This window comes from Terrabacter sp. LjRoot27 (assembly GCF_964254175.1).
Classification (GTDB): Bacteria; Actinomycetota; Actinomycetes; order Actinomycetales; family Dermatophilaceae; genus Terrabacter.
In genome coordinates, this window is the sequence record NZ_CAXUSS020000001.1 from 2,774,142 (window position 1) to 3,690,509 (window position 916,368).

Annotated in this window: 796 protein-coding genes, 11 tRNA genes, 3 rRNA genes, 1 other RNA gene, 2 pseudogenes and 5 riboswitches (1 of these 818 cut by a window edge); of the genes and pseudogenes, 329 read left to right on the forward strand and 484 right to left on the reverse strand. The window is 71.9% G+C overall.

The window, feature by feature from the left end; genetic code table 11:
* The 6 genes from ACSQ2D_RS12950 to ACSQ2D_RS12975 all read right to left on the reverse strand — a co-directional run.
* Positions 1–847: the 5' portion of an RNA polymerase sigma factor gene (locus ACSQ2D_RS12950; protein WP_435986348.1), read on the reverse strand. It extends 788 nt beyond the left edge of the window; the window shows 847 of its 1,635 coding nt (coding positions 1–847); its start codon is at positions 845–847; its stop codon lies off the left edge, out of view.
* A gap of 362 nt (positions 848–1,209) precedes the next feature.
* Positions 1,210–1,608: a universal stress protein gene (locus tag ACSQ2D_RS12955; RefSeq protein WP_435986349.1), complete on the reverse strand. Its 399-nt coding sequence runs from the start codon at positions 1,606–1,608 to the stop codon at positions 1,210–1,212.
* 164 nt (positions 1,609–1,772) lie between these two features.
* Positions 1,773–3,035, reverse strand: a complete 1,263-nt coding sequence (metX, locus tag ACSQ2D_RS12960; RefSeq protein ID WP_435986350.1) for a homoserine O-acetyltransferase MetX — start codon at positions 3,033–3,035, stop codon at positions 1,773–1,775.
* 15 nt (positions 3,036–3,050) lie between these two features.
* A riboswitch (SAM riboswitch) is annotated at positions 3,051–3,166 on the reverse strand.
* A 143-nt stretch (positions 3,167–3,309) separates the two neighbouring features.
* Positions 3,310–4,854: a DUF4192 domain-containing protein gene (locus ACSQ2D_RS12965; protein WP_435986351.1), complete on the reverse strand. Its 1,545-nt coding sequence runs from the start codon at positions 4,852–4,854 to the stop codon at positions 3,310–3,312.
* A 160-nt stretch (positions 4,855–5,014) separates the two neighbouring features.
* On the reverse strand, positions 5,015–5,770 hold the full coding sequence (locus tag ACSQ2D_RS12970) for a YkvA family protein (protein WP_435986352.1): 756 nt from the start codon (positions 5,768–5,770) through the stop codon (positions 5,015–5,017).
* A 116-nt stretch (positions 5,771–5,886) separates the two neighbouring features.
* Positions 5,887–6,585, reverse strand: a complete 699-nt coding sequence (locus ACSQ2D_RS12975) for an EcsC family protein (RefSeq protein ID WP_435986353.1) — start codon at positions 6,583–6,585, stop codon at positions 5,887–5,889.
* Positions 6,586–6,801: 216 nt separating this feature from the next.
* Here ACSQ2D_RS12975 and ACSQ2D_RS12980 point away from each other — a divergent pair, with 216 nt between their 5' ends.
* The gene (locus ACSQ2D_RS12980) at positions 6,802–7,968 is read left to right on the forward strand and encodes a MalY/PatB family protein (protein WP_435986354.1); all 1,167 of its coding nucleotides are present in this window, start codon (positions 6,802–6,804) and stop codon (positions 7,966–7,968) included.
* On the forward strand, positions 7,961–9,712 hold the full coding sequence (locus tag ACSQ2D_RS12985; RefSeq protein WP_435986355.1) for a DNA polymerase: 1,752 nt from the start codon (positions 7,961–7,963) through the stop codon (positions 9,710–9,712). Before ACSQ2D_RS12980 ends, ACSQ2D_RS12985 begins: the two co-directional genes overlap by 8 nt.
* An 88-nt stretch (positions 9,713–9,800) precedes the next feature.
* Here ACSQ2D_RS12985 and ACSQ2D_RS12990 read toward each other — a convergent pair whose 3' ends face one another.
* Positions 9,801–10,739 carry a proteasome assembly chaperone family protein gene (locus tag ACSQ2D_RS12990; RefSeq protein ID WP_435986356.1) on the reverse strand — a complete coding sequence of 313 codons (939 nt, stop codon included), beginning with the start codon at positions 10,737–10,739 and terminating at the stop codon, positions 9,801–9,803.
* An 83-nt stretch (positions 10,740–10,822) separates the two neighbouring features.
* On the reverse strand, positions 10,823–14,902 hold the full coding sequence (gene hrpA / locus ACSQ2D_RS12995) for an ATP-dependent RNA helicase HrpA (RefSeq protein ID WP_435986357.1): 4,080 nt from the start codon (positions 14,900–14,902) through the stop codon (positions 10,823–10,825).
* A gap of 137 nt (positions 14,903–15,039) precedes the next feature.
* On the opposite strand from hrpA, the gene ACSQ2D_RS13000 reads away from it, so the two are divergent.
* The 4 genes from ACSQ2D_RS13000 (at position 15,040) to ACSQ2D_RS13015 (ending at position 18,665) form a co-directional block, all read left to right on the forward strand.
* Complete coding sequence (locus tag ACSQ2D_RS13000; protein ID WP_435986358.1) at positions 15,040–15,735, forward strand: DUF4232 domain-containing protein; 696 nt, start codon at positions 15,040–15,042, stop codon at positions 15,733–15,735.
* 69 nt (positions 15,736–15,804) lie between these two features.
* Positions 15,805–16,689 (forward strand): hypothetical protein, encoded by an 885-nt coding sequence (locus tag ACSQ2D_RS13005; protein ID WP_435986359.1) that lies wholly within the window; start codon positions 15,805–15,807, stop codon positions 16,687–16,689.
* 320 nt (positions 16,690–17,009) lie between these two features.
* On the forward strand, positions 17,010–17,621 hold the full coding sequence (locus ACSQ2D_RS13010) for a hypothetical protein (protein ID WP_435986360.1): 612 nt from the start codon (positions 17,010–17,012) through the stop codon (positions 17,619–17,621).
* 66 nt (positions 17,622–17,687) lie between these two features.
* On the forward strand, positions 17,688–18,665 hold the full coding sequence (locus ACSQ2D_RS13015; RefSeq protein ID WP_435986361.1) for a hypothetical protein: 978 nt from the start codon (positions 17,688–17,690) through the stop codon (positions 18,663–18,665).
* A 33-nt stretch (positions 18,666–18,698) separates the two neighbouring features.
* Here the strand turns inward: ACSQ2D_RS13015 and ACSQ2D_RS13020 are convergent, their stop codons facing one another.
* Genes ACSQ2D_RS13020 through ACSQ2D_RS13030 form a run of 3 tightly spaced genes read right to left on the reverse strand, consistent with a single transcriptional unit; the run spans position 18,699 to position 20,817 of the window.
* A complete protein-coding gene (locus tag ACSQ2D_RS13020) occupies positions 18,699–19,943 on the reverse strand; it encodes a lipid II:glycine glycyltransferase FemX (protein WP_435986362.1) in 1,245 nt (414 codons plus the stop codon).
* A gap of 24 nt (positions 19,944–19,967) precedes the next feature.
* Positions 19,968–20,462, reverse strand: a complete 495-nt coding sequence (locus tag ACSQ2D_RS13025) for a hypothetical protein (RefSeq protein ID WP_435986363.1) — start codon at positions 20,460–20,462, stop codon at positions 19,968–19,970.
* Positions 20,455–20,817, reverse strand: coding sequence for a hypothetical protein (locus ACSQ2D_RS13030; protein ID WP_435986364.1), 363 nt, complete (start codon positions 20,815–20,817; stop codon positions 20,455–20,457). Before ACSQ2D_RS13030 ends, ACSQ2D_RS13025 begins: the two co-directional genes overlap by 8 nt.
* A gap of 137 nt (positions 20,818–20,954) precedes the next feature.
* Here ACSQ2D_RS13030 and ACSQ2D_RS13035 point away from each other — a divergent pair, with 137 nt between their 5' ends.
* Together ACSQ2D_RS13035 and ACSQ2D_RS13040 are read left to right on the forward strand one after the other, a co-directional pair.
* Positions 20,955–22,400 (forward strand): ADP-ribosylglycohydrolase family protein, encoded by a 1,446-nt coding sequence (locus ACSQ2D_RS13035; RefSeq protein ID WP_435986365.1) that lies wholly within the window; start codon positions 20,955–20,957, stop codon positions 22,398–22,400.
* A 49-nt stretch (positions 22,401–22,449) separates the two neighbouring features.
* Positions 22,450–22,905 carry a hypothetical protein gene (locus tag ACSQ2D_RS13040; RefSeq protein WP_435986366.1) on the forward strand — a complete coding sequence of 152 codons (456 nt, stop codon included), beginning with the start codon at positions 22,450–22,452 and terminating at the stop codon, positions 22,903–22,905.
* Positions 22,906–22,963: 58 nt separating this feature from the next.
* Here ACSQ2D_RS13040 and ACSQ2D_RS13045 read toward each other — a convergent pair whose 3' ends face one another.
* On the reverse strand, positions 22,964–26,302 hold the full coding sequence (locus tag ACSQ2D_RS13045) for a TM0106 family RecB-like putative nuclease (RefSeq protein WP_435986367.1): 3,339 nt from the start codon (positions 26,300–26,302) through the stop codon (positions 22,964–22,966).
* 243 nt (positions 26,303–26,545) lie between these two features.
* Here ACSQ2D_RS13045 and ACSQ2D_RS13050 point away from each other — a divergent pair, with 243 nt between their 5' ends.
* Together ACSQ2D_RS13050 and ACSQ2D_RS13055 are read left to right on the forward strand one after the other, a co-directional pair.
* Complete coding sequence (locus tag ACSQ2D_RS13050) at positions 26,546–30,514, forward strand: S8 family serine peptidase (RefSeq protein ID WP_435986368.1); 3,969 nt, start codon at positions 26,546–26,548, stop codon at positions 30,512–30,514.
* 122 nt (positions 30,515–30,636) lie between these two features.
* A complete protein-coding gene (locus tag ACSQ2D_RS13055; protein ID WP_435986369.1) occupies positions 30,637–31,314 on the forward strand; it encodes a VOC family protein in 678 nt (225 codons plus the stop codon).
* 103 nt (positions 31,315–31,417) lie between these two features.
* Here the strand turns inward: ACSQ2D_RS13055 and ACSQ2D_RS13060 are convergent, their stop codons facing one another.
* The 3 genes from ACSQ2D_RS13060 to ACSQ2D_RS13070 all read right to left on the reverse strand — a co-directional run bounded on the left by ACSQ2D_RS13060 (position 31,418) and on the right by ACSQ2D_RS13070 (position 36,255).
* Complete coding sequence (locus ACSQ2D_RS13060; protein ID WP_435986370.1) at positions 31,418–32,005, reverse strand: DoxX family protein; 588 nt, start codon at positions 32,003–32,005, stop codon at positions 31,418–31,420.
* 181 nt (positions 32,006–32,186) lie between these two features.
* Positions 32,187–33,419, reverse strand: a complete 1,233-nt coding sequence (locus tag ACSQ2D_RS13065; protein WP_435986371.1) for an McrC family protein — start codon at positions 33,417–33,419, stop codon at positions 32,187–32,189.
* 19 nt (positions 33,420–33,438) lie between these two features.
* A complete protein-coding gene (locus ACSQ2D_RS13070; protein WP_435986372.1) occupies positions 33,439–36,255 on the reverse strand; it encodes an McrB family protein in 2,817 nt (938 codons plus the stop codon).
* A 323-nt stretch (positions 36,256–36,578) separates the two neighbouring features.
* Here ACSQ2D_RS13070 and ACSQ2D_RS13075 point away from each other — a divergent pair, with 323 nt between their 5' ends.
* Positions 36,579–37,229 carry a DUF6318 family protein gene (locus ACSQ2D_RS13075; RefSeq protein WP_435986373.1) on the forward strand — a complete coding sequence of 217 codons (651 nt, stop codon included), beginning with the start codon at positions 36,579–36,581 and terminating at the stop codon, positions 37,227–37,229.
* 149 nt (positions 37,230–37,378) lie between these two features.
* Positions 37,379–38,143: a hypothetical protein gene (locus tag ACSQ2D_RS13080; RefSeq protein WP_435986374.1), complete on the forward strand. Its 765-nt coding sequence runs from the start codon at positions 37,379–37,381 to the stop codon at positions 38,141–38,143.
* 40 nt (positions 38,144–38,183) lie between these two features.
* On the opposite strand, the gene arfC is transcribed toward ACSQ2D_RS13080, so the two are convergent.
* From arfC to ACSQ2D_RS13135, 11 genes are all read right to left on the reverse strand, one after another.
* A complete protein-coding gene (gene arfC / locus ACSQ2D_RS13085) occupies positions 38,184–39,059 on the reverse strand; it encodes a channel accessory protein ArfC (protein ID WP_435986375.1) in 876 nt (291 codons plus the stop codon).
* Positions 39,056–39,337, reverse strand: coding sequence for a hypothetical protein (locus ACSQ2D_RS13090; RefSeq protein ID WP_435986376.1), 282 nt, complete (start codon positions 39,335–39,337; stop codon positions 39,056–39,058). The genes arfC and ACSQ2D_RS13090 overlap by 4 nt, the downstream gene beginning before the upstream one ends.
* Before the next feature lie 124 nt (positions 39,338–39,461).
* Positions 39,462–39,896 (reverse strand): hypothetical protein, encoded by a 435-nt coding sequence (locus ACSQ2D_RS13095; protein ID WP_435986377.1) that lies wholly within the window; start codon positions 39,894–39,896, stop codon positions 39,462–39,464.
* 80 nt (positions 39,897–39,976) lie between these two features.
* The gene (locus ACSQ2D_RS13100; protein WP_435986378.1) at positions 39,977–40,798 is read right to left on the reverse strand and encodes an SDR family NAD(P)-dependent oxidoreductase; all 822 of its coding nucleotides are present in this window, start codon (positions 40,796–40,798) and stop codon (positions 39,977–39,979) included.
* Positions 40,799–40,802: 4 nt separating this feature from the next.
* Positions 40,803–42,269 (reverse strand): aldehyde dehydrogenase family protein, encoded by a 1,467-nt coding sequence (locus tag ACSQ2D_RS13105; RefSeq protein WP_435986379.1) that lies wholly within the window; start codon positions 42,267–42,269, stop codon positions 40,803–40,805.
* Entirely contained in the window at positions 42,266–43,096 is an 831-nt protein-coding gene (locus ACSQ2D_RS13110; protein WP_435986380.1) for an ATP-binding cassette domain-containing protein, read from the reverse strand. Before ACSQ2D_RS13110 ends, ACSQ2D_RS13105 begins: the two co-directional genes overlap by 4 nt.
* The gene (locus tag ACSQ2D_RS13115; protein ID WP_435986381.1) at positions 43,093–44,115 is read right to left on the reverse strand and encodes an ABC transporter ATP-binding protein; all 1,023 of its coding nucleotides are present in this window, start codon (positions 44,113–44,115) and stop codon (positions 43,093–43,095) included. The genes ACSQ2D_RS13110 and ACSQ2D_RS13115 overlap by 4 nt, the downstream gene beginning before the upstream one ends.
* Positions 44,112–45,020: an ABC transporter permease gene (locus ACSQ2D_RS13120; RefSeq protein ID WP_435986382.1), complete on the reverse strand. Its 909-nt coding sequence runs from the start codon at positions 45,018–45,020 to the stop codon at positions 44,112–44,114. Before ACSQ2D_RS13120 ends, ACSQ2D_RS13115 begins: the two co-directional genes overlap by 4 nt.
* The gene (locus tag ACSQ2D_RS13125; protein WP_435986383.1) at positions 45,020–45,967 is read right to left on the reverse strand and encodes an ABC transporter permease; all 948 of its coding nucleotides are present in this window, start codon (positions 45,965–45,967) and stop codon (positions 45,020–45,022) included. The genes ACSQ2D_RS13120 and ACSQ2D_RS13125 overlap by 1 nt, the downstream gene beginning before the upstream one ends.
* A gap of 99 nt (positions 45,968–46,066) precedes the next feature.
* Positions 46,067–47,596 carry an ABC transporter substrate-binding protein gene (locus ACSQ2D_RS13130; RefSeq protein ID WP_435986384.1) on the reverse strand — a complete coding sequence of 510 codons (1,530 nt, stop codon included), beginning with the start codon at positions 47,594–47,596 and terminating at the stop codon, positions 46,067–46,069.
* On the reverse strand, positions 47,593–48,648 hold the full coding sequence (locus tag ACSQ2D_RS13135; protein WP_435986385.1) for an isocitrate/isopropylmalate dehydrogenase family protein: 1,056 nt from the start codon (positions 48,646–48,648) through the stop codon (positions 47,593–47,595). Before ACSQ2D_RS13135 ends, ACSQ2D_RS13130 begins: the two co-directional genes overlap by 4 nt.
* 192 nt (positions 48,649–48,840) lie before the next feature.
* On the opposite strand from ACSQ2D_RS13135, the gene ACSQ2D_RS13140 reads away from it, so the two are divergent.
* The 3 genes from ACSQ2D_RS13140 (at position 48,841) to ACSQ2D_RS13150 (ending at position 53,532) form a co-directional block, all read left to right on the forward strand.
* Positions 48,841–50,271, forward strand: a complete 1,431-nt coding sequence (locus ACSQ2D_RS13140; protein WP_435986386.1) for an amidase — start codon at positions 48,841–48,843, stop codon at positions 50,269–50,271.
* A complete protein-coding gene (locus tag ACSQ2D_RS13145; RefSeq protein WP_435986387.1) occupies positions 50,264–51,043 on the forward strand; it encodes a FadR/GntR family transcriptional regulator in 780 nt (259 codons plus the stop codon). The genes ACSQ2D_RS13140 and ACSQ2D_RS13145 overlap by 8 nt, the downstream gene beginning before the upstream one ends.
* 62 nt (positions 51,044–51,105) lie before the next feature.
* The gene (locus ACSQ2D_RS13150) at positions 51,106–53,532 is read left to right on the forward strand and encodes a Tex family protein (protein ID WP_435986388.1); all 2,427 of its coding nucleotides are present in this window, start codon (positions 51,106–51,108) and stop codon (positions 53,530–53,532) included.
* A gap of 92 nt (positions 53,533–53,624) precedes the next feature.
* On the opposite strand, the gene ACSQ2D_RS13155 is transcribed toward ACSQ2D_RS13150, so the two are convergent.
* The gene (locus tag ACSQ2D_RS13155) at positions 53,625–54,005 is read right to left on the reverse strand and encodes a VOC family protein (RefSeq protein ID WP_435986389.1); all 381 of its coding nucleotides are present in this window, start codon (positions 54,003–54,005) and stop codon (positions 53,625–53,627) included.
* 130 nt (positions 54,006–54,135) lie between these two features.
* On the opposite strand from ACSQ2D_RS13155, the gene ACSQ2D_RS13160 reads away from it, so the two are divergent.
* On the forward strand, positions 54,136–54,570 hold the full coding sequence (locus tag ACSQ2D_RS13160; protein ID WP_435986390.1) for an SRPBCC family protein: 435 nt from the start codon (positions 54,136–54,138) through the stop codon (positions 54,568–54,570).
* 30 nt (positions 54,571–54,600) lie between these two features.
* Here ACSQ2D_RS13160 and ACSQ2D_RS13165 read toward each other — a convergent pair whose 3' ends face one another.
* From ACSQ2D_RS13165 to ACSQ2D_RS13175, 3 genes are all read right to left on the reverse strand, one after another.
* Entirely contained in the window at positions 54,601–55,524 is a 924-nt protein-coding gene (locus ACSQ2D_RS13165) for a universal stress protein (protein WP_435986391.1), read from the reverse strand.
* Positions 55,525–55,700: 176 nt separating this feature from the next.
* On the reverse strand, positions 55,701–57,248 hold the full coding sequence (locus ACSQ2D_RS13170; RefSeq protein ID WP_435986392.1) for a S8 family serine peptidase: 1,548 nt from the start codon (positions 57,246–57,248) through the stop codon (positions 55,701–55,703).
* Positions 57,249–57,453: 205 nt separating this feature from the next.
* Positions 57,454–57,891 (reverse strand): ChaB family protein, encoded by a 438-nt coding sequence (locus ACSQ2D_RS13175; protein WP_435986393.1) that lies wholly within the window; start codon positions 57,889–57,891, stop codon positions 57,454–57,456.
* Positions 57,892–58,121: 230 nt separating this feature from the next.
* Here ACSQ2D_RS13175 and ACSQ2D_RS13180 point away from each other — a divergent pair, with 230 nt between their 5' ends.
* Positions 58,122–59,585 (forward strand): MFS transporter, encoded by a 1,464-nt coding sequence (locus ACSQ2D_RS13180; RefSeq protein WP_435986394.1) that lies wholly within the window; start codon positions 58,122–58,124, stop codon positions 59,583–59,585.
* Positions 59,582–60,136, forward strand: coding sequence for a universal stress protein (locus tag ACSQ2D_RS13185; protein ID WP_435986395.1), 555 nt, complete (start codon positions 59,582–59,584; stop codon positions 60,134–60,136). The genes ACSQ2D_RS13180 and ACSQ2D_RS13185 overlap by 4 nt, the downstream gene beginning before the upstream one ends.
* 134 nt (positions 60,137–60,270) lie before the next feature.
* Here the strand turns inward: ACSQ2D_RS13185 and ACSQ2D_RS13190 are convergent, their stop codons facing one another.
* The 3 genes from ACSQ2D_RS13190 to ACSQ2D_RS13200 all read right to left on the reverse strand — a co-directional run bounded on the left by ACSQ2D_RS13190 (position 60,271) and on the right by ACSQ2D_RS13200 (position 63,683).
* The gene (locus ACSQ2D_RS13190) at positions 60,271–61,119 is read right to left on the reverse strand and encodes a universal stress protein (protein WP_435986396.1); all 849 of its coding nucleotides are present in this window, start codon (positions 61,117–61,119) and stop codon (positions 60,271–60,273) included.
* Positions 61,120–61,195: 76 nt separating this feature from the next.
* Positions 61,196–62,137: a universal stress protein gene (locus tag ACSQ2D_RS13195; RefSeq protein WP_435986397.1), complete on the reverse strand. Its 942-nt coding sequence runs from the start codon at positions 62,135–62,137 to the stop codon at positions 61,196–61,198.
* A gap of 154 nt (positions 62,138–62,291) precedes the next feature.
* A complete protein-coding gene (locus ACSQ2D_RS13200; RefSeq protein ID WP_435986398.1) occupies positions 62,292–63,683 on the reverse strand; it encodes a pyridoxal phosphate-dependent decarboxylase family protein in 1,392 nt (463 codons plus the stop codon).
* 222 nt (positions 63,684–63,905) lie between these two features.
* Here ACSQ2D_RS13200 and ACSQ2D_RS13205 point away from each other — a divergent pair, with 222 nt between their 5' ends.
* Entirely contained in the window at positions 63,906–65,495 is a 1,590-nt protein-coding gene (locus tag ACSQ2D_RS13205; protein ID WP_435986399.1) for an HNH endonuclease signature motif containing protein, read from the forward strand.
* 31 nt (positions 65,496–65,526) lie between these two features.
* On the opposite strand, the gene ACSQ2D_RS13210 is transcribed toward ACSQ2D_RS13205, so the two are convergent.
* On the reverse strand, positions 65,527–65,955 hold the full coding sequence (locus ACSQ2D_RS13210; RefSeq protein WP_435986400.1) for a hypothetical protein: 429 nt from the start codon (positions 65,953–65,955) through the stop codon (positions 65,527–65,529).
* 284 nt (positions 65,956–66,239) lie between these two features.
* Here ACSQ2D_RS13210 and ACSQ2D_RS13215 point away from each other — a divergent pair, with 284 nt between their 5' ends.
* The gene (locus ACSQ2D_RS13215) at positions 66,240–66,803 is read left to right on the forward strand and encodes a hypothetical protein (protein WP_435986401.1); all 564 of its coding nucleotides are present in this window, start codon (positions 66,240–66,242) and stop codon (positions 66,801–66,803) included.
* A gap of 35 nt (positions 66,804–66,838) precedes the next feature.
* A complete protein-coding gene (locus tag ACSQ2D_RS13220; RefSeq protein ID WP_435986402.1) occupies positions 66,839–67,633 on the forward strand; it encodes a tetratricopeptide repeat protein in 795 nt (264 codons plus the stop codon).
* Between the two features lie 93 nt (positions 67,634–67,726).
* Here the strand turns inward: ACSQ2D_RS13220 and ACSQ2D_RS13225 are convergent, their stop codons facing one another.
* Positions 67,727–68,737, reverse strand: coding sequence for an aldo/keto reductase family protein (locus tag ACSQ2D_RS13225; protein ID WP_435986403.1), 1,011 nt, complete (start codon positions 68,735–68,737; stop codon positions 67,727–67,729).
* 226 nt (positions 68,738–68,963) lie between these two features.
* Here ACSQ2D_RS13225 and ACSQ2D_RS13230 point away from each other — a divergent pair, with 226 nt between their 5' ends.
* Positions 68,964–69,371 carry a transferase gene (locus tag ACSQ2D_RS13230; protein WP_435986404.1) on the forward strand — a complete coding sequence of 136 codons (408 nt, stop codon included), beginning with the start codon at positions 68,964–68,966 and terminating at the stop codon, positions 69,369–69,371.
* Positions 69,372–69,407: 36 nt separating this feature from the next.
* Here ACSQ2D_RS13230 and ACSQ2D_RS13235 read toward each other — a convergent pair whose 3' ends face one another.
* A complete protein-coding gene (locus ACSQ2D_RS13235; protein ID WP_435986405.1) occupies positions 69,408–70,274 on the reverse strand; it encodes an SDR family oxidoreductase in 867 nt (288 codons plus the stop codon).
* 135 nt (positions 70,275–70,409) lie between these two features.
* Positions 70,410–71,795, reverse strand: a complete 1,386-nt coding sequence (locus ACSQ2D_RS13240) for an NAD-dependent malic enzyme (RefSeq protein ID WP_435986406.1) — start codon at positions 71,793–71,795, stop codon at positions 70,410–70,412.
* A gap of 219 nt (positions 71,796–72,014) precedes the next feature.
* On the opposite strand from ACSQ2D_RS13240, the gene ACSQ2D_RS13245 reads away from it, so the two are divergent.
* Complete coding sequence (locus ACSQ2D_RS13245) at positions 72,015–73,073, forward strand: hypothetical protein (RefSeq protein ID WP_435986407.1); 1,059 nt, start codon at positions 72,015–72,017, stop codon at positions 73,071–73,073.
* Positions 73,074–73,169: 96 nt separating this feature from the next.
* Here ACSQ2D_RS13245 and ACSQ2D_RS13250 read toward each other — a convergent pair whose 3' ends face one another.
* The 5 genes from ACSQ2D_RS13250 to ACSQ2D_RS13270 form a co-directional block, all read right to left on the reverse strand.
* Positions 73,170–76,097 (reverse strand): vitamin B12-dependent ribonucleotide reductase, encoded by a 2,928-nt coding sequence (locus ACSQ2D_RS13250; RefSeq protein WP_435986408.1) that lies wholly within the window; start codon positions 76,095–76,097, stop codon positions 73,170–73,172.
* 92 nt (positions 76,098–76,189) lie between these two features.
* On the reverse strand, positions 76,190–76,687 hold the full coding sequence (gene nrdR / locus ACSQ2D_RS13255) for a transcriptional regulator NrdR (protein ID WP_435986409.1): 498 nt from the start codon (positions 76,685–76,687) through the stop codon (positions 76,190–76,192).
* A 502-nt stretch (positions 76,688–77,189) separates the two neighbouring features.
* Positions 77,190–77,618, reverse strand: a complete 429-nt coding sequence (locus tag ACSQ2D_RS13260; RefSeq protein WP_435986410.1) for a Crp/Fnr family transcriptional regulator — start codon at positions 77,616–77,618, stop codon at positions 77,190–77,192.
* A 112-nt stretch (positions 77,619–77,730) separates the two neighbouring features.
* A complete protein-coding gene (locus tag ACSQ2D_RS13265) occupies positions 77,731–79,011 on the reverse strand; it encodes an MFS transporter (protein WP_435986411.1) in 1,281 nt (426 codons plus the stop codon).
* A complete protein-coding gene (locus ACSQ2D_RS13270) occupies positions 79,008–79,658 on the reverse strand; it encodes an ArsR/SmtB family transcription factor (RefSeq protein ID WP_435986412.1) in 651 nt (216 codons plus the stop codon). The genes ACSQ2D_RS13265 and ACSQ2D_RS13270 overlap by 4 nt, the downstream gene beginning before the upstream one ends.
* A gap of 131 nt (positions 79,659–79,789) precedes the next feature.
* On the opposite strand from ACSQ2D_RS13270, the gene ACSQ2D_RS13275 reads away from it, so the two are divergent.
* Positions 79,790–81,067 (forward strand): sensor histidine kinase, encoded by a 1,278-nt coding sequence (locus ACSQ2D_RS13275; protein ID WP_435986413.1) that lies wholly within the window; start codon positions 79,790–79,792, stop codon positions 81,065–81,067.
* Here the strand turns inward: ACSQ2D_RS13275 and ACSQ2D_RS13280 are convergent.
* The 4 genes from ACSQ2D_RS13280 to ACSQ2D_RS13295 form a co-directional block, all read right to left on the reverse strand.
* Positions 80,964–81,659, reverse strand: coding sequence for a hypothetical protein (locus ACSQ2D_RS13280; RefSeq protein ID WP_435986414.1), 696 nt, complete (start codon positions 81,657–81,659; stop codon positions 80,964–80,966). The two genes, ACSQ2D_RS13275 and ACSQ2D_RS13280, sit on opposite strands and share 104 nt — an antisense overlap.
* Entirely contained in the window at positions 81,656–83,401 is a 1,746-nt protein-coding gene (locus ACSQ2D_RS13285; protein ID WP_435986415.1) for an alpha/beta hydrolase, read from the reverse strand. The genes ACSQ2D_RS13280 and ACSQ2D_RS13285 overlap by 4 nt, the downstream gene beginning before the upstream one ends.
* Before the next feature lie 53 nt (positions 83,402–83,454).
* Positions 83,455–83,754 carry a hypothetical protein gene (locus ACSQ2D_RS13290; RefSeq protein ID WP_435986416.1) on the reverse strand — a complete coding sequence of 100 codons (300 nt, stop codon included), beginning with the start codon at positions 83,752–83,754 and terminating at the stop codon, positions 83,455–83,457.
* A 327-nt stretch (positions 83,755–84,081) separates the two neighbouring features.
* Positions 84,082–84,495: a LysM peptidoglycan-binding domain-containing protein gene (locus tag ACSQ2D_RS13295; RefSeq protein ID WP_435986417.1), complete on the reverse strand. Its 414-nt coding sequence runs from the start codon at positions 84,493–84,495 to the stop codon at positions 84,082–84,084.
* 228 nt (positions 84,496–84,723) lie between these two features.
* Here ACSQ2D_RS13295 and lexA point away from each other — a divergent pair, with 228 nt between their 5' ends.
* Together lexA and ACSQ2D_RS13305 are read left to right on the forward strand one after the other, a co-directional pair.
* On the forward strand, positions 84,724–85,449 hold the full coding sequence (gene lexA, locus ACSQ2D_RS13300; RefSeq protein WP_435986418.1) for a transcriptional repressor LexA: 726 nt from the start codon (positions 84,724–84,726) through the stop codon (positions 85,447–85,449).
* A 132-nt stretch (positions 85,450–85,581) separates the two neighbouring features.
* Positions 85,582–86,493 carry a hypothetical protein gene (locus tag ACSQ2D_RS13305; RefSeq protein ID WP_435986419.1) on the forward strand — a complete coding sequence of 304 codons (912 nt, stop codon included), beginning with the start codon at positions 85,582–85,584 and terminating at the stop codon, positions 86,491–86,493.
* A 3-nt stretch (positions 86,494–86,496) separates the two neighbouring features.
* Here ACSQ2D_RS13305 and ACSQ2D_RS13310 read toward each other — a convergent pair whose 3' ends face one another.
* From ACSQ2D_RS13310 to ACSQ2D_RS13320, 3 genes are read right to left on the reverse strand one after another with little or no spacing between them, the layout of a single operon-like run.
* Complete coding sequence (locus ACSQ2D_RS13310) at positions 86,497–87,540, reverse strand: phosphotransferase (RefSeq protein WP_435986420.1); 1,044 nt, start codon at positions 87,538–87,540, stop codon at positions 86,497–86,499.
* Positions 87,524–88,486 carry a Sir2 family NAD-dependent protein deacetylase gene (locus ACSQ2D_RS13315; protein WP_435986421.1) on the reverse strand — a complete coding sequence of 321 codons (963 nt, stop codon included), beginning with the start codon at positions 88,484–88,486 and terminating at the stop codon, positions 87,524–87,526. Before ACSQ2D_RS13315 ends, ACSQ2D_RS13310 begins: the two co-directional genes overlap by 17 nt.
* Positions 88,487–88,490: 4 nt before the next feature.
* A complete protein-coding gene (locus tag ACSQ2D_RS13320) occupies positions 88,491–90,044 on the reverse strand; it encodes an AMP-binding protein (protein WP_435986422.1) in 1,554 nt (517 codons plus the stop codon).
* 118 nt (positions 90,045–90,162) lie between these two features.
* On the opposite strand from ACSQ2D_RS13320, the gene ACSQ2D_RS13325 reads away from it, so the two are divergent.
* From ACSQ2D_RS13325 to ACSQ2D_RS13350, 6 genes are all read left to right on the forward strand, one after another.
* Positions 90,163–91,356: an acetyl-CoA acetyltransferase gene (locus ACSQ2D_RS13325; protein WP_435986423.1), complete on the forward strand. Its 1,194-nt coding sequence runs from the start codon at positions 90,163–90,165 to the stop codon at positions 91,354–91,356.
* 73 nt (positions 91,357–91,429) lie between these two features.
* A complete protein-coding gene (locus tag ACSQ2D_RS13330) occupies positions 91,430–92,377 on the forward strand; it encodes a LysR family transcriptional regulator (protein ID WP_435986424.1) in 948 nt (315 codons plus the stop codon).
* 65 nt (positions 92,378–92,442) lie between these two features.
* Entirely contained in the window at positions 92,443–93,966 is a 1,524-nt protein-coding gene (locus ACSQ2D_RS13335) for a gamma-glutamyltransferase (RefSeq protein WP_435986425.1), read from the forward strand.
* 79 nt (positions 93,967–94,045) lie between these two features.
* The gene (locus ACSQ2D_RS13340) at positions 94,046–95,371 is read left to right on the forward strand and encodes a class I SAM-dependent methyltransferase (protein ID WP_435986426.1); all 1,326 of its coding nucleotides are present in this window, start codon (positions 94,046–94,048) and stop codon (positions 95,369–95,371) included.
* A 5-nt stretch (positions 95,372–95,376) separates the two neighbouring features.
* Positions 95,377–96,252: a DUF1295 domain-containing protein gene (locus ACSQ2D_RS13345; RefSeq protein ID WP_435986427.1), complete on the forward strand. Its 876-nt coding sequence runs from the start codon at positions 95,377–95,379 to the stop codon at positions 96,250–96,252.
* A gap of 54 nt (positions 96,253–96,306) precedes the next feature.
* Positions 96,307–96,873 carry a cupin domain-containing protein gene (locus tag ACSQ2D_RS13350; protein WP_435986428.1) on the forward strand — a complete coding sequence of 189 codons (567 nt, stop codon included), beginning with the start codon at positions 96,307–96,309 and terminating at the stop codon, positions 96,871–96,873.
* Positions 96,874–96,908: 35 nt separating this feature from the next.
* Here ACSQ2D_RS13350 and ACSQ2D_RS13355 read toward each other — a convergent pair whose 3' ends face one another.
* Positions 96,909–99,446 (reverse strand): ComEC/Rec2 family competence protein, encoded by a 2,538-nt coding sequence (locus ACSQ2D_RS13355; RefSeq protein ID WP_435986429.1) that lies wholly within the window; start codon positions 99,444–99,446, stop codon positions 96,909–96,911.
* Positions 99,443–100,489, reverse strand: a complete 1,047-nt coding sequence (locus ACSQ2D_RS13360; RefSeq protein ID WP_435986430.1) for a helix-hairpin-helix domain-containing protein — start codon at positions 100,487–100,489, stop codon at positions 99,443–99,445. Before ACSQ2D_RS13360 ends, ACSQ2D_RS13355 begins: the two co-directional genes overlap by 4 nt.
* Before the next feature lie 155 nt (positions 100,490–100,644).
* Here ACSQ2D_RS13360 and purU point away from each other — a divergent pair, with 155 nt between their 5' ends.
* Together purU and ACSQ2D_RS13370 are read left to right on the forward strand one after the other, a co-directional pair.
* On the forward strand, positions 100,645–101,487 hold the full coding sequence (gene purU, locus ACSQ2D_RS13365) for a formyltetrahydrofolate deformylase (protein WP_435986431.1): 843 nt from the start codon (positions 100,645–100,647) through the stop codon (positions 101,485–101,487).
* Between the two features lie 106 nt (positions 101,488–101,593).
* The gene (locus ACSQ2D_RS13370) at positions 101,594–102,154 is read left to right on the forward strand and encodes a tetratricopeptide repeat protein (protein ID WP_435986432.1); all 561 of its coding nucleotides are present in this window, start codon (positions 101,594–101,596) and stop codon (positions 102,152–102,154) included.
* A gap of 96 nt (positions 102,155–102,250) precedes the next feature.
* Here the strand turns inward: ACSQ2D_RS13370 and ACSQ2D_RS13375 are convergent, their stop codons facing one another.
* The 6 genes from ACSQ2D_RS13375 to ACSQ2D_RS13400 all read right to left on the reverse strand — a co-directional run bounded on the left by ACSQ2D_RS13375 (position 102,251) and on the right by ACSQ2D_RS13400 (position 110,588).
* A complete protein-coding gene (locus ACSQ2D_RS13375; RefSeq protein WP_435986433.1) occupies positions 102,251–103,807 on the reverse strand; it encodes an outer membrane protein assembly factor BamB family protein in 1,557 nt (518 codons plus the stop codon).
* Between the two features lie 163 nt (positions 103,808–103,970).
* Positions 103,971–104,573: a glycerol-3-phosphate 1-O-acyltransferase PlsY gene (gene plsY, locus ACSQ2D_RS13380; protein ID WP_435986434.1), complete on the reverse strand. Its 603-nt coding sequence runs from the start codon at positions 104,571–104,573 to the stop codon at positions 103,971–103,973.
* Complete coding sequence (locus ACSQ2D_RS13385; protein WP_435986435.1) at positions 104,570–105,466, reverse strand: DegV family protein; 897 nt, start codon at positions 105,464–105,466, stop codon at positions 104,570–104,572. The genes plsY and ACSQ2D_RS13385 overlap by 4 nt, the downstream gene beginning before the upstream one ends.
* A 30-nt stretch (positions 105,467–105,496) precedes the next feature.
* Positions 105,497–108,436: a leucine--tRNA ligase gene (leuS, locus tag ACSQ2D_RS13390; RefSeq protein ID WP_435986436.1), complete on the reverse strand. Its 2,940-nt coding sequence runs from the start codon at positions 108,434–108,436 to the stop codon at positions 105,497–105,499.
* A 323-nt stretch (positions 108,437–108,759) separates the two neighbouring features.
* The gene (locus ACSQ2D_RS13395; protein ID WP_435986437.1) at positions 108,760–109,662 is read right to left on the reverse strand and encodes a hypothetical protein; all 903 of its coding nucleotides are present in this window, start codon (positions 109,660–109,662) and stop codon (positions 108,760–108,762) included.
* A 278-nt stretch (positions 109,663–109,940) separates the two neighbouring features.
* Entirely contained in the window at positions 109,941–110,588 is a 648-nt protein-coding gene (locus ACSQ2D_RS13400; protein WP_435986438.1) for a lysoplasmalogenase, read from the reverse strand.
* Positions 110,589–110,698: 110 nt separating this feature from the next.
* Here ACSQ2D_RS13400 and ACSQ2D_RS13405 point away from each other — a divergent pair, with 110 nt between their 5' ends.
* The gene (locus ACSQ2D_RS13405; RefSeq protein ID WP_435986439.1) at positions 110,699–111,073 is read left to right on the forward strand and encodes a thioesterase family protein; all 375 of its coding nucleotides are present in this window, start codon (positions 110,699–110,701) and stop codon (positions 111,071–111,073) included.
* A 40-nt stretch (positions 111,074–111,113) separates the two neighbouring features.
* On the forward strand, positions 111,114–112,010 hold the full coding sequence (locus tag ACSQ2D_RS13410) for a hypothetical protein (protein WP_435986440.1): 897 nt from the start codon (positions 111,114–111,116) through the stop codon (positions 112,008–112,010).
* 7 nt (positions 112,011–112,017) lie between these two features.
* Here the strand turns inward: ACSQ2D_RS13410 and ACSQ2D_RS13415 are convergent, their stop codons facing one another.
* The 5 genes from ACSQ2D_RS13415 to ACSQ2D_RS13435 all read right to left on the reverse strand — a co-directional run bounded on the left by ACSQ2D_RS13415 (position 112,018) and on the right by ACSQ2D_RS13435 (position 115,280).
* Positions 112,018–112,347 carry a 2TM domain-containing protein gene (locus ACSQ2D_RS13415; RefSeq protein ID WP_435986441.1) on the reverse strand — a complete coding sequence of 110 codons (330 nt, stop codon included), beginning with the start codon at positions 112,345–112,347 and terminating at the stop codon, positions 112,018–112,020.
* A gap of 140 nt (positions 112,348–112,487) precedes the next feature.
* The gene (locus ACSQ2D_RS13420) at positions 112,488–113,099 is read right to left on the reverse strand and encodes a hypothetical protein (RefSeq protein WP_435986442.1); all 612 of its coding nucleotides are present in this window, start codon (positions 113,097–113,099) and stop codon (positions 112,488–112,490) included.
* Positions 113,100–113,190: 91 nt separating this feature from the next.
* Positions 113,191–114,459 (reverse strand): hypothetical protein, encoded by a 1,269-nt coding sequence (locus ACSQ2D_RS13425; RefSeq protein WP_435986443.1) that lies wholly within the window; start codon positions 114,457–114,459, stop codon positions 113,191–113,193.
* 120 nt (positions 114,460–114,579) lie between these two features.
* Positions 114,580–114,966, reverse strand: a complete 387-nt coding sequence (locus ACSQ2D_RS13430) for a DMT family transporter (protein ID WP_435986444.1) — start codon at positions 114,964–114,966, stop codon at positions 114,580–114,582.
* A complete protein-coding gene (locus tag ACSQ2D_RS13435) occupies positions 114,966–115,280 on the reverse strand; it encodes a DMT family transporter (RefSeq protein WP_435986445.1) in 315 nt (104 codons plus the stop codon). Before ACSQ2D_RS13435 ends, ACSQ2D_RS13430 begins: the two co-directional genes overlap by 1 nt.
* Positions 115,281–115,290: 10 nt before the next feature.
* Positions 115,291–115,356, reverse strand: a riboswitch (guanidine-III (ykkC-III) riboswitch).
* 104 nt (positions 115,357–115,460) lie between these two features.
* Between ACSQ2D_RS13435 and ACSQ2D_RS13440 the strand changes: the two genes are divergently transcribed.
* Both ACSQ2D_RS13440 and ACSQ2D_RS13445 read left to right on the forward strand, forming a co-directional pair.
* Positions 115,461–117,767 (forward strand): CHAT domain-containing protein, encoded by a 2,307-nt coding sequence (locus ACSQ2D_RS13440; RefSeq protein ID WP_435986446.1) that lies wholly within the window; start codon positions 115,461–115,463, stop codon positions 117,765–117,767.
* 26 nt (positions 117,768–117,793) lie between these two features.
* Positions 117,794–119,737, forward strand: coding sequence for a caspase family protein (locus ACSQ2D_RS13445; protein WP_435986447.1), 1,944 nt, complete (start codon positions 117,794–117,796; stop codon positions 119,735–119,737).
* A 79-nt stretch (positions 119,738–119,816) separates the two neighbouring features.
* On the opposite strand, the gene ACSQ2D_RS13450 is transcribed toward ACSQ2D_RS13445, so the two are convergent.
* The 6 genes from ACSQ2D_RS13450 to ACSQ2D_RS13475 form a co-directional block, all read right to left on the reverse strand.
* Positions 119,817–119,889 (reverse strand) — tRNA-Ala (locus ACSQ2D_RS13450).
* An 83-nt stretch (positions 119,890–119,972) separates the two neighbouring features.
* Positions 119,973–120,638: a histidine phosphatase family protein gene (locus ACSQ2D_RS13455; RefSeq protein ID WP_435986448.1), complete on the reverse strand. Its 666-nt coding sequence runs from the start codon at positions 120,636–120,638 to the stop codon at positions 119,973–119,975.
* A complete protein-coding gene (gene rsfS, locus ACSQ2D_RS13460; RefSeq protein ID WP_435986449.1) occupies positions 120,635–121,048 on the reverse strand; it encodes a ribosome silencing factor in 414 nt (137 codons plus the stop codon). Before rsfS ends, ACSQ2D_RS13455 begins: the two co-directional genes overlap by 4 nt.
* The gene (gene nadD / locus ACSQ2D_RS13465; protein ID WP_435987855.1) at positions 121,045–121,671 is read right to left on the reverse strand and encodes a nicotinate-nucleotide adenylyltransferase; all 627 of its coding nucleotides are present in this window, start codon (positions 121,669–121,671) and stop codon (positions 121,045–121,047) included. The genes rsfS and nadD overlap by 4 nt, the downstream gene beginning before the upstream one ends.
* 17 nt (positions 121,672–121,688) lie before the next feature.
* A complete protein-coding gene (locus tag ACSQ2D_RS13470) occupies positions 121,689–121,907 on the reverse strand; it encodes a hypothetical protein (RefSeq protein ID WP_435986450.1) in 219 nt (72 codons plus the stop codon).
* A gap of 74 nt (positions 121,908–121,981) precedes the next feature.
* Positions 121,982–122,611 (reverse strand): DUF402 domain-containing protein, encoded by a 630-nt coding sequence (locus ACSQ2D_RS13475; protein ID WP_435986451.1) that lies wholly within the window; start codon positions 122,609–122,611, stop codon positions 121,982–121,984.
* Between the two features lie 108 nt (positions 122,612–122,719).
* Between ACSQ2D_RS13475 and ACSQ2D_RS13480 the strand changes: the two genes are divergently transcribed.
* The gene (locus ACSQ2D_RS13480) at positions 122,720–123,862 is read left to right on the forward strand and encodes a glycosyltransferase family 2 protein (protein WP_435986452.1); all 1,143 of its coding nucleotides are present in this window, start codon (positions 122,720–122,722) and stop codon (positions 123,860–123,862) included.
* Here ACSQ2D_RS13480 and ACSQ2D_RS13485 read toward each other — a convergent pair.
* The gene (locus tag ACSQ2D_RS13485) at positions 123,847–124,542 is read right to left on the reverse strand and encodes a class I SAM-dependent methyltransferase (protein ID WP_435986453.1); all 696 of its coding nucleotides are present in this window, start codon (positions 124,540–124,542) and stop codon (positions 123,847–123,849) included. The genes ACSQ2D_RS13480 and ACSQ2D_RS13485 overlap by 16 nt on opposite strands.
* Positions 124,543–124,588: 46 nt before the next feature.
* Positions 124,589–125,872 (reverse strand): glutamate-5-semialdehyde dehydrogenase, encoded by a 1,284-nt coding sequence (locus tag ACSQ2D_RS13490; RefSeq protein WP_435986454.1) that lies wholly within the window; start codon positions 125,870–125,872, stop codon positions 124,589–124,591.
* A 114-nt stretch (positions 125,873–125,986) separates the two neighbouring features.
* On the opposite strand from ACSQ2D_RS13490, the gene proB reads away from it, so the two are divergent.
* The gene (gene proB / locus ACSQ2D_RS13495; RefSeq protein WP_435986455.1) at positions 125,987–127,099 is read left to right on the forward strand and encodes a glutamate 5-kinase; all 1,113 of its coding nucleotides are present in this window, start codon (positions 125,987–125,989) and stop codon (positions 127,097–127,099) included.
* 84 nt (positions 127,100–127,183) lie between these two features.
* On the opposite strand, the gene ACSQ2D_RS13500 is transcribed toward proB, so the two are convergent.
* The 12 genes from ACSQ2D_RS13500 to ACSQ2D_RS13555 all read right to left on the reverse strand — a co-directional run bounded on the left by ACSQ2D_RS13500 (position 127,184) and on the right by ACSQ2D_RS13555 (position 140,947).
* The gene (locus ACSQ2D_RS13500) at positions 127,184–128,830 is read right to left on the reverse strand and encodes a solute symporter family protein (protein ID WP_435986456.1); all 1,647 of its coding nucleotides are present in this window, start codon (positions 128,828–128,830) and stop codon (positions 127,184–127,186) included.
* Complete coding sequence (locus ACSQ2D_RS13505) at positions 128,827–129,162, reverse strand: DUF485 domain-containing protein (protein WP_435986457.1); 336 nt, start codon at positions 129,160–129,162, stop codon at positions 128,827–128,829. Before ACSQ2D_RS13505 ends, ACSQ2D_RS13500 begins: the two co-directional genes overlap by 4 nt.
* 228 nt (positions 129,163–129,390) lie before the next feature.
* Positions 129,391–131,022, reverse strand: coding sequence for a cation acetate symporter (locus ACSQ2D_RS13510; RefSeq protein WP_435986458.1), 1,632 nt, complete (start codon positions 131,020–131,022; stop codon positions 129,391–129,393).
* Between the two features lie 16 nt (positions 131,023–131,038).
* Positions 131,039–131,419, reverse strand: a complete 381-nt coding sequence (locus ACSQ2D_RS13515; protein WP_435986459.1) for a hypothetical protein — start codon at positions 131,417–131,419, stop codon at positions 131,039–131,041.
* Positions 131,416–132,189: a LytR/AlgR family response regulator transcription factor gene (locus ACSQ2D_RS13520; protein ID WP_435986460.1), complete on the reverse strand. Its 774-nt coding sequence runs from the start codon at positions 132,187–132,189 to the stop codon at positions 131,416–131,418. Before ACSQ2D_RS13520 ends, ACSQ2D_RS13515 begins: the two co-directional genes overlap by 4 nt.
* Positions 132,186–133,310, reverse strand: coding sequence for a sensor histidine kinase (locus tag ACSQ2D_RS13525; protein ID WP_435986461.1), 1,125 nt, complete (start codon positions 133,308–133,310; stop codon positions 132,186–132,188). Before ACSQ2D_RS13525 ends, ACSQ2D_RS13520 begins: the two co-directional genes overlap by 4 nt.
* A gap of 76 nt (positions 133,311–133,386) precedes the next feature.
* On the reverse strand, positions 133,387–134,916 hold the full coding sequence (obgE, locus tag ACSQ2D_RS13530; RefSeq protein WP_435986462.1) for a GTPase ObgE: 1,530 nt from the start codon (positions 134,914–134,916) through the stop codon (positions 133,387–133,389).
* 131 nt (positions 134,917–135,047) lie between these two features.
* A complete protein-coding gene (rpmA, locus tag ACSQ2D_RS13535) occupies positions 135,048–135,317 on the reverse strand; it encodes a 50S ribosomal protein L27 (protein WP_020144532.1) in 270 nt (89 codons plus the stop codon).
* Between the two features lie 39 nt (positions 135,318–135,356).
* Positions 135,357–135,665 (reverse strand): 50S ribosomal protein L21, encoded by a 309-nt coding sequence (gene rplU, locus ACSQ2D_RS13540; protein ID WP_028785644.1) that lies wholly within the window; start codon positions 135,663–135,665, stop codon positions 135,357–135,359.
* A gap of 125 nt (positions 135,666–135,790) precedes the next feature.
* On the reverse strand, positions 135,791–139,138 hold the full coding sequence (locus ACSQ2D_RS13545; protein WP_435986463.1) for an Rne/Rng family ribonuclease: 3,348 nt from the start codon (positions 139,136–139,138) through the stop codon (positions 135,791–135,793).
* Positions 139,139–139,347: 209 nt separating this feature from the next.
* Positions 139,348–140,121 carry a TIGR03936 family radical SAM-associated protein gene (locus tag ACSQ2D_RS13550; protein ID WP_435986464.1) on the reverse strand — a complete coding sequence of 258 codons (774 nt, stop codon included), beginning with the start codon at positions 140,119–140,121 and terminating at the stop codon, positions 139,348–139,350.
* A gap of 52 nt (positions 140,122–140,173) precedes the next feature.
* Positions 140,174–140,947, reverse strand: coding sequence for a lysophospholipid acyltransferase family protein (locus tag ACSQ2D_RS13555; RefSeq protein WP_435986465.1), 774 nt, complete (start codon positions 140,945–140,947; stop codon positions 140,174–140,176).
* 72 nt (positions 140,948–141,019) lie between these two features.
* On the opposite strand from ACSQ2D_RS13555, the gene ACSQ2D_RS13560 reads away from it, so the two are divergent.
* The 9 genes from ACSQ2D_RS13560 (at position 141,020) to ACSQ2D_RS13600 (ending at position 151,927) form a co-directional block, all read left to right on the forward strand.
* Positions 141,020–141,994 carry a DUF2207 family protein gene (locus ACSQ2D_RS13560; protein WP_435986466.1) on the forward strand — a complete coding sequence of 325 codons (975 nt, stop codon included), beginning with the start codon at positions 141,020–141,022 and terminating at the stop codon, positions 141,992–141,994.
* 394 nt (positions 141,995–142,388) lie between these two features.
* Positions 142,389–145,055, forward strand: a complete 2,667-nt coding sequence (gene valS, locus ACSQ2D_RS13565; protein WP_435986467.1) for a valine--tRNA ligase — start codon at positions 142,389–142,391, stop codon at positions 145,053–145,055.
* A 103-nt stretch (positions 145,056–145,158) separates the two neighbouring features.
* Positions 145,159–145,893: a DUF4129 domain-containing protein gene (locus tag ACSQ2D_RS13570; protein ID WP_435986468.1), complete on the forward strand. Its 735-nt coding sequence runs from the start codon at positions 145,159–145,161 to the stop codon at positions 145,891–145,893.
* A complete protein-coding gene (locus tag ACSQ2D_RS13575) occupies positions 145,890–146,525 on the forward strand; it encodes a hypothetical protein (protein WP_435986469.1) in 636 nt (211 codons plus the stop codon). Before ACSQ2D_RS13570 ends, ACSQ2D_RS13575 begins: the two co-directional genes overlap by 4 nt.
* Before the next feature lie 3 nt (positions 146,526–146,528).
* Positions 146,529–147,593, forward strand: coding sequence for an AAA family ATPase (locus ACSQ2D_RS13580; RefSeq protein ID WP_435986470.1), 1,065 nt, complete (start codon positions 146,529–146,531; stop codon positions 147,591–147,593).
* A gap of 6 nt (positions 147,594–147,599) precedes the next feature.
* The gene (locus tag ACSQ2D_RS13585) at positions 147,600–148,913 is read left to right on the forward strand and encodes a DUF58 domain-containing protein (protein WP_435986471.1); all 1,314 of its coding nucleotides are present in this window, start codon (positions 147,600–147,602) and stop codon (positions 148,911–148,913) included.
* A 2-nt stretch (positions 148,914–148,915) separates the two neighbouring features.
* Positions 148,916–149,521: a hypothetical protein gene (locus tag ACSQ2D_RS13590; protein WP_435986472.1), complete on the forward strand. Its 606-nt coding sequence runs from the start codon at positions 148,916–148,918 to the stop codon at positions 149,519–149,521.
* Between the two features lie 160 nt (positions 149,522–149,681).
* Positions 149,682–150,320, forward strand: coding sequence for a TetR/AcrR family transcriptional regulator (locus ACSQ2D_RS13595; RefSeq protein ID WP_435986473.1), 639 nt, complete (start codon positions 149,682–149,684; stop codon positions 150,318–150,320).
* Positions 150,321–150,379: 59 nt separating this feature from the next.
* Entirely contained in the window at positions 150,380–151,927 is a 1,548-nt protein-coding gene (locus tag ACSQ2D_RS13600) for a DHA2 family efflux MFS transporter permease subunit (RefSeq protein ID WP_435986474.1), read from the forward strand.
* 56 nt (positions 151,928–151,983) lie between these two features.
* Here the strand turns inward: ACSQ2D_RS13600 and ACSQ2D_RS13605 are convergent, their stop codons facing one another.
* The 9 genes from ACSQ2D_RS13605 to tig all read right to left on the reverse strand — a co-directional run bounded on the left by ACSQ2D_RS13605 (position 151,984) and on the right by tig (position 159,777).
* Positions 151,984–152,622, reverse strand: coding sequence for a hypothetical protein (locus tag ACSQ2D_RS13605; protein WP_435986475.1), 639 nt, complete (start codon positions 152,620–152,622; stop codon positions 151,984–151,986).
* A gap of 46 nt (positions 152,623–152,668) precedes the next feature.
* Positions 152,669–153,946 (reverse strand): ATP-dependent Clp protease ATP-binding subunit ClpX, encoded by a 1,278-nt coding sequence (gene clpX, locus ACSQ2D_RS13610; RefSeq protein WP_256795463.1) that lies wholly within the window; start codon positions 153,944–153,946, stop codon positions 152,669–152,671.
* Positions 153,947–154,095: 149 nt separating this feature from the next.
* The gene (locus tag ACSQ2D_RS13615) at positions 154,096–154,749 is read right to left on the reverse strand and encodes a hypothetical protein (protein WP_435986476.1); all 654 of its coding nucleotides are present in this window, start codon (positions 154,747–154,749) and stop codon (positions 154,096–154,098) included.
* A gap of 126 nt (positions 154,750–154,875) precedes the next feature.
* Complete coding sequence (locus ACSQ2D_RS13620; protein WP_435986477.1) at positions 154,876–155,796, reverse strand: hypothetical protein; 921 nt, start codon at positions 155,794–155,796, stop codon at positions 154,876–154,878.
* A 231-nt stretch (positions 155,797–156,027) separates the two neighbouring features.
* Positions 156,028–156,282, reverse strand: a complete 255-nt coding sequence (locus ACSQ2D_RS13625; protein WP_435986478.1) for an acyl-CoA-binding protein — start codon at positions 156,280–156,282, stop codon at positions 156,028–156,030.
* Between the two features lie 112 nt (positions 156,283–156,394).
* The gene (locus ACSQ2D_RS13630) at positions 156,395–157,048 is read right to left on the reverse strand and encodes an ATP-dependent Clp protease proteolytic subunit (protein WP_435986479.1); all 654 of its coding nucleotides are present in this window, start codon (positions 157,046–157,048) and stop codon (positions 156,395–156,397) included.
* Between the two features lie 28 nt (positions 157,049–157,076).
* Positions 157,077–157,679 (reverse strand): ATP-dependent Clp protease proteolytic subunit, encoded by a 603-nt coding sequence (locus ACSQ2D_RS13635; RefSeq protein WP_185744906.1) that lies wholly within the window; start codon positions 157,677–157,679, stop codon positions 157,077–157,079.
* Between the two features lie 276 nt (positions 157,680–157,955).
* The gene (locus tag ACSQ2D_RS13640) at positions 157,956–158,258 is read right to left on the reverse strand and encodes a hypothetical protein (RefSeq protein WP_435986480.1); all 303 of its coding nucleotides are present in this window, start codon (positions 158,256–158,258) and stop codon (positions 157,956–157,958) included.
* Positions 158,259–158,436: 178 nt separating this feature from the next.
* Positions 158,437–159,777, reverse strand: coding sequence for a trigger factor (gene tig / locus ACSQ2D_RS13645; protein WP_435986481.1), 1,341 nt, complete (start codon positions 159,775–159,777; stop codon positions 158,437–158,439).
* Positions 159,778–159,918: 141 nt separating this feature from the next.
* Between tig and ACSQ2D_RS13650 the strand changes: the two genes are divergently transcribed.
* On the forward strand, positions 159,919–160,434 hold the full coding sequence (locus ACSQ2D_RS13650; RefSeq protein ID WP_435986482.1) for a hypothetical protein: 516 nt from the start codon (positions 159,919–159,921) through the stop codon (positions 160,432–160,434).
* A 45-nt stretch (positions 160,435–160,479) separates the two neighbouring features.
* On the opposite strand, the gene ACSQ2D_RS13655 is transcribed toward ACSQ2D_RS13650, so the two are convergent.
* From ACSQ2D_RS13655 to ACSQ2D_RS13665, 3 genes are all read right to left on the reverse strand, one after another.
* On the reverse strand, positions 160,480–160,776 hold the full coding sequence (locus tag ACSQ2D_RS13655; protein ID WP_435986483.1) for a DUF2087 domain-containing protein: 297 nt from the start codon (positions 160,774–160,776) through the stop codon (positions 160,480–160,482).
* 23 nt (positions 160,777–160,799) lie between these two features.
* Positions 160,800–161,966 (reverse strand): VanZ family protein, encoded by a 1,167-nt coding sequence (locus tag ACSQ2D_RS13660; protein WP_435986484.1) that lies wholly within the window; start codon positions 161,964–161,966, stop codon positions 160,800–160,802.
* 71 nt (positions 161,967–162,037) lie between these two features.
* Positions 162,038–162,111, reverse strand: a tRNA-Gly gene (locus ACSQ2D_RS13665).
* A 133-nt stretch (positions 162,112–162,244) separates the two neighbouring features.
* On the opposite strand from ACSQ2D_RS13665, the gene ACSQ2D_RS13670 reads away from it, so the two are divergent.
* Positions 162,245–162,318 (forward strand) — tRNA-Pro (locus tag ACSQ2D_RS13670).
* A 103-nt stretch (positions 162,319–162,421) separates the two neighbouring features.
* On the opposite strand, the gene trmB is transcribed toward ACSQ2D_RS13670, so the two are convergent.
* The 4 genes from trmB to ACSQ2D_RS13690 all read right to left on the reverse strand — a co-directional run bounded on the left by trmB (position 162,422) and on the right by ACSQ2D_RS13690 (position 165,586).
* Positions 162,422–163,162 (reverse strand): tRNA (guanosine(46)-N7)-methyltransferase TrmB, encoded by a 741-nt coding sequence (gene trmB, locus ACSQ2D_RS13675; protein ID WP_435986485.1) that lies wholly within the window; start codon positions 163,160–163,162, stop codon positions 162,422–162,424.
* An 88-nt stretch (positions 163,163–163,250) separates the two neighbouring features.
* Positions 163,251–164,312 carry a PP2C family protein-serine/threonine phosphatase gene (locus tag ACSQ2D_RS13680; RefSeq protein WP_435986486.1) on the reverse strand — a complete coding sequence of 354 codons (1,062 nt, stop codon included), beginning with the start codon at positions 164,310–164,312 and terminating at the stop codon, positions 163,251–163,253.
* A gap of 99 nt (positions 164,313–164,411) precedes the next feature.
* On the reverse strand, positions 164,412–164,894 hold the full coding sequence (locus ACSQ2D_RS13685; protein ID WP_435986487.1) for a ribose-5-phosphate isomerase: 483 nt from the start codon (positions 164,892–164,894) through the stop codon (positions 164,412–164,414).
* A 56-nt stretch (positions 164,895–164,950) separates the two neighbouring features.
* Positions 164,951–165,586, reverse strand: coding sequence for a mycothiol-dependent nitroreductase Rv2466c family protein (locus ACSQ2D_RS13690; RefSeq protein ID WP_435986488.1), 636 nt, complete (start codon positions 165,584–165,586; stop codon positions 164,951–164,953).
* A 139-nt stretch (positions 165,587–165,725) separates the two neighbouring features.
* Here ACSQ2D_RS13690 and pepN (ACSQ2D_RS13695) point away from each other — a divergent pair, with 139 nt between their 5' ends.
* The 4 genes from pepN (ACSQ2D_RS13695) (at position 165,726) to ACSQ2D_RS13710 (ending at position 170,607) form a co-directional block, all read left to right on the forward strand.
* On the forward strand, positions 165,726–168,299 hold the full coding sequence (gene pepN, locus ACSQ2D_RS13695; protein WP_435986489.1) for an aminopeptidase N: 2,574 nt from the start codon (positions 165,726–165,728) through the stop codon (positions 168,297–168,299).
* Positions 168,300–168,478: 179 nt separating this feature from the next.
* Complete coding sequence (locus ACSQ2D_RS13700; RefSeq protein ID WP_435986490.1) at positions 168,479–169,402, forward strand: mechanosensitive ion channel family protein; 924 nt, start codon at positions 168,479–168,481, stop codon at positions 169,400–169,402.
* Between the two features lie 42 nt (positions 169,403–169,444).
* Positions 169,445–169,831, forward strand: coding sequence for a globin (locus tag ACSQ2D_RS13705; protein ID WP_435986491.1), 387 nt, complete (start codon positions 169,445–169,447; stop codon positions 169,829–169,831).
* 140 nt (positions 169,832–169,971) lie between these two features.
* Positions 169,972–170,607 carry a hypothetical protein gene (locus ACSQ2D_RS13710; protein ID WP_435986492.1) on the forward strand — a complete coding sequence of 212 codons (636 nt, stop codon included), beginning with the start codon at positions 169,972–169,974 and terminating at the stop codon, positions 170,605–170,607.
* A 128-nt stretch (positions 170,608–170,735) separates the two neighbouring features.
* Here ACSQ2D_RS13710 and ACSQ2D_RS13715 read toward each other — a convergent pair whose 3' ends face one another.
* Together ACSQ2D_RS13715 and ACSQ2D_RS13720 are read right to left on the reverse strand one after the other, a co-directional pair.
* Positions 170,736–171,143, reverse strand: a complete 408-nt coding sequence (locus ACSQ2D_RS13715) for an NUDIX hydrolase (protein WP_435986493.1) — start codon at positions 171,141–171,143, stop codon at positions 170,736–170,738.
* On the reverse strand, positions 171,140–172,351 hold the full coding sequence (locus ACSQ2D_RS13720) for an FAD-dependent oxidoreductase (protein ID WP_435986494.1): 1,212 nt from the start codon (positions 172,349–172,351) through the stop codon (positions 171,140–171,142). Before ACSQ2D_RS13720 ends, ACSQ2D_RS13715 begins: the two co-directional genes overlap by 4 nt.
* Positions 172,352–172,406: 55 nt before the next feature.
* Between ACSQ2D_RS13720 and ACSQ2D_RS13725 the strand changes: the two genes are divergently transcribed.
* A complete protein-coding gene (locus ACSQ2D_RS13725; protein ID WP_435986495.1) occupies positions 172,407–172,904 on the forward strand; it encodes a MarR family winged helix-turn-helix transcriptional regulator in 498 nt (165 codons plus the stop codon).
* A 55-nt stretch (positions 172,905–172,959) separates the two neighbouring features.
* On the opposite strand, the gene ACSQ2D_RS13730 is transcribed toward ACSQ2D_RS13725, so the two are convergent.
* Positions 172,960–173,814, reverse strand: coding sequence for an LLM class flavin-dependent oxidoreductase (locus tag ACSQ2D_RS13730; protein WP_435986496.1), 855 nt, complete (start codon positions 173,812–173,814; stop codon positions 172,960–172,962).
* 119 nt (positions 173,815–173,933) lie between these two features.
* Between ACSQ2D_RS13730 and ACSQ2D_RS13735 the strand changes: the two genes are divergently transcribed.
* Positions 173,934–175,742, forward strand: coding sequence for a glycoside hydrolase family 13 protein (locus tag ACSQ2D_RS13735; protein WP_435986497.1), 1,809 nt, complete (start codon positions 173,934–173,936; stop codon positions 175,740–175,742).
* Positions 175,743–175,844: 102 nt separating this feature from the next.
* Here ACSQ2D_RS13735 and ACSQ2D_RS13740 read toward each other — a convergent pair whose 3' ends face one another.
* On the reverse strand, positions 175,845–178,394 hold the full coding sequence (locus ACSQ2D_RS13740) for a glycoside hydrolase domain-containing protein (RefSeq protein WP_435986498.1): 2,550 nt from the start codon (positions 178,392–178,394) through the stop codon (positions 175,845–175,847).
* A gap of 244 nt (positions 178,395–178,638) precedes the next feature.
* On the opposite strand from ACSQ2D_RS13740, the gene ACSQ2D_RS13745 reads away from it, so the two are divergent.
* From ACSQ2D_RS13745 to ACSQ2D_RS13760, 4 genes are all read left to right on the forward strand, one after another.
* Complete coding sequence (locus ACSQ2D_RS13745) at positions 178,639–178,992, forward strand: hypothetical protein (RefSeq protein ID WP_435986499.1); 354 nt, start codon at positions 178,639–178,641, stop codon at positions 178,990–178,992.
* The gene (locus tag ACSQ2D_RS13750; protein WP_435986500.1) at positions 178,989–181,784 is read left to right on the forward strand and encodes a hypothetical protein; all 2,796 of its coding nucleotides are present in this window, start codon (positions 178,989–178,991) and stop codon (positions 181,782–181,784) included. Before ACSQ2D_RS13745 ends, ACSQ2D_RS13750 begins: the two co-directional genes overlap by 4 nt.
* Before the next feature lie 20 nt (positions 181,785–181,804).
* Complete coding sequence (locus ACSQ2D_RS13755) at positions 181,805–182,293, forward strand: DUF2247 family protein (RefSeq protein WP_435986501.1); 489 nt, start codon at positions 181,805–181,807, stop codon at positions 182,291–182,293.
* A 71-nt stretch (positions 182,294–182,364) separates the two neighbouring features.
* Complete coding sequence (locus ACSQ2D_RS13760) at positions 182,365–183,156, forward strand: glycerophosphodiester phosphodiesterase (RefSeq protein ID WP_435986502.1); 792 nt, start codon at positions 182,365–182,367, stop codon at positions 183,154–183,156.
* A gap of 69 nt (positions 183,157–183,225) precedes the next feature.
* Here ACSQ2D_RS13760 and ACSQ2D_RS13765 read toward each other — a convergent pair whose 3' ends face one another.
* Both ACSQ2D_RS13765 and ACSQ2D_RS13770 read right to left on the reverse strand, forming a co-directional pair.
* Positions 183,226–183,864, reverse strand: coding sequence for a hypothetical protein (locus ACSQ2D_RS13765; RefSeq protein WP_435986503.1), 639 nt, complete (start codon positions 183,862–183,864; stop codon positions 183,226–183,228).
* Positions 183,861–184,346: an acyl-CoA thioesterase gene (locus ACSQ2D_RS13770; RefSeq protein WP_435986504.1), complete on the reverse strand. Its 486-nt coding sequence runs from the start codon at positions 184,344–184,346 to the stop codon at positions 183,861–183,863. The genes ACSQ2D_RS13765 and ACSQ2D_RS13770 overlap by 4 nt, the downstream gene beginning before the upstream one ends.
* Before the next feature lie 124 nt (positions 184,347–184,470).
* Between ACSQ2D_RS13770 and ACSQ2D_RS13775 the strand changes: the two genes are divergently transcribed.
* Together ACSQ2D_RS13775 and ACSQ2D_RS13780 are read left to right on the forward strand one after the other, a co-directional pair.
* Positions 184,471–186,612, forward strand: coding sequence for a RecQ family ATP-dependent DNA helicase (locus ACSQ2D_RS13775; RefSeq protein WP_435986505.1), 2,142 nt, complete (start codon positions 184,471–184,473; stop codon positions 186,610–186,612).
* A 52-nt stretch (positions 186,613–186,664) separates the two neighbouring features.
* On the forward strand, positions 186,665–187,633 hold the full coding sequence (locus ACSQ2D_RS13780; RefSeq protein WP_435986506.1) for an acyl-CoA thioesterase: 969 nt from the start codon (positions 186,665–186,667) through the stop codon (positions 187,631–187,633).
* A 293-nt stretch (positions 187,634–187,926) separates the two neighbouring features.
* Here ACSQ2D_RS13780 and treZ read toward each other — a convergent pair whose 3' ends face one another.
* The 10 genes from treZ to ACSQ2D_RS13830 all read right to left on the reverse strand — a co-directional run bounded on the left by treZ (position 187,927) and on the right by ACSQ2D_RS13830 (position 201,813).
* A complete protein-coding gene (gene treZ / locus ACSQ2D_RS13785; RefSeq protein WP_435986507.1) occupies positions 187,927–189,750 on the reverse strand; it encodes a malto-oligosyltrehalose trehalohydrolase in 1,824 nt (607 codons plus the stop codon).
* Positions 189,747–192,176 (reverse strand): malto-oligosyltrehalose synthase, encoded by a 2,430-nt coding sequence (gene treY / locus ACSQ2D_RS13790; protein ID WP_435986508.1) that lies wholly within the window; start codon positions 192,174–192,176, stop codon positions 189,747–189,749. The genes treZ and treY overlap by 4 nt, the downstream gene beginning before the upstream one ends.
* A complete protein-coding gene (glgX, locus tag ACSQ2D_RS13795) occupies positions 192,173–194,344 on the reverse strand; it encodes a glycogen debranching protein GlgX (RefSeq protein WP_435986509.1) in 2,172 nt (723 codons plus the stop codon). Before glgX ends, treY begins: the two co-directional genes overlap by 4 nt.
* 181 nt (positions 194,345–194,525) lie before the next feature.
* The gene (locus ACSQ2D_RS13800; protein WP_435986510.1) at positions 194,526–195,524 is read right to left on the reverse strand and encodes a siderophore-interacting protein; all 999 of its coding nucleotides are present in this window, start codon (positions 195,522–195,524) and stop codon (positions 194,526–194,528) included.
* The gene (locus tag ACSQ2D_RS13805; protein WP_435986511.1) at positions 195,521–196,399 is read right to left on the reverse strand and encodes an ABC transporter ATP-binding protein; all 879 of its coding nucleotides are present in this window, start codon (positions 196,397–196,399) and stop codon (positions 195,521–195,523) included. The genes ACSQ2D_RS13800 and ACSQ2D_RS13805 overlap by 4 nt, the downstream gene beginning before the upstream one ends.
* A gap of 1 nt (position 196,400) precedes the next feature.
* Complete coding sequence (locus ACSQ2D_RS13810; protein WP_435986512.1) at positions 196,401–197,498, reverse strand: FecCD family ABC transporter permease; 1,098 nt, start codon at positions 197,496–197,498, stop codon at positions 196,401–196,403.
* The gene (locus ACSQ2D_RS13815) at positions 197,495–198,619 is read right to left on the reverse strand and encodes a FecCD family ABC transporter permease (RefSeq protein ID WP_435986513.1); all 1,125 of its coding nucleotides are present in this window, start codon (positions 198,617–198,619) and stop codon (positions 197,495–197,497) included. The genes ACSQ2D_RS13810 and ACSQ2D_RS13815 overlap by 4 nt, the downstream gene beginning before the upstream one ends.
* Positions 198,619–199,689, reverse strand: a complete 1,071-nt coding sequence (locus ACSQ2D_RS13820) for an iron-siderophore ABC transporter substrate-binding protein (RefSeq protein ID WP_435986514.1) — start codon at positions 199,687–199,689, stop codon at positions 198,619–198,621. The genes ACSQ2D_RS13815 and ACSQ2D_RS13820 overlap by 1 nt, the downstream gene beginning before the upstream one ends.
* Before the next feature lie 202 nt (positions 199,690–199,891).
* Positions 199,892–200,668, reverse strand: coding sequence for an SDR family oxidoreductase (locus tag ACSQ2D_RS13825; RefSeq protein ID WP_435986515.1), 777 nt, complete (start codon positions 200,666–200,668; stop codon positions 199,892–199,894).
* A complete protein-coding gene (locus ACSQ2D_RS13830) occupies positions 200,668–201,813 on the reverse strand; it encodes an acyl-CoA dehydrogenase family protein (RefSeq protein WP_435986516.1) in 1,146 nt (381 codons plus the stop codon). Before ACSQ2D_RS13830 ends, ACSQ2D_RS13825 begins: the two co-directional genes overlap by 1 nt.
* 98 nt (positions 201,814–201,911) lie before the next feature.
* On the opposite strand from ACSQ2D_RS13830, the gene ACSQ2D_RS13835 reads away from it, so the two are divergent.
* On the forward strand, positions 201,912–202,538 hold the full coding sequence (locus ACSQ2D_RS13835; protein WP_435986517.1) for a TetR/AcrR family transcriptional regulator: 627 nt from the start codon (positions 201,912–201,914) through the stop codon (positions 202,536–202,538).
* 2 nt (positions 202,539–202,540) lie between these two features.
* Positions 202,541–203,083: a 2'-5' RNA ligase family protein gene (locus ACSQ2D_RS13840; protein WP_435986518.1), complete on the forward strand. Its 543-nt coding sequence runs from the start codon at positions 202,541–202,543 to the stop codon at positions 203,081–203,083.
* Between the two features lie 4 nt (positions 203,084–203,087).
* On the opposite strand, the gene ACSQ2D_RS13845 is transcribed toward ACSQ2D_RS13840, so the two are convergent.
* Positions 203,088–203,807, reverse strand: a complete 720-nt coding sequence (locus tag ACSQ2D_RS13845) for a YczE/YyaS/YitT family protein (protein WP_435986519.1) — start codon at positions 203,805–203,807, stop codon at positions 203,088–203,090.
* Positions 203,808–203,868: 61 nt separating this feature from the next.
* On the opposite strand from ACSQ2D_RS13845, the gene ACSQ2D_RS13850 reads away from it, so the two are divergent.
* Both ACSQ2D_RS13850 and ACSQ2D_RS13855 read left to right on the forward strand, forming a co-directional pair.
* Positions 203,869–205,314 (forward strand): PLP-dependent aminotransferase family protein, encoded by a 1,446-nt coding sequence (locus tag ACSQ2D_RS13850; protein WP_435986520.1) that lies wholly within the window; start codon positions 203,869–203,871, stop codon positions 205,312–205,314.
* A gap of 54 nt (positions 205,315–205,368) precedes the next feature.
* The gene (locus ACSQ2D_RS13855) at positions 205,369–206,409 is read left to right on the forward strand and encodes a magnesium transporter CorA family protein (protein ID WP_435986521.1); all 1,041 of its coding nucleotides are present in this window, start codon (positions 205,369–205,371) and stop codon (positions 206,407–206,409) included.
* Positions 206,410–206,473: 64 nt separating this feature from the next.
* Here the strand turns inward: ACSQ2D_RS13855 and ettA are convergent, their stop codons facing one another.
* The 7 genes from ettA to ACSQ2D_RS13890 form a co-directional block, all read right to left on the reverse strand.
* Entirely contained in the window at positions 206,474–208,156 is a 1,683-nt protein-coding gene (ettA, locus tag ACSQ2D_RS13860) for an energy-dependent translational throttle protein EttA (RefSeq protein ID WP_435986522.1), read from the reverse strand.
* A gap of 69 nt (positions 208,157–208,225) precedes the next feature.
* Positions 208,226–208,834, reverse strand: coding sequence for a single-stranded DNA-binding protein (locus ACSQ2D_RS13865; RefSeq protein WP_435986523.1), 609 nt, complete (start codon positions 208,832–208,834; stop codon positions 208,226–208,228).
* A 149-nt stretch (positions 208,835–208,983) separates the two neighbouring features.
* Positions 208,984–210,672 (reverse strand): GTPase, encoded by a 1,689-nt coding sequence (locus tag ACSQ2D_RS13870; protein ID WP_435986524.1) that lies wholly within the window; start codon positions 210,670–210,672, stop codon positions 208,984–208,986.
* The gene (locus ACSQ2D_RS13875; protein ID WP_435986525.1) at positions 210,669–212,378 is read right to left on the reverse strand and encodes a dynamin family protein; all 1,710 of its coding nucleotides are present in this window, start codon (positions 212,376–212,378) and stop codon (positions 210,669–210,671) included. The genes ACSQ2D_RS13870 and ACSQ2D_RS13875 overlap by 4 nt, the downstream gene beginning before the upstream one ends.
* A 133-nt stretch (positions 212,379–212,511) precedes the next feature.
* Positions 212,512–214,221, reverse strand: coding sequence for a SulP family inorganic anion transporter (locus ACSQ2D_RS13880; RefSeq protein WP_435986526.1), 1,710 nt, complete (start codon positions 214,219–214,221; stop codon positions 212,512–212,514).
* A gap of 161 nt (positions 214,222–214,382) precedes the next feature.
* Positions 214,383–214,455 (reverse strand) — tRNA-Arg (locus tag ACSQ2D_RS13885).
* Positions 214,456–214,511: 56 nt separating this feature from the next.
* Positions 214,512–215,702 carry a PrsW family intramembrane metalloprotease gene (locus ACSQ2D_RS13890; protein ID WP_435986527.1) on the reverse strand — a complete coding sequence of 397 codons (1,191 nt, stop codon included), beginning with the start codon at positions 215,700–215,702 and terminating at the stop codon, positions 214,512–214,514.
* Between the two features lie 69 nt (positions 215,703–215,771).
* On the opposite strand from ACSQ2D_RS13890, the gene orn reads away from it, so the two are divergent.
* The 3 genes from orn to ACSQ2D_RS13905 all read left to right on the forward strand — a co-directional run bounded on the left by orn (position 215,772) and on the right by ACSQ2D_RS13905 (position 217,979).
* Positions 215,772–216,395 (forward strand): oligoribonuclease, encoded by a 624-nt coding sequence (orn, locus tag ACSQ2D_RS13895; protein WP_200959189.1) that lies wholly within the window; start codon positions 215,772–215,774, stop codon positions 216,393–216,395.
* 135 nt (positions 216,396–216,530) lie between these two features.
* Positions 216,531–216,606, forward strand: a tRNA-His gene (locus ACSQ2D_RS13900).
* A 200-nt stretch (positions 216,607–216,806) separates the two neighbouring features.
* Entirely contained in the window at positions 216,807–217,979 is a 1,173-nt protein-coding gene (locus ACSQ2D_RS13905) for a glutamate--cysteine ligase (RefSeq protein ID WP_435986528.1), read from the forward strand.
* A 10-nt stretch (positions 217,980–217,989) separates the two neighbouring features.
* Here ACSQ2D_RS13905 and ACSQ2D_RS13910 read toward each other — a convergent pair whose 3' ends face one another.
* Positions 217,990–218,418, reverse strand: coding sequence for a DUF5994 family protein (locus tag ACSQ2D_RS13910; RefSeq protein WP_435986529.1), 429 nt, complete (start codon positions 218,416–218,418; stop codon positions 217,990–217,992).
* A 431-nt stretch (positions 218,419–218,849) separates the two neighbouring features.
* Here ACSQ2D_RS13910 and ACSQ2D_RS13915 point away from each other — a divergent pair.
* Positions 218,850–218,922: transfer RNA gene (locus ACSQ2D_RS13915), tRNA-Lys, on the forward strand.
* A 153-nt stretch (positions 218,923–219,075) separates the two neighbouring features.
* Entirely contained in the window at positions 219,076–219,885 is an 810-nt protein-coding gene (locus ACSQ2D_RS13920) for a hypothetical protein (RefSeq protein ID WP_435986530.1), read from the forward strand.
* Positions 219,886–219,915: 30 nt separating this feature from the next.
* Here ACSQ2D_RS13920 and ACSQ2D_RS13925 read toward each other — a convergent pair whose 3' ends face one another.
* The 4 genes from ACSQ2D_RS13925 to ACSQ2D_RS13940 form a co-directional block, all read right to left on the reverse strand.
* Positions 219,916–220,257 carry a GroES family chaperonin gene (locus tag ACSQ2D_RS13925; RefSeq protein ID WP_435986531.1) on the reverse strand — a complete coding sequence of 114 codons (342 nt, stop codon included), beginning with the start codon at positions 220,255–220,257 and terminating at the stop codon, positions 219,916–219,918.
* A 26-nt stretch (positions 220,258–220,283) separates the two neighbouring features.
* The gene (locus tag ACSQ2D_RS13930; protein WP_435986532.1) at positions 220,284–220,535 is read right to left on the reverse strand and encodes a DUF3618 domain-containing protein; all 252 of its coding nucleotides are present in this window, start codon (positions 220,533–220,535) and stop codon (positions 220,284–220,286) included.
* A 29-nt stretch (positions 220,536–220,564) separates the two neighbouring features.
* Positions 220,565–221,038, reverse strand: coding sequence for a thioredoxin-dependent thiol peroxidase (gene bcp, locus ACSQ2D_RS13935; RefSeq protein WP_435986533.1), 474 nt, complete (start codon positions 221,036–221,038; stop codon positions 220,565–220,567).
* A 65-nt stretch (positions 221,039–221,103) separates the two neighbouring features.
* A tRNA-Leu gene (locus ACSQ2D_RS13940) sits at positions 221,104–221,187 on the reverse strand.
* A gap of 101 nt (positions 221,188–221,288) precedes the next feature.
* On the opposite strand from ACSQ2D_RS13940, the gene ACSQ2D_RS13945 reads away from it, so the two are divergent.
* Both ACSQ2D_RS13945 and ACSQ2D_RS13950 read left to right on the forward strand, forming a co-directional pair.
* Complete coding sequence (locus tag ACSQ2D_RS13945; protein WP_435986534.1) at positions 221,289–221,513, forward strand: hypothetical protein; 225 nt, start codon at positions 221,289–221,291, stop codon at positions 221,511–221,513.
* Positions 221,510–221,917, forward strand: a complete 408-nt coding sequence (locus tag ACSQ2D_RS13950) for a RidA family protein (RefSeq protein WP_435986535.1) — start codon at positions 221,510–221,512, stop codon at positions 221,915–221,917. The genes ACSQ2D_RS13945 and ACSQ2D_RS13950 overlap by 4 nt, the downstream gene beginning before the upstream one ends.
* Here ACSQ2D_RS13950 and ACSQ2D_RS13955 read toward each other — a convergent pair.
* The 7 genes from ACSQ2D_RS13955 to clpS all read right to left on the reverse strand — a co-directional run bounded on the left by ACSQ2D_RS13955 (position 221,904) and on the right by clpS (position 227,851).
* Positions 221,904–223,469: a molybdopterin-dependent oxidoreductase gene (locus tag ACSQ2D_RS13955; RefSeq protein WP_435986536.1), complete on the reverse strand. Its 1,566-nt coding sequence runs from the start codon at positions 223,467–223,469 to the stop codon at positions 221,904–221,906. The two genes, ACSQ2D_RS13950 and ACSQ2D_RS13955, sit on opposite strands and share 14 nt — an antisense overlap.
* Complete coding sequence (rdgB, locus tag ACSQ2D_RS13960) at positions 223,466–224,086, reverse strand: RdgB/HAM1 family non-canonical purine NTP pyrophosphatase (RefSeq protein WP_435986537.1); 621 nt, start codon at positions 224,084–224,086, stop codon at positions 223,466–223,468. Before rdgB ends, ACSQ2D_RS13955 begins: the two co-directional genes overlap by 4 nt.
* Positions 224,083–224,826, reverse strand: coding sequence for a ribonuclease PH (rph, locus tag ACSQ2D_RS13965; RefSeq protein ID WP_435986538.1), 744 nt, complete (start codon positions 224,824–224,826; stop codon positions 224,083–224,085). Before rph ends, rdgB begins: the two co-directional genes overlap by 4 nt.
* Before the next feature lie 115 nt (positions 224,827–224,941).
* On the reverse strand, positions 224,942–225,811 hold the full coding sequence (locus tag ACSQ2D_RS13970; protein ID WP_435986539.1) for an aldo/keto reductase: 870 nt from the start codon (positions 225,809–225,811) through the stop codon (positions 224,942–224,944).
* 173 nt (positions 225,812–225,984) lie between these two features.
* Positions 225,985–226,752 carry an MBL fold metallo-hydrolase gene (locus ACSQ2D_RS13975; protein WP_435986540.1) on the reverse strand — a complete coding sequence of 256 codons (768 nt, stop codon included), beginning with the start codon at positions 226,750–226,752 and terminating at the stop codon, positions 225,985–225,987.
* A gap of 56 nt (positions 226,753–226,808) precedes the next feature.
* A complete protein-coding gene (locus tag ACSQ2D_RS13980; RefSeq protein WP_435986541.1) occupies positions 226,809–227,546 on the reverse strand; it encodes a DUF2017 domain-containing protein in 738 nt (245 codons plus the stop codon).
* The gene (clpS, locus tag ACSQ2D_RS13985) at positions 227,546–227,851 is read right to left on the reverse strand and encodes an ATP-dependent Clp protease adapter ClpS (RefSeq protein WP_435986542.1); all 306 of its coding nucleotides are present in this window, start codon (positions 227,849–227,851) and stop codon (positions 227,546–227,548) included. Before clpS ends, ACSQ2D_RS13980 begins: the two co-directional genes overlap by 1 nt.
* A gap of 73 nt (positions 227,852–227,924) precedes the next feature.
* On the opposite strand from clpS, the gene ACSQ2D_RS13990 reads away from it, so the two are divergent.
* The gene (locus ACSQ2D_RS13990) at positions 227,925–229,238 is read left to right on the forward strand and encodes a nicotinate phosphoribosyltransferase (protein WP_435986543.1); all 1,314 of its coding nucleotides are present in this window, start codon (positions 227,925–227,927) and stop codon (positions 229,236–229,238) included.
* A gap of 3 nt (positions 229,239–229,241) precedes the next feature.
* Positions 229,242–229,853, forward strand: coding sequence for a nicotinamidase (locus ACSQ2D_RS13995; RefSeq protein ID WP_435986544.1), 612 nt, complete (start codon positions 229,242–229,244; stop codon positions 229,851–229,853).
* 177 nt (positions 229,854–230,030) lie between these two features.
* On the opposite strand, the gene ACSQ2D_RS14000 is transcribed toward ACSQ2D_RS13995, so the two are convergent.
* Positions 230,031–230,702: an IclR family transcriptional regulator gene (locus ACSQ2D_RS14000; protein WP_435986545.1), complete on the reverse strand. Its 672-nt coding sequence runs from the start codon at positions 230,700–230,702 to the stop codon at positions 230,031–230,033.
* A gap of 4 nt (positions 230,703–230,706) precedes the next feature.
* Positions 230,707–231,981, reverse strand: coding sequence for a homogentisate 1,2-dioxygenase (locus ACSQ2D_RS14005; protein ID WP_435986546.1), 1,275 nt, complete (start codon positions 231,979–231,981; stop codon positions 230,707–230,709).
* Positions 231,982–232,063: 82 nt separating this feature from the next.
* Here ACSQ2D_RS14005 and ACSQ2D_RS14010 point away from each other — a divergent pair, with 82 nt between their 5' ends.
* Complete coding sequence (locus tag ACSQ2D_RS14010; RefSeq protein ID WP_435986547.1) at positions 232,064–232,924, forward strand: hypothetical protein; 861 nt, start codon at positions 232,064–232,066, stop codon at positions 232,922–232,924.
* Positions 232,921–234,174 (forward strand): fumarylacetoacetase, encoded by a 1,254-nt coding sequence (gene fahA / locus ACSQ2D_RS14015; RefSeq protein ID WP_435986548.1) that lies wholly within the window; start codon positions 232,921–232,923, stop codon positions 234,172–234,174. Before ACSQ2D_RS14010 ends, fahA begins: the two co-directional genes overlap by 4 nt.
* 52 nt (positions 234,175–234,226) lie before the next feature.
* Here fahA and ACSQ2D_RS14020 read toward each other — a convergent pair whose 3' ends face one another.
* From ACSQ2D_RS14020 to hppD, 3 genes are all read right to left on the reverse strand, one after another.
* Entirely contained in the window at positions 234,227–235,816 is a 1,590-nt protein-coding gene (locus ACSQ2D_RS14020; protein ID WP_435987856.1) for a DHA2 family efflux MFS transporter permease subunit, read from the reverse strand.
* A gap of 142 nt (positions 235,817–235,958) precedes the next feature.
* Positions 235,959–236,804 carry an RDD family protein gene (locus tag ACSQ2D_RS14025; protein ID WP_435986549.1) on the reverse strand — a complete coding sequence of 282 codons (846 nt, stop codon included), beginning with the start codon at positions 236,802–236,804 and terminating at the stop codon, positions 235,959–235,961.
* 133 nt (positions 236,805–236,937) lie between these two features.
* A complete protein-coding gene (hppD, locus tag ACSQ2D_RS14030; protein ID WP_435986550.1) occupies positions 236,938–238,170 on the reverse strand; it encodes a 4-hydroxyphenylpyruvate dioxygenase in 1,233 nt (410 codons plus the stop codon).
* Between the two features lie 107 nt (positions 238,171–238,277).
* Here hppD and ACSQ2D_RS14035 point away from each other — a divergent pair, with 107 nt between their 5' ends.
* Positions 238,278–238,787 carry an Lrp/AsnC family transcriptional regulator gene (locus tag ACSQ2D_RS14035; protein ID WP_435986551.1) on the forward strand — a complete coding sequence of 170 codons (510 nt, stop codon included), beginning with the start codon at positions 238,278–238,280 and terminating at the stop codon, positions 238,785–238,787.
* 64 nt (positions 238,788–238,851) lie between these two features.
* Positions 238,852–240,162 (forward strand): alpha-amylase family glycosyl hydrolase, encoded by a 1,311-nt coding sequence (locus tag ACSQ2D_RS14040; RefSeq protein ID WP_435986552.1) that lies wholly within the window; start codon positions 238,852–238,854, stop codon positions 240,160–240,162.
* 293 nt (positions 240,163–240,455) lie between these two features.
* Here the strand turns inward: ACSQ2D_RS14040 and ACSQ2D_RS14045 are convergent, their stop codons facing one another.
* The 9 genes from ACSQ2D_RS14045 to ACSQ2D_RS14085 all read right to left on the reverse strand — a co-directional run bounded on the left by ACSQ2D_RS14045 (position 240,456) and on the right by ACSQ2D_RS14085 (position 251,027).
* Complete coding sequence (locus ACSQ2D_RS14045) at positions 240,456–241,211, reverse strand: class I SAM-dependent methyltransferase (protein WP_435986553.1); 756 nt, start codon at positions 241,209–241,211, stop codon at positions 240,456–240,458.
* Between the two features lie 92 nt (positions 241,212–241,303).
* Positions 241,304–243,154 carry a bifunctional metallophosphatase/5'-nucleotidase gene (locus ACSQ2D_RS14050; RefSeq protein ID WP_435986554.1) on the reverse strand — a complete coding sequence of 617 codons (1,851 nt, stop codon included), beginning with the start codon at positions 243,152–243,154 and terminating at the stop codon, positions 241,304–241,306.
* A 136-nt stretch (positions 243,155–243,290) separates the two neighbouring features.
* Entirely contained in the window at positions 243,291–245,051 is a 1,761-nt protein-coding gene (locus tag ACSQ2D_RS14055; protein ID WP_435986555.1) for a DEAD/DEAH box helicase, read from the reverse strand.
* 123 nt (positions 245,052–245,174) lie between these two features.
* A complete protein-coding gene (locus ACSQ2D_RS14060) occupies positions 245,175–246,143 on the reverse strand; it encodes a zinc metalloprotease (protein ID WP_435986556.1) in 969 nt (322 codons plus the stop codon).
* Positions 246,144–246,301: 158 nt separating this feature from the next.
* Positions 246,302–246,628: a DUF3039 domain-containing protein gene (locus tag ACSQ2D_RS14065; protein WP_056775799.1), complete on the reverse strand. Its 327-nt coding sequence runs from the start codon at positions 246,626–246,628 to the stop codon at positions 246,302–246,304.
* Positions 246,625–247,476, reverse strand: a complete 852-nt coding sequence (locus ACSQ2D_RS14070; protein ID WP_435986557.1) for a glutamate racemase — start codon at positions 247,474–247,476, stop codon at positions 246,625–246,627. Before ACSQ2D_RS14070 ends, ACSQ2D_RS14065 begins: the two co-directional genes overlap by 4 nt.
* Before the next feature lies 1 nt (position 247,477).
* Positions 247,478–248,038 (reverse strand): YqgE/AlgH family protein, encoded by a 561-nt coding sequence (locus ACSQ2D_RS14075; RefSeq protein WP_435986558.1) that lies wholly within the window; start codon positions 248,036–248,038, stop codon positions 247,478–247,480.
* 28 nt (positions 248,039–248,066) lie between these two features.
* Positions 248,067–250,367 (reverse strand): DEAD/DEAH box helicase, encoded by a 2,301-nt coding sequence (locus ACSQ2D_RS14080; RefSeq protein ID WP_435986559.1) that lies wholly within the window; start codon positions 250,365–250,367, stop codon positions 248,067–248,069.
* 291 nt (positions 250,368–250,658) lie between these two features.
* Positions 250,659–251,027, reverse strand: coding sequence for a VanZ family protein (locus tag ACSQ2D_RS14085; protein ID WP_435986560.1), 369 nt, complete (start codon positions 251,025–251,027; stop codon positions 250,659–250,661).
* A 72-nt stretch (positions 251,028–251,099) separates the two neighbouring features.
* On the opposite strand from ACSQ2D_RS14085, the gene ACSQ2D_RS14090 reads away from it, so the two are divergent.
* From ACSQ2D_RS14090 to ACSQ2D_RS14100, 3 genes are read left to right on the forward strand one after another with little or no spacing between them, the layout of a single operon-like run.
* A complete protein-coding gene (locus ACSQ2D_RS14090) occupies positions 251,100–251,720 on the forward strand; it encodes an SIMPL domain-containing protein (RefSeq protein ID WP_435986561.1) in 621 nt (206 codons plus the stop codon).
* A 39-nt stretch (positions 251,721–251,759) separates the two neighbouring features.
* Positions 251,760–252,164 carry a thioredoxin gene (gene trxA / locus ACSQ2D_RS14095; RefSeq protein WP_435986562.1) on the forward strand — a complete coding sequence of 135 codons (405 nt, stop codon included), beginning with the start codon at positions 251,760–251,762 and terminating at the stop codon, positions 252,162–252,164.
* A 4-nt stretch (positions 252,165–252,168) separates the two neighbouring features.
* Positions 252,169–252,621, forward strand: a complete 453-nt coding sequence (locus tag ACSQ2D_RS14100; protein ID WP_435986563.1) for a YccF domain-containing protein — start codon at positions 252,169–252,171, stop codon at positions 252,619–252,621.
* A 109-nt stretch (positions 252,622–252,730) separates the two neighbouring features.
* Here the strand turns inward: ACSQ2D_RS14100 and ssrA are convergent.
* Positions 252,731–253,097: a transfer-messenger RNA gene (gene ssrA / locus ACSQ2D_RS14105) on the reverse strand.
* A gap of 212 nt (positions 253,098–253,309) precedes the next feature.
* Here ssrA and ACSQ2D_RS14110 point away from each other — a divergent pair.
* Positions 253,310–256,684, forward strand: coding sequence for a pyruvate carboxylase (locus tag ACSQ2D_RS14110; protein WP_435986564.1), 3,375 nt, complete (start codon positions 253,310–253,312; stop codon positions 256,682–256,684).
* Between the two features lie 156 nt (positions 256,685–256,840).
* On the forward strand, positions 256,841–257,455 hold the full coding sequence (locus tag ACSQ2D_RS14115) for a hypothetical protein (RefSeq protein ID WP_435986565.1): 615 nt from the start codon (positions 256,841–256,843) through the stop codon (positions 257,453–257,455).
* Here ACSQ2D_RS14115 and ACSQ2D_RS14120 read toward each other — a convergent pair.
* Positions 257,448–258,314 (reverse strand): winged helix-turn-helix transcriptional regulator, encoded by an 867-nt coding sequence (locus ACSQ2D_RS14120; RefSeq protein WP_435986566.1) that lies wholly within the window; start codon positions 258,312–258,314, stop codon positions 257,448–257,450. The two genes, ACSQ2D_RS14115 and ACSQ2D_RS14120, sit on opposite strands and share 8 nt — an antisense overlap.
* Positions 258,315–258,367: 53 nt before the next feature.
* Between ACSQ2D_RS14120 and ACSQ2D_RS14125 the strand changes: the two genes are divergently transcribed.
* A complete protein-coding gene (locus ACSQ2D_RS14125) occupies positions 258,368–259,576 on the forward strand; it encodes an MFS transporter (RefSeq protein ID WP_435986567.1) in 1,209 nt (402 codons plus the stop codon).
* Positions 259,577–259,707: 131 nt separating this feature from the next.
* Positions 259,708–260,244 (forward strand): hypothetical protein, encoded by a 537-nt coding sequence (locus ACSQ2D_RS14130; protein ID WP_435986568.1) that lies wholly within the window; start codon positions 259,708–259,710, stop codon positions 260,242–260,244.
* Positions 260,245–260,253: 9 nt separating this feature from the next.
* On the opposite strand, the gene ACSQ2D_RS14135 is transcribed toward ACSQ2D_RS14130, so the two are convergent.
* Positions 260,254–261,431 (reverse strand): IS3 family transposase gene (locus ACSQ2D_RS14135; protein WP_435985665.1). Its coding sequence is split into 2 segments (ribosomal slippage): positions 260,254–261,144 and positions 261,147–261,431, totalling 1,176 coding nucleotides; the frame shifts between segments, so codons are not numbered across the junction.
* A 56-nt stretch (positions 261,432–261,487) separates the two neighbouring features.
* On the opposite strand from ACSQ2D_RS14135, the gene ACSQ2D_RS14140 reads away from it, so the two are divergent.
* Positions 261,488–261,826 (forward strand): hypothetical protein, encoded by a 339-nt coding sequence (locus tag ACSQ2D_RS14140; RefSeq protein ID WP_435986569.1) that lies wholly within the window; start codon positions 261,488–261,490, stop codon positions 261,824–261,826.
* A gap of 57 nt (positions 261,827–261,883) precedes the next feature.
* Here the strand turns inward: ACSQ2D_RS14140 and ACSQ2D_RS14145 are convergent, their stop codons facing one another.
* The 16 genes from ACSQ2D_RS14145 to ACSQ2D_RS14220 all read right to left on the reverse strand — a co-directional run bounded on the left by ACSQ2D_RS14145 (position 261,884) and on the right by ACSQ2D_RS14220 (position 276,371).
* A complete protein-coding gene (locus tag ACSQ2D_RS14145) occupies positions 261,884–263,860 on the reverse strand; it encodes a DUF2207 domain-containing protein (protein WP_435986570.1) in 1,977 nt (658 codons plus the stop codon).
* Positions 263,861–263,937: 77 nt separating this feature from the next.
* Positions 263,938–264,411, reverse strand: coding sequence for an SsrA-binding protein SmpB (gene smpB, locus ACSQ2D_RS14150; RefSeq protein ID WP_056775785.1), 474 nt, complete (start codon positions 264,409–264,411; stop codon positions 263,938–263,940).
* Between the two features lie 95 nt (positions 264,412–264,506).
* Positions 264,507–266,009: a M23 family metallopeptidase gene (locus ACSQ2D_RS14155; protein WP_435986571.1), complete on the reverse strand. Its 1,503-nt coding sequence runs from the start codon at positions 266,007–266,009 to the stop codon at positions 264,507–264,509.
* 146 nt (positions 266,010–266,155) lie between these two features.
* The gene (gene ftsX / locus ACSQ2D_RS14160) at positions 266,156–267,061 is read right to left on the reverse strand and encodes a permease-like cell division protein FtsX (RefSeq protein ID WP_435986572.1); all 906 of its coding nucleotides are present in this window, start codon (positions 267,059–267,061) and stop codon (positions 266,156–266,158) included.
* A gap of 24 nt (positions 267,062–267,085) precedes the next feature.
* The gene (gene ftsE, locus ACSQ2D_RS14165; RefSeq protein ID WP_435986573.1) at positions 267,086–267,985 is read right to left on the reverse strand and encodes a cell division ATP-binding protein FtsE; all 900 of its coding nucleotides are present in this window, start codon (positions 267,983–267,985) and stop codon (positions 267,086–267,088) included.
* A gap of 183 nt (positions 267,986–268,168) precedes the next feature.
* Positions 268,169–268,639 carry a hypothetical protein gene (locus tag ACSQ2D_RS14170; protein WP_435986574.1) on the reverse strand — a complete coding sequence of 157 codons (471 nt, stop codon included), beginning with the start codon at positions 268,637–268,639 and terminating at the stop codon, positions 268,169–268,171.
* Positions 268,640–268,741: 102 nt separating this feature from the next.
* Positions 268,742–269,854, reverse strand: a complete 1,113-nt coding sequence (gene prfB / locus ACSQ2D_RS14175) for a peptide chain release factor 2 (RefSeq protein WP_435986575.1) — start codon at positions 269,852–269,854, stop codon at positions 268,742–268,744.
* A 171-nt stretch (positions 269,855–270,025) separates the two neighbouring features.
* The gene (locus tag ACSQ2D_RS14180; protein ID WP_435986576.1) at positions 270,026–270,544 is read right to left on the reverse strand and encodes a matrixin family metalloprotease; all 519 of its coding nucleotides are present in this window, start codon (positions 270,542–270,544) and stop codon (positions 270,026–270,028) included.
* A gap of 316 nt (positions 270,545–270,860) precedes the next feature.
* Positions 270,861–271,319 (reverse strand): lamin tail domain-containing protein, encoded by a 459-nt coding sequence (locus ACSQ2D_RS14185; RefSeq protein WP_435986577.1) that lies wholly within the window; start codon positions 271,317–271,319, stop codon positions 270,861–270,863.
* Between the two features lie 246 nt (positions 271,320–271,565).
* Positions 271,566–272,075, reverse strand: a complete 510-nt coding sequence (locus tag ACSQ2D_RS14190) for a pilus assembly protein TadG-related protein (protein WP_435986578.1) — start codon at positions 272,073–272,075, stop codon at positions 271,566–271,568.
* Positions 272,072–272,503 (reverse strand): pilus assembly protein, encoded by a 432-nt coding sequence (locus ACSQ2D_RS14195; protein WP_435986579.1) that lies wholly within the window; start codon positions 272,501–272,503, stop codon positions 272,072–272,074. The genes ACSQ2D_RS14190 and ACSQ2D_RS14195 overlap by 4 nt, the downstream gene beginning before the upstream one ends.
* Positions 272,504–272,544: 41 nt before the next feature.
* Positions 272,545–273,018 (reverse strand): TadE/TadG family type IV pilus assembly protein, encoded by a 474-nt coding sequence (locus ACSQ2D_RS14200; RefSeq protein ID WP_435986580.1) that lies wholly within the window; start codon positions 273,016–273,018, stop codon positions 272,545–272,547.
* Positions 273,015–273,230, reverse strand: coding sequence for a hypothetical protein (locus ACSQ2D_RS14205; protein WP_435986581.1), 216 nt, complete (start codon positions 273,228–273,230; stop codon positions 273,015–273,017). Before ACSQ2D_RS14205 ends, ACSQ2D_RS14200 begins: the two co-directional genes overlap by 4 nt.
* A gap of 62 nt (positions 273,231–273,292) precedes the next feature.
* Complete coding sequence (locus ACSQ2D_RS14210) at positions 273,293–274,270, reverse strand: type II secretion system F family protein (RefSeq protein WP_435986582.1); 978 nt, start codon at positions 274,268–274,270, stop codon at positions 273,293–273,295.
* Positions 274,267–275,136 carry a type II secretion system F family protein gene (locus ACSQ2D_RS14215; RefSeq protein WP_435986583.1) on the reverse strand — a complete coding sequence of 290 codons (870 nt, stop codon included), beginning with the start codon at positions 275,134–275,136 and terminating at the stop codon, positions 274,267–274,269. Before ACSQ2D_RS14215 ends, ACSQ2D_RS14210 begins: the two co-directional genes overlap by 4 nt.
* Positions 275,133–276,371 carry a CpaF family protein gene (locus ACSQ2D_RS14220; protein ID WP_435986584.1) on the reverse strand — a complete coding sequence of 413 codons (1,239 nt, stop codon included), beginning with the start codon at positions 276,369–276,371 and terminating at the stop codon, positions 275,133–275,135. Before ACSQ2D_RS14220 ends, ACSQ2D_RS14215 begins: the two co-directional genes overlap by 4 nt.
* A 254-nt stretch (positions 276,372–276,625) precedes the next feature.
* Here ACSQ2D_RS14220 and ACSQ2D_RS14225 point away from each other — a divergent pair, with 254 nt between their 5' ends.
* Positions 276,626–280,966 carry an FtsK/SpoIIIE domain-containing protein gene (locus ACSQ2D_RS14225; RefSeq protein WP_435986585.1) on the forward strand — a complete coding sequence of 1,447 codons (4,341 nt, stop codon included), beginning with the start codon at positions 276,626–276,628 and terminating at the stop codon, positions 280,964–280,966.
* 28 nt (positions 280,967–280,994) lie between these two features.
* Positions 280,995–281,945 carry an acyl-CoA thioesterase gene (locus ACSQ2D_RS14230; protein WP_435986586.1) on the forward strand — a complete coding sequence of 317 codons (951 nt, stop codon included), beginning with the start codon at positions 280,995–280,997 and terminating at the stop codon, positions 281,943–281,945.
* Positions 281,946–281,983: 38 nt separating this feature from the next.
* On the opposite strand, the gene ACSQ2D_RS14235 is transcribed toward ACSQ2D_RS14230, so the two are convergent.
* Positions 281,984–283,189: a glycosyltransferase gene (locus ACSQ2D_RS14235; RefSeq protein ID WP_435986587.1), complete on the reverse strand. Its 1,206-nt coding sequence runs from the start codon at positions 283,187–283,189 to the stop codon at positions 281,984–281,986.
* Positions 283,190–283,371: 182 nt separating this feature from the next.
* Between ACSQ2D_RS14235 and ACSQ2D_RS14240 the strand changes: the two genes are divergently transcribed.
* Positions 283,372–285,432: a PhoX family protein gene (locus ACSQ2D_RS14240; RefSeq protein WP_435986588.1), complete on the forward strand. Its 2,061-nt coding sequence runs from the start codon at positions 283,372–283,374 to the stop codon at positions 285,430–285,432.
* A gap of 97 nt (positions 285,433–285,529) precedes the next feature.
* Here the strand turns inward: ACSQ2D_RS14240 and ACSQ2D_RS14245 are convergent, their stop codons facing one another.
* Both ACSQ2D_RS14245 and ACSQ2D_RS14250 read right to left on the reverse strand, forming a co-directional pair.
* Positions 285,530–287,722, reverse strand: a complete 2,193-nt coding sequence (locus tag ACSQ2D_RS14245) for an FG-GAP-like repeat-containing protein (RefSeq protein ID WP_435986589.1) — start codon at positions 287,720–287,722, stop codon at positions 285,530–285,532.
* Between the two features lie 126 nt (positions 287,723–287,848).
* Entirely contained in the window at positions 287,849–288,775 is a 927-nt protein-coding gene (locus tag ACSQ2D_RS14250; RefSeq protein WP_435986590.1) for a DNA-3-methyladenine glycosylase family protein, read from the reverse strand.
* Between the two features lie 127 nt (positions 288,776–288,902).
* Between ACSQ2D_RS14250 and ACSQ2D_RS14255 the strand changes: the two genes are divergently transcribed.
* Both ACSQ2D_RS14255 and ACSQ2D_RS14260 read left to right on the forward strand, forming a co-directional pair.
* Positions 288,903–289,646 (forward strand): DUF3105 domain-containing protein, encoded by a 744-nt coding sequence (locus ACSQ2D_RS14255; RefSeq protein WP_435986591.1) that lies wholly within the window; start codon positions 288,903–288,905, stop codon positions 289,644–289,646.
* Positions 289,647–289,738: 92 nt separating this feature from the next.
* On the forward strand, positions 289,739–290,173 hold the full coding sequence (locus ACSQ2D_RS14260; protein ID WP_435986592.1) for a nitroreductase family deazaflavin-dependent oxidoreductase: 435 nt from the start codon (positions 289,739–289,741) through the stop codon (positions 290,171–290,173).
* Between the two features lie 36 nt (positions 290,174–290,209).
* Here the strand turns inward: ACSQ2D_RS14260 and ACSQ2D_RS14265 are convergent, their stop codons facing one another.
* Complete coding sequence (locus ACSQ2D_RS14265) at positions 290,210–291,172, reverse strand: lysylphosphatidylglycerol synthase domain-containing protein (protein ID WP_435986593.1); 963 nt, start codon at positions 291,170–291,172, stop codon at positions 290,210–290,212.
* Between the two features lie 33 nt (positions 291,173–291,205).
* Positions 291,206–293,254, reverse strand: coding sequence for a glycosyltransferase (locus tag ACSQ2D_RS14270; protein ID WP_435986594.1), 2,049 nt, complete (start codon positions 293,252–293,254; stop codon positions 291,206–291,208).
* A gap of 98 nt (positions 293,255–293,352) precedes the next feature.
* Between ACSQ2D_RS14270 and ACSQ2D_RS14275 the strand changes: the two genes are divergently transcribed.
* Genes ACSQ2D_RS14275 through ACSQ2D_RS14290 form a run of 4 tightly spaced genes read left to right on the forward strand, consistent with a single transcriptional unit; the run spans position 293,353 to position 296,363 of the window.
* On the forward strand, positions 293,353–294,039 hold the full coding sequence (locus ACSQ2D_RS14275; RefSeq protein ID WP_435986595.1) for a glycosyltransferase family 2 protein: 687 nt from the start codon (positions 293,353–293,355) through the stop codon (positions 294,037–294,039).
* Positions 294,036–294,464 carry a DUF2304 domain-containing protein gene (locus ACSQ2D_RS14280; RefSeq protein ID WP_435986596.1) on the forward strand — a complete coding sequence of 143 codons (429 nt, stop codon included), beginning with the start codon at positions 294,036–294,038 and terminating at the stop codon, positions 294,462–294,464. The genes ACSQ2D_RS14275 and ACSQ2D_RS14280 overlap by 4 nt, the downstream gene beginning before the upstream one ends.
* Positions 294,454–295,635: an LCP family protein gene (locus ACSQ2D_RS14285; RefSeq protein ID WP_435986597.1), complete on the forward strand. Its 1,182-nt coding sequence runs from the start codon at positions 294,454–294,456 to the stop codon at positions 295,633–295,635. The genes ACSQ2D_RS14280 and ACSQ2D_RS14285 overlap by 11 nt, the downstream gene beginning before the upstream one ends.
* On the forward strand, positions 295,635–296,363 hold the full coding sequence (locus ACSQ2D_RS14290) for a TIGR03089 family protein (RefSeq protein WP_435986598.1): 729 nt from the start codon (positions 295,635–295,637) through the stop codon (positions 296,361–296,363). The genes ACSQ2D_RS14285 and ACSQ2D_RS14290 overlap by 1 nt, the downstream gene beginning before the upstream one ends.
* 11 nt (positions 296,364–296,374) lie before the next feature.
* On the opposite strand, the gene ACSQ2D_RS14295 is transcribed toward ACSQ2D_RS14290, so the two are convergent.
* Positions 296,375–298,210 carry a peptidoglycan-binding domain-containing protein gene (locus tag ACSQ2D_RS14295; RefSeq protein WP_435986599.1) on the reverse strand — a complete coding sequence of 612 codons (1,836 nt, stop codon included), beginning with the start codon at positions 298,208–298,210 and terminating at the stop codon, positions 296,375–296,377.
* Positions 298,211–298,477: 267 nt separating this feature from the next.
* Between ACSQ2D_RS14295 and ACSQ2D_RS14300 the strand changes: the two genes are divergently transcribed.
* From ACSQ2D_RS14300 to ACSQ2D_RS14310, 3 genes are all read left to right on the forward strand, one after another.
* Positions 298,478–299,269 carry a CoA transferase subunit A gene (locus ACSQ2D_RS14300; protein WP_435986600.1) on the forward strand — a complete coding sequence of 264 codons (792 nt, stop codon included), beginning with the start codon at positions 298,478–298,480 and terminating at the stop codon, positions 299,267–299,269.
* 1 nt (position 299,270) lies between these two features.
* Entirely contained in the window at positions 299,271–299,927 is a 657-nt protein-coding gene (locus ACSQ2D_RS14305) for a CoA transferase subunit B (protein WP_435986601.1), read from the forward strand.
* A 246-nt stretch (positions 299,928–300,173) separates the two neighbouring features.
* Positions 300,174–303,320 (forward strand): SpoIID/LytB domain-containing protein, encoded by a 3,147-nt coding sequence (locus ACSQ2D_RS14310; protein WP_435986602.1) that lies wholly within the window; start codon positions 300,174–300,176, stop codon positions 303,318–303,320.
* Positions 303,321–303,382: 62 nt separating this feature from the next.
* Here the strand turns inward: ACSQ2D_RS14310 and ACSQ2D_RS14315 are convergent, their stop codons facing one another.
* From ACSQ2D_RS14315 to ACSQ2D_RS14360, 10 genes are all read right to left on the reverse strand, one after another.
* Positions 303,383–303,784, reverse strand: a complete 402-nt coding sequence (locus tag ACSQ2D_RS14315; RefSeq protein WP_435986603.1) for an adenylyltransferase/cytidyltransferase family protein — start codon at positions 303,782–303,784, stop codon at positions 303,383–303,385.
* Between the two features lie 70 nt (positions 303,785–303,854).
* Positions 303,855–304,829: a hypothetical protein gene (locus ACSQ2D_RS14320; protein WP_435986604.1), complete on the reverse strand. Its 975-nt coding sequence runs from the start codon at positions 304,827–304,829 to the stop codon at positions 303,855–303,857.
* Positions 304,829–305,635, reverse strand: a complete 807-nt coding sequence (locus tag ACSQ2D_RS14325; RefSeq protein ID WP_435986605.1) for a CDP-alcohol phosphatidyltransferase family protein — start codon at positions 305,633–305,635, stop codon at positions 304,829–304,831. The genes ACSQ2D_RS14320 and ACSQ2D_RS14325 overlap by 1 nt, the downstream gene beginning before the upstream one ends.
* Positions 305,632–307,536, reverse strand: coding sequence for a CDP-alcohol phosphatidyltransferase family protein (locus ACSQ2D_RS14330; RefSeq protein WP_435986606.1), 1,905 nt, complete (start codon positions 307,534–307,536; stop codon positions 305,632–305,634). Before ACSQ2D_RS14330 ends, ACSQ2D_RS14325 begins: the two co-directional genes overlap by 4 nt.
* Positions 307,533–308,288 carry an ABC transporter ATP-binding protein gene (locus ACSQ2D_RS14335; RefSeq protein WP_435986607.1) on the reverse strand — a complete coding sequence of 252 codons (756 nt, stop codon included), beginning with the start codon at positions 308,286–308,288 and terminating at the stop codon, positions 307,533–307,535. Before ACSQ2D_RS14335 ends, ACSQ2D_RS14330 begins: the two co-directional genes overlap by 4 nt.
* A complete protein-coding gene (locus ACSQ2D_RS14340; protein WP_435986608.1) occupies positions 308,288–309,088 on the reverse strand; it encodes an ABC transporter permease in 801 nt (266 codons plus the stop codon). The genes ACSQ2D_RS14335 and ACSQ2D_RS14340 overlap by 1 nt, the downstream gene beginning before the upstream one ends.
* 158 nt (positions 309,089–309,246) lie before the next feature.
* Positions 309,247–310,467, reverse strand: coding sequence for a CDP-glycerol glycerophosphotransferase family protein (locus tag ACSQ2D_RS14345; RefSeq protein ID WP_435986609.1), 1,221 nt, complete (start codon positions 310,465–310,467; stop codon positions 309,247–309,249).
* A 59-nt stretch (positions 310,468–310,526) separates the two neighbouring features.
* Positions 310,527–311,519 (reverse strand): glycosyltransferase family 2 protein, encoded by a 993-nt coding sequence (locus tag ACSQ2D_RS14350; RefSeq protein WP_435986610.1) that lies wholly within the window; start codon positions 311,517–311,519, stop codon positions 310,527–310,529.
* Positions 311,520–311,587: 68 nt separating this feature from the next.
* The gene (locus ACSQ2D_RS14355) at positions 311,588–312,751 is read right to left on the reverse strand and encodes an acyl-CoA dehydrogenase family protein (protein WP_435986611.1); all 1,164 of its coding nucleotides are present in this window, start codon (positions 312,749–312,751) and stop codon (positions 311,588–311,590) included.
* A 74-nt stretch (positions 312,752–312,825) separates the two neighbouring features.
* On the reverse strand, positions 312,826–314,442 hold the full coding sequence (locus tag ACSQ2D_RS14360; RefSeq protein WP_435986612.1) for an HNH endonuclease signature motif containing protein: 1,617 nt from the start codon (positions 314,440–314,442) through the stop codon (positions 312,826–312,828).
* A 230-nt stretch (positions 314,443–314,672) separates the two neighbouring features.
* Positions 314,673–314,792, forward strand: a riboswitch (SAM riboswitch).
* 90 nt (positions 314,793–314,882) lie between these two features.
* On the opposite strand from ACSQ2D_RS14360, the gene ACSQ2D_RS14365 reads away from it, so the two are divergent.
* Genes ACSQ2D_RS14365 through recQ form a run of 3 tightly spaced genes read left to right on the forward strand, consistent with a single transcriptional unit; the run spans position 314,883 to position 319,288 of the window.
* On the forward strand, positions 314,883–316,199 hold the full coding sequence (locus ACSQ2D_RS14365; RefSeq protein ID WP_435986613.1) for a bifunctional o-acetylhomoserine/o-acetylserine sulfhydrylase: 1,317 nt from the start codon (positions 314,883–314,885) through the stop codon (positions 316,197–316,199).
* Between the two features lie 44 nt (positions 316,200–316,243).
* Positions 316,244–317,302: an LD-carboxypeptidase gene (locus ACSQ2D_RS14370; protein ID WP_435986614.1), complete on the forward strand. Its 1,059-nt coding sequence runs from the start codon at positions 316,244–316,246 to the stop codon at positions 317,300–317,302.
* A gap of 36 nt (positions 317,303–317,338) precedes the next feature.
* Positions 317,339–319,288: a DNA helicase RecQ gene (gene recQ / locus ACSQ2D_RS14375; protein ID WP_435986615.1), complete on the forward strand. Its 1,950-nt coding sequence runs from the start codon at positions 317,339–317,341 to the stop codon at positions 319,286–319,288.
* Positions 319,289–319,301: 13 nt separating this feature from the next.
* Here the strand turns inward: recQ and ACSQ2D_RS14380 are convergent, their stop codons facing one another.
* The 9 genes from ACSQ2D_RS14380 to ACSQ2D_RS14420 all read right to left on the reverse strand — a co-directional run bounded on the left by ACSQ2D_RS14380 (position 319,302) and on the right by ACSQ2D_RS14420 (position 330,481).
* Complete coding sequence (locus ACSQ2D_RS14380) at positions 319,302–321,188, reverse strand: Na+/H+ antiporter (RefSeq protein WP_435986616.1); 1,887 nt, start codon at positions 321,186–321,188, stop codon at positions 319,302–319,304.
* 47 nt (positions 321,189–321,235) lie between these two features.
* Positions 321,236–322,417, reverse strand: coding sequence for a DegT/DnrJ/EryC1/StrS family aminotransferase (locus ACSQ2D_RS14385; RefSeq protein ID WP_435986617.1), 1,182 nt, complete (start codon positions 322,415–322,417; stop codon positions 321,236–321,238).
* Positions 322,414–323,490, reverse strand: a complete 1,077-nt coding sequence (locus tag ACSQ2D_RS14390) for an SDR family NAD(P)-dependent oxidoreductase (protein WP_435986618.1) — start codon at positions 323,488–323,490, stop codon at positions 322,414–322,416. The genes ACSQ2D_RS14385 and ACSQ2D_RS14390 overlap by 4 nt, the downstream gene beginning before the upstream one ends.
* An 88-nt stretch (positions 323,491–323,578) precedes the next feature.
* Positions 323,579–324,634 carry a nucleotidyltransferase family protein gene (locus ACSQ2D_RS14395; protein WP_435986619.1) on the reverse strand — a complete coding sequence of 352 codons (1,056 nt, stop codon included), beginning with the start codon at positions 324,632–324,634 and terminating at the stop codon, positions 323,579–323,581.
* Complete coding sequence (neuC, locus tag ACSQ2D_RS14400) at positions 324,631–325,851, reverse strand: UDP-N-acetylglucosamine 2-epimerase (RefSeq protein ID WP_435986620.1); 1,221 nt, start codon at positions 325,849–325,851, stop codon at positions 324,631–324,633. The genes ACSQ2D_RS14395 and neuC overlap by 4 nt, the downstream gene beginning before the upstream one ends.
* A gap of 3 nt (positions 325,852–325,854) precedes the next feature.
* Positions 325,855–326,913 carry an N-acetylneuraminate synthase family protein gene (locus ACSQ2D_RS14405; RefSeq protein WP_435986621.1) on the reverse strand — a complete coding sequence of 353 codons (1,059 nt, stop codon included), beginning with the start codon at positions 326,911–326,913 and terminating at the stop codon, positions 325,855–325,857.
* Complete coding sequence (locus tag ACSQ2D_RS14410) at positions 326,910–327,554, reverse strand: NeuD/PglB/VioB family sugar acetyltransferase (protein ID WP_435986622.1); 645 nt, start codon at positions 327,552–327,554, stop codon at positions 326,910–326,912. Before ACSQ2D_RS14410 ends, ACSQ2D_RS14405 begins: the two co-directional genes overlap by 4 nt.
* Positions 327,551–328,969, reverse strand: coding sequence for a hypothetical protein (locus ACSQ2D_RS14415; RefSeq protein WP_435986623.1), 1,419 nt, complete (start codon positions 328,967–328,969; stop codon positions 327,551–327,553). Before ACSQ2D_RS14415 ends, ACSQ2D_RS14410 begins: the two co-directional genes overlap by 4 nt.
* A 75-nt stretch (positions 328,970–329,044) precedes the next feature.
* Positions 329,045–330,481: a lipopolysaccharide biosynthesis protein gene (locus ACSQ2D_RS14420; protein ID WP_435986624.1), complete on the reverse strand. Its 1,437-nt coding sequence runs from the start codon at positions 330,479–330,481 to the stop codon at positions 329,045–329,047.
* Between the two features lie 94 nt (positions 330,482–330,575).
* Between ACSQ2D_RS14420 and ACSQ2D_RS14425 the strand changes: the two genes are divergently transcribed.
* The 3 genes from ACSQ2D_RS14425 to ACSQ2D_RS14435 are packed head-to-tail and all read left to right on the forward strand — an operon-like array spanning position 330,576 to position 333,186.
* Positions 330,576–331,616: a Gfo/Idh/MocA family protein gene (locus tag ACSQ2D_RS14425; protein WP_435986625.1), complete on the forward strand. Its 1,041-nt coding sequence runs from the start codon at positions 330,576–330,578 to the stop codon at positions 331,614–331,616.
* Complete coding sequence (locus ACSQ2D_RS14430) at positions 331,613–332,401, forward strand: cytidylyltransferase domain-containing protein (RefSeq protein ID WP_435986626.1); 789 nt, start codon at positions 331,613–331,615, stop codon at positions 332,399–332,401. Before ACSQ2D_RS14425 ends, ACSQ2D_RS14430 begins: the two co-directional genes overlap by 4 nt.
* Positions 332,398–333,186 carry an SDR family oxidoreductase gene (locus ACSQ2D_RS14435; RefSeq protein ID WP_435986627.1) on the forward strand — a complete coding sequence of 263 codons (789 nt, stop codon included), beginning with the start codon at positions 332,398–332,400 and terminating at the stop codon, positions 333,184–333,186. The genes ACSQ2D_RS14430 and ACSQ2D_RS14435 overlap by 4 nt, the downstream gene beginning before the upstream one ends.
* Before the next feature lie 31 nt (positions 333,187–333,217).
* Here ACSQ2D_RS14435 and ACSQ2D_RS14440 read toward each other — a convergent pair whose 3' ends face one another.
* On the reverse strand, positions 333,218–334,237 hold the full coding sequence (locus ACSQ2D_RS14440; RefSeq protein WP_435986628.1) for an LLM class F420-dependent oxidoreductase: 1,020 nt from the start codon (positions 334,235–334,237) through the stop codon (positions 333,218–333,220).
* Between the two features lie 118 nt (positions 334,238–334,355).
* Between ACSQ2D_RS14440 and ACSQ2D_RS14445 the strand changes: the two genes are divergently transcribed.
* Complete coding sequence (locus ACSQ2D_RS14445; protein ID WP_435986629.1) at positions 334,356–334,823, forward strand: CoA-binding protein; 468 nt, start codon at positions 334,356–334,358, stop codon at positions 334,821–334,823.
* Between the two features lie 7 nt (positions 334,824–334,830).
* Positions 334,831–335,508, forward strand: coding sequence for an alpha/beta fold hydrolase (locus ACSQ2D_RS14450; protein WP_435986630.1), 678 nt, complete (start codon positions 334,831–334,833; stop codon positions 335,506–335,508).
* 55 nt (positions 335,509–335,563) lie between these two features.
* Here ACSQ2D_RS14450 and purE read toward each other — a convergent pair whose 3' ends face one another.
* The 8 genes from purE to ACSQ2D_RS14490 all read right to left on the reverse strand — a co-directional run bounded on the left by purE (position 335,564) and on the right by ACSQ2D_RS14490 (position 342,790).
* Positions 335,564–336,097, reverse strand: a complete 534-nt coding sequence (gene purE, locus ACSQ2D_RS14455) for a 5-(carboxyamino)imidazole ribonucleotide mutase (protein ID WP_435986631.1) — start codon at positions 336,095–336,097, stop codon at positions 335,564–335,566.
* Complete coding sequence (locus ACSQ2D_RS14460; protein ID WP_435986632.1) at positions 336,094–337,290, reverse strand: 5-(carboxyamino)imidazole ribonucleotide synthase; 1,197 nt, start codon at positions 337,288–337,290, stop codon at positions 336,094–336,096. Before ACSQ2D_RS14460 ends, purE begins: the two co-directional genes overlap by 4 nt.
* 21 nt (positions 337,291–337,311) lie before the next feature.
* Positions 337,312–337,965 carry a GtrA family protein gene (locus tag ACSQ2D_RS14465; protein WP_435986633.1) on the reverse strand — a complete coding sequence of 218 codons (654 nt, stop codon included), beginning with the start codon at positions 337,963–337,965 and terminating at the stop codon, positions 337,312–337,314.
* 41 nt (positions 337,966–338,006) lie between these two features.
* Positions 338,007–339,035, reverse strand: a complete 1,029-nt coding sequence (locus ACSQ2D_RS14470) for a sensor histidine kinase (protein WP_435986634.1) — start codon at positions 339,033–339,035, stop codon at positions 338,007–338,009.
* Between the two features lie 2 nt (positions 339,036–339,037).
* Positions 339,038–339,715: a response regulator transcription factor gene (locus tag ACSQ2D_RS14475; protein WP_020145846.1), complete on the reverse strand. Its 678-nt coding sequence runs from the start codon at positions 339,713–339,715 to the stop codon at positions 339,038–339,040.
* Positions 339,716–339,823: 108 nt separating this feature from the next.
* Positions 339,824–340,669 (reverse strand): enoyl-CoA hydratase/isomerase family protein, encoded by an 846-nt coding sequence (locus ACSQ2D_RS14480; RefSeq protein ID WP_435986635.1) that lies wholly within the window; start codon positions 340,667–340,669, stop codon positions 339,824–339,826.
* Between the two features lie 20 nt (positions 340,670–340,689).
* Entirely contained in the window at positions 340,690–341,847 is a 1,158-nt protein-coding gene (locus ACSQ2D_RS14485; RefSeq protein WP_435986636.1) for an adenylate/guanylate cyclase domain-containing protein, read from the reverse strand.
* Between the two features lie 7 nt (positions 341,848–341,854).
* A complete protein-coding gene (locus tag ACSQ2D_RS14490; protein ID WP_435986637.1) occupies positions 341,855–342,790 on the reverse strand; it encodes a biotin--[acetyl-CoA-carboxylase] ligase in 936 nt (311 codons plus the stop codon).
* A 24-nt stretch (positions 342,791–342,814) separates the two neighbouring features.
* On the opposite strand from ACSQ2D_RS14490, the gene ACSQ2D_RS14495 reads away from it, so the two are divergent.
* The 6 genes from ACSQ2D_RS14495 (at position 342,815) to ACSQ2D_RS14520 (ending at position 351,779) form a co-directional block, all read left to right on the forward strand.
* A complete protein-coding gene (locus ACSQ2D_RS14495; protein WP_435986638.1) occupies positions 342,815–344,455 on the forward strand; it encodes an acyl-CoA carboxylase subunit beta in 1,641 nt (546 codons plus the stop codon).
* Complete coding sequence (locus ACSQ2D_RS14500) at positions 344,452–344,679, forward strand: acyl-CoA carboxylase subunit epsilon (RefSeq protein WP_435986639.1); 228 nt, start codon at positions 344,452–344,454, stop codon at positions 344,677–344,679. Before ACSQ2D_RS14495 ends, ACSQ2D_RS14500 begins: the two co-directional genes overlap by 4 nt.
* A gap of 56 nt (positions 344,680–344,735) precedes the next feature.
* Positions 344,736–346,376, forward strand: a complete 1,641-nt coding sequence (gene pknB / locus ACSQ2D_RS14505) for a Stk1 family PASTA domain-containing Ser/Thr kinase (protein WP_435986640.1) — start codon at positions 344,736–344,738, stop codon at positions 346,374–346,376.
* 69 nt (positions 346,377–346,445) lie between these two features.
* Entirely contained in the window at positions 346,446–348,140 is a 1,695-nt protein-coding gene (locus ACSQ2D_RS14510; RefSeq protein WP_435986641.1) for a DUF885 domain-containing protein, read from the forward strand.
* A gap of 150 nt (positions 348,141–348,290) precedes the next feature.
* On the forward strand, positions 348,291–351,014 hold the full coding sequence (locus ACSQ2D_RS14515; protein ID WP_435986642.1) for a carboxypeptidase regulatory-like domain-containing protein: 2,724 nt from the start codon (positions 348,291–348,293) through the stop codon (positions 351,012–351,014).
* Positions 351,015–351,107: 93 nt separating this feature from the next.
* A complete protein-coding gene (locus ACSQ2D_RS14520; protein WP_435986643.1) occupies positions 351,108–351,779 on the forward strand; it encodes a Maf family protein in 672 nt (223 codons plus the stop codon).
* Positions 351,780–351,789: 10 nt separating this feature from the next.
* Here the strand turns inward: ACSQ2D_RS14520 and ACSQ2D_RS14525 are convergent, their stop codons facing one another.
* The 3 genes from ACSQ2D_RS14525 to ACSQ2D_RS14535 are packed head-to-tail and all read right to left on the reverse strand — an operon-like array spanning position 351,790 to position 355,797.
* The gene (locus ACSQ2D_RS14525) at positions 351,790–353,097 is read right to left on the reverse strand and encodes a hypothetical protein (RefSeq protein ID WP_435986644.1); all 1,308 of its coding nucleotides are present in this window, start codon (positions 353,095–353,097) and stop codon (positions 351,790–351,792) included.
* Entirely contained in the window at positions 353,051–354,622 is a 1,572-nt protein-coding gene (locus tag ACSQ2D_RS14530; RefSeq protein ID WP_435986645.1) for an acyl-CoA carboxylase subunit beta, read from the reverse strand. The genes ACSQ2D_RS14525 and ACSQ2D_RS14530 overlap by 47 nt, the downstream gene beginning before the upstream one ends.
* Positions 354,619–355,797: an acyl-CoA dehydrogenase family protein gene (locus tag ACSQ2D_RS14535; protein ID WP_435986646.1), complete on the reverse strand. Its 1,179-nt coding sequence runs from the start codon at positions 355,795–355,797 to the stop codon at positions 354,619–354,621. The genes ACSQ2D_RS14530 and ACSQ2D_RS14535 overlap by 4 nt, the downstream gene beginning before the upstream one ends.
* 87 nt (positions 355,798–355,884) lie before the next feature.
* On the opposite strand from ACSQ2D_RS14535, the gene ACSQ2D_RS14540 reads away from it, so the two are divergent.
* The 4 genes from ACSQ2D_RS14540 to ACSQ2D_RS14555 all read left to right on the forward strand — a co-directional run bounded on the left by ACSQ2D_RS14540 (position 355,885) and on the right by ACSQ2D_RS14555 (position 358,840).
* The gene (locus ACSQ2D_RS14540; protein ID WP_435986647.1) at positions 355,885–356,316 is read left to right on the forward strand and encodes a MerR family transcriptional regulator; all 432 of its coding nucleotides are present in this window, start codon (positions 355,885–355,887) and stop codon (positions 356,314–356,316) included.
* A gap of 31 nt (positions 356,317–356,347) precedes the next feature.
* On the forward strand, positions 356,348–357,226 hold the full coding sequence (locus tag ACSQ2D_RS14545; RefSeq protein ID WP_435986648.1) for a sulfurtransferase: 879 nt from the start codon (positions 356,348–356,350) through the stop codon (positions 357,224–357,226).
* A 25-nt stretch (positions 357,227–357,251) separates the two neighbouring features.
* Positions 357,252–357,707: a SufE family protein gene (locus ACSQ2D_RS14550; RefSeq protein ID WP_435986649.1), complete on the forward strand. Its 456-nt coding sequence runs from the start codon at positions 357,252–357,254 to the stop codon at positions 357,705–357,707.
* A 452-nt stretch (positions 357,708–358,159) separates the two neighbouring features.
* Positions 358,160–358,840, forward strand: coding sequence for a helix-turn-helix domain-containing protein (locus ACSQ2D_RS14555; protein ID WP_435986650.1), 681 nt, complete (start codon positions 358,160–358,162; stop codon positions 358,838–358,840).
* 6 nt (positions 358,841–358,846) lie between these two features.
* On the opposite strand, the gene ACSQ2D_RS14560 is transcribed toward ACSQ2D_RS14555, so the two are convergent.
* The 4 genes from ACSQ2D_RS14560 to ACSQ2D_RS14575 form a co-directional block, all read right to left on the reverse strand.
* Positions 358,847–360,292 (reverse strand): APC family permease, encoded by a 1,446-nt coding sequence (locus tag ACSQ2D_RS14560; protein ID WP_435986651.1) that lies wholly within the window; start codon positions 360,290–360,292, stop codon positions 358,847–358,849.
* Between the two features lie 108 nt (positions 360,293–360,400).
* On the reverse strand, positions 360,401–361,276 hold the full coding sequence (kynA, locus tag ACSQ2D_RS14565) for a tryptophan 2,3-dioxygenase (RefSeq protein ID WP_435986652.1): 876 nt from the start codon (positions 361,274–361,276) through the stop codon (positions 360,401–360,403).
* A gap of 22 nt (positions 361,277–361,298) precedes the next feature.
* Complete coding sequence (locus ACSQ2D_RS14570; RefSeq protein WP_435986653.1) at positions 361,299–361,811, reverse strand: DUF3806 domain-containing protein; 513 nt, start codon at positions 361,809–361,811, stop codon at positions 361,299–361,301.
* A gap of 39 nt (positions 361,812–361,850) precedes the next feature.
* Positions 361,851–362,693 carry an aldo/keto reductase gene (locus ACSQ2D_RS14575; RefSeq protein ID WP_435986654.1) on the reverse strand — a complete coding sequence of 281 codons (843 nt, stop codon included), beginning with the start codon at positions 362,691–362,693 and terminating at the stop codon, positions 361,851–361,853.
* A 118-nt stretch (positions 362,694–362,811) separates the two neighbouring features.
* Here ACSQ2D_RS14575 and ACSQ2D_RS14580 point away from each other — a divergent pair, with 118 nt between their 5' ends.
* The gene (locus ACSQ2D_RS14580) at positions 362,812–364,596 is read left to right on the forward strand and encodes an acetyl/propionyl/methylcrotonyl-CoA carboxylase subunit alpha (protein WP_435986655.1); all 1,785 of its coding nucleotides are present in this window, start codon (positions 362,812–362,814) and stop codon (positions 364,594–364,596) included.
* A gap of 80 nt (positions 364,597–364,676) precedes the next feature.
* Here the strand turns inward: ACSQ2D_RS14580 and ACSQ2D_RS14585 are convergent, their stop codons facing one another.
* Positions 364,677–365,207, reverse strand: coding sequence for an Rv0909 family putative TA system antitoxin (locus tag ACSQ2D_RS14585; protein WP_435986656.1), 531 nt, complete (start codon positions 365,205–365,207; stop codon positions 364,677–364,679).
* A gap of 119 nt (positions 365,208–365,326) precedes the next feature.
* Here ACSQ2D_RS14585 and ACSQ2D_RS14590 point away from each other — a divergent pair, with 119 nt between their 5' ends.
* Positions 365,327–365,548, forward strand: a complete 222-nt coding sequence (locus ACSQ2D_RS14590) for a hypothetical protein (protein ID WP_435986657.1) — start codon at positions 365,327–365,329, stop codon at positions 365,546–365,548.
* Positions 365,549–365,673: 125 nt separating this feature from the next.
* On the opposite strand, the gene ACSQ2D_RS14595 is transcribed toward ACSQ2D_RS14590, so the two are convergent.
* Positions 365,674–367,077: an NAD(P)H-quinone dehydrogenase gene (locus tag ACSQ2D_RS14595; protein ID WP_435986658.1), complete on the reverse strand. Its 1,404-nt coding sequence runs from the start codon at positions 367,075–367,077 to the stop codon at positions 365,674–365,676.
* A 99-nt stretch (positions 367,078–367,176) separates the two neighbouring features.
* Between ACSQ2D_RS14595 and ACSQ2D_RS14600 the strand changes: the two genes are divergently transcribed.
* Positions 367,177–368,010, forward strand: coding sequence for a purine-nucleoside phosphorylase (locus ACSQ2D_RS14600; RefSeq protein WP_435986659.1), 834 nt, complete (start codon positions 367,177–367,179; stop codon positions 368,008–368,010).
* The gene (locus ACSQ2D_RS14605) at positions 368,010–369,695 is read left to right on the forward strand and encodes a phospho-sugar mutase (RefSeq protein WP_435986660.1); all 1,686 of its coding nucleotides are present in this window, start codon (positions 368,010–368,012) and stop codon (positions 369,693–369,695) included. Before ACSQ2D_RS14600 ends, ACSQ2D_RS14605 begins: the two co-directional genes overlap by 1 nt.
* A gap of 60 nt (positions 369,696–369,755) precedes the next feature.
* Here the strand turns inward: ACSQ2D_RS14605 and ACSQ2D_RS14610 are convergent, their stop codons facing one another.
* Positions 369,756–370,409, reverse strand: a complete 654-nt coding sequence (locus ACSQ2D_RS14610) for a PH domain-containing protein (protein WP_435986661.1) — start codon at positions 370,407–370,409, stop codon at positions 369,756–369,758.
* Between the two features lie 55 nt (positions 370,410–370,464).
* Here ACSQ2D_RS14610 and deoC point away from each other — a divergent pair, with 55 nt between their 5' ends.
* From deoC to ACSQ2D_RS14635, 5 genes are read left to right on the forward strand one after another with little or no spacing between them, the layout of a single operon-like run.
* Positions 370,465–371,451 (forward strand): deoxyribose-phosphate aldolase, encoded by a 987-nt coding sequence (gene deoC / locus ACSQ2D_RS14615; RefSeq protein WP_435986662.1) that lies wholly within the window; start codon positions 370,465–370,467, stop codon positions 371,449–371,451.
* Positions 371,452–371,507: 56 nt separating this feature from the next.
* Positions 371,508–372,980 carry an aldehyde dehydrogenase family protein gene (locus ACSQ2D_RS14620; protein WP_435986663.1) on the forward strand — a complete coding sequence of 491 codons (1,473 nt, stop codon included), beginning with the start codon at positions 371,508–371,510 and terminating at the stop codon, positions 372,978–372,980.
* Positions 372,977–373,864: an aldehyde dehydrogenase family protein gene (locus tag ACSQ2D_RS14625; RefSeq protein ID WP_435986664.1), complete on the forward strand. Its 888-nt coding sequence runs from the start codon at positions 372,977–372,979 to the stop codon at positions 373,862–373,864. Before ACSQ2D_RS14620 ends, ACSQ2D_RS14625 begins: the two co-directional genes overlap by 4 nt.
* Positions 373,865–373,895: 31 nt before the next feature.
* Positions 373,896–374,612, forward strand: a complete 717-nt coding sequence (locus ACSQ2D_RS14630) for a uridine kinase family protein (RefSeq protein ID WP_435986665.1) — start codon at positions 373,896–373,898, stop codon at positions 374,610–374,612.
* Entirely contained in the window at positions 374,609–375,304 is a 696-nt protein-coding gene (locus ACSQ2D_RS14635) for an aspartate/glutamate racemase family protein (protein WP_435986666.1), read from the forward strand. Before ACSQ2D_RS14630 ends, ACSQ2D_RS14635 begins: the two co-directional genes overlap by 4 nt.
* Positions 375,305–375,395: 91 nt before the next feature.
* On the opposite strand, the gene ACSQ2D_RS14640 is transcribed toward ACSQ2D_RS14635, so the two are convergent.
* From ACSQ2D_RS14640 to ACSQ2D_RS14695, 12 genes are all read right to left on the reverse strand, one after another.
* Positions 375,396–376,553, reverse strand: a complete 1,158-nt coding sequence (locus ACSQ2D_RS14640; RefSeq protein WP_435986667.1) for an adenosine deaminase — start codon at positions 376,551–376,553, stop codon at positions 375,396–375,398.
* Complete coding sequence (locus ACSQ2D_RS14645; RefSeq protein ID WP_435986668.1) at positions 376,550–376,948, reverse strand: cupin domain-containing protein; 399 nt, start codon at positions 376,946–376,948, stop codon at positions 376,550–376,552. The genes ACSQ2D_RS14640 and ACSQ2D_RS14645 overlap by 4 nt, the downstream gene beginning before the upstream one ends.
* 94 nt (positions 376,949–377,042) lie before the next feature.
* Positions 377,043–377,159: ribosomal RNA gene (gene rrf, locus ACSQ2D_RS14650) — 5S ribosomal RNA — on the reverse strand.
* Positions 377,160–377,241: 82 nt separating this feature from the next.
* A 23S ribosomal RNA gene (locus tag ACSQ2D_RS14655) occupies positions 377,242–380,371 on the reverse strand.
* A gap of 381 nt (positions 380,372–380,752) precedes the next feature.
* Positions 380,753–382,274: ribosomal RNA gene (locus ACSQ2D_RS14660) — 16S ribosomal RNA — on the reverse strand.
* The 16S, 23S and 5S rRNA genes sit together here, the layout of an rRNA operon.
* Positions 382,275–382,863: 589 nt before the next feature.
* Positions 382,864–384,153: a thymidine phosphorylase gene (locus ACSQ2D_RS14665; RefSeq protein ID WP_435986669.1), complete on the reverse strand. Its 1,290-nt coding sequence runs from the start codon at positions 384,151–384,153 to the stop codon at positions 382,864–382,866.
* 56 nt (positions 384,154–384,209) lie between these two features.
* Entirely contained in the window at positions 384,210–384,656 is a 447-nt protein-coding gene (locus ACSQ2D_RS14670; protein WP_435986670.1) for a cytidine deaminase, read from the reverse strand.
* Positions 384,656–385,924, reverse strand: a complete 1,269-nt coding sequence (locus ACSQ2D_RS14675; RefSeq protein ID WP_435986671.1) for an ABC transporter permease — start codon at positions 385,922–385,924, stop codon at positions 384,656–384,658. The genes ACSQ2D_RS14670 and ACSQ2D_RS14675 overlap by 1 nt, the downstream gene beginning before the upstream one ends.
* Positions 385,921–387,039, reverse strand: coding sequence for an ABC transporter permease (locus ACSQ2D_RS14680; protein WP_435986672.1), 1,119 nt, complete (start codon positions 387,037–387,039; stop codon positions 385,921–385,923). The genes ACSQ2D_RS14675 and ACSQ2D_RS14680 overlap by 4 nt, the downstream gene beginning before the upstream one ends.
* Positions 387,036–388,679, reverse strand: coding sequence for an ABC transporter ATP-binding protein (locus ACSQ2D_RS14685; RefSeq protein ID WP_435986673.1), 1,644 nt, complete (start codon positions 388,677–388,679; stop codon positions 387,036–387,038). Before ACSQ2D_RS14685 ends, ACSQ2D_RS14680 begins: the two co-directional genes overlap by 4 nt.
* A 103-nt stretch (positions 388,680–388,782) precedes the next feature.
* Positions 388,783–389,853: a BMP family lipoprotein gene (locus ACSQ2D_RS14690; protein WP_435986674.1), complete on the reverse strand. Its 1,071-nt coding sequence runs from the start codon at positions 389,851–389,853 to the stop codon at positions 388,783–388,785.
* Between the two features lie 112 nt (positions 389,854–389,965).
* Positions 389,966–391,225 carry an amidohydrolase gene (locus tag ACSQ2D_RS14695; RefSeq protein ID WP_435986675.1) on the reverse strand — a complete coding sequence of 420 codons (1,260 nt, stop codon included), beginning with the start codon at positions 391,223–391,225 and terminating at the stop codon, positions 389,966–389,968.
* Positions 391,226–391,307: 82 nt separating this feature from the next.
* Here ACSQ2D_RS14695 and ACSQ2D_RS14700 point away from each other — a divergent pair, with 82 nt between their 5' ends.
* The 4 genes from ACSQ2D_RS14700 to ACSQ2D_RS14715 all read left to right on the forward strand — a co-directional run bounded on the left by ACSQ2D_RS14700 (position 391,308) and on the right by ACSQ2D_RS14715 (position 394,968).
* Positions 391,308–392,024, forward strand: a complete 717-nt coding sequence (locus ACSQ2D_RS14700; RefSeq protein WP_435986676.1) for a (2Fe-2S)-binding protein — start codon at positions 391,308–391,310, stop codon at positions 392,022–392,024.
* 10 nt (positions 392,025–392,034) lie between these two features.
* The gene (locus ACSQ2D_RS14705) at positions 392,035–393,006 is read left to right on the forward strand and encodes a pseudouridine-5'-phosphate glycosidase (protein WP_435986677.1); all 972 of its coding nucleotides are present in this window, start codon (positions 392,035–392,037) and stop codon (positions 393,004–393,006) included.
* The gene (locus tag ACSQ2D_RS14710) at positions 393,003–393,884 is read left to right on the forward strand and encodes a carbohydrate kinase family protein (protein ID WP_435986678.1); all 882 of its coding nucleotides are present in this window, start codon (positions 393,003–393,005) and stop codon (positions 393,882–393,884) included. The genes ACSQ2D_RS14705 and ACSQ2D_RS14710 overlap by 4 nt, the downstream gene beginning before the upstream one ends.
* A 163-nt stretch (positions 393,885–394,047) precedes the next feature.
* A complete protein-coding gene (locus ACSQ2D_RS14715; protein ID WP_435986679.1) occupies positions 394,048–394,968 on the forward strand; it encodes a type IV toxin-antitoxin system AbiEi family antitoxin domain-containing protein in 921 nt (306 codons plus the stop codon).
* Positions 394,969–395,095: 127 nt separating this feature from the next.
* On the opposite strand, the gene ACSQ2D_RS14720 is transcribed toward ACSQ2D_RS14715, so the two are convergent.
* Positions 395,096–396,688 (reverse strand): acyl-CoA mutase large subunit family protein, encoded by a 1,593-nt coding sequence (locus ACSQ2D_RS14720; RefSeq protein ID WP_435986680.1) that lies wholly within the window; start codon positions 396,686–396,688, stop codon positions 395,096–395,098.
* A gap of 190 nt (positions 396,689–396,878) precedes the next feature.
* On the reverse strand, positions 396,879–397,394 hold the full coding sequence (locus tag ACSQ2D_RS14725; RefSeq protein WP_435986681.1) for a GbsR/MarR family transcriptional regulator: 516 nt from the start codon (positions 397,392–397,394) through the stop codon (positions 396,879–396,881).
* Positions 397,395–397,477: 83 nt separating this feature from the next.
* Here ACSQ2D_RS14725 and ACSQ2D_RS14730 point away from each other — a divergent pair, with 83 nt between their 5' ends.
* The 5 genes from ACSQ2D_RS14730 (at position 397,478) to ACSQ2D_RS14750 (ending at position 403,585) form a co-directional block, all read left to right on the forward strand.
* Positions 397,478–398,383 (forward strand): ABC transporter ATP-binding protein, encoded by a 906-nt coding sequence (locus ACSQ2D_RS14730; RefSeq protein WP_435986682.1) that lies wholly within the window; start codon positions 397,478–397,480, stop codon positions 398,381–398,383.
* Complete coding sequence (locus ACSQ2D_RS14735) at positions 398,380–400,008, forward strand: ABC transporter permease (RefSeq protein WP_435986683.1); 1,629 nt, start codon at positions 398,380–398,382, stop codon at positions 400,006–400,008. The genes ACSQ2D_RS14730 and ACSQ2D_RS14735 overlap by 4 nt, the downstream gene beginning before the upstream one ends.
* 72 nt (positions 400,009–400,080) lie before the next feature.
* The gene (locus tag ACSQ2D_RS14740) at positions 400,081–401,169 is read left to right on the forward strand and encodes a mannose-1-phosphate guanylyltransferase (protein ID WP_435986684.1); all 1,089 of its coding nucleotides are present in this window, start codon (positions 400,081–400,083) and stop codon (positions 401,167–401,169) included.
* A 13-nt stretch (positions 401,170–401,182) separates the two neighbouring features.
* The gene (locus ACSQ2D_RS14745) at positions 401,183–402,724 is read left to right on the forward strand and encodes a glycosyltransferase 87 family protein (RefSeq protein ID WP_435986685.1); all 1,542 of its coding nucleotides are present in this window, start codon (positions 401,183–401,185) and stop codon (positions 402,722–402,724) included.
* A gap of 57 nt (positions 402,725–402,781) precedes the next feature.
* The gene (locus tag ACSQ2D_RS14750; protein ID WP_435986686.1) at positions 402,782–403,585 is read left to right on the forward strand and encodes a GNAT family N-acetyltransferase; all 804 of its coding nucleotides are present in this window, start codon (positions 402,782–402,784) and stop codon (positions 403,583–403,585) included.
* Between the two features lie 33 nt (positions 403,586–403,618).
* On the opposite strand, the gene ACSQ2D_RS14755 is transcribed toward ACSQ2D_RS14750, so the two are convergent.
* Positions 403,619–404,587 (reverse strand): SDR family NAD(P)-dependent oxidoreductase, encoded by a 969-nt coding sequence (locus ACSQ2D_RS14755; protein ID WP_435986687.1) that lies wholly within the window; start codon positions 404,585–404,587, stop codon positions 403,619–403,621.
* Positions 404,588–404,687: 100 nt separating this feature from the next.
* Here ACSQ2D_RS14755 and ACSQ2D_RS14760 point away from each other — a divergent pair, with 100 nt between their 5' ends.
* The 5 genes from ACSQ2D_RS14760 (at position 404,688) to ACSQ2D_RS14780 (ending at position 411,081) form a co-directional block, all read left to right on the forward strand.
* Entirely contained in the window at positions 404,688–405,866 is a 1,179-nt protein-coding gene (locus tag ACSQ2D_RS14760) for a glycosyltransferase family 4 protein (RefSeq protein WP_435986688.1), read from the forward strand.
* A gap of 174 nt (positions 405,867–406,040) precedes the next feature.
* Complete coding sequence (locus ACSQ2D_RS14765) at positions 406,041–406,700, forward strand: succinate dehydrogenase cytochrome b subunit (RefSeq protein ID WP_435987857.1); 660 nt, start codon at positions 406,041–406,043, stop codon at positions 406,698–406,700.
* A gap of 3 nt (positions 406,701–406,703) precedes the next feature.
* A complete protein-coding gene (locus ACSQ2D_RS14770; protein ID WP_435986689.1) occupies positions 406,704–408,746 on the forward strand; it encodes a fumarate reductase/succinate dehydrogenase flavoprotein subunit in 2,043 nt (680 codons plus the stop codon).
* Positions 408,747–408,757: 11 nt separating this feature from the next.
* Complete coding sequence (locus tag ACSQ2D_RS14775; protein WP_435986690.1) at positions 408,758–409,501, forward strand: succinate dehydrogenase/fumarate reductase iron-sulfur subunit; 744 nt, start codon at positions 408,758–408,760, stop codon at positions 409,499–409,501.
* 74 nt (positions 409,502–409,575) lie between these two features.
* The gene (locus ACSQ2D_RS14780; RefSeq protein ID WP_435986691.1) at positions 409,576–411,081 is read left to right on the forward strand and encodes a D-alanyl-D-alanine carboxypeptidase family protein; all 1,506 of its coding nucleotides are present in this window, start codon (positions 409,576–409,578) and stop codon (positions 411,079–411,081) included.
* A 3-nt stretch (positions 411,082–411,084) separates the two neighbouring features.
* Here ACSQ2D_RS14780 and ACSQ2D_RS14785 read toward each other — a convergent pair whose 3' ends face one another.
* Genes ACSQ2D_RS14785 through ACSQ2D_RS14795 form a run of 3 tightly spaced genes read right to left on the reverse strand, consistent with a single transcriptional unit; the run spans position 411,085 to position 413,459 of the window.
* Positions 411,085–411,777: a class I SAM-dependent methyltransferase gene (locus ACSQ2D_RS14785; protein WP_435986692.1), complete on the reverse strand. Its 693-nt coding sequence runs from the start codon at positions 411,775–411,777 to the stop codon at positions 411,085–411,087.
* A gap of 41 nt (positions 411,778–411,818) precedes the next feature.
* Entirely contained in the window at positions 411,819–412,925 is a 1,107-nt protein-coding gene (locus ACSQ2D_RS14790) for a YihY/virulence factor BrkB family protein (protein ID WP_435986693.1), read from the reverse strand.
* A 3-nt stretch (positions 412,926–412,928) separates the two neighbouring features.
* A complete protein-coding gene (locus ACSQ2D_RS14795; protein ID WP_435986694.1) occupies positions 412,929–413,459 on the reverse strand; it encodes a 2'-5' RNA ligase family protein in 531 nt (176 codons plus the stop codon).
* Between the two features lie 91 nt (positions 413,460–413,550).
* On the opposite strand from ACSQ2D_RS14795, the gene ACSQ2D_RS14800 reads away from it, so the two are divergent.
* Positions 413,551–414,612 (forward strand): glycosyltransferase family 4 protein, encoded by a 1,062-nt coding sequence (locus tag ACSQ2D_RS14800; RefSeq protein WP_435986695.1) that lies wholly within the window; start codon positions 413,551–413,553, stop codon positions 414,610–414,612.
* Between the two features lie 40 nt (positions 414,613–414,652).
* On the opposite strand, the gene trpS is transcribed toward ACSQ2D_RS14800, so the two are convergent.
* The gene (trpS, locus tag ACSQ2D_RS14805; RefSeq protein WP_435986696.1) at positions 414,653–415,702 is read right to left on the reverse strand and encodes a tryptophan--tRNA ligase; all 1,050 of its coding nucleotides are present in this window, start codon (positions 415,700–415,702) and stop codon (positions 414,653–414,655) included.
* A 53-nt stretch (positions 415,703–415,755) separates the two neighbouring features.
* The gene (locus tag ACSQ2D_RS14810; RefSeq protein ID WP_435986697.1) at positions 415,756–416,562 is read right to left on the reverse strand and encodes an exodeoxyribonuclease III; all 807 of its coding nucleotides are present in this window, start codon (positions 416,560–416,562) and stop codon (positions 415,756–415,758) included.
* Between the two features lie 99 nt (positions 416,563–416,661).
* On the opposite strand from ACSQ2D_RS14810, the gene ACSQ2D_RS14815 reads away from it, so the two are divergent.
* Positions 416,662–417,648: a MauE/DoxX family redox-associated membrane protein gene (locus ACSQ2D_RS14815; RefSeq protein ID WP_435986698.1), complete on the forward strand. Its 987-nt coding sequence runs from the start codon at positions 416,662–416,664 to the stop codon at positions 417,646–417,648.
* A 92-nt stretch (positions 417,649–417,740) separates the two neighbouring features.
* On the opposite strand, the gene ACSQ2D_RS14820 is transcribed toward ACSQ2D_RS14815, so the two are convergent.
* From ACSQ2D_RS14820 to ACSQ2D_RS14855, 8 genes are all read right to left on the reverse strand, one after another.
* Positions 417,741–418,340, reverse strand: a complete 600-nt coding sequence (locus ACSQ2D_RS14820; RefSeq protein WP_435986699.1) for a hypothetical protein — start codon at positions 418,338–418,340, stop codon at positions 417,741–417,743.
* A 138-nt stretch (positions 418,341–418,478) separates the two neighbouring features.
* Positions 418,479–418,790, reverse strand: a complete 312-nt coding sequence (locus ACSQ2D_RS14825) for a hypothetical protein (RefSeq protein WP_435986700.1) — start codon at positions 418,788–418,790, stop codon at positions 418,479–418,481.
* The gene (locus ACSQ2D_RS14830) at positions 418,787–419,566 is read right to left on the reverse strand and encodes a hypothetical protein (protein ID WP_435986701.1); all 780 of its coding nucleotides are present in this window, start codon (positions 419,564–419,566) and stop codon (positions 418,787–418,789) included. The genes ACSQ2D_RS14825 and ACSQ2D_RS14830 overlap by 4 nt, the downstream gene beginning before the upstream one ends.
* Complete coding sequence (locus ACSQ2D_RS14835; protein WP_435986702.1) at positions 419,563–420,732, reverse strand: glycosyltransferase; 1,170 nt, start codon at positions 420,730–420,732, stop codon at positions 419,563–419,565. Before ACSQ2D_RS14835 ends, ACSQ2D_RS14830 begins: the two co-directional genes overlap by 4 nt.
* Positions 420,732–421,751, reverse strand: a complete 1,020-nt coding sequence (locus ACSQ2D_RS14840) for a glycosyltransferase family 4 protein (protein ID WP_435986703.1) — start codon at positions 421,749–421,751, stop codon at positions 420,732–420,734. The genes ACSQ2D_RS14835 and ACSQ2D_RS14840 overlap by 1 nt, the downstream gene beginning before the upstream one ends.
* Entirely contained in the window at positions 421,748–422,905 is a 1,158-nt protein-coding gene (locus ACSQ2D_RS14845) for a glycosyltransferase family 4 protein (RefSeq protein WP_435986704.1), read from the reverse strand. Before ACSQ2D_RS14845 ends, ACSQ2D_RS14840 begins: the two co-directional genes overlap by 4 nt.
* Positions 422,902–424,248, reverse strand: a complete 1,347-nt coding sequence (locus ACSQ2D_RS14850; RefSeq protein ID WP_435986705.1) for an O-antigen ligase family protein — start codon at positions 424,246–424,248, stop codon at positions 422,902–422,904. Before ACSQ2D_RS14850 ends, ACSQ2D_RS14845 begins: the two co-directional genes overlap by 4 nt.
* Positions 424,245–426,242: a glycosyltransferase gene (locus ACSQ2D_RS14855; protein WP_435986706.1), complete on the reverse strand. Its 1,998-nt coding sequence runs from the start codon at positions 426,240–426,242 to the stop codon at positions 424,245–424,247. Before ACSQ2D_RS14855 ends, ACSQ2D_RS14850 begins: the two co-directional genes overlap by 4 nt.
* Before the next feature lie 130 nt (positions 426,243–426,372).
* On the opposite strand from ACSQ2D_RS14855, the gene ACSQ2D_RS14860 reads away from it, so the two are divergent.
* Positions 426,373–427,782: a polysaccharide biosynthesis tyrosine autokinase gene (locus tag ACSQ2D_RS14860; protein ID WP_435986707.1), complete on the forward strand. Its 1,410-nt coding sequence runs from the start codon at positions 426,373–426,375 to the stop codon at positions 427,780–427,782.
* Between the two features lie 20 nt (positions 427,783–427,802).
* Here the strand turns inward: ACSQ2D_RS14860 and ACSQ2D_RS14865 are convergent, their stop codons facing one another.
* A complete protein-coding gene (locus tag ACSQ2D_RS14865) occupies positions 427,803–428,111 on the reverse strand; it encodes a PqqD family protein (RefSeq protein ID WP_435986708.1) in 309 nt (102 codons plus the stop codon).
* Positions 428,108–429,001, reverse strand: coding sequence for a nucleotidyltransferase family protein (locus ACSQ2D_RS14870; RefSeq protein WP_435986709.1), 894 nt, complete (start codon positions 428,999–429,001; stop codon positions 428,108–428,110). Before ACSQ2D_RS14870 ends, ACSQ2D_RS14865 begins: the two co-directional genes overlap by 4 nt.
* Positions 429,002–429,069: 68 nt before the next feature.
* Between ACSQ2D_RS14870 and ACSQ2D_RS14875 the strand changes: the two genes are divergently transcribed.
* On the forward strand, positions 429,070–429,717 hold the full coding sequence (locus tag ACSQ2D_RS14875) for a phosphatase PAP2 family protein (protein WP_435986710.1): 648 nt from the start codon (positions 429,070–429,072) through the stop codon (positions 429,715–429,717).
* A gap of 1 nt (position 429,718) precedes the next feature.
* Here ACSQ2D_RS14875 and ACSQ2D_RS14880 read toward each other — a convergent pair whose 3' ends face one another.
* A complete protein-coding gene (locus ACSQ2D_RS14880) occupies positions 429,719–430,780 on the reverse strand; it encodes a glycosyltransferase family 4 protein (RefSeq protein ID WP_435986711.1) in 1,062 nt (353 codons plus the stop codon).
* Positions 430,781–430,883: 103 nt separating this feature from the next.
* Here ACSQ2D_RS14880 and ACSQ2D_RS14885 point away from each other — a divergent pair, with 103 nt between their 5' ends.
* A complete protein-coding gene (locus tag ACSQ2D_RS14885; protein WP_435986712.1) occupies positions 430,884–432,038 on the forward strand; it encodes a glycosyltransferase family 4 protein in 1,155 nt (384 codons plus the stop codon).
* Positions 432,039–432,054: 16 nt separating this feature from the next.
* Here the strand turns inward: ACSQ2D_RS14885 and ACSQ2D_RS14890 are convergent, their stop codons facing one another.
* Both ACSQ2D_RS14890 and ACSQ2D_RS14895 read right to left on the reverse strand, forming a co-directional pair.
* A complete protein-coding gene (locus ACSQ2D_RS14890) occupies positions 432,055–433,629 on the reverse strand; it encodes a lipopolysaccharide biosynthesis protein (RefSeq protein ID WP_435986713.1) in 1,575 nt (524 codons plus the stop codon).
* 70 nt (positions 433,630–433,699) lie between these two features.
* Entirely contained in the window at positions 433,700–434,665 is a 966-nt protein-coding gene (locus tag ACSQ2D_RS14895) for a glycosyltransferase family 2 protein (protein ID WP_435986714.1), read from the reverse strand.
* A 70-nt stretch (positions 434,666–434,735) separates the two neighbouring features.
* On the opposite strand from ACSQ2D_RS14895, the gene ACSQ2D_RS14900 reads away from it, so the two are divergent.
* Together ACSQ2D_RS14900 and ACSQ2D_RS14905 are read left to right on the forward strand one after the other, a co-directional pair.
* Positions 434,736–435,920: a glycosyltransferase gene (locus ACSQ2D_RS14900; protein ID WP_435986715.1), complete on the forward strand. Its 1,185-nt coding sequence runs from the start codon at positions 434,736–434,738 to the stop codon at positions 435,918–435,920.
* A complete protein-coding gene (locus ACSQ2D_RS14905; protein WP_435986716.1) occupies positions 435,917–437,050 on the forward strand; it encodes a glycosyltransferase in 1,134 nt (377 codons plus the stop codon). The genes ACSQ2D_RS14900 and ACSQ2D_RS14905 overlap by 4 nt, the downstream gene beginning before the upstream one ends.
* On the opposite strand, the gene ACSQ2D_RS14910 is transcribed toward ACSQ2D_RS14905, so the two are convergent.
* On the reverse strand, positions 437,043–437,636 hold the full coding sequence (locus ACSQ2D_RS14910; RefSeq protein WP_435986717.1) for a hypothetical protein: 594 nt from the start codon (positions 437,634–437,636) through the stop codon (positions 437,043–437,045). The genes ACSQ2D_RS14905 and ACSQ2D_RS14910 overlap by 8 nt on opposite strands.
* Positions 437,637–437,690: 54 nt before the next feature.
* Here ACSQ2D_RS14910 and ACSQ2D_RS14915 point away from each other — a divergent pair, with 54 nt between their 5' ends.
* The gene (locus tag ACSQ2D_RS14915) at positions 437,691–438,788 is read left to right on the forward strand and encodes an LCP family protein (RefSeq protein WP_435986718.1); all 1,098 of its coding nucleotides are present in this window, start codon (positions 437,691–437,693) and stop codon (positions 438,786–438,788) included.
* A gap of 30 nt (positions 438,789–438,818) precedes the next feature.
* On the opposite strand, the gene ACSQ2D_RS14920 is transcribed toward ACSQ2D_RS14915, so the two are convergent.
* From ACSQ2D_RS14920 to ACSQ2D_RS14940, 5 genes are all read right to left on the reverse strand, one after another.
* Positions 438,819–439,754 (reverse strand): hypothetical protein, encoded by a 936-nt coding sequence (locus tag ACSQ2D_RS14920; protein ID WP_435986719.1) that lies wholly within the window; start codon positions 439,752–439,754, stop codon positions 438,819–438,821.
* A gap of 106 nt (positions 439,755–439,860) precedes the next feature.
* Positions 439,861–440,493: a low molecular weight phosphatase family protein gene (locus ACSQ2D_RS14925; protein WP_435986720.1), complete on the reverse strand. Its 633-nt coding sequence runs from the start codon at positions 440,491–440,493 to the stop codon at positions 439,861–439,863.
* Positions 440,451–441,056, reverse strand: a complete 606-nt coding sequence (locus ACSQ2D_RS14930; RefSeq protein WP_435986721.1) for a dTDP-4-dehydrorhamnose 3,5-epimerase family protein — start codon at positions 441,054–441,056, stop codon at positions 440,451–440,453. The genes ACSQ2D_RS14925 and ACSQ2D_RS14930 overlap by 43 nt, the downstream gene beginning before the upstream one ends.
* 13 nt (positions 441,057–441,069) lie before the next feature.
* Positions 441,070–441,948, reverse strand: coding sequence for a glucose-1-phosphate thymidylyltransferase RfbA (gene rfbA / locus ACSQ2D_RS14935; RefSeq protein ID WP_435986722.1), 879 nt, complete (start codon positions 441,946–441,948; stop codon positions 441,070–441,072).
* Positions 441,949–441,994: 46 nt separating this feature from the next.
* Positions 441,995–442,918, reverse strand: coding sequence for a hypothetical protein (locus ACSQ2D_RS14940; RefSeq protein ID WP_435986723.1), 924 nt, complete (start codon positions 442,916–442,918; stop codon positions 441,995–441,997).
* Between the two features lie 148 nt (positions 442,919–443,066).
* On the opposite strand from ACSQ2D_RS14940, the gene ACSQ2D_RS14945 reads away from it, so the two are divergent.
* The gene (locus tag ACSQ2D_RS14945; protein WP_435986724.1) at positions 443,067–444,632 is read left to right on the forward strand and encodes a polysaccharide biosynthesis tyrosine autokinase; all 1,566 of its coding nucleotides are present in this window, start codon (positions 443,067–443,069) and stop codon (positions 444,630–444,632) included.
* Positions 444,633–444,763: 131 nt separating this feature from the next.
* Here ACSQ2D_RS14945 and ACSQ2D_RS14950 read toward each other — a convergent pair whose 3' ends face one another.
* On the reverse strand, positions 444,764–445,375 hold the full coding sequence (locus tag ACSQ2D_RS14950; RefSeq protein WP_435986725.1) for a low molecular weight phosphatase family protein: 612 nt from the start codon (positions 445,373–445,375) through the stop codon (positions 444,764–444,766).
* A 148-nt stretch (positions 445,376–445,523) separates the two neighbouring features.
* Positions 445,524–446,867, reverse strand: coding sequence for a UDP-glucose dehydrogenase family protein (locus tag ACSQ2D_RS14955; RefSeq protein WP_435986726.1), 1,344 nt, complete (start codon positions 446,865–446,867; stop codon positions 445,524–445,526).
* A gap of 74 nt (positions 446,868–446,941) precedes the next feature.
* Between ACSQ2D_RS14955 and rfbB the strand changes: the two genes are divergently transcribed.
* The 10 genes from rfbB (at position 446,942) to ACSQ2D_RS15005 (ending at position 459,398) form a co-directional block, all read left to right on the forward strand.
* Positions 446,942–447,955 carry a dTDP-glucose 4,6-dehydratase gene (gene rfbB, locus ACSQ2D_RS14960; RefSeq protein WP_435986727.1) on the forward strand — a complete coding sequence of 338 codons (1,014 nt, stop codon included), beginning with the start codon at positions 446,942–446,944 and terminating at the stop codon, positions 447,953–447,955.
* Complete coding sequence (gene rfbD, locus ACSQ2D_RS14965) at positions 447,952–448,821, forward strand: dTDP-4-dehydrorhamnose reductase (protein ID WP_435986728.1); 870 nt, start codon at positions 447,952–447,954, stop codon at positions 448,819–448,821. The genes rfbB and rfbD overlap by 4 nt, the downstream gene beginning before the upstream one ends.
* Positions 448,822–448,885: 64 nt before the next feature.
* Positions 448,886–449,812 (forward strand): NAD-dependent epimerase/dehydratase family protein, encoded by a 927-nt coding sequence (locus ACSQ2D_RS14970; protein WP_435986729.1) that lies wholly within the window; start codon positions 448,886–448,888, stop codon positions 449,810–449,812.
* Entirely contained in the window at positions 449,809–451,077 is a 1,269-nt protein-coding gene (locus ACSQ2D_RS14975) for a nucleotide sugar dehydrogenase (RefSeq protein ID WP_435986730.1), read from the forward strand. The genes ACSQ2D_RS14970 and ACSQ2D_RS14975 overlap by 4 nt, the downstream gene beginning before the upstream one ends.
* Positions 451,078–451,091: 14 nt before the next feature.
* Positions 451,092–452,135 (forward strand): SDR family NAD(P)-dependent oxidoreductase, encoded by a 1,044-nt coding sequence (locus ACSQ2D_RS14980; protein ID WP_435987858.1) that lies wholly within the window; start codon positions 451,092–451,094, stop codon positions 452,133–452,135.
* A complete protein-coding gene (locus tag ACSQ2D_RS14985; RefSeq protein ID WP_435986731.1) occupies positions 452,132–453,247 on the forward strand; it encodes a polysaccharide biosynthesis C-terminal domain-containing protein in 1,116 nt (371 codons plus the stop codon). The genes ACSQ2D_RS14980 and ACSQ2D_RS14985 overlap by 4 nt, the downstream gene beginning before the upstream one ends.
* Positions 453,247–454,377: a non-hydrolyzing UDP-N-acetylglucosamine 2-epimerase gene (wecB, locus tag ACSQ2D_RS14990; protein WP_435986732.1), complete on the forward strand. Its 1,131-nt coding sequence runs from the start codon at positions 453,247–453,249 to the stop codon at positions 454,375–454,377. The genes ACSQ2D_RS14985 and wecB overlap by 1 nt, the downstream gene beginning before the upstream one ends.
* Before the next feature lie 5 nt (positions 454,378–454,382).
* Positions 454,383–455,741, forward strand: a complete 1,359-nt coding sequence (locus tag ACSQ2D_RS14995) for a lipopolysaccharide biosynthesis protein (protein ID WP_435986733.1) — start codon at positions 454,383–454,385, stop codon at positions 455,739–455,741.
* A 211-nt stretch (positions 455,742–455,952) separates the two neighbouring features.
* The gene (locus ACSQ2D_RS15000) at positions 455,953–457,290 is read left to right on the forward strand and encodes a hypothetical protein (protein WP_435986734.1); all 1,338 of its coding nucleotides are present in this window, start codon (positions 455,953–455,955) and stop codon (positions 457,288–457,290) included.
* A complete protein-coding gene (locus ACSQ2D_RS15005) occupies positions 457,287–459,398 on the forward strand; it encodes an acyltransferase family protein (RefSeq protein ID WP_435986735.1) in 2,112 nt (703 codons plus the stop codon). The genes ACSQ2D_RS15000 and ACSQ2D_RS15005 overlap by 4 nt, the downstream gene beginning before the upstream one ends.
* On the opposite strand, the gene ACSQ2D_RS15010 is transcribed toward ACSQ2D_RS15005, so the two are convergent.
* Together ACSQ2D_RS15010 and ACSQ2D_RS15015 are read right to left on the reverse strand one after the other, a co-directional pair.
* Entirely contained in the window at positions 459,389–460,588 is a 1,200-nt protein-coding gene (locus ACSQ2D_RS15010; protein ID WP_435986736.1) for a glycosyltransferase, read from the reverse strand. The two genes, ACSQ2D_RS15005 and ACSQ2D_RS15010, sit on opposite strands and share 10 nt — an antisense overlap.
* Positions 460,585–461,676, reverse strand: coding sequence for a glycosyltransferase family 4 protein (locus tag ACSQ2D_RS15015; RefSeq protein ID WP_435986737.1), 1,092 nt, complete (start codon positions 461,674–461,676; stop codon positions 460,585–460,587). Before ACSQ2D_RS15015 ends, ACSQ2D_RS15010 begins: the two co-directional genes overlap by 4 nt.
* Before the next feature lie 393 nt (positions 461,677–462,069).
* On the opposite strand from ACSQ2D_RS15015, the gene ACSQ2D_RS15020 reads away from it, so the two are divergent.
* Positions 462,070–462,972, forward strand: a complete 903-nt coding sequence (locus tag ACSQ2D_RS15020) for a glycosyltransferase (RefSeq protein WP_435986738.1) — start codon at positions 462,070–462,072, stop codon at positions 462,970–462,972.
* On the opposite strand, the gene ACSQ2D_RS15025 is transcribed toward ACSQ2D_RS15020, so the two are convergent.
* The 3 genes from ACSQ2D_RS15025 to ACSQ2D_RS15035 form a co-directional block, all read right to left on the reverse strand.
* Complete coding sequence (locus ACSQ2D_RS15025; protein WP_435986739.1) at positions 462,929–463,486, reverse strand: acyltransferase; 558 nt, start codon at positions 463,484–463,486, stop codon at positions 462,929–462,931. The two genes, ACSQ2D_RS15020 and ACSQ2D_RS15025, sit on opposite strands and share 44 nt — an antisense overlap.
* A gap of 98 nt (positions 463,487–463,584) precedes the next feature.
* Complete coding sequence (locus ACSQ2D_RS15030; RefSeq protein ID WP_435986740.1) at positions 463,585–464,193, reverse strand: GNAT family N-acetyltransferase; 609 nt, start codon at positions 464,191–464,193, stop codon at positions 463,585–463,587.
* Positions 464,190–465,482 (reverse strand): glycosyltransferase family 4 protein, encoded by a 1,293-nt coding sequence (locus tag ACSQ2D_RS15035; protein ID WP_435986741.1) that lies wholly within the window; start codon positions 465,480–465,482, stop codon positions 464,190–464,192. The genes ACSQ2D_RS15030 and ACSQ2D_RS15035 overlap by 4 nt, the downstream gene beginning before the upstream one ends.
* 87 nt (positions 465,483–465,569) lie before the next feature.
* On the opposite strand from ACSQ2D_RS15035, the gene ACSQ2D_RS15040 reads away from it, so the two are divergent.
* Both ACSQ2D_RS15040 and ACSQ2D_RS15045 read left to right on the forward strand, forming a co-directional pair.
* Entirely contained in the window at positions 465,570–466,730 is a 1,161-nt protein-coding gene (locus ACSQ2D_RS15040) for a DegT/DnrJ/EryC1/StrS family aminotransferase (RefSeq protein ID WP_435986742.1), read from the forward strand.
* A 29-nt stretch (positions 466,731–466,759) separates the two neighbouring features.
* Positions 466,760–467,350 (forward strand): sugar transferase, encoded by a 591-nt coding sequence (locus tag ACSQ2D_RS15045; protein WP_435986743.1) that lies wholly within the window; start codon positions 466,760–466,762, stop codon positions 467,348–467,350.
* A 16-nt stretch (positions 467,351–467,366) separates the two neighbouring features.
* Here ACSQ2D_RS15045 and ACSQ2D_RS15050 read toward each other — a convergent pair whose 3' ends face one another.
* Positions 467,367–469,181 (reverse strand): polysaccharide biosynthesis protein, encoded by a 1,815-nt coding sequence (locus tag ACSQ2D_RS15050; protein ID WP_435986744.1) that lies wholly within the window; start codon positions 469,179–469,181, stop codon positions 467,367–467,369.
* Between the two features lie 285 nt (positions 469,182–469,466).
* Between ACSQ2D_RS15050 and ACSQ2D_RS15055 the strand changes: the two genes are divergently transcribed.
* The 5 genes from ACSQ2D_RS15055 (at position 469,467) to ACSQ2D_RS15075 (ending at position 474,830) form a co-directional block, all read left to right on the forward strand.
* Positions 469,467–471,218, forward strand: a complete 1,752-nt coding sequence (locus ACSQ2D_RS15055) for a hypothetical protein (protein ID WP_435986745.1) — start codon at positions 469,467–469,469, stop codon at positions 471,216–471,218.
* Between the two features lie 114 nt (positions 471,219–471,332).
* Positions 471,333–472,175, forward strand: coding sequence for an aquaporin Z (gene aqpZ / locus ACSQ2D_RS15060; protein WP_435986746.1), 843 nt, complete (start codon positions 471,333–471,335; stop codon positions 472,173–472,175).
* Positions 472,176–472,196: 21 nt separating this feature from the next.
* Positions 472,197–472,847, forward strand: a complete 651-nt coding sequence (locus tag ACSQ2D_RS15065) for a SatD family protein (RefSeq protein WP_435986747.1) — start codon at positions 472,197–472,199, stop codon at positions 472,845–472,847.
* A complete protein-coding gene (locus ACSQ2D_RS15070; protein ID WP_435986748.1) occupies positions 472,844–473,686 on the forward strand; it encodes a hypothetical protein in 843 nt (280 codons plus the stop codon). Before ACSQ2D_RS15065 ends, ACSQ2D_RS15070 begins: the two co-directional genes overlap by 4 nt.
* Positions 473,687–473,840: 154 nt before the next feature.
* The gene (locus tag ACSQ2D_RS15075; RefSeq protein WP_435986749.1) at positions 473,841–474,830 is read left to right on the forward strand and encodes a malate dehydrogenase; all 990 of its coding nucleotides are present in this window, start codon (positions 473,841–473,843) and stop codon (positions 474,828–474,830) included.
* 81 nt (positions 474,831–474,911) lie between these two features.
* Here the strand turns inward: ACSQ2D_RS15075 and ACSQ2D_RS15080 are convergent, their stop codons facing one another.
* The 9 genes from ACSQ2D_RS15080 to ACSQ2D_RS15120 all read right to left on the reverse strand — a co-directional run bounded on the left by ACSQ2D_RS15080 (position 474,912) and on the right by ACSQ2D_RS15120 (position 488,052).
* Positions 474,912–475,844 carry a glycosyltransferase gene (locus ACSQ2D_RS15080; protein WP_435986750.1) on the reverse strand — a complete coding sequence of 311 codons (933 nt, stop codon included), beginning with the start codon at positions 475,842–475,844 and terminating at the stop codon, positions 474,912–474,914.
* 10 nt (positions 475,845–475,854) lie between these two features.
* Positions 475,855–476,175, reverse strand: a complete 321-nt coding sequence (locus ACSQ2D_RS15085; RefSeq protein WP_435986751.1) for a DUF3017 domain-containing protein — start codon at positions 476,173–476,175, stop codon at positions 475,855–475,857.
* Between the two features lie 9 nt (positions 476,176–476,184).
* A complete protein-coding gene (locus ACSQ2D_RS15090) occupies positions 476,185–477,039 on the reverse strand; it encodes a bifunctional methylenetetrahydrofolate dehydrogenase/methenyltetrahydrofolate cyclohydrolase (protein WP_435986752.1) in 855 nt (284 codons plus the stop codon).
* A gap of 43 nt (positions 477,040–477,082) precedes the next feature.
* Complete coding sequence (locus ACSQ2D_RS15095) at positions 477,083–478,288, reverse strand: glycosyltransferase family 4 protein (protein ID WP_435986753.1); 1,206 nt, start codon at positions 478,286–478,288, stop codon at positions 477,083–477,085.
* A gap of 170 nt (positions 478,289–478,458) precedes the next feature.
* Positions 478,459–479,718, reverse strand: coding sequence for an NAD(P)/FAD-dependent oxidoreductase (locus ACSQ2D_RS15100; protein WP_435986754.1), 1,260 nt, complete (start codon positions 479,716–479,718; stop codon positions 478,459–478,461).
* Positions 479,719–480,008: 290 nt separating this feature from the next.
* The gene (locus ACSQ2D_RS15105; RefSeq protein ID WP_435986755.1) at positions 480,009–482,039 is read right to left on the reverse strand and encodes an ABC transporter ATP-binding protein; all 2,031 of its coding nucleotides are present in this window, start codon (positions 482,037–482,039) and stop codon (positions 480,009–480,011) included.
* Positions 482,036–483,934 (reverse strand): ABC transporter ATP-binding protein, encoded by a 1,899-nt coding sequence (locus ACSQ2D_RS15110; protein ID WP_435986756.1) that lies wholly within the window; start codon positions 483,932–483,934, stop codon positions 482,036–482,038. Before ACSQ2D_RS15110 ends, ACSQ2D_RS15105 begins: the two co-directional genes overlap by 4 nt.
* Positions 483,935–484,073: 139 nt before the next feature.
* Positions 484,074–487,064, reverse strand: a complete 2,991-nt coding sequence (locus ACSQ2D_RS15115; protein WP_435986757.1) for an oxamate carbamoyltransferase subunit AllG family protein — start codon at positions 487,062–487,064, stop codon at positions 484,074–484,076.
* Positions 487,057–488,052 carry an oxamate carbamoyltransferase subunit AllH family protein gene (locus ACSQ2D_RS15120; protein WP_435986758.1) on the reverse strand — a complete coding sequence of 332 codons (996 nt, stop codon included), beginning with the start codon at positions 488,050–488,052 and terminating at the stop codon, positions 487,057–487,059. Before ACSQ2D_RS15120 ends, ACSQ2D_RS15115 begins: the two co-directional genes overlap by 8 nt.
* A gap of 113 nt (positions 488,053–488,165) precedes the next feature.
* Here ACSQ2D_RS15120 and ACSQ2D_RS15125 point away from each other — a divergent pair, with 113 nt between their 5' ends.
* The 8 genes from ACSQ2D_RS15125 to ACSQ2D_RS15160 all read left to right on the forward strand — a co-directional run bounded on the left by ACSQ2D_RS15125 (position 488,166) and on the right by ACSQ2D_RS15160 (position 498,350).
* On the forward strand, positions 488,166–489,890 hold the full coding sequence (locus ACSQ2D_RS15125; RefSeq protein ID WP_435986759.1) for a PucR family transcriptional regulator: 1,725 nt from the start codon (positions 488,166–488,168) through the stop codon (positions 489,888–489,890).
* 133 nt (positions 489,891–490,023) lie between these two features.
* Positions 490,024–490,986 (forward strand): type IV toxin-antitoxin system AbiEi family antitoxin domain-containing protein, encoded by a 963-nt coding sequence (locus tag ACSQ2D_RS15130; RefSeq protein WP_435986760.1) that lies wholly within the window; start codon positions 490,024–490,026, stop codon positions 490,984–490,986.
* A gap of 200 nt (positions 490,987–491,186) precedes the next feature.
* Positions 491,187–492,674, forward strand: coding sequence for a uracil-xanthine permease family protein (locus ACSQ2D_RS15135; protein WP_435986761.1), 1,488 nt, complete (start codon positions 491,187–491,189; stop codon positions 492,672–492,674).
* A gap of 146 nt (positions 492,675–492,820) precedes the next feature.
* Entirely contained in the window at positions 492,821–493,792 is a 972-nt protein-coding gene (locus ACSQ2D_RS15140) for an FAD binding domain-containing protein (RefSeq protein WP_435986762.1), read from the forward strand.
* Positions 493,785–494,333, forward strand: coding sequence for a (2Fe-2S)-binding protein (locus ACSQ2D_RS15145; RefSeq protein WP_435986763.1), 549 nt, complete (start codon positions 493,785–493,787; stop codon positions 494,331–494,333). Before ACSQ2D_RS15140 ends, ACSQ2D_RS15145 begins: the two co-directional genes overlap by 8 nt.
* Positions 494,330–496,771 carry an aerobic carbon-monoxide dehydrogenase large subunit gene (cutA, locus tag ACSQ2D_RS15150; protein ID WP_435986764.1) on the forward strand — a complete coding sequence of 814 codons (2,442 nt, stop codon included), beginning with the start codon at positions 494,330–494,332 and terminating at the stop codon, positions 496,769–496,771. The genes ACSQ2D_RS15145 and cutA overlap by 4 nt, the downstream gene beginning before the upstream one ends.
* Positions 496,768–497,424 carry an SRPBCC family protein gene (locus ACSQ2D_RS15155; protein WP_435986765.1) on the forward strand — a complete coding sequence of 219 codons (657 nt, stop codon included), beginning with the start codon at positions 496,768–496,770 and terminating at the stop codon, positions 497,422–497,424. Before cutA ends, ACSQ2D_RS15155 begins: the two co-directional genes overlap by 4 nt.
* A 2-nt stretch (positions 497,425–497,426) precedes the next feature.
* A complete protein-coding gene (locus tag ACSQ2D_RS15160; RefSeq protein WP_435986766.1) occupies positions 497,427–498,350 on the forward strand; it encodes a carbon-nitrogen hydrolase family protein in 924 nt (307 codons plus the stop codon).
* Between the two features lie 132 nt (positions 498,351–498,482).
* Here the strand turns inward: ACSQ2D_RS15160 and ACSQ2D_RS15165 are convergent, their stop codons facing one another.
* The 4 genes from ACSQ2D_RS15165 to ACSQ2D_RS15180 all read right to left on the reverse strand — a co-directional run bounded on the left by ACSQ2D_RS15165 (position 498,483) and on the right by ACSQ2D_RS15180 (position 501,908).
* Entirely contained in the window at positions 498,483–499,040 is a 558-nt protein-coding gene (locus ACSQ2D_RS15165) for an RDD family protein (protein WP_435986767.1), read from the reverse strand.
* A gap of 13 nt (positions 499,041–499,053) precedes the next feature.
* Complete coding sequence (locus ACSQ2D_RS15170; protein ID WP_435986768.1) at positions 499,054–500,100, reverse strand: hypothetical protein; 1,047 nt, start codon at positions 500,098–500,100, stop codon at positions 499,054–499,056.
* A 150-nt stretch (positions 500,101–500,250) separates the two neighbouring features.
* The gene (locus ACSQ2D_RS15175) at positions 500,251–501,471 is read right to left on the reverse strand and encodes an RNA polymerase sigma factor (protein WP_435987859.1); all 1,221 of its coding nucleotides are present in this window, start codon (positions 501,469–501,471) and stop codon (positions 500,251–500,253) included.
* Positions 501,468–501,908, reverse strand: coding sequence for a YciI family protein (locus ACSQ2D_RS15180; RefSeq protein ID WP_435986769.1), 441 nt, complete (start codon positions 501,906–501,908; stop codon positions 501,468–501,470). Before ACSQ2D_RS15180 ends, ACSQ2D_RS15175 begins: the two co-directional genes overlap by 4 nt.
* Before the next feature lie 198 nt (positions 501,909–502,106).
* On the opposite strand from ACSQ2D_RS15180, the gene ACSQ2D_RS15185 reads away from it, so the two are divergent.
* The 3 genes from ACSQ2D_RS15185 to ACSQ2D_RS15195 are packed head-to-tail and all read left to right on the forward strand — an operon-like array spanning position 502,107 to position 507,131.
* A complete protein-coding gene (locus tag ACSQ2D_RS15185; RefSeq protein WP_435986770.1) occupies positions 502,107–504,242 on the forward strand; it encodes a hydantoinase/oxoprolinase family protein in 2,136 nt (711 codons plus the stop codon).
* Between the two features lies 1 nt (position 504,243).
* The gene (locus ACSQ2D_RS15190) at positions 504,244–506,292 is read left to right on the forward strand and encodes a hydantoinase B/oxoprolinase family protein (RefSeq protein ID WP_435986771.1); all 2,049 of its coding nucleotides are present in this window, start codon (positions 504,244–504,246) and stop codon (positions 506,290–506,292) included.
* A gap of 2 nt (positions 506,293–506,294) precedes the next feature.
* The gene (locus tag ACSQ2D_RS15195; protein ID WP_435986772.1) at positions 506,295–507,131 is read left to right on the forward strand and encodes an SDR family oxidoreductase; all 837 of its coding nucleotides are present in this window, start codon (positions 506,295–506,297) and stop codon (positions 507,129–507,131) included.
* 23 nt (positions 507,132–507,154) lie between these two features.
* Here the strand turns inward: ACSQ2D_RS15195 and ACSQ2D_RS15200 are convergent, their stop codons facing one another.
* A complete protein-coding gene (locus ACSQ2D_RS15200; RefSeq protein ID WP_020144810.1) occupies positions 507,155–507,400 on the reverse strand; it encodes a hypothetical protein in 246 nt (81 codons plus the stop codon).
* Between the two features lie 251 nt (positions 507,401–507,651).
* On the opposite strand from ACSQ2D_RS15200, the gene ACSQ2D_RS15205 reads away from it, so the two are divergent.
* The 4 genes from ACSQ2D_RS15205 to ACSQ2D_RS15220 all read left to right on the forward strand — a co-directional run bounded on the left by ACSQ2D_RS15205 (position 507,652) and on the right by ACSQ2D_RS15220 (position 510,897).
* Positions 507,652–508,599 carry a carbamate kinase gene (locus ACSQ2D_RS15205; RefSeq protein ID WP_435986773.1) on the forward strand — a complete coding sequence of 316 codons (948 nt, stop codon included), beginning with the start codon at positions 507,652–507,654 and terminating at the stop codon, positions 508,597–508,599.
* 5 nt (positions 508,600–508,604) lie between these two features.
* Positions 508,605–509,741, forward strand: coding sequence for a ring-opening amidohydrolase (locus ACSQ2D_RS15210; RefSeq protein WP_435986774.1), 1,137 nt, complete (start codon positions 508,605–508,607; stop codon positions 509,739–509,741).
* A 188-nt stretch (positions 509,742–509,929) separates the two neighbouring features.
* Positions 509,930–510,283: a PadR family transcriptional regulator gene (locus ACSQ2D_RS15215; RefSeq protein ID WP_435986775.1), complete on the forward strand. Its 354-nt coding sequence runs from the start codon at positions 509,930–509,932 to the stop codon at positions 510,281–510,283.
* Positions 510,280–510,897: an HAAS signaling domain-containing protein gene (locus tag ACSQ2D_RS15220; protein ID WP_435986776.1), complete on the forward strand. Its 618-nt coding sequence runs from the start codon at positions 510,280–510,282 to the stop codon at positions 510,895–510,897. Before ACSQ2D_RS15215 ends, ACSQ2D_RS15220 begins: the two co-directional genes overlap by 4 nt.
* Before the next feature lie 149 nt (positions 510,898–511,046).
* On the opposite strand, the gene purH is transcribed toward ACSQ2D_RS15220, so the two are convergent.
* Positions 511,047–512,681 (reverse strand): bifunctional phosphoribosylaminoimidazolecarboxamide formyltransferase/IMP cyclohydrolase, encoded by a 1,635-nt coding sequence (purH, locus tag ACSQ2D_RS15225; RefSeq protein ID WP_435986777.1) that lies wholly within the window; start codon positions 512,679–512,681, stop codon positions 511,047–511,049.
* Positions 512,682–512,752: 71 nt separating this feature from the next.
* Positions 512,753–512,829: riboswitch (ZMP/ZTP riboswitch) on the reverse strand.
* Positions 512,830–512,837: 8 nt separating this feature from the next.
* Complete coding sequence (gene purN / locus ACSQ2D_RS15230; RefSeq protein ID WP_435987860.1) at positions 512,838–513,434, reverse strand: phosphoribosylglycinamide formyltransferase; 597 nt, start codon at positions 513,432–513,434, stop codon at positions 512,838–512,840.
* A gap of 113 nt (positions 513,435–513,547) precedes the next feature.
* On the opposite strand from purN, the gene ACSQ2D_RS15235 reads away from it, so the two are divergent.
* On the forward strand, positions 513,548–513,940 hold the full coding sequence (locus tag ACSQ2D_RS15235) for a hypothetical protein (protein WP_435986778.1): 393 nt from the start codon (positions 513,548–513,550) through the stop codon (positions 513,938–513,940).
* 50 nt (positions 513,941–513,990) lie between these two features.
* On the opposite strand, the gene ACSQ2D_RS15240 is transcribed toward ACSQ2D_RS15235, so the two are convergent.
* Positions 513,991–515,307, reverse strand: coding sequence for a cell division protein PerM (locus ACSQ2D_RS15240; RefSeq protein ID WP_435986779.1), 1,317 nt, complete (start codon positions 515,305–515,307; stop codon positions 513,991–513,993).
* A 183-nt stretch (positions 515,308–515,490) separates the two neighbouring features.
* Between ACSQ2D_RS15240 and ACSQ2D_RS15245 the strand changes: the two genes are divergently transcribed.
* The gene (locus ACSQ2D_RS15245) at positions 515,491–516,198 is read left to right on the forward strand and encodes a polysaccharide deacetylase family protein (protein WP_435986780.1); all 708 of its coding nucleotides are present in this window, start codon (positions 515,491–515,493) and stop codon (positions 516,196–516,198) included.
* Between the two features lie 144 nt (positions 516,199–516,342).
* On the opposite strand, the gene sucD is transcribed toward ACSQ2D_RS15245, so the two are convergent.
* The 3 genes from sucD to ACSQ2D_RS15260 all read right to left on the reverse strand — a co-directional run bounded on the left by sucD (position 516,343) and on the right by ACSQ2D_RS15260 (position 519,305).
* On the reverse strand, positions 516,343–517,236 hold the full coding sequence (gene sucD / locus ACSQ2D_RS15250; RefSeq protein ID WP_435986781.1) for a succinate--CoA ligase subunit alpha: 894 nt from the start codon (positions 517,234–517,236) through the stop codon (positions 516,343–516,345).
* 31 nt (positions 517,237–517,267) lie between these two features.
* On the reverse strand, positions 517,268–518,455 hold the full coding sequence (gene sucC / locus ACSQ2D_RS15255) for an ADP-forming succinate--CoA ligase subunit beta (RefSeq protein ID WP_435986782.1): 1,188 nt from the start codon (positions 518,453–518,455) through the stop codon (positions 517,268–517,270).
* 373 nt (positions 518,456–518,828) lie between these two features.
* A complete protein-coding gene (locus tag ACSQ2D_RS15260) occupies positions 518,829–519,305 on the reverse strand; it encodes a cobalamin B12-binding domain-containing protein (protein WP_435986783.1) in 477 nt (158 codons plus the stop codon).
* A 79-nt stretch (positions 519,306–519,384) separates the two neighbouring features.
* Between ACSQ2D_RS15260 and ACSQ2D_RS15265 the strand changes: the two genes are divergently transcribed.
* Both ACSQ2D_RS15265 and ACSQ2D_RS15270 read left to right on the forward strand, forming a co-directional pair.
* Positions 519,385–520,377 (forward strand): lipase family alpha/beta hydrolase, encoded by a 993-nt coding sequence (locus ACSQ2D_RS15265; protein WP_435986784.1) that lies wholly within the window; start codon positions 519,385–519,387, stop codon positions 520,375–520,377.
* Between the two features lie 213 nt (positions 520,378–520,590).
* The gene (locus ACSQ2D_RS15270) at positions 520,591–521,427 is read left to right on the forward strand and encodes a M23 family metallopeptidase (protein WP_435986785.1); all 837 of its coding nucleotides are present in this window, start codon (positions 520,591–520,593) and stop codon (positions 521,425–521,427) included.
* Positions 521,428–521,653: 226 nt separating this feature from the next.
* On the opposite strand, the gene pcrA is transcribed toward ACSQ2D_RS15270, so the two are convergent.
* Positions 521,654–524,143 carry a DNA helicase PcrA gene (gene pcrA, locus ACSQ2D_RS15275; RefSeq protein ID WP_435986786.1) on the reverse strand — a complete coding sequence of 830 codons (2,490 nt, stop codon included), beginning with the start codon at positions 524,141–524,143 and terminating at the stop codon, positions 521,654–521,656.
* A 79-nt stretch (positions 524,144–524,222) separates the two neighbouring features.
* On the opposite strand from pcrA, the gene ACSQ2D_RS15280 reads away from it, so the two are divergent.
* Genes ACSQ2D_RS15280 through ACSQ2D_RS15295 form a run of 4 tightly spaced genes read left to right on the forward strand, consistent with a single transcriptional unit; the run spans position 524,223 to position 528,734 of the window.
* Entirely contained in the window at positions 524,223–524,711 is a 489-nt protein-coding gene (locus ACSQ2D_RS15280) for an N-acetyltransferase family protein (protein WP_435986787.1), read from the forward strand.
* Complete coding sequence (locus ACSQ2D_RS15285; protein ID WP_435986788.1) at positions 524,712–526,172, forward strand: WS/DGAT domain-containing protein; 1,461 nt, start codon at positions 524,712–524,714, stop codon at positions 526,170–526,172.
* A gap of 10 nt (positions 526,173–526,182) precedes the next feature.
* A complete protein-coding gene (locus ACSQ2D_RS15290; protein ID WP_435986789.1) occupies positions 526,183–527,166 on the forward strand; it encodes a quinone oxidoreductase family protein in 984 nt (327 codons plus the stop codon).
* Entirely contained in the window at positions 527,163–528,734 is a 1,572-nt protein-coding gene (locus ACSQ2D_RS15295) for an amidohydrolase (RefSeq protein ID WP_435986790.1), read from the forward strand. Before ACSQ2D_RS15290 ends, ACSQ2D_RS15295 begins: the two co-directional genes overlap by 4 nt.
* A gap of 101 nt (positions 528,735–528,835) precedes the next feature.
* On the opposite strand, the gene ACSQ2D_RS15300 is transcribed toward ACSQ2D_RS15295, so the two are convergent.
* The 5 genes from ACSQ2D_RS15300 to ACSQ2D_RS15320 form a co-directional block, all read right to left on the reverse strand.
* Positions 528,836–529,765 carry a type IV toxin-antitoxin system AbiEi family antitoxin domain-containing protein gene (locus ACSQ2D_RS15300; RefSeq protein WP_435986791.1) on the reverse strand — a complete coding sequence of 310 codons (930 nt, stop codon included), beginning with the start codon at positions 529,763–529,765 and terminating at the stop codon, positions 528,836–528,838.
* 156 nt (positions 529,766–529,921) lie between these two features.
* On the reverse strand, positions 529,922–530,131 hold the full coding sequence (locus ACSQ2D_RS15305; RefSeq protein WP_435986792.1) for a hypothetical protein: 210 nt from the start codon (positions 530,129–530,131) through the stop codon (positions 529,922–529,924).
* 30 nt (positions 530,132–530,161) lie between these two features.
* A complete protein-coding gene (locus tag ACSQ2D_RS15310; RefSeq protein ID WP_028785695.1) occupies positions 530,162–530,515 on the reverse strand; it encodes a hypothetical protein in 354 nt (117 codons plus the stop codon).
* Positions 530,516–530,567: 52 nt separating this feature from the next.
* The gene (locus ACSQ2D_RS15315; RefSeq protein WP_435986793.1) at positions 530,568–531,278 is read right to left on the reverse strand and encodes an NUDIX hydrolase; all 711 of its coding nucleotides are present in this window, start codon (positions 531,276–531,278) and stop codon (positions 530,568–530,570) included.
* Positions 531,275–532,399 (reverse strand): glycosyltransferase, encoded by a 1,125-nt coding sequence (locus ACSQ2D_RS15320; RefSeq protein WP_435986794.1) that lies wholly within the window; start codon positions 532,397–532,399, stop codon positions 531,275–531,277. Before ACSQ2D_RS15320 ends, ACSQ2D_RS15315 begins: the two co-directional genes overlap by 4 nt.
* A 35-nt stretch (positions 532,400–532,434) precedes the next feature.
* Between ACSQ2D_RS15320 and ACSQ2D_RS15325 the strand changes: the two genes are divergently transcribed.
* From ACSQ2D_RS15325 to ACSQ2D_RS15335, 3 genes are all read left to right on the forward strand, one after another.
* Positions 532,435–533,256, forward strand: a complete 822-nt coding sequence (locus ACSQ2D_RS15325; protein ID WP_435986795.1) for a PIG-L deacetylase family protein — start codon at positions 532,435–532,437, stop codon at positions 533,254–533,256.
* A gap of 208 nt (positions 533,257–533,464) precedes the next feature.
* Positions 533,465–535,804, forward strand: coding sequence for a heavy metal translocating P-type ATPase (locus tag ACSQ2D_RS15330; RefSeq protein WP_435986796.1), 2,340 nt, complete (start codon positions 533,465–533,467; stop codon positions 535,802–535,804).
* Between the two features lie 132 nt (positions 535,805–535,936).
* On the forward strand, positions 535,937–537,613 hold the full coding sequence (locus ACSQ2D_RS15335) for a long-chain-fatty-acid--CoA ligase (protein WP_435986797.1): 1,677 nt from the start codon (positions 535,937–535,939) through the stop codon (positions 537,611–537,613).
* A gap of 45 nt (positions 537,614–537,658) precedes the next feature.
* On the opposite strand, the gene ACSQ2D_RS15340 is transcribed toward ACSQ2D_RS15335, so the two are convergent.
* Complete coding sequence (locus tag ACSQ2D_RS15340) at positions 537,659–540,340, reverse strand: asparagine synthase-related protein (RefSeq protein ID WP_435986798.1); 2,682 nt, start codon at positions 540,338–540,340, stop codon at positions 537,659–537,661.
* A 188-nt stretch (positions 540,341–540,528) separates the two neighbouring features.
* On the opposite strand from ACSQ2D_RS15340, the gene ACSQ2D_RS15345 reads away from it, so the two are divergent.
* Entirely contained in the window at positions 540,529–541,005 is a 477-nt protein-coding gene (locus ACSQ2D_RS15345; RefSeq protein WP_435986799.1) for a hypothetical protein, read from the forward strand.
* 91 nt (positions 541,006–541,096) lie between these two features.
* Here ACSQ2D_RS15345 and guaA read toward each other — a convergent pair whose 3' ends face one another.
* From guaA to ACSQ2D_RS15360, 3 genes are read right to left on the reverse strand one after another with little or no spacing between them, the layout of a single operon-like run.
* Positions 541,097–542,704, reverse strand: a complete 1,608-nt coding sequence (gene guaA, locus ACSQ2D_RS15350) for a glutamine-hydrolyzing GMP synthase (protein ID WP_435986800.1) — start codon at positions 542,702–542,704, stop codon at positions 541,097–541,099.
* A 9-nt stretch (positions 542,705–542,713) separates the two neighbouring features.
* Positions 542,714–543,109 carry a DUF3817 domain-containing protein gene (locus ACSQ2D_RS15355; RefSeq protein ID WP_435986801.1) on the reverse strand — a complete coding sequence of 132 codons (396 nt, stop codon included), beginning with the start codon at positions 543,107–543,109 and terminating at the stop codon, positions 542,714–542,716.
* Complete coding sequence (locus tag ACSQ2D_RS15360) at positions 543,106–543,873, reverse strand: SURF1 family protein (RefSeq protein WP_435986802.1); 768 nt, start codon at positions 543,871–543,873, stop codon at positions 543,106–543,108. Before ACSQ2D_RS15360 ends, ACSQ2D_RS15355 begins: the two co-directional genes overlap by 4 nt.
* Positions 543,874–543,944: 71 nt before the next feature.
* Here ACSQ2D_RS15360 and ACSQ2D_RS15365 point away from each other — a divergent pair, with 71 nt between their 5' ends.
* The 10 genes from ACSQ2D_RS15365 (at position 543,945) to ACSQ2D_RS15410 (ending at position 557,511) form a co-directional block, all read left to right on the forward strand.
* Entirely contained in the window at positions 543,945–544,625 is a 681-nt protein-coding gene (locus ACSQ2D_RS15365) for a hypothetical protein (protein ID WP_435986803.1), read from the forward strand.
* A gap of 249 nt (positions 544,626–544,874) precedes the next feature.
* Positions 544,875–547,331, forward strand: a complete 2,457-nt coding sequence (locus tag ACSQ2D_RS15370) for an immune inhibitor A domain-containing protein (RefSeq protein ID WP_435986804.1) — start codon at positions 544,875–544,877, stop codon at positions 547,329–547,331.
* Positions 547,332–547,510: 179 nt separating this feature from the next.
* Positions 547,511–550,405 (forward strand): Na+/H+ antiporter subunit A, encoded by a 2,895-nt coding sequence (locus ACSQ2D_RS15375; RefSeq protein WP_435986805.1) that lies wholly within the window; start codon positions 547,511–547,513, stop codon positions 550,403–550,405.
* Complete coding sequence (locus ACSQ2D_RS15380) at positions 550,402–550,887, forward strand: Na(+)/H(+) antiporter subunit C (protein WP_435986806.1); 486 nt, start codon at positions 550,402–550,404, stop codon at positions 550,885–550,887. Before ACSQ2D_RS15375 ends, ACSQ2D_RS15380 begins: the two co-directional genes overlap by 4 nt.
* On the forward strand, positions 550,884–552,509 hold the full coding sequence (locus ACSQ2D_RS15385) for a Na+/H+ antiporter subunit D (protein ID WP_435986807.1): 1,626 nt from the start codon (positions 550,884–550,886) through the stop codon (positions 552,507–552,509). Before ACSQ2D_RS15380 ends, ACSQ2D_RS15385 begins: the two co-directional genes overlap by 4 nt.
* Positions 552,506–553,210, forward strand: a complete 705-nt coding sequence (locus ACSQ2D_RS15390; protein ID WP_435986808.1) for a Na+/H+ antiporter subunit E — start codon at positions 552,506–552,508, stop codon at positions 553,208–553,210. Before ACSQ2D_RS15385 ends, ACSQ2D_RS15390 begins: the two co-directional genes overlap by 4 nt.
* On the forward strand, positions 553,207–553,533 hold the full coding sequence (locus ACSQ2D_RS15395) for a monovalent cation/H+ antiporter complex subunit F (protein WP_435986809.1): 327 nt from the start codon (positions 553,207–553,209) through the stop codon (positions 553,531–553,533). The genes ACSQ2D_RS15390 and ACSQ2D_RS15395 overlap by 4 nt, the downstream gene beginning before the upstream one ends.
* A complete protein-coding gene (gene mnhG, locus ACSQ2D_RS15400; RefSeq protein ID WP_435986810.1) occupies positions 553,530–553,895 on the forward strand; it encodes a monovalent cation/H(+) antiporter subunit G in 366 nt (121 codons plus the stop codon). The genes ACSQ2D_RS15395 and mnhG overlap by 4 nt, the downstream gene beginning before the upstream one ends.
* Before the next feature lie 119 nt (positions 553,896–554,014).
* Positions 554,015–555,736, forward strand: coding sequence for an ABC transporter ATP-binding protein (locus ACSQ2D_RS15405; protein WP_435986811.1), 1,722 nt, complete (start codon positions 554,015–554,017; stop codon positions 555,734–555,736).
* Complete coding sequence (locus tag ACSQ2D_RS15410) at positions 555,736–557,511, forward strand: ABC transporter ATP-binding protein (protein WP_435986812.1); 1,776 nt, start codon at positions 555,736–555,738, stop codon at positions 557,509–557,511. The genes ACSQ2D_RS15405 and ACSQ2D_RS15410 overlap by 1 nt, the downstream gene beginning before the upstream one ends.
* Before the next feature lie 370 nt (positions 557,512–557,881).
* On the opposite strand, the gene ACSQ2D_RS15415 is transcribed toward ACSQ2D_RS15410, so the two are convergent.
* From ACSQ2D_RS15415 to ACSQ2D_RS15425, 3 genes are all read right to left on the reverse strand, one after another.
* Positions 557,882–558,064 (reverse strand): hypothetical protein, encoded by a 183-nt coding sequence (locus ACSQ2D_RS15415; RefSeq protein WP_435986813.1) that lies wholly within the window; start codon positions 558,062–558,064, stop codon positions 557,882–557,884.
* Between the two features lie 275 nt (positions 558,065–558,339).
* Positions 558,340–560,007: a GMC oxidoreductase gene (locus ACSQ2D_RS15420; RefSeq protein ID WP_435986814.1), complete on the reverse strand. Its 1,668-nt coding sequence runs from the start codon at positions 560,005–560,007 to the stop codon at positions 558,340–558,342.
* Between the two features lie 66 nt (positions 560,008–560,073).
* The gene (locus tag ACSQ2D_RS15425; RefSeq protein ID WP_435986815.1) at positions 560,074–562,239 is read right to left on the reverse strand and encodes an acyltransferase family protein; all 2,166 of its coding nucleotides are present in this window, start codon (positions 562,237–562,239) and stop codon (positions 560,074–560,076) included.
* Positions 562,240–562,408: 169 nt separating this feature from the next.
* Between ACSQ2D_RS15425 and ACSQ2D_RS15430 the strand changes: the two genes are divergently transcribed.
* The gene (locus tag ACSQ2D_RS15430; protein ID WP_435986816.1) at positions 562,409–563,992 is read left to right on the forward strand and encodes a glycosyltransferase family 2 protein; all 1,584 of its coding nucleotides are present in this window, start codon (positions 562,409–562,411) and stop codon (positions 563,990–563,992) included.
* 12 nt (positions 563,993–564,004) lie between these two features.
* On the opposite strand, the gene ACSQ2D_RS15435 is transcribed toward ACSQ2D_RS15430, so the two are convergent.
* The 5 genes from ACSQ2D_RS15435 to ACSQ2D_RS15455 all read right to left on the reverse strand — a co-directional run bounded on the left by ACSQ2D_RS15435 (position 564,005) and on the right by ACSQ2D_RS15455 (position 571,135).
* Entirely contained in the window at positions 564,005–566,662 is a 2,658-nt protein-coding gene (locus ACSQ2D_RS15435) for a bifunctional glycosyltransferase/CDP-glycerol:glycerophosphate glycerophosphotransferase (protein ID WP_435986817.1), read from the reverse strand.
* A gap of 212 nt (positions 566,663–566,874) precedes the next feature.
* Positions 566,875–567,996: a GuaB3 family IMP dehydrogenase-related protein gene (locus ACSQ2D_RS15440; RefSeq protein WP_435986818.1), complete on the reverse strand. Its 1,122-nt coding sequence runs from the start codon at positions 567,994–567,996 to the stop codon at positions 566,875–566,877.
* Between the two features lie 107 nt (positions 567,997–568,103).
* Entirely contained in the window at positions 568,104–569,621 is a 1,518-nt protein-coding gene (gene guaB, locus ACSQ2D_RS15445) for an IMP dehydrogenase (RefSeq protein ID WP_435986819.1), read from the reverse strand.
* A 42-nt stretch (positions 569,622–569,663) separates the two neighbouring features.
* On the reverse strand, positions 569,664–570,611 hold the full coding sequence (locus ACSQ2D_RS15450; protein ID WP_435986820.1) for a hypothetical protein: 948 nt from the start codon (positions 570,609–570,611) through the stop codon (positions 569,664–569,666).
* Complete coding sequence (locus ACSQ2D_RS15455) at positions 570,608–571,135, reverse strand: sigma-70 family RNA polymerase sigma factor (RefSeq protein WP_435986821.1); 528 nt, start codon at positions 571,133–571,135, stop codon at positions 570,608–570,610. The genes ACSQ2D_RS15450 and ACSQ2D_RS15455 overlap by 4 nt, the downstream gene beginning before the upstream one ends.
* Before the next feature lie 414 nt (positions 571,136–571,549).
* On the opposite strand from ACSQ2D_RS15455, the gene ACSQ2D_RS15460 reads away from it, so the two are divergent.
* Positions 571,550–571,837, forward strand: a complete 288-nt coding sequence (locus ACSQ2D_RS15460) for a WhiB family transcriptional regulator (RefSeq protein ID WP_020144864.1) — start codon at positions 571,550–571,552, stop codon at positions 571,835–571,837.
* 203 nt (positions 571,838–572,040) lie between these two features.
* Here ACSQ2D_RS15460 and groL read toward each other — a convergent pair whose 3' ends face one another.
* Together groL and groES are read right to left on the reverse strand one after the other, a co-directional pair.
* Entirely contained in the window at positions 572,041–573,657 is a 1,617-nt protein-coding gene (groL, locus tag ACSQ2D_RS15465) for a chaperonin GroEL (protein WP_435986822.1), read from the reverse strand.
* Between the two features lie 113 nt (positions 573,658–573,770).
* A complete protein-coding gene (gene groES / locus ACSQ2D_RS15470) occupies positions 573,771–574,067 on the reverse strand; it encodes a co-chaperone GroES (RefSeq protein WP_020144866.1) in 297 nt (98 codons plus the stop codon).
* Positions 574,068–574,305: 238 nt separating this feature from the next.
* On the opposite strand from groES, the gene ACSQ2D_RS15475 reads away from it, so the two are divergent.
* On the forward strand, positions 574,306–575,547 hold the full coding sequence (locus ACSQ2D_RS15475; RefSeq protein WP_435986823.1) for a THUMP-like domain-containing protein: 1,242 nt from the start codon (positions 574,306–574,308) through the stop codon (positions 575,545–575,547).
* Positions 575,548–575,729: 182 nt separating this feature from the next.
* Here ACSQ2D_RS15475 and ACSQ2D_RS15480 read toward each other — a convergent pair whose 3' ends face one another.
* From ACSQ2D_RS15480 to ACSQ2D_RS15500, 5 genes are all read right to left on the reverse strand, one after another.
* Positions 575,730–576,218, reverse strand: coding sequence for an SRPBCC family protein (locus tag ACSQ2D_RS15480; RefSeq protein ID WP_435986824.1), 489 nt, complete (start codon positions 576,216–576,218; stop codon positions 575,730–575,732).
* The gene (locus ACSQ2D_RS15485) at positions 576,215–576,550 is read right to left on the reverse strand and encodes a metalloregulator ArsR/SmtB family transcription factor (protein WP_435986825.1); all 336 of its coding nucleotides are present in this window, start codon (positions 576,548–576,550) and stop codon (positions 576,215–576,217) included. The genes ACSQ2D_RS15480 and ACSQ2D_RS15485 overlap by 4 nt, the downstream gene beginning before the upstream one ends.
* A gap of 135 nt (positions 576,551–576,685) precedes the next feature.
* Positions 576,686–577,516, reverse strand: coding sequence for a PfkB family carbohydrate kinase (locus ACSQ2D_RS15490; RefSeq protein WP_435986826.1), 831 nt, complete (start codon positions 577,514–577,516; stop codon positions 576,686–576,688).
* On the reverse strand, positions 577,516–578,505 hold the full coding sequence (locus ACSQ2D_RS15495) for a nucleoside hydrolase (protein ID WP_435986827.1): 990 nt from the start codon (positions 578,503–578,505) through the stop codon (positions 577,516–577,518). The genes ACSQ2D_RS15490 and ACSQ2D_RS15495 overlap by 1 nt, the downstream gene beginning before the upstream one ends.
* Positions 578,502–578,840, reverse strand: a complete 339-nt coding sequence (locus ACSQ2D_RS15500) for a hypothetical protein (RefSeq protein WP_435986828.1) — start codon at positions 578,838–578,840, stop codon at positions 578,502–578,504. Before ACSQ2D_RS15500 ends, ACSQ2D_RS15495 begins: the two co-directional genes overlap by 4 nt.
* Between ACSQ2D_RS15500 and ACSQ2D_RS15505 the strand changes: the two genes are divergently transcribed.
* Positions 578,839–579,864: a glycoside hydrolase family 3 N-terminal domain-containing protein gene (locus ACSQ2D_RS15505; protein ID WP_435986829.1), complete on the forward strand. Its 1,026-nt coding sequence runs from the start codon at positions 578,839–578,841 to the stop codon at positions 579,862–579,864. The two genes, ACSQ2D_RS15500 and ACSQ2D_RS15505, sit on opposite strands and share 2 nt — an antisense overlap.
* Before the next feature lie 374 nt (positions 579,865–580,238).
* Here the strand turns inward: ACSQ2D_RS15505 and tsaD are convergent, their stop codons facing one another.
* The 9 genes from tsaD to glmS all read right to left on the reverse strand — a co-directional run bounded on the left by tsaD (position 580,239) and on the right by glmS (position 589,294).
* The gene (gene tsaD / locus ACSQ2D_RS15510; RefSeq protein WP_435986830.1) at positions 580,239–581,285 is read right to left on the reverse strand and encodes a tRNA (adenosine(37)-N6)-threonylcarbamoyltransferase complex transferase subunit TsaD; all 1,047 of its coding nucleotides are present in this window, start codon (positions 581,283–581,285) and stop codon (positions 580,239–580,241) included.
* Positions 581,282–581,779, reverse strand: a complete 498-nt coding sequence (rimI, locus tag ACSQ2D_RS15515) for a ribosomal protein S18-alanine N-acetyltransferase (protein ID WP_435986831.1) — start codon at positions 581,777–581,779, stop codon at positions 581,282–581,284. Before rimI ends, tsaD begins: the two co-directional genes overlap by 4 nt.
* On the reverse strand, positions 581,776–582,483 hold the full coding sequence (tsaB, locus tag ACSQ2D_RS15520; protein WP_435986832.1) for a tRNA (adenosine(37)-N6)-threonylcarbamoyltransferase complex dimerization subunit type 1 TsaB: 708 nt from the start codon (positions 582,481–582,483) through the stop codon (positions 581,776–581,778). The genes rimI and tsaB overlap by 4 nt, the downstream gene beginning before the upstream one ends.
* Positions 582,484–582,567: 84 nt before the next feature.
* Entirely contained in the window at positions 582,568–583,032 is a 465-nt protein-coding gene (gene tsaE / locus ACSQ2D_RS15525) for a tRNA (adenosine(37)-N6)-threonylcarbamoyltransferase complex ATPase subunit type 1 TsaE (protein WP_435986833.1), read from the reverse strand.
* A gap of 4 nt (positions 583,033–583,036) precedes the next feature.
* Complete coding sequence (locus ACSQ2D_RS15530; RefSeq protein WP_435986834.1) at positions 583,037–584,287, reverse strand: alpha/beta fold hydrolase; 1,251 nt, start codon at positions 584,285–584,287, stop codon at positions 583,037–583,039.
* Positions 584,284–585,498 carry an alanine racemase gene (gene alr / locus ACSQ2D_RS15535; RefSeq protein ID WP_435986835.1) on the reverse strand — a complete coding sequence of 405 codons (1,215 nt, stop codon included), beginning with the start codon at positions 585,496–585,498 and terminating at the stop codon, positions 584,284–584,286. The genes ACSQ2D_RS15530 and alr overlap by 4 nt, the downstream gene beginning before the upstream one ends.
* 70 nt (positions 585,499–585,568) lie before the next feature.
* Positions 585,569–587,083, reverse strand: a complete 1,515-nt coding sequence (locus tag ACSQ2D_RS15540) for a bifunctional ADP-dependent NAD(P)H-hydrate dehydratase/NAD(P)H-hydrate epimerase (protein WP_435986836.1) — start codon at positions 587,081–587,083, stop codon at positions 585,569–585,571.
* Positions 587,083–587,433 (reverse strand): holo-ACP synthase, encoded by a 351-nt coding sequence (locus ACSQ2D_RS15545; RefSeq protein ID WP_435986837.1) that lies wholly within the window; start codon positions 587,431–587,433, stop codon positions 587,083–587,085. Before ACSQ2D_RS15545 ends, ACSQ2D_RS15540 begins: the two co-directional genes overlap by 1 nt.
* A 1-nt stretch (position 587,434) precedes the next feature.
* Entirely contained in the window at positions 587,435–589,294 is a 1,860-nt protein-coding gene (glmS, locus tag ACSQ2D_RS15550; RefSeq protein ID WP_435986838.1) for a glutamine--fructose-6-phosphate transaminase (isomerizing), read from the reverse strand.
* Positions 589,295–589,357: 63 nt separating this feature from the next.
* Here glmS and coaA point away from each other — a divergent pair, with 63 nt between their 5' ends.
* Positions 589,358–590,359 (forward strand): type I pantothenate kinase, encoded by a 1,002-nt coding sequence (gene coaA, locus ACSQ2D_RS15555; protein WP_435986839.1) that lies wholly within the window; start codon positions 589,358–589,360, stop codon positions 590,357–590,359.
* 92 nt (positions 590,360–590,451) lie between these two features.
* On the opposite strand, the gene ACSQ2D_RS15560 is transcribed toward coaA, so the two are convergent.
* The 7 genes from ACSQ2D_RS15560 to ACSQ2D_RS15590 form a co-directional block, all read right to left on the reverse strand.
* Positions 590,452–591,420, reverse strand: coding sequence for a lytic transglycosylase domain-containing protein (locus ACSQ2D_RS15560; RefSeq protein WP_435986840.1), 969 nt, complete (start codon positions 591,418–591,420; stop codon positions 590,452–590,454).
* Between the two features lie 437 nt (positions 591,421–591,857).
* A complete protein-coding gene (locus ACSQ2D_RS15565) occupies positions 591,858–593,093 on the reverse strand; it encodes a PhoH family protein (protein ID WP_435987861.1) in 1,236 nt (411 codons plus the stop codon).
* 517 nt (positions 593,094–593,610) lie between these two features.
* Positions 593,611–594,894 carry a hypothetical protein gene (locus ACSQ2D_RS15570; RefSeq protein WP_435986841.1) on the reverse strand — a complete coding sequence of 428 codons (1,284 nt, stop codon included), beginning with the start codon at positions 594,892–594,894 and terminating at the stop codon, positions 593,611–593,613.
* Between the two features lie 102 nt (positions 594,895–594,996).
* Positions 594,997–595,335, reverse strand: coding sequence for a hypothetical protein (locus ACSQ2D_RS15575; RefSeq protein WP_435986842.1), 339 nt, complete (start codon positions 595,333–595,335; stop codon positions 594,997–594,999).
* Positions 595,332–596,003: a hypothetical protein gene (locus ACSQ2D_RS15580; protein WP_435986843.1), complete on the reverse strand. Its 672-nt coding sequence runs from the start codon at positions 596,001–596,003 to the stop codon at positions 595,332–595,334. The genes ACSQ2D_RS15575 and ACSQ2D_RS15580 overlap by 4 nt, the downstream gene beginning before the upstream one ends.
* Positions 596,004–596,129: 126 nt before the next feature.
* Positions 596,130–597,074: a hypothetical protein gene (locus tag ACSQ2D_RS15585; RefSeq protein WP_435986844.1), complete on the reverse strand. Its 945-nt coding sequence runs from the start codon at positions 597,072–597,074 to the stop codon at positions 596,130–596,132.
* A 188-nt stretch (positions 597,075–597,262) separates the two neighbouring features.
* Positions 597,263–598,024 (reverse strand): isoprenyl transferase, encoded by a 762-nt coding sequence (locus ACSQ2D_RS15590; RefSeq protein WP_435986845.1) that lies wholly within the window; start codon positions 598,022–598,024, stop codon positions 597,263–597,265.
* A gap of 240 nt (positions 598,025–598,264) precedes the next feature.
* On the opposite strand from ACSQ2D_RS15590, the gene trhA reads away from it, so the two are divergent.
* Positions 598,265–598,987 (forward strand): PAQR family membrane homeostasis protein TrhA, encoded by a 723-nt coding sequence (gene trhA, locus ACSQ2D_RS15595; protein WP_435986846.1) that lies wholly within the window; start codon positions 598,265–598,267, stop codon positions 598,985–598,987.
* Between the two features lie 100 nt (positions 598,988–599,087).
* Here the strand turns inward: trhA and ACSQ2D_RS15600 are convergent, their stop codons facing one another.
* Together ACSQ2D_RS15600 and mca are read right to left on the reverse strand one after the other, a co-directional pair.
* Positions 599,088–599,372 (reverse strand): hypothetical protein, encoded by a 285-nt coding sequence (locus ACSQ2D_RS15600; RefSeq protein WP_435986847.1) that lies wholly within the window; start codon positions 599,370–599,372, stop codon positions 599,088–599,090.
* Entirely contained in the window at positions 599,369–600,391 is a 1,023-nt protein-coding gene (gene mca, locus ACSQ2D_RS15605) for a mycothiol conjugate amidase Mca (RefSeq protein ID WP_435986848.1), read from the reverse strand. Before mca ends, ACSQ2D_RS15600 begins: the two co-directional genes overlap by 4 nt.
* Before the next feature lie 201 nt (positions 600,392–600,592).
* Between mca and ACSQ2D_RS15610 the strand changes: the two genes are divergently transcribed.
* Both ACSQ2D_RS15610 and greA read left to right on the forward strand, forming a co-directional pair.
* Positions 600,593–600,964 (forward strand): DUF4307 domain-containing protein, encoded by a 372-nt coding sequence (locus ACSQ2D_RS15610; RefSeq protein ID WP_435986849.1) that lies wholly within the window; start codon positions 600,593–600,595, stop codon positions 600,962–600,964.
* 210 nt (positions 600,965–601,174) lie between these two features.
* Positions 601,175–601,660, forward strand: a complete 486-nt coding sequence (gene greA / locus ACSQ2D_RS15615; RefSeq protein ID WP_435986850.1) for a transcription elongation factor GreA — start codon at positions 601,175–601,177, stop codon at positions 601,658–601,660.
* Between the two features lie 173 nt (positions 601,661–601,833).
* Here greA and ACSQ2D_RS15620 read toward each other — a convergent pair whose 3' ends face one another.
* The 3 genes from ACSQ2D_RS15620 to ACSQ2D_RS15630 all read right to left on the reverse strand — a co-directional run bounded on the left by ACSQ2D_RS15620 (position 601,834) and on the right by ACSQ2D_RS15630 (position 605,529).
* A complete protein-coding gene (locus tag ACSQ2D_RS15620) occupies positions 601,834–602,814 on the reverse strand; it encodes a hypothetical protein (protein WP_435986851.1) in 981 nt (326 codons plus the stop codon).
* A gap of 157 nt (positions 602,815–602,971) precedes the next feature.
* Positions 602,972–604,321 carry a glutamate mutase L gene (locus ACSQ2D_RS15625; RefSeq protein WP_435986852.1) on the reverse strand — a complete coding sequence of 450 codons (1,350 nt, stop codon included), beginning with the start codon at positions 604,319–604,321 and terminating at the stop codon, positions 602,972–602,974.
* Positions 604,322–604,350: 29 nt separating this feature from the next.
* A complete protein-coding gene (locus ACSQ2D_RS15630; RefSeq protein WP_435986853.1) occupies positions 604,351–605,529 on the reverse strand; it encodes a cystathionine gamma-synthase in 1,179 nt (392 codons plus the stop codon).
* A 114-nt stretch (positions 605,530–605,643) separates the two neighbouring features.
* On the opposite strand from ACSQ2D_RS15630, the gene ACSQ2D_RS15635 reads away from it, so the two are divergent.
* On the forward strand, positions 605,644–606,315 hold the full coding sequence (locus ACSQ2D_RS15635; RefSeq protein WP_435986854.1) for an SGNH/GDSL hydrolase family protein: 672 nt from the start codon (positions 605,644–605,646) through the stop codon (positions 606,313–606,315).
* A gap of 49 nt (positions 606,316–606,364) precedes the next feature.
* Here ACSQ2D_RS15635 and ACSQ2D_RS15640 read toward each other — a convergent pair whose 3' ends face one another.
* The 6 genes from ACSQ2D_RS15640 to ACSQ2D_RS15665 all read right to left on the reverse strand — a co-directional run bounded on the left by ACSQ2D_RS15640 (position 606,365) and on the right by ACSQ2D_RS15665 (position 611,534).
* A complete protein-coding gene (locus ACSQ2D_RS15640; RefSeq protein WP_435986855.1) occupies positions 606,365–607,174 on the reverse strand; it encodes an amino acid ABC transporter ATP-binding protein in 810 nt (269 codons plus the stop codon).
* Positions 607,171–607,839, reverse strand: a complete 669-nt coding sequence (locus ACSQ2D_RS15645) for an amino acid ABC transporter permease (protein ID WP_435986856.1) — start codon at positions 607,837–607,839, stop codon at positions 607,171–607,173. The genes ACSQ2D_RS15640 and ACSQ2D_RS15645 overlap by 4 nt, the downstream gene beginning before the upstream one ends.
* A gap of 7 nt (positions 607,840–607,846) precedes the next feature.
* Positions 607,847–608,659 (reverse strand): amino acid ABC transporter substrate-binding protein, encoded by an 813-nt coding sequence (locus tag ACSQ2D_RS15650; RefSeq protein ID WP_435986857.1) that lies wholly within the window; start codon positions 608,657–608,659, stop codon positions 607,847–607,849.
* A 168-nt stretch (positions 608,660–608,827) separates the two neighbouring features.
* On the reverse strand, positions 608,828–609,310 hold the full coding sequence (locus tag ACSQ2D_RS15655) for a DUF4825 domain-containing protein (RefSeq protein ID WP_435986858.1): 483 nt from the start codon (positions 609,308–609,310) through the stop codon (positions 608,828–608,830).
* 188 nt (positions 609,311–609,498) lie between these two features.
* Entirely contained in the window at positions 609,499–610,515 is a 1,017-nt protein-coding gene (locus ACSQ2D_RS15660) for a GNAT family N-acetyltransferase (RefSeq protein ID WP_435986859.1), read from the reverse strand.
* Positions 610,512–611,534 carry a GNAT family N-acetyltransferase gene (locus tag ACSQ2D_RS15665; RefSeq protein ID WP_435986860.1) on the reverse strand — a complete coding sequence of 341 codons (1,023 nt, stop codon included), beginning with the start codon at positions 611,532–611,534 and terminating at the stop codon, positions 610,512–610,514. The genes ACSQ2D_RS15660 and ACSQ2D_RS15665 overlap by 4 nt, the downstream gene beginning before the upstream one ends.
* Before the next feature lie 162 nt (positions 611,535–611,696).
* Between ACSQ2D_RS15665 and msrA the strand changes: the two genes are divergently transcribed.
* Positions 611,697–612,371, forward strand: a complete 675-nt coding sequence (gene msrA, locus ACSQ2D_RS15670) for a peptide-methionine (S)-S-oxide reductase MsrA (protein ID WP_435986861.1) — start codon at positions 611,697–611,699, stop codon at positions 612,369–612,371.
* 129 nt (positions 612,372–612,500) lie between these two features.
* On the opposite strand, the gene ACSQ2D_RS15675 is transcribed toward msrA, so the two are convergent.
* The gene (locus ACSQ2D_RS15675) at positions 612,501–623,036 is read right to left on the reverse strand and encodes a calcium-binding protein (RefSeq protein ID WP_435986862.1); all 10,536 of its coding nucleotides are present in this window, start codon (positions 623,034–623,036) and stop codon (positions 612,501–612,503) included.
* A 223-nt stretch (positions 623,037–623,259) separates the two neighbouring features.
* Between ACSQ2D_RS15675 and ACSQ2D_RS15680 the strand changes: the two genes are divergently transcribed.
* Both ACSQ2D_RS15680 and ACSQ2D_RS15685 read left to right on the forward strand, forming a co-directional pair.
* Positions 623,260–623,724 (forward strand): SRPBCC family protein, encoded by a 465-nt coding sequence (locus tag ACSQ2D_RS15680; protein ID WP_435986863.1) that lies wholly within the window; start codon positions 623,260–623,262, stop codon positions 623,722–623,724.
* A gap of 5 nt (positions 623,725–623,729) precedes the next feature.
* On the forward strand, positions 623,730–624,179 hold the full coding sequence (locus ACSQ2D_RS15685) for an N-acetyltransferase family protein (protein ID WP_435986864.1): 450 nt from the start codon (positions 623,730–623,732) through the stop codon (positions 624,177–624,179).
* Positions 624,180–624,261: 82 nt separating this feature from the next.
* Here the strand turns inward: ACSQ2D_RS15685 and ACSQ2D_RS15690 are convergent, their stop codons facing one another.
* The 3 genes from ACSQ2D_RS15690 to ACSQ2D_RS15700 all read right to left on the reverse strand — a co-directional run bounded on the left by ACSQ2D_RS15690 (position 624,262) and on the right by ACSQ2D_RS15700 (position 628,336).
* Entirely contained in the window at positions 624,262–626,220 is a 1,959-nt protein-coding gene (locus ACSQ2D_RS15690; RefSeq protein ID WP_435986865.1) for a M13 family metallopeptidase, read from the reverse strand.
* A gap of 134 nt (positions 626,221–626,354) precedes the next feature.
* A complete protein-coding gene (locus tag ACSQ2D_RS15695; RefSeq protein WP_435986866.1) occupies positions 626,355–626,909 on the reverse strand; it encodes a hypothetical protein in 555 nt (184 codons plus the stop codon).
* A 56-nt stretch (positions 626,910–626,965) separates the two neighbouring features.
* Positions 626,966–628,336, reverse strand: coding sequence for a PspC domain-containing protein (locus ACSQ2D_RS15700; protein ID WP_435986867.1), 1,371 nt, complete (start codon positions 628,334–628,336; stop codon positions 626,966–626,968).
* 34 nt (positions 628,337–628,370) lie between these two features.
* On the opposite strand from ACSQ2D_RS15700, the gene ACSQ2D_RS15705 reads away from it, so the two are divergent.
* Together ACSQ2D_RS15705 and ACSQ2D_RS15710 are read left to right on the forward strand one after the other, a co-directional pair.
* On the forward strand, positions 628,371–629,939 hold the full coding sequence (locus ACSQ2D_RS15705) for an ATP-binding protein (RefSeq protein WP_435986868.1): 1,569 nt from the start codon (positions 628,371–628,373) through the stop codon (positions 629,937–629,939).
* On the forward strand, positions 629,936–630,640 hold the full coding sequence (locus ACSQ2D_RS15710; RefSeq protein ID WP_435986869.1) for a LuxR C-terminal-related transcriptional regulator: 705 nt from the start codon (positions 629,936–629,938) through the stop codon (positions 630,638–630,640). The genes ACSQ2D_RS15705 and ACSQ2D_RS15710 overlap by 4 nt, the downstream gene beginning before the upstream one ends.
* A gap of 103 nt (positions 630,641–630,743) precedes the next feature.
* On the opposite strand, the gene ACSQ2D_RS15715 is transcribed toward ACSQ2D_RS15710, so the two are convergent.
* The gene (locus ACSQ2D_RS15715; protein ID WP_435986870.1) at positions 630,744–631,577 is read right to left on the reverse strand and encodes an alpha/beta fold hydrolase; all 834 of its coding nucleotides are present in this window, start codon (positions 631,575–631,577) and stop codon (positions 630,744–630,746) included.
* Between the two features lie 266 nt (positions 631,578–631,843).
* On the opposite strand from ACSQ2D_RS15715, the gene ACSQ2D_RS15720 reads away from it, so the two are divergent.
* From ACSQ2D_RS15720 to nirD, 5 genes are read left to right on the forward strand one after another with little or no spacing between them, the layout of a single operon-like run.
* Entirely contained in the window at positions 631,844–633,334 is a 1,491-nt protein-coding gene (locus tag ACSQ2D_RS15720) for a nitrate/nitrite transporter (protein ID WP_435986871.1), read from the forward strand.
* Positions 633,331–635,478, forward strand: a complete 2,148-nt coding sequence (locus ACSQ2D_RS15725) for a molybdopterin oxidoreductase family protein (protein WP_435986872.1) — start codon at positions 633,331–633,333, stop codon at positions 635,476–635,478. The genes ACSQ2D_RS15720 and ACSQ2D_RS15725 overlap by 4 nt, the downstream gene beginning before the upstream one ends.
* Positions 635,475–637,043 (forward strand): FAD-dependent oxidoreductase, encoded by a 1,569-nt coding sequence (locus ACSQ2D_RS15730; RefSeq protein WP_435986873.1) that lies wholly within the window; start codon positions 635,475–635,477, stop codon positions 637,041–637,043. The genes ACSQ2D_RS15725 and ACSQ2D_RS15730 overlap by 4 nt, the downstream gene beginning before the upstream one ends.
* Positions 637,043–639,601, forward strand: a complete 2,559-nt coding sequence (gene nirB, locus ACSQ2D_RS15735) for a nitrite reductase large subunit NirB (protein ID WP_435986874.1) — start codon at positions 637,043–637,045, stop codon at positions 639,599–639,601. The genes ACSQ2D_RS15730 and nirB overlap by 1 nt, the downstream gene beginning before the upstream one ends.
* 18 nt (positions 639,602–639,619) lie before the next feature.
* The gene (gene nirD, locus ACSQ2D_RS15740) at positions 639,620–640,054 is read left to right on the forward strand and encodes a nitrite reductase small subunit NirD (RefSeq protein ID WP_435986875.1); all 435 of its coding nucleotides are present in this window, start codon (positions 639,620–639,622) and stop codon (positions 640,052–640,054) included.
* Between the two features lie 123 nt (positions 640,055–640,177).
* On the opposite strand, the gene ACSQ2D_RS15745 is transcribed toward nirD, so the two are convergent.
* Positions 640,178–641,056 carry an SDR family oxidoreductase gene (locus tag ACSQ2D_RS15745; RefSeq protein ID WP_435986876.1) on the reverse strand — a complete coding sequence of 293 codons (879 nt, stop codon included), beginning with the start codon at positions 641,054–641,056 and terminating at the stop codon, positions 640,178–640,180.
* Positions 641,057–641,152: 96 nt separating this feature from the next.
* On the opposite strand from ACSQ2D_RS15745, the gene ACSQ2D_RS15750 reads away from it, so the two are divergent.
* Complete coding sequence (locus ACSQ2D_RS15750; RefSeq protein WP_435986877.1) at positions 641,153–641,542, forward strand: winged helix-turn-helix transcriptional regulator; 390 nt, start codon at positions 641,153–641,155, stop codon at positions 641,540–641,542.
* Here the strand turns inward: ACSQ2D_RS15750 and ACSQ2D_RS15755 are convergent.
* A complete protein-coding gene (locus tag ACSQ2D_RS15755; protein ID WP_435987862.1) occupies positions 641,532–642,665 on the reverse strand; it encodes a uroporphyrinogen-III synthase in 1,134 nt (377 codons plus the stop codon). The two genes, ACSQ2D_RS15750 and ACSQ2D_RS15755, sit on opposite strands and share 11 nt — an antisense overlap.
* A gap of 77 nt (positions 642,666–642,742) precedes the next feature.
* Entirely contained in the window at positions 642,743–643,813 is a 1,071-nt protein-coding gene (cobA, locus tag ACSQ2D_RS15760; protein ID WP_435986878.1) for a uroporphyrinogen-III C-methyltransferase, read from the reverse strand.
* 156 nt (positions 643,814–643,969) lie between these two features.
* Here cobA and ACSQ2D_RS15765 point away from each other — a divergent pair, with 156 nt between their 5' ends.
* Positions 643,970–644,659 (forward strand): sirohydrochlorin chelatase, encoded by a 690-nt coding sequence (locus ACSQ2D_RS15765; RefSeq protein WP_435986879.1) that lies wholly within the window; start codon positions 643,970–643,972, stop codon positions 644,657–644,659.
* On the opposite strand, the gene ACSQ2D_RS15770 is transcribed toward ACSQ2D_RS15765, so the two are convergent.
* From ACSQ2D_RS15770 to ACSQ2D_RS15780, 3 genes are all read right to left on the reverse strand, one after another.
* Entirely contained in the window at positions 644,652–645,017 is a 366-nt protein-coding gene (locus ACSQ2D_RS15770) for a fluoride efflux transporter FluC (protein ID WP_435986880.1), read from the reverse strand. The genes ACSQ2D_RS15765 and ACSQ2D_RS15770 overlap by 8 nt on opposite strands.
* Positions 645,014–645,379 (reverse strand): fluoride efflux transporter FluC, encoded by a 366-nt coding sequence (locus tag ACSQ2D_RS15775; RefSeq protein ID WP_435986881.1) that lies wholly within the window; start codon positions 645,377–645,379, stop codon positions 645,014–645,016. Before ACSQ2D_RS15775 ends, ACSQ2D_RS15770 begins: the two co-directional genes overlap by 4 nt.
* Before the next feature lie 75 nt (positions 645,380–645,454).
* Positions 645,455–646,060: a WXG100 family type VII secretion target gene (locus ACSQ2D_RS15780; protein WP_435986882.1), complete on the reverse strand. Its 606-nt coding sequence runs from the start codon at positions 646,058–646,060 to the stop codon at positions 645,455–645,457.
* A 125-nt stretch (positions 646,061–646,185) separates the two neighbouring features.
* Between ACSQ2D_RS15780 and ACSQ2D_RS15785 the strand changes: the two genes are divergently transcribed.
* A complete protein-coding gene (locus ACSQ2D_RS15785) occupies positions 646,186–646,839 on the forward strand; it encodes an IMPACT family protein (protein WP_435986883.1) in 654 nt (217 codons plus the stop codon).
* 52 nt (positions 646,840–646,891) lie between these two features.
* Positions 646,892–647,464 (forward strand): HhH-GPD-type base excision DNA repair protein, encoded by a 573-nt coding sequence (locus tag ACSQ2D_RS15790; RefSeq protein WP_435986884.1) that lies wholly within the window; start codon positions 646,892–646,894, stop codon positions 647,462–647,464.
* A gap of 93 nt (positions 647,465–647,557) precedes the next feature.
* Here the strand turns inward: ACSQ2D_RS15790 and ACSQ2D_RS15795 are convergent, their stop codons facing one another.
* Positions 647,558–648,928 carry a cystathionine beta-synthase gene (locus ACSQ2D_RS15795; RefSeq protein WP_435986885.1) on the reverse strand — a complete coding sequence of 457 codons (1,371 nt, stop codon included), beginning with the start codon at positions 648,926–648,928 and terminating at the stop codon, positions 647,558–647,560.
* 155 nt (positions 648,929–649,083) lie between these two features.
* Here ACSQ2D_RS15795 and ACSQ2D_RS15800 point away from each other — a divergent pair, with 155 nt between their 5' ends.
* Positions 649,084–650,289, forward strand: a complete 1,206-nt coding sequence (locus ACSQ2D_RS15800) for an SGNH/GDSL hydrolase family protein (RefSeq protein ID WP_435986886.1) — start codon at positions 649,084–649,086, stop codon at positions 650,287–650,289.
* Between the two features lie 84 nt (positions 650,290–650,373).
* Here ACSQ2D_RS15800 and ACSQ2D_RS15805 read toward each other — a convergent pair whose 3' ends face one another.
* Entirely contained in the window at positions 650,374–651,132 is a 759-nt protein-coding gene (locus ACSQ2D_RS15805) for a hypothetical protein (RefSeq protein WP_435986887.1), read from the reverse strand.
* A gap of 325 nt (positions 651,133–651,457) precedes the next feature.
* Between ACSQ2D_RS15805 and ACSQ2D_RS15810 the strand changes: the two genes are divergently transcribed.
* Positions 651,458–652,681 carry an acetyl-CoA C-acetyltransferase gene (locus ACSQ2D_RS15810; protein ID WP_435986888.1) on the forward strand — a complete coding sequence of 408 codons (1,224 nt, stop codon included), beginning with the start codon at positions 651,458–651,460 and terminating at the stop codon, positions 652,679–652,681.
* A gap of 126 nt (positions 652,682–652,807) precedes the next feature.
* On the opposite strand, the gene ACSQ2D_RS15815 is transcribed toward ACSQ2D_RS15810, so the two are convergent.
* The 3 genes from ACSQ2D_RS15815 to ACSQ2D_RS15825 form a co-directional block, all read right to left on the reverse strand.
* Positions 652,808–653,233, reverse strand: coding sequence for a hypothetical protein (locus tag ACSQ2D_RS15815; RefSeq protein WP_435986889.1), 426 nt, complete (start codon positions 653,231–653,233; stop codon positions 652,808–652,810).
* A gap of 194 nt (positions 653,234–653,427) precedes the next feature.
* Entirely contained in the window at positions 653,428–653,727 is a 300-nt protein-coding gene (locus ACSQ2D_RS15820) for a hypothetical protein (RefSeq protein WP_435986890.1), read from the reverse strand.
* A gap of 22 nt (positions 653,728–653,749) precedes the next feature.
* A complete protein-coding gene (locus ACSQ2D_RS15825; protein WP_435986891.1) occupies positions 653,750–654,625 on the reverse strand; it encodes a Bax inhibitor-1/YccA family protein in 876 nt (291 codons plus the stop codon).
* Positions 654,626–654,810: 185 nt separating this feature from the next.
* On the opposite strand from ACSQ2D_RS15825, the gene ACSQ2D_RS15830 reads away from it, so the two are divergent.
* Together ACSQ2D_RS15830 and mptB are read left to right on the forward strand one after the other, a co-directional pair.
* Positions 654,811–654,885 (forward strand) — tRNA-Leu (locus ACSQ2D_RS15830).
* A gap of 191 nt (positions 654,886–655,076) precedes the next feature.
* Positions 655,077–656,657, forward strand: a complete 1,581-nt coding sequence (mptB, locus tag ACSQ2D_RS15835) for a polyprenol phosphomannose-dependent alpha 1,6 mannosyltransferase MptB (RefSeq protein WP_435986892.1) — start codon at positions 655,077–655,079, stop codon at positions 656,655–656,657.
* A 33-nt stretch (positions 656,658–656,690) separates the two neighbouring features.
* Here mptB and ACSQ2D_RS15840 read toward each other — a convergent pair whose 3' ends face one another.
* From ACSQ2D_RS15840 to eno, 4 genes are all read right to left on the reverse strand, one after another.
* Positions 656,691–657,665, reverse strand: coding sequence for a Ppx/GppA phosphatase family protein (locus ACSQ2D_RS15840; RefSeq protein WP_435986893.1), 975 nt, complete (start codon positions 657,663–657,665; stop codon positions 656,691–656,693).
* Positions 657,658–658,233, reverse strand: a complete 576-nt coding sequence (locus ACSQ2D_RS15845) for a DUF501 domain-containing protein (protein ID WP_435986894.1) — start codon at positions 658,231–658,233, stop codon at positions 657,658–657,660. The genes ACSQ2D_RS15840 and ACSQ2D_RS15845 overlap by 8 nt, the downstream gene beginning before the upstream one ends.
* Before the next feature lie 84 nt (positions 658,234–658,317).
* A complete protein-coding gene (locus tag ACSQ2D_RS15850; RefSeq protein WP_435986895.1) occupies positions 658,318–659,115 on the reverse strand; it encodes a septum formation initiator family protein in 798 nt (265 codons plus the stop codon).
* 4 nt (positions 659,116–659,119) lie between these two features.
* Positions 659,120–660,421 (reverse strand): phosphopyruvate hydratase, encoded by a 1,302-nt coding sequence (gene eno / locus ACSQ2D_RS15855; RefSeq protein ID WP_435986896.1) that lies wholly within the window; start codon positions 660,419–660,421, stop codon positions 659,120–659,122.
* 390 nt (positions 660,422–660,811) lie between these two features.
* Here eno and ACSQ2D_RS15860 point away from each other — a divergent pair, with 390 nt between their 5' ends.
* The gene (locus tag ACSQ2D_RS15860; protein WP_435986897.1) at positions 660,812–662,263 is read left to right on the forward strand and encodes a sugar transferase; all 1,452 of its coding nucleotides are present in this window, start codon (positions 660,812–660,814) and stop codon (positions 662,261–662,263) included.
* Between the two features lie 114 nt (positions 662,264–662,377).
* Here ACSQ2D_RS15860 and ACSQ2D_RS15865 read toward each other — a convergent pair whose 3' ends face one another.
* Genes ACSQ2D_RS15865 through mfd form a run of 3 tightly spaced genes read right to left on the reverse strand, consistent with a single transcriptional unit; the run spans position 662,378 to position 667,640 of the window.
* The gene (locus ACSQ2D_RS15865; RefSeq protein WP_435986898.1) at positions 662,378–663,361 is read right to left on the reverse strand and encodes a MazG family protein; all 984 of its coding nucleotides are present in this window, start codon (positions 663,359–663,361) and stop codon (positions 662,378–662,380) included.
* A 19-nt stretch (positions 663,362–663,380) separates the two neighbouring features.
* Positions 663,381–663,944, reverse strand: coding sequence for a hypothetical protein (locus ACSQ2D_RS15870; protein WP_435986899.1), 564 nt, complete (start codon positions 663,942–663,944; stop codon positions 663,381–663,383).
* Positions 663,945–663,977: 33 nt separating this feature from the next.
* Positions 663,978–667,640 (reverse strand): transcription-repair coupling factor, encoded by a 3,663-nt coding sequence (gene mfd, locus ACSQ2D_RS15875; RefSeq protein WP_435986900.1) that lies wholly within the window; start codon positions 667,638–667,640, stop codon positions 663,978–663,980.
* A gap of 188 nt (positions 667,641–667,828) precedes the next feature.
* Between mfd and ACSQ2D_RS15880 the strand changes: the two genes are divergently transcribed.
* From ACSQ2D_RS15880 to ACSQ2D_RS15890, 3 genes are all read left to right on the forward strand, one after another.
* Positions 667,829–668,857: an endonuclease/exonuclease/phosphatase family protein gene (locus ACSQ2D_RS15880; protein WP_435986901.1), complete on the forward strand. Its 1,029-nt coding sequence runs from the start codon at positions 667,829–667,831 to the stop codon at positions 668,855–668,857.
* Between the two features lie 670 nt (positions 668,858–669,527).
* Positions 669,528–671,135, forward strand: a complete 1,608-nt coding sequence (locus ACSQ2D_RS15885) for a WecB/TagA/CpsF family glycosyltransferase (RefSeq protein WP_435986902.1) — start codon at positions 669,528–669,530, stop codon at positions 671,133–671,135.
* Positions 671,132–672,001, forward strand: coding sequence for a glycosyltransferase (locus tag ACSQ2D_RS15890; RefSeq protein ID WP_435986903.1), 870 nt, complete (start codon positions 671,132–671,134; stop codon positions 671,999–672,001). Before ACSQ2D_RS15885 ends, ACSQ2D_RS15890 begins: the two co-directional genes overlap by 4 nt.
* 60 nt (positions 672,002–672,061) lie before the next feature.
* On the opposite strand, the gene rfbC is transcribed toward ACSQ2D_RS15890, so the two are convergent.
* Positions 672,062–672,622, reverse strand: coding sequence for a dTDP-4-dehydrorhamnose 3,5-epimerase (gene rfbC / locus ACSQ2D_RS15895; protein WP_435986904.1), 561 nt, complete (start codon positions 672,620–672,622; stop codon positions 672,062–672,064).
* 110 nt (positions 672,623–672,732) lie between these two features.
* On the opposite strand from rfbC, the gene ACSQ2D_RS15900 reads away from it, so the two are divergent.
* Positions 672,733–673,926 carry a methyltransferase C-terminal domain-containing protein gene (locus tag ACSQ2D_RS15900; RefSeq protein ID WP_435986905.1) on the forward strand — a complete coding sequence of 398 codons (1,194 nt, stop codon included), beginning with the start codon at positions 672,733–672,735 and terminating at the stop codon, positions 673,924–673,926.
* On the opposite strand, the gene ACSQ2D_RS15905 is transcribed toward ACSQ2D_RS15900, so the two are convergent.
* On the reverse strand, positions 673,914–674,945 hold the full coding sequence (locus ACSQ2D_RS15905) for an NAD-dependent epimerase/dehydratase family protein (RefSeq protein ID WP_435987863.1): 1,032 nt from the start codon (positions 674,943–674,945) through the stop codon (positions 673,914–673,916). The two genes, ACSQ2D_RS15900 and ACSQ2D_RS15905, sit on opposite strands and share 13 nt — an antisense overlap.
* Before the next feature lie 152 nt (positions 674,946–675,097).
* Here ACSQ2D_RS15905 and ACSQ2D_RS15910 point away from each other — a divergent pair, with 152 nt between their 5' ends.
* Both ACSQ2D_RS15910 and ACSQ2D_RS15915 read left to right on the forward strand, forming a co-directional pair.
* A complete protein-coding gene (locus ACSQ2D_RS15910; protein ID WP_435986906.1) occupies positions 675,098–676,573 on the forward strand; it encodes a hypothetical protein in 1,476 nt (491 codons plus the stop codon).
* Between the two features lie 154 nt (positions 676,574–676,727).
* On the forward strand, positions 676,728–678,239 hold the full coding sequence (locus tag ACSQ2D_RS15915) for an O-antigen ligase family protein (RefSeq protein WP_435986907.1): 1,512 nt from the start codon (positions 676,728–676,730) through the stop codon (positions 678,237–678,239).
* Here the strand turns inward: ACSQ2D_RS15915 and ACSQ2D_RS15920 are convergent.
* The 9 genes and pseudogenes from ACSQ2D_RS15920 to ACSQ2D_RS15960 form a co-directional block, all read right to left on the reverse strand.
* Positions 678,170–679,399, reverse strand: coding sequence for a methyltransferase domain-containing protein (locus ACSQ2D_RS15920; RefSeq protein WP_435986908.1), 1,230 nt, complete (start codon positions 679,397–679,399; stop codon positions 678,170–678,172). The two genes, ACSQ2D_RS15915 and ACSQ2D_RS15920, sit on opposite strands and share 70 nt — an antisense overlap.
* Positions 679,400–679,522: 123 nt before the next feature.
* Positions 679,523–680,119, reverse strand: coding sequence for a PIG-L deacetylase family protein (locus tag ACSQ2D_RS15925; RefSeq protein WP_435986909.1), 597 nt, complete (start codon positions 680,117–680,119; stop codon positions 679,523–679,525).
* 54 nt (positions 680,120–680,173) lie between these two features.
* Positions 680,174–681,025: a sugar phosphate nucleotidyltransferase gene (locus tag ACSQ2D_RS15930; RefSeq protein WP_435986910.1), complete on the reverse strand. Its 852-nt coding sequence runs from the start codon at positions 681,023–681,025 to the stop codon at positions 680,174–680,176.
* Complete coding sequence (locus ACSQ2D_RS15935; protein ID WP_435986911.1) at positions 681,025–682,374, reverse strand: glutamate-1-semialdehyde 2,1-aminomutase; 1,350 nt, start codon at positions 682,372–682,374, stop codon at positions 681,025–681,027. The genes ACSQ2D_RS15930 and ACSQ2D_RS15935 overlap by 1 nt, the downstream gene beginning before the upstream one ends.
* 6 nt (positions 682,375–682,380) lie before the next feature.
* Entirely contained in the window at positions 682,381–683,769 is a 1,389-nt protein-coding gene (locus ACSQ2D_RS15940) for a polysaccharide pyruvyl transferase family protein (protein ID WP_435986912.1), read from the reverse strand.
* Positions 683,756–683,950: pseudogene (locus tag ACSQ2D_RS15945) on the reverse strand (DapH/DapD/GlmU-related protein); the annotation flags it as partial. The pseudogene ACSQ2D_RS15945 and the gene ACSQ2D_RS15940, both read right to left, overlap by 14 nt.
* Positions 683,951–684,345: 395 nt before the next feature.
* Entirely contained in the window at positions 684,346–685,275 is a 930-nt protein-coding gene (locus ACSQ2D_RS15950) for a glycosyltransferase family 2 protein (protein ID WP_435986913.1), read from the reverse strand.
* Positions 685,272–686,804 (reverse strand): lipopolysaccharide biosynthesis protein, encoded by a 1,533-nt coding sequence (locus ACSQ2D_RS15955; protein WP_435986914.1) that lies wholly within the window; start codon positions 686,802–686,804, stop codon positions 685,272–685,274. Before ACSQ2D_RS15955 ends, ACSQ2D_RS15950 begins: the two co-directional genes overlap by 4 nt.
* 167 nt (positions 686,805–686,971) lie before the next feature.
* Positions 686,972–687,853 (reverse strand): glycosyltransferase, encoded by an 882-nt coding sequence (locus ACSQ2D_RS15960; RefSeq protein WP_435986915.1) that lies wholly within the window; start codon positions 687,851–687,853, stop codon positions 686,972–686,974.
* Positions 687,854–688,485: 632 nt separating this feature from the next.
* Between ACSQ2D_RS15960 and ACSQ2D_RS15965 the strand changes: the two genes are divergently transcribed.
* Positions 688,486–689,799 carry an apiosidase-like domain-containing protein gene (locus ACSQ2D_RS15965; protein WP_435986916.1) on the forward strand — a complete coding sequence of 438 codons (1,314 nt, stop codon included), beginning with the start codon at positions 688,486–688,488 and terminating at the stop codon, positions 689,797–689,799.
* A gap of 44 nt (positions 689,800–689,843) precedes the next feature.
* On the opposite strand, the gene pth is transcribed toward ACSQ2D_RS15965, so the two are convergent.
* The 4 genes from pth to ACSQ2D_RS15985 all read right to left on the reverse strand — a co-directional run bounded on the left by pth (position 689,844) and on the right by ACSQ2D_RS15985 (position 693,829).
* Entirely contained in the window at positions 689,844–690,437 is a 594-nt protein-coding gene (pth, locus tag ACSQ2D_RS15970) for an aminoacyl-tRNA hydrolase (protein ID WP_435986917.1), read from the reverse strand.
* Between the two features lie 171 nt (positions 690,438–690,608).
* The gene (locus ACSQ2D_RS15975; RefSeq protein WP_435986918.1) at positions 690,609–691,298 is read right to left on the reverse strand and encodes a 50S ribosomal protein L25/general stress protein Ctc; all 690 of its coding nucleotides are present in this window, start codon (positions 691,296–691,298) and stop codon (positions 690,609–690,611) included.
* Positions 691,299–691,587: 289 nt separating this feature from the next.
* Positions 691,588–692,715: a metallophosphoesterase gene (locus tag ACSQ2D_RS15980; protein ID WP_435986919.1), complete on the reverse strand. Its 1,128-nt coding sequence runs from the start codon at positions 692,713–692,715 to the stop codon at positions 691,588–691,590.
* Positions 692,716–692,767: 52 nt separating this feature from the next.
* Entirely contained in the window at positions 692,768–693,829 is a 1,062-nt protein-coding gene (locus ACSQ2D_RS15985) for an EamA family transporter (protein ID WP_435986920.1), read from the reverse strand.
* Positions 693,830–693,936: 107 nt separating this feature from the next.
* Between ACSQ2D_RS15985 and ACSQ2D_RS15990 the strand changes: the two genes are divergently transcribed.
* Entirely contained in the window at positions 693,937–694,497 is a 561-nt protein-coding gene (locus ACSQ2D_RS15990; RefSeq protein ID WP_435986921.1) for a CGNR zinc finger domain-containing protein, read from the forward strand.
* A gap of 77 nt (positions 694,498–694,574) precedes the next feature.
* Here the strand turns inward: ACSQ2D_RS15990 and ACSQ2D_RS15995 are convergent, their stop codons facing one another.
* The 4 genes from ACSQ2D_RS15995 to ACSQ2D_RS16010 all read right to left on the reverse strand — a co-directional run bounded on the left by ACSQ2D_RS15995 (position 694,575) and on the right by ACSQ2D_RS16010 (position 699,745).
* Complete coding sequence (locus ACSQ2D_RS15995) at positions 694,575–695,555, reverse strand: ribose-phosphate diphosphokinase (protein ID WP_435986922.1); 981 nt, start codon at positions 695,553–695,555, stop codon at positions 694,575–694,577.
* Entirely contained in the window at positions 695,552–697,036 is a 1,485-nt protein-coding gene (gene glmU, locus ACSQ2D_RS16000) for a bifunctional UDP-N-acetylglucosamine diphosphorylase/glucosamine-1-phosphate N-acetyltransferase GlmU (RefSeq protein WP_435986923.1), read from the reverse strand. Before glmU ends, ACSQ2D_RS15995 begins: the two co-directional genes overlap by 4 nt.
* A gap of 396 nt (positions 697,037–697,432) precedes the next feature.
* A tRNA-Gln gene (locus ACSQ2D_RS16005) sits at positions 697,433–697,511 on the reverse strand.
* A 56-nt stretch (positions 697,512–697,567) separates the two neighbouring features.
* Positions 697,568–699,745 carry a sigma-70 family RNA polymerase sigma factor gene (locus ACSQ2D_RS16010; protein ID WP_435986924.1) on the reverse strand — a complete coding sequence of 726 codons (2,178 nt, stop codon included), beginning with the start codon at positions 699,743–699,745 and terminating at the stop codon, positions 697,568–697,570.
* A 359-nt stretch (positions 699,746–700,104) separates the two neighbouring features.
* Between ACSQ2D_RS16010 and ACSQ2D_RS16015 the strand changes: the two genes are divergently transcribed.
* On the forward strand, positions 700,105–700,710 hold the full coding sequence (locus ACSQ2D_RS16015; protein WP_435987864.1) for a TetR/AcrR family transcriptional regulator: 606 nt from the start codon (positions 700,105–700,107) through the stop codon (positions 700,708–700,710).
* Between the two features lie 139 nt (positions 700,711–700,849).
* Here the strand turns inward: ACSQ2D_RS16015 and ACSQ2D_RS16020 are convergent, their stop codons facing one another.
* The gene (locus ACSQ2D_RS16020; protein WP_435986925.1) at positions 700,850–702,640 is read right to left on the reverse strand and encodes a sigma-70 family RNA polymerase sigma factor; all 1,791 of its coding nucleotides are present in this window, start codon (positions 702,638–702,640) and stop codon (positions 700,850–700,852) included.
* A 588-nt stretch (positions 702,641–703,228) separates the two neighbouring features.
* On the opposite strand from ACSQ2D_RS16020, the gene ACSQ2D_RS16025 reads away from it, so the two are divergent.
* Positions 703,229–704,710 (forward strand): cryptochrome/photolyase family protein, encoded by a 1,482-nt coding sequence (locus ACSQ2D_RS16025; RefSeq protein WP_435986926.1) that lies wholly within the window; start codon positions 703,229–703,231, stop codon positions 704,708–704,710.
* Between the two features lie 12 nt (positions 704,711–704,722).
* On the opposite strand, the gene ACSQ2D_RS16030 is transcribed toward ACSQ2D_RS16025, so the two are convergent.
* Positions 704,723–705,622: a methyltransferase domain-containing protein gene (locus ACSQ2D_RS16030; protein ID WP_435986927.1), complete on the reverse strand. Its 900-nt coding sequence runs from the start codon at positions 705,620–705,622 to the stop codon at positions 704,723–704,725.
* 56 nt (positions 705,623–705,678) lie between these two features.
* Between ACSQ2D_RS16030 and ACSQ2D_RS16035 the strand changes: the two genes are divergently transcribed.
* Positions 705,679–706,212 carry a MarR family winged helix-turn-helix transcriptional regulator gene (locus ACSQ2D_RS16035; protein ID WP_435986928.1) on the forward strand — a complete coding sequence of 178 codons (534 nt, stop codon included), beginning with the start codon at positions 705,679–705,681 and terminating at the stop codon, positions 706,210–706,212.
* Positions 706,213–706,225: 13 nt separating this feature from the next.
* Here ACSQ2D_RS16035 and ACSQ2D_RS16040 read toward each other — a convergent pair whose 3' ends face one another.
* The 7 genes from ACSQ2D_RS16040 to metG form a co-directional block, all read right to left on the reverse strand.
* Positions 706,226–706,609, reverse strand: a complete 384-nt coding sequence (locus tag ACSQ2D_RS16040; RefSeq protein ID WP_435986929.1) for a VOC family protein — start codon at positions 706,607–706,609, stop codon at positions 706,226–706,228.
* A 132-nt stretch (positions 706,610–706,741) separates the two neighbouring features.
* The gene (locus ACSQ2D_RS16045) at positions 706,742–708,613 is read right to left on the reverse strand and encodes an ABC-F family ATP-binding cassette domain-containing protein (protein ID WP_435986930.1); all 1,872 of its coding nucleotides are present in this window, start codon (positions 708,611–708,613) and stop codon (positions 706,742–706,744) included.
* 147 nt (positions 708,614–708,760) lie between these two features.
* A complete protein-coding gene (locus ACSQ2D_RS16050) occupies positions 708,761–709,705 on the reverse strand; it encodes a 4-(cytidine 5'-diphospho)-2-C-methyl-D-erythritol kinase (protein ID WP_435986931.1) in 945 nt (314 codons plus the stop codon).
* Between the two features lie 30 nt (positions 709,706–709,735).
* Positions 709,736–710,659: a 16S rRNA (adenine(1518)-N(6)/adenine(1519)-N(6))-dimethyltransferase RsmA gene (gene rsmA, locus ACSQ2D_RS16055; RefSeq protein WP_435986932.1), complete on the reverse strand. Its 924-nt coding sequence runs from the start codon at positions 710,657–710,659 to the stop codon at positions 709,736–709,738.
* Between the two features lie 338 nt (positions 710,660–710,997).
* Complete coding sequence (locus tag ACSQ2D_RS16060; RefSeq protein WP_435986933.1) at positions 710,998–712,134, reverse strand: ubiquitin-like domain-containing protein; 1,137 nt, start codon at positions 712,132–712,134, stop codon at positions 710,998–711,000.
* A gap of 185 nt (positions 712,135–712,319) precedes the next feature.
* Positions 712,320–713,201: a TatD family hydrolase gene (locus tag ACSQ2D_RS16065; RefSeq protein ID WP_435986934.1), complete on the reverse strand. Its 882-nt coding sequence runs from the start codon at positions 713,199–713,201 to the stop codon at positions 712,320–712,322.
* Positions 713,198–715,126 carry a methionine--tRNA ligase gene (gene metG / locus ACSQ2D_RS16070; RefSeq protein WP_435986935.1) on the reverse strand — a complete coding sequence of 643 codons (1,929 nt, stop codon included), beginning with the start codon at positions 715,124–715,126 and terminating at the stop codon, positions 713,198–713,200. The genes ACSQ2D_RS16065 and metG overlap by 4 nt, the downstream gene beginning before the upstream one ends.
* 133 nt (positions 715,127–715,259) lie before the next feature.
* On the opposite strand from metG, the gene ACSQ2D_RS16075 reads away from it, so the two are divergent.
* Complete coding sequence (locus ACSQ2D_RS16075; protein ID WP_435986936.1) at positions 715,260–715,691, forward strand: SRPBCC family protein; 432 nt, start codon at positions 715,260–715,262, stop codon at positions 715,689–715,691.
* A gap of 86 nt (positions 715,692–715,777) precedes the next feature.
* Here ACSQ2D_RS16075 and ACSQ2D_RS16080 read toward each other — a convergent pair whose 3' ends face one another.
* Together ACSQ2D_RS16080 and rsmI are read right to left on the reverse strand one after the other, a co-directional pair.
* Complete coding sequence (locus tag ACSQ2D_RS16080) at positions 715,778–716,203, reverse strand: OsmC family protein (RefSeq protein WP_435986937.1); 426 nt, start codon at positions 716,201–716,203, stop codon at positions 715,778–715,780.
* A gap of 165 nt (positions 716,204–716,368) precedes the next feature.
* Positions 716,369–717,199 carry a 16S rRNA (cytidine(1402)-2'-O)-methyltransferase gene (gene rsmI / locus ACSQ2D_RS16085; RefSeq protein ID WP_435986938.1) on the reverse strand — a complete coding sequence of 277 codons (831 nt, stop codon included), beginning with the start codon at positions 717,197–717,199 and terminating at the stop codon, positions 716,369–716,371.
* 196 nt (positions 717,200–717,395) lie between these two features.
* On the opposite strand from rsmI, the gene ppc reads away from it, so the two are divergent.
* Positions 717,396–720,233: a phosphoenolpyruvate carboxylase gene (ppc, locus tag ACSQ2D_RS16090; RefSeq protein WP_435986939.1), complete on the forward strand. Its 2,838-nt coding sequence runs from the start codon at positions 717,396–717,398 to the stop codon at positions 720,231–720,233.
* A gap of 303 nt (positions 720,234–720,536) precedes the next feature.
* Here the strand turns inward: ppc and ACSQ2D_RS16095 are convergent, their stop codons facing one another.
* Positions 720,537–721,517, reverse strand: coding sequence for a helix-turn-helix transcriptional regulator (locus ACSQ2D_RS16095; protein ID WP_435986940.1), 981 nt, complete (start codon positions 721,515–721,517; stop codon positions 720,537–720,539).
* A 61-nt stretch (positions 721,518–721,578) separates the two neighbouring features.
* On the opposite strand from ACSQ2D_RS16095, the gene ACSQ2D_RS16100 reads away from it, so the two are divergent.
* A complete protein-coding gene (locus ACSQ2D_RS16100) occupies positions 721,579–722,154 on the forward strand; it encodes a DinB family protein (RefSeq protein ID WP_435986941.1) in 576 nt (191 codons plus the stop codon).
* A gap of 15 nt (positions 722,155–722,169) precedes the next feature.
* A complete protein-coding gene (locus ACSQ2D_RS16105; protein ID WP_435986942.1) occupies positions 722,170–722,778 on the forward strand; it encodes a DinB family protein in 609 nt (202 codons plus the stop codon).
* 371 nt (positions 722,779–723,149) lie between these two features.
* Here ACSQ2D_RS16105 and ACSQ2D_RS16110 read toward each other — a convergent pair whose 3' ends face one another.
* Entirely contained in the window at positions 723,150–723,530 is a 381-nt protein-coding gene (locus ACSQ2D_RS16110; RefSeq protein WP_435986943.1) for a hypothetical protein, read from the reverse strand.
* Between the two features lie 59 nt (positions 723,531–723,589).
* A complete protein-coding gene (locus tag ACSQ2D_RS16115) occupies positions 723,590–724,327 on the reverse strand; it encodes a dienelactone hydrolase family protein (RefSeq protein WP_435986944.1) in 738 nt (245 codons plus the stop codon).
* A 64-nt stretch (positions 724,328–724,391) separates the two neighbouring features.
* Here ACSQ2D_RS16115 and ACSQ2D_RS16120 point away from each other — a divergent pair, with 64 nt between their 5' ends.
* The 3 genes from ACSQ2D_RS16120 to ACSQ2D_RS16130 all read left to right on the forward strand — a co-directional run bounded on the left by ACSQ2D_RS16120 (position 724,392) and on the right by ACSQ2D_RS16130 (position 728,403).
* Positions 724,392–725,267, forward strand: a complete 876-nt coding sequence (locus ACSQ2D_RS16120) for a CPBP family intramembrane glutamic endopeptidase (RefSeq protein ID WP_435986945.1) — start codon at positions 724,392–724,394, stop codon at positions 725,265–725,267.
* A gap of 67 nt (positions 725,268–725,334) precedes the next feature.
* Positions 725,335–726,930 carry a dolichyl-phosphate-mannose--protein mannosyltransferase gene (locus tag ACSQ2D_RS16125; protein WP_435986946.1) on the forward strand — a complete coding sequence of 532 codons (1,596 nt, stop codon included), beginning with the start codon at positions 725,335–725,337 and terminating at the stop codon, positions 726,928–726,930.
* A gap of 126 nt (positions 726,931–727,056) precedes the next feature.
* Positions 727,057–728,403, forward strand: coding sequence for an MFS transporter (locus ACSQ2D_RS16130; protein ID WP_435986947.1), 1,347 nt, complete (start codon positions 727,057–727,059; stop codon positions 728,401–728,403).
* Positions 728,404–728,593: 190 nt separating this feature from the next.
* On the opposite strand, the gene ACSQ2D_RS16135 is transcribed toward ACSQ2D_RS16130, so the two are convergent.
* From ACSQ2D_RS16135 to ACSQ2D_RS16145, 3 genes are all read right to left on the reverse strand, one after another.
* Positions 728,594–728,666 (reverse strand) — tRNA-Ala (locus tag ACSQ2D_RS16135).
* Between the two features lie 106 nt (positions 728,667–728,772).
* Positions 728,773–729,993 carry a peptidoglycan-binding domain-containing protein gene (locus ACSQ2D_RS16140; protein ID WP_435986948.1) on the reverse strand — a complete coding sequence of 407 codons (1,221 nt, stop codon included), beginning with the start codon at positions 729,991–729,993 and terminating at the stop codon, positions 728,773–728,775.
* Positions 729,994–730,008: 15 nt separating this feature from the next.
* Positions 730,009–730,410 (reverse strand): PLDc N-terminal domain-containing protein, encoded by a 402-nt coding sequence (locus ACSQ2D_RS16145; protein ID WP_435986949.1) that lies wholly within the window; start codon positions 730,408–730,410, stop codon positions 730,009–730,011.
* Between the two features lie 366 nt (positions 730,411–730,776).
* Between ACSQ2D_RS16145 and ACSQ2D_RS16150 the strand changes: the two genes are divergently transcribed.
* The 9 genes from ACSQ2D_RS16150 (at position 730,777) to ACSQ2D_RS16190 (ending at position 740,729) form a co-directional block, all read left to right on the forward strand.
* The gene (locus ACSQ2D_RS16150) at positions 730,777–731,313 is read left to right on the forward strand and encodes a hypothetical protein (protein ID WP_435986950.1); all 537 of its coding nucleotides are present in this window, start codon (positions 730,777–730,779) and stop codon (positions 731,311–731,313) included.
* A gap of 26 nt (positions 731,314–731,339) precedes the next feature.
* Positions 731,340–732,470 carry a DUF4331 family protein gene (locus tag ACSQ2D_RS16155; protein WP_435986951.1) on the forward strand — a complete coding sequence of 377 codons (1,131 nt, stop codon included), beginning with the start codon at positions 731,340–731,342 and terminating at the stop codon, positions 732,468–732,470.
* Positions 732,471–732,478: 8 nt separating this feature from the next.
* A complete protein-coding gene (locus ACSQ2D_RS16160) occupies positions 732,479–733,876 on the forward strand; it encodes a Dyp-type peroxidase (RefSeq protein WP_435986952.1) in 1,398 nt (465 codons plus the stop codon).
* A gap of 28 nt (positions 733,877–733,904) precedes the next feature.
* Positions 733,905–734,768, forward strand: coding sequence for an enoyl-CoA hydratase/isomerase family protein (locus ACSQ2D_RS16165; protein ID WP_435986953.1), 864 nt, complete (start codon positions 733,905–733,907; stop codon positions 734,766–734,768).
* A 93-nt stretch (positions 734,769–734,861) separates the two neighbouring features.
* Entirely contained in the window at positions 734,862–735,941 is a 1,080-nt protein-coding gene (locus ACSQ2D_RS16170; protein WP_435986954.1) for a sulfite oxidase, read from the forward strand.
* Positions 735,942–735,981: 40 nt separating this feature from the next.
* Positions 735,982–736,812: a DUF72 domain-containing protein gene (locus ACSQ2D_RS16175; protein WP_435986955.1), complete on the forward strand. Its 831-nt coding sequence runs from the start codon at positions 735,982–735,984 to the stop codon at positions 736,810–736,812.
* 135 nt (positions 736,813–736,947) lie between these two features.
* A complete protein-coding gene (locus ACSQ2D_RS16180; protein ID WP_435986956.1) occupies positions 736,948–737,463 on the forward strand; it encodes an OsmC family protein in 516 nt (171 codons plus the stop codon).
* A 9-nt stretch (positions 737,464–737,472) separates the two neighbouring features.
* Positions 737,473–739,575, forward strand: coding sequence for a phosphate acetyltransferase (pta, locus tag ACSQ2D_RS16185; RefSeq protein ID WP_435986957.1), 2,103 nt, complete (start codon positions 737,473–737,475; stop codon positions 739,573–739,575).
* Complete coding sequence (locus tag ACSQ2D_RS16190; RefSeq protein WP_435986958.1) at positions 739,572–740,729, forward strand: acetate/propionate family kinase; 1,158 nt, start codon at positions 739,572–739,574, stop codon at positions 740,727–740,729. The genes pta and ACSQ2D_RS16190 overlap by 4 nt, the downstream gene beginning before the upstream one ends.
* A 64-nt stretch (positions 740,730–740,793) precedes the next feature.
* Here the strand turns inward: ACSQ2D_RS16190 and ACSQ2D_RS16195 are convergent, their stop codons facing one another.
* Positions 740,794–741,666, reverse strand: coding sequence for an SDR family oxidoreductase (locus ACSQ2D_RS16195; RefSeq protein WP_435986959.1), 873 nt, complete (start codon positions 741,664–741,666; stop codon positions 740,794–740,796).
* Here ACSQ2D_RS16195 and ACSQ2D_RS16200 point away from each other — a divergent pair.
* Together ACSQ2D_RS16200 and ACSQ2D_RS16205 are read left to right on the forward strand one after the other, a co-directional pair.
* On the forward strand, positions 741,665–742,312 hold the full coding sequence (locus ACSQ2D_RS16200) for a DUF6882 domain-containing protein (protein WP_435986960.1): 648 nt from the start codon (positions 741,665–741,667) through the stop codon (positions 742,310–742,312). The two genes, ACSQ2D_RS16195 and ACSQ2D_RS16200, sit on opposite strands and share 2 nt — an antisense overlap.
* 57 nt (positions 742,313–742,369) lie before the next feature.
* Complete coding sequence (locus ACSQ2D_RS16205) at positions 742,370–743,593, forward strand: AI-2E family transporter (RefSeq protein WP_435986961.1); 1,224 nt, start codon at positions 742,370–742,372, stop codon at positions 743,591–743,593.
* A gap of 193 nt (positions 743,594–743,786) precedes the next feature.
* Here the strand turns inward: ACSQ2D_RS16205 and ACSQ2D_RS16210 are convergent, their stop codons facing one another.
* The 5 genes from ACSQ2D_RS16210 to ACSQ2D_RS16230 form a co-directional block, all read right to left on the reverse strand.
* Positions 743,787–744,893, reverse strand: a complete 1,107-nt coding sequence (locus ACSQ2D_RS16210) for a hypothetical protein (protein ID WP_435986962.1) — start codon at positions 744,891–744,893, stop codon at positions 743,787–743,789.
* A gap of 70 nt (positions 744,894–744,963) precedes the next feature.
* Positions 744,964–745,602 carry a GNAT family N-acetyltransferase gene (locus ACSQ2D_RS16215; RefSeq protein WP_435986963.1) on the reverse strand — a complete coding sequence of 213 codons (639 nt, stop codon included), beginning with the start codon at positions 745,600–745,602 and terminating at the stop codon, positions 744,964–744,966.
* 69 nt (positions 745,603–745,671) lie between these two features.
* Entirely contained in the window at positions 745,672–746,166 is a 495-nt protein-coding gene (locus ACSQ2D_RS16220) for a MogA/MoaB family molybdenum cofactor biosynthesis protein (protein WP_435987865.1), read from the reverse strand.
* 28 nt (positions 746,167–746,194) lie between these two features.
* Positions 746,195–746,620, reverse strand: a complete 426-nt coding sequence (moaC, locus tag ACSQ2D_RS16225; RefSeq protein ID WP_435987866.1) for a cyclic pyranopterin monophosphate synthase MoaC — start codon at positions 746,618–746,620, stop codon at positions 746,195–746,197.
* 107 nt (positions 746,621–746,727) lie between these two features.
* Entirely contained in the window at positions 746,728–749,370 is a 2,643-nt protein-coding gene (locus ACSQ2D_RS16230) for a UTP--glucose-1-phosphate uridylyltransferase (RefSeq protein WP_435986964.1), read from the reverse strand.
* Positions 749,371–749,429: 59 nt separating this feature from the next.
* Here ACSQ2D_RS16230 and ACSQ2D_RS16235 point away from each other — a divergent pair, with 59 nt between their 5' ends.
* A complete protein-coding gene (locus tag ACSQ2D_RS16235) occupies positions 749,430–750,044 on the forward strand; it encodes a 5-formyltetrahydrofolate cyclo-ligase (protein WP_435986965.1) in 615 nt (204 codons plus the stop codon).
* Positions 750,045–750,131: 87 nt separating this feature from the next.
* Here the strand turns inward: ACSQ2D_RS16235 and ACSQ2D_RS16240 are convergent, their stop codons facing one another.
* On the reverse strand, positions 750,132–752,663 hold the full coding sequence (locus ACSQ2D_RS16240; protein ID WP_435987867.1) for a penicillin acylase family protein: 2,532 nt from the start codon (positions 752,661–752,663) through the stop codon (positions 750,132–750,134).
* Between the two features lie 229 nt (positions 752,664–752,892).
* Between ACSQ2D_RS16240 and ACSQ2D_RS16245 the strand changes: the two genes are divergently transcribed.
* A complete protein-coding gene (locus ACSQ2D_RS16245; RefSeq protein WP_435986966.1) occupies positions 752,893–754,413 on the forward strand; it encodes a potassium/proton antiporter in 1,521 nt (506 codons plus the stop codon).
* A gap of 45 nt (positions 754,414–754,458) precedes the next feature.
* Positions 754,459–754,602, forward strand: a pseudogene (locus ACSQ2D_RS16250) (FmdB family zinc ribbon protein); the annotation flags it as partial.
* Positions 754,603–754,616: 14 nt separating this feature from the next.
* On the opposite strand, the gene ACSQ2D_RS16255 reads toward ACSQ2D_RS16250, so the two are convergent.
* The gene (locus tag ACSQ2D_RS16255; RefSeq protein WP_435987881.1) at positions 754,617–754,847 is read right to left on the reverse strand and encodes a hypothetical protein; all 231 of its coding nucleotides are present in this window, start codon (positions 754,845–754,847) and stop codon (positions 754,617–754,619) included.
* Between the two features lie 84 nt (positions 754,848–754,931).
* Here ACSQ2D_RS16255 and ACSQ2D_RS16260 point away from each other — a divergent pair, with 84 nt between their 5' ends.
* The 3 genes from ACSQ2D_RS16260 (at position 754,932) to mscL (ending at position 757,044) form a co-directional block, all read left to right on the forward strand.
* Positions 754,932–755,819 carry an S-methyl-5'-thioadenosine phosphorylase gene (locus ACSQ2D_RS16260; RefSeq protein ID WP_435986967.1) on the forward strand — a complete coding sequence of 296 codons (888 nt, stop codon included), beginning with the start codon at positions 754,932–754,934 and terminating at the stop codon, positions 755,817–755,819.
* A 2-nt stretch (positions 755,820–755,821) separates the two neighbouring features.
* Complete coding sequence (locus tag ACSQ2D_RS16265; RefSeq protein ID WP_435986968.1) at positions 755,822–756,520, forward strand: SAF domain-containing protein; 699 nt, start codon at positions 755,822–755,824, stop codon at positions 756,518–756,520.
* A gap of 158 nt (positions 756,521–756,678) precedes the next feature.
* Positions 756,679–757,044, forward strand: coding sequence for a large conductance mechanosensitive channel protein MscL (gene mscL / locus ACSQ2D_RS16270; protein WP_435986969.1), 366 nt, complete (start codon positions 756,679–756,681; stop codon positions 757,042–757,044).
* A 294-nt stretch (positions 757,045–757,338) separates the two neighbouring features.
* Here mscL and ACSQ2D_RS16275 read toward each other — a convergent pair whose 3' ends face one another.
* From ACSQ2D_RS16275 to ACSQ2D_RS16285, 3 genes are all read right to left on the reverse strand, one after another.
* The gene (locus ACSQ2D_RS16275; protein ID WP_435986970.1) at positions 757,339–757,761 is read right to left on the reverse strand and encodes a tetratricopeptide repeat protein; all 423 of its coding nucleotides are present in this window, start codon (positions 757,759–757,761) and stop codon (positions 757,339–757,341) included.
* A gap of 77 nt (positions 757,762–757,838) precedes the next feature.
* Positions 757,839–761,954: an AAA domain-containing protein gene (locus ACSQ2D_RS16280; protein WP_435986971.1), complete on the reverse strand. Its 4,116-nt coding sequence runs from the start codon at positions 761,952–761,954 to the stop codon at positions 757,839–757,841.
* Between the two features lie 120 nt (positions 761,955–762,074).
* Positions 762,075–762,899, reverse strand: a complete 825-nt coding sequence (locus ACSQ2D_RS16285; protein ID WP_435986972.1) for a nucleotidyltransferase domain-containing protein — start codon at positions 762,897–762,899, stop codon at positions 762,075–762,077.
* Between the two features lie 123 nt (positions 762,900–763,022).
* On the opposite strand from ACSQ2D_RS16285, the gene ACSQ2D_RS16290 reads away from it, so the two are divergent.
* The 4 genes from ACSQ2D_RS16290 to ACSQ2D_RS16305 all read left to right on the forward strand — a co-directional run bounded on the left by ACSQ2D_RS16290 (position 763,023) and on the right by ACSQ2D_RS16305 (position 767,237).
* Positions 763,023–764,636, forward strand: a complete 1,614-nt coding sequence (locus ACSQ2D_RS16290; RefSeq protein WP_435986973.1) for a DUF1800 domain-containing protein — start codon at positions 763,023–763,025, stop codon at positions 764,634–764,636.
* An 8-nt stretch (positions 764,637–764,644) separates the two neighbouring features.
* Complete coding sequence (locus ACSQ2D_RS16295; protein ID WP_435986974.1) at positions 764,645–765,982, forward strand: DUF1501 domain-containing protein; 1,338 nt, start codon at positions 764,645–764,647, stop codon at positions 765,980–765,982.
* 72 nt (positions 765,983–766,054) lie between these two features.
* Positions 766,055–766,327, forward strand: a complete 273-nt coding sequence (locus ACSQ2D_RS16300) for a hypothetical protein (RefSeq protein WP_435986975.1) — start codon at positions 766,055–766,057, stop codon at positions 766,325–766,327.
* A 157-nt stretch (positions 766,328–766,484) separates the two neighbouring features.
* Positions 766,485–767,237: a phosphotransferase family protein gene (locus tag ACSQ2D_RS16305; RefSeq protein ID WP_435986976.1), complete on the forward strand. Its 753-nt coding sequence runs from the start codon at positions 766,485–766,487 to the stop codon at positions 767,235–767,237.
* 39 nt (positions 767,238–767,276) lie between these two features.
* Here the strand turns inward: ACSQ2D_RS16305 and ACSQ2D_RS16310 are convergent, their stop codons facing one another.
* A complete protein-coding gene (locus tag ACSQ2D_RS16310; RefSeq protein WP_435986977.1) occupies positions 767,277–767,813 on the reverse strand; it encodes a GNAT family N-acetyltransferase in 537 nt (178 codons plus the stop codon).
* Positions 767,814–767,864: 51 nt separating this feature from the next.
* Complete coding sequence (locus ACSQ2D_RS16315) at positions 767,865–768,854, reverse strand: aldo/keto reductase (RefSeq protein ID WP_435986978.1); 990 nt, start codon at positions 768,852–768,854, stop codon at positions 767,865–767,867.
* A 70-nt stretch (positions 768,855–768,924) separates the two neighbouring features.
* Here ACSQ2D_RS16315 and ACSQ2D_RS16320 point away from each other — a divergent pair, with 70 nt between their 5' ends.
* Together ACSQ2D_RS16320 and ACSQ2D_RS16325 are read left to right on the forward strand one after the other, a co-directional pair.
* The gene (locus tag ACSQ2D_RS16320; protein ID WP_435986979.1) at positions 768,925–769,443 is read left to right on the forward strand and encodes an NUDIX domain-containing protein; all 519 of its coding nucleotides are present in this window, start codon (positions 768,925–768,927) and stop codon (positions 769,441–769,443) included.
* A gap of 394 nt (positions 769,444–769,837) precedes the next feature.
* Complete coding sequence (locus tag ACSQ2D_RS16325; RefSeq protein WP_435986980.1) at positions 769,838–770,707, forward strand: MEDS domain-containing protein; 870 nt, start codon at positions 769,838–769,840, stop codon at positions 770,705–770,707.
* A gap of 499 nt (positions 770,708–771,206) precedes the next feature.
* On the opposite strand, the gene ACSQ2D_RS16330 is transcribed toward ACSQ2D_RS16325, so the two are convergent.
* Positions 771,207–771,617, reverse strand: coding sequence for a DUF4186 domain-containing protein (locus tag ACSQ2D_RS16330; protein ID WP_435986981.1), 411 nt, complete (start codon positions 771,615–771,617; stop codon positions 771,207–771,209).
* A gap of 433 nt (positions 771,618–772,050) precedes the next feature.
* On the opposite strand from ACSQ2D_RS16330, the gene ACSQ2D_RS16335 reads away from it, so the two are divergent.
* The 4 genes from ACSQ2D_RS16335 (at position 772,051) to ACSQ2D_RS16350 (ending at position 776,259) form a co-directional block, all read left to right on the forward strand.
* Positions 772,051–772,995, forward strand: a complete 945-nt coding sequence (locus ACSQ2D_RS16335) for a cold-shock protein (RefSeq protein WP_435986982.1) — start codon at positions 772,051–772,053, stop codon at positions 772,993–772,995.
* Positions 772,996–773,221: 226 nt separating this feature from the next.
* Positions 773,222–773,297: transfer RNA gene (locus ACSQ2D_RS16340), tRNA-Arg, on the forward strand.
* A gap of 260 nt (positions 773,298–773,557) precedes the next feature.
* Positions 773,558–775,759 carry an MASE1 domain-containing protein gene (locus tag ACSQ2D_RS16345; protein ID WP_435986983.1) on the forward strand — a complete coding sequence of 734 codons (2,202 nt, stop codon included), beginning with the start codon at positions 773,558–773,560 and terminating at the stop codon, positions 775,757–775,759.
* Entirely contained in the window at positions 775,756–776,259 is a 504-nt protein-coding gene (locus ACSQ2D_RS16350) for an STAS domain-containing protein (RefSeq protein ID WP_435986984.1), read from the forward strand. Before ACSQ2D_RS16345 ends, ACSQ2D_RS16350 begins: the two co-directional genes overlap by 4 nt.
* On the opposite strand, the gene ACSQ2D_RS16355 is transcribed toward ACSQ2D_RS16350, so the two are convergent.
* Positions 776,244–777,959, reverse strand: coding sequence for a sigma-70 family RNA polymerase sigma factor (locus tag ACSQ2D_RS16355; protein ID WP_435986985.1), 1,716 nt, complete (start codon positions 777,957–777,959; stop codon positions 776,244–776,246). The two genes, ACSQ2D_RS16350 and ACSQ2D_RS16355, sit on opposite strands and share 16 nt — an antisense overlap.
* A gap of 562 nt (positions 777,960–778,521) precedes the next feature.
* On the opposite strand from ACSQ2D_RS16355, the gene ACSQ2D_RS16360 reads away from it, so the two are divergent.
* Positions 778,522–779,133 (forward strand): carboxymuconolactone decarboxylase family protein, encoded by a 612-nt coding sequence (locus tag ACSQ2D_RS16360; protein ID WP_435986986.1) that lies wholly within the window; start codon positions 778,522–778,524, stop codon positions 779,131–779,133.
* Between the two features lie 59 nt (positions 779,134–779,192).
* Here the strand turns inward: ACSQ2D_RS16360 and ACSQ2D_RS16365 are convergent, their stop codons facing one another.
* From ACSQ2D_RS16365 to ACSQ2D_RS16385, 5 genes are all read right to left on the reverse strand, one after another.
* Positions 779,193–779,876, reverse strand: coding sequence for a DsbA family oxidoreductase (locus ACSQ2D_RS16365; RefSeq protein WP_435986987.1), 684 nt, complete (start codon positions 779,874–779,876; stop codon positions 779,193–779,195).
* A 97-nt stretch (positions 779,877–779,973) separates the two neighbouring features.
* Positions 779,974–780,750 (reverse strand): C40 family peptidase, encoded by a 777-nt coding sequence (locus tag ACSQ2D_RS16370; RefSeq protein ID WP_435986988.1) that lies wholly within the window; start codon positions 780,748–780,750, stop codon positions 779,974–779,976.
* Positions 780,751–780,752: 2 nt separating this feature from the next.
* A riboswitch (cyclic di-AMP (ydaO/yuaA leader) is annotated at positions 780,753–780,928 on the reverse strand.
* Between the two features lie 207 nt (positions 780,929–781,135).
* A complete protein-coding gene (locus ACSQ2D_RS16375; protein WP_028785818.1) occupies positions 781,136–781,831 on the reverse strand; it encodes a metal-dependent transcriptional regulator in 696 nt (231 codons plus the stop codon).
* 29 nt (positions 781,832–781,860) lie between these two features.
* Positions 781,861–783,114 (reverse strand): MFS transporter, encoded by a 1,254-nt coding sequence (locus tag ACSQ2D_RS16380; protein WP_435986989.1) that lies wholly within the window; start codon positions 783,112–783,114, stop codon positions 781,861–781,863.
* A 78-nt stretch (positions 783,115–783,192) separates the two neighbouring features.
* Positions 783,193–783,531, reverse strand: coding sequence for a hypothetical protein (locus ACSQ2D_RS16385; protein ID WP_435986990.1), 339 nt, complete (start codon positions 783,529–783,531; stop codon positions 783,193–783,195).
* Between the two features lie 3 nt (positions 783,532–783,534).
* On the opposite strand from ACSQ2D_RS16385, the gene ACSQ2D_RS16390 reads away from it, so the two are divergent.
* Positions 783,535–784,755 carry a hypothetical protein gene (locus ACSQ2D_RS16390; protein ID WP_435986991.1) on the forward strand — a complete coding sequence of 407 codons (1,221 nt, stop codon included), beginning with the start codon at positions 783,535–783,537 and terminating at the stop codon, positions 784,753–784,755.
* The gene (locus tag ACSQ2D_RS16395) at positions 784,752–785,051 is read left to right on the forward strand and encodes a hypothetical protein (protein ID WP_435986992.1); all 300 of its coding nucleotides are present in this window, start codon (positions 784,752–784,754) and stop codon (positions 785,049–785,051) included. Before ACSQ2D_RS16390 ends, ACSQ2D_RS16395 begins: the two co-directional genes overlap by 4 nt.
* A 243-nt stretch (positions 785,052–785,294) precedes the next feature.
* Here the strand turns inward: ACSQ2D_RS16395 and pdxH are convergent, their stop codons facing one another.
* Positions 785,295–786,011 (reverse strand): pyridoxamine 5'-phosphate oxidase, encoded by a 717-nt coding sequence (gene pdxH / locus ACSQ2D_RS16400; protein ID WP_435986993.1) that lies wholly within the window; start codon positions 786,009–786,011, stop codon positions 785,295–785,297.
* 111 nt (positions 786,012–786,122) lie between these two features.
* Here pdxH and ACSQ2D_RS16405 point away from each other — a divergent pair, with 111 nt between their 5' ends.
* Positions 786,123–786,527, forward strand: coding sequence for a hypothetical protein (locus tag ACSQ2D_RS16405; protein WP_056759759.1), 405 nt, complete (start codon positions 786,123–786,125; stop codon positions 786,525–786,527).
* Between the two features lie 36 nt (positions 786,528–786,563).
* Here ACSQ2D_RS16405 and ACSQ2D_RS16410 read toward each other — a convergent pair whose 3' ends face one another.
* Positions 786,564–787,190, reverse strand: coding sequence for a pentapeptide repeat-containing protein (locus ACSQ2D_RS16410; RefSeq protein ID WP_435986994.1), 627 nt, complete (start codon positions 787,188–787,190; stop codon positions 786,564–786,566).
* 95 nt (positions 787,191–787,285) lie between these two features.
* Here ACSQ2D_RS16410 and ACSQ2D_RS16415 point away from each other — a divergent pair, with 95 nt between their 5' ends.
* Together ACSQ2D_RS16415 and ACSQ2D_RS16420 are read left to right on the forward strand one after the other, a co-directional pair.
* The gene (locus ACSQ2D_RS16415; protein WP_435986995.1) at positions 787,286–788,407 is read left to right on the forward strand and encodes a citrate synthase 2; all 1,122 of its coding nucleotides are present in this window, start codon (positions 787,286–787,288) and stop codon (positions 788,405–788,407) included.
* 122 nt (positions 788,408–788,529) lie between these two features.
* On the forward strand, positions 788,530–789,222 hold the full coding sequence (locus tag ACSQ2D_RS16420) for a helix-turn-helix transcriptional regulator (RefSeq protein ID WP_435986996.1): 693 nt from the start codon (positions 788,530–788,532) through the stop codon (positions 789,220–789,222).
* A gap of 146 nt (positions 789,223–789,368) precedes the next feature.
* Here ACSQ2D_RS16420 and ACSQ2D_RS16425 read toward each other — a convergent pair whose 3' ends face one another.
* Complete coding sequence (locus ACSQ2D_RS16425) at positions 789,369–789,632, reverse strand: hypothetical protein (RefSeq protein ID WP_435986997.1); 264 nt, start codon at positions 789,630–789,632, stop codon at positions 789,369–789,371.
* A 223-nt stretch (positions 789,633–789,855) separates the two neighbouring features.
* Here ACSQ2D_RS16425 and ACSQ2D_RS16430 point away from each other — a divergent pair, with 223 nt between their 5' ends.
* The 3 genes from ACSQ2D_RS16430 (at position 789,856) to ACSQ2D_RS16440 (ending at position 794,688) form a co-directional block, all read left to right on the forward strand.
* Positions 789,856–791,820 (forward strand): PQQ-dependent sugar dehydrogenase, encoded by a 1,965-nt coding sequence (locus ACSQ2D_RS16430; protein WP_435986998.1) that lies wholly within the window; start codon positions 789,856–789,858, stop codon positions 791,818–791,820.
* 240 nt (positions 791,821–792,060) lie between these two features.
* On the forward strand, positions 792,061–793,185 hold the full coding sequence (gene serC / locus ACSQ2D_RS16435) for a phosphoserine transaminase (RefSeq protein ID WP_435987868.1): 1,125 nt from the start codon (positions 792,061–792,063) through the stop codon (positions 793,183–793,185).
* 156 nt (positions 793,186–793,341) lie between these two features.
* The gene (locus ACSQ2D_RS16440; protein ID WP_435986999.1) at positions 793,342–794,688 is read left to right on the forward strand and encodes a hypothetical protein; all 1,347 of its coding nucleotides are present in this window, start codon (positions 793,342–793,344) and stop codon (positions 794,686–794,688) included.
* A gap of 126 nt (positions 794,689–794,814) precedes the next feature.
* Here the strand turns inward: ACSQ2D_RS16440 and ACSQ2D_RS16445 are convergent, their stop codons facing one another.
* The 4 genes from ACSQ2D_RS16445 to ACSQ2D_RS16460 all read right to left on the reverse strand — a co-directional run bounded on the left by ACSQ2D_RS16445 (position 794,815) and on the right by ACSQ2D_RS16460 (position 799,007).
* Positions 794,815–795,345 carry a ferritin gene (locus ACSQ2D_RS16445; protein WP_435987000.1) on the reverse strand — a complete coding sequence of 177 codons (531 nt, stop codon included), beginning with the start codon at positions 795,343–795,345 and terminating at the stop codon, positions 794,815–794,817.
* A 231-nt stretch (positions 795,346–795,576) separates the two neighbouring features.
* A complete protein-coding gene (locus ACSQ2D_RS16450) occupies positions 795,577–796,863 on the reverse strand; it encodes an MFS transporter (protein ID WP_435987001.1) in 1,287 nt (428 codons plus the stop codon).
* Complete coding sequence (locus ACSQ2D_RS16455) at positions 796,860–797,309, reverse strand: MarR family winged helix-turn-helix transcriptional regulator (RefSeq protein ID WP_435987002.1); 450 nt, start codon at positions 797,307–797,309, stop codon at positions 796,860–796,862. Before ACSQ2D_RS16455 ends, ACSQ2D_RS16450 begins: the two co-directional genes overlap by 4 nt.
* 201 nt (positions 797,310–797,510) lie before the next feature.
* Entirely contained in the window at positions 797,511–799,007 is a 1,497-nt protein-coding gene (locus ACSQ2D_RS16460; protein WP_435987003.1) for an NCS2 family permease, read from the reverse strand.
* Positions 799,008–799,065: 58 nt separating this feature from the next.
* Between ACSQ2D_RS16460 and ACSQ2D_RS16465 the strand changes: the two genes are divergently transcribed.
* On the forward strand, positions 799,066–799,347 hold the full coding sequence (locus ACSQ2D_RS16465) for a DUF2530 domain-containing protein (protein WP_435987004.1): 282 nt from the start codon (positions 799,066–799,068) through the stop codon (positions 799,345–799,347).
* A gap of 72 nt (positions 799,348–799,419) precedes the next feature.
* On the opposite strand, the gene ACSQ2D_RS16470 is transcribed toward ACSQ2D_RS16465, so the two are convergent.
* Both ACSQ2D_RS16470 and ACSQ2D_RS16475 read right to left on the reverse strand, forming a co-directional pair.
* Positions 799,420–800,334: a DUF3027 domain-containing protein gene (locus ACSQ2D_RS16470; protein ID WP_435987005.1), complete on the reverse strand. Its 915-nt coding sequence runs from the start codon at positions 800,332–800,334 to the stop codon at positions 799,420–799,422.
* 4 nt (positions 800,335–800,338) lie between these two features.
* Positions 800,339–800,734 carry a cold-shock protein gene (locus ACSQ2D_RS16475; RefSeq protein ID WP_435987006.1) on the reverse strand — a complete coding sequence of 132 codons (396 nt, stop codon included), beginning with the start codon at positions 800,732–800,734 and terminating at the stop codon, positions 800,339–800,341.
* 148 nt (positions 800,735–800,882) lie between these two features.
* Between ACSQ2D_RS16475 and ACSQ2D_RS16480 the strand changes: the two genes are divergently transcribed.
* A complete protein-coding gene (locus ACSQ2D_RS16480; RefSeq protein WP_435987007.1) occupies positions 800,883–801,359 on the forward strand; it encodes an SRPBCC family protein in 477 nt (158 codons plus the stop codon).
* A 66-nt stretch (positions 801,360–801,425) separates the two neighbouring features.
* Here the strand turns inward: ACSQ2D_RS16480 and ACSQ2D_RS16485 are convergent, their stop codons facing one another.
* On the reverse strand, positions 801,426–802,367 hold the full coding sequence (locus ACSQ2D_RS16485; protein WP_435987008.1) for an aldose 1-epimerase family protein: 942 nt from the start codon (positions 802,365–802,367) through the stop codon (positions 801,426–801,428).
* A gap of 71 nt (positions 802,368–802,438) precedes the next feature.
* Between ACSQ2D_RS16485 and ACSQ2D_RS16490 the strand changes: the two genes are divergently transcribed.
* Both ACSQ2D_RS16490 and ACSQ2D_RS16495 read left to right on the forward strand, forming a co-directional pair.
* Entirely contained in the window at positions 802,439–804,856 is a 2,418-nt protein-coding gene (locus tag ACSQ2D_RS16490) for a helicase-associated domain-containing protein (RefSeq protein ID WP_435987009.1), read from the forward strand.
* A gap of 6 nt (positions 804,857–804,862) precedes the next feature.
* Positions 804,863–805,237 carry a DNA polymerase ligase N-terminal domain-containing protein gene (locus ACSQ2D_RS16495; RefSeq protein ID WP_435987010.1) on the forward strand — a complete coding sequence of 125 codons (375 nt, stop codon included), beginning with the start codon at positions 804,863–804,865 and terminating at the stop codon, positions 805,235–805,237.
* Between the two features lie 108 nt (positions 805,238–805,345).
* Here the strand turns inward: ACSQ2D_RS16495 and ACSQ2D_RS16500 are convergent, their stop codons facing one another.
* Complete coding sequence (locus ACSQ2D_RS16500) at positions 805,346–806,278, reverse strand: hydroxymethylglutaryl-CoA lyase (protein WP_435987011.1); 933 nt, start codon at positions 806,276–806,278, stop codon at positions 805,346–805,348.
* A 104-nt stretch (positions 806,279–806,382) separates the two neighbouring features.
* Between ACSQ2D_RS16500 and ACSQ2D_RS16505 the strand changes: the two genes are divergently transcribed.
* The 8 genes from ACSQ2D_RS16505 (at position 806,383) to ACSQ2D_RS16540 (ending at position 814,950) form a co-directional block, all read left to right on the forward strand.
* On the forward strand, positions 806,383–808,035 hold the full coding sequence (locus ACSQ2D_RS16505) for a DNA repair helicase XPB (protein ID WP_020145648.1): 1,653 nt from the start codon (positions 806,383–806,385) through the stop codon (positions 808,033–808,035).
* A 97-nt stretch (positions 808,036–808,132) separates the two neighbouring features.
* A complete protein-coding gene (locus ACSQ2D_RS16510) occupies positions 808,133–808,597 on the forward strand; it encodes a peptidase inhibitor family I36 protein (RefSeq protein ID WP_435987012.1) in 465 nt (154 codons plus the stop codon).
* A 125-nt stretch (positions 808,598–808,722) separates the two neighbouring features.
* A complete protein-coding gene (locus tag ACSQ2D_RS16515; RefSeq protein WP_435987013.1) occupies positions 808,723–808,899 on the forward strand; it encodes a hypothetical protein in 177 nt (58 codons plus the stop codon).
* A 137-nt stretch (positions 808,900–809,036) separates the two neighbouring features.
* Positions 809,037–809,759 carry a response regulator transcription factor gene (locus ACSQ2D_RS16520; RefSeq protein ID WP_435987014.1) on the forward strand — a complete coding sequence of 241 codons (723 nt, stop codon included), beginning with the start codon at positions 809,037–809,039 and terminating at the stop codon, positions 809,757–809,759.
* A 13-nt stretch (positions 809,760–809,772) separates the two neighbouring features.
* Positions 809,773–811,287: a sensor histidine kinase gene (locus ACSQ2D_RS16525; protein WP_435987015.1), complete on the forward strand. Its 1,515-nt coding sequence runs from the start codon at positions 809,773–809,775 to the stop codon at positions 811,285–811,287.
* Between the two features lie 68 nt (positions 811,288–811,355).
* Positions 811,356–812,639, forward strand: a complete 1,284-nt coding sequence (locus tag ACSQ2D_RS16530; RefSeq protein ID WP_435987016.1) for a S1C family serine protease — start codon at positions 811,356–811,358, stop codon at positions 812,637–812,639.
* Positions 812,640–812,858: 219 nt separating this feature from the next.
* Positions 812,859–814,379, forward strand: coding sequence for an SDR family NAD(P)-dependent oxidoreductase (locus tag ACSQ2D_RS16535; RefSeq protein WP_435987017.1), 1,521 nt, complete (start codon positions 812,859–812,861; stop codon positions 814,377–814,379).
* Positions 814,380–814,548: 169 nt separating this feature from the next.
* Entirely contained in the window at positions 814,549–814,950 is a 402-nt protein-coding gene (locus ACSQ2D_RS16540; protein ID WP_435987018.1) for a VOC family protein, read from the forward strand.
* A 59-nt stretch (positions 814,951–815,009) separates the two neighbouring features.
* Here the strand turns inward: ACSQ2D_RS16540 and ACSQ2D_RS16545 are convergent, their stop codons facing one another.
* The 4 genes from ACSQ2D_RS16545 to htpX form a co-directional block, all read right to left on the reverse strand.
* A complete protein-coding gene (locus ACSQ2D_RS16545) occupies positions 815,010–815,525 on the reverse strand; it encodes a GNAT family N-acetyltransferase (protein WP_435987019.1) in 516 nt (171 codons plus the stop codon).
* A complete protein-coding gene (locus tag ACSQ2D_RS16550; protein ID WP_435987020.1) occupies positions 815,522–816,349 on the reverse strand; it encodes a hypothetical protein in 828 nt (275 codons plus the stop codon). The genes ACSQ2D_RS16545 and ACSQ2D_RS16550 overlap by 4 nt, the downstream gene beginning before the upstream one ends.
* Before the next feature lie 2 nt (positions 816,350–816,351).
* Complete coding sequence (gene pepN, locus ACSQ2D_RS16555; protein WP_435987021.1) at positions 816,352–818,850, reverse strand: aminopeptidase N; 2,499 nt, start codon at positions 818,848–818,850, stop codon at positions 816,352–816,354.
* Positions 818,851–818,921: 71 nt separating this feature from the next.
* Positions 818,922–819,797: a zinc metalloprotease HtpX gene (gene htpX / locus ACSQ2D_RS16560; RefSeq protein WP_435987022.1), complete on the reverse strand. Its 876-nt coding sequence runs from the start codon at positions 819,795–819,797 to the stop codon at positions 818,922–818,924.
* A 194-nt stretch (positions 819,798–819,991) separates the two neighbouring features.
* Here htpX and ACSQ2D_RS16565 point away from each other — a divergent pair, with 194 nt between their 5' ends.
* A complete protein-coding gene (locus tag ACSQ2D_RS16565; protein ID WP_435987023.1) occupies positions 819,992–820,588 on the forward strand; it encodes a hypothetical protein in 597 nt (198 codons plus the stop codon).
* 86 nt (positions 820,589–820,674) lie between these two features.
* On the opposite strand, the gene ACSQ2D_RS16570 is transcribed toward ACSQ2D_RS16565, so the two are convergent.
* The 10 genes from ACSQ2D_RS16570 to ACSQ2D_RS16615 all read right to left on the reverse strand — a co-directional run bounded on the left by ACSQ2D_RS16570 (position 820,675) and on the right by ACSQ2D_RS16615 (position 830,358).
* On the reverse strand, positions 820,675–822,273 hold the full coding sequence (locus ACSQ2D_RS16570; protein ID WP_435987024.1) for a proton-conducting transporter transmembrane domain-containing protein: 1,599 nt from the start codon (positions 822,271–822,273) through the stop codon (positions 820,675–820,677).
* Positions 822,270–823,775, reverse strand: coding sequence for a complex I subunit 4 family protein (locus ACSQ2D_RS16575; protein ID WP_435987025.1), 1,506 nt, complete (start codon positions 823,773–823,775; stop codon positions 822,270–822,272). The genes ACSQ2D_RS16570 and ACSQ2D_RS16575 overlap by 4 nt, the downstream gene beginning before the upstream one ends.
* Positions 823,766–825,679 carry an NADH-quinone oxidoreductase subunit 5 family protein gene (locus ACSQ2D_RS16580; protein ID WP_435987026.1) on the reverse strand — a complete coding sequence of 638 codons (1,914 nt, stop codon included), beginning with the start codon at positions 825,677–825,679 and terminating at the stop codon, positions 823,766–823,768. Before ACSQ2D_RS16580 ends, ACSQ2D_RS16575 begins: the two co-directional genes overlap by 10 nt.
* Positions 825,676–826,152: an NADH-quinone oxidoreductase subunit NuoK gene (nuoK, locus tag ACSQ2D_RS16585; RefSeq protein ID WP_435987027.1), complete on the reverse strand. Its 477-nt coding sequence runs from the start codon at positions 826,150–826,152 to the stop codon at positions 825,676–825,678. The genes ACSQ2D_RS16580 and nuoK (ACSQ2D_RS16585) overlap by 4 nt, the downstream gene beginning before the upstream one ends.
* The gene (locus tag ACSQ2D_RS16590) at positions 826,149–826,742 is read right to left on the reverse strand and encodes an NADH-quinone oxidoreductase subunit J family protein (RefSeq protein WP_435987028.1); all 594 of its coding nucleotides are present in this window, start codon (positions 826,740–826,742) and stop codon (positions 826,149–826,151) included. Before ACSQ2D_RS16590 ends, nuoK (ACSQ2D_RS16585) begins: the two co-directional genes overlap by 4 nt.
* Positions 826,739–827,677 carry a NuoI/complex I 23 kDa subunit family protein gene (locus ACSQ2D_RS16595; protein ID WP_435987029.1) on the reverse strand — a complete coding sequence of 313 codons (939 nt, stop codon included), beginning with the start codon at positions 827,675–827,677 and terminating at the stop codon, positions 826,739–826,741. The genes ACSQ2D_RS16590 and ACSQ2D_RS16595 overlap by 4 nt, the downstream gene beginning before the upstream one ends.
* Before the next feature lie 158 nt (positions 827,678–827,835).
* A complete protein-coding gene (gene nuoH, locus ACSQ2D_RS16600; protein WP_435987030.1) occupies positions 827,836–828,804 on the reverse strand; it encodes an NADH-quinone oxidoreductase subunit NuoH in 969 nt (322 codons plus the stop codon).
* Positions 828,801–829,328 carry an NADH-quinone oxidoreductase subunit C gene (locus ACSQ2D_RS16605; protein WP_435987031.1) on the reverse strand — a complete coding sequence of 176 codons (528 nt, stop codon included), beginning with the start codon at positions 829,326–829,328 and terminating at the stop codon, positions 828,801–828,803. The genes nuoH (ACSQ2D_RS16600) and ACSQ2D_RS16605 overlap by 4 nt, the downstream gene beginning before the upstream one ends.
* On the reverse strand, positions 829,325–829,915 hold the full coding sequence (locus ACSQ2D_RS16610; protein WP_435987869.1) for an NADH-quinone oxidoreductase subunit B: 591 nt from the start codon (positions 829,913–829,915) through the stop codon (positions 829,325–829,327). Before ACSQ2D_RS16610 ends, ACSQ2D_RS16605 begins: the two co-directional genes overlap by 4 nt.
* Positions 829,916–829,998: 83 nt before the next feature.
* Positions 829,999–830,358, reverse strand: coding sequence for an NADH-quinone oxidoreductase subunit A (locus tag ACSQ2D_RS16615; protein WP_435987032.1), 360 nt, complete (start codon positions 830,356–830,358; stop codon positions 829,999–830,001).
* A gap of 77 nt (positions 830,359–830,435) precedes the next feature.
* On the opposite strand from ACSQ2D_RS16615, the gene ACSQ2D_RS16620 reads away from it, so the two are divergent.
* The 6 genes from ACSQ2D_RS16620 to ACSQ2D_RS16645 all read left to right on the forward strand — a co-directional run bounded on the left by ACSQ2D_RS16620 (position 830,436) and on the right by ACSQ2D_RS16645 (position 839,143).
* Positions 830,436–831,773 (forward strand): hypothetical protein, encoded by a 1,338-nt coding sequence (locus ACSQ2D_RS16620; RefSeq protein ID WP_435987033.1) that lies wholly within the window; start codon positions 830,436–830,438, stop codon positions 831,771–831,773.
* 184 nt (positions 831,774–831,957) lie between these two features.
* Positions 831,958–833,856 (forward strand): 2-oxoacid:acceptor oxidoreductase subunit alpha, encoded by a 1,899-nt coding sequence (locus ACSQ2D_RS16625; protein ID WP_435987034.1) that lies wholly within the window; start codon positions 831,958–831,960, stop codon positions 833,854–833,856.
* On the forward strand, positions 833,853–834,941 hold the full coding sequence (locus ACSQ2D_RS16630; RefSeq protein WP_435987035.1) for a 2-oxoacid:ferredoxin oxidoreductase subunit beta: 1,089 nt from the start codon (positions 833,853–833,855) through the stop codon (positions 834,939–834,941). Before ACSQ2D_RS16625 ends, ACSQ2D_RS16630 begins: the two co-directional genes overlap by 4 nt.
* Positions 834,938–835,939, forward strand: coding sequence for an EamA family transporter RarD (gene rarD, locus ACSQ2D_RS16635; protein ID WP_435987036.1), 1,002 nt, complete (start codon positions 834,938–834,940; stop codon positions 835,937–835,939). Before ACSQ2D_RS16630 ends, rarD begins: the two co-directional genes overlap by 4 nt.
* Positions 835,940–835,977: 38 nt before the next feature.
* Complete coding sequence (locus ACSQ2D_RS16640) at positions 835,978–837,549, forward strand: MFS transporter (protein WP_435987037.1); 1,572 nt, start codon at positions 835,978–835,980, stop codon at positions 837,547–837,549.
* A 181-nt stretch (positions 837,550–837,730) separates the two neighbouring features.
* On the forward strand, positions 837,731–839,143 hold the full coding sequence (locus tag ACSQ2D_RS16645; RefSeq protein WP_435987038.1) for a class II fumarate hydratase: 1,413 nt from the start codon (positions 837,731–837,733) through the stop codon (positions 839,141–839,143).
* Between the two features lie 58 nt (positions 839,144–839,201).
* On the opposite strand, the gene ACSQ2D_RS16650 is transcribed toward ACSQ2D_RS16645, so the two are convergent.
* Positions 839,202–840,056, reverse strand: a complete 855-nt coding sequence (locus ACSQ2D_RS16650) for a VOC family protein (RefSeq protein ID WP_435987039.1) — start codon at positions 840,054–840,056, stop codon at positions 839,202–839,204.
* A 118-nt stretch (positions 840,057–840,174) separates the two neighbouring features.
* On the opposite strand from ACSQ2D_RS16650, the gene ACSQ2D_RS16655 reads away from it, so the two are divergent.
* The gene (locus tag ACSQ2D_RS16655) at positions 840,175–840,489 is read left to right on the forward strand and encodes a hypothetical protein (protein ID WP_435987040.1); all 315 of its coding nucleotides are present in this window, start codon (positions 840,175–840,177) and stop codon (positions 840,487–840,489) included.
* Positions 840,490–840,530: 41 nt separating this feature from the next.
* On the opposite strand, the gene ACSQ2D_RS16660 is transcribed toward ACSQ2D_RS16655, so the two are convergent.
* From ACSQ2D_RS16660 to ACSQ2D_RS16750, 19 genes are all read right to left on the reverse strand, one after another.
* A complete protein-coding gene (locus ACSQ2D_RS16660) occupies positions 840,531–841,862 on the reverse strand; it encodes a D-arabinono-1,4-lactone oxidase (RefSeq protein WP_435987041.1) in 1,332 nt (443 codons plus the stop codon).
* A 4-nt stretch (positions 841,863–841,866) separates the two neighbouring features.
* Entirely contained in the window at positions 841,867–843,048 is a 1,182-nt protein-coding gene (locus ACSQ2D_RS16665) for an alanine racemase (protein WP_435987042.1), read from the reverse strand.
* A gap of 366 nt (positions 843,049–843,414) precedes the next feature.
* On the reverse strand, positions 843,415–844,431 hold the full coding sequence (locus ACSQ2D_RS16670) for a polyprenyl synthetase family protein (protein WP_435987043.1): 1,017 nt from the start codon (positions 844,429–844,431) through the stop codon (positions 843,415–843,417).
* A gap of 46 nt (positions 844,432–844,477) precedes the next feature.
* Entirely contained in the window at positions 844,478–846,091 is a 1,614-nt protein-coding gene (nuoN, locus tag ACSQ2D_RS16675) for an NADH-quinone oxidoreductase subunit NuoN (RefSeq protein WP_435987044.1), read from the reverse strand.
* Positions 846,088–847,689: an NADH-quinone oxidoreductase subunit M gene (locus ACSQ2D_RS16680; protein ID WP_435987870.1), complete on the reverse strand. Its 1,602-nt coding sequence runs from the start codon at positions 847,687–847,689 to the stop codon at positions 846,088–846,090. The genes nuoN and ACSQ2D_RS16680 overlap by 4 nt, the downstream gene beginning before the upstream one ends.
* Before the next feature lie 8 nt (positions 847,690–847,697).
* On the reverse strand, positions 847,698–849,683 hold the full coding sequence (gene nuoL, locus ACSQ2D_RS16685; protein WP_435987045.1) for an NADH-quinone oxidoreductase subunit L: 1,986 nt from the start codon (positions 849,681–849,683) through the stop codon (positions 847,698–847,700).
* 15 nt (positions 849,684–849,698) lie between these two features.
* Positions 849,699–849,998 (reverse strand): NADH-quinone oxidoreductase subunit NuoK, encoded by a 300-nt coding sequence (nuoK, locus tag ACSQ2D_RS16690; protein ID WP_020145008.1) that lies wholly within the window; start codon positions 849,996–849,998, stop codon positions 849,699–849,701.
* On the reverse strand, positions 849,995–850,783 hold the full coding sequence (locus ACSQ2D_RS16695) for an NADH-quinone oxidoreductase subunit J (RefSeq protein ID WP_435987046.1): 789 nt from the start codon (positions 850,781–850,783) through the stop codon (positions 849,995–849,997). Before ACSQ2D_RS16695 ends, nuoK (ACSQ2D_RS16690) begins: the two co-directional genes overlap by 4 nt.
* Complete coding sequence (nuoI, locus tag ACSQ2D_RS16700; protein ID WP_435987047.1) at positions 850,780–851,598, reverse strand: NADH-quinone oxidoreductase subunit NuoI; 819 nt, start codon at positions 851,596–851,598, stop codon at positions 850,780–850,782. Before nuoI ends, ACSQ2D_RS16695 begins: the two co-directional genes overlap by 4 nt.
* On the reverse strand, positions 851,591–853,012 hold the full coding sequence (nuoH, locus tag ACSQ2D_RS16705; protein WP_435987048.1) for an NADH-quinone oxidoreductase subunit NuoH: 1,422 nt from the start codon (positions 853,010–853,012) through the stop codon (positions 851,591–851,593). The genes nuoI and nuoH (ACSQ2D_RS16705) overlap by 8 nt, the downstream gene beginning before the upstream one ends.
* Positions 853,009–855,474, reverse strand: coding sequence for an NADH-quinone oxidoreductase subunit G (locus ACSQ2D_RS16710; protein WP_435987049.1), 2,466 nt, complete (start codon positions 855,472–855,474; stop codon positions 853,009–853,011). The genes nuoH (ACSQ2D_RS16705) and ACSQ2D_RS16710 overlap by 4 nt, the downstream gene beginning before the upstream one ends.
* Entirely contained in the window at positions 855,471–856,814 is a 1,344-nt protein-coding gene (gene nuoF, locus ACSQ2D_RS16715; protein WP_435987050.1) for an NADH-quinone oxidoreductase subunit NuoF, read from the reverse strand. The genes ACSQ2D_RS16710 and nuoF overlap by 4 nt, the downstream gene beginning before the upstream one ends.
* Positions 856,811–857,572: an NADH-quinone oxidoreductase subunit NuoE gene (gene nuoE / locus ACSQ2D_RS16720; RefSeq protein WP_435987051.1), complete on the reverse strand. Its 762-nt coding sequence runs from the start codon at positions 857,570–857,572 to the stop codon at positions 856,811–856,813. Before nuoE ends, nuoF begins: the two co-directional genes overlap by 4 nt.
* Positions 857,569–858,957: an NADH-quinone oxidoreductase subunit D gene (locus ACSQ2D_RS16725; RefSeq protein ID WP_435987052.1), complete on the reverse strand. Its 1,389-nt coding sequence runs from the start codon at positions 858,955–858,957 to the stop codon at positions 857,569–857,571. The genes nuoE and ACSQ2D_RS16725 overlap by 4 nt, the downstream gene beginning before the upstream one ends.
* Positions 858,957–859,739: an NADH-quinone oxidoreductase subunit C gene (locus ACSQ2D_RS16730; RefSeq protein WP_435987053.1), complete on the reverse strand. Its 783-nt coding sequence runs from the start codon at positions 859,737–859,739 to the stop codon at positions 858,957–858,959. Before ACSQ2D_RS16730 ends, ACSQ2D_RS16725 begins: the two co-directional genes overlap by 1 nt.
* Positions 859,736–860,290 carry a NuoB/complex I 20 kDa subunit family protein gene (locus tag ACSQ2D_RS16735; protein ID WP_020145017.1) on the reverse strand — a complete coding sequence of 185 codons (555 nt, stop codon included), beginning with the start codon at positions 860,288–860,290 and terminating at the stop codon, positions 859,736–859,738. Before ACSQ2D_RS16735 ends, ACSQ2D_RS16730 begins: the two co-directional genes overlap by 4 nt.
* Before the next feature lie 78 nt (positions 860,291–860,368).
* Positions 860,369–860,728, reverse strand: coding sequence for an NADH-quinone oxidoreductase subunit A (locus tag ACSQ2D_RS16740; RefSeq protein WP_020145018.1), 360 nt, complete (start codon positions 860,726–860,728; stop codon positions 860,369–860,371).
* Positions 860,729–860,864: 136 nt separating this feature from the next.
* The gene (locus ACSQ2D_RS16745) at positions 860,865–862,184 is read right to left on the reverse strand and encodes a geranylgeranyl reductase family protein (protein WP_435987054.1); all 1,320 of its coding nucleotides are present in this window, start codon (positions 862,182–862,184) and stop codon (positions 860,865–860,867) included.
* 129 nt (positions 862,185–862,313) lie between these two features.
* Positions 862,314–863,006, reverse strand: a complete 693-nt coding sequence (locus ACSQ2D_RS16750; RefSeq protein WP_435987055.1) for a demethylmenaquinone methyltransferase — start codon at positions 863,004–863,006, stop codon at positions 862,314–862,316.
* 94 nt (positions 863,007–863,100) lie between these two features.
* On the opposite strand from ACSQ2D_RS16750, the gene ACSQ2D_RS16755 reads away from it, so the two are divergent.
* Together ACSQ2D_RS16755 and menD are read left to right on the forward strand one after the other, a co-directional pair.
* Positions 863,101–864,396 carry an isochorismate synthase gene (locus ACSQ2D_RS16755; protein ID WP_435987056.1) on the forward strand — a complete coding sequence of 432 codons (1,296 nt, stop codon included), beginning with the start codon at positions 863,101–863,103 and terminating at the stop codon, positions 864,394–864,396.
* A gap of 10 nt (positions 864,397–864,406) precedes the next feature.
* On the forward strand, positions 864,407–866,281 hold the full coding sequence (menD, locus tag ACSQ2D_RS16760; RefSeq protein ID WP_435987057.1) for a 2-succinyl-5-enolpyruvyl-6-hydroxy-3-cyclohexene-1-carboxylate synthase: 1,875 nt from the start codon (positions 864,407–864,409) through the stop codon (positions 866,279–866,281).
* Positions 866,282–866,300: 19 nt separating this feature from the next.
* On the opposite strand, the gene ACSQ2D_RS16765 is transcribed toward menD, so the two are convergent.
* The 4 genes from ACSQ2D_RS16765 to ACSQ2D_RS16780 all read right to left on the reverse strand — a co-directional run bounded on the left by ACSQ2D_RS16765 (position 866,301) and on the right by ACSQ2D_RS16780 (position 869,138).
* The gene (locus tag ACSQ2D_RS16765; RefSeq protein WP_435987058.1) at positions 866,301–867,065 is read right to left on the reverse strand and encodes a 3-keto-5-aminohexanoate cleavage protein; all 765 of its coding nucleotides are present in this window, start codon (positions 867,063–867,065) and stop codon (positions 866,301–866,303) included.
* Entirely contained in the window at positions 867,062–868,063 is a 1,002-nt protein-coding gene (locus tag ACSQ2D_RS16770) for an o-succinylbenzoate synthase (protein ID WP_435987059.1), read from the reverse strand. Before ACSQ2D_RS16770 ends, ACSQ2D_RS16765 begins: the two co-directional genes overlap by 4 nt.
* A 174-nt stretch (positions 868,064–868,237) precedes the next feature.
* Positions 868,238–868,486, reverse strand: coding sequence for a hypothetical protein (locus ACSQ2D_RS16775; protein ID WP_435987060.1), 249 nt, complete (start codon positions 868,484–868,486; stop codon positions 868,238–868,240).
* A 133-nt stretch (positions 868,487–868,619) separates the two neighbouring features.
* Positions 868,620–869,138 carry an NUDIX hydrolase gene (locus tag ACSQ2D_RS16780; protein ID WP_435987061.1) on the reverse strand — a complete coding sequence of 173 codons (519 nt, stop codon included), beginning with the start codon at positions 869,136–869,138 and terminating at the stop codon, positions 868,620–868,622.
* A gap of 35 nt (positions 869,139–869,173) precedes the next feature.
* Here ACSQ2D_RS16780 and ACSQ2D_RS16785 point away from each other — a divergent pair, with 35 nt between their 5' ends.
* The 5 genes from ACSQ2D_RS16785 (at position 869,174) to ACSQ2D_RS16805 (ending at position 875,920) form a co-directional block, all read left to right on the forward strand.
* Positions 869,174–870,133, forward strand: coding sequence for a 1,4-dihydroxy-2-naphthoyl-CoA synthase (locus ACSQ2D_RS16785; protein ID WP_435987062.1), 960 nt, complete (start codon positions 869,174–869,176; stop codon positions 870,131–870,133).
* Positions 870,134–870,244: 111 nt separating this feature from the next.
* Positions 870,245–872,677 (forward strand): ATP-binding protein, encoded by a 2,433-nt coding sequence (locus ACSQ2D_RS16790; protein ID WP_435987063.1) that lies wholly within the window; start codon positions 870,245–870,247, stop codon positions 872,675–872,677.
* Between the two features lie 181 nt (positions 872,678–872,858).
* Entirely contained in the window at positions 872,859–873,971 is a 1,113-nt protein-coding gene (locus ACSQ2D_RS16795; RefSeq protein WP_435987064.1) for a HesA/MoeB/ThiF family protein, read from the forward strand.
* A 150-nt stretch (positions 873,972–874,121) separates the two neighbouring features.
* Complete coding sequence (locus ACSQ2D_RS16800) at positions 874,122–875,348, forward strand: hypothetical protein (RefSeq protein ID WP_435987065.1); 1,227 nt, start codon at positions 874,122–874,124, stop codon at positions 875,346–875,348.
* Positions 875,345–875,920, forward strand: coding sequence for a DUF3105 domain-containing protein (locus ACSQ2D_RS16805; protein WP_435987066.1), 576 nt, complete (start codon positions 875,345–875,347; stop codon positions 875,918–875,920). The genes ACSQ2D_RS16800 and ACSQ2D_RS16805 overlap by 4 nt, the downstream gene beginning before the upstream one ends.
* A gap of 70 nt (positions 875,921–875,990) precedes the next feature.
* Here ACSQ2D_RS16805 and ACSQ2D_RS16810 read toward each other — a convergent pair whose 3' ends face one another.
* Complete coding sequence (locus tag ACSQ2D_RS16810; protein ID WP_435987067.1) at positions 875,991–876,971, reverse strand: alpha/beta hydrolase; 981 nt, start codon at positions 876,969–876,971, stop codon at positions 875,991–875,993.
* A gap of 251 nt (positions 876,972–877,222) precedes the next feature.
* Between ACSQ2D_RS16810 and ACSQ2D_RS16815 the strand changes: the two genes are divergently transcribed.
* The 5 genes from ACSQ2D_RS16815 (at position 877,223) to ACSQ2D_RS16835 (ending at position 882,525) form a co-directional block, all read left to right on the forward strand.
* Positions 877,223–878,782, forward strand: a complete 1,560-nt coding sequence (locus ACSQ2D_RS16815; RefSeq protein ID WP_435987068.1) for an MFS transporter — start codon at positions 877,223–877,225, stop codon at positions 878,780–878,782.
* On the forward strand, positions 878,782–879,966 hold the full coding sequence (gene menE, locus ACSQ2D_RS16820; RefSeq protein ID WP_435987069.1) for an o-succinylbenzoate--CoA ligase: 1,185 nt from the start codon (positions 878,782–878,784) through the stop codon (positions 879,964–879,966). Before ACSQ2D_RS16815 ends, menE begins: the two co-directional genes overlap by 1 nt.
* A 47-nt stretch (positions 879,967–880,013) precedes the next feature.
* Positions 880,014–880,295, forward strand: a complete 282-nt coding sequence (locus ACSQ2D_RS16825) for a PLD nuclease N-terminal domain-containing protein (protein ID WP_435987070.1) — start codon at positions 880,014–880,016, stop codon at positions 880,293–880,295.
* Positions 880,296–880,314: 19 nt separating this feature from the next.
* The gene (locus tag ACSQ2D_RS16830) at positions 880,315–881,190 is read left to right on the forward strand and encodes a 1,4-dihydroxy-2-naphthoate polyprenyltransferase (RefSeq protein ID WP_435987071.1); all 876 of its coding nucleotides are present in this window, start codon (positions 880,315–880,317) and stop codon (positions 881,188–881,190) included.
* A gap of 105 nt (positions 881,191–881,295) precedes the next feature.
* Positions 881,296–882,525 (forward strand): flavin-containing monooxygenase, encoded by a 1,230-nt coding sequence (locus tag ACSQ2D_RS16835; RefSeq protein WP_435987072.1) that lies wholly within the window; start codon positions 881,296–881,298, stop codon positions 882,523–882,525.
* A 480-nt stretch (positions 882,526–883,005) separates the two neighbouring features.
* Here the strand turns inward: ACSQ2D_RS16835 and ACSQ2D_RS16840 are convergent, their stop codons facing one another.
* The 6 genes from ACSQ2D_RS16840 to ACSQ2D_RS16865 are packed head-to-tail and all read right to left on the reverse strand — an operon-like array spanning position 883,006 to position 888,115.
* On the reverse strand, positions 883,006–883,332 hold the full coding sequence (locus tag ACSQ2D_RS16840) for a DUF4229 domain-containing protein (RefSeq protein ID WP_435987073.1): 327 nt from the start codon (positions 883,330–883,332) through the stop codon (positions 883,006–883,008).
* 12 nt (positions 883,333–883,344) lie between these two features.
* On the reverse strand, positions 883,345–884,343 hold the full coding sequence (ccsB, locus tag ACSQ2D_RS16845) for a c-type cytochrome biogenesis protein CcsB (RefSeq protein WP_435987074.1): 999 nt from the start codon (positions 884,341–884,343) through the stop codon (positions 883,345–883,347).
* Complete coding sequence (resB, locus tag ACSQ2D_RS16850; RefSeq protein ID WP_435987075.1) at positions 884,340–886,082, reverse strand: cytochrome c biogenesis protein ResB; 1,743 nt, start codon at positions 886,080–886,082, stop codon at positions 884,340–884,342. The genes ccsB and resB overlap by 4 nt, the downstream gene beginning before the upstream one ends.
* 1 nt (position 886,083) lies before the next feature.
* Positions 886,084–886,827 carry a cytochrome c biogenesis CcdA family protein gene (locus ACSQ2D_RS16855; protein ID WP_435987076.1) on the reverse strand — a complete coding sequence of 248 codons (744 nt, stop codon included), beginning with the start codon at positions 886,825–886,827 and terminating at the stop codon, positions 886,084–886,086.
* A 5-nt stretch (positions 886,828–886,832) separates the two neighbouring features.
* Entirely contained in the window at positions 886,833–887,447 is a 615-nt protein-coding gene (locus ACSQ2D_RS16860) for a TlpA family protein disulfide reductase (protein ID WP_435987077.1), read from the reverse strand.
* The gene (locus ACSQ2D_RS16865; protein WP_435987078.1) at positions 887,447–888,115 is read right to left on the reverse strand and encodes a histidine phosphatase family protein; all 669 of its coding nucleotides are present in this window, start codon (positions 888,113–888,115) and stop codon (positions 887,447–887,449) included. Before ACSQ2D_RS16865 ends, ACSQ2D_RS16860 begins: the two co-directional genes overlap by 1 nt.
* A gap of 207 nt (positions 888,116–888,322) precedes the next feature.
* Here ACSQ2D_RS16865 and ACSQ2D_RS16870 point away from each other — a divergent pair, with 207 nt between their 5' ends.
* Complete coding sequence (locus ACSQ2D_RS16870) at positions 888,323–888,940, forward strand: LysE family transporter (RefSeq protein WP_435987079.1); 618 nt, start codon at positions 888,323–888,325, stop codon at positions 888,938–888,940.
* A 19-nt stretch (positions 888,941–888,959) separates the two neighbouring features.
* Here the strand turns inward: ACSQ2D_RS16870 and ACSQ2D_RS16875 are convergent, their stop codons facing one another.
* Both ACSQ2D_RS16875 and hemL read right to left on the reverse strand, forming a co-directional pair.
* Entirely contained in the window at positions 888,960–889,580 is a 621-nt protein-coding gene (locus tag ACSQ2D_RS16875; RefSeq protein ID WP_435987080.1) for a putative quinol monooxygenase, read from the reverse strand.
* Positions 889,581–889,799: 219 nt separating this feature from the next.
* Positions 889,800–891,137 (reverse strand): glutamate-1-semialdehyde 2,1-aminomutase, encoded by a 1,338-nt coding sequence (hemL, locus tag ACSQ2D_RS16880; RefSeq protein WP_435987081.1) that lies wholly within the window; start codon positions 891,135–891,137, stop codon positions 889,800–889,802.
* A gap of 163 nt (positions 891,138–891,300) precedes the next feature.
* Between hemL and ACSQ2D_RS16885 the strand changes: the two genes are divergently transcribed.
* Positions 891,301–891,912: an N-acetyltransferase family protein gene (locus tag ACSQ2D_RS16885; RefSeq protein ID WP_435987082.1), complete on the forward strand. Its 612-nt coding sequence runs from the start codon at positions 891,301–891,303 to the stop codon at positions 891,910–891,912.
* Between the two features lie 49 nt (positions 891,913–891,961).
* Here ACSQ2D_RS16885 and ACSQ2D_RS16890 read toward each other — a convergent pair whose 3' ends face one another.
* The 7 genes from ACSQ2D_RS16890 to ACSQ2D_RS16920 form a co-directional block, all read right to left on the reverse strand.
* On the reverse strand, positions 891,962–892,447 hold the full coding sequence (locus ACSQ2D_RS16890; RefSeq protein ID WP_435987083.1) for a MarR family winged helix-turn-helix transcriptional regulator: 486 nt from the start codon (positions 892,445–892,447) through the stop codon (positions 891,962–891,964).
* A gap of 35 nt (positions 892,448–892,482) precedes the next feature.
* On the reverse strand, positions 892,483–893,448 hold the full coding sequence (gene hemB / locus ACSQ2D_RS16895) for a porphobilinogen synthase (RefSeq protein WP_435987084.1): 966 nt from the start codon (positions 893,446–893,448) through the stop codon (positions 892,483–892,485).
* 12 nt (positions 893,449–893,460) lie between these two features.
* Positions 893,461–895,110, reverse strand: coding sequence for a uroporphyrinogen-III synthase (locus tag ACSQ2D_RS16900; protein ID WP_435987085.1), 1,650 nt, complete (start codon positions 895,108–895,110; stop codon positions 893,461–893,463).
* A complete protein-coding gene (gene hemC, locus ACSQ2D_RS16905) occupies positions 895,107–896,075 on the reverse strand; it encodes a hydroxymethylbilane synthase (RefSeq protein WP_435987086.1) in 969 nt (322 codons plus the stop codon). The genes ACSQ2D_RS16900 and hemC overlap by 4 nt, the downstream gene beginning before the upstream one ends.
* A complete protein-coding gene (hemA, locus tag ACSQ2D_RS16910; RefSeq protein WP_435987087.1) occupies positions 896,072–897,454 on the reverse strand; it encodes a glutamyl-tRNA reductase in 1,383 nt (460 codons plus the stop codon). Before hemA ends, hemC begins: the two co-directional genes overlap by 4 nt.
* Complete coding sequence (locus ACSQ2D_RS16915; RefSeq protein WP_020145048.1) at positions 897,451–898,134, reverse strand: redox-sensing transcriptional repressor Rex; 684 nt, start codon at positions 898,132–898,134, stop codon at positions 897,451–897,453. The genes hemA and ACSQ2D_RS16915 overlap by 4 nt, the downstream gene beginning before the upstream one ends.
* Before the next feature lie 143 nt (positions 898,135–898,277).
* Positions 898,278–898,547, reverse strand: coding sequence for a glutaredoxin family protein (locus ACSQ2D_RS16920; protein ID WP_435987088.1), 270 nt, complete (start codon positions 898,545–898,547; stop codon positions 898,278–898,280).
* Between the two features lie 174 nt (positions 898,548–898,721).
* On the opposite strand from ACSQ2D_RS16920, the gene ACSQ2D_RS16925 reads away from it, so the two are divergent.
* Entirely contained in the window at positions 898,722–899,459 is a 738-nt protein-coding gene (locus tag ACSQ2D_RS16925) for an RNA polymerase sigma factor (RefSeq protein ID WP_435987089.1), read from the forward strand.
* Between the two features lie 353 nt (positions 899,460–899,812).
* On the forward strand, positions 899,813–901,102 hold the full coding sequence (locus ACSQ2D_RS16930) for a hypothetical protein (RefSeq protein ID WP_435987090.1): 1,290 nt from the start codon (positions 899,813–899,815) through the stop codon (positions 901,100–901,102).
* A 92-nt stretch (positions 901,103–901,194) separates the two neighbouring features.
* Here the strand turns inward: ACSQ2D_RS16930 and ACSQ2D_RS16935 are convergent, their stop codons facing one another.
* The 6 genes from ACSQ2D_RS16935 to ACSQ2D_RS16960 all read right to left on the reverse strand — a co-directional run bounded on the left by ACSQ2D_RS16935 (position 901,195) and on the right by ACSQ2D_RS16960 (position 908,067).
* A complete protein-coding gene (locus ACSQ2D_RS16935; protein ID WP_435987091.1) occupies positions 901,195–903,042 on the reverse strand; it encodes a 1-acyl-sn-glycerol-3-phosphate acyltransferase in 1,848 nt (615 codons plus the stop codon).
* Positions 903,039–904,085 carry an NAD-dependent epimerase/dehydratase family protein gene (locus ACSQ2D_RS16940; RefSeq protein ID WP_435987092.1) on the reverse strand — a complete coding sequence of 349 codons (1,047 nt, stop codon included), beginning with the start codon at positions 904,083–904,085 and terminating at the stop codon, positions 903,039–903,041. The genes ACSQ2D_RS16935 and ACSQ2D_RS16940 overlap by 4 nt, the downstream gene beginning before the upstream one ends.
* 284 nt (positions 904,086–904,369) lie before the next feature.
* A complete protein-coding gene (locus tag ACSQ2D_RS16945) occupies positions 904,370–904,468 on the reverse strand; it encodes a 30S ribosomal protein bS22 (RefSeq protein WP_003792170.1) in 99 nt (32 codons plus the stop codon).
* Between the two features lie 228 nt (positions 904,469–904,696).
* The gene (locus tag ACSQ2D_RS16950; protein WP_020145054.1) at positions 904,697–904,897 is read right to left on the reverse strand and encodes a helix-turn-helix domain-containing protein; all 201 of its coding nucleotides are present in this window, start codon (positions 904,895–904,897) and stop codon (positions 904,697–904,699) included.
* Between the two features lie 184 nt (positions 904,898–905,081).
* On the reverse strand, positions 905,082–906,395 hold the full coding sequence (gene aspS, locus ACSQ2D_RS16955) for an aspartate--tRNA(Asn) ligase (protein ID WP_435987093.1): 1,314 nt from the start codon (positions 906,393–906,395) through the stop codon (positions 905,082–905,084).
* Between the two features lie 475 nt (positions 906,396–906,870).
* Positions 906,871–908,067, reverse strand: a complete 1,197-nt coding sequence (locus ACSQ2D_RS16960) for an acetoin utilization protein AcuC (RefSeq protein WP_435987094.1) — start codon at positions 908,065–908,067, stop codon at positions 906,871–906,873.
* Between the two features lie 50 nt (positions 908,068–908,117).
* On the opposite strand from ACSQ2D_RS16960, the gene ACSQ2D_RS16965 reads away from it, so the two are divergent.
* A complete protein-coding gene (locus ACSQ2D_RS16965; protein WP_435987095.1) occupies positions 908,118–908,786 on the forward strand; it encodes a potassium channel family protein in 669 nt (222 codons plus the stop codon).
* Between the two features lie 93 nt (positions 908,787–908,879).
* On the opposite strand, the gene ACSQ2D_RS16970 is transcribed toward ACSQ2D_RS16965, so the two are convergent.
* From ACSQ2D_RS16970 to ACSQ2D_RS16985, 4 genes are all read right to left on the reverse strand, one after another.
* The gene (locus tag ACSQ2D_RS16970) at positions 908,880–909,407 is read right to left on the reverse strand and encodes an N-acetyltransferase family protein (protein WP_435987096.1); all 528 of its coding nucleotides are present in this window, start codon (positions 909,405–909,407) and stop codon (positions 908,880–908,882) included.
* A 92-nt stretch (positions 909,408–909,499) separates the two neighbouring features.
* Positions 909,500–910,012, reverse strand: coding sequence for a GNAT family N-acetyltransferase (locus ACSQ2D_RS16975; RefSeq protein WP_435987097.1), 513 nt, complete (start codon positions 910,010–910,012; stop codon positions 909,500–909,502).
* Positions 910,013–910,027: 15 nt separating this feature from the next.
* Positions 910,028–910,834 carry a pyrroline-5-carboxylate reductase gene (proC, locus tag ACSQ2D_RS16980; protein ID WP_435987098.1) on the reverse strand — a complete coding sequence of 269 codons (807 nt, stop codon included), beginning with the start codon at positions 910,832–910,834 and terminating at the stop codon, positions 910,028–910,030.
* 13 nt (positions 910,835–910,847) lie between these two features.
* Positions 910,848–911,798 carry a proline dehydrogenase family protein gene (locus ACSQ2D_RS16985; protein WP_435987099.1) on the reverse strand — a complete coding sequence of 317 codons (951 nt, stop codon included), beginning with the start codon at positions 911,796–911,798 and terminating at the stop codon, positions 910,848–910,850.
* A gap of 174 nt (positions 911,799–911,972) precedes the next feature.
* Between ACSQ2D_RS16985 and ACSQ2D_RS16990 the strand changes: the two genes are divergently transcribed.
* The 5 genes from ACSQ2D_RS16990 (at position 911,973) to ACSQ2D_RS17010 (ending at position 916,234) form a co-directional block, all read left to right on the forward strand.
* Positions 911,973–912,704, forward strand: coding sequence for a hypothetical protein (locus ACSQ2D_RS16990; protein WP_435987100.1), 732 nt, complete (start codon positions 911,973–911,975; stop codon positions 912,702–912,704).
* The gene (locus ACSQ2D_RS16995) at positions 912,701–913,522 is read left to right on the forward strand and encodes a maleylpyruvate isomerase N-terminal domain-containing protein (RefSeq protein WP_435987101.1); all 822 of its coding nucleotides are present in this window, start codon (positions 912,701–912,703) and stop codon (positions 913,520–913,522) included. The genes ACSQ2D_RS16990 and ACSQ2D_RS16995 overlap by 4 nt, the downstream gene beginning before the upstream one ends.
* A gap of 84 nt (positions 913,523–913,606) precedes the next feature.
* Positions 913,607–914,893, forward strand: coding sequence for a lactate 2-monooxygenase (locus tag ACSQ2D_RS17000; protein WP_435987102.1), 1,287 nt, complete (start codon positions 913,607–913,609; stop codon positions 914,891–914,893).
* Positions 914,894–914,999: 106 nt separating this feature from the next.
* Positions 915,000–915,752, forward strand: a complete 753-nt coding sequence (locus ACSQ2D_RS17005) for an SAM-dependent methyltransferase (protein ID WP_435987103.1) — start codon at positions 915,000–915,002, stop codon at positions 915,750–915,752.
* Positions 915,749–916,234 (forward strand): nucleoside deaminase, encoded by a 486-nt coding sequence (locus ACSQ2D_RS17010; protein WP_435987104.1) that lies wholly within the window; start codon positions 915,749–915,751, stop codon positions 916,232–916,234. The genes ACSQ2D_RS17005 and ACSQ2D_RS17010 overlap by 4 nt, the downstream gene beginning before the upstream one ends.
* The last annotated feature ends 134 nt before the right edge of the window (positions 916,235–916,368 follow it).

The following is a 916,368-nucleotide window of genomic DNA, read 5'->3' on the forward strand; positions in this document are numbered from 1 at the left end:
GCTTCTCCTCGGCGAACAGGCCGGCCTCGATGCGCTTCGCGAGCTCGACCTCCTGCTCGGCGTTGAGGAGGGCGACCTTGCCGATCTGCTTCAGGTAGTCCTTGACCGGGTCGGCGGTGGCGCCGGCGGTCACGACCTGCTGGGCCGGGGCGTCGTCCTCGTCGTCGTCACGGATGACGAAGCCGGACTCCTCGGTCTCCTCGGTCTTCGCCGCGGCGGCCGGGGTGGCCTCGTCGCCGTCCTCGGCGTCGTCGTCCACGTCGACGGGCTCGACGACGACCTCCTCGAGCTCGCCGACCGGGGCGTCCTCGGGCTCGGCGTCACCGGCGACGACGGTGCCGTCGGCCGACGTCGTGACCTTCTTCGCCGCCGTCTTGCGGGTGGCCGTCTTCTTGGCTGCGGGCTTCGCAGCCGCCTTGGCGACACCCGCGTTGGTGGCGGCCTTCTTGGCCGTCCTGGCTGCGGCCGCCTTCGGCGCGGCAGCTGCCTCGTCGTCGGTGGCTGCGGCGGCCCGGGCCGGCGCTGCCTTGGCCGTCGCCTTCTTGGCGGCGGTCTTCGTCGTCGCGGTCGTGGTCCGCGTCGCGGACTTCGTCGCCGCGGCGGTGGTGCTGCGTGCGGTGGCCACAGTGCCTCCCTTGGTCCCTGTACGGGTCTTCTTCGTCGTGCTGGAGTGCGGCGCGTCGACGACGATCTCGATGTCGTGGGCCTCGAGGGTCGTGAGGACCGGCTTCATCTGCTTCAGGTCGAGTCCTGCATCGACCTGGGCACGCGCGATCTCCGTCCCGGTGATGGTGCCGCTGGTGCTGCCCTTGACCAGGAGCTGCATGATCGCCTCGTGCTGGAACACCTTCGGCAGGGTCTTGGGAGCTCCAGCGGTTGTTGCCTTAGGCACGGATGCAGTCGCCTTTCGTCGCAGGTCTCGTCAGATGATCGACCCGAATCCGGGCATGCACCATCACAACGAACGAGAATGGGGGTTGGTGCCGGAAGAGCTTGGCCTGTCGGAGTCGATCCCTGTTTCGAGCTCTCGGTGCGCCTCGTGCGATCCGGTACTCGGACATTATAAAACGGCGCACGCCCTCCGAGCGAACGCACGTCGAACCCGCGCGCCGGACCAGGCCCTGACGGCCGCTCTCCGGGCCACCGGGACGGAGGCCGGGCGCGGGTAGACGGGCCCGCAGGAAGGGCTCGGGAGGCCTGCCAGGAAGGTCAGTCGCCCTTGACCGCGAGCACGGGACAGCTCGCGTCGAGCAGGATGCGCTGCGCGTTGGATCCGAGGATGAGCTTGCCGACGGGGCTGCGGCGACGCAGGCCGATGACGATGAAGTCGGCCTTCTCCTCCTCGGCGACGGAGATGAGGTCCTCGGCGGGGTCGTTGCCCCGGACGAGCTGGCGCACCTCGTGCTCCAGGCCCTTGTCCTCGAGGAGCGCCTGCACGCGGCTGAGCTCGCTCTCGAACTGGCTGGCCTCGTTCGCGTCGAAGTCCTTGCCACCCCGGTGGGAGCTGATGACGACGAGCTTCGCTCCGCGCAGGACGCACTCCTCGGCGGCTCGCTTGAGCGCCGCGCGACCTTCCTTGGTGGCGACATAACCAACGACGATGGCCACTTTCCCGGACCTCCTTGGGACGGAAACAACCAGTGCTCGCACCGTACCCGATAACGCGACGTCCGGCGCGTCCCGCGCGAAGTCTCGCCGCGTCGTCGGCGGCGCGCACGACGGGGCCGTGGCCTCGGCACGGATCTGCGAACCCGCCCGGGCCGCAGAAGGGTTCAGTCGCGACGGCGCTCGAGCGCGTCGCGGACGATGCGACCCACCTGGTCCTCCTCGATGAGGAAGCCGTCGTGCCCGAACTCGGAGGTGATGTGCGCGCGCCGCGACCCGGGAAGGGCCGCGTGAAGCTCGTCCGAGAGCCGGGGCGGGTAGAGGCGGTCGGTGTCGACCGAGACGATCGTGCAGTCGGCGCGCACGCGCTCGAGGGCGGCCTCGAGACCGCCGCGGTCGCGCCCGACGTCGTGGGAGTTCATCGCCTCGGTCAGCACGACGTAGGAGTTCGCGTCGAAACGCCGGGCCAGCTTGCCTGCGTGGTGGTCGAGGTAGGACTCGACGGCGAACCGTCCGCGGTCACCCGCACGCAGCGGGTCCTCGCCGAGCTGGGCCTCGCGTCCGAAGCGCGAGCCGAGCTCGGTCTCGGTGCGGTAGGTGATGTGGGCGATGCGCCGGGCGAGGCCCAGGCCGGTGTCGGGACGCGCGTGGCCCTCGTAGTAGTCGCCCCCGGCGAAGTCCGGGTCGTTGCGGATCGCGAGCAGCTGCGGCTGGCACCAGGCGATCTGGTCGGCGGTGGCGTACGCGGTCGACGCGAGCACGATGCAGCGGTCGACGTCGTCGGGGTGCGACACGGCCCACTCCACCGCGCGCATCCCGCCCATCGACCCGCCGACGACGGCTGCGAGGCGGCGGATGCCGAGCCCGTCGAGGAGGCGGCGCTCGACGGCGACCTGGTCGCGGACCGTGACGTAGGGAAACCTGCTCCCCCACGGCCGACCGTCGGGTGCGGGGCTCGCGGGGCCGGTGCTGCCCTGGCAGCCGCCGAGGACGTTGGACGCGATGACGAACCATCGGTCGGGATCGACCGGGCCGCCGGGGCCGATGAGGGCGTTCCACCAGCCGGGCGAGGCGTGTCCGTCACCGGCCTCGCCGATGACGTGGCTGTCGCCGGTCAGTGCGTGCTCGACGAGGATGACGTTGTCGCCGGCGTCGTTGAGCCGGCCCCACGTCTCGTAGGCGATGCGGACGTCGGGCAGCATGCCCCCGCGCTCGAGCTCCACCTCGCCGATGTCGGCGAACTGGCGCCGACCGACGGGGTCCCCGTCGCGCCAGGCGCCGTCGGGCCGGCGCGGCCCCGGGGTCATCGGGTCGACGTGGCTCGTCGCTGCACGGGCGGGCGCTGCTGCTGCGTCGCCGGTCTGGCCGGTGCCAGCGGTCGCGAGCCGCGCGGGTCGGCGCGTGCTCTGCTTCCGGTGGGTGACGGTCATCGGGGTACTCCTCGGTCCTCGCGCTTGCGCACACCCGGGGACAGGTGCGGCCTGGTCCTCACCCGGGGCACCCCACCGCGAAGGAGGGTTGCCGACCAGCGAGCCGGGGCTTGTCGCTGGTACTCATGACCTGGTCCAACCATACGCGAGGCCTCCGCCCGACGAGATCGACCGGTCCACGACATGGACTCCCGCGCCGCGGACCCGCCACGCCGGAGCGCGGCTGGGTCAGGCACACCGGCGGGGCCGGAGGCCGTGGTCGAGCGCGGCTGGGTCAGGCACACCGGCGGGGCCGGAGGCCGTGGTCGAGCGCGTCTCGCACGAGCGTGCCCAGCGAGTGGTCCGGCTCGAGCGCCAGGGCGTGGTCGACCGCGACACCGGCACGCGCGCCGTCGCCGCACCACCAGGCGAGCGAGGCGACGACCGACAGCAGCGGAGCAGCGTGGGCCGCCGGGGTGAGGCGACACACCTGCTCGAGGCGCGACAGGAGCAACCGGGGCGTCGCGGCCCCGTCCCAGTCGTCCCAGCCGGGCTCGCCTGCCGGCCCGTCGATGCCGTCCCACGCCTCGCGCTCGACCCGCTCGAGCAGGCCGGCGAGCGCGTCGAGCGCGTCCAGCTCGTCCAGCTCGTCCATCTCCCCGAGCTCGTCTCGCTCGTCCAGTGCGCGGCGGGCCGCGAAAGCGTCACTCTCGGGCACCTCGTCACCCTCCTCGTCGGCGTGCTCGCTGCCGTCCCCACCGGGACCCGTCCCAGCCGCAGCGGCCTCGCGGGCCAGCAGCTCGCGCAGGGCGCGCAGGGCGTCACGGTCGGGGTCGGGCAGTCGGGCCCCGACGTCGGCGCCTACCCCGCGGCCTGTCGCCCCACCACCACCGGTCCGCCCGGACGGCCACGGGACGTCGTCGAGATCGCCCGAGGCCGGGGCCATGCGCACGTCCGGCCCGAGCAGGAGCTCGAGCAGCACGGCGACGTCGTCGGAGCAGGTGTCGGTCGGGAGCATGCCCGGGCACAGCCAGCTCATGAGGGCGTCACGGACCTCGCGGTCCCGCAGCGGTCCGACGAGGGACGGCAGCCAGTGCTCGACGCCGAAACCCTCGATCTCGCCGCGCAGCACCCCGCCCCAGGCCACGAGGGACTCGTTGACGAGGAACTGCCGGGGTGTCGGTTCGCCGCCGTCGAGGAGCCCCAGACGCAGCTCGACCGGGCGGATGCGACGTCGCGGGCCCCGGCGGCGCCCGGGCGGGTCGGGCTTCTCGGAGATCGGCCCGCCGGCGGCGGCATACCGACGCTGCCAGTCCTCGATGGCCGCGACCGCCAGGTCGTGCCGGGGCTCCGAGAAGTCCAGCGGGGCGACGAGCCGCGCGAGCTCGTCGCGGTCCGGCAGCACGGCGTGACCCAGGGCGACGTAGCTCGCGACCGCGGGCACGTCGGCCTGCTCGGGGAGGCGCCACCCCTCGTCGGGACAGCAGTCGCAGCCCACGGAGCGCCACCGTCCGTCGCGCACGACGAGCCGCTCCCGGACGACCACGCGCTCGGACTCGACCCCGGCGGCCAGGGCCTCGAGCAGCGGCAGGGACTCGTCCTCGTCGTCCTCGAAACCCACGAGGGCCACGGACGACGGAGAGCCCTGCAGGAGGGTCGGCAGCGTCTGGGCGACGGCCTCGGGGGCCAGGGTCTCGTCCACGAGGTCGAGCCGGGCGACGAGCCCGAGCCGTTTGCCGTGGAAGCACACGACGACGACGCTCCGCGTCGGCTGGAAGCCGAGGTGGAAGGGGATGACGGTCAGCAGCTCGGCCGGCCCGGACAGTGAGATCTTCGGCATGTCCCGAGCCTGTCCACCGAGCGTGGCGGCCGACAGACCCGACCGCGCGCCTGTGGACCACTGCCCTCCCCCGGAAGGGGGTGTGGATCGACGTCCTCCGAAGGACGCCACCTCTCAGCCCCTCAGGCCCTCCGGCCCCCGGGGCGGCCGCCCCGGGTGCTCAGCGCTCGAGGCGCTTGCGGACCGACTCGAGCACGTAGTCGGTCGCCGCCTGGCGCGTGCCCTCGGGCAGGCGCACCCGCTCGTCGCCACCGGGCCCACCGGGCCCCCCCGGCCCATCGGGCCCGCTCGCGCTCCCGGCACCGGTCGCGGTGCTGCCGCTCCCACCCCGGGCACCACCCGGCCGGCGGAACGAGCCGGTGACGCGCGTGACGCGTCCGGCGATGCGGCCGGGCGCTGCGGCACCGGTGGTGTCGCGGTCACGGCGGAGGCCGTCCTCGAACTCTCCGGTCCACGCACGCGTCTGCGCGTCCTGCTCCCCACCCAGGGGCACACCGGGAACGGTGGCCCGTGACGCGTCCGACGGGACACCGCTCGCGGGCGCCCACGGCGCGGGCCCCCGCCGGGAGCGCGGAGGGTGCAGTCCCTGACCGGCCTCCCACGCGATGAAGCGCTCGGTCTCCTCGAAGAAGGCCTTGACCGCCCACGAGATGACGACGGCGTCGTCGGCCGCGCCGATGACGGGCAGGACCGCCTCGGGCAGCAGGTCGACGGGCGAGGCGACGTAGACGACCGCACCCGCGACGAGCCCGAGTCGCTTGAGGGTCGTGCCGGCATACGACCCGTCGCGCGTGGCGCGCACGAGGCGCGGCACGGCCTGCACCCGCTCGGGGAGGCTCGGGGCGCCGGGGCGCGTGGAGGCACGCACGACCGACGCGACGGTCGCGGCCATCTTGATGCGGGACGCGCTCTTCATGCCTGACCCAACGAACGGCCGCCCGGGGCGATTCCCCGGCGCGGACGGCGATGCGGAACGGTGATCTCGGGGCTCATCACGGGCTCATCACGGGTCAGGCGTTCCCGTCGGGGCGGTCAGCGACCGAACGTCTCGACGGGAGGGAACTCCTTGGCGGCCTGCTTGCCGATGCGGCCCAGCATGTAGACGTCGACCGCCGCGCCGATGAGTCCGCCGACGACGGGCACGAGGCGACCGAGCCGGGCGAAGGTGCCCTGCCCGATGCGACCGAGCAGGCGGAAGCCGATGGCCTTGTTGAGGACCATGAGCGCCGGGGCCGGCAGACGGTCGAGGGCGACGGACGACAGCTTGCCCCCGGGGGCCTGCAGGCCGGCCTTCTTGAGGAGGTCGTCGCTGTCGGCGCCGGCGAGGGTCAGCAGGATCGCGGAGCGGATCTCGGGCTGGTCGATGTCGTAGCCGCGCACCTTGGCGGTCGCCGCGGTCATGCGCGTGGCCAGCAGGTAGAACTCCAGGACGTTGGCCGGCAGCGAGATGGGCATCGTGAAGAAGCCGCCCAGACCCGTGACGAAGCCACCGACGGCGCCGAGCTGCCGGTGGTCGCGGACGATGATCCGCAGCGCCTGGTCGCTGTCGCCCCGGGCGTGCTTGAGCGCGTTGGCGGCGATCTCGTGGGCCGGGTCGAACGGGCCCTGGCCGTCGATGCCGACGTCGAGGAGGCGCTCGACCAGCCGGGTCGCGGCTCCCGAGAGCCCTCCCTCGGCGGGCATGGCAGCACGCTCGAGCGCGCCGGCGTCCTTCGCCGTCCGCAGCTTCACGGCGGTCGCGTCCGATGCCTCGACGGTCTCGTCCCTGCCCCAACCCAAGATGCCCACCGGCTCCACCCCTTCGTCCGTCGTCCCTGTGTGGCGGCTGTCGATTCGCCGCCGACGACACCGTATGCCGCCCGGGTCGCTCGTGGCACCCTCGTACCCAGTCGAGTCGCCCGGGGACCGCGGGAGACGACGTCGGCTGGCTCTCGTAGGGTCGATCCCATGGGTGAGAGCCGCGGGAGCAGCGCGACGATCTTCGGCGTGCCGCTGGCCGACCTCCGGCGCGACCGCACATCGGTGAAGTGGGGACGCTACGACCCCGACGTCATCCCGATGTGGATCGCCGAGATGGACTGCGCGCCGTGCCCGGCCGTCGTGGACGCCGTGAGCGCCGCCGTGGCCCGGGGCGACACGGGCTACGCCCTGACGCAGGAGTATGCCGCCGAGATCGCCGCGTTCGCCGACGCCGAGTGGGGCTGGGGCTTCGACGCGCACACGACGACACGGGTGGCCGACGTGTTGACCGGCGTGACCCACCTGCTCGGCCTCCTCACCGACCCGGGCGGTCCGGTGGTCGTCAGCCCGCCCGTCTACAACGCCTTCTACGAGGTCATCGAGGCGTGCGGGCGCACGGTCGTCGAGGCGCCGCTCGGCCCCGACCACCGGCTCGACCTCGACCGTCTCGCCGACGTCTTCGCCGAGGTGACCGCGCGGGGCGACCGGGCGGCATACCTTCTCTCCAACCCGCACAACCCGACCGGCACCGTGCACACGCCCGACGAGCTGGAGGCCCTCGCCCGGGTCGCCGACGAGCGCGGCGTCCGGGTGGTCTCCGACGAGATCCACGGTCCGCTCGTCCTGCCGTCGAGCACGTTCACGCCCTACCTCACCGTCGCGGGCACCGAGCGCGGCGTCACCGTCACGTCGGCCTCCAAGGCGTGGAACCTCGCCGGGCTCAAGGCCGCGATCATCGTCCCCGGCGCCGAGGCCGTCGACGACGTGCGCCGGCTGCACCCGTGGGTGACGTTCGGCGCGAGCCACCTGGGCGTCATCGCGCAGACGGCCGCCTACCGCGACGGCCGCGAGTGGGTGCACCGTCTCGTCGGCGAGCTCGACGCGAACCGCCGTCTGCTCACCGACCTCGTGGCCGAGCAGCTGCCCGGCGCCCGTCTCGTCGTGCCCGACGCGACCTACCTCGCGTGGCTCGACCTCTCGGGGCTGGGGCTCGGCGACGACCCGGCGGGTGAGGTGCTGCGGCGCGCACGCGTCGCGCTCTCCCCCGGGCCGATCTTCGGCTCCGGCGGTGCGGGACACGCGAGGCTCAACTACGCGACCTCGCCCGACATCCTCCGCGAGGCGATCGAGCGAATCGCGGGCTGCCTTGACTGACAAGGCTTCCGGTCCGCCGCTCGTCGCGCTCGTGGTCGGCCTCCAGGGAGCGTATGCCGTGGGGCCCGGTGTCGACGAGGCGTGGCCGCTGGGCGACGTGGTGCGGCGGTTCGTCGACACGACGTCGCGTCTGGGCCCGCGCTGGGTCGTCTGGTCGGCCGCGTCGACCCTGACGGGCGTCGTCGCGGCCGGGGTCGACGTGTCCCGCACGTGGGACCTGGCGGAGGCGCACCGGATCATCCACGGCGGCTGGTGGGCCACACCCGGTCACGTCGTGGCTGGGTGCCGCGGGCTCGACGAGGCCGACGTGCCGGCGCCTCGCTCGCCCCGGCTCAGCGGGTTCGACGGCGACCTCTTCGACGTCGCGGCCGGCGAGGACGTGTCCTTGCTGACCGCCGCCGGCCACCTCCGTGCCGACGCCCTCGCGTGGGCCACCGACGACGCCCGGCTGCGTGAGCTGGCGGTGCTGGCCCTCGACTGCCGGTCGGCGCAGCTCGAGGCCCTCGCCCGCCTCGGCGGCGTCCACGTCGGCCGCCTCGAGCGCACCGTGTGGTCCGAGTCCGCGGCGGCCGTGCTCTGCCTCGAGCTCGAGCGCGACGGGCTGCCCGTCGACCGCCCCGCCGCCGAGGACCTCATCGCGGCGTCGGCCGGGGCCCGTCCGCACGACGAGGCCGACGCGGCGCGCATCCGGGCCGAGCGCGACGCCGTCGTGCTGCGCCTCGCCCCCGGCCGTGAGCGCACCGACCTGCGCAACCCGGGCCAGGTGCGCGACCTGCTCCTCTCCGTCGGCGTCGACGTGCCCAACACGCGCGCCTGGGTGCTCGAGCCCTACCGGCACACGCACCCCCTCGTCGACGCCCTGCTGCGGTGGCGCAAGGACGAGCGGATCGCGACCACCTACGGCTACCGCTGGCTCGACGACCACGTCGGCGCCGACGACCGGCTCCGCGGCGGATGGACCGCGTGCGACGGGGCAGCCGGGCGCATGACGGCGCAGAACGGCCTGCACAACCTCCCCGCTCCCCTGCGCCCCGCGATCTGCGCCGCCCCGGGTCACGTCTTCGTCCGCGCCGACCTCGGCCAGATCGAGCCGCGGGTGCTCGCCGTCGTCAGCGCCGACCGGGCGTTCGCCGAGGCGACCAGGGCCGACGACCTCTACGCTCCCGTCGCCGCCAAGCTCGGGGCCGACCGGCCGCGGGCCAAGGTCGCCGTGCTCGCAGCCATGTACGGCCAGCGCTCCGGTGCGGCGGGCGAGGCCCTCAAGGACCTCGAGCGGGCCTATCCCGTGGCCATGAGCCTGCTCGACCGGGCCTACGCCGACGGGGTCGCGCGTCGTCCGGTGCGCACGTGGGGTGGCCGCCTCATCCGCTTCGGCGGAGTGCCCGTGCCTGCGCTCGAGCCGGGCGCGCCCGAGCCCTCGGGGAGCGCCGAGTTCTCGGCGACGGGCGCGGACGGAGCGCGGGGACGCTACGCGCGCAACGCGATCATCCAGGGCTCGGCCGCCGAGCTCTTCAAGGCCTGGGCGGCGACGGTGCGCCACGCGGTGCGCCCGCTCGGCGGCCAGATCGTGCTGTGCCTGCACGACGAGCTGCTCGTCCACGTGCCCGAGCAGCACGCGGCGGCCGCGGCGGCCGCCGTCGAGGGCACGCTGACGAGTGCGGCGCGCACGTGGGCCGGCACCGACGAGGTCCGGTTCGTCGCCGACACCTCGGTCGTCCGTCGCTGGAGCGAGGCCAAGGCCTGACCCGAGGCGGCCGGCCGGGCGCGAGCGGCCCCAGCACCACGAAGGCGGGCCCGACCAGCTGGTCGGACCCGCCTTCGTGATGACTGCGTCAGCTCCGGTCGTCGCCGGACTCGTCCTCGGTGACGTCCTTGAGGAACGCCTCGAACTCGGCGCCGATCTCGTCGGCGGTCGGCAGGTCCGAGAGGTCGGTCGCGAGCAGGTTGCGCTGCTGGCGACCCTCGAGGAAGGTGTCGTACTGCTGCTCGAGGGCGTGCACCACCGCGGTGATCTCGTCGGACTCCTCCATCTGCCGGGTGATCTCGGCGCGGTTGAGCCCGGCGGTCGCGGCGAGCTCGCGCAGGTCGAGGTCGAGGCCGGTCGCCGCACGCACCCGCTCGAGTCCGAGCACGGCCGCGTCGGCGAACTCGCTCTGGCCGAGGTAGTGCGGCACGTGGACGGCGAAGCCGATGGCGTCGAGGCCCGCCTCGCCGAGCCGCAGCTCGAGCAGGGACGAGAAGCTCGCCGGCACCTGGACCGTGCCGAAGGCCGGGTCGTTGCCGGTGACGAGGCGCGGGTTGGTGCCGTGGGCGGTCACGCCGAGGGGGCGGGTGTGCGGCACGGCCATGGGGATGCCGTGGACGCTCACGGTGAGGTCGACGCCGAACGCCTTGACGAGCATCGAGGTCGCCTCGACCATGCGGTTCCACTGGTAGTCGGGCTCGGGGCCGACGAGGAGCAGGAAGGGCACGCCCTCCTTGTCGACGACGCGGTGCAGCAGCAGGCTCGGGTCGTCGTAGCTGCTCCAGTGGTCGCGGTCGAAGACCATGACGGGACGGCGGCCGCGGTAGTCGAGCAGCTGGTCGACGTCGAAGGAGGCGATGACGCGCGACTCGTGCGTCTCGAGGATGTGGTCGGCCATCAGTCGCTGGGTGTGGCCGGCGTCGATGAATCCGCCGAGGGCGACCACGAGCACCGACGCCTGCAGCTGCTGGAGCTGGCTCGGTGAGGTGTCGCTCTCGAACTGGAAGAGCTCGGTCGGGTCCTGCACGGGTCTGGCCTTTCGTCGTACGGGGTCCTTCGTGCAACGCTCCGCTGCATCCCATGATTCCCCACCGGTGGGCGCGGGACGGGTCAGGCGTCCACCTTGGCGATCGCCTTGAGGATGCGCTGCGGCGAGACGCTGTATGCCGTGCCGACCGTCTGCGCGAAGAGCGAGACCCGCAGCTCCTCGATCATCCAGCCGATGTCGACGACGGCGGCGGCGCCGCGCTGGGCGGGCCGTAGCGCGTCGAGCAGGTCCGCGTAGCGGCCCTCGACGAGGTCGACCTGCTCGAGCGCCTGGGCGTCGCGTGCCAGGTTGGCCGGTGCCTTGTCGAGCCGGTGGGCGATGCCCCGCAGGTAGCGGTCGAGGTCGGGCAGGCGGCGCAGCCCGGTGTCGGCGACGAAGCCGGGACGCACGAGCTCGCGCAGCTGGGCCCGGACGTCGGCGAGCATCGGCCGCACGGCCGGGTTGCTCGACCGGTCGAGCTCGGCGAGCCGGTTCGTCAGGGCGAGGTGCTTGGCGAGGATCGGCTCGACGAGCCCGACGACCTGGACGACCTTGGCGGTGGTGTGGGTGCGCACGGCCGACAGGGCCCACTCGAAGTCCTCCCGGGTGCGCACCGTGTGGTCGGACCGGTCGGTGACGGCGTCGTCGCGGATCGCGTCGATGGCCGCGGCCAGGCAGTCGTCGAGCAGGGCCGGGACGCTGCCGTGCGGGTTGTGGCCCAGGGCGAGCTTCTGGGTGTTGGTCAGCCGGGCGAGGATCTGCTTCCACGGCGGCGAGATGCCGAGCAGCAGCAGCCGTCGCACGCCGAGGCGGTGCTCGGCGTCGGCCTCGGCACGCGTCGGGAGCACCCGGAGGTCGACGGCCGAGCCGGTGTCGACGAGGGCCGGGCAGCCGTGGACGCCCTGCGCGCTCTCGAAGGACTCGGCCACGCCCTCGTCGGGGAACGAGGTGAGCCCGGTGCGCTCGAGACCGGAGCCCGCGCGGCTGACCTGTCGGCGCAGCTGCGGCGCTGCGGTGTCGCGGACGGCCTCGAGGTCCTTGCCGGTGGCGACCGGGCGACCGTCCACCCCGTCGACGCTGAAGGTGACCTGCAGGTGCGCGGGGACGCGTTCGACGTCGAAGTCCGCCGGGGTCACCGCGACACCGGCGCGGCGCCGGAGCACGGCCGCGAGCGCCACGAGGAGCGGGCCGGAGGTCGGGTCGAGCTCGGGCAGGACGGCGCGGGCGTGGTCCGGCGCGGGGACGAGGTTGCGGCGGATCCCCTTGGGAAGGCTGCGGATCAGCGCCGTGACGAGCTCCTCGCGGAACCCGGGGACCTGCCAGTCGAAGCCGTCGGGGGTCACCTGGTTGAGGCGCTCGACGGGGATGTGGACGGTGACGCCGTCCTGTGCCGACCCCGGCTCGAACTGGTAGGTCACGGCCAGGACGTTCTCCCCCTGGGTCCACGTCGTCGGGTGGTCCTCGTCGGCGATGCTGCCCGCGCTCTCGCGGAGCAGCAGCTCCTCGGTGAAGGTCAGCAGGTCCGGCGTCTGTCGTCGGGCCTTCTTCCACCACGTGTCGAAGTGGCGCCCCGACACGACGTCGGCGGGAATGCGCTTGTCGTAGAAGGCGATCAGCGTGCTGTCGTCGACGACGATGTCGCGGCGTCGGGTGCGGGCCTCGAGCTCGCCGAGCCGCTCGACGAGCGCGGCGTTCTCGCGCAGGAAGGCGTGCTCGGTGTGCCAGTCGCCCTCGACGAGGGCGTGCCGGACGAAGAGGTCGCGCGCGAGCTCGGGGTCGACCTTGCCCAGCCCGACGACCCGCCCGACGACGAGCGGGACGCCGTAGAGCGTGACCCGCTCGGTCGCGACGGCCGAGCCACGCTTGCCGGACCAGCGCGGCTCGGAGTACTGCCGCTTGACGAGGTGCTCGCCGAGCTGCTCGGCCCACACGGGGTCGATGCGGGCGTTGACCCGCGCCCACAGGCGGCTCGTCTCGACGAGCTCCTCGGCCATGACGAACTGGGGTTGCTTGCGGAAGAGCGCCGACCCGGGGCTGATGCCGAACCTCGTGCCGCGCGCACCGGCATACTCCCGCTTCTGCTCGTCACGGACGCCGACGTGCGAGAGGAGGCCGGCGAGCAGCGACTGGTGGATCGCGTCGACGTCGACCTCGCCCTGCGCCACGTGGGTGCTGCCCCGGCTGAGGTCCAGACCGGCCTGCTTGGCGGCCTGCTTGACCTGGCTGTGGAGGTCCTGCCACTCCCGGATGCGCAGGTAGTGGAGGAACTCGGCCTTGCACATCCGTCGGAAGGCGCTGCTGCTCAGCTCGTGCTGCTGCTCCTTGAGGTAGGCCCAGAGGTTGAGCCACGTCACGAAGTCGCTCGTCTCGTCGGCGAAGCGCTTGTGCGAGGCGTTCGCGAGCTCCTGCTTGTCCTGGGGGCGCTCGCGCGGGTCCTGGATCGAGAGCGCGGCGACGATGACGAGCGCCTCGCGGAGCACGCCGCGCCGGTCGGCCTCGATGACCATGCGGGCGTGGCGCGGGTCGATCGGCAGCATCGCGATGGTGCGGCCGTATGCCGTCAGGCGGCGTCCCGGACGTCGCCTCCCCCGCGCTGCGGCGGGTTCGTCGTCCTCGGGCGAGAAGGCCTGGAGCTCCTCGAGCAGCCGGACGCCGTCGGTGATCTGGCGGCTGTCGGGCGGGTCGACGAAGGGGAAGCGCGCGATGTCGCCGAGCCCGAGGCTCGTCATCTGGAGGATGACGGACGCGAGGTTGGTGCGCAGGATCTCGGGGTCGGTGAACTCGGGACGGCTGTCGTAGTCGTCCTCGGAGTAGAGGCGGATCGCGATGCCGTCGGAGACGCGGCCGCAGCGACCCGAGCGCTGGTTGGCCGACGCCTGGCTGACCGGCTCGATGGGAAGGCGCTGGACCTTGGTGCGCTGGCTGTAACGACTGATGCGCGCCGTGCCGGTGTCGATGACGTAGCGGATGCCCGGGACCGTCAGGGAGGTCTCGGCGACGTTGGTGGCCAGGACGATCCGCCGGCCGGTGTGCGAGGAGAAGACGCGGTGCTGCTCGGCCGCCGAGAGCCGCCCGTAGAGCGGGACGACCTCGGTGACCGGCAGCTTCATCCCGTTGAGGGCGTCGGCCGCGTCGCGGATCTCCCGCTCGCCGGAGAAGAAGACGAGGATGTCGCTGCTCGTGCCGGAGTGTCGCTCGGTCCACAGCTCCTCGACCGCCTCGCAGACTCCGGTCACCATGTCGCGCTCCTCCGCGTCGGGGCGGTCGGGGTCGACGAGGGGGCGGTAGCGGATCTCGACGGGGAAGGTGCGGCCGGACACCTCGATGATCGGCGCCGGCTCGCCCGTGGTCGGGTCTGCGAAGTGCTCGGCGAACCGCTGGGGGTCGATCGTCGCCGAGGTGATGATCACCTTGAGGTCGGGGCGCCGAGGCAGCAGCTGCTTGAGGTAGCCGAGGATGAAGTCGATGTTGAGGCTGCGCTCGTGGGCCTCGTCGATGATGATCGTGTCGTAGCGGCGCAGCTCGCGGTCGCGCTGCATCTCGGCGAGCAGGATGCCGTCGGTCATGACCTTGACGAGGGTGTCGCGGCTGCTCTGGTCGGTGAAGCGCACCTGGTAGCCGACGGCGGTGCCGAGCTCGACGGCGAGCTCCTCGGAGAGCCGCTCGGCGACCGCACGGGCAGCGATGCGCCGGGGTTGGGTGTGCCCGATGACGCCGTCGAGGCCGCGCCCGAGCTCGAGGCAGATCTTCGGGATCTGGGTCGTCTTGCCCGACCCGGTCTCACCCGCGATGACGACGACCTGGTGGTCCCGGATGGCCGCGGCGATGTCGTCGCGGCGCTCGACGACGGGCAGGTGCTCGGGATAGGTGATGGGAGGGACCGTGGCGGCGCGCGCAGCGCGCCGGGCCTCCCTCTGCTCGGGTGTCAGGGTGCGGCCGCCCTGGCGGGGAGGGGCCCCGGCACGGCCGTGGTCGCGCCTCCCCCGGTCGTCGGGCCGGTCAGGGCGGTCGGGCCGGTCAGGGCGATCGCCGGATGCCTGGGGAGCAGCCGTTCCCGGGGCTGCAGACGTCGACGGCGTCGGCGCGGCGCCGGCCGGGCGTCGGCGTCCTCTCCGACGGGGTGGCCGCGAGCGCGCGGGTGCGGTCGCAGGCTCGTCGGACATGCTCGACAGGATAGGCGGGCCACGAGGCCGGCTCCGAACGGATATCCCGGCCGCGGACCGTGTGGTGACGGTGAAGACCTCGTCGAGGACTCGTGGGACCGGGTCGACGCAGCCCGGCCCTCGCCTAGCGTGGAGGCATGGGAGCGACCGGCGTGCACGGGGCGGCAGCCAGGACGCGGACCGGATCCCTCGCGGCCGTGGCAGCCCTCGCGTTCGTCGCCGTCCTCGTCGCCGGCTGCGCGAGCCCGCCGCCCGAGCCCACCCTCGACGCGACCGCCCCACCGGCCACCGAGCAACCGACCGGGCAGACGCCGACGGCGCTGCCCACCGAGCCGCCGCTCGTGCTGCCGCCGAGAGGGAGCCCCAGCGCACCGACGGGAGACCTCGACGCGGCGCCTCCCTTCCCGGACGGGCCGTGCCAGCCGAGCCGGCTCGACGTCGCGGCGAGCCCGGTCGACCCCGCACTGGGGTACCGCCAGATGCGCGTGCGCGTCACGAATGCCGGCCGGGTGCCGTGCGTGCTCACCGGGTACGCGGTCGTCTCCGCGCGCGGACCGTCCGGGACGGTCTTCGCCAACCCTCGCGGTCGCATGCACGACTCCGAGACGGCGAGCGCGCAGACCGTGCCCCTCGACCCCGGCGACACCGCCCACGTCGACCTCGGGTGGCGGGGTGACCTCGCTGCCGCCGGTGTCGAGCAGACCGCGTCGATGACGATCGTCGTCACCGAGGGGTCGTCACCCGTGGCCGTGCCGCTCGACCCGACCTCGCCCGTCGACATCGTCGACGGCACGGAGATCAGGGTCGGCGGCTGGAGGCCCGGCGCCGACTGACCAGCCCACCACGCGGGGTGGGCCCGGTGGTTGGATGGGCGGACCGTCACCACGAACAGGGGCTCCGCCGTGACCAACCATCCTCCGACCGACCCGTCGTCGGCCACCGTCGACCCGATCAGCTCGGACCCGCTCGCCGACGACTACGGCTCGGTCCTGCAGCCTGCGTCCTCGGGATCGGCGATCCCGCCTGCGCCGTCAGGGTCTGCGATCCCGCCTGCACCGTCGGCCGCGCCGATGCCGGACCCGACCTCCGACCGGTTCTCGGCGTTCGACGACCCCGCGGCCACGCCGCCCCCGAAGCCCGCGCGGGGCACCCGCAGGCGTAGCCGCACCAAGGGCCGCGCCGGCTCCGCACCGTCCCCCGCAGCGTCTCGCCCGAAGACTGCGCCGCGAGTGGGCAGCCCCTCGGGTCAGGGTGGTTCGCCGTCCTCCACCCCACCTGCCCGTCCCTCGGGCCGTAGGACGTCCGGCGTCGCGCGCGGCGTCATCCTCGTCGTCGGGGCCCTCGTGCTGCTACCCGTGGTCGTCGGGTTCGCGCTGAGCCGCCTCGTCGGTGGCGATGACGGTGACGGCGCGGACTCCTCCGACCCGGCCGACCGTCCCCTCGTCGCCACCGAGGTCTCCGTGCCGGCGTCCTCCGTCGCGGAGGTGCCGGCGACCGTGACGTCGGTGCGCGTCGAGCTCCAGGGGCCCGGCCGCACCGCGGACGTACGCCTCTTCACGCCCGACGGGACGAGCAACCTCAGCAACCGGGTGCTGCCGTATGCCGTGGACGTGCCGGTCGCCACCGACGACGCCTACCTCTCGGTGTCGGCCGACGACTACGGCTACCGGGGGAGCCAGCCGATGCGATGCACCATCTCGGTCGGCGACACCGTGCTGGCGACCGCGGTCGGCACCCGGTCCGTCGACTGCAAGGTCACCGACTCGACGTGGAGCCGCGTGCGCTGAGCCCGCACCATCGCCCCGCGGTCCGAGTGGACCGAGGCACGGAACGCGCCGGGCCTGCGCACGGTCTGAGGTGCGACGACCCGGGCACCCGAGGACCCACCGGGGTCCCACCCGTCTGAAGCGAGGCATCGTTGTCCGAGCCCGACCGCACGCGCCCGGCCCTCCCGGACCCTCAGCGGGACCGCCACGTGTCCTTCCCGGACGACCGGCCGAGCGCAGACCCCGCCCCCTCCGGCACGTCGCTGCCACCGGAGGCCTGGGCACCGCGGTCCTCGGGACCCGGTCCGGAGTCGCCCACGCCACCCTCGTGGCAGACGCCCGTGCCGCCCGTCCTCGCGTCCCTGCCGGTTCGGCAACCGCCACGACGGCGCCTGCCGGGCTGGGTCGCACTCTTCCTCGTCCCGCCGCTGCTGCTCGGCATCTCGAACCACACCGACGCGACCGAGGTCGACGGCTGCTGGTCCTACGACACGGGCGCGGGCCCCGGCGTCTCCGACTGCGACGGCACGATGGACGGCACGATCGACGGCACGATGGACGGCAACGGTGAGGTCCCCGGATCCGTTGAGGGGGTCTGGGTCGAACCCATCACCGACCCCATCGGCTTCGCCGAGGTCCTGACCGGCACGCCGCAGGTCCGACGCGTTCCCGTCGACGCCTCGCTCCTGCGGGTCGAGGTCGTGTCGACGACGGGACTCGACGGTGACCCGATCGAGGCGCAGGTCGACACCACGGTCGGAGACGTCACGCTGGACTCGTCGTACGGCCCGCTCCCGACAGCCTTCGAGATCCATCTGGACAAGCACCCGAAGGATCTGTCCGTCTCCGTCGTCGTCGGCTCGGGCACCGTGCAGTGCCGCGTCTACGCCGACGACCTCCTCGTCGCCGTCTCCACGTCGAGCAGCCACGCGACGTGCAGCCCGAAACTCTGACATGGCCGGGTCCGACGCCGGGCCGCACTACATTGAGCAGTCGCACGCACGAGACGAGGGGACCCCGTGTCTGAGATTCCGCCCTACCAGCCCGACCCGACGCGCGACACGACAGGAGATGTCGCGCCCGAGCGGACCGACGCCGCTGACGGGGGCCCCAGCACCGGCACCGGCGACCCGGCCGGGTCGCTGGACCCGGCCGACCTGCCCGCCGACGCGTCGGCGCCCGCGGACGTGACGGCATACGACACGAGCTTCGGCCGGGAGCGGCCGGCGGCGACGAGCTGGGTGCCGCAGAAGGCGGGGCCACCCCACGCGGCGCCGCCACCCCCGCCTCCCCCACCGACCTCGCCGGCCGTGACCGAGCGCCTGCGCACCGTCACCCTCCCGGGCGTCGCGGGACGGTCGCTCGGCGGCCGTCTCCAGGCGTGGCACGTCGTGGCGGTCGTGGTGGGGCTGCTCGTCCCCCTCGGATTCTGGGCGGCGACGAGCCTCGTCGACGACCTCGACCCGGTCGCCCGGCCCTCGATCAGCGTGACCCGCAACCGTCCCGTCGTCACCCGCACCTTCCAGGTCCCCACGATCACCCCCGTCGTGCCCGGCGTCAGCCCGACCCGGTCGGTCCCCGGTGCCACCACGAGGCCGACCACCCCGACCCGCGGCGTCATGACGTCGCCGCCCACGCTCCTCCCGGTCCCGGCCGTCCCCGTGACGCCCGTCCCCGCAGACGCGCGGACGATCCGCTTCGAGGCGTACGCCGAGAAGGGCGCTCGCATCGAGGTGTCCCTGTCGGACGCGACGCACCAGCGCTACGACTACCCCGCTCAGGCCGCGCCCCTCGGCTTCGAGGTGCCCGTCAAGCCGGGGGCCACGAGCAACGACTACTTCAGCCTCCGGGTGCGCACGAGCGACCCGACAGGGTCAGGCGCCCGCGGCGCCGTGTCGTGCCGGGTGCTCGTCGACGGGATCGTCGTCACGGCGCAGCAGGGGCAGGGCTACGCCACGTGCTACATCAGCCCGTACTTCGACATCCAGCGCCGCTGAGCCGCCGTCAGCCGGGTCTCCGCCGCGGTCCGTTCAGATGTCGGCGGCGTCGCCCGAGGCGCGAGCGGCCTTGCGGCGCTTGTTGATCGCGATCCGGGCAGCCATGGCCTTCTCGAAGGCGAGGTGCCAGAACCTGCTGATGACCAGCTCGCGCTCCCCCACCATCTCGACGACGTCGGCCCCGGCCCCGAGCTTGAAGAGCAGCAGACCGGTGAGCGGGCTCGTCGCACCGAGGGAGGTGTTGAAGCCGCGGAAGTCGTAGGCCTCGCAGCCCGCCGCGGCTGCGTCGCGCATCGCCTGCCACTGCAGGGCGTTGGAGGCTCGGGCATCGCGGTTGCGCTCGGTCGAGCCGCCGTAGAGATAGGAGAACGTGCGGCCGAAACGGATCATCAGCGCCGAGGCGAGCACGTCACCGTCGACGTGGGCCTCGTAGAAGCGCGCCGACACAGGGCCGTCGGAGCCGTCTGAGCCGTCGGACGCGAACGAGCGCGCCATGACGTCGAAGTACGCCTTGGGGCGGGGCAGGAAGTTGTCGCGCTCGGCCGACTCGACATAGAGCGCGTGGAAGGTGTCGAGACCCTCGGGCCCGACGGCACGCACCTGGACGCCGGCCTTCTCGGCCTTCTTGACGTTGCGACGCCACTGCTGGTTCATGCCCTTGAGCAGCTCGGCGTCGGAGCGGCCCCGGAGGTCGACGATGCAGAGCAGACGGGGCTGGCCCACGGCGACGCCGTCGGCGCCCAGCGGGAGCCAGTGGTTGCGGTCGAGCCAGGCCTCGAGGGTGCGTGCGGCCGGGTTGTCGACGGCCGTGGGCAGGCTCGTGAAGCTGAGCAGACCGTTGTCGACGACCTGCTTCTTGACCGGCTCGCGGTCCCAGATGCGGGAGACCACGGGGTAGCCGAGCCGGAGCGCGAACGCCTTGTTGGCCCTGGCCCAGGCCACGAGCGGGTCGAGCCACGCGGCCGGGTCGGTCGCCACGACGTCCCACGGCAGTCCGGGCCCCTCGGGCAGGTAGGCGTAGGAGCGGGAGAGGCGCGGGATGGTGCGCGAGAGCACGAGGCCCGCGCCGACCCGGGCACCGGAGGCGTCGAACCAGCCGAGGTGCGTGCGCCGCCAGCCCGCCTTCGCCCGACCCCAGGCGGGCGTCTGGAGGAAGCTGCCGCCGAGCTCGAGGAGTGTCTCGACAGCCTCGTCTGCGCTGATCTCGCGCACGGTGAGCGGGCCGGCGACGGGTGTCGCCTGCGGGGTCGGCGCAGGGGCAGGGGTCTGCTCGGTCATGGCCGCAACCCTATCGGCGGCGCGTCAGTCCGCCGACCGCGCCACCTCGGCGTCGGACGCGGCACTCGCGCGGGCCGTGCGGCGGATCCACCACAGGCCGACGAGCGGCAGCACGAGGGGCACGTAGCCGTAGCCCGCCCCGAAGTGGGACCAGACGGTCTTCTCGGGAAAGGCGGCCGGCTGCCTCACGCTCCACGCGCCCACCGCGAGCACCCCGACGAGCTCGACGGTCAGGGCCACCGTCGCAAGTCGCACGGAGGCGCGGTCACCGCGGGCCAGGCCGATGGTCGCGACGAGGTAGATGAGCGCGGCGAGCGCGGACAGCAGGAACGGGACCGGCGCCCGGTCGAAGTACTCCGTGATCTGCAGGATCGACCGGCCGGTGGCGGCGAGGGCGAGCAGGCCGTAGACGGCGACGAGCACGCGACCGAAGCCGTGCCCGGTGTGGGGTCGCTCAGCCGTCTCCGGGCCCGGGGTCTCCGGGGCAGGGGTCTGCGGGGCGGGGGTCGGCTCAGACATTGAGGGTCCAGACCTGCTGCAGGCGGGCGACGAGGATCGCCACGACGAGGGCCCCTCCGAGCACGACGGCCATGGCCCACTGCGTCTTCTCCTTGACGGCGATGACGATCGTCGCGGGGATGACGAGCAGGACGGTGAAGAGGTAGGCGATGAAGGTGGCCCGCTCGGCGCCGTCGCCGATCGCGGACGCCTTGGTGAGTCCCACGACGAGCTGCACGAGGAGGGCCACCTCGATGGCGGCGCCGACGATGATGAGCGGGTCGTCGACGAGACGGCCCCGGAGCAGGTGGTGGGCGGCCAGCAGGCCGAGCAGTCCGCTCGCGACGAGGAGCACGACGGTCAGGGGTTGGAGCACGCGAGAAGCCTACGGCGTCGGTCACACGCTCCCGGGGCCGGCGTCGAGGGTTGGACCGGGCCTCGGGCCGGGCCCGCGCGGGCGGTAGTTTCTTCCCGGAGCATCCCCACCCACCCGAGCGTCACAGAGGAGCCGTCGTGTCGATCCGCCCCATCGCCGTCGATCGCGCGGCGGGGGTGCTGCTCGGCGAGGCCTGCGGAGACGCTCTCGGTGTGCCCTACGAGATGGCCGCTCCCCCGGTCGGCGAGGCCGTCATGAAAGGTGGTGGCCTCGGGCCGTACGAGCCCGGCGAGTGGAGCGACGACACCCAGATGACGCTCTGCGTGGCGCGCATCGCCGCCCAGGGCATCGACCTCACCTCCGCCGAGGGACTCGACGGCGTGGCCGACGCGTTCACGGCGTGGCTCGACGGTGGCGCGACGGACGTCGGGATCCAGACGCGCTCGGTGCTGACCGAGGCCAAGGAGCTCTCGGGCGCCTCGCACGAGCGCCTGACCCGGGCGAGCGAGGCGCTGCACGCCCGCACGGGGCTGACCGCCGGCAACGGCGCGCTGATGCGGACGCCCATCGTCGGCCTGTCGGCTCTCGACGACCGTGACGCGACGGCGCGCGCCGCACGCGCCATCGCCCTGCTCACCCACGCCGACCCGCTCGCCGGCGACTCGGCGGTGCTGTGGTCCGAGGCGATCCGGGTCGCCGTCACCGAGGGACGTCTCGACCTCGCGGCCGGTCTCGACCTCGTGAGCGCCGCGAACACCGGGCGGTGGGGTGACTGGATCGAGGCCGCGACCGGCGCCGAGCCGGGACAGTTCGGCAACAACGGGTTCACGGTGACCGCGCTGCAGGACGCGTGGGCCGCGATCACGACGACCGACCGCGGCGACGGGTCGGCGATGCACCTGCAGCGGGGCCTGCAGGCCGCCGTGCGAGCCGGCCACGACACCGACACCGTCGCGGCCATCGCCGGCTCGCTGCTCGGCGCCCGCTACGGCGCGTCCGCCGTGCCCACCCAGTGGCGTCGCATGGTGCACGGGTGGCCGGGTCTGCGCGCCCACGACCTCGTCGAGCTCGCCGTGTCGACCTCGGAAGGTGGGCGTCGAGTCGGTGAATGGCCGTCGGTCGTCTCGATGGGCGACGCGCAGATCCCGACGCTGGGCATCCCGCACCCGATCGACCCCGACATCGTCCTGGGCACCATCAGCGATCTCGCACGCGTGCGCGAGCTCGACGTGCAGGCGATCGTCTCGCTGTGTGCGCTCGGCCTGGAGGACATCCCCGCCGCCGGCATGACCGCCCGCGACCACATCGAGTTCTGGATTAACGACGAGGAGCAGGAGGAGAGCAACCCCCACCTCGACTTCGTCCTCGACGACGCCTCGTCGGCGCTGCGACAGTTCCGCGCCGAGGGCAAGCGGGTGCTCGTGCACTGCCGCCAGGGTGTCCAGCGCACCCCGGCCGTCGCGCTGCGGTATGCCGTCGACCTCGGCGTCGCACCCGAGCTCGCCGAGCGGTCCATCCGGGAGGCCCTGCCGGGCATCCGCGGTGAGGGACGCCTCTGGGACGTCGCCGCGCACGGCGCCTGACGCACCTCGGGTCTCGCCGCGACGTCGGGCACGGGACTAGGTTGCGGCCATGAGCGAGATCGACCACCGCCGCCTCGGCGTGGACCTCTACAACGCGACGTGGGACCTGCTCGAGCAGACCGACCGGTCACGGGAGGACGACGACGAGATGCTCGCCCGCGCGCACGCGTCGATGTACCACTGGGGCAGGTTCGAGGGGGTGCAGCCGGAGAACCTGGGCCGTGGTCACTGGCTCGTCTCCCGTGTGCACGCCGTGCTCGGGCAACCCGACGCCGCGGCGTACCACGCGGGCCGGTACGTCACGATCGCGCGGAGCGGGGCCGGCGAGCCCTGGGACCTCGCGGCTGCGCTGGAGGCGTCCGCGCGGGCAGCCGCGGTCAGCGGGGACTTCGACGCGGCCGAGCGCTTCGAGGCGGAGGCCCGTGACGTGCTGGCCACGATGGACGACCCGGAGGACCGCGAGGTCGTCGAGAAGGACCTGGCCACGCTCCCACGCCGCGCCTGACGGCTCGGATCTGACGGCCCGGACCGCAGCGGGCCGGCGATGACGACGGCGTCGCGGGTCAGACCGTCTTGGCCTCGTCGACGAAGCGGCACAGCGCGTTGACGGCCCGCAGCTCCTCCGGCGTGTGGACCTCGGCGTCGGTGAGCAGCGGACTGCCGACGATGACGGCCATCGCCCGGGCCCGGGAGATCGCGACGTTGAGCCGGTGCAGGTCGTAGAGGAACGAGACGCCGCGGGGGGCGAGCGCAGCCGTGGTGCTCGCCATCGAGTAGATGACGACGGCACCCTGCTGGCCCTGGAACTTGTCGACCGTGCCGACGCGGGCGCCGTCGGGCAGCTCGGCCGCGAGCGTCGCGACGTGCGCGTTGTAGGGCGCGACGACGAGGATGTCGGCGAGACCGATCGGGCGTGAGTCGCCTTCTGCGGTGGTCCAGCTGCCGCGGAGCAGGTCGTCGACGAGGGCGCGCACGACTCGGGCCTCCTGGCGGCTCGACTGCTCGCACAGGGCCTCGTGCTCGACGGGGACCCAGCGCAGACCGTCGCCCGACAGGGCACCCGGCGCCTCGATGCGGAGCCGCTCGCGCCCCGGCGCCGACTCGAGCCGGCCCTCGTAGGCGAGCTGCGACACGAACGCCGTCAGGCTCGGGTGCATCCGGTGCGTGCGGTCCAGGAAGACGCCACGGTCGTCCGGGATGACGTCGTGGACGAGCCCGTCGTCGTCGGTGCGGAGGTGGTCGAGGGCCGAGACGCCGGACCCGTAGGGGTGGACGGCCTTGGTCGGCTGCGTCAGCTGCTGCGGGTCACCGAGCAGGACGAGCGAGCGGGCCGCCGGGGCCACGGCCACGGCGTTGGCGAGCGAGAACTGACCTGCCTCGTCGATGACGAGCACGTCGACGGCGTCGACCATGTCCTCACGCGACCACAGCCAGGCCGTGCCCCCCACGAGCGTCGCGTCCCCGCTCGCGAGGGCGGCCGCGATGGCGGCGTTGTCGGAGGTGTGACGGATCAGGGCGTTGGGGTCGTCGGGCTCGTCGCCCTCCTCGACGTTGGTGCCGTCCTTGTGCCAGGCGGGCCGCGCCACCTCGTCGAGGAGGTTGAGCACGACGGCATGCGACTGTGCGGTGACGCCCACGCGCAGACCGGCATCGAGCAGCTCGCGGATCAGGGCCGACCCGGCATACGTCTTGCCGGTGCCCGGGGGGCCCTGCACCGCCAGCACCTCACCGGCCAGGCCGCGACCGACGCGGACGACGACGTCCTTCGGCGACTCGCCGCCCCGGGCGGCGAGGACCTCCGGGGCCGGGACGACCCGGTCGACGAGCCGCGTCGCGAGGTTGGTGCCGCCGGCCAGGGCGAGCTCGCCGGTGCGGGCGATGCTGGCCCGCAGCGCCTGGTCCATGACCGGGCCGGGGCCACCGAGCCCGCGCGGGCGTGGCGGCTCGAGCGACTTCTTCATCGACAGCTCGACCCAGCCCTCGACCGGGTCGAGGTCGACGACCTTGCCGACGGGCGCGTGGGTGTCGACGTCGGGGACGTACTTGCCGACCGACACCTTGCAGTCCTGCGGCGGGAAGGGGTAGCGCCAGACCTTGGAGAGCTTGACGATCCGCATCTCGCGGGGCTCGCCGAGGTCACCGATGGCGGTGCCGTCCTCGACGAGCTCGGCCGTCTCGAGCTCCTTGTAGCGGAAGAAGTCCCACCACTCGGGTCGCTTCTCGCGCCGGTGCCACCCGACGAGCCCGGCGAGGAGCGGGTGGTCGTCGGCGACGAGCCGCTCGGAGAGGGCGATCTCGGCGCGCTCCTCGTCACCGATCTCGCGCAGCTGCTCCGGCACCGGCCGGCTCAGGGTGTGCCCCGTGCGCGCGAGCTCGGTGCGCCGCTCCTCGAGCCACTCGTGCAGCGCGAGCGTCGAGCGGACGTCCTCCTCGTTGTAGCGCCGGATGTCGTCGAGGATCGCCTGGTCTGCCGACCCGTCGTCGCGACCGGCGAGCCAGCGTTCGTACTCGACGACGGACGACAGGCCGTCGGCGACTACGGCCCCGTCGGCGGATCGCGTGTGACCCCAGTAGAACTCCTCGAGCTTCTTGATGGAGTAGGAGCCCTTGCTGATGCGCACGCCCTGGCGCACGACGGCGTAGAGGTCGACGAAGACCTCGTGGCGCAGCAGCTGGTCGAGCTCGGCCTCGCGGGTCGCGTGCTGCCCGACGAGCCGCTTGAGGGCCGTGGTCTCGTAGGGGGCGTAGTGGTAGACGTGGAGGTCGGGGAATCGCTGCCACCGCTCGGTCAGCCAGTCGACGAGGTCGGTGGTCAGGCGCCCCTCCTCGGCGAAGTCGTGGGCCCAGAACTCGACGAACTCCCCCTGCCGCGTCCAGATGCCGGCGAGGTACTCGCGTCCCGCGCCGCCCTCGGCCCAGGGGTCGCCCTCGAAGTCGAGGTAGACGTCGCCCTCGTCGGGCTCGGGCAGCATCTGCAGCCCTCGGGCGGGCTCCGGGTCGAGCAGCTCGTACTGGGCCTGTCCGGTCTCGCGCTCGGCGAGCTGGAGCCGGGCCTGCTGGAGCAGGCGCCGTCGGCTCGCGGTCGACAGGGCCGGGGCCAGCCGCTCCTCGCTGGACTCGGCGAGCGAGCGCAGGGTCGGGATGCCGAGGTCGATGAGCGCGGCGCGGTGGTCGGCGCGCATGCCCGCGACCTGGATGAGGTCGTCGCGGTCGAGCCACTCCTGGGCGCACCGCTCCTTCCACCGGCACTGGCCGCAGTGCTGGACGCGCGCTGACTCGGTCTCGCGGGGGTTGGCGATGGCGTCGAGCAGCTCGGCACGTCGACGGCGGGCGTAGGGCGCCACGTCGACGAGCCGCCACGGGTGCGACTCGGTGTCGCCGGTGACGACGGTCAGCCACTGCGGCGGCACGCCCTGGAGCACCTCGAGCCGGGCGGCATACGTCGCCATCTGGAGCAGCGCCGGCACCTTGAGCCGGCGGGCGAGCTTGGTGTCGGCGATGTCGTAGCGCCACGGGCCGAGTTCACTCGGCTCGTCGACGCGCAGGAGGAAGTCGGCCAGGCCCACCCAGTGCCCGTCGAAGAAGGTCGCCTGGTAGATGACGTCGACCCCCCGGCGCATGGCGTCGAGCGTCGCCGCCTCCGCCTCCACACCGCGCACGCCGAGGGCCGCGATGTCCTCGACCACGCGGCCCTCGGCGACGAGACGTTCGAGGTAGGCGCGCTCGTGGTCGAGGCCCTTGGCGAAGACGAGGTTGAGGGAGTCGTCGGCCCCGCTGGCCCGGGCAGGCGTCCCGCTCCCGGCGTCGAGGGCCTCGAGGTCGAGCGTCGTGATGTGCGCGCAGGCCACGTGCTTCGTCAGGTCCGTGGGGCTCAGGACGAGGTGACCGTCGATGCGCTGCATGGCGCCGAGTATGCCGTCCGGCACCGACACCCTCGACACCCCGCGAATCAGTTTCTCCCGAACGCGCACGAACGGCCCGAACGGGGATAGGTTGCATCCGGCGTGGCAGGCAAGTTCGGGGGCGAGCGTCCCTGCGCACGCGATGCGCTGACGCGTCGCGTGCGAATGGAGCCACGCAAGGAGGATCCGTTGTCCGACAACACTCGGGGACCATGGCGCTCGCGCCGTGGCGTGATGAGCTCGGTGAGCGCAGGTGCCATCGCGGCCCTGGCCGCCACCACCCTCGGGGCCACGCCGGTGTCGGCGAGCCCTGACCCGTCCGTCAAGCACCGCAGCGACCGCTCGGTTCCGGACGGCCTCACGAGCGCCGGCTCCCTCGCGCTCGGCACGCAGCGCGTGGCGTCCGGCGACAAGGTCGACGCCGGCCTGCGCAAGGCCACGGGGCCTGTCGACGTCATGATCGAGCTCGACGCCGCGCCCGCGACGACGGCGTTCGGCCAGGCTCGCGGACGCGGTCTCGCCGCCGCCAAGAGCGCGGCGCGCACCCAGACCTCGACGGTCAAGGCCGCCCAGAAGGGGGTCGAGTCCCGCTTCGCCGCCACGGCGACGAAGGCACGGACGCTCTACAAGGTGCACGCGGCGTACGCCGGCATCGCGGTGCGCACGGACGCCGCGAAGCTCAGCGCCCTCGCGGCGATCCCCGGCGTCAAGGCGATCCACCGCCTGACGCCCAAGGCGCCGACCAACTCCTCCTCCGTCCCGCTCATCGGCGCACCCAAGGTGTGGCAGGCGATGTCGCAGACGGGCAAGGGCGTCCGCGTCGGCATCATCGACACCGGCATCGACTACACCCACGCCGATTTCGGCGGCCCGGGCACGGTCGACGCGTTCGAGGCTGCCGGAGCCTCCAACACCTTCACGCCGACCGCCAAGGTCGTCGGCGGCTACGACTTCGCGGGCGACGACTACAACGCCGACCCGGCCTCGGACACCTACGACCCGAACCCGCAGCCCGACCCCAACCCGCTCGACTGCAACGGCCACGGCTCGCACGTCGCCGGCACGACCGCCGGTCTCGGCGTCGCGTCCGACGGCTCGACGTGGTCCGGCGGCTACAGCTCGGACATCGACCCGGCCAGCCTCGACATCGGCCCCGGCGTCGCCCCCGAGGCGAGCCTCTACGCCCTCAAGGTCTTCGGCTGCGACGGCTCCACCAACGTCGTCGGCGAGGCCCTCGACTGGGCAGCCGACCCCAACGGTGACGGCGACCTGTCCGACCGCCTCGACGTCGTCAACATGTCGCTCGGCAGCTCCTACGGCTCGCCCGAGGACCCCGACGCCGTCGCCGCCAACAACCTGGCCGCGCTCGGGACCGTCGTCGTCGCCTCGATGGGCAACTCCGGCGACGTCTACGAGGTCGGCGGCTCGCCGGGCGACGCGCCGCGCGTGCTCGCGGTCGCCGCGTCCGACGACGGCAACGACGTCGTCGACGGCCTCGAGGTCGACTCCCCCGCCGGCATCGAGCCGGCCGACACCGTCGACGGCACCCAGGACAACGTCTTCGCCGCTCTCAAGTCGGTCGCCTACGACTGGACCGCCGAGCCGGGCGTCACGAACGTCCCGGTCGTCACGGTCGGTGACTGGTCGCAGGACCCCAACGCGGGCAACAACACCGACGGTTGCTCGGCCTACTCCCTGGCGGACCAGGCCAAGGTGACCGGCAAGGTCGTCATGCAGATGTGGCTCGACGGCACCGGTCGTCGCTGCGGCTCGGCCGCGCGCGCCCAGCTCGCGCAGGACGCGGGCGCCATCGGCGTCATCTACGGCAGCGACGTCAACGCCTTCTCGGCCGGTGTGACCGGCGACGCCGACATCCCCGCGATGCTCACCGTCAACCAGGCGACGCAGGCCATCAAGGCCCAGCTCGACGCGTCCAACGAGGTCCGCGTCACGATGACGAACGATCTCCGCAACGGCGTCTCCATCCGCAACCCCAAGGCGATCGACCAGCTCGCCGGCTTCTCGTCGCGCGGCGTCGGCGTGGCCGGTGGCGTCAAGCCCGACGTCGCTGCCCCTGGTGTCACGACGTTCTCCGCGGCCGTCGGCACGGGCAACGAGGGCATCGCCGAGAGCGGCACCTCGATGGCCTCGCCGCACGTGGCCGGTGAGGCGGCGCTCGTGCGCGGCTCTCACCCGACGTGGACGGTCGAGGAGGTCAAGGCCTCGATCATGAACACCGCGACCCAGGACGTCTTCGTCGGTCCCGACCACACGGGCGACGTCTACGGTCCCGAGCGCGTGGGCGCCGGCCGCGTCGTGGCCGACGCCGCCGTCGGCACGAGCACGCTCGCGTACGTCACGGACGACAAGGGCGCCGTCAGCGTCTCGTTCGGTCCCGTCGCGGTGACGGCTCCGACGCAGACCCTGACGAAGACCGTGCGCATCGTCAACAAGCGCCCCGTCACGTCGGCGGCCTACGTCCTGTCCTACGACGCGGCTCACCCGACGCCGGGTGTGACGTACTCGTTCAGCCCTTCGCAGGTCCGCGTCCCGGCCAACGGCTCCGTCGACGTCACGGTCACGGCGACCTTCACGCGCTCGGCGCTGCGGGCCGTCGCCGACCCGACGACCCAGGCCGACCCGCTCGAGATCGGCATCCAGCGCAGCTACCGCGCCGACGCGAGCGGCCGCATGGTCCTCGAGCCTGCCCAGGGCACGTCGGGCGGCGCGCTGCGCGTGCCGGTCTGGTCCGCGCCACGCGCGGCGTCGACGATGTCGTCGCCCGCGAGCACGACGGTGACGAGGCAGTCCGGCCTCCCGGCCGGTATCGCCACCTCGACGCTCCCGCTCACGGGCACCGGCATCGACCAGGGCAGCGACAGCACGTCGTACGTCTCGACGGTCTCGACGTTCGAGCTGCAGGGCACGAGCCCGCGCCGCGCGGACTGCTCGGCCACTCGCGTCGTCGACTGCAACGCGACCGCCGACGACCGTGGGGCCGACTTGCGTTACGTCGGAGCGGCCACCGATGCGCCGCTCATGCCCAGCCTCGACCAGGCGATGCTGACCTTCGGGATCAGCACCCACGGCCCGTGGCGCACGCCGGCCACGTCCACGGAGTTCGACGTCTTCCTCGACACGAACGCCGACGGCACGGCCGACGCCGCCGTCTACAACACGCGGCTCTCGACGACCGACGACTACGACTACTTCGTGGCCGAGCTCGTCGACCTGCGACCGGGTGACGGCTTCGGCGACGTGCTCGACCAGGCGCTCGTCAACGGCGTGGACGGGTCGTTCGACACGAACGTCTTCAACAGCGACTCGCTCGTCATGCCGGTCTCGGTCAAGGTGCTCCAGGACGCGGGCCTCGTGACGGGATCCGCACCGAAGGTCCGCTACTGGGTCAGCTCCTACGCCCAGGGCGCGTCCGTCGACGCCGTCGGCTCGGCCGCGAAGCCGATGACGATCAGCCTCGCGTCCCCCGGCCTGTCGGCCTACGGGGACTACGGCACCCTCCTCAACACCGACCTCCCCGGCGAGAAGCTCGAGGTCCGGCGCGACGAGGCGACGGCCGCGGTCGACAAGCCGCAGGGTCTGCTCCTGCTGCACCACCTCAACGCCAACGGCTCCCGGGCCAAGGTCGTCACGGTGCGCACGACGTCGAGCACGAAGCTCACGGCGAGCCCGTCGAGCTACACCTACGGCGGGCACACGACGCTCACGGCGACGGTGTCCCCGTCCACCGCGACCGGCACCGTGACGTTCATCCTGAGCGGCAAGGTCGTGCGCACGGTGGCCGTCACCGGCGGCAAGGCGGTCCTGCCCCTCAGCAGCAGCCTCGGCCGCGGCGCCCACGCGTTCACCGCCCGCTACAACGGTGACGCGAACCTCGCCGGCAGCACCTCGGCCCCCGCCGTGGTGACCGTCAAGGGACTGGCGAGCCGCACGAGCGTCTCGTCGAGCAGCACCGGCTACCGCTACGGCGGGCGGCCGGTGCTGACGGCGACCCTGTCGCCGAGCGCGGCCACGGGCACCGTCACCTTCCGTGACGGCTCGCGCGTGCTGGGCACCTCGACGGTGAGCAAGGGCAAGGCCACCCTGTGGGCCCCGGTGCTCTCGCGCGGGACGCACTCGGTCAAGGCGACGTACAACGGCTCCGGCGCCTACGTCCCCTCGACGTCCACGGCGGTCACGCTCCGCGTGAGCTGAGCGGTCTCCCGCACCATCCCGACGACGTATGCCGTCCGGCCGCCTCGGCCGGACGGCATACGTCTGCCCGTGGTCGGCGAAAGGCCGGGCTCCCCGGCGGCGCAAGGGACTACGGTCGGTCCATGCCGCTCGCGACGTACAAGGACCTGTGCATCGATGCCGTCGACCCGCACGCCCTGTCGGCGTTCTGGGGACCGTTGCTCGGCTGGGAGTCCCACCCGCACGAGGACGGGGACTCGTGCCTGCGCGTCGGCGAGGAGGTCAGGGTCTGGGTCAACCGCGTACCCGAGCCCAAGACGGTCAAGAACCGGCTGCACCTCGACGTCCGGGCCGCCTCGCTCCAGCCGGCGCTGGACGCCGGCGCCGTGGTCCACGACGAGCAGGCCCGCTGGACCGTGTTGCTCGACCCCGACGGTCAGGAGTTCTGCGTCTTCGTCCGGGACGAGTCCGTCGTCGACCCGGTCTACGAGCTCGTCTGGGACGTCACGGGCGGGGAGGGCGACGCCCTCCGGGTGGCGCAGTGGTGGGCCGAGACCCTCGGCGGCGCGGCCGTGCGCGACGAGGGTTGGAGCCACGTCGAGGGCATCAGCGGGCTGCCGTTCGAGTCGATCGTCTTCCAGCCGGTGCCCGAGGACAAGACGGCGAAGAACCGCATCCACGTCGACGTCACGACCGACGACGTCGGGGCCCTCGTGGCCGCCGGTGCGACGTCGGTGCGCGAGAAGGGCGACGGGGGCATCGGCTGGACCGTCATGGTCGACCCGGCCGGCAACGAGTTCTGCGCCTTCACGCCGGACTGACGCGACACAACAGGAAGGCGGCCCTCCGAGGAGGACCGCCTTGCTGCTCGGGCCCGAGGGCCCGTGCTGGTGGCCGTGTCAGGGAACGCGGCCACCGACCCGCTCACCGCAGGAGGCCGTTACCGACGTGGCGGCCCCACCACTTGCCAAGGCCCCAGGTGTCCCCGGCGAGCGTCGTGGCGAGAACCGCAACGCCCAGTGCCTCGATCCAGTGGCTGTCGATGATCGGGTTCGTGTAGGCGCCGGTGGTGCCGAGGGGGAACTCGGCGAGGTACATCAGCGCGAGGAGGATGCCAGCGGTCCAGGCGGCGATCTTGAGGCCGGCGCCGGCGAGGAGGGCGATGCCGATGCCGAGGAGGCCGGCCATGAACAGCCAGTCGGCCCACGGGCCGGCGATGCTCTTGAAGAAGTCGGCGAACGGGCCCTCGGCGTTCTTCATGAAGCCTTGGGCGGGGGTGCCGCCGTGGATCCACGCCCTGGCGGACGGGGTCATGTAGCCGAGGCCGAACATCTTGTCGATGAAGGGCCAGAGGAAGGTGAAGCCGAGCACGATGCGCAGACCAGCGAGGAACTTGCGAGCAACGGCCGAACGGACCACCTCCTCCTGGAAGGTGACGACGCCATGGGTGGGGTCGTGCGCGCTGACTGGCGTGACGCCTTCGGCGTGCGTGCCGCGTGGGATGGTGCTCATTGAACTCAACTCCAGAACTCGGTGTGTGTTCCGGCAGCTTCTCTGTCGGTACTACACAGCGTAGTAGTGATGGGTTCACAGGGATCCCTCATCCGGGTGTGATCTGCAGGACACCCCCCGGGGGGACACGCTCTACCCGCCCCGGCCCCGCTCTCCCGGGCCGGCGACGGCCCCTGCCGCGTCAGCGGCGCGAGCGGATGAGCGTCGGAACCTCGAGCTCCCCTGGTGTCTCGGCGAGCTCACGCACCAGCTCGGCGAGCGCGTCGAGCGACCGGCACACGGCGGCATACGAACCGTCGAGGCGGATCGGGCGGCAGAGGATCCGCGTGCCGGCGTTGCGGATGACGATCTCCGACTCCGGCGCCCGGTCGGTGTTGCAGTGGATGAGCAGGCCCGTCGGCAGGCCCATGGCGGTCGTGTACGCGATCAGCTCGAGGTAGTCGCGCGACGCCATGTAGCCGTCCGCGCCCATCGAGTACTTCGCGTCGCCGACGAGGACGACCTCGCTGCCGCGGCGCACGACGAGGTCGGGCGCCATCGTGACGGCACGACCCTCGTCGAGCCAGACGTCCTCGTCGCGCTCGATGCGCATCTGGGGGGCGAGCCGGAGGTCGAGCTCCTGCGCGATCCAGCGCTGGAAGAGGTCGTCCATGTCGACCATGAGGCTGTTGGCCTGCTGGTCCCCGGCCTCGTGGCTGAGCGACATCGCCTGCAGGACAAGGCGACTGAGCCTCATCGCGTCCTCGTAGTGCTCGTTGAGCCGCGTGATCGGCAGCGGCGCCGCGTGCTTCGTCGCCGGTGTGTCGGCGACGCCGTCGAAGCGGCCGAGGACACGCAGGGCCTCGCGGCGGACGTGCGGCGCGAGCTGGGGCCACGACAGCATCGCCTGCAGGGTGCAGCGGAAGAGCTGGTTCTCGACGATGTCGGCGGTGAAGTCGTCGAAGCGGCACTGAGGCTCTGCGGCGCTCCACGGCCGGCGCGCGAACTCCTCGACGAGCAGCCGCCCGCGGATGGTGCGCATCCGCTCCTCGCGAGGGACGTAGCCGTGCACGAGACCGCGCATCGTCGCCGAGTCGATGAGCCGGATCGCGAAGTAGGCGACGCCGTCGATGAGCTCGTCCGTGTCGCTCCACGTCACGTGCTCGTGGTCGAACGCGTCGGGCGAGACGCCCGCGCCGAGCATCGCGAAGAAGTTGGTGACCGACACCTTCGGCGTGACCCGCACGACGAGGCCCGGGACGGCGAGCGCGCCGACCCAGCTCGTCGCACCGATCGTGACGACGTCGGGGTCTGCGGTCGCGTGGATGACGAGCCGCTCCCCCGCCGCTGCGACGAGAGCCGCACGGGTCTCCCGGGACAGCCGGACCGGCCCCGAGCGTCCGTGCTCGGGGATCGGGGCCAGCTCGATGGTCATCGGCGCGTCGACTCCACCGTCACGGCCTCGTCAGGTCGAACTGGCCGTAGCGGGCTCGGACGTTCTCCCAGCGGAACTGGGCCAGCTCGTGCTCGCGACCGTAGAGCTGGTCCTCGATGAAGGGGTAGACGTTGTAGTCCCAGATGCGGCGCAGGGTCGCCTCGTCACCGTCGAGTCCGGGGCGCATGAAGTAGCTGTGGCCGATCTGCAGGTGCGGGCCGCGCAGCGCCCGGCGCAGGTCCTCGTTGACGCGGTCGACGAGCTCGGCGACCCACACCGGCCCGTCGTGGACCTCGAGCCACCGGCGCAGCAGACCCTCCATCGGCCCGTCGTGCGGCATGAACGGCACGAAGTCGAAGCGCCGTCGCAGGGCCGCGTCGACGAGCGCGATGGACCGGTCGGCGGTGTTCATCGTGCCGATGAAGTAGAGGTTGGGCGGCAGCTCGAAGCCCTCGTCGGGTCGGTAGCTCGTCTTGACCGAGTGCGAGCGGTACTCGAGCAGGAAGAGCAGCTCACCGAAGACGCGCGGGAGGTTCGCGCGGTTGATCTCGTCGATGATCATGATGTGCGGCGTCAGCGGGTCGGCCTCGGCCGCCTCGGCGAGGAGGGCGAGCGGACCCTTGCGCAGCTCGTAGACCATCTGGCCCTGGTGGTCGATCTGCGGCCGGAAGCCCTCGAAGAAGTCCTCGTAGCTGCTGCTCGGGTGGAACTGGACGATGTCGCGCTTGGCCGGGTCGGGCTGCAGCGCCTGCGCGAACCGCTGCGCGAGGTAGGTCTTGCCGGTGCCGGGGGGCCCGTAGAAGATGACCTGCTTCTTCTCCTCGAGCAGGCCCTGGATCTCGCGGAGGAAGTCCTCCTCGATGAGCAGCTCCTGCGCGGCCTCGCCGAGGGCGTCGTGGTCGGGCATGAGCGCCTTGTCGGAGCGGCGCATGAGCCAGTAGGCGAGCTGCGCCTGGCCCCACGGGTCGTCCGGCAGCAGCGGGTCGAGCGTCTGCTTGAGCAGGGCGTTGGTCTCGACGTGCGTGCGGCCGCGGGACTTGCCCTCGGTCCAGCGCGCCGGTCCGCCGAGGCGGCCGAGCATCGCGATCTTGCCGGAGTCGCCGCCGAGGGCGAAGAGCGGCAGCCAGTGCTCGGGGTGCGCGATCGCGAAGAGCTTGAGCACGACGCTCTCGCCGAAACCCTGGACCGGCACGTCGTCGGAGCCGAGCACGCGGTTGATCCGCTCCTCGTCGCGCCCCTCGCCCCAGAGCAGGTCGCGCACCATGACGCGCAGCTCGTCGATGCCGGCGGCGTCGAGGGCGTTGATGCTGCTGATGAGGACGGACTGGGCGCCGATGTCGCCGTAGCCGCGCGTCGACACGATCCGCTTGAAGGTCGGCAGGTCGAAGGCCTCGAGGCCCTCACGCGACAGGCAGGCGGCGAAGACGCGACGCTGCTCCTGGTGCCAGGCGTCGCGCTCGCTCGGGTAGGGCCTCTCGGTCTTGAAGATCTCGACCTCGCTGTCGAGGTCGACCATGGAGGCGAGCTCGAGGCTGGGATCGTCGAGGGGCCCGCGCTGGCTCGAGGTCATGAAGCGCAGCAGCGGCGTCAGGGCACGGGCGGTCGCGATGACGTCGTCGGCGAAGTCGGCACGGCCGACCGCCTCCTCACCCTTCCACCAGCGGCCGACGAAGGCCTCGCCGCCGGGGTACTCGCGCCCGACCGGCTCGAGCCGGTCGGTGCGGCCGTCCTCGTGGACGCGCAGGAAGCTGAGTCCCCGCGGGAGGTGCTCCTGGACGATGGTGCCGACCTCGCGGTGCTGCTGGTCGCTCTCGCCCTCCCAGCCGCCGTGCAGGCCGAACGCGACGCCCGACGGGGTGACCCAGAGCCGGAAGCCGGGGGCGCCGGCGCCGCCGACGAGGATCCACGCGGCATACAGGTCGGAGCGGTAGGCGGCGTCCTCGCCCGCGTGCTGCTGAAGCGCGAGCGTCGGGGCCTCGAGGTAGAGGCCCGTCTCGCTGGAGAGCCGGTCGATGAGGCTGTCGCTGATGTGGTCGGCCTCGCCACGCAGCTGGCGGGCGAGGTCGGCGGCGCGGTCCTCGCGCTTCGCGTCGCCGTAGCCGGTCGACGCGCGGAAGTCGGCCGCGATCTCGGCCGCCTCGACGCACACGTCGAGCACCTTGGGGGCGATGCCGACGAACGCCCCGGTCTCCTTGAGGTACCAGAGGATGCGGGCGGCATACTTCGGGTCCTCGGGCCGCAGGGCCGCGCAGAGGTCGGCGAAGGCGACGTAGCGCTCCGCGTGGCTCAGACCGCGCTCGAGCCAGCCGAGGCGCTGGAGCATGTGCGGGGCGTTCTCCCACATGAGCGGCCACTCGCCGCCGTCGTCCGTGGACCAGAAGAGCGAGAGGACGTATGCCGTGTGGCCGGGTCCGGGGGCGCGCTGGCCGCGCGAGCCGCCGCGGGCGAGGAAGGCCTCCATCGCCTGGAGCTTGTCGCCCGCGTCCTGCGGGGAGGCCGGGGTCTGGAGGGTGAGCTTGAGCAGGCCGACGACCTCGGCGTACTCCTCCTCGGCACGCCGCACGAGCGAGGCGAGCCACGGGCCGCCGATGGGGCCGAAGCCGACGTAGGGACCGTCCTTGCGGGTCCACTGGTTCATCGCCTCCTTGAAGGCGACGAGGTCGCTGGAGGCCACGAGGTCGGCGAGGATCTCGCGCAGCTCGCCGTTGCGGGCGCCCCGCTCGGAGTCGAGCTCGGCGAAGAGGGCCTGGGCGTCCTTGTCCGCCTCAGCGGCACGCTCTATAAGGGCGTACTTGGCGCGCCAACGCTTGACGTCGACGGTGTCGGTGCGAGACATGGGGCTCCCTTGCACGCCCACTTCTAGGGCGCATAGCTACTGCGCGCGTGGAGGTGCGCGCAGGACCGCGAAAAGGTTACCTGCCGGTCGCCCATGCTCCGAACTCGTGGGTGTGTCGCCGGTGAGACCCCGTAGATCGCAGCGTCGAACGGCCCCTGACGGCAGCGAATCGCCACCATTGTCACCCGAGCACCCCCGCTCCGTGCACCCGGGGTACCTGTGGATGACGGACGGGCCTCGGCGTGCGGGTGCGGCACGATCGTCGTAGGTTGCCGTCGAGGAACGAAGGGTGCGAAACGCACCTCACACGACACAACCGCACGATGATCGACGATCGACAGGGGACGCCGATGACCGCCGCCGCACGCCCGCACCGACACCGCTCGCTCCTGGCGTATGCCGTCGCCCCCGTCGCGCTCGCGACGCTCGGTGCGTGCACGGGCGGCGACCCGGCTCCCGCGGTGACGACTCCTCCGTCGACCTCGGCCGTCACCAGCTCCGCAACCCCCACGACCACCACGTCCACGGCACCCAGTCCCACTGCCTCGGTCGACCCCGTCATCGCCAAGATCCCCGCCGCCGCCCGCCCCCATACACAGGATGGGGCCGAGGCCTTCGCACGCTTCTACATGGAACAGGTCAACCGAGCTTTCACGACCGCTGACCCAACGGCGCTGACAGCGCTGGCGGGAGCCGACTGCAAGACGTGCTCAGCATTTCTGGCTGGTGCCAAGGACCTAAAAGACAAGGGTCACCGGCACAAAGGCGTCTCGATAAGCGTCGACGGGGCGCCGGCGAACACTTACACGCCGACAAAGGCCGTGGTCCAGATCTTCGTGACGCAGCATTCCGTACCTGTCATCGATCAAAGCGACAACAAGGTGGAGCAGACGAAGGAAGGGCAGGGCATCTTCCTCGCGACCTTGACCTTCGACAAGCATTGGGTGGTCCAGCGACTGCAGGTCGCAAAGTGAGGCCCTTGCGATGGATCCCGACGTGCGCGATGGCCTTGTTGGCTAGTCCGCTTGCAGTGGCACTGCCTGCTACAGCGGACGATCAGCCGTGCACGATTGACATCTTTCACGAGTGCGAGACCGATCCCGACGCAGTCACAATCGGGCTGATGACCCGAGATGAGGTGCTGGCCCTCGAACAGTTCCCTGGGGATAATGGCGGCCCGATCGTTGACAGGCCCAAGAATGCCCCCGTGTACGAGTACGTGTCTCTCAATGACTGTCCACAGGCAAAGCCGGACTCCATGACCGAGCAGGTTTCGTGCGCTCACGCGCTGCGCGACTGTCCTGAAGGCGAGCTCGGCCCCCTTCTTCGTATCTGGCGACGCACCATGACGGCCGGCGAGGTGACCGAGCCCTGGCGCACACGCGGCCTCACCTGCGCGTCCGACGTCGCACCGGGCGCCCGGCCGACGTTGACGATGGCTGACCTCAAGGCAGCGTTCATGCGGACGCCGTGGTCGAAGCCGCAGATCTCCAGCCAGCCGGCCGGCAACACGACCCTCGTCAACCTCCGCACCTTCTACCGGGTGAACTGGACGTCGCAGGGCTTCCAGCCGGGCGAGGTCGACCGGTCCGTGCTGCGAGGGATCCCGGTCCAGATCCGTCCGAAGCTGGTCGGTTTCACCTACGTCTTCGGCGACGGATCGAGCACCGGCCCCACCACGTCGACCGGTGGTGTCTACCCGGACGGAGACATCACGCACCTCTATCGCGCCAAGGGTGAGTATCCCGTTCGCGTCGACACCACGTTCGGGGCCGACTTCAGCCTCGACGGGTCGACCTGGGACGAGATCCCCTCGACGGTGACCGTTCCCGGCCCGTCGACGACGGTCACGGTGCGGGAGGCGAAGGGCGTGCTCGTCAACCACTGACCTCTTCCCAGCAGTCGCGTGCGAGCGAGAGGGAGCCGGGTCAGGGCTGGTCCTCCGGGGGGACGGACTCCTCGGGCTCGTCGAAGGTGAGCTCGCCCTGTGTCGGCCGTGCCCGCGACCCGCCGACGCCTGCCACGTCGCCACTCGGGGTCGCGTCCGCGACGGGCACGACGCCGTCGGCCGGCTCCACCGACACGTCCGCGTCGAGGTCGTCCTCCGGGCTCGGCCCCACGACCGGCACCTCGTGCGCCCTGGACGCCGCGTCGTCGGCCTCGACCGCCTCGTCGAGTGCTGCCACCACGACCGGCTCACCGACGCCGGCCACGTCACCGTTCGGGGTCGCGTCGACGACGGGCGCGACGTCTGCGACCCCATCACCGTTCGGGGTCGCGTCGACGACAGGCGCGGCCTCGTCCCGCTCCGTCGAATCCTCGGTCAGCAGCGCATCCTCGTCCTGTGCGTCACGGTCCCACGACTCCGCCGCACCTCGAGCCTCGGAGAGCGGCGTGTGGGCCCCACCGAATCCGGTCCCGTCCGCGTCATCCGCCTCGTCGACGTCCGCCCCCGCGGCCGCGCCGACGTCGTCCGCCTCGTCCCGCGAACCAGCATCCGGAGCGGCTTCGGCCGTCTCGGCGGCCAGGGCCCCTGCACCGGCCGCGGCGGCGAGGTCGGCGCCTCCGGCGATGCCCACGGCACCCGCCACCGGCTCGCCCGGGGAGACCACCGGCGTGAGCTCAGGCCCCGTGGGGTCGGCGTCAGCCTGCACGCCGGCGCCGGCCTGCTCGCTCGCTGCAGCGGCAGGCGATGCACCCGCGCCCGTGCCTGCCTGGACCGTCCGGCTCGCGCGCCTGACGGTGAGGAACCACGTGATCGCAGCACCGAGGACGAACGCCAGCACGAGGAGCAGCCACTTCATCGCGTGACCTCCGAACCGCTCGCGGCGCCGAGATCGGCGAACGCCTCGTCCGCGGAGCGCGCCGGCACGAGCCGTCCGGCCACCGCGATGGCGACGAGCGACCCCACGACGAAGCCGACGATGCTCCACAGGAAGCCGCTCCAGAAGCCGCTGTCGCTACGACCGAGGAAGCCGAGCAGCACGGTCACGACGACGAGAGCCGCCCACCAGGTGCCACCGACACCGGTGCGGTACGAGCGCGTCACGGTCTTCCCACTGCTGTGGGCCTGCTGGGCCATCGGTCCTCCACGGGTCGGGCGTCGCGCGGTCGCGACCACGGCTTGGACGCTACCTCGCCCACCCCCGACGACGCAGGGAACGCCACGGCATCTTCCCCACGAGGTGGCGCCCTCCGTGCCCGTCTCAGGCCGCGGCGCAGTCACCCTGCGCCGGCAGCACCGCAACGGCTTCCGGAGCCGCGATCGCGACGGCGTGCAGGGTGAACCCAGCCGTGCGGCAGGCGCCTTCGAAGGCTGCGCGCAGGTCGTGGTCGCGCGGGGTGGGCGTGGCCCGGCCGGGGCGGGCGATCACCATGACGACGTCGTGCACGTCATGGCGCGCCACCTCGGCGAGCAGCAGGCCGACTCCCTCGAGGACCTGGCCGACGTCGACGCGGCGCGGCTCGTCGGGCAGGCAGATCGGCTGGAGCAGGCGCCCGTTGGGGTGCATCAGGAGCAGGTAGGTCGCTCCGTCGGACCTCGTCTGCTCGGTGACGATGAGGTCGACGACCCCCTCGAAGACGTCGGGGTCGGTGATGGGTCGCTGGGCCCAGTCTCGCGGTAGCTCGTCGAAGCGCATGCCACGAGCATGGCCGCGACCGGTGACAGTCGACCGGCGTCGTCCACAGCCCCCGAGCCCGCCGGGAGCCTCAGCGCACGTCAGGTCGGAGGCGTGTACCGGCCGTCGATGACGGTCCAGCCGCCGTCGACGAAGAGCTGGCTCCCGGTGACGAACGACGACGCGTCCGAGGCCAGGTAGACGACGGCCCCGACGAGCTCGTCCGGCCGTGACCAGCGTCCCAGCGCACTCTTGCTCGCGTACGCCTCGGACCACTCCGGGACCGAGCGGATCTGCGCCGTGAGGGGTGTGTCGACGATGCCGGGGGCGATGGCGTTGACGCGCACGCCCTGCTGACCCAGCTCGACGGCCGCCGTCCGCAGCAGCTGCACGAGCCCGGCCTTGGTGGCCGCGTAGACGCCCTGCCCCGGCTCGACCGTCACCGCACGGATGGAGCTGAACCCGACGATGCTCCCGCGTCCCCGCTCGGCCATGCCCGCACCGAAGGCCCGCACGAGGTCGAAGGAGGCGCGCAGGTTGAGGCCGACGACCCGGTCGAACTCCTCGGGTGTGTAGTCGAGCAGCCGCTTCCGCACGTTGGTGGCAGCGGTGAAGACGAGCACGTCGACGTCGCCCAGGTCCGCTGCAGCGCGGCTCACGGCGTCGCCGTCGGTCACGTCGAGCTCGTACGCCTCCGTGCCGGCTCCCAGGGCCACCGTCTCCTCGGCGGCGGCGAGGTCGCGGTCGGCACAGACGACGTCCGCGCCGTGGGCAGCGAGCGCCAGGGCGCTCTCCCTGCCGATGCCGCTGCCGGCGCCGACGACGACCGCGCGCCGTCCGTCGAGCCGGAACATCCTCGAGTAGTCCGGGCGCCCGGTCGTGTCTGTCGTCGTGTCGGTCGTCGTGTCGGTCGTCTGTGTCATCTGGTCACTTCCTCGTGCGTGCTGACGGGCGGATGATCGCCATCCGGGTCACGGTCAGCTCCTCGATGGCGAAACGTGGCCCCTCGCGGCCCACGCCGCTGTCCTTGACCCCGCCGTACGGCATGACGTCGGACCGGAAGCCCGGCACCTCGTTGACGACGACGCCGCCGGCCTCGATGCGGTCGATCGCCGCGAAGGCCGAACCGAGCCCCTCGGTGAAGACGCTGGCGTGCAGTCCGTAGCGCGAGCGGTTGACGACGTCGATGGCGGCGTCGAGGTCGGGCACCGAGCGCACGACGACGACCGGCCCGAAGACCTCCTCGTCCCAGGCGAGCTGCCCGTCGGGGACGTCGAGCAGCACCGTGGGCTCGATGACCCCGTCCCGTATGCCGCCTCCGTGCACGAGAGTGCCCCCGGCGTCGCGGGCCGCGCGCACCCACTCGACGACGCGCTCGGTGGACCTGGGGTCGATGAGGGCCGAGACGCGGGTGGCCTCGTCGCGCGGGTCGCCGACGACGACCTGGCCGATCCGTGCCGACAGGGCGGCGAGGAAGCCCTCCCGCGCGGACTCGACGACGACGACGCGCTGCACGCTGATGCAGGCCTGGCCGGACGCGTAGTAGCCACCTCGCACGACGGCGTCGGCGGCCGCGTCGAGGTCCGCGTCGGCGGCCACGACGAGCGCCGCGTTGGAGCCGAGCTCGAGGAGCACCTTCGTCGGCGCGGCATCTCGGGCGATCCGGTGCCCGACCGAGGCCGAGCCGGTGAACGAGACCGCAGCGACGCGCGTGTCGGTCGTCAGGGCGACACCGACCTCCACCCCGCCGGTGACGAGCTGGATGCCGGCCCGGGGTCCGCCGGCCGCGGCCAGGGACTCCCTCAGCACGTGCACGAGCCACAACGTCGCGAGCGGCGTCTGCGGGGCCGGTTTGACGACGACCGGGCAGCCCGCCGCGAGGGCAGGAGCGAGCTTGTGGACCGCGAGGAGCAGGGGGTAGTTGAAGCCGGCGATCCCGACGACGACCCCGACGGGCTTGCGCACCCAGAAGCCCATGAGTCCCTCGCCGCTCGGCAGCAGGTCGAGGGGCACCGTCTCGCCGTGCAGACGGGCGACCTCCTCGGCTGCGGTCACCAGCGTCAGCAGGGTGCGGTCGACCTCGACCCGGCAGTCGACGAGCGGCTTGCCGGTCTCGAGCACGAGGAGCCGCTCCACGTCGTCGCGCCGCTCCGACAGGATGCGGTGCGTCTCGGCGAGGGCGGCGCGGCGGACGTGCGACGGGAGCGAGCCCATCTGCTCACGGACGTCAGCGGCATACGCAATCGCTTGTGCAGCAACGTCGCTCGTGCCGACGGGCGCTTCCGCGACTGCCTCACCGGTGAAGGGGAAGGTCACCGTCGCCGTCTCGTCGACGGCGACCCAGCCGTCGCCGACGGGCAGGCCTGCAGGGTGCTCAGGGGTGTACGTCGTCACGATGCGTCTCCGAGGAGGTCGGCCGCGCCGGCCCCGGCGAGGGCGCGGCGCATGCTGGGCGCCGCCCGCAGGAGGCGCTGGGTGTAGGGATGCTGGGGGTCGTCGAAGATCTGCTGCGTCGGCCCGGTCTCGACGATCTCGCCGTCGCACATGACCACCACCCGCTCGCACACGTGACGCACGACGGACAGGTCGTGCGAGACGAAGACGAGGGTGAGCCCGAGGTCGCCGACGAGGTCGGTGATGAGGTTGAGCACCTGCGCGCGCACCGACACGTCGAGGGCGCTGACCGGCTCGTCGGCGAGCAGGATGGACGGCTTCGGTGCGAGGGCCCGCGCGATCGAGATGCGCTGGCGCTGACCGCCCGAGAACTGGTGGGGGAAGCGGTCGCCCGCCTCGGGGCCGAGACCGACGGCGTCGAGCAGCTCGGCGACGCGGGCCTTCCGATTCGGGAGACCTTGGGCCACCAGGGGTTCCGCGATGATGTTGCGGACCCGCATCCTCGGGTCGAGCGAGCCCATGGGGTCCTGGAAGACGAGCTGGAGGCTCGAGCGCAGGAAGCCGAGCTGCTTCTCGGGTAGCCCGGAGACGGTGCGCCCCTCGACCTGCACCTCCCCGCTCGTCGGCTGGTCGAGTCCGGCGAGCAGGCGCATGAGCGTCGACTTGCCGCAGCCGGACTCGCCGACGATGCCGAAGCGCTCCCCGGGCGCCACCTCGAACGACACGCCCTTGAGGGCCTCGACGACCGGCCCGGGGCTGCGCAGCGAGGATCGTGGCCGCCGGTAGTCACGGCGCAGGTCGCGCACGCTGATCGCGGGGGTCGTCATGACGCACGCTCCTCGTCGGCGGGGTGGTGGCAGGCGAACCCGTCACCCGGGTCGGGGCCGGTCCACGGGGGCTCGGTCGCGCACTCGTCGGTCGCGTGGTCGCACCGGCTGCGGAAGACGCAGCCGTCGGGGAAGGACCCCGCCGAGGGGACCGTGCCCCGGATCGTCGGCAGGCGACCGCCCGGGGCGGCGGAGTCGAGGTCGGACGCGGCGAGCAGCCCCTGCGTGTAACGGTGGCGCGGCCGTCGGAAGACGTCCGTCACGGGCCCGGCCTCGACGACGCGACCGCCGTACATGACGAGGACGCGCTCGCACACGGTCGCGACGACGGAGAGGTCGTGGGTGATGAAGAGCATCGCGGCGTCGCGCGCGGCCACGCCCTTCACGATGAGGTCGAGGACCCTCGCCTGGACGGTGACGTCGAGAGCCGTGGTCGGCTCGTCGCAGACGAGCAGCGCCGGGTCGTTGGCCAGGGCGATCGCGAGGACGACGCGCTGGCGCTGCCCACCCGACAGCTGGTGGGGGTATGCCTTCGCCGCCTCCCCGGGGTCGGGCAGGCCCACCTGGTCGAGGAGCTCCACGGCACGTGCGCGGGCGGCGCGCCGGTCCGGCCCGGTCCGGCCCGCGTGGACCGTGATCACCTCGGCCACCTGGTCACCCACGCGCATCGTCGGGTTGAGGGCCGTCATCGGCTCCTGGAAGACCATGGCGACGTCGCGGCCGCGCACTGCGGCCAGGTCGCGCTCGCGCGCCCCGACGAGGTCGTATCCGACCCCGGCCAGGCGGATCGAGCCGCCCACGCGCGCGTCGTCCGGGAGCAGGCCGAGCAGTGCGAGGCTCGTCAGCGACTTCCCGGAGCCCGACTCGCCGATGAGGCCGACCCGCTCCCCACGGTCGATGCTGAAGGTCACGTCGTGGAGCAGGTGGAAGCGTCCGAGCCGCACGTCGAGCCCCTGCACGTCGAGCACGCGCGACGTCGGGACCTCGACCGAGCGGGTCTGTGCTGCAGGGGCGCTCATCGACGGTCCTCCATCCGGGGGTCGTAGTGGTCGCGGAGACCGTCGCCGAGCAGGTTGAAGCCGAGCACGGCCAGCGCGATCGCGACACCGGGCACGATGGCCAGGCGCGGAGCCGCGAAGAGCAGCTCTTGGCTCTCCTGGAGCATCCGGCCCCAGCTCGGCGTCGGCGGCGGGGTGCCGAAGCCGAGGAACGACAGCGCGGCCTCCGCGAGGACCGCGATGGCGAAGGACACCGACGCCTGCACGATGACGAGGCCGTTGACGTTCGGCAGCACGTGGTGCACGCCGATCGCCCAGGGGCCGCGCCCGGCTGCCCGTGCCGCCAGGACGTACTCGGTGCTCATGACCTGCAGCGAGCCGCTGCGGACCACTCGCACGAAGCTCGGCACCGACGCGATACCGATCGCGACCATGGCCACGAGGGTGCTGCCGCCGTAGACCGCGCTGAACATGATGGCGAGCAGCAGTGCCGGGAAGGCGAGGAGGAGGTCGATGCCGCGCATGAGCGGCTCACCGATCCTGGCCGGGGCCATCGCGGCGACGATGCCGAGCGGCACCCCGACGAGCCCGGCGACCCCGACGGCGACGAGCCCCACGAAGAGCGTCGTCCGGGCGCCGACGAGGATCTGGCTCAGCACGTCGCGGCCGAGCTTGTCCGTGCCGAGAAGGTAGTCGGGGTCGCCGATGGGGCGCAGCCGAGCGGACGCGTCGACGAAGGTCGGGTCGTGCGGCGTCCACACGAACGACACGAGCGCCATGAGCGCGACGACGCCGACGATCGCTGCCCCGACGAAGAAGCTGGCACCGGGCCGACGCCGCGTCGGCGGCGCCCCGGGCGGCCCGGGCGGCGCCCCGAGTGGGGCGACGGCCGCGTCGGCGGGACGGGGCGTCAGGTCTGCGCTCATCAGGTGGCCACCTTCAGTCTCGGGTCGATGACGAGGTAGAGCAGGTCGACGACGAAGTTGACGAGGAGGACGGCGAGGACGAGGAGCATGACGATGTCCTGCACGAAGATGAGGTCCCGGTTGGCGACCTGGTCGAGCAGCAGGCTGCCGAGACCGGGGATGACGAAGACGCGCTCGACGACGACGGCCCCGATGAGCAGGGTCGCGAGCTGGAGCGCCAGGACCGTGACGACGGGGATGGCCGCGTTGCGGAAACCGTGCCGTCGCAGCGCCCTGGAGGGCCCGAGCCCCTTGGCACGTGCCGTGCGGATGTAGTCCTCGCGCTGGACGTCGAGGACCGCGCTGCGCACGTAGCGGGTGAGGACCGCACCCTGGACGAGCCCGAGGGCGAGCACCGGCAGGATGAGCTGGCGCACGAACTGCACGGGGTCCTCGCTGGGTGGGGTCCAGCCGTTGGCGGGCAGCCACTGGAGCTTCACGGCGAAGACCGTGATGAGCAGGATGCCGGCGAGGAACGCGGGCACGGCCACACCCACCTGCGAGAGCGCCGAGAGCACGAGGCCGCTCGGCCTGCGGTGCCGCAGCGCCATGACCGTGCCGAAGGGCACGGCGATGACGAGGGCGAGCACCATGGCGCACACGACGAGCCACAACGTCACCTGGAGCCGGTCCAGGATCTGCGGGGCGATCTCGGCCTGGGAGACGTAGCTCGTCCCGAGGTCGAACCTGACGAACCCGCCCATCCACGAGAGGTACTGGCTCACGAGCGGCCTGTCGAGACCGAACTCCTGACGCAGCTGCGCGACCGACGCCTCGGAGGCGTTGACGCCCAGGGCGACCCGGGCCGGGTCGCCGGGCAGCAGCGCCATGAAGACGAAGACGAGCATGGAGCTGACGACGAGGCTCGCGACGAGGGTCGCCGTGCGTCTGAGGATCTGGAGCAGCATGATGTCCTGTCCTGGGTCAGGCGGGTCGGCCGCGGACGGCCACCGGGTCGTGCGGGACCGGCCGGCCCGGTCGAGCAGCGACCGGCCGGTCCCCGACGGTCACGACCGGGCCAGCGGGGCGAGCTCGAACGACTCCGTGATCGCGTTCTTCGGCAGCCCGGTGATGCCCTTCTCGGCGACGATCAGGTTCGGCAGGACGAAGAGCACGTCCCCGGCTGCGTCCTCGGACAGCTCCTTGGCCGCCTTCTTCATGAGCGTCACCTGCTCCTCCGGCGTGCCGGAGTCGGCGGCGGCCAGGTCGGACTGCAGCTGCTTGTTGTCGTAGCGCGTGTAGTACTTCGGGTCGCCGAAGACGGCCGGCAGGTCCCGGGGCTCGACATGCGCGACGATCGACATCTCGTAGTCGGCGTCGGTGAAGACGGTCGAGAGCCACACGGCCGGGAACTCGAGCTGGTCGAGAGTGACCTTGAAGCCTGCCTGCTCGAGCTGGCTCTTGACCACCTGACCGCACGACACGGCATACGGCAGGGACGGGATGCGCAGGCGCACGGGCGTCGCGGCGGCGTTCGTCTGCGACAGAAGGGACTTCGCCTTGGCGACGTCGTGGGGGTAGAGGCCGGTGAGGTCCTCGTACCACGGGTCCGTCGGCGGGACCATGCTGCCGACGAGCGTGCCGCGGCCGGCCCAGCAGGTGTCCATCAGCGCCTTGTGGTCGATGGCGTAGCGCGCCGCCTGGCGGACCTTGAGGTCGTTGAAGGGAGCCTTGCCGTTGTTGAACGACAGAAGCACCTCGCCGTTGGTCGTCCCCTCGATGATCTGGTACGCGTCATTGCCCTGGAACTGCGCCAGCGACTCGGGTGCCTGCACCGTCCCGATGACGTCGATCGTCTTCGTCAGCAGCGCGTTGTTGAGGGCCGTCGGGTCCTTGAAGTACTTGAGGGTGACCTGCTGGAAGTAGGGCTTCGTGCCCCAGTAGGCGGGGTTGGCCTTGAGGCTGATCGAGTCGCCCCGGCGCCACTGCTCGAAGACGAACGGGCCGGTGCCGACGGGCTTGGTGGCGAGGTCTGCCACGGCCGTCTCGGTCATCATGGCGCCGACGCGCGTCGACATCCGGTAGAGCCAGTTGTTGCTCGGCTTGCTCAGGGTCACCTGGAGCTGGGTGTCGCTCAGCGCCTTGGCGTCCTGGACGACGTCCATGGCCGCCTTGAGCGAGACGGTCCAGTCCGTCTTGACGCGGTTGATCGAGTAGACGGCGTCCTTGGCGGTGAAGGGCTGGCCGTCGGTGAACTTCGCGTTGTCCACGAGGTCGAACGTGTACGTCTTGCCGTCGTCGGAGACCTTCCACGACTTCGCGAGCGAGGGCTTGAGCTCACCCTGCTGGTCGACGGTCACGAGGGTCTCGTAGACGTTGTCGAGGAGGGCCTGCGGGATGGCCGCGCCGTCCTTCGTCGTGAAGTCGAGGCTGACGGGCTCGGCGACGAGCCCGACGGTGAGCGAGGTGTCAGCACCGCCGCCACCTCCTCCCGCGGTGCCGCCGGAGCCCGAGGCGCCGGAGCCCGCGGAACAGGCCGCCGTGAGGACGAGGAGCAGCGCCGCGGACGCCGCCGTGCCGATGCGGGAGGGCTTCATCGTGACTCCATCTCGTGCAGGACCGCTGCGGCCAGCTGCGAGGTGCTCGCGGTGCCGCCGAGGTCGGGGGTGTGGTGGTGTGCTGAGCGGAGGGTCGCGGCCAGGGCCGCGCGGACCGCTTTCGCGGGTCCGGTGTGGCCGAGGTCGTCGAGGAGCATGGCCCCGGAGAGCAGGCAGGCCGTGGGGTTGGCGATGCCGCGTCCGGCGATGTCCGGCGCGGAGCCGTGCACCGGCTCGTAGATACCCGGCACCGTGCCGCCGGGCAACACGTTGGCGCTGGGCGCCATCCCCATGCCACCGGCGAGCACGGCCGCGAGGTCGCTGAGGATGTCGCCGAAGAGGTTGCCGGCGAGGAGCACGTCGAGCGAGTGGGGGTGCTGCACGAGCCGGGCTGCCATGGCGTCGACGAGCACGATCTCGAGCTCGACGTCGGGGTGCCGCTCCCCCACCTCGCGCACGACGGCGTCCCAGAGCGGGTAGCCGTGGCGCATGGCGTTGGACTTCGTCACGAGGGAGAGGCGACCGCGCCGCTGCTCCGCGAGTCCGTACGCGTGCTCGGCGGCCCGCTCGATGACGCGCCTCGAGTGGACGGCCACCTCGATGCCGAGGTCGTGACCGGTGCCGGCATGGGCGAGGCCACCGGCGCCGACGTACTCGCCCTCGGTGTTCTCGCGGACGATGACGAGGTCGACGCCCTCGACGTCGCGGACGCGGCTCGGCACGCCCTCGAAGGCGCGCACGGGTCGCACGTTGACGGCGAGGTCGAGCTGCTGGCGCAGGCCGATGATGAGGCCCCAGACGAGCTCGTGGTCGGGCACGTCGGGACGTCCCACCGCGCCGAAGAGGACGGCGTCGTGGCGGCGCACGATGTCCGCGCCGTCGGCCGGCATCGCGGCTCCCTCACGGAGGAACCGGTCTGCGCCCCAGTCGAGCTCGGTGACCTCGAGACGCTCGCCGTGGCTCTCGAGTGCTGCGTTCAGCACCGGGAGGGTGGCGGCGACGACCTCGGGACCGACACCGTCGCCCGGGATCGCTGCGAGTCGCACCGTCATGGCTCTCCTTGTCCGGGGCAGGTCGTTCGTGGAGGGTCCGACGTCGTCATCGTCGCCGGTCCGCGATGTTCACTGGTCTGACCAGTGGACTTTCTCGCCGTGAGAGGTACCGTTGCCCTCATCAGGCCGGATGTCAAGACCTCGTCCGGCGGACCAGGCGGCCCGAGGGCCGTCCGACGCGGAAGGACGTCCATGCCGCACCCGTCTGGCCGACCGGCCGGTCTCACCGCCACCGAGCTCGTCGCCGCGTACGCATCGCGGGACCTCTCCCCCGTCGAAGTGCTGCACGACGTCGCCGACGTCATCGAGGCCCGTGAGCCCGAGCTCAACGCCTTCTGGCACCTCGACCTGGAGGCCGCCGCGACTGCGGCACGTGCGAGTGAGGAACGTTGGCGCAGAGCGGAACCCGCTGGTCCCATCGACGGCGTCCCGGTGACGGTCAAGGAGAACCTCGGGCGCGCCGGCGTGCCGATGCCTGCGGGCAACGCCGGTGTCGAGCCGGTCGTGCCGACCCGCAGCAGCCCCGTCGTCGAGCGTGTCGAGGAGTCCGGCGGCGTCATCCTCGGCTCCACCGTCATGCCGGACTGGGGCATGCTCAGCTCCGGCGTGTCGAGCCTGCACGGCATCACACGCTCCCCGTGGGACCCCACCCTGACGACGGGCGGCTCGAGCTCGGGCGCCGGTGCCGCGGCCGCGGGTGGCTATGGGCCGCTCCACGTCGGCACCGACATCGGCGGCTCGATCCGCCTGCCCGGCACGTGGCTCGGCCTGACGACGCTGAAGCCCAGCGCGGGTCGCGTGCCCCTCGACACCCCCTACCTCGGACGCGTAGCGGGACCCCTCACCCGCTCGGCCGGAGACGCGGCGCTCCTGCTCTCGGTCATCAGCCGACCTGACGCGCGTGACTGGACGAGCCTCCCCCCTGTCGACCTCGGCACCGTGCTGCCGGCCGAGCCGCTCGACGTCAGCGGGCTGAGGGTCGGTCTCCAGCTCGACGCCGGGTGCGGGCTGCCGCTCGACCGCGAGGTGCACGCCGCCGTCGAGGCGGCCGCCGAGGTCTTCGCCGCAGCCGGTGCCGACGTGGCGCCCCTCGGGCCCTTCATGACGCCCCAGATGCTGCGCGACCTCGACGAGTTCTGGCGGGTGCGGTCGCTGACCGACTTCGACGCCCTGTCGCCGGAGGCCCGCGATCGCGTCCTCCCGTTCATCCAGCGCTGGGTGCTCGCGGTACGCGACGTCGACGGGCGCTCCGTCCTGCGCGACTACGCGAGCATCATGCAGCTCCAGCAGGCGACGGTCGCGGCCACCGAGGCCTTCGACCTCGTCCTGTCTCCCGTCGCCCCGGTCACGGCCTTCTCCGCCGAGTGGCCGATGCCGTGGGGCGAGGACGACAAGGGCATGGCGCACATCGGCTTCACGGCGCCCTACAACATGTCCGGCCAGCCGGCCGCGTCCGTCAACTGCGGCTTCACCGCCGACGGGCGGACCATCGGCCTGCAGGTGTCCGGACGTCGCTTCGACGACGTCGGTGTGCTCCGCGCCGTCGACTGGTACGAGCGACACCGCAGCGAGGCGGCGACACCCCGGTGGCCCATCCCCCAGACAGGAGCAGCACGTGCCTGACGCCCCGGTGACCCCAGCGGCCACGACCGGCTTCGAGCCGGTGCGCTCGGTCCGGCTCTACGAGCGCATCGTCGAGCAGGTCGAGGAGGCCATCGCGCGAGGCGAGCTGCGCCCCGGCCAGCGGCTGCCGAGCGAGCGCGAGCTCGTCGTGCAGTTCGGCACGAGCCGCGCCACCGTCCGCGAGGCCCTCCGGGTGCTCGAGAGCAACGGCGTCGTGCGCTCACGGGCCGGCGACCCCAACGGCCCCGAGATCATGCCCTTCACGACCGGCGGCCTGACCAAGCAGATGCGCCGCCTGGCTCGCGCCGACGGGCTGTCGCTCTCGCAGCTGCTCGTGTCGAGGATGATGCTCGACTCGACCGCCAACCGGCTCGCCGCCGTGCTGCGCACCGAGGCCCAGCTCGCCGAGATGGACGCCGCCATCGAGCAGATGCGCGCGGCCGTCGAGGGCGGCTACGGCTCGTTCAGCGAGGCCGACTTCGCCTTCCACGAGGCGATCGCCCGCGCGAGCGGCAACACCCTCATCCAGGTGTGCAACTCCGTCGTCCGCGACACGGTGCTCTCCCTCATCTCCGACAAGATCGCCCACGCCCGCAACGCTCAGGCGCTCATGAAGCGCTCGCTCGGCCACCACGAGCAGGTGCTCGCCGCGATCCGCGCCGGCGACGGTCCCGAGGCGGGTCGGGCCTCGCTCCACAGCCTCTACGACTACTACGCGAGCTACGTCCCCAAGGCCGAGCGCGTCGCCCTCGAGGCCCTGCTCGACGACTGACGGGGCACGCACGGCAGAATGCGGGGCTCGGTGTGTCGTCGACGTCAAGGAGTTCAGCCCCCGTGAGCGTGCAGGTGAAGGTGCCGTCCATCGAACGTCGCATCGCAGAGGAGCTCGGCGTCCGCGACGGACAGGTGACCGCGGCCGTGGGCCTGCTCGACGGCGGATCGACCGTCCCCTTCGTGGCGCGCTACCGCAAGGAGGTGACGGGCGGCCTCGACGACGCCCAGCTGCGCACCCTCGAGGAGCGCCTCGGCTACCTCCGCGAGCTCGAGGAGCGGCGCGCAGCCGTGCTCGCCTCCGTCGACGAGCAGGGCAAGCTCGACGACGCACTGCGCGCGCAGATCCTCGCCGCCGAGACCAAGGCGCGCCTCGAGGACATCTACCTCCCGTTCAAGCCCAAGCGACGGACCAAGGCCCAGATCGCCCGCGAGGCCGGCCTCGAGCCGCTCGCCGAGCTGCTGCTCGGCGAGCGGGGCACCGACCCGGCCCAGGCTGCGGCGCGGTTCGTCGACGCCGACCGCGAGGTCGCCGACGCAGCCGCTGCCCTCGACGGGGCGCGCGCCATCCTCGTCGAGCGGTTCGCCGAGGACGCCGACCTCATCGGCGACCTGCGCGAGCGCGTCTGGAAGCAGGGCCACGTCGGCTCGCGCGTCCGCTCCGGCAAGGAGGAGGAGGGCGCCAAGTTCTCCGACTACTTCGACTTCTCCGAGCCGCTGTCGAAGCTGCCGTCCCACCGCATCCTCGCGCTCTTCCGGGGCGAGAAGGAGGACGTCCTCTCGCTCGAGATCCACCCCGAGGACCCGGCTGCCGAGCAGCAGCCCGGCCCGACGGCATACGAAAGGGCGATCGCCCACCGCTTCGGCATCGAGAACGCCGGGCGGGCGGCCGACCAGTGGCTCGCCGACACCGTCCGCTGGGCCTGGCGCACGAAGATCCTCGTCCACCTCGGCATCGACGCCCGGATGCAGCTGCGTCGCGCCGCCGAGGAGGAGGCCGTACGCGTGTTCGCCGCCAACCTGCGCGACCTGCTGCTCGCCGCCCCCGCCGGTGCCCGGGCCACGATGGGCCTCGACCCGGGCTTCCGCACCGGCGTCAAGGTCGCCGTCGTCGACGGGACCGGCAGGGTCGTCGCGACCGAGGTCATCTACCCCCACGTCCCGCAGCACCAGTGGGACCGCTCGCTCGCGACCCTCGCGCGGCTCGCCGAGGAGCACTCGGTCGACCTCATCGCCATCGGCAACGGCACCGCGTCGCGGGAGACCGACCGCCTGGCGGCCGACCTCATCAAGGCACACCCCGAGCTCCAGCTGACGTCGGCGGTCGTCTCCGAGGCCGGCGCCTCGGTCTACTCCGCGTCGGCGTTCGCCTCGCAGGAGCTGCCCGGGATGGACGTGTCGCTGCGCGGAGCCGTGTCGATCGCCCGTCGCCTCCAGGACCCGCTCGCCGAGCTCGTCAAGATCGACCCGAAGTCGATCGGCGTCGGGCAGTACCAGCACGACATCAGCCAGACGGCCCTCTCGCGCTCGCTCGACGCGGTCGTCGAGGACTGCGTCAACGCCGTCGGCGTCGACGTCAACACCGCCTCGGCTCCCCTGCTCACCCGCGTCTCGGGCATCACGCCCGGGCTCGCCGAGAGCATCGTGGCGCACCGCGACGCCACCGGCCCGTTCCGCACGCGGAAGGCCCTCAAGGACGTGCCGCGCCTCGGGCCCAAGGCCTTCGAGCAGGCGGCCGGCTTCCTCCGCATCCCCGGCGGCGACGACCCGCTCGACGCGTCCGCCGTGCACCCCGAGGCCTACCCCGTCGTGCGTCGGATGCTCGAGTCGACCGGGCAGAAGCTGACGTCACTCATCGGCAACACCGTTGCGCTGCAGTCGATCCGGCCCGCGGACTACGTCGACGACACGTTCGGCCTGCCGACCGTCACCGACATCATCAGCGAGCTCGACAAGCCCGGCCGCGACCCGAGACCGACGTTCAGGACGGCGACCTTCAAGGAGGGCGTCGAGGAGATCAAGCACCTCCGGCCCGGCATGACCCTCGAGGGCGTCGTGACCAACGTCGCGGCCTTCGGCGCGTTCATCGACATCGGTGTCCACCAGGACGGCCTCGCCCACGTCTCGGCCCTGTCGAAGAGCTTCGTCCGCGACCCCCACGACGTCGTCAAGTCCGGCGACGTCGTCATGGTCAAGGTGCTCGACGTCGACGTGCCCCGCAAGCGGATCTCGCTGACCCTGCGCCTCGACGACGAGGTGACCCCGGGCGCGCCGCGGGAGCGCACCGGGCAGGGGCGCGGCGGGCAAGGGCGCAGCGGACAGCCGCGCGGCGACGGGGGCGGCAGCGGACAGGGTCGCGGCGGCCAAGGCCGTGGTGGCCAGGGCCGTGGTCAGGGCCAGGCCGGTCAGGGCACCCGCCCCCGCAGGGACGAGGCCCCGGCCGACAGCGCCATGGCCGACGCCCTGCGCCGCGCCGGCTTCACCGGCTGAGCGCCGGGCCGGGCGCCGGACCGGGCGCCGGGGTGGGCGCGTCGCGCGTCACACGCAGCGTGGGTGAGACGCAGCGTGTCAGGCGCGGCGCGTCACGCGTCGGGTCCGGCGCGGTGGAAGACGGCCTCGACGTTGTTGCCGTCGGGGTCGCGGACGAAGGCGCCGTAGTAGCCGGGGTGGTACTCCGGCCACAGCCGCGGCTCGTGCAGCGACTCCGCCCCGAGCTCGAGCGCCTTGGCGTGGAAGGCTCGCACGGCCTCGACGCCGTCCGCCTGGAAGGCACAGTGCATCTCGCGGTTGGGCTCGGTGCCCGACCAGCGGCTGATCCAGAAGTCCGGGTGCCCCTCGGTCCCGTAGCCGATGGCCACGCCGACGTCCATCTGGCGGCTGTAGCCGAGCACGCCGAGCACCTCGTCGTAGAAGCGGGCGCTGGCCTCGAAGTCGGAGCAGTTGATCCCGAAGTGGTCGATCATCCCCCGAGGCTAGGCCCGAACGGGACCGAAGAGGGGCCCTTGACCCATTGTCATCGGCGCCAGTCTTTGGTCGACTGTCTGTGGTGGGTCCGGCCCATCAGGGGGCCGGTCCGTAGACCCGGAGGTGCCCATGAGCAGTTCAACGCAGTCGATCCCCGAGAACGCAGAGGATGCCGAGCTCGAGGGATCTCCCGCGGGCGTGCACTCGACGCTGACCGTCGAGGCGCCCGTCGACCGGGTGTGGCAGCACCTCATCAGTCCCCGCGGCACCGAGGCCCTGCTCGGCCCCGGCGTCACGCTCGGCAACAAGGGCGAGTCGTGGCACAGCGCGGACGGCCCGCACGGCGTCGTGCGCAGCTACCACCCGATGGAGCAGGTCCGCGTGTCATGGCACCCGCACGAGGACGGCCCCCTCAGCATCGTCGACCTCCAGCTCAAGCCCGACGGCGACCGCACCCGCGTCGACCTGTACCACGAGGGTGAGGGCATCGCCGAGGACGGCGCCGGCGACAAGTCGCGTTGGGACGACGCGCTCGGCCGTTTCGCGCAGGCCCTGGACGCCTGAGACGGACGCCCGGGAGCTCAGCGGGGACGCTCAGCGGACGACCATGACGGGGCAGGCCGCGTCGTGGATGGCGCGGTGGCTGACCGAGCCGAGCAGCATGCCCGTGAACCCGCCGTGCCCGCGCGAGCCGACGACGATGAGCCCTGCCGTGGCGCCCAGGTCGGCGAGGGACTGGCCAGGGTCGCCGTAGAGCACCTCGGTCGTCACGATGACCTTGGGGTTGCGCGCCCGCACGCGCTCGGCCGCGCGCAGCACCGACTGCTCGGCGTGGTCGCGGATCGCGTGGGTCTCCTCGGTGCCGCCCTTGGCGGTCTCCACGTACGTCCATGCCTCCATCGAGCGCGAGTGGGCGACGCGGACGATGTGGAGCACGGCGTGCTCCCGCTCGGCGACCTCGACGGCGGCGTCGACGGCGCGCATCGACGCGTCCGAGTCGTCGATGCCGACGACGACGTCGTGTCCGCGGCCCGGTCGAGGCGGGGCGGGGACGTCGTCGGGTGCCTTCCCCTCGGGTCCGCGCACGACGACGACGGGGCAGTGCGCGTGCGCGGCGACGGCATACGACGTCGAGCCGAGCAGGCCGGCCAGCAGGCGTCCGCGGCCGCGGCTGCCGACGACGACGAGGTCGGCGTCCCTGGACATCTCGACGAGCTGGGCGGCCGGGCTGCCGAGCCAGTACTGCGTCGTCACCTGGGACGCGTCCAGCGTGGCGCCGGCCCGGACCGCGCCTTCGTCCACGATCGCCTTGGCGGCGTGCTCGAGCGAGGGCTCGATCTCCGAGAGGTCCATCGCCGGGAACGCCGGGGTGGAGGCCAGGTTGACGCTGTGCATGAGGGTCAGGTGCTTGCCCTGCTGCCGAGCCGTCTCCGCGGCCCACTCGAGCGCGAGCTGTGATGATGCCGAACCGTCGTAGGCGACGACGATCCCGTTCGTGGTCCGCACCGGGCCGTTCATGGTGCTCCCCTTCTCTCGTTCGCATGGCCGGGCCTCTGCTCCGTCCACCTCCATCGTCCCGCCCGGCCCGCGGCCCGTCGGTCCTTTGTGACCACTCAGACAGGGGGACGCGCCCCCCGAGGGCGTATGCCGCCGGGCCGGGTCGCGCGACCCGGCCCGGCTGCAGACGCGGTGGGTCAGCCGACGGCCTTCAGCGCGTCGACCTCACCCGCCCCGAACCAGCTGTTCTGCGTCAGCGTGCCCTCGCAGGTCTGCGGCGCTCCCCCGTCGAGCGCCGGGTAGAAGGCGTACATCGAGACGTCCGTCGGGCACGGCATCGGGTTGACGGCGTCCTGCAGCGCCGCGGACAGCGCCCCTCCCGTCTTGCCGGTGACGCTGGCGATGAGCGCTGCCACGCCTGCCGCGTGGGGTGACGCCATGGAGGTGCCCTGCTGGTAGCAGTAGGCCGCTCCGCTCGCGTCGACGACGCGTCGTGCCGGGAGGCACGTCACGGTGAGCAGGGAGGCGGGCCACGTCGAGAGGACCCGTCCGTTGGGAGCGGCCGGCGTCAGCTGCAGGATGGAGTCGCCGCCGGGTGCTGCGACGTCGACCTCCGAGATGCCGTAGGACGAGTAGAACGACTTCATCTGCTTGTTCCCGGTGGCGCTGACGCCCACGACGCCGGGCACCTCGGTCGGCACGACGGCGCACGCGTTGCTGATGTCGCGGAGGACGGGGGTCGAGTCGTCGGGGCTCGTCGCGTCCTGGGTCGGGTGCGACAGGTCGTCGGCCTGGTTGCCCTCGGCCGCGACGACGAGCACGCCCTTGTTCTGGGCGTACTTGATGGCGCGACGCTCGGCGGTCCAGATGGCTCGCTGCTCGGCGTCGTTGCGGCAGTTGAAGAGCCACGGATCGGCGAAGTAGCTGTTGTTCGTGACGTCGACGCCGTGGTCGGCCGCCCACATGAACGAGCAGACGACGGCCTCGGGGAAGAAGAAGCCGGCGGCGTTGCCTGCCTTGATGCCGGCGATCCTGACGCTCGGTGCGACACCGACGATGCCGAGGCCGTTCGCGGCTGCGGCGATCGTGCCGGCCGTGTGCGTGCCGTGGCCGTTGTCGTCGGCCGCGGCCGCAGCGCCGGGCACCGCCGCCCCGCTGACGCAGTTGGCGCTCGCGGCGGAGTCGACGTTCGGTGCGAGGTCGGGGTGCGTGTAGTCGAGGCCGGTGTCGATGTCCCCGACGAGGATCGAGGGGTCACCGGTGCTGACGGCGTGGGCCTCGCCGACCTTGATCTGGGTCATGTCCCACTGCAGGCCTGACAGCGAGTCGGCGAGGCCCGGGAGCCCGGCGCCGTTCTGGGTGGTCTGGGTCGTCGTCGAGTCGTCCGCGCTGTCGCCCGAGACCGCTCCACCGTCGATCGCGCTGGCGAACCTCGTCGTGGCGACGGCGCCCTCGACACCCTTGACGTTGCGCATCTTCGCCGCGAAGTCGGGGCTGGCCGACCGTGCGACGACGACGCTGATGGGGGCGTAGGTCGCGACGACCTGGCCGCCCGCTGCGGTGACGGCGCTCCCGGCGCCGTTCGTGGAGGTCTTCTCCCTGTAGACGACCAGATAGGTCGAGCTCGCACCGGTCGTGGAGGCGTCGGCCGACGCCACCCCGGTTGCGAGGGCGGCGGCCGCGACGACCGCGACCGCCCCGAGTACTGCAGTTCCCCGAGATCCACCCCTTCGTGACACGGACATGGCTCTCTCCTCCGCGGCGGCGGCGGCGTGTGCGTCCCGCCGCTCCGGGCCGACTCCTGTGGCGGCCCAGTTGTCCACGCTAGGGCCGTCGAGTCGCCGGCACGGCTCTTCGCCGGAGCCTGTGAGTCCGCTCGGAGATCGCTGGGACCGATTCAGGCCATAAGGGCCCCGTCGGGCGAATCCTCCCGTGGGAGTGGCGGACTCGTCAGCCGGAGTCGCGGGCTGCCGCCGTGGCGCGGTCGTTGGCGCGTTGGATCGCCTCGACGAGCTCGTCCTTGCTCATGCTCGATCGGCCCGGGACCTCGAGGCGTCTCGCGATGTCGTAGAGGTGCCGCTTCGAGGCGTTGACGTCGACACCCCCGGCGGAGTCGCCGTCGTCCCGGTGGGCGCGCGCCTCGGCCCCTCGCCGTTCGGCCTGGGGGTCGCTCGGGCCTTTCTCGGCCTTCTCCTCCCAGTGGTCGCCGACCTTCTCGAAGGAGTGCTTGAGAGAGGCGAACGCCGTGCGGTGGGCACGCTCGCCCTCCCCGTACTGCTCGACCGCGGCGTCGTGCGTCGCGAGCCACGTCTCCTGCGCCTTCTTCGAAGACCGCTCGAGGGTCGAGGGCAGGTCCGTGCTGGCGCTCGATCGCTTCTTGCCCGGCATGTCGTTCCTCCTGCGCTGTCGAGGGGGCCGTCGGTGCCCTCGCCCGTGACGTACCCAGCCGGAGTGCGTCAGGGCACGCGACGGCATACGCACCACGGGAGCGCACCGGGACAAACCGTCACGAAGCACGTTCGTCGCGCCCCGGCCCGGGGTACGACCTCCCGCGGTGAGGACGCGGCGCCGCGCGCCCTACCCGACGGTTCACTGCGATTCGGATCGAAGGAGATGGGATGAGCGAGGCTGTCGCACAACGCACGGACGGTGCCATCAGGAGTCTGGTGCCCGCCCGCATGGACCGGCTTCCATGGACGAAGTTCCACTGGTCGGTCGTTCTCGGACTCGGGGTGTCGTGGATCCTCGACGGACTCGAGATCCAGATCGTGTCCGAGTCGGGCTTCCAGAAGACGCTCGGCATGTCCGCCGCGCAGGTGGGGCTGACGGGCACCGTCTACCTCATCGGCCAGGTGGTCGGAGCGCTGACGTTCGGTCGCCTGACCGACCGCCTCGGGCGCCGCAAGCTGTTCATCATGACCCTCGTCATCTACCTGGTCGGGTCGGGTCTCGCCGGCCTCTCGCCGAACATGTGGTTCCTGTGGGTCTGCCGGTTCGTCGCCGGCATGGGCATCGGCGGCGAGTACACCGCCATCAACTCGGCGATCGACGAGCTGATCCCGTCCCGCTTCCGAGGCCGGGTCGACATCGCGATCAACGGGACGTACTGGTTCGGCGCGTTCTTCGGGGCGCTCGCCAACCTCTACCTGCTCAACCCCGACAACGTCGCCGAGAACGTCGGCTGGCGTCTGGCGTTCTTCATCGGCCCGATCCTCGGCCTGTCGATCATCTGGCTGCGCCGGCACATCCCGGAGAGCCCGCGGTGGCTCCTGACGCACGGTCGCGCAGAGGAGGCCGAGCGCACGGTCGACGAGATCGAGGAGCGGGTGCGTCGCGAGGGCGGCGACATCCCGGAGGTCGATGACAGCAAGGCGATCCTCGTCAAGGCCGAGGACCGCATGGGGCCGAAGGTGCTGTGGGACGTCTTCGTGCGCCGCTACGGTCGCCGCACGGTGCTCGGCCTGACGATGATGGTGACGCAGAGCTTCCTCTACAACGCGATCTTCTTCACGTACGCGCTGGTCCTGACGAACTTCTACGGCATCAGCAAGGCCCAGACGTCGCTCTACTTCCTGCCGTTCGCGGCCGGCAACCTGCTCGGGCCGCTGCTGCTCGGTCATCTCTTCGACACCATCGGGCGCCGCAAGATGATCTTCAGCACCTACACGATCGCGGGCCTCGTCCTGCTCGTGTCGGCTTGGGCGTTCCACGCCGAGATCCTCACCGCGACGACGCACACGATCTTCTGGTGCGTGTCGTTCTTCTTCGCGTCGGCCGGCGCGTCCGCGGCCTACCTCACCGTCAGCGAGATCTTCCCGCTGGAGGTGCGCGGGCAGGCGATCAGCTACTTCTTCGTCGTCGCCCAGTGCGCCGGCGCCGTCGCGCCCGTGCTCTACGGCGTGCTCATCGGCGAGGGCACGGACCGCGGCCCGCTCACGTGGGGCTACGTCGCCGGTGCGGTGATCATGATCATCGGCGGGGCCGTGGCCCTGGCGATCGGGATCGACGCCGAGCAGAAGTCCCTCGAGGACGTCGCCGACCCGCTGAGCAAGGTCTCGGAGGAGTCGGGGGTCAGGGTATGAACGTCGCGGACCTCGGGCGCGAGCACACCATCGTCGTCGGTGTGAGCCCGACGAGCGGCTCCCCCGGCGCCCTTCGGTGGGCCGTCGAGCAGGCCGCGCTGCGCGGTGGCCGCGTCGTGGCCGTCCGGGCCTGGCGCCCGCACGCCCCCGAGACGGCGACCGGCGGCCGCGTGCCGTCGGTCGTCTCCGACGACAGCGCGCTGTCGGCCGAGCAGTCGCGTCTGGCCGAGGACGTCGCGCACGTCCTCGGCCGCGACCACCTCGTCGAGACGCGCGTCGTGGCGGGCAAGCGCCGCGCCGTCCTCGTCGAGGAGAGCCGCGGCGCCGACCTCGTCGTCATCGACGCCGGCCACTCCACCGAGGTGGGCGCCCGCTGGCTCGGGAGCCGCCTCGTGCGCGCCGCCCACTGCCCCGTCGTCGTCGTGCCGCCCGCGCTCGGCGACCGTGGGTCGAGTCATCTCGGGGCCGCGGCAGGACGCTTCGGCCGCTCGGTCGAGCGTGCCGCCGGCACCGCCGGTCGCCCGGGCTTCCAGCGCCCGCCCTCGGGCTGACGTCTTCGTCACCCCCACGCGGCCGTATGCCGTGTGGCCCGGTCCCGGGACCCGAGTCCTCTGCGAGTTGCATCGATTCGGGCCCGGGACCCACCGCGGTGACTCGAGTTCGGACTCAGGCAGCTCGGTCCCGTTCAGGGCACGAGCATGACCGGGCAGGTCGCGTCGTGGATGAGCCGGTAGGCCGAACGCCCAGCCAGCACCGCCCCGACGCCGCCTCGGTGGGGAGCGCCGACGACGAGCAGACCCGAGCCACGGGTGGCCTCCGCGAGCGTCGGAACCGGATCACCGGTGAGGGTCTCGACGGTGACCACGAGCCCGGGATGCCGTGACGTGAGGGACGTGACGGCATACGGAAACCGCTGTCCCCCAGCGTGACCGCGACTTCCGGGCACGACCGTGACGAGTCGCAGCGGGGCCGCGCAGGCGGCCGCGATCCGAGCCGCAGCGGACACGATCCGTTCCACCCGCGCCAGGTGCGCCTCGTCTTCGCCACCAGTGACGGCGCAGACGACCTCGTGGCGCAGACCGGGAATCGGGATCTCGTGGTGGGCACCGCGTGCGGGGTGACCGAGGTCGTGCAGGACGACGACGGGGCAGTACGCGTGGGCGACGACCGCGAAGGACACGGAGCCGATGAGCGCACTGCGGGTCCGTCCGCGCCCGCGGGTCCCGAGCACCACGAGCTCGGCCGACATCGACGCGTCGACCAGCCCGGCGGCCGGACCACCGAAGGCGTGGACGGCACGCACGCGCGACCGGGCGAGCGGTGGGCCGGGCCAAGTCGACGGACCGCCGACGAGCGTCTCGGCCACCATCTCCAGCGACGGGCTCAACGGACGCAGGGCATAGCCGCGTCGGCTCGGCACGAGGTCGAGCTCGACGGCGTGGACGATCTTGAGCGAGTCGTCGAGCGCCCGTGAGACCGCCGCGGCCCAGACGAGGGCACGCTGCGAGGCCGCGGACCCGTCGTAGCCCACCACGACCTGACCGTCGGCCGGAGCGACAGCGTGGACGCGAGTTCCCTTGACCACCAGCAACGTCGACTCACTGATCGCGTCAGCGGATCACCATGACCGGGCACGGCGCGTCGTGGACGACCCGGTGGCTCACGGATCCCAGGAGCATCCCGGTGAATCCGCCGTGACCGCGGGACCCCACGATGACGAGGCCTGCCTTCTCGTCCACGGCGTAGGCGGCGATCGCCGGGCCGGCACCTCCACCGAGGACAGCGGTCTGCACGTCGAGCCCGGGGTGAGCGCGCCGCGCGTCGTCCGCGACGTCGCGCAGCACCTGACCGACGCGGCGGTGCATCTGGTCGATCATCTCCTCGCGCCCGAGGATCGTGTCGGTCTCGGGCCACGCCTCGAGGCCACCAACGTTGTCGACCGCGACGATGTGCAGCGACGCCTCCGCAGCCGTGGCGATCTGGACGGCCGTCTCGAGCGCCCTCTGCGAGTACTTGGAGTCGTCGAAGGCGACGACGACAGGGTTCGACGGACCCGCGTGGATCACGGACGACCCGCGCACGACGACCGCGGGGCAGTGTGCGTGGGCGGTGACGGCATACGACGTCGAGCCCAGCAGGCCGGCGGAGACCGCGCCATGACCGCGCGACCCGGTGACGACGAGGTCGGCCCGGGACGAGATCCCGACGAGCTCGGCAGCCGCGCCTCCGATGACGCTCAACGGGTGGACGTCCTTGCGGTCCAACGTCTTCGCGGCGATGTCGATGGCCTCCGCGAGGACACCCCGGGACATCTCGTCGTACGCGTGAGCCTGGACTCCGGGGTCGTAGGCTCGGAAGGTCGGCGTCATCGTCAGGCCGACGCAGTGCAGGAGCGTCAGTTGGCGGTCGTCCCGCTTCGCTGTCTCGATGGCCCAGTCGAGGGCCAACCGTGCTCCCGGGGACCCGTCGTAGCCCACGACGATGCCCAGGTCCGTCGTCTCGTCGGTCGACTCGTGCGTCGACTCCGTCGTCGAGCTCTCTGCGGCGCTCATCGCTCTCCCCTTCCACGGCGGTCGGGGCCGCCTGCTCCGGCCACCCCCATCGTCCCGCGTCGGGCGTGAGTCGGCAGGCGGTTGTGACTGCTCTGACATGCCGGATGCGAGAGCAGGCCGCCGTGACGGGTCTCGGCCCGGCCGACCGGCACCCTCAGGGCAGTGTCGCGGTGCGGGCGGCCCGGAGGATCGCATCGGCGGACACGTCGATGTCACGCCCGGTGGTGGTCGCGTTGGACACCGAGACGCGGATGAGTCGCTGGCCGTGCCACGTCGTGCCACCGACCCAGCACGTGCCCTCGCGCTGGACGGTGTCCACGATGGTGTCGGTGCGGCTGGGATCGCCGACGCTCACGAGCACCTGGTTGAGGACGACGTCGTTGTGGACGGTCGCCCCACCGGCCGCGAGGCGTTCGGCCATGCGGACCGCCAGGGCGCACGACCGGTCGACGAGGTCCGCGACTCCGTCCGTGCCGAGCTCCCGCAGGGCGGCCCAGACCGCGAATCCCCTTGCCCGTCTTGATGACTCGGGCGTCAGATCGCCGAGGACGGGGTCCGACACCGCGCCCGACCCCGTGAGGTATGCCGCCGCGTACGACATCGTGGCAGCATGCAGCTCCGCGTCGGCGCAGAAGGCGAGCCCGCAGTCGTAGGGGACGTTGAGCCACTTGTGGGCGTCCGTCCCCCACGAGTCGGCGAGCTCGACGCCGTCGACGAGGCGGGCGGTCCGGGGGCTCGCGGCCGCCCAGAGTCCGAAGGCGCCGTCGACGTGCACCCATGCGCCGTGCTCGTGCGCGACGGTCGTCGCCGCCCTGAGGTCGTCGCACGCTCCGGTGTTGACGTTGCCTGCCTGGAGGCAGACGATCACCGGTCGGTCGCGGACGGCATCGAGGGTGGTCCGGAGACGGTCGACGTCGATGGCGCCCTGCGAGGTGGCGGCGACCGGCTCGATGCTGCCTGTGCCGAACCCGAGCAGCCGCGCGGCCCGGTCGATCGTGGCGTGTCGCTCCTCGCTCGCGACGACGGCCACACGGGGCGCACCGAAGAGACCATCCCGCGCGACGTCCCAACCGACGTCGGCGAGCACGCGTTGTCGCCCGACCGCGAGGCCGACGGTGTTCGCGGCCTGCGCGCCGGTGACGAAGCCGACCGAGGCGGTTTCCGGCAGCCCCAGCAGGGCCTTCGCCCAGCCGCCGGCCGCCCGCTCGGCGGCTGCGGCAGCCGGCGAGAGGACCTCGTTGTAGGCGCACTGGTCCCAACCCGCGGCGAGCAGGTCTGCGGCCGTGGCAGCCGGCAACGCGCCGCCGATGACGAAGCCGAAGAAGCGAGGACCGACGGTGCCGACGAGACCGGGGCGGGCTGCAGCGATCAGCTCGTCGACGACCTCACGTGGATCGGTCGGTGCGGCTGGTAGCGCGCCACCGAATGCCGCCGCCAGGGCTGCGTGGTCGGGCGATGGCTGGACCGGGAGGTCGGCGACGGCAGCGCGGTGCCGAGCCCCCTCGGCGGCGGCCCGGGCGAAGAGCTGGTGCAGGTCGACATCCATCCCTGCACGTTCCTCCGCACGGCGGCGGGGGCGCAAGGGGATGGCCGGGCTCCGTCGATGCTCGGCGGGGACAAAGACGTTCGAGAGCGCGTGTCGCGAGTCAGTTCCTCTGTGCAGCAGCGGATCTGAGGTGGCTTGGGTCTTGACGGTGAATTCGAACACATGTTCTAATTGACCATGGACGACGCGCTGGAGGTGAGAGGCCACTCTCCGCTCCATGCTGTGCGAGGTGCCGACGCCATCGTCGATCTCGAGCGTCTGGCCGATGTCTACCGCTCGCGCGCCGCCGGCCGCGTGCCGCTCCGCCAACGCCACCTGTCGCTCCTCGAGCGGACGCTGCGCAAGCAGGTGGCAGAGACGCTGCTCACCCACCTGCTGCCGGCGCTCGTCAGCGAGCTGCTCGAGGCCGCAGCCGACGACCTGTCCCACGCGGGGCCCGAGGATCCGCTGTCGGAGCTCGAGTCGCTGGCCGACGCCGAGCTCGGGGTCGTCGAGTCGGTCGAGCGCTGCAAGGCGGTGCTCGACGCCGCGGGCCTAGAGTCACTGGCCCGGCTCCGCTCGACCATCGAGTCGGCCGAGCTGGCGCGTTTCGCCGAGCTCGACCGACCGCGACCCCCGGGCTGGGTCGACGCCGACGAGCTCACGGCCATGGAGGTCTCCACGGCCACCGGCCTCGGCACCCACGAGGTGCGGGCACGGCTCGACCTCGCCACTGCCCGCACGCCCGGCGCGACCGCGCTCCGGGGACGCCTGCGGCAGGGCGCGGTCACGCTTTACCGCGCGTGCACGATCCAGAGCGAGATTGCCACGTTGCCACCCGAGTCCGGGCCCGGCATCGTCGACGCGGCGCTCCGGTTCAAGGACGACGCTCCGCCCTCCCCCAGCCTCTTCCGTCAGCGGCTCACGCGCGCCTGCCTTGCCGCCGACCGCGAGGCCGCCGAGCGCCGACGCGCAGCCCGACGGCGTCGGAGCGCCTACGCACAGATCGACCGCGACGGCCTCGGGGTGCTGACCGTCGTCAACGACGCCGACAAGATCATCGCCGCGATGGAGCGAGCGGATGCCGTGGCCAGGGCAGCGCGGGCGCAGGGCGACCCACGCGATCTCGACTCCCTGCGCGCCGACGTCATCACCGACACCCTCATGTTCGGATGGCCCGTGCCCGCCCCAGACGCTGCTTCGTCTGCCCGGAGCACGGTGGACGATGACGTATGCCGCCCCGGCAGTGAGTGGTTCACGCGCCTCGGTCGCCGGCCGGCGGCGACGGTGACCCTCGTGGTTCCCTTCACGACGGCGGTCGGCCTGACCGACGCGCCGTGCGAGGCCCCGGGCCGTGGCTGGGTGACGGCCGAGCACGCCCGTCAGATCATGCTCAACGACGGCTCGACGTGGCGCCGCCTGGCCGTCGACGCCGACACCGGCGCCGCCGTCCACCTCGAGACGCTCGCCTACCGGCCGACGGCGGAGATGCGAGCCCATGTCGAAGCCGTCGACGGGACGTGTCGCGCACCCGGATGCACCGTGCCGGCCGCGCGGTGCGACCTCGACCACGACGTCCCGTGGCCGTATGGCCCGACCGACGTCACCAACCTCACGAGCAAGCACCGGCAGCACCACAACGTGCACACCCACGGCCACTGGCTCGTCCGCCGCGATGGTGACCGAGTCCGTTGGCGCACCAAGGCCGGGCGGGTCTACGACACCCACCCGAAGGACTGGCTCGACGGGGTGCGCGACGCGCGACCGCTGGCTCCCACACCGGGACGACCAGCCATCGGGTCGTCGCGCGAGAGCGAGCCGCCGCCCTTCTGAGCCCGTGCGTCATGCCCGCCCTCGCCTGCGCTCAGGATGCCGCCGTGAGCGGCTCGGGCAGACGGAAGACGCCGTCACGGGTGGCGAGGTAGAAGCCGAGCAGGTCGACCCCGTGGACCGCGCAGCGGTCGATCGCCAGCTGGTGCCATGCCCGGTCGACGTCATCAGGCCCCGTCCCTCGAGGGCGGCCTCGACCGATGAGGACCGAACCGTCGTTGTCGGCCACGAGCGGCAGGAGCAGGCTGAGCAGCTGGGCCAGACCACTCGCCTCGGCGTCGGGCGGCACGTCGTGGAGCAGGATCGGCTGGATGCCCCGGTCCTCGGCATCGCAGATCACCAGGGCGACACAACCGGTGGCGCGGTCCGTCTCGCCGACGATGAGGTCGATCACGTCCGAGGCGACGCGGCGGTTGGTCAGTGGGATCTCGCTCGCCCGAGGGGGCAGGTCGTGGAAGGTCATGCGCCTCATCGTCGCCAGAGTCGGGCGAGGCGTGCCGGAGTTGTCCCCAGCCCCCGTCGCGGGTCACCGTCGTCGGCGCCCTCCGGTCCGCGACGACCGCGACGACCGCGACGACCGCGACGCATCCGTCCTCGGTCGGCCTGTCTGTCTCGTCACGAATTGTCTCCGGCCCTCACCAACGCGCCTAGCGTCGGAGATGAGCAGGACCACTCTTCGAGGAGGCCGAGATGTTCGGCAGAGCGTCCGTTCGTCGGACGCACACAGTCACTCTGGCAGTCGCACTCGTGAGCACGGTCCTCGTGGCGTGCAGCTCCCCGGTTCCGGACCCGGACGTCCTGCCGACAGAGTCCGAGGCGACGTCGGTATCGCCCTCGCCGGAGCCGCCCCTGCCGACGAGCGACGACCCGACGACCACGACCGAGCCCACGACCGAGCCCACGACCGAGCCCACGACCGAGCCCACGAACACGAGCGAGCCCACGACCACGACGAGCCCGTCGCCCACCGATCTGGAGGGCATCTGCGCCGAGCTCTACGCGTCACGTGGCGACATTCCGGACGCGGAGGACATCAGCGACTCCATGGCACTCGAGGAGAGCTGGCACTCGGACCTGTTGACCGACGCTCTGAGCTCGCTCCCGGACGGCACGCCGTCGCAGCTGACATCCGCTCTTCGCGAGGCACGCGAACTCAGTGACCGTGCGTCCCAGCTCTATGCCCGACGCGTCATCGTCAGCGACGAGCTGACCCAGATCCAGCAGCGGCAGGACGAGCTCTCCTCGGAGGTGGCCACGATCGCCGCCTCGGTGAGCGCCCCGTCGTGTGGTGACCTCGTGACGCTGCCGTGAGCGGGCAGAGCACAGACCGGAGGGGAGTGGCACCCATGACCACGACGAACAGTCCTCAGTCGAATGACCTCGAGCAACGACTGGATCGCCTCGAGACGAGCAGCGCGCCGAAGCCGTGGTTCCGGCAGGCCTCCGTCATCATCTCGATCGTCGCGCTCCTGCTGTCCCTGTCGGCCACGGTCTACGGCGAGCAGCGAGCCGGCGCGCGGGACGCATCGACAGCGAGGGACCGCCTCTCGGGGCTCATCGCCCGCCTCGACGCCCTCCCCAAGGAGAACGCCTCTCTCATCGCGCAGTATGCCGACGACCCCCAGACCCTGGCCAACCTCGGGTCATCCACCCAGACCGAGCTGGTGGTCACCTCGCAGCAGGCAGCGGACATCATCTCGGTGATCCCGGACGACGTGTCCGGTGCCGAGTACTACGCCGTCGGGGCCGGACTCGCGTTGGCAGGCAACTACGGCAGAGCCCAGGCGATGTTCGATACCGGACTCACGCGAGAGAGCGACCCTCAGACGCAGGCCGCCATCTGGCGTACCAAGGCAAGCATCTACTTCGGTTCAGGCGATCTGGATCGTGCTCGCACGGCGATGTCGGAGGCGTTGAGCGTCTTCACCAGCGCCGGTGACAGCGGCTCGGAGCTGCAGGCCACCTACACCGAATGGCAGTGGTCGCTCGGCGAGCTGTTCGCCCGCCAGTGCTCGGACGCCCAGGTGCACCTCGGTCGCGCGCGCGAACACCTCGCCAGTACGCCCGCGAGCCCGGTCGCGCAGATGTACGACGGCCTGGTGACGCAGACCGAGTCGGCCGCCGAGGAGTGCGTGCCCTGAGGGCCCGGTCCGGGATGGACCGGACACGACAGGGCCGGGAGCACCGCCATCTGGCGCGGCTCCCGGCCCCCTCCCGCTGGGTTACGGCATACGTCAGGCGACGCGCTGCTGCGGCGCGGTCTCCTTCGTCTTGCCCGGGTCCTTCTCGACGATGTCGCCGAGGACGTCGTCGATCTTCGTCATGAGCTCGGGCTCGAGCTTCACGCCGGCCGCCTTGACGTTCTCGGCGACCTGCTCGGGACGCGAGGCGCCGACGAGGGCAGCCGCGACATTGGGGTTCTGGAGCACCCAGGCGACGGCGAGCTGCGCCATGGTCAGGCCGGCCTCGTCGGCGATCGGCTTGAGGTTCTGCACACGGGTCAGCACGTCGTCGTTCATGAAGCGCTTGATCATGTCGGCGCCGCCCTTCTCGTCGGCGGCACGCGAGCCCTCGGGCGGCTGCTGACCGGGCTGGTACTTGCCCGTCAGCACGCCCTGCGCGATGGGGCTCCACACGATCTGGCTGACACCGAGCTCTTCGCAGGTGGGGACGACCTCGCCCTCGATGACGCGCCACAGCATGGAGTACTGGGGCTGGCTCGAGATGAGCTGGAAACCGAGCTCCTTTGCGAGAGTAACGCCCTCGCGGATCTGGTCGGCCGTCCACTCGCTGACGCCGATGTAGAGCGCCTTGCCCTGGCGGACGACGTCGGCGAAGGCCTGCATCGTCTCCTCGAGCGGCGTCTCGGTGTCGTAGCGGTGAGCCTGGTAGAGGTCGACGTAGTCGGTCTGCAGACGTTCGAGCGAGCCGTTGATCGATTCCATGATGTGCTTGCGCGACAGGCCCGTGTCGTTCTTGCCACCGGGGCCGGTGGGCCAGTAGACCTTCGTGAAGATCTCGAGGCTCTCGCGCCGCTCGCCCTTGAGGGCATCGCCGAGGACGCTCTCGGCCTTGGTGTTGGCGTAGACGTCCGCCGTGTCGAAGGTGCTGATGCCGGCGTCGAGCGCGGCCCGGACGCACTGGGTCGCGACGTCGTTCTCGACCTGCGACCCGTGGGTCAGCCAGTTGCCGTAGGTGATCTCGGAGATCTTGAGTCCGCTGTTGCCGAGGTATCGGAAGTTCATTCTTCTACCGTATGCCGCCCCGCAGACGGCGCCAGAGGCGCCCGGTCGACTGGTGAGACGGTGCGCGACGAGTGCACGCGGAACTGCCGGGGCGGGTACGAACGTTGCTCAGTGACCGGCGGCCCGACCGCCGCGTGAAGCGGAATCTTCACGTTCACTTGAACGTTGGACTGCTTGAGGAACGCGTGGACAGAGGGTCCACGCCCGAACCCGGAGGGGGTGCACCATGAGGCGAAGGAAGTACGAGGAGTTCGAAGAGGACAACGGAACCGTGCTGCGCTACGCCCGCCACGACAACGGTGGCGGTTTCGTCGAGTCGCACGCCCACGTCGACCCGGCGGCCTACGTCGCCGAGAACGCCTATGTCGACCGCGGAGCCGTCGTCGGCGCAGGGGCACGCATCGCGACCGGCGCCTGGATCGACCGCGGCGCGGTCGTCCACGCCGGAGCCAGCATCGGCACGACGGCCCACGTGGCCGCGGGCGCCGTCGTCGGACGCGACGCCCGGATCGGCGCACGCGTCAAGATCGGCGCCAACGCCCATGTCTGGGACGGCGCCCGCGTCGACAGCGACGACGTCATCGCCGAGAGCTCCGTCGTCCGCACCGGCTCGCAGCGCCGCCGCGCCGCCTGACCCGCGCCACCCGACGCGCGGAGGGCAAGGCCGGAGTCACCCGGCCCGCCGTCCGGCGTCGCCGGCGAGCGAGCGCACCGACGTGCACGACAGCCAGGGGTATGCCGTCCGGCTGGCTGACGGGTCGAAACGCAGGTCGGCGCGGTCCATCGCCAGGCTCATCCGGGCCAGGCGGGCCAGGGACGGCCGAACGGGGCGCGCGGCCTGGCCCATGACGTGCAGCACGAGTCGCGGCACGTGACGCGGAGCCTGACCCGGCCGGACGAGACCGGCGAGCTCGTCGAGCGTGAGGTCGTCGGGGCCGCCGACGTCGACCACCTTCCCCCTCAAGGTCTCGTCGGTCGCCGCACGCGCGACGGCGGCCGCGACGTCCTCGACGCTGACGAAGTTCACGGGGTTCTCCCCGTCGCCGAAGACCTGAGGTCCCTTGCCGCCCGCGGCCGACTGCTGGAGCATCTCGATCCACATCTCGGCGAACGCCGAGGCCCGCACGATGGTCCAACGGACCCCGCTGGCACGGAGGTGCTGCTCGGCGGCCCACTTCATGCGGTGCAGCTCGAGCGCATGGTCGGGTGACGCGTCGACCACGGAGACGAGCACGACGTCGGCCCCCCGGGCTCGCGCTGCGTCGATGAGCGCGATGTTCCCATCGCGGTCGACGCCAGCCGGCGACTCGCCCTTGGTCGGGTCCATCCCGTGTGCCGCGGCGACGACGACGCGGGCTCCTTCGAGTGCCCGATCCAACGTCTCAGGGCGGCGCAGGTCCGCGGCGACGAACTCCGCACTCGGGATTGGGGGCGCGGGAGCAGCGCGGGCAACGACCCTGACCCGGTGCCCTCCGTCGACCAGCCGAGCGGAGACGAGACGTCCGAGGCGGCCGGTGCCGCCGATGACCGCGATCATGGCCACTGTCCTTCCGTGGACTGCCCTGGCGTGGGCGCGCGGCGCGGGGAGATGCTCGCGTCCCTCCCAGACTCCCACCCGGCCGGGCGCGAGGGCAGCGCGTCGCGGTGATCTCCCGGTCACACCGGTCCGCCGTCAGTGGGTGCCGGCCACCCGGCATACGGCAGCGGCGACGGCTGGGGCGACGCTCGCGTCGAAGACACTGGGGATGATGAAGCTCGGGTTGAGCTCGCCCGGCTCGACCGAGTCGGCGATGGCGCTGGCCGCGGCGACCATCATCGCGTCGGTGATGTCGGAGACACCCGCGTCGAGCAGGCCCCGGAAGAAGCCCGGGAAGACGAGGACGTTGTTGATCTGGTTCGGGTGGTCGGAGCGACCCGTGGCGACGACGGCGGCGTGCTCGCTCGCGGCGATGGGGTCGACCTCGGGCACGGGGTTGGCGAGCGCGAAGACGATGGCATCCGGCGCCATGGTCGCGATGTCGTCACCCGTGAGCAGGTCCGGCGCCGAGACGCCGATGAAGACGTCCGCACCCACGAGGACCTCCTTGAGGGTGCCGCTCTGGTGACTGGTGTTCGTGTGGTCGGCGATCCACTGGCGGAAGGGCTCCATGCCCTCGTTGCCGTTGTGGACCGCACCGGTGCGACCGCAGGCGACGATGTCGCGGGCACCCTGGGTGAGCAGGAGCCGGATGATGGCGTGGCCGGCGGCGCCGACGCCGGAGACGACGATGTGCACGTCGTCGATGGACTTGTTGACGACGCGCAGGGCGTTCTTCAGGGCGGCGAGGACGACGATCGCCGTGCCGTGCTGGTCGTCGTGGAAGACCGGGATGTCGAGGAGGTCACGCAGGCGTGACTCGATCTCGAAACACCTCGGGGCAGAGATGTCCTCGAGGTTGATGCCGCCGTAGACCGGGGCGATCGCGCGCACGATGTCGACGATCGCGTCGGGGTCCTGGGTGTCGAGGCAGACCGGCCAGGCGTCGACTCCCCCGAACTGCTTGAAGAGCGCTGCCTTGCCCTCCATCACCGGCAGCGCCGCGAGCGGGCCGATGTTGCCGAGCCCCAGGACCGCCGAGCCGTCCGTGACGACGGCGACGGTGTTGCGTTTGATGGTGAGCCTGCGGGCGTCCTCCGGGTGGTCGACGATGGCCTGGCAGATGCGCGCGACGCCTGGCGTGTAGGCGCGCGACAGGTCGTCTCGGTGCTTGAGCGGCACCTTGGGGTTCACCTCGATCTTGCCGCCGAGGTGGAGCAGGAAGGTCTGGTCGCTGACCTTGCGGACGACCGCACCCGGGATCGCCGCGATTGCCTCGGTGATGAGGTGACCGTGGGCCTCGTCCCGCGTGTCGCACGTGACGTCGACGACCAGTCGGTCGGTGCGGCTCTCCGCGACGTCGAGCGCCGTGAGGGCTCCACCGGTCGAGGAGACGGCGGTCGTGAGGGCCGAGGTCGCGTTGGCGGCAGCAGGCACCTCGACCCGGACGGTGATCGAGTAGCCAGGACTCGGGATGGCCATGACAGTCCTCTCGCGCAGAGCAACGTTGCCCGACGAGCCCATCCTCTACCGTCCACGCCGATGCGGCGGGATGTCGCGGATCTGGGCCGACCGTGCCTCGCTCCGATCCTGCGACCTGACCGGCCGGGTCGAGGTCTTTCGCCTCTGGCGAGCGTGTGGACTGCCAGCGAGGCTCGACGTGACGGGGCCCGTCGGTCCCCGTGATCTTGAGGAGGAGCCATGGGCATCAGCCGAGTCGGACGAGGGCTCGCGATCATCGCGGCGGCCGGGCTGGGGGTGGCGCTCACGACCACGGCGCAGGCGGCGACCCCGGACGACATGCACTACCCGGCGGCGAACCTCACCTATGCGCCTGTCGACATCGGTGCGCGAGGCGTCCAGTACACGCACGTGACCGGGATCAACAGCACCGGGACGATCGTCGGGGACTACGGGGACAAGCAGGGACAGCACGGGTTCGTGAACGATCAAGGGAGCATCAAGGTCGTCAACGTCCCGCGTGCGAAGCGGACCGTGTTGACCTCGATCAACGATGTCGGGACCGTCACAGGCGTCTACTGGAACGCGGGGAGCCCCATCGAGCACGGCTTCGTCCAGACGGCTGCCGGCGCCTTCACCCCCCTGGATGACGTGGCGGCGCAGAGCACGAGGAAGCGCGACGTCTGGGGAACGGTGCCCGAGGGCATCAACAACGCCGGTCTCGTCGTCGGCTACTACTTCACGACGACACCCAACGGCGCTGTCTGCGGGGACACCGCGTGCGACAAGACGGTCGCGCACGGCTTCACCTGGACCGAAGGCAGCTTCACGACCTACGACCCACCAGACGTCGGGACCCAAGACAACCCGCGCACCGGGACACGGCTGTTCGACGTCAGCAACAGCGATGTCGTGGTCGGCTCGTACCTCTACCTCGCCCCCTTCGCTGGTGAGCCCGACCCTGTGGGAGTCACTCCGGGCTTCAGGATGGACCCGAGCGGGGGCAGCTTCTCGACCTTCGTCGACCCCGGGTTCCCGGCCAACTGGTGCTGGTCGACGACGCCGTCCGCGGTCAACGCCAGCGGCACCGTCGCAGGACTCACCGTCAACGGGTGCGGGATGAGCGACGTCGCCTGGCTGCTGCCGGCCGGTGACAGCACCTTTGCCTCGGCCACCGAGGTCTTCTACCCCGGCAGCACCTACACCGAGGTCGGTGACCTCAACGACGCCGGCGTGGTCGTCGGCTCCTGGACGGACGTCGACGGACGCGACCACGGCTTCATCGCGCCCCCGGAGTGACCATGACGGCCGGCCGCCGGCGCTTGTACACGCCATGGATGCACGAAGAGGGTGACCCGGACGGGTCACCCTCTTCGTGGTGGTTCTACGGCGTGGTCAGCTGCAGCCGCTGGTGCTTCCGCAGCCCTCGCAGACGTAGCAGGAGCCGGCGGGACGCATCTTCGTGCCGCAGGTCATGCAGATCGGCGCGTCGGCGGTGATGCCACCGAACTTCTCGAGCAGCTCGGCCGAGCTGTGCACGTCGTTCGAGATCTCGCGGGCCGAGGCCGCGCCGGCACCCGACTTGACCTCGGCGGCCGCGGCCGGGGACTCGGCCTGGACCTCCTCGGCCTTGTGCTCGGCCTTCTTCGAGACCGGCGCCGACTGCTGGAGCGACTCGAGCTCGTCCTCGAGGTCCTCGTCGGACTCGTCGGACTCGGTGGCCTCGTAGGAGCCGGTCTCGACCTGGCGGGCCCGCTCCGACGCCGTGTGGATGCCCATGAAGGAGCGCGTGTCGAAGTCGAGGTAGTCGAGCGCGAGGCGGCGGAAGACGTAGTCCATGATCGACTGCGCCATGCGCACGTCCGGGTCGTCCGTCAGGCCGGCCGGCTCGAAGCGGAGGTTCGTGAACTTCTCCACGAACGTCTCGAGCGGCACGCCGTACTGCAGGCCGATCGACACCGCGATCGAGAAGGCGTCCATCACGCCGGCCAGGGTCGAGCCCTGCTTGCCGAACTTGAGGAAGATCTCGCCGAGCTGCTGGTCGTCGTAGGTGCCGGCCGTGAGGTAGCCCTCAGCCCCACCGACGGCGAACGACGTCGTCTGCGAGGTGCGGCGCTTGGGCAGGCGGCGACGGACCGGGCGGTACTCGATGACCTTCTCGACCTTAACCTCGGCAGCAGCAGCGTCAGCAGCGGCCTTGTTGTCCTTGGCCGTCGAGCCACCGTCGGACAGCGGCTGACCGACCTTGCAGTTGTCGCGGTAGATGGCGAGCGCCTTGATGCCGAGCTTCCAGCCCTGCATGTAGACGTCCTGGATCTCCTCGACCGTGGCCGTCTCGGGCAGGTTGACCGTCTTGGAGATGGCACCGGAGAGGAACGGCTGCGTCGCGGCCATCATGCGCACGTGGCCCATGGCCGAGATCGAGCGCGCACCCATCGCGGTGTCGAAGACCTCGTAGTGCTCGGGCTTGAGCCCGGGGGCGTCGATGACGTGGCCCTTGTCGGCGATGTACTCGACGATCGCCTCGACGGTCTCGCCGGTGTAGCCCATCTTGCGCAGCGCGCGCGGGATCGTCAGGTTGACGATCTGCATCGAGCCGCCACCGACGAGCTTCTTGAACTTCACGAGCGAGAAGTCCGGCTCGATGCCGGTCGTGTCGCAGTCCATCATGAAGCCGATGGTGCCGGTCGGGGCCAGCACCGACGCCTGGGCGTTGCGGTAGCCGTGCTTCTCACCGAGCTTGACGACGTCGTCCCACGCCTTCGTCGCGAGCTTGTGGACGTCGGAGTCCATCGCGTCGAGCGTCTTGATGTTGTCGTTGGCGGCCTGGTGCTTGCGCATGACCCGCTTGTGGGCGTCCGCGTTGCGGGCGTAGCCGGCGTAGGCGCCGACGACCGAGGCCATCTCGGCGGAGCGCTTGTAGGCGGCACCCGTGAGCAGCGACGTGATCGAGGCTGCGAGCGCGCGGCCACCCTCGGAGTCGTAGCCGTGGCCGGTCGCCATGAGGAGCGCACCGAGGTTGGCGTAGCCGATGCCGAGCTGGCGGTAGTTGCGCGTGGTCTCGCCGATCGGCTCGGTCGGGAAGTCCGCGAAGCAGATCGAGATGTCCATCGCCGTGATGACGAGCTCGACGACCTTCTGGAAGGTGACGGCGTCGAACGTGTCGTCGTCGCGCAGGAACTTCAGCAGGTTGAGCGAGGCGAGGTTGCACGAGGAGTTGTCGAGCGACATGTACTCCGAGCACGGGTTGGACGCGGTGATGCGGCCCGTCTCGGGGTTGGTGTGCCACGCGTTGATCGTGTCGTCGTACTGGATGCCCGGGTCGGCGCACTCCCATGCGGCCTTGGCGATCTTGCCGAAGAGCTCGCGGGCGTCGACGGTGTCGATGACCGAGCCGTCGCCGCGCGAGCGCAGCCCGAACTCCGTGCCGTCCTCGACGGCCTTCATGAACTCGTCGTTGACGCGGACCGAGTTGTTGGCGTTCTGGTACTGGACGGAGACGATGTCCTTGCCGCCGAGGTCCATGTCGAAGCCGGCGTCACGCAGGGCGCGGATCTTGTCCTCCTCGCGCGCCTTCGTCTCGACGAACTCCTCGATGTCGGGGTGGTCGACGTCGAGCACGACCATCTTGGCTGCACGACGCGTGGCGCCGCCCGACTTGATGGTGCCGGCGGACGCGTCGGCGCCGCGCATGAAGGACACCGGACCCGAGGCCGTGCCACCGGAGGAGAGCAGCTCCTTGGAGGAGCGGATGCGGGAGAGGTTGAGGCCGGCGCCGGAGCCGCCCTGGAAGATCTTCCCCTCCTCCTTGTACCAGTTGAGGATCGAGTCCATCGAGTCGTCGACGGCGAGGATGAAGCAGGCGGAGACCTGCTGGGGGCTCTTGGTGCCGACGTTGAACCACACGGGCGAGTTGAACGAGAAGACCTGGTGCAGCAGGGCGTGGGTCAGCTCGTGCTCGAAGATCTCGGCGTCGTCGGGCGCGGCGAAGTAGCCGTTGCTCTTGCCGGCGGCGACGTAGGTCAGCACGACGCGGTCGATGAGCTGCTTGAGCGAGACCTCGCGGGCAGCCGTGCCGACGGCGCCGCGGAAGTACTTGGTGGTGACGATGGTGCTGGCGTTGACCGACCAGAAGTCGGGGAACTCGACCCCGCGCTGCTCGAAGATCGTCTCGCCCGTCTTCCAGTTCTGCTGGACGACGTCGCGCTTCTCCCACGTGACCTCGTCGTACGGGTGCACGCCGGGCGTGGTGTAGATGCGCTCGATCTTGACGCCCTTGGCGCCTGCCTTCGAGCGTGAGCTGCGGTTACCGATCTCCGTCATGTCGTGCGGCCTCCCTGACCGAATCTGCTGCTGGTTTAAGTGTTGCGTGGGGCACCGACAGTGCGGGGCCCCGGACGTGCTGTGGAGGGTGGTTACCGCTGGACGTCGAGCCGGGACGGAGCGGTGGGCTCCTCCCCCAGCGCGTCGTGCTCGGCTCGGAGGAGCGCGATGGCTCCCTCGAAGTCCTCGAGGCTCTCCCACGCCTGGTAGACGCTGGCGAACCTGAGGTACGCGACCTCGTCGAGCTCGCGGAGCGGTTCGAGGACGGCCATGCCGACCTCGTGCGCCTCGATCTCGGCGTTTCCCTGCGACCGGATCGTCTCCTCGACCTTCTGGGCGAGAAGGGCCAGGTCGTCCTCGCTGACGGGCCGCCCCTGGCATGACTTGCGCACGCCGGAGAGGACCTTGGCCCGACTGAACGGCTCGGAGGCCCCCGACCGCTTGATCACGTTGAGGCTCGAGGTCTCGAGCGTCGTGAAGCGGCGGTTGCACTCGGGGCACTGGCGCCGACGCCTGATGCAGGCGCCGTCGTCGGTCGTGCGCGAGTCGATGACCCGCGAGTCGGTGTGGCGACAGAACGGACAGTGCACGTCTGGTCACCTTCCCTTCCCCGAGACCCAGTCGTTCAACGGTTCCAGGCCCTCCCGTATGCCGCCTCCAGCCCGTCCCGCACCCCGCCCGGTGTTCGTGGGACCGGTCGGGCCTTGGGGACGGATCTGGGGATGACGTGGGGATGACCTGTGCGTAACCCCCGTTTGCCTGGGGACTACATGTGGATGTCTTACATCTGTGTAACTACTAGATGTAGGGGTAACTGTAGGCATGGTGTGACCCCGATCGCAAGCACGTCAGCGCGGTCCGGCGCGTCGCGCCCCTGACCTGCACAAACGTCACTCCAGTCCCAGCCGTCCCGGCGCGTCGCGAGACGTCGACCCCCAACATCTAGGGGTGGACCATGCCCTCCACTCCCCCATCTGCGGGTCCACGAGCGTATGCCGTCCCGCCGCGATCGCGGTCAGCGACCCCTGCGCGCCCGGGAGTCCCACGCGGCCCGGCGGACCGGGCGCGGGCGCGACCCGCGCCGCGGGCGCGTCAGCGGGCTGCGTCCTCGCCGACCTGTGCCTCGAGCTGGCGAACGCGGGACACGAGGCCCTTGAGGAGCAGCACGGCGGTGTGCGGGTGCTGGTCGATGAGGTCGGTGAACGCGGCCGGCGACAGCCGGAAGGCGGTGAGGCCCTCGGGCCCGCTCGTGACGGTGGCCGTGCGCCCCGACCCGTCGATGAGGGACATCTCCCCGAAGTAGTCGCCCTTCGCCAGCGAGCCAACGGCACGACCGTCGACGTCGACGTCGGCCGAGCCGTCGAGCAGCATCACCATGCCGGCGTCGCGGTCGCCCTGCTTGACCATCGGCACACCGGGGCTGACCTTGACGGTGGAGCCGCGGGCGATCACCTCCTCGACGAGGTCGTCCGGCAGCTCGCAGAAGAGCTCGACCGCGCACAGAGAGTCCTTCAGGCTCATGCTTGCCTCCCACACCCGGGCCCGCCACACGGGCCAGCCCTTCGACGGTAGCCCTCCGGGGCACGCGTGGGGTCCGCATTCGACGAAGATCCGTGGCGGCTCAGGGGGTCGGTCAGCGGAGCCGCGCGATGCCCGGCCGCGTCGCGAACCACAGGCAGAGCACCGACATCGCGGCACCGTAGACACCGGCGGCCGTGAGGACGGAGGTGGCGGCCGCGAGCGCACCGAAGGCCGGGATCGCGAGCGGCACCAGCGCCATGTCGCCGAGGCTCGAGACCGACGAGACGCGTCCGAGGTGGCTCGGCGCGATGGTGCGCTGGTAGGTGCCGGACAGCCAGACCGACGCCGCGCCGGCCGCGACGCCGACGAGGAGCATCGACACCAGCAGGACGGCGCGCGAGCCGACGCCGGTCCCCGCGATGCACACGCCCTGCCCGACGAGGACGGCGAAGCCGGCGCGGGCCGGGCGGGCCACGCGCCACCGGATCCCGAGGACGCTCCCCGAGATCGCGCCGACCGCGAACGCCGCCTCGGCGGCGCCGAGCCAGGCCGGGCCCCATCCCGAGCCGCTGACCCGCAGGGCGATCCCGAGGGCGATGACCGGCGACACGAAGACGTTGAGGGCCGCGAGCCCGAGCACGAGCAGCCGGGCCGACTCGTCCCGACGCAGGTATGCCGCCCCGTCCCTCAGGCTGGCCGTCCACGACGTGAGGGGCACCCGAGGCATCCGGTAGCGCGGACGCACCACGACCGCGAGGACGGCGGCGACCGCGAGGAAGGTGACGGCATTCGCGAGCATGGCCCCGGCGGGGCCGAACGCGGCCACGGCCACGCCCCCGGCCGGGGCGCCCAGCAGGCGCGCGACGCGTCCCCCGATCTGGTTCCAGCCACTCACGGTCGCGAGGTCGGCGGGCCGCACGAGCTGGCGGGCGAGCGTGGCCCCCGCCGGCAGGGTGAGCCCCGTGGCGGTGCCGAGCAGGACACCCATCGTGACGAGGAGCGGTGCGCCCCTGACTCCGGCGGCCCACGCGGCTGCGCCGCCGAGCAGCACCACCGCCTGGGCGAGCCGGCCCGTCACGAGGATGCGACGGGTGTCCCACCGGTCGGCGATGACCCCGCCGAGGAGGACGAAGACGGCCTGCGGCAGCGTCTCGGCCCCGAGGACGACGCCGGCCATCGCCGGGGACAGCGTGTGTACTGCGGTCCAGGCCAGCGCCACCGTCCACACGGCGTCGCCGAACCACGAGAGCGCCATCGAGCCCACCCAGGTCTGCACCATCCGGTCGCGGGTGACGGGCGGGGGTGCGGCGCCGAGGAGGGTCGGCTCGGCGGGCTGCGGGTCCGGGGCCGCGCGCGCGGTGCGGGTCGTCGTGACGTCGGCGCGGTCGCTCACGGCTTCACCGGCCCGCTCGGGAAGACGCGCGCTGCGACGCGGACCGGGAGGCGCTCGGCGTCCGGGCGCGCCTGCGCGTCGGCACGGCACTCCTCGCTCCACTCGACGACGAGGTCGGTGAGCCGGCGACTCAGCTCGCCCATCTGGTCGACCGTGGCGGTGACGAGCGTGTCGGACGCGACCGACGCGTGCCGCACGTCGGGCGGGGCGGACTCGCCCTCGGCCAGCCACCGCTGGACCGCCCGCACGTGGTGGCGGAAGTTCTCGGCCTCCGCCGCCCCGGCGATCCGTCGCGCCACGGTCCCCTCGCCGTAGTCCGTGGCGTCCCACGAGAGCTGCCGAGGACGACTGCGCCACCAGCTCTCCCGGGTGTCCCGGGCCAGCTCCGGCGCCGGTTCGACGAAGCCGTAGCGGTGCAGCGTCCCGAGGTGGTGGCTCACCGAACCGGCCGCGAGGCCCGTGCGCTGTGCCAGCCGCCCGACGGTCGCCGGGCCCTCGACGGCCAGCAGCTCGCACAGCCATCGGCGCGTCGGGTGGTGGAAGGCCGTGAGCACGTCGAGCAGGGCGTTGCCCCTCTCGCTGCCGAGCTCGTCGCCGTCAGACGGACGAGTGGCGGTGTGGCGTTCGGAGGCGGTGCGACGTGGCATGCGACCCACCCTCAGGGGCCGCGGCCACCGTGCACAAGACTTCTTGTATAACTGGGTGGGCGTCGCCGACGACGAGACATGGCGGGGTGGGTTCTTGCCCTCGAGCGCCTCCATGACAGAGTCTGCCTATCGTGACAAACCGGACATCATCACCAGACGTCCTCGACCCCGCCCAGCGACGCGAGGACGCGTTGGCGGGCTACGACGTGCTCGGCAACGCGCCCGAGCGCGAGCTGCAGGCCCTGGTCGACATCGCGGCACAGGTGTGCGCCGTCCCCCGGGCGGCGATCAACCTCATCACCGCGACGCACCAGCAGCAGATCGCCACCACCGGCTTCGCCGCCTCGATCTGTGCCCGCGAGGACTCGATGTGCGCCGCCGTGCTCGAGCACACCGACCGGGTCGTCGTCCCGGACGCCAGCCTCGACGCCAGGTTCCGCGAGAACCCTTTCGTGACAGGCATCCTCGGCACCGTCCGCTTCTACGCGTCAGCACCACTGACCACACCGGACGGCGTCATCATCGGTCGCCTCTGCGTCTTCGACTCCCAGCCCCGTGAGCTCGACGAGTCCCAGGAAGAGGCACTCGTCGCCATCGCCGAGCGCGTCGTCGACGTCCTCGAGCTGCGCCTGCGCACCCGGGAGCTCGAGGACTCGCTCGCCACCCTCACCGAGACGAGGGACGAGCTCCACCGCTCCAACGAGGCCCTCTCGGTCTTTGCCGGACAGGTGAGCCACGACCTGCGCACCCCGCTCACCGCGATCATGGCGAGCACCGAGATGCTGGGCCAGCAGCCGGCGGTGGCTGCGGACGAGTGGTCCGAGCGTCTCGTCGCCACGGCCTTCCGTTCCGCGACACGCATGGCCGGCATGATCGAGCAGATCCTTGCCCACGCCAGGGTCGGGGCCGAGCTGCACCGCAGCGACACCGATCTCGACGGCGTCCTCTCCTCGGTGCTCGAGGACCTCGCCCCGACGCTCAGCGCCCGGTCGGCCACCGTCACGGCCGGCGCCCTCCCGACGCTGCCCGCGGACGGGCAGCAGCTCTACTCGGTGCTGCTCAACCTCGTGTCCAACGCCGTGAAGTACGCCCGGCCCGGTGTCGCTCCCCTCGTCGAGATCTCGTCGACGCGGGTCGACGGTTCATGGCGTGTCTCGGTGCGTGACCACGGGATCGGCATCTCGGCCGCCGACCGTGACCGCGTCTTCGGTCTCTTCAACCGGGTCGAGACCTCCGTCGACGGCAGCGGCATCGGCCTGGCCACGGTCAAGCGCATCATCGAGGCCCACGGCGGGTCGATCGGGATCAGCTCGGTGGACGGCCCTGGGACCGACGTGTGGTTCGAGCTCCCGGCGGAGCTGCCGGGCCAGGACGGTCAGGACCAGCCGGACGGCACCCGCGCGGACTGACCGGACGGCGCGCCCGGGTGAGCACGACGAGCGCGACCACGACGGCCAAGGGGGCCCGCACGTCCATGAGGAGCACGTGCAGGACCGTGGCGACGTAGGCCCAGACCGCGGATCCGTCGTCGAGGGCGTCGCCGACGGCGAACGCCCCCGAGCGTGCGGCGTCGTCGAGCAGTACGGCCCCCGCGTGGGCCGCGGCCCCACCGATGGACGCGAGAGCCGCCCACCGCAGTCGCGGCAGCACCGACCTCGTCGTCCGGGCCGTCCCCGACCCGCGCGACGCCAGGAGCGGACCCTCTGCGCCGCCGCCGGCGGCAGCTCTAGGGCCGACCCGTGGCCGCAACCCCGGCCGGGACAGTGCGACGGCGAGGACGACCCCGAAGCCGACGACGCCCAGCAGTGCGCGGGGCGAGAGCGCGTACAGGGCGCCGTCTCCGGCAGCGGTCCCGCCGTCGATGACCCAGCCCACCGCGACGTAGGGCAGCGCCTGGAGCGCGACGAGCCACCCGCACGCCCAGAGGACGAGGCGGTCTCGGCGGACCGCGACAGCCAGCGCCTCGAGGTCGCGGGTCGGGCCGTCGGCGACGGTCCTCACGGGAGGAGCCTCGGCCAGCGCATCGGGTCGGTCCCCAGACTCGGGCCGGTCGTCGTGCACGCTCGTTCGTCGGCGCCCTGGAGCACCCGCAGGTCGGGACGACCCGCCGCGACGGCGACGAGGTTGCGCGCACTGTCGGTGCCGGCCCGGAGGTAGTCGGAGTGGCCTCCCGAGGTGCGGCCCGTGTCGACGAAGTCGGATCGCGAGTGGAGCCAGTGGTTGCACCCCGTCCCGGACAGCTTCAGGGCGAAGGTCGAGAGCCGGGTCGCGCCGGAGACGTCAGCCGCCGACGTGCCGTGCACCAGCCAGCCGTAGCTGAAGACGTCGTCTCCCACCGCGCCGAGGACGTTGAGGGACCCGGGCTTGAGAGCCGTGCGGGCGACGTCGCTGAACGGCAGACCCGGCACACCGAAGACCGCGACGTCGTCGACAGCGCTCGTGCGCAGCGCGGCGTAGCCGGCCAGGGTCCCGCCGTAGGAGTGGGCCCAGACCGTCTGGTGGGCCGGTCGTTCCCGAGCCGCCTCGACGCCGGTGACGAAGTCGGACAAGGCACCGGCGTTGTCGCGGGCGAGCTTGGCGCTGAGGACGTTCCGGTCGACGGAGGTGACGATCTCGTGGACCTGCGGCGCGTCGTAGCCCATCCACGTCACGACCGCGACGTCCTCGCCGCGCGCCACCTCGCGGGCCTCCGAGCGCATCCGCACGAAGGTCTCGTCGTAACGACGCAGGTCGGCGCCGACCATGGTCGAGAGCCCACCGACGAAGGTGACGACGTGCTCGGCCCGGTCGACGTCGCCGACCGCGACGACCGCCTTGACGTCGGGCCCGGTCGCGTCGACGAGGAGCAGGCGCCGCTGTCCGCCGTCGCGCCGTGACAGCACGTCGCGCACCGCCTGCAGGGCCGCGACGTGCTCGGCCGAGCGGGTGCGCTCGGCGGCATTGCTCACGGACGCCCCAGCCTGCGCCTCACGAGCACGGGCCCGGGCGGCCTGCTCCGCTCGGGCCAGCAGGGTGAGGTTGGCCTCGTGGCGAGCGGCGGCGGGCACCCCGTCGCGGGGACCCACCCACTCCGGACGATCGCGGACGACGCGGCGCCGCTCCTCGTCGGTCAGGGACCGCCACCAGGCGGCGGAGGCGAACACCTGGCCGCCGGGTCCACCGGCCGCCGACTGCGCCGCCGGTGGGGGTGGCAGCGACGCCGGGACCACATGGGCAGCGGTCCCCGGCGGCGCGGTAGAGCCACGAGCCGCGGTCAGCAGTGCCCGCCACAGCTCGTCGTCGGTCTCGAACGCCGATCGTCGGGCCTGCGACAGGCAGGCGTGCACCTCCACCCTCAGCAGCTCGTCGAGCCGGGCCCGGTGCGCCTCGCCCGCAGGGTCTCCGAGCGAGGCGCGCACCGGCAGGAAGAGGCGACCCTCACCGTCGACCCAGGCACCCTCGTCGGCGGCCCGCCGGTCGGCGCGACCGACGAGGTCGAGCGCGGACTGGAGGCGTGACGCGGCGTGTCCGACGGCGTGACCCGTCGCGGCGATGCTCCCCGCGAGCCTCCCGAGCCCGGCGACGACGAGACCGTAGCGGTCGACTGCTGCCGACGAGGCGGCACCGGACCACCGGGCAGCAGCCGAGCGACGCCAGAGCACGAGCTCGGCCAGACCGAGCACCCGGCACCGGCGCTCCTCGAGACGCCGACTCAGCTCGACCAGGGACTGCGGCCGGCAGGCGCGCAGGTCACCGACCGTCATGATCAGCGACGCGTTCGAACCGGTCCCGCCCAGGCTCCCCGGGCTCCCCGCGCTCATCGGGCGCCACCGGGCGACCGCACGGCCAGACGCGCCGCCTGCTCGACCGCGTCATAGGTGTCGGCCGCGGCGGCGAGGCAGCGACCCAGCTCGCGCAGCTCCCAGCGCATCCCGGCCAGCCGCGCCTCCCAGGCCGCCGCCACCTGACCGAGGCCCGAGGCGACACGGCCCCCGGGCACCGCCGCGCCCAACGGCCGCAGCTCGGCGGCGATCTCCAGCCGTTGCACCCGCGCCAGCACCTCACCGATCGAGGTGGCGTCGTCGCGCAGCGCGTCGGTGTCCACGTCGTAGCGCATCCCCTGCTCCCTTCCCGAGGCAGCAACGCTAGGCCGGGCCCGGGACGGCGGGAGCCCGTCATCCACAGGACCGCGGTCGAGCCCGGTCGCGCGGGCGACCTTGCGCCACAAGGACGGCGCCACGACCAGGGGTCGGGACAGCAGGACGCCGCACCCCCGGTCAGGGGTGCGGCGTCCGGGGCAGGAACGGCGGGGTCGAAGCGCCGCTACCGCCAGCCGCTGAAGGTGGAGCCAACGCGGCGGATCAGGAGGGCCGGGACCGGCGCAGCCGAGCACACGGCAGACGACACGGGACGGGCTCTGGACGGGCTGGACGGGCTGGACGGGTCAGCGACCCGGGACGACGAGCTGCTGGCCGCTGTGGATCGCTGTGGTGCTGAGGGCGTTGGCGATCTGGAGCTCGACGACGCCCTCGGCCGTGGTCAGCTCGGGCAGCTCGCGGGCGGCGATGCCCGACAGGGTCTGGCCGGACTGGACCGTGATCGTGCGTGGCTCGCCCGTGGCCGACGCGAGCTGGCCCGCCAGGCCGACCCCGAGGACGGAGACGACGCCCGCGACGAGGAGCGTGACGACGAGGCGGCCGAATCGCGTCAGGCGCATCGGCGGCCTCGCGGCACGGGCCGCACGCGCGGCCTCGGGCCCGGTGGGGACGAGGACGAGGCGAGGCCGGCCGGTCGACTGCGACCGCGCGGGCTCCTCGGTGTGCGGCTGACGAACGGCCTCGAGGACGATGGCGCTCATGGTGACCTCCCCTTGCTCCTGAACTGGCGAACACATGTTCGATAGAACGTCTGTACGAGTTGTAGCACGTATGTTCGACGAAGTCGAGACACGCATCGAACAGGTGTTTGGCAACTGTGTTCGAACTGCGTAGTCTTTCCTCACACCACAGACCTCACCAGCCACCACTGACACTGGCCCCACACCCAGCGTCACGACGCGGTCTGACGAGCCGACGAAGGGGACACCATGGGCGTGACCGAGCTTCCCGATCGCGAGACCGGCGACGGTCTCACCGTCCGCCAGCGGCGGGTGCTCGAGGTCATCCGCAACTCCGTCGACCGGCGCGGCTACCCGCCGAGCATGCGCGAGATCGGCGACGCCGTCGGCCTCGCCAGCCCCTCGAGCGTCTCGCACCAGCTCAACGCCCTCGTCGCCAAGGGCTACCTGCGCCGCGACCCGAACCGGCCGCGGGCCCTCGAGGTCGTCTCGCCCGACGCGAAGGCCGAGGAGCTCGGCTACCGCGGGGGCGACGCCACCGCGCCGCGTCCGCGCGGCGACCACTACGACACGGAGACCGACTCGGGCGATGCCCGCCCCGAGGCGTCGTACGTGCCGGTGCTCGGCCAGATCGCGGCCGGTGTGCCGATCACGGCCGAGGAGGTCGTCGAGGACGTCTTCCCGCTGCCCAAGCAGCTCGTCGGCGAGGGCGACCTCTTCCTCCTCAAGGTCAACGGCGACTCGATGGTCGAGGCCGCGATCTGCGACGGTGACTGGGTCGTCGTGCGCCAGCAGCAGCACGCCGAGAACGGCGACGTCGTGGCCGCGATGCTCGACAACGAGGCCACGGTCAAGACGTTCAAGCGCACCGACGGGCACGTGTGGCTCATGCCGCACAACCCCGACTTCTCGCCCATCGACGGCGACCACGCGACGATCCTCGGCAAGGTGACGGCGGTCCTGCGCCGGCTCTGACAGCGCCCGCTCCCCCACCGACGACGGATGCCGTCGGCGCCCTCCGCGCCGACGGCATCGTCGCGTCCCGGGAAGCGTATCGGGTGAGGCGGCGACAGACTCTGAGCCGTGAGCCCTGCGAAGGAGACCGCCATGGCACCTGGCCGCACCCGCGACGTCGTCCTCACCTACCGCTACCTGCGCGGCGCGATGATCGCGCTGCTGCTCTTGCTGCTGCTCTCGGTCGGCTACCAGTGGTGGTGGGAGACCGACCACTCGTGCTGGCTCGGCTCGATCAGCGCGTACTACTACACGCCGGCGCGGACCGTCTTCGTCGGCTCGCTCTGCGCGCTCGGGGCCAGCCTCATCGCCTACAAGGGCCATTCGCCCGAGGAGGACGTGCTGCTCAACTTCTCGGGCTTCATGGCGTTCGTCGTCGCCATGGTGCCGACGGTGCCGGACGGACGGTGCGGGCCGAACGCGTACACCCAGACCCCGACCGAGATCGCGGCGGCCGTGCGCAACAACATCTGGTCGCTCGTCGTCGTGGCGGTGCTCGCGGCCCTCGTGGCCGCCTGGCTCAAGCGGGGCGCGATGACGCGCGACCCGTCCGAGCGGCCCACGGTGCGCTCGGTGGTCGTCTCCGTCGTGTGCGGTGCGGTCCTGCTCGGTGAGCTGACCCTCTTCCTCGTGCTGCGCGACCGCTTCATCGCGCTGAGCCACGGCATCGCCGCGGGCACCATGGTGGCCGGGGTCATCGCGGTCATGGTCCTCAGCGCGCTGAGGGCCGAGGAGCGGCACCGGGGCGCAGCCGGGGCCGCGGGGGCGAGCGGGACCGCCTACAAGCGCATCTACATCGCCATCGCGGTCGCCCTGGCCGTCGCCCTCGGGGTGACGGTGCTGACGGCCCTGACGGTGAGCGGCTTCGACCACCTCGTCCTCATCGCCGAGGTCATCATCATCGTGCTCTTCGCGGCGTACTGGGGCGTGCAGACCAAGGAGCTCTGGGACCTGCGCGAGGCCGACGGCACCGAGGCGCGGTCGGCTCGGTCGGTGGCCGAGTAGCCCTCAGGACAAAGGCGGTTCGTCGCCCAGGGCACCGAGCCACCAGGTGCCTGCATCGCCGTGCTCGACGGCCTCGGCCGGCGTCAGCGTCGCGGTGACCCGTAGCCACGACTCGGCCCGGCCGAGCCGACCGAGCCGCAGCGCGGACGGCAGCGCCGCCCGCAGCTCACCGGCCGGGACGACGTCGCCCCAGACCTCGAGCGCGGCGTCCCCCACCCGCCGCAGCCGGGGATCGTCGGGGGTCGTCTCGAAGCGGTGGAGCAGCACGTTGAGCGGGACGAAGAGCGCCGAGAGCGGGTGCGCGAGCAGGGCGTCGCCGAAGTCGAAGAAGCGCATCCCGTCCGCCGTCGCGAAGACGTTGCTGGCGTGGAGGTCGTTGTGCACGAGGCTCTCGGGCAGGCCGAGGGCCTGGACGTCCTCGGCCCACGCCGTGACCGCGGGGAGCAGGGCGCGCAACCGGTGCGCGACGTCGCCGGACATGCGGCGCGGGTCGTCCGTGGGCAGCCCCGTCAGGGACGCGACCCGCGCCTCGACGTACGCCGCCGCCTCGGCCGGGCACAAGCTCGTGACGCCCGCAGCGACGAGGTCTGACCCGTGGCCGACGAGGTCACGTTGGAGGCGCATCGCCTCTGCGGCGACTCGGCACCAGGCATCGACGTCGTCGTCGTCGACCGTCTCGGCGAGGACGGGACCCTGGTCGGGGACGAGGTGCAGACCCCGCTCGAGGTCGACCGCGACGACCGGGACGACCCGGCGGGGCGAGAGCCGGTCGAGCACGACGAGCAGCGCCGCCTCGAACGACTGGTGGTCGCAGTTCTGCTTGGCCCAGTAGGTGGCGCCGTCCGACGCGGCTGCGCGCCACACCGTCGACCACGGACGCTGGTGCACCGCCTCGAGCGACACGAGGTCGGCGCCGAGACCGCCCAGGACCCCACCGACCCAGTCGCGCAGCTCGCCCTCGAACGCGGCCGAGGTCCAGCGGACGGACGGCCCGGGCCCGGACTCCGGGAGGGCGGCATACCAAGGCAGCTCAGTGCCCGAGAGCATCACGCAGCTCCGTCAGGGTCGTGCCGAGAGGCGCGTGGAGGCGCAGGGTGGCCTCGGCGTCGCCGCGCGTCGCCGAGCGGGTGACGATCGCGACGGGCACATCGCGCTGGTGCGCGCGACGGACGAAGCGGTAGCCGCTCATGACCGACAGCGACGACCCGAGGACGAGGACGGCGCCGGCACCCTCGACGAGCGAGAAGCAGTGCTCCACCACCGCCTTGGGCACCGACTCGCCGAAGAAGACGACGTCGGGCTTGACGGTGTCGTGGCCGCAGACGAGGCAGCGCGGGGCGTGGAAGGACTCGACGAGCGCGTCGGCGAGCACGATGTCTCCGTCGGGACGCACCTGCTCCCCCCACTGCGAGCCCACCGCGTGCGCCGCCTCGGCGAAGCGGTCCATGAAACCGGGGTTGGCCTCGGTCATCCTCTCGTGCAAGCCGATTCGGGAGGTGTACTCACCGCATGTGAGGCAGACCGCGCGCTCGAGCGACCCGTGCAGCTCGATGACGTCGGTGGCGCCCGACGCCTGGTGCAGGCCGTCGACGTTCTGGGTGATGATCGGCCCGACGTAGCCCGCGCGCTGGAGGTCGGTGACGACGCGGTGGCCCTCGTTGGGAGCGGCGGCGTTGAACCGTTGCCAGCCGATGTAGCTGCGGGCCCAGTAGCGCCGGCGGGCGTCGCTCGACCCGGCGAACTCGCCGTACGTCATCGGCTCGACGCGACGTGTCCCGTCGGGTCCGCGGTAGTCGGGGATGCCCGAGTCGGTCGAGAGCCCCGCGCCGGAGAGCACGACGACCCCTCCGCCGCTGACGAGGTCGACGAGGTCGTCGAAGCTGCCGAGGTCGTGCGTCTGGAGCGGAAGGGTGCGCGACGTGGACAGCCGGGTGGTCGCCGTGGTGACCGCCGCGGCCGTCGTCTGCGGGGGTATGCGGTCCGGCTGCTGCACCCGGTCAGCCTACGTCGGACGACGCGGCCTCCCGGTCCCACGTCGTCGACGTGACCGCGCGACGTCGCAGCTCGGCCTTGCGCACCTTGGCCGTGGGAGTCCGCGGCAGCTCCTCGACGAGGTCGACGTAGCGAGGCCGGGCGAAGCGCGGCAGCACGGCGTCGAGCCGTTGCACGAGCTCGGCGCAGTCGATCGCGACCCCCGGCGCCGGGACGATCGCGAGCATGACCTCGTCCTCGGTGCCGACCGGCCGCGACGGCACCGCGTAGGCGGCGACCTCGGCGACGTCGTCCATCGACGCGACGGCCGCCTCGACCTCGAACGAGGAGATGTTCTCGCCGCGCCGTCGGATGCAGTCCTTGGTGCGGTCGACGAACGTCACCCACCCGTCCTCGTCCATGACGCCCGAGTCGCCCGTGTGGAACCAGAAGCTGCGCCAGGCCTCGAGCGTCGCCTCGGGCAGACCCCGGTAGCCGGCCATGAAGCCGAAGGGCACCCGCGGACGGACCATGATCTCCCCGACCGTCCCGCGCGGCAGCGCCACGTCGGTCCGGGGATCGCGGACCTCGACCTCGAACCACCGGTCGAGCACCAGCCCTGCGCTGCCCGGACGTGACTGCCCCAGCCGGCCGTAGAGGGGGATGTTGACCTCCGTCATGCCGTATGCCGACACGACCTCACGCACGCCGAACCGTTCGCGCCACTGCGTCTCGTGCGCGGGCGGGTTGGGGACGGGGCACACGACACGCAGGCCCAGCTCGCGATCGTCGTCGCGCCGAGGCCGGGCCATGACGAACTCCGTCATCGAGCCGAGCAGGTTGGACACCGTGCACCGGTGCTCGCGCACGTCATGCGCCCAGGCACTCGCGCTGAAGCGTGGGCGCAGGACCGCGCTGGCACCGGCGAGGATCGTCGCCCCGAGCTGCATGAAGAGCCCGTTGGCGTGGAAGAGCGGCATCGTCACGTAGTAGCGGTCGACGTCGGTCAGCCCCAGCCCCTCGATGCTGCCCACCCCGAAGAGGACGCAGTGGGCGTGGGGCATGACGACCCCCTTCGAGGGGCCGGTCGTGCCGGACGTGTACATGACGCACGCCGTGTCGGCGGCGCGCGGCAGCGGCCCGTCCCACTCCGGCTCGGCCTGCCAGTTCGCGAGATCGACGGACCGCAGTGCGGCGTCCCGGCCCAGCGCTTCGCGGACGGCGCGGGCGCGCTCGTCGTCGGCCACGACGAAACGTGCCCCGTAGTCGATGAGCTGGTGCGAGAGGAAGGCACCCTCGAGGGCGGTGTTGATCGGCACGATGACCGCACCGAGGCGACCGAGCCCCAGCCAGACGCGGACGAAGTCGAGTCCGCTGGGCAGGAGCACCGCGACCGCGTCACCGCGGCCCACCCCGACGGCCGCGAGTCGCGAGGCCACCCTTCGGGCGTCACGGGCCGCGACGGCATACGACAGCGACCCCTCCCCGAGGACGTGCACGAGCTCGCGGTCGCCGAGCTCGGCGGCTCGTTCCTCGAGCGCGAGCGGCAGCACCCAGCGCGTCACGTCGTCATCGACCATGGCGGCCAGACAACCACCCGAGCGCCCGACACCGGGTGTGACGGGACGACATCACGAGCCGCCTCGTGTGGCCCCTCGCCCCACGACCCGCGACCGGGTCCTCGTTAGCGTGAGCCGCATGAGCCTGCGAGACGCCTTCGGCACCGACGTCCTCCTCACGGGATGGGGACACACTCCCTTCGGCCGGCTCGACGACGAGTCCCTGGAGAGCCTCGTCGTCCGTGCCGCGGCGGAGGCGCTCGAGTGCGCCGGGGTCGAGCCGGGCCAGGTCGACGAGGTCGTGCTCGGGACCTTCAACTCCGGGATGTGGCCGCTCGGCTTCGCGTCGTCCCTCGCGCTCCAGGTCAGCGACGACCTCGCCAACGTGCCCGCCACGCGTGTCGAGAACGCCTGCGCGTCGGGCTCGGCCGCCGTCCACCAGGGGGTCAAGTCGCTCCTCGCCGGTACGGCGCGCACCGTCCTCGTCATCGGAGCCGAGAAGATGACGCAGGCGCCCGCGGACGTCGTCGGTGCCGCCCTCCTCGGCGCCGACTACGAGCTGGCCGGCACCTCGTCGACGACGGGGTTCGCGGGTCTCTTCGCCGACGTGGCCCGGCACTACGAGAAGCGCCACGGCCCCGTCGGGGACACGCTCGGTGCGATCGCCGCGAAGAACCACCGGCACGGTGTCCTCAACCCCTACGCGCAGCTGCGCAAGGACCTCGGCGAGGACTTCTGCCGGACGGTGTCGGACCGCAACCCGGTCGTGGCGGATCCGCTGCGCCGCACCGACTGCTCGCCGGTCTCCGACGGCGCGGCGGCGCTCGTGCTGTCGACCGCACCGACCAGCGGACGCGTCGACCCGGTGCGCCTCGCCGGCTTCGGCCACGCCAACGACTTCCTGCCCTCCTCGAAGCGCGACCCGCTCGCGTTCGCCGGGACCGTCGCCGCGTGGCAGCGCGCCATGGGCATGGCCGGCGCCACGTCGCCCGACGACCTCGACCTCGTCGAGCTGCACGACTGCTTCACGATCGCCGAGCTCGTCCTCTACGAGGCCATCGGCCTCGCAGCCCCGGGCGAGGGCGCCCGCCTCCTCGAGGAGGGGACGGTGGCGCGCGGTGGCCGCATGCCCGTCAACCTCTCGGGCGGGCTCAAGTCGAAGGGGCATCCCGTCGGTGCGACCGGGGTGTCCCAGCACGTGCTCGCCGCGATGCAGCTCTCGGGCACGGCCGGCGAGATGCAGGTCGCGGGCGCGAGGAGGGCCGCGGTCCACAACATGGGCGGGCTCGCCGTGGCCAACTACGTCAGCGTCCTCGAGTCGGTGCGGGCCTGACCCGCCTGCTCCCTTTCAGCGACGTGGCCCACAGATTCTCACTCTTTCCATAATCATCGGTTATGATCAGGGCATGATCGATGCTGCCGGCCTGCGGGTCATGAAGGCGATTGCCGACGAGGGAAGCTTCACGAGCGCCGCCAACGCGCTGGGCTTCACGCAACCGGCCATCTCGCAGATGGTCCGGCGCCTCGAGCAGCGCACCGGGACCGTCCTCGTCGAGCGCTACGGCCGCCAGGTCCGCCTCACCGAGGCCGGTCAGGTGCTCGCGCGCCACGCCGTCGGCGTCCTCGCCGCCCTCGACGCGGCCGAGGAGGAGATCACCGCGATCGCCGGCCTGCGCGCGGGACGCGTCCGCCTCCAGGCCTTCCCCAGCTCGTCGGCGACCCTCGTGCCCCGCACGCTCGCGATCCTCAAGGCCCGCCACCCCGACATCACCGTCACCTTCACCGAGGCCGAGCCGCCCGAGTCGCTCGCGGCCCTGCGCAACGGCGACTGCGACGTCGCGGTCGCCTTCGCCTACGAGGGAGGCGACCTCGGCGAGCTCGAGGAGGACCTCTCGCTCCTCGTGACGCGCCGGCTCATGGACGACGAGGTGCGTCTCGTCGTCCCCGGCACGCACCCGCACGCCGGCGACGCGGCCGCCTCGCTCGCCGACTTCTCGGACGAGGAGTGGATCGCCGGCTGCCCCCGCTGTCGCGGCCACCTCCTGTCGCTCGCCGACACCGCCGGCTTCCGCCCCAACGTCGCCTTCGAGACCGAGGACTACGTCGCCCAGCTCGGGCTCGTCACGGCTGGGCTCGGCGTGGCCCTCGTGCCCGACCTCATCCTCAACGCGGCCAAGCACGACGAGGTCGCGACCCTTCCCCTCTCCCCCGCGTCGCGCCGGCAGATCCTCGCCGTGACCACGCCCGACCTGCAGCGCGTCCCCGCCGTCGCCGCTGCGCTCGACGCGCTCTGCGAGGCGGCCGGGGCCGACCCGCTCGTCTCCACCGCCGAGCTCGTCGGCGCCAAGGCCTGAGGGCCGACCACTCCGGCAACGGGCACCACCACGCGCCCGGCCACGACCCGGCATACGGTGGCCTCATGACCAGGGTCGCCCTCGCCGCTCCCAACGCCTCCGCGCTCGACGCCGGTCTCGAGGTGGCCGCCGAGGGTGGGAACGCCGTCGACGTGGCCGTCGCCGCATCGGTGGCCGCCATGAGCACCGAACCGGGCGTCGTCAGCCTCATGGGCGGCGCCTTCGTCAACGTCTGGCTCGCCGGCGCCGACCCGGTCGTCATCGACGGCAACGTCGAGATGCCCGGACGCGGCCTCGACGCGTCGGCGTTCGGGCACGGCGTGCGAGAGGTGCGCACCGACTACGGCGGCGGCGTGGCGATCGGGGCGGGCCACGGCTCCGTCGCCAACTCCGGCGCGCTGCAGGCGCTCTCGGCGGCACGGGACCGCTTCGGAGTCGTCCCGTGGCGCCGCCTCGTCGAACCCTCGGCGCGGGCGTGCCGCGAGGGCTACCGGATCGGCGCGGCCGCAGCGCTCTACCTCGGCCTCGTCCGCGAGAGCCTCTTCGGCGACGACCCCGAGGCGCACGCGCTGGTGACGGGGGCCGACGGGGGTCCCCTCGAGCCGGGCGAGACCTCGCTCAACCTCGACCTCGCCGACATCCTCGACCTCCTGGCGGCGCAAGGCGTCTCGCTCGTCACCACGGGCGCCGTCGGACATGTGCTCGTCGACGACATGGCCGCGAACGGCGGGCTCGTCACCCAGGCCGACCTCACGGCATACGCGCCCGTCGTGCGCAGCCCCACGATGCGGACCGTCGGGTCGTGGCGCATCGCCCTCAACCCGCCGCCCTCCGTGGGCGGCCCGATGCTCGCCGTCATGCTGGGAGAGCTCGCGCGGCACGAGCACTGGACGTGGAGCGAGGTCATCGAGATCCAGCGCCGGGTGCTCGCCTACCGCCTCTCGGTCCACGACCGGAGCCACGACCTCGAGGCCGACGGCCACGCCCTCCTCGAGGCGGTCGAGCGATACGGCCTGCCGGGCCTGCCGACATCCGCCTCGACGGCCCACGTCTCGGTCGTCGACGAGCACGGAAACGCCTGTGGCATCACGATGTCCGCCGGCTACGGCGCCGGCATGGTGATCCCGGGCACGGGCATCCTGCTCAACAACGCGCTCGGCGAGCCTGAGCTCAACGGGCTCGGGCTCCACGCCGTGGCGCCGGGCACGCGTCTCGCGTCCAACATGGCGCCGACGACCGGCCGCAGCGCCAGCGGTGGGGCGCTCGCCGTCGGCTCGCCCGGCGCCGACCGGATCACGACCGCGCTCATGCAGGTGCTCGGGCGGGGCCTGCTCCGGGGCGACGACCTCCAGCACTCGATCGACGCCCCGCGGCTGCACGTGCGCTTCATGGCGGACGGCTCCCCCCGGGTCGAGCACGAGCCCTCCGACGACATCGCTGCGGCCGTGCAGGCGAGCGGCCTGCCCTCCCACCACTACCCCGGACCCCACATGTACTTCGGTGGCGTCGGTGCGGCCGTGCTCGGTCCGGACGGCCTCGTCGCCGCCGGGGACGCGCGACGGGAGGCAGCCATCGGGGTATCTCCATGAGGACCTGCCGAGCGGTCCCATCCGGGACGCGGCCGGCACCGAATCATCTCGAGTCGACCCCCAACGAGAGGCCACCCCGATGACCATGACCGACGACCGCCCCGACGCTCCCGCCCCCGCCACGGCGTCCTCCCGTCCGAACGGCATCGCCGCCCGGCTGGCGGCCGTCGTCGAGCCCCTCTTCGGCGGGCAGCTGCCGGTGCGCCTCAAGGCGTGGGACGGCACCGTCGCCGGACCCACCGACGCCCCGACCGTCGTCCTGCGCGACCCGGCCGCCCTGCGCCGCCTCGTGCGCCACCCCGGCGAGCTCGGTCTCGCGCAGGCCTACGTCACCGGCGAGCTCGACGTCGAGGGTGACCTGCTCGACGGCTTCCGGCGCGTCTGGTCGACAGCCCGCACGCTCGCGGGTGGGCGTCCTTCGGCCGGCACGGTGGCCGCCGTCGCGAAGAACGGCATCCGGACCGCGTTCGACCTCGGGGTCGTCGGACTGCCGCCCGAGCCTCCCGTCTCGCAGGCCCGCCTCCGCGGTCGGCTGCACACCAAGACCCGCGACCGCAGTGCCATCGAGCACCACTACAACCTCTCCAACGACTTCTACTCGCTCATCCTCGACCCGCACATGGCCTACTCCTGCGGCTACTGGACGAGCACCGAGCCCGGCTACACCGTCGAGGACTCCCAGCGCGACAAGCTCGACCTCGTGTGCCACAAGCTCGGCATCGAGCCCGGCGGCCGGCACCTCGACATCGGCTGCGGCTGGGGCTCGCTGTCGCTCCACGCGGCCGAGAAGTTCGGCGCCCAGGTCGTCGGGGTGACGATCTCGAGCCAGCAGAAGGCCTTCATCGACGAGCGGATCCGCGAGCGTGGCCTCCAGGACCGCGTCGAGATCCGGCTCCAGGACTACCGCGAGGTGCCGGACGGCCCCTTCGACACCATCTCCTCGATCGAGATGGGCGAGCACGTCGGACAGAAGAACTACCCGACGTTCACGGGCCAGATCCACCGTCTGCTGCGACCGGGTGGCCGCGCCCTGATCCAGCAGATGTCGCGCACGACGCGTCCGGGCGGCGGACCCTTCATCGAGGCCTTCATCGCCCCCGACATGCACATGCGCCCGGTCGGCGAGACCGTCGACCTCATCGAGCAGGCCGGCCTCGAGGTGCGCGACGTCCACGCCCTGCGCGAGCACTACGTGTGGACCGTCAACGCCTGGTACGACACGTTCGAGGCCAACTGGGACCGCGTCGTCGCCATGGTCGGCGAGGAGGTCGGCCGCGTCTGGCGCCTCTACCTCGTCGGTGGCGCCCTCGCCTTCGAGGAGGGTCGCATGGGCGTCGACCAGATCCTCGCCGTCAAGCCGACGGCCGACGGCCGCAGCGGTATGCCGCCCGTCCGGGCCTGGTGACCACCGTGACCTCGGTCTGGGCGACCGTCGCCCCCGGCGTGGCTCCGGCGGCCGAGGCCGCCGGCTTCGACGGCGGCGCCTTCGGGCGCACGCTGCTGCTCACGGCCCTCGCGGTCGTCGTCGTCCTCGGCATCACCTTCGCCGTGGCGCTGCGCGTCGGCAAGCAGGCCGTCATCGACGTGACCTGGGGGCTGGGTTTCGTGGCGATCGCGCTCACGGCCTTCGTGACGAGCGGCGGTCATGGCGACGCGCTCCGCCGCTGGCTCGCGCTCGTGCTCACCGCGCTCTGGGGACTTCGTCTCGCGGCCCACATCTTCAGCCGGTCGCGCGGCAAGGGCGAGGACCCGCGCTACGAGGCGATGTTGAAGCGCGCCGACGGCAACCCGAGCACGTACGCGCTGCTGCACATCTACCTGCCGCAGGGCGTCATCATGTGGTTCGTCTCGCTGCCGGTCCAGATCGCGATGTTCGTCGAGGGCGGCATCGGCTGGGTGCTGTGGCTGGGCGTCGTCGTCTGGGTGATCGGCTTCTTCTTCGAGTCGGTGGGCGACCTGCAGCTGACGCGCTTTCGCAACGACCCGGCCAACAAGGGCACGGTGCTCGACACCGGCCTCTGGCGCTACACCCGGCACCCGAACTACTTCGGCGACGCGAGCGTCTGGACAGGGCTCTTCCTCGTCGCGGCGAGCGCCTGGCCCGGCGTGCTGACGGTCCTGTCGCCCGCCGTCATGGTGTGGAACCTCTACGGCGGCACCGGCAAGAAGCTGCTCGAGAAGGACATCGGCGACCGCCGCCCGGACTACGCCGACTACGTGCGGCGGACAAGCGGCTTCTTCCCCTGGCCGCCGAAGCCCGCCGACCCGTCGGTGAAGCGCGGCTGATCGCGGCCGAGCACGGCCGAGCGGACGGTGCGAGGGGCGGGGATGATGGACGGCATGCGCCCGCCCCTCGCCGACGTCCTCGACCTGCAGCCCCACCCAGAGGGTGGCTGGTTCCGCCAGACGTGGGTCTCCCCCGACAGCGTGACGCTGCCGGACGGTCGCGTGCGCGCGACCGCCACCCTCATCCACTTCCTGCTGCCCGCCGGCGAGTCCTCGGCGTGGCACCGGGTGGCCTCGGACGAGGTCTGGCTCGCCCACACCGGCTCGGTCGTGCTCGAGCTCGGCGGGGCCGGGGCACAGCCGCCGTCCGACGGTGACGTGGAGTCGGTCGTGCTCGGCCTCGACCTCGCGGCAGGCGAGGTGGCCCAGGCGGTCGTCCCCGCGCACGTCTGGCAGCGCACCGTGCCGGGCGGCGCCGACGCGCTCGTCAGCTGTCTCGTGTCGCCCGGCTTCGACTTCGCGGACTTCGAGCTCGCCGGGCCCGCCACCGGGCCCGCCACCGAGGTCGCCGACGAGGTCGCCGACGAGGTCGCCGACGAGGTCGCCGACGACGTGCCTCGCGCTCCGGCAGGCCCGGAGGACGCGCCGGTCGACCCCTCGACACCGACGAACCCCGCCTGACCGGACCCGGCGCGGGGTGTCACCCGCGACGGCCGTCATCCCGAGACGGCGTGGACGCCGTCGGCGTCGCTGACGATCGCGACGTCGCCCTCGAGGTCGGTGCGGTGCACCTCGAACCCCCGCTCCTGCAGGGCCTTCATCGTCGCGGGCGCCGGGTGGCCGTAGTCGTTGCCGGCGCCGACGCTGATCAGGGCCAGCCGTCCGTCGACGTGGTCGAGGATGCGGTCGTCGCGGTTGCTCGACCCGTGGTGGGCCACCTTGAGCACGTCGACGCGGCCCCAGCGCTGCGGGTCGAGCTGCGACTCGTGGAGCACCTGCCCGGCGGCCTCGCGCTCGATGTCACCCGCGAGAAGCACGGTCAGCCCGTGGACGTGCATCGTCATCACGACCGAGCCGTTGTTGGGCACGGAGCCCGCGTCGATGCGCCGGGCGGGCCACCAGACGTCCGCGCTGACCGCGCCGACGGTGAGGCGCTCCCCCGCCCGCAGCTCGCCCAGAGGGATGTGACGGGCCGCCGCCAGCCGGGCGACGCGGGCTGCCTCGGCTGGCGGGTCGAGGACGGGCGAGGCCCGGATCTCGGCGACCGGTCGCTCGAGCACCGCGGCCAGTCCGCCGACGTGGTCGGCGTGGTAGTGGGTCAGCACGACGAGGTCGACGGCCGTCGCGCCGATGCGGTCGAGGCACGCCCGCATCGGCTCGGGGTCGGGGCCGGCGTCGACGACCACGACGTGCCCGCCGCCGTTGTCGACCACGAGCCCGTCGCCCTGCCCGACGTCGCAGGCGATGAGGGCCCAGCCGGGTGGGGGCCACGCGATCGGGGCGGTCGGCGCTGCGAAGCCCGCGGTGAGCACGACCACCGCGACCGCGACCGTGGGTCGGTGTCGGGTGCGGAACCACGCCCAGGGCGCCGCGACGACGACGCCGACCCTGAGGAGCGCGAGCAGGATCGCCGCGCCGGCGGAGTCACCCCAGGCGATGGCACCGAAGGGCAGGTCGGCGCACGACCGGGCCACGGCCGCGATGGCCTGGGCAGGCAGGGCCGCCACCCACGCGAGCCAGCCCGCACCCGTGACCCAGACGACCGAGACGAGCGCGACGATGACTCCCACGACGGTCGTCGGCGCGACGAAGGGCGCTGCGAGGAGGTTGGCGAGCACGGCGACGACCGAGACGCTCCCCTGCAGCGGCACGACGACCGGTGCGCAGACCACCTGCGCCGCCACCGGGATCGCGAGGACGGGTCCCAACGGCTTGAGCGGACCCGGGAGCCTTCGCGCGATGACACGCCCCCACGGGCGGGCCAAGACGAGCAGACCGAGCGTGGCGATGCTCGACAGGGCGAAGCCGTAGGAGCGGGACAGCCACGGGTCCCAGACGAGCAGCACGACGATCGCCCCCGCGAGCGCCGGGACGCCGGCTCGGCGCCGTGACGTCGAGAGCGCGAGCAGCCCGACGAGACCCATGACGGCGGCGCGCACGACGCTGGGCTCGGGCCGCGCCAGGATGACGAAGCCGAGCAGGCCGAGCGCAGCCGCCGGCGGGCGCCAGCGGCGCCGGACGCCGACCAGTCCGCAGAGCCAGACCACCGCGGCGAGCACGAACGTGACGTTGCTGCCGGACACGGCGCTGAGGTGGCTGAGGCCCGTCCCGAGCATCGCCGCGGTGAGGTCGGCCGGGGTCTGGGTGGTGTCGCCGACGACGAGCGCCGGGACGAGGCCGCGCGCATCGGGCCAGAGGGACTCGGTGGCGGCCCGGAAGCGCTGACGCACGACATCGGCCGCCTCGAAGACCCCGCCGGCTCCCCCGACGACCTGCACGGCTCCCTTGGGCGTCGCCACCGCGACGACGTCGTCACCGGGCTCGGCCGGCCCGAGCCGCAGGACGACGTCGACCTCGTCGTGCCAGTGGAGCCTCGACCATTGCGGGCCCCGTCCGATGACGAGCACGGGAGCCGTCACCGCCGTCGTCCGGCCCCGGCCCGCGACCTGGGTCACGTCGAGTCGCACGACGCTCACGGACGGGGCGTCCGGACGGTCCGTCCCCGCCCCGGTCCCGCTGCGGACCGCCCGGGGATCGGCGGCCACCGTGGCCCGGACCGTGACGACGGCCCGCTCGGCGGCGAGGTCCCCGACCGGACCGGCGGTGCGCACGGCCCGGTGGCCGACGGCGACGCCGAGCAGGAGGGAGAGGACGGCGCAGACGGCTGCGACGCCGCGCAGGGCAGGCGGACCGAACGCCACCGCACTCGCGCGCACACCCCCACCGCGACGCGGCAGCCGCACGCAACGCGGCAGGCACGCGATGACCCCGCGCCGTGCCGCGGTGGCAGCAAGGACCCCTCCAGCGATGGCGGCCAGGGCGACCGTGGCGACGAGCCAGGTCGGGGCGAGGAGTCCCCAGAAGGCCACGGCGGGCCAGGCGAGCAGCACCGGCACGAGCAGCCGCAGGTCGAGACGGCGCGAGGCGCGTGGCCGGACCCGACGCACGGTCTCCCGACCGGTCAGCACGACGAGCGACGGACCCCGTGGCGCCTGCTCGCGCTCCCTCGGCGGCACGGGCGCCCGCCGCGTCACAACGTCACCTTCGGGCGTAGCTGCGCCATGAGCTTGTCGCCGATGCCGCTCACCTCGCCGAGCTCGTCGACCGAGGTGAAGCGGCCGTGCTCGGTGCGCCAGTCGATGATCCGCTGGGCGAGCACCGGACCGACACCGGGCAGCGTGTCCAGAGCGGCTGCGTCGGCAGCGTTGAGGCTCACGGGACCGCCCGAGCCACCGGACGAGCCGGACCCGCCCGTGCCCACCGTCCCGGCGCCGCCGGACCCGCCGGACCCACCGGCACTCCCGACAGCAGCCGACGGCTCTCCCGGCCTGGGCACCCGGATCTGCTCCCCGTCGACGACGAGCCGCGCCAGGTTGAGGGCCGCGAGATCCGCCCCCGAGCGGGTGCCACCGGCCGCCGTGATGGCGTCGGCCACGCGAGCGCCCTGCCGCAGCCGCACGAGACCCGGACGCGCGACCTGCCCCACGACGTGCACGACCAGCTCCGCGCCGGAGGTCGGCGCACCCGTCGGCGCACCCGTCAGCGCACCCGTCAGGGCGGCGGGTGACCCACCCGTCGGCGCACCCGCCGGCGCACCCGTGGAGGCGACCGCCGCCGTCCCACCCACGACCTGGACCGACCTCGACGGTCCGGGCGTGACGTCGGGCGCCGACGCCGACCGTTCGGCCCACAGCACGCGCAGCACGAAGACGCAGCCCACGGCCACGACGAGGGCGAGCAACGAGACGACGGCGGAGCTGCTCACCCCACGCCGCCCACTGCGCAGCTCGTCCGGGACCGTGAGCACGCCCGGCCGACGGGCCCGACGCAGGTCGGCGTCGAGACGCTCCACCTCGTCGTCGTCCGTGGCCCGTTGGGTGAGCCTCCGCACCGCCGACGCCACCGGGCTGCCTGTCACACCCGCGCCGGGGGCGCGCGGCACCCAGCCACCGGCCTCCTCCTGCGCCACGACGAAGACGGCCGCGTCATCGCTCGGCCTGGCCCGCACCCCGCCGGCCCCAAGGATCCGCGCCACCCGCTCGAGATCCGGCGGTCTCTGGGCGGGTCGGAACGGCATACCCCGACGCTAGGAAACCGGCCGCCCACCCGCCCGCGCCCAAGCACCCGCTGGGGACAACCGGTCCCGCGCCGGATGGGGTGTGGACGGCCACGGCCCGAGACGGCCCGCGCGTCGATTCACGCCCTCACGCCCGGCTGGTCCAGACTGCTCCAATGGCTCGGCACATCATGACCCTCACCTGCGACGACCGACCCGGCATCGTGGCGGCCGTCTCCGCGGCGCTGCTCGCCGTCGACGCGAACATCGTCGAGAACCAGCAGTACTCCGACGAGGACACCGACCTCTTCTTCATGCGCACCGTCTTCGACGCCGAGCCGCACGAGGTCGAGCAGGTCCTGGCCGCGGTCCGCGAGAGCCCCGCCATCGCGCACCACCACCTCGCGGCCCGGCCCGAGGACGAGCACTGCCGCACCGTCATCCTCGTCAGCAAGTTCGACCACTGCCTCCTCGACCTGCTCTACCGCTGGAAGTCCGGCGACCTGCCCATCGACATCGTCGGCGTCGTGAGCAACCACGAGGACTGCCGCGGGCTCGTCGAGTACTACGGCCTGCCCTTCACCGTCATCCCCGTCACCAAGGACACCAAGGCCGACGCCGAGGCCGAGCTCCTGCGTCTCGTCGAGGCCGAGGACGTCGGGCTCGTCGTGCTCGCGCGCTACATGCAGATCCTCAGCGACGACCTGTGCCGCGCGCTCGAGGGCCGCGCCATCAACATCCACCACTCGTTCCTGCCGGGCTTCAAGGGCGCCAAGCCCTACCACCAGGCGCACGACCGTGGCGTCAAGCTCATCGGCGCCTCGGCCCACTACGTCACGGCCGACCTCGACGAGGGCCCGATCATCGAGCAGGACGTCGTGCGCGTCACGCACGCCGAGTCACCCGAGCGGCTCGTCGCCATCGGCCGCGACGTCGAGCGCCGCGTGCTCTCCCGCGCGGTCCGCGACCACGCGGAGTCCCGCGTCTTCCTCTCGGGTCGCCGCACCATCGTCTTCTGAGCCGTCACCCGCTCGCGTATGCCGTGTGCCCCGGGACGCTGACCGGGCACCGCCGGCCACGTCGCTCGGTCACCTGCCGGACCCACCCGGTCTGTAGCGTGCTGGCATGAGTGGGTCGAGGTTCGTCGTCGGGGACCCGCACTTCGGACGGTTCACCCGGACGGCGGAGGAGGACGACGCTGCCCTCGAGGCCGCTCGCGCCGACCTCGCGTCCGCCGTCGAGGCAGCGCCCGGCGACGGCGCGGGCGCAGCGGTGCTCGACGCCGCCGTCGACCTCGCCGAGGCCCTCACGATCGCCGGGCAGGAGCAGGAGGCGGTCGCGCTCGCCCGCCCAGCCGTCCACGTCGCCCGGGAGACCGGCCGCGACGAGACCCTCCGCTGGGCCCTCCTCGTGCTCGCCACGGCCGAGCACTACGCCGACGAGACTGCCGCCGCCGAGGCGCACTTCCGCGATGCCCTCGACCACGCCCGCTCGTCCGGCGACCGGGTCCTCGAGCACTACACGTTGCACCACCTGGGCCGGTTCCTCGTCGACACGGGCCGCACTGACGAGGCGGTGGTGTGCTTCGAGGCGTGCCTCGTCATCCGCGAGGAGCTCGGCGAGCCTCGGGCCGAGACGACGCGGGCAGCCCTGGCCGCCCTCACCGCCCTGACCGAGGGCTCCTGACGGCCGGCGCGGAGCCGCCGACCACGTCGGACGGGGTTTGGGGCGCGGCTCGTCCCGCCGTGGTGGCAGCACCACGGCGGGACGAGCCTGCACACGTCAGAGCCCGAAGGCGTACAGCTTGTTGTTGAAGGTGCCGAAGCCGAAGTTGCTGTAGCCAGAGCCCCAGTAGACGCTGCCGTTCGAGATGGCCGCGCCGGAGAGGCATGACCCGCCGCTCTCGAAGCTCCACAGCACGCCGCCCGTCGCAGCGTCGAGGGCGTACATGTGCCCCAGCGAGTCGAGGGAGCAACCGAACACGACGCCGTTCGCGGTGGTCACGGGTCCGGAGGTGCTGCCGCCGTCCGGCGGACGCGTCTCCCACGCCCTCTGTCCGGTGACCGCGTCGAGCCCCGACCAGACGCCGCTCGTCTGACCGCTCGGGCCCCACGGGACGAGGTTGCTGTTGGCGTTGGCGGTGTAGACCCGCTTGCCGTCTACGGCCGACCCCCACTGCAAGCCTCCGGCGGTGCCGCCGGGACCGGCCTGGGTGCGCCAGATGAGCGCCCCCGTGTCGGCCCGCAGGGCCCAGTACTGACCGCTCTTCTGACCGGCACCGACGACGTCGACCGAGCGGCCGCCGGCGTCCTTGACGGTGTAGAGGTTGGGTGCCTGCCCGAAGTCGTAGTCCGGACCGGCCGGCTCGGGACAGTTGACACCGTCACCGAAGAACGGGATGCACCCGACCGTCCAGGCATCGAAGGGCAGGGCTTGAGTGGCCCACTTGATCGCGCCCGTGCGCATGTCGAGCGAGAGGATCGAGTCGAAGTGGTCGTCGGCCGGCAGGCAGGCTCGCTTGGCCGCGTCCGTGGGCGCCGTCGCAACGCAGTCGAGGACGGTGTCGGGCACGTCGTAGTTGTTGCCCGTGGCAATGTAGACCGAGCCGCGCTTGGTGTCGATCGCGGGCGAGCTGCCCCACACCGCGTTGCCCGGGTAGCCGACGGGAGTCAAGAACGTCTTCCAGAGGATCGCTCCGGTCGCGAGGTCGAGCGCGGCCATGCTGCCGCGGAACGAGCAACATTCGTAGTCGCCAGACGCCGAGAAGGCCTCCTCCTGCGAGGCGACGCCGACGTAGACGACGCCGTCGAACACGGTCGCCGACTGCGTGATGATCGCTGCGGGGTGGCTCTCGACCTGGGTCTTCCACAGCAGGGCGCCGGTGTTCTTGTCGACGGCCATGACGGCACCGCCACCGCCGAACGGCCCCTGGTTGCCGATGACGAGCGCGCTGTCGGTCACGGCCGGGGTGGCCCGGGCCTTGTCCCCGGGGATTCCCGTGTAGCTGGTGATCGTGCGCTGCCACACGACGGCACCGGTAGAACGGTTGACGGCGTAGAGGTTGCCGGCCCAGTCAGGGACGTACACCCGGCTCCCGTCGACGGCAGGAGTGGCCGACACGTCGCCACCGGTCGTCAGCTCCCACTTCTTCGTCAGTCCCCCGACCGTCGCCGCGGAGATCTTCGTCTCGCTCGCGGCGTACCTCGTGTTCTGCCGGTCCCCGCCGGCAGAGTTCCATCCGTTTCCCCCTGGAGCGGCTGCTGCCTGTCCCCCGACGAGCAGGGTCCCTGCGATCCCTGCTGCCACCCACAGCCGTGCATGACGCATCATCCTGGTCATCTCAGCTCCTAGCCCGACGACCCCTCGGGGTCGCCATGGTGACCCCCGAGTGGACGTCTTCGAAAATAGACCCGTCGGACGGGCGCGGTACGCGGTTCCGGCCAGACTGACGACGGACTCGGGGGACGCAGCGGTCGAAGTGGGACAAGCCGCTCGGGGCAGCTCAGGGCAGGTGTCGCTGGCGCCACCAGCCGACGACGTTGTTCTTGTGGCGAGCGAGGACCAGCAGCCCGATCGCCATGAGCCACAGGCCAGTCCACACGTCACCGGGTGCATGGCCGGTCCAGATGAGGACGGCCACGACGAGCATCGCGAGGGCGCCGAAGATCGAGCCGGCCGCGACCCAGCGGGTGACGGCGACGGCGACGCCGAAGACCACGACGACGACGAGGGCCACCCACGGGTGCACCCCGAGGATCGCGCCCAGCGTCGTCGCGACCCCCTTGCCGCCGCGTCCCTTGAGGAAGGGCGACCAGATGTGTCCGAGCACCGCGGCGATGCCCACGGCGTAGGCCGCGTGGGCGCCGAAGAGATGACCCGCGACGAACGTCGGGACGAGTCCCTTGAGGACGTCGAGGACGCCGACGACGACACCCCACTTGCGCCCGAGGACCCGGCCGGCGTTCGTCGCACCCGGGTTGCCCGACCCGGACGAGGCGAGGTCCTTGCCGAGGAGACGGGCGATCATCGTCGCCGGGTTGAGCGAGCCGACGAGGAAGGCGGCGACCACCCCTCCCGCCCAGGCGAGACCCGTGCCGACGTTCACGACCCGGGGACCTCGCCGGGTGACGGACGGTGCGTGAGAGCGTCGCCGGGACGCGGGCTGACGGCGATGGCCACGGTGCCGGGCCCCACGTGGGCGCCGACGACCGCGCCGAGCTCGACGACGAGCACCTCCGGCGAGCCCGGGACCATCGTGCGCAGCTCCGACGCGATCTGCTCGGCACGAGCCGGTGCGTCGAGGTGGTGGACGGCGATGTCGACGACGACGCCGCCCTGCTCGACCTGCTCGACGACCATCGCCTTGATGCGGGCGACGGCACGCGAGGACGTGCGCACCTTCTCGACCGGCACGATCCGGCCCCCGCGCACGGCGAGGATCGGCTTGATGGCGAGGGCCGACCCGAGCAGGGCCGACGCGGCGCCGATCCGGCCGCCACGGCGCAGGTGCTCGAGCGTGTCGACGTAGAAGAGGACGCCCGAGGGCTCGAGCCGCGAGCGCACGGCCTCGAGGACGGTCGGCACGTCGGCTCCCCCGGCGGCCGACTCGGCGGCGGCGATGACGGCGAAGCCCATGGCCATCCCGATGGTCTCGCTGTCGACGACCTCGACCGGGACCGGCGCCTCGGCCGCCGCCAGCCGGGCCGCCTCCACGGTCCCCGACATCTGCGACGACAGGTGGATCGACACGATCGCCGTCGCGCCCTCGTCGGCGAGCCGCTGGTAGGTCTCGGCGAACACCTGCGGCGTCGGGCGCGACGTCGTCACGATCGTGTACTCGCGCAGGGCCGCTGCGACCCGCTCGGCGGAGATGTCCCGCCCCTCGACGTGGTCACGACCCCCGACGACGACGTGGAGCGGGACGACCTCGATGCCGTGCTCCTCGACGACCTCACCGGGCAGGTAGGCCGTCGAGTCGGTGACGATCCTCGTGGTCACGTCCCGCTCCCTCCGTCGTCGGTCAGGTCGTCACATGGGGACGACGTTGACGAGCTTCGGTGCCCGCACGATGACGGTGCGGATGCCGCCCTCCGTCGCCGCCCTCACCTTGTCACGACCGAGCGCCAGCTCGCGCAGGTCGTCCTCGGAGATGTCGGGGCTCACCTCGACGCGGTCGCGGACCTTGCCCTTGATCTGGATGACGCAGGTGACCTGCTCCTCCACGATCTTCGCGGGGTCGCTGACGGGGAAGGCGGCATACGCCACCCCACCGTCGTGCCCGAGCCGCTGCCACATCTCCTCGGCGATGTGCGGGGCGACGGGCGCGAGCATGAGCACCATGGCCTCGACGACCTCACCCGGCGGCGCGTCGAGCTTCGTCACGGCGTTGTTGAGCTCGATGAGCTTGGCGATGGCCGTGTTGAAGCGCAGACCCTCGAAGTCCTCGCGCACGCCGGCGATCGTCTGGTGCAGCTGCGTCGTCAGGGCCTGGTCGAGGGGCGCGTCGACGACCCGCACCTCGCCCGTCGTCTCGTCGACGACGTTGCGCCACAGGCGCTGCAGGAAGCGCTGGCTGCCGACGACGGCGCGGATCTCCCACGGCTTGCTCAGCTCGAGCGGGCCCATCGACATCTCGTAGACACGGAAGGTGTCGGCGCCGTACGCGTCGTACATCTCGTCGGGGCTGACGGAGTTCTTCAGCGACTTGCCGATCTTGCCGTACTCACGGTTGACCTGCTGCCCCTGCCACGTGAACGTCGGCTCGGCGCCGTGGCTGCCCGCGTGCTCCTCGACCTCGGACGCGGTGACGTACTGGCCGCGGCTGTCGGTGTAGGCGTACGCCTGGATGTAGCCCTGCGAGAAGTACTTCCGGAAGGGCTCCTCGCTGCGCACGTGGCCGAGGTCGTAGAGGACCTTGTGCCAGAAACGGGCGTAGAGCAGGTGCAGCACCGCGTGCTCGACACCGCCGACGTAGAGGTCGACGCCACCCGGGTCGCGGGTGCCGGGCGGGGCGCCCTCGACGGGGGTGTCGTGCCGGCCCAGCCAGTACGCCTCGTTGGCCGGGTCGACGAACGTGTCGTGGTTGGCCGGGTCGAGGTAGCGCAGGTAGTACCAGCACGAACCCGCCCAGTTGGGCATGGTGTTCGTCTCGCGGCGGAACTTCCGCAGGCCCCGGCCGTCGCCGAGGTCCTGCTCGACCTCGACCCACTCGGGCACGCGCGACAGCGGCGGCTCCGGGCTGCTCTGCGAGTCGTCCGGGTCGAACGTCTTGGGGCTGTAGTCCGGCACGTCCGGGAGGGTCAGGGGCAGCTCGTCGTCGGGGACGGCATACGCCACCCCGTCCTCGTCGAACATGATGGGGAACGGCTCGCCCCAGTAGCGCTGGCGGCTGAAGAGCCAGTCGCGGATGCGGTAGCTGATGGTGCCCTCGCCGAGCCCCTCGGCCTCGAGCAGCTCGATGATGCGCGCCTTGGCCTCGGCGACGTGGAGGCCGTCGAGCGAGACGCGGTCGTTGGCCGAGTTGATCGCGACGCCGTCGCCGAGGAACGGCTCGTCGTCCGGGTGTCCCTCGGTGGGCTGGACGGTGCGGACGATCGGGATGTCGAACTTCTCGGCGAACTCCCAGTCGCGGGTGTCCTGACCGGGCACGGCCATGATCGCGCCGGTGCCGTAGCCCATCAGGACGTAGTCGGCGACGAAGACCGGGATGCGCTCTCCCGTCAGGGGATTCGTGGCCCACGAGCCGGTGAAGACACCGGTCTTGTCCTTGCCCTCGGTCTGCCGCTCGACGTCACCCTTGCGCGATGCCGCGAGCTGGTATGCCGTCACGGCCTCCTTCGGGGTGCCGGCCGCGTCGGCGTCCGCCCCCTTCCAGGCGTCCTGGGTGCCCTCGGGCCACGGGCCGGCGGGGACGAGCGCGTCGACGAGCGGGTGCTCGGGAGCGATGACCATGAAGGTCGCGCCGAAGATCGTGTCGGGGCGGGTCGTGAAGACGTCGATGCCGTCGTCCTCGCCGGTGCCGGTGACGACGGGGAAGGTGACGCGGGCACCCTTGGACCGACCGATCCAGTTGCGCTGCATGAGCTTGACCTTCTCGGGCCAGTCGACGCCGTCGAGGTCGTCGGCCAGCCGGTCGGCGTACGCCGTGATGCGCATCTTCCACTGGCTGAGGTTGCGCCGGAAGACGGGGTAGTTGCCGCGCTCGGAGCGACCCTCGTTGGTGACCTCCTCGTTGGAGAGCACCGTGCCGAGGCCGGGGCACCAGTTGACCGGGGCCTCGTCGGTGTAGGCCAGACGATGACCCTCGAGGACCTTGGCGCGCTCGGTCGCGGACAGGTCGGCCCAGCCGCGGCCCTCCGCGTCGACGACGGCGCGGGCGCCGGACTCGAACTGCTCGACGAGCTCGCTGATGGGGCGGGCCTTCCCGCGGCCGCCGTCCTCGCGCACGGCGTCGACGTCGTACCACGCGTCCCAGATCTGCAGGAAGATCCACTGCGTCCAGCGGTAGTAGTCGTCGTCGATCGTCGCGAACGTGCGGCGGTTGTCGAAGCCCAGCCCGAGGCGGCGCAGCTGGCGCTTCATGTTCGTCATGTTCTCCTCGGTGGTCTTCCGAGGGTGCTGCCCGGTCTGGACGGCGTACTGCTCCGCGGGCAGGCCGAAGGCGTCGTAGCCGAGGGCGTGCAGGACGTTCTTGCCGAGCATCCGGTGGAAGCGGCTGTAGACGTCGGTCGCGATGTAGCCGAGCGGGTGGCCGACGTGCAGGCCGACGCCCGAGGGGTAGGGGAACATGTCGAGGACGACGAGCTTCTCGCCGCGTGCCGCGACCTTCTCCGGCTCGGCCCAGGGGCCGGCGGGGTTGGGGGCGTTGAACGTGCCCTCCTCCTCCCAACGGTCCTGCCAGGAGGTCTCGATCTGCTGCGCCATCGCCGCGGTGTAGCGGAACGGCGTGTCGTTGCTCTGCTCGCTCATGTCTTCTCTTTCGTCGCTGCTCGGTCTGGGCAAAAGAAAACCCCTCGCACAGGAGGGGAAGCCGCGTTGATGTCGGGAGTCCCGACCTTCGTCAACGCGGCTGCGGAAGGAGCAGCAGGCCAGCCATGCGCCCAAGGTTAGCGCAGCCCCGCTCCCCACCCATGTCGAGTGGCCCCGTCGTCACAGGCACGAGCGCCGCATGCCGTCGAGTGGCCCCGTCGTCACAGGCACGAGCGCCGCATGCCGTCGAGTGGCCCCGTCGTCACAGGCACGAGCGCCTCATGCCGTCGAGTGGCCCCCTAGTCACAGGGCGGCGAGAGGTGTCAGCCGTACGCGGAGCGCCGCATCTGCCGTTGGATCGCGACGTCGATGGCGTGGCTCGAGAAGAAGCGGGCATCGACGTCAGCGAGCCTCAGCGTCTCGTGCGGCACGCGCAGGGCATCAGCGAACCGCACCAGCGTCGCCCTCCGGGACGTCGAACCGTTCAGGTCGTCGTTCCAGATCTCCTGCACGTCCCAGCCATCGGCCTCCAGCCCATCTCGGCGGTAGCCGTCCGCGACCCGTTGCTCGTCGTCGGAATGGTAGAGCGCGCCCTGGCACTCGCCGACGACCTTGACCACCCTGCCGTCGAGGTCCAGCACCCGCCAGACGAGGTCACCGACGCCGAGCAGCACCGTGGGGTCCCAGGAGGCGTGGATCGGCTCGTTCAGCGTTGGCTCCGGGAGACCGCCACGCGTCAGGATGAGCCGAGCGAGCGACTCGCGCGGCGACGCCGAACCGACCCGGATCTCCTCGTACGCCTCGAGCAACGTTTCCTTGCCGCGTGGCCGGTTACGGCTCAGACACCTCTGCATGAGTGGAGTCCGCGCGTTGAGTCGTGTGGCACAGGCGTCCCCGAGCACCACCAGATCGTCAAGCCCCACCGGTTTGCCCCGACCGACCAGCTCACCCAGGTCGACCCACGTGTCAGCGACATCGACAACGGGAAGACCGTCGATGTCGACGATCTGCCGAGCATGCAGTGCCCGATGTCCGATGACCCCGGGGAGCCTCACCCGGTTCCTGACGATCGGGCGCATCACGTGGAGGCGCACGTCCTCCTCCATGGCATACGACATCGGGAGTCCGAGGAGCCGGGCGGCGGTCACGTGGGAGAAGGCACTGTCGGCCGGGAGCGCGGACAGGGTCACGCGACACTCCTGCAACAGAACCTGCCGCGCAGCCATGACTGCCTCGTCTGAACCTGAGGCCCGGGTTGTCGATGGTGCCGCCACGCTCACACCTTGCGCCGTCGGCTCCCCCTCGGGCACAGCGAAGTCCGCGCCTGTGCACAAGCCCGCGAGTGAGGAGAGGGATGTGGACGGTGCCGTGTGACGACGGGGCCACTCGACGGCATACGTGGTCTGGTCCTCGCGACGACAGGGCCACTCGACGAGGTGGGTGGGGACGCCGGTGAGGCGGATGGGACGGGGAGGCCACTCGACGGGCTGGGGTGGTGGCGGGGTCAGCGGTAGAGGGCTACGACGATGAGGGTCTGGGCCACGTGGTAGGTCACGATGACCGTGAGCGGCGCCCAACGCCTCTCGTGGACGAAGCGGTCGTGGCCCAGCACGGTGTCGGAGACGACGAAGACCATGCACCCGAGCAGCAGCAGCCAGTCGCCCGTGCCGGCCGCGACGAGCACGAGCACGAAGAGGACGAGCTGGTAGACGAACACCGGCCCCCGCTGCGTCCCGGAGTGGCGCACGATGTCCCGCCCAGCCTTCGCGTGCAGCACCGCGAGGAAGGGCACGGCCACGAGGATCGGCCAGGGGAAGCCGTCCGCCCGGACCGTCTCGAGGATCGCCCAGACGTAGGCCAGGTGGCCCACGAGGAAGGCCCCGAGCCCGACGAGGAACCGCGTCTCGGTCGCGTGCAGCAGCGCGATGTCGCCGAGGAGGCAGAAGGCGAGCGCCACGATGACGGGCAGCAGCGGCGGAGAGCCCGGCGCGCGTCCTTCCCAGTAGAGCGACCAGGCCAGCCCCATCAGGAGCAGCACGACGAGCGGCTTCGTGATCCGCTCGACGACGTGGTCGCCGCGCAGGACGGAGCCCCAGTTGATGAGCGCCGTCACCCCGAGCGCCACGCTGATAACCCACAGATGGGTGGTCACGTGCCCACATTCCCAGCCGCGGCTCAGGTTGGCCGCGCAGACACGCTGCGGAGGCCCACCACCTGTCGAGACGAATCGGCGTACGTCCAGTTCTCTGCCAGACTCGTCCAATGCCCATGCGCAAGTTCCAGCACACGGTCACTGCCGACGACACGTCCGCCCGGGTCGGCAGCGGTGACCTCGACGTCCTCGCGACCCCGCGTCTCATCACGTGGTGCGAGAACGCCGCGTTCCAGGTCTGCAAGCAGAACATCGACGCCGACCACACGACGGTCGGCACCATGGTGAAGATCGAGCACGTGAAGGGCAGCGCGGTCGGCTCCGAGATCACCGTGCTGTGCGCCGAGCCGATCAACGACGGACGCCGGCTCGTGTGCCACGTGACCGTCAGGGACTCCGACGGCGAGGAGCTCGCCAAGGGCGAGTTCCACCGGGCCGTCGTCGACCCGGACCGCTTCATGAGCAAGTGCCAGCGGGTCCTCTGACCCGCAGCCACCTCCCAGCCGCGGTTGCCACGATGACCGTGTGACGCTCGGACTGCTCGGTGCGCTCCTCGCAGCGCTCGCCTACGGTGCGGCCACCGTGCTCCAGGCCGTGGGTGTACGTCGTGCCGCCGCACTGCCGCCCGGCACTCCCTGGCGCGGGCGCGTGCGGGCCGGCCGGCCGTATGCCGTGGGCCTCGCCCTCGACGGGATCGGCTTCCTCGCGTCCGTGGCCGCCCTGCGCACGCTGCCGCTCTTCCTCGTCGAGTCCGCGGTCGCCTCGTCGGTCGCGGTCACCGCCGTGCTCTCCGTCGTCGTGCTCGGCGTCCGCCTCGGAGCGGCCGAGGTCGTCGCGCTGCTCGTCGTCGTCGCCGGCCTCACCGGCCTCGCCCTCACCGCGGCGGCCGGACCGGCCGTGCAGCCCGGGCCCGGCGCGACCTGGTGGCTGCTCGCGTCAGCAGCGGTCGTCGCCGTGCTGGTCGTCGTCGGGACCATCGACCACGACCGACGACGCGGGTCCGTCGTCCTCAGCGTCGCGGCAGGCCTCGGCTTCGGCGGTGTCGGAGTAGCGGCCCGTCTGCTCGAGGTCCCCACGCCGGTGTGGCGCCTCGCGACGGACGGCGCCACCTGGGCCCTCGTCGCCCACGCCGTGCTGGCCACCGTCGCCTACGCCCTGGCCCTGGCCCGGGGCCGGGTCACGACCGTCGCCGCCCTGACCTTCGCCACCGAGACGGTCGTCCCCGCCCTCGTCGGCGTGATCCTGCTCGGCGACCGGGTCGGACCGGGCCGTGGTCCCGCGGCCGTGCTGGCCTTCGTCGCCACGCTCGGAGGGTGCGTCGCGCTGGCCCGTCGCGCCGAGCCCACCGCCACCGATCCCCACCCCCCGGGCGACGAGGCGAGGCGCCAGACAGCCCCGCAGGACGCGTCCCGGCAGCGCTGACCTGAGGTCACCGACGCCGCAGGCGCTCCATCTCGGTCTCGATCTGATCCTCGGTCGGCGCGTCGACCGCATAGGCATCGACGGCGTTCGCCACGATGCCGATGCCCCACCCTGCGATCGGGAAGATGGGCCAGAAGAAGGCCGCGCCGGTCACGGCCCAGAACACGACGAGCATCCCGTTGACGAGCACGTAGATGAGCAGGTGGGTGCGGAAGTCGGCCTTCTTCTTGAGCCTGGCGAGCGCTCTGCCGCGCAGGTCGACCTCCGTGACGGCGCGGTCGACTGTCGGGTCGGGCACGTCGTGGTCGGGTTCGACCGGAAGCTGGTTCGCGGTCATGGTCGTCACCGCTCCTTCGCGGGCCGCTGCGCAGGAACTCCGCGCAGCTCCCTGCTTCCAGCGTAGGCCGGACGCGATCGCCCGGTCGGCGAGCGTGCCGGACGTCACCGTCGCACCGGCACCGCCGGGCTCTCGTGCCGTCAGAGCACGTACGCGTCGCCGTCGCGGCGGTAACCGAGGCTCTCGTAGTACGGCTCGACCATGTCGGGTGGCGTCAGCACCCGCCGGAACCCGCGCCGACGGAACGGCCCCTCGGGACCGAAGACGAACTCCCCCGGCATGACGTCGCGGTGGCGCGGGGTCACCCAGTCGAGCAGCAGCTGGGCGGTGCCCTCTCCCGCGTCGTGCATGAGGACGACGCCGACCATCTCGTCGCCGCGGAGCACGAGGTAGGACGGGTTACCCGCGAACGGGTCGTGCACGAACTCCGGGTTGTAGCGGCGGATGTCGCCCTCGTGCACCCGCAGGACGTGCCGCAGGTAGGTGTCGTCGCCGGCGACCTCGAGCACCTCATAGACGCCGGAGTCGTGCTTCTCACGCGACATCCGCGTCAGGTAGTAGACGTTGATGCCGGCGAGGACGACGTTGAGCCCGACCATCGGCCAGACGTGGTTGACGGCGTTGTAGGCGATGAGGACGACGCAGCCGACGAGGTTGATGATCCGGAGCCGGCGCAGCTGCGTCTGCAGCAGCGACCAGACGAGGATCGCCGACCCGATCCAACCGACGGCCTCGAGCCACCAGGTACCCATGGCCGCGACCCTAGCGCCCGGGGCGCCCCGGCTCGCCGGGATCGGGGTGGTCCGCGTCGTGCTCGGCGCGGGCCACCCCCGTCACGACGACTCAGGCGTCGGGCGCGACGAACTGCGGGAGCGCCGCCTCGAACCGGGAGTCGAGGGTGAGCGACGGCAGGACCTGCCCCTGCTTCTGCGCATCGGCCGCGACCGACGCGCCCCACGACGAGGCCCGGAGCCGCTGGTCGGGCGTGCCGTGGTGACCCGCGCTCGCGAAGGCGCAGTCGCCCACCTGGTAGAAGGACTGCTCCGCCTCGAGGACGCGCCTCGTGTTGAGGGCGAGTCCGCGCTTGTGGGTCACGAAGTACGTGCCGAACGCGTCGGCCATGAGCTCGGTGCGGCGCGTCGCCTCCGGACCGGCGAGCGGCGAGGCGAACAGGTTCTGGTCGTACTGCACGTGGTGGCCGTACTCGTGGCCGAGGACGGCACGGGGCCCGACGTCGCCGACCCCGATGGCGGCCAGCGCGTCGAGCATGCCGTCACCGAAGACGAGCTTGTCCGGCAGCGAGGAGATGACCGGGTCGGGGTCGCCGACACCACTGAAGGCGAAGGCGTTGAGGGTGAAGATCGGGCTGGCTCCGCCGGCGAGGCCGGGGTCGGACGTCACGACGTCGACGACGATGGCGGCGAGCTCGGCCGCGTCGGCGTCCGACACCCCGTAGAGCACCGCGATGAGCCGGGCGAGCCGAGCCGGGTCACGCATGACGTCACCGTGCATCGCCATGAGCTGGATGTCCGTGCCGTCGGTGTCCCAGAACCTCTGCGCGGCCCGGAACGAGCTCGTCAGCTCGTTGCGGGACGCCTTTGTCAGGGCGTAGGCCGGGTCACCCGTCGACCCGAAGAGGAGCGCGTCGTAGGTCGGGAAGTCGAAGCCGCCGAGCAGTGAGAGCACGAAGAGGCTCGACGGGTCGATGCCGGCGATGATGCCGTCGACGTAGGCGTCGAGCCGGGTCGGCGCGCACTGGTAGGTCGTCGGGTCGATGGCGCGCCCCAGGGCGTCCTGCGCTGCGGAGGGCTCGACACCGAACCTCTCGAGGGCGCTCGCCCGGCGGGTCCGCCAGTCGGCAGGCAGGTGGGCCCGCGCCGCGGCGATCAGCGCCGCCGCCCTCGGGTCGTTCGTCGTGCCCGCGACGTAGTCGTACGTGTGGCCGGTTCCGGCGACGGACGTCGGGACGGCCGTGCCTGTCGCTGGGGTCTGGTCCTGGGTCTGGGTCTGGCTCTGGGCTGCGGGAGCCGCCGTGGCGACCGCCGCTCCGGTGGCCCCCGAGATGGCCAGCGACGTGACGAGAGCGATCGTCCTGGTCGTGGTCCTGCGCACGTGAGAGCTCCTTCGTGTCGTGCCCCCCGCCCGGTGCCGGGGCGACGTGCCCATCATCACCGCCGAGGACGACACCAACCCCCGAAACAGCCCATATCCGGGTGAACGGTGCGATGCGTCTCAGCCCGCGGGAGCGTCGTCCATCCCGGAGGCCTCGGAGGCCTCGGAGGCCTCCGAGGTCTCGGAGGGCTCGTGACCGACGAGCTTGAGCCCCACGACGGCGGCGACGATCCCCGCGAGCAGGACGACCTTGACGGCCGAGAACGCCTCCCCGCCCGTCGTCATCGCCCACGTCACGGTGAGCGCGGCCCCGAGACCGGTCCACACGGCATACGCCGTCCCGATGGGGATGGAGCGCACGGCGTGCGCGAGCCCGGCCATGCTCAGCGCGCCGGCGACGAGGAACACGACGGCGGGGACGGGGCGCGAGAGTCCCTCGGACGCGGCGAGCGCTGAGGCCCAGACCGCCTCGAGGACGGCGCTGGCGAGCAGGACGACCCACGGCATCACGCCACCGCCTTGAGGCCGGCGACGCACGCGACGAGCACGAGCAGCAGGGCGGCACGGGCGCCGCCGAGGCGCTCCTCGCCGCGGGCGACCGCGAGCAGGACGGTGCCGACGGCGCCGATCCCGACCCAGACGGCATACGCCGTGCCCGTGGGCAGGGCGGTCATGGCCCACGCGAGGCCGACCATGCTGAGCACGAGCGAGACGGCGAAGAGCGCGGTCGGTCGGGGACGGCGGAAGCCGTCGGACGCTGCGAGCGCGGTGGCCCAGACGGCCTCCAGCGCGCCGGAGAGGATGAGGACGAGCCAGTGCACGGCGATTCCGATCCGGCCGTCTTGTCGCTGTGCGGGTACGGCTCCCTCGTCCGCGAGCGCGGCTCGCGCGCTCACCGACGATTCTACCGAAGGGGCGCGTCCCGGTCGAAACGGCGTATCAGGAGCACCCGCCCGGCGTACTGTCGGGTGCAGGCGCGCTCCTGCGAACAGAGGATCGCCATGAGCCGTGACTATCTCGACTTCGACGTCGCCGTCACCCGTGAGGGCCAGGGGTATGCCGCTCACGTCCTCGCCTCGCCCGCTGGCGAGGCGTCGGCCCCCTTCACGCTGCCGTTCGCGGCCACGGACCTCGCCCAGTTCATGATCGCGGTGGGCCCACCGCGCGTGTCCTCGAGGCGCCTCGTGCCGGCGGAGGCACGGGTCGTCGACGTCAAGGAGTACGGCCGCCGCCTCGGTGACGCCCTGCTCTCGGGCGAGGTCGGACGGGCCTTCCGTGACAGCCTCACGACCGCCACCGGCCAGGGCAAGGACCTGCGCCTGCGGCTGCGCCTCGACGCCGTCCCCGACCTCGACCCGGTGCCGTGGGAGTACCTCTACGACTCGCGGCTCGGCCGCTTCCTCACGCTCTCGCAGGAGACCCCGATCGTGCGCCTGCTCGACTCGCTCGAGCGCCCGCCGGTCGTCCACGTCGACGCGCCGCTGCGCGTCCTCGTCATGATCTCGAGCCCCAGCGACATGCCCGAGCTCGCCGTCGACCGCGAGCGGCAGCTGCTCACGGCGACGACCGGCGACCTCGTCGCGAGCGGACGGCTCACGGTCACCGTCCTCGAGGACGCGACCCTGACGGGGCTGCAGCGGGCCCTGCTCGACGACTTCCACGTCTTCCACTTCATCGGCCACGGCGGCTTCGACCAGCAGGCGCAGGAGGGGGTCCTCGTCCTCGAGCGCGAGGACGGCACGGCGCACCGGGTCTCCGGCGCGCGGCTCGGGACGCTGCTCCACGACGCCCGCACCATGCAGCTCGCGGTGCTCAACGCGTGCGAGGGGGCGCGCACGTCGGGACGCGACGCGTTCTCCGGGGTCGGCCAGGCCCTCGTGCGGCAGGGGCTGCCCGCGGTCGTCGCGATGCAGACCGAGATCTCCGACCGGGCTGCGCTCGTCTTCAGCCACGAGTTCTACTACTTCCTGACCCGAGGCCTCGGCATCGACGCCGCGATCTGCGAGGTGCGCAAGGCCATGGCCGTCTCCGACGAGGCCTCGGAGTGGGGCACCGCGGTGCTGCTGCGGTCGGGTGCCGACCAGCCGTTCTCCTTCACGGCGAGCGCCGGCGTCGCGACCGAGCGGCCCGAGAGCCGGCTCGAGTCGCTCTACGACGCCGCCAAGGGCGCGCTGCTCGCCCGGGCCCCGGCGACCGCGCTACCGCTGCTCGAGCAGATCGCGGCTGAGCACCCCGACTACCAGGACGTCACCCAGCTGCTCGAACGGGTCCGGCCGGAGGCGGCCCCCGTCGACGACGGGCCGGTGCCTCGGCCGCGGCCCGAGACGGACACCCAGGGCGGCCGCACGCCGCCGCCGACCGAGCCCGACACAGACACCGACACCGACACCGACACCGACTCCCACGACACCCACGACACCAACACCAACACCAACACCAACACCGACAACGACAACGACAACGGCCGGGGGCGCAGGGGCAACGGCTTCGTGCGCAGCCTCATCGGCCTCGTCGTGCTCTTCGGCCTCTTCTGGCTCGGGGCGACCCAGGTCCCGAAGTGGTTCAAGGGGGCCACGGCCGACGTCACGAGCGCCTGCGGGCCGGCGCCCGCCGCCGCGAGCAGCGCGGCGACGACGTTCGTCGCGGGCTGCGCCACGACGACTCCTGCCGTCGACGGGGACTTCGCCGACTGGGACGGCGTGCCCTCGCACTCGATCCCCCACGTCATCGCCCAGCAGGGCACGCCGCAGCGCGAGTTCGGCGGCGACTGGCAGGTCGTCTGGGACAGCACCGCGCTCTACCTGCGCGTGCACGTCGTCGACCCGGACGTGCGCAGCGTCAACCTCGCGACCCCCGGCGCCTGGTTCAACGGCGACGGCTTCTCCTTCGAGTTCGGCCCTGACGCGCGGAGCCTCGACCCCGCCGCGACGACCCGGCGCGGGCAGGACGTCCACGTCATGGTGGGGCTGTCCCGTGACGCCCCCACCTCGGGCGTCGCGTCGATCAACCCGGCCGGGCGCGGCACCTTCACCACCGGCACGCGCCACCCCGAGATCACCGTCGGACGCGCCGACACCCTGACCGGCTACGACCTCGAGGCCCGGGTGCCGTGGTCGTCCCTGCAGCTGAAGAAGGCGCCGGTCCGTGGCTCGGTCTTCTCGATGAACGTCAACCTCAGCGACGCGACGAGCGCCCCGGCGGCGTGGAAGCTGCGCACCATGAAGAGCACGAACGCCGCGCGCACCGCCGAGACGCAGGGTTTCCCGCACGGCTGGCAGACGATCACCCTCGCCGACGAGGCCTCCTGAGATGACCCCTGAGATGACTTCCTGAGATGGCCGGACGACTGCTCGCCCTCCTCGTTGGGATCGACGCCTACCCGGCACCGATCCCGCCGCTGTCGGGCTGCGTCAACGACGTCACGGGGTTCGCCGAGGTCCTGCGCGACCGCGTCGGCGAGGACGCGCTCGACCTCGTCGTTCTCACCGACGCCGAGGCCACCCGCGCCGCCGTGACCGGCCGCCTCGCCGAGCACCTGGGCCGGGCCGGCCCGCAGGACGTCGCGCTCTTCTACTACAGCGGCCACGGTTCGCAGCAGACGACGCCGGAGGAGCTCTGGTCCATCGAGCCCGACCACCGCAACGAGACCCTCGTCTGCGTCGACAGCCGCTCCCCCGGCAGCTGGGACCTCGCCGACAAGGAGCTGGCGGGCCTGCTCGACGCCATCTCGTCATCGGGCTGCCACACGCTCGTCGTGCTCGACTGCTGTCACTCGGGCGACGGGACGCGTGATGCGGACGAGGTGGTGCGGCTGGCGCCGCCGGACCCGCGGGTAAGACCCGCGTCGACGTTCGTCGGGCTGGGCGACGTGACGACCGGCTCGCCCACCCGCGGCACGGCCAGGTGGACCCCGGCCGGCCGGCACGTGCTGCTCGCCGCGTGCCGGTCGTCGGAGAAGGCGAAGGAGGTGACCGTCCTCGGCCGTCAGCGGGGCGCCCTGTCGGCGGCCCTCGAGGCAGCGCTCCTCGGCAGCGACGGACGCCCGTCCTACCGCGACGTCCTGCGGATGGTGACGGCCGACGTGACGAACCGCGTCACCGACCAGCACCCCCAGGTCGAGACGGCCGACGCGACCGAGCTCGACCGGCCCTTCCTCGGCGGCGCGATCCCGGCCACCGCGAGGCCGCTCACCCTGAGCCGGCTGCCCGACGGCTGGTCCATCGACTCGGGCGCCGTCCACGGGGTGCCCGAGCCCATCGGTGACGACACGACCGAGCTCGCCGTCTACCCGCTGACCGGCGAGACGTCGGGCTCACCCCTCGCCACGGCGCTCGTCACGAAGGTCCTGCCCGACCGGAGCCTGGTCCGCCTGACCCCCGAGCTCGACGAGGCATACGTCTACCGCGCGGTCGTCACGTCCATCCCGCTCGCACCGCTGCGCGTGGGAGTCGTCGGCGACGCCGCCGGGACCGCCGCGCTCCGCACCGCGGCGGACGCCGCCGACGAGACGCTCGTCGACCTCGTCGAGGGTGCGGGAGACGAGGACGGCGGGGCCGACCTGCTCGTCGAGGCCACCCCGGACGGCTTCGTCATCACCCGTCCCGGCGTGACGCGTCCGCTCGTCCCGGTCGTCGCCGGCGAGGCCCGTGAGGAGCGCACCATCCTCGCCCTCGAGCGCGTGGCCCGCTGGCTGCGCCTGTCCGCCCTGACCAACCCCGCGACCCGCCTGCCCGACGGCGCCGTGCGTGTCGAGGTGGACGCGGGCACGGGCCCCGTCGGTGCCGGCGGCACCCTCCGGATCGCGTATGCCGGCACGGACGCCCCGCGCTTCACCGTCCGTCTCGCGAACACCACGTCCACCCCCCTGTGGGCAGCGCTGCTCGACCTCACGGAGACCTACGGCATCTTCACCGACGCCTTCCCTGCCGGTTCGGTCGCGCTCGGAGCGGGTGAGGCGACGAGCGTCGACCTCGTCGGGCAGGTCGCCGACGCGCTGTGGGAGGCGGGGACCGTGTCGCTGCGCGACCAGCTCATGGTCGTGACGAGCACGCTGGAGTTCGACCCGCGGTCGCTCGAGCAGGAGGAGCTCGACGTCAGCGCGGTGCCTGCTGCCGGGACGACGAGAGGCGCCGGCGTGCCGCCCGCGCTGCGCTCCAACCTCGAGCGGGTGCTCGGCGGCACGCGGACGCGGCGCCTGGGCCCGAGCGCCGCGGCCGCCGCGGTGGCCGACTGGCGCACCGACTCCGTCTTCGTCGTCACGACCCGACCCCGTCCCTGACCGACCACGGACACGCCACGGACAGGCCATGGACGCGAAGAAGGACCAGACGGATTCCGTCTGGTCCTTCTTCGTTCGGTGGAGCTGAGGGGACTCGAACCCCTGACCCCCTGCATGCCATGCAGGTGCGCTACCAGCTGCGCCACAGCCCCTTGCGGGTGTCACCTCGTCGAAGCGACTGCGTAACCATAGCGGGTCTCCGGCCGAGAGCCAAAATCGGGGGCGGCCTTTCGGGTCAGACGTTCCAGGGCCCGAGGTTCCAGCCGCTGATGCGCCACCGGGTGATCTCGGAGAAGCTCTTGCCCGCCTCGACGAGCTCGATCCAGTGGCAGTTGTCGAGCCCGCGGAACACGGCGTCCGACACGTCCTGGTCGAGCCCCACGAGGGCGCTGGCCGCGACGCGGGCGGAGACCCCGTGGGCCACGACGACGGCGGTCTCGCCCGGGAGCAGCTCACGGGCGACGTCGCGCAGGGCAGCACCGGCCCGCTCGGCCACCTGCGCCCGGGTCTCTCCCGTGACGCCGCGCGGGGTGTCCTCGCCACGGTCGAGGGCCGCGATGACGTCCGGGTAGCGCTCACGCACCTCGTCGGCGTGCATGCCCTGCCACTCGCCGACGTGCACCTCGCGCAGGCGGGCGTCGAGCCGCACCTCGAGGCCCGTGAGGCCCGAGATGGCGTCGGCCGTCGAGGCCGCGCGCCGCAGGTCGCTCGAGACGATGAGGGCCGGCGCGTAGGCGGCGAGGTGCGGCGCCGCGGCCTCCACCTGCTCGTGTCCGCGGTCGGACAGCTCGGTGTCCTTGTGGCCCTGCCAGACCCGGGCCGCGTTGTCGACCGTCTCGGCGTGCCGGACGATGACGATGCGGCGCGGCCCCACGGGCGGCACGGACCCGGCTGCGGTCACGCCTCGTCGGCCTCGTCGCTCGCGTCGTCGGCACCCGGACGGGCCGGCGCCTGGACGGCCCCGAGGTCGATCTCGGGGCAGTCCTTCCAGAGGCGCTCGAGCGCGTAGTACTCGCGCTCCTCCTCGTGCTGGACGTGGACGATGATGTCGCCGAAGTCGATGAGGACCCAGCGGCCCTCGCGCTCGCCCTCGCGGCGGATCGGCTTGCTGCCCAGCTCACGCAGCCGGTCCTCGACCTCGTCGACGATGGCGCCGACCTGCCGCTCGGACGGTGCCGAGGCGATGACGAACACGTCGGTGAGCGGCATCTGCTCGCTCACGTCGATGGCCATCACCTTCTCGGCGAGCTTCTCCTCGGAGGCCAGGGCGGCCACCTTCGCGAGCTGGATCGAATGGTCTGCTGCGGTCACGAATCTCCTCGGGGCGGTGCCGGCGACAGGTGCGTCGGCACGGTGCCTGCGCTCGCCAGGTCGGCGGCATACAGGCGGTACTTGTTGATGTACTGGACGACCCCGTCGGGCACGAGGTACCAGACCGGGGCGCCGTCGGCGACGCGCGCCCGGCAGTCGGTGGAGCTGATCGCCATGGCCGGCACCTCCTGCAGCGTGACGCGGTCCTCGGGCAGCCCCTTGTCGGACAGCTCGTGGCCGGGCCGGGTGACGCCGATGAAGTGGGCCAGCTCGAAGAGGTGCTCGGCGTCCTTCCAGGACAGGATCTCGGCCAGGGCGTCGGCGCCGGTGATGAAGAACAGCTCGTCGTCGGGCCGCTCGGTCCTGATGTCGCGCAACGTGTCGATCGTGAACGTCGGCCCGGGCCGGTCGATGTCGACCCTGCTGACGGTGAAGCGCGGGTTGGAGGCCGTCGCGATGACGGTCATGAGATAGCGGTCCTCGGCGGGCGAGACGCGACGGTCCGCCTTCTGCCACGGCTGTCCCGTGGGGACGAAGACGACCTCGTCGAGGTCGAAGCGCGACTGGACCTCACTGGCGGCCACGAGGTGGCCGTGGTGGATCGGGTCGAACGTCCCGCCCATGACGCCGAGGCGCATGGTCAGTGGTGGGCCCCGTCGGATCCGCTCGTGCTGCCGTGCGTGCCCTCACCGCGCCGCGGGGACTGCACCTTGTAGGCGGTGTTGCGGAAGCTCCACGTGACGCCGAGCGCCACGAGGAAGAGCGCGAACGTGATGAGGAAGTAGGCGATCACCGGCATGGGAAGCTCGCGAGCGGCTTCCTCCCCCTCGGTGACGAGTGCGAGGACACGATCAGACATGCGCCCAGCCTAGCGCCCGCACGCCCCGGCCGACGCAGCGCGTGCCCACCGAGGGCGTATGCCGTCCGCCCGGCTCAGTGCCCGCCCGTCCCCTCGGCGCCACCGGGCGCCTCCTCCCCCGGGTCCGCGCCTCGCAGCCACGCATGACCCACGGTCGCGAACGGCTCGTCACCGGCCACCACCGCCGCGAGGACGAGGTCGCGCCAGCGCTCGGCGAGAGCGACCACGTCCGCCGGGTAGCCGAGCTCGACCCGGTGCTCGGCGAACTCGTCCTCGTCGTCGACGAAGAGGTGTCCGTCGCGGGTCAGCACGACGTCGAGGTCGAGGTCGACCATCGTCACCTCCCACTCCGGCCCGCCGTGGCTGGCCTCGCGGCGCTGCCAGACCGGTTCGGTCGTCATGTCGACGTAGACGCTGATCTCACGGTGCCCCGGGTAGAAGCCGCCGACGTACGCCCCCTCGTGCGGCACGAGCGAGACCCAGCCGCTGGACTCGACGAACTCCACACCGGGGCGCGCGCAGCGCGTGCCGGCCGGCGCGTACCACCAGTGGCCGTGCTCGTCGGACCCGAGGTAGCGACCGTCCCACTCCCAGTGACGGCCCCCACCCCACTTCGTGAACCGACCCGCGACCGGGGTGCCGGGCTCGAGCCCGCCCGGCGGCATACCTCGTCGGGACGGGCGGTCAGCGGCGGAGGCGGTCACGCCCGGCACGTTACCGGCGGCGCCGTGGACCTGCAGGGTACGAGCGGGAACAGCACCCGCACAGCGAGGTGACAGGCGCAGCCCATCGGCGGCCGTACCCTAGAACCCATGGTTCCCGAGTTGTCCGTGGTCATCCCGATGTACAACGAGGAGGAGGTGCTCCCCCTCCTCGTCGAGCGGCTCCGACCGCTCCTCGACGGCATGGGCACCACCTACGAGGTCGTCGCCGTCGACGACGGCAGCAAGGACCTGACGGCCGCGCTCCTGCAGCGCTACCACCGCGAGTGGTCCGAGCTGCGCGTCGTGCGCCTGCGCGCCAACGCCGGGCACCAGGCCGCGATCTCCGCCGGCCTCGTCAGCGCCCTCGGCGACTACGTCGTCACCATCGACGCCGACCTGCAGGACCCGCCCGAGATCATCCCGCAGATGCTCGCGGCCGCGAAGGACGACGGCGTCGACGTCGTCTACGGCGTGCGCAACGACCGCTCGACCGACACGTGGTTCAAGCGGGCCTCGGCCCAGGCGTTCTACAAGCTCATCGGGCTCATGTCGCAGACCTCGGCGCACGCCGACGCCGGCGACTACCGCCTCATGTCGCGCGCCACCGTCGACGCCATCAACAGCCTCCCCGAGCACAACCGCGTGCTGCGCTTCATCGTGCCGGCCCTCAACTTCCCGTCCGACACGGTCGAGTACAAGCGCGAGGAGCGCGCCGCCGGGGACTCGAAGTACCCGCTGCTCAAGATGATCAAGCTCTCGCTCGACTCGCTGACCGGCTTCTCGACGGCGCCGCTGCGGCTCGCGACGTTCGCCGGCTTCGGCGGTGCGGTCCTGGCCGTGCTGCTCGTGCTCTACACCCTGATCTCCCGGTCGCAGGGCCACACCGTCGCCGGCTGGACCTCGACGGTCGCCATCGTCGCGGGCGTCGGCGCGGTCCAGCTCGTCTGCGTCGGCATCCTCGGCGAGTACATCGGCCGGATGTACGGCCACATGCAGGGCCGCCCGACCTACTTCATCGCCTACGACTCGAAGACCGCCGACACCGGCGCGCACGGGCCGACCGACACGCCCCTGCCGGCCCAGCCGAGCGAGGCGCACATCCGCACGACGTCGGAGGAGCCGGACACCGACGCCGTCGACACCATGCCCGACACCGCGTCCGACACCGTGCACGACACCGCGTCCGACACCGTGACGGTGCTGGACCCAGAGCCCCGGACCGAGCCCGAGCGCACTCAGCTGCGAGGCTGAGCCCGCACGAGCAGGCTGACGCCGGGCAGGCCTCCGACGGGCAGGTAGCGCTCGGCAGTGATGATCGTGCGCAGGCCGAAGTTGACGACCGGGTGCAGGTTCTCGAGGTCCGAGCCGGAGCTCGTCCGGCGCCGCATCGCCACGACGGGGCGCAGGAGCACGTTCCACGACCGTACGTCGGTGACGTCGAAGCCGCCGCGGTCGAGCAGGTCGAGCAGGCCCTCGCGGGTGTAGCGACGCACGTGGTCGACGGCCTCGTCGTGCTCTGACCACAGCCTCGGGTCCGCCGGCACGGCCACGAGGTACGTGCCGGTCGGCTTGAGCACGCGACGCACCTCCGCGACGGCGGCGTCGTCGTCCTGGAGGTGCTCAAGCAGGTCGAAGGCCATGACGAGGTCGAGGGAGTCGTCCGCGAGAGGCAGCCGCGTCGCGTCGCCGCGCAGCGTCGCGAGTCCGCGACCGTGGGCGACCTCTGCGCCGTCAGAGCCGTACTCGAGCGCGACGGCGTCCCAGCCGTGCTCACGCAGGACACGGGTGTTGCCCCCGCCTGCGGCGCCGATGTCGAGGGCGCGTCCGGGCACCAGCCCCGCGATGGCCTTGGCCAGGAGGTGACGCCGCTCGCGGTACCACCAGTGGTCGTCCTCGAGCTCAGCGAGCTTGCGGACCTCGGTGCCTTCCATGGTGGGCCATCATGCCATCCGGGGTGCCCGGATGCGCCAGCGCCCGTCAGCGGGTGTGGCCGTCGCCCTCGACGATCCACTTCGTCGTCGTCAGCTCGGGCAGCGCCATCGGTCCGCGCGCGTGCAGCTTCTGGGTCGAGATGCCGATCTCGGCGCCGAAACCGAACTCGCCGCCGTCGGTGAACCGGGTGCTCGCGTTGACCATGACGGCCGCCGCGTCGACCTCCGCGGTGAAGCGCCGGGCGGCCGCCCGGTCCTCCGTGACGATCGCCTCGGTGTGCCCGGTGCCGAACCGACGGATCCGGTCCATCGCCTCGTCGAGGTCGTCGACGACGGCCACGCTCATCTCCAGGCCGTGCCACTCCGTCCCGAAGTCCGCCTCGCTCGCGAGGTCGTATGCCGCGCCGGCCGCCTCGGCGTACTGCGTGACCTCGGGTGCCACGTGCAGTCGCACCCCGGCGCCGGCGAGGTCGGTGAGGGCCTTGGGCAGGAAGTCCGCGGCGACGTCACGGTGGACGAGGAGCGACTCGGCGGCGTTGCAGACGCTGGGCCGGTGCGTCTTGGCGTTGAGGGTGATGGCCCGGGCCCGGTCGAGGTCGGCGGCACGGTCGACGTAGACGTGGCACACGCCGACGCCGGTCTCGATGACGGGGACCGTCGACTCGCGGACGACGGTCTCGATGAGGTCGGCTCCCCCGCGCGGGATGACGAGGTCGACGTGGCCGCGAGCGGTCATGAGGGCCCGGGCGGCGTCGCGACCGCCCTCCTCGAGCAGCGTGACGGCGTCGACCGGAAGGCCCTGGGCGGCGAGGGAGCCGCGCATCGCCTCGACGAGGGCGTGGTTGCTGCTGGCGGCCGCGGAGCCACCGCGCAGCAGGACGGCGTTGCCGGACTTGAGGGCGAGGCCTGCGGCGTCGACGGTGACGTTGGGCCGCGCCTCGTAGATCATCCCGATGACGCCCATCGGCACCCGCACCTGACGGATCTGCAGGCCGTTGGCGAGGGTCGAACCGCGCACGATCTCACCGACGGGGTCGGGCAGGGCCGCGACGTCGCGCAGCGCCTGGGCGACGGCGGCCACGCGCGGCTCGTCGAGCCGGAGCCGGTCCTGCAGGCTCTCGCTCATGCCGCCGGCGCGACCGCGCTCGATGTCCTCGGCGTTGGCCGCGATGACCTCCGGCGCGGCGGCGTCGACGGCGTCGGCGAGCAGCAGCAGGGCCGCGTCCTTCTCCGCGCGGGACATGAGGGCGAGCCGTCGCGAGGCGGTGCGCGCGCGCTCCGCCAGGGCCGTCACGTGCTCGACGACGGCAGGGTCGATCGTCTGGGACATGCCTCCAGCGTAGGTCGTCGTGCAGGCAGTGAGCCGTCCGTTTCCGGGGGCTGGACCGAAGGCCCGATCCGGACGGCCCTGCGTGCGCCCCGGCCCGTCACTAGAGTTCGACGTGTGTCGCCCCACTCCGTCATCAGCACCGCGCGACGGCTCGTCGTCAAGGTCGGCTCGAGCTCGCTGACCGGCGTCGACGGCGGCATCGACCACGGCCGCCTCGTCGCCCTCGCGAACGCCTTGGCGCACAAGCACCTCGACGGCACCCAGATCGTCCTCGTCAGCTCCGGTGCCATCGCGGCCGGCATCCACCCGCTCGGCCTGACCGCCCGACCTCGCGACCTCGCGACCCAGCAGGCCGCCGCCTCGGTCGGCCAGGGCGCCCTGCTCGCCGGCTACACGCAGGCGTTCGGCCGGCACGACATCACGGTCGGTCAGGTGCTGCTCACCGCCGACGACGTCACCCGGCGCACGCACTACGCGAACGCCCGCCGCACCCTCGAGCGGCTGCTCGACCTCGGGGTGCTGCCCATCGTCAACGAGAACGACACCGTGGCCACGAGCGAGATCCGCTTCGGCGACAACGACCGGCTCGCCGCCCTGGTCGCGCATCTCATCGACGCTGACGCGCTCGTCCTGCTCTCCGACGTCGACGCGCTCTACGACGGGCCTCCGAGCCGACCGGGAGCCCAGCGCATCCCCGTCGTCCGCGGACCGCAGGACCTCGTCGGCATCGAGATCGGCGGCAGCGGCTCGAAGGTCGGCACGGGCGGCATGACGACGAAGATCGAGGCGGCCCGCATCGCGACCGCCGCCGGCGTCGTCACGTCCGTGACGGCGGCGGACCGGGTCATCCAGGTCCTCGCGGGCGAGGACGTCGGCACCGTGTTCCTGCCGATCGGGGTCCGCGGCCGGTCGAGACGGCTCTGGCTCGAGCACGCGACGACCGCACGCGGCCGCCTCATCATCGACGACGGCGCCGTCACGGCGCTGGTCCAGCGCAAGAAGTCGCTGCTCCCGGCAGGGATCACGGCGGTCGAGGGCAGCTTCCACGACGGCGACCCCGTCGACGTGTGCTCCCCCGACGGCACCGCGATCGCCCGTGGTCTCGTCAACTACAGCTCCGCCGAGCTGCCCTCGCTGCTCGGCCGGTCGACGAGGGAGCTGGCCCGCGAGCTCGGCCCGGAGTACGAGCGCGAGGTCATCCACCGCGACGACCTCGTCGTCATCTGAGGCAGGACGCGCGAACGGCCGCGCACACCCCTGGCGTGCGCGGCCGCTCCGCGTCCCCCGCGACCTCGCGGGGGACGGGTCGGATCAGTGGTGGGTCGCCGTCTCGGCTCCGTGACCGGTGAGCGAGCGCACCTCCATCTCGGCGTACTTCGCCGCGTTGTACTCCTTGCTCGTGACCGTCCCGATGTAGCCGAGGACGAAGCCGAGCGGGATCGAGATGATGCCCGGGTTGTCGAGCGGGAACCAGTGGAAGTCGACCCCCTGGAGCATCGAGGGGCTCTTGCCGGTCACCGGGTCGTTCGGCTTGCCCGAGACCACGGGGCTGAAGATGATCAGCGTGATGGCGCTGATCAGGCCGCCGTAGATGCTCCACAGCGCACCCCTGGTGTTGAACCGCTTCCAGAAGAGCGAGTAGAGGATCGTCGGCAGGTTCGCGCTCGCCGCGATGGCGAACGCCAGCGCCACGAGGAAGGCGATGTTCTGGCCGAGGGCGAAGATGCCGCCGATGATGGCGATCGCGCCGAGGACGAGCGCTGCGATGCGCGCGACCTTGACCTCCTCCTCCGGCGTGGCGGTCCCCTTCTTGACGACCGTGTTGTAGATGTCGTGCGACAGGGACGCGCTCGCCGTGATCGTCAGACCGGCGACGACCGCCAGGATCGTCGCGAAGGCGACCGCCGAGATGATCCCGAGCAGGATCTCGCCGCCCAGCTCGAAGGCGAGCAGCGGGGCCGCCGAGTTGACGCCACCCGGTGCCGCCTTGATGGCTGCCGCTCCGACGAGCTCCGCCGCCCCGAAGCCGAGGATGAGGGTGAAGATGTAGAAGATGCCGATGAGCCAGATGGCCCACACGACGGACCGACGGGCCTCACGCGAGGTCGGCACCGTGTAGAAGCGCATGAGCACGTGCGGCAGGCCGGCCGTGCCGAGGACGAGTGCCATCGACAGGGAGATGAAGTCGACCGGGTTCTTGTACTGAAGCCCGGGCTGGAGCAGGTCCTTCCCGCCCGCCTCCTGCGAGGCGGTCGTGGCCTCGCCGAGCAGGTTCGAGAGGCTGAGGCCGAACTTGGCGAGGACCCAGAAGGTCATGATCGCCGCGCCGATGATGAGCAGCACGGCCTTGATGATCTGCACCCAGGTCGTGCCCTTCATGCCGCCGAAGATGACGTAGAAGATCATGAGGATGCCGACGACGACGATGACGAGCCGCTGTCCGACGGCCCCCTCGACGCCGAGCAGCAGAGCGACGAGGCCACCGGCCCCTGCCATCTGGGCGAGCAGGTAGAAGAACGACACGACGAGCGTCGAGATCGCCGCGGCGATGCGGACCGGGCGCTGTCGCAGCCGGAAGCTGAGCACGTCGGCCATCGTGTACTTGCCGACGTTGCGGAGCAGCTCGGCGACGAGCAGCAGCGCGACCAGCCAGGCCACGAGGAAGCCGATGGAGTAGAGGAAGCCGTCGTAGCCGTTGATGGCGATGGCGCCGGCGATGCCGAGGAACGAGGCCGCCGACAGGTAGTCACCGGCGATGGCGATGCCGTTCTGGCGGCCGGTGAAGGCACGCCCACCCGCGTAGTACTCCGCGGCACTGCGGTTGTTGCGCGAGGCGCGGATGACGATGGCGAGGGTGACGACGACGAACAGGGCGAAGATGCCGATGTTGATCGCCGGGTTGCCGACCGTGGTCGCCGCGGGGACGAGCGACGGGGCGGTGGTGAGGAGGGCGCTCACTGCTGCACCCCCATCTTCTGGGCGAGGGCTTCGGCCTCGGGGTCGAACACGCGGTCGGCCCAGCGGGCGTAGACCATCGTGATCGTGAAGGTCGAGACGAACTGGAGGAGGCCGAGGATCAGGCCCCACGTGATGTTGCCGACGACCCTCGTCCCCATGAAGTCCTTCGCGAAGACGGACAGCAGGACGTAGAGGAAGTACCACGCGAGGAACAGCGCGGTCAGCGGGAACACGAACTTGCGGAACTTGCTGCGCAGCTGGGCGAACTCGGGCGAGTCCTGCATGGCGACGTTGGGATCGTCGGCCACGCGCTCTGGAGCGTCTTTGCTCACTGGGGCCACCTCCGGGGCGGTTGGGTCGTGCCTGGTCTGCTGGGCGGTCGGCGCGGTCCTGCTGCCGCCGACGCTCCCCGGACGGTCCCGTGGTGAGTCGACGCCCCTGTCGCTCCGCGCTGCCGGCACACGGCCGGCGAGAGCCAAGGTAGGAGCCGGCGGGGTGCCACGGCAGGCTCGGCGGAGGCGACATCGCCCAGTGGGGCCGACGGCTCGCCGTGCGCGGGATCAGCTGCGACGAGCGGTCGTCCCCGGGCGACGAGCGGTCTCCTCCGTGCTGCCGTATGCCGGGTGCTGCGTGCCGTCGGACGCCCCCTCCGCGGTCGGCGGGCGGCGGTACCAGCGCTCGGGGTGGAACGAGCCACGGTTGAGGTCGATGTGCTCGGGGGCGTGCAACCGGACCATCGTCTGCGCGACGTGCTCCGGGGTGCTCGACCGGGTGGCCAGCGACACGAGCACCATCGTCGTGAAGGCCAGCGGCACGCTGACGGCCGCGGGCTGCGTCAGGACGACACCGAACCAGCCACCGGTGGCGATGCCGAACGTCGTCGTGACGACGGCTCCCATCGACAGTGCACCCCCGACGACGAGGCCGGCGATCGCCCCGCGCGAGGTGAGTCCCCGCCACCAGATCCCGAGGAGGAGCATCGGGCAGAACGTCGATGCAGCCACCGCGAAGGTCAGCTCGACCGCGTGGGCGACCGGGACCCCGGCCGAGACGACGGTGAGAAGGAGGGCACCCGCCACGACGGCGACCGTCGTCAGACGGAAGGTGCGGATGCCCTGGCGGTGCCCCGCGCCCCAGCGCACGAGGTCCTGGCTGACGACGCCGGCGACCGACACGACGAGACCGGTCGATGTCGACAGGAACGCCGCGAAGGCGCCTGCGGCGAGAACGGCGGTCAGCCCCTCCGCGACGGGGCCGTCGAAGAGCCGGCTCGGCAGCTCGAGCACGACCGAGTCCGCACGCCCGGCGGCGACGAGGTCGGAGGCGACGTAGCGGCCGATGACGCCGTAGACGACGGGCAGCAGGTAGAAGCCGGAGAGGAGCACGAGCACCGCGAGCGTCGTCCGCCGGGCGGCCCGCCCGTCGGGGTTGGTGTAGAAGCGGACGACGACGTGGGGCAGGCCCATGGTCCCGAAGAAGGTCGCCAGGACGAGGGAGTAGGTCAGGTAGAGGGCGTGGTCGCCCTGGAGCGGCTCGACCCAGTCCGACACGAACACCGCGCCGACGTCGGGGTCGTCGCGGCGCTCGCCGACGGCGCCGAGCAGGAGGAACAGCGGCGTCAGCAGTGCGAGCAGCTTGAGCCAGTAGTGGAAGGCCTGCACGAGCGTGACGCTCCGCATGCCACCGGGGAGGACGTTGAGGCAGACGACGAGGGCGACGGCGAGCTGCCCGACCCAGGAGGGGGCCCCGGTGAGGGTGCGCAGGGTCAGTCCGGCGCCCTGGAACTGCGGGATGAGGTAGAGCAGGCCGATCGCGACGACGAGCAGGCTCGACGCCCGGCGGGCCACGACGGACTCGAGGCGCAGCTGGGCGAAGTCGGGAAGCGTGTAGGCCCCGGAGCGACGCAGCGGCGCGGCGACGAAGACGAGCAGCAGCAGGTAGCCCGCGGTCCAGCCGATCGGGAGCCAGAGCATGTCGACGCCGCGCGCGAGGATGAGCCCCGCGACCCCGAGGAACGATGCGGCAGAGAGGTACTCGCCGCTGATGGCCGATGCGTTGAGCACCGGGCTGACCCCGCGCGAGGCGACGTAGAAGTCGCTCATGGTCCGCGAGAGGCGCAGCCCGAAGGCGCCGACCACGAGTGACGCGACCGAGACGAGGACCACGGCGACGATGCTCGCGGAGTTGTTCACCCGTGACCCACCCGGCTCATCGACCGTCGAGGAGGTCGCTGAAGGTGTCCTCGTTGCGCTCGGACCGCCGCACGTAGAACCAGCCGAGGCCGATGATCTCGGCGAAGGCGACGACCGTGAGCAGCATCCAGGGCAGGGGCACCCCGAGCACGTCGACGTCCGCGATGCCGGGGACGGCCGTGAAGAGCAGCGGCAGCAGACCCAGCGTCGAGGCGAGCACGAGGAGCACGCCGAGCGCCAGCCGCAGCTGGCTGCGCATGAGGGAGGTGATGTAGACCTCGCCGAGCCGGGTCTGCTCGTCGATCTCGGAGGCGATCGAGACGCTCCGGGTGCGTGCGGCCGAGGTCCGGGGGCTCGTGACCCGGACCCGCGCCCGTGGCGGCTCGGGCGGCGTCATGACCCGCCGCGCCCGAGGGGCTGGGCACGCCGCACGAGCAGGTCGCGCAGGGCGCGCGTGTGGCGGCGGCTCACGACGAGCTCGTGGCCGCCGACGACGACCGTCGTACGCCCACCCTCGGTGCGCCACTCGGTGATGTGGCCGAGCGAGACGAGCGAGGACCGGTGGATGCGCACGAACCCCGCCTCGCGCCACTGGTCGGCCAGGGTCGTCAACGGCACGCGGACGAGATGGCTCTCGCTCGCCGTGTGCAGGCGGGCGTAGTCGCCCTGCGCCTCGACGTAGAGGACGTCGGACCGCGGGACGAGCCTGCTCACCCCTGCGAGCTCGACGACGATGCTCTCGTCGGCCGCCGACGGGGCCGGTTCGCGGCCCTGGATCTGCCGGACGACGCGGCGCACGGCCTGGTCGAGCCGCTCGTCGCGCACCGGCTTGAGGACGTAGTCGACGACGTTGAGCTCGAAGGCGTCGACGGCGTGCTGCTCGTGGGCCGTGACGAAGACGATCGGGGGCTGGGTCGTGAAGCGTGAGAGCACGCGGGCGAGGTCGAGCCCGCTCAGGCCCGGCATCTGCACGTCCATGAAGATCGCGTCGACCTGCTCCTCGTGGAGCACCCGAAGCGCCGCCTCCCCCGAGCCGGCGGGGACGACCTGGCGCACGCACTCGTGCCGGCCGAGCATCCAGGTGAGCTCGTCGAGGGCCGGCGCCTCGTCGTCGACGGCCAGCACCCGCAGCAGCGGCGCCGGCTCGGTGTCCGGGGTGGCGGTCACACGTGCACCCCCGGCCGGAACTTCGGCAGCCGCACCACGACCTTGGTGCCGGCGCCGGGCGCGGTCTCGACGACGAGCCCGTAGTCGTCGCCGAAGGCGGTGCGGAGGCGCTCGTCGACGTTGGCCAGGCCCACGGAGTCGCTCCCCGGGTCGCCGGCGAGCACCCGGCGCACCCGCTCGGGGTCCTCGCCGACGCCGTTGTCCTCGATGGTGACGACGCACTCGTGGTCGGCGTCCTGGGCGAGGATGCTGATCTCGCCACTGCCCGCGCGGCCCTCGATGCCGTGCTGCACGGCGTTCTCGACGAGCGGCTGGAGGCACAGGAACGGCACGACGACGGGCAGCACCTCGGGGGCGACGCGGACCGTCACGGTGAGGCGGTCGCCGAAACGGGCCTTCTCGATGACGAGGTAGGCCTCGATGGACCGCAGCTCCTCGGCCAGCGTCGTGAACTCGCCGTGCCGTCGGAAGGAGTAGCGCGTGAACTCGGCGAGGTCGACGAGCAGCTCACGGGCCCGCTCGGGGTCGGTGCGCGTGAACGACGCGATCGCGGTCAGCGAGTTGTAGATGAAGTGCGGGCTGATCTGCGCCCGCAGGGCGCGCACCTCGGCCTCCATGAGCCGGGTGCGTGAGGCGTCGAGCTCGGCCAGCTCGAGCTGGCCGGAGACCCAGCGCGCCACCTCGTTCGTGGCGCGGACCAGACCCGCCGAGGCCCGGCCGGTGAAGACCTGCAACGTCCCGACGACCTTCTCGTCGACGTCGAGGGGCGCGACGATGGCCTGTCGCACGACGCACGACGGCTCGGGGCACGCGACGTCCGCGCCGTCGACGACGGTCGTCCGCCCGTGGCCGAGAGTCCCGGCCGAGATGACGGCGGGCTGGTGGGCGTGGTGCGAGCGACCGCCCTCCCAGGCGAGCAGAGAGCTCGTGTCGGTCATCGCGACCGCGGGCGCGCCGAGGAGCGAGCGCAGGTGCCTGAGCGACCGCTCGGCAGCCGCCGGCGTCAGGCCCATCCGCAGCGGCGGCGAGGCCAGCAGCGCGGTGTGCAGGGTGCGGTACGTCGCGCGGTCGGCCTCGGTGCCGAGGTGACCGCGACGCAGCAGCGCGCCCCACGAGCTCATGCGGCCACCCTATGCGGTCGCCCCACGCCCGGTGCCCGTCCTCGCGACCTTCGTGACCCGGCCTGAGCCGGTGGGCTCAGGCGTCGTCCTCGTCGGCGGCGACGTGCCACAGACCGGACCGGCGCTCGGCCTCGAGCTCCTCCTGCGTGGCCGCGCGGGCCGCGTAGCGGTCCTTCTGGGCCTCGCGCTTCTCGTCACGCGTCGGTCGCGAGGACTCCGCGAGGCGCAGGTCGGTGCCGCGGGTGCCGAGCAGCTCGGCGCCCGCCTGCAGGGTCGGCTCCCAGTCGAAGACGACGGCGTCCTCGGCGGTGCCGATGACGACGGTGTCGCCGGCGACGGCGCCGACCTTGTAGAGCTCCTCCTCGACACCGAGACGGCCGAGACGGTCGGCGAGGTAGCCGACGGCCTCGTCGTTGGAGAAGTCGGTCTGGCGCACCCAGCGGTACGGGCGCTCGCCGGCGACCCGGAAGATCGGCCCGTCGGGACCGTTCTCCTTGACGATGGTGAAGCCCTTGTCGTCGACCGACTTCGGGCGCAGCACGACGCGCTTGGGCACGGCGGCCTCGGCCTCGATCTCGGCGCGGGCGGCGTCGACGTGGCGGGCCATCGCGAAGCTGAGCTCGCGCAGGCCCTGGTGGGCCACCGCGGAGACGATGAAGACCTCGATGCCGCGCGCCTCGAGGTCGGGCTTGACCATCTCGGCCAGCTCGCGGGCCTCGGGCACGTCGGCCTTGTTGAGCACGACGATGCGGGTGCGGTCGGCGAGCGGCTTGCCGCCGAGGTCGGCGTCGGGCACGTAGAGCGACAGCTCGTTCTCGATGACGTCGAGGTCGCTCATCGGGTCACGGCCCGGCTCGAGCGTCGCGCAGTCGATGACGTGGACGAGGACCGAGCAGCGCTCGACGTGGCGCAGGAACTCGAGGCCCAGGCCCTTGCCCTCGTGGGCGCCCGGGATGAGGCCCGGGACGTCGGCGACGGTGAAGCGGGCCGAGCCCGCCGTGACGACGCCGAGGTTGGGCACGAGGGTCGTGAAGGGGTAGTCGGCGATCTTCGGCTTCGCGGCCGACAGCACCGAGACGAGCGAGGACTTGCCGGCGCTCGGGAAGCCGATGAGCGCGACGTCGGCGAGCGTCTTGAGCTCGAGCACGACGTCGACCTCCTCGCCCGGCTCGCCGAGGAGCGCGAAGCCGGGCGCCTTGCGCCGGGCCGACGACAGCGCCTTGTTGCCGAGACCGCCGCGGCCACCACGCGCGATGACGTGCTCGGTGCCCATGCCGACGAGGTCCATGATGATCCGGCCCTCGCCGTCCTTGACGACCGTGCCCTCCGGCACCGACAGCACGAGGTCGTCGCCGTCGGCGCCGTTCTTCTCGTCGCCGGCACCGGGCAGCCCGTTGACCGCCTTGCGGTGCGGGTGGCGGTGGTAGTCGAGCAGCGTCGTCGCCTGCGGGTCGACCCGCAGGATGACGGAGCCGCCGTGGCCGCCGTTGCCGCCGTCAGGACCGCCGAGCGGCTTGAACTTCTCGCGCTTGACGGAGGCGACGCCGTGCCCCCCGGCGCCGGCGCTGAGGTGCAGCACGACGCGGTCGACGAAGGTCACTGCCATGGGGTCACTCTTCCAGATCAGGGTGGGCGGACGGCATACGCCGGTTGGGGGATGCCGTGTGCCCGGGAAAGGCGGAAGGGCGGGCCACGCGGGCCCGCCCTTCCGGTACAAACTCAGTGGTGATCAGCAGATCACTCGGCAGCTGCGGTCTCGACCTGCTCGATGTTGACCGTCTTGCGGCCGCGCTTGGAGCCGAACTTCACGGCGCCGGCGACGAGGGCGAACAGCGTGTCGTCGCCACCGCGACCGACGCCCTCGCCCGGGTGGAAGTGCGTGCCGCGCTGACGGACGAGGATCTCGCCCGCGTTGACCTTCTGGCCACCGAAACGCTTGACGCCGAGGAACTGTGCGTTCGAGTCGCGACCGTTGCGGGTCGAGGACGCACCCTTCTTGTGTGCCATGTCAGTCCTTCTCTCGTGAGTCTCTGGGTTCCGGGTGGATCACGCGTTGATGGCGGTGATCTTGACCTGGGTCAGCGGCTGACGGTGGCCCTGACGCTTGCGGTAGCCGGTCTTGTTCTTGTACTTCATGATGACGATCTTGGGGCCCTTGGCGGCCTTGACGACCTCGGCCTTCACCGACACCTTGGACAGCTTGTCGGCATCGGACGTGACCGTGGTCCCGTCCACGAGGAGCAGCGGCGTGAGCTCGATGGCATCGCCGGGCTGACCCGTCACCTTGTCGACGAGCAGGACATCGCCCACCGACACCTTCTCCTGGCGACCGCCAGCGCGAACAATCGCGTACACAGTGAAACTCACTCTCTCATCAAGGGTTGGTATCGCCGCTTTCGGCACCGGCCCGTCAACACGGGCCCGGTGGGCGCACCAAGGAAGAAGATTACCGGCTGAACGGCCCCAGCTCCAAACCGAGGTCAGCCCTCGCCCGAGGCGCCGGGCTCGCTGCTCCCACGCGGGGGGCCGGCCGGCGCGACGACCCGGCCACGACGGCGACGGCCACGTGCAGCGGGCTGCACCTCGACCGCGGCCTCGACGGGTGCGGCGCCGCTCGTCTGCACGCTCGCCTCCGGCTGCGTGGCCGGCGGCTCGTGCTCCGCGTCGGCGGACGAGGACACGTCGTCGGTGGCATCGGGGACGTCGGCGGCACCGGCCACGTCGGACTCGAGCTCGACGTGGGCGCCGCCCTGGGTCGCCTGCTCGTCGCCGGGGTCGACGTCGTGCGCGTCGTCCCCGGACCACGGGCCGTCGTCCTGCGGGAAGCCCCGGCCGCCGCTGACCTCGGCGACGGCCTCGGCGGCAGCCTCGCCCACCGGCTGGCCGGACGCGCTCTTGAGCGCGGCCGCGTGCGCCGCTGCTGCGATCTGGGCGGCGGTGGGGCCGTTGCTCTTCGACTCCGGCTGACCCTGGCCCGACTGCTGGCCCGACTGCTGGCCCGACTGCTGGCCCGGCTGCTGGCCCGACTGCTGGCCACCGTTGTTCTGGTTGCCGCCCTGGCCCGCACCCTGGCCCGCACCCTGACCGGTGTTCTGGCCACGGCCCCGACGACGGCTCGTGCTGCTGCCGCCGTTCTCGCCCTGGCTCTGCTCGTGCTGGTGCGCGCCCTTGTCGACGGGGTCCGTGTGGATGATGAAGCCGCGGCCGTTGCAGTGCTCGCACGTCTCGGAGAAGACCTCGATGAGGCCCGACCCGACACGCTTGCGCGTCATCTGGACGAGACCGAGCGAGGTGACCTCGGCGACCTGGTGCTTCGTGCGGTCGCGGCCGAGGCACTCGAGCAGCCGACGCACGACGAGGTCGCGGTTGCTCTCGAGGACCATGTCGATGAAGTCGATGACGATGATGCCGCCGATGTCGCGCAGCCGGAGCTGGCGCACGATCTCCTCGGCCGCCTCGATGTTGTTCTTGGTGACGGTCTCCTCGAGGTTGCCGCCCGAGCCGACGAACTTGCCGGTGTTGACGTCGACGACCGTCATGGCCTCGGTGCGGTCGATGACGAGGGAGCCGCCGCTCGGCAGCCAGACCTTGCGGTCCATCGCCTTGGAGAGCTGCTCGTCGACGCGGTGGTGCGTGAAGAGGTCCTCCTCGGAGGTCCACTTCGTGACGCGGTCGGCGAGGTCGGGAGCGACCGAGGAGATGTACGGGTGGATCTCGTTCCACGCCTGGTCGCCGGCCACGACGAGCTGCTTGAAGTCCTCGTTGAAGACGTCGCGGATGACCCGGACCGTGAGGTCGGGCTCGCCGTGCAGCAGCATCGGGGCCTGGCCGCCCGTGGCGGACCCGGCCGCGCCGTTCTTCTTCTTGCCCTTGCTCTTGCCCGCGCGCGGGGAGGAGGCCGCCTCGGCCTTGGCCTGGATGTCCTCCCAGGTGCGCGTCAGTCGCTCGACGTCGGCGCGCAGCTCCTCCTCGCTCGCGCCCTCGGCCGCGGTGCGGACGATGACGCCGGCCGAGTCCGGCACGACGTCGCGCAGGATCTTCTTGAGGCGGGCGCGCTCGGTGTCGGGCAGCTTGCGGCTGATCCCGGTCATCGAGCTGTTGGGGACGTAGACGAGGTAGCGGCCCGGCAGCGAGATCTGCGAGGTGAGGCGGGCACCCTTGTGGCCGATCGGGTCCTTCGTGACCTGGACGAGCACGGTCTGGCCGGAGCCGAGGGCGTTCTCGATGCGCTTGGGCTGGTTGGCCTCGAGACCGGCGGCGTCCCAGTTGACCTCACCGGCGTAGAGCACCGCGTTGCGGCCCTTGCCGATGTCGACGAAGGCGGCCTCCATCGAGGGCAGGACGTTCTGCACGCGACCGAGGTAGATGTTGCCGGCCATGGAGACGTTCGTGGCCTGATCGATGTAGTGCTCGACGAGGACGCCGTCCTCGAGGACGCCCATCTGGGTGCGCCCCTCCTTGTTGCGCACGACCATGACGCGGTCGACGGCCTCGCGGCGGGCGAGGAACTCGGCCTCGGTGATGATCGTGCGTCGGCGTCCGGCCTCGCGTCCCTCGCGGCGGCGCTGCTTCTTCGCCTCGAGGCGGGTCGAGCCCTTGACGGCGACGGGCTCGTCGCTCTGGCTGCGCGGCTGGCGCACCCGGGTCGAGACGTTGGGGGTGTCGTCACCGGAGTCCGAGGAGGAGCCGGCCCGACGGCGGCGACGGCGACGACGGCTCGAGCCGCCCTCGTCGTCCGAGTCGCCCTCGGAGTCGGCGTCGTCGGTGCTGTCGTCGCCGGAGTCGACGGAGTCGTCGGTGTCGAGGGTGTCGCCGGACCTGCCGCGCGCGTCGCCCGAGCCACGGGAGTCCCGCGAGTCACGGGAGTCCTTGGAGTCCTCGGCGTCGGGCTGCTGGTCCTGGGTGTCCTCGTCGTCGGCGGCGCGGCCGCGACGGCCCTTGCCTCCGCGGCGACGGCGCGACCGGCGGGGGCTGGTCTCCTCGTCGGGCTGCTCGTCGGCCTGTCCGTCGAGCTCGGTCTGGTCCTCGTCGGCGACGGTGGGCTCGTCCTCGACGTCGGGGGCCGGCTCCTCCGCCTCGACCGGCGGCGTGCCGCGGCGGCGGCGCGTCGGCACGGCCTGGCTCGCGTCGGGCGCCTGGAAGAGCACGCTGAAGCTGGGCACGACGGCGGCCTGACGGGCGGCGTCGACATCGCCCGCGGCGGCCGCGGCGTCGTCGGTGTCCTCGGACTCGTCCAGGGCGTCGACGTCGATGAGGTCGGAGAGGTCGATCGCGCCGGGGTCGGCCGCGGTGGACGTCGCTGTGCTCGTGTCGGCGGACGTCTCGGGGGCGGTGCCTGCGTCGCCCGAGAGGGTGCCCGCGACGAGCTCCTCGACGGCGGCGGTGGCCCGGTCGGCCTTGGTGCGCGAGCCACGCTTGGTGGCCCGAGCGGCCCGCGGGGCCTTCTCGGCCTTGGGTGCCTTCTCGACCGGCGTCGCCTCGGCGGACCCCTCGGTGACCTCGGCGGTCACGTTCGTGCCGTCGGTGTCGGAGGTCGGCGCGTCCGGAGCGACGGTCGTCTTCTTGCGCGTCGCGCGCTTGCGGGCCGGACGCTTGGTCTCCGGGGCGGCGTCAGCCACGGCCTCGCCGGTGGAGCTGTCCTCGGGTGCTGTGGCGACCGAGGGCTCCTCGGCGCGAGCCACGGCCGGGGTGTCGGCGGTGGGCACGATGGTCGTGGCCTTCTTCGTCGTGCGACGCGTCGCGCGACGACGCGGTGCCGGAGCGTCGGTGCCCTGCTCGGAGGGGAACAGCGTGGCTTCGTCGCCGTTGGTGGTGTCGTTGGGTGCCATCAGGCAGCCTCCCGTCAGGTGCGGTGTGACCCACACGCGGCCGGGGCCGTCGACACCGCACGAGTGCGGTTGCAGTCGTCGCGCCGCGTGTGCGACGGGACGGAAGTCGTCTCGCTACACCCGAAAACGGTTCGCGCTGGGCGCGGCCCCGTGATCGAATGCCGTCGGCGTCCTGGTCGGCAACCATTTCGTCGTCATGACCTGGCAGGTCATTCCAGCGGGTCGGTCACCCGCACGTTTGCGGTGTCGAGCGGTCCCTGCGCCAGTCGCGTCACCAGTGGGGGGCGCGGAGGCTGCAGGTCGGCGATCTCACGCAGCGCGGTCAGAATGTCGTCGGGGCGTACAGCAGGTGTGGTGTGCCGTACGACCATGCGCAGTATCGCACAGTCGGTCCCGACTTCGTGAGTCGTGACCGTGTCGTCGAGCGCGTCGCGCGGGTCCAGCACGCGTGCGGCCACGATCGAGCCACGCACGTCGAAGGTGCGCGGACCCGACTTCGTCAGGCGTGTGACCTCGGCCGTGTCGCGCCCCATGAGGGCCGCGACGGCCGCCTCGAGGACCTCGAGGGAAACCCCGGCGAACTCGAGCACCCAGTCGCTCGCCTCGAGACGGTCGGCGAGCGCCCCGGGGGCGGCCTCGACGACCTGGAGGATGTCGATCCCCTCGGGCAGGGCCTCGTCGAGCGCGGCGCGCACCGACTCGGGCTCGACGCGCTGGGTCACCGAGATCTCGAAGTACTCCGCCTCGCTGCCCGTGCCCGTGGCCGCCGCGTTGGCGTAGCTGATCTTCGGGTGCGGGTGGAAGCCGGCCGAGAAGGCCATCGGCACGTCGGCGCGGCGCAGCGCCCGCTCGAGCGCGCGCTGGAAGTCGCGGCTCGAGGTGAACCGCAGCCGACCCCGCTTCGTGTAGCGGATCCGGAGCTTCTGGACCGCGGGGTCCGGGGCCGGACCCTCGGGGACGCGCTGACGTGCCTGACGAGCCATGCCAGGAAGGCTACCGGCGCCGAGGCGCCGGCCCGAACCACCGGCCACCCGCTCAGTCGGTCGCGAAACCCCGCTGCTCGTCGGCGCGGCGCTGACGCTCCACCGTGTCGGCCTCGTCGAGGCGGGTCGCCTCGGCAAGGGTCGGTGCGGTGCCGCCCATGCTCGCCGGGAGGAACTTGAGGTCGGGCCCGGTGAGCGGCTCGTACGCCGCCCGGGCGACCGCGAGCAGGTCGGCCATGACGGCCTTGTACTGCTCGGTGACGGCCACGGGGTCGGCATCGGACGCGACGGCGATCGGCTCGCCGACGTTGATGAGGATGGGCACGTTGGTGCGGCCGAGGCGCTTGGGGTGCCCCTTGGTCCAGACGCGCTGCGAGCCCCAGATGACGACGGGCAGGATCGGCACGCCGGCCTCGATGGCCATCCGGGCGGCGCCGGTCTTGAACTCCTTGAGCTCGAACGACCGCGAGATCGTCGCCTCCGGGAAGACCCCGACGATCTCGCCGGACCGGAGCGCGTCGACCGCGGCGGCGTACGACGCGGCACCGGCGGTGCGGTCGACCGGGATGTGGTGCATGCCGCGCATGAGCGGACCACTGACGGCGTGCGAGAAGACGCCGTCCTTGGCCATGAACCGCACGAGGCGGTCGGACTTCTGGGCGGCGAGGCCTGCGTAGGCGAAGTCCATGTAGCCGGTGTGGTTGATCGTCATCACCGCACCGCCGACGCGTGGGACGTTGTCGTCTCCGAGGATGGTGAACTTCAGCCCCTGCATCGCGAACACCCCGCGGGCGAAACCGATGACGGACGAGTAGACGGGCTCCATGGGGACACTCTGCCCTGCGTGGCTACGCTTCGGCACGCCGATGGGCCGATCGGCCCTGCCGACGAACAGGGGATGACCGTGATCGCGAGTGCCGCAGTGACGCACGCCACGCCGGACGGGGGCCTGACCGCCCTCGGGTATGCCGCGGCGCCGGCTCTCGTGGACCGTGACACCGTCGTGGGCGCCGCACTCCTCGGGCTCGTCCCCCTCGCCGTCGCCGGTGTCGTCGTGCTCGTGAAGTGGTGGCGCGGACGGGACGAGATGTTCGACGACGTGACTCCCGGTCTGCTGCCCGCCGATCCCGCGCGGGCCTCCCGGCACCGTGTCCGGGGCGGCGAGTGGTCCGGCGTGGTGGCCCCCGCCTTCGCTCCCCCGCGCGACGTCCGGCCCGGCGTCGTCGGCACGGTCGTCGACGGCGTGGCCGATGCCCACGACGTCAGCGCCACGCTGCTCGACCTCGCGGTCCGCGGCTGGTTCCGCATCGTCGACGTCCGCGAGCAGGAGGGCGAGCGTCCTCGCGACTGGGAGCTGCGCCGCACCGAGCCGGCGCCGGACGAGACGCCGACCGCCTTCGAGCAGCTGCTCCTCGACCGGATCTTGGGCGGCCGGGACCGGGTGCGGCTCTCGGCGCTCAGGGGCTCGTTCGGCCTGACGATGCGCGAGGCCCAGATCGGGCTCTACCGGGAGGTCGTCGACCGCGGCTGGTACGCCCGGCACCGGCGCGCCCGCAACGGCCGGACGCGCGCCGCCGGACTCGCCGTCCTCGTCCCGCTCACGGTCGTCGCGGCCGTCGTCGTCGGAGCCGGGCTCGTGGACGCCCACGACTGGTCGCTGACCCCGGTGCTCGTGGGGCTGGTCGCGGCGCTCGTCGTGCTGGCCCGCTGGGCGGTGCACGGACCCCGCGCACCGCCGAGGGCACGGCACTGCGCATCCAGGCGCTCGGCTTCCGCGAGTACCTCGCGACGGCCGAGGCCGACCAGCTGCGCTTCGAGGAGAAGCGGGCGCTGCTCAGCACCTACCTGCCGTATGCCGTCGCCTTCGGGCTGACCGCCCACTTCGCCGACCTGCTCCGCACCCTCGCGCAGGAGAGCCACTGGACCGACTACGTCGACGGGCTCGACTGGTACGACTTCGGCGGCTGCGGCCCGGACGGTGCGGACCTCTCGCTCGGTGACGCGCTCGGCGACATCGGCGACGCCTCGACCTGGCTCACCGACCCCGGCGACCTCCTCGACGGTGTCGACGGGTTCACCGACGCCGCCGACTCGCTCTTCTCCTTCGACGGCCTCCCCGGCTGCGGTGACGGCTGCGACGGGTGCGACCTGCCCGGCTGCGACGTCTGAGCCGGCGCGCGGGCCGCGCCGGACGGCATACGCCCGCTGCTCGCCCGCTGAGGAAAGGCGGTCGAGGGCACCCCGGCGCGCATGGAAGGATTGGGCGCATGACTGACACACCTGCACCCACGACCTCGCGGATCCCCGAGCGGCCCACGCTCGACGGGCTCGAGGAGAAGTGGATGCAGGTATGGGCCGACGAGGGCACCTACTCCTTCGACCGCGAGAAGGCCCTGTCGCTGCCCCGCGACCAGGTGTTCGCCATCGACACCCCGCCGCCCACGGCGAGCGGCAGCCTGCACGTCGGCCACGTCTTCAGCTACACCCACACCGACTGCATGGCCCGCTACAAGCGCATGCGCGGCCTCGAGGTCTTCTACCCCATCGGCTGGGACGACAACGGCCTGCCCACCGAGCGCCGGGTGCAGAACTACTACGGCGTGCGCGGCGACGCGAGCCTCCCCTACGAGGAGGGATTCACGCCGCCCTTCGAGGAGGGGGTCGACAGCAACGGCAAGGCCATCAAGGCCGCCGACCAGCGCCCCATCAGCCGCAAGAACTTCATCGAGCTGTGCGACGTCCTCACCGTCAAGGACGAGGTGACGTTCGAGTCCCTCTTCCGTCGCCTCGGCTTCAGCCTCGACTGGGACATCTCCTACCGCACCATCGACGAGCGCTCGCGCGCCGTGGCGCAGCAGGCCTTCCTGCACAACCTCGAGCGCGGCGAGGCCTACCAGAGCGAGGCCCCGGGCCTCTGGGACGTGACCTTCCAGACGGCCGTCGCGCAGGCCGAGCTCGAGGCGCGCGACTACCCCGGCGCGTACCACCGGGTCGCCTTCCACCGGGACGGCGGGGAGCCGGTCTTCATCGAGACGACGCGACCCGAGCTCATCCCGTCGGTCGTGGCCCTCATCGCCCACCCCGACGACGAGCGCTACCAGACGCTCTTCGGCACGACGGTCACCTCGCCGCTCTTCGGCGTCGAGGTGCCGGTCCTGGCCCACCGCGCCGCCGAGATGGACAAGGGTGCCGGCATCGCCATGTGCTGCACCTTCGGCGACCTCACCGACGTCATGTGGTGGCGCGAGCTGCAGCTGCCGATCCGGTCGCTCATCACCCGCAACGGCCGCCTCCAGGCCGAGACGCCCGAGTGGCTCGCCGGTGGTCCCGGCGAGGCGCTCTACGCCGAGTCGCTCGCGACGAAGACGACGTTCAGCGCTCGCGAGGCCGTCGTGGCCGCGCTCCGCGAGTCCGGCGACCTCGACGGCGAGCCGCAGAAGACCCAGCGCAAGGCGAACTTCTACGAGAAGGGCGACAAGCCGCTCGAGATCGTCACCTCGCGCCAGTGGTACATCCGCAACGGCGGCCGCGAGGAGGCCCTGCGCTCCAAGCTCGTCGGCATGGGCGACGAGGTCGACTTCCACCCCGCCTTCATGCGCTCGCGCTACAAGAACTGGGTCGAGGGCCTCAACGGCGACTGGCTCATCTCGCGCCAGCGCTTCTTCGGCGTGCCGTTCCCCGTGTGGTACCCCGTCGACGCCGCCGGCGAGGTCGACCACGACCACCCGCTGACGCCGCCGGCCTCGGCGCTGCCCGTCGACCCCCAGATCGACGTGCCGGAGGGCTACGAGGAGTCACAGCGCGGCCAGGCGGGTGGCTTCGTCGCCGACCCCGACATCATGGACACGTGGGCCACGTCGTCGCTGACCCCGCAGATCGCCGCCGGCTGGCCGGTCCGCGAGGGCGCCCCCGACGGCGACCGGCTCGGGTCGGACGAGGCGCTCTTCGCGAGCATCTTCCCCTACGACCTGCGCCCCCAGGGCCACGACATCATCCGCACCTGGCTCTTCGCCACGGTGACGCGCTCGTACTTCGAGCACGGCGTGGCTCCGTGGAAGCACGCCGCGATCAGCGGCTGGATCCTCGACCCCGACCGCAAGAAGATGAGCAAGTCCAAGGGCAACGCCGAGACGCCCGAGGACGTCGTCAAGGCGAACGGCGCCGACGCGGTGCGCTACTGGGCGGCCTCCGGGCGCCTCGGCACCGACGCCGCCTACGACACCGGCCAGATGAAGGTCGGGCGCCGGCTCGCCATCAAGGTGCTCAACGCGAGCAAGTTCGCCCTCGGCTTCGGCGACGTCGACGGCGACCTGCGGGCAGCCGTCACCCACCCCCTCGACCTGTCGATGCTCGCGGCCCTCGCCGACGTCGTCGACAAGGCCACGCAGGGCTTCGAGGGCTGGGACTACACCCGCTCGCTCGAGGCCACCGAGACCTTCTTCTGGACGTTCTGCGACGACTACCTCGAGCTCGTCAAGGACCGCGCCTACGGCGGCCAGGGCGACGAGGCGGCCGCGAGCGCCCGGGCCGCGCTGCGGCTCGCGCTCGAGACGCTGCTGCGCCTGCTCGCGCCGTTCATCCCCTACGCGACGGCCGAGGTGTGGTCGTGGTTCGGTGAGGGTTCGGTGCACCGCCAGCCCTGGCCGACCCGCGACGAGCTGCCGACCGGTGGTGAGCCCGCGCTCCTCGCGTCGGTCGGCGCCGCCCTCGCCGGCGTGCGCAAGGTCAAGTCCGAGGCCAAGGTCGGCATGCGCGCCGAGGTGCGCACCATGACGCTCGTCGCCCCCGCCGCCTCGGTGGCCCACGTGCAGGCGGCCGAGTCCGACCTGCGGGCCAGCGGCCGCATCAGCGAGCTCGCGTATGCCGAGGGTGAGGTCGTCGAGGTGCGTGACGCCGAGCTCGTCCCCGTCGAGAAGGCGCCCGCCCAGGGCTGACCCCCGAGCGACCCGTCGGTCGTTGCCGCCCCGACCTATCGGGACGGCAACGATCGGCCGGCTCCGCGACTGTCGGCGACCGCGCTGGCATAGGGTCACTCGCATGTCGAGGCGGGGGGCTCAGGTCACCATCGTGGGTGGCGCCGTCGTCATGGCCGCTCTGGTCGTGGCCGCGCTCGGCCAACCCGTGTCGCTGCTCTCCCGCCCGGTCGACACGCAGACGTTCACGCCGCTGCCGACCCTCACGTCGCTGCCGCCGTCCGCCACGTCGTCGCGGCCCACGTCGACGTCGACGGCGATGCCCTTCGACCCCTCCCCCGTGCTCGTCACCCTCGTCCAGATCGTCCTCGTCCTGGCCGCTCTCGTCGTCCTCGTCGTCCTCGCGCAGCTGGTCCGGTCGCTGCTGCGCCGACGACCGCACCTCGAGCTGCACGAGGAGCCGGACTTCGCGATCCCCCTCGTGCCGACCGAGCTGCTCGAGGGGGCCCGGGACCGGCTGCGGGACCTCGAGACCGGCGAGCCCCGCAACGCCATCGTCGCGGCCTGGCTCGGCCTCGAGACCTCGGCCGCAGCGACCGGCCTGCCGCGCCTGCCCGCCGAGACGTCGACGGAGTACACCGAGCGCGTCATCGGCGTGTGGCCCGTCGACTCCGCCCGCCTCGGCGACCTCGCGGCCCTCTACCGCGAGGCGCGCTTCTCGGTCCACGACCTCGGCGAGAGCCACCGCGACCGGGCGATCACCGACCTCCGGGTCCTCATCGCCGACCTCGAGCAGGTGGCCTCGCGCCACGCGGCCGAGCGGGGCGCGTCCGCTGCCGTCGGGGAGGAGGGACCGTGAGCAGCGAGCCGGACGGCATACCTCCTCGGACCCGGCGCGAGGCGCGCGAGCGCGCAGCGGCGGCGGCAGGACGGCCACTCCCCCGCGGCGCGGTCCGGCGAGCGCCCTCCCGGACGCGGCAGGTCGCCGCGGCGCTGCGCCCGTGGCGTCGACGCCTCGTCGGGCTGCTGCTCACCTGGGTCGTGCTGGCTGCGCTCACGGCCGGGCTCGGCCTCGCGCCCGACGTGCCGGTGCTCCTCGCGATCCTGCTCGCGGGGGCGCTGCTGGTCTGGCACCTCATCGACCACACCGCGCCACAGCACCTCACGGTCTGGCCCCTCGTCGACGGCGACCTCGGTGGGCACTCCCGCGGCAACGACTTCCGCGTCACCAACCTCGCCGGGCGCCTCGAGGCGGCCAACACCCGGCGAGAAGGACGCGAGAACGTCGTGCACGACCTCCACCTGCAGCTGCAGGTGCTGATCCGCGAACGGCTCTACGCCCGCCACGGCATCGTCGCGGAGGAGGAGCCGAAGTGGGCCCAGAGCGTGACCCCGCCCGAGCTGTGGGACCTGCTCGTCGGGCTCCCCCCGACCGACCTGTACCGTCCCCAGCGCCTCGACCCCATCCTCCGACGAATCGAGCAGTGGTAGAGCATGACCGAGATGAACCTGACCCGGGTCAGTGAGCTGAGCAGCGCCGTCCTCGACGAGGTCGACCGGGCCGTCGTCGGCAAGCGCGAGGCGCTGCGGCTCGTCCTCTCCGGGATCCTCGCCGGCGGCCACGTCCTCATGGAGGACTTCCCCGGCCTCGGCAAGACGCTGGCCGCGCGCAGCTTCGCCCAGACCCTGGGGCTCGACTTCAAGCGCGCCCAGTTCACGCCCGACCTGCTGCCCGGCGACATCACCGGCTCGTTCATCTACGACCAGCGGGCGGGCGAGTTCGAGTTCCGCGCGGGGCCCCTCTTCGCCGGGCTGCTCCTCGCCGACGAGATCAACCGCACGCCACCGAAGACGCAGGCCGCGCTCCTCGAGGCGATGCAGGAGAAGCAGGTGACGGTCGAGGGCCGCACCTTCCAGCTGCCCCGCCCCTTCCACGTCCTCGCGACCGCGAACCCCGTTGAGTACGAAGGCACCTACCCGCTGCCGGAGGCACAGCTCGACCGCTTCCTCATGCGCATCTCGTTCGGCTACCCGACCCTCGACGAGGAGTGGGAGATCCTGTCGAACCGCATGGCCCGCCAGCGGGAGGAGCAGGAGCTGCGCCGCATCGTCGACGCCGAGCAGCTGCTCGCGATGCAGGCGGCCATCGAGGCGACGGCGGTCGACGAGTCGGTCGGGCGCTACTGCGTCGCGCTGACGGCGGCCAGCCGCACCCACGGCGACGTCCTCATGGGCGCCTCACCCCGTGGCGCCCTCGGTCTGCTCCTGTGCGCCCGGGCGTATGCCGTCGTCGACGGCCGCGACTACGTGACCCCCGAGGACGTCAAGGCGGTCGCCGTGCCGGTCCTCGCGCACCGCATCACGGTCAAGCCGGAGCTGTGGATGAGCAACGCGTCGGGGCGCAGCATCGTCGAGAGCCTGCTGCGCACCGTGGCCACCCCGTCGGCCCGCGAGCACCTGGCACCGGGGCCGGCCGCCGACCCTTCCGCGGGCCCAGCAGCGGGCCCGGCAGCGGGCCCTTCGATGGGCCCTCCAACGGGCTCGGCAGCGGGCGGCTGAGGACCCGTGCAGCCCTGGCGTCCGCACCGGACCGCCACGCGCCGGCTCGGCGGGTGGGAGCCGACCGCTGCCCACCAGCGGGCGATCCTCCTCGCGGCGGGGGGCGCCATCGTCGCCGTCGTCGGCCGGCGCGCCGACCTGCTCGTCATCGTCGCGCCGCTCGTCGTCGCCGCCCTGTGGGGTCACCTCGTGCGGCCGCGCACCGAGGTGACCGGCACGGCCCGCCTCGGCGACACGACGCTGCGCGAGGGGTCGGTGACCGGGGTCCACGTCACCACCGAGCCGTCCCTGCCCGACGTCCACGGCATCGTCACCCTGGCCCGGGCCCCGTGGGTCGAGCGCAAGCCGTCGAGCGGGATCGCCGAGCTCGAGGACGGCCGCGCGACCCTCGGGCTGAGGTCGACGCGCTGGGGGCGCCGCCGGGTCGGCACCGTCAGCGTCGCGCTCGTCAGCACGTGGGGAGCCTTCCGCGCCGGTCCCGTCGACCTGCCCGACCTCGACTCCGCCACCCTCCCCGTGCCTGCGTCCTTCGACGCGAGCGCCCCGACACCGCACCCGCGCGGCATCGTCGGGCTGAACCGGTCGAACCGGCCCGGCTCCGGCTCGGAGTTCAACACGATCCGCCGGTTCCACCCGGGTGACCGTCTGCGGCGGATCCACTGGCCCGTCTCGATGCGCACCGGGGCCCTGCACGTCACGTCGACGTTCACCGACGAGGACGCCCACGTGTTCCTGCTCGTCGACTGCTTCAGCGACGTCGGCCCGCGCGAGGGCATCGACGGACGCCCGACGAGCCTCGACGTCACGGTGCGTGCCGCGGGCGCGATCAGCGAGCACTTCCTCCGGAGCAACGACCGGCTCACGCTGCGCACCGTCGGTGCGGCCGAGGTGCCGACGCTCGGCGTCGGCTCGGGCACGAACCACCTGCGCCGCGTGCTCGACACGCTCGCGGCGATCTCGCCGGCCACCGAGCGCCGCGACACGGGTGAGCACGCGATCCGCGGCGTCGACCCGCATGCCCTGTGCCTCGTGCTGTCCCCGCTCATCGACCCGACCACGGTGACCCTGGCCCACACGCTGGCCGCGCGCGGCATGACCGTCGTCGTCGTCGACACCTTCCCCGACCACCTCGTCGCCGACCCCTCGAACGTCTACCAGGCGCTGGCCTGGCGGATCCGGCTGCTGTCGCGCGACGCCGAGGTGCACAACCTGCGGCTGCGCGGCGTCCCGGTCGTGCCGTGGCGTGGCGCCGGCTCGCTCGACCAGGTGCTGCGCGACATCGCACGGCGAGCGTCGGCGCCCCGGATGGCGAGGCGGTGACCGTGCCCGGACCTGCTGACGACCCGCTGCGCTCGACCCGGACACCGTGGGGCCCCCGCCGTGTCCGGCTGCGCCGGACCGTGCGGTTCGGCGCCGGCCCCGAGTGGTCGCTGAGCCAGCTCGGTGTGACCGCCGCGGCCATGGGCGGCGTCGCGGTCTACCTCGCGAGCCTCTCCCTCGCGGTCGGCGGGTTCGACTCCCTCTGGTGGGGGCTCGTCCTGCTGCCGCTGGTCACGATGGCCTGGGCCGGCTCGGCCGGCCCGCTCGTCTACTGGACCCTGCTGCTCTACGGCTGGTTCACGCTCACCCCGGCCGGGAGCTTCTCGTGGTGGTCGCTGCCGGCCGCGGCCGGGTGCGTCGTCGGCCACGCGGCGACCGCGCTCTCCGCGTCGTCGCCGCCGGCCGGCTCCTTCACCGCCTCCACCGCCCGTCGCTGGGTGCGGCACACGGCCCTCGCCTTCGCGGCGGCCGTCCCGGTGGCGATCCTCGCGGGGCTGCTCGTCGGGCGTTCCGCGGGACTCGTCCCGGCGGCATACGTCATCGGGCTCGGCGGCGTGGCCGCCGGCCTGTGGTTCGTGCGCACGAGCCCGCCCGTCGAGCGGGTCTGAGCCGCGCCGACCGTCGCTGAGGGGCACTGACGGGGACGAACGGGGACGGACGGGACGTCCGGCCCGAGGCTCGACAAAGGGTTTGCCAACGCCGTCGACCCGACCTACTCTTTGATGAAACGAAACAGTTTCGTTTCATCGGGGTGGGACCGGGGTGAGCATGAGCACGACCAGCGCGAGCACGACGGACGCGGCACACGCGAGCCGTCCACGCGTCGCCGGTGACCGTGAGGTCGAGATCCTCGAGGCCGCGATCGACGTCCTGCGCGAGACCGGCTACGACCGGCTCACGTTCGACGCCGTCGCCACGGCTGCACGGGCGTCCAAGGCGACGCTCTACCGACGCTGGCCGCACAAGCGCGACCTCGTCATCGACGCCGTCGGGCTCTTCATCGACTGCCCCGCCGAGCAGGACCCCGACACCGGGAGCCTGCGCGGCGACCTGCTCGCCCAGGCCTGCGCCGACGGGGGCCTCGACGACGAGGTCGTCATCGGCACGTGGGGGGCACTGCTCCCCGTCATCCACCGCGAGCCAGAGCTGGCACGCGGCATCCACGAGCGGTTCCTGGCCCCGAAGATCGAGGCCACCCGCACCATCTTCGAGCACGCCCGAGAGCGCGGTGAGGTCGCCGCCGACGCCGACCTCGACACCCTGCTGATGATCCTCCCGTCCCTGTCGATCCACGAGGCACTGCTCTCGGGACGTCGACCCGGGCCGGACCGCATCGCCGAGTTCGTGGACAGCGTCGTCCTCCCGGCCTGCGCCGCCACCCTCGCGCCCGCGCCCAGCACTCGCTGACCCGGCCCGCGACGGGGCGACACCACCACCACACCTGCACGTCTTCGAGAGGAACACCCATGTCTTCGACCACGGTCGAGCAGGTGGACGAGCCCCAGGGCGAGTTCACCTCCCACGACACGCCGCCGAAGCGCCTCGGCCTGGCGCTCTTCGTCATCTGCGCGGCCCAGCTCATGATCGTGCTCGACGGCACCATCGTGAACATCGCGCTCCCCCACATCGAGGCCGACCTCGGCTTCAGCCAGGCGAACCTCCAGTGGGTCATCACCATCTACACGCTCGCCTTCGGTGGCGTGCTGCTCCTCGGCGGTCGCCTCGGTGACCTCTACGGCCGGCGTCGGCTGTTCTTCTGGGGCATCGTGCTGTTCACGCTCGCCTCGCTCGTCGCCGGTCTGGCCCAGAACGAGGCGATGATGCTCGGCGCCCGCGCCGTCCAGGGCCTCGGTGGCGCGCTCGCCGCCCCGAACGCGCTGGCGCTCATCACGACGACCTTCCCGGCCGGCAGGGAGCGCAACCGCGCCATGGGCGTCTTCGCCGCCATGTCCGGTGCCGGCGCCGCCATCGGCCTCATCCTCGGCGGTGCGCTGACCGAGATCGACTGGCGCTGGAACTTCTTCATCAACCTGCCGATCGGCATCGTCGTCGCGTTCCTCGCCCAGCGGATCCTCACGGAGTCCGAGGACGGCGGCGGCACGCTCGACATCCCCGGCGCCATCACCTCGATCGCGGGCCTCTCCTCGCTCGTCTACGGCCTGACCCAGGCCGCGAGCACCTCGTGGAGCGACCCGACGACCGTGACCTACCTCGCCATCGGCGTCGCCCTGCTCGTCGCGTTCGTCGTCATCGAGACGCGGGTCAAGCACCCGCTCCTGCCGATGCGCATCCCCGGCGACCGCACCCGCGGCACGTCCTACTTCGTCATGCTCGTCGTCGGCGCCGGCATGTTCGCGATGTTCTACTTCCTCGGCATCTACATCCAGACGATCCTCGGCTACTCGCCGCTCAAGACGGGCCTCGCGTTCCTGCCCTTCTCGGTCGGCATCGTCGTGGCCGCGCAGGTCGCGTCGTTCCTCATCGCCAAGGTCGACCCGCGCTGGATCTCCGGCGCCGGCGCGGGCTTCGCGGCCCTCGGCATGTGGGGCTTCACCCACCTGACGCCGCAGAGCACGTACGCCGCAGACCTGCTGCCGTGGATCGTCGTCCTCGCCTTCGGCCTGGGCCTGATCTTCGTGCCGCTCACCCTGACGGCTGTCCACGGCGTCGCGCACGAGGACTCCTCGGTGGCCTCGGCGGTGCTCAACACGATGCAGCAGGTCGGCGGCACGCTCGGCCTCGCGACACTGAGCACGATCTTCGTCAACAACATGGGCGACAAGGTCGCCGAGCTGACCGCGAAGCTGCCGCAGGGTGGCCCGGCTCCCTCCAAGGAGCAGCTGGCAGCAGCCCAGAAGATGATCGCCGACGAGGCGTTCACCTACGGCGCCAGCCGCGCCTACCTCGTCGCGGCGATCATGATCGCCGTCGCCGGCGTCGTCACCCTCGTCGCGCTGCACGTGCGACACGAGGAGCTCGCGACCGACGGGGCGGCCCCGGCCCACATGGGCTGACCCGCGTCACCCGCCGAGAGGCCACCGTTCGTCGCGAACGGTGGCCTCTCGCCGTGTCAGGGGTGGGGATCGGCCCAGACGGCGGCCCACGGGACGTCCCAGCCGGCGATGGCGAGGCGACGCTCGACGAACGCGTGCTCCGGCAGGTCGACGACGCGCCCGACCGAGGGCTCGTAGACGTCGAGCTCCTGCTCGCCCGTCGGCGGCAGGACGAGCACGACGTGCCGCGGCGCCCACGCGTTGCCGACGTAGAGCAGCGCGGGACGGCCCGGGCGCACCCGGGCGCGGAGGGCGGCATACGTGTGCTGGAGACCGACCCGACCACGCTGGCGGAACCACGAGAGGTCGTAGTCGGCCGCGGGGTCGGCGGCGCCGTACTCGAGCTCGTTCAGCGCGCCCCACGGGAGCGTGCCGAGCGCGCGCGGCCACGGCAGCTGGAGGCGGCGCCCCGCGCCGACCAGGGCGTTGGTGCGCAACGCGACGACCTGCTCGTAGGCGGCGAAGCGCTGGACCTCGGTGCCACCGTCGGGGACGTCGCCGTCACGTGCGTCCTTGCGTATGCCGTCCCGGATCCACTGCGCGAACGCGGGGTTGGCGAGCATGCGGGCCACGGTCAACGACGCCGACCCGCACGTCGTGCTCGTCTGCTGCACGGGCGCATGGTCACCGGCGACGAGCCGGAAGGGAGCGGCCACGGGTCAGTCTCCGTTCACGCGGACGCGGCGCGGGCGACCTCGAGGGTCAGGCGGACTCCTTGCGCGGACGCTTGGCCCGCGGCTCGGCCTCACGGCGCACGATCGTCGGGTTGACGTTGTCGAGGACGACCTCGCGGGTCACGACGACCTTGGCGATCTCGTCGTCGCTCGGCACGTCGAACATCACGGGGAGGAGGACCTCCTCCATGATGGCGCGCAGGCCGCGGGCACCCGTGCCGCGCAGCAGCGCCTGGTCGGCGACCGACGCGATGGCGTCCTCGGTGAACTCGAGGTCGACGCCGTCGATCTCGAACATCTTCTGGTACTGCTTGACGAGCGCGTTGCGCGGCACCGTGAGGATGTTGACGAGGGCCTGCTGGTCGAGCGGCGCGAGCGTCGTCAGGACGGGCAGGCGGCCGATGAACTCGGGGATGAGACCGAACTTCAGCAGGTCCTCGGGCATGACGTCCTGGAAGGAGTCGCCGAGGTCCTTGGGGTTGTGCAGCGGCTGGCCGAAACCGAGGCCCTTGCGACCCGAGCGCGACTCGATGATCTTCTCGAGGCCGGCGAAGGCGCCGCCGACGATGAAGAGCACGTTGGTCGTGTCGATCTGGATGAACTCCTGGTGCGGGTGCTTGCGCCCGCCCTGCGGGGGCACCGAGGCGGTCGTGCCCTCGAGGATCTTGAGCAGCGCCTGCTGGACGCCCTCACCGGAGACGTCGCGGGTGATCGACGGGTTCTCGCTCTTGCGGGCGATCTTGTCGACCTCGTCGATGTAGATGATGCCCGTCTCGGCCTTCTTGACGTCGTAGTCGGCGGCCTGGATGAGCTTGAGGAGGATGTTCTCGACGTCCTCGCCGACGTAGCCGGCCTCGGTCAGGGCCGTCGCGTCGGCGATGGCGAACGGCACGTTGAGCATCTTGGCGAGCGTCTGCGCGAGGTAGGTCTTGCCCGAGCCCGTGGGGCCGATGAGCAGGATGTTGGACTTCGCGATGTCGATGTGGTCGTCGTCGCGCTTGACGCCCTCACCGGCCTGGATGCGCTTGTAGTGGTTGTAGACGGCGACGGCGAGCGACTTCTTGGCGACGTCCTGGCCGATGACGTAGTTCTCGAGGAAGTCGAAGATCTCGCGCGGCTTCGGCAGGTGGTCGAGGCCCAGCTCGCTGCTCTCGGCGAGCTCTTCCTCGATGATCTCGTTGCAGAGGTCGATGCACTCGTCGCAGATGTACACACCGGGACCGGCGATGAGCTTCTTGACCTGCTTCTGGCTCTTCCCGCAGAAAGAGCACTTGAGGAGGTCTCCGCCTTCTCCGATGCGTGCCACCGATTCGCTCCTGGTTCGTCGGCGCCGAACGCTTGGGGTGCACCCGGCAGGCCCCAACGTAGGGGCCGACTCCTATTAGACGACGGAGGGGGCCACCCCCGCTCGCGCAACGCCGTTTGTCCGCTGATGGCGGACAAACGACGAGGCTGTCACTTGAACGGCGTTCCAGCCGAATCGGGCTGTGTCCCATCGTCGCTGCCGCCGGTCTGTCCACGCCGACGTCGCGTCAGGAGCCCGAGCCCGACCGCCAGCGCGAGACCCCCGAACGTCACGACGAGCAGGCCCACGAGCCCGATGACGACCATCGTCGTCAGCGACATCCCTCCCCCGTCGCCCAGGTCGAGGTCGGCTGAACCCGGTAGGGCCGTGCCGCCTGCCGCCGGCGCGTGTGCGGGCCCCGCAGCGTCCGTCAGGGCGGCGGCCTCGTCGGTGCCGGCGGCCACGACGTCCTGGCAGCCACTGGCCGTGAGCGCGCTGCCGGACGCGACGAGGGCGAAGACGTAGCTGCCGCCCGTGCTCACGAGGTCGGGGCTCTCGGGCGTCGCCCGGACGTGCGTGGTCTGTGCGGCGTCGCCCTGGTGCACCGCGCTGACGGCGACGGTCCACGCGACCGGCCGGGGGTCGTAGTCGCCTCCCGGGTCGTCCACGGCGGTGACGCGCCCGGTGAGGACGACGTCCGCGTCGGCGACCACCTGTGCCGGCTCGCGGCCCGCGCACGACGCGTGCGCGGCCGACGGTGCGGCACCCAGCGCGACGGCGAGCAGACCGAGCACCGCGACCAGGCGCACGGCATACGTCCTCATGCGCTGAAGCGTACGCAACGTCATGGGGGCATCCGCCTGTCGCTCAACAACCGACCAGGTGGTGCGATGCGGTGGTCCCAGCGGTCGATTGGACGCGTCAACCGACCAGATGGTGCTCTTCTCGGTTCACGCGGGCATCGAGGCGTCTCCCGGCAGGCTCGGGAAGTGCCGCCGCCACTCGTCCGCGAGCCGCGGCACGCGCATCCCGCGAGAGCGCATCACGGCAGTGATCCGAGAGAGCGTACGAGCGGGGGTGCGGTAGATGTCCTTGGACCGCACGACGACGAGGCGCACGCCGTTGCCGTCCATCCACTCGCGCCGGTCGATGTCGCGGTCCCACTGCTCGTCGGACTCGGCGTGCTGTCGACCGTCGTACTCGATGACGATCCCGACGGCCGGGAACGACAGGTCGAAGCGCCACCGCACCCGGCCGTCGGGCCACCGCACCGTGTGATTCACCACCGGTTCGGGCAGCCCTGCGAGGACCATGAGCATCCGAACACGCGACTCCATCGGGGAGTCCACGCCCTCACGGACCAGCGATGCCGCTCGGCCTGCCAGCCTGCGGGCCTTGCCAGCGTAGGTCGCGGCGGCCTCGACGAGCGCGCTCGGCGTGGTGCGTCGTGCGCGGACAAGGGAGTCGCCGAGGACGACAAGGTCCACGAGCCCGAGCTCGTCGCTGAGGTCCAGGAAGGTCGACGCCGGTGTCGTCACGGCGACGTCGGCCATCACGGTGCCCCGCTGACCCGCCTTGGGGCGATGCGCCTTGAGGCCGGCTCCCCGTGGACGTCGCACACAGGTGACGTGGACGAGGCCGTCGTCGGGCACGATGCCGCCCCAGAGCCGCGCCGCGGTCTGGTGTGACACCACCGCTCCCTCCCCCGCGGCGAGCAGCCCGGCTCGAGCCAGGACGAGGGGCGTCACCGACACCGACGCCTCGACGTAGACGCCGCGCAGCAGCCGGCGGTAGCGCCCCGAGCGCAGGTCCCACGGTGTGATGCCAGGAGGCGGGTCGGGCACGCGCCGACCGGTGGCCGCGTCGGTCACGGAGCCGACGCGAAACGGTCCACGGGTCGAGGTATCCACGCCAGCGATCGTGGATCACGGACGTCGACGTCCGGGCCGCTCATCCACAGACCACCCACGGTCGCCACGACACGGCACCAGATGGTCGGTTGATGTGGCGCCCGGTCGCGGTCCGACACCACGAGCCGCCACGTGGCGGAGTGTGGCGGAGTGTGGCGGGGTGGCGGGGTGTGGCGGCGAGCGCCGGCCCGGTCAGGCGGAGGTGAGGTCGCGGACGATCGCGACGTACTGCTCCTGGGCCGCCTCGGGCGAGGTGCCCGAGAGCTTGGCCCACGCGTCGTACTTCGCGCGCCCGACCGGGTTGGTGAAGCCCGGACGCGAGCCGCTCACGTCGCCGGCCGTCGCCTGCTTGAACAGGCCGTACAGCCGCAGCTTGACCTCGTTGCCGGGGTCGGTCGTCAGGCCCTTGACCGACTCGACCGCCTGCTCGAACTCCGCACTCGCCATGACCGGACCTCCACGCTCGACACCAGGTTCAGGCCCATCCAAGCAGGTACGCCGAGGGCCGGGTCCCAGCGGAACCCGGCCCAGCGGCGTACGTGCTCTGACGAGCGGGAGGTCAGTCCTCGAGCGAGGCCTTGCGCGAGGCGAGGACCTCGTCGATGAGGCCGTAGGTCTTGGCGTCCTCGGACGACAGGATCTTGTCGCGCTCGATGTCGGTGCGGACCTGCTCGGACGTGCGGCCCGTGTGGTGCGCGAGGGTGTCCTCGAGCCACGTGCGCATGCGCAGCACCTCGTTGGCCTGGATCTCGATGTCCGAGGCCTGCCCGTAGTCGCCACCCGAGAGCGCCGGCTGGTGGATGAGGATGCGGGCGTTCGGCAGGGCGAAGCGCTTGCCCGGCGCACCGGCGCCGAGGAGCACCGCGGCCGCCGAGGCCGCCTGGCCGATGACGAACGTCTGGATGTCGGGCCGGACGAACTGCATCGTGTCGTAGATCGCCGTCATGGCGGTGAACGAGCCACCCGGGCTGTTGATGTACATGAGGATGTCGCGGTCGGGGTCGAGCGACTCCAGCACGAGCAGCTGGGCGATGATGTCGTCGGCCGACGCGTCGTCGACCTGCACGCCGAGGAAGATGATGCGGTCCTCGAAGAGCTTGTTGTAGGGGTCGGACCGCTTCATGCCGTAGGAGGTGCGCTCCTCGAACTGGGGCAGGATGTAGCGGCTCGAGGGCTGGGCCACCGCGAGGCGGTTGGTGGGTTCGATGTTCATGTGTGTCTCCAAGTCCTGGTGGCCGCGGTCAGTTCTCGGCCTTGGCGTCGGCCTGGCCGACACCCTTGCCCTCGACCGCCTGGTCGGAGCGGCTGAAGACGTGGTCGACGAAGCCGTACTCCTTGGCCTCCTCCGCGCTGAACCAGCGGTCGCGGTCGGAGTCCTTCTCGATCTGCTCGATGGTCTGGCCGGTGTGCTCGGCGATGAGCCGCGCCATCTGCTTCTTGACGTAGAGCATCTGCTCGGCCTGGATCTTGATGTCGGTGGCCGTGCCGCCGATGCCGCCCGAGGGCTGGTGCATCATGACGCGGGCGTGGGGCGTCGCGTAGCGCTTGCCCTTCGTGCCGGCCGAGAGCAGGAACTGGCCCATCGAGGCGGCCATGCCCATCGCGACGGTGGCGACGTCGTTGGGGATCCAGTTCATCGTGTCGAAGATGGCCATGCCGGCGGAGATCGAGCCGCCGGGGCTGTTGATGTAGAGCCAGATGTCCTTCTCGGGGTCCTCGGCCGAGAGCAGCAGCAGCTGCGCCGCGATGGCGTTCGCGTTGTCGTCGCGCACGTCGGACCCGAGGAAGATGATCCGCTCCTTGAGCAGGCGGTTGTAGATGTGGTCGTCCAGACCACCCGGCATGCCGTTGCCGTTGGCGGAGGTCTCCGAAATCACCGTGTCTCCATCGTCGAAGTGGTCCAGCCTCTCGCCACGGGATGTGGCGCCTGGCTGGCTCGTCACTGACCCTAACGCCCGACCCCTCGGCCAGATTTCCCGAACCGCGCCGTGTTCGCCGTGAGCGCACAAACCTGAGCGGGAGCGGCGCAACCACACGCACGGACCCCACCGGTCGTATGCCGTCCGGCGGGGTCCGTGACCGGGTGCGGTCCCCGGGTCGGTGCCCGGGCGGTCAGGCGCTCAGCTGTTCAGGCCGTTGTCCTGGCCCGAGTCGCCGAGGTCGGAGGCGTCGCTCTCGGTGCCGGTCTGATCCGACGCGTCGTCGAACGAGCCGTTGCCGCCGGCGTGGTCGAGCGAGCGGTCCCGCGGCTCGTCCACGGCGTTGCTGCCGTCGAGGTTGCCGCGCTCGGCGTCGTCGCCCTGGCCCTGCGGCGTGGGGCCGTCGCTGCCGTCGTCGTGACCGGGCACGTTGGTGCCGTCGGCGTCGGTGCTGTTGATGTCGGTGTCCGCCATGCCGGCGCCCGACTCGTCGGTGCTGCTCATGTCTGGCTCCCTCGTCGAGGTGCGTGCCGCCGGACGGCGACCGTAGGCGACGTACCCGGGCCACCGGGTGGACAACCGTGGGGACCGTCTGCCGGACGAGCGGTCGGCCGGAGCCGGACACGGCGAGAGGCCGGCTCCCGAGCGGGAGCCGGCCTCACGGCACACGTGGTGGTGACGCTCAGGCGTCGGCCTTCTCGGCCGTCGGCTCGTCGGCGTCCGCCGCGTCGGCGGCCTCGTCCTCGTCGCCCTCGGTGCCGGGGACGGCCTCGTTGAGGTCGATGACGTTACCGGCGGTGTCCTTGACGGAGACCTTCTCGAGGACCGTGGCGAGCGCCTTGCGGCGGGCGACCTCGGCGACCATGGCGGGGATCTGACCCTCCTGGTCGAGCGACTGCGCGAACTGGTTGGGGTCCATGCCGTACTGCTGCGAGCTCATGACGAGGAACTCGATGAGCTCCTGCTGCTCGACCTTGACCTCTTCCTTCTCGGCGATGGCGTCGAGGACGAGCTGGGTCTTGAGGCCCTTGCGGGTGCTCTCGCCGACCTCGGCACGGTGCTCGTCGTCCTCAAGACGACCCTCACCCTCGAGGTGGCTGTGCACCTCGGCCTCGACGATGCTCTCGGGGATCGGGACCTCGATCTTCTCGAGGATGGCCTCGAGGAGCTGGTCGCGGGCCGCGACGCCCTGGGCGAACTTCGCGTCGACCTCGGCCTTGGCCGTGAGGTCGGCCTTGAGCTCGTCGAGCGTGTCGAACTCCGAGGCCAGCTGGGCGAACTCGTCGTCGAGCTCGGGCAGCTCGCGCTCCTTGACCGCGGTGACGGTCACGGTGCAGTTCGCGTCCTGGCCCTCCTGGTCGCCGCCGGCGAGCGGAGCGGTGAACTGCTTGGTCTCGTCGGCCGTCATGCCGACGAGCGCCTCGTCGAGGCCCTCGAGCATGTTCTTGCTGCCGACCTCGTAGGAGACACCGGTGACCTCGTCGATCTGCTCGCCGTCGATCTCGGCAGACAGGTCGATGGAGACGAAGTCGCCGTCCTGGACGGCACGGTCGACGCCCTTGAGCGTGCCGAAGCGCGCGCGCAGGTCGGTGAGGCGCTGCTCGACGGCCTCGTCCTCGACCTTCGCCTCGTCGACGGTCAGCTCGATGTCGCTGAAGTCGGGCAGGTCGATCTCGGGGCGCTTGTCGACCTCGGCGGTGAAGACGAAGTCCTCGCCGTCGGTCGCGGGCACCTGCAGGTCGGTGATCTCGGGCTGGCCGAGCGGGCGGACCTCGTTCTCCTCGAGGGCCTGGCCGTAGAACGTCGGGAGGGCGTTGTTGACGGCCTCCTCGAGGACGGCCGCGCGGCCGACGCGCTGCTCGATGATGCGGGCAGGCACCTTGCCCTTGCGGAAGCCGGGCACCTGGATGTGCTCACCGATGTGCTTGATGGCCGCGTCGAGGCTCGGCTTGAGCTCCTCGAACGGGACCTCGACGGTCATCTTGACCCGGGTCGGGCTGAGGGTCTCGAGCGCACTCTTCACTGCGGGGTACTCCATAGGGGCTGGTGCCGACGTGGTCGTCGACGGTGAACGGACGGGCCAGCGCACCATGCTATAGGCCCCGCGGCCGATGGCTAAATGCGCGGATCGTCCGCGGGCCGCCCCCGCCTATGCTCGGGAGCCATGAGCACCCCTCCCGGCCCCTTCGCGTCTCCCGAGAGCGCGGCCCTGCGCCCGATCCAGATGGTGTCGGTCGCGGTCGGCATGGGAGCGCTGATGCTCAGTGCCGTGCGCATCCTCGTCGACCCGTCGGCGCCGCTGCCGTCGGCCTGGGCCGTCGGCATCGTGCTCGCCTCGCTCGTCGGCTCGGCCACCCTGATCCGCTACGTCGGCTACGCCGTGCCCGCTCTCCCCCACGGCCTGCCGCGCGAGAACGCCGAGGCCACGAGCCTGCGCTACTTCACGTCGACGACGACCCTGCGCACCGCGCTCGCCGAGGCTCCCGTGCTCGTGGCGTTCGCGTGCTCGTTCGTCTTCACCCCGCACTCGTGGCTGACGCTGCTCATCGCGCTGCCGGGCGGGCTCGCGCTCTTCTGGGTGCACGGGTGGCCGTCGCCGCGCACGGCCGCCGCCGTGGAGGAGGGTCTCGAGGCCGACGGCGCAGAGAGCTGGCTCAGCGAGGCGCTCGGCTTCCGCTGAGGCGCCTGTCGTATGCCGTGTCGCCGACTCGGGTCGGGGGTGCGGTCAGTCGACGGTGCCGCCACTGCGCCAGTAGAACCCGTCCGCCCGGTCGAGGAAGCCCTCCTCGACGAGGTAGCGGCGCAGGGCCGCCACGTCGGGGTGGAAGGCGCGGAGCCGGTTGTTGACCTGGGTCTCGTCGTAGCGCTCCCCCGGCTCGAACTCCTGCGAGAGCAGGTCGAGGACGACGAGGCGCTTGCGGATCTTGGTCGGGATGCTCGTCAGGGTGCCGTCGGGGGCGACGAAGGAGCGGAGGACGGCGTCGCGGTCACGCAGGGCGTCCTGCAGGTCTGGGCGGAACATGCGACCACGCTAGGCGCGGGTCCTCAGGCGTCGCCATCCGTTTTGGGCGCCCGGCGGCGGTCGCGCCGCTTCGGCAGCGGGCTCAGGATCGTCGACTGCACGGCGGGGTCGTGGGTGGCCATCGCGTCGTGCGTGCGGGTGACGACCCCGGCGACGACGGAGGCGAGACCGCGGTCGTCACGGCGGATCCACACCGTCAGCAGCTCGGCGACGACGACGGCCAGCCAGAGCCCACCGGCGACGCCCGTCCACGTGAGCAGGAGCGGCACCCATCGGACGAGGAAGACGACGACCATCGCCCGGCGGGGCGCGGGGTGCCGGGCGCGCGAGGACTCGACGCCGAGCAGGACGACCGCCTGCCCCGGGGTGGCGCGGTCCGAGCGCACCCAGGGCACGACGAGGAGCCACCCGACGCCGAGCGCCCAGGCGGCGACGGTGAACGCGTCGTCGTAGACGCCGAGGTCACGCCCGGACCCGAGGGCCAGGAGCGCGAGCCCGACGCCGATCGCGAGCGACAGGACGAGGAGTCCGGTGAGGTCGATGACGGCGGCTGCGATCCGTCGCCGCATCGTCGGTGGGGCGAGGTCCTCACGCGCCGGCGGGCGACGGTAGGGCAGCGCTCGCCGCAGCAGCGCCCCGAGGCACCACCCGATGACGGCGCCGAGGGTGTTGGTGAGCAGGTCGTCGACGTCGGCGAGCCGGTACGGGCAGGGGTAGAGGCCCCACAGGGCGGTCCCCTGGGTCAGCTCGACGAGCAGGGACAGGCCGAGACCTGCGAGCACGGCCGTGACCAGGCCGCGACGCAGCACGTAGGCGAGCACGAGCCCGAGGGGCACGAAGAAGACGACGTTGAGGACGACCTGGAGGAACACGCCGCTCGTCAGTCCGGCGACGACCCCGTCCGCCCGGAACGCCGCGGCCACGTCGTCGAGCGAGGCGAGCGGGGTCAGCTGCCAGTGGCTCCCGCGACCGGTGCGGCACGCCCTGAGCGGGTCCTTGGGCAGGGGGAAGGTCGTGAAGGCGACGACGGCACACGCGTAGAGGCCCGAGAGCGCGGCCGCCGCCGTGGGGGCCGGGGCGGGCCACCGGTAGCGGCGGTAGACGAAGGCGAGGAACGGGCCGATGGCGAGCGGGACGAGCAGGACGAAGAGCAGCACCGACGTGGCGCCCTCGACGAGCCAGGTCCTCACGCGCCCCCCTCGGGCCTCGTCCCGTGAACGGCGCCACCCCCGCCCGGGGATCCGGACGGGGGTGGCGATGCTGGAGCGGGCGACGAGAATCGAACTCGCGTGATCAGTTTGGAAGACTGAGGCTCTACCATTGAGCTACGCCCGCGGGGCACCGGTCGAGCCGGCGATCCGAGGCGTCAGCCTACTGGTTCGCGCCCGATCCGCAGAAATCGACCCGCCCGCGCCGCGTGGGAGCCGGTCGGTCCGCCGGCCGGTTGTCGGCTACGATTCCGACGCCACGGGGTGTGGCGCAGCTTGGTAGCGCATTGCGTTTGGGACGCAAGGGCCGCAGGTTCAAATCCTGTCACCCCGACTTCGCAGCACGGCAGCATGGCAGCACGGCCCAGGGTCGTGGAGGTCCACCGGCACCAGGTGCCGACAGGACTCCACGACCCTCGCGTCCCTCACCACCGACGTCAGGGCAGCAGGTCGAGGCGGAGCTCGTTGATCGTGCGCCCGGCCGCGATCCCCTTGGCCTCGAAGCCGTCCCGCGGCCGCCACTGCGGCCGGTCGACGCGGTGGGCCTCGAACCGGGGGTGAGCCGCGACCTCGGCGAGGGCGTGCTCGGCGTAGAAGTCCTGGTCGGTGGCGACCAGCACGTGACCGCCGGGCTTGAGCACGCGCGCGAGCAGGTCGAGGTTCGCGGGGCTGACGAACCGTCGCTTCGTGTGCTTCTGCTTGCGCCACGGGTCGGGGAAGAACAGGTGGACGGCGTCGAAGGTGGCGGCGGCGACCCGCTCCTCGAGGAAGAGCACGGCGTCGCCGAACTCGACGCGCAGGTTCGGCACGCCGGCCTCGTCCGCGTCGGCGAGCATCCGGGCGAGGCCGGGGGTGTGGACGTCCATGGCGAGGATGTCGCGCTCGGGGAACGCGGCGGCATACGCGATGGCGGCGTGGCCGTGCCCGCAGCCGATCTCGAGGACGACGGGTGCCGTGCGGCCGAAGGCGGCAGCGGCGTCGAAGGGGCCCTCGGGCAGGGAGCGGGCGGGCGCGAGCCGCTCGACGCGGTCCTTGGTCAGGGACGACAGCCGCCCCCGGCGCACGAAGGTGCGCACCCGGGCGGGGGTGACGCCCGGCGGCAGGTCGGGCACGACGTGCTCCTTGCGCCGATCGGGGCCGGCCTCGTGGATCGTCGCTTCGGTGGGGTGCTCGCTCACGCAGGCATCGTAGTGACGGGGGCGCGTCGACCCGAAGTCCGCGGCGACGGCTACCCGCTCCGGACGGGAGGGCGGTCACCCGGACAAGTCAGGTGCGCCAGATCGTGACGACGGCGCGGTCGTCGCCGAGGCCCGCCGCAGCCTGGTCGCAGAGCCGTTGGGCGAGCCCCTCGAAACCGGTGCGGATGAACGACTCGGCGCGGCCGAGCATGCGGTCGATGCCGTCGACGAGGGCCTTGTCGCGGGCCTCGATGACGCCGTCGCTGTAGAGCACGAGGGCGTCGCCGCGACGGATCGTCCCGGACTCGCGGGGGTACTCGGCGTGGTCGATGACGCCGAGCAGCGGTCCGCGGCCGCCGGAGAGCATCCGCCAGCGGCCCGACCCGGCGGCGAACTGGGCGGCGGCGGGGTGGCCGGCATACCCGATGGTGAAGTTGCCGGTCTCGAGGTTGACGGCCACGTGCACGGCCGTCGCGAAGCCCTCGGGCCAGCGCAGCCGGAGCAGGTGGTTGTTGGCGGACTGGAGGAAGCCGCGCTCGCTCATCTCGCCGAGCAGGCCACCGAGTGCGCCGGACAGGAGCAGCGACCGGGCACCGACCTCGCGCCCCTTGCCCGAGACGTCGACGAGGGCGATCTCGAGGGTGCGGCCGTCGGTGGAGCGGCTGGCGACGACGAAGTCTCCGGCGAAGCTGTCGCCGTAGGCCGACTCGAGGGCGACCTCGGCCCCCCACTGCGGCGGGAGCGGGGGCAGCTCGCCCTGGGCCCGGAGTCGGTCGCGCATGTCGACGAGCATGGACTCACCCGTGACCCCGACGACGCCGACCTGGGCCCTCGCGTGCGAGAGCCAGATCATGAGGAGCATCGTGACGACGGTGACGATCTGCGCGCCCGTCGTCGTCGGCTTCGCGGGACCGAGGTAGGCCCCGAGGATCGCCATGGCGAGGAAGAGGCCGATGTAGACGACGAGCAGGTAGCGCGGCTCGAGGAACAGCCCGGCGGCCACGACGATGAGGCCGTACACGCCCCAGGGGATCACCGTCGGCCACACGAAGACGGCGGCCGTCGCGAGGATGCTGAGGACGAGGAAACCGGTGACGACGGCCCACGGGGCACGGCTCAGCCACGGGCCCAGGAGTCGGAGTCGTCGCATCGGTCCGGCAGCGTAGCGCGGGCGTCGAGAGACGGAGCTCTCGTTGTGGGCCACGTGCCTCCCTTGCGGCGATGAAGGGGGACGGCGGACGTCGCGACGTCAGCGTGCGTCCGAGTCCGGCAAAGCCGGCAAGTCCCCCGTGGTCTCGTACGCGGAAACCATACCCAGACGGCGGCTGTGGCGCGCCTCATCGGTGAAGTTCGTCGCCACGAAGGTGTCGACGATCTCCTTCGCGACGTCGTCGGGGGTGAAGCGTGCCCCGATGGAGACGACCTGCGCGTTGTTGTGCTCGCGCGCAAGGCTCGCCAGCTCGGCGTTGTAGGCGAGCGCGGCCCGGATGCCGCCGACCTTGTTGGCCGCGATCTGCTCGCCGTTGCCCGACCCACCGAGCACGACGCCGAGCGATCCCTCGTCGGCCGCGACGGCCTCGGCGGCCCGCAGCACGAACACCGGGTAGTCGTCCTGGGCGTCGTAGGCGAAGGGGCCGTGGTCGACGACCTCGTGGCCGGCGTCGCGCAGGTGGGTGACGAGGGACTGGTGGAGCTCGTATGCCGCGTGGTCGCCGCCGATGTGGATGCGCATGTCCGTCCTTGGTTGCGTCGGTGGATGTCTCGGGTGGAGCTGGAGGGCGTGGGTGCTCAGGTGAAGATGGGTCCGAGGGTGCGGGTGCGCTTGAGCTCGAAGAAGCCGGGCGTGCTCGCGACGAGCACGCAGCCGTCCCAGAGCCGGGCGGCGTCCTCGCCCTTGGGCGCGGGGGTCACGACGGGGCCGAAGAAGGCGACGCCGTCGACGGCGATGATCGGCGTGCCGACCTCGGTGCCGACGAGGCCGATCCCGCGCTTGTGGCTGCGGTGCAGGGCCGCGTCGTGCTTCTTGTGGTGCGCCTCCTTGGCCAGCTCGGCGGGCAGGCCCACCTCCTCGAGCGACTCGCGGATGACCTCGTCGAAGTCGTTCATCCTGCGCAGGTGGATGCGGGTGCCCATGGCGTCGTAGAGCGGCTTGATGACGGAGTCGCCGTGCGCCTCGACGGCGGCGATGATGACCCGGACCGGGCCCCACGCCTCGTCCATGCGTGCGCGGTAGGCGGCGTCGAGGTCGTGCCGGTGCTCGTTGAGCACGGCGAGGCTCATGACCGACCACGTCACCTCGATGTCCCGCAGGGTCTCGACCTCCATGAGCCAGCGCGACGTCATCCACGCCCACGGGCAGATCGGGTCGAACCACATCTCGACGGCGTCGCGGCTCGTCTTCGGGCTGTCCTTCGCATCGGCCATGCGGCCCATCATGGCACTGCCCCCTGCACGCCCATCGCGGTGGTGGACGGGTCGGGGTTCCGTGCGAGGATGGCCCGCGACGACGGCGTCCGACCGACGATCCGTCGCGCCCCCAGCACCCTTCCCAGGAGGTCCCTACGTGCCCGGCAAGAACCTGACCCGCGACGAGGCGGCGAGCCGCGCCAGCATCCTGCGCGTCGACTCCTACGACGTCCGTCTCGACCTGACGACGGGTCCGGAGAACTTCCACACCGTCACCACGGTCACGTTCACCTGCTCCGAGCCCGGCGCCGACTCGTTCATCGACCTCATCGCCGACTCGGTCGAGAAGGTCACGCTCAACGGCGTGGACCTCGACCCCGCCGCGGTCTTCGCGGACTCGCGCATCGCGCTGCCCGGCCTGGCCGCCGAGAACGAGCTCACCGTCGACGCCACCGGCCGCTACACCAACACCGGCGAGGGGCTGCACCGCTTCGTCGACCCGGTCGACAACGAGGTCTACCTCTACACGCAGTTCGAGGTCCCGGACTCCCGCCGGATGTACGCCGTGTTCGAGCAGCCCGACCTCAAGGCGTCCTTCCGCTTCACGGTGACCGCACCGGCGCACTGGAAGGTCATCAGCAACTCCCCCACCCCCGCCCCCGAGGCGGCCGGTGTCGCCGACGGCGTCGAGCGCGCGACGTGGGCGTTCGAGCCGACGCAGCGCATCTCGTCGTACATCACGGCACTCATCGCCGGCCCCTACGACGAGGTCCGTGACGAGGTCAAGACGCGCAAGGGTGTCGTGCCGCTCGGTGTCTTCTGCCGCAAGTCGCTGACGCAGTACCTCGACGCCGACAACATCTTCGACTGCACCAAGAAGGGCTTCGCGTTCTTCGAGGAGGAGTTCGACCAGCCGTACCCCTTCGAGAAGTACGACCAGATCTTCACGCCCGAGTACAACATGGGCGCGATGGAGAACGCCGGCGCCGTGACCTTCGTCGAGGTCTACGTCTTCCGGTCCAAGGTGTCCGAGGCGAAGATCGAGCGCCGGGCGCTGACGATCCTGCACGAGCTGGCCCACATGTGGTTCGGCAACCTCGTGACGATGAAGTGGTGGGACGACCTCTGGCTCAACGAGTCGTTCGCCGAGTGGGCGTCGACGACGTGCCAGGCCGAGGCCACCGAGTGGACGAGCGCGTGGACGACCTTCGGCACGTCGGAGAAGGCGTGGGCCTACACCCAGGACCAGCTCTCCTCGACGCACCCGATCGCAGCCGACATGCGCCACCTCGAGGACGTCGAGGTCAACTTCGACGGCATCACGTACGCCAAGGGCGCGTCGGTGCTCAAGCAGCTCGTCGCCTACGTCGGGCGCGAGCCCTTCGTGGCCGCGCTGCGGGAGTACTTCCGCAAGCACGCGTGGGGCAACACGACCCTGGCCGACCTGCTCGGTGAGCTCGAGAAGGCCTCGGGCCGCGAGCTGGGCGAGTGGAGCAAGCTGTGGCTCGAGACGGCCGGCGTCAACACGCTGCGTCCCGTCTTCGAGGTCGACGCCGACGGTCGCTACAGCTCGTTCGCGATCACGCAGACCGCCACCGAGGAATACCCGACGCTCCGCCCGCACCGCATCGGCATCGGGCGGTATGCCGTCCGGCCGGGTGCGGACGGCGACGTGCTCGAGCGCGTCGGCTACGACGAGGTCGACATCGCCGGCGAGCGCACCGACCTATCGGAGCTCGTCGGCCAGGAGCAGCCCGACCTGCTGCTCCTCAACGACGACGACCTCGCCTACGGCAAGATCCGCCTCGACGAGCGGTCGCTCGCGACGGCGCTCTCCCTCCCCCGCGGTTTCACCGACTCGCTGCCGCGCTCGCTCGTCCTCGGCGCGACATGGGACATGACGCGCGACGGCGAGATGCCCGCACGCGACTTCGTCCGCTTCGTCCTCGAGTCGATGCCGGGCGAGACGGACTCCACCCTGCTGCGGGTCCTGCTCGGCCAGGTGTCGACGGCGGCCCGGCTCTACACGGCCCCGGAGCACCGCTCCGAGGTCTCGGCTCTCCTGTCGTCGTCGCTGCGCTCGCTCGCCGAGACGGCCGAGGCCGGCAGCGACGCCCAGTTCCAGCTCGTCGAGGCGTGGGCGGGCTCGACGTCCGACCCGGCCGACGAGGCCCGCCTCCGCGCCCTGCTGACCGGGGCCGAGTCGCTGCCGGGCCTCACCACCGACACCGAGCTCCGGTGGACCTTCGTCAAGGCCCTCGCGGCCCTCGGGGTGGCCGACGACATCGAGATCGAGACCGAGCTCGACCGTGACCCGACGGCCACGGGCAAGGAGCGCGCCGCCGAGGCGCTCGCCGCGCGCCCCACGGCGGAGGCCAAGGCCGACGCCTGGGCCAAGGCCGTCGAGCGCAACGACCTGTCCAACCAGATGGTCGAGGCCGTGAGCGCCGGCTTCCGTCGCAGCAGCGACCTGTCGCTGCTCGAGCCCTACGTCGAGAAGTACCACGCGATGCTCGTCGACGCGTGGGCCGAGCGCAGCGTCGCCATCGGCGAGCGCGTCGTCGGCGGCTTCTACCCGTTCTCGCTCGCCAGCCAGGAGCTCAAGGACGCCTCGGACGCGTGGCTCGCAGCGAACGCCGACGCCGCTCCCGGCCTGGTGCGCACCGTCGCCGAGAACCGCGACACGATCTCGCGCGCCCTCGTGGCGCAGGAGCGCGACCGCCGCGGCTGAAGCCCGGGTGCGGGGCCGTCCAGCCGGGCGGCCCCGCACCAGTCTCCACCTGAACCCGACCCCTGACTGAGACCTCTGTGATCGACGCCTTCACGAACCTGACCCCCTTCTCCTCCACGCCGACCCCGACTCCACCCCCGACTCCCGCCCCGAGTCCGTCTCCCTCGCAGGAGCTGCCCGTGACCCTCTCGATGCCCGACCTGGCCAGCCTCACGTGGGAAGAGGTCACTGACTGGCTCGTCGGCACACCGTTGCTCATCATCACGGTCATCGTCGTCGGCCTCGTCGCGCGGTTTCTGCTGCACCGGCTCATCAACCGGGTCGTCTCGACGGCCACGTCACGCCGCGCGGAACGCCTCGCGAGCATCCCGGGCGCCGGCCGGGCGCTGCAGGCCGTCGGGGTCGCCAACGTCCGCCACGTGCAGCGCACCCAGACGATGGGCGCCCTGCTCAAGAGCATCACGACGTTCGTCGTGGGGGGCATCACCGTCCTGACCGTCCTCTCACTCGTCGGGATCCCCCTCGGCCCGATGCTGGCCTCCGCCAGCGTCGGCGGAGTGGCCCTGGCCTTCGGTGCCCAGAGCCTCGTCAAGGACTTCCTGTCGGGCGTCTTCATGATCGTCGAGGACCAGTACGGCGTCGGTGACGTCATCGACACCGGCGAGGTCGTCGGCACGGTCGAGAACGTGTCGCTGCGCGTCACCCAGCTGCGCGACGCGGGCGGCATGACGTGGTACGTCCGCAACGGTGAGATCGTCCGCATCGGCAACAAGACGCAGGGCTGGTCGACGGCGATCGTCGACGTGCCGATCGCCTACGACCAGGACGTCGAGAAGGCGATCGCCGTGATCCGCGACGTCGTCGGCTCCATGGACGACGACGACGCCTTCAAGGACATCCTCCTCGAGGAGCCGAACGTCGTCGGCGTCGAGTCGATCGCCAACGGCGTCATCACGATCCGCATCATCGGGAAGACGATCGCCAACGAGCAGTTCGGCGTCCAGCGCGAGATGCGCGAACGGGTCAAGGCCGCCTTCGACCGTGCGGGCGTGCGCAGTCCCGTGCCCGTCATGCCGCCCTACGGCGGGGCGGCCCCGCAGTGACCCCGCAATGATGACGGGCACCGCTCTGGGAGACTGGCCGACGTGACGTACTACGACGACTTCGGTGGCCACGAGACCTTCGCCAAGCTCGTGCACGAGTTCTACCGCGGCGTCGCCGAGGACGAGCCGCTGCGCGCCCTCTACCCCGAGGACGACCTCGGGCCGGCCGAGGAGCGCCTGCGGATGTTCTTCGAGCAGTACTGGGGCGGACCCACGACGTACTCCGAGCAGCGTGGCCACCCGCGGCTCCGGATGCGCCACATGCCGTATGCCGTGACGCCAGACATGCGGGACCGCTGGCTGCTGCACATGATGAACGCCGTCGACACCCTCGGGCTCTCCCCTGAGAACGACGACCGGCTGCGCGACTATCTGACGCGGGCGGCCTACTCCCTCGTCAACGCGCCCGGGCCCGACGGCACCTTCTGACGAGCTTCTGACGGCTTCGCGACTCTCACAGCAACTCACAGCCCATTCACGGGTCACGGCCCTCGCTGCGGGTGTTCTCTGGAGTCAGGTGTTTCCACGGTCGGGCCGCGCGTCCGACGACCACGACGGAGGGATGCGGCATGGTGTCGATCAACAAGAAGGTGGCAAGCGTCGCGGCGGCCGGTGCCGCAGCCGCCGCCATCGGCCTCGGCGTCTCCCAGGTGGCCCGCGCCGACGACGCGACGACGACGACCACCCCCACCCCCTCGGCGACCTCGACGCAGGGCGACCCCAACCAGGGCACGACCGACAGCACGCCGGGCAACGGCCGGGGCTGGGGTCCCGGCGGTCGCCACGGCGGCGGCCTGGGTCCCGGCATGGGAATGGGCAAGGGCATGGGGAAGGGCGCGGACCTCGCGGCGCTCGCGACGACGCTCGGCGTCGACCAGACCAAGCTCGAGGACGCCCTCAAGGCCGTGCGGGACGAGCTGAAGGCCGGCCGCACTCCCGGGCAGGGCGCTGCGACGAAGCCCGACCCGGCGACGATGCAGGACGAGCTGGCGACGAAGCTCGCGAGCAAGCTGGGCATCGACGCGGCCAAGGTCAAGGCGGCCTTCGCCGACCTGCGGGCTGCCCACGAGGCCGACGAGCAGAAGGCGTTCGACGACCGCCTCGCCCAGGCCGTCAAGGACGGCACGCTGACGCAGGCGGAGGCCGACGCGGTCGAGAAGGCGGCCAAGGCCGGCGTCATCGACATGCACGGCGGTCCTCGCTGACCGTGCCGTGAGCGTGCCGTGAGCGTGCCGTGAGCGTGCCGTGAGCGTGCCGTGAGCGTGCCGTGAGCGTGCCGTGAGCGTGCACGGAAGGTGCGAGCAGGGCGTCACCCGGGTCCCGGGTGACGCCCTCAGCGTGTCGCGAGGTGCGCCCGCAGCGACGGCACGACGTGGTTGCGCAGCAGGGGCGCGAGGTCTGCCGGCAGCTCGTCGTCGAGACCCAGCCACCGCTGCTCGGCGATCTCGGCGAGCGGTGCCGGGGCGTCGTCAGGGCGCAGGTGCGCGACGTACACGGTTGCGTCGACCCAGGCGTCCGGCTCGTTGGCCGCGACGTCGTGGAAGCGCCCCAGCGGTTCGCCGACCCCCGAGACGTCTAGCCCGACCTCCTCCATGACCTCGCGGACGGCTGCCTCACGCGCGGACTCCCCCGGGTCGATCTTGCCGCCGGGCAACATGAAACGGGTCGAGCCGGCCTTGCGCACGGTCAGCAGCCGACCGTCCCGGACGAGGCAGAAGGCAGCGGTGACAAACGTCGTCATGACCCCGACGGTAGTGCCGGCGCGTCGGCGGGCTCCCAGCGGACCCGGTGGCCGGTGACCCAGGCGCTCGAGCGCTCGGTGACGACGAAGCGGAAGACGAGGCGCATCATCGCGTCGCGCACCGCCCGCCCGGCCCGACCCGGGATCTTCGAGCTGCTGCTGCGCGCTCCGGCGGCCACGATGCGCTCGACGCGCCGCCGCCGCGCGGTGTCGTATGCCGTCAGGGCCTCCTCGACCGTGCCGGCGTCACGCAGGCACGTGGCGAGGACCACGGCATCCTCGAGGGCCAGGGCCGCTCCCTGACCCGAGCTCGGTGACGGCGCGTGCGCGGCGTCGCCCACGACGACCATGCGGTCGCGGTGCCAGCGGGCGACCCGGGGCAGGTCGTGGGTGTTGTCGGCCCACAGCTCGAGCCGGCCGGTGCGCACGAGCTCGGCAGCGGGGCCGGCATCGTCGGCGAGCAGGTCGACGAGGAGGTCGCGCCACTGCTCGGGGGTGCGGGCGGCGCGCTCGGCCGGCGTGATCGCCGGGCCGGGGACGTTGACGAACCACACGACGTCACCGCCCGGGGTCGGGTGGGCACCGAAGAAGGCGCGGGACCCGAAGACGAAGTGCCACTCCCGGGCAGGGAGCGTCGCGGCGACCGGTGTCCCCTCGGTGATGCCACCGAAGTTCGTCAGCCCGACGTAGCGCGCCGCCGCCGCCTCGGGGTCGATGGTGCGACGGACCAGCGAGCGGACACCGTCGGCGCCGACGAGCAGGTCGCCGTCCGCCGTCGACCCGTCCTCGAGGGTCACGGTCACCCCACCGGGCCGGCTCGCGACGTCGACCACCCGGCTCCCGTGGCGCACGACGATCCCGCGTCGTTCGGCCTCGTCGACGAGAGCCGCGGCGAGGCGGGAGCGCTTCATGGTCACGGCGACGGTGCCGTCGTCGAGCGGGACGCCGAGGCTCATCGTGCCGAGCACCCGACCGGTGGCGCCGACCATGACGTTGAGCTCGCTCGGGAAGCCGATCGGTGTGACGAGTCGCCGGGCGCCGAGCAGGTCGAGGGCGTGCAGGCCGTTCGGGGCGAGCGTGAACCACGAGCCGGCCTCGCCGTCGGACCGCGGCCAGGCCTCGAGGACGACGGCCTCGATCCCGGCCTGCTGCAGGGCGAGCGCGGTGGCCGGACCGGCGATGCCGCCTCCCACGACGAGAGCCTTCATCTTGGTAGCCTTCCTTACGAGAATCGAATGTTTCGAGATTCGAAAGGTAAGGCCGATGTCGTCCGCCCGTCAACCCCCGCTCCCCGACAGCCGCGAGCAGCTCGTCCACGCGCTCGGCGACGCGATGCAGCAGTACCAGCGCTCCGTGCAGGCGTTCGACGACACCGTGGGGCGCGCGCTCGGCCTCGGGCCGGCCGACCTGCGCTGCCTCGACTGGCTCGTCGACGGACCGAAGTCGGCGGGCCAGCTGAGCACCGCGACGGGTCTGCGTCCGGCCGCCACGACGGCGCTCATCGACCGCCTCGCCAAGCGCGGGCTCGTGCGGCGGACGCGTTCCGAGACCGACCGACGCACCGTGCTCGTCGAGATGACCGAGCTCGGCCAGACGCGGACGTGGGAGGCCTACGGGCCTCTCGTCCGCGCCGGGCAGCCGATGCTCGACGAGCTGAGCACCGAGCAGCTGGGGTTCATGGCCGACTACCTGCGCCGGATCACCGCCCTGACCGACGAGCACCGGGCGCTGCTCGCGCAGCACCCGCCCGAGCCCGCCTGAGCGGGCGACGCCGCCACCCGGCATACGCCGTCGTCGTGGCCCGGCGGAGCCGCGCTCAGCGGGTCGCGGGCGGTCCTGCCTCGACCCGGCGACGGACCTCGGCGAGGCCCTGCGGCCCCGGATCGAGGTCCCACCAGCTCTCGATCCACCACGTGGCGCCGGCCTGCTCCCAGGCGGCGGGCTCTGCCGGCTCGAGCGAGGTGAACGAGCCCCACGAGTCGGCCTCGATGACGACGTCGTAGTGCTCCCAGGGCAGGCCCGCCTCGGTGCGGAGCCGGCGCACCGGGTCGACGACGGCCGCGAACGCCTCGACCGTCTTGGCCTGCCCGTCGGGTGGCGCGATCGCGGGAACGAGGCCCTGCCATCGGGCGGCGCGCTCGAGCGAGCGCTGGCGCCCACCCCCCGGCGTGGGCGCCCCGACGACCCAGACCGGCGGGTGGGGGCGCTGGGGGGTCGCCGGTGGCAGCATGAAGTCGTTGGGGCCGGCGCTGTAGTGCTCACCCGCGTACGTGAAGGTCGCGGCGTCCTCGAGCAGCCCGGCGTAGATCGCCAGGCACTCGTCGAGCTTGCGGGCGCGCACGGCGCGCCCCTCGTCGGCCTCGAACGCCGTCCAGCCGGGATGGAGGGCCCCGAGACCGACCGACATGAAGGCCCGCCCGCCGCTGATGCGGTCGACCGAGCCGACCCGGGAGGCGAGGTCCCACGGCCGGTGGCGGGACGCCGGCGTCAGGAGCGTGCCGAGCCGGATGCGCTCGGTGACCATGGCGGCCGCGCCCAGCTGCACCCAGGCGTCGACGCCGTAGAGGGCCTCCCAGCCCAGGACGGCGTCCCACCCCCGCTCCTCGCCGAGGCGCGCCAGCTCGGCGAACTCGCGCTCGGTGGCGTACGGGACGACGAAGCCGCTCTTCATGCTCCGTTCCTACCAAGGGGTGGGGACAGCGGGGCCCTCGTCGCGCGACAGGCGACGCGTTGCAAGAAGTTGCAGAACTTTCTTTGAGTTTTCGGCCTGATGCGGAACGATGGTGGCCCGTGACGCGATCAGCAACCCAGACCCTGACCCACCCGGCGCGCGACCTCGAGGTGCGCGAGGAGGCGACCCCCGTGCACGCCGCGGACCGCCCGGACGCCGCCTGGTGGCGCCAAGCCGTGATCTACCAGATCTACCCGCGCTCGTGGGCCGACAGCGACGGCGACGGCATCGGCGACCTTCCCGGCATCACCTCGCGCCTGCCCCACCTGCGCGCGCTCGGCGTCGACGCCATCTGGCTCTCGCCCTTCTACACCTCGCCGCAGGCCGACGCCGGCTACGACGTCGCCGACTACCGCGACATCGACCCCATCTTCGGCACGCTCGCCGACGCCGACGCGATGATCGCGCGCGCCCACGAGCTCGACCTCAAGGTCATCGTCGACATGGTGCCGAACCACTCCTCCGACGAGCACGTGTGGTTCCAGGCCGCCCTGGCCGCCGGCCCCGGCTCGGCCGAGCGCGAGCGCTACATGTTCCGCGAGGGCCGCGGCGAGCACGGCGAGCTGCCCCCGAACAACTGGGAGTCCGTCTTCGGCGGCGCCGCGTGGACCCGGGTCACCGAGGCCGACGGCAAGCCGGGCCAGTGGTACCTCCACATCTTCGACACGAAGCAGCCCGACTTCAACTGGGAGCACCCCGAGGTGCGCGCCGAGTTCGAGTCGATCCTGCGCTTCTGGCTCGACCGCGGTGTCGACGGCTTCCGCGTCGACGTCGCGCACGGCCTCATCAAGGAGCAGGGCCTGCCCGACACCGAGGAGGAGCGCACGACGATGCTCGGCCACTCCGAGCACGAGCACGGCCTCGAGGGCCTGCACGAGGCGGCTCCGGTCGAGGAGGCACCGCGGATCGACCACACGAAGCGCAGCCCCATGTGGGACCAGGACGGCGTGCACGAGGTCTACCGCGCGTGGCGGCGGATCCTCGAGTCCTACGGCACGCCCGACCGCATCCTCTGCGCCGAGGCGTGGGTCGAGCCGCAGGAGCGGGCCGTCGCCTACGTCCGTCCGGACGAGATGCACCAGGCGTTCAACTTCGACTTCCTCACCGCCTCCTGGACGGCCGAGGACCTGCGCACCGTCATCACCTCGTCGCTGCACGCCGCCGACTCCGTCGGCGCTCCGTCGACGTGGGTGCTGTCCAACCACGACGTCGTGCGCCACGCCTCGCGCCTCGGCTTCGCGCCCGGCACCCCGCGGATGAACGGCATCGCGGCCACCGACCCGCAGCCCGACCGCGAGCTCGGCCTGCGTCGGGCGCGGGCCGCCACGGCGCTCATGCTCGCACTGCCCGGCGGCGCGTACATCTACCAGGGCGAGGAGCTCGGCCTGCCCGACTCCACCGACATGCCGGCCGAGTTCCGCCAGGACCCCACCTTCGCGCGCACCGACGGTGCCGAGACCGGCCGCGACGGCTGCCGCGTCCCGATCCCGTGGTCCGCCGACGGCCCGTCGCTCGGCTTCGGCCCCGGCGACAGCACGTGGCTGCCGCAGCCCGACGTCTACGCCGACTACGCCGTCGACCGCCAGGAGGGTGTGGCCGGCTCGACCCTCGAGCTCTACCGCGCGCTCCTCGCCGCCCGTCGTGAGCTGTCCCTCGGGACCGGCTCGCTCACGTGGGTCGAGGGGTATGCCGGCGACGTCGTCGCGCTGACCAACGGCTCCTCCCAGCGTGGCCGGGTCCTCGTCGTCGCGAACCTCGGGGCCGAGCCCGTCGCCCTCCCCGAGGGCGCGGAGCTCGTCGTGGCCTCCGGGCCGCTCGAGGACGGTCTCGTCCCGACCGACACGACGGTCTGGGCCCGCTGGTCCTGACGTCCTGACCACAGGTCCCCGACCCGCTCGCGCGTGAGGCCCCCGTCCTGCTGGACGGGGGCCTCACGGCATACGTGCTCGCGACCTGCGGCGCCGGTCAGGTCACCGGCGCCCGGGCCCGGACCCCGTCGACCGGGTGTAGTCGGCGGTGGCGCCCGACGGTGGGGTCAGGGAGTCCGCCGACGCCCAGGTCGTCGGCCGGGGCGCCAGCGCGAACCTCACGTCGGCGCCGTTCCTGACGGAGCGCAGCGGCAGCCACGAGCCCGGGTGGGTCGCGCCGTCGACGGTCATGCCGGCGATGAAGGGCGACGACGCCGCGTCACGGTCGGTGGTGATGCGAACCGCCTTGTTGCGCAACCACATCGTGACGCCCGGGAACTGGGGCGTGGACAGCGCCAGCCCGGACGACGAGCCGACCGTCGGGTACATCCCGAGGGCGGCGAAGACGTACCAGCTCGACAGGGCTCCCATGTCGTCGTTGCCGGGCAGGCCGTCCCGACCGGTCCCGAACGTCACGTCCATGAGCTTCTGCACGATGTACTGCGTGGACGCCGGCGCGCCGGCCCAGTTGTACGCCCACGGGGCGTTGAACCCCATCTCGTTGCCCATGTAGAAGGTCTCGGAGTCCTGGCCTCCGTTGAGCTGCTGCATCGTCGGCACCGTCGAGAGGGTTGCGTCGATGGAGAAGAGCCGGTCGAGGCGTGCGACCGCCTGCTCCTTGCCGCCGATCGCCCTGATGAGGTCGGTCCACGCGTAGCCGAACGACCAGAAGTAGTTCGGCTCCGTCGACTCGTGGAAGGTGCCGGGCTGGAGCGCCCCCGGCGTTCCCGGGGTCGTCGGGGCGGCGCGCGTCGCGATGCGGCCGTTGTCCGCGTCGAAGATGTGGCGCCACCAGCCCGTCCGGTCCACCAGCGTGTCGAGGTCGGACTGGGTGACGTCGACACTCGGGTCGGTACGCACGGACTGCGGGATCTCGGCCAGGAAGGCCGCGGCGGCACGGTCGCTGTTCCAGCGCTCGATGTTGCTCGAGGACCACTCCGGGCTCGGGTAGTAGCCGTCGCGGAGGTACTGCTCGGAGCTGCTCATGCTCTTGTTCGCGTTGCACGTGCTGCTCTGGTCGAAGACGGACTGCTTCACCAGTCGGGCCGCGTTCCTGACGTCGAAGTCCCTGGCCCCGAAGGAGTAGACGCCCGCGAGCACCGGCAGGGCGTTGTCGCCGGCCATGGGGGTCGAGTCGTCGCTCGCGTCGACCCAGTGCGGGAAGGCACCGCACTGCTCGGCGTCCACGACGAGCGACTGCATCATCTCGCTCGACTCCTTGGGCGCGAGCAGCGCGAGCAGCTGGGCCTGGGAGCGGTAGGTGTCCCACAGGGAGAAGCTGCTGTAGTGCGTGCCGTAGCCACCCGTGCTGCCGTCCGGGCGGGTGTACGCGTAGTCCGCCACGTTGGCGACGGCTCGCTGCTCGATCCCGCCCGTGGTGTCGACACCGGTGGCGAGGGGCCGTCCGGCCTTCATGCTGCGGAAGTCCCCGTTGACGTCGGAGTAGACCGTGGGCGAGCCGAAGACCCGGTAGAGCGCCGTGTAGAACTTCACGAGCCCGTCGCGCTGCCCGGGCGTGAGCGTCCTGGGGTCTGCCGCACGGTCGACCTGGATCGTGTTGAGCCGCGCGTTCCAGGCGGCGTCGGCGGCCCGGCGGGTCTGCTCGAAGCTGTTCCGGGCGTTCTCGGCGTGGAGGTTGCGCTCGGCGTTGGCCACGCTGACCGCGGAGATCCCGACCCGCATCGTCAGGGTCGGGTCCGAGGCGGGCAGGTCGTAGTGCAGCAGGGCGGCCCCGTCGCGGACGGTGTTGACGCCGGGCTCGGCGGCGTGGGTCAGCGGACGGTCGAGCTCCGCGTAGAAGTGGACCGGCGAGTTGTACGGCGTGCCGTACGGGGTGCAGAACGCCGGGGCGACCGACGTGCCGGACAGGACCCGCCCGGAGCTGCTCACGGTCAGCGACACGTGGTCCGACGTGATCTTGCCGGCCTCGGTGCCGCGGTTGCTGTTCCCGTTGAGCCTGGTGTCGATGGAGAAGTAGCCGGAGCCGGCGTCCGGGTAGGTCAGCTGCGCCATGCCCGTGCGGGTCGTCGCCGTCAGGTCGACCTTGACCTTGTTGTCCATCGTCACGCCGTAGTAGCCGGGTGACGCCGACTCCGTCTCGGTGTGGAAGCCGACACCCGTCGGGACGCCCGTGCTCGATGCGACGGCGGTGGGCGTCGAGGCGGGCATCATGCCGACAGCTCCCTGCCCGGGGCAGCCCACACCATTGAGGTGCGTCAGGCTGAAGAAGTTGATGCGTCCCGTGGGCGCCTCGGGCGGGTTGAGGTAGCCGCCGGACCCGTTGAAGTTCGTCCGCGGCATGTCGGGGCCGAAGTTCGTGAAGCCGAAGGGGACCTTGGCGCCGGGGTTGTTGTTCCCGGCGTAGCCGCTCGTGGCAGAGACCGCCGTGCCGATGAACGGGTCGACGTACTGCGTCAGGGGCAGCACGTCCCGGTGGTGCGGGGGGACGGCCGGATGGCCCTCGGCGAGAGCCGTCGCCCCCGAGCTCGCTGCGAGGAGGCCGACGGCCACGAGCGCGACGGCCCGCCTCCTCCGGTAACTGGGATGGGACATGGTTGGCGCTCCTTCTCCCCCGACGCTGGGGGGGTGGTCGTCTGGCCGGGCCACCGTATGGGCGTGCCGGAACGGCGGACAAGGCGGATTGCCCTCTTTGTCCGATCAGGACGTCCGGCGGGACACGTCGTGTCGGCCACCGGCCACGAGTCCTGCGCCTGCCCCGGGACGCGCTCGTCACGGCATACCCGGGCCTGTGGATGACGGCCGAGGGGGCACGCGCGGCTCTCCTACGGTCGAGGACATGACGCGCTACGCCATCGACGCCCACGGGGTGTCCCGTGAGCGGCTCGCGCTGGCGCACGACCCCGCCGAGCTGCGCGAGTGCGCGTCACTCGTGGGCGCGTCGACCTCTGGTGGGCTGGCCTCGCTGGGTGACGAGGGTGACGTCCTGAGGGTCGCGCTCGAGCGGTTCCGCGTCGTCCACACCCACGCCCTCGATGCCGTCGCCGATGCGGCCGACGCGCTCGGCGGCCGGCTCGACCGGTCGACGCTCGAGGCACGGGCGGCGGAGCTGTTCGTCACCGCCCAGTTCGCCGGAGTGACCACGAGCAGCGCTGTGGCTCTTGGTGATCCGATTGACGCAGCGGCGTCGTGAGTCGCGTCCACGAGACCGGTCACGCGTCCGTGACGATCCCCGGCGACGTCGCGCTCCCGCTACCGAGGGGTGACGTCGCAGGCCTCCGAGCGGCCGCGCGCTCGCTCGACCGGGCCGCATCTCGAGCCCGTTCGACGGCCACCGTGCGCGGGACGCTGGGGACGCGGCTCGCAGCCGTCTGGACCGGGGACGTCGCGACCGCGGCCTGTTCGGAGGCCGACGAGCTGGGCGTCCGGGCGCGTCGCGTGGTCGGCGCGCTGCCCGTCGCGTCCCGGTCCCTGCTCACGTATGCCACCGCGCTCGACCACGCCCAGGCGCGCGTTCGCTCGTTGCAGCGTCAGTGGGACGCGCTCGACACCGAGCACGCTCTGGCTCTCCTGCGTGTCGCGGCGCTGCCCGACCCGACGGGCGCCGTCGGACTGCTGGGGACGGAGCGAGCCCGCTCGGAGCAGGCGGTGGGTCGCAGCCGGCTGAGCCGCACGTACGCCGGCGTCCTCGACGACCTGCGCGCGGCGGCACGACGTGGTGCGGGGCTCGTAGCCGGCGCCACCGACGTGACGTTCCCGTCCGGCGCGATGGCCGGTGCGGAGCGGGTGCGGTCTGCCGTCACGGGTGGCCTGTGGTTCGCGGACGGTGTCGTGAGCGCACGCGTGTCACGTGACGCCGCGCTCGCCGACAGCCTCCTCGTGCGCCGGGCCCTGACCGCGGTGGGCGCAGCGCGCGCGATGGGCGACGAGAGCACTGCGCAGGCCGTGAGCCGTGTCCGGGCACGAGTCGACGACCCGGTCTACGCGCAGGCGCTGCTGTCGGAGCTCGGTCCCGACGGGCTCGCCCGGCTCCTCATGGCCGCCGGTGTGACCCGGAGCGCATCGGGTGCCCACGTCGACAGGGTGCGCGATCTCCTGGGCGCGTTCGGTTCGCTCGTCATCACGGCCACGAGCCACGCAGCGCCCACCGGGACCGACCCGCGGACTCGTGCCCAGCTGGCGTCGAGTGCCGCCCTGCTCGCGGACGACCTCGTCGCCGGTGTCGACACGGTTCACGTCGACCCGGTGGGCGGGGGCCGGGCGACCGGGGCGTGGCTGCTGGGCCAGCTGCTCTCGGGGGCCCGGTCCGCCGGCGACGACCGCCGGCTCCAGCCCGGGCTCGCACGACGCGCGGCCGCCGCGGCAGCCACCGCGGAGATCGCCGAGACCCGAGACGCCGACGTCGCGCTGACGCACGGGACGACGCTGCTCGCCGACGCCGGGGCGGCCTTCGCCTCGTGGTTCGACGACGGCACGCGCACCGGTGACCCGGTGCACGTGCTGCTCGGTCATGTCGGCAACGACCCCGTGGAGCAGTCGGCTCTGCTGGCCGAGCCGCTGCCCGGGTCGCCGACCGCCGGGGGTGCGTTGTCCAACGCACGGGGCGACCGCCTCACCCTCGGTGAGCACCTCGTGCGTCGATGGGTCACCCACGAGGCCAACGGGATCGAGAGCCACCCTGATCTCCGGCTGTCGACCGACACCGACCTCGTGCGGCTTCTCACGAGCGTCGCGACGTCCACGGACGAGGGAGCAGCCGAGACCCGCGCGCGGGTGATGCTCGAGGTCTCGCGCACGAGCGCGCACGCGATGCTCGAGGCGTCGACGACGCGCATCTACGCCGGGGCGACGGCGCCCCTGGAGCACCTCGTCGTCGACTGGTTCTCGGCGATGCGCGAGAACGTCGACCGCGCTCTCGGGGCGCTGATGCTGGGCTCGGAGCCTGCCTCGGGCTATGCCGTCGCGACCTCACACGGTATGCAGCCGTGGCTCGACGGTCCGGAGCTGACCGGAGTCGTCGGCGCCCTGGCGCTAGACACGGGCATGGGCCTGCGCGCCAAGGACACTGGTGTCGCCTACCAGCGACTCGTCGACCGCGAGCTCGGGGCGGCGCGGGACACCGTGGAACGCGGGGGCGACGTGGGTCGCGACGTCGTGCGGCTGGGCTTTCTCGACCAGGCGGCGTCCGCGTCGCTCGTGGCCGTCGCCCGACGCCAGGACGCGCTCAACCGCTCGGCGTGGCAGTCGCTCGCCGAGGCCGGTCACGTCATCGCCGAGGTCCGACGCAGGGGTGTCAGCGGCCTCGCCGCGACGGTGCACACCTACGTCGACGGCGGGACGATGCGCACGTCGACCGACGATCTCGTCATCGCCCTCGTCCGTTCCCACGTCGAGCTGGCCCAGACCGAGCTCGACGACGGCCGTCGCGCAGAGCTGGTCGCCCGCATCGAGGCGATCACCCGAGACTGCACCGACGTGCTCCCGGCCATCCGACTCGGGGCCGGCCGCGCTCCTCTCCTCCCGACGGTCTCTGACCTGCGGGCGGCTCGGGACGCCGAGATCCGGGCCGCGTTCGACGCCGCCGTCAAGGACGGCGCACGCAGCACCGCGAGATCGGCCACGGACCGCCTCAGACAGCACACGGGCCCTCTCGACCGGACCCATGTCGTCCCCGGGCGGGCGCAACCGTGGGAGCCTTCGCCCGCCGATGCGGAGACTCGACTACGCGACGCGCCGCTGACGGGGTCGGCGCAGAAGGCCGATCCGTGGCATCGCGCCGGTTCCTGGGTGATCGACGACATAGGCGAGCGCGCAAGCGTGTTCCCCCTGCTCGGCGGGGACGGGCGACGACGGACGCTCATCCAGATGCCCGGTAGCGTGAACGGGGTGCCCGGCCGGTTCGAATGGATCCTCGACGGGGACCACCTCACTCATCAGCTGTTCGTCCGAGACGGAAAGATCAACGGGGTGCCCATCAAGCCATGAGTCACGACATCCGGACACCGATGACGGCCGACTTCGTCGCAGAGCACGTCGAGCTGACGCCCGCTGAGCTGGCTCGTGGCTTTCGCCTGCGGTTCGTGGACGAGGCCGCCGTCGTCCACCTCGCCGAGCGGTCGATCTCCGACGGAGGCTCGCCCGATCCCGCCCTCGACGCGCTCAGTCTGCTGCTCGCCGACGAGCTCGACCGCGTGGAGCCATTGATCTCCGACATCGAGGAACGACATGCGGTCGACGGCACCGAGGCCAGCAGGATCTGGCTCTACCTCGTGCTGCTCCTCGCCTTCGAAGGACGCAACGCCTCCGGCAATCCGATGTCAGAGATCGAGCGGATCTACGCCGACTTCGACTATCCCGAGGAGATCGAGAACTTCGTTCCCTTCCTCCCCGCGCCAGAGGGGCAGGCTCCGGGGCCCGAGGGGATCGAGGCGCGCTGGGTTGCCTACCTTGAGGCTCGTGACATCGAGTTCCGCGAGCGCGGCAGGAGTGACTGACCCGTCGCGCACGAGGCAGACGGACGTGGTGGTCCGACGTGACCACCACACAGGCGGATAGCCTCGGAGACATGGTGACGACGCGGGCCTACCTCGCACACACGCCCGTGGCACTCGCCCACCGCGGCGGGTCGCTCTATGCGCCGAACGTCGGCCTCGAGAACACCATGACCGCCTTCGGCAACGCCGTCGACCTCGGCTACACCCACCTCGAGACCGACGTCCACGTCACCCGTGATGGCGAGCTCGTCGCATTCCACGACACGAGGCTCGACCGGGTCAGCAACGCCCGCGGACGCATCCGCGACCTGCCCTGGTCGGAGGTCTCACATGCGGAGGTCGGCGACGGTGGCCATGTGCCGCTGCTCACCGACGTGCTCGACGCGTGGCCGGAGGTCAACCTCAACATCGACCTCAAGGCGCCCGGCACGGCCGAGCCGCTCTGGCGCATCATCGAGGAGCGCGGCCTGCACGACCAGGTCTGCGTCGGCTCCTTCTCCCAGCGCAACATCTCGCACTTCCGCCGTCTGTCGCGGGGCACCGTCGCGACCGCTGCGGCTCAGGTCGGCACCGCCCTGGCGCGCTTCGGGCCCGGCGCGCTCACCGCGGTCTTCCGCACCCCGGCGGACGTCTTCCAGGTGCCGCCGTCGGTCCCGCTGCGAGGGCGTTCGGTGCCGGTCGTGACCCGGCGCCTCGTCGACACGGCCCACCGCTTCGGCAAGCAGGTCCACGTCTGGACCATCGACGACGCCGACGAGATGCGGCGCCTGCTCGACCTCGGTGTCGACGGGCTCGTCAGCGACCGCATCGACGTGCTCAAGGAGGTCCTCGTCGAGCGCGGCGCCTGGACCGGTCGCGCCTGAGCGCCGGCCCTGCACCACCGCGCGACCTGGCGGAGACGTCGGCCGCAGCTGACGGCATACGCCATCGGGTCAGCGGACGAGGACGTGCCCTCGCGACGTGCTGAGACGCGTCCAGCGGCCATGGGCCGCGATCGACGCCGGCTCGCCCGGCGCCGTGAAGCCGAGCACGTGCGCGCCGAACGCGAGTCCTGCCGCGATGGGCGGCACGGTGTCGCTCATCGTGCCCCAGGTGCGCCGCCGGAGAGCGTCGACCGCGTGACTCCCGGCATTCGCGGGGGTGCCCTCTGCGACCTGCGAGATGCCTTGGCGCGCAATGGAGTCGATGACCTCACCGTCGAGCTGACCGACCGGCTCCCATCCGTCCCGTGGAGGGGTGAGCCCGCTCCACGGCGCGCGGACGGTCGTCGGCGGGACGCTGAGCACCGCACCCGCACCGTCGCGGGCGAGTCTGTCGCTGACCGACGCGAACGACACGGTGGTGTCGACCGCGTCGGACGGCGCGATCGTCACGACGCGCATCCCGAGCACCGTGCCGTCCCCCATGAGACCGGTGCCCTCGATGACCGCGACCGTGGTGACGAGGAGGGTGCCGAGCACCTGGAGGCGCACGGCGCCGTCGGGGTTGGCGCGGCCCGCGCGCGCGAGGTAGGTGCCGAGGTCGGCGAGCCCTCGCTGGTCGCCGAAGTCGATCTGCGGCGTGCCCGTCATCGACGTCGCCTCCGGAAGGGTGCGGGGGCACCGACGTGGGACTGCACCGATGCCCGCTCGTCGGGCCGCATGCGCCTCGGCGACTCGCTCGCGAAGTCGTAGAGGGCGAGCTCGGTCTCGGCGACGGCGTAGACGGGACGCTCGCCCTCACCGACGCCGTCGGGGTCGGTGACGATGTAGGCGACGTCGAAGCCCGCGCCCCCGACCCGCGAGACCCACATCTGGATCTCGACCGGTGCGTGCCGGAAGCCGAGGGGGCGGCGGTACTCGATCTCGTGGCGCGACACGAGCACGCCCTCGTCGAGCATCGTCTTGTCGCCCGCTCCCCCGCCGTCGAACCAGTCGCGGAACGCGATGACGCGCGCGTCCTCGAGCAGGCGCAGGAACTGCACGTTGTTGATGTGCGCGTACGCGTCCATGTCGGACCAGCGCAGCGACACGTGCGCGGCATACGGCGTGGTCTGCGGTTCCGTCTCCGTCATGCCCCCATCCTTCCAGCCGCGCGGGCGCGCCCTCGTCCACATCCCCTCCGTGGACCGGCCGTCGGTCCACAGCCACGGGGTATGCCGGTCGGCCCGGTCGGTGGCGCCCCGTAGGTTGGGTGCCATGACGTCACCCCCCGCCGCTCCCCCCGTTGCCGACGTCGACCCCGACCTGCGCGAGCGCGCGACGACCGCGCTCCGGCGCCTCGTCGGCCGCGACGACGTCGACTTCCGCGACGGTCAGCTCGAGGCGGTCAACGAGCTCGTCGCCGGACGACGGCGCGTGCTCGTCGTGCAGCGCACGGGGTGGGGCAAGTCCGCGGTCTACTTCGTGTCCACCGCGCTGCGCCGAGCCGAGGGTGCCGGGCCGACCGTCATCGTGAGCCCGCTCCTCGCCCTGATGCGCGACCAGATCGCGGCCGCCGAGCGAGCCGGCATCAAGGCCGTCACCCTCAACTCGACGAACGCCGACGAGTGGGGCGCCGTGTCCGGCGCGCTCGCGCGTGGCGAGGTCGACGTGCTGCTCGTCAGCCCCGAACGCCTCAACAACCCCCGGTTCCGCGACGAGCAGCTCCCTGCGCTCGCGGAGTCGTGCGGTCTCCTCGTCGTCGACGAGGCCCACTGCATCAGCGACTGGGGTCACGACTTCCGCCCGGACTACCGGCGCATCCGCGACCTGCTGACGACGCTGCCCGAGCGCACTCCCGTCCTCGCGACGACGGCCACCGCCAACGCGCGGGTCGTCACCGACGTCGTCGAGCAGCTCGGCGCCGGCGGGCGTGACGTCCTGACGCTGCGCGGCCCGCTGGCCCGGGCGTCCCTTCGGCTCGGCGTGCTGCCCCTCGCGGCACCCGAGCAGCGCCTCGCCTGGCTCATCGCGCACCTCGGTGAGCTGCAGGGGTCGGGCATCGTCTACGCCCTGACGGTCGCCGCCGCGGAGGACGTCGCGGTCGCGCTGCGCGAGGCAGGACACCAGGTCGCCGCCTACACCGGACGCACCGAGCCCTCCGAGCGGATCCGGCTCGAGGAGGCCCTGCGCGACAACGAGGTCAAGGCCCTCGTCGCCACCTCGGCCCTCGGCATGGGCTTCGACAAGCCCGACCTCGGCTTCGTCCTGCACCTCGGGGCCCCCTCGTCACCGGTCGCCTACTACCAGCAGGTCGGTCGAGCCGGCCGAGCCACGGAGCGCGCCGACGTCCTGCTCATGCCCGGGCCGGAGGACAAGGACATCTGGCGCTACTTCGCCTCCGCGTCCATGCCCAGGCAGGACCAGGCCGACGCCGTCATCCGCGCCCTGTCCGAGTCCCCCAAGGCGCTCTCCACGGTCGCCCTCGAGTCCATCGTCGACGTGCGCCGCACGCGCCTCGGGCTGCTGCTCAAGGTCCTCGACGTCGACGGCGCCGTCCACCGCGTGCCCGGAGGATGGACCGCCACCGGACAGCCGTGGACCTACGACGCCGAACGCTACGGCCGCGTCTCCGAGGCCCGTGAGCGCGAGCAGCAGCTCATGGTCGACTACGAACGCACCGACCGCTGCCGCATGGCCTTCCTCCAGGAGACCCTCGACGACGACTCGGCCGAGCCTTGTGGTCGCTGTGACCGGTGCACCCAGCCCTGGTTCGACACGACGATCCCCGAAGCCGCCGTCAACACCGCCCGGTCGCGCCTCGAGCGCCCCGGCGTCGTGCTCGAGTCGCGCGCGCAGTGGCCGTCGGGCATGGACCGCCTGGGCGTCCCCCTCAAGGGCAGGATCGCACCCTCGGTGTCGATGCAGGAGGGGCGAGCCGTCGCCCGCCTCAGCGACCTCGGGTGGGGCCAGCGGCTCCGCGAGCTGCTCCGCGGTGAGGACCGGGAGGTCCCGGCCGAGGTCGTCCGCGCCTGCGTCGACGTGCTCGCCGGGTGGGGCTGGCAGGAGCGGCCGACGGCCATCGTCTCCGTGCCGTCGCGTCGGCGCCCGGTGCTCGTCGAGTCGCTCGCCACCGGCCTCGGACAGCTCGGACGTCTCCCCTACCTCGGGGCGCTCGACCTCGTCGAGGGCGGCCCGGTCGGCGAGCCCGGCGGCAACAGCGCCTTCCGGCTCGCCAACGTGTGGGGTCGGCTCGCCGTCGGCTCCGAGCTCGCGGCCTCGCTCAGCGGCGTCCCGGGTCCGGTGCTGCTGCTCGACGACGTCAGCGACTCACGGTGGACGCTCACCGTCTGTGCCGGGCTCCTGCGCGAGGCCGGCGCGCCGGCCGTCCTGCCGATGGCCCTGGCGATGGAGGCGTGACGCGGGTCGGGGGTCGCAGCGAGCACTCGCCCGGGGCCACTAGGGTCGACCTGTGAGTGCCGACGCCCCCGCCGAACCGCGCCCGCTGCCCCCGCTCGAGGACCTCATCGAGGTGCTGACCCTCCGCGACGTCGGCACCGCGCAGATCGCCGTCACCGACGTCCAGGGACGTGACGCCGCCGAGTCGATCGGCGCCTCGTCCGCCCGCGTCTTCGAGGGTCGCAGCCAGAAGATGCCCCATGGGCGCGTCTTCGGTGGCCAGGTCCTCGCCCAGTGCGTCATGGCCGCCGGCATCACCGTGCGCGACCTCAACGACGGCGACGGTGCACGACCGATCCACTCGCTCCACGGCTACTTCATGCGTCCGGGTGACGACACCCTGCCGATCCGCTTCGCCGTCGAGGAGATGCGCGACGGCAACTCGTTCTCGACGCGCCGGGTCCACGCCGTCCAGAAGGGCGCGCCGATCATGTCGATGGTCTGCTCGTTCCAGGAGCGTGCCGGGGGTCTCGACCACCAGAACGCGATGCCGCAGGTCGCCGGACCCGACGGGCTCACGTCCCTCGCCGACGCCTTCCGCGGGGTCGACCACCCCGGCGCCCGGCACATCTCCGAGTCGCGCCCGATCGAGCTGCGACCCGTCGAGAGCAACATGTTCCTCGACGCCGGGCCCGAACAGGTCGCGACGAACCACGTGTGGATGCGCGCCATCGACCGGCTCCCCGACGACCCGCTGCTGCACGCCGCCGTCCTCGCCTACTCCAGCGACTACTCGCTGCTCGAGCCGGTGCTGCGCCGGCACGGCCTCGTCTGGACCGACCGTCGCCTGCGGGTCGCGAGCCTCGACCACTCCATGTGGTTCCACCGCGACGTGCGCCTCGACGAGTGGCTGCTCTACGCCCAGCAGTCGCCGTCGGCCGTGAGCGGCCGTGGCCTGTCCATCGGCGAGATCTTCAGCCAGGACGGCACCCTCGTCGCCACGACGGCCCAGGAGGGCATGGTCCGCGTCAAGGAGTCCTGACACACGAGGTCGGCTCCGCCCCGGAGGACGGGCAGCCCGCCCGTTCAGCACATCGCCTCGCAGACGCGCACGCCGCCGCACTCCTTCGCCTTGGGCGGGCCATTCCCCCTCGCCGCTCGCCCGCTCGCCCGCTCGCCCGCTCGCTCGCCGGCTCGAGCGAGCCCTCACAGTCGAGTGGCCTCGTGGCCCCACGTGCACCAGGTAGGCATGGGACCACTGTGACGTCGCGGCCACTCGAGCGGCGAGCGTGGTGGGGCCACTGTGACTTCGCGGCCACTCGAGTGGGGGTGAGGTCAGACGGCTGTGCGCAGGACCGCGACGTCGTGGCCGTCCAGCCTGACACCGTGGGAGTCGACGATCGGCGACCGGCCCCACGACGCGAGCACGTGCTCGACCTCGCCCGCAAACGGGACGACGCCGGCGCGCCCGGCGAGGTTGGCGACGACGTGGACGGACCCGCGCGACATGATGAGCCACCGAGCGTCCTCGTCGTAGGTCACCGACGTGCCGCGCAGGTCGCCGGAGGCGACGTCGGGCTGCGTGCGCCGCACCTTGATGAGCTCGCGGTAGAAGTGGAGCATCTCGTTGTGTCCCGGAGCGTTCGGCTCGCTCCAGTCGAGCACGCTGTGCGCCCGCGTGGCCGGGTCCTGCGGGTCGGGGACGTCGGCCTCGTTCCACCCGTGAGCGGCGAACTCGGCACGCCGGCCCGTACGCACGGCCTCGGCCAGCCACTCCTCCTCGAAGGAGGTGAAGAAGGCGAACGGGGTGCTCGCTCGCCACTCCTCTCCCATGAAGACCATCGCCGTGAACGGGGAGAGCAGGTAGAGGGCGGCGCCGATCGCCTGCTGACCGGGCGAGACCTGGTCGCTGATGCGGTCGCCCGTGGCACGGTTGCCGACCTGGTCATGGGTCTGGAGGTAGGCGAGGAACTCGTGCCCTGAACGCACCTCCGGGTCGACCCGTGCGCCCCAGACCTCGCCGCGGAAGGTGGAGAGGCGCCCGTCGTGGAGGAACGCGTCGGTGAGCGTCTTGGCGAGCACCGAGATCGAGCCGCCCTCGGGCCACGCCTCGTTGCTGCCGGCGAAGTCGGCGTAGTAGCCCTGCGTCTCCCCGGTGAGGGCGACGTGGAGCGCGTGGTGGATGTCGTCGTCCCACTGGGCCGTCATGCCGCGACCGCCCTCGACGGTGGGCGTCACCATGATGGCGTCGTTGAGGTCGCTCTCCGCGATGAGGTCGAGCGGACGCCCGAGCTCTGTTGCGAGAGAAGCGGTCTCGTCGGAGAGCTGCGCGAGGATGTGCGGCTCCGACGCGTCGCGCAGCTCGTGCACGGCATCGAGCCGGAGGGCGTCGACGTGGAAGTCGCGGAACCACCGGAGGGCGTTGTCGACGACCCAGCGCCGCACCTCGTGGCTGCCGTCGGCGTCGAGGTTGACGGCCGGGCCCCAGGGCGTCGTGTGGGTATCGGTGAAGTAGGGCCCGAACTCGGCGAGGTAGTTGCCGGTGGGACCGAGGTGGTTGTAGACGACGTCGAGGCACACGCCGAGGCCACGACCGTGGCACGCGTCGACGAAGCGCTGGAAGGCGGCCGGTCCGCCGTAGGCCTGCTGCACGGCATACGGCGCGACCCCGTCGTAGCCCCAGCCGTGCGTACCGCCGAAGGCGGCGACGGGCATGACCTCGACGACGTCGACACCGAGGTCGACGAGGTGCCCGAGGTGGGCGATGGCTGCGTCGAAGGTGCCCTCCGGCGTGAACGTCCCGATGTGCAGCTCGTAGAGGACGCCGCCGAGGACGCCACGGCCGTCACGGGTGCCTCGCCACTCACCGTCTCCCCAACGGTGCGCCGCCGCGTCGAAGGTGCGGCTCGGGGCGTGGACGCCGTGCGGCAGCCAGGCGCTGCGCGGGTCGGGCCGCGGGTCGCCGCCGTCGATGCTGAACGCGTAGTCCAGGGTGACGTCGTCCGGACGCGCCCACGTCCACCATCCGTCGTCGCCGGCCGTCATGGCGTGCCGTTGCGCCGCCGAGGTCGGCTCCGCGCCGGACCCGTCGACACGGGCGACGACGACGTCGACCCTGGACGCTGATGGGGCCCAGACGCTGAGCGTGGCGGAGGTCATGACTCGTCCCGTACCCGCACGAGCAGCGCGACGGGCAGGGCGCCGTCGCCGACGAGGTCGGCCAACGGCGTGGGTCCACCGTCGAAGGTGCGCGCGGAGACGACGTCGGACCATGGTCCCTCGGGCAGGTGGAGGGCTGCGTCCCCGAAACCCCCGGTGTCGGCGAGCCGACCGGCGAGACGCGTCACGACGGTCACGACCTCCACGTCCTCGCCCGTGCCCCGCCCGAAGGCGACGACGTGCTCGGAGCCGGTCGCGACCGGGACATACGTCGCGTCCTCACCGGTGAAGCACTCGGGCCATTCACGACGCGTGCGCAGGGCGGCTGTCGTGACGAGGAGCTTCTCGTCGTCGAGGTCCGCCGGGGAGCCGCCGCCGTCGAGACGCGCCAACCGGTCGCGACGGTCGTCGTAGTCGACGAGCCGCCGGTTGTCGGGGTCGACGAGCGACAGGTCGACGAGGTCGGTGCCCTGGTAGACGTCGGGCACGCCCGGCATCGTCAGCTGGACGAGCTTCTGGCCCAGCACGTTGGCGCGTGTCTCGCGCTCCGTCGAGCCGACCCAGGCCTCGACGTGCGCCACGATCTCGGGTGTCGTGACGACGCCCGAGACGAACCGCTGGACCGCAGCCTCGTAGGCCTCGTTCGGGTTGGTCCACCGCGTGTGCAGCTTCGACTCGCGAATCGCCTTGAGCGCGTAGCCCTGCAGCCGCTCCTCGCTGATCGGCCAGGCGCCGACGACGGTCTGCCAGAGGAAGTACTCGGTCAGCGCGTCGAGCTCGGCGGCCCGCACCGGTGCAGCGATCTCTCGAGCCGCCCGCACCCAGGTCGACCACGCCTCGGGCCGCTCGGCGAGCACGAAGAGCCGCGCCCGCACGTCCTCGGCACGCTTGGTGTCGTGGGTCGAGAGCGTCGTCATCGACTGCGGCCACTGCGCGAGCAGGTCCTGCGCGAACGAGTGGAAGTCCGCGGTCGGAAGGCCCACCTGCGTCGGGTCGCCGCCGACCTCGTTGAGCCCGACGAGCCGGACGTAGCGGTAGTAGGCCGTGTCCTCGATCGCCTTGGCCATGGCCGGACCGCACGTCTGCTGGAAGCGCACGACGAACTCGTCGCGCGCCGCGTCGTCCCGGACGTCTCCCTCGCCGAGGGCGAGCTCGACGAGGCCCTGGACCACCGCGTCGTCCAGGGCACCTGAGGCGCTCCTCGCACCACGCGCGGCGGCGGACCGGAGCTCGGCCGCGTCCTCGCTCGCAGCGGGGACTCCCGGCCGGACGTAGACGCGGTAGCGGTCCATCCCGACGAGCATCGCCTCGAGCACCTCCCGCGCGGCGGCCTCCTCGAGGTCCGGGCGCGCGCGGGCGACGAGCCTCATGAGCCGGCTCAGCTCGGTGGCGAGCATGACCTGCACGACCCATCGCTTCGACTCGGTGACGATGGCCCCGAGGTCCTGCCGCTCGCCGAGCAGCTCGGTCGAGAGGTCGTCGAGCGGGGCCGCCCCGGCGGGGTCGACGAAGAGCCCGCTCATGCGCAGCAGGGCGTCGTAGCCGGTCGTGCCGGCGGTGTTCCACGCGTGCGGCAGCGGCTCCTCCCCCTCGAGGATCTTCTCGACGACGACCCAGGCGTCGCCCGTGGCAGCACCGAGCCGCTCGAGGTAGCCCTGGGGGTCGGCGAGGCCGTCGGGGTGGTCGATCCGCAGGCCGTCGATGGCGCCCGAGCGGATCCCGTCGACGAGCAGTGCATGCGTCGCGTCGAAGACCTCGGGCTCCTCGACCCGCACGGCGATGAGCGAGGTGACGTCGAAGAAGCGGCGGTAGTTGAGCTCGGAGTCGCCGACGGTCCACGACGCCAGGCGGTAGTGCTGCGCGTCCAGCAGCTCACCGATCGGCAGCCTCGGGTCCGTGCCGGGCGCGAGGGGAAAGACGTGGTCGTAGTACTGCACGACCGGCTCGCCCTCGTGCTCGGCGACGGAGATCTCCCCGGCCGCAACCGCCTCGTCGAGCGAGGCCCCGAGCACCGGCATGAGGATGCGGCCGTCCTGGGCGTCCCAGTCGACGTCGAACCACGTGGCGTATGCCGACTGCCGGCCCTCGCGGAGCACCGACCACAGCGGGCGGTTGAGCGAGAGCGGCGTCGGCGTCGTCATGTGGTTGGGCACGACGTCGACGACGACGCCGAGTCCGGCCGCGTGCGCCGCCTCGACGAGCCGCTCGAAGGCGGCGTCGCCGCCGAGCCCCTCGGCCACCGTCGTGTGGTCGGTGACGTCGTAGCCGTGCTTGGAGCCCGCCGTGGCCTGCAGCACCGGCGACAGGTAGAGATGCGTGATCCCCAGTGCCGCGAGGTGCCTCACCTGCGCGACCGCGTCGTCGAGCGTGAAGTCCGGTTCGAGCTGGAGCCGGTGGGTCGAGACGGGTGCGCTGGCATACCTCACGCGGTGGCCTCCTCCGTGACGCCCGGGATGATCGGCGAGACGATCTCGCGCGGGCACCTCAGCACGACGATGCTGCGCGGCTGGACCTGGATCTGCCACGTCGCGTCGAGGTGGTTGGCCTCGACCTCGTGCAGTGCCGTGTCGATGACCGGGATCCACTCCGCGCCGTACTCCTCGTCGGGCAGGGTGAACGTCAGCGGCTCGTCGTGGGCGTTGAACATCACGAGGAACGAGTCGTCGAGGATCTGCTGGCCGCGCGGGTCCGGCTCGGGGATGGCCGAGCCGTTGAGGAAGATCATGAGCGACTTGGCGAGGCCGTTGCTCCAGGCCTCCTCGTCCATGTGCTGCGCCTCGGGCGTGAACCAGGCGATGTCACCGAGCTCGCTCTCGCCGCCGTGGTCGGCGTTGCCGGCGAAGAACCGGCGGCGACGGAACACCGGGTGCTCGCGGCGCAGCTTGACGAGCGACTGCGTGAAGACGAGGAGCTTCTGGTCGTCCTCGTCGAGGACCCACTGGATCCACGAGATGTCGTTGTCCTGGCAGTAGCCGTTGTTGTTGCCGCCCTGGGTGCGGCCGAGCTCGTCACCGTGCAGCAGCATCGGCACGCCCTGGGAGAAGAGCAGCGTCGTGAGGAAGTTGCGCTGCTGGCGCAGGCGCAGGTCGCGGATCTCGGGGTCGTTCGTCGGCCCCTCGACGCCGCAGTTCCACGACCGGTTGTGGCTCTCGCCGTCGTTGTTGCCCTCTCCGTTGGCCTCGTTGTGCTTCTCGTTGTAGGACACGAGGTCGCGCAGGGTGAAACCGTCGTGGGCCGTGACGAAGTTGATCGAGGCGATCGGCTTGCGGCCCGAGTGCTCGTAGAGGTCACTGGATCCCGTGAAACGAGAAGCGAACTCGCCGAGCGCGCCGCCCTCGCCGCGCCAGAAGTCGCGCACCGTGTCGCGGAACTTGCCGTTCCACTCGGTCCACAGCGGCGGGAAGTTGCCGACCTGGTAGCCGCCCTCGCCGACGTCCCACGGCTCGGCGATGAGCTTGACCTGGCTGACGACCGGGTCCTGCTGGATGAGGTCGAAGAAGGCCGACAGCTTGTCGACCTCGTGGAACTGGCGGGCCAGGGTCGCGGCGAGGTCGAAGCGGAAGCCGTCGACGTGCATCTCGGTGACCCAGTAGCGCAGCGAGTCCATGATGAGCTGCAGGACGTGCGGGCTGCGCATGAGGAGGCTGTTGCCGGTGCCGGTCGTGTCGTAGTAGTGGCTGAGGTCGTCGCTGACGAGGCGGTAGTAGCTGTTGTTGTCGAGCCCGCGGAACGCCAGCGTCGGGCCCATGTGGTTGCCCTCGGCCGTGTGGTTGTAGACGACGTCGAGGATGACCTCGATGTTCGCCGCGTGCAGCGCCTTGACCATGGCCTTGAACTCGAGCACCTGCTGCCCGCGCTGGCCACCGGCGGCGTACTCGTTGTGCGGGGCGAGGAAGCCGATGGTGTTGTAGCCCCAGTAGTTGGACAGGCCGCGGTCGACGAGCGGCGCGTCCTGGACGAACTGGTGCACGGGCATGAGCTCGATGGCAGTGATGCCGAGGTCGCTCAGGTGCTTGATCATCGCCGGGTGCGAGATGCCGGCATAGGTGCCGCGGATCTCCTCGGGGATCTCCGGGTGGAGCATCGTCAGGCCCTTGACGTGGGCCTCGTAGATGATGGTCTCGTGGTACTCGTGGCGCGGCGGGCGGTCGTCGCCCCAGTCGAAGAACGGGTTGATGACGATGGAGTGCATCGTGTGGCGCACGTTGTCGTCGGTGTTGATCTTCGTCGTCGTCGCGGCCTTGGCGTCGCCGAAGGTGTACGAGTAGAGCGACTGGTCGTTCTCGGCCTGGCCCTCGATGGCCTTGGCGTACGGGTCGAGCAGGAACTTGCTCGGGTTGCAGCGGTGACCGTTCGCGGGGTCGTAGGGCCCGTGCACGCGGAAGCCGTAGCGCTGCCCGGGCTGCACGTAGGGCACGTAGCCGTGCCAGACGAACCCGTCCGTCTCGGGCAGGTCGAGGCGCGTCTCGTTGAGGTCGTCGTCGAGCAGGCAGAGCTCGACGCGTTCGGCGACCTCGGAGAAGACGGCGAAGTTGACCCCCGAGCCGTCGTACGTCGCTCCGAGTGGGTAGGGCTTGCCCGGCCAGATCTCCATGGACCTTCTTCCGTCGTTCGGTCGCGGCAGCGCCGCGGCGCCACGGCGTGGCGACCTGCGGACGACGGTGGCCGCACAGCGCATTCTCCCCTGCCGAGGCCCGTCGAGCGCAAGCGGCCGTATGCCGGTCGGCGCGCCGCGCGGCGACGCGCCGTCCGGGGCGTGGCGGAGAGGGCGCTGGTCAGCCGGCGCGTCCCTGCTTCCAGTACCCCATGAAGGCGACCTGCGGACGGGGCATGCCACCCTCGCCGACGAGGAGGCGCCGACAGGCCTTGACCGTGTCGGAGTCCCCGGCGACCCAGGCATACGTGTCGACACCGCCTGATCGGGGCCGCGCCCGGGCCGTTGACGTGACGTCGTCGCCCGAGGAGCTGTAGGCCGGCGTCTCCCACACCTCGTCGTCGTCGAGGTCGGCGGACGGTCCGAGCAGCCCACGGTCCGCGACAGGACGCGCGTCCGCGTCGAGGCCAAGGCACTCCCGCAGGGCAGCGAGGGTCTGCTCACCCCGGGGGTGGGACCCCCGCGCGATCCAGTGACACCGGATCCCGGCCGGGAAGCGGACGTCGAGGAAGTCCGCGGCGCCCGGCACCTCCACGACGGCCACGCCGCGGGTGCCGGCCGGCAGGGACTCGACGATGGAGGCGAGGGCGGGCAGGGCCGTCTCGTCGGCAGCGAGCAACAGACGCCGCCCCGTCCCCGGCTCGAACTCGATCCCGCCGAAGGCGCGTTCGTGACCGCGGCGGGGGGCGAGCAGACCGATCTCGTCGCCGACGGTCGCAGCCGCCGCCCACGTGCCCGCCGGTCCCGCAGCCGCGTCGGACGCGCCGGGCGTGGCGGGCGTGCCGTGACCGTGCAGCACGAAGTCGACGACGAGCTGGCGCTCGTCACCCTCCCCCTCCACGGCGCGGGCGGTGTACGTGCGCAGGTGCCCACGGTCGGCCTCGGGGAGCGCGAGCCACGCGGCATACCACCCGTCGGGGTCGAGGAGCACGCTCGGGGCCGGCCTCCCCGGCGACGGGATGAGCAGCTTGACACGCTGGTCGAGCGTCGGCCCCTCGGGGCCGAGGTGCTCGAAACCGTTGCCGCCGAAGCGGATCCGGACGAAGGACGGACTGAGTCGCTCGACCCGGCGGACGACGGCGGTGAGCAGCAGGACGGGGCTGACGGTGGTGGTGGTCACGAGGTGGGTCCGCTCTGGTGGTGGGTGGAGGTGGGCACGACGAGCGGCGAACCGGTGACGGGGTCGGCGATGACGCGGCAGCCGAGGCCGAAGACCTGCGCCACGAACTCCTCGTCGACGAGGTCGGCCGGTGCACCGCTGCCGACGAGACAGCCGTCGCGCAGGGCGACGACGTGGTCGGCGTAGCGGGCCGCGAGGTTGAGGTCGTGCAGGACCATGACGACGGTCGTCCCCCGGCTGCGGTTGAGGTCGCGCAACAGGTCCAGGACGTCGACCTGGTGGGCGAGGTCGAGGTAGGTCGTGGGCTCGTCGAGGAGCACGACGTCGGTCTCCTGGGCAAGGGTCAGGGCGATCCAGACGCGCTGTCGCTGGCCGCCGGACAGCTCCTCGACGTGTCGCTCGGCCAGCTCGATGGTCCCGGTCGCCCGCATGGCCCGGACGACGGCCTCGTCGTCCGCCGCCGACCAGCGCCGGACCAGCGTGTGGTGCGGGTGTCGGCCCCGACCGACGAGGTCCACGACGGTGATGCCCTCGGGCACCGGCGGACTCTGCGGGAGGAGCGCGACGCGACGGGCGAACTCCTTGGGTCGCAGCGACCACACGTCGTCGTCCGTGCTGCCGGGCCCGCCGGGGCCGCCGGGGCCGCCGGAGACGAGGTGGACGCTGCCCTCGGCGGGACGCAGCAGGCGTGAGAGCCCGCGCAGGACCGTCGACTTGCCGCAGCCGTTGGGCCCGACGACGACCGTGACCCGGCCGGCCGGCACGTCGAGGTCGAGCCCCTCGACGACCCGGCGACCGTCGTAGGAGAGCGCCAGTCCGCGGGCCTGCAGGGCTACGCCGTCCGTCCTCGTGGGGGCCAGGGTCGTGGAGGTCATGTCAGGCCTTTCTTGCTCGGCCCGCGGTGACGACGACCGCGAGCATGAGGGGGGCACCGAGGGCGCCGGTGACGACGCCGACGGGGAGGTTGACGTCGGGGATGAGGTAGTCGCCGGCGAAGTCGGCCAGCACGACGACGACGGCGCCCACGAGGGCGGCCGCCCACAGGGAGGGCCGGCCACCGCAGAGCCGGCGCGCGACCGGACCCGAGAGGAAGGCGACGAAGGCGATCGGGCCGGTGGCGCTCGTCGCGACGGCAGCCAGCGCCACGGCCACGACGAGCCCGAGACGAGCCCGGCCCGCGGGCGCCCCGAGGGTCGTCGACAGGTCGTCCCCGAGCTCGGCGAGCCGCATCCACCGGGCGCACACCGCGAGCAGGGGGGCCAGCACGAGGACCCCGGCCGCGAGCAGCCCGATGGCGGGCCACGTGGCGCGCGCGAGGCTCCCGGTCAGCCACACGAGGGCCGCCTGGGCGTCCTGGATCGACGTGCGCGTCATGACGAACTGGATGACGCTCGACAGGAGCGCGGCGATGCCGATGCCGACGAGCACCATGCGCTGGCCGGCGAGGACGGTGCCGCGGCCCACCGCATACATGAGCAGGCTGACCGCCACCGCGCCGACGAGGGCCGCCGCCGGAAGCCAGAGCCCCTGGGCGTCGAGGAACGTCAGGGCGATGACGGCGGCGGCGGACGCGCCGAGGCTGATGCCGATGATGTCGGGGCTCGCGAGCGGGTTGCGCAGGGTCGTCTGGAACATCGCCCCCGCGGCCCCGAACGCCAGCCCCGCGAGGAGTCCCATCAGGGCCCGCGGCAGCTTGGCCTCCATGACGATGAAGGAGGCGCCCGGGGCGTCCGGCAGCGTCTCTCCCCGCAGGATGGGCAGCAGGTCGGCGAGCGCGACGACGTAGTCCCCGAGGAGCACGCGCACGAGGACGGCCGCGACCGCGGCCACGGCGAGGGCCGCGATGACGAGGCGCACCCGACGCGCGGGAGCTCGGCGGGCCCGGACGACGCGCGCGAGGTCGGCCGGACCGTCCACCGTCCCGCCGTGGGCACCGGCCTGAGCCGCGGTACGGGTGAGCACGTCGACGGTCACAGGCTCGCCATCCGTCCCCGGCGCACGAGCACGACGAAGAAGGGCACGCCGACGACGGCGGTCATGATGCCGGCCTGCACCTCGCTCGGCTGGGCGACGAGCCGGCCGACCGTGTCGGCGGCGAGCAGCAGCGTCGGCCCGGCGACGAGGCACACCGGGATGATCCGACGGTGGTCGGGGCCGACGACGAAACGGGCGACGTGGGGCACGACGAGGCCGAGGAAGCCGATCGGCCCGGCGAGCGCGGTCGAGGCACCGCAGAGGACGGCGACACCCACGGCGACGGTGGCCCGGGCCAGCAGGACGTTCTCGCCGAGACCGCGGGCCAGGTCGTCGCCGAGGGCGAGGGCGTTGAGCCGGCGGACGGCGAGGAGCACGACGACGAGCCCCACGGCGAAGAACGGCAGCACGGTGACGACGAGGTCGAGCCCCCGCCCCCCGATGGTGCCGACCTGCCAGAAGCGGAAGGAGTCGAAGGACTGCCGGCTGGAGACGAGCAGGCCCGACGACCAGCTGGCGAGGCCTGCCGTGACGGCAGCGCCGGCGAGCGTGAGGCGCAGGGGCGTCACGCCCCCACCGAGGCCCGCGAGCGCGTGGACGAGGACGGCCGCGAGGCCCGCGCCCACCATGGCCCACCAGACGTAGCCGCTGAGCGAGCCGACGCCGAAGACCGAGATCGCGACGACGACGGCCAGACCGGCGCCGGCGTTGACGCCGAGCAGGCCGGGGTCGGCGAGCGGGTTGCGGGTGAGCCCCTGCATCGCGGCACCCGCGAGGGCGAGCGCCGCGCCGACGAGGACGCCCACGACGGTGCGCGCGACTCTTGCCTCGACGATGCCGCGGTCGGCAACGGTGTCGCCGTGCCCCGTGAGCACCTGGAGGACGTCGCCGAGCGGGATGGCCTTGGAACCCAGCACGATCGAGGCGACGACGGCCACGACGAGCAGCCCGAGGAGCAGGGCGGCGAGCGCGGGGGTGCGGCGGCGCGCACCCCCGGCTCCCCCGCCCCGACCTCCGCGGCCCCCGCGGCCCCCGCCCACGGAGGTCGACGGGGCCGCCGGCAGGGTCGCCTCGGCCGAGGCCGTGAGCCCCTCCCGGTCGGCGGTCCGGGTGGCGCCCATCAGGCTGCGTCGGCCTTGTCGGCCGCGGCCGCCACGAGCGGCACGAAGAGCCGGGTCATGTACGGGATCGACAGCGGCGTCGGCGAGCTCATCGTCAGCCCCACCTTCTGGTCCTTCGTCGCCACGAGCGCACCCGCCTTGATCGCCGGCACCTGTCCGACGAGCGGGTCCTTCGTCATGACACCGACCTCCGAGTCCTCCGTGATGTAGGTGAGGAAGACGTCGGCCTCGAGCGTCGAGGCCTGCTCGGCGCTGACGGTCAGGTAGAACTCCTTGGAGTCCTTGGCCTTCTCCTCGACGACGGGCGCGTTCTTCATGCCGAGCTCGGTCAGCATCTGCGGTCGCAGGTCGCTCGGGGTGTAGAAGCCGATCTGCGAGAGGTCGGTCGGCGCGACGTAGCCGTAGATGAAGGTCTTGCCGGCGAGCTGTGGGTACTTCGCCTTCGCCGCGTCGAGCGCCGCGACGGTCTTCGCCTCGACGGCGTCAGCCTGCGTCGAGCGGCCGAGCGCCTTGCCGATCGTCTCGAGCGAGTCCTGCCACGGCGTGCCGTAGGCGACGCCCGGGTAGGCGACGACGGGGGCGAGCTTGCTCAGCTTGTCGTACTCGTCCTTCGTGATGCCGGAGTTCGTCGCCAGGATCAGGTCCGGCTGGAGCCTGGCGATCTCCTCGACGGGGTTGCCGTCGGCGTCGTCGAAGCGCGTCGGGGCGGCGCCGCCGAAGGTGGCGAGCTGCGCGTCGAACCAGTCGGTCGAGAGGTTCGCGTTGCCGCCCCAGGTCACCTTGGGAGCACCGACGGGGGCCACCCCCAGCGCCGCGACGTGGTCGGCGTCGGACCAGCCGAGGGTGACGACACGCTGCGGCTCCTTCGTGATCGTGGCCGTGCCGAAGGCGTCCTCGAGGGTGACCGGGTATGCCGCCGGGTCGGCTCCCGGGGCGCCGGCACCTGCCGCTGCCGTGCCCGCGGGAGTCGGGGCGGCGCCCCCGGTGGGGCCGGTGGGGCCGGTGGTGCAGCTGGCGAGGACGAGGGCCGCGGCGACGGCGGCGAGGAGGGCGGTGCGAAGGCGCGACACGGTGACGGTCTCTCTGTCGGGGACGGGACCCACGCCACCCCTGTCGGACACTCCCCCGAGACGGCATTAGGTGAGGCTTACCTTAGTAAGCCTCACCTAACTGATGTCAAACCCGGCCCGGCACGCGTCCGGCCCCGTGCGCTCGCACGGGGCCGGACGGCATACGTCGTCATCGAATCGCCTTGTGGCGGAAGGGATCCGCCTAGAGCGCGCCACCGAGAGTGACGCCGCCGTCGATCGTCAGCGTCTGACCGGTGACCCACGACGCGTCGGTGCTGAGCAGAAAGCTGACGGCGGCCGCGACGTCCTCGGGCAGGCCGAGACGCTTCATCGGGTAGGCGCGCACGACCTTCTCCTCGCGCCCCTCGTAGAGCGCCTCGGCGAACTTCGTCTTGACTACGGCGGGGGCGACGGCATTGACCCGCACGTCGGGACCGAGCTCGTAGCCGAGCTCGGTCGTCAGGTGGATGAGCGCCGCCTTGGACACGCCGTACCAGCCGATGACGCCGCTCGCGCCCTGCCCCGCGACGGAGGCGAGGTTGACGACCGACCCGGGATGCGCCTCGTCGCCGAGCCCCGCCGCGACGGCCTTCTTGATCCACGAGAAGGCGGCGACGACGTTGACGTCGAGCACCTTGCGCGCGATGTCGAGCCCGGAGTCGAGCATCGGCCCGTAGACGGGGTTGATGCCGGTGTTGTTGACGAGCAGGTGCAGGCCGCCGAACGTCTCGCGGGCCGCGGCGATCACCTCGTCCTGGTGCGCCTCGTCCGCCGCGTTGCCCGCGATGCCGAGGGCGTGCTCGGGGCCGCCCAGCTGGTCGACAGCCTCCGCCAGGGCCTCGGGCCTGCGAGCCGTGATGACGACCTTGGCCCCCTCGGCCACGAGGCGCTCTGCGATGCCGAGCCCGATGCCCCGGCTGGCACCCGTGATGATCGCGACGGCGCCCTCGTGGCGCGCGCCGCGTGCGTCGGCCCCCATCAGAAGCCGAGGTCCCGGCCGATGAGCTCCTTCATGATCTCGTTGGAGCCCGCCCAGATCTTCGTGACGCGGGCGTCGCGCCAGGCGCGGGCCACGCGGTACTCGTTCATGAAGCCGTAGCCGCCGTGCAGCTGCACGCAGTGGTCGAGCACGTCGTTCTGCACCTCCGAGCTCCACCACTTCGCCTTGGCGGCGTCGACGGCGGAGAGCTTGCCCTCGGCGTGCGCCGCGATGCAGTCGTCGACGTAGGCCTCGGCGACCTCGATCTTCGTCACGAGCTCGGCCATGAGGAACTTGTTGTGCTGGAAGGCGCCGATCGGCTGGCCGAAGGCCTTGCGGTCCTTGGCGTACTGGATCGTCTCCTCGAGGATCGCCTTGGCGTGGGCGACGTTCGAGACGGCCGCGCCGACGCGCTCCTGGGGCAGGCGCTGCATCATCGAGATGAAGCCCATGCCCTCCTCACCGAGGCGGTTCTCGTCGGGGACGCGGACGTTCTCGAAGAAGAGCTCGGCCGTGTCGGACTCGTCCATCCCGACCTTGTCGAGCTTGCGGCCGTTCTGGAAGCCCTCCATGCCGCGCTCGACCATGAGCAGCGTGATGCCCTTGGCGCCCTTGGACGGGTCGGTGCGCGCCGCCACGATGACGAGGTCGGCCTGGTAGCCGTTGGTGATGAAGGTCTTGGAGCCGTTGAGGATCCACGAGTCACCGTCACGGACTGCGGTCGTCTTGAGAGCGGCGAGGTCGGAGCCGCCGGAGGGCTCGGTCATGGCGATGGCACAGATGAGCTCGCCGCTCGCCATGCCGGGCAGCCAGCGCTGCTTCTGCTCCTCGGTGCCGAGGTCGACGACGTAGGGCGGGCACACGTCGGAGTGGATGCCGAAGCACGAGCTCGTCGCCGCGTTGAAGCGCGACATCTCCTCGGCGACGACGGCGTTGAAGCGGTAGTCGTCGACGCCGGCGCCGCCGAACTCCTCGGGGATGTCGAGGCCGAAGAAGCCCTGCTTGCCGGCCTCGAGCCAGATGTCGCGCGGGATCGACTTGCCTTCGATCATCTCCTCGGCGCGGGGCGCGAGCGTGCGGGCGACGAACTCCCGCGCCGACGCGCGCATCGCCTCGTGGTCCTCGTCGTAGATGTTGCGGGGCATGGCGTCCTCCATCGGGCGTGCTCACGGGTGCGATGCGCCGGTACCCGTCGGTAACTAAGCGCTTGCTTAGTTTCCCTCCCCTGCGGCATGCTGTCAACGTGCCGCAGCCCACCACGACCCCGCCGACCGTCGGCGCCCGGACGTCCGACCCCGACGCCTCGACCGTCGAGCGGCTCCTGCAGGCCGCGGCCCATGCGTTCGCCGACAAGGGCTTCCACGCGACGACCACCCGCGACATCGCCTCCGGGGCGGGCCTCTCCCCGGCCGGGGTCTACGTGCACTTCGGCTCCAAGGAGGAGCTGCTCTTCGCCCTGAGCCGCAGCGGGCACGAGTCGGCCCTGCGTCTCATGCGCTCGGCCATCGCCGACGGCTCGACACCCGCCGAGCAGCTCGTCACCGTCATGGCGCGCTTCACCGAGTGGCACGTCGAGCAGTACCAGGTGGCGCGCGTCGTGCAGTACGAGCACCACCACCTGACCCCCGAGCACCACGCCGAGGTCCTCGCCCTGCGCAAGGAGATGGACTCCCTCGTGCGCGACGTCCTCGACCGCGGCGTCGCCGACGGCACCTTCTCCGTCGACGACAGCGCCGACACCGCGCTGGCCCTGCTCTCGATCGTCGTCGACGTGGCCCGCTGGTACTCCCCGACGATCCGACGCACGCCTGCCGAGATCGGCGCGACGAACGCCGCCCTCGCGCTGCGGCTCGTGGGCGCCGGGCACTGAGCGTGACGCCGGCCGTCACCGGCCACACGGTCCTCCAGGTGCCGGTGCCCGCGCTCGAGCCGTTCGTGCTCGCCCGCACGCAGCACTACGACACCGACTACGTCTCCGCCGACCCGGACTTCGTCCACGCGCACGTGACGGCCCTCGCGCCGTTCCTGGGCGAGGAGGCCCTGACGGGGGCGGATCTCGACGTCGTCGCCGACGTCGCGGCCTCGACGACGCCCTTCGACTTCGTGCTCCGGACCGTCGACACCTTCCCCAACGGCATCGTGCACCTGCTGCCCGAGCCGTCGGGCCCCTTCGCGGCGCTCACCGCGACGCTCTGGGCGGCTTTCCCGCAGTGCCCGCCGTATGCCGGCCGCTTCGGTGACGTCGTCCCCCACCTGACGCTCGACGCCCTGTCCGACGAGGTCACCGAGAGGTCGACGCGCCGACTGGTCGCCCCGCACCTCCCGGCCCGCTGCCGGGCCGAGCGACTCGACCTCGCGTGGTACGAGCCGGGCGCGTGCCGGGTGCTCCGCTCCTGGCGCCTCGGCGGCACCTGAGGGGTCAGCTCGTCGTCGAGCCCAGCGCCGACGTCGGCGTCACGGGCGCGACCCCCTCCCCGGGGACGGCCACGGGCGCCTGCTCGCGGCGCAGCTCGACGGTCAGGCGGGGGAGGAAGAACTGGACCAGCGGGCCGATCGACACGGCATACAGCACGGTGCCGAGGCCGACGGGTCCACCGAGCAGCCAGCCGACGGCCAGCACGACGACCTCGATGGTCGTGCGGACGAGTCGGATCGACAGACCCGTGCGCCGCGCGAAGCCCGTCATGAGCCCGTCGCGGGGGCCGGGACCGAGCTGGCTGCCGATGTAGAGCCCTCCGGCGACGCCGTTGAGCACGATGCCGGAGCCGAGCAGCAGCACGCGCGCCCACATCGACTCGGGCGGCGCGATGAGCGCGAGGCCGGCGTCGGCGGCGAGACCGATGACGACGACGTTGGCCACGGTGCCGAGGCCGGGCCACTGCCGCAGCGGGACCCAGAGCAGCAGGACGAGGGCCCCGACGATGATCGTCACCTGCCCGAACGACAGCGGCACGTGCGAGGCGATGCCGGCGTGGAAGACGTCCCACGGGTCGAGGCCGAGCGTCGAGCGGATCATCATCGCCATCGAGACGCCGTAGAGCACGAGCCCCACGAGGAGCTGGACGACGCGGCGCGGGAGGTGGCCCGCCCTCAGCTGCTGGCGCGGGGTGAGGTTGGCGAGGGGGACGTGACGTCTCATACCGTCCATGATGGGTGCCGGTGGACTGCCTTTTAAGGGCCAGTCGTGCGACAGTGGACCGGTGCGCACCATCTCGGCCCGGTCACTGGCCCTGCTTCTCGGGTCCGGTCCACTCCCCCGGCCGGCCTACCGCGGCCTCGCCGACGGCATCCGCCGGCTCGTCTCCGACGGACGGCTCCTCGTCGGGACGCGGCTGCCGAGCGAACGCACGCTGACGACCGAGCTGGGCCTCAGCCGCACGACCGTGGGCGCGGCCCTCGACACCCTCCGCGACGAGGGCTTCGTCGCGACGCGCCGTGGCTCCGGCAGCGTCGTCTGCCTGCCGGCCGGCCCGTCCGGCCTCGCGCTCTCGCAGGCGGGCCTCATCCCCACCGACGTCCCGCCGGACGTCATCGACCTCACGTATGCCGCCCTCCCGGCCGCGGCCGGCGTCACCGCGGCCTACGAGCGGGCACTCCTGGAGCTCCCGCGCTTCCTCGCGACCGCGGGCTACGACCCGCGGGGGCTCCCCGAGACCCGTGCCGCCGTGGCTGCCTGGTTCGAGGGGCGGGGGCTGCCCACGTCACCGGACCAGGTCGTCATCACCTCGGGCGCCCACGGCGGCCTGTCGGCCGTGCTGCGCTCCCAGCTCGAGATCGGTGACCGGGTCCTCGTCGAGAGCCCCACCTACCCGAACGCCTTGGTGGGGGTGCGCCGTTCGGCGTACCGAGCGGTGCCTGCCCAGCTGACGGCGACGGGGTGGGACGTCGAGGCGATCGAGGTCGGGCTCCGTCAGAGCGGCGCGCGGGCGGCATACCTCATCCCCGACCACCAGAACCCGACCGGGCTCGTCATGGACGGGCCGACGCGACAGGCGCTGGCGGGCGTGCTCGCCCGTGCGAGCTCCGTCCCGGTCATCGACGAGACGTTCGTCGAGCTCGGCCTCGAGGACCACCCGACGACGAGCCGGCCGTCGCCCTTCGCGGCCTCGTCCGTCACCGCCCACACCCTCGGCAGTGCCGGCAAGACGTGGTGGGGCGGTCTGCGCGTCGGGTGGGTGCGTGCTCCCCGCGGCGGCGCCGAGGCCGTCATCGAGGCCCGCCACAGCCTCGACCTCGGCACGGCCATCCTCGAGCAGCTCGTCGTCACCGACCTGCTGCACCAGGGCGAGAGCCTGCTGACCGAACGCCGGCGCGAGGCGCGCGCCCGACGCGACGCCCTCGTCACGGCGCTGCGCGAGCACGTGCCCGACTGGCGCCTGACCGTGCCGACCGGCGGCCTCAACCTGTGGTGCGAGCTGCCGGAAGCACGCGGCGACGAGCTCGCGCGCGTCGCCGAGTCCGCAGGCGTCCGACTGGCCCGTGGTGGGCAGTTCGGGGTCGAGGGCGGCTTCACCCGCTGGGTGCGCGTGCCCTTCTGCGTCGCACCCGACGAGGCCGACGAGGTCGGCCGACGGCTCGCCGCCGCCTGGCAGCTCGCGCTCGGCGAGCGCCCCACGACCCGCGAGGTCACTCCCCTCATCGCCTGACCGTCCCTGACCGTCCCTGACCGTCCCTGTGCCGTGGGCTGCGAGACTGGCCGGGTGAGCAACGACGGAGCCGGGCGCATCACCTCCTGCCGGTGGGAGCACGGCAAGGTCGTCGACGAGGGCTTCCCGCTCGAGGACGTCTCCGAGCTGCTCGGGCGCGAGGACTCGCTGATCTGGGTCGACCTGTGCGAGCCGGACCACGCCGGGCTCCGGGCCCTGTCCGAGGAGCTCGGGCTCGACCCGCACGCCGTCGAGGACGCCGTCTCCGCGGGCGAGCGACCGAAGGCGACCCGGCACGCCAGGCACACCTTCCTCACCGTCTACGCCACGCGGCTCGAGCCCGGCGTCACCCCGACCGGGGCCGAGGACCGCGAGCCGCTCGGGCCGGAGTCCCGGCTGCGCACCGCACGGATCTCGGCCTTCGTGCTCCCCGGCGGCATCATCACCGTCCGCGGCAGCGACGACGTCGACATGCAGCAGGTGCTCGACCGGTGGAACGACGACCCCCAGCTGCTCGAGCTCGGCGTCGGCGCGCTCGTCCACGGGCTCCTCGACACCGTCGTCGACGGGCACTTCGAGGCGATCCAGCAGCTCGACGACGCGATCGAGGACCTCGAGGACCTCCTCTTCGACGAGAGCGGCCGCACCCACGCCGTCCAGGTGCGCACCTACCGGCTGCGCAAGGAGCTCGTCGAGCTGCGACGCGTCGTGCTGCCGATGCGCGACGTCGTCAACGCCGTGCTGCGGCACCGGGGCGAGCTGGACCAGCGGCACACCGAGCTCGACGGCTTCTACGACGACCTCTACGACCACGTCCTCCGGGCCGCCGAGTGGACCGAGTCGCTGCGCGACATGGTGACGACGATCTTCGAGACGAACCTGTCGCTGCAGGACGCCCGCCTCAACACGGTCATGAAGAAGCTCACCGGGTGGGCCGCGATCATCGCCGTCCCGACCGCGGTGACGGGCTGGTTCGGCCAGAACGTGCCCTACCCGGGCTTCGGGCAGCCCTGGGGTGTGCTGTTCAGTGCGGCCGTCATCGGCGGCGTGGCCCTCACGCTCTACGGCGTCTTCCGGCGCAAGGGCTGGATCTGACGCGAGAGGGCCGGGATGCGGTGCATCCCGGCCCTCTCGTCGACGGCGTGGCCGACGCTCGCGGTCAGTCGCGTGTCAGCTTGCGGTAGGTGACGCGGTGCGGGCGAGCGGCGTCGGGGCCGAGACGCTCGACCTTGTTGGCCTCGTAGGACTCGAAGTTGCCCTCGAACCAGTACCAGCTGGCCGGGTTCTCCTCGGTGCCCTCGTAGGCGAGGATGTGCGTCGCGACGCGGTCGAGGAACCACCGGTCGTGGGTGATGACGACGGCGCAGCCGGAGAACTCGAGCAGCGCGTTCTCGAGGGAGCCGAGGGTCTCGACGTCGAGGTCGTTGGTCGGCTCGTCGAGGAGCAGCAGGTTGCCGCCCTGCTTGAGGGTGAGCGCGAGGTTGAGACGGTTGCGCTCGCCACCGGAGAGGACGCCCGACAGCTTCTGCTGGTCGGGGCCCTTGAAGCCGAACTGCGACACGTAGGCCCGCGACGGGATCTCGACGTTGCCGACCTTCATGTGGTCGAGGCCGTCGGAGACGATCTCCCACAGGCTCTTCTTCGGGTCGAGGCCCTCGCGGCCCTGGTCGACGTAGGAGATCTTGACGGTCTCGCCGATCTTGACCTCGCCGCCGTCCGGCTCCTCGAAGCCGACGATCGTCTTGAAGAGCGTCGACTTGCCGACGCCGTTGGGGCCGATGACGCCGACGATGCCGTTGCGGGGCAGGGAGAAGGAGAGGTTGTCGATGAGGACGCGCTCGCCGAAGCCCTTCTTGAGGTTCTTGACCTCGATGACGGTCGAGCCCAGGCGCGGGCCCGGCGGGATCTGGAGCTCCTCGAAGTCGAGCTTGCGGGTGCGCTCGGCCTCGGCCGCCATCTCCTCGTAGCGGGCCAGACGCGCCTTGCTCTTGACCTGACGGCCCTTGGCGTTGCTGCGGACCCACTCGAGCTCGGTCTTGAGCCGCTTGGCCAGCTTGGCGTCCTTCTTGCCCTGGATGGTGAGTCGCTCGGACTTCTTCTCGAGGTAGGTCGAGTAGTTGCCCTCGTACGGGTAGAGGCGGCCTCGGTCGACCTCGGCGATCCACTGCGCGACGTTGTCGAGGAAGTAGCGGTCGTGGGTGACGGCGATGACGGCGCCGGGGTAGCCCTCGAGGTGCTGCTCGAGCCAGAGGACGGACTCGGCGTCGAGGTGGTTGGTGGGCTCGTCGAGCAGCAGCAGGTCGGGCTTCTGCAGGAGCAGCTTGCACAGGGCGACGCGGCGGCGCTCACCTCCGGAGAGGTTGGTGACGGGCGAGTCCGGCGGCGGGCAGCGCAGTGCGTCCATCGCCTGCTCGAGCTGGCTGTCGAGGTCCCACGCGTCGGCGTGGTCGATGTCCTCCTGCAGCTTGCCCATCTCGGCGAGCAGCGCGTCGTAGTCGGCGTCGGGGTCGGCCATCTCGGCGGAGATCTCGTTGTAGCGGTCGAGCTTCGCCTTGATCTCGCCGGCGCCCTCCTCGACGTTGCCGAGGACCGTCTTGTCCTCGTTGAGGGGCGGCTCCTGCAGCAGGATGCCGACGGTCGCCCCGGGGGCCAGACGCGCCTCGCCGTTGCTCGGCTGGTCGAGTCCGGCCATGATCTTGAGGATCGTCGACTTGCCGGCGCCGTTGGGGCCGACCATGCCGATCTTCGCGCCGGGGTAGAAGGACATCGAGACGTCATCGAGGATGACCTTCTCGTTGTGTGCCTTGCGCGCACGGGTCATGGTGTAGATGTACTCGGCCATGCGCAGAAGGCTATCTGTCAGCGAGCGCGGCACCGAATCGGTGTCCGCGCTCGCGGACCGTCACCGACCTCAGGCCGTGAGCCGCTCGACGACCTCGTAGTCGTCGGTCTCGGGATCGCCGGTGGCGAGCACCGTGCCGGTGTCGGCACGCGCGCCGTCGACCGCGTCCGCTCCGGGGTCGTAGTCGTCGTCGACGACCCCGTCGGCGTCGACGTGGGCCGGGCGCTGACCGGCCACCGCCGACTCGCCCTCGGCCATGGCACGCACCGTCGCCTGGACGTCGGGGTCGGCCGTGCGGTCCTGGCCGAGCGCGGCCGCGCGGCTGACCCGCTCGAAGCTGGCGCGACCCCACGACAGGTCGTGCCCGACGTGGTCGGCGTCGATCTCGGGCGAGGTGCGTGGCTGGCCGTCGTTGCCGACGTACTGCTTGATCGACAGGTTGCCCTCGACGATGACGGGCTGGCCCTTCCGCAGCGCCGAGGCGGCGTTGGCCGCGAGCGCGTTGAAGGCGATGACGCTGTAGAAGCTCGTGTCGCCGTCGACGAAGCGTCCGTCGGCCGTGCGGCGGTAGGGCGTCGTGGCGACGCGGAAGGTCGTGAAGATGCTGCCGTTGCGTCCCTGACGCTCGACGGGCTCGGACACGACGTTGCCGTGCACGGTGATGCGGGTCTCGTTCATCGCTGCTCCTCGGGGGTTCCAGGGGCGGCCTCGCGCCGCCTGCAACCACCTTCGGACCCGGCGGGACGGCACGACAGTCGCCACCGGTCCCCTGTGGACAGAAGGGCATCGGGCCCGAGGGGTGTGGACGCCGAGGCGCCGGAGCCGCGTCAGCCCGCTGCGGCCTCGAGGTGCTCGCGGGTCTCGCGGTGACGGAGGAGGACCTCGTCGACGGGGATGAGGATGTGCTCGTCGGCCACCGCTGCGACCGACTCGGTGAGCCGCTTGCCGACCACGGTCCGTCGGTGCCTGGCACCGACGCGCGCCCACCACCGCGACAGGATCCCGAGCCCGACACCGAGCAGCACGCCGAGGATGAGCATGACGAGCGGCAGCGGCAGGATGCCGACGGCGGGGGTCTCGGGGCGCGGGAGCTGCAGCAGCGCGAAGACCCACAGCACGGCGTACCAGACGAGCCCTGCGAGGGCGACGAGACCCAGCACCCACTGGAGGATGTTGACGACGAACCACCAGACCGGGCGACGTGCGCGCAGGGACGTGCCGATGACGGCACGGTCGAGCGAGTCGCTCAGGGCGCCGTCGCCGCCGTCGACGGCGTCCTCGACGGCCTGGGCCCAGCGCACCGGCAGTCCCCCGGACGCGTCGCGCACGAAGCTGCGCGTGGCGAGGTCGACCGCCGACACGGTCGACACGGTCGGTGCCGGGATCGACGAGCGGCCGAGCACGGCGCGCACGTCGGCGCCGTCGATCTCGACGGGGATCGGCGGACGTCCACCGGTGCGGTCGAGCCGGAGGCGACGCAGCGGGTCGGCGGCGAAGCCCTTGGTCCAGCGAGCGAAGAGCCAGCCGGTGTGCGCGAACGCCTCGCGGCGGTAGTCGCGTGCGACGGCGTCGAGGACGATGGGCACACCGGCCGCGCGGGCCAGCGCCGCGTCGAGCGCCTCACGCGGGACCCGTCCCACGTCGGCCTCGGAGTCAGCGACACCCGGGCGCAGACCCGTCGCCGCACCGACGACGTCGGCCTTGAGGCGCTGACGCGAGGCCGCATGTCCTGCAACGGCATTCGCGAGTCGCTGCTTGAGCTCGAGGATGCCCTGACCGGTCACGGTGGAGGTCGCGAGAACCTTCGCGTCGGCGACGCCGTCGGCCACGAGGAGCTTGGCGAGATCCTGGGTCAAGGTCTTGACGCTCTCGCCGGTCAGGCGGTCGGACTGGTTGAGCACGCCGAGCGTCACGGCGTCGTGGTGCGACATGAGGCTCACGAACTCGTCGTGCAGCCGGGCGTCGGCGTACTTCTGCGGGTCGGTCACCCAGACGAAGACGTCGACGAGCTCGAGCACCCGCTCGGCCTCCCGTCGGTGCTCGAGCTCACGGGAGTCGAAGTCCGGCAGGTCGAGGAGCACGAGCCCGTCGAGCGAGCCGGCGACCTGGACCGACCCCTCCCCCGCGTCGGCCGGCGTGTTGACGACGTGACGGGCGGCGACTCCGAGCCAGTCGAGCAGCTCGGACGCGTCGGCGTCACCCCAGAGTCCGGCCGTCGGGCGGGAGGTCGTGGGCCGGCGCGCGCCGATGGTGGCGACGTCGGCGCCGACCAGGGCGTTGAAGAGCGAGGACTTGCCGCTGCCCGTGGCCCCGGCGAGCGCGACGACCGTGTGGTCCCCGGCGATACCGGAACGCTCGACGGCCTTGTCGACGACCCGCCGGGCGACCTCGACGCCCGAGGGGTCGAGCTCGTCGGCACCCGACACGAGCGCCATCGACAGCTCCGTCGTGCGCGTGCCGAGCTCGGCCGCCGAGACCGTCGCCACCTTGGCGCGGCCCATCCTGATCGGGCTCATCGCGCAGCCTTGACCGCTGCAGCGGTCGCGGTCAGGTGCTCGGTCTGGTCGGTGTCGACGTGCAACGTCGTGACAGCTCCTTCGTAACGGGCGAGCTCGGCGGCATACAGCTCGTCGACGCGCGCGGTCAGCTGCTCGCGGGCCTTGCGCGCGAGCTCTCGGACGGCCTGGTCGCCGAAGACCGCCTCGAGCAGCTTCTGGCCGACGACGGCCGTGCCACCGGCGATGCCGACCTCGGCGCCGGTGATGCCGGCCGTGCTCGCGAAGGTCACGAGCATGAGGACCACGCCGAGGCCGTTGACGCCGTAGGCCATGATCCGGGCGGTCGTGCGTCTGTCGCGACCCTCGTCGCGAACCATCTGGAGGATGTCGCCCTGCCAGTCCCGCACGAGGCGCTGGATGCGCTTGTCGACGTCGGTACCGGACCGCGCGAGGGTCGGGTCGGCCGTGAGCAGCTGGTCGCCACCGGGCAGGGTGCGCCACGAGCGCGCGATGGCGCCGGCGGCGAGCTCGGCGCGGTTGACGACGAGGGACTCGACGCCGGACTGGAGCGCCTCACCGAGGTGGTCGGCCCGTGCCGGCTCGCCCTTGAGGAACGAGGTGAACCGGTCGCGCACCCGGGAAACGGTCGACTCGACCTGCCGGAAGAACTCTCCGGTGCCGACGAACTCCTGCCACCGCGCGAGGACCTCGCCGCGAAGCAGCGTGCCGTCGAGCACGCCCTCGTGGACCTGCGCCTTCGCCTCGTCGTAGGCCGCAGCGGCCGCGGCGACGAGCGCCTGGCCCGCCGCTGTCTGCTCCTTCGAGGCGGTCACGAGCGACTGCGTGCGGGTGTCGAGGGAGACGAGCGCACCCTGGAGCGTCTGGCGCACGACGTCGGCCCGGGCCTGCGCGTCGCCGGCGAGCGCCGCGAGCCAGCCCCGCAGGCGCTCGGTCTGGTCGGCGGGCAGCAGACCGTCGACGAGCTCGGACTCCACGACCGTGAAGATCGGCGCCTGGTCGAGCCCCTGCTCGCGCAGCATCGACGCGAAGTGCGTGCGGATCTCGTCGACGGCCCCGACGGGCACGCGGTCGAGGACGACGGCGACGGCGGTGCCGCGCTCCGAGGCCTCGCGCAGCAGCTCCCACGGGACGGCGTCGGCGTAGCGGGCGGCCGTCGTGACGAAGACCCAGAGGTCGGCGGCGGCGAGCAGCTGCGTCGCGAGGTCGCGGTTGGCCTCGACGACGCTGTCGATGTCCGGCGCGTCGAGCAGGGCCAGGCCGGCGGCGACCTCGTCGGTCGAGACGAGGCGCACCGCGCCCGGGCCGTCGGACGACGAGTGGCGACCCGTGATGCGCGCCAGGGTCGGCAGGATCCGGGGCCCGGAGAACCACGCCGCGTCGGAGGGGTGGTGGATGAGCACCGGCGAACGGGTGGTCGGCCGCAGGACGCCGGGCAGCGTCACCTCGCGCCCGACGACCGAGTTGACGAGCGTCGACTTGCCGGCGCCCGTCGAGCCGCCGACGACGGCGAGCAGCGGGGCGTCGAGCGAGGTCAGCCGCGGGATGACGTAGTCGTCGAGCTGGTCGAGCAGCCGCGTGCGCGCCAGCCGGGCAGCCGGGGCGGACGGGAGGTCGAGGGGCAGGGTGGCGTCGTCGACGGCAGACCGAAGTGCCTGAACGCTCGAGAGGAGACGGGCATTGCCCACCCCTGAATCACCTGCCACGCCCGTATCCTTCCGTGTCGCACTGGCACAACCAAACCGAAAGGCGGCGCGCCACCACGACATACCCCGAGTCGTGACCTGAGAGTGCCACGGGCAGACGTGATCCGCCCTGCTGACACGGCTGTCCGGCGGGTCAGTCCTCCGGCGGTCCGGCCTGCACCCGGCGCTCGGCCTCCACCGCCCGGGCGACGTTGCCGTGGACGTGGTCGGCACCGAGACGCTCCATGACGCCGTCGACCTCGAGCGTCGACCGCACCGCCGCCTTGAGCCTGGCCAGTCGCAGGACGACATCGGAGTCCTCGGCGAGGTCGAGCACGTCGGCCATCTTGGCCGACCCCTGGGAGTCGACGAAGTCGATGCCGCCGCAGTCGAGCACGATGGCCTTGACCCCCGGGTTCTCGTGGATGACCTCGCGGACGCGGTCCTCGAGGGCGTCCGACGTGGCGAAGAACAGCCCGCCGTCCATCCGGATCACCACGATGCCGGGGATCGTCTCGCCCTCCGGGTGGTCGGCGAGGTCGCGGTAGACGTCCGTGCCCGGCTCGCGTGCGAGCGTCGGGATGTGCGGTCGGGTGGAGACCTTGATGAGCCAGAAGATCGACAGCGCCACCCCGATGACGACGCCGGCCAGCACGCCGAAGACGAGCGCGCCCAGCAGTGCGGCGACGGCCACCGCGAAGTCGAACGGCTTGACGCGCAAGAGGCGTCGCATCTCCGGCAGGTCCATCATCCCCATGACGACGGCCTCGATGATGATGGCGGCCAGCACCGGTTTGGGCAGGTCGGAGAAGAGCGGCGCCAGCAGCAGCAACGTCAGCAGGACCGCGAAGCCCGTCGTCAGCGAGGCCAGCCCCGACCTGGCTCCCGAGTGGTCGTTGAGCGAGCTCGCCGACAGGCTGGTCGACACCGGCATCCCCTGGAGGACCCCCGACCCGGCGTTGGCGAAACCCTGCGCGACCGACTCCTGGTCGATGTCGATCTGGTAGCGGTGCTTCGCGGCGAAGGCGCGCGCGTCGCCGGCCGTCTGCGAGAAGCCGATCAGCACGAGAGCGAAGGCCGCCACGGCCCCGACACCGACGTGGTCCCACATCAGCTGCATGTCGGGCAGGACGACGGTCGGCAGTCCTCTCGGGACCTCGCCGACGAGCGCCACACCACGGTCACCGAGACCCAGCAGCCACGAGGCGAGCAGGCCGCCCACGACGAGCACGAGGGCGCCCGGCACCTTCGGGGCGACGACGCGCAGGCCGAAGACGACGGCGAGGGAGACGAGCCCGACCACGACGGTCGTGCCGTGCGCGTCCCCGAGGGTCGTGAACCAGGACCGCAGCTCCTGCAGGGGGTTGCTCCCCGAGACCTTCGTGCCGGTGAGCTTGGGCAGCTCGCCGATGACGACGTCGATGGCAGCACCGAAGAGGAACCCCGTGACGACCGCACGCGAGAGGAACTGCGCGATCCACCCCATCTTCAGCACCGCGACGAGCAGGTAGAGCACCCCCGAGGCGAGGGTGATGCCGGCGACGAACGACGCGACGGCCTTCTCGTCGACGATGCCGGCGGCGAGGACGGCGCTCGCGGCGACGGCCGCCAGTCCTGAGCTCGGCCCGACCGAGATCTGCCGGCTGGTGCCGAAGATCGCGTAGAGGATCGCACCCGCGGCCGCGGCGTAGAGACCGTTCTGGACGGGGATCCCGGCGATGCCGGCGTAGCCGAGGTTCTTCGGGACGACGAGGGCCAGCACCGTCACACCGGCGATGAGGTCGCCGCGCAACCAGCTGCGGTCGTACGAGCGCAGCCAGCCGAGGATGGGGATCCGGCTCGTTCCCGTGGTCCGACCCGCCATGAGAGCGTCATCCCTCCCGTCAGGCCGCGAGGCCGAGACCGTTGGGTGGACGAGGTCCCTCGCAGGCCGGCTGACGACCCCATGATCGCAGCAGGTGGCGGCGTACGTCCCGGTTTCCGAAGGGTCGCCGGCGGCGTCCGTGCTGCGTCGCCTTCGGAGAGTGCCCCCGGCAGGACTCGAACCTGCGACCAAGAGATTAGAAGGCTCTTGCTCTATCCGCTGAGCTACAGGGGCGGGTCGCCCGATCCGGGCGCCGTCCAATGATAGGCACCGCGGGCCGGCACGCCCGATCAGGTCACGGGCGAGCCGACGAAGTCACGGCGGTGCGAGGTGATCGCCTCGAGCAGCACCATCTCGCGCTGCGACGCGTCGTCCTCGGCCGTGCCGTGGACGAGCCGCGAGCGCAGCAGCGCCAGGTCGCTCGCGCTGTCCTGGAAGGCGTCCATCGAACGCCTCGCCGGACGACCACCGTTCTGCCGCGCCCAGGCTCGCGCCGCCCGGCGCAAGCGCAGGTTGGAGAGCATCATGACCTCGGCGTGCGTGAGCCAGCCCGCGTCGGCGTACGGCGAGAGGTAGCGACCGATGAGCCGGCCCTCGCGACGACGCAGCCAGAAGAGGAAGCCGACGAAGGCGAGGAAGAGCGGCACCTGGTAGGTGACGTACGCCGCGAAGAAGCCGTCCATGCCGGCGAGCGCGGAGAGGTTCCAGAGCCCGTGGAGCAGCATGGCGAGGACCCAGCCGGCGAGGATCGCGACGACGCGCACCGCCGGGCGTCGGGCGGACACGGCGATGCCGATCCCGATGCCGGTCAGCGAGGTGAAGAGCGGGTGGCCGAACGGGCCCATGAGGCCGCGGACGAGGAAGGTCGACGTCAGGCCTTCGCCGCCGTACTCGTTGTAGGCCTGCCCGAGGTAGAGGATGTTCTCGCTGAAGGCGAAGCCCGCCCCGATGAGCCCGCCGTAGACGATGCCGTCGATGATCCCGTCGAACTCGCGCCGACGGACGAGGTAGATGAGCAGGATGCCGAGGCCCTTGAGCGTCTCCTCGGTGACGGGCGCGAGGTAGACGGCGCCCGTCTCGAGCGGGTCGGTCCAGCGCGCCTCGACGAGCATCTTGAGGCCGAAGGTGTTGAGGAAGAAGGCACCGACGACGGCGACGAGCGCGCCCCAGAGGAACGCGAAGACGATGTAGCGCGCCGGCTCCGCCTCGTAGCGGTCGAGCCAGAGGAAGGTCGGCACGATGATGAGCAGCGGGATGACCGCCATGAGCGCGGACGTGATGATCGTCTGGGCCGTCAGCCGCTCGCCGAGGATGCCGAGCAGGATGAGCAGGCAGACGAGGAAGGCGGATGCCGCGACGCCGATGGTGAGGGCGGTGCGCAGCATCGGCCGCCGGGTCGGGTTGCGCACCGGGCTCCACTGCTGCGCCTGCCCGCCCGGGCTCGCGCCCGTCCCCTGTGTCGTCACGTCCCCTGAGGTCATGAGGGCAGGCTAGTGCAGCGCCGGGGCCGCGCACCCGGGCTCGTCCTCCTCAGCCTCTATGGTGGACCGGTGAGTGACACCAACCACCGAGCCATCGCCGACCGGATCATCTGGATCGACTGCGAGATGACGGGCCTGTCCCTGAAGTCCGACGCCCTCGTGGAGGTGGCCGCCCTCGTCACGGACTTCGAGCTCAACCAGCTCGGTGACGGCATCGACGTCGTCGTCAAGCCGCCGGACGAGGCGCTGGAGCAGATGGACGACTTCGTCCGCGACATGCACACGAGCTCGGGCCTCATCACCGAGCTCGACTCCGGGGTGACGCTCAAGGAGGCCGAGCACATCGTCCTCGACTACGTCCGCACGTTCGTCCCCGAGCCGCGCAAGGCCCCGCTCGGCGGCAACACCGTCGCCACCGACCGCGGCTTCCTCTCGCGCGACATGCCGGTGCTCGAGTCCTACCTCCACTACCGGATCATCGACGTCAGCTCCATCAAGGAGCTCTCGCGCCGGTGGTACCCCCGCGTCTACTTCAACGCCCCGAAGAAGTCCGGCGGGCACCGGGCGCTCGCCGACATCCGCGAGTCGATCGCCGAGCTGCGCTACTACCGTCAGGCGGTCTTCGTGCCACAGCCCGGCCCCGACAGCGCCACCGCGAAGGCGCTCGCGTCGCCTCACGTCATCGAGCACTGAGTGCTCCCGGACAGCCCTTCGGGCGATGGCGTATGCCGTCGGGCGGGGTGGTCACGAGCACCTCACGAGAGCCTGTAGCATTGTCGACGCCGTGACACGGCGCCGAGCCTTCGGGCCCGGCTCGTGTTGTGCATGGTGGGTGTAGCTCAGCTGGTAGAGCACCTGGTTGTGGTCCAGGTGGCCGCGGGTTCAAGTCCCGTCACTCACCCCACGGTCCTGCTCGTCAGGACGAACGCATGGCCCGGTTCCCCCGCGGGGGAGCCGGGCCGTGCTGCTTCCACGGCACGGTCCGAGCCCGGTCCGAGGCGGGTCCGAGCCTGCGCGGCTAGGCTCGTGGCAGCCGGTCACACCGGCCCGCAGCCCGCAACGCTGCCCTGCGGTCGCTTCCCCGCCGACCCCCGAGGTGACCCCATGAACGACCCGAGCGTGCCGTCGGTGGACGCGCGGTTCTCCCCGTCTGCAGGTCAGACGCTGGGCGTCGAGTGGGAGATCGGCCTGCTCGACCCGGCCACGCACGACCTCACCTCGCGCGCCGTCGAGCTGCTCGGCCTCGCCAACGGGCCCGAGGACACCGGTCATGCCCGACCGACGAAGTCGCGGTCGACCGTGACGCAGGAGCTGCTGCGCAACACCGTCGAGATCGTCACCGGCATCTGCGCGAACGCCGAGGAGGCGGCTGCGGATCTCGCCGACGGCCTCGGGCGCGTCCAGCGCGCGGCCTCCGAGCTCGACGTCCTGCTCTACGGGGGTGGGGCGCACCCGTTCGCGCGGTGGGAGGACCAGGAGGTCACCGAGGGACAGCGCTACGCGACCCTCATCGACCGCACCCAGTGGTGGGGCCGGCAGATGGTGATCTTCGGGGTCCACGTGCACGTCGGCGTCCGGTCCGCCGCGAAGGTGTGGCCCCTCGTCAACGCCCTGCTGACCTACCACCCGCACCTCACGGCGCTGTCGGCGTCGTCGCCCTACGGCTCGGGGGCCGACACCGGCTACGCGAGCAACCGCACGATGCTCTTCCAGCAGCTGCCGACGGCGGGCCTGCCCTTCCAGTTCGAGACGTGGGCGCAGTACCGCGCGTACCTCCACGACGTCTTCACGACCGGGGTCGTCACCGACGCGAGCGAGCTGCGCTGGGACGTCCGACCGTCGCTGCGCCTCGGCACGATCGAGGTCCGGGCCTGCGACGGCTTCTCGCGACCGCAGGACGTGGCCGCGATCGCGGCGCTCATCCACTGCCTCGTCGCCCATCTCGAGCACCAGCTCGACGAGGGCGTGCTCGCGCGCCCGCTGCCGCCCTGGCACGTGCAGGAGAACAAGTGGCGGGCGGCGCGCTACGGGCTCGACGCCATCATCATCCGTGACGCCGACAACACGGAGGTCCACGTCGTCGACGACATCCACGACCTGCTCGAGCAGCTGCAGCCGACGGCGCGACGCCTCGCCTGCACGCGCGAGCTCGCGGGCGTCGAGGACATCCTGAGCGACGGGGCCGGTTACCAGCGGATGCGCGCGGCTGTCACGGACGACGGCACCGGCGACCTGCGGGCCGCGGTGCGCGCCATGCTCGTCTCCGACGGCCGGTGAGACCTGACAGCTACTCCGCGACGCTCGCCATCGCCGTCCGGGCGGTCTCGCCGTCGGTGTCGGGGGGCAGGACCGTGAGCACGAGCCGGCCGTAGTTGCTCAGGGACAGCAGGACGTGGTCGGGGAAGCGGCTGTGCTCGAACCAGCCGAGGTGCGTGATCCCGATCGGGCTGCGCACGGTCCGGGGTCCGTCCTCCCACCCGGCGCGCTCGTAGCCGAACCGGGCGATCCGCGCGCGGGCGCGGTCGTTCACCGCGACGTCGAGCAGCGGCACCTCGACGCGGAGGTCGCTCGACCGGGGCCACCACACGCCGTCGGAGGCGTCGACCCCCGGACGGGGCGACAGGGCGAGGCGGCTCGAGAGGTCGTCTCCTGGCGACTCGGCGGCGGGGGCCGGCAGGGAGGTGGACACGGGAGGGGACAGGGGCAGGGCGTTCACGGTGGCTCCTCGGGGAGCAGGTCGAGATGGGTGGCCGCGGCTCGCTCGTCACTTCCTGCCCTGGAGGACCGACGCCGCGCAAGGGTCGGTTCCTCTGCTGCCGACGGGCACCCTGACCGGGTGACCTGTCTCCACCCCAGCGTACGCCCGCGTCGACGCACCGGCCCCGCGACGGCATACCGCACAATGGGGTCATGCTCATGGGGAACAAGAAGGCCCAGCGGATCACGGTCGGTGTCATCATCGGCGTCATCGTCGTCAGCCTCGCGCTGTCCCTCATCTCGACGGCGAGCGCGACCCCGTAGGCACGCGAATCCGCCCGCAGCGCCGGGTCGCCCGGTCAGCGGCAGGGGTGGGTCGCGCGGCTCGGGACGCCTCGCGCCGACCGATTTTGTCCCGGCCCGGGACGGCTGCTAACGTTTCCCCTCGTTGCGCCGCTAGCTCAATTGGCAGAGCAAGTGACTCTTAATCACTGGGTTCGGGGTTCGAGTCCCTGGCGGCGCACTTCAAGACCCCCGTTCGGAGCGATCCGGACGGGGGTCTTCCCTTTGCCCGTCCTGATTCGCGTATCAGGCTGACAACGCCACGACTCCCTTGGACGATGGACGTACCACCCGGGACGCGGGTGACCGCGTCACCGGCTCGAGGGGAGATGCGATGAGCGGCTGGGACGACGAGCTGGACCGAGGCGACCAGGGCGAGCGTGAGGTCACGCCCGACCTGCCGTGGACCGACGAGCCCCCGCCGCCGGGCGGGGGCGACCGCGACGTGACGGTGCGCGGGCCGGGTGCGAGCGTCGGCAAGGCGCGGGCCTTCACGACGTACCTGCCCGTCGGCATGTGCTGCAACTTCGTCTGGAACTGCATCGCCGCCCCGCACCGGTTCGGGCTGGCCGACGCCAACGCCGCCTGGGCGCGTGCTGCGAAGCGGCGCGGCGGCACCGACGCCCCGGCCGGCGCCCCGGTCTACTGGGCGGGCGGCAAGCACGGCCACATCGCCCTCTCCGTCGGCGGTGGCCGCGTCCGTTCGACGGACTGGCCCGCCAAGGGCAAGGTCGGCGAGGTCGGCATCGCCGAGATCACCAAGGCGTGGGGCATCACCTACCGTGGCTGGTCGGCCGACTTCGCCGGCACGACGATCCCCGGGCTCGGCGGCGACGGCCTGACCGCCCTCGCCGGTGGCGGCGCGGCCGTCGACGACGAGGCGATCCGGCCGGGCAAGCGCAACGCGGCGGTGCGGCGCTTCAACAAGGCGCTGTGGGACTCGATGCCGGCCGACTACCGCGCGTCGCACCAGAAGGCGTGGATGAGCGAGGCGGCCGACCTCTACGGACCCGTCGCCCAGCAGGTCTGCTTCGACAAGTACGTCCTGCTCAACCGCAAGGACCCGAAGAAGTGGCCGCTGCCGAGCAAGCCGGTCTGGCCCGGTCCCGGCCTGCTTCGCAAGCTCGGGCTGCGCCCCGACTGACGTCGGGCGCGCACGGCGGGCGAAGGTGGCTCAGAGGTAGAGGCCGGTCTGGCCGTCCTCGACGCGCCGGGCCGCGACGGCGTGGATGTCGCGCTCGCGGAGCAGGATGTAGTCCTTCCCGTGCAGCTCGACCTCGCCGCGGTCCTCCGGGTCGAAGAGGACGCGGTCGCCCAGCTCGACCTGGCGCACGTTGGCGCCCGTCGCCACCACCTCGGCCCACGCGAGGCGCTTGCCGACCGACGCGGTGGCGGGGATGAGGATGCCGCCGCCGGAGCGCCGCTCCCCCTCGCTCTCGATCGAGACGAGGACGCGGTCGTGCAGCATCCGGACCGGCAGCCTGGCCGCCGACGCGGCAGCATCCTTCTTCGCCATGGGACTGGTCGGACCCGCCGGCCGGCTCAGCGCCGGCGGCGCAGGAAGCCGATGGCGACCACGACGACGACGGCCGCCGCCACGACGGCACCGATGCGCTCGATGCGCAGCTCGCCGTCCTCGGTGTGCGTGGCCGCGGCGAGACGCAGCCGCAGGCCCTGCACCTGGCGCTGGGCGATGACCTGCGGCTGGGCGCGGTAGGCCAGCTCGTTGACGGTGCCCTCGAGGCGCGCGCGGGCGGCCTGGATGTCCTGCTCGATCCGTACGGTGTCGCTCATCTGGCTTCCTTTCGGGGGACGGTGCGACTCTAGTCGGCGATGCCGAGGTCGCGACGGAGCTTGGCCACGTGGCCGGTCGCCTTGACGTTGTAGAACGCGTGGCTCACCTTGCCCTCCTCGTCGACGACGAAGGTCGACCGGATGACGCCCTCGACCGTCTTGCCGTAGAGCTTCTTCTCACCCCAGGCGCCGTATGCCGTGTGGACCGCGAGGTCCTCGTCGCTGAGCAGCGGGATGGTGAGGTGGTCACGCTCGCGGAACGCGGCGAGCTTGGCCGGCTTGTCCTTGGAGATGCCGACGACCTCGTAGCCGTCCTTCTTCAGCGAGTCGAGCGACTCGCTGAAGTCGCAGGCCTGCTTGGTGCAGCCCGGGGTCATGGCAGCCGGGTAGAAGTAGACGATGACCTTGCGGCCCGCGAAGTCGGCGAGGCTGACGGTCTGGCCGGTGTCGTCGGTGAGGCTGAAGGCAGGGGCCTGCTCGCCGGGCTCGAGTCGTGCGGTCACGATCTGCTCCTTCGTCGTCATGTCTGCCGGGCTCGTACCCGTTCCGGACACCAGGTCGGTCCGGCTGGTGCGGACGGCGGGACTCGAACCCGCACACCTAGGGCACAGGAACCTAAATCCTGCGTGTCTACCAGTTCCACCACGTCCGCTCGCGTCATGCGCGGCCCCCACTGTAGTTGGCGGCCCCCCGGTATCAGGAGCCACCGTCCCGCCCTCCGTCTCCCATGAGCCACGGACGAGGAGGTACGTCATGGACGGCACGAACGCACCGGTGGGGGCCGCGCTCGACACGACGACGTGCCCGGAGTGCGGTGCCCTCGCCGAGGTGACGGAGCGGGCGGTGCTCGAGAGCACCGACGGGCCGGTCGAGCACGCCCGGGTGCAGTGCGTCGCACGGCACTGGTTCCTCCTGCCCGCCGCGTCGCTGACGAGCCCCTCCGCTCCCACGCCGGCCAGGACTAGCCTTCGGTCATGAGGCGGAACATCGCGACGGGCAGCGCCTGGGAGGGTGTCGTCGGCTACTCGCGGGCCGTCCGCGCCGGGGACACCGTGCACGTGGCGGGGACCACGGCGATCCGCGACGGACGCGTCGTCGCGCCCGGGGACGCCTACACGCAGGCGAAGGTCGCGCTCGAGATCGTCGTCGAGGCCCTCGCGGCCTGCGGCGCCGCACCGGCCGACGTCGTGCGGACCCGGATGTTCGTCACCGACATCCGCGACTGGGAGGCGGTGGGCCGCGCACACGGCGAGGTCTTCGCCGACGTGCGACCGGCCTCGACGATGGTCCAGGTGACGGCGCTCATCGACCCCGACCTTCTCGTCGAGATCGAGGCCGAGGCCGTCGTCGGCTCGGGATCGACCGAGCTCACTCCACCCTGACGTTGACGACGTGGATGCCGGTGGCGCCGTCGGGCGCCGGCGGCGCCTCCAGCGGCGACTGCACCTGCCCCTTGGCGTCGTAGGCCCGCACCCGGATGTCGTGGCTGCCCGGCGTGGCGTCCCACTCGTAGACCCACTGCCGCCACGTGTCGATGCTCGCGTCGGCCGCGAGACGGGCCTCGGTCCACGGCTGCTGGTCGACCTGGACCTCGACCTTGGAGACGCCGGTGTGCTGCGCCCACGCCACCCCCGCGACGGCGACGGTTCCGGCCTTGACGCTGGCCCCCGCCGTGGGGACGTCGATGCGCGATGCCGTCTTGATGGGTCCCGTCGCCGACCAGCCACGCGGCGTCCAGTAGGCCACGTCGTCGGCATACGTCGTCACCTTGAGCTCGGTGACCCACTTCGTGGCCGACACGAAGCCGTAGAGACCCGGCACGACGACGCGCACGGGGAAGCCGTGCTCGAAGGGCAGGGGCTCGCCGTTCATCCGGATCGCGAGCAGGGCGTTGCGGTCGTCGGTGAGTGCGCCGAGCGGGGTCGAGGCGGTGAAGCCGTCGATGCTCGTCTGCAGCACCATGTCGGCGCCCGCCTTGGGGCCGGCCATCGCGAGCAGCTCGCGCACGGGCCAGCCCGTCCAGACGGCATTGCCGACGAGGTCGCCGCCGACCTCGTTCGAGACGCACGTCAGGGTGACCAGCGCCTCCTGCATCTGCTTGCCCTGCAACGTCTTCCAGTCGATCTCGACCTCGCGGTCGACCATGCCGGTGACCTTGAGCTTCCAGTCGTTGGCGTCGATGCGAGGCACGACGATCGCCGTGTCGATGCGGTAGAAGTCGGCGTTCGGGACGATGTACGGCGTCAGGCCCGGCACCTTGAGGTCGGCGCCGGCCGGGATGGCGAGCTTCGTGCCCTTGAGCGGCGTGCTCTTGAGGGCGTCGCGCGAGACCGTGGCCGCCGCGGAGTCACCCCCGAGGTAGCTGCCGGCGTATGCCGCCACGGCACCGACCGCTCCCCCGATGATCCAGCGTCGGCCGGGACCGGCAGCGCCCGTCGCGCTCGCCGACGGGGCCGCGGCGCGGCTGAGGAACCAGAGACCGGCCGCGGTGCCGAGGATCGTCGGCAGCACGTCCGCCGGGCCGGCGCCGGGTCGGGTGAGCACCGCGGCCGCGCCGATGACACCGATGACGGCGAAGACGACGAGTCCCGCGACGAGCCGTCGGCTGGCCAGGATCCCCACCGCCGCACAGGCCAGGGCGAGCACGACGACCGTCCCGACGAGCAGGGCCCGCTTGTCGTTGGTGCCGAAGGTCGCGATGGCGACGTCCTTGAGCCACGGCGGCGTCCGGTCGATGAAGGCCCCGCTCACCGCGGCGATGGGCGCCGGCTGGCCGGAGGACTGCCCGACGGCCGTGAGCAGCGCCGCGGCGAGCGTCGCCAGCCCGACGGTGAGCAGCCCGGCCACCAGCCCGTCGAGGGCTCCCCACCAGAGCGGACGGGCCGGCTGCTGCGGGGCGGTCTCGGGACGCGTGGCCGGGCTGGTCGTGGTCATGGCCTCAGGTGCTCCTTCAGGTGTGGCACGAGTGCACGGAAGGCGAGCGCCCGGTGCGAGACGTGGTTCTTCTCGTCGGCGTCGTACTCCGCCAGTGTGCGTTCGTTGCCGTCCGGCTGGTCGGATGGGACGAAGATCGGGTCGTAGCCGAAGCCGTTGGTCCCTCTCGGCTCACGGCCCACGGTGCCCGGGAAGCGCCCGAGCTCGGCGGCCGAGCGACCATCGGGCAGCACGAGGGCCGCGGCGCAGACGAACGCCGCGGCGCGGTGCTCGTCGCGGACGTCGCCGAGCTGAGCGAGGAGCAGCTCGAGGTTGGCGCGGTCACCGCCGCCACCGGACCAGCGGGCGCTGAAGATGCCGGGTGAGCCGCCGAGCACGTCGACGGCCAGGCCCGAATCGTCGGCGAGTGCCGGCAGGCCCGTCACGTGTGCCGCGGACGCGGCCTTGAGGATGGCGTTCTGCTCGAACGTCACACCGTCCTCGACGACGTCCGGCGCGTCGGGGAAGCCGTCGAGCCCGATGATCTCGAGACCGAGGTCGGCGCTGACGTCGGCGAGGATCTCGCGCAGCTCCTCGACCTTGTGGGCGTTGCGGGTGGCGAGGACGACCCGCGTCACGAGGCGACCTCCTGGGCGGCCAGGGCGGCCTGCTGCCGGTCGGTGAGGTCGGCGCAGCCCTTCGTGGCGAGGTCGAGCAGCTGGCCGAGCAGGTCGCGGTCGAAGGGCGCACCCTCGGCGGTGCCCTGGACCTCGATGAACCGGCCGTCGCCGGTCATGACGACGTTCATGTCGGTCTCGGCGGTCGAGTCCTCGGGGTAGTCGAGGTCGAGGACGGCACGTCCGCCGACGATCCCGACGGAGACGGCTGCGACCGAGCCGGTCAGCGGCTGGGCCTTCGCGCCGATGAGGCCCTTGGCCCGGGCGTGCTCGACGGCGTCGGCCAGGGCCACGTACGCGCCGGTGATGGCGGCGGTCCGGGTGCCGCCGTCGGCCTGCAGGACGTCGCAGTCGAGGACGATGGTGTTCTCGCCGAGGGCCTTGGTGTCGATGACGGCGCGCAGGCTGCGGCCGATGAGTCGGCTGATCTCGTGGGTGCGGCCGCCGATGCGGCCCTTGACGCTCTCGCGGTCGGAACGGGTGTTGGTGGCGCGGGGCAGCATGGCGTACTCGGCGGTGACCCAGCCGGTGCCCTTGCCCTTGAGCCAGCGCGGGACGCCCTCGGTGAAGGACGCCGCGCACAGCACGCGCGTGCGCCCGAACTCGACGAGGACGCTGCCCTCCGCGTGGTCGAGCCAGTTGCGGGTGATCCGCACCTCTCGGGTCTCGTCGGGGGCACGGCCGTCATGTCGGTCAGTCATGCCCACGAGGCTAGCCATGACTCCACGCTAGGCCTCAATCGCGGGTGCGGGGACGGGCCCCGACGGCTCGTTCGCGAACCGTAAGGACCCGTCCCTGCGACGCCGCGAGGGCTCGTCAGTCGAGCGTCTCGGCCGAGAGACGCTCGACCTCGTCGGCCGTCAGCTCGAGGTCGGCGGCCTGCACCGAGTCCTCGATGCTCTCGGGACGGGAGGCACCCGGGATGGGCACGACGGTCGGGGCGAGCGCGAGCTCCCACGCGAGCGCCACCCGCTGGGGGCTCACGTCGTGGGCCTTCGCGACCTCCGCGAACGCGTCGTGCCGGCTGCCGAGGTCGCCCGCCCTGCTGATGCCGCCGAGCGGGCTCCACGGCAGGAAGGCGATGCCGAGCTCGGCGCAGAGGTCGAGCTCGGCCCGGCTGCTGCGGAAGGCGGGCGAGAACTGGTTCTGCACGGAGACGAGCCGGCCACCGAGCACGTCCTGCGCCTCGCGGATCTGCGCGGGGTCGGCGTTCGAGATGCCGGCCATCTCGATGACACCCTCGTCGAGCAGCTCGACGAGCGCACCGACGGACTCGGCGTAGGGCACGTCGGGGTCCGGCCGGTGGAACTGGTAGAGCCCGATCGCGTCGCCGCCGAGCCGCTGGAGCGAGGCCTTGGCCGCCTCCTTGAGGTGGTCGGGGCGGCCGTTCTGCGTCCACGAGCCGTCGCCGGGGCGCAGGTGGCCGCCCTTGGTCGCGACGAGCACGTCGGCCGCGCTCCCGGACCACGACGAGAGCGCCTTGGCGATGAGGGACTCGTTGTGACCCACCTCGCCCGCGTCACGGTGGTAGGCGTCGGCCGTGTCGATGAGGGTGACGCCGGCGTCGAGCGCGGCGTGGATGGTCCGGATCGAGCGGTCCTCGTCGGGCCGGCCCTCGATGGACATCGGCATGCCCCCGAGACCGATCGCGCTGACCTTCCTCGATCCGATGGTTCGCTGCTGCAACGGTGCCTCCTTGGTTCGGTCGTTCCGGTCGTCGGCGCTCGGTCCGGCGACTGCCGGGCGCGCGCCGCACCGTCACGGTCCATACCCGGCTGCTCGGGCGGACCACCCGCGAGGTCAGGCCCGTCAGCGCTCGTCAGTGCTCGTCAGTGCCCGTCAGCGCCTGTCAGCGCCTGTCAAAGGCGGTAGGTGGCGTCGGGCTCGGCGAGCTCGACGCAGCCGGGCCACACCGCGGCGGCCTGCTGACGGCACACCTCGGGGTCGTTCCAGGCAGGGATGTGCGTGAGCATGAGTCGCCCCACTCCCCCGGCCCGGACGGCCGCCTCGGCGGCGCGACGACCGGAGAGGTGGATGTCGGGCACGGTGTCGCGCCCCTCGACGAAGGCCGAGTCGGCGAGCACGAGGTCGGCGCCCGTCATGAGCTCGTCGAGCTGGTCGCACGTGTCGGTGTCGCCGGTGTAGGCGAGCACGCGGCCGTCGGCCTCGACGCGGAAGCCGTAGGCCTCGACGGGGTGGTTGACGCGGACCGGGGTGATCGTGAACGGCCCGACCGTCACCGGCTCGCGGTGGCGCAGGTCGTGGAAGTCGAAGACGCCGAGGACGTCCTCGGCCTCACCGCCGCCGTAGGCCCGGGCGAGGTGCACGCCGGTGCCGGGTGGGCCCCAGACCGGCATCGTCGCGCGACCCGGCCCGCCGGGGAGGTAGCGCATCATGACGTAGAGGCCGCACATGTCGATGCAGTGGTCGACGTGCAGGTGGCTGAGCAGGACGGCGTCGACGGCATACGGCTCGACGTGGCGCTGGAGGGCGCCGAGGGCGCCGTTGCCGAGGTCGAGCACGATGCTCCACGTGCGGCCCTCGTGCTCGGCGCGGACGAGGTAGGACGAGGCGGGCGAGCGGGGCCCCGCGAAGGATCCCGAGCACCCGACGATCGTGACGTCCACGTGACGAGCCTAGGTGCCGACGCCGACGACGGCCCGACGACGTGGCGTCGGGTGCGTCACATCGTGTCGTCCGGCCGCGCGCCTTCGTCGTCGTCGAGGTCGTCGTCGACGTCGTCGTCGAGGTCGTCGTCGAGGTCGTCGTCGTATGCCGCCACGACGTCGCGCAGGTCCGTGCCCATGAGCGCCTGGGTCAGGGTCTCCTGCAGCCAGGTGAGGAAGTCGTACCACGCCATGGCGTAGCCGAGGGGGTCGTCGTCGTCGATGTCGTCCATCGCGGCGTGCAGCGCCTCGGCGTCCTCCTCGGTGCGCATGCCCATCCGCTCGCCGAGCAGGAGGCGGACGTCGGTGAGGGCCATGAGGAAGGCCGGCGCCTGGGACTCGTCGAGCACGACCCGGTTGCCGACGGCCTCCTCGACGCACGCGAGAGCGACGTCGAGGTTGCCGCTCTTGCGCTGCCGAAGGCCCTCCTCGGTCAGGCGACGGAACTCCGCCGCGATCTGGTCGTCACCCCGATGGGCGGTCGGCAGGAGCCGGTCGAGGGCTGGGTCGCGGTCGGCCAGCGATGCCGAGTCGGCCTGTGCGGCAGGGCCGCCCGCGTCGTCGGCCTGCTGGTCCGCGGCACTCAGCGACAGGCCCATCGACGCCACGAGGTCGTCGAACGCGTCGCCGGTCGGCTCGATCTCCGGAGAGAGCAGCAGTCGCGTCTGCTGCATGAGGCCGAGGAGCACGGTGCGCTCGGTGGACTCGAGGAGACCGACGTAGTGGTCCTGCTCGCGCAGGAAGGCGCGTGCCATCAGCGGTCCTTCTCGAACGTGGCCCAGAGGCCGTAGCCCTGGAGCGCCTCCGCGTCGCGCTCCATCGACTCGCGGGGGCCGTTGGAGACGACGGCACGGCCCTTGACGTGGACGTCCATCATCAGCTTCTCGGCCTTCGGGCGGGCATAGCCGAAGTAGGTCTCGAAGACCCACGTCACGTACGTCATGAGGTTGACGGGGTCGTTCCAGACGATCGTCACCCACGGCACGTCGGGTGCGACGACCTCGTCGGTGGAGGTCACCTCCTGCTCGGCGGGCGCGAGGGAGAGGGTGGCTGCGGTCACAGGGCCACCCTAGGTCCACCGAGGCGCGTGGGGCAGACGGTCCCCGGGGCCTGCTGACACCTAGGGTGGGCACGTGAGCCCGACGAGCCCTCGCGCCGCGAGCACGGCGCTGCTGACCGACCACTACGAGCTGACGATGCTCCAGGCCGCCCTCGCCTCGGGCGAGGCGCACCGGCGCTGCGTCTTCGAGGCGTTCGCCCGCCGGCTTCCCGACGGGCGCCGCTACGGGGTCATCGCTGGAACGGGCCGGGTGCTCGAGGCGCTCGAGGAGTTCCGCTTCGGCGACGACGAGCTGCGCTTCCTGTCCGACCGGAAGGTCGTCGACCGCGCCACCGTCGACTGGCTGGCGGACTACCGCTTCTCCGGTGACGTCAGCGGATACGCCGAGGGTGAGTGCTACTTCCCGCAGTCGCCGGTCCTCGTCGTCGAGTCGACCTTCGCCGAGGGCGTCATCCTCGAGACGCTCGTGCTCTCGATCCTCAACCACGACACGGCGATCGCCTCCGCGGCCTCGCGCATGACGACCGCGGCCATCGGCAGGCCCTGCATCGAGATGGGCTCACGACGCACCCACGAGGAGTCGGCCGTCGCGGCCGCTCGCGCGGCCTACGTCGCCGGCTTCGACGCGACGAGCAACCTCGAGGCCGGGCGCCGTTACGGCGTGCCGACGACGGGCACGGCCGCGCACGCGTTCACCCTCCTCTACGACTCGGAGAAGGAGGCCTTCACCGCCCAGGTCGAGTCGCTCGGCAAGGGCACGACCCTCCTCGTCGACACCTACGACGTCCGGACGGCCGTCGCGCTCGCGATGGACATCGCCGGCCCCGAGCTCGGGGCGGTCCGTCTCGACTCGGGCGACCTGCTCATCCAGGCCACCGAGGTGCGCGCCCAGCTCGACGCGGCGGGCAACACCGACACCAGGATCATCGTCACCTCCGACCTCGACGAGTACGCCATCGCGGGCCTCGCGGCCGGCCCCGTCAGCGGATACGGCGTCGGCACGGCGCTCGTGACCGGCTCCGGGGCACCGACGGCGTCCATGGTCTACAAGCTCGTCCAGCGCGAGGACGCGTCGGGACAGATGCAGGGCGTCGAGAAGAAGAGCAAGGACAAGACGTCGGTCGGCGGACGCAAGTGGGCCATGCGCCGCCTCAGCGACTCCGGCGTCGCCCAGGCCGAGGTCATCGGCATCGGTGATCAGCCGCACGACGACGGCAACGACCGACGCCTGATGATCGACCTCGTCCGCGGCGGCGAGGTCGTCGACCACCAGGGCATCCACGAGGCGCGCGCGCGACACGAGGCGTCGCGGGCGGAGCTGCCCCGGGCGGCTGCCCAGCTGTCACGAGGCGAGCCCGTGATCCCCACGATCTACGAGAAGGACTGAGCCATGGCCGGATCCACGCATGACGGCGGACGCGCGCTGATCATCGTCGACGTGCAGAACGACTTCTGCGAGGGCGGGTCCCTCGCCGTCAGCGGCGGCGCCGAGGTGGCCCGGGAGGTCACCGAGCACGTGAGTCGCCACGCTGCCGACTACGACCATGTCGTCGCGACCGCCGACTGGCACGTCGACCCCGGGCCGCACTTCTCGTCGACCCCCGACTTCGTCGACTCGTGGCCGGTGCACTGCGTCGCGGGCAGCGAGGGCGCGGAGTTCCACCCGAGGCTCGCGGGTGCCCTCGGGCACGTGGAGGCGGTCTTCCGCAAGGGCGAGCACGCCGCCGCCTACAGCGGCTTCGAGGGGCGCTCGGACGACGGCCGGGACACCACGCTCGCCGCCTGGCTCACGGAGCGCGACGTCTCCCGCGTCGACGTCGTCGGCATCGCGACCGACCACTGCGTCCGGGCCACGGCGGCCGACGCGCGACGCGAGGGCTTCGAGACCACCGTGCTGCTCGACCTCACGGCCGGCGTCTCCCGGCCCACGACCGACGCGGCCCTCGCAGAGCTGCGCGAAGCCGGCATCCACCTTCTCGGCGCCCCCAGGGTCGGCGGCTGACCCAACCGATCCCCCACGTCGCCGGCTGACCCCAGCCCGTCCCCAGCTCGAGTGGCCGCGCAACCCCATCAACCCCATGGGTCACCGATTCGGGGTGTGACGACGCGGCCACTCGACGAGCCTCGGATGTCTGGCGTGTGACGACGGGGCCACTCGACGTGAGAGGAGGGCGAGGGGTCAGCGGAGGACGGCGCGCAGGGCCCGGGCCGCGTGCTCGAGCCGTGGACCCACGGTGCGCACGTCGAGGGGCTCGAGGGAGACGACCCCGACCGAGGCCTCGACGCCTCCGGGGGCGGGGTCGGTGCGGGTCGACAGCGACACGGCCAGGCCGTGCGCCCCCGCCTGCAGCTCGCCGTCGGTGCCGACGACACCACGCTCCCCCGCCCGACCGGCGAGGATCGCCCGACCGGCGGCGCCCTGGTCGAGCCGGTGCCTTGCCCCGGAACGGTAGGCGACGTGGACGTCGGTCCACGACGGCTCGACGACGACGAGCGCGAGCGCCTCGTCGCCCTCCGCGATCGTCAGGTGCGCCGTCGCCCCCACGGCGTCGGCGAGGTCGCGCAGCGCGGGCCGTGCCTCGGTGCGCACGACGGGAGTGACGGCCGAGGCGAGGCGGCTGATGCCGAGCGCGAGACGGACCCTCCCGTCGGCGGCCCGTGAGACGAGGTGGTGGTCCTCGAGCGTCGTGACGAGGCGGTAGACGACGGGCCGACCCACACCGAGCCCGGCCGCGAGCTCGGTGATCGTCAGGCCTGCCGCCTCGCCGGTCCCGGCCAGTGCCTCGAGCACCCGGATGCCACGGTCGAGCGTCTGGGAGGACTCGCCCCGCGGCGCAGCCGGTCCTGGCACGCGCTCAGCCCTCGGAGTGGGGGCGGCCCGTGGGCGAGCCGCGGTCGCTCCCCTTCGACCACGACATCGCGTAGAGGCCGTCGTCGACCGCGAGGCCGCCCTCGCCGAGCTCGAGCGGGCGGAACGTGTCGACCATGACGGCGAGCTCGTCGAAGCTCTCGACGCCGATCGAGCCCTCGGTCGCACCGGGCTGCGGCCCGTGGGGGTGCCCACCCGGGTGGACCGAGACCGATCCCCTGCCGATGCCCGAGCCCTTGCGGGCCTCGTAGTCGCCGTCGACGTAGAACATGATCTCGTCGCTGTCGACGTTCGAGTGGTAGTAGGGGACGGGGATCGCGAGCGGGTGGTAGTCGACCTTGCGGGGCACGAAGTTGCAGATGACGAAGTTCGAGCCCTCGAAGACCTGGTGCACGGGCGGCGGCTGGTGGATGCGGCCGGTGATCGGCTCGAAGTCGCGCACGTTGAAGACGTAGGGGTAGAGGCAGCCGTCCCAGCCGACGACGTCGAGCGGGTGGAACGGCAGCGTGTGGATGGTGCCGACGACACCGCCGGGGCCGTTGCCCCGGTGCTTGATGTAGACCTCGGTCGCCTCGTCGGGGCTCGCGCCGACGTCCTCGGCGAGGAGCGGACCGTCCGGCTGGCGCAGGTCGCGCTCGCAGTAGGGGGCGTGCTCGAGGAGCTGGCCGTACTTGCTGAGGTAGCGCTTCGGCGGGGCGATGTGGCTGTTGGCCTCGATGCAGTACGCGCGGAGCGGGTCGGTCGTCGACCGCTCGGGGAGCCACCGGTGGGTCGTGGCGCGCGGGATGACGACGTAGTCGCCCTCCCCGACCTCGAACGAGCCGAAGACGGTCTCGACGCGGGCTCGGCCGCGCTCGACGTAGACGCACTCGTCGCCGATGCCGTTGCGGTACCACGGGCTCGGCGCGCCGGCGACGGCATACGAGATGCGCACGTCGCCGTTGCCGAGCACGAGGCGGCGGCCGGTCACGACGTCCGTGCCGTCGACCGACCCGGCGTCGAAGAGCTCGTGGAGCTTGAGGTGCCGAGGCGTGAGCGGGTGGTTCGGGGTCGTCGACTGGTCGGGCACCTCCCAGACCGCGGCGCCGACCGTCGTCGACGGGATGTTGCGGTGGTAGAGCAGCGAGCTGTCGGAGCTGAAGCCCTCCTCACCCATGAGCTCCTCGTAGTAGAGCTCGCCCGGCGTGCTCCCCGGCCCAGGACGTCGGTGCTGGGTGTGCCGCTTGGGCGGGATGCTTCCGACTGCCTGGTAGTGCGCCATGGGCGAAGGCCTCTCCGTCGAGCGCGTCCGTTGAGCGGACGCTGGTGTATCACTATTGCAACAGTGGAGTACGCTCCCAGTCATGTCAAGGACGCCCTTCGCGCCCCTCTTCGACCGCCTCGTCGACGACGCCGCGGTCTTCCCACCGGGGCTGGCGCCCCTCGACGTCGCCGTGCGCGAGCACCTCGACCGGCGCACGGGGCCGTATGCCGTCCACATCGGCCCGCTGCTCGTCCCCGCCACCGCGGCGGGTGAGCTCGCGACCCTGGCCGCCGCGGACCCGCGCACTGCGCAGGAGCCCCTCGAGGTCAGCCTCGTCGTGCGCCCCGGAAGCCCGGCGCAGCCCCTCCTCGACGCCCTCACCACGCTGCGGCACGACGACCGGGTGCTCGTCACGGCAGCCGAGCTCGGCTGGGCCGACGGGTGGCGGCAGGTCCTCGACGCGGAGGTTCCCGTCGTCGTCGAGGTCGGCCTCGGCGACGACCAGGCGCGCGGGCTCGACGACATCGCCGCCGCCGTCGACGACGAGCACGACGTGACGGCGAAGTTCCGCACGGGACCGACCCCGGCCTGGCCGTGGCCCGACGAGGCGGCGCTCGGCGGCTTCCTCGACGCGGTCGTGCTGCACGGACTCCCCTTCAAGCTGACCGGAGGCCTGCACCACGCGGTCCGGGGCACCCACGGCGGCGAGCCGATGCACGGCCTGCTCAACGTGCTGCTCGCGACGCACGAGGCGCTGGGCGGTGCCGAGGCGCACGAGCTGTCCGGCGCCCTGGCCCGCCGCGACACGGAGGTGCTCGTCACCGCACTCTCGAGCCTGTCCACCGAGGACGCCGAGCAGGTCCGCGACAGCTTCACGGCCTTCGGCTGCTGCGGTGTGCTCGACCCGCTCACCGAGCTCGAGGCGCTCGGGATGATCACCACCGAGGAGTCCCACGCATGACGCCGCCCATCCGGACGAGCACCTGGCTCGACGTCCCCGCCGACCACCCGTTCGGCATCGACACCCTCCCCTACGGCGTCTTCAGCACCGCCGGCGACCCGGTCCGGCGCGTCGGCGTGCGCATCGGCGACCACGTGCTCGACGCCGGCGCCGTCGCCGCGATCGGCCGGGACGCCGGGCTCGTCGGTGACGGACCCGACCTCGCGACGGCGTGGCAGACCCCGACCCTCAACGCCTTCCTCGCCCTCGGCCGCCCCGCCTGGACCGTGGCCCGGGAGTGGCTGACCGAGGTCCTGCGCGACGACGTGCACCGCGACGGCGTCTCGCCGCACCTGCACCCCCTCGCCGAGGTCACGCTCCACCTGCCCGTCGAGGTGGCCGACTACGTCGACTTCTATGCGAGCGAGGACCACGCGAGCAACGTGGGCCAGATCTTCCGGCCCGACAACGCCGCCCTGCCGCCCAACTGGAAGCACCTGCCCATCGGCTACCACGGCCGCGCCGGCACCGTCGTCGTGTCCGGCACCGACGTCATCCGACCGACGGGGCAGCGCAAGGGTCCGAACGACCCCGCCCCCGTCTTCGGCCCGAGCATCCGCCTCGACATCGAGGCCGAGCTCGGCTACGTCGTCGGTGGCGCGACCGCGCTCGGGTCCCGCGTCTCGGTCGACGAGGCGCAGGACCACCTCTTCGGTGTCGTCATCCTCAACGACTGGAGCGCCCGCGACCTGCAGGCCTGGGAGTACGTCCCGCTCGGTCCGTTCCTCGGCAAGTCCTTCGCCACCTCCGTCTCGGCGTGGGTCACGCCGCTCGAGGCCCTCGGTGCGGCGCGCGTTCCCCTTCCGGGACAGGCGGATCCGCAGGTCCTGCCCTACCTGCGTGGTGACGCGTTCGGCCTCGACGTGCACGTCGAGGTCAGTCTCAACGGGACTGTCGTCTCACGCCCGGAGCACGCGGGGATGTACTGGTCTCCGGCGCAGATGCTCGCGCACCTCACGGTCAACGGTGCCTCGATCCGGGACGGCGACCTCTTCGGCTCGGGGACCATCAGCGGTCCCAGCCGCGACACCCGCGGCAGCCTGCTCGAGCTGACGTGGAACGGCACCGAACCGCTGACGCTCGGCGACGGCACGACGCGCGGCTTCCTCGAGGACGGGGACACCGTCACGATGACGGCGTGGGCACCCGGACCGGGGGGCGCGCGCATCGGTCTCGGCGAGGTCACCGGCACGATCCGCCCGGCCGTCTGAGCCGTGCCCGTTCCCCGACGTCGGGGAACGGGCACCCGGGCCCGGGACGGGATCAGTGGATGACGACCGGTGCCGCGTCGGCCTGGTCGTCGAGGAAGTGCGACTCCTCGTGCTTGCGGGGCAGGAACGAGGCGGGGATCAGCGTCAGCGCGACGAGGATCGCGGCGACGAGGAAGGTGGCACCGAACGCGTCAGCGGCCTCGACGAGGCCCTGCTGGACGGCGGCCGGCCCACCGACGTCGTCGACGAGGGTCGGGTCGTGCAGCGCCGCGATGGCCGGCCCCGCCAGCGCCGAGGCGCTGAGGTAGTTCGTGAAGACCACCGAGATGACGGCGACGCCGACGGAGCTCGCGATCTGCTGGGTGATGTTGAGCAGCGTCGAGCCACGCGCCACCTGGTGGCTCTGGAGCGTCTTGAGCGCCGAGGTCATGAGCGGCATCATCGTGCCGCCCATGCCGAGTCCCATGACGAAGAGCACCGGGATCATGAAGCCCCAGTACGGGGTGTCGACGCCCACCTGCGTCAGGGCGAACATCCCACCCGTGATGGCGAGCAGACCGAAGGGCACGATGCGGCCCACCGGGATGCGGTCCGACAGGGCGCCGGCGATCGGCATCGTCACCATCGCGCCCAGGCCCTGAGGCACCATGAGGAAGGCCGCGTGGAGGGTGTCGAGCCCCCGCACCTGCTGGAGGTAGGTCGGCACGAGGAGCAGGCCACCGAAGAAGGCGGCGGCGAAGAGGAACATCGTGATCGTCGCGACGCTGAGCCGCCGGTTGCGGAAAAGCCGCAGGTCGAGCAGCGGGTGCTGGGGCCGGAAGCTGTAGAAGACGAAGGTCACGAGCATGGCGAGCCCGATGCCGAGCGGGATGAGCACCTTCTTCGAGACGAAGGTCCCCTCACCGGGGATCGAGCTGATGCCGTAGAGGAAGAGCGCGAGGCCGGGCGACATGAGCAGCATGCCGACGACGTCGAAGGACTCCGACGGCTCCGGCGCGTCGGACGGCAGGGCCCACAGCGCGTAGAGCGCCGCGACGACGCCGATCGGCACGTTGATGAGGAAGATCCAGTGCCAGCTCGCGACCTCGATGAGCCAGCCACCGAGGATGGGTCCGAAGATCGGGCCCAGCAGCATGGGGACGCCGAGGATCGCCATCAGCCGACCCATCCGGGCCGGGCCCGCGGCGCGCGTCATGATCGTCATGCCGAGCGGCATGAGCATGCCTCCGCCGAGCCCCTGGAGCACGCGGAAGCCGATGAGGAGCTCGATGGACCCGGCCGTGGCGCACAGGGCCGAGCCCGCCGTGAAGAGGACGACGGCGAGGACGTAGAGCCGCTTCGTGCCGAAGCGGTCGGCGGCCCAGCCCGTGAGTGGGATGACCGTCGCGAGCGCCAGGGTGTAGGCCGTCACGGTCCACGCGACGGTGGAGTAGGGCAGCGGCTGGTCGGGACTCTCGGCGAAGACCGTCTGGAAGGTCGGCAGGGCGATGTTGACGACGGTGATGTCGAGGATCGACATGATCGCGCCGAGCACGACCACGCCGGCGATCTTGAGGACCGGCCCGTCGATCTTGTCGGGGTAGGTGGACTGGCCGGTGGCGCTGGGAGCAGACACGATGACTCCGGTTCGGGCGAGGGGCATCGACGGCATCGGGTCGTCGACGCCGAGGGCGCGGGCCTGCCCGCGCACCCTCCATTCTCGCGCCGACCACGGACGGCGACGCAACCGAGTTACGCCGTCGGCCGACCCACCCGGACTGCGGCGCGGAGCCCCGTCAGACCGGTCAGCCCTGCTTGCGCGGCTGCTTGCCCTCGACGACCTGGGTGCTCGCGACCTTGTCGTGCAGGGCCTGGCGCTTGTCGTCCCAGAGCGGCCACAGGCCGTCGAGCAGCGACAGGAAGGGGACGAACTGGCCGGCCAGCGGGACGAGCCGACGCATGACCGCGGTCCCGAGCGGCAGGGGTCCGGGCTCGGCGGCCCGGCGCACGCTGATGCCGAGCGCCATCTTGCCCGGGGTCTGCGCGATCGTCGTCCAGAAGACGAGGCAGTAGGCCGTCGCCACGAGCCACAGGAAGAGCGAGAACTGCACGGCGGGTCCCGTCAGCTCGTTCTGGATCTCGACGAGGCGGGTCTGGTCGCCGGCCTGTGCCGCGGTGACCATCTGGGAGAAGAGCTCGGACAGTCGCGGCGTCGCGGCCCACGAGATGATCCCGCCGACGACGGCGAGGATGAGGCCGTCGATCACCCAGGCAGCGAAACGCTTGCCCCACGAGGCGAGCGGCACGCCGTCTGCGGTGGTCTTGATGTCGTGCATCCACTGGGTGTTGGCCGGCGCCTGCTGGTAGTAGCCCTGCGGCGCCTGCTGCTGCGGCACCTGGGACTGCGTCTGCCACCCGCTGCCGTGCGGCATCGGTGTCGTCGGCGTCGGCGCCCCGGTGCGGTCGGACGGCATCTGCCCCTGCTGGCCCGCCTGGCCCTGCGGGCTCTGCTGCGGCAGGCCGATGGTGCTCTGCGCGATGGTCGGCGACTTCTTCGGGGCGGTGTGGTTGGTCCACGACACGCCGTCCCAGTAACGGAGCATGTCGGTGTTGCTGGGGTCGTCGTACCACCCGGAGGGCTGCTGGCTCATGCCCCAACTGTGCCACGGCATCGGCGTTCCCAGACCGGCGGCGCCCCGACTGGTCCCGGGCGCGCCTCGGCCCCGGCCGGTTCCCGCCCGAAGGCAGGGACCGGACCGGGGCCGAGGGCCACGTCGGAGCGGGTCAGAGGTTGCCGCGCTTGTCCTGCTCGCGCTCGATGGCCTCGAAGAGCGCCTTGAAGTTGCCCTTGCCGAAACCGAGCGAACCGTGCCGCTCGATGAGCTCGAAGAAGACCGTCGGGCGGTCGCCGAGCGGCTTGGTGAAGATCTGGAGCAGGTAGCCGTCCTCGTCGCGGTCGACGAGGATCTTGCGCTTCTGCAGCTCCTCGATCGGGACCCGGACGTTGCCGATGCGCTCGCGCAGCTCGGCGTCCTCGTAGTAGCTGTCGGGGGTGTCGAGGAACTCGACGCCGTTGGCGCGCAGGGCGTCGACGGAGGCGAGGATGTCGTTCGTCGCGACCGCGAGGTGCTGGGCGCCGGCGCCCCGGTAGAACTCGAGGTACTCGTCGATCTGGCTCTTCTTCTTGGCGATCGCCGGCTCGTTGAGCGGGAACTTGACGCGGTGGTTGCCGTTGGCGACGACCTTGCTCATGAGGGCCGAGTAGTCGGTGGCGATGTCGTCGCCGATGAACTCGGCCATGTTCACGAAGCCCATGACGCGGTTGTAGAAGGAGACCCACTCGTCCATGTGACCGAGCTCGACGTTGCCGACGATGTGGTCGAGGGCCTGGAAGAGGCGCTTCGGCTGGCCGTCGCGCTTGACGTGCGTCGACGCGGTCGTGACGTAGCCGGGGAGGTACGGGCCGGCATACGTCTGGCCGTTCACCTGACGCTGGACGAGGGTGTGGCGCGTCTCGCCGTAGGTCGCGATGGCGGCGGTGCGGACCGTGCCGTGCTCGTCGGTGTGGTCCGTGGGCTGCTCGAGGACCGTGGCGCCGGCCTTGACGGCCTGCGCGACGCACCTGTCGACGTCGGGCACCTCGAGGGCGATGTCGACGACGCCGTCGCCGTGGCGGCGGTGGTGGTCGGCGAGCGGGCTGTCGGGGTCGACCGCGCCCTTGATGACGAAACGGATCGAGCCGCTCTTGAGGACGAACGCCTTGTGGTCGCGGTTGCCGTTCTCGGGACCCGAGTAGGCGACGAGCTCCATGCCCCAGGCGCTCTGGTAGTAGTGCGCGCTCTGCGTCGCGTTGCCGGCGACGAAGACGATCGCGTCCCATCCGGTGACGGGGAAGACGTCGGTGTTCTCGTCGTACTCGACGAGACCGACGAGCTGCTTGAGCTGGTCGAGGTCGAGGTCGGCCTCGCGCTCCTGGTCGGTGAGGTCGGTGGCCGGAGACGGCATCGTGTCGGTCATGGAGCGAGAGTGACCGAGAGCGTCGAGGTGTGCAACAGCAGCCGTGGCGGCTGAACACAGTGCACAAAGTGTTGCCCATATGCCGGTTCGTGCTGGACACTCTGTCCATGACGTCTCCGGCGACGCCCTCGGCGCGCGCACCTGTCGACGCGCTCGACTGCCGCATCCTGCTCCTCCTGCTCACCGAGCCGGGCATCGGCGTGCTCGGCGCCTCGCGCCGGCTGGGCGTGGCTCGCGGCACGGTGCAGGCCAGGCTCGACCGGCTCCAGCGGACCGGCGTGCTGCGCTCGATGGCCCCGGACGTCGACCCGGCCGCCATCGGCTACCCCGTGACGGCGTTCTGCACCCTCGAGATCCGTCAGGGTCGCGGCGGGCACTCCCCCGTCGTCGACCACCTCGCCGCGATCCCCGAGGTGCTCGAGGCGCACACGATCACCGGCTCCGGAGACGTGCTCATCCGGATCGTCGGGCGCGACAACGCCGACCTCCAGCGGGTCATCGACCGCGTCGTCGACGACGCGCACGTCACGCGGGCCTCGACCGTGATCTCGCTCGCCACCCGCCTCGACCACCGCACCATCCCGCTCGTCGAGCACCTGCTCGACGAGTCGTCCTGACGTGCGACCCTCGCACGAGCCCCACCGCACCGCCGATCCCACCGACCCGGACCAGGAGCCACCCGTGACCGCCAACCCCTACGCCCCCCGGCCCGACGTCGAGCTCACCCACCCGGAGTGGAGCCGCAGCGCGACGATCTACCAGATCAACCAGCGCCACTTCACGCCCGAGGGCACCTTCCGGGCCGCCGAGGCCCACCTGCCCCGCCTGCGCGACCTCGGCATCGACATCGTGTGGATCATGCCGGTGCACCCGATCGGCGAGCTGAACCGCAAGGGCGTGCTGGGCAGCCCGTACGCCGTCAAGGACTACCTCGGCGTCAACCCGGAGTTCGGCACGCTGGAGGACCTGCGCCACTTCGTCGACACGGCCCACGCCCTCGGCCTGCGCGTCATCCTCGACTGGGTCGCCAACCACACCGCGTGGGACAACCCCCTCGTCGAGGAGCACCCCGACTGGTACGCGCGTGACTGGAAGGGCGACCTGCGTCCCACGCCCTGGTGGGACTGGGACGACATCATCGACCTCGACTACGACAACCCCGAGCTGCGCCGCTACATGACCGAGGCGATGAAGTTCTGGGTCCGAGACGTCGATGTCGACGGGTTCCGTTGCGACGTGGCCGGCTTCGTGCCGGTCGACTTCTGGGACAACGTCCGCCGCGAGCTCGACGAGATCAAGCCGGTCTTCATGCTCGCCGAGTGGGAGTCGCGCGACCTGCACGTCCGCGCCTTCGACATGACGTACGGCTGGAGCTGGAACGAGACGCTGCACAAGATCGCGCACGGCAAGGCCGACGTCGAGGCGCTCAAGGTCTACTACGCGTGGAACGACCGCTTCTACCAGCGTGACGCCTACCGGATGCTCTTCGTCAGCAACCACGACAAGAACGCGTGGGAGGGCACCGAGTACGAGCAGTTCGGCGATGCACTCCTGCCCTCGATCGTGCTGTCCGTCGTCAGCGAGGGCATGCCGCTCGTCTACAACGGTCAGGAGGCGGGCAGCGACAAGCGGCTCGTCTTCTTCGACAAGGACGAGATCGACTGGCGCGAGGACGATCAGGGCGAGCTCTACCGGCAGCTCTTCGCCCTCAAGAAGGCGCACCCCGCGCTGTGGAACGGTGCCGCGGGCGGGCGCATGGTCCGCGTCCCGAACTCGGCCGAGGCGTCGGTGCTGAGCTTCGTGCGAGCCGTCGGCGACGACCGGGTCTTCGGGGCCTTCAACTTCAGCGACGAGGACCGGACCGTGACGCTCGGCGACGGCCCGCAGGTCGGAGCGTGGCGCGACGCCTTCACCGGCGAGACGCTCGAGCTCGAGCAGGGCCAGGAGTACTCCCTGCCCGCCTGGGGCTACCAGGTGCTCGTCGGCGCCTGACGCCTCGGAGCAGGGCCCCGAGCCGCTCCTCCACGGGCGGCCCGAGGCCCCGGACGGCACAGGGGTCGTGTCCCGTCGACTGGTAGACGATCGAGCGCGCAGATCATGACGTGATCCCGTCGAAACCGTTCACGCAGCGGCCCTCGATCCGAGAGAATGGAGCTGCGTACCCGTCGGTGCTCCCCTGTCCCGGCGGGTACGCCTCTGCCGTGCCGACGTCCCACCAACCGGTCGGCCGGGGCGGGGCGTCCTGCTGAACTCCCAAGCGGCGGGACGCCCCCGGGCAGGCCGGGTCAGCGGCGGCGGCGCGCCTCGATCAGGTGTCGCGTCGAGTGCGCCACGAACGGACGGCCGGCCCTGAGCTCGGCATCGAGGCGCTCCAGCGCGTCACGGTAGCCCTCCACCGAGAAGTCCGGCACCCACCAGACGCACTTGCGCAGGAGCCACACCACCGCGCCCACGTCGCGGATCTCCATCCGGCACCGCGCGGTCCGCAGGTCGACGACCTCGAGGCCCGCCGCGCGGGCCGCCCGCGCCTCGGCGTGCGGGTCGCGACCGAGCCGCTCCTGAGGGAGGGGCCCGAGGAAGTACTCGATGAGCTCGAACGCCGAGGCCGGGCCCACGTGCTGGGCCAGGTAGGTGCCGCCCTCGACGAGGACCCGGGCGATCTCGTCCCAGTCCGGTCGCACCGGGTGCCGGCTCGTCACGAGGTCGAAGCTCGCGTCCGGGAAGGGCAGCGAGTCGCCCTGCGCGACCGGCACCACCTCGACGCCTCGGTCCGCGAGCAGGGCGCGCGCCCGCTCGACGTTGGGAGCCCAGCCCTCGGTGACGACCATGCGGTCCGGCAGCACCGGTACCTCCGCGACGATCTCGCCACCGCCGGTGTCGAGGTCGAGGGCCGCCGCGGCCTCCGGCAGCCGAGCGGCGAGGAGCCGCGCGTAGCCCCACGGTGGCCGCTCCTCGGTGGCCCGGCCGTCCAGCCAGCCGAACCCCCAACCGGTCACGTCAGCGGCGACTGCCTCGCCGACCAGCTCGTCGAAGGTACGCATCCGCCCATCCAAGCCGCGCGTCGCCCGGGCCTCCACCGGATATCGACCGACGTGCCGCGGCCCGGCCGGGGACTCCGGCCGGGCCATCGACATCAGGGCGTGACGGTGATCGCGCTGCCGTTGCTGACGAGCCTCCAGTCGAGGCTCGAGAAGGCCGCCGGGTCGATGACCTTGTTGGCGGTCGCCCAGTCGATGAGCAGCTGGCGGATCTCGATCTGACGGTTGTAGACGACCGGGGCGGCCACGACGCCCGGGAAGTTGCCGCCGCCCGACTGGCGGTAGTTGTTGATCGCGACGACGAAGCGCGCGTCGAGCGCGACCGGGCTCCCCGCATACGCGAGGTTCACGATGCGCGAGCCGACCCCCTTGGCGAGGTCGATGTCGTAGGTCAGGTCGGCGTCGAGCCCGCCCATGACGTCGTAGTTGTAGTCGGGCGTCGCGTTGGCGTTGGTGATCGCGTCGGCGGCGACCGGGCCGGTCGTCGTGCACGGCTTGAAGTACTCCGCGCTCTTCTCGAGGTAGGCCTTGACCTGGGCGCCGGTGAGGACGATGCCGAGGAGGGTGTTGTCGTAGATGTAGAGCCCGGCCACGTCGCGGATCGTCACGTCGCCGGCCGGGATCGCGGCGAGCTTGTTGAACGGCGCGGCGATCGACAGGACCGGCAGCGAGGCCTCCGGCGTGCCGGCGAGGGCCTTCTTCACCGCGTCGGCCTGGACGTAGTTGATGAAGTCGATCGCGGCGGTGTCCTCGTAGCGCGACGTCGCCGCCGACATCGCCTGCGTGCACGTCCCGATGACGCCGTTGACGTAGGTGAGCACCTTCTGGTGGGCCGCGGCCACGGCTCCGGTGACGGCGGGGTCCTCGGGCGCGACGTTGGAGTTGTAGAGCGTCGCCTCGGAGTGGACGACCTGCCACTGGCCGCGGACCTTCTGGACGTCGATCGACATCCGGGTCACGCGCATGCCCCAGTAGTAGGGCTCGGAGAGCAGGACCTGCTTGCCGGTCGCGGCGTTCGTGACGTAGCGCTGCGGGATCTCGAGGTGCGCGTGGCCGACGAGCACGGCGTCGATGCCGGGGACCTGCTCGGCGAGGAGCGCGCTCGCGTTCTCGACGTAGGGCAGCGCGTCGCCCCACGACGACTTGCCGTTGTCGCCGGAGTGGCACGCGACGATGACGACGTCGGCGCCGGCGGCCTTGAGGCGGGGCACCATGACCTTCGCCTGCTCGATGATGCCGGGGAACTTCACCTTGCCCTCGACGTTGGCCTTGTCCCAGATCGCGACGCCGGGGGTCACGAGACCGAGGATGCCGACCTTGATCGCCTTGGTGTCGGGCAGCTTGACCGTCTTGATGACCCACGGCTTGAAGACGGGGGCGCCGGTGTTCCAGTCGACGGAGTTGGCCGAGAGCAGGGGGAAGTCGAGCTGCTTCTCGAACGCCCGCAGCGTGTCGAGGCCGTAGTTGTACTCGTGGTTGCCGAGGGCGGCGGCGTCGTAGCCGACCTGGTTCATCGCCGCGGCCATCGGGTGCGTCGAGCCGCCGGTGACGGGGTCGATCTTGGCGTAGTAGTAGGCCAGCGGCGTGCCCTGGATCGTGTCGCCGGCGTCGATCGTCAGGGTGCGCTCGCCACCGACCTCGGCCCGGATCGCCTTGATGATCGAGGAGGCCTTGGCCACGCCGATGTCGTTGGCCTTGGAGTCGGTGTACTCGGCGTTCTTGAAGTAGTCCCAGTTGTAGACGTTGCCGTGCAGGTCGGTCGTGCCGAGCACGGTCAGACGGACGACCTCGCCGTTGGTGCCGGGGCCGGCCGCAGCGGCAGCGGCGTCGGCGGGCGCGGCCGAGCGCACGCCCGCGAGGCCCGCGCCACCGACGGCGGCGAGGGCCAGCAGCTGGCGACGGGTGGTGGAGGATCCGAGGAGGTCAGGGGTGGGGTCGGTGCTCATGTCGTCCTTCGCTGTCAGGTGCTCGATCGGAGCAGTCCCGGTTCACGGTGCGCGGCTCGCCCCCGAGGCGCAGGGCACGACCATAGCCGGACACGTCCGCCGACAGGCCGACAGCACCGGTCGGTTTCGTGAACCCTCAGCGTCGACCGACGAGCCAGAGCCGGATCTTGTCGATCCGCTCGGTGACCTGCTCGGACGAGGCGGCCGCCAGGTCGGGTCCGCCGCAGACGCGCCGGAGGTCCATGTGGACGTTGGCGTGCGGCAGGCCCTTCTGGCGGGCGTACGTCGAGACGAGCTTGTTGAGCTCCTTGCGCTGCGCGGCAAGGGCGCGGTGCGCGGCGACGGGCACGGGGGCGGAGGCGCCCTGGGGCGCCTTCCTGACCTGCCGGCTCTGCCGCTCGCGGAGCAGGGCCGACACCTGGTCGGGCTCGAGGAGGCCGGGCAGACCGAGGTACTCCTCCTCGTCCTCCGACCCGATCTGGGCGTGCATGCCCCACTGCTGCTTGTCGAAGAGCACGTGGTCGAAGTGGGCGTCCGACTCGAGCGCCTCGAAGGCGCCCTCGTCGAGGGCGCCGCTCGCCTTGTCGGCGCGGTTGGCCTCGTCGAGCAGGCTCTGCTCCTCGGCCCACATCTGGCCGATGTCGTCGGGGTTCGGCTTGCGGTCGAGCGCGTGGTCGCGCTGCTCCTCGAGCCGCGCCGCGTGGTCGAGGACGACCGGCACCGACGGCAGGAAGACGGACGCGGTCTCGCCGCGCCTGCGGGCACGCACGAAGCGTCCGACGGCCTGGGCGAAGAAGAGCGGCGTCGACGTCGACGTCGCGTAGACCCCGACCGCGAGGCGGGGCACGTCGACGCCCTCGGACACCATGCGGACCGCGACCATCCAGCGCTCGTCGCTCGCGCCGAAGTCCTCGATGCGCTTGCTCGCGCCGAGGTCGTCGGAGAGGACGACCGTGGGGGCCTCGCCGGTCAGCGAACGGAGGATGGCGGCATACGCCCTCGCCTGGGTCTGGTTGGAGGCGATGACGAGCCCGCCGGCGTCCTCGACGTGACGGCGGACCTCGGTGAGGCGCCGGTCGGCGGCGGCGAGGACCGCGGGGATCCACTCGCCCTTGGGGTCGAGGGCCGTGCGCCACGCGTGGGCCACGAAGTCCTTCGTCATCGGCTCGCCGAGGTGGGCCTCGAGCTCGTCGCCGGCCTTGGTGCGCCAGCGCATGCTGCCGCCGTAGGCCATGAAGAGGACCGGTCGCACGACGCCGTCGCGCAGCGCCTCGGCGTAGCCGTACGTGTAGTCGCTCGAGCTGACGAGCGTGCCCTCGGCGTCGAGCTCGTAGGTGACGAACGGGATCGGCGAGGTGTCCGAGCGGAACGGCGTCCCGGTCAGCGAGAGCCGGCGGGTCGCGGGCTCGAACGCCTCGCGGATGCCGTCGCCCCAGCTCTTCGCGTCACCACCGTGGTGCACCTCGTCGAGGATGACGAGCGTCGAGCGCGACGTCGTCAGCTCGCGGTGCAGCGACGGGCGCGACGCGACCTGGGCATAGGTCACGGCGACCCCGTGGTAGTCGTCACTGTGCCGGCCGATGCTGTTGCTGAACTTCGGGTCGAGGCTGATGCCGACGCGGGCGGCGGCGTCGGCCCACTGGGTCTTGAGGTGCTCGGTGGGGGCCACGACGGTGACGCGCGAGACGATGCCCGCGCTCAGCAGCTCGGTGGCCACGCGCAGGGCGTACGTCGTCTTGCCGGCGCCCGGCGTCGCGACGGCGAGGAAGTCGCGCGGCGCCTTGCCGAGATAGAGGTCGAGCGCCTCCTGCTGCCACGCGCGCAGCTTGCTGGCGGTACCCCACGCAGCCCGCTCTGGAAAGGCGGGTGGGAGGTGGAAGGCGGCCCCTGAACTCATAGAGAGGCCACCGTAACGAATCCCCGGGGACGACATGCCGAGGCCCCGCCTTGCGGGCGGGGCCTCGGACTGGATGGTATGCCGCTCAGTCGCTTTCGCGGCCGGGCGCAGGTGGGACGGGGCTCAGTTGCCGGCGCGGTAGGCGGTCCACTGGGCCTGCATGCGCGAGACCTGGCCGGTCGTGAAGGTGTTCATGCAGGAGTCGTAGGTGTAGTCCATGAAGTTCTTGATCGGGTCGAGGCCGGGGCTCGTGCACGTGTCGCGACCCGTCGGGCACTCGTAGGCGGGACTCGCCTCGGCGGGCGTGTCGGCGACGTAGTCGCCGTTGCCGTTACAGCCGCCCTGGAAGGTGTGGTAGAGCCCGACCCAGTGGCCGACCTCGTGGGTGGCCGTGTCGCCCTGGTTGTAGTTCGTCGCGCTGCCGCCCGGGAGGGACGCGGTGAGGACCACGACGCCGTCCATGGCGTCGTAGCTGCTCTTGGGGAAGGTCGCCCAGCCGAGCAGGCCCTGGCCGATGTTGGCCGAGTAGAGGTTGAGGTCGGCCATCGTGCCCTTGCGCAGCGCGGTCTTCATGTTGCGCTCGGCGCTCGAGCCCGGCGTCACGGTGTACCAGGACGAGTTGCTCGTCGAGTCGGACCCGGCGAGGCTGAAGCTGAGACCGGTGCCGGCGTAGGCGTTGTTGAGGACGTTGATCTGGCTGCTGATCGTGCTGCTGCTGACGGAGCCGGTCGTGCCGTTGGTGATCGTGTGCCAGTAGACCTTGACCGTCGTAGGCGCGAACGTGCCCCCGGTGCCGGGCTTGCCCTTCTGGCCCTCCTTGACGACCTTGCCCGACGAGTCGCGGGTCAGGCCCTTGGCCTCGAGGGCCTTGGTCAGGGCCGCCTCGTTGGCGCGCACCTGCGCGTCCGTGAGCTCGTGCGGGTCCTTGGCGGTGCCGTGGGTGCCGCGGGCTCCGACCGCGCCGACGGCCGCCGGGTCGAGGCACGCGGCGCTGCCGCGGCCGTCGAGCACGGGCGCGGCCTGCGCCGGCGCGCCGAGGGATACCGCGGCGAGTGCGAGCGGTGCCGCGAGCATCAGGGAGCGAAGCTTCATGGGGTGACCTTTCTCGTCCGACACGACACCCGATCGGGGGTCGATCCCAGCGACTGTAGGTACGCGACAGTCAGTGGCGGAGCCGGGGCGAGTAAAGAACCCTTAAGGAAAGCGCAGCCGGTCGGGTGCCGCGGTTCGGGCGAGGAGGGAGCCGCCGGTCAGGACTGGCCGCCGCCGCCCTGGTCGCCGTCGCCGCCGTCCTGCGGGTCGCGCAGGCCTTCGTAGATCTCCTTGCAGACCGGGCAGACCGGGAACTTCTGGGGGTCGCGGCCGGGCACCCAGATCTTGCCGCAGAGGGCCACGACGGGCTCGCCCGACAGTGCGCTCTCGAGGATCTTCTCCTTGCGCACGTAGTGCGAGAAGCGCTCGTGGTCGCCGGGCTCCTGGAGCTCCTCGCGGACCTCCTCGCGCTCGATCGTGGCCGTGCTCGTGCGCCGCAGGGGCTCGGGCTCGGGCTCGAAGGGGTCGGGAGGCATCGTGCTCATGACGAGAGTGTATGCCGCCCTGCCGCACCCCGACGGAGCCGCTCCCCCGCCGGGTAGGCCCCCCAGGACGCGGGCAGCGAGCCGGGTCGGCCGCTGAGCAGCACCGCCTCGACACCGGCCTCGGGGGCCGTGGGGTCGGGCTCGAGGCCGATGCGGCGGAGGGTCTGTCGGGCCACCGCGACGGGCGAGTCGAAGATCGTCACGCCCCGACCCAGGGCCGCGACGATGCGCTCGACGACGAGGCCGTAGTGCGTGCAGCCGAGCACGAGCGAGCGCACGCCCGCCGGGGTCTGCGACGCGGCATACGCGATGCACTCGTCGACGGCGTCCGGGTCACCGGACTCGATGGCCTCGGCGAGGCCGAGCGCCGCGACCGCGTAGGTCTCGACGTCGGCGGCGAAGGCGTCGACGAGTCCCCGGAGGTAGTCGCTCGACGTCGTGGCCGCCGTGGACCACACGGCGACCGGCCCACCCCCGGCGGCTGCCGGGCGGATCGCCGGCACGGTGCCGATGACGGGGACGGCCGGCTCGAGCTCGGCACGCAGGGCCCCGAGGCCGTGCACCGAGGCCGTGTTGCACGCGACGACGATCGCGGCGGGCTCGTGGGGCAGCGTGGCGCGCGCCGAGGCGAGGATGAGGCGCTGGACCTCCTCCGGCGACCGCGGGCCGTAGGGCATGTTGTCCGGGTCGAGCGACAGCACGAGGCCGAGGTCGGGTCGCAGCGCGTGGAGCGCGTCGGCATACCCGAGGAGCCCGAGCCCGCTGTCGACGAAGGCAACTCGCCTGGTCGACGTCGGCATCTCGGGATGCTCCTCGGTGTCGGGCCGCACGGGCTCCGTGACGCCCACGTCAGTTCATCGACGGGTCGTCGGGGAAGTTCGCGACGTACGCGAGGCTGTCGCGCTGGCGTCGGAGCACCTCGCGCCACAGCCCGTCGGGGCGCGGGGTGAAGGCGTCGCGCACCTCCGCGTCGACGACGTACCAGTCGCCCCGCAGCACCTCGTTCTCGAGCTGGCCCAACTCCCACCCGGAGTAGCCGGCGAAGATCCGCAGACCCGCCAGCTCGGCCGCGACGACGGGGGTCGGCACGTCGAGGTCGACGAGACCGATCGAGCCGAAGAGTCGCTTGACCCCGAGCGGCTCGGGCTCGTCGCCCGGCACCGTGACGAGCCCCAGCGCCGACGACGTCGACACCGGCCCGCCCTGGAAGAGCACGTGCGGCGCTGTCACGACGCGCTGCCAGCCCGGCAGCACCGAGTCCACCTCGGCCGACAGGGGCTTGTTGAGCACGACGCCCTGGGCGCCGCCGTCGTCGTGGTGGAGCATGAGGATGACGGACCGGTGGAACACGTCACCCCCGACGGACGGCGTCGCCACGAGGAGGCGGCCGGTGTGGAACGTCGAGCTCACGGGCCCAGCCTTCCACACCGGCGACTGCTCAGAAGCGCGCGCCCCGCTGACCACGGCGGTCGTCGTCGCCCCAGCGGGACACGAGACCGTCACCGCGGTCGTTGCGGCGGCCCCGACGGTCGTCGGAACGACCGCCACCGTGCTGCGGACGCGAGCCGCCGCGCTGGCCCTGGCGCGGACCGCGCGGACCGGCAGGTCCTCGATGGTGCTGCTTCGGACCGGCGATGAGGCGCTGGAAGTCGTCCTCGGCGATCGCGACACCACTGGGGGTCGTGGCACCGGTCGCCGCGATGATCGCGTCGCCGGGCGTGGCCCGGACGGGCGAGATCTCGAGTCCGGCGTCCTTGAGCTGGCGCTCCATCGTGCGGCGCTGGTGCGGCAGGGCGAGGGTCACGACGGTGCCCTTGTCGCCGGCGCGGGCCGTACGGCCGGAGCGGTGCAGGTAGTCCTTGTGGTCGGCCGGCGGGTCGACCTGCAGGACGACCGAGACGTCGTCGACGTGGATGCCGCGGGCGGCGACGTCGGTGGCGACGAGCACCGGGAGGGTGCCGTCACGGAACGCACCGAGGACGCGGTTGCGCTGGCCCTGGTTGAGCCCACCGTGCAGCGCCGCCGCCATGACGCCCTGCTCGCGCAGCTGGAGCGCGATGCGGTCGGCGCCGAGCTTGGTGCGGCAGAACACGACGGTGCGGCCCTCGCGGTTGGCGACCTCGGCCGTGATGACCTTCTTGTGCTGCGGGTCGATGAGCAGGACGTGGTGGTCCATGCCCTCGACCGATGCGGTCGCGTCGTTCGTCGAGTGCGTCACCGGGTCGGTGAGGTACTTCTCGACGAGCGCGTCGATGCCGCGGTCGAGCGTCGCCGAGAAGAGCAGGCGCTGGCCGTCGGACGGGATCTTGTCGAGGCTCGTCGTGATCTCGGCCATGAAGCCCATCTCGGCCATGTGGTCGGCCTCGTCGAGCACGGTGATGGCGATGTCGTCCATCTCGACCGCGCCGCGCTCGAGCAGGTCGTTGAGGCGGCCCGGCGTCGCGATGAGGATGTCGACGCCCTTGTTGAGCGCGTTGATCTGCGTCGTGTAGCTGAGGCCACCGGCGACGAGCTTGTGGCGCAGGCCGGCGACGTGCACGAGCGGCTCGAGCGCGTCGGAGATCTGCATGGCGAGCTCGCGGGTCGGCGTGAGGATGAGGGCGTGGGGCTTGCGCGGGCGACGCTTGAGGTCGGCCTCGAGCAGCCGCGCGATGAGCGGCAGGCCGAAGGCGAGCGTCTTGCCCGAGCCCGTCTGGCCGCGGCCGAGGACGTCCTTGCCGGCCAGGGCGTCGGGGATCGTCGCGGTCTGGATGGGGAAGGGCGAGGTGATGCCCTCGCGGGCGAGACGCTCGACGATCCGCTCGGGCAGGCCGAGGGCGGCGAAGCCGTTGTCGGCGGCGACGTCGACGGGTCCGTCGGACACGTCGGCGCGGGTCGACTTGGTCCAGCTGTCGGCGTCCATGCGCTCGGCCTCGGCGTCGTCGAAGCTCACGGGGGCACGGTCGGAGAAGCGGTCGGCGCCGCGGTCGGTGCGGCGGTCGAACGACGGACGGTCGTCACGACGCTGGAAGCCACGGTCACCACGGTCGTCACGGCGCTGGTATCCACCACGGTCGCCACCGCGGTCGTCACGGCGGTCGAAGCTCGGGCGGTCCTCACGACGCTGGAAGCCACGGTCACCGCGGTCGTCACGGCGCTGGAAACCACCACGGTCACCGCCGCGGTCGTCACGGCGGTCGAAGCTCGGGCGGTCCTCACGACGCTGGAAGCCACGGTCACCACGGTCGTCACGGCGCTGGTAGCCACCACGGTCGCCACCACGGTCGTCACGGCGGTCGAACGACGGACGGTCGTCACGACGCTGGTAGCCACCACGGTCGCCACCACGGTCGTCGCGACGGTCGAACGACGGACGGTCGTCACGACGCTGGTAGCCACCACGGTCGCCACCACGGTCGTCGCGACGGTCGAACGACGGACGGTCGTCACGACGCTGGTAGCCACCACGGTCGCCACCGCGGTCGTCGCGACGGTCGAACGACGGACGGTCGTCACGACGCTGGTAGCCAACACGGTCGTCACGACGGTCGGAGGAGCGGTGCTCGTCACGCGGGGCGCGCCACTCGCGGCCGCCGACGTGCGAGGAGCCCGACGATGCCGGGCGGGAGGTCTTGGGACCGGAGAAGGAACCGGACTTCGGTCCGCCCTGTCCGCGGTGCGGCTTCTTGGTCGCGGCGGACTTCTTCTCGGTGGACCAGCGGGCCTTCTTGGGCGCGCCGGAGGAGGTGTGCTTGGGCATTGCGTATTCAACTCTCTTGACTCGATGCAGACTTCGCCTCGAGCCGTGAGTCACACCACGACCATGCAGACGAGCCTCAGGCGCAGGAATCTCTGCGCCCCATGTGTACCGGTCCCCGGCATCTGTGCCGTCCGGTGTTCGGATCCGCTCCGCGTCGGTGCCGGGCCGCGCCGTCTGCGCGATCTTCCGGTAGGGGTGTCACCCCGTCGGACGAGCCTGCCCGCCGGGCATCCCCGGCGCCATCTCTTCCGTCGTGATCCGAGGAGACCTCGGAGTCGGATGCCGGCAAGTCTACCAGCGACGCAGCCTGGCCCCGACCACGAGCGCGACCGCCCCGAGGGCCACGCCGACGAGGTCGAGGACGGCGTCCCACACGTCGCCGGAGCGGCCGGGGAGCAGGAAGTGCTGCACGAGCTCGCTCACCGGGGCGTGGATCGCGAAGACGACGACGGCGGTCCGCACGGACCCCAGGGCCCGCCCGACGGCATACGTCGGCACGGCGAAGACGAGGAGGTGGACGACCTTGTCGGTCCAGCTCACCGGGCCCTCGACCGTGACGACGGGCCAGTAGAGGACGAGCAGCTGCGCCACGACGGCCGCGACCGCCAGCCCCACGACGAGGCGCGAGGCGGGGGCGGAGCGTCGCGGAAGGCTCGTCATGGCACCGCAGTCTAGGTAGGTTGCGACGAGGGCCCCGACCCCCTCGGCGAGGGCCGCGACGAGAGGAACCCCATGGGCAAGCGCACGGTCACCGTCAACGGCGTCGGCAGGGCGGCCGTCTCCCCCGACGTCGTGCGGCTCGACCTCCGCGTCGGGCACGACGCCGACGACGTCGCGGCGGCGCTCGCCGGCGCGGCCGAGGGCATCACGAAGGTCGGGGCGGTCGTGCGCGACCACGACGTCGCCGACGCCGACATCCGCACGCTCGACGCCGGCGTCAACCAGCGCTGGGACAACACCGGTGTGGCCGTCGGCTTCACGGCCCAGCAGCGGCTCGCCGTCACGGTGCGCCGGCTCGAGTCGGTCGGCGAGATCCTCGAGGCCGCCGCGTCCGCGGTGGGCAACGCCCTGCTCGTCGACCAGGTGCGGCTCGACGTGTCCGACCGCAGCGACGGGCTGCGACGCGCCCGGGACGCCGCCTTCGCCGACGCCAAGGACAAGGCGCAGCAGTATGCCGTCCTCTCCGGCGCCGAGCTCGGCGCGGTCCTCGGGGTGGCCGAGGCGGGCGCCGTCCCGGTCCAGCGCCGCGAGATGAAGCTCATGGCGGCGTCGATGGACGCCGGTGGCATGCCGGTCGAGGGCGGTGACCTCGACCTCGGGGCCTCCGTCACCGTCACCTGGGAACTGCGCTGACGGCGGAATACCACTCACACACCGATCGTTGGGAGAGACATGGCTACCACTGACCTGACCGCGCAGTCCTTCGAGAAGACCGTTCTCGACAACGACATCGTCCTGGTCGACTTCTGGGCGTCCTGGTGCGGCCCGTGTCGACAGTTCGCCCCGGTCTACGACGCCGCCTCGCAGAGCGGCGACAACGAGGGCATCGTCTTCGGCAAGGTCGACACCGAGGCCGAGCAGTCCCTCGCGTCGGCGGCGAACATCACCTCGATCCCGACCCTCATGGCCTTCAAGGAGGGCGTGCTCGTCTTCGCCCAGCCCGGTGCGCTGCCGCAGTCCGCGCTCCAGGACGTCATCGAGCAGGTCAAGAACCTCGACATGGCCCCGATCAAGGAGCAGATGGCGGCCGAGGCCGCCGCGGGCTCCGCCCCCTCCGACTCGACCGGGCAGGCCTGAGTCCTTGCGGCTGGTCCTCAACGTCGTCTGGGTCGTCTTCGGCGGCTTCTGGCTCTGGCTGCTCTACCTGCTGGCCGGGGTCGTCGCCTGCGTGACGATCGTCGGGATCCCGTTGGGGCTGGCCGCCTTCCGCATCGGGTGGTTCGCGCTGTGGCCGTTCGGGCGCACGGTCGTCGACCACCCGGCCGCCGGCGTCGCCTCGACCCTCGGCAACGTGCTGTGGGTCGTCTTCTTCGGCTGGTGGCTCGCACTCGGGCACGTCACGACGGCCATCGCGCAGGCCGTGACGATCGTCGGCATCCCGCTGGCCCTCGGCAACCTCAAGCTCATCCCGGTCTCGCTCTTCCCGCTCGGGAAGCGGATCGTCCCCGTCGACGGCGGGTCCTGGTCCGCGTTCGGACCGGACCTCGTCGGACCGGGCCGCACGGGCGGCAGCGAGGACCTGCGCCTGCGCTGAGCCGGCCGGCCCGCGCGACCGGCGTGACGGCATACGACAGGAGGGCGTCCCGCGAACGGGACGCCCTCCTGCGCTTGTCGGCGACAGCGTGACGTGGCCACCACGTGAGTGGTGGAGGTGGCGGGAATTGAACCCGCGTCCGATGACGAGAAACCAGGGCTTCTCCGGGTGCAGTGCGCTATGGCTTTTCTCGGCCCCAGGGCTCGCACGCACGCGTCCCCTGACAGGCCCAGTTGAGTAAGAGTCCCGCGCAGCCCCCCAACATGACTGCGCAGCAAGTTTCCTAGCTGATGCCAGACACTGAGTCGGAAACTAGCTCAGGCTGACAGACTTCGAGGCTCGCTCAGGCGGCGAGGGCGAAGTCGGTGCGCTTGGAATTGGCACCTATTGTTTTGCAAGGAGCGTTTACGAGATAACCCTGCATCCTCGACCCGCTTCCCCTGATGTGTCGACCACCGTCGAAACCGATCACCCCCGTGAGGGGTGTCCACGTCACGCTGTTCACTTGTCAAGCTGCCCTGTGCTCCACCGGGGTGGAGTCCACAGTATGCAGGAGGAACGTCGGGACGGTCCAAGGCATTCCCGTCTCGAAGGGGAGCACCGCGCCCGGGGGTCAGGGGCCCGCCACTAGGCTGCCGACCGTGGTCGACGCGGACCACACCAGTCGCCCCCGCACCCTGGAGGTCCGATGTTCCGCAAGGTACTCGTCGCCAACCGTGGCGAGATCGCCGTCCGCGCCTTCCGGGCCGCGACCGAGCTCGGCGCCCGGACGGTCGCCGTCTTCCCCTACGAGGACCGCAAGAGCGAGCACCGGCTCAAGGCCGACGAGGCCTACCAGATCGGCGAGGAGGGCCACCCGGTCCGCGCCTACCTCGACCACGAGGCGATCGTCGCGAAGGCCGTCGAGGCGGGTGCCGACGCGATCTACCCCGGTTACGGCTTCCTCTCGGAGAACCCGCTTCTCGCCGAGGCGTGCGACGCGGCCGGCATCACCTTCATCGGGCCCCCGGCCTCGGTGCTGCACCTCACGGGCCACAAGGCCCGCGCCATCGCTGCCGCGCGTGACGCCGGCCTGCCGACGCTGCGCGGCTCCGAGCCCGGCACCGACCTCGACACCCTCGAGGCCGCGGCCGAGGACATCGGCTTCCCCGTCTTCGTCAAGGCGGTCAGCGGTGGTGGCGGCCGGGGCATGCGCCGCGTCGAGGCCCGCGAGGGTCTGCGCGACGCGCTCGAGGCCGCCCAGCGCGAGGCCGAGTCGGCGTTCGGGGACCCGACCCTCTACCTCGAGGAGGCGGTGGTCAACCCGCGCCACATCGAGGTCCAGGTGCTCGCCGACAGCACCGGCGAGGTCGTCCACCTCTACGAGCGCGACTGCTCGCTCCAGCGCCGCCACCAGAAGGTCGTCGAGATCGCGCCGGCGCCCAACCTCGACGCGGCGACGCGAGAGAGCATGTGCGCCGATGCCGTCGAGTTCGCGCGCTCCATCGGCTACGTCAACGCCGGCACCGTCGAGTTCCTCCTCGGTGAGGACGGCCGCTACGTCTTCATCGAGATGAACCCGCGCATCCAGGTGGAGCACACGGTGACCGAGGAGGTCACCGACATCGACCTCGTCGTTATGCAGATGCAGATCGCGTCGGGCGACACCTTCGCGTCGATGGGTCTGCGCCAGGACGACATCCGCACCAAGGGCTTCGCCCTGCAGTGCCGGATCACGACCGAGGACCCCGCCAACGGCTTCCGTCCCGACGCGGGGACCATCACGGTCTACCGCTCGGCCGGTGGCAGCGGTGTGCGCCTCGACGGCGGCACCGTCTTCGTCGGCGCCGAGATCAGCGCCCACTTCGACTCGATGCTCGTCAAGCTGACGTGCCGCGGGATGACGTTCCCGATCGCCGTGCGCCGGGCGCAGCGCGCGCTCGCGGAGTTCCGCATCCGCGGCGTCTCGACCAACATCCCGTTCCTCGAGGCGGTGCTCGGCGACCCGGTCTTCCAGGACGGCCTGGCCACGACGTCGTTCATCGACCAGCGTCCCGAGCTGCTCTCGGCGCGCGTCAGCGCCGACCGTGCGACGAAGCTGCTCAGCTACCTCGCCGACGTCACGGTCAACCAGCCCAACGGCCCGGTCACGACGCGGATCCGCCCCCGCACCAAGCTCCCCCCGCTCCCGGACGCCCCGCTGCCTCCCGGGGCCCGGGACCGTCTCGTCGCCGACGGGCCGGCCGCCTTCGCGCGTGCGCTCCGCGCGGCGAACGACGTCGCCGTCACCGACACGACCTTCCGCGACGCGCACCAGTCGCTCCTCGCCACGCGCATGCGCACCCGCGACCTGCTCCACGTCGCCACGCACGTCTCGCACCTGACACCGCAGCTGCTCTCGATGGAGGCCTGGGGCGGCGCCACCTACGACGTCGCGCTGCGTTTCCTCGCCGAGGACCCGTGGGAGCGCCTCGCCGCCCTGCGCGAGGCGATGCCCAACATCCCCCTCCAGATGCTGCTCCGCGGGCGCAACACCGTCGGCTACACGCCCTACCCGACGGCCGTGACCGACGCCTTCGTGCGCGAGGCCGCGTCGACGGGCCTCGACATCTTCCGCATCTTCGACTCGCTCAACGACGTGTCGCAGATGCGGCCGGCCGTCGAGGCCGTGCTCGCGACGGACACCGCGGTCGCCGAGGTCGCGCTCTGCTACACCGGCAACCTCATGTCGCCCGGCGAGAAGCTCTACACGCTCGACTACTACCTCCGCCTCGCCGAGCAGATCGTCGACACGGGGGCCCACGTGCTCGCCATCAAGGACATGGCCGGACTGCTCCGCGCCCCGGCCGCGGCCCGCCTCGTCCGGGCGCTGCGCGAGCGCTTCGACCTCCCGGTGCACCTGCACACCCACGACACGGCCGGAGGCCAGATCGGCACGCTGCTCGCCGCCATCGACGCCGGGGTCGATGCCGTCGACGCGGCCACGGCGACGATGGCGGGCACGACGAGCCAGCCCTCGCTCTCGGCCCTCGTCGCCGCGACCGACGACACCGACCGCCCGACGGGTCTCGACATCGAGAACGTCTTCGCCCTCGAGCCCTACTGGGAGGCGGTGCGTCACCTCTACCGGCCCTTCGAGTCGGGTCTCGACTCCCCCACCGGGCGCGTCTACTTCCACGAGATCCCCGGTGGCCAGCTGAGCAACCTCCGCCAGCAGGCGATCGCCCTCGGCCTCGGCGACCGCTTCGAGGCCATCGAGGACATGTATGCCGCCGCGAACCGCATCCTCGGCAACGTCGTCAAGGTGACGCCGAGCTCGAAGGTCGTCGGTGACCTCGCCCTCGCGCTCGTCGGCGCGGGCGCCGACCCGAAGGACTTCGAGGACGACCCGCAGCGCTTCGACATCCCCGACTCGGTCATCGGCTTCCTCAACGGAGAGCTCGGCGACCCGCCCGGTGGGTGGCCGGAGCCCTTCCGCACCAAGGCCCTCGCCGGTCGCCGCTCCAAGCCGCGGCTGACCGAGCTCACGCCGGACCAGGAGCGTGCCCTCGACGAGGCCCCCCGACGCACGCTCAACGAGCTGCTCTTCCCCGGACCGACGAAGGAGTTCGAGAGCTCCCGCGAGTCCTACGGCGACCTCTCCGTGCTCGGCACCGTCGAGTTCCTCCACGGCCTCGAGGCCGGCGAGGAGTACGAGGTGGAGATCGAGCCGGGCAAGCGGCTCATCCTCGGCGTCCAGTCCATCGGCGAGGCCGACTCCAAGGGCATGCGCACCGTCATGTGCACCCTCAACGGGCAGTTCCGCCCGATCCAGGTGCGCGACCGGTCCGTCGAAGCCGACGTCAAGTCCGCCGAGAAGGCGGACCCGGGGGCCACGGGCCAGGTCGCTGCACCCTTCGCCGGCGTCGTGACGCTCGCGGTGGCCGAGGGCGACGCGGTCGAGGCCGGCGGCGTCGTCGCGACGATCGAGGCCATGAAGATGGAGGCCAACATCACGAGCCCCACGGGTGGCACCGTCTCGAGGGTCGCCATCGGTGCGCACCAGCAGGTCGAGGGCGGAGACCTGCTCGTCGTCATCGGCTGACCGCGGGTTCGCCCACCGCAGGTTCGCCCACCGCAGCAACCCACGCACGGCGCGTATGCCGTCACCCCCGCCCGGCGGCATACGCCCGGTTCTCGTGTGCACCGGTGTCCGACGTCGCTACGCTCGTGGTCTCGGGGAGATCGAAGCAGGTGCGTCATGGGCGATCCCGAGGAGCTCCGCCCGGACCCCGAGCCATCGGGACGCGGAGGGCTCAGCGCGAGCGGATGGGCGGCCGTCACGGCGCTCGGAGCCGCCGCGATCACCGCTGCCGCGACGCTCGTCACCCACTTCCTGCCGCCTCCGGGGTCGCAGCAGGACGTCGTGGCCGGGTCGGAGGCCTCGGGTTCGTCGCGAGCCGGGTCCCTGGGCAGCGCCTCCTCCACAGCGCGACCCCTGACGCCCGTCCCCGCACCGGTGCCCGCGCCACGGTCCGAGCTGCTCGAGCGGCTGACCGGGACCTGGTCGGGTCCCGCCCGGTCGGGGGCGCTCGACTACACGCTGACGCTCGTCGTGACGAGCACGTGCGCCGAGAGACGGCCGTGCGGCACTATGACGACGAGCCTGCTCCCCTGCGTCGGCAGCATCACGCTCGTCAAGATCGACGACGGCCCGGCCTTCGACTTCGCGACCGGCTCGTTCAGCCCGGACAGCTCCTCGTCCTGCGAGCTGCGGACGGGCGGGGGTGACTACTTCGTGCTCGGGGACGACGTCCTCGCGTACCGCACCGGCTATGACAGCGGCACGCAGGGCATCCTGCACCGCGTCAGCTAGGCCTCACGTCGGGCTCGGCGACGGACGCGAGCTCGCGGACGAGCCGCAGGGCGTCCTCGACCGAGCCGGTGACGTCGGGGATCGGGAAGAGCGTCGCGCGCACGACGCGGTCGCGGTCGACGACGAGCGTCTGGCGCTTGAGCCGTGTCGTGCCACCGGCGCGGAAGGTCGGCAGGCGCAGCGCCGTCGTCAGCTCGAGGTCGGCGTCCGAGAGCAGGGGGAAGCGGATGCCGTTCGCGGCGGCGAACTCGGCCTGCTCCCCCGGGCGCTGGGTCGAGACCCCGACGACGGCGGCTCCAAGGCCGGCGAACTCGCCGAGCCGGTCCCGGTAGGTGCACGACTCGAGCGTGCACCCGACGCCGCCGGGGATATCGTCGGCCCCGGGGAACGCGTTGCCGGGGTAGCAGTAGACCACCGTGAACGGCTCGTCGGTCACGGGGTCGAGCGCGTGCAGGCGCGGGATCCTCTGTCCGATCAGGCTGCTCACCCGCATGACCTCGTTGGAGTCGGTGGCGGCACCGGCGTCGGGGCGCCCGTCGCCGAGCAGCCAGGTGTCGCCGAACTGCTGCAGGGCGCTGAGGACCGGGAGGGCGCCGCGGCCGAGGGCGGTGAGGACGTACTCGTGACGGGGCGGACGCTCGGAGTAGGCGCGGCGCTCGAGGACGCCGTCGGCGACGAGGGCGTCGAGGCGTTGGGTGAGGACCTTGCGGGAGATCCCCGTCTCGGCGACGAGCTGGTCGAAGCGGGTGCACCCGCCGGCGACGTCGCGCAGGACGAGCAGGCTCCATGGGTCTCCGAGGACACCGACGGCGTGGGCGATGCCGCACGGGTCGACGGCGCTCGCGTGTCGCCTCGTCATGTCGCCATCCTAACTTAGTTCCCAAAAGAGACTCACTGTGGTCTGATGTCGGGGTGCGCGACCTGCGAGACCTCCCGAGAGTCGTCTGGGTGCTGGCCGCCGGGCGGTTCGTCAGCTCGGCCAGCGCCTTCCTCATGCTCTTCCTCGTGCTCTACCTCACCGGGCCCCGAGGACTCGGGGTCGTGCCGGCCGGCATCATCGCCGGCTCGAACGGCGTCGGAGCGCTCCTCGGGAACGTGACGGGCGGGCGGTTCGGCGACCGCCACGGCCACCGCCGCGTCCTGCTCCTCGCGGCGAGCGTCGTCGGCGTGCTCACGGCACTCATCCCGTGGCAGCCGGTGTGGCTGCTCGCCGTGACGATGCCGGTGACCGGCTACCTCGGGGCCGTCGCCTCCCTCGGGCAGGGTGCACTCGCGGCCCTCGCCGTCCCGGCTGGGTCGCGTCGGTCGTCGGTCGCCGTGAGCCGCGCCGCGTCGAACGCCGGCTTCGTCATCGGCCCTCCCGTCGGAGCACTGCTCGCCGGCCACGGCTACGACACGCTCTTCGTCCTCGACGGCGTCCTCACCCTCGTGCTGCGCCACGTGACGTCGCACTTCCTGCCCGACGACGCGCCGGCGGCGCCCGCACCCGACGCCCCGGCCGGGCTCTGGCGGGCCGTCCGTGGCGATCGCTCGCTCCTGATGCTCCTGCCGGGGGTCGTGCTCGTCGACCTCGTCTACCGTCAGCTCTACTCGACGCTGCCGCTGCACCTGCGTGACCACGGCCAGCCACTGGCGCTCTACACGCTGCTCGTGGCGGTCGGGTCGGGGCTCATCCTCGCCCTCGAGATCCCCGTGGCCCTGTGGCTCCGGGACCGGCCCTCCATCCCCATCATCGCGACCGGATACGCCCTCGTGGCAGTCGGTTTCGTCATCTTCGGGCTGACCTGGCTGGGTGTCGCGGCCGCGGCCGTCGTCGCCATGGTGGTGCTCACCGCCGGCGAGATCCTCTACAAGACGACGGCCACCGCGCACGTGCTCGACGCAGCACCGGCTCACCTCGTCGGGCAGTACCAGGGCCTCTACACCGGCGCCGCGACGAGCGGGACGATGCTCTCCGCGCCGCTGGGCGGGATCGTGTATGCCGCCGCCCCCGGTCTGCTGTGGCCGCTCTGCGGCGTCGTGGCGGGCGTCGGGGCCCTGCTCGCCCTGGCCTCGGCACGGGTCCCGGCGCGGGTGCCCGCGCCGGCGACGCACGAGGCCCGGGCCGCCCGACAGCGCTGAGGGGACACCTTGCGCCGGGCGGTGCCGTGTATCACCGCGCCCTCGCCCGGCACCGAAAGGCACGTCGACCGCGCCCCCGGATCTCGCACTGCCCGGGGCAGGCGATGGCCACCACAACCCTCGGAGGACCCATGCGCGCCATCAGCAAGCTCGCCATCGTCGCGGCCGTCGGCCTCGGCACCGTCGCCGGAGGACTCGGCATCGCCAACGCCGACCCCACGGCCGTCACGAGCACGGCCCCGACTCCCCCGCCGATCCCGGCCGCCGACGAGCCCGTCGCCGCGCAGAGCGCCCTGGCCACGGCGATCGAGCCGAACCCGATGTCGGTGTTCGTGCCGCTCAAGAACTGCCGAGTGGCCGCGACGGCCACCGCCGGCGGGAAGATCCCGAACGGCGCGACGCGCAACTTCCAGGTCACCGGCACGACCGGCTTCCCGGCCCAGGGCGGCACGTCCGGCGGGTGCGGGGTCCCCAGCTATGCCACGGCGGTGAGCGCGCGCCTGTCGTCGGCCTTCGCGGACGCGAACGGGGTGTTCGTCATGTATCCGACCGGAGCTCCCGTCGGGCAGGGCAGCCTCTACTACGCCAAGGGGGTCAACGTCACCACCGCCGGCACCGCCCAGATCGGCACAGGCGGCAAGGTCAGGGTCTGCTGCACGGACGGGTGACAGTTTCGGTTAGGCCACCTGCGTGGCGGTTGTCGTCATGATCAACTCGTATTCGACCGGGGTCAACCGCCCGAGCCGAGGCTGTCTCCGGCGGCGGTGATAGGTGCGTTCGATCCAGGTGACGATCGCGATCCGCAACTGCTCGCGGGTCGCCCACGCGCGACGGTTCAGGACGTTCTTCTGCAGCAGCGCGAAGAACGACTCCATGGCTGCGTTGTCACCGGCCGCCCCGACCCGGCCCATCGAGCCGACCATGCCGTGACGGTGGAGCTGGTGGACCAGTTTTCTGGACCGGAACTGCGACCCGCGGTCCGTGTGCAGGACACATCCGGCCACGTCCGCGCCGTCAGCGTGGCGTCGGGCGACGGCGTTGTCCAGGGCTGCGACGGCGAGGGAGGACTTCATCCGTGAGTCGATCGAGTAGCCGACGATGCGGTTGGAGTAGACGTCCTTGATCGCGCACAGGTAGAGCTTGCCCTCGCCGGTCCAGTGCTCGGTGATGTCGGACAGCCACAGCCGATTCGGGGCGGGCGCGGTGAAGTCGCGCTCGACCAGGTCGTCGTGCACCGGCGGTCCCGGCGTCTTGCCGTTGCGGCCGCGCTTCTTGCCGAACGCGGACCACCAACCCTGCTGCGAGCACAGCTTCCACGCGGTCCGTTCGGCCATCGCCTGCCCGGCGTCGCGGGCCTCGTCGAGCAGGAACCGGTAGCCGAACTCCGGGTCGTCGCGGTGGGCGTCGAACAACGCGTTCGCCCGGTAGGCCGCGGTCAGCTCGGTGTCGGTGATCGGGTTGGCCAGCCAGCGGTAGTAGGGCTGGCGGGCGATCTTCAGCACCCGGCACGTCACCGTGACGGGGATCCCGTCGCCGGCGAGCTCGCGGACGAGCGGGTACATCATTTTCCCGGCAGGTGCGCCTGCGAGAGATAGGCGGCCGCGCGGCGCAGGACCTCGTTCTCCTGCTCGAGAAGCTTGATCCGCTTGTTCGCCTCCCGAAGCGCCTCGGACTCATTGGAGGTCCGGGCCGGGCTCGCAGCGCTGGCCGAGCGTCGTTCATCGATCGTCAGCCACCGCTTCAGGCACGACGGCGAGATGCCGAAGTCCTTCGCGACCTGGGCCACGGAGGCATCCGACTCCTTGAAGACCCGGATCACGTCCTCGCGGAACTCGTTGGGAAACGCCTTGGGCATGGTGCACATCCTTCCAGCGCCGACACACATCGACGCAGATCAGATGTCACCTATCCGTGCAGCAGTCCCTCACGATCAAGAACACCCTCGGACCGGCGCACCTGGCCATCGACGTCAACGGCTACTACACGCCCCAGATCCAGGGCCACGTCGAGCTCGACGGCACGCTCACCTCCGGCACGCCCCTGCTGACCAACAGCGCCCGCATCGCCACGGGCACCTACCAGGTCACCACCGCCCGGAACGTCAGCACGTGTGCCGCCCACGCGGACCCCGACGGGTCCGGCGGCTACATCGCCAGCGCGGTCCCCTCCGGGAACACGGTGACGATCTACACGTACGCGGTCTCGGGCACTCCGACCAACATCCGCTTCACCCTCAGCATCACCTGCTGAGACGGCGGAGCTCGACGGGGCCGGCGGGAGACCGCCGGCCCCGTCGTCGCCGCTGACCTACCACGAGCCGGACGACGAACCGCCGCCACCACCACCGGAGAAGCCGCCTCCGCCTGAGAACCCGGACGAGCCGGACGATCCCGGCGTCGAGGTGAAGGTGCCCGTCGACGTCGTCGAGAAGGAGTCGACGCCGTCGGCGATGCTCGTGAAGTCGGGGAACGCGTTGCCGCTCCAGACGTACCACGTCGGCATCACGAGCGGACGGTTCGCGGCCTCGGCCGCCCTCGCGACGTCGGCGAACGTGCTGGCCCAGCGGTCCGCGACACCGAAGACGACGGCATACGGGAGGTACCGGCTGAAGATGTTGGACGCCTCCTCGAACTCGATCTGCCCGGCCTCGGCGGTCGTGAGGTACTCCTTGAAGCCGAGGGACTGGGCGAGCACCGCCGAGCCCTCGGCGGTCTTGGCGGCCATCCGCCCGCCGAGGATCCAGACGATGAGGCCCGCGACGACGAGGCCGATGCCGAGGGCGACCCCGCCACCGAAGCTGCCGCCGAGGATCGCCCTGATCGCGGGGCGGCCGTAGAAGAGCATGAGGCCGCCGAGCACGGCGATGACGAGCCCGAGACCCTGCCACGCGCTGCGCTGGGTCTGGGGTGAGGACCGGAACCAGCCACGCGTCACGACCTCCTCGTACATCCCGGCCTGGATGCGCTTGAGGGTGCTCGCGAAGGTGTTCTTCAGCTCCGAGAGGCGCACGACGTCGCCTCGGCTGGCGAAGATGCCGTCGAGCAGCTGGCGCTCGTAGGGCAGCAGCCGCTCGTCCGGGGGTGGCGCGAGCCGGGTCAGCGTCCAGTCCGTGCGGGTGAACACTCCCCCGCCGCCGCTCTCCTCGATGCGGATGAAGCCGCGCACCGCGAGGTCGATGACCGTGGCCGAGACGTCGATGGGGTTGGCGGTCTCGTCGATGATGGTGCCGACCATGCCCGGCTGCACGCCCTTCGGCGGCTGGAACTGGACCGCGACGGTGGACGACCCGCCGCGCATGGTGGTGGCACTCGGGGTCCCGTCGCCCGTGGCGCCGGTGCCGTAGGCGGGCGAGAGGCCCGGCGTGAGGTCGGCGTAGCGCTCGTCGCGGCCGCGGGTCCACACGAGGGTCCCCATGACGGCCAGCGCGAGGACGGGGGCTCCCACGCCGCCCACCCAGGCGGCGGCGTTGGCGGCCGGTGCCGCGTCGGAGCCGATCGTCGAGCCGGAGTCGCCCTCGCGCACGTCGGCGCGCACGTTGTCGAACGCCGAGGCGGGGTAGGAGGCGAGCACCGACATGGCCTCGCCTGCGGTCAGACCGCTCGCGGAGAAGCGGGCCGGGTCGCCGGCCGTCGCCTGGCAGGGCGTGTCGGACCGGTTGACACCCTGGTAGCAGGCCACCTGGCTCGGGGTCGCCGGCGCCTTGACGGTGATCGACACCCGGTCCCGGGCGGTCATCTCGTTGGTCCCGAAGACGTTGTAGTAGAGCTCGACGGTGGCGGCCTGGCTCGAGTCGGGGGCGGGCTTGCCGTCGGCGGTGATCGGGTTGAGCACGTCGTGCAGGGTGTAGCTGACGGTGTAGACCTGCGTGCCGCTCGTGAGCTCGTCGGCCGAGCCGATCCGGATCTCCTTGGCGGCACCGTTGTCGCTGACGCGGAAGGCGTCCGGTGCGCCGCTCGGGCTCGACACGGCGACGTCGGTGAGGTCGTAGTAGCGGTAGCGGTTCTCCTCGCCGTTCCACCCCATCCGGACGACGATGTCGCGGAAGATCCCGTGCCGCTCCTCACCGCTCGGGAAGCGCCAGGTGATCGTCTCGGTGACCTTCATGCTGCCGTCGGGCTGCAGGTCGTAGACCGCGGCGAAGGAGTCCATGCCCTCGTCGGCGGCGGCCTGTGCGCCGGACGCCGGGGCGAGCAGGAACAGTGCGGCCGCCAGGAGCAGTGCCAGCACGCCGACGCGCCGGGCGCGGGTCACGCTCGATCGGGTCGATCCGGTCGGTCCAGCCATCGGGGTCCCTCCACGTCGTTGGTCCCTGCATCCTGACACCGGACGCGGGATCGGGGCCCGTGGTTCCGGTCGGAGGGTCAGCGCCGGCGGTTGGCCGCGCTCATCGCCCGGTCGGCCTCGCGGTTGTCCTGGCGCTCGCGCAGCGCATGGCGCTTGTCGTACTCCTTCTTGCCGGTCGCGATCGCGATCTCCACCTTGGCGCGGCCGTCCTTGAAGTAGAGGGCCAGCGGCACGATGGTGCGCCCGCTCTCACGGGTCTTGTGCGCGATCTTCGTCAGCTCTGCGCGGTGCAGGAGCAGCTTGCGCTTGCGGCGCGGCGCGTGGTTGTTCCACGTGCCGTTGAGGTACTCGGGGATGTGGACGTTCTCGAGGTAGAGCTCGTCGCCGGTGAACATGGCGAAGCCGTCGACGAGCGACGCGCGCCCCATCCGCAGCGCCTTGACCTCGGTGCCGGAGAGGACGATGCCCGCCTCGAAGGTGTCGTCGATGAGGTAGTCGTGTCGGGCCTTGCGGTTGCTCGCGATGAGCGACCGCCCCTTCTCCTTGGGCACCGGACCGTCCTTCCGCCTACTGGGTGTGTGGTCAGCGCACCAACGCTACCCCGAAGGGACCCTCGGCTCAGAGTCGGTTTTGTCCGCGTGCCGGCTCAGAGCCACTTGCGCGGGTTGACCGGCGTCCCGTCCTCGTAGGTGCCGAAGTGCAGGTGGCAGCCCGTCGAGTAGCCGGTCGTGCCGGAGTAGCCGATGAGCTGGCCACGCCTCACGCTGCCGCCGAACTTCACGATGCTCGACAGGTGGTTGTAGCTCGTGACGAGGTCGACGCCCCGGTGGATGCCGTGGTCGATGAGGACCTGGTTGCCCCAGCCGCTCGCGCGCCAGCCGGCGCGGATGACCTCGCCGGGCGCCGCGGCATACACCGGGGTGCCGCAGGCGATGCCCCAGTCGAGACCGTCGTGGAGCATCCACTTCTGGAGCACGGGGTGCCACCGCATGCCGAAGCCGGACGTCGTCGGGCCGATGGCCGGGTAGCTGAGGTAGTTCGAGGGCGTCGGGTCGCTCTGCACCGGCGGCGGGGTCTTGGGGATGTAGACCTGGCCGCGCTTCTTGGCGGCCGCGGCCTTGGCCCGCTCGGCGCGGATCTTGGCGGCGCGCTCGGCGCGCAGCTTGGCCTGGCGCTTCTGCTCCGCGATCCGGGCCTGGCGGGCCCGCTCGACGAGGATGGCCTGCAGGCGGGACGACTCTGCGCGGGCGGCGGCGAGGTCGGCGGCCTCGCTCTTCTTCTGCACGGCGAGGTCGGCGGTGTAGGCCGACTGCTTCGACTTCAGCTGGTCGAGCTGGGTCTTGGCGGCGGCGGCGTTCTGCGTTGCGGTGACGGCGTTGTTCTTGGCGATGATCGCCTGGTTCTTGGCCTGGGTGGCTGCCGCGGCCGCAGCCTCGGCGCCACGCAGCGCGGCCTCGGCCTGGCGCTTGAGCTCGGCGATCTCGCCCCGCACCGACGTGAGGTAGGAGCGGGTCGAGGTGTTGTCGGCCGTCATCGCGGCGAGCTTGTCGATGGTGTCGCTGGCGACCGCGCTCGCGGTGTCGGCCATGACGAGCCGGTTGGCGAAGTCCTCCGGCGAGGTGGAGCCGAAGACCATCCCGAGCTGGGACTCCTGGCCGGACCCCTGGAAGACCTCGGCGGCATACGAGTCGAGGGCGTCCTGGCTGCTGACGAGGTCGGCCCCGCTCTTGGCGAGCTGCTCCTTGGCGCGCTGCTCGTTGGCCTGGGCCACGGCGAGCTTCTGGGCCACGGCCTCGTTGTGCGCGCGGGCCTTGGCCTCGGCGGCGATCGCCCTGGCCTCGGTGGCCTCGGCCGCGACCTGGGCGGCCTGGGCGCGCATCTGGGCCGCCTGGGCCGAGGCGACCCGCTGCTGGGCGATCGGGAGCGCGGCGTTGGTGCGCTGGAGGTTGACGTAGGCGCGCGCGAGCGCGGCGTTCGTGCCCTCGAGCTGCTGGCCGAGCGACGCGATCTTCTGGTCGTTGCGCTTCTTCTGGTCCGACACCGAGTCGGCACGGGCGACGAGCGCCGAACCCAGGGAGACGGAGCACGCGATGACGAGCCCTGCGGCCGTCAGTCGGGTCGCGGGTCCGCTCGTCTCAGAACGCCTCATGAGCCACATATGCTCCATTGGTACCACACGTCACTCGCGTTGGGGAGAGTTCGTCATGATCAGGGCCGAATGCCGGCCCGGGACAGCATGCGACGGCGCCCGATCGCCCCGGGGCGAATTCGGGAAATCTTGCAGTTCGGGCCGGGTCAGACGCGCAGGTAGCGGCGCAGCGTCACCCAGGACGTCAGGCTCGAGAGCACGATGACGCCGAGGATGACGAACGGCGCGACGTAGTAGACGTCCGCGACCCCGATGAACGCCGTGTCGGTCAGGGTCTGGCTCAGGAAGCCGACGACGCCGTAGCGCACCGTCGCCCAGAGCATCCCCATCGCCAGGACCGCCCCGAGCACGCTCGACAGGACGGTCTCCATGACGAAGGGGAAGCGGATCGTGAAGTTCGAGGCACCGACCAGCCGCATGATGCCCGTCTCGCGCCGGCGGCTGAAGGCGGTCTGGCGGATGGTCGTCGAGATGAGCATGACGGCGGCGAGCACCATGAGCGAGGACAGCGCGATCGCTGCCCAGGACACGGTGTTCATGAAGGTGAAGAACTTCTCGAGGAGCTTCTTCTGGTCCTGGACGTCGGCCACGCCGGGCATGCCCTTGATCGAGCTCGCGACGACGTCGAACTTGCCGGCGTCGTTGAGGTTCACCCGGTAGGAGTCGGCGAAGTAGGACTCCCCCGCCCGCGCGAGCGGCGAGTTCTTGTAGGTCTGCTTGAACCGCTCGTACGCCTCGTCGCGCGACTCGTAGTAGACCTCCTTGACCGTCGGCTTGAGGGCCTCGAGCTCGGCCTTGATCGCCGTGCGCTGGGCGTCGGTCGTCGCCTCGCCCGCGCAGTTGGTGAAGCGGGTCTTCTCGGCGCAGAGCATGACCGTGACCTGGACGCGGTCGTACCAGTAGTCCTTCATGGTGTCGACCTGCCGCTGGCCCATGAGGCCGAGGCCGAGGAGGTACATCGAGATCATCGTGACGATGACGACCGAGACGGCCATAGAGAGGTTGCGTCGGAGGCCGTTGCCGATCTCGCCGAGGAGGAACTGGAATCGCATGTCGTGTCTCGCTTCGTCTCGCGCTCAGCGGTCGCTCGTCTGGACGGCCTTGTGCCGCCGGAAGATTCCGCCCTTGCTGCGTGGCGCGTCGGCGTCGCGCCCGATGGGCGGCAGCCCGTCCGGCTCGTCGTCCGTGTCGTATGCCGTGGGGTCCCCGTCGTCGTAGCCGTCGGACACCTCGGGCTCGACCGCGCGGCGCGGCGCCTCGGCCTCCTCGTCGAGCCGGATGCGCGGGATGGAGCCGGTCGTGTAGTCGCCGGCCTCCATGTCGCTGACGAGCACGCCACGGTCGAGGCGGATGACGCGCTTGCGCATGGCGTTGACGGTGACGGTGTCGTGGGTGGCCATGACGACGGTCGTGCCGGTGCGGTTGATGCGGTCGAGCAGCTGGACGATGCCCAGGCTCGTGTCGGGGTCGAGGTTGCCGGTGGGCTCGTCGGCGAGGAGGATCGGCGGCCGGTTGACGAAGGCGCGGGCGATGGCGACGCGCTGCTGCTCGCCACCCGAGAGCTGGTGGGGCAGGCGCTTCTCCATGCCGGCGAGGCCCACCAGCTCGAGCGTCTCGGGCACCGTCTGGCGGATGCGGGCGCGGCTGCTGCCGAGGACCTGGAGGGCGTAGGCGACGTTCTGGAAGACCGTCTTGTTGGGCAGCAGGCGGAAGTCCTGGAAGACACAGCCGATCTCGCGGCGCAGGGCCGGGACCTTGCGCTCGGGCAGGCGGTCGAGGTCACGCCCGGCGACGAGGATGCGGCCGCGGGAGACGTCCTGCTCCTTCATGACGAGCTGCATCATCGTCGACTTGCCGGAGCCGGACGTGCCGACGACGAAGGCGAACTCGCCGCGCGGGATCTCGAGGCTGACGTCGTCCAGGGCCGGACGAGTCGTCCGCGGGTAGGTCTTCGTGACGTTCTCGAAGAGGATCATGCGACGGGCCTCGACTCGTACTGGACATCAGCTGGGCATCAGCGGGACAGCGGCTGGGCCGGGAGGCACGTGACGGCATACGCCGGCGTGCACAGGGCCGGCTCCGAGGCTACGGGCCGACAGGCGAAACCCCCGGAAAACGGCTGGGCCCGGCGTGGCGGCGTGCTGCGCCCGTCCGGACGCTCAGCAGACGAGCGTCGTGAGGCCCTGGGCCGACTCCGAGCCGGCGCGGTAGAGCTTGCCCCAGCCCTGCGTGCAGAGCGAGGTCGTGCGCACCGGCGTCGAGTAGCTCAGCTGCTGGCGGTTGGCGCTCGAGGTGAAGCCGCGGGTCTCGGGCTCGCCGCGGACGGCGACCCCGGAGTACGAGCGGTAGGCGAAGCCCCGCGCGTGGTACTGGTCCCAGACGTAGACGGACGCGAAGTTCATCCACGCCGAACCGCGGGAGTCGCTGCACCACCCGATGTACTGGCGGACCGTGAAGGCGGACATCCCGAGGTCGGAGACGACCTTCCGGTCGCCGATCTGGCGGACGCTGCTGCACGGCTGGGACGCGCTGCTGGTGGCGGCCGACGCCGCGGGAGCCAGCCCGACGGCGACGACGGCGGCCGCGACGAGCGCGGCGAGGGTCATGACGAGACGGTGGAGGGGTGACATGGGTGGAACCTCTCGAGCGGGAGCCGTCGGGTGGAGCCGACGACGCGACCCTACGAGGGCTGCGGCCGGCGCGCCCGCCGAAAGCCGAGATCGCCCGAGATGTCAGTCCTCGCGGCGGTTCTCACCGATCTGCCACCGGATGCCGGCCTCGATGAAGCCGTCGATGTCGCCGTCGAAGACCGCGCTCGGGTTGCCGGTCTCGAACTCGGTGCGCAGGTCCTTGACCATCTGGTACGGGTTGAGCACGTAGGAGCGCATCTGGTCTCCCCAGCTCGCCTTGACGTCGCCCGCCATCTCCTTCTTGACCGCGGCCTCCTCGGCCTTGCGCTGCAGGAGCAGACGCGACTGGAGCACGCGCAGGGCGGCGGCGCGGTTCTGGATCTGGCTCTTCTCGTTCTGCATCGAGACGACGATGCCGGTCGGGATGTGCGTCATGCGCACCGCCGAGTCGGTCGTGTTGACGCTCTGGCCGCCGGGACCGCTCGAGCGGAAGACGTCGACCTTGAGCTCGTTCTCGGGGATCTCGACCGAGTCGTCGCTCTCGATGAGCGGGATGACCTCGACCGCGGCGAAGCTCGTCTGGCGACGGCCCTGGTTGTCGAACGGGCTGATCCGGACGAGGCGGTGAGTGCCGGCCTCGACGGAGAGGTGGCCGAAGGCGTACGGCACGTTGACCTCGAAGGTGGCGGACTTGAGGCCGGCCTCCTCGGCGTACGAGGTGTCCATGACCTTCGTCGGGTAGCCGTGGCGCTCGGCCCAGCGGAGGTACATCCGCATGAGCATCTCGGCGAAGTCGGCGGCGTCGACGCCACCCGCGCCGGCGCGGATCGTGACGACGGCCTCACGCTCGTCGTACTCCCCCGAAAGCAGGGTGCGGACCTCGAGCTCGCCGACGTCCTTCTTCAGCGTGGCCAGGTCGCGCTCGGCCTCCTCGAGGGTGGCGGCGTCGCTCTCCTCCTGGCCCATCTCGACGAGGGTCTCGAGATCCTCGATGCGGGCGTCCATCCCGAGGATGCGGTCGCGCTCGGAGTTGGCGCGGGACAGGGCGCTCGTCACCTGCTGGGCCGCGTCGGGGTCGTCCCACAGGTCGGGGGCGGAGGCCTGCTGCTCGAGCTCGTCGATGGTCCGGGCGAGCTCGTCGAGGTTCGTGACCCCGCGCACGGAGTCCATCGTCGCGCGCAGGTCCTTGATCTCTTGCGTGAAGTCAACAGCCACGATGGAACAGCCTACGGCAGCAGCGAGCCGCGTCGCGCACGCCGGGCTCCGCTCCGGCGCCGCCACCCACCCCGCGGATGAGGTTGCTGGGACGCGCATCGGGCCCACGACATACGCCGTGGACCCGATGTGGTTGCGGTGCAAGCTCCCCCGAGCAGTGGTGCGGGTCGATCAGTAGTTGCCGCCCATCCACTGGATGTCCTGGCCCGAGGGCCGCGTCATGGCGGTCCCGGAGCTCGTCGCCGCGTACATGACGCTCTTGAGGTTCGACGAGTGCGGCAGGCCGCCGCAGTGGCCGAGCTCGTGGATGGCCATGTGCTCGGAGTAGACCTCGTTGGCGAAGGCCGGGCCGAGCTTGACCGTGCAGCCGGTGATGACGGCGCCGCTCGTGACGAGCGAGGCCTCGCCGATCGCGCCGCTCAGCGGCTGCTCCGGGAGCACCTTGATGTTGGCCCTGGTGGCGTCGGTCGTCATGCTGACGTTCCAGCCGGACTTGCGCCACTCCGTGACGGCCTCGGCGACCTTGAACCTCGTGTTGGTGCCGGTCGCGTCGTAGACGAGGGCCGGGCTGCTCCAGTGGCCCCAGTAGGCCGGGTTGACGGTCGGGCTGGGCTTGGCGGCCTGCGAGGGCGCGGCCGCGCCGACGGCGAGACCGATGGCTGCGAGGACGACGAAGATGATCCGCTTCATGTGCCTTCTCCTGCTGTGGGGGATGTGCTGGGGGCTCAGGACTGATGGGGCTCCATGCGGTGTGTTCGGACAGACGCCGAGACCACCCGTGGGGTAGGTGGTCTCGAGGGGATTGGCGCTGTTTGTCCAAATTATCGACTTCGTGGCGTAATGAGACCTTTTTGACGATCTCTTGACCTTTACTGGCGGGTTGCTGGGACAACTCCCAGTTCCGCGGGCACGACGAAGGCCCGCCCCCCGGGGTGCGGGGGCGGGCCTTCGTCGTGCGCTGTCCTCGTGCGAGGCGGGTCGTGCCGGGCGGGCGGGGCGGGCTGGCTCAGCAGTACTTCGCGGTGCCGCCGCCGCTCCATGCACACGTGTCGACCGTCGTGCCCGAGGCGTTCTTGAGGTATGCCGTGTCGCCCGAGTTGTTCCAGACGTACCAGGTCTTGTTGTAGTAGCGGTGCGTCGACGTCGCCGACCCGCGGCCGGTGTGGACCGTCACGGTGGCGCCGGCCTTGAGGGTGAAGGTCGGGAACCGGTAGGTGTAGCCGGTCTTGTCGCGCAGGGTCCAGCCGGTGAGGACGCGGTTGCTGCGCGTCGTGTTCTTGATGACGACGTACTCGGCGTTGAGGCTCGTGTTGCTGCCGGTGTCGGAGCCGGGCGAGTCGTACTGGACCTTGTAGATCATGATCGCCGGCAGGGCCTGGGCCGAGCTCGCGGCGGCGATGGGGGCGGCCACGGCGAAGCCGAGTCCCGCGGTGGCCACGAGGGCCTTGGTGATGAACGTGCGCATGCTTCCCTGTCTGTCGTCGCGGCCCCGTGGCCGCGGCACGTGCGGATGGCGCCGCCCGAGGGGCGGCGCCATCACTCCCTGTCTCGACGCGCCACGCCGCCGGGCCTTCGACGTGCTGGGCGGTGCGGGCGTCGTCAGCGGACGCTAGTGCGGATCCACCTGTCGCGTGAGCGTTTTGGGGTTTTTGCGTCGTTGCTGCGCGGGCCGTCCGCGGGCCGGAGTGCGACGGACGTCGTCAGACTCACGTCACCCGAGCGGAGCGCGGGCCCGCGACGTCACGGTGATGGTGACGCTGCCCCCGAGCGACTCGAGGACCCAACCGCTCATCGGCAGGGTCGCCGTGCCCTGGATCGTGACGACGGCGGTCGCACCGTCACTCGTTCCGGTGTCGGGGACCACCGACCAGGACGTGATGCCCGACGGCAGCGGCGTGCGTGCCAGGTGCGCGGCAGCCGCGTCGGCCACGGACTCGTCGGTGAGGGCGAGCTGGTCGAGGACGCCACCCTCGTAGGCAGCGCGCTCGTCGAGGGCGTCAGCGGCGTCGAGTGCCGCGGAGTCGGCAGCGTCGAGCAGGCGCATCCGCGCGAGCTGGGCCGCCGTGACGTCGACGGCCCCCAGGACCAGGAGTGCCGCGAGCACGAAAAGGCCGAGGGCGAGCACGCCGATCTGGCCGTCGTCGCCCGCTCGACGGTGAGCCGACCGGGAGCGGAGCCGACGGTGGACGCGCCGGAGGCGGACGGCATACGTGCTCGTCATCGCGCCACGAACCGGTCGACCGAGGCGACGTGCGTCGACGTGATGGTGACGGAGGCCGGGACGTGGGCCGCGATGAAGTCCGGTACGAGCGGGAGCTGGACCTCGATGGACGCGGTGGAGGTGACCGTTCCGTCGGGGCGCAGGCACGGGGAGCCGTCGCACATCACCGAGACGGCCGCGCCGTCCTCGAAGGAGAAGTCGGCGAAGGCGAGCTGGGCCGCTGCGCGGGCCCGGGCGTAGCCGTCGTCGTCGGACGGCGCCGTGACGAAGGCCCGGCCGGCCTCCCGGCCTGCCAGCGACGCCGAGAACGACGCAGCCTGCAGGCGGGCCGCCGTGAGCACGAGGTAGGTCAGCGGCAGCAGGAGCAGGATGCCGAGGAAGATGAACTCGAGGATGGCGCGGCCGGCCTCGCCGTCGGTCCGGGTCACGGCTCGGCCGGCGGCCCTGGTAACGACGTCCTGCGGCCGGATCATCGACTCGCTCCGGCCGTGACCTGCTCCTCGCTGAAGGCGCGGCCGGACACCGTGAGCGCACCCGCCGGCCCGACCGGACCGATCACGGGCAGAGGTGCCGTCACGCGGACCTCGACCACGCGCACTCCCGAGGCGGTCACGGAGCGGGTGGCGCTCACGTCCTGGGCGAACGTCGAGCTCAGCGCCGAGGTGATCAGCGCCTCGGTGCGCGCGATGCCGTCACCGGGCTGCGCATCGGCTCGAGCGCCGTAGCGGGCGCCCTCGGACGCAGCCGAGATGAGCGTGTTGCGCACGTAGAGCGCCAGACCGAGCTGGAAGACCCCGAGCGCCACGAACAGCAGGAGCGCCGCCACCATCACGAACTCCGCGATGGCGGAGCCGCGCTCGCGGTCCGCGGCCGTCGTCGAGCGGCGCTCCAGACGAGCCAGGACCGACCCGGGGCTCGGCACGGCCGGGCCGACGAGCCTCACGGGCCCTTGACGTCCGAGATGGCGTCGCTGAAGAGCTGCCCCAGCTGGGGGCCGGCGAGGGCCCAGAGCGCGGTGACGAGACCGGCGGTCATGATCGTGATGAGGACCCAGCCGGGGACGTCGCCGCGGTCACGAGGGCCGGCGATCCGACGCGACACGACGGTCGCGACGGCTGCCAAGACTCGGGTGTGGGCCGTGATGATGCGGTTCATTCTCTTTCTCCCTGTGTCGGATTCGTGCCGGATTGCGGTGAGGACACTCGGTGGCCCGGGTGTCAGAGCTTGAGGTGGAGGAAGCTGAGTCCTGGGTAGAGCGCGAAGAGCACCGTCACCGGCAGCGTGAGGAAGACGATCGGGACCATCATGTAGATCTCCTTCTTCCCGCCCTCCTCCATGAGCGTGCGTCGCCCGTCCTCGCGGACGTCCTGCGCCTGGGCCCGGAGCACGTCGGCAAGAGGCGTTCCGCGCTCGACCGCGACGACGATGCCGTCGACGAAGCGGGTCAGGCTCATCAGCCCGGTGCGGTCGGCGAGGCCTTGGAGCGCCGTGGGCAGGTTGGCCCCCGCGCGTGCGTCGGCCAGGCACCGGCGCAGCTCGTCGGACAGCTCTCCGCGGGAGAGACGGCAGACGCGTTCGAGCGCGCCGACGGCTCCTTCTCCTGCGCTGACCGCCAGTGCGAGCAGCTCGGCGACGGTGGGGAACTCGGTGAGCATGCGAGCCTCGCGCCGGACCGCGGCACGGCTGAGGAGGTAGTCGCGCCCGGCGATGCCGCCGAGCACGCCGACGAGCACCATCGACACGAGGACCGGCACCGGGAAACGTCGTTGCGCGACGGCGACGACGGCGGTGAAGACGAGCCCACCGAGTGCCCCGATCGCCCCGAACATGACCTGCTCGGCGCGGAAGCGGTCGACGTCCGCGGCCTGGCCGGCCCGCAGCTGACGACGGACCACGGAGGGGGCACCACCGACGAGCGAGCCGACCCCGGACCCCAGCCGGGCCACGTAGGGGGCGAGCAGCTCGCCGAAGCCGAACGGCCCACGAGGAGGAGCCGGCCGGGCGAGCAACGTCGACGGGCGCGGGGTGTCACGCAGGTAGGGCTCCAGGCGGTCGTCGAGAGTCGGGCGACGGCTCGCCGGCAGACCGGCGATGACGAGTGCGAGACCCGCGACGACGAGCACACCGGCCGTCGCGCCCGCCCACGACCACCCCTCGCCGAGGAGCTCGCCGAGTCGACCCGTCAACCCGTTCACCGCAGGACCCGCTCTTCCTCGGGAAGCCGACCGATCCAGACCATGACCCGGTAGGCCACGACGCAGAGGCCGGCGCCGACCGCGAGGACGGCCCAGCCGGTGGGCGACGAGTAGGCCGCGAGCGAGCTGCCGTTGAGGGCGAGCAGACCGAGGATGACCCAGGGCGCGAAAGCCGCGAGGCGGGCCGCGTTGACCGTCCAGCTCTGCCGGGTCTCGAGCTCGGAGCGGGTGCGGGCGTCCTCCCGCAGGAACGACGAGAGCGTGCGCAGCAGCTTCCCGAGGTCGCTGCCACCCACCTCGCGGGCGATCCGGAGCGACTCGACGATCCGGTCACCGACCGGGTCGCTGAGCCGGTCCTTGAGACGGTCGAGGCAGTCATGGAACCGACCCGTCGTCCGGTAGTCCTCCGCGAACGCGGCGAAGGCGGGACGCAGCTCGGCCGGACCGCGGACGGCGAGCTGAGAGAGCGCCTCGGGCAACGCCAGTCCCGCTCGCACACCCGACGTGATGTTGTCGACGACGTCGGGCCACAGGTCACGGAGCTTGTTGCGGCGCTTGCGCGCCCGCATCCGCACGAGCGACAGCGGGATCGCGCCGGCCATGAGGGCGAAGCACAGCGAGATCGGCACGACCCGTGTCAGGGCGAGGACCATGACGAACGCGATGACGAAGAGGACGACCGATCCGACGACGACGTTGCCGGGTGTGACCGAGGAGTAGCCGGCCTGGGTGAGGTGGTCACGCAGCTCGACCGTGAAACCGCCCTTGCCGGTCTTCGCGCGCGCGGGCTCCTGCGGCCAGAACGACCAGTAGACGAAGAAGACGCCGACGCCGAGCACCAGGCCGACGACCAACGGCGAGATCATGAGCTCGCCTGCCCGAGAAGGGCCGCCACGTCGTACCCGGCCCGCTCGAAGGCCTCTCGGTGGGGTGGGAACCCGTCGGCGCGTCTCAGAGCACCGTCACGCGTGACGAAGAGGTCGGCGATCTCGATGACGTCGCCCTCGGCCCGTCCCGGGACGGCGACGATCTCGCGGACCCGCCGGACGCCGTCACGCTCGAGGGCCACGTGGACGACGACGTCGACCGCGGCCGCCACCGTCGGCACGACGAACCGGCTCGACACGTTCTCACCGGCGAGGAGAGGCAGCGTGCACATCTTCGTGACGGCCTCGCGAGCGCTGTTGGCGTGCACGGTGCACATGCCGGGCACGCCGCTGTTCAGGGCGATGAGCAGGTCGAGGCTCTCCTCCTGCCTGACCTCGCCGACGATGATCCGCGACGGACGCATCCGCAGCGCCTCCTTGACGAGGCGGCGTAGCGGGACCTCCCCGGTGCCCTCGAGACTGGGCTGACGGCACTGCATGGCGGCCACGTCACGCTGCGGGATCTTCAGCTCGAAGACCTCCTCGCACGTGACGATGCGCTCACGCGGCGGGATGGCAGCGGCGAGGCAGTTGAGGAGGGTCGTCTTGCCCGCCTGGGTGCCTCCGGCCACGAGCACGTTGAGGCCGCTCGCGACCGCGGCCTCGAGGAAGGTGGCCGCCTGTCGTGGCATCGTGCCGAGCCGGACGAGGTCGTCGAGGTGGTCTGCCTTGACGACGAACTTGCGGATGTTGACCTGCCAGTGGGCCCGGCTGATGTCGGGGATGACGACGTGCAGCCGCGAGCCGTCGGTGAGCGTCGCGTCGACGAACGGGCTGCTGAGGTCGACGCGACGGCCGCTGCTCTTGAGCATGCGCTCGACGAGGTCGCGCACGTCGTCCGCCGTGAGGATCGTCGGGGTCAGCTCGGCGATACCGCCGCGGGCCACGAACACCCGCGAGGGCTCGTTGATCCAGATCTCCTCGACCGTGGGGTCGTCGAAGTACTGCTGGAGCGGACCGTAGCCGGCGACGACCGCGAGGATGGAGTGGACCGCCAGGCGCTGGTCGCCGAGCGACGGCAGCCCCCCGTGGAGGGAGCGCTCGTCGTAGTCCTGGACGGCGTCCTGGACGAGGCGGCGGACGGCCTTGGCGTCGCTGGCGGGATCGAGACCCGAGCGACGGATCAGCTCACGGACCTCGCCCTCGACGTGGCGCACCGCTTCCTGTGTGGACATGCGTTCCCCTGAACCCTGTGAGTTGCTACGCCCGACATCCTGCCCGGACTGTCGTGATCTGGCGCGTCCAAGCTAGGTCAAATGCGCGCAAACGCGTCGTCCTCCTCCACAGGCGTGCCGTGGGCTCGCGCGGGGGCCGGGCACCGTAGCGGGTGCCGGGACAGCCCCGCCGTCGTCGTCCACAGCTGTGCACGCGACGGTGGGCGGCCGGCTGGCCGGCGGTCTCATGGGGGCCCCACGAGAAGGAGGAGCCGGTGCGCCTGACCATGACCGTCGTCGCCCCCCGTCAGGTCGGCGTGCCGCCGCGACACGTCACGGTCGAGGCCCCGTCGGGCACGACGTTCGGCGCGGTCCGTCCCGAGCTCACCGCCGTCGCCGGTGTCCCGGGCTGCGGCTTCAGCGTCGGCGGCCGCGTCGTCACCGACGATGCCGTGGTCGGGTCACCGCCGCTCCTGCGGGGGGCCCTGCTGACCATCGCCCGGCCGGGCGACCCCGTGGAGGCCGCGCCGGGTCGCGGCGCCGTGGAGCTGCGCCTGGCCGGTGGGGTCGGGGCGGGAAGAGTCGTGTCTCTCGGCCGCGGTGAGCACGTCATCGGCCGGGCCGCGTCCGCGGACGTCCGCCTCGACGACCCTGGCGCCTCGCGCGTGCACGCGGTCGTCACCGTGGCCCCCGACCACATCAGCGTCACGGACCACCACCCGACCAACGGTTCGCGCATCGACGGGGTCTTGTTGCCGAGCAAGGGTGCGCGGCTGGAGCCCGGCCGGCTGTTGACCGTGGGGTCGACGACGCTCGTCCTCGGCAGCGTGGACGTCCGCAGCGGGCACCACGACATCGTGGACGGTGAGGTCCGGATCCACCGCCAGCCACGCTTCCGCGACCCGGGCACGCCGCCGTCGGTGATCTTCCCCGAGGCCCCGTCGCGCCCGGAACGACACCGGATGCCGCTGCTCACCTCACTGGCTCCCGTGGCCCTGTCGGCTGTCCTCGCCGTCGCGCTCTCCTCACCGGCCCTCCTCCTCTTCGCCCTCATGTCACCGCTCCTGCTCCTCGGCCAGTGGTGGGGCGACCGGCGCGCCGGTCGGGTGTCGTACCGCAGGCAGGTCCGGGACCACGCCGTGCTGCTCGCCCGGGCCCGCGATCACCTCGCCGAGGCTGCCGCGGCGGACGCCGAGCGACGACGCGAGCACCATCCCGACCTCGGCCACCTCCAGGCCGTCGTGCGGCGGCGCGGCACCCGCCTGTGGGAGCGCCGCCCGTCGGACGACGACCACCTGGTGCTCCGGCTCGGCACGGCGACGCAACCGGCCGCGGTCGACGTGTCCGGTCCGGCGCCCGAGGGCATCCCGCTCGTGGACGGACTGCCTGCCCTGCTCAGTCTCGGGACGTCCGGCGTCGTGGGGATCGCCGGCCCACGTGAGCACACGGTGTCGCTCGTCGGCAGCCTGCTCCTGCAGGTGGCGACCTGGCACACGCCGCGCAGCGTCCAGGTGCACGTCCTCGCCGACACGCACCAGCGCGCGCTCGACTGGGAGTGGGCTGCGCACCTCCCCCACCTCCGGGACGAGGACGGCTCGGGGGCGCGTCTCGCCGGCGCCGCGACCGACGTGGCACGACACGTGTCCGCGCTCCGCGAGCTCGTCGACAGCCGCCTCGCGGCGGACGACGGTCGTTGGACGGGCACGCACCGTCCCTCCCCTGACCTCGTCGTGCTCCTCGACGGAGCCAGCGGGCTGCGTGCCCGTCCCGGGGTCGCAGACCTGCTGCGGGCCGGGCCCCGGGCCGGGCTCACCTTCGTCTGCATCGACCGCGACGTCGCCTCGCTCCCGGCCGAGACCCGTGCCACGGTCGAGCTCGCCGACGCGGCAGCCTCGGCCACGGTGCGCGAGGACGGACAGACGCTCACGGGAGTGGTCCCGGACCTACCCGCCGACGGCTGGCTCGAGGACGTCAGCCGCTCCCTGTCGCCATGCGTCGACGCCACACCGGAGGCCGGGTCTGCAGCCCTGCCGCGCACCGTCTCGTTCGTCGAGCTGCACCGGGGCGTGGGCATCGACCCCACGACCGCCGACGGTCTGGCGCGGTCTTGGTCGCGGAGCACGGGTCGACCCGTGGCGCTTCTGGGCCGGAGCACCGATGGCGACCTCGCGATCGACCTGGCGACGGACGGTCCACACGTGCTCGTCGGCGGAACCACCGGCTCCGGCAAGTCGGAGCTGCTCCAGACCCTGGTGACCGGCCTCGCCGTCAGCAACCGGCCGGACGAGCTGGGCCTGCTGCTCGTGGACTACAAGGGCGGCTCGGCCTTCAGCGACTGCGCGCGACTACCGCACACGGTCGGCCTCGTCACCGACCTCGACGCGCACCTCACCGCACGAGCGCTGACCTCGCTCGATGCCGAGATGAAGCGCCGCGAGCGGCTGCTCTCACAGGCGTCCGCGCGCGACCTCGACGACTACCGGCGCACCGCGGGCGTATGCCGTGAGCTCCCACCGCTGTCCCGGCTCGTCATCGTCGTCGATGAGTTCAAGGCCCTCGCGGACGAGTTCCCGGAGTTCGTCGCCGGCCTGGTGCGCGTCGCGGCCCTCGGCCGGTCGCTCGGGCTCCACCTCGTGCTGGCGACCCAGCGCCCGGCCGGCATCGTCTCCGCCGACATGCGTGCCAACGTGGCCCTCCGCATCGCCCTGCGGGTCCGTGACCGCGCCGACAGCGAGGACGTGGTGGACGCCGCCGACGCCGCGTCGCTCGACCCGCGAGCGCCCGGACGGGCCTGCGTGCGCTCGGGCGACCGGAGCCTCACCACGGTGCAGACCGCCTACCTCGGGCATCCCCTGGCCGACGGCCGCGAGACCACGGACCGCGTCCGTGTGGTCGTGCGCGACCTGCTGTCCGCGGTCGAGGCGCCCGCGGACGCCGCGGACGAGCCACGCCCACCGAGCGAGCTCCTCGCCGTCGTGGACGCGGCGCGCGCCGCCGCTCACCGCTCCGGCGTCCGGACCCAGCCCCCGCCCTGGCTGCCGCCGCTCCCGACAGAGCTGACCCCGACCGAGCTGACCCGGACCGAGCTGACCCGGGCCGAGCCGACCGGGCGTGACGAGGCCGCCGACGGCGGGCACTGCTCGGGCTCGACGGAGGCACTCGACGTGCCGATGGGCATGGTCGACGTGCCCGACGAGCAGCGACGTGACACCTTCCGGTGGTGTGCGAGCGACCATGGGCACCTCGGGATCGCCGGCGGTCCACGGTCGGGTCGCTCCACCGCCCTGCTCACGCTCGCCCTCGGCCTCGCCGCGAGCGCCTCACCCGACGATCTGCACGTGCATGTGCTCCAAGGCGTCGCCGGACCGTGCTCCGCCCTCGGGTCGCTTCCCCACGTCGGGGCGGTGACCGACGGTGGCGACCCGACCCGCACCCGACGCCTCGTCCGCCGTCTCCTGCACCTCGTCGAGGGGGACGAGCCCGGACCGCCCCGCACAGTGGTGCTCGTCGACGGCTGGGAGTCGCTCGAGGAGTCCTTGTCGCGACTCGACCACGGCGCACCCGTGGACGAGCTGCACCGCCTGCTCCGTGACGGGCCCGGCGCGGGCGTGAGGTTCGCCGTGACGGGTGGCCGGGCGATCCTCTCCGGCAGGCTGCCCGGGCTTCTCGACCACCGGCTGGCCCTGCACCTGCCCGACCCGCTGGACCTCACCCTCGCGGGCGTCTCCCCCGAGCTCGCGGCCACGGCAAGGCCGCCGGGACGGGCGGTCGACCTCCGCACCGGACGCGAGGTGCAGCTGGCCACGCCCGGCCCCGGCCCCTCCGCCGTCGCGGACGCCGTCGAGCGCACCGCGGCAGCACATCGCGCGACCCCGGGCGAGAGGCCAAGCCGCGCCCCGTGGCGCCTCACGGCGCTGCCGGAGCGGGTGCGGCTCGAGGACCTGCCGCCGACGCGCGACGGCGTGTGGGTCGGCGTCGGGGGTGACGACGCGGTCCCTCTGGCGGTGCCGCTCGGTGCCGGCCACCGTCGCGTCCTCGTCGCCGGCCACCACCGGTCCGGTCGATCGACGACCCTGGTGACCATCGGTGAGCAGCTGCTCCAGCAGGGACGACACGTCTGCGTCGTCAGTCCGCGACACTCCATGCTGTCCGTCTGGGCGGCCGGCCAGGAGTGCCCACTGCTGGCCCAGCACGACTCCACGGACCTCATCCGGATGAGGCGCCACGACCCCGACCTGTGTCTGCTCGTCGACGACGCGGAGCTCGTGGACGGCAGCCCCGCCGAGGCCGCGCTCGTCGAGGCGGCTCGGATCGTCGACGGCACGGACGGGGTCGTCGTGGTCGCCGCCGACCTGTCGCGCGCCAACGGGGCCTTCCGCGGGCTCGTGCCGGAAGTGGCCCGCGACGGCGTCGGCATCCTCCTCGGTGCGACGTCCTCCGGTGACGGCGACGTGCTCGGCGTCCGCCTCGAGATCGGGACGACCCGTCGGCCCGGCCGGGGCCATCTCGTGCTCGACGGTCGCTCGACACCGGTCCAGGTGGCCCAACTGGACCCGCCGGCGTGCCGGACGTCGGACTCACCACCCACGACGGCTCCCTCTCTGCCACTCTCGTGACCCACACCCCAGGCCCCCAGGAGGACCCATGCCGCGCGGCGCCCGAGAGATCACCCTCCGTTTCCTCGCCGCGCCCACCGACGCCGGGTACTCCGGCACGGTCGGCGGTGGACGCGTCCTCGAGTGGATCGACAAGGCGGGCTACGCCGCAGCCGCGGGGTGGAGCGGGACCTACAGCGTCACGGCATACGTCGGCAACGTGCGCTTCACCCGGCCCGTCGAGGTCGGCGACCTCGTCGAGGCCACGGCTCGTGTCATCCACACGGGCACGACGAGCATGCACATCCTCGTCACGGTCTCGGCCGGCAATCCCAAGGACGGCGACCTCCGGCCGACGACCGACTGCATCATGGTCTTCGTCGCCGTCGACGAGCACGGCCGGCCGACCCCGGTCCCCCAGCTCGTCCCCGAGGACGAGCACGACCGCGAGTGGCAGGAGAGCGCGGTCACGCGGATCGGGCTGCGCAACGAGATCGCCGCCGCGATGTCCGCCCAGACCTACAGCGACGCCGGCACCGCACCCCGCGCAGTGCTGCGTTTCCTCGCCGCCCCGACCGACGTCAACTGGGGAGGCAAGGTGCACGGCGGGATCGTCATGCGCTGGATCGACGAGGCCGCGCACGTGCTCGCCACCCAGTGGACCGGCTCGGCGTCCAACGTCGCGGTCTACGCCGGCGGGGTCCGCTTCTACCGGCCGCTCCGCATCGGCCACCTCGTCGAGGTGGAGGCGCGGCTGCTGCTCACGGGCACGTCGAGCATGCACATCAGCGTGCACGTCCGCTCGGGCGACCCGTCCACCGGCGACCTCGACCTGACGACCCACTCGCTCATCGTCTTCGTGCCGCTCGACGTCGACGGCAACGCCGTCGCCGCGCGCCCGTGGGTGCCGGTGAGCGACGAGGACGTCGCCCTGCGCGACCATGCGCAGTCGCTCGTCGAGATGCGCAACGAGGTCGATGCCGAGCGCCACATCCCCTGACGCCGGGACGTGCCCCACCCGTCACGCCGATCGCGGCGTCACGTCACGTTGGGTCGGCCCACGGCAAGCGCTTCGACGACTTCGACGACCTCCGAGATGTCTGGCAGAGAGGCGATCTCGTCAGCAAGTCCTCTGGCCGCCGCTCGCATGGTCGGGTCCGCGAGGACCCGTGTCACAGCCTCGGCCAGGTGCTCCGTCGCCCGTGTCCGGCCGCCCAGTCGTATGCCGGCACCCGCCTCGTGGACGCGCGTCGCGTTGATCTCCTGGTCGGACGCGAAGAGCGGCAGGACGACCTGCGGAACCCCGGCGGCCACTGCCGTCATGGTCGTGCCGAAACCGCCGTGTCCGACCATCGCCGACGCGAGCGGCATGATCTCGTCCTGGGGCCACCACTGCTCGACGTGCGCGTTGTCAGGCCACGGACGGAGCGCCTCAGGGTCGCCGGCGTGGCCCGTGGTCAGCAGCACCCGGACGGGCAGGCCCGCAAGCGCCTCGAGCGACCCACGGAAGACCGGGCTCAGGTCATCGAGCCCGCCCGTGACCGACCCGAAGGTGACGTAGACGAGCGGCTGGTCGCCGTCGCCCCACGCCGCCGGGAGCGAGCCCTCACGAGCCTCGAACGGTCGGGCGCGATAGCGGATCGTGGCCTGGCTCGGCGATGTCCCCGCGTCGCCTTCGAGCGACGCCGGGACGGAGCTGAGCACCGGCGCTGTCGTCGACCCGCGAGTGCACGTGCCGGACGCGAGTCCGGCCATCTCGTCGAGCTCGAGCAGCGGCTCCACGAGGTACTCCCCCGCCCAGGCGCGAACCCGGCCGACCCCGATCGCCACCTCCGCGTGTGGCACACCGGACCGCTCGGCGGCCGCGAGCGACCCGAACTCGCAGGGCTCGCGGAGGATGACGTCCGGCGCCCAGTCATCGACGACCTGCTGCACCCGCGGATAGGCCGCTCGGGCGTCGAGCCGGCCGAAGACCTCCCGGACGACCGTGGCGTTGGCCTCCTCCGGCGTCATCGACGGGATCCGCGCGAAAACGGCACCCATGACCTCCGGGGGCACGTCGTCGAACGGGACGTGCTCGAGGCCGGCCCGGGCCACGTGGTCCGCGAAGGATTCCGGTGCCGCGACCCGCACCTCGTGTCCCGCCGCCACGAGGGCGTGGGCCACGGGGACCATCGGGCCGAAGTGGCCTGCCCCTGCAGTCGACGCGAAGAGCATCCGCATGGCCACCAGCGTCCCACTCACGCCACCCGCCCCGAGTGGTTTCCGGCGGCATACGTGCACGGCCTGAGCAGACACGCGGAGTTCACCGGATGGCCACCGCAGCAGCACCCGACCGCTCCCCCACCGCTCATAGCGTCACAGGCGGATCCCGGCCGCGCCGACCCCAGGGGCGCGGCGGACTCACTCGCCGAAGGAGCACCCGCGTGACCCCCAAGCTTCTCCCCCTGATCGCCACACCCCGGCACGGCTCGCGCAGCCGCATGACGTGCCACTACCGCTGCAACAACGCCTGTGACGCGCCCGTCCCCAACGAGTCGGCCGGTCCCGCCATGCGCGACCTCGTCGAGAGCGCCCTCGCCCGTCGGTCCCTCCTCAAGGGTGGCGCCATCGGCGCCGGAGCCCTCGTCGTCGGCGGCCTCGCGAGCGCCACGCCCGCCGCGGCGGCGGGCACCGGCGCCGGCACCGCGGCCAGCCGCAGCCGCACCTCCGGCGACGTCGGGCGCGCTGCCTTCACGCCGGTCGCGCCGAACCGCGCCGACGCCGTGACGAACGCCCCCGAGTTCACCCACAACGTCGTCATCCGCTGGGGCGACCCGGTCGAGGCCGGTGCGCCGCGCTTCGACGCACACGCCCAGACGCCCGAGGCCCAGGCCAGGCAGTTCGGCTACAACAACGACTACGTCGGCGTCCTGCCCCTCGACGGCCGACGCGCGCTGCTCGTCACGAACCACGAGTACACCGACGAGAACCTCATGTTCCCGACGGGCGAGTACGACGACGCCACCATCAAGAAGATCGCGATGGCCGCCCACGGCATGTCGGTCGTCACCATCGAGCGCGGCCGGGCCACTGGCTCGTGGATCCGCTCGGACCACCGCCGCGCCCACCACAACCGCCGCGTCACGGTCCACACGGAGTTCGCCTTCCACGGCCCGGCTGCGGGCCATGAGCTGCTCCGCACCGCCGCCGACCCGACCGGCACCCGCGTCCACGGCACGTTCGGCAACTGCGCCGGAGGCACGACGCCATGGGGCACCGTCCTGTCCGGCGAGGAGAACTTCAACGGCTACTTCGACGCGAGTGGCACCGTCGACCCCGCCGACGCGACCTCGTTCAAGCGCTACGGCCTCGCGACCGCGGCCGTGACGAACCGCGGCTGGTCGACCGTCGACGAGCGCTTCGACCTCAGCAAGCACCCGCACGAGGCCTACCGCTTCGGCTGGGTCGTCGAGGTCGACCCCTTCGAGCCCGACTCGACGCCGGTCAAGCAGACGATGCTCGGCCGCTTCAAGCACGAGGGCGCCAACGTCACCATCTCCGACTCCGGCCACGCCGTCGCCTACATGGGTGACGACGAGCGCGGCGACTACCTCTACAAGTTCGTCTCGGCCGACCGCTTCCGCAAGGGCGGCTCGCGGGCTGTCCGCGCGCACAACAAGACCCTCCTGACGAAGGGCACGCTCTACGTCGCGAAGTTCGTCGGCGACGGCACGGGCGACGGCGAGTTCGACGGTGCCGGCACGTGGGTCGCGCTGACCTCGGACACGACCTCCTACGTCGCGGGCATGAGCGTCGCCGAGGTGCTCGTCAACACCCGCCTCGCCGCCGACACGGTCAGCCCGACGAAGATGGACCGTCCCGAGGACGTCGAGCCCAACCCCGTCAACGGCAAGATCTACGCCGCCCTCACCAACAACTCCGACCGCGGCGTGAAGTACCCGACCGACGAGACCAACCCGCTCGCGTCGAGCATGGTCCGCTCGGCCCTCGGCGCCCCGCTGACGAGCAAGTCGGGCAACCGCAACGGCTACGTCCTCGAGCTCACCGAGCACGGGAACGACCACACCGCAACGACGTTCACGTGGGATCTCTTCCTCGTCTGCGGTGACCCCGCGGCCCCGGAGACGTACTTCGCCGGCTACGACAAGTCGAAGGTCAGCCCGATCAGCTGCCCCGACAACGTCGCCTTCGACGCCGTCGGCAACCTCTGGATCTCGACGGACGGCAACGTCCTCGGCTCCAACGACGGCCTCTTCCGGGTGCCGGTCGCCGGCCGCGACCGTGGCCGCGTCGAGCAGTTCCTCACCGTGCCGTTCGGCGCCGAGACGTGCGGCCCGCTCGTCTCCGAGGACCAGCGCTCGGTCTTCATCGCCGTGCAGCACCCCGGCGAGACGGACGGCGCGACCTTCGAGACCCCGTCGAGCACGTGGCCGCACACCGACGGCTTCCCGCGCCCGAGCGTCGTCGTCTCCTACCGCCGCTGACCGAGCGTCACGACGGGCGAAGGCCCGGCACCGTCAGGGGGTGCCGGGCCTTCGTGCGTCCGAGGACGTATGCCGTGTGCTGCGACCGAGGGGACGCTCAGGCCGTGAGCAGCATCGTCTTCCAGCCGCCGCCCTCGCTGAAGACCTCGCCGGGGACGAAGGTCCCGTCGGCGTAGAGCTCGTAGCCGACGAGGTCGCCCGTCGCCGTGCGGGCCCACACCTGGGCGCGGCCGTAGGTCGTCTCGGTCACCGTGAGCGAGGTGAAGCCACCCCAGCCGGTGCCGATCTGACGACGGGCGAGGAAGCCGCCCGTGCCGTTGCCGGGGTAGACGAAGAGCTTGCCGAGGCCGTCGCGGGCGATGAGGTCGGTCTTGCCGTCGAAGTCGGCGTCACCGCTCGCGACGATCGCCGTGATGCCCGACCAGCCCGTGCCGATCTGGACGCGCGGCGCGAGCGAGCCACGGCCGGTGCCGGCGTAGAGCCAGAGGACACCCTTGCCGTCGCGGGCCACGATGTCGGCGCGGTCGTCACCGTTCCAGTCGCCGGGGCCGACGATCGTGTAGCTGCCCCACCCGGTGCCGAACTGCGTGCGGGCGAGGAAGCCGCCACCGCCGGGACGTCCGCGGTAGAGCCACAGGGTCCCGGCCGAGTCGCGGGCGACGAGGTCTGCCTGGTCGTCGCCGGTCAGGTCACCGAGGGCGACGACGGTGTTGTAGATGCCCCAGCCGGAGCCGATCTGTGCCCGGCCGGTGAGCTCCCAGCCGGTGTTGCGGTAGGCCCACAGCGCGCCGGCGCTGTCGCGGGCGATGAGGTCGTGGTGGCCCTCGGCGGTCCGGTTCGAGCTGCCCTTGGACTGCGGCTGGCGCACGTCCCAGCCGGCGAGGCCGGTGCCGTCGGGGGCGTCCTCCCAGCCGATCGCGGTGAGCTCGTCGTCGTCGCCGTTCGTGGCGCCACCCGGGGCCACGACGTACACGCCGACGGAGTACGCGTCGGGCGTGACGGGGTCGGGGGTGTCGCGCTCGACGTAGAGCGTACCGTCCAGCGTCAGGCGCGGCGAGGTGTACGAGTCGGTCGTCGACGTGCGCAGCGTGGTCACGGTGCCGGCGGCCGTGCGCTTCTTCAGCGTGCTCGTCGTCCCGTTGTCGGTCGTGAACCACACGGTGCCGTCGGGGCCGACCTCCGCGGTGTAGCCGCCGGCCGTCCCGGACAGCGGGGTCACCGTCGCGCACGTGGCGCACAGGGTGCCGAGGCCGTCGGCGTCGGTGCCGAAGGTGCTGACGACGAGGGTCCCGTCGGGACGCCAGGCCGGCTCGGCCGCGGGCGGCTCCGTCGTGACGGAGCGCTTGGTGTGGGACCCGAAGACGTCGACGAAGCCGAGCCCGACCGGCTCGCCGTTGGCGTCGTAGCGGGAGTACGCGAGCGTCTGCCCGTCGTAGGAGAAGGCCGGGTCGGCCGGGATGAAGCTGCTGCCCAGGTCGACGGTGAAGACGACCGCGGACGTCGACGAGCGACGGACCTCGAGCACCGGGTGGCCCACGGCCGCGTCGGTGCGCGTCACCGCGAAGAGCCGGCCGTCCGTGGAGTAGGCCGGCCCGACCCAGTCACCGGTGGTCGAGCGGTCGCCCTGGTCCCAGCGGCCCTGCTGGTAGACGCCGGACGTCGTCGCGACGACGGCGTCGGACTCTCCCCAGCCGTCGCGGGTCCAGGTGCCCTGGAAGTCCTCCGTGACGCAGTCCTCGAGGACGGCGCCCGACGAGCTCTTGGCGATGAGGCGGTACTTCGTGAAGGCGCGCTGGTTGTTCGTCCGGTCGTCGACGACGACCGAGCTCGTCGACGCCGAGCCGACGGTCCGCCACGTGCCGTACTCGCGCTGGCGCTGGACGGTGATGCTCGCGGCGCCGGCCGAGCTCGCGTGCACGACGGTGCGATCGGCGAGGGTGTTGAGCCAGAAGTCGTCGGGCACGCACGCCACCGCCTGGGCGGAGTAGGTGGTGTCGCCCGGGGCCGCCAGCGACGCACCGTCGCGCGCGCTCGGGTCCTGCTTCGTGCGCGACGGCTTGGTGCGCCCCGTCGACGCGGCGGCGACCTTCTCGGCACCCGTCCGGACGTCGGCGTCCGAGGCGTCGAGCTGGCCCGCGAGGACCTGGCCGGCTCGGCCGCGCAGGTTGCCGGGGTCGATCGAGCCGGCATCGGTGGCGGCACCTGCCGGTGCCGAGACGGCGATGGGCGCGAGCAGCGCCGCGGCGAGCCCGATGACGAGGGCGCGCGCCCCCTGATGCTGACGAGCCACGTGGCTGTCCTTCCCTGTGTGGACGAAGGCCGTTCCCCCGGACGGCCGACGCAGAGCATAGATGACATCACCGACGAACCGGGCAGCGAGCGAGCGACCGCCTCGGTCGTCCCCCGGCGGCGCGGGTCAGCGGGTGCGCGTCGGCAGGTGCGTGCGCGGCGCCATCCTCGGACCACGTCGCGGCCGGTGGTGGCCCGCGAGGCCGAGCAGCTGCTGCACGCGGTAGCGGTGACCGCGGTAGGGCTCGAGCAGCTCGGCGAGGCCGTCGTCGTCGACCGGGGTCCCCGTCAGCGCCCACCCGATGTCCTTGGCCACGTGGTAGTCGCCGAACGACACGGAGTCGGGGTCGCCGAGAGCCCGCTGCGCCACCTCGGCCGCCGTCCACACCCCCACGCCCGGCAGGGCGCGCAGGCGACGGTTCGCTTCGGCGACGGACACGGAGGCACCCTGCTCGAGCCGGCCGGCATACCCCGCCGCCCGCACGATGGTGCGCGAGCGCGCGCCGTCGACGGACGCCTGCAACCACGCCCACGACGGGACCGCCGCCCACCCGGCCGCGGTCGGCGGGGCCATGAGCCCCGGGAACGGCCCCGGCGCCGGCTCGCCGAAGCGGCGCACGAGCACGCGGTAGCCCGAGAACGCCTCCTGGCCGGTGACCTTCTGCTCGATGACGGCCGGCGCAAGCGCGTCGAACACGAGGCCCGACCGCGGCACCCGCCAGTGGGAGAAGCGCCGCCACGCCTCGGCGACGAGGTCGTGGTGCGGCTCGAAGCCCGAGGGGTCGTCCTCCTCGCCGAGCAGCGCCGGCACCGCGTCCAGGAGCCACGCCGCCCCCGGACCCCACGCCTGCGCGTGCACCTCCGAGTCGCCCGGGCGGCACGCGAGGTGGAGGGTGCCGACACCCTCAGGCGTCTGCGCCGCGCGCGTCACCGTGCCCTCGCGTCCGAAGCGCGAGGTGGGGTCGCCCGAACCCCGGCGGAAGACACCGAGCTGGGCGCGCAGCGCGATCTCACGGTCGCTGCGCCACAGGCGGGTCGAGGCTTCGGGCACCACAACATCCTCGCTTACACTCGGCACCGTCGCCGCACGGGACGACCCGTCCGTCGACAGAGCGACTCACACCGCCCCGCCCCACCGGCCCCACCGGCCGCCGCCGACAGACCGACAGGAACGAGGAACGATGGCCCGCGAGACGAGCCGAGACCGCCGCGAGCGCGTCGCCGAGATGCAGGCCGCCCAGAAGAGGGCCGAGCGACGTCGCCTCCTCGTCGTCATCGGGGCCTGCGTGGCCGTCATCGCCATCATCGGCGCAGCCGTCGCCTGGGCGATCATCGGTGAGCAGAACAAGAAGGACGAGGCGCTCCAGAACATCAGCGGCGACGTCGCGGCCGCATCGTGCGACCCCATCACCAACGACCCCGCCAGCGGCTCGAGCGACCACGTCGGACCCGGCACCAACCAGGCCGACGTCACGAAGATCGAGTACTCCACGGTCCCGCCGTCGAGCGGCAAGCACTTCGCGGTCCCGGCCGTCGACGGGCGCCGCGTCTACACCGTCGCGGACGCCCCGCAGATCGAGACGCTCGTGCACAACCTCGAGCACGGCTACACGATCCTCTGGTACGACCGCTCCGTCGAGAAGGAGCAGGCGGCCGCGTTCGAGGCGCTGTCGACGAAGGTCAACGCCATGAAGGAGTCGGCCAACAAGTTCCTCATCAGCCCGTGGGACCCCGCCTACGGTGCCCTCCCCGCCGGCAAGAAGTACGCCCTGTCGCACTGGTCGGCCGACGTCGACCAGGCGAGCGGCAAGGTGTCGAACCAGATGGGCCACCGCCAGCTGTGCGGAGGCCTCAACACGACGGTCGTCGAGGACTTCGTCAAGAAGCACCCGTGGAGCTCCGCCCCGGAGCCCGGCGCCGCCTGAGCAGCCCGCTGGGCGACGCCCACGCACCCGCCTCCCGGCCCCCGGTGACCCACCGGGGGCCGGTCGCGTGCCCGCCGGGTTACCCTGCCGTCATGGCGATCACCGGCGAGTACGTCCCCAGCCCCAGCGAGTGGGTCCGCAACCAGGTCGAGACGATCGAGAGCACCGGCACGACCGACTCCGTCGACATCATGGGCCTGCCCGTCGTCATGCTGACGATGCGCGGCGCGAAGACCTCGGCGATCCGCAAGGTCCCGCTCATGCGCGTCGAGCACGACGGCTCGTTCGCGGCGGTCGCGAGCCAGGGCGGGGCGCCGACGCACCCGAACTGGTACCACAACCTCCTCGCCCACCCCGACATCGACCTGCAGGCCGGCACCGAGACGTTCCCCGTGCACGCCCGCGAGCTCGAGGGCGAGGAGCGCGAGCAGTGGTGGGAGCGGTGCGTCGCGGCCTACCCGCCCTACGCGGAGTACCAGACGAAGACCGACCGCCTCATCCCCGTGTTCGTGCTCGAGCGCCGCTGACCGCGGGCGCGGGCGCGGGCCCGCTCACACGCCGGCTCAGACGCTGACGTCGCTCTCCGCGGCGGCGTGCCGCTCGCTGATGAGGTGGTGCGAGCGGGCGTAGAGCCACCCGCCGAGCGCTGCGACGACGTCGACGATCGTCACGATGAAGCGCGACATGATCGCGACGGCGGCCGCGGCCGGCGTCGGCATCGCCGTGGACAGGATCAGGGTGAGCAGTCCCTCGCGGGCACCCAGGCCGGCCGGCAGGACGATCGTCAGCATGCCGAGCGACACCGACAGGGCGTAGCCGGTCATCGCCGCGGTCGTCAGGTCGGGGTGCGGCGAGGCGTCGCCGGCGACCGCCCGGGCCAGCAGCAGGGTGTGCACGCCGAAGGCGACCCACACGAGGATGAAGATGACGACGGCGCGCAGCACGGCTCCGGCCGACAGCCCGTGCTCGAGCGGCTCGCGCTTGATGGTGCGCAGCATCTTGTCGATGACCGCGTTGAGCAGCTTGGGCACGCAGAGCACGACGAGGATCGGGATGCCGAGCAGCAGCCACCAGTCGAAGCCGGCCGAGCTGCTCGTGAGCAGGAACGACGCGGCCGGGAGCCCGACGAGCAGGCCCGTGAGCAGGGCGAGGCCGAGCGCGAGGAGACCGGTCACGGCGGTGCGCCGGCGCGGGACCTTGAGGTGGCTCGCGATGTCGGCCTGGACGAGCACCGACCACAGCGACCCGGGGAGGTACTTGCCGAGCTGGCCGACGAAGTAGACGCCGGAGGCGGGTGCCAGGTGCAGGTCGGACCCGAGGTCGCGCAGCAGCGTCTTCCAGCCGATCATCGTCAGCCAGGTGCCGAGGGCCGCCGCGAGGGTCGACCACACGAACGTCGTCCACGAGATCTTGTCGAGGTGCACCGACACGTCGGCCCAGTTGTGGACGACCGCGTAGACCACGGCGGCGAGGGTGATGACCGCGATGGCCACGCGGAGGGCGGTGAGGATCTTCTTCCGGGTCATGTCGCCACCATCATCGCAGTGTCACCCGGGTGCTCAGCGCCGTCGCAGGGTCAGGCGCACGAGACCGTATGCCGCGTCGTCGGCTCGCGCGCGTGACGCGGCCTCCCGCATCCGGGCGTTGACGTCGCCGTCGAGGTCCCCGATGAGCACGAAACCGAGGTCGTGGGCGCGGGCCAGGATGCCGCGCACGTCGGCGGGCCCGACGGCGCCCTCGGCCGCACGCGGGCCGATCGGGACGGTGACGACGAGGAGCCCGCCGGAGCGCAGCGCCCACGAAGCCTGCTCGAGCACGTGGTCGACGTCGTCGGCGTCGCACCCGTGGGGATGGATGCGCACGATGACGTCGAGGGAGCCGGTGTCGACGTCGAGCGCCGCGACGCTCGGGTGCGAGCCCGTGAAGTCGATCTCGACGGGAGCGAAGCCGACCGCACGGGCCCACCGCGACAGGAGCGAGCGCGTGCCGCCCTCGTCGACGATGACCGCGCTGCGACGGCCGTCGTCGCGCACGCGCAGGATCGCCGCGAGGCTGCCGAGCGCCGCCCACGCCGAGACGCTGTCGAGCGACCGGGGCAGGCCGAGGATGCGCGAGAGACGGCGGGCGTCGTCGGCCTCGTCGGGCTCGCCCAGCACGTCGGTGGCGAGCACCCACTCGGGCAGGTCGTCGGGACGGAGGGAGACCAGCGGTCGCCGCGCCGCGATGGCCCGGGTCGCGCTGCGTCGGGCCCGGCCGGCGACGCGGCGGGCCCCTCGACCGAGGACGCGACGCGCCCGCGGGACCAGGCCCCGGCCTGCTGCCTCGGCGCCGTCCGCGACCTCGAGCGCGTCGGGGTCGTCGGGGTCGTCGGGGTCGTCGGGGTCGTCGGGTTCATAGGGGTCATGGGCACCCACGACGGGGTCGGGGTCGTCGGCGGGCGCGCCGACATCGCCGAGCAGCACGCTCTCGTCGACGGACAGCGCCTCGAGCGTGCCGAGGTAGTGCGCCCACGGTCCCGAGAGGTCCGGCGTCTGCACTCCCTCGGCGAGACGGCGGCGGACGTCGGGGTCACCGAGGCGCCGCAGGGCTCCGGCGAGCGCCCGCTCGTCCTCCGGCGGGACGAGGATCCCGTTGACGCCGTCGGCCACCTGCTGCGAGAAGGGCGCGATGTCGGAGGCGAGGACGGGCAGGCCGTGGGCGTGCCCGAGGATGACGTTCTGCGAGGCCGTCGCCGAGCGGTAGGGCAGGGCGAGCACGTCGTGGTCGGCGAGGAGCGAGGCCAGGGCGTCGGCCGGGACGTAGCCGTCACGGATCTCGACCCGGCCGGCGAGAGCCGGATCGGACGCCAGGCGGGCGATGACGCCGCGGTTGGCGCCCCAGATCTCGCCGGCGATGGTGAGGGTCACCTCGGGCACGGTCCGCATCGCGCGCAGGAGCACGTCGATGCCCTTGTACTCACGGATGAGACCGAGGGCGAGCAGGCGGGTGGGCCCGGGTCGCGGGCCCCGGTGGATCGGGTCGCCGCCGGGCAGGTGGGGCGGGAGGTCGGCCACGGACACGCGACGCGCCCCGAGGTCGTGGGCCACCGTGGCCTGCTCGGCGCTGTGCACGAGGACGGAGTCGACGCGCGAGAAGAGCACCGACATGAGCCTGGCGTCACCCGGGTGCGGCTCGTGGGGCAGGACGTTGTGACAGATGACGACCGACTGGGGTCGCGGTCCGGCCCCGCCCGGCACGGCGCCGGCGGCCCGCAGCAGCGCGAGGTGCGCCGGCACGACGGGGGGCATGACGTGGACGACGAGGATGGCATCGACGTCGCGCAGCCGCCGACCGGCTCGCACCCACGTGTCGGGACGAGCCCAGCTGAGCGCCCGGATCGTCCGCGGGAACGGCGGCACCTCGGGCACCCCGTCGGGCACCGAGGCGTCGGCGTGGTGCAGCTTCGAGGGATACAGGTGCGCCCACGACACGAGCGTCACGTCGTGCCCGGCGTCCGCGAGGTGGTGGGCGAGCATCGTCGTGTGCGCGGCGACGCCGCCCTTGTGCGGGTGGGTCGGGCCGACGATCGCGATGCGGAGCGCGGCCGATCCCGTCGAGTCGTCCGTCATGGTGTCCCGACTCTAGTTCCCGGTGGGAGCCCTCAGGCGTGCTGCCGCGCGCGCCTCGCGTGTCGGTCAGGGCACCGGCGGCGCTCTACGCTGGGCGCATGCAGAACGAGGACGTGTGGCTGGTCGTGCCGCTCTACGACGAGGCAGCCGTCATCGCCGACGTCGTGCGCGAGGCCCGCACGGTCTTCCCCAACATCGTGTGCGTCGACGACGGGTCGCACGACGCCTCGGCCGAGCGTGCCGAGCAGGCCGGTGCGGCCGTCGTGCGCCATCCCGTCAACCTCGGGCAGGGAGCGGCCCTGCAGACCGGCTTCGACTACGCCCTCGGTGACCCGGCCATGCGCTACGTCGTCACCTACGACGCCGACGGACAGCACCAGATCCATGACGTCGAGGTCATGGTCGAACGCATCCGACGGGGCGACGTGCGTGTCGTCTTCGGCTCCCGCTTCCTCGACGAGCGCACCGAGGCCTCGGCCTCCAAACGGCTCGTCCTGCGGGCCGCGGTCGCCTACACGAACTTCACGACGGGCACCCGCCTGACGGACGCGCACAACGGCCTGCGCGTCCTGCACCGTGACGTCGTGCAGCGCCTCGACATCACCCAGAACCGGATGGCGCACGCGTCCGAGATCGTCGCCCAGATCGGCTCGATGCGCTTCGACGGCGCGAAGGTCGCCTACGCGGAGGAGCCCGTGCACATCCTCTACACCGACTACTCCAAGGCCAAGGGCCAGTCGCTCTGGAACGCCGTCAACATCCTCGCGGAGCTGATCTGGCGATGAGTCGACAGAGCGTCATCCAGATCCTGCTCATCGCAGCCGTCCTCGCCATCGCCTGGCGGCTGCTCATCGGCTCGGGCCAGCGCACGCAGGCGCTGCGACGGCTCGGGCTGCTCTTCCTGCTCGGCATCGTCATCTACTCGATCATCGACCCGAGCAAGACGTGGACCAACCTCGCCAAGGCGCTGGGGATCGGACGTGGCGCCGACCTCATCCTCTACGGGCTCGTCGTGGCCTTCCTCGGCTTCGTCGTGACGACGTACAAGCGCTTCCGCGCGATGGAGACCCGCTACACCCGCCTCGCGCGGCGCATCGCGCTCGACGAGGCACCGACCGCGGCCGAGCACGTGAGGTCGACAGGTTCGGCTGTCACACTGTCCGGCGAAGTTCCCCCGTCCCCGAGCGTGAAGGCAGCCGATGCCGACTGATCCGAGCACTCCGCGCCGTCCCGGCCGCGACGACGCCTACGTCGTCGACACGCGCCGTCGCCCCAAGCGACCCGGTGGAGGGGCCATCGCCCCGTCGCGCGACGACGAGCGGGACGCCCGGCCGGAGGCCCGGCCCCGGGAGCCGCGGGAGCCCCGGGAGCCGCGCGAGCCCCGCTACCGCTGGCGCCGCGGACGCATCGCGCTCATCGTGCTGCTCGTGCTGCTCATCGCCTGGATCGGCTTCATGGTCTGGGTGCCGATGCAGGCCTGGGGCGCCGTCAACAAGGTCGACAACATCCCCGACGGGGAGCGCCCGACCGACACGTCGGGCTACAACTACCTGCTCGTGGGCTCCGACAGCCGCGAGGGCCTGACCAAGGAGCAGCGCAAGAAGTACGCGACGGGCAACGCCGCGGGCAACCGCACCGACACGATCATGCTCGTCCACGTCCCCGAGAGCGGCGGCAAGCCGGTCATGGTCTCGCTCCCCCGCGACTCCTACGTCCCCATCCCGGGCCACGGCTCCAACAAGATCAACGCCGCGTACTCCATCGGTGGACCCAAGCTGCTCACCAACACCGTCGAGCAGGTCACCGGCATCCACGTCGACGGCTACATCGAGATCGGCCTCGGTGGCTTCGCCGCCGTCGTCGACAGCGTCGGCGGCGTCGACCTCTGCGTGCCGCGCGACATGAAGGACAAGAAGGCCGGCATCGACCTCAAGAAGGGGTGCCAGACCCTCGACGGCGGCAACGCGCTCGGCTACGTCCGCTCCCGCTACGAGGACCCGCTGGGCGACATCGGCCGCGCCGCCCGCCAGCGCCAGTTCCTCGGCGCCCTCATGAAGAAGGCGGCCACGCCCTCGACCGTGCTCATCCCGTGGCGCTACAAGAGCTTCGCCGACGCCTCCGCCGCAGGCCTCGCCGTCGGCCAGGAGACGGGGATCATGGACGCCGTCCGCGTGCTCCAGGCGATGCGCGCCGTGAGCAACGACGAGGGCCTCTCGCTCTCCGTCCCGACCTCCGACCTCGCCTACCGCACGAGTGCCGGCGCCCTCGCCGTCAAGTGGGACACCGAGCGCGCCAAGGCGCTCTTCAAGGCGCTCAAGGACGACGAGCCGCTGACGGAGCCGCCACCCGGCACCACCGTCGAGGGAGCGAAGAACAGCTGATGGCCGACCTGCTGCCCGCCGACGTGCTCGCGCGGATGGTCGTCTCCGACCCGGGCCGGCCGCGCCTGACGTGGTACGACGACGAGCCGGGACCGACGTCGGGCGAGCGCATCGAGCTCAGCGCGCGCGTCCTGGCCAACTGGGTCTCCAAGGCCGCGAACCTCCTGCAGGACGACGCCGCGGCGGGACCGGGCACGACGGTCGGCCTCGACCTGCCGGCGCACTGGCGCTCGCTCTACTGGGCCCTGGCGACGTGGTCGGTCGGCGCGACGGTCGTCCTCGGCAGCGCGGCCGCCGGCGCCGACGTGCTCGTCACCGACTCCCCCACTGCCGCCGCCGGGCACGGGGGCGACGCGGTGCTCGTCTCCCTGCCGGCGCTGGCCCGCCGTCACCCGGAGGCGGACGAGGCCGGTGGCGCCGTCGACGAGGCCCGCGAGCTGGCCACGCACGGCGACCTCTTCTCGCCGATGTCCGACCCCGAGCCGGGCGACGTCGCCCTGGCCGCGGACGGCGTCGACACGGCATACGGCGCCGTGGTCGTGCCCGACGAGGGCTGGGGCACGGCCCCCCGCGTCGCGCTCGGCGGCGGGCTCGAGCCGGTGCTGCGCCTGGCGCTCGCCGCGTGGGCGGTCGACGGGTCGGTCGTGCTCTTGCGTGGCCGGCGCGACGACCTGGCGGACCGCTTCGCGTCGGAGGGCGTCACCGTCGACGCGCGCGAGACCGCCTGAGCCCCAAGGGTCTACGCCGAGAGCCGGTCGAAGAGCGACCAGGTGCGCGACGCGACGACACCGGTGCTCGCGAGGCCCGCTCGCGCCTGGGCGGACTTGACCGCCTCGCGGGTGGCCAGGTCGAACACGCCTGTCTGACGCACGCCGAGGAGGCGTTGCACGGCGACGACCTGGGGCCCCGTGTCACCCGCGCGCAGGACCGTCGAACGGTCGGCCACGAACGGGAAGTCACGCGCCTCGAGCACGTCCCAGAGGTCGGGTGTCATGACCCCGGTCTGCGGCAGTGCGAGCGAGCGCTGGAGCGAGGCGACCTTGTCGCGCGTCACGGAGCCGAAGACGCCGTCGACGGCGAGGCCACCGAGCGCCCGCTGGAGGACGCGCACCGCGGCGCCGCGCGAGCCGGTCGCGAGCGTCAGGCTCTTGTATGCCGTGTAGCTCGTGCCGATGTCGACGCTGGCGACCCCGGCGCTGCTGCGTGACGACGTGCTGGCGTAGGCGGTCATGGCGAGGTCCCTCCCGGTCGTGGTGCTGCTGGTGACGAGCGCGACGGTGCTCGCCGTGGCGGACCAGCCGCGCGTGTAGAGCCGCTGCTGCGTGGCGGAGTCCGCGACACCGGTCTGCGGCAGCCCGGCGAAGCGCTGGTAGGCCGTCACCCGGGCCCGGGTCATCGTGCCGTAGTAGCCGGTCGTCGGCAGCGAGCCGAGCCGGGCCTGGAGGGTCTTCACGGCCGCGGAGGTCATCCCGAACCGCAGGGTCGGGTAGGCCTTCGTCGTCGTGCCGGACGCCGCCGCGGTCCCGGTCCAGCCGCGGACCCACAGCCGAGCCTGGGTCACGGGGTCGGCGACGCCGGTCTGAGGCAGCCCCACGAACTTCTGGTACGCCGTGACCCGGGCCTTCGTCAGGCTGCCGTAGTAGCCCGTCGTGGGCAGCGAGCCGAGCTTGGTCTGAAGGACCTTGACGGCGGCCGAGGTCATGCCCGGCTGCAGCGTCGGGTAGGCGGCGGTGACGCTCTTCCAGCCGCGCGCGGCGAGGATCTCCTGGGTGCGCAAATCGGCGACGCCGGTCCGGGCCAGCCCGACGAAGGTCTGGTACGCGATGACGCGGGCCTTCGTCTGGTCGCCGAAGTAGCCGGTGGTGGGCAGGTTGCCGAGCCGGACCTGCAGCTGGCGCACGGCCTCGGAGCGCATCCCGTAGGACAGCACGACGGGCTTCGTCGTCACCGGGGTCGTCGGCACCGTCGACGCAGCCGCCGGCGGCAGCGAGGTGAGGTAGCTGCGGGTCGCGACCCCGGTCCACCACGACGTGCGGCCGGCGGCCCCGTCGTAGTTGAAGCTGAAGTGGATGTGGTCGGTGTGCGGCGAGGTGCCGTAGTACGGCGCCCAGCCCCGCTCCGGTGCGTACGAGCGCCACATCTTCCGGTTGTGGATGATGTACATGATCCCGAAGCGGCGGGCCATGGCGCCCTTGACGCCGTTCCTGTCCGGCGCCGTGAGCCACGCGAGCACCGACTGGGCGACCGCCTCCTGCGAGGGGTTGCTGACGTTGAGCATCCAGTCCCAGGCCCGGCCGTCGTAGTGCTCGGACGGGCCGCTGCCGCAGGTACGTCCGATGAGTCCCGTCGACCCCATCCCGTAGTGCGATGTCATGAGCCGGGCGAAGGCGAGCACGCCGGGACGCGCCACGGGGTCGCAGATCGTCTGCTCCTGGTAGGGCACGTACACGTCGAGCGCGCTCGGGAGCGTCCGGGTCGGTGGTGCCTGGACCGCCGCGGCCGGGCTCGCCGCCAAGGGCACCGTCAGTGCGGGCAGGGCGAGGACGAGGCCCATCGGGCGTCGGCGCAGGGCCATGGTGAACCTCTTGTCAGGGGTGGAACGGGGCGGAACAGGGGTCGAGCAGGTTTACTCCCGCACCATTTATGCACTCCAGTCACACCCATCACAAGGCGGTCCGCCGAATTACAGCGCTGTTCTTATCCGAGGGGTGCACATGACAGCGCCGTCATTCGGCACCCGCCCGCGCCGGACGGCATACGTGCTCGGCGACCACACGTCGGTCCGCTCGTGTGGGTCGACCCCACGGCACCGACGCGCGGCGGCGCGGATAGAGTCCGACCCATGGACAAAGTCGTCTCCACCCCCCAGGAGGCCATCGCCGGGATCAGCGACGGAATGTCGCTCTCGGTCGGCGGCTTCGGCCTCTGCGGCATCCCCTCCGTCCTCATCTCGGCGATCCACGACGCCGGCCTCACCGACCTCGAGGCCGTCTCGAACAACTGTGGCGTCGACGACTGGGGGCTCGGCATCCTCCTGCGCGACAAGAGGATCCGCCGCATGGTCAGCTCGTACGTCGGCGAGAACAAGGAGTTCGAGCGGCAGTACCTCTCCGGCGAGCTCGAGGTCGAGCTGACGCCGCAGGGCACGCTCGCCGAGCGGCTGCGCGCCGGCGGCTCCGGCATCGGCGCCTTCTTCACGATGACCGGCGTCGGCACGCAGATCGCCGAGGGTGGGCTCCCCTGGCGCTACGACGACTCCGGCAACATCGCCGTCGCGTCCCCGCCGAAGCAGACCCAGGACTTCGAGTGGATGGGCGAGACGAAGACCTTCGTCCTCGAGCAGGCCATCACGACCGACTTCGGGCTCGTGCGCGCCGCCAAGGGCGACCGGCACGGCAACCTCGTCTTCAACCAGTCCGCCCGCAACTTCAACCCGCTCTGCGCCATGGCCGGCCGCGTCACGGTCGCCGAGGTCGAGGAGCTCGTCGAGCCGGGCCAGCTCGACCCCGACGAGATCCACCTGCCCGGCATCTTCGTCCAGCGCGTGCTCCCGCTGACCCCCGAGCAGGCCGCCGAGAAGCGCATCGAGCGGCGCACCGTCCGCCCGCGCACGACCACCGAGCAGGAGGCCTGAGATGGCTCTGACCCGCGAGCAGATGGCGGCCCGCGCCGCCGCCGAGCTGACCGACGGCGCCTACGTCAACCTCGGCATCGGCCTGCCGACCCTCGTGCCCAACTACGTCCCCGACGACGTCGAGATCGTGCTCCAGTCCGAGAACGGCATCCTCGGGGTGGGCGCCTACCCGCTCGACGGTGACGAGGACCCCGACCTCATCAACGCCGGCAAGGAGACCGTCACCCTGCGCAAGGGCGCGGCCTTCTTCGACTCGGCGACGAGCTTCGGGATGATCCGTGGCGGCAAGGTCGACGCCGCCATCCTCGGCGCCATGCAGGTCTCGCAGGGCGGCGACATCGCCAACTGGATGATCCCCGGCAAGATGGTCAAGGGCATGGGCGGCGCGATGGACCTCGTGCACGGCGCCAAGAAGGTCATCGTGCTCATGGAGCACAACGCCAAGGACGGCTCCTACAAGATCGTCAAGGAGTGCTCGCTGCCCTACACGGGGCGCGGCGTCGTCCAGCGCATCATCACCGACCTCTGCGTCCTCGACGTCACCGAGGCCGGCCTCGTGCTGCGTGAGCTCGCCCCCGGGGTCACCGAGGACGAGGTGCGCGAGAAGACCGAGCCCGAGCTCACGGTCGACCTCCAGCCGGCACCCACGCACGGCTGACCCTTCAGTCGGCCCCGCCCTCCCGAGAACGCCGAAAGGCGCGGTCATGAATGTCATGACCGCGCCTTTCCGTTATTCGGCGAGGACCGCGGAATTTACCTCCCGCTGACATTTCATGGACGGATCATGGCGCCTTTCCTGTGAATTCGGCTGGCACGGTCACGAATTGGCCACCAAAGCCTTGCGCTCACCGCGATGAATGGGACATTTGGGACCATTGCGTCTTCCGACCCAGGAGTGACTCCCGTGCGTCCCATCCCCACCTCGCTCGCCGTCGTCGCGATGGCGGCCACCTTCATGGTGGTCCCCACCGTGACGTCCGGCGCCACGCCGCGCCCGGTCTCTCCGGTCGTCCACGACGTCGCCATCCCGGCCGTGGCCGGCGTCGGCGCGGGCACCGCGAAACGGTCCGCGACGACCTCCACGGCGACCTCCGGGACCGGCGTCGCGGCCGGGGACCGCCACGGCGCGGGCGACCCCGTCGTCGCCACGAAGCAGGTCCAGGGCGTCGACTTCGACCTCGCGGGCGTCACCTTCGACACGGCTCCGCCCGCCGGCACCCACGTCGAGGTGCGCACCCACGGCGAGAGCGGCTGGTCGGGCTGGACCGACCTCGGCCTCGACGGTGACGGCCCCGACCCGGGATCCGCCGACGCCCGCCACGCCCGCCCCGGCACCGAGGCCGTCGCCGCGGCGGACTCGGACGGCATCGACATCCGGGTGACGACCCCCGACGGCACCGTGCCGCGTGGTCTGCGGGCGAGCCTCGTCGACGGCGGCCGGTCGAGCGCCGACGACGCGCTGTCCGCACCCGCCGGCTCGGCCGTCGCTGCCGTCACGCGACCGACGATCATCTCGCGCGCGCAGTGGGGAGCCGACGAGAGCCTGCGCACGTGCGACGCCGAGCGCCTCCCCGGTTTCAAGGCCGTCGTCGTGCACCACACCGTCAACTCGAACACCTACAGCGCCGACCAGGCTCCCGCCATCATCCGCTCGATCTACGCCTACCACACCCAGAGCCAGGGCTGGTGCGACCTCGGCTACCAGCTGCTCGTCGACCGGTTCGGTCGCGCCTACGAGGGCCGCAAGGGCAGCCCCACCGGCTTCGTCCAGGGCGCCCAGGCCGGCGGCTTCAACGCCGAGACGACCGGCATCTCCGTCATCGGCGACTTCACGTCGGTCCCCTTCCCGGCCGCCACCCAGAGCACCGTGACCAAGCTCGTCGCCTGGGAGGCCGACCGCTCCCTCTTCGACCCGACGAGCTCGGTGACCCTGACCTCCGCGGGCAACTCGAAGTTCGACCCGGGCGAGAGGGTGACGCTGCCGCGCACGATCGGCCACCGCAACCTCAGCCTGACCGGCTGCCCGGGCGACACGGCATACGCCCAGCAGCTGCCGGCGATCCGCAGCAACGCCGGCACGATCTGGCGCGACGGCCAGTGGGACCCCCAGCCGGCCGTCACCGCCGTCGAGACGTACGCGCTCCCGGCCTCCTCGACGTACGCCCTCTCGGGCCGCGGGTTCGGCCACGGCGTCGGCCTCTCGCAGTGGGGTGCCTACGGCGCGGCCACCAAGGCCCTGACGTGGCAGGCGATCGCCGGCTTCTACTACCCCGGCACGACGCGCACCTTCCAGAGCGACCCGACCCTGCGCGTCTGGCTCTCGGCGGTCGGGACGTCCGGGGTCCAGCTCTCCCAGCTGAGCGGGCTCGTCGTCAGCGACGGCACCCGGACCTCGTCCCTGTCGAGCTCCTACCGCTGGCGGGTCGTGCCGGAGGGCTCGGCCGTGACGCTGCAGGCGAACTCGGGCTCCGGTTGGGCCCCCGCGACGAACTGGCGCGGCTCGACGAAGCCGCTGACCGTGAGCCGCCCCTCGACGTCGTCGATCCGGGTCCTGCTGCCCAGCGGCACCCAGCGCGAGTACTCCGGCTCGGTGCGCGTCGTGCCCGTCTCGGGCAAGGCGTATGCCGTCAACATCCTCGGCTTCGAGCGCTACACCCGGGCCGTGGTGCCCGTGGAGATGTCCCCGAGCTGGCCGGCTGCCGCCCTGTCCGCCCAGGCCGTCGCGGCGAGGACGTACGCCGCCCACTCACGGGCGGCCGCCGGCTCGCGCGTCTACGACATCTGCGACGTCTCGTGCCAGGCGTACAACGGCGTCGCCGACTACAGCTCGACGGGCACCCTGGTGCGCCGCTACGAGGACAGCCGCTCGACGAACGCCACGGCGGCGACCGCCGGCACCGTCCTGACCTACGGCGGCAAGCCGGCCTTCACCCAGTACTCCGCCTCGAACGGGGGTCGCACCGTCAGCGGCGGCACGGCCTACCTCCCGGCGAAGACCGACCCCTACGACGGCGCCGTGGCGTCCTCGGCCAACCCGGGCCGATGGACGTTCTCGCTGCCCGCCGCCTCGGTCCAGAAGGCCTTCCCGACGGTCGGGACCCTGCGCACCGTCGCCGTCGGCTCCCGCTCGGGCGGCGGCGGCACGGGGACGTGGGGCGGGCGCGTGGCCTCCGTGACGGTCACCGGGTCGGCCGGCACGAGCACGGTGAGCGGCGAGACGTTCCGCACCCGGCTCGGTCTGCGCAGCACGTGGTGGACCGTGACGTCGGCCCCAGTCCGGTCCGTCCCGATCTCACCGCGCGATGTCACGGGTGAGACCCTGCCCGACGTCATCCTGCCCTCCGGCTCGACGCTGAAGACCGTCAGCTACACCGGCTCGATGGCCTTCACGACGAAGCAGATCCTCTCCGGCGGCTTCAGCGGGATGCGAGCCGCGGCGGCCGTCGGGCCGTGGAGCCAGGACAGCCTCGGGGACGTCGTGGCCATCGACGGTGCCGGCACCGCGTGGTACTACCCCGGGCTCGGCAAGAGCGGCCTCAACGCGGGCCGCTACCAGCTCGCGACCGGCTGGGGGTCGGTCAACCTCGTGGTCCCCGTCGGCGACTGGGACGGCGACGCCAAGACCGACATCGCCACCCGGACGACCGACGGTCGACTCGTGCTGCACCGGGGCGACGGCACGGGACGCATCGTGTCGAGCGCGACGATCGGGACCGGATGGAGCGGCCTGAGCCAGGTGACCTCCGGCGAGTACGACGGCGACGGCCGACGGGACCTCGTCACGGTGCGCGCCAAGGACGGCGCCCTCGTGCTCTACCCGGGCAACGGCACCGGCGGCTTCCGCTCCCCCGTCGTCATCGGCTGGTCCGGCTGGAACGCCATGAGCGCCGTCCGTGGCGTCGGGGACATCACCGGCGACGGGCGAGACGACATCCTGACCCGACGCGCGAGCGACGGGAAGCTGCTCGTCTACCGCGTGCAGGGAGCGGCCCGGCTCACGCCGCCGCTCTCCGCGGGGACGTATGCGTCGACGGCCGCCTGGGGGCAGTGAGGCCGTCGTCGGCGGGACCCGGGACCGGGTGCATCGGTCCCGGGTCCTCTGCGCGACCGGCCTCAGCCGAGGCTGGCGATGTGCTCGATGAGGCCCGTGGTCGACACCGAGGGCGTGCGCGGCAGGTAGACGACCTCGCAGACGTCGCCGACCCAGTCGAACTTGCCGGCCCAGTCGTCACCCATGACGAGGACGTCCGCGCCGTGCTCGACGATGTAGTCGCGCTTGAGCTCGAGCGACTCCTCGACGAAGACCTCGTCGACGACCTTGAGCGCCGAGATGATCTCGAGGCGCTCGTCCTGGTTGAAGACCGGCGGCCGGCCCTTCTTCGCGATGTTGAGGGCGTCGGCCGAGACCCCGACGACGAGGCGGTCGCCGAGCTCGGCAGCTCGCTGGAGCACTCGGACGTGCCCGACGTGGAAGACGTCGAAGGTCCCGAAGGTGATGACGGTCCGCTGGCTCACTCTTCTCCTAGGGCAGGTGGACGGGTGGGGAGGCCCACCGCGTCGTCAGCGAGGGTACCGGTCCCCGTGCTCAGCGACGAGCCGCCGCGGACTCGGCGGCCCGCACCGCGTCGGCGAGCGTCGTCTGGGCGAGACCGCTGCCGTCGCTCACGGGTCCCCCGTCGGTGACGGCGGTCGCGAGAGCACGCGCCTCGAGCGGGGCCAGCACGACCCCGGCCGGCCGGGGTGCCGCGTCGCTGGCCACGACGGTGGCGCCGGCAGCCTGGGCCTCCCGGACGATGACGGAGTCACCGTCCCAGCTCGTGGGGCGCAGGAAGGTGCCGACGCGCGACAGGACGGCCGACACCTCGTCGGCGCTCGAGTCGAAGGCCACGGTCAGCCACGGCTCCGCGTCGGCGAGACGACGGAGCGCCTCGACCTCAGGCGTGTCGTTGCCGTAGGCGAGGACGGTGAGCGTCGCGTCGCCCCAGCGCTCGCGCACGACGCGGGCCGTCTCGATGCCGAGCAGCGCGTTGTAGTGCGGCAGCCCGGCGTTCGTGGCGAGGGCGAGGGCGTGCGGCTCCCGCTCGTAGGGGCTCGGCACCGGTGCCGCGGACGAGTCGAAGGGCGTCACGACGGTGATGCGGGCGCGCAGGGCTGCGGGGAGGATCGCCCCGATCTCGTCGTTGACGGCCCAGATCTCGTCGTAGGCGTACAGCGCGAGCACGAGAGCCCGCCGCCGCCAGGCCGTCATCCGCGCGACCTGCCCGCCCGTCGAGCCCGAGTGGAGCACGAGGACGGTGCGACCGGGCAGCAGTGCGAAGGCCGGCGCGAGCAGCATGGCCCGCCACAGGCGCGTCAGGTGCAGCAGGTGGAGGGACCGTCGGGCCAGTCGTGGCAGCATCGCGGCCGCGCGCCGGGCCGAGCCGGTGTCGACGTAGGAGACCGGGATCCCCTCGGCACGCAGGACGGACGTCAGCTGGGCATGGCTCGTGCGCACGCCGCCGACCTCGCCGTGCTCCTGGGCCCACTGGACCACCGGCAGCGGCGTGGCGTCGGCCGACATCAGTCGAGCCTCGAGCTGGACAGCACGCCCAGCAGGTGACCCCCGGCGGTGACGACGATGAGCGGCACCATCGCGACGACGAGGACCTGCGTGCCGAGCAGGTCGCCGTGGACGGCGTCCACGACGGCTGCGACGAGCGCGAGGATCGAGGCCTCGACGGCGACGAACGCCCGGAAGATCGGCACGTAGTCGAAGGCGCGCCGCAGCCGCGCCATGCCCGACGCCTTGGGGCGGGCCGTGCCCTCGACGTCCTCGAGCGGCGGGCGTCCGGTCTTGGCCCGGGCCACGTGGACGAGGTCGGTGAAGGCCTTGTTGAGCAGGACGCCGAGGGCCACGAGCATGCCGAGCGCGGTCCAGCCGCCGACGTCGCCCGGCGCCGACAGGCTCCACCCGTCGGCCCGCAGCCCGATCGCGACGGGGATCGCGCCCTCGGTCACGTAGTGCCCGATGCGGTCGAGGTAGATGCCGGCGGGCGAGAACCGCTGGCGCCATCGGGCCACCTCGCCGTCGGAGCAGTCGAGCAGGATCTGCAGCTGCATGGCGACGACGGCGACGATCGGGCCGACGAGGCCGCCGAACGGGATGGCCAGCGCGCCGACGAGGCCGGTGAGGATCATCAGCCAGGTCACGCCGTTGGGCGAGATGTGCGTCGGCAGGAGGGCGCGCGTCGCGTAGATCGAGAGGTGACGGATGTAGAGCGCGCCGGCCCAGTGCTCCGCGTTGTAGCGGGCGATGTGCTCGGGCGGCTGGGCGACGGCCTTGAGCTCGGCGATGCTCGGGCGGTCGTTCGTCGGGTCGTGCGTCACGAGGAGCCATCCTGCCGTGTCGCCGGGCTCGACGCCGCATCGGCCGGCGCCCCGATGACCGCGCGCCACGCGCGGGCCGACTCCGCGGCATACGCACCGAGGAGCAGGACGGCGCCGACGAGCAGCGGCACGGCGGGGCGGTCGGTGAAGCCGCCGATGACGGCGAGGACGACGACGCGACCCTCGACGCCGAGGGTGGCGCGCACCAGGGAGAGCGGCGTGCCGCGGCCGGTCTCGCGCAGCCGGTAGACGTTGTCGTAGACGTGCCAGCACACGGCGGCGAGCCAGGCGTAGGCGGCCGCGCGCGCGACGGGGTCCCCGCCGGCGGCGAGGAGCAGCGCCGCCGCCTCGACGGCGACGAGCAGGCCGGGCACCTGCCAGGCGAGCCTGCTCCGGCCGGTCGGTCGCGGCAGCACGGCGAGGTCGACGAGGTGCGGCAGCGTGGGGTCCGGCTGGTCGGCGCGGAAGCGGTCTCGCCGGGTCAGGGCCTTGCCGAGACGTCCCACCTGGGTCCAGGCGAACGCGAGGGCCGACGCGATCCCGAGCGCCCACAGCAGGAAGGCGGGGCTGAAGACGAGGAGCCCGACCGACATGACGAGGTAGCGCTCGGCGATGGGCAGGTGCAGCACCTGCTTGACGTCGCGGACGACGCGGGCGCGGCCCCACGGGGCGGGCGGCACGTCGGTGCGAGCTCCCTGCGCTCCCCCGTCGCCCGGCACGTCGAGTGCCCGTGGCACGACCGGGCGGGCCGACAGGGCACGGTGGCGCATCGCGTAGGCGAAGTCCTCGGCGTGCCGGGCCGCGAGGAGGGTCAGCACGACGATGGCGAGCCACCACAGGTCGTCGCCGCGGCGCGCTGCGACCCAGGCGACCGCCGCCACGAGGGTGAACTCCTTGATGCGGTCGCTGACCGCGTCGAGCCATCCCCCGAGCGGGCTGTAGCGACGGGTGAACCGGGCGATCTCGCCGTCGACGCAGTCGACGACGAGCGACGCCTGGAGCAGCACGGCGGCGAGCACCCACGTCCAGCGCGTGTCGACGGCCGCGAGACCGCACGCCATGAGGCCGAGGAGGAGGCTGACGAAGGTGACGACGTTGGGCGTCCAGCCGCGCCCGAGGCCGTATGCCGTGAGGCGCCGTGAGAGCGGACGGATCGCGTGCGTCGAGAAGACCCCGTCGTTGCCGCGCGACGCGGCCCGCAGGCGCTGCTGCCACGCGGACCCGGCGGCACCCGGACGCTGCTCGTGCCCGCGCTCGACGGTGACGTGGGCCAGGGGCAGGGCGGCGACCGGGACCGTGGCGTCGCGGACCACGGCCAGCAGCGCCAGGTCGAGGGGCTGCATGCCGGGCTCCCGCGCCGACTCGCTCGTCGCCGCCGCGCGCAGGACCTCACCCGCCCGGGCCCGGTCGGCTGCGGCGACGCGGAGGATCCCGGCGGCATACGTCGTCGGTCCGCTGACGACGTGACGCACGGTCCCCACGGAGGTGACCCGCCGGGACACCGGGTCGACGCGCACGGGGGTGAACCCACCCGGTGCCTCGTCGGACCCGTCGCCGCGCAGGTCGGTGACCGGGCCGTCGACGACCGCCGCCGAGGTCACGTCGCGCGGGCCGTCCAGGACGTCGAGGAGGGCCACGGGGCTGATCCGCAGGTCGTGGCTGACGAGGACGAGCGGGACGTCTGCCGACCTCGCGGCCGCGTCCGCCGCGGCCGCGAGGGCCGAGGAGACGTCGTGCCCGTCGCTCGGGCCGGTGAGGTCGGTGAGGCCGAACGGCTCGAGCGACTCGAGCAGGTCGGTCGCCGGGGCACCGCCGAGCACGACGAGGTCACCACCGGACGACCGGCCGTGCACGGCCCGGGCACGAGCGTCGCCGACGAGCGGGCGCTCGTCGAGTCTCACGAAGCGGCGTCCGCGTCGGCGTCGGCGTTGTACTGGGCGATCACCTCGTCGATGGGGCCGTCGTCCTTGAGCTCGCCCGCGCGCAGGTAGAGGCCGCGCTCGGAGAAGCGGCGCAGGTCGTGCTCGCTGTGCGACACGAGGAAGAGGGTCTTGCCGCCCGACAGCATGTTCTCCATGCGCTGGTAGCACTTCTCGCGGAAGGTGCGGTCACCGACGGCGAGCACCTCGTCGACGAGGACGACCGGCTGGTCGAGCGTCGTGATGAGCGCGAAGGCGATGCGCACCTGCATGCCGGACGAGAAGTGCCGGAAGGGCATGTCCATGCCCGCCTGCACCTGGGGTCCGGCGAAGTCGACGATCTCGTCGTAGCGGGCGTCGATGTCGCGCTTGGTCAGGCCGTGGAGGCCGGCCGCGAGGTAGACGTTCTCGCGCGCGCTGAGGTCTCCGAGGAAGCCACCCGTCAGCTCGATGAGCGGGGCCACCCCGCCACGGATCTTGGCATGGCCCTCGTCCGGGAGCATGACGCCGGCGATCATCTTGAGCAGCGTGCTCTTGCCGCTGCCGTTGCCGCCGACGAGACCCACGGCCTCACCCTTGTTGACGTCGAAGGAGATGTTGCGCAGGGCCCAGAACGTCTCGTTGGTCGCCCCGGACCTGCCCTTGAAGACCATCTCGCGCAGCGACATCCGCCGCCGCCGCGAACGGTAGAACTCGATTCCCAGGTCTCGGACCTCGATCACCGGCTTGGCCATCAGATCTCCTTGAGCACGGCCGGCTCGAGCCGCTTGAACACGAACGCCCCGGCGAGGAGCAGGACGACGGTGAGGACACAGGCCGACGCGACCGAGAGCAGGTTCATCTCACCCTTGAAGAAGCCGGACCGGAAGAGCTCGAGGATGCCGCTCATCGGGTTGAGAGCGAGGACGGTGCGCAGGGTCGGCGGTGCCATGTCGGCGCTGTAGAGGACCGGTGTCGCGTAGAACGCGAGCCGCAGCACGATGCGCACGACGCGCGCCATGTCGGTGACGAGCACCGTGACGGGCGCGAGGATCATGCCGATCCCGACGGACAGCAGGAAGGTCAGCAGGAGGGCGACCGGGATGAAGACGAGCGTCCAGTGCAGCTTCGTCTGGCCGGTGGCCACGTAGTAGATCGTGAACGCGATGATGACGGGGAGCGTGAGGATGAACTCGATGCCCTTGGCCAGGACGACCCGCACGACCCACAGCTCGCGGGGCAGGTTCGCCGAGCGCACGAGCTTCGACTCGGACAGCAGCGCCCTGGAGGTCTCCGACATGTTGGAGGCGAACCACTGCCAGAGGAAGAGGCCGGTCACGAGGTGGAGGAAGTAGGGCTGGTTGCCGCTCGAGCGCGCCGTGAAGATCACGGTGAAGACGACGAAGTAGACGAGGGCCATGAGCAGGGGGTCGAGCACGGTCCAGATGTAGCCGAGCACGCTGCCGGCGTAGCGGACCCGCAGGTCACGCTCGACCAGGGTGCGCAGCACCTGACGTTTGGCCATCAGGCCTCGGAACTGGGACACGCCGATCATGCGCGCAGACCACCTTCTCCTTCGTGCTCGGGGGCCCTCTGCATCCAGGGCCGGGCTGGGCGATCCCCTGCCCGATCCTCGCCGAAGTCTAGGGGTGCTCGCCGTGTGCCGCGTCCAGGCCCGCTCGGGGCCCGTGGCGGGGCACGGTCAGGACGGACTCAGGTCTGGTGCACCATCCGGTCGACCCGCGCGTCGATGAGCTCGGTCGCGGCCTGCACGAAGCGCTGTGTCGCCGCGCCCGGGCTGGTGTCGCCGAAGTAGTGACGCACGACCTCGGCACGGGAGTCCTCTGGGGCCGACATCGCGTCGTCGAGGATGCTGACGATCTCGCGGGCGCGGTCGACCTCGACCATGGGCACGCTCGTGTTGAGCCGGGTCGGCTCGACGTCCGCGAGCGGGCTCGCGGGACGCGTCAGCACGAGCGGCTTCCCCGTGGCGAGCCAGTCGAGGGCGACGGCGGAGATGTCGGTGACGCACGCGTCGAGGCGGGCCAGGTGCCAGCCGAAGGCCGTCTCCGTGTCGACGAGATGCCCGGCCGTCGGGTCGGCGTGGTTGGCCTCCGCGACGAGGCGGGCCAGGTGCGTGGACGCCGTGCCGTATGCCGGGTCGAACGTCCCGGAGCGCGGGTGCGGTCGGTAGACGACACGGAACCTGCGGTCGGCGAGCAGGCTGGTCAGCAGCGCCGCGCCGTGGCTGGCGATCGACCCGTAGGCCATGCTCTGGCGGTCGCCCTCCCAGGTCGGGGCGTAGAGGACCGTCGTGCGCCCGTCGTCGGGCAGCTGCGGCGCCTCGTAGGTCACGTCCGCCTGGGGCCGACCGATCTCGACCGCCCGCGTGGCGACGTCGAACTCGACGAGCGCCCCGCGGAGGCGCTCCGCGGCGGCGGGTCCGGCGATGAACACCCGGTCGTAGGCCTTGAGCTGGTTCGAGGCCATGTAGGACTTGTCGCTCTCGCCGTGGCTCACGAACACGTGGGCCGGGTCGGCGAAGCGGAGCATCTGGAAGTTGCGGACGTTCTGGTTGACGTAGAGCACGAGCCCGATCTCGTGTCCCGCCATGAAGGCCTCGATGTCGGTGACGCGCGGGCCGTGCACGACGGGGAGCGGGCACTCGTCGAGCAGCAGGCTCGTCGTCTCGGGCATGCGCGAGATGACGACCACGGGCTGGGTCTTGGCGAGCTCCTGCAGCGGGGCGTACCACTGCCGGATCTGGTAGAGGTTGACCGGGTCGTCGGAGAAGTAGACGGCGCACCGGAACGGGGCGTCGGCGCCCGGCTCGAGGCCGGATCGCTGCAGGCGCTCGGAGAGCCTGCGCTTGGCCAGCTGGCGGCGAACGACCTGTTGGCCCAGCTGCACCAGCAGCTTCGCGTTGTCGAGCACGATCGACGTCCCTTTCCGATGCGGTGTCGTGAGGTGAGGTCGGGCGGTGGCGCCCTGGGTCAGCGCTTGAGGCGGCTCGGGCTCGTCAGGAACCCTATGCCCCACGACCAGTGCATCGTCGCCAGGACGACCGGCGTCACCGCTCGGGTCGCGGGTGACTCTCCCCTGCTGATGGCGAGGCCTCCTGCGGTCACGCCCGCGGCATACGCCGCCGGGACGAGCCAGGCAGGCGCCCAGACGAAGCCGGCGATCGTGGCCACCGTGGTGACACCGACCATGGTCGGTGGCGCGAGGTAGCGCGGGTTGATGGTGCCCTCGTGGTGACGGGCGACGACGCGGCGCCAGCGTCCGTAGTGGAAGTACTGCTTGGCCAGGGCCTGGACGGACGCACGAGGGCGGTAGGTGACCTTGAGCGCCGGGGTGAACCACACCTTGCCGCCCGTCTCGCGGATGCGGTGGTTCATCTCCCAGTCCTGGGCCCGGGCGAAGTGCGGGTCGTAGCCACCGACCCGCTCGAGGGCTGCACGGCGGAAGACTCCGAGGTAGACGGTGTCGGCGTCACCGGCCTCACCGCCGGTGTGGAAGCGTGCGCTGCCGACGCCGAGCGGGCTGCGCATCGCTGCGGCCACGGCGCGTTCGAAGGGCGACGTGCCCTGGGCGTCCATGATCCCGCCGACGTTGTCGGCGCCGACCCGCAGCAGCTCACCGACCGCGACGCTGATGTAGTCGTCGGGGATCTCGGCGTGGCCGTCGACGCGGACGATGACCTCACCGGTGCTGGCGCCGATCGCGGCGTTGAGCGCGTCGGGCGTGCGACCGGTCGGGTTGGCCACGACCCGCACGCGGGCATCGGCCGCGGCCAGCTCGGCGGCGACCTCGTCGGTGCGGTCCGTCGACGGCCCGAGCGCGAGGACGACCTCGAGAGGTCCGGGGTAGTCCTGCGCGAGGATCATCGCGACGGCGTCGCGAAGGTGCCTCTCCTCGTTGAGGATCGGCATGATGACGCTGACCGTGGGCTGGGGGTCCGGCTGGGGGTCAGGACTCAGGTCCACAGGCGTCCTTCTCGTCGTCGGGTGTCATGGCGCGATGGCCCGGCCTCCCCGCGCGAGCGGCGCCCAGCCTACTTGAGGACCTGGCGGGCCATGACCAGGCGCTGGACCTGGTTGGTGCCCTCGTAGATCTGGGTGATCTTCGCGTCGCGCATCATCCGCTCGAGCGGGAAGTCGCTCGTGTAGCCCGCCCCGCCGAGCAGCTGCACGGCATCGGTCGTGATCTTCATCGCGACGTCGGAGGCGTAGCACTTGGCGGCTGCGCCGAAGAAGGTGAGGTCCTTGTCGCCACGCTCGGACTTGGCGGCCGCGACGTAGACCATCTGACGGGCGGCCTCGAGCTCCATCGCCATGTCGGCGAGCATGAACTGGATGCCCTGGAAGTCGGCGATGCGCGTGCCGAACTGCTTGCGCTCCTTGACGTAGGCGACCGCCTGGTCGAGGGCGCCCTGGGCGATGCCGACGGCCTGGGCCCCGATGGTGACGCGCGTGTGGTCGAGCGTGCGGAGGGCGATCTTGAGGCCGTCGCCGACCTCGCCGACGACGCGGTCGCCGGGGATCCGCACGCCGTCGAAGATCAGCTCACGGGTGGGGCTGCCCTTGATGCCGAGCTTGCGCTCCTTCTCACCGAACGTGAAGCCCTCGTCGGACTTCTCGACGACGAACGCCGTGACGTTGCCGCCGCGGGGTCCGTCGGGGTCGGTGACGGCGAGCACGGTGTAGTACTCCGACACACCGGCGTTGGTGATCCACGACTTCTGGCCGTTCAGCACCCAGCCGTCGCCGTCCTGGCGGGCACGGCACTTCATCGCGGCCGTGTCGGAGCCGGCCTCGCGCTCGGACAGACCGTAGGAGAAGGTCGTCTCGCCCTTGGCGAGCGGCGGCAGGTAGCGGGCCTTGACGTCGTCACTGGCGGCGAGGATGAGCGGCAGCGACCCGAGCTTGTTGACGGCCGGGATGAGGGACGCGGAGGCGTCGACGCGCGCGACCTCCTCGATGACGATGCACGTCGCGAGGGCGTCGGCCCCGACACCGTCGTACTCCTCGGGCACGTGGGGGGCGAAGAAGTCGGACGCGACGAGGGCGTCGTGCGCCTCCTGGGGGTAGCGCGCCTCCTCGTCGACGGCCGCGGCGTACGGGGCGATCTTGTCCTCGGCGACCGCGCGGACGGCCTCCCTCAGGGCCTCGTGGTCCTCGCTGGTCCGGAACAGGTCGAAGTCGGCATTCGTGCTCACGGATCGTGATCCTACTCGCGAGTTCGGTTTAGTAGGACGTCCTCGTGATTCACGCCACGGAGGCATCGACAGGGTCAGAAGGGCGGCGACTCGTCGTCGGTCGCGGAAGGGGTCTGCGGGGTCGGGCTCTGGAGGTGTTGCTCGTCGGGAGGGTCCGGTGGGGAGACGCCGGCGCGCCAGTTCTTGGGGTGGGTGGTGTAGGTGCGGCCGGTGAGGGTGGTCCAGATGAGGCCGTGGTCGGTGTCGGGTGCGGAGGTCCAGATGCCGGTGGTCTTGAGGTTGTGGTGGAGGCGGTGCTTGGCGTGGAGGTTGTCGGTGCTGGTGGGTCCGGTGGGCCAGGGGGTCTCGTGGTCGAGGTCGCAGCGGGTGGCAGGGACGTGGCAGTCGGGTCCGCGGCAGGTGCCATCGACGGCTTGGACGTGCTCGAGGACGGCTTGGGTGGGGCGGTAGGTGCGGGTCGCTCGGGTGAGGGCGCGGCCGGTGCGCAGGTCGACGGGCAGGGTGGCCCAGACGGAGCCGGGTCGGGTGATGATCTCGCGGGCGTGGGTGGCGGTGACCCAGCCGTGGCCGGGCAGCTCGCACGCGGTGTCGGCCTGTCCGGTGGCGACCTCGAAGGGCACGACGATCCACGCCAGCGCGGCAGCGCCACCGGAGACCTCTCCCGAGGTGGCCCTGGACGCTGCACCGGGCGTCGTGTCGGGCATCGTGTCGGGCATCGTGTCGGGCATCGTGCCGGGCATCGTGCCGGGCGCCTTGTCGGTGGCATGGCCGGCCGCGGCGGTGAGCTCCGGCCGGCGATGGTGGGCTTCGCGGAGGAGGGCGTCGGTGGCGAGGTCGGCGCGGAGCTGGTCGAGGCTGCGCGGGTCGCCGCCGCCGCGCAGTCCGCGCGCGGTGGTGTCGAGGCGGTCCATGACCGCGGCGACGGACGCGGCGTCGGTGGTGACGGTCAGCCAGCCCATCCCGTCGTCGGTGACCCGGCCGAACACCCCGCGCCGGGACCGGGCGTGCGCGTGCCGCTCGGCGCTGCCCCGGGCATCGACCGAGGCGACCGCGCGCCGCAGCCGGGCGGTGAAGGTGCGTTGCGGGAGGGGTTGGCCGTCCCGGGACGGGGCGAGCACGGCCTGTGCGACGGTGGTGACGTCGGCGTCGGGCAGCAACGCGGTGTCGGAGGCGACCTGCAGCGCGCGGTGCAGCGACAGCCGCCCGGCTCGCAGCGCGTTCAGGACGACTCGGTGCCGGCGGGGTGCGGTGGCCAGGGTGAGCCGGCGGGCGACCTCCCCGGTCCCGACGCCGGTCGCGAGCGCGATCTCCTCGGTGACGACCCGCTCGGGAGAGACCCGCGAGGACGCCCGGGCGGCGGCACCGGCGGGCAGGGCCTGGATCTGCTGGGCCTCGATGGTGGCCAGTGCGCCGTACGCGGCGAGCAGGTCGGCCTCGAGGCGGGCCTTGGCGACCTCGAGCGCCTGGATCTCGGCGAGCACCCGCTCCCCGGCCCGCGCCAGCCCCTCGAGCGCCGCCGCCGCTCGGGCCCGCCCGCGCCCCGCGCGCAGCTGCGTGAGGACCGGGTCGAGGACGGGGTCGAGGGTGCGCGCCCAGTGGTCCGGGTCGGAGGACCATCGGGCACGCAGCACCGGCCAGGGCCCTCCCGAGCGCACAGCGGAGGTCTCGGCCGGCGACGGGGTGAACGGCACGGTGACCCTCCTCTCGACGCTCGTTCCCTTCACTCGATTAGAACACGTGTTCGAAAGACTCGCAAGACCCGCTGGCTCATCTGTGGACAACGAACTCCTCTGCCCTGCAAGCGATCCCACCCGAGCCGGCACTTCCCAACACGCGCCAGGCGCCCACACCGGTGACGACGCGTCCACGATGAGGACACGCCCTCCCACGTGGCGGACACGCATACGTACACTCGCCGGTAGGTCATGAGCGCCAGCGACAAGCCCCGGCTCGCTGGCCGGCAACCCTCCAACCGCGGTGGGGTGCCCCGGGTGAGGACCTGGCCCGTCGACGCCACCCGGCGCGCGGGCAAGCGCGGAGAGCCTCTCTCCCGCACCGACCCGTCGGTGCACGGGGCCCGGTGACACGGGACCCCGGTCAGCGACACGACCCAGGAAGAGCAGGACGACCGATGACCGAGCCCAACTGGTCCTTCGAGACCAAGCAGATCCACGCCGGCCAGGCCCCCGACAGCGCCACCGGAGCCCGCGCGCTGCCGATCTACCAGACGACGAGCTACGTCTTCAACGACACCGACCACGCCGCGAACCTCTTCGGGCTCAAGGAGTTCGGCAACATCTACACCCGCTTGATGAACCCGACGACCGACGTCGTCGAGCAGCGCATCGCGGCGCTCGAGGGTGGCGTCGGCGCCCTGCTCGTCGCCTCGGGCCAGGCGGCCGAGACCCTCGCCGTGCTCAACATCGCGGAGGCCGGCGACCACGTCGTCGTCTCCCCCAGCCTCTACGGCGGCACCTTCAACCTCTTCAAGCACACGCTGCCCAAGTTCGGCATCGAGGTCGGCTTCGTCGAGGACCCGACGTCGATCGACTCGTGGCGCGCTGCCATCCGGCCCAACACGAAGCTCCTCTTCGGCGAGACCATCGCCAACCCCAAGAGCGAGATCCTCGACATCGAGGCCGTCGCGGCCCTCGCGCACGAGCACGGGGTCCCGCTCGTCGTCGACAACACCGTCGCGACGCCCTACCTCATCCGCCCGATCGAGTGGGGAGCCGACGTCGTCGTGCACTCCGCGACGAAGTACCTCGGCGGCCACGGCACCTCGATCGCCGGTGTCATCGTCGACGCGGGCACCTTCGACTTCGGAGCCGACCCGGAGAAGTTCCCCAACTACAACACGCCGGAGGAGAGCTACCACGGGCTCGTCTTCGCCCGCGACCTCGGCGTCGGCAGCCCCCTCGGGGCCAACCTCGCCTTCATCCTCAAGGCGCGCGTCCAGCTGCTGCGCGACCTCGGCCCCGCCGCGTCGCCCTTCAACGCGTTCCTCATCGCCCAGGGCATCGAGACGCTGTCGCTGCGCATCGAGCGCCACCTCGAGAACGCCCACAAGGTCGCAGCCTTCCTCCAAGGGCACGACCAGGTCGAGAAGGTCGTGTGGGCGTCCTTGCCGGACAGTCCTTTCCACGCCCTGGCGGAGAAGTACACGCCTCGCGGCGCGGGTGCCGTGCTCTCCTTCGAGATCGCGGGCGGCCTCGAGGCGGGCAAGAAGTTCGTCGAGGCGCTGACCCTGCACAGCCACGTCGCCAACATCGGTGACGTGCGCTCGCTCGTCATCCACCCCGCGTCGACGACGCACTCCCAGGGCCCGGACGAGGACCGTCTGGCCGCCGGCGTGACCCCGGGCCTCGTGCGCCTCTCGGTCGGCATCGAGCACATCGACGACATCGTCGCCGACCTCGAGCAGGGCTTCACGGCCGCCAAGGTCTGACGCACCGACGGGCCGGGCCCGATATCGGGATGAAGCGGATCGGCATGGCTGGCACGATGGCAGCCATGCCGATCCGCTACCCCGCCCCGCTGCGCCCCGGCGACCGGATCGGCGTCACCTCGCCGAGCTCCGGCGTCTCCGACGCCCTCTGGGGACGGTTCGCGTATGCCGTCCAGTCCCTCCGCGACCGTGGCTTCGACGTCGTCGTGGGCGAGCTCAACCACGCGCCCAGCCACGTCAGCGGGCCGCGCGAGGCACGTGCCGCCGAGCTGATGTCGATGCTCCTCGACCCGAGCATCCGTGCGGTCGTCCCGCCGTGGGGCGGTGAGACCGGCATCGACCTGCTCGACCTGCTCGACCTCGACGCGGTCGCCGCCGCCGAACCGACGTGGTGCGTCGGCTTCTCCGACACCTCGACGTGGCTGACCCCGCTCACCCTCACCACGGGCATCGCGACGATCCACGGGCAGAACCTCATGGACACCCCGTACGCCCTGCCGGACGGCATACTCCACTGGGTCGACGTCGCGGGCGCCGCGGGCGGGGACGAGCTGCGCCAGCACTCCCCCGGCCGGCACCGCTCCGGCGGCTGGGACGACTACGCCGACGACCCGACGGTGTCCGAGATGACGCTCGACGGCCGTGGCACGTGGACGCGGATCGACCCGGGCCACGAGGACGAGCCGGTCACGTTCTCCGGGCGTCTCGTCGCGGGCTGCGTCGAGACGGTGAGCTTCCTCGCGGGCGGGCGCTTCGCCGACATCGGCGCCTTCACCCGCGACCACGCGCCCGAGGGCACCGTCGTGCTGCTCGACATCGCCGAATGGAGCTCCTACGACATCTGCCGAGCCCTGCACGCCATGCGCCTGCGCGGCTGGTTCGACGCCGCCAACGGCGTGCTCGTCTCGCGCACCAGCGCACCCGAGCCGCACGGTTTCACCCAGCACGCCGCCGTCGTCGACGCCCTCGGCATGCTCGGCGTGCCGATCGTCGCCGACGTCGAGTGCGGCCACGTCGCCCCGTTCCTCGCCCTCGTGCAGGGCGCGACGACGACGGTCGTCCAGGACGGCGGCACGCACACCGTCACGCAGCGCCTCGACTGAAGGCCGGTCCGCGGTGACGGGTACGCTCGCCGCGTCATGGAGAAGCACCTGGTCGGGTCCGAGCTCGAGGTCGTCGGCGCCGAGGTGACGGGCGACGCGCCCGTCGCTCCGGACGAGCGCCCGCACGACGGCGGGGCCGCAGGTCGCGTGCTGCACGACGTCTTCGGCTTCAGCTCGTTCCGCGGCGCCCAGCAGGCGATCGTCGACCGCGTCGTGACGGGTCACGACACGGTCGTCCTCATGCCCACCGGTGGCGGCAAGTCGCTGTGCTACCAGCTGCCCGCGCTCGTGCGGCCCGGCGTCGGCATCGTCGTCTCGCCGCTCATCGCGCTCATGCACGACCAGGTCGAGGCCCTGCGCCTGCTCGGTGTGCGGGCGGCCTTCTGGAACTCCACGTCGTCCGCCGAGGAGTCCGACGCCGTCCGCCGCGACGTGCGCGAGGGCGGCCTCGACCTGCTCTACGTCGCGCCCGAGCGCCTGCTCATGCCCTCCTTCCTGCGTCTGCTCGACGACGCGGCCACCGGAGCCGGCATCGCGCTCTTCGCCATCGACGAGGCGCACTGCGTGTCGCAGTGGGGCCACGACTTCCGGCCGGAGTACCTCCGCATCGCCGAGGTCACCGCACGCTTCCCCGGGGTGCCGCGCATCGCGCTGACCGCCACCGCCGACGCGCTCACCCGCAGCGAGATCCACCAGCGGCTGCGCCTGGACGGCGCCGCCGAGTTCGTCTCGAGCTTCGACCGACCCAACATCCGCTACGTCGTCGAGGAGAAGAGCGACGCGCGCGCCCAGCTGCTGCGCTTCCTCGAGAGCGGCAACGACGGTGCGAGCTTCCGCGGCTCCGCCGGCATCGTCTACTGCCAGTCACGCAAGCGCACCGACGAGATCTCGGCGTTCCTGCGACAGCAGGGCTACGACGCGATCGCCTATCACGCCGGCCTGCCCAGCGAGGCGAGGGCCGCCGCCCAGCAACGGTTCCGTCGTGACGAAGGCGTCATCGTCGTGGCCACCATCGCCTTCGGGATGGGCATCGACAAGCCCGACGTGCGCTTCGTCGCGCACGTCGACCTCCCGAAGAGCCTCGAGGGCTACTACCAGGAGACCGGTCGGGCGGGCCGCGACGGCGAGCCGGCGGTGGCGTGGATGGCCTACGGCCTCGCCGACGCCGTGCAACAGCGCTCGTTCATCACGAGATCCGACGGCAGTGCCGAGCACCAGCGCGTCGACTCGATGAAGCTCGACGCCATGCTGGGCTACGCCGAGGCCTCCACGTGCCGCCGGCGGCTGCTGCTGGCGTACTTCGACGAGGACTCAGGCGACTGCGGCAACTGCGACACCTGCATGGAGCCGCCCCAGATGTGGGACGCCACCGTGCCCGCGCAGAAGGTGCTCTCGGCCGTGATCCGCACCGGTCAGCGCTTCGGCGCCGGGCACGTCATCGACGTGCTGCTCGGCAAGCGCACCGACAAGATCGCGAGCTGGGGGCACGACCAGCTGCCGACCTTCGGGGTGGGCAGCGACCTCGCCGACCGCGAGTGGCGCTCGGTCATCCGCCAGCTCGTCGCGCGCTCGGTGCTCGTCCCCGACCCGAGTCGGATGGGTGCCCTCACCATCACGGAGGCGGCCCGTCCGATCCTCGACGGAGCGGAGAAGGTCGAGCTGCGTCGGCTCTCGGCCGCGCCGGCACGCAGCCGTTCGGCGTCGGGCTCACGCTCGGCCGGGTCCGGGTCTGGAGCCGCGACTGGGGCCGGAGCCAGCCCTGCCGACCGGGCGCTCTTCGAGCTGCTGCGTACCGAGCGGCGGACGATCGCCGACGCCGAAGGCGTGCCGGCCTACGTCGTGCTGCCCGACCGCACGCTGTGGGAGCTGGTGAGGGCGCGACCGGGCAGCACCGCCGCGCTGCTCACGGTCAACGGCATCGGGCCGGTCAAGGCGGAGAAGTACGGCGCCGCGTTCCTGGCCCTGCTGGCCGAGCACACCGGCTGAGCGATCCCGGGATTCAGCCGACGACCTCGTCGACGAAGCACCAGCGCCACGCCTCACCCGGCTCGATGGAGCGCATCACGGGGTGCTGCGTCTCGTGGAAGTGCGCCGTGGCGTGCTTCATCTCGGAGGAGTCGCAGCAGCCGACGTGCCCGCACTGGAGGCACAGACGCAGGTGCACCCACGTCGTGCCGTCGCGCAGGCACTCCTCGCACCCCTCTGGCGTGCGCGGCTCGACGCACGTGTCGGTCTCCTGCAGGTGCTCGCACGGGGCTTCGATCGTGTCCACGGGCAACATCTCACTCTCTGCCAGGCGGCTCTCCTGGTCGTCGATGCGGTCGAGCATGGTCTCTTCGAGGTCGAGGGTGCTGAGGACGACACGGAGCACGACGTGGTCGGCTCGCCCCTCGTCGCGCAGCCGGAGGACCTCGTCGCGCTCGGCCTGCAGCATCTGCATCCGGGCCCGTCGGTAGCGGACGCTCGGCGTCTCGTCGTCGTTGCCGCTGCGCGGCCCGAGGCGCTCCCACATCTGGTTGAGCCGGTCCTCGGAACGGGACCGCAGCATCTCCCGCGTCGCCTCGTCGACGTCGTCCATCCCGTCGAGCACGTCGAGGCCGGACCGCGTCGCGGCCTGCAGCACCGTGGCCGCCTGGAGCGCGTCCTCGCGGGGGTCGGGCCCGCGCACGTCGAGCCAGCGGGCCAGGGCAGGCAGCGTCGTGCCCTGGATGAGCAGCGTGCCGATGGTGACGACGACCGCGATGAGGACGAGCACCTTCTGGTGCGGCGTCTCCGGGGGCAGCAGCAGGGCCGCGGCGAGCGTCACCACACCACGCATGCCGGCCCACGACAGGACGACGGTGTGCGTCCACGGGGCGTGGGCCTCGATGCGGAACACCCGCGTGCTGAGGAAGCGGAACGGCACGATCCAGAGCGGCCGCAGGACCAGCACCGCGACGAGCGTGCCGACCGCGGCGAGCGTGATCTGCCCGGCCGACAGGCTCGAGGTGCGGACGTCGGCGATGACGTAGAAGACCTGCAGGCCGATGAGCAGGAAGACGGCGTTCTCGAGGAGGAACTGGATCGAGGTCCAGTTGATCCGCTCGCTGAGGCGCGAGGCACCGGTCTGGGTGCGAGGCGACTTGTGGCCGAGGACGAGACCGGCCGTCACGACGGCGATGACCCCGGAGGCGTGCAGCTCCTCCGCCGGGACGTACGCCGCGAAGGGCACCATGAACGACAGCACCGTGTCGAAGGCCGGCTCGGTCGAGAAGTGCCGGCGCAGCACGGAGACGACGAGCGCCACGGCGACCCCGATCGCGATGCCTCCGACCGACGCCCAGGCGAAGTCGAGCACGACGCCACCGAAGGACACCCCGCCGGAAGCCACCCCCGACGCGAGGCCCGCCGCGGCCAGGGCCGTGCGCAGGGAGACGAGGGCCGTGGCGTCGTTGACGAGCGACTCGCCCTCGAGGATCGACACGAGGCGTCGTGGCAGCCCGATGCGGCGGCCGACCGCCGTGGCCGCGACCGCGTCGGGCGGCGCGACGACCGCGCCGATCGCGAAGGCGACCCCGAAGTCGAGACCGAGCACCCACCGGAGGAAGAGCGCCACCCCGAGCGCCGTGAAGAGCACGAGCCCGACGGACAGGCTGAGGATGACGCCCCGGTTGTTGCGGAAGTCCACGAGCGAGGTCTGGATCGCGGCGGCATACAGCAGCGGCGGGAGGATGCCGAGCAGCACGATGTCGGGGCTCAGGGCCACCTCGGGCACGAACGGCAGGTAGGAGCCGAGGATGCCGATGACGATGAGGACGAGGGGCGGCGGCAGGTCGAACCGGTCAGCGAGCCACGACCCGCCCAGGACGGTGGCTGCGATCGCGAGCAGCCCGATGGCGATCTCCACGTCGACATCCTGCCCCACCTCGGGGCTCGGCGCGTCGGCCGTCCGGACTAGACGAAGAAGGCGCGCACCGCCGCGACGACGCGGTCCTGGTCGGCCTCGGTCAGCTCGGTCGCGCAGGGCAGCGAGAGACCGCGCGCGAAGAGGCCGTCACCGACCGCCCCGCCGACCAGTGGCGCCGACAGGAACGGCGGCTGGTCGTGCAGCGGCCGCCACAGGGCCCGCGCGCCGACGCCGAGCCCGTTCAGGTGGTCGAGGAACTCGTCGCGTCCACGCCCGTCGGACTCGGGCACGAGGACCGAGTAGAGCCAGTACGTCGCGTCGAGCCCCTCGACGCGCGGCGGCAGGACGAGCGGGAGGTCGGCGAAGGCCTCGTCGTAGCGGGCCGCGATGCGGTGCTTGGCCGCGACGAACTCGTCGAGCCGCTCGAGCTGGGCGAGGCCGAGGCCGGCCGCGATGTTCGTGAGGCGGTAGTTGTAGCCGACCTCGTCGTGGAGGTAGCCGACGTCGGGCACCTTCGCCTGCGTCGTCAGGTGACGGGCGCGCGCGGCGAGGTCGTCGTCGTCGGTGACGATCATGCCGCCGCCGCCGGTCGTCGCGATCTTGTTGCCGTTGAAGGAGAAGCAGCCGATCCGGCCGACCGTGCCCGTGTGGCGCCCGGCGTAGGGTCCGGCCGTCCACGTCGCGCCGAGCGACTCCGCCGCGTCCTCGAGCACGGGTATGCCGTGTCGGTCGCAGGCGTCCATGAGGGGTCCCATGTCGGCGGGCTGCCCCAGCACGTGGACGACCTCGACGACCTTGGGCTGGGTCTCGCCCGCGGCGGCGCGGCGGTCGAGCTCGGCGGCGAGCAGGGCGGGGTCGATGTTCCAGGTCGTCCACTCGGCGTCGACGAGCACGGGCCGCGCGCCGCAGTAGGCGATGGGGTTGACCGAGCCGACGAAGGTGAAGTCGGAGCAGACGACGTCGTCGTCGCGCCCGACGCCGAGCAGGAGCAGGCCGATGTGGATCGCGGCGGTGCCGGTGGCGCAGGCGATCGCGTGCCTCGACCCGACCCGCTCGGCGAAGCGCTGCTCGAACTCCGAGACGAAGGGTCCGACGGACGAGACGAAGCCCGACTCGACGGCCTCGAGGACGTAGCGGCGCTCGAGCTCGCCGATGTTGGGCACGGCGAGCGGGATCGTGCCCTCGGGTCCGCGCGCTCCGGGAGCGTGGGCCTCGCCGGTCGCCGTCACCGGTGGTACCGCCCGGCGGTCTCGGGGTCGACGCGCGGCCGCAGCCACTCGGCCGTGGCCGCGAGGCCCTCCTCGAGCGACACCGTGGGCGCCCAGCCGAGCACCTCGTTGGCGAGCGAGGGGTCGGACAGCAGGATCTGCACCTCGGACCCCTCGGGCCGGATGCGGTCGCTCTCGGTGACGATCTCGGCGTCGCTGCCGGTGACCTTGCGGCACAGCTCGACGACGTCGCCGACCGAGACCGTGCGTCCGGTGCCGAGCTGGATCGTCGTGCCGGGTGCGACGTCGGCCAGCGCAGCGCGGACGAAGCCGTCGGCCGTGTCGGCGACGAAGGTGAAGTCGCGCTTGGGCGTCACGTCACCCAGCTTGAGCTGGCTCGCCCCGGCGAGCAGCTGCGACAGGACGGTCGGGATGACGGCGCGCGTCGACTGGCGGGGACCGAACGTGTTGAACGGGCGCAGCGTCGTCACCGGCGTCTCGAAGGACAGGGCGTACGACTCGCACATCTTGTCGGCCGAGATCTTCGTCGCCGAGTAGGGCGACTGGCCGCGCAGCGGGTGCGCCTCGGTGATCGGCACCGACTCCGGCGTGCCGTAGACCTCGGACGTCGACGTGTTGACCATCCGAGGCGTCCCGTGACGGCGTACGGCCTCCAGGACGTTGAGCGTGCCGATGACGTTGGTCTCGACGTAGGAGCGGGGAGCCACGTAGGAGAAGGGGATCGCGATGAGCGCCGCGAGGTGGAGCACGACGTCGACGCCCTCGGTGGTGGCCATGACGTGCTCGGGATCGCGGATGTCGCCGAGGACGACCTCGGCCTGCCCGTCGCGGACGGCGGCCTTGAAGGCGTCGGACTCGTCGAGCCAGCCCGTCGACCCGTTGGAGTTGTAGAGGCAGAAGGCGCGCACGTGCGCGCCGTCGGCGAGCAGCCGCTCGACGACGTGCGACCCGATGAAGCCGTCGGAGCCGGTGACGAGGACGGTCTTGCCGGCGACCGATCCCTCGACGGGTCGCGCGGTCAGCTCGATCTCGGGGATGTCACCGTTGGCGCTCTGGCCGGAAAGTGTTGTCACAGCTGCCTTTCGTCGTCCGTGTGTCCTCGTATGCTGTCCGTCACGTCGAGCGTGACCGTGGCGGTCGCGTCGTCGCTCAGGCGCGCGCTCACGTCTCGCCCTTCGCGCGGGCCAGGTCCTTGGGGGTGCCGACGTCGATCCAGTCGCTCTGGATCGGCCACGCCGTCACCGGCTCGTCGCGCTCGAGGCACGTCTCGACGAGGCCCGGCATCGTGCTGGCGCGCCCGGTGGGCAGCCACGCGAGTGCTCGCGGCTCGACGGCATACACGGCGGCGTTGATGTCGAAGCTCAGCGTCGGCTTCTCCGAGACGCCGGTGACGCGCCCGTCGGTGCTCTCGACGACGCCGAACGGCACCTCGTGCTGGTAGGTGCGGGTCGCCACGGTGACGGCGGCGCCGGTGCGTCGGTGGGCGTCGAGCAGGTCGCTCGCGTCGAACTCGACCATGAGGTCGCCGTTCATGACGAGGACGGCGTGCTCGAGGTCGGGTCGCTCGTCGCGCAGCAGCGTCAGGGAGCCCGCTGTACCGAGGGGTCGCTCGGGGTCCTCGCGGAGGTAGCGCACGGTGCAACCGAGGCGCGACCCGTCCCCCAGGTGCTCCTCGATCTGCTCGGCGAGGTAGTTGACGCTGACGTAGATCTCGCGGATGCCGTCCCCGACGAGCCCGAGGACGATCCACTCGAGGATCGAGCGCCCCGCCACGGTCATGAGCGGCTTCGGGGTGTCCTTCGTCAGGTCACCGAGGCGCGTGCCGCGGCCGCCGGCCATGACGACGGCGACGTTGGGCAGCGGCGCCGACCCGACGACGTCGGAGAGCGTGTGGAGGCCGACGAGGGTGCGGTCGTCGGCGAGCTCGGGCACGGCCGAGATGCGCAGCGCCTGCATGAGGTCGAGGACGAGTGCCCGCGGTGACCCGGCGGCGACGAAGTGCGGCGTGCGCGTCGCGTGGTCGAGGGCGAGGTCGTCGAGGCTCGTGCCCTTGAGGAAGGCACGGCGCAGGTCTCCGTCGGTGAGCAGCCCGGCGAGGCGGTTCTCGTCGTCGACGAGCAGGCACACGAGGTTGCCGCTGCGGTCGACGACCTCGAGGGCGTCGCGGATCGTCGCGGTGGTCGGCGCGCACGCCGCGCGCAGGTCTCGCGCCGTCACTCCTCCTCCTCCTCGTTCGTGTCGCGGGTCCGCTGCCGGCCCGGCGTCGGCGCCGGCCGCAGGTCCACGAAGTGCTTGGACCGCGGGGCGAGCGCCGCTGTCCGAACGATATCGAGGATGGCGGCACTCGCCGTACCGGTGCCGTAGGGGTTGGCGACGTGCGCCGAGTGCTCCCGCCACCGGGGGCTGAGCGCGGTGCGCAGCGCGGCCTCCACGGCCTCCCGCCCCTCCCCCGCGTGCACGACGTTGTCGCCGCGCAGGCGACCGCGCTGGCGCTCGCCGATGTCGACGGCAGGCACGTGCAGGGTGGCGGCCTCGATGACACCGGAGCTCGAGTTGCCGACGACCACGTCGGCGGCCGCGAGGACGCGCGGGTAGTCGCGGCCGAGGGCGGCGACGAGCCGGAGGCGGGGCTCGCTCTCGGCGAGAGCGCTCAGCGCCGTGAGGATCTCGTCGCGACCCTCGTCCATGCCGGGGTGGGTGGCGACGACCGTGCCGCACGTGGCCAGCGCGGCCTCGGCGGCCTCGCGCGCCCACTGCCCGACGGGCGCATCGGGCTGGGCGGTCGGCGGGTGGTAGGTGAAGAGCCCGAGCGGTCGCTCGACGCTCGTGCCGAGGACGTCGCCGAGGTCGGCGTCCGAGATCGGCGTCGCGCTCGCCAGCCGGTCGAGGCCGGGCGCGCCGGTCACGTGGACGCGGTCGGCCGGCTCACCGAGCTGGCGCACCCGCGCCGCGGCGTCCTCGGACGCGACGCAGTGCTGGTCGGCGAGCTTGGTCACGGCGTGGCGCACCCGTTCGTCGAGCGCCCCTTCGGTCACCTCTCCCCCGTGCAGGTGCACGACCGGCACGCCGAGCAGGACGGCCGGTGGCACGACGTAGAGCAGCTCCCAGCGGTCGCCGAGGACGACGAGGACGTCGACGTGCCCGTCACGGAGGGCACGGCCGGCGGCGCGGGCGAGCAGCGCACCCTGCTCGAGCTGGGCGTCGACCGTCACGTCGGACATCGGCTCGGCGAGCGGCACGACGATCTCGCGCCAGACCCCCCGAGGGGCGCTCGTCGGCAGGGCCGCGACGAGGTCGTCGGCGGCATACATGACCCCGGTCAGGACGCGCAGCGTCACGTCGTCGGCCGACTGCAGGGCCTCGAGGACCGGCGACAGAGGTCCGAGGTCGGCGCGGGTGCCGACGAAGACGGCGACCGTGGGCGTGACGGCCACAGGTCAGCCGACGAGGTCGGTGTCGGTCACGGGAGCCCCGGCCTCGACGGCGCGGGCCAGGACGCGTCCGCGGATGTCGACGGCGGGGCTGACGCCGCCCTCGGGGCGCAGCAGCTGCAGGTCGGTGCCCGCGAGCTCCGTGCCGGCCGGCATGGCGTGCGCGGCGTGCCACGACCGGCGGACGAGGACGGCGTTCTCCTCCTCCGAGGGCATGCGCACCTTGACGCCGTCACCGAGAGCCAGGGCGAGCTGCTTCGTCGTCGCGACGTAGTCGGTGAGGGCGTCCGGCTCGAGGCTGGCGAGGTGGTCCGGGCCGGGGAGCGTGCGGTCGCTCGTGAAGTGCTTCTCGAGGATCGGCGCCCCGAGCGCCACGGCGCCGAGCGCCGTCGTGAGCCCGGGGGTGTGGTCCGACCACCCCACGGGTATGCCGTGCAGCTCGGTCAGGCGCGGGATGACCCGCAGGTTGCACTCCTCGACGGGCGCCGGGTAGGCCGAGACGCAGTGGAAGAGCACGAGCCCCGGCGCGTCGGCGCAGGCCTCCACGGCTGCCTCGACCTCGTCCTGGGTGCCCATGCCGGTGGAGACGAGCAGGACGACCCCGAGCCGTGACATCTCGCGCAGGTAGGGCAGGTTCGTCAGCTCTCCCGAGCTGACCTTGAGGGCGGGCAGCCCGAGCTCGACGAGCATCTCGGCGCTGTCGAGGTCGAACGGGGTCGACAGGAAGGTCGTGCCCGCCTCGGTCGCGTGGTCGCGCAGCTCGACCCACGCCTCCTTCGGCAGGGTGAGCGCCTCGAGCAGGCTGCGCTGGTCGGCGCTGCCGCCGCGGTCGCGCTGGTAGGGCGTCGTCGCTGCCGCCGACGAGACGAGCTTGTCGGGTGAGAACGTCTGGAACTTCACGGCATCCGCGCCGGACGCGGCTGCGATGTCGACGAGGCGGTGGGCCAGCTCGATGTCGCCGTTGTGGTTCACGCCGGCCTCGGCGATGACGTAGACGTCGCCGGGGGTCGGGACGTCGACGTCGCCGATCGCGACCGGTGTGACGGCGTTCAGGTGGTCGCTCATGCGGTGCCTCCGGTGGGGCGCGTGGCTGCGGGGACGCCGACGACGGTCTCGCCGTCGGCGACGTGGGCGGTGACGACGGCGCCGGCCCCGACCGTGGCGCCCGCCCCGACGGTGACGCCGGGCAGGACGCGGGCGCCGCTGCCGACGAGCGTGCCCTCGCCGACGGTGGCGGCGCCCAGGAGCACGGCGCCGGGCGCGACGTGGGTGCCGGCGCCGACGATGCAGTCGTGCTCGACGACGGCGGCGGTGTTGACGACGACCGCGTCACCCAGGCGGCTGGCGGGTCCGACGTGCGCGTGCTCGAGCACGACGCTGCCCGCCCCGAGGAGGCTGCGGGGCGAGACCGTCGCGGTCGCGGCGACGACCGGCGGGACGGAGAGCCCGCGCGCCACGAGCTCGCGCACGAGCCGCGCCCGGGCCGGGTTGGCGCCGATGGCGACGACCGCGTGCAGCCCCTGCGCCGCGACGAGCTCGAAGGCCGCCCGGTCGTCGGCGAGCACGTCGACGTGCCAGGGCTCGCCCGCCGGGGCGGCGCCCGAGACCGCGACGACGGTGTGGCCGGCGCGCTCGAGGACGTCGACGACCGAGCGAGCGTGACCGCCCGCGCCGAGGACGACCCAGCCGGGCTCGCCGGACGTCATGTCGGACCGCCCCCGTGGCCGAGTGACGCCGCGGCCTCGCCGAGCGCACCACCGACCTTGCGGATGTTGTCGGGCTCGAGGACGGCGGGCACGCGCGGCGGGTCGAGCACGAGGCCCTCCCACGAGTTGCGCACGTAGTCGTGGACGAACCAGTCGTCGATCGAGGCCTGGTCGGCGCGCAGCGACTCCCAGCCACGGTCGGCGACGAACTGCGTCAGGTCGTCGGGCGAGTCGAGCCGCGCGACGTTGCCCAGGCCGCTCCACGGCATCTCGGCGCCGGTGACGACAGGCAGGCCGAGCAGGCCCGCCTCCAGGCCGACCGTGCCGGTCGCGGTGACGGTGAAGACCGCCTGCTTCATCAGCTCGCGCGAGTCGGCGAACGGGTCGATCGTCGCGATGTTGGGGTGGGCGTCGAACTGCGGCCAGTAGTCGGGGTCGCGGCGCCACATGAAGTGCGCGTGCTCCTTGACGGCGACACCGATGTCGAGCGGCGCCAGCGCCTCGGCGAGCACGCGGGCGGTGTAGGCCTGGTCGCGCCACTCCTGGCCCATGACGTCGGCGCTCGACTCGGGCTGCACCTGCAGCGGCAGGAAGACGAACTTCTCCGGCACCGGGTCCCACCGCCGGTCCTGGTACTCGCGCAGGTTGAGGCGGGCCTTGACGGGGTTGAGCCACGGCAGTCGGGCGTAGTCGGAGGGGCGGGGCAGCTGGAGGTTCGCTCCCCGGTCGACGGCGAACTCCTTGAGGCGGTCGCTCGCGAGACGCCAGATCTCCTGACCGGTCTCGACCCGGAGGTTGCGGGCGAAGCCCATCGGGCGGCCCTGCTCGGCCCGCCACGTGTCGATGAACGCCCGGCCCGCGGCCTCTGCCGACGGGTCCTCGACCTGGCGCTCCCACAGGGTGATCCCCTTCGGCGCGCCGATGAGGCCGAAGCGGTCGGACGGGAGGCGTATGCCGCGTGGCCAGGTCGCGAGGCCGCCGTGGTGGGTCACGAGGCCCGCCGTGAGCAGCTCGGAGGTCACCGTGAACTCGACGAGGGCGAGCACGGGGCCGCGACCGGCGACGGCCGCCTCGAGCTCCTCGGCGGCGAGGTTGAGGAAGTTCATCGCCGTGTCGACGCGGTTGCGACGCAGGGCCCGCTCGGACACGAGCAGGTCGAGCGGGTCGAGCCCGACGCCGGCACAGGCCCGCTTGAGAGCCGCGTGGGGCGCGAGGCCACTGACGACGTTGGCCTTGCGCGCGGCGGCATACGGCAGCCGGACGGTCGTGGCGCGCGGCGCGTGCCTGCGCACCCACGCGAGGTTGGCGTCCGTGCGGACGACGAGGATGAGGTCCTTCGTCTCGAAACCCGCGTGCACGAGGGCCGGGACGAGGAGGTCGTCGTAGCCCAACCCCATGTGGACGAGCGGTGTCACCACGAAAGCGTCTCTCCTGCGGTCGGTGCGGGTCGGTGCGTGCCGGATCGAGGTGAGCCGGGCGAGCGCCTCATCCTATCCGCGCAGCGTGCGCAGGATCCGCGGCGCGACGGCGGCGGCACCCGCCCCGACGAGGACGGCGAGGACGACCCGCAGCCACGCGGCGGGCCCCTCGAGCGGCAGCACCGCACCGACGAGCGCCAGGGCGACGCCGGCGAGCGCCACGGCGGCGGCCCGCGGGGGCCAGCGCAGCGGCGAGTGGGTCTGCGCGAACCACGTCGTCAGCGCCATGAGCACGACGTAGCCCACGGCCTTGGCGACGGCGACGCCGACGACCCCGCCCGTCGGGCCGGAGCCCGGTGCGAGCCAGAGCGAGACGAGGACGAGGACCGCGAGGGCGACGAGGGCCGCCCACGCGAGCCGGCCGGTGCGCTCCGCGTCGAGCACGGCGAGCGACGAGCCCTGGTAGAGCATGTACGACACCGACACGGTGCAGATGACGCCGAGCGCGCCGACCATGGCGACGTGGTCGAAGCCGGGGTCGGCCATGACGGCGACGAGCCACGGCCCGAGCAGCGCCACCCCCGCCGCGCCCGCGGCGACGACGGTCGTCAGGGCGGTGCCGGTGCGTGCCGTCCAGGCCCAGCGCCGCTCCAGGGGGTGGGAGAGCACGAGCGGTCCCCAGGCGTTGAAGAGGGCGACCGCGAGGACGAACGGCATGTTCCCCAGCTGGAGCGCCACCTGGTAGGTGCCGGCCCCGGCCTCACCGACGAGGGCGCGGGCGAGCAGGACGTCGCCCGAGAGCAGGCCGAGCATCGCGGCCGCCTGCGGCAGCAGCGGCGTGGCCAGGCGGATGCCCGCCCGCACCCGCTCGCGCTCGACCGTGGGCGGCAGCGGGCGACCGAGGACGAGTGCCAGGACGGCCGTGAGCACGACGACCCCGGCGTATGCCGTGAGGTACGTCCCCGCGGTGGGCTCGTCACGCGCTGCGAGGAGTCCCGCGAGCTGTGCCCCGACCGTGGCGAGCACGGCGAGCGCGAGGAAGCCCCAGGGCTGGAGACGCGCCCGCATCAGCGTCTGGCCGGCCACGACGGTCGTCAGGGCCACCGCGGCCACGACGAGCGGCACCCACTGGCGGAGGTCGGCGTGCCCGGCTGCGGAGAGGACGAGCGCCAGGACCAGCCCGACGACACCGAGCGCGAGGGCGAGCAGGACCATCGTGCCGGCGAGCGCCCGCGCGACGCGCGGCCCCTCGGCGCCGCGGTGGTGCTCGCGGAGCACGACCTGGGGCAGTCCGGCGGCGGCGATGGTGCCGACCATCTGGACGACGACGAGACCCGTTGCGACGCGACCGAACTCGACGGCTCCGAGCACGCGCGTGGCGAAGGGCAGGACGAGGAGCACGCCGAGGCCCTGCAGGGCCGTGCCGACGAGGTAGACCACCGAGTGCGCCCCGAGCGAGGCGCCGGGACGGCCGTCGGGGGGCGCGGGGCTTCCGGGCGGGCTCGTCACAGACCGAAGGTACCGGTGCCGGGCCTGCCGACCGGTCAGCCGCACAGGGCGGTGGACGTGCGCGCCCGGACCTCGCGTCCTCTAGCCTGCAGGTGTGCCCAGCCCGTCTCCGTCGCCACTGCCCGTGGTCGTCCGCGGCTCCGGCTCGATCGGGCAGCGTCACGCACGCGTCTTCCGGCAGGAGGGCGCCGACGTCGCCCTGTGGCCGGTGCGCGACCGTGGACTCGGGCCCGACGCCGTCGACGACGCCACGGGAGCGCGCCTCCTCGACGACGCGACGGGCCGGGCCGCCATGGCCGACACCCTCGTCGTCGTCGCGACCGACACCTCCCGGCACGTGGCCGACGCGATCGAGGCGCTCGACGCGGGGGCGCTCGCCGTCCTCGTCGAGAAGCCCGTCGCCGCGACGGTCGACGACGTCCTCGCCCTGCGCGACCACCCGCGGGCGGTCGACGTCTGGGTCGCGGCCCCGCTGCGCGCTCACGAGGCGTTCCGGCACCTGCGCCGTCTCGTCGGGCGCATCGAGGGCAGCGCATCGGCGCACGTGAGATCCCAGTCGTGGCTCCCCGACTGGCGACCGGACCGCGACTACCGCGCGTCCTACTCGGCACGCCCCGACGAGGGCGGCGTGCTGCGCGACATGGTCCACGAGATCGACTACGCCACCGTGCTCTTCGGCCGCCCCGACCTCGTCGGCTCCCACCTCGAGACGACCGGCCCGCTCGACATCGGGGCCGAGCAGGCCGCCACCCTCCTCTGGACGACCGAGCACCCCTTCACCGTCACCGCCCGGCTCGACTACGTCACCCGCCCCACGTCCCGCGGGGTCGTCGTCCACTCCCCCGACGGCATCCTCGAGTGGGACGTCACGCGGGCGGTGGTGCGGCACACGACCTCCGAGGGCGAGGTCAGCGAGCAGGTCTTCGACCACGACCTCGACCGCGACATCGTCATGGGCACGCAGGCCCGGGCCGCCCTCGACCTGCGGCCGTCGGCACCCGCCGCCCAGCGCCTCACCCGGGGTGCCCCGGCCACCCTCGCCGAGGGCATCGACGCCGTGCGGCTGTGCGACGAGGCCCGTGCCGCCGGGGTACGAGCGGCCCCCACCGACACCGACCCCGAGGACGCCTCGTGACCGACCTCCGTCCACCCCGCGTCCTGGCGGTCATCCCCGCGCGCGGTGGCTCGAAAGGCCTGCCGGGCAAGAACATCCGCCCGATGTGGGGTCTGCCGCTCATCGCTCACAGCGTCCGCGCGGCAGCCCTGACACCGGAGGTGACGCGATGCGTCGTGACGACCGACTCGGCCGAGATCGCCGACGTCGTGCGCGCCCACGGCGGGGACGCCCCCTTCCTGCGCCCGGCGGAGCTCGCGGCCGACGACACCCCGATGGCCCCGGTGGTCCGGCACGCCCTCGAGTGGGTCGAGCACGACGAGGGCACCGCCTACGACGCCGTGCTCCTGCTCGACCCGACGAGCCCGGCCCGCGTGCCCGCCCAGCTCGCCGAGGCCGTGACGCGCCTCGCGGGCGACCCGGCGCTCGACGGCGTCATCAGCGTCTCCGAGCCCACCTTCAACCCCGTCTGGGTGGGGGTGCGGCCCGACGACGGGCGCGCCGGCGCCCTCTCGCGCTACTTCGAGGCAGGCACCGGCATCACCCGACGCCAGGACGTCGGACGCTTCCTCCGGATCAACGGCAACTTCTACCTCTGGCGGGCCGACTTCGTGCGCCGCCTCGAGGCCTCGTGGTTCGACGAGGGCACCCACGCGGGCCTCGAGATCCCCGAGGCGCAGGCCTTCTCGATCGACGACGAGTACGAGTTCCGGCTCATCGAGGCCCTGATCGGTGCCGGCCTCATCACGCTGCCCTGGCTGGACGTCCCTGCGCCGGCCCAGGCCCCGACGGAGGAGTCCCGATGACGACCGCACCCACCACGTCCCTCGAGGGTCGCACCGCGGTCGTCACCGGAGGCGCCGGCCCGCTCGGCCGCGTGCTCGCCGACGCCCTCGCGACCGCGGGCGCCCGCGTCGTCGTCGTCGACCTCGACGAGGCCGCCTGCGCTGCGACCGCGAACGCGCTCCCCGGCGCCACCCACGTGCCGCTCGGCGCCAACCTCCTTGATCCGCAGGGAGTCTCGCGCGTCGTCGATGCCGTCCGTGACATCGGCGCCTGTGACGTGCTCGTCAACAACGCCGCCTTCACCGGCACCTCCGGGGTCCCCGGGTATGCCGTCCCGTTCGACGAGCAGACCGACGACGCCTTCGCGATGGCGCTGGCGCTCAACCTCACCGCGCCCTTCTCGCTGACCCGGCAGCTCGCGCCCCTCCTGCGCGCCTCGGGACACGGGAGCGTCGTCAACGTCTCGAGCATCTACGGGCTCGTCGGGCCCAACATGGGCCTCTACGAGGGGACCCGGATGGGCAACCCCGCCGCCTACGCCGCGAGCAAGGGCGGCATCGCCCAGCTGACGCGCTACCTCTCCACCGTGCTGGCCCCCGAGGTGCGGGTCAACGCCTTTGCCCCCGGCGGCATCGCCCGTGGCCAGGACGACGCCTTCGTCGAGCGGTACGAGCGCCTGACCCCCATGGGCCGGATGGGCACCGAGGACGACTTCCGCGGTGTCGTCACGTGGCTCGCGTCGGATGCCTCGGCCTACGTCACCGGCCAGGTCGTCGCCGTCGACGGCGGCTGGACGGCCTGGTAGCAGGCCGTCCAGCCGAGCGCCGCGAAGACCGTCAGCCCTTGAGCTCGGGAGCGACCGTCTGCTCGAAGAGCTCGATGCCCGAGCGGTCGTAGGCGGCCTCCGCGAAGTACGTGATGGCATACGTCATCCCGCGGGCCTCCATGTCCTTGAGGGTCGTGACGATCTTGTCCGGCGTGCCCACCGCGGGCTGCGTGCGGAGGTCCTCCACGGACGCGGCGGCCTTGTCGTCGGCCACACCGCCCTTGCGGAGCAGCTCGCCATAGAACTGGAGGCGGTCCTCGACGTCGGCGTCCGTCTCGCCGATGACGACGTTGTAGTTGGCCGAGCGCACGATCTCGCCGAAGTCGCGGCCCCGGTCGTCGCAGTGGCCCTTGAGGATCGCGCTCTTGTGGTCGAAGCCCTCGGCGGTGCCGTCGAAGTTCGTGTAGTCGGCGTACTCCGCCGCGATCTTGAGCGTCACCTTCTCGCCGCCTCCGGCGATCCACATCGGGATCCCGTTGAGGGCGCTGCCCGGGTGGCTCGTGCCCTGCAGCGGCCGCGGGGCGCAGAGGGCGCCGTCGACCTGGTAGTACTTTCCGTCCAGCGTGGCCGAGCCCGTCGTCCACATGTCGCGGAAGACCTGGACACCCTCGCGCAGGGCGCCGAGGCGGTCGCCGGCCTTGGGGAAGCCGTAGCCGTAGGCGCGCCACTCGTGCTCGTACCAGCCGGCGCCGATGCCCATCTCGGTGCGGCCGCCCGAGATGACGTCGACGGTCGCGGCGACCTTGGCGAGGTAGGCGGGGTTGCGGTAGGCCATGCACGTGCACATCTGGCCGAGTCGCACCCGGCTCGTCGCGGCCCCGAAGGCGGCCATGAGCGACCACGCCTCGTGCGTCGCCTCACCCGACGGCTGCGGCACCGTGTGGAAGTGGTCGTAGACCCAGATGGACTCGAAGACGTCTCCGTCGTCGGCGTGCTTGGCGAGGTTGACCATGGCTTCCCACTGCTGGGCCGGCTCGATGCCGACGAGGTCCATACGCCAGCCCTGGGGAACGAACATTCCGAATCGCATCCCGCCATCCAACCACGGCCGGCTGGACGTCGTCCGGGCGCGATGCGCGCGGGATCCGGGCGCGATCCGGGCCCGATCCGGGCGCGATCGGTGGGACGTCGCGTGTGAGGATGGCGGCATGAGTCCGCACCACCACAACGACCCGGACGTCATCCGGGACCTGCTGCACACCCCGGCCACGTGGGCCGTCGTCGGCCTCGGTGACAACCCCGACCGCACGGCCTACCGCGTCTCCCTGTGGCTCCAGCGCGAGCTCGGCATCCGTCTCGTCCCGGTCCACCCGAGCGCGGCCACGGTGCACGGCGCGACGGGTCACCAGACCCTCGCCGACATCCCGGACGGCACGGTCGTCAAGGTCGTCGACTGCTTCGTCAACAGCAGGCGCGTGGGTGCGGTCGTCGACGAGGCGATCGCGGAGCGGGAGCGGCTCGGCATCGAGGCGCTGTGGCTGCAGCTCGGCGTCGTCGACGAGGACGCCGCCGCCCGCGCCGAGGCGGCCGGGCTCTCGGTCGTCATGGACACCTGCCCCAAGATCGAGTACCCCCGCATCCAGCCCGGTGACGGCGCGTCGGCCGTGACCGACTGACCCGACCGTGGCTGCGGTCGCGCTCCACGCCCGGCGCTGGGGCGGGCCGGGCGGTCTGCCGCCTGTCCTGCTCGTCCACGCCACGGGAGACACCTCGGCGGACTGGGGCGAGGTGGCCGAGGGCCTCGCGGACGACCGCCTCGTCGTCGCCGTCGACCTGCGCGGTCACGGCGCGAGCCCGTGGCCCGGCAGCTACGCGCTGTCCGAGCTCGCCGACGACCTCGTCGTGGTCGCCGCCGACCTCGCGGCCGAGGCCGGTCGCCCGGTCGATGTCGTCGCCCACTCGCTCGGCGGCCTCGTCGCGTGCCTCCTCGCGAGCCGTCGGCCCGATCTCGTCCGGCGCCTCGTCCTCGAGGACGTGCCGGTCCCCCACCCGCGCGAGCCGCGTCCTGCGCACCGTCCCGGCGGCGACCTCCCCTACGACTGGGAGGCGGTGCTCCAGGTGCGCGCCCAGATCGACGACCCCGACCCGCACTGGCCGCACGTGGTCGCCGGGATCACGGCCCCGACGCTCGTGGTGTGGGGCGGTCCGAGCAGCCCGATGCCGGCCGAGCACGTCACGGAGATGGCCGGGACCGTCGCCGACGGCCGCCTCGTGCGCATCGACGCGGGACACCTCGTCCACGCCCACCAGCCCGGCGTGTTCACGGCCGCCGTGCGCGGCTTCCTCGCGCAGCCGGACTGACGACGGGCGTACGCGGGCAGCCCGGTCCGCAGCCGCCGCGGGGTGGGACGACGGCTCAGTCCGTGAGGCCGCGGGCGACCTGCTCGCGCAGCGACGCCCCCTTGGCGTGCGCCTGGTCGCGCAGGTCCGCCTGGAAGGTGACCATCCGCTCGCGCACGTCGGCGGCGAGCTCGTCGGTGCCGGTGCCGACGATGCGTGCGGCCAGCAGTCCGGCGTTGCGCGCGCCACCGATCGACACGGTCGCGACCGGCACACCGGCCGGCATCTGGACGATCGAGAGCAGGGAGTCCATGCCGTCGAGGTACGTCAGCGGCACCGGCACCCCGACGACCGGCAGCGGCGTCACGGACGCGAGCATCCCGGGCAGGTGAGCGGCTCCCCCGGCGCCGGCGATGACGACGCGCAGGCCGCGCTCGGCGGCGTTCTGGCCGTAGGCGATCATCTCGTCCGGCATCCGGTGGGCCGACACGACGTCCGCCTCGTAGGGGATGCCGAACTCCTCGAGCGCACGGGCGGCCTCGCGCATGACGGGCCAGTCGCTGTCGCTGCCCATGACGATGCCGACGACGGGCGCGGGGCTCTCGGTCATTCGGTGATCACTCCTCGGAGGTAGTCGGCGGCGTGCCCGGCGCGCTCGCGGGCCTCGCCCAGGTCGGGGCCGCTGACGTTGACGTGCCCGATCTTCCGGCCGGGGCGCACGCCCTTGCCGTAGACGTGCACCTTGGCGCCGGGGTCGCGAGCCATGATGTGGCGGTAGGCCGGATAGAGGTGCTCGTAGTCGCCGCCGAGGACGTTGGCCATGACGGTCCAGGGCGCCCGGGGGCGGGGGTCGCCGAGCGGCAGGTCGAGCACGGCGCGCAGGTGCTGCTCGAACTGCCCCGTGACGGCGCCGTCCATGGACCAGTGGCCGCTGTTGTGCGGCCGCATCGCCAGCTCGTTGACGACGTAGGCGGACGTGCCGCCCGTCCCGGGCCGCACCTCGAACATCTCGACGGCGAGCACTCCGGTGACACCGAGCTCGCCGGCGATCCGCAGGGCGGCCTCGGTGGCCACCGAGGCGAGGTCGGCGTCGAGGGCCGGGGCGGGGGCGAGCACCTCGGTGCAGATGCCGTCGGTCTGGACCGTCTCGACGACGGGCCACGCCGCGGCCTGGCCGGACGGACTGCGAGCGATGAGGACGGCGAGCTCGCGGACGAAGTCGACCTTCTCCTCGAGGAGCAGGCCGTGCTCGAGCGGGCCGGGCTCGCCGATCCGCGAGATCCAGTCCGTGAGGTCGCTCGCCGAGGACGCGACCGCCACGCCCTTGCCGTCGTAGCCGCCCCGCGGGGTCTTGGCGATGATCGGCCAGCCGACGTCGTCACCGAAGGCGGTGACCTCCTCGGCGGTCGTGGCCCGCGCCCAGCGGGGGCACGCGATCCCCAGGTCGGTGAGGCGCTCGCGCATCGCGAGCTTGTCCTGGGCGAAGTTGAGGGCGGCGCGCGTGGGGTGGATGGCCACGCCGTCGGCCTCGAGCGCCTCGAGCACGGCCGGCGGCACGTGCTCGTGGTCGAAGGTGATGACGTCGCAGTGCTGCGCGAAGGCGCGGACCGTCTCGAGGTCGGTGTGCTCCCCCACGGGTGAGCTCGGCACGACGAGGGCCGCCGCCGCGGTGTCGCTCTCGGCGAGCACCGACAGCTGGACGCCGAGCTCGACCGCTGGGCCCTGCATCATGCGGGCGAGCTGTCCGCCGCCGACGACGCCGACGACGGGGAATCCTCCGGGGGCGCGCTTCGGCTGGGTCACGACGCCCAAGCGTAGCCGTCGTCAGCCGAGCGGGTCGTGGCGGCCCGGGACGGCGCCGGCCCTCCGGTCCGCGTCGCTCGGCTCGGGCAGCTCCTCGCCCTCGTCGGAGAGCACCGCCTCGACGTGGCTGGGATCGGCGAGGTCGGGGTGGTGGGCGCGCACGGCGGCGAAGGTCCACAGCTTGTTGAGCACGAACGAGACGGGGGTGACGACGGCGATGACGATGAGCTGCGCCCAGTAGAGCCGGGTGCGGAAGCCCGTGGAGTCGTCGAGCACCGTGGGCGAGAGGTGGATCGGTGAGTCGAGGTGCATGAGCAGCGTCAGCAGGACGAGGCCGATGACCTGGCCGAGCAGACCCACGGCGAGGAACGGCCAGTACTCGTGCCACCAGCGGGCGTGCTTGCTCGTGCGGAACGTCCACGTGCGGTTGAGCTGGAAGTTCCAGAGGTTGGCGACGAGGAAGGCGATGGTCGAGTAGACGTGGTACCAGCGGACGTTGAACTCGGTGCCCGGCACGCCGACGATCGCCTGGTCGAAGCTCGGTCCGAGCTTCTTGACGACGACGAGGGTGAGGAGGTTGACGAGCACGCCCGAGACGCCAACGGCTCCGAACCGGAGCAGCAGCAGCCAGTTGTGCCGGTGGCGCACGAACAGGAACTCATGCAGGCGCCTCACCGGGGCACCCTACCCCGGCCGGCAGGGGGTCCCGTGGGCGTTCAGTCGGTCTCGGCCTCGGAGAGGAAGAGCGCGAAGCGTGCCGGCTGGGCCTGGACGAGGTCGAGGCGACCGCCGTTGGACTCGGCGAGGTCGCGCGCGAGGGCCAGACCCAGACCGGTGCTGCCACCGGCGCCGCTGCTGACCGAGCGCTCGAAGATGTGGGGGGCCATCGCGGCGGGCACGCCGTCGCCCTGGTCGCTGACCTCGACGATGACCGACGGGCCGGAGCGGCGCGCGTGCACGTCGACGGTGCCCCGACCGTGCACGAGGGAGTTCTCGAGGAGCGTCGAGAGCACCTGGGACAGCGCGACCGGCGTCGACCGGACGAAGAGGCCGCGCTCGCCGCGCACCCGCACCGACCGGCGGGCCTGCTCGAAGGCGGGCTGCCACTCGCGCTGGAGGGCGGCGATGACGGAGTCGAGCGACACGGCCGGCGACGGCCCACCGGATCCGCGGGTGCGGCCGAGCAGGTCGTCCACGACCCGGGTCAGCCGCTCGACCTGCGCGATCGCGATCGTCGCCTCCTCCTTGACGACCTCGGCGTCATCGGTCTCGGAGATCTCCTCGAGACGCATGAGCAGGGCCGTGAGCGGGGTGCGCAGCTGGTGCGAGGCGTCGGCGGCGAAGTCACGCTCGGCCGCGAGCGACTTCGTCATGTCGTGGGCCCGACGGGTCATGACGCCCGACACGTGGTCGATCTCGTCGATGTCGGAGTGCACCGGCGTCAGACGCGCCTCACCGGCCGCGAATCGGGTGGCGAGGTGGACGAGCTCCTGGGAGGACCGCTCGACGTGGGCCCGGGTGCCCGAGGTGGCGAGGTAGGCGGCGGCGCCGCTCAGCGCACCGACCCCGAGCATGACCGCACCGAACCGGGCGATCCCGACCGAGGGCTCCGAGGCGATCCACGCGGTGACGGTGCCGGGTTGCTGCGTCACCGCCCAGACGACGACCACCGTCGAGAGCAGCACGAAGAGCCCGGCGCAGACGACTGCCCCGACGAGCGCCATCCGGTCGAGCACCCGGCGCACGGTCAGTCGACCTGGGGACGCTCGAAGCGGAAGCCGACACCACGCACCGTGGCGATGTACTGCGGGGAGGTCGCGTCGTCGCCGAGCTTCCGGCGCAGCACCGAGATGTGCATGTCGAGGGTCTTCGTCGACCCGAACCACGCGGTGTCCCAGATCTCGCGCATGAGCTGCTCGCGAGAGACGACCTTGCCCTGCTCGCGCACGAGCACCCGCAGCAGGTCGAACTCCTTGGCCGTCAGCTGCAGCTCCTCACCCTTGAACCAGGCGCGACGCCCGTCGGAGTCGATGCGGACGAGCTCCCCGGAGGCGACGACCTCGGTGGGGGTGCGCCGCAGCAGCGCCCGCACCCGCGCGAGCAGCTCTGCGAGACGGAAGGGCTTGGTGACGTAGTCGTCGGCCCCGGCGTCGAGCCCCACGACCGTGTCGACCTCGTCGGCGCGGGCCGTGAGGATGAGGACGGGGATCGCGCGGCCCTCGGCCCGGATGCGGCGACACACCTCGAGCCCGTCGATCTTCGGCAGGCCGAGGTCGAGGAGCACGAGGTCGGGGTTCTCCTTGGCACCGTCGAGCGCAGCGACACCGTCCTCGCGCACGTCGACGTCGTAGCCTTCTCGCCGCAGCGCACGCGCCAGCGGTTCGGAGATGGCTGGGTCGTCCTCCGCCAGGAGCACTCGGGTCATGTCACCGTCCTCAGGATCTGCCGGCCCGGGGGTGCACCGACCGTCGTGAGCCTATCGACAACGGCCCGATTTGCACCCTGACGCCCCCGCGACACGGCAGATGGGGCCTCAGCGACCCGGCCAGACCGGGCGCCGCTTCTCCGCGAAGGCGGCCACACCCTCGCGGCGGTCGCCCGAGAATGCCGTCGCGCGCCAGCAGCCGTCCTCGATCTCCAGGCCCGCGTCGAGACCCACGTCGGCGCCGAGACGCATGGCCCGCTTGGCGTTTCGCAGCCCGATCGGCGAGTTCGCCGCGATCGTCCGGGCCAGCTCGAGGGCCCGGTCACGCGCGGTGCCGGCCGGGACGACCTCGTCGACCGCGCCGAGCTCGAGGGCCTCGGCGGCCGGGAGGCGCGCGGCCGTGAAGATGGCCCTCGCCGCGCGCGACCACCCGACCCGACGCACGAGCAGCTGGGTGCCACCGCCCCCCGGGATGACACCGACGCTGACCTCCGGCAGCCCGACGACGGCGCCCTCGCCGGCGACGACGAGGTCGCAGGACAGGGCCAGCTCGAAGCCACCCCCGAGCGCGAAGCCGTCGACGGCGGCGATGGCCGGCACCGGCAGGTCGAGGACGCCGCCGTAGGCCGCCCGGGCGACGGGGCGCTGCTCCATGAGGTCCGCGTCCGAGAAGGCGTTGCGCTCCTTGAGGTCGGCGCCGACGCAGAACGCCTTCGCGTGGCTCGAGGTCAGCACGACGCAGCGCACCGACTCGTCCGCCGCGACCTGAGCCGTCGCCGCCGCGATGGCGCGGGCCATCGCCGTCGACACGGCGTTCATCGCCTCGGGTCGGTCGAGGACGATCTCGGCGACGTGGGCGAGCTCGGGGTCCTCGAAGCGCTCGACGCGCACGAGGGCGGGCTGCCCCGACCCCGCGCTCGCGGTGGCGTCGGCTGCGGTCGGCTCTGACGGCATACGAGAGTCTCCTTCGGGGGTCACGCGTCGGTGCGCGACGTGGCTCGGTGGGTGGTGTCGGGGAGCGGCTCGCCCGAGACGGAGCGGCGCCCGGCCGACGTCGCACGGCGGAGCAGCGAGGGCGTGACGGGCCCGACGCCGCGCAGGATGCGCCGGCGCTGCCCCGTCAGCTCGAACCCGGAGAGGCTCGCGAGCTCTCGCGCCATCGTCGCGTCGACGAGGACGCTGCCGGCCTGGGCCACGGCGGTCAGGCGCGAGGCGCGGTTGACGGTGGTGCCGAAGACGTCGCCGAGGCGCGAGATGATCGGGCCGCGCGCCATCCCGCACCGCACGTCCGGCAGCACGTCGTCGTCGGTCATCGTCTCGACGAGGTCGAGCGCGATCGCCGCGGCGGGTGCGGCCCCCATCGTCGTGAAGAGCACCTCGTCGCCGACGGTCTTGATGAGACGGCCGCCGTGGGCCGTGATGACGTCGGCCGAGAGCGCCTCGAAGCGCGACACGAGTCGGGCGAGGTCGCGCTCGGACATGCGGCGCACGAGCGCCGTGAAGTTGACGAGGTCGGCGAAGCCCACCGAGCGCATCTTCGTCATGCCGTAGGACTCCGGGTCGGCGTCGGCGAGCATGCGCGCGACCGTGGCGGACAGGTGCCGTCGCCAGGCGTAGACGAGGAGCGGCTCGAGGCGGTCGGTGAGCACGGCGAGGCGCTTCGCGGTCTCGGTGGCGGTCTCGAGGCTCGGGACCGAGCGCGACTCGTGCTCGTCGTCGTCGCCCTCGTCGGCCAGCGCCGCCGTCATGTGGTTCTCGACGGCCTCGGCGATGAGCTGCGACTGCCAGCCGGCAAGGCGGTCGGCCGAACGCGCGAAGGCACGGGTCATGGCGAGTGCCGTGGGCTCGTCGAGCAGACCGTCTCGCACGATGCCCGCGACGGCGGCGAGCGCCTTCTGGTCGGCCTCGGTGAACAGCTCGTCGTCGGTGTCGACGACGGGGAAGCCCAGGGCGTGCCAGAACTTGCGCGCCGAGAGCAGGGAGACCTCGGCGCCGCGGCTCACCTCGCGGCGGCGCAGCTCGAGCGGACGCCCCAGCAGCCGCTCCGTGTAGTCCTCGCTCGCCCGCCCGACCGGCTCTGAGCCCTCTGGGCCCTTCGAGCCCTGGGTGGCCTCGGTGCCCGGCTCGGTCATGGCCCGATCATGCCAGTCCGCCGGCCGCGGGCCGGACGTGGACGACGTCACCGGCCGCGAAGGTCCGCACGCCGTCGTCGGTGCGCACGACGAGGGCGCCGGCGTCGTCGACGCCGACCGCGGTGCCCTCGACCGCGACCCCCGTGGGCAGGTGCACCCGGACCGTGAGCCCGATGGTCGAGCAGGCCTCCCGGTATGCCGTCCGCACCCCGGCCGCCCCGGCCGCCCCGTCCACCCCGTCCACCCCGTCCACCCCGTCCGCGCCCGACGGGCCGGTGCCGACACCCGCTCCGGCGAGCACGGCCGTCAGCTCGTCGAGGTAGGCGACGAGCACGTCCTCGCGCCGCACCCGGGCCCCGGCGAGCGCCAGGGACGTGGCGGTGTCGACCGGCAGCTCCTCGCGGGTCTGGTCGACGTTGACCCCGGTGCCGACGACGACCGCCTGCCCCCCGACGCCGGACCCGAGCGTGACGAGCTCGCAGAGGATGCCGCTCAGCTTGCGGTCACCGTCATCGGCCAGGAGCACGTCGTTGGGCCACTTGAGCCTGGCCGTGAGGGCGTGCCCGGAGGACTCCGTCACCCGGCGCACGGCCCGCGACAGCGCGAGCCCGGCGAGCAGCGGCATCCAGCCCGCCTGCGCCGGGTCCGTGACCGGCACGGCCACGCTGACGGCGAGCGAGGCCCGGTCGGGCACCGTCCAGGCCCGGCCGAGACGCCCGCGCCCGCCGGTCTGGTGGTCGGTGACGACGACCCACCACAGCCCGCGGTCGTCAGGAGCCCGCCCGGCGGCGTACGCCCCCGTCGGCTCGGCCGCGCCGGTCAGCAGCTCGCGCAGGCGGGTGTTCGTCGACCCGAGGGCGGGGTGGAACTCCACCCCGCGCCACGGCCGTCCGGACGTGACCAAGGCCGCACTCACAGTCTCGATGTCGAGCGAATCGCGCACGTCCACAAGGCTAGAGTGCCGAGCATGGCCACCGATCACGCCGTCGCAGAACAGCCGACCAGCACGTCGCCGGAGAGCCCCGGGCCCGACCTCGGCACGACCGCCGGAAAGCTCGCCGACCTCAAGCGGCGCGTCGCCGAGGTCGCCAACGCCGGCTCGGAGCGCGCCGTCGAGAAGCAGCACGCCCGCGGCAAGAAGACCGCCCGCGAGCGCATCGAGATGCTCCTCGACGAGGGCACCTTCATCGAGCTCGACAAGTACGCCCGGCACCGCAGCAACAACTTCGGCCAGGACAAGAACCGTCCCTACGGCGACGGGGTCGTCACGGGCTACGGCATGGTCGACGGTCGCCAGGTGGCGATCTTCGCGCAGGACTTCACCGTCTTCGGCGGGTCCCTCGGCGAGGTCTTCGGCGAGAAGATCGTCAAGGTCATGGACTTCGCGATGAAGATCGGCTGCCCCGTCATCGGCCTCAACGACTCCGGCGGCGCCCGCATCCAGGAGGGGGTCGTCTCCCTCGGCCTCTACGGCGAGATCTTCTTCCGCAACGTCCGCGCCTCGGGCGTCATCCCGCAGATCTCGCTCGTCATGGGCCCGTGCGCGGGCGGCGCGGTCTACTCCCCCGCCATCACCGACTTCACCGTCATGGTCGACCAGACCTCGCACATGTTCATCACCGGTCCCGACGTCATCAAGACCGTGACCGGCGAGGACGTCGGCTTCGAGGAGCTCGGCGGCGCCCTGACCCACAACAGCAAGTCGGGCGTCGCGCACTACATGGGCACCGACGAGCAGGACGCCATCGACTACGTCAAGGCGCTCCTGTCCTACCTGCCGAGCAACAACCTCGAGACCCCACCCTCCTACGGCGAGGGTGAGGCCGACCTCTCGGTCACCGACGACGACCGCTGGCTCGACACGTGCATCCCGGACTCGCCGAACGTCCCCTACGACATGAAGCAGGTCATCGAGCACGTCGTCGACGACGGCGAGTTCCTCGAGGTGCAGCCGCTCTTCGCGCCCAACATCCTCACCGGATTCGCCCGCATCGACGGCATGTCGGTCGGGATCGTGGCCAACCAGCCGCTGCAGTTCGCCGGGTGCCTCGACATCGACGCGTCCGAGAAGGCCGCGCGCTTCGTGCGCACGTGCGACTGCTTCAACGTCCCGGTGCTGACGTTCGTCGACGTGCCCGGCTTCCTGCCCGGCACGAGCCAGGAGTGGGACGGCATCATCCGTCGCGGCGCGAAGCTCATCTACGCCTACGCCGAGGCCACGGTCCCCAAGATCACCGTCATCACGCGCAAGGCCTACGGCGGCGCCTACGACGTCATGGGCTCCAAGCACCTCGGCGCCGACATCAACCTCGCCTGGCCGACCGGCCAGATCGCGGTCATGGGCGCGCAGGGGGCCGTCAACATCCTCTACCGCAAGGAGCTCAAGCACACCGCTGAGCAGGGTGGCGACGTCGACGCCCAGCGCCAGGAGCTCATCACGCACTACGAGGAGACGCTGGCCAACCCGTACGTCGCGGCCGAGCGCGGCTACATCGACACCGTCATCAGCCCGTCCAACACGCGGATGAACGTCACGCGGGCCCTGCGCGCGCTGCAGAACAAGCGCGAGACGCTCCCGCCCAAGAAGCACGGGAACATCCCGCTGTGAGTGATCCCACGACGTCCGCTGCGGGGCCCGTCCCGCCCACGATCCGTGTCTCCGGGCGCCCGACGCCCGAGGAGGTCGCGGCGCTCGTCGCCGTGCTGTCCGCCCTCGGTGGGGACGAGCCTGCTCCCGAGCACGACCGCTCAGCCTGGTCCGACCCGTCCTGGCGGCTCGTCGGGCCATCGGCCCGCCACGGCGGGTGGCGCCGCACCGGCCTGCCGCGCTGAGGCGGGACCCGTTTCGGTTGGCCGTCACCCGACCCGCTGCCCTACGCTCGTTGCCCATGTCTGTCGAGTCGAGCCCCACCGTCCGGATCGCCGAGCGCTACTCCCTGCGTGAGCGCCTCGCCGTCGGCGGCATGGGTGAGGTCCACCTCGCGACCGACGACCGCCTGGGTCGGCTCGTCGCCGTCAAGGTGCTCGCCGCCGGCTTCGCCGACTCCCCCGACTTCGTCGAGCGCTTCCGCCGCGAGGCGCTGACCGCCGCCGCGCTCTCGCACCCGAACATCGCGCAGGTCTACGACTACGGCGTCGACGGCGACTCCCACTTCATCGTCATGGAGTATGCCGAGGGCCAGGACCTCGCCCACGTGATCCGGGAGCACGGCCGGCTCACCCCCGGCGACGCGGTCCGCGTCGCCGAGCAGGTCTGTGCGGCGCTCGGCGCCGCTCACCGGGCCGGCGTCGTCCACCGTGACGTCAAGCCCGGCAACGTCATCGTCCGTTCCGACGGCACCGTGAAGGTGACCGACTTCGGCATCGCCCGGGCCCTCGGGCAGGCCTCGCTCACCGACACCGGCACCATCATGGGAACGGCCGCCTACGTCGCCCCCGAGCAGGCCCGTGGCGAGGCCACGACGCCGTCGTCCGACCTCTACTCGCTCGGCATCCTGCTCTTCCAGATGCTGACCGGCTCGGTGCCCTTCGAGGGCGACACCCCGGTCGCGATCGCGATGCGCCACCTCGACGAGCCGGTGCCGCTGCCCAGCTCGCGCGTCGCCGACCTCCCCGCCGACCTCGACGAGGTCGTCGTCCGCGCCACGGCCAAGTCTCCCGCCGACCGTTACGCCGACGCCGACGCGATGGCCGCCGCCCTGTCCGGTCACGAGACGCGCGCCGACGCCGCCACCCGCGCCCTGCCGGCCGGCGAGGCCACCTCGGTGCTCGACCTCGCCGCCGGCGGCGCCGGCGCCAGCACGGCGATGATGCCGACCGTCGGCGTGCCGTCGAGCGTTGCGCGCACCGCTCCGACGACGCCCGCTCCGGCCGCGACGCGGCGCGGCGCGGCACACCGGCGCAGGTCCGGACCGAGCCCTGTCGTCTGGGTGCTCCTCGCCGCCGTCGTGGCCCTCGTCGGGATCCTCGGCTACGTCCTGCTGTCGGGCTCGGACGCGCCGACGGCGGCCGCCCCCGGCACGCGCCCGTCGGCGACCTCCGGAACGCCGAGCTCCCCGCCGTCCACGACGGCCGCGCCGTCCGACGGCAGCACCGTCCCCGGCGGGCTCGTCGGCCAGCAGCGCGATGCCGCGGTCGACGAGCTGATCGGGCTCGGCGTCAACGTGCGCTGGGTGCTCGTGCGTTCCACGCAGCCGGACGGAGCGGTCATGGGCAGCTACCCCGCCGAGGGCCAGCCCATGACGAAGGGGCAGACCGTCGCCCTCGTCGTGAGCCGCGGCCACGCCCCCGACCGGGTCAACTCCTCCTTCGTCGTCCCCGACGGTCTCGTCGGCACGGACGCCAAGGACGCGGAGAAGACCATCGACGGCGAGGACGTGCGCGTCACCCGGGTCACGGTCCCCTCCGACGGGGACAGTGGCCAGGTCATCGCGACGTGGCCCGCGGCCGGCACCCCGACGGCCGACGGGATCGTCGTGCTCGTCGTCTCGGGCGGCGACAAGGGCGGCTCGTCCGACGGGGACGGCTGAGTCCCGGCCGCTCCACCCCGGGCCCACAATGCACTGGCACGTGACCCCGGGCTGGATTACGTTCGCCGGGTGACCGCCAACACCCAGACCGCGCGACCCCAGACCGACGTCGACCGCATCGCGGAGACCTACTTCGACGCCTCCGTCGCCCTCAGTCCCATCAACGCGACCTTCCTCGGTGTCCCCGGCGCCGAGGAGGAGCTCGACGACCTCTCCCCTGCCGGCAACGCCGCCGCCTCCGAGCTGCGCCGGGCGACGCTGGCCCGGCTCGTCGCCGCGAGCCCGACCGACGACGTCGACCGGGTCACCGTCGACGCCATGACCGAGCGCCTCCAGCTCTCCGAGGACCGGTATGCCGCCGGCCTCGACGAGATGTCCCTCAACGTCCTCGCGTCGCCGCTCCAGGCCGTGCGCGACGTCTTCGACCTCATGCCGCAGGAGACCGAGGACCACTGGCGCACCTTCGCCGTCCGACTCACGAAGATCCCGGCCGCGCTCGAGGGCTACAAGGAGTCGCTGCTCCTCGCGCGAGAGCGCGGACAGGTGTCGCCGCGCCGCCAGGTCGAGGCCTGCGCCGAGCAGTCCCGTGACCTCGTCGCCGACGACGGCTACTTCGCCAAGGTCGTCACCGACGCGACGGTGGGCGACGCGCCGCTCGCGGGCGACGTCAAGGACCAGCTCGCCGAGGGCGCGAAGGTGGCCGCTGCGGCATACGGCGACATCGCGGACTGGCTGGAGCGTGAGCTGCTGCCGCACGCCCCGGAGGCCGACGCCTGCGGCATCGAGCGCTACCGGCTCGAGTCGCGCTACTTCCTCGGCGCCACGGTCGACCTCGAGGAGACCTACCGTTGGGGCCAGCAGGAGGTCGCGAGCCTGCACGCGCAGATGAGCGAGATCGCCGAGGGCCTCGAGGCCGGCGCGAGCGTGCAGCGCGGTGTCGAGATCCTCGACGCCGACGACCGCTACGCCCTGCACGGCACCGACGCGCTCAAGGCCTGGATGCAGGAGCGCGCCGACGAGGTCATCGCCGACCTCAAGGACGTCCACTTCGACATCCCCGAGCCGGTCCAGCGCATCGAGTGCATGATCGCCCCGACCCAGACCGGCGGCATCTACTACACCGGCCCGTCCGACGACTTCAGCCGGCCAGGCCGGATGTGGTGGTCGGTGCCGAAGGGCAACACCGAGTTCCGCACGTGGAACGAGCTGACGACCGTCTACCACGAGGGCGTCCCGGGCCACCACCTGCAGGTGGCCCAGACGGTCTACCGCTCCGAGCTGCTCAACAAGTGGCGGCGCCTCGAGGCCTGGACCTCGGGTCACGGTGAGGGCTGGGCGCTCTACGCCGAGCGGCTCATGGCCGAGCTCGGCTACATGGACGACCCCGGCAACCGGATGGGCTGGCTTGCGGGACAGTCACTCCGGGCTGCCCGCGTCGTCATCGACATCGGCGTCCACTGCGGCTTCGACGCCCCCGAGGAGGTCGGTGGCGGCGCGTGGGACTACGACAAGGCCTGGGCCTACCTCACCCGCTACGGCTTCATGGACGAGAAGATCCTCCGCTTCGAGCTCAACCGCTACCTCGGCTGGCCGGGGCAGGCGCCCAGCTACAAGATCGGCGAGCGGCTGTGGCTGCAGCTGCGTGACGAGGTCAAGCAGCGCGAGGGCGACGCCTTCGACCTCAAGGCCTTCCACCGTCGCGCCCTCGACATCGGCGGCGTGGGCCTCGACACCCTCCGCGGCGCGGTGCTGCAGGAGATCTGACGGTCTCAGGAGGCCCCCGACCCAGCCGGTCGGGGGCTTCCTGCGTCCCGGGCACCGCTCCCCATGGTCACCGTGTCGACGCGCACCTATGCTGACGTCGCGTCCGACGACAGCGCGGGCGCCGACACAGCTCACACAGGGGAGACAACAGTGTTCAGCCACCGCCTTGCGGTCGGCCGGGCCCGGGGGACGATCGCGCGCCGTGCTGCGCGCCGCCTCCTGACCGTGCTGACCGCCACCACCGTCGCGCTCGGGCTGCTGCCGCTGGCAGCCCCGTCCGCCAGCGCCGCCACCTACACCATCACGGGCAGGGTCACCGGACTGTCGTCGACCGGCACCGTCGTCGGCGTTCCCGACGCCGGTCTCTGGATCTACGACGCCGACTACGACTACGCCGGCTCGGTGACGTTCGGCAGCGACGGCACCTACACGGCGACGTTCGGCTCGCCGGGCCCGTACAAGATCCAGGCGGGCTGCTGGGGCACCATGACGTGCGCCTCGCAGTGGGGCATCGAGTGGTATCTGGACAAGGGCAGCTTCGAGGACGCCACCGAGGTCACCGCCGGCGCCACCCCGACCGTCGCGGACATCCGGCTCGACCGCCGCTCGACGATCAAGGGCACGGTCCGGAACATCCTCGGCCAGCCCGTCCAGGCCGCCGAGGTCAGCGTCTCCAAGAGCACGGGTGGGCAGGTCGTCACGGCCACCCCGGCTAGCGATGGCACCTTCACGCTCACCGGTGTCGAGGCCGGCCCGAGCAACCTGCACGCCGAGGACACCTCGGGCCAGCACCTCTACGAGGGCGAGAGCTGGAACGGCACCGCGAGCACGCCCGACTACGTCGACTGGTCGGTGCCTGCCGGCGCCACCGTCACGGGCGTGAACTTCGTCCTCGACCCCTGGACCGGCGTCGTCGTCAAGGTCACGGACGCCGCAGGCACCCCGCTCCAGAACATCAACTGGAACCTCTACGAGTACCGCCCCACCGAGGGCGACTGGTTGGGCCGGCAGTACGGCCCCCTGCTCACCGGGGCCGACGGCACCTTCGCCGAGGGCACCGACGTCGGCACGACGTACAAGATCTGCGTCTACGACACGTGGTACTACGACTGGGCTCCGGCGACGCGCTACCAGGACCGCTGCTACGACGGCGCGGCCACCCTCGAGACGGCGACGCCCTTCACGGTGACCACCGACACGCGGCGACGTGAGCTGACCCTCGTGCTGCCGGTCGCGGGCAAGGGCCTGACCGCCCGCGAGCCGTTCGTGAGCGGCACCGGGTCGGTGGGCAGCACGCTCAGCGTCGACGCAGGAGCCTGGGGACCCTCAGGAGTGGCCCTGTCCTACCAGTGGATGAGCGCCAAGGGCAATGGTGGCCTCGTCGCCATCCCCGGCGCCACCGGCCCGAGCTTCACGCTGACGAGCGACCTCGCCGGCGCCTACGTCACGGCCCGGGTCACCGGCACCCTCGCGGGGTACCGCACCGCCCAGTTCCTGTCGAACGGCGTCGAGGTCCGCACCTCGGCCGCCACGTTGTCGAGCCCGCTCACCATCTCGGGCACCGGCGTCGTGGGATCCACGCTGACGGCGAGCCACGGCACGATCAGCCCGGCCGACGACTGGTACCCGTCCTACACCTGGGTCGTCGGCGGCGTCCCGCGTCCGACGGACTACGGCGGCGTCCAGCCGCTCGCCGTCACGAGCGACATGGTCGGCAAGCGGGTCACCCTGCGCATGGCCGGCTGGACGGAGAACAACGGCAGCCTCCAGCAGGCAGCCAGCGGACCCGTCGTCACCGCGGGCACGCTCACGGCCGCGACGCCGACGGTCACGGGCACGGCCCGGGTCGGCACGGCGCTCACCGCTGCGCCGGGGACCTGGGGTCCGGCACCGGTCAGCCTCGCCTACCAGTGGCTCGCCGGCGGCGTCGCCGTCAGCGGTGCCACGGCGAGCACCTTCACCCCGACGGCGACCGAGCTCGGCAAGACGGTCACGGTCCGAGTCACGGGCAGCAAGGCCGGCTACACCAGCGTCTCGCGGACCTCCGCGGCGACCGCGGCCGTGGTCGCCGGCACGCTCACGGCACCGACCCCGACGATCAGCGGCACCAAGGCCGTCGGCTACACCCTCACGGCCGTGCCCGGCTCGTGGGGCCCGGCACCGGTCACGCTGACCTACCAGTGGTACCGCTCCGGCACGGCGATCTCCGGGGCCACGGCCAGCACGTACACGCTGACGACGGCCGACCAGACGAAGACGATGACCGTCAAGGTCACGGGCACCAAGGCCGGGTTCACCTCGGCCGCACGGACGTCCGCCGCGACGACCGCCGTCCTCGGCGCGCTGACGGCTCCCACGCCGACGATCAGCGGCACCAAGGCCGTCGGCTACACCCTGACGGCCGTGCCCGGCTCGTGGGGCCCGGCACCAGTCACGCTGACCTACCAGTGGTACCGCTCCGGCACGGCGATCTCCGGCGCCACGGCCAGCACGTACAGACTGACGACGACCGACCAGACGAAGACGATCACGGTCAAGGTCACCGGCAGCAAGAGCGGCTACCTCACCGTGGCACGTACGTCCGCCGCGACGACGGCCGTCCTCGGCTCCTTCACCGCTCCGACGCCGACGCTGTCGGGCACGCAGAAGGTCGGCTACACCCTGACGGCCAACCCCGGCACGTGGAGCCCGGCCCCGACGACGCTGACCTACCAGTGGTACCGCTCGGGCACGGCGATCTCGGGAGCCACGGCCAAGACGTACAAGGTGACGAGCACCGACAAGGGCACCTACGTCAAGGTCCGCGTCACGGGCGCGAAGTCCGGCTACCTCACGAAGTCGATCTCCTCGGCACAGACGGCAGCGATCGGCTGACGTCGGTGCCGCGCGGACGGCCGACGGCGCCGCTCCCCATGGGGGCGGCGCCGTCGGCGTTCCAAGCGCGGGCGTGCCGCCTACCATGGCGTCATGCCGCCGAGCCCCCTCCCCGACGTGCCCACCGTCCAGATCGTCCTCGCCTCCGCGTCGCCCGCTCGCCGCGCGACGCTCCGCTCCGCCGGCATCGAGCCGGTCGTCGTCGTGAGCGAGGTCGACGAGGACCTCACCGTCGCCGAGGCCACCGACCGCTACGGCCCGCTCGAACCCGCCGACATCGCGCTGCTCCTCGCGCGTGCCAAGGCCGAGGACGTCGCGGCCAGGGTCGACGCCGGGGTGGTCGTGCTCGGCTGCGACTCGGTGCTCGAGCTCGACGGGGAGGTCCACGGCAAGCCGGGTGACGCCGCCGAGGCCGTGTCCCGGTGGCGCCGGATGCGGGGTCGGTCAGGGGTGCTGCACACGGGGCACTGGCTCGTCGACGAACGCGGCAGCGGCGGGGCGACGCTCGGCGCGACGGCGTCGACGACCGTCCACTTCGCGACGCTCTCCGACGAGGAGATCGAGGCCTACGTCGCGACGGGCGAGCCCCTCACGGTGGCCGGGGCCTTCACCATCGACGGGCTCGGCGGAGCGTTCGTCACGGCTGTCGAGGGTGACCACCACAACGTCGTCGGCCTGTCGCTCCCGCTGCTGCGAGACCTGCTGGCCGACGCCGGCATCGAGTGGTTCGACGTCGTCGGCACGCTCCGTCGCGAGGCCGAGTGACCAGGGCCCGTCAGGGGTAGAGGTCGTCGGTGAGGTTCTCGATGACGAGGTAGTGCTCGGTCCACCACCACATCTGGGCGGCGCCGATGACGACGATGAGCCCGAGCAGCCAGTAGCGGTAGCGCCGCCACCACCGCAGCTTGAGGAACCACGCGATGATGAGCGTCATCGGGAAGGCCAGCAGGGCGTAGCGCACCCGGCTGGGCGTCGTGCTCGTCACGAGGACGATGTAGGCCGGGTAGGCGCCGGCCCAGCCCCAGATCTCCGGGCCCCAGCGCCACGAGTTCTTCGTCAGCATGAACCACGTGAACGCCGCGATGCCGAGCACACCCGCGACCTGTCCGACGACGCCCCAGTAGTCGTAGAGCAGGTTCCACCACAGGTAGAGCTTGATCTTCGTCTCGATGTTCCAGGCGAGCATCGTGTCGTTGTACGCGTTCGGCGTGTCGGTCGCGATCGTCACGATCGTCGGCCAGAGGAAGGTCAGGGCGCCGGCGTATGCCGCGAGCGCTCCCAGCGCGACGCGCAGGCGCACCGGGTGCTCCCCCTCGTCACCCTGCCGCCAGCGGACGACCGCGTGGGCGACGATGACCGGCACCATGGCGATGACGACGTTGCGGCTGAGGGAGAGCACGAGCAGCGCCAGGGCGACCCACCAGTACTGCCGCCGGCGCAGCAGCCACAGGACGGTGACGACCCCCAGCAGGGCGGTCGACTCGGTGTAGGAGGCCGAGAAGGCCGGCGACGCGATGAAGAAGCAGGTCGCGACGACGGCGACGATCGCCTCCCAGCGGCCCACGGCCTGGTCGACGAGCTTGAAGAGGACGTGCATCGCCGCGAAGCCGATGACGATCGAGAGCGTCGGCGCCACGACGGCGAAGGGCAGACCCGTCACCGTCATGATGAGGCCGGCCGTCATCGGGAACACCGGGAAGAAGGCCCACGGGTTCATGTCGATGCCGCCCCAGCCGACGCGGGGCAGCACGGCGGGATAGCCCTGTTCGGCGATGACGCGGTACCACTGGCCGTCCCAGCCCGTCATGACCGCGGCGTAGCCGGGGTCGGCGGGCGAGGGGTAGAAGATGCGGATGTTCGCCGTCCCGATGGGCAGCGGGATCTGGTAGCGCGAGAGGTAGGTCGCGGCGACCCAGACGAAGAGACGGGAGATGCCGAAGACGGCGAACGGGAACCACACCGGGAAGCGGCGCCAGAACGGCTGCTTCCGCTCGAGGTCGCGGTCCGGGTGCTCCAGCTGGTGACCGAGGCGCGGCTCAGACCGGCGGGACGGCGCGTCGGCGCTCGCTGAAGTGACGGTCACGCCGGGAAGCATAGGCCAGTCGGCGCACCAGGTCCGAGCGCAGCTCATCCGCCTCGATGATCGAGTCGAGCACGAGGTCGGCCGCGAGACGCTCGATGTCGACGTCCTCCTCGTACTCCCGGCGGCGGTCTGCGACGAATCGTGCCTGTTCGTCCGGGTCGGCGATCTCGGCGATCTTGTTGGCGTAGACGGCGTTGACGGCGGCCTCCGGTCCCATCACCGCGATGCGCGCGGTCGGCAGCGCGATGGTCGCGTCGGGTCCGAAACCGGGCCCGCCCATGGCGTAGAGCCCGGCGCCGTAGGCCTTGCGCACGACGACGCAGAACTGCGGCACGGTCGCGGACGAGACGGCGCTGACCATCTTGGCGCCGTGGCGGATGATGCCGCCGCGCTCGACCTCGGAGCCGATCATGAAGCCGGGCACGTCGGCGAGGTAGACGAGCGGGATGTTGAAGGCGTCGCACAGCCAGATGAAGCGCGCGGCCTTGTCGGCGCTGTCGGTGAAGAGCACGCCGCCCTTGACCATCGAGTTGTTCGCGACGATGCCGACGGTCTGGCCCTCGAGGCGGCCGAAGCCGATGACGAGCTCGGCGGCCCACAGGGGCTTGAGCTCGAAGAAGGAGTCGTCGTCGACGAGACCGTCGATGACCTCGTGGACGTCGAAGGGGACCGACTCCCGCTCGGGCACGGTCTCGCGGGTCAGTGGCGTCGCGGGCTCCTCGGCGGCATACGTCGGCGGGTGGTCGCGCCAGCTGCCGGGGACGTAGGAGAAGTAGAGCTTGGCCAGCTCGATGGCCTCGGCGTCGTCGTGGGCGAGCAGGTCACCGACACCGGAGACGGTGCAGTGCATCCGGGCGCCGCCCATCTCCTCGAGCGAGACCTTCTCCCCCACGACCATCTCGGCCATGCGCGGGCTGCCGAGGTACATCGAGGCGTTGCCCTCGACCATGATGATGAGGTCGCAGAAGCTGGGGATGTAGGCCCCGCCGGCGGCGCTCGGGCCGAAGAGGCAGCAGATCTGCGGCACCTTGCCCGAGAGCGCGACCTGGTTGTGGAAGATCCGGCCCGCGCCGCGGCGACCGGGGAACATCTCGACCTGGTCGGTGATGCGGGCGCCTGCCGAGTCGACGAACCAGAAGACCGGAAGCTCCTCGCGCAGCGCCATCTCGGTGGCGCGGACGATCTTCTCGACGGTCCGGGCACCCCAGGAGCCGGCCTTGACGGTGGGGTCGTTGGCGATGACGATCGCGGCCCTGCCGTCGACGGTGCCCCGGCCCGTGACGACGCCGTCGGCCGGCAGCCCCGGCTGCAGGGCGTTGGCGTAGCGGCCGTCCTCGACGAAGGAGCCCTCGTCGAAGAGCAGGGCGATGCGGTCGCGGACGTAGATCTTGCCCTGCGCGTCGAGCTTGGCCTGGGCCTTCTCGGGCGCGGCCGCCGACGCCGCGCGCGCGGTCGCGAGCCGGGCCCGGACGTCGGCCACGCGCGGGTCGCCCTGCGAGCTGGGGCTCGGTGCGGCCTCGCTCATGCGGGCAGCCCCAGACCACGGGCGATGAGCATGCGCTGGACCTCGGAGGTGCCCTCGCCGATCTCGAGGATCTTGGCGTCGCGGTAGAAGCGGGCCACGGGGTACTCCTCCATGAAGCCGTTGCCGCCGAAGACCTGCGTCGCGATCCGGGTGGCGGTGACGGCGGCCTCGGTCGAGTAGAGCTTGGCGATGGCGGCGGCCTGCTTGACCTCCTTGACCGATCGCTTGCCGGCGTGGAGCTCGTCCTTGAGCCAGGCAGCCTTGTAGGTCAGCAGGCGGGCACCCTCGACCATGACGGCGAGGTCGGCGAGCTGGAAGGACACGCCCTGGTTGACACCGATGGGGCGGCCGAACGCGATGCGGGTCTTCGCGTAGTCGGTGGCGAGCTCGAGGCAGGCCTGGGCGCAGCCGACGGCGAGCGCCGAGATGGCGATACGGCCGTCGTCGAGGATCTTGAGGAACTGCTTGAAGCCCTCCCCCTCCTCGCCGAGGAGGTGGTCGGCGGGGACGCGGCAGCTCTCGAAGGTGAGGCCGTGGGTGTCGGAGACGTGCCAGCCGAGCTTGTGGTAGGCCGGCTCGACGACGAAGCCGGGGGTGCCGGCGGGCACCATGATCGCCGAGATCCGGGGCGAGCCGTCCTCGTTGGTGCCGGTCCGTGCGGTCACGGTGACGACCGACGTGATGTCGGTGCCGGAGTTCGTGATGAAGGCCTTGGCGCCGTTCACGACCCACTCGTCCCCCTCACGGACCGCACGCGTGCGGGTCGCTCCGGCGTCGGAGCCGGCCTCGGGCTCGGTGAGGCCGAAGCCGGCGAGGGCGCGGCCCGCGACGAGGTCGGGCAGGAAACGCTGCTTCTGCTCCTCGGTGCCGTAGGTGAGGATCGGGTTGATGCCGAGGCCCACGCCCGCGGACAACGTGATGCCGATCGACTGGTCGACGCGCCCGAGCTCCTCGATGGCGACGCAGAGGCTCGTGAAGTCGCCGGAGTCTCCCGCGCCGCCGTACTCCTCCGGCACGACGAGCCCGAACAGCCCGAGGTCACCCATCTTCGGCACGAGGTCGGCCGGGAAGTGGGCGGCGGCGTCCCACTTGGCGATGTGGGGCGCGACCTCCTTCTCGGCGAAGTCGCGGACGACCATCCGGAAGTCCTCGTGGTCCTGGCTGAGCTCGAACATCGCTGTTCTCCTGAAGGGTGGTGGCGGCCATCACGCGCTCGTGACGCGTGCTTGACGTTGACGTAAACGTAAAGCACTATCGACCTCATGACAAGCGACACCGCGACCGCGTCGACGGGGCGCCCGTCCTCGCGGACCGGCGAGACCTGGACCATCGCCCAGGTGGCCGAGGAGTTCGACGTCACCCACCGGACGGTGCGCCACTACGAGGACCTCGGGCTCATCTCCCCCGAGCGTCGCGGCACGCAGCGCGTCTACCACCGCCGCGACCGCACGCGCCTCGGCCTCATCCTGCGCGGCAAGCGGCTCGGCTTCCCGCTCGAGGAGATCCGCACGATCATCGACCTCTTCGACGCCCCGCGTGGGCGGCGGACCCAGCTCGAGTACGTCCTCGGCCAGATCGACGAGCGCCGCACCGACCTCGAGCAGCGCCTGCGAGACGTCCAGGACGCCATCGCCGAGCTCGGCGAGTTCGAGCGGCGCTGTCGCGACGACCTCGGGCGCCTCGACCACGTGTGAGAGGCCCGACCCCGCGTGACACGATGGGGCCATGAGCGCTGAAGACACGAAGATCTCCGCCTACGCCCACCCCGAGCGCCTCGTCACGACGGAGTGGCTCGCGGAGCAGGTCGCAGCCGGTGGCATCGGTGGCCCGGACGGCATCGTGCTGCTCGAGTCCGACGAGGACGTCCTCCTCTACGACACGGGCCACATCCCGGGCGCGCTCAAGATCGACTGGCACGTCGACCTCAACGACCCGGTGACGCGCGACTACGTCGACGGCGCCCGGTTCGCCGAGGTGATGGGCCGGCGCGGCATCAGCCGCGACACGACCGTCGTCATCTACGGCGACAAGAGCAACTGGTGGGCGGCATACGCCCTGTGGGTCTTCAGCCTCTTCGGACACGAGGACGTCCGCCTGCTCGACGGCGGCCGCGCCAAGTGGGTCGCAGAGGGCCGCGAGCTCACCCGCGACGTCACGTCGCCGGCGACGGTGGACTACCCCGTGGCCGAGCGTGACGACGCGCCGATCCGCGCCTTCAAGGACGACGTGCTCGCCCACATCGGCAAGCCGCTCGTCGACGTCCGCTCCCCCGGCGAGTACTCCGGGGAGCTGCTCCACATGCCCGACTACCCCCAGGAGGGGGCCATGCGCGGCGGTCACATCCCCGGCGCGAAGTCGGTGCCGTGGGCGCGCGCCGCCGCCGAGGACGGCTCGTTCAAGTCGCGGGAGGACCTTGAGGCGATCTACCTCGAGGAGCAGGGCCTCGCGCCCTCGGACGACGTCGTCGCCTACTGCCGGATCGGCGAGCGCTCCTCGCACACGTGGTTCGTCCTGACCCACCTGCTCGGCTTCGAGGCGGTGCGCAACTACGACGGCTCGTGGACCGAGTGGGGCAACGCCGTGCGCGTGCCCATCGAGAAGTGACCCGGACGCGAACCAGGAGCCTCTCGTGAGCGACACCCCACTGCCGGCCCCCCTCGCCGAGATCGCCGAGGACTTCCGCTCGGCGAGCAACGACCTCAAGCTGCAGCTGCTGCTCGAGTTCAGCGACGAGTTGCCGGGACTGCCCGAGCGGTATGCCGGCCACCTCGACCAGCTCGAGCGGGTCGACGAGTGCCAGTCGCCGCTGTTCCTCACGGTCGAGGTCGCGGACGGCACCTCGCTCGAGGACCGCGTCGTCAGCCTCTTCTTCGACGCTCCCGCCGAGGCCCCGACGACCCGCGGTTTCGCCGGCATCCTCCACGAGGGGCTCGACGGCCTCTCGGCCGCCGAGGTGCTGGCCGTGCCCGACGACGCCCCCATGCGCTTCGGCCTCGCCGAGGCGGTGTCACCCCTGCGCATGCGCGGCATGGTGGCCATGCTCGGCCGCATCAAGCGCCAGGTCCGCGCCAAGACCTCTGGCTGAGCACCTGAGCTCGGCGCCCGCTACGTCACTGCCCCGCCCACCGGAGCACTGACGTAGCGGCCAGCCACCCCCGACCCCCCGAGCCCACCCACGGGCTACGTCACTGCCCCGCCCACCGGAGCACTGACGTAGCGGCCAGGCACCCCCGACCCCGCGAGCCCCACCCGCGGCCTACGTCACTGCCCCACTCACCGGAGCACTGACGTAGCGGCCGGGCACCCCGACCCCGCGAGCCCCATCCACGGGCTACGTCACTGCCCCGCCCGCGGGAGCACTGACGTAGCTGGTGACGCCGCTCCTCGACGGTTCCACGCCCACAGGGTCGGTCACTGCTCCGTGGTGCGGGGCACTGACGTAGGGGTCGTCCACATCCCCTGCCCTGAAGGCTGCGCCTGTGGATGTGCGGCCGGGGAGACCCGTGACCTGTCGGTGCGCGTCCTCAGGATCACCTCATGAGCGCTGATCCCGCGAATGAGCAGAGACGAGATGAGGTCGCGCGCTACGTCGTGCGCGCCCGACGGATGGCTGACCTCAGCCAGCGCGATCTGGCCGCGCTCCTCGGTGTCTCCTCGAGCACGGTCGGCAGGTACGAGACGAACGTCGCGGCGCCGCCTCTTCGGCTCTTCGAAGAGATCCTGGCCGTGGCCGGGTTGCGTCTCGTCGTCGTCGACGGCGACGGGAACGAGGTGCGGCCCGTGCCGGTCGACACCGTGCGGGACAACCAGGGCCGACGGTTCCCGGCCCACCTCGACGTCGCCCCACCCGACGAGGTGCCGTTCGAACGCTGGGCCTTCCCGCGCTACGACCGGCCCGAGGCTCGGGGCTGGTTCCGCCACCGCGCCGCCCGGGACGACCTGGCCGAAGCCGCACCGCACCGCGAACGCCCGACCGACCACCCGACCGAGCCCACGCTCGCCCTCCGGCGCCGTCTCATGCGAGGACGGCAGCCACGCGTCGACGCACCACCCGTCGCCGACGTCGAGTGCGCGTGCCCCGACGCCTGCTTCGAGGAGCTGTGCATCGCCGAGTGCCCGTGCCAGTGCGAGCCGCGCCGATACCGGGACCGCAGACACCTCGCGCTCCCCGTCGAGACCGACGAGGAGCGCGAGGGCACCGATGGCCGGGCGAGCTGAGCAGGCCTAGTTGACGGGCCCACCGCCGCTGAGGTCGTCCGTGTCACGGAAGTACGTCTTCTTCGCGCGCAGGCCACGGTTGGCCATCCACGTCAACGCCCAGAGCACGACGCCGAGGGCGAGCAGGCCGCCGCCGATCGTGTAGTGCTCCGCCGGTCGGCCGGAGAAGGGCAGCACGAGGAAGAAGCAGCAGATCGCCCCGATGACCGGCAGCACCGACGGGGTGACGAAGTGGTCGCTCTGCTGCGGGTCGCGACGCAGGACGAGGACGACGATGTTGACGATCGTGAAGACCCCGAGGAGCAGCAGCGACGTCGTGCCACCGAGGGCCGAGACCGCGTCCTCGCTCGCTCCCGACACGTAGATGATGAGCCCGAAGGCCAGGAGCGTCGTGAAGACGATGGCCGCCCACGGCGTCTGGCGGCGCGGGTGCACCTTGCCCAGGAAGTGCGGCAGCACCTCCTGGCGGCTCATCCCGTAGAGCAGCCGCGACGCCATGAGCATGTTGATCAGAGCCGAGTTCGCGACGGCGAACATCGAGATGAAGGGGAGCAGGTCCTTGATCGGCACACCCGGCGCCGCCCGTTCGACCACCGTCACGAGGGGTGTGTCGCTGGCCGCGAGGTCGCCCACGGGCACGATCGCGACAGCGCACAACGACACCAGGACGTAGATGACCCCGGTGATGCCGATGCCCGTGATCATCATCTTCGGGAAGATGCGCACCGGGTCCTTCGTCTCCTCGGCCATGTTGACCGAGTCCTCGAAGCCGACCATCGCGAAGAAGGCCAGCGAGGTCGCCGCCGTCACGGCGAAGAAGGTGGACTTGTCGCTCGGCGACTCGAAGATCATCGTCCGCGAGAAGTCACCCTTGCCCGCGAAGATCGCGAAGAAGCCGACGAAGATGACGAGCAGCAGCCCCGACAGCTCGACGAGCGTCAGGACGATGTTGGCCTTGACGCTCTCCCCCACACCGCGCAGGTTGACGAGGGCCACGACGGCCATGAACCCCAGCGCGACGAGCATGATCAACGTCGCGTTCTCGTCGTCGAGGCCGAAGCCCTTCGCGAGGTTCGACGCGAACGCGCGCGACGCCGTCGACGCCGACGTGATGCCCGAGCACATGACGGTGAACGCGACGATGAACGTCAGGAAGTGGATGCCGAACGCCTTGTGCGTGTATAGCGCCGCCCCCGCCGCCTGCGGGTACTTCGTCACGAGCTCGAGGTACGAGAAGGCCGTGACCATCGCGATGGCGAACGCGACGATGAACGGCGCCCACGCCGCTCCCCCCACCTCGGCAGCGACGTCTCCCGTCAGGGCGTAGACGCCCGTCCCGAGGATGTCGCCGACGATGAAGAGCAGGAGCAGCCCCGGCCCCATGACCCGTTTGAGCTCGCCGCCCTCGTGCGTCTCCTGATCCGTTGCAACCTGAGCCACGTCGCCTCCCATGCGTCTGGTGTGGTCGCGCCACGAATGTCGCTGTGACACCACCGTGGCGCATGACACCTACCCCGGCAACGTCAGACACGAGCGCGGCACACCGGAAGGACCCTCCGGTCAGCCCCCGATGCGGGTGCGCACCTCATAGAGCTCCGGGAAGAAGGTCAGGTCGAGCGCACGACGCAGGAAGTCCACTCCGGTCGAGCCCCCGGTCCCGGTCTTCTGCCCGATCGTGCGCTGCACCACCTGGAGGTGCCGGAACCGCCACTGCTGGAAGTTGTCCTCCAGGTCGACGAGCTCCTCGCACGTCTCGTAGACGCCCCAGTGCTCGTCGGGCTGGGCGTAGACGGCCGCGAAGACGTCGACGAGGCCCTCGTCGTGGCGGTAGGGCTGCGTCCAGTCACGGTCGAGCAGGCCGGCCGGGACGGCATACCCCCGTCGTGCGAGGTAGGCGAGGAACTCGTCGTAGAGGCTCGGCTCGTGCAGCAGCGCGTCGAGCGCCGAACGGGCGCCCTCGTCGTGGGAGAACACCGCCACCATGTCGGGGTTCTTGTTGCCGAGGAGGAACTCGACCTCGCGGTACTGAGCCGACTGGAAGCCCGAGCTCGCGGCGAGGAAGGGTCGGATCTCGGCGTACTCGCTCGGCGTCAGGGTCGCGAGCACCGACCACTGGTCGGTCAGCGTGTGCTGGATGTGCTTGACGCGCGCGAGCCGCTTGAGTGCCGGCGCCAGCTCGTCGGCCTTGAGCAGGCTTCTGGCAGAACGCAGCTCGTGGATCAGGAGCTTGAGCCACAGTTCCGAGGTCTGGTGCTGGATGATGAAGAGCAGCTCGTCGTGCTGCGGCGGCTCGCTCAGCGGCTGCTGCGCGCTGAGGAGGGTGTCCAGCCGCAGGTAGTCGCCGTAGGACATCTTGCGCGTGAAGTCGCGCTGGATCCCCTCCTCCAGGTCGCGCTTGCTGCGTCGGTCGGGCCCGTCCGGGGCGGCACTGTCCATGCCGGCGATCCTAGGGGCCTGCTCAGCGGGAGCGAGGGCGGATGCCGGCGAGGTGGGAGACGACGCCGGGGATCCAGCCGGTCTCGCCGCGCATCCACCGTGCACCGACGAGGTTGTGCGGCACGACCACCGTGTCGGCGCGTGCCGCCACGAGGCCGAGATCGGTGCCGAAGACGTCGGTGACGATCGCCCAGTCACGCGCGCTGTGGCGCGCGAGGTGCTCGCCGATGGCGACGGCATACGTCTCGACGACGACGTCGGGCCCCTCCCCGGAGCCGCCCTCGTCGGCCCACCGACGGTAGGCCGAGTCGTAGTGGGCGCCGATCGACGCGAGGTCGTCGACGTCCACCCCGTCGGCGGCGGCGTGCTCGAGCGCCGAGGCGATGCGCGCCCGCTCCTCGTCGCCGAGCGGCACCGCCACAGGTCGGCCGGTGAGGTCTGGGCCGAGTGCGTCGTCCGAGTCCTCGCCGACCGCGGGCTCGACGCCCGAAGGCTCGTCGGTGTCGTCCTTGCCCTTGCGCGAGAACAGTCCCATGACTGCCAATCTAGTGGCTGGGACGCGCCCCGCGTCAGGTCAGCCGAAGGTGTCCGGGTCGGGTCCGGTGCGCGTGCCCCGGTCGAGCCCGGCGAGGGCCTCGAGGTCGTCCTCGCCGAGGCTGAACCCGAAGATGTCGACGTTCTCGACGATGCGGGCCGGGGTGACCGAACGCGTCAGCACGACGTTGCCGAGCTCGACGTGCCAGCGCAGCACGAGCCGGGCCGGCGTCACCGCGTGCTTCGCGGCGAGGTCGACGACGACCGGGTCGTCGAGCAGACCGGCACGCACGGCGAGCGGGCTCCAGGCCTCGGTGACGATGCCGTGCTCGGCGTGGAAGGCGCGCAGCTCCCGCTGCTGGAGGTACGGGCTCAGCTCGACCTGGTTGACCGACGGCAGGACCCCGGTCTCGTCGAGCAGCCGCTGCAGGTGGGGCACCTGGAAGTTGCAGACACCGACCGAGCGGACCCGGCCCTCGCGCTGGAGCTCGAGCATCGCCCGCCAGGCGTCGACGTAGGCGTCCTGCTGCGGGGCCGGCCAGTGGATGAGGTAGAGGTCGAGGACCTCGATGCCGAGGCGCTGCATCGACGCGTCGAAGGCGGCGGGCACCTGCGCGTGGTCGTCGTTCCAGACCTTCGTCGTGACGAAGACGTCGTCGCGGTCGACGTCGTCCCGGGCGAGGACCCGGCCGACGCCCTCCTCGTTCCCGTAGATGCGGGCGGTGTCGATGTGGCGGTAGCCGGCGTCGAGGGCCTGCCCGAAGGCGGCGTCGACGGCGGCGTCCGGCACCTCCCAGACACCGAAGCCGATCTGCGGGATCGTGAGGCCGGGGGTGGAGGCGTGGCCGAGCTCGAGGGTGGGGACTGACCCGTGTGTCGTCATGGCGTCCACGCTAGGCCGGACCCGACCGCGGTGGTGTGCGCGACCTCACTCCGAGACGACCGGGAATACGGCCGAGGAGGCCGAATTGACGTGACGTCAGCCCGATAGAGTCCGATCCATGGCACCCATCAGCAAGGTACTGATCGCAAACCGTGGTGAGATCGCCGTCCGCATCGCGCGGGCGTGCGCGGACAGCGGGATCGCCTCGGTCGCGGTCTACGCCGACCCGGACCGGGATGCCCTGCACGTCAAGGTCGCCGACGAGGCGTACGCCCTCGGGGGCTCGACCCCCGGCGAGAGCTACCTCGTCCAGGAGAAGCTGCTCGACGTCGCCCGCCAGGCCGGCGCCGACGCCGTCCACCCCGGCTACGGCTTCCTCGCCGAGAACGCGTCGTTCGCCCAGGCCGTCATCGACGCCGGACTGGTCTGGATCGGCCCCGGGCCGCAGGCCATCGACTCGCTCGGCGACAAGGTCAAGGCGCGACACATCGCGACGAAGGCCGGCGCCCCGCTCGTGCCCGGGACGAAGGACCCCGTGTCCGGGGCCGACGAGGTCGTCGAGTTCGCCAAGGAGCACGGGCTCCCCGTCGCGATCAAGGCGGCCTACGGCGGCGGCGGACGCGGCCTGAAGGTCGCCCGTGCGATGGAGGAGATCCCCGACCTCTACGACTCTGCGGTGCGCGAGGCCGTGACGGCCTTCGGCCGCGGCGAGTGCTTCGTCGAGCGCTTCCTCGACCACCCGCGCCACGTCGAGACGCAGTGCCTCGCCGACCAGCACGGCAACGTCGTCGTCGTGTCGACGCGCGACTGCTCGCTCCAGCGCCGCAACCAGAAGCTCGTCGAGGAGGCTCCCGCGCCCTTCCTCACCGAGGAGCAGCACACGGAGCTGCTCCGCGCGAGCAAGGCGATCCTCAAGGAGGCCGGCTACGTCGGCGCCGGCACGTGCGAGTTCCTCGTCGGTCCGGCGGGCGACATCAGCTTCCTCGAGGTCAACACCCGCCTGCAGGTCGAGCACCCCGTGACCGAGGAGGTCACCGGCATCGACCTCGTGCGCGAGCAGTTCCGCATTGCGAACGGCGAGTCCCTCGACTACGGCGACCCCGAGCCGCACGCCCACTCGATCGAGTTCCGGATCAACGGCGAGGACGCCGGCCGTGGCTTCCTCCCGGCGCCGGGCACCGTGAGCCGCATGGTCGTGCCGCAGGGACCCGGCGTGCGCTGGGACGCCGGCATCGTCGAGGGCGACACCGTCGCCGGCGCGTTCGACTCGATGATCGCCAAGCTCGTCGTCACCGGCCGCACCCGGGAGCAGGCCATCGAGCGCTCCCGCCGGGCGCTGGCCGAGCTGACCATCGAGGGCATGCCGACCGTCGTCCCCTTCCACCGGGCCGTCGTCGCCGACCCCGCCTTCGCGCCCACCGACGGCGCGCCCTTCTCGATCCACACCCGTTGGATCGAGACGGAGTTCGACAACACCATCGAGGCGTATGCCGGTGGGTCGGCCGAGTCCGCCGAGGCCGAGGAGCGTCAGACCGTCGTCGTCGAGGTGGGGGGCAAGCGCCTCGAGGTCTCGCTCCCGGGCGGCCTGTCGCTCGGTGGTGGCGGGACCGCGTCCGCGGCGAAGAAGAAGGCGCCGAAGCGGTCCGGTGGGGGCAAGTCCGGTGGCGCGGCCTCCGGCGACTCCCTCACGGCGCCGATGCAGGGCACCATCGTCAAGATCGCCGTCGAGGAGGGCGCGACCGTCGCGGCGGGCGATCTGGTCATCGTCCTCGAGGCGATGAAGATGGAGCAGCCGATCACCGCGCACAAGGCCGGTGTCGTCTCCGGCCTGACCGCGAAGGTCGGTGAGACCGTCACGTCGGGCGCCGTGCTCGCCGAGATCGCGGACGCCGCCGAGGGCTGAGCGCCGCAGGACACACGACGAGGGCCGACCTGCCGCGAGGCAGGTCGGCCCTCGTGCGTCGCCGGGTGGGCGGTGTCGCGTCAGCCCTGCTTGGCCGGCGGGTCGCCGAGGGTGATGTCGCCCTCGCCGGTGCCGGGCAGGTTGGGGTCGGGGACGCCGGGCAGGTCCTGCTCACCGGCGGGCTCGCCCGCGGGCGGGATCTCCGAGGGTCCGGGTCCACCGGGCAGGTGGGGGTCGACGGGGGCCGGGTCGGTCGGGTCGACCGGCGGCCTCGGCTCCGAGGGCCCCGGACCGGGGGTCGGGGTGGGGGCGGGTTCCGGTGTCGGCGCCGGCTCCGGGGTCGGCGCGGGCTCGGGCGTCGGCGTCGGCGCAGGGCTCGGGGCCGGCACCGGCTGAGCCGGCGGCTCGGGGGCGCCGGGCGGCTGCGTGCCCTCGGCGTCGGGCGGCAGGCCGAGGCCCTCCTTGAGCTTGTCGGTGCCCTGGTCGACCTTGTCTGCGTACTTCCCGCCGGTGCGCTCGTTGATGAGCTCCTCGGCCTTGTCGAGACCCTGCTGGGCCTGCTCGGGGTGCCCCTTGACGAAGTCCTTGGCCTTCTGGATCCAGTCGCTCACTGCGTGTGCCTCCACGGTCCGACCTGCTCAGGGACCTCCGCCCGCAGCACGGGCGGCCTCCCTGACGTGGCGACGACGCCGCCACGGGCCCGACGCTACGCCTCTGGCACACTGCTCATGTGTTTGCGACCCTCCCCACTGCCACGGCCGACCAGCCCGTCTTCTCCGTGGCGAACCTCGTCATCCTCATCGTCGTGGCCGCGGTCGTGTACCCGCTCCAGAAGAAGCTGCGCCAGGTGGTCTCCCGTCGCCGCCGGGAGCGGTGGGCCGAGGAGGACCGTCTCGCCGAGCTCGAGCGCGAGCAGGCGGACCGTCCCGCGCCGGGCGACGAGCGGCACTGACCCGCCACCGACGACGTATGCCGTCAGGCCGGGTCCCGGGGTGGCGCGCAGTGCCGCGGGCCTCCGGGGTCGCCGACGCGTCAGCCGGGGTGCCGGTCCGGGCGTCAGTCGGGGCGTCAGTCGGGTCAGTCGGACTGGTGCAGCTGGCGCGCCGCCTCGGCGATCGAGCCGGAGAGCGACGGGTAGACCGTGATGGTGCTCGACACCTGGTCGACGCTGAGCCGGTTCTGCACGGCGAGCGCCACGGGGTAGATGAGCTCGGAGGCCTTCGGCGCGACGACGACGCCGCCGAGCACCGTGCCGTAGACCTTGCGGCAGAAGAGCTTGACGAAGCCGTCGCTGATGCCCTGCATCTTGGCGCGCGGGTTGCGGGCGAGGGGCAGGGTGACCGACTCGACGTCGGGTGACTCGTCGGCCGCGTTCTGGCTGATCCCGACGGTCGCGATCTCGGGCTCGGTGAAGATGTTGGCGGCGACGCCACGGACGTTGAGCGGCGACACGGCATCGCCGAGCGCGTGCCACATGGCGATGCGTCCCTGCATGGCCGCGACGGAGGCGAGCGGCAGCACCCCGGTGCAGTCGCCGGCCGCGTAGACGCCGCCGACGCTGGTGCGAGAGACGCGGTCGACCTGAACGTGCCCGGAGGGGCTGAGCTCGACGCCCGCCTCCTCGAGGCCGAGTCCCGCGGTGTTGGGCACGGAGCCGACGGCGAGCAGGGCGTGCGAGCCCTCGACCGTGCGTCCGTCGACGAGCGTCACGACGACGCCGTCGGCGGTGCGCTCCACCGAGGCCGCCCGGGACTTGCCCATGACCTCCATGCCGCGCTTGCGGAAGACGTCCTCGATGACGGTGGCGGCGTCGGCGTCCTCGCCGGGGAGCACCCGGTCGCGGGAGGAGACGAGCACGACCTGGGAGCCGAGGCCGAGGTAGGCCTGGGCGAGCTCGGCGCCGGTGACGCCGGAGCCGATGACGATGATGCGCTCCGGGAGCTCGTGGAGGGAGTAGATCTGCTGCCACGTGAGGATGCGCTCGCCGTCGGGTCGCATCGTGTCCATGACGCGGGGCGCCGCGCCGGTCGCGACGAGGACGACGTGGGCGGTCAGCTCCTGCGTCGTGCCGTCGGCGAGCTCGGCCACGACACGTTCGCGGCCGGCGAGCCGGGCGGTGCCACGCAGCACGGTGACGCCGACCTGCTCGAGGCTGCCCTGGATGTCGGCGCTCTGGGCGGCGGCGAGCTCGAGGATACGGTCGTTGACGGTGTCCGCCTGGGCGACGGCGTCGGACACCTCGTCGCCGTCGTCGTCCTGCAGCCGCACCCCGAGGCGTGAGGCCGTCTCGAAGTCGGACATGTAGTCGGCGGTCGCGATGAGGGCCTTGCTGGGCACGCAGTCGGTGAGGACCGCCGCGCCGCCGAGGCCGTCCTTCTCGACGATCGTGACCTGCGCCCCGAGCTGGGCCGCGACGAGGGCCGCCTCGTAGCCCCCGGGGCCGCCGCCGATGATGACAACGGATGTCTCGCGCGTGATCACGGGACCATCCAACCATCCTCCGCGCCGGGCCCGGTCGGCCCCTGCGGCACCACCGGGGATCGGTTCCTGCCCCGCGTCGACCTCGCTAGAGTCCTGAGCGTGACCCGTTCCCACCGTGATCTCAGCGACCCCTCCACCGACCCCTTCGACGTCGCCGCCGACGCCGCCGCCGTCATCGCCGAGCGCACCGGCGTCGACCACCACGACGTCGCGCTCGTGCTCGGCTCGGGCTGGGGCCAGACCGCCGACCTCATCGGTGAGACGCTCGCGACCGTCGAGAACGCCGACGTCCCCGGCTTCCACAAGGCCGCCGTGGCCGGCCACTCGGGCAGCATGCGCTCCGTCGCGATCGGCGACACCGGCCGTCGGGCTCTCGTCTTCGGCACCCGCACCCACTTCTACGAGGGACGCGGCGTGCGCGCGGTCGTCCACGGCGTCCGCACCGCGAAGGCCGCGGGCTGCTCGACGATCGTGCTGACCAACGGGTGCGGCGGCCTCAACCCCGCGTGGTCGCCCGGCACCCCGGTCCTCATCCGCGACCACATCAACCTCACCGCGCACTCCCCCATCGAGGGGGCGAACTTCGTCGACCTCACCGACCTCTACACCCCGCGGCTGCGCGACCTCGCCCGCGAGGTCGACGCCGACCTCGACGAGGGCGTCTACGTCCAGTTCCGCGGACCGCACTACGAGACCCCGGCCGAGGTCCAGATGGCCAAGGTCATCGGCGGCGACCTCGTCGGCATGTCGACGACGCTCGAGGCCATCGCGGCCCGCCAGAGCGGGCTCGACGTGCTCGGCATCTCGCTCGTCACCAACCTCGCCGCGGGCATCTCGGACCAGCCGCTCAGCCACGCCGAGGTGCTCGAGGCCGGCCAGGCCGCCGCCGATCGGTGCGGTCGGCTGCTCGCTGCGGTCGTGGGGCGCCTCTGATGACGACCGTCGACACCACCGAGACCCTGTATGCCGCGGCGAGGGCCTGGCGCGACGACGACCCGGACCCGACGACGCGTGACGAGCTCGACGCCGTCCTCGCGCGTGCCACGGAGGGCGACGCGGACGCCGCGGCCGACCTCGCCGACCGCATGTCCGGCCTGCTCGAGTTCGGGACCGCGGGGCTGCGCGGAGCCCTCGGTGCCGGTCCCAACCGGATGAACCGCAGCGTCGTCATCCGGGCGGCCGCCGGCCTCACGGCATACCTCAAGGACGAGGGGCGCTGCGGCGACGCACCGACCGTCGTCGTCGGCTACGACGCGCGCTACAACTCCGACGTCTTCGCCCGTGACACCGCGGCCGTCGTCGTCGCGGCCGGTGGCCGGGCGCTGCTGCTCCCCCAGCCGCTGCCCACGCCGGTCCTCGCCTTCGCGATCCGCCACCTCGGTGCCGACGCGGGCGTCATGGTGACGGCGAGCCACAACCCGCCCCAGGACAACGGCTACAAGGTCTACCTCGGCGACGGCAGCCAGATCGTGCCGCCCGCCGACGCGCAGATCGCCGCCCACATCGGACACGTCGAGCGGGTGGCCGACGTGCCCCGCGCCGCCGAGGGCTGGGAGACGCTCGGCGACAACCTCCTCGAGGACTACGTCGACGCCGTCGTCAGCGTCGTCGACCCGCACTCACCGCGTGACCTCCGCATCGTCCACACGAGCCTGCACGGCGTCGGCCACGGCACGGTGCACACGGCCTTCGTCCAGGCGGGCTTCGCGGCACCGGTCGTCGTCGACGAGCAGGCCGTGCCCGACCCGGACTTCCCCACCGTCGCCTTCCCCAACCCCGAGGAGAAGGGTGCGATCGACCTCGCACTCGCCCGCGCCCGCGCCGTCGGGTGCGACCTCGTCATCGCCAACGACCCCGACGCCGACCGGTGCGCCGCGGCCGTGCTCGACCCCGCCCTCGGCGACTGGCGGATGCTGCGCGGCGACGAGGTGGGGGCGCTGCTCGGTGCGCACATCGTGCGGCGCGGCATCTCGCGCCGGGACGTCTTCGCCAACTCGATCGTGTCCTCGCGCCTGCTCGCCTCGATCGCCAAGGCCGCCGGGCTCGCCCACGAGGAGACGCTGACCGGCTTCAAGTGGATCTCCCGCGTCGACCGGCTGCGCTACGGCTACGAGGAGGCCCTCGGCTACTGCGTCGCGCCGCAGCTGGTGCGCGACAAGGACGGCGTCAGCGCCGCCCTGCTGCTCGCCGAGCTCGCGGCCACCCTCAAGGCGCAGGGCCGCACCCTCATCGACCTGCTCGACGACCTCGCGATCGAGCACGGGGTGCACGCGACCGACTCGTTCTCGGTGCGCGTCTCGGATCTCGCCCAGATCGAGACCCTCATGGGACGGCTGCGCGCCGAGCCGCCGACCACCGTGGCCGGCGTCGACGTCGACCGCGTCGACGACCTCGCCGAGGGCGACGGAGGGCTGCCGCCCACCGAGGGCCTGCGCTACCACCTGACCGACCGCTCGCGGGTCATCGTGCGCCCGAGCGGGACCGAGCCCAAGGTGAAGGTCTACCTCGAGGTCATCGAGCCGGTGGCCGGTCCGGCCTCGCTCGGTGAGTCCCGCGCGGTGGCCGAGACCCGCCTGGCCCGGGTCCGGGCCGACCTCGAACGCCTCACGTCCCTGTGAGCGAGCCCCGCGCGTACGCCATCGACAGCGTACGCGTGGGGCGGGGTCACCCGCGGACCGTCAGACGACGAACGTCCCGATGACGAAGAAGGCCGCGGCGGCGAGGAGCAGGCCGACGGAGACCGGGTCCCAGACCTGGTGGGCGATGCGCGGCGTCCGGCCGTCCTTGCGCTTGCGGTCGGCGCTCATGCGCGCCTCGACCTCGGCCGCGACGGCCTGCGCCTCGACCTTGGACTTCGTCGGCTCCTCGGTGGTCCCCTTGCCGCGCACCTTGTTGGCCCCCACGGTCAGCATGCCGCGGCCGTACCTCGGGCGGCCCGGGTCGGCCGGGACGCCCCACGCGGTGTAGCGACGGCCGTCCGCGACGAGCTCGAGGGCCCATCGTGACCGGACCTCGCTGATGGCGGGCCACGTGACGTCGACGACGCGCACCGGGTTGACGAGGCGGATGCCCTCGGCGTGGATGACGACGCACGGGCGCACGACGAACAGCCACAGCAGCACGAGGGCGAGCACCACCGTCGAGATGAGGGTCCAGCTGCGCGGCTCGGTCAGCACGGCGGGCACGAGCAGGGCGACACCGGCGACCGCGCCGATGACGCCGACGGTGACCGACGAGCCCGGCCGGAGCGTGCGGGCGTCGCGCAGGGCGACGCGCTCGAGGTGCTCCTCGGCGGGTGAGTCGGAGGGCGGCGGGGACACGTCGGGGCTCACGGACAGACTCTCTCACGCGTCACGGGCCGTCTCGATAGGTGGATAGACTCCCGTGGTGACAGTTAGCACCACGACGCGCTCCGCGCAGGACCTCACCGCGCAGGCGCGGGACGTCCTCGGGGTGTCGCGCCTGACGAACCATGCCCTGACCTCCTGGCTGCACGGGCTCCCCGGCGTCGACCAGGTCGGCTGCGAGGCCCGGGCCGCGTCGCTCGGCACCCGCTCGATCAAGACGACGAGCAAGGCCTGGGCGATCGACACCGCCATCGGGATGATCGACCTGACGACCCTCGAGGGCTCCGACACGGTCGGCAAGGTCCGGTCGCTGTGCGCCAAGGCCCTCGTGCCCGACCCGCTCGACCCGACGACGCCGCGGCCCGCCGCGATCTGCGTCTACGGCGACATGGTCGCGACCGCGAAGGCCGCGCTCGGCGACAGCGGCCTCCACGTCGCTGCCGTGGCGACCGCCTTCCCGTCCGGGCGAGCGAGCATGCCGGTCAAGCTCGCCGACACCCGCGACGCCGTCGAGGCCGGTGCCGACGAGATCGACATGGTCATCGACCGCGGGGCGTTCCTCTCGGGCGACTACCTCACGGTCTTCAACCAGATCGCCGAGGTCAAGCAGGCCTGTGGCACGGCGCACCTCAAGGTCATCATGGAGACGGGCGAGCTCGTCACCTACGACAACGTCCGCCGTGCCTCCTACCTCTCGATGCTCGCGGGCGGCGACTTCATCAAGACGTCCACCGGCAAGGTGCAGCCCGCGGCCACCCTCCCGGTCACGCTCATCATGCTCGAGGCCGTGCGCGACTGGCGCGAGCTCACCGGCAGCCAGGTCGGGGTCAAGCCGGCCGGTGGCATCAAGACCACCAAGGACGCCATCAAGTACCTCGTCATGGTCAGTGAGATCGCCGGCGACGACTGGCTCACGCCCGAGTGGTTCCGCTTCGGCGCCTCGAGCCTGCTCAACGACCTCATCCTGCAGCGTCAGAAGCTCGCCACGGGTGCCTACTCCGGCGCCGACTACGTGACGATCGACTGACCGCGCCTGACTGACCGACCGCGCCTCACACGACAGCGCCCACGAAAGACACCCTGATGCCGAAGTTCGAGTACGCCCCAGCGCCGGAGTCGCGCGCCATCGTCACGATCGAGAAGTCCTACGGGCTCTTCATCGACGGCGCCTTCACGCGGCCCAAGGCGACCTTCCCCACGATCAACCCCGCCGACGAGACGGTCCTCGCCGAGGTGAGCCAGGCCGGCCCCAAGGACGTCGACAAGGCCGTCGCCGCGGCCCGCCGCGCCTACGAGGGGGTCTGGGGCCGCATGAGCGGCGCCGAGCGCGGCAAGTACCTCTTCCGCATCGCCCGCATCCTGCAGGAGCGGGCCCGCGAGTTCGCCGTCCTCGAGACGCTCGACAACGGCAAGCCGATCAAGGAGACCCGCGACGTCGACGTACCGGTCGCCGCCGCCCACTTCTTCTACCACGCGGGCTGGGCCGACAAGCTGGAGTATGCCGGCCTGTCCGCCTCGGGCGCCGACGTGCCGCGCCCGCACGGCGTGGTCGGCCAGGTCATCCCGTGGAACTTCCCGCTGCTCATGCTCGCCTGGAAGATCGCACCGGCCCTCGCGACGGGCAACACCGTCGTGCTCAAGCCCGCCGAGACCACCCCGCTGAGCGCGCTGCTCTTCGCCGAGGTCTGCCAGCAGGCCGACCTGCCGGCCGGCGTCGTCAACATCATCACCGGTGACGGCCGCACGGGTCAGGCGCTCGTCGAGCACCCGGACGTCGACAAGATCGCCTTCACCGGCTCGACCGAGGTCGGCAAGGCGATCGCCCGGTCCATCGCGGGCACGTCGAAGAAGGCGACGCTCGAGCTCGGCGGCAAGGCTGCCAACATCGTCTTCGACGACGCCCCGCTCGACCAGGCGGTCGAGGGCATCGTGGGCGGCATCTTCTTCAACCAGGGCCAGGTCTGCTGCGCCGGCTCGCGCCTGCTCGTCCAGGAGAACGTCCACGACCAGGTCGTCGCCAAGCTCAAGCGTCGCCTCGGCACGCTGCGCGTCGGTGACCCGATGGACAAGAACAGCGACCTCGGCGCGATCAACTCCAAGGCCCAGCTCGACCGCATCACCTCGCTCGTCGAGGCCGGTGTGGCCGAGGGCGCCGAGCGCTGGAGCCCCGAGTGCACGCTGCCCGCCAAGGGCTACTGGTTCCCCCCGACGGTGCTCACCGGTGTCTCGCAGACGCACCGCGTCGCAACCGAGGAGATCTTCGGGCCGGTCCTGTCGGTGCTGACCTTCCGCACGCCTCAGGAGGCGGTCGCCAAGGCCAACAACTCGGCCTACGGCCTCTCGGCCGGCGTCTGGACCGAGAAGGGCTCGCGCATCCTCTGGATGGCCGATCAGCTCCGCGCCGGCGTCGTCTGGGCCAACACCTTCAACCGCTTCGACCCGACCTCGCCCTTCGGTGGCTACAAGGAGTCGGGCTACGGCCGCGAGGGCGGCCGCCACGGCCTCGAGGCCTACGTCACCACCGCCCCTTCGACCCTGACGGGAGCCGCCCGATGAGCCGCCTCGACGTGCGCAAGACCTACAAGCTCTACATCGGTGGCGCGTTCCCGCGCAGCGAGTCCGGTCGCTCCTACGAGGTCGTCTCGGCCTCGGGCGAGTTCCTCGCCAACGCCGCGATGGGCTCGCGCAAGGACGTCCGTGACGCCGTCGTCGCGGCGCGCGGCGCGCTGGCCAAGTGGTCCGGGGCCACCGCGTACAACCGCGGCCAGGTGCTCTACCGCGTCGCCGAGGTGCTCGAGGGCCGCCGCGCCCAGTTCGTCGAGGAGGTCGCCGCGAGCGAGGGCCTGTCGGTCCGCGCCGCGGGCGCCGTCGTCGACGCCTCCGTCGACCGCCTCGTCTGGTACGCCGGGTGGACCGACAAGATCGCCCAGGTGCTCGGCAACCTCAACCCCGTCGCCGGCCCCTTCTTCAACGTCTCGGCGCCCGAGCCGACCGGTGTGGTGGGCGTCCTTGCACCGCAGGCCTCCTCGCTGCTCGGTCTCGTGTCGGTCGTCGCCCCGGTCATCGCGTCGGGCAACACCGCCGTCGTCGTGTCGTCGGCCGCTCGTCCGCTTCCCGCTGTGACGTTCAGCGAGGTGCTCGCGACGTCCGACGTGCCCGGTGGCGTCGTCAACATCGTCACGGCCCAGACCGCCGAGGTGGCGACGTGGCTGGCCGCGCACCGTGACGTCAACGCCATCGACCTCACGGGCGTCGCCGGCGCCGAGGGCGTCGACTGGGCCGCCCTCGAGGCGGAGGCCGCAGGCAACCTCAAGCGCGTCTACCGGCCGGCGCTGGCCGACGGCGCTCCGGTCGAGCCCGACTGGAACGCCGACCCCGGCCTCGGTCGCATCCGGGCCTTCGTCGAGACGAAGACCGTCTGGCACCCCAAGGGTCTCTGACCCGGGTCCCTGGATCGGTTGAGGAGGCGAGGTGGCGTCGGTCGACCACCGCTCGGGCGGCACCGCGGGCGAGCAGCCGGCGGGGCAGCCCGTGGCCGACCCCGTGAGTGCACCCGAGGCCGGTGCGACCGATCGTGACCGTCGCCGGGTCATCCTCCTCACCGGACCGAGCGGCGCGGGCAAGAGCCGGCTCTCGGCCCGGCTGAGTGCCAGCCACGGGTGGCCCGTCGTCCGCCTCGACGACTTCTACCGCGAGGCGAGCGACCCGGCCCTGCCCCGCTCCCCCCTGGGCATCCCCGACTGGGACCACGCCGACTCGTGGGACGCGGGGGCGGCCGTCGACGCCCTGCGACAGCTCGTCGACGATGGGCACGTCGAGGTGCCCGTCTACGACATCGGGGCCTCCGCGGTGACGGGTCGGCACGTCCTGGACGCGCGCCCGACCGACTTCGTCCTGGCCGAGGGACTCTTCGCCGGACGCCTCGTCGAGCCTCTGCGTCGCGAAGGCCTGCTCGCAGACGCCCTGTGCGTGCGACAGAACCGCACCCTGACGGCCCTGCGCCGCTTCGTGCGTGACCTCTCCGAGCGCCGCAAGCCTCCGCACATCCTCGTGCGCCGTGGGCTCGCCCTCTGGCGAGACGAGCCGCGGGTCGTCGGGCAGGCTCGCGCCGACGGTGCCCGCTGCCTGCACCCCCGCGAGGCGGAGTCCGAGCTCGGCGCCCTGCTCGGCGTCGGCACGTCGACGTGAGGCTCGTCGGCCTGCTCGGCGGGATGAGCTGGGAGTCGAGCGCGGAGTACTACCGGCTCGCCAACGAGCTGGTCCGTGAGCGCGTGGGCGGCCTCGCCTCTGCGCGGCTGCTGCTGCACTCCGTCGACTTCGCCGAGGTCGAGCGGCTCCAGGCCGAGGCCCGCTGGGACGAGGCGGGGGCGCTCCTGGCCACGGCTGCTGCGGGACTCGAGGCCGGAGGCGCCGAGCTCATCGTCCTGTGCACCAACACGATGCACAAGGTGGCCCCCGCCATCGAGGCCGCCGTCACGGTCCCCCTGCTGCACATCGGCGACGTGACAGGCCGGGCCGTGCGTGCCGCGGGCCTGGGACGCGTCGGGCTGCTCGCGACGGCCTACACGATGGAGCAGGGCTTCCTGCGCGACCGGCTCGCCGGTCACGGGCTGACCGTGCTCGTGCCCGACGGCGACGACCGCGCCGTGGTGCACCGCATCATCTACGAGGAGCTGTGCCTCGGGGTGGTCACCGAGGAGCCCCGGCAGGCCTACCGCGAGGTCATCGCCCGGCTCGTCGCGGCGGGAGCCGAGGGCGTCATCCTCGGCTGCACCGAGATCGAGCTGCTCGTGGACCAGTCCGACGCGGAGGTGCCGGTCTTTCCCACGACCCGTCTGCACGTCGAGGCCGCGGTCGAGGCTGCTCTCGCCCTCGACTGAATCTCCTCACCGGGCGCTCTCGGCTTCGAGGTGATCACGCGCCACCGCGGTGGGCGCCGCGACCATCTCGCACCGTGGCGGATCGACGGCCTCAGGCGACGGGTGCGGCCTCGTAGCCGAGAGCGGCGTACCCCGGCTTGATGACGTCGTCGATGAGGGCGAGCCGCTCGTCGAAGGGGATGAACGCCGACTTCATCGCGTTGATCGTCACCCAGCGCAGGTCCTCGAGCGTCCAGCCGGCCTCGTCGCGCAACAGGGCCGCCTCCTTGCTCATCGACGTGTCGCTCATGAGCCGGTTGTCGGTGTTGAGCGTGACGCGGAAGCGCAGGCGACGCAGCAGGGTGATCGGGTGCAGCGCGATCGACGGAGCAGCAGAGGTCTGCAGGTTGCTGCTCGGGCACATCTCGAGGGGGATGCGCTTGTCTCGGACGTAGGCGGAGAGCCTCCCCAGCCGCACCCGGTCCAGCTCCAGGGACGTCAGGGCACCGGGGTCGTCCTTGTTGCCCTCGACCCACTGCGCGAACGGTGCGCCGTCGATGGTGATGTCGTCGACGATGCGGACGCCGTGGCCGAGCCGGTCGGCGCCGCACCACTGGATGGCCTCCCAGATGGAGGGCAGCCCGAAGGCCTCGCCGGCGTGGATCGTGAAGTGGAAGTTCTCGCGGCGGAGGTACTCGAACGCGTCGAGGTGGCGGGTGGGCGGGTAGCCGGCCTCCGCCCCCGCGATGTCGAAGCCCGACACACCCTGGTCGCGGTAGCGGATCGCCAGCTCGGCGATCTCGGTCGACTTCGCCGCATGGCGCATCGCCGTCAGCAGCGAGGTGACCCGGATGGGGTGACCGTCAGCCGCAGCCTTCGCCTCCCCGTCGCGCAGACCGGCGTTGACGGCCTCGACGACACCCTCGAGCGTCAGGCCACGCGTCAGGTGCTGCTCGGGGGCATAACGGCTCTCGGCGTAGACGACGCCGTCGGCAGCCAGGTCCTGCGCGCACTCGCTGGCGACGCGGAACAGGCCCTCGCGGGTCTGCATCACGGCCAGGGTGTGGTCGAAGGTCTCGAGGTAGCGCGGCAGCGACCCGGAGTCCGCGCTCTCGCGGAACCACGTGCCCAGGGCCTGGGCCTCGGTCTCGGGCAGGGCCTCGTAGCCGACGTCGGCCGCGAGCTCCATGATCGACTGGGGGCGCAGGCCGCCGTCGAGGTGGTCGTGGAGCAGGACCTTGGGGGCCCGACGGACGTCGTCGGCGCTCACGAGGCGTCCTCGGTGGCTCCGGCGTCGCCGTCATCCTCGCGGTGGACGGAGTCCGGACCGAAGGCGGGAAGGCAGACCGCGACGTACTCGGCCCCCTCGGGACCGCACGAGTAGCGGATGCGCTCACCACCGCGCGTGATCACCGACTGGCCGGCTCCGACCTCGAGCGTGCCTCCGTCGTGGTCGATGAGCACCGTCCCGGCCAGGACGAGCGTGATCTCGTCGAACTCCGGGGTCTGGAAAGGCTCGGACCACCCGGCCGGCGCCACCATCCGCGCGACCGACACGGAGGCCTGGAGGTCGGCGTCCGGGGTGTTGACGGCACCGACGTGCTCGTCGATGACCTTGCCGCCGGGGACGGGGATACGGGTCGGAGAGGGAATGAGTTCAGGCACGAGCCCAGACTAGTGGACATCAAATGTATCCGGGAATGGACATGGGAATGCGACAACCCCGCCAGGTGTCCTGGCGGGGTTGTCGTGAATGGTTGTCCGGCTGCGTCCTACTCTCCCACACCGTCACCAGTGCAGTACCATCGGCGCTGAAGGGCTTAGCTTCCGGGTTCGGAATGGAGCCGGGCGTTTCCCCTTCGCTATGACAGCCGAAACTCTATGGAGATATCAATTCAGTGGGTGTTGGTTTCCCGTTTGTATCTCGGGAACCGCACAGTGGACGCGTAGCATCTTTGTAAGTCAAGTTATCGGCTTATTAGTACCGGTCAGCTCCACACATTGCTGTGCTTCCACATCCGGCCTATCAACCCAGTAGTCTAGCTGGGAGCCTCTCGCCCTCGCGGGCCTGGAAACCTCATCTTGAAACGTGCTTCCCGCTTAGATGCTTTCAGCGGTTATCACTTCCGAACGTAGCTAATCAGCGGTGCTCTTGGCAGAACAACTGACACACCAGAGGTTCGTCCATCCCGGTCCTCTCGTACTAGGGACAGCCTTTCTCAAGTTTCCTACGCGCACAGCGGATAGGGACCGAACTGTCTCACGACGTTCTAAACCCAGCTCGCGTACCGCTTTAATGGGCGAACAGCCCAACCCTTGGGACCTACTCCAGCCCCAGGATGCGACGAGCCGACATCGAGGTGCCAAACCATGCCGTCGATATGGACTCTTGGGCAAGATCAGCCTGTTATCCCCGGGGTACCTTTTATCCGTTGAGCGACGGCGCTTCCACAAGCCACCGCCGGATCACTAGTCCCGACTTTCGTCCCTGCTCGACATGTCTGTCTCACAGTCAAGCTCCCTTGTGCACTTACACTCGAAACCTGATTACCAACCAGGCTGAGGGAACCTTTGGGCGCCTCCGTTACCTTTTAGGAGGCAACCGCCCCAGTTAAACTACCCACCAGGCACTGTCCCTGATCCGGATCACGGACCGAGGTTAGATATCCAGAACGACCAGAGTGGTATTTCAACGTTGACTCCACCATCACTGACGTGACGGCTTCACAGTCTCCCACCTATCCTACACAAGCCGTACCGAACACCAATACCAAGCTGTAGTAAAGGTCCCGGGGTCTTTCCGTCCTGCTGCGCGTAACGAGCATCTTTACTCGTAGTGCAATTTCGCCGAGTTCGTGGTTGAGACAGTGGAGAAGTCGTTACGCCATTCGTGCAGGTCGGAACTTACCCGACAAGGAATTTCGCTACCTTAGGATGGTTATAGTTACCACCGCCGTTTACTGGCGCTTAAGTTCTCAGCTTCGCCGTGAGGCTAACCGGTCCCCTTAACGTTCCAGCACCGGGCAGGCGTCAGTCCGTATACATCGTCTTGCGACTTGGCACGGACCTGTGTTTTTAGTAAACAGTCGCTTCTCCCTGGTCTCTGCGGCCGATCACGCTCAGCCAGCTAGTGGCGTCACGATCAGGGCCCCCCTTCTCCCGAAGTTACGGGGGTATTTTGCCGAATTCCTTAACCACGATTCACTCGATCGCCTTGGTATTCTCTACCTAACCACCTGAGTCGGTTTGGGGTACGGGCGGCTCGAACCTCGCTAGAAGTTTTTCTCGGCAGCATAGGATCACCCTCTTCCCGCATTCGCGGTCACTATCAGGTCTCAGGCTTCATGCGATCCGGATTTGCCTGGATCGCGCCCTACACCCTTGGACGTGGACAACCATCGCCACGCGGAGGCTACCTTCCTGCGTCACTCCATCGCTTGACTACTACCAGATCGGGTCGTGCGCTCCACACACCCGATGGACCCGAAGGTCCGGTGGGCGTGCTTCAGGCACTTAGCATCACTGGGTTCATCATGGGCGGTTCTTCGCCGGTTCCGGAATATCAACCGGATGTCCATCGACTACGCCTGTCGGCCTCGCCTTAGGTCCCGACTTACCCAGGGCAGATTAGCTTGACCCTGGAACCCTTGGTTATTCGGCGGACGGGTTTCTCGCCCGTCATTCGCTACTCATGCCTGCATTCTCACTCGTGTGGCCTCCACGGCTGGTTCACACCGCCGCTTCCCTGGCCACACGACGCTCCCCTACCCATCAACACGCCTGGACACCGAACCCGCAGGTGTCGGTGCCGAGCAGTATGTCAATGCCACAGCTTCGGTGGTGTGCTTGAGCCCCGCTACATTGTCGGCGCGGAATCACTTGACCAGTGAGCTATTACGCACTCTTTAAAGGGTGGCTGCTTCTAAGCCAACCTCCTGGTTGTCACAGCAACTCCACATCCTTTCCCACTTAGCACACGCTTAGGGACCTTAGCTGGTGATCTGGGCTGTTTCCCTCTCGACTACGGAGCTTATCCCCCGCAGTCTCACTGCCACGCTCTCACTTACCGGCATTCGGAGTTTGGCTAACGTCAGTAACCTGGTGAGGCCCATTAGCTATCCAGTAGCTCTACCTCCGGCAAGAAACACGTGACGCTGCACCTAAATGCATTTCGGGGAGAACCAGCTATCACGGAGTTTGATTGGCCTTTCACCCCTACCCACAGCTCATCCCCTCAGTTTTCAACCTAAGTGGGTTCGGTCCTCCACGCAGTCTTACCTGCGCTTCAACCTGGCCATGGGTAGATCACTCCGCTTCGGGTCTAGACCCAGCGACTCAAACGCCCTATTCGGACTCGCTTTCGCTACGGCTTCCCCACACGGGTTAACCTCGCCACTGAGCACTAACTCGCAGGCTCATTCTTCAAAAGGCACGCTGTCACCCCACACGCCCAACGGCGGGAGGCTCCAACGGATTGTAGGCACACGGTTTCAGGATCTATTTCACTCCCCTCCCGGGGTACTTTTCACCTTTCCCTCACGGTACTTGTCCGCTATCGGTCACCAGGGAATATTTAGGCTTAGCAGGTGGTCCTGCCAGATTCACACGGGATTTCTCGGGCCCCGTGCTACTTGGGAAATCCACCGGGAGTCCACACCATTTCGTCTACGGGGGTCGCACCCTCTATGCCGAGCCATTCAATGCTCTTCGACTATGACGCAGATTTCTTACTCCCTACCAGCATGTCAGCACTGGATGGCGGGTCCCACGACCCCGAACGTGCAACGCCTGACAGCTATCACACACGCCCGGTTTAGCCTCATCCGCTTTCGCTCGCCACTACTCACGGAATCACATGTTGTTTTCTCTTCCTGTGGGTACTGAGATGTTTCACTTCCCCACGTTCCCTCCACACACCCTATATATTCAGGTGCGGGTGACTGGACTTGCCTCCAGCCGGGTTTCCCCATTCGGAAATCCTCGGATCACAGTCTGGTTATCGACTACCCGAGGCTTATCGCAGATTCCTACGTCCTTCTTCGGTTCCTGGTGCCAAGGCATCCACCGTGTGCCCTTAAAAACTTGACACTACAAAGATGCTCGCGTCCACTGTGAAGTTCTCAAAATACAACCGGCACCCCACACCCACCACAAGCACAGCTCGCGATCTCGGCAGGGCCCACAACCAGAAAAACCAGCCCACACGCGCCAACGGACCCGGAAACAACCGGGGCCGGCGCGTGTCGTCCGATCCTTCAGGACCCAACAACGTGTCAAGCACCCACCCGAACCCCCACCGCGTTCCACTCCCTCCAGCCCTGACGGGCCCTCAACGGGTTGTACTAGCGAGCGACAGCTCGACCAGGTGCCAAAATCGATGTTCCACCCTTGAGCACCCGCTGCCCCACGTTCGGGGACAGACCGGGCTCTGGAACGCGGACACGAGGTCCACGATCAGATGCTCCTTAGAAAGGAGGTGATCCAGCCGCACCTTCCGGTACGGCTACCTTGTTACGACTTAGTCCCAATCGCCAGTCCCACCTTCGACGGCTCCCCCCACAAGGGTTGGGCCACCGGCTTCGGGTGTTACCGACTTTCGTGACTTGACGGGCGGTGTGTACAAGGCCCGGGAACGTATTCACCGCAGCGTTGCTGATCTGCGATTACTAGCGACTCCGACTTCATGGGGTCGAGTTGCAGACCCCAATCCGAACTGAGACCGGTTTTTTGGGATTCGCTCCACCTCGCGGTTTCGCAGCCCTTTGTACCGGCCATTGTAGCATGCGTGAAGCCCAAGACATAAGGGGCATGATGATTTGACGTCATCCCCACCTTCCTCCGAGTTGACCCCGGCAGTCTCCTATGAGTCCCCACCATGACGTGCTGGCAACATAGAACGAGGGTTGCGCTCGTTGCGGGACTTAACCCAACATCTCACGACACGAGCTGACGACAACCATGCACCACCTGTACACCAGTCCGAAGACGCACCCATCTCTGAGTGATTCCGGTGTATGTCAAGCCTTGGTAAGGTTCTTCGCGTTGCATCGAATTAATCCGCATGCTCCGCCGCTTGTGCGGGCCCCCGTCAATTCCTTTGAGTTTTAGCCTTGCGGCCGTACTCCCCAGGCGGGGAACTTAATGCGTTAGCTGCGGCACGGATCTCGTGGAATGAGACCCACACCTAGTTCCCAACGTTTACGGCATGGACTACCAGGGTATCTAATCCTGTTCGCTCCCCATGCTTTCGCTTCTCAGTGTCAGTAATGGCCCAGAGACCTGCCTTCGCCATCGGTGTTCCTCCTGATATCTGCGCATTCCACCGCTACACCAGGAATTCCAGTCTCCCCTACCACACTCTAGTCTGCCCGTACCCACTGCAAGTCCGAGGTTGAGCCTCGGATTTTCACAGCAGACGCGACAAACCACCTACAAGCTCTTTACGCCCAATAATTCCGGACAACGCTCGCACCCTACGTATTACCGCGGCTGCTGGCACGTAGTTAGCCGGTGCTTCTTCTGCAGGTACCGTCACTTGCGCTTCTTCCCTGCTGAAAGAGGTTTACAACCCGAAGGCCGTCATCCCTCACGCGGCGTCGCTGCATCAGGCTTCCGCCCATTGTGCAATATTCCCCACTGCTGCCTCCCGTAGGAGTCTGGGCCGTGTCTCAGTCCCAGTGTGGCCGGTCGCCCTCTCAGGCCGGCTACCCGTCGTCGCCTTGGTGAGCCACTACCTCACCAACAAGCTGATAGGCCGCGAGTCCATCCCAGACCGAAAAACTTTCCACACCATACCCATGCGGATTGGTGTCATATCCGGTATTAGCTCCGGTTTCCCGGGGTTATCCCAGAGTCTGGGGCAGGTTACTCACGTGTTACTCACCCGTTCGCCACTGATCAGACCAAGCAAGCTTGATCGTCACCGTTCGACTTGCATGTGTTAAGCACGCCGCCAGCGTTCGTCCTGAGCCAGGATCAAACTCTCCGTTGATGTTCAAACACCCACCACCAAGCCCGAAGACCCAAACAGTGAGCAAACTTTGAACCCGTTGAAGGGCTCGAAAACCCGACTGAAGTCGAACAACCAGCTCAAAAAGAGTTGATCATTCAGTTTCAACCAAAGGATAATTCGTTCCGAAACAGACACAGACACCACCAAACAGTGGCACCGCGCCAGCCCCGAGACGAGGTAATTGGCATCGATTTTTGACACGCTGTTGAGTTCTCAAGAATCGGACACGCACCATCAACCACCTCAACGAGGAGGCCTCCGGGGCAACCCTTCAAACTTACCCGCCGCACCCCACCGAGTCAAACGACGGTGATGCGGGCGGGTCCTACTCACCGGAGCCCGACACCGTCGGACACTCCGGGCACTCATCAGACCCCGGGACCGGCCAGCTTCGCTCGACGATCTCTCGCCGCCGCGGTGGCGTCCGTTCCTCCCTGTCGGGCTGACGAAGAGAACTTTAGCCCGCTCCCCGGGGAATCCCCAAATCGCTCCCCTCGCGGGGGTACGGACCCGTGGTGGGCGGTCGGCCGGAGCGCCGGCCGCCTCCCCGCGGGCCCGCACGGCGAGGTCAGGACACCCGGTCGATGACGATCGGCGGGAGGTCCGGCCGCGACCCCTCGGGGGCGATCGTGAAGCCACCCTCGAGCGCCTCGAGAGCGCGGGCGAACCGCTCCGGCTCGTCGGTGTGCAGCGTCATGAGCGGCTCTCCGCCACGCACCGTCGCGCCGGGCTTGTGGTGCAGCTCGACGCCGGCGCCCGCCTGCACCGGGTCCTCCTTGCGGGCTCGCCCGGCGCCGAGACGCCACGCAGCGACCCCGACCGCGAGCGCGTCCAGCTGGACGAGCACCCCATCGGCGGGCGCCAGCACGTGGTGGGTCTCCTTCGCCGTCGGCAGCTCCGCGTCCGGGTCTCCCCCCTGGGCGCGGATCATCCGGCGCCAGACGTCCATGGCCCGTCCGTCCGCGAGCACGTCGGCCGGGTCGATGTCGGAGCGACCCGCACCCGCGACCATCTCGCGTGCGAGGGCGAGCGTGAGCTCGACGACGTCTTCCGGGCCCCCACCGGCGAGCACCTCCACGGACTCCCGCACCTCGAGCGCGTTGCCCGCCGTGAGCCCGAGCGGCGTCTCCATGTTCGTGAGCAGGGCGACCGTGTGCACCCCCGCGTCGGTGCCGAGTCGGACCATCGTCTCCGCGAGCTCGCGAGCCTGTCCGAGCTCCTTCATGAAGGCGCCCGACCCGACCTTGACGTCGAGGACGAGGGACCCGGTGCCCTCGGCGATCTTCTTGCTCATGATCGAGGTGGCGATGAGGGGCACGCAGGAGACGGTCCCCGTGACGTCACGCAACGCATACAGCTTCTTGTCGGCCGGGGCGAGGCCCGAGCCGGCGGCGCAGATGACGGCACCGACGTCCTCGAGCTGCGCCATCATCTGCTCGTTCGTCAGGTCGGCCCTCCACCCGGGGATCGACTCGAGCTTGTCGAGCGTGCCGCCCGTGTGCCCGAGGCCGCGGCCCGAGAGCTGCGGGACCGCGACGCCGCAGGCGGCCACGATCGGCGCCAGGGGCAGCGTGATCTTGTCGCCCACTCCCCCGGTCGAGTGCTTGTCGCTCGTCGGGCGGGACAGGCCCGAGAAGTCGAGCCGCTCACCCGAGCGGATCATCGCGTCGGCCCACCGGGCGATCTCCCGCGGGGTCATCCCGTTGAGGTAGATCGCCATCGCGAGCGCCGACATCTGCTCCTCGGCGACGGCGCCCCTCGTGTACGCGTCGATGACCCAGTCGATCTGGGCGTCGGACAGCTCGGCCCGGTCGCGCTTGGCGGAAATGACGTCTACGGCATCGAAGGCTTCACTCACGGGACCATCATGTCCCAGCGTCGCCGGCGCCGGAGCACGACCGGGTGCGGAGCCGTTCAGCCCTCGGCGTGACGCAGGTCCTCGGCGCCGAACGCCTGCGGTAGCACCGCCGACATCGGCAGCACGCCCTCGGGGGTCATGAGCAGGCACTGCGGGCCGCCGTTCTCCCAGAGCAGCTGGCGGCAGCGGCCGCACGGCATGAGGGCCTGCCCGTCACCGCCGACGCAGAAGACCGCCGTCAGCCGCCCGCCGCCGGACGCGTGTAGGTCGGAGACCATCCCGCACTCGGCACAGAGGGCCACGCCGTAGGCGGCGTTCTCGACGTTGCACCCGCCCACGACCCGGCCGTCGTCGACGAGGCCGGCGACACCGACACGGAACCGGGAGTACGGCGCGTACGCGCGCTCCATGAGCTCGACCGCGCGCCGGCGCAGCGACTCCCAGTCGACCGCGCCGGCATCGGTGGTGTCGACAGTGCCGGGCTGCGGGCTCGTGTCCGCCACTAGTGCCCCTCGCCCTTGCGGTAGATCTGTCCGTCGGCCGCCGGCATGCGCAGGCGTTGCGAGGCGAAGGCCAGCACGAGCAGCGTCGTGACGTAGGGCAGCGTGCTCGACAGCTCCGGCGGCACGATGTCGGTCAGGGCGTACCAGACGCCGACGACCACGCCGACGACGAGGGCGATGACGCCCTGGACGACCCGGCCCTTGCGGACGATCTGCCAGATCCCGATGCCGATGAGCAGCACGGCGAGCAGGAGGAGGAAGGCGTGCACCGTCGTGCCGCCACCGCGCAGCTGGGCCGCGTCGGTGTAGCCGAAGAGCACCGACCCGGCCATCAGACCGCCCGGACGCCAGTTGCCGAAGATCATGGCGGCCAGGCCGATGTAACCGCGGCCACCCGTCTGTCCGTCACGGAAGACGTTGGCGGCGACGAGGGCGAGGAAGCCACCGCCGAGACCGGCCAGACCGCCCGAGACGAGCACCGCGACGAACTTGTAGCGGAGCACGTTGACGCCGAGCGACTCGGCCGCGACCGGGGACTCGCCGACGGAGCGCAGGCGCAGGCCGAAGGCCGACCGCCACAGGATGTAGGCGGTCGCGATGAAGAGCAGGACGGCGAGGATCGTCACGACCGACACGTTGGTGCAGAAGGCACGGAGCACGCCGGCGAGGTCGGAGATGAAGAAGATGTGCTGCTGCTCGAGGTCCCCGAGCGCGTCGGACAGACCCGGGATGCTGACCGTCGGCAGCTCCTCGAGCGGCGGCGACTGCGTCGGACCACCTCCGGGGAGGGTGCTGAAGAAGCGCACCGAGAGGTACTTCGCGAAGCCGAGCGCCACGATGTTGAGCGCGACACCGGACACGATGTGGTCGACGCCGAACGTCACGGTGGCGATCGCGTGGATGAGCCCTCCGACGGCGCCGCCGATGACGGCACCGACGAGTCCCCACCACGGGCCGAGGTGGTAGCCGAGGAAGCCGGCTCCCCACGTGCCGAGGATCATCATGCCCTCGAGGCCGATGTTGACGACGCCTGCGCGCTCGGACCAGAGACCGCCGAGACCGGCGAGGGCGATGGGCACCGCGAGGCCGAAGGCTGCGATGAGCAGCCCCGACGAGTCGACGTCGTTGGCGCCGGTGACGACACGGAGCACCGACAGGACGAGGACGGCTCCAAGGCCGACCCCGACCCACTGGAGCGGGCTCAGGCGGAGCCGGCGTGGGTTGGCGGTGACCTTCTCGACGCCGGCGTCCAGACCAGTGACACTCATGCCGTCGCTCCTTCCGGGGTGGGGGCGTCGGATCTCGTCTCGGCCAGCTCCCTCGCCACCCGCTGCTGCTCGAGGCGCACGTCGGCGCGACGGATCAGCTCGTAGGCGATGACGACGGCGAAGAGGATGACGCCCTGGATGATGAAGACGACCTCGGACGCGACCCCGGCCCGGATCTGCAGGGCGTTGCTCTGCACGTCGAGGAAGGACCACAGCAGCGCCGCGACCGCGATGCCGAGCGGGTGGTTGCGGCCGAGCAGCGCGATGCCGATGCCCGCGAAGCCGAGCCCGGCCTGGAACGTCGTGCCGTAGCTGTGGTCCTGGCCGAAGAGCAGCGGCATGCCGATGAGGCCGGCGAGCGCCCCCGAGGCGATCATCGTCGTGACGATCATCCGCGGCACCTTGACGCCGCTGGCGACCGCCGCGCTCTCGGAGCGGCCCGTCGCACGCAGGTCGAAGCCGAACCGCGTCTTGTTGATGACGAACCAGTAGAGGGCACCGACGAGGACGGCGAGCAGGATGAGCGTGTAGACCTTGTTGGTCGCGCCCGGGATGAGGCCGAGGCCGTCGAGCTGCGAGGACTCCGGGATGGGCTTCGTCGAGATGCTGTTGCTGCCCTGCTGCTTGACCGCGACCTTGAGCAGCAGCCACTGCACGACGCCGGTCGCGATGGCGTTGAGCATGATCGTGCTGATCACCTCGGAGATGCCGCGGCGGACCTTGAGGTAGGCGGCGATGCTCGCCCAGAAGCCGCCGGCCACCATCGCCACGACGATGGTGAGGATGACGTTGATCGGTCCCGGGAACCAGGCCTGGCCGGCGAAGAGCGCACCGGCGAAGACGGCGACGCGGTACTGCCCGTCGACGCCGATGTTGAAGAGGTTCATCCGGAAACCGACCGCGACCGCGACGGCCGAGAGGTAGTAGACCGTGGCGCCGTTGACGATCTGGACGAGCTGGCGCGGCTTGGGCCAGCTGAGGATCGTCTGCCAGACCTCGACGACCGGGTCGCCGAGGGCCAGCAGGATCGCCGAGGTCACGAGGAACGCGACGACGAGCGCGAGCAGCGGCGCCGCGACGGCGAGCAGGAGCTTGCGGGGGCTGAACGTGCTCATCGGGTCTCCTCCGGGCTGGCCGCAGCTCCGGTCATGGCCGCGCCGAGGTCCTCGGCGGTGACGGTGTCGGGGTCGAACGTGCCGGTGAGCCGCCCGCGCAGGATCACCTCGATGGTGTCGGAGAGGCCGATCAGCTCCTCGAGGTCGGCCGAGATGAGCAGGACGGCGAGGCCGTCGCGCCGGGCCTGGCGGATGATGTCCCAGATGCTCGACTGGGCGCCGACGTCGACGCCTCGCGTCGGGTGCGCGGCGACGAGCACCTTGGGCTGGTGGCTCATCTCGCGACCGACGATGAGCTTCTGCTGGTTGCCGCCCGAGAGCGACCCCGCCTTGACGTTGATCGAGGGCGTGCGGACGTCGTACTCCTTGACGATCCGCTCGGTGTCGGCCTTGGCGCCGGCCGCGTTGATGATGAAGCCCCGGACGTTCGGCTCCTCGGTCTGGTGGCCGAGGATGCGGTTCTCCCAGAGCGGGGCCTCGAGCAGCAGGGCGTGCCGCTGGCGGTCCTCGGGGATGTAGGCGACGCCGGCCTCACGGATCTCGCGCGTGCGCCAGTCGGAGATGTCGGTGTCGCCGAGGAAGACGAGGCCCGAGGTGGGCTCACGCATGCCCATGATGACCTCGACGAGCTCCGCCTGGCCGTTGCCCTCGACGCCGGCGATGCCGAGCACCTCACCGGCGTGGATCGTCAGCGAGATGCCGTCGAGCACGTTGCGGCCGGCACCCGTGCCGGCGAGCACGATGTCCTCGGTGCGCAGCACGACGCGGTCGGTGACGGTGGACTCCTCGGTCTGCGGGGTCGGCAGCTCGGCGCCGACCATGAGCTCGGCGAGCTGGCGCGCGTTGACCGACGACGGGTCGACGGTGTCGACCGTCGTGCCGCGCCGGATCACCGTGATGGAGTCGGCGACCGAGAGCACCTCGTCGAGCTTGTGCGAGATGAACAGGACCGTCAGGCCCTCGGACTTGAGCTCGCGCAGGTTGTCGAAGAGCTCGTCGACCTCCTGCGGCACGAGGACCGCGGTGGGCTCGTCGAGGATGATGATCCTGGCGCCGCGGTAGAGGACCTTGAGGATCTCGATGCGCTGGCGCGCTCCGACCCCGAGCTCGTCCACGAGCACGTCGGGGTCGACGTCGAGGCCGTACTCGTCCGAGATGCGCATGATCTCGCGTCGGGCTCCGTCGCCGATGCCGTGCAGCTTCTCGGCGCCGAGGACGACGTTCTCGAGGACCGTGAAGTTGTCGGCCAGCTGGAAGTGCTGGAAGACCATGCCGATGCCGGCGGCGATGGCGTCGGCCGGGGAGTGCAGGTCGACGACCCGACCGTCGATGCTGATGGACCCCTCGTCCGGGCGCTGGACGCCGTAGAGGATCTTCATCAGCGTCGACTTGCCGGCGCCGTTCTCACCGACGATCGCGTGGACCGTGCCACGCGCGACCGAGAACCCGATGTCCTTGTTGGCGACGACTCCGGGGAACCGCTTGGTGATCCCTTCGAGTTGAACGGCGGGATGGGCGTCCGACGTCCCGTCGGGTCGCGCAGGTGCTGCGGTGATGGCGACAACTCCTCGTCCGGGCCCGGAGAGGAGTCCGGGCAGGTGGTTCGTGGGGCCGGGTCGGAGGACGTCCCGACCGACCACCGGAGCCGGGGACGGACACGGCCCGCGACGACGCTACCGCGCCGCCCGGGCCGTGTCGCCCCGCTCGGGGATCATTCAGAGTGGATCTCGAGGCTCTCGAGGATCAGGGTGCGGTCGGGACCTTGATCTCGCCCGCGATGATCTTCTGCTTGTAGTCGTCGAGCTTGGACTTGATGTCGTCGACCTTGCCACCGGTCGTGGCGTAGTCGACACCGCCGGCCTTGAGGTCGTAGACCTTGTTGCCCGTGATGTCGGTGCCCGCGGCACCCGACTTGAGGAAGTCGTAGACCGCCACGTCGACCTTCTTGATCATCGAGGTGAGGATGACGTCGCGGACGTCCGGCGTGGCCGTCAGGGCCTGGTCGGAGTCGACACCGATGGCGAGCTTGCCGGCCGCCTTGGCTGCCGTGAAGACACCGCTGCCCGAGCCACCCGCGGCGTGGTAGACCACGTCGGCGCCGCCCTGGTAGAGGCCCTCGGCGGCCGTCTTGCCCTTGGCCGGGTCGTTGAAGCCCGAGAAGTCCGGCGGCTGCGAGAGGTACTGGCTCTTGACGACGATCGACGGGTTGGCCGCCTTGGCGCCGGCGACGTAGCCCGCTTCGAACTTCTTGATGAGGTCGGTGGCGACACCACCGACGAAGCCGACGGTGTTGGTCTTGGACTTGAGGGCAGCGGCCGCGCCGACGAGGAAGGAGCCCTGCTCCTCGGCGAAGGTCAGCTGGGCGACGTTGGCGCCGGCCGAGTCGGGGGACGCGTCGTCGATGATCGCGAACTTGACGTCGGGGTTGGCCTTGGCGACCGTGCCGATCGCCTTGGCGTAGGCGAAGCCGACACCGATGACGTGGGTCGCGCCCGCGTCGATGAACTGCTGCAGACGCTCCTCGGTGGCAGCCTCGCTCTCACCGTTGACCTGCGTGGCCTCCTTGAACTCGACACCGAGGTCGGCCTTCGCCTTGTCGAGGCCCACGGCCGCCGACGCGTTGAAGGACTGGTCACCACGACCGCCAACGCCGTAGGCGATACCGACGACGATCTTCTTGCCGGCGGCCTGCGTGCCGGTGCCGCCGGCGGAGGTGTTGCTGCCCGCGGGCGTGTTGTCGCTGCTGCTGCCGCAGGCCGCGAGGCCCAGCGCGGCGGCGGCGACAACGGCCGCGACCTTGGTTGCGTGACGCAAGAGGTGCTCCTTAGATTCCGCGGGGCCGACGACGACATCGGCCCAGATAGCACGGAACTGTAGACCCCGGCACGACAAGATCTGAACGGGTCGGGGGAAGTCGCAGGAAGTGTTACCGATCCGCGACCGCGCTCAGAGGAGAGACGCCTCCGAGGGCCGGGGTCCCCGCCAGCCGGGCCGCCGCCGCGAACACGACGCCGGCCAGCGTCCGCGCCCCGACGACGATGGCCCCCTCGTCGACGACGAGGTCGCCCCGGTGCAGGTCGTAGGTCGGACCTCCGGGTGAGCGGGTCCCGAGCCGAGCCATGGCGCCCGGCAGGTGGGTGAGGTACCAGGCGAAGTCCTCGCCGCCGAGCGACTGCGGCGTCGGCGCCACGAACGACCCGGTGCCGGTCACGGCCGCCGTGAGGGCGTCGATGCAGCCGGCGTCGTTGACGACCGGGGGCACGCCCTTGGTGATGAGCACGTCCGCCTGGACGGCATACGGCTTGACGACCTCGTGGACGACGGCCTCGAGGAGGCGCTCGACGCCCTCCCAGATGCCGGCGTCGAGCATGCGGAGCGTGCCGCCGACCTTGCCCGACGACGGGATGACGTTGGACGCCCCACCGGAGTGGATCGACCCCCACACGAGCGCCGCGCCCGCACGCGGGTCGAGCCGGCGCGAGAGCACGGCCGGCACGTCGGTGACGACCTTGGCGAGGGCGTACGTCAGGTCCTGGGTGAGGTGCGGGCGCGAGGTGTGGCCGCCGCGCCCGGACAGGGTGACCTCGATCTGGTCGGCCGCCGCGGTGATGGCGCCGACGCGCAGGCCGACCTCGCCGGCGTCGAGGCCGGGGTCGCAGTGGAGCGCGAAGATCCGGTCGACCCCGACGAGCCCGTCCTGGGCCACGACGTCCTCGGCACCCCCGGGCATCAGCTCCTCGGCGGGCTGGAAGATCAGCCGGGCGCCGACGCCGGCCGCGACGAGACGGTCCTCGACCTCCTTGAGGGCGAGCGCCGCACCGATGAGCGCGGTCGTGTGGACGTCATGACCGCAGGAGTGGCTGACGCCGTCGGTCCGGGACGCGAACTCGAGGCCGGTCTGCTCCCGGATGGGCAGGGCGTCGATGTCGGCCCGCAGGGCGATCCGGTGCGAGGGGTTCGCGGCGCCGAGGTCGGCGACGAGCCCCGTGCCGCGCAGCCGGCGGACGCCGATGCCGGCCCGCTCGAGACGCTCGGCGACGACGGCTGTCGTGCGCACCTCGCCACGTCCGAGCTCCGGGTGCGTGTGCAGGTCGCGACGGATCGCGACCAGCTCCGCGGCATGCTGCTCGACGGTTCGGGCGATGGCCTCGAAGGGCAGCGGAGCGGAGCGGTCGGTCACGAGCACGGGAGTCTAGCGAGAGGATGGACCGGACCCCCGCACGCCGGGGTCGCCGGGACCGGTCTGACGACGGAGAGAGGGGCCACGCGTGGAGTCGGCAGCACCTACGGGGACGTCCCTCGGCACGGATGCCGTCCGGCACGTCGTCGGGCTCGTCGACCGGGCGCTGCCCTTCACCACCGTGACGAGCCGAGCCTCCTCCGCGACCGTCTGGAGCGCCGACGTCCTGACCCACGTGCGGACCGGCGCCGACCCCCTGGCGCCGTGGCGGTCGGCGCTGCTGACGCAGATGGAGCAGCGCAACGCGGCCACGGTGCGCCCCCACGTCGCTGCCGCCTTCGTGCTCCAGTGGTGGTGCGAGGTGGCCGCCACCCCGATCGCGTATGCCGCCGTGCTCGGTCCCTGGCTCCTCGTCCCGTCGGGTGCCGGGCTGGGCTTCGAGCTCGCGCCGGCCCTCAACCCGTTCCGCATCGTCGTCGCCCCCGAGCGGACCTCGCTGGAGGTCGAGGACGACCCCGCACGGCGTCTGGAACGCAGCCGGGCGGCATACCTCGCGCTCGTCACGGAGGTCGTGACGGCATACGCGCCCGACGTGCGGATGGGCTCGCGGCAGCGGTGGGGTGTCGTCGACGACATGTGGGACACGGCCGTGCGGCTCGCGCGGGGCGCAGCCGGGGAGAGCGTCGGCCCCGAGCCGACCCGCGTGTCGTGCTGCTTCATCTACGCGATCCCCGGGATGCGCGAGTGCGCCGCGTGCCCCCGCAGCGGCCGGGGTCACGGCGCTGACCGGACCGCACCGAACTAGGCTCTGCGCCATGCCGCAGCGCCTGCCCGAGTCCGACCTGCTCGTCGTCCACGAGGAGGTGCGCGAGGCCCTCGATGCCGGGGTCGGCGTCGTCGCTCTCGAGAGCACCATCCTCGCCCACGGCCTCCCCCACCCCGACAACATCGAGATCGGCGGGCAGATCGAGGACGCCGTGCGCGCCGGCGGGTCGGTGCCCGCGACGATCGCCGTGCTCGACGGCGTCGTGCACATCGGCCTCGGGGCTGCCGAGGTCGAGCGCATCTGCACCGACCCCGACATCGCGAAGCTGTCGGTGCGCGACGTGGGCGTCGCTGCGGCACTTGGCCTTTCGGGTGCGACGACGGTGGCGTCGACGTCCGCGCTCGCACACCTGGCGGGCATCCGCGTCTTCGCCACGGGCGGGCTCGGCGGCGTGCACCGCGGCGCGTCCGAGACCTTCGACGTCTCGGCAGACCTCGGCGTCATCGCGTCCACGCCGGTGCTCGTCGTGTGCGCCGGCGTCAAGTCGATCCTCGACGTGGCGGGCACCCTCGAGACGCTCGAGACGCTGTCCGTGCCGGTGCTCGGCTACCGGACCGACGCCTTCCCGGGCTTCTACCTGTCGGACTCGGGCCAGCCCGTGCCGTGGCGGGTCGAGTCGGCGGCAGAGGCGGCGCGCGTCGTCGTCGCGCGGGCCCGGCTCGGGACCGACGCCGCCGGGGTCGTGCTCGCCAACCCCCTGCCCGCCGACCGCCAGGTCGAGCGAGGGCTGCACGACCGTCTCGTCGACGAGGGCCTGGCGCTGCTCGAGCGCGAGGGCGTGCACGGCAAGGACGTCACGCCGCGGCTGCTCGAGTACTTCCACGACCACTCCGGCGGCGAGTCGCTGCGCGCGAACGTCGAGCTCGTCCTGTCCAACGCGCGCCTCGCCGGCGAGGTGGCGGCCGAGGTCGCCGCGCAGTCAGCGGGTGTGGTCGGCGCGGCGCAGTCGGCGGGCGCGTGACGACGCGGCCGGTCGTCGTCGTCGGTGACGTCGGGCTCGACGTCATCACCCGCCCGTCCGGCGACATCCGCTGGCACTCCGACACCCCGTCGGCCGTGGCGCTCGTGCCGGGCGGGGCGGGCGCCAACTCCGCCTCGTGGCTCGCCGGCCTCGGCGCCGACGTGACGCTCGTGGCCCGTGTCGGCGACGACGCAGCCGGCACGACGTGTCGTCGTGAGCTCGAGTCGGCCGGCGTGACCTGCGCGTTCGCGGTCGACGCCGCCCTGCCGACGTGCATGGTCGTCATCCTGCTCGACGCCCATGGCGACCGGACGATGTTCCCCGACCGCGGGGCCAACAAGGCCTTCGCGGTCTCGGACGTCGACCTCGCGGCGCTGCGGCTCCCGGCCGAACCGCAGCCGCACCTGCACCTCTCGGGCTACGTGCTCTTCGACGCCGGGTCCCGCGCGGCCGGCCTCGAGTCGCTGCGCCAGGCACGGTCGCTCGGGTGGACGACGTCGGTCGACCCGCAGTCGCCCGCGCTCATCGAGCGCGAGGGCGTCGAGTCGTTCCTCGGGTGGGTGTCGGGCGTGGACCTGCTCCTGCCGAACGAGAACGAGGTCGCGGCGCTCGGGGGGCTGGCCGCGATCCTCGCGCACACGAACGAGGTCGTCGCGACCTACGGCGCGGCCGGGGCGCGGTGGGTGGGTGCCGACGGCGTCGACGAGTCGGCGGAGGCGCCGGTCGTCGAGAACGTCGACGCCACCGGGTGCGGCGACGCCTTCAACGCCGGGCTCCTCTCGGCCTGGCTCGGCGGCCAGGGCCGGTCGAGCGCGTTGCGTGCCGGGGTCGCGGCCGGCAGCGCCGCGGCGGCCCGCGTCGGAGCGCGACCCGGCTAGGCGGCATACGCCCTCGGCCAGCGCCGCGACCGACCGCGTGGGCACCTCGGCCGGAATGAACTCGGGAAACCGCTGTGAGGGAGGGTTTTCGGGGATCGCTCCGGCCGATTGGACCTGTGGAGAACGGCAACCCGCGTCAGAGCGACTGGGGCAGCATCGGCGGATGCGCGCGGTGAAGGCCCTGGTCCGGATCGGAGGCACGGCCACCCGTCAGCAGCTCCGGATCGCGACGGTGCACGCGCGGCACCTCGCTGCTGCGGTCGACGCCGGTCTCGTGGTGCGGACCGCGCACGGCCGCTACTGTCTCGCCGGGACGGACGCCGCACGCGTGGCCGCGCACCGGCTGGGCGGCGCGGCTTCACACACGACGGCCGCCCTGCACTGGGGATGGAAAGTGCGGCTGCCGCCGGCCGAGCCGCACGTGACGGTCCGCGCCAGGCGCAGCCTGCCGGCGGGCGCGTCCAAGGGTGCCGCCGTGCATTGGCGCGATCTCGACGCCGATGACGTCGTCGACGGTTGGGTCACGACACCGGTGCGCGCCGTCATCGACTGCTGTCTCGACCTGCCGTTCGCCGACGCCCTGTCAGTCGTGGACTCGGCACGTCGAGCTGGGCTCCGCCCGTCGGAGGTGTATGCCCGAAGCGCCTGGTTGCCCCGGCGGCAGCGCGACCGGGTGGCCCGGGTCGTCGCCCTCTCCAGCACCCGTGCCGTCGGGCCGTTCGAGTCCTCGCTCCGCGCCATCGCCCTGGACGTCGCCGGACTCGTCGTCGAGCCGCAGGCGCGGATCCGCTACGACTTCTACGCCCGGGTCGACCTCGGCGACGAGGGTCTCCGGATCGTGCTCGAGGCGGACAGTCATGAGTTCCACACGGAACGCAAGGCGTTCGACCGCGACTGCCGACGCTACAACGGCCTCGTCACCCGTGACTGGCTCGTGCTCCGGTTCACGTGGGAGCAGGTCATGTTCGAGCCTGACGTGGTGCGGCGCGCCATCGAGGACCTCGTCGCGCTGCGGCGAGCCCAAGGGTTGCGCCGCCTCCGGACGGGTCGACTGACCGGATCGAAGCCCGGAAACGCCTCCTGAGGCGGGTTTCCGGCCTTCGGTCCGGTCGTTCTGACCGTAGGCGGGGTCGGGCGGGGCAGGCGGGCAGGCAGCGCGCGGGGCGGACGGCATACGGCATACGGCATACGGCGGGCGTATGCCGTGCGGCTCAGAAGGTCTCGCGGGGCTGGTAGACGCCCCAGACCTCGCGCAGGGCGTGCGCGACCTCACCGCCGGTCGCGCGGGCCGCCAGCGCCTCCTTCATCGGGTAGAGGAGGTTGTCGGTGCCGCGCGCCGCGTCCTGGAGGCGACCCAGTGCCGCCTTCACCGCGTCGTTGTCGCGGTCGGCGCGCAGCGCCTCGAGCCGGGCGCGCTGGTCGGCCTCGATCGTCGGGTCGACGCGGAGCGGCTCGTAGCGGTCCTCCTGGTCGAGGACGAAGCGGTTGACCCCGACGACGGTGCGCTCTCCGTTGTCGATCTCGAGCTGGACGCGGTAGGCCGAGCGCTCGATCTCGCCCTTCTGGAAACCCTGCTCGATGGCGGCGACCGCGCCGCCCTTGTCCTCGACGGCCTGGATGAGGGCCAGCGCCGCGGTCTCGATCTCGTCGGTCATCGACTCGACGACGTACGAACCGGCAAACGGGTCGACGGTCTTGGTCACGTCGGTCTCGTAGGCGATGACCTGCTGGGTGCGCAGGGCGAGCCGCGCGGCCTTCTCGGTCGGCAGGGCGATGGCCTCGTCGAACGAGTTCGTGTGCAGCGACTGGGTGCCGCCGAGCACCGCACCGAGACCTTGGAGCGCGACCCGGACGAGGTTGACCTCGGGCTGCTGGGCGGTCAGCTGCACGCCGGCGGTCTGCGTGTGGAAGCGGAGCATCATCGACTTCGGGTTCTGGGCGCCGAACTCCTCCTTCATGATCCGCGCCCAGATGCGACGGGCCGCACGGAACTTCGCGACCTCCTCGATGAGGGTCGTGCGGCACACGAAGAAGAAGGAGAGGCGCGGCGCGAAGTCGTCGACGTGGAGGCCCGCCGCCTGGGCGGCGCGGACGTACTCGATGGCGTTGGCGATGGTGAAGGCGATCTCCTGCACGGGCGTCGCCCCGGCCTCGGCCATGTGGTAGCCGGAGATGGAGATGGTGTTCCAGCGCGGCATCTCCTTGTGGCAGTAGGCGAAGATGTCGGCGATGAGGCGCAGGGACTCGCGCGGCGGGTAGATGTAGGTGCCGCGGGCGATGTACTCCTTGAGCACGTCGTTCTGGATCGTGCCCGTCAGCTGGTCGCCGGCGACGCCCTGCTCCTCGGCGACGAGCTGGTAGAGCAGGAGCAGCGTCGAGCCGGGCGCGTTGATGGTCATCGACGTCGAGATCTTGTCGAGCGGCAGGCCGTCGAAGAGCGTGCGCATGTCGTCGAGGCTGTCAATGGCGACGCCGACCTTGCCGACCTCGCCGTGCGCGATGGCCTCGTCGGAGTCGTAGCCCATCTGCGTCGGCAGGTCGAAGGCGACGGACAGTCCGCCCGTGCCGGCCTTGACGAGCTGGTGGTAGCGCTGGTTGCTCTCCTTCGCGGTGCCGAAGCCGGCGTACTGCCGCATCGTCCACGGACGTCCGGTGTACATCGACGGGTAGACGCCCCGCGTGAAGGGGTAGCTGCCGGGCGCGCCGAGCTTGCTGTCGGCGTCGAAGCCGGCGAGGGCCGATGCGTCGTAGACGGGCTCGATGGGCAGGTCGGACTCGGAGCGCGCACCAGTGCTGTCAGCCATGCTGCCGAGCGTATCGGCGTGGCGGTCCGCCGCTGCCGCCCGCCGGGTGAACGTTGCCGATCTCACGTCACCGATGGCGTATGCCGTCGGGCCGGGTCCCGACGAGACGTGCCCCCTCGACGGGTGCCGTGGGGGCAGATTGTGGCCTCTCGACGGTGGGGGCCAGATTGTGGCCTCTCGACGGTTGGGGTCAGGCGTCGGTGGGCCAGTCGCGGGTGATCTCTGCCTTGTGGGCGGCCCACTCCCCCTCGAGCGCGGCGAGCCGGTCGCCGAGGAACTCGAGGAAGGCGACCGAGAGCTGCAGGCGCCGCCCGGCCTCGGTGTCGAGGCCACCGACGGCGGGCACGCCCGCGCGCAGGCTCGTCTCGATCTGGGCGAGCATCCGGTCGCGGGAGAGCATCGCGCCGTGCCAGGCGTCGGCCTGCACGACGTAGACGTCGCGGCGTGACCCGCGCTCGCGCTCCTTGCCGATGAGGTAGGTCTGGGTGAGGTAGCGCACCGCGCCGGACACGGCGGCCGGGCTGACGTCGAGTGCCTCGGTCAGCTCCGCGGCGGTCATCCTGCCGTCGTCGTCGGCGAGCAGCTGGGCGAAGACACGGGAGGCCAGGCGCGGCATCCCGGCGTCGGTCAGGGTGTCCCCGAGACGCTCGACGTAGGCGGAGACCGCCCGCTCGTCGCGGGTCACACGCTGTCGCACTGACGTCACCACTCCTCCTCCGTCGCGTGGACCGACCCTAACCCAACTCTCATTGCATTCAGTAAACCGTGAAAGTTGTGTACCGTCGATACATGACCTCCGCCATCCAGGTCCACGACCTGCACAAGAACTTCGGGCACACGGTCGCCCTCGACGGGCTCGACCTCGACGTGGCCACCGGCGAGATCCACGGCTTCCTCGGCCCCAACGGCGCGGGCAAGTCGACGACGATCCGCATCCTGCTCGGCCTGCTCCGCGCCGACGGCGGCACGGCCACGCTGCTCGGCGGCGACCCTTGGCACGAGGTCGAGACGCTGCACCGTCGACTGGCCTACGTCCCCGGCGACGTCGCGCTCTGGCCCAACCTCACCGGAGGCGAGGTCATCGACGTCCTGGCCCGGCTGCGCGGCGGTGTGGACGAGAAGCGCCGGGCCTCGATGATCGAGCGCTTCGACCTCGACCCCACCAAGAAGGGTCGTTCGTACTCCAAGGGCAACCGGCAGAAGGTCGCTCTCGTCGCGGCCCTGTCGTCCGACGTCGAGCTGCTGCTCCTCGACGAGCCGACCTCTGGCCTCGACCCGCTCATGGAGGCGGTGTTCCGCGACGTCGTCCACGAGTTCCGGCACGCCGGCGGCACCGTGCTCCTGTCGAGCCACATCCTCTCCGAGGTGGAGCAGGTGTGCGACCGCGTCAGCATCATCCGCGCCGGCGTCAACGTCGAGTCGGGCACCCTGACCGAGCTGCGCCACCTGTCCCGGACGACGGTGCGCGCGACGCTCGCGCGCCCCGTCGACGCCGCGCAGGTGTCCGGCCTGCCCGGTGTCGACGACGTCGTCGTCTCCGGGGACCAGGTGACGTGCACCGTCGGTGGCGAGGACCTCGGCCGCCTCCTCGAGGTGCTCGGCACCCACGGGATCACGGCCCTGACGAGCGCCCCGCCGACGCTCGAGGAGCTGTTCATGGACCAGTACCGCACGCCCTCGACGGCGACGTCATGACGACCCTCGCCGCGCCAGCGCGCTCGGTGGGTGTCGGACTGACCGGGACGACCTCGCTGCTCCGGCTCGCCGCCCGACGCGACCGGGTGCTCGTGCCGGTCAGCGCGTTCGGCCTCGCCGCCTTCGTCGCCCTCTCCGCCCAGGCGACGTTCGCGCTCTTCCCCGACCTCCGGGCGGCACAGCAGTCGATGGCCTCCACGCTCGCCAACCCGGCGCTCGTCGCGATGTACGGGCCGATCTCGAGCCTCGGCATCGACTCGATCGCGACCTTCAAGTCGGTGCTCCTCGGCGGTGTCTTCCTCGCACTGCTCGCCTACGTCGTCGTCCGGCGCCACACGCGCACCGAGGAGGAGGCCGGGCGGCTCGAGCTGCTCGGGGCCGGCGTGGTCGGCCGCCGCGCCGCACTGACGGCCGCCGTACTGCTCGGCACGGCCGCCGTGCTGCTCACGGTCGTCCTCACGGTCGTCTGGTCGGTCGCCGTCGGGCTCGACCCCGCCGGCTCGGTCGCGCTCGGCGTCTCCTGGCTCGTCATGGGGCTCTCGTGGGTCGGCGTCACCGCGGTCGCCGCCCAGCTGACCTCGAGCACCCGCGGCACCGCTGCGTGGTCGCTCGGTGCGCTGGCCGTCGCCTTCCTCGTCCGGGCCGTGGGCGACACCGCCGCGGCCGACAGCCCGGCGCGCGCGCTGTCCTGGCTCTCACCCCTGGGCTGGGGCGTCCAGGTCTCGCCCTACGGGGAGAACCGCTACTGGGTCGTGGTGCTCGGTCTCGCGCTCTACGCCGCGCTCGTGTCCGCCGCCTTCGTGCTGCTCGACCGGCGCGACCTCGGGTCCGGGGTGCTGCCGAGCCGGGCCGGTCACGAGCGCAGCCCCATCAGCACCGCAGGAGCCCTGACCCGACGCCTCGCCCGCGGCACGCTCGTCGGCTGGGTCGTCGCGTACGTCGTGCTCGGCGTCGTCCTCGGGTCGATCGCGGGGAGCGTGGAGACGTTCGTCGACTCCCCCGAGGTCGCCGACATGCTGCGGGCCATGGGCGGTGACGCCGGCTCGATCACCGACATCTACTTCGCCACCGAGCTGCACTTCGCGGCCGTCGGCGCGTCGGCCCTGGCCGTCGCCCTGGTCACGAGGATGCACACCGAGGAGACGACGACCCGCCTCGAGTCCCTCCTCGCGACGCCCGTGCGGCGGACCCGGTGGGCCCTCGGGCACATCGCGGTCGCCGTCGTCGCCTCCGCCGTCGTCATGATCGTCAGCGTCGCCGTGGCCGGCCTCGTCCACGGAGCCGACGTGGGCGACATCGGCGGTACCGTCGGGCGCCTGACCGGAGCCGCTCTCTCGACGCTCCCCGCCGTGTGGGTGGTCCTGGCCGTCGCCGTGCTGCTCTACGGGGCGCTGCCGCGGTTCACCGGCCTGGCCTGGGCCGCGCTCATCGTCTTCCTCCTGCTCGGCGAGTTCGGCGACCTGCTCGACCTGCCGGGGTGGCTCGTCGACCTCTCACCGTTCACGCACCTGCCGGCGCTGCCCGGCGGGGCCTTCGAGGGGGCACCCCTCGTCGGGCTCACCCTCGTCGCCGCCGCCCTGGGCGCTGCGGGTCTCGCGGCCCTGCGCCGTCGCGACATCGGCTGACCGGTCCCGACGGGTCGCCGGCGCGTTCGGACGGGTTCGGGCATCGCCGCACGGGTCGGTACGGTGTCCCCCATGACAGGCATCCCCGGCTTCTGGGCCGTGATCCCCGCCGGCGGCTCGGGCACCCGGCTGTGGCCCATCTCGCGCCGGAGCTCGCCGAAGTTCCTGCACGACCTGACGGGGTCCGGGCAGTCGCTGCTGCGGGCCACGTGGGACCGTCTCGAGCCGCTCGTCGACGACCGGATCCTCGTCGTCACCGGCGTCGCCCACGAGGAGGCCGTCCGTCGCCAGCTGCCGATGCTCGGCTACGACGCCGTCATCGGCGAGCCCTCGCCGCGCGACTCCATGCCCGCCATCGGCCTCGCCGCCGCCGTCCTCGAGCGACGTGACCCCGAGGCGGTCCTCGGCTCGTTCGCCGCCGACCACGTCATCACCGAACCCGACAACTTCCAGCGAGCCGTCGCCGAGGCCGTCGTCCTCGCCCGGCGCGGCGAGCTCGTCACCATCGGCATCGAGCCGACCGAGCCGGCGACCGGCTTCGGCTACATCCGGCTCGGCGCGCCGCTCGACGTCGAGGGCGCTCCGAGCGCCCACCGCGTAGACGACTTCGTCGAGAAGCCCGACCTCGAGACGGCGACCCGCTACCTCGAGAGCGGCGAGTACCGCTGGAACGCAGGCATGTTCGTCGTCGGCGCGACCACCCTGCTCGAGCTGCTCGCCGAGAACCACGCCGAGATGGTCGACCACCTGCGCACCATCGCCGCCGACCCCCGCCGGATGCGCGACCTCTGGCCGAGCCTCCAGAAGATCGCCATCGACCACGCCGTCGCCGAGCCCGCTGCCGCCGCAGGCCGCGTCGCCGTCGTGCCCGCCGCGCTCGGCTGGGACGACGTGGGCGACTTCAACTCGCTCACCAAGCTCGTGGCCGAGTCGACGGAGCTGCCGGGCATCACCGCCATCGGCCCGGCCGACGACATCATCAGCATCGACTCGAACGCCACGGTGTCAGCAGGAGGGCGGCTCGTCGCCCTCATCGGTGTCGACGACCTCGTCGTCATCGACACGCAGGACGCCCTGCTCATCACCCGACCCGACCGCGCCCAGGAGGTCAAGAAGGTCGTCGAGACCCTGACCGCCCGGGGCCGTACCGACCTCCTCTGAGAACGGCCGAGCCGTGACGAGCGACCCGGCCACGGCCGCCCCGGCGTACGCGGCAGCACGCGTCGCGACCGTCACGGCGATCGTGCTCGCGTGGCTCGCCACGCTGCCGCGGCTGGTGCCGAGCACGTTCGGCGACCACGGCACCTACGTGTCGGTCGCCGAGCGCCTGCTGGTCGGCGACCGCCTCTACGTCGACGTCTGGGACAACAAGGACCCCCTCTTCTACTACGCCCTGGCCCTCGGCCGGCTCGTGTCGCCGCTCTCGGACGTCGTGCTCGAGGTGCTCTGGGTCCTGGGCGCCGGCCTGGCGGTGCTCGTCCTCGCCCGCGCGGCAGGCGCGAGCAGCGGCCTCGCCCTCGTCGCGGGTCTCGGCGCGACGCCGCTGCTGCTGACGGGTCCGGCCTACGAGAGCGGCATGACGCACCTGCCCGGGCTCGCCCTGCTCCTCGCCGCCGTCGCCTGCGCGGTGCGCTCACGGTGGGTCGCCGCCGGGGTGCTCGTCGGGCTGCTGCTCCTCACCAAGCTCGTGCTCGCCCCGGTCGTCGCGGGGGCGCTCCTCGTCGTCGCCCTCCACCGCCGGTCGGCCGGGGGGCTGCGCGGCCTGGCCCGGGCCGTCGCTGGAGCCGTCGCGCTGCTCGCCGTCGGCATCGGCGCGATGTGGCTGCGCGGCGAGCTGCCCGGCTGGGTCGACAACTTCCGCCTCAACGCGGACTACGCCGAGGGCGACCTCGCGTCCTCGCAGTACGGCCCCGTCATCGGTCACCTCCTGCGCGCCCTCCCCGAGGACGGACGCGGCGCCGGCATGGTCACCGTCGCGAGCCTCGTCGTCGTGGTGCTCGTGATCCCGCGCTCGTGGCGAGGCCCGGGACCGGACCGCCCTGCGGCCACGGCCGACTCGACCTCACCGCCCAGCGCGACGGCCCCGCCACGGACCATCTCCCCAGCGGTCCTCTGGGACCTCGTCGTCGTCTCGCTGACCCTCGGCCTCGTCGTCATCGCCGTCACCGCCACGTGGCCCCATCACGCCCAGACCTTCTCTGCCCCGGGCGGATTCGCGCTCGCCCTCATCGCCACCCGCCTGTCCGACCGGGCCGTGGGCTGGCGCGCACCGGTCGTCGTCCTCCTCGCGGGCTACCTCATGGCCGGTGCCCTGCACCCGTACTTCACCCTCACCGCCGCGCGCAACGTCCCGACGAGCATCCAGCTGCTCCAGCGCGCATCTCCGGACAGCGTCGTGCTCGACTCGCTGCCCCAGGTGAGGACCTACGCCCGGGCCGGCTCGAACGACGCCAGCGCGCACGCCGTCGGGTTGGACGACCTCGACCTCGTGTGTCCCCGCTTCCACCAGTACTCCCTCGAGCCGACCGCGATCCTCGACCTCACCGCCACGTGCCTGCCCCGCGCGGACGCGATCATCGTCGACGACACCCTCCGCCCCGAGGCGGGCGAGCCGGACTGGAACGCCTACGTCGCACGGGTCCGGGCGCTCGTGGCCACCGGCTACGACTGCGTGCGAACCACCGGGTCACAGGTCTGCGTCCGCCGCGGCCCCTGAGCCGGCAGCCTTCCCGATTCCGCACCGCACCAGCCGCCCCGGGTCGACAGTGGTGGCATGAGCTCGATGCTGCCCGAGGAGGGCGAGCACCTCACCGCCGGCTGGGAGGAGGACGTCCCACCGACCGACTCGCTCGTGCGCCAGGCGGTCCTCGCGCACGTCTCGTGGGCACGCGCGCTGACCGCCGCTGCACGCGGCACGTTCGCCGAGGGGCCGGACTGGTGCGCCGGTCGGGGCGGCGGGGCCTCCGCGCTGCTCAACTGGGCGATCGTCACGAGCCCACCTGCGGACTGGGCGCAGACTGTGCGAGCCGTATCGACGGCATACGGCAGCGGGGTCTCGGCGATCGTCATCAGCCCGTTCCCGACGCCCGACCTCTCGACCCACGGCCTGGCCCTCGTCGGCCACCCGCCTCTCATGTTCCGACCCACGTCGACCGTCACGCCCACACCGACGACCTCGCTCGAGGTCCGCGAGGCCGAGACGGAGCAGCACCTGCGGGACGCCGAGCGGGTGCTCGTCGAGGGATACCCGCTGCCGGACATGGCCGACCTGCCGCCCGGCGACTTCTACCGGCCCGACGTCGTCGCCGGTCCCACGCGGGTCTTCGTCGGCTACGACGGCGACGCCCCGGTGGCGACGGCGGCGGCTCACTCGGCCGCCGGCGTCACCGTCGTCGAGAACGTCGCGGTGCTCGCCGCCGCCCGCGGCAGGGGTGCCGGCGCCGCGCTCACGTGGGCGGCGACGACGGCGTGGCCCGGGCAGGGCGCGGTCCTCATCGCGAGCGACGACGGCCAGCCCGTCTACGCCCGGCTCGGCTACCTGCGCATCGAGCGGTGGACCTGCTGGCTGCGCCCCTGACGGGCGGCCGAGGACGGATGCCGTCCGGCCGGCTCAGGCGCCCGCCGCCGGCACCCCGGTCGCCTCGCGAACGAGCTCCCAGAGCCGCTCCACCTGCTCCGGCGTCTCGACCCCGACGGGCGCGTAGTGCGTCGCGCGCCGGCGCCGGTCGTGCCAGAAGCCCCCGGTGCCGATGGCGTCGGCGGTCGCCGTGAGCCACACCGCGGTGTCGGCGCCCGCGTCGGCGTCGCGCAGCAGCGGACCCGTGAGCGCGGCGAAACGAGGGAGCGAGTCGGTGACGCCCGGGGTGTCGGCCCAGCCGGGGTGCATCGAGTGGACGCGGATGTCGTCGGACGCGAGGTCTCGCGCCCACAGCTCGGTGAGGACCAGCTGCATGCGCTTCGTGCGGGCGTACGCCGTGACACCGGAGTAGTCGCCCGAGGCGTACTCCCAGTCGTCCACGTCGAGCCGCTGGCCGTAGGCGCCGCCGGACGTGACGAGCACGACTCGCCCCCCGGCGAGCGACGCGCGGAGCCCGTAGGTGAGCACGTGCGGGCCGAGCACGTGGGTGGCCAGGGTCAGCTCGTGGCCCTCCGGCGTGACCGTGCGCCTCGGCGGCATGACGCCCGCGTTGTGCACGACGGCGTGCAGCCTCGGCACCTCCGCGACGAACCGGCGCGCGAACTCGGCCGTCGCGGCGAGGTCGCTGACGTCCGCGACGTGCGCGGTGACCTCGGCGAGAGGCTGCTCCTCGAGCAGCCGGGTGCGGGCGTCGTCGAGACGGGAGGCGTCGCGGCCGGTGATGTGCACGACGGCGCCGAGGTGTGCGAGACCGCGAGCCGTCGCCAGACCGAGACCACCGCTCGCGCCGGTGACGAGGACGTGACGCCCGACGAGCGCCCCGGGCACCGGGTCGTGCGGCCACCAGGCGCGGCGCACGGCAGGCCCGATCTTCGTGTAGCCGAGGACCAGGGACTTGTCCATGGCCCAGTCGAGAGCCGCGGCCGCTGCGTGGAGCACCATGGGACCACCCTAGGTGCGCGCACGAGGTCGTCACCGAGGTGTCACCCCACGCACCCCGGGGCGTCGCCCGGACCGAGCCCGACCTCGGCACGGTGGAACCGTGCGCGTCGCCATCGTCACCGAGTCCTTCCTGCCGACCGTCAACGGCGTCACGACGAGCGTCTGCCGCGTCGTCGAGGAGCTGCGACGTCGCGGTGACGAGGTCGTCGTCATCGCACCCCGGACCCGCGAGGACGGCCCGGTCGTCCTCCACGGGACGCCGGTCCACCGGGTGGCCTCCGTCCCGGTGCGCCAGTTCGACGTCGGCCTGCCGACGCCGGAGATCGAACGGCTGCTCGAGGGTTTCGCGCCCGACGTCGTCCACGTCGCGAGCCCGTTCGTCCTCGGCGCCCGGGGGCTCGCGGCGGCCCGCCGGCTCGACCTGCCGACCGTCGCCGTCTTCCAGACCGACGTCGCCGCCTACGTCCGGCAGCACACCCCTGGGCCTGCCGGTGCGGCAGCGTCCGCGACGACGTGGCGCTGGATCCGGCGCATCCACGGATGGGCGGACCTCACCCTGGCCCCGTCGTCGGCGGCGCTCTCCGACCTCCGGGACCAGGGGGTGCCGCGGACCGCCTTCTGGGGACGTGGCGTGGACGCCACCCTCTTCAACCCGGCGTGGCGGCTCGACGCCCTGACCCGCGCGCTGCGCCGAGAGCTGGCCCCCGACGGCGAGCGGCTCGTCGGCTACGTCGGGCGGCTCGCACCCGAGAAGGAGGTCGAGCGCCTGGCCGAGGTCGCGGACCTGCCCGCGACCCGGCTCGTCGTCGTCGGCGACGGGCCCTCGCGCCGCGCGCTCGGAGCCGTGCTCGCGGAGGCCGTGGCCGCCTCACCGACGCGGCCGAACCGGCCACCCGTCTTCCTCGGCCCCCGCCACGGTGACGACCTCGCCCGGGCCTACGCCTGCCTCGACCTCTTCGTCCACACCGGGACCGCCGAGACGTTCGGGCAGACGATCCAGGAGGCCGGCGCGACCGGTCTGCCCGTCGTCGCGCCGCGCCGGGGAGGCCCGGTCGACCTCGTCACGGACGGCGACAACGGCTACCTGTTCAACCCGGACCGCGCCGATGACCTGCGCGAGCAGGTCTCCCGGGTGCTCGGCTCCCCCGACCACGCGGCCGGCCTCGGTCGGCGCGGGCGCCTGCGCGTCCGCGCCCGGTCGTGGTCCGCCCTCGTCGAGGACCTCGCGGGGCACTACGGCCAGGTCGTCCGGGACCGCCGCGGCGTCCGCGCGGCCTGAGCGGACGGCATACGCCCTCCCTGTCGAGGGTTCTTGTCGTCATTGTCACAACAAGCCGTTTACCAGCGGGTAGGAATTCGGGTGCGGAAACCGCGGCGATAGGGTGCGGACGTGGCCACCAACACTCTCCCAGCGACGGGAACTCCTCGACCTGCGTCGGCACGCCGCACCACTGTGTTCATGAAGCTGCTCATGGCCCTCTCGGGCGCGCTCTTCGTGTTCTACGTGCTGGTGCACATGTACGGCAACCTCAAGATCTTCGGCGGTGTGGAGGCGTTCGACGAGTACGCCCTGCACCTGCGGACGCTGCTGACGCCGATCCTGCCCTTCGGCGGGTTCCTCTGGCTCTTCCGCGCCCTGCTCGTGGTCGCGCTCGTCGCGCACGCCTGGTCGGCGTTCTACCTGTGGAGCAAGGCCCGGGGCGCGCGCACGAACCGCTACGTGGCCAAGGAGGCCGCGAAGGCGACCCTCAAGAGCAAGATGATGCGCTGGGGCGGCGTGGCCCTGCTCCTCTTCCTCGTGTGGCACCTGCTCCAGTTCACGATCCTCAAGTTCAACGTCGGCCCCGACGCGGTCGGCGACAGCGCCGGCAAGCTCGTCATCTCGAGCTTCCAGGTGTGGTGGGTCGTCGTCATCTACCTGCTCGCGCTCGTCGCGCTGGGCATGCACCTGTGGCACGGCGTGTGGAGCGCGTCGCAGACCCTCGGCTGGACGGGCAGCGCCAGGTCGCGCCGCACCGCCAAGGCGACCGCCACCGTCATCGCGCTGGTGACCGCCGTGGGCTTCGCGCTCCCGCCGCTCGCCATCCTGTTCGGAATCGTCAAGGGGAACTGATCCATGACCGACACCCAGACAGCCAGCACCGTCGCGCCCGAGGCCCCCGCGGCTCCTGCGGCTCCCGCCCGCGAGGCGGCGCCCGGCGTCGTTCACGGGCTCTACACCGAGGGTGAGCCGATCGTCGACACGAAGGCGCCCGGCGGCCCGATCGACAAGCGGTGGGACAAGCGCAAGTTCGAGGCTGCGCTCGTCAACCCGGCCAACCGGCGCAAGCTCACCGTCATCATCGTCGGCACCGGCCTCGCCGGTGGCGCCGCGGCGGCCACGCTCGGCGAGGCGGGCTACAACGTCAAGTCCTTCTGCTACCAGGACTCCCCGCGCCGCGCGCACTCGATCGCCGCGCAGGGTGGCATCAACGCCGCGAAGAACTACAAGGAGGACGGCGACTCGACGTTCCGTCTCTTCTACGACACCGTCAAGGGCGGCGACTACCGCTCCCGCGAGTCGAACGTCTACCGCCTCGCCGAGGTCAGCGCCAACATCATCGACCAGTGCGTCGCCCAGGGTGTGCCCTTCGCCCGTGAGTACGGCGGCCTGCTCGACAACCGCTCGTTCGGTGGCGTGCAGGTCTCGCGCACCTTCTACGCGCGCGGCCAGACGGGCCAGCAGCTGCTCATCGGCGCCTACCAGGCGCTCGAGCGACAGGTCGCGGCCGGCACCGTCGAGATGTTCAGCCGTCACGAGATGCTGGAGGTCGTCGTCGTCGACGGGAAGGCGCGCGGCATCATCGCCCGCGACCTCGTCACGGGCGAGATCGAGACCCACCTCGCCGACGCCGTCGTGCTCGCCTCCGGTGGCTACGGCAACGTCTTCTTCCTCTCGACCAACGCGATGGGCAGCAACGTCACCGCGACGTGGCGCGCGCACCGCAAGGGCGCCCACTTCGCCAACCCCTGCTACACGCAGATCCACCCGACGTGCATCCCCGTCGCCGGCGAGCACCAGAGCAAGCTGACGCTCATGTCGGAGTCGCTGCGCAACGACGGCCGCATCTGGGTGCCGAAGAACGCCGCCGACTGCGAGAAGGACCCGCGCGAGATCCCCGAGGAGGACCGCGACTACTACCTCGAGCGGATCTACCCCTCCTTCGGCAACCTCGTGCCGCGTGACATCGCGAGCCGCCAGGCCAAGAACGTCTGCGACGAGGGTCGCGGCGTCGGCCCGAAGGTCGGCGACTTCCGCCGCGGCGTCTACCTCGACTTCACCGACGCCCTCAAGCGCATGAGCGCCGAGGCCGTCGCCGAGAAGTACGGCAACCTCCTCGACATGTACCAGCGGATCACGGGTGAGAACCCCTACGAGGTGCCGATGCGCATCTATCCCGCGGTGCACTACACGATGGGCGGCCTGTGGGTCGACTACGACCTCCAGTCGAGCATCCCCGGCCTCTTCGTCACCGGTGAGGCGAACTTCTCCGACCACGGGGCCAACCGCCTCGGCGCCTCGGCCCTCATGCAGGGCCTCGCCGACGGCTACTTCGTCCTGCCGAACACCATCCGCGACTACCTCGCCAAGGGGCCCTTCCCCAAGCTCGAGGAGTCGCACGAGGCGGTCGTCGAGGCGCGCGCCTCGGTCGACGCGCGCGTGGCCAAGCTGCTGTCGATCAACGGCGACCGCTCGGTCGACTCCTTCCACAAGGAGCTCGGCAACATCATGTGGGAGTTCTGCGGCATGGAGCGCTCCGAGGAGGGGCTGCTCAAGGCCATCGACCTCATCCGCGGCCTGCGCGACGAGTTCTGGCGCAACGTCAAGGTGCTCGGCAGCGCCGACACCCTCAACCAGAGCCTCGAGAAGGCCGGCCGCGTCGCCGACTTCCTCGAGCTCGGTGAGCTCATGTGCATCGACGCGCTGCACCGCCGCGAGTCGTGCGGTGGTCACTTCCGCGCCGAGTCCCAGACCGAGGACGGCGAGGCCCTGCGTCACGACGACGAGTACGCCTACGTCGCCGCGTGGGAGTGGGGCGGCCAGGACGGTGCGCCGGTCCTGCACAAGGAAGACCTGGTCTACGAATTCGTCGAGATGAAGCAGCGGAGCTACAAGTGAGTGGGACCGGCATGAACCTGACCCTGAAGATCTGGCGCCAGTCCGGCCCCAAGGCCAAGGGCGAGATGGTGACCTACCCGGTCACCGACATCTCCGAGGACATGTCCTTCCTCGAGATGCTCGACGTGCTCAACGAGCAGCTCAACTCCCGCGGCGAGGAGCCGATCGCCTTCGACTCCGACTGTCGCGAGGGCATCTGCGGCATGTGCGGCCTGATGATCTCCGGCAAGGCCCACGGCCCCGAGGTCACGACGACGTGCCAGCTGCACATGCGCAGCTTCTCCGACGGCGACGAGATCACCATCGAGCCGTGGCGCGCCGACGCGTTCCCCGTCATCAAGGACCTCGTCGTCGACCGCAGCAGCTTCGACCGGATCATCCAAGCCGGCGGCTTCATCAGCGCCAACACCGGCTCGGCCCCCGAGGCCCACTCGGTGCCGGTGCCCAAGCCGAAGGCCGACCGCGCCTTCATGGCGGCGGCCTGCATCGGCTGCGGCGCCTGCGTCGCCGCGTGCCCGAACGCGTCCGGCATGCTCTTCATGGGCGCGAAGATCACCCACCTCGGCGAGCTCCCCCAGGGCCAGCCGGAGCGTGACGCCCGCGTCGTCAACATGGTGAGCCAGCACGACCACGAGGGCTTCGGCGGCTGTACGAACATCGGCGAGTGCTCCTCGGCGTGCCCGAAGGAGATCCCGCTCGACGTCATCAACCAGCTCAACAAGGACCTGCGCGGCGCCCTGATGCGCGGCGAGTGACGCGCGACGCGCCACCTCGCAGGACCACCGCTGACCCGCCCCGGAACTCCGGGGCGGGTTAGTCTGTCCCGGCCATGACGCCTCCCCATCGCCGCCGACGCCGACCGTGGACCGTGCCCGCCGCGGGTGCGACGCTCAGTGCCGTCGCGCTCGGGCTCGTCGTGACGACGACGTATGCCGCCCCGTTCGCCGGCGGCAGTCCGCTCCCCCGCGTCGTGGGCCCGGTGGCCGCCCCTGCGGTGACCCCGTCGTGCCAGCCGTGGCAGACGCGGCAGGCCGTCCCGTCAGGTGTGACGCTGACGCCGCGGGTCTTCCCCACCGACGAGCCCGCGGCGCCGACCGCCCCTGCGAGACCCACGTCGAGACCCACTGCGAGACCCACTGCGACGACCGCGACCGCGCCGAAGCCGCCGAAGGTGCGGGTCGTGTGCCGCAACGCCCCGCCCACTCCCTTCGCACACCCCGCTTGGGAGCCCGAGAGCGTCGTCGGCGGGTCCCGCATGGCCGAGACCGGCGTCCTCGTCGACCGGCCGGCGTCCGTGCCCGCGCCTCCCGAGGTCTACGACGTCTCGTACGTCGTGGCCGACCTCGAGACGGGTGAGATCCTCGCGGCCAAGTCACCGCACGCGTGGCTGCGCCCGGCGAGCACGCTCAAGACCCTCACCGCCCTGACGCTGATGCCGCGGCTCGACCCGCGACGGGTCGTCGTCGCCGGCCAGGACGCCCAGGACGCGGCCGGCTCGCGCGTCGGCATCCTCGCCGGGAACCGCTACCCCGTCTCCAGCCTCTTCGACGCCATGCTCATGTTCTCGGCCAACGACGCCGTCTACGCCCTAGCCGACGCCGCCGGCGGCTACGACGCCACCGTGGCGCTCATGAACGCCAAGGCCGAGCAGATCGGCGCGCACGACACGCTCACCGTCGACCCGAGCGGCCTCGACGACGGCGCCCAGCGCTCGAGCGCCTACGACCTCGCCCTCATCGGGCGCGACGCGATGCGCCTGCCGGCCTTCCGCGCCGCGATCACCAAGCGCGACGCCGTCTTCCCCGGTGGCAAGGACAAGCAGGGCAAGGTGTGGCCGGCGTTCCACGTCTACAACATCAACGAGCTGCTGCGGCACTACCCCGGCGCCATCGGCATCAAGCCGGGCCGCACCGACCGCGCCCAGCACACGTTCGTCGGGGCGGCGACCCGCGGTGGGCGCACCCTCGTCGTGACGCAGATGGGCAGCATCACCGGCTCGTGGAAGCCGACCGCGGCCCTGCTCGACTGGGGCTTTGCCAACGCGGACCGGGTCGCACCCGTCGGGCGGCTCGTCGAGCCCGGCGAGGCGGCCGCGCCCGTCCCGGCGCCGGAGCTTCCCGCGCTGCCCACGGGAGGCGCGACCGGCACCGGCGGTGGCACGGGCACCGCACCCCCGTCCGGGACGGGCACCCCCGCCCCGGTGGCGGCCCCGACGACCGAGGCGACGGCATACGACCGCACCCTGTCGCTCGTGGTGCTCGCCGGGGCCGGCGTCGTCGTCACCGCGGCCGTCGCGCTCCTCGCGCTCGCACGGCGCCGGCGCCGCGCAGCCTGACGCTCACGCGCCGGCGGGGGCCGATCCCTGCACGGGCCTCGCGACCACGACGAAGTGCACGAAGCGCATGTCGCCGAACGGCACGGGCAGCACGCGAGCCGCTGCCCGAAGGAGTGGGTTGCCGCTCGCCGCCCAGCGTCGGCCCATCGTGTTGGCCCCGGCGCAGGAGAGCACCTCGTAGCCGCAGCTCTCGAACATCTCGACCATCGTGGCCCTGGTGAAGAAGCGGACGTGCGTGCGGTCGAGGGTGCCCTGGTCGACGTAGTCCCATCGACCACGCAGCAGCTTGAACACCACGGGGGCGTACTGGATGCTCGGGATCGCTGCGACGACGCGCCCGTCGGGCGAGAGGAAGCGCGGCACCTCGCGCAGCACCTCCCAGGGGTCGACGATGTGCTCGAGCACGTCGTTGAAGAAGATCGCGTCGAACGTCCCCGGGCGGTCGTCGAGGGCCTCGGGGAAGTAGCCCGTGACGACCTCGTCGAACCCGTGGCCGTGCCGCGCGGCCTCGGCCTGGCTCGCGACGGCCTCCAGACCGACGACGGTGGCGCGGTCACCGAGCGCCGCCCGGAGGGTCGGGCCGAAACCCCCGGCTCCGCACCCGACGTCGAGCACGCGGGTCGCGCCCGGCGGGATGAACGGAGCGACGTCGAGTCGGGCGTTGTCGACGTAGACGTCCTGCTGTGGCGGCTGCACGGGACTCCCCTCGGTCGTGGGCCTGCCGGGCCCTCGGGGCCCTACTGTCGCCTGACCCTACGCAATCCTCGGACGGCCGACGCGAGGAACGCACCGATGACGACGCCGGCCGCGACACTCACACGGTCCGCCGCTCGCGTCGGCTGCCGGCGCCCGTGGTCCTGCGCCGCCGACCCGACCGGGGCCGCGGCATACGGGACGAGGCTCGTGTCGGCACCGTCGGCGAGGGAGGAGACGAACACGGGGCGGGAGGCCCTCGACGGCATCGAGCGGACCGTGTCATCGCCCTGCCCGCCGAGGTCGACGTCGTTCGCGGCCCACGCGGCAGAGAGGAGGATGACCTTGGACATGAGGTCGAGCCAGAAGAGCAGCCCCACCGAGAGGGCGACGGCCCCGAGCAGCGGGTTCGCGGTGGCGTGGCTGACGAGGAAGCCGCCGAAGAGCTTGAGGAGCGTGAGGATGACCGCGCCGATGACGGCGCCCTGACGGATGTCGCGCAACGGCAGCGATGCTGCCGAGAGGGTCCGCAGGAGGACGACGAGGATGAAGGTGTCGAAGACGACGCCGACGAGCAGTCCCAGGAGGCCGACGAGCAGTCCGTTGCCCTCGAGGCCGACCCATCCGGCGACCTGTTCGGCCAGACCTCCGATGCTGCTCGTGATGATCGCGGAGACCGCGACGGCCGTGCCGACGGTCACGAGGACGAGGAGGTCGCTGGCCATCGTCCGCACCATGGCGTGCGTCGCGACCTCCAGTCCGAAGACGCCGCGGATGCCGGTGCGCAGGGCCCGGACCCACCCCATGCCGGCGAAGAGCAGCGTCACGAACGAGATGATGCCGGTCAGGGTCAGCGTGAGGCTGGCCGGCGCCTCGATGCTGATGATGCCGTCGGGGTTGCTCGGCGTCTTGACCATCCCGGGGAGGGCGTTGTTGAGCGAGTCGGCGATCGCCAGGACGAGGTCGGGGCGGTCCTGCAGGACGAAGCCGAAGATCGCGAAGGCGAGGGCGAGGGCCGGGAAGATGGAGAAGAAGGCGTAGTAGCTGACCCCGGCCGCGAGCAGGTTGCCGCTCGACTCGCTGAACCGCGTCCACGCCCGGTACGGCGCCAGGGCCTTGAGCCGGTCGAGGAGGGGCCGCCACGCCGGCACCCGTCAGCCCCCGGTGAGGGCGAACTCGTGCACGGGACGCCACACGTCGTCCTCGCCCAGCTCGTAGAGGTGGTACGCGCCGACCGCGAACGCGACGGAGTAGTCGGCGAGGTCGGTGAAAGCCCGGTCGAGCGACTCGGCCGGCACGTTGTGCGCCACCGTGACGTGCGGGTGGTAGTAGAAATCGAGGTCGCGGCTCACCGGCCCCGAGCGCAGCGACACCTCGAGCGCCTCGCAGTTCGAGACGCCCTGGGCCACCTGGATGAAGACGACGTCGGACAGCGGACGGAAGGTCCCCGTGCCGCGCAGCACGACGTCGAAGGGGGCGTGCGCGGCGGCCACGTCGGCGCAGTGGCTCCGGAAGGCGGCATACGCCTCCGCGTCGACCTCGGTCGGCGGAAGCAGCGTGATGTGCGCGGGGATCTGCCAGGCCTGGGGATCGCCGAAGTCGGCCCGGCGGTGCTGGAGATAGTCACCGTGCGGGGCCGGGATCGGGATCGAGACACCGATCGTCGTGGGGCGCGCAACACTCACGCACCCGACCGTACCGAACTCGACCGGCTGTCGCGGTTCCGGGCCGGGCCTTTCGCATGATCGGGGCCACGGACGCTCCTAGTCTGGGCGCATGACGGACACCACCGGGACTCCTGCGCGCGAGCACCTGCGCATCGCAGCCCTCTTCGTGTCCGACTGGGACCACGAGTTCGCGGCCGTCGCCGCGGGAGAAGTCCCCTCCCACCGGCTCTTCGGGATGCGCGAGCTCGAGAGGCGCGGGCACACCGTGCTGCACCACACCCGGAGACCGCAGGCACGCCTTGCCCGACGAGTGGGCTGGCGGCTGTCCCAGCTGCTGTGGCTGGTGCGGGTCCAGCGCGACGTCGACGTCGTCATCGCCACGCACGAGGCCGCGGCTCTGCCGGCGCTCCTGCTCCGACGACTGGGTGTCGTCCGCCGACCCGTGATCGCCATGACGGTCGCAGCGCTCGAGGCCACCTCGCGACCCGGGGTCGCGGGAGCCCTCCAGAGGACTGCCCTGCGAGGCGCCGACGCCATCACGGTCTTCTCGTCGTCGCAGCGCGACGACCTCGCGAGGCGCCTCCGGAGACCGCTGCAGGACCTGCGGCCGGTCCCGCTCGGCGTCGACACGGAGTTCTTCACGCCTCGATCGGGCGCGCGTGGCGGTGGTCTGTTGTCCGTCGGCACCAACGCCGGCAAGGACTACCCGACCCTCATGGCGGCCCTGCGCCCGGGCGAACGCTGCGTCGTCGTCACCGACGCGTGGAACCGCGCCCAGGCGACCCCTCTGGCAGAAGGTCTCGACGTCTCGTTCCGCAGCGACGTCCCGATCGCCGAGCTGCGTGAGCTCTACGCGGACGCCGACGTCATGGTGCTCCCCCTCCGCGAGGCCGAGATGTCTTCCGGCCAGACCGTGCTGCTCGAGAACCTCGCCATGGGCACACCGGTCGTCATCAGCGACGTCACTGGCGTCGCCGACTACCTCGACCCGCAGGTGACGAACGTCGTGCAGGCCGGCCGGCCCCTGCTGCTCAGAGAGGCCCTCCTCGACACGTCGTGGCACGACCGCGCGCGGGGCGGCCCGGCGCTCGTCGCCCGACGGTTCACCGTCGAGCACCTGGCATCGGCCGTCGAGTCGATCGCCCACGAGCTGGTGGCCGACCAGGCCTGAGGCGACACCGGCCCGTCGCCCCGCGGCGCGGACGGGTGGGTCAGGGACGCAGCGTCGAGGGCAGCAGGCCGACCTTGTCGTAGACGCGGCGGACCGTGGCCTCCGCGACGGCACGGGCACGCTCGGCACCGTCCGCGAGGATGCGGTCGAGCTCGGCGCGGTCGGCCATGAGCTCGAGCGTGCGGGTGCGGAACGGCGTGACCGCCTCGACGACGACCTCGGCGACGTCCTTCTTGAGGTCGCCGTAGCCCTTGCCGGCGTACTGCTCCTCGAGGATCGCCACCGGCGTGCCCGACAGGGCCGAGTGGATCGAGAGCAGGTTGGAGATGCCCGGCTTGTTCTCCTCGTCGAACCGGATCTCGCGCTCGGCGTCCGTGACGGCCGAGCGGATCTTCTTCGCGATGCGCGCGGGCTCGTCGAGCAGGCTGACGAGCCCGGTGTCGGAGGCCGCCGACTTGCTCATCTTGGCAGTCGGGTCCTGGAGGTCCTGGATCTTGGCCGTCGCCTTCATGATGTGCGGCTCGGGCACGACGAGCGTGTCACCGAAGCGCTGGTTGAAGCGGCCCGCGAGGTCACGCGAGAGCTCGAGGTGCTGGCGCTGGTCCTCCCCGACGGGGACGACGTTCGCGTCGTAGATGAGGATGTCGGCCGCCTGGAGCACGGGGTAGGCGAAGAGGCCGACGTTGGTGTTGGTGCCCTTGGCGGACTTGTCCTTGAACTGCGTCATCCGGCTCGCCTCACCGAAGCCGGTGAGCGTGCCGAGCACCCAGTAGAGCTCGGTGTGCTGGGCGATGTGGCTCTGGACGAAGAGCGTCGAGCGCGCCGGGTCGACGCCGCCGGCGATGAACTGGGCCGCCGTGATGCGGGTGCGCTCGCGGAGCACCTCGGGGTCCGGGGCGACGGTCAGGGCGTGCAGGTCGGCGACGAAGTAGAAGGCGTCGTGCGTCTCCTGGAGGCGCACCCACTCGACCAGCGCACCGATGTAGTTGCCGAGGTGGAGCGAGTCGCTCGTCGGCTGCATGCCCGAGAGGCTGCGCGGCGTCGTGGTCGGGAGGGAGGGCGTCGAGGACATGGGTGCATTCTGGCCCATGGGCGGCCGGGGTCCCCAAACCGGCCCGGCTCGAACGGGCTCCGCGATGCGCGTCAGGCGGGCTCGAGCGCGTAGTCGGCGACGACCGGTGCGTGGTCGCTCCAGCGCTCGGCGTACGTCGGCGCCCGCCCGACGACGACGTCGGTGACGGTCTCGGCCAGCCGCCGCGTGGCCAGCTGGTAGTCGATGCGCCAGCCCGCGTCGTTGTCGAACGCCTTGCCGCGCCAGGACCACCACGAGTACGGACCGGCGACGTCACCGGCGTGACGGCGCTGGACGTCGACCCAGTCGCCGCCTGCGAACCACCCGTCGAGCACGGCGCGCTCCTCCGGCAGGAAGCCGGCCTTCTTGAGGTTGCCCTTCCAGTTCTTGAGGTCGGCCTCGCGGTGCGCGACGTTGAGGTCGCCCGTGACGAGGACGAGCTCGTCGGCCTCGGCGGCACGGCGCATCCGCTCCGTCATGGCGGCGAGGAAGGCCATCTTGACGTCCTGCCGCTCGGTGCCCGCCTCGCCGGTGTGGACGTACGCGGAGACGACCGTCAGCGGACCCGCCGCGGTGACGACGTCGGCCTCGACCCAGCGGCCGTCGTCGGCGAACGCGCCGTCGATGCCGACGCGCACCGCCGTCTGGGGCTCGCGCGTGACGACGGCGACGCCCGCCCGTCCCTTGGTCGAGCCCTCCGTGTGCGCGACCGACCAGTGGGCCAGGCCGGCGTCGGCGAGCACCTTGGCGAGCTCGACGTCGTCGGCCCGCACCTCCTGGAGGCACAGGACGTCCGGCTCGGCCTGCTCGAGCCACGGCACCATGCCGCGCCTCGCGGCTGCCCGGATCCCGTTGACGTTGGCCGTGACGACGCGCATGGCCCCGATTGTGCAGGAGGTGCCCGTCGCCCTGCCGACCGGCCCGTGGGATCGCCCGATCACCCCCGGTGGTATGCCGTCCCCTGCCTAGAATGCGACGTGCCCTCCGACGCCCTCGCCCTCGCGCCCGTCATCCTCGCGGTCGTCCTCGTCGTCAGCGCGGTCGGCAAGCTGCGGTCGCCGAGCGCCTCTGCCGAGGCCTTCCGGGACCTCCGCGTGCCGGCGCCCCTGTCCGGGAGGCTCGTCGTCGAGGCACTGCCGTGGGGTGAGCTGCTGCTCGCCGCCCTGCTCCTGCTCGTCGGCGGGACGGTGGGCACCGTCGCCGCCGTGGCCGCGCTCCTGCTCTTCACGGCATACCTCGTCCTCGTGGTGCGGGCCCTGGGCTTCGACGAGGACGTCGAGTGCGCGTGCTTCGGGGAGTTCGCACCCGGACGCATCACGCGTCGCACGGTCGTGCGCAACGCCTGGCTCGTCGCGCTCGCGGTGACCGCCGTCGGGGTCGCGACCCAGGGGTCCTCGGTCGTGGTGCGCGTCGCCGACGGACGGTTGCCGTGGTGGTGGCTCGTCGCCGCAGTGGCCGCGGCGCTGACGACCTGGCTCGTCGCCGGGCAGGCGCCTGCGCAGCAGGAGCGCGGGGTGGATCCGACGGCCTACGCGGACGAGGAGGGCGACTACGTCCGCTACCGCACGCCGGCCCTGCCGGTCACCCTCGGTGACGGAACGACGACCAACCTGCGGGCCCTCAGCAGCGCCCGGGCCCAGCTGCTGCTCTACGTCTCCGACACGTGCAGCAGCTGCGAGGCCGTCATCGCGGCCGCCCCGGGGTGGAGCGAGGAGCTGACCCCGCTCGACGTGCGTCTCGTGCTGCGCAACGACCCGGACCAGACGCAGCTGACCTCGTCGGACGAGCCGCAGACGGTCCACGACCGCGAGGGCCTGCTCGTCGACACCTTCGGGGTGCACGGCACCCCGAGCGCGCTGCTCCTCGGCGCCGATGGGCTGCTCGCCGGAGGACCCGTCGTCGGGGTGGACAACGTCAAGGACTTCGTCACCGACATCCGGGCCGAGCTCGGTCTGTCGGTCTGACAGACGTCGGCGGCCGACGCGATCGTGACAGCAGAAGACCGGTGCGCGTCCCCGTGGGGTCGCGCACCGGTCAGGACCGTGGCCGAAGCCGATCAGGGCTGGAGCTGCTGGGCGCCGACGATGGGGCACGGCCCCTGGATCGGGGGCGTGTTGCCGAGCGACGCCTGGCTGAACTGCGAGGTGAACGTCGCCGGGCAGGCACTGCCACCGTTGCAGTCGTAGATGCGGTACGTGATCGTGACGGTCGAGTTCGCACTGTTGCCGGTGACGTTGGCCGACGTGAAGATCAGCACGCGCTGGTTGAGCGCGCCGTCCGGCGAGCAGTAGATGTGGCTCTGGTTGAGCGACGGGCACGAGCACGAGCAGCTCTGCTGGCCGCCGGGCAGGACGATCTTGTAGGCCCCGAGGTCGGGACTGCCTGCGACGGTGATGCTCGTGATCTCGACGATCGCGTCGCGCGGCAGCGGCCCCGTGACGTTGTTGGAGACCGCCTCGAACACGTAGCCCTTGAAGGTGGACTGCGACTCACCCGGCAGCTTGCAGGCATTGCCGGTGAGCGTCAGGAAGCCTGCGGACGCCGCCACCGTGGGCGCTGCCCCCGCGACCACGACAGCAGGTACGGCCCAGGCCGCACCCTTGACGACCGAGCGACGGCTCGGAGGCGCCGAGTCGGCGCCGTGATTGTGTGACATGAATGAATCCCCCACTCGATGACTGACCCCCCCGAGTCACTCGTCAACATACCGGAGCAACACGGCCCGGATGCCGGAAATCGCACACCTTGCGACCGCACACGAAGATCACGATCGAATGACGTCCGAATTGTTCACTTATGGCCCCTGACCTGCGGCGATGACGCCCTCGTCGACGAGCGCGAGCACCGCCGAACGGACCAGCTCGGACACTCCTCCGGCCGGCGGGGCCCCGAGCCTGGACACCAGCTCGACCTCGAGCTCGGCGAGGGTCCGGCCCGTCCCGACGGCGGACCGGACGGCGTGGCCCAGGGGCGAGAGGCGCACGACGCGGTGTCCGGACGTGCCCGCGACGAGGACGACGGTGCCGTCGTCGGTGGAGTACGTGTCGAGCACGTCACCTGAGCGCAGGAGGGTGTGCGGCGTGAGGACCCCGGCGGTGTCGCTCATCGTGACCTCCCGAGGACCTCGCGCACGACGGGCTCGACGTCGGCGGCGTCGTGGTAGCGGACCCGTCGCAGACCGCCGACCGACTGGACGAGGTCGGCGAGCCGGTGGAGCGGGCGGTCGAAGGACGCGAGCGACGACGTCTCCGGCGCCAGCAGGACCAGGGCGTCGAGCACGTCCACCTCCTCGACGACGACGGGCTCGCCTGCCTCGCGGTCGCGTCGCAGGATCACCATCCCGGCGAGCCAGGGCCGTACCTGCGGGCGGTGGAGCCCGAGATCGGAGGGAGCGACCTCGTCCTTGGGCTGGCCCACGTCCGGCCGCCGTACCGACAGGGGCTTGCAGTACGTCGAGATGGAGCCGTCCGCGGCGACCCCGGTGGTCTCGTCCGTGACGTAGCCCCGCCCGGGTCCGAGCGTGCGGACGAGCGTCGTCTTGCCGGTGCCGCCCGGCGCGACCATGGCGATCGTCGCGCCCGACCGCTGGTCGCAGAGGGCGGACGCGTGGAACATCATCAGCTCGCCCGCTCGGGCGAGGATCGCCGCGCGGGTGACGAGCTGCGTCAGGGACTGCAGGGCCTGCGCCACGTGGTCGGCACCCGCCTCCGGCGAGAGCTCGGGCGCCGCCGCGACGGGGCACCCCTGGACGGGCGTCGTGCGGCACGCCGACCACGCGTGCTCGACGGCCGGCCGTAGGCGGTGGTCCGGCACCTCGATGGCGATCGTGGCGCCGAGCGCCTCGACGTGGAGGAGGCCCTCGGTCGGCGCCGCCGACGTCACTCGGCCGCCCCCCGCTCGATCAGCCGGTGGAGCACCTCGGCGACCTGGTCGACGCGGCGCGACCAGTCGGCACCGGCAGCGCGCTCCGGGTCCACGACGCGGCCGGCTTCCGTGCCGACGCCGCCGAAAGCCCCGACGGCCGCGACAGCCCCGACGACAGCAGCCACGAAGGTCTCGTGCCCGGCCACCGTGACCCGGTCGTCGACGACGTCACGGAAGCCGGCCACCGGCGTCGCGACGACGGGTCGACCCGCCGCTTGGTACTCGTAGAGCTTGATCGGGTCGAGGCTGTCGGTGAACGGGGTCACGACGTGCGGCACGACGAGCACGTCGGCGTGCTGGAGGTAGGCCGGCACATCGGCGCTCGGGCGCGCACCGAGCATGACGACACCGGTGGCCTCGAGACGCGAACGTTGCTCTGTCGCAAGCGCGTTGGGTCCCACGAGTACGAGATGGCCGGTCCCTTGGAGGGCCCGCGCCGTGGCCGCGCAGAGGTCGACGTCGAGACGGTCACCGTGCAGCGTGCCGACGTAGACGGCCACGGCTCCGCCGGGAAGGTCCGCGGGACGTTCGCGGGCGACGAGGTAGCCCGCCGTGTCGACCCCGTTGGGCACGAGCGTCACCTCGCGGAGGGCGCCCTTGCTCGCCGCGAGCGCCGGCGAGCACACGACCACCTCGTCGCACCGGGCCAGCAGCACCTGCTCCTGGGCGATGACCCGCTCGGTCTCGGCGTTCGACCGGTCGGCGAGCGTCCAGTCGTCGGTGACGTCGTAGAGCGAGCGCCACTGCGTGGCCTCGACGAGCAACGAGCCGGCCGGGTCGTTGACCCAGAGGACCGGGTCGGCCATGCCCAGCGACCGGGTGGTCCGGAGCACCTGCCGGGCCCAGCGCTCGTCGACGCGACGGTCGACCCGTCGCGGCAGCCACTTCGTCGGCTCGAGGAGCCACAGCGCCTCGGGCCGTATGCCGTCGAGCGGCGGCCCGGCACGCAGGCCGCGCCCCAGCCTCGGCTGGCTGGCGCCGAGGGCCGCGTGGAGCGGGTCGGTCGCCGGCTCGACGAAGAGCACCCGCAGGTCGGGGTCGCGGCGCAGCAGTCCGGCGACGAGGTGCTGGTTGCGGCGCCAGACGCCGTCCCAGGCCTCGAGGGAGGTCACGACGAGGTCCATCAGAGGACCTCCCCGTAGACCGCTGCGGTCTCCCGCGCCTGGTGCGCGGGAGTGAAGAGGTCGCGCTGGACGGCCTGCAACGCGGCTGCGTACGTGTCGCGGCGCCCCGGGTCTCCGGCGAGAGCCGCGAGCAGCTCGCCGGCCCTCCGTGCGTCACCGGGTGGGTGGAGTGCAGCACCGGCGACGGCGCCGACGGTCTCGAGGTGGCCCCCGGCACCCACCGCGACCACCGGCAGCGCGGCAGCCATCGCCTCGAGGACCGTCAGCCCGAGTCCTTCGATGCGACAGGGTGCGAGCAGCACCCCGGCCCGCTCCATGAGGTCGGGCACGTCACGTCGGTGACCGAGGAAACGCGTCGAGTCCGTGATGCCCAGGTCGTCCGCCAGGGCGGTCAGCCGGTGACGCTCCGACCCGTCTCCCGCGATCTCCAGGCGCCACCCCTGCGCAGCGACACCGGAGGTGGCGAACGCACGCAGCGCCACGTCGGTGTCCTTCTCGGGCTCGAGGCGCTGGGCCACGAGGACGACGCGGTCGCGCCCCTCGGCGGGTGTCGTCGACGTCGTCGAGTCGACGCCCGGATGGATGACCACGCTGCGGCCGGCGACGGTGTCGGCGACGTAGTGGCTGATCGCGATCTGTGCGTCCACCCGTCGTCCTGCAGCGTTCGCCGCGACCGTGGACACCGGGTTGCTGCCTCGGGCGCGGGCAAAGTGACGCGTGACGACCAGTGGAGTGCTCACGCCGAGCATCGCTGTGGCACAGGCGATCTCGGCTGCCGTCATGTGCGCGTGGACCACGCCGGAACCCTTCGCCCAGCGCCGAACTGCCGCCAGCACCCCGTGGACGGTGGACGCCGGTAGCGTCCGGACGCCCGGTCCTGCGGCAAGGGCCATGCGGGTCGGGTCACCGCCGACGACGAGCACGTCGTTTCCCGACTCCAGCTGGGCCCGGGACAGCCTGGCGATGTGGCTCTCCACACCGGCGAACGCGTCGGAGCGGACCGCGTGGACGATCCTCACCTCACGTCCTCCTCGGCGCCTGCCTGCGCGACATCGGTCCCCACCGGAGCGCGGAGCACCTCGAGGTAGCGCCGCGCCACCGAGGCCCACGAGTGCTGCTCCGCGGTCGCGCGGGCCGCGCGACGGGTCGGCTCCTGCTCGAGGCCGAGCACCCGGGAGAGCCCGGCGGCGAGTCCGGCCACGCTCGAGTCGACGACGGCGCCGTTGACGCCCTCGACGACGACGTCGGGCACGCAGCCCGTGGCCGTCGCCACGACGGGGACCCCGCAGGCCAGTGCCTCGAGGACGACCAGGCCGTAGGACTCGTACGCGCTCGGCATGGCGAGGACGTCGGCGGCGTGCAGCCAGGGTCGCGGGTCGGGATCGGAGCCCGCGAAGCGCAGGCGCCCACCGACACCCCGGGAGGCGGCGCGTGCCCACTCGGCCTCAATCATGTCGGCGGTGCCGCCGACGACGACCAGGTGCACGTCGTCGTCGAGGGATGCCACGGCGTCGACGAGGACCGGCAGTCCCTTGCGCCCGAACTCGTTGCCGATGAAGAGCACCATCCGGTCCTCGTCGCCGAGGTCGAGCGCCTGTCGCGCCAGCCGACGCTCCTCGTCCGTCGGCGGCCGGAACCGGTCGACGTCGACGCCGTTGCCGATGACGACGGTCGGGATGGCGAGCCGCGGGTAGGTCTCGCGCAGCAGCCGCTCCTCGTCGGTGACGAGGTTGACGACGACCCGGTGCGTCCCTGCGCGGGAGTAGCGGATCCGGTCGCGGGTGGTGGTGAAGAGATGGAGGGGGTTGCGCACCATGCGCAGCCGGTGGTGCCCCCGCGCCCGCATGGCCACGGCGACCAGCCCGTGGTTGACGTAGATGTCGCCCGCGACCGCGTCGTTGTGGCACACCGACAGCTGCTCGGGGTGCTCACGCAGGTGGCGTCGCGCCCGAGCCGTGCCCACCGTCGAGAACCAGACGACGCGCCCGACGAGCGCCAGACGTCCCGCCACGCCCCCGCCCGGGGTGGGGAGCCACCCGCCGCCGGCCTCGACGAGCGTGAACCGCCGGACGTCGACGCCGAGCCGCTGCCACTCCTGCTCGAGGTGGTGCGCGACAGCACCGACGCCCGTGCCCGGGCCGATCTCGGGCGTGATCTGGACGATGGTCGTCATGCCGTGCCCGCCGGCACCCGAGGACTCGTGGCGACGTCGACGGGCCGCGCCCTCTCGCGTTCCGCGTGCCAGCTCGCGCCGAGGCAGATCCCGAGCACGACGAAGGGAACGGAGCCCTGGACCGCCGACCAGAACAGGTCGAACTGGCCCTGGACCAGCCGCGACACGAGCACGGCGACCGCCAGGGAGCCGTAGGCCGGGTCGAGCCGCCAGGCCACCCGGAGGGCGACGACCATGAGCAGCACGAAGGCCGCGAGGCCCACCACGCCGGCGGAGGTCAGCACCTCGATCTCGGCGTTGGGGGGCTGGAACTGGAAGGGGAACCGGTCGGTGTACCACCACCGCAGCCCGACGCCGAACCACGGGTCCGAGGACCACACGGTCATCGAGTCCTGGAACCACGTCAGACGCTGGAAGACGGAGTTGAACTGGTTGCCCGACTGGACCTGGTCCTGCACGAGGTTCGTCACGAACAGCACGAGCGGGGCGGCGAGGAGCAGCACGAGCTTCGACCTCTTCCGGTCGGTCTTGGACCGCAGGACGAGGACGAAGACGGCCGCCACGAGCCCGATGAGGGCCTGCCTCGACTGCGTGAACAGCACGGCGGCGAGCATGAGCACCATGAGGACGACGGACCAGCGCCGGTTGATTCCCGCCCACGTCGGCCGGGCGTAGACCATGACGGCCCCGGTCGCGCAGACCGTGCCGGCGAAGTTCTTGTGCATGCCGTAGGGGAAGCTCGGGTAGACCGGTGCGAAGTCGCCCTGGGCGAAGTGCACACTGCCCTCGATGACGGTGATGAGGGAGAGCACCGCGATCGTGCCGACGAGGAGCCGCACGCCGATCCGTCCGTGACCGTTGGCACCGACGGCCCATCCGACGACGAGCGAGCCCGCCACCATCATCCACGCGTGCGCCCACTCGACGGCGTTGGCGGCATACGGGTTGTTGACGACGGTGATCAACGTCGCGAACTGGTAGATCGCCGAGGCCCAGAGGACGGCGCGCATCCCCGGTGAGAACGGGCGCTTGGCGAGGAAGAGCGCCGGGAGGACCGCGGCGGCGAGGGCGAAGTCCGACAGGGACAGGTCGATGCCGCCACTGCCGACACGGAGCACGACGAGCAGCAGGGGCAGGACGGCGACCGGGATGAGTCCCGGCTGGACAGCGGTGAGCCCGACCGCCAGGACGGCGGCGGCGATGATGACCGCGGCCTCGGGCAGCGTGACGGCGAAGTGCCCGACCACCGCGACGAGCACGAGACCGCCGAGCACGAGGGCCGTCTGGACCAGCAGGTCACGGCGACCGGCGCCTCGGAGCCCGGCGGGGACGAGGCCGCTCACGACGCCTCCCCCTCAGCCGTGTGGTGCGGTCGCGGCCCGCGGGCCGACGCCCCGCCGGAGTCCGCCGGTCGCAGCTCGGAGCGGGCGGGCCCGGCGAGGTAGAGCCGCACCCGGGCGCGCGCGGCTCGACCCCGGTCACCGGGCAGGACGACGCCACGCACGGTCGAACCGACGACCTGCCCGGCCCGGCCCACCTGCCAGCCGGCGGCACCGAAGTGCTTGCGGAGGTAGACCTCCTGCGCGGCGTGGAAGTGCCCCTCCCGCCGCGCCGGGTCGGTGCTCGTCGCGGCGCCCACGTGCGTGGCCCGCGCGGCGGGCACGAGCGCGTGACGCCAGCCGAGCAGGACGGCGCGGTGCGCCCAGTCGGTCTCCTCGGCGTAGAGGAAGAAGCGCTCGTCGTCGAAGGGACCGACGTGGTCGAGGGCCTCGCGGCGAAGGAGCAGCACCGAGCCGATGACGTAGCGGTTGCGCCGCAGGCGTCCGAGACCGGCCGCCTCGACCCAGGTCGCGAGCGGTGACGGGAAGGGCCACTCGACGCGGGAGGGCGTGCCCGTGGCGTCGACCTGCGACGGCCCGACGCTCGCGAGGTCGGGCTCGGCGAGCAGGGCTGCGCGCAGGACCTCGATGTCGCCCGGGGCGACCACCGCGTCGGGGTTGACGAGCAGGACGTCGGCGCGGGGATCGACCCGTCGCAGCCCCTCGTTGACGCCGGCCCCGAAGCCCCCGTTGCGACCCGGGTCCACGTAGCGGGCGCCCGCGGCCTCCACCACGGCGCGCACCGCAGGCGAGGAGGAGTTGTCGACGACCGTGACCGACAGCGAGCTCAGTGGAGCCAGCGCGTCGGCGAGCAGGTCGGGCTGGCCGTACGCGACGACGACGACCTCGAGCGGCCGGTCGTCCGGTCCGGGCTGCGTCCACTGCTTCGTCGCGGCGCGGTACATCGCGTCGTGCTCCACCGCGATGCGGTCCCACGACGTCGCCGCGGCGCGGGCGAGGCCGGCTGCTCTGAGCCGCCCGGCGACGTCGCCGTCGTGCACGACCTCGCTGATCGCCTTGGCGAGCTCGACGGCGTCGCCCTCGGCGACGACCAGGGCGGCGTCGCCGACGACCTCGGGCAGCGCGCCGCTGTCGCTGACGACGACCGGGGTGCCACAGGCCATCGCCTCGACGGCGACCCTGCCGAACTGCTCGACCCAGGAGGGTGTCGTGAGCGACGGGACGGCCAGCACGTCGAGGGAGCGGTAGAAGTCGGGCAGTCCCTCGGGCGCCAGTGCGCCGACGAAGTCGACGCGGTCGGCGATGCCGAGCCGCTCAGCGAGACCCACCAGGGCGTGCTTCTCGGGTCCGTCGCCGGCGAGGCGAACGCGGACGGCGGGCTCGAGGGCCACAGCGCGCAGGAGCACGGCGGCCCCCTTGGCGGCGTCGAGGCGACCCGCGAACCCGACGACGGGCACCTCACGGGGCGTGACGGCATACGGCGGCGGGGTGAAGACGGTGAGGTCGGTCCCGAGGTCGAGGGTGCGGGCCCGACCCGGGAAGCCCTTGCGCTCGACGATGCGGCCCGCCGCGTCGTTGCAGACGTTGACGCCGCTCGCGTGCCGCAGCGCGGCCCGCTCGAGCCACCGGAAGGGCACGGGGTGGCGCTTGTCGATGTTCTGGGCCGAGTAGAGCAGGTAGGGCGCCCGCTGGCGCCGCAGCCACCGGAACAGCAGCACCTCGGCGGTGGCGAGGGCGAAGGGCTCCTCGTGGACGTCGATGACGTCGACGGGGCGGCCGAGGGCCCGCCACAGCGGGCGCGGGTCGTAGAGGAAGAGGGCCGGATGGGAGCCGACGGTGCCCGCCGGCACGACCGGCTCGCCGGGCCGCACGGACAGCGCGACGCGGCGACCGCCCTCGGACCACGCCGCAGCCGACACGACGTCGACACGGTGGCCGAGGCGTCGCAGGGCCCGCTCCCGCTCACGCCACGCGTCGACGACGGCGCTGTGGGACACGCGCAGTGCCCACATGACCACTCACCCCTCTCCCCGTGCCGTCCCCCGGATGTCCGCGACTCGGCACAACCCCTTGGATGATATGGGAGGATCACCGCACGTACTGTCGAGTTGGGCCGGGGGGGGCAAAGTGACGTTCCGGGAGTTCCTGGGCGTTCTGGGGGCACGGTGGCGCATCATCGCGGTGAGCCTGCTCGCCGTGGTGGCAGCGGCTGCCGTCCAGACGATGCTGACGCCTGCCGTCTACGCGTCCAGCTCGAAGATCTACCTGCGGGCCACCACGCCGGCGAGTGCGACCACCAACAACCAGGTCGTGACGTACGCCGTGCAGGCCTCCGACCTCGCGACCTACCTCGACGTCCTCACGTCGCCGTCGGTCATGGAGCCGCTCCGCGCCCGTCTCGGCCTGGCTCCGGGCACGCCCATCAACGTCTCCGGTGAGGTCTCGCCGACCTCCCCGATGATGACGATCACGGCCACGGGCGGCGACCCCGTCCTGCTGGCCCGCATCGCCAGCGAGGCCGGACCCGTGCTCGCCGACGTGGCGACGAAGAAGTTCTCGCCGCTGCTCGCGGCCAACGGACAGTCCGTCGAGGCCACGACGATCACCCCCGCCGACGTCCCGGGTGAGCCCACGTCGCCCAACGCCAAGCGCAACCTCATGCTCGGCGCCCTCCTCGGCCTCGCCCTCGGCATCGGCCTCGCGCTGCTCCGGCACACCCTCGACACGAAGGTGCGCACGGAGGACGACATCAAGGCGCTGTCCAACCGGCCCATCCTCGGCGACATCCCCATGGTGAAGTCGGTCAAGAACGGTCTGCTCTCCCTCGAGAGCGACCCCCACGGCCGGCACGCCGAGTCGATCCGGCGGCTGCGCACCAACATCCTCTTCGTCGACGTCACGACGGCCGGCCACTCGTTCGTCGTCACCTCCTCGGTGCCGGGCGAGGGCAAGACGACCACGACGGTCAACCTCGCGATCGCCATGGCCGATGCCGGGTCGAAGGTGCTGCTCATCGACGGCGACCTGCGCAACCCGTCGGTCGCGAGCACGATGGGCCTCGACGGCTCCTTCGGCCTCACCACCCTGCTGCTCGGGCAGGCGGACACCGAGGACGTCATCCAGCGCTGGCGCGAGAGCACCCTCCACGTGCTGCCGGCCGGGCCGGTGCCGCCGAACCCGAGCGAGCTGCTCGGCTCGGAGCCGATGGAGGTCCTCTTCGGCAAGCTGTCGCACGACTACGACTTCATCCTCGTCGACAGCCCGCCCGTGGTCCCCGTCATCGACGCCGTGCTCATCAACAAGCTGACCCACGGCCTCATCATGGTCGTCGGCGCCGAGCGCACGAAGAAGCGCGACCTCGCCAGCGCCGTCCAGTCGCTCGAGACCGTGGACGCCCCCGTCGCCGGCTTCGCCCTCAACATGGTGTCGTCCGGCTCGTCGACGGCCCACCGCTACGGCTACTACGGCTACAACCGCGACGCCGACGTGAAGCTGAGCCGGCGCGAGCAGCGGGCGCGAGCCAAGCACCAGGCCTGACGACGCGGTCTCGCTCCGGCTCAGCTCGTGGTGTCGGCCCGGGGGTCGGGCTCGTCCGCGGTCTGGGGCACGAGCAGCCTCCGCGCGCTCAGGTCGGCGACGAACGCCGTGACGTCGGCGGCGATGGCGTCCTCGGGCTGCCCGACCAGCTCGGCGACGCGGGCGACCCAGCCCGTCGCCGGAGCCGTCGTGGCCTCGACCCAGATGACCGCTGCGGCACCGTCGAGGACGACGAGCGGTCCCCCGGGCAGGTGCGCCACGTAGACGGAGCTCCCGTCGTCGCTCAGGGTGACGCCGGCTTCGGGTCCGGGCCGGAAGGCGGCGGTCACTGCCGGCCCCCACGCGCGAGACGGACGACCTGCTCGCGCAGGCCGCGGGCCGGCCGGCCGAAGAACTCGGCGACGATCTCCCGGCGCGAGACCGGTCGCCCGCGGACGATCGTCAGGTGCTCGACGTTGACGAGCACCGACCGCGAGGCGACCGTGAGCTTGCCGCGGATTCCCTGCGCCGCACGCACCCGGGCCTGCCACTCCTCCATCCGCGTGCCGCCGCGTGACGCGACGCGCCAGAGGTCGTAGGCCGGGTCGTCCCGGTGGTCGTCGAGGGTGCCGGTGATGACGGAGAAGCCCAACCCGGCGTCGAGCCGGTCGACCCAGTCGAGAATGGCGGCTCGTCGGGCGTCGTCGGCCGAGGTCCACACCCACTCGACGTCGTGGGCGGCCTTGGGGTCGCTGCCGCCCCGAGCGGCGTGGAGCAGCAGGAGGGCGGCCTGGGCGTCACGCGGCGGGACCGCGCACTCGACCCCGCCCAGCACCGTCGTCGTGCGATCCGCCCACAGCGTGTCGAAGGCGCGCTCCGGCGTGGGACCGGTGCCCGGGAAGATCCGGTGCAGGTCGAGGAGGCCGAAGTCGTCGTGGCGCAGGGTCGCCGAGTGCTCGAAGGACGAGCCGTAGGCGAAGGAGTTGATGAGCTCCCAGCCGTGCCGGCGCAGCTCGTCGAGCAGCATCCGCACGTGCTCCGGCCTGGCGAGCACGTCCGCGTCGGAGAAGCCACGCCCGGGGACCAGGGTCGGGTCGAGGGCGGCGCCCTTGACGTGCAGCAGGTCGGCGCCGCACCGGTCAGCGACCCACTGGAGGCAGGCGTGCGCGAATCCGATCCGGACCTCGAGAGGCACCGTGACCCCCTCCGCGGGAGCCTCCGTCGCCTCGTGGGCTGCCATCGCGCGAACCCCCATAGACTGCAAGCGGACTGGTCGATCGCACCCTAACAGCCCCGTAGGAGGCGCACGTGTCGCATCGCGATCGGCTCCGCTGGGGCGGCATCGCGGTGATCGCGGCCACGGCCTTCGTGCTCCTCGCCCTCGCGTCGACCCGCACCGGCGCCGGGGTGTCGCTCGACGCCACGCTGCGCGGCTGGATCCTCAACGGGCTCCCCGCACCGCTGCGTCAGGGACTGGACCGGATGGCGCGTCCGCTCGTCATCGTCGTGCTCGCCCCGACCGTGGTCGTCCTCGCCCTGCTCGCCCTCGTGCGTGGGGGCTGGCGGCGCGCGCTGGCCGGCGTCGTCATCCCCGCCGCGGCGACGTTCGTCGCTCTCGAGCTGCGCGTCCGCGACGTCTTCGGCATCGGGGGCGACGCGTTCCCCTCGAACCACGCGGCGGCCGGCCTCGGCCTCCTCGTCGGGGTCGCGGTCGTGTGGCCGCGCCCCGTGACGCGACGCGGCCTGGTCGGCGTGGCCGTGGCGGCGTCCTGCATCGGGCTCGGCAACGTCACGTGGTACGCCCACCAGCCCCGCGACGTCGTCGGCAGCGCGCTGCTCGTGGCGGCCGTCGCCGCGGCGACCTTCGCGGTCGTCGGCGGCGACTCCCCCAACCTCGCCCCGGACGTCCGGGCCTCGCGTCGCACGGCGCGGGAGACGGCGGGGCCCGTCGACTGAGTCAGCCGCCGACCGAGCGCCAGACCCGGGCGTGGCCCGCGGCGCTCGCCTCCCACGTGAACCGGCGCGCCCGCTCGAGACCGCGTCGGGCCATCGCCGCGACGTCGTCGCCACCGGTGAGGACGTCGAGGATCCCGTCGGCGAGCGCCATGCCGACCGGCTCCACGAGCAGCCCACCGTCACCGACGACCTCGGGCAGGGACGAGCGGTCGGAGGCGACGACGGGCACACCCGTGGCCATGCCCTCCAGCGCCGGCAGGCCGAAGCCCTCGACGAGGGAGGGCACGACGACGACGGACGCGGCGGCATACAGCCTCGGCAGCACGTCGTCGGCGACGCGTCCGACGAGGCGCACGCCGGGGAGCGCGGCGAAGAGCTCGGTGCGACGCGGGTGCGCCGGCCCGGCGAGCACGAGGGTCAGGTCGGGACGGGCGGCGTGCACCCGCGGCCAGGCGTCGGCCAGCGCGGCGAGGTTCTTGCGCTCCGACGCACCCCCGGCCGTGAGGACGAACGGGCCCTCGATCCCCAGCCCGGCCAGCGTCTCGGCGCCCATCGGCCGGGCGCCGAAGAAGCGGTCCTCGACGCCGTTGGGCACGACGACCGGGTCGACGAGCCCCAGCAGGTCGACGGCCTCGGTGGCCGTGAACGTCGACACGCACACGACGGCCGCTGCACGCCGCAGCTCCTCGGCCGCCGCAGCCACCGGCGGGGACTCGTCGGCGTAGCGCCACGCCACGACGTCATGGAGCGTCACGACCTCGCGGGGTGCCGGCGGCAGCTCGAGGTCCATCCGGTGCACGAGGCCTCCCCCGGCGTACGCGAGACGCCCGGCCCCGGCCCGAGCGCGCGGCGAGGCGCCCGTGAGCCAGCCCATCGGAAGACGCCGGGTGCCCGGGAGCGGGGAGCGGAGCGAGCGGGCGACCACGTGTCGCACGGACCACGTCTCGTCGGGTCCGGACAGCGCGTCGAGCGCCGCGGCGCCGCGGGAGGCGATGTGCCGCTGGTAGGCCTGCGCACCCATGGGCACCGCCATCGCGGTCGTGGCGATCGTGAGCCGGGGCACGCGGGGCCTGCCTGTCTGAGAGCGGTTGGGGATGCCCTCGCATCGTAGGGTGGAACCCGTGCGCGAGCCGGTGACCACGCGTGCCCGAACGGGAGGAGCCGCGATGCGCCGTCGCGTCGCCCTCGTGACGTCCTCGTACCACCCGCACCTCGGCGGCGTGGAGTCGCACGTGCGTCACGTCGCGCGCGAGCTGCGGGCTGCCGACACGCAGGTCGAGGTCTGGACCGTCGACCGCGGTGAGCACCTCGGTGTCACCGAGCTCGACGGGATCGTCGTGCGACACCTGCCGACCCCCCTGCCGGCACGCTCGGCCCCCGCCCTCCTGAGCTTCACGAGAGCGGCGCCGCCTGCGTGGCAGACGTGGCGGTCGGCGTTCCGCGAGTTCCGTCCGGACCTGCTCCACGTCCAGTGCTTCGGACCCAACGGGGTGTATGCCGCCGCGCTGGCTCGCCGGACCAAGGTCCCTCTCGTGGTGTCGAGCCACGGTGAGACGACGGCCGACGACCACGACGCGTTCGACACCTCCGCCCTGATCCGGTGGGGGCTGCGGCGGGCGATCGCGACCTCGACGGCGACGACGGGGTGCTCCGAGCCCGTGCTCGACGACCTGCGCCGGCGCTTCGGTCTCGTGGGCGGCGTCGTCGTGCCCAACGGCGTCGGACCCGTGCCGTCGGCGCCGCCTTCGGGCGTCCGGCCGGACGACGTCGACCTCGGCGACCGCCCCGTCGTCCTCGGCGTCGGACGGCTCGAGTCGGCCAAGGGCTTCGACCTGCTCGTCGAGGCCGTCGCGGCCTCCCCCCTCGAGACCAGCCTCGTCCTCGCCGGCGACGGGTCGCAGCGGGAGCCGCTGCGCCAGCTCGGCGCGCGGCTCGGCCTCGGTGAGCGGCTCCAGCTCGTGGGTCCGGTCGACGAGGCCGGCGTCCACGCGTGGATGCGTCGCGCCGACGTGGTCGTCGTGCCGAGCCGCAAGGAGGCCTTCGGCATCGTCGCCCTGGAGGCCTGGCGCGCCGGGACACCCCTCGTGGCGACGAGTCTCTGCGGCCCGTCCTCGTTCGTGACCGACGGCCACGACGGCCTGCTCGTCGACCCGGTCAACACCGGGGCCCTGGCCCACGCCATCACGACGGTGCTGGGTGACCCCGGACGCGCGGCCGAGCTGGCCGCCGCGGGTCGGTCGAGCGTGCGCGGCTACTCGTGGACGACGGTGGCCCAGAGCTACCTCGAGATCTACGACCGGGCCCGCGGCGCGTCGGACTGACCGCTGAACCCGGGCGTCACGAGGCGCGGCGGTCGGGCACGGAGACCCACTTCAGGAGCAGGTCGGCGAACCGACCGGCGCGGGACGGAATGGCCCGACCGACGGCCCCGCGGTCGTCCGACGTCAGGCCCACCCGCAGCAACCCCATGACGGTGACGCACAGCAGTCCTCCGACGAGACCCGCTCCGACCGCACGGGCGACCACGGGAGCGTGGATCCGGGCCCCCACGACGAACACGACGGCCGCACACACAGAGCCGATGATCGCCGGCAAGGCGTCGCGCAGTGCCGTGCGTGCCGGGAGCTCGAGCGCCCGCAGCTCCCGGGTGCCGAGGATCGTCAGGGTCGTGGCGGCGCCGCCGGCGTTGGCGATGACCGCTCCCCACGTGCCGAGCGGCGGGATGAGCAGGACGGCCAGACCGATGTCCACGACGAGTGCGACGAGGTTCGCGGCCAGGATGGCCTTTCCCGAGAGCCTCGCGGAGACGAACGCGAAGACCGGCCCACCCACCGTTGCGAGCCCAGCGGTGATGCCGAGAGCCAGGACGACCGGGGACGCGGCCTCGAACTCCGGCCCGTAGAGCAGCGGCACGAGCAGGGCCAGCGGAGCCAGGGCGGTGGAGAGGATGAGGGCGACGACGGTGGACCCGGCTCTCGTGACGCGACGGAACGCAGGTCTGACCGCTGCCTCGTCCACCTCCCGCAGACCGGAGATGGCCGGGATCAGCGGACCCACGAGGGCCTGGGCAGGTGCGAAGGCATGCACGGCGAGACCGAACGCCAGGGCGTAGATGCCGAGCGCTGCGGGGTCGGCCAGCCAGCTCATCACGAAGACCTCGCTCCGCGAGGAGACGAGGCCGCTGACGACGCCTGCGAGTCCCATCGGCACGGCGAACGCCCAGAAGCCCGGCGGCAGTCCTCGAGGCAGGGCGGGTCGGAGGACCGCGACCCGGTAGGCCGGCGAGATCCGGAGCAGGCACAGCGCCACCGTCGAGCCCGACACGACGAGGCGGGTCGCCCAGACGGCGTCGGGGGTCCGCGCGAGCAGGGCCACGGCGAGGACCGCGACCTGGGTGATGACCGTCGTCAGCAGGGCGATCTTCGCGCCGTCGGCCGTCTTGTTCTCGATGCCCAGGCACGCCGCGCCCCCGTCGAGGGCGGCCGGCAGGACGACGCCGAACACGAGGGCGACCACCATGGCCTGCGGAGGGACGTCCGCCACGAAGAAGACCACGGCGGCGAGCACGGGCATGGCCACGAGGAGCCGGAAGCCCTGCCACTGCGAGAGCAGGCGCGCCACGTCGGCCGTGCGACCGGCGGCGTGCGCCTTGGCGCCGAACTGGATGACGGCGGTCGCGACCCCGGTGGTGAGCAGGGCGCCGACGAACTCCATGAGGGCGGTGAGCAGGGCGAGCCGGCCGTAGTCCGCGGCCCCGAGGACGCGTGCGACGACGAGGTTGACCCCGAACGCGATCGGGATGCCCACGAAGGTGTTGACGACCGTCCAGGCGGCTCCGCGCACGGCCCTCTGCTGGAGGTTGCCGGCGCTCATGACCTCGGGCTCGTCCCCGATGCCGTGCTCGGCGGACATCGGCGGCGGCGGTGGTGGCGGTGACGGCACCGTGGTGTCGTCGGGCTCCCCCGGATCCGTGGCAGGCACCTCAGCCCGGGCGACGGTCGCCGAGTCGGGTGCGGACGGCGGCGGTGGTCCCCACCGCGAGACCGCCCAGGACCGCGGAGGCGTGCAGGGCCTTGCCACCCACCGAACGGACCCGCTGGCGCGGCGAGCGCTCGCCGTCGACGGCCGTCTTGACGCCCTCGACGACGCTGCCCCCGACGCCCTGCAGGGCCGTGCCGTAGTAGCGACGGAGGATGGGGGCGGTCATGCCGAACGTGTGCGCGAGCAGCACGACGTGGTTGCGGTGCCCGTAGAAGGTGTAGCGCACGTCGAAGCGGCGCCCCCGCGTGTAGGGCGCCGCGACGTGCTCGACGAGGGCCGTCGGCGTGTAGACGATGCGATGGCCGGCTCGGCCGAGACGCAGCATGATGTCGCTCTCCTCGCGCAGGCAGGTGCCCGGGAAGAGGTCGACGATGCCGCCGATCTCGTCGAGCGCGGAGCGCCGCACCGACATGTTGGCGCCGAGGACGTGGTCGACGTCGAGGTCGCGACCGGTGTCGGCGGCGAAGTTGCCCGTCAGCGTGCCGTCGGGCAGGAGGCGTCCGACGGCGTCGAGCCCCTCGTGCTCCTCGCCGGGGCGGCCGTTGCTCGCGCGACCGCCCACGGCACCGACGGCCGGGTCGGCGTAGCGGGCGACGATGTTCTCGAGCCAGTCGGGCTCGGCGTAGGCGTCGTCGTCGACGAAGGCGACGATGTCGGACCGGGTCTCGGCGACGCCGATGGCGCGCGAGGTGGCCAGGGTGCCCGGACCGGCGTCGTTGCGGATGTAGCGCACGCCCGGGAAGTCGGCGACGACGTCGGCGGTCAGCCGGTGCGGAGACGAGTCGACGACGACGATCTCGTCGGGCGTGAGCGTCTGGCGAGCGAGGTGCTCGAGGCAGATCCGCACGTTGTCGGGGCGGTTGAACGTCGCGACGACCACGTCGACGGAGGGCGAGGAGGCCGGCATGTGCGGAAGTATGTCAGCAAACCTCCACGGATCGACCGAGTTCGACGAGGTCCGTGGGTAGCCTCGGGGAGTGCCTCCCGCCGCCCCTCGTCCGCCCCGTCCCGTGCGCGTGGCGATCCTCGACCACACGGCGGAGCTGGGCGGGGCCGAGCTCGCGCTGCTGAGGCTGTTGGGCACCGTCGACCGGGCGCGCGTCGACGCCGTCGTCGTCCTCTTCTCGTCGGGGCCTCTCGAGGAGCGGCTGCGCGACGCCGGCCACCGGGTCGTCGTCGTGCCCCTGGACCCGACGGTGCGCGACATCAGCCGAGCCGCGGGACCGCTCGGTGTCGTGCGCGGTGCTGCTGCCGGGGCGGCCTTCCTCGGTCGGCTCGTCGCCTCCGTGCGTCGGCTCGACGTCGACGTCGTCCACACGACGTCGCTCAAGGCGGACCTGCTCGCGGTCCCGGTGGCGCTGCTGCTGCGCAAACCGCTCGTCTGGCACGTCCACGACCGGATCGCCGAGGACTACCTGCCGGCTCGGACGGTGCGGCTGGTGCGAGCCCTCGCCCGCTCCGTGCCGCGTGCCGTGGTCGTCAACTCCGAGGCCACGGCCGCCACGCTGCCCGGAGCCCGCGGCCTCGTGGTCGCCTACCCCGGTCTGGCCGTCGGCCAGCTGGCCGCGACTCCCCGTCAGGCCCAGCCCGACGGGGACCCGGTCGTCGGGATGGTGGGCCGGCTGAGCCCCACCAAGGGCCAGCTCGTCCTCGTCGGCGCCGCCCGGCGCGTCGTCGACGCGCGCCCGATGACCCGGTTCCGGCTCCTGGGGGCCGCGGCCTTCGGCGCCGAGGAGCACGAGCGCGCGATCCGATCCGAGATCGACCGGCTCGCGCTCGGGGCCAGTGTGGAGCTGGTCGGCTTCGTCGAGGACCCGCGGACCGAGCTCGACGCCCTGTCCGTGTGCGTCCACGCGTCGACGGTCCCCGAACCCTTCGGCCAGGTGGTCACGGAGGCGATGGCGTGGGGTGTGCCCGTCGTGGCCACCCGCGGAGGCGGCGTCGACGAGATCGTGCGGACGGCCCCTCCCGGAGCAGAGACCGGACTCCTCGTCGCCCCCGGCGACGAGGAGGGCTTGGCACGCGCCCTCATCGACGTCATCGACCACCCCCGGGAGGCGCTGGCGCGCGCGGCCCGCGCCCGTGCCGACGTCTCCGAGCGCTTCGACCTCGAACGGACCGCAGAGACCGTGACGCTGATCTGGGAGGACGCCGCCTCGTGAGCCGACAGGAGCCCACGGCCGATCGACCGCGCGTCGCCATCGCGCACGACTACCTGACCCAGCGCGGCGGCGCGGAGCGGGTGGTCCTGGCGCTGCACCGCGCCTTCCCCGACGCGACGATCCACACGACGCTCTACGACCCGGAGGGCACCTACCCGGAATTCCGCGACGCCCACGTCGTCGTCTCCCCCATCGACCGCAGCGGCCCGTTGCGTCGTGACCACCGGTCCGCTCTCCCCCTGTTGCCGTATGCGGTGTCGCGCCTCCGCGTGGACGCCGACGTCGTCGTGGTGTCGAGCTCGGGGTGGGCGCACGGCGTGCCGACGACGGGGCGCAAGCTCGTCTACTGCCACGCCCCGGCGCGCTGGCTCTACCAGGCCGACGCCTACCTCGGGGACGAGGCCGGCTGGTCCGCGAAGGCGCGCGTCCTGGGTCTGCTCGGCGGGTGGCTGCGTCGCTGGGACCGGCGTGCCGCGGCGTCCGCCGACCGCTACCTCGCGAATTCGACGGTCGTCCGCGAACGCGTCGCGGCGGCATACGGCATCGACGCCGACGTGCTCGCCCCGCCCTACGGCATCGACCCGGCCGACCCGCAGGAGGCGGTGGCCTCGCTCGCCGACTGGGCCGACGACGGCTACCTGCTCGTCGTGTCACGGTTGCTGCCGTACAAGAACGTCGACGTCGCGGTCGACGCCGTGCGCGACCTCCCCGAGCGGCTCGTCGTCGTCGGCGCCGGTCCCCTCGAGGCGCGGCTGCGGGCCGAGGCTCCGGACAACGTCCGCATCGTCTCGGGCCTGTCGGACGCCGAGCTGCGCTGGACGTACGCCCACGCGCGCACCCTGCTGGCGCCGAGCCTCGAGGACTTCGGGCTGACGCCGCTCGAGGCCGCGGCCTTCGGGCTGCCGACGGTGGCCCTGCACGCCGGCGGCTACCTCGACACGATCGACGAGCGCGTCAACGGGACGTTCTTCGAGGAGCCGACCGTGCCGGCGATCCGGGCCGCCCTCGTCGCCGCCCGAGAGCGGGCCTGGGACGCCGCCGCGATCCGGGCGCACGCCGAGCGCTTCTCGGAGGCGCGCTTCTGCGAGCGGATCCGGGCGGAGGTCGACAGCCTCCTGTCGGTCAGCTGACGGCGCGCACCACGAGGAGCCAGGCAACGACGGGTGCCCCGACGACGAGGATGATCGCGAGGACCCGCAGTGCCGCCGCGTGGCTGTAGACCTTGGCGACGACGGCTCCGAGGATGCCGACGGCGAAGATCGCGAGCGAGTAGTTCGCGAACATCGCGCTCAGCTCGACGATCTCGGGGGACTTCGTGATGTTGGCGATCGTCGCGGCCTTGCCGGCGGGGCCCCACGGCGCCGGCAGCGGCACCTGGGCGAGGAGCAGGGCCGCGAGGCCGAGGACGTCGGTCCGCACGTAGGAGCGCCTCAGGGCCGAGGCCTGACGACGACTGCGGACCGACGGCTGCACCGTCGACGCGGGCGGCGTGAACGCCCGGGGCAGCGTCAGCAGGAGCCCGGGCAGTCCGGCCAGCGCGGCCAGGAAGGCCGCGTACAGCTTGGGGTGCCCGTCGGAGGCGAAGCCGAAGACGGTCACGAGCGGCACCGTCGCGTGCATGAGCACCCAGACGTAGACCACGAAGCCCAGCACCGCCCCGACCGCGACGGGGAGGTCGGCGCTCACACGTCGGGTCTCTCCTCGCGCTCCGGGCATGGCGGACAGTGTAAGCAGCAGTGCGAACGACTCCCGACACCTACACTTGGCGCCGTGGACAGCACCCGAGAACGCGACACCGACCTGTTCGATTCCGAGCAGGTCGCTGCCGGCGACGGCTCCTCCGGGGGCTCGGGCGGGTCCGGCGACTTGGGCGGCACGCCCGCCGACGGTGGGTCCGGCCGCCGGGAGAAGAAGCGCAACCGCAAGGTCCTCGTGGCTGCGCTCGTGCTGCTCCTCGTCCCCGTGCTCGCCGTCGGCGGCTACCTCGCGTGGCTCAACCACATCGTCACCAACAACGTGAAGCAGGAGCTGCTCCTGCCCGACGACAAGTCGGCCGGCAGCCAGCCGACCGACAAGAACGGCAACGTCGTCGCGCAGCCGGTCGGCAACGGCACGAACTACCTCGTCGTCGGCAGCGACGCCGGGCCGGGCCGCGTCGGCGGCCGGTCCGACGTCATGGTGCTCGTGCACGTGCCTGCCGACCACTCGAGCGTCACCCTGATCCACTTCCCCCGTGACCTCTACGTCTCGATCCCGGGCAAGGGCAAGAACAAGCTCAACGCCGCCTACGCGTTCGGTGGTCCCCCGCTGCTCGTCAAGACGATGCAGAACATGCTCGGCATCCGGATCGACCACGTGGCGCTCGTCGGCTTCGAGGGGTTCAAGGCGATGACCGACGCGGTCGGCGGCGTCGACGTCAATGTCGAGGAGGGCAGCAACCAGCCGCCGTACGTCTTCACCGAGGGCGTGCAGCACATGGACGGCGCGATGGCGCTGGCCTTCGTCCGGGAGCGCAAGCAGCTGAGCGAGGGCGACATCTCCCGCGGCCAGCGGCAGCTCGCCTTCATCAAGGCGCTCATGCTCAAGACGCTGAACAAGGACGTGCTGCTCAACCCCGTGAAGTTCAAGGACTTCGTCGAGGCGGCCACGACCAACCTCACCGTCGACCAGAAGCTCGACGTCGGCACGATGCGCTCGGAGGCGCTCGCGCTGCGTGACCTGCGCGGCGGCGACATCCGGTTCATCACGGCGCCCTTCACCGGCTTCGGCACGAGCCCGGCCGGAGCGTCGATCGACATCGTCGACGAGGTGAAGATGGCTGAGCTCGGTGACGCCATCCGCAACGACGAGCTCAACGCCTACCAGTAGGAGCCGTCGCGGCCGCCCGGTCGGCCGGGGTCAGACCCGCTTCCACGAGTTCAGGTCCCCCTGCGAGAGCCAGGTCTGGTTGCCGGAGACGATCCAGCCGGCGCGGTCGGTGACCGACAGGCCCACGCTGCCGCGCTCCGGGTTCGCGACGGGGACACAGGCCACGACGTCGGCGTTGCGGCCCTTGGCCACCTCGACGAGCTGGACCCCCTTGCACGCAGCGACGATGCGGACGGCATACGTCTTCAGGGAGCCGTCGACGAGGAGGTTGCTGAGCGCCACCGCGCCCGGCGCGTCACCGGAGTCGGTCCACGTCGTGCCGCCGTCCTCGGTGACGACGACCGAACCGTCGGCGCACAGCGCCTGCGCCTGGGTCGCCGAGGTGCGGGAGAGGTCGACGACGACGGCGTCACCGCAGGGCGTGGCCGCGGTCTCCCGGGGCGCCAGGACCTGGGTCGGCGCGTCGAGGCGGCGGGCCCAGCCCCCGACGACCGCCGTGGGGGCCTGCCACGTCTGGCCCGCATCACGCGAGGCGTACTGCTTGGGGGTGCAGTCGGCGCCGGCCCCGATGACGAAGGCGCGGGCCTCGTCGAGCGGCTGCACGCGCACGAGGGCCCGGGCGGGCGACCGCACCTTCGTCCAGGTCTGGCCGCCGTCGGCGGTCACCTCGACGGTCGCTCCCCCGGCGTCGCAGGCGCCGGTCGTGGCTCGCCAGGCCGTCGCGGCGTCGAGCGCCGAGACGAGCCGGGTGACCGGGACGGCCTTGGCCGCCGCCGGCGTCGTGCCCTTGGTCGGGTCGGTCGTGCCGGTCGCGGGCGGGCTCGTCGTCAACGCCGCGGTGCGCGTCGTCGAGACCGGGGCGGGCGCCTCCGAGACGTTGTGGCCCGACCGCAGCGCGAGCGCGACGAGCGCGACGTCGACCGCGAGGAAGGCGACGAGACCTGCCGTCGCCACTCGGTTGTTCATTGCTCCAGCTTCCCCTCGACACGCCTGATGACCCTTCCCCCGGGGACATGCTAGGGGCGAATCCGGCTGTCGGACGCGGCAGTCCGCGTTCGGATCGGCGCTCGTGTCAGACGGCGGGAGGCGTGAGGGCTGCGACGACGACGGGCAGCTGCGACTCGATCTCGGTCGACATCAGGTCATAAGCCGCAGATCCGCGTCCGTATGGGTCGGGTATGTCCGATTCGGCCGCGGAGCGTGCCGGGTTGAGCCCTCGGCGGCCACGAGCCACCTCGGCCACGATCGCGGCCCACGGCGTGTCGCGGTCGGCCGCCGCCGCCTCGGGCCCCGCGGCCGCTCCGTCGAGGTCGGCGTCGCGGACGAGGTCGGCGAGCTCACCGAGGGTGAAGGTCTTGCGCAGGGCCCGCGGGTGCAGGGCCACGGCGTCGGCGCGGTGCTTCTGCGTCGCGGTGATGACGATGTCGGCCGCGTCGAGCATGGCGGGAGACAGCTGGCGCGAGGCGAAGCCCGTCGTGTCGGCGCCCAGAGCCTCGAGCGCCGCCACCGACCCGGGTTCGATGTCGGCTCCGACGAGGGCGCGCGTGCCGGCGCTCTCGACCTCGATGTGCTGGCCGTCGAGGAGCTGCCGCAGGCGGCGCTCGAGGTAGGGCGAGCGGCAGACGTTGCCCGTGCAGATGACGAGGACGCGACCCACCGACCTCACCGGCGGGCCCCGGCGAGCGAGGAGGTGTGGGCCAGGCATGCCTCGAGCGTCGGCAGGAGCCCGGACTCTGCGGCGGCCTCCAGCGTCGGGGCGGCGGCATCCTTGGGCGAGAGCACCGGGGTGAAGCCGTCGGGCAGGAGCAGCCCCACCGTCGGGTCGAGCGGGTTGATGCCGCGTTCGACCGAGGGGGTGAACACCTCCGAGCAGAGGTAGACGGCCGTGCCGTCCTCGATGCAGGCGAGCGCGTGGCCGAGCCCCTCGGCGAGGTAGACGGCCCGGCGGTCGACGGTGTCGAGCACGACCGAGTCCCACTCCCCGAAGGTCGGTGACCCGACCCGGACGTCGACGACGAAGTCGACGAAGACCCCGCTCGTCGCCGTGACGTACTTCGCCTGCGAGGGCGGGACGTCGGCGAAGTGGATGCCGCGCAGGGCTCCGGCCGACGAGACGGAGATGTTCGTCTGGCGCACCTGCAGCTCGTGGCCGATCGCCTCGGCGAGCCGGTCGACGCGGAAGCCCTCGGCGAAGACTCCTCGGTCGTCGGGGAACTGGCGCGGCGTGATCTCGAAGGCCCCGTCGATGCGGAGCGGGCGGATGTCCATCAGGTCCTTGCCTTCACGGGGTGTCCTTGCCCTCGGCGAGGAGGGCGTGCAGGTAGAGACCGTAGCCGCTCTTGGCCTGGTCGTCGGCGTGCCGTCGCATGCCGTCGTCGTCGAGCCACCCGTTGCGCCAGGCGATCTCCTCGACGCAGCCGATCTTCTGGCCCTGTCTGGCCTCGACGACGTGGACGTACTGGCTGGCCTCGATGAGCCCCTCGAACGTGCCGGTGTCGAACCACGCCGTGCCGCGGGGCAGGACGCTGACCGACAGGGTGCCGCGACGGAGGTACTCGTCGTTGACCGCCGTGATCTCGAGCTCGCCGCGGGCGCTCGGCGTCAGGTGGCGGGCGATGTCGACGACGTCGTTGTCGTAGAAGTAGAGGCCCGGCACGGCATAGCTCGACTTCGGGTGCTCGGGCTTCTCCTCGATGGAGATGACGTGCCCGTCCGGGTCGAACTCGACGACGCCGTAGGCCGTGGGGTCGGCGACGCGGTAGGCGAAGACGTGGCCGCCCTCGACGTCGGTGTGGTCGGCGAGGCGGGTGCCGAGTCCCGGGCCGAAGAAGATGTTGTCGCCGAGGACGAGGGCCACCCGGTCGTCGCCGATGAAGTCGGCACCGAGCACGAACGCCTGGGCCAGGCCCTCGGGACGCGGCTGGACGGCATACGTGATCGACATGCCCCACTGCGACCCGTCACCGAGGAGCCGCCGGAACTGCTCCACGTCGACGGGGGTCGTGATGACGAGGACCTCGCGGATGCCGGCCATCATGAGCGTCGACAGCGGGTAGTAGACCATCGGCTTGTCGTAGACGGGCATGAGCTGCTTGCTGATGCCGCGCGTGATCGGGTGCAGCCGGCTGCCCGTGCCCCCCGCGAGGATGATCCCCTTCATGGTCGGCCAGCGTATGCCGTGGGCGACGTCGTCGTGGACGGGTGCGTCACGCGACCGCGCGCCACGTCTCGAGGCTCGTGTCGGAACGCCAGGTCGCGTCGGCGACGGCGAGCCAGCCGCCCTCGTCGACGACGCTGATCGAGACCTTGCCGTCGGCGCCGCCGAGAGAGGTCTTGACGCAGGCGACCTTCGAGGCCGCCGCGCCGGAGACCTTGGCGACCTCGACGCCGGCGCAGTCGTCGGTGGCGCGGGCGACGTAGACGGCCGCCGTGCCGGCGTCGTCACGGGCACCGACGGCGAGCGCGCCCTCGACCCTGGCCAGCGTGGTCCACTTCCCGCCGCCGTCGCTCGAGCGGACGAGGCGCCCGTCGGCGCAGACGACGACGGCCCGGGTGGCGCTGACCCGGGCGAGGTCGACGACGGTCGTGCTGCCGCAGGGGCGGGCGTCAGGACGCTTCGGGGTGATGACGGTGGTGGGGTCGCTGCCCGGGAGGCGTGACCAGCCACCCTCGACGTCGCGCGGGCCTCGCCACGTCGCGGCGTCGTCGTCGGTGGCGTACTCCCCCACCGAGCACCCGGCACCCTTGGCCCCGATGACGAAGCCGCGGTCGGCGTCGACGGGCTGGACGCGCCCGAGGGCCTGCACCGGGGCGGACCGCGTGGTCCACGTGCGGCCACCGTCGGCGGTGACCGTCAGGCTCGCTCCGCCGTCGCGGCACGTGCCGAGCGTCCCGCGCCAGGCGCGCCTGCCGTCGACGGCCGCGATGACCTCACGCACGGGCGTCACGCCGGCGGGCGGCGCTGCGCTGCTCGTCGGGGCGGTGGTGGTCGGCGTGGACACGGGCGTCGGGGCCTGCGCGGACGCCCCCGCGGCGTCGGGACGGAAGGCGAGCGCGACGAGGAGTAGGTCCACGACGACGAGGGCCAGCAGGCCCACGAGCGCCAGCCGACCCACCGAATTGTCCGACATCCACCGAATCACGACCTTCACTCTACGGACCCACTGGACTGAATCCGTGCATCTCGGACAGGCGGCACTAGGATGCGCGGGAGTGATGTGTCGGAAATGTCCGACTGAGTCGTGACACCAGGGCACGACCGACGAGAAAGAAACGACTGTGGAGCTGCAGGACTACCTGAACGTCATCAGGAAGCGGTGGATGATCATCGCAGCCGTGGCTCTCGTGACCCTCGGCCTGGCGGCCGCCTACACGGCGCTGACGCCACGGACGTATGCCGCGACGACGCAGTTCTTCGTCTCCACCTCGGGCGACGACACGACCTCCTCCCTCGCCCAGGGCAACACCTTCACGCAGGCGCGCGTCAAGTCCTACTCGCAGCTGCTCGAGTCGCCCAAGGTCCTCGACCCCGTCATCAAGAAGGTCGGGCTCGACACGACCGCCGACCGCCTCGCCTCGCAGGTGACCTCGACGATCCCGCTCGACACCGTCATCATCGACGTCAGCGTGACGAGCGGCTCGCCGGCCAGCGCCCAGCGCATCGCCGCGGCCGTCGGCGACGTCTTCCCCCAGACGATCCAGGAGATCGAGCGCAAGCAGGGCCAGGAAAGCCCGGTCAAGGTCACCGTCGTCAAGGAGGCTGCGGTCGACACGACGCCGGTCAGCCCGAAGCCGACCCGCAACCTCGCGCTCGGTCTCGTCCTCGGCCTGCTGCTCGGCTTCGGCGTCGCCCTGCTGCGCGACGTGCTCGACAAGTCCGTGAAGTCCCAGCGGGACCTCGAGGCGGTCACCGACCGCACCATCCTCGGTGGCATCGCCTTCGACACCGACGCATCGGCCCACCCGCTCATCGTCCAGGTCGACCCGCGGTCGCAGCGCGCCGAGGCCTTCCGCTCGCTGCGCACCAACCTCCAGTTCATCGACGTCGCCAACCCGCCGAAGTCGATCGTCGTCACGTCCTCGCTGCCCGGTGAGGGCAAGTCGACGACGACCGCCAACCTCGCGCTCAGCCTCGCCGAGACCGGCCTCAAGGTCGTCGTCATCGAGGGTGACCTCCGCCGGCCGCGCCTGCTCGACTACCTCGGCTTCGAGGGCTCGGTCGGCCTGACCGACGTGCTCGTCGGGCGGGTCGAGGTCGACGACGTGCTCCAGCCCTTCGGTCGCACGGGGCTGCGCCTGCTCGGCGCCGGCCCGATCCCGCCCAACCCGAGCGAGCTGCTCGGGTCGGCCAACATGGAGCAGCTCGTCGAGGACCTCAGCGAGCGCTTCGACTACGTCCTCATCGACGCCCCGCCGCTGCTGCCGGTGACGGACGCCGCCGTGCTCAGCACGATCGTCGACGGCGCCATCGTCGTCGTCGGTGCGGGCGTCGCCCAGCGCGAGCACGTGCGGCGGGCGCTCGACTCGCTCGAGGCCGTCAACGGCTCGGTGCTCGGCCTCATCCTCAACCGGGTCAAGGCCAAGGAGAGCGGCGGCGGCTACGGCACCTACGAGTACGACTACCGCCCCGAGAGCGAGCGACAGCGGGCCAAGGACCGGTCTCCTCGCGCTCAGCGTCGTCCGATCGCCTCCGAGGACGACCTCGGCCCCGTCACCCCGCGCCCGTCGACGACCGGCGCCAGGCCGGGTGTCGACCCGGGCGTGGAGCCCGGACGGGCCACGACCGCGCCTGCGGGCCCGCAGCCGCAGCAGCCGTTCCCGGCGGGCGACTCGGTCTACCGCTGACTCAGGGTGACGCGCGGGGTGACCCGCGGGCGACCCGCGGGCGACCCGCGGGCGATCCGGGGCAACCGCCCTCGTTGAACGCAGACGACGGAAGACCCCATGACCGGACGGTCGCGGGGTCTTCCGTCGTCTCAGCCCAGGGTCTGGACGCGTGAGGAGCCGGCGACCGTGCCGAGCGCCGCCACGACCACGGCGAGGAAGTCCTCGATCCGGTCGAAGGCCTCCGTGTGCGTCTTGCTGGAGCGTCCGTAGGGGTCGACGACGTCGACGTCGACCGCCTCCTGCGGCGCGACGGTGCCGCGGGCGGCGGCGGCCTCGGTGACGACCTGGGGCAGCCAGGGATGCGTGGGGACGATCGGCCGCCACGTCTGGGACGAGCGGCACAGGTCGGCGAAGTCGCCGAGCGCGAAGATCCGGCGCATCGCGGCCGGGTGCAGGCGCGCCACCTCCCCACGCTGGGCGCGCGTCATCGTCAGGACGAGCTCGGACCCGTCGAGCATCTGCGCGGTCGCCGCGCGAGCGGCGAAGCCGGTGACGTCGGCGCCCAGCCGCCGCAGCTGCTCGCTCGTCTCGGACTCGATGCCGGACCCGACCATGGCGCCGGTCCCGGCGCTCGATATCGGGACGCCGGTGTCGGGCAACAGCTGTCGCAGTCGCCGCTCCGCATAGGGCGACCGGCAGATGTTGCCGGTGCACACGAATAGGATGCCGCGGGTGTTGCGAGGGGTTTCCCCGAGCATCATGCCCCCAAGTTTCTCTCGGCGTGATCGGGTGAGACTCGATCCTAGGTGTCGCTCCTGTGACGGACGTGCCCAAAAGGCCGTATTGGGGGGTTTGTCTCAGGAAGCTGCCAGCCGGGCCGAATCCGGGCCGGTCAGCCCGACAGCACGCTCACCAGATCGAGCTGGACCTGCGCCCCATGCCCCGGTAGTCCCAGCCGGCGTCGGTCCACGCGCGCGGGTCGAGCACGTTGCGCCCGTCGATGATCCGCGGCGTCGCGACGAGTGACTTGGCGTGCGCCGGGTCGAGCTCGACGTAGTCCTTCCAGGCCGTGAGCAGCATGACGAGGTCGGCGCCGGTCAGCGCCTCCTCCGCGGAGTCGACGATCTGCAGGTCGGGTCGCGCCAGGCGCACGGCGTCGGCGCCCGCGGGGTCGGTGGCGACGACGTTGGCGCCGCGCCCCCAGAGGCGGCCGGCGATGTCGAGGGCCGGCGAGTCGCGCACGTCGTCGCTGTCGGGCTTGAAGGTGAGGCCGAGCACGGCCACCTTGACGCCGACGAGGCGGCCGCCGGCCATCTCGGAGGCCAGGTCGACGGCGTGGTCGCGGCGGCGCATGTTGATCGAGTCGACCTCGCGCAGGAAGGTCAGCGACTGGTCCACGCCGAGCTCGCCGGCGCGGGCCATGAAGGCGCGGATGTCCTTGGGCAGGCAGCCGCCCCCGAAGCCGATGCCCGCCTGGAGGAACTTCGCGCCGATGCGGTCGTCGTGGCCGATGGCCTCGGCGAGACGAGAGACGTCCGCCCCCGACGCGTCGCACAGCTCGGCCATCGAGTTGATGAAGGAGATCTTCGTGGCGAGGAAGGAGTTGGCCGCGACCTTGACGAGCTCGGCCGTCGGGTAGTTGACGAGCAGCCGCGGGATGCCGGCCTCGATGATCGGGGCGTAGACCTCATCGACGACGGCGCGGCCGATCTCGCCGCGGTCGCGGTCGTCGGGCAGGCCGTAGACGACGCGGTCGGGGCGCTGGGTGTCCTGGACGGCATACCCCTCCCGGAGGAACTCCGGGTTCCACACGACGACGGCGTCGACGCCGGCCTCGGCGAGGCGGTCGGCGACGGCCTGGGCCGTCCCGACGGGGACGGTCGACTTGCCGACGACGACGATCGGGCCGTCGGGCGACGGGGTCGCGTTGGCGATGATGTCCTCGACGGCGGTCCACACGTAGCTCATGTCGGCGGCGTAGCTGCCGCCGCGCTGCGGGGTGCCCACGGCGATGAAGTGGACCCGGGCGCCCGCGAGGGCGGTCTTGTCGGTCGTGAAGCGCAGGGAGCCGTCCGCGACGCCCTGCCTCAGGAGCGGTTCGAGGCCGGGCTCGTGGAACGACGGCACGCCGGCGGCGAGCTTGGCCACCTTGCGCTCGTCGATGTCGAGGCCGACGACGTCGTGGCCGAAGTCGGCCATGCACGCGGCATGCACCGCTCCGAGATAACCGCATCCGATGACCGAGATCTTCACGCCGGGCAGCATATCGAGCGCGGGAGAACGGCTGGTGGCCGTGAAGTTGCCGGCGCTTCGTTACCCTCGGCCCCATGCGCGTGCTCGTGACCGGCGGGGCCGGCTTCATCGGATCGAACTTCGTCCTGCGCGCCCGCGAGGTGCGGCCGGACTGGGGCCTGACCGTCATCGACTCGATGACGTATGCCGCCAACCGCCGTTCGCTCGCGCCCGTCCTCGCCGACCTGGGCGGTGACGGCTCGGTCGAGCTCGTCGAGGGCTCGGTCGCCGACGCGCCGCTCGTCGACCGGCTCGTCGCCGAACACGACGTCGTCGTGCACTTCGCGGCCGAGTCGCACAACGACAACAGCCTCGACTCGCCGTGGCCCTTCGTCGAGTCCAACGTCGTCGGCACCTTCACCCTCCTCGAGGCGATCCGCCGGCACGAGAAGCGCCTCCACCACATCTCGACCGACGAGGTCTACGGCGACCTCAAGCTCGACGACCACGAGCGGTTCACCGAGAAGACGCCGGTCAACCCCTCCTCTCCCTACTCGGCCACCAAGGCCGGCGCCGACCTGCTCGTCCGGGCGTGGATCCGCTCCTTCGGGATCCGGGCGACCGTGTCGAACTGCTCGAACAACTACGGTCCGCGCCAGCACGTCGAGAAGTTCATCCCGCGCCAGGTCACGAACGTCCTGGACGGCATACGGCCCAAGGTCTACGGCTCGGGGCTCAACGTGCGCGACTGGATCCACGTCGACGACCACAACGACGCCGTCATCGCGATCCTCGAGCAGGGCCGCCTCGGCGAGACCTACCTCATCGGCGCCGACGGCGAGCGCGACAACCTCGAGATCGTCGGGATGATCCTCGAGCTGCTGGGCAAGCCCGATGACTGGTTCGAGCACGTCGACGACCGCCCCGGCCACGACCTCCGCTACGCCATCGACGCGACGAAGCTGCGCCTCGAGACGGACTGGAAGCCGCGCTACGGCGACGTGCGCGCGGGCCTCGAGGCGACGATCGAGTGGTACGCCACGCACCGCGACTGGTGGGAGGCCGCCAAGGTCGAGTCCGAGCGAACCTACGCGAGGCTCGGGCGATGACCGCCTCGGCGGGTGGTCCGGCGGGCGCCGGGCGCGCGCTCGTCACCGGGGCGGGCGGCATGCTGGCGCACGACCTCGTCCCGGCGCTGAGTGCGGCCGGATGGGTCGTGACGGCGCTCGGTCGCGGTGACCTCGACGTCACGGACCCGGCGCAGTGCGTGGCCGCGGTGGACGGGCACGACCTCGTCGTCAACGCCGCCGCCTACACGGCCGTCGACGCCGCAGAGACGGACGAGGCGGCCGCCTTCGCGGTCAACGCCGTCGGAGCCGCCAACGTCGCCCGCGCATGTTCGCGGGCCAGCGCCCGACTTGTGGGCGTGTCGACGGACTACGTCTTCGACGGCACGGCCACGGAGCCGTATGCCGTCGACCACCCCGTCGCGCCGCGCTCGGCCTACGGCCGCACCAAGGCCGCAGGTGAGTGGGCCGTGCGGGCCCTGTGCCCCGAGTCGTGGGTCGTGCGCACGGCGTGGCTCTACGGCGCCGGCGGCCCGAACTTCGTCTCGACGATGCTGCGGCTCGCGGGCGAGCGAGAGACCGTGTCGGTCGTCGACGACCAGGTGGGCCAGCCGACGTGGACGGTCGACCTCGCCGACCTCGTCGTGCGTCTCGTCGCCGGCGACGCGGCATATGGCACCCACCACGGCACGGCCAGCGGGCAGACGACCTGGTTCGGGCTCGCGCGGGCCGTCTTCGAGCTCAGCGGGCTCGACCCCGAGCGGGTGCTCCCGACGACGACGGACACCTTCCCGCGGCCGGCGCCGCGGCCGGCCTGGAGCGTCCTGTCGCACCACAGCCTCGTGGAGGCGGGCATCGCTCCCGTCGCCGACTGGCGCACGGGCCTTCGGACGCACCTGGACGCCTGACCGCAGCAGGGGTCGAACTGCCCTAGAATCGGGCAAGTCGGTCAGACTGCTACGGAAAGCGCAAATGCGACTGCTCATCACGGGGGGCGCCGGGTTCATCGGCTCGAACCTCGCACGACTTGCCCTCCAGTCCGGTCACGCGGTGACGGTGCTCGACGACTTCTCGACCGGCTACCGGGAGAACGTCGACGACATCGACGTGCGCCTCGTCGAAGGCTCCGTCGCCGACCGTGACGCCACCGACGACGCCGTCACGGGGGCCGATGCCGTCGTGCACCTCGGCGCCCTCGGGAGCGTCCCGCGCAGCATCGTCGACCCCGTCGCCAGCCACGTGGCCAACGCCACCGGCACGCTGACCCTCCTCGAGTCGGCACGCGCCGCCGGCGTCTCCCACGTCTCGTGCGCCTCGTCGAGCTCGGTCTACGGCATGAACCCCGCGCTGCCGAAGCACGAGCGCGAGTGGGTGCGCCCCATGAGCCCGTATGCCGTCACCAAGCTCGCGACCGAGCAGTACACGCTCTGCTACCAGCAGGCGTACGGCATGGACACCCTCGCGTTCCGCTTCTTCAACGTCTACGGGCCGCGCCAGCGAGCCGGACACGTCTACGCGGCCGTCATCCCCGTCTTCCTCGAGGCGCTCCTGCGCGGCGAGGCCCTGCCGATCAACGGTGACGGCAGCAACTCGCGCGACTTCACCTACGTCGGCACGGTGTGCAAGGTGCTCCTCGACGCCGCCGAGCGTCGGGTGACCCACCCCGAGCCGGTCAACCTCGCGTTCGGCACCAACACGACGCTCCTCGAGCTCGTGTCGCGCATCGAGCACGCCGCCGGCAGTGCCGCGGAGGTCGTGCACCGCGACCCCCGACCGGGCGACGTCAAGCACTCGCAGGCCGACAACGCGAGCCTGCGCGCCCTCTTCCCCGACGTGTCGCCCGTCTCCCTCGACGAGGGCCTGGCCGAGACCGTCACCTGGTTCAAGGAGATCTCATGAGCAAGACCCTCGTCGTCGTCGGACAGGGCTACGTCGGCCTCCCGATGGCGCTGCGTGCCGCCGAGGTCGGGCTCAAGGTCCACGGCCTCGACACGAACTCCGCGACCGTCTCGGCGCTCAACTCGGGCGTCTCCCACATCGACGACGTCAGCGACGACGACCTCGCCGCGGGCATCGCCAACGGCTACGAGGCGACCGACGACCCCGGCTGCATCGCCAACGCCGACGTCGTCGTCGTCTGCGTGCCCACGCCGCTCGCGGCCGAGGGCGGCCCCGACCTGCGCCCGGTCGAGGGCGCCGCCCGCGTCATCGGTGAGCACCTCTCCCCCGACACGCTCGTCATCCTCGAGTCGACGACCTACCCGGGCACGACCGAGGAGATCTTCGCGCCCCTCGTGACGCGCGGGCGGTTCGACGTCGGCAGCGACGTCTTCATCGCCTTCTCCCCCGAGCGCATCGACCCCGGCAACGCGACCTTCGGCGTGCGCAACACGCCCAAGGTCGTCGGCGGCATGACGCCCGAGTGCACCCACCGGGCCCGGGAGTTCTACGCGCTGTTCATCGACACGGTCGTCGAGGCTCGAGGTGCCAAGGAGGCCGAGATGGCCAAGCTCCTCGAGAACACCTTCCGGCACGTCAACATCGCCCTCGTCAACGAGATGCTGCGCTTCTCGCAGGAGCTCGACATCGACCTGTGGGACGCCATCGACTGCGCCGAGACCAAGCCCTTCGGCTTCATGGCCTTCCGCCCCGGCCCCGGCGTCGGCGGGCACTGCATCCCCGTCGACCCGTCGTACCTCTCGCACCGCGTCAAGGCCAAGCTCGGCTACGCCTTCCGGATGGTCGAGCTCGCCGAGGAGATCAACCACGCGGCCCCCGACTACGTCGCCTCGCGCGTCTGGTCGCTGCTCAACGACCAGGGCAAGGCGGTCAACGGCTCGAACGTCCTGCTCCTCGGCGTCACGTACAAGCCGAACATCGCGGACTGTCGCGAGAGCCCGGCCGACCCGCTCGCGGCGCGGCTCGCGTCGTGGGGAGCGAAGGTCTCGTACCACGACCCGTTCGTCCCGCAGTGGAGCCCGCGAGGCAGCGCGGCCGTGCTGACGTGCGCCCCAGACCTCGACGCTGCGCTGGCCGCGGCCGACGTCGTGGTGCTGCTCCAGCCGCACGCCCAGTACGACCTCGACGCCATCGGTGCGAGCGGCGCCAAGATCCTCGACACCCGCGGGGCCACGATGACGGCCCCGACCGTGACCCGGCTCTGATGCCCGACCTTGCGATGACAAAGGAAGACCGAGTGAGCAACATTAACGGCGCTACCGTGACCATCACCGGCGGGACCGGATCCTTCGGCAAGACGATGGTGCGGCACCTGCTCGACCGTGGCGTCTCGCGCATCAACATCCTCAGCCGCGACGAGGCCAAGCAGGACGAGATGCGGCAGGCCTTCTCCGATGGTCGCCTGCGCTTCTTCGTCGGCGACGTCCGGGACTACGACAGCGTCGAGAAGGCACTCGTCAACACGGACTTCGTCTTTCACGCGGCCGCGCTGAAGCAGGTCCCGTCCTGCGAGTTCTTCCCGGACCAGGCGGTGAAGACCAACATCGTCGGCAGTCGGAACGTCATCGAAGCGGCCCATCGACAAGGCGTGGGCTCGGTCGTCTGCCTGAGCACGGACAAGGCTGTGTACCCCGTCAATGCCATGGGCATGACCAAGTCGCTGATGGAGAAGACGGCGCAGGCGTTCGCGCGCAATCACCCCGAGTCACGGACCGTCGTGTCGATCACGCGCTACGGCAACGTCATGTACTCGCGCGGCTCTGTCATTCCCTTGTTCGTCAAGCAGATCCAAAGCGGCCTTCCCCTCACCGTCACCGAGCCACGGATGACCCGCTTCCTGATGTCCCTCCAGGAGTCCGTCGACCTCGTCGACCACGCCTTCCTGCATGCTGAGCCGGGCGATCTCTTCGTCAAGAAGGCGCCTGCCTCAACGGTGGAGACCTTGGCTCGCGCGGTTGCGTCGGTGCTCGGAGTCGACGCCGAGGTCCGACGCATCGGGATGCGGCACGGGGAGAAGATGCACGAGGTGCTGCTCTCACGGGAAGAGCGAGTCAAGGCCGAGGACCAAGGAGAATACTTCCGCGTGCCCCTTGATGCCAGATCCCTCGACTACTCGGTCTACGTCGAGGACGGCGACCAAGAAGCAGTCGAAGTGGAGGACTACGACTCGCACAACACACGTCGCCTCGACGTCGCCGAGACCGTCGAGCTCGTGCGGGCGCTTCCGGAGATGCAGCAGCTTCTCGCGATGGCCGGCCGATGAAGGTTGCCCTGACCGGCGCCGGGGGCTTTCTGGGATGGCACACCCGCCTGCGCCTTCATGCGACGGGCGCCTATGACGTCGTCGCGGTGGGCCGCGACGACTGGCCGGATCTGGCTCACCTGTTGCGTGATGTCGACGCAGTCATCCACATCGCCGGCGTGAATCGCGGGGAGCCGGACGAGATCGAGGCCGAGAACGTCCGTCTGGCCGAGGACGTCGCTGCAGCCACTGCTCACCGCAACTACCCGACCCGGATCGTCTTCGCCAACTCGATCCAGGACTCCAACGGGAGCCCCTACGGCACCGGCAAGGCGCGTGCGCGGGAGGTCCTTTCGGCGGCGTGCGCTGCCTCGGGCTCCGTGTTCGTCGATGTCCGTCTTCCGAATCTCTTTGGCGAGCATGGCCGGCCGCAGTACAACTCGTTTGTCGCGACGTTCGTGCACGCTGTCAGGGATGGCGCGTCGCCTCAGATTCAGGACCGTCAGGTTGGGCTCCTCCATGCCCAGGACGCAGCGGAGGAGCTCATCCGCTCGCTCGAGGGTCCGACGCGCGTCGTCGTCCCGGACGTCACCGAGGTGGGTGTCCAGGAAGTGCTGGACCTGCTGCAAGAGTTCGACCGCTCGTACGCGACCGGAGAGTTCCCAGACCTCAGCACCAAGTTTCGGGTTGACCTGTTCAACACGTACCGCGCCGCTCTCTTTCCTGAGCGTTCGCCGATTCTCCTGACTCCCCACGCGGATGCGCGCGGCTCGTTCGTTGAGACGGTTCGGTGCCGAGGTGGCGAGGGGCAGACGTCGTTCTCGACGACCGTTCCCGGCATCACTCGTGGCGAGCACTATCACCTCACCAAGATCGAGCGCTTCGCGGTCATCGACGGGCAGGCACGCATCTCGTTGCGCAAGATGTTCACGGACGACGTCATCGACTTCGATGTGGAGGGCGCCCACCCGTGCGCCGTTGACATGCCCGTGGGCTGGGTGCACAACATCACGAACACGGGCGATACGGTCCTGCTCACCCAGTTCTGGTCGCATGAGCTGTTCCGCCCCGAGGCGCCCGACACTTTTCCGGAGCCCGTGCGTCCGTTGAACGACAACCAGGAGAAGCCCTGATGCTCAAGGTCATGACCGTCGTGGGCACCCGCCCGGAGCTCATCAGGCTCTCACGCGTCATCGCTCGTCTCGACGAGACGGTCGAGCACGTCCTCGTGCACACGGGGCAGAACTACGACTACACGCTGAACGAGGTCTTCTTCCAGGATCTCGGGATCCGCAAGCCGGACCATATGCTCGGAGTCGACACGAGCAGTCTCGGACGCGTGCTCGGCGGCACCTTGGCGGCGGTGGAGGACGTCATCCTCGCCGAGCGACCTGACGCTCTTCTCGTGCTCGGGGATACGAACTCTTGCATCGCAGCACTCATGGCTCGCCGCATGAAGGTGCCGGTGTACCACATGGAGGCGGGCAACCGATGTTTCGACCTCAACGTGCCAGAGGAGACCAACCGCCGGCTCGTCGATCATGTCAGCGACTTCAATCTCGTATACACCGAGCATGCACGACGTAATCTGCTGGCCGAGGGCCTTCATCCGCGCCGCATCATCAAGACGGGCTCTCCGATGCGAGAGGTGCTGAACGCCTATAGCGACGGCATCAACGCGTCGACGATCTTGGCGGACAAGGGGCTCGAAGAAGGCAAATACTTCCTCGTGAGCGCGCACCGGGAGGAGAACGTCGACTCGCCCCAGCGTCTGACTGCCCTTCTCGCATGCCTGACGGGCGTCCACGACGCGTTCGGGCTCCCGGTCTTCGTCTCTACACATCCGCGCACGCGCAAGCGACTTGAAGCACTGCCAGACTGGAGCGCCCCCGACGGCGTGATCTTCAGCGACCCGCTCGGCTTTAACGACTACAACCGTCTCCAGGTCGGAGCTGCCTGCTGCCTCAGCGATTCGGGGACCATCGCCGAGGAGTCGTCGATCCTCGGATTCCCGGCCGTGACCCTCCGCGACTCCATCGAGCGTCCCGAGGCGCTCGACACCGGGGCCATCATGATGACCGGACTTTCTGTAGACGACTGTGTTGCCGCTGTCCGCGTCGCCATGGCATCGCTGTATCGCCGGGACGGCGTCAGCGACATCACACCGGACGACTACCTCATCGACAACACAAGCGAGCGCACGGTGAGGTTCATTCTGTCGACGGCTCGTCGCCACCACGACTGGGCCGGCATCCGCATCTAACGTCCATGAGCGAGCACCTAGTGAAGGACCCGACGACACCACAGGCGCAGAGCCGCTCCCGCCTGCTCGTCAGGGGCTTGATCACCTCACTGATCACACGGGGGGTCGCGGGTGTCACCCCGCTTGTGCTCATCCCGCTCACATTGGCCTACCTCGGGCAGCCGATCTTCGGCCTCTGGATGACCGTCCTGTCCCTGACGAGCATGGCGTTGTGGTCGGATCTCGGCTTGGGAAGCGGGCTCTTGACGCAACTCACCCGTTCGCTGTCCCTGGGCGAGCGACATCGAGCACGCGAACAGGTGACGAGCGCCTACGTAACACTCACCGGGGTGGCGATCGTGGTGCTTGCCGTCCTATTGGGCGCACAGACAGCGTTCGACTGGCCTGTACTACTCAACGCCCAGGACCCGCAAGCCCGCAACGTGGCCCATGGGATCGCAGTCGCCTGCCTGTCCGCCTTCGCGGTCAACATCCCGGTGTCACTGGTGCAGAAGATTCAGTACGCCTCTCAGGAGGCAACAGCCAGCAACGTCTGGCAGGCGATCGGAAGTCTTTCGTCATTGTTGGCAGCTGGATTGGCCGTGGCCACGGAACAGTCTCCGGTGGTCGTTGTTGCGGCCGTTGCTTTCGCCGCTCCGGCAACCGCGCTCCTCAACTCCATCGTCTACTTCGCTCGCAACAGGGATCTCAGGCCAGATTGGCGGTCTTTTCACGCGACCACCGCCCGCGACCTTCTGAGACTGGGAGCCCAGTTCTTCGGCATCTCGCTGATCACCTCATTGGCCCTCAACGTCGATAACCTGATCATCAGCCACACGCTCGGGCTGCGCGCTGTCGCGGACTACTCCGTCGCCTTTCGGACCCTTAGTGCCTTGGGCCTGGTCATCACCTTCGCGAGCCTTCCGTTCTGGTCCTCCACCGGTGACGCCCTTGCACGAGGTGATGTCGTCTGGGTACATCGCACGACCAGGCTGATGTCAGTAGGGTCCGCTTGCATCGTCGCACTCGTTGGTGCAGGGATCGTGCTGCTTAGGGGTCCCGTCTTCGGCTGGCTGAGCCCCGGCTACGTCCCATCGGTGCCACTACTGGCAGGGTTGGTCGTCTGGTGGGCTCTGGTGGCCTTCGCCTCGCCACTCTTCAGCGTGCAGAACGCGGCCTCGGTGCTGCGTCCACAAGCCATGGGGTGGGCCTGCTTCCTACTCCTTACCGTCCCGCTGAAGATCGTGGCCGCGCGCCAGCTCGGCACTGCTTCCGTGCCTGCAGTCAGCGTGGCCGTATACCTGGTGGTGCTGCTCCCCTTCGCAGTGGCTGGCTACCGAAAGGCCGTGGCTGTGTCATCACTCACCGGAGCGGAGGCAGCGTGATGGCCTCACAGATCAGGCGTGAGCTGGCAGGATGCGTCGGTGTCGCTTGCATTTCAACTTCCTCTCACCATGGCCGTGCGTCTTTAGAAATCGATTGAGGGCACACTTGTCTACCATCGGCCTCCCTAGCAATAAAGGGTTCCTAGCTCGCGGGCTCAACCTGCCTATGTACGTTGCCACCGCATGGCTGTTAGGGACCTACGCAACATTCTTGCTCATCGGACAGGTATCAGCAGTCCGGGACCTATGGGGCCTCTCGCTCTATGTCGTAGGCGCCGCCGCGTTCTTTTGGGCTGGCTACTGGCTCAGCGCCCGGCGGTATGTGCGATGCAAAGTCGACCCCCCGGAATCGCCAGCTGATGTACGGCAGATCATCCGCATTACCCGACTGTCAGCCGTCTACCTTGGCCTGTACGGCTTGGCGATGCTTAGGGCTTATGGAGCGACAGGTCTTGGCGACATCATGTCGGCGCTGCTTAACCCAGGGTCAGCATACTTGTCCAAGTTCGACATCTATCAACAGCAGCAGACAGAAGCATCCAACCCGCTCATTCAAGTCTTGACGCTGGCTGCCGTCCTCTATGTACCACTCGTGCCCTTAGCCGTCATCTACTGGAGGCGCCTAACTATCGCCGTGCAACTACTCGCCCTCCTTGGCGTAGCAGTGTACGTCTCCTTTTACCTATACATAGGGACCACAAAGGGCCTTGGGGACCTGGCGATCTTCGTGCTCGCAGGCATTCTTGTTATTGCGGCGCGTCGACGAGCGGCCGGAGGTCACCTTTTCAGCCGTCGTGTTGCCGGAGTCCTCGCCTTACTTGCTGCAACCTTCTCCGGCTATATGGCTTACAATCAGGCCGACCGTATCGCCACCGTAGGGATCTCTGCTCGATTCGCTCCAAACCCGGTTGTGGAGGCGGTCGCTGGCGAGAACATCGCGCGCGGGATGGCTGTGGTGGCCTTCTACCCCACTCACGGGTATCTCGGACTTTCTTACAACCTGGACACGCCGTTCGAATGGTCCGAGATGCGCGGGGCATCGAGAGCCGTCGACTCGTATCTAGCCCAGTACGGCTTCGGGGACAGCATGTCGGATACAAGTTATCCCGTACGAACGCAGGTCCGAACGGGATGGCCAGCAGACACCTATTGGGCCACGGCATACCCGTGGCTGGCCTCGGACTTGACCTTCCCGGGAGTTCTGTTCGTTATGGCTCTTCTCGGCTGGTGGTTCTGTAGGCTTTGGGCTGAAGCTGTCTTTCAACGGTCGATCTGGGCGCTCTTTCTCTTTGCCCAACTTCTTCTTTTCATCGCCTACATCCCCGCGAACAATCAAATCGGCATCTCCCGACCTGCCACGATCGGCTTCCTCACCTCGATCGCGCTTTACACCATAAACCGGAGGAAGTACCGCCGGGCGCGCGCCGTGCCGAGCCGGAAAGCTTCGAGGCCACGAACGCCATCTGCAGATGCGCCGGGAGGCACACGATCAGAAGGCGCGTCTCTTCAGGGCCATCGAACGAATGTTCGGCGCGAGGAATCCGCATGAAGACGGCAGCGGTGGGTGCCGTCGACGCAATCAAGCACAGGGGTCGCCGGCGATCTGATATCCAGGCGCTCAGGGCCTTGGCTGTTGTACTCGTGGTTGCCCAACACTTTTTCGGACTGCCGCGCGCGGGATTCGTCGGGGTGGATGTCTTCTTTGTGGTCTCCGGGTTCCTCATCACTACGCTCTTGATCGCAGAAGCTCGCCGTGATGGCGACATCTCCCTCTCGGCGTTCTACGCGAGACGGTTGCGGCGAATCCTGCCTGCTGCCGTGTTTGTCTTGGGCGTCACGGTGGCTGTCGGCTTCATCGTGTGGTTCCCATCGGCGGCACGTCAGAACGCCTTGGATGCGTTCTCCGCGGCCCTGTGGGTATCCAACTACCACTTTGCTGCGACGGGTGCCGACTACCTGTCGGGGTCCGACCTCGCGCCCGCGTTGCAGCACTACTGGTCGCTTTCGGTCGAGGAGCAGTTCTACCTCGTGTGGCCGGCATTATTGATGGCCTTACTCGCCGTTGACCGCTCACGGTGGCCGTCCTCTCGCCGACTGCTCACCTCGAGCCTGCTGGCACTGGTCGTGGGTGGCTTCATCTTCTCGGTGATCGTGACGCACCTGAAACCCCAGTTTGCCTACTTCGACACGTTCAGCCGAGTGTGGGAGCTGGCAGCCGGTGGACTGGTTGCCGCTCACGTGGCGAGCGGTGGCTCGTCCCTGCGAGGTCGCAGACCGGGGCTGTGGTCCGCCATCGGATTCCTACTCATCCTGTTCGGGGCCTTCACGCTTTCACCGTCGTGGGCCTTCCCCGGGCCGTGGGCCGTCGTGCCCGTCATTGGCACCGCATGTGTCCTCATCGGCAGGCCGGGCACGCGACTGCAGTCGCTGCTGGACCGCAGGCCCATCCAAGGTCTCGGCGACATCTCCTACAGCTTGTACTTGTGGCACATGCCCTTGTTGATCATCCCTCTCTCGTTGTTCGGCGAGCTTAGTCACCTGACGAAGGTGGCCATCACTGCACTGGCGCTGGCACTTTCGGTAGTGACGTTCCGCTGGATCGAAGATCCAATTCGTCGATCAGGCTGGCTGCGGTCCTGGGAACGGGGAGCACGACCTCGGCGCCAACTCCTCGTCAGCGCGGCGCTCTGCCTGGTGGTGGGAGCCGCTGCGGCCGCACAGTTCGCAACTGCGAGAGTCGGTGTCTTGGAAGCAGCCACATTCAGTCACCCACGTGAGCTCGGATCGGTTGACTTCGTCTCTCAGGCGCAGGTCCAGCAGTCCATCCAGGTCGGCCTGAGCCGTCAGGGCTACAGCGGCACGACTCCGAGTGCGGAGAGCCTGGGGCCCGAGCAGCTTGCCTCAACCTTCGACGTTCCTCACGGCTGCAGCAACGCGCTTGGCCGCAGTCAGCTCGACGTGTGCTCCTTCGGGCGTGGCTCCCGAACGATCATGGTGGTGGGCGACTCCGTCGCGATGGCTTGGGTCCCGACAGTCGTGGCAGCCGCACCAGCCAGCCGCATCCTCGCGGTGGGCGTGCCGAGCTGCTCTCCTTGGGATGTGGAGCACGGCACGAACCTCAACATGGTCGACTATTCAGGTGCGTGCAGGCTGGCACGCGCCGGGCTCCTCGAACGCATCCGGGAGGAACGACCCGACGTCGTCGTCGTCTCGAGCTCGGTCGGAAGCTACAGCAAGGTGCTCGCCGTGGACCGGTCGGCGGCCGGGGCCGCCGGGACGCGTTCGACGCTGCACTCGTACCTGGAGGCGGCCGAGCACATCGTGGTGATCGAGAACCCGCCAGTCGGCGGCGACGTGAGGCACTGCGTCAACCGTGTTGCCACACCCCAGACGTGCACGACGACGGTCAGCACGGACCAGGTGTCCAAGACGCAATCAGAACAGGAGGCGTCCCTGGCCTTTCCTGGCCGGGTATCCTTCGTGCCAGTGGTGGACTGGTTCTGCGACGCCGAAAAACAATGCCCGGCGGTGGTGGGACCGTATCTGACGCGGGTGGACCCCACACACATCACGGATGCCTTCGCTCGAGCTCTCGGGCCGCTGCTTCGCGAGGCAGCCCCTGAGCTGCAGACTTCGTCGCCTATTGCTCAGGAGTGAGCTCGCAGCGCTTCGAGGAAACTGGCCAGCCTCTCTGCCTGCGCGTGATCCGACTTCTCCTGGGCCGCGAACGTCCTCGCCAATATGCCCAGTCTCGTGCGCGACTCGTCATCCATGCGTTTGAGCGCGTCGATCTCATCCGCAAGGGCCTGTGGACCATCGTCATCGGTCAGGCGAACGACCGCCGCGTACTCAGCGGGGAGGCTGGGCAACGGAGTTGAGACCACAGGTCGACCCGCTGCGAGGTACTCGAGTAGCTTCGAGGGGAAGGAGAACCTGGCCTCCTTCATGCTCAAAGGTCGGGGTTGAACCAGTACGTTCGCACGGTCGAGCTCGGCGGGAACACACTCCGGGGGGACCAGACGTGGCGGCAGGATTCTCGAGTCGGCCTCGGATCGCTGTGAGATCCATCCCTCCAACGGACCCTTGCCTAGCATCTGCAGCTCAATGTCCCGGTCGGGCAGCATCTCCACGGCTTCTACCAGCGCTCTGGCTCCGTACTCGTCGCTCAGGCCACCCGCGTACGTGATCCGGAATGGTCCGTCCTGTGGACCGGCCCCCGGAGTTGAGCCAGGCCACGGCTCTGGAGCCACGCCTTCCATCAACAGGCTCGGGACGCTCGAGGCCCATTCGTCGGCCAATGCCGGAGCCAGCACTACCACGCCGGTCTGACGCCGGAGCGAAGCGGCGACCACGCGACGATCCAACCGCTTGAGGTTGACGACCAAGCGAGAATCCTCGGGTCGGATCACACCTGGTGGGTCAGTGATCACCACCACCGTTGTCATACCCTTGGCTCTCATGGCAGCTGCGAACCACAGCCACGGGCTGTGCACGCCGTGCACGAGCAGAGTGTCGATGGATTCGGACCTCAGGGCACGACGTCCCACGGTCATCGCGCTGACGAATCTGGTCGCGTGCTTGAGCAGCACGAGATTCACGAACGGCAGCTCGCGCCCCCGTCGTCCCTTGGCCGAGAATGGGCCTCCGGGAAAGACAACCTGAGGATATCCGGGGTAGCTCGACACGGGCGCCGAGCTGAGTAGGAACGGCGGCATCCCGGCCGCCTCCAGAGCTCGCACCAACGACCAGGCGAATCGGTGAGTCTGGGACGGCATCGCACGGTCTTCCGAGATGATCTCTCGCATCCGGTCGTCGTCAAGCGTGAAACCCAGCAGGGCTGTCCTCACTTCGGCCGCCTTGAGTCGAGGATCTGTTCGTACGTGGCATACAGCCGGTCCAGCATGTGCCGCAGGGTGTAGTGCCCTTCGACTCTGGCTCGGGCGGCCCGAGCGAGCGAGTGGCGCTCGCTGGGCGACTGCGCCAGCTCGCTGATGGCGTCGGCCAAGGCGTCGACGTCGCGGGGCGGCACGAGGACGCCGCCGCCGTGCTCGAGGACTTCCACATTTCCGCCCACAGCCGTGGCGATGACGGGCAGTTGCGAAGCCATCGCCTCAAGGAGCGCAATCGAGAGATTCTCGTGAAGGGAGGGAAACACGAACAAATCTGCCGCCTGCAGGATGTCCAACACGTCCGCGCGGTTACCCAGGCTTGTCATCGCCAGTCCCGAGATGCCCCGGTAGCCGGCAAGGATCTCATGCTCGTCCGGGCCCGATCCCACGACGAGCAACTCCACCTGTCGGGTCGTCTCCACGGGCAGTCGACCCAACGCGCCGGCGAGCTCACGGTGTCCTTTGTCGAGAGAAAGCCTCCCTACCGAGACCAACACGGTCCGGTCAGTCGACAATCCGAGCTCGCGTCGCTTCTGCTGAGCGCGTCCGGCATCGAGCACCGGCAGGGGCACTCCGTTCTCGATTGGGGCGAGAACCTTGCGCCCGTGACGTGTTATAAACGGCCGTCGCGATGCTGCCTGAGACACGGTCGCTATGTGTGACGCCAGGGTCAATGTGGCGGGTTCGAGGCCAGCTGTCATTACCAGTCGTTTGGCGGACCTACGGCCCCGAGTGAGGTCGCGGTGGGTTCCGTGCACCGTCACCAGGATGTTGCGACATCCTGCCAAACGGGCAGCTGCGGCTGCGTGAAAACCCTCACTCCCGAGACCGCGAACATGAACGAGGTCAGGACGGATGTCGCGGAGAGCGGCGGCCCATTCGCGGATGCGGTGCACATCAATCGAGCCGGTCGAACTCGTCTGGGTGAGGGGGACAAATTCGAACGTATCGGCCAGATCGGAGTCAAGAACGCGCTGTAGCGCCGTCTGCGGTCCCCCAGTGCCAGAGGTCCCAAAGCTGTGCTGGACGACGATTGGGTTGGCCACGCATTTCCCCTGTAACCTCGGCAAGTCGGGCGAAAGACTCATCCTATCGGGCAACCGAACTGCCACCTATGCAGGAGCGTGCGCGTGGATCCGGGTACATCAGGCGGGATCGCGATCGTCTTCGTAGGTGGCGAACTGCCTCACGGCGATGCCACCGCCAACCGCGCCGTGTCTCTCGCCAAGGCCCTTCGCCAAGCCGGCTGGACCCCCCTCCTCCTCTCGGACCATGCGTCGGTCCCTCCATCCCAAGAGTCCCGAGGACTCGTCGACGGCATCGCCTATGCGAACATAGGGCGGCCCAGTGGAGGCCGGGTCAGGAGGCTAACGGACCGTTTCCAGCGTCAGAATCGGATCGCTCAGTCGCTCACTGGCCCGGAACATCAATACTCCGACGTGACGCTGCTCATCGTCCACTCCACTCTCTACGGACGCCTGCTGCAGCGGTGGGCTGACCGCCGGCACATACCTGTCGTCGCCGACCTGATGGAGCGGCATGAGCCCATGCAGTTCACGCGTGGCAGGTTGGATCCGCAGTACCTGAGACACCGTCGTCTCTCGAGACTGTGCGCTCGACGACCCGCTGGGCTTCTGCTCATCTCGACCCAGTTGCGGGCCGTGGTACGGCCACGGGTACCCGCGCTGGTCGTGCCCCCTTTCGTCGACACCGACGAGTTCATGCCGAGCGCCGAATCAGCAGAGGACGCGGCGGACAACCTCAGCCTGGCGTATGCCGGCACGCCTAACAACAAGGATCTGCTGGGTCCTGTGGTGGACGCCATCGCGGACCTGGATCCCGCATCCCGCGCGCGGGTGAAGCTCACCATCGCGGGCCCGACCAAGGAGCGGCTGCTTCAACTGGGAGAAGTTCAGGAGTCGGCCCTGCAAGCCTGCGGAGGATCGGTTGAGATCGTGGGCCGGCTGTCCCGCAGGGACGTGCGCCGCCTCTGGCGCGCGAGCGACCTATGCGTGCTCGTGCGTCCGCAGATGGGCTATGCCGTCGCCGGCTTTCCCTCCAAGGTCCCAGAAGCGATGGCTGCTGGGTGTGCCCTGTTTGGCACTGCTCACGGAGACCTGGCGGCTTTCACGCATGACGGCGGAGACGCCATCTTGGCGGCGACCTCGAGTCGTCAGGATGTCGGTTCCGCCTTGCATCGAGCACTCATGATGTCCCGAACTGAGCTCGACGCGTTGCGCGAGGCGGCCCGTACTGGTGCAACAGACTCGTTGTCCGTCACCGCCTGGGCTCCACGAATCAGCACCTTCTTGGCCCAGCTGGACGGTCATCGTCGCCGGTGAGTACCGGCGGCGCCCCACCGCCCTGCTCCAGCTGCCTTTCGTGTGAGGCGTCACAGGCGGAGTCCCAACGGCGCCTCACCACACGGGCTGGACTACCGACGACGACGCTGTACGGAGGAACGTTCCGGACAACGACCGCGGAGGCACCGATCACGCTCCCCCGGCCGACCGTGACGCCATGAAGAATGGTGGCGTTTCCGCCCACCCAGACGTCATCCTCGATGACGACACCTAGATCGTCGTCCGGACGCTTCATCGACTCGTCCACTTGGTCCAAGTACACACCCTGGACGTCGATGCGGTGGTTTCCTCCGCGAATCGTGACGCCCGGGCCGAACAGCACGTGGTTGCCGATGCGGATCTGCGCCCGGGTGGCGAGAAGAGTCGGACGGGTTCCGAGGTTTACGTGGTGGCCGACGTGGATGTTCTCGTACGAGTAGTAACCGTCCGGGTCGAAGTCGAAATGGTCACCACGGGAGGCAAAGAGACCCACCGTGGCATGTCCCTTGATCATTCGTCGGCCTCGTGAAGCCGCAGTGAGCAGTGTGTTGATCCCGCGTGCGACGGCTCTCATGGCGGCTCCGGGCTGGCCTCGGTCGAAGTTCATCGTTCTTAGAGGTCCTTTGCGTACCAGTTCATCGTCCGACCTTCCGGCGTCGTGTACTGCTCCTCCAACGCCCAGCCGCAACGTCTGTAGAAGCCGTTCACGTTGTCGTTGTCGTCGGCGTCAGTCGCCAACCGGGCACGTGTCGAGCCACGCACGGAAGCCTCGAGGCACCACGCCTCGAGGAGGCGCGTCCCAAGACCCCCACCCGAGGTTCCGGGCGCGACGTAGATGGAGCTCAAGAGGGCAGCAGGGCCGTTAGGGGCTTCACCACCGCGATATCTGACGGCTCGCAGCAACCGAGGCACACGTCGGGGATCGCTTGATGCGGCACGCGCGCTCGCCAGCATGAATCCAACGAGCTGTCTGCGAAGAAGCCTGCTGAAGAAGCCCACGGGCTCGGTCGTGCCGACGGCGGCCCCGAGGACGCGGCCGTCCTCGTGCACTGCGACGGCGGTGACGGCCGTCGGGTCCTTCAGGAATCCCGTATAGAACTGCACCAGAAACGGGGTGCCCAGCGCTGTGAGGAAGAAGCGCGGGAATGCGGCGACGTGACCTTGCGCCAGCTGCCCGACATCCTTCTCATCGAGGGCTCGGATGACGACGTTCCCGATCACGATGCCACTTCCCCGGAACGGCGAACACTTGCGCCGCGTCGTTCTGCCGCCTCGGTGAGCAAGGCCTCGATAGCGGCGACCCCACGCGCGGACGAGAAGCGATGTTCGTAGTACCTCCGGGCGGCCTGGCGCATCGAGAGCAGATCCACAGAGGGGTCGTCCAGCACATGCCGAAGCACGGCGGCGACCGCGGCTGAGTCACCGGGAGGCACCGACCAACCTGCGCCGCTCTCCCTGATCACGCGCTCGACGTCCTGCCCCGCCGAGGCGAGCACCGGAACCCCTGCGGCGAGCATGGCTTGGGTCTTACTGGGCATGGTCGCCGAGGACGTCGAATGGGGCCGAAGTCCAACAAACGCAATGTCGGCAGTTGCCATCAAGCGCGTCATCTCCGAGGACTCAACCCGACCAATGAACCGGACGTTCGGCGTCCCCGATGCTCGATCGCGCAAGGCACTTTCCGAGATCCCAGACCCCGCCATGATGCACACCAGGCGAGGATCGTCGATCATCGCGCAGGCATCCACGAGGGCTTCCAGCCCTTGGGCCTCCCCCATCGTTCCGGCGTAGAGCAGGACGAGGGCATCGTCCGCAACACCGAGCTCTGGACGCATCGTCTCGGCGCAGGGCAAGTACACCCTCTCATCCGCCCACATGGGCACGTAGTGCAGGCGATCACTCTCCACTCCTCGCGACTGCAGGATCTCTCCGACGCCGGGGGCGATGTATGCGACCGACGAGGCCGACCGATAGAGCCTGTTGCACCACGACTCAAGCGCCCGCTCCATTAACCGCGAGACGCGCCCCTCAGTGGCGAAACCCCCTGCGAACAAGGTGTCGGGCCAGAGGTCGAGCACATGCACCACGGACGGCACACCAAGAGCATGGCGGGCCAACAGCTGAGCGCCCCCGACTGTCACCGGGGAGTAGTTGACCCACAGCGCGTCCAGTCCTCGTAAAGCCGCGGCGCCGTTGACCATGGCAGATAGGCCGAACGAGCCGTAGTTGGCCATACGGTGCAGGGTCGACGAGTCATGGCTCGGGTAGAGCGCCACCCTGTGCACGTCGACCCCGTCACTCTCCTCCACGATGTGACGACGGACCCTGTACCCGTCGGCCACGCGACCTGTGGGGTAGTTCGGAAACCCGGTGAGCACCGACACCTGGTGGCCACGCTGCGCCAGGCCCCGCGCCAGGACTCCTGGGAGTGCTGCTGGTCCTGGCTCAGGGTCGTACCACTGGCTGAGGAGCCCGATGCGCAAGCTGTTGCTCCATCTCGATCGTGTCATTCCCTGGATGCGTGCACCTGGTCAGGGCCCGGCTCGGCATATCCTACAGATGTTCGCAAAAGCCATAATCTGCGTGAAGAGGATGTCGTGGTCGCCACCGAAGAGTTCTTGCCCTTCGCCCTGCCCGACATCGGCGACGAAGAGATCGCCGCGGTGGTGGCGTCAATGCGGTCCGGATGGCTGACCACCGGCCCTAGCGCTGCGGGCTTCGAGCGGGACTTCGCCGAGTTTCTGGGCGGCGATGTCGAAGCCGTATGTGTGAACTCTGCGACCGCAGGTCTTCACCTGGCTCTTGAGGCTCTCGGCATTGGCCCGGGTGATGAGGTCATCGTCCCGACCTGGACGTTCACGGCGACTGCCGAGGTCGTGCGGTACCTCGGCGCCCACCCTGTGATCGTGGATGTGGACGAGTTCACGTTCAACATCGACCTGGATGCCGCCAAGCGAGCCGTGACGGAGCGAACCCGCGCCATCATGCCGGTGCACTTCGCCGGACTCGCCGTCGACCCTCACGCCCTTCGTCTATTTGCGGCTGAGCACGACCTGCTGGTGGTTGAGGATGCCGCCCACGCGCTACCGAGCGTCGGTGGCGGGACTATGGTGGGGTCCGGCAACTCAGATGCGGTCGTGTTCAGCTTCTACGCCACCAAGACCATCACCACCGGAGAGGGCGGCATGGTGGTGACTCGCAATCGCGACGTCGCCGAGCGCGTCCGGACGATGCGGTTGCACGGCATAAACCGCAATGTCTTCGACCGCTACCGAAGCACAAAGCCGTCTTGGCACTACGAGGTCGTTGCGCCAGGATTCAAGTACAACCTCACTGATCCTGCGGCCGCGATGGGTCGTGTCCAGCTTCGCCGCGCGCGAGACATGCGGGACAAGCGGGCTGCAATCGCTGCGAGGTACGACTGGGCCATGAGGGGCCTGCCCCTGCTGTTGCCCGCCCACGCGGCCGAGACGGACGTCCACGCGTGGCACCTCTACGTCGTGCAACTGGACGAAGACGCACCGATAGGCCGCGATCGGGCCGTCGAAAGGCTCGCTGACCTCGGCGTCGGCACCAGCGTGCACTTCATCCCGCTGCACCAACACCCCTACTGGCGCGAGTCCTACGATCTTCGTGACCTGGACTTTCCGGTCGCCACCCGGAACTTCGCCCGCTCGCTCAGCCTTCCGGTTTTCTCCTCGATGAAGGACAGCCAGGTTGATCGGGTGATCGACGCGGTGCGCCGGGTCTTCTCGTGACCCGTCAGACTGCCGGCAACGGGCCTGTCATGGCCAAGCGAGTCTTCGACGTAGCAGTCTCCGGGGCTGCCCTCGTGGCACTGTCGCCAGCTTTTGGGGTGGTGAGCCTCGTCATTCGACTGGATTCTCGAGGGCCGGCCTTTTTTCGCCAGGAACGTGTGGGCCTGAACGGCCGGACATTTCGCATCCACAAGTTCCGGACGATGCGCACTTCCCACGACGGACGTCTCGTCAGTGTGACCGGGGACTCCCGGGTCACCCGAGTCGGCCGGTTTCTGCGTAAAAGCAAGCTGGACGAGCTGCCGCAGCTGATCGATGTCCTACGCGGCGAGATGAGTCTCGTCGGTCCTCGACCCGAGGTGCCCGTTTATGTGGCGCAGTGGTCGCCCGACGTGCGCGACCTGATTCTGTCCGTGCGTCCTGGCATTACGGATCCCGCCAGTATCGAGTTCCGCAACGAAGCAGACGAGTTGGCGCTCGCCTCGGATCCCGAGGCGTACTACGTGGAGGAGCTCCTACCGCGCAAGACTGCGGCCTATGCGGAGTACGTCCGCACGCGCACGATCGTCACGGACCTGTCTGTGCTTGCTCGCACGGCTCGCGCGGTGGTCGCAGGCTGAGCAAGACGCCAATGCTTCAGCGCGACACAACCGGTGTCAGCGCGACGAATGCCTCGCGCTGCATGACCTCGAGAACATCAGCACCGACGTTACTCGGCTGACCGAGGACAATTGACGCTCCCAATGGCGGCACACCGACGCTGTCGACGAGCGCGTGATCGGTCCCCCGACGGTCCTCTCCGGGTGAGAAGAGCTCCTCACCCATCTTCTCGCCGGGCCGCAGGCCGGTGAAGACGATGTCGATGTCACGCCGCCCGCTCATCCGGATGAGGGTCTGGGCGACCTCGAGGATCTTCACCTGCTCCCCCATCTCGAGCACCATGACCTCGCCGTCGACGCCGATGGACGCCGCTTCCAGCACGAGCTGGCAGGCCTCGGGGATGAGCATGAAGTAGCGGCACACGTCGGGGTGGGTGACCGTGATCGGGCCGCCAAGCTCGATCTGGGCCGTGAAGGCGTGCACGACCGAGCCGCGAGAGCCGAGCACGTTGCCGAAGCGCACCGACACGTAGCGGCCGCTGGCGCGGTGGGCGAAGTCGGCGGTCAGTCGCTCGGCGAGGCGCTTGCTGTAGCCGAGCACGCACGTCGGGTTGGCGGCCTTGTCCGTGGAGATGTTGACGAACGTCGAGACACCTGCGGCCTCGGCAGCGGTGAGCACGTTGAGGGTCCCGATGACGTTGCTCTTCCAGGCCTCGAGCGGGTGCGCCTCGAGCAGGGGCAGGTGCTTGAGGGCCGCGGCATGGAAGACGACCTCGGGCCGGGCCCGGTCGAAAGCCTCGGCGAGCGCCTTGGGGTCGCGGATGTCGGCGAGGATGAGGTCGTCGGAGTCGAGCAGCCCGTGGCCGGAGAGGCTCATCTCGGTCGCCTGCAGACCGGACTCGTCGCGGTCGAGCATGTAGAGCCGGGACGGGCCGAAGCGCGCGATCTGACGGCAGAGCTCCGAGCCGATGGAGCCGCCGGCTCCGGTGACGAGGACGCGACGACCGGAGATCTGGTCAGCGATGGCCGTCGTGTCGAGCTGCACCGGGCGTCGCCCGAGCAGGTCGGCGACGTCGAGGTCACGCAGGTCGTTCGGGGTCGGCCGTCCGCCGATGATGTCCTTGAGCGGCGGCAGGCTGACGACGTCGAGCCCGGCGTCGGCGGCGCGGGATGCCAGGTCGCGCAGGGTGGCCGCCTCGGCGTTCGGGAGCGCGAGCACGAGGGTGTCCGCCTCGTAGCGCTCCGCGACCGCTGCGAGGTCGGCGCGGGTGCCGCGGACCCGCAGTCCCTCGAGGCGCAGGCGGTGCTTGGAGGGGTCGTCGTCGAGCAGTGCCACGGGCACGAAGGGCCCGGCACCGTCGTACTTCATGCTGCGCAGCAGCCGACGTCCGGCCTCACCGGCACCGAGGACGATGGCCCGGCGCTCCGCCGCGGTCTGCATCGCCCGGTGGGACCGCACGGTGCGCACGACGAAGCGGAAGGCGAACATCAACCCGATGGCAAGCGCCCCGGCGGTCACGGGCACGCCGCGCGGGATGACCAGCGGCTCCGCCAGGAGCGACCAGAGGAAGAGGACGGTCCCGACGATCGCGGTCGTCGTCATGAGCTCGACGATCTCCTCGAACGAGCCGAGCACGTGGCTGATCGAGTAGGGCCCGACGAGGTAGCCGACGGCGAGCTGTCCGACCATGGCCGCGAGCGCGAAGTAGGCAGTGCCCTTGAGGTACGTCTCGTCGATGCCGAAGTCGAGGCGGATCCAGAGCGCCGCGAAGAGCATCACGACCCAGATCAAGGCGTCGACGGCGGCCCAGCCGAGCCGGACCCATCGAGCCCTGCGTACCTGCGCTGTCACCCTGTACTCACCACAATCCCTGACGTGCCCCGATTTCACGTACGCGTCTTGGGTTCAGCGACGGCGACGACCTTGTCCCGGAACCCGACGTGACTGGCGACTTTCTGCACCAATTCGGTCAAACCACGCGTAAGCCGAATGATAGCCGTGAATCGGTACATCACCTGACATGTCGGCATCGTGGACACCTCACGCGGCGGCGAACGACCGGATCTGCGGGACGCGCCCCGGAGACGAACCCCGCGCATCCGGCACCGGCGCACCGAGCGCGGCGATGATGAGGTGGTGACCGAGTCCACCGAGCGGGGCCGTGCAGCGGGGGTCGCGCGCCTGCCGTCGAGGCGGGGCGCCGCCGCTGTCGGCCTCTGCCTCGTCCTCGTGCTCGCGTGGCGCCTGACGCTGGGCGCCAGCTCCGACGACGACGGTCACGTCGTGACGCTGGCGCTACGGCTCTCCCGTGGCGACACCGCCCTCGGAGACGAGATGAACCTGCAGGCGACGGGTGCGCTCCTCGCCGTGCCCTTCGTGTGGGTGTGGGACCACACGGTCGGGACGACGGGCATCGTGCTCGCGTCGCGCGTGTGGTTCGTCGTCGTCGCCGCGGTCGTCGCGGTGGTGACGTCACGCGCGCTGCGCACGAGGTATGCCGCCGGGCCGGCTGTCGTGGGCACGGTGGCCGCCCTGCTCGGCCTGCCCTACCAGCTGCCGCTCGTCAGCTACAGCTCGGTGCCGGTGCTCGCCCTCGTGCTGGCCGCCGCGTCGGGAGTCGCGCTCCGGGAGACGCGCTCGGCGGCCTGGGCCGGGGTTTTGGGTGTCTCGACCGCGATGGGCACCGTCGCGAGCCCGCAGCTGGCGCCGGCGTTCGCCCTGGCACTCGCCGTCGGGGTCGTCCGGGTGCGAGGCGCCCGCCCCAGGGTCGTGGCGCTGGCGTCGAGCGCCGGGCTCATCGCGGTGGCGGCCGCGTGGGTGCTGCTGGCCGCCGGCACCGGGCCCGTTGCCGACACGATGCACTACCTGCTGGCGGTTCGCGGAGACGGCCTGTCGCCGCTCGAGCGCGTCGGCCGGGCGGTCGGGACGTACGAGGGTCTGCGCTTCCCGCTCTACTGGCCGCTGCTCGGGTGCATCGGGCTGACCGCCGTCGGGTGCCTCCGCCCGGACTGGCGCGCGCTGCGGGTCGGCGCGAGCGGCGCGGGCGTCGCGTGGTGCACCGCCGTGACCGTCGCCGCCGCGCTGGGGTTCCTGCCGCAGCTGTGGTTCGGCAACACCGTGGCCGCCCTCGAGACCCTCCTGGTCCTCACCCTCCTGCTGCCCGTCCTGGCCGAGCTGCGCTGGTCCCACCGGCCCGGGGATGCCGGCGACCTCGCCGCGGCCGCCGCGCCCGGACTCGTCGCCGCGACCGTCATCGCTGCCACGACCAACTCCGGCCCGGCCTACTCCGTGCACGGAGCCGCCCTCGGCGGCCTCCTGCTCGTGCTCGTCGTCCAGTGGTCCACGGCCGTGCGCCGACTCGTCGGGGTGCGCGCACGACGCGGGGCGGGACCCGCTCGGGCGACGAGCGCCCTCGCGGCCCTCCCCGCCGTCGCGATGGCGCTCGGGCTGCTGGCCCTGCCGTTCGACGAGCCCGGCTCCGTCCGCGTCGACACCCGGATCACGACCGGGCCGTGGGCCGGCCTGGTCACGACGTCCGACCGAGCCGCACGCCTCACGGCCCTCTCGTCCACCGTCGACGAGGTGACCCGTGGCGGGCGTCCCGTCCTCGTCCTGGGCGCCTCCGGCGGCTACCTCGCCGCCAACGGCCCGATGGCCACCCCGTCGGTGTGGCTCGACGACCACGGAGCCGCCAACCAGTGGGCGGTCGACTGGTACCAGCGGACCGGACGCGCTCCGGACGTCGTCGTCGTCACGGCAGCGGCGGACGCCCGGGCCGGGGGTTCAGCGGCCTGGTCGGCCCGCGACCCGCTGCGCGCGTGGGTCGCGACGGCATACCCCGTCGTGCGCACGGTCCCGGGTGTCGGCACGGTCCTCGAGCGACGCTGACGGGGCACGCGGCGCAGCTCTCATCCCCCGCTGGGGCGGTGACGGTCCACTACGCTGCGAGCACCGGGAGCCTCCCGGGCGGTTCGGCCTCGACGTCTGTGCTGGAGGAGCCCGATGTACACCCCCAAGATGAGTTCACGCCTCGCCGTCGAGGCGCTCGGGACCTTCTGGCTCGTCTTCATCGGCTGCGGCTCGGCCATCTTCAACGCGAAGTTCGTCGCCCGGACCCTCGACGGACAGGTCATCGACTACGGCATCGGCCACCTCGGCGTCGCCATCGCCTTCGGCCTCGCGGTCACGACGATGGCGTATGCCGTGGGGCACGTCTCCGGGGCGCACTTCAACCCCGCGGTCACGATCGGCATCGCCGTCGCGAAGCGCTTCGAGTGGCGTGAGGTGCCGGCCTACGTCGGCGCCCAGCTCGTCGGCGGCCTGCTCGCCGGAGGCGCACTCGCCGGGCTGCTGTCCTCGACGGGACGCCCCGTCACCGGCAACCTCGCGGCCAACGGCTTCGGCATCCACTCCCCCGGCGGGTTCGCGCTCGGCGGGGTGCTCATCGTCGAGGCCCTCGTCACCGCCTTCTTCGTCTACATCATCCTCGGCGCGACGAAGGACGACGCCCCCAAGGGCTTCGCCCCGCTCGCCATCGGTTTCGGCCTGCTCCTCGCGCACCTCGTGGCCATCCCGATCAGCAACGCCTCGATCAACCCGGCCCGCTCGACGGCCGTCGCCTTCTTCAACGGCAACGGCGCCCCCGGGCAGCTGTGGGCCTTCTGGGTGGCGCCGATCGTCGGTGGCCTCATCGCCGGCAGCACCTACGCCTGGATCACCGGCGAGCGCCGCGACGACATGGACATCAGTGGCTCGACCGACATGGTCGAGAACGCCGCGGTCGACGACGAGGGCCGTCCCGTCCTCGACGTGGACTCCAGTGAAGGCCAGCGCTCCATTTCCTGAATCTGAAGATATGATCTTCACATGTCAGATCTGAAGGCAAAACCTTCACCGGTGGCGCTCATCGGGGACATCGTCGAGTCCCGCACCCACCGCGAGCGCCAAGCCCTGCACGACGCCTTCCAGGCCGCCGTCGCCCGCGCCAACGCCGAGGTCCCGATCGACGACCCGGCTGTCATCACCGTCGGCGACGAGTTCCAGGGCGTCTACCCCAGCCTGGGAGCAGCGCTGCGTGCCAGCTTCGTCGTCCGCAGCGAGCTCTTCCCCCGGGCCGACGTCCGTTTCGGGCTCGGCCGCGGCGCCGTCTCGACGCTCGACCCCGTCCGCGGCATCCACGACGGGCCGGCCTACTGGAACGCCCGCGAGGCCATCACCGTGGCCGAGGAACGGGCGCAGCGCGCGCAGACGCGGACGTCGCGGACCGCCTACGTCGCTCCGGACGAGCCGCCGGCCACCGTCGCGGCCGTGCGGGCTGCGCTCGACTGTCTGGACTTCATGGTTGGCTCCATGTCGACCACCTCACGCGAGATCCTCGGAGGACTCATGCACGGCCACGCGCAGCAGGACGTCGCCGACCGGGTCGGCATCAGCCCGTCCGCGGTCTCGCAGCGCGTGCGGCGCGACGGCATCGGCGTCGCGCTCGAGGCCATGACGACCCTGGGTGACCTGCCGTGACGTGGCTGTCGATCGCCCTCGCCGGCATCGGCGTCGGCGACGTCGTCCGGTCCACGACGTGGCGACCGGGCCGCGTCGTCGGGCACGTCGCCGCACCTGTCGTCGTGTTCGCCCTGGCCCTCGTGGCCGGGATGCACGGGTGGGCCGACCTGCTCGCCCTCGCCTTCGCCGCGGTAGCCGGTGCCGGGTGGGCCGAGCTCTCACGTCGCACGCAGATGACGGGTCGGGGCGCCCTCGCGCCGCTGGCCGTCTTCGCGGGCCTCGTCGTCGGGCTGCTCGCCTTCTCCGGGGCGGCGTCACCTGCGGGTGGCCCCCTCGCCACGTGGCTGCAGTGGGCCGACCTCCCCGGCAGCGGCCCGCTCCCTGCCGCACGGGTGCTCCTGCTCACCGGGCTCGTGCTCTTCAACGTCGCGACGGCCAACGTCATCGTCCGACTCGTCCTGCTCACCATCGGGGCCCTGCGCCCGTCCGACGTCACCAACGCCAACGCGGCCGCCGCGGCTGCCGCCTCCCTCACCGGGCGGGCCGCTCCCCCGACCGGCGGCCAGCCCGCCGACCGCCTCAAGGGTGGGCGTCTGCTCGGGCCCATGGAGCGTCTCGTCATCCTCGGCCTCGGCGTCGCCGGTGAGTTCGGCGCCGCCGGTCTCGTCATCGCCGCCAAGGGGCTGCTCCGCTTCCCCGAGATCCAGGCGGCTGCCCGCTCCGCCAGCGGTGGCCCGGCAGGCACGGGCTCCTATCCCGGCGGCCCGGCCGGCATCGACGACGTCACCGAGTACTTCCTCGTCGGCAGCTTCGTCAGCTGGCTCATCGCCCTCGGCTCGCTCGCCCTCACCGTCTGACGCATCGCTCTCGGCCAGCACGCGTGATCGTCGTCACGCCCCTTGCGTGTGCGTGCTGGGGGCCCGCGCTGAGCACGGGCGCCCGTCCAGCCCGGCACGCAGCCACTGATAGCGTCGGAGCGTCCAGCGCCACACCGATGTGAAGGGCCTACCTGTGAGCACTACCCCCGTCAAGGTCGCCGTCACCGGCGCCGCCGGCCAGATCGGCTACAGCCTCCTGTTCCGCATCGCGAGCGGTGCCCTGCTCGGGCCCGACACCCCGGTGGAGCTGCGCCTGCTCGAGATCACCCCCGCGCTCAAGGCGCTCGAGGGTGTCGTCATGGAGCTCGACGACTGCGCGTTCCCGACCCTCGCCGGCGTCCAGATCGGCGACGACGCGACGAAGGTCTTCGACGGCGTCAACCACGCCCTCCTCGTCGGCGCCCGCCCCCGCGGCCCGGGCATGGAGCGCGGTGACCTCCTCGAGGCCAACGGCGGCATCTTCGCCCCGCAGGGCAAGGCCCTGAACGAGGTCGCGGCCGACGACATCCGCATCACGGTCACCGGCAACCCCGCCAACACCAACGCGCTCATCGCCATGAGCAACGCCCCCGACATCCCGACCGAGCGCTTCTCGGCCCTGACGCGCCTCGACCACAACCGCGCGATCAGCCAGCTCGCCGCCAAGCTCGGCGTGCCGGTCACCGAGATCACGAAGATGACGATCTGGGGCAACCACTCCGCGACGCAGTACCCCGACCTCTTCCACGCCGAGGTCGGTGGCCGCAACGCCGCCGAGGCCGTCGGCGACCAGGACTGGCTCGCCGGCACCTTCATCCCGACCGTCGCCAAGCGCGGCGCCGCGATCATCGAGGCGCGCGGCGCGAGCTCGGCCGCGTCGGCCGCCTCCGCCACGATCGACCACGCCCGCACGTGGGTCCAGGGCACGCCTGACGGCGACTGGGTCTCCATGGCCGTGCGCTCCGACGGCTCCTACGGCGTGCAGGAGGGTCTCATCTCCTCCTTCCCCGTCACCGTCAAGGACGGGCAGTGGAGCATCGTCCAGGGCCTCGACATCGACGACTTCTCGCGCGGCAAGATCGACGCGTCGGTCGCCGAGCTCGCCGAGGAGCGCGACGCCGTCAAGGGTCTCGGCCTCATCTGAGCCGACCCCCTCGCGTCGAAGGGCGCCGTCCACCACGAGGTGGGCGGCGCCCTTCGCGTATGCCGTGCGCCCGTGTGCCGCTCAGCGACGCCAGCCGAGCCGGGCGGCCCCGGCCTTGACCACCTCGGTCAGCGGAGGCGTCGTGCCCTGCGGCCGCACGTGCGTGCCACGCAGTCTCCAGTACCTCGCCTCGGCCCACTTCGTCATCTCACCCGGGTGCTGCACCCACAGGCGGACGAGACGGGCGCGGTGGACGGCCTTCTGCCGCAACAGGTCCCGGGTCGACACGTCACGGTCGTAGACGAGCTCGAGGTCGAAGCGCTCGTTGACCACGCGCGGCGAGACGCGTGCGCCGACGGTCATGTTGAGCAGGTTGGTGCCGTGGATGACCTGCACCCACATCGGCGGTGCGCTCACCTCCCGCACGGGACCCCACTGGCGCGCACGGGCGTGGCGGGCGGCATACACGGTGCTCGGAGGCGAGCCGGGGCGGCGCTGCTCGACGAGGGTGAGGAACGGGCTCGAGAGCTGGTCGTAGCGGTAGGTCGCGCCGCTCCGGTCGATCTGGATGCCGCGCGGGAAGTCGACGAAGAGTCCTTGGGTCGGCGTGAACTCGCGCTGGGCCGATGCCATGAAGTCCCGGGCGATCGCGTCGTCGCTGTCGAGGCGGGTCGTGAGCAGCCAGGACGGTGCAGTGTCGGCCGGGCTGAGCTCGGCGATCGCCTGCCCGAAGATCCAGGGCGACCACCGCTCGTGGCTCCAGACGGGAGTGAACGTGCCCTCGGCGAGCGCCTCGACGTCGGCGCGGAAGTCGTCGCTGCAGCGGTCGTCGAAAAGGACGAGCCACGTGAAGTCCGCGCCCTGCTGGCTGCGCACCGACGACCAGCACGCGTCGACGAAGAAGCCGAGACGGTAGCGCAGCCACTCCTCCTGGGCCGGGACGTCGGGCGAGAAGGCCGCGCTGAAGCGCGTCAGGAGGTAGTGCTCGAACGCCTGCGGCTGGGGGCTCGGCACGGTCGTCCCGTCAGCGGGCGCTGCGGCCGACGGACGTCCGGTCGGGCACGTCGGCCCGCACGTTGACCGTGGCCGACGCGATGAGCACGCCGATGCCGAGGGTCAGCAGGATGACGACGTCGAGGGTGCGAGAGCGGACGTTGAGACCGCCCGCCTTGCGCGAGGGCCGGGCCACGAGGCGGATCAGGGCGCCGACGAAGAACGCCGTGGCCATGATGCGCCCGCCCCAACGGACGTCGAGGAAGGCCATGACGAGGACACCGACGGCGGCCATCCCCGCGACGAGGTACCACCAGCTGAGGACGACGAAGCCGCTACCCCGCCACTGCATCGGAGCCGCTCAGGCGCCGGACGCGACCGAGGACTCGGCCGCCTCGACGATGTTGGTGAGCAGCAGGGCCCGGGTCATCGGTCCGACGCCGCCCGGGTTGGGGCTGACCCAGCCCGCGACCTCGGCGACGTCGAGGGCGACGTCACCGGCGATCTTGCCGTCGACGCGGCTCACGCCCACGTCGAGCACGGCGGCGCCGGGCTTGACCATCTCCTTGGTGACGATGCCGGGCACGCCGGCCGCGGCGATGACGATGTCGGCCTGGCGCACCTCGGCGGCGAGGTCCTTCGTGCCGGTGTGGCAGAGCGTGACGGTGGCGTTCTCGCTCTTGCGCGTGAGGATGAGGCCGAGCGGGCGGCCCACGGTCAGGCCGCGGCCGATGACGACGACCTTCGCGCCCGCGATCGGCACGTCGTGGCGCCGGAGCAGCTCGATGCACCCCATCGGCGTGCACGGGAGCGGGGCGGGCTTGCCGAGGGCGAGCCAGCCGAGGTTCATCGGGTGCAGGCCGTCGACGTCCTTGGCGGGGTCGACGCGCGAGAGGAGCGCCATCTCGTCGAGGCCGGTCGGCTGCTGGACGAGGAACCCCGTGCACGTGGGGTCGGCGTTGAGCTCGTCGATGACGGCCTCGACCTCCGCCTGCGTGGCCGTGGCCGGCAGGTCGCGGCGCAGGCTCGTGATGCCGATCTCGGCGCAGTCCTTGTGCTTGGCGTTGACGTACCAGTGGCTGCCCGGGTCGTCGCCGACGAGGACCGTGCCGAGGCCCGGGACGACCCCCTGCTCACGCAGGCGAGCGACCCGTTGGGTCAGCTCGACCTTGATCGCCTTGAGGGTGGCCTTGCCGTCGAGGATCTGTGCCGTCACGGTGCACATCCTGCCACCCCCGCCGCTCGGGCGTGCTTGCGGCTCAGTCGGCCAGCAGGCGCATCAGCGCGGCGACGTTGCGCTCCCACGTCATGGACTCGGCGCGGGTGCGCAGCGCCTGTCCGCGGCTGACCCGCTCGGTCGGGCACGTGACGAGCGCGTGGAGCGCGTCGGCGAAGCGCACGGGGTCCCGCGGGTCGACGTAGACGCCGTCGGGCCCGAGGTACTCCGGTATGCCGCCGCTGCGGGCCGAGACGACGGGCAGCCCCGAGGCCATCGCCTCGGTGACCACCTGTCCTGCAGGCTCCTGCCACTCGACGGGCATCGCGAAGACGTCGGCCTGCCCGTAGACGGCGGGGAGCGCGCGCCGGTCGACGAACGGAGTGAACCGGACGAGGTCGCCGAGCGGAGCGGCCGCTCGCCGCAGCTGCAGCTCGTAGGCGGAGAGGCCGTCGGCAGGACGCAGCCCGGCCGAGCCGACGACGTGGATCCGGAAGTCGCGGGTGCGCCGGGCCAGTACCTCCGCCGCGGCGATGAGGTGATGGACACCCTTGTGCGGCATGACGTTGCCGACGGACACGATGGTCACCGGGGCACCCGGCCGGCGAGGGACGGGCCGGAAGGTCTCGGCGTCGACGCCGTTGCGCAGGACGTGCAGGTTGTCGGGGCGGTGACCGAGGCGCTCGACGATGGTCGCGACGAGGTAGTCGCTGACCGCCACGGTGACGTGGGTGCGCGCGATGACCCGCCGGATCTCCGAGGCGCGCCACGAGCGGAAGACGTCGTTGCCGAGGTGGAGCACCACCTTGCCCGGGAAGCGCCGGACGAGCCGGTCGGTCACGGCCCCGGCGTAGTTGTAGACGACGAGCGCCTTCGCGTCGGCCGGGACGGCGTCGAGCGCCTCCCGGTGGAACCGCGCGACGAGCGGTCGGCGCCCGAGGGTGACACCGCATACGGCATCGACCCGGCGCTCGAGGTCGGTGAACCACTCTCGCCGGGTCGAGCGCGACGAGGCGTACCGCACGAGCGTGCCGTCGTCGTAGTCGTGCTGCCGACGGTCGCTGACGAGGACGTAGGTGCGGCCACCGAGCGACTCGTGGGCCCGGGCCTGGGCGTTGATCTTCGTCGACATGGCGCTTCCCGTCGCCGTCGAGTACTCCGAGAAGACGTAGGCGAGCTGCGCGACCGGGCTGACGAGCGCCGTGGTGTCGGTCGCGTGCGCGTCCTCGTGCTGCCTCGAGGCGTCCATCGTCCTCACTCCTGCTTCGCGCGGGCCCCGAGAACGTGTGGCACGGCGCCACGGATCCGAGCGTACGAGACCGACGAGCCGCGGGTGACCAAAACGGACAGGACCGTCCCCGACGTCGGCGACGTCGGGGACGGGGAGCTCGGCTCAGGTTGGCCGCTCAGGTGGGCCGGTCAGGTGAGGTCGGCGAGGGGGACGTCGGGGTCGCTGAGCCGGTCGCGGTCGACGACGGTGCGGTCGCGCACGAGACGCTGGACGTCGTCGATGGTGTCCCAGACGTTGACGTGCATGCCGGCGAGCACGCGCACGCCGTCCCCCTCGGTCACGACCCAGAACGCCATGAACTCGTTGCCCGACGGCTCGCCCCGCAGCACCACCTCGGCGCCGGACCCGCGCGGGACGTAGCCGGCGTACTCGAGGCCGATGTCGTACTGGTCGGAGAAGAAGAACGGGATGGGGTCGTAGGTGACGTCCTGGCCCGCCATCGAGCGGCCCGCCGCGAGGCCGCCGTCGTGGGCGTTGGCCCAGTGCTCGACCCGGACGTTCGTGTCGAGCGCCGTCGACCGCCAGCTCGCGACGTCGCCGGCCGCCCACACGCCATCGGCCGACGTGCGCAGCGCCTCGTCGGTCGTGATGCCGTTGGCCGTGTCGATGCCGGCGCCCTCGGCCAGTCCGGTGTTCGGGGTGATGCCGACGCCGACGACGACGGTATCGGCCGGGACGGTGTCGCCGGAGCTCGTGACGACCCCCGTCACCGAGGTCTCGCCCTCGATCCGCTCGACGCCCTCGCCGAACCGGAAGTCGACGCCGTGACCCCGGTGCAGCTGCGCGAACCAGCCACCGACCTGCTCGCCCATGACACCGAGGAGCGGGGCGGCCTGAGGCTCGATCACGGTGACGCTGCAACCGGCGTCGCGGGCGGCTGCGGCGACCTCGAGGCCGATCCACCCGGCGCCGACGATGACGAGGCGCGCCCCGTCCATGAGGCGGGCCTTGAGCGCCTCGGACTCCTGCATCTCGCGGAGGTAGAGCACGCCGTCGAGGTCCGCGCCGGGCACGTCGAGCGCGCGTGCCGACGAGCCGGTGGCGATGAGGAGCCGCTCGTAGGAGAGCACGTCGCCGTCGGCGAGCGACAGCGTGTGCCGCTCGGCGTCGAGGGAGGTGGCGGGGCTGCCCAGACGCAGCTCGACCCCCTGCTCGGCGTACCAGTCCCGGTCGTGCGTGAACGCCGTCTCCATCTCGTCCTCGCCCTTGAGCACCGCCTTGGACAGCGGCGGCCGCTCGTAGGGCAGCCGGTCCTCCTCCGTCACCAGGACGATCGCGCCGTCCGTGTCGCTCTCGCGGATGCCCTCGATGGCCTTCGCCGCGGCGAGTCCACCGCCGACGATGACGTATGCCGTGCGCTCCTGCTGTGCGGTCGTGTCAGTGCTCATGTCCACACCTTCACACGCGGGCCGGTGCCCGTCGAGACCCGTCGGCGCTCCCCGTCGTCGAGTGGCCCCGTCGTCACACGCGACACACCCCGGGGGTCGCCCAGCCATCGTCGAGTGGCCCCGTCGTCACACGGGACACGCCCCGGGGGTCGCCCAGCCATCGTCGAGTGGCCCCGTCGTCACACGTGCCCCTCGTCAGGTGTCAGGTCGGTCCGGACACGGCTGGGACACGTGGGGCTGCGGGGCCACTCGAGTGGGGCGGGGCGCTCGTTCGAGTCAGGGTGGCGGGGTCAGGAGGTCCAGGCGCGCCAGAGGGCGGCGTACTCGCCGTCCTGCTCGACGAGCTCGTCGTGGCTGCCGAGCTCGGCGACGCGACCGTCGATGACGACCGCGATGCGGTCGGCGTCGTGCGCCGTGTGGAGGCGGTGCGCGATCGCGACGACGGTGCGCCCGGTGAGCAGCGCGTTCATCGAGCCCTCGAGGTGGCGTGCGGTGCGCGGGTCGATGAGCGAGGTCGCCTCGTCGAGGACGATCGTGTGCGGGTCGGCGAGGATGAGGCGGGCCAGGGCGATCTGCTGGGCGCGGCCCGGCGTCAGCACCTGGTGGCCCGACCCGAGCTTGGTGTCGAGACCCTCGGGCAGCCGCTCGACCCAGTCGAGGGCGTCGACGGCCCGTAGGGCCTCACGGACCTCGTCGTCGGTCGAGCCCTCGCGCGCCAGCACGACGTTGTCGCGCACCGACCCGATGAAGACGTGGTGCTCCTGGGTCACGAGGGCGACCTCGGTGCGCAGCTGGTCGAGCGGGAGCGACGTCAGCTCGACGCCGCCGACCGTCACCGACCCGGTGCGAGGGCCGTGGATGCCCGACAGCAGGCGCCCCAGCGTCGACTTGCCGGAACCGCTCGGGCCGACGATGGCGAGGCGCTCCCCCGTGCTGAGGTCGAGGTCGATGCCGTGCAGCACGTCGTGGCCGGCGCGGTAGGCGTAGCGCAGGTCGGTGCCGACGAGCTCGGGGCCGGTCGGCCGGTCCTCGCCCGCCTCGCGGTCGGCCGGCACCGTGGCGATGCCGAGCAGGCGGGTCGTCGACGCGATGCCGACCTGCACCCGGTCGACGGTGTGGACGAGCATGTCGAACGGGCCCCAGAGAGCCTCGGTGTAGAGGATCGCCGTGGTGATCTGCCCGAGCGTGGCCCAGCCCTGGGCATACCCGATGGCGCCGAACAGCAGGACGAGCACGCGCGGCAGGCTGAAGGCGACGTCCATGACGGCGAAGAGCAGGTTGCGCAGCGTCATCGTGTAGCGCTCGGCCTGGCCGGACACCTCGATGTCCTCGTCCCCGCGGCGCAGGCGGTGCTCCGTCAGGCCCAGCGCCTCGACGGTGCGGGCACCCTCGACCGTCTCGGTGAGCGTGGTGTTGATGCGCGAGTAGGTGCCGCCCTCGGTGAGGTAGCCCTTCGGCGCGCGCCCGAGGTAGCGGCGCACCTGGAAGAGCGCGAGCGACATGAGCACGATCGACGGCAGGGAGAGCACCGGCGAGTTGCTGACCATGGCCACGAGGGTCAGCACGACGGTGATGCTCGCGATGATGGCCTCGGGCAGGGCCCAGCGCACGCTCTCGCTCATGGTGCCGACGTCGCGGGTGACGCGCGTGACGAGGTCGCCCGAGCTCGCGCTCTCGACGCGTGAGAGCGGCAGCCGGAGGATGGCGCGCACGATGTACTCGCGCGCCGTGGCGAGGACGCTCTGGCCGAGCACCGTCGAGGACATCTTGGCCGCGAAGGTGAAGGCGCTCTGCAGGACGACGAGCCCGGCGACGACGAGCGCCGCCGAGTTGGCCCCGGCGAGGGCGGCGTCGACCCGGCCCGCCTCGACGTCGGCGACCGTCGAGTCGACGAGCTCGCCGAGCAGCCGCGGGACGAGCAGGCCCGCCGTGGCGGCGAGCGCGTTGGCGAGGATGACGGCGACGACGAGCAGCCGCTCCTGCGAGAGCAGGCCACCGATGAAGCGCACGACGCGCGCGTTGTCGGCGATCGGCAGACCCGTGCGCGCGTTCATCGTGTCGGCGACGAACTCCTGGGCCCGCCGCTCGCGCAGCAGGTGCCGGCGGTGCAGCGCGCCGAGGCGCTGGCGCACCGAGGCGGACCGGGGCGGCCGCAGCTCGTCGGGCACGGCCGGGGCGTGGACGGCCGAGTCCCACGTGCGCGCGGACTCGGCCGCGAGCACCTCGGGCAGAGGAGAGACCCACGTGGTGCCCACGGGGTCCATGCTGTCCGCGGTGCCCGCGACACCGGTCGTCGCGACCGTGCTGTCGGCGCGGCTCATCGGGACTCCTCGGCGAGGTGGGAGAGGACGGACGGGTCGGCGTCTCCGCCGCGGACGACGACGGAGCGGTATGCCGGCGACTCGGCCAGCAGGTCGGCGTGCCGTCCGTGGGCGGTCGCGACACCACCCTCGAGGAGGATCACCTCGTCGGCGTGGTGGAGCAGCAGCGGGGACGCGGTCATGACGACCGTGGTGCGCCCGCGCCGGTGCTCCCCGAGACGGGAGGCGATGCGGGCCTCGGTGTGGGCGTCGACGGCGGACGTGGGCTCGACGAGCACGAGGACGTCGGGGTCGGCTGCGAGGGCGCGCATGAGCACGAGTCGCTGACGCTGCCCGCCGGACAGCCCGCGTCCGCGCTCCTCGAGCTCGCCCTGCCAGCCGCCGGGGAGGGCGTCGAAGACGTCGTCGGCGGCGGCCGTGTGGAGCGCCCGCTCGGCCTGCTCCCGCGTCAGCCGGCCGAGCGGGTCGACGGCGGAGCGCAGGGTCCCCGCGAACACCTGGGGTGAGGTGTCGCTGACGAGGATGCGCCGGCGCACCTCGTCGAGCTCGACGCGCGAGAGGTCGACGCCGCCGACGGTGACCCCCCACGGTTGGCGGGCCCGCTCCTCGTCGCGGAGGGCCTGCTCCTCGCGGGCCTTGGCGCGCGCCGAGCGCTCCCGCCTAGCGGCACGGCCCTTGAGCGCTTCGGGGATCTCGTCGCTGACGAGCGCGCCCTCGTCGCTCGGCAGGTAGCGGCCGAGACGGTCGGCGAGGGCTGCCGAGTCGTCGGGCACGGCCGAGACGACCATGGTGAGGATGCCCGGGCGGATGGTCGCGCCGGACTCGCCGTCGACGATCTCGGCGCTCGTGTCGAGCCCGGCGGGCTCGTCGGGGTGGACCCACGGCGGGCGCTGCGACAGCACGGCGACCGCCTTGCGGGCCGAGACCACCGAGCGCGTCCACTTCTGGGCGAACTCGACGAACGTGCGCATCGGCTGGACGAGGAAGAGGCCGTAGCCGAGGAAGCTGACGAGCTGGCCCACCGTGAGCCGGCCCTGCGCGACCTCGCGCGTGCCGAGCCACATGAGGGCGACGACGAAGCCACCCGAGAGCAGGACGCCGACGGACTCGACGGCGGCGAGCCAGCGACCGGCCGAGACGCCGGACTGGCGCACGCGCTGGGACTGCCCGGCGTAGTTGCCGCCGAAGGTCTCCTCACCACCGATGCCGCGCAGGATCCGCAGGCCGCCGACGATGTCGGTCGCCATCGACGTCAGCTCGGAGTTGCGGGAGCGCTCGACTCCCTGCCAGCGCTGCATCGGCCGGAGCAGCGGCGTGCCGAGGACGACGAGCAGCGGAGCCGAGACGAGGACGAGGACGCCCATGCGCACCGACGTGCTGAGCACGATGGCGGCGACGACGAGGTAGGCGGCGAGCTGCGAGATGGCGCGCGTGCTGATCTCCATGAGGGCGCCGAACTGGTCGCCGTCGCTGCCCGAGACCGAGAGCACCTCGCCGGTCGGCGTGCGCCGCGTCAGCACGTGGCCGAGCTGGAGCGCCTTGCGCGTGACGAGCTTGGTCGTGCCGTAGAGGGCGATGAGCCACTCGCGGACGATGACCGTGTGGAAGAGGATGCCGCTGCACGCGCCGAAGACGGTGACGACGGCCAGCACGAGGACCCACTGCATGGTCGCCGCGGGGTCGCCCGCGACGATGCCGGTGTCGATGGCGCGGCCCACGATCCACGGTCCGACGGTCTGCGGCACCATCCAGATGAGGGCGACGAGCAGACCGGCCCAGAACAGACCGCCGTTCTGCCGCACCATCCACCAGAGGAAGGCCCGCGGCGAGCGGGTGTCGGGCGTCTCGGCGCCTCGGTCGGTGTAGGCCCGGATCTGGGGCGGAAAGTCTCGCATGGCCTGTCCACCCTAGGTCGCGGCGCCGACAGCGCCCCACTTCTTTTCTCTGTCGGCAGATGCGTGTCGGATCCGGGGCGAGGGTCGGGCCGCGCGGCCGACGACGACCGCGCGACCCGAGCTGTGGGGACGTGCCCGGTCAGTCCTCCCGCGCGGCCGCCGCGAGAGCGGTGAGGGCCTGCGTGAAGCACTGCTCGGGAGGGGTCACGAGACCCGCGCCGACCTGCCCCGTGCCCGCGACCCGCCCGGCCATGCCGGTGTTGATCTGGGGCAGGATGCCGGTCCGCGCGACGGCGGCCACGTCGATGCCGGTCGGCGTGCCGCGGAACTCGAGGATCGGCACCTGGTAGGCCGTGTGCTCCCCGACCGTGATCTCGTACATCGTCTGCGTGGCCCGCAGCGCGAACGGCACGTCGCCGCCGACGAACTTCACGATCGCCGGTGCCGCCGCCATGGCGAAGCCGCCGATGCCTGCGGTCTCGGTGATGGCCGAGTCGCCGATGTCGGGGTTCGCGTCGTCCGGGCCGTAGGAGCCGAGGAAGAGCCCCTCGGGTGTGTTGGCCGGACCCGTGAACCAGGCGTCACCCGTCCCCGACACGCGGATGCCGAAGTCGGTGCCGTTGCGCGCCATCGTCGTCACGACCGAGGATCCCGGGATGCCATGGGCGGCAAGGGTGCTCAGCTTGCAGGCTGGCATACCGAGGTTGAGGAAGAAGTGCTCGTTGGCGCCCGAGAAGCGGACCGCCTCGGCGATGTCGGCGGACGACGCGTCGGCCGTGATCATCGTCGGGAGCAGCTCGCGCAGCAGCATGAGCGAGCCGGCGCGGTTGCGGTTGTGGCCCTCGTCGCCCATCTGGAGCATCTGGGCGATGATCGCCTTGACGTCGATGGAGCCCTGCTGCTCGACCCGGGCGCGCACGGCCTGCTGGAGGATCGGGCCGAGGACGGTGTTCATCCACCGCAGCCGGTCGATGACCTCGGGACCGTAGGCGCCGTAGCGCAGCACCTTGCCGAGCCCCTCGTTGAGCGAGCACCACGACGTGTTGTCGTGCACCTCGTCGCGCAGCTCGTAGACCCACATCGACGGGCTGATGACACCGGCCATCGGGCCGACGGCGTCGCGGTGGTGGCACGGCTCGAGCGTGATGCCGTCGCCCTTCTCGAGCCTGGCCTCGGCCTCCTCGGCCGTGTCGGCGAGGCCCTCGAAGAGCATCGCGCCGATGAGCGCACCCTTGAGCGGCCCTGAGGCGCGGGCGAACTCGATCGGTGGCCCGGCGTGCAGGAAGGTGCCCCGCTCGAGCCCGAGCACCTCGTGGGCCGGTCGGACGTCGACGAGGTCGGCGCCCGCGGCGGTCATCCGGCGCAGCGCCTCGGCGTTGGCTGCGTCGCGGCGGGGGTCGGCGAGGACCCGGCCGAGCTCGCCGGCCGTGCCCGGCATCGGCGGCTGCCACGAGGCCTCGGTGACCGAGACCGCCTGCGCCCGAAGGGCGTCCGAGAAGAGTGACACTCCGGCGGCCGCGACCGTGACGTCCGCGGACAGCAGCCCGTGGAGCGGCTCGGTGCCGGCACCGGTCGCCGTCCCGGCGACGCGGGCGTATGCCGTGTCGCCCGGCGCGCGCTCCGGCGCGGGCACGTCGTGGCCGAGCAGGTGCAGCGCCCGGCGCGTGGCGGCGGCGTTGGAGAGCAGGACGTCGGCACGGGCGTCCGCGAGGGCCCGGGCCGACCGCTCCAGGCCCTGCGGGTCCGACGCCGTGCCGGTGACCGAGACGACGACGGGCAGGTCGCGTCCGGCCGCAGCGGCCGTCTCACGGGCGGCGCGCACCGCTGCTGCGAGCTCGGGGGCCGGGTCGGCGTGCGCCCCGTGACCGAGCACGAGGTCGAGGAGGAGCACGCCGCACGTCGGGTCGGCCGCCTCGACGGCGATGCGGTCGAGGCGCAGCGACGGGTCGATCATCGGGTGGGCACGCCCGCGGGTCATCGTGTCGTCGCCGAAGTCGATGACGACGTGGCCGGGGTCGCGCAGGTCGGCGCCCAGGGCGAGCTCGGGCCGCAGCGGGATGTTGGACCGGATGTCGCCGAGCACCTCACCGGCGACGAGCATGGCCTCGTCGGCGAGGGTGCCGCCGCAGAAGAGCCCGCGCAGCGATCCCGACGACCCCGACGACCCCGGGGCCGCGGGCGAGCCCGAGGCCTCCCAGGTCGGCCACTCCGGCACGGTCGCGCCGACGGCGGACAGCACCGACTCGACGGCTGCCGTGAGGTCTGGACGCCCGGCCCCGAGCGTGGCCCAGTGGACCGGCTTGCCCAGCCCGGCGGCATACGCCTGCAGGTCGGCGAGGACCTCGGGAGCGGGGGGCTTGGAGACGACGACCACGGACGTGGTCTCCGGGTCGGCCGCGAGGGCGGCGAGGGCCTGCTTCGTCGAGCGGGCGGCGACGGCGGACGACAGGTCGCGGCCGCCGACGCCGAGGCAGTGGCTGATCCCGACCCCGGCGGCGTCGAGCAGGCACATGACCTGCTGGGCACCCGTGCCGGACGCCGCGACGAGGCCGACGGAGCCCGGCCGCACGACGTTGGCGAAGCCGAGGGCGACGCCGCCGACGACCGCGGTGCCGCAGTCGGGGCCCATGACGAGGACGTCCGCGGCGGCGGCGGCGTCCTTGAGGCGCACCTCGTCCTCGACCCGGACGTTGTCGGAGAAGACCATGACGGACACCCCGGCACGGACCGCGTCGAGGGCCTCGGTGACCGCGTGCTCGCCGGGCACCGAGACGAGCGCGAGGTCGGCGCCCGAGAGGCGGATCGCACCGCCGAGCGTCCGGGCCGCCGGCGCGTCGCCGAACCCGCCGGAGGAGCCCGCGGCGGCACGGCTCTGGGTGAGGGCGGTCTCCAGCGCGGCCTGCCCCGCGGCGATGCCCGCCTCGTCACCGCGGATCGCGACGACGAGGTCGTTCGGCGCCGAGTCGGGCACGTCGAAGCCCATGCCGCGGATGACCTCGAGGTTGAGCTCGGTCGCCATCGCGACCTGCGCGGCCTCGACGCCGGGCGCGGAGGCGACGGTGCGTGAGATCTGCATGAGGGTCACGGAGTCGAGGTAGGCACCGGTTCTCAGCTCGACGTGGTCAGCCACGTTGGAGTCCTTCCTGGGGTTCGGGTCGGTGTAGGCGTCCGGGTTCGGGTCGAGGGCTGGGCTCGAGGGCTGCGTCGACGGCACGGAGGGCACCGCTGACACCGGACAAGAGGTCGCGGCCGGACGTGTGCCCGATGGCGAGCACCCGGTCGACGAGGTCGGCCAGCTCGGACAGGTCGGTGGGGTCGCTGACGTCACTGAGTTCGGTGGGCCCGCTTCCCTCCGGCGGGTCGAACGGGCTCGACGGTGCAACGGCCCGGGCAACGCGCGGCGTGGCGCCGGCCGACCTGTTGGTTGACCCGTCTCGGGAGACCAGACGGGTCACGAGGCGCGCGACGTCCGGGACGGCATAGCCGGCCCCGGCTGCGACGAGGAGGGCGGCCGACAGGCTCGTCGTCCACGGCAGCACGCCGCGGACGGCGGTGCGCACGGCCGACAGGGCGCGCCGGGACGGTGGGGCGTCGACCGCGGCCAGGGTCAGCAGGACGCCGCAGAGGGCGTCGTCGCCACTGGGGGTCAGCCCGCGCCCGACGCCGACGAGGCCGCGGACGCCAGGGTCGGCCGACCGGCCGGCGAGCGCCTCGGCGGTGAGGTCGTGGGCCAGGTCGCCCAGGACCCCGGGCTCGGGGAGCCCGCTGTCACGAGCGGATCCACGAGGCGCGGGGCGCACGCGCGCCGGCCGGAGCAGCCGGGCCGCGACGACGTCGGCGCGCGGCAGGCGTACGCGCCCCTCCCCCACGACGACGTGCGCGCCGGACTCGACCCCCCACCGGACCGCGCTCGACGGCAGGGCCAGGCGCAGGCCGATGGGCAGCGCGACGGCGTCGGAGGCGAGCACGGCGAGGACCCGCTCGTGGGCGCCGAGGTCGAGGTAGAGGCACGTGGGGAAGGCGGCGAGGACGCGGCAGCGCCGCGGGGCACCGGCCACCTCGCCCGCCACGAGGGGCGACACGGCGGCCGGCAGCAGCGTCAGGTCGAGGTCGTCCATGCCCGCGCGCACCTCCACCGTCAGACCGCCGGGCCGGCACGAACCGGCTCCGTCACGGTCCGCCCGGCGCGGACCGCTGACGTGACGCTATCGACGGTGGGTAGGGTGCGCTCATGGTGAAAGTTGCCAACGATCCGGCCCTCCCCGAGGGTGACTTGCCAGCCGCGGGGCGCTCCGGCGAGGCCGAGCCCGAGGTGTCCGGCATCTCGCTGCGGCTCATCGCCGGCCTCGCCGCGACGGCCCACGGGGTCGTCCGCGCCGAGGCAGCGCGCCTCGACGTCAGCGTCGACAGCACGACGCCGCTGCGCTCCGCCGTGCGCGACGGCGGACCGTCTCGGCTGACCCACCGGCTCGTGCTCGCCGACGCCGCGGCCCTCGCGGAGCAGGACGGCGACGCCCGCTCGCTCGGCGACACCGTGTCGGCCCTCGATGCCGCCGGCGCCGCAGGTCTCGTCGTGTCCGGGCTGTCGGGCAAGCCCCTGGCCGCCCTCGTCACGGCCGCCGAGTCCACCGGTCTGCCGCTCATCGACGTCCCGCTCGACCACATCGCCACCTTCACGACCGACGTGCTGAGCGCGATGCTCGAGCACCAGACCGCGATCCTGCGCCGGCTCGAGGACGCCGACCGCGCCCTCGTGCAGATCGTCCTCGCCGGCGGCTCCCTCGACGACCTCTGCGAGCAGGTGGTCGGCTTCCTCGACGGCGCGGCGATGGTGACGACGACCGACGGTCGCGTCATCGCCCGCGCCGGGTCGCAGCGCGAGCTCGACCACGCCCTGTCCCTCGAGTGCTTCGACCGCACGGGGCGCCTGCTCACCGAGGCCGAGCCGATGGGGCCCCGACCCGACGGCCCGACCGCCAACCGCTCGGCCGTGCGCATCGTCGCCGGGCACCTCGACCACGGCGTCCTCATGGCCTTCTGCAGCCACCGGCACCTGACGGTTGACGACGTGCGTCTGCTCGAGCGCGCCGCGACGGTCGCCGCGCTCGCCATCACCAAGGACCAGGCCGTCTCGGCCGTCGAGAGCAAGTACCGCGCCGAGTTCCTCCGCGACGCCCTCGCCGGACGCGCCGGCTCCCCCGTCGACGCCGTGGCCCACGCGAGCTCGCTGGGCTGGGACATCGACCGGCCCATGGTCGTCGTCGTCGCCGAGACCGACGAGGACGACGACCGGTCGACGCGCGACGCGGAGGAGGTGCGCTTCCTCCAGCAGCGGTTCGCCCGCGCCTGGACGCACGCCGTGGCCGTGCGCGACTCCCGTTCTCCCGTCATGGGATTCAGCCGTGAGGTGGTCGCCCTCATCGGTGTGCCGGCCGGGGCCGACACCGAGCAGGTCATGCGGATCGTGGGCGAGTACGTCCGGGTCGTGCGTGGCGACGGCGGTGGCGGTCGACGCAGCTTCTCGGCCGGCGTCTCCCGGCCGATCACCTCGGTCGCCGGCCTGCCCCAGGCGTACGACGAAGCGCTCTCGGCGGTCACCGTCGGTCGCCAGATGCACGGCGACGGCGCGACGACGCACGTCGACGGCCTCGGCATCTACCGCCTGCTCGCGCTCATCCCCGACGGCGCCGACCTGCGCCGCTTCGTCACCGAGTCGCTGCGCGAGCTGGCCACCGACGACTCACCGGAGTACGCCGGCCTGCGCCAGACCCTGAGCATCCTCATCGACACCAACATGAACGTCGCCGAGACCGCCCGCCTGCTCTTCTTCCACTACAACACCCTGCGCTACCGCATCGGCAAGCTCGAGAAGATCCTCGGCCCCTTCACGACCGATCCCGACCTGCGCCTGACTCTCGCGCTCGCGCTCAAGATCCACCAGATGCGCGGCATCTGACGGCGCCCCTCGCGTATGCCGTGTCGCCCGGTCCGCGGAACATCGCACCCCGATGAGGGGGTGCGACCTTCCACGGGCCCGCTCCTGTGGAAGCAGCGCACGCTGTGGCACGCGATCCGGTGACGATCCAGGGGTGGACGCACTCCTCCGCGCACGCGCCGCAGGTCAGTCCGGCCTGGTGACGCGGACCCAGGCACGGGACGCGGGCCTGAGCCCGAAGGCGATCGAGTGGCGTCTGGGCACCGGCCGGTGGCAGGTCGTCCACCCGGGCGTCTACCAGACGCTGCCGGGCCGCGGTGGCTGGGAGACCCGTGCCGTGGCAGCACTGCTCCACGCAGGTCCGGGGGCAGCACTCACGCACGAGAGCGCGGCGCACGAGTGGGGGCTCATCAGACAGGCACCGGGCACCATCACCGTCGTGATCCCGGCCGAGCGGAGGGCGCGACCGGTCGAGGGCGTCCTGATCCGGCGCAGCAGGCACGCCGCGGCTCGGACCGATCCCCGCGCCTGGCCGCACCGCACCCAGGTCGAGCACACCGTGCTCGACCTGTGCTCCGGACGAGGTCCGGATCGTGCGATCGCCTTGGCCGCCCAGGCCGTCGGTCTCGAGCTGACGAGCACCGGGCGCCTGAGGTCGGCGCTCGGCAACCGGCGGGGACAGCGGGACCGGTCCCTGCTGCTCGAGGTCTTCGCCGAGGTCGCCGACGGGTGCGAGAGCCCTGCCGAGCGGCGCTACGTCCGCGACGTCGAGCGCGCCCACGGTCTGCCCCACGGACGTTCGCAGTCGCCCTTCGGTCGTGTCGGGCGGCGGGACCGCGAGTACGAGTGGGGAGTCGTCGTGGAGGTCGACGGGCGGCTCGGGCACGCATCGTGGACGGACGTGCAGCGCGACGGCCGCCGGGACCGCTCGGCGCTCGTCGCCGGCCGCGTGACCCTCCGGTGCTACTGGACCGACCTCGTCCCGAGTCCCTGCGGTCTGGCCGGCGAGGTGGCGCAGGTGCTGCGCGCCCGGGGCTGGGCGGGCCGGCCACGGAGGTGCGGGCCGGGGTGCAGCATCGACGACAGCGCCCAGCTGTGGAACCTCGCACCCCGGTGAGGGGGTGCGACCTTCCACGTCGGGGCGGTGGCGGACCGCCGGGAACGGGGGTGACGGCATACGTCATGACGTGCCAGAGGGGCACCCTCGGCGTGTATCAACGTTTGACGAACGCAATCCCTTGCGGTGGGAGTAGTTTTCGCCCATCCCGGAGTGGGACGTGACCCACATCACCGAATGTGGCAACCATAGGAGTCGGAATGGCTTTGGGCTGGAAACTGCACGGGGACGGCAAGACGATGGGCCCCGACGACGTCGTCGCACCAGACGAGCGGCTGTCGTGGGGCAAGACGATCGGTCTCGGTGCGCAGCACGTCGTCGCGATGTTCGGTGCGACGTTCGTCTTCCCCCTGATCATGGGTCTCAACGCCCAGCTCGCGATCATGATGAGCGGCATCGCGACGATCTGCTTCCTGCTGATCGTGAACGGCAAGGTCCCGAGCTACCTCGGCACGTCGGCGAGCTTCGTCGGTGCCGTGGCGGCCATCCGGGCGCAGGGCGGCACGTCCGCCGAGGTCACGGGCGCCATCCTCGTCGCGGGCCTCGTGCTCGCGCTCGTCGGTGTGGCGATCCACTTCCTCGGCTCGTCCGTGCTGCACAAGGTGCTGCCGCCGGTCGTGACCGGCGCGGTCGTCATGCTCATCGGCTTCAACCTGGCGCCGGTCGTCGCCAACATCTACTGGCCGCAGGACCAGTGGGTGGCGCTGCTCGTCATGGCGTTCACGATCATCTGCGCCGTCGCCTTCAAGGGCTTCATCTCGCGCATCGCGGTCTTCCTCGCCCTGATCTTCGGCTACGTCATCTCGTGGCTCTTCGACCAGGTCTTCGGTCAGATCACGTCCTACGACGCCGGCGCGGGCAAGGTCACGACGCACTTCCGCACGAACTTCGACAACCTCGCCAGCCAGCCGTGGTTCGGCCTCCCGCCGTCGACGACGACCGGGGCCGACGGCAAGGAGCTCGTCGGCATCCACGCGCCGTCCTTCTCCGTCGCCGCGATCCTGCTCGTCCTGCCCGCCGTCATCGCGCTCATCGCGGAGAACACCGGCCACGTCAAGGCCGTCGCCGAGATGACGAAGACCGACCTCGACCCGTACATGGGCCGGGCCATCGCCGCCGACGGCATCGGCACGGTCATCGCGAGCTCCGTCGGTGGCTCGCCGACGACGACGTACGCCGAGAACATCGGCGTCATGGCGGCGACCCGCGTCTACTCGACGGCCGCCTACTACGTCGCCGCGGTCGTCGCCATCGTCTTCGGCCTCTCGCCGAAGTTCGGTGCGCTCGTCGCGTCGGTGCCGGGCGGCGTCCTCGGCGGCATCACGGTCGTGCTCTACGGCATGATCGGCCTCCTCGGCGCGAAGATCTGGAAGGAGAACGGGGTCGACTTCGGCAACCCGATCAACCTCGTCCCGGTCGCGGCCGGCATCGTCATCGGTATCGGCAACGTGTCGCTCGTCTTCACGTCGGACTTCTCGCTCGGCGGCATCGCCCTCGGCACCATCGTCGCGGTCGGCGCCTTCCACGTCGCCCGTGCGCTCGCCCCGGCCGACCTGCGTGAGCGGGCTGACGCCGCGGGAGGCACGATGATCTCGCTCGGGGAGCGGGAGGGCGACTACGGCGATGCCGACGGCATCGACGACCTCTACCAGGACCGCCCCGGCGGTCCGGACCTGCGGCGACGCTGACCCACCAGGAAGCACCGGCCCGTGGGCTCCCGATCTCGGATCGGGGGCCCACGGCCCGTTCAGGGCAGAAGTTGCCAAAAGCCCACGGGCAGCGATGCACAACCATCACTAGTCCCCACCGGGGGTCGGAAGGCAGGATCAGTTCGGTGAAGCCCGCCCCCTTCGAGCACCACGCACCGCTCACCGTCGAGCAGGCCGTCTCCGTCCTCACCGAGGTCGGGCACGACGGCAAGGTCCTCGCGGGCGGCCAGAGTCTCATCCCGATCCTCAACATGCGCCTGGCCTCGCCGGCCCACCTCGTCGACATCAACCGCGTCGCCGGCCTCGACACCGTCGAGGTGACGTCCGAGGCCGTCCGCGTCGGCGCGCTCGTGCGGCACGCGGGCCTCGAGCGCTCCGAGGAGGCGTATGCCGCCCTCCCCCTCCTGCGCCAGGCGCTCGTCAACGTCGCGCACCCGGCCATCCGCAACCGCGGCACGACGGTCGGCTCCATCGCGCACGCCGACGCGGCGGGTGAGATGCCGGCGATCCTCGCGCTGACCGACGGGGTCGTCGAGGTGGCGGGCCCGTCCGGGGCGCGCGAGATCGCGTGGTCCGACTTCTTCCTCGGTGCCCTCGAGACGTCGCTCGCGGCCGAGGAGCTGGCCGTCGCGGTGCGTTTCGGTCGGTTCCCGGCCGGCACCGGCACGGCCTTCACCGAGGCGGCCCGTCGCCACGGCGACTACGCGATGGCCGGAGTCGGGGTCGCGGTCACCGTCACCGACGGGGTCGTCTCCGCCGCCCGCGCGTCCTTCGTGTCCGTCACCGACGTGCCGTCGGTCCTCGACCTCACGCCGTCGCTGGGTGGGGTCGAGCCCGGCACCGCCGCCTGGGACGCGGCTCTCGACGCCGCTGCCGAGGCGGTGCGCGGGCACGTCGACCCCGAGGGGGACATCCACGCCAGCGCCGACTACCGCCGCATGCTCGTCACGGAGCTGACCCGCCGGGTCCTCCCCCAGGCCGCCGACCGCGCTCAACCCACCGCACCGAACGCAGCGTTCGATCGCGAAAGCGCTGCTACACCACTGAGTTCGCCATCGAACGCTGCGTTCGGTGGAGAAGGAGCAGGCGATGACTGACACGACCAGCGAGACCCTCCACGACGTGACGGTCTCCGTGAACGGCGTGCGCCACTCGGCCACCGTGCCCGCCCGCCGCCTGCTCTCGGACTTCCTGCGCCACGACCTCGAGCTCACCGGCACGCACGTCGGCTGCGAGCACGGCGTGTGCGGCGCCTGCACCGTCCTCGTCGACGGGCAGCCGATGCGCTCGTGCCTCATGTTCGCCGTCACGGCGCAGGACCACGCGGTCACGACCGTCGAGGGCCTCTGCTCGGCGCCCGACGCCCGGCTCGCACCGACCGGCGAGTCGATGAACCCCGTCCAGCAGGCCTTCGCCGAGTGCCACGGGCTCCAGTGCGGCTTCTGCACCCCAGGCTTCCTCACGACCGTCACGGCCTACCTGGAGGACAACCCGTCACCGACGAGCGAGGAGGCGCGAGAGGCGATCTCGGGCAACCTCTGTCGCTGCACCGGCTACCAGAACATCGTCAAGAGCGTCCTGCGCGCCGCCGAGATCAAGGCCGAGCGGGCGGACGAGACGGCCGAGGTGCAGTCGTGACCACGCAGATGTTCGGCGCGCCGATCAGGCGCAAGGAGGACCCTCGCCTCGTCACCGGCGGCGGACGCTACCTCGACGACCTCGGGCACGACGCGCTCGCGGCCGCCTTCGTCCGCAGCCCGCACGCCCACGCCCGCATCGTCGACATCGACGCGTCCGAGGCCGTCGACGTCGAGGGTGTCGTCGGCATCTACGTCCACGAGGACCTCCCGGGCCGGGTCGGCGAGCCGCTGCCGCTGCTCATCCCGCACCCGACGCTGACCCACGGCCGCACCGGCTACGCGCTCGCCAAGGACGAGGTCAACCACGTCGGCGAGCCGATCGTCATGGTCGTCGCGACCGACCGCTACGTCGCCGAGGACGCGTGCCAGCGCATCCGCGTCACCTACGACCAGCTGCCCGTCGTCGTCGGCATCGAGGCCGCCCGCTCCGGCGAGCTGCTCGTGCACGACGACGTGCCCGACAACGTCGCGGCCCACATGCTCCAGGAGGTCGGCGACGTCGAGGCCGCGATGGCCGCGGCGCCCCACACCCTGACCCTCGACCTCGACATCGAGCGCAGCGCCTGCATGCCGATGGAGGGCAAGGGCGTCTACGCCCGCTGGGACCGCGACCGCGGCGAGCTGCGGATGTACTCCTCCACGCAGACCTCGACCGGTGTGCGCGCCGCCGTCGCCGCCAAGCTCGACCTGCCGCTCGCGAAGGTCGAGTGCATCGCCCCCGACGTGGGCGGCGGGTTCGGCGTCAAGATCGTCCACCCATGGCCCGAGGAGGTCCTCGTCCCGTGGGCCGCGATCCTGCTCGGCCGCCCGGTCAAGTGGGCCGAGGACCGGCGCGAGCACTTCATCAGCGCGGCGCACGAGCGCGGCCAGCTCCAGCGGGTCACGGTGGGCTTCGACGACGAGGGCCACCTGCTCGCGCTCGACGTCAAGCTCTGGCACGACAACGGCGCGTACACCCCCTACGGCATCATCGTCCCGATCATCACCTCGACCCAGCTGCTCGGCCCCTACAAGCCGGGGACCTACCGCTGCGAGTTCTGGTCGCTCTACACGAACACCGTCCTCGTGACGCCGTACCGGGGCGCGGGCCGTCCGCAGGGCTGCTTCGCCATGGAGCGCACGATGGACGCGATCGCCGACGAGCTCGGACTCGACCGCGCCGAGGTCCGCTCGCGCAACTTCATCCTCCCGACCGAGATGCCCTGGGACCACGGCCTGCTCTTCCAGGACGGCCGCCCGCTCAAGTACGACTCGGGTGACTTCCCGGCGAGCCTCGCCAAGCTCAAGGACCTCGTCGGCTGGGACGACTTCGCCGACTACCGCCGCCAGGCCGAGGCCGAGGGACGCAAGGTCGGGCTCGGGATCGGCTGCTACGTCGAGGGCACCGGCGTCGGTCCCTACGAGGGCGGCCACATCCAGATCGAGACGAGCGGTCGCGTCAACGTCTCGACGGGCCTGACCTCACAGGGACAGGGTCACGAGACCGTCTTCGCGCAGATCGTCGCCCAGGAGCTCGGCGTGCGCATGGAAGACGTCTACGTCACGACCGGAGACACCCGCAAGATGGCGTATGCCGTGGGCACCTTCGCGTCGCGAGCCGCGGTCATGAGCGGCAGCGCCATCGCCCTCGCCGCGCGCAACGTCCGGGCCAAGGCGCTGCGCATCGCCGCGGACGCCCTCGAGGTGTCGCCCGAGGACCTCGAGATCGTCGAGGGCACGGTGCGCGTCAAGGGTGCCCCGGCGACGTCGATGAGCCTGGGCACGGTGTCGGTGCTGTCCAACCCGCTGCGCTACGCGTTCGACGAAGCGGCAAAGGCCGCAACGCAGTTCGCCGGCACCTTCGACCCCGACAAGCCCCCCGTCGCCGACGACGAGGAGCCGGGTCTCGAGGGCAAGGACTTCTACTCCCCCACCCAGGCGACCTTCGCCAACGGCATGCACGCGGCGATCGTCGAGACCGACCCCGTCACGGCCGAGATCACGATCCTGCGCTACTGCGTCATCCACGACTGCGGCACGATGATCAACCCGATGATCGTCGAGGGCCAGGTCCACGGCGGCGTCGCGCAGGGGGTCGGCGGCGCGCTCTACGAGCGGATGGCCTACGACGAGTCGGGGCAGCTGCTCAACGCGAGCTTCATGGACTTCCTCATGCCCTACGCGTCCGAGGTGCCGACCATCGAGGCCGACCACCTCGAGACCCCCAGCCCGCTGAACCCCTTGGGCATCAAGGGCGCCGGTGAGGCGGGCTGCATCCCCGTGTCCGCCGTCATCGCGTCGGCCATCGAGGACGCCGAGGGCTTCCCCATCACCCGGATGCCGATCTCGCCCTACGACCTCTGGGAGCTGCGCCGCCGCCACGCGGACGGCGAGATCCCGTCCCTGCACCGCACGACACGCACGACGAGCACGTCACAGAAGGAGCCGACCGCATGAAGATCACCGGATCCGCCACCCTCGCGGCCGACCCGCAGCAGGTGTGGGACGCCTTCCACGACCCGGCCGTGCTCGCGCGCTGCCTGCCGGGCTGCGAGCGCCTCACCGAGCTCGGGCCCGACCACTACGCGATGACCGTGACGGCGGGCGTCGCCGCGATCAAGGGCACCTACGACGGGGAGGTGTCCCTCCGGGACCCGCAGCACCCCGGCTCCTTCACGATGAAGGCCTCCGGCGCCGGCGCTCCGGGCACCGTCGACGCCGACGTCGTCGTGCGCCTTCGCCCCTCCACCGCCGGCGGCACCGACCTGACCTACGACGCCGACGCGTCCGTCGGTGGTGTCATCGGCGGCGTCGGTCAGCGCATGCTCGCCGGTGTCACGAAGAAGATGGCGGGACAGTTCTTCTCCGCCGTCGACGCCGACATCTCGGGCGTCCGCCCGGTCACCCCGAGCGCTCCCGGGGCCGCCGCGCTGGGCCCGGCACCCGGCATACCTGCTGGCGCTGCTGCGCCCGGCACCCCGGTGTCGTATGCCGGCCGGCCGGCTCCCGCGGGACCGTTCGCCGGGCGCGAGTACGCCCTCGGCGTCGTCACCGGCGGGGCCGTCGCGCTCGTCGGTGTCCTCGTCGGCTGGGCGATCGGGAGGCGATGACGATGCGCGCCTTCACCGCCGCGGCCGTCCAGGTCGCCCCCGTCGCGGGGCCGCTGACCGCCGACTCGATCCGCGCCAACCTCGACAGGTGCGTCGACATGACGCGCCAGTGCGTCGCCGCCACCGGGGCCGAGCTCGTCGTGCTCCCCGAGTCGGCGACGACGGGCTTCACCCCGGGCTGCTCCAAGGAGGAGCTCTGGGACCTCGTCACCGACCTGCCGGGCGCCATGGCCGAGCCGATCCAGGCCGTGGCCCGCGAGCTCGGCGTGCACATCTGCTTCGGCACCTACGAGCGCGGGCCCGAGCGCGGGGTCGTCTACAACTCGTCGGTGCTCGTCGGACCCTCGGGTGACGTGCTCGGCGTCTACCGCAAGACGCACCCCTTCTGCTCCGAGATCGTCAGCGGCGGCGGGTGGGTCACTCCGGGCGACACGGTCACGGTGTGCGACACCGAGCTTGGCCGCATCGGCATGATCATCTGCTTCGACGGCGACTACCCCGAGCTCGCGCGCATCCAGGCCGTCCAGGGCGCCGAGGTCATCTGCCGGCCGTCGGCGCTGCTGCGCTCGGCCGACATCTGGGACCTCACGTCGCGGGCGCGGGCCTATGACAACCACGTCTACGTCGTCGGGGCCAACGCCGTGGGCGCGGACCCCGCGGGCGTGCTCTACTTCGGCAACTCGCACATCGTGACGCCGATCGGCCACATCGTCGCCAAGGCCGCGACGCACCCCGGCTGGGTCTCGGCCCGGCTCGACCCGGCCGACGCGCTCGCGTCGCTGACGCCGGGCTCCAACGTCGGCCAGGCGTTCGACCACCTGCGCGACCGCAACCTCGACCTCATCCGCAACCACCGGGCCGAGCTCGAGGGCGCCGCCGAGACGTCCTTCCCGCACGCGCCGATCCACCGCGGCGAGGCCGGCTGACCTCCGCGCCCCGCCCGGGCGACCGGCCGACCGACGACCGTTGGTCGGTATGGCCGCCCGGGACCGGCGTGTCGTGCGGCGTGTCGAGCCGCACACGCCACCAACGGTCGTCCGTCGGCGCGGCCCGTCGGCTCAGTCCTCGGGGGGCAGCACGATCGCGCGGGGCGTCGACGTCGGCTCCTCGCCCCGTCCGCGAGTGGACGTCCAGTCGTAGACGACCGACGTGCGCAGCAGCAGGTCGGGCAGCGACCGGTTCTCGCGGCTGACGACGACCCAGAAGAGCACGATCGGGAACATGACGCACGCCGCGGCGCGCAGGAACGCCCGCGTGAGCCCGATCGTGCGCCCGCCGTCGTCGACGACGCGCAGGCCGAGCAGGCGGTTGCCGAAGGTGCGGCCCGTCGTCGCCCACGCCACCGTGAGGTATGCCGTGAGCAGCCCGAGCACGAGCAGGAGCAGCCTCAGCCCGCCCGGGTCCGGGAAGTGGAAGGACTGTGGACCGAGCAGGAAGATCGTCCCCGACCACGCGGCATACATGAGGGCGACGCCGAGGAGCGCGACGGTGAGGTCCACGGCGCCGGCTGCCACCCGGGTGACGATGCCCGCCCGGTGGCCCTGGACCGAGCGCGCCGGGCCGGGCAGGACGATCCGGGACACCGGGTCCCGGCCGGGCCGCGACGGTGACGTCATGACGTCGCGCCGGTCATCCGGCCGACCCCGGCAGCACCGGATGGCTCGCGATCTCGCTGGCTGGGAGGGCCGGCCCCGGCGTGCGCGGACGACGCCGGAGCATCCGGTCGACGACGTGCGCGACGCGCTCGTCGGCACCGACGCCCTGCCAGCGCACCTCGCGCATCCCCTCGGAGGCCATGGCACCCGACGAGCTCTGGATGATGCCCGGGAGGTCGATCTCCTCGACGACGTACTCGGCGAGGGCGATGAGGTCGAGCCTGGCCACGACGGCGTCGAGGTCGAGACGCGCAGCGATGGCGTCGATGTCGACCCGGTCGATGATCGCGTCGAGGTCGAGACGCGCGGCGATGGCGTCGATGTCGACCCGGTCGATGATCGCTCCGATGTCCACACGCCCCACGATCGCGTCGATGTCCACCGCCGCCACGGCGCGGTCGAGGTCAGCACGCGCGACCACCGCATCGACGTCGACCCGGTCGATGATCGCCCCGATGTCCACACGCCCCACGATCGCGTCGATGTCCACCGCCGCCACGGCGCGGTCGAGGTCAGCACGCGCGACGACCTTGTCGACGTCCACGCGCTCGATGATCGCGTCGACGTCGACGCGGTCGACGACGGCCCCGATGTCGACCCGCGACACCGCCCGGTCCAGGTCGACCGCCTGCACGACCGCGTCGAGGTCGACGTGGTCGACGACGACGTCCGTGAGGTCCACGAGGTCGAGGACGGCCTCGACGACGGCTGCCGCCAGCCGTTGGGCCACCAGCTCGGCCCGTCGACCCATGTCGTCGCGTCGCGACCGCCCACGACGGCGCAGCTCCTGCGACCAGTCGGCGTCTCGCACCAGGGCGGACAGATGGCTCAGCGCAGCCGTCACCGGTGCCGTCACCACGGCCGTGACGAGCATCGGCGGCCGAACCCGCTCGACGACCCTGCCGGCCGTCTCGACCCCGACCGCGGCCAGACCGAGCACCACCTCGGCAAGGTCCGAGACGGTCAGCGGCTCGAAGCGCCCCACCGGCTCGTCCGGCCCGGCTGCCGTGGTCTCGTCCATGCCTCGTCCTCACCGTCCCGGGGCACCGTGACCCACACCGACCGGCGCCGCTGACTCGTTCTGTCTCCAGCATGCGTCCGACTGGCCCGGGCGGGCATCACCCGCGACGAGTGAAGGAGCGCCGATCCCGCGGATCGGCGAACGAGGCGCTCAGGACCCGGACGACCGCAGTCGAGCGGCCCGGGACGCAAGGTGCCGGCGCTCCGCCTCGTTCGTCGCGGTCGCGGCGGCCCGGTCAAGGAGGTCGGCCGCCTCGGGGGTGTCGCCCGCCATCTCGAGCAGCTGCCCACGCACCGCCATCCAGCGGTGCGTCGTGCCGAGCCGGTCCTCGACCTCGTCGACGACCTCGAGGGCCGCCTCGGGTCCGTGCGCCATGGCCACCGCCACGGCCCGGTTGAGGGTCACCACCGGGTTGCCCGTGACCTGCTCGAGCAGACCGTAGAGCGAGAGGATCTCGTCCCAGTCGGTGTCGGCGGCCGTCGGTGCACGGTCGTGGACCGCGGCGATGGCGGCCTGCAGCTGGTACTCCCCGACCGCCCCTGACGCCATGGCCCGGCCCAGCAGGTCGAGACCCTCCGCCACGAGCGAGACGTCCCACCTCGACCGGTCCTGGTCGGGCAGCGGCACGAGAGCTCCCGAGGCGTCGCTGCGGGCCGGGGCGCGCGCCTCGAGCAGCAGCATGAGGGAGAGCAGGCCCAGGGCCTCGGGAGGGTCGGGAGTCCCGTCCACGAGCATCCGCGTCAGGCGGATCGCCTCCCGGGACAGCGAGGTCCGCTGCACCGTGTCGCCGTGCGTGCTCGCGTACCCCTCGTTGAAGACGAGGTAGAGGACGTGGAGCACCGAGCGGACACGCTCCTCACGGTCGCCACCGGACGGCATACGAAAGCCGGCGCCGGAGGCGCGGATCGTGGCCTTGGCGCGGCTGATCCGCTGCGCCATCGTCGCCTCCGGCACGAGGAAGGCCTGGGCGATCTCGGCGGTCGTCAGCCCCCCGACGGCGCGCAGCGTCAGCGCGATCGCCGACGCCGGGGTCAGTGACGGGTGGCAGCAGAGGAAGAGCACCGTGAGGCTGTCGTCGCGGTCGACCGGGTCGTGAGCCGGCACCTCCCAGGCGATGACGCGCGCCTCGCGCTCACGCCGGGCCGCGTCGCTGCGCCACCGGTCGACGAGGCGTCGGGAGGCCGTGGTGACGAGCCACGCGCGCGGCTCGTCGGGCAGCCCGTCGACGGGCCAGTGCCGGGCTGCGGCGAGCAGGGCCTCCTGGACGGCGTCCTCGGCCGAGTCGAAGTCGCCGAAACGGCGGCTGACGATGCCGACGACCTGCGGCGCGAGCGTGCGCAGCAGGTCGTCGACGGCGGGCTCTGTGCTCAGCGGGTGCCGCCCGCCGTGCGCAGGAAGGCATCCATCTCGTCGGTGTTCGCCGGCGCCTCCTCCATGACCTGGCGCACGTGGATCGGCTGCCGCGTGGGCACGCCGCCACGGCCCGGCACCGCCGACATGAGCGACGCGATCTCCAGTGCGCGCTCCTCCGAGTCGACCTCGACGACCTGGAAGCCGGCGAGCCACTCCTTGAACTCCTGGAAGGGTCCGTCCGTGACGACCGGTGCGGCACCGTCGGACCGCACGATCTTGGCGAGGTCGGGCCCCGTGAGGATCGTCGACGAGACGAGCTCGCCGTTGGCCTCGAGCTCGCCGACGAGCTTCTCGTAGTAGTCGAGGTGGGCCTGGACCTCTTCTGGTGTCCAGTCGGACATCGGGGCCGGGTCGTCGCCGGCCTGGAAGTCGACGCCGATGAGGTACTTCGCCATGTCTCACTCGCTCCTTCGTCGTGTCGTGCCAGCGTGGCACGCTCACCCCGGGGACGGAGCGGACGGCGCGCCCTCGACATCGACCGTGCCCGACAGTTCGGCCCCGAACGGATCTGGCGAGGGTTGGCGCGGAACCGGGCAGGTGTTGGCAGCATGTGCCAACGCCCCGGGAGGCGTCCCGCGGGTTGAATCCTCACCATGACAGCAGGCACCTCCGCACGCCGCCGGATCCGCATCGGCATCGACACGGGTGGCACGTTCACCGACGTCGTCGCGCTCGACGAGGACTCGGGCGAGCTCGTCACGACGAAGACCCCATCGACGCCGAGCAACCCCGCCGACGGCTTCCTGGCCGGCGTCCGCAAGGTCCTCGACCTCATGGACGCGGCCGGCGACGACATCAGCGCCGTCTCGCACGGCACGACCGTCGCGACGAACAAGCTGCTCGAGGGCAAGGTCGAGGCCCTCGGCTTCATCACGACCGAGGGCTACGAGTTCATCCTCGAGATCGCCCGCCAGGCGGTGCCCGACGGCTACGGCAACTCCTACTTCTGGGTCAAGCCCGCACGCATCGTGCCGGCCGACTACGTCAAGACGGTCGGCGGCCGGTTCGACTTCGAGGGCAACGAGATCCGCCCGTTCGACGAGGAGCGCGCCGTCACCGTCGCGCGGTGGTTCAAGGAGCGCGGCATCACGACGATCGGTGTGTGCTTCCTGCACTCCTACGCCGACGACAGCCACGAGCTGGCGATGCGTGAGGTGCTCCGCCGCGAGCACCCCGACGCCGTCGTGTCGATCAGCTCGGAGGTGCTGCGCGAGTACCGCGAGTACGAGCGCTCGATGACGACCCTCGTCGACGCCGCGGTCAAGCCCAACGTGTCGCGCTACGTCGCCAACATCCACCACCGGCTCGACGAGTTCGTCGGCAGCAGCGAGAAGCTGCCCTTCTACATCATGAAGTCCAACGGGGGTGTGCTCTCGGCCGACGAGGTCGTGCACCAGCCGATCACGACCGTCCTCTCCGGACCTGCGGCCGGTGCGCTCGGTGCCGGTCTCATCGCGAGCCGCGCCGGCTTCGACAAGGTCCTGACGTGCGACGGCGGCGGCACCTCGACCGACGTGTCCGTCGTCCTCGCCGGTGAGCCGACGCTGACGACCGAGGGCACGGTCGGTGCCTACCCGAGCAAGATCCCGATGATCGACGTCGTCACCGTCGGAGCAGGCGGCGGTTCCATCGCGTGGATCTCCCCCGAGGGCTCGCTCAAGGTCGGTCCGCAGTCCGCGGGCGCCGACCCCGGCCCCCTCTGCTACGCCAAGGGCGGCACCGAGCCGACGATCACCGACGCGCACGTGACGCTCGGGCGCATCCCCCCGCACCTGCTCGGCGGCGAGATCCCGCTCGACGTGGAGGCCGCGCGCGCCGGGGTCTCGGCCCTGGCCGAGCGCCTCGGCCTCGACTTCGAGCGCTGCGCGACCGGCATCCTCGAGATCTCCGCGTGGAACCAGGCCAACGCGCTGCGGCAGGTGTCGGTCAAGCGCGGACTCGACGTGCGCGACTTCATGCTCGCCACCTTCGGCGGCTCGGGCTCGCTGCTCGCCTGCCGCCTCGTCGACATCCTCGGCCTCGCCGGCGTCGTCGTGCCGCAGAACCCCGGCAACGTCTCCGCCTTCGGACTGCTCACCGTCGACGTCAAGAACGACTACGTCCAGACGTCCGTCGCGCGCCACCACGCGCTCGACCACGCCGCCGTACAGAAGACCTTCGACGACCTCACCGCCAAGGCGGCGAGCGCCCTCGACGGCGAGGGCTTCCCGCGCGAGAGCCACCGCTACACGCGCACCGTCGACCTGCGCTACTTCGGCCAGGCCTACGAGGTCCGCGTCGCCGCGCCCGAGGGCGACATCGACGAGGCGTATGCCGCCGGCGTCGCCTCGCGCTTCCACGACGAGCACCGCGCGCTCTACGGCTACGACTTCCGGGGCGACCCGACGCAGCAGGTCGAGTGGGTGAACCTCCGCGTCACCGGCGTCGGCCCCATCACGCGGCCCGAGCTGCGCGACCTCGCGCCGTCGCACGGCGCGGCCGACGTGCGCGAGCGTGCCCACCGCAGCGTCCGCCCGGTCTGCTTCGACGCGGATGCCGGCTACGTCGACACGGACGTCTGGTGGCGGCCCGACCTGCTCGCCGGCGACACCGTCGAGGGCCCGGCGGTCATCGAGGAGTTCGGCTCGACGGTCCCGGTCCACCCCGGCTTCGTCGTCCGCGTCGACACGCTCGGCAACCTCGTCATCACCCGGTCCACCGCCGCCCCGACGACCACCCCGGAGGCCTGACATGTGCTTCTCCTGCCAGACCGCGGCCACCCGCCTCGCCCCCGTCGACGCCGCCACCGGGTCGCAGGGCACTGCCCCCCACGTCACGGACGCCGGCAGCTCCGGCCACGACGGCACCTCGGTGAACCCCGCGGGGCTCCCCACGGCATACGAGCACGGCAACCGGCTGACGCCCGAGGGCACGACCGTCGACCCGATCCTCGTCGAGATCGTCGAGGGCACGCTCGCGAGCGTCGAGATGGAGGTCGAGACGGCCATCGCCCGTACCTCCCGCTCTCCCATGATCCGCGACGCGCACGACTTCCGGGCCGGCATCCACGACCGTCAGCTGCGCAAGCTGACGGGTCGCTCCTACAGCGCGCTCGTCCACCCGATCGCCCGCGACTTCCCGCTCGCCGAGATGAGCGAGGGGGACGTCTTCTTCCACAACGACGTCTACGAGTCCGAGGGTGGCATCGGCCACCTGCCCGACCTCTGCGTCACGGTCCCGGTCTTCTCCGGCGGCGAGGTCGTCGCCTTCGTCCAGGCGTTCGGCCACCACGACGACATCGGTGGCGCCGTGCCCGGCTCGATGCCGAGCAACGCCCAGACGGTGTTCGAGGAGGGCCTCTCGGTCCCGCCGATCAAGCTGTGGGACAAGGGAGTTCCCAACCAGGCTGCGCTGCGTATCATGACGCGCAACAGTCGCATGCCCGACAGCCTCGCTGCCGACCTCGACGCCGAGTGCTCGGCCTGCCTCATGGGCGCCCGGCGTCTCGGCGAGCTCTTCGAGCGCTACGGCCGCGACACGATCGAGGCCGCCTTCGACGCGATCCTCGACAAGACGACCGAGACCTACCGTCGCGAGATCCTCAGCAAGATCCCCGACGGCACGTACGTCTGGGAGGACTACGCCGAGCACGACGGCGTCGACGAGCCCAAGCTGCACACGCAGCGAATCACCCTCACCAAGCAGTCGACCGGTGGCCCCGGCCCCGGTGACGGCGGGCCCAAGCTCATCATCGACTTCACCGGCACGGCGCCGCAGGCCAAGGGCCCGATCAACCACTGCGGCGACTACGTCGGCGGCAACTTCCTCAAGAAGTGGCTCGCCCCGATCCTGCGCAACCTCGCCGACACCCCCGAGCGGATGGCCGAGCTCGACGTCAACGAGGGCATCGTGCCGCTCATCGAGATGAAGTTCCCCGAGAAGGGCACGCTCCTCACGCCGATCTACCCCGCGCCGACGAACGCCCGCACCTTCGTCATCCTGCGCCTGCTCGGCGTTCTCGCCGGGGTCGTCGCCAAGGCCGTGGACGGCAAGATGCCGGCCGACCAGGAGACGATCCGCTACACCGGCGTCTACGGCAAGGACCGCGACGACAACGACTACCTCATGCGGGAGGTGCTCGGCGGCGGTTCGGGCGGGCGGTACTACGCCGACGGCGAGGACACGATCCACGTCGTGCCCGACAGCCGCAACCTGCCGACCGAGTTCACCGAGAGCCGCTTCCCGTTCATCGTCGAGCGCCTCGGCCTCGCCGTCGACTCGGGCGGAGCCGGCCGGCACCGCGGCGGTCTCGGCTACGAGAAGCACATCCGGATGCTCAAGGACGCCCACTTCATGTCGATCGCCGACCGGTCGATCCTCGCGTGCTGGGGCGTCAAGGGCGGCAAGGCCGGTCGCCCGTTCGAGGTCACCGTCGACGTGGGCGGACCCGAGGAGCGCACCGTCGACGCCCTCGCCGACGCCGAGGTCGTCAAGGCGGGACAGGTCATCCGCATCCGGACCACCGGTGGAGGCGGCTGGGGCGACCCGCTCGAGCGTCCCTACGACGAGGTCGAGCGCGACCTCCGCTGGGGCAAGGTCTCGTTCGAGGGCGCGCGCCGCGACTACGGCGTCGTCGCCGCCGGGGACCTCGACGAGCCCGTCATCGACGCGGCCGCGTCGGACGCCCTGCGTGAGCAGCTGCGCGGCGACCGCGCGGACGAGCAGCCGTTCTTCGACCGTGGCCCCGGCTACGCGACGCTGGCCGCGGGACGGTCGGCGGCGGATGTCGACTGGGTCTGAGCGTGACGACGGTCCTCGTGATCGGCGCGACCGGCAAGACCGGCCGCGCCGTCACGCGCGCCCTCACGTCACAGGGCGTCACCGTGATCGCTGCCGTTCGCTCGCCGGAACGGGCCGAGAGAGCGTATGCCGTTGGGGCCCGGTCGATCTCGGTCATTGACCTTTCGACGGGGCAGGGGCTCGACGAGGCCGTGACCGGTGTCGACGCCGTCTACCACCTCGCGCCCAACGTCCATCCGGACGAGGTCGCCATCGCCGACCGGGTCGCCGGCACGGCAGCGCGGGCAGGCCTGTCCCGCTTCGTGTTCCACTCGGTGCTGCACCCGCACGACCCGTCGATGCCGCACCACCTGCGCAAGGCCGAGGCCGAGAAGGTCGTGCGCACCCACGTGCCGGGAGCCACGGTGCTGCGCCCGGCGGCATACCACCAGAACCTCCTCGACGCGGCCCACGTCGGGCGGCTCGCGGTCCCCTACTCGCTCGACGTCCCGTTCACGAACGTCGACCTCGACGACGTGGCCGAGGTCGCGGCGACGGTGCTGACCCGTCCCGGCCACGAGGGCGTGACCTACGACCTCGCCGGCCCCGAGGTGCTCTCGGTGCGCGAGCAGGCCCGCGTCGCGGCCGACGTGCTCGGGCACCCCGTCGAGGCCGTACGCGTGGAGCTCGCCGAGTGGGTCGCCGGACCCGGGGCGTCCCTCACGTCCCAGGCGCGCGACGACCTGTCGGCGATGTTCGCCTCCTACGACCGCGGCGGTCTCGTCGGCGACGCCAGGACGGCACGACGTCTCCTCGGACGCGAGCCGCGCTCATGGGCGGACGCGCTCACCCGCTCCTGACCGGTCGCGGACCGGCCTGTCGCTCAGTCGATGTCGCGTTCCTCGATGGTCTGGCGCACGGTGCTCGTCGGCGTCGTCGCGCCGCTGGGGCGCTCCTCACGCGTGATGATGCGCTTGCGCCGGGTGCCCTTGCTCCCGTGCCAGATGAGCGCGGCACCCGCGACCATGAGGATGACGCCGACGATGGGCAGGCTGATGACGGACGTGTTGGCCCGCACCGCGAAGGTCAGGATGGCCCCCACGACGGCGAGCAGGACTCCGACTCCCACGGTCCCCCACCTCTCGGCTCGGTCGACGGCGCCCCGGACGGCGCCCCTCGGACATTATGTTCCTCCTACCCGCCCGACCGGTATGCCGCGCACGGCCTGTGCTGGCGCCCACCGCGACGGCACGGCACGGCCGCCGACGGCACCCGACGGCATACATCTGCCAATGTCGGGGGCCGCGTTGGGCAGGAGGTGACAACGCGCCCGCTCCGCCGCGCTCCCTAGGCTCACGCCATGACGACCGAGGACGCGCCGTGAGGGTGCTCGTGGCGCTGGGCGGCAACGCCATGACCGGGCCCGACGGCAGCGCCACACCCCAGGCCCAGCGCGAGGCCATCGCCACCGCGAGCCACCACCTCGCCGAGCTCGTCGCCGCCGGGCACGAGGTCGTCATCACCCACGGCAACGGGCCCCAGGTCGGCAACCTCCTCGTCAAGAACGAGCTCGCCGCGAGTGTCGTGCCGCCGGTCCCGCTCGACTGGTGCGGCGCGCAGACGCAGGGGACGATCGGCTTCACGCTGCTCGACACCCTCGAGGCCGCCTTCGCCGCCCGGGGCATCGAGCGTCGCGTCGCCGCCATCATCACGCGCACCCTCGTCGACGCCGACGACCCCGGCTTCACGCACCCGACCAAGCCGATCGGGCGATTCCTCCCCCGCGACCAGGCACAGACGCTCATCGACCACGGCGAGCGCTGGGAGGACCGCGGCGAGAAGGGGTGGCGCCGGGTCGTCGCCTCGCCCGAGCCCGTCGAGGTGCTCGAGACGCACACGCTCCACACGCTCCTCGCCGCCGGCTACGTCGTCGTCACGGCCGGCGGCGGCGGCATCCCCGTCGTGCGTGTCGCCGACGGCAGCGTGCACGGTGTCGAGGCGGTCATCGACAAGGACCTCACGGCAGCGCTGCTCGCCCGCGCCGTCCACGCCGACGTCCTCGTCATCGCCACCGACGTCGCACACGCCGTCGCCGGCTGGGGCACCCCCGGGGCCCACGACATCGGCCGGGTCACGCTCGACGACATGGAGGCGTATGCCGCCGCCGGCCACTTCGCGTCCGGATCGATGGGCCCGAAGGTCGAGGCCGCCCTGCGCTTCGTCCGCTCGGGCGGGTCGCGCTCGATCATCACGGCCCTCGACCAGCTCGCGCCGGCCATCGACGGCCACGTCGGAACCGTCATCGAAAACCCTGAAAGAGAAAGGTGATTCACGTGCCCGAAGCCATTGAGGTGCGCAAGGTCCCCATCCACTCGGTCGCCGACGCGTCAGAGCTCGCGAAGCTCATCGACGACGGTGTCATGGAGGCGAGCCGTGTCGTCGCCATCATCGGCAAGACCGAGGGCAACGGCGGCGTCAACGACTACACGCGCATCATCGCCGACCGCGCCTTCCGCGAGGTCCTCGTCGAGAAGGGCGCCCCGGCCGAGCAGGTCAAGCAGGTCCCGATCGTGTGGTCCGGCGGCACCGACGGCATCATCAGCCCGCACGCGACGATCTTCGCCACCGTCCCGGCCGACAAGGCCGAGCAGTCCGACGAGCCGCGGCTCACGGTCGGCTTCGCGATGAGCGAGCCGATCAAGCCCGAGGAGATCGGCTACGTCGCGATGGTGCAGAAGGTCGCCGACGCGGTGAAGGTCGCCATGGAGCGCGCCGGCATCACCGACCCGGCCGACGTGCACTACGTCCAGACCAAGACGCCGCTGCTGACGATCCACACGATCCGCGACGCGAAGTCCCGCGGCCACGAGGTCTGGACCGAGCACACGCACGAGTCGATGGACCTCTCCAACGGCACGACCGGCCTCGGCATCGCCGTCGCCCTCGGTGAGATCGAGATGCCGACCGACGCCGACATCATGCACGACCGGTCGCTCTTCTCGTCGGTGGCCTCGTGCAGCTCGGGCGTCGAGCTCGACCAGGCGCAGGTCGTCGTCGTCGGCAACACGACGGGCATCGGTGGCCGCTACCGCATCGGCCACTCGGTCATGCAGGACGCGCTCGACGCCGACGGCGTGTGGGGCGCGATCAAGGACGCCGGGCTCGACCTGCCGGAGCGCCCGCACAGCAGCGACATCCAGGGCCGGCTCGTCAACGTCTTCCTCAAGTGCGAGGTGAGCCAGGACGGCACCGTGCACGGCCGGCGCAACGCGATGCTCGACGACTCCGACGTGCACTGGCATCGCCAGATCAAGTCGGCCGTCGGTGGCGTCACGGCCTCGGTCACCGGCGACCCGGCGGTCTTCGTGTCCGTGTCGGCAGCCCACCAGGGCCCCGACGGTGGTGGGCCCGTCGCCGCGATCGTCGACCTCGGCGAGGGCGAGCCCACCGGCTACCGCTGGACCCGCTGACCTCGCGCCTCCACCACCGCTACACCGTCGAGAGGCCACGCGTGGCCCCCCTTGTTCGGTCGAGAGGCCAGTTCTCGGTGACGAGTGCTGGCCTCTCGTCACGTCCGAGGTGGCGCGACGTGGCTTCTCGACGGTGGCGGCGAGGCGTGTCCTTGCCGGCCAGCGTCTGCGCCGCTACCTTGTGTCGCATGGTACCGGGCGACGAACGCATCCTGACGCACCTCCGTCGCGGTGCGGTCGAGTACTGCGTCCTCGCGATGGTCGCCGACGAGCCCACCTACGGGCTCGACATCGCGCGCCGGCTCGCCCGCGACGGCATCCTCATGACCGGCGAGGGCACCCTCTACCCCCTGCTGTCTCGGCTGCGGACCGCCGGGTTCGTCGAGACCAGGTGGGAGGAGTCGACCGAGGGGCCGCCCCGCCGCTACTACGCGATCACCGCCTCGGGACGGGAGACGCTCGACGCCTTCCGCCGCACGTGGGCACCATTCCGCGACGCCGTGGACGCGGCCGTCGACCTGCAGACAGGGAGCAGACCGTGAACCAGACCCACCCCCGCGTCGACGCGTATCTCCAGCACCTCGACGCCCTCCTCGAGGGCGCGCCGCCCGCAACCCGGACCGAGGTCGTCGCCGGCGTGCGCGAGCACCTCCACGACAGCCTCCCGGCCGACGCGGACGACGAGCAGGTCCGCAGCGCGCTCGCCGGGCTGGGCACGCCCGAGCAGATCGCCGACGAGGCCTGTGCCGCGGATCCGGGCTCCCGCACGGGCGCAGCGACGCCCACACAGGACCGGCGTTGGCTGCCGGTGGTCGTCATGGTGCTCGGCTTCCTCGTCCTGCTGCTGCTGACGTTCTTCGCCGTCACGGGCCCCCACCCCGCCGAGCTGCTCTTCGCCCTCTTCTATCCGCCGCTGTGGCCGGTGCTCGCCGTCCTCGTCGTGATCGCCCGCGGATGGACGACGCGTGAGAAGGTCGTGCTCATCGGCGTCTTCCCGGCAGCCTGCGCCCTGGTCGCGATCGTCGCCGGGGTCGCCTGGAGCGTCAACGAGACGGTCGGCGCAGCGGCTTCGGTCACGGCCCTGCTCCTGTCCGTGGTGGTCGCGGCCACGGTGGTCGTCGTCCTCGGTCGGAGAGGGCTGCGCCGCGCCGGCTGAGCCGCCCACCACCCAGACCGGCTCCGACCAGACGACATACCCCGCCGCGGAGATGGGCGCGGGCTCTCCGCCGCGGCACACGGCATACGCCCGCGTGGAGACGACGACGGCCACGACCCGGGCGTGGGGCGTGGCCGTCGGTCGGAGTCTCAGTGCGCGAAGTGGCGCGTCCCCGTGAAGTACATCGTGACGCCGGCGGCCTTGGCCGCCTCGATGATCTCCTCGTCGCGGATCGAGCCACCGGGCGCGACGACCGCGCGCACCCCGGCGTCGAGCAGGATCTGCAGGCCGTCGGCGAACGGGAAGAACGCGTCGGACGCGGCGACGGAGCCACGGGCGCGCTCCTCCCCCGCGCGTCGCACGGCGAGGTAGCACGAGTCGACGCGGTTGACCTGGCCCATGCCGACGCCGACCGCGGCGCCGTCCTTGGCGAGCAGGATCGCGTTGGACTTCACGGCACGGATCGCGCGCCAGGCGAACTGCAGGTCGGCGATCGTCGCGTCGTCCGCGGCCTCACCCGCGACGAGCCGCCAGTTCGCGGCGTCGTCGCCACCGGTGACCGCGTCACCCTCGCCGCGCACGACGGCGTCGACCTTGTCGACGGTCTGCACGAGCAGGCCACCGCTGATGGCGCGCGTCTCGATCGGGTCGGCCGCCTGCGCCATCCCGGCGGGCAGGCGCAGGACACGGAGGTTCTTCTTGGCCGTGAGGATCTCGAGGGCCTCGGGCTCGTAGTCGGGCGCGATGATGACCTCGGTGAAGACCGGCTTGGCAGCCGCCGCCATCGCCGCGGTGACGGTCCGGTTGGCCGCGATGATGCCGCCGTAGGCGCTCACGGGGTCGGTCGCGTGGGCCCGCTCGTAGGCCTCCTCGATGGTGCCGCCCACGGCGATGCCGCACGGGTTGGCGTGCTTGATGATCGCCACGGTCGGCTGGTCGCCGTGGTCGTGCGCGGCACGCACGGCGGCGTCCGTGTCGACGTAGTTGTTGTAGGACATCTCCTTGCCGTGCAGCTGCTCGCCGCTCGCCACGCCGGGACGCCAGTGGCGGTAGAGCGCTGCGCTCTGGTGCGGGTTCTCGCCGTAGCGCAGCGCCGCTGCGCGGTCGAAGGTCGCGCCCGTCCAGGCCGGGAAGCCGGTGCCGTCGCTCGTGTCGGCGACGACGTTACCCATCCAGCTCGCGACGGCGTTGTCGTAGCTCGCGGTGTGCACGAACGCCTCGGCCGCGAGGCGACGACGCTCGGCCAGCGTGAAGCCGCCTGCGCCCAGCGCCTCCGTGACGTGGGCGTATGCCGCCGGGCTCGTCACGATGGCGACGCTCGCGTGGTTCTTGGCGGAGGCGCGCACCATCGACGGGCCGCCGATGTCGATCTGCTCGACGCACTCGTCCTCGCTGGCGCCCGACGCGACGGTCTCGCGGAAGGGGTAGAGGTTGACGACGACGAGGTCGAAGGCCTCGACGCCGAGGTCGGCGAGCTGCTGCATGTGGTCCTCGTTGCGCGTGTCGGCGAGGATGCCGGCATGCACCTTGGGGTGCAGCGTCTTGACCCGGCCGTCGAGGCACTCGGGGAAGCCGGTCAGGTCCTCGACCTGCGTCACGGGCACCCCCGCGGCGGCGATCGTCTTCGCCGTCGAGCCGGTCGAGACGATGGCGACCCCCGCGGCGTCGAGGGCCCGGGCCAGCTCGTCGAGGCCGGACTTGTCGTAGACGGAGACGAGGGCCCGCTTGATCGGGCGGCGGCCGTCGGTGTCGGTGGACGGCGCGGCGGACGGGGCAGCGGTCATGGGTGCACTCCTGGTTCGGTGACATCGGTCGCGGCGCGTCCGGTCGGTCTGGCCGGACGGCATCCGTTCTCGCGAGGCACCCAGGCGGTCGATGCTCCCGACGTCACTCCCCGGTGGTGTCCCACCCGCGCCAGTCGTGTGCGACCAGCGTAGCGGTCAGCCCCGCCCGATCCGAACTCGTCGACCGTCGACGGCGAAGCCCTCGCGCGCGAGCCGGCTCACGACGTCGACGAGCAGGTCGCGCTCCTGGACCTTGATCCGCTCGTGCAGGCTCTCCTCGGTGTCGTCGTCCTCGACCGCGACGACCCGCTGCTCGATGATCGGTCCGGTGTCGACGCCGGCGTCGACGACGTGGCACGTCGTGCCGGTCACCTTGACGCCGTACGCGAGCGCGTCGCGCACGCCGTGCGCCCCGGGGAAGCTCGGCAGGAGGGCGGGATGGGTGTTGACGACAGGCTGCGCCCCGAGGGTCGCCGGGCCGAGGATCCGCATGAAGCCGGCCGTGACGACGAAGCGCGGTCCGGCCGCGGCGACCTGCTCGGCCAGGGCGAGGTCCCACGCGGCGCGGTCCTCGAAGTCGGCCGGGCGCACGACGAAGGTCGGTATGCCGGCCCGCTCGGCCCGCTCGAGCCCCGCGCACGGGCGGTCGGCCCCCACCGCAGCGATCCGCACGCCGTACGCCGGGTCGGCCGAGGCGTCGAGCAGGGCCTGCAGCAGCGTGCCGGAGCCTGACACCAGGACGACGACGGGCACCGCGCCGTCGGACGTCACGGACGTGCTGGCGAGGGCGTCGGTCGTCACGCGCCGGAGTGTAGCGCTGCGGCCCGATGCGGGTCCGGGCTCATCCATGGGCGAGGATGGACCGCATGACCGAGCCGCAGCAGGAGCAGGAGATCGCGTTCGCCCGTGAGAAGGCGAAGCGCACCCTGCCCGTCGCGCTCCTCGTCCTGCTCGGCCTCGTGGCGATGTACCTCCCGCTCCCGAAGCGCTTCGTCGCCGTCCTGCCGCTCGTGCTCGCGGTCGTGCTGACGGTGCGCCTGCTCCGCTTCCTGTCGACGCGCGGCGGCAAGGAGAAGGTGTGGCCGGTCGTGACGCTCGTCATCTCCGCGATGCTGCTGTCGACGCTGGCGCTCCAGGTCGTCTTCTACGACTCGGTCCGCGCCTACGAGGAGTGCGTCGCCGGCGCTCAGACGAGCATCGCCGAGGGCGACTGCGCCCAGATGAGGGACTCCGGGATGATGGGCTTCGTCGTGCGCTGAGCGCCCGACCCGGTCGGCCGTTCCCCCCTGTCAGCCCTCGTCAGCCCTCGTCAGCCCTCGTCGGACGTCGAGGTGTCCGCCTCGGGCCCGGCCTCCGCGGCCTCCACCGGCGGCTGCTCGCGCTCGGGCCCCTCGGCACGACGGTCTCGCAGCACGAGCACGCCCGCGAAGAGCAGCGCGCCACCGACGACCTCAGCCGTCAGGGCCGCCGCGAACGACCACAGGTGCGCGCCGACGGCCGAGAGGCGGTCGACGCCGACCGCACCGTTGCCGAGCGCCGTGAGCACGATGACGACCGCGACCGCGACGACCGCCGCGACAGCCGTGGCCGACAGCCGGGCCCGCACGTTGCCGAAGAACTCGAGCGCGGCGTCGACCCGGCGACCGAGCCAGACGCCGACGAGCACGGGGGCCAGCACGACGGCATACATCGCCGCCGGGTAGTCGCCGGCCTGCGGCAGGGCGCCGAGGACGGGCACGAGCGGCAGCAGCCCGGGCTGGGCGGCGCCGGCCGAGATCGTCGAGCCGAGAGCGACCTGGAAGCCCGGCCCCGCAAGGAACGAGAGCGCCCACGTGGCCGCGTTGCCGAGGAGGGCGAGCTGGGCGAGCGCGATGATGACGACCGCGCCGAGGTTGGCGCCGTACTGGTCCTGGATGTCGGCGACGGTCGACCACGACACGACGAGTCGCACCACGACGACGACGAAGCCGAGGGCGAGCAGCACGCCCGCGCCGCGCCAGCCGGTGCGCCACACCGTCGGCAGCCACGTCGGGCCGCGACGGAACCACGTGCGCACGAACGCCGGCGCGGTCTCGTCGTCGGGCCGGAGCATGACGAAGCCGAGCGCCGCGAGCGGCACGAGCAGGGACCCCACGACGGCGGCGACTCCGGGCGTCGCCGGACCCCCGAGGGTGAAGAGCGCGAAGACCGCCGACACGAGGCCGTAGCCGATGACGAAGCCCGGCACGACGCCCCACTGCGCGACGCGGCTCCAGTCGCCCGCACCCACACGCAGCCGCTCGGTCACCGCGAGACGACGGGCCCAGCGGTAGGCGATGAGGACGAAGACGAGCAGGAGGACCAGCGGTGTCATGGAGATCGACACGTCGCCGGCGCCGACGGACTGGCCGTGGCCGAGGAACCAGACGGCGCTGGCGACCGAGACGGCCGAGAACCACCCGACCGAGCTCTCGGGCGCGGCCACCCAGCCGATGAGCGCGGGCAGGACGACGACCGCCCACGTGCCGACGGCGGCGAGGGCGCCGGCGCGCAGGGCGGCCGGCATCGCCGTCGAGGGGCTGGTCGACGAGGTCGCCGACGTGGTCGTCGACGTCGTGGTCGTGCTCGGCGGGGCCAGTGGTCTCACTCCTGCGCTGCGGGTCCTGCGGGCTCGTGCGGGGTCGCTCCCATGGTCACAAGATCGCCGCCGCGGAGCGAGCGCCCACGCCGATGGGCACCGAGAGCGCCGGATGTGAGGCACGGATCAGCTCCGATCCCACGCGCCCCCGGCCCGGCAGAGGGACGATGGAGGTGAAAGGGATGACCCATCATGAGCAGCAGAAACCTCCACCTGCTGGCGACCCTCCTGGCAGTGCTCGCCCTCACCGTCACCGCCGGCGGCCCGACCGCCTCGACCCCCACCTCGACCACGCCACCCGGCGTCGTCGCCACCGCGCCCGTCGAGGTCGACTCCGTGCCCGTGGCCTACGTGGGCACCGTCTACCTCACGTTCGACGACGGGCCGCACGCGACGTGGACCCCGAGGATGCTGTCCGTCCTGCGGAAGTACGGCGTGCACGCCGTCTTCTTCGAGGTCGGCCAGAACGTCTCGTGGTACCCGTCCATCACCCGCAGCCTGCGCACCTACGGCAACCTCATCGGCAACCACACGTGGAGCCACCCCGACCTCACGACCCTGTCGAGCTCGGCCGTCACGTCCCAGCTGAACCGGATGGAGTCGGCGCTCGGCTACCGGCCGCGCTGCGTGCGCCCGCCCTACGGGGCGACGAACTCGCGCATCGCGACGATCATCGCCAACCGTGGCCAGCGCCAGATCCTCTGGACCGTCGACCCGCGCGACTGGTCGCGACCTGGGACCTCGGTGATCGTGAGCCGCGTCCTCGCCGCGGTGCGTCCGGGCTCGCGGATCCTGCTCCACGACGGCGGCGGCGACCGGTCCCAGACCGTGGCCGCGGTCGACCTGCTCATCCCGAAGCTGCGCGCCCGCGGCTACGTCATCGGCCTCATGGCCTGCTGACCGCATCGCGTATGCCGTCCCGCCGGGCCACGCTCGTGGGCACCGTGGGCGCCGGGCTCACCACACGGCATACGCCCTCCGAGGACAGCGAAGCGGGCGGCCACCCGAAGGTGACCGCCCGCTCGAGATCGCTTGTCGCGCAGCTTACTTCGCGAGGTCCTTCATGATCTCGCGCATGAGATCGGCCGTCTCGGTCGGCGTCTTGCCGACCTTGACGCCGGCGGCCTCGAGGGCCTCCTTCTTGGCCTGCGCGGTGCCCGACGAGCCGGAGACGATGGCGCCGGCGTGGCCCATCGTCTTGCCCTCGGGGGCGGTGAAGCCGGCGACGTAGCCGACGACCGGCTTCGTCACGTGGTCCTTGATGTAGGCGGCCGCACGCTCCTCGGCGTCGCCACCGATCTCGCCGATCATGACGATCGCGTCGGTGTCGGGGTCGTTCTGGAACGCCTCGAGACAGTCGATGTGCGTCGTGCCGATGATCGGGTCGCCACCGATGCCGACGGCCGAGCTGAAGCCGAAGTCACGCAGCTCGTACATCATCTGGTAGGTCAGCGTGCCCGACTTCGAGACGAGGCCGATGCGGCCGGTGCCCGAGATGTCGGCCGGGATGATGCCGGCGTTGCTGACGCCCGGGGTGATGAGGCCGGGGCAGTTCGGGCCGACGATGCGCGTCGTGCCCTTGTCCTTGGCGTAGTTGTAGAACTCCGCGGTGTCCTTGACCGCGACGCCCTCGGTGATGACGACGGCGAGCGGGATCTCGGCGTCGATCGCCTCGACGGCCGCGGCCTTGGTGAACTGCGCGGGCACGAAGATCACGGACACGTTGGCGCCGGTGGCCTCGACGGCCTCCTTGACCGTGCCGTAGACGGGGACGGAGACGCCGCCCTCGAAGTCGACCGTCGTGCCGGCCTTGCGGGGGTTGACGCCGCCGACGATGTCGGTGCCCGACTTGAGCATGCGCTGGGTGTGCTTCATGCCCTCGGACCCGGTCATGCCCTGGACGATGACCTTCGAGTCGGCGTTGAGGAAGATAGCCATGTTCGTCGTTCTCTCTTCTGTGGCTCGGGGGTCAGTTGGCGGCGGGGCCGGCGGCGAGCTCGGCGGCGCGGCGCGCGGCGCCGTCCATCGTCGGCTCGATCGTCACGAGCGGGTGGTTGCGCTCCTGGAGGATGCGGCGACCCTCCTCGACGTTGTTGCCGTCGAGGCGCACGACGAGCGGACGGTCCTCCTCGTCACCGAGGGCGTCGAGCGCACCGACGATGCCGTTGGCCACGGCGTCGCAGGAGGTGATGCCACCGAAGACGTTGACGAAGACGCTCTTGACCTGGGGGTCCGACAGGATGATGTGCAGGCCGTTGGCCATGACCTCGGCGCTCGCGCCGCCACCGATGTCGAGGAAGTTGGCCGGCTTCTGGCCGCCGAACTCCTCACCGGCGTAGGCGACGACGTCGAGGGTGCTCATGACGAGACCCGCGCCGTTGCCGATGATGCCGACGGAGCCGTCGAGCTTGACGTAGTTGAGGTCCTTCTCCTTGGCCGCTGCCTCGAGCGGGTCCGCGTGGGCCGTGTCCTCGAGCGCCTCGTGGTCCGGGTGGCGGAAGCCGGCGTTCTCGTCGAGGGTCACCTTGCCGTCGAGGGCGACGATCTGGCCGTCCTCGGTCTTGACGAGCGGGTTGACCTCGACGAGCGTCGCGTCCTCCTCGCGGTAGACGGTCCACAGCTTCTGGATGACGTCGGCGATCGCGGCCTTGTCGGCGTCGTCGAAGCCGGCGGCGTCGACGATCTCCTGCGCCTTGGCGGCGTCGATGCCCGTGTTGGGGTCGACGGCGATGCGGGCCAGGGCCTCCGGGCGCTCGACGGCGAGCTGCTCGATCTCCATGCCGCCCTCCTTGGAGCACATGGCGAGGTAAGTGCGGTTCGCGCGGTCGAGCAGCACGGAGAAGTAGTACTCCTCGGCGATGCGGGCGCCCTGGGCGATCATCACGGTGCCCACGGTGTGGCCCTTGATGTCCATCCCGAGGATCGCCTCGGCTGCGGCCTGCGCCTCCTCGGGGCTCTTCGTGACCTTGACGCCACCGGCCTTGCCGCGGCCGCCGGTCTTCACCTGCGCCTTGACGACGGTGACACCGCCCGACTTCGGTCCGATCTGCTCAGCGGCCGCTCGGGCCTGCTCAGGGGTGGTGGCGATGGCGCCGGCCAGCACGGGCACCCCGTGCTTCTCGAACATGTCGCGGGCTTGGTACTCGAAGAGATCCACGGGTGGGGTCCGTCCTCGTCGTCGATTCGAATCGTCGTCGATCGCGTCGCTGCGGCGTCCCGGGGCTCACGTGCTCACGCTCTCGCGCTCGGACGTGCCCTGCGCCGAGGCGCAACCGAATCAGGCTGTCCCTCGGACTCTAGTGGCTCTGACCTGTGGCGACGTCATCGGGTGCGCGCGACCGGACGAAGATCACACCGAGCTCCCCCTACCCTCGGTACGCGGCTCCGGCCAGCACGGGACCCACGGATGCCGCCTGCACACGTCGAGGCCGTGCACCCACGGGACACGGTGTGCACGTGGCCCGGAGAGGTGCACCACGCACACGAGCGCTGCCACGCAGCGTTCCGTATGCCGTGTGCCGGCCGTCGCGTCAGGCGGCGTGGACGTGCTCGCGGACCCAGCCGACGATCTCCATCGTCGTGGCGCCCGGCGTGAAGACCTTGGCCACGCCGAGCTTCTCGAGCTCGGGGATGTCGTCCTCGGGGATGATGCCGCCGCCGAACACGATGATGTCGCTCGCGTCGCGCTCGGCGAGGAGCTCGACGACGCGGGCGAAGAGGGTCATGTGGGCGCCCGAGAGCACCGAGAGCCCGACGACGTCGGCGTCCTCCTGGATGGCCGCCTCCACGATCTGCTCGGGCGTCTGGTGCAGACCGGTGTAGATGACCTCCATGCCGGCGTCGCGCAGCGCCCGAGCCACGACCTTGGCGCCCCGGTCATGCCCGTCCAGGCCCGGCTTGGCCACGACCACGCGGATGACGTCGGTCGACGTCGACCCCGCTCCGGTCGCGCCCGCGGTCTCGTCGTCGGTCACGGCAACGGCGTCGGCGCCCAGGGACTCGCTCATGCCGGGCACTCTAGCCAGCCCCGCGAGACGCGACGCGCAATAGTGATGCATCGCCCACCGGTCGGGGTACGTTCGAGGCGTGGCAGTGGCAGCACGGGCGGCGATGACGCCGCGACAGGCCGGCACCCCGAAGTGTGACGCGACGGGCCCTCGGGGCTTCCTCGCGGCCGTCGGGGAGGTGGCCGGTGCACTCCTGACCCCGACCGGGATCGCCGGTGCGGCCCTCGAGGCGACGTGGATGGGCCTGCACCTCGGGCTCTACCCGCTCGGGCTGTTCGGGTCGCGGGCCAGCGACCGGCGCCAGGGCTACCGGCTCGGGCACCTGCCACCGAGCCAGCGTGGGCTCGCGATCCAGAACGTCGAGGCGGCCGAGACGCCGATCCTGCTCGTGCACGGCATGGTCGACAACCGGTCGATCTTCACCGTCCTGCGGCGCGGGCTCGTGCGCCGCGGCTTCGGGCGCATCGAGACGATCAACTACTCCATCTTCACCGGCGACGTCCGCGCCGCGGCGGCTGCCCTCGGCGCCGAGGTCGAGCGCATCGTCGAGGAGACCGGCTACGAGCGAATCCACGTCATCGGCCACTCGATGGGTGGCCTCATCGCGCGCTACTACGTGACCCGCCTCGGTGGCGACCAGCACGTGCACACCCTCGTCACGCTCGGCACCCCGCACCAGGGCAGCTACCTCGCCTACACGTGGAACAACGGCCTGACCCGCCAGCTGCGCCCCGGCAGCGCCCTCATGGACGAGCTCGCCGCCCCGGTCAAGGAGTGCCAGACCCGGTTCCTCGTCTACTGGTCCGACCTCGACCAGGTCGTCGTGCCCCAGCGCAACGCCGCGCTGCACCACGACGACCTCACCGTGCACAACATCGCCCTGCACGGTGTCGGCCACATGAGCCTGCCCATCACGAGCAGCGTCGTGCACGGGATCTCCACGGCCCTCGCCCACCTCGACACCTCGGGGGCGACGGTCACGCCCGGCGTCAGCTCGTTGGGGAGCCGGCGCACTAGCACGTCGACGGCCCGTCGTGCTGGCACCGCGGGGCGTGTCGCACCCACGCGTTGACGACGTCACACGCCGGTCACGTCACGCTGCGAATTCGCGCAGATCCGCCTGTGCAAATCCTTCACCGAGGGCTCGGCATGCCCTAGTGTCGAGCGCAGTCGCGAGCCCTCCACCGCGACGCCGGGACGTCCAGATACGTGGCGTGATTTTGGATAACGAAATGGTCACGTTAGGCTGGCGGCTCGCAATCTGTGACCGTTAGGTATTTCTTTCGTGCCCAAATCCAGTTACACCGGCCGGCACAGGCCGGCAGCCAAGCCTTCACGGGGTCGACAGTTCGTCGTCCCCGTTGCTCTGCTCTCCTCGACCGTCGCCGGTGGCCTCGTCATCCGCGACGCCGGCGCGAGCCAGCTCAGCCCCGAGGCGGCTGCCATGAAGAACGTCTCCAACTCGGTCGCCGGTCTCGGCCTGGCCGCAGACCCCGACGTCGTCGCTGCTGCCGCCGCGAACCGGTCGGGCGCCCGCTCCTCGCGCGACATGGCCCGCGACGCCAAGTCGCTCATCGTCAGCGCGACCGCCTCCGCCGAGCAGACCGCCGAGCAGGCCCAGGCCGCTGCGGCGAAGGCCGCGGCCGCCAAGGCCGCCGCCGAGAAGGCGAAGGCCGAGGCCGCCGCCAAGGCCAAGGCGGCCGCCCGCGAGCGCGCCATCGCCAAGGCCCACCGCTGGGTCTCCCCGGTCGCCGGCTACACCCTCACCTCGGGCTTCGGCTTCCGCTGGGGCAAGATGCACCCCGCCCAGGACCTCGCGTGCCCCACGGGCAGCACGGTCCGGGCCCTCTCGAGCGGCACCGTCGTCTTCGCCGGATGGTCCAACGAGGGCTACGGCAACATGGTCAAGATCCGCTACTGGGACGGCACCGTCTCGTGGATGGCGCACAACAGCCGCCTGCTCGTGTCCGTCGGCGAAGAGGTCTCCCCCGGTCAGCGCGTCGCCTACAGCGGCAGCACCGGCAACTCGACCGGCCCGCACGTGCACCTCGAGATCCACCCCGAGGACGGCGCCGCCGTCGCACCCCGCACCTGGCTCGCCAAGCACGGTGTCTACCTCTGACCGAGGCCCTTTCACGTCACGAGGCCCGTCCCCTTCGGGGGACGGGCCTCGTCGCATCTGCCGTCCTGCCGGAGCCGGAGCCGGAGCCCGCAGTTGCTCTGCCGTATGCCGTATGCCGTATGCCGTATGCCGTTGTGCCGCAACGGAGCCCGGCTGACGCTGGGGCCCGGGCACACGGCATACGCCATCGGCTGAGACGAGCTCGACCCCAGCGGGGCCCGCGACCTCAGAGCTTGACGAGCGGGGCGTAGCGCAGCAGGAGGCGCTTCGTGCCGGTGTCGGCGCCGAAGTCGACGTGTGCCATCGACTTGTCGCCGTCGCCCTCGACGCGCACGACGGTGCCGAGGCCGAAGGAGTCGTGGCTGACACGGTCGCCCGACTGGAGCGCGATGACCGGCCGCTTGCCGGCGCTGCGGACCCCGGGCCGGGCCGCGAGCGTCGCCACGGCGGGACGGTCGGAGCCGCGGGCGCCACTGAACGACGGGCCGAGCCGCTGCCAGTCGAGCAGGTCGCCCGGGATCTCGTCGAGGAAGCGCGACGGCGGGTTGTACTGCGGCGCACCCCAGGCGGACCGCACGGCCGCGCGCGAGAGGTAGAGCCGCTCACGGGCCCGCGTGATGCCGACGTAGGCGAGCCGGCGCTCCTCCTCGAGCTCCTTGGGGTCGCCGAGCGCGCGCATGTGCGGGAACGTGCCGTCCTCCATGCCGGTGAGGAAGACGACGGGGAACTCGAGGCCCTTGGCCGTGTGGAGCGTCATGAGGGTGACGACGCCCTGCGCCTTGGCCTCGGGCTCGTCGGGGATCTCGTCGGCGTCGGCGACGAGCGAGACCTGCTCGAGGAACTCCTCGAGCGCGCCTGCGGGACCGACGTCCTCGGGCTCGACGCCCGGCGCCAGCTCGCCGCCCGACTCCTCGAGCTCGGTGGCGCGGCGGTCGTCGTACTCCTGCGCGACGGCGACGAGCTCGGCGAGGTTCTCGACGCGGGTCTCGTCCTGCGGGTCGTGGCTCGCGCGCAGCTCGGCGAGGTAGCCGCTCTCCTCGAGCGTCATCTCGAGCAGGGCCGCGACGCTGTCGTCGGCCTCGTAGGAGGTGCGGAGCTTCTCGAGGAGCGCCGTGAAGCCCTGGATGGCCGCGACCGAACGGGTGGCGATGCCCGGGGCGTCCTCGGCCCGACCGAGCGCTGCGACGAACGGGATGCGCTCGCGCTCGGCGAGAGCCGCCACGCAGGCCTCGGCGCGGTCGCCGATGCCGCGCTTGGGGGTGTTGAGGATGCGCCGCAGGTTGACGGTGTCGATGGGGTTGGAGACGACCCGGAGGTAGGCCAGGGCGTCCTTGACCTCGCGCCGCTCGTAGAAGCGCGTGCCGCCGACCACCTTGTAGGGCAGGCCGACCCGCACGAGCACCTCCTCGATGGCGCGGCTCTGGGCGTTGGTGCGGTAGAAGACGGCGACGTCGCCGGGCTTGACGCCGTGGTCGGCGAGGTCGTCGATCTCCTTGGCCACGAAGGCGGCCTCGTCGTGCTCGTTGTCCCCGACGTAGCCGGTGATCATCGCGCCGTCGCCGGAGTCGGTCCAGAGGTTCTTGGCGCGGCGGCCCTCGTTGCGCTCGATGACGGAGTTGGCCGCTCGCAGGATGCGCTGGGTCGAGCGGTAGTTCTGCTCGAGCAGGATCGTGCGGGCGTCGGGGTAGTCGTTCTCGAACTCGAGGATGTTGCGGATCGTCGCACCGCGGAAGGCGTAGATCGACTGGTCGGAGTCGCCGACGACGCACAGCTCGGCCGGCGGCACGGCGTAGGCGCCCTCGGGGCCCTTGACCTCACCGACGAGCTCCTTGATGAGCTGGTACTGGGCCTGGTTGGTGTCCTGGTACTCGTCGACGAGGACGTGGCGGAAGCGGCGGCGGTAGTACTCGGCGACGTCGGGGAAGGCCTGCAGGATGTTGACGGTCATCATGATGATGTCGTCGAAGTCGAGGGCGTTGGCCTGGCGCAGGCGGCGTTGATACTGGGTGTACGCGTCGGAGACGGTGCGCTCGTAGTGGTTGCCCTCGGTGACCTGCGCGGCGTAGGTCTCCTCGTCGATGAGCTCGTTCTTGAGGTTGCTCACCTGGTGGGAGAAGCCGCGGGGCGGGTAGCGCTTCGGGTCGAGGTCGAGGTCGCGCAGCACGAGGCTCATGAGGCGCTGGCTGTCGGCGGCGTCGTAGATCGAGAAGGTCGACTTCATCCCGACCTTGGCGGCCTCGCGGCGCAGGATCCGCACGCAGGCCGAGTGGAAGGTCATGACCCACATGGCGCGCGCGCGGGGCCCGACGAGCGCCTCGACACGCTCGCGCATCTCGGCCGCGGCCTTGTTGGTGAAGGTGATGGCGAGGATCTGGCCCGGCTGGGCCCCCCGCTCGCCGAGCAGCCACGCGATGCGGTGCGTCAGCACACGGGTCTTGCCGGAGCCGGCACCCGCGACGATGAGCAGCGGCGTGCCCTCGTGGACGACGGCCTCGCGCTGCTCAGGGTTGAGCCCCTCGAGCAGGACCGTCGGGTCGAGGTCGGCGCGTCCCTGCGGTGCCGTCTCGACGCCGCCGCGGGCCGCGGCCTCGGCCCACGTGGGGACGCCCTGGTCGGTGACGTCCGCGCCACGCCCGGGGCGCCCGGACCCGCCGGAGGGCGCGCCCTGACCGTGCTCGAAACCGGGGATGGGGAGGTCGTCGAAGAGCGTGCTCATGATCGACCAAGCCTACGTCGAACCACCCACAGCACCGGACCACGACGCACAGCCACGCGCGACGGGAGAGGATGGCGACGTGAGCGACTTCCAGATCCGTGAGGCCTCGGCCGACGACGTACCCGACCTCATCCGCCTCGTCCGGCGGCTCGCGACCTACGAGAAGGAGCCCGAGTCGGCCACGGCGACGCCCGAGCAGTTCCGCGAGGCCCTCTTCCCCGCCCACGGCGACCCCACGGCATACGCCCTCGTGGGGGTGCGGGAGGGCTCGGTCGTCGCCATGGCGATCTGGTTCCGGAGCTTCTCGACGTGGACCGGCCGGGCCGGCATCTGGCTGGAGGACCTCTTCGTCGACCCCGAGCAGCGCGGGCACGGCCTCGGCAAGGCCCTGCTCGCCCGGCTCGCCGCGATCTGCGTCGAGCGCGGCTGGACCCGGCTCGAGTGGTCGGTGCTCGACTGGAACACCCCGTCCATCGACTTCTACCGCGCCCACGGCGCCCGGTCCCTCGACGACTGGACGACCTTCCGCCTCGACGGCGACGCGCTCTCGCGACTGGCGGGCCCGTAGGTGGCACGCCCGCCGCGGCGGATGGGGTCGGCCGACGTCCTCTGGCTCAACATGGACCGCCCGACCAACCTCATGGTCATCGTCTCGGTCGTCCTGCTCGAGTCGGTGCCCGACTGGGACCGAGTGCTCGACGTGGTCCGCGAGCGGATCATCGAGCCCTACCCCGTCTTCAGCCAGCGTGCGAGGCGGCGCCGGGGGCCGTCCGGGCACCGCTGGGAGGACGACCCGGACTTCGACCTGGCGCGGCACGTGACGCGGGTGACGCTCTCCGGCGCGCGGACCCCGGCTGAGGCGGACGCCGAGCTGCAGGCATACGTCGAGGAGCACCTGCCTCGCCCGTTCGACCGCTCCCGCCCGCTCTGGGAGGTCCACCTCGTCGACGGTCACGGGCCGGGCGCCGCGCTCGTCTTCCGCATCCACCACGCGCTGGCCGACGGCATCGCCCTGACCCGGGTGCTGCTCGGCCTCACCGAGGACGCCGACGGCCGGCCCGGCGACCTCGTCGGACCACCGGCGACCACCGACCTCGCGACCCTGCCCCTCGCCGCGACGTCGAACGCGGGGGCAGGGGCCGTCGCGTCGGGTCTCCGGCTCGCCCGGGCGACCACCCTGTCGGGGTGGAACCGTCTGCGCACCAAAGGCGCCCGGGCCGCCGTGACGGACGCCGCCGGACTGGCCCTCCGCACCGGACAGGTCGTCTCCGACCTGCTGCTGACCACGAACCCGAGGAGTGTCGTCGGCGGCGTCCCGGGCCACCGCAAGCGCCTCGTGTGGACCGAGCCACTCCCCCTTCCCGGGCTCAAGCAGGCCGGCCGCCTCGTCGGTGCGACGCTCAACGACGTGCTCCTGAGCGCCGTCGCGGGCGCCCTGCACACCTACCAGGACGAGCATGGCCGAGAGCCTGTCGACCTCGTGACGATGGTGCCCGTCAACGTCCGGCCGCTCGACGAGCCGCTCCCCCGCGAGCTCGGCAACCGCTTCGCGCTCGTCTTCCTGCGCTTCCCGAGCCGCGACGCCACGCCCCTCGGGCGCCTCGCCCTGTCGAAGGCACGGATGGACTGGCTCAAGGCCTCGCCCGAGGCGGCGCTCACCTTCGCCCTCATCTCCGTCATCGGCCGCTTCCCCGCCACGCTGGAGCGTCGGGTCGTGGACTTCTTCGCCGACAAGGCGATCGGCGTCACGACCAACGTCGCCGGACCGCGAGAGGTCCGCTACCTCGGCGGCGTCGCGGTCACGGGTGTGCTCGGCTGGGTGCCCGGGTCGGGGCGGCACACGCTCGGCTTCTGCATCGTCACCTACGCCGACGCCGTGCGCATCGGGATCATGGCCGACGAGTCCGTCGTCCCCGACCCCGAGGCACTCCTCACGGCGCTCGAGGACGAGGTGGCACTGCTCGTGCGCATCGGCGAGGCCGGGTCCGACGGGCCCACCGGCCCGAGGAGGAGGCGGCGGCGGTCGTAGGGTGGCGAGCATGAACCGAGCGACCAGCGTCTTCGTCTCCGAGCCCGGCGACCGCAGTGTCCTGCAGGTGCGCGACCACGACCTCCCCGACCCTGCCGAGGGTGAGGTCCAGGTCGAGGTGGCCGCCGCCGGCGTCAACTTCATCGACGTCTACAAGCGCCAGGGCATCTACCCCGTGCCGACCCCCTTCGTCCTCGGCGAGGAGGGCGCCGGCACCGTCACGGCCGTCGGCCCGGGCGTCACCGACCTCTCCGTCGGTGACCGGGTCGCGTGGTGCCAGGCGACCGGGAGCGAGTCGACGCTCGTCAACAAGCCCGCCCACCTCCTCGTCCCCGTCCCCGACGGCGTCGACCTCGAGATCGCGGCCGCCGCCATGCTGCAGGGCCTCACGGCCCACTACCTCGTCACGAGCACGTATGCCGTGGGCCCCGGTGACATCGCCCTCGTGCACGCCGCGGCGGGCGGGGTGGGGCAGCTCCTCGTGCAGATGGTGACGGCCCGCGGCGGGACCGTCGTCGCGACGGCCGGGTCCGACGAGAAGCTCGAGGTCGCCAGGGCGCTCGGTGCCCAGCACCTCGTCAACTACTCGACCGTCGACGACCTGGCGGGCGCGGTCCGCGAGGCTGCCGGACGCGGGGTCGACGTGGCCTACGACGGGGTCGGGAGGTCGACCTTCGACGCGTCGCTCGCCTCGCTGCGCCCGCGCGGCACGATGGTCCTCTTCGGCGGGGCGAGCGGGCAGGTGCCCCCCTTCGACATCCAGCGCCTCAACAGCGGCGGGTCGCTCTTCCTGACGCGTCCGACGCTGGCGCACTACGTCGCCGAGCGCGCGGAGTACGAGTGGCGGGCCGGCGAGGTGCTCGGCGCGGTGGCCGACGGCTCCCTGAAGATCGACGTCGGCGGTCGCTACCCGCTGGCCGAGGCGGCCGCGGCGTACGAAGCCCTCGAGGGTCGCCGCACGACGGGCAAGCTCATCCTGGTGCCCACCGCATGAGCCGCACGCTGTTCCGCCACGAACGCATCTGGACCGGCGACGCCGGTGACCCCTGGACCGACGCGCTGCTCGTCGAGGACGGCCGCGTCGTGGCGGTCGGCGCCGAGGCCGTCGAGGCTGCTGGGGCAGGCACCGACACCGTCGACCTCCCCGGCGCGCTCGTCATGCCCGGCCTGCACGACGCCCACATCCACACCGAGTGGCTCTCGCGCGACCTGTCGTCCGTCGACCTGCGCGAGGCCCGGTCGCTCGAGGAGACGCTCGAGCTCGTGCGCGCCCACGCCGAGGGGCTGCCCGAGGGCGAGTGGCTGCACAGCGGACGCTGGAACCACAACCGCTGGGCCGTCCCCGAGCAGCCCGACCGCCACGCGCTCGACTCCGTCTCGGGCGACCGCGTGGCAGCGCTGTCGAGCGTCGACGGCCACACGATCTGGGCCAACTCCCTTGCGCTGCAACAGGCCGGGATCACCCGTGACACCCCCGACCCCGTCGGCGGCGAGATCGTGCGCGACGCGTCGGGCGAGCCGACCGGCATCCTCCGGGAGTCGGCGCAGGAGCTGCTCGACGTCATCCCGCGCGAGGAGTCCCCGCTGCGCCCCTGGCTCGAGCGCTGTCAGGACTGGCTCCTCTCCGTCGGCCTGACGAGCATCACCGACATCGACGGCGAGGACGCCCGCGCGGCCTACGCCGAGCTGCACGCGGACGGTGCCCTGCGGCTGCGCGTCACGAAGTGCACGCGCGACCCCGACCTCGAGCTGGCGATCGAGGAGGGCCGCCGTTCCGGCCAGGGCGACGACGTCTTCCGCGTCGGCCCCGTCAAGTTCTTCAGCGACGGCGCGCTCGGCTCGCACACGGCCCACATGACCGAGCCGTTCATCGGCCACGAGGGCTGCGGCATCGCCGCGATGCCCTACGACGTGCTCCTCGAGCGCACCCTGCTGGCCGCCCGCAACGGTCTCGACGTCGTCACGCACGCCATCGGCGACGAGGCGAACCGGCTCGTGCTCGGCACGTTCGAGGCGGTGCGGGCCGACGGTCTCGACACCCTGCTGCGCATCGAGCACGCCCAGCACGTGCTGCCGGTCGACATCCCGCGCTTCCGCGCCCTCGACGTCGTCGCGTCGATGCAGCCGACGCACTGCACCGCCGACCTCGAGCTCGCCGACGAGATCATCGGCCCGCGTCGCCTCGCCTCCTACGCCTGGCGCAGCTTCCTCGACGCCGGCGTGCGCGTGGCCTTCGGCTCGGACGCGCCCGTCGAGGACCCCAACCCCTTCTACGGCCTCCACGCCGCCGTCACCCGTCAGCGAGCCGACGGCCAGCCCCTCGGCGGCTGGCGGCCGGAGGAGCGGGTCACCCTCACCGAGGCCGTCCACGCCTTCACGGTCGCCGCGCACGAGTCGGTCGGGCGCACCGACGTCGGTCGCCTCGTGCCCGGCCAGCACGCCGACCTCGTCGCGGTCGACCGCGACCTGTGGGCGCTCGAGGAGTCCTCGGCGGGCGACATCCGCGACACCGTGGTGCTGCAGACGTGGGTGGGCGGCGAGCTCGCCTACCAGCGGGGCTGAGCCACCCGGCATACGCCATCGGGGTGGGCGCCACTGCCGACGGACGACCATTGGTCGCGGACACGCGACGACACACCGGCACGACACGCGGGTGGTGCGGGTCAGGCACGACCAATGGTCGTCGGTCGGCGGAGGGGGCCGCGACGGCGAAGCAGGTCACCCCCCAGCCTGAGGTCCTGTCGGGTGGCCGCGCGGGTCAGCACGGAGGCGACCCACTCCTGCTGGAACATCGCCTGCACCCACGAGACCCTGATGACGAGCCAGTCGTCGAGGACCAGCTCGTCGTAGCGCCAGCAGTCGGCATCGATGGCCCGCTCGCTCGTGTGGAACTCGCGGCTGTCGCCCTCGACGACGAGCCGCAGCTCCCGGTCGACGAGGTCCGGCCGGATCCGCCGGCCACCGACGAGCAGTCGCACCTGAGGCACGAGTCGCAGCCCCGGGACGTCGAGCGAGACCGCACGGATCATGGACTCGAAGGCGTTGGCCGGTCGCTCCCGGGCGAACCAGGCCACCTCCAGTGCCGCATCCCGTCCGCGCCCGGGCAGGCGCTCGGCCGCCATCAGCAGATCCGCCTGCGTGAGCCGCCGCGACCTCAGTGCCGAGTCGGCGACCGCCAGCGCCTCGTCGAACGGCAGGGTCGTCGCGCAGTCCATCACCGTGCGCAGCGGGCTGGTGCGCCAGCCGTCGACGTCCGAGGGCTCGAGCCGCTGCCACCTGATCCTCGCCACCGACTGGTCACCGGCGCCCACCTTGCGGCCTCGGGGCACGACGAGCTCCGGACGATCCGGAGGCGCCTTGAGGGACCAGCCGTAGGAGGCTGCGGCACTGCGGAGTCCGACGACGGCACAGAGGCGATGTGCCTCGACCCGCGCGCCGTCGACGACGTCGGGGAGCACGTAGCGGCCCCGGGCCACCCTCCGGATCACCTGTGCGCGCAACGCCTCGTCGAGGGCAGGTCGCCCCGCGGCCGCCTTGAGCTGGCGATGGGTCGCCACCCCTCCCTGTCGGCGCAGGGCCGTGAGGATGTCCATGGCGGCAGCGTGCCCGGGGCCGGGCCGCGCGCGCGGACGTCATCCACAGCCGACGGACGACCGTTGGTCGCCGACACGCGACGACACGCCGGCACGACCCGCGGGAAGCGCGGTCCAGCGCGACCAACGGTCGTCGGCCGGTCGTGACGCGCCGGGTCAGCCGGGGACGACGGCGAGCAGGAGGGTCGCGAACCACGTGAGCCCGCCGACCACGAGCAGGAAGACGCCGATGACCGCCATGTTGCCGGCGCCGTCGGCGCGGGACACCCGGCGTCGCCGACGACCGACGACGACGAGCGCCAGCCCCACGACGAGCCACACGAGACCGATGAGCAGACCGGCGAGGACGCCTGCGTTCCAGCGCATCTCAGCCGCCGACCCGGCCGTCGAGCGAGGTCACCAGAGGGCGGCGACGAGCACGTTGACGACCGCCGCACCGCCGGCGATGTCGAGCAGGTTGCCGGTGTCCTGGCCCTTGCGGCCGCGGGCGGCACCGATCTCGGCGGCGACGAGCACGACGAGCGCGATGACGAGCTTGACGGCGATCTTCGTGTTGTTGACCGTGTGGTCGTCGTCCTTGATCGCCGAGGCGATGCCGACGAGGGCCAGGCCCGTGACGAGCTGCGCCCGGGCGCCCCAGACGATCGGCGCGATGACGGTGCGGCCGCTGCGGACGGCGATCCAGCCTCCGACGACCGCGGCCATGCCGAGCAGGTGGAGGGCGACGAGGAGGTTGTAGACGAGGTCCATGGCCGACATCCTACGGAGCGTCGTACTTCGCGCGAGCCGGCCCCTCCGGGCGTCAGGACCCGGGCCGGGCCGCGAGCTCGTGCAGGGCGGCCAGGCGCCGCCACGACGACGACAGCGGGTAGTCGCCGATCCGGTCGAACGGCACCCAGCGCGCGTCGGACGTCGTGCCGCCGACGTCGTGGATGACGACCTCGGCCGGCTCGGGACACGTTGCGGCATAGACGATCCGGACCGCGTGGAAGTCCTCGAGCGTGCCGGACGGCGCCCGCCCCACCCAGTGCTGCGACTGGACCGTGAGCAGCTCGCCGAGCTCGATGCGCTGCCCCGTCTCCTCCCACACCTCGCGGTGCACGCCCTCGACGGGCGACTCGCCGTCGTCGAGGCCACCGCCCGGCAGCCCCCAGTCGCCGGACACGTGGGTCTGGCTGTTGAACTGCGTCAGCAGCAGACCGCGCCCGCTCGTCACGACGGCGTAGGCCGCGACCCGCTGGTACGGCTCGCCCACCTCGTCGTCGCCGACCCCGGCGTCCCTGGGCACCACTCCGTCCCGAGGGCGTATGCCGTCCAGCTCGCGCACGCGGTAGCCGAGCTCGAGCGCCCCGTCGTCGACGACCGTCGCGAAGACCGGCGTGTCGACGAGCCAGCCGGCCGCGCCGAGCACGACGTCCGGGTGCTCGCCGTGGCCCAGGCGCGCCTCGGCGACACGGGTGCCGTCGGCCCGGACCGCGACGACACGCAGGCCACCGGGCACGTTGGTCCTCATCGCCGCACAAGCCCGACGGCGCGCTCGTACTCCGCCACGGCGAGCGCAGCGACGCGCGACCACTCCTGATCGGGCGGGTTTTCGACGTTCCACCGACGCAGCCGTGCGACCTCGTGGGGGTCCTTGGCCAACCGTGCGATTGCGCTGGTCATCTCCGAGTCACTCGACACGACAAGGCCGTTCACGCCGTCAGTGACGAACTCGCCGACACCAGAGCCCGATCGACCGATCACGGGCAGGCCGACCGTCCGCGCCTCGAGGGCTGCGATCCCGAACGACTCGAGTCGGGCAGGTGAGAGGTAGACGTCGGCGGCGGCATACCGCTCGCGCAGCTCGTCGCGTGACACGCGACCGGGCAGGGACACCCAGTCGAGGCCACGATCGCGCACGAGGGCCTCCACCTTGCGCCGGTCCGGCCCCTCCCCCAGGACCGTGAGCGTCACGGATCCGGGCCCCGCCACCCGCTCGGCCTCGGCGACGAGCTCGACGAGCGCGGCAGGTCGCTTGCGCGCTGCGAGCCGCATCGCGGTGACGAGGCGCAGCGGCCCCGGCTCGCGCGCGACGGGACCGGCGGCCCAGCGCGCCACGTCGATGCCGTTGGGCAGCACTCCGACCGACGCCCCCGGCCCGACGAGCCGACGCAGCGGCTCGGCAGCGACGTCGGAGACTGCCGACATCGCGACCCCTCGCGCCGCCCACCGCCGGACGAAGCGGGCCACGTCGAAGACCGGCGCCATCCCGGCGAGCATGCAGTGCCACGTCATCGCGGTCGGCAGCCCCAGCCCCACGGTGACCCGGGTGCTGTCCCACGCGAAGGGCGAGACGACGCCCGTCTGCACGTGGGCCACGTCGAAGCCACCGGCCACGAGCCGTCGCCGCAGCTCGGCCGGGGCGAACGGGTTGACCGGCAGCTCCCACGGCATCCGGGCCGCGAGCCGGTGCACCGGGACGCCGTCGACAACCGTGACGGCGCCGTGCATCTCCCCGCCGGCCCCACGGGTGGCCGTGAACACCTCCACGTCGTGGCCGGCCGCCTGCAGGTGCTGCGCGAGGTCATGCGTCTGGACCTCGATCCCGCCCAGTCGGGGCAGGTAACAGTCGGACAGGAGCGCCACCTTCACGGAAGACACTGTGCCATGGGCCAAGATGGGTGACTGTGCCGCACACGCTCCTCGCCTTCCACGCGCACCCCGACGACGAGGCCCTGCTGACCTCGGGGACGATGGCGCGCGCCGCAGCGGAGGGCCACCGGGTCGTCGTCGTCGTCGCGACCGACGGCGAGCTCGGCCTGGCCTCCACCGACTTCACCGGTGACGGGACGCTCGCCGCCACCCGGATGGACGAGCTGCGCGCGAGCGCGCGCGCCCTCGGCGTCGCCCGCGTCGAGCACCTGGGCTACGCCGACAGCGGCCTCGGCCCCGACGTGGCGCCCGACCCGCCGGGCACGACGCGCTTCGTGCGCGCGGACGTCGAGGAGGCGGCCGAGCGCCTGGCCGCGATCCTCCGCGAGGAGCGAGTGGACCTTCTCCTCCACTACGAGCCCAACGGCGGCTACGGGCACCCCGACCACAAGCAGGTCCACGTCGTCGGGAGCCGCGCCGCAGAGCTCGCCGGCACGCCCAAGGTCCTCGAGGCGACGGTCCCGCGCGACACCATCTGCCGGGCCATCGACCTGGCCGCGAAGGTCTACCGCTTCCCGCCCGAGTTCGACCGGTCGAGCTTCGACCGCGCCTTCTCGGCGCGCAGCGAGATCACCCACCGGATCAGCGTGCGTCGCCACATCGCGGCCAAGCGCGCCTCGATGCGCGCCCACGCCTCGCAGGCCAGCGCCGACGGCGGCGCCGACCGGACCCTGGCGGCCTTCCTGCGGATCCCCCGCCCGCTCTACGACCTCGTCTTCGGTCGGGAGTGGTTCGTCGACCGCTCGTTGCCGCCGGGGGCCGCGGTCCGTCGCGACGTCTTCGACGGGCTCGCCTGACGCAGGTTGTGGCCTCTCGACGGTGGCCCACCGGCAGGTTGTGGCCTCGCGACGGTGGCCCGCCGGCAAGTTGTGGCCTCGCGACGGTGGCCCGCCGGCAGATTGCGGCCTCTCGACGGTGGCCCACCGGCAGATTGTGGCCTCTCGACGGTTGTGACGCGGGTCCCCAACGACGTCCACGCACTCGCGGGCGGCGGATCATGGAGGTGTGACCTGGTGGCGCGGCCGCTCCCCGGCGTTCTTCTTCGTCGCGTCCGCCGTCCTGCTGACCGGCGGCGCGCTCGCCGCCCTGTCGGGCCGGGACGACCTGTCCCGCACCCTGTGGGTCGCTGCGACGGTGCTGGGCCTCGCGCTCTCGCTCCTCTGGACGGTGCGGTCCGTCGTCGAGCGTCGCGCCACGGTCGACGTCATCGCCGTCCTGGCACTGGCGGGGGCGCTGTGGGTCGGCGAGGAGTTCGCCGGCGCCATGGTCACCCTGATGCTCGCGAGCGGTCGCCTGCTCGAGGCGCGGGCTGCGGCACGGGCGGACCGCGAGCTGCGGCTGCTCGTCGAGCGCACGCCACGGACGGCCCGACGGCGCACCGGCGGCCGGGTGGACGGCATACCGGTGGAGGAGGTGGCCCCGCGTGACGTGCTCGTCGTCGGCACGGGCGAGGTCGTGCCGGTCGACGGCCGGCTGCTCGCGGCCGGCACGTTCGACGAGTCGGCCCTGACGGGCGAGCCGATGCCCGTCGAGCGCCCGAACGGCGACGACGTCCGCAGCGGGGTCGTCAACGTCGGGCCGCCGGTCGACGTCGTGGCCACCTCCTCGGCGTCGGAGTCGACCTATGCCAACGTCGTCCGGCTCGTCGAGCAGGCACAGGCGACGTCGGCCCCGTTCGTCCGGACGGCCGACCGCTTCGCAGCGCTCTTCGTCCCGCTGACGCTGGGGCTCGCCGGCGCCGCCTGGGCCCTGACCGGGTCGCCGCTGCGGGCCGTCGCCGTGCTCGTCGTCGCGACCCCGTGCCCGCTGCTGCTCGCGGCCCCGGTGGCGATCATGTCGGGCCTGTCGCGGGCGTCGCGGATCGGCGTCGTCGTCAAGGGCGGCGCGGCCCTCGAGGCCCTCGCGGCCGGCGAGGTCGTGCTCTTCGACAAGACCGGGACGCTCACCCACGGTCGGCCGGAGCTGGCGTCCGTCGTCGTCGCCCCGGGCGCCCCACCCGCAGCGGACGTGCTGCGTCTCGCTGCCTCGCTCGACCAGGTGTCACCCCACCCGCTCGCGAGCGCCCTCGTCGGGGCCGCTCGCGCCCGCAGCCTCGACCTCGTGCTCCCGACGGACGTCCACGAGGTGCACGGCTACGGCCTCGAGGGCCGCGTCGGCGACACCGGGGTCCGCCTCGGCAAGGCTCGGTGGATCGTCGGCGCCGACGACCCGGCCTGGCTGCGACAGGTGCGCCGCCGCGCCGCGCTCGACGGGTGCCTCACGGTCTTCGTCGCCGTCGACGGCGCGCCGGCCGGCGCGTTCCTGCTCGAGGACCCCGTGCGCGCGGACGCGCCACGCATGGTGTCGGCGCTGCGCGAGGTCGGGATCCGCCGGACCGTCCTGCTCACCGGTGACCGTGCCGACATCGCCGAGACGGTCGGCCGGATCGTCGGCGTCTACGCCGTCCTCGCCGACCGCGACCCCGCCGACAAGCTCGCCGCGATCCGCGACGAGTCGGCGGCAGCGCACACCATCATGGTCGGCGACGGCGTCAACGACGCTCCTGCCCTCGCGGCCGCCGGGGTCGGGGTCGCCCTGGCCGCGCGAGGTGCAACGGCGTCGTCCGAGGCGGCCGACGTCGTGCTCACGGTCGACCGGGTGGACGCCGTCGCCGACGCGATCCTCATCGCCCGTCGCTCCCGTCGCGTCGCGCTCGAGGCGGTCGTCGTCGGGATGGGCCTCTCCCTCGTGGCGATGGTCGCTGCTGCGGCCGGGCTGCTGCCACCGGCGGCGGGCGCCGTGCTGCAGGAGGGCATCGACGTGCTCGCGATCGGCATCGCCCTGCGTGCCCTGCTCCCGACCCGGCTGCACACCATCCCCATGTCCGCCGAGGACGTCGCCACGGCCCGTCGCCTGCGCGAGGGGCACGACGTCGCCATCGCCGCCGTCGAGCAGGTCCGTGCCGTCGCCGACGGGCTGCACACCCGCGACTGCGACCTCGCTCCCGTCCGAGCGCTCCTCGCCCGGCTCGAGGTCGAGCTCCTCCCCCACGAGCGTGCCGACGAGGCCGAGCTCATGCCCCTCGTCGCCCGGGCGCTCGGCGGGCCGGCCACGACGACCATGCGCCGGACCCATGCCGAGATCGAGCAGCAGGTCTCGCGGCTGCGTCGCCTGCTCGACGGGATCGAGCCCGGCTCCGTCGCGCCCGAGGACGTCACCGAGCTGCGCCGGCTGCTCTACGGCCTCTACGCCGTGTGCCGACTGCACAACAGCCAGGAGGAGGAGGGCGCCTTCGCGCTCGTCCCAGCCGGCCCCCTCGTGACCACACCCACCCGACGCGGCGGTCGCCACCGTGCCCCCGGCTGACCGGGCGGGCGCCCTGAGCCGACGGACGGCGTATGCCGTGTGCTCCGGGACGACCGTCGGCCCCGGACCCCGCACCGACGCCATACTGTTCGTGCCGCACTGGGCGGCAGCACCACCGGAGCGGAGGCTCGGATGACGGCGGGACTGGAGCACACGTGGGTGGCCCACTACGCCAAGGGAGTCCCGGCCGAGATCGACCCACCCGACTCCTCGCTCGTCGACCTGCTGGCGGAGGCCGTGGCGACCTACGGCGACCGTCCGGCGCTCGAGTTCTTCGGCGCCGAGATGGCCTACGCCGAGCTCGGGCGGCGGGTCGACCTCGCGGCCGAGGGCCTTCGGCGGCTCGGGGTGCGGGCAGGCGACCGGGTGGCGCTCGCGCTGCCGAACTGCCCCGAGCACATCGTCGCGTTCTACGCGGTGCTCCGGCTCGGTGCCGTCGTCGTCGAGCACAACCCGCTCTACACCCCGACCGAGATGGCCCACCAGTTCGGCGACCACGGTGCGTCGGTCGCGATCGCCTGGGACCGCATGGCCACGGCCGTCACCGCACTGGCCGGCGTCGAGCACGTCGTCGCCGTCGACATCACCGCGTCGATGCCCTGGACGAAGCGCGTCGCCCTGCGGCTGCCGGTCGCCCGGGCCCGGGCGCTGCGTGCGCAGCTCACGGGACCCGCGCCGGGCACGACCCCCTGGTCCGACCTCCTCGGCCACGGCCCGCTCGACCCGTCGACCCCCGGCCCGTCCGTCGACGACCTCGCCGCGATCCAGTACACGAGCGGCACGACCGGCGTCCCCAAGGGCGCCATGCTGAGCCACCGCAACCTCATGGCCAACGCGGCGCAGGGACGTGCCTGGGTGCCCGGCCTGACGCCGGGACAGGAGGTCGTCTACGCCGTGCTGCCGATGTTCCACGCCTACGGGCTCACCCTGTGCCTGACGTTCGCGATGAGCATGGGAGCCCGGCTGGTGCTCTTCCCCCGGTTCGACGTCGACCTCGTGCTCGCGGCCGCGAAGAAGCACCCACCGACGTTCCTGCCCGCCGTGCCACCGATCTACGAGCGCCTCGCCACCGCCGCCCGGGAGCGCGGGATCGACCTGACGGCAACGCGTTTCGCGATCTCCGGTGCCATGGCGCTGCCGCGCGAGACGCTCGAGCTCTGGGAGGAGGTGACCGGCGGGCTGCTCGTGGAGGGCTACGGCCTCACCGAGACCTCACCCGTCGCGATCGGCAACCCCATCGGCAGCGACCGCCGGCCGGGCGCCGTGGGGGTGCCCTTCCCGAGCACCGACATCCGCGTCGTCGACCCCGACGACCCGACCCGGGACCGCGAGCCGGGCGAGCGCGGCGAGCTGCTCATCCGGGGCCCGCAGGTCTTCGGCGGCTACTGGGGCCGTCCCGAGGAGAGCGCTGCGGCGCTGCTCGACGGCGGATGGTTCCGCACGGGCGACATCGTCGTCGTCGACGCCGACGGCTTCGTCTCGATCGTCGACCGCATCAAGGAGATCATCATCACCGGCGGCTTCAACGTCATGCCGTCGGAGGTCGAGGCCGTGCTGCGCACCGTCCCGGGCATCACCGATGCCGCGGTCGTCGGCCTGCCGAAGCCCGACGGCAGCGAGGACGTCGTGGCGGCCGTGACGACCGAGCCGGGCGTCGAGCTCGTCCCCGAGGACGTGCGCGCCCACTGCCGGGCAGACCTCGCCGCCTACAAGGTGCCGCGCCGCGTCGTGGTCGTCGACGAGCTGCCCCGCTCACAGATCGGCAAGGTCCTGCGCAAGCAGGTGCGCGACTCGCTCATCGCGAGCTGACGCGCGGCACGTCACCGCACCGGACGGCATACGCGTGAAAAGCCTTCAGGCAGAAGGCGTCTCGAAGACGATCGCCATCGGCGTCTGCTCGGACCCCTGGCCCAGCGGGTTGTCGGCGAACATCAGCTCGTAGCGCTCCTTGGGTCCCGGCGCATCCTTGCCGAGGACGTTGCGACCGATGTCGTTGGCGTCCATGACGACCGTGCCACCGAACGACTCGCGGTACGCCTCGGGCACCCGCGCGCGGATGGCGGCGGACAGGTGCGCGGCCACGTCGTCGGGGTCCTTGGGACCGAGCTTCGCCGACACGTTGGCCGGGTAGACGGAGTACTCGGTGGGCCCGTCGATGGCGCGGATGTCGCCGCCGACGAGGTCGTAGAAGAGTCCCCGCTTCCCGAGCACCTTGCCGACGGCACCGCCCGCCGAGGCGAAGAGCACCCGTGGCAGACCGGCCTCCTCGATGGCGAGCTGCATGGTGAAGGGCGAGCCGAGGCCGATCCCGGCCGGCGTGCGCGTGACGTAGCGGCTGAGCAGCCGGGCCGGACGACCGACCTTGATGTCCCAGATGAAGTACGAGCGGCCCTGGGTGATGGCGACGACCTTCTCCGAGATGAAGAAGTACCAGCGGCCGCTCGTCGCGGCTGCGTGCTCCGGACCGGCGTCGGGGAGACCGGCGAAGAAGCGCTCGATGTAGCCGAGCGTCCTGGCCTCGAGGTCGTCCTCGCGGGCGTAGAGGTCGGTGCGCAGCGGGTAGCGACGGACCGCGGTGCCGTCTGCGGTCACGAGGTCGAGCTGCTTGCGGGCGTTCGGCTCGTAGTCGGTCTTGACGTGCTCGGCCTGCCCGGCGTCCTCCGGCTCGCGCTCGTCGAAGAACTCCTGGAGCCACAGCTCGAGGTTGAGCATCCGCCAGACCGTCATCGAGTCGATCGAGTTCGTGCCCTTGATCCAGCCCTCGAAGGCGTGCAGCACGGCCGTCTGGTCGAAGTAGGGCCGGTTCGCGAACGACTCGGAGAGGAACTCCCCGTAGATGTGGTTCTTGAGACGCATGAACCACTCCCCCTGCGGGGTCGTCGCGCCCACCTTGTCGCGGCGGTCGACGACGGAGGCGGGGAGCAGCCCGCGCATGGCGTCGCGGAGCACGCGCTTGCCGACGCCGTCCTTGACGAGCGCGTCGTCGGCCAGCCCGAAGACGAAGCGCACGAGGTCGCGGTCGACGAAGGGCATCCGCACGGCGACGCCGAAGCGGCGGGCGTTCTTGTCGGTGTAGCGCAGTCGGGCCGGCAGCGAGCCCGCGAAGACGTCGTCGACGAGGCGGGCCCGCAGGTCGGCCTTCTCGACGTCGTAGCCCTCGGCGGCGTGGGCGCGCGCGAAGTCCGCGTCGAGCAGCGAGGCCACTGGCACGTCCTTGCGACCGTGCAGCCGGTCGCCGATGAGCGGACGGCCGCGGCGGTAGAGCACGTCGAGCGAGCGCCCGAGCTCGGAAGCGGCGCTCAGCGCGCTGCGGTGGCGCAGCTCGCGCAGGTGGATCAGGTGGTGCGGACCGAAGCCCGCGAGGGTCTCGTCGCCGCCGTGGCCGTCGAGGACGACGCTGTCGCGCTCGGACGCCGCACGCAGGACGCGGTACTGCGTGTACGCACCGGTCGAGACGAGCGGCTCCTCCTGGGTGCGCACGAGGTCGCGGAGGTCCTGCTTGAACTCCGTCGGCGTCGGCTCGACGCGGTGCTCCCGCACCCGCTCGCCGAGCGCCGCGACGACGGCGTCGATGTGCTCGCGCTCGTCGTTGCGCGAGCCGGGGTAGATCGCGGACCACGTGTCCTGCACGCCGTCGGCGGCCGACCGACCCGGCTCGTGCTCGACGACGTCGAGCAGCGCCGCGATGGCGGCGGAGTCGAGGCCACCGGACAGGGCCGTGCCGACGCGGCCCGACGAGGTCGCGCGGCGCCGCACGGCCGCGGTGAGGAGCGTGCGGAACTCGGCGGCGACCGCCGGGGAGTAGGCCCGGGGAGCGCTCCCGAGGGCCGCGAGCTCCTCGCGCAGCCGCGTGTAGGGACGACGCTCCAGCCCGCCCGGCAGGTCGGCGCCGAGGGTGACGACCTCGCCCGCACCGACGCGCTCGATGCCGGCGAAGAAGGTGGACGTGCCGTCGTCGTGGACGCGGAAGCGCAGGTAGCGGTAGATCGTGCGGTCGTCGGGGCGGCGCTCGTGCAGACCGCTGTCGAGGATGCCGCGGATCTCGCTGGCGACGAGCCAGCCGTCACCGGCCCGGGCGAGGTAGAGCGGACGCACGCCGAAGTGGTCACGCGCCACCGTCATCCGCCGCGTGTCACGGTCCCAGACCGCGAGCGCGAAGGCGCCGTCGAGCCGGTCGAGGCCGTCGGTGCCCCACTCGGTGAACGCGGCGAGGACGACCTCGGCGTCGCTGCCCACGCCGAAGTCGTGCCCGAGGGTCTCGAGGTCGGCGCGCAGCTCGGCGCGGTTGTAGAGCTCGCCGTCGAGGGCGAGCGTGAAGCGCCCACCGGGGGCCACCGCGAGCCGGGCGACGCCCTCGACGCCGTCGTCCGCAGACGCCTGGGCCGGGCGTGCGTCACGCACCCCGAGACCGGCGTCGCCGTCCCGTGCGGTCGCCGCCTCGCCCGAGCCCGGATGCGTCGCGAGCAGTCGGTCGAGCAGTCGGTCGAGCTGGGCCTCGTCGGCGTGGACACCAAGGTGTCCGGCGATTCCGCACATGATCTCCACCCTAGTTGGACCCGGGCGCCGGCCCGGACCCCGCTCCGCCCACCGGACCCGCCTCGCCACGTGCCGCTCCGCCCAGAGCCTCATCCCGGCGGACCGGGCGCCCGGTGAACCGCCAACCCTCGCGTCGTCGTCCTCGCAAGGGGGTCACCTCCCCCGCCCTCGACCCTCAGGAGCACGACATGCACGCGATCTCCCGCACCGCAGCCTTCCTCGCCGGTGCCGTCATCGGCGTCTCCGCCCTCGCCGCCTCCACGAGCGCCTCGGCCGACGCCGGCGGGGTCCCGCGGAGCGACATCCTCCGCGCCCCGATCCAGGGGAGCCAGCTCGCCGACCCGCCGCTCTTCGGCCTGGTCCGGGGCGGCGCTCCCTGGGTCATCTCCGAGGGCACGGCCCGCCTGCGCGCGAACGGCGACCTCTCGGTGGAGGTCGAGGGACTCGTCATCCCGACGCGGGGCGACAACCCCCTGGCCACCCTGTCGGCCACCGTCGTGTGCAACGGCAGGGACCTGCGCATGACGTCGCCGGTGCCCTTCAGCACGTCGGGCGACGCCGTCATCGACACGCACGTGACCCTGCCGGAGCGGTGCCTGGCCCCGGTCGTCCTGCTCAACCCGCTGGGCAACGCCGGCACCTACATCGCCGCCACCGGCCGCTGACGACACCCACCACCCGCGGGGGCGTATGCCGTGTTGCCGGGCCCACGGCATACGCCATCTCTCGACGGGCCGGAGAGTCAGTCGGTGGAGGTCACTCCCACTCGATGGTGCCCGGCGGCTTGCTCGTGACGTCGAGGACGACGCGGTTGACCTCTTCGACCTCGTTGGTGATGCGCGTCGAGATCGTCGCGAGCACGTCGAAGGGCACCCGGGCCCAGTCGGCCGTCATGGCGTCCTCCGACGCGACGGGGCGCAGCACGACCGGGTGGCCATAGGTGCGGCCGTCGCCCTGGACGCCGACCGAGCGGACGTCGGCGAGGAGCACGACGGGGCACTGCCAGATGTCGCGGTCGAGGCCGGCCCTCGTCAGCTCCTCGCGGGCGATGGCGTCGGCGCGGCGCAGGATCGCGAGGCGCTCGGCGTCAACGGCTCCGATGATCCGGATGCCGAGACCCGGGCCGGGGAACGGCTGTCGCCACACGATGACCTCGGGCACGCCGAGCTCGAGACCGACCTGGCGCACCTCGTCCTTGAAGAGGGTGCGCAGCGGCTCGATGAGCGAGAACTGGAGGTCGTCGGGCAGTCCGCCGACGTTGTGGTGGCTCTTGATGTTGGCGGCTCCCTCGCCGCCCCCGGACTCGACGACGTCGGGGTAGAGCGTGCCCTGGACGAGCCACTTGACGGGGTGCTCCTCGTCGCCGCGGTCGTGGACGACGTCGCGCGCGGCCTGCTCGAAGACGCGGATGAACTGCTCGCCGATGATCTTGCGCTTCGTCTCGGGGTCGGTGACCCCGGCGAGCGCCTCGAGGAAGCGCTCACGGGCGTCGACGACGACGAGGTCGACCCCCGTCGCCTGCACGAAGTCCTCCTCGACCTGCTCGGCCTCGCCCTCGCGGAGCAGGCCGTGGTCGACGAAGACGCAGGTCAGCTGGTCACCGACCGCCTTCTGCACCAAGGCCGCCGCGACGGACGAGTCGACGCCGCCGGACAGGGCGCAGAGGACGCGGTCCTCGCCCACCTGCTCACGGATCGTCGTCACGAGGTCGTCGACGACGTGGCCGGGCGTCCAGTCGGGCGCGATGCCCGCGCCCTTCCAGAGGAAGTTCTCGAGGACCCGCTGGCCCTGCTCGGAGTGGAGCACCTCGGGGTGCCACTGGACGCCGTAGAGGCGTCGGGCGTCGTCCTCGAAGGCGGCGACGGGCGTGCCCGCGGTCGTCGCCGTGACGGCGAAGCCCTCGGGTGCCGCGCTGACGGAGTCGCCGTGCGACATCCAGACGGTCTGGCTCGGCGGCTGGCCGTCGAAGAGCGTCGACCCGACGTCACTGATGGCTGCGTGGGTCTTGCCGTACTCGCGGGCGCCGGTGCGGGCCACGGTGCCGCCGAGGGCCTGCGCCATCGACTGGAAGCCGTAGCACATGCCGAAGACGGGGACACCGGCCTCGAGCAGGGCCGGGTCGAGGCGTGGGGCGCCGTCCTCGTAGACCGAGCTCGGCCCACCGGACAGGATGATCGCGGCCGGCTCCTTGGCGAGCAGGTCGGCCACCGCCATGGAGTGGGGCACGACCTCGCTGTAGACCTGGGCCTCACGCACGCGCCGGGCGATCAGCTGGGCGTACTGGGCGCCGAAGTCGACGACGAGGACGGGGTGGCTCTGCAGGTCGGTCGGCTCGGTGGGCTCGTTCGGCTCAGCGTCGGTCACGCGCCAAGCCTATCGGCCCTGCGGGGCCTCCCCCGACGACGTCCCGTCGCCCGCGACGTAGGCCCGTGAGAGCAGCGCCTCGGTCTGGACGGTGTTGCGCCGCTCGGCGATCCACGGGACGACGGGCACGAAGCCGGCGAGGAGGTTCTTGACGATGCGGACCGGGCCCCACGCGGCCTTGAGGCCCAGGTTGGCGACGGACGCGGCATACGCCATGTAGATGATCCCGTGGATCGGGCTCCAGTACTCGGTCAGGACGTTGGTCTGGTCGAAGACGTACTTCATGACCATCTCGAGGATGAGCACGAACAAGGCGATGCCGGCGATCGTCGCGAGGACCCGGTAGATCGACAGCGCCGACCGGATCTGCTGCGGCTTGGCCAGGGTCTGGGGATACGTGCTCACGTCGTGACGCCTTCTCTCGGTGCAGCGACGGGCTCGTCCGCCTGCTGCTCTGCTCGGAACATCTTCCACCACATCCAGATCGCGAAGATCCCGAAGACCCACCACTGGACCGCGTAGGCGGCGTTGCGCAGGTTGAGGGGGGCATCGAGCGTGGGCGGCGGGACGCGGGTCAGGTCGGCAGCCGCGATCGGGCTGCCGACGGTGGGCCCGGCGGACTCGGCCGACGCCAGCACGACGACGTTGTAGAGGTCACCGGGCCACTCGTTGACGAGGGAGGCGAGATCGACCGAGCGCACCTGCGGGGCGGGCAGCGGGGCGCCGTCACGGGGCGACTCACCCGGTCCCAGCGTGCCGCTCACGGTGACGACGCCGGTCGGCGGCTCGGGCACGGACGCCGGCGTGCCGGCGACGAAACCGCGCAGCACCGGGACGGTGCCGCCCGCGGTCTCGAGCGGCGTCACGACCCACGACCCGACCCGGCCGTCCAGCCGACGGTCGACGACGAGCAGGCTGCGCTCCGCGGCATACGTCCCCGTGACGGTGACGGCGCGGTTGGAGTAGTCGCCCTTGAAGTCGCTGTGCGGCGCGGTGACCTGCTGGAGCGGCGCCCGCTCGAGCGTCGAGGCGGCGGCCACGGCGTCCTTGCGGCCGGAGTCGCGGGCCACGCCGAGCTGCCACAGGCCGAGCAGGACGCACGCGGCGACGACGACGGCGAGGGCGGCGAGCATGCCGACCCAGCGAGGGGTGAGCAGGCGCCGGAACACCTCCCAAGGGTAGGTCACCCTGCGGGCTCCGACCTGACCCGGGGCGCCGATCCGTGCCAGACTCCCGAGCCATGTCCTCGCTGCGCCGTCGCCGAGCAGGTATGCCGGGTGGCACCGTCGTCGTGCTGGCTGCCCTCGCCGTGGTGTCCCTGCTCGCCTCGTGCGGGGCCACCGACATCCCGTCTCCCCGACGCACCGTCACCGTGACCGTCGACGCCCCGGGCACCGCACCGGCCACCACGCCGGCGGCGACCTCGACCCCGCCGGGCACGGTCGAGCCGCAGGCCTCACCGAGCGGCGTCCCCACCTCTCTCTCGGCGGGCCGTCAACGGGGCGCCCCGCACTCGTACGCCGAGGCGAAGGCTCGCATCGACGCCGCGCGGCCCGCTCCACGGGTGACCGACCGCTTCGAGAGCCCGTCGGGCAACATCGTGTGCAACCTCGGCGGGTCCCCACGGCCCATGGCGGCCTGTGAGGTGGGGCAGGGCCGCATCGACCCCCCGCTCCCCTCCATCTGCCCACCCGACGGCCCGCCGGACATCGGCCGCATCGAGCTCGACGAGTCCGGCGCCTTCCCCGTCTGCAGCTCGGACTCGATCCGCGAGGGCGACGAGCCGAAGCTCGGCTACGGCTCACGGACCGGGTCGGAGGACCCCGTCGCGTGTCTCAGCGAGGAGTTCGGCGTGACGTGCGTCGACACGGCGACCCGGCACGGCTTCTTCCTCGCCCGCGACACCTTCGTCACCTTCTGACGCCCCTCCCTGGGGCGCTCCGACGGCAGGCGCCAAGGGGCACAACCGGGCGCAGACGCGGACAAACACGTGTCGACCGGACGAACGGGCCACGTCTCAATATCTCGAATTGGTAACGACGATGGCTCGAATCGGCCACATCCCCTCGCGGCGGTCTTGACTGCGAAGGTCGCGCTTCGGGGGCGAAGCGGAAGAACAGCGGCGGGCACGACATCCCACAGGAAACTCACACTTCTAGGGACGGTCCTCGTGAGGCAATCACTGCACTCCGGGCGTCGCAGGCTCATCGGCCTGCTCGCCTCGGGAGCTCTCGTCACCGGCGCCGTCGCGGCGTCTCCGGTGCAGGCGGCTCCCAGCGTCGGCAAGACCAAGGCCGACAACGCGGCATCGGGCAAGGCCCGCAACGACAACCTGCGCTCGCCACTGGCGGTCAAGCAGGACGCCCTGCGCCAGAAGGCGCTCGAGAAGCGGCTCAAGGGCGACCCCAGTGCCCAGGGCAAGGTGGCCAAGCTCGGCAAGGGACAGTACGTCCAGCTCGAGCGCGAGGGCACCGACAAGATCTTCGTGGTCATCGTCGAGTTCGGTGACCAGCAGTACCCCAACCCGATCTTCCAGGGACCGCCGCCGGACGGCAGCGCGACCGACGTGACCGGCCCGCGCCACAACGAGATCCCGGCCCCCAACCGCGCCGTCGACAACTCGACCCTGTGGCAGACCGACTACAACCGGGCGCACTACCAGGACATGTACTTCAACCGGATGGCGAAGTACTACGAGCGCCAGTCCTCCGGTCGCTACTCCGTCGAGGGCGACGTGACCGAGTGGGTCAAGGTCCCCTTCAACGAGGCGCTGTACGGCCGCAACTACTGCGGCAGCATCGTCTGCAACACGTCGACGGCGCTCGTCCGTGACGCCCTCGCGGTCTGGGTCAAGAGCCAGCTGGACGCCGGCAAGAAGATGGCCGACATCCAGGCGTACCTCAAGACCTTCGACCAGCAGGACCGCTACGACATCGACGGCGACGGCAACTTCAACGAGCCCGACGGCGTCATCGACCACTTCCAGATCGTCCACGCGGGTGGCGACGAGGCCGCGGGCGACCCCAACCAGGGCACCGACGCGATCTGGAGCCACCGCTCCTTCGCGGCCGTCCAGGGCGGCGGGCCCCTCGGCGCCGGCGTCAACGTCGGCAGCAACACCGGTCTCGTCTCGAGCGCCCTCGTGCCCAACAACCCGACGGGCATCTGGGTCGGTGACTACACGATGCAGCCGGAGAACGGCGGCCTCGGCGTCTTCGCCCACGAGTTCGGCCACGACCTCGGCCTGCCGGACCTCTACGACACCTCCGGCAACACCGGTGGCGCCGAGAACAACACGGCCTTCTGGACGCTCATGAGCTCCGGCGCCAACATCGGCGACGGCGGCCCGGACGGCATCGGTGACAACCCGACCGACCTCGGCGCCTTCGAGCTCTTCCAGCTCGGCTGGCTCCAGCCGCAGGGCAAGCAGGGACCGTTCTACGACGTCGCCTACGCCGGCAAGCGCTCCTCGCACACCATCGGCTCCAACGTGCCGGCGACGAAGCAGGCCCAGGCCCTCTTCACCGTCCTGCCCGACAAGATGGTGCCCCTTGAGCTGGGCGACCCGTTCGAGGGCTCGAAGATGTACTACAGCGGCGCCGCCGACGACCTCGACACGACGATGACGAAGTCGGTGACCCTGCCGGCCGGCACGGTCGGGCTCGCAGCCCAGGCCCGCTACAACATCGAGGAGGACTGGGACTACACCTACCTCCGGGTCTCGGCCGACAACGGCGCCACCTGGACCAACGTCGCGACGAACCTCTCGCGCACGACGGACCCCAACGGCAACAACCTCGGCCAGGGCATCACCGGCGTCAAGGCGACGTGGAGCCCCCTGACCGCGAACCTGTCCGCGTGGGCCGGCAAGACGGTGCTGCTCCAGTTCCGCTACAAGGCCGACGGCGCCCAGGTCGGGCAGCCCGGGGTGGACTTCCCGCCGCCGGGCTTCCAGGTCGACGCGATCGCGATCACGGGTCAGCCGCTCGACGGCGCCGAGACCGACACCGGCTGGACCTACTCGCCGGCTGACGGCAGTGGCTTCCGGGCCACCGAGGGCTCGGTCGAGCGCGCGTTCTTCAACGCGTACATCGCCGAGAACCGCCAGTACGACGGGTACGACACCTCGCTCAGGACCGCGTACAACTTCGGTTTCCCGGCGAAGCCGGACTGGGTCGAGAGCTACCCGTACCAGAACGGTCTGCTCATCAACTACTGGGACTCCTCCCAGAACGACAACAACGTCGGCGAACACCCCGGCTCCGGCCTGGTCCTGCCCGTCGACGCCCACCCGGAGTTCACGCACTGGGCGGACAACACGTTGATGCGCAACCGGATCCTGTCCTACGACTCGACCTTCGGGCTCGAGAGGACCGACGCCATCACGCTGCACAACCCCGCCACCGGCGTCGCCGGTACGGTCGCCTCGAAGCCGGCCCAGCCGGTCTTCGACGACACGAAGACGTGGTGGTTCAACTCCGACGCCCACGGCGCGACGGGATCGCACCCGGGCCGCTACCAGCCCGGCTGGTACAGCGTCGACGTGCCCAAGACGGGCACGACGATCCGCGTCGTCGGCAGCTCCAAGCAGGGCAACTCGCTCAACGTCCTCGTCGCCCCGAAGTGACCGGACGGCACGACCGCAACGACACGGCGACACGGACCGGAGCGATCCGGATCCGCCGCTGACGAGGGAGAGCCCCGCCGACCAGTGGTCGGCGGGGCTCTTCGCTGCACCTAGGATTGGGGTCACGACCGACTGAGACCTGGACCGAGCTCGACACACCCGACGACCGAGGGGCCGCCGTGGCGCAACTGTTGCTCCTGCACCTGCTCGCTGCCGCCCTCGCGCCGTGGCTCGCGAAGGTCCTGCGCACGAAGGCCTTCCCCGTCCTCGCGCTCGCACCCGCCGCGTCGTTCGTCTGGCTCGTGTCCGTGTCGAGCGACGTCCGCGCGGGCAACCTTCCGACACAACGGATCTCGTGGGTCCCGGGGCTGGGGATCGACCTCGACTTCCGCGTCACGACGCTCTCGTGGGTGCTCGGCCTGCTCGTCACCGGCGTCGGCGCCCTCGTCCTGCTCTACTGCACGTGGTACTTCACCGACCGCGACCCGACGCTGTGGCGCTTCACGTCGGTGTTCACGGCGTTCGCCGGCGCCATGCTCGGCCTCGTCCTCACCGACAACCTCCTCGTGCTCTACGTCTTCTGGGAGCTGACGACGGTCTTCTCCTACCTGCTCATCGGCCACAACCCGGCGAGCTCGACGAACCGCCGCGCGGCGATGCAGGCGCTCATCGTCACGACGTTCGGCGGCCTGGCGATGCTCGTCGGCATCATCACCCTCGGGGTCCACCACACCTACTCGATCTCCGCCCTGCTCGCCGACCCGCCGCCGCTCGACGCGCTGACCGTCACCGCCGTGGTGCTGCTGCTCGTGGGGGCCCTGTCGAAGTCGGCGCTCGTGCCCTTCCACTTCTGGCTGCCCGGCGCCATGGCGGCGCCGACACCGGTCAGCGCCTACCTCCACGCGGCCGCGATGGTCAAGGCCGGCATCTACCTCGTGGCGCTGCTCGCCCCGGCCTTCGCGGGAGCGCCGGCCTGGCACGCACTGACCGTGGGCCTCGGCCTCTTCACGATGCTCGTCGGCGGCTGGCGGGCCCTGCGCCAGCACGACATCAAGCTGCTCCTCGCCTACGGCACCGTGAGCCAGCTCGGCTTCATCGTCGCCATCGCCGGCCTCGGCACCAAGGCGTCGGCGCTCTCGGCGCTGGCCCTCGTCATCGCGCACGCGCTCTTCAAGTCGACGCTCTTCCTCACCGTCGGGGTCGTCGACAAGTGCACCGGTACCCGCGACCTGCGCGAGCTGTCCGGCGTGGGCCGGCGGCTGCTCCCCGTCGCCGTGCCGGCGACGCTCGCCGGGCTCTCCATGGCCGGGATCGTGCCGCTCGCGGGCTTCGTGTCCAAGGAGAGCGCGCTCGAGTCGCTGTGGGAGGACGTCCAGACCTCCGCCCCGCTGCCCGCTCCGTGGAGCTGGATGGCGATCGTCGCCGTCGTCGCGGGCTCGGCCCTGACGGTGGCCTACACGGCGCGCTTCCTCTGGGGCACGTTCGCCACCAAGCCCGGAGTGGCCCCGACCCCGGTCAAGGCCGCGCACCCCGGGTTCGTGCTCGCGCCCGTGCTCCTCGGCGTGGCGTGCCTGCTCGTCGGCCTGCTCTCGCCCCTCGAGTCCCCGTGGCTGCTTCCGTATGCCGCGGGCTTCCCCGTCGGGGCCGAGCCCCAGTCGCTCGCGCTGTGGCACGGCGTCACCGTGCCGTTGATGCTCTCGTTCGTGTCCGTGGCCGTCGGGCTCGTCCTCTTCGCCCAGCGCGACCTCGTCGCGAGGGTGCAGTCCGGCGTGCCGTCGGTCGTCGACGGCGAGCGCGGCTTCGCCCGGACGCTGCGGTGGGTCGACCGCGGCGCCGTCGAGACGACCGCCGTGACGCAGCGCGGCTCGCTCCCGATCTACCTCGCCGGCATCCTCATCGTCTTCGTCGCCCTGCCGGGGCTCGCGGCGGTGACCCGCGGCACGATCCCCGACGTGCGGCTCTGGGACAACCCCGGGCAGGCCGTCGTCGGGGTCGTCGTCGTCGCGGCCGCCGTGCTCGTGCTCGTGACCCGGCGGCGACTCACGGCGGTCATGCTCGTGGGTGCCACGGGCTACGGCGTCTCGCTGCTCTTCATCCTCCACGGGGCGCCCGACCTCGCGATCACGCAGATGCTCGTCGAGACGGTGTCGCTCGTCGTCTTCGTCCTCGCGCTGCGCCGCCTGCCCACGAAGTTCACCCGCCACCCCCACTCGCCCTCGCGCACGTGGCGCATCGCGCTCGGCGTGGCCGTCGGCGCGTCCGTCGGCGCCATCGCCCTCGTCGCCTCCGGGGGCCGCACCGCCGAGCCGGTGTCGGCCGGGTTCCCCACGGAGGCCTACGCGTTCGGTCACGGCAAGAACATCGTCAACGTGACGCTCGTCGACATCCGCGCCTGGGACACCCTGGGCGAGGTGTCGGTGCTCGTGGCCGCCGCGACCGGCATCGCGAGCCTCATCTTCGTCCGCACCCGCAACACGAGGCTCTCGCGCGCGACGTCCAAGTCGCTGCCGTCGAGCAACGCCGCCCGCGGCACGTGGCTGCACGGGGGCCGGACGATGCGCAAGGAGAAGCGCTCGGTCATCTTCGAGGTCGTGACGCGGCTCGTCTTCCACATCATGCTCGCCGCCTCGCTCTTCCTCCTCTTCGCCGGCCACAACCAGCCCGGCGGTGGCTTCGCCGGAGGACTCGTCGCGGGCCTCGCCCTCGTCGTGCGCTACCTCGCCGGCGGCCGCTACGAGCTCGACGAGGCGGCCCCCTTCGACGCCGGGCTGCTCGTCGGCCTGGGCCTGCTCGTCGCGGTCGGCTCGGCCCTGGCCCCGCTCGCGTTCGGCGGGACGATCCTCGAGACGACGGCCATCGACTTCACGCTCCCTCCGTGGGGCGACGTGCACCTCGTGACCTCACTCGTCTTCGACATCGGCGTCTACCTCATCGTCGTCGGCATGATGCTCGACATCGTCCGCAGTCTCGGCACCGGCATCGACCGGCAGATCGCCGAGGAGGAGGCCGACGAGGCCGATGAGGCCGATGAGGCCGACGCCGCGGGCGAGCAGGAGGGGGCGGTCCGCTCATGACGACCATCTCGCCAAGCCTCATCGAGTCGACCCTGCAGCCCAACATCACGCTCGTCCTCGTCACCGTCGGCCTCGTCGCCGCCGGCACGGCACTCGCCCTCGACCGCAGCCTCGTCCGGGTCCTGCTCGGCATGGTGCTCATCGGCAACGGCATCGCCGTGCTCTACCTCGTCATCAGCGGCCGCGCCGGGCGCGCACCGTTCGTCGGCGAGGACCCCGCCGCGATGAGCGACCCCCTGCCGCAGGCCATGGTGCTGACCGCCATCGTCATCTCGCTCGCGACCATCGGCTTCCTGCTGGCCCTGTCCTACCGCCTCTGGCAGATCTCGGGCACCGACGACGTCCCCGACGACGCCGAGGACGCGCGTATCCAGCGCCTCGCCCTCGAGGACCAGACGTCCTCGACCTACGACCCGTCCGAGGAGTCGACGACGACGTCGGACGAGCTCGCGGCCGGCGACGGGAGCCCGCGACGCCCATGAACCCCACCGACTTCGCCGTGCCCAACCTCGTGCCGCTGCCCGTGCTCCTCCCCCTGCTCGGGGCCGCCCTGACCCTCGCGTTCCGACGCTCGCCGCGGCTGCAGCGGAGCCTCAGCATCGCCGTGCTCGCCGCCGTGGTCGTCGTCGCAGGCATCCTCGTGTGGCAGACCGACGTCAACGGTCCGCAGGTCCTGTGGCTCGGCGCGTGGCAGGAGCCGCTCGGCATCTCGCTCGTCGCCGACCGCCTCAGCGCCCTCATGCTGCTCGTCTCGGGCATCGTCACGTTGCTCGTGCTCGTCTTCGCGATCGGCCAGGGCCAGGCCGACAGCGACGACGAGACCGAGAGCGAGACCCCGCTCACGATCTTCCACCCGACCTACCTCGTGCTCTCGGCCGGCGTCGCCAACGCGTTCCTCGCCGGAGACCTCTTCAACCTCTTCGTCGGCTTCGAGATCCTCCTCTTCAGCTCCTACGTCCTCATCACGCTGGGCGGCTCCGCAGCCCGCATCCACGCGGGCACGACGTACGTCGTCGTCAGCCTGCTCAGCTCCGCGCTCTTCCTCGTCGCCATCGCCGCCGCGTATGCCGCCACCGGCACCGTCAACCTCGCGCAGCTGGCGATCCGGATCGGCGACCTGGCCCCCGGCGTCGCCCTCGTGCTCCAGCTCTCGCTGCTCACGGCGTTCGCCATCAAGGCCGCCGTCTTCCCGATGTCGGCGTGGCTGCCCGACAGCTACCCGACGGCCCCGGCGCCGGTCACGGCCGTCTTCGCCGGCCTGCTGACCAAGGTCGGCGTCTACGCGATCATCCGCACGCAGACGCTCCTCTTCCCCGACTCACCGCTGCAGGGACTGCTCATGTGGGCCGCGCTGCTGACGATGGTCATCGGCATCCTCGGCGCCGTCTCGCAGTCGGGCCTCAAGAGGATCCTGTCCTTCACCCTCGTCAGCCACATCGGCTACATGATCTTCGGCATCGCACTGGCGACGCCCGAGGGCACCGCCGGCGCCATCTTCTACGTCGCGCACCACATCACGATCCAGACGGCGCTCTTCCTCATCACCGGCCTCGTCGAGCGGCTGGCCGGCACGACGTCGCTCGACCGGCTCGGGGGCCTGGCGGTCGCCTCGCCCGTGCTCGCGACCCTCTTCTTCGTCTCGGCGATGAACCTCTCGGGCATCCCGCCGCTCTCGGGCTTCCTCGCCAAGGTCGGGCTGCTCCACGCCGGCATCGAGCTCGGCACCCCCCTCGCGTGGCTGCTCGTCGTCGGCGGCATCGTCACGAGCCTGCTCACCCTCTACGCCCTGACCAAGGTCTGGAGCCAGGCGTTCTGGCGCACCCTCGCCGACGCCCCGCGCTCGACCGAGACGGCGGCCGCCCTCCAGGCCGGCACCCTCGACGTCGAGCCGAGCGCCGACCCTGCCGGCACCGTCCTCGTCGACACGGCTCCACGGGCCCTGCCCCCCACCATGCTGGGGGCGACCGCCGCGATGACGATCGTCGGGCTGCTCATCACCGTCGTCGCCGGACCGCTCTTCGCCTACACCCAACGAGCGGCCACCGACCTCATGAGCCGCGAGCCCTACGTCACGAGCGTCCTTCCGGTGGAGGTCCGCCGATGAGCGACGTCCGGATGGCCACGGCCCCGCGCGGGCCGGAGTCCCCGCACCGCCGCCGGCGGGTGCTCCAGCCCCGTGCCGTCGCGACGATCGCCCTCGCCTGGGTGCTGCTCTGGGACCGGGTCACGTGGGGCAACGTCGTCAACGGGGTCCTCGTCGGGCTCCTCGTGACGTACGCCTTCCCGCTGCCCTCGATCGAGTTCCAGGGCCGGCTGCGACCGCACCGCGTGCTGCTCCTCATCGGACAGTTCCTCGTCGACCTCGTCGGCGCCTCGTGGCAGGTCATGCGTCTGGCCTTCGGCCGGCGCAGCCCGCGCAACGCCGTCATCGAGGTGCAGCTGCGCTCGCGTTCGGACTTCTACCTCACCCTCACCGCCGAGCTCGTGGCCCTCGTGCCCGGCTCGGTCGTCATCGACGCGCGGCGCTCGACGTCGGTGCTCTACCTGCACCTGCTCGACGTCGAGCGCGAGGGGGCCATCGAGGCCCAGCGCGCCCACGTGCTCGCGGTCGAGCGGCGCGTCGTGCGCGCCCTCGGCTCGCGCGAGGAGATCGCCGCGCTGGAGACGGGCGGCCCGTGGCCGACGGCGCCGGCGGGCGCCCCCCGCGACGCGGGTGAGCACCGGGAGCCCACCGGCGCCGCTGCCGAGACCGAGGCCACCGACCGTGACGACACCGCCCACCGCGACGGGGAGGAGCGCCCGTGACCATCGTCCTCGGCATCTCGCTCGTCATGCTCGGCGCGGCAGCGGCGCTCGTCCTCGTGCGCCTCTTCCGGGGCCCGAGCAACCTCGACCGCATCGTCGCGGCCGAGATCCTCCTCGTCATCGTCATCGCCGGGGTCGCCCTCGAGTCGGCGCGCCAGCGGACGACGACCTACCTGCCGCTGCTCATGATCCTCGGGCTCGTCGGCTTCGTCGGCGGGGTCGCCGTCACCCGCTTCCTGTCCCGTGACTCCGACGAGCCCGACGCCGTCGAGGTCGACCACCCGGAGCCGCGCCAGCAGCCCGAGGGGCGTGAGCAGTCATGACGTGGTCGTCCGTCCTCGACGTCGCCGGAGCCGTGTGCCTCCTGCTCGGCTCGTTCCTCTGCCTGGCCGGAGCCATCGGTCTGATCCGCTTCCCCGACACGCTCTCCCGCCTGCACGCCGCGACGAAGCCGCAGACCCTCGGGCTCATCCTCATCCTCGCGGGGCTCGCCCTGACGCTGCGCACCTGGGCCGCGGTCACGACGCTCGTCCTGCTCGCCGCGACGCAGTTCTTCACCTCCCCCGTGTCCGCGCACCTCGTCGGTCGAGCGGCCTACCGCAACCGCTGCGTCGACCCCGAGACCCTCGAGGTCGACGAGCTCTCCGACGCCCTCGACCGCTCGGGCTGGGATCCCACGCGCTGACGCGAGGTGACCCCACGGCATACGCCGTCGGTCGTTGACCTCAAGCGTGCTTGAGCTCCTACGGTCGGCTCGTGACCCCGACGAAAAATGGCATGAGGCATGTCCTCGCCGAACGTACGATGAACCAAGTGATCTCGCTGCCCCACGCCGACCCCGGCACTCCTGACCTGACCAGCCCGACGGCATACCTCCGCTGGGTCGGCAAGGGCCAGTGGCGCACCCTCGTGGTCGCCATCGCCTTCGGCATCGTGTGGCTCGTCAGCCAGGCGCTCTTCCCCGCCGCGATGGGCAAGGCCATCGACGAGGGCATCATCGGCGGCGACGCCGGGTCCCTCGTCCTCTGGTGCGGCATCCTCATCGGCCTCGTCACCATCAGCGCCCTCTCCGGCGCGATGCGCCACAAGTACGCCGTCGCCAACTGGATGCAGGGCGCCTTCCGCTCGGCGCAGCTCATCGGACACAAGGCCGCCGACACCGGTGAGGCCCTGTCGCGCACCGTCCCGACCGGCGACGTCGTCGCCACCGTCAGCTCGGACGCGATGCGCATCGGCGGACTCTACGACGTGACAGCGCGATTCGCCGGTGCCGTCGTGTCCTACGTCGTCGTCGCCCTCATCCTGCTCGGCGCGTCGACGCCGCTCGGCCTCGTCGTGCTCATCGGCGTACCGGTGCTCGTCGCGTGCCTCACCTTCATCGTCCGCCCGCTCCAGGCCCGCCAGCTCGCCCAGCGCGAGGAGTCCGGCAAGCTCATCGGGCTCGGCGCCGACACCGTCGCCGGCCTGCGCGTGCTGCGCGGCATCGGCGGCGAGCACACGTTCCTGCGCCGGTATGCCGTCCAGTCGCAGTCCGTGCGCCAGGTGGGCAACAAGGTGGCCGGCTACCAGGCGGCGCTCGACGCCGCGCAGGTGCTGCTGCCCGGGCTCTTCGTCCTCGTGGTCGTGTGGCTCGGCGCACGTTTCGCCATCGACGGTGAGATCACCGCGGGCCAGCTCGTCGCGTTCTACGGCTACACCGCCTTCCTCGTCATCCCGCTGCGCACCGCGACCGAGATGGTCGACCGGGCGACCCGTGCCCACATCGGTGCCCGCAAGCTGACGAAGATCCTGCGCGTCCAGCCCGACCACGTCGAGACACCGGACGCCCAGCCGCTGCCCTCCGGGCCCGCGCGCCTCTACGACCCGCGCAGCGGTGTCACCATCGAGCCCGGCCGGTTCACCGTCGTCGTGTCGGCACGCCCGGAGGAGTCCGCGGCCCTCGCCGACCGGCTCGGGCGCTTCGGTGCCGACGAGACCGACGTGCGGCTCGACGGCACGCGCCTCGCCGACGCCTCGCTCGCCGAGGTGCGCCGCCGCGTCGTCGTGTCCGAGACCGACCCGCGCCTCTTCACCGGCACGCTGCGCGACGAGCTCGACCCGTGGGGCGACCACGACGACGCGTCCATCCTCGAGGCCCTCTCGGTCGCGAGCGGCGACGACGTGCTCGAGGCGCTGCCCGGCGGTCTCGACAACGAGGTCGAGGAGCGGGGCCGGGCCTTCTCCGGCGGCCAGCGCCAGCGGCTCGCCCTGACGCGCGCCCTCCTGACCCAGGCGGACACCCTCGTGCTCGTCGAGCCGACGAGCGCCGTCGACGCGCACACCGAGGCCCGCATCGCCGGGCGCCTCACCGCGGCCCGCGCCGGACGCACGACGGTCGTCATGTCCGCGAGCCCGCTCATCCTCGACCAGGCCGACCACGTCGTCTTCCTGCGCGGGGGCACGGTCGCCGCGAGCGGCACCCACAGCCAGCTCATGGCGGGCGTTCCCGACTACCGACGCACCGTCGTCCGAGGAGAGGAGGACTGATGTCGCTGACACCAGCGCCGTCCACGCGCACGCTTCCCGTGGCCGACATGGAGTCGGTCAAGGACCACACCCGTGGCCTGCTCCGTCGCCACCGCGGCAGCCTGCTCACGGTCATCGGCCTGCACGCCGTCGCCGCCTGCGCCGCACTCGTGGCGCCCCGCGTCATCGGTCTGCTCGTCGACGAGATCAGCCACGGCCGATCGCTCGACGTCGTCAACCGGCTCGCGCTCTGGATCGCCGGCGCGGTCGTGGTCCAGACCGTCGTCACGTGGTTCGCCCGACGCGCCTCGTTCGTCATGGGCGAGACGATCTTCGCCGAGCTGCGCGAGCAGTTCATGGGTCGGGTCGTCGAGCTGCCCCTGTCGACCGTCGAGCGCGCCGGCACCGGTGACCTCGTCTCGCGCACGACGAACGACGTCGAGGCGCTCTCGCACGTCATCCGCTTCGGCATCCCGTCGATCTTCGTCGGCGCCGTCACGACGACGATCACCGTCGTCGCCGCCTTCCTCACCGGGTGGCAGGTCGCGCTGGCCATCGTCGTCGGCGTCCCGATCCTCGTGCTGTCGACGCGGCGCTACCTGAAGTACGCCCCCGACGGCTACCTGCGCGAGCGCGCGACGTATGCCGTGCTCAACGGCGTCGTCACCGAGTCGGCCGACGGTGCGCGCACCGTCGACGCGCTCGGCCTGCGCAGCCGTCGTCGCCGGCGCATGGACGACGCGCTGCACGACTGCTACGACGCCGAGCTCTACACGCTGAAGCTGCGCATGCGGTGGTTCCCCTCCGTCGAGTTCGCCTTCTTCGCACCCGTCGCGGTCACCCTCCTCTGGGGTGGCTACCTCATCTCGCGCGACATCGCGACGGCCGGCACCGTCACGGCCGTGGCGCTCTACGTGCAGCAGATGGCCGGACCCCTCGACGAGCTCATCTCGTGGCTCGACGAGATCCAGGTCGGCGCGACCTCGCTCGCCCGCGTCATCGGCATCGCCGACGTCCCGGCCGACCGCGCTGCGACCGGCGAGGAGCCGGAGGACGACCACCTCGAGGTCGAGGACGTCCACTACTCCTACCGCGCCGGCCGCGACGTGCTGCGCGGCGTCTCGCTCGACCTCCAGCCGGGCGAGCGCCTCGCCATCGTCGGTCCGTCCGGCGCGGGCAAGTCGACGCTCGGACGGCTCATGGCCGGCATCGACGGTCCCCGGCAGGGCCGCGTCGACGTCGGCGGCGTGCGCCTCGTCGACCTCGAGCTGGCGCAGCTGCGTGGTCAGGTCGCGCTCGTGACGCAGGAGCACCACGTCTTCGTGGGGTCGCTCGAGGACAACCTGCGTCTCGCCCGGCCCGAGGCGTCGCGCGAGCAGCTGCTCGAGGCGCTCGCCGCCGTCGACGCCCGCAGCTGGGCGCTCGAGCTGCCCGACGGCCTCGACACCGTCGTCGGCTCGGGTGGACACCGCCTCACCGAGCCGCAGGCCCAGCAGCTCGCTCTCGCGCGGCTCGTCCTCGCCGACCCGCACACGCTGGTCCTCGACGAGGCGACGTCGCTGCTCGACCCGCGCGCGGCCCGGCACCTCGAGCGCTCCCTCGCGGCGGTCGTCGAGGGGCGCACCGTCGTCGCCATCGCGCACCGTCTCATGACGGCGCACGACGCCGACCGCGTGTGCGTCGTCGAGGACGGACGGATCAGCGAGATCGGCTCGCACGAGGAGCTGCTCGAGGCCGACGGCGCGTATGCCGCCCTGTGGCGTTCGTGGCGCGACGAGCCCCAGCCCGCTCGCTGACGACCAGCCGGCAGCATCCGGGGACACCCGGGACGACGGGGCCACTCGACGATCACGTCGAGTGGCCCCGTCGTCACACCGGACCTCGCAGCCAACCGTCGAGTGGCCCTGTCGTCACACCGGACCTCGCAGCCAACCGTCGAGTGGCCCCGTCGTCACCCCTTCCGAGAAGAGTTTCGACAACTTCGGGAAATAAATGACAGATGGCGTAACCCCCCTCCGGCTGCGTCGTTGTCAGCGCGGTGCCGGGCTGTTTCTCGACCGGTTGCTAGCCCGCACCGCCGGGTGGGGCCGTCTCTGAGGGGTGACGGCCTCACCCTCCCTCATCTCTCGGGGCGACCGGCCGCCCCGGTGCGGCCGGCGAGTCGGGTCAGGGGTACCACAGGCTCCCGGTCACGGCCGAGAAGAGCAGGAGCGGCACCCCCGCCGAGACGAGCAGGATGCCCACCCACCTCGGGCAGTGCACGAGGGTCGACACGAGCGCCGCGGCCACGAGCAGTGCCGCGCGCACGACGCCGGGCAGCAGGAGCGCCGCGAGTACGAGCCCCGCCACGATCGCCTGCTGCTCCCGCGTCGCCACCGGGTCGACCGGCCGCGTCTCCGGCCGACCGGGCGCAGTGCTTGCCGTGTCCGCAGTGTTCGCCTCGATGCCCATCCGTGCCTCCCCTGGTTGTCCGATGTGCGCCGATCCAAGCACGACCCACTCGGCCCCGCCACCCTTCGGCACCGTCGTCGGGGCCGAGCTCCGTCCGGTCGTCCGGGCAGGTGCGGGGTCGGGGCACCACCGACCCGCACCCGGCGGGCCCGCCGACGTCGGTGCCGAGGACGTCAGGCGTCGACGAGCCGGTAGGCCTCGCCCTGGGCCGGGCGCCGGTCGACCTCGCCGCGAACCGGCCACAGGGACACGGCTCGCTCGGCCTGCGCCGTGATGGTCAGGCTCGGGTTGACCCCGAGGTTCGCCGAGACCGCCGCCCCGTCGAGCACGTGCAGGCCGGGGTAGCCCCACACCCGCTGGTACGGGTCGATGACCCCGTGCTCCGGCGAGTCGGAGATGACGGCGCCGCCGAGGAAGTGCGCCGTCATCGGGATGTCGAGGACCTCGCCGACCGACGACCCGGGCCAGGCCCGCTCCCCCGTCGTGCGCTCGAGCCTCGACGCCATGGCGCGCACCGCCACGTTGCCCTCGGGGATGTACGTCGGGTTGGGCTCGCCGTGGCCCTGCGTCGACGTCAGGTGCCACCCGAGGAGGCCACGTCTGCGACGGACCGTGATCGAGTTGTCGCTGCTCTGCATGACGAGAGCGATCACGGTGCGCTCGCTCCAGCGCCGGGTCGACAAGGACCGGGCGAAGACCCACGGGTGACGCGCCGCGGTTCCGGCGAACCTCAGCCATCGCGGCACCCGGCCACCGCCGTCGACCTGCATGACGGCGAGGGCCCCCATGAGGTTGGAGCCCTTGCCGTAGCGGACGTTCTCGACGTGCGTCGTGTCGGTGACGTGGAAGCTCGACGTGATCGCCACACCTCGCGTCAGGTCGACACCGTCGGGCACCCTGGCCGTCATCGCCCCGCCGAGGGCCTCGGAGTTCGTGCGGGTCAGCCTCCCGAGCGCGTCGGACAGGCGCGGCAGCCCCCGCCCCTCGGGCTCGGCCTTCATCGCCTGGAGCAGCTGGGCCGTGCCCCACGCCCCGGCCGCGACGACGACCTGGCCGGCCGTGACGGTGCGCTCTCCCGCCCGGCGCCGACCCCACGATCCGCTGCGGACGGTCGTGACGGCATACCCCTGCTCCGGCGCAGCCGGGTCGAGTGGTCGCACGCGGGTCACCGTGCGCAGGGGCTCGATGGTGACACCACGTCGCTCGGCGAGCGCGAGGTAGTTCTTGACGAGGGTGTTCTTGGCGCCGACGCGGCAGCCGACCATGCAGTTGCCGCACTCCGTGCAGCCGGTGCGTGCCGGTCCCTCGCCGCCGAAGTAGGGGTCGGGGACGCGCTTGCCGGGCTCGCCGAAGAAGACCCCGACCGGCGTCTTGCGGAAGCTGTCGCCGACGCCGAGGTCGGTGGCGGTGTCACGCATCAGCTGCTCGACCGGGCCGTCGCACGGGTTGACGGTCACGCCGAGCATGCGCTGGGCCGTCGCGTAGTGCGGTGCGAGCTCGGCCTGCCAGTCGGTGATGTGACCCCACTGCCGGTCGCCGAAGAACGGCGCCGGTGGCACGTAGAGGGTGTTGGCGTAGTTGAGCGACCCACCTCCGACCCCGGCGCCCGCGAGGACGAGGCAGTCGGGCAGGCGGTGGATGCGCTGGACGCCGAAGAGCCCGAGCCGTGGCGCCCAGAGGTAGCGGCGCACGTCCCAGCTCGTCCGGGCGAAGTCGTCGTCCTCGAAGCGGCGACCCGCCTCGTAGACATGGACGCGATAGCCCTTCTCGGCGAGCCGCAGTGCGGCCACGGACCCGCCGAAGCCGGACCCGATGACGACGACGTCGTGGTCGAACTCCATGCCCACACCCTAGGCAGCGGACGGCCGTAAGGCTACCGTCAGTAACCTTTGCCACACGGCGGGCCGTCAGGCGTCCGGCACACCCTCGAGGGCGCCGCGCAGCGCACGCGACACCTCGGGGAAGAGCGTGAGGGAGAAGGACTTCGTCATGTGCCCGTGGTCGAAGTAGGTGATGAGACCCCCGAGCACCGCCGGGCACGAGCCGTCCTTGCACAGTAGGTCGGTCACCTCGAGGAGGCTGACGTCCGTGCCGGCACGCGCCCGCGCCGCCTCGGCGAGCGGGTCGGGCTCGAGGCCCTTCTTCTGCGACGTGGCGCACCGCTCGACGTCGTCGGCGTAGCGGGCCACGCAGTCGGGCACGCTCGCCGCGGCGGCCGGTGTGTCGCGGATGGCGAGGACGCGGGCACCCGACGCGACGAACCCGTCGATGACCCGGTTGTACGCCTGCTTCGCGACGGCCGGCTTCTCGGCCGCGGCGACGTCCTTGAGCGGCTGGAACGTGCGGTCGGACATGACGACGAGGTCGTACTTGCCGCTCGTGATCTCACCGCGCGCCCACGCGTTCCAGTCCATGCAGTTGTCCTCGAGCGCCTTCGTCGGGAAGAAGATCGGGACGTCGACCGAGTAGCACTCGGAGGCGATGTAGGTGTCGACCCTCCACCCGCGCTCCTTGGCCGTACGCACGATCGGTGGCTGCCACTGGCCGGCGTGCGAGTTGCCGTAGAGGGCGACCCGAACCGGCGCGTTGCGGGGGCCGTAGGTGCAGACCTTGTGCCGGGTGAAGGGCCGGTTGTTCCAGCAGTCGTCGGCGTAGACGTCGGGCTTGTCGTCGGCCGCGCGCACCGGGTTGGTGAGCATCTCGGTCTGACGACCGGCGCACGACGCGGTGCGCAGGGCGTCGGCCCCGACGCACGCCGCGTCGGAGTCGATGACGACGGCGTCGGTCGCCGCCGTCGCGCGGGCGGTCTGCCACAGCGCGAGGCCGGAGGCCGACGCGGAGACGGCGAGGCAGACGGCCAGCAGGACGAACGAGCGCCGCGTGCTCCGTGCCAGCCTCGGCGTGAACCGCATGGCGTCCTCGACCCACCGCTTCGTCACGGCCGAGAGCCCGAGCACGACGACGAGGATGAGCAGCTTCTGGGGCCAGGTGACGTTGTCGTCGTCCAGGACGAACGGCGCGATGGCGATGGCGGGCCAGTGCCAGAGGTAGACCGAGTAGGACACGTCGCCGAGCCACTGCACGGGCCGACCGGACCACAGCCGGCGCGGACCGGCCCGCAGGTCGTCGGACCGCGCCGCGATGACCGCAGCCGCTCCGACGGTGGGCAGCAGGGCAGCGACGCCGGGGAACGGGGTCGCTCCCGTGAACGCGACCGCCGACCACAGGATGGCCGCGAGACCGCCCCAGACGAGCGCCGAGCGCACGAGCACACCACGGGGCCGCAGGCCTGCGTGGACCGCCGCCGCGAGCGCCGCGCCGACGCCGAGCTCCCAGACGCGGGTGGTCGTGACGAAGTACGCCTGGGCCGCGTCCTCGCCGGTGAACCAGGCCGACCAGGCGAGCGAGGCAAGGCTGACGGCGCCGATGACGAGCAGCGGCGGGAAGCGGAAGGACCGGCCGAACCGCCGGGAGACGAGGTAGGCCAGGCCGATGAGCACGGGCCAGACGATGTAGAACTGCTCCTCGACGGAGAGCGACCAGTAGTGCTGGGTGGGCGAGTGCAGCTGGTCGGTCGCGAGGTAGTCGGTCGAGGTGAGCGCCAGCATCCAGTTCTCGACGTAGAACGCCGACGCGAGCACCTCCTTGGCCACGCGGGCGTGGACGGTCTGCGGCAGCCAGACCATGCTGGCCACGAGCGTGACCAGCAGCACCACGGTGGCGGCCGGGATGAGGCGCCGGACGCGGCGAGCCCAGAAGGCGAAGAGGTCCTTGGTCCCGCGGATCGGGCGCTCGAGCAGGTGCAGCGTGATGAGGAAGCCGGAGATGACGAAGAAGACGTCGACGCCGACGTAGCCGCCGGTGAGCCGCTGGGGCCAGAAGTGGTAGAGCACGACCAGGGCCACCGCGACCGCACGCAGTGCCTGGATGTCCTTGCGGGGACCCGCGGGCACGGACTGGGCAGCCGTCGCCGGGGCCTCGTCGCGCGCTGCGCTCCCGGGAGAGGCAGGCTCGGCCGCGACGTCCGTGGGTGCGCCGACGACCGCTGCGCTCGTTCCGTCGGGTGCTGCCAAGGGATCTGCTCCGAACTACTGGTGGTCCTGCACGGGCTGCCCCCGTTCAGCCGCGAATTGACCCCGACAAACTAACGCACGAACCTGCTGGGGACCGATTCCGCGCTGATGGTGGACCCGAGGCCACCCATAGGATGAGCCGACCCTCCTCGACCGGAAGAGAACCTGCGTGCCCCACGCCGCTCCCCTGCTGACCGTCATCTGCAACGTCCACAACGACGCCGAGCGACTCCCGCGGGCCGTGCGGTCCGCCCTCGCCGCGTGCGAGGGGCCGGACGTCGAGGTCCTCGTCGTCGACGACGGCTCGACCGACGACACCGGCGCGGTCGCCGACCGGCTGGCCGCCGAGGACGACCGCGTACGCGTCGTGCACCGGGGCGTCAACGACGGGGCCCCGGGGGCGCCGCGCAACCTCGGCCTCGACGAGGCACGCGGCGACTGGGTGGCCTTCGTCGACAGCGACGACACGTACGTCGCCGGTTCGCTGCGCCGGCTCGTCGAGATCGCGGTCGCCCACGACGCCGACGTCGCGGCCGGGGCGGTCGCCCGCTACAACGAGCGGACCGGGCGGCTCACGCCGCTGCCGGCGACCGACTACACGGCTGGTCCCGTCGAGCCCCTGTCACCCGGCTCGCCCCTGTGGCAGGACACGATCGCCGTCGCGAAGGTCATGCGCCGGAGCCTCCTCGACGAGCACTCCATCCGCTTCCCCGAGCGCATCCTCTACGAGGACCAGCCCTTCACCGTGGCGCTCTGGGCCACGGCCCGACGCATCGCGACCCTCGACGAGGTCGTCTACCACTGGTACGTCAACAACGTCTCGGGCGAGGAGTCGATCACCGCCAGACGCCACGAGATCGCCAACTTCGACGACCGCCTCGCCGCCAACCGGGCCATCGACGTCCAGCTCGCCGAGCGGCCCGACCTCGCGGCCGCCAAGCTCGACAAGTTCGTGCGCCACGACCTGTCGCTCTACGGCAAGGACCTCGACGCCCGCGACGCCGACTACCGGGAAGCCTTCCTCGCCGCGGTGCGGGACTACCTGACCGGGCTGCCGGCCGAGCTGCGTGAGGGTCTGGCCCAGCCCTACCGGCTCGTCGTGCGCGAGCTGGTCGACGGCAGCGCCGAGAGCGCCGTCGCGGCTTGCCTGTTCGCCTACCGCCGCAAGCACGTCGAGCGTCCCCTCGCGCACCGCGCCGACCGTTGGTGGTGGCCCTACCGCGCTGCGGACGAGACGTCCGCCGACCACGACCTCACCAGAGTCGTCACCAAGGAGCACGCCAAGGGCCGGCGCCTCCGCACGACGACGTGTCGCGACGTCCGCGTGGCCGGCGACAGCCTCCTGCTCGGCGGCACCGTCGTCGACGGTGACGACGGCATCGGGTCCCGCTCACGTCTCGCGTTCACGCTCGTCGACCGCGACACCGCGGACGTGCTCGCGACGTCCACCACACGCGTACGCCCTGGGGGCGCCTTCGAGACGGACCTGCGGCTCCCGACACCCGGCCCGGACGCCCCTCCCACCACCGCGTGGGACGTCAAGGTCGACGTCATGGGTGCGCTGCGCTCCCGGCTCCCCGTCCGTCCGCGCAAGCCGCGCCCGGTCGAGGTGCCCGCCGACGTGGCCCTGCCTGCGCTGGACGGCGGGATCGAGCTCTACCGGACGCGCAACGGCAACCTGTCGCTGCGTCCGACGAGTGCCACCGGCGACGAGGACGGCGACGGGGCGGGCCCGACCGGCGACGCCGGCTGAGCCCGCCCGACGTCAGACGCTCGCGGCCGGGGCTGCGGCGGAGGCCTCCGCCGCGGCCGGCGACTCGGTCCGGGCCTTCTTCGACCGGCTCGGGTCGCCCTGACGCGGCGAGTCGAGCTGCTCGATGGCTGCCGTGACCCGTGCGCAGCACTGGCCGTCACGCATCGGGAACGTCGCGTCGATGCGGCCCTGGAACTCCGGCCGGGCGGCATACCCGTTGTCGGCGATGTCGACGACCGCGGCGACCGCGGCGTCGACGTCCTCGACGACCGGGCCGAAGCCGTCGCGGGGGTACTGGAAGTAGCCCGCGCGACCGACGTGCCCACCGGCCATGACGCGCTCGGCGTCGAACTGGAAGTAGACGACCGGACGGTCCATGTAGGCCGCGTTGAAGGCCATCGACGAGTAGTCGGTGACGAGCACGGCCGAGCGGGCGAAGTACTCCTGCACGTCGGCACCGTCGAACGACAGGCGCAGCACCGAGTCCGGCAGGTCCATCTTGGCCAGGACCGGCTGGATGTTCGGGTGCGGCAGGAAGGCCACGGTGCGCCCCGTGCGGGCCGCGAGCTCGGTCAGCTCGGGGCTGCTGAGGAAGGCGGTCCACGCCTTGGCGTACTCGGTCTCGAAGAAGTGCGAGTCGATGACCCGACGCTGGCTGCCCGGCTTGAGCGGCGGCACGAGCCAGTTGCGCCACGTGGGCGCGACGAGGATGAGGTCGCACGCGTCACCCTGGATGCGCTGCGCCTTGGCGTGCAGCCGGTCGAAGCGCGGCAGCCCGGTCAGCGCCACCTCCTTGCCGGTGAAGACATAGGGCGAGCCGTCGCCGGCGATCGACTCGTACTCCCCCGGCGTCGACGTGACGAAGACGTCCACCTGCTTGGGGTTGAGCCACCGCGACAGGTCGTCCTTGATGACGCCGTGCTGGAGGAAGGTGAACTTCCACTTCGGCTCGACGTGCTTGAGGATGGCCGGCGGCTTCTGCACCGGCGCGTCGATGTGCGAGGAGATGAGGTGGGCCGCGTTGATCATGAGCAGCTTCCAGCGCAGCGTGCCGTGCGCGACGAGGCGCGCGCCGTAGCCCTCGGCCCTAAGTCGCTTCCAGTCCGGGGTGTCCTTCTCGAGGACGAACCACGCGTTGACGTCGGGTCGGTTGTCCCGAAGCCAGCGGTAGAGGATCTCGCCCGAGTCGTTGGCGTCGTGGATGCGGTCCATGAGCACCCAGGCGCCCCCGAACTGCTTGCGCACCTGGGACCGGGCGGCGAGCACGCGCACCGGGTCGACGAGCAGACGGTCGATCGCCTCGCGGCGCCGACGGCCCGGGCGGCGGAACCGGTTGGCGATGGCACGCGCACCGAGGGCCCGGGTGCGCACACCCTGCCAGCCGGTGAGCAGCTCGACGCGCGAGCCGTCGAGGCGCAGCTCGAGCGTGCCGCGGGCGTCGACCCAGAGGATGCGCTCCCACATGAGCACGTCGCCGAAGAACTCGATGGCGCGCGTCTTCGCGTAGCGCGGCGCCTTGAGCTCGCCCCGCAGGTACAGCCCCTCCTCGGGGGCCTCCCCGGTGTAGCGGTAGAGCACGCGCACCATGCGCTTGGTGCGGTCGTACTTGTCGGTGACGGCATACGGGGTGTGCCACGGCTGGCCGCCCAGGCCGTGCTGGAGGATGTCGCGCCAGTGCGGCTGGAACTTGCGGATCGTGAACGAGTCGACGACGTCCGGGGAGAGCAGCTCGGCGATCTCGCCGAGGGTCTTGCGGAAGCCCGCGGCCAGGTCACCACTGATGGCCGACGCCGAGTTGGCCATCGCGTCCTCGGACGAGAAGTACCACGACAGCTCGTAGAGGATGACGTGCTGCACCCACATCGGCGCGGTGCCGTAGCGTTCGGACGCCTCGCGGAGCAGCCCGAGGTAGCCGTCGCGCGGCACCGTCGAGTAGCGGCCCACGGCCGAGATGCCGGTCTGCAGCGTCGAGCTCTGGTCGGCCCGCTTGCGGTAGTAGTAGCGCGCCGACCCGATGAAGCCGGTCTGGCGGCTGGGTGCCCCGAGCAGGTAGCGCACGGCGAAGTCGCCGTCCTCGAAGTTCGGGCGCAGCCCCGGGTTGAACCGGAGGTCACCGATGACGTCGCGCCGCATCACGGACGTCGTCGAGCTGCCCGGAATGTAGGACGTCGCGACGTCGAGGTCGACGAGACGGTCGTCGGAGTACATCTTCCAACGCGGGTGCTTGCCCAGCTCGCCCGTGCCCTCGTTGCGCAGCACGACGTTGGCCGAGAGGAACTGCACCTCGGGGTTCTCGGCGGCGAACGCGGCCATCGAGGCGAAGAACTTCGCGTTGACGGTGTCGTCGGGGTCCATGAACGTGACCCACTCGCCCGTGGCCCGCTCCAGGCCGGCGTTGCGGGCGGCAGCCTGGCCGGCGTTCTCCTGGTGGAGCACGACGACCTCGCAGCGGGCTCGGGCGGCCCACTCCTCGAGGACGGCTCGGGAGTCGTCCGTCGAGCCGTCGTCGACGAGGACGACCTGCAGGCGGGAGAGGTCGAAGGTCTGCTCCTCGATGGCGGCGATGTACTCGTCGAGGTAGCGCGAGACGTTGTAGACGGCCGAGACGATCGAGAACAACGGCCTGCCCGGACTCGAGGGGGTCGCGTGCTCGGGGGTCGCCTCGGTCATGTCTGGTGCCTTTCCCGCACGGGGCAGCCACGTGGCTCCCGTGCTCTGGTGGATCTGGTCTCGCGGTGGACGTCCCCTGACGCCATCCCGACCGCGCCACCCCGCTCGGGGGCGATTGCCGCACAAATACTATCCGTCCCGAACCAGGGCCGTCCCGAGCGGCCGCGGCAGACCCCTCGCCAGGACGCCCGCGCCGGTGCCGCCGGCGGTCGTCAGCCGCCCAGATAGGGCGAGACGACGACCTCGACGCGCTGGAACTCCTTGACGTCGGAGTAGCCGGTCGTGGCCATGGCCCGCTTGAGGGCGCCGATGACGTTGGTCGCACCGTCGGCCTGGCGACCGGGCCCGAAGAGGATCTCCTCGATGGAGGCCTGCGTGCCGAGGGCGATGCGCTCGCCGCGCGGGAGCTGCTGGTGGTGCGCCTCGGGGCCCCAGTGGTAGCCGCCGCCCGGTGCGTCGGTGGCCCGGGCCAGCGCCGCGCCGAGCATGACGGCGTCGGCACCGCACGCGACCGCCTTGACGATGTCGCCGGACGTGCCGACGCCGCCGTCGGCGATGACGTGGACGTAGCGTCCGCCGGACTCGTCGAGGTAGTCGCGGCGCGCCGCCGCGACGTCGGCGACGGCCGAGGCCATCGGGGCGTGGATGCCGAGGGCCGTGCGCGTCGTGTGCGCCGCGCCGCCGCCGAAACCGACGAGGACGCCGGCCGCACCGGTCCGCATGAGGTGCAGCGCCGCCGTGTAGGACGCGGCGCCGCCGACGATGACCGGGACGTCGAGCTCGTAGATGAAGCGCTTGAGGTTGAGCGGCTCGGCGCGGCCCGAGACGTGCTCGGCCGAGACGGTCGTGCCGCGGATGACGAAGAGGTCGACGCCGGCGTCGACGACGGTCTTCCAGTGCTGCTGGGTGCGCTGCGGCGACAGGGCGCCGGCGACGGTGACCCCGGCCTCGCGCAGCTGGCGCAGGCGCTCGGTGATGAGCTCGGGCTTGATCGGCTCGGCGTAGATCTGCTGCATGCGGGCCGTGGCGGCCTCGGGCTCGATCTCGGCGATCTCACGCAGCTGCGCGGTCGGGTCCTCGTAGCGGGTCCACAGCCCCTCGAGGTCGAGGACCGGCAGGGCACCGAGCTTGCCGAGCACCGTCGCGCTCTCGGGCGAGACGACCGAGTCCATCGGCGCCGCCATGACCGGGATGTCGAAGTGGTAGGCGTCGATCTGCCACGACACCGAGACCTCCTCGGGGTCGCGCGTGCGCCGGGAGGGCACGACGGCGATGTCGTCGAAGGAGTAGGCGCGCCGTCCGCGCTTGCCTCGGCCAATCTCGATCTCGGTCACCGGCCGATCCTACCGACCCGGCCGGCAGCGGTCGTATGCCGTCCCGCGGGCTCCGCGGGACGGCATACGTCATCGGGTGGTGCGTCGGGCGACGCCTCGCGCGGCAATCAGCCGATCGAGTAGTTGGGCGCCTCGACGATGCCCTGGATGTCGTGCGGGTGGCTCTCCTTGAGCGAGGCCGACGTGATGCGCACGAACTGGCCCTTGTCCTGCAGCTCGGGAATCGTCCGCGCACCGACGTAGAACATCGACTGGCGGAGGCCGCCGAGCATCTGGTGGGCGACGGCCTGAAGCGGCCCGCGGTAGGCGACCCGGCCCTCGATGCCCTCGGGCACGATCTTGTCGTCGGAGTCGACCTCGGCCTGGAAGTAGCGGTCCTTGGAGTAGGACTTCTTGCCGCGCGAGCTCATCGCCCCGAGCGAGCCCATCCCGCGGTAGCTCTTGAACTGCTTGCCGTTGACGAAGATCAGCTCTCCCGGGCTCTCCTCGCACCCGGCGAGCAGCGAGCCCACCATGACGGAGTCGGCGCCCGCGACGATCGCCTTGGCGATGTCGCCGGAGTACTGCAGCCCGCCGTCGGCGATGACCGGCACCCCGGCGGCCTTGCACGCCTGGGCGGCCGCGTGCACCGCGGTGATCTGGGGCGCTCCGACGCCGGTGACGATGCGGGTCGTGCAGATGGAGCCCGGCCCGACGCCCACCTTGACGGCGTCGGCGCCGGCGTCGACGAACGCCTGCGCGCCCTCGCGGGTGGCGACGTTGCCGCCGATGACCTGGACGTGCCTCGTCGCGGGGTCGCTCTTGAGCCGGTCGACCATCTCGATGAGCAGGCGCACGTGCCCGTGGGCGGTGTCGGCGACGAGCACGTCGACGCCGGCCTCGATGAGCGTCGTCGCACGCTCCCACGCGTCGCCGAAGTAGCCGATCGCCGCACCGACCATGAGGCGGCCGTCGGCGTCGTTGCTCGCGTCGGGGAACTGCTCGCCCTTGACGAAGTCCTTGACCGTGATGAGCCCGGCGAGGTGGCCCTCGGAGTCGACGATCGGCAGGCGCTCGCGCTTGTGCTGGCGCAGCAGCGCGGTGGCCTCGTCGCGACCGATGCCGACGGGACCCGTGATGAGCGGCATCGGCGTCATGACGTCGCGCACGAGGGTCGTGGCCCACTCGGCGACGGGCGTGAAGCGCAGGTCGCGGTTGGTCACCATGCCGATGAGCTTCTTGTCGTCCCCGATGACCGGCAGGCCCGAGACGCGGTACTCGCCGCAGATCGTGTCGAGCTCCTCGAGGGTGCGGTCGGGACCGATGGTGATCGGGTTGGAGATCATCCCGGTCTGGGTCCGCTTGACGAGGTCGACCTGGTAGGCCTGGTCCTGGATGGAGAGGTTGCGGTGCAGGACGCCGAGACCGCCCTGGCGAGCCATCGCGATCGCCATGCGGGCCTCGGTGACGGTGTCCATCGCCGCGGAGATGAGCGGGGACCGGATCGACAGCTCGCGCGTGAGGCGCGTCGTCGTGTCGATGTCGTTGGGGGCGAGGTCGCTGTAGCCCGGCAGGAGCAGGACGTCGTCGTACGTCAGCCCCATCGTGGCGAAAGCAGCGGGCACGTCAGACGATCCGAGGCTCATTGCCCGATTCTACGGGCTGGCGCGGGCGCGGCCGAACGCGCCTCAGGGGGTGGGCACGACAGGCGCCGTGAGGGTGTCGACGACGCCCTCCACGCTCGAGGCGGCGCCGGATGTGGACGACTCAGAACCGCCCGAGCTGCCCGAACCGCCGGTGGGGCGCGGCTTGACCGGCCCGGTCGTCCGCGTCTTCGTCGTCGGCGCGGTGGGGGTGGTCGTGGCGAGCGTCGTCTGGGGGACGACGACGTCCGTCGTGGCCGTCGGCGTGGACGTCGGGGTCGGGGTGGGCTTCTTGCCGCCCTTGGTGCCCGCCGCGGGCTTCTTGCCGTTGTTCGTCGCCTGCGGGGTGCCGGTCTGGCTCCCCCCGGCCGTGGTGCCGCCCGAGTCGGCCGGCGTGCCGCCGGGGACCACGGCGCCTCCCGCGCCGCCCTGGCCGGTGCCGGTCTGGCCGGTCTGGCCGTTGCCGTTCGCGACCGGGCCACCACCCGGCGTCCCGGCGACGCCGGGGATCCCGTGGGTGCCGGCGGCCGCCGCGCGGCCGCGGGCCGCGACCACAGCGGCGGGCAGCAGCACGATCGTGCCGTCATCGGCGCGCGCGAGGACGAGCCCCTTGGCCTGCGTGGTGCCGGTCGTCTGGGGCAGGCCGAGGCGCGAGAGCAGCGCGCTGGGGGCACCGCTCCGGGCGCTCTCGTCCATCTTCTTGACGATGGCGGCGCGGTCGGCCTGGCTCGGTCCGTTGGACGGCAGGGTCACGGCGGCCGCGACACCGGCACCCGAGGCCGCGACCGCGAGCGCCGCGAACGCGCCGAGGTAGCGGTGCTTGTTGGCGATCCGCCGGCGTCCGGTGCGCGAGGGCAGCGGGGTGTCGGCGTGGGCCGCGAGGGCGCCGAGCAGCCCGGCGACGGGCTCGGACCCGGCATCGACGCGGCCGGCGAGGCGGTCGAGCAGCAGGTCGTCGGCGATGAGGTCGCTCATGGGAGACAGGTCGTTCATGCGACGTCACCTGCCCCGGCCTCCGCGATCATCGCGCGGAGCTTCGTCAGGGCCCGGTGCTGGGCCACGCGGATGGCGCCGGCGGACATGCCGAGCGCGGCGGCGGTCTCGTCGGTGCTCATGCCGACGGCCACGCGTAGCGTGAGGATCTCACGCTGCTGGGATGGCAGCTGCTGCATGAGGGTCATCGCCATGGCGGCGTCGTCGCGCATGACGGCGACGGACTCGGGCGAGGGCCCGTCGTCAGGGCCGTCGGGCACGTCGGCGACGGGTGCGGGTCCCCGCATCGCGGCGCGCTGGGCGTCGGCGAGCTTGCGGGAGGTGATCGTGTAGACGAACGCCTCGAAAGGCAGGCCGCGCTCCTGGTAGGTCGGCAGGGCGGTCACGACGGCCATGCACACCTCCTGGGCGACGTCCTGGGCTGTGTCCTCGGCGCCGAAGCGACCGAGGCGGACGCGGGAGTACCGCAGGGCCATGTCCCTCACGCGCGCCAGCAGGACGTCGCGTGCGTTGTCGTCACGCACGGCGAGCGCTGCAAGCTCACGAAGCGATGGAGCGTCCAACCGCTCCATCGCGCCAACGCCGCCGGGCGTTACGCCCGTGTGCGTGGACCAACCAAGACCCATGTGAGTCCTCGTCCCCCCGAACTGTCGTCTGTGCGGACGGCGCCTTCGCCTGCGCCACCGCCGGTGCTCGCGCAGAGCGGCCCCATGCTAGTGCGAACGGGCCCCTCAGGACGAGTACGGATGGTCGGATCCACCTCCTTGGACGAGCATGCCATCCAGATGGCAATTCTTGAACAAGTCCTTAAGATTCCGCTCTTTATCCGTGATCGCGTGCCCGGTTAGCGTCGATTCGGCGGCCCCGCGACCCACCACACGCACCGAGCGGGCCGGTACGACACGGCGGGCACCCCCGCCCGACCGAGAGACGAGTTCATGGCCGAGATCACCCGCTTGCCCGGACCGGTAGCCGACCTCTGGGACTGGCAGCTGGACGGGGCCTGCCGAGGCGTCAGCCCCGAGGTCTTCTTCCACCCCGAGGGCGAGCGCGGCCCGCGCCGTCGCAACCGGGACGCCCAGGCCAAGGCCGTGTGCGCCGCCTGCCCCGTCGTGGCCCAGTGCCGCTCGCACGCCCTCGAGGTCCGCGAGCCGTACGGCGTCTGGGGCGGGCTGACCGAGGCCGAGCGCGAGGTCCTCTACGACGGCATCCAGGAGGCCTCCTGACCGTCTGACGGTCGCCGGCACACGCCGCCGGCGACCCACACAACCGCTCGACCGGACCGCGAGACACGACGGGGTCGCGGAGGTCGAGACGCAGCGAGGGCCGCTCCCCGTCGGGGAGCGGCCCTCGCTGTCGTGCCGGGCGCTTCACGGCCTACGGCCGGGGCCCGTCAGGACCCCGGTCGTATGCCGTGTGGCGGGCTCGGTCAGTGACCGTGGCCGTGGCCGTGGCCGCCGGCCGCGGGCTCCTCGTTCTCGGGCTTGTCGACGACGAGCGTGTCGGTCGTGAGGATCATCGACGCGATGGACTCGGCGTTGCGCAGCGCGGAACGGGTGACCTTGACCGGGTCGATGACGCCGGCGGCGATGAGGTCGCCGTACTCGCCCGTCGCGGCGTTGAGGCCCTGGCCGATGGGCAGCTCGGCCACCTTGGAGGTGACGACGTAGCCCTGGAGGCCGGCGTTCTCGGCGATCCAGCGGAGCGGCTCGGCGACGGCCTTGCGCACGATGGACGCGCCCGTGGCCTCGTCACCGGTCAGCTCGAGGGCGTCGATGGCCGACGCGGCGTGGATGAGGGCGGTGCCGCCACCGGCGACGATGCCCTCCTCGATGGCCGCGCGGGTCGCCGAGATGGCGTCCTCGATGCGGTGCTTCTTCTCCTTGAGCTCGACCTCGGTGTGCGCGCCGACCTTGATGACGCAGACACCGCCGGCGAGCTTGGCGAGGCGCTCCTGGAGCTTCTCGCGGTCCCAGTCGGAGTCGGTGCGCTCGATCTCGGCCTTGATCTGGTGGACGCGACCGGAGACCTCGGACTCGTCGCCCGCGCCGTCGATGATCGTCGTGTTGTCCTTGGTGAGGACGACGCGGCGGGCCTGGCCGAGGACGGTCAGGTCGGCCTGGTCGAGGCTGAGGCCGACCTCGGGCGCGATGACCTGGCCACCGGTGAGGATGGCGAGGTCCTGGAGCATGGCCTTGCGGCGGTCGCCGAAGCCGGGGGCCTTGACGGCCGCGACGTTGAACGTGCCGCGGATCTTGTTGACGACGAGCGTCGAGAGGGCCTCGCCGTCGACGTCCTCGGCGATGATGAGCAGCGGCTTGCCGGACTGCACGACCTTCTCGAGGACCGGGAGCACCTCGGCGACCGAGGAGATCTTGCCCTGGTTGATGAGCACGTAGGCGTCCTCGAGGACGGTCTCCATGCGCTCGGTGTCGGTGACGAAGTAGGCCGAGAGGTAGCCCTTGTCGAACTGCATGCCCTCGGTGAACTCGAGCTCGGTCGCCGTCGTCGAGGACTCCTCGACGGTGATGACGCCGTCCTTGCCGACCTTGTCGAACGCCTCGCCGATGAGGCCACCGAGGGTGGCGTCCTGGGCGGAGAGCGTGGCGACGGAGGCGATCTCGTCCTTGCCGTCGACCTCGCGGGCGTTCTCGAGGAGGCGGTCGTTGACCGCGGTGACGGCCTTGTCCATGCCGCGCTTGAGCGCGGCCGGGGCGGCGCCGGCGGCGACGTTGCGCAGGCCCTCCTTGACCATGGCCTGGGCGAGCACGGTCGCGGTCGTCGTGCCGTCACCGGCGACGTCGTTGGTCTTGGTCGCGACCTCCTTGGCGAGCTGGGCGCCGAGGTTCTCGTAGGGGTCCTCGAGCTCGATCTCGCGGGCGATGGTCACGCCGTCGTTCGTGATCGTGGGGGCGCCCCACTTCTTGTCGATGACGACGTTGCGGCCCTTCGGGCCGAGCGTCACCTTGACGGCGTTGGCGAGCGCGTCAACGCCGCGCTCGAGCGACTTGCGGGCGGAGTCGTCGAACTCCAGCTGCTTGGCCATGGTGTTCCTTTGGCTCGGGTTGCTTTGCGGTTGCTGTGATTCGGTCGAACGAGACGCACCCCGGGGAGACCCCAGCGGGGCTCACCGGGGTGCGGTCACGGCATACGGCTGGGTCAGCCGACGATGGCGAGGACGTCGCGCGCGGAGAGGATCAGGAACTCCTCGCCGCCGTACTTGACCTCGGTGCCGCCGTACTTGCTGTAGATGACCTTGTCGCCGACCTTGACGTCGAGCGGGACGCGCTCGGTGCCGGTGTCGTTGAAGCGGCCGGGGCCGACAGCGAGGACCTCGCCCTCCTGGGGCTTCTCCTTGGCCGTGTCCGGGATGACGAGGCCGGATGCAGTGGTCTGCTCGGCCTCGAGGGACTTGACGACGATGCGGTCTTCGAGCGGCTTGATGGAAACCGACACGGTGGTGACCTTCCCTTCGGGACAGTCGGAAAACTGACTACGGACTGTGGGCTCTTCGAGGCTGGCCGCCGTCGCGGGGGTCGACCTCCCTCGAGGAGGGTGCTGGCACTTTCAGGTCGAGAGTGCCAACAAGATGAAATCTAGGTTTGTCATTAGCACTCGGTCAAGTCGAGTGCCAGATTCGTCGGCGCGCCGCGGCCCGGTCGGGCGCACCCACGGGCGCTGGCAGGATGAGTCCATGGACGCCGCCATGGTCGATCGCCTCTCCGCAGGTGAGGGCTGGGCGCTGCTCCAGTCGCTGCCTCCCTACGACGAGGACGGCTCGCTGCACCTGCAGGGTCGGCTGCGCGAGGCGGGCTTCGCGGCCGACCTCGTCGCGGCCGCCATGACCCAGTCGCGGCTGCGCTCGCGCGGTATCGAGAAGTTCGGTGACTTCGCCGCCGGCATGCTCTTCACCCCCGACGGCCTCGAGCAGTCGACGCGCCTCGCGATCGCCGCACGCCACGCGCACCGGTACGCCGCGGCCGGGGTCCGCGACGTCTACGACCTCGGCTGCGGGCTCGGCGCCGACGCGATGGCGTTCGCCGGCCTCGACCTCACGGTCCACGCCGTCGACGCCGACGACACGACCGCCCGCATCGCCGCGGTCAACCTGCGCCACTGGCCGTCCGCGCGGGTCACGCACGGGCTCGCCGAGGACGTACGCCTGCCGCAGGGTGAGGGCCGACGGCACCTCGGGCTGTGGCTCGACCCGGCCCGCCGCGTCACCGGGGTCGCCGACATCACCGGGCGCACCAAGCGCGTCTTCTCCCTCGACGCCATCTCGCCGTCGTGGTCCCAGGTCCTCGACTTCGCCGAGCAGGTCCCGGCGACGGGCGCCAAGCTCTCCCCCGCGTTCCCCCACGGGTCGGTCCCGTCGGGGGCCGAGGCACAGTGGACGTCGTGGCACGGCGAGGTGCTCGAGTGCGCGGTGTGGTGGGGCCCGCTCGTCGCGACCCCGGGGCGCACCGCCGCCGTGTGCACCGAGACCTCGACCGCCGTCGTCACCGAGCAGGACGCGGCCGACGGCGGCCAGAGACCCGGGCTCGGGTCGGTCACCGACATCGGCGAGTGGCTCTACGAGCCCGACCGGGCCGTCATCCGGGCCGGTCTCACGGGCGCCCTCGTGGCGGCCGTCGACGGAGCCGAGCTCGCGACGGGCGTCGGCTACGTCTCGAGCGGCGTCGCGCGCGAGCTGCCGTGGGCGCGGCGCTTCCGGGTCGTCGAGGCGATGCCCCTGTCGACGAAACGCCTCGCCCGTTGGCTCCGCGACCACGGCCACGACCGGGTGACGATCAAGAAGCGCGGCGTGACGCTCGACGCCGACCTGCTGCGCCGACAGCTGAAGATGACCGGCCGGGGCAAGGGCGGGTCCGAGGCGACGCTCGTGCTCACACGCGTCGGCGGCGGCCAGGTCGCCCTCGTCGTCACCCCCGCCTGACCGGCAGCCCCGGCTGACCGGCGCCCCCGGTGCCAGGGCGACCGCCACCGCTCGCGGCGTGGAGCGTCGGCGGGCGCCCGTCTCCGACGTGGCGTTCCAGCGTCAGCGGCCCGCCGCCGATGCCGCTCCCGGCAACGGACGCCTCGGCGCTCCTCGACTGAGCGCGACGGCCGCCACGGGCCTCAGGCGATGGCGACGTAGAGCGCGTGCAGGGCGCTCCACGTGGCGTCCCAGTCCGCCATCGCAGCACCCGCGACGTCCGACTCCAGGCGACGCACGTAGGTGTCCCAGCCCGCGGCATACCCCGCCGCCTGGGTGCCGGTGAGCCGCTCGTGCCGCAGGTGCAGGCGGGCGCCCTCCCCGTCGGCGATGACCTCGGCGGTGACGACCGACCGCACGTCGCCGAGCGGCCACTCCCAGACGAGCCGGCTCGGCGCCTCGCACGCCACCACGCGGCACACCGGGGTGTCGGCGTCGTCGAAGTGGATGGTGAAGTCGCCACCGGGTCGCAGGTCACCCGCCACCGGGGCGAACCACCGCGCGAGGCGGTCGGGCTCGGTGCACGCACGCCAGAGGTCGTCGGGCGACGTCGCGTAGTGCCGGTCGAAGACGACCGCCACCTCCTCGCCGTCTTGCTCGATCCGGCCCAGCACCTGCGTCAGCTCGCTCATCGGTGTCCCTGTCCCTGTCGTCGGGCCCGCGCGCCGCGGGCGATCTCGGTGTCGAGGGCGTCGAGGCGCTGCCCCCAGAACGAGCGGACCTCACGGCACCACTGCTCGACCTCGTCGAGGGCGCCCGGCGTCAGCCGGTAGACGCGCCGCTGGCCGGCCGCCTCGGCCTCGACGACGCCGGCCTCGCGCAGCACCCGCAGGTGCCTCGAGATGCCGGGCCGCGAGGCGTCGAAGAGCGCCGCGACCTCGCCGGCCGTCAGCTCCTCACGCGCGAGGTGCTCGACGATGGTGCGCCGCGTCGGGTCGGTCAGTGCTTCCCAGGTCCCGCTCACGAGTGAAGAGTAACTCGTGAGTTATGTAACGCGCAAGGTACGTCTGGTCCCCAGCACGCCGAGTAGGTAGCGACCCACCGGGATCGGATCCCGGTGGGTCGTGACCTGTTCGGTGTGTTGCGGGGTCGGGTGGGGTCAGAGGGCGGCGTCCGGCTGTGCCCCGACCCACCGCACGGCGGCCGCGCCAGCCGCGTTGGCCGCCTCGAGAGCAGCCTGACGGTCCGCTCCCCCGGCGAGCGCCGCGGCGAGCGCCCCGCAGAACGCGTCCCCGGCACCGACCGTGTCACCGAGGTCGTGCTGCGCGACGGGTATGCCGTCGACGCCGTCCATCCCCCAGCGCGCGCCCGCTGCCCCGAACGTCACGAGCAGCGACTGCGGCAGGAGGTCGGAGTCGGCGAGGTCGCGCATCTCGGACTCGTTGACGACGACCGGGTCGGCGAGCGCGACGACGTCGGGCGGCAGGGCGGCATACGGGGCGAGGTTGACGACGACGCGTGCGCCCGCTGCGTGCGCCGCCCGGGCGGCGTCGGCCAGGGTGTCGAGGTGCACCTCGAGCGAGCAGAGCAGCACGTCGCCCGGGCCGAGTCGTCCGGCCCGCTCGACGAGCGCGGGGTCGCGTTCGCCGTTCGCGCCGGCCACGACGATGATCGAGTTCTCGCCCTGCTCGTCGACGGTGATGAAGGCCGTGCCCGTCGGGGCGCTGTCGCTCGTCGATACGGCCGCGGTGTCGATGCCGAGTCCGGCGAGGCGGTCGAGGTAGGCGCGGCCGGGTCCGTCGTCTCCGACCCGGGCGAGCATCGACACGGCTGCCCCGGCCCGGGCAGCCGCCGCGGCCTGGTTGCCGCCCTTGCCGCCCGCGAAGGTGCCTCCCGCCTCACCGAGCAAGGTCTCCCCGGGCACGGGGTGACGCTCGACGAGGGTCACGACGTCGACGTTGAGCGAGCCGAGGACCGCCACTCGGCCCATCAGCGCTCCCCGACCCGCCCGAGCAGGGTGTCCGCCCAGAGGCGGGCGTACCGGGCGCCGTCGACCTCGAGCGCGACGTCGACCCGCACCGGCGCCTCGCCGTGCGGGTCGTGGGCCATGTCGCCGCTCCAGTCGCGCCGGTCGACGATCGTGCGTCCCCGCGACCACGTGCCGGCCAGCTCGACGCGCAGTGGCAGCGGCTCGGTCCGCACGCCGGCGCGGTCGACGACGACGCAGACCGCGCCGGCGTCGCCGATGGTCGAGGCGGGGCGCTCGAAGCGGGCGTTCTGGAAGCGGATCAGGCTGCCGGCGAGCTCGGCCGGGCCGCGCCCACCGACGGCGACGAGCTCGTCGGCGAGCTCGGCCGACACGACGGGCTCGTAGAAGACGTCGAGGCCGTACATCGTCACGGGGATGCCGAGGTCGGCCGCCGCGTCGAGGGCGATCGCCGCCGCCTCGGGGTCGTGGAAGACGTTGAACTCGGCCGAGGCGGTCGCGTTGCCGACGTTGGCGGCGCCGCCCATGAAGACGATCTCCGCGATGCCCGCCACGACGTCCGGATAGGTCCGGAGCAGCAGGGCGATGTTCGTCAGCGGCGCGAGGGGCACGAGCGTGACCGGCCGGTTCTCCGCCGCGGCCTCACGGCACACGTCACGGAGCAGCTCGACGGCGTGGCGCGGGTCGGCCCTCAGGGCAGCCGGCGGCCAGCCCAGGTCGGCCATGCCGTCGTCGCCGTGCACGTGGCGGGCGTCGACGGGCGACTCCAGCAGGGGGCGCTCGGCGCCGCGGCCCACCGGGACGTCCGTGCGCCCCGCGGTCTCGAGGACGAGCAGGGTGTTGCGCACGACGTCGTCGACGGGCGCGTTGCCGCCGACGCACGACACCGCGCGCAGGTCGAGGGCCGGGTGCAGGGCGGCGAGGAGCAGGGCGCAGGCGTCGTCGACACCGGTGTCGACGTCGAGCACGATCGGGGTGGGTTCGGTCGTCACAGCGGCAACGTACCGGTTCGGCCGCCCGTCGCTGCCACCGCGAGGACGACCGGCGGCCGGGGATAGGCTCGAACGATGCGCCCGAGCCACAGCCGACGCCCGTCCACCACCCGGTGGGTCGTCCTCGCGGCCGCCGTGACGTCCGTCGCGGCCGCCTGCTCCTCTGCCCCACAGACCGGCACACCGTCGGTGGCCGGGACCACCGCGCCCTCCTCGACGTCGGCATCGACCGCGCCGTCGACGAGCGCGTCCCCGTCGACGACCAGCGCTCCCGCCCCGACGACCACCACGCCGTCGGCTCCCGCCTCCTGCGCGCCCGCGATCGTCGAGGGCATGGACGACGACGAGCGTGCCGGACAGCTGCTCATGGTCGGTCTCGACAACGGCGCGAGCCGCACGAGCCTCGACGCACTCGTGGCCCGCCGCCACCTCGGCGGAGTCATCCTCCTCGGTGGCTGGGACGGCGGCACCGAGCGCGTCCGCGCGACGACCCGCCACCTCGCCACGCTCGCCTCGGAGGAGGACACCGCCGGCCTCGGCCTGCTCATCGCGGCCGACCAGGAGGGCGGGGCCGTCCAGCAGCTGCGCGGCGACGGCTTCAGCCGTATGCCGTCCGCCCGAGTCCAGGACCAGGGCTCGGCCCGCGCCCTCACCGCCGACGCCACACGCTGGGCGACCCAGCTGCGCACCGCGGGCATCAACGTCAACCTCGCGCCGGTCGCCGACACCGTGCCGACGTCGATCGGGCGCGACAACGGGCCGATCGGGCAGTACGACCGGCAGTTCTCGAGCGACCCCGAGCGCAACTCACGCATGGTCGGCGCCTTCATCGCCGGCATGCGCGCCGGGGGCGTCGCCTCGACGGTCAAGCACTTCCCCGGCATCGGCCGCATCACCGGCAACACCGACGTCACGGCCCGCGGCATCACGGACCGCACGACGACGGTCGACGACCCCTACCTCGAGCCGTTCCGCACCGGCATCCAGGACGGCGTCGAGCTCGTCATGGTCGGCTCTGCCATCTACAGCCGCATCGACCCGGACACCAACGCCGTCTTCTCGAAGCCCGTCGTCACCGACCTGCTCCGCGACCGCCTCTCCTACGACGGGGTCGTCATCACCGACGACGTGGGCGCCGCGAAGGCCGTCGCCGACGTGCCCGTCGGCGCGCGCGCCACCCGCTTCGTCGAGGCCGGTGGCGACATCACCCTGACCGCCCGCCCGGCGACGGTCCCCACCATGCACGACGCCCTGACGAAGAAGATGAACGCGAGCCCCGCCTTCGCGCGACAGGTCCAGGCCGCCGCGACGAGAGTCGTCGACCTCAAGCTCCAGATGGGCCTGGCCCGCTGCCCCTAGCCCCGGACCGCGACACCCCCAGACGCAGGGCCCCCAGAACCGGCCCCGACATCACGACCCGTCCCACCGAACCGTAACCTCCTCAGGCGTGAACCGCCGACCGAGCCTGGCTGCAGAGCCGCTGCGGCCCGGTCACACCCAGCCAGGAAGAGAGAGTGCCGGGCGGGCCCAGGAGCAACGCGCCGGGTGCGCAGTGCGACAGGCCGAGAGGTGGGCAGCCGTTCGTCCGCGCGGCATCGAAGGCGGCAGCGTGCCCCTGCAAGGCCACGTGCCCGCATACGCCGCCTTCGCTCGACGCCGCGCGGGCGAACGGGTGCCCGCCGCCCCCAGGACGCACGCTCGACGAGACCCAACCCAGCGGGCAGTGACGAGAACTACGCCTGGACGAGAGTGACCGGCATCGACGAGTCGGTAGGAAGCCCGAGGTCGCTGGGCTCGCGCCCCTTCGCCACCATCTGCGCCCCGAGCGCCGCGACCATCGCCCCGTTGTCGGTGCACAGCCCGGGACGGGGCACACGCAGGGTGACGCCGGCCCTGGCGCACCGCTCCTCGGCGAGCGCACGCAGCCGCGAGTTGGCCGCGACGCCGCCGCCGATGAGCAGGTGGTCGACGTCGTGCTCCTTGCAGGCCAGCAGCGCCTTGCGCGTCAGGACGTCGACGACGGCCTCCTGGAAGCTCGCAGCGACGTCGGCGACCGGCACGGTCTCGCCGGCGCGCTGTCGGGTCTCGACCCACCGCGCGACGGCCGTCTTGAGTCCCGAGAAGGAGAAGTCGAAGCGGTGGCGCTCCATGTCGCGGCCGGTGGTGAGCCCGCGGGGGAAGTCGATGGCGATCCGGTTGCCTTCTCGCGCAGCACGATCCACGTGCGGGCCTCCCGGGAAGGGCAGACCGAGCACGCGCGCGACCTTGTCGAAGGCCTCGCCGGCCGCGTCGTCCATCGTCGAGCCGAGCGAGCGCACGTCGTTGGTGACGTCGGGCACGAGGAGCAGCGAGGAGTGCCCGCCGGAGACGAGCATCGCCATCGTGGGCTCGGGCAGCGGGCCGTGCTCGACGATGTCGACGGCGACGTGGGAGGCGAGGTGGTTGACCCCGTAGATGGGCTTGCCCAGGGCGAGCGCGAGGGCCTTGGCCGAGGCGACGCCGACGAGGAGGGCCCCGGCGAGGCCGGGACCCGAGGTGACCGAGATGGCGTCGAGGTCGCGCAGCTGCACACCGGCCTCCCGGCAGGCGCGCTCGATGGTCGGCACCATGGCCTCGAGGTGGGCGCGGCTCGCGACCTCGGGCACGACGCCGCCGAAGCGGGCGTGCTCCTCGACGCTGCTCGCGACCGTGTCGACGAGGAGCGTCTGCCCGCGGACGATGCCGACACCGGTCTCGTCGCAGGACGTCTCGATGCCGAGGACGAGGGGCTCGTCGCTCATGCGTCTCCCTTCGTGACGAGGAGGCGCATGACGAGCGCGTCCACGTTGCCTGGTTGGTAGTAGCGGCGGCGCACCGAGATGACCTCGAAACCGGCCCGGTCGTAGAGGCGCCTCGCCGCGTCGTTGTCGGCGCGCACCTCGAGCAGCACCGCGTCGACACCCCGGGCCGTGGCGCGGCGGACGAGCTCGGCGAGCAGGACGCGCCCCGTGCCGCGGCCCTGGTGGCCGGGGGTCGTGGCGATCGTCATGACGTCGGCCACGTCTCCTGCGACGTCGAGGCCGGCATACCCGGCGATGGCGCCGTCGGGGGTCGCGGCGACGACGTAGTCGCGACGCGGACGGCCGGCGAGCTCGCTCCACCACGTCGCCTCGGACCACGCGTCGTCGGCGAAGAGCTGCTGCTCGAGCGTGGCGAGGTGAGCGAGGTCGGTCCACTCGAGGTCGCGCAGCACGACCTCCGCGCCGGGGTGCGTGTGCGGCTGCGCCACGGTCATCCGAGGGTCGACTTCGTGGAGGGCGGGGCGGGCGCGGCGTCGGGTCGGCGCAGGTAGAGCGGCTCGAGACCGTCGAAGCCGTGGCCGGGGTCGACCTGCTGCAGCTCACCGCCGGGTGCGGTCTCGCGCAGGCGGCGGACCGCGAGGTCGGCGAGCGCTCCCCCGCTGACGTCGAGCGGCGCCACCGCGTGCGGGAGCGCCTCGCCGTAGAGGGTCGGGCCGCGTCCCGCCGTGGGCAGCGCCCGGGTCTCGGCGGGCAGGTCGGCCGCTCGGGACACGGCAGGCTCGGTCACGCGGTCGGCCCGGGCGTCCCCGAGGAGGTACGCGGCGGCATACACCTCCTTGCGGCGGGCGTCGGTCGCGACGAGCAGGTCGCCGCGCCGGCCACCGAGCCACGCCTCGTGCGCGATCGCGTCGAGGCTCGTCAGCCCGCGCACGGGCAGGCCGAGGGCGAAGGCGAACGTGCGGCCGGTGACGATGCCGACGCGCAGGCCGGTGAACGGCCCCGGGCCGATGCCGACGACGACGTCGGTGACGTCGCCGGGCTCGGCGCCGGCCGAGCTCAGTGCGTCGCGGATGTTGGGCGCGAGGTGCTCGGCGTGCGCGCGTGCGTCGAGCGTCGTGGCCTCCGCGACGACCGAGCTGCCGTCGTGCAGGCCGACGGTGATGGCGGTCGTGGAGGTGTCGATCGCGAGCAGGAGCACGTCGGTCAGGCTATCCGAGCAGCCGCGGGCTCCCCGAACCCGTGCCGCTCACGTATGCCGTCCGCTCGGCCCGCCCGGCCGCAGTCAGGTCGCGGGCGCCACGGCGTCCAGGACGTCGTCCCAGCGCTCACCCACCCCGACGAGCCGCGCCGTGCGCACGTCGTCGCCGGTGATCGTCAGCTCGAGCCGCGACTCGCTCAGCTGCTCGGCGAGGCCCGCACCCCACTCGACGACGGTCACGCTCGCGTCGAGGTCGGCGTCGAGGTCGAGGTCGTCGAGCTCGAGGGCGCTGCCGAGGCGGTAGGCGTCGACGTGGACGAGCAGCGGTCCGCCGACGAGCGACGGATGCACCCGCGCGATGACGAAGGTCGGCGACGTGATGGGCCCGCGCACGCCGAGGCCCTCGGCGATGCCCTGCGTCAGCGTCGTCTTGCCGGCACCGAGGTCGCCGGTGAGGACGAGGACGTCGCCACCGCGCAGCAGGGCGCCGAGGCGGCGGCCGAAGTCCTGGGTGTCGTCGGTGGTGGCCCAGCGGACCTCACGCTCCACGTGCTCAGGCCCCCTTGCTGCGCGCCTGCTTGGCGCGGCCGGAACGGACGAGCTCGGCAGCCTCCTTCTCGAGGCGGCGCTGACGGCGGTTCTTCGCGACGTCGGTGACGATGCGACGCACCCGCGGCTGCTTGTCGACCTCGATCTGCTCGGCCCGCGCCCGTGCCGACTGGTCGACGAGCTGCACGAGGTGGGCGTTGAGCAGGTCGGGGTGCTCGAGCATGATGACGTGTCCGGCGTCGTTGACGACGATGTGCTCGGCGCCAGGGATGCCCTCGACGATGAGCTCGCTGTGCGACGGCGGCGTGAGGATGTCGTCGCGGCCGTTGAAGACGAGGACGACGGCGTGCCGGAACTCGAGCAGGGCGGGCCGCTTGTCGAAGCCGTCGAACGTCTGGAGGTAGTCGTTGACGACGTCGAGCGGCGTGCCGAGGAGGATGTCGCTCGTGTAGCGCACGACCGAGCGGGGCACCGGCGAGGCGAACGAGTTCTGCTCGACCATGAAGTGCTCGATGTCGCGCCCGACGCGCCGGATCCGGGTGAAGAGCTCGGGCCGGCTGCTCAGCGGACCGAGCACGCCCGGTCCGAGGCGCTCGAGCATGAGGCGGCCGAAGGTCGCGGTGCGGCCGCCGTTGGCCAGCATGATGCCCCCGGGGCTGGTCGCGACGAACGCGGCGCCGACGACCCGGTCGACGACGAACCGCGGGTGCTGCTCCCCGAGCGCGAGCATCGTCATGCCACCCATCGAGTGGCCGACGAGGACGAGGTCGCCGTCGGGCACGAGCTCGGTGATGACGGTGTGGAGGTCCTGACCGAGCCGGTCGATGGTGTAGCTGTCCTTCTCGCCGCGACCCGACATGCCGTGGCCGCGCTGGTCCCAGCTGACGACGCGGTAGCCGGCCTCCTTGAGGGCCCGCCGCTGGTAGACCCAGCAGCGCAGGCTGAGGCAGTAGCCGTGCGTCAGCACGACGGTCGGCAGCTCGTCGGGACGTCCGTGGCGGGTGGTGCCGTCGGCGGCGGTCCCGGCCGCTGCGGCGGAGGGCAGGTCGATCTCGACGTGGAGCGGGACGCCGTCGTCGGTGAGCACGACGTGCTCCTCGTCGGGCGTGATGTCGAGCAGCTCGGGGGTCTCCAGGGCCGCCATCGCGGCCCGGTGCTTACCGGCGCGGTCGGCGGCGATGCCCGCGGCCACCCCGGCGGCGACGCCGAGGGTCGCGGCGGCGATGCCGAGGACGGGGTTGCGGCGCGGGCTCATGCACGACCCTCCGGGTCCCCGACGTAGAGCCTGGGGACACGCGCCCCGAGCCGCGTCACGATCTCGTAGCTGATGGTGTCGGTCGCGTCGGCCCACTCCTGGGCCGTGGGCTCGCCCGGTGCCCCGCCGAAGAGCGTCACGACGTCGCCGGCCCGCGCCTGCGAGGCCGGCCCGAGATCGACGACGAACTGGTCCATGCAGACGCGGCCCGCGATGGTGGTGCGGCGCCCGTCGACGAGGAGCGGCCCGACGTTGGTCGCGTTGCGCGGGACCCCGTCGGCGTAGCCGGCCGGCACGAGCCCGACGACCGTGTCGACCTCCGGGACGTACGCGTGGCCGTAGCTGATCCCCTGCCCCGCCGGCAGCGCCTTGACGAGGGCGAGGCGGGCGCGGAGCGTCATGACCGGACGCAGGCCGAAGTCGTCGTCGACCTGCGGCACCGGGGTGAGGCCGTACATCGCGATCCCGGGCCGCACGAGGTCGGCGTGGGCCGACGGGTGCACGAGCGTCGCGGCGGAGTTGGCGAGGTGGCGCACCTCGGGGCTCAGCCCGGCCTGCTCGGCCTCGGTGACGGCCTCGAAGAAGCGCTCCTGCTGCGCGAGCACCGTGGGGTGCTCGGGTGAGTCGGCATGGGCGAAGTGGGTCCACACACCGACGACCGTGACCGAACCCTCCTCCTCGACGCGGCGGGCGTGCTGCACGAGCGTGGTCCAGTCGCTGCCGTAGGCACCCCCGCGTCCGAGCCCGGTGTCGACCTTGAGGTGGACGCGGGCGGTGCGGCCGAGCGCGGACGCCGCGGCGGCGATCTCGTCGAGGACCCAGGGCGCCGAGGCGGAGAGGTCGATGTCGCGCTCGACGGCGCCGCGGAAGTCCGAGCCGGGGACGGTGAGCCAGGTCAGCAGGCGGGTCGTGATGCCGGCGTCGCGCAGGGCGAACGCCTCGGCGAGCTGCGCCGCGCCGAGCCAGGTGGCACCGCCGCGCACCGCGGCGCGCGCGACCGGCAGCAGCCCGTGGCCGTAGGCGTCGGCCTTGACGACGGCCATGAGCGCGGAGGCGGGCGCGAGGGCGCGCAGGGTGCGCACGTTCGCCTCGAGCGCGGCGAGGTCGATCTCGGCCCACACCGTCAGGCCGTGGGTCTCCGGGGCGGCGGGGCGCCCGCCCGCGGCGGGCGTCGCGGTCCGCTCGGCGTCGGAGGCGTCGATCTGGCTCATCGGTTCAGTCTCGCAGTTCGTCTGGGTGGTCCGGGTGCGGGGCTCCGCGTGCGGGACGCGGGGGCCGGGCTCACCCGGGCGCGGACCGTCCCCGGGCCAACAGGTCGCGCACCGTCGGTCGTATGCCGTGGGCCACGGCGAGCGCTCGCAGCGGGCCACCGCCGGAGACCCGGTCGGCCGTGACACCGTGGACGAGTGCGCCGAGCGAGGCCGCGTCGTGCGGGGAGAGTCCCGTCGCGAGCAGGGCGCCGATGACGCCGGAGAGCACGTCGCCCGCCCCCGCCGTGGCGAGCCACGGCGGCGCGTCGGCCTGGGAGCGCACCGGCACGTCCCCGTGGCTGACGACGAGCGTCGTGGCTCCCTTGAGCAGCACGGTGCCGCCGATGAGGCCGGCGAGGTCGCGGGCGGAGCGCAGTGGGTCGGCCGTGACGTCGGCCGCGCTGATCTCGACCTCGTCGGGGCCGGCGTCGGGCCGGACCATCCGTGCCAGCAGACGGCCGAGCTCTCCGGCGTGCGGGGTGACGACGGTCGGCGCGTCGCGCCAGCCCTCGATGAGGTCGAGCCCGCCCGCGTCGATGACGACGGGCAGGTCGGACGCGAGGGCGGCCCGGGCCACCGCGACCTGGGCCTGCGCCTCCGGGCCGGTGGCCGTGACGTCGAGACCCGGGCCGATGACCCAGGCCTGCACCCGACCGTCGCCCATGACCGCCTCGGGCACGGCTGCTCGCACGAGGCCGGTCGGGGTCGGGGTGCCGACGTAGCGCACCATGCCGACGCCGGCCTCGACGGCCGCCGTGACGCTGAGCACGGCGGCGCCGGAGTAGGACTCTCCGCCCGCGACGACGCCGAGGACGCCACGGGAGTACTTGTCGTCGCCGCGCGAGGGCACGGGCCAGAGGGCCGCGACGTCGTCCCAGGTGAGCCGCTCGACGGCGGCCGGCACGTCGGTGACGTCGACGCCGATGTCGATGACGGTGAGGCGGCCGGTCGCGGCCTCACCGGCGGGCAAGAGGTGGGCCGGCTTCGGCGTGCCGAAGGTGACGGTCTCGTCGGCCCAGACGGCGTCGTGGTCGTCGGACTCGCCCTCGGGGTCGAGTCCGCTCGCGACGTCGACGGCGATGACCCACGCGTCGTCGTCGACGGCGTCGACGAGGGCCGCGGCCTCGGGACGCAGCCCGGGTCGCCCGCCGATGCCCACGATGCCGTCGAGCACGAGGTCGGCCTCGGCGACGACGGCCACGGCGGCTGCCGGGTCGTCGGCGGCGACGTGGACCATGACTCCCGCGGACTCGGCCGCCGCGAGGCCGTCGGCGTGCACGCCCTCCCGCCCCGACGGGGGTAGCAGCACCACGGCGCACGGGAAGCCGGCCTCGCTCAGCAGGCCCACGGCATACAGGGTGTCGCCGCCGTTGTCACCCGCGCCGACGAGGCCGACGACGGTCGCCTCGTCGGAGTCCTCGAGGCGCGCTGCGGCCACCTGCGCCAGGCCCTGCGCGGCGCGGGACATCAGCTCACCGTCGGGCAGCAGGGCCATGGCGGCGGCCTCGGCGGCACGGACGGCCTCGACGGAGTGTGCGCGGATCATCAGCCCTCCGCGATGACGACGGCCGACGCGACACCCGCGTCGTGCGACAGGGACACGTGGAAGGAGTCGACGCCGAGGTCGTTGGCCCGGGCGAGGACGGTGCCGCCGATCTCGAGCGAAGGGCGGCCGTCGTCGTTCGTCACGACCCGGGCATCGGTCCAGTGCAGGCCGACCGGTGCTCCGAGCGACTTGGCGAGCGCCTCCTTGGCGGCGAAGCGCGCGGCGAGCGAGGCGATGCCGAGGTGGCGCTCCTCGACCGTGAAGAGCCGCTCGCGCAGCGCCGGGGTGCGCTCGAGGGTGGACTCGAAACGCGCGATGTCGACGACGTCGATCCCGACCCCGACGATCACGTCACTCGACCGTGACCGACTTGGCGAGGTTGCGCGGCTGGTCGACGTCGAGGCCCTTGGCCGTCGAGAGCCAGAGTGCGAAGACCTGGAGCGGCACGACCGTCAGCAGCGGCGCGAGCAGCGGGGAGGTAGCGGGCACCCGGATGACCTCGTCGGCGAAGGGCTCGACGGACTCGTCACCCTCCTCGGCGATGACGAGGGTGCGGGCGCCGCGGGCGCGGATCTCCTGGATGTTGCTGACGACCTTGCCGTGCAGACCGTGCTCGCTCGTCGGCGACGGCACGACGACGAAGACCGGCTGGCCCGGCTCGATGAGCGCGATCGGGCCGTGCTTGAGCTCACCGGCGGCGAAGCCCTCGGCGTGGATGTAGGCGAGCTCCTTGAGCTTGAGCGCGCCCTCCATGGCGATCGGGTAGCCGACGTGGCGCCCGAGGAAGAGGACCGAGCGGGTGTCGGCCATGAACTTCGCGATCTCCCTGACCCGGCCCATCTGGCCGAGCAGGGTCTCGATCTTGGCGGGGACGCCGCTCAGCTCCTTCATGACGGACTGCGCGTCGTCGGCGAACGAGCCGCCGCGCAGCTGCGCGAGGTAGAGGCCGAGGACGTAGCAGGCGGTGATCTGCGCGAGGAAAGCCTTCGTCGAGGCGACGGCGATCTCGGGGCCGGCGTGCGTGTAGAGCACGGCGTCGGACTCGCGCGGGATCGTCGAGCCGTGCGTGTTGCACACGGAGACGGTGATGGCGCCGAGCTCGCGGGCGTGCTTGACGGCCATGAGGGTGTCCATCGTCTCGCCCGACTGGCTGATCGAGACGACGAGGGTGCGCTCGTTGACGATGGGGTCGCAGTAGCGGAACTCGTGCGCGAGGGCGACCTCGACGGGGATGCGCGTCCAGTGCTCGATGGCGTACTTGGCGACCATGCCGGCATACGCGGCGGTGCCGCACGCGACGATCGTGATGCGGTCGACGGAGCGCAGCTGCTCCTCCGAGATGCTCATCTCGTCGAGGACGAGGCGTCCCTCGGCGTCGGTGCGCCCGAGGAGGGTGTCAGCCACGGCGTGCGGCTGGTCGTGGATCTCCTTCTCCATGAACGTCGCGTAGCCGCCCTTCTCGGCAGCCGCGGCGTCCCAGGTGACCTCGTACGCCTTGCCCTCGGCGGGCGTGCCGTCGAAGTTGATGACGCTGGCGCCGTCGGGCGTGATCGTGACGATCTGGTCCTGGGCGAGCTCGAGCGCGTGCCGCGTGTGGCCGATGAAGGCCGCGACGTCGGAGCCGAGGTAGTTGGCGTCGTCGCCGAGGCCGACGACGAGCGGGCTGTTGCGGCGGGCGCCGACGACGACGCCCGGCTGGTCGGCGTGGATCGCGAGGAGCGTGAACGCGCCCTCGAGGTCGGCGACGACGGCGCGCATGGCGTCGGTCAGGTCGTGCTCGCGCTCGTAGGCGGCGGCCACGAGGTGGGCGACGACCTCGGTGTCGGTCTCGCTCGTGAACTCGACGCCGTCGGCCAGCAGGCCCTTCTTCAGGCTGTGGAAGTTCTCGATGATGCCGTTGTGGATGAGGGCGAGCTTGCCGTCCCTGCCACCGCGGTGCGGGTGGGCGTTCTGGTCGGTCGGACCGCCGTGCGTGGCCCAGCGGGTGTGGCCGATGCCGGTCGTCGACGACGGCATCGGGTGCGCCTCGAGCTCGGCCGTGAGGTTGGCCAGCTTGCCCGACTTCTTGCGGGTCTCGACGTGGTCACCGTCGAGCAGCGCCACGCCTGCCGAGTCGTAGCCGCGGTACTCCAGACGCGCCAGACCCTCCATGACGACGTCGAGCGCCGTCCCGTCGTCGGTCCGCCCGACGTATCCCACGATTCCGCACATGAGGTCCAGCCTAGGGGACCGTGCAGGGGCCCAACGCCACCCCCGGCCCCGGCGTCCGACAGAATGTCGCTCGTGTCGGAGCCATCCAGCGGTACCGGCGGGAACGGCGGCAACGGCGCCAACGGGACCGCGATCCCGTCGCCGTACGTCGAGTTCGACCGAGCCGCCTGGTCCCGGTTGCGCGAGAACCACCCGCTCAACCTCGACGACGCCGACCTCGCGCGGCTGCGCGGCCTCGGCGACCGCGTCGACCTCAACGAGGTCGAGGAGGTCTACCTCCCCCTCTCGCGCCTGCTCAACTTCTACGTCGGCGCCACCCGCCAGCTGCACCAGGTGACGAGCGACTTCCTCGGCGAGCGCCCGGCCAAGACGCCGTTCGTCATCGGCGTCGCCGGCTCGGTGGCCGTGGGCAAGTCGACGACCGCCCGCATCCTGCGCGAGATGCTCGCGCGCTGGCCCGACACCCCGCGCGTCGCCCTCGTCACGACCGACGGCTTCCTCTTCCCCAACGCCGAGCTCGAGCGCCGGGGCATCCTGCAGCGCAAGGGCTTCCCCGAGTCCTACGACCGGCGCGCCCTGCTCCGCTTCGTCGCCGAGATCAAGTCGGGCCGGGCCGAGGTGACCGCCCCGGTCTACTCGCACCTGACCTACGACATCGTCCCCGGTGAGCGCATCGTCGTGCGCCAGCCCGACGTGCTGATCGTCGAGGGCCTCAACGTGCTCCAGGCGCCCGAGGTGCACCCCGTGCGCGGGACCGGCCTCGCGGTCAGCGACTTCTTCGACTTCTCGGTCTACGTCGACGCGTGGGTCGACGACGTGCGCAAGTGGTACGTCGAGCGCTTCCTGCGCCTGCGGGAGACGGCGTTCTCGGACCCCGACTCCTACTTCCACCGCTACGCGGTGCTCAGCGACGACGAGGCCGTCGCGACCGCCAACCGGATCTGGCGCGAGATCAACGGCCCGAACCTCGTCGAGAACATCCTGCCGACCCGCTCGCGGGCGAGCCTCGTGCTGTCCAAGGGCGACAACCACGAGGTGCGCCGGGTGCGCCTGCGCAAGATCTGACCGTCGGGCCCACAGAGCCCACAGAGCACGTATGCCGGGTGGCGGGCTCCCGATGGAGCCGGCCACCCGGCATACGGCTGGGTCAGGTCAGGTCAGTACCAGTGCGGCGAGCGCGCCTGCCAGGTCGACCAGGCGTTGCACGGGTTGCCGTAGGACATCTCGATGTACCAGAGGCCCCACTTGATCTGGGTCAGCGGGTTGGTGCGGTAGTCGGCACCGAACTGCGCCATCTTGCGGGCCGGCAGCGACTGCGGGATGCCGTAGGCCCCGGAGCTGGGGTTCTCGGCGAACCAGCGCCAGTCGCTCTCGCCGGTCCACAGGTTGACGAGGCAGTTGTACTGCGCGTCGCTCGTCCAGCCGTGGTCGGCCATGAGCACCCGGGCCGCCGCCTGCGGGTCGTCCTTGGCGTTGTCGATGGCGCGCTGGCGCTCCTTGGCGCGCTCGGCCTTGGCCGCCTTCTCGCGGGCCAGCTCGGCCTGCTTGGCGGCTTCCTTCTTCTTCTTGGCCTCGAGCTCCTTGGCCGTGCGCAGGCCGGTGGCCGCGATGGCGGTGCGGCGCTCGTTGCGCGAGACGGAGGCGGCGGCGCGATAGGTCGTGTCGACCGTCGAGGCGCGGGCCAGCTCGTCGGTCTGGGCGACGACACCGCTGCCGACGACGAAGGCGGCCGCGTCGGCGCCGATGAGGTTGGTGGCCTTGGCGTAGGCGAACCCGGAGGCCCCGAGGCCGAGCGCGAGCGCCCCGGCAAGGAGCGGTCGGCCGACGTGGCGCTTGCGCGAGGACGACGTCGTGTGGCGGCTGCTGCGCGTCGCGTGCGGCTGACCCGACGGGTGTCGGGCCTCGGGACCGCTCACGGCGTCGCGGCGGTCAGGGCCGGCGGTGGCACGGGCAGCGGCAGGGGTGACGGGGATGGCACGCGTCGGGTCGAAAGCCCGCCGGGCCCCCTGGGTCGAGCCGGACGAGCCGGACGAGCCGGACGAGCCGGACGAGCCGGACGAGCCGGACGAGCCGGACGAGCCGGTCGAGCCGGTCCCGACGGTCGAGCTGGTCGAGGTGCGGGTCACCGGTCGGGGGCTGGGGGGGACGGCTGGAGACGTCTCGGGGTGGACGCGGCCGGACCGCGCCGAGGGAGTGGCGGGGTTCGGGCGCGGAGCGGTCGAGGGAGCCGGAGCGTTGCGGTGCCGGCCTTCATACCGTGCCATGAACAGACGTCACGCCTTCCTGTGTCGAGGGGGGTGCCCGGCGCGTGCGTCTGCGGGCGCTGGCCCGTCGACGGCTGCGCCCGACGTGTGGAGGGTGATCCAGGCGCCGATCGCGCTCACACCCCGACGTGAGCGTTACCGTTCCGAGATCTTTCAACCTCACACGGTGCCAGCCGACCGCATCAGGAGCAAGTCGGTGTCCACCGTCGAGGAGTGGTTCAGGGGTCGTGGCGAGTGGTCCAGCGCACAGCGTCCCCGAGTCGCGTGCTCGGGGATCGCTGTGCGACCTGTGACTCAGGTCACATCTCGAGACCTTCGAGCATGTCGGTGACGAGCGCCGCGATGGGGCTGCGCTCGCTCCGCGTCAGCGTGACGTGGGCGAAGAGCGGGTGGCCCTTGAGCTTCTCGATGACGGCGGCCACCCCGTCGTGCCGGCCCACCCGGAGGTTGTCGCGCTGGGCCACGTCGTGGGTGAGCACGACCTTGCTGTTCTGCCCGATGCGCGACAGCACGGTGAGGAGCACGTTGCGCTCCAGCGACTGCGCCTCGTCGACGATGACGAACGCGTCGTGGAGGGAGCGGCCGCGGATGTGCGTCAGGGGCAGCACCTCGAGCAGACCGCGGTCCATGATCTCCTCGACGACCTCGGTCGAGACGAGCGCGCCGAGGGTGTCGAAGACGGCCTGGCCCCACGGGTTCATCTTCTCCTGCTCCGTGCCGGGCAGGTAGCCGAGCTCCTGGCCACCGACGGCGAAGAGCGGGCGGAAGACGAGGACCTTGCGCTGGGCCCGGCGCTCCATGACCGACTCGAGGCCGGCGCAGAGCGCGAGCGCCGACTTGCCGGTGCCGGCCCGTCCGCCGAGGCTGACGATGCCCACGTCGGGGTCGAGGAGCAGGTCGAGGGCGATCCGCTGCTCCGCGCTGCGACCGTGCAGGCCGAACGCGTCGCGGTCGCCGCGCACGAGCCGGATCTGCTTGTCGGCGCCGACCCGCCCCAGACCGCTTCCCCGCGGCGAGAGCAGGACGAGGCCGGTGTGGCACGGCAGCTCGGCGGCACCGGCGTGCTCGATGCGGCCCCGGTCGTAGAGCTGGTCGAGCTCCTCGCTGCTGACCTCGAGCTCCTGCAGGCCGGTCCAGCCCGAGTCGACGCCCTGCTCGTGGCGGTACTCCTCCGCCTCGAGACCGCAGGCCGAGGCCTTGACGCGCATCGGGAGGTCCTTGGACACGATGGTGACGTCCGCGCCCTCGTTGGCGAGGTTGCGCGCCACGGCGAGGATCCTCGTGTCGTTGTCGCCGAGGCGGAAGCCGGCGGGCAGCGACGACGGGTCGGTGTGGTTGAGCTCGACGCGCAGGGTGCCGCCGTCGGTGCCCACGGCGACCGGCTTGTCGAGGCGACCTTCGCTGACGCGGAGGTCGTCGAGCAGGCGCAGGGCCTGGCGGGCGAAGTAGCCGAGCTCCGGGTGGTGCCGCTTGCCCTCGAGCTCGGTCACCACGACGACCGGGAGCACGACCTCGTGCTCGGCGAAGCGGAGCATGGCGCGGGGGTCGGACAGCAGCACCGACGTGTCGAGGACGTACGTCTTGTGCTCGGGCTCGCGTTCGCGGGCCGTCGTGCGCGTGGAGGCGCGTGTCGTGGCGCGTGTGGAGGCCGCGGCCGGCTTGGTGTTCGTGCTGGCGGGGTCCGACGTGACCTGACGGGTCGTACGAGCCATGTGCCACTCCCTACGCGGCGCGCGGTGCGCGCCTAATCGCTCCCGAGATGCCGGGCGGTGACCACCAGAGGGTGGCGCACTGCCCGACCCTCCGTCCTGAGCGATCGCTCCATGGGTGGGCCTCCTGGCAACGTCCGACGGGTGTCGGCCGTTGGGACGACGGTACGACTCGGGGGCGACACCGACGGGGATTGAGCTGCGACGTGTCGTCGTGTCGCAGAAGAGTTCACACGGCCGTAACGCCCCGGCCGCTCGAGGTGGCGGCAGGCGCTCGACGAGCCCACGGCATACGACCTCGGGGTCACTCCCGGCCGGGCTCGCGTGCGCCGGGCGGGCGGGCTCAGCGGTCGAGCTCGAGGTCGTCGAGGTCGTGGTGCTGGATCCGGGTCTCGCCCTCGTCGCCCTGGTACTCCGACGCTCCGCTCTCGTGCGTCACGTAGACGTCGTCGCCGACGACGTTGATCCCCTCGGCGTAGTAGGGGACCTCGGCGACGTCGCGCGCATCGCCCGAGTCGACGAGCCGGAAGCCGTCGGACTGGTCACCGTCGAAGGGCTGGTAGACGAGCTCGTTCGGGGAGATGCCCGGCTTGTCGCCCCACGACGTCGTGAAGAGCAGCCCGCCGTCGGTGGCGGCGACACCCTGGGCGTTGTTCGGGATCCGCTGCGGCCCCGACTGGTTGACGAGCGTGCCGGTCTCGTGGTCGACCTCGTAGCGGTAGAGCTCGGGGTAGCCGGGGCTGCTGTCGCCGGGCAGGACGGTGTTCTTGTCCCACTCCCCCACGTAGGCGTACCGGCCGTCGGGTGAGAGGTTCATGAAGCTGCTGACCGGGACGTCCTGCGAGTGCGAGGCGTTGACGGGCGTGCTCGGGTCGGCCGCGTCGATCTCGGCGCGGTCGTAGACGAGGACCTTGCCGCCGTCGGACACGTAGACCCATCGCCCGTCGGTCGCGACGCCGCCTCCGTGGCCGAGCTCGCCCCCGTCCTCGTCCTTGAGCTGGACGTAGGCCGTCTCGTAGCCGGTGCGCTTGTCCTGGATCGAGAGCCGTACGTCCTCGGAGGAGTCCCCGTGCTTCGCGTAGTACGTCGTGAGGAACTCGTCACGACCCGCGTCGTAGCCCTGTCCCTGCGGGATGCCCTCGTAGTCCTCGTCGCGCAGGTGGAGCAGCTCGGGCGGCAGCGTGCCGCCGAAGAGGGCCTCCATGAGCTCCGCGGTGACGACGGCCTGCCGCTCCTCCTGCGTGACGACGCCGTCGCCGTCGAGGTCGTAGCGTTCCCGGTCGGCGCGCGCCGCGGCCTGCGCCGCCGCGTGGCGGTCGGCGGCCGTGTGCGCCCAGCCGTCGGTGGCGCCGCCCTCGCCGCTCGCCCCGTCCTGTCCGGCGGCGTTGCGTCGCAGGGCCGCGGCCAGCGACGAGAGGTCGTCACCGACCCTCTCGAGCTGCGCCGCGACCGGTGGCCACCGGTCGAGCAGGTGGTCGAGGTCGCCACCGCCCCAGTGCCCCTTGAGCCCGTGGACGGAGCGGTTCGCCTCGGCGCGCAGCGACTCCAGGTCACGGGCGTGGGCGGTGAGCCGCTCGGCGCTGGCGCGCAGGGCCACGGGGTCGGACCCCTTGCGGTAGATCGCCATGGACGTTCCTCCCCCGGACGACCCCGGCAGGGTCGTCGCTGTCGCGCTGGTCCCCGCCCGGCGCGGCGGGGACCGGCGTGTGCCTCGTGGTGGCGCGTCCCGTCAGGCCCAGGGAGAGCGGCCCATGACGCGGACGTACTCGCGCTTCCAGCGCCATCGGACCGCGGCGATGGCCATCCCGACGACGCCGAGGATCCCGAAGATCGCGAGGATGAGGAAGGCGACGCCCATGGCGCCCTCGGCCCCCTGGTCGGCGCCCTTCTTGACCATGAAGAAGAAGATGACCCCGACGACGGTGAAGGCGAGGAAGAAGACGAACATCAGCGCGGGCTCGCGGATCTTGAGCGTGAGCAGCCCGCGCTCCTGGCTGACGTAGGAGAACGGCTCCTTCGGCGGCGTCGGGCCGGCGGGGTCCGTCTGGCGCGGCGTCGGGGCGCTCATGCGGGCACCGTCTCGGTGTAGAGGGCGGACACGGCACCCAGCAGGCCGTCGGCGTCGACGACCCCACCCGTGCCCGTGCCCGGCCCGGCGACGTCGGTGAGCGCCTCGTAGTCGCTGCCCGAGCGGCGGACCGCGAGGTTGGTGCTGCCCTCGAGGGTCTGCACCTCGAGGAAGACGCCCGCGTCCGCGTCGGCCGCGAAGCGCTCGCGCACGAGGCCGGTCACGAGCGCACCGGTGTTGCCGTCGCGCTCGCCGAGGCGGATGAACCACGACGCGAGCTGGCGCGGCTGCATGAGCGCGATGACGGTGTCGGACTCGACGAGGATCGCGAAGTCGGCCTGGCTGACGTTCTCGCCCACGAGGCCGATGCGGGTCCAGCGCGTGGCCGCGCCCACGGCGTACTCGACGAGGGCGGCGTTCGAACGCGACTCCGGCGTGCCGTCGTCGGTGACCGTGAGCCAGCCGCGCGAGGCGAGGCTGGAGGCGCCGGCGAGCAGGGCGGCGTCGTCGGCAGCACGGGGGTCGAGCATGAGCAGGCGGCGCGAGCGCTCACCGGCCGGGGTCTCGTGGCGGGCCATCAGGTAGGCGAGCTCGGCGGCTCCCAGCCCGAAGACGTCCTCGGGGAGCTCGAAACCCTCGAGCGGGGTGCCCTTCATCGGGTCAGCCATGGTTCTCCTCGGTCGTGGTCTGTGTGTCGTTCGCGGGATGGTCGTGCGGCCGGCGCGTGGGCCCTGTCGTCACGTCAACGATGCCGGGTGCCCCGAGGTTTCGCCTCCCGGGGCCCTCGGGACCGGTCAGAACGGCCACGCCTTGTCGGCGAGGTCGCCGATCGCGTCACCGGCGTCGGAGGCGAAGTCGCCCACCGCGTCGGCGGCGTCACCGGTGAAGTCGGTGATCGTGTCCCAGTTGTCGTAGACGAGCTGGCCGACCGCCATGCCACCGGCGGCGATGCCGCAGACGACGTCGACGGGAGGCGGCGTCATGAGCGCTGCGGCGCCGAGGCCGGTCATGACGGAGTCGTAGCCCGCGCGGCCGTAGTTGCCCTCGGAGATGTCGTTGGCGACGGTGAAACCACCGAACGCGACGCCGATCGGCCCCAGCGCCTTGCCGACGGTGCCGAGGGTTCGGGCGAGCGCGCCACCCTCGGCCAGGGACGGCATGAAGCGCGAGAGGGTGCCCCAGTTCTTCGGGTTGAGCGCGTCGCCGAACTCGGCGAGGCGGCCGGTGCCCCAGGCGTTCTTGAGGTTGGCGAGCAGGCCCGTCGCGCGGTCCCAGCTGCCGAGGTTGGACAGGAAGTTCTTGACCTTCATGCCGGTGCCGAGGAGGCCGACTGCCGTGCCGAGGCCCTTGATCGGGGTCCACAGCGACTTGAGCAGGTCGTAGCCGGGGATGCCGCCGTTGCCGCCACCGCCGCTGCCGCCGCTGCCGCCGGACCCGCCGGGGCCCCCACCCGAGCCCGAGCCGCCCTGGCCGCTCGTGCTGTCCTGCGCCCCGGCGTTGCGTCGCAGCGCCTCGGCCAGCTTGCCGAGGTCCGTGCCGAACTGCGTCAGCTGCGCCTCCACCGGCGGCCACCGGTCCATCAGGTGGTCGAGGTCGGCGCCGCCCCACTGGCCCTTGAGGGCGTGGACCGCACGGCTCGCCTCTCCCTTGAGGGTGTCGCACTCACGGGCGTGCCCGGTGATGCGCTCGGCCGACGCCCGCAGGGCCACCGGGTCGGCACCCTTCTTGTAGATCGCCATCTCTCGTACTCCCCTGACGTCGTCGCCGTGTTCGTCGTGCTCGTGCCGGCCGGCTCGGAGCGGTCTGTGCACGCCCCGGCGTCTCGGCCCACCCGCAACCTACGCAACCGCGCCAACCCGGACAATGGGGAGCACTCCCCACGGGTGCGGCGTGTCGCGGCCGCCCGTCCGGTCAGCCGAGCGGCCGGTCAGCCGCCGAAGCGACGGTGCCGGCCGGCGTACGCCCTCAGGGCACGGAGGAAGTCGACGTGACGGAAGTCGGGCCAGTACGCCTCGCAGAAGTAGAACTCGGACGTCGCGCTCTGCCAGAGCAGGAAGCCGCCGAGCCGCTGCTCGCCCGAGGTGCGGATCACGAGGTCGGGGTCGGGCTGACCCTTGGTGTAGAGGTGCTCGGCGATGTCCTCGACCGTGAGCTCCGCGGCGATCTGCTCGATCGTCTCGCCGTCGGCGGCGCGCGCCAGCAGCAGGTCGCGCACGGCGTCGGCGATCTCGCGGCGCCCGCCGTAGCCGACGGCGACGTTGACGGTCATGCCGTCGACGTCCTTCGTGCGCTCGGCCGACGCGCTGAGGCTTGCGGCCGTCTCGGGCGGCAGCAGGTCGAGGGCACCGACGATCTTGAGGTGCCAGTGCCCCGACTCGGCGAGGTCGGCGACGGCCGTCTCGATGATCTTGAGGAGCGGCGCGAGCTCCTCCTCGGCGCGGCGGAGGTTGTCGGTCGAGAGCAGCCAGAGGGTGACGTACTCGACGCCGGCCTCACGACACCACTCGAGCAGCTCCTCGATCTTGTCGGCCCCGGCCTGGTGGCCGCTCGCCGTCCCGGCGCCGCGGGCCCGGGCCCAGCGCCGGTTGCCGTCGAGCATGACGGCGACGTGTCGCGGGAGCGCCTCCCTGGGGAGGTCCTTGAGGACTCGGCGCTCGTACGCGCCGTAGACCACATCGCGCCACCCCACGGGGCCTCCTCGTCGACTCGCTCGTGTCTTCGCCGGTCACGGTCTGGCAGCCCCGGGCGGGCCGCGGTCCCACCGTACCGCTCGCCCATGGACGTGCCGAGGCGGTCGGGCGCGAGCCGGCGCGAGGCTTTCGTGAGGGCGTCGTGAGGGTCTCGTGAAGGCGCCCCCGAGCCACCGGCTCCCAGGAAACCTTGAACCTACGTTGCCGTAACTTACGGTCGCGTAGGTTACAGTGAGGCGATGAGCCGCACCCCCGAGCCCACCGCCGACCACGGCACCGAGGACGCGTCGAGCACCCCCGTCGCCGACCTCGTCGCGATCGTCAAGCCCCGCCTGCGCGGCTGGCTGCACCTCGCCATGTTCCCCGTCGCCCTCATCGGTGGCCTGGTCCTCGTGCTCGTCTCCGACCCCGGCTCGGTGCGCACGGCCTCGATCGTCTTCACGATCAGCGCGGCCCTGCTCTTCGGCGTCTCGGCGGTCTACCACCGCGGCACGTGGGGCCCCAGGATGTCGGGCCTGCTCAAGCGGTTCGACCACTCGAACATCTACCTCATCATCGCCGGCACCTACACGCCGTTCGCCGTGACCCTGCTGCCGGCCGACCAGGCCCGGCTGCTGCTGCTCGTCATCTGGGGCGGCGCCATCGCTGGCGTCCTCTTCCGGGTCTTCTGGGTCGGCGCGCCGCGCTGGCTCTACACGGCCCTCTACCTCGCGCTCGGCTGGGCCGCCATCTTCTACGTCGTGCCGTTCTGGCGCGAGGGCGGTCCGCTCATCGGCTCGCTCATCGGCCTCGGCGGCCTCATGTACACCGCGGGCGGCATCGTCTACGGCATCAAGCGGCCCAACCCGTGGCCCCGGTGGTTCGGCTTCCACGAGGTCTTCCACGCCTTCACGCTCGGCGGCTTCCTCACGCACTTCGCGGCCGTGACGCTCGCCGTCATCGGCTACCAGGCGGCCACCTGAGCCGGTGGCCTTCGGGGCCCTGCTCGACGGACATGACGAACGCCCCGGCACCGTGCCGGGGCGTTCGTCGTGTCCGAGGGCGTATGCCGCCCGCTGCGTCTCAGGGACGCGGCGCCTCGCCGGGCGCCTCGCCGGACGGCCGGGGGTCGTCTCCCGAGGCGTCCGCGTCGGGCTCCGGGGTGTCGGTCGCCGGACGCTCGTCCTTCGTCCCGTCGGCATCGGCGCCCGCGGCGAACTGCTCGGCGCGGTCCCGGTCGCGGTAGGCCATCCGGCGCAGCCGGCTGTTCATGTTGCGCACGAGGAACCACAGCGCGACCGCGAGGACGAAGAACGCGATGAAGCCCCAGATGCCGGGACCGATCGGGAGGTTGCCGCCGCCGCTCATCGGACGTCCGCCGTCGCGCTGTCGGACTCGGCGTCCTCGTCGGCGTGCGTGTCCGAGCTGTCGCCGTGGGCGCGACCGGACTCCTGCGCAGCCTCCTCCGGCTCGGGCTCGTCGGTGACGCGCCCGTCGTGGACGAGCTCGAGGTCGGTCCGGGTGGCGAGCGCGTCGGCCTCCGCGGGGGTCCCGAGACCGGCGAAGAGGTCGTCCTCGCCGTCGGTGATCTCGACGTACGACATCGCGGCCTCGAACTCCTCGACGCCCCACACCCGCTTCTGGATCTCCAGCGGCACCTGGAACCAGAAGCCGTCGGGGTCGACCTGCGTCGCGTGCGCCATGAGCGCACGGTCACGGGTCTCGAAGAACTCGCCACACGCGATCGTCGTGGTCGGGCGGCCCGAACGCCGCGGCTTCCAGTTGGCCAGCCACTCGGCATACGGGCTCTCGAGCCCCTCGGCCAGCATCGCGTCGTGGATCGCCTCGAGGCGGTCCTTGGACCAGCCGCCGTTGTAGTAGATCTTGAGCGGCTGCCACGGCTCCCCGGCGTGCGGGTAGCGGGTCGGGTCGCCCGCCGCCTCGAAGGCCGCCATCGAGACCGTGTGGCACATGATGTGGTCCGGGTGGGGGTAGCCGCCCTTCTCGTCGTACGTCGTCATGACGTGGGGGCGCCACGCGCGGATGACCCGCACGAGCGCCTCGGTCGTCACGTCGATGTCCTCGAGCGCGAAGCAGCCGTCGGGCAGCGGCGGCAGCGGGTCGCCCTCCGGCAGACCGGAGTCGACGAAGCCGAGCCACGTGTGCTCGCAGCCGAGCACGTCCTGGGCGGCCTTCATCTCGTCGCGCCGCACCTGGGCGATGTCGCGCAGGATGTGCGGGTCGTCCTTGAGCTTCTCGTTGAGGATGTCGCCGCGCTCGCCGCCGGTGCAGGACACGACCATGACGGACGTGCCGTCGGCGACGTACCTGGCCGTCGTCGCGGCGCCCTTGCTCGACTCGTCGTCGGGGTGCGCGTGCACCGCCATCAAACGCATGCCCTCGGCCACGTGGCTCCCTGTTCGTCGTCAGTCGTCGGTGTGGGGCGCGGGTGGCTGGTGTTGCCCGATGCCTCTCGGCGCCCGGGTCCCTGCGGCTCTCGCCGTGCCATGGGAGACACTGGACCCGACCGCCATCCTCTCACTCCCCCGCACCTGACGATGCGCGGGCTCGAACCGCCAGGACTCCGTATGCCGTCCCGCACGACCCTGCCCCGCCCCGCCCCCGGCCAGCTCAAGTGGTGGGTCGTCGGCACGGTCGGCATCCTCGCCGGTGTCGGCCTCGCCATCTGGTTCGGCCTGTCGTCCACGCTGGGGCAGCCGAGCTGGCAGACCCTGGGCTACAAGGTGGTCAGCGACCAGCAGGTGCGCGTCGACTTCCAGGTCTACCGGCCCGGTGGCACGGCCCTGACGTGCACCGTCGAGGCGCTCTCTCGCGACTTCGCGCCCGTGGGGACGAGCACGGTGCAGGTGCCGGCGAGCGCCGAGGAGACGACGAACGAGTCGGTGACGCTCCGCACGACCTCACGCGCGGTGACCGGCCAGGTCAGGACCTGCTCCTGACCCGGGCCTCCACGGCGGGCGCCCGGCGCGGAAATGCCGCGTGAACTGCACGTTTGCCGTTCATTTTGTTATCCTTGTTCCTTCATCCAGGGCCCGGACCCGTCGCCGACCGGCATACGCGTTGTCGACATCCCCGTTCGGGCCCTTCTTTTTGTGCAGGCGCCCACGCGGAGCACCGCGTGGGCGCTGTTCATCCGAGGAGTGACAACCGTGACCGAGACTGCCGCTGGCTTCCTGACCCAGGAGGCCTATGACCGCCTCAAGGCGGAGCTCGACCAGCTGACGGGCGAAGGTCGCATCGATATCGCTCGCAAGATCGAGGAGGCCCGCGAGGAGGGCGACCTCAAGGAGAACGGCGGATACCACGCCGCCCGCGAGGAGCAGGGCAAGATGGAGGCCCGCATCCGCCAGCTCACCGAGCTGCTCCAGACCGCGACGATCGGCGAGACGCCGCCCGACGACGGTGTCGTCGAGCCGGGCATGCTCGTGACGGTCGAGATCTTCGGCGACGAGGAGACCTTCCTGCTCGGCAACCGCGAGATCGCCGACGGCTCCGACCTGCAGGTCTTCTCCGAGAAGTCCGCCATGGGCTCCGCCATCAACGGCAAGAGCGTCGGCGACGAGACGAGCTACGAGGCCCCCAACGGCAAGACCATCGGCGTCAAGATCATCGCCGCGAAGCCCTACACCGGCTGAGCACCGCAGACGCCTGACGCACGGGCCGGGATCCCTACAAGGGGGTCCCGGCCCGTTCGCACACCCCCACCCCAACCGTCGAAAGGCCACAAACCGGGACGCGGCACCGCCTCCCCCACCGTCGAGAGGCCACAAACCGGGCCGGCCGGGCCGGGCGTCGCGGGCCTGGCGCTTCAGCCGCGACGCGGCCGTCGGAACTGCTGCGGCGCGTGGAACTGCGGCCCGGCCTCGTTGAAGGCCAACGTCTCGGGATCCCTGCCCAACGCGACGGCGAGCTCGATGAGACGCTCCTGCCGGTCCGCATCGACAAACACGTCGTCGCTCACGATCGGGATCACCGTCCAGTCGTTGCGCCGGAAACGCTCGAAGCGGATCTCGTCGGCCGCCTGCTGCTCAGCGGAGGAGTGCCAGCGGACCCCTTGGTACTCCCCGACCACGCGCTCCTTCCGCCACACGAAGTCACCACACCCCAGCCACTCGTCCGATTCGCTCACCACCGGCTCGTTGAGCAGGGGTTCGGGCAGCCCGGCACGAATGATCATCAGCCGCGCCCGGGTCTCCATCGCGGATGCCGACCCCACCCGAATCCGCGGAATGGCATACGTCAAGGTCACCTTGCCGCGAGGTCTGACCCTCCGTTCGACGGCTCGTCCGAGTGGTTCGACCGCACCGACGAGGTTCGCCACCGCGTCACCGGCCGCGATGAGGTCATCGAGACCAGCCGGCTTGCCGGCTCCCACCATCTCGCCGAGGTCGACCCAGGTGTCGCACGGATCGATGACCGGGAGGTCGTGGACGTAGATGGTCCGTCGCCACTCCAAGCCACGGTGACCGCACACCTCGTCGCGACGCATCCGATTGGACACCGTGCCCCGCATGATGTGCAGCTGGCAGTCGGCCTCCATCTGCTCCGCGACGGGAACGTCGAGGAGCTGTGCGGCCGTGACGTGAGAGAACGCGAACGGCCAGCGCGATGCCGCGGCGAAGGCACGTGCCCGCTCGAGCAGGTCCAGCGGAGGGTCGGTCGTTCGCACCCCGTGGGTGGGGCGCCACAGGTCGGCCCCGCGGAGACGGTCCTCCGTGACGCCGAGACCGAGGGCGTCCCGGACAGAGAACGGCCTGGCCAGCAGAGAGGGCGGCAACGACGGTTCCACGTCTCGACCATCGCGCGCTGAGGAGTGAGAAGGCCGACCCGCTCTCTGTCTTGGGGACAGTCCGCGCAGCCTCGGCGGGGGTGTGGACAGCCCCGGTTTGTGGCCTTTCGACGGTTGAGGACCTGGTGCCGGGCCCGGGTTCGTGGCCTTTCGACGGTCAGGGGATCTGGGTGGCTACGCGTTGGGCGAGGGGGAGCTCGGCGGGGTCGTCGGCGAGCAGGCCCGCCGCGAAGAGGAGGTATGCCGTGTCGACCGTCGCGCGGGCCGCGCGCGGCACCTTCCAGCCGCCGGCGTGGTCGGACAGGACCGCACCGAGCACGTGGTCCCGACCGGCCGCGTCGGTGTGCCGCAGCACTCCCCCCGACCCGACGAGGGCCGTGACGTTCGCGAGCGGCCGCGGCGACTCGGTCGGCTGGGCCGGGCGCGCGTGCCGGCGCACCGCGACGAGGGCCGCGAGCCGAGCCAGCTCGAGGTCGAGGCCCCGCTCGACGTCGTCGACGGGGAGCGAGCCGGGGCGCTCGTGGACACGGGTGGCATACGCCGTCAGCGCCTCGGGGTCGGCCACGGTGTCGAGCAGGTGCTCGGCCACGGCGGCCTCGACGACGTGCTCGGCGTTCCACCGCATGCCGAGGTCGCCCTCGACGGTGCGGGCGTGCCAGAGCGGCGCCACGACGTCCTTGCGCAGGCCGGCGTCCTCCCCCTCGGGCGTCAGGCACGAGTAGACGTCGGTCGTCGCGCCGCCGATGTCGACGACGAGGACGTCGCCACCGTCGGTCACCGAGGCCAGCACCTCGACGCCGCGCAGGACGACGTCGGGGGTCGCCGCCTCGACCATCTCGGCGAAGGCCGGGTCGCGCGAGAGCCCCTTGCCGCCGATGACGTGGCGCAGGAAGGCGTCGCGGATCGCGGCGCGGGCCGACTCCGGCGCGATGACCCCGATCTGCGGGAGCACGTTGTCGGCGAGGACCGTCGGCCGACCCGTCGTCGCGAGGACGGCCGCCGCCTCGTCACGGGCGTCGATGTTGCCGGCGACGACGACCGGCACCGCGTGCGCGCCGTGGCCGCCGATCGCGCCCTTGGCGAGCCGGCCGGCGTTGTGCAGCAGGACGTTGCCGTTGCCGCCGTCGGTGCCGCCGACGAGCAGGATCATGTCCGGTCGGGACGCCCGGATGCCCGCGACGTCGGCCGTCGTCAGCTCCCCCGCCGCGACGTGGACGACCTTGGCGCCGGCGGACAGCCCGACGCGGTGACCGGCCTGGGCCGTGACGGTGCGCTCGTAGCCGACGACAGCCAGCCGGAGCCCACCTCCGGCGCTCGAGCAGGCCCGCACCGTCGCGTCGTCGGGGACGTCGAGTGCGCCCCGCAGCGCCCGGTAGCCGTCGAGGATGTCGCCCCGGCCCTGCGTGCCCGTCGTCGGGGTCGACGCCGTGCCGAGCACGGTGCCGTCGTCGGCGAGGAGGGCACCCTTGGTGAAGGTCGACCCGAAGTCGACGGCGAGGATCGTCATGCGTGGTGGTCCGGTGTCGCGAGTGGTGCTCAGCCGTGGATGTCGAGCGCCTCGCGCAGGTCGGCGACGAGGTCGTCGACGTCCTCGATGCCCACCGACAGGCGGATGAGGTCGGACGGCACCTCGAGCTCGGTGCCGGCGACGCTCGCGTGCGTCATGCGACCCGGGTGCTCGATGAGCGACTCGACGCCGCCGAGCGACTCGCCGAGCGTCCACAGGCTCACCGCCGCGCACGTCTTGACGGCGGCGTCCTCGCCGCGACGCATCCGGAAGCTCACCATGCCACCGAAGCGCTTCATCTGGCGCGCCGCGACGTCGTGGTTGGCGTGGCCGGGCAGGCCCGGGTAGAGCACCTGGGAGACGCCGTCGTGGCCCTCGAGGAACTCGACGACCTTCTCGGCGTTGTCGCAGTGGCGCTCCATGCGGATGGCGAGCGTCTTGAGGCCGCGCAGGGTGAGCCAGGAGTCGAACGGGCCGGCGACACCGCCGATGCTGTTCTGGTGGAAGGCGATCCGCTCCTCGGCGTCCTCGTATCCGGGCACCGAGATGTTCGTGGCCGTCACGACGGCGCCGCCGACGACGTCGCTGTGCCCGCCGGAGTACTTCGTCGTGGAGTGCGTGACGACGTCGGCGCCGAGCGCGAGGGGGCTCTGGAGGTAGGCGGTCGCGAAGGTGTTGTCGACGACGAGCACCGCACCGGCCTCGTGGGCGATCGCGGCGATGGCCTCGATGTCGGCGATGCCGAGCAGCGGGTTGGTCGGGGTCTCGACCCAGACCATCTTCGTCTGCCCCGGGCGGATCGCCGCGCGGACCGCCTCGACGTCGCCCATGTTCGCGATGGAGTGCTCGACGCCCTGCGGCTTGGCGACCTTGTTGAAGTAGCGGTAGGTGCCGCCGTAGGCGTCGTTGGGCACGACGACGTGGTCGCCGGGGACGAGGAGCGCGCGGGCGACGGTGTCCTGGCCGGCGAGGCCGGACGCGAACGCGAAGCCGCGGCTGCCGCCCTCGAGCGCGGCGATGCACTCCTCGAGCGCCGTGCGGGTCGGGTTGGCCGACCGGCTGTACTCGTAGCCGTTGCGGAAGCCGCCGATGCCGTCCTGCTTGTACGTCGACACCTGGTAGATCGGGGGCACCACCGCTCCGGTGAGCTCGTCGGCCTCCTGGCCGGCGTGGATGGCGCGTGTGGAGAAGCCGTGCTCGTCAGACATGAGGACGAGCCTATGCCCTGGGCGACGGCCCCCTGACTCCCGTCGGGCTCCGCACCGCACCCGCCACGGCGGAGTTGCGGCGGAGGTCACCCGCACGTCTGCGATGCTGCCGTGGTGGCGCCCGACTTCGACTACAGCAACCGCAGCGAACGGCCGCGCGGTCCGGTGCTGTCGGCGCTCTCGACGGCCTTCCCCGGCATCCGCTCGGTCCAGGAGCAGGTGCTGCCGTATGCCGTGTGGTGGGAGTCCCACAACCGCGTGGCCGCCGAGGGCGGCGGGCCCCTGTGGGTCGCCCTCGGCGACTCGATGACCCAGGGCATCGGCGCGAGCGCCCCCGACCGCGGCTGGGTCGGGCAGCTGAGCGAGCGGCTCGCGGCGCGCGGGTGGGACCACCGCGTCGTCAACCTCGGCGTCAACGGCGCCCGGGTCGAGGACGTCCTCGACCGGCAGCTGCCGGCTCTCGAGGCCCTCGCCGCCGACGGACCGTCGCCTGCCCTCGTCACCGTCGTCATCGGCTCGAACGACGTCGTCGTGCGCCGCCACCGTCACGGCCTCGTCGAGCGTTTCGCCGCGATGCTCGACCGGTTGCCCGAGGGTGCGCTCGTCTCGAACCTGCCCAACCCGCACCGTGAGGCGCGGCTCGTGGACACAATGCTGCGCGAGCGCGCCGACGCCGGCCGGCGTGGCCGGCTCGCGTCCGACAAGTTCCACCCGAACGACCGCGGCTATGGCGAGATGGCGACCGTCGTGGAGCGCGCCGTCGACCGAGCCGGCCTCGTCGCCTGAGCCGAGCGGACGGCATACGCCCTCGGATTGCCTTGCGTGGCAGGCCTGCTCAGTCGAGCGGGTCGAGGATCCGGTGCAGGAACTGGCGGGCGCGCTCGGTGCGCGGCCGAGTCAGCACCTCGTCGGGAGTGCCCTGCTCGACGATGACGCCGCCGTCCATGAAGAGCACCTGGTCGGCGACCTGCTGGGCGAAGCGGATCTCGTGCGTCACGACGACCATCGTCCAGCCTTGTGCCGCCAGGTCCTTCATGACGACGAGCACCTCGCCGACGAGCTCGGGGTCGAGCGCCGACGTCGGCTCGTCGAAGAGCATGAGCTTGGGCTTGACGGCGAGCGCCCGGGCGATGCCGACGCGTTGCTGCTGGCCGCCGGAGAGCTGGTAGGGATAGGCGTCGGCCTTCTCCTCCAGCCCGACGAGTCGCAGCAGCTCACGCGCCTCCCGCTCCACCTCCGGGCGGTCCCGACGCTGTGCGAGCACCGGTCCGGCCGTGACGTTCTCGAGGACCGTCAGGTGCGGGAAGAGGTGGTGCGACTGGAAGACCATGCCGCTCTGGGCCCGGAGGGTCGCGACCTGTCGCTTCGTCACCGGACGTTGCGCGAAGTCGACCTCGACCTCACCGATGCGGACGACCCCGGCGTCGGCGACGTCGAGCGCGTTGAGCGAGCGCAGCACCGTCGTCTTGCCGGAGCCGGACGGGCCGATGAGGACGGTGACGCTGCCGCTCGCGACCTCGAAGTCGATCGACCGGAGCACCTCGTGGTCACCGAACGACTTCGCGAGGCCGGACACCGCGACGAGCGGGCCGGACTGTGCCGCAGTGGATTCCGCGGGCGTCGGGGGCGTGGTGGGCTCGGTCATGTCGCGACGTACCTGTTCTGTCGTTCCTCGAGGCGGGTCTGGACGAAGGAGAGGATGAGGCAGACGACCCAGTAGTAGACGGCGGCGACGCCGTAGAGAGCGAAGAACTGGTACGTCGGCGCCGCGGCCTCCTGCGCCACGCGGAGCAGCTCGGTGACCTGGATGGTCGACGCGAGCGAGGTGTCCTTGACGAGGGAGATGAGCGTGTTGGACAGGGGCGGGATGGCCGTGCGCGCGGCCTGCGGCAGGACGACCCGGCGCAGCGTCGTCACGTAGCCCATCCCGACCGTCGAGGCGGCCTCCCACTGGCCCTTGGGGACGGAGAGGATGGCCGACCGGATCACCTCGGCCGCATAGCCCCCGACGTTGAGCGTGAAGGCGAGCACCGCCGCCGGGAAGGGGTCGAAGCGCACGCCGAGGGCGGGCAGGCCGTAGTAGATGATGAAGAGCTGCAGCAGCAGCGGCGTGCCGCGGACCAGCGAGATGTAGACGCGCGCCACGGACGAGACCACGCGCACCGACGACAGCCGCATGAGGGCGACGCCGAGCGCGAGGACCAGTCCGAGGACGAAGCTGATGATGGTGAGCGGGATCGTCGAGGTCACCGTGGCCCGCAGCAGCGGGCCCAGCGAGTCGAGGATCAGCTGGGTCGTCTGTTCGTCCACGACCCGATCACGAACCAGAGGCGCCGGCGGGCTGCTTCGAGACGTCGGCCGAGAAGTACTTCTGCGAGATCTTCGTCAGGGTGCCGTCGGCCTCGAGGTCGGCGAGCGCCTGGTCGATGGCGGCGACGAGATCTGAGTTCTTGCGGGTCGCGACGACCTGCTCGGAGACGTCACCGGTCTTGGCCGCGATCTTCACCGTCCGGTCGCCGGTCGACTTCTGGTAGTCGAGCACGGCGAGGCTGTCGTTGACGGTCGCGTCGACGCGCGACTGCTTGAGGAGGGTGACGGCCTGCGTGAACCCCTCGACCGACTCCACCTGTGCACCGGCGTCCTTGGCGACCTTGGCCCAGTTGCTCGTCAGGCTCTGCGCGGACTTCTTGCCCTCGAGGCTCGCGAGCGAGGTGATCGACGCGTCGTTCGCGCGGGTGGCGATGACGCCCTCGGACCACGTGTAGGTGCTGCTGAGGCCGTAGAGGCCGGCGCGCTCGGGGTTCTTCGTGACCTGGTTGACGACGACGTCGTAGCGGTCGGCCGCGAGGCCGGCGAAGATCGCGTCCCAGGGGGTCTCGACGTACTCGACCTTGACGCCGAGCTTGTCGGCGACGGCCTTCGCGACCTCGACGTCGTAGCCGGTGAGGGCGTTCGTCTTCGGGTCGTGGAACGAGAACGGCGAGTAGGTGCCCTCGGTCGCGACGCGCAGGACGCCTGCCTGCTTGACGGACTCGAGGTCGGAGCCGCCACCGGAGCCGGTGCTGCAGGCGGTGAGGACGACGGCGACGAGCGTGGCGAGCAGGGCGGTGAGGGTGAACCTCGAACGCATGGTGGGCACTTCCTGGTGGATCGGCGGGATGGCTTCCGGACGGCCGACAACCTATAAGCCCACCTTGGGATGGGCATAATCAGTTGTCGACGTGGTCCATCGCGTGCCAACCGAGTCGGAGCCGCTCGCATTCCCGCCCCGGCGTGTCGCGCGTCGCCGCCGGCGCGCTCAGTCGTCGAGCGAGCGGACGTAGTCGGACAGCGCGGCACGATCGGTGCCCAGCGTCTTGACGTCGTGCCCGAGCGTGGCGGTCGCCTCCCGCGCCGTCAGCGTGAAGGTCCGCCCGGGGCCGGTGACGTGGACGGCGTCGAGGTTGGTCACCGTGCCGAGCAGCAGCGTGGCCGGACCGGTGAGGTCGGTCGCGTCGAGCGGCTTGGCCGGGTCGGTGACGGTGATCGTCACGGCATACGGAGGGCGCGTCGTCCACAGCGACAGCGAGTAGCTGCCGGCGGGCCCGAACCCGGCGTCCCCGACGAGCGCGATGACCTTCGAGTTGTCGCCGACGTATGCCGTCCGGTCAGCCCAGAGCGCCTGCGCGCGGTCCTCGGAGGCCACCGACCCGGACGGTACGGACGGCGCGTCCGCCCGGGACGTCGTGCACCCGGTGAGGGTGACGCCGATAACCAGCGAGACGAGCGCGGTCCGGAGCATGAGAGGTCTCCTGTCTGCGGCACCGACCACCGGTGCGCTGCACGGCAGGGACGCCGCGCGCCCTCCCCCGGTTCCGGCCCGCCCGGAGCAGGGCTTGGCCGACACCGTGGTCGCGGGCCCGGAGCGCCGCCGACCTCCGGTCACCGACATCGACGCGACCGACGGGACGGTGCGGGGCCGCCGTGGGTTCACCGGCCCGGGGCGCCTCGGAGGTCCTTGGCCCACTCCCGCGTCCAGCCCGTCACGACGAAGCCCATCCGCTCGTTGATCGCGACCATGTGGGTGTTCGTGTCGGCGTTCCACGTGCGCACGGTCGCGGCGTCGGGGCGCTCCCGCTGGAGGGCGCGGAGGTTCGCGAGCTTGACGGCCAGGCCCAGCGCCTGTCCCCGGTGCTCGCGCAGGACCAGGGTGTCCGACTGGACGGCGAGGTCGGGCTGCCCAGGTCGCACGACGATGTCGGTGAAGGCCACGAGCCGCCCGGTCGGCACGTGCCGCGCGACGGACTCGACGCCCCAGATGGGACTCGGCGTGTTCCAGACCTGCCGCACCCGCTCGGCGTCCCAGTCCTCCTCGTCGAGCTCGATGTCGCCCGACGGGGCGTCGGTGCTCATCCGTCGCGCGAGCAGCGCCCGGTCCTCGAGCCACTCCTCGGGAAGCCCGTCGACCGACGTCTCGATGACGTATGCCGCTGGGTCGGGTCGCGGGTCGAGCGCGGTCAGCGCGGCGTCGTCCACGGGCAGGGGCAGATCCTGACGGAGGTCGAGGAGCGTCTGGCGGTAGCCGTTCGCGAGGGCGAATCCCGTTGCGGCGTCGCCGTTCTCGACGGGGGCGCCGCTGTGCTCGTGGATGCCGTCGCACCCGTCGTCGCGCAGCACCTGCTCGCAGTGGGCGAGGAGGGCCGAGCCGACCCCGCGCCTCTGGTGGTCGGGGTGGACCGAGAGCCAGAGGCCGGCGGTCCCAACGTTGTCGCGGGTCCGACGGATCGTCTGCGCCGCAGCGAGGGGGAGGTCCGAGCCGTCCTCGGTGACGACGAACGCACGCCGCACCTCGTGCCGACGCGCCGCGACGTCGACGACCTCCTCGATCGACGTGCGCTCGGCCGCGGGGCCCCACACGCCGCGGTTGGCCGCGTGGTGCACCTCAAGCCACGCCTCGCTCGCCGGGTCGGCGACTGCGAGCTCGATCTCCTTGACCTGCAGGCTCATTCGCCGCTCCCGGTGACCTTCTGCCACTCCCGGCTGTAGCCGTCGACGGTGTAGCCGAGCTGCCGGTTGACCGCCAGCATGTGCTCGTTGGAGGCGGCGTTCCACGTGCGGACCGACGTCACCGCCGGCAGCTCCTCCATGAGCCGCAGCGCGTTGGCGGCCTTGAGCCGCAGGCCCAGCCCGTGGCCGCGGTGCTCCGTGAGGACGAGCGTGTCCTGCTGGTAGCCGAGGTCGGGGGTGCCCGCGGAGACCCCGACGGTGGTGAAGGCGACGAGGCGCCCGGTCGGCGTGTGGCGGGCGACCGACTCGACGACCCGGCGGCCCGACTCCCTGGCCCGGTGCTGCGCCTCTCGCAACCGGTCGGCGTCCCAGTCCTCCTCCTCGAGGTCGAGGTCGTCGGCCGGGGCGTCCGTGCTCATCCGCTGCTGGAGCAGGGCACGGCCGTCGAGCCACTCGTCCGGCATCACGTCGACCCAGCTCTCCACGACGTAGTCCTCGGCCCCCGGGGCCGCCAGCGCCTCACGCAGCGCGTCACGGTCGGCGGGGAGCTGCTGCTCGCTGCGCAGCACCGTCTGGCCCACGGCGTAGCCCCGCTGCGTCGCGAAGCCCTCCGCCTCGTCGGAGCGGCCCTCTGCCCACTCCGTCTCGACCATGATCGTGGTGCGGCCCTCGGCGGCGCAGATGCGCTCGGCCTCGGCCAGCAGGGCCGAGCCGATCCCCCGTCCGCGGTGGCCACGCTCGACCGAGAGCCACAGCATCGCCTGGCGCAGGTTGTCCCGCGTCGGCAGCATGACCTCGAGCGCGCCGACGAGCCGCTCCCCCAGCCAGACGGCCCGGTCGACCCGCTTCTTGTCCCCCGCCCGGTGGAAGCCCTGGATCTCCTCGAGCGTCCAGGCGCTGCCCCGGTCGCCGAAGAGGTCGCGCTGGATGCCGGCGTGGACCTCGATCCAGCGGGCCGCGTCGTCGTGCGACGCCGGGTCGAGCAGGTCGATGGGTCGGATCTCGAAGTCGTCGCTCACGCGCCAGAGTCTGTCGACCCCGCCACGGCGGTGCCAGTGATTTGTCCCCAGCTGTGCGACCCGGCATACGCAGGGGGTCGCGGACGTTACAGGGACGTAAGACGCTCCCAGCACGAAGGATGTGACACTGGCATGGTGTTCGGATTCGGTAGGAAGTCCCAGATGCCCAGCCGCGACGAGGCCCTCCCGGGTCGCGCGGACCGCCCGTATGCCGTGAACCCGACCCACGTCGTGCTCGGCACCCCGCTCGAGGGCCCGTGGCCCGACGGCTCCGAGGTGCTCTACGTCGCGATGGGCTGCTTCTGGGGTGTCGAGCGGATCTTCTGGAAGCAGGACGGCGTCATCTCCACGGCCGCGGGCTACATGGGTGGCTACACCCCCCACCCGACGTACGAGGAGACGTGCACCGGCCGCACCGGGCACGCCGAGACCGTCCGGGTCGTCTACGACCCCGAGCGCACGTCGCCCGAGCTGCTGCTCAAGGCCTTCTGGGAGAACCACGACCCGACGACGGCCAACCGTCAGGGCAACGACATCGGCACCGCATACCGCTCGGCGATCTACTGGACGACCGACGGGCAGCGGCTCGCGGCCGAGGCGACGCGTGAGGCGTTCCAGAAGGTCCTTGACGACAACGGCTACGGGCAGATCTCCACCGAGATCCGCTCGGCCGACGACGCAGGCCCGTTCTACCTCGCCGAGGACTACCACCAGGGCTACCTGCACAAGAACCCCGGCGGCTACTGCAACCACGGCCCCAACGGCATGACGTGCCCGGTGGGGATCGTGCGCCAGGACCAGCTGCCGGCCCAGCAGGACATCGCCCCGCCGGCCTGACGGCTCTCCGACGGCCCCCAGAAGGACCCCGACAGGCACACGACTGACACACGACTGACACATGGCTGCGGCGCCGTGGGATCTCGGATCCCACGGCGCCGCAGCCTTTTTCGGGCGCTCGAGCGAGGCTCAGTTCTGGCAGGCGGCCTCGTCGAAGTGGCCCGGCGTGCCCGGGTACGCCGCACCCGCCCCGTGCTCGGTCTCGCCCGGGTGGACGAGGGCGAGCTCGCGGAAGGCCGACGTCCCTGCCGTCGTCACGTCGGCGGCCGACCGGCCGGCGCTCGTGGCCCACGCCAGCTGCTGCAGGAAGTCCTGCATCGCCGGCGAGTGCTGACGGACGTCGTTGAAGCCGCCGTAGGCCGAGTTGCAGTGCGAGAACAGGTTGTAGGCGCCGTTCCAGTCGATGAGCCGGTCGCCGGCGTTCGGGCCGTTGGCCGTCACGTCGCCCTGCATGACGTCGCGGTCCCAGCCGCCGTAGATCCAGTCGGTGCCCTGGTGGTGGTTGTTGTTCGCGGGGTCGGCGTCGTCGGTCCCGGTCATCTCGAACCACAGGCACGGGTCGACCGTCGTGACGGCCTTCTTCGTGCCCGACGTCAGCGGCCAGTCCCCGAGCGTGCACCCGGCACCCGGCGTGTAGCTGCCGCGCGGCCTGAGGTCGAGCAGGTCGGAGCCGAGGACGTCCTGCTTCGCCGGGTCGGACTCGCCCGCACCGCCGAAGAGATGGTCGACGAACCGGTCGCCCGTGCCACGCGACGTCGGGTCGAACGCCCCCGCGGTGCGGCAGTCGGGGGTGTTGCCGTCGAGCCCCGCGTCGCAGCCCTGGCCGCCCCACAGCACGTCCTCACCGTCGCCGCCGAAGACGTCGTCGCCGCCGCTGTCACCGTTGGCGACGTCGTCGCCGTAGCCGGCGTGGAGGGTGTCGTCGTCGGTGCCGCCACGGATGAGGTCGCGCCCTCCCTCGTCCATGCCGTTGTGCGGCATGGACGCATCGGTCGACGAGCCGATCCACTGGTCGCCGTCGACGTCGTGGAGCAGGTCGACGCGACGGTCGTACGCCGTCCGCGGGAAGCCGGTGAAGCTCTCCTTCGGCGGGCTGTTGAGCGAGGTCGTGGACACGGCCGGGCTGTCGCCCGCGCTGAGGTACTGGTTCACGATCCCACCGCGGTCGCCGACGATGGCGTCCCGACCGGCGTCACCGGTCAGGCGGTCGTTGCCGAGCTCGCCGTAGAGGTCGTCGTCGCCGGAGCCACCGGACGCGGTGTCGTCACCGTCCTGGCCCCAGATGCCGTCGTTGCCGTCGTCACCCCAGACGACGTCGGAGCCGAAGGCACCGACCACCTCGCACGTCGCCTGCGCCGTGGTGCAGAAGCGGGTGCTCGGCCCCGGCAGGGCCGGGTCGTGGGTGCGCGACGCGGTCGCGTCGGCCGGGAGGGGCCCGTCGGGGTAGCGGTCGGCATACGCCTTCTCGGAGCGGGCGCCCGCTGCGCCGACGAGCGTGCGCAGGAGGGAGCCGTTGTCGCCGAGGATCACGTCGTCGCCGCCGTTGCCCTCGATGACGTCGGCACCGTCGCGGTATCCGGGCGCCGGCGTGCCACCGACGATGTCGTCCTGACCGGCAGCGGTGCTCGTGCCCCGGAGCAGCCCGGTCGGGCTGGCCGACCCGGGCCACGCGGCGCTCAGGGCCGTCGCCGCTGTCCCGTGCGCCGAGGCCGTGCCGAACGGCAGGTCACCGAAGAGCGCGTCGGCTCCCCCGTTGCCCTGCACGTGGTCGGCGCCGGCGTCACCCGTGGCGACGTCGTTGCCGTCCTGGCCCTCGAGCACGTCGACCCCGTCCCCGCCGGAGAGCCGGTCGAAGCCGTAGAGCGTCGCGGACGGCGTCGTGAGGAAGCCCGCACCCGCCGACCGGTCGTACGGCTCGATGACGCGTGTGGTCATCGCGGAGGCCGGTGTGCTCCCGAGCCGGACCGTCACCGACGTGGGTGCCTGACCCGCGACCGGGCGCAGCACCTGGCCGTTGTCGCCGAGGACGACGTCGTCGCCGGGACCGCCGAAGACGGCGTCGTCGGTGTCGGGCTGGCCCGCCGTCGTGACGCCGGCACCGCCTGCGGGCGTCGAGCTGCCGCCGACGAGGTCGTCGTCGCCGAGGTCGCCCTCGACCCAGTCGACGTCGGGCCCACCCTCGACGTAGTCGTCGCCGGCGTCGCCCTTGAGCCGGTCGGTGCCGCGCTGGCCCAGGACGACGTCCTGGTCGTCACCGCCGAAGACCTGGTCGGCCCCGGAGTTGGCGAGCGCCGGGTTGGCACCGAGGTCGAGGAGCGTGATGCGGTGCGTGGCCGCGAAGCCGCGCATGCGCGTGATCGGCGTCGAGTCGGCCGCGCTGACCCCGGACGTCACGACGGCGTTGTCGCCGGTGACGATGTCGGGGCCGGCGTCGCCGTGGAGCACGTCGCCGGCATCCGGTCGCCCGACGCCCGCGGTCGCCTGCTGGAACGAGCCACCGACCACCTCGTCCTCGCCGCGGTCACCGTGGACGAGGTCCGAGCCGTTGTTGCCCTCGAGGTGGTCGGCGTCGTCGCCGCCGTTGACGCGGTCGTTGCCGAGGCCGCCGTATGCCGTGTCGTCGCCGTCGCCGCCGAAGAGCTGGTCGCCGCGACCGGCGTCGGGCGAGGTGCCCGCGAGGTCGAGGGGGACGGCAGCCGCGTCGGGGGTCGACGACGGGTCGTCGACGGTGCCGTTGTCGCCGACGAGGAGGTCTCGCCCGGTGTCACCCGAGAGGACGTCCCCGGCGTCCGACGGGTCCGTGTCGGCTCGGCCCGCCGCGCGCGTGCCGCCGTAGACGAGGTCGTCGCCGTCGCCGCCGCTGGCCCAGTCGGCGCCGTCGTTGCCCTCGATGACGTCCGCTGCCTCCTGGCCGTAGAGCACGTCGGGTCCGGCGTTGCCGAAGAGGAGGTCGAGGCCCTGGCCGCCGTAGCCGCGGTCCTGGCCCGTGCCGCCCCAGGCCCGGTCGGCGCCGTCACCGCCGAAGAGGACGTCGTCGCCCTGCTGCCCGCAGACGAGGTCGTCGCCGCCCCGGGCGTCGACCCGGTCGGCCGCGCCCCCGGCGGAGATCGTGTCGACCCCGGCACCACCGGTGATGAGGTCGGGTCCGTCGTCGGTACTCGCGTCGCTGCCGCCCGACGTGCCCTCGGGCACGGGGTCGGAGGCGACGGGCGAGCCCGCACGACAGGTCTCGTCGGAGGCCTGCGCCACGGTCGCGGCGTCACGCAGCGTGTCACCGAAGATCGTCGACGGTCCGTCGCCGCCGATGACGTGGTCGCTGCCACGACCGCCGACGAGCGTCTTGGGCGACGGCGCGGTGCCGTCCGGCAGCGGCAGGTGCTCCACGACACGGGTGTGCCCGAAGGTGACCCCCTCGATCGTCTCGGTGGACGCGAGCCCACCGACGCGGCTGGGCTCGGCGACGACGTAGTCGTCGCCCGGGCCGCCGTAGACGGCGTCGGAGCCGTAGCCCCCGACGAGGGCGTCCTCGCCGCCGCCACCGAGGATGCGCGCGTGCTCGGACGGCGACGAGTGGCTCGTCACGACGTCCTCCTCGCGGCTGCCGTAGACGACGTCGTCGCCCGACCCGGTCTCGACGATGTTCGGGATCGTCGGCTGTCCGGACGGTGTCGTGAGCGTGTCCGGCTGGCCGGCCGCGTCGACGCCGAACGTCTGCTCCGTCGTCGTGTAGATGGTGTCGGGTCCGGTCCCGCCGGTCACCGAGTCGCTGCCGAGACCGCCGACGAGGACGTTGCCCTTCGAGCGGATGGTCCCGCCCGCGCTGTCGGGCCGGTCCGCGGCCACGCCGACCTTGTCGTCACCGGGACCGGCGTCGACGCGGTTGCTGCCGAGGCCGACGCTGATGGTGTCGATCCCACCGGTGGCCTGGGGGCGCGTCGTCGGGTCGACGCTGAGCTGGGCCGGGTCGACGAGGTCGCTCAGGCTGATGGGTGTCTTCGACGGCCAGTTGGCGTCGTCGACCGCGTTGAGCGTCGCGAGGAAGGGCTTCGTGGACGAGGGCAGGCTCCCGTCGCCGGTGACGAAGTCGTCACCCTGCCCGGTCGTGACGGCGTCGTCGCCCTCGCCGCCGGCCACACGGGCCACCCTGCCCACGGCGTCTGCCGTGACGATGCGGTCGTCGCCGGCGCCGCCGTCGACCCACGAGCTGCCCGTGCCGGTCTGGATCTGGTCCTTGCCGGGGGTGCCGAAGACGATGGCGTCCTTGTCGAAGGTCTTGAGATCTCCCGCGCCTGCAGTCGACGACGGGTCGGAGTCCTTCTTGCCGTCGCCGACGAAGCTGACGACGAGGGGCGTCGACGAACCGCGGCCGTCGACGACGACCCGCTTGAGCGTCGGGTCGAGGTACTCACGGCGCTCACCGAGCATCTGGATCGCGAAGCCGTCGAAGCCTGCGTCCGTGCCCGCCTCGTCCGTGGCGGTCTGGGCGAAGTGCAGGGCCGTCACCTTGACGACGTCCGACTCGGTGTCGGCCGTGTTGCCCCACGGCGCGCCACGCGCGGCGTCGGTGCCGAAGCGGCCGGCGAAGACCACGAGGGTGTCGCCGGAGGTGCCGCCGAGCCTCGGCGGTGGTGGCTCGCAGTCGGGCTGCGCCGTGAAGTCGAGCAGCGTGATGTCCGCGAGGTTGATCGAGAAGGACACGCTGAACGGTGAGAACCCGATGGTGACGTAGAGGCGCAGGAAGAGACTGAGCCGTCCGCTCGTCGTGAAGAGGCAGAGCGGGTTGTTGACCGCCGCGTGGAGGAACTCGCTGACGCGGAACTTCCCGTCGTTGTTGGGGTCGTTCCAGTGGAAGCCGATGGTCAGGTGCAGCCCACCCTCGATGCCGACGGTGATGATGACCGCCGTGACCGCGGCGCCCGCGGCGATCTCACCGTCGAGCTGGACGACCGGCACCGGCCGGCCCTCGGAGTCCGTCGTCTTGAAGTAGAGGCCGTCGAGGAGCTTGACGGCGTCGACCGGTGCGCCCTGCTGGGCCGCCTCGACGGCATACCTGATGCCGGCCGTGTCGAGCCCGGCCATGAAGCGCAGGGTCACCGACGCGGAGCCCGACAGCGTCACCATGACGGGCGGCGGGGCGTAGACCGGGCCGAACGACTGGCGCCACGTGAAGCCGAGGGTCAGCGGGCCGCTGTCGAACTCGACGAGCGAGACGTCGCTGCCCATGAGCAGGCTGAAGACCGACGACGGGTTGTCGAGGATCGGGAAGGTGAAGCCGGACTTGTTGGCGCTGCCCGCGGCACCGCCGGCGCCGAACACGTTGCCCTTGCCGCCCTTGCTGTTGAGGGAGGACTTCACGGCGTCCGGGCTGGCCGCGTTGGCCGTCTTGATGAGCGAGCCCGCGGTGCCCGGGGCGAGGCTGCTCGTCGGGGACACGTCGGTGTCGAGGGCCTTCTCGCCGCTCACGGCGAAGCTGCCGATCGGGATGAGGCACGACGGTCCCCCGCCACCACAGTCGGGCAGGTTGTTGATGAGGGTCGTCAGGGCCGCGATCTTGTCGACGAAGTCGAGCTTCGGCCCGCCGGCCAGGGTGTTGAACGTCTTGGCCAGCGTCATCAGGCTGACGTCGCCCCCGCCCGCCATCCGGCTGAGGTCGGACAGGACGGGGATCGGCGCGTAGAGCGTGTCGAGCACCGGCTGGAGCGGGCCCGTCACGGACTTCACCTTCTTGAGCACCGGGCCGAGCAGGTTGGACAGGAAGCCCCCGGCGTCGATGGCGACGTCCTTGAACTCGATGGTCGGCGCGCCCAGGTGCTTGAGGTCCTGGTTGGTGAACTCCCAGCCCATGACGAAGTTCGCCTGGACACCCGGCAGCACCGAGTCGACCGACGCCTTGACGATCCAGTCGGCCTTGACCTTGGCCGTGAGCGAGATGCCGAAGAGGGCGGAGGCGTCACCGTCGCCGATGTCGGCGATCGTCAGCACCGAGGCGTCCGACTCCGTCGTGTCGCGGGACTTCAGGTCGACGAGGAAGGCGCCGGCGAAGAGCGGTGCGGTGCCGTTCTTCGTGACGTCGATGTCGAGGAAGGCCAGCTGGGCCTTCATCGACGCAGGCATGTCGAAGCGCGCGCCGAGACCGAACTCGGGCGCGGCGGCCCCGTCCTGCCACGCGTCGTGCGTGTAGATGACGAAGCCCTTGGTGGTGTTGACCCCGGCCTTGAGGTGCAGCTGCAGGCCGACGCCGTAGGTGATGGCGTCGGCGTCGCCGGCCTTGAGCGCGAGGCCCGGGATGCCGATGTCGAGCGGCAGCTTCTTGCCGTCGCCGAGGCAGCCGGAGCCCGCGACGCAGCCCTGCTCGGGGGTGACCGTGCCCGCCTTGATGGTGAAGGACAGGCTGATCCCGTTGATGCTCGTCGTCGGGCAGTCGGCGCGGTCGGGCTTCGAGGTCACGGGGGTGTATGCCGTGGCCGTGGCGCTGCCGTCGTCGGTGAAGGTCTGCGCGCTGCCGGAGGCGGCGTCGACGACCTTGACCAGCTCGTACGCGCCGCCGTCCTTGCTGCGCAGCACCTTGTACTTCGTGGCACCCGCGGCCGCCGACCACGAGACGGTGATCGAGTTGCCGCTGCCGAGCGTCGTCCACGACGTCGTCGTGGCCGCACTCGGGGCCGAGGGCACGGTGTCGCCGGCCGTGCCGGAGCCGCTGCCCTGGCTGGCGACGATCTCGTAGCGCCAGGAGGTCGCCCCCGTCGTGGACGGAGTCGCGGCGAGGGTGGGGGTGCCGGTCGGCTCCAGCTTGAGCTTGCACTCGTAGTCGACCTCGAGCGTCGTCTTCTCCAGGCCGGCCGCGCTGATCGCCTCGGCCAGCTTGGCGTTGACGTAGGTGCGGGCCTCCGACGGGCTGGCCGGCACATTGCCGAGCTTGGCCTTGATCTCCGTCCGGAGCCGGCCGATGGAGTCGGCGCCCTGCTGGAGGTCCTTGCCGACGAAGGGCAGCTTGCCGTCGAAGGTCGCCAGGCGCATGGCCTGCTCGATCTTCTCGAGGTAGCCGTCGAGGCCCGGGCCGATCTGGGTGAAGTCGGCGAAGGCGCTCGCGAAGGCCGCCGACAGGTCGGGCACCTCGAAGCGCTTCTTGGCGGCATCGGGTGCGGGCAGGTTGCCCGACAGGGTGGCGAGGTCGGCAGGGTTCGTCGAGTCCGGGAGCCGCAGCGCGATCGAGCCCAGTGAGGCCGCCGGGCTGCCGGGCACGGTCGCGTAGAGCGGCACGGTGCCGCAGACCATGAGCGGGGTCGAGAGGCCCTCTCCGCAGTCGACGGGGGTGTTCGTGGCGTTGAAGCTGACGTCGAGGCCGGACAGGAACGTCGAGAAGCTCACCGGGGTGTCGGCGGTGGCGGTGGCGTCGGCGAGTTCGAGGCTGACGTCCGCCTTGAGCGTGACCTGCTTGGCGGCGTCGCCGCCGGGGTCACCGGCCGAGACGGTCAGCGGGCCGATGGTGCCTGCGACGCGGCCCGTGAAGCCGGCCGTCGCGGCGACGCTGACCTTCGAGTCGGCGAGGACCTTGAGGGAGGTGGCGTCGCCGGGGCCGGTCCCCGGCGCGAGCGGCACGACGAGTCCGACGTCGACGCCGCCCTTGACGTGCACCGAGCCCTGCCCGGTGGCCGCCGCCGAGACGAGCGACTGGTCGCCGCCGAGGTCGAGGCGCAGGGGCGCGTTGGTCTGGTAGTCGCGCTTCCAGTCGAGGTCGAGCACGACGCTCGGGGTGCCGCCGTCGTCGAGGTAGCGGAAGTGCAGGGCGCCGGTGCCCAGCCGCTCGTCGAGGAACGCGACGAGGTCCTGCATGTTCTGCGGCGGGTGGACCGACATGAGGTCGATGGCGTCGTCGAGCGGCGAGCGGAAGGTGTATGCCGTGTCGTCGGCAGGCTTCGTCGCCCAGTTCTCCGACAGGGTGACCGTGTCACCCGAGACCGACGCGACGACGGCCACCTGGGTGCCGACGATGACGGTGCGCCCGACGAAGGACGCGTCGAACGTGCGGCCCACGTGCTGGAGGGTGTTCGTGCCGTAGTTGACGTCGCTTCCGACGCCAGAGGAGTCGCGCTGCATGAGGTCGCGCAGGGACGTGCCGGTGCCCGGGATCTCGCGGCTGTAGACGCCGGACGCACCGCCCGGCTGGGCGTCGGCGAGCTGCGCGGCGAGGGTCTGCAGGGTCTTGAGGACGATCGCGAAGAGCTCGGCCTGCGAGCCCGGCTTGATGTCGAGCGCGAAGATCCGGCTGAGCCGGCTCGTGTCGAGCTGGGGGCCGTCCGCCCCGGTGAGCTGGGTCAGGTCGTTCCACGAGGCGGAGACGCCGACATCGGTACCGGCGGGCAGGAAGCCGTCCGCCTCGGGGATCGAGGCCGACAGGTCCGCGGTGGCGCGGACGTTGACGTCGACGTCGAGCAGGTCGCCGGCCTTGCTCGGCCCGGTCGGGCTCGACGTGACGAGCTGGTCGAAGAGCTGGCGCAGGCGGATGTCGTGCTGCGCGTCCCCGGCCTGCTTGAGGCCGATCGAGAGCATGTGACCGGAGCCCGGCGCCGAGCAGTCGGCGGGGGCGGCGCTGTTGCACACGGCGAGGTGACCCTCGAGGCGCACCTGGAAGAAGCCGGCGTTGGCCGTGAAGTCGACCGCGGTGTCGATCGGGAAGTCGGCCGTGAGCAGCGGGCTGCCCGTACGGATCAGCACGCGGTCGGCGCCCAGCGGGAGCGAGGTGACGTTGGTCTTGAACGCTCCCGTCGTCTGGAGGAAGGGGCAGGCCTCGGTGTTGCCCTCGAAGCCGATGCAGGCGGCACCGGTGCGGGCGTCCTGGAGGTCCAGCACGAGCGTCAGGTCCGCCGCGAACGACGGCTTGACGGTGGCGAAGGTCTGGGCGGAGTTCGCCCGCAGGATGCCGCGGCGCGGACCACCGGCGACGGGCTGGTCGGTGAGCCGGTCGCCGAAGGTCACGGCGCCGAGCTGAGCCTCGGGCCCGACGATGACGAACGGCGTGCTGGCCGAGGGCTGCCCGCCGATCCACGGACCCGACAGGGTGAGGGAGCTCTTCGTGTTCGAGGCGATCTCACCCGCGGAGGTGCCGGCCATGACGCGCATGCCGGTCCACTGGTTCGCCTGCCACGGCTGGGAGCCGTCGTCGAGCGTCAGCCCGGTGGCGGCATACGTCGCCGAGGGGCGGGACGTGCGCGCGCTGCCGGCGTCCATGGCGACGCCGGTGGTCGGCGCGGTCCTGACCATCCGCATCCGGAAGACGAGCTTGCTCGTCGTCGGGTCCCACGCGAGGTCGTCGAGCCCGATGCCCGCCGCCTTGAGCTTGCCGATGAGGTCCTGCAGCGAGTCGAACGTCGGGTTGCCGACCGTCGTCGCGTCGAAACCGGGCGGTGCCGGCTGGTCGGGGTCGGGCTGCTGGACGACGTTCGCCTTGAGGAAGTCGACGAGGACCTGGTTGGCCTTGACGGCGTCGGAGACGGTCCCGCGCAGGAAGGGCAGGTCGAGGTTGCCGGTGGTGGGGAGCGGTCCGGCGCCGTCGGGGTCGAACTTCGCCTGCTGGATGCCGGTCAGGGAGACCGCGACCTGCGCGAGGCCGTCCGCGAGATCGCGCAGGCTCATGTTCTGGAACTTGCCGACGAGGGTGGCCAGGTTCGGCGCCGAGATGGTCGGCGTGCCGCTCGAGATGTCGGCCCACGTCAGCGTGACGTCGGCGGCGACGTTGCTCGGGAAGCTGACTCCCGCGATGCCGCTCGTGTCCGCGGCGATCGACAGGGTTCCGGTGACCGAGCCCGGCGTGCCGGGGTCGGACGACGACCCGGTGGGGTCGAGGTTCGCCGACACGAGGCCGGCCAGGGAGCCGTCCGCGGCGAGCTCGCCGTCGCCGACACCGGCCGCGTCGAAGGCGAGGACCCCGTCGTTGTTCGGGTCGTTGACGCGGGCGTACGCGTGGGCCCTGACGGTGAAGTCGGTGCTCTTCAGCGTGACGCCGAGGATGCCGACGGCAGCCTTCGCGGTGCCGGAGAGCTGCGCCGTGACGTCGACGTCGAGCCGCGGCGCGTGAGCCGCGTCGCTGGCGAGGTAGACGCGGTTGGTCGCCGGTCCGGTCCAGACGACCCAGAGGGAGAGGGTCGCCTCGACGGTGGCCGTGACGCCCTTGGGCGAGGACAGCTCGACCTTGGGGCTCGCGGAGCTGACGGCGAGCGCCTGCTGGGTCGCCGTGCGGGTCACGACGAGGTTGACGTGGACGCGCTTGCCCTCACCGAGGTCGTCGACGGACACGTCGAGCGTCCCGGTGCGACCACCAGGCAGCGAGACCGACTCCCCCGACGTCGCGAGGTCGGCCCAGGTCGTCGTGCCGGCGAGCGCCGTGGCGACGCCCTGCTCGACGAGGTCGTCGACGCCGGCGAGACCGCCGGGGCTCGCCGACACGAAGGGGATCGGCTTCCCGAGCGCGCCGATGCCGGCGAGCCCGGTGGTCCAGGCGGCGAGGTTCCGCGTGCCACCGCTGCCGCCGAGCAGCGTCACGACACGGTCGACCCCGGGATCGGGATCGGCGGCGTACGCCGGCGACTGGCCGGCGAGCGCTCCCACGACGACGAGGAGCGAGGTGAGACCCGCTCCGAGGGCACGACGAATGGACTTGCGCACCATGATTCTCCCCATGAGGGGGCGTTTCGTGTGCCCGTTCCCTGCGCGAGCCGTGTCCGCCACGCCATCCCTCGGCCCAAGGTATTGAGGAACACGTCACATGTCCGGAAAACCCCCGGAACTCCCTCGGAATCGGTGATATCGGGACACGTGTGACACATGGGGCAAAGGGGCCGACCGCCCGGGCGTGCGCCCGCCCGGAGGTCGGCGATGGCAGGATGCCGCCATGGCCGACAAGAGCTTCCACATCAGCCGCGAGACGACGATCGCCGCTCCCCCGGAGCGGATCCACGCTCTGGTCAACGACCTCCACGAGTGGCAGGCCTGGTCGCCCTGGGAGGGCCTCGACCCCGCGATGGAGCGCACGTACGCCGGCCCGAAGACCGGTGTCGGCGCCGTGTACGCCTGGCGCGGCAACAGCAAGGCGGGCGAGGGCCGCATGGAGATCCTCGAGTCCGAGCCGCAGCACGTCGCGGTCGACCTGCTCTTCGCCTCCCCCATGAAGGCGCACAACCGCGTCGACTTCACCCTGACCCCGGCGGGCGAGGGCACCCGCGTCGAGTGGGCCATGACCGGCCCGCAGAACCTCGTCATGCGTCTCATGAGCAAGGTGTGGTCGATGGAGAAGCTCGTCGGGCCCGACTTCGAGAAGGGCCTCGCGCAGCTCAAGCTCACCGCCGAGAAGGCCTGAGGGCGTTGGAGATCCGTCCGGCCACGCGCGACGACGTGCCCGCGATCGTGGCCATGCTGGCCGACGACCCGCTCGGCGCGGCCCGCGAGGACCTCGGCGACCCGCAGACGTACGACGCGGCATACGACCGCGTGGCGGCCGACCCGGGCCAGCACCTCGTCGTCGCCGAGCGCGACGGCACGGTCGTGGGGACGCTCCAGCTCAGCGTCATCCCCGGGCTGTCCCGGCGCGGAGCGACGCGCTCGATCATCGAGGGCGTCCGCGTCTCTCGCGACGAGCGCGGCTCGGGCCTCGGCACCGAGCTCATCACGTGGGCCGTCGAGGAGTCACGCCGGCTCGGGTGCACCCTCGTGCAGCTGACGAGCGACGCGACCCGCACCGACGCCCGGCGCTTCTACGAGCGGCTCGGCTTCGTGGCCTCGCACGTCGGCTTCAAGCTCCAGCTCGACGACTGACCCCGCGGGCGCTGCCCACGGGGTCGGCCGTCACGAGCGGTGTCAGAGGCAGCGACCGTCCGTGTGGCCACCCGGAGGTCGCTCAGAAGATGCGGACCCGCTGGTCCTCCTCGAGCCACAGGGCGTCGCCGGGCTTGACCGCGAACGCCTCGTGGAACTCACTGAGGTTGCGCACGGCGTTGCCGCGCACGTCCTGGGGCGAGTGCGGGTCGATGGCGAGCAGCCGGATGGCCTCGGCCTCACGGGCCTTGCCCTTCCAGACCTGGGCCCAGCCGATGAAGAAGCGCTGCGGGCCGGTGAAGCCGTCGAGCTCGGGCATGCCGCCCTCCTCGGTGGCGATGCGGTAGGCGGAGTAGCCGATCTGCAGGCCGCCGAGGTCGCCGATGTTCTCGCCGACGGTCAGACCGCCGTTGACCTTGTGGTCGTCGGACAGCCCGGCCGGCGTGTAGCCGCTGAACTGCTCGATGAGCCGCTGCGACAGCGCGTCGAACCGCTCGCGGTCGGCCTCGGTCCACCAGTCGCGCAGGGCCCCGGTGCCGTCGTAGCGCGAGCCCTGGTCGTCGAAGCCGTGGCCCAGCTCGTGCCCGATGACCGCGCCGATGCCGCCGTAGTTGACGGCGTCGTCGGCCTCGAGGTCGAAGAACGGCGGCTGGAGGATCGCAGCCGGGAAGACGATCTCGTTCATCGACGGCATGTAGTAGGCGTTGACGTGCTGCGGGAGCATGAACCACTCGGTGCGGTCGATCGGACCGCCGATCTTGGCGAGGTTGCGGTCGACCTCGAACGCCGTGCTGCGGCGGACGTTGCCGACGAGGTCGCTCGGGTCGATCTCGATGGCGGAGTAGTCGCGCCACACGTCGGGGTAGCCGATCTTGGGCGTGAACGCGTCGAGCTTGTCGACGGCCTGGGCGCGCGTGTCGGGGCCCATCCACTCGAGCGACGAGAAGGACCGGCGGAAGGCCTCGACGAGGTTGGCGACGAGCTCCTGCATGCGCTCCTTCGCCGCCGGCGGGAACCACCGCTCGGCGTAGAGCTGCCCGACTGCCTCACCGACGCACGACTCGACGACGGTGACACCACGCTTCCAGCGCTCCTTGTTCTTGGGCTGGCCCGAGAGCGTGCGGCCGAAGAAGTCGAAGTCCTCGTCGACGAACGACTGCGGGAGCACGGACGCGAACTCCGAGAGGACGTGCCACGTCAGCCACGAGCGCCAGTCGGCGACGTCGGTGGACTCGAGCGCGGCGCCGAGACCGGCGACGAAGCTCGGCTGGCGCACGACGACCTTGTCGAACGAGCCCGCGGGCGCACCGAGGCCGGACAGCCACGAGTCCCAAGGGAACTGGGGCGCGAGCGCCTTGACCTCGTCGAGCGTGTGGGCGTTGTAGGTCTTGATCGCGTCGCGGTTGCTCACCGTGTCCCAGTGCGAGGCCGCGAGGAGCGTCTCGAGCGCCATGATGCTCGCGGCCTTGGCTCCCGCGTCGGGGATGCCCGCGAGACCGAGGAGCCTCTCGATGTGCGCGACGTAGGCCGTGCGGATGTCGGCGTACTTCTCCTCGCGGTAGAACGACTCGTCCGGCAGGCCGAGACCGCCCTGCTCGAGGTAGACGACGTAGTCCTCGGGCGAGCGCTCGTCGGGCGACACGAAGTGCTGGACGGCGCCGGCGACACCGTCACGGGCGAGGCGGCCGAGCGCCGCGCCGAGGGAGTCGACGTCGTCGATGCCCCCGACCTCCGAGAGCACCACCTGCAGGGGCGAGAGCCCCAGCTCCTCGATGCGGTCGGTGTCGGTGAAGCTGGCGTAGAGGTCGCCGACCTGACGCTTCGGCGACCCGGGCGCGCTGTTCTCGTCGGCGGCCGCCGCCTCGATGAGGTCACGCACGCGGGCCGTGGACTCCTCGCGCAGGATGTCGAAGGTGCCGAAGCGGGCCCGGTCGCCCGGGATCTCCGTCGTGTCGAGCCACGTGCCGTTGACGAACCGGAACAGGTCGTCCTGGGGTCGGGCCGACCGGTCGAAACCCTCGAGCATGATGCCGGACTTCATGAGCACGTTCTCTCCCCACTGCGAGTGCCGGACCTGACCGGCGAGCGTGCTCCCGAGCCTAGTCACGACCGCCGACGCCACGGGCGGCGACCACCCGAGGAGGTGTGCCGTGTGGCGGCGTCGACGACCGTGGCTCAGCGCCGCAGCCGGCCGGCGACGACGCCCGCGAGGCCGACGAGGAGGAGCATCCCGCCGAAGGCGCCGATCATCGACGGGCCCACCATCCGGAAGCTGAGGTCGGCGTCGGTGAGGTTGGCGACGAGGATGTAGGCCGCCACGAGCATCGTCAGCAGGCCGAGCATGATCGACCCGGGGCGCGGACCCTTGCGGACCGTGACGAGGGCCGGGCGCGGGGCGGGCTGCGGCACGGGCGCGGGCACGGTGGGCGCCGGCCACGACGGGTCTGGGGCCGAGGTCGTCGGCGGCGGCAGGTGCGGGAGGCGGGCCCCCTCGGCGACGGCGTCGTCGGGCACCGGCGTCGCCGGCTCGACGCGGAAGGGGGTCGCCGCCGGCAGCGCCTGGGTCGACGTGGCCGGGATCGTCGTCGTCTCGGCCGGGTCCGGGGTCGGGTCGGGCGTCGGGTCCGGGGTGGGTGCGAGCACCGGGTCGGCCGTCGGGTCGCGGAACTCCACGGTCGGGTCCGGGGTGTCGTTGCTGCTCATGTCGCTGCTCTCCGCTGGGTTCGTCATCGGGTCTGGGGTCGAGTCGCCGGTCGGGTCGTTCGTCGGACCCGTCGAGCCGGTGCTCATGACGCGCTCGCCGTCGTGATCGTGATCTCGCCGAGGCCGACCTCGGTGTCCACCACGATCTGCTCCGGCCCGGACTGGGGCCCGAACTTCACGGCGCGGTCCCAGCCGATGCCACCGGCGTCCACGCCTCCCTGGCCCGAGTCGATGTTGACGGTTCCGTCGATGCTGCCCGTGGCGTGCAGCGCCCCGGCCCGCGCCTTGGCGTTCACCGTGACCCGAACGCCTTCAGGCACCACGAGGTTGATCTGCCCCATGCCGATCGTGGCCGAGACGTGGTCGGTGCCCGGCGTGGACGCATAGTCCGCCTTGGTGAGGTCGACCTTCATCTCGCCGACGCCGAGCTGGAACTCGGGTGCCGGCGTCATCGACGTGACCTGGTGCGTCTCGTCGCCGACCTGCCAGGGCTGCGAGAGCCCCATCGGTGCGGCCGTCGTGGCCGCCGCCGCGATCATCCCGGTGACGGCGAAGAAGGCGAGCCCGCCCGACCGACGGCCGGCGATGCCGGCCACGAGGATGCCGAGCCCGAGCATGCCCAGCCCGGACGCGATCCCCACGGCCACGTGGTTGCCCGGCCACCCGGCCGCCTGGGCGACGGACGACATCACGACACCGGTGACGATGGCGAGGCCGAGGACGAGCAGCCCACCGGCGAAGCCGATCGCGGGGGTCCGCTCGTAGACCGGGGTCGGGGCGGGCGGACGCGGCGTCGCGAGGGTCGCACCGGCGTTGGCTGCCGCGTTGCCCGTGGAGCCGTATGCCGTCGCCGCCGTGGGTGCCGGGGAGGCGGGGCCCGCGCCGGGCTGGCCGACGGCCTCACCGGTCACGGGGTCGACGGTCGTCGCGCCGGTCGCGCCGGTCGCGCCGGTCGAGCCGGCCGAGCCCGGTCCACCGGTGCCGCGGTTGCGCCAGGGCGCCTGCTCCATGAGCTCGCGTCCGGTGGCGGTCCGGGTCGCGAACCACCACGCGCCGACGATGAGGAGCACGAAGCCGAAGAAGCGGAAGCCCCTCGTGTCGCCGCCCCACCAGGGCCCTCCCCCGAGCACGGCGATGGCCGTGACGACGAGCAGGAAGATCGAGTGGCCCTCGCCGTGCTTGAGCGCGCGCTCGACGTGGATCTCGCCGCGCTCGTCGGGCATGAGCAGCCACAGCACGAGGTAGAGGGCGACGCCCATCCCGAAGAAGATCGAGAAGAGGATGAAGCCCGCCCGGACGACGAGGGGGTCGACGCCGAGCCAGCGGGCCAGGCCCGTCGCGACGCCGGCGAACCAGCGACCGTCTCCCTGGCGCACGATCCCCGGGCGTCGCAGAGCGGTGTAGAAACCGTCGAGGCCGTGCCCCTGCGGAGGGGCGTCATTGCTTTTCGTCATGTCACCACAGTGGCGCTCCCGACGCCCGCCAGCCATGAGGGTCGACCCTGAGCGCACCCTGACGCGACCCCCAAAGCGGGCCGGGATGGTCGCCCTCGCCCGCCGGGTGGGTCAGGATGGAACGGTGCAGACGGCATACGAGAACGGAACGGGCCCCGCGCGCCCGGCCTGGCGGGCGACGCCACGGCCTCCGCTCGTGCGCCAACGGCAGGGCAAGATCATCGCGGGAGTCGCGATGGGGCTCGCCGAGCACCTCGGGCTCCCGGTCGTCGCCGTGCGGGTGGCGCTCGTCCTGACGAGCATCCCGTTCGGCGCGGGGCTCGCCGTCTACGTCTTCCTCTGGGCCACCATGCGCGAGGTCGGCGACGTCGACCCGGCCGTCGCCACCGCTCCTCCCCTGTCGTCGGGCAGCCCCGTCCCGGGGGGCGGTACCGCGAGCGCCGGCACGACGAGCACGACGAGCACGACGAGCACGACGAGCACGACCACCGGCACGACGGCCGGTGGGCAGCACCATCTCGACCTCGCCGGCCTGCGCACCTGGCTGCGCAGCGGCAACCAGGCCGTCGTCATCACGCTCCTCGGCGTGGCCGCCCTGGCCGTGGCGGGCGCGCTCTGGCTCGGCGGCGCCGGTCTCGACGTGCACGCCGAGCTGATCCTGCCCGTCGTCGCCATCGTCATCGGCGCGATCTTCTTCTGGTCCCAGCTCGACGACACCGATGCCATCGGCGCGCGCCGCCCGGTCCGCTGGATCTGGCTCGTCGTCGGTCTCGGCCTGACCATCCTCGGGCTCGTCGGCCTGCTCGTGCGCGGCACCAACCTCACCGAGCTGTGGCAGGTCGCGGGCGCCGTCCTCGCAGCGCTCGTCGGGGTCGCCGTCCTGTCGGCGCCGTGGATCCTCCGGCTGTGGAGCAACCTGCGCCTCGAGCAGGCCGCGCGCATCCGGGCCACGGAGCGCGCCGACATCGCCGCCCACCTGCACGACTCGGTGCTCCAGACGCTGGCCCTCATCCAGCGCCAGTCGGGCGACGCCGCGACCGTCGCGCGTCTCGCCCGGGCGCAGGAGCGGCAGCTGCGCAGCTACCTCTACGACGAGGACGCGCGCGGCGGCACGCTCGGCGCCGCGCTCACCGCGGCGATGGGCGAGGTCGAGGACCTCCACGGCGTGCCCGTCCAGCTCGTCGTCACCGGCGACCGACCCATGGACGAGCACCTCGACGCCCTCGTCAAGGCCGTGCGCGAGGCCACCTGGAACGCCGTGCGCCACGCGAGCCCGCCGGTCAGCGCCTACGTCGAGGTCGGGCCCGACGCCGTCGAGGCGTTCGTCCGCGACCACGGCGCGGGCTTCGACCTCGACACCGTGCCCGACGACCGCGCCGGAGTGCGGGAGTCGATCATCGGCCGGATGGAGCGCCACGGCGGCACGGCCCGCATCCGGCGCCGTGCCGACGGGACCGAGGTCGAGCTGCGCCTTCCCGTGCGGCAGCCGCACGAGCCCGAGGCGCCCCCCGCGGCGGCGCCTGCCGCACCCCCGACACCCACCAGCACCACGAGCACGACCGGCGCCACGCCGGACCCCGAGACCCAGGAGCAGGCTTCATGACCGACCCGCGGACCATCCGCATCGTCATCGTCGACGACCACCACATGTTCCGCACCGGCGTGCGCGCCGAGCTCACCTCCCTCGCGGCGACGCCACGGGCGGGCGGGTTCACCCTCGGGATCGCCGGTGAGGCCGGGGCGGTCGAGTCGGCGGTGCAGGTCATCACCGAGCAGCGCCCCGACGTCGTGCTCCTCGACGTGCACCTGCCCGGCGGCGACGGACACGGTGGTGCCGACGTCATCCGCGCCTGCGCCGGGGTCCAGTCGCGCGCCGACGTGCCGGTCCGCTTCCTCGCGCTGTCCGTCTCCGACGCGGCCGAGGACGTCATCGCCGTCATCCGCGCCGGGGCCCGGGGCTACGTCACGAAGACGATCAGCGCCGAGGAGCTGCTCACCGCCATCGGCCGGGTGGCCGACGGCGACGCCGTCTTCAGCCCGCGCCTCGCCGGCTTCGTCCTCGACGCGTTCGGTGCGACGGCGGGTGAGGTCGCCGAGATCGACGAGGAGCTCGACCGGCTCTCGGCGCGCGAGCGCGAGGTGATGCGCCTCATCGCGCGCGGCTACCAGTACAAGGAGGTCGCGAAGGAGCTCTTCATCTCCGTCAAGACCGTCGAGACCCACGTCAGCTCGGTGCTGCGCAAGCTCCAGCTCAGCTCGCGCCACGAGCTGACCGCCTGGGCGATGGGCCGCCGCCTCCTCTGACCCTCCCAACCGTCGAAAGGCCACAAACCGGGGCGCTCAGGCCCCGGTTTGTGGCCTTTCGACGGTTGGAGAGCTGGGCGTCGTCGGTGCGGTGAGCCTGGGCTCAGCCGTCGGAGCCCGCGACGAAGCGGCGCAGGGCGGTGACGATGATCTCCGGCGCGTCGGTGTGCACCCAGTGCCCGGCGCCCTTGATCGTGAAGAGCCGGGTGCGCGGGAAGTGGCGTCGCATGCGTTCGCCGTCCTCACGCGCGATGTAGCGCGAGTCGCCGCCGGCGATCCACAGCACCGGCCCCTCATAGGCGGGGAGCTCGTCGACGGCGTCGGGCCAGTCGGCGATGCGTGAGTCGACCCCCAGCGCGGCGTCGCCCGCCACGAGGTCGAGGTTGACCTGCCAGCGCCACCTCTGGCCGTCGCGGCGCAGGTTCTGCAGGAGGAACGCCTTGACGCCCGGGTCGGGCTCGGCGAAGCGGGCCTCCGCGTCACCGCGGCTCGTCAGCTCGTCGAGCGGCAGGGCCTGCATCTCGCGGATGTAGCCCTCGAAGCGCTCGAGCGAGCCGTAGCCCTTGGGCGCGATGTCGACGACGACGAGCCGCTCGACGAGCTCGGGGTGGCGCAGCGCGAGCACCATGGCGACCTTGCCCCCGAGCGAGTGGCCGACGACGGTCCAGCGCTCCCCCTCGGCGGCCGCGCGGAGCGTCGCGGCCACGGCGTCGGCATACGCGTCGAGCGAGAACTCCTGCGACCACGGGGACCGGCCGTGGTCGGGGAGGTCGACGAGCAGGCAGCGGGCGTCCGTGCCGTCCGGGCCGCTGACGGCCTTCGCGATCTGGTTCCAGTTGCGACCCTGGCCGAAGAGCCCGTGCAGGAAGGCGATGCGGGGCCCGGCCGTGCCCACGGACAGGGTGTTGAGCGAGGCCTGGTCAGCAGCCGTGGTCATGGCGGCGAGCCTACGCGGCGGCCCGCCTCACGCCGCTCCCGGTCGCCCGTGAGGAGCCCGACGGGTGCTCCCGTGCGTGACCTCACGGAGCGTCCCGGCGCGCGTGAGGCAGATGTAACCGCGGTGTCACAGCAGCCCCGGCGACCGGCAACACCGGCTTCCTAGCGTGAGCGCCACGCTCTCGCAGCGACCCCAGCCCGCACCGACCCGCCCCCGCCTCACCCCCGTCACCGTCCGCTCGGCTCGAGCAGCCCAGGAGGAACCCCGTGAGCACCACCACCGGAAGCAGCACCGACAGCACGACCGGCAGCGCCGCCGAGACCACGACAGCGTCACCCACCCTCGCACCGGCCACCGACCGTCCCAGTCGCTTCCGCGAGCTCACCGCCCCGAAGAAGCGGGTCATCCGCGACTGGGACCCCGAGGACACCACGGCCTGGGAGAGCGGGAACCAGGACGTCGCCCGCCGCAACCTCATCTGGTCGGTGGCGACCGAGCACATCGGCTTCTCGATCTGGTCGATCTGGTCGGTCATGGTCCTCTTCATGCCGCAGGCGGTCTACGGCTTCACGCCGGCCGACAAGTTCTTCCTCGTCGCCGTCCCGACGCTCGTCGGCGCCGTGCTCCGGGTGCCCTACACGATGGCGACGGCCTTCTTCGGCGGCCGCAACTGGGCCATCGTCAGCGGCGTCGCGCTCCTCGTGCCGACCACCCTGACCTGGTGGCTCATGGTCAACCCCGGGCACTCGCTGACGACCTTCCTGCTCGTCGCGGGGCTCGCCGGTCTCGGTGGCGGCAACTTCGCGTCGTCGATGACGAACATCAACGCCTTCTACCCGCAGCGGATGAAGGGCTGGGCCCTCGGGCTCAACGCCGGTGGCGGCAACATCGGCGTCCCCGTCGTCCAGCTCGTCGGGCTGCTCGTCATCGCGACGCTCGGCAACCGCAGGCCGGAGGTCGTGTGCGCCGTCTACCTCGTCCTGCTCGCCGTCGCCAGCATCGGCGCCGCGGTCTTCATGGACAACCTCGACCACCAGACGGCCAACCCGAAGGCGATGCTCGAGGTGCTGCGGCACGCCGACGCCTGGGTCATCTCGCTGCTCTACATCGGCACGTTCGGCTCGTTCATCGGCTTCGGCTTCGCCTTCGGCCAGGTGCTCAACCAGACCTTCCTCGCCGGCATGACCGGGGGCGCCGCACCGACGCCGGCTCAGGCCGCCGCCGCGAGCCTGCACGCCGCGCAGATCGCCTTCGTCGGGCCCCTCCTCGGCTCGGTCAGCCGGGTCTGGGGTGGCAGGCTCGCCGACCGTCGCGGCGGCGCCGCCGTGACCCTGTGGACCTTCGTCGGCCTCACCGTCGCCGGTGTCCTCGTGACCCTCGCCGCCCGCTCCGACGACGTGACGGCGGGCGCCGCGACCGGTCTCCAGCTCACCGGTCTCATCGGCGGGTTCGTGCTCCTCTTCGTCCTCTCGGGCATCGGCAACGGCTCGGTCTACAAGATGATCCCGGCCCTCTTCGAGGCGAAGTCGGCCTCGATCCCCGGTCCCGCGGTCGAGCGCACGGCCTGGTCACGCTCGATGGCCGGTGCCCTCATCGGCATCGCCGGCGCCATCGGTGCCCTCGGCGGCGTCCTCATCAACCTCGGGCTGCGCGCGTCGTACCAGGGAGCCAGCCACTCGGCCACGGCCGCGTTCGTCGTCTTCACGCTCTTCTACGTCGGCGCCGCCACCCTGACGAAGGTGCGCTACCGCCGATGACGACCACCTCATCGAGAATGCCGTCCCGCCCGCTCGGAGGGGACGCCCCCTCCGAGCAGGCGGGCGTCGCCACGCACTGCGCCTACTGCGGGCTCCAGTGCGCGATGACCCTGAGCGGGACGTCGGCGGCCGACCTCACGGTCAGCCCGCGTCGGTTCCCGACGAACCGGGGCGGCCTGTGCCAGAAGGGATGGACGAGCGCGGAGCTGCTGCGGACCCCCGGCCGCCTCACGACGCCGCTCGTGCGCCGCGCCGGCGAGCTCGTCCGCGCGTCGTGGGACGAGGCCCTCGACGTCGTGGCCGACGCCATCGTGCGGACGCAGACGGCATACGGCCGGGACGCCGTGGCGGTCTTCGGCGGTGGGGGTCTGACCAACGAGAAGGCCTACCAGCTGGGCAAGTTCGCGCGGGTGGCCCTGCGGACGAGCCAGATCGACTACAACGGTCGCTGGTGCATGAGCTCGGCCGCCGCCGCGGGCATCCGCTGCTTCGGCCTCGACCGTGGCCTCCCCTTCCCGGTCACCGACATCGGCTCGGCGCACGCCGTGCTGCTCCTCGGCGCCAACCCGGCCGAGACGATGCCACCCTTCCTGACGCATCTCGTCCGCGCCGCCGACGCCGGGGGCCTCATGGTCGCCGACCCGCGCCTCACGCCCACCGCGGCCAAGGCCGTGGACGGCGGCGGGCTGCACCTGCAGCTGCGCCCCGGCACCGACGCCGCCCTGGCCCTCGGCATGCTCCACCTCGCCGTCACCGAGGGGTATGCCGACCGGGGGTTCATCGCGGAGCGCACGTCGGGCTTCGACGAGCTGTGGACCGTCGCGGCGCAGTGGCTGCCCGAGCGCGTCGAGCGGGTCACGGGGGTCGCCGTCACGACGATGCGGGCGGCCGTCGCCGCGCTCGCCCGCGCCCGCGACACCGAGCGCGGCGCCTACATCCTGTCGGCCCGCGGCACGGAGCAGCACGCGAGCGGCACCGACACGGTGACGGCGTTCATCGCCCTCGCCCTGGCGCTCGGGCTGCCCGGCAACCCCGGCACCGGCTTCGGCACGATCACCGGTCAGGGCAACGGCCAGGGCGGTCGCGAGCACGGTCAGAAGGCCGACCAGCTGCCCGGCTACCGCAAGATCGACGACCCTGCCGCCCGGGCCCACGTCGCGGCGGTCTGGGGCATCGACCCGGCCGACCTGCCCGGCCCCGGCCGCAGCGCCTTCGAGCTGCTGTCGGCGCTCGGCACCGACGGCGGTCCGCGCGTCCTCATGGTCCACGGCAGCAACCCCGTCGTGTCGGCACCCGACGCCCGGGTCGTCACCGAGCGCCTCGCCGCACTCGACCTGCTCGTCGTGTCGGACTTCGTCCTGTCCGAGACCGCGGCGGTCGCCGACGTCGTGCTCCCCGTCCTCCAGTGGGCCGAGGAGGAGGGCACGCTGACCAACCTCGAGGGGAGGGTCCTGCGCCGGCGCAAGGCGCTCGAGGCCCCCGAGGGGTGCCGCAGCGAGCTCGAGGTGTGGAGCGAGCTCGCACACCGGATCGGCTGCAGCACAGACTTCCCCACCGAACCGCGTGTCGTCTTCGACGAGCTGCGCCGGGCCTCGGCCGGCGGGCCGGCCGACTACTCCGCGGTGACGTGGGAGCGGCTCGACGCCGGCGAGAGCCTGCACTGGCCGTGCAGCACCGAGCGCCCGCAGGGCACGCCGCGCCTCTTCCTCGACGCCTTCGCGACGCCCGACGGCCGGGCCCGCTTCGTGGCGGTCGACCACGTCGGACCCGCGGAGTCCGACGACGCGGCCTACCCCCTGGTCGCGACGACGGGACGGGTCCTCCAGCACTACCAGTCCGGCGCCCAGACGCGGCTCGTCGCCGAGCTGTCGGCCGCCGCGGGCGAGATGTTCGTCCAGGTGCACCCCGACACGGCCGGTTCGGTCGGGCTCGGCGACGGTGACCTCGCGGACGTCGTGAGCCGCCGTGGCCGCACCCGTGCCGTCGTCCGCGCCGACGAGGACATGCGTGCCGACGTCGTCTTCCTGCCCTTCCACTGGGGCGGCGACGCGCGCGCCAACTCCCTGACCCACGCCGCCCTCGACCCGACCAGCCGCATGCCCGAGTTCAAGGCGTGCGCCGTCCGCCTGGAGGCCCTTGCATGACCCGCACCCGCAGGCACGTCCTCGTCGTCGGCAACGGCATGGCCGGCGCCCGGCTCGCCGAGGAGATCCGTCACCGCGACCCCGACGCCGAGCGCTTCGCCGTCACGGTCGTCGGCGAGGAGCCGCACGCCGCCTACAACCGGGTGCTCCTGTCGACCGTCGTCGCCGGCGGCATCAGCCCACGCGACACGCGTCTCAAGCCCGACGGCTGGTGGTCCGCCCGCCACGTCGACGTCGTCACCGGCGCCCGGGTCACGGCGATCGACGCGGGGGCCCGCACCGCGACGCTCGACACCGACGGCGTCGAGAGCGTCGTCACCTGGGACGAGCTCGTCCTCGCCACGGGCAGCACGAGCTTCGTGCCCCCGACGGACGGGCTGTTTGCCGGCACCCCGGGTCCCGGTGCAGCGCTGGCCGCCGGGGTCGTCGCCTTCCGCACCGTCGACGACTGCGGTCGCATCGTCACGGCTGCCGAGTCCGCTTCCACCGCAGTCGTGCTCGGCGGTGGCCTGCTCGGGCTCGAAGCGGCCCGCGGCCTGCTCGCCCGAGGCGTGGACGTCACCGTCGTGCACCCGCAGGACTTCCCGATGGACCGGCAGCTCGACGCCGACGGCGGCGCGGTCCTGTCGCGCGTCGTCCGCGGGATCGGGGCCCGCCTCGTCCTCGGACGCCTCGTCGTCGAGCGGCACGCACCGGCCGAAGGCGCGTCGGCCCACGTCGTCCTCGACGACGGCACGACCCTTGCCGCCGACCTCGTCGTCGTCGCGACCGGCGTCCGGCCGCGGACCGACCTCGCCGTCGCGACCGGCCTCGACGTCGACCGCGGGATCGTCGTCGACGACCGGCTCGCCACCTCGCTCCCGCACGTCCACGCCATCGGCGAGTGCGCCCAGCACCGCGGCGAGGTGCCCGGCCTCGTCCAGCCCGGCTGGGACCAGGCCCGGGTCCTCGCCGACGTGCTCACCGGCGCCGACCCCGACGCGACGTACGAGGGCACGAGCGTCCTGACCCGGCTCAAGGCACCCGACATCGACCTCGCGAGCATGGGCACGGTCGACGTCGACGTGCACGACCCGGGGCACGAGGTGCTCGCCTTCACCGACCCGAGCCGCGGCCGCTACGCCAAGCTCGTGCTGCGCCAGGACCGCCTCGTCGGTGCCATCCTGCTCGGCGTCGGCGACGCGGCGGGCGCGCTGACCCAGCTCTACGACACCGGCTCGGTCGTCCCACGGGACCGCCTGTCGCTCATGCTCGGTCGCGCCATCACCCGGTCGGGGACCGCCGAGGGCGTCAACCTCGCCGAGATGCCCGGTACGGCCGTCATCTGCCGGTGCAACACCGTGACGAAATCCGCGATCGTCGGTGCCTTCCGGGCCGGCGCCGGGTCGGTCGGTGCGGTCGCCGAGGCCACCCGCGCGACGACCGGCTGCGGCTCGTGCAAGAGCGCCGTCGACGGCCTCTGCTCGTGGCTGCGCTCGTCCGAGCCGGCGCCCTCCCCCGAGTCCACCTCCTCGACCCCCGAACCGGTACCGGCAGCCGCCGCCCTGACCGAAGGAGCCGCCTGATGTCCACCACCACCGAGAGCCCGACGGGCACCGCCGCCCGCACCGTCGTCGTCGTCGGCCACGGCATGGTCGGCCACCGCTTCGTCGAGGCCCTGCGCTCGCGCGACACGGCGAGCACGTGGAAGGTCACCGTCCTCTCCGAGGAGGCGGAGGCGGCATACGACCGCGTCGGCCTCTCCTCCTACGTCGGGACCTGGGACCGCGCGTCGCTCGCCCTCGCGGGCAACACGTATGCCGGCGACGACCTCGTCGACCTGCGCCTCGGCACCCGGGCCGAGCACGTCGACCGTGCGGCGCGCACCGTCACGACGAGCGCCGGGGACGTCATTGCGTACGACGAGCTCGTCCTCGCCACGGGCTCCTACCCCTTCGTGCCCCCGGTGCCGGGCCACGACTCGACCGGATGCTTCGTCTACCGCACCCTCGAGGACCTCGACGGCATCCGCGTCGCCGCCGAGACCGCGATCGAGCGGGCCGCCGCGGAAGGCCGCGAGGCCAACGGTCTCGTCGTCGGTGGTGGCCTGCTCGGCCTCGAGGCCGCCAACGCGCTGCGCCTGCTCGGCCTGACGCCGCACGTCGTCGAGTTCGCCCCGCGCCTCATGCCGCTCCAGGTCGACGACGGCGGCGGAGCGGTCCTCGAGGGACTCATCAGCCACCTCGGCGTGCAGGTCCACACGGGCGCCGGCACGAGCTCGATCGCCGCCCAGGACGACGGCCGCCTCGCCGTCGAGCTGTCCGACGGCACCGCGCTGCTCACCGACCTCGTCGTCTTCTCGGCGGGCGTGCGCCCCTCGGACGCCGTCGCGCGCGCCGCCGGCCTCGACGTCGGCGAGCGGGGCGGTGTCCTCACCGACCTCGCGTGCCGCACGAGCGACGAGAACGTCTGGGCCGTGGGAGAGGTCGCGGCCGTCGAGGGTCGCTGCTACGGCCTCGTCGCGCCCGGCTACACGATGGCGGAGGTCGTCGCGGATCGGCTGCTCGGCGGCGAGGCGACGTTCCCCGGCGCCGACCTGTCGACCAAGCTCAAGCTCCTCGGCGTCGACGTCGCCTCCTTCGGCGACGCGATGGCCACGACGCCCGGGGCGCTCGAGATCGTCCACACCGACGCGACGAAGGGCACCTACGCCAAGGTCGTCGTCAGCGACGACGCGCGGACGCTGCTCGGCGGCATCCTCGTCGGCGACGCGTCGGCGTACACGACGCTCAAGGCGTACGTCGGCCGCGAGGTGCCCGGCGACCCCGGCGCGCTCGTGTCCCCCGCCGGAGCAGAGCTCGGCGCCGACGCGCTCCCCGACGACGCCGTCATCTGCTCGTGCAACAACGTCACGAAGGGGTCGATCTGCGGCGCCATCGCCGACGGGGCGTGCGACCTCGCCGCCATCAAGGGCTGCACGAACGCCGGAACCACCTGTGGTGGTTGCCTGCCCACCGTCAAGAAGCTCCTCGTGGACTCTGGCGTCGAACTGTCCAAGGCCCTCTGCGAGCACTTCGAGCAGAGCCGCGCCGAGCTCTTCGAGATCGTGGCCTCGACGGGCATCCGCACCTTCTCGGGGCTCGTCGCGCGCTACGGCACGGGCACCGGCTGCGAGATCTGCAAGCCGACCGTCGCCTCGATCCTCGCGTCGACGAGCAGCGACCACGTGCTCGACGGCGAGCAGGCCGCACTCCAGGACAGCAACGACCACTTCCTCGCCAACATCCAGAAGAACGGCACCTACTCCGTCGTCCCCCGCATGCCGGGTGGCGAGGTGACGGCCGACCAGCTCATCGTCATCGGTCAGATGGCCAAGGACTTCGAGCTCTACGTCAAGGTCACCGGCGGCCAGCGCATCGACCTCTTCGGCGCCCGCGTCGAGCAGCTGCCCGCGATCTGGCAGCGCCTCGTCGACGTCGGCATGGAGTCGGGGCAGGCCTACGGCAAGTCGCTGCGCACCGTGAAGTCGTGCGTCGGCTCGTCGTGGTGCCGCTACGGCGTGCAGGACTCGGTCGGGATGGCCGTCGACCTCGAGCACCGCTACCGCGGGCTGAGGTCGCCGCACAAGATCAAGTTCGGCGTCTCGGGGTGTGCCCGCGAGTGTGCCGAGGCCCGCGGCAAGGACGTCGGCGTCATCGCGACCGACAAGGGCTGGAACCTCTACGTCTGCGGCAACGGCGGCCAGACGCCCGCCCATGCGCGGCTGCTCGCGAGCGACCTCGACGACGAGACCCTCGTGCGCTACATCGACCGCTTCCTCATGTTCTACGTCCGCACGGCCGACCGCCTCCAGCGCACGGCCCCCTGGCTCGACGCGCTCGAGGGCGGGCTCGAGCATCTCAGGGCCGTCGTGTGCGAGGACTCGCTCGGGATCGCCGACGACCTCGAGGCCGCGATGGGGCGTCACGTCGAGGGCTACCAAGACGAGTGGAAGGCCGTGCTCGACGACCCCGAGAAGCTCTCTCGCTTCGTGTCGTTCGTCAACGCGCCCGAGGAGGCCGACCCCACGGTCGCCTTCGACGAGTCCGGCCCGCGCAAGGTGCCGGTGCTGCTCGGGCTGCCCACTGTCCGCGAGAACGTCTGAGTGCGAAGGGAACCCGTCATGACCACACTCGTCACCCCACCCGAGGCCGTCGCGGCCGAGGTTGCGCCCGCCGCCGGTCGCAGCGTCGTGCGGCCAGGCATCCTGCCGTCCCCCGGAGCGAGGCAGTGGGTGTCGGCCTGCCCGGTCGCGGCCCTCGTGCCCGGCCGTGGCGTCGCCGTGCTCCTGCCCGGCGGCGCCCAGGCGGCCCTCTTCCTGCTGCCGAACGGGATGATCTACGCCGTCGACAACCTCGACCCCTACGCGAGGGCCGCCGTGCTATCCCGGGGTCTGACCGGCGACCGCGGCGGTGAGCCGACCCTTGCCTCACCACTGCTCAAGCAGGTCTTCTCCCTGCGCACCGGCGCCGCCCTCGACGACCCCGAGGTTGCCCTGCCGACGTATGCCGTCCGCGTCCAGCACGGCACCGTGAAGATCGGCCTCCCCCTCTCCTGAACCGTCGAAAGGCCAGAATCTGTGCCCCCCAACCGTCGAAAGGCCACAAACCGGGGACCGAAGTCCCCGGTTTGTGGCCTTTCGACGGTTGAAACGGGTGGGGGCGGGGCGGGGGGCTTTGGGTCAGGCGGGGTGCGCGACGAGGGCGGCTCGGAGGGCGTCCTCGAGTCCGGTCGTCGGGCGACCGATGAGACGCGACAGGTCGCCGGAGCCGGTGAACAGCGCCCCCTCGGCGATCCCGCGGTCGCTGTCGGCGAGCACGCCGGCATACCCCTCGGGAAGACCGGCGGCGACGAGAGCCGCGGTGTAGTCGGCGACGGACAGGTCGCGGTAGGCGACGTCACGTCCCGCGACGCGTCCCACCGTCTCCGCGAGCTCGCCGAGGGTGAACGCCTCGTCCCCACCGAGCTCGTAGACGGCGCCCTCGTGACCCCGGCCGTCCTCGCCCGCGAGGACGACGGCAGCAGCGTCGGCGTAGTCGGCGCGCGTCGCGGCGCTGACCCGGCCCTCGCCGGCGGCACCGAGGACGGCGCCGTGCTCGAGGACCGTCGGCAGCTGGCCGGTGTAGTTCTCGAGGTACCAGGAGTTGCGCAGCAGGGCGTGCGGCAGGCCGGACGCGACGAGCAGCTCCTCCGTCGCGCGGTGCTCGGCGGCCAGCGCAAGGTCCGAGGTGTCGGCGCGCGTGATGCTCGTGTAGGCGACGAAGCCCACTCCCGCCCGCCGGGCCGCGTCGATGACGTTGGCGTGCTGGGCGACCCGCTGGCCGACCTCGCTGCCCGAGACGAGCAGGAGCCGGTCGACACCGACGAACGCCGCGTCGAGGGAGGCGGGGTCGGTGTAGTCGGCGCGGCGCACCACGACACCACGGTCGGCCAGGTCGGCGACGGACTCGGGGTCGCGGGCGATGGCGACGACGTCGGCTGCGGGCGTGGCGCGCTCGAGGAGAGCCTCGACGACGAGGCGGCCGAGGTGACCGCTGGCACCGGTGACGAGAAGGGTCATGACGTTCCTTTCGGGTGGGGCTGACACCCTCCAGAACGACCCCACCCCCGGCATACTTCCCAGAAGTTAGTACCCACGTTGAAGTAAGGTACTGACATGACGGTTAGTAACACCCTGCGTCGGCACTTCCCCGACGGCGTCTTCTCCTCCGACTGCCCCAGCCGTGTCGTGCTCGACCACGTGACGAGCAAGTGGGGCACGCTCGTCATCCTCGCCCTCGCCGAGGGCGACCCCCTGCGGTGGAGCGAGCTGCGCCGTCGCGCCGAGGGCGTCAGCGAGAAGATGCTCGCCCAGACCCTGCGGATGCTCGAGGCCGACGGGCTCGTCCACCGGGACGCCCGGCCCGTCGTCCCGCCGCACGTCGAGTACTCCCTCACCGCGCGAGGCGCCGACCTCGCCGAGCGGATGGTGCCGCTCATGGACTGGATCGCCGACCACGCGCCCGCCATCGTCGGTGACGCCGAGACGGCGGCCGCTACACGTTGAGCCGGTAGCCCCGGCGCACGACCGTCTGCACGAGGTGGCGGTCGGGCAGCGCCGACCGGAGTCGGCTCACGGCCATGTCGAGCGCGTGCTCGTTCTCCGCCTCGGGCAGCTCGTCGAGGAGCCGCTCACGGCTCAGGACCGCGCCGGGCTCGGACATGAGGGCCGCGAGCATCGCCCGCGGCCCGCGGGCCAGGGTCACCGTCTCGCCACCGAAGGTCACGACGCGCCCGTGCACGACGAGCGGCCCCAGTGCGGTCTGCACCTCGGCGACGCCGTTGAGCGTCAGGTGCTCGATGACGGTCCGGATGAGTGCACCCATCCGGAAGCGGTCGGGGACGATGGGGGTCACCCCGAGGTCGAGCAGCGGCGCCGCCGTCACCGGCCCGACCGCAGCGGCCGTGACGCCGCACCGCATGGCATCGACGAGCACGCCGTCCATGCCGAGCTGCGCTGCGGCAGAGACGAGTCCGTCGACCGCGGGCGCCGACGTGAAGGTCACGACGTCGACCTCACGAGCCGCGACCGCCGCGACGAGCCGTCCCAGCCGGCTCTCGTCCGTCGGCCGCACCCAGCGGTAGGGCGCCACGGTCAGCACCGTCGCACCGGCCGAACGCAGCCGTTCGAGCTGCTCGACGTCCTCGTGCCCGTGGAGCTGCACCGCGACGCGGCGCCCGACGACGCCGCCCTCGAGGGCGAGCCCGACCGTCGACGCGGTGCGCTCGTCGTCGGCGATGCCGTCGTCGTCGTGCCCGGCCGCCCGGACGGCGCCACGCGCCTTGGGGCCGCGGACGATGATCCGCGCCTGGTCGAGGGTCCGAGCGAGGTCCTCGCCGAGACCCGCCGCGTCCGCCGCCTCGATCCAGCGACGGAAGCCGTACGCGGTCGTGACGATGACGACGTCGGGTCGGCCCTCGATGACGGCGCGCGTGTCGCCGATGAGGATCTCGTCCTCGTCGACGGGCGCGATGCGCACGGCCGGCGCGTGGAGCACCTCGGCGCCGCGGCGCACGAAGGCGTCGATGAGGTCGCCCGACCGCCGGTCGGAGGTCACGGCGATCCGGAAGCCGTCGAGCACCGGGCCCGTGGGGTCCACGCGGACGGCGTCGGGGTCGGGGCCCGTCAGCTCGGCCGACCAGGCCGTACGCGGGTGGCCGCGACGCGCGGTCCCTGCGGCCTGCGTCGGCGGGGCGGTGGGCTCGCTCACGCGACGACGTCCATCGCGAGCCCGTCGGCGGACGGCGCGCCCACACGGCGCGCCCACACGGCGGACTGGCGCACGACCTCACCGACGACGATGACCGACGGCGAGGTGGCGCCGGCCCTGGCGGCGAGGTCGGGCAGGGTGGCGAGGGTGCCGACGATGCTGCGCTGGTCGGGGGTGAAGCCCCGCTCGACGACGGCAGCGGGGGTGTCGGCGGCGAGCCCAGCTCGCGCCAGGGCGGTCGTCAGCGGGACGAGGTTGTGCATGCCCATGAGGACGACCACGGTGCCACCGAGGCCTGCGAGCGACCGCGCCTGCTCGGGCTCGAGCGGGACGTGACCCGACACGACGGTGAAGACGTGGCTGACGCCACGGTGGGTCACCGGTATGCCGGCGCTCCCGGGCACGCCGACCGCCGAGGAGACCCCGGGCACGACGGTCACGGGCAGCCCGGCCTCGACCGCGGCCGCGACCTCCTCGCCGCCCCGGCCGAAGACGTAGGGGTCGCCGCCCTTGAGCCGCACGACCGTGAGGCCGTCGAGTGCACGCCCGACCATGATTCCCTCGATCTGGTCCTGGGGCACCGCATGGTGTCCGGGCCGCTTTCCGACGTCGACGACCTCGGCCCCCGGGGCGAGACGGGCGACGTCGCCCACCTCGGCCAGCCGGTCGGTGAGCACGACGTCGGCCTCGGCGAGGGCGCGGATCCCGGCGAGCGTCAGCAGCTCGAGACCCCCGGGACCCGCACCCACGAGGACGACCCGGCCCCGGGGCGCGTCCGGGACCGGCTCGGTCACGACGGGGCACCTGCCGGCGAGCGCCTCACGGACCGGTGCCCACGTGGACCCGGGACCGACGAGCACGGCGAGCCGGGCGCGGGCACACACCTCCGCCGTGACGTCACCCGGTGAGGCGGCGACCGTGACCACGGCACCGGCCCGCTCGTGGCGACGCACGACGGAGGCAGTGAGGCCCGGAGGCCCCACGACGAGCACGGGCAGTCCCGTCAGGTCGGTCTCGATCAGCACGGCGGCCTCCCGTCGCAGCTCGCGTTCCACGTCGGCTCCCACGGTAGGAAGAGTGTGTTTCGTCCGCGTTTCCGTCCCGCGATGGCACGGTAACGGCCTGCTCACCCGGGCGTATGCGTGCCGTGCGTTCCGCGAGACCGCGCCCCGCGCGCGTGGTCAGGACGCCGACGGTCCGCCCGGACCTGACAGAGTGAGCCCATGACCAGCCCCGCGCCCGTGCTCGTGGCGGTGGCCCACGGCACGTCGTCCGCCGCCGGCCGGTCGGCGATCGGCAGCCTCGTGGCCGCCGTCGCCGCGCGGCGCCCAGACCTCACCGTCCGCGCGGCGTTCGTCGACGTGCAGCCCCCGGACCCGGCCGCCGTGCTCTCCTCGCTGCACGACGCCGGCCCCGCCCGGCTGGTGCCGCTGCTGCTGTCGGCGGGCTACCACGTCTACGTCGACCTCGCGGAGGCCGCCGCAGCCGTGCCCGGCACCACCGTGGCCCCCGCCCTCGGCCCCGACGACCGCCTCGCGGGCCTGCTGCGCGACCGCCTCGTCGCGGCCGGGCTGCGTGACGACGACGTCGTGGTGCTCGCCGCGGCCGGGTCGTCACAGGCCTCGGCGGTCGCCGACTGCGAGCGCGTGGCCGCTGCACTGGGGCAGCGCCTCGGGCGTCATGTCGTCGCCGGGTTCCTGTCCGCCGCCGAGCCGAAGCTCGTCGATGCCGTTGCGGCACAACGGCTCCCGGGCCGTCGCGTCGTCGTGGCCACCTACCTGCTCGCGCCGGGCTTCTTCGCCGAGCTCGCCGGCAGGTCCGGCGCCGACGTCGTCACCCCGCCGCTCCTGCTGCCCCACGAACCGGCTCCCGAGGCCCTCGTCGACGTCGTCGTCGAGCGCTACCTCAGCTGACGACCGCCCAGGCGCCCCAGGCTGCGAGGAGCCCGAGCGCGACGTTGGCGGCGATGTTGCCGACGGCGTCACGGCGACGGTTCTCGAGCCACAGCTCCACCGTGTCGGCCGCGAGCGTGGACAGGGTCGACAGTCCGCCGCAGAAGCCACCGATGACGACGAGCGACCACGTCGGACCCAGCTCGACGCGGTCGGCCACGACGGCTCCACCGACGACCGACGCGAGGACGTTGGCGGCGAGCACCCCGAGGGGCAGCGGTCGCTTCGACAGGGTCCGCACGAGCCACGTGCGCAGCAGGGCGCCGGTCGAGCCGGCTCCGACGGCGAGCACCCAGCCCCACCATGCGACCGCGCTCACGCGGTCTCCCGGTCACCGTCGGTGAGCAGACCGCCCAGCCACATCCCCAGCGCGGCCGCGGCCACCCCGAGGACGATGCTCGTCAGCAGGCCCAGCGCGACGGCATACCCGGGGGTGCCGTCGACGAAGGCGATGCTGAGGGCCGAGAAGGACGTCAGCGACCCGAGACCACCGGAGCCGAGCATCGAGCGCAGTCGGGGCCGCACGGGGAGCCGGACGAGCACGCCGAGGAGGAAGGCGCCGACGACGTTGATGACGCTGATGCGCGGGTCCCACTGCGCACCGCCGCTGTGGCCCGTCGTCAGGAGCAGCCGGAGCAGCGTGCCCACGGCGCCGCCGAGGGCCACTGCGAACGGGTGCATGGCGACAGTGTCTCAGCCGGGCCCGCGCACGACCGCGCGAGGGCCGCGCCCCGGCGTGCCGCGAGGTGGCCGTGCTCAGCGGATCGGCAGGCCGAGACCGTGCGCGGCCGCGGCCGCCACGTCGGCCGGCAGGACCGGCCCGTAGGTCGCGTCGACGGGCACGAAGGCAGCACCCGTCCCGTGGGTGCCGCCGATCCAGTGGCCCCAGCCCATCCCGTGCAACGGCTGCGGCACGCCCGGTGTGACGAGCGGTCGACCGCCGTCCGGGCCCCACCCGACGAGCACCTCGGACCAGGCGCCGACGGGCGCGGCGTGCAGCGTCGGCCGCCCGCCGTGGCCACCCGGGTGTCCGCCACCCGTGGGGACCACGCCGCCGCCACCACCGCCGTGGTGCGACCCTCCGGCACCCGCGGCCGTGCCGCTCGAGCGGTGCTGGAGGTCGGCGTTGTCGTGGAGACGCCGCGACAGCTGGTCGAGCTCGGCGGCGATGCGGGTGAGGTCGTGCTCGACCCGACGCCAGCGTTCGACGAGGTGCTGCAGGTCCGGCCCCTGCCAGACCCGCTGCATCGTGGACACGGCCCGCTGTCCACGCGCCCGGACGACGTCGACCTCACGGCCGAACGACGCCATCCGGCCCGCCGAGTCGCGCAGCGCGTCGACGTCAGCACCCTTCGAGAACACAGATCTCCCCTTCACCCCTGACAAGCCGGCCCCATCCTCACCTGTCGGCGGCGCCTCGTGCAATGGGGAGGCCTCCCCGGCCCCACGGCATACTCGGAGCGTCCCCGCCCCGGCCCGAGGAAGGTATGCCGCTGAGCCCGCCACGCCGCTACCTCACCCTCGCGTCCCCCGCCTCCGCCGAGCTCGAGGTGAAGCGCTCGCGCTTCGTCTGCGACGTCGCGCCCGTGCCGTCCGAGGACGATGCCCGGGCCTTCGTCGAGACCGTGCGGTCGGGGACCCGCGCCGCGCGGCACCACTGCACGGCGTTCGTGCTCGGGCCCGACGGCGCCACCCAGCGCAGCAACGACGACGGCGAGCCGTCCGGGACGGCCGGAGCACCGATGCTCGACGTCCTGCGCGGCCGCGGCCTGACCGACGTCGTGGCCGTCGTGACCCGGTGGTTCGGCGGCACCCTGCTCGGCACCGGTGGCCTCATCCGCGCCTACGGCGACGCCGTCTCCGCCGCACTCGACGCCGCGACACCGGTGGCCTACGCGCTGCGCGACGGACTCGTCGTGACCGTCGGGAGCGCCGATGCGCCGCGCGTCGAGAACGCGCTGCGGGGCCACCCCGGCTGTGCCGTCACGTCGACGACCTGGGGCCCGAGCGGTCTCGTCCTCGCCCTCGCCGTCGAGCCCGGCACCGGGGAGTCCGTCCGCGGCCTCGTCGGCGCCCTCACCGCGGGCGCGGGCGAGGTCACCGGCGGACGTGCGTCATGGGTCCGGGTCCCGTCGCCGTAGTCGTCCCACCCGGTCCCGCCGGCAGCGGATGGGCGCGTGAGAGCATGCCTGCATGGGCTTCCAGATCGCCAACGAACCAGCCGCCGACCAGGTCCTCGACGAGTACCCGTTCGCCGTCGTCGTCGGGATGATGCTCGACCAGCAGTACGGCATGGAGCACGCCTTCCGCGGTGGCTACAAGGTGCTGAGCCGCTTCGGCACGCTCGACCCCGCCGCGATCGCCGACGCGGATCCCGAGGCGTTCAAGGCCATGGCCAGCACCCCGCCGGCCATCCACCGCTTCCCCGGCTCCATGGCGGCCCGGCTGCAGGAGCTGGCCGCACTCGTCGTCGACCGCTACGACGGCGACGTCACGCGGCTCTGGACCGAGGCGACCACCGGCAAGGAGCTCTTCGCGCGCGTCCAGGAGCTGCCGGGCTTCGGCAAGCAGAAGGCGCAGATCTTCGTGGCCCTGCTCGCCAAGCAGCTCGGCGTGAGGCCCGAGGGCTGGGAGGCCGTCGCCGGGGACTACGCGCTCGACGGCTACCGCTCGGTGGCCGACGTCGTCGACGGCGATTCCCTCCTCAAGGTGCGGGAGTTCAAGCAGGCCAAGAAGGCCAGCGCCAAGGCCGCCCAGGACGCCTGAGCCGCAGCCCTTTTCGCACGTATGCCGCTGGGCTCGCTTCTCGTGGAAGCGAGCCCAGCGGCATACGTCGTCTCAGGCTGTGCCTGACGGAGGTCAGTCGGCGAGGAAGCCGAGCAGGTCGGCGCGGGTGAGGACGCCGATCGGCTTGCCGTCCTCGACGACGAGGATCGCGTCGGACTCCTCGAGCTCCTTGCGCGCCGCCGACACGGGCGAGCCGGCGCCGACGAGGGGCAGGCCCTTCTCCATGTGCTTCTCGACGGAGTCGGCGAGGTGCGCCTGACCGGTGAAGAGCGCTGCGAGCAGGGCCCGCTCGCTGACGGATCCGGCCACCTCACCGGACATGACGGGCGGCTCGGCCTTGACGACCGGCATCTGGGAGACGCCGTACTCGCGCAGGATCTGCACGGCGTCGCGGATCGTCTCGTTGGGGTGCGTGTGCACGAGGGCCGGCATGTCGCCGGACTTGCCGTGCAGCACCGAGCCGACCGTCGCCTCGGTGTGGTCGTTGAGGAAGCCGTACGAGTGCATCCACTCGTCGTTGAAGATCTTGCTCATGTAGCCGCGGCCCGAGTCGGGCAGCAGGACGACCATGACGGCGTCCTCGGGCAGGTCCTTCGCAGCGCGCAGCGCGGCCACGACGGCCATGCCGCAGGAGCCGCCGACGAGCAGGCCCTCCTCGCGGGCGAGGCGACGGGTCATCTCGAACGAGTCGGCGTCGCTGACGGCGATGACGTCGTCGACGACCGACGGGTCGTAGGCGCCCGGCCAGAAGTCCTCACCGACGCCCTCGACGAGGTAGGGACGGCCCGTGCCGCCGGAGTAGACGGAGCCCTCCGGGTCGGCCGCGATGACGCGGACGGCGCCGTCGCTGACCTCCTTGAGGTACTTGCCGGTGCCGCTGATCGTGCCTCCGGTGCCGGCGCCCGCCACGAAGTGCGTGATCCGGCCGTCGGTGTCGCGCCAGATCTCGGGACCGGTCGTCAGGTAGTGGCTGTTGGGGCCCTCGGGGTTGTAGTACTGGTTGGGCTTCCACGCACCGTCGATCTCGCGCACGAGACGGTCGGAGACGGAGTAGTAGGAGTCGGGGTGCTCGGGCTCGACGGCGGTCGGGCAGACGACGACCTCGGCCCCGTAGGCCTTGAGCACGTCGCGCTTGTCCTGGCTCACCTTGTCGGGGCAGACGAAGACGCAGTGGTAGCCACGGCGCTGCGCGACGAGGGCCAGACCCACGCCGGTGTTGCCGCTCGTCGGCTCGACGATGGTGCCACCGGGCTTGAGCAGCCCGTCGCGCTCGGCCGCTTCGACCATGCGCAGGGCGATGCGGTCCTTCACCGACCCGCCGGGGTTGAAGTACTCGACCTTCGCCAGGACGGTGCACCTCACCCCCGCGTCCGCGACGACGGAGCCGAGCTTGACCAGGGGCGTGTTGCCGACGAGGTCGGCGACGTTCTCTGCGTACTTCACCCGCCCATCCTAGGAGGGCCGTCCCACGGGCCGAGACACGCGGTGCCGCCACCGCACCGGCGGGAGTCGCGAACCGGGCACGGACGGTCGGGCCGGGGCGTTACCGTGGTGGACCCGGTCGAGAGGGTCGACCACGGCACAGGAGGGGCTTCGGGATGGGGCGTGCACGGCGCGCGCGCAAGATCGCCCAGGCGGCGGCCTACGGCGGCGGGATGGGAGTCGCCGGTCTCGGCGCGCTCGGGGCCCTCGGCTACGGCATCCTGCGCGGCGAGGCGATGATGGCCCGGCGGATCGTGGGCCAGCGCTTCGAGGGCGCGCCGTCCGACAGCGGCACCTACGGGTCCGGCTCGGGCGTGCCCCTGCGGTTCCTCGTGCTCGGCGACTCGACCGGCGTCGGCATGGGCGCCGACCACCCGCACCAGACCGTCGGCGCGACGATCGCGAGCGGCATCGCCGCCTTCAGCGGCCGTCCCGTCGAGCTGACCAACGTCGCCGTCATCGGCGCCGAGTCCAAGGGCCTCGACGAGCAGCTGGAGCGCGGCCTCGCCGCCGTCCCCGACCCCGACGTCGCCGTCATCATGGTCGGCGCCAACGACGTGACCCACCGGATCGACCGCTCCATCGCCGTGCGCCACCTCGAGATGGCCGTGTGCGGCCTGCGGGAGGCCGGGGCCGAGGTCGTCGTCGGCACCTGCCCCGACCTCGGCGCCATCCAGCCCGTGCCACAGCCGCTGCGCCTGCTCGCGCGCCGCTGGTCGCGCGACCTCGCCGCCGCCCAGACCGTCGCCGTCGTCGAGGCGGGCGGGCGCGCCGTGTCGATCGGCGACCTGCTCAGCGAGGCGTTCTCGGCCGAGCCGCACGTCATGTTCAGCAAGGACCGCTTCCACCCGAGCCCGGCCGGCTACGCCCGCGTCGCCGCCGCCCTGCTCCCGACCGTCAGCGCGGCGCTCGACCTCTTCGGTGAGGGCAGCAGCCCGACCGAGCCCAACCTGCACCGCGGCGAGAGCGTCGGCCCGCTGGCCGTGGCCGCGACCAAGGCGGTGACGCAGCCGGGCACCGAGGTGGCTCCGGCCGAGGTGGACGGTCAGGCCAGGGGCGCCCACGGGCGGTGGGCCGTGCTGCTGCACCGGATCCGCCCGACCGTACCCCTGCCGGCGCTCCCCGGGCGCCCCGGAGCCGGCCCTGCGGCGCCCGCCGACGACCCGACCGCGCCGGACCCCGGCGCGAGCGGGACGGCATACGCCGTCGGTGACGTGGACGCGACGCTCACGGGCGGCGGGGCGACCGACGCGGACGGCGCGGACGGCGCGGACGGTGCGGACGGTGCGGACGGGCGGACCGAGGACCCCGTCCTGCGCTGACCCACGCACCCGACCGCCGACGAGGCGGGCGCGACGAAGGGGCCGCCCGCTGTTGCGGACGGCCCCTTCGACGTGCGGTCGGACTCAGCTGATCTTCATGATCTGGTCGGCCTCGGGCGCCTTGATGCCGAGGTCGGCGTTCCACTGGGAGAAGTCGAGCTGTCCCGGGCTGGCGGTCGAGCCGGTGAAGCGCACGACCTCGTTCTTGTCCTTCGAGACGTAGAGCGCGCCCTCGGCCTTGCCCTTCTTGTCGGTGAGGACCCAGCAGTCCACGCCGCCGACGTTCTCGCTCGCGACGTCGGTGGCCAGCTGCTGCGGGGTGACCGCGCCGAAGGCCTTCTGGAGGAAGCTCTTGAGGCTGAGGCTCTCGGTCATCGACGCGGCCGAGGACGGCGCCTTGATGAACTTGTCGCCGGCCTTCTGCACGGCCGCGGGGGCACCCTGCTTCTTCCAGAACGTCTCGTCGCCCTGGATGTAGACGGCGTCGCCGACGGAGATGACGCGCGCCTTGCCGTCACCCTCCATCTCGATGGCGATGTCGGCCGTCTTGCCGTCGCTCGTGCCCTTGAAGTCGATCTTGATCGTCTTGCCGCTCTGGTCGACCTGCCCGACGAAGGCGCCGGACGTCGCGGCCAGCGCGTTCGTCTTGGCCTTGTCGAGGATGTCGGACGCCTCGGGGGCGTCGCTCGCAGCGGTGGTGGACGAGCTCGCCGAGGCGGGCGTCGACGCACTCGAACCGGTGGAGCCGGTGGCGGGCGTCTCGGACTTCGAGCACGCGGCGGCGCCGAGGCTGATCGCGATCGCGCCGGACACGGCGACGACGCGGGTCGTGAAGGTGTTCATGGTGGGCGTGCCCCCTGATTGTCGGAGGGTCCGGTGTGAGTGTCCGGACCGGGCCGGCGCGCGCACGCGCCGGCAACTCATCCACCCTAGCGGTCGCTCCGGCGGACGTCGGAGTCGTACCCGCTCGGCGGAAGCCGTCCTCGGTGCCTCGCCTGACGGCGCGGGGCGGAGGACGCGGCTGCGGTGGGGCCGGCGAGACGCACGTCATGGCCGGTGGCCTGTCCAACCGGTGCGAGGACGTCCTACCATCGTGGGGACTGAGCAAGCGCTTAGTCGCCCGTCGCACCGCCGCGCGGGCCGTCGATGCTGCACCAGGAGATCCCCCGTGACCGAAGCCGTCATCGTCTCGACCGCCCGCTCGCCGTTCGGCCGGGCCTTCAAGGGCTCGCTCAAGGAGGTCCGTCCCGACGACCTCGCCGCGACGGTCATCCAGGCCGCGCTCGACAAGGTGCCCGCGCTCGACAAGCGCCTTGTCGAGGACCTCTACCTCGGCTGCGCCGAGCCCTCGGGTCGCCACGGCTCCAACATGGCCAAGGTCGTCGCCACGCTCCTCGACCTCGACGCGACGCCTGCCGCGACGATCAACCGCTTCTGCGCCTCGTCGGCCCAGACGACGCGGATGGCCTTCCACGCGATCAAGGCCGGCGAGGGCGACATCTTCGTCTCGGCCGGTGTCGAGTGCGTCTCGCAGTACACCGACTGGGCCGGCGCCGGCGGGGCCAAGGAGGACCAGCAGAACGGCCGCTTCGCCGACGCCCAGGCCCGCACGAAGCGCATCGCCGAGACCAACGAGACGTGGACCGACCCCCGCGACGAGGGCCTGCTCCCCGACATCTACATCGCCATGGGCCAGACGGCCGAGAACGTCGCGACGGCCTACGGCATCTCCCGCGAGCGTCAGGACGAGTGGGGGGTCACGAGCCAGAACCGCGCCGAGGCCGCCATCGGCCGCGGCTTCTTCGACTGGGAGATCACCCCCGTCACGACCCCCGACGGCACCGTCGTGAGCAAGGACGACGGCCCCCGCGCCGGCGTCACCCTCGAGGCCGTGCAGGGTCTCAACCCCGTCTTCCGCCAGGAGGGCACCGTCACGGCCGGCAACTGCTGCCCCCTCAACGACGGCGCCGCGGCGCTCGTCATCATGAGCGACACCAAGGCCAAGGAGCTCGGCCTCGAGCCGCTCGCCCGCGTCGTGTCGACGGCCGCGACGGGCCTCTCCCCCGAGATCATGGGCCTCGGCCCGGTCGAGGCGACGAACCTCGCGCTCAAGCGGGCGGGCCTGTCGATCGGTGACATCGACCTCTACGAGATCAACGAGGCCTTCGCCGCGCAGGTCATCGGCTCGGCCGACCAGATCGGCATGGACTACGACAAGCTCAACGTCAACGGCGGCGCCATCGCCATCGGCCACCCGTTCGGCGCGACCGGAGCCCGGATCACCGGCACGCTCATCAACGCGCTGCGCGAGCGGGACGGCCAGTTCGGCCTCGAGACGATGTGCGTCGGTGGCGGCCAGGGCATGGCCGTCATCTTCGAGCGCCTCAGCTGAACCGGCCCTTCCTGCACCACGTCGAGTGGGCACCCTCCCCCGCGGGAAGGTGCCCACTCGACGTCGTCGGGGCGTCAGTTCACCCCGGCGTCCTGACGGACGCTCCCGGCTTCGGTTCGACCTTCGTCAGGGGGTGATCTTGATGCAGGCCCTGGAAACGTAGGTGCGCCTGCTGTCGGCGTAGAGGTAGGCGCAGGCGAGGCCGGTCTTGGCCCAACCCGTGCCCCGGTGCCGGTTCCCCTCCTTGTCACAGCCGTGGGTCGAGGGGTCGCGGTCGATGTACCAGACCTTGCCCGCCGAGTCGATGTAGACGAAGTCCAGCGACCATGCGCACCAGGTCGGTCCGGAGAAGTTCAAGGTCCCGTTGAAGGTCGCGGTCTGGGACGTGATGGAGTTGCCTGAGCCGTATACGTAGTGACAGACCCTTCCCGTCGTCGTGTAGTTGTAACAGGTAGATGCGTTGGCGGACGCTGACGGTGTCGCCAGGAAACTACCCATCAGCGTGGCCAGGACCGCAGCCATGAGGACGCGCAGGCGCCGTGGTTTCGTCATTGAGACTCCCCTCCTGTGAAGTCGTCGACCGAGCGGTCGACGCATGCTCGGTCTACTCCTCGAGCGGGAGGGGCTGCGCGGCGAACCTGTGCTGCCTGCGTGTACCTGCAAGAACGCGTCGTCCACGCCGCGCTCCGTGCTAGGAGCACGCGCCAGGGCCACGCGCAGACCGCGCCCGTCGACGGCCGGGCACGTCAGAGGGAGCGGCGTAGGTCCGCCAGCTCGTCCGCGACCACGCGCGGGTCGGCGTCGGGCCGGGCCCGGAAGAGGTCGAAGACCATGACGGACAGCTGGTCCGTGACGGTGGCCGGACCGAGGTCGGGCACCGGCTCCGCATCGTGTCCTCGGGCCTCGGCCACCCGGTCGGCGAGCGACTGGACGAGGGCCCGGACGGACGGCATACGCGAAAGCGCGTGGTCGAGCGGCAGCTGGTGCCACCGCTCGACCACGCGCCGGAGCTCGTCGGACACCTCGTGCGGGGTCGGCGAACCCACGCTCGGAGGCGTCACGAGGGTGTCAGTCGCGCAGACGCGCGAAGAGACGGACGAACTCGATGTAGAGCCAGACGATCGAGACGATGAGGCCGTGGGCGAGAAGCCACGAGTACTTCCGCGGCGCACCCAGCTGGACGGCACGGTCGATCGTGTCGAAGTCGACGGCGAGGGAGTACGACGCGAGGCCGACGCCGAGGATCGACAGGCCGATGCCGAGAGCACCGCTGCCACCGAAGCCCCAGCCGTCGATGACGCCGGTCATGAGCAGCACGACCTGCAGCAACGAGAAGAGGCCGTAGCCGACGAGGGCGAAGAAGAACATCCGGCGCGTGCGGTCGTTGACCTTGACGAAGCCGGTCGCGTAGCCGACGTACATGGCGACGAACACGCAGAGCGTCGCCATGACGGCCATGATCACGACGCCGGGGTACATCTCGTTGACGACGTTGCTGAAGGCACCGAGGAAGGCGCCCTGCAGCACGGCGTAGACCATGAGCAGCGGCACCGACACCTTCTTCATGAAGGCGATGACGAAGCCGAGGATCAGCGTGCCGACCATGCCACCGAGCCAGAAGGGCATGGCGATGGCCGGGCTGCGGTCGACCATGAACCACGACGCGAAGGCCACGGCGACCGTGACGACGAAGAGCGTGAGGCTCTTGACGACGACGTCGTCGACCGTGACGCGACCGGTGTCGGCCGGGCCGGCCGGCGGCTGCGCGTACATCTCGTTGAGCTGCTGCGCCGTCATCGCGTCCTGGGTCGCGTAGCCGGTCGTCGCAGCCTGGGCGCCCTGCTGCGCCTGCTGCGGGTTGCCCTGGGGCGAGCCGAAGCCGGCGTAGCGCTCCTTCTCGATCTGCTTGTTGAGCCGGTCGAAGACCGGGTTTCCACCTGCCATGTGAGTGCGCTCCTAAAAGCACTGGGTGCCACGACCCGCGACTGGGCGTGGCGACTGTCCCCAAGAGTAAGCGAACGCACCCCTCCGGAAGGTTCCCGCCGGCGAGAAGTGCTCCCCCGACACGGGATCGTGACGCAGGCCGGGGTGACCGCTCCGGCCCGGGGCGACGGCATACTGGGGACCCCGCCCCCGTGGCCCAACCGGCAGAGGCAGGCGACTTAAAATCGCCACAGGTGAGGGTTCGAGTCCCTCCGGGGGTACGACGCAGGCGTCAGTCGTGCGGCACGGTTCGGTAACGCCCTGCTCACGCCTTGGCGTGGCACGGCACGCACCTCGCCGCTCCGCCTAGACTGACCGAAGAGATCGAGGTCCAGGGGCCCCTCCGATGTGCTCCTGCACGGCCTGTGCCGCACCTCGAGTGCGTACCCCTCAGACCACGAAGGAGCAGCGGGTGCTGGAGCATCGTGTCGCCGGTGCGACGACGGCTGCTCCCCTGCGCGCCTCGTGGTCCGTCGACCCGCGCGTCGTCGACTTCGGCGACCGGCTCGTCGCGGCGCTGCGGCGCACGTGGGCCGACCCGATGGTCCGCCGCGGCACGCTCGGGATGTCCTTCGTCGCGGCCGGCTCGATCAGCCCCGCCTTCCTGCCCGCCGACACCTTCGAACTGCCCGCCTCGCCGCTCATCGAGCGCTTCGGCCTCGAGTGGCTCGGCACCGGGGCGGGCCGGGTCCTCACGACGATCCTGCTCGCCGTCGGTATGGCGCTGCTCGTCGACGCCTGGCTGAGGATGCGCCCGGTCCACGGCCGAAAGGCCCCGTCGATGGCCTGGCTCTTCTGGAGCCTTCCGATCATGCTCGCCCCGCCGCTCTTCAGCCGCGACGCCTACAGCTACGCCGCCCAGGGGCAGATCGTCCTGCGCGGCATGGACCCGTACGCCGTGGGTCCCTTCTGGGTGCCGGGGCCGTTCGCCGACCAGGTCGACCCCATGTGGGTCGACACGCCGGCCCCCTACGGTCCGCTCGCGCTCCAGGTGCAGCACCTCGTCGTCAGCGTCTTCCCCGAGAACGCCTACGTGTCGGCCGTCGCCATGCGCGTGCCGGCCCTGCTCGCGGTCGGGCTGCTCGCGTACGCCCTGCCGCGCCTCGCCGAGCGCTACGGCGTCAGCGGTCGGCACGCGCTCTGGCTCGGCGTGCTCAACCCGCTCGTCATGATGCACTTCATCGGCGGTGGCCACGGCGACGCCGTCATGGTCGCCCTCGTGACCTTCGCCCTCCTGCTCGGCAGCCGTGGCCGTTTCGTCCTGGCCGCCGTGACGATCGCCGGCGCCGCCGCCTACAAGCAGACCGCCGTCCTCGCGCTCATCGGCATCGTCGGCATGGCCCTGCAGGCCCAGGCCGACCTCGAGCCCGGAGCGCCTGCACGGCTCAAGGCGATGATCCGCCACGGCCTCGTCTACGGCGGCATCACCGCGGCGACCTTCACGGCCGTCACCGCCGTCACCAGCCTCGGCTGGGGCTGGATCCCCAACCTCTCCGTGCCCGTCTCGCTGCGCTCGATGCTCTCGCCGCCGACGTTCCTCGGCAGTGCGGTCGAGTGGCTGCTGAAGCTCGCGGGCATGCCGGAGAGCGTGACCTCGGCGCCCGTCCCGATCGCGCAGACGATCGGCCTGCTCGCCGGCCTGGCCGGCATCGCCTGGATCACCTGGCGCGTCGCGCCCCGCAACCCGGTGCTCGCGACCGCGGGCGCCCTGCTCGTGCTCTGCGCCTCGGGGCCGGTCATCCACCCGTGGTACCTCCTCTGGGGAGGGCTGCTCCTCGCGGCCGTGCGCCTCTCGGCGAGGCACCTGCGCGCCGTCGTCTTCGTGACGCTCTTCTTCGTCACCTACGGCGTCGTCGACGCGACGGTCTCCAACGGCACGTGGGCACTCGGCGTCTCGGCCGCCCTGTGGATGGCGGCCCGCCTGCGCGCCAACCGTCGTCGCGTGCACGAGCAGGCCGGCGAGCCCGTGCTCGCCGCGCTCCCCCGCCACTGACGGGGCACTCTCGAGGGCCGCTGACGGGGCGGGTCAGCCGCGCCGGGCCGCGCTGAGCGCGATCCCGTCGAGGATGTCGTGCTCGGACGTGACGACCTCGGTGATGCCGGCGCGGTCGACGACCCGCTCGACGACCCGGCGCCACACGAGGGCGCCGGCGCCGATGACGTCGACACGGCCCGGGTGCATGTAGGGCAGCGCGGCGCGCTGCGCTCGCGGCATCGCGAGCAGGTCGTCGCACGCCGCGACCATGTCGGCCGGGGACGAGCGGGCCAGGTGGACGCGCTCGGGGTCGTATGCCGTCAGGCCCAGCAGGTGCGCCGTGATCGTCGTGACGCTGCCGGCCAGGCCGACGAGCGTCGCGATCCCTTCGATGGGCACGGCCGACTCGGCGACGTCGAGCGCCGCGTCGACGTCGCGCGTCGCCGCCGCGATCTCGTCGTCGGTGGCGGGGTCGCTGACGAGGTGCCGCTCGGTCATCCGGACGCAGCCGATGTCGACCGAACGGGCGGCCTCGACGTGGTCGGTGCCGCGGACGAGCTCGGTCGAGCCTCCGCCGAGGTCGACGACGAGGTAGGGCCCCGAGACTCCTTGCGCCGCAAGGCCTCCGGTGGCACCGGCGAACGACAGTGCGGCCTCCTCTTCACCGGAGACGACCTCGGGCGAGACCTCGGAGCCGTAGTGCTGCACGAAGGCCGCGCGGACGCCCTCGATGAAGTCGGCGGCGTTGCGGGCGTCGCGCGAGGCCGACGTGGCGACGAAGCGGACGTGCACGGCGCCCAGCTCACGGCAGGCGGCGGCATACTCCCGCGTGACGGCGAGCGTGCGCTCCATCGACTCGGGGGCGATGACACCGGTGCGGTCGACGCCGTGGCCGAGGCGGACGATCTCCATGCGGCGCCGCACGTCGACGAGGGCACCGGTCGCCGGGTCGACGTCGGCGACGAGCAGGCGGATCGAGTTGGTGCCGCAGTCGATCGCGCCGACGCGGACGGTGGGGTCACTCACCGGTGCCTCCTTCGGCGGCGGCGTCCTCGGCCGCGTGCACGGCCGCGCACGACGTCGGCAGCCACCAGTCGTCGAGCATCGCGAGGGCCTCGTCGCCGAGCGGGTTGACGCCCGGACCGGCCGCCAGCGAGTGGCCGACGAGGACGTGCAGGCACTTGACGCGGGTCGGCATGCCGCCGGCCGAGATGCCGTCGATCTCGGGGACGTCGCCGAGCTCGGCCCGCTGCGCGAGGTAGTGCTCGTGGGCCTTCGCGTAGGCCGCGGCGAGCTCCTCGTCGTGGGCGAGCCGCTCGGTCATCTCCTTCATGACGCCGCCCGTCTCGAGCGTGCTCACGGCGCCGGTGAGGCGCGGGCACGTCGCGTAGTACGTCGTCGGGAAGGGCGTGCCGTCGGGCAGGCGGGGCTCGGTGCGCAGGACGTCGGGCTCACCACACGGGCAGCGGTGCGCCACCTCGGCCACGCCACGCGGGCGGCGACCGAGCTGACGCTCGACGGCGTCGAGATCGGCGACCTCGACCTGGTGGGCGCCGGCTGCAGGCGGTGCGGACGGACGGGAGGTGTCGCTCACGCGGGACTCGCTTCTCGGGCTCTCAGGGGTGACCGTGTTGACCGGGTTGACCGCGGTGACCGTGTTGACCGCAGTGACGGCGGGTCACTTGGTCCGGGTGACCCCGGCGGTGGGTCGGTCGGCGATCTGGATGGACTGCCACACCTTGCCGTACCACGGTGACGCGGCGTTGGCCATGGGCGCGGCCACGACGGGGCGCTCCGCGGCAGGCGCGCTCGCCTCGTTGGTCGACGGGTCGATGACGGTGTAGGCGCGGTCGCCGACCCGCACGAACTTGAGGCGTTCGCGGGCCTGGACCTCGATGTAGGCGGGGTCCTTCCACAGCGCGGCCTCGCGCTCGAGCTGCGTCACGGTGTCGCGCTGCGCGGCGACCTTGTCCTGCATGGCCGAGGCGTCGCCACGCTGCTGCACGAGCGAGCGGAGCGTGGGGACGATGGTCACGGCGAGCATGACGAGGATGCCGAGCAGGATGGCACCGCGCACCCAGGCGGTCGAGGCCGACGGCGGGGCCGTCTGCGGGGAGCGCGGACGAGCCGCGAGGGCCGGACGCTCCTTGCCCGCGCCGGGACGGCTCGCGCGTGCGGCGCCCGGACGGGACTGGCCGGGTCTGGTGGCCGACGTGCGGTTCGCGCCCGCGCGGCCGGTCGACCGCGCGGAGGACGCGCGGCCGGTGGACGAGCTCGCCGGGCCGGCAACGCCGGTCCCCGATCTCGGGGCGGCCTTCGGGCCGGACTTCGCGCCCGGCTTGGGGCTCGGCTTCGCGCCCGGCTTGGGGCTCGGCTTGGCGCCCGGCGTCTGCCGGGATCCGGCCGGTCGCGCGCCACCGCCCGGGCGGCCCGTCGACGACGGGCGGCCCGGGCGGGACGGCGTGCGGTCGGCCACGAGGTCAGCCCTCGGCGCCGAAGCGGCTCGCGTCGAAGCGCGGGAAGGCGCCCGTGCCCGCGTAGACGGCGGCGTCGTCGAGCTCCTCCTCGATGCGCAGCAGCTGGTTGTACTTCGCGACGCGCTCGGAGCGGGCCGGGGCCCCGGTCTTGATCTGGCCGCAGTTGGTGGCGACGGCGAGGTCGGCGATCGTGACGTCCTCGGTCTCGCCGGAGCGGTGGCTCATCATGCAGCGGTAGCCGTTGCTCTGCGCGAGCGTCACGGCGTCGAGCGTCTCGGTGAGCGTGCCGATCTGGTTGACCTTGACGAGCAGCGCGTTGGCGGTGCCGGTCGAGATGCCGCGCCCGAGGCGCTCGGGGTTGGTGACGAAGAGGTCGTCGCCGACGATCTGCACCTTGGAGCCGAGCAGGTCGGTCATGGACTTCCAGCCGTCCCAGTCCTCCTCGTTGAGGGGGTCCTCGATGGAGACGAGCGGGTAGGCCTCGACGAGCTCGGCGTAGTAGGCGATCATCTCCTCGGCCGACTTGCTGGCACCCTCGAAGGCGTAGGAGCCGTCCTCGAAGAACTCGGACGCCGCGACGTCGAGCGCGAGGGCGATGTCGCGGCCGGGCTCGTAGCCGGCGGCCTTGATCGCCTCGAGGATGAGGTCGAGCGCCGCGCGGTTGGACTCGAGGTTCGGCGCGAAGCCGCCCTCGTCGCCGAGACCGGTCGCGAGGCCGCGCTCGTGCAGGACCTTCTTGAGCGCGTGGTAGACCTCGGCGCCCCAGCGCACGGCCTCCCGGAAGGTCGGCGCGCCGACGGGCGCGATCATGAACTCCTGGATGTCGACGTTGGAGTCGGCGTGCGACCCACCGTTGAGGATGTTCATCATCGGGACGGGGAGCACGTGGGCGTTCGGGCCGCCGACGTAGCGGAAGAGCGGCAGGCCGGCCGACTCGGCGGCGGCGTGCGCGACGGCGAGCGAGACACCGAGGATCGCGTTGGCGCCGAGGTTCTCCTTGTTGGACGAGCCGTCGAGCGCCATCATCTCGGCGTCGATGAGGCGCTGCTCGCTCGCGTCGAAGCCGACGAGGCGCGGGTTGATCTCCTCGATGACCGCGTCGACGGCCTGCTCGACGCCCTTGCCGAGGTAGCGGCCCTTGTCGCCGTCGCGCCGCTCGGACGCCTCGAAGGCGCCGGTCGAGGCGCCCGACGGGACGGCCGCGCGGGCGAACGTGCCGTCGTCGAGACGGATCTCGACCTCGACGGTGGGGTTGCCGCGCGAGTCCAGGATCTCGCGGGCGCCAATCTCCTCAATGCTGGCCACTTGGCTCTCCTGTGCTGGTGCTGCTCATGGGTGCTCATGGAGTGCTCGGCGCGGACGAGTCGCAGCGGTGCGGACCCCCGCGCACCGAGCACAGGTGCTGGGGACGAGCCTAGCCCGTGGGGTCTGCGGGCCGGTGGAGCGACCCGGCATACGGGCAGGTGGAACGGCAGGTGGGGCAGACCGGGACGTATCGGGCACCGGGACAAACAGGGCCCTTCCACCCATAGTTTTTTTACCTCTTCCTTACCAAAGCCTGACCGGGAGCAGGCATACTCACAACTAGCCATCCGGGGGGGTGGAGCTGGTCGTGAATAGGGCACCAGTGGGTGCCGGGGGTGGGGTGTGGTCATGGGTCAACCCATGCGCGAGTCGGGGGTTGTTCTACTGAATGTGAGCGCGCGTCCAGTGACGCAGCCGCTCAGTGAGAGGGGCCGGGGGCAGCGTCTGCTGCAGCTCGGGATCGCTGGTGGTGACCTCGTCATCATCACGGTGGCGACCGCCTTGGCGGCCGTCGGACGCACGCGTCTCGACGTCTTCGACGTCGCGAACGACGTCAACCAGGTCGCCCAGTCGGTAGGCCTGTGGATCGTGGTCGGGTGGATGCTCGCCAACCTGGCGCTCGGCACCTACACGAACAGCCACCTCGGCGCCGGAACCATCGAGTACGCCCGGGTGTGCAGCGCCGCCGGCCTCACGGCCGGGGCCATCGGCATCCTCAGCTACCTGACGAAGTTCGACCTCTCCCGAGGCTTCTTCGTGCTGATCTTCGCCATCGGCCTGCCGCTCGTGCTGCTGTGGCGGTGGTACGCCCGCCGTCTCGTCCACCAGGCCCACCTCAAAGGACACCTGCTGACACGGGTGCTCATCTCCGGTTCGGCCTCCCACGTCGACGACGTCGCCGCGGTGCTCGAGCGGGAGCAGTGGCTCGGCTACCGGATCGTTGGCGCGCTGACGCCGTCCTCGCAGCCCACCCCGACCACGCCACGGGGCGTGCCTGTCTTGGGCACGACGGCGCAGACCGCCGAGTCGGTGCTCGCGGAGAAGGCAGACATGGTCGTCTTCACCGAGGGAGCGTTCCCCTCGGCCACGGACTTCCGCCGCATCGCCTGGGACCTCGAGGGCCACCAGGTGCAGATGGCGGTCGTCCCCAGCCTCAGCGACATCAGCTCGGGTCGGATGGCCATGCGCCCGGTCGGCGGCCTGCCGCTCGTGCACGTCGAGCAGCCCCAGAGCCTGGGCGCCTCACGTGGCCTCAAGCGGGCCTTCGACTTCGTCGGGGCGACGCTCCTGCTGCTGCTCGCCGCGCCCGTCATGGTGGTCGTCGCGATCGCCACCAAGCTCCAGGACGGCGGACCGGTGCTCTTCCGCCAGACCCGCGTCGGCCGCGACGGCGAGCTCTTCGAGTGCCTCAAGTTCCGCAGCATGGTCATCGACGCCGAGGCGAGGCTCTCCGGCATCACGCACCTGAACCAGAACGCCGACGGCGTCCTCTTCAAGGCCCAGAGCGACCCGCGCATCACCCGGGTCGGGGCGTTCATCCGGCGTTACTCGATCGACGAGCTGCCCCAGCTGATCAACGTCGTGAACGGCGACATGAGCCTCGTCGGCCCGCGGCCGGCCCTGCCGGCCGAGGTCCGCCGCTACGTGCCCGACGTCCAGCGGCGCCTCCACGTCCGGCCCGGCATGACCGGCCTGTGGCAGGTCTCCGGACGGAGCGACCTGTCGTGGGAGGACACGGTGCGCCTCGACCTCTACTACGTCGACAACTGGTCGATCGTCCAGGACCTGTCGATCATGGCCAAGACCATCCACGCGGTCTTCGCCTCGCGCGGCGCCTACTGACGCCGCACCGCCGGCTCGGTGAGGGCCACATCACCGCGCCCCGGTGACGTGGCCCTCACCGTTCGTTCGGCCTCCGGGCGGCCCGACCCCGAGGGCGTATGCCGTCCGGCCGGCTCAGACCTCCGGGTCGGCCTGCGCGCCGGCCGCGCTCGCGGCCTCTAGGCCGCGCAGGGTCTCGCGCAGCGCGGCCTCGGCGTCGATGCCCTCGGCCCGTGCCGTCCGGACGAGGTCGAGCAGCTGGGCGCCGAGCCCACCGGACGCGACGGCGTCGTCGACGAGGTCCTCGCGGCCCGAGCGGCGCAGGCGCGAGACGTACTTCTCGGCCCGGGCCAGGGCCGGCAGCGAGCTCGGGACACCTTCGACGGGGTGGGTGCGGTGCTGCTTCTCGTCGGCCTTGATCGACTCCCAGTTGGCCTCGACGGCGTCGGCCGTGTCGGCCTCGACGTCGGAGAAGACGTGCGGGTGTCGCCGGACGAGCTTGTCGACGAGACCGCCGGCGACGTCGTCGATGTCGAACGGCTCGGTCGAGTGCTCCTGCGCGACGCGGGACTGGAACGCGATCTGCAGCAGCAGGTCGCCGAGCTCCTCCTGCATGTGCGCGGGGTCGCCGCTCTCGATCGCCTCGATGGCCTCGTGCGCCTCCTCGAGGAGGTAGGGCACGAGGGAGGCGTGGGTCTGCTTCGCGTCCCAGGGGCAGCCCCCGGGCGACCGGAGACGGTCCATGACGGCGACGACGTCGAGCAGCCGCGCACCGGGCACGTCGAAGGAGCCGATGAGCAGCTCGACCTCGGGCGGCTCCGGCAGGCGCGTCACCTCGACGGCGATCGCGTCGCTGAGGCCGGGGTCACCGTCGGAGGAGCCGACCCACACGACGTCACCGACCTCGGAGGCGGTGACGAGGTCACGGGCGAGGTCGGCCGGGTGACCGTCCTCGCGGGCCAGCACCTCGATGCCGGCCTCGACCAGCGCGGCCACCTGCGGCTCGTCGGGACGACCCCACACGGCACACGCCTGCTCGAGGCCCTGCCACGCCTCACGAGTCAGCAGACCCGGGGCGATGCGTGGGGTCGTGACGAGCAGGACGACGCGGGCGGTCACGACGGAGGGCTACGGAGGTCTACTGGGCCGTGGCGGGGGCGGTCGCCGGGGCGGTGTTGCCACCCGGCTTGACCCAGTTGGGCGTCTGCTGGCCGATGGTGAAGTACACCGGCCCCTCGTCGGACTGCACGACCGAGCCGTACTTGGGGTTGACGCTGATCTCGGCCTTCTTGAGGTCGGCGCGGTAGGCGGCGACGTCGGCCGGCGTCATCTTCTGCGACTGGATGAGGGCGACGGCCGCGACGAACTCCTTCGTCGTGTCGGTGGCGTCGGGGATCGAGGAGATGACCGAGGCGTACGTCTCGTCGGGCTTCCAGCTGCCGGAGGCGGAGACGGCGTCCTTGAGCAGGGGCGCCGCGACGAGCGCGGTGACGACGATGTTCTCGGCGAAGTCGAGCTTGGCCTTCTGGAGCTGGTCGTACGTCTCGCGGACGTCGGACTCGTGGATGACCTCGCCGTTGACGACGGCGGCGGCCTGCTGGCGCGTCTCGAAGCCGCACCCGCCGAGCAGCGACACGGCACCGAGCGCGACGACGCCGACGACGGCCACGCGCTTCGCGGGTTGAGCAGACCAAGCCTTCACTGATTTCCTCCTCTGGCGGATGCGTCTGACATCCTACGGTGCTCCCACGCGGGATTTCGCCGCGCCTGACGATGCGCCCGACGATGCGCCCGCCGAAGCCCCGGCGGCCGCCGCGATGTCGTCGAGCAGGACGGCGGTGATCAGCTGCCGCGCCCACGTCAGCACCTCGACGTCGCGCAGCGGCTTGCCACCCACGCGGGCCGTCATCGGGGCCGGGACGAGGATGGTGCCGAGCGCGTCCTTGACGATGGTGCCCGGGTAGAGGCGCATGAGCCGCAGCTGCTGGCTCTCGCGGAGGTCCTTGACCGGGCCGAAGCGTACGACCTTGCCCTGCACGCCGATGTCGCCGATGCGGGCGGCACGGGCCACGACGCGCAGCCGCGCGACCTCGAGGAGGTTCTCGACCGGCTTCGGCGGCGCGCCGTAGCGGTCGCGCAGCTCGGCCTCGATCTCGTCGACAGCCTCGAACGTCTCGACGGTCGCGAGCTTCTTGTAGGCCTCGAGGCGCAGCCGCTCCCCCGGCACGTAGTCGTGCGGCAGGTGCGCGTCGACGGGCAGCTCGATCTTGATCTCGGCCGGCAGGTCGACCGCGTCGCCGCGGAAGTCGGCGACGGCCTCGCCGATGAGGCGCACGTAGAGGTCGAAGCCGACGCCCTGGATGTGACCGGACTGCTCGCCGCCGAGCAGGTTGCCGGCGCCGCGGATCTCGAGGTCCTTCATCGCCACGGCCATCCCGGATCCGAGGTCGGTGTTGCTCGCGATGGTGCGAAGCCGGTCGTGCGCCGTCTCGGTCATCGGCTTCTCGGGCGGGTAGAGGAAGTAGGCGTAGGCCCGCTCGCGCCCGCGCCCGACACGGCCCCGCAGCTGGTGCAGCTGGCTCAGGCCGAGCGCGTCGGAGCGCTCGACGATCAGGGTGTTGGCATTGGAGATGTCGAGGCCGGTCTCGACGATCGTCGTGCACACGAGCACGTCGAACCGCTTCTCCCAGAAGTCCTCGACGACCGCCTCGAGCTTGTGCTCGCCCATCTGGCCGTGCGCGGTGGCGATGCGCGCCTCGGGGACCAGCTCTCGCAGCCGCGCCGCCGCCTTCTCGATGCTGCTCACCTTGTTGTGCACGAAGAAGACCTGGCCCTCGCGCAGCAGCTCGCGCCGCACGGCCGCCGTGATCTGCTTCTCGTCGTAGGCGCCGACGAAGGTCAGCACCGGGTGGCGCTCCTCGGGCGGCGTCGCCAGCGTGGACATCTCGCGAATGCCGGTGACGGCCATCTCGAGCGTGCGCGGGATCGGCGTGGCCGACATCGACAGGACGTCGACGGCCGTGCGCATCGTCTTGAGCAGCTCCTTGTGCTCGACGCCGAAGCGCTGCTCCTCGTCGATGATGACGAGGCCGAGGTCCTTGAACGTCACGTCCTTGGCGAGCAGGCGGTGCGTGCCGATGACGAGGTCGATGGTGCCGTCGGCCATCCCGGCCATGACGTCCTTGGCCTCCTTGTCGCTCTGGAAGCGCGAGAGCGAGGAGACCTTGACCGGGAACTGCGCGTAGCGCTCGGCGAAGGTCTGCTGGTGCTGGCTGACGAGCAGGGTCGTCGGCACGAGCACCGCGACCTGCTTGCCGTCCTGGATGGCCTTGAACGCCGCGCGCACGGCGATCTCGGTCTTGCCGTAGCCGACGTCGCCGCAGATGAGCCGGTCCATGGGGACCTGCTTCTCCATGTCGGCCTTGACCTCGTCGATGCTGATCAGCTGGTCGGGGGTCTCGACGTAGCCGAAGGCGTCCTCGAGCTCGCGCTGCCACGGGGTGTCGGGCGCGAACGCGTGGCCCTTGGTGGCCTGGCGGGCACTGTAGAGCCGGATGAGGTCGGCCGCGATCTGCTTGACGTAGCGCTTGGCCCGCGACTTCGTCTTGCTCCAGTCGGAGCCGCCCATCTTGTTGAGGGTGGGCTCCTCGCCGCCGACGTACTTCGTCACCTGGTCGAGCTGGTCGGTGGGGACGAAGAGGCGGTCACCGGGCTGGCCGCGCTTGCCGGGGGCGTACTCGATGACGAGGTACTCGCGTGTGGCACCGGCGACGGTGCGCTGCATCATCTCGACGAAGCGGCCGACGCCGTGCTGCTCGTGGACGACGTGGTCGCCGGGGCGCAGCTGGAGCGGGTCGACCTGGTTGCGGCGGCGCGACGGCATGCGTCGCATGTCCTTGGTCGACGTGCCGCTGCCCGGCTGGCCGGTCAGGTCGGTCTCGGTGAGCACCTCGACGCGGGCGCCCTCGTGGACGAAGCCGCGGCCGAGGGTCGCGGTCGTGACGTGGACCCAGCCGGGCTCGAGGGCATCGTCCCGCGTGGTGTCGAGCGGGCGAACGGCGACCTCGTGCTCGCCGAGCACCTCCGCGACACGCTTGGCGAGGCCGGGGCCCTCGGTGACGACGGCGACGGCCCAGCCGTCGGCGACCCGCTCGCGCAGGTGCTCGACGGCGCGGTCGGTGTCGCCGCGGAAGGCGTCGGGGTCGGTCGTGCGCACGGCGAGGCGCTCGTCGACGTCGTCGTCCTCGATGACGAGATCAGCGTCGGCCGCGAACGGCGTCAGCGTCCACCAGGCGCGGCCGGACCGCTCGGCGAGGGCGCGCACGTCGGCCAGCGACCAGTAGGAGGCGCTGCCGAGCAGCGACTGGAGGTCGACGGGCACCTGGTTGCCGGCGGCGGCGTTGGCCCAGCTCGCCTCGAGGAACTCCTCGCTCGTCGCGACGAGGTCGTGGGCGCGGCGCCGGACCCGCTCGGGGTCGGCGACGAGCACGATCGAGCGCTGCGGCAGGACGTCGAGGACCGACTCCATGCCGTCGACGAGGGCCGGCGCGAGGGACTCCATGCCCTCGACGGCGATGCCCTCGGCGACCTTGGAGAGCATCTCGGAGACGCCGGGGAGCTGGTCCGCGAGGGCCCGGGCACGCGCCCGGACCTGGTCCGTGAGCAGCAGCTCTCGGCACGGCGGCGCCCAGAGCCCGTGCTCAGCGATCTCGAGGGAGCGCTGGTCGGCGACCTTGAACCAGCGCACCTCCTCGACGGTGTCGCCCCAGAACTCGATGCGGACCGGGTGCTCCTCGGTGGGCGGGAACACGTCGAGGATGCCGCCGCGGACGGCGAACTCGCCGCGCCGCTCGACGAGGTCGGTGCGGGTGTAGGCGGCGGCGACGAGCGCGTCGACGACGTCCTCGAGCGGCCGCTCGTCGCCCGCTCGCAGCGCGACGGGGACGAGGTCGCCGAGCCCCTTGGTCAGCGGCTGGAGGACGGCGCGCACGGGGGCGACGACGACCGAGAGCGGGCCGTATGCCGGGTCGTCGGGGTCGGGGTGCGCGAGCCGTCGCAGCACGGCCAGTCGCCGACCCACCGTGTCGCTGCGAGGCGAGAGCCGCTCGTGAGGCAACGTCTCCCACGACGGGAAGACGGCTATCCGCTCGGGGCTGAGGAACAGTCCGAGAGCGCTCGCGAGATCCTCGGCCTCGCGCGTCGTGGCCGTGACGACGACGAGGGGGGCGGCCCCGGACGCGGCGTCGGGACCGGCGACCTGCTGCGCAAGCGCGGCGACGAGGAACGGACGCGAGCCGTCACTCGCAGACACGTCGACGAGACGGGCGCGACCCACTTGGTCGAGGACGTGGCGGACATCAGGAAGCGCCCCGAAGGCGCTGAGCAGTGGGTGCGACATCAGGGGTCCAAGTGTAGGTGCGGCTGTCGGCGGGACGAAAACAGAGGTCGAGAGCGCCCACGCTCCTGTCCGTCGTCATCGCGTCCGTCGGGTCAGGTGGCTGACCCCGAATATGATCCGCCGCCGGTCTCACCGCGGCAGACTGGTGCCGTCCGGGGTACGCCGACCGAAGGGACGTTGCATCGGCCATGACCGCGCCCGCGCATCCCTCCACGGTCAGGCGATGGGCTGCGGGCGCGCTCTGGCTGTTCACCCTCGGCAGCCTTGGACTGTGCCTGGCCCTGACGGTGCCCCGGATCTTCGACGTTCGACCGCCCAGGGTGGTCGAGCTTGCGGCGCTCTCACCCCTCGGGACGGTGTTCTCGCTCCTCACCGTCGCCGGGGCCGGGGCGCTCTCGCTCGTCCGCTCTGTTCCAGGCTGGCGAGCAGCGAGGTGGGGCGTCCTCGTGGGCACGTTCCTTCTTGCCATCCACCTGGCATGGCTCGCACCGTTCTACACCGGGTCCTCGCCGAGCTCCGGTTCCGGGTCTCAGTTCGTGGTTCTCGCCCAGAACTTCGAGTACGGCGACCCCACGGCGCTGGCTCGTGCCGCGAAGAGGGAGGGCGCAGACATCCTGGTGCTGAGCGATGTCCCGCCCAGTCAGCTCGCGGCGCTTCGCAACACCGACATCCCGAGCACGTACCCGTTCCAGGTCGGCGTCGGGCCCGACGGCCCTGACGGGACCCTCGTCCTCAGCAGGCACCAGCTGCTCGGCGACACCCCTATCTCCGACGGGGCGGACTCCCGCCTCGTGCGCGTGGTGCTTCCGGAGATCGGAACGGTCGATCTCGTTGCGGTTCACATCACTCCCCCGTACCAAGGGGACGCATGGGCCCGCGACTATGCGCAGCTCGAGGACTTCCTCAGCAAGAGGTACGGCGACGACGCGCGGCGCCCGGTCGTCATGGCCGGGGATTTCAATGCCTCGAGGGACAACGCACCTTTCAGACGCCTTCTCGACCGGGGCTTCGAAGAAGACATGGACCAGACCAACGGGGGCTACCAGCCGACCTGGCCGGCCGATGGGTCTCGGCGCCTGTTCGGGCTGCAGCTGCCGGCGCTCGTTCGAATCGACCACACGCTGGTGTCTCAGGCTCTCGTGGCGGGCCGGGCAAAGACGATTCACATCGCGGAATCGGACCACAATGGTGTCGTGCTGCATTTCCGCTCTCGTTAGCGGGAATGCCACGTCACGGGCCGCTGCGATACCTCCGAACCGAGCCCGGTGAATAGGGCGGGGCCGGCTCACCTCAAGAACGCGATATTGCATGCCCTGACGGGCGAACGACGCGGCAGCACATGCCCTGATGGCGGACACGCCCTCAACGGGCCGCGAATTCCATTGTCACCATTGCTTTTCGATCTGCCACTGTCTCGTGACAGCCCACTCGTGCCATCCCCACGAAACGCAGCACCTCGGGGCTTGGCCCACCATCGGACACTCCGCACAAGTCCACCCATGAGCAAGTATTTACCGACGATCAGATAGATCTCCTGACTTCCTCCCGGACTTTCCGGATAGAGCGGACGACTTTCCGAGATTTCCGTTGCGCCCTGGGGCGCCGTCTTACTGTCGCTAAAGGATGTACGTAGGCGCGGACGGCCGACCATTCGAGGATTCTCGGGCCGGGGGCTGGCCATGATCGTGCTGTCCTCGTCGACGCACATCCTTCAACGGTGCGGGGACCGACGATCGGTCCTGCCTGCAAGGGTCGGAGTGGGGGGAAGCGCCAGTGGTTGTCACGCGACGAACTCTGGGGGGAGTTCCAGTGGATCTCTGTCACGCGACGGACGTCCATTCCCTCATCGGCTTGACCCTGCGATGTCCGGACACACCTGCCCTCGCCGTGGCTTCAGCCAATCTTCAACACATTCATGCCTTCGGGACGACAGGTGCCGGTGCGGAGGACGTCATCCGGGACACCGCGGAACTACGGTGGCTGACCCTTCTGGACGGCATGCCTTTGGTGGCCTGGGCCCGCCGTGTCACCGGCCACGGGTGGCCGCGCCTGGCCGGCTCGGACCTGCTTCTCCCCATCCTGGCGGCGGCCGCTGAATCGGATGTCACCGTGGGGTTCCTCGGCGGTGAGAGCGACATGCACGAGTGCTTGGCGGCACGACTGCGCAAGCAGTTCTCGAGTCTCGACGTGGCCGGCTACTGGGCACCCCCACGATCGGTCGTGGACGACCTCGAACAGAGCGACGATCTCGCGGGGGAGGTGGCCCGCGCCGGAGTCGACCTCCTCGTCGTCGGGTTGGGAAAGCCGCGCCAAGAGCGATGGATCCAGACGCACGCGGCGCGCACGGGTTCCCGAGTGCTCCTGGCGTTCGGTGCGGCGGCGAACTTCCTTGCAGGAGTTGAGCAACGAGCACCACAGCAGGTCTCTGCACACGGCCTCGAGTGGGCCTATCGCCTCGGCCGCGAACCCCGCCGGCTCGGACGTCGGTACCTCGTTCAGGGACCGCCCGCGGCGCTGCGCCTGGCACGCGCCAGCTCGACGCGCGTGGAGGCCAGCCCCCACGCCCCGACCCGGAAGGTGCGGAGCGTTGCGGCGGTCGTGGTCACTTACAACAACGAGCGAGACATCGTCCGACTCCTCGACTCGATCCCAGGGGCAGCCTCGGGCCTGGACGTCACCACCGTCGTCGTGGACAACGGCTCCACCGACGGGACGGCCAGACTGGCCTGTCGGCCGGACGTCACGCTGATCTCCGCCGGTCGGAATCTGGGGTATGCCGGCGGCATCAACTTGGCACACCAGGCCGTCGGCGCCGAAACGGACGCACTGGCCATACTCAACCCGGACCTGCTCCTCAGGCCCGGGGCCCTGAGCCGGCTGGCCGAGTCCCTGTCCGAGAGCGATGTGGGGGTGTGCGTGCCCAAGATCCTCAACCCGGACGGCAGCGTCTTTCGCTCACTGCACCATGGGCCCACGGTTCTGGGCGAGTTCGGAGAGGCTGCCTTCGGGGACCACTGGTCCCATCGCCCCGGAGTGCTCGGTGACACGATCCGGGACGATGGCCAGTACGAGAGATGTCATGTCGTCGGGTGGGCCAGCGGAGCCTGCTGGATGATCGCCGCGGAGTGCGACCTCGCGGTGGGTCCTTGGGACGAGAGCTTCTTCCTGTACTCCGAAGAGGTCGACTACGCGCGCAGGGTGCGGCAGATGGGCTTTGCCATCGAGTACGTTCCGAGCGCCGTGGTGGAACACGCAGGAGGCGGCTCGGGTTCCTCCGCAGAGCTGTATGCGCTCATGGCCGTCAACCGCGTGCGCGACTACGAGCGCCACCATGGCCCGACCACATCGCTGGCCTTCCGCGCGGCGGTGGCGGCGCGCCACCTGGCCCGTTCGAGCCGCGCCCAGGACCGGCAGGCCTTCACGACCATCGCCCGGCGATCGTCGTGGGCCCTGTTGCCAAAGGCCCAAGCCTGCTCAGCGGAGGGCAGCCCGTGATCGTCTCCCCCGATGCGCCGTCTGTCGGAACCGCGGCCCCCGTCGCGTGCGTCGCCAGCGTCATCGTGCCAGCCCACAACGAGGCGTCGGTGATCGGCCGACTCCTTGACGGCCTCTGCGGACTGCCGGCCTGGATAGAGGTGATCGTGGTCTGCAACGGGTGCTGGGACGATACGACGAGTGTGGCCCGAGACCGCGGCGCCGGCGTGCGCGCCCGCGTGCTCGACCTACCGGCTGCCTCCAAGCAGGCCGCACTCGACGCTGGCGACCGGACTGCCCGTTCTGACACGCGGCTCTACGTCGACGCCGACGTCCGCGCAAGCGCTGAATCGATCCTTGACGTCGTTGCTGCCCTGCGGCGCGGAAGCGTGCTGGCAGCTCGTCCGTTGATCCGGTACGACACGTCAGGGGCGGACAGCCTGGTCCGGGCGTTCTACCGCGCACGGACACGCACCAAGCCACTCATGACGTCGTTGTGGGGTGCAGGCTTCTACGGTGTGAGTCCCGAGGGTCGCGCGCGCTGGGCCACCTTTCCAGCCAGTGTGCCCGACGACTTCTTCGTCGCGAGCCTGTTCGAGAGCGATGAGGTGGCCATCGTGGACACCGTCCCCGTCGTCGTCTCGACACCGCGGACCGTGAGCGCCCTGCTGCACACGCTCCGCCGTGTGTACGCCTTGCCCACCCGTAGTCCCCGGTCGTCGATCTCGACGCTGGCCGCAGTCGTCAGGAGCGCGGGATACCAGCTCCATGACCTGCTCGACGCTGCCGCTTACTGTCTGCTCGCAGCCACAGGGCGGCTGCTCCCCGGGCGCGGGCGCCGAGGTACAGGGTGGGAGCGGGACGAGACATCACGGCAGGCGGCGTGACCGGCCTCAGCCACCGCACCTGCGGGCGGGCTGGGGCGGCACTCGTCGCATCCACTGCGGCTAGGGACGACGGCGCGTCGGTAGCGCAATCCCGAGCTCGGCGAGGGTCGGGGCACCCCGGTCACGATCTGACTGCAGCATGACGGGGAGAGGCCACGGGATGCCGAGGCTGGGGTCGTCGTGGGCGATCGCGACGTCCGCCGCCGGGTCGTGGTCGCGGTCGATCCGGTAGAAGGTGTCTGCGGGCTCGCTGAGTGCCTGGAACCCGTGGGCACAGCCGGCGGGGATGTACACAGAACGCTGGGTTTCGCCATCGAGCTCGAACGACTGCCACCGTCCGAAGGTTGCCGAGCCGTCACGGAGGTCAAGGACCACGTCGAAGATCGCCCCCGAGGAGCAGCGGACCAGCTTGGCCTCGCCGTCCCCGGCGCGCAGGTGGAGACCGCGGACGACCCCACGACGCGATCGCGACAGGCTGTCCTGACGAAAACCGGCGGAATCGACTCCGACCCGCTGCATGCTCTCGATGTCGAAGGTCCGCGTGAAGAAGCCTCGCTCGTCCCGCAGGGGCTCCGGAGTCAGGACGAAGACCCCGTGCAGTGCTGTGTTGTCGACCCTCACCCGCCCAGCCTAATGTCGTCCCGCACCTCCCGGCCCGGTTTGGGAACCGTGCCCAGAGCGGCCTGGCGCGATCGACCTCCGCAACGATCTGGGTGCGGCACACTGGCCGCGTGACTGACGAGATGAATGAGCGTCCACCAGCGTTTCGATGCAGGTCCTGCCGATCGTCCAGCACGGTTCTGGTCATCGACCTCGGCCAGGTCCCGGCCTCAGACATCTTCCCCTCCGCCACGTCACTCGAGACGGACGAGGCGTGGCCCCTTCGCGTCTACTTCTGCCACTCGTGCGCCCTGATCCAGCTCGGCCCGGACGCAGAGCTGCAGCCGGAAGAACCCGGCCCGGTCAACTCGTCGACCTCGAGAGCACATGCCGCTGCATCGGTGGCTCGAGTCCTCGCGGAGGAGCGCCCGGAGGCAGGAGGCACCTTCATCGAGCACGACAGCGGGCACGGCGGCTCGTGGCGTCCGGACTTCATGTCCGCGGGTCTGCGTCCGGCCGCCGAAGGCCAGTCTGCGTCGCTCGTGGCCGACGTTCACCACCTCATGCACGAGCTGGACCTTGACGCTGTGCTTGCCGCTCGGGCACGGGAGGTCGCCCCCGGCGGCGTGCTCGTGTGCGAGTTCTTCCACGGACGCCCCATGGTCGCCGACACCCTCGTCGACACCGTGCGACATGGCCACTACGTCTACCTCACCCTGACCGCAGCGATCCCCGCCCTGCGACGCCACGGCCTGGTGGTCACGCGCGCTGCCGAGGTTCCGGCATACGGCGGCAGTCTCCGTCTCACCGCGCGGCGGGCCGCGGACCGTCCGCACGTGGACGCGTCGGTCGGGGCCGTGCTCCGCCGCGAGCGTGCCGACGGGCTGGACACCGCCGCGTCACTGGTCGCCATGGCGCACCGAGGTCACTCTGTGGCCACTGCCTTCCGCGCGTACATGCAGAGGTGCGCGAACGCTGGTCTCTCCGTTGCTGCATACGGGGCACCCTCGAAAGCGCCTGTCCTGCTTGCCCTCTCGGGTGTCGACAAGTCGCTGCTGCCCTACGCCGTCGACCTGTCACCGGCCAAGTCCGGGAGACGGATCCCGGGCGCGGGAGTGCCCATCCTCCCGGTGTCGACCCTTCTCGAGCGCCGTCCCGATGTGGTGGTGGTCCTCACATGGGACATCGCTGACGAGATCACCGACCAGCTTCGCGAGATGTGCCAGGGCCGCACCGGATGGTCGCCCACGCTCTACATCCCGTTGCCCCATCCGCGGGAACAGCAACTGTGGGATGCCGCTGGGCCTCGCCGTCAGCCGTGGTGATCAGCACTGAGCAGCCGAAGCTGGCTGTCCAGCTTGCCGGCGTCGATCAGCTCGCGGATCCGTGCCAACCTCACGTAACGCGGACCCTCGAAGTCTGACGCCGACAGGCCGAAGCGACGCATGTCGTCAGCCAGCTCGGTGATGCCCTGCGGAACGGTCCACTGGGGACGAAACGACGGGAGGAGAGCGCCGATCTTGGTGAAGCTCACCCTGTAGTTGCGTGCGTCCGGACCCGCACCCTCGGCGAAGGTGACCGGCGCATGCATCTGCTCAGCCACTTGCAGGGCTATCTCGCGAATCTGGACGACGTCCTCGTCCCGGCCGACGTTGAACGCCTGGTTGTGCACGGCTTCGCGAGGTGCCTCCATGGCCGCGAGGAAGGCCCTGGAGATGTCTGCCACGTGTACCAGCGGGCGCCACGGGGTGCCATCGGACTGCAGCCGGACCTCTCCACGGGTGAAGGCCGTCCCGGTCAGGTTGTTCACGACGATGTCCGCCCGCAGGCGCGGCGACGATCCGTACGCCGTCGCGTTCCGCAGGAAGGTGGGACTGAATCCGTCGTCGGCAAGCTCGGACAGGCCCTCCTCGGCCAACACCTTGCTCTGGCCGTACGGGGTCACCGGATTGAACTCCGAGGTCTCGTCGACCGGAGCATCTCCTGCCGCACCGTAGAGGGAGCAGGAAGAGGAGAACAGGAATCGTGGGACTCCGGCAGCCTTGGCCGCCTGCGCTGTCGTGACCGCGCCCACGGCGTTGACCGAGCGCGTCGCCTCGGGGTTCAGGTGTCCGATCGGATCGTTGGAGACCGCAGCCAGGTGCACCACCGCATCGAATCCCTCGAGCGACGACGGGTCCAGGTCTCTCACATCACCCATGCGCTGCTCGTAGCCGGTGACCTCTGGGCCGAAGTCACAACCGGCGTACCAGCCCACGTCCAAGCCGACGACGTCATGGCCTGCGGAGAGGAACATCGGAACGAGAACAGCCCCGATGTACCCCCTGTCTCCTGTCACCAGCACGCGCAACGGACGCTCCCTTCGTCGCGGCTATCGTCGCACCGAGTGACGGAGAACGGGCGGTTTCCTCTGATACCGCATCTCGGCCGGAGGGGCCGGGTTAACCTGACCGCAGATGCAGCATGGACGGCCCGGCTCGGTTGGGAGATTCCGTTTTGGACAGCCTCGATGTCATCAGGGTGTGCCTGAAGAGATGGTACATCGTGCTGCCTGTGCTCCTGCTCGCGGCCGGCGCGGGCCTGGGGCTGGCACGGACCTCCAAGGCGACCTACACGGCCGCCGCAAGCTTTGCCTTCGTCTGGGAGCACGCGGACGAGGTGGCTCCACGAGAGCCCGATCCGCGCGTCAAGAATCCCCTGGCTGCCGACGGGACCGGACTTCTCGGCGAGAGTGTCGTCGCAAGCCTGACGTCAGTCGCGTCCCAGGAGCGGCTCGGCGGCACGAACAGGGGTTATGAGCCGGGCCAGTCCGACGACGCGAGCCACTTCAGCATCCTCCAGGACGACGGCCGACGGTCCTACACGGTGCGGACGTGGGCGGACAGCCCCCAACAGGCCCTCGACGTCGTCACAGGGGTGTTGGCCGCGGTTCCCACAGAGGCGGAGAAGCTGCAGGTCCGCGCCGGGGCGCCGAAGATCTCCCGCTACTCGACCTTCGAGACCTCGCTGCCGGAGATGGTGCGGCTTCCCCCCGAGTCACCGGTCAAGCTGCTGGTCGCCGTCATGGGCGTGGGCCTGCTGGCCGCGGCCGCGCTGGCCCTCGTGGTGGACAGGCTCCTCAGTCGCCGAGGCGCCGCGGCGACAAGGGGCCAGCAGCTCCAGGCGCCGCAGGAGGCGCAGCTCGCCCCGCGGTTCGAGCGCATGAACACGTACACGACGTCAGATGCGCTGGTGTCTGGCGCGCAGGCCATGTCGTCCAGCCCTGAGACCGACTGGGAATTCGATGCATTCTCGACCAGTGACACGAGCGAACATGCCCCCGCGTCCGAGTCTGCGGACACCGATCTGCCACCCGTGACCATCCCGACGATGGCAGCGACGCCGAGCCCGGACTCCCACACCACCCCCGTGAACGGCCACGCCAGTCCTACCGGCCTTCTGGGCACGCACCCGGCAGAACCCTCCGGGTCACCGGCGCCCGCCGTGGCCGTGCCGAACAGCACCCCTCCCTCCCCGGGGCAGCAGGTGCCCGCAACCCTCTCCAAGCCGACCCGGAGCGAGACGGAGAGCACCAAACCGGCCCCGAACCAGGCGCCGCTCGTGACCCCCGACGGCTCGGGGCTGCCGTCCGCCGCGCTGCTGCGCAACTCCGAGTACCTCGACCTCGTCGCGGCGCTCGACAAAGCGCTCGCCGACCTGGCCAGCCCGAGTCAGGACCAGCCGAAGGGCACTGAACCGGCCCAGGAACCGGCGCCGGTGACCACTGCCGGCAGCCCGGCTAAGGACCAGCCGGACACGGCCTCGCGCCAGCGGGTCCCTGCCCTGCGGAACGGTGCGAAGGCGGCCAAGGCCGCCACGGCCCGCCGGACCCGGGCACGGCGGGAGGACCCCGAGCCGGTGGAGGACCCAGCGGCAGTCGCCGCCCCGATCGACCCAACCCAGGACCACGCGACCCCGGTGCGGCGAACGTGACGCTGATCCCGAGCGAGTCGAGAGGTCCGCAGCCCGACGACCCCGTCGAGCCGGCTCAGGCGTCGTCATGAGTCACAGAGCCCACGTGGGTGGTGGGAGCCCGCCCCGCACGCGATGGGCTCTGGACGCAGTGGTCCTGGTCGTCGCCGCGGTCGTGGCGCAGTATGCCGCGTCGGCCTCCGCCAGGCAGACGCCCCTGCTGCTGACGGCGTCGATCGGCGTCTGCCTGGTGCTGGCGACGATCGTCCTGTCTCGACGCGACGTCGTTGCGGTGCTCACGCTCCTGCTGGGGCTGCTCTTCCTCGTACCGCAGAACCTCGTCCTGGCCGGCCCCCTCCGTTCGGTCGGCAACCCGTCGGTCCTGTTGGGCCTGGGATGCTTCGTCCTCTGGGCGGCTGGTCGTCTGAACGGCAGCCTGAGAGCCGCGCCGTTGCACCCGGTTCGTTGGGCGGTCTTCGCGTTCGTGGTGACCGCGATGACCTCGTTCGCGGCTGCGATGTCGAGGTTCCTCACCGCAGCCGAGAGCCAGGCCGCGGCGCGGAACCTCTTCCAGCTCCTCGCCATGGTCGGCATCGCGATGTTCGCGGTCGACGGACTCCGCACGGCGGCCGAGGTCACCACCCTCCTCCGACGCCTCATCGTCCTCGGGGCGATCCAGGGCTTGATCGGGATCCTGGAGTTCTCGACGTCCTTCAGCTACCAGTTGTTTCAGGCCATTCCCGGGCTCACGTTGAATGGCGAGGCGGCCGACGACACCCGCGCGGGTTTCACCCGAGTCGCCGCGGCCGCAACTCATTCCATCGAGTTCTCGGTGGCGCTGGCGGCAATGGCTCCGATCGCCCTGCACTTCGCCATGCAGGCTCAGTCCGAGGGTCAGAGAAGGAAGGCGCGGATCTGTCTCGTACTCATCCTGGTGGCGCTTCCACTGACGATCGCGCGCTCGGGCATCGTCGCGGCGACGGTCGGACTGTTCCTCTACTGGCTGGTCCTTCCCTCGCGGACGCGGCTCAACCTGGCGCTCGTCGGCATCCTGGGACTGGCCTTCTTCCGAGTGGCCGTCCCGGGCATCCTCGGCACCCTCAGTGGCTTCTTCCTGGCCGGTGAGAACGACTCGAGCATTGCCGCCAGGACCGCCGACTACGACCTCATCGGCGGCCTGATGAGTGGGCACTGGTGGTTCGGCAGGGGTTTCGGCACGTTCGACCCGATCGTCTACTTCTTCCTCGACAACGAGTACCTCATGACCTTGCTCAACGGAGGCCTCGCGGCCCTGGCCTCCTTCATCGCCCTCTTCGTCATCGGCGCCGGTCTGGCGCGCGGCGCCCGCAAACGGCTCTCTCCGGGCCCGACACGAGACCTGGCTCAGGCGCTGAGCGGGTCCATCCTCGCCCTCGCGGTCGCGGCCGGCACGTTCGACGAGCTGACCTTCCGCCAGTGCTCGTTCCTGTTGTTCCTCCTCCTCGGCTGCGCCGGCGCACTCTGGACCGTCGCACGACGCGCCGAGACAGTGGCGGGGGACGACTCAACGGTGCGGGTGGTCACCCAGCCAGACGGAACGCCCATGCGAGCACCAGCCGCACCGGACCCCGGAGCGGCTCAGAACACCTCAAGGGCGGGGAGCGCCACGACGAGCTCTGCTCCCCACGAGCGGACGTACTCGAGCTGAGTGGCGATCTCGTCACGGAGGTTCCACGGCATGATCACGATCACGTCCGGACGCTCCAGCGCCAGCCTCTCCACCGGGTGGATGGGGATGTGTGTGCCCGGAAGGAAGAGTCCGTGCTTGTGGGGGCTGCGATCCACCGCGAACGAGATCAGGTCGGACCGGATGCCGCAGTGGTTGAGCAGCGTGTTCCCCTTCCCGGGCGCACCGTACGCCGCGACCTTCTTGCCGTCCCGCGCGCACTGGATGAGGAACTCCACGAAGTCGTTGCGCACTCGCGCCACGGCCGACGCGAAACCCTGGTGGCCCTCGAGCGTGTGCAGACCTGCCGCTGACTCGTCGGAGAGCACCGCAGCCACCGCAGGGGAAGGTTCCGGCGCGATGGAGGTCGGGGTCGACCACGTACGCAGCGAGCCCCCATGCGTCGGCAGCTCCTCGACGTCGACGACGCTGAGCCCCGCCGCTGCGAGCACTCGTTGGGTGGTCAACAGCGACAGGTACGAATAGTGCTCGTGGTAGATCGTGTCGTACTCGCGGCCCTCGATCAGCCGCAACAGGTGCGGTATCTCGATACTGACGTAGCCGGCGTCGGCCACCAGGGCCCGAAGCCCCTTGCTGAAGTCCACGATGTCGGGGACGTGGGCGAACACGTTGTTGGCGACGACGAGATCGGCCTTGCCGTGCACATCAGCCAGCTTCGTGCCCGTGTCCTCACCGAGGAACAGCACCTCGGTGGGAATGCCTTTGGCGTTGGCTGTCTCGGCGATGTTCGCTGCCGGCTCCACGCCGAGGCACCGGATGCCACGCGCCACGCAGTGCTGCAGAAGGTATCCGTCGTTGCTCGCGACCTCGACCACGAAGGCGTCGTCGCCAAGCGCCAGGCGCCCCACGGCGCCGTCCACGAACCTCTCGGCATGTCTGACCCAGGAGTCCGAGTACGAGGAGAAGTAGGCGTAGTCGTTGAAGATGTCCTCCGGCGCGATGTAGGCCGGCAGCTGGACCAGAAGACACTCGGAGCAGATCCGCACGTGCAGGGGGTAGAACGTCTCGCCCTGGTCGCACTGCTCCGCGCGCAGGTAGCTCTCGCACGGGGGGGACATGCCCAGATCGACGAAGGTGCTTTCCAGCTCGGCACCACAGAGGCGGCAGTACGGTTTCGACACAGCCCGTTTCCCCTTGTCTCGAGTCAGCCGAAAATCATCGTGGCACAGGGACGGTCGCGCCGTGGGTGAAGTCGCGAACCTCCCCCGAACCGTTGAGGGCCTCCCAGCCCCGTCCCGACGTGGTCACAGGGCGAGGACGGCCTTCGGGACCCAGAAGGCCTCGGCATACCTGGCACGACACTCCATACCGCGCAGGCGCATCAAGCCGAGGAACATCTCCTCATCCCACCAGTCCCGGGACCGCTGGCTGGCAAAGGCGGCGTCGATCGCCTCGACCTTGCTTCGCGCCTGGTCGGAGGACAGGGGAACGAAGAACGTGGGCGCGCTCATGTCCCCGTCCCACTTCGGGATCTCGTAGTGGAGGGTCAGGGCGTCGCGCCACACCGTGCGCACGAGCCGGCCGAGCAGTCGGTGATCCTGGTGCGCGTCGTCGACCCGCGGAGCCAGCACCACGTCTGCGGCAGGCACGCGCGAGGCCACCCCTTCGAGCGCCTCCTTGACCTCACCCCAGTGAGCGGGCAGGTGCCCGTCGCGTAGCGCGAACTGGAACACCGAAGCGCCGGGGGTGAACCGTTCAGCGGCCCCCCGGGCCTCCTCGGCTCGCGCCGGGGACCCTGTCATCACCACTGTCGTGAACGTCACCGACTCCCTGCCCGAAAACTGCAGCAGAGTGCCGCCGCACCCGATCTCGATGTCGTCGGGATGGGCTCCGACGCTCACCACGTGCAGGGCCCCGTCTCCGAGATGAAGTGCTCGCATGTGAGGGAACCGGCCCTAGCGGCCCACGCCCGGCGCAGCGATCTCGGGAAGCTCCACTGTGGCCATCGGACCCCTCTGTGACCGGTTGGCCTGTGGGGCCCAGAGCGCCCACGGGCTGCGGCCGGAGCGGTGCAGGTCCTCGAGCGCCGCGCGCTCCTTGAGCGTGTCCATCGGGGCCCAGAACCCGTCGTAGGGCCGAGCGCGCAGGCGCCCGGAGGCCGCAGCACGAACGCACGCGTCCATGACGAGATCCTCGTCCTCGTTCAGGAAGTCGAAGATCTCCTGGCGCAGCACGAAGTAACCCCCGTTGATACGCATCGCCATGTCGGCCACCGGCTCGATACCGACCACCCGGCCGTCATCGGACATGCGCAGGACGTGGAAGGAGTCCTGGGGCTTGACCGCCAGCATCGTGGCTACGTCATCCGTAGCGAGGAACTCGCCGATGATGTCGTTCAGCGGTGCGTCGGTAAGGACGTCGCCATAGTTCGCCAAGAACTCGGGATCGTCCTCGAGGAACGGCCGCACGCGGCGCAGCCGCTCGCCGATGGGGGTGTCGATACCCGTGTCGATGAAGGAGATTCGCCAGTCGCTGATGTCGCTGGAGATGAGCTCGATGTCGCGGCCACCCTTGGTCAGCACGAAGTTGTTGGAGTGCGCCTCCTGGTAGTCGAGGAAGTAGTCCTTGACCGCCTTGCCGCCGTAACCGAGGCAGAGAATGAACTCCGTGTGCCCGAAATGAGCGTAGTAGCGCATGACGTGCCACAGGACGGGGCGCGAGCCGATGGGCATCATCGGCTTCGGGAGTGACTCCGGGCCGGACCGCATTCGCATGCCGAGACCGCCACAAAAGAGCACGACCTTCATCAGAACTCCCTGTCTGTCGGGGCGAGGCGGCGTGGGGCCGCATATTCGCGGACTGCGTGGGCGACCGGGCGCCCCTCGAGAAGGCCTTGGGTCGAACCAGCGGCCAGCGCCTTGGCGTAGACGACGAGCGCGCCGTCGACCGCCTCGAGCGTCTGCGCGATGTCGTCGTCGGTGTGCGCCGCGGAGATCACCAGGGACTGAGCAAGCACCCCTCGGCGCAACAGCTCCTGCATGAACAGGGCGCGGTACGCCTGCGAGGGCTTCCCGTCGTGGTCGCGCGTGGTGAAGACCATGCACGAAGAGCGGCCCACGGCTCCGATCTGGCTCTCGAGCGAGTGCGCCCGCACCACGCCGAGGAAGCCCTCACGAAGCTTCTCCCCCTGGGCCTCCATGAGACCGACGATCTGGCGCTCGGCGTACGCGTCGGCGACAGCCAGGTAGGCGGCCAGTCCCGTGGTCTCGGCTCCGTGGGTCGTCGACAGCAGGAACACCCGTGGGCGGTCCGTGTTGAGGCCGCCCAGCTCCATCAGCTCGCGCCGACCCGCCAACGCCGAAACCGCGAACCCGTTGCCCAGGGCCTTGCCCCAGGTGGACAGGTCCGGGGTGACACCGTAAAGGGCTTGCGCGCCACCCGCAGACCAGCGCATGCCGGTGATCATCTCGTCGAACACGAGGACGACCCCGTGGCGGTCCGTCAGGGCCCGTAGACCCTCGAGGAAGCCGGGGGCGGGCTCCGCCGTTGCCGTCGCAGCCTCCAGGAAGAGTGCGGCGACGCGGCCCGAGTGCCGCCCGAGGAGCTCCTCGACCGAGGCGAGGTCGTTGTACCGGAAGCCGACTGTCAGATCCCTCTGCACGCGTGGGATGCCTGCGGCCATGGCCGTGGTCCCGATGAACCAGTCGTCGACGGAGAAGAACGGCTGGTCCTGGCAGACGGCGACCAGGTCGCGGCCGGTGGCTGCACGGGCCAGGCGCAGCGCTGCGGTGGTCGCGTCGGAGCCGTTCTTGGCGAACTTGACCATGTCCGCACCGGGGACCTGCTCGAGGAACCGCTCCGCGGCATGCAGCTCCCAGACCGAGGGTCGCGAGAAGCTGACCCCCTCCCGTGCCGCGCGCGCCACGGCGTCGGCAACCGGTCGGTAGCCATGCCCCAGGGTGACCGATCGGAGCCCCATGCCGTACTCGACGAACCAGTTGCCGTCGAGGTCCAGAACCCGGGCGCCCTCTCCCCTGACGAGCACGGGAGCCATCCCCTCGGGGTACTGGTCAGAACCGCGCGCGTACGTGTGCGCCCCTCCGGGCACCATCCTGTGCAGAGTGCTCTGGGCCAAGCTCGACCTGGCGAATGCCATGTGCGGTCACCACCTGTCGTGGGCGCATGCGTTCCGCGTCGAAGTTAACCGATGGTCGCCCGGGGGCGCAGCGGAATGCGGACTTTCCCGGTCGGGGCCGAGGAGGAGCTCGACCAGTGCATCGAAGTGTTCGTGCAACTGCGCCCTGAGGTGGGGAATGCGCTCGGCTGCACGGGCGACGGCCGCCTCTCGCTCACTCTCGAGGGCCTCGGTCGCCCCGGCCAGCCCTCGCGCGTCGAACGCGTCCACGTCCACGCAGTAACGGCTCTGTCCCAGGTAGTCCATGAGCGCGAATGTCTTGGGATGGTAGGCGATACCCACGGCCGGACGTCCTGTCAGGAAGGGCAGCAGGATGCAGTGGAAGCGGCCAGCAACGACGTAGTCGCAGCGCCCGAGGGCGGCAAACAGGTCGTCGATGGAGAGGATCTCGGGCCGCTCCACGACGCCGTCGGTCGGGCAACCCCGCTCCGCGAGCACTGCCATCACGTCATCGCACACCGGCGGGTCGGCCAGCGTCTGCGAGTAGAGCAGCACGAGCCGGTGACCGCGGGCCAGCTCGTGTTCGGCGAAGGTCGCCATCTTGTCGACGTGGAGGCGATAGCCCTCGTCATCCCACGTGGGCCAGTAGCGGGCGTCGAGGTAGGGGATGGGACCCAACCCGACGACCAGCGGGCCGGATCCCTCGCGTGTCGGCACGGGGGGCACCTCCATGCTGAGTGCGAGATCCGGCATCACGGGGACGGGATCGTCGACCCCCATGGATCGGATCAGGTCCGCCGAGTGCTCGTCGCGGACGCTGATGAGCGCCGCCAGACGGAGTGACTGGGCCAGGAAGAACCGCGAGAGGCGGTGGTCGATCGGGCCCGCGCCCACGGCGAGGAACGCGAACGGGACGCCACGCCCTCGTGCCAGCAGGGACCACTTGAGGATCGTGTAAGGGTGGCTCCAAGGACCCTTCCAGTCGTCGGATATCGGGCCGGAACCAGCAACGACGACGAGGTCCACACCTGCCAGCCTCCGCGAGGACCTGACGAGGAAGCCGGGCTCGTGCGCGACCAGCCTCGCGATCTCGAACGCACGCCGAGCGGCGTGTCCGCCACGGCGTGTAGGCCCGAACGCGACGAGTCTCGCGTGCCGGGCCTTCACGGAGTCGGCCGTGGATGCGATGGCGTCCCTCGACACAGGCCTCTCGGCTGTCCAGCGCAGCGGGATCGCCGGGATGCCGTGGCGGCTCCGCGTGTCGGCCGGGTCCAGGGAGATACCCACCAGCTCGACGTCGTCGACGCGGAGGCGGAGGTTCTGCGCGATGGCCGCGACCACGATGTCGTCCCCGAGGTTGTGCCCATGGTAATGACCCCAGATCGCAACCCTGGGGCGCGCGTCACCCTTGCCCATCCGGACCTCCTTCGTCGATGGATCGGATGACCCGCGCCGGAGCGCCCACGGCGACCGTGCGCGGTGGCACGTCCCGGGTCACGACACTGTTGGCACCGACCACCGCACCGGCTCCGATGATGACCCCGGGCATGACCACGACGTTCTGGGCGAGCCATGCCCCACGCTCGATCCGCACGGGTCGCGCGTCCGTCGTCCCCTGGTGCTGCACCGGCACGCCGGCGCGGTCGAAGGCGTGCCCGTGGTCGGCGACGTACACGCCCCGAGCCATCAGGACGTCGGGCTCGACGACCAGGCTGGACACGGCGGACAGGACCACGTTGCCGGCCAGGGACACCCCGTCCCCGATGACCAAGGCTGCCCCCTCAGGTGTCTGTCCCGCCTCGTCGCCGGCCCTCAGCCAGCAACCCTGACCGATGAACACCCCCCGTCCCACTGACACCGACTCCGCCCCGTCGAGTCGGGTGGGTGGCACGATCACAGACCCGCTGCCGAAGGATTGGAAGGAGCCGCGAAGCAGCAGCGTGAACGCCTTGGAGCGCGCACGCACGCTGACCGAGTACACGCTTGCCGCGTTCACCTCGTCACACCTCCGCGGAGCACGCCGCGCCGGCGCTCCCGGACGGCATCCGCCAGCAGCGCCTTGTACCGACCACCGTGGATCCGGGCGTTGCGAAGCCCCCAGACGGAGAGGAAGGACGCCGCGCATGACCAGCGCACCGGGACGGGGGCTTCTGCGTGCAGCAGCACGGACAGGATGTTGGCCGTCAGCCGCCAGCGCGGAAAGGACTGCCGGCGGGGGTCGTCCGGCTGGTAGAACGCCTCTGCGTTCCCCAGGCTGGATGCCGTGTGGAAGCGCCGGAGGAAGAGCCTTCCGGGGACTTCGTGGAACTCGCCCTGCATCGCCAGCTCGAACAGCAGGGGTACGTCGCCGGAGACGTACGGCCGCTCAAGCCCGGTCCGCATGAGCGCGTCCCGCCGAATGACGCCGTACACGGGGTTGCAGAGGTTCCAGCGGCGGGCGAAGGCGCCGACTCGCTGGAACGGAAGTCGGTTCATGATGTCGAGGTCGTCGTCGTAGTCGGACACCGGCTGGCCCGCCTCGTCAATCAGCCTGGTGCGCGGGTAGGCCAGCACCGTGCCGGGCCCGGACCGGTCTAGCTCGGCGATGCAGGCACTGAGGAACGTCGGCTCCATGAGGTCGTCATAGGCGACCCACTTGAAGAGCTCCCCTCGGGCGAGACGCACCACGCCGTTGAAGTTCGCCGCCACGCCAAGGTTCCGCTCGTTGCGGTGCAGCCGGACCCGCGAGTCGGACGCAGCGAAGCGCTCGCAGATCTCCCAGGTGTCGTCCGTTGAGGCGTTGTCGCTCACGATGATCTCGAAGTCCGTGAAGTCCTGGCCGAGCAGGGACCGGAACGACTCCTCGAGGTACCTCGTCGCGTTGTACAGCGGCATGCCGATGCTGAGGCGGGGGGTGTCCCCCGGGTCGGCCGTCCCGGTCATCCGGTCTTCTCCTGACTCGACATCGGATCACGGTGGCCCCGCCGCCGCGACGCCACGAGCACCGCCAGGTCCCTGGCGGCCGGCGGCCGCCACACGAAGGCCAGGGCGGCGTTCACGCAGAGGCCCGCGAGCACCGCGGCCGAGACGGCCCACAACGGTTGGACGGGGAGCCGCGCGAGGGGAAGGGCGACGGTCGCGGTCAACAGTGCAGCCACCGCGGCAGGCGCCAAGGCGCCCAGGTACGCCCGGAAGGGCAGCCCGATGAGCCGGCAGGCCAGCGACGCACCCACCGGCGCCACGGCAAAGGCTGCGGCGGCATACCCGATCGTCACTCCAATCACTCCCCACCGGACACCGACCAGGAACGCGACCACGAAGAGGACCGCTTGTGCCGCGTCCCAGCGGAAGGTCCAGCTCGCAAGCCCTCGTGACGTGAACACGTGGTTGCACAGGCCGGACACGGCCTGGACGGCGCCGGCCGGCGCCATGATGGCCACGAGGAGAGGGAGCCCGGGCCACCCCTCCCCGACCACGAGGGGAACGAGCGGCTGAGCTACACAGGCCAGGCCGACCGTTGCCGGGAACAGCAGGAGGGCCACCGCCCCCGACGCCCTCGTGAGGATGCGTCCCTGGGTCTGTCCGTCGTGGGCGCTGCGGGACAGGGCGGGGTAGATCACCTGGCCGACGACACTGCGGACCGACGTCAGGCTGTACGTCACCGAGCGCTGGGCCAGGGAGTAGGTGCCCAACGCGTTCAACCCGAGCACCCGGGAGATGATGACCTTGTCGGCCTGACCCATCGCCACGAACCACACGATGTTGGCCATCACGAGATTCCCGCTGAACCTCGACACCGATCGCAGGTCGGCGAGCGTGCCGAACCCGGACGGCCGCCATGGTTGCCGGACCCACGACCACACCGTGCTGAGGACGGTACCGGCGAGGGTGCCGAGGACGATCGACCACTCCCCCAGGCCCGCGACCGCCAGCGCGATGCTGACGATCGTCGTGGCCACCGCTCCGAGAACGACCACCTCTGCCAACCGGCCGAAGAACAGGTCCCGGCGGAGCAGAGCCTGGTGGACCTGTGCCATCGACGTCACGACCGTGATGAGGCCGAAGGCCCGGAGCACCCCGACCGTCGACGGCTGGCCCAACAGGTGCGACAGGGGCCCGGCGCACAGGGCGAGGAGCCCGCCGAGCATAAGACCGAGCGCCACGTTGAGCCAGAAGACCGAGTTGATGAGGCTGTTGGTCAGCGTGTGTCGCTGGACGAGCGCGGCCCCCGTGCCCAGGTCGCGCAGCTGGTCCAGAAGCACCACGATGACGAGCGCGACGGCGACGGCGCCGAAGTCGGCCGGAGTCAGCAGACGAGCCAGGACCAGGCTGGTCACGAGTCGTAGCACCTGCGTGAGGGCGTGCGCGGCCGCGGTCGCGCGCGTCGCCCCGACCAGCCCGCGCAGGCTGGGCAGTACTGCCGACTCCCCGGAGTCCGGGGAGTCTCCCGATGCTCGAGCCGTCGCAGACACCTTTCGACTGCCCTCCCAGTGGTCCTGGCGTCATTCCGTGACTTCTCCCCCGAGGCTAATCGGAGCGCTGTCCCGATATCGCGGTACCGACGAACTCCGCCACGTGGACCTGCAATGGCAAGGGCCCCACCGAACGAGTCCGTGCAAGCCTGCGACGCGGGGCCCTCTCACACACCGGCCACCGCATCCAGGAGCGGCTGGAGCCTGCTCGACCACGACAGGGAGTCGACCGTCCGTCGGCGCTCTGACTCACTGAGACGCGGCTGGCTGATGGCAGCGCGAAGGGCGATCGGCCAGTCGTCGCTGCCGGGGCACAGGAACACCCTCGGGCCTTCTCCGCGGACCGGGGGGAGGTCCGTCGCCACCACGGGAAGTCCCCCGGCGAGGTACTCGTAGAGCTTCAGGGGCGACATGGCGCGCGTGAGCGGGGTGTCGGCGTGAGGCAGCAGGCCGACATCGGCGGACTGGATCGCCTGGACGAGCTCGTCCTGACCCAGCCTCCCCAGCAGACGCACCCCCGGCATCTCGCGAAGCCGATCGCCGACCGCGGCATCCGGGCACGGGCCCGCCACGGCGATCGAGCCGAGGAACGCACCGGCGGCGCTGATGACGTCGAGGTCGATCCGCTCGTCGACCGTGCCCGCATAGATGCCGACCGGTCGGGCCATGCCCTCCAGGTGCGGACTCGGGGTGTGGCTTGCACTCCAGCGCCGCACGTCGACTCCGTTCGGGATCACGCGGGCGAACCCGGGTGCCACTCGCTCGGCCAGGGTCTGGGAGACGACGAAGACGTGGTCGCACGACGCGGCGATGGCGGCGTACGCGGCGCGGTAGGCATCCCACCAGGGCTCTTGGGGCGGGAAGCTGGCCCAGTCGTCCCGACCGAAATAGATGCACCGGTCGAAGCCGTCGCTGCTCCAGGCGGCGATGAAGGGGTTGACGGTGACCAGAGCCGTGGAGGATCCGACCGGCCCGGCGTGGGCAGCCATGATCCGCCCCAGTCTCGCGTAGCCCGCGCGTAGGACCCGCGGCGACGTCGGCTCACGCAACCGGAGTCTGCGTGGCCGCAGCCGGACGACGGGACGCCCGTCGAGGAGGTCCCGGCTCACCAGACGGGTCCCTCGTCCGCGGACGAGGTCGACGACGCGAGACCGCCACGGGTCGACCACGGCGAGCGAGGTGACACGCGGGTCCCCCGCGAGCGCTCGCAGGATCTGGTCCGGCGGGCGACAGAACTCCCTGGCCAGGCAGTCGTCGTACGTCTCGAGGCTGAACGTGAAGGTCGCAGAGACGCCGGGTGGGTCGGGAACGGCAGACTCCGTCCGCCGCCCTCGGTCCTCGACATTGCTGCCCATGACCGCATGCCCCCTTCCGACTCGGCAGGCCGAGCGCTTCGCAGACATCGACGACAGTCAGCCGACTCGGCCAAAATAGCCGGGCCGGACGCTCTCGGGGCACGAATGCGGCGAGCGACGATTGATAACCTGACGAGGTGCCACGCGTGAGCGACCTCATCCTGGGGGCCGCCGCCGCGGTTCTGTGCGTGGGCCTCTCGGCGTGCTCGTCGATGCAACCGTTGGATTCATGCAGGACAACCGTGGTGGAGCCCTCTTCACAGTGCACGACCGAGTCAGCGGCGCCCACGGGGGCGACGGCGGACAGCAACGACCCCGCTGGCACTGTGGTTCCTACCGGACGTTGCGCACCGGGTGACCCGTCCGCGGACCCGAACAGCCACTCAGCTGCGTTCCCCCTGACGGTCGATGCGCTCCAACGCCAGATCGTCGACCGCGACGGGCGTCCCTTCCTCGTCGTCGGCGACGCGGCCTGGTCGCTCATCGCCCAGCTGTCGGAGGCGGACGCCACCGCCTACCTGCAGAGCCGAAGGGCGAGCGGCTTCAACACGATCCTCGTCAACCTCATCGAGCACCACTTCGCCGACAACGCGCCTGCGGACATCCGGGGCATACCTCCGTTCACGACGCCGGGTGACTTCACCCGGCCCAACCCCGAGTACTTCGAGCACGCCGAGCGGGTGGTCAGCGTGGCCGAGGACCTCGGCTTTCTCGTGCTTCTCGCACCCGCCTACGCGGGCTATGCCGGGGGCGACCAGGGCTGGTACCGGGAGATGCAGGCGATGGGACCGGAGCGGTTGCGGAGCTATGGACGCTTCGTCGGTCAGCGCTTCGCGGCACGGGACAACGTCCTGTGGGTCCAGGGAGGCGACTTCGAGGTCCCCGAGGCGGCGCTGGTGAACGCGGTCGCCGAGGGCATCGCGGAGGTCAGTCCCGGCAGCCTTCAGACGTACCACGGCATCCCGGACTCCAGGGTTGCTCAGGTGTGGCGCGACCAGGCCTGGTTCACCGTCGACAACGTCTACACGCGCGGGCGACCTTTCACGGCCGTCTCGGAGGCTCGCAGTGACGGCACCGACCCGCTCTTCCTCATCGAAGCGGCCTACGAGAACGAACGCGACACGCCGGCAGCGGATCTGCGACGTCAGAGCTACGAGACCATCATCGCCGGTGGCATCGGGAACGTCTTCGGCAACAACCCCATCTGGAACTTCGACGCGAGGGAGCTGTATGCCGCTCCGACCGACTGGAGGGGCCAGCTCGACTCCCCGGGCACCCGCGGCATGACGCAGTTCGCGCGCATCATCGGCGGAACGGACTGGTGGATGCTGCGACCTGACCACGGCGCGCTGCTTCCTCGCGCCGACCCTGCCGATACCTCGCAGGCCGTGGCGGCCCTGGCGTGTGACGAGTCATTCGCCGTCGTGTACAACCCGTCCAGCTCCCCCACGGAGCTCGACCCCTCGGCACTGGCACTGCCGGTGACACGTGGTGTCTGGCGCGACCCCGTCGACGGGACGAGTGTGGCGGCCGACCTGTCGGACAGGGACGGGGCGATCATCACGGTCAGGCCCCCCGGCCGCAACGCGGGCGGGGACACGGACTGGGTCCTGCTGCTGCTTACTCGATCGTCGACCTGAGCCGACCCCGACACATCGGCCGCCGGGTCTGAGGTCGGAGTGGGTCAGCGCGGAGCGTGGAAGCGCTGCTGGGCGTCGAGGAGCCCGACGTCGAGGAGCGCCTCGACGGCGTCGGCGCCCTCGTCGAGCAGGAACGGCAGGACCTCGGTGCGCTCGGCCTTGGAGAAGTCCTTGAGCACGAAGTCCGCCGGATCCTGGCGGCCGGGCGGGCGCCCGATGCCCAGGCGCACCCGGAGGTAGTCGCGGGTGCCGAGCGAGCGCGAGATGGAGCGCAGGCCGTTGTGGCCGCCCTCGCCGCCGCCCTGCTTGAGCCGGACGAGCCCCGCGTCGATGTCGAGCTCGTCGTGGAGCACGACGATGCGGTCGGTGGGCACGTCGTAGTACTTCGAGAGACCCGCGACGGCCGATCCCGACTCGTTCATGAACATCGACGGCACGGCGAGGACCACCTTGGGGCCGCCGACGCGCAGCCGGACCTCGGCCACGCGGGCCCGGGCAGCCTTGTGCGCCTTGAACGTGGCCCGGCCACCCGTCGCCCGGCCGGCGACCTCGTCGACCGTCATGGCCCCGACGTTGTGTCGGTTGCCGGCGTATCCGGGCCCGGGGTTGCCGAGTCCGACGACGAGCCAGGTGTCCATGCGGTCCTCGATCGGTGGTCGGTGGGTGGCCGGTGGGGTGACGAGCCCACGGTCAGGTGCAGGGTGCTGCTGGTGTGCTGCTGGTGCGGGCACGGGCCCCGCCGAGCCGGAGCTCGGGCGGGACCCGTGGACGCGTGGTGTGGCGCGCGGCGCCACGGAAGGGAGGGAGGCTCAGGCCTCGTCGCCCTCGGCCTTGGCGGCGTCGCCCCCGGCGGACTCGCCCTCGGCGTCGGCGGCCTCGGCAGCCTCCTCGTCGGACTCCTCGCGCTCGATGCCGGCCTCGGCCTCGGCCTCGGCGAGCTCGGCCTCGAGGGCCTCGGCGGAGATGGCCTGCGTCACGTTGACGACGAGCGCCTCCTCGTCGGTGACGAGCGTCGCACCCTCGGGCAGCTCGACGGCGCCGGCGAGGATCTGCGTGCCGGCCTCGAGGCCCTCGACGGAGACGACGACGTTCTCGGGGATGTTCGTGGCGAGCGCCTCGACCTGGAGCGTGTTGTGGTCGAGCGTGACGACGGTCTCGGGAGCGGCCTCGCCCTCGAGGTGCACGGCGACGTCGACGGTGACCTTCTCGCCCTTGCGGACGACGACGAGGTCGACGTGGTCGATGACCGGCTTGATGGCGTCGCGCTGGACGTCCTTGGCGAGGGCGAGCTGCTCCTTGCCGTCGACGACGATCGTCAGCAGGGCGTTGGCCTGCTTGAGGGCCATCATCGTGTCGTGGCCGGGCAGCGAGATGTGCACGGGCTCGGTGCCGTGGCCGTACATGACGGCGGGGATGTTGCCGGCGCGGCGGATCTTGCGGGCGGCGCCCTTGCCGAAGTCGGTGCGCTTCTCGGCGACGAGCTTGGTGTTGTCGGACACGGGGGTCTCCTGGGTATCTCGGGTGAGGCGGTCTCTGTGGTCGGCCTCGACGCGGGACGACGCGCGGTGATCGGCAGTGACGGAGCGGGACGGTCGTGTGGGCCGCACGCAGAGGCGAACCCGACCATGGAGAGCTCCACGTCAGGCCACCGCGTCGATCACGGACCTCGTCACGCCCTGCCGTGGCAGCCGTGCACCGTCCCTCGCCGAGGCAACTGCTCGATCTTACGGGACGGACGCCCGGGCGGGGAAATCCGGCGCCGCCTCAGGCATCGGGCCCGGCCGGGGGTCACAGGGTGGGTGTACGCCGGAGCACCCACGAGTCCGTGAAGCTGCCCCCCGCTCCCCGGACGAAGGAGTAGCGCAGCTCGTCGGGCGTGACGCGCAGGTCGGCGAAGCCGTAGGTCGGGTTGCTGCCGGCACCCGACGCGGTGGCGAAGTAGCCGCGCTCCGCGTCGGTCGCCGTGATCGGTCGCAGGGCCACGCCGCCGGTCCCGACCGTGGCGAAGACGGTGCCGGCGCCGGCCACCATCGACCGGTCGGCGTCGACGACGCAGGCAGGCGCGTAGGACCCGACGGGGATCCGCGCGCACCCCGAGCGCTCGCGCAGCTGCTTGGTGCGCTGGTAGAGGTGCTCGTGCCCGGAGAGCACGAGGTCGACCCGCTTGGAGACGAGCAGGTGCTGCAGGTCGGTCCCGCTCGAACAGCCGTAGCGGCCCATCGACAGGCACGGCATGTGCATGGCGACGACGACCCACCGGATGCCCGCCCGCCGGGCGCCGTCGATGGCTGCCGCGGTCCACGTGTAGCGCGGCGTCCCCGCCGCGTAGCTCCACGTGGCCGCGGGGAAGGTCAGGCCCGGGGAGATGAGCACGACGCGGACGAGGGGCGCCGTGCGGGGCAGGTCGACGTAGTACTGGCGGGCGTACGTCCCGACCATCCCGGAGAGGCGGTTGGGCAGGCAGCTCGCGAAACGGTCGATGTAGCCGTTGGTGCCGCTGCTCTCGTGGTTGCCCGAGAGCACCTCGAAGGGGAACCCGGTGCCGAGGCGCGACGTGACGAAGGAGCACCACGAGGGCTCCCCACCCGGCGAGCCGTAGGAGAGGTCGCCGAGGGCGAAGTGGCCGTCGGAGCCCGTAGCGCGCAGCGCCTGCAGCACCGCGCCGGTCGTCGCGACGTTGGCGCCGTAGTCACCGGCCGCGGTCAGGTGCACGCGCGTGGACGATGCGTTCGTCCCTGCGCCGGACGCCGGCGCCGAGGTCGTGGCCGGCGCCGGGGCGGGGGCGGGGGCGGGGTCGGTCGTCAGGGCGGCGACCGACGGAGGTGGCTGCGTGGTCGGGGCCGGCGGCGTGCACGCGGCGGCTCCCGCCAGGGTGACGACCCCCAGCACGCACGCCACGCCCTGACGCCACTGCATGCCGGTCACTCTAGGGCGCGCCCGTGGGTTCGGCGCGTTGGACCGCGGGCTCCTAGGGCCGGGCGGCCGGGCCCGTGACGGGCTCGTCGACGACGTGCGCCGGCCCGCGGGACTCGTCGGCGCGGACCGCCACGAGGCCGCCGACGATGAGGAGCCCGCCGACGAGCTGGACCGGGGTCGGGAGCTCGGCGAGGACGAGCCAGGCGAAGAGCACCGCGAAGAGCACCTCGGTCAGGGCCACGAAGGAGGCCACCTTGGGGCCGAGCATCCGCACGGCCGCGATGCCCGTGACGTAGGCGAAGGCGGCGGCGACGATCGCGATGACGAGCACCGGCACCCACCACTCCACGACGACGCCACCGAGCGGCACCCGGGCCGCACCCCTCGACATGTCGAGGACGCCCACCAGTCCCGCGAGGCCGAGCGACGCAGCTCCGACGACGAGGCCCCCGCCGGCGAGGGCGAGCGGCGGCACGTCGTCGTCGACGTGGTCGGCGAGCAGGAAGTAGAGCACGAGGCAGACGGCGGCCCCGAGCCCCCAGAGCACGCCGGCGACGCTGACGCTCGCTCCGCCGCCGACGACGTCGAGGACGAGGAGCAGGCCGGCCACGGCCAGAGCCACGCCGACGAGCGTGAGCCGGCGCGGGGCCTGACGGTGGCGCAGCCACAGCCACCCGACGATGAGAACCGGCGCGAGGTACTCGAGCAGCAGGGCCACCCCGACCGACAGGTGGGTCACGGCGTTGAAGTAGGCGAGCTGGCAGCCGGCGACGCCGGTGAGGCCGTAGCCGACGACGACCCACGCGTTGCGTCGCAGCGCAGCCCACCGGCCGCGCAGCGACCACAGGGCCGGGCCGAGCAGCACGACCGCAGCCAGGGTGATGCGCATCGTGACGACGGCGCCGGGCGACCAGCCGCCGACGAGCAGCGACTTGCCGAAGGCACCCGACGTCGCGAAGGCAGCGGCTGACGCGAGGGCCACCCCGAGGCCGACGAGCGGGTGGCGGACCGGCCGTGACGGAGACCGCGTCGCCCCGTCCGTCCCGGAGCCCGTCACGGTGCTTGCCACGGCGCCGACCAGCGCGGGCTCCCCGACCACGACCGGCTCCGCCATGACACTCCCCCACCGCTCCTGCCGACCGGCCCGCGTCGCGTGCGCCACGTCAGTACCAAAAATGCTTACACTCATGACAGTAGCGACCGCAACCGTCAGGAGTCAACATGCTTTTCACCCATGACACCGACGTCGCGCTCGCCGCTGCCGCGGCGCTCGTCAACACGATGCCCGGCTCCGTGCCGGGCGACGGTGACCCCGACCGGCTGACGACCCTCGACGAGCTCGGGGCGCTCTACCGCGACCAGGGGTGGACCGGCCGCTTCGACCACGACGCCGCCGAGCTCGCGGCGGTCCGCGCGCTGCGACCTCGGCTGCGCGGCTTCTGGGACGAGGACGAGGCCGGCGTCGTCACCCTCGTCAACGAGCTGCTCGCCGAGGCGCGCGCCGTCCCCCAGCTCGTCGACCACGACGGCGTGGGCTGGCACGTCCACGCCACCCCCGCCGACGCCCCGCTCGCCCGACGGATGGCCGTCGAGGCAGCGATCGCCGTCATCGACGTCGTGCGCGCCGGAGAGCTCGCCCGGCTGCGCGTGTGCGAGGCCGCCGACTGCGACGACGTCGTCGTCGATCTCTCCCGCAACCGTTCGCGACGCTTCTGCGAGGGCGGCTGCGCGGCGCGCGCCCACACCGCGGCCTACCGGGCCCGCCGGGCCGCGCACGCCTGAGGACGCCACCACGCACGGAGGGCGTATGCCGCCGGACGGGTCCCGGCGGCATACGCCCTCGTCGTGCGGTGGGCTGCTCAGGCCTTGCCGTCGAAGAGGCTCGTCACCGAGCCGTCCTCGAAGACCTCCTTGATCGCCATCGAGACGAGCGGGGCGATCGAGAGGACCGCGAGCTTGTCGAAGCGGCGGTCGTCCGGGATCGGGAGGGTGTTGGTGACGATGACCTCCTCGACCTTGCAGGCCTTGAGGCGGTCGACGGCCGGGCCCGAGAGGATCGCGTGCGTCGCGGCGATGATGACACCGGCCGCGCCCTGGTCCATGAGGGCGTCGGCGGCCTTGGTGATCGTGCCGGCCGTGTCGATCATGTCGTCGACGAGGACGCAGACGCGGCCCTTGATCTCACCGACGACGCGGTTGGCGACGACCTCGTTGGGCCGGTTGATGTCGCGTGTCTTGTGGATGAAGGCCAGCGGGGCGCCGCCGAGGCGGGAGCTCCAGTCCTCGGCGACCTTGATGCGGCCGGCGTCGGGCGAGACGACGGCGAGGTCGAGGTGGCCGTACTTCTTGCCGACGTAGTCGGCGAGGATCGGCATCGCCATGAGGTGGTCGACGGGCCCGTCGAAGAAGCCCTGGATCTGCGCGGTGTGCAGGTCGATCGCCATGAGCCGGTTGGCTCCTGCCGTCTTGAAGAGGTCGGCCATGAGGCGGGCCGAGATCGGCTCACGGCCGCGGTGCTTCTTGTCCTGGCGGGCGTAGCCGTAGAAGGGCAGGACGACGGTGATGCGCTTGGCCGACGCCCGCTTGAGCGCGTCGATCATGATGAGCTGCTCCATGATCCACTCGTTGATCGGAGCGGTGTGGCTCTGGATGACGAACGCGTCGGAGCCGCGGACGGACTCCTCGTAGCGGACGTAGATCTCGCCGTTGGCGAAGTCGTAGGCACTCGTCGGGACGAGGTCGGTGCCGAGCGCCGCGGCGACTTCCTGCGCGAGCTGCGGGTGGGCCCGGCCGGAGAAGACCATGAGGTGCTTCTCGGTCGTCTTGTTGATGCCGCTCATCGCTGGGCGTCCTTCGTCTCGGAGGTCTGCTCGGAGGTGTGCTCGGTGCTCGCCAGGGCCTGCGCGGCCCTGGCGGCCTCCTCGGTCCTCGTGCCCGCCCGGCGGCGGGCCACCCAGCCGTCCACGTTGCGCTGTTGCGCCCGGGTCACCGCGAGCTGCCCCGGGGCGACATCGCTGACGACGGCCGACCCCGCGGCGACGTAGGCACCGTCGGCGATCGTCCGCGGCGCGACGATGACGGAGTTGCTGCCGATGAAGCTGTGCGCGCCGACGGTGCAGTGGCCCTTGGTGACGCCGTCGTAGTTGGCGAAAATCGTGCCGGCGCCGATGTTGGCGCCCTCGCCGATGGTTGCGTCACCGCAGTAGGTCAGGTGCGGCACCTTGGCGCCCGCGCCGATGTCGGCGTTCTTCGTCTCGACGAAGCCGCCGATCTTGCCCTTGGCGCCGAGGCGAGTGCCGGGACGCAGGTAGGAGAAGGGGCCGACGGTGGCACCGGGCCCGATCTCGGCCAGCTCGGCCTGCGTGCGCACGACGCTCGCCCCGTCACCCACCTCGACGTCGGTCAGCGTCGTGTCTGGACCGATGACGCAGTCGCGGCCGATCGTGCTGGCGCCGAGGATCTGCGTGCCGGGCCGCACGACGGTGTCGGGGCCGATCGTCACGTCGGCGTCGAGCCAGGTCGTCGAGGGGTCGATGACGATCGCGCCGTCGCGCATCGCCTGCTCGACGGTGCGGCGGTTGAGCTCGGCGCCGAGTCGGGCGAGCTGCACCTTGTCGTTGACGCCCTCGGTCTGCCACACGTCGTCGACGAGGTCGGCGTGGACCGCGAGGCCACGACGTCGGGCGATCACCACGACGTCGGTGAGGTACATCTCTCCCTGGGCATTGTCGGTGCCCACCTCCGAGAGCGCCTCACGGAGGAACCGCGCATCGAACGCGTAGATGCCGCTGTTGACCTCGCGGATCGCGCGCTCGTCCTCAGTGGCGTCCTTCTGCTCGACGATGGCTTCCACCGCGCCATCTGCCCCTCGGACGATCCGCCCGTAGCCCGTGGGGTCCTGGGGCCTCGAGGTGAGCATCGTGATGGCGTCGCCACTGGCGTCGTGCATCGCGGTGAGCTCCAGGATGGTCTCCGACGAGAGGAGCGGCACGTCGCCGTAGGTCACGACGACGGTGCCGTCGAGGCCTTCGGGAAGGGACTGGAGCGCGCACTCGACGGCGCGGCCGGTGCCCTTGACGTCGTCCTGGTCGGCGACGACCGCCTCCGGGTCGACCTGCGCCACGTGCTCGGCGACGCGGTCGCGCTCGTGGCGCACGACGACGGCGAGGTGGTGCGGGCTCGTGCCCCGGGCCGCCCTGATCGCGTGGGCCACGAGACTGCGGCCCCCGATCGTGTGGAGGACCTTGGGGGTCGTGGACTTCATGCGTGTGCCCTCACCGGCGGCGAGGACGATCACGGCGGTCGGCCGTAGATCGCTCACAGGGCGCAGCTCCTTTTTGGATCGGGGTGCACTCGGGTGCATGCGACCCCGGCCCACGAGGGCGCCGGGGTGCGCCTCGGCCATGCTACTCGTGGGGAGCGAGGGTGCTGCCCCGGCCACGGGCGCGCCGTGACCCCACTCACACCGGCGCTGTCGCGCGACGGCGTATGCCGTGTGGCCGAAGACGTCGGTCGAGCCGTGACACGTCGTCCGGCACCGATCGCGCCTGCCCGTGCGACCATGGAAGGACGGGTCCGCCAGTCCCCCCCTTAGTTGGCGGCCCGGGGCTGGCTCAGGCACGAACTCCCTGCCGAGCGGCCAAGGCGTCGCTCGACCGCGAACCCCCACGCACGTCGGGCGACGCCGCTCGTCGAGGGTCCCCCTCACCGTCTCCTGCTCCCCGGGCAGGAGTCGAACCTGCGTCGCTTGTCCTGATTCAAAGTCAGGCGGGCCCTGCCGGCAGACCAACCGGGGATCGTCGTCGTGGACGTGGACAGGGTAGTGCAGACCCGACGTCGCTCCGTCGCGGACTCACGCTCCTGCAAGGTGCGCGTCGCCGGTCGGCGTCCCCGGTGTCGGGACGACGGTCGCGGGAGCGCCGGCAGCCTGCGCAGGGGCGTCGGTGACGGAGTCCGGGGCGGCGACCGGAGGGACGACCGGGTCCGCGGTTGGAGCTGCCGAGCGCAGCAGTCCGTTCTCGGCCGCAGGGCTGGAGTCCGCGTTCGTCCCGGGGTCCGCCGGCGCGGCGTCACCCGCGGCCGGAGCCGGGTCCGGCGTCGGGGATGCAGAGTCGCCTTCGGCCGGACTGCCCTCGGCCGGAGCGGGATCCACGGGTGTGGGGTCGTTGGACGTCGTGTCGGAGGGCGCCGTGTCGGAAGACGTCGTGTCGGCAGAGGTCGTGTCGGAGGGCGTCGTGTCGGAGGGCGTCGTGTCGGAGGACGTCGTGTCGGAGGACGTCGTGTCGGAGGACGTCGTGTCGGAAAGCGCCGGGTCGGAGGGCGCCGGATCCGCGGGCGTCGCATCGGACGACGTCGCATCGGACGACGTCGCGTCGGGAGGTGCCGGGTCCACGAGCGCCGGGACCGCAGGCGCCGGGTCGGACGGCGCCGAGTCAACCGGCGCCGGATCCGCGGATGCCGGATCGACGGCAGCCGGGTCAACGAGGGCCGGGTCCGCGGGCGCCGGGTCGGACGGCGCCGGATCCGCGGGCGCCGGTTCTACCGGCGCGGGGAGGAGGTCGAGGTGGAGCACGTCGACCGGGGTCGTGCCGACCTGCGGCGCGTTTCCCGAGCCCGCGTCGACGACGTCGGCCTGGGCGACGGTCGACGTGGTCGTGGTCCCGAGGTCGTGCGCCGCAGCCGGTGCCACCGAGAGGCCGAGCCCGACGACGAGTCCTGCCATGGCGGTGGCCAACGGCGGACCGATCGCGGTGCCGGCCAGGATCGACCCGCCCATCACCGCAGCAACGGGAGCGACGACGGCCGCGCTCGACACGAGGGCCGTGGTGCCGGTCACGCCTGCCGCGGCCGGGACCGCCAGGACGGCGCTGCCCGCGCCCGCCGCGCCGGCTGCCGCGCCGGTGGCCGTGCCGGCGGACGCGGAGGTCGTCACCGCGGTGAGTCCCGCTCCTGCTGTCGCGGAGCCTGATGCCGTCGCGCCGGCACCGCTCACGGTCAGGGTGCCGCCCAGACCGGCACTGCCGCTCGCGGCGCTGCCGGTTGCCGCGCCGCCGACGGCAGGGCCGGCCCCGGCCGTGGCGCCGGCGCTCGAGCCTGCGACACCCGCGCCGGCCGCCCCACCGGCAGCGCCGCCACCCGTCGTCGCACCGGTCGCGGTCGACCCGACCAGAGCGGCCATCGCCCCCTTCGGCAGACTGGCCAGCACCGCCGCTCCGGCCGCGAGGACGAGCGGACCGGTGAGCGCGCCGAACCCGTCGTAGACGCGCTGGAGCTCGGCGGCGAGCCCGGCCTCGCGAGGACAGCAGGCCAGGTGCGCCTCGACGCGCGCCCGCTGCCGCTCGGTCAGCCGCCCGCGCACGAGGCCGCCGAGATGGTCGAGGGTCCAGCGGCAGTCACGCGCGTCACAGACCGGGACGCGGCGCCGCACCCAGGAGTCGAGGTAGCGGTCCCGGAGCTCGTCACGGGCCCGCCTCGCGCGTGCACTGGCCACGTTGGCCGAGACCCCGAGCTCGGGAGCGACCACGCGCGGTGGGTGGCCCTCGACCATCGTCTGCCAGAGCAGCCGCCGGTCGCTCTCGCTCAGCCGGAGGAAGGCCTCCCGCACCAGGTCCGTGTCGACTCCCTGCGCGCTGAGGGCCGACAGTCCGTCGTCGGGTCCGGGCAGCAGGTCGAGGTCGGTCGTCGATGTCGGCACGACGCTCATCTCGCGGCGCACGGCGTCGACGCCGACGGTGCGCACGGTCGAGACGAAGTAGGCGCGGAAGTTCGACGACGGTCCCCGCCCCTCGCTCAGGAGCCGGAACAGACGGGCGGACGCCTCGGCCACGAGGTCCTCGGCCGACACGCGGCCGCGGAACGGCGTCGCCGCGGCGTGGGCGGCGGGCAGGTGCCTGCGCCAGAGTGCCGCGAAGGCCTCGTGCTCGCCCGACCGTGCCCGGGCGAGGAGCACGACGTCGGACGCCTCGACCCCAGCGGTCGCGGACGCGTCCGTCATGGGGTCGGACTGGGGTCCCATCGTGTGTGCTGACAAGTGCGGCACCTTCCGCCCGACGTGCCTCCCCAGTGTGCTCCATGACGGCCGTTCTGGGGACGGGGTTCGCCGAACCACCTTCGGGCATGACGGTGAGGTCGACCCGCGTCTGCCCTCGTCCGACCGGATCGACCTCACCGGCGGTCTCGCCTCGGCCGTGTCCCCACACGGTGCCCGGCGCGAGCCGCCTCCTCCCTACCAATGACATAGACGTGTTCGGGGGGCGTTTCATGACGGGATTCGGCAAGAAAGTCGGGCGCGGCCTCGTCCGTCGCGGACGACGGCACCGCGACAGGCACAATGGCGGCGTGACCGCCGACCGACCAGACCGCGCCGACCGCTCCCGCCCGCGCGCCCGGATGACGGGCCCGGAGCGCCGCGAGCAGCTCATCGCCGTCGGCCGCAAGCTCTTCGCCGACAAGGGGTTCGAGGCGACGACGGTCGAGGAGGTGGCCGCCAAGGCGAGCGTCTCCAAGCCGGTCGTCTACGAGCACTTCGGCGGCAAGGAGGGCCTCTACGCCGTCGTCGTCGACCGTGAGATCCAGGCGCTGATGGGCGGCATCGGCGCGGCGCTCGAGGAGCCGGAAGGGGCGCGGGTGCTGCTCGAGCGGGCCACGCTGGCCCTGCTCGACTACATCGAGAGGGATCCGTCGGGCTTCCGCATCCTCGTGCGCGACTCGCCCCCGGGGCAGTCGACCGGGTCGTTCGCGAGCGTCCTCGGTGACGTCGCGGTCCAGGTCGAGCACCTGCTCGCCGCCGAGTTCAAGCAACGCGGCCTCGACCCGAAGTCGGCACCGATCCACGCGCAGATGCTCGTCGGGATGGTGGCCCTCACGGGGCAGTGGTGGCTCGACCGGCGCAAGTTCAAGAAGGACCAGGTCGCCGCGCACCTGGTCAACCTCGCCTGGAACGGCCTCTCGGGCCTCGACCGCACGCCCCGGCTCGTGACGGTCCCCCACTGCTGACCCGCCACCGCCCCACACGCGCTCACTCGAGTGAGCGACCCGTCCCACACCCCATGTGACGGATGGGACGACGGCACCACTCGACTGTGGCCGGGCGCTCACTCGAGTGTGGCCGGGCGCTCACTCGACGGGGTGGGGGTCAGGTGGGGCGGAGGGTCTCGGTCCAGGTGTCCCCGGCAGCGTCGGTGACGCGCACGACGACGGGCTGGACCGCGCCGGTGCCGGACTGCTCGAGCAAGGCCTGGCCGCGGCTCCCCGTGCACCGCACCGCCGAGGTGGTCGTCGGGGTGCACGTCCAGCTCGAGTTGCGCACCGTGAGCGTTCCGGAGCCAGACACGTTGCTGATGCGCACCGTCATCGAGCCCTCGACCTGGGAGCGCACGCGCACGGAGATGCGCGCCGGGTCGCTCCCGGAGACGAGTCGGACCGTGATGGTGGGCGCGACGCCACCCGGCTCAGGTGCCGGGGGTGTCGTGGTCGGTGGTGGTGTCGGGCTCGGAGCCGGCGGCGTCGTCGTCGGCGGCGCAGGCGGCGGGGTCGTCGGCCGGCCGGGACCCGTGCCCGACGGCGGCGCCGGCGGCGCCGGGTCCGCGCCGCCGTTGTCCGCGGGCGTCGCGCCCGGCGGCACGGGGGTGCCGCCCACCGTCGAGGGAGTGCGGCCCGAGTCGACGACGGCTCCGCCGGACGAGGTCGCGGGACCAACGGCCGACGGGACGGTCGAGGCGCTCAGGGTCCGGGTGGGCAGGCCGGCCGGGGACGTCGCACCTGGTGTGACGACGGCGCGCGGCGACGCCCCGGGCACGGCACCAGGGACGGCTCCGGGGACGGCGCGGGACATCGCGCTCGAGGTGGGCGCAGCCGGAGGCGGCACGACCGTCGCCGAGGGCGCCGCGAGCGAGGCGCCGGGCAGGGCCAGCGCCCCCGCGACCCCGGCCGAGACCGCGAGACCGGCGACGAGCCCGGTGACCCGGCTCGCCACCTGGGCGACGACGTCGGCACCCGACCCGGCGGCCGACGACGACGAGGAAGAGGAGGAGGAGGAGGAGGACGGCGCCGGCTGCCCCGAGCCCACCGGACCGGGTGCTTGCGCACCTCCGCCCCCGGCGAACCCGGCGTGGCCGGCCACGCCGGCGCCACCGGAGAGACCGACGACGGCGGCGACACTGACGAAGCCGGGCGTGCCGAGCCCGGCCAGGAGCGCGAGCGGCACGATGAGAGCCGGGAAGCCGTCGTGGATGACGCGCAGGTCGGCCGCGATGGCCGCGGCGTGCGGGCAGCCGGCGACGTGGGCCTCGGCGCGCTCGGTCTGCCGCTTGGGCAGCCGCCCGCGAACGAGGGCGCCGAGGTGGCTCACGGTCCACCGGCACTCGTCGGTGTCGGCAGCGGCCAGACCGCGCTCGGCCCGGGCGTCGAGGTAGAGCGCTCGGAGCGACTCCCGGGCCCGCATGGCCCGGACGCTGACGGCGTTGGCGGTCATGCCGAGTGCCGGCGCGACCGCGCGCGGCGCCGCCCCCTCGACGGTCGTGTGCCACAGCACCCGCTGGTCGCGCTCGGAGAGACCCGCGAAGGCCTCACGGACGAGCGCGAGCCCCTCGTCGTCGGTGGCGAGTCCTTCGAAGGGGTCCTCCGCCGGGTCGGCGAGGTCCTCGAGGTCGTCGGCCTCGGTGGGCACGACCCTCAGGTCGCGGCGGCCCTGGTCGATCGCGACGGACCGCACGGCGGACAGGAAGTACGCCCGGAAGTGCTCGTCGGGACCCTTGCCGTCGCGGATCAGCGCGAGGACGCGAGCGGCAGCCTCGGCGACGATGTCCTCCGGGGCCGAGCGGCCGCGGTGACGCCCGGCGACGGCATACGCGGCAGGCAGGTGACGGCGCCACAGCTCACCGAACGCCTCGGCGGAGCCTTCGCGGGTCCGGACGAGGAGGTACACGTCAGGGGCCGAGGCCCATGCCTCGCTCGACCACAAGGTCGCGTCTGCCGACACCCTTTCGCCCTTCTACTGCCCCGGTGCGGGCCAGTCTGCCAAGCAGCAGGGCGGGCGTCGAGTCGGAACGCGGGCGTGTGCGCGATCGGGACGAACCGGTCCGGACCGGGCCCTGCGCGCAGACCCCACCCGGGGCCTGCGCCGACACGCGGTGGGCAGGTTTCGTCCTTCCGAATGATCCCCTCCACGAAACCACGCGGAAGGACGAAACCTGACGGCACCACCGAAGACAACCCGTAGGGGCCACTCCCTCCCCTGACCAAGCGGGAGACCCCTGCGGTGCCGTCATCTGTATGACGTGCCGAGACCCATTTCATGACACGGTTTTCCGAAATGGGTCGAAATGCCGGAAATTGACGGGGATTTTCTTCCCGGGCGAGACGGCCGACACCGACGAGACCCCGGCCTTACCGCCGCAAGACCCCGGGTTTACCCGGCGACGCGGCGCCGCCGTCGGCCCTCACCGACTGTCGCAGGCCTCGGCCATGATGGGTCCGTGCCGCCGACGACGCCCCTGACGACGCCACCGACCCGATGACGAGGCGCTGGCTCTTCGCCGACCAGCTCGGCCCGCACTTCGACGTCGGTCGGGACGGCGTCCTGCTCGTCGAGAGCCGCCGGGCGCTGGGGCGTCGACCGTTCCACCGCCAGAAGCTGCACCTCGTGCTCTCGGCGCTGCGCCACCGGGCCGCCGAGCTCGGGGACTCCGCCGTGCTCCTGCGCACCGACTCCTACACCGAGGCGCTGCGCGAGCTGGGCGAGCCGGTGCGGGTCCACGAGCCGACGTCGTATGCCGCCGAGCGCCTCGTGCGCCGCCTCGTCGCGTCCGGGATGGTCGAGTCCGTCGACCCGACGCCGGGCTACAGCCTGCCCCGCGAGGAGTTCGCCCGGTGGGCCGGCGGTCGGCGCCGGCTGCGGATGGACGACTTCTACCGCTTCCAGCGCCAACGCCTCGACCTGCTCGTCGAGGGAGACCGGCCCGTCGGCGGCCGGTGGTCGTTCGACGAGGACAACCGCAAGCCCCCTCCGAAGGGAGCGGAGCGCCTCGACGTGCCGGCGCCCTACCGGCCGCGTGAGGACGACATCGACGCCGAGGTGCGCGACGACCTCGACCGGTGGACGCGTGCGGGGCACGTCTCCCCCACCGGCGTCGACGGGCCTCGCCTCTTCGCCGTGACGCGTCGCGAGGCCGTCGCCGCGCTCGAGCGGTTCGTGACGCACCGGTTGGGCAGCTTCGGGCCGCACGAGGACGCGATGCTCCGCGGCGACTGGGCGATGGCGCACAGCCTGCTGTCGGTGCCGCTCAACCTCGGGCTCCTCGACCCCGTCGAGGTCGCCGACCGGGCCGTGCAGGCCTACCGCGACGGCGACGCACCCCTCGCGTCCGTCGAGGGCTTCGTGCGCCAGGTCATCGGTTGGCGCGAGTACGTCTGGCACCTCTACTGGCACTTCGGCCCGACCTACCGCCGCCGCAACAGCCTGCAGGCCCGGACGCCGCTGCCCGACTGGTTCGACCGGCTCGACGCCGAGGCCGTCGAGGCCGCCTGCCTCCACGACGCGATGGAGGGGGTGCGCGACCGCGGCTGGGTGCACCACATCCCACGCCTCATGGTGCTCGGCAACTGGGCGGCGCAGCGCGGCTACGACCCCGACGCGCTGACCGAGTGGTTCCAGACCCGGTTCGTCGACGGCTACGACTGGGTCATGCCGGCCAACGTCGTCGGGATGAGCCAGCACGCCGACGGCGGCGCGATGGCGACGAAGCCCTACGTGTCGGGTGGCGCCTACGTCAACCGGATGAGCGACTACTGCGGCGGCTGTCGCTACGACCCGAAGAAGCGGGTCGGCGACGACGCGTGCCCCTTCACCGCCGGCTACTGGTCCTATCTCGACCGCAACGCCGAGCGCCTCGAGGGCAACCACCGGATGGCCCGGCCGCTGCAGCAGCGCCGGCGTCTGGCCGACCTCGCCGAGGTCGTCGCCCAGGAGCGGCACCGCGGCGACGCGGCGCCGTGAGCCGAGACTGCCTCAGCGCGGGGTGCGCGCCACGGCAAAGGTGCGCGTGAAGGGGAAGAGGACGCCGAACGCACGACGCGGGTATGCCGTCTCGAGCTCGGCCTCGTAGTCCGCGACGAACGCGTCGCGCTCGTCGCCGTCGAGGACGCCGAGCACCGGCCGCAGACCTGTGCCCCGCACCCACTCGAGCACCGGGTGCCGGCCGTCGGGCTCGGCGCTCAGCACGTGCTGGTACGTCGTCTGCCACACGTCGACGTCGGCGGTGCGGTCGAGGAGGAGGGCGGCATACGTCTCCGGGCGGGCCACGGCCTGGGCACGGTCGAGGCCCGGGCGCAGGTCATCGGCGCGCGGGTGGCGTGCGGCGACCTCGCGCATGAGGCGGTGCGACGGCGCGTCGAAGTTCGCGGGCACCTGCATCGCGAACGTGCCTCCGGGCGCGAGACTCTCGAGCCAGGAGGGGATGAGGCGCAGGTGGCTGGGCACCCACTGGAGGGTCGCGTTCGTGACGAGCACGTCGACCGACCCGCCGGACTCGGTGGGGTCCCAGTCCTCGGCGCTCGCCTCGACCCACTCGACGCGCCCGTCGGCGTCGAGGGCCCGGGCGCGCGCGAGCATCTCGGGAGAGCTGTCGACGCCGACGACCCGTGCACCCGGCCACCGCTGGGCGAGCCCGAGTGTCAGCTCGCCGGGACCGCAGCCGAGGTCGACGACGAGGGCGGGGTCGTCGGCGTCGACGCGGGCCAGCAGGTCGGCGAAGGGGCGGCCACGGTGACCGGCGAAGACGGCATACTGCCGCGGGTCCCAGGCCGAGTCGGCCGAGCGGGAGGCCGTGCCGGGCGCCACGGGCCGCTCGGCGGCGTCCTCAGCAGCGCCCTCGGCAGCGCCTGCGGGCGGGGTGGTGGGTTCGGTCATGTCGTCCTCGCTTTCTTTCGATGTCAAGAGTCTTGACGGCGACTACAGTTGAGACCATGAGCGCCGACCGCAGGCCTGCCGACGACGTCGACGAGATCGTCGCGGCCTGGCGCCGGGAGCGCCCCGACCTCGACGTGTCGCCGCTCGAGGTGCTCTCTCGGGTGTCGCGGCTGGCGCGCCGCCTCGACCTCGCGCGCGGCTCGGCGTTCTCCGAGCACCTGCTCGACGGCTGGGCGTTCGACGTGCTGTCGGCGCTGAGACGTGCGGGCGAGCCCTACGAGCTGTCGCCCGGGCAGCTCGTGCAGCAGACCCTCGTCACCTCGGGCACGATGACCAACCGCGTCGACCGCCTCGAGCGCAGCGGCCTCGTCGAGCGGCGCCCCGACCCGGGCGACCGTCGGGGCGTCCTGGTGCGCCTCACGACGGCGGGACGTGACGTCGTCGACTCGGCGATGGCCGACCTCATCGAGCAGGAGAAGTCGCTGCTCTCGGAGCTGTCGGCGACCGACCGCGCACAGCTCGCCGGGCTGCTGCGGCGCATGCTGGCTCCGCTCGAGACGCGCGAGACGCGTCGCGACCCGCACGGCTGAGGCCCTCACGCGCTCACCGGTTCGCCTGCTGGAACTCCAGCCGGTTGCCGACGGGGTCAGCGGTGTGGAAGCGGCGTAGACCCGGGATGTTCTCGTCCCACGTGACCGGCGCGCCGGCGGCCTCGACGACGCGGGCGAGGGCCTCGACGTCGCCGACCGCGATGCCGGGATGGGCCTTGCGGGCGGGGACGAAACCGTCCTCGATGCCGACGTGCACCTCGGCCGCGCCGGCTCGGAACCACGCGCCGCCCCGCGCTCGGAGCCGCTCGGGCTTGGCGACCTCGGTCATCCCGAGCACGCCGACGTAGAAGGCGCGCATGGCGTCCTCGCAACCGGCCGGACCGGACACCTGGACGTGGTGCAGGAACATCTCCATGCCCTCAAAGTATCTTGACATCAAGATACTTTCAAGGACCACCCCCGCCGAACACACCGAGCAGGTCGCAACCCACCGGCATCGGATCCCGGTGGGTTGCGACCTGCTCGGTGTGTTGCAGGGAGAGGAAAGGGGTGGCTGGACCGCTGCGGGTCAGCCGACGATCTCGGCGGCCTCGAGCCACTCGAGCTCGAGCTCCTCGCGCTCGGAGACGACGGACTGCAGCTTGGCGTTGAGGTCGGCGAGCGCCGCGGGGTCCGTGGCCTTCTCGGCCATGTCGCCGTGCAGGCGCTCCTCGCGGTCCTGCAGCCTCGAGAGCTGCTTCTCGATGCGCGCCATCGACTTGCGCGCCTCCCGCACCTCGGCCGGGCTCGCGGTCGTCGCCGACTGGGGGCGTATGCCGTCCGGCCCGCTCGACGCGGCAGCCGAGCCACCGCTCGCGGCCGGGGTCGCAGCCGCTCGCGCGACCCGGGCCGCGATGTCCGCCGTGCGGAGCCGGAGGTACTCCTCGACGCCGCCGGGCAGCTCGCGCACCTTGCCGTCGCCGAGCAGGGCCAGCTGCTTGTCGGCCACCCGCTCGAGCAGGTAGCGGTCGTGCGAGACGACGACGAGGGTGCCGGCCCAGCCGTCGAGGACGTCCTCGAGCGAGGTCAGCGTCTCGATGTCGAGGTCGTTGGTCGGCTCGTCGAGGATGAGGACGTTGGGCTCGGTGAGCAGCAGCCGGGTCAGCTGGAGCCGTCGTCGCTCCCCACCGCTGAGGTCGCCGACGCGCGACTGCTGGCGACCACCCGGGAAGCCGAGACGCGTCGCGAGCTGACTGGCGCTGATCTCCTTGTCACCCAGGGTCGTCCACTGCTTGACGTCCTCGATGGCCTCGATGACACGCCACTGCTCGAAGCGCTCGAGCTCGCGCACCTCCTGCGTGAGGTGGGCGATGGCGACGGTCTTGCCGATCTTGCGCCGGCCGCCGTCGAGCGGGATCTCGCCCGTCAGCGCGCGCAGCAGGGTCGACTTGCCGGCGCCGTTGACGCCGACGATGCCGATGCGCTCCCCCGGCGCGAGCCGCCACGTCACGTGGTCGAGCAGGCGGCGCTCGTGGGGCGGCTCGCCGACCGACACGGTGGCGTCCTCGAGGTCGAGCACGTCCTTGCCGAGGCGACGGCTCGCGAACGACGCGAGCTCGACGCTGTTGCGCGGGGCCGGCTCGTCGGCGATGAGCGCGTTGGCCGCGTCGATGCGGAACTTCGGCTTGCTCGTGCGTGCCGGCGCACCGCGGCGCAGCCAGGCGAGCTCCTTGCGCATGAGGTTGGAGCGACGGTCGGCGACGACCCCGGCGAGGCGGTCCCGCTCGGCCTTCGCGAGGACGTACGCGGCATACCCTCCCTCGAAGGCGCTGACCTTGCCGCCCTCGACCTCCCACGTGTTCGTCGCGTAGGCGTCGAGGAACCAGCGGTCGTGGGTGATCGCGACGGTGGCGTTGCCGGGCCGCGGCCGCTTCGTCGCGAGGTGGTCGGCGAGCCAGGCGACGCCCTCGACGTCGAGGTGGTTGGTCGGCTCGTCGAGAAGCAGCAGCTCGGGGTCCGAGACGAGCAGGCGGGCCAGCGCGAGGCGGCGACGCTCGCCACCGGACTTCGGGCCGACCCGGCTGTCGAGGCCGCCGACGTTCTCGGCGTCGATGCCGCCGAGAAGCCCGGTCAGGACGTCGCGGATGCGGGGGTCGCCGGCCCAGACGTGCTCGGGCAGGTCGCCGAGCACGGCCTCGTGGATCGTCCACTCGGGGTCGAGCGCGTCCTCCTGGGCGAGCATGCCGATGCGGATGCCGTCGGCGCCGCCCTGCTTGGTGATGCGGCCGGAGTCGGCCTCCTGCAGGCCGGCCATGACGCGCAGCAGCGTCGACTTGCCGCCGCCGTTGACGCCGACGACGCCGATGCGGTCGCCCGTGAGGACGCCGAGGCTGACGTCGTCGAGGACGTGGGACGTGCCGAAGACGAGCGACACGCGCTCGAGGGAGATCAGGTTTGCCATCGCTGACTGACCCTACGGCCTGCGCGGGCGGCCGCCGAATCCCGCTCAGCGACGCCGGTCACGCACAGCAGCGCCGGTCCGACTCAGGGGCGCTGCAGCGCTCCGGCGTCAGTGAGCGCGGAGCCCCGCCGTCGAGCCCCTCGCGGCTCAGTCGGCGTGGCGAGGGGTGGCGACGACGTGCGCGCCGTGAACCGGGCCCTTGGCGCGGCGCAGGTCGCGACACAGGTCGGAGGCCGCGAGCGACACCGACAGGTCGAGCGAGGCCTCGTGGCTCTCGGTGAGGAAGGCGACGGTCGGGCCCGAGCCCGACACGATCCCGCCGAGCGCGCCGAACTCGACGCCCGCGTCACGCAGCTCGCGCAGCTGCGGCCGCAGCGAGAAGGCGGCCGGCTCGAGGTCGTTGTGCAGGGCCGCACCGAGCAGGGCGGGGTCACCCGAGCGCAGCGCCGCCATCAGCTCGGAGCTGACCTGGGGCTCGGGCACGTCGATGCCGTCACGTTCGCGCAGACGGTCGCACTCGGCATACACCTCCGGGGTCGACAGGCCGGTGTCGCTGATGGCGAAGACCCAGTGGAAGGTGCCGCGCGCGAGCACGGGAGCCAGCTGCTCTCCGCGGCCCGAGCCCATCGCGTTGCCCCCGGACAGGATGAACGGCACGTCGCTGCCGAGGGTGGCCGCCAGCTCGGCGAGCTCGTCCCGGTCGAGACCGAGGCCCCACAGCTGGTCACAGGCGACGAGCGCAGCCGCGGCGTCGGCGGAGCCGCCGGCCATGCCGCCCGCGACCGGGATGTCCTTGTCGATGCGGATCGAGAGGCACTCGTCGACGTCCCAGCGGTCGGCGACGAGACGGGCGGCGCGGACCGCGAGGTTGTCCCCGTCGGTGGGGATGCGGTCGGCGTACGCCCCCGCCGCGACGACCTGCCACTCGTCCCAGCGCGCGACGGAGACCTCGTCGTGCAGCGAGACCGCCTGGTAGACGGTCGCGAGCGCGTGGAAGCCGTCAGGACGCCGGGGACCGACGCGCAGCTCGAGGTTGACCTTGGCCGGGACCCGCACGGTCACCGCGCCGGGCAGGGTCGGAGCGACAGTCATGCGCCCACCCTATGGGCCGACCAGCCGGGCTCAGGACGTACGGGCCCGACGGCGTGCGCGCGGCTGGGCGGGACCCACGCCCTCCGGTCGGGCCTCCGCGATGCGCGCGAAGGTCGTGATGTCGAGCTGCTCACCACGCGTGCGGGGGTCGACGCCGGCCCTGAGGAGCGCCTGCTCGGCGGCGTCAGCGGACCCCGCCCACGACGCGAGCGCACCTCGCAGGGCCTTGCGCCGCTGGAGGAACGCCGCGTCGATGCAGCGGAAGACGTCCTCGCGGCTCGCCGTCGTCTTCGGCGGCTTGCGCCGGCGCAGCGCGACGAGGCCGGAGTCGACGTTGGGTGCGGGCCAGAAGACGTTGCGCCCGACGCGTCCGGCGAGCTCGACGTCGGCGTACCACGCGGCCTTGAGGCTGGGGACGCCGTAGATCTTGCTGCCCGGCTTGGCCGCGAGCCGCTCCGCGACCTCGAGCTGCACCATGACGAGGACGCGCTCGATCGTCGGGAAGTGCTGGAGGAAGGAGAGCACGACCGGCACCGAGATGTTGTACGGCAGGTTGGCGACGAGGGCGGTGGGGTCGGGTCCGGGCAGCCTCGTGACGGTGAGGGCGTCGGCTGCGACGAGGCGCAGCTTGTCGGCGTTCTCCGGCTGGAGCGTGCGGACCGTCTCCTCGAGCGCGCCCGCGAGCCGCGGGTCGACCTCGACGGCCGTGACGTGCTTGACGACCGGCAGGAGCGCGAGGGTGAGCGAGCCCAGGCCCGGACCGACCTCGACGACGACGTCGTGCGGGCCGACGCCGGCGACCCGGACGATCTTGCGCACCGTGTTGGCGTCGACGACGAAGTTCTGGCCCCACTGCTTCGTCGGCCGCACCTCGAGCCGCTCGGCGAGCTCACGCACCTGCGCCGGTCCGAGGAGCGCGGCATCGTCGACGTCCGGCGCGTCCTTCTTGCTCATGCGCTCACCCTATGGCGCAACGGCCGATGTCGTATGCCGCGTGGCCGGCCGCCGCGCGCCCGGGCACCGCGCGCCCGGGCACCGCGCGCCTGCGCCCGGGTGCTCGGTCCCCCAGGCACTCGAGTGGCCCCGGAACCCCACTGGTCCCACGGGGGCTAGTCACAGGTGGGGTTCCGGGGCCACTCGACGAGGTGGGACGGCTCGCTCGTGCGACGGCGGGGCCACTCGACGGGGTGGGACGGCTCGCTCGTGCGACGGCGGGGCCACTCGACGGGACGAGGCCCCCGACCGTGCTGGTCGGGGGCCTCGTCGAGCCGTGCTGGCGCTGCGCGGTTGGGTCAGGCACACGACCAGGGGGAGGTGCCGCTCGACGCGTAGAGCCGGTTGGCCACGGTGATCTGCTGCTCGCGGGACGCGAGGTCGGCACGCGGGGCGAAATCGCCACCGCCGGCACCGAGCCACGTCGACGTGAGGAACTGCAGGCCGCCGTAGTAGCCATTGCCCGTGTTGATGTGCCAGTTGCCACCGGACTCGCACTGGGCGATCTGGTCCCACATGGCGGCGCGGGCGAGGTTGATGCCGGCGCCCGAGCTCGAGCCGCCGGTGCTGCCGGTGCTCGTGGTGCTCGGCGCGGCGGCCGGGCGGTCCTTGGTGCCGACGAGCAGGATGCGGTCGACGGGGGCCTTGGTGACCTTCGAGGAGATCTCCTTGGTGGAGACGACCTTGCCGTCGACGACCGTGCTGCGGACCGTGACGGTGCGCACGCCGGTGACGCCGGCACGCGAGACCTTGGTCTGGTCGGTGTAGAGGTCGCTCGTCTTCTTCTTCGTCGTGCCGAAGGCGATGGCCTCGTTGACCTTCTTGTCCTTCGTCTGCACGCGCTGGACCGCGACCTTGGCGCCCGACGTGAGGCGGGTCGTGACCGGCGGGTTGACCTTGTCGGTCTTGCCGAGGCGGACACCGAGCTGGGTCAGCGCCTCGCCGACGGTGGCGGCAGCGATGGTCTTCGTCGTCGTCTTGCCGTCGACGGTGACCGTGACGGCCTTCGGGGTCACGACCGTGACGGCCAGACCCTGACGACCGATGGTTTGCGAACGCGAGACCGAGAGGCGGGCACCCTCGCCGCGGAGACCGAGCGCGAGCAGCGCGCCGTCGACCGTGGTCTCGGTGGTGCGCAGCTGGCGGGTCTTGCCGTCGACCGTGAGGGTCAGCAGGCGGGCGTACTTGACGGTGATCGTGTCGCCGTCGCTGATGGGGGCATCCGCGGCGGGGACGACGACGTCGCCCGGCTTCACCGCGATCCCCTGGTTGTCGAGGACGTCGCCGACCGTGCTGCCGAAGACGTGGGCCGAGCTGGCCGTGCCGTCCACGGAGAGGTTGACGGCCTTGTCGAGCTGGGCCGCGCCGACGGCGCCACCCGTGAGGACGACGGCCGCGCCAGCGGCGGCCAGGATCTTGGCGTTGCGAGAAATCAAAACACTCCGAACGTCGAACGACCCGGGTGCAACGCGCTCTCGATCCGTCCTCCTCACGTCGTCGGAAGGAGGTCGATGCGGGGTGGCAACCGGCCAACAGTCGTCAACAGTGACCGACACACCGTGGAAAGGTCAAATTTCGGTAACGGAGACCGGGGTCGGTGGACGGGACGTTCTGCGGTGCGCTAGGCGCTTTGGCCGTTTCGTTCCGCACCCCACGGGCCGTAGACCCGCTCGCTGTTGTCCGAGACGGCACGGCACAGCGCCGGGACGTCGATGTTGAGCACCGCGGCCATCGCCCGGATGGTCACGGGCACGAGGAACGAGGCGTTGGTCGCGCCCCGGTGCGGGGCGGGCGCGAGGTACGGGGCGTCGGTCTCGACGAGGACACGGTCGAGCGGGATCGCGGTCAGCGCGTCACGCAGGCCGCGCGCGTTCTTGAAGGTGACGGTGCCCGCGAAGCTGAGGTAGTAGCCGCGCTCGACGCACTCGCGGGCCATCGTCAGGTCGCCGGAGAAGCAGTGCAGGACCGTGTGCTCGGGCGCCCCCTCCTCCTCGAGGATCCGGAGCACGTCGGCGTGGGCGTCGCGGTCGTGGATCTGCAGGGCCTTGCCGAGGCGCTTGGCGAGGTCGATGTGCCAGCGGAAGCCGTCCTGCTGGACGGCGACGCCCTCGGGGCCGGTGCGGAAGTAGTCGAGACCGGTCTCGCCGATGACGCGGATGCGGTCGTGGACCGCGCACCGCTCGACCTCGGCGTAGGCCTCGTCGAGTCGCCCAGCCGCCGCGAGACGGGGAACCTCGTTGGGGTGCAGGGCGATTCCGCCGACGAGCTCGTCATGTGCCTCGATGGCATCCATGGTGAATCGGATCCCGTCGAGGTCGCACCCGACCTGGACGAGCCGGGTCACACCGACCGCCCGGGCGGCCTTGATCGCGTCGGCGACGTCGAACGGCTCGTCGCCCTCGCGCGTGATGTCGAGGTGGACGTGGTTGTCCACGACGTCGATGGGCAGCGGGTCGGGCGCCGTCTCCGGCAGGCCCCGCTGCCCCGACGCGTGCGGGGTCATGCGGTCGGTGCCTCGTCGGAGGCGGCACTGCCGGCCGCGTCGCCGTCGGCACCGGCTCCGCCCTTCGGCTTGCCCATCCTCGGCGCCGCGAGGGGGTCGGAGTGGTGCCGCGTTCCGCCCGGCGCGGTGTCGCCGAGGCGGGTGCGCTCCTCCTCGATGACCTGCTCGGCGTCGAGCTTGACGAAGACCCCTGACGGCTTCGCGACGGGCGTCCCGACGACGACCGGCCGCGACTCCCAGCGCGGCGTCGAGGAGTACTCGCCGGTGATGACCGGGTAGCTCCGGGCGTCGTCGTCGAGGTCGGGGACGACCTCCAGACGAGGCATCGGCATGAACTCGCCCGCACCGCCGAGAACGGCGTGGACGCGGTTCGCCGCGTGAGGCAGGAACGGTGAGATCAGCGTATTGATATCTGAGACGGCCTGGGCCAGCGTGTGGAGCACGGTGGAGAGCCGCTCGCGCTGGTCGTCGCCCTTGAGCTTGAACGGCTCGGTCCTCGAGACGTAGGCGTTGGCCTCGCCCACGACCCGCATGACCTCGGCGAGGGCGGCCTTCTGCCGGTGCCGCTCGAGGGAGGCGCCGACGGTCGCGAACGCACCCCGCACGGCAGCCAGCAGCTCCTCGTCGACGGGTTCGACGGCATACGCCCTCGGGATCTCGCCGAAGTTCTTGGCGATCATCGCGGCCGTGCGGTTGACGAGGTTGCCCCAGCCGGCGACGAGCTCGCTGTTGTTGCGCTGGACGAACTCGGCCCAGGAGAAGTCGGCGTCCTGGTTCTCCGGCCCGGCCGCGCAGATGAAGTAGCGGATCGGGTCGGGTCCGTAGCGGGCGACGATGTCCTGGACGTAGATGACGTGCTTGCGGCTCGTCGAGAACTGCTTGCCCTCCAGCGTCAGGAACTCGGAGGCCACGACCTCGGTCGGCAGGTTGAGCACGCCGTACTTCCCCGGTTCGCCGCCCTTGTCACCGCGCCCGGCGTAGCCGAGCAGCTCGGCCGGCCAGATCTGGCTGTGGAAGGTGATGTTGTCCTTGCCCTGGAAGTAGTAGGACACGGCCGAGGGGTCGTTCCACCACTCGCGCCAGCGCTCCGGCGCACCGACCCGGCGCGCCCACTCGATGGAGGCCGAGAGGTAGCCGATGACCGCGTCGAACCACACGTAGAGACGCTTGCTCGGGTTGTCCTCCCACCCCTCGAGCGGGATCGGGATGCCCCAGTCGATGTCGCGGGTCATCGCGCGCGGGCGGACGTCCTTGAGGAGGTTCTTGGAGAACTTGATGACGTTGGGGCGCCACGTGCCCGACGCCTCGCGTCCGTCGAGCCACTCGCCGAGGGCGCCGGCGAGGGCCGGCAGGTCGAGGAAGAAGTGCTGCGTCTCGATGAACTCCGGCGTCTCGCCGTTGATCTTGCTGCGCGGGTTGATGAGCTCGTCGGCGTCGAGCTGGTTGCCGCAGTTGTCGCACTGGTCGCCGCGCGCCTCGGGGAAGCTGCAGATCGGGCACGTGCCCTCGATGTAGCGGTCCGGCAGGGTGCGGCCCGTCGACGGGCTGATGGCGCCCCGCGTCGTCTGCTCGATCATGTAGCCGTTGGCGTGGACCTGGCGGAACATCTCCTGGACGACGGCGTAGTGGTTGCGCGTCGTCGTGCGGGTGAAGAGGTCGTAGGACAGGCCGAGGTCGGCGAGGTCCTGGGCGATGACCGCGTTGTACTTGTCGACGAGCTCCTGCGGCGTCAGGCCCTCCTCCTCGGCGAGGACGAGGATCGGCGTGCCGTGCTCGTCGGTGCCGGAGACCATGAGGACGTCGTGCCCTGCCATCCGCATGTACCTGCTGAAGACGTCGGAGGGCACACCGAAACCGGCCACGTGGCCGATGTGGCGCGGGCCGTTGGTGTACGGCCAGGCGACGGCAGACAGGACATGGCTCATGGCGAGCAATCCTAGGCGGGGCCGGGGCGCCACCGCGCACGAGTATGCCGCCGGGCCGGGACGGCGGGTCCGGCGCGGACGCGCTGCCGCCCCCCACTGGCGCGAGACGGCTCCGGGCGAGTACGACAGGAGGATGACTGGACACATCGCACAGGCAGAGGTCATCGTCGACGCGTCGCCGCGTGCCGTCTGGGACGCGCTGACGGAGCCGGATCGGGTGAGGTCGTGGATGGCCGGCACCACCCTGACCACCGACTGGCAGGTCGGCAGTCCCATCACGTGGCAGGGCGAGATGCAGGGCAAGCCCTACGAGGACAAGGGCGAGGTGCTCGAGGTCGAGGAGGGGCATCGCCTCTCGATGACGCACTACAGCCCGCTCATGGGCCAGGAGGACCGGCCCGAGAGCTACCACACCGTCACCTACACGCTGACCCCGACGAGGGACGGACGAACGACGCTCGCCCTCGAGCAGGACGGCAACGACTCGCAGGAGCAGGCCGACCAGTTCTCGCAGAGCTGGCAGGGCATGCTCGAGTCGCTGAAGGCCACGGTCGAGTCCGCCTGACACGCCCGCCCACGAGCGGCGCTGTGCCACAAGGACATCGGCGCCGACCCCCGAGGGTCGGCGCCGACGGCGTCCAGTGGTGGAGGTCAGCCGAGACGGGCCTCGAGCGAGATCGGCACGGCCTTGAGCGCTTGGCTCACCGGGCAGTTGGCCTTGGCATCCTCGGCTGCGGCCTGGAAGTCCTCGGCCGAGATGCCCGGCACGTCACCGACGACGCTGATCGCGATCTCGGTGATGCCCGTGCCGGGGACGAACGTCACGTTGGCCGTGGTGTCGAGCGTCGTCGGGGGCGTGCCGGCCTTCGCGAGACCGTTCGACAGCGCCATCGAGTAGCACGAGGAGTGCGCGGCGGCGATGAGCTCCTCGGGGCTCGTCTTGCCGTTCGACGACTCCGCCCGCGAGGGCCAGTTGACCTCGTAGGTGCCGATGCCCGAGCTCTCGAGGCTGACCTGGCCCGAGCCCTCGAAGAGCGAGCCCTCCCAGTGCGTGCTGGCGGTGCGAGTGGTGCCCATGCCTTGCTCCTTCGCTGTGCTGTCGACTCGGCCGACGGGGTCGCCGGCCTCCGGAGGGGGAACGACAGCAGCCTTGCCCGCTGTTCCCCGCGGGGCAAGGGGTTCGCCTGTCGAGACGGCGCCGGGCACGCCCGGGCGGGCGGTCAACGGGCGGTCAGCGTGCGGTCAGCGGGCGGCGAGCGAGGCGTCGTAGAGCGCCTTCTTCGACAGGCCCGTGCGCGACGCGACGTCGGCCGCGACGTCCTTGAGCCGCTCCCCCGCCTCCACCCGCGTGCGGATGCCGGCCACGGCATCCTCGAGGGACGGCACCACCCGCTCGGCCCCGGCGACGACGATCGTGATCTCGCCCTTGACGCCGCCCTCGGCCCACGCGACGAGCTCGGCGAGCGTGCCGCGGCGGACCTCCTCGTACGTCTTCGTCAGCTCGCGGCAGACGGCCGCCCGACGCTCGGGGCCGAACGCGTCGCGCATCGCAGCGAGCGTCTCGGCGAGCCGGTGCGGGGCCTCGAAGAAGACGATGGTCCGGCGCTCGTCCGCCACGTCGGCGAGGACCTTGGCCTTCTCCCCCGGCTTGCGCGGCAGGAAGCCGTCGAAGCAGAAGCGGTCGACCGGCAGGCCCGAGACCGCCAGCGCCATGAGGACCGCGCTCGGCCCGGGGACGCACGTCACGCGTACGCCCGCCTCGACCGCAGCGGCGACGAGGCGGTAGCCCGGGTCGGAGACGGACGGCATACCGGCGTCCGTCACGACGACGACGCGCTCCCCCGCGAGGAGGCGGGCGACGAGGTCGGGCGTGCGGGCGGCCTCGTTGTGCTCGTGGTAGCTGACGACCGACCCGCTGGGGGTGACGGCGAGGTCGGTGAGCAGGCGGCGCAGGCGGCGGGTGTCCTCGGCGGCGACGACGTCGGCGGTCGCGAGCTCCTGGGCGAGCCGTGGCGCCGCGTCCCGCGGGTCGCCGATCGGGGTGGCCGCGAGGACGAGGGTGCCGATGGTCATGCCGTCATCCTCGCAGGGACCTCCCGCCGGTCCTCTCGACCGGCCGCCGCGACGACCGGCCACGAGGCGGCTTGTCGTGGCCGTCGGCCACGGACGACCACGACAACCGCCCACATGGCGGACTGCGGTGTCCAGCGCGTGGTCCCCATCGTGGACTCGAAACGCCTCCGAAACGTCGACGCGGTACGACAGACCCATGACGAGCCAGGGCCCCGCCACGACCGAGCAGCTCCTCGAGGCCGACCGCCGCGAGCCGAACGCCGCGACGTTCGCCTCCGGCGTCTCGTCGGCGCAGCAGCATGCCGCCCTCCGCGCCTCCGTGCGACAGCTGGGAGCGCTGCTCGGCGAGGCCCTCGAACGGCACGAGGGCGCCGACCTGCTCGCGCTCGTCGAGAAGGTGCGCGGCCTGGCCCGCGAGCCCGAGGACGACGAGCTGCGGGCGCTCCTCGAGGGCGTCGACGCACCGACCGCGGTCGTCCTCGCCCGCGCCTTCACGGCGTACTTCCAGCTCGTCAACGTCACCGAGCAGCTGCACCGCTGGCAGGAGCTGAGCGCCGTCGAGCAGACCCCGCTCGCCGCGACGGTCGGCCGCATCGGGGCCGCCCTCGACGAGGGCACGCTCGAGCGCGACGAGCTGGAGTCGATCCTCGCCCGGCTGGAGTACCGCCCCGTCTTCACCGCCCACCCCACCGAGGCGACCCGCCGGACCGTCCTCAACCTGCTCCGCCGGATCGCCGTCACGGTCGACGAGCTCGAGGACCCGCGCCGTCCCGTCTCCGACGGCCCACGCGCCGAGCGTCGGCTCGCCGAGCTCGTCGACATGATGTGGCAGACCGACGAGCTGCGGATCGTCCGGCCCGAGCCGACCGACGAGGCCCGCACGGCCATGCACACGCTCCGCTTCCTCGCCGACCAGGTGGTGCCCGACCTGCTCGCCGAGCTCGACCGGACGCTCGCCGGCATCGGCGTGGAGCTGCCGCCGTCGGCCAGGCCGCTGCGCTTCGGCGCCTGGGCCGGCGGCGACCGGGACGGCAACCCCAACGTCACGCCCGACGTCACCCTCGCGGTCATCGGCATGCAGCACGACGCCGGGCTCGCCGAGCTCGTCGAGAAGCTCGACCACATGCTCCACGAGCTGTCGTCGTCGACCCGTTTCGTCGAGGTCACCGACGCCCTGCGGGAGAGCCTCGAGCGCGACGCGGAGGCGCTGCCGGTGACGTATGCCGCGGTGCGCCGGCTCAACGCCGAGGAGCCCTACCGCCTCAAGCTCAGCTTCGTGCGCGTCCGCCTGCTGCGCACGCGCGACCGCCTGACCCACGGCACCGCGCACGAGCCCGGTCGCGACTACGCGGGCTTCGACGAGCTGCTCGACGACCTCGTCCTCATGCGCGACTCGATGCTCGCGGCCGGTGACACGCTGACGGCCGACGGCGCGATCCTCCGTCTCATCCGCGCCGCGGTCGCCACCGGCACCGGACTCGCCACGCTGGACGTCCGCGAGCACAGCGCGAAGCACCACGCCGCCCTCGCCGACCTCTACGACCGCATCGGCGGGCTCGACACGCCCTACGGCGAGCTCGACCACGCGGCGCGCATCGAGGTGCTCTCCCGCGAGATGGCCTCGCGCCGGCCGCTGACCGGGGTCGGCGTCCACGACGTCGGCGAGGCCGCCGAGGCGTCGCTGTCGCTCATGGCGGCGATCGGGCGGGCGCTCGACACCTACGGTCCCGAGGCGATCGAGACCTACATCGTGTCGATGACCCACGACGTCGACGACCTCTTCGCCGTCGTCGTCCTGGCCCGCGAGGCCGGCCTCGTCGACACGGGCACCGACTCGACGCCGGCCACGGCACGGATCGGCTTCGCGCCGCTCTTCGAGACCGTCGCCGAGCTCGAGGCCGCCGGACTGCTCCTCGACGCCCTGCTGTCCGACCCGTCGTACCGCCGGGTCGTCGCGGCCCGCGGCGACGTGCAGGAGATCATGCTCGGCTACTCCGACTCGTCGAAGGACGCGGGGATCGCCGCGTCGCAGTGGCAGATCCACCGGGCCCAGCGCGCGCTGCGCGACGTCGCCCGCCAGCACGGCGTCGTCCTGCGGCTCTTCCACGGGCGAGGCGGCTCGGTCGGGCGCGGCGGCGGCCCGACGGGCGAGGCGATCCTCTCCCAGCCCTACGGGAGCCTCGACGGCCCGATCAAGATCACCGAGCAGGGTGAGGTCATCAGCGACAAGTACACGCTGCCGGGACTCGCGCGCTTCAACCTCGAGGTCGCCCTCGCCGCGGTGCTCGAGGCCTCGGTCCTGCACCGGAGGTCGCTGCTGCCCAAGGACGTCCTCGACGGCTGGAACGGCACGATGGACCTCGTCGCGGGCCGCGGCCAGGAGGCCTACCGCTCCCTCGTGCGCGACCCCGGTCTCGTGCCCTTCTTCGTGTCGGCGACGCCGGTCGACGAGCTCGGCAAGATGAACATCGGCTCGCGGCCCTCCAAGCGACCCGGGGGCGAGGGCGGCCTCGAGGACCTCCGCGCCATCCCCTGGGTCTTCGGCTGGACCCAGTCCCGGATCATCCTGCCGGGCTGGTTCGGCGTCGGCTCCGGTCTCGCCGCGGCCCGCGACAACGGGCGCGAGAAGACGCTGCGCGAGATGTACGGCTCGTGGGCCTTCTTCCGCACATTCCTCTCCAACGTCCAGATGACGCTGGCGAAGTCGGACCTCGACATCGCGGCGGGCTACGTGCGGGCGCTCGTGCCCGACGACGTGGCCGGGGTTTTCGACACGATCCGGGAGGAGCACGCGCGGACGGTCGAGGAGGTGCTGCGCGTCACCGGCCAGAAGGAGCTGCTCGAGGCCTCACCGGTCCTGCGTCGCACGCTCGCCCTGCGCGACAGCTACCTCGCGCCGCTGCACGCGCTGCAGACCTCGCTCCTCGCGCGGTCGCGTGCCGTGCCCGACGACGTCGAGCCGGACGCCGACGTGCAGCGGGCGCTGCTGCTGACGATCAACGGCATCGCCGCGGGACTGCGCAACACGGGCTGAGCTGAGCCACGTGTGACGACGGGGCCACTCGACACTCGAGTGGCCTCCCAGCCCCACCAGCCCCTGTACGACGAGGCCACTCGACACTCGAGTGGCCTCCCAGCCCCACCAGCCCCTGTACGACGGGGCCACTCGACACTCGAGTGGCCTCCCAGCCCCACCAGCCCCTGTACGGAGGGGCCACTCGACACTCGAGTGGCCTCCCAGCCCCACCAGCCCCTGTACGACGGGGCCACTCGACACTCGAGTGGCCTCCCAGCCCCACCAGCCCCTGTGACGACGGGGCCACTCGACTGCATGTGGTCAGCGGGTGGCGGGGTCACCTGCGGCGCGGAGCATGCGGGCTGCCTGCTCGCGCATGGTCTCGCGCAGCTCGGGCGGGTCGAGGACGGTCATCTCCCACGGCAGCGCACCGATGTGCATCGCCATGGCGCCCAGGTGGTTGCCGCCGGCCTCGAAGATGCAGCGGTGGGGCCCGTCGGCGGTGACCGTCCCGACCGATGGCGGGATCTGCTTGTCCACCAAGGACTTCGGCGCCTCGATGCGCACCCGCGCGACGTGGTCGTACGCGTCGCGGGTGATCGACCGCTGCACGTGCTCGGCCGCGTCGGGCGCGTCGTCGCGCGGGCGGAAGCGCCAGCCCCGGGTCTCGGCGCCGGACATGCGGTCGAGCCGGAAGGTGCGCCAGTCCTCGCGGTCGAGGTCGTAGGCGAGCAGGTACCAGCGGCGTCCGGTGGCGACGAGGCGGTAGGGCTCGACCCGGCGTTCGCCGGAACCGCGCGGGCCGGCATACGCGAAGGTGACGCGCTCGGTCTCGCGGCACGCGCGAGCGAGCAGCAGGAGGGTCGCGGCGTCGACGGGCGCCGCACCGCCGTCGAGCGTGACGGTGGCCTCGTGGATGGCCTCGACCTGCGCGCGGAGACGCCCCGGCAGCACCTGGTCGAGCTTGGCGAGGGTGCGCACGGCCGCCTCCCCGAGTCCCTCGACCGTGCCGCCGGCCGCGAGCCGGAGGCACACGGCCACGGCGACGGCCTCGGTGTCGTCGAGCAGGAGCGGTGGCAGCCGTCGCCCGGCGCCGAGCTGGTAGCCGCCTCCGGCCCCGTGGGCGGCGTTGACGGGATAGCCGAGGTCACGGAGCCGCTCGACGTCGCGGCGCACGCTGCGCGTCGTGACGCCGAGGCGCTCGGCGAGCTCGGTGCCGCTCCAGACGGGGCGGCTCTGGAGCAGGTCGAGCAGCCGGAGCACGCGGGCCGTCGTGCCGTTGCCGTCGGAGGTCGAGGACATGGCAACAGACTGCCACCCTCTGCGGACAGTTCCTGTCCTATATGCCTGCGACGATCGAGGTATGACAACGACAGAGACCCCCATCGACTGGACGTCCGTGCTCGTGGACCAGACTGCTCGGCACTGGACCAACCAGCTGAGACCGCGCTTCGAGGGTCTGACCGACGAGGAGTACCTCTGGGAGCCGACCCCGGGCGCGTGGAACGTGCACCGGCGGGGTGAGGGCGCGACGGAGATCCAGGGTGGCAGCGGCGAGCTGACCATCGACTTCGCCTACCCCGAGCCCGTCCCCGCGCCGGTCACGACCATCGCGTGGCGTCTCGCCCACATCATCGTCGGGGTACTCGGCGCCCGGGTGCACAGCCACTTCGGCGGCCCCGAGGTCGACTACCAGACCTTCGAGTACGCCGGCACCGCAGGCGAGGCGCTGGCCCAGCTGGACGAGGCGTTCGCCGCGTGGACCGCCGGGGTGCGCACCTGGGACGAGGCCGCCCTCGCCGAGCCCTGCGGCCCGAGCGAAGGGCCGTGGGCCGAGCACCCCCGGGTCGAGCTCGTGCTCCACATCAACCGCGAGGTCATCCACCACGGCGCCGAGATCGCCCTGCTCCGTGACCTCTACGCCCACCGCAACGACTGACAGGAGCAACGACTCATGCCCGCACACGTGCCACCCGTCGCCGACGAGCGCGAGAGCCTCATCGCCTACCTCGACCAGCAGCGCGACGCCTTCGCCACCGTCGCCTACGGCCTCACCGAGGAGCAGATCCGCCTCGCACCGACCGCCGGCACCCTCAGCATCGGCGGACTCGTCAAGCACGTCACCACTTGCGAGCGCGGCTGGACCGAACGGATGGCCGCCGCTCCAGAGGCACCCGCTCCGCCGGAGCAGTCCCTCGAAGAGCAGGCCACCGCCTGGGGAGACGACTTCCGCGTCACCGACGGCGACACCCTCGAGTCCCTCCTGGCCGCTCTCGCAGCCCAGGGGGACGTGACCCGCGAGGTGCTGCGTCGCGCCGACCTCGGCGCCGCGGTGCCCGTGCCGCGCGACGCCCCGTGGTTCCCCCGCGACGTCGAGGCGTGGTCGGTGCGCTGGGTCGCCATGCACCTCGTCGAGGAGCTCGCCCGTCACGCCGGGCACGCCGACATCGTCCGCGAGTCGATCGACGGCGCGACGACGTACGAGCTCGTGGCCGCACGCGAGGGATGGCCCGAGACCCCGTGGCTCACGCCCTGGCGTCCGTCGGCGACGGCCGAGGTCTGACAGCGAGAACGCTTGCAGGACAAAGGCGAAGGGCCCTTGGGAGTATGAGTCTCAAGGGCCCTTCTGGTTGATCGGTCGATGGTGACGCTCCCGATCGACGTCTCGTCGTCTCCGGTCCCGGCCGCCTCGTCACCCGGCTGCCGCAGTGGGTTGCCCCACCGTGTGGACCCTCGTCTCCGAGTTGTCCCGCTCTCCCCGAGGGGAGGGCGTGAGAGATTTCTATCCCGCCCCGAGGAGGTCCGCAAGGGCTTTCACCAAACATTTCCGCCCTCCACAGGCGGACGGCGTGTCGTCCACAGCACGGGGGCGCTTCTCCACCGGACGGACGCGTCGGTGCACAGCTTGTGCACCGGTCCTGTGGACGACGGGCCTCAGCCCGCGACGCCACCCACCTCGTCGAGAACGGCGCTCAGGAGTGCGGCCCCCGCCGCCGCGTCCCGCGCCCGATCCGGCTGGCCCGCGGCGGCATACGCCACCTCGGCCTCGGCGAGCGAGCGCACCTCGGCGACGACGATGGAGCGCTCGGTGGCGTCGTCGAGCCGGCGCCGCTCCGCCTCCGTCACCCCGAGCCCGACGGCAGCGCCAGCGACGTCCGCAGACGTCGTGACGGCGCTGCCCACGTCGGGCGGGACGGCCTCGGCGTTCTCGATCGCGGCGACGGCACTGCGCAGCACACTCACTGCAGCGCGGTCGCGCTCGCGCATCGCCGCCGTCAGTCGGGAGCGCAGGACGACGCGGAGGGCGGAGGACATGCCGAGACCGTATGCCGTCACCGACCTTGTGCGCCAACCAGTTTCGTCCTGGACTCAGGTCAGTCCGGCGGAAGGAGACGCGTCCGGAAGAACCCACGGACGGCGGTGACGGCCTCAGGGTGCTTGTGGTCCGTGAGCGTCGCGTGGTCGTGGCCGTCGAGCTCCACGGCGATGAAGCCGTCGCCGAGCTCACGACGCAATGTCTCGAACCGCGTCCCCGTGGCCCAGTCACCGCGGTACCGGACGCCGAGCACGGGGCACCCCTGGGCGACGCGACGCCGCACCGCCTCGAGGTCAGCGGGCGCGAGGTTGATGTCCGCGGCACGCCGCCGTCCGAGCGGCAGCGGTGTCGCCGGCTGGGCGACGACGGGTGCGACCACGACGGGGTCGACCATCATCGCGAGCGCGAAACCGCCGGTGACGCACATCCCGATCGCCCCCACGCCGGGGCCGCCCGCGCGGGCGTGCAGGTCCCGCGCGAGGGCACGCAGCCACCCGGCGAGGGGGGCGGTACGGCCGGTCACGAACATCGTGAACTCGCGAGTGACACAGAGGCGCGGGACGACTCGCAGCGCCTCCCAGGTGTGCGGCGGTGCGTGCGACGAGCCGAACAGGTGCGGCATCGTCACCGTGAAGCCGTCCTCGACGAGCTCGTCACCGAGCTCGATGACCTCCGGGGTCAGGCCCGGGCTCTCGTGGACGACGACGATCCCCGGCCCCTCGCCGCGCTCGTAGACGGGGTAGGCGAAGCCGTCCGCGGCGAACTCCCCGCGCGCCCAGCCCGTCAGCAACGACATGCAACGACACTACGGCGGGCGTCACCCCCGCGGGCCGAGTCGGCCGCGCGGCTACAGTGACGCCATGTCGAGCGACGCCGGCGCGGCTGCGACCGAGGCCCCCTCCACGGGCGGCAGCGCCCTCGCGCGGTTCCTGTCCCGGCCGTCACCACGCGACCCGTCGCCCGTCACCGACCCGGCCGCGAGGCGGGACCTCCGGTGGGAGACGGTCCTCGTCCTCGGGGTCAGCCTCGGGTCGTCGGCGGTCTACGCCGTGCTCAGCATCATCGAGAAGCTGACCCGCCCGGTGCCGCTGTCGCAGCAGACGACGGCGATGAACCAGTCGGCCACGCCCGGGCGTCCCTGGCTCGACCTCGCCTACCAGCTCGCGGGCATCGTCCTGCCGCTCGTCGCCGTGGCCCTCGCGCTCTACCTGCTGAACCACGTCCGCAGGCCTGCGGTCGACGTGCGCGCCGGCCACTTCGTCGGCCTCGACCGACGTGAGCCCGGCCGTGACCTGCTCCGCGGCCTGGGCCTCGCCGCCGTCATCGGCATCCCGGGGCTCGGCTTCTACTTCCTCGCCAAGGCGATCGGCATCAACACCCAGGTCTCGGCGGCCAACCTCGAGGCGGTGTGGTGGTCGGCACCCGTGCTCGTCCTCGCGGCCGTCGAGAACGCCCTCATCGAGGAGGTCGTCATGGTCGGCTACCTCTTCACGAGGTGGCGCCAGACCGGGTGGTCGTGGCCGCTCATCATCGGGCTGTCGGCCGTGATCCGCGGCAGCTACCACCTCTACCAGGGCTTCGGCGGCTTCGCCGGCAACATCGTCATGGGCCTCGTGCTCGGTCTCGTCTTCGTGCGCACCCGGCGCGTCATGCCGCTCGTCGTCTGCCACGCGGTGCTCGACACGGTGGCCTTCGTCGGCTACTCCGTGCTGCAGGCGCGCGGGGTCTCGATCTGACGGGCCCCACGGGCCGCCGCCGGAGCGCTGCACGGCCCACCCAGCCACACTGCATACGATGTCGCCCATGAACTCGGCCAGACAGGTGCGCGCTCGCCTGCTCGGGGACCCGGCCGACGACTTCCGGCTGACCCGCCGCACCGCGGGCCGCGTCGCCTGGCTCGGCTGGGCCGGACCGCTCTTCTTCATGCTCGTCGGCGGCATCATGCGCTTCTGGCACGTCGGCGCGCCGCACCAGCTGATCTTCGACGAGACGTACTACGTCAAGCAGGGCTGGTCGATGGTCCTGTTCTGGTTCGAGATGAAGAACGACGACGTGCTGCAGCAGGCCAACCAGGTCGACCAGCACTTCACCGCCAACGACCCGATGGTCTACGGCACCGAGGGCGACTTCGTCGTCCACCCGCCCGTCGGCAAGTGGCTCATCGGCTGGGGCGAGGCGCCGTTCGGGATCCTCAACTCCTTCGGCTGGCGCTTCGCCGTCGCGCTCGCCGGCACCATCTCGATCTTCATGCTCGGCCGGATCGCGCGCCGGCTCTTCCGCTCCGACCTGCTCGGCACCGTCGCAGCCGCGCTCCTCGCCTTCGAGGGCCACCACTTCGTCCACTCGCGCACCGGGCTGCTCGACATCTTCGTCATGTTCTTCGGGCTCGCCGCCTTCGGCGCCCTGCTCATCGACCGCGACAAGGCGCGCGAGGTGCTGGCCCGGAAGGTCGGTGACCGCGCCCGGGCCGCGACGTCGTGGATGGGACCGTGGCTCGGCTGGCGACCCTGGCGCTGGGTCGCCGGCATCATGCTCGGCCTCTCGGCCGGGGTGAAGTGGTCGGGCCTCTACTTCCTCGTCTTCTTCGGGCTCCTCACCGTCCTCTGGGACCTCGGGGCCCGCCGCGCCGCAGGCGTGCGCGGCTGGTCGGCCGGCGGCATCGTCAAGGACGGGCCGTACGCGTTCGTGCAGCTCGTCGTCACCGCCGTCGTCACGTACGTCGCGAGCTGGACCGGCTGGATCCTCACCAAGGGCGGCTCGTTCCGCACGTGGGCGCAGAACAACCCCGACACCGACCACGGCTGGCTGCCCGACTGGTGGCGCTCGCTGTGGGCCTACCACCAGCAGATGTACGCCTCGACGCAGGCGATCACGAGCTCGCACCCGTACCAGACCAACCCGTGGTCCTGGCTCATCCAGGGGCGCCCCACGTCGTTCTTCTACGAAGGACCGAAGAAGGGCGCCGACGGGTGCGTCGTGGAGCAGTGCAGCAAGGCGATCACCTCGATCGGCACCGTCTCGATCTGGTGGGGCGCGACGCTCGCGATCTTCGTGCTGCTCTTCATGTGGGCGCTGCGCCGCGACTGGCGTGCCGGTGCGATCCTCTGCGGGCTCTTCGCCGGCTACCTGCCGTGGTTCTTCCTCGGCAACCGGACGATCTACTCGTTCTACGAGGTCGCGTTCGTGCCGTGGGTCGTGCTCGCCTGCGTGTACGTCCTCGGGCTCGTCATCGGCGGCCGTGAGTCGTCGCTGCTCCGGCGCCGCATCGGATACGGCGTCATGGGCGCCTTCGTGCTCGTCACGATCGGTCTCTTCGCGTTCTTCCACCCGATCTACGTCGCCGACGTCATCCCGCTCTCGGAGTGGCAGGCCCGGATGTGGTTCCCCAGCTGGGTCTGACCCGCCCTCGGGACGCAAAGTCTTGGTCAAGACGACGCTCCCAGCGCGACACCCGCCCCTCGGGCCCCTAGCGTCGATGGTCGATCCGGTGCGCAGACGCGCCGAACGACCTCGAGGAGAGCCCTGATGGACACCCCGGTGGCAACGACCCAACGGCCGACGTCGACGCGTCGCGCCGTGCTCAACACGGTCCGGGGGTCCCTCGGCAACCTCGTCGAGTGGTACGACGTGTACGTCTACACCGTCTTCGCCAAGTACTTCGAGGAGCACTTCTTCGGCGGTGACGAGCCCAACGCCGGCATCTACACGATGGCGATCTTCGCCGTCACCTTCCTCATGCGACCGATCGGGTCGTGGTTCTTCGGCCGCTTCGCCGACCGCCACGGTCGGCGCCCCGCCCTCGTCACGAGCGTCAGCGTCATGGCCCTCGCGTCGCTGGCCATCGCCCTCGCCCCGACCGCGGCGACGATCGGCGGCTGGGCCGTCGTCGTGCTCGTGCTCTGCCGCCTCGTCCAGGGCTTCGCGACCGGCGGCGAGTACGGCACGTCCGCGACGTACATGTCCGAGGCGGCCACGCCGGAGCGCCGCGGCTTCTTCTCCTCCTTCCAGTACGTCACCCTCGTCGGCGGCCACGTCCTCGCCCAGTGCATGCTGCTGCTCCAGCAGTCGGTCCTCACCGACGAGCAGATCAGCCAGTACGGGTGGCGGATCGCCTTCGCCTTCGGCGCCGTCGCCGCCGTCGTCGTGCTGTGGCTGCGCTCCTCGATGGACGAGTCGCTGCAGGTCGCGGCCGGCGAGGACGCGCGCCGGTCCGGCTCGATGGGCGAGCTGCTGCGCCGCTACCCCAAGGAGCTCGCCGTCTGCTTCCTCGTCACGGTCGGCGGAACCCTCGCCTTCTACACCTACAGCGTCAACGGGCCGACGACCGTCAAGGCCGCGTACGCCGACCAGGGCATGACCGCCACGTGGGTCAACCTCGCCGCGCTCGTCGTGCTCATGCTCCTGCAGCCCATCGGCGGGGCCGTCAGCGACCGGGTGGGCCGCAAGGCGCTGCTGCTCTTCTTCGGCGTCGGCGGCACCCTGTTCAGCTACCTCTTCATCACCACGCTGCCGTCGGTGACCAACCCCTGGGCCAGCTTCGGGATGCTCGTGGCGGCCTACGTCGTGCTCACCGGCTACACGTCGATCAACGCCGTCGTGAAGGCCGGGCTCTTCCCCGCGCACATCCGAGCCCTCGGTGTCGGCTTCGGCTACGCCGTCGCGAACTCGGCCTTCGGCGGCACCGCTCCCCTGCTCTACGAGGCTGCCAAGAAGAACGACGCGGTCGGCACGTTCGCGCTGTACGTCACCGTCGTCATCGCCGCCTCGCTCGTCGTCTACGTCCTCTGCCTCGGCAACGGACGCGACACCTACCTCGACCGCGAGCAGGCCGTCGGGGCAGCCGAACGCCCCCGGGTCGACGCCGGGCGCTGAGCCGCGGGCGTCGACGCTCCAGAAACATGAAGAAGGACCCGGCGAAAAGCGTGCCGGGTCCTTCTTCTGTTGTGGAGCTGAGGGGAGCCGTCGCCTCCGCTTCGCTCCGGCTTCTCCCGAATCCCCCCCATACATATCCAGAACATGAAGAAGGACCCGGCGAAAAGCGTGCCGGGTCCTTCTTCTGTTGTGGAGCTGAGGGGATTCGAACCCCTGACCTTCTCATTGCGAACGAGACGCGCTACCAACTGCGCCACAGCCCCTTGGTGCGAAGGAACGATAACACCACGCCGACCGGCATACACAATCGACAGGCACCGCGTGGATCGTGGTGGATCGGCGGCGCCCGGTGCCGGGAAAGCACCGCCACTAGGACGTCGTGGACGCCTTCGGTGTCGACGTGGACGGCTCCGGCGCCGGCGGCGTGGCTGACCGCGAGGGACTCGGTGAGGGCGTCGGCGTGCCGGCCTCGGCGATGGCCTTCTCGAGCGCGGCGACCGTGGCGGCGTCGACCGTCCCGGTGGCAGGGACGTCGAGCTCGGTCTGGAACTCCTCGAGCGCCTCCGTCAGGGCAGGCGTCCACCGCCCGTCGACGGGGCCGTCCCAGAAGCCGGCGAGCTTGAGGGTCTGCTGCACGGCTGCTGTCGACGCGAGCTCCTCCTGCGCGGCTGCACCGCCCTTGGCCTGCAGGTCGGACGAGAGTGCCTCCTGCGTCGCCTTGTCGACGGTGCCGGTGACCGGGAGGCCGTGGGCCTTCTGGAGCGCCTGCACCGCGTCGACCGTCGACGGACCGTAGACGCCGTCGACCGTGCCGGAGAAGTACCCGGCGTCCTTGAGGGACTTCTGCAGTGTCGCCGTGTAGTCGTGCACGGCCTTCTGGGCGGACTTCTCCGCCTCGTCGGTGAGGCAGCCGGCGTCGGCGAACAGGGCCAGCCACGACATCTCGAGCGCCACCGCGGCGGCGTTGAACTGCTGGGCGGCCTGGCGCAGGGGCGTCTGGGCCGAGAGGCCTTCCTGAGCCGCCGTGAACTCGGTGTCGGCCTGCTTGACCCGGTTCACCGTGGTCGGCGGCACCGTGGGCGCCGGACTCTGGCTCGTCGCCGGCGTCGTGGAGCTCGTCGAGGATCCGGCGGTGGTGTTCGCCGAGGCCGCAGCTGCCCGGGCGGCTGCCAGCTCCTGCTCCGCCGTCACCACCGCAGCCTGGGCGTCGACCGCGGCCGTGGCGGCCGCGGTCGCGTCCGCGCGAGGCTGCTCGAGGTCGGCACCTGCCGTCTGGACGTCCCCGACCGTCGGGGCCGTCGCCGTCAGCACGTCCCCGTAGCGGTCGACGGCCGTGACGTAGTCAGCCGCGGTGGTGCAGAAGTGCGCCGATGCGGCCGCGGCGTCCGTCCGGGCCTGCGCGAGTGCCTGCTCCTTGACGGACACCCGCGCGTCGGGCAGTGCCGTCTCGTTGCTGCAGGCACCGAGGGCCAGGACCAACGCCACCGCGCACCCCCCGGCGCGGGCCCGACCCCAGCGACCCGCGCCGGCTTCTCGGCCGGCGACGTCCGTGCGGTCGCAGGTGTCGGACGGGCCGGGCAGCGGCGGCATTTCGGCCCTCTCCCGTCAGGCCAGCGCCTTGGCCTTGAGCGCGTCGAACTCGTCCTGGGTGATGGTCCCGGAGTCGAACAGTCCCTTGGCGCTGGCGATCTGCGCCGCAGGGCTCTCGGTGGCCTGCGAGCCGGCAGCCTGGCGGATGTACTCGTCCTGCTGGGCCTTCATCTGGGCCATCTCCGCGATCTGCCGCTCGGTCATGCTGCGGCCGCGGGCGATGAGGTAGATGAGGGCGCCGAGCCAGGGCACGAGGATGAGCAGGACGGCCCACCCCGCCTTGCCCCAGCCGCTGAGCTCGCGGTCGCGGAAGAGGTCGAAGATGCACCGGAACCACACGGTGATCGCGGCGATCCAGATGAAGAACCAGAAGCTCCACAGCAGGACGTCCCAGAAGTTGGTCGTGATGTTGTCCATGTCAGTCCCCTCGGTGCGGTGTGGCGGTGATCAGGGCGCTGACGTGCGCCGTTGACCCCAGCCTGCCCACGGCGTCGTGATGGTGCCTCAGCCGCTGAGGGTGAACCGTCCCGACGATTTCCGGCCGCGACGGCCGGCCCCGGGCCCCGTCCACGACCTCACGTCCACGCCGTGGCGGTGTCCGATGCCGTCGCCCGCGAGGTCTTTCATCCTTTTGGGGTGATGTTCACCCCGGGCGAAACCGTGACCGTGGGACGTGGTGGGAGGGCTCACGTGGGGCCCCGAGCGGCGCGTGGACCGGATGACACAGTCCGCTCGGGGCAGCCCGACGTCCGCCGCACACCACACGACAGGGAGGCAGCAGCGATGGGTTCCGACGCAAGCTCTCGGCCGGGCGTCAGCGTCGGTCCCACCAGCGAGTTCAGCCTCTTCTTCCACGTGAGGCCGGGACACGCCGAGGCTCTCCGTCAGGCCCTGCGGGACCTGCAGGACGCGCCCGGCTACCGACCTGGTGACTACGACCTGCCGATCGCCTCGATCCACGAAGCACGCTTCGTCCCCTTCGACGACGACACGCGGCTGCTCTTCGCCACGAGCTTCGACGGCCCCTGGGACGCGTACATGGAGGACTTCGCGTCGAAGCCGCTCAAGCTGTTCGACTCGATCTTCCAGCACGTCGTGGGCTACGAGGGCCTCCCGTCGTTGCAGGCGGTCAAGGACTTCATCCTGAGTGCCCAGCAGACCGCCGGTGGCTACTCCCGCAACTACGGCGGCACGGTGAAGGAGATCCGGAAGGCCCTCACGGTCAACGACGCGTTCCAGGAGGTTCTCGACGATCCCGAGGCCGCAGAGGCGTTGCAGCACCCAGCACTGCGACCGCTGCTCGACGTGGCCGCGGACTAGTCGACAGCCTGGCCGGGAGCGTACCCATGTCTGACCACATCTCCGGCCCGCGCGCGCTGGCCGAGCCCATCGCGGACATCACGGACGTGTACGCCTTTCCCAGCCCGCAGCGGCCCGGCCGGCTGGTCCTCGTCATGAACACGCTGCCCTTCGCCCAGCCCGACGACCGGTTCTCGGACGGGCTCCTCTACCGCTTCCGCCTCCGGCAGCTCGTCCCACGAGACGGCGCCGGACAGCGACTGTTCGACATCGACGAGCGCGAGGTCACGGTCGACGTCGTCTTCGACGAGCCGGACGCGGACGACCCACACGGTCAGGACGGAGTGGTGCACTCCTCGACGGGCATCAGCCACTCGTTCCGCGCCGGCGAGCGCAGTGGCGGCTCCACCGACCCCTTGCGCGTCTTCGCCGGCCTGCGCTGGGACCCGTTCTTCATGGATGCGCCTGCCGCGTTGAAGACCATCGCCACCGGAGAGCTCAGCTTCGCCCGGCCCGGAACCATCTTCCTGGACGGCAAGAACGTCCTCAGCATCGTCGTCGAGCTCGACGTCGCAGCCCTTCTCGGCGCCGACGTCGCTCTGGTGGGCGTCGTCGCGGAGACCCTCACCCGCGGCCGCCTCAACGTCCGCATCGAGAGGGTCGGCCGACCCGAGGTCAAGAACCTCATGCTCGCACCGAAGCAGTTCGACCCGGTGAACCGCGACCTCGAGATCCGCGACCTCTACAACATGGAGGACGGGTTCCACCTCGCCGAGGGCTACAAGGGCGCCTACCGGGCTCGGCTGGATGCCAACCTCGCCTTCTGGGACGGCCTCGACGGCAAGGCTGACTGGTCGGTCGACGAGAGCGGAGCGCATGCCCTCCGTGGCGTCATGCTCGACGACTTCCTCGTCGTCGACGTCAGCAAGCCGTATGCCGAGCACGGCACGTTCTTCGAGATCGAGCGGGCGCTGCTGAACGGGCAGTCGCACCGCACGTGCGGTGGGCGCACCCTCAACGACGACGTGATGGACACCATCTTCACCCTGCTCGTCAACGCCGGCCGTGGGCCGGTCATCAGCGACGGCGTCGATGCGGCGACCAGGCCGGCCACGACGACGTTCCCGTACCTGGCCGACCCGAACCCGGAGCCACCCGTGCCCCCGGCCCACATCTAGGTCGGGCCATGAGCTCGCCGACGCCGACCCCGAGCCAGCCCCTCACCGAGGATGCCGGAACCGCCGAGACGGCCGCACGGCCCACCGGGCCCCTCGAGATCGACGACATCCAGGGCGGCGCTCTCTACGAGCGACCCTCGCCGTACGTCGGCACCTACCTCCTCCTCCGGATCCACGAGCCCGCCGACGGGAGAGAGCTCATCCGGCGGCTGCTCCCGCTCCTCGAGCCGGGCCCGTCATCCACCGAACCGCGGTCCGGCGCCTGGTTGACCGTGGCCTTCACCTACGAAGGCCTCAAGGTGCTCGGGGTCCCGCAGGAGTCGCTGGACAGCTTCGCCCCCGAGTTCCGGCAGGGCATGGCGGCGCGGGCCGAGGAGCTCGGTGACGTGGGCGCCAGCAGCCCCGAGCACTGGGAGCACCCGCTGGGCACCCGAGACGTGCACATCGCCCTGGCGGCGCTCGCCCCCGATGCCGCCGACCTCGAGTCAGTGGTCGCCCGGGCCCGCCACGCGCACGAGGAGATCCCGGGCGTCGAGGTCATCTGGCGCCAGGACTGCTACCAGCTCCCCACCGGACGCACGTCGTTCGGCTTCAAGGACGGGATCGGTCAGCCCGCGGTGGAAGGGCTGGGAACACCGACGAACCGCGGCGAGCCGCCCATCAAGGCAGGCGAGTTCATCCTCGGCTACACGGACGAGACCGGCGGCGTGGCCCCGATGCCGACCCCCGACGTCCTCGGTCGCAACGGCACCTACGTCGTCTTCAGGAAGCTGCACACCCGCGTTGCCGCGTACCGACGCTACCTGCGCGACAAGGCGAGGACGCGGGAGGAGGAGGCCCTGCTGGGGGCCAAGATGGTCGGGCGATGGCAGAGCGGCGCGCCGCTCGTCCTCTCCCCCGACGAGGACGACCCCGAGCTCGGCGGCGACCCGACGCGCAACAACGACTTCGGCTACACCTCGGACCTGCGAGGGTTCAAGTGCCCTGCCGGAGCCCATGCTCGGCGCGCGAACCCGAGGGACTCCCTCGACCACGAGATGAGCGTCGACGTGCGACTGCACCGCATGATCCGCCGGGGAACGAGCTACGGCCCGATGCTGCCCGACGGAGTCCTCGAGGACGACGGCGAGGACCGGGGCATCATCTTCGTCTTCGCCGGAGCCCACCTGAAGCGCCAGTTCGAGTTCGTGAAGACCCAGTGGCTCAACGACGGGATCTTCATCGGCGCGCCCGCCGAGAAGGACCCTCTCGTCGGCGCGACGGACGGGTCGGGCACCTTCACCATCCCGCAGCACCCCATCCGTCGACGGTTGCCGGACGTGCCGCCCTTCGTGGTCACCAGGGGCGGGGAGTACTGCTTCGCCCCGGGGCTGCGAGCGCTGCGGTGGCTGGCCGAGCTCACCTGACGTCCGAGCACACACCCGAGGAGAGCGCATGTCCGACACGACCGGCACCGACCGCTGGAAGGCCCTTGACTTCGCGCCCCCTCCCCCCGACGAGGACGCGTCGGAGCCCTCCGTGCTGGTCGAGTACCTGGCGGGGGACCGCATCGCGCTGATCACCCTGAACAGGCCACTCGCCGACAACGCCATCACGACCGAGATGGGCGCTCGCCTGACCGAGGTGCTCGAGACGATCGCCGTGCGACCCTCCATCCGCGTCGCCATGATCACCGGCGCCGGTGAGCGCGCGTTCTCCGTCGGCAGCGACCTGCGCCAGCGAAGGAGCATGACGAAGGAGCAGTGGCTGCGGCAGCGCCAGGACTTCGACCGCACGCTCTACACCCTCCGACAGCTCCGCAAGCCGATCTTCGCCGTGGTCAACGGGATCGCGTACGGCGGCGGGTCCGAGATCGCCCAGAGCACGGACTTCATCATCGCGTCGGAGAACGCGACCTTCGGACAGCCCGAGGCCATGATCGGGCTCTCGGCCGGAGGCGGCTCGCCGGCCCTCCTCCCCCGCCTCCTGCCACGGGGACGGGCGCTGCAGATGCTCATGACCGGAGACCCGATCACAGCACAGGAGGCCCACCGGATCGGGATGGTCAACGAGGTGCACCCGCCGGCGGAGCTCATGCCCTCGGCCATGGGCATCGCCGAGAAGATCGCGAGCAACTCGCCCACCGCCGTCCAGGCCGTCAAACGTGCCGTTCACCTGGGTGAGGGACAGCCGATCGAGCAGGCCGTCGCGATCATGATGGAGGCCCACTGGCGCTCCGCCGTGCACCCCGACCGGGTCGAGGGGATCGGGGCCTTCAACGAGAACCGGGACCCCGACTTCCAGGACTCGGACTACTGAACGCCGCCCCGATCGGCACCCCTGCTCGACACCCCTGCTCGACACCCCTGCTCGACACCCCTGATCGACACCCCGATCCACGAGGAGCCCACCATGCTGGCTGACGACACTCTCCGACGAGCCCGTTCCGCGCTGACGATGATCCATGAACACCCGTTCAACGCCGAGGCGCCACCCGAAGGGCTGACCGGCGACACCACTCCGACGGAACAGCACTACGTGCGCAGCAACTTCGCGCTGCCGGAGCACGACGGCACGCTCGAGATCGGTGGTGCCGTGGGCTCTCCCACGACGCTCACGCTGGACGACCTGCGCGCCATGCCGTCCGTCGAGAGGGCCGTGACGCTCGAGTGCGCGGGGAACGGCAGGCTCGAGACGAGGCCACTCCCGGCCGGGGAGCCGTGGGGGGCGTATGCCGTCTCCACCGCCGTGTGGACGGGCACGTGGTTGCGCGACGTGCTCGAGCAGGCGCAGCCTGCGCCTGACGGCGTGGAGGTTCGGTTCGAGGGCGCCGACAGCGGCTCCTACCTCCTCAACCCGGTGCTCGCCCAGACCGTGAAGTCCGACCTGACCTTCGTCCGGTCGCTGACCCCCGAGCACGCCCTCGACCCGGCGGCGGAGATCCTCATCGCCTACGAGATGAACGGTCGCCCGCTCGGTCCCGACCACGGGGCGCCCTTCCGGATCGTCGTGCCGGGCTGGTTCGCGGTGGCCTCGGTCAAGTGGCTCAAGCGGATCGACGTCGTGACCGAGCCGTTCGAGGGCGAGTTCCAGACCGGGCACTACGTCTACGAGTGGCCGGATCGTCCCCACGAGCGGGTGACGACGATGCGCGTCCGCGCCCGCATCACCGACCCGGCACCGGGAGCCGTCCTCACGCCGGGCACCCACGTGATCCGCGGGAAGGCCTGGTCGGGCACGGGCCCGGTGACGAACGTCGACCTGAGCTTCACCGGCGAGGGCGCCTGGAGCCCGGCGGTGGTCGAGGCTCCCCGGGGCCCGCACCAGTGGCAGGGCTGGTCCTACGAGTGGGAGGTCACCGAGCCGGGGCGGTACAGCATCCGCGCCAGGGCCACCGACGCGGCGGGCAACGAGCAGCCGGACGTCCCGCCGTGGAACCGGCTCGGCTACGGGAACAACGCCGTCGAGGTGTCCTACGTCGACGTGCGTTGATCTCGGGCGCCCGCGGACGCCTCGTGGGTAAGGGACGGGCATGCCTCACGCATGGATCGGCGTCTCCGGGTGGCGCTACCCGTCGTGGCGCGGCGACTTCTACCCGAAGGGTCTCCCCCAGCGGCTCGAGCTGACGTATGCCGCCGAGCGGATGACGTCGATCGAGGTGAACGGGTCCTTCTACTCCCTCCAGCGTCCGAGCTCGTATGCCGCGTGGCGGGCGGCCGTGCCCGCCGACGTCGTGCTCGCCGTCAAGGGTGGACGGTTCATCACCCACATGAAGTCCCTCCGCGACGTCGAGACCCCGCTCGCGAACTTCTTCGCGAGCGGGGTCCTCGCCCTCGGCCCCCAGCTCGGGCCGGTCCTCTGGCAGCTCCCGGAACGTCTGTCCTTCGACCGGGAGCGCCTGGCCCGGTTCTTCGAGCTGCTCCCACGCTCGACGGGCGAGGCCGCCCGGCTCGCGGCCGGCCACGACGACAAGCTCGCCGAGGACCGGGTGCTGACGACGTGCGACGTCGAGGCGCCGGTGCGCCACGCCCTCGAGCCTCGTCACGAGAGCTTCGAGTCCGACGAGGCGCGCGCCCTCTGTGCCGAGCACGGCGTGGCGCTCGTCGTCGCCGACAGCGCGGGCCGCTGGCCGGTGATGCGCGACGCGACGAGCGACTTCCGCTACGTGCGGCTGCACGGCGAGGGCGAGCTCTACGCGAGCGGCTACACGGACGCTTCGCTCGACCGCTGGGCCGGCACGTGCCGGGACTGGCTCGACGAGGGCCACGACGTCCACGTCTACTTCGACAACGACGCCCGGGGTCACGCGCCGCACGACGCCGTGCGCCTCGTCCGGCGGCTCGGTCTGTCCACGGTCGCCTGAACCGGCGCACGCCGGTCGACGCGTCGCCGGTCGACGCGTCCGCCCGGCAGCCGGCCACCCGGCATACGGTGTCGTCACGAGAGTCGTCGGACGACGGGAGACAGCCATGACCGAGCACCACCCGGGTGAGGCGGCGTGAACCGCGACGAGCTGCGCGCCGCGCAGGAGCCGCTCAAGGCCCGCTACCGCGAGGACCCGGCCTCGGCCGTGCACCTGCTGTCGGCCAGCGCCGTCTTCGGCGAGCCGGTCACGGTCGAGGTGCGCACCGCGGCCGGGGCGGTCCGCGCCGGGCTCCACCCGGCGGCGGGCGGCGACGGGTCCGACGCGTGCTCCGGTGACATGCTCATGGAGGCCCTCGTCGCGTGCGCGGGGGTGACCCTCCACGCCGTCTCCGTCGCGTTCGGCGTCGACCTGCGCGACGTGGAGGTCCGCGCCGAGTCGCGGTTCGACGCGCGCGGCACCCTCGGCGTGAACCGGACGGCACCGGTCGGGGTGCTGTCCCCCCGGGTCATCGCCGAGGTCTCGACGGACGCCGACGACACCACCCTGCAACGGCTCGCGACCGCGACCGAGCGCTACTGCGTCGTCGGCCAGTCGCTCCGGGAGCCACCGACGGTCGAGGTGCGGCGCCGCGAGCCCCGCGACCGCTAGGTTCGTGGCGTGAGCCGCAGCGTCTACGTCGCCTCCCCCGAGGGCCTCACGGGCAAGTCCGCCGTGGCCCTCGGACTGCTCGACGCCCTGCTGCGCGAGGTCGGGTCGGTGGGTGTCTACCGCCCGCTGACGACGCTCGGCGGCACCGGTCCCCACGACGAGGTCGACCACATCGTCGAGATGCTCGTCAGCCAGCCCGGTGTCGAGCAGACCTACGAGGAGGCGCTGGGCGTCACGTACGCCCAGGCCCACGAGGACCCCGACGAGGCGCTGCACGTCATCGTCGAGCGGTTCGGGGCGCTGAGCGCGCGGTTCGAGGTCGTCATCGTCCTCGGCTCCGACTACACCGACGTCTCGACCGGCACCGAGCTGTCCTTCAACGCGCGGGTCGCCGCCAACCTCGGCTCGGCCGTCGTGCTCGTGGTGCACGGCCGCGACCGCACGCCCGACCAGATCCGCGTCGCCGCCGACAGCGCCATCACCGAGCTGCGCGCCAACCACGCGCAGACCGTCGCCGTCGTCGCCAACCGCGTCGACCCGGCCGACCTCGACAAGGTCCGTGAGGTGCTGGCGACGCTGCCCTTCCCCGTCACGGCCGCCATCCCCGAGAACGCGCTGCTCTCGGCACCGAGCTTCCGGGCGCTCGCCGACGCGATCGGGGCGCGGCTCGTCCTCGGCAGCGAGTCGTGGATGGACCGCGACAGCCTCGGCCTCGTCGTCGCCGCGATGAGCCTGCCCAACGTCCTCGCGCGCCTCGGGCCCGACGTCACGGTCATCGCGCCGAGCGACCGCACCGATCTCATCCCGGGCCTCATGCTCGCGCACCAGTCCGGCACCTTCCCGACGCTCGCCGGGATCATCCTCACCGGTGGCTACCCGATCCCCGAGACGATCGCGCGGCTGTCGGCCGGTGTGCAGCAGGACCTCCCGATCGCCCTCACCGACGACGGGACCTTCCGCACGGCCGAGCGGCTCATGCAGGTGCGTGGCCCGATGACCAAGGGCTCGCGCAACAAGATCGAGACGGCTCGCCGCCTCTTCTCCGAGAGCGTCGACCAGGCAGCGCTGCTGACGGCCATCGACGTGTCGGCCTCCGAGGTGCGCACGCCCCTGATGTTCGAGTTCCAGCTCATGGAGCGGGCCCGTTCGGACCGCAGGCACATCGTGCTCCCCGAGAGCCAGGACGACCGCATCCTCGAGGCGGCCGACGTGCTGCTGCGCCGCGGGGTCGCCGAGCTGACGCTGCTCGGCGACGAGACGAAGGTGCGCGCCCGCGGGTCGGCCCTGGGCCTCGACCTCGACACCGCGGCGGTCGTCTCCCCCACCGACCCCGGCCTCGTGGAGCGCTTCGCGCAGGAGTATGCCGCCGCGCGGGCCCACAAGGGCATGACCGTCGAGCGCGCCCGAGAGGTTGTCACCGACATCTCCTACTTCGGCACGATGATGGTCCACCTCGGTCTCGCCGACGGCATGGTGTCAGGCGCCGTCAACACGACGGCGCACACGATCCGTCCGGCGCTCGAGTTCGTCAAGACGGCCGACGGCGTCAAGACGGTCTCGAGCGTCTTCCTCATGTGCCTCGCCGACCGGGTCCTCGTCTACGGCGACTGCGCGGTGATCCCGGACCCGACCGCCGAGCAGCTCGCCGACATCGCGATCTCCTCGGCGCAGACCGCCCAGCAGTTCGGGATCGAGCCGAGGGTGGCGATGCTCTCCTACTCGACCGGCACGAGCGGGTCGGGTGCCGAGGTCGAGAAGGTCCGTGCCGCAACGGATCTCGTGTCCCGGCGGGCGCCGGACCTCGCGCTCGCCGGGCCGATCCAGTACGACGCCGCCATCGACCCCGTCGTCGGTCGGGCCAAGATGCCCGACTCCGACGTCGCCGGTCACGCGACGGTCTTCGTCTTCCCCGACCTCAACACCGGCAACAACACGTACAAGGCCGTGCAGCGCAGCGCGCACGCCGTCGCCGTCGGCCCGGTGCTCCAGGGCCTGCGCAAGCCGGTCAACGACCTCTCCCGCGGTGCGCTCGTCGACGACATCGTCAACACGGTCGCCATCACCGCCGTCCAGGCGCAGGGCACCTCGCAGCAGCAGGGAGAGCACCGGTGAGCGGTTCCACGAACGAGCGGCCCGTCCTCGTCCTCAACGCCGGGTCCTCGTCGCTGAAGTACCAGCTGCTCCTGCCCGAGACGGGTGAGGTGCGGGCCCGAGGACTCGTCGAACGGATCGGTGAGTCGGGAAGCGGCGTGGCCGACCACTCGGCCGCGCTCGAGGTGATGAGCACGCGCCTGCGCCACGACGGCATCGACCTCGACGAGGTGCCACTGCGGGCCGTCGGTCACCGCGTCGTCCACGGCGGACCCGACTTCTCCGAGCCGGTCGTCATCGACGACGCCGTCCTGGACCGCATCCGTGAGCTGAGCACCCTTGCGCCACTGCACAACCCGGCCGCCGTCATCGGGATCGAGGCTGCGCGGGAGCGCTACGACGTGCCCCACGTCGCCGTCTTCGACACGGCATACTTCTCGTCCCTGCCCGCCGAGGCGTCGACGTATGCCGTGCCCCGCGACCTCGCCGCGAAGCACTCGATCCGCCGCTACGGCTTCCACGGCACGTCGCACCAGTACGTCGCGCAGGCAACGGCCGACCTGCTGGGCCGTCCGCTCGGTGACCTGCGTCAGGTGATCCTGCACCTCGGCAACGGCTGCTCGGCGTCCGCGGTGCGGGGCGGACGGGCCGTCGACACGTCGATGGGCCTGACGCCGCTGCAGGGGCTCGTCATGGGCACCCGCTCCGGTGACGTCGACCCCGGGCTGCACGCATACCTCGCCCGGGAGGCGGGGCTGTCGCTCGACGAGATCGACACGGTGCTCAACAAGAGGTCCGGGGTGCTGGGACTCAGCGGGGTCAACGACTTCCGCCAGCTGGAGCAACGGCTGGCCTCGGGCGACGCCGACGCCCGCCTCGCGTTCGACGTCGTCGTCCACCGGATCAAGCACTACGTCGGCGCCTATCTCGCGATCCTCGGCGGCATCGACGTGCTCGTCTTCACGGCCGGTGTCGGGGAGAACAGCATCTCGCTGCGGGCCGGCGTCACGGAGGGCCTCGAGGAGCTCGGGATCACGGTCGACCGGGCGCAGAACGCCGCCCGGTCCCAGCAGGCTCGCGTCATCTCACCCGAGAGGGCCAAGGTCGTCGTCGCCGTGGTGCCGACGAACGAGGAGCTCGCCATCGCCCGGCAGACGGCCGACCTCGTCGGCTGACGCTCGCGGCGCCCGCAGCCGGGCGGCAGCTCGAGGTGGTGCCGGCACCCGCAGGATGCCGCGATCAGCTCGACGGGCGCTGGGCCTCGAGGTACTCGCGCAGCGAGGTCGGCCGGCGACCCGTCAGCCGCTCGACGTCGCGGCTGACGCCGTCGAGCTCGCCCGCGGCGACGGCGGTGTAGGTCGACACCCACGCGTCCACCTGCCAGTCCGGTGCCCCGTAGACCGCGCGGGACGCGTAAGCCTCCTCGACCGTCTCGTCGTGGAAGCGCACGTCGCGTCCGGTGACCTCGCTGATGACCGCAGCCATCTCCGTGAAGGTCAGCGCCTCGGGACCGGTCAGGTCGTAGGTCGCTCCGGCGTGCGACACCGGGTCGACGAGGACGGTGACCGCGACGCGGGCGATGTCGTCGTGCGAGACCACCGCCGCCCGGCCGTCTCCTGCGGGACCGCGGACGACGCCGTCCTCGCCGACCATGTGGTCCATGAACTCGAGGTAGAGGTTGTCGCGCAGGAAGGTCCACGCCATGCCGGACGCGCGCAGGTGCTCCTCGGTGGCGGCGTGGTCACGGGCGAGCGTGAACGTCGCGTCCGGAGCGGCCCCGAAGAACGAGACGTAGACGACGTGGCGCACGCCGGCCGCCGCGGCCGCGTCGACGAAGGCCCGGTGCTCGGCCAGGCGGTCCTCGTTCTCGGCGGCAGAGACCATGAAGAGGGTCTCGACGCCCTCGAGTGCGGCCCGCGCGGCATCTGCGTCACGGTAGCTGCACCGAGCCGCGACGGAACCCGACAGCTCGGGCGCTCGCGACACGTCACGCACGAGCAGCCTCTGGGCGACGCCTCGGTCGGCGAGCTCCCGGGCGACGAGCCCACCGAGCCACCCGGTCGAGCCGGTGACGGCGAGGGAGGGCGAGCCGGCAGAAGCGTCAGATTCCATGCTCTCGAGCGTACGCATCGCAGCGCCGCGCTGGCAGGATGCGCTCATGTCATGGCTACGACGACGCGAGGACCGAGCCGCACGCGACCTGTCGGAGGCCTCCGGCAGGACAGCGGCCCACCAGACGGACCCGGTCGTCACCGAGGCCCTCGAGGGCGAGCTCAACGACCTGCTCAACCTCGGCAACGACCTCGCACAGCGGGCCACGCGGGCCAACGTCGAATGGGGCCTCGGCACGGCCGAACGCTACGACTTCGACCAGGAGACGGGGCTCATCACGTTCACCTGGCCCGACCGGGTGGCGACGGCGCCCTTCCAGTTCCTCGGCAGCTACGCCCACCGGCCGGGGACCTGGCTCTGGAGCTGGGCGAACGACAGCATCGACGATCGCGTGAAGTCCGACTCGATCCGGTTGCGTGACCACGGGATCGAGCACGGCCGCGACATCCTCCGCACCGAGCACCTCCACGTGGCGGCCGAGGACGGGGACTGTCTCGCGCTGCTCGGCATCGCACTCTCGTCGACCAGCTCGTTCTACCGCGCCCCGGGTGAGCTCAACACCACGTACGTGACCTTCGGCGACGTCACCTTCACGGACGCCTCAGGTGTGACGACGGTGGTGCGGGACCTGCGCGCATCGTCCTGACGTCGCCGAGCAGGGGCGATCCCCCGGAAGGCCGGCGCGGCAGCATACGGTGTGGTCGTGACCGACAACCATGCCGACCCCTCTGGCACGCCCTCCGACGCGACCGTGCCCGTCCGCACCCACGACGGCAGGGACACCCTGCAGACCGACACCCGCGACGAGACCGCGGACCTGCCCGGCATCGACGCGGCGGCCGTGCCACCCGGCATCCGGGTCGCGAGCGACTGGGCGTGGCGCCTGCTGCTCATCGGCGCCGCCATCTACCTGTTCTCGCTCGCGGTGCGCTCGGTCTCCGAGATCGTCGTGCCGGTGGCGATCGCCATCCTCCTGACCGCGCTGCTGCGGCCCGTCGCGACGTGGCTGCACCGCCGGATGAAGCCGGGAGCCGCCGCCGGCATCACGCTGCTCGGCACGATCCTGCTCATCGGGGCGCTCTTCACGCTCGTGGGCACGCAGTTCAGCAGCGGCTTCTCCGACCTGACGAGCCAGGTCGCCACCGGTCTCGAGCGCATCCGTGACTGGGTGCGCACGACCTTCCACATCACCGACGCGCAGTTCGACGAGTACTTCAACACGATCCGCGACAAGGTGAGCGAGTCGGGCAACCTCGGCGACACCGCGACGTCGGTCGGCCTCACGGCGACGCACTTCGTCGCCGGCCTGTTCATCGCGCTCTTCTCGCTCTTCTTCTTCCTCTACGAAGGACCGCGCATCTGGAGCTGGATCGTGCGGCTCTTCCCGCGAGCCACCCGCCCCCGGGTCAACTCCTCGGGCATCATCGCGTGGCACCAGCTGTCGGCGTTCGTGCGCGCGACGATGATCGTGGCCTTCGTCGACGCGGTCGGCATCTCGGTCGGCGCCGCGATCCTCAAGGTCCCCTTCGCCTTCGCGATCGGCATCCTCGTCTTCATCCTCGCGTTCATCCCGATCGTCGGAGCGCTGCTCTCGGGCGCCGTCGCCGTCCTGCTCGCGCTCGTCGCGCACGGCCCGGGCGTCGCGCTCATCATGCTCGCCGTCGTCATCGGCGTTCAGCAGCTCGAGTCGCACGTGCTCCAGCCGTTCCTGCTCGGCAAGGCCGTCAGCGTCCACCCGCTCGCGGTCATCCTCGCGATCGCGACCGGCTCGATCATCGCCGGCATCGTCGGCGCCCTCGTCGCCGTTCCCTTCGCAGCGGTGCTCAACGCCGTGGGCAAGCACCTCTTCAGCGACGAGACCGAGGGCGAGCTCGACCGGGAGATGGCGGCGTCGGCCGACGACGGCGGAGCCCCGGCCAACGCCTGACCCCGAGGTCGTATGCCCTCCGGCTGGGTCCCGCTCGTGAGCGCGGACCCAGCCGGACGCGTACCAAGGCCCGGCCGGCCCGCCGCGCGCCGCGGTCCCCAGACCGACGGTCCGAGTCCCGAGCCGTCTGCGCGCCGCGGCCCCCACACCGACGGCCTACGGGAGCCGGGAGCGAGCCGGGAGCGAGCCGGTGTTACTGGGAGACGGCGCGACGGGCGAAGAGGGCCCGGTCGTCGAGCTCCTCGGCCTCGTCGGCGAACTCGGGGGTGTCGAAGACGTCGGCCGGGATGCCCGACTCGGTGTAGCGCGGCTCGGCCTTGGCCTTGAGCGAGTAGGTCGGGCGCGGCACGGGGACGGGACTCCAGCTGCCCTCGGCGGGCTGCTCGACGGCAGCCACGGCGACCGGCACCTCACCGGTGACCGGCGCCTGGACGTCGAAGACGCCGGGCTCGACGTGCTGGGCGACGACGACCTGCGACTCCCGCGCGACCGCGACGCCCTCCGACGGCGTCGCCACGCCGGTGCTGCGAATGATCTGCGTGTCGTCGCTCGAGAGGACCGGCTTGTGGCGCGCCGCGTCCCGCGCGTCGTGGCGACGACCGCGCCGGCGGCCGTGCGCGCGTCCCTCGGCGTCGGAGCCGGTGCGCAGGCGGTCGGCCTGGGCCTCGGCCCGCAGCCACACGAGCACGGCGGCGACGGTGAGCACGGCGAACGGGATCGAGATCCACATGAGGACGTCGGTGACCGTCAGCACGACGGAGACCGGCAGCCACGCGACCGCGACGAGAAGCAGCGCCGCTCGGAGGCGGCGCTGCGCCAGCGGCACCCGGACGGGCGCCGGACCCGTTGGACGCGCGGGGCGTCGCTCGGCTCCGTGGCTCGTCGGGCGCGCTGACTCGGGCATGCGGTCCACCTCGGCGTAGGGGGCGATGTCGTGGTCGGTGTGGCTCGGGTCCGACGGCGCCCCCGAGGCGGCGAGCGAGGTCGCGAGGACCCGCTCGTCGGAGCGCCGGGCGACGAGCGGCGAGTGGCGGCGCGACGTGCCGGCCGGGACGGCCCGCTTCACGTCGACCGTGGGCCGGCCGGCGTTGGCGGGCTTGACGGCGTACGAGTGCGGCCTGGGGGTGCTCAGCGCGACGGTCGGCAGCGCGGGTCGCTTCTCGAGGACGCGCATGGCCTCGGAGAAGCCCTCGACCGACCGGGTCGCGGCTGCGTCCTCACGCCGGCGGGCCCAGTGCTGCACGAGATAGGCAGCCCAGATCGCCACGATGACGACGAAGATGAGGCTGCTGACTGGCACGTGACCCACGGTAGGACGCGGTTCGGTAACGGCCTCGCACATTCGAGGCGTGTCGCGCAAGAGGCTGGTGTTACACCTGTGACAGGCGAGCCGTGAGGGTCGAGCCGGCCAGGTCCTCGGTCGTGACGGCGAAGGACCGGTGGTCACGCCACGCGCCGTCGATGTGGAGGAAGCGCTCTCGCACGCCCTCGTCGCGCAGGCCGAGCCGCTCGACGACGCGCAGCGAGGGCAGGTTGTCGAGCCGGATGTTGACCTCGACGCGGTGCAGCCCACCCGCGCCGAGCGCGTGGTCGACCGCCATCGCGAGGGCTCGGGTCGCGATGCCCTGCCCGGTGACGGACTCGTCGAGCCAGTAGCCGGCGGCGCCGGACTGCTGCGCCGCGCGGACGATCCCGAAGAGGTGGACCTGGCCCACGATGCGGCCGCCGACCTCGATGCACCACGGCATGGCGCGGTCGGCGCGCGCCTCGGTGTCGAGGTCGCGCACGAACTGCCGGAACGAGACCGGCGCCCGGGCCGGTGAGCCCGGCGGCAGGGTCGGCTCCCACGGCTGAACGTATGCCGCGTTGTCCCGCCGCACGCGCTGCCAGTCGCGCTCGTCGTCCAGACGCAGGGGGCGCAGCACGATCGGCGGCTCGGACGAGCCGTCACGCAGGACGACGGGCCAGCGCGCCTGACCGTCCCGGTGCGGGCGCCACGGCATCCTCATGCGGCCGCTCCCCTCGACCTCGACCCAGGACGGATCACGCAGTGCCGCAGTCGGATCCGTGCCACCACGTCAGTGGTCACTGCCGGGGATCTGGTCGAGGGCGTGACCCAGGACCGGCTCGAGCACGTCGAGCGCGTCGGCCACGCCGCCGCGCGACCCCGGGAGGTTGGCGACGAGGGTGCGCCCGGCGAGCCCGACGAGACCCCGCGAGAGCATCGCCGTCGGGACCCCCTTGGCGACGCCCGCCGCGCGGATCGCCTCGGCGACGCCGGGGACGATCCGGTCGAGCAGGGGGGCCGTCTGCTCGGGCGTCACGTCGGTCGGGGTGAGCCCGGTGCCGCCCGTCGTCAGCACGAGCTCGGGCTCGCTCGCGAGGACCTCGCGCAGCGCCAGGCCGAACTCGTCACCGTCTGCCACGACGACCGGCTCGCCCACCTCGAAGCCCCACGCGCGGAGCCGCTCGACGATGACGGGACCGGACCTGTCGGCGTAGACGCCGGCGGCGGCCCGCGTCGAGGACGTGACGACGACCGCGCGACGGCCCGCTCCCGGCCCCTCGGCCATGCCCTCGGTCGTGCCCTCACCCACGCCCTCACTCACGCCAGTCCCCCGACCGGCCACCGGACTTCGCCGTGACGCGCACGTCCGTGATGCGGCCGTGCTTGTCGACGGCCTTGACCATGTCGATGAGCGCGAGCGCGGCGACCGACACAGCGGTCAGGGCCTCCATCTCGATGCCCGTGCGGTCGGCGGTGCGCACCGTCGCCGTGATGTCGGCGCCGTCGTCGGCCACCGTCACGTCGACCTCGACGCCGTGCACGGCGATCGGGTGCGCGAGCGGGATGAGCTCGGGTGTGCGCTTGACGGCCTGGATGCCCGCGATCCGGGCGACCGCCAGGGCGTCGCCCTTGGGGACCTTCCCCGAGCGGAGCGCCGCGACGGCGTCGGCGCTGAGCAGCACGCGTCCGGCCGCGCTGGCCTCGCGCGCGGTCACGGCCTTGGCCGACACGTCGACCATGTGGGCGCTGCCGTCGGCCCGCACGTGCGTCAACGCCGGCCCCTCGGGCCGCACCGTCTCGGACGGCGCCGTCTCGGGAGCCGCCGCCTCGGGCATCTCGTCGCTCATCACGACTCCTTGTCGAGGACGAGGACGTCGACGACCTCGCCGGCGACGAGCTCGGTCACGTCCTCGGGCACGACGAACAGGGCGTTGGCCCGGGACAGGTCGGCCACGAAGTGCGAGCCCTGGCCCGCCACGGGGACGGCGACGAGCGTGCCCTCGGCCGACCGTGACACCACGGCACGGCCGAACTGGCGCCGGCCGCCGAAGGACTCGACGCCGGAGATGAGGGTCGCCGGCCGCAGCCGGCGCTTCTCGGGGGCCAGGCGCATGAGCCGGCGCAGCGCCGGCCGCACGAAGACCTCGAACGACACGAACGACGACACCGGGTTGCCGGGCAGGGCGAAGAGCGGCACCTGCTTGCCACCGGGTCCGGTCAGCAGGCCGTAGCCCTGGGGCTTGCCGGGCTGCATCGCGACCTTGACGAAGTCGATGCCCTCGTTGCGCAGGGCGCTCTTGACGACGTCGTAGGCGCCCATCGAGACGCCACCGCTCGTGATGACGACATCGGCCTCGGCGACGACCTCGTCGAGCACGGCGAGCAGTTCCTCGTCCGAGTCGCCGACGGCAGCCCGGATCTCGGCGGAGGCACCGGCGCCGACCGCGGCGGCCCAGAGCATCGACGAGTTGGAGTCGTGGATCTGACCTAGCTGCAAGGGTTTTCCGGGCTCGACGAGCTCGGCACCGGTCGACAGCACGACGACGTGCGGCCTCCGGTGGACCTCGACCTCGGCGTGCCCGCAGGCCGCGAGCAGCGCGATGGTGCGGGCGCCGACGACCTCGCCCGCCGAGACGATGACCTCGCCGGACGACACGTCCTCGCCCTGTGGACGGATGAAGCGGCCGGGCGAGACCGCCACGCGACACTCCACCTCGCCCGTCGCGGCCGCGTCGGTGTCCTCGACGGCGATGACCGCGTCGGCACCCTCGGGGATCGGGGCGCCGGTCATGATCCGGGCCGCCTCGCCCACGCCGACCGTGAAGGTCGGGTGGGCCCCCGCGGCCACCTCGCCGACGATGCGCAACCGCACCGGGGACGTACCGGCGGACGCGAGCGACTCGGCGCGGACGGCATACCCGTCCATCGAGGAGTTGTCGAAGTGCGGGAGGTTGACCTTGGCACGGACGTCGCGGGCCACGACGAGGCCGAGGGCCTCGGTGAGCGGCGTCCACTCGGTCGGCGACGGCTCGAGCGTCGAGAGGATGGCCTTGAGGTGCTCGTCGACCGTGCGCACGTCGCCCGGCGTCGTGACGGGCGCCGGCGTGGGCGTCGGCAGCTCGCCGAGCACGGCGTCGTCGAGGACCCGGCGGTAGCCGTCGATGAGCACGTCGCCGACGCAGCGGACGTTGCGGCCGAAGACGGGGTCGCCGATGACCCGCAGGCTCGTGCAGTCGCGCATCGAGGGCACGCCCTTGGGGAAGCGCTGCTCGAAGCCGGACACGAAGCGGTAGGCCGAGTCGAGGTCGACGTAGGGCTCGGGCGCGTCGACGGTCGCGACGACGTGGTAGCCCTCGTCGAGGGAGAAGAAGTCGGACCGGATGACGAGCAGGTCGTTCGTCGTCTTGACCGGCCGGAAGCGCGTGCGCGGCACGAGGATGGCCTCGGACCCCTCGAACACCTCGATCGCCGTGCCCATCGCCGACTCCATCTGGATGACCTCGGGCGAGCTCGGGTCGGCGGGGTCGACGTTCTTGTGGTTGACGATGATCGGCAGGCCGAGGACGCCCTGCTTGGCCGTCATCCGCTCGCGCAGCACCTCGAGGTTGATCCACACGTTGTTGGCGTTGAAGGTGTTGTGGCGCTTGATGTCGCGGAAGTAGCGCTCCTCCCCCTCGGCCACCATCGCCGTGTCGCGCAGCACGATCCGGCCGTCGGACTTGCGCACCGCGAGGTGCCCGCCCTTGCGGTCGCTCTTCGTGCGCTTGCAGACCTCGGCGACGTAGGGCAGCCCGTGCTCGACCATCCAGGCTGCGACGTCGGGGTCGCACGTCGCGCCGAGGTTGTCGGAGTTGGAGAGGAACGCGTAGCGGATCCCCTTCTCGAGCAAGGAGTCGAGCACGCCGGACGTCACGAGCGAGACGTAGATGTCGCCGTGGCCCGGGGGGCACCACTCGAGCTCGGGGTCGTCGGGCCACTTCACCGGCATGAGGTCGTCGGGGCGCAGCTTGGGCTCGGCGTTCTGGATGAAGTCGAGCGGCAGCCCGTCGACGGGCAGGTCGGGGTACTTCGCGAGGATCTTGAGCGACTCCTCCGACGTGCGGAAGGAGTTCATGAGCACGAGCGGGAGCTCGACGCCCCAGCGCTCGCGCAGGGCCAGCACCTGCAGGGCGATGATGTCGAGGAAGGTCAGACCGTCCTTGACCTCGAGCGCCGACTTCGCGCCCGTCATGCCCATCCCGGTGCCGAGGCCGCCGTTGAGCTTGATGACCGCGGTGCGCGACAGCGCCTCGCGCGCCTCCTCGTCGGACACCTGCACCTCGCGGAGGGTCTGCACCTCGCCGAGCGGCTCGATGGACTCCTCGGGGATGGTGCCGAGGGCCCCGGCCTGCAGCTGCTCGTAGTAGTGCTCGAACACCCTGATCGCCTCGGGACCGAGGCCCCGGTCGCGCATCAGTGCGACGGACGCGTGGAGCCCCTGGTCACTCATGGGCATCACCTTACGATGGGCCGCATGTGCGTCACCCGAGTGCGCGGAATGTGCTCCCCGTGAGCGGCCTGGGCAAGCGTGACCTGCGTCACGCGGCACGGGCCCGGCGGCGCGAGATCGCCGCGCACCTGACCCCGGCTGCGCGCGACGCTGCCGCGTCGGCGATCGCCGAGGCCGTGCTCCGCTTCGTGCCCGACCCGTCCCGGGTGGCCGTCTACGAGTCCCTCCCGGACGAGCCGCCGACCGGCCGCCTCGTCGAGGCCCTCCTCGCGGCGGGCCACGAGGTCATCGTGCCCGTCGTGCAGGGTGACTTCTCGCTCGAGTGGAGGTATGCCGTCCCGGGCGCCTCGGGCGACCACGCCACCGTGCGCCGCCCCGGCCACGGCGGCCACGCACCGGACGCCGACGAGCGGCGGGGCTGGCTCGGCACCGACGCCCTCGCCACGTGCGACCTCGTCGTCACCCCCGGGCTCTCCGTCGACGCCCACGGCACCCGGCTCGGTCAGGGCGGCGGCTGCTACGACCGCGCGCTGCTCCACCGCGACCCGGCCACCCCCGTCGTCACCCTGCTCCACGAGGGCGAGCAGAGCGACACCGACCTCCCGGCCGACGCGCACGACCTGCCGGTCGACGGCTACGTCACGACGACCGGTCGCGTCGTTCGGCTGCGCTGACGCACCGACGCGCCGGACCACGGGGGCCCGGCACACGGCATACGCCATCGGGCCACGGGCCCCGGGACGCGCCGCGAACCGCGGTTGCTACGGGGTGGAGGTCGACGACGGCGGCACGAGCGTCAGCTCGTCGTCGGTCGCGTCGCGCACCGCCGTCGCGCTGAACGGCCACGCGAAGGTCTCGTTGGCCGCCCACGCGTCGACCTGGTCGGAGTAGTGGTCGTCGTAGGCGTGGCCCGACTGACCGGTCGAGTTGACCCAGCGGGACGCGTCGAGGTTGCCGAGGTCGACGACCATACGCATCGACGGGCCGCTCGTCACGTCGTAGCCGGGCTTCGAGGCGTTCCACGCGTTGGCGTTGACGATGGAGTTGCCGCCGCCGAGCTCGATGTCGTCGCGGTTGAAGAGGTTCTGGACGAGCTCGGGCACGCCGTCGGCGCCCATGACCTGGTGCGTGAGGTCGAGCGAGTGCAGGCGGCCCCAGCGCCACGTGGCCGGCACCTTGCCGAGCTCACGGGCGAGGTCGAGACGGGCCTCGACGAGCGCCCGCTTGAGGATCTCGCCGGACCCCTCCGTGACGCCGGGCGTCGTCTTGTCGTCCCACCAGTCGTTCTTCGGGTCCTTGAGCAGCTGCTCCATGACGACCATCCACCGGCTGCCGCCGTCGGCTGCGATGTCGGGCGGCAGCTCGTCGAAGGTGAACTCGAGCAGGTGCTTCCACACCGCGTTGTAGTACGCCGCCGACGCGGAGTCGCGGGTCTTGTCGTTGGGCTGGCTGCCGTCCCAGTCGCGCAGCAGGCGCTGGGCCTGGGCGGTGAAGTCGTCGACCTGCACGGCGAGGAGGCGCTCGACGAGGCCCGGGGCGTACGTGTTGCGGGTGTCGCCCTGGATCTGCGACATCGTCTCGGGCGAGACCTTCGGCGTCGCCGAGAGCAGCGTGCGGATGCGCTGGGCCCGGAAGCCGTAGTCCCACTCGGACGTGAGGAAGGGGGTCGGGCTCGCGGTGACCGCCTGGTTGGCCGTGACGAGGAAGCCCTCGGCCGGGTCGAAGGCGTGGGGCAGGTCCTCGAAGGGGACGTAGCCCTTCCAGTCCCACTGCGAGTCCCAGCCGGGCGACGGCCAGAAGCCCGGGGGCGAGCCCGGCGTCGCCGAGCGACGGACCGGGATCTTGCCGGGCGCCTGGTAGCCGATGTGACCGGCGGTGTCGGCATAGACGAGGTTCTGGGACGGCACCGAGAAGAGGGCCGCGGCCTTGCGGAAGTCCGCCCAGTTCGTGGCCTTGTTGAGGGCGAAGATCGCGTCGGCCGTCGTGCCCGGGGTCAGCGCGGTCCACGCGAGCGACACGGCATACCGGTTGGACTGCGGCGCCCCGCGCACGACGCTGCGGTCGCCCGCGGCGTCGATGGCCGGGACGACGTCCGACAGGATCGGGCCGTGCACCGTCGAGCGCACCGTCAGCGGCACGTCGGCGCCGCCGGCGACCTTGATGGTCTCCTCCCGCTTGACGATCCGCGCGTTGAGGCCGTCGCGCAGGTAGGAGTCGCCCGAGACCTGCTCGAGGTAGAAGTCGGTGACGTCCGGGCCGAGGTTGGTCATGCCCCAGGCGACCTTGTCGTTGTGGCCGATGACGACGCCGGGCAGCCCCGAGAAGGCGAAGCCCGAGACCTGGAACGGGCAGGCCGCGCTGAGGGTGCGGCACTGGAGGTTGACCTGGCCCCAGATGCCGGGGATCGACAGGGCGAGGTGCGGGTCGTTGGCGAGCAGCGGCTTGCCCGTCGTGGTGCGTGAGCCCGAGACGACCCACGAGTTCGAGCCGATGCCGTCACCCCGGCCGAGGCTCGACGGGACCGTGTTGACCGACGCGAGCGCCGAGTCGATGGCGGCGTTGCCGTCCTCCGAGCGCATCGCCGTCAGGGCCGTCGGCTCGGGGCTCGCCGCCTGCTCGCTCTCCGACGCCGGCTGCCAGTCCTGCTCCGACAGGATCGGCTGGTTGCGGTCGACGGGATACGGCGGGTAGAGCAGGTTGATCTGCTTGAGGGAGCGCGTCGTGCGCGAGAGGCGCGCGCGGGCGAGCTCGTCGTTGTAGTCGCCGCGCAGGTCCCAGGCCATCGCCTTGAGCCACGAGAGCGAGTCGACGGGCGTCCACGGCTCGACGCGGTAGCCGGGGTTGCGGCGCGCGAGCACGGTGTACTCGAGCGACATCTTCTCGGGCGTCTCGGCCTTCTTGATGTACGCGTTGACGCCGTCGGCGTACGCCTGGAGGTACTGCCGGGTCTCGGGCGCGAGCTTGGGCAGCTCCTGCTCGGCGACGCGGCGCCAGCCCATCGTGCGGATGACCTTGTCCTTGTCGATGCCGGCGCTGCCGACGAGCTCGGAGAGGCGGCCGGCCGTGACGTGGCGGCGCAGGTCCATCTCGAAGAAGCGGTCCTGGGCGCTGACGAAGCCCTGCGCCCGGAAGAGGTCGTTCGCGTTGTCGGCGTAGATCGTGGGGACGCCCTGGGCGTCGCGATGCACGGACACCGAGCTCGTCAGGCCCTCGATCTCGAGCTGTCCGGAGGTCTCGGGGAACGACTGCCGCACCACCCCGATCGCCAGGATCCCGACGCCGACCACCGCCATGACGACGAGGACGGCGACGAGCAGGACGATCCGACGGGCGCGCTTCAACCGTGACACGCGACGAGCCTAGGCCACGGCGGAGAGCGCAGCTCGCAGCCCGTGCGGGGCCGCGCCACATCGTTGCCGAACCGACGACAAACGCACTGGACCCGCCGGCGACGCCCCGCGGACCGCTCCACGGGAGCCGGCGCCGGGATGGTTGGATTGGCCCACACCTGAGGAGCTGCCGTTGACCGCACTCGCGAGCATCACGTCGTCGACCATGGACCTCGACGACCTGACGCGTGTGCTCCTGATCGGCTCGCTCGTGCTCCTCGTGGCCGTCGCGGCCGTGCGTCTGTCGGTCCGGTCGGGCCTGCCCTCGCTGCTCATCTACCTCGGGATCGGGCTGGCCCTCGGCAACGCCGGCGCCGGCATCCAGTTCGACGACGCGTCGATCACGCGGGTCCTCGGCTACGCCGCGCTCGTGCTCATCCTCGCCGAGGGCGGCCTGACGACGTCGTGGTCGAACATCAAGGACTCGGTGGCCCCTGCCGCGGTGCTCTCGACGGTCGGGGTCGTCGTGTCGGTTCTCGTCGTGGCGGTGGCCGCGCACGCCTTCCTCCCGCTGTCGTGGACGATCTCGCTCCTCATGGGCGCCATCGTCACCTCGACCGACGCCGCCGCCGTGTTCGCCGTGCTGCGCAACGTGCCGCTGCCCAAGCGGCTCTCCGGGATGCTCGAGGCGGAGTCGGGCTTCAACGACGCCCCCGTCGTCATCCTCGTCGTCGCCTTCGCCGCCCAGGGGGTGCCGGGCGGCGAGGCCGACCCGTGGTGGGTGCTGCTCCTGCACGCCGCCGTCGAGCTCGCCGGGGGCGCGCTCGTCGGGGTCGCCGTGGGCTGGCTCGGCGGCCAGCTGCTGCACCGCGTGGCGGGCGCGTCGTCCGCCCTCTTCTCCATCGGTGTCGTCGCGCTCACCGTGCTCGCGTATGCCGTCGGCGCCGCGATCCACGTCTCGGGCTTCCTCGCCACCTACCTCTCGGCCCTCGTGCTCGGCAACATGGGTCTGCCCAACCGGGTGGCGTTCCAGAGCTTCGCCACCGCGCTCGGGTGGATCGCGCAGATCGGGCTCTTCGTGCTGCTCGGTCTGCTCGCCGACCCCACCCGCCTCGACGAACAGCTCGTGCCCGCGATCGTCATCGGCCTCGTGCTGCTCCTCGTCGCCCGCCCGTTGTCGGTGGTCGCCTCGGTGTCGTGGTTCAGGGTGCCGTGGCGCGACCAGGTCTTCCTGTCGTGGGCCGGCCTGCGCGGCGCGGTGCCGGTCGTGCTCGCGACCGTGCCGCTCGTCGTCGGGACTCCCGACACGGAGTGGATCTTCGACCTCGTCTTCATGCTCGTCGTCATCTTCACGATCGTGCAGGCGCCGTCGCTGCCCTGGGTGGCCAGGCGGCTCGGGCTCACCGAGCAGGTGCACTCCGTCGACGTCGACCTCGAGTCGACCTCCCTCATGGAGATCAGCGCCGACGTCATCCAGGTGACGGTCGGCGCCGAGTCGCGGCTGCACGGGGTCGCCGTCTTCGAGCTGCGCCTGCCCAAGGGCGCCAACGTCACGCTCGTCGTGCGCGGTGGCGAGGGGTTCGTGCCCGAGCGGCACACGACCATCCGGCACGGCGACCGGCTGCTCGTCGTCACGACCTCGAAGGTCAAGCAGCGCACCGAGCGGCGCATCCGCGAGATCAGCCGCGGCGGGCGCCTCGCCGGCTGGCCGTAGACTGACCCTCGGTCATCTTCCGCTCCCGACGTCCGAGGTTCACCTGTGCCCACCTACTCCTACGCGTGCCAAGAGTGCGGCCACGCCTTCGACATCCGCCAGTCGTTCACCGACGACTCCCTGACGGTGTGCCCGGAGTGCGGCGAGCCTCGGCTGCGCAAGGTGATCCACCCGGTCGGCATCGCCTTCAAGGGCTCGGGCTTCTACAAGACCGACTCGCGTGCGGCGTCCAAGAGCGCCTCGACGCCGGCGGCGTCCGACGGTGCGGGCTCGGGGGAGAAGAAGAAGGACGGCGGTTCGTCGTCGACCTCGTCGTCCTCCGACTCGTCTGGCGGCTCGTCAGGCGGCTCGTCGGGCGGCTCCGGCACGTCGACGCCGTCGAAGACCGCGTCCACCTCGTCTGGCTCGGGGTCGACGTCCGGCTCGTCGTCCACAGCCTCCTGAGCTCGGGGGGACGTTGTCCCCACCCGAGGGCGTATGCCGTCCGGCCGGCCGGGTGCCCGCCCTAGGCTCCTCGCATGACGACTGAGCAGACGACCCTGTCCGACCCCGCCGTCCCGGGCGTGCCCGGCGAGCCCCTCGAGGGTCCGCGCGCCGAGATCGGCGTCATCGGCGGGTCCGGCCTCTACGAGTTCCTCGACGACTACGAGACCGTCGACGTCGAGACCCCGTTCGGGAGCCCGAGCGACCCCCTCGTCATCGGTGAGGTCGAGGGCCGCAGCGTCGCCTTCGTCGCGCGACACGGCAAGGACCACCGCTTCGCGCCGCACCGCGTCAACTACCGCGCGAACCTCTGGGCTCTGCGGGCGGTCGGCGTCCGCCAGATCCTCTCCCCCTGTGCGGTCGGGTCGCTCAGGCCCGAGCACGGGCCGGGCACCATCGTCGTGCCCGACCAGGTCGTCGACCGCACGTGGGGTCGGGCCCACACGATCTACGAGGCCGAGGGGCCGGTCGTCCACGTCGGGTTCGCCGACCCGTACTGCCCCAACGGCCGCCAGGTCGCCGTCGACGCGGCCCGGCTCTCGGCGCTCGAGGTCGTCACCGACGGCACTCTGGTCGTCGTCAACGGGCCGCGGTTCTCCTCCCGCGCGGAGTCGCTCATGCACCAGCAGGCCGGCTTCGGCATCGTCGGCATGACGACGATGCCCGAGGCGGCCCTGGCCCGCGAGCTGGCCATGTGCTTCACGACGATCGCCATGGTCACCGACCTCGACGCCGGCGTCGAGGGCGGCGACGCCGTCACGCACGACGAGGTGCTGCGGGTCTTCGCGACCAACGTCGAGCACCTGACCTCGATCCTGCGCGACGCGATCGGCCAGATGCCCGCCCACGAGCCCGACGAGACGGCCACCTGCCCGTGCCGGCGCAGCCTCGACGGCCTCGAGCTGCCTTTCCCGCTCCCCTGATCATGGCCGGCGGTCGGTGGGGATCCTCGTGGCGTCGCGAGCGGGGCCGGGCGGCGTGGCCCGACGGTCCGCGGCGACGCCGGGCCCGGCGCGCGCGCTGGCGACGGTGGGCTGCGGCGGGCCTCGCCGCGCTGGCGGTGCTCGTCACGGTCGCTGCCCTGCGCCCCACGCCCGCCGGAGGTGCGGGCGTGCCGACCGTCGTCATGGCCCGGGACGTCGCGGCCGGGCAGACGATCAGGTCCGACGACGTCGCGCTCAGCGCCCGCCCGGACGGGCAGCGGCCCGTGACGGCGCTGTCGACGGTGGAGGAGGTGGTGGGCCGGTCCGCCGGGGCTCCCCTCTCGGCCCGAGAGGTCGTGACGCCGGAGCGTCTCGTCGGGGGCGACCTGCTCGCGGGCCAGCCCGATGACCGCGTGGCCCTCAGCGTCCCCGTCCTCGACGCTGCCTCGGTCGGGGTGCGACCCGGTGACCACGTCGACCTCTACGCCACCGGCTCCGGCACGCGGGCCGCGACCGACGTCGTCGTCCTCACCGTCCGTGCGCCGGAGGAGTCGACCGGGCTCGGCTCCGGCGCGCCTGCGCGAGTCACCCTGGCTCTCGACCCGGCACAGGCCGCCGAGGTGGCACGGGGCCTCAGCGCCCTCGAGGCCGGTCAGAGTCTCGTCGTCGCCGTCCGCCGCGGGTCGGGACCCGCACAGTAGGCTCGGGATGCCCGGAGTGTCCGCCTCACGCGCCACTCTCGTCGCAGCGTCGCACACGGGCCGCAGGCTCAGCAGACAGGCAGGACGCTCGGGGCGGGTCGCGATCCGACCCCGAGGCATCGAGATCACCCCGTCCGGGGGCACAGAAAGGGACGCGCATGATCAAGGGTTTCAAGGACTTCCTGATGCGGGGCAACGTCGTCGACCTCGCGGTCGCCGTCGTCATCGGCACCGCGTTCGCCAAGGTCGTCGACTCGTTCGTCAAGGTCATCATGGACCTGCTCGGCAAGCTCGGCGGCACTCCGAACTTCTCGGACTTCAGGCCCGGTGGGGTCGCGTTCGGGGCGTTCCTCACCGCGTTGATCAGCTTCGTCATCGTGGCTGCCGCGGTCTACTTCATCGTCGTCGTCCCGATGAACCACCTCGCCGAGCGACGCAAGGCGGGTGTCGAGCCCGAGCCCGAGGCCCCCTCCGAGGAGGTCATCCTCCTCACCGAGATCCGCGACAGCCTTCGCGCCCGCTGATCCTCGACACGCACCGAAGTGCCCACTCGACCATCAGGTCGAGTGGGCACTTTCGTACGCCCCCAGGGCCAAGCGGCCCCGTCCCGGTACCGAAGTGCCCACTCGACCCCCACGTCGAGTGGGCACTTTCGTACGCCCCCAGGACCAAGCGGCCCCGTCCCGGTACCGAAGTGCCCACTCGACCCCCACGTCGAGTGGCCTCCCCGCACCACCCGTCACATGTGACGACGGGGCCACTCGAGGGTGGGTGCACGCGTCTCGTGTGACGACGAGGCCACTCGACGGGGTGGCGGGTCAGGCGGGGTCGGTGGGACCAGTGACGCCGGTGGCGCTGCCGTAGGCCTCGGGGCGCTCGTAGTCGCCGAGCACCTCGGCGAGGGCGAGCGGACGCGCGGCCTCGGCGTGCCGACCCGCACGCTGGAGCGTGCGGCCGAGCAGCAGGTGCGCGTAGGAGTCGGTCGGCGACTGCTCGATGACCTCGTCGAGGGTCGCCTCGGCCCGTCCGAGCTGGGCCGACTGGAAGTAGGCGCGGGCCAGCATGAGCCGCAGGTCCGTGACGGAGTGGAGCACGCCGTCGTCGACGGCCCCGGCCGTGCGCGACGACTCGACCTCGTCGATGAGCTCGGCCAGGGCGCTCGCGGCGGCCACGTGGTCACCTCGCTCGAAGAGACCCTGGGCCCAGGAGAGGCGCAGCGAGAACGGTGTCGTCGTGTTCATGAGGCCCACAACGCCGCGCGAGGTCACGGCATTCCGGGTGCCGCGCCTGCCGCGCCGGGGTGTCAGGTCAGCTCAGGTCACTCGTAGTGCGGGGGTCGCTGCTCCTCGAGCCATCGGTCGCCGAGACCTGACCCGGAGGGCCGCTCGCCCCAGCCGAGGTCGAGCTCGTCGCTGCTGCGGCCGAGCGCTGCGCCCGGCTCGCTCGCGTCGGCCTCGGGCGTGCTGTCCGCGGCACCGGTCCCCTTCCGGAAGACCCTGCGCCGCTTGCGCTTCGGGGCCGGGGCGGGCTCGGCCGTCGAGGCGCCGGACCCGTCCGGGGACGTCGTGTCCGCCGCCGCACGGGAGCCGTCGGAGGTCGCCCCGGCACCGTCGGCGCCGCCGGTCGAGCCGCTTGCCTCGTCGGGCGTCGACCCGGTCGACGCACCCGGCTCGGTCTCGCGGGGCGGCGACGACGTGCGCGCGAGCGTCACGATGCGGGCGATCTCGCGCGCGGGGTCACGGAACACGTCGGTGCTCCAGACCCGCTCGTGCACCCAGCCGAGGCGGGCGAGCTGCTCGGGGCGCAGGCGGTCACGGTCGCGCGTGCTGCGCAGGGCCGCATACCTGCTCCCGTCGGTCTCGACGGCGACGAGGGCCCGACCCCGGTGGTAGGGGTCCTCGACGGCGATGTCGATGCGGTGGGTCGCGGTGCCGTAGTCCTCGTGCACCGTGAGGCCCTGGCGGCGCAGGCGCTCGGCGAGGTCGTGCCGCAGGGGGTCGACGGTGGTCGGGGCCGAGGCGAAGAGGGTGTCGTCGTCGCCGACGCCACCGCGCCTCTCGGCGTACGCGAGGAAGTCACGGAGCATGAGTGCGCCGCGGGCCTTGAGCCGCTCGGGGTCGAGGTCGACGGCGCGCAGCGCCGACACGACGGTCATCCGGGCGCGGGCGCGGGTGATGGCGACGTTGAGCCGTCGCTCGCCGCCCTCGTTGTTGAGCGGGCCGAAGCGGTGCAGGACCCGGCCGTGCGGCGTCTTGCCGTAGCCGATCGACAGGATGATCGCGTCGCGCTCGTCGCCCTGGACGCGCTCGAGGTTCTTGACGAAGAAGCGCTCGTCGCGGGAGTCGTCGAAGAAGGCGGCGACGTCGGGCGCGGTGCGCAGCGCCTCGGTGATCGCCTCCTCGAGGCGGTCGGCGTGCTTGATGCCGAGGGCGATGACGCCGAGCGACTCGGCGGGTCGGGTGCGGGCGTGCTCGAGGACGAGCTCGACGACGCGGGCCACCTCGCCGTCGGTCGTCTCGATGGTGTCGACGCCCGGCTGGACGACCGCTTGACCGTCGACCGGCTCGAACGTCACGGCCGACTCGAGCGAGGTGCCGGGGAAGGTCGTGAGGCGACCGTCGTACATCGCGTCGTTGGCGAAGGCGATGAGGCGCTCGTCGCGGCTGCGGTAGTGCCACGTGAGGTTGCGGGTCGGCAGGGCTGCGGCGAGCACGTCGAGCACCGACTCGAAGCCCTCCGTGAGGGTCTCGTCGGCGGGGGCCGACGCGTCGGACTCGTCGTCGGACACGACGGTGAAGAAGTTCGTCGGCGGGAGCTGGCGCTCGTCACCGGCGACGACGACCTGCCGGGCGCGCGAGATCGCCGAGATCGCCTGGGCCGGCTGCACCTGCGAGGCCTCGTCGAAGATGACGACGTCGAACCAGCGGCCGGGCGGGAGCGTCGACGCCACGACGAGCGGGCTCATCGCCCAGCACGGCTTGATCGCCGTGAGCGTCGCCGACGCCTGCGGCATGAGGTCGCGCAGCGGCTTGTGCCGTCGGGCCTTGCCGGCCTCGGCGCGCACGAGCGCCTCGTGGGCCGGGTGGTCGGCGAGGACCTCGCGGATGTTGCGGGCGACCGCGGCGCGCACCCGGTCGACGGTCGCCGACTGGTGGGCCCGGTCGGCCTCGGCGAACTCGGTGACGTCGCGGCGCAGGCCGGCGCCGTCGTGGGCGCCGTAGGCCGGGTCGCGGACGGTGATCTCCTGGGCGAGGGAGGCCCACCACACGTGCTCCACCTCGGCCGTGACCTGGTCGGTGGGGATCCCACGGGCAGCAAGGTCGTCGACGACCGGGCCGAGCCCGTTCGAGCGCAGCTCGTCGAGGGCCGACGTGACCTGGGGCAGCACCGCGATCCGGTCGGGTCGGCTCGCGAGCGCGGCGAGCCGGTCACGCAGGTCGCGCAGCGGAAGGGACGTCAGCGTCCTCCCGTCGGGCCCGGCCTGGAGCCGGTCGTCGAGCCACTCGAGGTCGGTGGTGAGGTCGGCCAGCAGTGCCAGCCCCTCGTCGAGGCGCGGCGAGATCTCGGGCCGACCGCCCCCACCGACGAGCTCGAACCAGTGCTCGCGCTGCTCGCTGGCCGACACCAGCTCCTCGTGGAGGTTGGCCGGTGGGCGGCCGGGGCGCAGGAGTCGCTTGGTCTGCTGACGGATCTTCCACCGGTCGAGCCAGCCCATGTCGACGTCGCGCGCCTCGCGCCAGTCGCGCGTCGCCGTGGCGGCGATGTGCTCCTTGAGCGGGATGTCGAAGACCTCGGGCCGGAAGACCTCGAGCGTCTCGCGGACGCTCGACATCGTCGCGAAGGCCGACTTCCAGTCCTCGAGCGAGTTCGCTTCGGGCACACGGGACTCCGAGAGGATCCGGTTGAGCTGACGGGCTGCCTCGTCGAGGCCGCTCGTGCTGTGCCGCGTCGTGACGTCGAGCGCGCGAGCCGCGTCGTCGGCGGTGAGGATGCGGGCGCCGAACCACGGGTCGTCGCCGTCCCGGGTCCAGGCGCCGAGGCCGGCCGCGTCACGCAGCCGTCGGCCGAGCTCGACGGCGCGCGGGCGGCTCAGGCCCGCGAGGTCGCGGCTGCCGAGGCGCACGTGGCACGTCGGCGGAGGCGTGCGCGTGCCGAGCTCGACGAGCGCCTCCTGGGCGTCGTGCGCGGACACGCCCCACGGGTCGCGCACGGCGTGGAGCGCCTCGACGTGCTTCTGCAGGCGAGCCCGCCGGTCGCGCAGCGTCGAGGTCGTGCGATCGGTCTCGGGGGTGTCGTTCTCGACCGCGGCGTCGAGGCTCCTGGCGAACTGCTGCGCGGTCGCGCGCTTGTTCGTCGGCCCGTCGTAGGCGTCGAGCACGAGGTCACCGAGCCCGAGCCGGTCGAGGCGGCTGAGCACCGCGTCGATGGCGGCGCGCTTCTCGGCGACGAAGAGCGTCGACTTGCCCTCGGCCGCGAGCGAGGCGATGAGGTTGACGATGGTCTGCGACTTGCCCGTGCCGGGAGGTCCCTTGACGACGAGGTGGGCGCCCGCGCGTACGGCGTCGATGGCCGCGTGCTGGGAGGAGTCGGCGTCGAGGACGAGGTACTCGTGCTCCGGGTCGGGGTCGGGATCGCTCGCCGGCAGGCGCAGCCGCACGGCCGCGAGTGCCGACTCGTCGCCAGCGAGCGCCGCGACGACGTCGTGGTTGGCGAGGGTGTCGCCCTGCAGGGCGAGGTCGGCGACCATCGGGAGCTTGGCGTAGGAGAAGGTGCCGAGGACGAGCCGCGGGGTGATCTCGAACTCGGGCACGCGCTCGCACGCGTGGCCGAGCGCGGCATACACGGGGTAGGGGTCGAAGCCGTTGCCCGCCGTGGCGAGGTCGGCGAGCGCGTCGCCGTCGATCTCGATGCCCTGCTCGGAGCGGAGGTACTCGCGCAGCACGGGGTTGAGCTCCGCCTCGGGGCCGAGGTCGATCTCGAAGTCCTCCTGGGCGGCGCCGGTGGGGCGCAGCACGCACGAGCGCAGCAGCACGGGCGAGGCCGGCGGACGCGCGGCCCGCGGCACGGACCACGTGGCCATGCCGATGGCGACGAAGCCGGCCGCGATGCCCCGCTCCTCGCGCAGCTCGAGCGCCTTGGACCGGATGGCGCGCGCCCGGCGGCGGGCCTCCTCGAAGGCCGCGGGCTCGCGCACGAGGTCGGACAGCCGCGTGCGACGGCCGGCGAGCAGCATCGAGACCCCGCCGGGGTGCGCGGTCGTCAGGTCGAGGGTGCCGGAGGGGAGGTCGCGGTACCAGAGGAGCGTGTTGCGTCCGCCGAGGTCGACGAGCGTGCGCTGCCACGTCCTGACGGCGGCCCCGACGCGGTCGGCACGCGGATCGCCCGAGGGCGACTCGGCCTCGGGGGCAGGGTCGGTCCTGGGGGCGTCGGTCATTCCAGCAGGCTAACGAACGAACCTTCGCGTGCCCGCCACCGACAGACCACCGTGCAGAGGATTCCGTGCTGGACTCCGTGCTGGACTCCGTGCTGCGGCGGCCTCCCGCGAGCGCTCCGGTCAGCGGTCGCCGAGCACAGCGCGGGTCGCGTCGACCAGGCGCGTCACGGACTCGACGGCAGCGGTGAGCGAGTCCTCGGTGGCGCCCAGCGAGCCCAGGGCGAGCGCGGCGTCCCGCGAGAAGCCGGGCGGCGCCCCGGGCAGGCTCGCCACGGCGGGCACGAGGCCCTTCTCGTTCGTCACCCAGCGCCCGGCGTCGGCGTGCAGCGCGTGCGCGCAGAGCAGGACCGCCCGGGCCAGCGCCAGCGACACGTAGGACGTGTCCTCGCGCCGGGCGCCCTTCCCGGCCGCGCCGACGAGGAGGTCGGCCTCCCACAGGGCGCCGACCATCGCGTCGCGCAGGGCGACGGGGTATGCCGTCACGACCGTCCGGAGGGACGCGAGCCGACCGGACGGGTCGGCCAGGACGACCCCGGTGGCCAGCTCGGCGGCATACGACACGTCGAGGAAGCCGAGCGGGTGACCTGCCTGCGGGTGGAAGGCGAACTCACCCCGGGCCGCCCGATCAGCTTGCGCTGCAACACGATCGACGTCGCGCAGGATCCAGTCGACGGCGGTGCCCTCGACGTCGAGCCAGCCACCGGCATCGACCCACGGACCCCACGAACCGGGCTCGCCCACCGTGACGTCACGCCCCGACCACCGGCTCGCGAGCCGGCTCAGCCCGACGGTGTCGGGGGTGCCCTCGTAGTAGACGCCGAGGTCGACGTCGGACGTCGGCAGCGCGTCTCCTCGGGCCCGGCTGCCGCCGAGCAGGACTCCGACCACCCCGTGCACGACGGTCAGCTCGTCGACCATCCGGCGCAGCGTCTCGTCGGCGATCATCGCGGCACGCTCGGCATGGGCCGGAGGCTACCGGAGCCGCCCCGCCTGCGACCCGCTCGGGGACGCTGACCGAAATGTCCGATAACGGAGCCAACGCCCGATCCGGTGGGTACCGTCCCTCGCATGACCGCTCACTCCCCCGAGTCTCCGTCGGCCGCCTCGCCGGCGCGGCGACGCGTGCTGTCCGGGCTCGGCGGCGGCGCAGCGCTCGCCGTGGCCACGGCGACGACCGCGTCCGCGGCGAAGACCTCGGCGAAGACCTCGGCGAAGACTTCGGCGGCGACCTCGGCGGCTCCGAGCCTGATGGTGGCGGCCACGACGACCGACCCCGTGCTCCACCTGCTGCGGCGCGCCACCTTCGGGCCGACCGCGGCACTGGTGTCCGAGGTGCGCACGACGGGCACGACGGCGTGGATCGACGCCCAGCTCGCCCCCCTGACCAAGGTGCCCGACACGGCCATGGACACCATGCTCAAGCGCTGGCCCCGCCTGGGGTGGAAGACGTGGGAGGTGCGCGAGCGCCTCGAGGGCGGCGACACGTGGACGGTCATGATGGACCTCGTCGAGGCACACCTGGCCCGCGCGCTCTTCTCCCGCCGCCAGCTGCTCGAGACGGTCGTCGACTTCTGGACCAACCACCTCGTCGTCCCGGTCCCGAGCAGCGAGGTCTGGGACAGCTCGCACCTCTTCCAGCGCGACGTCATCCGCAAGCACGCGCTCGGCAAGTACTCCGACATGCTCAACGCCGCCGCACGGCACCCGTCGATGCTCAAGGTGCTCGACAACGCCGACAGCACGAAGAGGACGCCCAATGAGAACTACGGCCGTGAGCTGCTCGAGCTGCACACCGTGGGCATCGGGACGTTCACCGAGGCGGACGTCAAGATGTCGGCCCTCGCGTTGACCGGCCTCAGCGTCGACTCCGAGTCGGGTCTCTACTACTACCGTCCCAACCGGCGGCACGTCGGGACCGTCAAGGTGCTCGGCTGGAGCGACCCCAACGCGACACCCGAGAGCGGCAGCACCGTGGCCACGCTCTACCTCAACTACCTCGCGAACCACCCGGCCACGGCGACCCGCATCGCGACCAAGCTCGTCACGCGCTACGTCAGCGACACGCCCCCGGCGACCCTCGTCAGCAAGCTCGCCCAGGTCTACCTCGCGAACGGCACGGCCATCGCGCCGGTGCTGCGGGCCCTCTTCCTCTCCCCCGAGTTCGCCGCGTCGACCGGGCAGAAGATCCGCACGCCCTACGAGGACGCCCTCGCGTCGTGCCGGATCCTCGGCCTGACCCCCGAGCCCGTGCCGGCGGCCGGGGTGACGAGCGACCTGCGCAGCCTCTTCTGGCAGATGGGCTCCTTCGGGCAGGCGCCGATGGGCTGGCCCGCCCCGAACGGCTACCCGGACGTCGCCACCGCCTGGAACGGCGCGTCGAGCACGCTCAACCGCTGGAACTTCCACCTCAGCCTCGCGGGCGGCTGGACGCTCAAGGCGATGAAGCGCCCCGACCTCACGACGCTCGTGCCGTCTCCGCTGCCGACGACGTATGCCGCCCTCGTCACTGCCCTCGCCGCGAAGCTGCTCATCACGCTGACCACCGCGCAGCGCGACGCGATCTGCCGCTTTCTCGACCACGCGCCGGGCGACTCGCTCAAGGCCGGGTCGGCCGCCGTGACGTGGCGGCTGCCGTCCGTCGTCGCGCTCCTGCTCGACTCCCCGAACTTCGCGACTCGCTGAGGACGACCATGACCACACCGACGAACGCGCCTGCGTCCCAGCCCTCGTCCCGGCCCTCCGCCATCCCGGAGGGGTGCGGCTGCCCGCAGGGCGAGGCGCTCACCTCCCAGGTGTCGCGCCGCACGCTGCTGGCCGGCGCCTCGGCGCTCGGGGCGCTCGGCGCCGTCGTGGGCGTCGCCGGCCCGAGTGCCGCCACGCAGCTCGCCTTCGCCGGGACGGCATACACCGGCGACACGCTCGTCATCCTCAGCCTGCGGGGCGGCTTCGACGGCCTGTCCGCGGTGGCCCCCGTCGGGGACCCGGCGTACTTCGCGGCGCGGCCGACGATCGCGATCCCCGCGTCGCGGGCGATCAAGCTCGACAGCATGTTCGGGCTGCACCCGGCCCTCGCGCCGCTCAAGCCGATCTGGGACGCCGGTGGCCTCGCGGCCGTCCACGCCGTCGGTCAGGTCAACCCGACGCGGTCGCACTTCGACGCCATGGCCACGATGGAGAACGCCGCCCCGGGCTCGACGCTGCGCACCGGCTGGCTCGACCGGATGATCGGGCTCAGCGGCCCGGTCTCGACGTTCGCGTCCGCGTCGGTCGGCTCGTCGACGACGCCCCAGTCGATGATCGGCCCGAACCCCGAGGTCGCGATCCGCACCGTCGACAGCTTCAGCCTCAGCGGGGCCAGCACCTCCGAGGAGCAGACCCGTTGGACGACCGCCCTCAACGCCTTGTATGCCGGGGCACCCGCTGCGCTCGCGGCGCCCGCGAAGGCGACGCTCGGGGCGCTCTCGACGATGTCACCCCTCAAGGCGGCCGGCTACACCCCGGCCAACGGGGCGGCATACCCCAAGGGCGCCGTCGGCGACTCCCTGCGCGACCTCGCGCGGCTCATCAAGGCCCGCATCGGGCTGCGCGCCGCGACCATCGACGTCGGCAACTGGGACATGCACTCGGGCCTCGGCTCCAGCGACTCGGGCTGGATGTTCCGCCAGCTCACCGAGCTCGGTCAGGCCCTCGCCGCGTTCAACCAGGACCTCGGCGCACAGATGAGCGACGTGACCCTCGTGACGCTCAGCGAGTTCGGTCGCCGCGTCGCTCAGAACGGCTCGGGCGGCCTCGACCACGGGCACGGCAACGTCTCGCTCGTCATGGGCGGCGGCGTGCGCGGCGGACAGGTCTACGGCCGCTGGCCCGGCCTCGCTGCAGCCAACCTCGACAACGGGGACCTCGCGGGGACCACCGACTACCGGACGATCCTCGCCGAGGCGCTCGAGAAGCGTGCGCAGCTCTCGTCGTCGACGGTCTTCCCGCTGCTCGGCGCCGACCGCTTCGGGATGTTCGCGGCGAAGGCGTGACTCCCGGCCACTGACGCGTCGTGCGGTCTAGGATCGGTGCCAGCCCGGCCGGCACCGGCACAGGAGACGCTCATGAGGCTGTACATCTGCTGGGGCACCGGCGGAAGCGACCACCACGACTGCCACAAGGCGCACCAGGCCCTGGTCGACGCCGGCCACAGCCCTGAGGTGGTCAAGGCTCGAGGACAGGAGCATCTCCCGACGTTCCTGCAGCGCAAGGTTCGTCGGGAGGTGCACGCCCTGACCGGGTCGTTCTTCGTCCCCGTGCTCGTGCTCGACGACGGCACGGCCATCAACTCGCCGGACGAGATCGTGGCCTGGGCGCGCGCCCACCCCGCCGGGTAGGTGGAACTCCCCGGGTGACCGGTGACGGCGCGATGGCGCGGCGTGGTGGTGCTGCTCGGCGGCGCGGTGGTGCTTCGGCGCGCTGGCCACCTGCTGCCTCGTGCCTCGGTCGACAAATGGGTGGGCACTGCGCGGCCCGTCAGCGACACTGACCGACGTGGACACGGACGTGGACGAGGTCGAGGTCGTGGTGGCTCATCAGGCGCGCGCGACGCTCCGCGTCGGCGACGTGTTCCTCAAGGTCGACGGCGACCAGACGTACACCGACGTCGAGGTCGAGGCGATGACGCTGGCGCCGGTCCCGACCCCGGAGATCCTGTGGCGCCGGCCGCCCGTGCTCGCGCTCGCGGCGCTGCCGGGAGCGGCGCTGGGTCGCCTGGGCCGGCCGTCGACCGCCTCGGCGGCGGCGTGGACCGCGGCAGGTGCCACGCTCCGAGTCCTGCACGACGCGCCGTTGCCCGCGTGGTCCGGGAAGAGCCTGGACGAGAAGGCGGCGAGCCTCGACGTCGAGTGCACGTGGCTCCTGACGAACGACGTCCTGCCGGCCGACCTCGTCACGCGCAACCGTGAGCTCGCCGGGGCCGCGCTGCGACCGTGGACGCCGGTGTTCATGCACGGCGACCTGCAGGTGGCCCACGTCTTCGTCGAGGGAGACGAGGTCACCGGCATCCTCGACTGGTCCGAGGCGGGTCAGGGCGATGCGATGTACGACATCTCGAGCCTGACGCTGGGGCACCCGGAGCACCTCGACGACGTCGTCGCCGGCTACGGCGCGGATGCCGTCGACCTCGACGTGGTGCGCGCCTGGTGGTCGCTCCGGAGCCTCACGGCGATCCGCTGGCTGGTCGAGCACGGGTTCGATCCTGCTGCGCCCGGGTGCGAGATCGACGTGCTCAGGGCCCAGCTCTGAGGCGGCGGTTCGGGGGCGGCGGTTCGGGGACGGGTCGGCTCAGAGCTCTCTCACGGTGAAGAGCGTGGTGCCGTGGACCGGGTGCACCTCCCTGCGGTCGGCCTCGACGAAACCGACCTTCGCCAGCACCCGCCGTGAGGCAGCGTTCCAGTCCCAGACCGTGGCCCAGATGCGCTGGTGGCCCAGCGATGTCGCCCAGTCGAGGACGGCGACCGAGGCCTCGGTCGCGTAGCCCTGACCCCAGACGCGCCGCAGCAGCTCGAACGCGAGCTCCGGCTCCGCGTCGGCCCCGCGTCCGCTGTCCACGAGACCGCAGTAGCCGATGACATCGCCCTCGGCCTTGCGCTCGACCGCCAGCAGGCCTGTCGAGGAAGGATCAGCGGTGCGGATCGAGTGCTCGAGCTCGAGGAGCGTGGGGTGCCCGTCCGCGTCGATGCGCCGGTGCGGCGGCACGCGCGGGTCGCGCTCGGTCCACAGCTGACGCTGGACGCCGGCCTCGGAGACCCGCCACGGCCGCAGGAGCAGGCGGCTCGTCTCGAGCACGACCTCACGGTCCGTCTGCGCTTCCCCGGTCATGGCGAGCACCCTCTCACGGGTGTCCGGGCAGTCCGGCCGCTGTGCGGGGGCTCAGCGGTCGATCATGCGCTGCATCGCCTCGGGGTAGCGGTCGCCGAGGACCTGCACGCCGGTCGAGGCGGCGTCGAGCTCGGCGAGGTCCTCGTCCGTGAGGACGAGGTCGCCAGCACCGAGGTTCTCGTCCAGTCGCTCGAGCCGCCGGGTCCCGGGGATCGGCACGACCCACGGATGCTGCGCGAGCAGCCAGGCGAGCGCTACCTGACCGACCGTCGTGCCCTTGCGCTCGGCGACCGCGGTGACGAGGTCGACGAGGGCGAGGTTGGCCTGCAGGGCCTCCCGCTCGAAGCGCGGCAGCGAGGCGCGGATGTCCCCCTCGCCGAACTCCGTGGCGGCGGTGACCTTTCCCGTGAGGAAGCCCCGCCCGAGCGGGCTGAACGGCACGAAGCCGATCCCGAGCTCCTCGAGGGCGGGCAGGATCGCCTCCTCCGGCTCGCGCCAGAAGAGGGAGTACTCGCTCTGCAACGCCGTGACGGGCTGCACGGCGTGGGCGCGCCGGATCGTGCCGACTCCTGCCTCGGACAGGCCGAACTGGTGCACCTTGCCGGCCTCGATGAGCTGCTTGACGGTGCCGGCGACCTCTTCGATGGGGACATCGGGGTCGACGCGGTGCTGGTAGAGCAGGTCGATCGCGTCGGTGCGCAGTCGTCGCAGCGAGCCGTCGACGGCGGCGCGGATGTCGTCGGGCCGGCTCGTGACGCCCGTCTGCGCGCCGTTCTCGTCGAAGGCGAAGCCGAACTTGGTGGCGATGACGACGTCGTCGCGAACCGGCTGCAGCGCCTCGCCGACGAGCTCCTCGTTGTGGAACGGGCCGTAGACCTCGGCGGTGTCGAAGAGGGTGACGCCACGGTCGACCGCGGCGCGCAGGAACGTGACCATCTCGTCCCGCGGGGGTCGGGGGCCGAAGGACTGGCTCATGCCCATGCAGCCGAGGCCGAGAGCGGAGACCTCGAGGCCCCGGGTGCCGAGAGTGCGTGTCTGCATGCGTGTTCTCCTTGGTCGTGTCCGGGTGGGTCGACTTGCGGCCTGCCCCTGACGCCCTGATCATCTCTTGGTGAACGAGAGGCCTGCCACGGCGAGACGTCGACACGCAGTTCGGGCTCTCATTCTCGCCGACGGCGACCGGGTCCTCCTGTGCCGCTTCAGCTTCCCGCACCCCGCGGTCCCGACCGGCGCGACGGTCGTGTGGGCGGCCCCCGGCGGCGGCGTCGAGCGGGGTGAGCTGCCTCTGGAGGCTCTGCGCCGCGAGCTGCACGAGGAGACGGGCCTCGTCGTCGACACTGATCCGCCGCACGTCTGGCACCAGGAAGTCGCGACCCCCGGCCGTCCGGACGGCTACGACGAGCTGGTCAACGACTACTTCCTCGTCCGCACGACGCTCTTCGAGGCCCGAGGCGCCCTGTCCGACGACGAGCTGGCCGCCGAGCACATCAGCGAGATGCGTTGGTGGCGGCACTCGGACATCGCCGGATACGACGGACCCGACCTGTTCTCCCCTCGCGACATCGCCACACCTCTGGCGGCGTTGATCGCCGGTGACATCCCAGCCACGCCAGTGAGGATGGGCCTGTGATCCACCAACACGTGAGCGTCCGCTCCCTCCGCCGATGACTCGCAAGGCTGCGGACACGGGCAGCCTCGCGTGAGAGCGCCGCCGCGGTCCAGTGAACCGTCCCCGTTGGTCGGCCCGGCGGGGCCTCGTCGGGGCGAGGTCTCCAACGAGGGTTCAGCCACTCCCCGGCCTCGTGGCGCAGGCTGAAACCCACCGACCTGCGACGCCACGGTGACCCCAGCGGTGGGTGCCGGTGGGGCAGGGATGACCCCAGTGCACTCACGGAACGCGGAAGCACTCTCACTGTCATGCTGAGGAGCGGGACACCTGCGCGGACGCGTGGCCACATCTGACCCTGACTCGCCGCCCTGCTGCCGACCAACGAGGGTACGCTCGCGGTGAGCAAGGGACCGGTATGAGTGTCATCGACAGCGGGATCCCGGGCGTGGATCAGATCCCGCCAGGAACGCACTTCTGCGCTCTCTACTCCGGCTCGGGGGAGCGGGACGACCTCCTGTTCCCCTTCCTCAGTAAAGGCCTGCGTGACGGGGACACCTGCGTGTGCTACATCGACGGCCTCGAGCACGGCGCTGTGCGAGCCCGGGCGGTTGGCGAGGCGGGCGTCGCGGACCCACCTCCGGATCGGTTCGACGTGCGGCCGGCGTCCGAGGTCTACCTGCAGTCCGGAACGTTCTCGATCGACCACATGACGTCGGTGCTGTCGGACAACGTGGAGCAGGTGGTCGCGGAGGGCTCCGGACTGCTGCGGGTGACCGGAGAGATGCCGTGGCCGGGGGTGCTGTTGCAGCCTCATGGTGCCGATGACTTCTTCGTGTACGAGGCGGCCCTCAACGACGTCGTGGACCGGAAGCCAGCGATCTTCATGTGCATGTACGAACTGCAGCGCTTCGGGCTCGACATGCTCGTTGCCGTGCTCAAGACCCACCCGGTCGTACTCCTGGACCGAACGGTCCTCGACAACCCTCATTTCCTGACCCGGGCCGAGTACGACGCTGAGGTGGCAGACCCCACGAACAGGCGTTCCCTGGGCGCTGCATCCGCGGCCGACCGCGGGCCGGACGCGTGGCCCTCGCTGACCCCGAGCGAGCTGCGGATCGCCGAATTTGTCGCCAAGGGTCTGACCAACAAGGACATCGCCCGCCAGCTGTTCGTGTCACCGCACACAGTCGATGCGCATCTGAAGCACATGTTCACGAAGCTCGGTATCCACTCCCGCGTCCAGCTGACCGTGCTCACCATGCAGCACCGGACACCACCCGCCTGATCGACGCTCTTTGACAAGACCAGTGGCGCTGGACCCGGGACTGCGAGCGCTGGGTGAACCGTGTTCTGGACTGGGTACTCCCCAAAGGGACCAAGGTCTGAGGCCTTCAGGCGCGTGACGCTCTTCCCGACCTGAACGTCCGACGTACCGACGTGGCGCCGGCTTTCGCGCTGCCGACGCCCTGACAGCACTCGAAACGGGCGCCATCGGGCCGGAGAGGTGCACCCTCATGCCGCTCCTCGGACGACGTCCGACCAAGCCTCGATCAGCGCGGATCTGCCGAGGCCGGCTGGCACAATGCCGAAGGTCCGGCGCCACGCGATAAGTCCTGTGTCTGGTTCGCGGTCCGCCGAAAGTGACAGGCGGGTCGGCCACGCGGGAGCGGGCGGGGCGCCTCACAAGGGGACAGGCGCCGCGATGGTGCGGGCAGCACGCGCCCCGACGCGCGGACGGTGCCGCAGGGCGCCTGACCGCTGACGAAGGCAACGCCGCTTCACCTTCACGGCCAGCGTGAGGCGGAGCCCCCGGATGCCCGACCTTCGATCGAGCTCGCCAGCTCGCGGTCGATCCAGCGCCCGATCACCTCGACCACGTAGGCCCGCTCGCCGCGGTCGAGCCCATGCCCCTTCGCGATGCCGTGCCACGTCTCCAGGCAGCTGCGGCAGCAGGTCGCGGTCGCGTGCTGGGCCACGAACACCGGGTGGTTGCGGTACGGGGTCTGCCGACCGTCGTTGCGCGGCTCGGCAGGCGCCAGCCGCTCCGCGATGATCTCTGCGGCGTGAGCCCGCATCGTCTGCGGACCGCGCAGCTCGGCCGTGGCCCGCTCGCGCCCGCGCAGGTGGAACCGCCGCCCGAACGGTCGCGCGCTCGCGCGGTCGATCCGGTCATCGATCTGGGCGGGGTCTAGCATCCTCCCAGAGTAGGCATGCCACGGTCGACGACGAAGCCAGCCCGGCTGGCTCTCCGTGAGGCTGCGAACCCTCAGAGGCCGACGGCGGGACAAGAGGAAGTGGGACAGCCACACGTCTTCCTCGGCCAGCCTCGACCTGCGGCGGTCGCGGTCCCCGAAGCGCCAAGGCACCGGTCACGGCGCGGTACCGGAGCCCCCGGACCCGAACGCAGACCCCGAACGAACGCCGGGCATAGCACGACCGTGCCGCTCTGGCACGTGCGGTCATCCCGATCTCATGGGTTGTGCCGCAGTCGGCGCGGCGCCGGGTGCCGTGGATGTCGCCGTCGGGCACTTGGCACGGCAGCGCGAGCGTCTGGCGCCGGGCGCTTGTCGCAGTCCCGTCGGGGACACTAGGGGGAACACCGACCGTAGCTTTGACAAGGAGTCAGCCGTGACCAAGGGAACCGTCCGCTGGTTCGATGCCGACCGGGGGTTTGGCTTCATCGCCCTCGGCGAGGAGGCAGAGGACCTGTACGTGCACGCGTCCGAGATCGTCAGCGACGACGCGATGAAGCTGCTCCGGGAGGGGCAGGTGGTTGAGTTCGAGATCGGCGAGGGGGACCGCGGCCCGCAGGCACGCCACGTCCGGGTCACGGCCGACCAGGCCGCCGATACACCGCTGGGCGTGCTCGGCACCGTAGCCTGGTACGAGCCTGCCAAGGGGTACGGCTTCATCACGCCCGATGGCGGGGGTGCCGAGATCTTCGTGCACAGTTCGGCCGTCGTGGCGGGTGGCGTGGTCTCGGAGGGGCAACGGGTGGCGTTCCTCGTCGTCGACGGGGAGAAGGGACCGCAGGCTGACCATCTGCTGCCCCTGGGCGACCAGGCCGCCCAGCAGGCCGTGGCATCCGACGGGGCGGACGGCACCGTGTCCTGGTACGACGCGGACAAAGGCTTCGGGTTCATCACCCCCGATTCGGGCGACCCCGATGTGTTCGTCCACGTCCGGGCGCTGGCCGACGGGCTCCCCGAGCTGGGCGAAGGGGACCGGGTGACGTACGACATCGTCGTCAGCGAGAGGGGCCCGCAGGCTCGCGACGTGCGCCTCGCGCGCAGCTCGACACCGCGGCGCGCACCCGTGGCGTCGACGACCCGCGCTCGGTCGGGACACCGGGAGGCATCCGACGTCCCGGCGCGCGGAGGCGAGGGAGTGGTTGCGCGATACGACGCGGAGCGGGGGTTCGGCTTCATCGCTCCGGACGCGGGAGGCGCGGACCTGTTCGTGCACGTGTCGGTCCTCAGAGGCACCGAGGCGCTGCACCAGGGCGATCGGGTCCGGTACCAGGTGCGACAGAGCGACCGAGGACCACAGGCCGACCGCGTCGAACGGCTGTGAGCGGGACAGCGGTCCGGGCGGAGCTGGTGCTCAGGCGTGTCCCGGTCCCGCCGCACACTGATGCCGCTGTTGGTGCGTGCCGTTGGGGCTAGCGGCGGCCATGCGCGAGACCGCCGCCCGGGTCCAGTAGCCTGTCCCCGTTGGCCGGCCCGACAGGGCCTCGTTACAGCGAGGGTTACAGCGAGCCTTGCAGCGAGGTTTCCAGCGAGGGTTTCAGCCATGCCCCGCCCTCGTAGCTCAGGGGATAGAGCACCGCTCTCCTAAAGCGGGTGTCGCAGGTTCGAATCCTGCCGGGGGCACCACCGAGCGTGAATGACTTCGCCGGATGCCTGACGCCGGGCTTGGTCTGATGCGTGTCGGTGTTTCGGGTGATGCGTGACCGCTGATTCGGCTGATCCTTGACACCCGTCACGCACGACCCGCGCTGAACTTCTGCTCTCGGCTGCCACACACTCGGTGGACGAAACGCTCGTCACACGACACTCGGTGCTCCTAGAGTCACTGCCATGGCGGGGCGTGGGCGGCTGGACTGCCCCCGACGATGACGACAGGCGTGGGGGCGGTGGACACCTCGGGCCCTGCCCGCCTGCCCACCGACGCCACCCAGGACCCGGACGGCACGGACACACCGGACATCTCCCCCGCCGCCACCCCGACGCGACGTCTCGTCCGCCTCGCCGCCATCGCTGTCGCCTACTACCTCGGGGCGCGCCTGGGCCTCTCCCTCTCCCTCGTCGGCAACGACGTGACGCCGCTCTGGCCGCCGACCGGCGTCGCCGTCGCCGCCCTCGTCGTCTTCGGGCGGTCCTACTGGCCGGCCGTCGCCGTGGCGGCCCTCGCCGTCAACCTGCCGATCAGCGCCAACCCGCTGGCCGCCGCCGTCACGGCCGTCGGCAACACCCTCGCGCCCGTCGTCGCCGTCACCCTCCTCCTGCGGGTGGGCTTCCGCCGCCAGCTCGACCGGCAGCGCGACGCGCTGGCGATCGTCTTCCTCGGTGCCCTCGCGAGCATGCTCGTCAGCGCGACGATCGGCGCCGCGACCCTTCTCGCGTCGGGCTCCATCACGACCGCGCAGCTCCCGGCCGCGTGGGCGGTGTGGTGGACCGGTGACGCGATGGGCGTCCTCGCCGTCGCGCCGTTCCTGCTGTGCCTGCCGCTCTTCTGGGAGCAGCGCCGCTGGCCCCTGCGGCTGTGGCTCGAGGCCCTGATGATCCTCGTCGTCGCGACCCTCGTCGTGGCTACCGCCGTGACCACGGGTCTGCACATCTTCTTCCTCACCCTCCCGCTGCTGGGCTGGGCCGCCTGGCGCCTCCAGCTGCGGGGAGCTGCTCCTGCTGCGCTGATCGCGACGCTCCTCGCCACCGCGGCGGCCGCCCGGGAGCGAGGTCCCTTCGAGGGCAAGACGCTGCTCGAGCAGATGGTGACGCTCCAGGCCTTCAACGCGTGCGTCGCCCTCACCTCCTTCATCCTCGCCGCTCTCGTCACCGAGCGGATGCAGACCGCGGCCGCACTCGCCGACGCCGCGTCCGAGCTCGAGCATCGCGTCGAGCAGCGCACGGCCCAGCTGTCGGCAGCCAACACCCGGCTCGTCCAGGAGATCCAGGAGCGGTCCGAGGCCCAGGAGCAGCTGAGCCACGAGGAGGCCCGGGCCCAGCGCGAGCACCAGATCGCCGAGACCCTGCAGCGCAGCCTCCTGCCCGACCGGCTCCCCGACGTGCCCGGGGTCTCGCTCGCCGCACGCTACGTGCCCGCGACGGCCGACGTGCAGGTCGGCGGCGACTGGTACGACGTCGTCCAGCTCCCCGGTGGCCTCATCGGGCTCGCCATCGGTGACGTCGCGGGACACGGCCTCAACGCCGCCGCGACGATGGTCCAGGTGCGGATGGCCCTGCGCGCGTACGCCCTCCAGGACCCGTCTCCTCCCGCCGTCATGCACGGGGTCCACCAGCTCGTCGCGCAGCTCCCGGTCCCCGAGATGGTCACGCTCATCTACCTCGTCTACGACCCGGCGACCCGGCGGATCCGCTGGACCAACGCCGGACACCCGCCCGCGCTCGCCTTCGCCGACGGACACGGCACCTACCTCGAAGGCGCCCTCTCCCCGCCCGTAGGAGTCACGGCCGACGGCTCGTTCACCGAGGCCAGCCAGGTCCTGCCCCCGGGGGCGACGCTCCTGCTCTACACCGACGGGCTCGTCGAGCGGCGCGGCGTCTCCCTCACCACCGGCCTGGACCGGCTCGACCGTGAGGCCTCCGCCGTCCCCGACGATGACATCGAGTCCCTCTGCGAGCGCCTCCTCGACACCTTTCTCGACGAGGAGCACATCGAGGACGACGTCGCGATCCTCGCCATGCGCCCCGTGCCGTCGGTCGAGGGCGAGCTCGACGTCCGGCTGCCCGCCGAGGCCCGCAACCTCGTGCAGGTCCGGAGTGCGCTGCGGCGGTGGCTCAAGGAGGCCTCCGTCTCCGAGCCCGACGTCAACGAGGTCCTCGTCGCGTGCGGGGAGGCCTGCGCCAACGTCGTCCAGCACGCGTACAGCGACCGGGAGGCCGCCGGCGAGCTCGTCGTCGAGGCCCGGCTCGACGGCGACGCCCTCGAGGTGCGCGTCCGCGACCACGGCCACTGGCGCCCGGCCGCGGACCGCGGAGGCGGCTGGGGGCTCCAGCTCATGGACGCGCTCATGGACGACGTCGACGTCGAGCACACCCCCGGCGGCACCGACGTCCGTCTGCGCCGCCGCGTCCACATCGGGGGCGAGGCATGAGCGACCTCGCCCGCGTCGACACGCGCCGCGCCGGCACCACCCAGCTCGTCCGCATCACCGGCGAGCTCGACCTGTCGAACGCGCGCGAGCTGACCGACGCCCTCGGACACGCCGTCCCTGACGACGTCACGCTCGTCGTCGTCGACCTCAGCGCCACGACCTACCTCGACAGCGGCGGCATCGCCGCGTTCTTCCGCCTCGCCCAGCGCCTGCGTGACCGTCGGCAGGACCTGCGCCTCGTCGTCCCCGACGCCTCCCCCATCCGCGCGGTCGTCGAGCTGACCCGGCTGAGCCAGGTGATCCCCGTCGACGAGAGTGCCCCCGACCTCCCGGGCCCGATGGCGTATGCCGCCCTCCCGCAGGACGGCGCGCCCACCCCGACCCAGCCCCCGCCGACCCAGCCCCCGCCGACCGCAGACGCGCCCGACCCGGACGGGACGGAGACCGACCCCTGTGACGCTGACGCCACGGCAACCGAGGGCGGTCAGCGCAGCGGGTAGGTCCCCGACCCGGGCAGGGTCGTCCCCGAGCGGTCGGTGAAGAGGGCCACGAGGTCCCCGGTGAGAGCGGGCCGCTCGCGCGTGACCTCGACGACGAGCTCCCCACCGCGTAGCCGGCCGTCGAACTGCGTCGTCGGCGCGCCGACGTGCTCGACGACCCGTGCGCCGTGCACGTCGCGGACCGAGGTGATGAGCCAGCCGGTCGGCGCCTCGAGGTGGGCGAGGTAGCCACGGTCGCTCGGCGTGAACGTCAGGCTCGTCACCGTGCCGACGGATGCAGGAGACGGCGAGACGCTCGTCGTCGGGGTCGACGGCCTCGTGGACGTCGTGCTCGGGCTCGGCTTGCGTGTCGAGGTGGCGCTCGCGGCGGTCGAGGTCGGCGCGGGGCTCGCGGGCGACCCGGTCTGCAGTTCGGCGCTCCCGACCCGCCCGCCCGACGACTGGAATCGCGAGACGCCCTCGGCCGTCGCCACGCCGATGACGGGTCGGGGCGCGGTCGACGTGGGCACCGCGGAGCTGGACGTCTCGGCCGGGTAGGACGACTCCGTCCCGTCCGCCGCTCCTGCCGACGAGTCACGACCCACCGGCGCATCGGCCGCGACCCGTCCGGTCGGCTGGAGCTGGAGCAATATGAGGGCTGCTGCGACGACGAGCGCGGCCGCGGCGAGCACCGCAGCAGCCGAGCGGCCCGGCACCGACAGCACGCGACCGGCGACGCCGCCCGAGCCACCGGACGCACCGCCGACCTCGGTGGCGAGGCCGGCCACGTCGTCGAAACCGTCCATGAGCGAGGCCACCCCCACGGCGACCGGGACCGTCGCGCCGGCACTCGCCGCGGCCACCCCGGCGCCCGCCGTCGCAGCACCCGCCGCACCAGCACCCGCCGCACCAGCGCCCACCGCGCCGGCGCCCACCGCGCCCGCAGCACCGACGCCGGACGCCACGGCGAACGCCCCGGGCAGGAGCACCGGTGCGACGCGCAGCCGGATCGCCGCGTCGACGTCGACGACGTCGAGCACCGCGGCGCGGCACCGGGCGCAGCCGTCGAGGTGCTCGTCGACACGCTCGCGGGCCCGGACCGGCAGCGAGTCGCGCACGTAGCCTCCGAGCTGGCGCCGCACCGCCCGGCACTCGGCGTCGCCCGCGTTCGCGACGAGCTCGGACAGGAAGGTCTGGCGCAGCCGCTCGCGCGCCCGCTTGCTCCGGCTCGCCACCCCGTTGGGCGTCGTGCCGAGGCCGGGGGCGATCTGGTGCGGCTTCTCCTCGTGCACGACCAGGCGCCAGAGCAGCGACCGGGACTCGTCGGGCAGCGATCGCCACGCCGCCCAGACCGTGTCACGTTCCTCCGCGTCGACGGCCTCGTCCTCCGCCGAGGCCGCGGTGCGCGTGTCGATGGTCGTCTCGTCGTCGGTCAGCACGACCCGGTTCGTGTAGCGGCGCGCGACGTCGATGTTGGCGCGGCGCAGCGTGCTCAGCAGGTAGGGCCGGAAGGCCGTGTCGGGCCCGCCCCCGCTGCGGAGCGCATCGAGCGTGCGGGTGAAGCTCTCGCTGACGAGGTCGTCGACGTCGCTCGGTGAGGCGACGCGGGCAGCGAGGCGTCGGGCTGCCGGCTCGTGCCGTGACCACAGCACCGAGTAGGCGGAGTCGTCGCCCGCGCGCACCCGGTCGACGAGCGCCGCGTCGCTCTCGGGTCCGTCCACGCGTACGCCATCGACCGTCCCCGACACGGGCTCGCCTGCCGCGCCGTCGTGCTCGTCGTGCGCCCGCTCCACGATCCTCTGTTCCCCCACCCGTACGCCGACGTCTCGCCGGCTGTCTCGACCCACGCTCCACCGGGTGCGTGACCGGGCGCCGGGTCCCGTCCCCGACCCGAGGGCGCGTCAGCAACGCACCTCACGCATCCTCCCCCCTGGAGACGCGCGAGGGTCCGAATCATGGCGCGACATGCCCGCAGATGTACAGGGTTGGGGCCACGCCGGGCGATTTGCGTGCGTTTGCGACACACCTGGCCCGCCGCGACGTCTTCCCCGGTGATGCGCCGCGCCGGACGCTCGGGTCAAGGCCCGGGCGAGCCGTGGGGGCCAGGGCGTGGGCGCATCACGGACGGCCGCGACGGGGTGGCCGTCCGACGGGTGGCGGGTGCTCCCGAGGAGGGGACGGGAGCACCCACCGAGCCCGGGCCCGCTTACGCAAGAGCCTGATCCGGCCCGACCCCGCGTGCGACGATGAAGGCTCCACGACCCCTCACCCGAGGAGCAGAGCATGACGGCGACCGACCCGAGCCACGGCTTCCTCACCGAGCCGGCGCTGACGCCGGAGCTCGAGGCCTACTTCGCGAGCGACGTCACCGACCACGGCTACGTCATGAACCTCAGCCGGGTCTGGGCCCAGTCCCCCGCCGCCCATGACACGCTCTTCGGCCTGCTCGCCGACATGGTCTCCGTCGCCGGCCTGACCTTCCGGCAGCGCGGCATCCTCGTCGCCGCGACCGCCTCGACCATCGGCGACTCGTACTGCGCGCTCGCGTGGGGTGGCCGTCTCGCCACCGCTGCCGGCGAGGAGGTCGCAGGGGCCGTGCTCCGTGGCGACGACGACGCCCTCGACCCCACAGACGCCGCTCTCGCGACCTGGGCCAGGACCGTCGCGAGCAACCCGAACGCCACCACTCCCGCCGACCTCCAGCCGTTGCGGGCGGCCGGCTTCGACGACCGCCAGATCTTCGCGATCACCGTCTTCGTCGCGCTGCGTCGGGCCTTCTCGACCGTCAACGACGCGCTCGGACCGCTCCCCGACCACCAGCTGCGCGCCGAGGCGCCACCGGCCGTCGACGAGGCGGTCTCCTTCGGCCGTCCGGCCGCTGACCAGCCCTCCTGACCTGGGCGTATGCCGTCCGCCCGGCTCCCGGGTCGGCCGCACCGTGGGTGCGGGCGCGGTCAGACCGTGTGGGTGGCGACCCCGCGCAGCAGGGCGAGGTAGTCCTCGACCGGGTGCGCTCCGCTCACGGCGGCATACCCGTTGGCGACGACGAACGGCGTCGACGTGACGCCCATCGAGCGTGCCTCCTGCTCGTCGGTCCTCACCTGCTCGGCGTACTCGTCGGAGGCGAGGACCGCCGACACCCGTCGCTCGTCGAGCCCGCACTCGCCGGCGAGGCGCTGCAGCACCTCGCGGTCGTCGATCTCGAGGCCCTCGACGAAGTGGGCGGAGTGGAAGCGCTCGACCGCCGCGGAGCGCAGCGCGGGGCCGCCCATCTCGCCCGCGAGGGCACAGAGCCGGTGCGCGTCGAAGGTGTTGGCGCGCACGGCGCGGTCCCAGTCGAAGACGAGGTCGTCGGCCTCGGCCACCTCGCTGGCCTTGGCGTTCATCAGCCGACCGGCACCCGCGTCGCCGCCGTGGCGCACCGACAGGTGCTCGCTGACGGGCACCGACCCGCCCGCCGGGACGTCGGGGTCGAGCTCGAAGGAGCGCAGGTGCACGGTGACGTCGTGGGGACGCTCGAACGCGGCGACGGCGGCCTCGACGCGGCGCTTCGCGACCCAGGAGTAGGGACAGACCAGGTCGCTCCAGAGGTCGAGCTCGATGAGGGTCGTGGACTCGGCGGCTGAGTGGTCGGTCATCGACTCAGTCAACCACGGACGCTCGCGTCACCGGGAAGCCGACGAGCCCCCACCGGGATCCGGCGGGGGCTCGTCGTGAGGCGTGAGAGGTGACCGCTCAGATGCGGCCGTACATCGACGGCGTCGTCCAGATGGAGTGGTTGCCGATGACGGTGCCGGGGCGCTGGGCGTCGATCATGCGGCCCGGGCTGACGTAGATGCCCACGTGGTAGATCGGCGAGCCGAAGAAGACGAGGTCGCCGGGGCGCGGGTTGCTGACCGGCGTCGAGGCCGCGGCCTGCGCGGACGCGGTGCGCGGGATCGAGATGCCGGCCTGGCGGTAGACGTAGGAGGTGAAGCCCGAGCAGTCGAAGCCGGAGGGCGTCGTGCCGCCGTAGACGTAGGGCACACCGAAGAAGGACTGCGCGATGCCGACGATGCCGGTGGCGCTGGGGTTGGGCGCCACGTTGAGGGCGGCGCGCGTGGTCGAGCCGGAGCGCGACGCGCGCTCCTGCGCGGCCTCACGCTCGGCAGCGGCCTTCTCGGCGGCCTTCTTCGCGGCGCGCTCGGTCTTGACCTTGACGTCCTCGATGACGACGGGCTTGACCTTGGCCTGCTTGAGGGCGGGCTTGGCGTAGCCGATCGCCGACAGGGCGTTGCCGGCCTTGAGCGTGCCGGCGGCGGGGCCGACGGCCGCGGGACCCGCGACGGCGCTGCTCGAACCGTCAGCGGCGTTCGCCGTGCCGGCGAACGAGGCGACGAGGCCACCGGAGGCCGCGACGATGGCCGCACCCTTCACGGCGGGCTGGGCCGACTCCTTGGCGATCGTCTTGAGCTCCGAGATCGCGTTGAAGCGACCGGGGGCGCGGTGGCGCCCGGGAACGTTCTGAGCCACGTTTGACCTCTCGACGCCTACGAGGTGAGCTGTCGGGTTCGGGCTGGAGGTACTGCCCGGCCTTCGCTCGGACCGTGATCGGTCCACGGAGGGCTTCACCCCGAGGGCGTCTCTCGACGCCCGGAGAAAGTGGTTCCCCCGCTCCTGCCATGCGGTTCGTACTGAGCCTCAGGTCGATGGCAGGACTAGGCGGTCCGACCCGGGGCACTCACTCGACGGGGAGAGCAAGTTCGCCCACCGTACCCAAGTACCTGTGCCTTGTCACCTTCGAGTTCCCGGAAGTCAAAGAATTTTCAGCGACCTCGGATCCGGGCCGGACGAGGTGTGGCAAGGCATGCCAAAACGACCCCGCAGACGGGGGCAAACCCTGCCGGATACGGCGTGTTCAGGCAGCCTGGCAGAAGACGTGGACGGCCACGTCGTCGGGCAGCGACACACCGGTGGAGGGCTCGCTGCCCTCGCGGACGGCCAGGACCCGGCCGCCGTCACGGACGACCTCGACGCGGGCGCCGGGCACGACGCCGGCGCTCGTCAGCAGCGCGAGCGCCTCCGGGTCGACCTGGACGGGCTCGCCGATGCGCCGGATCGTCACGACGGTCGGAGCGGCTCCCACGGCGGCGGTCAGGGTGCTGAGGCCGGTGAGGAAGTCCTCGTCCTGGCGCACCCCGAGCTCCTCGAGACCGGGGATCGGGTTGCCGTAGGGCGACTCGAGGCCCTCCCCGATGAGGCCGAGGATCTTGCGCTCGACCTTCTCGGACATGACGTGCTCCCACCGGCAGGCCTCGTCGTGGGCGTACTCCCACTCGAGGCCGATGACGTCGACGAGCAGCCGCTCGGCGAGCCGGTGCTTGCGCATGACGCGGGTGGCGAGGAGCCGGCCGTGGTCGGACAGCTCGAGGTGGCGGTCGCCCGAGACGGCGACGAGACCGTCGCGCTCCATGCGGGCGACGGTCTGCGACACGGTGGGGCCCGAGTGGCCGAGACGCTCGGCGATGCGCGCGCGGAGGGGCACGATGCCCTCCTCCTCGAGCTCGAAGATGGTGCGCAGGTACATCTCGGTGGTGTCGATCAGGTCCGTCACGGTCATACCTTCTCAGAATCGGAGAGCGGTCAGGGACCGCCCGTCGCCGGGCCCGGCGTCCGGCGCGTCCTCGCGCCCCGGGTCGGGTCGTGCCGCGGCACCCAGACGCGCAGCCAGCCCGCGCCGACCACGGCCCCGATGCCCAGCACGACGGCGGAGGCGCCGAGCGACATGATGGCGCTCAGCCCTGACAACGCCAGCGGGCCCGCTGCCCTTCCCACGTCGGCGCAGAGGCGCCAGCCGCCGAGGAACTGCGCCCGCCCGTCCGAGGGTGAGGCGTCGGCGCCGAGGGTCATGATGAGCCCCGCCCCCAGGCCGTTGCCGAGCCCGAGCACCGTCGCCGCGGCCGTCACGGCCACGAGGCTCGTGGCGAGCGGGAGCAGCATCATGCCGAGGCCGAGCACGAGCATGCTGGGCACGGCGGCCGCGACGCGGCCGTAGCGGTCCATGAGCCAGCCCGACGGGTAGAAGAGCGCCATGTCGAGCGCCCCGGCGACGCCGAAGACGAGCGACGTCTGCGCCGGGGAGAAGCCGACCGACTCGGCCCAGAGCGGCACGAGGGCCTCGCGGATGGCACGCGCACCGGCCACGAACATGGCCCCGGTGCCGAGCGTCAGCAGGACGTGCCGGTGCTGCAGGAGCACCGACGCCACACTGCGCGGCGGGCCGCCGCCCGCGACCCGGTGCGCCGAACCGGTGATGTCCGGCGCGAGGAGGACGAGGACGAACGCCGCGATGCTCGCGACGCCGCCGACGGCGTACGCCGCCTCGGTGCCCCACCTGACGATGACGAGCGAGCCGATGAACGGCCCGACGAAGTAGCCGATGCGGTGCACGCCACCGAGCGTCGACAGGGCCCGCGCCCGCATCGCCACAGGAACGGCCTCGGTGAGGTAGGCCTGCCGCGCCAGGCCGAAGAGCGAGCCGGCGAGCCCGATGACGAGCACGCCGACGAAGAGCATGACGAGACCGCCGGCCAGGGCCGCCACGAGCATGCCGGCGGCCTCGATCACGGCCGCGACGAGCAGCGCCCGGCGCTCACCGATGCGGGCCGCGAGGGCACCCGACGGCAGGTCGCCGAGGAGCTGGCCCACGCCCAGCATCGCGACGAGCAGCGCCGCGACGCCGACCGAGGCGCCGAGCTCCCGTGCCGACACGGCGATGATCGGGGACACCGCGCCGGCGCCCGTCGAGCCCAGGAGCGTGGGCCCGTAGGCCGACAGGGCGATGGCGCGCAGGCTGCCGCTGCGTCCCTCCGCACCGTCTCCCCGAATCTCGGTCACGCCACAGGACCCTAACGATCGGGTTACTCGGGTGGCCGGGGCGACCAGCCGACGAAAGCATTGGCCCGTGGCCAGGACTCAGAGGACGAGCAGACCGAGGGCGGTGGAGGCGGCGTTGGCGGCGACGACCGCCAGGGCCACCGTCACCGCGTCCTCGCGTCCCCTCACCCGCCACCACGCCACGAGGAGCACCGTCTCCACGGCGGCGACGACGACCTCCGCGCCCGCGAGCTGCCACGGCGACCCGAAGCCGGTCGACACGGCATACAGCACGGGGTGCGTCACGACGTTGACGCCGACCGCCCCGACGAGCGCGCGACCCCACCCGGCCCAGCCCGCGGCCCGCGCGAACGCGACGAGCACCGGCACCTCGACGGCGAGCGTCAGCGCGAGGGCGGCCAGCGCAGCGGGGCTCACCTCGTGACCGCCGCGCCCCGACCGGGCGGCCTCGTGTCCGACGCGCCGGACGCGGCCGTCACCGTGCAGCGCTCGCGCACCATCACGCTCCTCGTGCTGGCGGCCGTCGGCGGCTCGCTCGCGATCGCCCTCGGGGCGCCCATCGCGACCGCCGTCATCGGCCTCATCCTCTTCGGCATCCTGCACAACCTCCTCGAGATCCGCTACGTCGCGGGCCGCTTCGCGGGCCTCCTCGGGCGGCCCTTCCTCGAGCTGCTCGTCGCGCTCGTCACCGGCATCGTCGTCTGCCGGCTGCTCGCCGGTGTCATCGGTCGACCGGCCCAGCTCGCCGAGATCGTGCTGGGCTACGTCATCCTCGCGGCCGCCGCCCGCCACGGGCTCGACGGCCGGCGACGCGTCGCGGCGTGGGTGGTCATCGGCGTCGCGGCGGCCGTCTCGCTGACCTTCCCTACGTACCACTTCGTCGTCCTGACGCACCTGCACAACGTCGTGCCGCTCTTCTTCCTCTGGGAGTGGTCGCGCCGGATCACCTCGCGTCGCGGACGGCAGGCGTTCCGGGCCGTGCAGCTGCTGTGGGTCCTCGTGATCCCGACGGTGGTCCTGCTGGGCTTCCTCGACGGGTCGCTCACCGCCGACCCCGGCATCGTGCGCAGCGTCGTCGGCGACGGCCAGACGGTGCTCGCGGCGAGCGCCCCGCCGAGCGCCTCGGCGACGGTCCTCGGGATGCGCTTCCTCACCGTCTTCGCCTTCATGCAGACGATGCACTACGTCGTCTGGGTGGCCCTGCTGCCCCGGGTCGCCCCGGACGCCTCCGCAGCCTTCGAGGCGCGCGTGCCGTGGGTGACGGGTCCGCGGCTCTGGGCCGCAGGCTTCGTCGCGGCAGCACTCTTCGCCGTCCTCTTCGGTCTCGACTTCGCCCAGGGCAAGGCGTTGTATGCCGCCCTGGCGAGCTACCACGCCTACCTCGAGCTGCCTGTGCTGCTGGCCCTGCTCGTCGGGGCGCGGAGCCTGTCCGCGCCGTCCCGAGCGGCCGACCGCCACGACGGGGCAGGGTCAGGGACCCCGCCCACCCCGCCAACCCCGTCGACGCCCACCCCGTCGACGCCCACCGCGCCGACGCCGCTGCCGCCGGCCGGCGGAGGGTCCCGCGGTGCCGAGCTGAGTGCCGAGCTGAGGCCCGAGGCCACCGCCGCGGTCGCCCCGGACGCCGAGGTGGGGTCGTGACGACGGGCTGGCGGACGGGCGGGCTCGTGGCCCTGCCGACGGACGCCGCGGCCCCGCCGGACGCTGCGTGGGGTCCGATGCTCGTCGTGGCGCTGGTCGTCGTCGCGGTCGTGGCCTTGATCGTCGGCTTCGGCCGGATCACCAGGCGCCGGCCCCCCGACGACGAGCCGACCGGTGTCGGCACCACGGGCGGCTCGACGACCGACGACCCCCTGCCGACCGACCCGCAGCAGGACGATCCGGGGCGGACCGGCCGCCGCGAGGACCCTGAGGACCCGGGGCCACGGCCGGTGTAAAAGGTCTTGCCGCCACTCGGGGCTCGACGTACGGTCGTGTCATCGAAACCGAAGGGAGGTGATCCGAGAAGTGATTTCTTCCGGAGCGTGTGAGGTGGCCACGCGATAGCCGCGTCCCCATCCACACCCATGGATGAAGCAGGGCAGTCCGACTCGTCGGGCTGCCCTGTTCCACGTCCGCCCTCCCCACCCCGATCCCTCATCGAACGCGGCGTTCGGGGTGTCAGGGCGGGTGCGGAGGGGTCAGGGCTGGAGGCGCAGCCGCGTCCACGAGTCGGGGTCGGCGAGGTCACCGTCACCCGTGCGGCGGAAGACGATCCGGTCGTGGAGGCGGTTGCGCCGGCCGGCCCAGAACTCGACCTCGTCGCAGACGATGCGCCATCCGCCCCAGAAGTCCGGCACCGGCACGTCGTGGTCGCCTCCCCTGTCGGGGAAGCGCTCGAGCACGTCCTCCCACCTGCGCTCGAGCTCGGCCCGGTCGGCCGCCGGCCGCGACTGGTCCGACGCCCACGCCGAGAGCCGCGAGCCGTAGGGCCGCGAGTCGAAGTAGGCCTCGACCTCGTCACGGCCGACGAGCTCGGCGGTGCCGCGGAAGCGGATCGCGCGGTAGATGGCCGGCCACGTGAGGGCGGCCGCCACGCGCGGGTTGCCCTGCAGGTGCTCGCTCTTGGCGGAGCCGAGGTTGGTCACGAAGCCCGGACCGCGCTCGTCGAAGAAGCGCATGAGGACGGTGCGCACGTCGGGCGTGCCCGTGGGGTCGACGGTGGCGACCGAGATGGCCGTGGGCTCGGGCACGTCGTCGCGCTCCTGCGCCGCGGCGACCGCCGCATCGACCCACGCCCGGGCCTGCAGGTAGGGCGAGGCGGCCACGTCGGACTCGACGAGGCCGTCGCCGGAGTAGTCGACACGGCGTACGGCGGCGAGGCCCTCCCGGGCCGGCTCGCGGGGTGAGCTGTCCATGACCCCACACTAGGGTTGACCCGAGAAGGTCCGCGCGGACGTCAGGCCACGGCGCGTGCGGTCCCGGCGACAGCCCCGGCCACCCCGGGGCGCTGTGAGGAGTCACCAACGATGGCAGGCAAGGGCAAGCTCGTCACCCAGACCGTCAAGCTCGGCATCAAGTACGGCCCCCAGATCTGGGTGGCCACGCAGGCGCTGCGCGAGCCCGCCAAGGAGGCCGCCAACAAGGCGATCTCGAGCGAACGCGCCCGCCGCCAGGCGATGGCGCACGCCAAGTCGCTCGCCGACGGCAGCATCCTCAAGGTCTACAAGGGCGACGCGGCCCACTGGGTCGTCTTCAGCGGCGACGAGGCGGTCGGCGTGCACCCCGAGACCGACATGCTGCTGCCGGCCCTCGTCGAGCGCGCCGACCTGACGAAGCGGATCCGGCCCGACGACAAGGTCAAGGCCACGGACCGCGCCAAGGACGCCGCCACCGCGGCACTGCGCCGGGCCAAGCCCAACCAGATCAACTGACGCCCGGCGCCGGGCTCAGGGACCCCGTCCGGGCGCTCAGTCGGCGACGACGATCCCGAGCTCGGCCGCGAACGCGTCGGCGAGGTCGATGACCTGCGGGCGGCTCATCGTCGCGCCCTTGAGCCCGGCCAGGCCGACCGGGGAACGGAGCGTGGCTCCCGAGAGGTCGAGGGCGGCATACGTCCCACGACCGAAGGTCGGCGACACCAGCGTGCAGCCCTCGAAGGTGAGGCCGTCGACCGTGGCCTCCTGGAGGTCGAGCTCGACGACGACGCAGTCGACGAAGGCGACGTCCTTGAGCCGGGCGCCGCGCAGGTTGAGGAAGTCGACCTTGCCCCCGCGCACCGTGACGTCGCGCCACGTCGAGCCCCAGGCCGAGACGGCGGCGAGGCGGCAGCCCTCGATCGTCGTGTCGACGAGGCTCGCCTCGGCGAGGCTCAGCCCGACCCCACCGACGCGCTCCCACTCGCACTCCGACCAGCGCGAGCCCTCGAGGTGCGCCTCGTCGAGCGTGCCGCCGATCAGCGAGCACTCGAGGAACGTGTGCCCCTCGACGTGGGCCCGGGAGAAGTCGGTGCCCTCGAACCGGACGGCGTCGTGATGTTGGTCTCGGGTGCTGAACACGGCGTCACGAAAGACGGTCTGGTCGGCGGCTGACGGCATACGGTGAGTCTGTCAGCCGGGACCGACGCCCATCCTCCGCGTCCCGGCTGCGGCCTCCACACCGCGGTGGTACCGCCTGCACAGCAAGGACGCACATGGCAGACAGCACGCCCGACCCCGACTTCAAGCCCGGACTCGAGGGCGTCATCGCCTTCGAGTCGACCATCGCCGAGCCGGACAAGGAGGGTGGGGCGCTGCGCTACCGCGGCGTCGACATCAACGACCTCGTCGGCCACGTCGACTTCGCCCACGTCTGGGGCCTGCTCGTCGACAACGAGTTCGACCCGGGCCTGCCGCCCGCCGAGCCCTATCCCCTGCCGGTGCACACCGGCGACGTCCGCGTCGACGTCCAGTCCGCCCTCGCCATGCTCGCGCCGGTGTGGGGCTTCAGGCCGACGCTCGACATCGACGCCGACGAGGTGCGCGACAACCTCGCGCGCGCCGCCGTCATGGCCCTGTCGTTCGTCGGCCAGTCGGCCCGCGGGCTCGACAAGCCGATGGTCCCGCAGCGCGAGGTCGACAAGGCCCGCACCATCACCGAGCGGTTCATGATCCGCTGGCGCGGCGAGCCCGACCCGAAGCACGTCGAGGCCGTCGACGCCTACTGGGTCTCCGCGGCCGAGCACGGCATGAACGCCTCGACGTTCACCGCCCGCGTCATCACCTCGACCGGCGCCGACGTCGCCGCCGCGCTCTCGGGCGCGGTCGGTGCGATGTCCGGCCCGCTCCACGGAGGTGCCCCCTCGCGTGTCCTGCACATGCTCGACGGCGTCGAGCAGCAGGGCGACGCGACGACCTACGTCAAGGGCGTCCTCGACAAGGGCGAGCGCCTCATGGGCTTCGGCCACCGCGTCTACCGCGCCGAGGACCCGCGCGCCCGAGTGCTGCGCTCCGCCTGCGAGCGCCTCGGGGCGCCGCGCTACGAGGCGGCGGCCGCGCTCGAGAAGGCCGCGCTCGACGAGCTGCACGCCCGTCGGCCCGACCGGGTGCTCGCGACGAACGTCGAGTTCTGGGCCGCGGTCATCCTCGACTTCGCCGAGGTCCCGCCGTCGATGTTCACGCCGATGTTCACGTGTGCGCGCACGGCCGGCTGGTCGGCGCACATCCTCGAGCAGAAGCAGACCGGCCGCCTCATCCGGCCGTCGTCGCGCTACATCGGCGAGGGTCCGCGCAAGCCCGAGGACGTCGCCGGCTGGACGCCCGACATCGCTCACTGAGGAGGAGGCCTCGGCGCCGAACGCCGTCTCGCCGTAGCCGGGACGTCGTCCACTCACCCTCCTATGCTGGAAGGCGGTCGCGTCCGTCGGTTCCGTGGGTCGTGGCCCTGCGAGGTGACGCCATGCCCGACTCGTTCGTCCATGAACACGACGTCACGCGGCTTCTCGAGATCCTCGAGGACGCACATGCGTGGCAGTCCGACGACTTCTTCTATGCCTCGGTGCTCGACGAGCTGGCAGAGCTCGTGGCGGCGGACGTGGTGGGCTTCCAGGTCAACGCCTGGGCGCGAGGGTGGCTCTCGCTCGAGGAGGTTGCCGGCGGGCAGAGAGTTGTCTGGGTCCGGCCCGACGTGCCCCTGGACGACCCGTTCCTCGACTGGGATGGCTGCGCCGGGCTCGCCGATCGATTCGGGTACACCGGTGTGACGTCGTCATCGGAGGTCCGCCGCGGTCGGCGCGACTCCGAGCTGATGGGCTTCATGGCTCCGATCGGTGACCTGGACCGTCGCGTCCTCCTCCACCGCCACGGCGGGCCGGACTTCTCCGACCGTGAGGTGACCCTGCTGCGGCTCGCCCGCCCGCACCTGGCCGAGCTCCACCTCCGGCGCCGGGCCGAGCTGGGCGGTCTGCCGTCGCTGACCCGCCGGCAGTGGGAGATCCTTCGCCTCGTCGCGACGGGCGCCACGAACCACCGGATCGCCCATCGGCTCGGGATCTCCGAGGGCACCGTCCGCAAGCACCTCGAGAACGCCTTCGCGCGACTCCATGTCTCGAGCCGCACCGAGGCCGTGTCGAGACTCGACGCGAACCTCTGAGGCCGCCACCCCACCGCTCGAGGGCGCGTCCCAGGTGGAGCTGCTGCTCGGTGGACCGCGGCGAGGACGAGCGGGCCGGGGTCGGGCGCTGGACCGACCCCGGCCCGGGCATCGCGCGGCGCCGTCGGGGAGACGAGACGTCGTCCTCATGCGTGTCGGACGTCCCTGCGCCCATGGAACGCCAGCGTCGCCATCGCGGCCACGAGGAGGACCACGGCGAAGGCCCAGTCCGACAGGCCCTCCGGCGGTGGTCCCGTGGGGATCACGTGGGGCACCGGTGGCCAGATGCCCGACCTGCCGGTCGACTCGGGCCTCGGCTCGGTGGCCACGGCCGTCGCGACGCCGAGCACGAGCGCGACGCCGGCCGTCACGGACGCCGCGATCAAGCGGATGACGTTGTGCATGAACATCTTTCGCCTTCCTTCGGGCCGGACCGTCTGCGACCGTTCCGGCTCTTCCAGCATCTCCGCGCGCCACCGCCTGAGGACATACGTAGTTCCGCGTACGGCGATGCCCGGTCTCGACGCGCGGACCTACCCGCTCGCGCGTAGCCTCGCGAGCAGAGCCAGCAGGTCACCGAGTCGGGGAGTCAGCATGGTGCAGCGAGCGCGAGTCCGAAGTTCGATCGCCCTGGTGGGCGCCCTGCTCGCGGGAGCGGCGCTGGCCGTCGAGCAACCACCCGCGGCCGAGGCCGCGCCGACGCTGCAGGTGACGACGGTGGTCTCCGGCCTCAGCTACCCGTGGGACATCACGTGGGTCGGCGACCTCATGCTCTACGACCTGCGCGCGGGCCAGGTCTGGAGCAAGCGCGGCAGCAACGCCCCTCGGCGCGTCGCCGTCTCCGGCTTCCCGTCGCTCTACGTCAACAGCGAGGGCGGCCTGCTCGGCATGGTCGCCGACCCCGCCGCCTCGACGAACAAGCGCTTCTACACCTGCCAGGCGGTGCGCGGCTCGACCGGCGACCCGCTCGACGTGCGCGTCCTGCGCTGGCGGCTGACGAGCGACACCACCGCTGTCTCCGACGGGTCGCCGGTCGTCACCGGGCTGCCCCTGACGAGCGGACGCCACTCCGGGTGCCGGTTGCGCTTCGGCGGCGACGGCAAGCTCTACGTCGGCACCGGCGACGCCGCCGTCGGCACCAACCCGCAGAGTCTCTCCTCGCTCGGCGGCAAGGTGCTCCGGGTCAACGCCAACGGCACGATCCCGACCGACAACCCCTTCTACTCCCGCGGCGGCAACGCCCGCTACGTCTGGAACTACGGCCACCGCAACATCCAGGGACTCGCGCTGCGGCCGGGCACGACCGAGCTGTGGTCGGCCGAGCACGGCTCGAGCCGCGACGACGAGATCAACCTCTCGGTCCGCGGCGGCAACTACGGCTGGGACCCGGTGCCCGGCTACGACGAGTCGACCCCGATGACCGACCTCGGCAAGTTCCCGAACGCCCGGGTCGCGATGTGGTCCTCGGGATCCCCGACCGTCGCGACGAGCGGCGCCACCTTCCTGCGGGGCTCGGCCTGGGGCGAGTGGCAGGGTGCCCTCGCCGTCGGCCTGCTCAAGGGCGAGGGCATCTACCTCATGCGGTTCAACCCGACGCCGACGACCTCACGTGTCGCGTCGGTGACGCGGCTCGCGGTCGCCCAGGGCTACGGCCGCATCCGAGCCGTGCAGCTCGGTCCGGACGGGGCGCTGTGGTTCACGACGTCCAACGGCACCAACGACAAGATCGTGCGGATCACGCCGAAGGCCACGGTGCCCAGCCGGTCCGGCGGCAGCCTCATCTCCCCCGTGGGAGTCACCGCAGCGCGCACCGGGTCGCAGGTCGTGACCTTCATCCGTGGCACCTACGACAACGTCTGGTTCAAGCGCAGCACCACCGACGGGGCCTCGTGGGGGTCCTGGGTCTCGGCCGGCGTCACGTCGACCGACGCGCCGTCCGCGACGAGCTCGCGCTCCGGACGCGTCGACCTCTTCACCCGCAACAGCGCGAGGCAGCTCGTCCACACGTGGTTCCAGGACGGCATACGCAAGGGGTCGGTCAACCTCGGCGGCACCGTCATCGCCCAGCACGGGGCCTCGCTCGGCAACGGCACCATGGACGTCTTCGCCCTCGCCACCACCGGCACGGCCTGGCGCAAGCACTACGACGGCACGCGCTGGAGCGGCTGGATCTCGGTCGGTGGCCGGTTCACGTCCGGCCTGTCGGCGTCGGCCAACCCGGCCGGCGGCGGGATTCTCGTCACCGGTCGCGGCACCAACGGCGCGACCTACGAGCGGACGTTCTACCCGACGACGGCGACGAGCAGCTGGGTCCAGCGCGGCGACAACCTCGCGGCGTGGTCGGATCGCGCACTCGGGGATGCCTGGCCCGGTCGGTCACTGGTGGCGGTCGGCAACGGCGTCGACGGGCGCGCCGTGGTCCAGCGCGGCAGCGTCCTCGTCGGCACGGCGCAGGCCTTCACGTCGGCACCGGACGTCGTGACCCGCGCCGACGGCACGTTCCTGCTCTTCGGCCGGGGCTCGGGCGGCGAGCTGCGCGTCTACGACGGCCGGCCCGGAGCCTTCACGAGCACGTCCCTCGGCGGCATCGTCCGCTGACGGCCCCCGCACACCCTCGGGGCGGCCACACACTGTCCACCGCGTGCCGTCGACCTCGAGGTGTGCGGCTGCCCGGGCGCCGTGTGCGCGTCCACACACCGAGCAGCGATGTCCAAGGGGTGGGCACGTGGGGTTCAATGTCAGCGGTGACAACGGCGTCATCCGACATCAACACGTCCGCCACGAGCCCGTACCGTGGCCGCACTTCGCAAGGGTGAATCCGTGACCGAAGCACCAGTCGTGACCCAGCCCATCACCATCCCGGCCGAGCTCCTGCCTGCTGACGGACGGTTCGGCTCCGGACCCTCGAAGGTCCGCCCCGAGCAGATCGACTACCTCAGCTCCCTCGGTCGCACGGTGCTCGGCACGTCGCACCGCCAGGCACCGGTCAAGAACCTCGTCGGCGAGGTCCGCGCGGGCCTGCGCGAGCTCTTCTCCCTGCCCGACGGCTACGAGATCATCCTCGGCAACGGCGGCTCGACGGCGTTCTGGGACATCGCCGCCTTCGGCCTCGTCCGCGAGCGCTCGCAGCACCTCGCCTTCGGTGAGTTCTCGAGCAAGTTCGGCAACGTCACCGCGGCGGCCCCCTTCCTCGGAGACCCGACGATCATCAAGGCCGACCCCGGCACGCTCGCGACGCCGAGGGCCGAGGCGGGGATCGACGTCTACGCCTGGCCGCACAACGAGACCTCGACCGGTGTCATGGCCCCGGTCCAGCGCGTCGAGGGCGCCGACGACGACGCGCTCGTGCTCATCGACGCGACGTCGGGTGCCGGCGGCCTGCCCGTCGACATCACCCAGACCGACGTCTACTACTTCGCCCCGCAGAAGTGCTTCGCCTCCGACGGCGGCCTCTGGCTCGCGGCCTTCTCCCCCGCCGCGCTCGCCCGCGTCGACGAGATCGCCGCGTCGGGCCGCTGGGTCCCGGACTTCTTCAGCCTCCCGACCGCGGTCGACAACTCGCTGAAGAACCAGACCTACAACACCCCGGCCCTCTCGACGCTGGCGCTCATGAAGAGCCAGCTCGACTGGATGAACGGCAACGGCGGGCTCGACTTCACGACCGGTCGCACCAAGGACTCCTCGAGCCGCCTCTACGGCTGGGCCGAGCAGACCGACTGGACGACGCCCTACGTCGCCGACCCGGCCGCCCGTTCGCAGGTCGTCGGTACGATCGACCTCGACGACTCCATCGACGCGGCCGCCGTGGCCAGGACCCTGCGCGCCAACGGCATCGTCGACGTCGAGCCCTACCGCAAGCTCGGCCGCAACCAGCTGCGTGTCGCGATGTTCCCGGCCGTCGACCCGGAGGACGTCACGAAGCTGACCCAGGCGATCGACCACGTGGTCGCCGCGCTCGGCTGAGCCGTCCCGCGCGTCCCCCCGAGGGCCGGCTCCCGTATGCCGGGTGCTGGCCCTCGGTGCGTCCGCGCCGAGATCCGCCGCGTGACCTTTGGGCACGTCCCTCGTTGATCCCCGCAGACCGCCAAAGGGGGCGGCCGTCGCATCCGAGGAGTCACCATGGTCCGCATCGTCCGCGCAGGCACCACCGCGCGCCGGGTCGCTGCAGCCGTGCCGGTCATCGCCCTGGCGACCGCCGGCATCGCGTTCGCCGCCACCCGCGGCAGCGACACCGTCGCCCCGACCTCGGCGATCACCGTGCCCGACCAGGCCATCACCGAGGGCAGCCCGCTCTACCCGCAGGCCGGTCCCGCGCCCGCGCCGATGCAGCTGCCCCCGATCTACCAGACCTTCACCCGGGACTACGCCCGCGTCGACGTGCCGACGGAGGCCCGAGGCGCGATCTCCGCCATCGACTCGCTCGCGCCGGTCCGCCTGGACGCGAACGGCATACCCGCGGTGGCCGTCACGGCCTACCAGCGCGCAGCCGGGGTCCTCGGCAGCATCAAGCCCGGGTGCGGCGTCGACTGGGCCCTGCTCGGGGCCATCGGCCGCGTCGAGAGCAACCACGCGCGCTTCGGCGGCAACGTCCTCGACGCGAGCGGCATCGCCCGCCCCGGCATCATCGGCATCCCGCTCGACGGCTCACGAGGCACGGCCCGCATCACCGACACCGACGGCGGCGCCCTCGACCGCGACGCCGTCTACGACCGGGCCGTCGGACCGATGCAGTTCATCCCGACGTCGTGGTCGATGGCCGGCCGTGACGGCGACGGCGACGGTGTCGCCAACCCGCAGAGCCTCACCGACGCTGTCACCGGCGCCGGCGTGCTGCTCTGCTCGGGCGGCACCGACCTGCGCAAGCCCGGCGCGGCCTACAACGCGGTGCTCCGCTACAACCACTCCGACTCCTACGTGCGCACGGTGCTGTCCATCGCCGACGCGTACCGCCGCGGCGTGGCCGTGGTCCCGATGAGCGCGATCCCCGCCGCCCGCCCCGCTGCAGGGAGTGGCTCGGCCACCCCCGACGGCTCGGGCTTCGCGTATGCCGGCTCGCCGGCTCCCCGTTCGACGGCTTCGCCGAGCGCACGCCCCACACCGAGCTCCTCGGCGAAGCCGTCACCCGCGCCGTCCGGCACCTCGAAGCCCTCGGCGTCACCGAAGCCGTCGTCACCGCCCAAGCCCGCACCGAAGCCGAAGCCCGGCTCGCCCGGCCTGCCGATCCCGCTGCCGTCGGTGCCCGGCGTCCCGCTGCCCTCGGTCACGGTCCCGCTCCCGTCCGTGACGAAGCTGCCCGTGCCGACGCTGCCGGCAGAGATCGTGCGACTGCTCGCGCTGCCGCACCTGCCGCTGCTGAGCGGCGACCCCGAGGACCTCGTCCGGGTGCTCGACCCGCTGACGGCCAAGGTCGTCTGCGTCCTCGACACCAAGGTCGTGACCTGTCCTACCGGAGGTCTGCTCGGCTGACCGGGACCCGGTCGGCACCGCAGCCCCCCTCACGCGAGAGCGGCCGCCCGGTGGGCGGCCGTTCTCGTCGTGCCCGCATCAGGTGGCCCCGGAGCCGGGCCGTCCCTGAGCCGGGCGGTCCCGAGGTCAGGCGCCGGCGCCCGCGATGGGCGGGGCGGAGGCGTCCGCCTCCTCGCTGCGGGCCTCGCGGCGGAGGTACTCCTCGATGTTCTCGACGTCGGCGCGGTTGCGCTGGACGACGGTCAGCAGGTCGGACATGGAGCTGACCTCCTCGACCTGCTCCTTGATGAACCACTGCATGAACTGGTCTGACGCGAAGTCGTGCTCCTCGCGGGCGACGGCGGTCAGCGCGTTGACCTGGTCGGTGACGCGCTTCTCCTGGGCCAGGGCCAGCTCGACGGGCTCGACGATGTCGGCGAAGGTGTTCGTCGGCGCAGCCACGCCGGGGATCGCGACGGTCGAGTCGGTGTCGAGGAGGTACTGGACCATCATCATCGCGTGGTCGCGCTCCTCGATCGCCTGACGGTAGAAGAGCGCCGCCATCTGCGGCATCGTCAGGTTGTCGTAGTAGACCGCGATCGCGACGTACTGCTGGTGGGCGGCGTACTCGTGGCCGATCTGCTCGTTGAGCAGGTCGACGAACCTCTGGGCGGCCATGGTGGCTCCTCCGCACTGGTCTCGACGGGTGGGGCAGACGCCCATCCTAGGGACGCGACGGGGTCCCGTCGGCGCCCGCCCACGCGCCGGGCCGCTCGCGCGGGAGCGGGCGTGACCCTGGCCAGCGGCTCAGCGGCTCAGCGGCTCAGCGGTTGACGAACGCGGCGACGACGGCGATCGCGATGAAGAGCACGAGCGCCGCGACGGTGATGCGGTGGCGGAACTTGAAGTTCACTTCGTCACCTCGGGCGCCGCGGGCACCGCCGCGGCGAGCTGGATGCGCAGGCGGGGGTGGCGCTGGGTCTGGAAGGTCACCGCGACATTCTGCCGATGCGACACCCAGAGAGCCACCGCGACGAGGCTGAGACCCACGGCGATGGTGCCGATGGCGATCGTCCAGCGGGGTCCCCACACGTCGCCGATCCACCCGATGACCGGCGCGCCGATGGGCGTGCCGCCCATGAAGATCGCCATGTAGAGGGCCATGACCCGGCCACGCATCACGGGGTCGACGCTGACCTGGACCATGGCGTTGGCCGTGGTGAGCGCGGTCAGGGCCGCGAGCCCCGTCGGCACGAGGAAGACGGCGAACATGACGTAGTTCGGCGCCGTCGAGAGGAAGGCCGTCGACACGGTGAAGCCCGCGAGGGCTACGAGGAGCACCCGCATCCGCGGCCGGGCGCGCCGGGCCGAGAGCAGCGCGGCCGTGAGCGACCCGATGGCCATGATCGAGCCGAGCAGGCCGTACTCCCCCGGCCCCTTGTCGAAGACCTTGGTCGCCATGAGCGCCATCGTCAGCTGGAAGTTCATGCCGAACGTCCCGAGCACGAAGACGAGGGCCATGATGAGCACGAGGTCGGGCCGGCCCTTGACGTAGCGCAGTCCCTCGCGGATCTGGCCCTTGCCTCGGGCGCGCGGTGACGGCGTCAGCAGGCTGGTGTTCATCCGCAGGAGCGCGACGAGCACGAAGACGAAGGTCGCGGCGTTGACGTAGAGCGCGGGCGCGATGCCGAACCACGCGATGACGAGACCGGCGACGGCCGGCCCGACCAGACGACCGAGGTTGAACGACGCGCTGTTGAGGGCCACGGCGTTGGGCAGGTGCTCGGTGTCGACCATCTCGGACACGAACGTCTGCCGGGCCGGGTTGTCGACAGCCGTCGCGACGCCCTGGAGGAACGCGAGGGCGTAGACGTGCCAGAGCTCGACGACTCCGGCCGCGGTGAGCACGGCGAGCAGCAGGGCCGTGACGAGCAGGGCGGTCTGGGTGAGGAAGAGGATGCGCCGCTTCGGGAAGCGGTCGACGAGCATCCCCGCGAACGGCGCGAGGACGAGGAAGGGCAGGAACTGCAGCCCCGTGACGATGCCGAGCGCCGTCGACGAGTGGTCGGTGAGGACGGTGAGGACGAGCCAGTCCTGGGCGACGCGCCCCATCCACGTGCCGACGTTGGAGACGATCGCGCCGGAGGCGTAGATGCGGTAGTTGGGGATCGAGAGGGAGTGGAAGGTGGGGCTCATTCGCTGGCCACCTTGGCCAGCACGGCGGCTGCCCGCTGGAGCAGCTCCCGCTCCTCGTCGGTGAGCTGCTCGAAGCGCGAGAGCATCCACTCGTCGCGGTGCCGGCGGATCCGCTTGAGCGACTTGCGGCCCTCGGGGGTCAGCGACAGGATCACCTGCCGGCCGTCGGTGGGGTCGTCGGCCCGGGAGACGTAGCCGCGCTCGACGAGCATGTTCGTCGTGCGCTTCATGCTCGGGGCGGAGACGCGCTCGATGTCGGCGAGCTCGCTGTTGGTGCGGGCCGTGCCCTCGAGGCGGCACAGCACGGAGAACTGGTGCGGTGGCAGCTCCCGGTCGGACTCGAAACGGACCCGCCGCGAGATGCGCATGCAGGCGAGTCGGATGTCGTTGGAGAGCGAGACGAGCTCGGCTCGGGAGAGCTGGATGATCGGGTTCTTGGCAGTCAAGGGCGGATCCTCGGAAGTGCAGTCTGGTGATGCTTAGCCTAACTCATTACCTCGGCTAACCATTCCCAAGGTTGGACAGACCGGACACGCACCGACCGCGATGCCGGACGCGTGAAGGCCCCCTCCCGAGCGGGAGGGGGCCTTCACGGCATACGTGCTCTGGCGTCCGGTGCGGCGAGCCGCTCTGTGCGGCAGCGTCGCTCAGGTGAGCATCGACTCCAGCGGCGCCTTGATGAAGTAGACGACGAAGAAGGCGGCGACGATCCACAGGAGCGGGTGGATCTCACGGCGCTTGCCACGGGCCATCTTGACGAGCACCCACGCGATGAAGCCCGCACCGATACCGACGGTGATGTTGTAGGTGAACGGCATGAGCACGATCGTGAGGAACGCCGGCAGGGCGACCTCCATGTCGTCCCAGTCGATGTTCTTGACCTGGGTCATCATGAGGAAGCCGACGATGACGAGCGCCGGGGCCGCAGCCTCGGACGGGACGACGGCGAAGAGCGGCGCGAGGAACGTCGCGAGCAGGAAGAGCACGCCGGTCACGACGGACGCGAGACCCGTGCGGGCACCCTCCTCGACACCGGACGCGGACTCGATGTAGGACGTGTTGCTGCTGACGCCACCGGCGCCACCGGCGATGGCGGCCACCGAGTCGACGACGAGGATGCGGTCGGTGTGGGGCGGGTTGCCGTCCTCGTCGAGGAGCTTGGCCTCGGTGCCGATGGCGACGACGGTGCCCATCGTGTCGAAGAAGTCGGCGAGCAGGAGCGAGAAGACGAACATGACGGCCGTGACGATGCCGATCTTCTCGAACGAGCCGAGGAGGCTGAACTGGCCGAGGATGCCGAGGTCGGGGGTGTTGGTGATCGACTCGGGCAGCCTGGGCACGGTGAGGGCCCAGGCCGACGGGTTGGTGAGGGCGCCCTTGTCGTCGAAGACGCGCGGGCCGATGCTGAAGATCGCCTCGAGGACCATCGCGAGGACCGTCGCCGCGACGATGCCGATGAGGATCGCGCCCTTGACCTTGCGGATGAGCAGGACCGCGATGAGGAAGACGCCGACGACGAAGACGAGGGTCGGCCAGCCGTCGAGGCTGCCGCCGATGCCGAGCTCGCTCGGGACCGAGCCGGGCGTCGTGGGACGACGCGCGAAGCCCGCGTCGATGACGCCGATGTAGGCGATGAACAGGCCGATGCCGACGGAGATCGCGACCTTGAGCGGCCCGGGGATCGCCTTGAAGACCGCCTTGCGGAAGCCGGTCAGCACGAGCACGAGGATGATGACGCCCTCGATGACGACGAGGCCCATGAGGTCGGCGAAGGTGATCTTGTCGGCCGAGTGGGTGATGACCATCCCGGTGATGAGGCCGTTGATGCCGAGCCCGGCGGCCAGCGCGATGGGGAAGTTCGCGACGAGGCCCATGAGGATCGACATGAGGCCGGCGATGACCGCCGTGCCGACCGCGACGAGCAGCTTGCTCTGGGTCAGGTCGGTCGTGCCGCCGATCATGGTGCCCGAGCCGTCGACGACGCCCGAGAGGATGATGGGGTTGAGGACCACGATGTAGACCATCGTGAAGAAGGTGACGAAGCCGCCCCGGACCTCGCGAGCGACGGTGGACCCGCGCTCGGTGATCTTGAAGAAGCCGTCGAGCCCGGTCTGGGTGGGCGCTTTGCGTGTATCCGTCGACATGGCGCACACCTTAGTGGCGCCGCGTTTCGCGTGTGTGACGAGACCCTAGGCTGTCCGTGTGACCGACGAGACCACCCCCGACGTGCCGGCGCGCCCGTCCGAGCCGACGACGCCCGAGCCGATCGCGCCGATCGCGCCGCTGCCCGTGCCGATGCTGCGGATCATCGAGGTGGGGCTCGCCGTGTGGGTCGTCGCCCTCGTCGTCGTCCTCGTCGTGCCCGCCCTGCACGAGGGTGACCGCGACTGGTGGCCGTGGACGTGCGTGGCCGGTTTCGTGCTCGGCTCTATCGGCTGGGCCTACGTGCGCCGGGGCCGCGGCAACGCGAGCGACGCCGCCTGAGTCCCCACCCGGCTCCCCGAGAAGCACGAACCACCCGGGTATGCCGGGTGGTTCGTCCGTGGTCGAGTGCCGTCAGTCGGTGACGGGGTCGTCGGAGCCGTGCGACTCCTCGACCGGAGCCTGCTCCGCCGTCGGCTGGTCACCGTCGTCCTGCGCCTGCTCGTCCTGCGCCTGCTCGTCCTGCGCCTGCTCGTCCTGCGCCTGCTCGTCCTGCGCCTCGTCGCCCTCGGCCGCGCGCTCGGCGGGCTCGAGGTCGACGGCGAACTCGTCGACGATCGGCTCGCCGATCGGCGTCGGCTCGGGGTGGTCCATGTCGGTCTCGGAGTGGGCTCCGCAGCCGTGGTCGAGCGAGACGACGCGGCCGTCGGACGGGCTCCACTCGTTGGCGCACACGCCGAACGTCACCCGCAGCGCCCCCGCCATCGGCAGGAAGTAGCCGCACGTCGTGCAGCGCTCGCTGGCCTTGGCCGCGATCTCGGCCGTCGGGCCGTTCTCGCCGGCGTACCAGCGGCTCGCGGCGACCTCACGGCCCTCGGCCGAGAGCACGCGCGGACGGCCGAGGCCGAGCTCGAAGAAGGCCATCTGGTCGACGTCCTCCTCGCCCGTGGCCTCGAAACCGGCCTCGAGGTTGGGGTCGTAGGGGCGGAACGGCAGCACGTCGCCGGCGCCGAGGTCGCCGGGAGCGAGCCGGTCGGCATACGGCAGCCACTCGGGTGCGAGGACGGCGTCGGGACCGGGCAGCAGGTTGGTCTCGCAGACCGTCGCCACCTTGGCGCGCGACACCCGGGCGACGCTGACGCCCCAGCGCCACCCGCGGTAGCCCGGCGACGTGCACTCGAACCAGTGCATGCCGAGGCGCTCCTCGAGCAGGTCCATGCCGAGGTGGGCGCCGATGGTTCCGGGCTCGGCGACCTCCTCGAGGACGCTGCGGGCGAGGTCGGACGCGGCCAGCAGCACGGCATCCGTCTTGGGGGTGGTGACGGTCATGAGCTCACTTCTCCAGCTCGTCCGCGAGGCCGCGCAGGGCGCGGGCGACGTTGGAGGCGAGCTTGCGGTCGGGACGGCGTCCGGCGCGGTAGCCGTTGCCGACGCCGTCGAGGAGCTGCACGACGTCCTCGATGATGACGGTGAGCTCCTCCGGCGTGCGGCGGGTCTGTGCGGTCTTGTTGGCGGCGACGGACTGGACCGGGTCGAGCACCTTGACCGACAGCGCCTGGGCACCCTTGCGGCCCTCGACGATGCCGAACTCGACACGCACGCCCTTCTTCAGGGTCGTGACGCCCTCGGGGAGCGCGTTCGCGTGCAGGAAGACGTCCGCGCCGGAGTCCTCGGAGATGAATCCGAAGCCCTTGTCCGCGTCGTAGAACCTGACCTTGCCAGTCGGCACAGTCCACCTCGTTCAGATCTCGGTCGGCCGCACCACGGCACGACTCGATGGCGCTCCTTGCGCTCCGCTCCAGCCTAACGGCTCGGGGCAAGCCGGATTTCGCGCCGCGCAGGCGCCGGGACCCCGATCGGCCGACCTACGCTGGGGCATGCCCACGCCCCTGCACCTCGAGTGCTCCCGTGCCGTTCCCGTCGAGGTCGCCGACGCGTACGACCGCCTGCTCCGGCACCCGCTGACCGACCTCATGTCGCGGCGCTACGGTCTGCTCCCGCCGATCCGCGAGGTGCGCGACCAGACCGGGCCGTGGGGCGAGGTCGGGCAGACCCGGACGATCGCCCTCGCCGACGGCGGCACGATGCGTGAGCGCCTCACCGAGGTGGTGCGCCCCGAGCGCTTCGACTACGTCCTCACCGACTTCACCGGTGCGTTCAAGCCGCTGGTCTCCCACGTCGACGGACGCTGGGCCTTCGCGCCGGAGGGCACGGGCGTGCGGGTGACGTGGAGCTGGACGCTGCACGCGACGACCACGTATGCCGCCCGCGTCCTGCCGCTCGTCGGCCGGATGTGGCGGGGCTACGCCCGTCAGGCCCTCGAGCAGACGTCGGACGTGCTGCTGCGCGGGTGAGCCGTCAGGTGAGCTCGCCGGCGGACCCGGCGGACCCGGCGGGCCCGGACGACCCGGACGACCCGGTCAGGCCGGGGAGATGCCCCACGTGCCGGTCCACTCCTCGCCCGGGCCCAGGACGACGAGACCGTCGCCCGAGTTGAAGGCGTCGGCGGGGCAGCTCATCGGCTCGACGGCGATGCCGACCTCGCCCTTGCGGTCCTCGGCGATGGCGGTGAAGACCTGCAGCCACGGGAAGGCGGCGTCGGCCCAGAGCGTCGTCGTGCGGTCGGCGGCCGACACGGTGGCACGCCACATGCCGTCGGCGTCACGCAGGACGTCGGTGTAGGCCGTGTCGAGGCGGGCGTCGCCGACGGGGCGTCGCTCGCGGAAGTCGTAGGGCTCGCCGTCGACGGGACGGTTCGCGGCGGGGAGCAGCCGCTCGTCGACCTCGACCCACGTCGCGCCCGGGATGCGCAGCTCGACGTCGGGCAACAGGGTCTCGCCGATGGCGAGGTAGGGGTGGGCGCCGTAGCCGAAGGGCGCCTCCGACGGTCCGACGTTGCGGGCGGCCGTCGTCACGACGAGGCCCGAGTCGTCGAGCAGGTAGGTGGTGCGCAGGTCGAGGAAGTGGTCCCACCCCGGCTGCGGGTGCAGCCGGTAGCCGACGGTGACGCGGTCGTCCTCGTGCTCGACGAGCTCCCAGAGCGCCCAGCGGACGAGTCCGTGGCTCGCGTTGCCGCGGGAGACCTCGGTGACCGACAGCTGGTGCTCGGTGCCCGCGAACGTGTAGCGCCCGTCGCGGATCCGGTTGGGCCAGGGCATGAGCTGCTGGCCGCGGCCCGACGCGCACGTCTCGTCGACGCCGTAGCCGGCGACGAGGTCGACCCCGTCACGAGTGAGCGTGCGCAGGCCGCCTCCGACCTCGACGACGGTCGCCTCGAACGGACCGTGCCCGATGGTCCACTGCTGCCCGGTCGGATGCGCCGGGGCCGGCTCGGGGGGTGTGGCCGGTGAGAGCGCGCTCATGGGGGCAACGCTAGCGGGCGTGGCCCCGCCGCGAGTCGGGGGCACGGCGTGGCGGGCAGTAGGTTGGGAGGATGGCCACCCCGAGCCGGAGCCTCGCCGACGACATCCGCGGTCGCAGCGACGCAGAGCTCATCGACCTCGTGCTCGCGCGCCCGGATCTCGCGCGCCCGGCGCCGGCCGACCTGACGAGCCTGGCCGCGCGTGCCGGCACCCGGGCCAGCGTCCAGCGCGCCGTCGAGGCGCTCGACCGGGGCCACCTCCAGGTGCTCGAGGCCGTCGTCGTCGCGGGCGACGCGGCCGAGCGCAGCGCGCTGCTCCGGCTGCTCGGCACCGACGACGCGGCGACCGTCGACGCGATCGTGCAGGACCTCTGGCGCTCGGCGCTGCTCTGGCGGGGCGCCGACGGTGACCACGTCGTGCGCACGGTGCCCGAGGTCCTCGGCACGGCAGTCGCCGGACTCGGCGCGCCGATGCGTGAGCTGCGCCCCTCCTCGCTCCCCGAGGACGCCGACCCCGACCGCATCCGGGCCACCGTCGCCGAGGCGCCGGACGACTCGCGCGCGATGCTCGAGCGGATGACGTGGGGGCCGGCCTTCGGCGTCCTGCCCACGGCGACACCGGGACGCACGACGGCCCGGTGGCTGCTCGAGCACCACCTGCTCGTCCCCGTGTCGACCGACCGCGTCGCGCTCCCCCGCGAGGTCGGGCTCGTGCTGCGCGAGGGCCGGCTGCACCGGTCGGCCGAGCTGACGCCGCCCGACATCGAGGCCCGACCCGTCTCAGTCGTCGACGCCGCCGCCGGCGGTGCCGCGAGCGAGTGCCTGACCCACCTCGACGAGCTCGCCGCGGCGTGGGGCGCCGACCCGCCCCGGGTGCTGCGTGCCGGCGGCCTGTCGGTCCGCGACCTCCGGGTGACGCAGATGGCGCTCGACCTCGACCCCGAGCACACGGCCTTCGTCGTCGAGCTCGCGTATGCCGCCGGGCTCGTCGCCGACGACGGCGAGGTCGTGCCGGTGTGGGCTCCCACGTCGGAGATCGACGAGTGGAGCTCGAGCGAGGCCGGGCACCGGTGGGCGACGCTGGCCGTGGCCTGGCTCGGGTCGACCCGCGCACCGCACCTCGTCGGTCGGCGCGGCACCGGCACCGGACCGGCCAACGCCCTCGGCCCGGACGTGCAGTGGCCGGCGATCCGCGCGATCCGGCGCGAGGTCCTGCGCGAGCTCGCCTCGCTCGAGCCGGGCAGCGCTCCGGACCACACCTCCCTGCGCGAGCGCCTCGCCTGGCGCCGACCGAACCGGTCCGCGGCCGTCCTCGACGAGGCCGTCGAGGCGGTGCTGCGCGAGTCCGAGTGGCTCGGCGTCACCGGCCGCGGCGCCCTGTCCGAGGCCGGCCGTGCGCTCGTCGCACCGCTGCTCCCCCCGGCCTCCCCGGGTCGAGGTGGTGGCGCGGGCACGGCGGGTGGCGCGAGCACCTCGAACGGCAAGCGCGCCGCCCGGGGTCGGAGCGATCGCGCGAGCAGCTCCGGTGCCGGGACCATCTCGACCGAGCAGGCCTCGGCCGACGCCGGAGCGGTCGCCGAGGCGGTGGCCGCGGCCATGTCGGCGCACCTGCCCTCGCCCGTCGACCACATCCTCGTCCAGGCCGACCTCACGGCGGTCGCCCCCGGGCCGCTCGTCGGCGGCCTCGGGTCGTTCATGCGCCTCGCCGCCGACGTCGAGTCCCGCGGCGGCGCCACCGTCTACCGCTTCACGCCCGAGTCGGTCCGCCGTGCGCTCGACGCAGGGTGGACCGCGGCCGACTTCACCGAGACGGTGCGTCGGTCCAGCCGCACCCCGGTGCCGCAGCCGCTCGAGTACCTCGTCGCCGACGTCGCGCGCAAGCACGGCCAGACCCGCATCGGCGGAGCCGCGGCCTACATCCGCTCCGACGACGAGGCCGTGCTCGACACGATGCTCGCCTCACGAGACCTCACCCCCCTGCGCCTGCGACGGCTCGCCCCGACGGTGCTCGTGTCGTCGGCGGACCCGCGCGTGCTCGTCGACCTCCTGCGCGACAACGGGTTCGCCCCGGTGCACGAGGGGCAGGACGGCGCCGTCGTCCACGCCGAGACGCCCCGCCGCCGCGCCGGGTCACGTCGCCGCGGCCCCGGCCCGATGGTCTCGCCGGTCGACCGGCCCTACACCCAGTCGCTCGTCGACGGGCTGCGCGCGGCCGAGGCGACGGCCGACCAGCGACGCGTCGAGGACGAGACGCGGCCCGGCCCGCGCATCCAGGCGATGGACCCCGTCGTGACCCTCTCGCTGCTGCGCGACGCGGTCGCCGACCGGCACGGGGTCTGGATCGGCTACTCCGACGGGCACGGCGCCACGAGCCGTCATCTCATCCACCCGCAGAAGGTCGAGGGCGGCCGGGTCCGGGCCACCGACGAGTCCGGCCACGAGAAGTCGTTCTCGGTCCACCGGATCACCGGCGCGACGCTCGAGAGCTGAGCTGCCTTGGGAGGCAACGACGTCCGCGGAGGCCACCGGCCGGCATACGTGCTCCACGACCACCGGAAGCCACGGCCGCACTTCGACCTGCGGCTCGAGGAGGACGGCGTCCTGCGCTCGTGGGCGGTGCCGAAGGGGCTGCCGACGACGAACCGTCACGACCGCCTGGCCGTCGCGGTCGACGACCACGACATGGACCACCTCACCTACACCGACGAGCACAAGTCGGTCGCCGACACCGGCTGGTGGGAGGAGGAGTCGCGCGACGACCACCGGATGGTGTTCGTGCTCCACGGTCGGGACGGCGCACGCCGCTACGCCCTGATCCGGACCGAGCGCGACTGGCTGCTCCACCTCACCAAGGACCAGCCGACCACCTGACGCGCGCCCCCCGGGCCTTCCACCGTCGAAGGGCCACAAACCGGGCCCCGGTTCGTGGCCTTCGACGGTGGAAGGCCCGGTTCGTGGCCTTTCGACGGGTAGGGGTGGTCAGGCGCCGGCGAGGGCGCGCACGACGTTGCTCGGCGACGGGCGGCCCAGCTGCCCCGCCATCCACACCGACGTCTCGACGAGCGCTTCGAGGTCGACGCCCGTCTCGACGCCCGCCCCGTGCAGGGCCCAGACCAGGTCCTCGGTCGCGAGGTTGCCGGTGGCCGACTTCGCGTAGGGGCAGCCGCCGAGACCGCCCGCCGCCGCGTCGACGACCGACACCCCGTCGCGCAGGGCGGCCATCGTGTTGGCGAGCGCCTGGCCGTAGGTGTCGTGGAAGTGCACGGCGACGCGGTCGGTGCCGATGCCCCGGGCGGCGAGCGCTTCGAGGAGCCGGTGCACGTGGCCGGTGGTGCCCACGCCGATCGTGTCGCCGAGGCTCAGCTCGTGGCAGCCGAGGTCCATGAGGCGCTCGGCCGTGTCGACGACCTGATCGACCGGCACGGGCCCCTCCCACGGGTCGCCGAAGCACATCGAGACGTAGGCCCGCACCCACATCCCGTCGGCGAGCGCTCGTTTCACGACCGGCTCGAACATGGCGTACTGCTCGGTGACCGACCGGTTGAGGTTCTTCTGCGCGAAGGTCTCGGTGGCCGAGCCGAAGATCGCGATGGCGCTCAGGCCGAGCTCCTCGGCGCGGTCGAGGCCGCGCTCGTTGGGCACGAGGGCGGGCCGGCGGCGTCCCAGGCCGTCGCCGCCGAGACCGGCGAGCACCTCCTCGGCGTCGCCCATCTGCGGGACCCACCGGGCCGGGACGAACGACGTCGTCTCGATGGTGCCGAGCCCCGCGGCCTCGAGGCGGCGGATGAACTCGACCTTCGTGGCGGCCGGGACGACGGTCTTCTCGTTCTGCAGGCCGTCGCGCGGACCGACCTCGTAGATCGTCACCTTCGGGGGCAGCCCCGTCGCCGCCTCGACCTGTGGGGATCGCATGCGCCCATACTGTCACCAGCACGCTCCGCGCCCGGGCCGAGGTATCGGCTCGCGAGGGGCACCGACGGAATACCTCGACCCACGCTCGGAGTTGTCCCCACACGATGAATGACGGACCCCTGATCGTCCAGAGCGACAAGACCCTCCTCCTCGAGGTCGACCACCCGAACGCCGAAGCCGCGCGCCGCGCCATCGCGCCGTTCGCCGAGCTCGAGCGTGCCCCGGAGCACGTCCACACCTACCGCATCACGCCGCTCGGCCTGTGGAACGCCCGCGCTGCCGGCCATGACGCCGAGCAGGTCGTCGACGCTCTCATCACGCACAGCCGGTATGCCGTCCCCAACGCGCTGCTCGTGGACGTGGCCGACACGATGGACCGTTACGGCCGCCTCACCCTGACCAAGGAGGGCCTCGCCGACAGCCCGGAGGGCACCCGCCTCGTGCTGCGCACGACCGACCGCCCGGTGCTCGAGGAGGTGCTGCGGCACAAGAAGATCAAGCCCCTGACCGGCGAGCGCCTCGACGACCTCGCCGTCGTCGTGCACCCGAGCGAGCGCGGCACGCTCAAGCAGGAGCTGCTCAAGGTCGGCTGGCCGGCCGAGGACCTCGCCGGCTACGTCGACGGGGAGGCCCACCCCATCGACCTCGACCAGGCCGACTGGCACCTGCGGCCCTACCAGCAGCACGCCGTCGACGGCTTCTGGCACGGCGGGTCGGGCGTCGTCGTCCTCCCCTGTGGCGCGGGCAAGACGCTCGTCGGCGCCGGCGCCATGGCTGCTGCCAAGGCGACGACCCTCATCCTCGTGACGAACACGGTCAGCGCGCGGCAGTGGAAGGACGAGCTGATCCGGCGCACGACGCTGACCGAGGACGAGATCGGCGAGTACTCCGGTGCGCGCAAGGAGATCCGGCCGGTCACGATCGCGACCTACCAGGTGCTGACGACGAAGCGGAAGGGCGCCTACGCGCACCTCGACCTGCTCGACGCCCGCGACTGGGGCCTCATCGTCTACGACGAGGTCCACCTGCTGCCCGCGCCGATCTTCCGGATGACGGCCGACCTCCAGGCGCGCCGCCGTCTCGGGCTCACCGCGACGCTCGTGCGCGAGGACGGCCGCGAGGCCGACGTCTTCAGCCTCATCGGCCCGAAGCGCTTCGACGCGCCGTGGAAGGACATCGAGGCCCAGGGCTACATCGCTCCCGCCGACTGCGTCGAGGTGCGCGTCACGCTCCCCGAGGGCCAACGCCTCGCGTATGCCGTGAGCGAGCCGGAGGACCGCTACCGCCTCGCGTCGTGCTCCGACGCCAAGCTCCCCGTCGTCGAGACCCTGGCCAAGCAGCACGCCGGCGAGCCGACGCTCGTCATCGGGCAGTACCTCGACCAGCTCCACGAGGTGGCCGAGCGGCTCGGCGCCGAGGTCATCACCGGCGAGACGACCGTCAAGGAGCGCCAGCGCCTCTACGACGCGTTCCGCACGGGCGAGATCACGACGCTCGTCGTCAGCAAGGTCGCGAACTTCTCCATCGACCTGCCCGAGGCGAGCGTCGCGATCCAGATCAGCGGCACCTTCGGCTCGCGCCAGGAGGAGGCCCAGCGTCTCGGGCGGGTCCTGCGCCCCAAGGGCGACGGGCGCACCGCGCACTTCTACACGATCGTCAGCCGCGACACCGTCGACGCCGACTTCGCCGCGCACCGCCAGCGCTTCCTCGCCGAGCAGGGGTACGCGTACCGCATCGTCGACGCCGACGACCTCTGACCGCATGCGCCTTTCGACGCGACACGTGCCGCGACGGATGGCATCGTGAGGCCCGCCGTCAGAGCCGACGGCACCGTCTGACGACAGGGGATGTCACATGACCACACCACGCCGCACCGTCCGCAGGATCCTCGCCGCCACCCTCGCCCTCTCGGGCGTCGTCGCAGTCACATCGGCGACCACCGGCTCCGCGTCGGGCAGTGGGACCACGTGCCCGACCAACCGGGTCTGCTTCTACTTCAACAGCGACTTCGGCGGTGCTCGCGCCGACTACCAGTACAGCGACGCGACGATGGGCAACGAGCTCTTCACCGACGGCCCGTCGGGCCGGAGCGGCTGGGGTGTGCAGGTCAACGACAACGCCGCCTCCGTCATCAACCACACCGGTGAGTACGTCTGGGTGTTCGAGGGCGCTGGATGCAGTGAAGGGGCCACGCCGCCCTACCGCCTGGACCCGGGCGAGCAGGTCAACCTCGGTGCCAAGAACCTCAAGAACAAGGTGTCGTCGTTCTTCGTCGTCGACACGGGCGCCTGCATCGACCGCGACCAGACCTGGGCCTGACGCCGTCACCCAGACGGGTGGACGACGGGCCCGGGCATCACGTCCGGGCCCCCGTCCAGTCCGGAGCCGTCTCACCCAGCGGCTCAATTAGGTCAGACAAGCCTTACCTATTTAGCATCGACGTCGTGGGCAAGCTCAAGGCCAAGGACGTGGCGAAGCTCAAGCCGAAGTCCAAGTGCTGCAAGGACAGCCCGCGGTGCACGAGGTGCCCCGTGGTGATCAAGCGACTCTGCGCGCAGGACTGCGCCTCGATGTGCGGCAAGGACTTCAAGAAGGCCCTCGCCAGGGCCCGCAAGCGCTGACGGCGAGAAGCCGGGCATCGAGAGGGTGAGGCCGCGACCCTCTCGAGCCGCTTCGCCGTGCCCGGCGTGACCGCCGTCGCACCCGACGAACCAGCGGTTCCCAGCGAACTCCCAGCGAACACCCTGACACTGGGACCGTGGACACCCAGACAGCTGCGGCCCCCGAGGCTCGCCTGCTCGTCGTCGAGGACGAGCCGAACATCCGCGAGCTCCTCGCGACGTCACTCCGCTTCGCGGGCTTCGAGGTCGAGACGGCCGGTGACGGCACGACCGCCCTCGCCATGGCGGCGGAGTCCGAGCCCGACCTCGTCGTGCTCGACGTCATGCTCCCCGACGTCGACGGCTTCGAGGTGACCCGGCGCCTGCGCGACCGCGGCCGCCAGCAGCCGATCGTCTTCGTCACCGCGCGCGACGCGACGGGCGACAAGATCCAGGGCCTCACGGTGGGCGGCGACGACTACGTCACCAAGCCGTTCAGCCTCGAGGAGGTCATCGCCCGCATCCGGGCCGTGCTGCGCCGCACCCGGGGGCAGGCCGACGACGGCGCGACGCTGCGCTTCCACGACCTCGAGCTCAACGAGGACTCCCACGAGGTGCGCCGGGGCGGCCGGGTCATCGACCTGTCCCCCACCGAGTTCAAGCTGCTGCGCTACCTGCTGCTCAACCCCAACCGTGTGCTGTCGAAGCTGCAGATCCTCGACCACGTCTGGGACTACGACTTCCGCGGCGAGTCCGGCATCGTCGAGTCCTACATCTCCTACCTCCGGCGCAAGATCGACGCCGACGGCCCCTCGCTCATCCACACCAAGCGCGGCGTGGGTTACGTTCTCCGGGTGCCCCCAGAGCTGACCGCCTCCTGACGAGGTGCCCGACGTGACAGCCGCGGCGGCCCCGGCCGCCGATCCCGGCCACCGGTCCCTCTCGCGCCGCCTGCGCGCCGTCCCGCTGCGCTGGCGACTCCTCGGCGTCACCCTCGGCCTCATCGCCGTGGCCCTTGCCGTCACCTCCCTCGTGGTCAGCGCGCTGCTGCGTGCCTACCTCGTCAACCAGACGGAGCAGGAGCTCGACGTCTACGCCGCGAGCCTGGCGTCGGTCGAGCTGTCCGAGCTGCAGGCCACGGGCTCGCAGCTGCCCTCGAACTTCACCGCCAAGGTGCTCGACCTGTCGACCGGGGAGGTCACGAACCTCCGCGACGCCGTCCTCGTGGAGCCGGCGACGCCCGCCCTGCCCACGCCGAGCCTCACCGACACGAACATCCTCGAGCCGTCGACGTTCGAGGTCGGCTCCGCCACCGGTGAGGGCCGGTGGATCGCACACGCCAGGCTCAACGACGCGGGCACGGGCGTCGTCGAGGTCGCGCTGCCCCTGCGGCCCCTCGAGTCCACCGTCAGCCAGTTCCTCTTCTATGCCGCCGGCATCGGCGCCATCGCCCTGCTGCTGACGGCACTCCTCGGCTGGTACCTCGTGCGCCGCACGTTCCGGCCCCTGACCCGCATCGAGGACACCGCCGCACAGATCGCCGTGGGCGACCTCACCCAGCGCGTCGACGTGCCCGACACCGACGACGAGGTCGCCTCCCTCTCCCGCTCCCTCAACGCGATGCTCGCCCGCATCGAGCAGAGCTTCGCCGTGCGGGACGCCAACGAGGAGAAGATGCGCCGCTTCATCGCCGACGCGTCGCACGAGCTGCGCACCCCCCTGGCCGCCGTCGGTGGCTACGCCGAGCTCTACCGCCAGGGCGCGCTGCCCACGTCCGACGCCGTCACCGGGGCGATGGGGCGCATCGAGTCGGAGGCGCACCGGATGAGCGGGCTCGTCGAGGACCTGCTGACCCTTGCCCGCCTCGACGGCGAGCGCCCCCTCGAGCTGCAGACCGTCGACCTCGCCGTCCTCGCGGCCGACGCGGCCCAGGACGCGCGCACCATCGCGCCGGGCCGGCACATCGTCGCGACCGGCATCAGCGGACCGATCGAGCCGACCGAGCTGCAGGCCGACGAGCGGCAGCTGCGGCAGGTCGTGACCAACCTCGTCACCAACGCGCGCGTGCACACACCCGACGGCACGCCCATCGAGATCCTCGTCGGAGGGGTCGACGCCCAGCACGTCGCGCTCCACGTGCGGGACCACGGACACGGCATACCCGAGGACGCCCGGGCCGACGTCTTCGAGCGCTTCTACCGCGCGGACCGCAGCCGTAGCCGTGGCCAGGGCGGCGGCAACGGGCTCGGCCTGGCCATCGTCCAGGCGATCATCGAGGCGCACGGTGGCACCGTCCGGGTCGACGAGACCACCGGCGGTGGGGCCACGGTCGTCGTCGAGCTGCCGGTCGCCCGCGCCGCGAGTGAGCCACGTCACCATCGGTCGTCACAAGGCACAGCGGATTCCTAGGAACACCACAACGTCGTCCAAAGCTGGGTCGATGTCATGGAGACAACAGACCACAGCGAGGAGGAGCCATGACCCTGGCACCTGAGGACCACACCCAGCAGATCCCGCAGGGCAGCTACTACGGCCAGTCCGCACCACCCGCGCCGCCGGCCCCGCCGACGCCGCCCCTGGGTGAGGGAAGCCGCCCGGCTCCCAAGCGCGAGAGCCGCATCGGGCAGACGCTCGGCGTCGCGCTGCTCGCAGCCGTCCTCGCGAGCGGAGGCACGTATGCCGCCACGCAGCTCGGCGACCAGGGCACCCCCACCGCGACGACCACCGCGTCGACGACGAACCAGAACCAGGGGTCCTCCCCGACGGTCGTGCAGGGCAACGCCACCGCTCCCGACTGGACCGCCGTCTCCGCCGCCGTGACGCCGAGCGTCGTCAGCATCGACGTGACGACCCAGCAGGGCTCGGGCGCCGGCTCGGGCGTCGTCTTCGACAAGAGCGGCCACATCCTGACCAACAACCACGTCGTCGGCGACGCAACCGGCAACGGCGCCATCACCGTGACGCTGAACGACGGGCGCACCTACGCCGCGACCATCGTCGGCACGGACCCCTCGACCGACCTGGCCGTCATCAAGCTCACCAACGGACCGAGCGACCTGACCCCGATCACCCTCGGGGACTCCGAGGCCCTCAAGGTCGGCGACCCGGCCATGGCCGTCGGCAACCCGCTCGGCCTGTCGGGCACCGTCACGACGGGCATCGTGTCGGCGCTCAACCGCCCGGTCAGCACCGGGACGTCGAGCGAGTCGCCCCTCGGTCAGCAGCAGGCGTCCGGTGACGAGGTCGTGACCAACGCCATCCAGACGTCGGCCGCGATCAACCCGGGCAACTCCGGTGGCGCCCTCGTCAACGCCAAGGGCGAGCTCATCGGCATCAACAGCTCGATCGCGTCCCTGGGCCAGAGCTCGAGCGGCAGCCAGAGCGGCAACATCGGCATCGGCTTCGCCATCCCGGTCAAGGAGGCCAAGTCGATCGCCGACCAGCTCATCAAGAGCGGCAAGGCCGAGCACGCCTTCCTCGGGGTCAGCACCCGCGACACGGTGGTCTCCGACGGCAGCGCCAAGCGGGCCGGGGCACAGGTCGTCTCGGTCAACGGCGGGACGCCCGCGGCGAACGCCGGCATCAAGAACGGCGACGTCGTCATCGCCGTCGACGGTCAGCGCATCGACTCGGCGACGGCCCTCGTCGCCCAGATCCGTGAGATGACCGCCGGCGACAAGACCACGCTGACCGTGATCCGGGACGGCGCCCGCCAGGACGTCCCCGTGACGCTCGCCGTCAAGCCGGCCAGCTCGAACTGATCCCCTCCACTTCGCGCCGGGTCACGGACAGGGTGACGACACGCTGGACGTGACCCGGGCGAGGCCAACCTCCTCGACCACGTATGCCGTCGGGCTCGCGCCCGTCCCCGCCACCACGCTCCCGGTGGCTCGGACGGTCGCCGGCCCGGCGGCATACGTCGTCTCCGGACCGGGACCGCGGATTGGGGACGGAGCGAGCCACCCGCGTACCCTTGCGCGGTGAGTGAGACCGAGAACGAGCTGGACCCCGCTGCCGTCGTGCACCTCGACCCCGAGGACGTCGCGACTGCCGTGCGGGTGCTCGCGCTGGCGCCCTCCCTCGAGATCGACGACCCGGACTTCGAGACCCTGAAGCGGGCCGCGTCGCTGATGTACAAGCGGCTCAAGAAGGACCGGCGCAACGCGAAGACGTGGGCCGAGCGCAAGGCCGACCGGCAGGTCATCGAGTCGACGGCCACCGGCTCGCCGATGCGGATCGACGACGAGACCAAGGGAATCCCCTTGGTGTCCAACGCGACCGGCGCCTTCGCCGGCGAGCTCATCAACCCGCGCGGGTGCTACATCTGCAAGAACGACTACACGCTCGTCGACGCCTTCTACCACTGGCTCTGCCCCGAGTGCGCGGCTCGCTCGCACGCCAAGCGCGACCAGCGCACCGACCTGACCGGCAAGCGGGCCCTGCTCACCGGCGGCCGGGCCAAGATCGGGATGTACATCGCGCTGCGCCTGCTCCGCGATGGCGCGCACACGACGATCACGACGCGCTTCCCCAAGGACGCGATGCGCCGCTTCTCCGCGATGGAGGACTCGGCCGACTGGATCCACCGGCTCAAGATCGTCGGCATCGACCTGCGCGACCCCACCCAGGTCGTCGCCCTCGCCGACGAGGTCACGGCGGCGGGCCCGCTCGACATCCTCATCAACAACGCCGCCCAGACGGTGCGCCGCTCCCCCGGCGCCTACAGCAACCTCGTCGAGCTCGAGTCGGCGCCGCTGCCCGACGGTGTGGCCCTGCCCGAGATGGTGACCTTCGACCGGATCAGCGAGGCGCACCCGGCCTCGATCGCCGGGGCCCTCGGCACGCACGCCGTCGCGCACCACGACGGCGAGTCCGTCGAGCACGCCATCGCCGCCCAGACGGCCGCCTCGATGACGGCCCTCGCCCTGACGGCCGGACACGCGAGCCTCGAGGCCCACCGCGCCGGCACCGCCGTCGACGCCGGCGGCCTGCTGCCCGACCTCCAGCGGACGAACTCGTGGACGCAGAAGGTCGAGGAGGTCGACCCCCTCGAGCTGCTCGAGGTGCAGCTGTGCAACTCGACCGCACCCTTCATCCTCGTCTCGCGGCTGCGCCCGGCGATGCGGGCCGCGGTCGCGGGTGGTGCGCGGAGGGCGTACGTCGTCAACGTGTCCGCGATGGAGGGCCAGTTCTCCCGCCGCTACAAGGGTCCCGGCCACCCGCACACGAACATGGCCAAGGCCGCGCTCAACATGATGACCCGCACGAGCGCAGGCGAGATGTTCGAGACCGACCGCATCCTCATGACGGCCGTCGACACCGGCTGGATCACCGACGAGCGCCCGCACGACGAGAAGCTGCGCATCGCCGCCGAGGGCTGGCACGCCCCGCTCGACCTCGTCGACGGCGCCGCCCGCGTCTACGACCCGATCGTGCGCGGCGAGGCCGGCGAGGACCTCTACGGCTGCTTCGTCAAGGACTACGAGCCCAGTCCCTGGTGACCTCGGTCGACAGCACCGCCCGATCGCGGTGTCTTCCCGGCACCTGGTGCCGGGAGTCCACCGCGGAGTGACAGGGCGACCTCGTCATGCCCGGCCCACACACGCGACAGTCGGGCACCGCGGACAAGGGGTATGCCGTCCCGCCCCTCGTCGGCGTAGCGTCCCGTCCATGATCACTGCCGTCCACAACCTCGTGTACTCCGACGACGCACCGGCGACGCGCGCCTTCTTCCGCGACGTGCTCCAGTGGCCGTGCGTCACCGACGAGCCCGGCTCGGACGTCTCGGACGACGCCGCGTGGCTCATCTTCGGGAGCGGGCCGAGCGAGCTCGGGGTGCACCCGACGCGCGGTCCGCAGGGGTCGTCGTGGTCGGCGCCGCGGCACCATGCGATCTCGCTCATCTGCAACGACCTGCGGGTCACGATGGACGAGCTCATCGCTCGCGGAGCGGTGTTCACGACCGACCCCACCGACCACGGCTACGGCCTCGTCGTCATGATGGCGGTCCCGGGAGCCGACGAGATCCAGCTCTACGAGCCGCGCCACACGACCGCGTACGACCTGACCTGAAGGCCGGTTCGTGGAGATCCTTCGGCACCCGGTGCCGGAGGATCTCCACGAACGAGCGGTCAACGGAGAGTCTTGGCGTACCAGACCTCGGCGTAGTCGCCGACGTTGAACGCCGGCACCTCGACGTAGCCCTGCCGGAGATAGAGCGCGCGGGCCTCGACGAGGTCGAGACGGGTGTCGAGGCGGACCCTCGTGGCACCCAGGTCGCGAGCGGCCTCCTCCGCCGCCGCGAGCAGGGCCGCCGCGAGGCCGGTCCCGCGCGCGTCCGGCCGGACGAACATCCGCTTGAGCTCCGCGACGTCGGACCGGTCCGGGACGAGGCGCACACCGACGCAGCCGACGAGCCGCTCCCCCGACCGCGCGACGACGAAGGCACCCGTCGGCGGGGCGAGGTCGTCGCTCGGCATCTCGGCGAGGCTCTGCTCGATCTCCTCGGGCGTCGAGTCGCGGTCCTCGTGCAGCCGGAACCAGCGGTCGCTGACGTCGACGAGGTAGTCACGCAGCAGGACGGCTGACTCCGCCGACGTGACGTCGGTCCGTTCGACGACCCACCCGCCCCGGGACGCCGGGCTCACCGCTCGGCGGGACCCGTGACAGCGACGCCGTCGGCGATGACCTCGGTCATGAACGCGATGAGGTCACGGCGGCGCCGGTCGGGGTCGGCGGCATACGTCGACGGGTCGTCAGGACGCTCCCGCACGCGCAGACCCTCGTCGACGATGTCGCGATGGTGCGGATAGGCCTCCCGCGCCCAACGGCCCGCCCCGGACTTCGACGTCGGTCGTCCCGTCACGAGCAGGTGGACGAGCCGCGGCGCGCCGAGGGCACCCCACTCGGCGGCCTGGGGCAACGAGGCCTCCCGCGGGTGGTGCTCCATCGCCTCGAGCTGTGAACGCCAGAACGTGTCGAGGTTCTCCCGAGTCGACCGGTGCAGCGCGGCGTCGTCGCTCCAGATCGTCAGGTCGCGAAGGTCCTTGCCGCGCAGGGTGATCCCGTGGTCGCGCAGCTCTCGCCACGTGATGTGCTTGATGTCGCAGTGCGTGCCGACGTCGAACCACTGGTGCAGGACGCCGGGTCCGTCGGGCACGACGTCGGGACTGCCGGCGAGGTCGTCGGCCGTGACGTAGAAGCCGTCGTGGTGCGGCTCCGGCCACCTCTTGTCGATCTCGGCGTGGATCCCGCGCAGCGCGTCCGTCTCGGCCTCCGTGGGACGGCGAGACGTGACGGCGACGAAGTCGATGTCGCTGCCGCCGTGGAACTCCCCGCCGAACCCGAGCGACCCGTGCAGGTAGAGACCCTCGAGCAGCCCCGGCACGCGCTCGTCGAGCAGCGCGAGGTGCGAGCCGCACACGTCGCGGACGACGTCCGGGAGCTCGTCGCGGGTCGGGGCGCCCACCACCGTCAGACGGCAGCGCCGAACGTCGCCCGCGAGGCGAGGGCCTCGCGCAGCTCGGCGTCGGCGTCGACGAGGGAGCGGTGGACCGCCGGAGTGAGATCGTCGCGCGAGATGGCCTCGGCGCTGAGCCGTGCCGTCTCGTCGTCGAAGACCCGCGGGAACGCGACGAGCACGACCCGCGACAGGGCGTCCTCCCCCACCCAGGCCGACATCGCCGGGACGTCGGTGAAGTAGCGCGGGACGTAGTCGGCGACGAGGGCGTCGTCGGGCGCGACCCAGAAGCCGCGCGCGAGGTGGACCATCTCGTAGTTGGACCGGCCCTGGCGTCCGGTCAGCTGCTCCCACGCCCATGCCTTGGCCTCCGCGTCGGGCAGACTGGCCCGGCACATGAGCGCGTTGAGCCCGCCCTGCAGGGTGTCGTCCTTGCCGCGGAAGCCCTCGACCTCCGCGACCCCGATGAGCCCGCGCGCCGCGAGGTTGCGCACGACGATCCAGCGGAAGTCACCGTCGTCCTCGAGCCCGGCCGGCAGACCCTGCCCGTCGGCCCACGCGCGCAGCAGCGCCTCGTCGTCGCTCGTGCCGGCGACGAGACGGGCCGCGGCCAGCGACTCGGTCGTCCCGGCCGTGGCCCGCTCGAGCAGCCCCACGCCGGCCCGGTTGAGACGGGCCATGGCCGCCTCCTGCGAGGCGCGCGGCACGAAGTACGGGACGATCCGGTGCTCGGCGTAGCCGGCGACACGGGTCAGGATCGAGGAGTTCGTCTCGAGCGGCCACACGGCGTCGAAGACGTCGAGGAAGGCCTCGGGCGACACCGTCGCGCCGTGGACGCCGTCGATGAGCGACGACCACACGACCGCGCGCGCCTGCTCGTCGGGGATCTGCCCGAGCTGGGAGGGCAGCGCGGCCACCGTGGCGTCGGACAGGCGTACGCGCGCCCACGTCAGGTCGGACGCGTTGGGCACGACGACGGCGGGTTCCGGGGTCCCCTCGAGCTCGGCCAGGGTGGTCTCCGGCCCGGTGACGGTCACCCGGACCCGTCCGAGCTCGCGCCCGTCGGTCCAGCCCGCGACGTCGAAGGCGTGCGGGCGGTCGGCCGGGCGGTCAGCGGGCGCCTCGCGCCGCACGACGGCCGACTCGACCACGCCGGCCTGCTCCTCGATGTCGACCGAGATCGTGTCGCGGTCGGCCGTGAGCAGCCAGGCCCGCGACCAGGCCTCGAGGTCCTTGCCGCTCGCCGTCTCGATCGCGGCGAGGAAGTCGGCGAGGGTGCCGTTGCCGTAGGACTTGTCGGTCAGGTAGGCGCGGACTCCCGCGATGAACTGGTCGTCACCGACGTACGCGATGAGCTGGCGCAGCGTGGCCGCGCCCTTGGCGTACGAGATGCCGTCGAAGTTCTGCAGCGCGCTCTGCGCGTCGAGCGCCTCGACGCCCGCGACGGGGTGGGTCGACGGGGACCGCTCGGCGCCGTAGCCCCACACCTTGCGCACGATCGAGGAGTCGACCCACGCGTCGGTGTACTCGGTCGCGTCGACGAGGCAGCGGTGCGACATGTACTCGGCGAACGACTCGTTGAGCCAGAGGTCGTCCCACCACTTCATCGTCACGATGTCGCCGAACCACATGTGCGACATCTCGTGGCTGACGGTGTTGGCCCGCGACAGCAGCTCGTCGCGCGTCGCGGCGCCGCGGTAGAGGTACTGGTCGCGGAACGTCACGCAGCCGGGGTTCTCCATCGCACCGGCGTTGAACTCCGGCACGAAGACCTGGTGGTACTCCCCGAAGGGGTAGCGGATGCCGAAGAGCCCGTGGAAGTAGTCGAACGACCGCTTCGTCACGTCGAAGAGCTCGGCCGCGTGCCGCTCGAGCGGCTCACGCAGCGAGGCCCGCGCATGAAGGCCCAGGGGTATGCCGTCGTGCTCGTCGTGCACGGAGACGTACGGTCCGGCGCACACCGTCATGAAGTACGTCGCGAGCGGCTTCGTCGTGGCGAGCGTCCACGTGCCCGCGCCCGCCTGCGAGGCGGCGCCGTTGCCGATGACCGTCCAGTCGAGGGGCGCGTGGACCGTGACGTCGTAGGGCGCCTTGAGGTCGGGCTGGTCGAAGCACGCGTAGACGCTGGGGGCGGCGTCGAGGAAGAGGTGGCCGTAGACGTAGTCGAGGTCGTCGGCGGGATCGGTGGCCCGGTGCAGCCCCTGGCCGTCGTGGCTGTAGGCCATCGTCGCGGCGACGACGAGCTCGTTGTCCGCGGCGAGGCCCGGCAGCGGGAGACGCCCGTCGACGACGCCGGCCGGGTCGAGCGGCTCGCCGTTGAGCGAGAGCGTCTCGACGGTGCGGGCCTTGAGGTCGATCCACGAGTCGGCGCCCGGCGTGGCGCACGTGAACCGGACGCTGGTGCGCGAGCCGAAGACCTCCGCCCCCTGGTCGAGGTCGAGCTCGACGGCATACGACGTGACGGTGATCAGCGAGGATCGCTCGCGGGCTTCGGCCAGGGTGAGACTGCGCATGGGGGCGAGCCTGCCAGATCGGCGGGCCCGCCGTCGCCCGGGTGGGCTCTCGTCGTGGACGACCCGCCCGGTCAGCGGTGGAGCGGACCGCCGGCCATGCTCTCGAGACGCGCGATGCGCTGGTCCATCGGGGGGTGCGTCGAGAGGAACCGGGTGACGTCCTGCGCCCGGAAGGGGCTCGCGATCATCATGTGGCTCGCGTTGACGATGTCCTGGGAGGGAGCGAGCGGCGCGCGGGCGACGCCGGACTCGAGCTTGCGCAGTGCCGAGGCGAGGGCGAGCGGGTCACCCGTCAGCTTCGCGCCGTCCTCGTCGGCGTCGTACTCGCGGGTGCGGCTGATCGCCATCTGGATCATCATCGCGGCCATCGGCGCGAGAAGGCTCATCGCGAGCAGCGCGAGCGGGTTGGGACGGTCCTCGTCGGAGCCGCCGCCTCCGAAGATGCTCGAGAACATCAGCATCTGGCCGATCGAGGTGATGACACCGGCGACCGCCGCGGCGACCGAGCTGGTGAGGATGTCGCGGTTGTAGACGTGCATGAGCTCGTGACCGAGCACGCCCCGCAGCTCGCGCTCGTCGAGCAGGCCGAGGATGCCCTCGGTGCAGCAGACCGCGGCGTTCTGCGGGTTGCGGCCCGTCGCGAAGGCGTTCGGCGCCTGGGTCGGGCTGATGTAGAGGCGTGGCATCGGCTTGCCGGCGGCGGTCGAGAGCTCGCGCACGATGCGGTACATCGCCGGCGCCTGCGCCTCGGAGACCGGGTAGGCGTGCATGGCCCGGATCGCGAGCTTGTCGCTGTTCCAGTAGCCGTAGAACGTCATCGCGACGCCGATGAGGGCGAAGAACCAGATGAAGCGCCCGCCGCCGACGAGCGCGCCGATCCCGAGCAGGAGGGCCCAGATGCCGCCGAAGAGGGCGGCCGTCTTGAGCCCGTTGAAGTGGTTGTGCATGTCGGGTGAACGACCGACCCGCAACGCGTGTTCCCACTGGGAGTCGGCTGGGAGAGCGCTGGGAGCAGCCTCGGCGATCTCTGTGACCCAGATCTCCCGCCGACATCGTTGAACGGGCAACTTATCTACTACATGCGGTAGTAGTTTTGCGGTGTTGGGGAACCCGACATCCCATCCGATGAAAGAAGCACATGATGCGCAAGACTCTCGACCGGCTGATCTCGTGGACGGGCCTCATCATGGCCGTCGTCCTGGCGGTGGCCGGTGCTCTCCTGATCTACGCGAGCAGCTTCGTCGCCAGCAACGTCAAGGAGCAGCTGAGCCAGCAGAACATCACGATGCCGGCAGCCGCCGCGCTCGAGACCCAGGACCAGAAGGACGCCCTGCTGCAGTACGCCGGCCAGAAGATGGAGAACGGCGCCCAGGCCAAGGCCTTCGCCGACCACTACATCCTCGTGCACATGAACACGCAGTCCAACAACAAGACCTACTCCGAGGTCTCGGGCGAGTACCTCAAGGCCGTCAAGGACCCCGACGCCGACCCCGAGACGGTCCAGGCCCTCGGCGACCTGCGCCAGAGCCTCTTCATGGGCAACACCCTGCGGGGCCTCCTGCTCAACGCGTACGCCTTCGGCACCATGGGCACGATCGCGTTGTATGCCGGTATCGCAGCCCTGCTCGCAGCCGCTCTGCTGCTCGTGCTCTCACTGCTCGGCCTGCGCCACGCCAAGACCGCCGACGACGAGGCCGTCGCCGCCGGTGCTGCTCCGCAGCCGGCCCTCACCACCTGACCGGTGCGGACGGTCGCACCGTGCTCGACCGCTGACGGCCCCGAGGCCTCCTTCGCCTCGGGGCCGTCAGCGCGTGCCGGGTCGCGTCAGCCGAGGAGACGCAGGAGCAGGTCGGGCTGGACGCTGACGACGACGAGCACGGCGGACGCGAGGACGAGCCCGGCGACCATGACCGGGCGTCGTCGCGCGACGGAGGCCGGTGCGGGGGCAGCGGCCTCGGACGTCGGCGCACCCGAGACGCTGTCGGGAGCCACCTCGGGGGCGGTGATCACGGCGCGCAGCCAGCGCAGGTAGACGGCGACCCCGATCACGGCGTTGACCGCGGCGACGACCGCGAGCCAGACCCAGCCCTCGGCGACGACCGGTCGCAGGGCCGTGATCTTGCCGACGAGGCCGATGACGCCGGGCGGGAGCCCCGCGAGCGACGTCAGCGCCAGGGCGAGCGCGCCGGCGCGCCACGGGCTGCGCTGCCACAGTCCCTCGTAGGCGGCGATGGAGCGGCCCGCGCCGGGTCGGTCGCGCACGGTGACCGCGACGACGGCGAAAGCCACCAGGGTCGCGACGACGTAGGTGAGCAGGTAGGTCGCGCTGGCGCCGACCCCGAGGGCCGAGATGCTGACGAGCGGCAGCACGACCCACCCCGCCTGCGCGACCGTCGACCACGCGAGCAGGCGCACGACGTCGTCCTGGCGCAGGGCCATGACGTTGCCGAGCGTCATGCTGAGCGAGGCGAGCAGCGCGATGGACAGCAGGGCAGGCGTCCCGAGCGCGGCGACCGCCCGGAGCACGACGAGCAGCGCCGCGAGCGCCGCGATCTTGGAGACCGTCGCGAGGAAGGTCGCCACGGGCACCGACGAGCCGGCGTATGCCGTGGGCGTCCACGCGTGGAAGGGCACGAGCGAGAGCTTGAAGCCGACGCCGGCGACGACGAGGACCGTGGCCAGCGCGACGACCCCGCCCGAGACCGACGGGAAGACGACGGCCGTCGCTGCACCCGAACCGGCCGAGAAGGCACCTCCCGACGCGAGCGCGGCGTCCGGGGTCAGGAACGGGCTCCCGGTCGCGGCGAACCACAGCGCGACGCCGAGCACGAGCAGCGCGAAGGACACGAGGGACGTCACGAGCAGCTGCGTGGCGCCCGCCACGGCCGACCGACGGCCGGAGAGGGCGACGAGCGCGATGACGGGCAGGGTCGCGAGCTCGAGCGCGATGAGCCACGTGCCGACGTCGCGGCTGGCCGCCACGACGACGGTGCCGGCCAGGGCGGCGAGCAGGAGCACGGCCTCGACCGGCTCCCGGGTGCTGTCGGCCGGACGCCGTCGCCGCGTGCGGGGCCAGGCCAGGGCGATGCAGACGACCGCCGAGACGGCGGCCGCGAGCTGGAGGGTGCTGCCGAGCGCGTCGGCCTGCCACAGGCAGACCTGCGGCAGCCCGTCGACCGTGGGCGCCGCCGCGCTCGCGGCGGTCCGCCCGGTCAGGCAGAACGTCTCGCGGGTCGACCCGCCGCCGAGCGCGAGCCCCGGCACGGTGGCCACGGCGGACCCGATCGCGGCGAGACCGGCGATGGCGTAGGGCACCCGGCGCAGGCGCGGCGCGACGAGGTCGGCGACGAGCACGAGCACGAGGCCGGCGACCGGCACGATCGCCGGCAGGAGCATGGCGTAGTCGATGGCGAGGCCCTTCACGGCGACACCCCCAGGCCGGAGAGCAGGCCGGACGTCGCGGCGTCCGAGAGGCCGAGCAGCAGGTGCGGGAGCACCCCGAGCGTGACGATGACGGCGACGAGGGTCACGGCGACGGCCCAGCGGGCGCCACGGGCGTCCGCCACCGGCTCGGCAGCCGGCCCCTGCGCCGCGTCGCTGCCCTCTCCCGCCCACACGATCCGGGCGACCCGGAGCGCGTAGGCCGCCGCGAGCGCGAGGCCCACGGCACCCAGCACGACGCAGACGCGCAGGAGCGCGACGGGCCGGTCGGGAGCGGGCGACCATGCGGCATACAGCGCGAGGAACTCACCCCAGAAGCTGACGAGGCCGGGCAGCCCGAGCGCGGCCGCCAGGCCGACGACGAGTGCCAGTGCGAAGCGAGGCGCCTTGTCGCGCAGGGCGGCCCGGGCGACGTGCAGGTCGGACGACCCCCACTGCTCCTTGAGGTCGCCGACGACGAAGAAGAGCAGGGCCGCGACGACTCCGTGCGCGATGTTGCCGAAGAGCGCCGCCTGCAGGCCGGTCTCGCTGCCCGACGCGATGGCGAGGGCGACGAAACCCATGTGCGCGACGGAGCTGTAGGCGATGAGGCGCTTGAGGTCGCGCTCGACGAGGCAGGCCAGGCCTCCCCAGAGGATCCCGACGACGCCGAGGATCGCGAGGACCGGGCTCAGCTGGGCGACTCCCTCGGGCACGGTGCCGACGGCGAGCCGGACGATGCCGTAGGTCCCCATCTTGAGCAGCACCGCGGCGAGGAGCACCGACCCGGCGGTGGGGGCGATGGTGTGCGCCGACGGCAGCCACGTGTGCAGCGGCCACAGCGGCACCTTGATGCCGAGCCCGAGCAGCAGGATCGCGGCGATCGCGACCTGGAGCGGACGGGAGAGGCCCGCGCCGTGACGGTCGGCGAGAACGGTGAGGTCGCTCGTCCCCTGGTGGTGGACGAGGAAGAGGATGCCGACGAGCATCAGCGTCGAGCCGAGCACCGTGAAGAGGACGAAACGGCCCGCGGCGTCGGCGCGCGTCTCGTCGGGCACGTGGTCGTCACCGAAGCGCCGCACGAGCACCCACATCGGCACGAGCACGACCTCGAAGGCGATGAAGAAGAGGATCGCGTCGCGCGCCATGAAGGTCGCGAGCGCACCGGCCTCGACGAGCAGGATGCAGCCGAGGAAGGTCGAGCCGGTGCCCCCCTTGGGGATCGGCCCGGTCAGCGCGTGCGCGACGACGGCGACGGTGAGCAGGGCCGTGAGGAGCACGAGCGCCGCCGAGATGCCGTCGACGCCGAAGTGCCAGCGCACACCGAGCGAACGGATCCACGGCACGTCCACCTCGTGGCGGCCCCAGACGACGACGACAGCGAGCACCGCCGTCACGACGGTGGACCCGAGCGCGATGCCGCGCTCGACCGTCGACTCGCCGGGAATCGCGATGAGGGCGATCGCCGCGAGCAACGGCAGCAGGAGCATGAGGGTCAGCGCCATGCGGCCACCCCCAGGACGGCGACGACCACGACGCCGACGAGCAGGCTGAGCAGCGAGAGCGAGGGCACCGCGCGGTGGCCGCGCTCCCCCGCCCGGCCGGCGGCGCGGGCGACCACGGCCGTCGCGCGCGGGTAGGCGTCGACGACGTCGCGGTCGAGCGCCACGACGAGCCGCGCGACCGCGGTGACCGCTCGGCCGACGCCGACGTATGCCGTGTCGACGCCGAAGCCACGCACCGCGGGCTCCCGGACGCGGCCGGGGACACGGTCGGCGACGTCGAGCCGGCCGCGGTCGCTGAGGGACCACACGGCATACGCGGCGCCGGCGACGAGCAGCACGGACAGGAGCGCACTGAGGAGCCCGACGTGCACGCCGCCGCGGAGGCTGACGAGGAAGAGGGTGCCGACGACGGTGAGGGCGGCGAGCCCGGACACGACGAGCGCGGCCGGGAGCGTGATCGGTGCGTGGCCGTGGGCGTGGACCCGCTCGACCTCGGCGTCGTCGGCGCTGTCGGTGGTGGTCACGACGGCGACGTCCTCCTCGGCGACGACGGCGGGGCCGGGGTCGGGCAGGTCGCCCGTCGCGGCGACCGGGGTGTCGAGCAGCAGCCAGGCCCGGGTGCAGTAGGCGGCCGTGAGCACGACGGTGACGAAGAGGGCCACGACGACGAGCCACGCGCGGAAGCCGCCACCGCCCGCCGCGCCCTCGAGCGCCGCGTCGATGACGGTGTCCTTGGTGAAGAAGCCGATGAGCGGAGGCACCCCGGCCAGGGCGGCGAGGCCGATCCCCATCGACCAGCGCAGCGCACCGGTCGGGCGCAGTCGGCCGCGCAGTGCGGCGACGGCCGTGGCGCCGGCGAGCACCGAGAGCCAACCGGCCCCGAGGAAGAGCAGCGACTTGAAGAACGCGTGGCCGACGAGGTGCGCGATGCCGGCGCCGGGCCCGAGCTCGGCCGGTGCCGCGGCGAGGGCCGAGAGCATGATCGCGATCTGGCTCAGGGTCGAGTAGGCGAGCATCCGCTTGAGGTCGGTCTGCACAAGCGCGAGCAGCGCGGCGTAGACCATGGTCACCGCGGCCAGGACGGCGAGCAGCGTGCGCGCACCGTCGTGCCCGGCGTAGAGGCTGAAGAGGCGCGCGATGACGTAGGTGCCGGCCGCGACCATCGTCGCCGCGTGGATGAGGGCCGACGCCGGGGTCGGGCCCTCCATCGCGTCGGGGAGCCAGTCGTGGAACGGGACGAGACCCGACTTGCCGGCGACGCCGATGACGACGCCGACGAGCCCGATCGTGAGCAACGTGCCGTCACCGGTGGCTGTGAGCACCGCCATGAGGTCGGTGGACCGGGCCCGCACCGAGAGCGCGACGATGCCGACGACCATGGCGATGTCGGCGACCCGGGTGACGATGAAGGCCTTGTACGCCGCTCGCCTCGCCGCCGCGCGCTCGCTGTCGTGGCCGATGAGCAGCCATGAGCACCAGCCCATGACCTCCCAGCCGACGAGCATGAGGACGAGGTCGCCCGACTGGACGAGGAGCAGCATGCCGGCCGCGAAGAGCGAGACGGTCGCGGCGAACTGGCCGTAGCGGGGGTCGTCGCGGAGGTACCACGCGGTGAAGACCTGGATGCCGAGCACGACGAGGGCGACGACGAACGCCACGAGGCCGGAGACGCGGTCGGAGAGCAGGTGCAGCGGCACCGAGAGGTCGCCGAGCGGCAGGCTGCCGATGGAGTCGATGTCGGCGGTGCGCGACGGCGCGATCCACTGGATGAGTCCGAGCAGCGCGACGTAGGCCGACACCGCGACGGCGACGGCTGCTGCGAGGCCGCGCTGGCGCCGGGCGAGCAGCCCGACGAGGGCCGCCAGCGCCGGGAGCACGACGATCATCCGCACGATCCAGCTCATGCGGCGCCCTCCCCCGCTGCCGTCGCCGGCTCACGTCGGGTCTCCGCGTCCCGGGCGTCGTCCCGGCTGTCCCGGCTGTCCCGGCTGCCCCGGCTGCCCCGGTCTCTGTGCCGGCCGTCCCGGTCGTCGGCCAGCTCGTCGGGCTCGTCCGGCTCGTCGGGCCCGTCGTCGCTGAGGTCGGGGACCGCCGTGAGGTCGATGTGCCCCGTGCGGCGGAACATCACGAGGATGATCGCGAGCGCCACGGTGATCTCGGCCGCGGCGATCGTGATGACGAAGAGGGTGAGGACGGGACCGGCCGAGAGGGGTGCGCCGGGGCGCGACCCGGCCGTGACGAGCAGCAGGTTGGCGGCGTTGAGGATCAGCTCGACCCCGATGAGCACGAGGACGGCGTTGCGGCGCGCGAGGACGCCGTAGACACCGATGCCGGCCAGCAGCGCCGCGAGGGCGGCGGGCAGCGAGAGGTGGATCATCCGCGGCCGCCCTCCTGCGCGCCCGTCGTGACGGGGCTCTGCCGCCGGACGCCGTCGCCACGGTCGCCGGCGTCGCCAGCGTCGCGGTGCAGGACGAGACGCGACACGGCGAAGGCGCCGATGAGCGCGACGAGGAGCAGCACCGAGAGCAGCTCGAAGGGCCAGACCCACGTGCCGAAGACGGCCTGCGCCACCTGGGGCGTGGTCGTCGTCGGGGTGTCGAGGTCGACGCTCGCTCCGGAGAAGAGCGGGAGCAGCAACGATGCGAGCAGCGCCGTCGTCGCGGCGCCGAGGAGGGCGCCGGCCAGGCGCTGCCACCACGGGGTGTCGATCTCGGCGTGGGGGCCGATCGGCGCGCGGGTCAGCATGAGCGCGAAGAGGACGAGCACGACGATGGCGCCGACGTAGACGAGCAGCTGGACGAGTCCGACGAGCTCCTGCCCGAGCACGAGGTAGGCGCCGGCCAGCGAACCGAGGGAGACGAGGAGCCACAGCGCCGCGTGCACGACCTGCTTCGTCGTGACCGACAGCAGCGCTGACAGAGCCGTCACGGCGCCGACCGCGGTGAAGACGATGTCGCGGGTCGTCACTCGCTCCCCTCCTCGTCGGTCGACACCGTCGGCATGACCTGCGTCGAGTCCCCTTGTGCGGCAGCACGGTCCGCGGCCTGCTCGGCCTCGGCGCCGTCGGCGGGCGGGAGGACGGAAGTCTCCTCCGCAGCGGGCAGGCTCGCGGTGCGCTCGGCCGCCGGCAGCGGGGCCGTGCGCTCGGCCGAGGGCTGGGCTGCCGGCTCGACCGCGGGCATCACCCGCGTCTGCTCGGCAGCGGACTGGGCGGCCGGCTCGACCGCGGGCATGACCCGCGTCTGCTCGACCGCGGGCTGGGCGGGCGCGGGCTGGGCGGGCGCGGGCTGGGCGGGCGCGGCGGCCGGCGGCGTCGTGGTCTCGCGGCGCACCCGCGTCGGGCGGGCGGCGGCCCCGGCCCCACGCGTACCACCAGCGTCGCCTCCGGCGGACCCGCGGGCCGGCTTCGCCGCGGCCGTGACCTCGGCGGGGTCGGCGCTGCCGGGGTCGAGGGCCGGCGGCGCCGGGACGGTGGCCATCCACGCGCCGAGGCGGTCCTTCTCGTGGAGCAGGTCGCGGATGTCGGTCTCGGCGTACTCGAACTCCGGGCTCCAGTGCAGCGCGTCGAACGGGCAGACCTCGATGCAGATGCCGCAGTACATGCAGAGCGAGAAGTCGATGGCGAAGCGGTCGAGCACGTTGCGCTGGCGGGCGCGGCCGCCCGGCGTCGTCGGGGGCAGCTCCTCCTTGTGCGAGTCGATGTAGATGCACCAGTCGGGGCACTCGCGCGCGCAGAGCATGCACGAGGTGCAGTTCTCCTCGGTGAGCGCGATCACCCCGCGTGACCGGGGTGGGAGCGCGGGCGAGACGTCGGGGTACTCGGCCGTGTGCGTGTGCCGGGTCAGCGACTTCGCCGTCGTCGCGAGCCCCTTGACGAGCCCCGGGATGATGCCGTCAGCCATGTCCGCTCACCTCCTCTTCCACCGTCGAAAGGCCACAATCTGTGCTCCACCGTCCCCGTGCTTGCACCGTCGAAAGGCCACAAACCGGGGCGACGGCGCCCACCGGGCCGCTCGTGGGCCCCGGTTTGTGGCCTTTCGACGGTTGAGGGTGTGGTGGGTCATGAGGTCAGCACCACCCCGACGGCGGTGAGGGCCAGCTGGAAGAGGGCCATCGGCACGAGCCACACCCAGGCGAGGCGCTGGAGCTGGTCCTCGCGCATGCGCGGCCACGACACGCGCAGCCAGATGACGATGACCGCGACGAGGAAGCCCTTGAGCACGGTCCAGAGCCAGCCGAGCCACTGCTCGAAGGGCCCGGACCAGCCGCCGAGGTAGAGCACGGCGAAGAGCAGCGACATGACGACGATGCCGGCGTACTCGGCGAGCAGGAAGAAGGCGAAGCGCAGACCGGTGTACTCGGTGAAGGCGCCGAAGACGATCTCGGAGTCGGCGAGCGGCATGTCGAAGGGCGGGCGCTGCAGCTCAGCGAGGGCCGCGACGAGGAAGACGACCGCACCGGGGAGCTGCCACAGCAGCCACCACGGGTTCCACGCCTCGGCGATGGAGACGAGCGAGAGGCTGCCCGCGGCGAGCGCGACCGAGGCGACCGCGAGCACCATCGGCAGCTCGTAGGACACGAGCTGCGCGGCGGCGCGCATCGCGCCGAGCAGGGAGTACTTGTTGGCCGAGGCCCACCCGGCCATGAGGGTGCCGATGATGCCGACCCCGATGACGGCGAGGACGAGCACGACGCTCGCGTCGACGTCGGCCCCGACGACCCGGGGCGACAGCGGGATGACCGCGAGGGCCACGAGGTAGGGGATGAGCGCGACGAACGGGGCGAGGCGGAAGACCCACCGGTCGGCCCGCGCCGGGGTGATGTCCTCCTTCTGGACGAACTTCACCCCGTCGGCGACGAGCTGCGCCCACCCGTGGAAGCCGCCGGCGTACATCGGCCCGAGCCGGCCCTGCATGTGGGCCATGACCTTGTGCTCGGTCTGGCCGACAAGCAGCGGCAGCACGAGGAAGGCCGCGAGCACCGCGACAGCGCGCAGCACGACCTCGAGCCACGGAGCGAGGTCGCTCATCGCGGCCCCCACTCCGGGCCGGGGACGCCGGGCGCCTGGACACGTCGACGGCCGGGCGCGCGGGCGGAGTCGTGGCCCTCGCCGGGCTCCTTGGCGCCGGGCCAGGCCTTGCTGGCGCGGGCCGCGAGGACGAAGGACTTGCGCAGCGGCGTGCCCTCGAAGCCGTCGGGCAGCAGGAGCGGGCGCAGGCCGAGGCCGCTGCCGTCGTCGAAGCCGTCGAAGTCGATGCCGAACATCTCGTGGGTCTCGCGCTCGTGCCACGCCGCGCCGCGGAAGATCCCCGTCAGCGACGGGACGGGCAGCCCCTCGGGGACGCGGGTGCGCAGCAGGACCGACGTCAGCGCGCCGGGCTCGCGCGTGTCGAGCAGGTGGCAGACGACGTCGAAGCCCGCGTCGTCGCCCTCGCGGTCGGTCTCGTCGACGGCCGTCAGCCAGTCGAAGTACGCGTAGCCCTCCTCACGGAGCGAGAGCACCGTGCTCGACCACTCCCCGAAGGGCACGTCGCGCACGTCGGTGACCCTCACCGGCCGTCCTCCCCCGGCTTCGCACCACGGCGCAGGAGGGGACGGCGGAGGTCACCGGCGCTGCCGACGCGCGTGCCGGCATACCTCCCCTTGAGCTTCTGGGTCGACAGGCGCTCGGTCGCGATCTGCTCCTGCAGGCGGATGATGCCGTGCAGCAGCGCCTCGGGACGCGGCGGGCAGCCGGGGACGTAGACGTCGACGGGGACGATCTGGTCGACGCCCTTCGTCACGGAGTACGAGTCCCAGTAGGGGCCACCGGAGTTGGAGCAGGCACCGAAGGAGATGACGTACTTCGGCTCGGGCATCTGGTCGTAGAGACGACGGATCGCCGGCGCCATCTTGTCGGTGACGGTGCCCGAGACGATCATCAGGTCGGCCTGGCGCGGACCCGGGGCGAACGGGATGACACCGAGCCGGATGAAGTCGTGGCGGCCCATCGACGCGGCGATGAACTCGATGGCGCAGCAGGCGAGCCCGAAGTTGAAGACCCACAGGGAGTAGCGCCGTCCCCAGTTGAGCACGACCTTGATCGGCTTGGGAGCGTGGGCGCCGAGGACGCCCATCGACGCCGGCCCGATGGTCGGCATCGGCAGGCTGACGGGCCGGCTGGTGGGCTGGCTGGTGGGCTGGCTGGTGGGCTGGCTGGTGGGCTGGCTGGTGGGCTCGTCCATCACACCCACCTCAGCAGGCCGCGGCGGCCCGCGTGGGCCAGGCCGAGCACGATGACGCCGATGAAGATGCCCATCTCGACGAGGCTCGCGCGACCGAGGTCGGCGTCCCGGATGACGGTCGCCCACGGGAAGAGGTAGATCGCGTCGACGGCGAAGATGACGTAGAGGAAGGAGAAGACGAAGTAGCGGACCTTCGTCTGGGCCCAGCCCTCGCCGACCGGGTCGACGCCCGACTCGTACGTCGTCAGCTTGGCTGCGTGCGCGGCGCGCGGGGCGAGGAGCCGTCGCACGACCATCGCCGCCGTGACGAGCAGGACGCCCGCCCCCAGCACCGCTGCGACGGCCACGTACCCGGACATGACGGCCAGCCTATCCATGCCGGTACGCGAGTGGCGCGGTCCCCGTGACCGGCTTCCCGTGGCTAGGCTCGGGCCCCATGTCGGTCAGGGGTGATGTGACGGGGGCGGCGCGTGTCCGCCTGCCGCTGCGGGTGCTTCCCGTGTGGGCTGCCGGGGTGCTCGCGCTCCTCGTCGGCACCGCGTGGCCGTCGCTCGCCCTGACCGCGTGGGTCCAGCGGGGCGGCCCGTGGTTCTGGTGCTTCGCGCTCGGCTGCCTCGCCCCCGTCGCCGCGACCTACCTGCGCTTCGGCGACGAGCGGGCGGTGCGCGCGGTACGCGGCATCCACGTCCCCGCCGAGGAGCGCGAGCAGGTGCTGCAGGCCGCGCTGGCCCGCGAGGGGCTCGGCGACGTCCTCGTCTGGGAGGGCGCCCTCGACGACGACGCGCCCATCGGCCTGGCCGGCTACGGCCGCCGCCACGTCGTCGTCCCCGTGGGCGTCGACGTCGAGCCGTCGCAGCTCGCCCGGGCCGCACGGGACGACTACGCCACCGGACGCCCGTGGGTGCGGCCGGTGGCCACCTTCTGGCGGTCGACGCTGCACGGGCCGGTCGACCTCGCCGTGGGCGTGGCCCGCCGGGCGCTGCGCCTGCGCCTCCGGGACGAGCCGCGCGCCGACGACGGCACGGGGCCGGTGCTCGACGGCAGCCGCGCCGTGGCGCCGCTCGAGTCGATCCTCGCCTTCGTCGCCGCCCCGCTCACCGGGTGCGTCGTCGCCATGGCTACGGCCGCAGCCGTCGGCGCCGACCGCTTCGGGGTCGACCCCGACGGGCCCTGGCTCACGGTGGCCGCCTACGCCATCCTCTCCGGCCTCGTCTGGCTCGCCCTGCTCGTCCAGCCCCGCACCTGGCGGGAGTTCGACGTGCCCGGCGCGGTCCCGACGCCGGACGCACCGCGGTGGAAGGGCACCGAGGACGCACGCGTGCTGCGTCGCAACCACGCGGTCGTCGCCGGGCGCCGGAGCCTCGTCAACCTCTTCGGCCCGTTCACGTCGTGGTTCGTCGCGAGCCTCTGGATCCTCTCCGTGCCGCTCGGGCTCGCCGAGCGCTTCGGCTGGGTCCGGGAAGCCACCAGGCCCTACCAGGTGACCTACGTCGTGCTCGCCGTGCCCGCGATCGCGCTCGGCATCACCGCGTTCCGGTCGGCGTGGGGCCTGCGCCGGGGCAGCCCCCACGCCGTCCTCGCCTCCGGCGCGGTCTACGTGCTCGTCACCGGCCTGACCCCGCTGCTCATGTGGATCGTCGCCCGCGCCGGCATCCTCGACGAGTCCTCCCCGGTGGCCCTCGTCGTCTGGGCCGCCGCCCTGACGACCCTGCTGGCGGTCGGCCTCGGTGGGCTCGCCCGGCACCTGCTCGGTCGGCTCGCGCGACGCACCTGACGGCATACGCCCTCGGTCGGAGGCCGTGCGGGCCCGACGGCTGGGTCCGCGTCCCGACCGCCACGCCTGTCCACGTGATGGCAACCTGCGCAAATGTGCTCGGAGGGCGACATAGCATGGAAGTTGCCCGCCGCACAGGGCCCCGGGCAGTGAATCGTATGGAAGTTCGAGGACGTCGCAGAGCATGAGAGCCAAACTGGTCCAGAAGCTCGATCGCGTGGTCATCCGATTCGCCGGGGACTCCGGTGACGGCATGCAGCTCACCGGCGACAGGTTCACGTCGCAGACGGCGCTGCTCGGCAACGACCTGTCGACGCTGCCGAACTTCCCCGCCGAGATCCGGGCGCCCCAGGGCACGCTGCCCGGCGTCTCGAGCTTCCAGCTGCACTTCGCCGACCACAACGTGCTGACCCCGGGTGACGCCCCCGACGTCCTCGTCGCGATGAACCCCGCCGCCCTCAAGGCCAACCTGCGCGACCTGCCGCGCGGCGCCGCGATCATCGTCAACACCGACGAGTTCACCAAGCGCAACCTCTCCAAGGTCGGCTACGTCGAGAGCCCCCTCGAGGACGGCTCCCTGGAGAGCTACGACGTGCACCCCGTCGCGCTGACGTCGATCGCCGTCGAGGCCCTGGCGTCGTTCACCGACCTGACCCGCAAGGAGAAGGAGCGCGCGAAGAACATGTTCGCGCTCGGCCTCCTCTCCTGGCTCTACACGCGTCCGATGGACGGCACCGAGGCGTTCCTCAAGAGCAAGTTCGCCGACAAGCCCGAGATCCTCGAGGCCAACCTCGCCGCCCTGCGCGCGGGCTTCAACTACGGCGAGACGACCGAGGACTTCGCCGTCGCCTACGAGGTCGCCCCGGCCACGATGCCCGCCGGCACCTACCGCAACGTCACCGGCAACGTGGCGCTGTCGCTCGGCCTCGTCGCCGCCGCGCACCGCGCGCACCTGCCGCTCTTCCTCGGCAGCTACCCCATCACCCCGGCGTCCGACATCCTCCACACCCTCGCCGGCCTCAAGCGCTACGGCGTCGCGACGATGCAGGCCGAGGACGAGATCGCCGGCGTCGGCGCCGCCCTCGGCGCGTCCTTCGGCGGGGCGCTCGGGGTCACGACGACCTCGGGTCCCGGCCTCGCGCTCAAGGCCGAGACGATCGGCCTGGCCGTGTCGCTCGAGCTGCCGCTCATCGTCTGCGACATCCAGCGCGGCGGTCCGTCGACCGGCCTGCCGACCAAGACCGAGCAGGCCGACCTCCTCCAGGCCCTCTTCGGCCGCAACGGCGAGTCGCCCGTGGCCGTCGTGGCGCCCGCGACGCCGGCCGACTGCTTCGACATCGCCGTCGAGGCCGTGCGCATCGCGACGACCTACCGGACCCCGGTCATCGTCCTGTCCGACGGCTACCTCGCCAACGGCTCCGAGCCGTGGCGGCTCCCGCGCACGGCCGAGCTGCCCGACATCGCCGTGGAGTTCGCGACCGAGCCGAACGCGGTGGACGACAAGGGCCAGCCGACCTTCCACCCGTACCTCCGCGACCCCGAGACCCTCGCGCGGCCGTGGGCGATCCCGGGCACGCCCGGCCTCGAGCACCGCGTCGGCGGCATCGAGAAGGCCGACGTCACGGGCAACATCTCCTACGACCCCGACAACCACGACCACATGACGCGCCTGCGCCAGGCCAAGATCGACGGGATCGCCGACACCATCGGCGCGCTCGAGGTCGACGACCCGTCCGGCGACGCCGACGTGCTCGTCCTCGGCTGGGGCTCGACGTTCGGCCCCGTCGCGGCGGCCGTACGCCTCGCGCGGGCCACCGGGGCCCGCGTCGCCCAGGCGCACCTGCGCCACCTCAACCCGTTCCCCGCCAACACCGGCGACGTGCTCCGCTCCTACCAGCGCGTCATCGTGCCCGAGATGAACCTCGGCCAGCTCGCGATGCTGCTGCGGGCGAAGTACCTCGTCGACATCGAGTCGCACACCTCGGTGCGCGGCCTGCCGTTCCAGGCGGGCGAGCTCGCCGACGTCATCGCCACCGCCGTGGCGTCCGTCTCGGACGTGCCCCTGAAGGAGGCCGCCAAGTGACGATCGAACTGGGTATGCCGTCCAGCGGGCCAGGCGCCCCCGGCGCCCTCGGCACCACCGGTGTCCCGCGCCTCACCGACGGCACAGCGCTGACGAAGAAGGACTTCACGTCCGACCAGGAGGTGCGCTGGTGCCCCGGGTGCGGTGACTACGCGATCCTCGCCGCCGTGCAGGGCTTCCTGCCCGAGCTCGGGCTCAAGCGCGAGAACATCGTCTTCGTCTCGGGCATCGGGTGCAGCTCGCGCTTCCCGTACTACCTCGACACCTACGGCATGCACTCGATCCACGGACGTGCGCCCGCGATCGCGACGGGGCTCGCCGCGACGCGCGAGGACCTCTCGGTCTGGGTCGTCACCGGTGACGGCGACGCGCTCTCGATCGGCGGCAACCACCTCATCCACGCGCTGCGCCGCAACGTCAACCTCAAGATCCTGCTCTTCAACAACGAGATCTACGGCCTGACCAAGGGGCAGTACTCCCCCACCTCGCACGTCGGCCAGGTGACGAAGTCGACGCCGCTCGGCTCGCTCGACACGCCCTTCAACCCGGTGTCGCTCGCGCTCGGCGCCGAGGCGAGCTTCGTGGCCCGCACCATGGACTCCGACCGTCAGCACCTGACCGGGGTGCTGCGCGCCGCGGCCGAGCACCGCGGTTCGGCGCTCGTCGAGATCTACCAGAACTGCCCGATCTTCAACGACGGCGTCTTCGACGTCCTCAAGGACCGCACCGAGGCGGCCGCCCGCATCCTGCACCTTGCCGACGGTGAGGAGGTCGGGACGGCTGAGACGGTCGTCGTGCGCGACGACCGCGGGTCGCTGGCCGTCGTGCCGCGGGCCGAGGCAGACCCGGCCCGCATCGTGCGCCACGACGTCTCGGCGGCCGACCCGTCCGCGGCGTTCGCGCTCTCGCGGCTCGACAGCCCCGAGCTCGGGCACGTCCCGATGGGTGTCTTCCGCAACGTGCAGCGTCCGACCTACGACGACTCCCTGCGCGAGCAGATCGCCTCCGCCCGCACCGGTGAGGTCACCGACGCCGACATCGACGCCCTGCTCGCCGGTCGGGACACCTGGACCGTGGGGGCGTGACCGCCCGCGAGACCGCCCCGTCCGTCGCACCCAGCCTGTCCGGCCCGCTCGGGTCGGGGTCGACGGCGCCCCACGGGGAGGTCGGGCGGGGCACCCTGCTCGGCTTCGCGGCATACGGCCTCTGGGGGCTCTTCCCGCTCTACTTCGACGCGCTCAAGCCCGCCGGGCCGTGGGAGATCCTCGCCCACCGCATCCTCTGGACGCTGCTCTTCTGCGTCGTCGTGCTGCTCGTCGTGCGCGACCTCGGCTGGATCCGCCCGCTCCTGCGACGGCCCCGGCTGCTCGCCGGCACGGCGGTCGCGGCAGTGCTCATCGCGGTCAACTGGGTGGTCTACGTCGCGGCCGTCACCTCGGGCAACACGTCCGAGGCCGCGCTCGGCTACTTCCTCAACCCCCTCGTCACGGTGGCGCTCGGCGTCGTCGTGCTCGGTGAGCGCCTACGCGTCCTGCAGTGGGTGGCCGTCGGCATCGGCGTCGTCGCCGGCGTCTACCTCGGGGTGTCCGGCGGACGCGTGCCGTGGGTGGCGCTGACGCTCGCCGTGTCCTTCGCGCTCTACGGGCTGACGAAGAAGAAGGTCGGGGTCAGCCTCGACGCCATCCACGGGCTCACCGTCGAGACGGTCGTGCTCGCGCCGGTCGCGGTCGTGCTGCTGCTCGTCGTCGGTGCGCAGGGCGGCCTCGAGTTCGGCCTGCACGGTGGGGTGCACACCTCGCTGCTCGTCCTGTCGGGCCTCGTCACCGCCGTGCCGCTGCTGTGCTTCGCCGCCGCCGCCCGGCGCATCCCGCTCGTGTCGATCGGGCTCATCCAGTTCATCACCCCGGTCATGCAGCTGCTCTGCGCCGTCGTGCTGCTCGACGAGCACATGCCGCGCGAGCGGTGGATCGGCTTCGGCATCGTCTGGCTCGCGCTCATCGTCCTCACGGTCGACTCGCTCGTCAGCCTGCGCGGTGCGCGCGCCGCGAGACGCGACCTGCCCGTCGACGACTGCCCGCGCTGAAGCCCCGGTCGCCGCGCCTGCGGTGACAGACTGCCGGTGTGAGCGACGTCGTCCTGGGCTCCCGCACCGGCCGTTTCGTCATCGCGGCCGCCGTGCTCGGCTCGGGCATGGCCCTGCTCGACGGGACCGTGGTCAACGTCGCCCTCGTCCGGATCGGCGAGGAGCTCGGCGCGAGCCTCGCGGAGCTGCAGTGGATCACCAACGGCTACCTGCTCGCGCTCGCCTCGCTCATCCTGCTCGGCGGCTCGCTCGGTGACCGCTTCGGACGACGCCGGGTCTTCGTCATCGGGGTCGTGTGGTTCACCATCGCCTCCGCCGCGTGCGGACTCGCCCAGACACCGGTCCAGCTCATCGTCGCCCGGGTGCTCCAGGGCGTCGGTGGCGCACTGCTGACGCCGGGCAGCCTCTCGATGATCCAGGCGTCCTTCCGTCCCGACGACCGGGGCAAGGCCATCGGCACGTGGTCCGGGCTCGGTGGCATCGCGGCGGCCCTCGGCCCCTTCGTCGGCGGGTGGCTCGTGCAGTACGCCAGCTGGCGGTGGGCCTTCCTCGTCAACCTGCCGCTCGGTGCCGCGACCGTCTGGATCGCACAGCTGCACGTCCCCGAGACGCGGGACGAGCGGGCCGACCACCGGTTCGACGTGACCGGCGCGGTGCTGGCGACGCTCGCCCTCGGGACGACGACCTTCGCCCTCATCCAGCACGAGACGCTCGGACCTGCGGCGGCGGTGGGCGTGGGTCTCGTGGGCCTCGCCATCGGTGCGGTCTTCGTCGTCGTCGAGCGCCGCACCTCGCACCCGATGGTCCCGCCGGCCCTCTTCGCGTCACGCCAGTTCAGCGCGGCCAACGCGATGACCCTGCTCGTCTATGCCGCCCTGGGCGCCGTCTTCTTCTTCCTCACCCTCCAGCTCCAGACCGTGCTCGGCTACGGCCCGCTGCTCGCCGGCATGGCCTCGCTCCCGGTGACCGTGCTCATGCTCCTCTTCGCCGCACGGGGCGGGGAGCTCGCCTCGCGCATCGGGCCGCGCCTGCCGATGACCGTGGGCCCGGTCGTGTGCGGGGTCGGCGCCCTGCTGCTGTCGGGCGTGGGCGCGGGCTCGACCTACTGGACCGGCGTCCTGCCCGGCATCTCCGTCTTCGGCCTCGGGCTCACCCTGCTCGTCGCGCCGCTGACGGCGACGGTCCTCGCCGCGGCGCCCGACCGCTACGCCGGTGTGGCCAGCGGCGTCAACAACGCCGTCGCCCGTGCGGGCAGTCTCCTCGCCGTCGCGGCGCTGCCGGCCGTCGTGGGGCTCAGTGGCTCGGACTACGCCGTCCCGGAAGCGTTCTCGTCGGCCTACCGGACGGCGATGCTCATCTGCGCCGGGCTGCTCGGGGCCGGCGGTGTCGTGTCGTGGCTGCTCATCCGCAACCCGACGCGTGCGCCGTCCGGCCCGGACGCGACGGGCGGCGAGCGGGACGGCGAGGCGGTCACGGTGGGCCCGGTGGGCACGGTGGGCACGACACGGCATACGCCGGCGGTACCGGCCGGGTGGTCGTGCGCCGGCTCCGAGGGGTGTCCGGGAACGGCGCACCACGACGAGCCGTCCACCGCTCGCACCACCCCCTGACCCACCCCCGCCGGTTCCCGCGCCGCGGCCCCCGAACCGTCACCATCCGGGCCCTACCCCACCGGTTCCCGCGCCGCGGCCCCCGAACCGTCACCATCCGGGCCCTACCCCACCGGTTCCCGCGCCGCGGCCCCCGAACCGTCGCGCTGCCGCGCGGGCGGGGCTGGCGCATGATGGGGGCATGAGCGACGTGGCAGGGCAGGGCTTCCGGACCGAGCACGACTCGATGGGCGACGTGCAGGTGCCCGCCGACGCGTTGTGGGGCGCGCAGACCGCGCGGGCCGTCGAGAACTTCCCGATCAGCGGGCAGCCGGTGCCGCCGGGCGTCGTCCACGCCCTCGCCCGGCTCAAGGCCGCCGCCGCAGACGTCAACGCCGAGCTCGGCGTCCTCGACGCCGACCGGGCCCGGGCCATCTCGACCGCAGCCGGCGAGGTCGCGGACGGCGCCCACGACGACGAGTTCCCGATCGACGTCTTCCAGACCGGCTCCGGCACGTCGACCAACATGAACGTCAACGAGGTCGTGGCACGGATCGCACATCTCGCGAGCGACCTCGACGTCCACCCCAACGACCACGTCAACGCGGGCCAGTCGAGCAACGACACCTTCCCGAGCGCCCTGCGGATCGCGGCGACGACGGCCAGCGTCCTCGACCTCGTGCCGGCCCTCGAGCACCTGGCGCTCGCACTCGGTCGCAAGGAGGCCGAGTTCGCCGATGTCGTCAAGGCCGGACGCACCCATCTCATGGACGCCGTGCCCGTGACGCTCGGCCAGGAGTTCGGCGGCTACCGGCGGCAGATCGAGCTCGGGGCGAGCCGGGTGCGCACCGCCGCCGAGGCGACGAGCGAGCTGCCCCTCGGTGGCACGGCCGCGGGCACCGGCCTCAACGCGGCACCGGGCTTTGCCCGCAGGGTGATCGAGCGCGTGTCGGGCGTCACCGGCATCCCGTTCCGCGAGGCGGCGAACCACTTCGAGGCGCAGTCGGCGCAGGACGCCGTCGTCGAGCTGTCCGGGGCGCTCAAGGTCGTGGCCGTGAGCCTGACGAAGATCTGCAACGACCTGCGCTGGATGAGCTCCGGGCCCCGCACCGGCCTCGGCGAGATCCATTTGCCCGACCTGCAGCCCGGGTCGAGCATCATGCCCGGCAAGGTCAACCCGGTCGTGCCCGAGGCGACCCTCATGGCGTGCGCGCAGGTCATCGGCAACGACGTCACCATCACCACGGCCGGGGCCGCGGGCAACTTCGAGCTCAACGTCATGCTGCCGGTCATGGCCAAGAACGTCCTCGAGTCGATCGGGCTGCTCGCCTCGACGAGCCGGCTCCTCGCCGACCGGTGCATCGACGGCATCACCGCCGAGGTCGAGCACGCGCGGGCGCTCGCCGAGGGCTCACCCTCGATCGTCACCCCGCTCAACCGCTACCTCGGCTACGAGGCGGCGGCAGGCGTGGTCAAGCAGGCCGTCAAGGAGCGCCGCACGATCCGCGACGTCGTCATCGCGCAGGGTCACGTGTCCGACGGGAAGCTCACCGAGGAGCAGCTCGACGAGGCCCTCGACGTCCTCTCGATGACCCGGCCGGACACCGGAGCCTGAGGGCACCCCAGCAACCGGCGCCGAGGACGTATGCCGTCGGGCCGGGTCGCGCCGCGGATCAACCGAGGAACTGGCTGACCGTGAAGACGGCGCCCTGCGGGTCGCGGACGACGGCGGTGCGGGTCCAGTCGCTGTCGCCGGTGCGGACCACGGACCCGCCGAGCCGCTCGACGCGCTCGGCCGCGGCGTCACGCTCGGCGACGGTGAAGGTCACGTGCCACCCGGGCTCGGCACCGGGCGCGACGGGCACGACCCAGCCGATCGCGTCGGCGAAGCCGGCCGGGACCTGGGCTCCCGCCTGACGCTCGTGGATGCCCGGGTCGACGGTCGACGCGAGGTGGTCGCCGTAGCCGGGCACCCGGATCATCGTCGCGAAGCCGACGTCGACGAAGTCCCAGCCGAAGGCCTGTCCGTAGAACTGCTGCGCCGAGGCCAGGTCGTCGGTGTGCAGGTCGCTGAAGTTCCAGGCACCCGGGACGTTGGTCACCTGCGAGCCGAGACGGCGCCTGGCCTCCCAGAGGCGGACCTCGAGTCCCTGCGGGTCGCGCACGACGGCCGACCTGCCCCCCTCGCCCGCCGCCGTCGGCGGCTGGACGACCACTCCCCCGGCCTGCTCGACGCGCCGGACCGCCGCGTCGCCGTCGTCGACCGCGATGTAGGTGTGCCACCGCGCCGCGCCCTCAGGACCGCCGTCGCCCGTCGGTGTCTGTGGGCCACCGAGACCTCCGACGTCGCGGCCGTCGAGCTGGGCGACGAGATAGCGGAACGGGACCCCCGGCGGGGTGGCCTCGCTGAAGGTCCACCCGAACAGCCCGCTGTAGAAGTCGGCCGCGGCGTCGACGTCGTCCTGCTCGGTGTCGACCCACGACGTCACGCCCTCGGGATAGGTCCTCTGCCCGGTGTGCTCGGTCATCGCAACTCCTCGCGGTCGGTTCCGTCCTGACCCACCGTAGGCAGCTCCGCCGACAGCCGACACCGATCGCGTCCGCGCGAAGCCCTGCGTCCGCCGCCTCGCGGTCTACCGTCGCAGGATGACCCTGGACGACGTCGACGCCTACCTCCGCACGCTCGACGGGGTCCGCGCCAAGCGCACCAGCGGACACCGTGCGTGGTACGTCGACGGGCTCCTCGTGGCCCGCGCCGACGCCGCCGGCACCCTGCTCGTCCGGCTCGGTGGCCGCGACCGTGAGAAGCTCGTCACCGCCCACCCCGACACCTTCGGGGTGCCGCCACGGTGGGAGGCGCACACCAAGGTGCAGGCCGACCTCGCGGGCGACGACGACGCCATCAGGCGCTCGCTGCGCCTCGCCTGGGAGCGGCAGCGCTCGGCGCGCGCCGAGCGCTGAGCGGCCACACGGCATACGCCATCGCGCCGGCGCCGCGGCGCTCAGGCGCCGAGGACCCGCTCGAGGTAGGGGTTGGCGAAGCGGCGCTGCGGGTCGACGCGGTCGCGCACCGCGAGGAAGTCGTCGAACCGCGGGTAGACGCTCCGGAGGTAGTCGGCGCCGCGCGTGTGGATCTTGCCCCAGTGCGGGCGGCCGCCGTGGTTGACGGCGATGGCCTCGAAGGCGTCGAAGTAGGCGCCCCGCCCCTGACGGTGGTACCTGTGGATCGCGATGTAGCAGCTCTGGCGCTCGTAGGCCGTCGAGAGCCAGACGTCGTCGGCGGCGGCCACGCGGCACTCGACGGGGAAGGAGATCCGCTCGTCATGGGTGTCGACCCACTCGCGCAGCTCGAGCAGCACCTCGGAGAGGCTCGCCCGCGGGAAGGCCCACTCCGACTCCATGAAACGCACCTCGCGCGCCGTGACGAAGACCTTGTGCGAGCTGTCGGTGAACTGGCGCTCGCTCAGGGCGCGTGACGCGATGGCGTTGATGCTCCTCGTCGACCGCGGCACGCGGGTGGCGACGCGGTTGGTCAGCTCGAAGAAGCGGTTGCTCAGCAGGTCGTCGTCGAGCTTCTCGCGCCAGGCGGGCAGCGGCCGACGCGCCGTGCCCTCGGGCACACGGTTGTTGCGCTTGGTCAGGGCCCGGTCGGTGTGCGGGAACCAGTAGAACTCGAAGTGGTCGTTGGCCTCGGCCGAGACGTCGGCGTGGGCCAGCACGTCCGTCAGCGACTCGGGCCGCTCGACGGCATGGAGCAGGAAGGCGGGCACGACGGCGACGGTGATCTCGGTGACGATGCCGAGCGCGCCGAGCCCGAGACGGGCGGCCTGGAAGAGCTCGGGCTCGTGCGTCGGTGAGCAGTCGACGAGCGACCCGTCGGCAAGGACGATGCGCAGCGCCCGGATGCCGGCGGACAGGCCCGTGAGGCGCAGCCCCGTGCCGTGCGTCCCGGTGCCGGTGGCGCCCGCGAGGCTCTGCCGGTCGATGTCGCCGAGGTTGGGTAGGGCGTAGCCGAACGCCTCGAGCTCCTCGTTGAGGACGTGCAGCGGGGTGCCGGCGCGCACCGTGGCCTCACCGCGCGTCGAGTCGATCGAGGTGACCCCGCTCAGGGCGCCGAGGCGCAGCTGCACCCCGTCCGTCACGGCCACGCCGGTGAACGAGTGGCCGGCGCCGATCGCCTTGACCCGCAGCCCGCGGTCCGCAGCCCGCACGACCTCCTCGACGACCTCTGCCTCGCTGCGCGGAGTCGCCACGCGCGCGAGCTTCGAGGACTCGGTGCCGGCCCAGTTGGACCAGTCGATGCTGCGTACGACGCGGCGCTTCACGCCACCCACGCTGTCAGCCAAAACACTGCCCTTCCCCACGATAGGTCGCGGCCCGTCCGACGACCCGGTCGCCTCCGTCGCTGCTGACGAGCGCGAACTCCGTGAAGCGCTCGGCCAGCTCCCCCGCCTTGGCGTGCCGGAACCATATCCGATCACCCAGTGAGAGACGGTCGGCGCCTGCTCCCTCGAGGGGCGTCTGGACCTCGCCGGCTCCCTCGCGCCGGATCAGCGCGACGTCGTGCTCGGGCAGTGGGCTCGGCACGCGGGACCATCCGGGCGGCCCGGACGCGACGTAGCCACCGCCGTATGCCGTCACCATCCCCGCGCCGGGCCGGCGCACGACCGGGGCGGCGAAGTAGGCAGCGGGCCGGAGCGAGAGCGCGTCGTAGCCGTCGAAGAGGGTCGGTGCGAAGAGGCCCGACCCCGCGGCGAGCTCGGTGAGGGACGGGTCGAGGTGCGTGACGTGCAGGCTGCCGGTGCCGCCGCCGTTGACGAGCTCGAGGTCGGCGAGGGCCCGCGCGGCCGCCACGACCTCGGCCCGTCGGGTGCGCAGCTCGGCGTCGGAGACCTTCTTCATCCGGCGCACGACGGGCGAGGAGTCGGGCAGCCCGGCGATCTGGGCGTCGTAGAACATGAGGCCGGCCACGACGAGGCCGTGCTCCTGGGCGCGACGGATGACTGTCTCGACGTCGGCCGGGGTGCGGGTCGGCGACCGGCGCACCCCCATGTGGGCCGGGCCGACCCGGAGCGACGCGTCGACGTCGATGGCCACGCGCAGCCCCTCGTGGCCGGGCACCTCGCGGGCGATGAAGTCGACGTGCTCGACGCTGTCGACCATGACGATGACGGCCCTGGTCAGGGCCGGGTCGGCGGCGAGCTCGACGAGGGCCGGCACGTCGACGCTCGGGTAGGCGACGAGGAGGTTGTCGTGGCCGTCACGCGCCCACCACAGGGCCTCGCGCACGGCGTAGCACATGAGGCCCTCGAAGCCGTCGCGCCCGAGGGCCCGCTCGATGAGGGGCCGGCTGCGCAGCGACTTCGTCGCGATGCGGATCGGCACGCCGGCGGCGAGCTCCACGAGAGTCGCGGCGTTGGCGTCGAAGGCGTCGAGGTCGACGACGGCGAGGGGACCCGGCAGGTCGGCGGTCGCCGCCGAGAGGCGCGCCGCGACGGGCGGCGACAGGCGGCGATGCATGGTCTGCACCCTACCCAGCGTCACCCCGCCCCGGGACCCCCCGATCTCACTCGAGTGGTCACTCCCGCACGCGCCGCACCCGAACCGAAACGACCACTCGACGGTCTTGCGACCCGCGAGTCACTCGAGTGGTCACTCCCGCACGCGCCGCACCCGAACCGAAACGACCACTCGACGGTCTCGGGACCCGCGAGTCACTCGAGTGGTCACTCCCGCACGCGCCGCACCCGAACCGAAACGACCACTCGACGGTCTTGGGACCCGCGAGTCACTCGAGTGGTCACTCCCGCACGCGCCGCATCCGAACCGAAACGACCACTCGACGGGTGGATCGACCTTGGGGTGTGGGTGGTCGCGAGGGGAAGGTCAGCCGACGCGGTCGACGACGGACAGGGCGAGGGCCTGCAGGGCCGCCTTCGCGTCACTGTCGGGCAGCGGGTCGAGCAGGGCCTGCGCCTCGCGGGCGACGGCATACGTCTCGTCGCGCGCCAGCGCGAGGGCCGGGTGGGCCCGGAGCAGCCCCAGGGCCTCGGCCAGCGCGGCGTCGTCGGCGAGGTCTCCGTCGAGGAGCTCGAGCAGGCGCGCGTCCGAGGAATCGTCGGGGTCGGCCATGGCCCGGAAGCGCAGCACGGCCAGCGTGTCCACACCCTCACGAAGGTCGGTGCCCGGGATCTTGCCGCTGTCGTCGGCGTCCGACGCGATGTCGATGAGGTCGTCGGCGAGCTGGAAGGCGATGCCGACCTTCTCGCCGTAGGACCGCATGATCTCGACCGTCTCCTCGGAGCCCCCGCTGAACATGACGCCGTAGCGGCCCGCCGTCGCGATGAGCACGCCCGTCTTGTCGGCGAGCACGCCGAGGTAGTAGTCGACGGGGTCGACGCCCTCGGGGCAGGCGCGGTCGTCGCGGATCTGGCCGGAGCACAGCCGGACGAACGTCTGCGCCTGGATGAGCACGGCCTCGGCCCCCAGACCCGCGACGAGCTCGGACGCCTTGCCGAAGAGGAGGTCGCCGACGAGGATCGCCGTCGAGTTGTCGTAGGCCGCGTTGACCGAGGCGACGCCGCGACGCACGCTCGCCTCGTCCATGACGTCGTCGTGGTAGAGCGAGGCCAGGTGGGTCAGCTCGACGCCCGCGGCGGCACTGACGACGTCGTCGTTGATGCCGTCGCCGAGCTCGGCCGCGAGGAGGGTCAGCATCGGGCGGAACCGCTTGCCGCCTGCCTCGACGAGATGCCCCGACGCCCCCGCGATGAACGGGTCGTCGTGGTCGACGACCTGCGTGAGCAGCGCGTCGACCCGGCCGAGCCCGTCACGCAGGCGTGCCGACAGGTCCGCGGTGGCCCCGGGGATCCCGAGGACCGGCGGGGTGGCGTGCGTCGTCATCGAACCCCGTGACCTGACGGACGAGCCTGGTGCCGAGCGCACGCCGTCATCGGACGAACTGGGAGGCGCGGTCGGCCAGGTCGAGCAGCGCCGACGGCAGGACACCGAGGGCGAGCGTGATCAGGGTGCCGATGGCGATCGAGAAGGTCGTCGACACCGACGGCGTCACGACCTCGACGGCGTCGTCCGGGGCGTCGCTGAAGAACATCAGGACGATGACCCGGGCGTAGACGAAGACGGTGATCGCGCTGCACACGACACCGACGACCGCGAGGACCGTGCCCGTCGCGCCACCCGTGCCGACGGCCGCCGAGAATACGCCGAACTTCGAGACGAAGCCCGAGGTCAGCGGGATGCCGGCGAAGGCGAGCATGAGGAAGGCGAACGCACCGGCCACGACCGGGTAGCGCTTGCCGAGCCCGGCCCACTGCGACAGGTGCGTGGCCTCGGCGCCGTTCTGGCGCACGAGCGAGACGATGGCGAAGGCCGCGATCGTCGAGAAGCCGTAGGCGACGAGGTAGAAGAGCACCGCGCCGACGGCCTTGCGGTCGAAGGCGAGGACGCCGACGAGGATGAACCCGGCGTGCGCGATCGAGGAGTAGGCGAGCAGGCGCTTCATGTCGGTCTGCGTCACCGACAGCACCGAACCGACGACCATCGTCAGCAGCGCGACGAGGACGAGCGCGTTGGTCCACTCCCACCGGCCGGTGTCGAGGCCGACGTAGGCGAGTCGCAGGATCGCGCCGAACGCGGCGGCCTTGGTGCACGCCGCCATGAAGCCGGTGACCGGCGTCGGGGCGCCCTGGTAGACGTCGGGGGTCCACGCGTGGAACGGCACCGCACCGACCTTGAAGAGCAGGCCGACGAAGACGAGGAACGCGCCGGGCAGGAGCAGGCCGTTCATCGCGAGCGGTCCGGCGGCGATCGCCTTGGACAGGTCGCCGAAGTAGACCGAGCCGGCGTAGCCGTAGAGCAGGGCCGTGCCGAAGAGGAAGAAGGCCGAGCTGAACGCACCGAGGAGGAAGTACTTCAGCGACGCCTCCTGCGAGAGCAGGCGACGGCGACGGGCCAGGCCCGAGAGGATGTAGAGCGGCAGCGAGAGCACCTCGAGGGCGACGAACATGCCGATGAGGTCGTTCGTCGTCGGGAAGAGCATCATGCCGAAGATCGCGAACATCGTCAGCGGGAAGACCTCGGACGTCAGCGCGCCCGCGCGGGCGGCGGCCGTCTCGGTGGCCGAGCCCGGCGTCGACGCACCGCTCGGGGTGAACGCGTCGGGGCCGACGCCGCCGAAGCGCTCGGCCATCGTCAGGACGCCGAGAACACCCATGAGCAGGATCGTGGCCTGCATGAACAGGGCCGGGCCGTCGATGGCGAGGGCGAAGAGCTGCCGGTTGGTCGAGCCGTCCGTCAGGCCCATCGTCAGGCCCTGGTGCTTGGCCGCGAGGATGATCGACGCCGCGGCGGCGAGCAGGCCCACGACCGCGAGGGTCACCTGGATGGCGTGGCGCCGCTCACGCGCGGCGAACGCCTCGACGAGGACGCCGATGAGCGCCGTGCCGAAGACGATGAGCAACGGCAGGATCGCGAGGTAGTCGACGTTCGACTGCTGGAACGCTGCGGGAAGCGTGGGCAGCGCCAGCGGAGCGACGGCGGTCACTTCGAGCTCCCTTCGGCCACGGTGCCGGCCGGGTTGAGGTTCGGAATGGCTTGCTGGACGTGCGACAGGGTCTTGTCGACGGCCGGGTTGATCACGTTGAGCGCGAGGTTCGGCAGGAAGCCGAGCACGAGGAACGCGGCGATCAGCGGCGCGGCGACGAGCTTCTCGCGCGTCGTCAGGTCACGCACGGCGGTGAGGCCGCGACGACCGGGCTCGTCGAGCCGGTCGTGCTCGCGCTCGCCCACGAGGCCCTCGGGCTTCGGGCCGGTCATGACCTTCTTGTACATGAGCAGGATGTAGAGCGCGGCGAGGATGATGCCGGCCGTCGCGATGACGGCGGCCACCGGCTGCGTCGGGAAGCTGCCCACGAGGACGAGGAACTCCGACACGAAGCTCGACAGACCCGGCAGGGCCAGGCCCGAGAGGCCCGCGACGAGGAAGATGCCCGCGAGGGCCGGCGTGATGCGCTGCCAGCCACCGAAGTCGGGGATGCGCTTGCTCCCCCGACGGCGCACGAGCATGGCCGCGAAGAGGAAGAGCGCCGCCGTCGAGAAGCCGTGGTTGACCATGTAGAGCGTGGAGCCCGCGTGGCCGACGTTGGTGAAGGCGAAGATGCCCAGCACGATGAAGCCGAAGTGGCTCACCGAGGTGTAGGACACGAGGCGCATCATGTCGGTCTGCCCGATCGCGAGGAGCGCACCGTAGATGACGGAGAGCACCGCGAGGGCCACGACGACGGGCGTCGCCCACGTGCTCGCCTCCGGGAAGAGCTGGAGGCAGAAGCGGATCATCCCGAACGTGCCGACCTTGTCGAGCACGCCGACGAGCAGCGTGGCCGTCGCCGGCGAGGACTCGGTGGCGGCGTCGGGCAGCCACGTGTGGAACGGCACCATTGGCGCCTTCACCGCGAAGGCGAAGAAGAAGCCGACGAAGAGCAGCCGCTCGGTGGTCGGGTCGAGCGAGAGACCGGTGAGGCGCTCGATGAGGAAGCCGTCGGTGCCGCCGGGGCCCTGGAGGTAGAGGGCGATGACGGCGACGAGCATGATGAGCCCGCCGGCCAGCGAGAAGAGCAGGAACTTCATCGCGGCGTACTGCCGGCGCGGCCCGCCGAAGCGGCCGATGAGGAAGTAGACCGGGATGAGCATGGCCTCGAAGAAGACGTAGAAGAGGAACACGTCGGTGGCGGCGAACACCCCGACCATGAACGTCTCGAGCACGAGGATGAGCGCGAAGTACGTCTTGACGCGCTGGCCGCCGCGCGGGCCGGCCTCCTCGGGCACGTCGTGCCAGGCGGCGAGCAGGCAGATCGGCGTGAGCACGAGCGCCATGAGGATGAGCACGAGCGCGATGCCGTCGACGCCGAGCGCGTAGCTGACGCCGAACTGCGGGATCCACGAGTGCTGCTCACCGAGCTGGAACTGCGCGCTCGAGGCACGGTCGAACTGCGTCGCGGCGACGATGCCGACGACGAGCGTGACGAGCGAGAACCCGATCGCCATCCGCTTGGCGTTCTCGGCGCTCCCCGGCACGAAGGCGACGACGAGCGCGCCCACGAGAGGGATGAGGCCGAGGATCGTCAGCCAGGGGACGGTGGACATTGCGGTCATCAGGACATCACCCAAAGAGCACCGAGGATGGCGACGACACCAGCGAGCATCGTCAGGGCATAGGAGCGCGCGAAGCCGTTCTGCAGCTTGCGCAGGCGGGAGCTCGTCCCGCCGACGAGGGCGGCGAGGCCACCGGCCGCACCGTCCACGCCCTTGCTGTCCGCGAAGACGAGCGAGCGCGTGAGGTGGATGCCGGGTCGCATGAGGAGGGCCTCGTTGACCTGGTCCTGGTAGAGGTCCTTGCGCGCGGCCTGCGTGAGCAGCGAGCCCGCCGGGGCCTGGGTCGGCACCTCGTCACGCCAGTAGCGCAGCCACGCCAGCGCCGCACCGGCGGCGACGAGGACGAGCGTCAGGGCCATGAGGACCGGCACCGGGATGACCGGGTGCGCGCCCTCGGGCTCGGCGCCGGTGACCGGCTCGAGCCACGTGGTGAACATCCCCGTCGGGCCGATGATGAGGCCGAGGAAGGCCGAGCCGGCCGCGAGGACGATCATCGGGACGGTCATCAGCTTCGGCGACTCGTGCGGGTGCACGTCGTCGGTCCAGCGCTTCTTGCCGTGGAAGGTCATGAAGAACAGGCGCGACATGTAGAAGGCCGTGATGCCGGCACCGATGAGGGCGGTCATGCCGAAGACCCACGGACGCCAGCCCTCGCCGATGAAGGCGGCCTCGATGATCTTGTCCTTGGACCAGAAGCCCGAGAACGGGGGCACGCCGAGGATCGCGAGCCAGCCGAGCGCGAACGTCGCCCACGTGATCTTCATGGCGCCGGACAGCCCGCCGAAGCGGCGCATGTCGACCTGGTCGTTCATGCCGTGCATGACCGAGCCGGCCCCGAGGAACATCCCGGCCTTGAAGAAGCCGTGCGTCAGCAGGTGGAAGATCGCGAACGCGTAGCCGACCGGGCCGAGGCCGGCGGCGAGCATCATGTAGCCGATCTGGCTCATCGTCGAGGCCGCGAGGGCCTTCTTGATGTCGTCCTTGGCGCAGCCGACGATCGCCCCGAAGAGCAGCGTGATCGCGCCGACGATGACGACGACGAGCTGGGCCGTGGGCGCAGCCTCGAAGATCGGCGCCGAGCGCACGACGAGGTAGACACCCGCGGTCACCATGGTCGCGGCGTGGATGAGCGCCGAGACCGGCGTCGGGCCGGCCATGGCGTCACCTAGCCAGCTCTGGAGCGGGAACTGCGCCGACTTGCCGCAGGCACCGAGCAGGAGCATGAGGCCGATCGCCGTCATGAAGCCCTGGTTGGCGTTGGTGCCGGCCTCGCCGAGCACCGTCGCGAAGTCGACGGCCCCGAAGTGGAAGAACATCACCATGATCGCGATGGACAGACCGAAGTCGCCGACGCGGTTGGCGACGAACGCCTTGTTGGCCGCGGTCGCGTAGGCCGGGTTGTAGTTCCAGAAGCCGATGAGCAGGTAGCTCGCGAGGCCCACACCCTCCCAGCCGACGTAGAGCAGCAGGTAGGAGTTGGCGAGGACGAGCAGGAGCATCGCCGCGACGAAGAGGTTGAGGTAGGCGAAGAAGCGCCGCTTGTCGGGGTCGTGCTCCATGTACCCGATCGAGTACACGTGGATGAGCGAGCCGACGAAGGTGATGAGCAGCACGAAGACCATGGACAGCTGGTCGACGAGCAGCCCCGCGCTCACCTTGAACGAGCCGGCGGCGACCCAGTCGAAGAGGTCGATGCCGACCGCGCGGTCCTCGGCGCCACGGCCGAGCATGGCGAGGAAGACGAGCGCGCCGACGACGAACGCACCCCAGGAGAGGGCGGTCGCGAGCACGGGCCCGAACTTGTCGGTGCGGCGGCCGCCGAGGAGGAGCACGGCAGCACCGAGCAGCGGCAGCGCGACGAGCAGCCACGCGTATGCCGTCACCCCGGTGGCGGCGTGCGCCTCACCTTCGTGCGTGGCGAGGCCCGCGGCATACGTGCTCAGCGTGCTCGACGAGCTCGCGAGCGTCTGGACGAGAGTTCCCATTCTGGCCGGCGCTCCTTACAGCTTCAGCAGGTTGGCGTCGTCGACCGAGGCCGAGCGGCGGGCGCGGAAGATCGCCATGATGATGGCGAGTCCCACGACGACCTCCGCGGCTGCGACGACCATGACGAACAGGGCCATGACCTGCCCGTCGAGGGCGCCGTGCATCCGGGAGAAGGTGACGAGGGCGAGGTTCGTCGCGTTGAGCATGAGCTCGACGCCCATGAAGACGATGATCGCGTTGCGTCGCACCAGCACGGCTGCCGCGCCGATGGCGAAGAGCAGCACCGAGAGGTAGACGTAGTGCATCGGGCTCACTTGGACCGACCTTCCTCGATCTCGCGCTCCATGTGGCGCTCGACGTCCTTGAAGCCGTCGGTGGTCGCGACCTGGTCACGCGCCACGAGGACACGCGAGACGGACAGGTCGCTCGGCGTGCCGTCGGGCAGCAGCGCCGGGGTGTCGACCGCGTTGTGGCGGGCGTAGACACCGGGCGCCGGCAGGCCCGCGACGTTCTTGTTGTCGCGGACGCGCTTGGCGGCCCACTCGGCCTGCGTGATGCGCGGCGTCAGGCGCTCGCGGTGCGCGAGCACCATGGCGCCGAGGGCGGCCGTGATGAGCAGCGCGGACGTGACCTCGAAGATCCAGACGTACTGGCCGAAGATCAGCTCGGCGATCCCGGTCACGTTGCCGGTCTCGGCGTTGGTCGAGACGAGCTTGTCCATGCCGGTCTGCACGGTCTGCTCGTCCATGACCACCCGGCCCAGCGAGAAGACGAGGATGCCGGCGAGCCCGACGACGAGGAGCAGCGAGGCCCAGCGCTGGCCCTTGATCGTCTCGACGATCGAGTCGGAGGAGTCGACGCCGACGAGCATGAGGACGAAGAGGAAGAGCATCATCACGGCGCCGGTGTAGACGAACACCTGCACGATCCCGAGGAAGTCGGCCTTCTGCATGATGTAGAAGATCCCGAGGATCACCATGACGAGCGCCATGCCGAGGGCGGCGTGGACGGCCTTCTTGGCGAAGAGCAGCCCCAGCGCGGCGATGACCGCGATCGGGGCGAGCAGCCAGAAGCCGACGGCTTCGGCGGTGGAGGTCACGGGTTGGCCCCTTCCCTGGTCTGGGGTGCGGTCGGGTGCGTCACGTGAACGACGTCGTGCTCACCGGGCACCGCGGCCCCGACGTTGCCGGGCCCGCCGGCATACGCGTCGTCGTCGTCCGCGTCGCGGGCGTCGCGGGCCTCGACGTAGGCGCGCTGGGCGGCGGTCGGCTCGCTGACCTTGCCCTGGTAGTAGTCGCGCTCCTCGAGCCCGTCGGCCATCGGGTGGGGCGGCGGCAGCATGCCGCTCTGCAGCGGCGCCAGCAGCTGGTCCTTGGTGAAGATCAGCTTGCCGCGGTCGTTGTCGGCGAGCTCATAGAAGTTCGTCATCGTCAGCGCGCGGGTCGGGCACGCCTCGATGCACAGGCCACAGAAGATGCACCGCAGGTAGTTGATCTGGTAGACGCGGCCGTAGCGCTCACCAGGGCTGAAGCGACCCTTGCCACCCTGGTCGAGCGGGGTGTCGTCGTTGTCGGCACCCTCGACGAGGATCGCGTCGGCCGGGCAGGCCCAGGCGCACAGCTCGCAGCCGATGCACTTCTCGAGGCCGTCCGGGTAGCGGTTGAGCTGGTGGCGGCCGTGGAAGCGCGGCGCCGTGGGGCGCGGCTTCTCGGGGTACTCCTCGGTCGCGACCTTGCGGAACATCGTGGAGAACGACACCCCGAAACCGGCCACGGGCGCGAAGAGCTCGGACAGGAAGCCCTTCTCGCGCTCGTCCTTGCCGGATCGCTGGTCGCGTGGCGCGCCGACCTCGGAGCCCGTGGTGCTACCGGGGCTCTGGGGCGACACGTCCTTGCCGACGGTGTCGTCAGCCATGGTCCTCCTCCTTGACGGCGGTCGAGGTGCTCGAGGTGCCGGCGGTCGTGAGCACGGGCTCGCGCGACGCGGCCAGCCGGTGGCTCGCCCCGGTCGGCTCGTTGAGTCGCTGACCCGGCAGCGGCGGGACGGGGTAGCCGTCCTCGAAGGGGTCGATCTCCTCGGGCGGGGTCACGTCCTCGGCAGCGGCCTTGGCGGCGCGCTTGTCGTCCCAGATCCACGCCGCGGCGAGGGCGATGACGGCGACGATGCTGACGATGACGACGGTCGCGACGGACAGCTCACGGCCGGCGAAGGTCAGCTTGCTGTCACCGAGGAAGCCGAGCTGCGCGCCGCGGATGAAGGCGACGGCCACGACCCAGGCCAGGGTGATCGGGATGAGGAACTTCCAGCCGAAGCGCATGAACTGGTCGTAGCGGACGCGCGGCAGCGAGCCACGCAGCCAGACGAACATGAACATGAAGAGCCACAGCTTGGCGGTGAACCACAGCAGGCCCCACCAGCCGCCGCCGAACATGTTGTCGTTGATCGCCGAGATGAACGGCGGGGCCTGCCAGCCACCGAGGAAGAGCGTGGTGGCCAGGGCCGAGACGGTGAACATGTTGACGTACTCGCCGAGGAAGAACATCGCGAAGCGCATCGAGGAGTACTCGGTGTGGAAGCCACCGGTCAGCTCGCCCTCGCCCTCGGCGAGGTCGAACGGCAGACGGTTGGTCTCGCCGACCATGGTGATGACGTAGACGGCGAAGCTGAAGAACGCCGGGAGGATGTACCAGAGCGAGCTCTGGGCCGAGACGATCGCCGAGGTCGACATCGACCCGCTGTAGAGGAAGATCGCGACGAGCGAGAGGCCCATGGCGATCTCGTAGCTGATGACCTGGGCGGTCGAGCGCAGGCCACCGAGCAGCGGGTAGGTCGAGCCGGAGCTCCACCCGGCGAGGATGATGCCGTAGACGCCGACCGACGCGACGGCGAGCACGAGCAGCACGGCGACGGGGACGTCGGTCACCTGCAGCGGCGTCTCGTGGCCGAACATCCAGACGGTGCCGCCGACCGGGATGATCGCGAACGACACGAAGGCCATCGTGGCGGCGATGAGCGGCGCGAGCGTGTAGATGAGCTTCTCGGCGTTGGCCGGCGTGATGTCTTCCTTGAGCATCGACTTCATGCCGTCGGCGAGGGTCTGGAGCAGACCGAAGGGACCGTTGCGGTTCGGGCCCGGGCGCTGCTGCATGCGGCCGATGACGCGACGCTCGAACCAGATGACGAGCAGCGTCGAGATGAGCAGGTAGACGAAGATGCCGACGGCCTTGATCAGGGCCACCCACCACGGGGTGTCGCTGAAGTCGGCCGTGGGGTTCTCGGACATGGGCAGCGTTGCTGCCACCCCGTATGCGGTCAGGCCGAGGCTCATGCCGCACCACCCTTCGTGACGTGGACGCGGCCACCGGCGTCGGTGCCGAGGCCCGAACGGATCGAGCAGTCCTGGTTGGCCGAGGTGCTGGTCGAGCGCGAGTTGGTCGGGACCCAGACGACGCCGTCGACCATGCCCTCGGTGACGACCGCGGGCAGCGTGACGCTGCCGGCCGGGCCGGAGACCGTGACGTGGTCGCCCTCGGCGAGCCCGAGCCCGGCGGCCGAGGCCTCGGACAGGCGGGCCACGGCGAGCGGCGCGGTGCCGGCGAGGAACGGCTCGCCGTCCTGCATCCGGCCGGCGTCGAGGAGCGTGGCCCAGCTCGACAGGACGAAGTCGCCGCTGCCGTCGGGGGCCGCCGCGACGCGCTGGCCGTCGGGGGCGCTCGTGGCACGGGCGCCGCCCCACGGCCCGAGGGCCTCGAACTGCGCGTGGATCTCGCGCTGGGTGCGGGTCTCGAGGAAGACGCCCATCTCGCTCGCGAGCATGTCGAGGGCGCGGTGGTCGCTGACCGCGTTGGTCTCGAGGGCCTCCTCGAAGGCGCGGACGCGACCCTCCCAGTTGACGTAGGTGCCGGTCTTCTCGGACTGCGAGGCGACGGGCAGGACGACGTCGGCGACGGCCGTGACGGGCGACTCGCGCAGCTCGAGCGAGACGACGAACGCCTTCTCGAGCGCCGCGGCGGCGGCCGGGTCACCGAGGTCGGACGGGTCGACGCCACCGACGACGAGGGCACCGATGTCGCCGGCGGCAGCGGCCGCGACGATGCCGGCCGTGTCGCGGGCCGGGGTGGCCGGGACCTGGTCGACGTCCCAGACGCGGGCGACCTCGGCGCGGGCCGCGGCGTCGGCGACCGGGCGCCCACCGGGCAGGAGCGCACCGAGCGCACCGGCCTCGAGGGCACCGCGCTCCCCCGCCCGGCGCGGCACCCACGCGAGGCGGGCACCGGTGGCGGCGGCGAGGTCGGCCGCGGCGCGCAGCGCACCGGGCGAGGTGGCGAGGCGCTCACCGACGAGCACGACGCCGCCGGCTCCGAGGGCCTCGCGGGCCTTCGCGCCGAGCTCGGTCGAGCCGAGGTCGGCCAGCGCCGAGGCCTCGTGGCCCGGGACGGTCGGCAGCAGCGTGCCGCCCACCTTGGTCAGGCCGCGCGTCGGGTGGGACGCGACGGCATACACCTGCGTCTGGTGCTTGCGGAACGCCTTGCGCAGGCGCAGGAAGACGATCGGGCTCTCGTCCTCGGGCTCGAAGCCCACGAGCAGGACGGCCTTGGCGGCCTCGAGGTCGGCATACGTGACGGCGCCGCCATCGGGTCCCGTGGCGGCGACGTGCTCGGCGAGGAAGGCGACCTCCTCGGCCGAGTGCGGTCGCGCACGGAAGTCGACGTCGTTGGTGCCGAGCACGACGCGGGCGAACTTGCCGTAGGCGTACGCGTCCTCGGCGGACACGCGGCCACCGACGAGCACGCCGGCCTTCGTGCCGGCGAGGCCGGCCGCCGCTGCGGCGAGGGCCTCGGGCCAGCCGACGACCTGCAGCTCGCCGTCGGCGTCCCGCACCATCGGCAGCTCGACTCGGTCGGGCAGCGTGGCGTAGGTGAACGCCCAGCGGCCCTTGTCGCAGTTCCACTCCTCGTTGACGGCCTGGTCCTCGGCCGCCATCCGGCGCAGCACGACGCCGCGGCGGTGGTCGGTGCGGATCGCGCAGCCGCTCGCGCAGTGCTCGCAGACCGACGGCGTCGACACGAGGTCGAACGGACGGCTGCGGAAGCGGTAGGCGGCACCGGTCAGCGCGCCGACCGGGCAGATCTGGACGGTGTTGCCCGAGAAGTAGCTCTCGAACGGCTTGTCCTCGTAGATGCCGATCTGCTGGAGCGCACCGCGCTCGACGAGGGCGATGAACGGGTCACCGGCGACCTGGTCGGAGAAGCGGGTGCAGCGGGCGCAGAGCACGCAGCGCTCGCGGTCGAGCAGGACCTGCGAGGAGATGTTGACCGGCTTGGGGTAGGTGCGCTTGACGTCCTCGAAGCGCGACACCGGACGGCCGGCGCTCATCGCCTGGTTCTGCAGGGGGCACTCGCCGCCCTTGTCGCAGACCGGGCAGTCGAGCGGGTGGTTGATGAGGAGCAGCTCCATGACGCCCTGCTGCGCCTTGTCGGCGACCTTGGACGTGGCCTGCGTGTTGACGACCATGCCCTCGGACACCGTCATCGTGCACGACGCCTGCGGCTTCGGCATGGGGCGGACGTTGCCCTCGCGGTCGGGCATCGCGACGTCGACGAGGCACTGCCGGCACGCCCCGACGGGGTCGAGCAGCGGGTGGTCGCAGAAGCGCGGGATCTCGACGCCGATCGTCTCGGCGGCGCGGATGACGAGCGTGCCCTTGGGAACGCTGACGGGCACGCCGTCGATCGTCAGGCTGACGTGGTCGGGCGCCGCGGGCGCCTTCGTCTCCGTCGTGGCGGTCATGCGGACACCATCCCGCTGGACTCCTTGGTCTGGACCTGTGGCTGGACGTCGAAGAGGACCGACTTCTCGGGCGGGAAGAGCTCGTGGGCCGGCGTGTGCATGCCGGCCTCGAACTCCTCGCGGAAGTACTGCACGGCCGAGGTGATCGGGCTCGTGGCCGCGTCACCGAGGGCGCAGAAGCTGCGGCCGAGGATGTTGTCGCAGATGTCGACGAGCTTGTCGATGTCGTCCTGCGTGCCCTGGCCCGCCTCGATGCGGTTCATGATCTGGCGCAGCCACCACGTGCCCTCGCGGCACGGCGTGCACTTGCCGCAGGACTCGTGGGCGTAGAAGTCGGTCCAGCGCGCGACGGCGCGCACGACCGAGACGGTCTCGTCGAAGACCTGCAGGGCGCGCGTGCCGAGCATCGAGCCGGCCGCGGCGACCGAGTCGAAGTCGAGCGGCACGTCGAGGTGCTCGTCGGTGAAGATCGGCGTCGAGCTGCCTCCGGGGGTCCAGAACTTCAGCTTCTTGCCGCCGCGCATGCCGCCGGCGAGGTCGATGAGCTCGCGCATCGTGATGCCGAGCGGGGCCTCGAACTGGCCCGGGTTGGCGACGTGGCCCGAGAGGCTGAAGATGCCGAAGCCCGTGGACTTCTCGGTGCCCATGCCCTTGAACCAGTCGGAGCCCTCGAGGATGATCCCGGGCACCGAGGCGATGGACTCGACGTTGTTGACCGACGTCGGGCGGGCGTAGAGGCCCGCGGCGCCGGGGAACGGCGGCTTGAGGCGCGGCTGGCCGCGACGGCCCTCGAGCGAGTCGAGCAGCGCGGTCTCCTCGCCACAGATGTAGGCGCCGGCGCCGGCGTGCACGGTGATCTCGACCTTGACGCCCTTGCCGCCGACGTTGTCGCCGAGGTAGCCCGCGGCACGGGCCTCCTCGACGGCGCGCAGGAGGCGGCGGTAGACGTGGACGACCTCACCACGGAGGTAGATGAACGCGTGCTCGCAGCCGATGGCGTACGAGGAGATGGCCACCCCCTCGATGAGCGCGTGCGGGTTGGCCATCATGAGCGGCACGTCCTTGCACGTGCCCGGCTCGGACTCGTCGGCGTTGACGACGAGGTATCGCGGGCCTCCGTCGGGCGGCGCCATGAACGACCACTTCATGCCGGTCGGGAAGCCGGCGCCACCACGGCCACGGATGCTGGAGTCCTTGACGGCGTCGATGATCGCCTGCGGCTCCATGTCGAGCGCCTTGGTGAGGGCCTTGTAGCCGTCGTGGCGCTCGTAGGTCGCGAGGGTCCAGGACTGCGGGTCGTCCCAGAACTTCGTGAGGATCGGGGTCAGGGTGTCGGTCACTTCGATCCGTCCTTCCCGTCGGCCTGCGACGAGTGCGAGCCGTTGCTGCTGTTGGCACCAGGGGCGACCCAGCCGCGGTCGTTGGCGATCTTGAGACCGAGCAGGGACGCCGGTCCGGCGCCCACGCCCTCGTCGGCGCGGCCGTCCTCGAAGCCCGCGAGAACCCGCGAGACCTCCTTGAACGTGCAGACCTTGGCGGCGCCGCGCGTCGGGGCGACGTCCTTGCCGGCGCGGAGGTCCTCGACGAGGCCGATCGTGCTCTCGGGCGTCTGGTTGTCGAAGAACTCCCAGTTGGCCATGACGACCGGTGCGTAGTCGCACGCGGCGTTGCACTCGACGCGCTCGAGGGTGATCTTGCCGTCCTCGGTCGTCTCGTCGTGACCGACGCCGAGGTGCTCGGAGAGCCGGTCGAAGATCAGGTCCCCGCCCATCACGGCGCACAGCGTGTTGGTGCAGACGCCGACGGTGTAGTCACCGTTGGGGTGGCGCTTGTACTGCGTGTAGAAGGTGGCGACACCGCTCACCTCGGCCTCGGTGAGGTCGAGCACCTCCGCGCAGAAGGTCACGCCGCGGCCGGTGACGTAGCCGTCGACCGACTGCACGAGGTGCAGCAGCGGCAGCAGCGCCGAGCGCTTCTGCGGGTAGCGCGAGATGACCTCGGCGGCATCGACGTGCAGCCGCTCGAGGACGTCGGCGGCATACGGCGCCTTGGACTCGGGGCTGACGTGCAGGTGGCCTGAAGCGTCGTGACCGCTCAACGGTCCACACCTCCCATGACGGGGTCGATCGAGGCCACGGCGACGATGACGTCGGCGATCTGGCTGCCTTCGCACATCGCGGCCACGGCCTGCAGGTTGTTGAAGCTCGGGTCGCGGAAGTGCGCGCGGTAGGGGCGCGTGCCGCCGTCGGAGACGATGTGGCAGCCGAGCTCGCCCTTCGGCGACTCGACGGCGACGTACGCCTGGCCGGCCGGGACGCGGAAGCCCTCGGTGACGAGCTTGAAGTGGTGGATCAGCGACTCCATCGAGGTGCCCATGATCTCGCGGATGTGGTCGAGGCTGTTGCCGAGACCGTCGCTGCCCAGCGCGAGCTGCGCCGGCCAGGCGATCTTCTTGTCGGCCACCATGACCGGGCCCTCGTTCGCCTGGAGGCGGTCGGTGGCCTGCTCGATGATCTTGAGCGACTCGTACATCTCGTCGATGCGGATGCGCAGGCGGCCGTAGGCGTCCTGGCTCGTGCGGGTCTTGACCTCGAAGTCGTAGGTCTCGTAGCCGCAGTACGGGTCGAGCTTGCGCAGGTCGTGCGGCAGGCCGGTCGAGCGGAGCACCGGGCCGGTGATGCCGAGCGCCATGCAGCCGGCCAGGTTGAGCACGCCGACGTCGACCGTTCGGCCCTTGAGGATGGGGTTCTCGTTGAGCAGCGCCTCGAGCTCGCCGAGACCGCGACGCACCTCGGGGACCATCTCGCGCAGCGCGTCGATGGCGCCGGGCGGCAGGTCCTGCGCGACACCGCCGGGGCGGACGTAGGCGTTGTTCATGCGCAGGCCGGTGATCATCTCGATGACGCGGAGCAGGCGCTCGCGCTCACGGAAGGCGACGGTCATGACCGTCGTCGCGCCCATCTCCATGCCACCGGTGCCGAGGCAGATGAGGTGGCTGCTGATGCGCGTCATCTCCATCATGAGGACGCGGATGACGTTGGCGCGCTCGGGGATGTCGTCGGTGATGCCGAGCAGCTTCTCGATGGCGAGGCAGTAGGCCGCCTCCTGGAACATGGGCGTGAGGTAGTCCATGCGCGTGCAGAACGTGACGCCCTGCACCCAGGTGCGGTACTCCATGTTCTTCTCGATGCCGGTGTGGAGGTAGCCGATGCCGGCGCGGGCCTCGGTCACCGTCTCGCCGTCGATCTCGAGGATGAGGCGGAGCACGCCGTGCGTCGACGGGTGCTGCGGCCCCATGTTGACGACGATGCGCTCCTCGCCGAGCGAGGTGGCCTCGTCGACGAGGTCGTTCCAGTCGCCGCCGGCGGCGTTGAAGACGTGAGCGCCCTCGCTGGCCTGCTCGTCGGCCACGGACGTGGCGTAGACGTCGTTGGCGCCGGGCTCCGGCACCTCGGTCTGGGTGAACTCGGTGTGCGTGCTCATCAGTTGTACGACCTCCGCTGGTCCGGCGGCGGGATGGTGGCGCCCTTGTACTCGACGGGGATGCCGCCGAGGGGGTAGTCCTTCCGCTGAGGGTGGCCCGGCCAGTCGTCGGGCATGAGGATTCGGGTGAGGGCCGGGTGGCCGTCGAACTCGATGCCGAACATGTCCCACGTCTCGCGCTCGTGCCAGTCGTTGGCCGGGTAGACGGAGACGATCGACGGGATGTGGCGGTCGTCGTCGGGGCACGAGACCTCGACGCGGACCCGCCGGCCGCCGTGGGTGATCGACAGGAAGTGGTAGACCGCGTGCAGCTCCTCACCGGTGCGGTTCGGGTAGTGCACGCCCGAGACGCCGGTGACGATCTCGAAGCGCAGCGACGCGTCGTCGCGCAGCACGCGGGCCACGGCCAGCAGGTGCTCGCGGCGGACGTGGACCGTCATCTCGCCCCGGTCGACGACGACGCGGTCGACGGCCTCCGCGTAGGAGGCGGTGCCCCCGACGAGGCCGCGCTCGAGGTTGTCGGCGATCTCGTCGAAGTAGCTGCCGTAGGGGCGCGCGGAGGCGCCGGCGACGAGGATCGGGCGGACGAGGCCGGAGTAGCCGGTCGTGTCGGCGCCCTGGGTCGCCCCGAACATGCCGTGGCGGACGCCGACGACCTCGGGCTCGGACGCGCCGCCCGTCTGGGCCAGCTCGATCTCCCGCGGCGTCAGGCCCGAGGCCTGGTCCTTGGTCGTGTCGGCGTTCACGGCGTTCGTGTCGTCCTTCTTCTCGCCGTCGCTCATGCGAGGAGACCCTTCATCTGGTGCGTCGGCGTGGCGGAGAGGGCAGCGGCCTCGGCGGCCTTGGCCGCCTCCTCGCGGTTGACGCCGAGCGGCGAGGTCTCGATCTGGTGGTGCAGCTCGATGATCGCGTTGAGCAGCATCTGCGGGCGGGGCGGGCAGCCGGGCAGGTAGATGTCGACCGGGATGATGTGGTCGACGCCCTGGACGATCGCGTAGTTGTTGAACATGCCGCCCGAGCTGGCGCAGACACCCATCGAGATGACCCACTTGGGGTTGGGCATCTGGTCGTAGACCTGGCGCACGACGGGAGCCATCTTCTGGCTGACGCGCCCGGCCACGATCATGAGGTCGGCCTGGCGCGGGGTCGCCGAGAAGCGCTCCATGCCGAACCGGGCGATGTCGTAGTCGGGCGTGCCCACGGCCATCATCTCGATGGCGCAGCACGCGAGGCCGAAGGTGGCCGGCCAGATCGAGGCCTTGCGCATGTAGCCGGCGAGACCCTCGACGGTCGAGAGCAGGAACCCGGCTGGGAGCTTCTCTTCGAGACCCATTGCTTACTCCTTAACCTTTCCTGACGAACCCGGTGGACGCGTACCCGCTGCTGCGGGTGCTCACGTGGTCACCTGGTGTCAGTCCCACTCGAGGCCGCCGCGACGCCAGACGTAGGCGTACGCGACGAACACCGTGAGGATGAACAGGACCATCTCGACCAGCGCGAAGAGGCCGAGCTTGTTGAAGGCCACCGCGAACGGGTAGAGGAAGACGGACTCGATGTCGAAGATGATGAAGAGCATCGCCGTCAGGTAGTACTTGATCGGCACGCGGCCACCGCCGGCCGCCTGCGGCGTCGGCTGGATGCCGCACTCGTACGCCTCGAGCTTGGCGCGGTTGTAGCGCTTGGGCCCGACGACGAGCGAGGTGAAGACCGACAGCGCGGCGAACGCGAAGCCGAGCCCCAGCATGAACAGGATCGGGACGTAGGAGTTCATCCGAGGTCACGTGCCTTTCGGTCGTGCTTGACGTGCAAAGCATGGGCTGCAGGGGCGCAGGTGCGCGGCGCACCCATCCTAGGGGCGTCGGCATCGATTGTGCTCGGCGTCACAATGGCGCCGACAGGCGGGTGGCTCATGCGCTCGGAGCCAGTCGCGAGAGGGTGGTGATGAGGCGGTCGCTCGCGCCCTTGCTCGTGGGGTCGGCGAGGTTGGCCATGATCTTGAGCAGCAGCGGCATGAGCTTGGTGCGGGGCAGGCCGTACTTCGTCGCGAGCCGCATCACCTCGGGGTTGCCGATGGCGTGGGCGAACCAGCGACCGAGCGTGAAGTAGCCGCCCAGCTCGTCCTTCATGACCTTGGGGTATGCCGCCAGCACCCTCTCGCGCGCCGCGTCGCTCGGGCGCGCCATGGCCTGGGCGACGAGCTCGGCGCCGAGGCGCGCGGCCTCGAGGGCGTAGTCGATGCCCTCGCCGTTGAAGGGGTTGACCATGCCGCCGGAGTCGCCGACGAGGAGCAGGCCGTCGGCGTAGAGCGGCGTGCGGTTGAAGCCCATCGGCAGCGCGGCCCCGCGGATCGGGCCGGCCGACTCGTCGTGCTCGAGCTGCCACTCGGGGTTGATGTCCTCGACCCACCGACGCATGACGTCCTTGTAGTCGGTCTTCTGGAAGGCCGAGGTCGTGTCGAGGGTGCCGAGGCCGACGTTGGTGCGGCCGTCCTCGAGCGGGAACAGCCAGCCGTAGCCGGGCATGAGGATGCGGTTGCCCGCGTCGTCACGGCTCCACAGCTCGAGGTGGCTCTCGAGGTAGTCGTCGCGCTTCGGCGTCGTGTAGTAGGCGCGGACGGCGACGCCCATGACGCGGTCCTCGCGCTTGGGCCGGCCGACGGCGGTGGCGAGGCGGCTCGAGACGCCGTCGCTCGCGACGACGACGGGGGCACGGTAGGTGACGGTCTCACCCGTGGCCCTGCCGCTGTCGTCGAGGCGCTTGGCCGTGACGCCGCTGACGCGGCCCGCGGAGTCGCGCACGGGGGCGGAGACGCTCGTGCGCTCGTGCAGGAGCGCGCCGCGGCTCTCGGCGTGCCGGGCCAGGGCCTCGTCGAGCTGGGCGCGGGTGCGGACCATGCCGTAGCCCGGGAAGGCGTCGGACTCGGGCCAGTCGAGCTGCAGCGTGTGACCGCCGCCCTTGATGCGCAGGCCCTTGGTGCGCTGCCAGCCCGTCGTGTCGACGCCGAGGGAGATGAGCTCCTTCGTCGCCCGCGGGGTCAGGCCGTCGCCGCAGATCTTGTCGCGGGGGAAGGCCGACTTCTCCAGGAGGACGACGTCGAGACCGTGGTCGGCGAGGTAGGCCGCCGTCGCGCTGCCACCCGGACCGGCGCCGACGACGATGACGTCGGCCCGCTCGACGGGTGCAGCACCAGACCCCGAGGGGCTGGGCGCGACGCTCGAACTGGTCATGTCTCCCTGCACGCTTCCGAACCGCTTGTGAAGATCTTCACGAACTAACTTCGGGAGTCTATTCCCGCGATTTCGCGCTTGTCAGATAAGGCATGCCTAACTCTCGACAACCCCACCGTCAGGAGAGCGTCAGCGCTTCGTCCCGTGGTGGAGCGCGACGACGCCGCCGGTGAGGTTGGTCCAGCCGACCTGCTGCCAGCCGGCCGCCTCGACGACGCGGGCGAGCTCGCCCTGCGGCGGCCAGGCCCGGATGGACTCGGCGAGGTAGACGTAGGAGTCGGGGTTGCTCGACGTGCGCCGGGCGACGGGCGGCAGCGCGCGCATGAGGTAGTTCGAGTAGACGGTGCGGAAGACCTTGTTGACCGGCTGGCTGAACTCGCAGACGAGGAGGCGGCCGCCGGGCTTGGTGACGCGGAGGAACTCGCGCAGCGCCGTCTCGGCGTCGGCGACGTTGCGCAGCCCGAAGCTCATCGTCACGACGTCGAAGCTCTCGTCGGCGAACGGGAGGCTCATCGCGTCGGCAGCCGTGAAGGCCATGTCGGGGCGACGGCGGCGACCGACCCGCAGCATGCCGAGCGAGAAGTCGGCGGGGACGACCTCGATCTCCTGGTTGGCCCACGGCTCGCTCGAGGTGCCGGTGCCGGCCGCGATGTCGAGGATGCGCTCCCCCGGCTTGGCGTCGACGGCCTTGACGACGGCCCGGCGCCACAGCCGGTCCTGGCCGAGCGAGAGCACGTCGTTGGTCACGTCGTACTTCTCGGCGACGGTGTCGAACATCGACGCGACGTCGACCGGCTTCTTGTCCAGCTGCGCACGGGTCATGCGCTCATCCTCGCACCCACGGCAGGTGTGGGTTGGGTCGCACCGGCGACCACGCGGGCAGGGTGGCCGGGGTTCGGCCGTAGAGTTGCCACCGATGTCCACGCTTCCCGCCCCCGAAGCGCCGTCCCCCGCCGCGGGACCGACGGTCGTCGTCCGCACGGTGCCCCTCGAGGCCGCGGACCCCCTGCTGGCCTACCTTCCCGCCGACCTCCCCCACGACGAGCTGCTGTCGTGGGTGCGCCGGGGCGAGGGCCTCGTGGGCTGGGGGTCGGCGCTGACCTTCGAGGCGCACGGCGAGGACCGCTTCCGCGAGGCCGAGGCCTGGTGGCGGGAGGTCTCCCGGCACGCCGTCGTGCGCGACGAGGTCGGCCGCCCCGGCACGGGTCTCGTGTGCTTCGGCTCCTTCCCCTTCGCCTCGGACTCCGCCGAGGCGGCCCGGCTCGTCGTGCCGTCGACGATCGTCGGTCGTCGTGACGGCCAGACGTGGCTCACGACGGTCTCCCTCGACCCACAGCTCACGCTGCTCGAGAAGCCCTCTGTCGCAAGCGATCCCGAGCCCCCTCGTGACGTCGCGTTCGCCGACGGCCAGGTGTCCCCCGCCGACTACGCCCATGCGGTCGCCGACGCCGTGCAGCGCATCGGGGCGGGTGAGGTCGACAAGGTCGTCCTCGCCCGCGACCTCGTCGCGACGGCGTCCGGCCCCATCGACCCGCGCTGGCTGCTGCGTCGCCTCGCCGAGCGCTACGAGAACACGTGGGTCTTCTCCGTGGCCGGTCTCGTCGGCGCGACGCCCGAGCTGCTCGTGCGCCGCGACCAGGGACTCATCACCTCACGGGTGCTCGCCGGCACGATCCGCCGCACCGGCGACGACGCCAAGGACCTCGCACTCGCGGCCTCCCTGGCCCGCTCGTCGAAGGACCTCGAGGAGCACGAGTACGCCGTGCGCTCGGTCGCCGAGGCCCTCGCCCCGCACTGCTCGTCGATGAACGTTCCCGAGGCGCCCTTCGTGCTGCACCTGCCCAACGTCATGCACCTCGCGACCGACGTTGCCGCGGTGAGCGCCGACGAGGCCTCCGCACTGACGCTCGCGGCCTCGCTGCACCCGTCCGCCGCCGTGGGCGGCACCCCGACGGCACGCGCGGTCGAGCTGATCGGCGAGCTCGAGCACATGGACCGCGGTCGCTATGCCGGGCCGGTCGGCTGGATGGACGCGAGCGGTGACGGCGCGTGGGGCATCGCCCTGCGCAGCGGCGCCTTCGACGCCGGCAACCCGTCGCAGATCACGCTGTATGCCGGGTGCGGCATCGTCGCGGGGTCCGACCCCGAGTCCGAGGTGGCCGAGTCCAACGCCAAGCTCATCCCCATGCGCGACGCGCTCGCGAGCGACTGACGAGGCGACGGTGACCGGTCGGCGGAGTGCGCCGGAGCTCGCGCTGCGAGTGCTCCAGCAGCTGTGGCTCGGCGGCGTGCGCGACGTCGTGCTCGCGCCGGGGTCACGGTCGGCTCCGTTCGCCCTCGCTCTCGACGCCGCCGACCGCGACGGTGACCTGCGCCTGCACGTCCGCGTCGACGAGCGGTCCGCGGGCTTCCTCGCTCTCGGGCTCGCCACCGGCTCGAGACGTCCGGTCGCGGTCGTCACGACGTCGGGCACGGCCGTCGGCAACCTGCTGCCCGCCGTCATGGAGGCGCACCACACGGGGCGCCGCGTCGTCGTCGTCAGCGCCGACCGGCCCGACCGCCTGAGGGGCACGGGCGCCAACCAGACGACCGACCAGGCCGGCATCTTCGGCAGCTTCGCGACGAGTCACGACGTGACGGCAGCGACCACTGACGATGATCTGAGCGGGCTTGTGGCGCAGGCGTGCTCGCCTCGCGGGCCGACCCAGCTCAACGTCCAGCTCGACGGCGACCTGCTCCCACCGGACGCCGACCCCGACACGTGGTGGCAGCGCCCCGGGGACGACGCCGCCCCGCCCTCCCTCCTGGCCTCGGCCGACCTCACCAACTCCGCCCCGGCGGACCTCCGACGCGAAACCGGAGCCGAACCCCACGACAACCCCGCCCCGGGGGACCTCCGACACGAAACCGCAGCCGAACCCCACCACAACCCCGCCCCGGCGGAGGGTTCGCGCGGGGACCGGGCCGGACGGGGCGTCGAGCCGTCGGTGTCGGTCCCGAGCGACGGCGAGGTGCTGCCCCTGGGTCCGCGGACGGTCGTCGTGGCCGGCGACGACGCGGGGCCGGCCGCGCGCCTGCTCGCCGAGTCCGCCGACTGGCCGCTCGTCGCGGAGCCCACCTCGGGGGCGAGGATCGGCCGGCAGGCCCTGCGCACCGGACGGCTGCTGCTCACGACCGACCTGCGCGGCGACGTCGAGCGTGTCGTCGTCGTCGGCCACCCGACCCTGTCCCGCCCCGTCACGAGCCTCATCAGCGACCCGGGCCTCGAGGTCGTCTCCGTCCGCGGCCGAGACGGCGTGGCCACCGACCCTGGCCGGGTGGCCCGCGTGCTCGACGTCGTGCCTCGGGTCGACGCACCCGACGACCCGTCCTGGTTCGACGCCTGGCGTGACGCCGACCAGCGGCTCGGCGCGCTCATCGACGCGGGACTCGTTGCGCCGGAAGGAGATCCATCACGGGCACCCGGGGACGGCGGCCTGTCACCGCTCGCCGTCGCCGCCGTCGTGGGAGCTGCCGTCGCGGCCGACACCACCCTGGTCGTCGGCTCGTCCAACCCCGTCCGGGACCTCGACGTCATGGCGACACCGTGGACGCCGCTCGAGCACCGCTTCGTCGTCGGCAACCGCGGCCTCGCCGGCATCGACGGCATGGTCTCGACGGCCGTGGGCGTCGCCCTCGGTCGTCCCCGCGCGGCACGCAGCATCGCCTACCTCGGCGACCTGACCTTCCTCCACGACACGAACGGCCTGCTCATGGGCCGGGGCCAGCGACGACCCGACCTGACGTTCGTCGTCCTCAGCGACGACGGAGGCGCGATCTTCAGCACCCTGGAGCAGGGCGACCGCCGTTACGCGAGTGCCTTCGAGCGCGTCTTCGCGACTCCGCACGGCACCGACCTCCAGGCGCTGTGCGCGGCGCACCACACGGCATACGAACGCGTCGACGACCTCGGTCGGCTGGCCGAGGCGCTGGCCGAGACCCCCTCCGGCACAAGGGTTCTCGAGGTCCCCGTCTCGCGCGCCGACCGGCGGGCCGAGGCCGCCTGGCTGGGCTCCCTGGCGCAGCAGGTCGTGCCGCACCGCGACGACCGCCGCTGACCCCTACCCGCCACCAGGGCTAGCCCGGAGCGTCGGGGACGGGCCACTGGGACGGCGTGCCCGGCTCGGACCGCAGCGCCGCCGCGACGAGCTCGGCACTGTCACGCGCCTCCCGCCCGTCGGGCAGGTAGCGGGTGTCCTCGAGCCCGATGCGCACGTCGTAGCCCGCGGCCTGCGCCCAGCGCAGCACCCGCCAGGCCCACTGTCCCTCGCCGTGCACGAGGACGGGCACGGGCGACATGCCGAGCGCCGCGAGGATGCGCTCGGCCGCCCACGGCCCGTCGGAGCCCGGGGTCACGCCCGGGATGAGCTCGACGAGCACTCGCTCGACCTGCCACGGCCAGCTCGTCGCCACGAAGCGACTGGCCGCCTGTGGCGTCCAGATCCCCGCTTCGACGCCGGATCCGTTGTCGCGCAGAGCTGCCGCGATGTCCACGGCGCCTTCCTCGTGCCAGTTGACGCTTGCGCAGTCAGGGCCTCCGAGGTCGGGCGAGGGCCACTCCGACACGTGGGCGAGCTTGCGACGAGCGCTGTCGACGATGCCGTCGCGCGTCGAGACGCTGACGCGCAGCCCGGGCGTCGCGGCCCGGATCGCGACGACGGCGTCGACGACGTGCCGCGTCTCGAGCGTCTCGCGGCCGGACTCGTCCCGCGGGTGCACGTGCACCATGAAGGCGCCCGCCGCCACCGCGTCGGCCGCGGCGCGAGCGAGCTCGTCGGGCGTCTGCGGCACCGTGCGGTGCTGGCCGCGGGTGCGGTCACCGTTGAGGCAGGCCTTGATCATCGGGCACCTCCGTCTGCGAGCACGGCGTGGCAGCGCACGAGCCGGTCACGCCACCACTGCTCCCGGTCCGGCCGGGCCGCGAGGTCGGCGAGCGCCTCCGGGTCGGGCACGGCACGGCCGGTCGCCAGCAGGCCGCCGGACGGGCGCCACGGGGTCGCCGACACGTCGCGCTCGAAGAGCCCCACGGTGCCGAGCCCGCACGCGTGGTCGAGCGACGGCAGCGCCGCCGCGAGCGCCACTCCAGCGGCGATGCCGACACTCGTGTCGAGCGCGGACGACACGACGGCCGGGAGCCCGCACGCCTCGACCACGTCGAGGGCCGCGGTCACCCCGCCCAGGGGCGCGACCTTGACGACGACGAGGTCCGCGGCGCCGAGCCGCGCCACTCGGATCGGGTCCTCGGCCTTGCGGATCGACTCGTCGGCAGCGATGGGCATGTCGATCCCGTTGCGCGCCAAGGCGGTTCGCAGATCGACGAGCTCCTCGACGCTGGCACAGGGCTGCTCGGCGTACTCGAGGTCGTATGCCGTGAGCCGCCTCAGCGCCTCCGTGGCAGTCTCGACGTCCCACCCGCCGTTGGCGTCGATCCGGACCTGCGCGGACGGCCCCATCGTCGACCGGACGGCGGCGACCCGGTCGACGTCGTCGTCGAGCGTCTGGCCGCGCTCGGCGACCTTGACCTTCGCCGTCGTGCACCCGTCGAAGCGAGCCAGGACCTCCGGCACCCGGTCGGGACCGACGGCAGGGACGGTCGCGTTGACGGGCACGGCGTCGCGCACGGGGGCCGGCCACACGGCATACGCGGCCTCGAGGGCGGCAGCCAGCCAGCGCGCGGACTCGCCGTCGGCGTACTCGACGAACGGGCTGAACTCGCCCCACCCGGAGGGACCCTCGACCAGGAGCGCCTCACGGACGTCGACGCCGCGGAAGCGCACCCGCATCGGCAGCGCGACGACGTGGGCCCCGGCGAGGAGCTCGTCGGCAGGAGGCAGCGTCATGCCCCCATCATCACCGACGGCCGGCCTACGAGACGGCTGCCCCGCGAGACGACTGCCCCGCGAGGTCGTGACTGCCCTGCGAGTGGACGACTGCCACGGCACACCGGAGCAGTCATCCGGGCCCGGGACGTCGATCACCGGGCGGGCAGTCGCGGCCCCGGACGCGAGGCCCGCCTACCGGACCGGGAAGGCCTCGTGCCGGTCCTCCGTCGGGTCGGGCCGGCCGACCGGAGCCCCGGGTGTCGACGTCTCCTCACGGCCACGCCGGGCCCGGCCGGCGCCGCCGCAGTGGTGGCCGTGCCGGCCGGTGTGCGGCAGCACCCAGAGGAGCCCGAAGAGCCACCAGAAGCCGTGCCCCGACGCCCCGAGCGCGACGGCGATGAGCACGACTCCGGCGATCATCAGGTTGCGGGGTGAGTACACGGTGGTCTCCTCGGTCCGTGGGGCCGGTCTGCCCCGTCTTCCTCGACCGTAGGCGCGCGTCCCCCCGTCGACCCCGTCCCTCTGTCAGCACCTGCCCCTGACAGATGTCACCTCCGCCGGTGGAACGGTGCGCTCACTCGACGGAGGCAGCGCGCTCACCCGAGTGGGCGAGCGGACCGAGGACGACGTCGGCGGGGTCGTCGACCGCCACGGCGATGCGGTCGCGGAAGACCTGCACCATCGGTGGCAGGGCGTCGAGCGGGAACCACCGCGCGTCTGTCGACTCGTCGTCACCCGGCCGGGGCTCCCCCGAGACCCAGCGGCAGCGGAAGGTGTGGTCGAGGTACTGCCCCAGGTCGCCGTTGACGTGGGTCACGACGCCGCTCGCGGAGACCCACACGAGCCGTTCGACCTCGGCGACGACGCAGGCCTCCTCCTCGACCTCGCGGACCGCGGTGACGTGCGGGTCCTCGCCCGGGTCGACGATGCCGGTGACCGGCGTCCACGCACCGTTGTCGGAGCGCTTGACGAGCAGCACCTCGTCGGCGCCGTCCGCGACCTCGCGCAGCACGACGGCCGTGACTCCGGGCATCCACAGCAGCTCCCGGCCGACCATGGTGCGCAGGTGGGAGACGTAGGGAGGGATCGGCATACGGCCGACCCTAACCCCGCCGATAAGGTCGGTCCGTGAGCAGCGAGCCGAGCCAGAGCGCCGTGTCCGAGACCTTCGACCCGAGCGAGTGGGCGCCCGTCGAGGGCTTCGACCTCACCGACATCACCTACCACCGGCGGCGGCCCGTGGCCGGTCGCCCGCACGCCGAGTCGGGGGTCGTGCGCATCGCGTTCGACCGTCCCGAGGTGCTCAACGCCTTCCGCCCGCACACCGTCGACGAGCTCTACCGCACGCTCGACCACGCGCGCATGACGCCTGACGTCGGCGTCGTCCTGCTCACCGGCAACGGCCCGAGCCCCAAGGACGGCAAGTGGGCCTTCTGCTCGGGAGGCGACCAGCGCATCCGAGGCCGCTCCGGCTACCAGTACGCCGAGGGCGAGACGGCCGACACCGTCGACGCGGCGCGCACGAAGGCCCAAGGAGGCCGGCTGCACATCCTCGAGGTGCAGCGGCTCATCCGCACCATGCCCAAGGTCGTCATCGCCGTCGTGAACGGCTGGGCGGCCGGCGGCGGGCACTCGCTCCACGTCGTGTGCGACCTGACGATCGCGAGCCGCGAGCACGCCCGCTTCAAGCAGACCGACGCCGACGTGGGCTCCTTCGACGCCGGCTACGGCAGCGCCTACCTCGCCAAGATGGTCGGCCAGAAGTTCGCCCGCGAGATCTTCTTCCTCGGGCGCACCTACTCCGCCGAGGACATGCAGCGGATGGGCGCCGTCAACATCGTCGCCGACCACGCCGACCTCGAGCGAGAGGCCCTGCAGGTCGCGACCGAGATCATGGGCAAGAGCCCGCAGGCCCAGCGGATGCTGAAGTTCGCCTTCAACCTCACCGACGACGGGCTCATGGGCCAGCAGGTCTTCGCCGGCGAGGCGACGCGCCTGGCCTACATGACCGACGAGGCCGTCGAGGGCCGTGACCAGTTCCTCGAGAAGCGCGAGCCCGACTGGTCGCCGTTCCCCTGGTACTTCTGAGCACCGTCGGTGGTATGCCGCTGAGCCCGGTCCCAGCCGACCCCGCGCCCACGTCGGCGTCGGGTCCCCTACGGCCGCCTCGGCGCACGAAGAGGACGGATGGGCCGGGTCATGCGTGAGGCCGACGGTCCGCCGCGCCCCGACTCGGTGCGCTCGCTCGACGAGCTGGCGACACGGCTGCAGGCGCTGCGCTCCTGGGCCGGGGTCTCCTACCGCGCCCTGCACCGTGAGGTGCTTCGCGGTCGCCGGGAGCGAGGAGTCGCCGAGCTGCCCGCCTTCGACACCGTCCACCGCTGCCTGCAGACGGGACGGACCCGGATCGACGCCGAGCTCGTCGTCGACGTCGCCGCGGCCCTGCTCGGCAGCCGGGACCTGGCCGCCCCGTGGCGTCAGGCCTGCCAGGTCGTGGCACAGACCGAGCTCGAGGCCAGGCTCGTGACCGTCTCCGACTCCATGCCCCCCGACGACTCCGACTTCGTGGGCCGCAGCGTCGAGCTCGCCGAGGTCCTCGCCGCGGCCGGCGAGCCCGGCTCGGTCGTGACAGTCATGGGGATGGGTGGGATGGGCAAGACCAGGCTGGCCGTCCGGGCGGCCCACCGTCTCACCGCGGAGCTCGGTGCCGGGGTCGTCACCTTCTTCGTGGACCTCCGGGGCTACGACACCGAGCGCCCACCGGCCGACCCGGAGTCCGTCCTCGATGCCTTGCTCAAGGTGCTGGGCGTGCCGGCGGCCCGGCTCGTCCATCTCGACCTCGACGCGCGGCGCGCGCTGCTCCGCAAGCGGCTGTCCGGCCGCCCGGCGGTCCTCGTCCTGGACAACGCGTCGTCGGGTGCGCAGGTGCTGCCCGTGCTTCCCGACGACGGCGCGTGCCGGGTCGTCGTCACCTCGCGCCACTCCCTCGAGGGTGTGCGAGCGACCGAGGTCCAGCTCGACGCCTTCGCCGCTCGGGACGCCACCGAGGCGCTCCGACGCGCCGCCCACCCCACGCCCGTGGACGTCCGCTCCGCGCAGGCGCACCGGATCGTCGAGCTCGTCGGACGGCATCCGCTGGCGCTCTCGCTCGTCGGTGCTCGCGTCCGGTCCGCGCCGGGATGGACGTTGGCCGACCACGCGGAACGGCTGGCGGAGGCGCGTCTCGCCGGCCGCCTCGACGCGGGCATCGACGTGGCCCTCGGCCTGTCCTACGACCGCCTCCCCGCAGAGAGCCGTCGGATGCTCCGGCTCGTGGCACTCCACCCGGGCGCCGACCTCGACACCTACGCGGCTGCGGCCCTGCTCGGCACCAGTCTGGCGGTGGCGGACGCGTCGCTGACCGAGCTGGTCGATGCCAGCCTCGTGCGTCGCTCGGCGTCGGGCCGGTTCAGCCTCCACGACCTGGTCCGGACCTTCGCGTCCCACCGGGCCCACGAGGAGGATCCAGCGTCCGCCCGCCGTGCCGCGACGGCGCGTCTGCTCGACCACCACGACGCGGTGATGACCCGGGTGGCGCCCCTTCTCTTCCCCCAGGTCTCGCTCGTCGTGCCCGACGGGCGCGGCTTGTCCGCCACGCCGGAACCGCAGCTGCCCGACCGGGAGGCGGCCCAACGCTGGCTGGACCTCGAGTGGCGCAACCTCGTGAGCAGCGCACTCCGGCTCGGTGAGGCGGAGCGCCCCGAGCACGTGGTGCGGCTGTCCGCCCACCTGCAGCGCCATCTGGAGGTCGGTGGGCACTTCGTCGAGGCCGAGGCGCTGCACTCCGCCGCCGCCGACCTCGCCACGGGAGCCTCCCGAGCGCAGGCACTGACCAACATGGCCAGCGTGTGCTTCCCGCTCGGTCGTCACGGCGACGCCGAGAAGCACCTGCGCGATGCACTGACCATCTACCGTCGCTGGGACAACGGACCGGGCGAGTGCAAGACCTTGAACAACCTCGGGATCGTGCACCAGCACGCCGGCGACTACGACCGCGCCCGTCGACACTTCGAGGCTGCCCTCGGGATGGCCCCGAACGCTCTGCTCAGGAGCTTCCCGCTCGCCAACCTCGCGAAGCTGTCGACGAGGCTCGGCCTCCACGAGCAGGCCCTGTCGTACGCACGCCGGGCCCTCGACGAGGCACGGTCCGTCGACGACCCCACGCGCGTGGCCCAAGGCCTGTTCACGGTCGGCGACCAGCTGCGGGTGATGGGTCGCCTCGACGAGGCTCGCGCCGAGCTGCAGCAGTCGCTCGAGCTCGCTCGCTCGTCCCGCTTCCCGTACTGCGAGGCCTTCGCGCTCAACGCGCTCGGACTGGTCAGCCTCGAGCTCGGGGAGGTGGACGCGGCCGAGCGCCTCCAGCTCGAGGCGCTCGACGTCGCCCGGGAGTTCGGCATCGGCGCGGTCGAGGTGGTCGTCCTCAACGCGCTGGGCACCACCCTGCGCCGGCTCGGACGCCGCGCGGACGCGCTGGCGAGCTACGACGCCGCCCTGCTCCTCGCGAGCGACACCGGGGACCACCACCAGTACGCCCTCGCCGAGGAGGGCATCCGAGCGACGAGCCCCGGCGCCACCGAGCCCGCCCCGACCTGATCGTCCGCGGTCGGGTCCGACTCGACACGGACCGACGGACGGACCGACCGCCGCACTGACGCACTGACCGACTGCCGGGCCGGTGCCGGTGCCGGGACGCTGACCGACATTGACCGGGAACGCCCACCGGCGGCGCCCGGTCTCCCAGAGTGGGACCTCCGCGACCGACACCGGAGGGCACGTGAGACCACGGTTGAAGGACCTCGCCTGGCAGCGCGAGGGCGATGCGCTGAGGCTCGTCTACGACATCAGGGAGCAGTTCGTCCTCGACGACCCCGACGGCGTCATCGAGGCTCTGGTGCTCCTGCTGGAGCGGGGCGGCCTCGACCCCGAGGAGCTGGCCGCGCGGCTGACCGACCAGGGCATGCCGGTCACGGCCGCGGAGGTCGGGTCCGCGCTGGAGGTCTTCGACGAGCACGGCCTCGTCGAGGACGGCGACGACTCCGCCTCGCTCACCGCCGGCGAGCGGGAGCGGTACCAGAGCAACCTCGCGTTCTTCGACACCTTCGCCCGTCTGGAGCAGGGTCGGGACTCCTACCAGCGGGCGCTCCGCGCCTCGCACGTGCTCGTGCTGGGCACCGGTGGCCTCAACTCGAGCACGATTCCGCACCTGTGCGGGCTGGGCGTCGGGCGCCTCACCCTGCTGGACCACGACGACGTGGAGACGAAGAACTTCGCCCGGCAGTATCTCTACAAGCACACCGACATCGGGTCGCCGAAGGTCGAGGTGGCCGCCGACTGGGTGCGCGCTTTCGACCCGAGCGTCAAGGTCGAGGGGGTCTCGGGTGTGGTGGGGTCCACCGCTGACGTGGCCGGCCTGATCGAGACCTACCGGCCCGACCTCGTGATGTGCGGGATCGACCACCCCCTCGAGGTCGGCGGCTGGGTCAACGCCGCGTGCGTCCGGGCCGGCGTGCCGTTCATCCGGGCCGGAATGCGCGTCACGACCGGTCTGGTCCTGTCCGTCGACCCGGGTCGCAGCGGCTGCTGCACCTGCATCGGCACCGCGGCCGACCTGACTCCCGACGACGCCGCGGTCGCCGAGCTGTTCAGGTCGCGGACGTCGCCCAACCGCGGCATCGGCCCCGTCGCGGGCCTGCTCGGCTCGCTCGCCGCCTTCGAGGCGCTCCGCTACCTCACCGGGTTCGAGCCACCGGCCTACGCCGGTCGACAGCTCACCATCGACTTCGCGCACGGATGCGCGACGAGTGTCTCGCCGTGGCCGAGGCGTCCGGACTGTCCGGACTGCGGGCCTGCCGCAGCAGCGACCCCAGGAGGAGGTGAACACCCATGAAGATCGAGATCAAGAAGATCGAGAACGTCCGCCTGACGATGTGCGTCGAGGACGGCGGCGGCTGCTCCAGCTGATCGCGAACGGGCCGCCCCCGCACAGGGGCGGGGGCGGCCCCCAGCACTTCTCATGACCGGAACCACCAGAGGGCCCATGTCAGACCTGACCAGCTCCAGCACGTCCATCGAGGCGATGCACCTGCTCGTCGTCGGCCACGACGGCTCGGACTTCGTGCTCGGGCGCCCCGACCTCGGCCTGTTCGTGGCCGTGCCCGAGCCGGGCGCCGTGTTCGTCAACGCCGTGAAGGCGGGTGCCTCCCTGGACGAGGCGACCGAGAAGGCGACCGAGGTCGCGGGCGAGGTCGTCGACGGTCTGGACTTCGTCGAGAGCCTCGCCGGTGCCGGCCTGCTCGACGCGCTTGCCGCTCCGGCCCCGGGCACCGGTCGTGGTCGGGCGATCCGATGGATCGACGGGGTGCGTCCCGAGGTGGCCAGGCCCTTCTTCGGCCGGAGCGCGCACGCGATCTACATCGCGTCGACCGTGTTCGTCGTGGCTGTGGTCGTGCTGGTCCCAGCCCTCCGGCCCCGATTCCAGGACGTGTGGTGGCTCCCCGATCCGGTCACGTCGGTGCTGCTGCTGCTCCCGGTCACGATCGCCCTCGGAGCGCTGCACGAGGCCTGGCACTGGCTCGCCGGACGCGCGCTCGGGATCCCGGCGACCTTCAGGGTCAGCCACCGTGGGGTCTTCCTCGTCTTCGAGACCGACCTGACGCAGATCGTGGTGGTCGACCGCCGCCGCCGCTTCACGGCGTTCCTGGCCGGCATGGCCTTCGACGTGACGCTCCTCGCCGTGATCCTCGCGCTGCGCCTCGCCGACCGCAGTGACCTCGTGGCCCTCCCCGGGTGGCTGGGCCGCCTGCTCGCGGCCGTCGCCCTCGGCCAGATGTTCCGGCTCGTGTGGCAGTTCTGTGCCGTCGCGCAGCGGAGTGACATGTATGCCGTGCTCGCCAACGCCCTGCGCTGCCACGACCTGCACCGGGCGACCGTCCTGACCACCAGGGACCGCCTGCTGGGTCTGGACGAGACCGAGCGCCGCGAGCTCGAGGCGATCAGTGAGCACGACCGCTCGGTGGCGTCCTGGTTCGGGGTCGCCTACCTCGCCGGGACCGCCGCCATGCTGTGGTTCGCACTGTCCTTCGCGTTGCCGGGAGCCCTGGGCATCCTCGGCTGGGCCGGCGCCAACCTCGTCCACCCGATCGTCACGACGTGGGCCTTCTGGTCCTCGGCGGCCGTGGCCGTCTACGTCGCGAGCCGGTGGCTCCTGCCTCCCGTCCTCGCCGCCCGCGAGCGCCGGATGCGGAAGGAGGGGGTGCTCCGATGACCCCCTCCCCTCGCCGGTGGGCCTGGCGCCTCGCCCTTCTGCTCGCCGTGGCCGCGATCGTCGCGCTCACCTCCACCCAGTACCGGACGGTCGTCGGGTCGCTGACCGGCTCGACCGCGGTGCAGCGGCCGGACAGCTGTCTGCCCGGTACGGCGGTTCCGGTCCTGGACAGTCCTCACGTGAGCGAGGAGCAGGCGGCGCGCGCCCACTACAACTCCGTCCCCGCGACCTCCGGGCCGCACTACGCGTTCGCCGCCAACACCGGGATCTACGCCTCCGCCGTCCCGGAGCCCTCGTTCGTCCACACCATGGAGCACGGCCATGTGGTCATCGCCTATGCTCCGACGCTGCCCGCCGCCGACGTCCGTCTGCTCGAGACGATCACGCGACGGCACTCGGGCGACGTCCTGCTGACGCCCTATCCCCGACTCGAGCACGGGGTGGCGCTCGCCGCGTGGGGCAGGCTCCAGACCCTGGACCGGGTCGACGAGTCGACCGTCGTCGCCTTCGTGACCGCTCTCGCGGGGCGCTACGACCACGAGTGGCTCGCCGACCCCTGCCCGGGCGGGTAGGCGGACCGCCGACGCCGCAGTGCCGACGCCGCAGTGCCGACGCCGCCCAGCGTCAGAGGCGTCAGAGGCGTCAGAGGGCGTCGAGCAGCGCGATGGTGGCCGCGACGATCTGCCGTTGGGCGTCGTCCCGGGGCACCGTGGGGGTGCCGTCGCCGGGCTGCTCGCCGTAGTCCCCGAAGTAGGAGTGCACGGCCCCCTCGACGGCGGTGTATGCCGTGTCGCCGGGGAGCAGGGCCCGGCTCGCCTCGATGTCGGCCGGGGTCGTGAAGCCGTCGCGGGTACCGCTCACCGACGCGACCCGCAGGTCGGTGCGGTCGGCCAGTGAGCCCACCGGATAGGACGCCCACAGTGCGAGCCCCTGGACGAGGCCGGGATGGTCCTGCGCGAAGGTCGCGGCCACCACGCCACCGAGACTGTGGCCGCCGACCACCCACGACGTCACCTCCGGATGACGGTCGATGAACGCGTGCGGGGCGGTCATGGCGAGAAAGCCGATGCCGAAGGGCTGCTTGACGACGAACACGATGACGCCCTGCCGGCTCACCTCCGAGAGCATCGGCACGTAGGCGCGCGGGTCGACGCGGGCCCCCGGCTGGAAGATCAGGCCGCGGGTCGGCGTGCCGCTCGTGGGGGCGATGACGATGTGGGCCGGGGCGTCCGTGACGCGCACGTCGGCGCTTCCGGACATCGAGGCCACCGCCTCGGGCGTCGCACCGAAGGGCCGCAGCCAGACGAGCGCCCCGAGCACGACGACGGTGACGAGGACCCCGGCCACCCGTCCGAGCGCCCTGAGCCACGGACGGGCGCCCGGACGTCGCGGATCGTGGTCCGAGCGCTCCCGGACGAGGAGGACGACACCGATGAGGCCGCTCGCGGCGAGCGCGATGACCTGGGCCGGGTTGCCGGCGAGCAGGACGGACCGGTCGAGGAGGAAGAGCACGAGAGGCACGACGAGCCAGAAGATCCCGAGCACGACCGTGAAGCGGGCCCTGGGGCGACGGCGGACCGCCGGACCGGCGCCCTCCACTCCCTCGTCCGGCACGGTCGTCACGCCCTGAGGGTAACCAAGCAGGAGGGCGCAGCGGCGGCGTGGCCCCCGGCAATCCGGTGCGCGGACGGACCGGCCGCGGCGAAGCCGGTGTCGGTCGCACACCGGGCAGCGGGACAAGGCAGGATGTTGGAGTGGAACCGAGCGACGACCGCCGCGCCAGCCCTGGCCGTCGTGCGCCCGCATCGCACGCCCCTCCCGACGCGCTTGCTCGCCCTGCCACCCCGTCACCGCAGTCGCCGGAGACGCCAGACGTGCCGGAGACGCCGGACGTGCCGGAGGGTGGCCGGCCCGCGGACTTCCGCCAGCCACCGCGCACCACGGCGGCCAACGCGACGCGTGCCGTGGGACGCGGGCTCGGACGGGCCGCGACCGGCACGGCCCGGCTGACCGCGCGCTCGGGACGCTTCGCCGCCGCCAAGGCCCACGCGTTCACCCACTCCGGAGGGGCCGGCGAGAGCGGCCTGGCTCGGATCACCGAGCTGCACGCGAGCAACACGGCGGGCGACACCATCATGACGCTGGCCCTCGCGGGCACCCTCTTCTTCAACCCGCAGACCGCCCAGGCCCGTGGCGACGTCGCGACCTTCCTGCTGCTGACCATGGTCCCGTTCGTCCTCGTCGCGCCCCTCATCGGGCCGCTGCTCGACCGCTTCTCGCACGGCCGGCGCTGGGCCATCGGCACGACCCTCGCGGTGCGGGCCTTCCTCTGCTGGGTGCTCGCCGAGGCCATCACCAACGACAGCAGCTGGCTCTTCCCCGCCGCGCTCGGGTGCCTCGTCGCCTCCCGGGCCTACACCATCACGCGCGCAGCAGCGGTACCACGGCTCCTACCGCCGGGCACGACTCTCGTGAAAGCGAACTCGCGCGTCTCGATGGCCGGGGTCGTCGGTGCCGTCATCGGCGGCGCCCTCGGCGGCGCGGCGATGCTCGCCGGGCCGGCCTGGGCCCTGCGCGTCGGCTTCGTCGTCTTCGTCGTCGCCACCGTCCAGGCGATCCGGCTGCCGGCGCAGGTCGACAGCTCGCTCGGCGAGGTCTCCATCGAGGACACGACCCCCATCCCCGTGCGCGGCGCCCACGACGACGCGAGCGCGCCCGGCGCGGGGTCCCTCAGAGGCACCCGGCGCGGCTGGGGCGACGAGCCGGCCCGGCGGCATACGCCCTCGGACGGCGACGCGCTCACGGTCGACTCGCTGGGGCCCCTCGGTCGCTTCCGGCGGCGCAAGCAGGCGATCCCGTGGCCCGTCATGCACGCCATGTGGTCGACCGGCGGCACCCGGGTGCTCACCGGCTTCCTCATCCTCTTCATGGCCTTCCTCGCCAAGGAGCACCCGATCGACGGCATCCGCGGCGAGCTCGTGCTCGCGTTCATCGCGGTCGCCATCGGCGTCGGCAACGGCATGGGCAGCGTCGTCGGCAACGTCGTGCGCGACCAGCGCCCCGAACGCATCGCCATGGTGTCGGTCCTCGCGGCGACGGTCTGCTGCGTCGCGACGGGCATCTGGTACGGCGTGTGGACCCTCGTCCTGCTCGGCTTCGTGCAGGGCATGTCGGCGCAGCTGTCCAAGCTGGGCTTCGACGCTCTCGTGCAGCGCGAGGTGCCCGAGAACGTCCGCACGTCGGTCTTCGCGTGGTCCGAGACGATGCTCCAGGTGCTGTGGGTCGTCGGGGGCACCCTCGGGATCGTGCTCCCGCTCAACCCCTACGTCGGCTTCCCCGTCTGTGCGGTCGCGCTCGTCTGGACCGTCGCCATGGCGGCCCGGCAACGTCGCCGCGCCGCCCCCACCGCACCACCGAGAGCGAGACGTGCCTGATGGCCGCGCCGTCCCCCCGCCCGCTGGCGGTCCCCGCCGGACCCGCCGTCCTCGACGTGCTGCCCGCCCTCGAGGCGGCCCTGACCGGCCGCTCCCCCGTGCTGCCGTATGCCGCCGGCTCCCCGCCGCCGTCGGTGCCGTCCCACGACCCCGCCGACCTTCCCGACGGTCTCGCGGTCGCGATCGGCACGTCGGGCTCGACGGGCCGGCCCAAGCGCGCGCTGCTGACGGCCGACGCGCTCGAGCGGTCGGCGTGGGCCACCCACCAGGTGCTCGGCGGCAGCGGCGCGTGGCTGCTCGCCATGCCGGCCCACCACATCGCGGGGCTGCAGGTGCTGCTCCGGTCGCTCGCCTCGGGCGTCCCGCCGGAGGTGCTCGACCTGCGAGACGGCTTCTCGGTCGAGGGCTTCGCGCAGGCCGCGTCCCTCGTGCGGCCGACGGGCGCCGCGCCCCGGCGCTACACGGCGCTCGTGCCGACGCAGCTGGCCCGGCTCGTCGACGACCCGGTGGGGCTCGAGGCGCTGGGCTCCTTCGACGGGGTGCTCGTCGGCGGCGCGGCCACGCCGCCCGCCCTCGTCGAGCGTGCCCGCGCGCTGGGCGTCGTCCTCAGCCTCACCTACGGGATGAGCGAGACGGCCGGGGGCTGCGTCTACGACGGGATCCCGCTGCCGGTCAGCAGGGTCCACGTCGACAACGACCGCCACGTCGTGCTCGGCGGCGACACCGTCGCCCACGGCTACCTCGGCGAGGCGCGCCTGAGCCGTGACGCCTTCACCGTCGACCCCGACGGTGTCCGCTGGTTCCGCACCGACGACCTCGGCCACTTCGACGACGACGGGCTGCTCGTCATCGACGGCCGCGCCGACGACGTCATCAACACCGGTGGCCTCAAGATCAACCCCGGCGTCGTCGAGGACGCCATGACCCGCCACCTCGACGACGTCCTCGACGTCGTCGTGCTGGGTCTGCCCGACCCCGAGTGGGGCGAGGCCGTCTGTGCCGCAGTGACGCTCGTCGACCCGACCGGCCACCTGACGACCCGTGCCGTGCGCGAACGGCTGCGCGGCATCCTGCCGGACGCGGCCCTGCCGCGACGGGTCCTCGTGCTCGCCGAGATCCCTCAGCGCGGCCCCGGCAAACCCGATCGGGCCGCCATCCGACGCGTCGTGCAGGGCCTCGCCTGAGCGGTGGCAAGATGGGGGTGTCCCACCCGTCGCCGAAGGAGGTCGCCGTGCTGCGCGTCGTGCTGATCGCCCTCGTCGTCTTCGCCACGATCTACGCCCTCGTCGACTGCCTCCAGACCGACCGGCGGCTCGTGCGGGTCATGCCCAAGACCGTCTGGCTCATCGCGGTCCTCGTGCCCGTGCTCGGCCCGATCTTCTGGCTCGTCGCCGGGCGCAGCGACGCCCGGGGTGGACCCGGTCCCGCCTCTCGCGGGCCCGGTCGCCGGCCGCCGGGGCCTCGCGGCCCCATGGGCCCCGACGACGACCCCGACTTCCTCCGCAAGCTGTAGAAGGACCCACCGGAACTCCATGGCCACCCTGTCCCAGTGGATCGAGGGCGCACGCCCTCGCACGCTGCCCGCCGCCGTCTCGCCCATCCTCGTCGGCACTGGCGCCGCCTACCAGACCGGCCACGTCGTCTGGGCGTATGCCGTCCTCGCCCTCGTCGTCGCCCTGGCCCTTCAGGTCGGGGTCAACTTCGCCAACGACTACTCCGACGGCATCCGCGGCACCGACGAGGTGCGCGTCGGGCCCGTGCGGCTCGTCGGCCAGCGGCTCGCGGCGCCCCGCTCGGTCAAGATCGCGGCCTTCGCGTGCTTCTTCTTCGCCGGGCTCATGGGTCTCGCGCTCGTCGGGCTCTCGGAGCTGTGGATCATGATCCCCATCGGTGCGGCCGCCATCGTCGCGGCCTGGTACTACACCGGCGGCTCGCGGCCCTACGGCTACCTCGGCCTCGGCGAGGTCTTCGTCTTCGTCTTCTTCGGGCTCGTGGCGACCCTCGGCACCATGGCGACGATGACCCCGCCCACGGCCGCCGGCTGGTGGGGCGCCATCGGCGTCGGGTCGCTCGCCTCGGCGATCCTCGTCGCCAACAACCTGCGCGACATCCCGACCGACCGCGAGCACGGCAAGCGGACGCTCGCCGTGCGGATGGGCGAGTCGGGCACGCGCGCCTTCTACGTCGCGCTCGTCGCGGTGGCCTTCGTCATGACGGGCCTCGCGTCGTTCACGTCACCGTGGGCGCTGCTCGCGATCCTCGCGGCGCCGCTCATCGTGCGGCCGATGCAGGCCGTCGTCGGTCGCGCCACGGGCCCGGGCCTCATCCCGGCCCTGGCCGGCACCGGCCAGTTCCAGCTCGCCTGGTCGCTGCTGCTCGCCGTCGGTCTCGCGCTCGGCCGCGCCTGACCCTGCTGAGCCCCCGCGGGTCGAGGCGACCCCTGGCGACCCGGCGCGACGGCATACCTCGGCATTCGGCTGACGGGGGCCACGTCCCGGTGCCACCGTGGACGGGTGTCCGAGGAGATCGACGTCGTCGTCATCGGGGCCGGGCAGGCCGGTCTCGCGACGAGCCACGAGCTCGAGCAGCGCGGCGTCGACCACGTCGTCCTCGAGGCGAGCGTGCCGGGATCGTCGTGGCTCGGCCGGTGGGACAGCTTCACGCTCGTCGGGCAGAACCACACGGTGCGCCTGCCCGGCGCCCCCTACGTCGGTGACGACCCGCAGGGCTTCATGGGACGGGCCGAGATCGCGGCCCATCTCGACGCGTGGGCGGGCCGGCTGCGCGCCCCGGTGCGCCTCGGCTGCCCCGTGCGTCGGCTCCGGACCCGCGACACCGGTGGCTTCGTGCTCGAGACCGACGACGGGGCGATCGTCAGCCGCGTCGTGGTCGTGTCGACGGGCGCGTACCAGCGGCCGCACCGGCCACCGGCCTTCGCGACGCTGCCGGGTGGCCTCCCCGTCGTCGACCTCAACGGCTACCGCAACCCGGGCGGGCTGCCCGACGGACCCGTCATGGTCGTCGGCAGCGGGCAGAGCGCGTGCCAGGTCGCCGAGGAGCTCGTGCTCGCCGGCCGCGACGTCGTCATGGCGTGCGGTCGCGCGCCGTGGTTCCCGCGGAGGGCCGGCGACCGCGACGTGTTCGAGTGGCTCCTCGACACGCCCTTCTTCGACCAGCGCGTCGAGGACCTGCCGACGCCCGCGGCCCGCTTCGGCGCGAACCCGCAGCTGAGCGGGGCCGCCGGTGGCCACGACCTCAGCTACCGCACGCTCGCCGCGCTCGGCGTCCGGCTCGGAGGTCACCTGCTCGGAGCCGACGACGGCGTCGTGCGGCTCGCCCCGGACCTCGAGGCGTCCGTCGCCGCGGGTGACGACGGCTACCGCCTCATCCGCGGGTTCGTCCTCGACCTGTGCTCGAGAGAGGGCATCGACCCGCCGGAGCTCCCCGACCCCGCGCCGTTCGCCGCGACGCCGCTCGAGACCGTGCCGGTGCGCGAGCTGGGCTGCGTGCTCGTCGCCGCCGGGTTCCGCCCCGACTACGCGTCGTGGGTCCAGGTGCCCGACCTCGTCGACGGGCTCGGCTTTCCCGTGCACGTCGACGGAGAGAGCGTCGCAGCGCCGGACCTGCACTTCGTCGGCGTCCACTTCCTGCGACGACGCAGCTCGGCCCTGCTCTTCGGTGTCGGGGCGGACGCCTCGGCCACGGCGAGCCGCATCGCCACCCGCCTCGGCCTCCCCGCCTGACCCCGCCCTCCGTCCTGTCGAGTGAGCGCTCCGTCCCACTCGAGCGAGCGCTCCGTCACACGACCGTGGGACTGGCGTGACCGCATACTCACTCGAGTGGCCTCGTGACCTCAGGCGTACCAGTCCCCGTGTGGGACACGAGTGACGACGAGGCCACTCGACTGGGGCTTGGCGCTCACTCGAGTGTGGTTGGGCGCTCACTCGAGTGGCCTCGTGGCCACACGCGTACCAGCCCCCGCATGGGACACGAGTGACGACGAGGCCACTCGACTGGGGTTGGGCGCTCACTCGAGTGTGGTTTGGGCGCTCACTCGAGTGGCCTCGTGACCACACGCGTACCAGCCCCCGCATGGGGCAGGAGTGACGACGGGGCCACTCGACTGGGGTTGGGCGCTCACTCGAGTGGCCTTGTGACCTCAGGCGTACCAGTCCCCGCGTGGGGCACGAGTGACGACGGGGCCAGTCGACTGTGCGTTGGGGTCAGCGGTCGGCGTTGCGGGGGTCCTCGGTAGCCGCGGCACCCGTGGTGTCGACGTCACGGAGCGGACGCTCGTCCTCGAGGTCCTCGGCGAACTCGTCGCTCGCCGGATCGACCCCCTGCTTCGCCTCGAGCTTGGCCTCGTGGCGCTCGACGAGCTTGGCCGTGATCTCGTCGCGCATGCCGCGCAGCAGGATGTAGGAGGCGGCTGCAGACGCGAGCGCCGACGCGCCGAGCAGGAGCACGGGGTTGTTGCGCAGGCCGATGAGCCAGAAGAGGAAGAGGAACCCGAAGAAGATGAGGATGCGGAGCAGGGAGTAGCGGACCACGTCAGATCACCGTCACATGCCCGAGTAGTTGTGCATGCCCACGAAGGTCGACACGAGGTTGACCAGCGTGAAGTTGATGATGACGGCGACGTAGCCAGCGAGCGCGATGTACATCGACTTGCGGTGGTCGACGCCGGCCGTCGCGCGGCCGTGCATGTAGGCGGCGTAGACCGTCCAGATGACGAAGGTCCAGACCTCCTTGGGGTCCCACTGCCAGTAGGCGCCCCAGGCCTGCTTGGCCCAGATGGCTCCCGCGATGAGCGTGAACGTCCAGAGGATGAAGGCCACCATGTTGAGGCTGTATGCCGTCCGCTCGAGCGAGGCGGACGACGGCAGCGACTCGATGAAGTTCGGCTTCGCCGGGGCCTTCTCCTCGCGGCGCAGGCGCACGAGGTAGAGCAGGCCGACCGCGAAGGCGAGCGTGAAGAAGGCGACGGCGAGGAAGGCCACCGAGACGTGGATGCCGAGCCAGTAGGACTTGAGGGCCGGCATGAGCTCGCCGGCCTCGGTGTAGAGCACGGTGAGCGCGAGACCGAGCACGAGCAGGATGGGCGTGACGATGAAGACGCCGAGCCACTGCCAGTTGTTGCGCTTGGCGAGCACGCTGTAGGCGGCGCCGACGGCGGCGGCGGCAGCCGTCGCGAACTCGAACATGTTGCCCCACGGCGGCCGGCCGACGGCGAGGCCGCGCATGAGCACCGACGCGACGAGCAGCGCCGACGCGAGGTAGGTGAGCATCAGGGCGATGCTGCCGCGCTGGCGGCTCTTGAGGCTCTCCTCGAAACCCGGCCCGGCGGCATACGGCGTCGTCGGGCGGCGCTCGGCCGGGGTGGGTGCCCCCGCGCCGACGAGGACGCCCTCGCGCTCGTTGGCGGCGACCTCGGTGGTCACCTTGGAGTCGGCCACCTTGGGTGCTCGCGCGGCCAGGTGCCAGGTGAAGGCGAGCATGGCGAGCGTGTAGACGATCATCGACGCGTAGAGCGCGGCGTTGGCGTTGGCTGCGAGGTTCACGAGCGGTCGGTCCGTTCTGCAAGGCGGTCGTGCACGCCGGTCGTGATCGCGGTGACGATCGCGGCGAGCCCGGGGTCGGAGTCCTTCGAGAGGCCACCGATGGTGACCACGGTAGCCGGTCGCCCGTCGGCGCCGGGAGGGCTGTCGAGGCTGCCGCCCGCGGGGCCCGTGCCGGCCGGGACCGGACGCACGCGGACGAAGACGCGGCGGCGCTTGATGGTGAGGCCGAGGATCAGGCCGAGCGTCGCGAGGATGGCGCTGACGAGGCTGATCGGGGCGCCCGGGTCGGTGCGCACCGACAGGCCGGCGAAGCGCTTGACGCTGTCGAAGGTGATCGAGCCGCGGTCGCCCGGGAGCTGGTAGGTCTGGCCCGGCTTGAGGCGGATGAGCGCGGGCGAGCCGTCGGCCTTGGTCACCTGCTTCATCTCGTCGGTGTTGAGCGTGTAGACCGACTGCGGCGCGCCACCGGGGAAGAGGTTGCCCTCCCACACCGAGAGCGCCACCTCGGGGTTGTTGGTGTCGGGGAAGATCGAGACCGGCCCGTTCGTGAAGGTCGGCTCGGCCGTCGGCAGGAAGAAGCCGGTGAAGCCGAGCTGCTTCGGCGAGGCCGACGGCACCTTGATGACGCCGACCGAGCGGTAGTTGCCGTCCTGCGGCAGGAACGGGGTCGCCTCGCGGTAGAGCACGGCTCCCTTGGCGTCCTTGACGGTGATGACCGGCGTGTAGCCGTTGCCGAGGAGGAAGATGTCGGCGCCGTCGACGGTGATCGGGTGGTTGACCGAGACGTTCTCGCTGCTCTTCGGTGCTCCGGGCGAGCTCTGCAGCGTCGTCTGCGCGTCGAAGAGCCGCGGCGTGCCGAACGAGCGGCCCGGCGTCTCGTTGAACTCGACGTGGAGCTTGTCGAGCGACAGGACGAAGGGCGGCAGCGTCTCCGTGTCGACCCACGGCCCGGGCGAGATGGTGTTGTAGGTGCCCGCGGACGACGCGAACTTGTCGCCCTCGGCGAGGATGATGTCGCCGCGCCAGCCGAGCAGGTGCCCGACGGCCATGCCGATGATGATGCCGGTCAGGGCGAGGTGGAAGAGCAGGTTGCCGGTCTCGCGGAGGTAGCCGGACTCGGCGGAGACGCTCGTCGCATCGTGCGAGTGCAGCCGGAACCGCTTGCGCTTCAAGACCGCCCGCGCTGCGGCGAGGGCCTCGTCCGGCGAGAGGGTCGTCGTGATCTCGGCGTGCTCGTCGAGGCGCTGGAGCCGGGCCGGGGCGCGCGGGGGTGTCGAGCGCAGCGCCGACAGGTGCACCTTCGTGCGGGGGACGATGCAGCCGACGAGGGAGATGAAGAGCAGGAGGTAGATCGCCGAGAACCACGGGGACGCGTAGACGTCGAAGAAGCCGAGCCGGTCGAGCCACGGCGAGCTCGTGGGGTTCTGGGCGATGTAGTCGGCGACCCGGCCCGCGTCGATGTTGCGCTGCGGGAAGATCGAGCCCGGGACGGCGGCGATCGAGAGCAGCAGGAGCAGGAAGAGCGCCGTGCGCATGCTCGTCAGCTGGCGCCAGCCCCACCGGAGCATCCCCACGGTGCCGAGGGTCGGCAGCGTCGGCTCCTGGCGGTCGGGCCGCATGCCCTTGCGTATGCCGTCGCTGCCCTTCGCGCGCGAGGTCGCCTTCTCGGTGGGCTCGGTGGGCTCGGTGCGCCCGGTGTTCTCGGTGCTCTCGGTGGCGGGGTTGGTGTCGGTGCTCATGTCAGATCGCCACCTGGAAGCCGTTGACGAGGCGCACCTGGATCCAGACGATGACGTCTTCCCAGACCCCGGTCAGCATGAGCAGGCCGACGGCGACGAGGAGCAGGCCACCGACGTTCTGCAGGGCCCGGCGGTGCCGGCGCAGCCAGTCGCTCGCGGTGCCGGCGCGCTCCCACAGGGCCGCCATGAGCACGAACGGCAGGCCCAGACCGATGGAGTAGACGGCGGCGAGCGCCAGGCCGCGACCGATCGAGCCGGACTCGGCCGAGATCGGGGCGGCCATGGCCTGGATGGCCCCGAGCGTCGGACCCATGCACGGCGACCAGCCGATGGCGAAGGCGGCGCCGAGCAACGGTGCCCCGGCGAGCCCGGCACGCGGTCGCCAGCTCACGGGGGCGGCATACGACCGGCCGAGCCCGAGGAAGAGCAGACCCATGAGCAGGACGACGGCGCCACCGACGCGCAGCAGCGCGCTCTGGTGCTCCCGGAAGGCCAGCCCGACGGCCGAGACGGCTGCGGCCGCGATGAGGAAGACGACGGTGAAGCCGAGGACGAAGAGCAGCGCCCCCACGACGAGCCGCCCGCGCGACCGCTTCTCGAGCGAGACGTCGGACAGCCCGGTGACGTAGCCGAGGAAGCCCGGCACGAGCGGCAGCACGCACGGCGAGGCGAACGAGACGAACCCGGCCACGAGGGCGACGAGCCCTGCGGCGAGGAGCGACCCGGAGGCGAGCTCGGTACCCACGGGGCTCAGGCCTTCTCGGCGAGGACGTCGTCGATGAGGCCGAGCAGCGTCGTCGTGGAGACGGGGCCGGAGACGCGGGCCGCGATGCGGGCCTCGTGGTCGAGCACGAGGGTGGTCGGGGTGGCCGAGGCCTTGCCCTGGAGGGCGAGGATCGGGACGCCGCCGTCGTAGGCGAGCGAGGGGTAGGTGACCTTGTTGGCGGTCTGGAAGGCGAGGCCGGTCTCGGGGCCCTCGAGCTTGTCGAGGCCGATGAACTCGACCTTCTTGCCCTGGGCCTGCACGGTCTCCCACGCCTTCTGCAGCGCGGGCGTCTCCTCGATGCACGGCGGGCACCACGAGCCCCAGACGTTGACGACGAGCACCGTGCCGGCGCGGTCGGCGCTGCTCCACGGCTTGCCCTCGAGGGTCGTGCCGTCGAGGGTGACGGGCTCACCGCGGTCGGTGGCGGGCAGCTGCTCGATGGAGCCGTCACCCGCGACGTAGCCCTTGCGGTCGCCCGAGCGGGCTTGGTCGGCAACGGAGTTCGGGTCGGCCGAGCAGGCCGCCGCGAACGTCGCGAGGCCTCCGGCCATGGCGACGGCGCCCCACCGCAGTGCGGTGCGTCGGTCGAGGTGGTCCATCAGGCGCCCACGCTCTTGCTCGCCCTCGGGAGCAGCTCCGCGGCAGGCTCGGAGTACGAGATCGAGGCGAGCTCGTCACCGTGGTAGGTCAGCGACGTCAGCGAGGCGAGCGTGCACTCGCGCTTGCGCGGGTCGTGCCAGAGGCGGCGTCCCTCGAGCTTGTTGCGCACGGTCCAGACGGGCAGCTGGTGGCTGACGACGACGGCCTCGTGCCCGCGCGCGGCGTCGCGCGCGTCGGCGACGGCCGCGAGCATCCGGGCCGCGATGTCTTCGTAGGGCTCGCCCCACGAGGGCTTCGTGATGTCGCGGAAGAGGTGCCAGTTGCGCGGGTGGAGCAGGTCTGCGGGGCTGACCGAGCGGCCCTCGAACTGGTTCTCGGACTCGATGACGCGCGCGTCGGTGGCGATCTCGACCTCGTGGTCGGCGGCAATCGGGGCCGCGGTCTCCTGGGCCCGCTCGAGCGGCGAGGCGACGACGTAGGTGATGTCGTTGGCCTCGAGGTGGGCCGCGACGAGGCGCGCCATCTCCTGGCCGAGGTCGGAGAGGTGGAAGCCGTCGAGACGTCCGTAGAGCACGCCGCCGGGGTTGTGGACCTCACCGTGTCGCATGAGGTGCACGACCGTGAGGTCGTCGGCGCCCGGCGCCACCCCGCTCGTGCTCTCACCCATGGGCGACAGTCTCTCAAACGTCGTGCTCAGGACCGAATCCGCATCCGAGCCTGTGCACCCCCTGTGACGTGCAGCGACGCCGACGGGCGCCCGCTGACGCGGCCCCACGCGTACGCCGTCGGTGGCGGTCCCGGCACCCGTGGCCGAGGTCACGCCGTCCGTGGGACGACCGGCGCCACGGACGGGGGTCGACCTACACTCCGTGACGTGTCGTGGTCACTCTGGCTGACGCTCGTCGCGACGGGCGCGCTCATCTCCTTCACCCCCGGGGCCGGCGCCATCAACACGATGGCCAACTCGCTCGGGTCCGGCTGGACCCGCTCGATCTGGGGCATCCTCGGCCAGCAGGTCGCGCTGCTCGCCCACATCGTCGTCGTGGCTGCCGGCGTCGGCGTCCTCGTCGCGAGCTCACCGGTGCTCTTCGACGTCATCCGGTACGCCGGCGCCGCCTACCTCGTCTACCTCGGCGTGCGGCAGTTCCGCTCGCGGGCCGCGGCGGCGCGGGTCGGTGGGGTGCAGCGGGAGCCGGCGTGGTCGATGTTCCGCCGCGGTCTGCTCGTCAACCTGACCAACCCGAAGGCCGTCGTCTTCTTCCTCGCGTTCACACCGCAGTTCATCCGGCCGGAGCAACCGTTGCTGCCGCAGTACGCCGTGCTCGCCGCGACGGTGATCACCATCGACGTCGTCGTCATGTGGTTCTTCTTCGCCGCGGCGGCACGCGGGCTGGGGCGGCTGACCCAGCGCGAGTCGGGTCAGCGCGCCCTCAACCGCGTCTTCGGCGGGCTGTTCGTCGGCGTCGGGGTGCTCCTCGCCGCCGTCCACTAGGCCCGGGGTCGACCGGGCGTCAGACGAGCTCGGGCACGTCGAGGTGCGCGATGGCGAGGGAGAACTCGCCGATCTGGGTGATCCTCATGCCGGTCTCCTGCACGAGGTCGGCCCGCAGGCCCATCGCTGCGTTCCGGGTCGCCATCATCGCCTGCGGCGAGTCGTACGTCGCGGTGACGCACGCCCGCCCGGAGGGCCGGTCCACGAAGAGGCTGGCGCTGCAGAAGCCCTCGAGCTGCTCGACCCGCGGCATGATGCCCATCCGGAAGGCGTCGATCACCCGGTCGACCATGGCCGGGTCGGCCTCGGTCCACGTCACGCGCGCGCTACAGCCGTCGGACACACGGTGGTCCCGGTGCAGGTAGGCGATCTCCCACTCCTCGACGGTGGCCTCACCGCCGAGCAGCTCGGCCGCCTGCCGTCGCAGCGGGGCGACGGTGTCGGCGGTGGCGCGCATCGCGGCCTCGTCACGCCAGGCCGTCGTCACGATGCACTGGCCGCTGACACGGTCGGCGACCATGGACAGTCCGAGGCAGCCGTCCATCGCCCTGACCTGCGGCATCACCACGTCCTGCACGTGCGCGATACCGGTCTCGATCATGCCGGGACGGCCCAGGACCGTCGTGGAGCGTGCGTGCACGACCCCACCTCCCTCGGTCGGGGCGGCACCCCGACGGCGCCGCCGTCACCGACCAGCGTCCTCCTCGTCGGTCGGGCCCACAATCCCCGCGGGCGTATGCCGTGTGGTGGCGTCCGGGGCCGCGTCCGGGGGCCCCGTCCGCGTCGCCACCCGTCCCGGAACGCCCGTATGCCGCCCACCGACGTGGACGGCATACGTGGTCTGTCGCGGGGGCCCGGGTCAGTCGGTGGTCGCCGCGGCGCGGGCCGCGGCCGGCAGGGCCGCGAGCACGTGGTCGACGGCCTCGTCGTCGTGGGAGGCCGAGACGAACCACGACTCGAAGGCGCTCGGCGGCAGGTGCACGCCCTGGCTCAGCATCGAGTGGAAGAAGCGGCGGAAGGCGTCGGTGTCCTGGTCCTTCGCGTCGTCGTAGTTCGCCACCGCCCCGTCGCGGAAGAAGACGGAGAACATCGAGCCGGCCCACTGGATGGTGTGCGGCACCGAGGCAGCGGACAGCTCGGCGGCGACGGCGTCGGCGATCGTGCGCGAGACGACGTCGAGGCGCTCGTAGACCGCGGGCGTGCAGCCCTGGAGCGTGGCGAGGCCCGCGGCGGAGGCGACGGGGTTACCGGAGAGCGTGCCGGCCTGGTAGACGGGGCCCTGCGGGGCGAGGAGCGCCATGACGTCGGCACGGCCACCGAAGGCCGCGGTCGGGAAGCCGCCGCCCATCACCTTGCCGAACGTGAAGAGGTCGGGCGCGCCTGCGGCATAAGGGCCCTCGAGGCCGTAGAAGCCCGAGGCGCTGCACCGGAAGCCGGTCATCACCTCGTCGGAGACGAGCAGCGCGCCGTGCGCCTTCGTGACGCGCAGCAGCGCCTCCGTGAAGCCGGGCGCGGGCGGGACGACGCCCATGTTGCCGGCCGCGGCCTCGGTGATGACCGCGGCGATCTCGGGCCCGCGCTCGGCGAACGCGGCCTCGAGCGCGGGGACGTCGTTGTAGGGCAGGACGATCGTCTCGCCGGCGCTCGAGCGCGGCACGCCGGCGGAGTCCGGGAGCGCGAAGGTCGCGACACCGGAGCCCGCCGAGGCCAGCAGGGCGTCGACGTGGCCGTGGTAGCAGCCGGCGAACTTGACGATGACGTCGCGGCCGGTGAAACCGCGGGCGAGGCGGATGGCCGACATCGTCGCCTCGGTGCCGGAGTTGACGAGACGGACCTGCTCGACGGGCTCGACCCGCCGGACGATCTCCTCGGCGAGACGCACCTCGTTCTCGCTGGGCGTGCCGAAGGAGAAGCCGCGCGCGGCGGCCTCGGTCACGGCCGCGAGGACGTCGGGGTGGGCGTGGCCGAGGATCATCGGGCCCCAGGAGCAGATGAGGTCGACGTAGCGCTTGCCGTCGGCGTCCGTCAGCCACGGGCCCGCGCCACTCGCCATGAAGCGGGGCGTGCCACCCACCGCGCGGAAGGCACGCACCGGCGAGTTCACACCGCCCGGGATCACCTCGCTGGCCCGCGCGAGGAGGGCGGCGGACGCCGGGGCGTCGGTGGTGGTCTGGACGGTGACGGGCTGCGAGCTCATGCCCCCAGTCTCTCAACCGATGCTGGGTACGTGCCCCGCCGGGTCATCGGCGGCTCGAGCCGGCGCGTACCGGGCGCGTACCGGGCACGTCCCGGGCGCGTACCGGGCGCGTACCGGGCGCGTACCGCCCCACCGGAGCCCCCCGCGCTCCACACTCGTGCTCATGAGCGCTGCGAACGCCGAGGTCTCCGTCGTGCCGGCCAACGAGGCCACCTGGGAGGAGCTGAGGACGATCCTCGGGACCAGGGGGCCGGCCTCGCGCTGCCAGTGCCAGCGCTTCAAGCTGGCCAGGGGTGAGTCCTTCGGGTCCTTCCCGGTCGAGGAGCGCGCGCACCGCCTCCGTGACCAGACCTCCTGCGGTGACCCGGGCGCCCGGCACACCAGCGGCCTCGTCGCCCGACTGGGCGACGAGCCCGTCGGGTGGTGCGCCGTCGAGCCGCGACCCGCGTACGACGGCCTCGTGCGCAACTCGAGCCGGGCGGCCTGGGTCGGGCGCGACGAGGACCGCTCCGACCCCTCCGTCTGGGCGGTCACGTGCGTCTTCACCCGCGCCGGCTACCGACGCCGCGGGATCAGCCGCGCCCTCGTCCTGGCGGCCGTGGACGTCGCCCGCCGTGGCGGCGCCCGCGCGCTCGAGGGCTACCCGATGACGACGACGTCGGGCGCCATCCTCGAGGAGCTGCACGTCGGCGCGCTCTCGACCTTCCTCGACGCCGGCTTCACCGAGGTGCTGCGTCCCAGCCTGCGGCGCGCCGCCGTGCGCATCGCCTTCTGACGCCCCGGCCCTCGGGTCCTGCGGTGGCCCCGGAGCCCGGACCCGGTGCTCAGTGGCCGCTCGTGCCGTTCGGGTCGAGGTGGTCACGCACGATGGCCATGGCGTCGCCGATCGCCGTGAACTGCGCCGGGGTCATGATGTCGACGAGGTTGGCGCGCACGCTCTGCACGTGGACCCGCGAGATGTCGCGGACGGCGGCCAGGCCACCGGTGGTGAGGACGAGCTCGACGCCGCGCTTGTCGTCGGCGCACTGCTCGCGCGTCACCCAGCCGCGGTCCTCGAGCCGTTTCGCGGTGTGCGTCAGCCGACTGCGCGACTGGACGACCATGGCGGCGAGCTCGGACATGCGGAGCCGGTGGTTCGGGCTCTCGGAGAGCATCGAGATGATCTCGTACTCGCTCAGCTGCAACCCGGCGTCGCCGAGCGCGTCGTCGAGCGCGCGCTCGAGCAGCCTCGTGCCGCGCAGGATGGCCCGCCACGACGCCTGTTCGGCATCACTGAGCCACCGCACGCCGTCATCCCCTGTACCTGACATGTCAACCTCCTGCGATTGCACAGATGGTAGTGGTGTCAGGCGGTCCATTCGGTCACGTCGAGCGCGAAGTACGTCAGCACGACCTGTGCACCGGCTCGGCGGATCGAGGTCAGCGACTCGATCGCGGCTGCTCGGAGGTCGATCCAGCCGTTCGCGGCGGCCGCGTGGATCATGGAGTACTCGCCCGACACCTGGTAGGCCACGACCGGCACCGACGCCCGTTCGGCGGCGGCCGCGACGACGTCGAGGTAGGACATCGCGGGCTTGACCATGACCATGTCGGCGCCCTCGGCGATGTCGAGGTCGATCTCGCGGAGCGACTCCACGATGTTGGCCGGGTCCTGCTGGTAGGTGCGGCGGTCGCCCTGCAGGCTCGACTGGACGGCCTCGCGGAAGGGGCCGAAGAACGCCGAGGCGTACTTGGCGGAGTAGGCGAGGATCACGGTGTCGGTGAGGCCCTCGGCGTCGAGCGCCTCACGGATGACCGCGACCTGGCCGTCCATCATCCCGGAGGGGGCGACGACGTGGGCGCCGGCACGAGCCTGCGCGACGGCCATCTCGGCGTAGAGGAGGTTGGTGGCGTCGTTGTCGACGCGGCCGTGCTCGTCGAGCACGCCGCAGTGGCCGTGGTCGGTGAACTCGTCGAGGCAGGTGTCGGCCATGACGACGAGGTCGTCACCGACGGCGTCCCGGACGGCGCGCAACGCGACGTTGAGGATGCCGTCGGGGTCGATGGCGCCCGAGCCGGTCGCGTCCTTCTCCTGCGGCACCCCGAAGAGCATGATCCCGCCGAGGCCGGCCGCGACGCAGCGGTGGGCGACCTCGACGACGCTCTCGAGCGTGTGCTGGTCGACCCCCGGCATGCTCGTGATCGGGCGCGGCTCCGTCAGCCCCTCGCCGACGAAGACGGGCAGCACGAGGTCACGCGGGTGCAGCCGGGTCTCGGCGACGAGGGACCGCAGGACGGGGTTCTGGCGCAGGCGACGGGGACGCTCGATCATCGGGGTCCCGCCTCAGCGGGCGCGGCGGCGCGAGGCCGGGCGCTTGTCGCTGGGACGCTGGACCGACTGGCCCGCCTCGGCCGCGGCGACGGCGAGACCGACGCCGTGGCCGGCGAGAGCATCGACGAGGCTGGTGGCCGAGGCCTCCGGCGCGAGGACGTCGACGCGAAGGCCGTGCTCCTGCGCCGTCTTGGCCGTGGCCGGTCCGATGCAGGCGACGACCGTTGCGGCGTGGGGCTTTCCGGCGATGCCGACGAGGTTGCGCACCGTCGAGCTCGACGTGAAGAGCACGGCGTCGTAGTCGCCACCCTTGATGGCGTCGCGGATCGACGCAGCCGGGGGGGCCGCGCGCACCGTCCGGTAGGCGGTGACGTCGTCGACCTCCCAGCCCATGTCGCGCAGGCCGGCGACGAGCGTCTCGGTCGCGATGTCGGCACGAGGCAGCAGCACGCGGTTGATCGGGTCGAGGACCTCGTCGAACTCGGGCCACGACTCGAGCAGGCCGGCCGCGGACTGCTCTCCGGCGGGCACGAGGTCGGGGTTGATGCCCCACTCGCGCAGCGCGGCGGCGGTGACGCCACCGACGGCGGCGACCTTGAGGCCCGCGAAGGCCCGGGCGTCGAGGCCGAACTCCTCGAAGCGCTCGCGCACGGCGCGCACAGCGTTGACCGACGTGAAGCCGATCCACTCGTAGCGTCCGGTGACGAGGCCCTTGACGGCCTTCTCCATCTGCTGCGGCGTGCGCGGCGGCTCGACCGAGATGGTCGGCACGACGTCGGCCGTCGCGCCGTAGCCGGCGAGGCGGTCGACCATGGAGCCGGCCTGGGCCTGGGTGCGCGGCACGAGCACCTTCCAGCCGAAGAGCGGCTTGGACTCGAACCACGAGAACTCGTCACGGAGGCCGACGTTCGGCGACACGACGGCGAGCGACACCCGGAGCGGCTCCTTGCCGCCGAAGACCGCGTCGGCGTCGCCGAGGGTCGTCGCGACGGACGACTGCCGCACGGTGGTGCCGTATGCCGTCAGCGCCACGAGGGCGTCCGCGGGGCGTCCCGCAGCGCGCAGCGCGGCGAGGGCGGCTCGGATGCCCTCGGTGCCGCCGAGCAGCACGAGGGTGTCGGTGTCGGCCGCGTAGGCGGACCAGTCGACGCCGGAGCGGTCGACGCCGACGACGTGGACGGCTCCGGTCGACTTCGACGTCAGGGGCACGCCGGCATACGTCGGCCCGGCCGTGAGCGCCGACACACCCGGCACGACGTCGTAGGTGATGCCGGCCTTGCGGCAGGCGCGCACCTCTTCGACGAGGCCGTTGAAGGTCGCGGGGTCACCGTCCATGAGGCGCACGACCAGGCCGCCGGGGGCCACCGACTTCGCGGCCTTGACGACGAGCTTGGCGCGCACCGCGTGGGTGAGCTCCTGGCCCTGCTCGCCGTGGCCGGCGTCGATGATCTCGACGTCGGGGCGGGTGTGCTCGAGCACGACGTCGTCGCGGGCGATCCGGTCGAGGACCACGATGTCGGCGGCGGCGAGCAGGTCGCGGCCGCGCAGCGTCATGAGACCGGGGTCGCCCGGTCCGGAGCCGACGAAGGCGACACACGCCGGCGTGGTCGCGTGGGTGGGAGTCGAGTCCGTCTGCTCTGACGGCTGGCGGGAAGGAGTCACGAAACTTGCTCCGGTTGGTGTGGGGCGTGGTCTGGGGCAGGTCCAGCTGACGTGGCGACCTGGAGGTCGGCGGCGCCGTCCTCCAGCAGGATCCGGGCGAGACGCGAGCCGAGGACCTCCGGCTCGTCGTAGGGCCCGACGAGCGAGCGGCGCAGCTCCACGGAGCCGTCCTCGGTGCCGGCGAAGGCACGCAGCGACAGCTCGAGGCCGTCGTCACCCTCGACGACCTCGGCGAGGGCCCCGACAGGGGCGGTGCAGCCGGCCTCGAGCGTCGCGAGCAGCGAGCGCTCGGCGTCGACGCAGGCTCGCGTGTCGGGGTCGTCGAGCACGGAGACGGCGGCCACGACGTCGTCGCGGTCGGAGCGGCACTCGACGGCGAGGGCGCCCTGACCGGGTGCCGGCAGCACCTGGATCGGGTCGATGACCTCGGTGGCCTCGTCGAGACGGCCGAGCCGGGCGAGTCCGGCGCGGGCGAGGACGACGGCGTCGAGCGCACCCGACGAGACGAATCCGATTCGGGTGTCGACGTTTCCGCGGATCGGGCGGATCTCGATGCCGAGCCCGAGCGCTGCGATCTGTGCCGTGCGGCGCGGCGAGCCGGTGCCGACGACGGAGCCCGCGGGCAGCTCGCCGAGTGTCAGGCCGTCGCGGGCCACGAGGACGTCGCGGCTGTCCTCGCGCACCGGCACGGCAGCGACGACGAGCCCGGGCTCCGGGGCGGTCGGGAGGTCCTTGAGCGAGTGCACGGCGACGTCGATGCGACCGTCGAGCAGGGCCCGTCGGATCGCCGCGGCGAAGACGCCGGTGCCACCGATCGCGGTGAGCAGCTCGCCCGACACGTCGCCCTCGGTCGTGATCTCGACGAGCTCGACCTCGTGACCGGCCTCACGCAGCCGGTCGGCCACCCACCCGGACTGGGTGGTGGCGAGGGCGGAGCGGCGCGTGCCGAGACGCAGGGCGGTCATGGCTGGGCCCGCTTCGGCGGGGTGGACACGTTGGCGACGTCCTTGGGCTCGAGGTCGAAGAGCTCGCGCAGGGCCGCGGCGTAGTCGTCGCCGCTGCCCTCCATGGCGAACTCCTTGACCCGCATGGTCGGCGTGTGGAGCAGCTTCTCGACGATGCGGTGCACCGCGAGGCCGACCTCGGCGCGGGTCGTCTCGTCGAGGCCGGGCAGCCGCTGGTCGAGCCGGTCCATCTCGGTCGCCACGAGCGCGGCGGCGCGGGCGCGCAGGGCGGCGACCGTGGGGGCCACGGACTTCTCCATGCGGCGCGTGAGGTAGTCGGCGACCTCACCGGTGACGAGCTCGCGCACCCGGACGACCTGGGTCGTGTCGGCGCGGCCCTCGAGGAGCAGGCCCAGCGACTGGAGGTCGACGAGCGAGACGCCGGGCACGGCGTGCGGCCAGGAGACGACGGGCTCGACGTCGCGCGGCAGCGCGAGGTCGACGACGACCTGGGGTCGACCCCCGCGGCGGGTCGCGCTCGCGGCGAGCATCTCGGCCGTGATGACGTGGCCGACCGCTCCGGTGCAGGTGATGACGAGGTCGCTCTCGGCGAGCACGTCGGCCAGCTCGGCCCAGGGGCGGGCCACGCCGGACGTCGCGGCCGCGAGGCGCTCGGCGCGCTCGGGAGTCCGGTTGACGATGGTGAGCGACCCGACTCCCTGGCGGCGTGCGGTCGCGGCGGCGAGGCCGCTCATGCCACCGGCGCCGACCACGGCGGCCGAGACGCGCTCGAGCGGCCCGAGGACCGCGGCCGCCTCCTCGAGCGCGATCTGCACGAGCGAGACGCTGTGCTGGTCGATGTCGGTCTCGGTGTGGGCGCGCTTGCCGACGCGCAGGGCGCCCTGGAAGAGCGCGTTGAGCGATTCCCCCACCTGGCCGCGCGCCTGTGCTCCGGCGAGCGAGTCGCGCATCTGGCCGAGGATCTGGGCCTCGCCCACGGCCATAGAGTCGAGCCCGCAGGCCACGGTGAAGGCGTGGGCCACGGCGGCGTCGTCGTAGCGGACGTAGAGGTGGTCGGCGAGCGCCTCGGCGCGGGCGGCCAGGGCGTCGGCCGGGTCGCCCGGCGGCAGGTCGGCGACGCGGCGGGCCCCCTCGGGTGCCTCGATGCCCGCGGCGAGTGCGAGCGCCTCGCCGATCGCGGCGACGGCGGGGTGGAAGGCCGGCACCGAGGCGTAGACCTCGAGGCGGTTGCACGTGGAGAGCACGACGGCCTCGGTGGCCGTGGCCGAGCTGAGCACGGACGCGGCGATGGCCTCGGCGCGGTCAGGGCGCTCGGACAGGGCCTCGAGCACCGACAGCGGGGCGGTGTGGTGGGACAGGCCGATGACGAGGAGGCTCACGGGGCGGCCACCGCCGACCGGAGGTCGCCCGCGGCCAGCGACTTGCGCTGAGCGTGGAAGGCGAGGATCTGCAGCTCCGTCGAGAGGTCGACACGGCGTACGTCCACGCCGCTCGGCACGGAGAGCACCGCGGGCGCGAAGTTGAGGATCGAGCTGATGCCGGCGCCGACGAGCGCGTCGCAGACGGCCTGCGCGGCGGGCGCCGGTGTCGCGATGACACCGATGGCGATCGGGTCGACGGCGTGGTGCTCGGTGAGCTCGGCGAGCGGGCGGATCGCCACCCCGACGATCTTCTCGTCGGCGAGGGCGGGGTCGTCGTCGTAGAGACCGACGATGCGGAAGCCCTTGGTGACGAAGCCGGAGTAGGAGGCGAGGGCGTGCCCGAGGTTGCCCATCCCGACGATGGCGACGGGCCAGTCCTCGGTCAGGCCGAGCGCGCGGGAGATCTCGAGGGCGAGCGTCTCGACGTCGTAGCCGACGCCGCGCACACCGTAGGAACCGAGGTGGCTGAGGTCCTTGCGCAGCTGCGCGGAGCGCACTCCGACCTCGGCCGCGAGCTCTTCCGAGGAGACCGACAGGACGCCGTCCTCAGCGAGGCGCGAGAGCGTTCGGAGGTACTCGGGGAGCCGCGCGACGGTTGCGTCGGGGATCTCGCGACGCAGTGCTGGGTCGGCGGACACTCTTGCTCACCGGCTCCTCTCGAACGAGGCGTTCTCCCACACGCGGAGCACGTGGGGACCCGATCAGGCTAGACGTTTGTGAACCCATGCACAAAGTTGACTTCGACGGCCTACCACGGCATGGGATGCCGCGGTGAGGCAGGTCACCGCAGGGCGGCGCGCAGGCGTGCCTCGTCGACCCGCCAGAAGTCGTGGCGCCGCCCGTCGACGAAGGTCACGGGGATCTGCTCGGCATAGCGCCGCAGCAGCTCCGGGTCGTCGTCGACGGATTGCTCCTGCCAGGCCACCCCGAGCTCGCCCGTCACGCGCTCGACGACGGCGCGCGCCTCGTCGCACAGGTGGCAGCCCGCGCGGCCGAGGAGGACGACGCGCGGCGCAGCGCCGGGAGCATCCGGGGGCTTCTCGCTCGTCATGCGGACCACTGTAGGCACGCTCGCGGCGCCACACGTCGGGTGCACCACAAAACGTCATCGGGGTCCCATGCGGGGGCGCATTCCGACAGACTGTCCACAATGCGCGCGAACAGGACGTCGGCCCGCCGGCCCCCACCTGTCCTCGCACCGGGAAGGGCCCCGGGGCGGGTGTCGATGCCCCCTGCCCGCCCGGCACCCGCCGGCGCCCTCCCGGCGCTCCTCGACCCCCCGGCATACGCCCTGCCGACGTGGCGCTCCGCGCTCGACGCGCTCTGGGCCGCCCTCGCCGACGAGGGGACCGACAGGACCGCGCTGACCCGGCCCGGACCGGGCCCTCGGCGCCACCCCGAGCGCGACGCGGACGAGCAGGCCCGCATCGCGGCGCTCGTCGAGCTCGCCCAGCGCGGTGACAAGGAGGCCTTCGCACAGCTCTACGACATCTATGTCGACACCGTCTTCCGCTACGTCCTCGTCCGCGTCGCCAACCGGGCGCTCGCCGAGGACCTCACGTCCGAGACCTTCCTGCGCGCGATGCGCCGGATCGACTCGTTCACGTGGCAGGGCAAGGACATCGCGGCGTGGTTCGTCACCATCGCGCGCAACCTCATCGCCGACCACGTGAAGTCGGCGAAGTTCCGCTTCGAGGTCGCGACCGCCGACATGCGCGACGCCGACGAGCGCGTCGACGCCCCCGACACCGAGGTGCTGACCCGGCTGCGCGACGAGCGTCTCGTGTCGGCGATCAAGCAGCTGGGTTCCGACCAGGCCGAGTGCATCACCCTGCGCTTCCTCCAGGGACTCAGCCTGGCCGACACGGCCAGGGTGCTCGACAAGTCCGAGGGGGCCGTGAAGCAGCTCCAGCTGCGCGCGACCCGGGCCCTGCGCAAGGCGCTCGAAGGAGTCGAGCTGTGACCCGCGTAACCCGACCGGCCCCCTCGTCGTTCTCATGGCGTAGGGACGGTGCGTGTGGGCCCGGACCGACACTCGGCGCGCTGACCGGCGCGACCGTGGAACGTGTGAACGCAGGTGGCGCGGTGGCAGCGACGACGGTGCTCCGGCCCCTGACGAACGACCCGCACCACCCACCCCTCGCCACACGACGTGTCGTATGCCGTGCCGTGCCGTCCCAGCCGGGGCTGCCGGGTCGGGCGAGGGGCTCCGGCACGCCCTGACGGCACGACCAGCTCGACCGACCAGCCCGATCAGCAGACCAGCACGACCGACCAGCACGACAGACCGACGGACTCGAGAGACGGAGGAGGGACATGGACCTCGGTGCCAACGCCGACGGCGAGCTCCTCCAGCGCGCCCTCGAGGGCGAGGCGGTGTCCGAGCCCGGGATCCTCGAGCTCGTCGCCGTGCTGCACGCCGTGCAGGCCGTCGACCAGGCCGGGCTCGCGCCCCGGGCCGAGTTCGTCTCGGACCTGCGTGCCCGGCTGCTCGCCGACGACGCCACCGCGGTGGCGCCCCTCGCTCCCCTCGCGCCCGGCGAGCCCGGCGGGGCGGACGGTGCCGGTGACGGTCCCGGCGAGGGCGGCACGGTCTCGATCCTCCGCGTCGCGGCCAGGCCCCTGAAGTTCATCGCAGCGGCGGCCGCGAGCATCCTCGTCATCGGTGGCGCCCTCGGGTTCGCGTCGCGCTCGGCCGTCCCCGGCGACGCCCTCTACGGCGTCAAGCAGCTGCTCGACCGGGCCGCCGTCCAGCTCGCGGGCTCACGCTACGACGAGGGCGTGACCTACCTCGCGCAGGCGCAGGAGCACATCGCGGACGCCCGCGACCTCATCGACGGCGGCTCGCCGTCGACGCACGACCTCGACACGGCCTACGACGCGGCGACCGACGCGACCGGTCGCGCCCAGACCATCCTCATGGAGGTCTACCGCACGGAGCAGCGCGCCGACGCGCTGACCGAGCTGGCCGACTTCTACACGCGGGCCATCCCCCAGGTCGACGCGATGCGACCGCGGGTGCCCGAAGGCTCGCTCGCGTCCTGGCAGCGTCTGCGCGACCTGCTCGGCGCGGGCCAGGTGGCGACCCTGAGGGAGCTGGCCGCGTGCGGCGTGTGCGGCGACCGAGCCACCGCGGCGAGGCAGGCCCTGGCACGACTGCCCGGCGCGGTCCGCCCCAGCAGCCCGGTGAGCGGCACGTCCGCCCCGGGCACCGTGCCGTCCCGGCCCGGTGCCACGACGACCCCCCGGCCCACGGGCTCGGCTCCCCGGCCGCCGGTGGTCTCGGCGACCGTCCCCGGCGGCGTGTCGGTGCCCGGCATCACCGTCACGGGCGGCGTCACCCTGCCCGGCGGCACCATCAACCTGCCCGGAGTCGGGGTCACGAGCTCGTCGGTGGCCGTCGGCGGTGGCGGGGTCACGCTCCCCGGCGCGACGGTCAGCCTGCCGGGTGTGGGCGTCACCTCCTCGACGATCGGGGTCGGCGGCGGCGGCGTCACGCTGCCCGGCGCGACGATCCCGCTGCCCGGCGCGACGATCCCGCTGCCGTCGGTGACCCTCGGCGTCCCCACGGTGCCGTTGCCGCTGCCGACGAAGATCCTGCCCTGACCTGAGGCCGGGACGTCGTCCCACTCCGGCCGGACGACTGCGAATCGGCCGCACCACGACCCACGGCCGGCGGGCGCGCGCGTGGTCGTCGGTCAGAGGAAGACGGACTTGCGCTGCATGAGCAGGCTGTAGAGCGTCTGCTGGATCGTCTCGCGCACCTGGTCGGTGAGGTCGAAGACGAGCATGGGGTCATCGGCGGCGTCGGGGCCGAAGCTCGTCGTCTCGATCGGCGGCCCGAACTCGATGAGCCACTTGCTCGGCAGCGGCACCATGCCGAGGGGGCCGAGCAGCGGGAAGGTCGGCGTGATCGGGGCGTAGGGCAGCCCGAGCAGCCGCGCGACCGCGGGCATGTTGCCGAGGATGGGATAGATCTCCTCGGCCCCGACGATCGACACCGGCACGATCGGCACGCCGGCGCGCAGCGCAGCAGAGACGAACCCGCCCCGGCCGAAGCGCTGCAGCTTGTAGCGCTCGCTGAAGGGCTTGCCGACGCCCTTGAAGCCCTCGGGCCACACACCGACGAGGGCGCCGCCGCTGAGGAGCCGCTCGGCGTCGGAGTTGGCCGCGAGGGTCGTGCCGGAGCGCCGGGCCATGGTGCCGATGAACGGCATCTGGAAGACGAGGTCGGCCCCCAGCATCCGCAGGTGCCGGTTGCGCGGGTGCTCGTCGTAGACGGCCACCTGCGTCATGAGCGAGTCCATCGCGACGGTGCCGGAGTGGTTGCCCACGACGAGGGCTCCCCCGACGTCGGGGATGTTCTCGATGCCGCGCACCTCGACCCGGAACCACTTCCGGTAGAGCGGGCGCAGCAGCGGGAGGTGGACGTTGACGGTGTAGTCCTCGTCGAAGCCGAACTCGTCGACGACGTAGTCGCCCGTGAGGCGGCGCCGGAGGTAGGCGAGGGTCTCGGCGACCTGGCGTTCGACCTCCTCGGCAGGCACCCCGGCCGAGGTGGCGGCGGCGCGCAGCACGTTGACGGCGAGCTCGACGAGCTCGGCCGGGCCGGGCCGCGACTCGGAGGTGAGCTCGGCTCCGTCGAGCACCGCACCGACGAGCTTCTCGGCCCGCGACTGCAGCCCCGATGTCAGCGCGTGCTCCCAGCCACCACCGTCGCCCGCCGGCGTATGCCGTGTGTCCGGCTCGGCCTCGGAGCGGGCGCTGCGCGCGTGGGTGTCCTCGACCGGCGGGACGGCGCGCAGGCGGGCCGGCTCTCCCGGGGCCGCGCGACGGGGCGAGCGCATCGACGCGCGGCTCGGCCTGGTCCGCGGCGGGGTCGGCTCGGCGGGGAGGGTGTCGGCGGGGTCTCCGGGCTCGGTGATGTCGGCGACCTCGACCGGCTCGTCGGTGTCGGCGGCGCCGGTCTCCCGGGTCGGGGCCTCGTCCCGCGCGGGCCGGGCCTTCGGCGTGCGCGCTGGACGGGACTCCGGCTCGGTCGGGCCCTCGGTCACGGCTGCCTCGATGAGGTCGTCGGCCACGGAGTCGGAACCCGCTCCGGTCGCGAGCCGGCGCGCGGCGCTGACCTCGACGGGCGCGGTGGGGATGAGGGGCGTGCCGCTGCGTCGACGACGCTCACCGGAGGCGCGGGCCGCACCGGCTGCGAACGCGCCACGGGCCGGTCGGGTCGAGGTCGTGGAGGCGGCCTTCGCCTCCGTGCCCGACGTCGTCGCGGCGGACGTCGTCCCCGGCGTCTTCGTCCTCGCCGTCCTCGGCGTCGCGGTGGACGTCGTCGTCGCCTTCTTCGGCTGTGCCGTCGAGGTCTTCGCGCTCTTCGCCTTTGCCGTCTTCGCCTTTGCCGTCTTCGCCTTTGCCGGCTTGGCCTTCCCCGGCTTCGGCTTCGCCGTCCTGGCGCTCGCGGACGTCGACGGCGCGGACGTGCCCTTCGACGCCGCGGCGTCGGCGGGCTCCGTCGTGTCGGCGGCCTTGCTCGGGTCGGCGCTCACGGCTGGATCCTGTCGAAGACGCGGGAGAGGGCTGCGGCGGTGCCGCCGGCGGCGTCGCTGACGACCTCGCCGACGCCTTCCACGCCGGGCACGGCGGGACGCAGGTGTCGTGCGTAGTCCTCGAACGCCTCGCGCGTGGTGAAGTGCGGCTCGAACTCGAGGACGGAGCGCATCCGGGTCGTGTCGAGCCCGCGGCCGAAGGCGAGGAAGGTCAGCTGGTCGGACGAGAAGTCGGCGAACCCGCTGCGCTTGACGATGTTGCCGATGAGGCCGGCAGCCGACAGGGGCACGGGGACGACCGCGCGACGGGCGATCGCGGTGCACTGCGTCACGGTGAGGAAGCCGTCGCCGGCGACGTTGACGATCCCGGCCGGCGCCCCGGTGGTCGCGAGGATCATGGCGGCCGTCGCGTCGTCCTCGTGGATGAACTGGAACCGGGCGTCGTAGCCGAGCGGGATCGGCACGAGCGGCAGCGCGAAGTAGTCGGTGATGGCGGTGTGGATGCTCGGTCCCACGACGTTGGCCAGGCGCAGCATCGTGATCTCGACGTCGGGCCGACGCCGCGAGAAGCCGCGGACGTAGCCCTCGACCTCGACGGAGTCCTTGCCGAAGCCGGTGCGCGGCAGGGTCTTGGGGTTCATGTCCTCGCTGAACATCGCGGGGTCGCGGGGCGAGGAGCCGTAGACGGCGGCGGAGGACTTCACGACGAGCCGTGACACCGACTCGGACTTCTGGCACGCGGCGAGCAGCTGCATCGTGCCGATGACGTTGATCTCCTTCTGCGTCACCCGGCCGCCGGAGTCCTTGGGCGTCGCGATGACGTTCATGTGCACGACCGTGTCGACCTCGGCCTGCGCCATGATGCGCCCGATCATCGGGTTGCGGATGTCGGCGCGCACGAACTCGGCCCGTCCGATGGAGTGCTTCGGCGGCACGACGTCGACGCCGAGGATGCGCTCGATCGAGGGGTCCGACGAGAGCCGGCGGGCGTAGAGGCCACCGAGATAGCGGGACACGCCCGTGACGAGGACGACCTTGGCCATCGGCTCCTCCTGTCGTCGGTCGGTGCGGACGTCGTGCACGTGCGCTGCTCGGGCTGGCTCGACGGGTGCGCGCGCTGCGGAGGAGTTCTCGCTCCCCCGCCCTCGCAGCCTACCGAGAGCCTGCTCGATCCGTACCCGGGCAGGGCGCCGGATGGTCGGATGTGTCGAGGCTCTCGATGGAGCCCTCGGTGGATGCCGGCCCCCGGGAACGCGAACGACCCCCACCGGAGGTGAGGGTCGAGAGCGTGCGGGGCGATGCCGCCGATATACCTGAGCTGGTCAGGTCACTTCTTGTTGCGACGCTGGTGGCGCGTCTTGCGCAGCAGCTTGCGGTGCTTCTTCTTCGCCATCCGCTTGCGGCGCTTCTTGATGACAGAACCCATGTTTGTCCTTGTCGTGAGACGTGTCCTCGAACTGAGCTGGTGCCGACCTGCGTCGACACCCCTCGGAGAAGGGTAGGTCGAACTTCACGAGCCGAACAGGCTCACAGGGTAGCGCGTGCGGGCTCCCTACCCCAAAAGCACGTCGACGAGCCCACCTGCGCGAATGCCGAGGGGGCGGCCGGACCGGGTGGTCGCGGCCGCCCCCTCGGGTGCGTGGTGACGCTGCTGTCACGCGGTGTCGATGTAGGACGTCTGGAGGTACTTGTGCACCGCATCCTCCGGAACCCGGAAGGAGCGGCCGACGCGTACGGCCGGAAGGTCTCCGCCGTGGACGAGTCGGTAGACGGTCATCTTCGACACACGCATGATCGAGGCGACCTCGGCGACGGTCAGAAACCGCACCTCGGCGAGCTGGCGCTCATTCGACATGTGTTACCCCGATCTTCGGTGGGTTTGCACCCGCGCGTCGACGGCTTCCCCTCCGGCGAAACTGCACGCAGGTGCAAGAAGCAACATTAGGGGCAGATGTGACTGGAGGGGAAGCGAACGGAAGAACGAATCGATCACGCGCAACTCGACACGCCGGTGGGACCGCTGTGGATCTCCCGGCCGGTCATGGCTCCAGACGGTGCAGGTCACGCGGGAAGAGCGTCACCTCGCGGATGTTCTCGGCACCCGTCAGCCGCCCGACCCAGCGTTCCAGGCCGATGGCGAAGCCGCCGTGCGGAGGCATGCCGTGGGCGAAGGCGTCGAGGTAGCCGGCGAGGATCGACGGGTCGGTGCCGGTGCGCTCGAGGGCCGCGGCGTAGTCCGACGGGCGATGGAGACGCTGCCCGCCGGTCGTCAGCTCGAGGCCCCGGAAGAGCAGGTCGAAGCTGTTGCTCCACCTCTCGTCGCCCGGCTGCGGGTGCGTGTAGAACGGCCGCTTGCCCATCGGGTAGCCCTCCACGGCAAGGAAGTCCGAGCCGTATGCCGTCTTGGCCCACTCGCTGAGCGCGCGCTCGTGCGCGGGGCTGAGGTCGGGCTCGTCCGGGTCGGCGCCGACCTTCGCGAGGGCGTCGCTGAAGTGGATGACGGGGAACTGCTCCGGCACCTGCGGCAGCTCGACGCCCAGGAGCGCAGCGGCGTCGGCGGCATACTCCCGGATGCCTTCGACCATGCCGGCGATCGCCTCGCGCAGCACCGCGAGCACGTCGTGGTGGTCCCGGATGAAGCCGAGCTCGGCGTCGAGGGAGGTGTACTGCGCGAGGTGGCGCACGGTGTCGTGCGGCTCGGCGCGGAAGACGGGCCCGACCTCGAAGACGCGCTCGAAGACCCCGACGAGCATCTGCTTGTAGAGCTGCGGGCTCTGCGCGAGGTAGGCGGTGCGGCCGAAGTAGTCGACGGTGAAGACGTTGGCTCCCGACTCGGTGGCGGTGCCGACGAGCTTCGGGGTCGCGATCTCGGTGAACTCGAGGCCGCCCAGGGCCGCCCGGAAGCCGCGCATCGACGCGCTCGCGAGCTGCCACGCCGCCCGGTGCCGCGGGTGGCGCAGGGTCACCGCCGCGTGGTCGAGGTGCGTCGGCAGGCCGGCCCCGAAGGTCGGGCGCCACAGCTCGGTCGGCGGCGCGAGCGCCGGCTCGGTGAGCGGGGTGACCACGGGCTCGACGAGCTCGGCACCGCCGGGCGCCGACTCGTTGGCCGAGACGGTCCCGGTCACCTCGACGACGGTCTCCTCGGGCAGACCCGAGAGCTGCTCGACGGTCTCGCGGTCCTTGACGACGACCTGGGCGAGGCCCGAGCGGTCGCGCAGCACGAGGAACGTGACGCTCGCGAGGACGCGGCGCCGGTGGACCCACCCGGCGAGCGTGGCGCGCTCGCCGGAGGGCAGGGACCCGAGGTCCCGCGCGAGCACGCGCGGAGCAGCGGTCGTTGGGGTTGGTTGCATTCCGTTCACCTCCAGAGGGTTGGTGCCCCGGAGGTGTGGGCGATGGGGAATGTCGCTGTGCCACCACACCTTCGCCGCCCCGGATCGCGGACGGCCTCTGGTCGTGCTCGGCTCAGGATCGTCAGGCCCGTCGTCGCCGTGCGCCCAAGGTTAGGGGTTCAGCACGCTGCCCACCAACCCGATTGTCAGGGTCGCCGCGGCGCCGGCGTCGCCTGGACGCAGCGCAGCGAGCGAGGAACGAGCGAGCGGAGCGGAGGAAGGCGACGCCTGACGGGCGCCGAGGCACGCGCCGCAGCGAAGCGAGGCGCCGACAACACGCCGCGGCGCCGGCGTCGCCTGGACGCAGCGCAGCGAGCGAGGAACGAGCGAGCGGAGCGGAGGAAGGCGACGCCTGACGGGCGCCGAGGCACGCGCCGCAGCGAAGCGAGGCGCCGACAACAGGGCACGCGCCGCAGCGAAGCGAGGCGCAGAAGACTCAGTCGAAGTGGACGTCGAGCCCGTGCAGCGGGAAGACGGCCGTGCGCGTCGCCATGACGGCGCGGTCGACCTCGCTCGCCGGGTCGTAGCCCATCTCCCACGAGCGCCACCAGAGCGGCCCGTCCTCGGCCGTCAGGTCGCCCATGCGATGTGGGCCGGGGCGGCCGAAGACCTGCTCGACGTGCGCGCGCCAGTCCTCGGGGACGGGGGTGCTCGTCGGGATGGGGGCGTGGGCGGCGATGGCGGTGAGGTGGGTCCACGTGCGGGGCACGACGCCGATGACCTCGTAGCCGCCGCCACCGAGGGCCACCCAGCGGCCCTCGCACACCTCGTGCGAGAGGCGGTGGAGCGCGTCGGCCGCGGCCCGCTGGGCGTCGACCGTGACGGCGAAGTGCGCGAGCGGGTCCTCGGCGTGGGTGTCGCACCCGTGCTGGGTGACGAGCACGTCGGGCTTGAAGGCGCGGATGAGCGGCATGGCGACGGCGTGCAGGGCGCGCAGCCAGCCGGCGTCGCTGAGGCCGGGCGGCAGGGCGACGTTGACGGCGGTGCCCTCGGCGTCGGGGCCGCCGATGTCAGTCGGCCAGCCGGTGCCGGGGAAGAGCGCGCGGCCCGTCTCGTGGACCGAGATCGTCAGCACCCGGGGGTCGTCCCAGAAGATCCGCTCGACCCCGTCGCCGTGGTGCACGTCGACGTCGACGTAGGCCACCCGCTCGGCGCCGTGGTCGAGGAGCCACTGGATGCCGACGGCGATGTCGTTGTAGACGCAGAAGCCGCTCGCCTTGCCGCGCATCGCGTGGTGGAGGCCACCCGTGAAGTTCACGGCGTGCTCGGCCTCGCCCTCCCAGACGGCGCGGCAGCTGTCGACCGTGCCCGACACCACCCGGGCGCTCGCGTCGTGCATGTCCCGGAAGGCCGGGTCGTCCTCGGTGCCGAGGCCGTACGCGTCGTCGGCGCCGGAGGGGTCGGTCGAGGCGGCCTTGACCGCGGCGACGTAGTCGTCGTCGTGGACGGTGGCCAGCAGCTCGTCGGCGGCCACCTCGGCACCGACCACCTCGACGCCGTCGACGTCGAAGACCCCGAGGGCGTCGCAGAGCCGGGCCGTGAGGTCCAGACGCGCGGGCGCCATCGGGTGCGTGGGACCGAAGTCGTACCTCGTGAAGGAGGAGTCCCAGACGACCCGGGCCTGAGTTGGCATGATTGAGACGCTATCGCGGAAACGCGCCACGGACGACGGAGGTAACACCCATGGGCCGCAACCGGCTCTTCGACGACGACGTCATCGTCATCGGGCTGGGACGCTTCGGCTCGGCCGTCGCTCTCGAGCTCACCAAGCTGGGCCACCGGGTCATCGCCGTCGAGCGCGACAACGCCATCGCCGAGAGCTACGTCAACAAGGTGGCCAAGGTGGTGCACGCCGACATGGCGCAGTCGACGGCGCTCGACATGATCCGCCAGGCTCAGCCGCGGATCGCGATCGTCGGCATCGGCTCGTCCGTCGAGTCGTCGGTCCTTGCAGCGGCCAACCTCGTCGACGCCGGGGTCCCCTCCATCTGGGCCAAGGCCCTCTCGCCCGAGCACAAGCGCATCCTCGACCGCATCGGGGTGCACCACGTCATCTCGCCCGAGGCCGACTCCGGCCGTCGCGTGGCCCACCTCGTCAACGGCAAGATGCTCGACTACATCGAGTTCGACGACGGCTTCGCCATCGTCAAGCTCAAGCCGCCGGCCGAGACGATCGGCTTCACGCTCGAGCAGAGCCAGATCCGGCGCAAGTACGGCGTCACCGTCGTCGGCGTCAAGGCCCCGGGCGAGGACTTCACGTATGCCGTGCCGCAGACGAAGATCTCGGCACACCACATGCTCATCGTCAGCGGCCCGGTCGAGCTCATCGAGCGGTTCGCCGCCCGCCCCTGACCCGGGAACGACTGCGGCACAGACGAACCCACCGTCCCGAGCGAAGGGGCGGTGGGTTCGTGTCACACATGGCGGCCGGAGCGCGCCGAAGGGTCAGAGGCGCAGCGAGGGTCCGTTGTCGGCGCCGAGCGGCAGGACCATGGCGATCTCCTCCTCGCCGTCCTCCTCGCTGACGACACCCATCGGTCGGCGGTAGTCGGTGGGGCGGAAGCCCATGCCGCTCGCGAAGGCGACGGCGCGGCCGTTCTCGGTGCCGACCCAGTAGACGAGGTGGGAGTGGCCACGCTCGGCGGCGAGCGTGGCACCGTCCTTGACGAGGTGGGTCGCGACGCCGGAGCCCCGGGCCTCCGGACGCACCCACAGGCCGAAGAGCTCGCCGGCGGTGCCGTCGCTCTCCTTGGCGGTGCCGACGCTGACGACGCCGACGGCGACGCCGTCACGCTCGGCCACGAGCCGCGCGGAGCGCTGCATGCGTTCACGCCAGAAGTCCTCGTCGTAGGACGCTTCGTCGTCGACCGAAGCCACGAACGCCTCGGGCGATTCACGCAGTGCGGCGAGGCGGACGGAACGGTAGTCCTCCCAGTCGTCCTCGCCGAGGGGACGCACGGTGATGTCGCTCATGGGTCCACCTTCGCACGACAGGTAGCCGCACCGCACCCGAGGGGCGGTGAACGTTCGGGGGCACGACGGGACCGACTGCCCGACAGGGCGACTCAGAAGCGGTGGACCATCTCGATCTCCCGCAGGTCCGGCCGTCGCGGGTGGTCGTGGACCGCGCCGGTGCGCACGAACCCGCACCGCGCGTACAGGGCCTCCGCCGCCGCGTTGGAGCTCGTCACCTCGAGGACGACCTCGGACTTGCCGAGTCGCCTCGCGTGCTCGAGCACGGCCCGGACCAGGGCCTCGCCGACACCGCGACCGCGGGCCTCCGGGGCGACGTACATGCCGAACAGCGTTGCGGTCGTGGCCCGCTCGGGCTCCCAGTGGGAGCCGAGGCCGGCGCTGCCGAGGACGCCCGACGCGTCCCGGGCCTGCACGAGCCAGGCGCCTTCGATCCGCTCGCGCCAGTCGGCCTCGTCGTAGGCGGCCTCGTCGGCATAGGTGAACCAGAAGGCGTCGGGCGCGTCCTGGAGCATCGCCAGGCGGACGTCCCGGTGCGACTCCCAGTCGTCGGGCGAGACGGGGTGCAGGTGCAGGCGCTGGTCGTGGGTGTGCGGCTCGGCCATCACCCCACGATGCCCTCAGACCTGCCCGGACGCCAGCTGTTTCGAGCGGGCCGCCGCGGCCTCGATGGCCGTGACGAAGGCGGCCCGGACCTTGTGGTCGTCGAGCTGGCGCAGCGCCGCCACGGTCGTGCCGCCGGGCGAGCTGACCTGCTCGCGCAGCACCGTCGGGTGCTCCCGGGTCTCCTTGAGCATCGTGGCCGCGCCGTAGAGCGTCTGGACGACGAGCTCGGTGGCCGTGGCGCGCGGCAGCCCGAGCACGACGCCGGCCTCGATCATCGCCTCGACGACGTAGAAGATGTAGGCCGGGCCGCTGCCGGAGATGGCCGTGACGGCGTCGAGGTGCTTCTCGGCGAGCCGGACGACCCGGCCGCACGAGCTGAGCAGCGCCTCGGCCTCGGCAAGATGGTCGTCGGTGCAGTGGCTGCCGGGCGAGATGCCGGCCATGCCCTGGTCGACGAGCGCCGGGGTGTTGGGCATGACGCGGATGACCGACGTCCCCTCGGGCAGGCGGGACTCGAGGAACTCCGTCGTGATGCCGGCGGCCAGCGAGACGACGGCGTTGCCGGGGACCACGTGGTCGTGGATCTCGTCGAGGAGCGCCGCCATGTCCTGCGGCTTGACGCACAGCACGAGCGTGTCGGCGACGTCGGCCGCCTCGGCGTTGGCCAGGACGCGCACGCCGTAGCGCTCGGCGAGCGCGTTGACCTTGTCGGGGGTGCGCCCGGTGACGACGAGGTCGTCGGGCGTGCGCCCCGACCGGATGAGGCCGGAGACGAGGGTCTCGCCCATGACCCCGGCACCGAAGATGGCCGTCGTCGTCATCGTCCGCCTCCGCTCAGCTCTTGGTCGCGACGCCGCGCAGGAAGAACATGACGTTCGCCGGCTTCTCGGCCATCCGGCGCATGAGGTAGCCGTACCACTCCTGGCCGTACGGGATGTAGACGCGCATCTGGTCGCCGCGGTCGGAGATCCGCTTCTGCTCCTCGGGGCGGATGCCGTAGAGCATCTGGTACTCGAACGACCTGGGGTCGCGACCGGCCTGCCCCGCGAGCGCACCGGCGATCTCGATGAGCCTGGGGTCGTGCGAGGCCACCATCGGGTAGCCCTCGCCCTGCATGAGGATCTTGAGGCAGCGCACGTAGGACTTGTCGACGTCGGCGCCCGACTGGAAGGCGACCGACTCGGGCTCCTTGTAGGCGCCCTTGCAGAGGCGGACGCGGGAGCCCGCGTGGGCGAGGTCCCGACAGTCGGCCTCGGTGCGGTAGAGGTAGGCCTGGAGCACGGCGCCGACGGTCGGGAAGTCCACACGCAGCTCGCGCAGGGCGTCGAGCGTCAGGTCCGTCGTCGTGTGGTCCTCCATGTCGAGGGTCACGGTCGTGCCGCCCTGCTTGGCCAGCTCGCAGATCTCGCGGGCGTGGTCGAGCGCGATCGCGTTGCCGTCGCCCGGCAGCGCCTGCCCGAGCGCGCTCAGCTTGAGCGAGACCTCGACGGCGCCGCCCTCGGTGAGCCCCTGGTCGCGCAGGGCGGTCAGGAGGGAGAGATAGGCGTCGCGCGTGTGCCGGGCCTGCGCGAGGTCGGTCGTGTCCTCGCCGAGGTAGTCGATCGTCGAGAGGCGGCCGGACGCCGCGATCTCGGAGGCGGCTCCGACGACGTCGGCGCGCTCGGCACCGGGCACGAAGCGCTTGACGACCGAGCGCGACACGGGCGCCTTCTCGATGACGTCTCGGATCTTCTCCTGCTTGGACAGCTGCAGGAGCGAGTTGCGCAGCAGGTCGCTGGCGTCCACGGGGGCCTCCGGGTGGTGCTCGGGATGTCGCTCGGGTGACGGTGGCGGGCGGTGGTGACCGTCCCGCCGGGCAAATCTACCGCCGTCGGGAGCCCGCGCCCGCCCGTCCCCTCCGCGGGCCGCCCCCCGTGCCGCACGCCGGCTCGTGCGGGGCCATGGGGCAGACTCGCAGCCATGGCTCGACCGACCGCCGCCCGCCGACCCGTGCCCGCCGTCCTCGCGGCCGCTGCCGTGCCGCTCGTGCTCGCCGCGTGCTCCCAGCCGGCCTCGACGTCGCCCACCACCACCCGGGCCGCCGCAGCGACCTCCTCCGACGTCCCGTCGAGCCGGACCACGACCGACGCGCCCCTGACGCCGCCGTCGAGCGTCGCGCCGCCCCGCGTGCACGCCGCGACGGCGGTCGCCTCCTACCTCGGTGACCACGACCTCACCGGGCTGACCCGCACGGACGGCGAGTCGGTGACGGAAGCCGTGCTCACGTCGTGCCCCGGCGGGCCCACCGTGGCCCGGGACGTCGGCCCGACGGCATACGCCCGCGCCTGGGAGGGACCGGGCGGCGTCCGCGCCGACGTCGCCGCGATCACCTACCCCGACCTCCCGGCGGCCGCGAGGGCGGCCGGACCGCTGCTCGACGCGGCGGCCGCCTGCCGGGCGCCCCGGCCGGCCAAGGGCGTCACGACGACCGTCGCCAACCAGCGCCGCGACGTGGCGGAGGGTATGCCGCTGGGCCGGGTCGACGTGACGCGGACGTCCCCGGACGAGACGCGCCACGACTACGTCGGCGTCGTCCAGGTGGGCAACGTGCTCGTGCGGCTCACCTACTCGTCCGTCGACGCGAAGGTCGCGAACGAGAAGGGGTCGACGGCGCTCGCGCTGCTGGCCCGGGACGTCCAGAGGCTCCGATGACCACGACCGACGACGCCGCCCTCTCCGTGCCCGGACCGCTCGGCGTCTCGCTCGACGACCTCGGCGAGGCCCTCGGGGCCGCCGCGACGGTGCTGCGTGCCAACGCGATGGCCGCCGGGCTCGACGCACCCGTCCCGACGTGCCCCGAGTGGACCGTGCTCGACCTCGTCGTCCACCAGGGCATGGTCCACCGCTGGGCCGCGAGCCACCTGCGCGGTGCTCCGGCCGAGCCGGAGCCCCTCGAGCGCGAGGGGCGCGAGTCCGCCGACGTGCTCGGCTGGTTCGACGACGGCGCGACCGCGCTGCTCCAGTCGATCGTCGACGCGCCGGACGACCTCGACGCGGCCGTGTTCCTCAGGGAGGCGCCCGCCCCACGCCTCTTCTGGACGCGCCGGCAGTGCCACGAGACGACGGTCCACGCCGTCGACGCGCTCGGAGCGCGGCTCGGGCGGCCGGCCCGCGCCGACGAGACGTGGATCCGGCCCGCGGTCGCCCTCGACGGCATCGACGAGCTGCTCGTCGGCTTCGTCACCCGCCGGAGGGAGGGCGCGTCGCCCGGCGCGCCGACCCGGCTGCTCGTGCGCCCCGACGACGCCGACGTCGCCTGGCTCGTCGACCTCGACACGGGTCGGCCGGTCCGGACCCGCCGGGTCCGGCCGGTGTCCGCCGAGTCCCCAGAGTCCGCAGAGTCCGTGGCCGACCACACCCTGGGCGGAGACCCCGTCGACCTCTACCTCCGGCTCTGGAGCCGCGGTGCCGCCGCGCCGGTCGACGAGCTCGAGCGCTGGTGGCGCGAGACCATCTCGATCTCGTGGTGACCCCCGGCTCGACCGCATAGCAGGATGGGCGCAGCACCCGGGTCGCACCGCCGTGGCCCGGGCCGTGCGACCAGAGGAGCTCGTATGCCGCAGGAGGGCATCGGACGGACCGTGCAGTCGGCCATCTACCGGGCCGGCGCCTTCGGCCGCAGACCGGCGGTCCCGACCGACGGCACGCAGCTCGAGGCGGCGGCCCGCCGGGCAATGTCGAAGCGCGGGTTCGCCTACGTCGCAGGCTCGGCCGGCTCCGAGGCGAGCGCCGACGCCAACGTTGCTGCCTTCGCCCGGTGGCGCGTCGTGCCCCGGATGCTCGTCGACACGACCGAGCGTGACACCTCCGTCGAGCTCTTCGGCCGACGGCACGAGAGCCCCTTCCTCGTCGCGCCGGTCGGGGTGCTGTCGATGGCCGACGAGGAGGCCGACCTCGCCGTCGCGCGCGGCGCCCGGGAGCAGCACGTCACCCAGATCCTGAGCACCCAGGCGTCGGTGCCGATGGAGGACGTCGCCCGTGCCCTCGCCGGCTCCGGGCACTGGTACCAGCTCTACTGGAGCAGCGACGACGATCTCGTCGAGAGCCTCGTCGCCCGCGCCGAGGCGTGCGGCAGCGACGCGCTCGTCGTCACCCTCGACACGGCATACCTCGGGTGGCGTCCCCGCGACCTCGACCTCGGGCACCTGCCGTTCGCCCGCGGCGGGGGCATCGCGCAGTACACGTCGGACCCCGTCTTCCAGCGGCTCGTCCGCGAGCGGGTCGCGGCCGCCGGGCCGACGGTCCGGCCGCGGCCCACCCCCGCGGCCGTCGCGACGCTCGTGTCGATGAGCCGCAACCACCCCGGCGACACCCGCCACAACCTCACGACACCCGAGCCGCGCGCGGCCGTCGAGACGTTCCTCGACGTCTTCAGCCGACCCTCGCTGTCGTGGGACGACCTGCCGAGACTGCGGGCGATGACGAGCCTGCCGATCGTGCTCAAGGGGATCCTGCACCCCGACGACGCCCGACGCGCCGTCGACGCCGGGGTCGACGGCGTCTACGTCTCCAACCACGGCGGTCGCCAGGTCGACCGGTCGGTGGCCGCCCTCGAGGCCCTCCCCGGCGTCGTCGAGGCCGTGCGCGGTTCGGGATCGGATGCGCCGGTGATCTTCGACAGCGGGATCCGTTGCGGCGCAGATGCGTTCGTCGCACTCGCCCTGGGCGCGACGACCGTGGGCATCGGGCGACCACACGTCTACGGTCTGGCCCTCGCCGGCGCCGACGGTGTGTCGGAGGTGCTGCGCAACCTGCGCGCCGAGCTCGACCTCCAGCTGGCGCTCACGGGATGCACGTCGCTCGCCGACCTCACCCCCGATCGGCTGGCGCCCGCCCCCTGACACCGTCGAGAGGCCATCCGTTGGCGCCGGGTGATCATCGGGAAGCCACTTCTCGCCGCCTGGAACCGGGTCGACGCGGTCGGGGCCCATCCCGGAGGATCGGTACATGCCCGCCCTCGACCACCTGACCCGCGACGCCTACCCGAAGTCGAACGGCTACGACGCGAAGTGGCTCGTCGACCTCGACATGGGCCCGCACCCGCTGTGGCTGCTCGAGGACCTCGCCGCCGACCTCGACCTGCGCCCCGGCATGCGCGTGCTCGACCTCGGCTCGGGACTCGGGGCGACATCGGTCTTCCTCGCGAGGGAGTACGGCGTCAGCGTCGTGGCCGCGGACCTGTGGGTCGACCCGACCGAGGCCGCCGCGGTCTTCCGCAAGGAGGGCGTCGACGACCGCGTCCTCGCGGTACGGGTCGACGCGCACGCTCTCCCCTTCGGCCGCGGCTCCTTCGACGCCATTCTCAGCATCGACGCGTGGGAGTACTTCGGCACCGGCGACCACTACCCGCCCTACCTCGCGACGTTCCTCAAGCCGGGCGGCCAGCTCGGCGTCGCGACACCCGCCCTCACGACCGAGGTGCGCGAGCTCGGCGAGATCCCCGAGCACATCGACCGCGTCGTCGGCGCCGAGTCCGCCGCGTGGCACACCGCCGACTGGCTGCGCAGCCAGTGGGAGTTCAGCCGCGCCTTCGCGGCCGTCACGGCCCGCACCCAGCCGGACGCGTGCGCGAACTGGCTGCTGTGGGAACGTGCGGTCATGGAGCTCAAGGGTCAGGCCACCTCGCCGGTGCAGGGGATGCTCGAGGCCGACGGCGGCGCGTTCGTCACGTTCGCGCTCGTCACCGGGAGGGTCGCATGAGCCTCGACGCCACCGACCTCGTGCACCTGCGTCGAGCCGTCGAGCTCGCCCGTCTGGCCCTGGAGCGGGGTGACGAGCCGTTCGGCTCCGTCCTCGTGTCGGGCGAGGGCAAGGTGCTCTTCGAGGACCACAACCACGTCGTCGCGCTCGAGGCCACCCAGCACCCCGAGTTCGCCATCGCCCGCTGGGCAGGCGCCCACCTGACCGCGCCGGAGCGGGCCGCCGCCACCGTCTACACCTCCGGCGAGCACTGCCCCATGTGCTCGGCCGCGCACGCCTGGGTCGGCCTCGGCCGGATCGCGTATGCCGTGAGCTCGGCACAGCTGACCGCGTGGCGGTCGTCGTGGGGCTCGGCCCCGTCACCCGTAGCTGCACTGTCGATCCGCGACGTCGTGCCGGGCGCGGTCGTCGACGGTCCGGCCCCCGAGCTCGAGGCCGAGGTCCGCGACCTCCACGACCGCTTCGCCCACCGTCACCCCTGACCCAGCCACCCGGCATACGCCGGGATGCACCAACCCAAACCACCCCGCCCGCCCCAACCCGCCCGCACTTTCGGGGGCCGCGGCCCTCAAACCGTCGGGATAGGGCCCAAAACCCGCACCTTCAGGCGCCGCGG

Bases quoted from the DNA above. Each gene is read 5' to 3' on its own strand.
- ACSQ2D_RS13235 (WP_435986405.1), bottom strand. From the start codon at position 70,274: ATGATCGCGGTCATCGGCGGCACCGGCCGCCTCGGACGTCTCGTCTCC.
- ACSQ2D_RS15110 (WP_435986756.1), bottom strand. From the start codon at position 483,934: ATGCGAGACTTTCCGCCCCAGATCCGGGCCTACACCGACCGAGGCGCC.
- pepN (WP_435987021.1), bottom strand. From the start codon at position 818,850: ATGCGCAGTCTCACCCTGGCCGAAGCCCGCGAGCGATCCTCGCTGATC.
- ACSQ2D_RS15585 (WP_435986844.1), bottom strand. From the start codon at position 597,074: ATGGCGATCTACAAGAAGGGTGCCGACCCGGTGGCCCTGCGGGCGTCG.
- ACSQ2D_RS15765 (WP_435986879.1), top strand. From the start codon at position 643,970: ATGACCAGCCCCGCGCCCGTGCTCGTGGCGGTGGCCCACGGCACGTCG.
- ACSQ2D_RS16650 (WP_435987039.1), bottom strand. From the start codon at position 840,056: ATGACCGAGCACACCGGGCAGAGGACCTATCCCGAGGGCGTGACGTCG.
- trpS (WP_435986696.1), bottom strand. From the start codon at position 415,702: ATGGGCCAGAATGCACCCATGTCCTCGACGCCCTCCCTCCCGACCACG.
- ACSQ2D_RS15630 (WP_435986853.1), bottom strand. From the start codon at position 605,529: ATGTCTGACGAGCACGGCTTCTCCACACGCGCCATCCACGCCGGCCAG.
- purH (WP_435986777.1), bottom strand. From the start codon at position 512,681: ATGACCGCTGCCCCGTCCGCCGCGCCGTCCACCGACACCGACGGCCGC.
- ACSQ2D_RS16440 (WP_435986999.1), top strand. From the start codon at position 793,342: ATGGTCCGCATCGTCCGCGCAGGCACCACCGCGCGCCGGGTCGCTGCA.
- ACSQ2D_RS14870 (WP_435986709.1), bottom strand. From the start codon at position 429,001: ATGGCAGCCCACGAGGCGACGGAGGCTCCCGCGGAGGGGGTCACGGTG.
- ACSQ2D_RS13680 (WP_435986486.1), bottom strand. From the start codon at position 164,312: ATGCGACGACTCCGACTCCTGGGCCCGTGGCTGAGCCGTGCCCCGTGG.
- ACSQ2D_RS15530 (WP_435986834.1), bottom strand. From the start codon at position 584,287: ATGAGCCCGCGCCGCAACCCCGTCCTCGGCATCGCCGCCGCGACCCTC.
- ACSQ2D_RS13685 (WP_435986487.1), bottom strand. From the start codon at position 164,894: ATGCGCATCCACATCGGCGGCGACCACGCGGCATACGAGCTCCACCAG.
- ACSQ2D_RS14280 (WP_435986596.1), top strand. From the start codon at position 294,036: ATGAGTCGACAGAGCGTCATCCAGATCCTGCTCATCGCAGCCGTCCTC.
- ACSQ2D_RS15710 (WP_435986869.1), top strand. From the start codon at position 629,936: ATGACCGACCCGCGGACCATCCGCATCGTCATCGTCGACGACCACCAC.
- ACSQ2D_RS16990 (WP_435987100.1), top strand. From the start codon at position 911,973: ATGGCTCGACCGACCGCCGCCCGCCGACCCGTGCCCGCCGTCCTCGCG.
- ACSQ2D_RS16415 (WP_435986995.1), top strand. From the start codon at position 787,286: ATGGCAGACAGCACGCCCGACCCCGACTTCAAGCCCGGACTCGAGGGC.
- ACSQ2D_RS14220 (WP_435986584.1), bottom strand. From the start codon at position 276,371: ATGTCCACACAGGAAGCGGTGCGCCACGTCGAGGGCGAGGTCCGTGAG.
- ACSQ2D_RS13175 (WP_435986393.1), bottom strand. From the start codon at position 57,891: ATGCCGGGCAAGAAGCGATCGAGCGCCAGCACGGACCTGCCCTCGACC.
- ACSQ2D_RS13135 (WP_435986385.1), bottom strand. From the start codon at position 48,648: ATGACGGTGCGACTCGCAGCGATCCCGGGCGACGGTGTCGGTCCCGAG.
- ACSQ2D_RS14185 (WP_435986577.1), bottom strand. From the start codon at position 271,319: ATGCGCACGTTCATCACCAAGGCCCTCGTGGCCACCGCGGGACTCGGC.
- nadD (WP_435987855.1), bottom strand. From the start codon at position 121,671: ATGGGCGGGACGTTCGACCCGATCCACCACGGCCACCTCGTGGCCGCC.
- ACSQ2D_RS13770 (WP_435986504.1), bottom strand. From the start codon at position 184,346: ATGACGGAGACGGAACCGCAGACCACGCCGTATGCCGCGCACGTGTCG.
- ACSQ2D_RS14680 (WP_435986672.1), bottom strand. From the start codon at position 387,039: ATGAGCACGTTCAGCCCCCGCAAGCTCCTGCTCGCCGTCGCGGCGCCG.
- ACSQ2D_RS14050 (WP_435986554.1), bottom strand. From the start codon at position 243,154: ATGAGCACCGACCCCACCCCTGACCTCCTCGGATCCTCCACCACCCGT.
- ACSQ2D_RS14320 (WP_435986604.1), bottom strand. From the start codon at position 304,829: ATGTCGGCCGACGCCACGCCGCTGCCGGTGGTCCAGTGGGCCCAGGAG.
- ACSQ2D_RS16215 (WP_435986963.1), bottom strand. From the start codon at position 745,602: ATGAGGATGCCGTGGCGCCCGCACCGGGACGGTCAGGCGCGCTGGCCC.
- ACSQ2D_RS15315 (WP_435986793.1), bottom strand. From the start codon at position 531,278: ATGAGGACCAACGTGCCCGGTGGCCTGCGTGTCGTCGCGGTCCGGGCC.
- ACSQ2D_RS15215 (WP_435986775.1), top strand. From the start codon at position 509,930: ATGGTACCGGGCGACGAACGCATCCTGACGCACCTCCGTCGCGGTGCG.
- ACSQ2D_RS15725 (WP_435986872.1), top strand. From the start codon at position 633,331: ATGACGACCACCTCATCGAGAATGCCGTCCCGCCCGCTCGGAGGGGAC.
- ACSQ2D_RS14260 (WP_435986592.1), top strand. From the start codon at position 289,739: ATGGCGATCACCGGCGAGTACGTCCCCAGCCCCAGCGAGTGGGTCCGC.
- ACSQ2D_RS16360 (WP_435986986.1), top strand. From the start codon at position 778,522: ATGACGGCGACCGACCCGAGCCACGGCTTCCTCACCGAGCCGGCGCTG.
- ACSQ2D_RS16365 (WP_435986987.1), bottom strand. From the start codon at position 779,876: ATGACCGACCACTCAGCCGCCGAGTCCACGACCCTCATCGAGCTCGAC.
- ACSQ2D_RS17000 (WP_435987102.1), top strand. From the start codon at position 913,607: ATGCCGCAGGAGGGCATCGGACGGACCGTGCAGTCGGCCATCTACCGG.
- ACSQ2D_RS15385 (WP_435986807.1), top strand. From the start codon at position 550,884: ATGAACCCCACCGACTTCGCCGTGCCCAACCTCGTGCCGCTGCCCGTG.
- ACSQ2D_RS15715 (WP_435986870.1), bottom strand. From the start codon at position 631,577: ATGACCACGGCTGCTGACCAGGCCTCGCTCAACACCCTGTCCGTGGGC.
- ACSQ2D_RS13370 (WP_435986432.1), top strand. From the start codon at position 101,594: ATGAGTGGGTCGAGGTTCGTCGTCGGGGACCCGCACTTCGGACGGTTC.
- ACSQ2D_RS14290 (WP_435986598.1), top strand. From the start codon at position 295,635: ATGGCCGACCTGCTGCCCGCCGACGTGCTCGCGCGGATGGTCGTCTCC.
- mca (WP_435986848.1), bottom strand. From the start codon at position 600,391: ATGGCGGTGCACGCGCACCCCGACGACGAGTCGAGCAAGGGCGCCGCG.
- ACSQ2D_RS16115 (WP_435986944.1), bottom strand. From the start codon at position 724,327: ATGTCGTTGCTGACGGGCTGGGCGCGCGGGGAGTTCGCCGCGGACGGC.
- ACSQ2D_RS16480 (WP_435987007.1), top strand. From the start codon at position 800,883: ATGCCCACGCCCCTGCACCTCGAGTGCTCCCGTGCCGTTCCCGTCGAG.
- ACSQ2D_RS14440 (WP_435986628.1), bottom strand. From the start codon at position 334,237: ATGCGATTCGGAATGTTCGTTCCCCAGGGCTGGCGTATGGACCTCGTC.
- ACSQ2D_RS16350 (WP_435986984.1), top strand. From the start codon at position 775,756: ATGAGCGACCTCGCCCGCGTCGACACGCGCCGCGCCGGCACCACCCAG.
- ACSQ2D_RS14155 (WP_435986571.1), bottom strand. From the start codon at position 266,009: ATGAGGCGTTCTGAGACGAGCGGACCCGCGACCCGACTGACGGCCGCA.
- ACSQ2D_RS14190 (WP_435986578.1), bottom strand. From the start codon at position 272,075: ATGACGAGCACGTATGCCGTCCGCCTCCGGCGCGTCCACCGTCGGCTC.
- ACSQ2D_RS15420 (WP_435986814.1), bottom strand. From the start codon at position 560,007: ATGGAGTTCGACCACGACGTCGTCGTCATCGGGTCCGGCTTCGGCGGG.
- ACSQ2D_RS13655 (WP_435986483.1), bottom strand. From the start codon at position 160,776: ATGTTCCGCCCAGACCTGCAGGACGCCCTGCGTGACCGCGACGCCGTC.
- ACSQ2D_RS14090 (WP_435986561.1), top strand. From the start codon at position 251,100: ATGGGCAAGCGCACGGTCACCGTCAACGGCGTCGGCAGGGCGGCCGTC.
- ACSQ2D_RS15160 (WP_435986766.1), top strand. From the start codon at position 497,427: ATGCGCGCCTTCACCGCCGCGGCCGTCCAGGTCGCCCCCGTCGCGGGG.
- ACSQ2D_RS13640 (WP_435986480.1), bottom strand. From the start codon at position 158,258: ATGAGCAGCACCGACGAGTCGGGCGCCGGCATGGCGGACACCGACATC.
- ACSQ2D_RS16155 (WP_435986951.1), top strand. From the start codon at position 731,340: ATGTCTGACCACATCTCCGGCCCGCGCGCGCTGGCCGAGCCCATCGCG.
- ACSQ2D_RS16130 (WP_435986947.1), top strand. From the start codon at position 727,057: ATGGACACCCCGGTGGCAACGACCCAACGGCCGACGTCGACGCGTCGC.
- ACSQ2D_RS15460 (WP_020144864.1), top strand. From the start codon at position 571,550: ATGGCCGAGATCACCCGCTTGCCCGGACCGGTAGCCGACCTCTGGGAC.
- ACSQ2D_RS15035 (WP_435986741.1), bottom strand. From the start codon at position 465,482: ATGACACGATCGAGATGGAGCAACAGCTTGCGCATCGGGCTCCTCAGC.
- ACSQ2D_RS13045 (WP_435986367.1), bottom strand. From the start codon at position 26,302: ATGCAGCGCATCGACGGTCACCTCGTCCTGAGCCCCACGGACCTGACG.
- ACSQ2D_RS15005 (WP_435986735.1), top strand. From the start codon at position 457,287: ATGAAGACGGCAGCGGTGGGTGCCGTCGACGCAATCAAGCACAGGGGT.
- ACSQ2D_RS15170 (WP_435986768.1), bottom strand. From the start codon at position 500,100: ATGGACGAGACCACGGCAGCCGGGCCGGACGAGCCGGTGGGGCGCTTC.
- ACSQ2D_RS15165 (WP_435986767.1), bottom strand. From the start codon at position 499,040: ATGACGTCACCGTCGCGGCCCGGCCGGGACCCGGTGTCCCGGATCGTC.
- ACSQ2D_RS16860 (WP_435987077.1), bottom strand. From the start codon at position 887,447: ATGGACCACCTCGACCGACGCACCGCACTGCGGTGGGGCGCCGTCGCC.
- ACSQ2D_RS16500 (WP_435987011.1), bottom strand. From the start codon at position 806,278: ATGCGATCCCCACAGGTCGAGGCGGCGACGGGGCTGCCCCCGAAGGTG.
- ACSQ2D_RS16950 (WP_020145054.1), bottom strand. From the start codon at position 904,897: ATGTCGAATGAGCGCCAGCTCGCCGAGGTGCGGTTTCTGACCGTCGCC.
- ACSQ2D_RS13070 (WP_435986372.1), bottom strand. From the start codon at position 36,255: ATGTCTCGCACCGACACCGTCGACGTCAAGCGTTGGCGCGCCAAGTAC.
- ACSQ2D_RS15095 (WP_435986753.1), bottom strand. From the start codon at position 478,288: ATGGACGCCTCGAGGCAGCACGAGGACGCGCACGCGACCGACACCACG.
- ACSQ2D_RS16125 (WP_435986946.1), top strand. From the start codon at position 725,335: ATGAACTCGGCCAGACAGGTGCGCGCTCGCCTGCTCGGGGACCCGGCC.
- ACSQ2D_RS16445 (WP_435987000.1), bottom strand. From the start codon at position 795,345: ATGGCCGCCCAGAGGTTCGTCGACCTGCTCAACGAGCAGATCGGCCAC.
- ACSQ2D_RS15570 (WP_435986841.1), bottom strand. From the start codon at position 594,894: ATGGCGATCTACCGCAAGGGGTCCGACCCCGTGGCCCTGCGCGCCAGC.
- ACSQ2D_RS13440 (WP_435986446.1), top strand. From the start codon at position 115,461: ATGAGCCGTGACTATCTCGACTTCGACGTCGCCGTCACCCGTGAGGGC.
- ACSQ2D_RS13240 (WP_435986406.1), bottom strand. From the start codon at position 71,795: ATGGCCATCCCGAGTCCTGGCTACTCGATCACCGTCCGGGTCGAGGTG.
- ACSQ2D_RS13560 (WP_435986466.1), top strand. From the start codon at position 141,020: ATGACCGTGATCGCGAGTGCCGCAGTGACGCACGCCACGCCGGACGGG.
- ACSQ2D_RS13115 (WP_435986381.1), bottom strand. From the start codon at position 44,115: ATGAGCGCCCCTGCAGCACAGACCCGCTCGGTCGAGGTCCCGACGTCG.
- rsmI (WP_435986938.1), bottom strand. From the start codon at position 717,199: ATGACCATCGGCACCCTCGTCCTCGCGGCCACCCCGATCGGCGACCCG.
- ACSQ2D_RS16015 (WP_435987864.1), top strand. From the start codon at position 700,105: ATGACGGGCCCGGAGCGCCGCGAGCAGCTCATCGCCGTCGGCCGCAAG.
- ACSQ2D_RS15340 (WP_435986798.1), bottom strand. From the start codon at position 540,340: ATGTGCGGAATCGCCGGACACCTTGGTGTCCACGCCGACGAGGCCCAG.
- ACSQ2D_RS16315 (WP_435986978.1), bottom strand. From the start codon at position 768,854: ATGCAGACACGCACTCTCGGCACCCGGGGCCTCGAGGTCTCCGCTCTC.
- ACSQ2D_RS13600 (WP_435986474.1), top strand. From the start codon at position 150,380: ATGTCTTCGACCACGGTCGAGCAGGTGGACGAGCCCCAGGGCGAGTTC.
- ACSQ2D_RS16740 (WP_020145018.1), bottom strand. From the start codon at position 860,728: ATGAACTCCTACGTCCCGATCCTGTTCATGCTGGGGCTCGGCTTCGCG.
- rfbA (WP_435986722.1), bottom strand. From the start codon at position 441,948: ATGAAGGGGATCATCCTCGCGGGGGGCACGGGCAGCCGGCTGCACCCG.
- ACSQ2D_RS15625 (WP_435986852.1), bottom strand. From the start codon at position 604,321: ATGACGATCCTCGCCGTCGACTTCGGGTCGACCTTCACCAAGGGTGCC.
- ACSQ2D_RS16150 (WP_435986950.1), top strand. From the start codon at position 730,777: ATGGGTTCCGACGCAAGCTCTCGGCCGGGCGTCAGCGTCGGTCCCACC.
- ACSQ2D_RS14170 (WP_435986574.1), bottom strand. From the start codon at position 268,639: ATGTCACCCCTCCACCGTCTCGTCATGACCCTCGCCGCGCTCGTCGCG.
- ACSQ2D_RS13260 (WP_435986410.1), bottom strand. From the start codon at position 77,618: ATGAGCCTGAAGGACTCTCTGTGCGCGGTCGAGCTCTTCTGCGAGCTG.
- ACSQ2D_RS14775 (WP_435986690.1), top strand. From the start codon at position 408,758: ATGAACCTGACCCTGAAGATCTGGCGCCAGTCCGGCCCCAAGGCCAAG.
- ACSQ2D_RS14120 (WP_435986566.1), bottom strand. From the start codon at position 258,314: ATGACGAGGCGACACGCGAGCGCCGTCGACCCGTGCGGCATCGCCCAC.
- ACSQ2D_RS16065 (WP_435986934.1), bottom strand. From the start codon at position 713,201: ATGACCCCGCACGCGTCGGGGCAGCGGGGCCTGCCGGAGACGGCGCCC.
- ACSQ2D_RS13080 (WP_435986374.1), top strand. From the start codon at position 37,379: ATGACCCGAGATGAGGTGCTGGCCCTCGAACAGTTCCCTGGGGATAAT.
- trhA (WP_435986846.1), top strand. From the start codon at position 598,265: ATGAGCCGCACCCCCGAGCCCACCGCCGACCACGGCACCGAGGACGCG.
- ACSQ2D_RS13120 (WP_435986382.1), bottom strand. From the start codon at position 45,020: ATGAGCGCAGACCTGACGCCCCGTCCCGCCGACGCGGCCGTCGCCCCA.
- ACSQ2D_RS13155 (WP_435986389.1), bottom strand. From the start codon at position 54,005: ATGATCGACCACTTCGGGATCAACTGCTCCGACTTCGAGGCCAGCGCC.
- wecB (WP_435986732.1), top strand. From the start codon at position 453,247: ATGCTCAAGGTCATGACCGTCGTGGGCACCCGCCCGGAGCTCATCAGG.
- ACSQ2D_RS16940 (WP_435987092.1), bottom strand. From the start codon at position 904,085: ATGGCCAAGGTCGTCCTCGTCACGGGCGTGTCCCGCTATCTCGGTGGC.
- ACSQ2D_RS12965 (WP_435986351.1), bottom strand. From the start codon at position 4,854: ATGCCGAAGATCTCACTGTCCGGGCCGGCCGAGCTGCTGACCGTCATC.
- ACSQ2D_RS16310 (WP_435986977.1), bottom strand. From the start codon at position 767,813: ATGACCGGGGAAGCGCAGACGGACCGTGAGGTCGTGCTCGAGACGAGC.
- ACSQ2D_RS13100 (WP_435986378.1), bottom strand. From the start codon at position 40,798: ATGACACAGACGACCGACACGACGACCGACACGACGACAGACACGACC.
- ACSQ2D_RS15675 (WP_435986862.1), bottom strand. From the start codon at position 623,036: ATGGTGCGCAAGTCCATTCGTCGTGCCCTCGGAGCGGGTCTCACCTCG.
- ACSQ2D_RS14555 (WP_435986650.1), top strand. From the start codon at position 358,160: ATGAGCGCTGATCCCGCGAATGAGCAGAGACGAGATGAGGTCGCGCGC.
- ACSQ2D_RS13130 (WP_435986384.1), bottom strand. From the start codon at position 47,596: ATGAAGCCCTCCCGCATCGGCACGGCGGCGTCCGCGGCGCTGCTCCTC.
- ACSQ2D_RS17005 (WP_435987103.1), top strand. From the start codon at position 915,000: ATGCCCGCCCTCGACCACCTGACCCGCGACGCCTACCCGAAGTCGAAC.
- ACSQ2D_RS16645 (WP_435987038.1), top strand. From the start codon at position 837,731: ATGAGCGACGTGGCAGGGCAGGGCTTCCGGACCGAGCACGACTCGATG.
- ACSQ2D_RS13325 (WP_435986423.1), top strand. From the start codon at position 90,163: ATGAGCCTGCGAGACGCCTTCGGCACCGACGTCCTCCTCACGGGATGG.
- rpmA (WP_020144532.1), bottom strand. From the start codon at position 135,317: ATGGCACACAAGAAGGGTGCGTCCTCGACCCGCAACGGTCGCGACTCG.
- ACSQ2D_RS14065 (WP_056775799.1), bottom strand. From the start codon at position 246,628: ATGAGCACGATGCCTCCCGACCCCTTCGAGCCCGAGCCCGAGCCCCTG.
- ACSQ2D_RS16330 (WP_435986981.1), bottom strand. From the start codon at position 771,617: ATGCTAGACCCCGCCCAGATCGATGACCGGATCGACCGCGCGAGCGCG.
- groL (WP_435986822.1), bottom strand. From the start codon at position 573,657: ATGGCCAAGCAGCTGGAGTTCGACGACTCCGCCCGCAAGTCGCTCGAG.
- ACSQ2D_RS13955 (WP_435986536.1), bottom strand. From the start codon at position 223,469: ATGACCACGACCAGCCCGGCCACGCGTCCCGAGACCGCCCCGCAGCAG.
- ftsX (WP_435986572.1), bottom strand. From the start codon at position 267,061: ATGCGATTCCAGTTCCTCCTCGGCGAGATCGGCAACGGCCTCCGACGC.
- hppD (WP_435986550.1), bottom strand. From the start codon at position 238,170: ATGACCGACACGATGCCGTCTCCGGCCACCGACCTCACCGACCAGGAG.
- ACSQ2D_RS14575 (WP_435986654.1), bottom strand. From the start codon at position 362,693: ATGACGACACACGGGTCAGTCCCCACCCTCGAGCTCGGCCACGCCTCC.
- ACSQ2D_RS15025 (WP_435986739.1), bottom strand. From the start codon at position 463,486: ATGATCAAGGGACATGCCACGGTGGGTCTCTTTGCCTCCCGTGGTGAC.
- ACSQ2D_RS13160 (WP_435986390.1), top strand. From the start codon at position 54,136: ATGAGCAGTTCAACGCAGTCGATCCCCGAGAACGCAGAGGATGCCGAG.
- ACSQ2D_RS16710 (WP_435987049.1), bottom strand. From the start codon at position 855,474: ATGACCGCCACGACGGAGACGAAGGCGCCCGCGGCGCCCGACCACGTC.
- ACSQ2D_RS13320 (WP_435986422.1), bottom strand. From the start codon at position 90,044: ATGGTCGATGACGACGTGACGCGCTGGGTGCTGCCGCTCGCGCTCGAG.
- ACSQ2D_RS15125 (WP_435986759.1), top strand. From the start codon at position 488,166: ATGGTGAAAGTTGCCAACGATCCGGCCCTCCCCGAGGGTGACTTGCCA.
- ACSQ2D_RS14810 (WP_435986697.1), bottom strand. From the start codon at position 416,562: ATGCGCGTCGTCACGGCCAACGTCAACGGGATCCGGGCAGCCGCGAGG.
- ACSQ2D_RS15800 (WP_435986886.1), top strand. From the start codon at position 649,084: ATGGGGCGTGCACGGCGCGCGCGCAAGATCGCCCAGGCGGCGGCCTAC.
- ACSQ2D_RS13295 (WP_435986417.1), bottom strand. From the start codon at position 84,495: ATGAGCGCCATCGTCCTCGAGGCCGTTCGTCAGCCGCACACCGAGGAG.
- nuoI (WP_435987047.1), bottom strand. From the start codon at position 851,598: ATGGCTGACGACACCGTCGGCAAGGACGTGTCGCCCCAGAGCCCCGGT.
- ACSQ2D_RS15335 (WP_435986797.1), top strand. From the start codon at position 535,937: ATGACGGCGGGACTGGAGCACACGTGGGTGGCCCACTACGCCAAGGGA.
- ACSQ2D_RS14820 (WP_435986699.1), bottom strand. From the start codon at position 418,340: ATGTCACACAATCACGGCGCCGACTCGGCGCCTCCGAGCCGTCGCTCG.
- ftsE (WP_435986573.1), bottom strand. From the start codon at position 267,985: ATGATCCTCTTCGAGAACGTCACGAAGACCTACCCGCGGACGACTCGT.
- ACSQ2D_RS16800 (WP_435987065.1), top strand. From the start codon at position 874,122: ATGTCAGACCTGACCAGCTCCAGCACGTCCATCGAGGCGATGCACCTG.
- kynA (WP_435986652.1), bottom strand. From the start codon at position 361,276: ATGGACAGTGCCGCCCCGGACGGGCCCGACCGACGCAGCAAGCGCGAC.
- ACSQ2D_RS15775 (WP_435986881.1), bottom strand. From the start codon at position 645,379: ATGCACCCGTTCGCAGTGGCCCTCGGCGGCGCCGTGGGCACGCTGCTC.
- ACSQ2D_RS15705 (WP_435986868.1), top strand. From the start codon at position 628,371: ATGAGGGTCGACCCTGAGCGCACCCTGACGCGACCCCCAAAGCGGGCC.
- ACSQ2D_RS13625 (WP_435986478.1), bottom strand. From the start codon at position 156,282: ATGGCGAGTGCGGAGTTCGAGCAGGCGGTCGAGTCGGTCAAGGGCCTG.
- ACSQ2D_RS15235 (WP_435986778.1), top strand. From the start codon at position 513,548: ATGACCGAGCCGCAGCAGGAGCAGGAGATCGCGTTCGCCCGTGAGAAG.
- ACSQ2D_RS14735 (WP_435986683.1), top strand. From the start codon at position 398,380: ATGACGACCCTCGCCGCGCCAGCGCGCTCGGTGGGTGTCGGACTGACC.
- ACSQ2D_RS16275 (WP_435986970.1), bottom strand. From the start codon at position 757,761: ATGAACACGACGACACCGTTCTCGCTGCGCCTCTCCTGGGCCCAGGGT.
- ACSQ2D_RS15995 (WP_435986922.1), bottom strand. From the start codon at position 695,555: ATGAGCGGCATCAACAAGACGACCGAGAAGCACCTCATGGTCTTCTCC.
- ACSQ2D_RS14435 (WP_435986627.1), top strand. From the start codon at position 332,398: ATGACGACCGCACCCACCACGTCCCTCGAGGGTCGCACCGCGGTCGTC.
- ACSQ2D_RS14890 (WP_435986713.1), bottom strand. From the start codon at position 433,629: ATGTCCGCCGAGCACGGCATCGGGGACGAGCCCGAGGTCATGAGCGCC.
- ACSQ2D_RS13270 (WP_435986412.1), bottom strand. From the start codon at position 79,658: ATGCCACGTCGCACCGCCTCCGAACGCCACACCGCCACTCGTCCGTCT.
- ACSQ2D_RS14540 (WP_435986647.1), top strand. From the start codon at position 355,885: ATGACAAGCGACACCGCGACCGCGTCGACGGGGCGCCCGTCCTCGCGG.
- ACSQ2D_RS15450 (WP_435986820.1), bottom strand. From the start codon at position 570,611: ATGAACGACCTGTCTCCCATGAGCGACCTCATCGCCGACGACCTGCTG.
- nuoK (WP_435987027.1), bottom strand. From the start codon at position 826,152: ATGATCCACCTCTCGCTGCCCGCCGCCCTCGCGGCGCTGCTGGCCGGC.
- ACSQ2D_RS14495 (WP_435986638.1), top strand. From the start codon at position 342,815: ATGGCCACCGATCACGCCGTCGCAGAACAGCCGACCAGCACGTCGCCG.
- ACSQ2D_RS16325 (WP_435986980.1), top strand. From the start codon at position 769,838: ATGAGTGTCATCGACAGCGGGATCCCGGGCGTGGATCAGATCCCGCCA.
- ACSQ2D_RS15100 (WP_435986754.1), bottom strand. From the start codon at position 479,718: ATGAGCACTGACACGACCGCACAGCAGGAGCGCACGGCATACGTCATC.
- alr (WP_435986835.1), bottom strand. From the start codon at position 585,498: ATGAGCCAGATCGACGCCTCCGACGCCGAGCGGACCGCGACGCCCGCC.
- glgX (WP_435986509.1), bottom strand. From the start codon at position 194,344: ATGGAGATCTGGCCGGGCAAGCCCTACCCACTCGGAGCGACGTACGAC.
- ACSQ2D_RS13765 (WP_435986503.1), bottom strand. From the start codon at position 183,864: ATGACGGGCACGCCGCAGATCGACTTCGGCGACCAGCGAGGGCTCGCC.
- ACSQ2D_RS15135 (WP_435986761.1), top strand. From the start codon at position 491,187: ATGGCTTTGGGCTGGAAACTGCACGGGGACGGCAAGACGATGGGCCCC.
- ACSQ2D_RS14835 (WP_435986702.1), bottom strand. From the start codon at position 420,732: ATGGACCTCGTCGTGACCTCCCTCGAGGCCTGGGACGGCGTCTGGCGC.
- lexA (WP_435986418.1), top strand. From the start codon at position 84,724: ATGGGCGTGACCGAGCTTCCCGATCGCGAGACCGGCGACGGTCTCACC.
- ACSQ2D_RS14230 (WP_435986586.1), top strand. From the start codon at position 280,995: ATGCCGCGCGGCGCCCGAGAGATCACCCTCCGTTTCCTCGCCGCGCCC.
- ACSQ2D_RS14215 (WP_435986583.1), bottom strand. From the start codon at position 275,136: ATGATCTCGCCGTTGGTCGTCGGCCTGGTGCTCGGCGTCGGCGTCTTC.
- ACSQ2D_RS13480 (WP_435986452.1), top strand. From the start codon at position 122,720: ATGGTTCCCGAGTTGTCCGTGGTCATCCCGATGTACAACGAGGAGGAG.
- ACSQ2D_RS13690 (WP_435986488.1), bottom strand. From the start codon at position 165,586: ATGGCCGATGCGAAGGACAGCCCGAAGACGAGCCGCGACGCCGTCGAG.
- ACSQ2D_RS13360 (WP_435986430.1), bottom strand. From the start codon at position 100,489: ATGCCGTTCCGACCCGCCCAGAGACCGCCGGATCTCGAGCGGGTGGCG.
- ACSQ2D_RS16540 (WP_435987018.1), top strand. From the start codon at position 814,549: ATGATCACTGCCGTCCACAACCTCGTGTACTCCGACGACGCACCGGCG.
- resB (WP_435987075.1), bottom strand. From the start codon at position 886,082: ATGAGCACCGACACCAACCCCGCCACCGAGAGCACCGAGAACACCGGG.
- ACSQ2D_RS13925 (WP_435986531.1), bottom strand. From the start codon at position 220,257: ATGGCGAAGAAGGATGCTGCCGCGTCGGCGGCCAGGCTGCCGGTCCGG.
- ACSQ2D_RS14055 (WP_435986555.1), bottom strand. From the start codon at position 245,051: ATGAGTTCAGGGGCCGCCTTCCACCTCCCACCCGCCTTTCCAGAGCGG.
- ACSQ2D_RS16110 (WP_435986943.1), bottom strand. From the start codon at position 723,530: ATGTCCTCCGCCCTCCGCGTCGTCCTGCGCTCCCGACTGACGGCGGCG.
- ACSQ2D_RS13485 (WP_435986453.1), bottom strand. From the start codon at position 124,542: ATGGAAGGCACCGAGGTCCGCAAGCTCGCTGAGCTCGAGGACGACCAC.
- ACSQ2D_RS15785 (WP_435986883.1), top strand. From the start codon at position 646,186: ATGCCGCTGAGCCCGCCACGCCGCTACCTCACCCTCGCGTCCCCCGCC.
- ACSQ2D_RS13945 (WP_435986534.1), top strand. From the start codon at position 221,289: ATGGACGGCACGAACGCACCGGTGGGGGCCGCGCTCGACACGACGACG.
- ACSQ2D_RS16625 (WP_435987034.1), top strand. From the start codon at position 831,958: ATGAGAGCCAAACTGGTCCAGAAGCTCGATCGCGTGGTCATCCGATTC.
- ACSQ2D_RS13635 (WP_185744906.1), bottom strand. From the start codon at position 157,679: ATGCCGGGTGGTCTGGACGACCACATCTACAACCGCCTGCTCAAGGAG.
- ACSQ2D_RS14485 (WP_435986636.1), bottom strand. From the start codon at position 341,847: ATGACCGAGCCGGGCACCGAGGCCACCCAGGGCTCGAAGGGCCCAGAG.
- ACSQ2D_RS13250 (WP_435986408.1), bottom strand. From the start codon at position 76,097: ATGACGGAGATCGGTAACCGCAGCTCACGCTCGAAGGCAGGCGCCAAG.
- tsaD (WP_435986830.1), bottom strand. From the start codon at position 581,285: ATGAGCGACGAGCCCCTCGTCCTCGGCATCGAGACGTCCTGCGACGAG.
- ACSQ2D_RS16580 (WP_435987026.1), bottom strand. From the start codon at position 825,679: ATGAGCTGGATCGTGCGGATGATCGTCGTGCTCCCGGCGCTGGCGGCC.
- ACSQ2D_RS15295 (WP_435986790.1), top strand. From the start codon at position 527,163: ATGAGCCGCACGCTGTTCCGCCACGAACGCATCTGGACCGGCGACGCC.
- ACSQ2D_RS13305 (WP_435986419.1), top strand. From the start codon at position 85,582: ATGGCACCTGGCCGCACCCGCGACGTCGTCCTCACCTACCGCTACCTG.
- ACSQ2D_RS16920 (WP_435987088.1), bottom strand. From the start codon at position 898,547: ATGACGAGCGAGAAGCCCCCGGATGCTCCCGGCGCTGCGCCGCGCGTC.
- ACSQ2D_RS13040 (WP_435986366.1), top strand. From the start codon at position 22,450: ATGAGCGAGATCGACCACCGCCGCCTCGGCGTGGACCTCTACAACGCG.
- ACSQ2D_RS13185 (WP_435986395.1), top strand. From the start codon at position 59,582: ATGAACGTCGCGGACCTCGGGCGCGAGCACACCATCGTCGTCGGTGTG.
- ACSQ2D_RS13285 (WP_435986415.1), bottom strand. From the start codon at position 83,401: ATGACGGTCGGTGACCTGCGCGCCTGCCGGCCGCAGTCCCTGGTCGAG.
- ACSQ2D_RS16260 (WP_435986967.1), top strand. From the start codon at position 754,932: ATGACGACTGAGCAGACGACCCTGTCCGACCCCGCCGTCCCGGGCGTG.
- ACSQ2D_RS15155 (WP_435986765.1), top strand. From the start codon at position 496,768: ATGAAGATCACCGGATCCGCCACCCTCGCGGCCGACCCGCAGCAGGTG.
- ACSQ2D_RS16035 (WP_435986928.1), top strand. From the start codon at position 705,679: ATGAGCGCCGACCGCAGGCCTGCCGACGACGTCGACGAGATCGTCGCG.
- msrA (WP_435986861.1), top strand. From the start codon at position 611,697: ATGCCCAGCCGCGACGAGGCCCTCCCGGGTCGCGCGGACCGCCCGTAT.
- ACSQ2D_RS13555 (WP_435986465.1), bottom strand. From the start codon at position 140,947: ATGGAGCCCGTCTACTCGTCCGTCATCGGTTTCGCCCGCGGGGTGTTC.
- ACSQ2D_RS13755 (WP_435986501.1), top strand. From the start codon at position 181,805: ATGACGGCCGACTTCGTCGCAGAGCACGTCGAGCTGACGCCCGCTGAG.
- ACSQ2D_RS16565 (WP_435987023.1), top strand. From the start codon at position 819,992: ATGCGCAAGACTCTCGACCGGCTGATCTCGTGGACGGGCCTCATCATG.
- ACSQ2D_RS14885 (WP_435986712.1), top strand. From the start codon at position 430,884: ATGCGCCGTCGCGTCGCCCTCGTGACGTCCTCGTACCACCCGCACCTC.
- ACSQ2D_RS13470 (WP_435986450.1), bottom strand. From the start codon at position 121,907: ATGTCTGATCGTGTCCTCGCACTCGTCACCGAGGGGGAGGAAGCCGCT.
- ACSQ2D_RS12970 (WP_435986352.1), bottom strand. From the start codon at position 5,770: ATGAAGAGCGCGTCCCGCATCAAGATGGCCGCGACCGTCGCGTCGGTC.
- ACSQ2D_RS15690 (WP_435986865.1), bottom strand. From the start codon at position 626,220: ATGAAGTCCGGCATCATGCTCGAGGGTTTCGACCGGTCGGCCCGACCC.
- ACSQ2D_RS15180 (WP_435986769.1), bottom strand. From the start codon at position 501,908: ATGGCGAAGTACCTCATCGGCGTCGACTTCCAGGCCGGCGACGACCCG.
- ACSQ2D_RS13200 (WP_435986398.1), bottom strand. From the start codon at position 63,683: ATGGATGTCGACCTGCACCAGCTCTTCGCCCGGGCCGCCGCCGAGGGG.
- ACSQ2D_RS13065 (WP_435986371.1), bottom strand. From the start codon at position 33,419: ATGACCATCGAGCTGGCCCCGATCCCCGAGCACGGACGCTCGGGGCCG.
- ACSQ2D_RS13310 (WP_435986420.1), bottom strand. From the start codon at position 87,540: ATGCTCTCGGGCACTGAGCTGCCTTGGTATGCCGCCCTCCCGGAGTCC.
- ACSQ2D_RS17010 (WP_435987104.1), top strand. From the start codon at position 915,749: ATGAGCCTCGACGCCACCGACCTCGTGCACCTGCGTCGAGCCGTCGAG.
- ACSQ2D_RS14025 (WP_435986549.1), bottom strand. From the start codon at position 236,804: ATGAGCCAGCAGCCCTCCGGGTGGTACGACGACCCCAGCAACACCGAC.
- hemB (WP_435987084.1), bottom strand. From the start codon at position 893,448: ATGATCGAGCGTCCCCGTCGCCTGCGCCAGAACCCCGTCCTGCGGTCC.
- ACSQ2D_RS13995 (WP_435986544.1), top strand. From the start codon at position 229,242: ATGGCCGGATCCACGCATGACGGCGGACGCGCGCTGATCATCGTCGAC.
- ACSQ2D_RS15245 (WP_435986780.1), top strand. From the start codon at position 515,491: ATGAGCAGCAGAAACCTCCACCTGCTGGCGACCCTCCTGGCAGTGCTC.
- ACSQ2D_RS16890 (WP_435987083.1), bottom strand. From the start codon at position 892,447: ATGTCAGGTACAGGGGATGACGGCGTGCGGTGGCTCAGTGATGCCGAA.
- ACSQ2D_RS16780 (WP_435987061.1), bottom strand. From the start codon at position 869,138: ATGCCGATCCCTCCCTACGTCTCCCACCTGCGCACCATGGTCGGCCGG.
- ACSQ2D_RS15300 (WP_435986791.1), bottom strand. From the start codon at position 529,765: ATGGACATCCTCACGGCCCTGCGCCGACAGGGAGGGGTGGCGACCCAT.
- ACSQ2D_RS15575 (WP_435986842.1), bottom strand. From the start codon at position 595,335: ATGAGCGCCCCGACGCCGCGCCAGACGGACCCCGCCGGCCCGACGCCG.
- proC (WP_435987098.1), bottom strand. From the start codon at position 910,834: ATGACGACGACGGCCATCTTCGGTGCCGGGGTCATGGGCGAGACCCTC.
- rimI (WP_435986831.1), bottom strand. From the start codon at position 581,779: ATGACCGTGGCGCAGCCGCACACGCACCCCGGCGCGGAGGTCGTGCTG.
- ACSQ2D_RS16745 (WP_435987054.1), bottom strand. From the start codon at position 862,184: ATGACCAGTTCGAGCGTCGCGCCCAGCCCCTCGGGGTCTGGTGCTGCA.
- ACSQ2D_RS16510 (WP_435987012.1), top strand. From the start codon at position 808,133: ATGACCACACCACGCCGCACCGTCCGCAGGATCCTCGCCGCCACCCTC.
- ACSQ2D_RS13140 (WP_435986386.1), top strand. From the start codon at position 48,841: ATGCCGCACCCGTCTGGCCGACCGGCCGGTCTCACCGCCACCGAGCTC.
- ACSQ2D_RS13025 (WP_435986363.1), bottom strand. From the start codon at position 20,462: ATGTCTGAGCCGACCCCCGCCCCGCAGACCCCTGCCCCGGAGACCCCG.
- ACSQ2D_RS16965 (WP_435987095.1), top strand. From the start codon at position 908,118: ATGGGCCGCAACCGGCTCTTCGACGACGACGTCATCGTCATCGGGCTG.
- ACSQ2D_RS14405 (WP_435986621.1), bottom strand. From the start codon at position 326,913: ATGAGCGACCACCTGAACGCCGTCACACCGGTCGCGATCGGCGACGTC.
- ACSQ2D_RS13730 (WP_435986496.1), bottom strand. From the start codon at position 173,814: ATGAAGAGCGGCTTCGTCGTCCCGTACGCCACCGAGCGCGAGTTCGCC.
- ACSQ2D_RS15880 (WP_435986901.1), top strand. From the start codon at position 667,829: ATGACCGCGCCCGCGCATCCCTCCACGGTCAGGCGATGGGCTGCGGGC.
- rfbB (WP_435986727.1), top strand. From the start codon at position 446,942: ATGCGCGTGCTCGTGACCGGCGGGGCCGGCTTCATCGGATCGAACTTC.
- ACSQ2D_RS13615 (WP_435986476.1), bottom strand. From the start codon at position 154,749: ATGAGGACGTATGCCGTGCGCCTGGTCGCGGTGCTCGGTCTGCTCGCC.
- ACSQ2D_RS15290 (WP_435986789.1), top strand. From the start codon at position 526,183: ATGAACCGAGCGACCAGCGTCTTCGTCTCCGAGCCCGGCGACCGCAGT.
- ACSQ2D_RS13430 (WP_435986444.1), bottom strand. From the start codon at position 114,966: ATGCCGTGGGTCGTCCTGCTCGCCAGCGCCGTCCTCGAGGCGGTCTGG.
- ACSQ2D_RS16280 (WP_435986971.1), bottom strand. From the start codon at position 761,954: ATGACCGACGCCCCCAGGACCGACCCTGCCCCCGAGGCCGAGTCGCCC.
- ACSQ2D_RS16960 (WP_435987094.1), bottom strand. From the start codon at position 908,067: ATGCCAACTCAGGCCCGGGTCGTCTGGGACTCCTCCTTCACGAGGTAC.
- ACSQ2D_RS15120 (WP_435986758.1), bottom strand. From the start codon at position 488,052: ATGGACGACCTCGACCTGACGCTGCTGCCGGCCGCCGTGTCGCCCCTC.
- ACSQ2D_RS13905 (WP_435986528.1), top strand. From the start codon at position 216,807: ATGAACGACCCGAGCGTGCCGTCGGTGGACGCGCGGTTCTCCCCGTCT.
- nirB (WP_435986874.1), top strand. From the start codon at position 637,043: ATGTCCACCACCACCGAGAGCCCGACGGGCACCGCCGCCCGCACCGTC.
- ACSQ2D_RS15655 (WP_435986858.1), bottom strand. From the start codon at position 609,310: ATGCTCCGGACCGCGCTCGTCTCGCTGGTTATCGGCGTCACCCTCACC.
- ACSQ2D_RS13420 (WP_435986442.1), bottom strand. From the start codon at position 113,099: ATGGGTACCTGGTGGCTCGAGGCCGTCGGTTGGATCGGGTCGGCGATC.
- sucD (WP_435986781.1), bottom strand. From the start codon at position 517,236: ATGGCTATCTTCCTCAACGCCGACTCGAAGGTCATCGTCCAGGGCATG.
- ACSQ2D_RS15790 (WP_435986884.1), top strand. From the start codon at position 646,892: ATGGGCTTCCAGATCGCCAACGAACCAGCCGCCGACCAGGTCCTCGAC.
- ACSQ2D_RS16725 (WP_435987052.1), bottom strand. From the start codon at position 858,957: ATGAGCACGCACACCGAGTTCACCCAGACCGAGGTGCCGGAGCCCGGC.
- ACSQ2D_RS15480 (WP_435986824.1), bottom strand. From the start codon at position 576,218: ATGAGCGAGCTGACGCAGGTGCTGGGCCGGATCGAGCAAGACGGCGAG.
- ACSQ2D_RS16200 (WP_435986960.1), top strand. From the start codon at position 741,665: ATGCTCTCGAGCGTACGCATCGCAGCGCCGCGCTGGCAGGATGCGCTC.
- ACSQ2D_RS16610 (WP_435987869.1), bottom strand. From the start codon at position 829,915: ATGCCGACCATCGGGCCGGCGTCGATGGGCGTCCTCGGCGCCCACGCT.
- ACSQ2D_RS13865 (WP_435986523.1), bottom strand. From the start codon at position 208,834: ATGAACGAGACCCGCATCACCGTGCACGGCAACGTCGTGTCCGAGCCC.
- ACSQ2D_RS16050 (WP_435986931.1), bottom strand. From the start codon at position 709,705: ATGACTGTCGCTCCGACCCTGCCCGGCGCGGTGACCGTGCGGGTCCCG.
- ACSQ2D_RS14720 (WP_435986680.1), bottom strand. From the start codon at position 396,688: ATGGCTGACAGCACTGGTGCGCGCTCCGAGTCCGACCTGCCCATCGAG.
- ACSQ2D_RS13950 (WP_435986535.1), top strand. From the start codon at position 221,510: ATGAGGCGGAACATCGCGACGGGCAGCGCCTGGGAGGGTGTCGTCGGC.
- mscL (WP_435986969.1), top strand. From the start codon at position 756,679: ATGATCAAGGGTTTCAAGGACTTCCTGATGCGGGGCAACGTCGTCGAC.
- ACSQ2D_RS13090 (WP_435986376.1), bottom strand. From the start codon at position 39,337: ATGGCCCAGCAGGCCCACAGCAGTGGGAAGACCGTGACGCGCTCGTAC.
- pdxH (WP_435986993.1), bottom strand. From the start codon at position 786,011: ATGGACAGCTCACCCCGCGAGCCGGCCCGGGAGGGCCTCGCCGCCGTA.
- ACSQ2D_RS13630 (WP_435986479.1), bottom strand. From the start codon at position 157,048: ATGAACATCGAACCCACCAACCGCCTCGCGGTGGCCCAGCCCTCGAGC.
- recQ (WP_435986615.1), top strand. From the start codon at position 317,339: ATGGAGAAGCACCTGGTCGGGTCCGAGCTCGAGGTCGTCGGCGCCGAG.
- ACSQ2D_RS14580 (WP_435986655.1), top strand. From the start codon at position 362,812: ATGGCACCCATCAGCAAGGTACTGATCGCAAACCGTGGTGAGATCGCC.
- ACSQ2D_RS15065 (WP_435986747.1), top strand. From the start codon at position 472,197: ATGTCAGATCTGAAGGCAAAACCTTCACCGGTGGCGCTCATCGGGGAC.
- ACSQ2D_RS13570 (WP_435986468.1), top strand. From the start codon at position 145,159: ATGTCGAGGCGGGGGGCTCAGGTCACCATCGTGGGTGGCGCCGTCGTC.
- ACSQ2D_RS14545 (WP_435986648.1), top strand. From the start codon at position 356,348: ATGAGCGCTGAAGACACGAAGATCTCCGCCTACGCCCACCCCGAGCGC.
- ACSQ2D_RS15145 (WP_435986763.1), top strand. From the start codon at position 493,785: ATGACTGACACGACCAGCGAGACCCTCCACGACGTGACGGTCTCCGTG.
- ACSQ2D_RS16930 (WP_435987090.1), top strand. From the start codon at position 899,813: ATGGACCTCGGTGCCAACGCCGACGGCGAGCTCCTCCAGCGCGCCCTC.
- ACSQ2D_RS15185 (WP_435986770.1), top strand. From the start codon at position 502,107: ATGACAGCAGGCACCTCCGCACGCCGCCGGATCCGCATCGGCATCGAC.
- ACSQ2D_RS15610 (WP_435986849.1), top strand. From the start codon at position 600,593: ATGCCGTCCCGCACGACCCTGCCCCGCCCCGCCCCCGGCCAGCTCAAG.
- ACSQ2D_RS16925 (WP_435987089.1), top strand. From the start codon at position 898,722: ATGCCCCCTGCCCGCCCGGCACCCGCCGGCGCCCTCCCGGCGCTCCTC.
- ACSQ2D_RS15365 (WP_435986803.1), top strand. From the start codon at position 543,945: ATGTCCTCGCTGCGCCGTCGCCGAGCAGGTATGCCGGGTGGCACCGTC.
- ACSQ2D_RS13405 (WP_435986439.1), top strand. From the start codon at position 110,699: ATGCCCATGCGCAAGTTCCAGCACACGGTCACTGCCGACGACACGTCC.
- ACSQ2D_RS16405 (WP_056759759.1), top strand. From the start codon at position 786,123: ATGGCAGGCAAGGGCAAGCTCGTCACCCAGACCGTCAAGCTCGGCATC.
- ACSQ2D_RS16665 (WP_435987042.1), bottom strand. From the start codon at position 843,048: ATGCATCGCCGCCTGTCGCCGCCCGTCGCGGCGCGCCTCTCGGCGGCG.
- ACSQ2D_RS16295 (WP_435986974.1), top strand. From the start codon at position 764,645: ATGACCACACCGACGAACGCGCCTGCGTCCCAGCCCTCGTCCCGGCCC.
- ACSQ2D_RS13725 (WP_435986495.1), top strand. From the start codon at position 172,407: ATGTCGTCCGCCCGTCAACCCCCGCTCCCCGACAGCCGCGAGCAGCTC.
- ACSQ2D_RS14675 (WP_435986671.1), bottom strand. From the start codon at position 385,924: ATGAGTGTCACTGGTCTGGACGCCGGCGTCGAGAAGGTCACCGCCAAC.
- valS (WP_435986467.1), top strand. From the start codon at position 142,389: ATGACTGACACACCTGCACCCACGACCTCGCGGATCCCCGAGCGGCCC.
- ACSQ2D_RS13210 (WP_435986400.1), bottom strand. From the start codon at position 65,955: ATGACCTTCCACGACCTGCCCCCTCGGGCGAGCGAGATCCCACTGACC.
- coaA (WP_435986839.1), top strand. From the start codon at position 589,358: ATGTCGCTCGTGTCGGAGCCATCCAGCGGTACCGGCGGGAACGGCGGC.
- ACSQ2D_RS14275 (WP_435986595.1), top strand. From the start codon at position 293,353: ATGCAGAACGAGGACGTGTGGCTGGTCGTGCCGCTCTACGACGAGGCA.
- menE (WP_435987069.1), top strand. From the start codon at position 878,782: ATGGCCGCGCCGTCCCCCCGCCCGCTGGCGGTCCCCGCCGGACCCGCC.
- ACSQ2D_RS13515 (WP_435986459.1), bottom strand. From the start codon at position 131,419: ATGACGCCGCCCGAGCCGCCACGGGCGCGGGTCCGGGTCACGAGCCCC.
- ACSQ2D_RS15435 (WP_435986817.1), bottom strand. From the start codon at position 566,662: ATGACCGAGGCGACCCCCGAGCACGCGACCCCCTCGAGTCCGGGCAGG.
- ACSQ2D_RS15085 (WP_435986751.1), bottom strand. From the start codon at position 476,175: ATGCAGTGGCGGGGTAGCGGCTTCGTCGTCCTCAGCTGGTGGTACCTC.
- ACSQ2D_RS14625 (WP_435986664.1), top strand. From the start codon at position 372,977: ATGAGCCGCCTCGACGTGCGCAAGACCTACAAGCTCTACATCGGTGGC.
- ACSQ2D_RS13180 (WP_435986394.1), top strand. From the start codon at position 58,122: ATGAGCGAGGCTGTCGCACAACGCACGGACGGTGCCATCAGGAGTCTG.
- ACSQ2D_RS16730 (WP_435987053.1), bottom strand. From the start codon at position 859,739: ATGAGCGACGGCGAGAAGAAGGACGACACGAACGCCGTGAACGCCGAC.
- ACSQ2D_RS13760 (WP_435986502.1), top strand. From the start codon at position 182,365: ATGGTGACGACGCGGGCCTACCTCGCACACACGCCCGTGGCACTCGCC.
- ACSQ2D_RS15650 (WP_435986857.1), bottom strand. From the start codon at position 608,659: ATGCGTTCGAGGTTCACCCTCACCGCCCTGCTCGCCACGCTCGTCGCC.
- ACSQ2D_RS15600 (WP_435986847.1), bottom strand. From the start codon at position 599,372: ATGAGCGGCGGCGGCAACCTCCCGATCGGTCCCGGCATCTGGGGCTTC.
- ACSQ2D_RS16120 (WP_435986945.1), top strand. From the start codon at position 724,392: ATGTCGAGCGACGCCGGCGCGGCTGCGACCGAGGCCCCCTCCACGGGC.
- ACSQ2D_RS16765 (WP_435987058.1), bottom strand. From the start codon at position 867,065: ATGATCAAGGCCTGCCTCAACGGTGACCGCACCCGCGGCCAGCACCGC.
- ACSQ2D_RS16865 (WP_435987078.1), bottom strand. From the start codon at position 888,115: ATGGGTGAGAGCACGAGCGGGGTGGCGCCGGGCGCCGACGACCTCACG.
- guaB (WP_435986819.1), bottom strand. From the start codon at position 569,621: ATGAGCCTCGGATCGTCTGACGTGCCCGCTGCTTTCGCCACGATGGGG.
- ACSQ2D_RS16410 (WP_435986994.1), bottom strand. From the start codon at position 787,190: ATGCCGTCAGCCGCCGACCAGACCGTCTTTCGTGACGCCGTGTTCAGC.
- ACSQ2D_RS13330 (WP_435986424.1), top strand. From the start codon at position 91,430: ATGATCGATGCTGCCGGCCTGCGGGTCATGAAGGCGATTGCCGACGAG.
- htpX (WP_435987022.1), bottom strand. From the start codon at position 819,797: ATGCACAACCACTTCAACGGGCTCAAGACGGCCGCCCTCTTCGGCGGC.
- ACSQ2D_RS13845 (WP_435986519.1), bottom strand. From the start codon at position 203,807: ATGAGACGTCACGTCCCCCTCGCCAACCTCACCCCGCGCCAGCAGCTG.
- ACSQ2D_RS16145 (WP_435986949.1), bottom strand. From the start codon at position 730,410: ATGGACAACATCACGACCAACTTCTGGGACGTCCTGCTGTGGAGCTTC.
- ACSQ2D_RS14180 (WP_435986576.1), bottom strand. From the start codon at position 270,544: ATGAAGCGGATCATCTTCGTCGTCCTCGCAGCCATCGGTCTCGCCGTC.
- ACSQ2D_RS16240 (WP_435987867.1), bottom strand. From the start codon at position 752,663: ATGGCGGTGGTCGGCGTCGGGATCCTGGCGATCGGGGTGGTGCGGCAG.
- ACSQ2D_RS13745 (WP_435986499.1), top strand. From the start codon at position 178,639: ATGACGCGCTACGCCATCGACGCCCACGGGGTGTCCCGTGAGCGGCTC.
- ACSQ2D_RS13825 (WP_435986515.1), bottom strand. From the start codon at position 200,668: ATGGGGGCCGACGCACGCGGCGCGCGCCACGAGGGCGCCGTCGCGATC.
- ACSQ2D_RS13880 (WP_435986526.1), bottom strand. From the start codon at position 214,221: ATGGCGGGTCGGACCACGGGAACGAGCCGGATCCCCATCCTCGGCTGG.
- ACSQ2D_RS14305 (WP_435986601.1), top strand. From the start codon at position 299,271: ATGGCTCTGACCCGCGAGCAGATGGCGGCCCGCGCCGCCGCCGAGCTG.
- ACSQ2D_RS13415 (WP_435986441.1), bottom strand. From the start codon at position 112,347: ATGACCGCGAACCAGCTTCCGGTCGAACCCGACCACGACGTGCCCGAC.
- ACSQ2D_RS14570 (WP_435986653.1), bottom strand. From the start codon at position 361,811: ATGGGACTGTTCTCGCGCAAGGGCAAGGACGACACCGACGAGCCTTCG.
- ACSQ2D_RS13815 (WP_435986513.1), bottom strand. From the start codon at position 198,619: ATGGGCGCCACCCGGACCGCCGACCGGGAGGGGCTCACGGCCTCGGCC.
- ACSQ2D_RS14750 (WP_435986686.1), top strand. From the start codon at position 402,782: ATGAGCTCGATGCTGCCCGAGGAGGGCGAGCACCTCACCGCCGGCTGG.
- nuoH (WP_435987030.1), bottom strand. From the start codon at position 828,804: ATGAGCGACCTCGCTCCGTGGCTCGAGGTCGTGCTGCGCGCTGTCGCG.
- ACSQ2D_RS15950 (WP_435986913.1), bottom strand. From the start codon at position 685,275: ATGACCGGGACGGCCGACCCGGGGGACACCCCCCGCCTCAGCATCGGC.
- ACSQ2D_RS15105 (WP_435986755.1), bottom strand. From the start codon at position 482,039: ATGAGCCGCGCCGACAGCACGGTCGCGACGACCGGTGTCGCGGGCACC.
- ACSQ2D_RS14530 (WP_435986645.1), bottom strand. From the start codon at position 354,622: ATGAGCGAGGCCGCACCGAGCCCCAGCTCGCAGGGCGACCCGCGCGTG.
- ACSQ2D_RS13125 (WP_435986383.1), bottom strand. From the start codon at position 45,967: ATGCTGCTCCAGATCCTCAGACGCACGGCGACCCTCGTCGCGAGCCTC.
- ACSQ2D_RS14085 (WP_435986560.1), bottom strand. From the start codon at position 251,027: ATGACGAGCCTTCCGCGACGCTCCGCCCCCGCCTCGCGCCTCGTCGTG.
- ACSQ2D_RS14705 (WP_435986677.1), top strand. From the start codon at position 392,035: ATGCCGCAGCGCCTGCCCGAGTCCGACCTGCTCGTCGTCCACGAGGAG.
- ACSQ2D_RS16470 (WP_435987005.1), bottom strand. From the start codon at position 800,334: ATGACCGTCACCACCCCCAAGACGGATGCCGTGCTGCTGGCCGCGTCC.
- metG (WP_435986935.1), bottom strand. From the start codon at position 715,126: ATGAGCCATGTCCTGTCTGCCGTCGCCTGGCCGTACACCAACGGCCCG.
- ACSQ2D_RS16995 (WP_435987101.1), top strand. From the start codon at position 912,701: ATGACCACGACCGACGACGCCGCCCTCTCCGTGCCCGGACCGCTCGGC.
- ACSQ2D_RS14265 (WP_435986593.1), bottom strand. From the start codon at position 291,172: ATGACCCGGAAGAAGATCCTCACCGCCCTCCGCGTGGCCATCGCGGTC.
- hemL (WP_435987081.1), bottom strand. From the start codon at position 891,137: ATGAGCTCGCAGCCCGTCACCGTCCAGACCACCACCGACGCCCCGGCG.
- ACSQ2D_RS14910 (WP_435986717.1), bottom strand. From the start codon at position 437,636: ATGCCCGGAGCGCGAGGAGAGACCCGACGTGTGAGCGCCGACCTCCCC.
- nuoH (WP_435987048.1), bottom strand. From the start codon at position 853,012: ATGAGCCTCGGCCTGACCGCATACGGGGTGGCAGCAACGCTGCCCATG.
- ACSQ2D_RS16885 (WP_435987082.1), top strand. From the start codon at position 891,301: ATGAGCGCTGCGAACGCCGAGGTCTCCGTCGTGCCGGCCAACGAGGCC.
- ACSQ2D_RS14520 (WP_435986643.1), top strand. From the start codon at position 351,108: ATGCCGCCGAGCCCCCTCCCCGACGTGCCCACCGTCCAGATCGTCCTC.
- ACSQ2D_RS16170 (WP_435986954.1), top strand. From the start codon at position 734,862: ATGCTGGCTGACGACACTCTCCGACGAGCCCGTTCCGCGCTGACGATG.
- ACSQ2D_RS15540 (WP_435986836.1), bottom strand. From the start codon at position 587,083: ATGATCCGCGCACACTCCGTCGAGGCCGTCCGTGCCGCCGAGGCCGCC.
- rfbD (WP_435986728.1), top strand. From the start codon at position 447,952: ATGACCGCCTCGGCGGGTGGTCCGGCGGGCGCCGGGCGCGCGCTCGTC.
- ACSQ2D_RS13445 (WP_435986447.1), top strand. From the start codon at position 117,794: ATGGCCGGACGACTGCTCGCCCTCCTCGTTGGGATCGACGCCTACCCG.
- ACSQ2D_RS14970 (WP_435986729.1), top strand. From the start codon at position 448,886: ATGCGACTGCTCATCACGGGGGGCGCCGGGTTCATCGGCTCGAACCTC.
- ACSQ2D_RS13740 (WP_435986498.1), bottom strand. From the start codon at position 178,394: ATGTCCCATCCCAGTTACCGGAGGAGGCGGGCCGTCGCGCTCGTGGCC.
- trxA (WP_435986562.1), top strand. From the start codon at position 251,760: ATGGCTACCACTGACCTGACCGCGCAGTCCTTCGAGAAGACCGTTCTC.
- ACSQ2D_RS15310 (WP_028785695.1), bottom strand. From the start codon at position 530,515: ATGGACCTCGTCTACAACCTCCTCGTCGCCCTCCACCTGCTCGGCATG.
- ACSQ2D_RS14110 (WP_435986564.1), top strand. From the start codon at position 253,310: ATGTTCCGCAAGGTACTCGTCGCCAACCGTGGCGAGATCGCCGTCCGC.
- ACSQ2D_RS16460 (WP_435987003.1), bottom strand. From the start codon at position 799,007: ATGTCGACGGATACACGCAAAGCGCCCACCCAGACCGGGCTCGACGGC.
- ACSQ2D_RS15410 (WP_435986812.1), top strand. From the start codon at position 555,736: ATGTCGCTGACACCAGCGCCGTCCACGCGCACGCTTCCCGTGGCCGAC.
- moaC (WP_435987866.1), bottom strand. From the start codon at position 746,620: ATGGTCGACGTGTCGGCCAAGGCCGTGACCGCGCGCGAGGCCAGCGCG.
- ACSQ2D_RS14985 (WP_435986731.1), top strand. From the start codon at position 452,132: ATGAAGGTTGCCCTGACCGGCGCCGGGGGCTTTCTGGGATGGCACACC.
- ACSQ2D_RS16220 (WP_435987865.1), bottom strand. From the start codon at position 746,166: ATGGCCGAGGGGCCGGGAGCGGGCCGTCGCGCGGTCGTCGTCACGTCC.
- ACSQ2D_RS15380 (WP_435986806.1), top strand. From the start codon at position 550,402: ATGACGACCATCTCGCCAAGCCTCATCGAGTCGACCCTGCAGCCCAAC.
- ppc (WP_435986939.1), top strand. From the start codon at position 717,396: ATGACGAGCCAGGGCCCCGCCACGACCGAGCAGCTCCTCGAGGCCGAC.
- ACSQ2D_RS16970 (WP_435987096.1), bottom strand. From the start codon at position 909,407: ATGAGCGACATCACCGTGCGTCCCCTCGGCGAGGACGACTGGGAGGAC.
- ACSQ2D_RS15825 (WP_435986891.1), bottom strand. From the start codon at position 654,625: ATGGCAGGTGGAAACCCGGTCTTCGACCGGCTCAACAAGCAGATCGAG.
- ACSQ2D_RS16620 (WP_435987033.1), top strand. From the start codon at position 830,436: ATGTCGGTCAGGGGTGATGTGACGGGGGCGGCGCGTGTCCGCCTGCCG.
- ACSQ2D_RS14740 (WP_435986684.1), top strand. From the start codon at position 400,081: ATGACAGGCATCCCCGGCTTCTGGGCCGTGATCCCCGCCGGCGGCTCG.
- ACSQ2D_RS14010 (WP_435986547.1), top strand. From the start codon at position 232,064: ATGTCAAGGACGCCCTTCGCGCCCCTCTTCGACCGCCTCGTCGACGAC.
- ACSQ2D_RS13870 (WP_435986524.1), bottom strand. From the start codon at position 210,672: ATGAGCCCGATCAGGATGGGCCGCGCCAAGGTGGCGACGGTCTCGGCG.
- ACSQ2D_RS14845 (WP_435986704.1), bottom strand. From the start codon at position 422,905: ATGACGACCATCGTCCAGATCACGCCCGAGATCGGCCCGGGCACGGGC.
- mfd (WP_435986900.1), bottom strand. From the start codon at position 667,640: ATGTCGCACCCACTGCTCAGCGCCTTCGGGGCGCTTCCTGATGTCCGC.
- ACSQ2D_RS13110 (WP_435986380.1), bottom strand. From the start codon at position 43,096: ATGACGACCCCCGCGATCAGCGTGCGCGACCTGCGCCGTGACTACCGG.
- ACSQ2D_RS13805 (WP_435986511.1), bottom strand. From the start codon at position 196,399: ATGACCTCCACGACCCTGGCCCCCACGAGGACGGACGGCGTAGCCCTG.
- ACSQ2D_RS13395 (WP_435986437.1), bottom strand. From the start codon at position 109,662: ATGGCTGCGCGGCAGGTTCTGTTGCAGGAGTGTCGCGTGACCCTGTCC.
- ACSQ2D_RS15345 (WP_435986799.1), top strand. From the start codon at position 540,529: ATGCACGCGATCTCCCGCACCGCAGCCTTCCTCGCCGGTGCCGTCATC.
- ACSQ2D_RS13225 (WP_435986403.1), bottom strand. From the start codon at position 68,737: ATGAACTTCCGATACCTCGGCAACAGCGGACTCAAGATCTCCGAGATC.
- ACSQ2D_RS13060 (WP_435986370.1), bottom strand. From the start codon at position 32,005: ATGAGCACCATCCCACGCGGCACGCACGCCGAAGGCGTCACGCCAGTC.
- ACSQ2D_RS13550 (WP_435986464.1), bottom strand. From the start codon at position 140,121: ATGGCTCGTCAGGCACGTCAGCGCGTCCCCGAGGGTCCGGCCCCGGAC.
- ACSQ2D_RS14205 (WP_435986581.1), bottom strand. From the start codon at position 273,230: ATGAACCGCATCATCACGGCCCACACCCGAGTCTTGGCAGCCGTCGCG.
- ACSQ2D_RS15490 (WP_435986826.1), bottom strand. From the start codon at position 577,516: ATGGGCCGAGTGGCGGTCCTCGGCTCGCTCAACGTCGACGTCGTGACC.
- rph (WP_435986538.1), bottom strand. From the start codon at position 224,826: ATGACTGACCGACATGACGGCCGTGCCCCCGACGAGACCCGAGAGGTG.
- ACSQ2D_RS14560 (WP_435986651.1), bottom strand. From the start codon at position 360,292: ATGGGAGGCGACGTGGCTCAGGTTGCAACGGATCAGGAGACGCACGAG.
- ACSQ2D_RS14145 (WP_435986570.1), bottom strand. From the start codon at position 263,860: ATGGCTGGACCGACCGGATCGACCCGATCGAGCGTGACCCGCGCCCGG.
- ACSQ2D_RS13830 (WP_435986516.1), bottom strand. From the start codon at position 201,813: ATGCCCCGCAACATCTACGACGAGGACCACGAGGCGATGCGCGCGTCG.
- ACSQ2D_RS13335 (WP_435986425.1), top strand. From the start codon at position 92,443: ATGACCAGGGTCGCCCTCGCCGCTCCCAACGCCTCCGCGCTCGACGCC.
- ACSQ2D_RS14950 (WP_435986725.1), bottom strand. From the start codon at position 445,375: ATGATGCTCGGGGAAACCCCTCGCAACACCCGCGGCATCCTATTCGTG.
- ACSQ2D_RS13375 (WP_435986433.1), bottom strand. From the start codon at position 103,807: ATGACCAGGATGATGCGTCATGCACGGCTGTGGGTGGCAGCAGGGATC.
- ACSQ2D_RS16300 (WP_435986975.1), top strand. From the start codon at position 766,055: ATGAGGCTGTACATCTGCTGGGGCACCGGCGGAAGCGACCACCACGAC.
- ACSQ2D_RS16830 (WP_435987071.1), top strand. From the start codon at position 880,315: ATGGCCACCCTGTCCCAGTGGATCGAGGGCGCACGCCCTCGCACGCTG.
- ACSQ2D_RS13170 (WP_435986392.1), bottom strand. From the start codon at position 57,248: ATGTCCGTGTCACGAAGGGGTGGATCTCGGGGAACTGCAGTACTCGGG.
- ACSQ2D_RS14475 (WP_020145846.1), bottom strand. From the start codon at position 339,715: ATGACCCGAGTGCTCCTGGCGGAGGACGACCCAGCCATCTCCGAACCG.
- ACSQ2D_RS13075 (WP_435986373.1), top strand. From the start codon at position 36,579: ATGATCGACGATCGACAGGGGACGCCGATGACCGCCGCCGCACGCCCG.
- ACSQ2D_RS16100 (WP_435986941.1), top strand. From the start codon at position 721,579: ATGACAACGACAGAGACCCCCATCGACTGGACGTCCGTGCTCGTGGAC.
- treZ (WP_435986507.1), bottom strand. From the start codon at position 189,750: ATGACCTCCGCCACGCTCAGCGTCTGGGCCCCATCAGCGTCCAGGGTC.
- ACSQ2D_RS15500 (WP_435986828.1), bottom strand. From the start codon at position 578,840: ATGCCCTCGACGATCGCGGGCGCGCAGGAGGCGGGAGCCGACGGCGTG.
- ACSQ2D_RS16790 (WP_435987063.1), top strand. From the start codon at position 870,245: ATGCGTGAGGCCGACGGTCCGCCGCGCCCCGACTCGGTGCGCTCGCTC.
- ACSQ2D_RS14825 (WP_435986700.1), bottom strand. From the start codon at position 418,790: ATGAGCGACACCGCCGGGGTCCTCACGCCGCACACCCTCCTGCGCTCA.
- ACSQ2D_RS14020 (WP_435987856.1), bottom strand. From the start codon at position 235,816: ATGCCCCTCGCCCGAACCGGAGTCATCGTGTCTGCTCCCAGCGCCACC.
- ACSQ2D_RS16160 (WP_435986952.1), top strand. From the start codon at position 732,479: ATGAGCTCGCCGACGCCGACCCCGAGCCAGCCCCTCACCGAGGATGCC.
- ACSQ2D_RS14300 (WP_435986600.1), top strand. From the start codon at position 298,478: ATGGACAAAGTCGTCTCCACCCCCCAGGAGGCCATCGCCGGGATCAGC.
- ACSQ2D_RS14005 (WP_435986546.1), bottom strand. From the start codon at position 231,981: ATGGCGCACTACCAGGCAGTCGGAAGCATCCCGCCCAAGCGGCACACC.
- ACSQ2D_RS13245 (WP_435986407.1), top strand. From the start codon at position 72,015: ATGGGCATCAGCCGAGTCGGACGAGGGCTCGCGATCATCGCGGCGGCC.
- hrpA (WP_435986357.1), bottom strand. From the start codon at position 14,902: ATGTCCGACGAGCCTGCGACCGCACCCGCGCGCTCGCGGCCACCCCGT.
- ACSQ2D_RS16230 (WP_435986964.1), bottom strand. From the start codon at position 749,370: ATGAGTGACCAGGGGCTCCACGCGTCCGTCGCACTGATGCGCGACCGG.
- ACSQ2D_RS14535 (WP_435986646.1), bottom strand. From the start codon at position 355,797: ATGTTCGAGCTCAGCCAGGACCACGAGGACTTCCGGATGGTCGTCCGC.
- ACSQ2D_RS16095 (WP_435986940.1), bottom strand. From the start codon at position 721,517: ATGTCCTCGACCTCCGACGGCAACGGCACGACGGCCCGCGTGCTCCGG.
- ACSQ2D_RS13020 (WP_435986362.1), bottom strand. From the start codon at position 19,943: ATGACCGAGCAGACCCCTGCCCCTGCGCCGACCCCGCAGGCGACACCC.
- ACSQ2D_RS16290 (WP_435986973.1), top strand. From the start codon at position 763,023: ATGACCGCTCACTCCCCCGAGTCTCCGTCGGCCGCCTCGCCGGCGCGG.
- ACSQ2D_RS15815 (WP_435986889.1), bottom strand. From the start codon at position 653,233: ATGACGAAACCACGGCGCCTGCGCGTCCTCATGGCTGCGGTCCTGGCC.
- ACSQ2D_RS15045 (WP_435986743.1), top strand. From the start codon at position 466,760: ATGGCCAAGCGAGTCTTCGACGTAGCAGTCTCCGGGGCTGCCCTCGTG.
- ACSQ2D_RS13490 (WP_435986454.1), bottom strand. From the start codon at position 125,872: ATGTCCCAGACGATCGACCCTGCCGTCGTCGAGCACGTGACGGCCCTG.
- ACSQ2D_RS13715 (WP_435986493.1), bottom strand. From the start codon at position 171,143: ATGACGACGTTTGTCACCGCTGCCTTCTGCCTCGTCCGGGACGGTCGG.
- ACSQ2D_RS16140 (WP_435986948.1), bottom strand. From the start codon at position 729,993: ATGCCGCCGCTGCCCGGCCCGTCCGACACCTGCGACCGCACGGACGTC.
- ettA (WP_435986522.1), bottom strand. From the start codon at position 208,156: ATGGCCGAGTACATCTACACCATGACCCGTGCGCGCAAGGCACACAAC.
- ACSQ2D_RS16680 (WP_435987870.1), bottom strand. From the start codon at position 847,689: ATGTCCACCGTCCCCTGGCTGACGATCCTCGGCCTCATCCCTCTCGTG.
- ACSQ2D_RS14295 (WP_435986599.1), bottom strand. From the start codon at position 298,210: ATGGCCCTGCGCCGACGCCCGATGGGCCTCGTCCTCGCCCTGCCCGCA.
- ACSQ2D_RS16285 (WP_435986972.1), bottom strand. From the start codon at position 762,899: ATGATCGCCGACGAGACGCTGCGCCGGATGGTCGACGAGCTGACCGTC.
- ACSQ2D_RS16595 (WP_435987029.1), bottom strand. From the start codon at position 827,677: ATGGCTGACGGCATCATCCCGGGGCTCGTCAAGGGGCTCGCGACGACG.
- ACSQ2D_RS16490 (WP_435987009.1), top strand. From the start codon at position 802,439: ATGGCCACCCCGAGCCGGAGCCTCGCCGACGACATCCGCGGTCGCAGC.
- ACSQ2D_RS14920 (WP_435986719.1), bottom strand. From the start codon at position 439,754: ATGAACAACCGAGTGGCGACGGCAGGTCTCGTCGCCTTCCTCGCGGTC.
- ACSQ2D_RS16975 (WP_435987097.1), bottom strand. From the start codon at position 910,012: ATGGCCGAGCCGCACACCCACGACCAGCGCCTGCACCTGCACCCCGTC.
- ACSQ2D_RS16075 (WP_435986936.1), top strand. From the start codon at position 715,260: ATGACTGGACACATCGCACAGGCAGAGGTCATCGTCGACGCGTCGCCG.
- ACSQ2D_RS16670 (WP_435987043.1), bottom strand. From the start codon at position 844,431: ATGACGACGCACGCCACCCCGCCGGTCCTCGGGATCCCCGGGGCCACC.
- ACSQ2D_RS16450 (WP_435987001.1), bottom strand. From the start codon at position 796,863: ATGAGCCCCACCTTCCACTCCCTCTCGATCCCCAACTACCGCATCTAC.
- ACSQ2D_RS14755 (WP_435986687.1), bottom strand. From the start codon at position 404,587: ATGGTGCTCCACGCAGCGGCCGCGGCTCTCGACTGGGCCATGGACAAG.
- ACSQ2D_RS16735 (WP_020145017.1), bottom strand. From the start codon at position 860,290: ATGGGTCTCGAAGAGAAGCTCCCAGCCGGGTTCCTGCTCTCGACCGTC.
- ACSQ2D_RS14445 (WP_435986629.1), top strand. From the start codon at position 334,356: ATGAGTCCGCACCACCACAACGACCCGGACGTCATCCGGGACCTGCTG.
- ACSQ2D_RS14335 (WP_435986607.1), bottom strand. From the start codon at position 308,288: ATGGCCAAGCCGGTGATCGAGGTCCGAGACCTGGGAATCGAGTTCTAC.
- ACSQ2D_RS14770 (WP_435986689.1), top strand. From the start codon at position 406,704: ATGACCGACACCCAGACAGCCAGCACCGTCGCGCCCGAGGCCCCCGCG.
- ACSQ2D_RS16040 (WP_435986929.1), bottom strand. From the start codon at position 706,609: ATGTCAAGATACTTTGAGGGCATGGAGATGTTCCTGCACCACGTCCAG.
- ACSQ2D_RS13000 (WP_435986358.1), top strand. From the start codon at position 15,040: ATGGGAGCGACCGGCGTGCACGGGGCGGCAGCCAGGACGCGGACCGGA.
- ACSQ2D_RS16025 (WP_435986926.1), top strand. From the start codon at position 703,229: ATGACGAGGCGCTGGCTCTTCGCCGACCAGCTCGGCCCGCACTTCGAC.
- ACSQ2D_RS14980 (WP_435987858.1), top strand. From the start codon at position 451,092: ATGACAAAGGAAGACCGAGTGAGCAACATTAACGGCGCTACCGTGACC.
- ACSQ2D_RS15190 (WP_435986771.1), top strand. From the start codon at position 504,244: ATGTGCTTCTCCTGCCAGACCGCGGCCACCCGCCTCGCCCCCGTCGAC.
- ACSQ2D_RS15745 (WP_435986876.1), bottom strand. From the start codon at position 641,056: ATGACCCTTCTCGTCACCGGTGCCAGCGGTCACCTCGGCCGCCTCGTC.
- ACSQ2D_RS15700 (WP_435986867.1), bottom strand. From the start codon at position 628,336: ATGACGAAAAGCAATGACGCCCCTCCGCAGGGGCACGGCCTCGACGGT.
- ACSQ2D_RS14285 (WP_435986597.1), top strand. From the start codon at position 294,454: ATGCCGACTGATCCGAGCACTCCGCGCCGTCCCGGCCGCGACGACGCC.
- ACSQ2D_RS13220 (WP_435986402.1), top strand. From the start codon at position 66,839: ATGACCACGACGAACAGTCCTCAGTCGAATGACCTCGAGCAACGACTG.
- ACSQ2D_RS16195 (WP_435986959.1), bottom strand. From the start codon at position 741,666: ATGGAATCTGACGCTTCTGCCGGCTCGCCCTCCCTCGCCGTCACCGGC.
- ACSQ2D_RS14255 (WP_435986591.1), top strand. From the start codon at position 288,903: ATGGCCCGCGAGACGAGCCGAGACCGCCGCGAGCGCGTCGCCGAGATG.
- ACSQ2D_RS16425 (WP_435986997.1), bottom strand. From the start codon at position 789,632: ATGTTCATGCACAACGTCATCCGCTTGATCGCGGCGTCCGTGACGGCC.
- ACSQ2D_RS16485 (WP_435987008.1), bottom strand. From the start codon at position 802,367: ATGAGCGCGCTCTCACCGGCCACACCCCCCGAGCCGGCCCCGGCGCAT.
- ACSQ2D_RS13980 (WP_435986541.1), bottom strand. From the start codon at position 227,546: ATGGCACGCGCCTTCCTGCGCGAGCAGGACCACTACGTCGGTCTCCTC.
- nirD (WP_435986875.1), top strand. From the start codon at position 639,620: ATGACCACACTCGTCACCCCACCCGAGGCCGTCGCGGCCGAGGTTGCG.
- ACSQ2D_RS13230 (WP_435986404.1), top strand. From the start codon at position 68,964: ATGAGGCGAAGGAAGTACGAGGAGTTCGAAGAGGACAACGGAACCGTG.
- ACSQ2D_RS14365 (WP_435986613.1), top strand. From the start codon at position 314,883: ATGACCGAGCCCAACTGGTCCTTCGAGACCAAGCAGATCCACGCCGGC.
- ACSQ2D_RS15390 (WP_435986808.1), top strand. From the start codon at position 552,506: ATGAGCGACGTCCGGATGGCCACGGCCCCGCGCGGGCCGGAGTCCCCG.
- ACSQ2D_RS16530 (WP_435987016.1), top strand. From the start codon at position 811,356: ATGACCCTGGCACCTGAGGACCACACCCAGCAGATCCCGCAGGGCAGC.
- ACSQ2D_RS14605 (WP_435986660.1), top strand. From the start codon at position 368,010: ATGACGACCGTCGACACCACCGAGACCCTGTATGCCGCGGCGAGGGCC.
- ACSQ2D_RS15985 (WP_435986920.1), bottom strand. From the start codon at position 693,829: ATGGCGGAGCCGGTCGTGGTCGGGGAGCCCGCGCTGGTCGGCGCCGTG.
- ACSQ2D_RS15980 (WP_435986919.1), bottom strand. From the start codon at position 692,715: ATGCAGTGGCGTCAGGGCGTGGCGTGCGTGCTGGGGGTCGTCACCCTG.
- ACSQ2D_RS13580 (WP_435986470.1), top strand. From the start codon at position 146,529: ATGACCGAGATGAACCTGACCCGGGTCAGTGAGCTGAGCAGCGCCGTC.
- ACSQ2D_RS13055 (WP_435986369.1), top strand. From the start codon at position 30,637: ATGCCGCTCGCGACGTACAAGGACCTGTGCATCGATGCCGTCGACCCG.
- ACSQ2D_RS14925 (WP_435986720.1), bottom strand. From the start codon at position 440,493: ATGCCTGGCCCACACCTCCTCGCTCGCCGGGGCCCGCCGGTGAGGTCG.
- purU (WP_435986431.1), top strand. From the start codon at position 100,645: ATGGCTCGGCACATCATGACCCTCACCTGCGACGACCGACCCGGCATC.
- ACSQ2D_RS14715 (WP_435986679.1), top strand. From the start codon at position 394,048: ATGCGCGCGGTGAAGGCCCTGGTCCGGATCGGAGGCACGGCCACCCGT.
- ACSQ2D_RS16030 (WP_435986927.1), bottom strand. From the start codon at position 705,622: ATGACCGAACCCACCACCCCGCCCGCAGGCGCTGCCGAGGGCGCTGCT.
- ACSQ2D_RS14035 (WP_435986551.1), top strand. From the start codon at position 238,278: ATGACGTCTCCGGCGACGCCCTCGGCGCGCGCACCTGTCGACGCGCTC.
- ACSQ2D_RS14895 (WP_435986714.1), bottom strand. From the start codon at position 434,665: ATGCCGGCCTCCTCGCCCTCCGTCGACGTGGTCGTCGCGACGTTCAAC.
- metX (WP_435986350.1), bottom strand. From the start codon at position 3,035: ATGACCGTCACCCACCGGAAGCAGAGCACGCGCCGACCCGCGCGGCTC.
- ACSQ2D_RS16750 (WP_435987055.1), bottom strand. From the start codon at position 863,006: ATGACCCGTGCGCAGCTGGACAAGAAGCCGGTCGACGTCGCGTCGATG.
- ACSQ2D_RS14940 (WP_435986723.1), bottom strand. From the start codon at position 442,918: ATGTCGGACAATTCGGTGGGTCGGCTGGCGCTCGTGGGCCTGCTGGCC.
- purE (WP_435986631.1), bottom strand. From the start codon at position 336,097: ATGACCGAGAGCCCCGCGCCCGTCGTCGGCATCGTCATGGGCAGCGAC.
- ACSQ2D_RS15730 (WP_435986873.1), top strand. From the start codon at position 635,475: ATGACCCGCACCCGCAGGCACGTCCTCGTCGTCGGCAACGGCATGGCC.
- ACSQ2D_RS14060 (WP_435986556.1), bottom strand. From the start codon at position 246,143: ATGAAGCTTCGCTCCCTGATGCTCGCGGCACCGCTCGCACTCGCCGCG.
- ACSQ2D_RS15405 (WP_435986811.1), top strand. From the start codon at position 554,015: ATGAACCAAGTGATCTCGCTGCCCCACGCCGACCCCGGCACTCCTGAC.
- ACSQ2D_RS16945 (WP_003792170.1), bottom strand. From the start codon at position 904,468: ATGGGTTCTGTCATCAAGAAGCGCCGCAAGCGGATGGCGAAGAAGAAG.
- ACSQ2D_RS16265 (WP_435986968.1), top strand. From the start codon at position 755,822: ATGGCCGGCGGTCGGTGGGGATCCTCGTGGCGTCGCGAGCGGGGCCGG.
- ACSQ2D_RS13195 (WP_435986397.1), bottom strand. From the start codon at position 62,137: ATGAGCGCCGCAGAGAGCTCGACGACGGAGTCGACGCACGAGTCGACC.
- ACSQ2D_RS16420 (WP_435986996.1), top strand. From the start codon at position 788,530: ATGCCCGACTCGTTCGTCCATGAACACGACGTCACGCGGCTTCTCGAG.
- ACSQ2D_RS15935 (WP_435986911.1), bottom strand. From the start codon at position 682,374: ATGGCATTCGCCAGGTCGAGCTTGGCCCAGAGCACTCTGCACAGGATG.
- aqpZ (WP_435986746.1), top strand. From the start codon at position 471,333: ATGTACACCCCCAAGATGAGTTCACGCCTCGCCGTCGAGGCGCTCGGG.
- ACSQ2D_RS16575 (WP_435987025.1), bottom strand. From the start codon at position 823,775: ATGGCGCTGACCCTCATGCTCCTGCTGCCGTTGCTCGCGGCGATCGCC.
- ACSQ2D_RS14080 (WP_435986559.1), bottom strand. From the start codon at position 250,367: ATGCCCAAGCACACCTCCTCCGGCGCGCCCAAGAAGGCCCGCTGGTCC.
- ACSQ2D_RS14975 (WP_435986730.1), top strand. From the start codon at position 449,809: ATGAGCAAGACCCTCGTCGTCGTCGGACAGGGCTACGTCGGCCTCCCG.
- aspS (WP_435987093.1), bottom strand. From the start codon at position 906,395: ATGCAACCAACCCCAACGACCGCTGCTCCGCGCGTGCTCGCGCGGGAC.
- ACSQ2D_RS13720 (WP_435986494.1), bottom strand. From the start codon at position 172,351: ATGAAGGCTCTCGTCGTGGGAGGCGGCATCGCCGGTCCGGCCACCGCG.
- ACSQ2D_RS16165 (WP_435986953.1), top strand. From the start codon at position 733,905: ATGTCCGACACGACCGGCACCGACCGCTGGAAGGCCCTTGACTTCGCG.
- ACSQ2D_RS16045 (WP_435986930.1), bottom strand. From the start codon at position 708,613: ATGGCAAACCTGATCTCCCTCGAGCGCGTGTCGCTCGTCTTCGGCACG.
- ACSQ2D_RS13290 (WP_435986416.1), bottom strand. From the start codon at position 83,754: ATGCGCTACGACGTGGACACCGACGCGCTGCGCGACGACGCCACCTCG.
- ACSQ2D_RS14370 (WP_435986614.1), top strand. From the start codon at position 316,244: ATGGCTGGCACGATGGCAGCCATGCCGATCCGCTACCCCGCCCCGCTG.
- ACSQ2D_RS13890 (WP_435986527.1), bottom strand. From the start codon at position 215,702: ATGACCTCAGGGGACGTGACGACACAGGGGACGGGCGCGAGCCCGGGC.
- ACSQ2D_RS16505 (WP_020145648.1), top strand. From the start codon at position 806,383: ATGAATGACGGACCCCTGATCGTCCAGAGCGACAAGACCCTCCTCCTC.
- ACSQ2D_RS15260 (WP_435986783.1), bottom strand. From the start codon at position 519,305: ATGAGCGAGTCCCTGGGCGCCGACGCCGTTGCCGTGACCGACGACGAG.
- ACSQ2D_RS13095 (WP_435986377.1), bottom strand. From the start codon at position 39,896: ATGCGCTTCGACGAGCTACCGCGAGACTGGGCCCAGCGACCCATCACC.
- ACSQ2D_RS14410 (WP_435986622.1), bottom strand. From the start codon at position 327,554: ATGACGTCCGGCGAGCCCGGCTGGGTCGTCCTCGGCGCGGGCGGTCAC.
- ACSQ2D_RS15750 (WP_435986877.1), top strand. From the start codon at position 641,153: ATGACGGTTAGTAACACCCTGCGTCGGCACTTCCCCGACGGCGTCTTC.
- ACSQ2D_RS15640 (WP_435986855.1), bottom strand. From the start codon at position 607,174: ATGACCGAGCCCACCACGCCCCCGACGCCCGCGGAATCCACTGCGGCA.
- leuS (WP_435986436.1), bottom strand. From the start codon at position 108,436: ATGAGCGAGCAGAGCAACGACACGCCGTTCCGCTACACCGCGGCGATG.
- ACSQ2D_RS14995 (WP_435986733.1), top strand. From the start codon at position 454,383: ATGAGCGAGCACCTAGTGAAGGACCCGACGACACCACAGGCGCAGAGC.
- rsmA (WP_435986932.1), bottom strand. From the start codon at position 710,659: ATGAGCAAGAAGGACGCGCCGGACGTCGACGATGCCGCGCTCCTCGGA.
- mnhG (WP_435986810.1), top strand. From the start codon at position 553,530: ATGACGTGGTCGTCCGTCCTCGACGTCGCCGGAGCCGTGTGCCTCCTG.
- hemC (WP_435987086.1), bottom strand. From the start codon at position 896,075: ATGACCGCCCTGCGTCTCGGCACGCGCCGCTCCGCCCTCGCCACCACC.
- ACSQ2D_RS15565 (WP_435987861.1), bottom strand. From the start codon at position 593,093: ATGCTCCGCTTCGCCGAGCACGAGGTCGTGCTCCCGGTCGTCGTGGTG.
- ACSQ2D_RS13595 (WP_435986473.1), top strand. From the start codon at position 149,682: ATGAGCACGACCAGCGCGAGCACGACGGACGCGGCACACGCGAGCCGT.
- ACSQ2D_RS16770 (WP_435987059.1), bottom strand. From the start codon at position 868,063: ATGACGCTGCCTCCTGCCGACGAGCTCCTCGCCGGGGCCCACGTCGTC.
- ACSQ2D_RS14115 (WP_435986565.1), top strand. From the start codon at position 256,841: ATGGGCGATCCCGAGGAGCTCCGCCCGGACCCCGAGCCATCGGGACGC.
- ACSQ2D_RS15580 (WP_435986843.1), bottom strand. From the start codon at position 596,003: ATGGCTGACCCGATGAAGGGCACCCCGCTCGAGGGTTTCGAGCTCCCC.
- ACSQ2D_RS14800 (WP_435986695.1), top strand. From the start codon at position 413,551: ATGACGGACACCACCGGGACTCCTGCGCGCGAGCACCTGCGCATCGCA.
- fahA (WP_435986548.1), top strand. From the start codon at position 232,921: ATGACGCCGCCCATCCGGACGAGCACCTGGCTCGACGTCCCCGCCGAC.
- ACSQ2D_RS15940 (WP_435986912.1), bottom strand. From the start codon at position 683,769: ATGGGCAAGGGTGACGCGCGCCCCAGGGTTGCGATCTGGGGTCATTAC.
- ACSQ2D_RS15660 (WP_435986859.1), bottom strand. From the start codon at position 610,515: ATGAGCCTGCAGGTCAAGGAGATCGAGCTCGCAGTCGCCGACCCGGCG.
- ACSQ2D_RS13545 (WP_435986463.1), bottom strand. From the start codon at position 139,138: ATGGCACCCAACGACACCACCAACGGCGACGAAGCCACGCTGTTCCCC.
- ACSQ2D_RS14930 (WP_435986721.1), bottom strand. From the start codon at position 441,056: ATGGACATCCGCCCGCTCCGCATCGACGGGGCCTTCGAGATCACGCCG.
- pknB (WP_435986640.1), top strand. From the start codon at position 344,736: ATGTCTGTCGAGTCGAGCCCCACCGTCCGGATCGCCGAGCGCTACTCC.
- ACSQ2D_RS15475 (WP_435986823.1), top strand. From the start codon at position 574,306: ATGGACGCCGCCATGGTCGATCGCCTCTCCGCAGGTGAGGGCTGGGCG.
- nuoL (WP_435987045.1), bottom strand. From the start codon at position 849,683: ATGGGAACTCTCGTCCAGACGCTCGCGAGCTCGTCGAGCACGCTGAGC.
- ACSQ2D_RS14045 (WP_435986553.1), bottom strand. From the start codon at position 241,211: ATGCGTACCTTCGACGAGCTGGTCGGCGAGGCAGTCGCCGCTGACGTG.
- ACSQ2D_RS16175 (WP_435986955.1), top strand. From the start codon at position 735,982: ATGCCTCACGCATGGATCGGCGTCTCCGGGTGGCGCTACCCGTCGTGG.
- ACSQ2D_RS13350 (WP_435986428.1), top strand. From the start codon at position 96,307: ATGCGCCCGCCCCTCGCCGACGTCCTCGACCTGCAGCCCCACCCAGAG.
- ACSQ2D_RS13710 (WP_435986492.1), top strand. From the start codon at position 169,972: ATGGTGTCGATCAACAAGAAGGTGGCAAGCGTCGCGGCGGCCGGTGCC.
- ACSQ2D_RS13650 (WP_435986482.1), top strand. From the start codon at position 159,919: ATGAGCACCCCTCCCGGCCCCTTCGCGTCTCCCGAGAGCGCGGCCCTG.
- ACSQ2D_RS15930 (WP_435986910.1), bottom strand. From the start codon at position 681,025: ATGAAGGTCGTGCTCTTTTGTGGCGGTCTCGGCATGCGAATGCGGTCC.
- ACSQ2D_RS14480 (WP_435986635.1), bottom strand. From the start codon at position 340,669: ATGCCGTCAGAGCCGACCGCAGCCGACGCCACCGCGAGCGCGGGGTCG.
- ACSQ2D_RS14780 (WP_435986691.1), top strand. From the start codon at position 409,576: ATGACGCCTCCCCATCGCCGCCGACGCCGACCGTGGACCGTGCCCGCC.
- ACSQ2D_RS14340 (WP_435986608.1), bottom strand. From the start codon at position 309,088: ATGATCGGCGTGTCCCAGTTCCGAGGCCTGATGGCCAAACGTCAGGTG.
- ACSQ2D_RS15805 (WP_435986887.1), bottom strand. From the start codon at position 651,132: ATGAACACCTTCACGACCCGCGTCGTCGCCGTGTCCGGCGCGATCGCG.
- obgE (WP_435986462.1), bottom strand. From the start codon at position 134,916: ATGGCAGTGACCTTCGTCGACCGCGTCGTGCTGCACCTCAGCGCCGGC.
- ACSQ2D_RS13340 (WP_435986426.1), top strand. From the start codon at position 94,046: ATGACCATGACCGACGACCGCCCCGACGCTCCCGCCCCCGCCACGGCG.
- arfC (WP_435986375.1), bottom strand. From the start codon at position 39,059: ATGAAGTGGCTGCTCCTCGTGCTGGCGTTCGTCCTCGGTGCTGCGATC.
- ACSQ2D_RS13920 (WP_435986530.1), top strand. From the start codon at position 219,076: ATGAGCGGCTGGGACGACGAGCTGGACCGAGGCGACCAGGGCGAGCGT.
- pcrA (WP_435986786.1), bottom strand. From the start codon at position 524,143: ATGAGCACGCTCTTCGACGACCTCCCCATCCCCGGTTTCGAGCACGGT.
- ACSQ2D_RS16655 (WP_435987040.1), top strand. From the start codon at position 840,175: ATGACCCTGGACGACGTCGACGCCTACCTCCGCACGCTCGACGGGGTC.
- glmS (WP_435986838.1), bottom strand. From the start codon at position 589,294: ATGTGCGGAATCGTGGGATACGTCGGGCGGACCGACGACGGGACGGCG.
- ACSQ2D_RS13775 (WP_435986505.1), top strand. From the start codon at position 184,471: ATGACGTCACCCCCCGCCGCTCCCCCCGTTGCCGACGTCGACCCCGAC.
- ACSQ2D_RS14130 (WP_435986568.1), top strand. From the start codon at position 259,708: ATGCGCGCCATCAGCAAGCTCGCCATCGTCGCGGCCGTCGGCCTCGGC.
- ACSQ2D_RS14620 (WP_435986663.1), top strand. From the start codon at position 371,508: ATGCCGAAGTTCGAGTACGCCCCAGCGCCGGAGTCGCGCGCCATCGTC.
- ACSQ2D_RS16105 (WP_435986942.1), top strand. From the start codon at position 722,170: ATGCCCGCACACGTGCCACCCGTCGCCGACGAGCGCGAGAGCCTCATC.
- ACSQ2D_RS15305 (WP_435986792.1), bottom strand. From the start codon at position 530,131: ATGCGCTGGAACGCAGGCGTCCTCGCCGGTCTGCTCATCGGTCTCGTG.
- ACSQ2D_RS12980 (WP_435986354.1), top strand. From the start codon at position 6,802: ATGGGTGAGAGCCGCGGGAGCAGCGCGACGATCTTCGGCGTGCCGCTG.
- ACSQ2D_RS15505 (WP_435986829.1), top strand. From the start codon at position 578,839: ATGGACGACGACGAGCGTGCCGGACAGCTGCTCATGGTCGGTCTCGAC.
- ACSQ2D_RS15695 (WP_435986866.1), bottom strand. From the start codon at position 626,909: ATGACGAACCCAGCGGAGAGCAGCGACATGAGCAGCAACGACACCCCG.
- ACSQ2D_RS13525 (WP_435986461.1), bottom strand. From the start codon at position 133,310: ATGAGCTCGTGGGGCGCGCTGCTGCGTCGCGGTCACCTCGGCACCGAG.
- ACSQ2D_RS13930 (WP_435986532.1), bottom strand. From the start codon at position 220,535: ATGAGCGACACCGTACGGATCGAGCAGGACATCCAGGCCGCCCGCGCG.
- ACSQ2D_RS15680 (WP_435986863.1), top strand. From the start codon at position 623,260: ATGGCCGACAAGAGCTTCCACATCAGCCGCGAGACGACGATCGCCGCT.
- ACSQ2D_RS14730 (WP_435986682.1), top strand. From the start codon at position 397,478: ATGACCTCCGCCATCCAGGTCCACGACCTGCACAAGAACTTCGGGCAC.
- ACSQ2D_RS14270 (WP_435986594.1), bottom strand. From the start codon at position 293,254: ATGACGGACGACTCGACGGGATCGGCCGCGCTCCGCATCGCGATCGTC.
- ACSQ2D_RS16805 (WP_435987066.1), top strand. From the start codon at position 875,345: ATGACCCCCTCCCCTCGCCGGTGGGCCTGGCGCCTCGCCCTTCTGCTC.
- ACSQ2D_RS16615 (WP_435987032.1), bottom strand. From the start codon at position 830,358: ATGTCCGGGTACGTGGCCGTCGCAGCGGTGCTGGGGGCGGGCGTCCTG.
- ACSQ2D_RS15990 (WP_435986921.1), top strand. From the start codon at position 693,937: ATGCTTTTCACCCATGACACCGACGTCGCGCTCGCCGCTGCCGCGGCG.
- ACSQ2D_RS13165 (WP_435986391.1), bottom strand. From the start codon at position 55,524: ATGAACGGCCCGGTGCGGACCACGAACGGGATCGTCGTCGCCTACGAC.
- ACSQ2D_RS16080 (WP_435986937.1), bottom strand. From the start codon at position 716,203: ATGGGCACCACTCGCACCGCCAGCACGCACTGGGAGGGCTCGCTCTTC.
- ACSQ2D_RS16755 (WP_435987056.1), top strand. From the start codon at position 863,101: ATGTCCACGCTTCCCGCCCCCGAAGCGCCGTCCCCCGCCGCGGGACCG.
- pth (WP_435986917.1), bottom strand. From the start codon at position 690,437: ATGGACACCTGGCTCGTCGTCGGACTCGGCAACCCCGGGCCCGGATAC.